Below are 909,641 nucleotides of genomic sequence, written 5' to 3' on the forward strand. Positions count from 1 at the left end.
CCCGCCGTGACGGCGACCTTCGCGCCGAAGGCCTTGGCGAGCTGGATCGCCATGGTGCCGATGCCGCTGGAACCGCCGTGCACCAGCAGGGTCTCGCCGGGGCGGAGGTGGGCGACCATGAAGACGTTCGACCAGACCGTGCAGACCACCTCGGGCAGCGCCGCGGCCTCCTTGAGGCCGACCCCCTCGGGGACCGGCAGGAGCTGGCCGGCGGGGACGGCGACCTTCTCGGCGTACCCGCCGCCGCCCAGCAGCGCGCACACCTCGTCGCCGACGGACCAGCCGGACACGCCCGGCCCGAGCGCGGCGATCCGCCCGGAGCACTCCAGGCCGGGGTGGCCGGGGGCGCCGGGCGGCGGATCGTAGAAGCCCTGGCGCTGCATGATGTCGGCGCGGTTGACGGCGCTGGCCACCACCTCGACCAGGACTTCGCCCTCGCCGGGCACCGGATCGGGGACCTGGTCCCAGACCAGCGCCTCGGGGCCTCCGGGTTCGGGAATCGTGATCGCATGCATGAGGGGGACGCTACCCCTCCCTCCCGCGACGGACCCGCAGGCCCGCCTCCGCGGCCGGATCCGCCCCCGCCGGGGGCCCGACCGCCCGGAACCCCCTGCGCGAGCGATGAGTCCGCGCGACCGTGAAAGTCAGCCCTTGTACGGACCGAGCAGGCGGAAGGAGCCCGGGATGAGCGCGCAGACGTCCGGCCCCGCGATCGAGACGGCGGGCCTGGTGAAGGCCTTCGGCGAGACCAGGGCGGTGGACGGCGTGGACCTGGCGGTGCCGTCCGGCACGGTCTACGGCCTCCTCGGCCCGAACGGCGCCGGCAAGACCACCGTGGTGAAGGTGCTCGCCACCCTCCTCAGACCGGACGGCGGCGAGGCCCACGTCTTCGGCCACGACGTCGTACGCGAGGCCGACGAGGTGCGCGGCCGGGTCAGCCTGACCGGGCAGTACGCGTCGGTCGACGAGGACCTCACCGGCACCGAGAACCTGGTCCTGCTGGGCCGGCTCCTCGGGCACGGCAAGAAGGCCGCGCGGGAGCGCGCGGCGCAGCTGCTGGACGCCTTCGGGCTGACCGGGGCCGCAGGGAGGCAGGTCAAGCACTACTCGGGGGGCATGCGGCGCCGTATCGACATCGCCGCGTCCATCCTCAACACCCCCGATCTGCTCTTCCTGGACGAGCCGACGACCGGGCTCGACCCGCGCAGCCGCAACCAGGTGTGGGACATCGTGCGGGCCGTGGTGGCGCAGGGCACGACCGTGCTGCTGACCACGCAGTACCTGGACGAGGCCGACCACCTGGCGTCCCGGATCGCCGTCATCGACAAGGGCAGGGTGATCGCCGAGGGGACGAAGGGGGAGCTGAAGGCGTCGGTCGGCGCCGGATCCGTCCACCTGCGGCTGCGGGACGCCCGGCAGCGGCCGGCCGCCGAGCGGGTGCTGCGGAGCGTGCTGCGCGCCGAGGTGCAGCCGGAACCCGACCCGGTGGCCCTGACCGCCCGCCTGGTCGCGACGGCGGGCACCGCCGCGGCCGACCAGGCCGTCCGGGCCCTGGGCGAGCTGTCCCGGGCCGGCGTCACCGTCGACGACTTCTCCCTGGGGCAGCCCAGCCTGGACGAGGTGTTCCTGGCGCTGACCGGCCACGGCACCGGCCCCGACGCGAAGGAAGGCGAGGCGGCGGCATGAGTACGACCGCGAGCACCGAGAACAAGGAACTCACCCCGGTCAGCACCGAGTCGCTGACCGCCCTCCTGGTGGCCAGGAAGCGGCCCCCGCGGCCCGGTTCCCTGTCGACCTCGCTGACGTTCGGCTGGCGTGCCGTGCTGAAGATCAAGCACGTGCCGGAGCAGCTCTTCGACGTCACCGCCTTCCCGATCATGAACCTGCTGATGTTCACGTACCTCTTCGGCGGTGCGCTGGCCGGCTCCCCGGGGGACTACATCCAGTTCGTGCTGCCGGGCATCCTCGTGATGTCGGTCGTGATGATCACCATGTACACCGGCGTCTCGGTCAACATCGACATCGAGAAGGGCGTCTTCGACCGTTTCCGCTCGCTGCCCATCTGGCGCCCCTCGGCGATGGTCGGCTACCTGCTCGGCGACGCCTTGCGCTACACGATCGCGTCGGTCGTCATGCTCACCGTCGGCATGGTCCTCGGCTACCGGCCGGACGGCGGGGCCGGCGGCGTGGTCGCCGGGATCGCGCTGCTGCTGGTGTTCTCGTTCGCGTTCTCGTGGGTCTGGACCATGTTCGGGCTCATGCTGCGCACCGAGAAGGCGGTCATGAGCGTCAGCATGATGGTGATCTTCCCGCTCACCTTCCTGTCCAACGTCTTCGTCGACCCGAAGACCATGCCGGGCTGGCTCCAGGTGTTCGTCAACAACAGCCCCATCACCCACTTGGCGTCCGCCGTGCGCGGGCTGATGGCGGGCGACTGGCCGGCGGGCGACGTCGCCTGGTCACTGGGCTGGACGGCGCTGTTCGTCGTGGTCTTCGGACCGGTGACGATGCGGTTGTACAACCGCAAGTAGCCGGTCCGGCCGACCGCGCCCCGAACGGCCCGCTCACCCGGACAGGACGCCCCGCCACCGTCGGCCCGGCCCACCCCCCTCGCCCTCTCCGCCGCGCCGGGCGCGCCCGCCGGGTCAGTCGCGCGGCAGCGGGCGGGTGTCGGGCGCGACATGGCGGCCCGGGGTGGCCCGCACGATCGTGATCAGCCGGTCCGTCAACTCCAGACGGGCGACGGCCGGATCGTCGTACCCGAGCACCCGGTGCCCTCGTACGACGCTCACCACCAGGCTGTCGACCTCGCGCGGGCTCTTGCCCACCTCCGCCTTTATGACCGGGCGTTCGACGAGGTCGAGCCCGCTGCCCTGGTGGATCAGGTCCTCCATGACCATGCCCGCGGCGGGGCTGAGCACGGACAGTCCGAGCAGGCGGCCCGCCGCGCTGGCGCTGGTGATCACGACATCGGCGCCGGACTGCTTCAGCAGGGGGGCGTTCTCCTCCTCGCGCACCGCGGCCACGATCTTCGCCCCGCGGTTGAGCTGCCGCGCCGTCAGCGCCACCAGCACGGCGGTGTCGTCGCGCTGGGTCGCGATGATGATCTGCCGGGCCTTGTGCACCTCGGCCCGCTTCAGGACGTCGCTGCGGGTCGCGTCGCCGACCACGCCCGCGAATCCGTCGGCGTTCGCCGCGTCGATGACCTTGCTGCTGGGGTCGACCACGACGACCTGCTCCTTCTTCAGGCCGGTGGCGCAGACGGTCTGGAGCGCCGACCGCCCCTTGGTGCCGAAGCCGATGACGACGGTGTGGTCGCGCAACGTGGACCTCCAGCGGTTCAGGCGCCACTCCTCCCGGGTGCGCTCGGTGAGCACTTCGAGGGTGGTGCCGACAAGGATGATCAGGAACATCACACGCAGCGGCGTGACGACGAAGATGTTGGTCAGGCGGGCGCTGTCACTGACGGGCGTGATGTCGCCGTACCCGGTGGTGGAGAGCGTGACGGTCGCGTAGTACCAGGCGTCGAGGAAGTCGACGGCGCCGTCGGAGTTGTCGTTGTAGCCGTCGTGGTCGGCGTAGACGAGCAGCGCGGTCGCGACGAGGACGAGCAAGGCCATGGCCAGCCGTTTGGCGACCTGGCGGATGGGCCGCTCGACCACTCTTCTCGGGAGCGCGACCCGGTGGGTCACGAGGTGTTCGTCCGCTTGGCGGGCGATCGCGTCCTGGCCCGGAAGTTTCACGTGAAACACACTCCGTTTCCCCCGGTGGCCCAGGGCAGGCCGAGCAGTTCCGTCTCCTCGCCCGGCCGCGCGCCGCCCGGGGGCACCACGGCCAGGGCGTCGGCCGCCGCGACGCCGCGCAGCATGGCCGGGCCGTTGTAGCGCAGCGGCACGGCACGGCCACCGCGCAGGACGACGGGCACGAGCCGGGTGTCGTGCGGATGCCCCTGCACCGGGTCCCGGAGCGGCAGCCCGTACGGCTCCGGGGCCGGGCGCGCGGCGAGTCCCCGCAGCAGGGGCTCGGCGAGCGTGAGCAGGCCGGAGACGGCGGCGAGCGGGTTGCCGGGCAGCCCGACGAGGTGCTGGTCCCGTCCGGTGCGGGCCAGCAGCATGGGGTGGCCGGGCCGCACCGCGACGCCGTCCACGAGGAGTTCGGCGCCGATGCGGCGCAGGGTGGGGTGGAGGTGGTCGACGGGGCCCGCGGCGGTGCCGCCGGTGGTGACGACGACGTCGGCGCCGGAGGTGGTGACGGCCGTGTGCAGCGCCTCGGCGTCGTCGCCGATCCGGCGTACGGCGGTGACCTCGGCGCCCAGCGCCCGCAGCCAGGGGGACAGCATCGGGCCGAGCGCGTCCCGGATCAGCCCGTCGTGCGGCAGCCCCCCGGTGAGCAGTTCGTCACCCAGGACCAGGACGTCGACGCGGGGACGCGGCACGGTGGCGAGGGCGTCGTATCCGGCCGCCGCGGCCAGTCCCAGCACCGCCGGGGTCACGAGCGTCCCCGCGGGCAGCAGCCGGTCGCCGGCGCGGCACTCCTGGCCGCGCGGGCGGATGTCCTGGCCCGGCACCAGCTCGCGTTCGCGTGCGGCGTGCAGACGGCCCCTGTCGTCGGTGCGGCCGTACTCGGTGCGCAGTACGGCGGTGGTGTCCGCGGGGACGCGGGCGCCGGTGGCGATGCGGGCGGCCTCGCCGTCGCCGAGCGGCCGGTTCCCGGCGTGCCCGGCGAGGACACCGTCGTCGCGTACGGCCCAGGGGCCGGGACCGGCCACCGCCCAGCCGTCCATCGCCGAGGTGTCGAAGGAGGGCAGGTCGGTCAGGGCGGTGAGGGGCTCGGCCAGGGTGCGGCCCAGCGCGGCGTCCAGGGCCACGGGGACCGGAGGGCGGGGGCGACCGCGGACGGCGGCACGCGCGGCGCGGGCGGCGGTCTCACGGGCGGCGGGCCAGGCAGTGGCCCTGTGGCGGTGCCGGGCCCCGTGAGCCCGGCCGGACCGGTCCTCCCCCGACCGGTCCCTCGCGGCCCGGGCACGGGCGGCCGGGTCGTCGGCGGGAGCGCCGGGGACGGCGGCGCGGGGGCCGTCCTGCCGTTCGCCCGGACCGGGGGGCGCGGCGGGGGCGGACGGGTGGTCCCCCGGCCGGGGTTCGTGGTCGTCCCTCACCAGGGCGAGCACCTCCTCGACGTCGAGGCCCTCGGCGTCCTCGGCGTCCCTCCCGGTGCCGGTGCCGTACGCGGTCATCCGGCGTCCGGGTCCGTGCGGGTGCCGGGGGTCGCGTCCGGGGCGGCGCCGGAGGCGTTCCCCCCCGTCTCCGAGGTGGCGGCCCGTTCGCCTTCCGCCGCCTCCTCCTCCCAGCGCCGGGCGAGGGCCGCGGCCCTGCGGACGGCCTCGGCGACGGCCCGGGGACCGCCTCCGGCCGTCGCCGCCGCGTAACCGACGAGGAAGGTGGTCAGCGGTGCCGCCGGTCTGGCGACACCGTGCGCGGCGTCCCGGGCGAGGTCGAGCAGCGCGCCGGTGTCGACGTCGAGGTCGATGCCCAGCTCGTCCTTGGCGGCGGTGATCCATTCATCCAACACGTACCCATGCTCCCTGATGCGTGTCCTTGCGGCGGCGATGTCGTCCCAGGTGTCGCAGTCGAACGAGGCGACCGGATCGGCGAGGCGCACGAGGGCGAGCCCGGCGGTCAGCCTGCGCAGGGGCAGCCCGGCGAGGCCGCCGTGGCCGGCGGTGAGGGCGGCCAGTCCGCGGCGCAGCGCGCGGGCGCGGTAGGCCGCCACCAGCGGCTGGTCGCGGCCGTCGCCGTCGGTGAGCAGGGCGCCGTCGGCACCGCTCGACAGGAGGGCGGCCAGCAACTCGTGGACCGTCGCCCCGGCGAGGAACGGCAGATCGGCGGAGAGGACCAGGACGTGCTCCGCCGTGGTGTGCCGCAGTCCGGCGTCGAGGGCGGCGAGCGGTCCGGAGCCCGGCGGGTCCTCGCGCGCCCAGGTCACGGGCCGCGCGACCGGGCGGGGGCCGGCGACGACCACGGTGGTGCGCGCGCCGGCGCAGGCGGACAGCACCCGGTCGAGCAAAGGCCGGCCGCCGACCCGGACGCCGGGCTTGTCGGCGCCCCGGAGCCGTCGGGCTGCCCCGCCCGCGAGCACGACGGCGTCGTACGCGGCGGGCGGCTGGTACGCGGTCACCCCCCGAGTATGCGGGGGCGGGCCGAGCACGGGAAACGCGGGGGAACGCGCGCCCTCACACGGTGCGCAGCAGCACCGCCGGCTGTTCCACGCAGTCCGCCACGTACCGCAGGAAACCGCCCGCCGTGCCGCCGTCGCACACCCGGTGGTCGAAGGTGAGCGACAGCTGGACCACCTGCCGCACCGCCAGTTCGCCCTCGTGCACCCAGGGCTTGGGCACGATGCGGCCGACGCCGAGCATGGCGGCCTCGGGGTGGTTGACGATCGGCGTGGAGCCGTCCACGCCGAACACGCCGTAGTTGTTCAGGGTGAAGGTGCCGCCGGTGAGCTCCGCGGGCGTCAGCGTGCCGGCGCGGGCCGCCCGGGTCAGCCGCTCGAACTCGGCGGTCAGCGACTCCGCGTTCCGCGCGTGCGCGTCCCGTACGACGGGGACGACCAGCCCCCGGTCGGTCTGCGCGGCGAAGCCCAGGTGCACGCGGTCGAACCGGACGACCTCCCTGGCCTGCGTGTCGACGGTGGAGTTCAGTTCGGGGAAGCGGGCGAGCGCGGCGGCGCAGATCCGGGCCAGCAGGGCGATCAGGGAGATCTTCGGCCCGCCGGCCGCGTTCATCGCCGCCCGCGCCCGCATCAGCTCGGTGGCGTCGGCGTCCACCCAGCAGGTGGCGTCCGGGATCTCTCGCCGGCTGCGGGAGAGCTTGTCGGCGACGGCGCCGCGGACGCCCTTGAGGGGCGTGCGGACGCCGTCGGCGGCGGGGGCGGCGGCCCGGGGTGCGGGGCCCTGCGCGGCATCGGCGGTCCGCGGTGCGGGCGCGGACGCCGGTGCCGTGCCCGCCGCCTGCCGGGTCCGCTCCGCGCGGAGGTGCGGAGCGGCCGGCGTCGCGGCCGTGCGGCCCTGCGCCGCGGCGGCCCGCAGCGCGTATTCCACGTCCGCCCGCAGGATCAGTCCGTCGGGCCCGGAACCGGACAGTTCCCGCAGGTCCAGACCGTTCTGCCGGGCCAGCCTGCGGACCAGCGGCGAGATCACGGGCACGGGGCCGGCCGCCTGGTCGGCGGTACGGTCCCGTCCGTTCGCCCCGGCCGGTTCCGCGGCCCCGGTGCGGACCGGCCGCACCGGGCGCACCCGGCGCCGCCGCGCGGGCGCCCCGGAGGTGCCGTAGCCGACCAGGACGTTGCCGGAGCCCTCGGCGGCCGGGCCCGCGGTGGCCGCGTCGCCGGGGGCCGGGGCCCCGGCCTCCGCGCTCCCCGGCCGCCCGCTCCCCGCCCGCGCACCGGCGGCGGGGGCGGCACCGGGCTCGGACCCCGGCCCGGTCCGCGGCGCGGCGGCGTCCCCGGCGGCCGCGTCGCGGACCGGGCGGTCCGGCGCGGGCTCGCCGACGGCCACCGTCAGCAGCGGCGCCCCGACCGGAAGTTCCGCGCCCTCCTCACCGAAGCGGGCCGTGACCACGCCGCCGTAGGGGCAGGGCACCTCCACCATCGCCTTGGCCGTCTCGACCTCGACGACGGGCTGGTCGACGGCGACGACGTCACCGACCTCGACCAGCCAGCGCACGATCTCCGCCTCGGTGAGCCCCTCACCGAGGTCGGGGAGCTTGAACTCCAGCACCTGTGCCATCAGCTCTCGGCCTCCCATTGCAGGCGCCCCACGGCGTCCAGGATCCGGTCCACGCCGGGCAGGTGGTGGCGCTCCAGCATCGGCGGCGGGTACGGCACGTCGAACCCGGCCACCCGCAGCACCGGCGCCTCCAGGTGGTGGAAGCAGCGCTCCGTGACCCGGGCCGCGATCTCCCCGCCCGGACCCCCGAAGGAGCCCGACTCGTGGACGACGACCGCGCGTCCCGTCCGCCGCACCGAGGCGCACACCGTCTCGTCGTCGAACGGCACCAGGGAGCGCAGATCGACGACTTCGAGGTCCCAGCCCTCGGCCCGGGCCGCCTCGGCCGCCTCCAGGCAGACGGCCACGGACGGCCCGTACGTGATGAGCGTGGCGCTCGACCCCGAGCGCCGCACCACCGCGCGGCCCACCGGTTCAACGGGCTCCGGGTCCTCGGGGTTCCAGGAGGCCTTCGACCAGTACAGGCGCTTGGGCTCCAGGAAGACCACCGGGTCGTCGGAGGCGATGGCGGCGCGCAGCAGCCCGTAGGCGTCGGCGACGGTGGCGGGCGTGACGACGTGGAGCCCCGGAGTCGCCATGTAGTACGCCTCGGAGGAGTCGCTGTGGTGCTCGACGCCGCCGATGCCGCCGCCGTAGGGGACGCGGACGGTCAGCGGCAGGGGCATCCTGCCGCGCGTGCGGTTGCGCATCCGGGCGACATGGCTGACGAGCTGCTCGAACGCCGGGTAGGCGAACGCGTCGAACTGCATCTCCACGACCGGGCGCAGCCCGTACATCGCCATGCCGACGGCCGTGCCGAGGATGCCGGCCTCCGCCAGCGGCGTGTCGGTGCAGCGGTGCTCGCCGAACTCCTTCGCCAGCCCGTCGGTGACCCGGAAGACACCGCCGAGCGCGCCGACGTCCTCGCCGAGGACGTGGACGTCGTCGTCGGCGGCCATGGCGTCGCGCAGCGCGCGGGTGAGGGCCTGCGCCATGGTGGCCGGCCGGGCGGCGACGGTGGTCATCGCAGCACCCCTTCCGGCCGCGCCGCCTCGGCCTCGGCTTCCAGTTCCGCCCGCAGCTGCGCCCGCTGCTCCCTCAGCTGCGGGGTGGGCTCGGCGTACACGTGGGCGAACAGGTCCAGGGGGTCCGGGGCCGGGTCCTGGTTCAGGTGCTCGCGCAGGGTCGTGGCCAGGGACTCCGCGTCCCGCCGCGCCGCCTCGACGCCGGCCTCGTCGATCAGGCCGCGCCCGGTCAGCTCGCGCTCCAGCAGCAGGATCGGATCGTGTTCCCGCCAGGCGTCCACCTCGGCGTCGCCGCGGTAGCGGGTGGCGTCGTCGGCGTTGGTGTGCGCGTCGACGCGGTAGGTGACCGCCTCCACCAGGGTCGGCCCGCCTCCCGCGCGCGCGTGCCGTACCGCGTCGGCGAGGACCTCGTGCACCGCCGCGGCGTCGTTGCCGTCGACCAGGCGGCCGGGCATGCCGTAGCCGACGGCCTTGTGGGCCAGCGACGGGGCCGCGGTCTGCTTGGCGAGCGGTACGGAGATCGCGAAGCCGTTGTTCTGGACGAGGAAAACGACCGGGGCCCGCCAGACGGCCGCGAAGTTCAGCGCCTCGTGGAAGTCGCCCTCGCTGGTGCCGCCGTCGCCCACCATCGCCAGCGCGACCACGTCGTCGCCCTTGAGGCGGGCGGCGTGCGCGAGGCCGACGGCGTGCGGCAGCTGGGTGGCCAGCGGCGTGCACAGGGGGGCGACCCGGTGCTCGTGGGGGTCGTAGCCGGTGTGCCAGTCGCCGCGCAGCAGGGTGAGGGCCTGGACGGGGTCGACGCCGCGGGCGACGACGGCGAGGGTGTCGCGGTAGCTCGGGAAGAGCCAGTCCCGCTCCTCCAGGACGAGCGCGGCGGCGACCTCGCAGGCCTCCTGGCCGGTGCTGGAGGGGTAGACGGCGAGGCGGCCCTGCCGGGTGAGGGCGGTGGCCTGGGCGTTGTAGCGGCGGCCGCGGACCAGCTGGGCGTACAGCGTCCGCAGCAGCTCCGGGTCGGCCTTGCCGGCCGCCTCGGTGCCCAGGACGCGGTACGGTTCCGGGTCGGGCAGCAGCGGCGCGGGATCGGTCCGGGGTCGCCAGGCGGGCGGTGGGGACGGCCGGTACGCGCCCCGCTGCTCCGTGACCGTCATGACGGCACCTCCTCGTGGGAGTGGCTTCGCGGCGCGCCACGGATGGTGTGACGCGCCTCACCTACCGATTGTTCGGTCGCCGGCACATTTTGGCTACAGGCCCCTTCGGGCTGTGGACAAACGGTTCCGCACACCGTGAGATGAACGCAGTACGTCCACGGCAGGGAGGCGGGAGGACATGGCGTCTGAACAAATGGCCGATCCTCCCGAGGGCTCCGGAACCGGCGCCGAGCGCCCCGGAACCGCCGCCGAGCACCCCGCCGGGCACCCGGAGGGCGCCACCGGGCCCTGCGAGACCGCCGCCGCGCCGCCTCCGCGCCCCCTGGACGCCATCGACCAGCACATCCTGCGCATGCTCCAGGCGGACGGCCGCGCCTCGATACGGTCGGTCGCCGAACGGGTCCACGTCTCGCGCGCCAACGCCTACGCCCGCATCAACCGGCTCGTCGAGGACGGCGTCATCCGCGGCTTCGGCGCCCGCGTCGACCACGAACGCGCGGGGCACGGCACCTCCGCGTACATCACCCTGAAGATCGTCCAGAACTCCTGGCGCACGGTGCGCGAGCGGCTGCGGCAGCTCCCCGGCGCCTCCCACATCGCCCTGGTGGGCGGTGACTTCGACGTCCTGCTGCTGGTGCACACCCCCGACAACCGGGCCCTGCGCGAGCTGGTGCTCACCCGGCTCCAGGCGATCCCCGAGGTGCTCAGCACCCGCACGCTGCTGGTGTTCGAGGAGGAGGACCTGGAGCCGCAGAGCTGACCGGCCCGGCGGCACCCGCCGCCGTCAGGGCCTGGTCAGTCCGGAGAACACCAGCCGCACCACGGCGTCGGCCACGTCGCGCTCCCCCATGCCCCGCCCGTCGGGCCGGTACCACTCCACGATCGAGTTGATCATGCCGAAGACCAGCCGGGTGGCGAGCCGCACCTCCACGTCGCCGCGCACGTCCCCCTCGTCGGCGGCCGCCTTCAGCAGCTCGGCCACCCGGTGGTCGAACTCGCGCCGCCGCTCCAGCGCCCACCGCTCGGTGCCGGTGTTGCCGCGCACCCGCAGCAGCAGGGTCACGTACGGCAGCTCGGCGGTGAGCACCTCGACCATGCGCCGTACGACGTACTCCAGCCGCTCGACGGCACGCCCCACGCGCGCGTGCTCCTCGTCGAGGATCCCGAACAGCTCGTCCAGGGCCCGGCTCACGGCCCGGCGCAGCAGCTCCTCCTTGCCGGTGACGTGGTGGTAGATCGACGACTTGGAGATGCCGGCGGCCTTGGACAGGTGCTCCATGGAGGTGCCGTCGTAACCGCGCTCGTTGAAGACCCGCACGGCGACGGACAGGAGCGTCTCCGGGGTGTACGTGTCGCGCTTGGCGGTGGTCATGAGCTGCTGCCCTCCCGCTTGTCGGAGGCGTACGCGTGCCGGTACAGCGCGAGGGACGGCGCGTAACGGCCGGACGGGTCGCACGCGTGCATCTCGTCGAGCAGCTCGTACGCCCAGGTGCGGCCCAGCCTGCGGCTCCACTCGAAGGGCCCCAGCGGGTAGTTGACGCCCAGGCGCATCGCGGTGTCGACGTCCTCCTCGGTGGCCACGCCCTTGGCGACGGCGTCGTGCGCCAGGTCGATGATCCGCGCGACCGTGCGGGCGACGATCATGCCGGGCACGTCGCCGATGACGCTGACCTTCTTGCCCAGCGCCTGGAACAGGCCGGTGGCCTGGGCGAGTGTCGCCGGGGAGATGTCCTGGGAGGCGGCCAGGGCGACACGGGTCGCCGTGCGGTAGTCGAGCGCGAGGTCGAAGTAGACCACGTCCCGGAACTCCACGGCGGTCTGCCCGTCGGCGAGGGCCAGCCGGCCGCCGCCGGGCAGGACGAGCCGGGTGCCGTTGTCCTCGGCCTCCCGGCGGACCTCGATGCCCGCCTCGCGGATCAGCGCGAGCAGTTCGGAGGCCGGCCCCAGGTCGCCCTCGGCGACGACGTACGCGGGCGGCTCGGCCGGCTCCGCGGTGTGCGGTTCGGGGCGCTCGGCGCCGTCCCGGTGGTCGTACCAGCCCTGCCCGCTCTTGCGGCCGAGCCGGCCGGACTCGACCAGGCGGCGCTGGGCGAGCGAGGGCGTGAAGCGCACGTCCCGGAAGAAGGACCGCCACACCGAGTGCGTGACGGACTCGTTGACGTCCTGCCCGATGAGGTCGGTCAGTTCGAAGGCGCCCATCCTGAAGCCGCCCGACTCGCGCAGCACGGCGTCGATGGTGGCCGGGTCGGCGGCCTGGGCCTCGTGGACCGCGAAGGCCTCGGCGTAGAAGGGCCGCGCGATGCGGTTGACGATGAAGCCGGGGGTGTCGGCGCAGGCGACCGGGGTCTTGCCCCAGGCGCGGGCGGTCTCGTACGCGCGCGTGGCCGACGCGACGTCGGTGGCGAACCCGGACACCACCTCCACCAGCGGCATCAGCGGTGCCGGGTTGAAGAAGTGCAGGCCCACGAGGCGGCCGGGTGCGCGCAGGGCGCCCCCGACCGCGGTGACGGACAGGGAGGAGGTGTTGGTGGCGAGCAGGCAGTCGCCGGCCACGACGTCCTCCAGCTCGCGGAACAGCTCCTGCTTGACGTCGAGCCGTTCGAGCACCGCCTCGACGACCAGGGCGCAGTCGGCGAGGTCGGCGAGGCTCTCGGCGGGCAGCAGCCGGGCGCGCGCGGCGTCCCGGTCGGCACCGGTGAGGCGCTCCTTCTCGACGAGCCGGTCCAGGCGGGCGCCGATCGCGTCGGCCGCCTCGCGCGCGCGGCCGGGGACGGCGTCGTACAGCCGCACGGGATGGCCCGCGACCAGCGCTACCTGGGCGATGCCCCGGCCCATGGTGCCGGTGCCGACGACTGCCACGGGGCTGCTGAGGTCGAGTGCTGTCATGTGCGCGATCCTCCCGCACGGGGTTCTCCACGGATACGGCGGTCCCCCTTGTCCCGACCGATCGTTCGGTTACTCTAGCCCTGTCCGGCTGTTCCCGCTCAGGTTTCCACCCAGGCCACGAGCTCGACGAAGAGCTCCCGAGACAGTCCTTGAGACGAGGAGTTGGTCCCCCATGGCCGCCGAACCCACCGCGTCCGCCCTGATCGCCCGGCACCGGCCCACCCTCGACCAGGCGCTGGAGACGATCCGCACGCGCGCGTACTGGTCCCCGCACCCCGAGCACCCCAGGGCCTACGGGGAGGACGGCAGCCTGGACGCGGCGGCGGGGAAGGCCGCCTTCGACGCCCTGCTCGGCACCCGCCTCGACCTCGGCCAGCCCGGCACGGACGACTGGGTGGGCGGCGAGGTCTCCCCGTACGGCATCGAGCTCGGCATCACCTACCCGCACGCGGACGCCGACGTGCTGCTGCCCGCGATGAAGGCGGGGCAGGGGGCGTGGCGGGACGCGGGACCGGAGCTGCGCGCGGCCGTCTGCCTGGAGATCCTCAAGCGGATCAACGACCGGACGCACGAGTTCGCGCACGCGGTGATGCACACCTCCGGCCAGGCGTTCACGATGGCGTTCCAGGCGGGCGGCCCGCACGCGCAGGACCGGGGCCTGGAGGCGGTGGCGTACGCGTACGCGGAACAGGCCCGCACCCCGCGGACCGCCGAGTGGACCAAGCCGCAGGGCAAGCGCGGCCCGCTGGCGCTCACCAAGCACTTCACGCCGGTCCCGCGCGGGATCGCCCTGGTGATCGGCTGCAACACCTTCCCCACGTGGAACGGCTATCCGGGCCTGTTCGCCTCCCTCGCCACCGGCAACGCCGTCCTGGTCAAGCCCCACCCGCGCGCGGTGCTGCCGCTCGCGCTCACCGTGCGGACCGCCCGTCAGGTGCTCGCCGAGGCCGGCTTCGACGCGAACCTGGTGGCGCTGGCCGCCGAACGGGCCGGCGAGGGCATCGCGAAGACCCTGGCCACCCGCCCGGAGATCCGGATCATCGACTACACGGGCTCCACCTCCTTCGGCGACTGGCTGGAGGCCAACGCCCGGCAGGCGCAGGTCTACACGGAGAAGGCCGGCGTCAACACCGTGATCGTCGAGTCGACCGACGACTACCGGGGCATGCTCGCCAACCTGGCCTTCTCCCTGTCGCTGTACAGCGGCCAGATGTGCACCACCCCGCAGAACCTGCTGATCCCCCGCGACGGCATCCGCACCGACCGGGGCCCGAAGACCTTCGACGAGGTGACCGCCGACCTGGCGCGGGCAGTCGAGGACCTGCTCGGCGACGACGCGCGTGCGAACGCCCTGCTCGGCGCGATCGTCAATCCGGACGTCAAGGCCCGTCTGGAGGCCGCCGCCGGCCTCGGCGAGGTCGTCCTGGCCTCCCGCGAGGTGCCCCACCCCGACTTCCCGGACGCCGTCGTGCGCACGCCCGTCGTCATCGGGCTGGACGGCACCAAGCCCGACGACGAGGCCACCTGCATGAGCGAGTGCTTCGGCCCGGTCTCCCTCGCCGTCGCCGTCGACTCCGCCGCCCACGCGGTGGAGCTGCTGCGCCGCAGCGTCCGCGAGAAGGGCGCGATGACGGTCGGCGCGTACACCACCGACGAGGAGGTCGAGCGGGCCGTGCGGGAGGTCTGCCTGGAGGAGGCGGCCCAGCTCTCCCTCAACCTCACCGGCGGGGTGTACGTCAACCAGACGGCCGCCTTCTCCGACTTCCACGGCTCGGGCGGCAACCCGGCGGCCAACGCGGCCCTGTGCGACGCGGCGTTCGTGGCCAACCGCTTCCGCATGGTGGAGGTCCGCCGGGAGGCGTGAGCGCGCCGGTGCCCGCTCAGGCGGGCCCGCCGCCGGTGGCGCTCCAGTGGTACAGCGTCATGGCGACGCTGGTCGCCAGGTTGTAGCTGGAGACCTGGGGGCGCATCGGCAGGGACAGCAGGCGGTCGGCACGCGCGCGCAGGGCGCCGGACAGCCCGCTGCGCTCGGAGCCGAAGGCGAGGACGGCGTCGTCCGGGAGCCTCACCCCCCGGATGTCCTCGCCCTCGGGGTCGAGCGCGAACACCGGCCCCGGCGGCAGCTCGTCCACGTCCAGCCGCTCCACGGCGGTCGCGAAGTGCAGCCCCGCCCCGCCGCGCACCACGGTGGGGTGCCACGGGTCGAGCGGGCCGGTGGTGACCACGCCGGTGGCGCCGAAACCGGCGGCCAGGCGGATGACGGCCCCCGCGTTGCCCAGGTTGCGCGGCTGGTCGAGGACCACGACGGGCGCGGTGCGCGGCGTGCGGGCCAGTGTGCGCAGGTTCGCGTCGCGGGAGGGCCGTACGGCCAGGGCGGCCACGGCGGTGGGGTGCGGGCGCGGCACGAGGGAGGCGTACGCGGCGTGCGGCACCTCCGTCAGGAGCGCGGCCAGCGCGTCCCGGACGTCCGGCGCCAGCTCGTCGGCGAGGGCCAGGGCCGCCGCGCGGTCGCTGGTGACGGCCACGGGCACCTCGGCGCCGAAGCGCACGGCGTGCTTGAGGGCGTGGAAGCCGTCGAGCAGGACCGGGCGGGCGGGGGCGAGTCCGCGCCAGGCGGTGAGGGCGTCCGGGACGGCGTCGGTCATGCCGTGAAGCCTACGCGCGGCCGCTCCGGGTCCTCCCGCCCGCGCCCCTCGGGAAGCGCCGTACGGTCCCCGCCCCGCGCGCGGGCCGCCCGGCCGCCCGGCCGGCGCAGGAACGACGTCGGCAGGAAGACCGCGTCGGCCGCGATCATCGCCAGCGAGAAGAACGGCAGTCCGAGGACGACCGCGATCACGGCGTGCTCGGCGATCATGACGGCCAGCAGGACGTTCTTCACCCGCCGGTTGAACAGCGTGAACGGGAAGGCGACCTGCGCGATCACGGTGCCGTAGGTGATGAGCATGACCAGCGTGCCGCTGGAGGACAGCAGATCGGCGAGTCTGGGCCACGGCGAGAAGTGGTCCAGGTGCAGGGGGTAGTAGACCGCGGTGCCGTCCTGCCAGCGCGAGCCTTGGACCTTGTACCAGCCGGCCGTCGCGTAGACCAGGCACGTCTCGGCCATGATCACGAGCAGGGCGCCGTTGTGCACGGTGTTGGCGACGGCGTCCAGCAGGATCCGCGGTTCCCCGCCGCGCGCGCGGCGCCCGGCCAGCCACCACAGGGCCTGCGCGATCCACACGCCGCCCAGCAGCGCCGGGACGAACCGGTCGCCGTCCAGCCGCCCCGCGAGCGCCGCCGCGACCAGCACGGACCCGAGCACGCCCCACAGGGCGGGCCCGGTCCGGTCCCCGACGCGCTCCCCGCGCGCGCGTGCCGCGGCCGTCCGCCGCGCCCGCCGCGCGTCCAGCGACCAGACCCGGCCGCAGCGGGTGAAGACGAGGTAGATGCTCATCAGGTGCAGGACGTTGTCGCCGCCGTCGCCCACGAGGACGCTGCGGTTCTGCAGCGACAGCACGCCCACCATGAACAGCACCGACGTCGTGCGGGTGCGCCAGCCCAGCACCAGCAGCGCGCCGGCCAGCGCGGACAGCGCGTAGACCGCCTCGAACCAGGCCCGGCCGTCCACCCACATCAGCACCGTGAAGGCGCCGTTGTCCGCGATCAGCTGCTCGGCGAGGTCCCGGCTCCACGGGCCGTCGGGGCCGTACAGCTCATGCCGGTGGGGGAACTCCCGCAGCAGGAACAGCAGCCAGGTCGCGCCGAAGCCGATGCGGACCACGGCGGTCTGGTACGGGCCGAGGGCCGACCCGGTGACGCGGGCGATGCCGCGCGAGAGCGCCGGGACGAGGCGGTTCATCCGGTGCCCCCTGCCGCCTCGCGGCCCCGGCCGGCCTCGTCCGCGGGCACCCGCCACCAGGGCAGCACCCGGCGGTCCGGCTCGGTGGAGACCTTCTCGCCGCTCCACGCGGGCGGCGGCACGCCGGTGGTCAGGGACCGGAACTGGACGCGCCGGAGGGCACCGCCCGGCCCGGGCACGTCGTTCCGCTCCAGCCGCAGCACCGCGATGCGGCGCAGATACGTCTCGGCCGGCACACCGCGCGGGCCCGTCGGGCGATCACCGGAGTCGTGGGTGGCGAGGTAGAGGTCCCAGGCCCGGCGGAGCATGTTCTGCCGGGTGTGGCTCGGCAGCGGGTTGCCGGCGACGGCCCGGCCGTCCTCGGCGGACAGGTCGTACCAGCCGGTCCTGCGGACCTCGCCGTCCGCCGTGCGCACCTCGGCGCGGACCTGGACGGCGACGTTCTGCTGGAGCGGATCGGGCGCGAACAGCTTCCAGTTCTGCTCGAACTCGGGGTAGATCCACTCGTCGACCGCGTCGCCGTGCCGCTTCGAGACCGTGTTCGGCGGGGCGACGTGCAGGAACAGCATCCCGAGGTGGACGCAGACGGTCATCGCGACCACCACGAGCGCGCACGCGGCGACGGCCCGGTACCGCGGGGACAGCGCGCCCACCCCCGCCGAGGCCGTGGCCGGCTTCCCGGCGGAGGGCCGCCCACCCGGCCCGTCCGGCCCCTGCCGGGTGCCCGAGTCCGTGTCGTGAGCGTCCATCCCGCCTCGTTCCCGCATCGCTCCCGGTCGCCTCTCCACCGCCCCGGCCCACGGCCCGCCGCCCGTCCGCCGCCGGGCCGCCGCCCCGTGCCCCGCCCGTCCGGCCCGTCCGGCCCGTCCGGCACAGCCCCCACGGCACTCGAACGGGAACGGTACTCACCACCGCCCGGCCGGACCCGTCCTTCGGGGGACTCCTCACCGTCCGTCCACAGGCGGCCCCGGCGGGTCGTCCACAGCGGTTGACACCTTACGGCGCCCGTCTCACCATGGAATCGCACGAACCGAACGATCGGTCGGGAGCTTGCTCCGGGCAGAACCCAGGTCGAGGGGGACCACCTCATGGCGACAGCAGCAACCGCGCGGCACACGGCCCGCACCCCGGCGCACGACGCGGGGGACGCCGCCGGAGGCGCGGACGGCGGCACCACCGCCCACGAACACGCCTTCGACGCGGCGGTGGCCGCCGACGAGCGCATCGAACCGCGCGACTGGATGCCCGACGCCTACCGCGCGACCCTGATCCGCCAGATCGCCCAGCACGCCCACTCCGAGATCATCGGCATGCAGCCGGAGGCCAACTGGATCACCCGCGCGCCCTCCCTGCGCCGCAAGGCCATCCTGATGGCCAAGGTCCAGGACGAGGCCGGTCACGGCCTGTACCTGTACAGCGCGGCCGAGACCCTCGGCGTGAGCCGCGACGAACTGCTCGACAAGCTCCACACGGGCCGCCAGAAGTACTCGTCGATCTTCAACTACCCCACGCTGACCTGGGCGGACGTCGGCGCGATCGGCTGGCTGGTGGACGGCGCCGCGATCACCAACCAGGTGCCCCTGTGCCGTTGCTCCTACGGCCCGTACGCGCGCGCGATGGTCCGCATCTGCAAGGAGGAGTCCTTCCACCAGCGCCAGGGCTACGAGCTGCTGCTGGCCCTCAGCCGCGGCACACCGCAGCAGCACGCGATGGCCCAGGACGCGGTCGACCGCTGGTGGTGGCCGTCACTGATGATGTTCGGCCCGCCCGACGACGCCTCCCCGCACTCGGCGCGGTCGATGGCGTGGAAGATCAAGCGGCACTCCAACGACGAGCTGCGCCAGCGCTTCGTCGACATCTGCGTCCCGCAGGCCGAGTCCCTGGGCCTCACCCTCCCCGACCCGGACCTGAGGTGGAACGAGGAACGGGGCCACTACGACTTCGGCCCCATCGACTGGGCGGAGTTCCGGGACGTCCTCCAGGGCAACGGCCCCTGCAACGAACAGCGCCTGACCCAGCGCAGGCGGGCCCACGAGGAGGGCGCGTGGGTCAGGGAGGCCGCCGCGGCGTACGCCGCCAAGCACACCGCCGGCCGCACCGCCGAGCCCACCGGTGAGCGCGAGGAGGCGCACGCATGAGCGGCACCGACTGGCCCCTGTGGGAGGTCTTCGTGCGTTCGCGCCGCGGCCTGTCCCACACCCACGCGGGCAGCCTGCACGCGCCGGACGCCGAACTCGCCCTGCGCAACGCCCGCGACCTGTACACCCGGCGCGGTGAGGGCGTCTCGATCTGGGTCGTGCCGTCGTCCGCGATCACCGCGTCCTCCCCCGACGAGAAGGACCCCTTCTTCGAACCGGCCGCCGACAAGCCGTACCGGCACCCGACGTTCTACGAGATCCCGGAAGGGGTGAGGCACCTGTGACCGCCCCCGTGCCGGGTGCCCCGGACACCGGGCCGGCGGCCGCCGCCCTCGCCCTGGGCGACGACGCGCTGGTGCTCTCCCACCGCCTGGGCGAATGGGCGGGCCACGCCCCCGTCCTGGAGGAGGAGGTCGCCCTCGCCAACATCGCCCTCGACCTGCTCGGCCAGGCCCGGGTGCTGCTGTCGATGGCCGGCGACGAGGACGAACTGGCCTATCTGCGCGAGGAACGCGCCTTCCGCAACCTCCAACTCGTCGAGCAGCCCAACGGCGACTTCGCCCACACCATCGCCCGCCAGCTGTACTTCTCCGCCTACCAGTACCTGCTCTACACCGAACTGGCCTCGGGGAACGGCCCGTTCGCGCCCCTCGCCGCCAAGGCCGTCAAGGAGGTCGCCTACCACCGCGACCACGCCGAGCAGTGGACCCTGCGGCTCGGCGACGGCACGGACGTCAGCCACGCGCGCATACGGCGGGCGTGCACCGCGCTGTGGCGTTTCACCGGCGAGATGTTCCGGCCGGTGGAGGGGCTCGACGCCGACTGGCCGGCGATGGAGGCGGCCTGGCTGGACCGGGTGGGGGACGTGCTGCGCCGGGCCGGCCTCGCGCTTCCCGAGGGGCCGCGGTCGGGGGCGTGGTCGGCCGGAGCGGGCCGCCAGGGCCTGCACACCGAGCCGTTCGGGCGGATGCTCGCCGAGATGCAGCACCTGCACCGCAGCCACCCGGGGGCGACATGGTGACGGACACTCCCCTGGAGGCGGAACTCCTCGAACTCGCCGGCTCGGTCCCCGACCCCGAGTTGCCCGTGCTCACCCTGCGCGAGCTCGGCGTGGTGCGCGCGGTGCGCGTCCACGGCCCGGACGCGGTCGAGGTCGAGCTGACCCCGACCTACACCGGCTGCCCGGCGATCGAGGCCATGTCCTCGGACATACAGCGGGTCCTGCGCGCACACGGCGTACGGGACGTCACCGTCCGCACGGTGCTCGCACCCCCGTGGTCGACCGACGACATCACGGCCGAGGGCCGCCGCAAGCTCCGCGAGTCCGGCATCGCCCCACCGCGCGTACGGCAGCCGGCCGGTCCGGTCCCCGTGGCGCTCGGCCCCACCCGCACCCGGACCCCCCACCCGGCCGACGGTCCGGGGCAGGCCGCCCCCGTGCCCTGCCCGCACTGCGGATCGGCCGGCACCGAGCTGCTCAGCCGCTTCTCCTCCACCGCGTGCAAGGCGCTGCGGCGCTGTCTGTCCTGCCGGGAACCGTTCGACCACTTCAAGGAGGTGTGATGGCCCGCTTCCACCGGCTGAGGGTGACCGCGGTCGACCGGCTCACCGACGACTCCGTGGCCCTCACCCTCGCCGTGCCCCCGGCACTGCGCGAGGAGTACCGGCACACCCCGGGCCAGCACCTCGCCCTGCGCCGCACGGTCGACGGCCGGGAGACACGCCGCACCTACTCCATCTGCTCCCCGGCCCCCGCGGACGGCGAGGGCCCGCACGAGCTGCGGGTCGGCGTGCGCCTGGTCGAGGGCGGGGCCTTCTCGACGTACGCCCTGAAGGAGATCGGCGTCGGTGACGAACTGGAGGTGATGACCCCGACCGGCCGTTTCACGCTGGAACCCGCGCCCGGCCTGTACGCCGCGGTCGTCGGCGGCAGCGGCATCACCCCGGTGCTGTCGATCGTCTCCACGCTGCTGGCACGCGAACCCGGGGCCCGGTTCTGCCTGGTCCGCAGCGACCGTACGGCCGCGTCGACGATGTTCCTGGAGGAGGTCGCCGATCTGAAGGACCGGTACCCGGACCGGCTGCACCTCGTGACGGTGCTTTCCCGGGAGGAGCAGCAGGCGGGCCTGCCGTCCGGCCGGCTGGACCGGGAGCGGCTGACCGGGCTCCTCCCGGCGCTGCTGCCGGTGGAGCGGGTGGACGACTGGTTCCTGTGCGGGCCGTTCGGGCTGGTGCGGGAGGCCGAGCGGGCACTGCGCGGACTCGGCGTCCCGCGCCCGCGCATCCACCAGGAGATCTTCCACGTGGACGCCGGGGGCACGGCCGCCGCGGCACCGGCGTCCACCGCCCCCGCGCGCGGCACGGTGACCGCGCGGCTCGACGGCCGCGGCGGGACCTGGCCGGTCCGGGAGGGCGAATCGCTCCTGGAGGCGGTGGTGCGCAACCGTCCCGACGCGCCCTACGCCTGCAAGGGCGGGGTGTGCGGGACCTGCCGGGCCCGCCTGGTCTCGGGCGAGGTGCGGATGGACCGCAACTTCGCGCTGGAACCGGAGGAGACGGCGGCCGGATACGTCCTGACGTGCCAGTCGCACCCCGTGACGGAGCGGGTGGAGCTGGACTTCGACCGCTGACGGCCGCCGGGCGGCGCCCCGGTCCCCGGGAACCGTCCCTCGGACGGTGCCGCGGACGCGGGGCCCGGCACGCACGTCCGCCGCGCCGCCGACACCCGCCGTCACCCGCCGGCGCTCCGTGTCGTCCGCGCCGGTTGCCCCCGCCGCTCCGCGGCCCACGCGCACCGGATCCCGCTCACCGGCGCCGACCGGCGACGCCGCCTCCGCGCGCCCCGGTCCGCCCGATCCGAACGACAGCCCCTAGAGGACGTACCCGTCCCCGCCCTCGTCGTTCACGACGGGCCGGCCCGCGGCGGCCCACTGCTGCATGCCGCCGTCGACGTTCACGGCGTCCACGCCCTGCTGCACCAGGTACATGGTGACCTGGGCCGAGCGTCCGCCGGAGCGGCAGATCACATGGACTCGGCCGTCCTGCGGCGCGGCCTCGGCCAGCTCGCCGTACCGGGCCACGAACTCGCTGAGGGGGATGTGCACAGCACCCGCGGCGTGGCCCGCCTCCCACTCGTCGTCCTCGCGCACGTCCAGCAGGAAGTCGCCGTCCTTGAGGTCCGCGACCTCGACCGTGGGCACACCAGCTCCGAAACTCATGCCTCCGACGCTACCGGACCGGCCGGCCGGCACCGCCCCACCGCCATCCGGTCACCCGCGCACCCGGTCCTCCCCCGGTGGGACCGACCGGGGGACCGGTCAGGAGCCCGGCCGGGCCTTCGGCCGAAGGACTGCTCAGGAGCCCTGTCCCAGCAGCGCCGCCAGCTCCGCCTCCCGCTCGGCCACCTGGCCCCGCAGCTGCCCGGCGATCTCGTCCAGCAGTCCGTCGGGGTCGTCGGGGGCCAGCCGGAGCATGGTGCCGATGGCGCTGTCCTCCAGTTCCCTGGCCACCAGCGTGAGCATCTCCTTGCGCCGGGAGAGCCACTCGAGCCGGGCGTACAGCTCCTCGCTGCGGCTGGGGCCCACCGCGAGCTCCGGTCCGGCGGCCCACTCCCGGGCCAGTTCGCGCAGCTCCGCCTCGTCACCCCGGGCGTAGGCGGCGTTCACCCGGGTGAGGAACTCCTCACGCCGCTTGCGCTCGGCGTCCTCCTGCGCCAGGTCGGGGTGGGCCTCGCGGACCAGTTCGCGGTAGAGCCTGCGAGCCTCCTCGCCGGGCCGCACCCGCTGCGGGGGCCGTACCGGCCGCTCGGTGAGCATCGCCGCGGCCTCCGGGAACAGCCCGTCCCCGTCCATCCAGCCGTGCATCAGTTCCTCGACCCCGGGGATCGGCATCAGGCGGGCCCGCGCCTCGTCCGCCCGGCGCCGGTCCTCCGGGTCGCCGGTGCGGGCGGCCCGGGCCTCCAGGATGCGGGCGTCCAGCTCCTCCAGCCGGGCGTACATCGGGCCCAGCTTCTGCTCGTGCAGCCGGGAGAAGTTCTCGACCTCGACGCGGAAGGTCTCCACGGCGATCTCGTACTCGATCAGCGCCTGCTCGGCGGCCCGTACGGCGCGCTCCAGCCGCTCCTCCGGGCGGGACTGCTCAGCTTCCGGGGTCGTCACCCGACCAGCGTAGGCCACGGCCCGCGCCCCTCCTCACGATCCGCACCCCACCCCCACGGTCCGCTCTCCCCCTCGCCCCGCGCCCTCACACCCCCGGCTCGGCGGCGATCCTCCCCGCCCGCACCGCCGCCACCAGTTCCGCGTGGTCCGCCTCGGTGCGGTCGGCGTAGGCGACGGCGAACGCGGCCACCGCCCCGTCCAGCTCGTCGTTCCTGCCGCAGTACCCGGCGAGCAGCCGGGGGTCGGCGGTGTGGGAGTGGGCGCGGGCCAGGAGGGCGCCGGTCATGCGGCCGTAGTCGTCGAGCTGGTCGGCGGCCAGCGCGGCGGGGTCGACACTGCCCTTGCGGTTGCGGAACTGCCGTACCTGGAAGTGCCGTTCACCGATCGTCGTCCAGCCCAGCAGCAGGTCGCTGACGACCTGCATGCACCGCTGCCCGAACACCACCCGGCGCCCCTCGTGCCCCTCCTCGGGCACGTCGAAGCCCGCGGTGGCCAGGTGCGGCAGCAGCGCCGACGGCCGTGCCTCCTTGACCTGGAGGACCAGCGGCTCCCCCCGGTGGTCCAGGAGCAGGACCACGTACGACCGCGTGCCGACGCTGCCCGTGCCGACGATCCGGAACGCCACGTCCTGCACGGCGTAGCGGGCCAGCAGCGGCAGCCGGTCCTCGGGCAGCGTCGCCAGGTACCCCTCCAGCGACGACACCACCGCCGCCGCCTCCGCGTCCGCGACGCGCCGCAGCACCGGCGGGGCGTCGACGAAGCGCCGCCCGCCGTCCCCGGTGTCCTCGGTCGACCTGGCCGCGAAGCGCCCGCTGGTGTTGGCCCGCGCCTTCTGCGCGACCCGCTCCAGGGTGCCGAGCAGGTCGCGGGCGTCGGTGTGGGAGACGAGTTCCTCGTCGGCGATGGCGTGCCACGCCTCCAACGCCGGCAGTCTCGCCAGCAGCCGCAGGGTGCGCCGGTAGGCGCCGGCCGCGTCGTACGCCGCCTTGCGGCAGGTGTCCTCGTCCGCGCCGGCCTCCCGGCCCGCGAGCACCAGGGAGGTGGCGAGCCGCTTCAGGTCCCATTCCCAGGGGCCGGGCACGGTCTCGTCGAAGTCGTTCAGGTCGATGATCAGGCCGCCGCGCGCGTCCCCGTAGAGCCCGAAGTTCGCCGCGTGGGCGTCCCCGCATATCCGGGCGCGCACCCCGGTCACCGGGGTGCGGGCCAGGTCGTACGCCATGAGGCCCGCGGCGCCGCGCAGGAACGCCAGCGGCGTGGCCGTCATCCGCCCCACCCGGATCGGGACGAGTTCGGGGATCCGGCCGCGGTTGGACTCCTCGACCGCGGCGAGCGCGCCGGGACGGGCGGCGTCGAGGACGAGTTCCGCGTGCGCGGACCGCGGCACGCGCCCGCGCAGCGCCTTGCCCTCCGCCTTCGGCGACCCGGTGGCGGGCCGGCGCGCGAACCCCGGCACGACGGGCAGACGCGTCCCGGTCCCGGCCGGCGTGTCCGCCTCCGCCCCCGCCGACAGCACCTCGGTCATCCCCGGACCTCCCCGTCGTCCCACAGCGCCTGCCCCGCCTCGGCTCGGGCACCTTCCGGCAGGCCGCGTCCCCTGCACCGACGCCGACGCGCCAAGACGGTACAACCCGGCGCACCGGCCGTACACGGGCCGCCGAACGCTACCCGGGCGCGAGCCCCGTTTCGCGGGGACCGAAGCAGCCCCGGCCGTGAGATACCTCACGCTGCGAATCCGGTCGGCCTCTGCGGCAGGGGGCACCGCCCCGGGAAAGCACCCACCGCCCCGGGCCCCGCAAACGAAGAACGGGTCTCTGCCGGTGACTTCCGTCACCGGCAGAGACCCGTCACATCGGTTCTCTCTGTGCGCGAGGGGGGAGTTGAACCCCCACGCCCTTGCGGGCACTGGAACCTGAATCCAGCGCGTCTGCCTATTCCGCCACCCGCGCATTGGGTGTGTCCTCCGGCTCCGTTCCTTTCGGTCCGGCGCCTTCCGACACCCAGAACATTAGCACGCTCGTGGGGGTGGGTTCACATCCCTTGGTCATCGGCCCCTGGTCACCCCCTTGGTCACCCCCGGGGGCGCCCGCGAAGCGCCCCTCCGGGCGGCCCCCGCGTCCCGACCGCCCCGGCTGCCCCGGCCGTCTCGGCACACACCCGTTCACGTATCAACCTCATACCGGTCGCCCCCGTCCCCCCGGGAGCCGGGCGGAGTCCACAGCCGGGTGCGGGACACTGGTCTGCAGCCACCTCTACGATCCTGGGCAGGAGTACGGACAGCACCACTCCTCCCAGCGTTCGAAGAGGAGCGCCGCAGGGAACCTCGGCAGGCGTCGGCGAGGCGTCGACACCGGTCGACCGGGCCGACAGGGGGAACCAGCCGATCGACCGGCGCGTGGATACGATCAGTAAGCAGTACCAAGTAAGCAGTACTCAGGTAAGCGGTACGCAGGCAGGCAGTGCACAGGGCGGCAGCGGCGGAGGAGGTGCCCCATGGGAGTCCTGAAGAAGTTCGAGCAGCGTCTCGAAGGTCTGGTCAACGGCACCTTCGCCAAGGTGTTCAAGTCCGAGGTGCAGCCCGTGGAGATCGCGGGAGCGCTCCAGCGCGAGTGCGACAACAACGCCACCATCTGGAACCGCGACCGCACGGTCGTCCCCAACGACTTCATCGTGGAGCTGAGCACGCCGGACTTCGAGCGGCTCAGCCCCTACTCCGGCCAGCTCGGCGACGAGCTGGCCGGCATGGTGCGCGACTACGCCAAGCAGCAGCGCTACACCTTCATGGGTCCGATCAAGGTCCACCTGGAGAAGGCCGACGACCTCGACACCGGCCTGTACCGGGTGCGCAGCCGCACGCTCGCCTCCTCCAGCAGCCAGCAGGCCCCCGGGGCCCCCGCCGCCCCTCCGGCCGGACGGCCCGGCGGCTACGGCTACCCGCCCGCCGTCGCGCCCGCGCCCCCCGCGGGCGCCCCTCCCATGCCGTCCGCGCCGCCGCCCGGCGCCCCGGCGGGGCAGCCCGGCGGCTACGGCTACCCGCCCGCCGTCGCGCCCGGCGGACGCACCCGTCACTGGATCGAGATCAACGGCGCCCGCCATCAGATCTCCCGCCCGACGATGGTGCTGGGCCGCAGCACCGACGCCGACGTGCGGATCGACGACCCCGGCGTGAGCCGCCGGCACTGCGAGATCCGGACCGGAACGCCCTCGACGATCCAGGATCTCGGATCCACCAACGGCATCGTGGTGGACGGGCAGCACACCACTCACGCTACGCTCCGCGACGGCTCGCGGATCGTCGTGGGCAGTACCACCGTTATCTATAGGCAAGCCGAAGGGTGATCCGGGGGCAATGTCAGAGCTGACCCTCACGGTCATGCGGCTGGGTTTCCTGGCCGTACTGTGGCTGTTCGTGATCGTGGCCGTGCAGGTCATCCGCAGCGATCTGTTCGGCACGCGCGTCACTCAGCGCGGGTCGCGACGGGACGCGGGCCGCGCGCAGCAGGCCGCGCGCCAAGCGCCGCCCCCGCAGCGCCAGCAGGCGGGCGGAGGCCGGGCGCGGCGCAACACCCCCACCAAGCTGGTGGTGACCGAGGGCACGCTCACCGGCACCACCGTCGCCCTGCAGGGCCAGACCGTCACCCTGGGCCGGGCGCACGACTCCACGATCGTGCTGGACGACGACTACGCCTCCAGCCGCCATGCCAGGATCTACCCCGACCGCGACGGCCAGTGGATCGTCGAGGACCTGGGCTCCACCAACGGCACCTACCTGGACCGGACCCGGCTGACGACCCCCACACCGATTCCGCTGGGCGCGCCGATCCGCATCGGCAAGACCGTCATCGAACTGCGGAAGTAGTGCCACGTCATGAATGAGCGCGAGCGGAGCGAGCACGCAGCGGCGGTCCCCCGCGAGGACCCCGGCGCGCTCCCGACCGGAGGGTGGGCAGTGTGGCCCGACACGACCGGCTGCATGCGGAGCCGACGGGCGAGGTGCGCATGAGTCTGTCACTGCGCTTCGCCGCCGGATCCCACAAGGGCATGATCCGGGAGGGCAACGAGGACTCCGGTTACGCCGGTCCCCGGCTGCTCGCCATCGCCGACGGCATGGGCGGCCAGGCGGCCGGCGAGGTCGCCTCCTCCGAGGTGATCTCCACCATCGTCCCCCTCGACGACGACGTGCCCGGTTCCGACATCCTCACCTCCCTCGGCACCGCCGTCCAGCGGGCCAACGACCAGCTGCGCCAGATGGTGGAGGACGACCCCAGCCTCGAGGGGATGGGGACCACGCTGACCGCGCTGCTGTGGACCGGGCAACGGCTCGGGCTCGTCCACGTCGGCGACTCGCGCGCGTACCTGCTGCGCGACGGCGTGCTGACGCAGATCACGCAGGACCACACCTGGGTGCAGCGCCTCGTCGACGAGGGACGCATCACCGAGGAGGAGGCGAACACGCATCCGCAGCGGTCGCTGCTGATGCGGGCGCTGGGCAGCGGCGACCACGTCGAGCCCGACCTGTCGATCCGCGAGGTCCGCGCCGGCGACCGGTACCTGATCTGCTCCGACGGGCTGTCCGGGGTCGTCTCCCACCAGACGCTGGAGGACACCCTCGCCAGCTACCAGGGCCCCCAGGAGACCGTGCAGGAGCTGATCCAGCTCGCGCTGCGCGGCGGCGGGCCCGACAACATCACCGTCATCGTCGCCGACGTCCTCGACCTGGACACCGGTGACACCCTGACCGGGCAGCTGTCCGACGCCCCGGTCGTGGTCGGCGCCGTCGCCGAGAACCAGAGCCAGACCGGCGACAACGGCATCATGCAGACCCCGGCCGGCCGCGCCGCCGGCCTCGGCCGCCACGGGCGCGGCCGGGGTGGCCGGGGCGGCGAGTTCGGGCCGCCCGGCAGCGGCGACACCACGGGCTTCGTCCCGGCGGGCGGTTTCGGCGACTACGGCGAGGCCGACTTCACCAAGCCGAACAAGGGCCGCAAGTGGCTGAGGAACGGCTTCTACACCGTGCTCGCCCTCGCCGTGGTCGGCGGCGGGCTGTACGGCGGCTGGCGCTGGACGCAGACCCAGTACTACGTCGGCGCCAACGACGGGCACGTCGCGCTGTACCGGGGCATCAGCCAGGACCTGGCCTGGGTGTCGCTGTCGGAGGTGGAGAAGGACTACCCCGAGATCGAACTCAAGTACCTGCCGCCGTACCAGCAGAAGCGGATCGCGGCGACCATCGCCGAGGGCGGCCTGAAGAACGCCCAGGCGAAGATCGAAGAGCTGTCGGTACAGGCCTCCGCCTGCAGGAAGCAGGCCGAGCGGCGTGCCGCGCAGAGCGAGAACAGCGCGAAGACGGGCGAGGGCGAGGCCGGGGGCACCACGGGCGCCTCCCGTATCTCCTTCCCGTCCAAGGCCACGCCGGCCCCGAACCCGTCGGCGCCCACCTCGACCCCGTCGTCCCCGTCCTCGTCCACGACCGCACCCACTCCCAGCCCCGGCCCCACCCTCTCGGAGGAAGAGCAGAAGGTCGTCTCGATGTGCGGTAAGCAGTAGGCAAGCCGTGAGAGGCCCCGTTACACGATGAGCAGTACGAACGCATCGCACTCGCCGACGCACCACACGTCCACGATCGGCGCGGTCGGCGCGCCCAGCCGCCGCAACACCGAGCTCGCGCTGCTGGTGTTCTCCGTCGTCATCCCGGTCTTCGCCTACGCCAACGTGGGTCTGGCCATGGAAGGCTCGGTGCCGTCCGGGCTCCTGAGCTACGGCCTGGGCCTCGGTCTGCTGGCCGGCGTCGCCCATCTCGTCGTACGGAAGTTCGCCCCGTACGCGGACCCGCTGCTGCTGCCGCTGGCCACGCTGCTGAACGGGCTCGGGCTGGTCGCCATCTGGCGGCTGGACCAGTCCGAACTGCTGCAGTCACTGCCCACCTTCGTCACGGCCGCGCCCCGGCAGCTGCTGTACACCGCGCTGGGCATCGCCCTGTTCATCGTGGTGCTGATCTTCCTGAAGGACCACCGTGTCCTCCAGCGCTACACCTACATCTCGATGTTCGTCGCCTTGGTGCTGCTGATCCTGCCGCTGGTGCCGGGCCTGGGCACGGACGTCTTCGGTGCGAAGATCTGGATCAAGATCCCCGGCCTGGGCACCCTCCAGCCCGGCGAGTTCGCGAAGATCGTCCTCGCTGTCTTCTTCGCCGGCTACCTGATGGTGAAGCGGGACGCGCTGGCCCTCGCCAGCCGCCGCTTCATGGGCCTGTATCTGCCGCGCGGCCGCGACCTCGGTCCGATCCTGGTCGTCTGGGCGATCTCGATCCTCATCCTGGTCTTCGAGACCGACCTCGGCACCTCGCTGCTGTTCTTCGGCATGTTCGTGATCATGCTGTACGTCGCCACCGAGCGGACCAGCTGGATCGTCTTCGGTCTGCTGATGTCCGCGGCGGGCGCCGTCGGCGTGGCGAGCTTCGAACCCCACATCCAGACCCGTGTCCAGGCCTGGCTCGACCCGATGCGCGAGTATGAGCTCAGCCGCGCCGGCGTCAAAGACGGCGTCCTCCACTCCGAGCAGGCGATGCAGGCCCTGTGGGCGTTCGGCTCCGGCGGCACCCTCGGCACGGGCTGGGGGCAGGGCCACTCCGACCTGATCCGGTTCGCCGCCAACTCCGACTTCATCCTCGCCACGTTCGGCGAGGAACTCGGCCTGGCGGGCATCATGGCGATCCTGCTGATCTACGGCCTGATCGTGGAGCGCGGCGTGCGCACCGCCCTCGCCGCCCGCGACCCCTTCGGCAAGCTGCTCGCCATCGGCCTGTCCGGCGCCTTCGCGCTCCAGGTCTTCGTGGTGGCCGGCGGTGTGATGGGCCTCATCCCGCTGACCGGTATGACGATGCCGTTCCTGGCGTACGGCGGTTCGTCCGTCCTGGCCAACTGGGCCCTGATCGGCGTCCTGCTGCGCATCAGCGACACCGCCCGCCGCCCCGCCCCCGCCCCCGCCACCAACCCCGACGCCGAGATGACCCAGGTGGTCCGACCGTGAACAAACCCCTGCGCCGCATCGCGATCTTCTGCGGCCTCCTGGTCCTCACCCTGCTCATCCGGGACAACTGGCTCCAGTACGTCAAGGCCGACGAGCTGAGGACCGACGAGAACAACCGCCGCGTCGCCATCGCCCGCTACGCCACCCCGCGCGGTGACATCATCGTCGACGGCAAGGCGATCACCGGGCACGCGACGACCGAGGGCGACTTCAAGTACAAGCGCACCTACAAGGACGGCGCGATGTGGGCGCCGGTGACCGGGTACGTCTCGCAGGTCTACGGCGCCACCCAGCTGGAGGCCATCGACGACGCCATCCTCACCGGCAACGACGACCGGCTCTTCTTCCGCAACACCCTCGACATGCTCACGGGCAAGCCGAAGGAGGGCGGCAACGTCGTCACCACCCTCAACGCCGCCGCGCAGAAGGCCGCCTACGACGGCCTGAAGGCGCAGGGGGGCAAGGGCGCCGTGGTCGCCCTGGAGCCGTCCACCGGCAAGATCCTGGCGCTGGCCTCCTTCCCGTCGTACGACCCGTCGACGATCGCGGGCGACGGCGCCTCGGACGGCGAGGCGTGGAAGAAGCTTCAGAAGGAGAACAACCCGGACGATCCGATGCTGAACCGGGCGCTGCGCGAGATCTACCCACCCGGCTCCACCTTCAAGGTGGTCACCGCGGCGGCGGCCCTGGAGCACGGGAAGTACGGAAGCGCGGACGAGAAGACCGACACCCCGCTTCCGTGGATCATGCCGGGCACCACGACCCCGCTGAAGAACGAGGGCAACATCCCCTGCAAGGACGCCACCTTGCGGGTCGCCCTCCAGTACTCCTGCAACACCGTCTTCGGCAAGATCGGCGCCGACCTCGGCAAGGAGAAGATGCTGGAGACGGCCAAGAAGTTCGGCTTCACCGAGGAGCAGTTCACGCCGGTGCGCGCCACCGCGTCGGTCTTCTCCGACGACATGAACGCGTCGCAGACCGCGCTCTCCTCGATCGGCCAGTTCAACACGGCCGCCACGCCGCTGCAGATGGCCATGGTCGCCTCGGCCGTCGCCAACAACGGCACGCTGATGAAGCCGTACATGGTCGACGAGCTCCAGGCCCCGAACCTCGACACCATCGAGAAGACGGAACCCGAGGAGTACAGCAAGCCGCTCTCCCCGGAGAACGCGCAGATCCTGCAGTCGATGATGGAGACCGTCGTCGAGGACGGCACCGGCAAGAACGCGCAGATCCCGAACGTCACCGTCGGCGGCAAGACCGGCACCGCCCAGCACGGCGTCGACAACAGCGAGAACCCCTACGCCTGGTTCATCTCGTACGCCAAGCAGGCCGACGGCAGTTCCCCGGTCGCCGTCGCCGTGGTCATCGAGGACGAGAACGCCAACCGCGGCGACATCTCCGGCGGCGGCCTCGCCGCGCCGATCGCGAAGAGCGTGATGGAGGCCGTCGTCAACGGCAGGAAGTGAGGCCGCTGCGGCGGCCACGGCACGACGCGTGAGCGGGACGCCACGCGGGTCCGGGCGGAAAGCGGCCCGGGCGCGCGTGACTCCGCTCACGTCCGCTTCACATCGGCGCACGTTGCGATACCGGTCCTGTATCAGGTAACCGACTTTGGCCAGGTCACACAAAGCGAGCCGGGTACGGTAGGCCCGGACGGCAGTCTCCGGCCGCACACGCGTGCCGGTCGGGACCGACGGAGAGGGCTGGTAGGTAACCATGGAAGAGCCGCGTCGCCTCGGCGGCCGGTACGAGCTGGGCCAGGTGCTCGGCCGCGGTGGCATGGCGGAGGTCTACCTCGGGCATGACACCCGCCTCGGCCGCACCGTGGCGGTGAAGACGCTGCGCGCGGACCTCGCGCGCGACCCCACCTTCCAGGCCCGGTTCCGCCGGGAGGCCCAGTCTGCCGCCTCGCTCAACCACCCCGCGATCGTCGCGGTCTACGACACGGGCGAGGACTACATCGACGGGGTCTCCATCCCGTACATCGTCATGGAGTACGTCGACGGCTCCACCCTGCGCGAACTGCTGCACAGCGGCCGCAAGCTGCTGCCGGAGCGGGCCATGGAGATGACCGTCGGCATCCTCCAGGGCCTGGAGTACGCCCACCGCAACGGCATCGTCCACCGCGACATCAAACCGGCCAACGTCATGCTGACGCGGGGCGGCCAGGTCAAGGTGATGGACTTCGGCATCGCCCGCGCCATGGGCGACGCCGGCATGACGATGACCCAGACGGCCGCGGTGATCGGCACCGCCCAGTACCTCTCCCCGGAGCAGGCCAAGGGAGAGCAGGTCGACGCCCGGTCCGACCTGTACTCCACCGGCTGCCTGCTCTACGAGCTGCTGACCGTCCGGCCCCCGTTCGTCGGTGACTCCCCGGTCGCGGTCGCCTACCAGCACGTACGGGAGGAGCCGCAGGCGCCGAGCGTCTTCGACCCCGAGATCACGCCCGAGATGGACGCGATCGTGCTGAAGGCCCTGGTCAAGGACCCCGACTACCGCTACCAGTCGGCCGACGAGATGCGCGCCGACATCGAGGCCTGCCTCGACGGCCAGCCGGTCGCCGCCACGGCCGCGATGGGCGCCATGGCCGCGGCGGGCTACGGCGGCTACCCCGACGACCAGCGGACGACGGCCCTGCGCTCCGACGGCGGGCACGGACACTCCACCACGGTCCTGCCCCCGATGAACCCGGACGACGGCGGGTACGGCTACGACGACCGCCCCGGCCGGCGCCGCCAGAAGAAGTCGTCCACCTCCACGGTCCTGCTGGTCCTGGCGGGCGTCCTCGTCCTCGTCGGCGCCATCCTGATCGGCAAGTACGCGGTCGGCGGCAGCGGCACGGACGACCGGGTCGCCGTGCCGGACCTCGTCGGCCAGACGCAGGAGGACGCCACGAAGCGGCTCTCCAACGTCGACCTGAAGCTGGGAACGGTCACGCGCAAGCCCTGCGAGGAGCAACCGCAGGGCAAGGTCTGCGAACAGACCCCGGCGCAGGGCACCGAGGTCGACAAGCAGACCGAGGTCGACCTGGTGGTGTCGACGGGCGCGCCGAAGGTGACGGTGCCGAGCGTGATCGGCCTGAGCCTGGAGGAGGCCCGGTCGAAGCTGGAGGGCGACGACTACCAGCTCAAGGTCGAGACGGAGGAGCGCGAGACCTCGGACACCCCGGGCACCGTCCTGGACCAGGACCCGGTGAAGGGCAAGGAGGTGGAGAAGGGGTCGACGATCACCCTCGTCGTCGCCAAGGCCGTGGCGAAGTCCACGGTGCCGGACGTCATCGGCCAGTCGAGCTGTGAGGCCGCGCAGGCGCAGATGACGGCCAGCGGCCTGGTCGGCACCTGCTCCGAGCAGGAGACCGACGACCCCAACCAGGTCGGCAAGGTCATCTCCACCACGCCGCAGGCCGGCCAGCAGGTCGACAAGGGCTCGTCGGTGCAGATCGTCCTCGGCAAGGCCAAGGAGGTCGAGCAGGTCCAGGTGCCGGGCAACCTGGTGGGCATGTCCCTCAAGGACGCCCGCAAGGCCCTCCAGGACGCGGGCCTGCAGGCCGGCAACGTCACCGGCTCCCAGGACGAGAACGCCCTGGTCGTCAGCTCGGACCCGGCCCCGGGCTCCACGGTCGACAAGGGCGCCGCGGTGAACCTGGTCGCCCTGGGCTCCGCCGGCCAGAGCGGCGGGGACGGCAACAACGGCAACGGCAACGGCAAGGGCGGCTTCATCGGCGGCCTGCGCGGCGACGACTGACACCGCCCCGACGGCAGGAGCCCCGGTCCTTCGGCGAAGGGACCGGGGCTCCGTCGCGGGGGCGCCCGGGAGGCGGGCGCCGTCACCTCACCGCAGTTCCCTCGGGGGCGTCCGCTCGGCGTCCACCTTCTCCACCCGCTCCAGCTCGCCCCAGACGATGTACCGGTACCGGCTCGTGTAGACCGGCGTGCAGGTCGTCAGCGTGATGTAGTGGCCGGCCTTCTTCTTCCCGGACTCCTCGGGGATCCGGGCGAGGACGTCGACGTTGTACTTCGAGGTCTCGGGCAGGGTGGCGTAGACCTTGTAGACGTACCACTCGTCCTTGGTCTCGAAGACGATCGGGTCACCCTTCTCGATCTTGTCGATGCCGTGGAACTTGGCCCCGTGCCCGTCGCGGTGGGCGGCCAGCGAGAAGTTGCCCTTCTCACCCGTCATCGGCAGGGTCGCCTTCACGGGGTCGGTGTAGTAACCGGCCACGCCGTCGTTGAGGACCTTCATCGACGTGCCCTTCTCGACGAGGATCTCGTCCTGCGACATCGAGGGCACGTGCAGGAACCCGATGCCGGCCTTGGTGTCCAGGGCGCCGGGGCCGGTGTCCCTGTCCTGCATCCAGGTGTCGCGGACCTTGTCGGCCTGCCGGTCCGCGGCGTGGTCCGCGACCACGTTCGTCCACCACAGCGAGTAGGCGACGAACAGGCCCAGCACCAGGCCCGCGGTGATGAGGAGTTCGCCGAAGACGCTGACCACCAGGGCGATCCGCCCCCGTCCGCGGCGGCGACGCGCGGGCGGCGCGGTGCCGGGCGCGTCGGTGTGCTCTTCGTGATCCGATTCGGTGGTCGCTGCCACTGGTCATCTGCCCTTAACTGACGAGCGCATCCGGCTTGCCCTTGCTGCGCGGCCGTTCCTCGACCATCTTGCCCCAGACGATCAACCGGTACTTGCTGGTGAACTCCGGTGTGCAGGTGGTGAGCGTGATGTAGCGGCCGGGCCGGGTGAACCCCGACCCCCTGGGGACGGGATCGAGGACGCTGACGTTGGACGGCGACGTCACCGGCAGCATGGAGGCCATCTTGTAGACGAAGTACTTGTCCTGCGTCTCGACGACGATCGCGTCGCCGGGTGACAGGCGGTTGATGTAACGGAACGGTTCACCGTGCGTGTTGCGGTGGCCCGCGAGCCCGAAGTTGCCGGTCCTGTCGTCCGGCATCGCCGTCTTCAGCGGGCCCGAGCCGTAGTGGCCGACCATGCCCCGGTCCAGTACGCCCTTGCTGCTGACGCCCTCGGCGATCGGCACCACCACGTCCAGCTTCGGGATGTGCAGGAGGGCGAAGCCCTGCCCCGGTTCGAAGGCGCCCGGGTTGCGCCTGCCGTCGGCCCAGTCGTCCTGGAGGCTGCTGGCCGCCTTGTCCGCCTGCGCGTGCGCGCGGACGTTCGTCCACCACAGCTGGTAGGTGACGAACAGCAGCATCAGCACGCCGGTCGTGATGAACAGCTCACCGATCACCCGGCTCGCGACCACCCCCGCGCTCGGCTTGCGCGCCCGGGCCCGGCGGCGGGCCTCGACGCGCGACAGGGGCGCCCCGGTCCCGTGCGGGACCTCCGGCTCCTCCGGGGCCCGGGGGCGGGCCGCGCCCCCACGGCGCCCGTGGCGCCCCCTGGCGGCCTTCCGGCGGGCCGCGCGTCCCGCGGGGGGCGGGGCGGCGGGGTCCGGGGACGGAGCGGCGCCGGACGCCGGGCGTACGGCCCCGCCGGAGGGGGCGGACACCCGCAGGGCGACCGTCTCGTCGTCCGCGGGGGGCTGGTACGTCGAGCGCGGGAGCGGCTCCCGGGCCGTGGCGTACGGCTCACCGGCCGCCCGGTACGCCCGCTCCCCCGGCCGGCCGCGGTACGCCCCCTCGGCCGGGGCGTGCGCCCTCCCGCCGGGCCGGCCCTCCCCGAACGCGCCCGGGCCCTCGTACGGCTGCCGCGCGTGCGAGGTGCCCTGGTCGCCGGCGCCGCCGCGGCCGTCCGCGCCGGACTCGCGCTCGGGGCGCAGCGCGGTCACGCCGTGGCCCTGCCCACCACCGGGGCGAGCCCCGCCGACCTCGCCACCGCGCCCTCGTCGCCGCACTCCGCCAGCCAGTTGGCCAGCATCCGGTGACCGTGCTCGGTCAGTACCGACTCCGGGTGGAACTGCACGCCCTCGACGGGCAGTTCGCGGTGGCGCAGGCCCATGACGATGCCGTCCCGGGTGCGGGCCGTGACCTCCAGTTCGTCCGGCACGGTCGCGGGCTCGGCGGCCAGGGAGTGGTAGCGCGTCGCGGTGAAGGGCGAGGGCAGCCCGGTGAAGACGCCCTTGCCCTCGTGCTCCACCGGCGAGGTCTTGCCGTGCAGCAACTGCGGCGCCCGGTCCACCACACCGCCGTACGCCACCTGCATCGACTGCATGCCGAGGCAGACGCCGAAGACGGGCACCCCGGTCGCCGCGCAGTGCCGCACCATGTCGACGCACACGCCGGCCTGCTCGGGTGCCCCCGGGCCCGGCGACAGCAGCACCCCGTCGAAGCCGTCCTGGGCGTGCGCGGTCGACACCTCGTCGTTGCGCAGCACCTCGCACTCGGCGCCCAGCTGGTACAGGTACTGCACCAGGTTGAAGACGAAGCTGTCGTAGTTGTCGACGACGAGAATCCGTGCGCTCACTGGTCGTCCACCGTCACATCGTTGAAGGGCAGCAGGGGTTCGGCCCACGGGAAGACGTACTGGAACAGCCCGTAGACCACGGCCAGCACCAGCACGATCGAGAGCAGCGCCTTCACCCACGCGTTCCCCGGCAGATGCCGCCAGATCCAGCCGTACATGCCGTCCCTTCCGTCGCACCACGGCACCAGACTCACGCCGCACGGGACCAGACTAACGGCGCCGGGCCTCCGATTCCCGGCCTTCGCGGGCCGGCCCGGATCCGGGCGCCGGGTCACGACACGGGCCGGGCGTGGCGCAGGTCGACCGCGCCGGAGTAGCCGGGCAGGGTCACCGTCCCCTCGTCCTCGACCTTCCAGCCGAGGCCGTACACGTTGACGTACACCATGTAGTTCTGGATCGCCGGGGCCTCGGCGAGGGCCCGCTTCAGCCGCTCCGGATCGCCGACCGCCGTGATCTTGTACGGCGGTGAGTAGACGCGGCCCTGGAGGATCAGCGTGTTGCCCACGCACCGCACGGCGCTGGTGGAGATCAGCCGCTGGTCCATGACCTTGATGCCCCGGGCGCCGCCCTGCCACAGGGCGTTCACCACGGCCTGGAGGTCCTGCTGGTGGATCACCAGGTAGTCGGGCTGCGGCTCGGGATAGCCGGGCAGCTTGGCGGTGGCGTTCGGCGGGGCGTCGTCGAGGGTGACGGTGATCGCCTCACCCGTCAGTTTCCGCGTGCCCGCCTTCTTCTCCAGCTCCGCGAGCTTGTCGTCCTCGGCTTTCGTGCTGCCGTCGTCGCGTTCGGCGAGGGATTCGATCTCGTGGCGCAGTGCCGCGTTGAGTTCGTCGAGTCCGGCGTTGTTGCGGCTGCGCTCCTGGATGAGATCGGACAGCTTCAACAAAGAGCTGTCCGTGCGGATATTGGTGCCTTTGGCAGTATTGAAACTGGTGAAGAAAAGGAGTCCCGCGAGGGCGAAGACACCCGCCGTGAGCACCCGCACCGGCCGGAATCGGCGCCTGCGGACAGGGCTGGATCCCGCTGTGGGGGAGTCGGCAGAATTGCTCAACGTACCCTTATCTCCTTCGGCGCCACGGAAGCACTACGCTAACGGACGCCCGGGGGAGCGCTCCTCCGTCCCCTCGCACCGCTTGTACGTTGCCCCGAGCCCGACCCAGTTACCTGCGCGGCCACGCAGCGCATCGACAGGAGAGACCCTCGTGCCGAAGTCACGTATCCGCAAGAAGGCCGACTACACGCCGCCGCCGGCGAAGCAGGCGACCGCCCTCAAGATGGACAGCCGCGCCTGGGTCGCGCCCGTCATGCTGGCCCTGTTCGTCATCGGGCTCGCCTGGATCGTCGTCTTCTACGTCACCGACGGCTCGCTCCCGATCGACAAGCTGGACAACTGGAACATCGTGGTCGGTTTCGGGTTCATCGCCGCCGGATTCGGCGTCTCCACGCAGTGGAAGTAGCGGCCGCCCCGCGCTGAACGCGGCTCCGCACGGAGCCGCCCGCCGAGTTATCCACAGGTTTTCCACATGGGGAAAAGAAATGATGATCTGTGGATAACCGAGCGGGTGACCCGCACCGGCGCAAAGGAACACCTGTAAATCGAAAACACATTCGCCCCCTTCCTGACCTGCGGAAACGCGGGTGAGCGACAGGGGGCACATGTGTTCCCACACCGTATGCACAAGAGTGGCCACACCCTGTGGACAACGGGCGCTCAGGTGAGCTGGCCCGTCCTCAACAGGGACATCACGACGATGACGGCGAGGACCAGCGCACAGGTCCCGTACTGGACGAGCGTCCTCCGCTCGCGCGGGGCGTGCACCATGCCGTAACCGATCAGGACGCCGGCGACGAGGCCGCCGATGTGCGCCTGCCAGGCGATGTTGCTCCAGCCGAAGGTGACGATCAGGTTGATCACCAGCAGGGCGACGACCGGGCGCATGTCCTGGTTGAGCCGGCGCATGAGGACGGCGGTCGCGCCGAACAGGCCGAAGATCGCGCCCGAGGCGCCGAGCGAGGGCTGGTTGGGCGCGGCGATGAGGTACGTCAGCGCGCTTCCGGCCAGTCCGGAGAGGAAGTACAGCGCGAGGTAGCGGGCACGGCCGAGGGCCGCTTCGAGCGGGCCGCCGATCCACCACAGGCTGAGCATGTTGAACAGCACGTGGAAGTAGCCACCGTGCAGGAACATCGAGGTCAGCAGCCGGTACCACTGGCCCTCGGCGACGCCCTCCACGGAGTCCAGCCCGGGGACGTACGCCTGTCCGAGGAGGGTGAAGCGATCGGTGAAGCGGTCGCCGGCGGAGAGCTGGACCAGGAAGAGGGCGAGGTTGACGCCGATGAGCACCTTGGTGACCAGGCGGGGATCGGCGGCGACGGTTCCGCCGGCCAGGGTGCGGGGCCGGGAGGCGTCCGGGGCGTGCCCGGTGCCGGAGCCCGCGCGGACGCAGCCGGGGCACTGGAAGCCGACGGAGGCGTCGACCATGCACTCGGGACAGATCGGCCGCTCGCAGCGGGTGCAGCGGACGCCGGTCTCGCGGTCCGGGTGGCGGTAGCAGGTGGGCAGGGACCGGGCGTCCCTCGAACCGGTGTCCTCCGGGCCGCTCGGGCTGCCGGGCGCCTGATCCATGAGATCCCCTCGGTGTCTGCGGGCAATGCACCGCCCCGCTCATCCATACGGACGAGCGGGGCGTTTGGTTCCCTGCGCTAGGGCTCGGACTCAGCCCTCGCGCGTCTCGATGACGACCGACTCGATGACGACGTCCTTGAGCGGGCGGTCGGTGCGCGGGTTGGTCTGCGTGGTGGCGATGGAGTCCACGACCCTCTGGCTGGCCTCGCCGACGACCTCGCCGAAGATGGTGTGCTTGCGGTTCAGCCACGTCGTCGGGGCGACGGTGATGAAGAACTGCGAGCCGTTGGTGCCCGGGCCGGCGTTGGCCATCGCCAGCAGGTACGGCTTGTCGAAGGACAGGTCCGGGTGGAACTCGTCCTCGAACTTGTAGCCGGGACCACCGGTTCCGTTGCCCAGCGGGTCACCGCCCTGGATCATGAAACCGCTGATCACCCGGTGGAAGACCGTGCCGTCGTAGAGCCTGTCCGTGGACTTCTTGCCGGTTGCCGGGTGGGTCCACTCGCGCTCGCCCTTGGCGAGCTCGACGAAGTTCTTGACCGTCTTGGGGGCGTGGTTCGGCAGGAGCCGGACGTCGATGTCGCCGTGGTTGGTCTTCAAGGTGGCGTAAAGCTGCTCAGCCACGATCTGCCTTCCGTTGTCTTCCTGTGACCCCCTGATCCTCGCACGCCCCGCGCATCACGTCGTCCGGCAGGCGGCCACGCGTCGTCCGGCGGGCGCGCGCAACGGAAATCCGGACGGGAAGTCGCGGGTCGGGGGCGCGGCGCGGCGATCCGTGGCATGGTCGGCGACAAGCACCCGTTGCTCCTTGTTCATCCGTCTTTGCAGTCGATTTGGCAGTCGATCCGCTTCCGACCGCCGCAGACGGTCCGGGGCCACCCGGGTTGACCCGGGGTCCGGACAGGTGACCCGGATGCCCGTCCACGCATGCCCGGCGCCACGGCGGCAGGCATGATCCGTAAAAGGGTGGAAAGTCGAATTACCGTACGCCACCGAGGAGGAGGAACCCGTGACCCGCATCGACAGCGTGCGCGCCGCGACCGGTTCGGCGAAGGACAGCGTGCTGCACGCCGCGGACGTGGTGGCGCCCTACGCCGACACGGCCAAGGAAAGGGCCGCCCACTACGCACACGAGGCGCGCGTACGGCTGGCGCCCAAGGTGTCGCAGGCCACCGAGCAGGCCCTGCTCCAGTACGGCGCGTACGTCGCGCCGCGGCTGGAGGCGGCCCGTGCGCAGGCCCTCGCCCATGTTCCGCCGAAGGTCGACCAGGCCGCCCACGAGGCCGCCGCCCGTGCGCGCAAGGCCGCCCGGCAGGCGGCCGTCCACTCCCGGCCGGTGATCGAGCAGGCGGTGGCCGCGGCCGCCCCCGTCCGGGACGAGGCGACGGCGCGCAGCGCCGCCGCGCTGGCCGCACTGCGGGGACAGGTCTCGGCCCAGGAGATCCAAAAGCTCGTCCGCAAGCGGGAACGGCGGGCGAGGACCGGTCGCGTCGTCAAGGCCCTGGCAATGGTGGGCATCGTCGCGGGTGGCGCCCTCGCCGTCTGGAAGTGGTGGGACAAGCAGGCCAACCCGGACTGGCTGGTGGAGCCGCCGGCGGCCACGGAGGTCCCCGAGACGGGCGGCCTGACCTCGGTCGACGGCACGGGAGAGCCCGTGCTGGACCCGCAGGTCCAGGCGAAGGAGACCGAGGAGGAGTCCGCCGACCGTGACGAGCGGGCCTGAGGCCGTCCGTCCGACTTCGCCGAGGGGTGGAGGACAGCGGTGTCCTCCACCCCTCGGCGTTCGGGCCGTCTCGCGTGAGGATCGGCGTCCGGTTCCCCGCCCGCGGCGGGCGCCCCTGTCGGCTCCCGTGGAAAAAAGACCCCCCTGACTGCGTTTTCGCAGCTCAGGGGGGTCATTTTGAGTGGAGCCTAGGGGAGTCGAACCCCTGACATCTGCCATGCAAAGACAGCGCTCTACCAACTGAGCTAAGGCCCCGGAAAGGAGCGTCCGGCCGGGGGAACCGCGTAACCGGCGGGCGCCGCAGAACAGAGTACCGGGTCTCCCCCCGTATCCCGCAAAAGGATTGGGGGTCCCGGTGGGCGACCACGCTCCGTAAGATGCTCCGCGTGGTTCGCTGGAGCGAACCACCGTTTCGGGGAAGCGATGGGGAGACGCAATGGACGCCGCACAGCAGGAAGCCACCGCGAGAGCGCGGGAACTGCAGCGGAGCTGGTACGGGGAGCCGTTGGGGGCGCTCTTCCGCAGGCTGATCGACGACCTGGGGCTCAACCAGGCTCGTCTCGCGGGGGTACTGGGACTGTCGGCACCGATGCTGTCGCAGCTGATGAGCGGGCAGCGGGCGAAGATCGGCAATCCCGCGGTGGTCCAGCGGGTGCAGCTGCTGCAGGACCTGGCGGGGCAGGTCGCGGACGGCAGCGTGAGCGCGGCCGAGGCAACCGAGCGCATGGAGGAGATCAAGAGGTCCCAGGGGGGCTCGGTGCTCAGCAACACCGCTCAGACGACCAACGGTTCGGGCGCGCCGACGGTCAAGCGGGTGGTCCGCGAGATCCAGTCGCTGCTGCGTTCGGTGGCCGCCGCGGGCGACATCATCGAGGCGGCGGACACCCTCGCCCCGACCCACCCGGAGCTGGCGGAGTTCCTCCGGGTGTACGGCGCCGGCCGCACCTCCGACGCGGTCGCGCACTACCAGTCCCACCAGAGCTGACCCACCGGCCCGGCCGCCGGGGGGCGCCGGGAACCACGTGAGGGGGACGCCGGAATCCGCGCGGGGGGACGCCGCGGACCGAGCGAAGGGGACGCCGCAGACCGCACGGCGGCGCACCGGGGACCGGGCGAAGGGGCGCCGGGGGAGTCGTACCGCCCGTCGCGGGGGAGGCAACAGGGGGAGCCGAGGGGGAGGAGCGACGCGCAGCCATGGGTGAGGTCTTCGCCGGCCGGTACGAGCTGGTCGACCCGATCGGACGGGGTGCGTCCGGTGCCGTCTGGCGCGCCTGGGACCACCGCCGCCGGCGTTATGTGGCCGCCAAGGTACTGCAGCAGAGCGACGCCCACGCGTTGCTGCGCTTCGTCCGCGAGCAGGCGCTGCGCATCGACCACCCCCATGTGCTCGCTCCCACCAGCTGGGCCGCCGACGACGACAAGGTCCTGTTCACCATGGACCTGGTCACCGGCGGTTCGCTGGTCCACCTGGTGGGGGACTACGGCCCCCTGCCGCCGGCCTTCGTCTGCGTCCTGCTCGACCAGCTCCTCGCGGGGCTGGCCGCGGTACACGCGGAGGACGTCGTGCACCGCGACGTCAAGCCCGCCAACGTGCTGCTCGAAGTGACCGGAACGGGCCGGCCGTGGCTGCGGCTGTCCGACTTCGGCATCGCGATGCGGCTGGGTGAGCCTCGGCTGACCGAGGCCGACCTGGTGGTGGGGACGCCCGGTTACCTCGCGCCCGAGCAGGTGCTGGGCGCGGAGCCGGACTTCCCCGCGGACCTGTTCGCCGCCGGTCTGGTCGCCCTCTACCTGCTGGAGGGCGCCCACCCGGACACCGGGGAGCTCGTGCGGTACTTCACCGAGCGCGGGACCCCGGGAGCGCCCCGGGGGATTCCCGAGCCGCTGTGGCAGGTCGTCGCCACGCTTCTGCAACCGGATCCGCGGTCGAGGTTCCGCACGGCCACCGGCGCGCGCAAGGCGCTGGCCGCCGCGGCGGAACTCCTGCCGGAGCCGGGGCCCGACGACGAACTCATCGAGATCTTCGACCAGGTCGGACCGTTGCCACCGGGGTTCGGCCCCGACGGCCCCACCGAGCCGGCCCCGGGCGTGTCGGTGACGGCCGGGACGCGGGCCTCCCGGTCGGTGAGCGGCGAGGTGCCGCCGCGGTCCCCCGGGCACCGGCTGCCCTCCCCGCCCCGGCCCGTGGCCGAGGATGCCCAAACGCCCCCACCGGCACAGGCGCCCCCGTACCCCCGGCGGCAGGCCGCCCACCGGTCCGCGCCACCCCACCCCGCTCCGGTCGCACCGCCACCGCCACCGGCGTCGGCACCGCACGCACGCGCCGACCCCCCTACCGCCGCGTACACCGCCCGGACCGACCCGCGGCCCGCGCCCCCGGACCCGGCGCTCCCCCGGCACCGCGCGGTGCGGCGGCGCCGCCGTACCGGCCCCCCGGCCGAGGTCGCCGTCCCGCTGCTGCTCCTCGCGCTGGTCTGCTACGCGGTGGGCTTCTGGGCGCTGAGCCGGATCTGAACACCTCGCGGCGGCCCGGTGTCAGCCGGCCTCCCGGGACCGTCCGGCCGCGGCCCGGCGCCGCGCCGTCACGGTCCACACCCCGAGTCCGGCCAGCAGCAGGCTCCCGGCGCCGATCCCGCCCACCGCGACCGCCGTCATCACGGGATCGCCTCCGGCGCCCCGGTCCCCCGGCGCGGCCGCCCGCTCCCCTCGCGCCACCTCGAACACCCCTCGCGGCACCGACTCCCCCGCGTAGGCGGGGCCGGGCTGTGCCGAGCCCCTCACCCGTACGCGCAGGGTCAGCCCGAACGGGCCCGCGCCGAAGTCGTCGGCCACCCCCGCCGCGAGGTGCACCACGAGGTAGTAGGCGCCGGCGAACCGCATCCCGCGGACCTTCCCGGCGGCGGCGTGGCGGTTGGCGTACGCGACCGGGGGCACCGGGGCGAGGGCGACGGACGTCCGGCCGCCGCCGTATCCGGAGCCGGCGTCCGCCACCCGTCCGCGCGCCGGATTGTGCAGCGCCAGGCGCACGGCGCCGGGCACGTACCCCCGTCCACCGCCGGAACCGTCCAGTTCCGCGGTGGCGTACAGCTGCTGCCCCCAGTCGACCGGCACCGCGTAGAAGAGGGTCTGCCCCGGGCGGATGCCGTCGCGCCAGACGCCCTGGCCGAGGGGTGCCGCACCGGCGAAACCGGCGCCTCCCCGGCGGTTTCGGGGCTCACCCGCGGGCGGAGCGGGCGAGGCGGAGTCCCAGGCCCCGGGCGCGAGCGTCGCACCGGGCCGCTCCGGTGCCGGCTCGCGGAACACGGCGAGCTCCAGGTCCCAGGCGTCCGGCGCGGTCCTGCGCGGACCGGTGCGCTCGACGGTGACGTGGTAGGTGCCGGCGTCCCGGCAGCGCGTCCTGCCGGAGGAGAGCTCCCGCAGGCCCCAGGCGGTGACGGGACGCGGGCTGCGCGCGGCGCCGACGGACGCGCTGTCGAGGGAACAGGAGCCGCCGTCGCCGTCGCGCACGGACACCCGGATGCCGTCGGCGGCGGAGACCGCGGTGCCGGGACGGGGGACGGCGGTGACGGCGACGTACGCGTTCGACGTCCCGTCGAGGGGCAGGCGGTAGTGGACCGTGCCGTTCCCCGGCAGGGAGCTCCGGTACGTCCCACCGGGAGCCAGGCGTACGGCGTCCGCGGCGCTGTCCGCCCCCTCGACCGGCCGGGCGTCCGCGGCGAAGGCGTAGCCGTCCGGCGGTCCGGTGGCCGCGGCTCCCCGGTCCGGCGTGGCGGCCGTGGCGCACAGCACCGCGAGCGCCGTGGAGAGCGCCGCGGTCACGGCCGGCCGGCGCCCGGTTCCGGTCCTCCGGCGCCCTGGTACGCGCCGGCTCGCCCCACACCGCTCCCTCACGCGCCACTCCTCGTCACCCCTGGCCCCCTCGCCCCGACGCCCCCCGTCGTCGGCCGCCGGGCCGGGGCCGGGGCCCATCCTGCCCCGCCGCCCCGCGCGTCGTCCGCCCGATCCGTACGACCGGCCGAAACATGCGGCGCTCCGTCCCCTTCCGGCGTGCCGGGAGGGCGGACAACACAAAACCCCGACCGCGATGACGGCCGGGGTGATGCTCTGATGACCGCTGAGCCCCGCGGGACTCAGCGCCGTATGTCGATGGGACTCACGAACCCGTGGGCACGGAGTCAGTCGCCTCCGTCCACAGGTCCTGCTCGGCGCGATCCGCCTGGATCTGGCGGTACACCAGGAGACCGCCGATGGCGGCCAGTGCGACCAGGAGCAGCTTCTTCACCGCGCGACCTCGTCTTTCCTTGACGTAGGGGACCTCTGGCGCCCGACTATACACACCGACCGATATCGATCGGTGACCTGTGTCGGCCCTCAACTCACCGCCGTCGGGCCGCATTAGGAACGGGACGAACCGCCGGGATCGAAGGGCGGTCACACCTCCACGCGAGGTGGCTTCCGGCCGCCTTCCTCCCATTTTCTCTCTTTTTCGACCCTCTTGCACCCATCCGAGTGGTGTTCATCGGAACATCGACGCGTCGGGCACGTCGGTCCGCCACTTCGCGCCGCGCATACACATCATGAGGAAAGTACGCAAATCGCCCGACCCGAAAGTGAGGGGCCATGGCCCGGATCAAGGTCACGCAGATGTGGACCGCCATCGTCACCGCCTTCCTCGCGCTGTGCACGGCGCTCGGACTCGTCACCACGACCGCCTCGGCGGCGGTACCGCGGACCGGAACGGAACGCAACAGCAACAGCAACGAGAACAGCGGCACCACGAAGCATACGACGGCACCGGCGCCGTCCCCCTGGATCCGGCCCCACGCCCGGGCCCTGCCCCCCACGATGAAGCAGCGCATCCACGCCGAGGCCCACGGCAAGGTCCCCAGCTGCCGCCACCGCCCGCTGTCGGACGCGTCCGGGGCCGCACCGGCCGTCGCCCTCTGCGCCCCCACCGCATCCGCCGAGACGTCGATGGAGCCCCGCGCGTCGGGCGTCATCCCCCTGCAACGCTGACGGCGAGGCACGGCACCGCGCGTGCCGCCGCCCGCACCCTTCCCCCTGTCGTCACGGCGAACTTGCGTACAGCACGCCCGACATCGACCAGCAAGGCCCGGCGCCCCGCGGAGCGCCGGGCCTTGCCGCTGTCCCGGACACACCGGGCAGCGGACCGCCGCCCGCCACGGAGCGCCCGGCTCCCGGTCCTTCCGGCAGGGCCGCGCCGGGAGCTCGCGGGCAAGGAGCCGATCCGGGGTGCCCGGGCCCGCGACGCGATCGGCCGGCTAGCCGACCTCGTACCGGCCGACCTCCAGGAAGTGGCGCAGTGCTTCCGGGGTGTTCTCGTCGAGAGCGGCACCGGCCGCCGCACGCAGGGCGTCGCTGATGTCGGGGTCGGCGAGAATCCGGAAAATGGCGACCCGGTCGTCCTCGGCCTGGGCCAGGCGGTAGCCCGTCTCCAGCCAGGCGCGCGTCTGCTGGGGATCGTTCTCGTCGAGAAGCCGGTTGACTTCCGCGATGACGCGCTTGCCGCTGTCCGGGTCGGCGAGGATCCGGGTGAGCGCGACCCGGTCGTCCTCGGCCTGGGCCAGGCGGTAGCCCGTCTCCAGCCAGGCGCGCATCTCCTCCACGGTGCCGCTGTCGAGGAGCGCGTTCGCCTCCCGGATCACGCGCTTGCCGCTGTCGGGGTCGGCGAGGATGCGGGATATCGCCACCCGCAGGTCGTCCGCGCTCATCTCGTCGTAGGGCGAGCCGGTCGTCGCGATGGCGGCCGCGGGGGCGGCGGAAGCGGCCATGGACGGCGTAGCGAGCAACAGCGCCGGGGCGAGAGCGCCTGCGGCCACGGCAAGGATCACACGAGTCGATCCCATGAGGTCAACCACCTCTGTCATGTCGGAGGAGTGCGGCGCTGGGATCCTCCCAGCAAGGGAGGATCCGGCGCACTGCCTTGATCAGGCAGTCTTCGCCGATCCGGTCTGCCGGTGGCTCGCACACCGCGACTGACCCGCCGTCCGGAGAACCGCGGTGTCCCGTCGTGCACCGCAGCACGAGCGACCCGTTCCACCTCGGCCCGCCACTGCGCCGAGCTCCCGTCCCCTCCGCCGTCGGCCCCGCTCCGTGGAGCGGGCATGGCCCTTGGCGCCCGGGGAGAGCGCGCCACCGTAGGGACGGCCCGGAAGTCGCGGGCCGCGTCTGCCCGGCTCCGCCCGGGCCGCCGGGAGGGAGCACTTCCCGCACGCCGCTACGGGCCCGGGCCGGAGGGAGCGGGCGGGAGGCCGTCGCGATGCTCGCGGAGCTGCCGGAGGATCCGCTCCTCGGCCGATCGCCGCTGTTGGTGTCGATCTTTGATGGCAGAAGACCCCCGGACCATCGGTCCGGGGGTCTTCTCGCTGGTGGGGCTAACAGGATTTGAACCTGTGGCCTCATCCTTATCAGGGATGCGCTCTAACCAACTGAGCTATAGCCCCGCCGCGCTCTGCGGTGTGTGTCCCGCGCGCTGACCCCTGAAGATTAGCGCACGACGTGGGCAGTCCCAAAATCGGTGGTCGGGAACGGGGCGAAACCGCCTGTTCCCGGCGCCGCGTCCCCTCACCCGCCGGATGAACGGGCGGGGACCGGCCCGCTCACTCGTCCTCGGCGAGCGTCAGCTCCACACCGCCGACGAAGCCGGCCGAGAGGTTGTAGATGAACGCGCCCAGCGTCGCCAGGGCCGTGGCGAGGACGACGTCGACGGCCGCGATGACCGACGTGAAGAGCAGGACGTTGGGCAGCGACAGGAACGACTGCAGGTCGAAGCCGTTGGACTCGTTCGAGCCGGTCGCCTCGGAGATCGTGCCGCCGACGGTCGAGAAGACGCCCATGGCGTCCATGACCATCCACAGCACGGCGGCCGCGACGATCGTGCAGATGCCCAGCGCGATGGAGAGCAGGAAGCTCATCTTCATCACCGACCACGGGTCGGCCTTCGCCACGCGCAGCCGCGCCTTGCGGACGCGGGGCGTGGTGCTGGCGCCCGTGCGCGGCCGGCGCACGGCGCTCCCCGGCGCGGCCGCCTGGTAGGCCTGCGGCGGGTGGTAGGGCCCGGCGGGCTGCTGCGGCTGCCGCTCCCCCGGAAGCGGTGAGACCGCCTGCGGGGCGGCTCCCTGCGCGTCGGCGCCCGGAGCGGCCGGGCCCGCTCCAGCCGCGTACTGCTGGGCCTGCGGGCCTCGGGTGTCCGTCACAGTTCCCCCCTGGGATCCATGAGTGTCATAGGAGGAAGAGGACGAAGACGGGGCCGTCTCCGTCGCGTGCGCGGCGGAGCCACGGCCGCCGCCGTCCGCTTTCGTACCCTTGGGGGTACCGGCCGATCCGGCGCCCGTGGCTCCGCTCACGCTGACTCACTCCTCGTGCTACTCGGCCGAGGGCGCCTCACCCTCGTCCGTGCCGGTGGCCGCGGCGTCGTCGGCGGCCTCGTCGACGACGATGTCACCGTCGACCTCCTCCGCCTCGCGCCCCGCCTCGGCGTTGCGTGCGATGCCGACGACGGCGTCGCGCTTGCCCAGATTGATCAGTTGGACGCCCATGGTGTCACGGCCCGTCTCCCTGACCTCGTTGACTCGCGTGCGAATCACACCGCCCGAGAGTGTGATGGCGAGGATTTCGTCGGTCTCCTCGACCACCAGCGCGCCCACGAGCGATCCGCGGTCCTCGACAATCTTGGCGGCCTTGATGCCGAGGCCGCCGCGACCCTGGACGCGGTACTCGTCGACGGGGGTCCGCTTCGCGTATCCGCCGTCGGTGGCAGTGAACACGAACGTACCGGGTCGCACCACATTCATCGAGAGCAGTTCGTCGCCCTCGCGGAAACTCATGCCCTTGACGCCCGAGGTGGCGCGGCCCATGGGCCGCAGGGTGTCGTCCGAGGCGGTGAACCTGATCGATTGCGCCTTCTTGCTGATCAGCAGAAGGTCGTCGTTGGCCGAGACGAGCTCGGCTCCGATCAGTTCGTCGTCGGTTCCGTCCTCCCGGGCGCGCAGATTGATCGCGATCACGCCGCCGGAGCGCGGGGAGTCGTAGTCCTTCAGCGGCGTCTTCTTCACCAGGCCGGACTTGGTGGCCAGGACCAGGTACGGCGCCGCCTCGTAGTCGCGGATGGCGAGGATCTCGGCGATCGCCTCGTCCGGCTGGAAGGCGAGCAGGTTCGCCACGTGCTGACCGCGCGCGTCCCGGCCGGCCTCGGGCAGCTCGTAGGCCTTGGCGCGGTAGACGCGGCCCTTGTTGGTGAAGAACAGCAGCCAGTGGTGCGTGGTGGAGACGAAGAAGTGGTCGACGATGTCGTCCTCTTTCAGCTTCGCGCCGCGCACGCCCTTGCCACCGCGCTTCTGGGCCCGGTAGTCGTCGGTCTTGGTGCGCTTGATGTAGCCGCCGCGCGTGACCGTGACGACGATGTCCTCCTCGGCGATCAGGTCCTCGATGGACATGTCGCCCTCGTAGGGGATCAGCTTCGTCTTGCGGTCGTCGCCGTACTTCTCGACGATCGCGGCCAGCTCCTCGCTGACGATGCCGCGCTGGCGGACCGGCGAGGCGAGGATCTCGTTGTACTCGTCGATCTTGGCCTGGAGATCGTCGTGCTCCTGGACGATCTTCTGGCGCTCCAGGGCGGCCAGGCGGCGCAGCTGCATCTCCAGGATCGCGTTGGCCTGGATCTCGTCGATGGAGAGGAGGTCCATCAGGCCGCCGCGCGCGATCTCGGCGGTGTCGCTGCGCCGGATCAGCGCGATGACCTCGTCGATGGCGTCCAGGGCCTTCAGCAGACCGCGCAGGATGTGCGCGCGCTCCTCGGCCTTGCGCAGCCGAAAACGGGTCCGGCGGACGATGACCTCGATCTGGTGGCTCACCCAGTGGCGGATGAACGCGTCCAGGGAGAGGGTGCGCGGCACGCCGTCGACCAGCGCCAGCATGTTGGCGCCGAAGTTCGTCTGCAGATCGGTGTGCTTGTAGAGGTTGTTCAGGACGACCTTGGCGACCGCGTCCCGCTTCAGGACGATCACGAGCCGCTGGCCCGTGCGGGAGGACGTCTCGTCGCGGACGTCCGCGATGCCGCCGATCCGGCCGTCCTTCACCAGGTCGGCGATCTTCTGCGCCAGGTTGTCCGGGTTGACCTGGTACGGCAGCTCCGTGACCACCAGGCACTGGCGGTTCTGGATCTCCTCGACCTCGACGACCGCGCGCATGGTGATGGAGCCGCGGCCGGTGCGGTACGCCTCCTCGATGCCCTTGCGGCCGACGACGAGCGCGCCGGTGGGGAAGTCGGGGCCCTTGATGCGCTCGATGAGCGCGTCGAGCAGCTCCTCGTGGGACGCCTCGGGGTTCTCCAGGTACCACCGGGCGCCGGCGGCGACCTCGCGCAGGTTGTGCGGCGGGATGTTGGTCGCCATGCCGACCGCGATGCCTGCCGAACCGTTGATCAGCAGGTTCGGGAAGCGGGCCGGCAGGACGGTCGGCTCCTGGGAGCGGCCGTCGTAGTTGTCCGTGAAGTCGACGGTCTCCTCGTCGATGTCGCGGACCATCTCCATCGACAGCGGCGCCATCTTGCACTCGGTGTAGCGCATGGCCGCCGCCGGGTCGTTGCCCGGGGAGCCGAAGTTGCCGTTGGAGTCCACCAGCGGCATCCGCATCGACCAGGGCTGGGCGAGGCGCACCAGCGCGTCGTAGATGGAGCTGTCGCCGTGCGGGTGGTAGTTGCCCATGACGTCGCCGACGACGCGGGCGCACTTGTAGAAGCCGCGCTCGGGGCGGTAGCCGCCGTCGTACATGGCGTACAGCACACGGCGGTGGACGGGCTTGAGGCCGTCGCGGACGTCCGGCAGCGCACGCGAGACGATGACGGACATCGCGTAGTCGAGGTAGGAGCGCTGCATCTCCGTCTCGAGCCCGACGGGCTCGACGCGCATCGCCAGGGCGTCGCCCTCGGGCGTCGTCACGGGGGTGTTCTCGTCGGTCATTGCTGGTGAAGATCCTTCCTGGTGCGGTCAGCGGAGACCGACTCAGATGTCGAGGAAGCGGACGTCCTTGGCGTTGCGCTGGATGAACGCGCGGCGGGCCTCGACGTCCTCGCCCATGAGGACCGAGAACAGGTCGTCGGCCTGGGCGGCGTCGTCGAGGGTGACCTGGCCGAGGACGCGGTGCTCCTGGTCCATGGTCGTGATGCGCAGCTCCTCGGCGTTCATCTCGCCGAGGCCCTTGAAGCGCTGGACGGAGTCCTCGCGGATGCGCTTGCCGGCCTGGCGGCCCATCTCGATCAGGGCGTCGCGCTCGCGGTCGGAGTACGCGTACTCGAAGTCGTCCTTGCCCCACTTGATCTTGTAGAGCGGCGGGCGGGAGAGGTACACGTGCCCGGCCTCGACCAGCGGCCGCATGAAGCGGAACAGGAAGGTCAGCAGCAGGGTGTTGATGTGCTGGCCGTCGACGTCGGCGTCCGCCATCAGGATGATCTTGTGGTAGCGGAGCTTCTCGATGTCGAAGTCCTCGTGCACGCCCGTGCCGAACGCGGAGATCATCGCCTGGATCTCCTGGTTCTGCAGGATGCGGTCGATGCGCGCCTTCTCGACGTTGAGGATCTTGCCGCGGATCGGGAGGATCGCCTGGTACTGCGGGTTGCGGCCGGACTTGGCCGAGCCGCCGGCGGAGTCGCCCTCGACGATGAAGATCTCGCACTTGGCCGGGTCGTTGGACTGGCAGTCGGCCAGCTTGCCCGGCAGGGACGCCGTCTCCAGCAGCCCCTTGCGGCGGGTCAGGTCGCGCGCCTTGCGCGCCGCCACGCGCGCGGTGGCCGCCTGGATGCCCTTGCGGACGATGTCCGCGGCCTCGTTGGGGTTGCGGTCCAGCCAGTCGTTGAGGTGCTCGTAGACCGCCTTCTGCACGAAGGTCTTGGCCTCCGTGTTGCCCAGCTTGGTCTTGGTCTGGCCCTCGAACTGCGGCTCGCTCAGCTTGACCGAGATGATCGCGGTCAGGCCCTCGCGGATGTCGTCGCCGGTGAGGTTGTCGTCCTTCTCGCGCAGCAGCTTCTTGTCCCGCGCGTACTTGTTGATCAGGGACGTCAGCGCGGCGCGGAAGCCCTCCTCGTGGGTACCGCCCTCGTGGGTGTGGATGATGTTGGCGAAGGAGTACACGCCCTCGCTGTAGCCGCTGTTCCACTGCATCGCGACCTCGAGGGACAGGCTCTTGTCCTTGTCCTCGGCCTCCAGGTCGATGATCGTGGGGTGGACGACCTCGCCCTTGCGGGTGTTGAGGTACTTCACGAAGTCGACGATGCCGCCCTCGTAGTGGTACGTGACGGTCTTCGCCTCGACCTTCTCGTCGGCGCCCGCCTCGTCCGCCCCGGCGGTGGCCTTCGCCGACTCGCGCTCGTCGGTGAGCCTGATCGTCAGGCCCTTGTTGAGGAACGCCATCTCCTGGAAGCGCCGCGACAGCGTCTCGAAGGAGAACTCCGTGGTCTCGAAGATGTCCGGGTCGGCCCAGAAGGTGACCGAGGTGCCGGTCTCCTGCGTCGCCTCGTGCTTGGCCAGCGGCGCCGTCGGCACGCCCATCTTGTAGTCCTGCGTCCAGCGGTGGCCGTCGGTCTTGACCTCGACGGACACCTTGCTGGACAGGGCGTTCACGACGGACACGCCCACGCCGTGCAGACCGCCGGAGACCGCGTAACCGCCACCGCCGAACTTGCCGCCCGCGTGCAGCACCGTCAGCACGACCTCGACGGCCGGCTTGCCCTCGGAGGGCACGATGCCCACGGGGATGCCGCGGCCGTTGTCGACGACGCGCACCCCGCCGTCGGCGAGGATCGTCACGTCGATGGTGTCCGCGTGACCGGCCAGTGCCTCGTCGACGGAGTTGTCGACCACCTCGTACACGAGGTGGTGCAGTCCGCGCTCACCGGTCGAGCCGATGTACATGCCGGGTCGCTTGCGGACCGCGTCCAGACCCTCGAGGACGGTAATGGCACTCGCGTCGTACGAGGCGGTGACCTCGCCGTTGGAGGTGCTCGCCGCGTCGTTCACGCCGGTGTCGGTGGACGGAATGTTCTCGTTGGGGTTGCCGGAATCGGCCACGAAGCGCCCTTTCTGGCACAGCACGAGCCGGGCTCCTGGGGGTTCCCCCCTTCGGGGGGAGGGTTGCCGGAGCGGCTGCGGCATGTTGCGTTGGTAAGCCTTGATCAGCGTTGCTCAGCTTTTCCCGGACGGTCCCCACGATTGGGGCGGGATCGTCTTCCAGTCTACCGGTAGCACTGACAACGATGGGGGTTTGCCGGTACCTGGGCTCTCATGTGGCGCCCTGAACCGTCCTCGGACTACTCCCGATATGCGGATGGGGGCTCCAAGAGGCTCACAGAGCCACTCAGCGCTTTGGGCCGTCAACCCTTGGCTACTTCGGAGCCGGCTCGGGATTCGCAACCGTGTGCGGTTGTGCGACGAGAGGGGCGCCGCCGGTGCGGAAGCACCGCCGACGCCCCTGGATGTGATGTCGATCACGCACGACCGGTCGATGGGCGACCGGTCCGCCGCGGCCCGCCCCGACCCCTGGTCCGGGGCCGCCGGACCCCCGTGTTCCGGTCCCCGCTCACCCGTAGGTGTCGCCCGGCCCGGTGCTTCCGGGAGCGCGCAGCGGGCCGTAGCGGCGGGCGGGGCCGCCGGGGCCCTGCACCTTGAGCATGCGCACCGAGCCGTGGCCCAGGTCCTCGTTGAGACGGGCCACCAGAGTCGGCGCGAGCAGACGCAGATTGGTCGCCCAGGCCGTGGAGTCGCAGCGCACCACCAGCACCCGTTCGTCCTCGTCGTACTTCTCCGGCACGCAGTGCTTGGCCACGTCCTCGCCGACGATCTGCGGCCAGCGGCCCATCACGCCGCCCACCGCCGCCGGGGTCTCCCACCCGCGCTCGGTGATCAGCCGGCTGATCGCCGAGCCGAGCCGCATCGGGTCGCGGCCGTCGGCGCGCGCGCCGGACCGCAGGCCGCCGCGCCGCACCTGCTTCTTCTGCTGCGCCGCGTTGCCCCGCGCGCGTGCCGCCTCCCGCGCCGCCCGCAGCGCCACGCGCGCGAGGTCGACGCCGGAGGGCTCGGGGGTCCTCCCGGGCGCGGATCCCTCGGAGCTCATCGGTGCTCCCCCACCTTGCTCGTACACGTTCCCGCCGTCCTCACACGCGCTCGACCGTCCCCTCGGACACCGCGAACCGCGCCCCCGCCAGCACGTGCGGTACGTCGTCGTCGACCGCGGCCGTCACCAGCACCTGCTCGCCGGGTGCCACCAGCTCCGCCAGCCGCTCGCGGCGGCGGGCGTCCAGCTCGGCGAAGACGTCGTCGAGGACGAGCACCGGCTCGTTGCCCTCGGCGCGCAGCAGGTCGTAGGAGGCCAGCCGCAGCGCCAGCGCGTAGGACCAGGACTCGCCGTGGGAGGCGTATCCCTTGGCGGGCAGTTCGCCGAGCCTGAGCAGCAGGTCGTCCCGGTGCGGGCCGACGAGGGTGACGCCCCGCTCGATCTCCTGCTTGCGGGCGTCGGCGAGCGCGGCCATCAGCTGCTCGTGGAGATCCTCGCGCGTGTGGGCCTCGCCCGGGGCCGACGGCCGGTACTCCAGGGCGATGGGACCGCCGCCGGGGGCCAGCTGCTCGTACGCCTTGTCGGCCAGCGGCTGGATCGCGGCGATCAGGTCCAGGCGCTGGGCGAGCAGCTCGGCTCCCGCGCGCGCGAGGTGCTGGTCCCAGACGTCCAGGGTGGACAGGTCCAGGGTGCGGCCGCCGTGTCGGCGGGCCAGCGCGGCCGACTTCAGCAGGGTGTTGCGCTGCTTGAGGACGCGGTCGTAGTCGGAGCGGACACCGGCCATGCGCGGGGAACGCGCGGTGATCAGCTCGTCGAGGAAGCGGCGCCGCTCCCCGGGGTCGCCCTTGACCAGTGCGAGGTCCTCGGGCGCGAAGAGCACGGTCCGTACGATGCCCAGCACGTCACGGGGTCTGACCTGCGAGGACCGGTTGATGCGGGCGCGGTTGGCGCGGCCCGGGTTCAGTTCCAGCTCGATCAGCTGCTGCCGGTCGCCCTGGCGGACCTGCGCCCGGACGACGGCCCGGTCGGCGCCCATGCGGACCAGGGGGGCGTCCGAGGAGACGCGGTGGCTGCCGAGGGTGGCGAGGTAACCGACGGCCTCGACCAGGTTCGTCTTGCCCTGCCCGTTGGGGCCGACGAAGGCGGTGACGCCCGGGTCCAGCGGGACCTCGACCCGGGCGTACGAGCGGAAGTCGGCCAGCGACAGATGCGTGACGTGCATGGTCGTTCGCCGACCTCTCCAACCTTCGTGTACTGCTTACTTCTTCTCGACCGCGTGGCCGCCGAACTGGTTGCGCAGGGCGGCGATCATCTTCATCTGCGGCGAGTCCTCCTGGCGGGAGGCGAACCGCGCGAACAGCGACGCGGTGATCGCCGGCAGCGGCACCGCGTTGTCGATGGCGGCCTCCACCGTCCAGCGTCCCTCGCCGGAGTCCTGCGCGTAGCCGCGCAGCCCCTCCAGGTGCTCGTCGTCGTCCAGGGCGTTGACGGCCAGGTCCAGCAGCCAGGAGCGGATGACCGTGCCCTCCTGCCAGGAGCGGAAGACCTCGCGGACGTTCTCCACGGAGTCGACCTTCTCCAGCAGCTCCCAGCCCTCGGCGTAGGCCTGCATCATCGCGTACTCGATGCCGTTGTGGACCATCTTCGCGAAGTGGCCCGCGCCGACCCGGCCCGCGTGCACCGAGCCGAAGTCGCCCTCGGGCTTGAGCGCGTCGAAGATCGGCTGCACCTTGGCGACGTTCTCGGCGTCACCGCCGTACATCAGCGCGTAGCCGTTCTCCAGGCCCCACACGCCGCCGGAGACGCCGCAGTCGACGAAGCCGATGCCCTTGGCGGCCAGCTCGGCGGCGTGCTTCTCGTCATCGGTCCAGCGGGAGTTGCCGCCGTCCACGACGACGTCGCCGGGCTCCAGCAGCTCGGCGAGCCGGTCGATGGTGGTCTGGGTGGGCTCGCCGGCCGGGACCATCACCCAGACCACGCGCGGGCCCTTGAGGCTGCCCACCAGCTCTTCCAGGCTGTGGACATCCGCGACGTCCGGGTTGCGGTCGTATCCGATGACGGTGTGGCCCGCGCGGCGGATCCGCTCGCGCATGTTGCCGCCCATCTTGCCGAGGCCGACGAGACCGAGCTCCATCAGGTGTGTCCTTAGGTGTGCGAGGTGGCGTGACGGCACGCGCGTGCCCGGCGGTCCGCACCCGTCGGGAGTGGACCACGGCACTTCGTACCCACGTCCGAGCCTAAACCCGGACGTGCCCGCACAGCTGTGGGCGTACGCGCTCAGACGCTGCCCTCACCTGCGGGTTCGCCCGGGCCCGCGCACCGGGGCGCGGGCCGTCGCCGTCCGGGAGGCGGTCAGCCGCTGAGCCGCACCGGCATGATCAGGTACTTGTACGCCTCGTCCGCCTCGGCGTCCACGGCCGGCTTGCCGCTGAGCAGCGCGGGCTTGGTGGACGTCGTGAAGGACAGCTGGGCCACCGGGGAGTCGATGGCGCTCAGGCCGTCCAGCAGGAAGGTCGGGTTGAAGGCGATCGAGATGTCGTCGCCCTCCAGCTGCGCGTCGACCCTTTCCACAGCCTGTGCATCGTCGCTGGAACCGGCTTCCAGGATGAGCACGCCCTGCTCGAAGCTGAGCCGCACCGGGGTGTTGCGCTCGGCGACCAGGGCCACGCGCTTGACGGCTTCCACGAAGGGCGCGGTCTCGATCACGGCGACGCTGTTGAACTCCGTCGGGAACAGCGTGCGGTACTTCGGGAGGTCGCCCTCCAGCAGACGGGTCGTGGTGCGGCGGCCGGCGCCCTCGAAACCGATCAGGCCCTCGCCCGCGCCCGAGCCGGACAGCGCCAGGGTCACCTGGTCGCCGCTGGTCAGGGCCTTGGCGGTGTCGAGGAGAGTCTTGGCGGGCACCAGGGCGACCGCGGAGGCCTCCGGGTTCTCCGGCTTCCACAGGAACTCGCGGACCGCGAAGCGGTAGCGGTCGGTGGAGGCCAGCGTGACCGTGTCGCCCTCGATCTCGATGCGCACACCGGTCAGGACGGGCAGCGTGTCGTCGCGGCCCGCGGCGATGGCGACCTGCTGCACGGCGGAGGCGAAGACCTCGCCGGGGACCGTGCCCGTCGCGTTCGGCATCTGCGGCAGGGCCGGGTACTCCTCCACAGGGAGGGTGTGGAGTGTGAATCGCGAGGTGCCGCACACCACCGTCGCCCGTACACCGTCTGTGGAAATCTCCACCGGCCGGTTGGGGAGGGCGCGGGAGATGTCGGCCAGCAGGCGGCCGGAGACGAGGACCGTGCCCTCCTCCTCGACCTCGGCCTCCACCGACACCCGCGCGGAGACCTCGTAGTCGAAGCTGGACAGGCTCAGCTGTCCGTCCTCGGCCTTCAGCAGCAGGCCGGCGAGGACCGGCGCCGGCGGACGGGCCGGGAGGCTGCGTGCCGCCCAGGCCACTGCCTCCGCGAGTACGTCGCGTTCCACCCGGATCTTCACCGTAAGCCGCCTCCTGCTGTTGCCGGCGCTTCTCGCCCTGCTTCGCCTTCGTCGTCTGACTCGGTGTCGCGGGCCCCTGGGGAGGGAAGGACACCGGGGTCCAGTCTGACGCACCGCACTGACAGCAGGTGCCCCTCGGGGTCAAGTCGTACCGGGTCGCGGCCAGGGGCGAGAGGGCGAGTTGTGCACAGGCCCCGCTTCGAAACGGATTCCGCGCTCTCTCTAGTCGGACGTAGTAGTAGGGCCTGTGGATACCGTGGATAACTACGTTTGCCCAGCTCAACGCGGTGATTTTGTCCACCGGCCCTGTGGGCGGCGCCCGTGGACAACCCGGGGTCCCTGTGGAGAACGGAAAGTTCTGCACACCCCATGCACAGGCGGGGGCGACTTCTCCCCAGCGTCGTCCCCAGTTTTACCCGTCTTTCCCACAGCCCAATCCGGCACCTCCATGTGACGTCTTTCACTCGATGCGGTGAGAAGGCGGGTCGTGTTGCCGAACAGTGGACAGCCGTGTGGAGAAGGTGCCGATGCCTGGGGACAACCGTCCTCAGCCTGTGGATCACCAGTGGACAACGCCCCGGCCGGTTTGTGGGTCACATCATTGTCCACAGGCTGTGGATATCTTTCGTCCACCGATCCACAAGCTGCTGACCTGGGATGACGATCTTTCGTCCCGCGGCCCTGTGGACAAGATCGGGACAACTTCCCAGTCCCCAGGGTGTGGACGCAAGAAAGTCGGCGGATCTGTGGAGGACGGCCGTAACCCCGCAGGTATTCGAACGCCGGTGGCCGGCTGCGGCACCGGCGCTCGACGGCGGAACGCGCCGTGCGGGCCGGGAAGCGGGCCGCGGGACGGGCGGATCTCGCCACGGGCGGGGCGTGAGGGCGCGCGGGAGCGGTTCGCAGGGCCCGTGGGCGGAGGGGAGGAACCCACCGCGGCACGGGCGGGGCCCCCGCCGGACGCGTGGGCGGCGGGCGGCCGCCGCCGGAGGGGAGACGTCCCGGCTGCGGCCGGGCGGCCCGGCGGCAGGTACGCGCGAAGGCGCCCCCGGAACCCTTCCGGGGACGCCTCGACGACGTGGGCGGCGCACGGCGGCGGTCCGGTCCGTCAGCCGTTCTTGATGCGGTTCGTGAGCTCCGTGACCTGGTTGTAGATGGAACGCCGCTCGGCCATCAGATTCCGGATCTTGCGGTCGGCGTGCATCACCGTCGTGTGGTCGCGGCCGCCGAACAGCGCGCCGATCTTCGGCAGCGACAGGTCCGTCAGCTCACGGCACAGGTACATGGCGATCTGCCGGGCGGTGACCAGCTGGCGGCCGCGCGAACTGCCGCACAGGTCCTCGACCGTGAGGCCGAAGTAGTCGGCGGTCGCGCCCATGATCGCCGTGGAGGTGATCTCGGGGGTGGAGTCCTCGCCGCCGGGGATCAGGTCCTTCAGGACGATCTCCGTCAGGCCCAGGTCCACCGGCTGCCGGTTGAGCGAGGCGAACGCCGTCACCCGGATCAGCGCGCCCTCCAGCTCACGGATGTTGCGCGAGATCCGTGAGGCGATGAACTCCAGCACCTCCGGCGGGGCGTTCAGCTGCTCCTGGACCGCCTTCTTGCGCAGGATCGCGATGCGGGTCTCCAGCTCGGGCGGCTGGACGTCGGTGATCAGTCCCCACTCGAAACGGTTCCGCAGCCGGTCCTCCAGCGTGACCAGCTGCTTGGGCGGCCGGTCGCTGGAGAGCACGATCTGCTTGTTGGCGTTGTGGAGGGTGTTGAACGTGTGGAAGAACTCCTCCTGCGTCGACTCCTTGTCCGCAAGGAACTGGATGTCGTCGACGAGCAGGATGTCCATCTCGCGGTAGCGCTTGCGGAAGCTGTCGCCCTTGCCGTCGCGGATGGAGTTGATGAACTCGTTGGTGAACTCCTCCGAGCTCACGTACCGCACGCGCGTGCCGGGATACAGGCTTCGCGCGTAGTGCCCGATCGCGTGCAGCAGGTGCGTCTTGCCGAGGCCGGACTCGCCGTAGATGAACAGCGGGTTGTACGCCTTCGCGGGCGCTTCGGCGACGGCGACGGCGGCCGCGTGCGCGAACCGGTTGGAGGCGCCGATCACGAAGGTGTCGAAGAGGTACTTCGGGTTCAGGCGCGCGGTCGGCTCACCCGGCCCGGCCGCCGGCGCGGGCTGCGCGGCCAGCGGCCCCGGGGCCCCGGTGGCGGGCAGGGCGGGGCCGGCCGGGCCGCCGCGGTGGGCGTGCCCCGAGCCGGACGGCGGCTCGGGCGGCTCCCGGCGCGCGTCCCGCTGGTCGTAGTCGCCCCGGGCCTGCTCGTAGTCGCCGCGCTGCGCCTCGTGCGAGGGGCGCTCCGCGGGCTGCGGGGGCTGCGGGCGGTAGTCCTGCTGGTAGGCGTCCTGCGGATACGGCTCCTGCGCGTACCCGTCCTTCGCGTACGGCTCCTGGCCGTAGGCGTCCTGGTTGTAGGCGTCCCGGGGGGAGGAGCCGTACGACTCCGGCGGGGGCGACGCGTACGGGTCCCGCTCCGGGAAGCCGAGCCGCTGCTGCTGCCAGCCGTAGTCGTCCTGCGCCGGGCGCGGCCAGGAGCCGGGTTCCGGACGCTGGTACTCCGCCGGATAGGCGGGGCGGGCCGCCGGGAGCTGGTCGCCGGTGCCGCCCGGCATCTGCTCGGCGCGGTGACGGCCGTAGCCCTCGTACGGGCCGTGCTGGTCGTAGGGGCCCGGACCGCCCGGACCGGAGGACGGCTCGGACTCGTCGTAACGCGGCTGGGGGCGGGCGGGCGGCACCGGCGGAGCGGCGGACTCGCCCACGGAGTCGTCGACGGTGATCGCGATGCGGATCGGGCGGCCGCACTCCCGGCTCAGCGTGTCGCTGACGACCGGTGCGAGGCGGCCCTCGAGCACACCCTTCGCGAACTCGTTCGGTACGGCGAGCAGGGCGGTGTCGGCGACCAGCGCGAGTGGCTGGGTGCGCCGGATCCAGTGCTCGTCCTTCGCCTCGACCCCTTGGCCGCGGCCCTCGCCGAGGAGCTGCTCGAGTACACGCGGCCACACTGCGGCAAGATCGGCAGGTACGTCAGCCACAGGGCACGCTCTCTCACAAGTCCCCCGAACGTGTGGTTCGGGGACGGGTCGGGATCAGACTCGGGTGGCCGGGTGGAACCAATCGGCCGGGAGGGGACAAAGGAACGAATCGGAGTTCAGCCACGGTAGTCAGGGCGACGGGTGCGGTTCAAGTTGTTGTCCCCAGCCTGTGGATAGTGTCTCCCCCGGGTCACCGGTTTGACCGGATGGCGCGCCCCCGCGTACCGTAACCAGGTCGAGTTGTCGATGGCTGCTGCCGCCTGCCTCCGATGGGCACAGATCGCGTCAGGTGATCGGAAAGCGGTGCACTGGGGCGTAACGCGAGCTACTCGTGGGCGCACGGTGACAGCCAGGACGGCACCCCGCCACCACCGATTTTTACTGGAGCCCCCGAGTGAGCAAGCGCACCTTCCAGCCGAACAACCGTCGTCGCGCGAAGACCCACGGCTTCCGGCTGCGTATGCGCACCCGTGCCGGCCGCGCGATCCTCGCGTCCCGCCGCAGCAAGGGTCGCGCCCGTCTGTCCGCCTGATCCCGGTCAGGTCATGACATCGTGCTGCCCACCGAGAACCGGCTGAGGCGGCGCGAGGACTTCGCGACCGCGGTACGTCGAGGTCGTCGGGCCGGACGCCCGCACCTCGTCGTCCACCTTCGAAGCGGTGCCACGGACCCGCACGCGCCTGGGGAGAGCGCTCCCCCGACGCGTGCGGGTTTCGTCGTGAGCAAGGCCGTGGGTGGCGCGGTGGTGCGCAACAAGGTGAAGCGCAGGCTTCGTCATCTGATGCGCGAGCGGATCGGTCTGTTTCCCCCCGGTAGCCTGGTAGTCGTACGAGCGCTGCCCGGTGCGGGTGACGCCGACCATGCAGAGCTGGCCCGAGACCTGGACGCCGCACTCCAGCGGCTCCTGGGAGGGGGCGCGCGATGAAGTACCCGCTGCTGGCCCTGATCAAGCTGTACCAGTGGACGATCAGCCCACTGCTCGGGCCGGTGTGCAAGTACTACCCGTCGTGTTCCCATTACGGCTACACGGCCATCGACCGGCACGGTGCCCTCAAGGGGACGGTCCTCACCGCCTGGCGCATCCTGCGGTGCAACCCCTGGTCGCTGGGCGGGGTGGACCACGTCCCCCCGCGCAGGCGGCCGCGATGGCACGAAATGCTGCGTGACGCCTGGCGCGCACGCAGGGGCGGGCCCTCCGCCGCCGAACCGGCCACCGAGGGACAGACTTCTCCCGCGAGTCCGTCGAGTCCTCCGGGCCCGGCCGCAGAGACCTCGTCCCATGCCCAAGGAGCATGATTAGTGGACACGATTGCCAGCCTCTTCAGCTTCATCACAACACCCGTCTCCTGGGTCATCGTCCAGTTCCACAAGGTGTACGGAGGACTCTTCGGCCCCGACACCGGCTGGGCCTGGGGTCTGTCCATCGTGTCCCTGGTGATCCTGATCCGCATCTGCCTGATCCCGCTCTTCGTGAAGCAGATCAAGGCGACGCGGGCCATGCAGACGCTCCAGCCGGAGATGAAGAAGATCCAGGAGCGCTACAAGAACGACCGGCAGCGCCAGTCCGAAGAGATGATGAAGCTGTACAAGGAGTCGGGCACCAACCCGCTCTCCTCGTGCCTTCCCATCCTGGCGCAGTCCCCGTTCTTCTTCGCCCTGTACCACGTGCTCAACTCCATCGCGTCGAACGACACCATCGGCGTGATCAACAACCGCCTGCTGGACAGCGCGCAGAAGGCCCACATCTTCGGTGCTCCGCTGGCCGCGAAGTTCACCGACAACGCCTCCAAGGTGGAGGCGCTCGGCGCCACCCTCACCGACGTCCGGGTGATCACGGCCGTCATGATCGTCCTGATGTCGGCGTCGCAGTTCTTCACGCAGCGCCAGCTGATGACGAAGAACGTCGACACGACGGTGAAGACGCCGTTCATGCAGCAGCAGAAGATGCTGATGTACGTCTTCCCGATCATGTTCGCCGTCTTCGGCATCAACTTCCCGGTCGGTGTCCTCGTCTACTGGCTGACCACCAACGTGTGGACCATGGGCCAGCAGATGTACGTCATCCACAACAACCCGACCCCGGGTTCCAAGGCCCAGGCCGCCTACCTGGAGCGCCTGCACAAGCGCGTCATCCACCACGGCAAGACCCGCGGCCGCGGTGAGCGGGCCATCGTCAAGGCCATCGTCGCCAAGGGCCGCGACCGCAACGAGTACGAGCGCAAGTTCATCAACGGGCTGAACAAGGCGGGACTGGCCGCCCAGGCCGACGGCACCGTCGTGAAGAGCGAGGCCACGGCCGCCGTGCAGAGCGCGGACGGCGTGTCGGCGGCGGACGCCGCCAACGCTGCCGCCGCCGCGAAGCGGCAGCAGCCGAAGCGGCAGACCAAGGCGCAGCGGCAGGCCGGCGCGAAGGCGGCCGGCGAGCCCGAGACCAAGACCTCGCTGAGCAAGTCCGACGAGCCACAGGACACCAAGCCCGCCGGTGGCAGGAAGGGCCAGCAGAAGCCCGCCGCCGGCACCCGCAGCAAGGCCCAGTCCGGACAGCGCAAGGGTCCGCAGCGGCCCAAGTCCCCGTCGAAGAAGTAAGAAGGAGTCCATCCCGTGACGGAAGGCACCATCTCCGCCGCTGCCGAGGGCGCAGACACTCTGACCCGCCTGGAGCAGGAGGGCGAGATCGCGGCGGACTACCTGGAGGGTCTGCTCGACATCGCCGACCTCGACGGCGACATCGACATGGACGTCGAGGCCGACCGTGCCTCCGTCTCGATCATCAGCGACACGGGCAGCCGCGACCTGCAGAAGCTGGTCGGCCGTGACGGTGAGGTGCTGGAGGCCCTGCAGGAGCTCACGCGTCTGGCGGTGCTCCGGGAGACCGGGGACCGCAGCCGGCTGATGCTCGACATCGCGGGCTACCGGGCCAGAAAGCGCGCCGAGCTCTCCGAACTGGGCGCCAAGGCCGCCGCCGAGGCCAAGAGCAGCGGCGAGGCCGTGCGGCTCGAGCCGATGACGCCCTTCGAGCGCAAGGTCGTGCACGACGCGGTGAAGGCGGCGGGGCTGCGCAGCGAGTCCGAGGGCGAGGAGCCGCAGCGCTTCGTCGTCGTACTGCCCGCCTGATCGGCCCCGCGTTTTCCCGGCCCCGTCTGTTGCGCAGGCGGGGCCGGTCTTTGTCAGCCTGATAGTTCTGGTGGTCTGGTGTCGGCGCCCGGTGCGTCGGCGCGGTACGGAAGGACGGTCCCCCGTGACGGAGGCAGCGGAGCTTCCCCCTGCGCCCGAGCAGGCCCGCGAGGTGTTCGGCGATCGCTTCGCGGACGCGGTCCGCTACGCGGAGCTGCTCGCCGAGGCGGGAGTGCAGCGCGGCCTGATCGGCCCGCGTGAGGTTCCCCGGCTGTGGGAGCGGCACCTGCTCAACTGCGCGGTGCTCGCCGAGGCGGTGCCCGAGGGGGTCACGGTGTGCGACGTGGGCTCGGGGGCCGGTCTGCCCGGGATCCCGCTGGCGCTCGTCCGGGACGACCTGAAGATCACCCTGCTGGAACCGCTTCTGCGCCGCACCACCTTCCTGACCGAGGTCGTGGAGCTGCTGGGCCTGGACCACGTGACCGTCGTCCGGGGGCGGGCCGAGGAGGTCATGGGCAAGCTTCCGCCCGTCCATGTGGTGACGGCTCGGGCCGTGGCACCACTGGATCGCCTGGCCACCTGGGGAATCCCCTTGCTGCGTCCGTACGGCGAGATGCTCGCACTCAAGGGTGACACCGCCGAGGAGGAGCTGAAGAGTGCCGTCACCGCGCTGAGCAAGCTGGGCGCCGTGGGGACGTCCATCCTGCATGTCGGCGAGGGGATCGTGGATCCGATGTCCACGGTCGTGCGGGTCGAGGTCGGGGAGAGCCCGGGGGGTGTGCGCTTCGCCGCCAAACGGGCGAAGGCAGCCCGGACGGGGAGGGTCCGGCGCCGCCGGGGGTAGCAGGACCGTGCGGGGAGGGCCCGGCGCCGCCGAGGGCAGCCGGGCCGGACGGAAGCGGAAGCGCGGCAGTAGCTGACCGGCCGGGTGAGACCGGCGTGACGGAGACGGCCGTCGACGGGACGTACTCCACGCAAGCAGCCAAACCTACGCACACCGGAGTGTCGCGACAGATCGGCCATGGCCGCTGTGCATCGTGTTTCACGTGAAACGTCGCTCACTGCTGCACGGCATCATCAATCGGGGCCGCGCTGCGGCCGAACCTCGCGACCACAAGCCTTTGGGGTCCCTCGCCTTGCCGAAGACGCCTGGGGGACAGTCCTCCGTCGAGGGTGACGCACCTTCCCTCGTCGAGGTCACGGAGATGTCCACAGAGGTGGATTTCTCCACAGAAGGTCAGACCTCACTGGTTCACGGCCCTGAAGGCATGGGAGGCTCTGTTCATTGCGAGCCTGAAGTCGAGGAGAGTGAATCCTTGCGGTCCGACGCCAATATCGCGGGGCCGATGACCGATCCGGTCCCCGGTCCCCGTGCCGAGTCGATGGGAGCGGATGTTTCACGTGAAACGCCGCCCCCGATGGACGACACTCCGATCGGTCGAGCTGCCCAGCTGGCGGTGGAGGCTCTGGGCCGCACCGGCGAGGGCATGCCGCGACCCGAACAGACCCGGATCATCGTGGTCGCCAACCAGAAGGGCGGTGTCGGCAAGACGACGACGACTGTCAACCTGGCAGCGTCACTGGCCCTGCACGGCGGCCGCGTCCTGGTGATCGATCTCGACCCCCAGGGCAACGCGTCCACCGCTCTGGGGATCGACCATCACGCCGAAGTCCCATCCATCTACGACGTGTTGATCGAGAGCAAACCGCTCTCGGAAATCGTCCAGCCGGTCCTCGACGTCGAAGGCCTCTTCTGTGCTCCCGCCACCATCGATCTCGCCGGTGCGGAGATCGAGCTGGTGTCACTGGTGGCACGGGAGAGCCGGCTGCAGCGGGCGATCCAGGCCTACGAGCAGCCGCTGGACTACATCCTCATCGACTGCCCGCCTTCCCTGGGCCTGCTGACGGTCAACGCCCTCGTCGCAGGTCAGGAGGTGCTGATCCCCATTCAGTGCGAGTATTACGCGCTGGAAGGTCTGGGGCAGCTGCTGCGGAACGTCGACCTGGTGCGGGGGCACCTCAACCCCACGCTCCATGTGTCGACGATCCTGCTCACCATGTACGACGGCCGGACACGGCTCGCTTCCCAGGTGGCCGAAGAGGTACGCAACCACTTCGGCGACGAAGTGCTGCGGACGAGCATCCCGCGGTCGGTCCGTATCTCGGAGGCGCCGAGCTATGGGCAGACCGTGTTGACCTACGATCCAGGATCAAGTGGTGCCCTCTCCTACCTGGAGGCGGCACGAGAAATCGCGCTGAGGGGTGCCGGCATCAGTTATGACCCGGCCCATGCCCACATCGGCGCCCAGAACAACCCGAACATGGTGGAGGGGATGCAGTGAGTGAGCGACGAAGGGGGTTGGGTCGTGGTCTCGGCGCTCTGATTCCTCCTGCCCCGACGGAGAAGACGGTGGCTTCGGCTGCGCTGGGGAGCACCGCTTCCCCATCTGCCGCGGTGGTCCCCGGGCTGACGACCGACCGGGGGGTGGCTGCAGCGAAGGTGGCCACACTGCCGCGCGTTTCACGTGAAACGGAGCAGTCCGCAGGGACCGCCGCGGAGGTACCCGCGGCTCCCCTGGGGGCCCACTTTGCGGAGATTCCCCTCGACGCCATCACGCCGAACCCTCGGCAGCCACGTGTGGTGTTCGACGAGGACGCCCTGGCGGAGCTCGTCACCTCCATCAAGGAAGTCGGTCTCCTCCAGCCTGTCGTCGTCCGGCAGGTGGACTCGGCGCGCTACGAACTCATCATGGGTGAGCGCCGCTGGCGTGCATGCCGTGAGGCGGGACTGAAGGTGATCCCCGCGATCGTGCGGGCCACGGAGGACGAGAAACTTCTCCTGGACGCCCTCCTGGAGAATCTGCACCGGGCTCAGCTCAACCCGCTGGAAGAGGCCGCTGCCTACGATCAGCTGCTGAACGAGTTCAACTGCACCCACGACCAGCTGGCGGACCGCATCGGCCGTTCCCGCCCGCAGGTATCCAACACGCTGCGCCTGCTGAAGCTCTCGTCGGCGGTCCAGCGGAGGGTCGCCGCCGGAGTGCTCTCGGCCGGACACGCGCGGGCGCTGCTGGCGGTGGAGGACCCGGAGGAGCAGGACCGGCTGGCCCACCGCATCGTGGCAGAAGGGCTGTCGGTCCGGGCTGTCGAAGAGATCGTGACCCTGATGGATTCCCGGCCGCAGAAGCCGCAGCGCTCGAAGGGGCCGCGGGCCGGCTCCCGGGTCTCTCCGGCTCTCACCGACCTCGCGACGCGGCTCTCGGACCGCTTCGAGACACGGGTGAAGGTCGACCTGGGGCAGAAGAAGGGCAAGATCACGGTCGAGTTCGCTTCTCTGGAGGATCTCGAACGAATCCTCGGCACCCTGGCTCCCGGCGAGGGGCCGGTGCTCCAGCAGAAGCTGCGGGAGAGTGATTCCGAGGAGACGGATTCCTGATCCACGGGTGGGCGGACCGGCTGGTGCCGTTCCGCAGGTGACAGGGCGGACCGTGTCCGGTGTGTGCCGGAACGGGCCCGCCCTTTTGCTTTCCTTCGGTTTCGAGGGAAACGCATCGTGGATACGATGCGTGCAGGTATGGCGCACTCACCTGCTGGAACCCCCGAGAGGAAGGCAAGGGGCCATGCGAACGATGAGCCGGACCGGGCTGGTGGGCGCAGGGCTGGGGCTGGGCGCGGTCGGCGGGTTCATCGGCAGCCTGCTCAGGGAACGGAGTGCTCTGACAGCCGCCCGCAGCGCGGCGGGCCTAGGAAGCGAGGAACAGCCTTCATGGGGCGTCGGCTTGTACCGCTCACGCTGGACAACCTTCAGGACCTTCCCCAGCGCTGTCGCTCGTGTGTCTTCTGGGAACTGGACCCAGTCAGTGGCGAGGCCGCGGTAAAGGCGGGCACACCTGCCCTGGAGAAGGAAGCCTGGATTTCCGCGGTGCTGCTGGACTGGGGTTCCTGCGGCCGTGTCGTCTACGTCGACGACGTACCGGTGGGCTTCGTGCTCTACGCCCCTCCCGCCTATGTGCCACGCTCCATGGCGTTCCCCACGAGTCCGGTCTCACCCGATGCCGTGCAGCTGATGACCGCGTTCATCATGCCGGCCTACCAGGGCCAGGGACTGGGCCGCGTCATGGTCCAGACCGTCGCCAAGGATCTCCTGCGGCGGGGGTTCAAGGCGATCGAAGCGTTCGGGGACGCCCGTTGGAAAGAGCCGGCCTGCCTGCTCCCGGCCGATCACCTGCTGGCGGTGGGCTTCAAAACGGTCCGGCCGCACCCCACACACCCACGGCTCCGACTGGAACTGCGGTCCACACTGTCGTGGAAGGAAGACGTGGAGATGGCACTCGACCGGCTACTCGGCGCTGTGCAGAAGGAACCGGCACTCAGGCCACTCTGAGAAGAACCACCGGGCGACGACGAACGAAGGGGTCGGCCCTGCCGGGCCGACCCCTTCGTGTTTCACGTGAAACCAGGTTCCGTGAAACGTCACTCGGTGATGAACTCCTCAAGGTCGCGCACGAGCGCGGCCTTCGGCTTGGCACCGACGATGGTCTTGGCGACCTCGCCACCCTGGTAGACGTTCAGGGTCGGGATGGACATGACGCCGTACTTGGCGGCCGTACCCGGGTTCTCGTCGATGTTCAGCTTGACGATCTCGATCTTGTCGCCGTACTCGGCGGCGATCGCCTCCAGGGACGGGGCGATCTGGCGGCACGGACCGCACCACTCGGCCCAGAAGTCCACCAGGACGGGCTTGTCGCTCTTGAGGACGTCCTGCTCGAAGGAGTCGTCGGTCACTTTCTTCAGGGTGCCGGCCACAGGGGCTCCTTAACTGGTTGATGCGTGGGGAAGGGGGGTCAGACAGTGGTCTTCTCGGGCTCGGCCTGATCCGTGTCGGCCAGCGCGGCGAGGAAACGCTCGGCGTCCAGCGCGGCGGAGCAACCGGTGCCGGCCGCGGTGATCGCCTGGCGGTAGGTGTGGTCGACCACGTCACCGGCGGCGAAGACACCGGTCACGTTCGTGCGTGTCGAGGGGGCGTCGACCTTCAGGTAACCCTCCTCGTCCAGATCCAGCTGGCCCTTGAAGAGCTCGGTGCGCGGGTCGTGACCGATGGCGATGAACAGGCCGGTCACCGCCAGGTCCGAGAGCTCGCCGGTCTTCACGTTGCGCAGCTTCAGGCCCGACAGCTTCTGCTCGCCCTGGATCTCGGCGACCTCGCTGTCCCAGATGAAGGTGATCTTCGGGTCGGCGAAGGCACGCTCCTGCATCGCCTTGGAGGCACGCAGGGTGTCCCGGCGGTGGACGATCGTCACGGACTTGGCGAAGCGGGAGAGGAAGGTGGCTTCCTCCATCGCGGTGTCGCCGCCACCGATGACGGCGATGTCCTGGTCCTTGAAGAAGAAGCCGTCACAGGTGGCGCACCAGGAGACCCCGCGGCCGGAGAGGGCGTCCTCGTTCGGCAGGCCGAGCTTGCGGTGCTGCGAGCCAGTGGTGACGATCACGGCCTTGGCCCGGTGGACCGTGCCCGCGGTGTCGGTGACGGTCTTGATCTCGCCGGTCAGGTCGACGGCGACGACGTCGTCCGGAACGAGTTCGGCACCGAAGCGTTCGGCCTGAGCGCGCATGTTGTCCATGAGCTCGGGGCCCATGATGCCGTCCTGGAAGCCGGGGAAGTTCTCCACCTCGGTCGTGTTCATCAACGCGCCACCGGCGGTGACGGCGCCCTCGAACACCAGTGGCTTCAGCGACGCGCGTGCGGTGTAGAGCGCCGCCGTGTATCCGGCGGGCCCGGAGCCGATGATGATCACGTTACGGACGTCGCTCACGGCTTGATTCCTCGTCTCTGGACTGCGTCGTCGGACCGGGGGAGCCCTTCAGGACTCTCACCCCACCCAACGGATCCTAAGGGGCGCGCATTCCCGCTGTGTCCGGGCACACGGAGAGGGCGGGCGGGCACGCGGGAAGCCGCACCGAGCCGATGGTCGGCACGGCGAAGACCGAGCGTGAGTCTCAGGGGGTGTACGAGCGCTTCAGGAGAACCTTGGCCGCGTCGGCCGAGGGGTCGTCCACACATGCTGTCTCGACGATGTAGACGGTGACCCTGCGGTCGTCGGAGGACTCGGACAACACGAGGAGCAGCGCCTCCCTGCCTTGGTAGACGCCTTCCTCCGTGGCGAGCGGCGGATCCTCACGGCCGATGCCCTGCTGGACGCACGTGGGGAGCGCAGACTGGGTGAAGACGCGGCTCCCGCTCTCCGGCTCGGTCTGGGCACCGAGGCTGCGCGGCGCGCGGGACTCGCTCCGCGCTCCCTGCTTCTCGGCCAGGAGAGCGGAAACCTGCCCTTGCAGCTTCCCTTCGGAAAAGGTGTCCGCAGGGGAGGACCGAGGACCGCGTGCCTCTCCCGGCGGCGTACCGTCGTCGAGGGACGACACGATCACGGTGCCGAGTCCCAGAGCTGCCGCCGCGAACGCGGCACCGAGGACGGCGAGCCTGCGCCGTCCGCCCCGCCTGCCGTCCTTGCGGCCCGGTCCCGTGGTGGAGTGGCGGGTGCTCCCGGCAGGACGGTCGGCCGGTGCCGGTGTTTCACGTGAAACAGGTGCGCGGTCGTTCCTCTGCGGCTCGGAAGGTGCCGCCCCGGCTGCCGAGGCCTCACCGGGTTCGGGCGCCGTGGCACTGAGCAGTGCTTCCGCTGCAAGGGCGGCGTCGATACGACCGGCCACGTCGGCGGGCATGCGCGGGGGACCCGGCACTGCGCCGAGCAGCCCTCGGATCTCCTCCAGCGAGGCGTAGACATCCGCGCAGAGCTCGCACGTGTCCAGGTGCCGCCGTACATCGGTGGTGCGCGCAGGTGGCAGCAGGCCCTCGACGAGGTCGGAGATCTCCGTGACGTCCGGGTGCCCGCTCATGTCCGTCGGCGACGACGTCACGCTCGTCCACCTCCGCCCTTCACTGTGGCTGAATCGCTTGGTCCCGCGTCCGGCGGCCCCGCTGCCGGTGGGACGGGTGTCCCCGTCGTCCGGTTCCGTTCCGTGTCCGCCGGCTTTCCGCCGCCGGTGATGCCTTCGGGTCGCAGATCGGTGAGCAACGGCAGGAGTCTCGCTCTCCCCCGGGCGCATCGGCTCTTCACGGTGCCGACCGGCACGTCCAGGACCCGGGCGGCCTCGGCCACCGGGTAGCCCTGCATGTCCACCAGGACGAGCGCCGCGCGCTGCTCGGGCGGCAGGGTGGCCAGGGCCGCCAGCAGCCGGCGGTGCAGATCGTTGCGTTCGGCGGGCGCCGAGGCCGACTCGTGCGGTTCCAGCAGCTGCTCCAGGCGCTCGGCGTCCTCGACCGGGGCCGTCCTGCGGGAGGCCGCTTTGCGGGCACGGTCGAGGCAGGCGTTCACCGTGATGCGGTGAAGCCACGTGGTGACGGCCGACTGGCCCCGGAAGGTGTGGGCTGCCCGGTAGGCGGAGACGAGGGCGTCCTGGACGGCGTCGGCGGCCTCCTCACGGTCTCCCAGCGTCCGGAGGGCAACCGCCCACAGCCGGTCGCGATGCCGGCGGACGAGCTCGCCGAAAGCGTCGGGGTCGCCCGCGACGTGCCGGGCCAGGAGAACTTCATCGGGTGCGTCCGCTGACTCGTCACGCACGTGCCCTGCCCCCTCCGCAGCTGAAACGGCCGGTCTCGCCTCGTCAGCTCGTCACCTTGATGTCGACCACACGGCCGCGGAACTTGCCGTCGCTCGTCGGCGGCAGCTCGGTCAGCCATACGAGCAGGTACCGGGACTCGACCTTCTTTCCCGGCTTGAGCTCCACCGTGGTGCCGGAACCGTCCGCGACCTTCGTGTAACCGTCGAGGGTCGACGGTTCCGTCTCCCCGCTCCCGGCGCGGAGCTCGACCGAGGTGTTCCCCACGAAGGAGACGGTGACCTTCCCGACCTGCTGCGTCTTTCCGAGGTCGAGGACGACACCGACACCGGGCTTCAGGTTGCCGAACTTGGCACCCAGGTAGTAGCTCGTCTGCCAGTAGGTGCCGGGCGTGCTGTCGTGGACCTTGTCTATGTCGGACGGATTTTCGGAACCGTCGGTGGCGAACGGGTCGAAGTCGTGTGCGCTCTGGATGGTGAGGGGGCGCGAAGGCTGGGGCGCGGCGGTGTTCTTGTCGTCGTCCGTCGTCTGTGTCTGGTCGGCCTTGCCGCCCCGTTCCATCAGGGCGTCCGCGAGCTGCCAGCTCCCCAGCCCGAGGGCGGCGATGAGAAGTGCGGAGACGGCCCACTTGAGGGTCTTGCCGGTGCGGCCCTGCAGCGGGGGCGGAGGGATGGGCACCGGCTGGGTGGCACCGGGATGCGGAGCCGACCGGCCGTACGATCCCTGCTGGTACGTGGTGTGCTGGTACTCGGGCGGTGCGGTGAAAGCGGGTTCCGGCGGACGGATGCGCGGCATCTCGCCGATCGCCTTGACCAGCTCCTCCGGAGTGGTGCAGGGGGACTCGTGGCGGGAGGCGGTGGCGCCGTCGTTGGCCAGTGCCCGCATGGCGAGCTCGGACAGGCCGCGGTGGACACCGGCACGCACCTGGTCGGGCGGGATCAGACCGAGGTCCTTGGGCAGGCCGGACAGGCCGTAGGCGTCGTTCTCGTACGGCCACCGCTGGGTGAGCGCCGCGTACAGCAGGGCGCCGACGGCCTCGGTGTCGGCGCGCTGCGGGGTGTCGGAGACGATGCCGCGCAGTGCGGCGTTCACCGCGAGGCCGCGGATGCGCCACTGGCCGGTCGATGTGCGCAGGACCGCGTTGGGGTTGAGGCGGAGGTGGGCCAGGCCTTCGCGGTGGGCGGCGGCCATGGCGCCGGCGACCTGGCTGACCATCTGGTAGGCGTCGTACGGCTCCAGCGGGCCGGCGGCGAGGAGCGCGGTCAGTTCGGTGGCGTCGGGGAGCCACTCGTGGACGACGTAGACGAGGTCGTTCTCCTCCACGGCGTCCAGCACCTGGACGAAGCGGGGATCCCCGAGCAGCGCGGAGGAGCGGGCGGCGGCCAGCACGGAGCGGGCCCGCGCGTGGTTCGCGGGGAGGACGTGGACGCCGACGGCGCGGCGGAGCTTCTCGTCCACGGCCCGCCAACTGCTGAACCCGTCCAGACGGGTGACGCATTCCTCGAGGCGGTAGCGCCTGGCGAGCTTGTGACCGCTGTGCAGTTCGGGAGCCGGGGCCTTGTCGGAACCCCCGGTCCGGGCGCTTCCCTGTGCCTCGTCGCTTTCCGTGTCCCGCTCCCGGTTCTGGGCCACCCCGTCGGCCGTGGACTGGTCCGCCTGTGCGGTCAGCGACTGCTCGCCGCTGGTGTCTGCCACGTCGACGGCAGCCGTGCTCCGTTCCGCCACCGTCGCTCCTGCCTCCCCATTCGTTGCGCGCCTGCCGGCACTCGTAGCGCGCCGTCCGACGCCGAGACCAATTGTGCCCACAGTCCACCGCTATGCACGACACACGGGGGCGGGCGATGGTTGTGCGCCTGCCCGCCGTCTCAGCGTCCCAGCCGTCCGCGCACCGTGCCCACGAGCGAGTTCAGTTCCTCGATCCGCATGCGGCGGGCGGCGACGTAGAAGACACCCAACAGGACGATCCCCCCGGCCGCCAGTGCGGCGGAGGAGCCGATGACGCCCTGGCCGAGTGTGCGGCTGATGCCGTAGCAGGCCGCTCCGCTGAGGAGCGCGGCCGGCACCGACGCGATGCCCAGCCGGGCGTACGTGCGCAGCACCCGCGAGCCGTCCAGATCCCCGCCGAGCCGCTTGCGTAGCCGGCGCCAGGCGACACCGACGCCGATCGCGTAGGCCAGGCCGTAGGAGGCCGCCATGCCGACCACGGCCCAGCGCGGCGGGAGCAGGAAGTAACACAGTGCCGAGGCGCCGGCGTTGACCACGGCCACGATGACCGTGTTGTAGAAGGGCGTCCGGGTGTCCTCGTAGGCGTAGAAGGCGCGCAGGACGACGTACTGCACGGAGTACGGGATCAGGCCGAGGCCGAACGCCATCAGCATGTAGCCCATGTTGGTGGCCTCGCTCGTGCCCGAGGAGCCGAACATGAGCGTGCACATCGGGACGCCGAGGGAGACGAACCCGAAAGCGACGGGCACGATGGCGACCGCCGTGGTGCGCAGGCCCTGGGAGATGTCGTCGCGTACCGCTCCGCCGTCGTTCTCGGCCGCCGAGCGGGAGAGGCGGGGCAGCAGGGCCGCCATCAGGGAGACGGTGATGATGGCCTGGGGCAGACCCCAGATCAGCTGGGCGTTGGCGTAGGCGGCGAAACCCGTGCCGTCGACGGGTGACGTCTCGCCCGCCGCGGTGGACAGCTGGATGACGATCATGGCCCCCGCCTGGTTGGCGAGGACGAACAGCACCGTCCACTTGGCGAGCGTCACGGCCCTGCCGAGGCCGTGTCCCTTCCAGTCGAAGCGCAGCCGCAACCGGAAGCCGGTCTCGCGCAGGTACGGGATCATCGCCAGCGCCTGCACGACGAGACCCAGCAGCACGCCGATGCCGAGCAGCCGCTCGCCCTCGGGCGGGATGTTCGTGACCTTCATCCCGGAGTTCGCCGCGGTGCCGTAGACCCAGATGAACATGCCCAGCGTCACGATGATGACGATGTTGTTCAGGACGGGCGTCCACATCATCGCGCCGAACCGGCCGCGGGCGTTGAGGATCTGGCCCATCACCACGTGCAGGCCCATGAAGAAGATCGAGGGCAGGAAGTAGCGGACGAAGGTGACGCCGACCTCGTTGGCGGCCGGGTTGCCGGCGACGGAGTTGGACAGCAGGCGGATCAGGAGCGGTGCCGCGAGGACCGCGACCACCGTGAGCGCGCCGAGCGCCACCATGACCAGGGTCAGCAGACGGTTGGCGTAGGCCTCGCCGCCGTCCTCGTCCTCCTTCATGGCGCGCACGAGCTGCGGTACGAAGACGGAGTTGAGTCCGCCGCCGACGGTCAGGATGTAGATCATCGTCGGCAGCTGGTAGGCGACCTGGAAGGTGTCGCCGAGCAGGCCGACGCCCAACGCCGAGACGATCATCGCGGAGCGGACGAACCCGGTGAGCCGGGAGACCATCGTGCCCGCCGCCATTATGGCGCTGGACTTCAGCAGGCCCGAGGCACGGCCGCTCTTCTTCGGAGCGGCGGCCGGTACGGGAGCGGGTGCCGGTTCCTGGGCGGCTTCCCCGGTCGCCGGGGGCGGGACGGTGGCGTACGGGCCGGGGCCTGCCGCCGCGTACGGCCCGGGCGCCTGGCCGTCGTCGTACCGGCCCTGGGACTGGGCCGCGCCGTACTGCCCCTGCTCCTGCGCCGCCGCGTACGGGCCATGGGCCGGAGCGCCGCCGTACGGACCGGGCGCCTGCGAGGGCCCCGGCACGGACGGCGATTCGTACGACGGGTGGCCACCGCCCTGCTGCTGGTCCCTGAACAGGTGCGCGAAGGCGTCCGGCTCGTGGCGCTGCTCGCCGGCGCGGGAGACCAGGTCGTCCACGCCCACGTACTGGGTCGTGCGCGGATCGTCGCCGTACGGCAGGTACTGGGTGGGGCCCTCCGGCTCCGGCGCCGGGGGCTGGGCCCACACGTGCGGGTCGGGCGCGTACGGCGACTGGGGCGGCCGGCCGTACAGCGGCTGCTGCGGAGGGTGACTGCCGGGGGGCGGCGGGGGGTGCGCGGCACGGTCGTAGAGCGCCTCGGCGACCGGGTCCTGCGCCGAGAGGTCCTGGGCCCGGTAGGGGTCCTGGTCGTAGGCGTCCTGGAGATACATGTCCGCGGAGTGCTCCGGCGGTGCCTGGCCCTGCTCGGGCGGCGGGCCCTCGGGGCGGCCCGAGCTGCCCACGGCCTGGCCGCGGTCACCGTCGTACGGCGCGTTCATGGTTACCCCACCTCATCGTCCGGTCCCGGGCCCACCGGCCACGACATCCTCAACGGTCCACTCTCTCACCCGCGCCGGACGGGCCGGTGCTTTCCGCTGCGGTGTCCGGCGCAGGGTCACCCGGCTGCTCGTGAGCCCTTGCCGGGGAGTCCGCCCCGGATTCCCCGGAACGGTCCTCGGGGTCCTTCGGGTCCCCAGGGCTCCCCGGGCCGTCCGCGGCACCGTCCGTGGCGCCGGGGCCGTCCCCCTCGTCCCTGCGGGCGGCCGCCCGCTTGCGCTGGGTGTACATCCGGAAACCGGCGAGGACGAGCAGCAGGGCGCCACCGCCGATGACCAGCATCACGGTGGCCGTGATCTCGGTGACCTTCACGTCGAAGGTGACGGGGGCGCCGTACGGCTGCCCGTCCTCCGTGAACAGCTGGGCGATCACCGTCGCCCGGCCGTTCGCGTTGGCCGACGTGGTGAACTTCACCGACTGGCTGTGGCCGCCGGAGACCGCGACGGGCTGTTCCTGGTAGACGGCGCCACCGATCTTGAGGCGGGTCGGGTTGGTCGAGGTGAGCCGCAGCACCAGGCGGTCGACACCCTGCACCAGGTTGTTCTGGACGGTCACGGGGATCGTGGCGCTGCGGCCGGAGAGCTTCGTCTCCGACTTGTCGATCAGCCTGACCTGCCCGGCCAGGCCGTCCAGGTACCGCTCCACGTCGGTGCGGAAGGAGGCCGCCTGCGAGGCCCGGCCACGCCAGGACGTGGACATCTCCCGGTTCATGGACAGCCCGAAGGGGGTCATCACCCGGGACTCGTCCGACAGGATCACCCGGAACTTGTCGAGCTTGCCCTGCGTGCGAGCCATCTGTTCGAACGCCGAGCGCGGCAGCTCCTGCTTGCGCAGCGAGGACGGGTAGGCGGAGGCGGGCGGCACCGTGGTGGTGGCGTCGGGATCCGGCTTGGCCGCGGCGGCGTCCGTCAGGTCCTGGGACTCGGACCAGGTGCCGTCCCGCAGGGCCGCCAGAGCCTCGGCCATCGCCCGGGCCTGGCTCCCGGTCGGCATGCGCTGCGGTGCCACGACGATGCTGCGCTGCTTGCCCGTCTGCAGACCGAGCGTCAGGCTCTGGGCAAGGAAATGCTGCACCGCGAGCGTGGACGACGAGGCGTTCGTCAGGTCACCGCGGAACGCCGTGGACAGCCGGGCGTCCGCGACGACCGCCGTCGTGCCGCCGCCGATGGGCCGGGCCGCGGAGGGCGTGTAGGACAGGCCGCCGATCTCCTCCAGGCTGTCGCTGCGGGCGATCACCTTGTCGGCGCCCGCGGAGGTGGCGACCTTGACGATCGACGGGTCGACCGCGCCCTCCACCGGCCAGGCGAAGTCCGTGACCGGCGTCACATGGAGGATCGTCTCCACCGTGTTGGTGACGACGTCCGTGGCGTCCTTCAGCCGGCTCAGCGAGCCGGTGATGTCCGTGCCGTTGTGGGCGAGGGAGGCCAGGTCGGGGTCGGCGAACGGCAGTGCGACGACCTCCTTGTCCGCCACCGCGTCCTGCAGCTCGGCGAGCCACTGCTTGGCGACCGCCTGGTGGCTGCCGGCGATGGTGGTGCCGTCCTCGCCGCGGACCTGGTAGCTGCGGGTCATGGCGTCCACGGAGGCCAGCAGGTCCGGGTCGATCACCCAGGTGACGTCGAGGTCCCTGCCGAGCGCCACCATCTGGTTCAGCCGCCCGCCGGGGGAGATCTCCTCGGCCAGGTCCTCGTTGCGGAAGAAGGGCGTCTGCTGCTCGGTCGAGTCCGTCTCCGCCGTCATGTGGGTGGTCGAGACGAGCGGCCACAGGTACGTCGTCTTCGCCTTGGTGCCGGCCTCGTCGGGCTGCCACGGCAGGAAGGTCCGCTGGACGCCGAGGACCCGTTCCCAGGACTGCGTGGACGTCCGTCCCGTCAGCGAGACGGCGAGCTCGTACGCGCCGTCCTTCCCCAGGTCGAGCTCGTCGACCGGAACCGAGATGTTGAAGTGCTCGGCCACCCCGGGGGTGAGCTCGGAGAACTTCTCGGCGTACTTGTCGCCGACCTCCGCTCCCAGGGAGCCGTCGAGGTCGTCGCTGTTCCGGGAGACGGTGTCGAGCGCGGAGCGCGTGTCGTGCCGGGGGCCCACGTGCAGGTCCACCTCGGCGTCGGTGACCGTCCGCTTGCCGTTGTTCGTCACCGTGCCCGACACGGTGACCGTGTCCCCGTCCGTGGGAATCGCGGGGCTGAGCGAGTCGATGGCGACGGCGACCTGTCCCCCGCCGGAGGCGGCCCGGGACGGTGGCACGGCGTGCGCGGAGGTGGCCGCGGGCAGCTGGACGAGGGCGGCCAGCAGGGGTGCCCCCGCGAGCAGGGCGAGGGTGCGCCGCGGACGGCGGCGGGCAGGTGAGGGACCGGTCCCCTGGAAGTCTGCCGCCTCGGCCACGCGCTCGCCCGTCCCTCGTCGTCGTCAGTGGTCGTCGGAATGTGCGTCCACGCATGGTAACGATGCCCGCTGAGGGGAAGTGCCGCGGAGGGCGTCACAAGATCGTCGGTGTCCCCGGGGCGTCCCGTATGCGCAGGTATGGCGCAGGCCGCTTTCCCCTGCCTCCCCCGTCCCGGCGGCGCACCTCGTGCGGGTGGGCGGGGCGGCCTGACCCACTCGTGCGCAGGTCCGGGGTGGGACCGGTGCCAGGCCGTCGGCGTCGTCGGCGGGAGTCCCTCACTGCTCGGGCCACGTACCCTCTTCTGTTGTGCCGAACGCCAACGAAGACAACCCCCGTGCCCTGAGCCAGGCGCAGCACCGAGCGGTGAGTGAACTGCTGCGGGTCGCGCCGGTCGCCGACGACCTCGCCCGCCGTTTCCGGGAGGCCGGGTTCTCCCTCGCCCTGGTCGGCGGGTCGGTCCGGGACGCGCTGCTCGGCCGGCTCGGCAACGACCTGGACTTCACGACCGACGCCCGCCCGCAGGACGTTCTGAAGATCGTGCGGCCGTGGGCGGACGCCGTCTGGGAGGTCGGGATCGCCTTCGGCACGGTCGGGGCACAGAAGAGCGGCTACCAGATCGAGGTGACCACCTACCGGTCGGAGGCGTACGACCGCACCTCGCGCAAGCCCGAGGTGTCGTACGGCGACTCCATCGAGGAGGACCTCGTCCGGCGGGACTTCACGGTCAACGCGATGGCCGTCGCGCTGCCGGAGAAGGAGTTCATCGACCCTCACGACGGACTCCAGGACCTTGCGGCCCGTGTGCTGCGGACGCCGGGCACCCCGGAGGAGTCCTTCTCCGACGATCCGCTGCGGATGATGCGGGCCGCGCGGTTCGCGGCGCAGCTGGACTTCGAAGTGGCTCCCGAGGTCGTGACGGCCATGACGGAGATGGCCGGACGCCTCGAGATCGTCTCGGCCGAGCGGATCCGTGACGAACTCAACAAGCTGATCCTCTCCGCGCACCCGCGCAAGGGCCTGACGCTCTTGGTCGACACCGGTCTCGCCGAGCACGTCCTGCCCGAGCTGCCGGCGCTGCGCCTGGAGAGCGATGAGCACCACCGGCACAAGGACGTCTACGAGCACACGCTGATCGTCTTGGAGCAGGCGATGGCGCTGGAGGACGACGGCCCCGACCTGACCCTTCGCCTGGCCGCCCTGCTGCACGACATCGGCAAGCCGCGCACCCGCCGCTTCGAGAAGGACGGCCGGGTCTCGTTCCACCACCACGAAGTGGTCGGGGCGAAGATGACCAAGAAGCGCATGACGGCGCTGAAGTACTCCAACGAACTGGTCAGGGACGTCTCGCGCCTGGTCGAGCTGCACCTGCGGTTCCACGGGTACGGCACGGGCGAGTGGACGGACTCGGCGGTACGCCGCTACGTCCGGGACGCGGGCCCGCTGCTCGGCCGTCTGCACAAGCTGACCCGCTCGGACTGCACGACCCGCAACAAGCGCAAGGCCGCCGCGCTGTCCCGTGCGTACGACGGGCTGGAGGAGCGCATCGAGAAGCTCCAGGAACAGGAAGAGCTGGACGCGATCCGCCCCGACCTCGACGGCAACCAGATCATGGAGATCCTCGGTGTCCGTCCCGGCCCGGCGGTCGGCCGTGCGTACAAGCACATGCTGGAGCTTCGCCTGGAGAACGGGCCGATGCGGCATGACGAGGCTGTGGCGGCTCTCAAGGAGTGGTGGGCCGCGCAGGACGGCTGAGAATCTGGCGTGGGGTGTGTTTCACGTGAAACACACCCCACGCGCACGAAGAGGAAGGGGCGGTGTTTCACGTGAAACACCGCCCCTTCTCCGTGACGCCCCCTGCCCTTACTTCTTGTGACCCTTCAGGCAGAGCGGGAAGTCCTTGCCGTCACCGCTTTCGGTGTGCGTGTACGCGAAGTCTTCGGTCTCGGCCTCGTACTTGTTGGAGGCCAGGGTCTCGGTGAAGTACGTGCCTTCGGCCTTCGCCGTCACCATGTACTCGGTATGTACTCGGTCTTGGCGTCGCACTCGACGGCCTCGAGGTCCGGGCCGCTGTCGTTGCTGCTGCCGCGGTGCATGCAGTCTCCGACCGCCGCGGTGTCGGCGTCGTCCCGGCTGGTGATGAGGCCGCCGATCACCGCGGTGAGCACGACCACTGCCACGACGATGTTCCTGACCAGCTTGAAGCCGGCCTTGCGGCGGGGCGGTTCCGGGAAAAGCGGGGGCGTAGGGAGCCGCCGCCTGCCGGGGGGATCCCGGCTGCTCCCGGGCGTAGGGGTTCCGGCTCGGGGCGGATCGCGGGGTCGCTGGCCCTGTGCGAACGGATTGCCCCGGGGCGGTGAAGTGGTCACTGGGGATCTCCCTCAGGCGTGATCACCGCCGTGAACATGTCGCGTAGGACGCGCGTAAGCCACCGGGCCGCACTGACGACTCCGTGACCCGGAGGAGCTCCGTGGCCTTGATGTGATGCCTACCGCCGTTCGAAACGGGCCATAGCGCCGGCAACCGCCGTGTAGACCACGGCGACCGTGAGCACCAGCGGTACCGAGCGGCCGTCCGGTGGCAGCATCAACGCGGCAACCCCGGCGGCACCGACGAAGGCGATGTTGAACAGCACGTCGTAGAGGGAGAAGATCCGGCCGCGGAAGGCGTCCTCGACCGAGGACTGCACGATCGTGTCCGTCGCGATCTTCGAACCCTGGGTCGTCAGCCCCAGTACGAAGGCCGCGACCAGCAGGGGCACGGTCGCGAACGGCAGGCCGAGGGCGGGCTCCAGCACCGCGGCGACCGTCGCGCACACGGCCATCCAGCGGCCGGGGCCGAGCCGCCCCGCCGCCCAGGGCGTGATCACGGCCGCCGCGAAGAAGCCGGCACCCGACACGCCCAGCGCCAGCCCCAGCAGAGCGAGCCCTTCCCCGGTGCCGGAGGTCAGCGCGTACCGGCACAGCATGAGCAGCATGACCAGCAGGGCGCCGTAGCAGAACCGCATCGATGTCATCGCGGCCAGTGCCCAGGCGGCCCCGCGGCGGGGCGGCGCGGCGAGGTGACGTATCCCCGCCGCCAGATCGCGGGCCGCGCCGGTGAGCGCCGCTCCCAGCCGGGGAGGCGCCGCTGTGCGCTCGGGACCCAGCAACTCCACGGCGATGCGCAGCGAGACGAGCGCGCCGCACAGGTACAGCAGGGCACCCAGCAGGACGACGGCGGCGTCGGAGTCCGCGACCACCAAGCGCACCACGAAGGCGAGGCCGCCTCCCGCGGTCGCGGCCAGCGTCCCGGCCGTCGGGGAGAGGGAGTTGGCGATCACCAGCCGCTCGGCGTCGACCACGCGGGGCAGGGCGGCGGACAGGCCGGCGAGGACGAAGCGGTTGACGGCGGTGACGCACAGGGCGGAGACGTAGAAGAGCCAGTCCGGGACCGGGGCGGTCATCAGGACGGCGGTCACCGCGGCCAGCAGGGCGCGCAGCAGATTGCCGTGGAGGAAGACCTGGCGGCGGCGCCAGCGGTCGAGCAGGACCCCGGCGAACGGGCCCACCAGGGAGTACGGGAGCAGCAGCACCGCCATCGCGGAGGCGATCGCGCCCGGTGAGGCCTGCTTCTCCGGCGAGAAGACCACGTAGGTGGCGAGCCCGATCTGGTAGACGCCGTCGGCGCCCTGGGAGAGCAGGCGTACGGCGAGCAGGCGCCGGAAGTCCCGGAACCGGAGCAGGACCCGCAGATCGCGTACGACAGCCATGAGGCACAGCCTCACATACCGGGGGTCCCCGGGTCGTGTGACCCGGGGACCCTCAACAGCCATGAACCACGCCGGGGTTAGCGCTCGACCTCGCCGCGGATGAACTTCTCGACGTTCGCGCGGGCCTCGTCGTCGAAGTACTGGACCGGCGGGGACTTCATGAAGTAGCTCGACGCGGAGAGCACGGGGCCGCCGATGCCGCGGTCCTTGGCGATCTTCGCGGCGCGCAGGGCGTCGATGATGACACCGGCCGAGTTCGGGGAGTCCCAGACCTCGAGCTTGTACTCCAGGTTCAGCGGGACGTCACCGAAGGCGCGGCCCTCGAGGCGGACGTAGGCCCACTTGCGGTCGTCGAGCCAGGCGACGTAGTCGGACGGGCCGATGTGGACGTTCTTCTCGCCCATGTCCCGGTCGGGGATCTGGGAGGTGACGGCCTGCGTCTTGGAGATCTTCTTCGACTCGAGGCGGTCGCGCTCGAGCATGTTCTTGAAGTCCATGTTGCCGCCGACGTTCAGCTGCATCGTGCGGTCCAGGACGACGCCCCGGTCCTCGAACAGCTTCGCCATGACGCGGTGTGTGATGGTGGCGCCGACCTGCGACTTGATGTCGTCACCGACGATCGGCACGCCCGCCTCGGTGAACTTGTCCGCCCACTCCTTGGTGCCGGCGATGAAGACCGGGAGGGCGTTGACGAAGGCGACACGCGCGTCGATGGCGCACTGGGCGTAGAACTTCGCCGCGTCCTCGGAACCGACCGGCAGGTAGCAGACGAGGACGTCGACCTGCCGGTCCTTGAGGACCTGGACGACGTCGACCGGCTCCTCGGCGGACTCCTCGATGGTCTCGCGGTAGTACTTGCCGAGGCCGTCGAGGGTGTGGCCGCGCTGCACCGTCACGCCGGTGCGGGGGACGTCGCAGATCTTGATGGTGTTGTTCTCCGAGGCGCCGATGGCGTCCGCGAGGTCGAGGCCGACCTTCTTGGCGTCCACGTCGAAGGCGGCGACGAACTCGATGTCGCGCACGTGGTAGTCGCCGAACTGGACGTGCATCAGGCCGGGCACCTTGGCCGCCGGGTCGGCGTCCTTGTAGTACTCGACGCCCTGCACCAGCGATGCGGCGCAGTTGCCCACGCCGACGATGGCTACGCGAACCGAACCCATTCCGGTTGCTCCCTGTGTGTACGAGTGAGGCCCGTGCGGGGCACTCACGTGGCGGTGTCGTCGGGCGTGTCCGGCCGGGGCTCGTCCCCGGACCGGGGCAGGCCGCCCGTCGCTCCAGATGTGGTGTCCTGCTGAGCGGTCCTCCCGGGGCCGGAACCTCTCAGGTCCCGTCCGGCCCGCTCGCTCTCGATGAGCTCGTTCAGCCAGCGCACTTCGCGCTCCACGGACTCCATCCCATGGCGCTGGAGCTCAAGCGTGTAGTCGTCGAGGCGCTCCCGGGTACGGGCCAGGGACGCGCGCATCTTCTCCAGGCGCTCCTCCAGCCGGCTGCGCCGGCCCTCGAGCACGCGCATGCGCACGTCGCGCGACGTCTGGCCGAAGAACGCGAAACGGGCGGCGAAGGTCTCGTCCTCGTACGCGTCGGGTCCCGTCTGCGCGAGCAGCTGCTCGAAGTGCTCCTTGCCCTCCGCCGTCAGCCGGTAGACGATCTTGGCGCGGCGCCCGGTGAGCGGGGCCGCGGCCTCGGCGGCGGCACCCGGCTCCTCGATCAACCAGCCGTTCGCGACCAGCGTCTTGAGGCAGGGATACAGCGTCCCGTAGCTGAACGCCCGGAATACACCCAGTGACGTATTGAGTCGTTTGCGCAGCTCATAGCCGTGCATCGGAGATTCACGGAGCAGGCCGAGAACGGCGAACTCGAGGATCCCGGAACGTCGGCTCATCGATCGCCTCCTCTCACCCGCGGACGTGCCGCGACGGTCCCACGGCGGCCTTTATGCCGCACTGATGTATCGACTCGATACATCACGACGATAGAACGGCCTTCCGGGTGGGACAAGAGGGAGGTGGGTGAACGGGATCACATCGCCGATTCATCGGATGCAAGTTGCCTGATTTGAGATGAACTTCGGGACTCGGGGGTTTCGGCGGTGCGTAGTCTGTGCGCCATGCACACCTCCGGGAACCGAGTGACGCCCGGGGGCGTCCTCGTCCCCGGTGCAGTACGGGTGAATGCGGGGTCTCCTGCGTCCGTACGTCGGGGGGACCGGAAACCAGCCGCCGTTTCCAGGCGCGCCAGGGTGCGCCTGCCCGAGGAGTAGTCGTTCGATGAGCGAGCACCGTCGCAAACCGCCGCAGCCGCAGGGAGGCGGACGTGCCGCGGCCCGACGCGGCCAGTCCGGCTCGTCGTCCGGTCGCCGCGCGGCACCGCGGGGCGCCCCGGAGTCTACGTCCGGCTCCTACGGACCGGGTCCGCACGGTCAAGGAGGTGAGGAGCGCCCCTACGGCAGCCGCGCCGAGGCCCGCCGTGCGGCGCAGCGGAGCGGGGGCGGGCGGCGCAGGGCCGCGGAACCCGGCCGGGGCGGCCGGCGTGCGGCTCCGGGCGGTCCCCGGCGGGGCCGCGAGCGCGCGGTGGCGTCCGGCCGGAAGCGGTTCGTCGACTACCCGCGCTCCGGCATGGACGGGTGGCGCCGCTGGACGCCCTCCTGGAAACTCGTCTCCGGCTTCTGCCTGGCCTTCGTCGGCGGGCTGGTGGCCGTCGCGGGCATCGGGTACGCCATGGTGGGCATTCCCAACGAGAACGCCGCGGCCAAGTCGCAGAACAACGTCTACTACTGGGCCGACGGCACCCAGATGGTCGCCACGGGCAGCGGCCAGAACCGGCAGATCGTCTCGATCAGCCAGATCCCCAAGGCCATGCAGTGGGCGGTGATCTCGGCCGAGAACAAGAGCTTCTACGAGGACTCGGGCATCGATCCCATGGGTATCGGCCGGGCGCTGTTCAACATGGCGACCGGCGGCGAGACCCAGGGCGGCTCGACCATCACCCAGCAGTACGTCAAGAACACCTACCTGAGCCAGGACCAGACGCTCTCCCGGAAGTTCAAGGAGCTGTTCATCTCGGTCAAGGTGGGCACGAAGCTCGACAAGAGGAAGATCCTCCAGGGTTACTTGAACACCTCGTACTACGGCCGCGGCGCGTACGGCATCCAGGCCGCCGCCCGGACGTACTACGGCAAGGACGCGGAGGACCTGACGGACAGCGAGTGCGCCGTCCTCGCCGCGCTGCTCAAGGGCCCGACGTACTACGACCCCGCGGGCAACGAGAGCCTCGACCCCAGTGCGACCCCGGAGGCCAACCGCGAGCGCTCCGAGAAGCGCTGGCGCTGGATCCTCGGGGAGATGCACAAGGACGGGCACCTCACCGACGCCGCGTACCAGGAAGCGGTCAGCGAGTACCCCGAGCCGCAGGGGCGCAAGGCCATCGCGGGCATGACGGGCCAGATCAGCTACCTGGTCGACACGGCCAAGAGGTACGTCCTCAACCACTCGGACATCACCCAGGCCCGGTTCGACCAGGGCGGATACCAGATCTACACGACCTTCGAGAAGGACAAGGTCGACGCCCTGGCCAAGGCCGTCCGGGACATCGAGGAGGAGAACCTCGATCCGAACCGCGAAGAGGACAAGCACGTCCAGTTCGGTGCGGCGTCGGTGAAGCCCAACGACGGCGCGATCGTCGCCCTCTACGGCGGCGCCGGGTACGAGAAGGGCCACTTCAACAACAACGCGGACACCTCCGGCGTCCCCGTGGGATCCACCTGGAAGCCGTTCGTGCTCGCCGCGGCCATGGAGTACGGCACGTACAGGAGCAACGGGGAGGGCATCTCACCGCTCAGCAAGTACAACGGCGACGACCATCTGAAGGTCAGGAAGCCGGACGGCAGCTACTACCTGCGCAAGGACAACTCGATCTTCTACCAGGAGAACGAGAGCGACCACCCCTGGGGCTACATCACCCTGCACAAGGCGATGGAGCAGTCCGTGAACACGCCGTTCGTCCAGCTCGGAGTGGACGTGGGCATGGACAAGGTGCGTGACATCGCCCAGGCCTCCGGCATCCTGAAGGAGAGCTTCGCCGACCTCAACCCCTCCTTCGCGCTCGGTACGTCGACCCCCAGCGCGATCCGCATGGCCGACGCGTACGCGACGTTCGCGGCCTCCGGCAAGCAGGCGGACCCGTACTCGGTGACGTCCGTGAAGCACGACGGAACCGAGGTCCCCGGCTTCACCAAGCCGGAGGTCAAACAGGCCATGTCCGCCAACGTGGCGAACAACGTCACGAACACCCTGGAGAACGTCGTCCAGAACGGCACGGGCATGAAGGCGAAGGCCCTGGGGCGTGCCGCGGCCGGCAAGACCGGTACCACCGACGAGAACAAGTCCGCCTGGTTCGTCGGCTACACCCAGCAGCTCTCGACCTCGGTCGCGATGTTCCGCGAGGACCCCAAGAGCCACAGGCTGCTGTCCATGAACGGCACCGCGGGCGACGACTCCATCCACGGTGGTGACGTCCCGGCGGCGGTGTGGACCGAGTACATGAAGGAAGCGCTCCGGGGCGAGGAGGACCCCGGTTTCCCCGAGGCCACCCCCATCGGCAAGGTCATCGACGGTGTCGGCGTCCCCTCCCCGTCCCCCTCCGCCAGTCCGGAGCCCAGCCCGGCCGAGACGGAGAAGGCGAGCCCGACGCCCGAGGAGACCGAGACCAGCACTTCCCCCACGCCGAGCGACACCTGCGACGTCCTCGACTGGCAGTGCGAGGACGAGGACAGCGGGAGCAGCAAGCCCGGAGGCTCGGAAACCGATGTGCCGGAACCGGGCCAGACACCTCCGGCTGCCTCACCGACGCAATCGGAGAGCGGTCGCCCGGGCAACAGCGACCACGACAATCTCTTCGGCGGATCGAACGGGTAGCCGTAGGAGCGGCACGGCGTCCCGGCGTGGGAGTTTCACGTGGAACATCCGCATGTTCCACGTGAAACGAGGGCCGCCGCACCCGCACGGGTGCGGCGGCCCTCGCCGTATTCCCAGGCTTGTACGGCAGGATGAGCCCCATGCCCAGTGCAGAATCGACACCAGCGAGCGCGCACGAGCCGGACCCGGTACGGCTGACGGTGCGACCGACCCGGGAGGACGAGGTCGCCGCGGCCGGAAGCGAGCTGATCGGCGGACCTCTCGGCCGGCATGCCCTGGCGGGAACGCCCTGGTGGACGCCCGTGCGGGTGATCGCGCTGGTGGCGATCGGCATGTTCGCCCTCGGCATGGTCCAGAAGGCGCCCTGCTACAACGGCGCCTGGTTCTTCGGAGCCAGCTCGCAGTACACGCACGCCTGCTACTCCGACATCCCGCACCTCTACCAGGGGCGGGGTTTCGCCGACGGGCTCGTGCCGTACTTCGACAAGCTCTCCGGCGACATGGAGTACCTCGAGTACCCGGTGCTGACCGGCGTGTTCATGGAGGTGGCGTCCTGGCTCACCCCGGGCAGCGGCAACCTCCAGGACCGGGCGCAGTGGTATTGGATGGCCAACGCCGGAATGCTGATGGTGTGCGCGGCCGTCATCGCCGTCTGTGTGACCCGCACCCACGCCCGGCGTCCCTGGGACGGCCTGCTGATCGCCCTGGCCCCGGCCTTCGCGCTCACCGCGACCATCAACTGGGACCTGCTGGCGGTCGCCCTGACCGCCACCGCGATGCTGATGTGGGCGCGGAACCGGCCCCTCGCCGCCGGCATCCTGCTCGGTCTGGCCACGGCGGCCAAGCTCTACCCCTTCCTGCTGCTCGGTCCCCTGCTCGTGCTGTGCTGGCGCGCGGGCAGGTGGCGGGAGTTCGGGAAGGCCGTGGGAGGGGCGGCCGCCTCCTGGCTCGTGGTGAACGTCCCGGTGATGCTCTTCGCCTTCGAGGGCTGGTCGAAGTTCTACACGTTCAGCCAGGAACGAGGCGTCGACTTCGGGTCCTTCTGGCTGATCCTCGTCCAGAACTCGAAGGACCCGCTCGGCACCGACACCGTGAACACGCTCGCCCTGGTCCTGATGGTGCTGTGCTGCGCAGGCATCGCGGCGCTGGCGCTGACGGCGCCACGGCGTCCGCGCTTCGCCCAGCTGGCCTTCCTGGTCGTCGCCGCGTTCATCCTCACCAACAAGGTCTACTCGCCGCAGTACGTCCTGTGGCTGGTGCCGCTGGCGGTGCTGGCCCGGCCGAAGTGGCGGGACTTCCTCGTCTGGCAGGCGTGCGAGGTGGTGTACTTCCTGGGCATCTGGCTGTACCTCGCCTACACGACCAGCGGAGACGCCCACAAGGGACTGCCGACCGACGGTTACCACTGGGCCATCGGCCTGCACCTGCTGGGCACGCTGTACCTGTGCGTCATGGTGGTGCGCGACATCCTGCTGCCCGAGCGGGACCCGGTGCGCCGAAACGGCGACGACGACCCTTCGGGCGGCGTGCTCGACGGAGCGCCGGACGCCTTCGTGCTCAGTCCGCCGGCCCGTTCCGCACGGAGCGCCGCGGACACCGACGGTCCCCAGGAGCGTCCTCGGGCCGAATGGGGCGCCACCCGGCCCGGCGACGGTGCTCCCTGAGCCGACGACGAGGGGCGCGGACACCGGCGCCGTCATGCGGAAGGCCGTACCCGGAGGACCGGGTACGGCCTTCGTGCCGTCGTGCCCGCGCTCAGCGGTCGACGAGGCGGTCGAACTGCGTGGTGGTGTGCCTCAGGTGGGCCACCAGCTCGTCACCGACCTTGGGCTCCGGCGCGTCCGCGGGCACGAACAGGATCGAGACCTGCATGTGCGGCGGCTCGGCGAACCAGCGCTGCTTGCCGCCCCAGACGAACGGGGAGAGGTTCCGGTTGACGGTGGCGAGGCCGGCCCGGGCCACCCCCTTGGCCCGCGGCATGACGCCGTGCAGCGCCTTGGGGGCTTCCAGGCCCACCCCGTGCGACGTACCGCCCGCCACGACCACCAGGAAGCCGTCGGAGGCCGCCTTCTGCTGCCGGTAGCCGAAGCGCTCGCCCTTGGCCACGCGCGTGACGTCGAGAACGGAGCCGCGGTACTCGGTGGCCTCGTGGTCGCCCAGCCACAGCCGGGTGCCGATACGGGCCCGGAAACGGGTCTGCGGGAACTGCTGCTGGAGCCGGGCGAGGTCTTCGGCCTTGAGGTGGCTGACGAACATGGTGTGCAGCGGCAGCCGGGCCGCGCGCAGCCGGTCCATCCAGCCGATGACCTCCTCGACGGCGTCCGAGCCGTCGGTGCGGTCCAGCGGCAGGTGGATGGCGAAGCCCTCCAGCCGGACGTTCTCTATGGCGGCGTGCAACTGGGGCAGGTCCTGCTCGCTGATGCCGTGGCGCTTCATCGAGGACATCACCTCGATGACCACACGGGCGCCGACGAGGCCGTACACGCCGTCGACGGACGACACCGAGCGCACCACCCGGTCGGGCAGCGGAACCGGCTCCTCGCCGCGCCGGTAGGGGGTCAGCACGAGCAGGTCACCGCTGAACCAGTCCTTGATCCGGGCGGCCTCGTACGTCGTGCCGACGGCGAGCATGTCCGCGCCCAGGCGCGTGGCCTCCTCCGCGAGCCGCTCGTGCCCGAAGCCGTAGCCGTTGCCCTTGCAGACCGGGACGAGCCCCGGGAACTGCTCCTGCACATGTTTGTGGTGCGCCCGCCAGCGCGCGGTGTCGACGTAGAGCGTGAGCGCCATGGCCGGACCTGGAACCTTTCTCGTGGCTGCGGTGTGTCAGAGGTGTGGGGATTGCGGGAACCATTGAAGCGGCCGAAGGCACCGGGGAAGCGGCCGGCGGCCGTTCAGCGACGCGACATGTACATGTCGAGCGCCTTGTGGAGCAGCTTGTTCAGCGGGAAGTCCCACTCGCCGAGGTACTCGGCGGCCTGGCCACCCGTGCCCACCTTGAACTGGATCAGGCCGAAGAGGTGATCGGTCTCGTCCAGCGAGTCGGAGATGCCGCGCAGGTCGTAGACGGTCGCACCGAGCGCGTAGGCGTCGCGCAGCATCCGCCACTGCATCGCGTTCGAGGGCCTGACCTCGCGGCCGATGTTGTCGGAGGCGCCGTAGGAGTACCAGACGTGTCCCCCCACGATCAGCATCGTGGCCGCGGAAAGGTTCACGCCGTTGTGGCGGGCGAAGTACAACCGCATGCGGTTGGGGTCCTCGCTGTTGAGGGCCGTCCACATGCGCTGGAAGTACGACAGCGGGCGGGGCCGGAACTGGTCGCGCACGGCCGTGATCTCGTACAGCCGCTGCCACTCCTCCAGGTCGTGGTAACCGCCCTGGACGACCTCGACGCCGGCCTTCTCGGCCTTCTTGATGTTGCGGCGCCACAGCTGGTTGAAGTTCTTGTGGACCTCTTCCAGGGACCGGTTGGCCAGCGGAACCTGGAAGACGTACCGGGGCTGTACGTCGCCGAAGCCGGCGCCGCCGTCCTCGCCCTGCTGCCAGCCCATGCGGCGCAGCTTGTCGGCGACCTCGAAGGCGCGCGGCTCGATGAAGTCGGCCTCCATGTCACGCAGCCGCTTCACGTCCGGGTCCTGGATGCCGTTCTTGATGGTCGGGGCGTCCCAGCGCCGGATGATCACCGGGGGGCCCATCTTGACCGAGAAGGCACCCTGCCGCTTCAGGTGCGCCAGCATCGGCTCCAGCCAGTCCTGGAGGTTGGGCGCGAACCAGTTGATGACCGGACCCTCGGGCAGGTAGGCGAGGTAGCGCTTGATTTTGGGGAGCTGCCGGTAGAGGACCAGCCCGGCACCGACCAGCTCGCCCGTCCTGCCGTCGAACCAGCCGAGGTTCTCCGAGCGCCATTCCGCCTTCACGTCCGCCCAGGCCGGGACCTGCATGTGGCTCGCCGACGGCAGGCTCTGGATGTACGCCAGATGCTGCTCTCGACTGATGGTCCTCAGGGTCAGGCTCATTCGGGGCGCTCCTCGGGCTGGTGTGTCCCCATGTGGTCAGGGGCTCCGGCTCTCAGGGCCTGTCCGGTGGATCCCGCCGGAGACGCGGGTCTGGCTCCGCTGGCCGGGTCGCTTCCTTCCTCCGACCTGATCCGCCGGACAGGCCCTAGCGCCGAAGCCTACTGCGCCCCGGGGACGCCCCTGCCGGGCGTAGGGCACCTGAGCCCCGGCCTGTTGGCGGCCGGGGCGTTTCGCGGTGTTCCGAACGGGTGGTGTCCGTGGTGTCAGTCGACGAGCCCGCCGAAGAGCCCGCCGTGCGCCATGCCCAGGAAGAAGCCGATGCCCGCGGCCCCGAGTCCGATGACCAGCCCGAAGCGCTCGCGGGTCGTCTCGGAGATCCAGTGCCCGTACGCGCCGGTGAGGAGCCCGATCAGGCCGGTCCACGAGCTGAGCAGGTGCAGATGGTGGAACATCGCCGTGATGAAGGAGACGAGGCCCAGCACCAGGGTCGCCGCGAGGAGCGCGTCCTGGCGCGGGTGGGGCCTGCCGTCCGTGGCGAAGAGACCGCCGCCGGCGGTGTTGGATCGCAATGCCTGTGCCATGGGGCACCTCCTGCGAAAGGCGGCGCAACGTAGCGCCCTACACACCCGATGTGTACAGATTGACCGGCTCCGCGGCCGGATTTCAACCGGAAGCGGGTGTGCGGGTAGTCTGTACCGTCTGCACCGGTGTCTGCCCAGGCAGGCAGTCAGGCGGTCAGACCGGCGCCCGGTTCCGTCCGGGCGGCCTGGGAGGACCGCCGCTCGCCCCCGATTGTCAGTGGCGTCTGTTTGACTGACGGGCACTGTTGCACACGCATCGCAACCCTCCTGCCACGGAACGACCGTGGCCGTTGAGTCCAAAGGAGGTGGGTTCCACATGCGTCACTACGAGGTGATGGTCATCCTCGACCCCGATCTCGAGGAGCGCGCTGTCTCCCCGCTGATCGAGAACTTCCTTTCCGTCGTCCGTGACGGTGGCGGAAAGGTCGAGAAGGTCGACACCTGGGGCCGTCGTCGTCTCGCGTACGAGATCAAGAAGAAGCCCGAGGGCATCTACTCGGTCATCGACCTGCAGGCCGAGCCTGCGGTCGTCAAGGAGCTCGACCGCCAGATGAACCTGAACGAGTCGGTCCTCCGGACCAAGGTCCTCCGTCCCGAGACCCACTGAGCCTTCCGCTCAGCGGTCCCGGGATCCGAGTAGCAGCACAAGCAGCCAGCAGCAAACCCGCCGAGAGGTTCCCCCATGGCAGGCGAGACCGTCATCACGGTCGTCGGCAATCTTGTCGACGACCCCGAGCTGCGCTTCACCCCCTCCGGTGCGGCCGTCGCGAAGTTCCGTATCGCGTCCACTCCCCGCACCTTCGACCGTCAGACCAACGAGTGGAAGGACGGCGAGAGCCTGTTCCTGACCTGCTCGGTCTGGCGCCAGGCGGCGGAGAACGTCGCCGAGTCGCTCCAGCGAGGCATGCGCGTCATCGTGCAGGGCCGGCTGAAGCAGCGGTCCTACGAGGACCGTGAGGGCGTCAAGCGCACGGTCTACGAGCTGGACGTCGACGAGGTCGGCGCCAGCCTGCGCAACGCCACGGCCAAGGTCACCAAGACCACGGGCCGCGGTGGCCAGGGTGGTTACGGCGGCGGTGGCGGCCAGGGTGGCGGCGGCTGGGGCGGTGGCTCCGGCGGCGGTCAGCAGGGCGGCGGCGCTCCCGCCGACGACCCGTGGGCGACCGGCGCTCCCGCCGGTGGCAACCAGGGCGGCGGCGGAGGCTGGGGCGGTGGCTCCGGCGGCGGCTACTCGGACGAGCCCCCCTTCTAGGTCGCGGAGCCGGGCCTTCGGGTCCGGTCGGGCCGAGGCGGGGGCCGTACCCACACTTCTTGATCACACAGGAGAATCACCATGGCGAAGCCGCCTGTGCGCAAGCCGAAGAAGAAGGTCTGCGCTTTCTGCAAGGACAAGGTCACGTACGTGGACTACAAGGACACGAACATGCTGCGGAAGTTCATTTCCGACCGCGGCAAGATCCGTGCCCGCCGCGTGACCGGCAACTGCACCCAGCACCAGCGTGACGTCGCCACGGCCGTGAAGAACAGCCGTGAGATGGCGCTGCTGCCCTACACGTCCACCGCGCGATAAGGGAAGGGTGACCGACTCATGAAGATCATCCTCACCCACGAGGTCTCCGGCCTCGGTGCCGCAGGCGACGTCGTCGACGTCAAGGACGGTTACGCCCGTAACTACCTGATCCCGCGGAAGTTCGCGATCCGCTGGACCAAGGGCGGCGAGAAGGACGTCGAGCAGATCCGTCGTGCTCGCAAGATCCACGAGATCCAGACCATCGAGCAGGCCAACCAGGTGAAGGCCCAGCTCGAGGGTGTCAAGGTCCGCCTGGCCGTCCGCGCCGGCGACGCCGGTCGTCTCTTCGGTTCCGTCACCCAGGCCGACATCGCCTCGGCGATCAAGGCTGCCGGTGGCCCCGAGGTCGACAAGCGCCGCATCGAGGTGGCCGCGCCGATCAAGACCCTGGGCGCCCACGAGACGTCCGTGCGTCTGCACCCCGAGGTTGCCGCCAAGGTCGACATCGAGGTGGTCGCGGCCTGAGTGCCGCGCTCGCTGAAGCGGTGAGATGGGGCCGCACCCCCGGGTGCGGCCCCATCGTCATGCCGGTGAGGAGTACGGCTTCCGGAAGCCGCCGCCCGGAGCGTGAGGTTTCACGTGGAACGGTCAGCGGGTCGCGCCGGTGACGAGCCAACGGCCGGATCGGGTGCGTAGCCACAGCGTCAGCATCCGCACGGTCATCATCAGCGTCATGGCCGCCCAGACGGCGGTGAGCCCACCGCCGAGGACCGGTACGAGAAGCGCGACCGGTGTGAAGACCGCCAGGGTGACCAGCATGGCCCAGGCCAGGTACGGTCCGTCGCCCGCACCCATCAGGACGCCGTCCAGGACGAAGACGACGCCGCAGACCGGCTGGGACACGGCCACGATGACCAGAGCGGGCAAAGCGGCGTCCTTGACCGCGGAATCACCGGTGAAGAGGGGCAGGAACGCCGGGCGGGTGAGCACCACCAGCAGGCCCAACCCGATACCGACCGCGATCCCCCACTCCACCATCCGGCGGCAGACCTCGCGGGCTCCCCGGGAGTCCCCGGCCCCGAGGTAGCGCCCGATGATGGCCTGCCCCGCGATGGCGATGGCGTCGAGCGCGAAGGCGAGCAGGCTCCACAAGGACAGGATGATCTGGTGGGCGGCGATGTCGGCGTCACCGAGCCGGGCCGCGACGGCCGTGGCGATCATCAGGATCGCCCGCAGGGACAGCGTGCGCACCAACAGGGGTACTCCGGCCTGGGCCGAGGCCCTGATCCCGGCGGCGTCCGGCCGCAGGGACGCTCCGTGCCGACGGGCTCCGCGGACGACCACCACGAGGTAGGCCGCGGCCATGCCGCACTGGGCGATGACGGTGCCCCAGGCGGAGCCGGCGATGCCGAGACCGGCGCCGTAGACGAGTCCGGCGTTGAGGGCGGCGTTGGCGAGGAAGCCCGCGAGGGCGACGTAGAGCGGCGTCCTGGTGTCCTGCAGGCCACGGAGGACACCGGTCGAGGCCAGCACCACCAGCATGGCGGGAATGCCGAGGGCGGACACGCGCAGATAGGTGGTGGCGTACGGGGCCGCGGTGGTGGAGGCGCCGAAGAGGTCCACGAGGAACGGTGCCGTGGGCAGGACGGCGGCGATGACGGCGGCACCGAGCAGCAGCGCCAGCCAGATGCCGTCCATGCCCTGGCGGATGGCGGACCGGAGGTCGCCCGCGCCGACCCGGCGGGCGACGGCCGCCGTGGTGGCGTAGGCGAGGAAGACGAAGACGCTGACGGCGGTGGTCAGGAGGGCCGAGGCGATACCGAGCCCGGCGAGCTGGGCCGTGCCGAGATGGCCGACGATCGCGCTGTCGGCCATGACGAAGAGCGGTTCGGCGACGAGAGCGCCGAAGGCCGGGACGGCCAGAGCGACGATCTCTCGGTCGTGCTGTCGCCGGAGGGTCCGGGATCGCGCGGGGGCCTGTGTCATGCGCACCAATCTAACCGTCCACAGGTAATGGATGCAAAGGTTCTGTGACCCTTACTTATCGTCTCCCGGTGTGTGCTTCTGTGCACGGTCGGCAGCGATCTTGCCCGGATGGGGGAAGTTTTTCTTCTGCACAGCCAGTGGATGCCAAAACCGCAGGTCAAAGCGGTTTCCCCAGGGGAGGCGAGGGTTTGTTCACAGGGCTGTCCACCGGCTCGTGCACAGGTTTGGCGGAGTTCTCCACAGCATCCGGCCCGTCGTCCACATGGCCTGTGGATAACCAGATTGGCTGTGGCTGTCCGGGGCCCTACGGTGGTCCGGCGCCTGCTCTGTCCGCCGGGTCGCAAATCGTGGCAAAACCGGCGGTTGACAAGCGGAGTCGGGTGTCTCATGTGTCAGTGCCGTGCCGTAGAAAAGAGGGGCACGGCTAGGTCCGCTCCGCGGACGGGAGGAGGTGGCTCGGTGAGCATTTCCGAGCCCTTGGACGAGCCGTGGGCCGACAGCGGTCCCAGTGATCGTCTGCCCGTCTCCCGCCGGCGTGTGGACGGCTCCCGCGGCCGTGGCGAGCAGCACGACCGCGACCGGGGCGCCGGGGAGTGGGACGGCGCGGGATCGTCGTTCGAGCGCGTCCCGCCGCAGGACCTGGAGGCGGAGCAGTCGGTCCTCGGCGGCATGCTCCTGTCCAAGGACGCCATCGCCGACGTCGTGGAGATCCTCAAGGGCCGCGACTTCTACAAGCCGGCCCACGAAACGATCTTCCAGGCGATCCTCGACGTCTACGCCAAGGGCGAGCCGGCCGACCCCATCACGATCGCCGCCGAGCTGACCAAGCGAGGGGAGATCAACAAGGTGGGCGGGGCGGCGTATCTGCACACGCTCGTCCAGACCGTCCCGACGGCGGCGAACGCGGCGTACTACGCGGAGATCGTCCAGGAGCGGGCCGTCCTGCGCCGCCTGGTCGAAGCCGGAACGCGGATCACCCAGATGGGATACGCGGCCGACGACGATGTGGACGAGATCGTCAACCGTGCCCAGGCGGAGGTCTACGCCGTCACCGAGCAGCGCACGAGCGAGGACTACCTGCCGCTCGGCGACATCATGGAGGGCGCGCTCGACGAGATCGAGGCGATCGGCTCGCGCAGCGGCGAGATGACCGGCGTGCCCACGGGCTTCACCGACTTCGACTCGCTCACCAACGGCCTGCACCCGGGTCAGATGATCGTCATCGCCGCTCGTCCCGCCATGGGCAAGTCGACGCTCGCGCTGGACTTCGCGCGCGCCGCGTCGATCAAGCACAACCTGCCGAGCGTCATCTTCTCGCTGGAGATGGGGCGCAACGAGATCGCGATGCGTCTGCTGTCCGCGGAGGCCCGCGTCGCCCTGCACCACATGCGGTCCGGCACGATGACGGACGACGACTGGACGCGCCTGGCCCGCCGGATGCCGGATGTCTCCGCCGCGCCGCTGTACATCGACGACTCCCCGAACCTGTCGATGATGGAGATCCGCGCCAAGTGCCGTCGGCTCAAGCAGCGCAACGACCTCAAGCTGGTCGTGATCGACTACCTCCAGCTGATGCAGTCGGGTGGCTCCAAGCGCGCCGAGAGCCGCCAGCAGGAGGTCTCGGACATGTCCCGGAACCTCAAGCTGCTGGCCAAGGAGCTGGAGATCCCGGTCATCGCCCTCTCCCAGCTCAACCGCGGCCCCGAACAGCGCACCGACAAGAAGCCGATGGTCTCCGACCTGCGTGAGTCCGGCTCCATCGAGCAGGACGCCGACATGGTCATCCTGCTGCACCGCGAGGACGCCTACGAGAAGGAGTCGCCGCGCGCGGGCGAGGCCGACCTGATCGTCGCCAAGCACCGCAACGGTCCGACGGCGACCATCACGGTCGCCTTCCAGGGGCACTACTCGCGGTTCGTGGACATGGCCCAGACCTGAGCGGCCGCTCGTGTGGGTTCCCGCATCTCGTGTCCCCTTCTCACCGGCGGTGTCCACTGCGTTGCCGAGCGGACAGGGAAACGGGATTCACGCCGTGCGAGCGAGTGGTTCCCCTTCGCGTACGGATCCGCCCCGGTCGTCGTCCGATCTCGCGTTCGGGGCAGGACCCCGGTGTCCGGCGGCCAGGGGGGTGCCTGGGGAGACGCGGGGTTGGTGGTCCGAGGGGTACAACGGTGGCCGCGCCGTACGGCTGACCCGGGGCCGACGACTTCTGTGTCATCGAACCGGGCAACGGCTTCGTCGCGGGTGCGGATTCATCGAAGTGCCGTGGTGGTTCGCAGCGGACCGGGTGCTTCCGGAGCCGAGCGCTGGGCCGGCACTGATCTGGGACCAGGACCAGGGGACCGCGATCCGCTCACCGCACGGCGGCCCGAAGGCCGGGTGGGGAGCCGCCCCCGATGCCGAAGACGGGGAGGGAACGGCTGCGCTTCGGCCTCGCTCCACCGGACGGCGGTGACCAGTGGGCGGAGGCCGATCGGTTCGTCTCCCTCGGGGCGACGCGCATCGGCATCGGCCGAGGGGTGCCGACCGGGTGGTGATGGCCGACCCCGACGGTCACGCATTCCGTGTGCTGCCCCCGACAGGCCCCGGAGGGGAGCGGGCGCGTGAGGACAGGCTTCCGATGCGGCACGAGGGTCGGTGTCACCCCTTGGCGGGACGCCACCAGGAAATGGGCACCACGGTGGGACGAGACCCTGTGGACACCTGGGTGGGATGGAAGCGGAATCCGATGGCCGCGGCGATGCCGGGGGATGAGCCGGAGCGGAACCCGCAACCCGGAAATCGACTCGACGCGGGAGGCGCGGGCGGGTGGACTGAGGGGCATGACGTCATCTCACGAAGAGCTGCTTCCCGGAACCCGCCGGGCGCTGCTGCACCGGATCGCCGTCGCCCAGGCCGAAGGGCGTGCACCGTCGCTGGTCGCCACGGTCGTACGGGATGGGCGGGCGGTCTGGCACGGGGCGCGGACCTCGGTGGACGGGCACGGCCCGGACGAGAACGTGCAGTACCGGATCGGATCGATCACCAAGACCTTCACCGCCGTGCTGGTGCTGCGGCTGCGTGACGAGGGCCTGCTCGACCTCGGCGACCCGCTGGAGAAGCATCTGCTGGGGACGGGTGCGGGGGAGGCGACGATCGCCGAGCTGCTCGCTCACACGGGTGGTCTTGCCGCCGAGTCGCCGGCGCCGTGGTGGGAACGGACCCCCGGCACCCTGCGTCCCGAACTCGCCGACGTGGTGGGCGAGCAGCCCTTCCGGCACCCGGTCGGCCGCAGGTTCCACTACTCGAACCCCGGCTACACGCTGCTGGGCGCGCTGGTCGAGAAGGTGCGCGGTGCTCCCTGGGAGGAGGTGCTCGGGGCAGAAGTGCTCGAACCCCTGGGGCTGAACCGCACGAGCGTACGGCCGCAGGCGCCGCACGCGGGTGGCTGGGCGGTACACCCGTGGGCCGACGTCATGCTGCCCGAGCCCGCCGAGGATCTCGGACGGATGGCGCCGGCCGGCCAGCTGTGGTCGACCACCGGTGACCTGGCGCGGTTCGCCGCTTTCCTGGCGAAGGGCGACGACCGGGTGCTCGGCGCGCGGACCGTGCGGGAGATGCGGACGCCCGCGGCGCCGGCCGAGGCGGCGGATGTCGTGGACGGCGTGACCTACGGGCTGGGCCTGCAGATCCAGAGCCGGGACGGGCGGCTGCTGGTGGGGCATTCCGGCTCGCTGCCGGGCTTCCTGGCGAACCTCACGCTCAGCGTGGAAGACGACGTCGCGGCCGTGGTCCTGGCCAACTGCACCTCCGGTCCGCCGCTGTACCTGGTGGGTGCGGACCTGGTCCGCATCGTCGCCGAAGCGGAGCCACGGATCCCCGAGCCGTGGCGGCCGATGGCCGATGTCGAGACGTCCGTTCTGGAACTGGCCGGCCCGTGGTACTGGGGGACGCAGGCCTTCGCGCTCCGGCTGGCGGCCGACGGGGTGGTGTCGCTGGAGCCGCTGTCCGGAAGCGGCCGACGCTCGCGCTTTTCGCCCGAGGGCGAGGACACCTGGATCGGGCTGGAGGGCTACTACGCCGGAGAGACCTTGCGTGCCGTGCGGCGGCCGGACGGCAGTCCGAGCCATCTCGACCTGGGATCGTTCGTGTTCACCCGCCGGCCGTACGACGAGACGGCTCCGGTGCCGGGCGGGGTGGATCCCGAGGGGTGGCGGGGCATCGGCTAGCCGGCCGTGGAAGCGAGGGCGTCCTGTTCCACGTGAAACGGGGCGCCCTCGCCGCGTTCACAGGGAGAGCTTGAAGCCCACGTGTGAGGCCGTGAAACCGAGCCGCTCGTAGAAGCGGTGCGCGTCCGTGCGGCTCTTGTCGGAGGTCAGCTGCACCAAGTGGCAGTTCCGCCGCCGCGATTCGGCGATCGCCCACTCGATGAGCCGCGTCCCCAGGCCACTGCCGCGTTCGTCGGCGTGGATGCGCACGGCCTCGATGACCGAACGGAGGGCGCCGCGACGGGACAGGCCCGGGATGATCGTGAGTTGGAGCGTGCCGACGACGCGCTCCTCGCGCACGGCCACCACCAGGTGCTGGTGCGGATCAGCGCTGAGGTGTTCGAAGGCCGAGAGGTAGGGGGTCAGATCGCCGGGCGTCTCGCGCTGGGCGCCCAGGGGGTCGTCGGCGAGCATCGCGACGATGGCCGGGACGTCCTTCTCGGTCGCAGGCCGTATCTCAAGCTCCGTCATGACCGCACTGTACGCAGCGCGGGGCGGTTCAGGCGGTCACCGGTGCCTTCAACGTCTCCACGGCCCGGACCAATGGGGCGAGTTCCGGGTTCCCGGCCGCCTCGTCCAGTGCCTCACGCAGCGCGGCGTCGTTCGTCGGGCGGGCCTCCGCCAGGAGTTCGAGGCCCGCTTCGGTGACGTTCGTGTAGATGCCGCGGCGGTCGGTGGGGCAGAGGTACCGCTCCAGCAGGCCCCGGTCCTCCAGCCGGGTGACCAGACGGGTGGTGGCGCTCTGGCTCAGGACGACCGCGTCGGCGACCTGCTTCATCTGCAGGTGGCCCCCGTCCCCGTCGTGCTGCCGGCTCAGCACATCGAGCAGTGAGTACTCCCGCACGCTCAGGCCGTGCCGGGCCTGCAGCGCGCGTTCGATGTGCGCCTCGATCCTCCCGTGCAGCAGGGACAGGGCGCACCAGCCCTGGGCGAGGGCGGTGAGCGCGGGGTCTGTCGCTGTCATTGACGTTTCCTCCGTCCCGGAGTGGCTGGAATCCAGGATAGGGCAGACACGCAATAGTCTGCGGTTGCCCATAGCCCGCGTCTGCAACTATTGTGATCGCACGTAAAGCGCTCATGCAATCGTTTGGGAAGGTGTACCCCATGCCTCTCGCGCTTCTGGCCCTCGCGATCGGGGCCTTCGGGATCGGAACGACCGAATTCGTGATCATGGGCCTGTTGCCCGAGGTCGCGGGCGACTTCGGGGTCTCCATCCCCACGGCGGGCTTCCTGGTGACCGGCTACGCGCTCGGCGTGATGTTCGGCGCTCCGCTGATGACCGTGCTGGGCACCAAGATCTCGCGCAAGCGGATGCTGATGCTGCTGATGGTCCTGTTCGTCGCCGGCAACCTGCTCTCCGCCCTCGCCCCCGTCTTCGGGGTCATGCTGATCGGCCGTGTGGTCGCCTCGCTCGCCCACGGCGCGTTCTTCGGCATCGGTTCGGTCGTCGCCGCCGACCTGGTCGCGCCCGACAAGAAGGCCGGCGCGATCGCGATGATGTTCACCGGGCTGACCGTCGCCAACGTCGTCGGTGTCCCCCTCGGCACGCTCGTCGGGCAGTCCCTCGGCTGGCGTGTCACCTTCGCCCTCGTCGCCGCCCTCGGCGTGATCGGCCTGGCCGGCATCGCGAAGCTGGTCCCCGACCTGCCCAAGCCGGACGGCGTGCACCTGCGGCACGAACTGGCCGCGTTCAAGAACGTCCAGGTGCTGCTCGCCATGGCGATGACCGTCCTCGGTTTCGGCGGGGTCTTCGCCGCCATCACCTACATCGCGCCGATGATGACGCACGTCGCGGGCTTCGCCGACGCCTCCGTCACCTGGCTGCTGGTCCTCTTCGGCCTCGGCATGGTCGGCGGCAACCTGGTCGGCGGCAAGTTCGCCGACCGGGCGCTGATGCCCATGCTGTACGTCTCGCTGGGCGCCCTCGCCCTCGTCCTCGCGCTCTTCACGCTCACCGCGCACGACAAGGTCGCGGCCGCCGTGACCGTCACGCTGATCGGCGCACTCGGGTTCGCCACCGTGCCGCCGCTGCAGAAGCGCGTCCTGGACCAGGCGCACGGCGCGCCGACGCTGGCGTCGGCGGTGAACATCGGCGCCTTCAACCTCGGCAACGCGCTGGCGGCATGGCTCGGCGGCCTGGTCATCGCGGCGGGGCTCGGTTACACCGCCCCCAACTGGGTCGGTGCCGTCCTGGCCGCGGCCGCCCTGGGCCTCGCCGTTCTCTCGGCCGCCCTGGAGCGGCGTGGCAGCGGTGTCCGCAGCGCTGTCGTCACGGCTTCCGTACCCGCCGAACAGCAGCGGACCACCGTCCACCACTGAAATCACGCTCGTCACCGGCGCCGCAGGATCAGGGACGCTCCCGCGGCGCGGCCGGCGTCACCCGCAACCGCCTGCCGGCACCCCGGGACCGGGCGGGGCGCAACACGGTCCCCCGCGACCGGGCGGCGCCGCCCCGCCACCACAGACGACACCCTCCCCACCCACAAGGAGAATTCATGATCGACACCGCCGTCTCCCCGCTGACCACTCAGGACGCCGAAGCCCTCGTCGCCGCGGCCCGTCGCGCCGCCGAGGCGGCCGGGGTCATGGTCAGCGTGACCGTCCTGGACGCGGGCGGCCATCTGCTGGCCTTCCGACGTGACGACCGGGCCGTGCTGATCTCCGGTGAGACCAGCACCCGCAAGGCGTACACGGCACTCCAGTTGAACGCCCCCACCGCCGACCTCGTCGACGCCGTGCAGCCCGGGGGCCTCTTCCACACCCTGCCCACCGCACTCGACCGGCCGTTGCTGTTCATCGCGGGCGGTGTGCCGGTCCACCGTGACGGCCGGCTCATCGGTGCGATCGGGGTCGGTGGAGGCGCTCCCGAACAGGACCACGCCTTCGCCACGGCCGCCGTCGAGGCCCTCGCCTGACGCACCGGCGCATCCGCCGGCTCCGGGGTGCTCCGGGAGCCGGCGTCGCCGTATTCCGGCTGGCCCGCCTGCGCGAAGCGCGTCAGCCCGCCGCCACCGTCACCGGAGCGAACCGCCGGCTCCAGTCACCGGGCAGCTCGGTGATCCCGTACGCCATCACCGCGTGGGAGGCGACGGACGCCAGTCCCCGTTCCTTCACCCACGTGAGCAGCTCGGTGTGCCGTACGTCGATGTCGGTGCGCAGCGGACGGTCGGTGTGTGCGGCGATCGAGACGAGCAGCGCCTTCGCGGTCTCCGTGTCACGGGCGATCAGCGGGCCCACCACATGGGTGTCCATGTTCGGCCAGGCCGCCGCGTACCCGATGAGCCGGCCGTCCTCCTCGGCGACGCGCAATTGATCGGCGAAGGCGGGCAGCCGGGTGAGGATGTGGGTGCGATCGGCACCGAACACTTCCTCGTCGAGTCGGAGCATGGCGCCCAGGTCCTCCGCGGTGGCGGCCCGCGTCGCGATCCGCGGTGAGTCCCCGGACGGCACGAGGTTCCCCCGCACCATCTCCGCCCGCCCGATGACCTTGAAGCCGAGCTCTTCGTAGAGCGGGCGGCCGTGCGGGGTCGCGTGCAGGATCACCGGGGTGGTGTCCATGGCCGAGAGCACGTGCCGCATCAGCCGTCGCCCCACACCCCGACGAGAGTGCCGCTCGGCGACCAGCACCATGCCGATGGCCGCGAGGGCGGGTCGTTCGTGGGGTCCGTACAGGGTGACGACGCATGCGGCGGCGAGTCCGCCGTCGGGGTCGTCGATGCCGTACCCCCTCCCGGCGGTGAGGAGGAAGCCCCACTTGTGTTCTTCGCGCGGCCACCCCCGGTTCTCGGACAGGTCGGCGCAGGCGGTGCGGTCCCGCAGGGTCAGGCGACGGATGGGCAGAGCGGTGAGGGAAGGAGTCGGCACGCAGGTCAGGCTGTCCGACAGGGCCCCCCGGCGTCCACCTGTTTCGGCTGACACGCACAAGCTTTTGGTCATGTCGTGAGACGCGGGCCGGGGAGGGGGCGGGTGCGGCGTTTCACGTGAAACATCGGATCGCGAAAGCCCCCCGGGACACCGCAGCCCAACGGACGGGGGACCGGCGAAGCGTTCTCGGACAGGTGATCGATACGGCCTCCGTGCGGTGACGTGCTCGGGTGTCACCGGGCGGAAGCCGGGAAGCGGCCCCTCCGGGCGGGAACGATCCGCCCGCGGGAACGCAAGCATCTTCCGGCCACGTTGGAACTGCGCAGACCGACCGAGAGATGTTCGAGGCGAGGCAGACCATGGACGCTCCGACCGCCACGTCGGCCGACAACGGCAGCCCCCGCAGCGGGAGCGGCTGGTTCGCGCCCGAGCGGAAGCCGGTGACGGAGAGGGGCGCCGCGGAACCGTCCCCGGACGCACGCCTCGTCCGCCGGACCCTGGCGGAGATCGCTCCCCGGGCCGACACGGTCACGTCGTACTTCTACGCCCTGCTCTTCGTCCGCCATCCCGAACTGCGGCCGCTGTTCCCCGTCGCGATGGACGCACAGCGGGACCGGTTGTTCAAAGCGCTGCTCACGGCGGCCGAGCACATCGACGACACGGAGGCACTGACCGCCTATCTGCGGCAGCTGGGCCGCGACCACCGCAAGTACGGCACCCGGGCCGAGCACTACCCGGCCCTCGGGGAATGCCTGATCGATGCGCTGAGCCGGCATGCGGCGGACGTCTGGAACGCGGACACGGAGGCGGCCTGGGTCCGGGCGTACACGACGATCTCCCAGACGATGATCGACGCGGCGGCTGCGGACGCCTCACGCGCACCGTCCTGCTGGCACGCCGAGATCGTCCTGCACGAGCTGAGAACATCGGACGTCGCGGTCATCACCGTCCGGCCCGACCAGCCCTACCCCTTCCTCGCCGGTCAGTACACGAGCCTGGAGACGCCGTGGTGGCCCCGGGTCTGGCGGCACTACTCCTTCGCGTCGGCGCCCCGTTCCGACGGGTTGCTGTCGTTCCATGTGAAGGCGGTGCCCGCCGGGTGGGTGTCCAACGCGCTGGTGCACCGTGCCCGCCCCGGTGACATCATCCGTCTCGGCCCCGCGGTCGGCTCGATGACCGTGGACCACACCACGGACACCGGGCTGCTCTGTCTGGGCGGCGGTACCGGCATAGCCCCCATCAAGGCGCTCGTCGAGGATGTCGCCGAGCACGGTGTGCGGCGGCCGGTCGAGGTCTTCTACGGCGCGCGGACCGAACCGGGCCTGTACGACATCGACACGATGCTCCGGTTGCGCCGGGACCACCCGTGGCTGTCGGTCCGCGCGGTCGTCGACCGGCAGACCCACCGGCGCTTGCCCGACGCGATACGGGAGTACGGACCGTGGAACGGTTATGACGCCTATCTGTCGGGTCCGCCCGGCATGGTGCGCAAGGGGGTGGACGCCGTACGGAACGCAGGCATCTCCCTGGAGCGCATACGGCACGACGCGGTGGACGGCCTCGTCCCCAGGCGCTGACGGAGCGAGGTCCTCAGCCCAGGTCGTGGGCGTGCAGAGCGCGCACGCCCTCGATGTTGCCGTCCAGATAGTGCCGCAATGACAGCGGTACGAGGTGGACGGACGCGATCCCGACCCGGGTGAACGGCACCCGGACGATCTCGTACTCGCCGGCGGGCCGGTCGACCTCGGGACCGTGCCGCAGGGAGGGGTCCATGGATTCCAGACGGCAGACGAAGAAGTGCTGCACCTTCACGCCGGTGGTGCCGCCGTCGTCGCCGATGTGCTCCACGGTGTCCACGAAACAGGGGACCACATCCGTGATCTTGGCGCCGAGCTCCTCGTGCACCTCACGGTGCAGGGCGTCGACGACGGTCGGGTCGCCCGGTTCGACCCCACCGCCCGGAGTGACCCAGTAGGGGTCCACACCGGGCTTGGTGCGCTTGATGAGGATCAGGTCGTCACCGTCCAGGAGAACGGCGCGGGCGGTGCGCTTGACCACGGGTCGGACGGTCATGGGAGAAATGTCGCCCGGTTGGTTCCACGTGAAACATCGCGCCACGCCACGCCACGCCACGACACGGGCCCCCGCATGCCTCCCCGGCCGACGCCTGTCTCCGGTCGACGCCCGCCCCAGCCGATGCCCGGCCCGGTGGAACCGGCTCAGTTCCATGCGGCCGCCGCGCGCAGGAGTCCCTCGTGAGCCCGTGCGATGTGCGGCATCGCGAGTGTGCCCGTGCGGACCACGAGGAAGTACGTGCGCAGCGGGGGCACCGCCGGATGGTGCAGAGCGACGACCTCACCGCGCTCCAAGGCGTCCGCACACAGGTAGCGGGGCAGCACCGCGAGTCCGGCCCCGGCGGCCGTGCACGCCAGTACGGCCCGCAGGTCGGGGACGACAACGGTGCCCGGCGCGGCCGGGCGGGCGTCGAAGACGGACGCCCAGTAGCGGGAGACGAACGGCAACGAGTCGTGCACCTCGACCACGGGAACGTGGTCCAGGGCGGGAGCGCCGTTGCGGTCCAGCTTTCCGGTGCCGATCTGCTCGGCCCAGCGCGGGGCCGCGACCAGGACGTGCTCCTCGTCGCAGAGCGCGGTCGCCGTGAGCAGACCACCGCGCGGCCGGGCCGTGCTGACGGCCAGATCGTGGTGTCCGGCGGCCAGCCCGTCCAGGACCTCCTCGGCGTTCCCGAACGAGGCACGCAGGGCGAAGCCCCGTCCGTCGTCGTCGGCCGGCCCGATGAGCGCGGGCATCACCCGCTCGGCGGTGAACTCGGGGGGTCCGGCGAGGTGCAGCGTCCGTAAGGAGGAGGTGTCGTCCAGTCCGGTCTCGACGATCTCCACCAGGGCATCGAGATGCGGGGCGGCTTTGTGGGCGAGTTCGTCCCCCACGGTCGTCGGCGTCACGCCGCGGGCCCGCCGCAGGAACAGGGGGCGTCCCAGTTGCCGCTCCAGTGTGCGGATCTGCGAGGTGACGGCCGGCTGGGACAGGCCGAGCAAGGCGGCGGCGCGGGTGAAGGAACCGGCCCGGTGCACGGTCACGAAGGTGCGCAGCAAGGCCAGATCCACGTGACGGCCTCCCCCTCGTGTCGACTGCTCCCGGCCCCGCCCAACTATAAATATGTCGATAGGTCTCTGTCGCTACCGTGATTGGACACTGACACAGGGTCAACTAGCCTTGTTGGGGCGGTTCTTCGCGCGCGGAACCGGGGACGGTCCGAGCCACGAGGGGGGAGGCTCGGACCGTCCGTCGCAGCGGCGGAGGGCGTTGCGGCCGGGGCGGACGGGCAACCGGTCAGCCGGCGGACTCGTCCAGTGCCCGCATCAGGTCCGCGATCAGGTCCTCGGGATCCTCGGCACCCACCGAGAGGCGGACGAAGCCCTCCGGCACCGCGTCGCCGCCCCAGCGTCCGCGCCGCTCGGCCGTGGAACGCACTCCGCCGAAGCTCGTCGCGTCGTCCACGAGCCGCAGCGCGTCGAGAAAACGATCGGCACGCGCGCGCGTGGGGAGCGTGAAGGAGACGACGCACCCGTAGCGCCGCATCTGCCGCGAGGCGATCTCGTGCGAGGGGTCGTCGGGCAACCCCGGGTACCGCAGTCCGGAGACCTCGGGCCGCTTCCCGAGTGCCTCGGCGACCCGGAGCGCGGTGGCGTCCTGCCGGTCGGCCCGCAGGTGGAGGGTGGCGATCGACCGGTGCGCCAGCCAGGCCTCCATCGGCCCGGGGATCGCGCCGACGATCTTGCGCCAGCGCCGTACGGCGGCCATCGCCTCGGCGTTCCGGCCGGTGACGTACCCGAGGAGGACGTCGCCGTGTCCGGTGAGCTGCTTGGTGCCGCTGGCCACGGAGAAGTCGGCGCCGAGCTCCAGCGGGCGCTGCCCGAGCGGGGTCGCGAGCGTGTTGTCGACGGCGACGAGGGCGCCTCGCGCGTGAGCCGCCTCGGCGAGCCGCCGGACGTCGCACACGTCGAGACCGGGGTTCGACGGGGTCTCGATCCACAGCAGCTTCGCGCCGTCCAGGACGTCGAGCTGGGCATCGCCGCCGGTCGGGGCGGTGCGCACCTCGACGCCGTACGCCTCCAGCTGCGCGCGCACCAGCGGCAGCACCTGGTAACCGTCGCTGGGCAGGACGACCACGTCCCCGGCGCGCACCTGCGAGAAGAGCACCGACGAGATCGCGGCCATGCCCGAGGCGAACACGAGCGTCTCGACGTCGCCCCGCCCGGGCGCCTCCAGTTCCCCGATGGCCCGTTCCAGCAGGGTCCACGTCGGGTTCTCGTCACGGCCGTAGGTGTACGGGCCCGTGGGATCGCCCGGCAGGTGGAAGTGCGCGGCGAACACGGGGCCGGGCAGGGTCGGCTCGTGCTTCACCGGCTCGGGCAGCCCGGCCCGCACCGCGCGCGTGCCGTCGCCGTCCGACGTCCGGAAGCCGTGTTCCCGCCCGCCGTCCCCGCCGCCCATAGCGGAATCATTCATGCCGCCCGTCCTTCCACTCGTTCGCGTACCGCGGCGAGCAGGCCGGTGCTCGCCGCCTCCACCATCTCAAGACACTCCGCGAAGCCGTCCACGCCCCCGTAGTACGGGTCGGGCACGTCGAGGTCGCCGTCGTGGACCGCGGGGTCGTACGAGCGCAGCAGCCGCACCTTGGCCGCGTCCTGCTCGGTGGGCGCGAGGCGGCGCAGGGCCTCGAGGTGGCCGGTGTCGAGGGCGATGACCAGGTCCAGGCGGGAGAACCAGGACGGCCGGAACTGCCGGGCCGTGTGGTCGAGGTCGTAGGCGTTGTCCGCCAGGACGGCCAGGGTGCGCGGGTCGGCGCCCTCCCCCTCGTGCCAGCCGCCGGTACCGGCGCTGTCCACCTCGACCAGGTCCTCCAGTCCGGCCTCCGCCACGCGCGCGCGGAAGACCGCCTCGGCCATCGGGGAGCGGCAGATGTTGCCGGTGCACACGAAACAGACGCGGTAGGTCATCGGTTTCAGTCCTTGTCGGGGAGGACCACGTTCAGGGCCCAGGAGACGATCGAGACGACCAGGCCGCCCAGGACGGCGGTCCAGAACCCCTCCACGTGGAAGCTCAGGTCCAGCCTGCCGGCCAGCCACGAGGTGAGCAGCAGCATGAGCGCGTTCACCACCAGTGTGAACAGCCCGAGCGTCAAGACGAACAAGGGGAGGGTCAGCACCCTCACGACCGGCTTGACCAGAAGGTTGACCAGCCCGAAGACAAGGGCGACGAGGACCAGGGTCCCGGCCTGCCTGCCCGTGCTGTCGCCGGTCAGCGTGATCTTGTCCAGCAGCCAGACGGCGACCGCCAGAGCGCCCGCGTTGGCGATCGTCTTGACTAGGAAATTCATCATGTGTCTGATCGTGGCAGACGTGAACGGACCCGAACGTGAGACAGGGGCGGACGAGGCGATGAAGGCATTCCGGCTGGACGAACTGGAGGCGGAGCGCGCCGCCAACGACGGGGCGTACCTGCAGTTCCTGCGGGAGCGGAACATGTCGGTCGGCCTGTACGCCCTCGACGCGGGGGAGTCCGACCCGCAGAAGCCGCACGACCAGGACGAGGTGTACTTCGTCGTCAGCGGCCGCGCCTCGATCACCGTCGGCATGGAGACCACCCAGGTCGCCCGCGGCAGCGTGGTCTACGTGCCGGCCGGGGTCGCCCACAAGTTCCACCACATCAGCGAGGACCTGCGGGTGCTGGTGGTGTTCTCCCCGCCCGAGGGCTGAGCCGCCGCCTCCGGGGTCCCTCGTCCCCGGATTCCCTAGGGGGCCGGTCAGGGGAGGACAAGGGATGCGAGGCCCCGACCGGACCCTCCGCGGCCCTAGCATCGACTCCAGAGCAGCGGGAGACCGCCGGATCGGCCTCCCGGGCACCCCGGCAGGCCGCGGCGTCGGCGAGCGGGCACAGGAGCCCCGGGAAACCGGAGCGCTTCTTTCCGGGAAAACCGAAAACCCGGCGGAACCGGGAAACCGAGAAGGTCGACCCGGTGCGCCGGCGGTCGGAGAGATGAGGACGAGGGCTATGCGAGAGATCTTTGCGGAACTGCCGTGGTGGGTGAAGTGGATCGCGGTGCCGGTCATCGCCCTGGTCGTGTTCGGTGGGCTGATAGCCAGTGTGGTCGGTTTCCTGGTCGGCCTGCTCTTCAAGGCGCTGGTCTTCGTCGCGCTGGTCGGTGGTCTGATCTACATGGTGCGGAAGTTCACCTCGCGTTCGTCGTCCCGCGGTGACTGGTGAGAGTCGTGAGACACCGGTGAGTGGTAACGGGGATCACCGGTTCCCTCGTGCGGGGGAGGTTTCCCGGACAGGCGGTCTGCGGGCGGGAGCGGACGGTTAGAGTCCGGAAACCTCACGCGGGGGAGACCCCGCGAGCGGAGTACACCTCCACCCGTGTCTCCTCGCACGGGAGCCCCCTCGCGCTCCGGGAGTGACCCTTGGCCTCGGCTGACACCCCACCCGCCCCACCGCACACCTCTCCCGTGCCGTCCAGGCCGGCCTCCGCACCACCCCGTGCGACATCGCCCTCCGCGGGCCGCGCCTCCCCCGCCACCCTCATCGGGTCGGTGCAGCGCGCGATGCGCCTCCTGGAGCGCGCCGCCGAGCACGCGCACGGAGCCCCCGCCAAGCAGCTGGCCCGCGAGACCGGCATGGCGCTCCCCACGGCGTACCACCTGCTGCGCACCCTCGTCCACGAGGGTTATCTGCGCCGCGAGAACGGTCTCTTCTTCCTCGGTGAGGCGGCCGAGCGGCTCGCTGCCGGCGGAGCCCAGCAGAAACGTCGCAGCACCGTCGTCGACGCGCTCGCCTGCTGGCGCGACGCCATCGGCGTTCCCGTGTACTACGCGATGTACCGCGACGGTGAGATCCACATCATGTGCGTCTCCGACACCCCGGGGAACCCGGCGGTCGAGGAGTGGGCCGACTTCCGCGAGACCGGGCACGCGCACGCCATCGGGCAGTGCCTGCTCTCGCAGCTCGACGAGGAGGCCCGCCGCGACCACCTCGACCGCTACCCGGTCCAGCCGGTCACGCCGTACACGGTGTGCGACGGCCGCAGTCTGCTGAAACGTCTGGAACGCACGCGGCGGATGGAACCGGTCGTCGAACACCAGGAGTACGCGCTCGGGACGGTGTGCGCGGCGATCCCCATCACCCTGGGCACCACGGCGGCGACGATGGCCATCTCCCTGCCCGCGCAACACGCCGACCGGCTGCTGCCCGCCGTGCAGCAGCTCCAGCACGAGGTGGGGCGCCGCCTGGGGTCACTGGCCATCTCTATCAGTATCTGAAAACTCACTCCTTGTGATCTGGTGTGTACGTTCAGCAAGATGCCAGCAGTGTCAGAGGTTTGATTCCCGGCCAGTCGACGGCGAACGACGGGGTACATGATGCGCGAGTCCGTACAGGCAGAGGTCATGATGAGCTTTCTCGTGTCCGAGGAGCTTTCCTTCCGTATCCCGGTGGAGCTGCGCTACGAGTCCTGTGATCCCTATGCCGTGCGGCTGACGTTTCATCTGCCCGGAGACGCCCCGGTGACCTGGGCCTTCGGACGCGAGTTGCTGATCGACGGAGTGGGCCGCCCGTGCGGCGAGGGCGATGTGCGCATCACACCCGTGGAGCCGGAGGTGCTGGGCGAGGTGCTGATCAGGCTTCAGGTCGGCGGCGACCAGGCCCTGTTCCGTTCCTCGTCGGCACCGCTCGTGGCCTTCCTCGACCGCACCGACAAACTGGTACCGCTGGGGCAGGAGGGTGCGCTCGCCGACTTCGACGCCCACCTCGACGAGGCCCTCGACCGCATCCTGGCGGAGGAGCAGAGCGCCGGCTGAAGCGTTACGGCACCTCCGACGGCGGTGGCGTAACGCTTCGCCGGATCGGCGTCAGCGCTTGCGGCGCCGGCCTCGTCCTCCCCGAGCCGGGACGAGTCCGGCGCCCGGCGCCGCCGCTTCGTACCCGGGGCGGTCGGCCGATACGACCAGGGCCGCCAGGGCCGTGGTGACCGGCACCGACGCCACCAGGCCGATGGAACCGATCAGGGTGCGGACGATCTCCTCCGCGACGAGCTCACTGTTGGCGACCGTCCCCACGCTGCTCTGCGCGATCGAGAACAGCAGCAGCAGCGGCAGCGCCGCTCCCGCGTAGGCGAGGACGAGCGTGTTGACGACGGACGCGATGTGGTCCCGGCCGATGCGGATGCCCGCGCGGTACAGTCCGCGCCAGCCCATCGACGGGTTGGCCTCGTGCAGCTCCCACACCGCCGACGTCTGGGTGACCGTCACGTCGTCGAGGACGCCGAGCGAGCCGATGATGACTCCGGCCAGCAGCAGGCCGCTCATGTCGATGGACGGGTAGAGACCGTGGATCAGGCCGGTGTTGTCGTCCGTGTTGCCGGAGAGCGCGGCCCAGCCGATGAACAGCGACCCCAGGACACCGATCAGCAGCAGCGAGATCAGGGTGCCGAGTACCGCCACGGAGGTACGGGCCGACAGCCCGTGACACAGGTACAGGGCGATCAGCATGATGGCGCTCGACCCCACCACCGCCACGAGCAGCGGGTTCGAGCCCTGCAGGATCGCGGGCAGGATGAAGAAGTTCAGCACCAGGAAACTGATGGCCAGCGCGACCAGCGCCATGACGCCCCGCAGCCGCCCGACGACCACGACGGCGAGCGCGAAGATGCCGGCCAGCAGCGCCATCGGCATGCGCCGGTTGACGTCGGCGACCGAGTACTGCAGGTCCCTCGGCGCCGAGGGCTCGTAGGCGACCACGACCCCCTGGCCCTGGTGCAGTTGCCGTGACTGGTCGGGCTGCACGATCTCGGTGAACGTCCGGCCCTTGTCCTTGCCGGTGTCGACCCGGATCGTCGCCCTCTTGCAGGTCCCGTTCGCCTGCTGGACCGCGGAGGAACCCTCGGCGGTGGAGGTGTCACCGGTCGGGGGGACGCCCGAGGCGTTGACGTCCTTGCAGCTCACCTCGACCACCCGGGTGACCGTGGCCTGCTGCGTCTGGCGGTCGAAGCCGACGCCGGTGCGCTCGTGCGACGGGGCACCGCCCGGCCACAGCACCGCGAGCCCGACGACCACCGCGGCGGCGAACGGGATGAGGACCGCCGCGATGACCTTGCGCAGGTGCCGGGAGACCGGTGTCGCAGGACCGTGGCTGTGACTGTGTCCATGCCCATGCCCATGGCCGCCCCCGGATCCGGGGCCGCGTCCGCTTCCCCCACCGGGGCCGCTGCCGGCGCCGGTGCCGTGGGGGGGATCGGGTGGGGGAGAGGAGGGCTGCTGCGTCGTGGTCACCGACCGATCATCGCAAGAACCCGGGGGGCCCTCTGTTCACCGCGCCCGAAGGGACGCTAGCGTGGAGGCACCTTTGTACACGCGGGAGCTCGGAGCACCGGGCTGAGAGGGCGCTGACCTCCGTCCCAGCGACGTTTCACATGAAACGCCACCGAATTCGGGTGATGTTTCACACGGAACGCCGGCGGACGGACATCGCTGCGTCGACCGCCGAACCTGTTACCGGGTAATGCCGGCGTAGGGAGTAGGTCTCATGACCATCAAGGACACACGCACGCCTGTCTCCACGCAGAACTCCCCCGACGGGGAGCCCGAGGGAGCCGGGAAGTCCATCGGCTGGCACAAGGCGTACATCGAGGGCTCACGCCCCGACCTGCGGGTGCCGGTTCGGCAGGTGCACCTCACCAATGGGCAGTCCGTCACGCTGTACGACACATCGGGCCCGTACACCGATCCCCTCGTGGACACGGACGTCCGCAGGGGCCTGCCGCCGCTGCGGGAGAACTGGATCATCGCCCGCGGCGACACCGAGGAGTACACGGGCCGTCCCGTCCGTCCCGAGGACGACGGGATCAAGCACACGTCACCGCGTGGCGGCCTGCGCAACCTCGACGCGGTCTTCCCCGGACGCCCGCGCCAGCCGCGGCGCGGGCGGGACGGCCGGGCCGTGACACAACTCGCGTACGCGCGCCGGGGCGAGATCACGCCCGAGATGGAATACGTGGCCATCCGGGAGAACGTCTCGCCCGAGGTGGTCCGCGAGGAGATCGCCGCGGGGCGGGCGGTACTGCCCGCGAACGTCAACCACCCGGAGATCGAGCCGATGATCATCGGCAAGCGGTTCCTGGTGAAGGTCAACGCCAACATCGGCAACTCCGCCGTGACCTCCTCCATCGAGGAGGAGGTCGAGAAGATGACCTGGGCGACCCGCTGGGGCGCCGACACGGTCATGGACTTGTCCACCGGGCGCAACATCCACACCACGCGCGAGTGGGTGCTGCGCAACTCCCCCGTCCCCATCGGCACCGTGCCGCTCTACCAGGCCCTGGAGAAGGTCGACGGCAAGGCCGAGGAGCTGACCTGGGAGATCTACAAGGACACGGTCATCGAACAGGCCGAACAGGGCGTGGACTACATGACGGTCCACGCGGGCGTCCGCCTGGCGTACGTGCCGCTGACGGCGAACCGCAAGACCGGAATCGTCTCGCGCGGCGGTTCGATCATGGCGGCGTGGTGCCTGGCGCACCACAAGGAGTCGTTCCTGTACGAGAACTTCGAGGAGCTCTGCGAGATTCTCGCCGCCTACGACGTGACGTACTCCCTCGGCGACGGCCTCAGGCCGGGCTCGATCGCGGACGCCAACGACGAGGCGCAGTTCGCGGAGTTGCGGACGCTCGGGGAACTCAACCGGATCGCGAAGCGCTTCAACGTCCAGACCATGATCGAGGGCCCGGGACACGTCCCGATGCACAAGATCAAGGAGAACATCGACCTCCAGCAGGAGATCTGCGATGAGGCTCCGTTCTACACGCTCGGCCCGCTGACGACGGACATCGCCCCGGCGTACGACCACATCACCTCCGGCATCGGTGCCGCGATGATCGCCTGGTGGGGTACGGCCATGCTCTGTTACGTCACGCCGAAGGAGCACCTGGGCCTTCCCAACCGTGACGACGTCAAGACCGGCGTCATCACCTACAAGATCGCCGCTCACGCGGCCGACCTCGCCAAGGGGCACCCGGGAGCGCAGGAGTGGGACGACGCGTTGTCCGACGCCCGCTTCGAATTCCGGTGGGAGGACCAGTTCAACCTGGCCCTCGACCCGGACACGGCACGGGAGTTCCACGACGAGACGCTGCCGGCCGAGCCCGCCAAGACGGCCCATTTCTGCTCGATGTGCGGTCCGAAGTTCTGCAGCATGAAGATCTCGCAGGACATCCGCCGCCGGCACGGCGACAGCCAGGCCGAGATCGAGGAAGGCATGGCGCAAAAGGCGAAGGAGTTCGCGGCCGCGGGCAACCGCGTGTACCTGCCGATCGCGGACTGACCTCGCGTCACCGGCACGGCGCGGCGTGACGGGACGACGGGGGGCCGGTCATCCGGCGCCCCCGTCCTCCGCCACGTCCGCCCGGCAGGTCCTGCCCGACCAGGTCACCCCCGCGGACCACTGGGGCGGACCGGTGCCGGCCCCGTCGGCCATTCCGGCCGGCGGTCCGGCCCGCCGAGGTCCGGACCGGTGTGGTCCGGGTTCGTGAAGCCCGGACGCCCCCCCGCGGCCGGACGGCCCCCACAGCCGGACTGCCGCCGGGGCTGGTGAAACCGGGCCCGTCGTAGCCGAGGACCGGCATACGGCCGGCCGGCACGGGCGGTGCCGTACGTGGCGGCGCACCCGCCGCGTACGGATCGGCGCGGGCGTCGCGCAGGAGAACGGCAGGATGCCGCGCTCCACCGGGGCGTCATGCCAGGCGTCCCTGGCCTCGGTCACCGCCCGGCTCATCTCCCGGTACGGTCCCGTTTCGGTGCAGGGGCGGTTGCGCAGGGCGGTGACCAGCGGTCCGGCGGCGGCGAGGATCGCGACCGCGGCGACGGCACCGAAGACCCACCCGATGGTGATCATTGTCCGGGCGAAGGCCTGCCTCGGGTCGAGCGCGCGCGGGACGTACCCCACCAGCAGGGAGATCATTGCGGCGGTTCCGGCGAGCGCGGGCGCCAGCACCGTGACGACGGCGACGGCGCCCGCACCGGCAATCTCGGCGGCCTCCCCGTGGAAGCGGCGAATCCCTTCGTACGCGCTCCCGGGCCGGGGGAGCCGGATTCACGGGCGGACGGCGTGGGAACCGGCGTGGCCGAACGGCGGAGTTCCACGCGGACCTCGGCGTAGTGCCGGTACTCGGCCGCGGCTGCGGCCGTGATGGGTGCGGTGCCGCCGAGCGCCATCGTGCGCAGTTGTTCGAGGTCGTACCGCTGCCCGGCGACGGACGGTTCCAGACGGTGCCGTGCCGGGCGCAGCGCCTCGTCGAGGATCCGTTCGTATTCCTGCCGGTCCTCACTCGGCACCTGTCGCGGAACACTGTTCACGTGCGTCCCCCGACGCTCCGCAGGGCTTGGGCTCGGCATGCTGACGAGCTGTCGGGCGGAAACGGAGGGGAGCCTGCTGCGGATAAGCCGATGGTGGAGCGGTGACGGCACACGGTGACAGGGGATCTACGGAGAACGGGGACCGGCCCCATGGAAAATTCCGTGCCGGCCCGCGCCCATGCCGTCGGAAAAGCCGCTGGTGAACGGTCAGTCGTCGAGCGGGAGTTGCTGGACCAACAGCTTCCCGGCCATCGTCACGCCGCCGTCCATCGCGATGGCGAGTCCCCCGGCGTACACGTGCGGTCCCTCGACCACGGGGCCGGAGCCGTCCTCGCCGTCCTCGGAGCCGACCTCGCCCAGCAGGTAGGGAATGGGGCTGTGCCCGTGGACGATGCGGGTGCCGCCGTACGCGTCCAGCAGGGAGCGGACCGCGTCGGCGCCGCCCTCGTCGCGGAAGGAGAACCGCTTGGTGAACTTGCGGAACAGGTCCCACACCTCGTCCGCGTCGTTGCGGGTGAGCGTCTCGTGGACGGTGTCGTTGACCTCTTCGATGGAACGGCCGTAGTCGAGGTAGGCGGTGGTGTCGGAGTGGACCAGCAGGTGGCCGTCGACCTCTTCCAGGGCGTCGAGGCGGGCCATCCACTGCAGGTGGTGGTCCTGGAGGCGGTCCATGTCGGTCTTCTGGCCGCCGTTGAGCAGCCAGGCCGCCTGGAAGGTGGCGGTGCCCGCGCCGGAGTTGACGGGCGTGTCGCCGAACCGCTTGGCGCCCAGGAGCAGCAGCTCGTGGTTGCCCATGAGCGCCTTGCAGTAGCCGCCGGCCGCGGCGGCCTCGGCGGACAGCCGCATGACGAGGTCGATGACGCCGATGCCGTCCGGGCCGCGGTCGGTGAAGTCGCCGAGGAACCACAGCCGGGCGGTGCCGGCGCACCAGTGCCCGGCGGCGTCGATGAGGCCCTTGTCCTGCAGGGCGGCCACCAGCTCGTCGAGATAACCGTGCACGTCGCCGACGACGTACAGCGGACCGGGGCCCGCCGCGGGCTGCGGGGCCGGGGCGGAAGCGGGATCGACGGCCGCCTGCAGCGTGTCGGCGGGGTCGATCACCGGCAGGTCGAGCTCGGTGGGTGTGTATCCGTCGGGGTGGGGCCCCTCGGGGGGCGCAACGGCGTCGCCCGGGTGCGCGCCGTGGAGGTACGGAGCGGTCTCGTGGACGTACGCGGGCACGCGGAAGTCGCGCAACGTCGCCGTCCGCTCCACCTCGGGTCCCTGACCGGCCCCCTGAGTCATCGACCCCTCCACCATCGCGCCGCATCTGCACCGCTTCGGACTGCCTGGTCGCAGCGGCCCGCGGTGTCGTGGGCCCATCATAGGAATGCGGGTCGCGCCATGTGATGACCCCGGGGTGGTGAATCGGAGCAAGAGTCCGTTTCGCTGCGGCTTTTGCCCCGATTGGGGTGGTCTTCGGCTGTCCCGCGATCGCCCGCGTCCCGTTCCTCGTCCCTGCGTGCCGTGTCTTCCGCGCCCGTCGGCCGGGCGCCGTTCGCGCCGCCGCGCGGAGGGGGCTCGAGGCCGTTCCGCGCGTCTCGTGGCGTCCCTCACTTCCCCTCGGACGACCGGGGCGGGCTGACCGTCGTGCGCGGCGCGCGCCGCTGCGACGACGCGCGCACGATCAGTTCGGTCGGTATGACCTGCTCGACCGGCCGCTCCGTGTGGACGCCCTCGATGGCGTCGATGAGCAGCTGCACCGCCGCCGTGCCGATGCGGCGCGGCTTCAGCGACAGGGTCGTGACGGGCGGCTCGGTGTTGGCGTACACCGTGGACTCGCTGCAGCAGACCAGCAGCAGGTCGTCGGGGACGCGCAGGCCGTAGCGGCGGGCGGCGGCGAGCAGATCGGTGCCGTTGGGGTCGAACAGGCCGTAGACGGCGTCGGGGCGGTCGGGGCGGGCGAGCAGCCGGTCGGCGGCGACGGCGCCCGCGCAGGGGTCGTGCGCCGGATAGGACTCGTAGACGGGGTCCTGGCCGACGCGCTCGCACCAGCGCAGGTACGCGGTGGTCGACAGGTGGGTGTACGTGTCGGTCGTGGTGCCGGTGAGGAGGCCGATGCGGCGGGCGCCGGCGGCGGCCAGGTGGTCGAGGATGTCGAGGACGGCGGCCTCGTGGTCGTTGTCGACCCAGGCGGTGACCGGGAGGGAGCCCGCCGGACGGCCGTCGGAGACGACCGGTAGGCCCTGGCGGACCAGCTCGCTGACGACCGGGTCCTGGTCGGAGGGGTCGATGACGACCGTGCCGTCCAGGGCGACGTTGGACCAGACGTCGTGGCGGGAGGTCGCGGGCAGGATGACGAGCGCATAGCCGCGGGCGAGCGCGGCGGAGGTGGCGGCGCGCGCCATCTCGGCGAAGTAGGCGAATTCGGTGAAGGTGAAAGGTTCATCCCCGTACGTCGTGACGGTCAGGCCGATGAGGCCCGACTTGCCCGTGCGGAGCGTGCGGGCGGCGGCCGAGGGGCGGTAGCCCAGCCGGTCGGCGACCTCGCGGACATGGCGGCGGGTGGCGTCCGGGAGCCGGCCCTTGCCGTTGAGGGCGTCGGAGACGGTCGTGATGGAGACTCCGGCGGCGGCAGCCACATCTCTGATGCCTGCCCGGCCCGGCCGGCTGCCTCGGCGTGAGGTTTCCGCGCGGCTCACCTGGTGCTTCCCTGCTGCTGTCATGGCGAGCCGATAGTAGGGCTCATGCGACAGGGGAGGGTGGACGCATATGCGCGTATTGGCAGATACGTTTTTGCATGATCAAAAGAGGTTGACTGCCTTTGAGTGAAAGCCAGTTGTCCGTCTGCATATCAATACGTGACGTATCACCGTGCGTAGACCTGGTAAGTCACTGATGGTGTGATGAGGCCCCAACTCACCTTCACGGGGGATGCGCGCCACGGCGCGAGCTACCGGCGCATGGATGTATGTGTAGCGCGCCCCCAGGCCGTGCTCCCCCGCCGTGAGCCACCGTGCGCGGACATTCCTGATGCCGAGGTGACGTAAGGGACTGAGGGGAGTCGCCGGTATGTCCGCGGAAGCCGCCGGCGGACCGCGCACCTGTACGCACCGGCCCTGAATCCTCATAGGGTGAGGAGCATTCGATGCCGGCGGTGGTCACGAGGAGGACTGCGGTGAGCGAGACGAACCCGAAGCTGCGCGCGGAGCTGGAGGGCATCCCCACCTACAAGCCGGGCAAGCCCGCCGCGGCCGGCGGTCCGGTGGCCTACAAGCTGTCCTCCAACGAGAACCCCTACCCGCCGCTGCCCGGCGTGATGGAGACCGTGACGGCCGCGGCCTGCTCCTTCAACCGCTACCCCGACATGGCCTGTACGGGTCTGATGGAAGAGCTTTCCGAGCGGTTCGGGGTCCCCGTCTCCCACCTGGCCACCGGCACCGGCTCGGTCGGTGTGGCGCAGCAGCTGATCCAGGCGACGTCCGGACCCGGGGACGAGGTGATCTACGCCTGGCGGTCCTTCGAGGCGTACCCGATCATCACGCAGATCAGCGGTGCGCGGTCGGTGCGGGTGCCGCTGACGCCGGGAGACGTGCACGATCTGGACGCCATGGCGGACGCCGTCACCGACCGCACCCGGCTGATCTTCGTCTGCAACCCGAACAACCCGACGGGCACGGTGGTGCGGCGGGTCGAGCTGGAGCGGTTCCTCGACCGGGTGCCCGGCGATGTACTGGTGGTGCTCGACGAGGCCTACCGCGAGTTCATCCGCGATCCCGAGGTGCCCGACGGTGTCGAGCTCTACCGTGAGCGCCCCAACGTCTGCGTCCTGCGGACCTTCTCCAAGGCCTACGGTCTGGCCGGGCTGCGGGTCGGCTTCGCGATCGCCCACGAGCCGGTGGCGGCGGCGCTGCGCAAGACGGCGGTGCCGTTCGGGGTGAGCCAGCTCGCACAGGAGGCGGCGATCGCCTCCCTGCGGGCCGAGGACGAGCTGCTGGGCCGGGTCGGTTCGCTGGTGTGCGAGCGCATACGCGTGGTCGACGCGTTGCGCGGCCAGGGCTGGACGGTGCCGGAGACCCAGGCGAACTTCGTGTGGCTGCGGCTGGGGGAGCGCACGGTGGCGTTCGCGGAGGCCTGCGAGCGGGCCGGTGTGGTCGTCCGGCCGTTCTCCGGCGAGGGGGTGCGGGTCACGGTCGGGGAGACCGAGGCGAACGACATCTTCCTGAAGGTGGCGGAGGAGTTCCGCAAGGAGGCGTAGCCGTCGGCGGCCGGCGGATCAGGCGCCGGCAGCTTCCACGCGTACCGGGTCGCCGTCGCGGGTCCTCGCCGGTGGTGGGGATCGTCGTCGAGGCGGCCCAGTACGCTGCGCGGATTCGCGAGGTGGCATCGGTCACCTCATGGGATCGGCGTGGACCCGTGGGGCCAGCGCGTCGCCGTCGGTCCGGAAGGCGACCATGCCCCGCCCGACGATCTACCGGTGTCCGTTTCACGTGAAACCGGCATCCTCGTGCCGAAACAGACCTCCTCGCCCCAGGTGCGGGCGGTGAAGGCGAGCGGCAATGTCCTGCGGAGGACCCGCGTCGCCGGAGTATCGTCGAGGGCGCGGTGAGGTGTCCCGCGGTCCATGAGATCCCTGCGCGCCTCTACTGTCCCCGCGGGGCCGCGCGCCTGTGAGAGGCCGTGCAGCGCTGTGTCTCCATGCGGCGAATTCAACAAGGCGTTGAATTTTCTGCCGAGGGATTGACATCACACAGGACCCCCCTTCCGGTGCCGAAAAGCGGTACGTCATAATTGCTTGTGAATGTGAACGCGTTCACAAGCGTGTCTGGTAGCTCCCGGGATGGGTGTGACATACACGCGCAAACTGCCGCTGACCACGGCGATGTAAGGAGAGCGACGACGTGGACATGGCCTTGGCGCCGGAGACCCTGGCGCGCTGGCAGTTCGGTATCACCACCGTCTACCACTTCCTCTTCGTCCCCCTGACGATCTCCCTGGCCGCCCTGACGGCCGGGCTGCAGACCGCGTGGGTGCGGACGGAGAAGGAGAAGTACCTCAGAGCGACCAAGTTCTGGGGCAAGCTGTTCCTGATCAACATCGCCATGGGTGTGGTCACGGGCATCGTGCAGGAGTTCCAGTTCGGAATGAACTGGTCGGACTACTCCCGTTTCGTCGGTGACGTCTTCGGCGCGCCGCTCGCCTTCGAAGCGCTGATCGCCTTCTTCTTCGAGTCCACCTTCATCGGGCTGTGGATCTTCGGCTGGGACAAGTTGCCCAAGAAGATCCACCTGGCCTGCATCTGGATGGTGTCGATCGGCACGCTGCTGTCGGCGTACTTCATCCTCGCGGCCAACTCGTGGATGCAGCACCCGGTGGGCTACCGGATCAACGAGGAGAAGGGACGGGCCGAGCTCACCGACTTCTGGGCCGTCCTCACTCAGAACACCACGCTCAACCAGGTCTTCCACAGCTTCTCGGCGGCCTTCCTCACGGGTGGCGCGTTCATGGTCGGCATCGCCGCCTTCCACTTGATGCGCAAGAAGCACATCCCGGTGATGCGGACCTCGCTCCGCCTCGGGCTGGTCACCCTGGCGATCGGCGGCCTGCTCACCGCGATCAGCGGTGACACCCTCGGCAAGGTCATGTACGAGCAGCAGCCGATGAAGATGGCCGCCGCCGAGGCGCTGTGGGACGGCGAGGCGCCGGCGCCCTTCTCCGTGTTCGCCTACGGGGACGTCGACGAGGGGCACAACAAGGTCACCCTGGAGATCCCCGGGCTGCTGTCCTTCCTCGCCCACAGCGACTTCGAGTCGTACGTGCCGGGCATCAACGACACCAACGAGGCCCTGCAGAAGCAGTTCGGGCCCGGTGACTACAAGCCCATCGTCCCCGTCGCCTACTGGGGCTTCCGCTGGATGATCGGTTTCGGCATGGCGTCCTTCTCCCTCGGTCTGCTGGGGCTGTGGCTCACGCGGAAGAAGTTCCTGCTGCCGGCCGCCTGGCGGACCGGGGAGGAAGAGGTGCCGCGTCTGGTGCTGCTGAGGAAGCCGCTCGGATCGAAGCTCACCCGGCTGTACTGGCTGCTGGCGCTGTGGACGATGGGCTTCCCGCTGATCGCCAACTCCTGGGGCTGGATCTTCACCGAGATGGGCCGCCAGCCGTGGGTCGTCTACGGCCTGTTCCAGACCCGCGACGCGGTCTCCCCCGGTGTGTCCCAGGCCGAGGTCATCACCTCGCTGATCGCCTTCACCGCGCTGTACGCGATTCTCGCCGTGATCGAGGTCAAGCTGCTGGTCAAGTACGTCAAGGCCGGCCCGCCCGAGCTCACCGAGACCGACCTCAACCCGCCCGCGAAGATCGGCGGCGACGCCCGTGACGCCGACAAGCCGATGGCCTTCTCGTACTAGGCCGAGGGAGCTGCACAGTCATGGAACTGCACGACGTATGGTTCGTCCTGATCGCCGTCCTGTGGATCGGCTACTTCTTCCTGGAGGGTTTCGACTTCGGGGTCGGCGTCCTCACCAAGCTCCTCGCTCGCAACCGGCCCGAGAAGCGGGTGCTGATCAACACCATCGGCCCCGTGTGGGACGGCAACGAGGTCTGGCTGATCACGGCGGGCGGTGCGACCTTCGCCGCCTTTCCCGAGTGGTACGCCACCCTCTTCTCCGGCTTCTACCTGCCCCTGCTGGTCATCCTGCTCTGCCTGATCGTCCGGGGTGTCGCCTTCGAGTACCGGGTGAAGCGGCCGGAGGAGAACTGGCAGCGCAACTGGGAGACCGCGATCTTCTGGACCTCGCTGATCCCGGCGTTCCTGTGGGGCGTGGCCTTCGGCAACATCGTCCGGGGCGTGAAGATCGACCGGGATCTGGAGTACGTGGGCGGCCTGGGGGACCTGTTCAACCCGTACGCGCTGCTCGGCGGCCTGGTGACGCTGACGTTGTTCACCTTCCACGGAGCGGTGTTCACGGCACTCAAGACCGTCGGGGAGATCCGGGAGCGGGCGCGGGCGCTGGCGCTGCGCGTCGGCCTGGTCACGGCCGTCCTGGCGGCGCTGTTCCTGCTGTGGACGCAGTTCGACAGCGGTGACGGCAAGAGCCTGGTCGCGCTGGTGGTGGCCGTCGCCGCGCTGGTCGTGGCGCTGGTGGCGAACCAGGCCGGCCGGGAGGGATGGGCGTTCGCCCTCTCCGGTGTCACGATCGTGGCCACCGTGGCGATGTTCTTCCTGACGCTCTTCCCGAACGTCATGCCGTCCACGCTGGACGCGGACTGGAACCTCACCGTCACCAACGCCTCGTCCAGCCCCTACACCTTGAAGATCATGACCTGGCTCGCGGCGGTCGCCATGCCGCTGGTCCTGCTCTACCAGGGATGGACGTACTGGGTCTTCCGCAAGCGCATCGGCACCCAGCATCTCGCCGAAGCCGCACACTGAGTCCGTCACGGGGCGCGTTTCACCGGTTCGCCGTTTCACGTGAAACGCGCCCCAAGGGCCGAAGGGCTTGTTTCACGTGAAACCCATCGATCCGCGCCTGCTGCACCACGCCCGCGCCACCCGTCTCTTCCTGATCGCGATCGTCGCTCTGGGCGCTGTGGGCGCCGGGCTGGTCGTCGCCCAGGCCATGCTCATCGCCGAGGTGGTGGTGGGCGCCTTCCAGCACGGTCTGCCGGTGGCCGGGCTGCGCACGCCCCTGCTGCTGTTGGTGGCCGTCGCCTGCGGCCGGGCGCTGGTCGGATGGCTCACCGAGCTGGCCGCGCACCGGGCGAGCGCGGCGGTGAAGTCGGAGCTGCGGGGCCGGCTGCTGGAGCGGGCGACCGCGCTCGGTCCCGGTTGGCTGAGCGGGCAGCGGACCGGATCGCTGGTCGCCCTCGCCACTCGCGGCATCGACGCGCTCGACGACTACTTCTCCCGCTATCTGCCGCAGCTCGGGCTCGCGGTGGTCGTACCGGTGGCGGTACTGGCCCGGATCGTCACCGAGGACTGGGTGTCGGCGGCCATCATCGTCGGCACCCTTCCCCTCATCCCTGTCTTCATGGTGCTGATCGGCTGGGCCACGCAGTCCCGGATGGACCGGCAGTGGCGGCTGCTGTCCCGGCTGTCCGGGCACTTCCTGGACGTGGTGGCCGGGCTGCCGACGCTGAAGGTGTTCGGGCGGGCGAAGGCACAGGCCGAGTCGATCAAGCGGATCACCGGCGAGTACCGGCAGGCGACCCTGCGGACGCTGCGGATCGCCTTCCTGTCGTCCTTCGCGCTGGAACTGCTCGCCACGCTGTCGGTGGCGCTGGTGGCCGTGACGATCGGCATGCGCCTGGTCCACGGCGAGATGGACCTGTACGTCGGCCTGGTGATCCTCGTCCTCGCCCCCGAGGCGTACCTGCCGCTGCGACAGGTCGGGGCGCAGTACCACGCGGCGGCCGAGGGGCTCGCGGCGGCCGAGGAGATCTTCTCCGTACTGGAGACCCCCGTACCGGAGAGCGGCACCGGACCGGTGCCGGCGGACGGCACCCTCTCCTTCGAGGGGGTGACCGTCCGCTATCCGGGGCGGGCCGCGGACGCCGTGTCGGAGGTGACCTTCACCGTCGAGCCCGGGGAGACGGTGGCGCTCGTCGGGCCGAGCGGGGCGGGCAAGTCGACGTTGCTCGACGTCCTGCTGGGATTCGTGCGGCCGACGGCGGGCCGGGTGCGGATCGGGGGAGCCGACCTGGCCGGGCTGGACCCGGCGCAGTGGCACGCCCGGGTGGCGTGGGTGCCGCAGCGGCCCCATCTGCACGCCGGGACCGTCGCCGAGAACGTACGGCTGGCCCGGCCCGACGCCGACGACGCCGCCGTACGCCGGGCGCTGCGGGACGCCGGGGCGCTCACCTTCGTGGAGGCACTGCCCGAGGGGACGGACACCGTGCTCGGCGAGGACGGGGCCGGGCTGTCGGCCGGGCAGCGGCAGCGGCTGGCGCTGGCCCGCGCGTTCCTCGCGGACCGGCCGGTGCTGTTGCTGGACGAACCGACGGCCGCTCTGGACGGGGCGACCGAGGCGGAGGTCGTGGCGGCGGTGCGGCGGCTCGCGCGGGGACGGACGGTGCTGCTGGTGGTGCACCGGCCGGCGCTGCTGGAGGCGGCGGACCGGGTGGTGCGGCTGACGGAGCCCGCGGTCGCCGCCGGCCCGCGCCCGGCCTCCCCGGTGCCGGTCCCCCGCCCGATCGAGGTGCCGTCCGGCGCCCGCGACGGGGAGCACACCACCGTCCCGGGCACGGAGCGGACCGGTGACGTGACCGCCGCGACGCCGGCGCGCGGTGGCGTCCTCGCCCGGGTCCGGGCGATGTCCGCCGCGCGGCGCGGACGGCTCGGGCTCGCGCTGCTGCTCGGCAGTCTCGCGCTCGGCAGTGCCGTCGGCCTCATGGCCACCTCCGGCTGGCTCATCTCCCGGGCCTCGCAGCAGCCGCCCGTGCTGTACCTGATGGTGGCCGTGACGGCGACGCGCGCCTTCGGGATCGGGCGGGCCGTCTTCCGGTACGGCGAGCGGCTCGTGTCGCACGACGCGGTGCTGCGGATGCTGGCCGACACCCGGGTCGCCGTCTACCGGCGGCTGGAGCGGCTCGCACCCGCGGGGCTGCGGCGCAGCCGCCGGGGTGATCTGCTGGCACGGCTCGTCAGCGACGTGGACGCGCTGCAGGACTACTGGCTGCGCTGGCTGCTGCCGGCCGGCGCCGCGGTGGCCGTGTCCGCCGTGTCCGTCGGTTTCACGGCCTGGCTGCTGCCGGAGGCCGGCGCGGTCCTCGCGGCCGGACTGCTGGCGGCCGGGGCGGGCGTCCCGCTGATCACCGGTGCCGTGGCACGGCGGGCCGAGCGCAGGCTGGCCCCCGCCCGCGGCGTCCTGGCGACCCGGGTGGCCGACCTGCTCACCGGCACCGCCGAGCTGACCGTCGCCGGTGCCCTGCCCGGACGTACCGACGCGGCGCGGCGGGCGGACGGCACCCTCACCCGGATCGCCTCACGCGCCGCGACCGCCACCGCGCTGGGAAGCGGGCTGACCGCCCTCGTGTCCGGGCTCACCGTCGCCGCCGCCGCCCTGGTCGCGGTGCGGGCGGTGGCCGACGGCAGGCTCGACGGCCTGCTCGCGGCGGTGGTCGTCCTGACGCCGCTCGCCGCCTTCGAGGCCGTCCTCGGGCTGCCGCTCGCCGTGCAGTTCCGGCAGCGGGTGATCAGGAGCGCCGAGCGTGTGTACGACGTGCTGGACGCGCCCGAGCCGGTACAGGAGCCGCAGCGGCCCCGGCGGGCACCCGACACGCCGTTCCCGGTCGTGGTCGAGGGCCTGTCGGCCCGCCACCCGGGGCAGGACCGCGACGCCCTCACCGGGATCGACCTGACGCTGTCGGAGGGGCGCCGGATCGCCGTCGTCGGGCCGTCCGGGTCGGGCAAGACGACCCTGGCGCAGGTGCTGCTGCGGTTCCTGGACGCGGACGCGGGTTCCTACACGCTGGGCGGGGCCAACGCCCGGGCGCTGGACGGGGACGAGGTGCGGCGGTTCGTCGGGCTGTGCGCCCAGGACGCGCACCTCTTCGACAGCTCGGTGCGCGAGAACCTCCTGCTGGCCCGGCGGGACGCCACCGACGCCGACCTGCGGGACGCCCTGGCGCGGGCCCGGCTGCTGGAGTGGGCCGACGGCCTGCCCGACGGCCTCGACACGCTGGTCGGCGAGTACGGGGCGCGGCTGTCCGGCGGCCAGCGGCAGCGGCTGGCGCTGGCCCGGGCGCTGCTCGCCGACTTCCCCGTCCTGGTGCTGGACGAGCCCGCCGAGCACCTCGACCTGCCGACCGCCGACGCGCTCACCGCGGATCTGCTGGCCGCCACCGAGGGCCGTACGACGTTGCTGATCACGCACCGGCTGGCGGGCCTGGCGGCGGTGGACGAGGTGGTCGTCCTGGACGAGGGCCGTGTCGTGCAGCGGGGGACGTTCGACGAGCTGGCCGCCGTCGAGGGACCGCTGCGGGCGATGATCGAGCGGGAGGCGGCGGAGCCGCTGGTGGGGGCGCGGTGAGACGGCGGGGCGCTCCGCCGCCGCGGCCGTGTCCCCGCGGGGCGGCGGGCCGGGGGTCCGGCTGACCGTCGCCTTGCGGGGCGGCTGACCGTCGCCGGCGTCCCCGTGGGCGGACGGCGCGGCGGGACGGGGGACCTCCGGTGCCGCGTCGAGTCCCCGGGCGGCTCCGGCCGGCACGGGCCGGGTCTCGGGGAGAACGGCGGGAGACCACGCTGGTGGTGGGGAACGCCGTACCGAGGACGTCGGCCGCCCGGGCCCGAGGCCCGCGGGGGCGCTTTCCCGGCCGGCTGACGCCGGTGCGGCGACGCCCGTGCGCAGTAGCCGTACTGAGCCGTGTGCAGCAACGGGTCCCCCGGCCGTACGAGCCGGACAGGGCCGCACACCGCCGCGCGGGACACGATCGCTGACATGTGCTCACCTCGCCGCCCCCGGCTGCTCGTTCCGGCACTGCTGTGCGCGCTCGCCGTGCTCGTGGTCCGGCCCACCGACGCCACGGACGCCCCCTCCGGTCCGGGTGCGCGGCTGGGCACGGAGGCGACGCGGCTGTACGAAAGGGCCGCCACGGCGACCCGGCAGTACGAGGCCGGGCGGCGTGCGGACGAGGAGGAACGGGAGAGGGTCCGGCGGATCGGGGAACTGCTCGACCGGCAGCGCCGGAAGATCGAGGCCATGAACGAGGACCTGGGCCGCATCACGCGTGAGCGGTACCGCGGCGGCGGGCTACCGGTGGCCACTCATCGGCTCGACGGGACCGCCGGCGAACTGATGAGGGGTCACCGGGAGCTCCGGCGGGCGGAACTGGCCATCAACCACGCCATCGAGAACAGCCGGCGGGCCGGGGACCGCCTCACCGCCGACGAGGCGAGGGCCGCGGCGGCCTGGCAGCCGCTGGAGCGGGGCAACACCGAACTCGCGGTCCTGAAGCAGGACATCGAGCGCACCCTCGAAACGGCACGGGGAAGGCCGCAGGGGCGGGCGGACGCGTCGGCGGCCGCCGGTTCGTGCCCCGCAGCCGTGCGGCTGTACCAGCCGGAGGCGCGCTTCACGCGCGCGTGGGTGGCGCCGGTGGAGACGTACGGGCTGTCCGCGTCCTTCGGCAGCGGCGGGAAGCGGTGGGCACACCGGCACACGGGGCAGGACTTCGCGGTTCCGGTGGGCACACCGGTGCGGGCGGTGGGCGCGGGCCGGGTGGTGCGGGTGTCGTGCGCGGGCGCGTTCGGCATGCAGGTCGTCCTGCAGCACGCGGACGGATACTGCACGCAGTACGCCCATCTCTCCGCCATCGCCGTCGAGCAGGGGGACCGCGTCGGTGCCGGCCAGTGGATCGGCCGGTCGGGCAGCACCGGCAACTCCTCCGGGCCGCACCTGCATTTCGAGGTGCGGGCCACCCCGTCGACGGGCTCGGCGCTGGATCCGGTGCCGTGGCTGGAGCGGCGGGGTGTGACGTGGTGACGCGAGGGGCGGTGCGCCGGGTCAGGAACGTTCCGCCAGCAACCGCTCGATCACGACCGCGACCCCGTCCTCGTTGTTGGCGACCGTCCGCCCCGACGCGGCGGCGATCACGTCGGGGTGGGCGTTGCCCATCGCGTAGGACCGCCCCGCCCAGGTGAGCATCTCGACGTCGTTCGGCATGTCCCCGAAGGCGACGACCTCCTCGTGGGAGATGCCGCGCTCGGCGCAGCACAGGGCGAGCGTGCTGGCCTTGGAGACGCCCGGGCCGCTGATCTCCAGCAGGGCGCTGGAGCTGGACCGGGTGACGGTGGCACGGTCGCCGACGGCCAGCCGGGCCAGCGTGAGGAAGGCGTCGGGGTCGAGGGCGGGGTGGAAGGCGAGGATCTTGAGGACGGGGTCGTCCGCGGCGGGGCCGTCGGGGCCGAGGAGTTCCTCGGCGGGTGCGAGCACGTCGGGGACCTCCACGTGCAGCCTCGGGTACTCCGGCTCCTGGTTGAAGTCGTACGTCTGTTCGACCGCGTATACCGTCCCCGGCGCCGCCTCGCGCAGCAGCCGTACGGTGTCCAGCGCGTTCTTCCGGGCCAGCTCCCGCACCTTCACGAACCGATGGGCGCCGGGGCCGCCGCGCAGGTCGACGACGGCCGCGCCGTTGCCGCAGATGGCGAGGCCATGGCCGTGGACGTGGTCACTGACGACGTCCATCCAGCGGGCCGGGCGGCCGGTGACGAAGAAGACCTCGATGCCGGCCTCCTCGGCGGCGGCCAGCGCGGCGACCGTGCGCGGGGAGACCGACTTGTCGTCCCGCAGCAGCGTGCCGTCGAGGTCGGTCGCGATCAGCCGCGGGGGGGTGATGGGGGTCGGTGTCTCCGGGTGTCGAGTCGCTGAGGTCACCCGGTCATTGTTCCGCATATGCCTGCACGCCCGTGCGGAAGCCCGCACATCTGTGAGGTACCCCTCTTCCCGTACCGCCCGCCGCCGGGACCCGGCCGGTCGCCGCCGGGGACGGCCGCAGCCCGTGCCGGCCTGCGGTTCAGCACAGCTGCGCCGGAGCCTCCATGGCGATCTGTTCGAAGACCTTCCGGTCGGCGGCGAAGTCCGACTCCGGGATCGGCCAGTGCACCACGATCTCCGTGAAACCGACCTCCCGATGCCGGCCCGCGAAGTCCACGAACGCGTCCAGGGACTCCAGCGGCCGGCCCCGGTCCGGCGTGAACCCGGTGAGCAGGACCTTGTCGAGCCCGGCCACGTCACGGCCGGCCTCCGCGCAGGCGTCGGCCAGCCGTTCGACCTGGCCGCGCAGGGCCCGGACCGACTGCTCGGGGGTGCCGTCCTCGTACAGCTTGGGGTCGCCGGTGGTCACCCACGCCTGCCCGTACCGCGCGGCGAGCCGCAGCCCGCGCGGCCCGGTGGCGGCCACCGCGAACGGCAGCCGGGGCCGCTGCACGCACCCGGGAATGTTGCGCGCCTCGTGCGCCGCGTAGAAGTCCCCCTCGTACGACACCGCGTCCTGGGACAGCAGCCGGTCGAGAAGGCCCACGAATTCGGCGAACCGGTCGGCCCGCTCGCGGGGCGCCCACGGCTCCTGCCCGAGCGCGGTGGCGTCGAAGCCGGTGCCGCCCGCGCCGATGCCCAGCGTGACCCGGCCGGCCGAGATGTCGTCGAGGGAGATCAGCTCCTTGGCGAGGGTCACCGGGTGCCGGAAGTTCGGGGAGGTCACCAGGGTGCCCAGGCGCATCCGGTCGGTGACGGCCGCGGCGGCGGTGAGCGTCGGGACGGCACCGAACCAGGGGCCGTCGCGGAAGCTGCGCCAGGACAGGTGGTCGTAGGTGTACGCGGCGTGGAAACCGAGCTGCTCGGCACGCGTCCAGGCCGAACGGCCGCCTTCGTGCCAGCGGCGGTACGGGAGGATCACGGTGCTCAGGCGCAGACTCATGCGCTCGAGCCTAAGCGCCCGAGGTCGTTCCACGTGAAACAGGCGTCACTGCCGGGCCGCGGACCACGGTGCCGTGCGGGGAGGGAAGGGGGCGGTGAGGACGGCAACGCCGGGCCGACCCGGCTCATGTGAAGACCGAGGCCCGGCCGCCGACGGGATCACCGGCCCCTCCTCACAGGGGCGGTTTCACCCGCGCGACCGCCCGTGACACCCCCGGCAGGAACCGGGACAGCAGGCGCGCGCCCCGCGCCTCGGGCGTGACGGCCACGACGGCCCTGTCGCGTGCGACCGCGTCCAGGATCGCGTCGGCGACCTTCTCCGGCGGGTAGCCGCGCAGCCCGTACAGGCGTGCCACCCGCCTCCGGCGCCGCGCCTCCTCCTCGCCGTCGGTCCCGGTGAAGCGCGCGGTGGAGGTGATGCCGGTGGCGACGAAACCCGGGCACACCACCGTCACGCCGATGCCCCGGCCGGTCAGCTCGGCGCGCAGGCACTGGCTCAGCATCAGCACCGCCGCCTTGGAGGCGCTGTAGGCGGACAGCACCCGGGAGGGCTGGTACGCCGACGCCGACGCCACGTTGACGATGTGGCCGCCCTGGCCGCGCTCGGCCATCCGCCGGCCGAAGAGGCGGCAGCCGTGGACGACACCCCACAGGTTGACGTCGAGGACCTTCCTCCAGTCCTCCGGGGTGGTGTCGAAGAAGGAGCCCGCCAGACCGATACCGGCGTTGTTCACCAGGACGTCCACCACGCCGTGCTCGGCGGTGACCCTCGCGGCCAGCTCCTCCATGGCCTGTCCGTCGGAGACGTCCGCGGTCTCCGCCCAGGCGGCCGCGGCCCCGGCGTTCCGGGCCTGCTCCGCCGTGCGCGCCGCGGCCCCGGCGTTCCGGTCGACGGCCACCACACGGGCCCCGGCACGCGCGAAGGCGAGGGCCGTCGCCCGCCCGATGCCGCTTCCCGCGCCGGTGACCAGGACCAGCTGCCCGCCGAAGCGGTCGGCGTGCTTCCCGTTCGCCGTCGTCTCCGGCCGGCCGTCCTCCACGGCCGTGACGAACTCCGTGATCCAGCCGGCCAGCAGGTCGGGCCGGGTGCGCGGAACCCAGTGCCGGGCCGGCAGCGTGCGCCGGGTCAGCCGCGGCACCCACCGCTCCAGTCCGTCGGAGAGCCGCTCGGACAGGAAGGCGTCCTTCAGGGGCGTGACCAGCTGTACGGGCACGTGGGCGTACGCGTCGGTGCGCGGGTGGCGCAGCCGGGCCCGTACGTTGTCCCGGTACAGCCACGCCCCGTGTGCCGCGTCCCTCGGCAGCGACGCGGTCGGATAGCCGCCCGCGGGCGGTTTCTCGACGCGGCGCAGGATGCCCGGCCAGTGTCTGCCGAGCGGACCGCGCCAGGCCAGTTCGGGCAGTACGGGCGTGTGCAGCGCGTAGACGTACCAGGACCTGGCGCCCTGGCCGAGGAGCTGTCCGGTCCGGCGCGGGGTGGGCCGCTTCAGCCGTTCGGCGATCCAGTGGCCGAAGTGGTCCAGGGACGGACCCGACACCGAGGTGAAGGAGGCGATCCGCCCCTCGGTGCGCCGGACGGTGACGAACTCCCAGCCCTGCACCGAGCCCCAGTCGTGCCCCACCAGGTGCACCGGCCGGCCGGGGCTGACGGCGTCCGCGACCGCGAGGAAGTCGTCGGTGAGCCTCTCCAGCGTGTACCCGCCCCGTGCCGGCCGCGGCGCCGTCGACCCGCCGTGGCCCCGGACGTCGTACAGCACGACGTGGAAGCGGCCGGCCAGGCGTGCGGCCACCTCCGACCAGACCTCCTTGCTGTCCGGGTAGCCGTGCACCAGGACGATCGTCGGCCGCCGCGGATCCCCCAGTTCGGCCACGCACAGTTCCACTCCGCCGGCCGGCACCCGGCGCTCCCGCGCATCCTTCAGCACCGTCACGTCCCCTCAGCCCAGCGCCGCACACGCGGCGGATCGCCGGCCGCGACGCGCGTACCCGGCCCCGGCCCGGTCCGCCACCGGCAGGCGGCGGGCGCGACCGGCCACCACTCCACGTACCCCACCCGCCCGCCGACACCGCTGCCCGTCGGCCGAGCCGCCCGCCCGCCGTGTGACGGGCCGAATCTCCCAGTCGCCGGAACCGCCGTCAAGAGAGGGGTCCGCGTCCCCGGACGACCCGTCGTCCCGCCCGGGCGGGGGATCCCCCTACGGGCCGTACGACTGGAGGCGGACACCGAGACGGCCCTCCGGTCTGACGACCGGCGCGGCGGGCGTCACTACCGTCGGAGCGTGACTGTGATCGCGACCGAAAGCCTGAGCAAGCGGTTCCCCAAGGTGACCGCTCTCGACCGGCTCACCGTGGACATCGGGCCCGGTGTCACCGGACTCGTCGGTGCCAACGGAGCCGGCAAATCGACCCTGATCAAGATCCTGCTGGGGTTGTCCCCCGCCTCCGAGGGCCGCGCCGAGGTGCTCGGACTCGACGTCACCACCGAGGGCGCCGCCATCCGCGAACGCGTCGGCTACATGCCGGAGCACGACTGCCTGCCGCCGGACGTCTCGGCCACCGAGTTCGTCGTCCACATGGCGCGCATGTCCGGCCTGCCGCCCACCGCCGCGCGCGAGCGCACCGCGGACACCCTGCGCCACGTCGGCCTCTACGAGGAGCGCTACCGCCCCATCGGCGGTTACTCCACCGGCATGAAGCAGCGGGTGAAGCTCGCCCAGGCGCTCGTCCACGACCCGCAGCTGGTCTTCCTCGACGAGCCGACCAACGGCCTCGACCCGGTCGGCCGCGACGAGATGCTCGGTCTGATCCGCCGCGTCCACACCGACTTCGGCATCTCGGTCCTGGTCACCTCCCACCTGCTGGGCGAACTGGAGCGCACCTGCGACCACGTCGTCGTCATCGACGGCGGAAGACTGCTGCGCGCCAGCTCCACCACCGACTTCACCCGGACCACGACCACCCTCGCGATCGAGGTCACCGACACCGACGAGCACCCCGACGGCACCCGCGCGGTGCGCGACGCGCTCCACGCGCGCGGGGTGACCGTCCAGGACGGCAGCGGCCTGCCGGGCGCGGGCCACGTCCTGCTGCTCACCGCGACGGGCGACGAGACCTACGACCTGGTCCGGGACGTCATCACGGACCTCGGACTGGGCCTGGTGCGCATGGAGCAGCGCCGGCACCACATCGCCGAGGTGTTCACCCGCGGCGGCGAGCGGAACGAACAGGATGAACGAGACGAACGGGACGAGCAGCGGAAGGAGGCCGTCGGCCATGGCGGCTGAACAGCCCACGGCGGCACCCCCGGGTGACCACACCCGCATCCACGACATCGGCTACCGCTCCTACGACGGCCCCCGCCTCGGCCGCGCCTACGCCCGCCGCTCCCTCTACGCGCAGTCCCTGCGCGGCGCCTACGGCCTCGGTCGCTCGGCCAAGTCCAAGGTGCTGCCGATGCTGCTGTTCGTCGTGATGTGCGTCCCCGCGGCGATCATGGTCGCCGTCGCCGTCGTCACCAAGTCGGACGAGCTGCCCCTGGACTACACGCGCTACGCGATCGTCATGCAGGCCGTCATCAGCCTGTACGTCGCCTCGCAGGCCCCCCAGTCGGTCTCCCGCGACCTGCGCTTCAAGACCGTGCCGCTGTACTTCTCGCGGCCCATCGAGACCTCCGACTACGTACGCGCCAAGTACGCGGCGCTGGCCTCGGCGATGTTCCTCCTCACCGCCGCCCCGCTGCTGGTGCTCTACCTCGGCGCGCTGCTGGCCAAGCTGGACTTCACCGACCAGACCGGGGGATTCGCACAGGGACTCGTCTCCGTGGCACTGCTCTCCCTGCTCTTCGCCGGCATCGGGCTGGTCATCGCCTCGGTCACGCCGCGGCGCGGTTTCGGCATCGCGGCCGTCATCGCCGTCCTGACCATCACCTACGGCGCGGTCTCCACCCTCCAGGCCATCGCGGAGGTGCAGGGCAGCACCGGGGCCGTCGTCTGGATCGGGCTGTTCTCACCGATCACCCTCGTCGACGGCGTGCAGTCGGCGTTCCTCGGCGCCTCCTCGGCCTTCCCCGGCGGGGCCGGTCCCGGCACCCCGGAGGGCGCGGTCTACGTCCTGGTCACCCTGGGCCTGATCGCCGCGAGCCACGGCCTGCTGACGCGCCGCTACCGGAAGGCGGGACTGTGACCACACTGAACATCGACCACGTCTCCCGCTGGTTCGGCAACGTGGTCGCCGTCAACGACATCACCATGACGATCGGCCCCGGTGTCACCGGCCTCCTCGGCCCCAACGGCGCCGGGAAGTCCACCCTCATCAACATGATGGGCGGCTTCCTGGCCCCCTCCACCGGCACCGTCACCCTCGACGGACGGCCGGTGTGGCGCAACGAGGCGATCTACCGGCACATCGGCATCGTCCCCGAGCGGGAGGCGATGTACGACTTCCTCACCGGCCGCGAGTTCGTCCTGGCCAACGCCGAACTGCACGGACTCGGCGACAAGGAGGCCCGGAGGGCGCTGGCCACCGTCGAGATGGAGTACGCGCAGGACCGCAGGATCGCGACCTACTCCAAGGGCATGCGGCAGCGCGTGAAGATGGCCAGCGCCCTCGTCCACGACCCCTCCCTGCTGCTGCTCGACGAACCCTTCAACGGCATGGACCCGCGCCAGCGCATGCAGCTGATGGACCTGCTGCGCCGCATGGGGGACGAGGGCCGCACGGTGCTGTTCTCCTCGCACATCCTCGAAGAGGTCGAGCAGCTCGCCCGGCACATCGAGGTCGTCGTCGCCGGACGCCACGCGGCCGGCGGCGACTTCCGCCGCATCCGCCGCCTGATGACCGACCGCCCCCACCGCTACCTGGTGCGCTCCAGCGACGACCGGGCGCTGGCCGCCGCGCTGATCGCCGACCCCTCGACCTCCGGCATCGAGGTCGACCACGCCGAGGGCGCGCTGCGCGTGCAGGCCGTCGACTTCGGCCGCTTCACGGCCCTGCTGCCGAAGGTGGCGCGGGACCACGGCATCCGGCTGCTCACGGTCTCGCCGTCCGACGAGTCCCTCGAGTCCGTCTTCTCGTACCTGGTCGCGGCGTAGGAGGCCGAAATGTACGACCCCACAGTCGCCCGGCTCACCTACCGGGCCCTGCTCGGCCGCCGCCGGGCCCTCATCCTGGGCGCGCTGCCCCTGTTGCTGCTGGTCATCGCCGTGGCGGTGCGCGCCCTGTCCGGAGCCGACGACCAGACCGCGGCCGACGTGCTGGGCGGATTCGCCCTCGCCACGATGGTCCCGATCATCGGTGTGATCGCCGGCACCGGCGCGATCGGCCCGGAGATCGACGACGGCTCGGTGGTGTACCTGCTGTCGAAGCCGGTCAAGCGGCCGTCGATCATCTTCACCAAGCTGATCGTCGCGATCGCCGTGACGATGGTCTTCTCCGCCGTGCCGACGCTGATCGCCGGCCTGATCCTCAACGGCAACGGCCAGCAGGTGGCCGTCGCCTACACGGTCGCCGCGCTGGTCGCCTCCATCGCGTACGCGGCCCTGTTCCTGCTGCTGGGCACGGTCTCCCGGCACGCGGTGGTGTTCGGGCTGGTCTACGCCCTGGTCTGGGAGGCCCTGCTGGGCTCCCTGGTGCTCGGGGTACGCACGCTGAGCGTTCAGCAGTGGTCGCTGGCGGTGGCGCAGCAGGTCGCCGACGGCACCCTGGTGACCTCGGACGTCGGCCTGCCGACGGCGACGGTGCTGCTGGCCGCGGTGACCGTGCTGGCGACCTGGTACGCCGGACGGAGACTCCGGTCACTGACCCTGGCCGGGGAGGAATGACGGACTCCGGGTCCTGCGGCGAGGCCGCCCGGACCACGCGGCGAGGCTTCCCGGACCACGCGGCGGGACTCCCCTGATCCATCGGAGGCGTGGTGTCCGGCCCGTCCGCCCGCCGATGGTGTCCACGCCGCCGGGATCGTGGCGGCGCCGTGATCCGGGGGAGGAGCCGGGCGACGTCCCCGCACGAGGGGACGTCCGGCTCCCGGCGGGGCGGCCCGCGGCGGGCTCCGGGGCAGTCACCGCTCCCGCGCCGAGCCCGCCCCGCCCGGGAACCGGCCGGGCGAGCGGACCGGTGGGGGCGGGCGGACCGGCCGGGCGGCCGCTCGGGCACACGGGGCGCCGGGACCGCCCGGCCGCCCCGGAGGCTCGATCGGCCGGGGGCGAGGCACCGGCTCACCGAACCGGGGCCGGGGGACCCGCGCGCGTTCGGTCCGCGCGTCACCGCCGGTCGCGGGGCGTCAGCCCAGCAACCGCTCCAGCACCACCGCGATGCCGTCCTCGTCGTTGGAGGCCGTCACCTCGTCGGCGACCGCCTTGAGCTCCTGGTGGGCGTTGGCCATGGCCACACCCCGCGCCGCCCAGCCGAACATCGGGATGTCGTTGGGCATGTCGCCGAAGGCGATCGTCTCCGCGGCCCGCACACCGAGGCGGCGGGCCGCCAGGGACAGGCCGGTGGCCTTGGACAGGCCGAGGGGGAGCAGCTCGACGATGCCCGCACCGGCCATGGTGACCGTGACGAAGCCGCCCGCGGCCTGCCGGGCCACCTCGGCCAGCTCGTCGTCCGACAGCGTCGGGTGCTGCACGTAGATCTTGTTCAGCGGCGCGGACCACAGGTCGGAGGCATCGGTGAAGGGGACCGACGGCAGGGAGCCGTGCGTCTCGTAACCGGGGCCGACCAGCACCTCGCCGTCGAGGCCGTCACGGCTGGCCGCCAGGTACAGCGGGCCGGTCTCCGCCTCGATCTTGGCCAGCGCCACCCCGGCCAGCTGGCGGTCCAGGGTCACCGACGTCAGCAGGCGGTGCGCCCCGGCGTCGTAGACCTGGGCTCCCTGCCCGCACACCGCGAGCCCGTCGTAGCCGAGGTCGTCGAGGATGTGGCGGGTCCACGGGACCGCGCGGCCGGTGACGACGATGTGGGCGGCGCCCGCCGCGGTGGCCGCGGCGAGCGCCTCACGGGTGCGCTGCGAGACCGAGTCGTCGGAACGCAGCAGCGTCCCGTCGAGGTCGGTCGCGATCAGCCGGTACGAAAGGCCCGCGGCGGACCCCGGCTCGCTCACTCGGCCACCGGTTCCAGGACCTCCCGGCCGCCCAGGTACGGACGCAGCACCTCGGGCACGCGCACCGAACCGTCGGCCTGCTGGTGGTTCTCCAGGATCGCCACGATCGTGCGCGGTACGGCGCACAGGGTGCCGTTGAGCGTCGCCAGCGGGCGCACCTTCTTGTCCTCGCGGACCCGGATCGACAGGCGGCGGGACTGGAACTCGGTGCAGTCCGAGGTCGAGGTCAGCTCGCGGTACTTGCCCTGGGTCGGGATCCACGCCTCGCAGTCGAACTTGCGGGCGGCCGAGGAGCCGAGGTCGGCGGAGGCGACGTCGATCACGCGGAACGGCAGCTCCAGCGAGGTCAGCCACTGCTTCTCCCACTCCAGCAGCCGCCGGTGCTCCTCCTGCGACTCCTCCGGGGTGACGTAGGAGAACATCTCGACCTTGTCGAACTGGTGGACGCGGAAGATGCCCCGCGTGTCCTTGCCGTGCGACCCGGCCTCACGGCGGAAGCAGGGGGAGAAGCCCGCGTAGCGCAGCGGCAGGCGGTCGGCGTCGATGATCTCGTCCATGTGGTAGGCGGCCAGCGCCACCTCGGACGTGCCGACCAGGTACAGGTCGTCGTCGGCCAGGTGGTAGACGTCCTGGGCCGCCTGGCCGAGGAAGCCGGTGCCCGCCATCGACTGGGGGCGCACCAGCGCCGGCGTCAGCATCGGCGTGAAGCCGGCCGCCGTGGCCTGTGCCATCGCCGCGTTCACCAGCGCGAGCTCCAGCAGGGCGCCGATGCCGGTGAGGAAGTAGAAGCGGGAGCCGGAGACCTTGGCGCCGCGCTCGACGTCGATGGCGCCGAGCAGCTGGCCGAGCTCCAGGTGGTCCTTGGGCTCGAAGCCCTCGGCGGCGAAGTCGCGGATCGTGCCGTGCGTCTCCAGCGTGACGAAGTCCTCCTCGCCGCCGACGGGCACGTCGGGGTGGACGAGGTTGCCGAGCTTCCGGAGCAGTTCCTGGGTCTCGGCGTCGGCCGCGTCGCGCTCGGCGTCGGCGGCCTTGACGTCGGCGGCGAGCTGGCTCGCCTTCTTCAGCAGTTCGGCCTTCTCGTCCCCGGTGGCCTTGCCGATGAGCTTGCCGAGCGCCTTCTGCTCGGCGCGCAGCTCGTCGAAGCGGACGCCGGACGACCTGCGCCGCTCGTCGGCGGAGAGGAGGGAGTCGACGAGCGCGACGTCCTCTCCACGGGCGCGCTGGGAGGCGCGCACACGGTCGGGGTCCTCACGGAGCAGACGAAGGTCAATCACGCGGTCAAGGCTACCGGTGCGGGGTGACAGCCCACGACTCCGTATTCACCGTCGCGCATTACGCTCCGTTATGCGGCAATTGCCCCAAGCATTCCCGGCCGTCAACAAAAAGTCTCCCATTACCTGGACGAGGTGGATGCGCGAGGCGTCGGGTTGACTCGACTTCCTTGTGCGGGCGGGGATTTGGGGCCGTGGTTGTCCACAGGAATCCACACCCCCGGGTAGTTATCCACAGGCTGTGCGAAAGTTCTGTGGACTAGGGAATTGGCCATTCCGAATCGGGCATCCCGGACGAATGATTCCCGGTCGAAACCCGCCGTCGGCGCACTTTCGAGTGGAAACGGGTCACTCCGACGAGTGGAGCAGGGGAAACGGGTGGACGAAGGGGGACCCGCCCCTCTGTGGGTGAAGTGGGGCCTGGGGGGTGATTTGTCGACCGCCGGCCCTTCCGTTGTCGACTTGTCCCCAGGTCGAGATGAGGACCTGTGGATAACCTCTGTGGAAAACATCGCCACCACCGGGCACGGGCGGCTGTGCCCGGACGGGGGGCGATCGTGTCCGCACGGGCGGCTGTGCCCGATGGGAGCGGTCGTGCCCGGCCGGAAGCGGTGACGACCGGTCAGAACCTGCCGTCCTGGCAGCGCGCCACCCAGTCCGCCGCCGCCGCGAACTCCTCGTCCGAGGTCCCCGGCCGCGGCGGCCGCACGCCCGCCGCCGTCACGTCGGCCCGCGGATAGGAGCCGAGGAAGCGTACCTGGAGGCAGATCCGCTTCAGCCCCATCAGCGCCTCCGCCATCCTGCGGTCGGAGATGTGGCCCTCGGCGTCGATGCAGAAGCAGTAGTTGCCGATGCCGGCTCCGGTCGGGCGGGACTGGAGCAGCATGAGGTTGATGCCGCGCGTGGCGAACTCGCCCAGCAGATCGCGCAGGCCACCGGGGTGGTCGTCGCGCTGCCACAGCACCACGGACGTCTTGTCGGCGCCGGTCGGCGCGGCCGGACGGGCGGGGCGGCCGACCAGCACGAACCGCGTCTGGGCGTTCTCCGCGTCGTGGATCCCGGTCTCCAGGGCCTCGAGGCCGTACCGGGCGGCGGCGAACTCGCCGGCGAAGGCCGCGTCGTACCGGCCCTCCTGCACCAGGCGGGCGCCGTCGGCGTTGGAGGCGGCCGACTCCCACACCGCGTCGGGCAGGTTCCGCTTCAGCCAGTTGCGCACCTGGGGCTGGGCGGCCGGGTGCGCGGTCACCGTCTTGATGTCCGACAGCCGGGTGCCGGGGCGGACCAGCAGCGCGAAGGTGATCGACAGCAGCACCTCGCGGTAGATCATCAGGGGCCGGCCCGCCACCAGTTCGTCGAGGGTGGTGGTGATGCCGCCCTCGACGGAGTTCTCGATCGGCACGAACGCGGCCTCGGCCTCGCCGGTGCGCACCGCGTCCAGCGCGGACTGCACGGAGACGTACGGGACCAGCTCCCGGATCGCCGCCTCCGGGAGCGTCCGCAGGGCGACTTCGGTGAAGGTGCCCTCGGGGCCGAGATACGCGTAGCTCGCTGGCATGTCCTCACCCTAATGGCCTGGTACGGCGCGCGGGACGCCTTCCCCGGCACACCACACCGCCGGGCGACGGATCACCCCTCCAGCAGCCGCTGCCCCACGTACTCCCCCTCCGCGGCCCCGCCCGGCACCGCGAACAGGCCGCTCGCCTCGTGCCGGACGAACGCCGACAGCGCGTCCCCGCGGTCCAGCTTGCGCTGCACCGGCACGAACCCGCGCAGCGGATCGGCCTGCCAGCAGATGAACAGCAGGCCCGCGTCCGGCACGCCGTCGGCGTCGAAGCCGTCGTGGTAGGAGAAGGGGCGCCGCAGCATGGCCGCGCCGCCGTTCTGGTCGGGGCGGGTGATGCGGGCGTGCGCGTTCACCGGCACGATCAGGTTGCCTTCGGTGTCGGTCTTCTCCAGGTCCATCTCGGTCGTCTCCGACCCCCCGGTCAGCGGTGCCCCGTCCGCCTTCCGGCGCCCTATGACCTCCTCCTGCTCCCTGCCCGACAGCTTCTCCCAGTCGTCCAGGAGCATGCGGATGCGGCGTACGACGACGTAGGAACCGTTCGCCATCCACGCGGGCTCGCCGTCCGCCGGGACGAAGATCCGCCGCTCGAAGTCGGGATCGGACGGCTTGGGGTTGTTGGTGCCGTCGACCTGGCCCATCAGGTTGCGGGTCGTCATGGGGTGGGCGGTGGCGCCCGGCGAGCGGTTGAAGCCGTTCATCTGCCAGCGGACGCGGGCGGCGGAACCCGCGTCCTTCTGGAGCGCGCGCAGGGCGTGGAAGGCGACGAGGGCGTCGTCGGCACCGATCTGCACCCACAGGTCGCCGTCGCTGCGCTTCTTGTCGAGCCGGTCGGAGGAGAAGTCGGGCAGCGGGTCGAGGGCGGCGGGACGCTGCTTCTCCAGGCCGGTACGGGCGAAGAAGCCGTGCCCGAAGCCGAAGGTGACGGTCAGGGACGACGGCCCGGCGTCCCGGGCCACGTCGGTGTCGCCGTGCGCGGCAGGCTCGCCCGCCATCAGCCGCCGGGCCGTGTCCGACCAGCGGCGCAGCAGCGCGGCGGCCTCCTTGCGGCCGGCGCCCGCCACCAGGTCGAAGGCGACGAGGTGGCCGCGTGCCTGCATCGGCGTGGTGATGCCGGGCTGATGTTTCCCGTGAAACGTCACCTGCCCGGCGCCGAGCGAGGTCAGCGGCGTCGCCTCGGAGGGCGCGGCGGCGTATCCCGCGGCGCCGCCCGCCGCGCCGAGCGCGAGCCCGGTGGCACCGGCGGTGCCGAGCAACCGCCGCCGGGAGATGCCGTCCGTGCGGGAGGAGGCGTCCTTCGCGGTGGTTCCCACAAGGGCCGTGTCCGGCCTGCGGGTCTGCGGAATGGAGTGGTCAGCCATGGTGCGGTTCAGCCGATCTGCGTGTTCTCGGAGACGGTGACCTGGTCGATGTCGGAGGTCCGCACGGTCGCGGCGATCTTCCAGTCGCCCGCCATGGGGATCTGCACTCCGCTCGCCGACCAGTGTCCGGTGGTGATGTGGTCGGGGGCGACGGGCAGCGGCCCGATGTCGCGGGACTCCAGGGTGAGGGCGAGCTTCACCTCGGGGACGTCGAAGGCGCGTCCGTCCGGCCGCTCGACGTAGACGTGCACGGCGTTGCCGCCCGGCCGCCCGGGGTCGAGCTCGACCCGCACGACGCCCTTGCCGTCCTCACCGCCGGTGTCGAACGGCATCTCCAGGACCGGCGTCCCGGAAGCGGTGGACGGTACGGCCCGCGACGAGGCCGCCGCGGCCTCCTGCTCCGTACGCCCCGGTTCGCTCTGCGTCAGCGCGGTCGTCACGGCGAGCAGCACCACCGCGACGCCCGCCTCGGTGAGCACCGAGCGGCGCAGTCCGAAGCGGTGCGGATCGGCGTCCCGCATCCGCTTCTGCCGTGCGGCCTCCCGCGCGGCCCGCTGCCGGGCGAGCTGAGCGACGCGCACCGGGTCGGTGGCGTCCTCCCCGCAACCGGTGCCGCCCGAAGCCGCGGCCCCCTCGGCTACCTGCTCCCCGGGGCCGCCGACGGGGGCCTTCCCGCAACCGTCGGCAAGAGCCCCTTCGGAGCCGCCGGCGGCCCGTTCCCCGCCGGGCTCCTTCCCCCGCCCGCCCGCGGCCGGCGGCACGGACCCGGTCAGCCGGGCCGTCCACCTCCGCGAGACGGCCGCGATGCCGACGAGCACCGCGACGAGCCCGATCTTCACGAGCAGCAGCTGCCCGTACCGGGTGTCGGTGAGGGCCGACCAGGATCCGAGCTGGCGCCAGGACTGGTAGGCGCCCGTCGCCACCAGGGCGATCACACTGCCGAACGCGAGGCGCGAGAACCGGCGTACGGCACCCGCCTCGACCGGTGTCTCGGCGGGCGCCCGGTACAGCGCGACGAGCAGGGCGGTGAGCCCGCCGAGCCAGGCGGCGGCGGCCAGCAGGTGGACGACGTCGACCGGCATGGCGATGCCGGGCTGGAGCCCGGTGGAGGCGTGCTCGGCCATCGCCCAGCTCGCGGCGATCCCGGCCGCGACGACGGCGCCGCCGACCGCGAGCCCGAAGGCCAGATCGCGTCTCTCCGCGTCCTGCCGCTTGTCGTACGCCCCGAAGAGCACGGCCACGAACAGCGCCGCCGCGGCGAGCAGCAGCAGCCGGGACACCAGCGCCGCGCCGGTCTTGGTCTGGAGCACCTGCCCGAGCAGCTCCAGGTCGAAGACGTCACCGATCCTCCCGGAACCGGTGTACGAGCCCCGCAGGAGCAGCAGTACCAGCGTGGACGCGGTGAGCGCGACCCACCCGGAGACGACGAGCCGCTGCACGGCCCGCGTCCCCGCCCCCCGCTGCCAGCAGGCGAGCACGAAGGCGGCACCGCCGGCCAGCACGATGAAACCGGCGTACGACACGTACCGCCCGAGCCCGTACAGCCAGCCGACGACTCCGCCGTCGGCCGTCTGCTCGGCCACCGACACGGACGTCTCGGAAGGCGCGCCGATGGAGAAGGTGTAGGCGCCGGCGACGGGATGGCTGTCGGCGGACACCACCCGGTAGGTCACCGTGTACGTGCCGTCGGGCAGCCCCGCGTGCAGTCCCACGGCGTACGTCGTGCCGCCGGTGCGGGCCGGCGTCCCGTCGTCGACGCGTTCGCCCCTGGGGTCGAGCACGCGCAGCGAGTCGCCGTCCGTCGACACCTCCTCGGAGAAGGTGAGCGACACCACGGCCGGCGCCTTGTCGACCACCGCCCCCTGCCGGGGGTCGCTGCCGGTCAGCGCGGCGTGCGCGGAGGCCGGGGCGGCACCGGCGAGCAGCGCGCCGACGACCGCCAGGAGCAGCAGCACCAGGGGCCGGACGCGGGGGGCGATGGTCCGTGTCACAGGGTCCTCCCTCAGTGTCCGGTCGACGGGCGGTACGTGGCCGGTTTCACCGGCAGCTCGGCGCGGACGGGGTCGGAGTGGGCGAAGTGCAGCTCGACGGAGACCTTCTCACCCTCCTTCGGCCGGTGCTTCAGCTTTTCGAACATCAGGTGGCTGCCGCCGCTCTCGAGCACCAGCCGGCCGTGCGCGGGCACCGCGAGGGAACCGGTCTCCCGCATCACCCCGCCCACGGTCTCGTGCACGGTGACCTCGCCCAGCTCGCTGGTGACGGAGGTCAGCTCGTCCTTCGTGCCGCCCTCGTTGGTGAGGGTCAGGAACCCGGCCGCCATCGAGTCGGAGACGGGCTGTGGCATGTAGGCGGCGCTGACCGAGAGCTCGGCCGGGGAGCCGGAGCCGTCCGCGCCGCAGCCGGCCAGGAGCAGCGCGGCGCCGAGGGCCGCGGCGAGGGGAGCGGCCGGACGCCTCACGGCTTGGCTCCCGTGATGAGCTTGGGCAGGTCCTCGGTGTAGTCGTCGACGCCGGCGTCCTCGCCGTACAGGACGTATCCCGCGTCGGTCTTCGGAGAGAAGGCGATGACTTGGGTGCCGTGCATGGAGACGACCTTGCCGTTCTTGTCCTTCTGCGACGGTTCGATGGAGATGCCCAGGGTGCGGGCGCCGGCCTGGATGGTGGCGAAGTCGCCGGTCAGGCCGACGATCTGGGAATCGATGCCCTTGAGCCAGGCGCCGAGCGCGGCGGGGGTGTCGCGTTCGGGGTCGGTCGTGACGAACACGACGCGCAGCTTGTCCTGCTCGGCCTCGGGGAGCTGCTTCTTGGCCACGGCGATGTTGTTCATCGTCAGCGGGCACACGTCGGGGCAGTGGGTGTAGCCGAAGTACAGCAGGGTCGGCCGGCCCGCGGTCTCCTGGCGGAAGTCGTACTTCTTCCCGTGTGTGTCGGTGAGGACCAGGTCCGGCTTCTCGAACGGCTTGTCGAGCACGGTGGCGGCCTTCTGGCCGCCGGTCTCCTCGGAGACCACGGCGGCGGGCCGGTCGCCGCCGTCACCGCTGCCGCAGGCGGTCAGGGTCAGGGAAGCGGCGGCGAGCAGCGCCGCAGCCGCGGCGAACGTCTTCTTGCGCATAGAAAAATGTCCCAGATGTAAGTGTTCCGGTGCGCACCGGGGTCCTCCGGGACCCCGGTGCGCACCGCGAACGGGAAGATCGTCAGGCGTTGCCGCGCCGGCGCCCGGCGAACACGCCGTAGGCCACGCCCGCCGCGCCGACGACGATGCCGGCGACGCCGAGCACCCGGGCGGTGGTGTCGGTGCCGTCGGACGACGAACCGGACGCGGCGGTGTTCCCGGACGCGGACCCGGTCTCGTCGGAGGCCTCCTCGGAGGAGGCGCCGGAGGCGTCGTGGCCGTGGTCGTCCTCGGCCTCGGACAGTTCCAGCACCGGAGCCGGGGTCTCGGGCTCCTCCTGGCCTTCCTGCGGAACCTCGATCCAGCGGACGACCTCCTTGTTGGAGTACGTCTGGATCGCCTTGAAGACCATCCGGTCGGCGTTCTCGGGCAGCGCGCCGACGGAGACCGGGAACTTCTGGAAGAAGCCCGGCCGGATGCCGTCCCCGTCGGCGGTCCAGGTGATCTTGCCGACCGCCTCGGTGATCTCCCGTCCGTGGGACTCGATCGGCTTGTCCAGCGCGGACTTGGTCACCTTGATGTCCCAGCCCTGGACCGGCTGCGGCATCACGGACGCCAGCGGCTGGTCGGCGGGGAAGGTGACCTCGACCTTGACGGTGGAGGCGTTGTCGCGCTCGTTGGGGACCTTGAAGTCGACGACCGCGTACCCGCCCTTGGCGGCCTCGCCCTCCGGCTGCACGGAGACGTGCGCGAAGGCGGGGGCGGACAGGGCGAGGACGGCGGCGCCGGCGGCGGCGCCGGCGGCGGCGATACGGGAAACCCTCATGGCAGAAGCACTCCGCTTCGAGTGGGCTCCGGCAGGGACGCCGGAGCGGTGACAAGGACTGCGGAAGGGGGGGAGGGCGCGGGTGCGCGGCGGTGGTCCGCCGGTCCGGGGCCACGCGGGGCCGCGGCGACGGTGCCGGTCACGGACCGGACGGGCGCACACGCGCGTGCCGCACGACGGCGGCCCCCTCCGGTCCCCGCAGCTTCCGGCCGGAAGCGGCGGTGCGGAGTGGTGGTCGCGTCGTGTCAGGCGGCGAGGACGAGCGCGGCGCGCGGCGGCCCGCGCCTGATCACGGTGTGCTGGAGGACGGCGGTGCGCAGCCGGGGCGGCGCCGGCAGGTCGGCCCGCGGACGCGGACCGTTGCCGGGCGCGCCCGGGAGCCCGGCCTGCAGGGCGCGCACCAGCGCGAGCGCCCCGCGCAGGGCCCGTACGGCCGCCCCCTCGGCCACCAGGTGCGCCGAGTGGGCCGACAGGTCCACGAGCCGGGCCAGGGCCAGGTCGCCGCGGTGCAGCAGCCAGCCCGCGGCGAGGGCCGCGAGGACGTGACCGAGCAGCATGGGCAAGGACGGCAGCAGCGACACCGGCGAGTCCGCGGCGGACAGGGCGCCTGCCGGGTGGTGGGCGCCGGCACCGGGGTCCGGGGCCACGCGCGCGTCGGTGAGGATCCGCCGTGCCTCGGCCGGGCTGAGCGCCGCCGCGGTGGTCCCGCACACCAGGCGCGCGGCCTGCCGGGCCAGCGACGCGTCACCGGCGGAGGCGGCCCGTCCCGCCGCCGCGGCCTGCTGCCCCAGCCCGAACAGCGTGTGCAGGGCGATCTGGCCGCCCGCGAGCAGCGCCGCGATCCCCGGCAGCGAGCGAGCCCGTCCGGCGAGCGGCACGGCCACCGCGGCCGCCCCGAGGAAGCCCGCGCCCAGCGCCCACGGCGGGACGGCGGCGCAGGAGGCCGGCACGTGCCCCGCCGCCGACAGCACGACGCAGACCGCGGCGAACACCACGGCCCGCAGGATCCTCAGATCCCGCGGGTCCGTGCGGACGCCGGCGCCGCCGGGGACCCTCGGATCCCTCGGCTCGCTTCCGGAGCGCGCCGCGCGCTGGTGGGGGGCAGTCATGGCGGACTCATCATCCCACTGGCCCGGCCGGCGCCGTAGGAGAGGTCCGCAAGATGACGTACGACCGGAAAGTCCCCCCGGCGCGGGCCGTCCCTCCATACACCGACCGCCGCGGCGGGCGCATCCGCCGTACGGGCGTCAGCATGGCGACCCCGTGCTTACGTCCGGGCACCCGGGGCAATACGTAACGGTATGTCGAGCCGCGGCCGGGAGGCTGGAGCATGAGCATCTGGTGGTCACTCCATTTGCGGCGCGAGGCTGCGAGTGTGCCGCTGGCGCGTCGCCTGCTGCTCGGCACGATGGAGACCGCGGGCGTCGACCCCGACGTCTCCTACGACCTCTCCATCGCCCTGAGCGAGGCCTGCGCCAACGCCGTGGAGCACGGCGGCGGCACCGGGGACGGCGGCTCGACGGGGGCCTATTGCGTCACCGCCTACCTCGACGGCGAGCGGTGCCGCATCGAGGTGGCCGACGCGGGCCCCGGCTTTCCCTCCGGTTCCGCCGGGCGGCCGGGCGGCGGCCGGGCGGCCCCTCCCGCGTCCGCCGAGGCCGAGCACGGCCGTGGGCTGTGCCTCATCCAGGAGCTCGCCGACCACGTCCAGATCGGCAACAAACCGGGCCGGGGCGGGGCCGTGGTGAGCTTCGACAAGATCCTCAAGTGGCGGAAGGACGCGCCCCTGATGGCGGTCTGACCGCCGCCCGGACAACCGGGGGAGCGGGCACGCGCCGGCGCGCCCGGCCCCCGGCACACGTTCGGAACCCGGCCGTCCGGGCCGCCGCGTCAGCCCTTCAGCGAGGCCATCCACGCCTCGACCTCGTCCGAGCGCCTCGGCAGCGCGGCGGAGAGGTTCCGGTTGCCGTCCTCGGTGACCAGGATGTCGTCCTCGATGCGGACGCCGATGCCCCGGTACTCCTCCGGCACGGTCAGGTCGTCGGCCTGGAAGTACAGCCCCGGCTCCACCGTCAGGCACATGCCCGGCTCCAGCACGCCGTCGACGTACGTCTCGGTCCGCGCGGCGGCGCAGTCGTGGACGTCCATGCCGAGCATGTGACCGGTGCCGTGCAGCGTCCAGCGGCGCTGCAGCCCCAGCTCCAGCACCCGCTCCACCGGCCCCTCGACCAGGCCCCACTCGACCAGCTTCCCGGCCAGCACGCGCTGGGCCGCGTCGTGGAAGTCGCGGTACTTGGCGCCCGGCCTCACCGCCGCGATGCCGGCCTCCTGGGCCTCGTACACCGCGTCGTAGATCTTCTTCTGGATCTCGCTGAAGCGGCCGTCGACCGGCAGCGTCCGCGTGACGTCGGCGGTGTAGTACGTGTGCGTCTCCACGCCCGCGTCCAGCAGCAGCAGGTCGCCGGGGCGGACCGGGCCGTCGTTGCGGACCCAGTGCAGCGTGCAGGCGTGCGGGCCGGCGGCGGCGATGGTGCCGTAGCCGACGTCGTTGCCCTCCACGCGCGCGCGGAGGAAGAACGTGCCCTCGATGTAGCGCTCGCTCGTCGCCACGGCCTTGTCGAGGACCTTCACCACGTCCTCGAAGCCGCGCACGGTGGAGTCGACGGCCTTCTGCAGCTCGCCGATCTCGAAGTCGTCCTTCACCAGCCGCATCTCGGAGAGGAAGACGCGCAGCTCCTCGTCGCGCTCGGCGGTGACCTTGTCGGTCAGCGCGGCCTCGATGCCGGCGTCGTACCCGCGCACGACGCGCACCGGGCCGGTAGCTTCCTTCAGCTTCCCGGCCAGCTCGCGCACGTCGGCGGCGGGGATGCCGTAGAGCTTCTCGGCCTCGCCGAGGGAGTGGCGGCGGCCCACCCACAGCTCGCCCTGGCCGTCGAGCCAGAACTCGCCGTTCTCGCGGTTGGAGCGCGGCAGCAGGTAGATCGTCGCCTTGTGGCCCTCGCCCGCGGGCTCCAGGACCAGGACGCCGTCCTCGGTCTGGTTGCCGGTGAGGTAGGCGTACTCGACCGACGCGCGGAAGGGGTACTCGGTGTCGTTCGAGCGGGTCTTCAGGTTGCCCGCGGGGATCACCAGGCGCTCGCCGGGGAAGCGCGCGGACAGCGCGGCACGGCGGGCGGCGGTCTCGGCGACCTGCGGGACGGGCGCGAGATCGCGCAGCTCGGTGTCGGCCCAGCCGTTCCTCATGTTCTCGGCCAGCTCGTCGGACACGCCCGGGTACAGGCCGTTCTTGCGCTGCTTGATCGGCTCTTCCTCAGAAGTCTCCGGGGTCTCCGGGAGCTCCTCCGCCACGGTCATCCTCCTTGATACGGCACTGGACCACTCCCCATCGTACGGACGCGGGGAAGGGGGCCCGGGGCCGAAGGACCCGGCGCCCGGCGGGGCGCCGCGGGGCGGCTACTCGAAACGGACCGCCAGCAGCACGACGTCCTCCTCGCCCCCCGTCCGGTCCAGTCCGTCCGGCAGCACCGTGCGCAGCACGTGCTCGGCGACGGCGTCGGGGTCGCTGCGCGCCGCCCGCGGCACCCCGGCCGCCGCCGTGTACAGCCGGGCGAAGGCGCGGTCGGCCGCCTCGCCGGTGCGGCGCAGCAGCCCGTCGGTGTACAGCAGCACCGTCTCCCCCGGTTCCGCGTGGATCCGCACGCTGGGCGCCTCCCAGCAGGTGAGCATGCCCAGCGGGGCGGAGACGGAGGTCTCCACGAACTCGGTGCGCCGCTCCCCGACCAGCAGCGGCGGGCTGTGCCCGGCCCCGGCGAGGGTGATCCGGCGCAGGGCGGGCTCGCAGTAGCCGAACAGCGCGGTGGCCGAGCGGGCCGGCTCGGTCAGCCGCAGCAGCAGCTCCAGGTCGGACAGGACGGCGACCGGGTCCTCGCCCTCCATCACGGCGTACGCCCGCAGCGACGCCCGCAGCCGGCCCATCGCGGCGACCGCGCTCGGTCCCGAGCCGGTGACCGATCCGACGGCGAGGCCGAGCGCGGCCTCGGGCAGCGGCAGCGCGTCGTACCAGTCGCCGCCGCCGCGCGGCCCGGTGCGGTGCCGGACGGCGAGCCGGACGCCGGCGATGCGCGGCAACCGCGGGGGCAGCAGCTCCTCGGTCATCGTCGCCATGCACGCGCGCGTGCGCTCGACCTCCCGCAGCCGGGCGAGGTGCGCGGTGGCGTAGCGGGCGTACAGCCCGACGAGGTGACGCCGGCGTTCGTCGGGCTCGGTGGGCTCGTCGTACAGCCAGACGGCGGCGCCCAGCCGGCCGACGGCCTCGGTGGACAGGGGGAGGGCGTAGCTGGCGGCGTAACCGAGGCGGGTGGCGACCTCGCGGTGGCGCGGGTCGAGCCCCTCCTCGGCGAACAGGTCGGGCCGGGCGATGCCGTCGGTGCCGTCCTCCGGTCCGGCCGGCGCGTCCAGGAGCCGGCCGTGGGGCAGGGAGGCGCGCGGCACGGTCTCCAGGTGGCCGAGGTCGGTGCGGGCCAGGCCCAGTCCGACGGTGGTGTCGGGGCCCAGCCCGTCGGCCGGTTCCAGCACGACGAGGCCGCGCCGGGCGCCCACCAGGGCGGAACCCGCGCGGAGCAGTTCCTGCAGGGCCTCGGTGAGGGTGTCCGTGCGCGCCAGGCGCTCGGTGAGCTCGTGCAGGGTCGTGAGGTGGGAGACCCAGCCGGCCAGCCGGTCCTGGAGGAGGGCGCCGGGGGCGGCCGGGGCGGGACGCGGACGGACCGGGGGGACGCCGACGGCGGGGGCGACAGTGTGGGCGGGTGCCGGAACCGTCGAATCGATTCCGGCCACTTTCGGAGGGTGCGGAGCGTTCATCGAAACCGGCTTTCCGACCGGTGCGTACTGTTGGAAAGCATCGCAAACCCCCATGTCTTCCGCACCGCTGGCAGTGCCTCCACATGTACACGCACTCGTGTGGAGATGTCCAGCATTGTCCTGCCGGTTTCCTGGTGTCCGTGAACCGGGAGACTTTCTGTTGCCGATCCCCTTGTGGAAAAATGAAGTTGGCTTGAAACTGCCCTGGAGGACGGCTTGTTGCGGTCGACTGGAGCTGCTCCACGGAGCGTCACAGCGGCCGTGATGGGTACGTACTCGGTGAAAGCCAGGGGTGGTCGGGTCCAGCCGGAACCTGGCGGCGGACCCGGACGTCTCCACCACCGGCGACCGTGCCCCGTCCTCCCGTGGCGGAGGCGGAGAGAAATACGCGGGACGGCGAAACGCCGGACTTCGCCACCCCGGCGCCATGCCCGTGCCTTCGATGGACCCGGTACGGACGTACGGCCGCGGACGCAGACCGAGCTCGACCCCCGGGGCTTTCCTTGCCCGCCGCGGGGGCGTGATGAGCCGGCAGGTACGCAGAGTGAAGTGATCGACGCATGGTGTGATGTGGCCCACAGTGTTGCCAGGCGTGCAACGGAAAGGAACGAGCGCTCATGCGCGAGATCCTCGGAAGGCGACGCAGGCTCCTGTCCCAGCGCAAGGACGGGGAGCCTGACCTGATCGGCGCGGCCCTGACCTTCGCGACGCGATGGCAGTGGCCCGTGCTCCCGGGCGTGACGGCCGACCCGCGGGGACGGTCCCGCTGCGTCTGCCCGGACCCGGAGTGCGCGGTGCCCGGCGCCCACCCCTTCGACCCCGGCCTCCTCGCGGCCACGACCGACGCGCGCATGGTGCGCTGGTGGTGGACCGACCGCCCGGCGGCACCGATCATCCTGGCCACCGGTGGCCGGGCCCCGTGCGCGGTCTCGCTGCCCGCGCTTCCGGCGGCCCGCGCGCTGGCCGCGCTCGACCGCGGCGGCATGCGGCTCGGCCCGGTCGTCGCCTCGCCGTCCCGCTGGTCGCTGCTGGTCAGGCCGTACTCCCTGGAGCAGCTCGGCGAGCTGCTGTACGCCAAGGACTTCGTCCCCGGCTCCCTGCGCTTCCACGGCGAGGGCGGCTACCTGGCCCTTCCCCCGTCCGAGACCGGCCAGGGCGCCGTCCGCTGGGAGCGGGCGCCGCTGCCCGGCTCGGCCTCGCCCTGGCTGCCCGACGTGGAGGCCGTGGTGGACGCGGTCGTCGACGCCCTCACTCGTACGGGTGTGAGCGCGCCCGAGTTGTAGGGGTGTCGGGCGCGGGCGGGGGCGGCGGCCCGCGCGGTGTCGTTATGGTCCGCTCATGCCGCTTCATCGTGGGGAGCATCACCGTCCCGCGGCGCGCCCCGAGCCCGGGCGCCGCCCGCCGCCCGGCCGGCGGCTACGCCCGCGGTCCGGCCCGGACGGGGACCGCCGGGCGCGGCGGTCCGCGGCCGGCCGCCGCGGCGCCGGGGGGTCGCCGGGCGGCGGACCCGGCCCCCGGCGGATCCGGCTGACCGTCCTCATGGGCATCGTGACGTGCGCGGTCGTGCTCCCGTTCGCCGTGGCGTCCGCGGGCCCCGTGAGCGAGACCCGGCCGCAGGCGCGGGGGTCCTCCGCGCCGTCCGGTGGCGGTGCCGACGGCAAGGCGCCCGGCGCCGGCCCCTCGCGCACGCCGTCGCGGCTCGGGCTCGGCGCGGCCACCGCAGTGCGCTGCGGGCCGGAGCTGACCTCGCCCGGCGGCATCGAGGCGCGGACCTGCCTCCTGGTCCAGCGGGGACGGACCTGGGCGCGGACCCACCACCGCAACGCGACCGGCGGTCCGCTGCGCCTGGCGCTGAGCCTGACGGGACCAGGTGGCCGGACCGTGCGGACGCACTGCGCGGTGGGGGAGGCGGACGGGCCGGGGACATGCGAGACGCCCCGGGAACGCCTGCGGGGAAAGCCGGCGGAGTACGGCGCCGTCGCGGAGTTCACCGCGCCGGGCGGCGGGACGGCGGCCGGTCCGCTGCTGCGCGTCGGAAGCAACTCGCCTTTGAAAGGCGGCAGTTGACGTACGGCTGTGGTCCGTGCGAGTGGGCCGCCGCGCACGGAAAGACCCGGTTGCTGGCGACGGGGGATGCACCAGCAACCGGGCTACTCGAACGGTAACAAGGGATCGGCGGTTAGCAAATTCGATCTCCGTGTTTCCGGTCACCGCCCGGTCGGCGTCCGGACGTGCTCCGCCTCGCCGAACGGCCTGCACCGACGAGGAGTTGTGAACTGCGTCACCCGCCGAGGCCGGGCCACCGGGGACCGGCGGGCCCGCCGGTCCCCGGTCCCGCGGTGTGCGTCAGCTGAGCGTGACCTGCCGGTTGGTCAGGCCCCCGCGGGCGCGGCGCTCGTCGGCGGTGAGCGGGGCGTCCGAGGTCAGGGCCTCGGCGAGGCGCTCGGCGAACTCGGCCGCCGGCTTCTCCACGTCCTGCGCGGTGACCTCGCCGGGCAGGTCCCAGACCGGGACGGTGAGCCCGTGGGCGCGGAAGGAGCCGACCAGCCGCGTGCCCTCGCCGAGGGCGGAGCGCCCGGCGGCCTGCAGCCGCGCCAGAGCGTCCAGAAGACGCTCCTCCGGGTGCGGCATCACCCACCGCAGGTGGTTCTTCTCCGGAGTCCGGCACCAGTAGGCGGCGTCCACGCCCTGGAGCCTGACGGTGGGGATCGCGGCGGCGTTGGCCCGCTCCAGGGAGGCGGCCACCTCCGGCGCGGCGTTCTGCGGGTCCGGCACCCAGAACTCGAAGCCCGTGTGCACCACCGGCTCGAACCGGCCCTCGGGGTCGAGCAGGTCCTGCAGGCGCGGCCCGTCGGCCGGGGCGCGGCGGCCCTGCACCGGGGTGCCCGGCTCGGCGGTCAGCGCGCGCAGGAGGGTGTCGGCGAGGTCGCGGCTGATGTCACCCGACGCCGTGTCGTTCTGCAGGCCGAGCAGCACCGAGCCGTCGTCGCGGCGCAGCGCGGGCCAGGCCATCGGCAGGACCGTGGCCAGCGTGACCGACGGGACGCCCTCGGGCAGTCCGTCCTTCAGCGTCAGCTCGGCCGTGGCCGCGGGGACCAGCTCCCGCAGCGCCACCCAGTCGCACTCGCCGGGCAGCCCCTCGAACGGGCGCTGCACCAGCTCGGTCACGGCCTGCGCGGCGGCCCGGCCGTGGCAGGCCTTGTAGCGGCGGCCGCTGCCGCACGGGCAGGGTTCGCGGGCGCCGACAACCGGGATCTCTCCGTCGGTGAGCTGCGGGCGCTTGGCCTTCGTCTGGGGTCGCTTCTTGGCCATCGTGGGTGTCTCCCGGTTACGGCTCTTCTGGTACGGCGCGAGCCTAGCCGTTCACGCCACGGCCGACGGGACCCTGTGGACGGGGGAGTTCGGCCGGCTCGCCGGCGCCGTGCCCGCCGCCGCTCAGCCGAAATCGTCGAACGCGCTCGCGTACCCCAGGCCGGGTATCTCGGACACCGGCGGAACCCCGACCCGCGTGGCGAAGTCGTCACGGCGGTGCCCGGCGTCGGGATCGTGCACGTCGTCGTGGACGACGACCCAGACCGTGACCTCGCCGCGGGCGTCGTCCCGTACGCCCCAGTCGTCGGCCAGCGCGGTGATGATCTTCAGCCCGCGGCCGCCGTGCGCGGTGACCGACGGGGTGGCCGGCGCCGGGCGGGTCGGGCCGCCGCCGTCCGTGACCTCGACGACGAGCCGGCCGCTGCCCTCCACCCGCCAGGCGGCACGGACGGCGCCGTCCCCGGCCAGGGCGCCGCCCAAGGGGCGGCCGTGCTTGCACGCGTTGCTCAAAAGTTCGGAAAGGATCAATACGGCATCATCGATGACCGATTCCGCTACGCCGCCTCTGCGCAACTGATCGCGCATACGACGCCTCGCTTCCCCCACGCCCGCAGGGCCATGGGGCACGGCCATGCTCGACGACGTGGGCACCTCCTGTGCCACCACCAACGCCACCCCCGAGACCTCCTTCGCCCCACGCCACGGAGTGGATGCCCCATTGGCCTGTACCGGAAACCGGCTGATCGCCTGCCGGTGACGCATTCGTCACGATCGAACACGTTCCGAACGCGCCGGAGCACTCCCTGTCATCGAGCGGGCCGGCGGACGACCGGATCCGGACCCCGGAGGGCGGCGGTCAGCGGCCGAGCCGGTCCAGTACCGCGCGCGGCCGGTTGGTGATGATGGCGTCGACGCCCAGCTCCACGCAGAGGTCGATGTCCCCGGGCTCGTTCACGGTCCACACGTGCACCTGGTGGCCGGCCTCCTTCAGCCGTTCGACGGCCGCGGGCTGGCCGCGCACGATCCGGATCGACGGGCCCGCGATCCCGACCCCCGCGGGCAGCCGCCCGTCGCGCAGCCGGGGCGGGGCGAACTGCATCAGGTAGACCGTGGGCAGCGTCGGCGAGGCGGCCCGCACCCGCTGCAGCGAGCGGGCCGAGAAGCTCATCACGCGCACCGGGGAGCGCGCGGGGTCGGCCGGGGCGTCCAGCCCGAACCGCTTCAGGAGCAGCAGCAGCCGCTCCTCGACCTGGCCCGCCCAGCGCGTGGGGTGCTTGGTCTCGATGGCCAGCTCCACCCGGCGGTCGGCGTCTCGGACGAGCCGGAGCAGCCGTTCCAGGGTGAGGACGGAGGTCGCCTCCCGGTCCTGCGGCCGGTGCTCCCACTGGGGCTGCTCGTCGCGCCTGCGCCAGGTCTCCCGCGTCTTCCACGAGCCGAAGTCCAGGGCGGCCAGGTCGGCGAGCTCCAGGGCCGAGACGGCACCGCGCCCGTTGGACGTACGGTTGACGCGGCGGTCGTGGACGCAGACGAGGTGGCCGTCGGCGGTCAGGCGCACATCGCACTCGAGGGCGTCCGCGCCGTCCTCGATGGCCTTCCGGTACGCGGCCAGGGTGTGTTCCGGGGCGTCCTCGGAGGCGCCCCGGTGGGCGACGACCTGGATCCGGTGCTGTCGTGCGTGGGTCACCGCGACATGGTGCCACCGCGCGGGGGCGGGCGTATGCCGGCGACAGGGACATCGAGTCCGTTTAGTCTTTGATGGCCTGATGTAAGGGACGGCCGCGGACCCACAGCCACGGCTTATGGTGCTCTGACGGGCCGTGGGAAATGCTGGTGTGCGAACACGTGCACAGCCGCATCGCGCCGGACCGCCGACCGGCGTGACGAGCGTGGCCGCGTCCCGCCCGTGCGACCGAACGACAGCCGTGACCGAGGAGAGAAGCTGTGAGCACCGAGAACGAGGGCACCGCGGTACCCCCGGCCCCGTCCGCACCCCCCGTGCCGGTGGAATCTCCCGCAGCCTCCCCGCTGGAGGGGGCGGCGCCGCACAGCAGCGTCCCCGCGCCTTCGGCGGCGGGTCCGGACGACGCCTCCCGGGGAGCCGCCGCGCAGGCGCACACCGCCGCCGACCCCTACGGGTACGGGTCCCGGCAGGGCTCGGCCCCCGACGCCGCCTGGCCGCCCCCGCCGCCGGCCGGCCCGGCGTTCGGCTCGGGCGGGAGCGGTTCCGGCGGCGGCTGGGGCTCCCCGTACCAACCGCCCGCGCCGAAGTCCGGCCGCGGTCGCGGCGGGCCGGTCGCCGCCCTCCTGATCGCCGCGCTGGTCGCGGGCGGCCTGGGTGGCGGCATCGGTTACACCCTGGCCAAGGACGGCGACGAGACCGGTTCCACCACGGTCTCCGCCTCCGACACCGGCGGCTCCGTCAAGCGTGACGACGGCACGGTCGCGGCCGTGGCCGCCCAGGCGCTGCCGAGCACGGTCACCATCGAGGCCGAGGGCGTCGGCGGCGAGGGCGGCACGGGCACCGGCTTCGTCTTCGACAAGCAGGGCCACATCGTCACCAACAACCACGTGGTGGCGGAGGCGGTCGACGGCGGCAGGCTCACCGCGACCTTCCCCGACGGCAAGAAGTACGACGCCGATGTGGTCGGCCACGCCCAGGGCTACGACGTGGCGGTCATCAAGCTGGAGAACGCCCCCTCGGACCTGAAGCCGCTCCCGCTCGGCGACTCCGACAAGGTCGCCGTCGGCGACTCCACGATCGCCATCGGCGCCCCCTTCGGCTTGTCCAACACGGTGACCACGGGCATCATCAGCGCCAAGAACCGCCCCGTGGCCTCCAGCGACGGCAGCGCCGGCAGCAAGGCGTCCTACATGAGCGCCCTGCAGACCGACGCCTCGATCAACCCGGGCAACTCCGGCGGTCCGCTGCTGGACGCCCGGGGCAACGTCATCGGCATCAACTCCGCGATCCAGTCCGCGAGCAACGGCCTGGGCGGCACCGGCCAGGCCGGCTCCATCGGCCTGGGCTTCGCCATCCCGGTCAACCAGGCCAAGTACGTCGCCCAGCAGCTGATCAAGACCGGCAAGCCGGTGTACGCCAAGATCGGCGCCTCGGTCTCCCTGGAGGGCACGGCGGACGGCGCCCAGATCACCGAGCAGGGCGTCGGCGGTTCCGAGCCGGTCGAGCGGGGCGGCCCCGCCGACAAGGCCGGCCTACGGCCCGGCGACGTCATCACCAAGCTGGACGACCGGGTGATCGACAGCGGCCCGACCCTGATCGGCGAGATCTGGACCCACCAGCCCGGCGACAGGGTCACGGTCACCTACGAGCGCGGCGGCAGGCAGCACACGGTCGAGCTCACCCTGGGCTCCCGCGTCGGCGACAGCTGACCCACGCGCGCGCGGAGCGACCCGCTACCCTGGTCCCGCGCCGCCGATCGCGGCCGGCGCGGGGAGGCGTGCCCGAGCGGCCTAAGGGAACGGTCTTGAAAACCGTCGTGGCAGCGATGTCACCGTGGGTTCAAATCCCACCGCCTCCGCGGACCGAAGATGTGTGAACCGGAAGGGGCGCCCCTCGACGAGGGGCGCCCCTTCCGCGTGACGTCCGCCGGCCCGCGCGCCGCCACCGGCCCTCCCCGCCCGGGTCAGGAGCGTTCGCGGGCGGCTGGGTTGTTCAGGCAGAGCGCGATGTTCCGGACCGCGGCGGTGAGTTCCTCGATCACCCGGGCCGCCTGCTCCGCGTTGTGGAAGGCCGGGCGCTCGGCCAGGGACAGCCCCAGTTCCGCCGCCGCCTGAAGGGCCAGTCCGGTGTCCCCCTCGGAGGGGGAGGCGCCGACGGGGGCGGGTGCCTCGGCCGTGCCGGTGGGCGCGGTGGCGCCGGCGGGTGCGGACGTACCGGCGGTGGGGGAGGGTTCCGGCGCGGCGGGCCGGGCCGGGGCGGCCGGTTCCGCCGTGGGCGCGCCGGCGGGCGCGGGTGCGGGTGCCGGCTGGTGCACCGGCCGGTGCGCCGAGTGGTGCACCGGCTTGGGGACGACCGGCGTCGACGAGCCGGCCTGCGCTTCACCGGCCTGCGCCTCCCCTCCGTAACCGTCGCGCCCGTGGTAGTCGTCGTAGCCGTCGTATCCGTCGTACGAGGTGTGGTAGGCGCCGGAGTCACCGGTCGCGGAGGTGTACTCCTCCTCCGCCGACGGCGACGGTTCGACCGGCACGGGGCGCTGGTCCTGGGCGGCCCGCTGGGCGTACGGGGTCAGGTCCGGCGCGTGGCGCGTCCGGGGCAGCACGAAGTGGTCGAAGCCCGAGAACGCCAGGGTGGCGTGGGCGGAGGAGCGCGGGGCGTACTCGGTCTGCCACTGCATGCGGTAGCAGTCGACCTGGTCGGCGCAGGAGGCGCGGGCGTGGAAGACCGCCGTGTCCTCCCCCAGGTCCGGGTACCAGAGGTTCGGGCCGGGGAAGCGCACGGTCCGCACCCGCGGCTTGATCAGCTCGGCGCACCCCATGCAGCAGCCCTCCGGCACCATGAGCGGGATGCCGCCGTTCTGCTCCGGCCAGCGGGGGCCGCCCTCCCAGCGGTACTCCCCGTGGCGGCAGGGCGGCAGCTCCCCGCAGGCGCGGCAGACCGCGTAGTGCTCGGGGAGGACCTGCCAGTCGTGGCTGGCGGGGGCGCACCAGTGCTTGGGCGTGGACCGGGGGAGGTTCTCGTTGCGCAGCACCAGGATCACCGGACGCTTGTAGAACTCGGCGCGTTCGGGGGCCGGTTTGACCGCCTGGTTGTTGGCCCGCCGCAGTTCGTTGGCGTGCCACCACAGCTCCACGTGGTCGCGCCAGGCCTTCTCGTAGGAGTCCGGCCAGCGGTCGCTGGTGTAGCCGTTGATCTCCAGGATTCGCCAGGCCTGACGGTCCAGTACCACGATGGAACCGGCTCGCAGTCGCAGGTGCGTTCCGTTGTCACCCTCGTCCGGCCAGTCGTGCCGACCGATACGGGTGGGCTGGTCTGGGAGCCACCTGCGAACCTGCATGTCATGCTCCTCGGCAAAGAAACTTCATAGTTTCAAATGGGGCAGTAGGCAACATTCTGAGCAATAAGGGCGTTTACCCCGGTGGAGACACGCGCACGTCGTTGACCGAAGACGATCGGAAATGTTTCCCGAGTTTTCGTCGCCGTCCGTAAAACCCTTTCCCAGCAGGCCTTTTCGTCTTGTGGGCCAGCGTCGTGGCAGACCTTCCGCGGGAGCCGGGGCGGCGCTTTCCTGCCCCGCCTCCCGACCCTGATGCTCACCCGTACGTGTGATGGGTCTTCGGTTACGACAGCACCGTACGTGTGGATCGTCGCGTGAAACCGTCACCGATCGCCGGCTGGCGGGTCGCCCGCAGGGCCGAGGAGGAGGGGGAGGAGGAGGGAGGAGCGTCCTCTGCGGGTGCTTCCCGTCCTGTGGGACCCGTGACCGACCTGTGTCCGGAACTGTGGCTTCCGTCACGGTCGGCGGGGACCGTCCCTGATGAGGTGGGGCGATGCGAACCCCCTTGCCCCTCACGGCCTCGGGCGCCCTGGCCGCCGTTCTCCTGCTCGGTGCCTGCGGCGCCGAGACCGCCGTGCCGGGGGGAGGCGGCGAAACCGGTGACGACGGTGGCAGCACGGCGCGGACGTGTGGTACCAGCGCCTCCCCGGACCCCGGTCCCGGCGCCGGGGCCCAGGGCGACGCCGGAGAGCGGGACGGGGTGCGGATCGTCGGGGAACCGGCACCCGGCGGTGCCGGTTCCCCGACGGGCGCGGGACCCGTCCGGTGCGCCGTGGCGTACACGGTGACCAACCGCGAGGCCGAGCCGTTCACGTACACCATCACCTTCTCCTTCCTCTCCGGCCGGGGTGCGGCGACGGCGAACACGACCGAGACGGTGGGGCCCGTCGAAGCCGGCCGGACCGTGCGGCGCACCCTCGGCACGGTGTTCGCGCCCGGCGCCCACGACGCGGGGAGCGTGCGGGTCGTCGACGTGAAGAGGGTGCCCTCCGACGAGGCGCCGGCTCCCGCGGGTCCCTGCCCGTCGTCCGGGCTGCGCCTCACCGCCGACGAGGGGGAAGCGGCCATGGGCCTGCGGGTCGTGGGACTGCGCCTGCGGAACTGCGGCAGCCGCCCGTACTCCCTCGACGGCTACCCGCTGCTCGGGCTCCTCGACGAGGACCACGATCCGGTCGGCGGGATCGAGATCGTGCGGGGCGGCGGGGACATCGCCCTGGTGCCCGGCTTCGACGCCCCGCCCCGGCCGGTGACGCTGGACCCGGGGGAGTCCGCCTCCGCCGGCCTGATGTGGCGCAACACCACCGGCTTCGGCGCTCCGGTGGCAGTGCCGTACGTCCGGGTCAGGGCCCGGGCCGGTGCCGCTCCCGTGATGGTCGCGCCCGACCTCGACCTCGGCACCACGGGCCGGCTCGGGGTCAGCGCGTGGCGCGAGGAGGCCGCCGACGGCCGGCGGCCCGTCCCCCCGGGCCCGTAGTCCGGCCCGGTCCCTCCCCGCCGGTGCCCCGCGGACCACCGGCGTGCTGGTGGCGCGGACCGCCGGTCAGGGCCGGCCGGGCATTCCTTCCCGTTCGAACGTTCGATCAGGGGGAGGGGGAGCGTGCGCGACACGCCGGTGCCGGGAGGGAGGCGAGGGGCGTGACGGAGCGCTTCATCCCGTGTGGCGCTTGAGGCGGAGCTGTCCGTGCTCTCCCGAGTCGGCACGCAAGGGGCGCAAAGGGGTTTATCGACTTGTCCTCACGCTTGAGGGCGAATCGGGTCTTCCGGGGTGGTTCGCCGGGGAGCCGGTGGGCAACTCTGATCCCGCGACGTCGTGCACAGCACCGAGACGGTCGGCCAACCGCCTCGGTGGACAGCCTGGTTCACGTACTTCCCGCGCTTCCGGCAGCTGGCCGGCGCGCGCCTTCCTGGAGGAACAACATGGCAAGCATCCGTACCGCCCGCCTCCTAGCCGCCGTCTCCGCCCTCCCGCTCGCCACCGCCCTCTTCGCCGGTGTCGCCACCGCGGACAACGGTGCCTTCGCGGGCAACGGATCGAGCGCCACCGCGGCGGACGCGTTCGCGGGCATCGTCGGCAGCGGAGTCGGCGGCGACAACAACGGGAACTCGGCCACCACGCAGCAGCAGGCGGTCGGTTCCGGCGCCTCGAACCAGAGCAACACCGCGCAGGTCCACGGCTCCGCGTTCACGGCCGTCAACCAGGGCAACTCGAACGTCGCCGTCGGCTTCTCCCCGCTGTGGTGAGCTAGAGGGGCCGGGAGGCCCGGCTCCTCGACTTCTGTGGGTGTGCTTCATGGGGTCGTTTCGCGTCTGCGCGGCGGTGCTTCGGCGCCGCCGCGCAGGCGTGTGCGCGTGAGGGTTCCGCGTCCGGTCGTGCCGTCCTCGGGGACCGGCCCTCAGGGGCCCCGTCCCCTGCTCCACCTACAGGAGGTGTAGCCACCCCCACCCCTACAACCTGAGGCGGATTCAGCTTCGGGACCTGGGGCCGATCCGGCGCGGCCCTCCCGCTCATAGCGTGGAGCCATGACCACACTCGTCTGCACCAGCGCTTCGGACGCCGCCGCGGCAGCGCCGCAGACCCTCTCGTACCCGTCGTTCGCGTCCTACGTGAGGGCCCGCCAGCCGGTGCTGCTGCGTACCGCCCGCTCGCTGACCGCGAATCCGAGCGACGCGGAGGACCTGCTGCAGACCGCGCTCGCCAAGACGTACGTCGCCTGGGAGCGCATCGAGGACCACCGCGCGCTCGACGGCTACGTGCGGCGGGCCCTGGTGAACACCCGGACGTCGCAGTGGCGCAAGCGCAGGGTCGACGAGTTCGCCTGCGACGAAATGCCCGAGCCGGAACCCCTACCCGGGGGCGACGACCCGGCCGAGCGGCAGGCGCTGCACGACGCGATGTGGCGGGCGGTCATGCGGCTGCCCGCCCGGCAGCGGGCGATGGTCGTCCTGCGGTACTACGAGGACCTCAGCGAGGCCCAGACGGCCGCGGTGCTCGGCGTCTCCGTCGGCACGGTGAAGTCGGCGGTCTCGCGGGCGCTGGGCAAGCTGCGGGAGGACCCGGAGCTCGGATTGGCCCGGTAGCGGGGCGGCCGTGTCCGGACCGTGAGGTGATCGATCGTCCTCCCCTAGTGACATACCAAGCGGTATGTGCGCAGAATCGGCGCAACCCTTGCCGCCGCGCCGGCAATGACGCCCCGGGAGGATGCCGTGCTGAGCACCATGCAGGACGTACCGCTGCTGATCTCCAGGATCCTGACCCACGGGTCCACGGTCCACGGTGCCTCGCAGGTGACCACCTGGACCGGCGAGGGCGCGCCGCACCGCCGCTCCTACGCGGAGATCGGCGCCCGCGCGGCCCGGCTGGCGCACGCCCTCGAGGACCTCGGCATGGGGCCGGGGGACGTACTGGGCACGCTGATGTGGAACAACGCCGAGCACGTCGAGGCCTACTACGCCATCCCCTCCATGGGGGCCGTGCTCCACACCCTCAACCTGCGCCTGCCGCCCGAGCAGCTGGCCTGGATCGTCAACCACGCGGCCGACCGGGTCGTGATCGTCAACGGCTCCCTGATCCCGCTCCTCGCCCCGCTGCTGCCCCACCTGAAGACGGTCGAGCACGTCGTCGTCTCCGGCCCGGGCGACCGCTCCCCGCTGGCCGGGGCCCCGGTCCGGGTGCACGAGTACGAGGAGCTGATCGAGGGCAAGCCGGCGACGTACGACTGGCCGGAGCTGGACGAGCGCACGGCCGCCGCCATGTGCTACACCTCCGGCACCACCGGTGACCCCAAGGGCGTGGTCTACAGCCACCGTTCCGTCTACCTGCACTCCATGCAGGTCAACATGGCCCAGTCGATGGGCCTGACCGACCAGGACACCACGCTGGTCGTCGTGCCCCAGTTCCACGTGAACGCGTGGGGTCTGCCGCACGCCACCTTCATGACCGGCGTGAACATGCTCATGCCGGACCGGTTCCTCCAGCCCGTGCCGCTCGCCGAGATGATCGAGAGCGAGAGGCCGACGCACGCCGCCGCCGTCCCCACCATCTGGCAGGGCCTGCTCGCCGAGCTGACCGCCAGGCCGCGCGACGTGTCCTCCCTCACCCAGGTCACCATCGGCGGCTCCGCCTGCCCGCCCGCCCTGATGGAGGCGTTCGACCGGCTGGGCATGCGGGTCTGCCACGCCTGGGGCATGACGGAGACGTCCCCGCTCGGCACGGTCGCCCGCCCGCCGGCCCAGGCGGTCGGCACGCGGGAGGAGTTCGGCTACCGGCTCACACAGGGCCGCTTCCCGGCGGGCGTCGAGGCCCGCCTCACCGGCCCCGGCGGGGAACGCCTCCCCTGGGACGGCGAGTCGGCGGGCGAGCTGGAGGTCCGCGGCCCGTGGATCGCAGGCGCCTACTACAACGGCCCCGACGCCGAACCGCTGCGTCCCGCCGACAAGTTCAGCGAGGACGGCTGGCTGAAGACGGGCGACGTCGGGACGATCTCCCCCGACGGCTACCTCACCCTCACCGACCGGGCCAAGGACGTCATCAAGTCCGGCGGCGAGTGGATCTCCTCGGTGGAGCTGGAGAACGCCCTCATGGCCCACCCGGACGTCGCCGAGGCCGCCGTCGTCGCCGTCCCCGACGACAAGTGGGGCGAGCGCCCGCTGGCCGCCGTCGTCCTCAAGGAGGGCGCGACGGCCGACTTCGCGTCCCTGCGCGCCTTCCTCGCCGAGGAGGGGAAGATCGCCAAGTGGCAGCTCCCGGAGCGCTGGACGGTCGTCGGGACGGTGCCCAAGACGAGCGTCGGCAAGTTCGACAAGAAGGTGCTGCGCGGGTGGTACGCCGAGGGACGGCTGGACGTCACCGCGCTCTGACGGCCGCCCCGCTCGTCCTGCCCCGCGGCCGTCCCCGCCGCATCACCGCAGGGCGGGGCCTCGCCGCCGCACGGCACGCCCCCGGGTGCCGCACCGCGGTCGCCGCCCGGCACGCCGGCACCGTGCCCGCGGGCCCGCCGCCGGGGGAGCCGGGCCCGGGGCGCTCCCCCACCGAACGGGCCGGTGACCGGCAGGTCAGTTGGTGCCGATCCGGGCGAGCAGGTCGACGATCCGCGACTGCACCTCGGTACTGGTGGACCGCTCCGCGAGGAACAGCACCGTCTCCCCCGAGGCCAGGCGAGGCAGGTCGGCCTGGTCGACGGCGGCCGTGTAGACGACCAGCGGGGTGCGGTTGAGCCGGCCGTTCGCGCGCAGCCAGTCCACGATCCCGGCCCGGCGCCGGTGCATCCGCATCAGGTCCATCACGACCAGGTTGGGCTGGAACTGCGCCGCCAGCGCCACCGCCTCGGTGTCGCCGGCCGCCCGCGCCACCTGCATCCCGCGCTTCTCCAGCGTCGCGGTCAGCGCCAGCGCGATCTCCGCGTGCTCCTCGATGAGCAGGACGCGCGGCGGGTGCTGCTCGCTGTCGCGCGGCGCGAGCGCCTTCAGCAGCACGGCGGGGTCGGCACCGTAGGCGGCGTCCCGCGACGCCTGCCCCAGCCCGGCCGTGACCAGCACCGGCACCTCGGCCGCCACCGCCGCCTGCCGCAGCGACTGGAGCGCCGTACGGGTGATCGGCCCGGTCAGCGGATCCACGAAGAGCGCGGCGGGGAAGGCCGCGATCTGCGCGTCCACCTCCTCGCGCGAGTGCACGACGACGGGCCGGTAGCCGCGGTCGCTCAGCGCCTGCTGCGTGGACACGTCCGGCGCGGGCCACACCAGCAACCGCCGCGGGTTGTCCAGCGGCTCCGGCGGCAGCTCGTCGTCCATCGGCTGCGGACGCGGGGTGTCCGCCACCTCGACGGCCCCGCCGGGACCGTCCAGCGGCTCGGGCCCCTCGGCGGCGTTCTCGTCGGGCGCGCCTATGGCGTACGACCGTCCGGCCCCCTCGGTCATCTGCGCGAGCCGGGGCGGCTGGCCGGCCGGCGCCGGGGCAGCCGGCTGCGGCTGGGCCGCCGCCGGGGTGCGCGGCGGCACGGGGGCCTGCTCGCCGGCCGGGTGCGGCCGGGCGTCCTGCTCCGGCCGGGCGGCGACCGGGTCGGGCGGCGTCCCCAGCTTGCGGCGACGGCCCGAACCACCCGGGTGGTGCGGTGCGGGGGTGGCCGCCGGCTGCTGGACCTGGGCCGCCTGCCGGTTGAACGGCACGCCTTGGCCCAGCGTCCGCACGCTGATCGCCCGCCCCTGCGTGGAGTTCGGGTCCACCGGCGCCGCGGCTTCCGTGGGCAGTGGCTGCGCGGGCCGCGCAGCGCCCTCCGGCGGCAGCGGAGCGGCCCCCGCCGCGGGCGCCGGGTTCGTGCCCGCCGGCGGCAGGGGAGCGGCGGCGCCGGCCGGCCGGGCGTCGTCCGGGGCGGCGGCACCGTTCGGCGGCACGGGGGCCGGGGCCTCGCCGGCGACGGGCCAGGGCTGCGGGGCGGGAACGCCCTGCGCCGCGGGGGCGGGCCGGCCCGCGGCAGTCCGGTCCGGCGCGCTCTGCCCGGGCCGGGGCTCGGGGAGCGGCTGCGGCAGGGGCCGGCCGGGGGCACCGGCCTGCTGGGCAGGCAGGGCGACCTGCCCGGTCGCGTTCTGCCCGGTCGCGTTCTGTACGGCCACGTTCTGTGCGGCCGCGTTCTGTACGGGCGGAACGGAGGCGGCCTGCGGCTGCACCGGTCCGGCCGGCTGCTCCTCCTGGGCGTGGGCCCGCACCCGCCCCGGCACCGCTGCCGGGCCCTGGGCGGGGTCCTGCCCCGTGGGCGGCGGGGCGGTCACCGGTTGCGCGGGAGTGCCCTGAACCGTCCGCGGAGCGGCGGTCTGCGGCTCCTGGCCGGGGACGGCCTGGGCGGGAACACCGGCTCCCGGGCCCGCCGGCTGTACGCCCTGGCCGGACGTTCCTTGCGCAGGCACGGTCGCGATCCGCGGGGGCACGGGTCCGCCGGGAACCGTCCCGGTGGCGTCCCGGGCCGGAACGTTCCGCGCGGGGACCGGACCACCCTGGCCGGGCGCCACCGTCGGCGTCGCGGCCGGCACCGGCGCGTCCGGGGGCACGGCCCGGCGACGGCGGCCCGCCGGCTCGCTCACCGGGTGCGGCTGCGGCGGGGTGTGGACGGCGGACCGCTCGTGCGGAACGGCGTCGTGCCGGCCCTCGTCCACCGGACCGTCCTCGATCAAGCCGCCGGAAGCACCCGCTCCGGGGTCACCGGCGACACCGGCCGTACCGGCGCCGTGAACCGGCCCGTGCCCCTGCGCAGGCACCTGCGCCGGCCCGTGCCCCGGTGCCTGTCCCTGCGCGGGGATGTTCGTCCCCGGCGGCGTGGCGCCCCCCGGAAGGCCCGGCGCCACCGGCGCGCCCGCTGCTCCTCCCGGGACGGGTCCGTGAGCCGTCCGAGCCACCTGAGGTGCCTCCGGGCCCGGGCCCGTCTCCGCCACGCCGGCGGGCCGGTCCGCGTCGGCGGGCGGCAGGGCGAACACCTGCCGGGGCCCCGCTTCCGCCGCGGCGGCGCGTTCCGCCGCGGAGGCCAGCGCACGCCGCCGACGCCCGGTCGGCCGGGACGCGTCGGCCGGGTCCGCCTCGCCGGACGGCGCGGGCAGCGCCGGCGGCAGCGCGTGCTGTTCCCCCAGGGCACGCCGGGCCCGCCGCCCGGTCGGGGCGGGAACGCCCTGCGGCGGCACGGTCCCGCCCAGGCCGGTGCCCGCGGCCGCGGTGCCCGCGGCGTGCTCGGCGGCCGTGACGACGGAACCCTCGGCCACGCCGGTCCCCGGCTCCGCGACCGTGTCCCCGGCCGGCCGCCTGCGCCGGCGTCCGGTCCCCCCGGGTACCTCGTCCGGCGGCGGAACCGGTGCCGGAGCGGGCGCCGGCTCCCCGGCCGCGCGCCTCCTGCGCCGCCCGGTCGGCGTGGTGCCCTCCGCCCCGGTGCCGTCGGGAACGCCGGAATCCTCGGTGTCGCCGTCGTCCTCCAGGAACGCGTCGGCGGAGGGCCGCCGCGCCCGCCGCCGCCCGCCGCCCGCGGCCTGCTGCGCCGGCCCGGCCGCCTGGGCGATCGCGGCCCGGTCCGACGGCGCCTGGGCGGGGTGCGCTTCGGCGGCCGTCCCCTCGGCTGCCCCTTCGGCAACCGCCTCGCCCGGTCCTTCACCCGGTCCCTCGGCCGGCTCCACGACCGGGTCGGTTCCCGGGGCGGCCACCGCTCCCGCCCCACCCCCGATCGGGACTTCGAGGACGTACGCGCTGCCGCTCATGCCCGGCACCTCGTGCGTCTGGAGCACGCCGCCGTGGGCCCGTACGATCCCGCGCACGATCGGCTCGTGCACCGGGTCCCCCCCGGCGTACGGGCCGCGCACCTCGATCCGTACGACCTCGCCGCGCTGGGCCGCCGCCACCACGACGGTGTTGTCCAGGTAACCGCCCGTCGACGCGGGCGCGTTGCCGGTCGCGTCGACCCCCGCCACGTCGGCGACGAGATGCGCGAGCGCGATCGCCAGCAGCCGCGGGTCGACCTCGGCCTCGATGGGCGGCGCGTGCACGGCGAACTGCACCCGCCCCGGTCCGACCAGCTCGACGGCCCCGTCGACACCGGAGGCGACGACGGCGTCCAGCATCACCTTCGTACGGGAGACGCCCTCCGCCCCGGTGTCGAGGCGCTGGTAGCCGAGGACGTTGTCGATGAGCGTGGTGATCCGCGAGTAGCCGGCCGAGAGGTGGTGGAGCACCTGGTTGGCCTCGGGCCACAGCTGCCCGGCGTCGTCCGCGGCCAGCGCGGACAGCTCGCGGCGCAGCTCCTCCAGCGGCCCGCGCAGGGAGGCGCCGAGGAGGGTGAGCAGCTGCTCGTGCCGGGCGGCGAGCGCCTCGTAGCGGTCCTTCTCCCGCTCCCCGAGCGCGGCGTAGCGCTCCTCGCCCGCGGCGAGTTCCTCCGCGTGCTTCTCCCGGAGCTCCTCCAGCTCGGCCACGTGCTTCTGGCGCAGGGCGGTCAGCTCGGAGGCGTGCTCCTCGGCGATGCGCTCCAGTTCCTCGGCGTGCCGCTTCTCGGCGTCCTCCCGCTCCTTCACGAGCGCCTCGTACGGCCGCCGGTCGGTGAAGGTCATCACGGCGCCGACGAGCTGGTCGCCGTCGCGGACGGGCGCGGTCGTCAGGTCGACCGGCACCTTGTCGCCGTTCTTGGCGTACACCACCTGCCCGCGCACCCGGTGCTTGCGCCCGGATCGCAGGGTGTCGGCGAGCGGGGACTCGTCGTACGGGAAGGGGGACCCGTCGGCGCGGGAGTGGAGGATGAGGGTGTGCAGCTCGCGTCCGCCGAGTTCGCCGGCCCGGTAGCCCAGGATCTGCGCGGCGGCCGGGTTGACCAGGACGATCCGGCCGTCGGTGTCCGTGCCGACGACGCCCTCGGCGGCGGCCCGCAGGATCATCTCGGTCTGCCGCTGCGAGCGCGCCAGCTCGGCCTCGGTGTCGACGGTGCCGGTCAGGTCGCGCACGACGAGCATCAGCAGTTCGTCGCCGGTGTAGCCGTAGGCGTCGTACCCCTGCTGGCCGTTGTCCAGGTTGGCGCTGGTGACCTCGACGGGGAACTCGGTGCCGTCCGTGCGCCGGGCGACCATCCGGGTCGGCTTCGTCCGCGCCCGCGGGTCGATGTGGTCCGGCCGCCGCATGGAGCCGGGGATGAGCTTGGAGTCGAAGTGGGGCAGCAGGTCCAGCAGTCCGCGCCCGACCAGCGCGGTCCCCGGCGTCTCGAAGGTCTCCAGGGCGATGGTGTTCGCGTTGACGACGGTGCCGTTGGCGTTGACCAGGACCAACGCGTCGGGCAGGGCGTCCAGTATGGCTGCGAGGCGAGCAGCGCCTCGGGATGGCCTGCTGCTCACGAGACGCTTCCCTCCTGTTACCGCACCTTGCCGACCGCGGGGGCCATCTTGCCAACCGGCCCGCAACGTGTCACGCGAGGGAGTCTAAGCGCTGGGGTCGTGCGCGCGGCGCCGGATGGGAGGGAGGTCGCACGACGAAGTGACGTAGAACGTGTGGCCGATCGGTGACCGGCCGGTGGTCGGCCGGTGGCCGGCCGGGGGCGGCAGGGACCGGGCGGGCCGGCCCGGCGCGCGGACCGGAAGGGGTGGTCCGGTCCGCGGCCCGGCTCACGGGGACGCCGGCGATCCGAGGTCGGGCAGGAGCGGCACCAAACGGTCCCAGCGGGCGATCCGGCAGCCGTCGCGCCGGTCGTACGTCGCGTCGACCGGGCGTCCGGCCCAGGTGCCGGTGATCCGCGCGGTGGCGGGTCCGCCGTACTGCATGGTGCACACGGTGCCCCGCGGGGCCGGTCCGAAGACGTCCTCCCCCCACCGTGTGTTCCGCTCGACCACGGCACACGCCCCGGCGGGGTCGGGGTGGCTGCCGCCGTGCGGGTGGCAGCGTAGTTCGAACGTCCCGTCCAGGCCCTTGCCCGCGTTGTGGACGGTGACGGTCAGGCGGTCGCCGTCCCGGCCCGCCGCACCCTGCTCGGCGGAGGCGGCGTACGCGGTGGAGGGGCCGGCGGCCAGGGAGGCGACCGCGGTGAGGGCGGAGGCGGCGGTGACGAACATCCGCCGCAGGGCGGGACGGGGGCGGCGCGGCGCGGCCCGGTGGGTGCTCTGCGACACGACCTGTGACATGACCTGAGACATGCCCTGCCTAACGCGGCACGGCCGCCGACGTTGCGGCCGTCACCCGTGCGCCCCGCGCGGGGCGTCGCCCCGCGGCCCGGGGAACGGCCCCCGCCCGGGCCGGCGGGGACGCCGCCAACCCCTTTGCCCCGCGGCCTGCTCGCCTAGTACCGTGGGGGGCGATTGGTGACACCACGCTCGTCTGTGTCATCATCGGCACGCACCATCCGCACTCGCGCGCGGGATGTTGCGTCTGGAGGCGTCGCCTAGTCCGGTCTATGGCGCCGCACTGCTAATGCGGTTTGGGCCTTAAAGCCCATCGAGGGTTCAAATCCCTCCGCCTCCGCTCTCTGCTCGGGGAGTCCGGTCGATATTCCGATATCGACCGGACTCCCCGAAGTGTTTCTCCCCGTTCTCCGCCTCCGCCTCTGCTTCCGCCCCGGTTGCTTCCGCCCCGGTCGCCGGGGCCGGCGGCGGCGGAGCCACCGCGTCCCTTCGTCTTCCCCTCCTTCCCCCCAGGCGCCGAGCGGCAGCGCCGCGCCCCCGACACCGCGCGCGAGCGCATGGTGCAGGTGGAGGGGCGTGCGGTGGACCCGTGGGCCCTTCGCGTCCCGCGGGGGGTGCGGGAGGCCGAGCGGTGATCACCTTCGAGCGGGAACCACCGGGCATCCGTCCACTGCCGCGAAGCGCCGCCCTGCCCGGACCGGCCGCTCCGGTCCGGGCGCCCCCACGGTCCACGGTCGCTGCCCGCTCACCCCAGTATCGGCGTTTCCGCAGGTCAGGCGGGGTTTGCCGAACGGATTTCACATGTCGGCGGCAGTCATGTAATGTTCTTCCTGTCGCCGGGAGCGGGCCGAAAGGAACGGGAACGGCGGAGAAAAAAAGAACAAGCACTCGTAGCTTAACGGATAGAGCATCTGACTACGGATCAGAAGGTTGCAGGTTCGAATCCTGCCGAGTGCACAGCGGAACAGAGGCCCCATGGAGTGATCCACGGGGCCTCTGGCTTTTGCCTCGACGGCAGTGTTCGACGGCAACCGCCTCGCGCGGGGCGGAGTCGATCGGCCGGCCACGCGGGCGCTCCGGGTGGCGTGATCCGCCCGGGTGCCGCGGACCGCGCCCGCTCCACGGTGCGCGGGGCGACGGCGGACGGCAACCGGGGAGCGCGGTGGGCCGAGGGCATCGCCTCAGGGATCCGGCACACGAGCCGAAGCGGGCGGGTCACCCATTCGGACTAACGGCCCGATCGGCCGTGGAGCCCCGGGAAATGGGGCCGAGGCCGGTTCAGGGAGTGCTCCCGCGCCCCCAGGAGTTGCGCGGTGCCTCCGTCTCCTGCGACATGGAGGTAAGGCCCTGTCCATGGGTCACGCAAGGAGGAACTATGCGTCGCACGACTATCGGTGCTCTCCTGGCAGCCGCTCTCCTCGCAGGGCCCGCTGCGGTCACCGCGGAAGCGCAAACGCCGGCGGCGGCATCGGTGACCGCCGTGCAGGCCGCCCAGAGCCAGGCGCAGGACACCGACGAGCAGGACGATGACGACGGAGGCTGGGGGCTTTGGGGCCTCGCCGGTCTCCTGGGTCTGCTCGGTCTCATCCCTCGCCGGCGGAAGACCCACGACACGGGAACCCACCGCGGCCCGGGCACGCACAACGACCGTCTGTAAAGGCCGGGGTGGCGCGGGCGGGTGCGGCGACCACGGCGACCGGCCCCGTCCGGCGGCACTCGCGAGAGATCGTCACGCGACCGGTACGGCCGCCCTCGGCCGGTCCGCACGGAGCCGCGGACCGGAAGGCCGCGTGTGCGTGTCCGGCCGAGCGCGCAACGAGCAGGAGGCCCTGCGGATCACTCCACAGGGCCTCCTGCTTCCGCCTTCGCCCCGCCCCTGCCGGCGGTGTCCGGCGGGGTCCGGTCGAAAATCCTCCCGGAGGGCGTCGTCGGCGGCGGCGCCTGCTCCCGGAGGAGGGAGGCACGGACATGGACGTGTCCGGGGCTGCGGTGGCCGGCGCGCGGTCCCGAGCCGGTGTGGGCCGGTGATCAGCACACCGCGCTGACCTGGGGGAAGCGGACTTCCCTCGGGGGCGCGGAAGGAAGTGTGTGGAGGTGCGCGGGAGCGCGGGGACCCAGGACGGGCTCTTCCGACCGCCGGCCCGGGGAGTGCCGGTTTCTCAGGGAAATCACAGGTTGCCGAAAGAGCCCTCTCAGAGCGCTCCGACACCGTGTACGGCATGACCACGACCTCGCCCCAGGGGCGCACCGAACTGCTGAGGCCGGACGGGAGCCCCGTCCGGGTGCTGGTGGTGGACGACGAGATGTCGATCACCGAGCTGTTGTCCATGGCCCTGCGCTACGAGGGCTGGCAGATCCGCACGGCCGGGGACGGGCACGGAGCGCTCCGGACGGCGCGCGAGTTCCGGCCGGACGCGGTCGTGCTGGACATGATGCTGCCCGACATGGACGGGCTCACCGTGCTCGGGCGGCTGCGCCGCGAACTGCCCGACATACCGGTGCTGTTCCTGACCGCCAAGGACGCCGTGGAGGACCGTATCGCCGGGCTGACCGCCGGCGGGGACGACTACGTCACCAAGCCGTTCAGCCTGGAGGAGGTCGTCGCCCGGCTGCGCGGGCTGATCCGCCGCTCCGGTGCCGCCGACCGCCGCGCCGACTCGGTGCTGGTCGTCGGTGATCTCACCCTCGACGAGGACAGCCACGAGGTCACCCGGGGCGGGGACAGCATCCACCTGACCGCCACCGAGTTCGAGCTGCTGCGCTTCCTGATGCGCAATCCGCGCCGGGTGCTCAGCAAGGCGCAGATCCTCGACCGGGTGTGGTCCTACGACTTCGGCGGGCAGGCCAACGTCGTCGAGCTGTACATCTCCTACCTGCGGCGGAAGATCGACGCCGGGCGGGAGCCGATGATCCACACCCGGCGCGGCGCCGGTTACCTGATCAAGCCCGCGGCGTGAGGGCGGGACGGCGGCCGTGGCCGCGGCGGCGGGCGCGCACGCCGCGCACGCTGCGGACGCGGCTGGTCGTCGTGTCGGTGGTACTGATCGCCGTGGTGTGCGCGGTGATCGGCACCGTGACCACGCTGGCGCTGCGCTCGCACCTGTACGAGCAGCTGGACGGGCAGCTCAGGGAGGTGGCGGCGCGGGCGTCGGGGAAGTTCGGTCCGCCCGACACCCCGGAGGGCGGGGCCGTGCCGCCCGGGCGGCAGGTCATGCGGATCGACCTGACCGACTTCGTCACCAGGGGACCGCAGCCCAGCGGCACCCTCGTGGCCCGGATCGAGGACGGCACCGTCACCGAGGCCGAGGTCGGGAAGACGTCCACGACGGGCCTGCAGATCGACGCCGAGGCGCTCACCGGGGCGCAGACGGAGGCGCTGGCCGCCGTCGCCCGGGACGGCCGTTCGCACACCGTGGACCTGCCGGAGCTGGGCGGGTACCTCGTCCGGTACGCGTACGGCGTCAACGGCGACTTCTACGTGGCCATCCCGACCGCCCAGGTCGACGGCACCCTCGAAACGCTCCTCCTCATCGAGGCCAGCGTCACCGCCGCCGGACTCGTCGCCGCCTCCCTCGCCGGCACCGTCATCGTCGGCGTCGCGACCCGGCCCCTGCGCCGGGTCGCCGACACCGCCACGCGCGTGGCCGAACTCCCGCTGCACGCGGGGGAGGTGAACCTCGACGAGCGCGTCCCGGAGTCCGAGTGCGACCCGCACACCGAGGTCGGCCGGGTCGGTGCCGCGCTGAACCGGATGCTGGACCACGTGCACGGCGCGCTCCACGCCCGCCAGCGCAGCGAGACGCGGGTACGGCAGTTCGTCGCGGACGCCAGCCACGAGCTGCGCACACCCCTGGCCTCCATTCGCGGGTACGCCGAGCTGACCCGGCGCGGCGGGGAGCGGGTCGGCCCCGACACCCGGCACGCCCTGGGCCGGATCGAGTCCGAGGCCGCGCGGATGACCCTCCTCGTCGAGGACCTGCTGCTGCTCGCCCGCCTGGACGCCGGGCGGCCCCTGCGGTTCGAGCGGACCGACCTCGTACCGCTGGTCGTGGACACCGTCAGCGACGCCCGCGCGGCCGGGCCGGACCACACCTGGCGGCTCGACCTGCCGGACGAACCGGCGCACGCGTCGGCCGACCCGGCCCGGCTCCAGCAGGTCCTGGTCAACCTGCTCGCCAACGCCCGCACCCACACCCCGCCCGGGACGACCGTCACCGCGCGCGTGCGGCACCGCGGCGCGTGGCTGTGCGTGGACGTCGAGGACGACGGTCCGGGCATCCCGCCCGGACTGCTCCCGCACGTCTTCGAACGGTTCGCGCGGGGCGACTCGGCGCGCAGCCGCGCCACCGGTTCGACCGGTCTGGGGCTGGCGATCGTGCAGGCCGTGACGGCCGCGCACGGCGGTGCCGTGACCGTGGACAGCGTGCCCGGGCGGACGGTGTTCACCGTCCGCCTCCCGGCCCTCCCGGCGGGCCCCTCGGCCCCTACGGACCGTCACCAGGCCGTCCCTTCCCACCTCTTGGGCCCTCCGTCCCTCCCGGCGTGCCAGGACGGTTCACAGTCACACCACAGCCGCACCACACGGGCGCGACAGGGGAGGTGAGGAGAGTCGGTCCATGCGAACCGACTCTTCTCCCGGCACCCTGCCGGCGCGGGAGCACCTCCCGGCCGCGGCAGCCGGCACGCCTGTCCTGGACGTAGTGATCCCCGTCTACAACGAGGAGAAGGACCTCGGGCCGTGCGTGAGCAGGCTGCACGAGCACCTCGCGCGCACCTTCCCGTACGGGTTCCGCATCACGATCGCCGACAACGCCTCCACGGACTCCACGCCGCAGGTGGCGGCACGACTGGCGGAGCGGATCGCCGGGGTGCGGTCGGTGCGGCTGGAGCAGAAGGGCCGCGGCCGGGCCCTGCGCGCCGTCTGGTCCGCCTCGGACGCCCCGGTCCTCGCCTACATGGACGTCGACCTGTCCACCGACCTCAACGCCCTGCTGCCGCTGGTCGCCCCGCTGATCTCCGGCCACTCCGACCTCGCGATCGGCTCCCGCCTGGCCCGCAGCGCGCGCGTGGTGCGCGGCGCCAAGCGGGAGTTCATCTCCCGCACCTACAACCTCATCCTGCGCGGCTCGCTCCAGGCCCGCTTCTCCGACGCCCAGTGCGGCTTCAAGGCGATACGCCGGGACGTGGCGCGGGAGCTGCTGCCGCTGGTGGAGGACACCGGCTGGTTCTTCGACACGGAGATGCTGGTGCTCGCCGAGCGGGCGGGGCTCAGGATCCACGAGGTGCCGGTCGACTGGGTCGACGACCCCGACTCGACCGTGCACATCGTGAGGACGGCCACCGAGGACCTCAAGGGCGTGTGGCGGGTCGGCAAGGCCCTGGCCACCGGCGCGCTGCCGCTGGACCGGCTCGCCCGGCCCTTCGGCGACGACCCGCGCGACCGGGAGATCAAGGGCGTACCCAGCGGCCTGGCCCGGCAGCTCGTCGGGTTCTGCGCCGTCGGCGCCCTGTCCACCCTCCTCTACCTCCTGCTCTACAGCGGCTTCCGCCTGGTCACCGGCGCGCAGGCCGCCAACGCGCTCGCCCTGCTGGTCTGCGCGGTCGTCAACACCGCCGCCAACCGGCGGCTGACCTTCGGGGTGCGCGGTTGGGGCGGCGCCGTACGGCACCAGGCGCAGGGGCTCGTGGTCTTCGCCATCGGCCTGGTCCTGACCAGCGGCTCGCTCGCCGCGCTGGACGCGGCGTCGGCCGATCCCGCGCACTCCACCGAACTGGCGGTGCTGATCGCCGCCAACCTCGCGGCGACCGTGCTGCGCTTCCTGCTCCTGCGGGCCTGGGTGTTCCCGCGGACGCCGGCCGCCCCGCACCAGCCGAACCGGTTCCCCGCCGACGCCGGCCACGGGAGCACGCGATGACCGCGGACCACGCCCCGACGGCCCTGCCGGGGAACGTCCCTCCCGCCCCCTCGGCCCCGCCACCGGCCACCGCAGGACCGTCCCCGGTGCGGCGGCTGTGGCGCGGCCGGCCGGAGGACCCCCGCTGGGTGCGCCCGGCCCTCCTCGGCCTGCTGCTGGCCACCGGCCTGCTCTACCTGTACGGCCTGAGCGCCTCCGGGTACGCCAACTCCTTCTACTCGGCGGCCGCGCAGGCGGGCAGCCGGTCCTGGAAGGCGTTCTTCTTCGGCTCGTTGGACGCGTCCAACGCCATCACCGTCGACAAGCCCCCGGCCGCGCTGTGGCCGATGGCGCTGTCGGTGCGGGTGTTCGGGTTGAACGCGTGGGCCGTCCTCGTCCCCCAGGTGCTGATGGGCGTCGGCACGGTGGCGGTCGTGTACGCCGCCGTGCGGCGCCGGTCGGGTCCCGGCGCGGGGCTGCTCGCGGGCGCGGTGCTGGCGCTGACGCCGGTGGCGGCGCTGATGTTCCGGTTCAACAACCCCGACGCGCTGTTGGCGCTGCTGATGTCCGTCGCCTGCCACCTGGTCGTGCGGGCCCTGGAGGACGGCCGCACCAAGTGGCTGGTGTGGGCCGGGGCCGCGATCGGCCTCGCGTTCCTCGCCAAGACCCTCCAGGCGTTCCTGATCCTGCCGGCTCTCGCCCTCGCCTACGGGGTGTGCGCCCCGGTGCGGCTGCGCAAGCGGCTGGCCCAGCTGGCGCTGGCGACCGCGGCGCTGGTGGTCTGCGGCGGCTGGTGGGTCGCGATCGTGGAGCTGTGGCCCGCCTCCTCCCGCCCGTACATCGGCGGCTCGCAGCACAACAGCTTCCTCGAGCTGACCTTCGGCTACAACGGCCTGGGCCGGCTCAACGGCGAGGAGACCGGCAGTGTCGGCGGCGGTGGCGGCGCGGGCGGCGGCCGGTGGGGGGAGACCGGCTGGGACCGGATGTTCAACTCCGAGGTCGGCGGCCAGATCAGCTGGCTGCTGCCGGCGGCGCTGATCCTGCTCGTCGCGGGCCTGGTCCTCACGAGGAAGTCCGGCCGGACCGATCCGGCGCGCGGCGCGTTCCTGGTGTGGGGCGGCTCGCTGCTGACGACCATGGCCGTCTTCAGCTACATGGCGGGCATCTTCCACCAGTACTACACGGTGGCCCTCGCCCCCTACCTGGCGGCCGTCGTCGGCATGGGCGCGGCGGCCCTGTGGGAGCGGCGCGGCTCGACGGGTGCGTCGCTCGCCCTCGCCGCCGCCCTCACCGCGACCGCGGCCTGGGGGTACCTCCTGCTCGACCGCACACCCGACTACCTGCCGTGGCTGAGGTGGCTGGTCCTCGTCGGCGGTCTGGCCGCCGCCCTGGGGCTGGTCTTCGCGGGACGGCTGGGACGCCGGGCGGCGCTCGCCGTGGCGGGGCTCGGGCTGGTGGCCGCGCTGGCCGGGCCGGCGGCGTACACCGTCAGTACGGTCCAGGTGGGCCACAGCGGTTCCATCGTGACGGCCGGTCCGGCGGGCGCGAGCACGCGGGGCGGCGGCCCGGGCGGCGCGCCGGGCGCCGGCCGCGAGGGCGGTCCGGGCGGCGGCTTCCCCGGCGGGGGCACGCCGGGCCAGGGGCAGAGGCAGGGCCAAGGCGGCGGTGCCGGGCAGGGGCAGGGCCGGAACCAGCCGGGCGGCGGGATGCCGGGTGGCGGCCCGGCCGCGGGCAACGGCGTGCCGGGCGGCGCCCCGCCGGGCGGCGCCACGGCCGGCGAGGGCGGACGGACGGGCGGCGCCGGTGGCGGCGGCATGGGCGGCCTGCTCGACGGCGCCCAGGTCGGGGCCGAGGCCGAAAGGCTGCTGGAGGCCGACGCCGGCCGGTACACCTGGGCCGCGGCGGCCGTCGGCTCGCAGAACGCGGCGAGCTACCAGCTGGCCACGGGTGAGCCGGTGATGGCGATCGGCGGCTTCAACGGCACCGATCCCTCGCCCACCCTGGCGCAGTTCAAGGAGTACGTGGCGGACGGCAGGATCCACTACTTCATCGCGGGCGGCGGCATGGGAGGCGGTCCGGGCGGCGGCTCCGGCAGCTCCGCGCGGATCGCCTCCTGGGTGGCGGCCGGCTTCGAGAAGGTGACCGTCGGTTCGGCCACCTTCTACGACCTCACCCGGCCCACGAGCGGCGGCTGACGGTTCCGTGCACCGCGAGGGGGCGGCGGCTTCGGCCGCCGCCCCCTCCGCATTTCTGTTGTACGCCGTATAGGACCTGTTCTACGCTGTATGGCATGACGGCATCCCCCCAGGAACGGCTCCCGGAAGAGCCCGGCCGCGCGGCGCGGCCCCAGTCGCCGCCGCAGGGCCACCCGCAGCGCTGGCTGATCCTCGGTGTCATCTCCCTCGCCCTGCTCACCGTGGTGATCGACAACACCGTCCTGAACGTCGCCATCCCCTCGCTCACCCGCGAGATGGACGCGGCGACCTCCGACATCCAGTGGATGATCAACGCCTACTCGCTGGTGCAGTCCGGCCTGCTGCTCACCGCGGGCAACGCCGCCGACCGCTACGGCCGCAAGAAGATGCTGTTCGCGGGCCTGGCCCTGTTCGGTCTCGGTTCGCTGGTGGCCGGGCTGGCCCAGTCCACCGGCCAGCTGATCGCGGCCCGGGCCGGCATGGGCATCGGCGGGGCGCTGCTGATGACCACCACCCTCGCCGTGGCGATGCAGATCTTCACGCCCGAGGAGCAGCCCAAGGCCATCGGCGTCTGGGCCGCCGTGAACTCCCTGGGCTTCGCGGCGGGCCCGCTGCTCGGCGGCTTCCTGCTGAACCACTTCTGGTGGGGCGCGATCTTCCTGATCAACCTGCCGGTGGCGGCGCTGGGCCTGATCGCCGTGGTCGTCCTGGTCCCCGAGTCCAAGAATCCCCAGGGCGACCGCCCCGACCTGCCGGGCGCCCTGCTCTCCACGACCGGCATGGCGTCCCTCGTCTTCGCGATCATCTCCGGCCCGGAGCACGGCTGGACGTCGGCGCGGGTCCTGGTCCCGGTGGCCGTGGCGGCCGCGGCCCTCGGCTCCTTCGCGTACTGGGAGAACCGCATCCCGTACCCGATGCTGGACCTGCACTTCTTCCGCAACCGCCGCTTCACGGGCGCGGTCTCCGGAGCGGTGCTCATCACGTTCGGCATGACCGGCGCCATGTACCTGCTGACCCAGCACCTCCAGTTCGTCCTCGGCTACGACGCGCTGGAGGCCGGCCTGCGGACCTCGCCGCTGGCGCTCACCTTCGTCGCGCTGAACTTCACGGGGCTCGCGGCGAAGTGGACGGCGAGGCTGGGCCTGCCCGTCTCCATCGCCCTGGGCATGGTGCTGACGGCGGCCGGCCTGGCGGCGATCGCCCTACTGGCCTCCGGCGGCTACGCCGGCACGCTGCTGGGGCTGGTGCTCATCGGCGTGGGGTGCGCGATCGCCAGCCCCGCCATGGCGCACGCCGTCATGAGTTCCATCCCCCCGGAGAAGGCAGGAGTGGGGGCCGGGATCAACGGCACGCTCGCCGAGTTCGGCAACGGGCTGGGCGTCGCGGTGCTGGGCGCGGTGCTCAACGCGCGGTTCGCGGCGCTGGTGCCGGTGACGGCCGGTTCGCTGCCCGCGGCGCTGGCCTCGGCGGACTCGGCGGCGGAGCGGGAGCGGATCACCGACGCGTTCTCCTCCGGCCTGCAGAGCAGCCAGCTGGTGGGGGCGGCGGCCGTGCTGCTCGGCGGGCTGGTCGCGGCGGTGCTGCTGCGCCGGGCGGAACGGACGGCCGCCTAGGGAACCGGGTGGCGGGGCGCCGGGCGGACGCCGGCAACCGCGCCCGCCCGGCAGGACCGCGGGCCGGCCCGGCCGGGCGCCGCCGAGGGGCGCCTAGCATGACCGGCGTAGGCGAGTCGAGGAAGGTGCGCCATGGCCGAGGCAGTCCAGCGGGTGACGCAGACCAGTGTCTGGCTGAAGGACACGGCGCGCCGGGGCGGGCGCGGCGGCGGGCAGCCGTCGGGACTGGACCGCGACCGCGTCACCGAGGCCGCGGTCCGGCTGCTGGACGCCGAGGGACTGGCGAAGTTCTCCATGCGCCGCCTGGCCGCCGAGCTGAACGTCACGGCGATGTCCGTCTACTGGTACGTCGACACCAAGGACGACCTCCTCGAACTCGCCCTGGACGCGATCACGGGCGAGATGGACCTGCCCGGCCCGCAGGCCGCCGACGAGGACTGGCGCGAGCAGCTGCGCAAGCTGGCCGCGGAGTACCGGGCCATGCTGGTGCGCCACCCCTGGGCGTCGCCGCTCGTCGGCACCTACCTCAACATCGGGCCCAACAACCTGGAGTTCTCCCGCGCCGTGCAGCAGGTCGTCCGCAGGACCGGGCTGCCGGAGCACCGCCTGGCCGGCGCCATCGCCGTCGTCTTCCAGTTCGTCTACGGCTTCGGCACGATGGAGGGCCACTTCCGCGCGCGCTGCGCGGCCACCGGGATGACCGAGGACGAGTACTTCCGGCACGCCATGAGCACGGTGAGCCGGGCGCCGGAGGCCTCCGGGCTCATCGAGGAGTCGAAGGACCTCATGGCGGCCCGCGGCGGCGACACGGTGGTGGAGATGTGGGAGCGCGACTTCACCTTCGCGCTGGACCTGGTGATCGCGGGCATCGAGGCGATGGTCGCCCGCGGCTGAGCGCCGGCGTGCCGGTCACTCCCCCTCCACCAGGCGCGCCGGGAAGCCCCCCGTCGCCACCGGGCCCCAGCGCTCGGGCGTGACCCGGATGATCGACTTGCCCTGCCGGACCATGGCCCGCCGGTACTCGTCCCAGTCCGGGTGCTCGCCGGCGATGTTCCGGTAGTACTCCACGAGCGGCTCCACCGAGTCGGGGGCGTCGATCACCTCCGCCGTCCCGTCGATCTGCACCCAGGGGCCGTTCCAGTCGTCGCTGAGCACGATGAGGCTGACCCGGGGGTCCCGCTTGGCGTTGCGGGTCTTGGCGCGTTCCGGGTACGTGGAGACCACGATCCGGCCCGAGTCGTCGACACCGCAGGTCAGCGGCGATCCCTGCGGGCCGCCGTCGGCCCGCCGGGTCAGCAGGATCGCGCGGTGCCGGGGCCGTACGAAGTCCAGCAGCTCGTCCAGGGGGACACGGGTGTTGGTCGCGATGTTCGGTGCCATGGGATCAGCGTAGGGCGCGGGCGCGGGCGCGCCGGGAGCCGGCGTCCCGGGACAGCACACCTAGGGCCACAACGCCTCCGTCAGGTTGTCGTACACGGGGACGTCGCGGCGCAGGCCGGTCAGCTCCAGGACGCGGCTGGCCACGCCGTCCGCACGCGCCACGACCCGGACGCGGGCGCGGGGGTGCAGCCGCCGGCGTATGTCGTTGACGAGGCGGACGCCCTGGGAGTCCATGAACCGGGTTCCGGTGAGGTCCAGGACGAGGAGCCGGAGCCGGTGGTCGTGGGGGTCGACCGCGGACAGGACGAGGTCCAGCACCTCGTCGACGTTGCAGAAGTCGATCTCGGGGGGCAGGGCGAGCAGGGTGCAGCCGGGCGGGAGGCACGACCGGCACTGGTTCGGGAGGAAGGTCACGGAGACTCACCTGACAGACTCGCGTCCGGATTCCGGTTAGGCCGCTTCCTGACCCACCCGCCATTCCATCACGGGCGGCGGCGGGTGCGGAAGGCGGACCGTCGGCCGGGCGTCACTCCGGTGCGACCGAGCAGTTAAAGTGCTGTATGTCCTGTGCTCGCAGTCAGGAATGTGCTGCGGAGCTCTCCTGCGCACGGCCTCATCCGCCGTGCATGCCGAAGAGGTTCGTGGTGGCTGCGTCCGAGTTTGATGATTCGCCCCGTTTTCCCGAGGGCTCCGCCGGCGTCGAGCTGGCCGAGGCCCTGACGGCGGTGGCCCGGCAACTGCACGAGACGACCACCCCGCACGGCACCCTGAGCGCCGCCGTCCGCCTGGCCGTGCGCTTCATGCCCGGCGCCGAACACGCCGGCATCTCGGTGATCGAGCGCGGCGGCCGCCCGCACAGCGGCCGGCGCCGCGCCCTCGCCTGGACCGACGAGGCCGTACGGTCCGCCGAGTCCCGGCACGGCGACCGGGGGCCGCTCCCGCACTGGGAGCGCCTGTGGACCACGCCGGTGGCGCGGATAGAGGACAGCGAGGCCGACGGCGACGCCGGTGGCCTGTCCGCCCTCGGCCTGCGCTCGGCGCTGTCCCTGCGGCTGCGCGCCGACCGGCGCAACCTGACCGTGCTGACGGCCTACGCCAGCAAGCCGCGGGTCTTCGACGAGAACGCCACCCGCATCGGCCGGCTGTTCACCGCGCACGTCGGCATCGCCCTGGACTCGGCGACCGTGCGCGCGCAGCTCACCGAGGCCATGCGCACCCGCGACCTGATCGGCCAGGCCACCGGCATCCTGATGGAGCGGCAGAACATCGACGCGGCGAGCGCCTTCGAGAGCCTGGTGAAGGCCTCCCAGCGGGAGAACGTGAAGCTGCGCGACCTCTCCCGCCGCATCGTCGACGCGCACGGCACCACGGCCGGGTGAGGAGTCAACGAGCGTTGAGGGGATACACGTACGGCCATGAGACCCGAGACCCCCCAGACCTCGGAAACACTCGATCAGGCGATGGTGCGCAGCCAGGGCCTCGACACCCTGCTGCGCGACCTGACCGACCGCGCGGTGCAGGAGGTCCCCGGCGCCGTCGCGTGCAGCCTCACCGTGCGCCGCGCCGACCGCCTGATGACCCTGGCCGGCAGCTCCGGCCTGCCCAGCGGCCTGGACCTGCGCCAGTACGAGAACGGCTCGGGTCCCTGCGTGGACGCCGCCGAGACGGGAAGACCCCAGTACGCCGCCGACCTGGCCGTGGAGACCCGCTGGCCGCCCTACACGGCGTACGCGCTCGCCGCCGGCGTCCGCTGCGTGCTGGCGCTGCCGCTCGCCGTGGAGGGCGAGACGGGCGCCGCGATCAACTTCTACGGCGTCGAGCCCGGTTCGCTGGGCGAGAGGACCGACGTGGCCCGGGCCTTCGCGCGGCGGGCCGCGGACGCCGTCGCCACCGCCCTGCGCATCGAACGGCAGCGGCAGTCCGCCGCCGACGTGCGCGCCGCCCTGCTCTCCCGCAGCGTCATCGACCAGGCCGTCGGCATCCTCATGGCCCGCGAGCGGATCGACGCCCGGATCGCGCTGGAGCGCCTGCGCCGGGTCTCGCAGGACTCCAACGTCAAACTGCGCGACCTGTGCAGCGACCTGGTGGCCAGGACGGTCCGCGCCGGGTCAGACGGCCGGCAGTGACTCGCCCTGCACCGCCTGGACGTCCAGCTCCACCCTGAGCGTCGTGCCGATGGCGGCGATGCCGGCCTGGAGGACCTGGTTGTAGTTCATGGCGAAGTCCTCGCGGCGCAGCTCCGTCGTCGCGCGGAACGCCGCCCGGGTGCCGCCCCACGGGTCGGCGCCGGTGCCCAGGTAGGCCAGGTCCAGGTCGACCGGCCGGACCACGCCGTGCAGGCCGAGCTCGCCGTGGACGGTCCAGCGGTCGGTGCCGGCCCGCGTCACGCCGGTGGAGCGGTAGGTGATCTCCGGGAAGCGCTCGACGTCAAGGAAGTCCGCGGCCCTCAGGTGGGCGTCGCGCGTGCCGTTGCCGGTGTCGATGGACGCCGCCTGGATCACCGCCTCCACGCGGGACTTGGTGACGTCGTCCGGGGCGATCTCGATGGTGCCGGAGAAGTCCGTGAACCGGCCGTGCACGCTGGAGATCCCCAGGTGCTGGGCGACCGCGGCGACATTGGAGTGCGCCGGGTCGATGGTCCACGGTCCCGGTGGCGGCAGTTCGGTACCGCCCTGCCGGGCCAGCGTCACGGTGCCGACCTCGGCCCGCCCGCTCGCGGTGACGATCGCGCTCGACGCGGCGGGCGCGTAGCCGACGGCCGTGACGATGACGGTGTACGCGCCCGGCTCCAGCGGCGTGGTGTCCCGCACGGCGCCCTCGGCGTCGGCCTCGGCGCGCAGCACCTGGGCGCCGGTCATGTCGGTCACCGTGACGACCGCGTGCGACACGGCCCATCCGTCCCTGGTACGGATCCTCGCGGTCAGTCCCATCCCGTTCTCTCCCTGAAAAGCGTTGCAGAAGGGTCGCTATGAGGCCGGCCCGCGGCGGACGCGCTCCGAGCGCGCGCCCGCCGCGGGCCGGGGTGTTCGTCACTCGCCGGGGTGGGCGAGCTCGATGTCGTGGCCGTCGACGCCCGGGCCGCTGACGGTCAGGGCGGTCGCCACCGGCGGGTAGCCCGTCGCGATGACGGTGTACTCGCCGCCGTCCAGGTCGGTGAAGGCGTACGCGCCGTCCGGTCCGGTGGTGGCGGTGCGGACCACGTTGCCGGCCGCGTCGACCAGCGTCACGCGGGCGTCGGCCAGCGGGCCGTGCGGGGCGCGGACGACGCCCTGCAGGCGGGCGCCGGCGTCCAGGTCGATCTCGACGCGGGTGACACCGGTGCCGCCGACCTCGACGGGCAGCGCGCGCGGCCGGAACCCGGCGGCGTTGACCGCGACGGTCACCGTCCCCGGCACCAGTTCGGCGAGGGAGAACTCGCCCTGCTCGCCGGAGGTGGTGGTGGCCAGCAGGTCGCCGCGCACGTCGGTGACGATGACCATGGCGTCCTTGACCGGCTGCCCGGTCTCGGCGGCGCGGACCAGGCCGTTCAGGCCGCTGGTGCCGCTGAGCAGGATGTCGTACGCGACCGGCTCGTCGTTCACCACGATCGTGGACGCCTGCGGCTGGTAGCCGTCGGCGGAGGCGATCAGGACGTACGAACCCGCGCCCGGCGCGTCCACCGCGTAGGAGCCGTCGGCCTGCGCGACCGACCGGCCCAGCTGCCTGCCGCCGAGCGAGATCAGCGTGACGGCGGCCTGCGGCACGGGCGCGCTCTCGGCGCCGCGGACGAAGCCGCGGACCGGTGTGCCGCCGGCGGCGGGCCCCTCGGAGCCGGCCGCCGCGGCGGCGGCCGCGGGCTTCTGCGTGTCCGTGGCGGGCGCGGCACCGTCGTCGCCGGCCGGGGCGGCCGGCTCACGCCGGGCGGTGGCCTCGGCCGGGGCCGGGGCCGCCGGGGAGGCGGTCTGCGAGGCGGTCTGGCCGGACTGGGCGAGCGCACCCGACGTACGCAACGGGACCTCCTTGATGAACAGCGTCACGAGGAACGCCAGGAACGCGATGGGGGCGACGTAGAGGAAGATGTCGCCGATGCCGTGTCCGTAGGCGCTCTCCAGCCAGGTGCGGATGGGCGCGGGCAGCAGGTCCATGTCCGGGATCTGGCCGGAGTCCATGGCCTTGCCGGCCGCCATCCGCTCCTCGGGCTTGAGCTGGCCGATGGTGTCCTGGGCGTAGTGGCTGATGCGGGTCGACATCACGGAGCCGAGCACCGAGACGCCCACCGCACCGCCGAGGGACCGGAAGAAGGTCACGACGGAGGACGCGGCACCCAGGTCGTTCGGGGCCACCTGGTTCTGGGTGCAGAGCACGAGGTTCTGCATCATCATGCCGACACCGAGGCCCATCAGCGCCATGTAGACCGCGAGGTGCCAGTACGGGGTGTCGTAGCGCATGGTGCCCAGCAGGCCCAGGCCCGCCGTCAGCAGCACGCCGCCGGCCAGCAGCCAGCCCTTCCACTTGCCGGTCTTGGTGATGATCTGACCGGAGACCGTGGAGGAGATGAACAGGCCGCCGATCATCGGGATCGTCATGACGCCCGACATGGTCGGGGACTTGTCCCGGGCGAGCTGGAAGTACTGGCTGAAGTAGACGGTGCCCGCGAACATCGCGATGCCGACGAACAGCGAGGCGAGCGACGCCAGGGTGATGGTGCGGTTCCTGAACAGGCGCAGCGGGATGATCGGCTCGCTGGCCTTCGACTCGACGAGGACGAAGACCGCGGTCAGCGCGATCGCGCCGCCGACCATCACGGCGGTCTGCCAGGACATCCAGTCGTACTTGTCGTCCGCGAAGGTGACCCAGACCAGCAGCAGGCAGACGGCCGCGGTGATGAAGAAGGCACCGGCCCAGTCGACCTTGACCGTGCGCTTGACCATCGGCAGGTGCAGCGTCTTCTGCAGCACCACCAGCGCGATCAGCGCGAACGGCACGCCCACGTACAGGCACCAGCGCCAGCCGAGCCAGCTCGTGTCGGTGATGACGCCGCCGAGCAGCGGGCCGCCGACGGTCGCGACCGCGAAGGTGGCGCCCAGGTAGCCGGAGTAGCGTCCGCGCTCGCGCGGGGAGATCATCGCGGCCATGATGATCTGCGCCAGGGCGGACAGACCGCCCGCGCCCAGACCCTGGATGGCCCGCGCGGTGATCAGCATGCCCGGGTTCTGCGACAGGCCGGCCACGACGGAACCGACGACGTAGACGCAGAGGGCTATCTGGACCAGGGCCTTCTTGCTGACCAGGTCGGCGAGCTTGCCCCACAGGGGAGTCGAGGCCGTCATCGCCAGCAGCGAGGCGGTCACGACCCAGGTGTACGCGCTCTGGCCGCCGCCGAGGTCACCGATGATCTCGGGCAGGGCGTTGGAGACGATGGTCGAGGACAGGATGGCGGCGAACATGCCGAGCAGCAGCCCGGAGAGCGCCTCCATGATCTGCCGGTGCGTCATCGGGGCGTCCGAGGAGGCGCCTCCCCCGTGCTTGGCATGAGCCCGCACACCGGCTGGTGTGGTCGTTGCCATGGACTTCCTTTTCTTACGTGGTGATCGCGGGTGTACGGGTGGACTGGTCGGCCACGGGTGGTGTGGCGGCCCGGTTCGGCGTGAACCGGCAGTCGTCGAAACTCGCCCTGAGCCGTGCCATGAGCCGGGTGAGCTGGCCGACCTCCTCGTCGGTCCAGTCGCTCAGCCGGTGGGCGAGCAGTTGGGTGGTCCGCTCGGACAGCTCGTCGAGCTGCGCCACGCCCTCGGGTGTCAGCCGCAGGATGCGCGAGCGCTTGTCGGCGGGGTCCGGGGAGCGTTCGATCCAGCCCCGCTCGACGACGTGCGCGACATGGCGGCTCGTGACCGACATGTCCACGGCGAGCAGCTCCGCGAGCTTGCTCATGCGCATGTCGCCGTGGCGGCCGAGCAGCGTCAGGACGGCGGCGGACCCGCTGGGGCAGTCGGCCGGCAGGATGCGGCCGAGCTCCCGCTTCACGGCGCCGAAGGCACTGAACTGACGGATCAGCTCCTCGTACTGCGCCTTCCCGGCCATTCACACCTCCCGTGTTTATTGCTTAGAGCAACCATACGAGTGTTTGGTTGCCGCAGGCAAACAAATTGAGGGGGTCCGGCACAAAAAGTTGGCAAAGGCAAGTATTGCGAACGTAAATATGCAGGTGGGGGCGGGTTCGGTCGCGTCGGCCGGTCCGCCCGCCCCGCGCTTGGGCGGCACCCGCTCATTCGCTAGGGTCTCGGGCCATGGCTAACAACCAGGGCCCCCAGGGCAATTACGACCCCGCTGGCAGCACCCAGATGTTCCGCGCGTTCGTCGACGAGGGCGCCCCCGTCCAGTCCCGGCAGGCCGCCGCCCCGGCCGGGCCCCGCATCGGCCTGATCGTCGGCGTCGTGGTCGCCGTGGCGGTCGTCGCGGCCGTGGCCTGGCTGGCGCTGGCGTAACGTGCGACGGCGGGCCGGCGCGCCCGCTCCGGACGGACGACCGCCGCCGCGGTGCCCTCGGGGCGCCGCGGCGGCGGGTCGTCTCTCACGTGTGCTCCTGTGCCTGCTCCCGCGTCCGTCCCGAGGTCCGGGCCGTCCGTGGCCCTCAGTCGGAGATGAGCCCCTCGCGCAGCTGGGCCAGCGTGCGGGTCAGCAACCGGGAGACGTGCATCTGCGAGATGCCGACCTCCTCGCCGATCTGGGACTGGGTCATGTTGGCGAAGAAGCGCAGCATGATGATCCGCCGCTCGCGCGGCGGGAGCTTGGCCAGCAGCGGCTTGAGGGACTCGCGGTACTCCACGCCCTCCAGGGCCGTGTCCTCGTAGCCCAGCCGGTCGGCGAGCGAGCCCTCGCCGCCGTCGTCCTCCGGGGCCGGGGAGTCCAGCGAGGAGGCGGTGTAGGCGTTGCCCACCGCGAGCCCGTCGACCACGTCCTCCTCGGAGACGCCCAGCACGGCGGCGAGTTCGGCGACGGTCGGGGAGCGGTCCAGCTTCTGGGACAGCTCGTCGCTGGCCTTGGTCAGCGCCAGGCGCAGCTCCTGGAGGCGGCGCGGCACCCGCACCGACCAGGAGGTGTCGCGGAAGAACCGCTTGATCTCGCCGACCACGGTCGGCATCGCGAACGTCGGGAACTCCACGCCCCGTTCGCAGTCGAACCGGTCGATCGCCTTGATCAGGCCGATGGTGCCGACCTGGACGATGTCCTCCATCGGCTCGTTGCGGGAGCGGAAGCGGGCGGCGGCGTAGCGCACCAGCGGGAGGTTGAGCTCGATCAGGGTGTCCCGGACGTAGGCGCGCTCCGGGCTGTCCTCGTCGAGGGCGGCGAGCCGCAGGAACAGGGAGCGGGACAGGGTGCGGGTGTCGATGGCCTCCGGGGCCGGGGCGGCCGGGGCCGGCGCCTGAAGGCCCGTGACGTCGTCGATGGGGCCGAGCGCGTCGAGCGCGTCGGGCGCGGTCTCGCTCTCCGGGAGCGTGAGCACCTTCGAGCTGCCCTGGTCTGCGGACATGCCACCCCCTTTGGGTCGCGGGACGGTCGCGGCGGAACGCTCCCCCCTCGGGAACGCAGCCTTCACCTGAATACCGGAGCCGGGGCTCCGGCAAACGCGCTTCCCGCAGAATGTCACATGTCGGCAACGCGCTGTAGTGACTTGTCGACATGCAAGACCCGGATCAACCCTGGAAACACAGGGCCTGACGGGCTTTCGAAGGAAAATTGTCGGCATCCGTCCTGATGAGCGATTCGCTCGTACCGGTTACGGATCGATCGTTTCTTCGGTTTCGGTTCCTCGTTTCCGCTTCTCCGGTCCCGCGCCGGCGCCCGCCGCCTACGCGTCGATCCGGTTGGCGGACCTCAGCCGCTGGAAGCTGCGCGCCAGCAGCCGCGAGACGTGCATCTGGGAGACGCCGAGCTCCGCGCTGATCTGCGACTGGGTGAGATTGCTGTAGTAACGCAGCAACAGGATGCGCTGCTCCCGCTCCGGAAGCTGGACGAGGAGGTGGCGGACCAGGTCGCGGTGTTCGACGCCGTCCAGCGCGGGGTCCTCGTAACCGAGCCGGTCGAGCAGCCCGGGCAGCCCGTCGCCCTCCTGCGCGGCCTCCAGGGAGGTGGCGTGGTACGAGCGTCCGGCCTCGATGCAGGACAGCACCTCCTCCTCGCTGATGCGCAGCCGCTCGGCGATCTCGGCGGTCGTCGGGGAGCGCCCGAAGGCGGTGGTCAGGTCCTCGGTCGCGCTGTTGACCTGCACCCACAGCTCGTGCAGGCGGCGCGGTACGTGGACGGTGCGCACGTTGTCGCGGAAGTACCGCTTGATCTCGCCGACCACGGTCGGCATCGCGAACGTCGGGAACTGCACCCCCCGGTCCGGGTCGAAGCGGTCGATGGCGTTGATGAGACCGATGGTGCCGACCTGGACGACGTCCTCCATGGGCTCGTTGCGGGAGCGGAAGCGGGCGGCGGCGTAGCGCACCAGCGGCAGATTGGCCTCGATCAGCGCCCCGCGCACCCGGTGGTGCTCCGGCGTTCCCGGTGTCAGCTCCTTGAGCTGGGCGAAGAGCACCTGGGTCAGGGCCCGGGTGTCGGCGCCCCGGCTGCGCTGCGGCGCGGCCTGGTCGGCGGATGCTTCCTGGGACGGTGCTTGAGGCGCAGTACTGGCCGACACGGTCAACTCCACCTCGTGATCCATCAACTCATCCGTCAAAAGCGGTCATAGCATCACAAGACATGTCCAGTGTGTGCAAGCACCCCATAACACCGTGTTGAGGGGCAAATTTGGGCATAAGACACGCGGAAGCCCCCCACCGGAACGGTGGAGGGCTCGGTGCGGACGAGGCTCAGAACTCGTAGTCGGCGATCACCCAGGTGGCGAACTCTCGCCACAGCGCGACGCCCGCCTGGTGGGCCGGGTGCTCCAGGTAGCGCTTGAGGGCGTCGGCGTCGTCCACCGCCGAGTTGATCGCGAAGTCGTAGGCGATGGGCCGGTCGCTGACGTTCCAGCCGCACTCCCAGAAGCGCAGTTCCTCGATCCGGCCGCCCAGGGACCGGAACGCCTCGACCCCCTCGACGACACGCGGGTCGTCGCGCTCGACGCCCTCGTTCAGCTTGAACAGGACCAGGTGGCGGATCATCACTTTCCTCCGTTGGCGACCCAGGTCATGAAGTCGCCGATGGCCTTGGCGGCGTCGGATATGCCCTCGAACCCTATCTGGACGAAGTCGGCCGCCCGGGCCGGGTCCGTGATGATCACGTACAGCACGAAGACCACGACCACGCAGACGGCGATCTTCCTGACGGTCACCGCCACTGCGGCCTCCCCTGTGACTGACGTGCCCCGTGGGCCTCCTGGTGCCGGCGGTGAGTGTAACTTCACGTCGTCTTCGAGGACCAACGACCGAGGGGTCCCGCCCCGGCCGGCCTCCGACGGACGCGTCCGGGTGCCGTACCCGCTGCACGGGAGCCCCGGAACCCCGCCGGGCCACGGGGCCCTCCGCCGCCGCGCGCACGGTGATCGCCCGTTCCGGGGCCGCCGTGACCCGCGGCGCCTGCCGGCCCCGGGTGAACCCGCCCGCGGCGGGACGGCCGACGCGCTCTGCGGCCCGAGGCGACCCCGCACGGTGCGCCGCGCCCGCCTGCGCCGGAAGCCGGGGACCGCGGCCGGAGGGCTCGTCGGCGCGGAGTCCGCGGGCGGTGGGGCCGGAGCCGGGACGGTGTCACATGAGGGGGTGCGCCGGCTCCGCGTCCGGGAGCCGGCGCACCCCTTGCGGCGGGTGACGGGCCATCGGACGGGCCGAGCGGCCGCGTGCGCTCCTCCAAGGCCTCGCCGGGGACGGCCTCGAAGGGTTCGCCTCGTCGCCGAAGCGGCCGTGGGCGCGTTCCCCGCCGACACCGGTTCCGGGGCGGGGCCACGCAGAACACCCCCTGACCGTGTCGCCACGGTCAGGGGGTGTCGTCAGCGGTAGCGGAGGGATTTGAACCCTCGGTGACTTGCGCCACACTCGCTTTCGAGGCGAGCTCCTTCGGCCGCTCGGACACGCTACCGAGGGAGACCCTACCGCAAGGTGGCCCCCGGTTTGAAATCGGTATGCGGACCGCCCGGCCGTCAGCGGGTGCGGAAGAAATCGGTGAGGAGGGAGGCGCACTCCCCGGCGAGCACCCCCTCGATCACCTCGGGCCGGTGGTTGAGCCGCCGGTCCCGTACGACGTCCCACAGGGAGCCGGCCGCACCCGCCTTCTCGTCCCGGGCGCCGTAGACCACCCGGTCCACGCGGGACTGCACGATCGCGCCCGCGCACATCGTGCAGGGCTCCAGGGTGACGACGAGGGTGCAGCCGGCCAGCCGCCACTCGCCGAGCCGGCGGGCGGCCCGCCGGATGGCGAGGACCTCGGCGTGCGCCGTCGGATCGCCGGTGGCCTCACGCTCGTTGTGGCCGGCGGCGAGCACGGTCGTGCCGTCCGCGGACAGCACGACGGCACCGACCGGGACGTCCCCGCCCCGGGCCGCCCGCCCGGCCTCGTCCAGGGCGAGGCGCATCGCGGCCCGCCAGCGGTCGCGGACCGGGTCGGGCGGCGGGCCGCCGGTTCCCCCGGGCTCTCCGGGCTCTCCGGGTTCTTCGGGTTCTTCGGGTTCTCCGGTCGGTGCGGTCAGCGGACGGTCTCCAGCGTCTCCGAGGCGCCCAGGGCCTCGGCGATCTCGGTGAGCGCGTCCTCGGTCAGCGAACGCAGCTCCTTCTCGCTCACGCCGAGGTCCTCCAGGATCTCGGCGTCGCCGACCGGGCCGTGCGGCACGGTGGACTCGGTGACGGCGGGGGGCTCCGCCGCGTCGGCGTCGTCCTCCGGATCACCGTCCTCGGTGCCGTCGAGGTCCAGGGCGTCCAGGTCGGGGGCGCTGTCACCGGGCTCCCGGCCGAGCAGCTCGTCGGTGAGCAGAAGCTCGCCGTAGCTGCTGCGGACGGCGGCGGAGGCGTCCGAGACGTAGATGCGAGGGTCGTCCTCGCCGTCGACGCGGACGACGCCGAACCAGGCGCCCTCCTGCTCGATGAGCACCAGCACCGTGTCCTCGTCGGGAGAGGCTTCCCGGGCCAGGTCGGCCAGATCCGACAGGGTCTCCACATCGTCGAGCTCTGTGTCGCTCGCTTCCCACCCGTCTTCGGTGCGCGCGAGCAGTGCGGCGAAGTACACCGTGACTCTCCCACTGGTCATAGGCGTGCCGGTTGGGGGTCCCCCCGGCGGAGGCTGCGGGTGGGGGAGGTCGGCTCCGAGCCCCACCCACTCGGAATCGTGACAGAAACCGGGCGTTCGGGGGACGTCTTCGGCTCCCTGTGCCCGGCCGTTCCGACGGCGAGTCCGAGGGCGTCAACGGGTGCGCCCCGGCGAACCCCTCCGGGGGAGACCACCGGCGCACTCGGTGCCACCACTTGCGGATCGTACGCGGACTTCCGCGGTCGCCGTGCACCCCGTGCGGACCGGCGCCCGCGCGCCGCGCGATCTTCCCCGTCCGGCCCCGCGGAGTCCGGCCCGCGCAGGCCGGGGCTACCAGCGGAAGGTGCGCATGCGCATCGCGCGGCGCAGCCGGGCGGCCTTGGCGCGGCGCGGCTGGACGCGGGCGCGCAGCGCCCGGGCCTCGGCCAGCTCGCGCAGGAACTGGGCCCGGCGCCGCCGGCGTTCGGCATCCGTCCAGTTCTCACTGTCCGTCTCCGGCCCGCCGTCCCGGGACGGCGTGTCGTGGAATTCTCGGTCAGGCACAGTCTCACCACCCCGCGTCCGTCCCTCCCACCTTCCCCCGGACGGGCGGTTTGACGCCAGCGAGCGGGTGAGGCGCCGCCGGAGGGCCTGCCGGGTGCGGGGACGCCGGGCCCTTCACGCCCGGTTACTGTGGTGGGCATGCGTCTCCACGTCGTCGACCACCCCCTGGTCGCCCACAAGCTCACCACGCTGCGCGACCAGCGCACCGACTCCGCGACCTTCCGCCGTCTCGCCGACGAGCTGGTCACCCTGCTCGCCTACGAGGCCACGCGTGACGTGCGCACCGAGCAGGTCGACATCCAGACGCCGGTCGCCCTCACCACCGGGGTGAAGCTCTCCCACCCGCGTCCGCTGGTGGTGCCGATCCTGCGGGCCGGGCTCGGCATGCTGGACGGCATGGTCCGGCTGCTGCCGACCGCCGAGGTGGGCTTCCTCGGCATGATCCGCAACGAGGAGACGCTCCAGGCCTCCACGTACGCCACCCGGATGCCGGAGGACCTCTCCGGGCGCCAGGTGTACGTGCTGGACCCGATGCTGGCCACCGGTGGCACGCTCGTCGCCGCGATCAAGGAACTGATCCGGCGCGGCGCCGACGACGTGACCGCCGTGGTGCTGCTCGCCGCCCCCGAGGGCGTCGCGACCATGGAGCGCGACCTGGCCGGCACGCCGGTGACGGTGGTGACGGCCTCGGTCGACGAGCGTCTCGACGACAACGGCTACATCGTGCCGGGCCTGGGGGACGCGGGCGACCGGATGTACGGGTCCGTCTGACAGCGCTTCCCGGCACGGCCGGGGCGGCTGCTCAGCAGTCCCGCTCCTCCTTGGCGGGCTCCTGCCGGGCCCGGGCCAGTGCGGCCAGCGCCCGGTCGGCGTCCGCCTCCGGCGTCAGCCGCTCGAAGGCGTCCCCGATGATCAGGTCGAGGGCGGCTCCGCCGCGGCCGGCGTCGGTGCGGCGCTCGGCTGCGGGGAGCTGGGCGGCGAGCACCGGCAGCGAGGTCTCCAGGGAGGAGGCGGGCCCCAGCAGGACGCCGGCGCCCTTGACCTTCTTGTCGTACTCCTGGGGCGCGTTGCCCACCTCGCCGATGCGGAAGCCGCGCTTCTTCAGCTCGTCCGCGGTCTTCTTGGCGAGGCCGCCGCGGGTCGTCGCGTTGAGCACGTTGACGGTGATCCGGCCCGGTTCGGGCGGCGCCGCGGCGCGGGGCGGGGAACTCGCCCGGGGCGAGCAGGTGGTCTTGGCGCCGGCCGCCGAGGCGGGGTTCCCGCCGCCGGTGAAGACGTCGATGAGCTGCATCGTGCCCCAGCCGAGCAGGCCGAGGGCGACGGCGCAGGCGGTGACGAGGAGGGCGAGCCTGCCGCGCCGCCGGGGGGGCCGCATCCGCGGGTACTTGTCCCCTGTGATCCGGTACGGGCCGCCCATGCCGGGGGGAGTCAGCATGCTCATGGCCGCAGCGTAATGCGCCGGGGCGGCCGTGCCTACCGGATGATCATTTGATGCGCCCGGTCAGGGGGAATCCAACCCGGAAGGGTCAATCCGGGCGCCCCGAGGGTCCACCCGGCCCGGGCGGCCCGGGCGGACCCGGTCAGTCGAGTTCGAGGACTCTCGCGTGCAGCACCTGCCGCTGCTGGAGCGCCGCGCGGACGGCGCGGTGGAGGCCGTCCTCCAGGTACAGGTCGCCCTGCCACTTCACGACGTGCGCGAAGAGGTCGCCGTAGAAGGTCGAGTCCTCGGCGAGGAGGGTCTCCAGGTCGAGCTGCTGCTTGGTGGTCACGAGCTGATCGAGGCGGACCGGGCGCGGCGCGACGTCCGCCCACTGCCGGGTGTTTTCCCGGCCGTGGTCGGGGTACGGCCGGCCGTTTCCGATGCGCTTGAAGATCACACGGAAAGCCTACCGGCCCAGACGTTCCGGGCGCAGCCGAGGCGACGCGGCGCGACGCCGAAAAAGACGCCATAAACAGGGCGAAGCGGGAGCAGGCGGCTGGCGCGAGTGGCCGGGAACCGGCGCTGGGGCCTGCTCCGTTCCGGCCGCCCGGTCCCCGGGGCGCGCCGGCTCCGAGCCGCCTGCGCGGTGTCCTCGACGGTGCCGCCGGGCCTCGCGGCCCGCGCCCGGCCGCCGGCACACCCTCCGTACGGGGCGAATTCCGGACCGGCTCCGGACCGAAGGCGGCCGGCCGCCGGGGCCGGGGCTGGGTCGGCAGGTCACGCAGGCCGCGCAGGCCCGTCGGTGTCGCCGGACCGCGGCCGGGTCCGCATGACCGGGGGGACGCCGGTGGCGGGGAGCGGGCCGCCACAGGCCGGGTGCGGCCGCCGGTGGCCGGCCTCGGCGCCCCGGGCGCCGGTCGCCGGGCGCCGCGAGCGCGGAGTCCCTCGCGCGCGGCGGCCCGGGGTCGCGCCTTCCCCGCCCCGCCCCCGCCCCGGGGCCCCCTGTCCGTCACGTACGATTCCGCCACCGGTTCGAGTTACGAATTAGGCAAGGCTAACCTAAAGGGAATTAGGAGCACAGGGTGGGCGCCGAGACATTCCGCGATGCCTGGGGCATCCCGCACCTGCGCGCCGGGAGCGCGCGCGAGCTCGCCCGTGTCCAGGGCCGCGTCACCGCCCGCGACCGGGCCTGGCAGCTGGAGGTCGAGCGCCACCGCGCGCAGGGCACCTCCGCCTCCCTCCTCGGCGCCGGGTCCCTGTCCTGGGACCGGTTCGCCCGCCGCGCCCGCCTCGCCGACACCGCCCGCCGCTGCTTCGCCGCCCTGGCGGAGAAGGACCCGGAGACCGCCGACTGGGTGCGGGCCTACGTCGACGGCGTGAACGACGGCCTGGCGGAAGGGGCCGCTGCCTCGGGGGAGTTCGCGCGCACCGGCCCCTCCCCCGAGCCCCCGGCTTCGCGCGAGCGGGGAGGCACCCCCGTCGGCCGCTGGGAGCCCTGGACGCCGCTCGCCGTCTGGCTGTCCACCCACATCCTCTTCGCCGGCTTCCCGGCCAAGCTCTGGCGCGAGCAGGTCGCCGAACACCTCGGCGCCGACGCCGTCGCCCTGTTCGCCACCGACGGCCCCGGCACCGCGGGCAGCAACGGCTGGCTGGTCGCCGGGGAGCGCACCGTCACCGGGCAGGCCGTCATCGCCGGCGACCCGCACCGCTTCATCGAGGACCCCGGCGTCTACCAGCAGATCCACCTGTCCTGCCCCGAGTTCGACGTGGTCGGCCTCGCCGTGCCCGGCGTCCCCGGCATCGCCCACTTCGGCCACACCGGCACCGTCGCCTGGGCCATCACCAACGCCATGGCCGACTACCAGGACCTGTACCGGGAACGGCTGCGCCGCACCGGCGCCGGCGTCGAGGCCCTCGGCCCCGACGGGGTCTGGCACCGCGCCGCCCGCCACACCGAGACCATCGAGGTCGCCGGGGAGGAGCCGGCCGAGGTGGAGGTGATCGAGACCGACCGGGGGCCGGTGATCATCGGCGGCCCCGAAGGGCTCGACGGCGGCATCCTGCCGGACCCGTCCGGCACGCCCGTCGCCATCAGCCTGCGCCACCCGCCCCGCGTCACCTCCGACCTGGGCTTCGGCGCCCTGCTGCCGCTGCTGCGGGCCCGCCGGGTCGCCGACGTGGACCGCGCGCTGGACGCGTGGGCCGAGCCGGTCAACGTGGTGCAGGCCGCCGACACCGAGGGCGGGCTGCTGCACCGGGTCGCGGGCCGGGTGCCGGTGCGCGCCGCCGCCAACGGCCTGCGGGTGGTGCCCGCGTGGGAACCCGGCCACGAGTGGAGGGGGTGGCACGACGCGCCCCGCGGCGGGCTGACCGACGGCGTCGCGGTGATGGCCAACCAGCGCGGCCTCGCCGCCCCCCTCGGCGTCGAGTTCGCCCCGCCGCACCGCGCCGACCGCATCACCGCGCTGCTCGCGGGCCGGGAGCGCTGGTCGGCCGACGACATGCCCGCGATCCACACCGACACCCGTCTCGCCTCCGCCGCCCCCCTCCTGGACCGCCTCGCCGCACTCGACGGCCTGACCCCCCGGGCCGCCGCCCTCCGCGACCGCCTCCTGCGCTGGGACCGGCACATGGACGCCGCCAGCGCCGACGCGGCGGCCTACGCGGCGGTGCGCAGCGCGGTCGTACGCCGTCTCGCCGCCCACCCGGCCTTCGCCGCGCTGACCGCCCCGCCCGCCTACCCGGAGGTCTTCCAGCCCTGGCTGGCCCTGCTCCCGCGCATCGGCTACGCCCTGGAACACCTCCTGCGCGCGCCCGAGCTGTACGGCGTCGACCGCGCGGCCGAGGCCCGCGCGGCCCTGGAGGAGGTGGCCGCGGGGGATCCGCCGCCCGCCACCTGGGGCGACGCCCACCGCCTCGCCCCCTGGCGGGCGCTCGCCGACGTGACGTACGACGAACCCGGCCTGTCCGGCGACCACGACTGCGTGCTGTGCACCTCCGCCGTGCCGGGCGTCACCGACCGCGCCGCCCGCGGCCCGGCCGCCCGCTACGTCTGGGACCTGGCCCGCCGCGAGGACAGCCGCTGGGTGGTCCCCTTCGGCGCCTCGGGCGTCCCCGGCTCGCCCCACCACCGCGACCAGCTGCCCCTGTGGCTGCGGGGCGACCTCGTCCCCGTGATCACCGATTTCGCCCGACTGCGCAAGGAGACCGAGGAGACCGATGTCTGACCTGCCCGACCCGTACGCCTCCCGCACACCCGTCCACGAACAGGAGGTCGAGGGCTTCGGCACCTTCCGCGTCCTGCCGCTCGACGCCGAGCGCGACGCCGACGTCCTGCACCGCTGGGTGAGCGAGGAGAGGGCCTCCTTCTGGGGCATGAACGGCCTGACCCGCGACCAGGTCGCCGGGATCTACGCCCACATGGACACGCTCGACACCCACCACGCCCACCTGCTGGTGAAGGACGGCGAACCGGCCGCGCTGCTGCAGACCTACGAGCCGGACGCCGACCGCGTCGGCGAGTGCTACGAGGTACGCCCCGGCGACATCGGCGTCCACCTGCTGCTCGCCCCCGCCGGTCCGGACGGCGCGCGCCCCGGCTGGACCGGCGCCCTGATGGCCGTGGTCACGGCGTACGCCTTCCGGACCCTGGACCGCACGCGCATCGTGATCGACCCGGACGTCCGCAACGACAAGGCGATCGCCCGCTTCGTCAAGCAGGGCTTCACCGCGGGCCCGGTGGTCGTCCTGCCCGAGATCGACCTGCCCGACGTGTACCTGCCGGAGAAGCGGGCCCAGCTGGCCTTCCTCGACCGGGGGTAGCCTTCCCCGGTGACCTCGGTGACCCCTGAGGACCTCGTCGCGCGCTACGGGCTGGAGCCGCTCCCGCGCGAGGGCGGCCTGTTCCGCCGCACCTGGGCCGGGCCGGACCGCCCCGACGGGCGCCCGGAGGGCACGGCGATCGTCGTCCTCCTCACCGGCGGCGACTTCTCCGCCCTGCACCGCCTGCCCATCGACGAGGTCTGGCACTTCTACCTCGGCGACCCGCTGGAGCTGCTGCTCCTCGCACCCGACGGATCGTCCCGGACGGCCGTCCTCGGGCCGGACGTCCTGTCCGGCCAGCACCCGCAGCTGACCGTCCCCGCCCGCACCTGGACGGGCGGGCGGGTCGCGCCGGGCGGCGCCTGGACGTTCTTCGGCTGCACGATGGCCCCCGGCTTCACCCCCGAGGACTACGAGCACGGCGACGCGGCCGACCTCACGGCACGCTATCCGGCACGGGCCGCGCGCATCGCCGCCCTGTGCCGCCCCTGAGCCCGTCCGCCGTCCGCCGCCCGCCCGCCTGTCGTCCGCCCGCCGGTTCCCCCGCCTCGGCCTGATCGGCCGCGAGGGCCCGGCGGGGGCGCGGCCGGGGGGACGTTCGCGCCGTGCGCCTCCGCGTGCGGGCCCGCCGGGCGGAAGGGGCGGGATTGCGGGGAACCGCCCCTTCGGGCCCGGATGGCCGTTTCCCCCGTCCGCTCCACTGGCTGATATGTGCGCCGCCAGACCGCGGCAGGTTTCCCGTAACCACCGTTCGGCAGCCTCAAGGGTGTCATCGGGGGTGTCATCGGATTCCGGGAGGCTGCAGTGAAGCATGTGGGCAAGAGGCGCGCCGGTGTCGTCGTGGCCGTGCTGAGCGGACTGGCCCTGGCGGTGACCTCGACGGCCGCGCACGCCGCCGGGGATCCGGACGTCATCGCGCACCGCGGGTCCTCGGGCATGGCGCCGGAGAACACCGCGGCTGCCGTCGACCTCGCCGTCGACCAGCGGGCCGACTTCGTGGAGATCGACGTACAGCGCACGAAGGACGGGAAACTGGTCAACTTCCACGACTGCACCATGGAGCGGACCACCGACGTCGAGGAGGTGTACCCGGGCCGCGCCAGTTACCGCGTCTCCGACTTCACCTGGGCGGAGCTGCGCAGACTGGACGCCGGTTCGTGGTTCCACGAGGACTACGCCGGCGAACCGCTGATGACCGTCGACGACGTCGTGGCGCGCGTCGGGAACACCCGCACCGGGCTGCTGGCGGAGATCAGCCCGTGCGGCCACTACGTGGGCATCGCGACCGACTTCGCGAAGAACCTGCTGGGCAAGCCGCGCTACGTGCAGCGCGCCCTGGCCCGGGGGCGGCTCGCCGTCCAGTCCTTCCAGGAGGACGACGCCCGGGAGTTCCACGCGCTGCTGCCCGACGTCCCGATCGGCTTCCTGGACGCCACCCGTCCCACCGAGGAGGAGCTCGTCCGGCTGAGCACGTGGGCGGACCAGGTGAACCCGCAGTACACGGTGACCGACCAGGCCCTGGTCGACCGCGTGCACGAGCTGGGCATGGACGTCAACGTGTGGACGGTCGACGAGCCCGGCGCGATGCGCAGGATGGCCGGCCTGGGCGTCGACGGCATCATCACCGACTTCCCCCAGTCCCTCACCCAGCGCTGACGGAACCCGCCTCCGGGTGATCGTCCCGGAGATGTTCCCGGGCGGTCGGGAGCGGCCCCGCCGGGCAGGGCGGGGCCGCTCCACCGCGCGCGGCCGGACGCCGGGAGGTCACAGCCCCGGTGGCAGTCCGCCGCTGTTGAAGGATCCGCTGGAGCCCGGCAGCCAGCGGCGCCGCCGCTGGTCCTTTCCGCGCCGGGTGCCGGCCGGATGGAGCTGGTACGGCATGAGCCGTCCGCTCCCGTCCACCACCAGAGGCACCTCGTCCGGTTCCCGCATCTCCCGTTCCTCGCCCACGGGACCGGTCAGGGGGACTCTGGGCTGCTCTTCCGGACGGGGGCGCTCCAGCTCCTGCTCCATGACCCGCATGCCGACGCGCACCGCCCAGATCAGCGCGCCGGCGATCACCAGCCCGCCGATGAAGGCCGCGGTCATGTTGAGCGTGTGCTGGGCGGAAGCCGCCAGTCCGTATATGACCGTACTCATGTTCTGATTATTACCTCGAAATCACCGAGAAGCTCCCTAAATGTCCGAATAAATGTGCGGGATGTCGGACGTGCTGATCTCGGCGCTCGGTGTCGAGGGCTGCGTGAGCGGGTCCGGCCGACGGGGAGTGCCGGGTCCGCGGGGTACGTCGACCGCTCCCCGAGGGTCCGGGCCGGGAGCGGCGCGCGGGCGCGCCAAGGCGCGTTTGGGGGGTGCGCCCGCGGGGGAACAACCGCCCCGACCCGACCGTTTTTACGGACAGGGGCATCACTTTGCCTGTCCTTTACCATAGGTTTTCCGCCCATCGATCCCGTTAAGGAGTCCCGTTCCGCAATGGAGCCTCCCAGTACCGGCCGTGCCACACCCCGCACACGGCCCACGTGCCTCACATGGCTCACGTCGCCCGTCTGTGAGGAAACGGGGGTGGCACGGTGACCGAGGTCCTGCTGCTCCTGCTGGCCCTCCTGCTCACCCTGGCCTGTGCCGTGTTCGTCGCGGCCGAGTTCTCGCTGACCACCGTCGAGCGCGGTGACCTGGAGCGTGCCGCCGAGGCCGGCGAGCGCGGCGCCGAGGGCGCCCTGAGAGCCGTACGCCGTCTGACCGTCCAGCTCTCCGGCGCCCAGCTCGGCATCACCGTCACCTCCCTGGTCATCGGCATGCTCGCCGAGCCCGCGCTCGCCGTGCTGCTGCGCGGCCCGCTGACGGCGATCGGCCTGGGCGGCGCCGCGTCGTCGGTGGCGACCGTGCTGGGCGTGGCCGTCTCCACCGTCGTCCTGATGGTCGTCGGCGAGCTGGTGCCCAAGAACTGGGCGATCTCCCGGCCGCTGGCGGTCGCCAAGGTGGTGGCCGGCCCGCAGCGCGGCTTCACGGCCGCGTTCGGCCCGTTCATCACCCATCTGAACAACACCGCGAACCGGGCCGTGCGCCGCTTCGGCCTGGAGCCCGCCGAGGAACTGGCCTCGGCCCGCACCCCCGAGGAGCTGGCCGCCCTCGTCCGCCACTCGGCCGCCGAGGGCGCCCTGGAGGCCGACTCCGCCGAGCTGTTCGTCCGCACCCTGCACCTGGGCGAGCTGACCGCGGAGAACGTCATGACCCCGCGCGTGGACGTCAAGGCCCTGGAGGCGCACGCCACCGCCGCGGACGCGGCGAACCTCACGCACGCCACCGGCCTGTCCCGCTTCCCGGTCTACCGGGACAGCCTGGACGAGGTCATCGGCACCGTCCACATCCGCGACGTCCTCGCGCTGCCCCCGCACCGCCGGGCGGACACCCCCGTCACCGAGCTGGCCACCGCGCCCCTGCTGGTGCCCGACAGCCTGCCCGCCGACCGGCTCCTGGAACGGATGCGCGCGAGCCGCACGATGGCCGTCGTCATCGACGAGTACGGCGGTACGGCCGGCGTGGCCACGGTCGAGGACATCGTCGAGGAGGTCGTCGGCGAGGTGCGCGACGAGCACGACCCCGTCGAGGCCCCGGACCTGCTGCCCGCCCCCGCGGGCGCGGACGGCCGCGCGGTGTGGGAGGCGGACGGCTCGGTCCGTCTCGACCGGCTCGCCGACATCGGCCTGACCGCGCCGGAGGGGCCGTACGAGACGGTGGCCGGCCTCGTCGCCACCCGCCTGGCCCGCATCCCCGCCAAGGGGGACGCGATCGAGCTGGACGGCTGGCGGCTGGACGTCCTCGACGTCGAGCACCACCGCGCCGACCGCGTCCGCATCACCGCCCCCGCGAAGGACGGCCCCGCGGCGGACGATTCCGTGGCGGACGGCCCCGTGACCGACCGGACGGCCGACCCGGCGACCGGCCATGTGACCGACCGGGTGATCGGCCAGGGAGCCGCTGTCCGGGCCGGCTCCACCGAGCGGGCGGAGGCGGCCCGATGACCGCGCTGCAGCTCCTCGTCGGCGCCCTGACGCTGCTGACGAACGCGTTCTTCGTGGGTGGCGAGTTCGCCCTGATCTCCGTGCGCCGCAGCCAGATCGAGCCCCGCGCGCAGGCGGGCGACAAGCGGGCCCGGATGACCCTGTGGGGCCTGGAGCACCTCTCGGCGCTGATGGCCACCGCGCAGCTGGGCATCACCGTCTCCTCGCTGGTGCTCGGCGCGGTCGCCGAACCGGCCATCGCGCACCTGCTGGAACCGGTGTTCGACGCGGTCCACATGCCGCACGCCCTCGTGCACCCCCTCGCGTTCGCGATCGCGCTGACGCTGGCGACGTACCTGCACATGCTGATCGGCGAGATGATCCCGAAGAACATCGCGCTGGCCGCCCCGGCCGCCACCGCGCTGCTGCTCGGCCCGCCGCTGGTCGCCCTGACCCGGGCCCTGAAGCCGGTCGTCTTCGGTATCAACGCCTTCGCCAACGCGCTGCTGAGGCTGCTGCGCGTGGAGCCGAAGGACGAGGTGGAGGCGGTCTTCACCGACGACCAGCTGGCGCGCATGGTCGTCGACGCCAGCGAGGCCGGCCTCCTCTCGCCCGCCGACGGCGAACGCCTGCGCGACGCACTGGAACTGGGCACCCGCCCGGTCGGCGAGATCCTGGTGCCGGTGCACCGGATGCACACCGTCGACCACACCATCACCCCGGCCCGGCTGGAACGCCTGGCCGCCGAGGCGGGCTACTCCCGCTTCCCGGTGACCGGTCCCGAGGGCACCCTGCTCGGCTACCTCCACATCAAGGACACCCTCGGCGCCACCGACCGCGACCGCCCCTTCCCGCGCAGCGCCCTGCACCCCGTCACCCACGTCCGCATCGACACCCCGCTCGACGACACCCTCACCGCGCTGCGGGGCATGGACAGCCACCTGGCCGCGGTGACCGGCGAGACGGGCACGGTGCTCGGTTTCGTGACGATGGAGGACGTCCTGACGGAACTGGTGGGCCCGGCGCCCGCGACGGTCTGACCCGGCATCCGACGCCACCGCCCGACGGGATCTCCCCGCCGGGCGGTGGCGTCGGGCATACGGGGCGCACCGGGCGGCACGGCCGCGGAACGTCACCCGGCGATCACGCGAAACTCTTGCAGTGATGCTCTGGAATGTAGTACTTCTTATACATGAGTGAGCAGGTACACAACAGGCTCGCGGTGGTCCGCGCCGAGCGGAAGGTGTCGCGTCAGAGCCTGGCCGAGGCGGTGGGCGCGCACTACCAGACCATCGGCTACATCGAGCGGGGGCAGTACAACCCGAGCCTCGAGCTGGCATTGAAGATCGCGAAGCACTTCGGGCTGCCGGTGGAAGCGCTGTTCTCCCTCGAACCGTTCCGGCCGCTCACGGACGAGGTCTACGGGAGGAAGAAGCCATGACGACGACGCGGATGACCCGGTACGACCGGGCCATGGTGCGGTTGCTGAACGACCGCAGGAGCAAGCCGATGTACGCCACGGCCGCGCGCCGGCGCCTCGTCGTGGCCCTGCACGCCGTCCTCACCGTGGTCATCGGTTCGCTGCTGGCCCTCTTCACCCTCGCCGGGGCGCGACCGCTGTGGCCCGCCGTCCTGGCGTTCGTCCTGCTGCTGCCCTGGACGGTCGCGACGGGAGTGATCAACGGCGCCACCCGCGGCCTGCTGGAGCTGCGCGCCCGTGCCCTGGACGAGCGGCAGCTGACCGAACGCAGCCGGGTCCTGGCCGTCGCGCACCGGGCGATGACCGTTCTGCTGGCCGCCGCCGTGGCCGGCCTGCTGATCGCGGGCGCGGCCGGTGGCGGGACCCCCGAGACGGCCGTGGTGCCCGTCCTCGCCGCCGTCCTCGTCGCCCATTGGCTGATGCCGCTGTGGGTGGCCGGCCTCCGCGCCCAGGACGAGCCGGCCGACGACGAGGCGATCGGAGCCTAGGGACTGCCGTTCGCCCGGCGGCAGGGAACACACCCCGACCGCCGCTCCCACCCTGGCCGGGCGGGGTCCACGCGCTGTCCGGGGCCGCCCGGGAGCCCGCCGCGGGCCTCGGCACCCTCCTGCGGGACGAGCCGACCCGCGCGACGCCGGGAGCCGGGCGGTGCCGCGTGCACCGGGCTCCGGCGCCCCGCCGGGGCGGCCTCCCCCCGGTCCGCCGTCCCGGGTACGGGACCCCTCCGTCCGCAGGCCGTGGGGCGTCCGGGGAGGGCCCGTCACCTCGCGTCGCGGAGCCGGAGAAGGTAGGCGGCGGTCAGCGCGACAGCGCGGTCCCCGTCGTGCGACAGCTCCGTGAGGGCACGTGAGGCCGTCGGCCCCGGAACGTCCGCCAGTGCCTGGGCCAGACGTCCGCGCGCGGGCGCCTCGGTGGCGTCGTGGGCGAGGCGGTCGACGATCCCGGCCGCGATCCGGTCGGCCGTCGCGGTGTCGCTCGCCAGCTTGCCCAGTGCGTCGGCCGCATCGGTGTCGTTCCTTCCCGCCACGATCATGTCGATGAGCGTCGGGACCGCTTCGGTCACTCCCCGGACCCCGGCGACCAGGGCCGCGTACCGGCGGACCCCGGCGTCGGGATCCGCCAGAGCGTCCCGGAGGCGCGCGGTCACCTCGTCACCGGACATCACGGCGAGGGCCTGAACGGCACGCCTGCGCACCGCGGCCACCGGTGAGCCGAGGCCCTCCGCCAGCAGCGCCGGGCCGCCGTCGCCCGATCGTGCCAGCGCCCACCGCAGGGCGCCGGCGACGTTCGGATCCGTCTCGCTCAGCGCCGCCTCGACCAGGGCCTCCGCCGGCACCCCGCCGGCCGAGGAGAGGGCCGCGCGCTGGCGGACGTCGGCGCTCGGCGACCTCAGGGCCCGCAGGAGCGCGACGACCCGGAGGACGTCCTGCCAGCCGGCGGGTTCCGCGGCGTCGATCCGGCGCAACCGCGTGAGCAGCTCGGTCTCGGCCGCGATGCGTTCGCGGGTCCGGCGGACGAGGTCGCCGACGAGCACCGCGGGCAGGAAACCGGGGTCGTCGAGCGCGCGCCCGATCTCATGCAGCGACAGCCCCAGCGACCGCAGGCTCTCGATGTGGAAGATCCTGCGGATGTCCTCCTCGGAGTACTCCCGGTAGCCGGAGCCCGTACGGCCCGAAGGCCGGACCAGGCCGAGCGACTCGTAGTGCCTGAGCATCCGGGCACTGACCCCGGACCGCCGCGCCACCTCACCGATCAGCACGGTTCCCCTCGTCCGTCCCGGGCGCCCCGGCGAGGGCCACGACGCGCTTGGCCTCCTCAATCACCGACTCGAATCCGGCGTCCGGGTCGCGCAGCAACCGTTGCGTGGCGAGCGCGTGCACACGCACGAGCGGATCGGGGGCCGTCGCCGCGGCACGCAACGCCGGCACGATCACTTCGCCCAGCGCGACCAGTGCCCGGCTGAGGCTCAGCCGTGTCCTCGGCCCACCGCGCCCGAGCCGGGATGCCAGCACCCCGGCCAGAGCGGACTCCTCGCCTTCCGGAACGAGCACGACCGCGGCCCGCCAGGCGCTCCTCGCCACCTCGTCGTCGGCGTCGCACAACAGGGCCCGCGTGATCGCCGGCCATGCCCGCCGGTCCCCGATCTTGGACAGTGTGTGCAGCGCCTGGCTGCGTGCCTGCGCACGTTCCGAGCGGGTCTCGCGCAGCAGCCCGGGGAGCGTCAGGGACACCGGGTGACGGACGAGCGCCCAGGTCAGCATGTCACGGACGAAGAACTCGGGCTCGATCGCGCACCGCTCGACGAGCTTGTCGACGAAGCGCGGATCGGGCGCCGTACCGGCCGCCAGAGCGGCCCGCAGCCGCACCGGCGAACGGCTGTCCTCCAGCCCCCGGAGCACTCGCACCGCATCCGTCTCCTGTCCCGTCGTGGTCATCCGGACCACCTCCTCGAGCAGCAGTGAAGACCTTGTCACCATGTCAAGGTCAAGACACCCGGCGCGCGCCGGCCGCGCGGCTGCACGTCTTCCGCGCCCGTCCCGGCTTCACCGTCCGACGTCCGACGTCCTCCGCCCCCGGCACCACGATCGCCGCGGCCGTCCTCGCCGGCCGGGATCCCCCTGCGCACGGGCCCGTCCGCTCCCGGCGCGGACGGGCCGGTTCCGGGCGGTGCCAGGTTTGAGTCGTCGCGCTCGCGGGGCACTTCACCTGGGCACCCCCGGGCAGCCGTGTGCCGTGATCGAGCGGCACGGGACTGCCGGGAACCCCGCCCGACGGCGTGTGACGGGAACGAGGGATCGGCGATGGTGACAGTCGGGGTCGAGGAGGAGTACCTGCTGGCCGACCCGGTCACGGGTCAGCTGGCCGCAAGGGCGGAGAAGGTGCGCGCCGCGGCCGGCGTGCGGCCCTTCGTCACCGCACGGGAGATTCAGCCCGAACTGCTGCAGGCACAGGTCGAGGTGGCCACACCGGTGTGCCACACGCTGGAGGAGGTCGGCGGCCACCTGCTGCGGCTGCGGCACGCGGTCGCCGGTGCCGCGGAGGAGCACGGCTGCCGGATCATGCCGAGCGGCACCCCGGTCGCCCGGGTGGTCACGCCCGTCCCCGTCACCGAGCAGAGCCGGTACAGGGCCATGCAGCGGCAGGCGCCGCAGCTCGTGGCGGAGCAGCTGGTCAACGGCATGCACGTGCACGTGGGGGTGGCCGACCGGTCCCTGCGCGTCGAGGCGCTGAACCGGCTCCGCGTCTGGCTGCCGACGCTGACCGCCATGTCCGCCAACTCCCCGCTCTGGGAGGGCCAGGACACGGGCTTCGCCAGCTGGCGCACCATCGTCTTCGGCCGCTGGCCGGTCAGCGGGATCCCGCCGTACTTCGCCGGCGAGGCGGACTACGACAGGCGCGTCCGGACGCTGCTGTCCACCGGGGTGATCAACGACACCGGCCAGCTGTACTGGCAGGCCCGCCTCTCCGAGCGCTATCCCACGGTCGAGGTGCGCTGCCTGGACGTCCAGCTGCGTACGGACGAGGCGGTGATGTTCGCCGGGCTCGTGCGGGGCGTCGTCGCCACGGCGGTGGCGGAGGCCGAGGCGGGCAGGCCCTTCGAGGACCCGTCGCCGGAGCTGACGCGTGCGGCGATGTGGCAGGCGGCACGCCACGGGCTCGGCGGAGACCTGATCGACCCCTCCGGGCGGCGCGTGCGCGCCCGTGACATGGTCCGCCGCCTGCTGGATCACGTCGCGCCGTCCCTGGAGGCGGCCGGTGACACCCGCCAAGTGACCGCGCTGGTCCACCGGCTGCTGTGGGAGGGCACCGGCGCGGACCGGCAGCGCCGGGCGCTGGCCGCGGGGGGCCCGGGCGCGGTCACCGACATGATCTTCGAAGCCGGGAGCATGCCGTGAAGCCGACGGAAGCCGCATATCCGGACGTACGTGCCCGATAGGCGGGAGGGGCACCGGGTACCCGGCGGGTGCCGCCGTACGGGCGGACGACCGGATCACCCGTGAAGGAGTCGACGATGTCGGACCAGAGCAACCGGGACATGAGCCATCCGCTGGAACAGGTGACCGGCGAACGCGACGTCCCCCCGGAGCAGGACCGCGACCGGCGGGCGAACGAGGAGGGCGAGAACCGCGGCCGTACGGAGCCGTCGTCCGAGGAGCACGAGGAGCGAACCGGGGAGACCCCGTGACCGCTTGACCGTCGGGCGGAGCACCGCCGGCCCGGGAGGGCCCGACGGCGTCCCGTCCGGGCAGCGCCGCGACCACGTCGGACTCGACCGGCCGATGAACGCCCGGTCGGCGGCGGGCGCCTGCGGTCCGCACCGCGAGCGGGCGAGGCAGGACTCCGTGCGGCTCGTCCTCGGCCACGCCTTCGCCGAGGAGGCCGTCCTGTGGCCCGTGCTGCGGCGCGTCGCCCCGGACGGCGAGGCCCTCGCCGTCCGGGTCAAGGAGGAGCGCCAGGCCGTCGTCCTCCTGCTCGCCCCGGGGCGAGCAGGAGGACGACGGCGCTCGGCGCCGGGCGCGGATCGAGGAGGCGTTCGCGCTGGTGCGGCAGGACATCCGGGCGAGGAGGACGCACTCCCGCCCCGCCTGCGCGACGCACCGGACGACCGGCGGCTGCACCGCCTCGGAGCCGCCTGGAAGGTTGTGCGCCGCACGTCCCCACCCACCCGCACCCGGCCGTCCTCCGCCGGCCGCCCGGCAACGCCGTCGCGGTGGGCGCTGAGCGCCTTCGACCGGCTGCGCGACCTGATGCCGGTGGGGAGCCGGTGGGGGCGCCGCGTGGGAGCGGCCCTCGGCGCGCTGCTCGCCGAGGGCCGCCGTCGGCCTTGTCCGGCGTGCGGCCCGCCGTATGTCAGGGGCCGCGGATTCCCGAAGGCCCGAAGATCCGGGACGACCCGGCATCCCGCGGGGGCTCACGTTCCGTGAGCCGTCGTCGCGATCGGACCACCGCACGCGGGAGCGCCCTGTGCGGCGGAGCGACCACACCGACGGGATACTGTTCCCGCCACGGCGCGTTGAGTATTTCTCCGCGCCGCTTCAGGGAGGGAAGACATGCGTACACCCCTGCTTCGGCGTCTGGCCACGCTGGCCACGGCGCTGGGGCTCACCTCGCTCGGGCTCCTCGGCGCGGGCGCGTCACCCGCGCAGGCGGCGATCGGTGACTGCCCGAAGGGCTACTTCTGCGCCTGGAAGACATACGACGGCACGGGCACCATGTTCAAGACGAACACCGCCAAGGCGACGCTCGGCAGCTGGGACAACACGTTCCGGGCGGTCGTGAACCGCACGTCCCAGTTCGCCTGCCTGTACGACGACCCGAACTACGGTCCGTCCTCCGGCGGCGTCGCCGTGTGGAGTCCCGATCCCGCGGGCACCGAGTGGGGCAACGGGGGCGGCGCCGTCAGCTCGATGAAGTTCGTCCGCACCGAACGGGAGTGCGCCTTCGCGGCCTACCCGCAGTGGCACGCTGCGACCGCGCCCCAGGCGGCGGGCTTCGGGGACATGAACGGCGACCGCAAGGCCGACGTCCTGGTCCGGGACAAGGCGGGCCATCTGTGGTTCCTGCGCGGGGACAACACCGGGAAGCTGGTGGGCACGGGCGGCTGGAACGCCATGAACGCCCTGGTCCGGCACGGTGACTTCAGCGGTGACGGCCGCGAGGACCTCGTCGCCCGCGAGGCGTCCACCGGCAGGCTGTGGCTCTACCCCGGCACCGGCACCGGTTCCCTGGGCACCCGCAAGCTGATCGGCACGGGCGGCTGGAACGGCATGTCCAGGATCACCGGCGTCGGCGACCTGTCCGGCGACGGCCGCTCCGACCTGGTCGCGGTCGAGAAGTCCACGGGCAGGCTGTGGCTCTACCCGGGCACCTCCGCCGGCACCCTCGGCTCGCGCAAGCTGATCGGCACGGGCGGCTGGAACGCGATGAACGCGCTCGTCGGGACGGGCGACGCGAACGGCGACGGCCGTCCTGACGTTCACGCCCGCGAGGCGTCCACCGGCAGGCTGTGGTTCTACCCGGGCCGCACCGGCGCCCTCGGCAGCCGCGTCCTGGCCGGCACGGGCGGCTGGAACGTCATGGACGCCCTCCTGGGCCTGGGCGACGTCACCGGCGACGGCCGGACCGACCTCGTCGCCACCGCCACCGGCGGTTACAGCAGCGAGGAGTGCCGGGGCGTCGGTTGCCAGCTCGTGTACGCGGGCCGTGGCACCGGCGCGCTGGAGCGGGGGGTCGTGACGAGCACCGACTGGGGGGGTCTGAACGGCGCCTTCTGAGACGGGGAAGGAACCCCGCCGCGGGGCGGGGCCCGAAGGAGGTCCGCCGCCGGCACGGCGACCGTGCCGTCGGCGGACCCCTCCCGCTTCGGCGTCGGAGCAGGCGCTCGAACCCGTTCCGGCCGCCGGTGCCGATCGGCACCCGGCCGCCGTGCGCACCGGCCCCCGTGGAGGCGTACCGTCACGGCTCCCCGGCGCAGCCGGCTCCCGGGCAGGCCGCCCCGCCCGCCGATCCGGCGGGTGTCAGCCCGCCCAGACCTCGGCCTCGTCGGCCGGGACGGTGGTGGCCAGGCCCAGTTCCTTGCGGGCGGCGACCGACTTGTTCGGGTCGATGCCGGTGAACGCCGGGTCGTAGGCGAGGTAGAACGCGTCGGCGTCGGCGGCGTTGGCGGCCTCCTTCCAGTCGCCGGCCGCCTTCGTCAGCGTCGAGCGGAGCTTGCCGACCTCGCTGCCCTCGATGCCCGCCAGGCCCTCGACGTGGGCGTCGAGGGCGGCGCCGACGGCCTTGGCCTGCGCCTTGTATCCGGCCAGGTCGTCCTCGACGGTCTCCTTCTCGGGCTGGTTCGCCCACAGGGCCTCGTAGACCGCGTTCGAACCGTTGAGGTACGTGAGCTGCTCGGGCTTGAGGGACTTCGCGGTGTCCAGCGTGCCGCTGAGCGTGCCCTTCTCCATGGTGTAGGTGCAGCTCACCGCGCGGTCGCCCGTCGCCCAGCTCTCCTTGGTCGGGGTGTAGTAGAAGAGGGCGGCGCCCTTGGGGAGCGCCCAGGTGTCCGGGGCGTACTTCCGCGCCTCGACGGGGCAGCGGGTGTCCGCGATCGCCGAGACCCCGTCGTCGCCGGGGTACTCCTTGCCCTCGTCGACCGTGAACTCGCCGACGACCTGCCCCTCGTGCGCCTCGTCGCAGGGCACGATCTCGACGGTGTAGGCCGTCCCCTCGGCCTTGCCGGTCGGGTTGTAGCAGTCACCGACGTCCAGGGAGAACACCGAGCGCTGGCGGGCCACCTTCTTCGCGCCGTCCTTGGCACTGTCGACGGCGTCGGTGACGCCCGAGCATCCCACCGCGCCGATCGCGAGCAGGGCGGCAACGGCGGATATGCCGCGAAGGGAACGATACGGGGCGCGGAATGCCATGACGTGTACATCCTCTTACGTGATCTTTATGAGGGGCATGCGGATCGTATGCCATCGGCTGCGTCCCGGTTGACCGTGTCCGGCCCCTCGTGCCGCCGCAGCGTCTTCGACTCGCGATGGGCGGCGAGGGTTGTAGCCGGCCTGCTCACAGGTGGGATCCCGGCCCCCGGGGGCGCTCCCGGAACCACCGGCCGCCGCAGCAGGCACTGCCGGAAGTGGCCGCCTGCCGCCGGCTCGCCGAGCGGACCGTGCCCGGGGCCCGACGCCGCGCGGGAGAGCGCCGGGATGTCCGCTCGCGCCTCGCGGAACCGGCGTCGTCCCGCGCCCGCGGACGGGCCGGGCACGCCGGGATGTCCGCTCGCGCCTCGTGGAGCCGGCGTCGTCCCGTGCCCGCGGACGGCTCGGGCGGGGCACGCCGGAACCGGCCCCTGCCACGGCGGCCCCCTCGGGACCGGTCCGCCCTCCGGACGCGCGGCGGGACGGCCGCCCCTTCCGGTTCGGCCGCGTCACGGGTCGGCCGGTGCCCGCCGGGCCCCACCGCGTACGGATGTGACCGGCACCCGTTCGGGTGCGCGGCCGGGACACCCCGCGTCCCCGCAGGAACCCGCGGTCCCCGCGGGGACGTGGACACCCCCCGTCGCCCTGTGCCGTTCCGAGGCGGCGTGCACGGAGTTTCCGTACGCGCGGCGCGGGTGCCCGGGCCGGGAAGCGCCGGCTGCCCGTTCGGGGGCCCCGCCGGCACCCTGGCGGCCCCGGACCGCCCGGCCCGAGTCCGCCGCGTCACCTTCCACGACGAGGCGGCCGGCCCCGCCCGCCGAGCCCCGTCACCGACCGCCCCGTCCGTGCGCGCGGCTGGGTGCCGGATGCGGCCGGCCGCGCGTCCACCGTTCCCCCCTCGCTCAGTGCATGAAGCGCCAGTCGGCGGCCGACGGCATGTGAGCCGTCATCGAGCGGGCCCGCTGCCACATGCCGTTCTGGCTGTGCCCGGCGTAGCGCTGCTGTTCACCGTGGAGGGAGGTGAGCACCACCAGGCAGCCGGTCAGCGCCGGGACCGCCCACTGCGCGTAGGAGAGGCGGCGCTGGACCTTGTCGGTGTCGACGGGGTGCCTGGCCGCCTTCTCGACGTCCTCGGGGTCGTCGGAGGAGGCCAGCTCCAGCTGCTTGCCGAGGACGCGGGAGTAGGCGGTGACGGCCAGGGCCGCACCGGTGACGACGGTCTTGGCGAGCGTGGCGCCGGCCGCGCCCCGCTGGCTCGCGACACGGGGGGCGTCCGCGGCCAGCATGCCACCGCTGCCGAACAGGTGGATGCCGATGGCCACGGCGTTGACCGGCGTCCACTTCGCCCAGCCGGACGAGGAGAACCGGGCGGTGGCCGTCTGTGACCCGCCTTCGGACCGGGCCGCGCCGTTGAGGCCGACGGCACCCATCAGGGAACCGCCGAACCACGCTGCCAGCCCCACGTCGTGCAGACTTCGCAGGAGGGTGTTGCGTTCGGACATGAGTACCGGACTCCTTTGCAGGGGACGAATCGGCGGCGCCGTCGAACAGCGCCCGTGTCAACCCTCACCCGCCGCGGGGCCGGGTGCCAGCACGCTTGGTGCGAACGGGCGCCCCCCTGGCGAAGACCGCGGGTGGGAGGCGGCGCCGCGCTCCTCCCGGGTCCCGCCGCCCCGGCTGTCGCGCCACCCCGCGGGAACGGCGCTCCGCCGGCCGCGGCACGTCCGTCCCCGGTCCCCCGGGAACCGGACCGGTGGAACGGCGTGGGTGACGGAATCCGGGGGCGGCTTCCCCGAGGATTCATCCGGAACGTTTCCGCGACGCGGCCGACGACACGCTCCCGCGACCACGCGGGGCCGGAGGAACCACCATGCAGCCGGACGACCAGACCATGCGGGGCCCCGGGGAGCGACGAGTCGCCCAGGCCGCGGAACGCATCGTGGCCGAGGGCCGGCCGCGGCTGCACCGCACCTGGACGTCGCTGGTGGCCACCGCACTGCTCGGCGGCATCGACGTGGGTGTCGGCATCATGGCGCTGCTGTTCGTGCGGCACGAGACCGGCAGCGAACTGCTGGCCGGACTGGCCTTCTCCGTGGGGCTCATCGCCCTGCTGCTCGGTCACAGCGAACTGTTCACGGAGGGCTTCCTGGTGCCCGTCGTCACCGTGATCGCCGGCGCGGCCACCTGGCTCGACCTGGCGCGGATGTGGGCGACGGTCCTCGTGATGAACCTGATCGGCGGCTGGCTCTTCACCTGGATCGTCATGCGGGCCTTCCCCGAACTGCACTCCACCGCGGCCACGGCGGGCGCGCACTTCGTCAACGGGGGATACACGCTGAGCACCTTCTGCCTGACCGTGCTGGGCGGCAGCGTCATCACGCTCATGACCCGCATGCACCACGGCACCGACTCCATGCTCGGGAAGATCACCGCATCGGTCGTCGCCGCCTTCGTCCTGGCCGGGTTCGCACTGTGGCACTCGATCCTGGACTCCCTGATCGCCTTCGCCGGCCTGCACACCGGCAGGACGGCGTACGGCTACGCGGACTGGCTGGTGTGGCTGGCCTGGGCGGTCCTGGGCAACGTCGCCGGCGGCCTCCTCCTGACGACGGCACTGCGCCTGGTGCGCAGCGCCCCGGTGCTGAACGACGACGGGCCACCGGACGGAGCCGGCTCCTGAGGACCAGAGGACCAGAGGACCACCGGACGGGCACGAGGCGCCCCGCTCACGCGCGGAGCCGGTCGCCGGCCACGCGGACCCCGCCCCGCACCGGCCACGTGGCCCCCGCCCCGCACCGGCCACGTGGCCCCCGCCCCGCACCGGCCGGGCGTCACCCGCCCGGCTCACGCGCGCGGGCCGGACGGCCGGGAGGGCCCGAGCCGGTGACCCGGGCCTCGTCCGGGGACGGACGACGAGAACCGGATCGGCGCTCCCCGCCCCGGTCACGGCATCCGTTCGGCTGTCCCGGCCGCCACCGCCGGCCGGGGCAAGCCGCTCGACGAACGGAAGCGACGGCCGCCGCGTCTGTCCCCCCGGTGCTCCCGGAGGTAGCTTGGTGGAGAAGGCCCCCTGCAAGGAGGGCGATTCCATGCCGTGGTTCGTATGGTTGTTCGCCGCCGCGGCGCTGGGTGCCGCGGAGTTCCTCACCCTGACCCTGGTCTTCGGACTGCTGGCGGGTGCCGCGCTGGTCGCCGCCGTGGTCGCCGGCGTGGGCGTCGGCCTCTTCGGCCAGCTCGTGGCCCTCGGGGTGGCAGCGGCGGCGGGCCTGCTCGTCGTCCGGCCCATCGCGCTGCGGCACATGGCGCAGGGACCCCTCACCCGCGAGGGCAGTGACGCGCTGATCGGCAAGCGGGCCGAGGTCGTGCAGGAGGTCACCGCCACCCGCGGCCTGGTCAAGCTCTCCGGCGAGGAGTGGTCCGCCCGCGCCCTCGACGAGAGCCTCGTGATCCCGGTGGGAGCGCTGGTGGACGTCATGGAGATCGAAGGCGCCACGGCCGTCGTCCACCCCCGCGAACTCCTTCCGTGAACGGCTGAGCACAGAGCAACGGAGGCACTGTGGATCCGGTTGTCGTCCCCATCCTCGTGGCGGCCCTCGTCGTCGTCTTCCTCGTGGCCTCCACCGTGCGGATCGTCCCGCAGGCGCGCCGCTACAACATCGAGCGGTTCGGCCGGTACCGCCGGACGCTGCAACCTGGCCTGAACCTGGTCCTGCCCGTGGCGGACCGCATCAACACCAAGCTCGACGTGCGCGAGCAGGTCTACTCGTCCGACCCCAGGCCGGTGATCACCGAGGACAACCTCGTGGTGAACATCGACACCGTGCTCTACTACCAGATCACGGACCCGCGGGCGGCGGCCTACGAGGTCGCCGACTACCTCCAGGCGATCGACCAGCTCACCGTGACCACGCTGCGCAACGTCATCGGCAGCATGGACCTGGAGGAGACGCTCACCTCGCGTGAGGAGATCAACTCGCGGCTCCGCGCCGTCCTCGACGACGCCACCGGCAAGTGGGGCATCAGGGTCAACCGCGTCGAGATCAAGGCCATCGACCCACCGCACACCATCAAGGAGGCGATGGAGAAGCAGATGCGGGCCGAGCGCGACAAGCGCGCGGCCATCCTGCACGCCGAGGGGGAGCGGCAGGCCAAGATCCTCACCGCGGAGGGCACGAAGCAGAAGGACATCCTGGAGGCACAGGGCGCGCAGCAAGCCATGGTCCTGCGGGCGGACGGCGAGGCCAAGGCGGTGGAGCTCGTCTTCCAGGCCGTCCACCGCAACAACGCCGACCCGAAGGTCCTGGCCTACAAGTACCTCGAGACGCTCCCGCACCTGGCGAGCAGCGACAACAACACGTTCTGGGTGATCCCGGGGGAGCTGACCGAGGCGGTCCGGACCGTCACCCGGGCGTTCGGCGACCAGGCGGCGCCGGACCTTTCCCACCCCGTGCGCCCGGGGGAGACAGCCGCCGCCGACGGTGACGGCGGGCCGGGTGAGAACCCGGTTCCACAGCTCGGTGCGGGTTCGCCGGCTTCCCTCGACGCCGCCACCGTCGCCGACGAGGCCGGGAGGCAGGCCGCCGCCGCGGTGAGCGACGCCAAGGCGGAGGCCGAGGCCGCGAAGTCGCCCCAGATGCCGCGCCGGGGGCGGATCCCCGGCGGCTGAGTCCGCCCCGCCGTCACCGGGGCGGCCGTGGGGCGCGGACGCCGACCGGGACGGTCTCGCGGCCACCGGCCGGAAACCGGGCGGCCGAAGGCTCCCACCCGGTGGGCGCGGTGGCCCTCCGCCCACCGCGCCCCGGCCGCCCGCCGGGCTCGCGGCGTACCACCGGTGACCCGGCCGTGGCCGTCGTTCAGCACCACCGGGAGCCCGCGCGGTCCGCGACGATCTCCACCTGGACGAAACCGCCCTCCGGTTCCCCCGCGTCGAGGTAGGCGGTCGTGCCCCCCACCCGCTTGGTGAAACAACCGGGCACCGTCTCGCCCCCGGCCGTGGTCCGCGGCCGCCAGCCGCCGGCCCGGGCGGCCTCCGCGTAGTGCCGCGAGGCGTTCTCCGGCGAACCGCCGTACCGGTACCGCGTCCCCACGACCACGAAGCGGTCGTCGTCATCGCATTCGCGGTAGCGGTCCCCGCGGCCCGCCCCTTCCGGAACCGCGTCCAGCACCCTCTCGCCGGCCATCACCCCGGCGAGCCGGTCCTCCTCCTCGCCGCAGCCGTAGACGGTCAGGAAGTACAGCGCGGGCAACCCCAACAGGAGCAACCCCGAAACGACCACGACAGCGCTCAACCGGACGCCCACCCCGACTCTCCTCATGCCGACGGACGTTAACGCACCACCGCGGGAGCGGACCGCGCCCTCCAACCCCGCCGGTGCCCCGGCGCGCGCTCAGCAGTCGAACACCGACCAGCAGATGTCGTTCCGCAACCGCTGGTCGTCGAGCACGAGCTCGCGGATCGCCTCCGGGAGCCGGTCGCGCTGCCACCGGCACTCGAGTCGCCCCGCGGCCTCGCTCCCGCCCTTCGGCGCGGCAGCGCGTGCGGCCTTGATCGCATAGGCGGCCGCGCCGAGCTCGTGGGCGGCGACGTGTGCGACGACCGCGGCCTGGCCGGCGGCGTAGGCGGCATGCCGTGCCGCGCCACGCAGGTCCCTGGCCGCGCCCATGGCATGGCCGCCCGCCGCGCGGGCCTGCATCATCCTGACCTCACCGCGCGCCCAGGCGCGGGCGTGCTCGATCGCCCGGCGCGGCCGCGGGTCCTCGGGCCGAGCCGACTCGAAGAGGTGGAGGACGTGCTCCGCGCAGTCCGCCGCCCAGAGGGCGAGGAGGTGGTGGTCCGGATCGGTGAGGGTCCCGCCGCGGCGGATCGTCACGAAACGCGGGTCCCGGACCTTCGGAAGGATCATGATCGATGCTCCTGACGTGTACGACCATCCAATCCTCAAGGGGCCACCCGGGCAAGGCACTTACCAAGCGAGGCCCGTGAACTCGGCGGTGGAACCGTAGGACTTGCCGGGCCCTCGCGGTCGGTCATCGGACCTCGCCCCGACGAAGATCGACAAGGGGACGCCTCGACTCGTCCGCCATGGCTGCACCGCCCTTCCCCGGCCCACCGCTCCTCCCGGCTCCCTTCCCGTCCGCCGTCGACCCCCACACCGTGGAGCGGACGCGGCCCATGGCGCCCAGGTGGAGCGCGCCACCATGCGAACGACCCCGGCACCCTGAGCCGCGTCCGTTCGGCTCTGCCCGGGACGACGGTGGAGGGGCAGCGGGCCCAGGACGACACCGGGACCGGAACCGGACTGTGATCCTTCCCGCATTCCCCCGCCCGGATCTCCGGCGGCACGTGGAGGACCGCGCCGGACCGGGGCCGGACGGCCTCCTCCTCGCCGGCGGGAAGGGAACGCTGATCTACCGGCCCTCCGACGAGGAGAGCCGGGGAGAGGTCGCCGCCGGCCTCGACGCGACCGTCCGGAAGGCTCGGGCCGCAGCTGCGCGGAAGGCCGCCGAGAGACGTTCTGGCACGGATCTGGCACGCGGCGAGTGATCACCGAGCACAACAGGAAGGCCCAGGTCTCTGACCTGGGCCTTCTTCATGGAGCGGGTGACGAGAATCGAACTCGCGCTCTCAGCTTGGGAAGCTGATGTTCTACCATTAAACTACACCCGCGTAAGACGCCGGTTGGAACCGGTGTCGGGACGCTCGCCTACTGTACAACATCCCAGGCCCCCGGTGGTCGCACCGTGGGGCCTGAGCGCGTTTCCGGGTGGGGCGATCCGGCTGCGGGCGACCGGAGTTGGGGCGTACGGTGGAGGGGTCCGCGGAGTCGAAGAGGGTCCGGGGAGGGCCCGGTGGAGGGCCTCGGATGGCTCCCGGACAAGGGTTCGGTGAAGGGCGGAGTGCCGCCTGGAGAGTCGTCCCTTTGATCCCGTAGTGTGGCTTTTGTCGTCAGGGCAGCAAGCCAGACGCGGCTCTTGGGGAAGGGACTTCAGGACTTGATGGAGCGCACCGTCGTCCGCTGTGCCGATGGGCACGTTTTCAGCACTGCTTCGTTCCCGATGCAGCAGGCCGAGCGACTCGGCCCCGGGCGGCTCGTCCGCTGCCCGCGCTGCGCGCGGCTGCGCAGTGTCGTGCCGGTGAGTTTGGAGATGAAGCACTAGCGGCAGCGCGATCGCAAAGATCGTCCGAGCGCGCGGAGAGGTCACGATTGTGGCTGCTCCGCGCGCTTTGCGTATCCTCGGGGCGTGCTTCTCTCAGACGTGGACATCCGGGCCGAGATCGATGCCGGGCGGGTGCGGATCGATCCCTACGACGACTCCATGGTGCAGCCGTCCAGCATCGACGTGCGCCTGGACCGTTACTTCCGGGTGTTCGAGAACCACCGCTACCCGCACATCGACCCGTCCGTCGAGCAGGCGGACCTCACGCGGCTCGTCGAGCCGGAGGGTGACGAACCGTTCATCCTGCACCCCGGTGAGTTCGTGCTGGCCAGTACGTACGAGGTCATCACGCTGCCCGACGACCTCGCCTCGCGACTGGAGGGGAAGAGCTCCCTCGGGCGGCTCGGGCTCGTCACCCACTCCACCGCCGGGTTCATCGACCCCGGGTTCTCGGGGCACGTGACCTTGGAGCTGTCCAATCTCGCCACCCTGCCGATCAAGCTGTGGCCGGGCATGAAGATCGGCCAGCTGTGCATGTTCCGGCTCAGTTCGCCGGCCGCGCACCCGTACGGGAGCGAGCGGTACGGGTCGCGTTACCAGGGACAGCGGGGGCCGACCGCCTCCCGGTCCTTCATCAACTTCCACCGGACCCAGGTATGAGCAACCTGGACGCAGCGACGACGCAGGCAGGACGCAGGTAATGAGTGACGTACGGGAGAATCTGAGCTACGAGCAGTTCGGCGTCGCCGTCCGGGAGCTCGCGCAGGCCGTCGCCGACGACGGGTACGAGCCCGACATCGTGCTCTCCATCGCCCGGGGCGGCGTCTTCGTCGCCGGCGGGCTCGCCTACGCCCTGGACTGCAAGAACATCCACCTGGTGAACGTGGAGTTCTACACCGGGGTCGGTACGACGCTGGAGATGCCGGTCATGCTGGCGCCGGTGCCCAACGCCATCGACTTCTCCGACAAGAAGGTCCTGATCGCCGACGACGTCGCCGACACCGGCAAGACGCTGAAGCTGGTGCGCGAATTCTGCCTCGACACCGTGGCCGAGGTGCGCAGCGCGGTGATCTACGAGAAGTCCCACTCGTTGGTGAAGTGCGAGTACGTCTGGAAGCGCACCGACGACTGGATCAACTTCCCGTGGTCCGTCCAGCCGCCCGTCGTCCGGCGTTCCGGCCAGGTGCTGGACGCCTGACGGCCCAGGACGCGGAGCAGACGGAAGGCCCCCCGGCGCGTGACGCGCCGGGGGGCCTCTTCACATGGCCGTCGAGACTAGAACGTACCCAGTTTCACGATCGACAACAGGGCGATCAGCTGGATCGCGCAGGAACCGAGCGCCTTGGGCCAGGGCAGGTCGTGGGAGCGGCGGACCATGAGGGTCAGCAGGACGCCGCCCGCCACCCAGGTGGCCCAGCCGAGGATCTGGACGAAGGGCGCGTCGCCGCCGAGGAACATCGCCACGATCAGGCGGGGCGCGTCCGTGAGGGACATGATCAGCATGGACAGGCCCACCGTGGGCTGCCAGGCGCCGTCACCGCCGAGCTGGCGGGCCAGGGTGTGCGTGACCACGCCCAGGACGAGGGCGCTCAGGACCATCGCGACGGCCGTCGTCAGGACGATCGGGATGGCGTTCGACAGGGTCGCGTTGATCGCGTCCTCGCGGGCGCCGTCGAAGCCGAAGACCGCCAGCAGGCCGTAGAGGAAGGTGACGGCGAGGGCGGGGCCCCACACGGTGTAGTCCCGCATGCGCAGGAAGGTCTGGTCGGGGGCGGTGACGATGCCCTTCAGCAGCTCCTTCCAGGGCAGGCGCGGGCCGATCGGGCCGGGCGGGGGGGCCGCGGAGCCCGCGCGGTAGGTCTCGCCCTGGGTGTAGGGGTCCTCGCCGATCGGGAACGCCTGGGTGTGGCCCGGGTTGTTGGCGGCGTACGGGGCCTGCGGGGCGGCCGGGGCGGCACCGTACGGGCTGTGGGGGCCGGCCGGGCCCGGCGGGTGGGCGCCGCCGTCGCCGAGGTACTCCGGCTCCTCCTGGCCTCCGCCGTAGCCGCCGCCGTTCGCCTGCGGCCAGGGGCTGCCGGGAGCGCCCGGAGCCCCGGGGCCGCCGTAGGACGGCGGCTGCTGCGGGTACGGCTGCGGCGCCGGGGGATAGCCGTACGACGGTCCCTGCGGCGTCTGCTGTCCGTGCGGGGGGTGTTGCGGTCGCGTCTGAGGAGCGCCGTTGTCCCGGCCGCGTCCGATCCTGAATCCAGCCACGTCTTCGAACGTACCTGGTCCCGGCGGGTGACGTGCCGGACCCGGCCTTCCGGACCGGGCATTGGGGCCGAGCTGTGACATCCCCTACGGGGCGCGCCGGCATCTCCCCCAGGGGGCGCCGGCGGACGTCAGCGGGGGAGGAACGCGGAGGTGGAGAAGGTGACCGCCGGGTCCGCCGCCGGCGGTCCCCCGGGCCGTCCGGGGTGGACGGTGACGGTGTCCTCCGTCTCCCCGCGGTACGTCCGCAGCACGAGGTCCGCCCGCCCGTCGCCGTCGAAGTCGGCGGCGGCCAGCACGCGCGTGGTGCCGGGGGCGGGCGCGGGCACGGTGACCGCGTCGGCGGCCACCGGGCCCGCCGCGCGGCCGCGGACGACGCGCGGGCCGCCCTCGTCGCCGGTGACGACCAGGTCGCTCAGGCCGTCGCCGTCGAGGTCGGCGGTGTCGAGGAGGGTGCCGGGGACGGCGAGGGAGGCGCGGGTGGGGGTGGGCAGGTCGTGGCGCAGGGCGGTGCCGCCGGGGGCCGCCACGGCCGCGTCCAGGGCCTTGCCGCGGCCGAAGTCGCCCAGGGCGACGTCGGTGCCGGGGGGCAGGGCCACACCCGTGCGGGACGGGCCGCCCGGGCCGCCGAGGACCACGGCCGACGGGCCGGACCCCTCCGCCGTACGGACCACCAGGTCGTCGTAGCCGTCCCGGTTCACGTCGGCGGCCGGGCCCGTGGGCACCTCGCCCGGTGCCGCGAGCGGGGCGCCGGCGGCGCGCGGGGCGCCGCGGCGGGTGAAGGGGCCCCGCAGGTGGCTGAGGTGGCCGCCGGAGGCGTGCAGCACCAGGTCCTGGGCGCCGTCGCCGTCGAAGTCCCCGCACACCGGCTGGTCGGGCCAGTCGTTGCCGAGCCGGGCGCGGGCGGGTACGGCGAGCTGGACGGCCCGGCCGGTGAGGCCCTCGGGGGAGCCGAAGAGGAGCTGGAGCGGGACCGGGGGCATGCCCTGGCCGTCGTAGGGCGGGTCGGTGGAGACCACCAGGTCGGTGAAGCCGTCGCCGTCGAGGTCGCAGCTCGCCTCGGCGTCGAAGACGGCGGGCAGCCGGCCGTCCGTGCGGGCCGCGTTCCCCTCCGGGGTGAGCAACTGGCGGGCACCCGGGACGAGTCCCCGGGACGAGCCGTAGACGACGCCGATGCCGGGGTCGTCGGCGTGGCTCTGCTCCTTGACGAGGGTGGTGAGGACGAGGTCGCGGTGGCCGTCGCCGTTGAAGTCGTCGGGGGTCTCGCTGCCCTTGCCGCGCGGGACCGGCAGGGGGGCCGGGGTCCGGGCGGCCCGCGCGGGCGCGGCGCCGTCCGCCTCCCCGGCGCCCGGGGCGGCGGAGCCGCAGGCGGCGATCAGCAGCAGGCAGCCGAGCCACGCCGCTCCCGTCGCACTTCTTCGCATTCTCCGCACGCGCATCGCCCACCCCATCCGCGCCCATGGCGCCGTCGGTGCCGGCAGCACCGGCAGCACCGGCAGCACCGGCAATCATGCACCCGTCCGGGATGCGGAGACACCCCCGGGCCCGTCGGAACACGGGCCCGGGGGTGCCGGAGGTCCGCCCGGAGAGACCGGGTGCCGGTTACTTCACCGGCTCGGACTCCGGCGCGTCGGCGGAGTCCGCCGAGCCGGCGGGGGGCTCGTCCTCGTCGGGGGCGGGCGTCTTGACGGAGTCCAGCAGCAGCTGGGCGACGTCGACGACCTGGACGGACTCCTTGGCCTTGCCGTCGTTCTTCTTGCCGTTGACCGAGTCGGTCAGCATCACCAGGCAGAACGGGCAGGCGGTGGAGACGATGTCCGGGTTCAGGGAGAGGGCCTCGTCGACGCGCTCGTTGTTGATGCGCTTGCCGATGCGCTCCTCCATCCACATCCGGGCGCCGCCGGCGCCGCAGCAGAAGCCGCGCTCCTTGTGGCGGTGCATCTCCTCGTTGCGCAGGCCCGGGACACGGCCGATGATCTCGCGCGGGGGCGTGTAGATCTTGTTGTGGCGGCCCAGGTAGCACGGGTCGTGGTAGGTGATGATGCCCTCGACCGGGGTCACCGGGATCAGCCGGCCCTCGTCGACCAGGTGCTGGAGCAGCTGGGTGTGGTGGATGACCTCGTAGTCGCCGCCGAGCTGCGGGTACTCGTTGCCCAGCGTGTTGAGGCAGTGCGGGCAGGTGGCGACGATCTTCTTCGCCGACTTCGGCTTCCGCGACTGCGGCGTCACCTTGCCCTCGTCGTCCGTCTCCTCGCCGAACGCCGCGTTCAGCGCCATGACGTTCTCCATGCCGAGCTCCTGGAACAGGGGCTCGTTGCCCAGGCGGCGGGCGGAGTCGCCGGTGCACTTCTCGTCGCCGCCCATGATCGCGAACTTCACGCCCGCGATGTGCAGCAGCTCGGCGAAGGCCTTGGTGGTCTTCTTGGCGCGGTCCTCCAGGGCGCCGGCGCAGCCGACCCAGTACAGGTACTCGACCTCGGACAGGTCCTCGATGTCCCGGCCGACGACCGGGACCTCGAAGTCGACCTCCTTGGTCCACTCCAGGCGCTGCTTCTTCGCCAGGCCCCAGGGGTTGCCCTTCTTCTCCAGGTTCTTGAGCATCGTGCCCGCCTCGGACGGGAACGCCGACTCGATCATCACCTGGTAGCGGCGCATGTCGACGATGTGGTCGACGTGCTCGATGTCGACGGGGCACTGCTCGACGCAGGCGCCGCAGGTGGTGCAGGACCACAGCACGTCCGGGTCGATGACGCCGTTCTCCTCCAGTGTGCCCACCAGCGGGCGCTCGGCCTCGGCCAGCGCGGACGCGGGCACGTCCCTCAGCTGCTCCTGGGACGCCTTCTCCTCGCCCTCCATCGTCTTGCCGCCGCCGGCCAGCAGGTAGGGGGCCTTGGCGTGCGCGTGGTCGCGCAGGGACATGATCAGCAGCTTGGGGGAGAGCGGCTTGCCGGTGTTCCAGGCCGGGCACTGCGACTGGCAGCGGCCGCACTCGGTGCAGGTGGAGAAGTCCAGCAGGCCCTTCCAGGAGAACTGCTCGACCTGGGAGACGCCGAAGACGTCGTCCTCGCCCGGGTCGGTGAAGTCGATCGGCTTGCCGCCGCTCGTCATGGGCGGGAGCGCGCCGAGGGCCGTGGAGCCGTCCGCGTTGCGCTTGAACCAGATGTTCGGGAAGGCCAGGAACCGGTGCCAGGCCACGCCCATGTCCGTGTTGAGCGAGACCGTGATCATCCAGATCATGGTCGTGCCCAGCTTGATCATGGCGAAGAGGTAGACCAGGTTCTGCAGCGTCGCCACGCTCAGGCCCTTGAAGGCGAGGACCAGCGGGTACGAGGCGAAGTACGCGGCCTCGTAGTGGTCGACGTGGTGCAGGGCGCCTTCCAGGCCGCGCAGCACGTAGATCGCCAGGCCGATGGTGAGGATGACGTACTCGACGAAGTACGCCTGGCCCATCTTCGAGCCCGCGAAGCGCGACTTGCGGCCCGGCCGCGAGGGCAGGCTCAGCAGCCGGATGACGATCAGCACGAGGATGCCCAGGGTGGTCATCGCGCTGATGAACTCGATGTACAGCTCGTACGGCAGGAAGCCGCCGAGGACCGGGAGCGTCCAGTCGGCCTGGAAGAGCTGGCCGTAGGCGGTGACGATGGTCGGCGGCAGCGTCAGGAAGCCGATGGCCACGAACCAGTGGGCGATGCCGACGATGCCCCACCGGTTCATCCGGGTGTGGCCGAGGAACTCCCGTACCAGCGTCACGCTGCGCTGGTAGGGGTTGTCGGTGCGGGTGCCGGCGGGTACGGGCTGGCCCAGTCTGAAATACCGGACGAACTGGCCGATGGCGCGCGCGAGCAGCGCCACGCCGACCACGGTCAGGACCAGCGACACGATGATCGCGGCGAGTTGCATGGGGGCTCCTCGGGCCTGCGAGGCGGTTCTGCGAGGTGATCGCGGTGATGGCGGTGATGGCGATGACGGGGTCGTGCTGACGGCGTAGTGATTACTAAGCGGTAACTTACCCAGTCCGTCCGAGACTACCCGCATCTCCTGCCGCACTGTAGTCAGGTGTGCGGTGATCTGCGTCGCTGAGGCGGCCCTGACCGGGCGCCCGGCCGTGCGCCCGGCCGTGCGCCTGGTCGGGCGTGCGGCCCAGGGGCGGTCGGACGCGCGGTCGAGGCGTGGTGCCGGGGTGGGCGGGCACCCCCATTCTGGCAAACGCCGCAAAGCGGGATGCTCGGCCCGTCGCCGTCCGGTGTGCGGACCCGCCGCCGGGGGTCGGTGGGGGTGGCGGGCGACGGGTTTTCGGGTTTCTCCGCGCCTTCACTTCAGGTATTCCCAGGTCAACGCGCGGTTGCGTGTAAGAAGCGGATAAGAGTTGAGTCCAGTTGGCTCAGGTCTGTTGACCCGAGCGGAGCCCTCAGGCACACTTGAGCCTGTTCCACTCAAGTCAGCTGGAGGAATCAACCATGGCACGTGCGGTCGGCATCGACCTGGGCACGACTAACTCCGTCGTCAGCGTTCTGGAGGGCGGCGAGCCCACCGTCATCACCAACGCCGAGGGCGCCAGGACCACGCCGTCCGTCGTCGCCTTCGCCAAGAACGGCGAAGTGCTCGTGGGTGAGGTGGCCAAGCGCCAGGCGGTCACCAACGTGGACCGGACCATCCGCTCGGTCAAGCGCCACATGGGCACCGACTGGAAGATCAACCTGGACGGCAAGGACTTCAACCCGCAGCAGATCAGCGCCTTCGTGCTGCAGAAGCTGAAGCGGGACGCCGAGGCCTACCTGGGCGAGAAGGTGACCGACGCGGTCATCACCGTCCCGGCGTACTTCAACGACGCCGAGCGCCAGGCCACCAAGGAGGCCGGCGAGATCGCCGGCCTGAACGTGCTGCGCATCGTCAACGAGCCGACGGCCGCCGCCCTGGCGTACGGCCTCGACAAGGACGACCAGACCATCCTCGTCTTCGACCTCGGCGGCGGTACGTTCGACGTCTCGCTGCTGGAGATCGGCGACGGCGTCGTCGAGGTGAAGGCCACCAACGGCGACAACCACCTCGGTGGTGACGACTGGGACCAGCGCGTCGTCGACTACCTGGTCAAGCAGTTCCAGTCCGGTCACGGCGTGGACCTGTCCAAGGACAAGATGGCGCTCCAGCGCCTGCGCGAGGCCGCCGAGAAGGCGAAGATCGAGCTGTCCTCGTCCACCGAGACCTCGATCAACCTGCCGTACATCACCGCCTCCGCCGAGGGCCCCCTGCACCTCGACGAGAAGCTGACCCGCGCCCAGTTCCAGCAGCTGACCGCGGACCTGCTGGAGCGGTGCAAGACGCCGTTCCACAACGTCATCAAGGACGCCGGCATCTCCATCAACGAGATCGACCACGTCGTCCTCGTCGGCGGCTCCACCCGCATGCCCGCCGTCGCCGAGCTCGTCAAGGAGCTGACCGGCGGCAAGGAGGCCAACAAGGGCGTGAACCCGGACGAGGTCGTCGCCATCGGCGCCTCGCTCCAGGCCGGTGTCCTCAAGGGCGAGGTCAAGGACGTCCTGCTGCTCGACGTCACCCCGCTGTCCCTGGGCATCGAGACCAAGGGCGGCATCATGACCAAGCTGATCGAGCGCAACACCACGATCCCGACGAAGCGCTCGGAGATCTTCACCACGGCCGAGGACAACCAGCCGTCGGTGCAGATCCAGGTCTACCAGGGCGAGCGCGAGATCGCGGCCTACAACAAGAAGCTCGGCATGTTCGAGCTGACCGGTCTGCCCCCGGCGCCGCGCGGCGTCCCGCAGATCGAGGTCTCCTTCGACATCGACGCCAACGGCATCATGCACGTCACGGCGAAGGACCTCGGCACCGGCAAGGAGCAGAAGATGACCGTCACCGGCGGCTCCTCGCTCCCGAAGGAAGAGGTCGACCGCATGCGCGAGGAGGCCGAGCGCTACGCGGAGGAGGACCACAAGCGCCGCGAGGCCGCCGAGACCCGCAACCAGGGCGAGCAGCTCGTCTACCAGACCGAGAAGTTCCTCAAGGACAACGAGGACAAGGTCCCGGCCGAGGTCAAGACCGAGGTCGAGGAAGCGGTCGCCGAGCTGAAGGAGAAGCTCAAGGGCGAGGACACGGCCGAGATCCGCACCGCCACGGAGAAGGTCGCGGCCGTCTCGCAGAAGCTCGGCCAGGCCATGTACGCCGACGCCCAGGCCGCGCAGGCCGCCGGCGGCGCCTCCGCCGGTGCCGGTGAGGCCAAGGCCGACGACGACGTGGTGGACGCCGAGATCGTCGACGAGGAGCGGAAGGACGGTGCCGCGTGACGGAGGAGAACCCGGGTTTCGAGGAGAAGCCCGACGTCCCCTCCGGCGCCGAATCCGACGACGCCGAGCCGAAGGCCGCCGCCCCTTCCCCTGAGGAGGGGGCGGCCCCGGGCGGGGACGCGAGCGAGAACGTGGGTCTGGTGGCCCAGCTGGACCAGGTGCGCACCGCGCTGAACGAGCGCACGGCGGACCTCCAGCGCCTCCAGGCCGAGTACCAGAACTACCGCCGCCGGGTCGAGCGCGACCGGGCCACGGTCAAGGAGCTCGCCGTCGCGAACCTCCTGACCGAGCTCCTGCCCGTGCTCGACGACGTCGGCCGCGCCCGGGAGCACGGCGAACTGGTCGGCGGCTTCAAGTCCGTCGGCGAGTCGCTGGAGACCGTCGCGGCCAAGCTGGGCCTGCAGCAGTTCGGCAAGGAGGGCGAGCCCTTCGACCCGACGATCCACGAGGCCCTGATGCACTCCTACGCCCCGGACGTCACCGAGACGACGTGCGTGGCGATCCTGCAGCCCGGGTATCGCATCGGCGAGCGCGTCATCCGCCCCGCGCGGGTGGCCGTCGCCGAGCCGCAGCCGGGCGCGCAGACGGTCAAGCCGGCCGAGGAGAGCACCGAGGAACCGGCGGACTCCGCGGAGGACAAGGGGAACGGTGGCCCGGAGGAGGGCTGACGTTATAACGGACGCAGGGAAGGAGGGACGTCGGGGATGAGCACCAAGGACTTCATCGAGAAGGACTACTACAAGGTCCTCGGCGTCCCCAAGGACGCCACCGAGGCCGAGATCAAGAAGGCGTACCGGAAGCTCGCCCGCGAGTTCCACCCGGACGCCAACAAGGGCAACGCCAAGGCGGAGGAGCGGTTCAAGGAGATCTCCGAGGCGAACGACGTCCTCGGCGACCCCAAGAAGCGCAAGGAGTACGACGAGGCCCGCGCCCTCTTCGGCAACGGCGGTTTCCGTCCGGGGCCCGGTGCCGGCGGCTCCTTCAACTTCGACCTGAGCGACCTGTTCGGCGGTCAGGGCCAGGGTGCCGGCGGCTTCGGCGGCGGACTCGGTGACGTCTTCGGGGGCCTGTTCAACCGCGGCGGCGCGGGCGCCACGCGCACCCAGCCGCGGCGCGGCCAGGACGTCGAGTCCGAGGTCACCCTCAGCTTCACGGAGGCGATCGAGGGCGCGACGGTCCCGCTCAGGATGTCGTCGCAGGCGCCCTGCAAGGCCTGTTCGGGAACCGGCGACAGGAACGGCACGCCGCGGGTGTGCCCGACCTGTGTCGGCACCGGCCAGGTGACGCGGGGCTCGGGCGGCGGCTTCTCGCTGACCGACCCCTGCCCGGACTGCAAGGGCCGCGGCCTGATCGCGGAGAACCCTTGCGACGTCTGCAAGGGATCCGGACGCGCCAAGTCCTCCCGGACGATGCAGGTCCGCATCCCGGCCGGGGTCTCGGACGGCCAGCGCATCCGGCTGCGCGGCAAGGGCGCGCCGGGCGAGCGGGGCGGCCCGGCGGGCGACCTGTACGTGGTGGTGCACGTCAAGGACCACCCCGTCTTCGGCCGCAAGGGCGACAACCTCACCGTCACCGTGCCGGTGACGTACCCCGAGGCGGCCCTCGGCGGCGAGATCCGGGTCCCGACCCTGGGTGGGCCGCCCGTCACGCTGAAGCTGCCGGCGGGCACCCCCAACGGCCGCACCATGCGGGCCCGCGGCAAGGGCGCGGTCCGCAAGGACGGCACCCGCGGCGACCTGCTGGTCACCGTGGAGGTGAGTGTCCCCGAGGACTTGTCGGGGAAGGCTCGTGACGCACTCGAGGCGTACCGCGAGGCGACCGCGGGGGAGGACCCGCGGGCGGAGCTGTTCCAGGCGGCGAAGGGAGCTTGATGGAGATGGACGGCCGTCGGCGCAACCCGTATGAACTGACCGAGGACACCCCGGTCTACGTCATCTCGGTCGCGGCCCAGCTCTCCGGCCTGCACCCCCAGACGCTGCGGCAGTACGACCGCCTCGGCCTCGTCTCCCCCGACCGCACGGCCGGCCGGGGCCGGCGCTACTCGGCCCGCGACATCCAGCTGCTGCGCCAGGTGCAGCAGTTGTCGCAGGACGAGGGCATCAACCTGGCCGGCATCAAGCGCATCATCGAACTGGAGAACCAGGTCGCCGCGCTCCAGGCCCGTGTGCAGGAGCTCCAGGACGCGCTCGACGGCGCGGCGGCGACGATGCGCCAGCGGGAGGCGGCGGTGCACGCCTCCTACCGGCGCGACCTGGTGCCGTACCAGGAGGTGCAGCAGACCAGCGCGCTGGTGGTGTGGCGGCCCAAGCGGCAGCAGCAGTCGGACTGACGCTCCGCGCACGCGCGGTGCGAGCGGTGAAGGGGCCCGGAGGAAGACTCCGGGCCCCTTCGTCCTGTCCGCCGCCGGGTCACCTCGCGGCAGCGTCTCCCCGGTGGTGCGGGCGTGTTCCCACCCGGTCCCCCCGTTGCCCGCCGACCCGTCACCGGCCCCTCCGGGCGCGCGGACCTCGTGACGGCATGCCGCGCCGGTCCTCGGCGGAGTGCCGGAAGAGGCGGTGTCCGCGGGGAACCGCCGCCGGTGGAAGGGAAGGCGCAGCCGGTGGCCGCCGGGGCCGCGACGGCGGCGAGCGCGGACGTGCGCCTGGCCGAGTTCATTCGGTCCTTCGGACGGTGCCGAAGGGGTGCGGCGCCGCCCGCTCGGCCAGGACTCACGGGAGCAGGGTGCGGTCGCACGGCGCGCGCCGCCGTGCGGGCCGACGTGAAGTGGGTGGACGGTAAAGGAAGTTGAAGGTGGGTGAAGGGACGTGGGGGGAGTTGGGGGGCGGTTCCGCTCCGTCTTCACAACGTATGCGGAGCGTGGTGTTGTCATCTCGTTAAGTGGTTCCGCTTGACGGTGGGTGGGGCCGCCGCGTTGTCTTTTCAGTCACCTGGGGTGCACAGCGGCACCCGTGTCCGGAAGGCATCAGAAGTGAGCTCCTGCATGCGTCGTATCGCCATATCCGTGGCTGCGTCCACGATGACTCTCTCGCTGGCCGCCTGCGGTGTGCTGGACGCTGCGCAGAGCGGGGGTGAGGCAAGCCCGACCAAGGGCGACGACATCACGGTGGGTCTGCTGCTCCCGGAGACGGCGAACACGCGGTACGAGCAGTTCGACTACCCCATCTTCAAGCAGAAGGTCGCCTCCCTGACCCGGCACCAGGGCAAGGTCGAGTACGCCAACGCCGAGGCGAGCGCCGACAAGCAGGCCGAGCAGCTGCAGAAGATGGTCGACGACAGGGTCGACGTGATCGTGCTGGACGCCGTCGACGCGCACGCCGTCGCGGAGGGCGTGCGCAAGGCCAAGGCCGCCGGCATCCCGGTCATCGCCTACGACCGGCTGGCCGAGGGCCCGATCGACGCCTACATCTCCTTCGACAACGAACTGGTCGGCGAGACCCAGGGCCGGGCCGTGCTGGAGGCCCTCGGCGACAGGGCCGGCGGGTCGGCCCGGATCGTCATGATGAACGGCTCGCCCACCGACCCCAACGCCAAGCAGTTCAAGGCGGGCGCCCTCTCCCAGCTGAACGGCAAGGTGACGATCGCCAAGTCCTACGACACCGAGGGCTGGAAGCCGGAGGAGGCCGAGGCCAACATGGCCGAGGCGATCAACGCCATCGGCGGGGACAACATCGACGCCGTCTACTCCGCCAACGACGGCATGGCGGGCGGCGTCATCAAGGCGCTGAAGGCCGCGGGCGTGACCGACCTGCCGCCGGTCACCGGCCAGGACGCCGATCTGGAGGCGGTGCGGCGGATCGTCTCGGGCGAGCAGTACATGAGCGTCTACAAGCCCTACCCGCAGGAGGCGGAGGCCGCCGCGGAGATGGCCGTCGCCCGGGTCCAGGGGCGGGACATCCAGTTCGACGCGCTGACCGAGGACAAGGTCGACAGCCCCACCCACAAGGGCATTCCCGCGCAGCTCGTGCCCGTCGTCTCCCTGACGAAGTCGAACATCGAGAGCACCGTCGTCGCGGACGGCATCTACCGGGTCTCCGAGATCTGCACGGACGCGTACGCGGCCGCCTGCGCGGCGATCGGCCTGCGGTAGGCGCTCGCCCCGGCGTACGGCCGTCCCCTCGGCGGCTCCACCGCCGCACGGGGCCGCGGACCGGTCGGCGGCGGCCCCGGTGCCGCGGCGACGGAGGCGTGTTGCGCGCCCGTTCCCGACCGCGCATAGTTGCGCTGCGGAAACAGGCTGGAACCGGGGGTGGGCGGGCGATGGCCGGGCACGGGACGGACGAGCATCCACACGGTGCTGACCGGCTGTGCGAGGCCGGGGACCGCGTCTACTCCCGGGCCGTGCGGCGGGGCCGCGTGCCGCGCCGGGACGCGGAGCCGGTGCCCTGCCTGCTGGACCTCGCCCTGCTGCACCCCGACCCCGACGACATGGACTGGCTCGTGCCGACCTCCCCGCAGGAGGTCATGACCCGCCTGCTGCGCGAGGTGCACGACGAGGTCAGCGCCGGCCAGCGCCGGGTGGGCTCGGCGGTGGCGGCCGTCGAGCGGTACGCGAGCCTCGGCCGCCGGGCGCATCCGGTCCCGGCCGCCGCGGAGGGCGCCGCGATCCGCGTCCTGGACGGCCTGGCCCGGATCCGGAGCGCGATGGACGAGGCGAGCCAGGCGTGCACGACGGAGGTGCTCACCGTGCAGCCCGGCGGCATCCGGCGCGAGGACGAACTGGCGGAGGGGCTGGACCGGGCACTGTCGCTGCGCGGGCGCGGGGTGCGGATGCGGAACCTGTACACGCACGTGGCGCGGCACGGCCAGGGTCTGCTCACCTACCTGGAGCTGATGGGCGACGTGGTGGAGGCGCGCACCCTGGACGAGGTCACCGACCGCCTCATCCTCTTCGACCGCACGGTGGCCTTCGTCCCCGCCAACGCCGACCGCACGATGGCGCTGGAACTGCGCCATCCGGCTCTCGTCGCCTACCTGGCGACCGTCTTCGAGCGCCTGTGGCGCCTTGCGGTCCCGCTGAGCGCCCCGCTCCCCGATACCGGCATCGAGGGCATCTCCCACCGGGAGCGGTCGATCGCGGCGCTGCTGGCGGAGGGGCACCAGGACGCCGTCATCGCCGAGCGGCTCGGCATCAGCGTCCGCACCTGCCGGGCGCACATCGCCCGCCTGTCGGAGACGCTGGGGGCGGCCAGCCGCACCCAGCTGGGCGTCCGGATCGCCCAGGCCGGCCTGGACAGCCCGCCGCACTCGGTGGCCTCGCCCGGTCTCCCCGGCCGGGAATCCCGGACCGCGTGACGAGGTGGACGGGCCGGGCGCGGCCGCGGCGGGGCGAGGGCCGCGAGGCCGGGGGCGCGGGTGCGCGGCGGGCGGTGCCCGGGTGCGCCGCCGGTGTCACCCGACGGGCCTTTCCCGTGCGGGTTCCCCGTCCGCCGCGCCGGTGGGCGCGACCCGGTGGCTCTGCTCCAGGATTCCGGACTGGGCTATGAGGTAGCCGAGTTGGGCCCGGCTGCCGCTGCCGAGGGCCTGGGCCAGTTTGGCTATGTGGGCACGGCAGGTGCGTACGTTCATGCCCAGCCGGCGGGCTATGGCCTCGTCGACGTGGCCCTCCACGAGGAGCTTCGCGATGGAGTGCTGGATGTCGGTGATGCCGTCGCGGGCGGTTTCGTACGGCGTGCCGGCGCTGAGGGGGACGGCCCTGGACCACATGAACTCGAAGACCTTGACCAGGTAGCGGACGAGGCCCGGATGCCGGATCTCCAGGGCGACCTGCCGGTCCTCCCGGATGGGGATGAACGCGACCGTCTCGTCGCAGACGACGAGCCGCTCCACCAGTTCGTCGATGGTCCGGTACTCGACCTTGCCGCTGGCGAACCGGTCCACGTAGGCCAGGCGATCGGGCTTGTACCTGGCCGTGTGCTGGTAGAGGGTGCGGATCCGCACCCCGCGCTCGATGAGGGTCCTGTCCCGCTCCAGGCCCTCGATGACCCGGTGCTCGGGGTGGCGGGCGCTCGGCTGGACGGTGAGCATCTCGTTCTGGCACTGGTCGGTGGCCAGGTCGAGGGCCGTGTTGATCCGGTCGAGTCCTTCCAGCACAGTGATCGAGTGGGTCGGCGCGGTGCCCTGGGCACTCAGGGACAGGAACGGCTCGAAGGCCTCGGCCAGTTCGATCGAGGTGCGCCTGCGTTCGGAGATCTCGCGTTCGAGCGGGCTGAGCCGCTGCGCCAGGGCCACCGAGGGAGGCACGGGCCGCAGCCAGTCGGCGTCGTCGGGATCGGGGTGCAGGAGGGCGAACTCCATCAGGCAGGGGGCGGGTCCCAGCTCGGTGCGGGCGATGCGCCCCGCCCGCAGGGCGTTCGAATAGAGACGCCTGCCGGCCTCGCACAGTTCGGTGATGGGATGGGGGTGTGACTCTTTAGTCGGATTTGTTGTCAAATCTCCACCCCCCAGGGTCCTGAACGTGCAGGAACATGATGCACCGATTGTGTGGCGATGACGTGCCTGAATGAGCCATCGTCTTATCCGACGGGGGAACGAGGGGACCTTCAAGTGAGGACGAAGCCGACTATGTCTAAGAGAATGCTTCGCTCGGTGTTTGTCGCCGCCTTCTCCGCCGTTGTGGCCTTCGGGGCCCTGGGCGGCCTCGCCGCCGAGAAGAGCGACGTCCGGGCGGACAGCGTGTGGTCAGCGCCCGTGGTCTACGCCGGTCCCGCCGGCGAGGACGTGCAGCCCGGTACGGACGACAGCATCTGGTCGTGAGATGACGACTCCACCTGACGACCGCTCCTTCCGGCGCGAGATGGCCACCGCCTACCGCTCCGGCTGGCACTTCATCGACCTCGTCACCGCCATCCCCCACAGCGGTGACTCGCTGATGGTGACCGTCTTCGGCGAGCCGGTCGTCGTCACGCGGGACGAGGACGGAGACGTGCGGGCGTACCGGTGCCTGCGGCGGCCCCGGGGGGCGCCGCGGCCCGTGCGGTGCGCCGTACGGTACGGAATGATCTTTGTGAACCTGGACCAGCGGGACCACCGGCTCGTGCAGCCGGAGGCTCCCGACGTGAGGACCATCTCGGCCACCCCCCGCAGTGCCTGACGCGATTCCCCCGTCGCAGAAGATCGCTCAGGTGCTTCCCCCCGCAGCGGCGTCACCGTGACCTGAACACGGTGACGCCGCTGGCGTTTCACGGGGTTTCCCCCCGACGGTCGGCGGTCGCGGAGCCGACTTGAATTCGCCGGTGTCAGCCCCGCCCCATCGCCCGGTCCAGCGTGATCTCGATCACCACGCGGGACGGGTTCGGCGACGGCACCCGCCCGTACCGCTCGGCGTAGCGCCGCTCGGCCTCCGCGATCCGCTCCGGCTCCGTACGGACGAGGGCCCGGCCCTCCAGCGTCGCCCACCGCCGCCCGTCGACCTGGCACACGGCGGCCCGCGCCCCCTCCGGCCCCGCCGCCGCGACGTTGCCCACCTTCGCGCTCGACTTGTCCGCGATCACCCGGGCCAGCCGGGCCGCGGGGTCGTAGGTGACGCCGACGGGCACGACGTGCGGGGTGCCGTCCGGGCGCGGCGTGGTCAGCGTGCACAGGTGCCGCTCCCGCCAGAAGCGCAGGTACGGCTCGTCCGGGGCGCCCGGGTCGATCGAGTAGCTGGTGGCCATGGACCGGAACATAGCCGCTCCGCTCCCGCTCCGCCCTCCCGCATCAGCCTTGAGTGGATTAGACTCAAGTTTGTGTACGTTGATTGAGTCAGCACTGGGAGACGTGGCCGCCGGCCGACGCTAGGAGGAGAACGCGAACGTGGACGCCGAGCTGACCAACCGGAGCCGGGACGCGATCAACGCGGCCAGCAACCGGGCCGTGACCGAGGGGCACGCCGATTTCACCCCCGCCCACCTGCTCCTGGCTCTGCTCCAAGGGCAGGACAACGAGAACATCACCGACCTGCTCGCCGCGGTCGAGGCCGACCTGGCGGCCGTGCGCTCCGGCGCGGAGCGCATCCTCGCCGGGCTGCCCAGCGTGACCGGGTCCACGGTGGCGCCGCCGCAGCCCAACCGGGAGGTGCTCGCGGTCGTCGCCGACGCGCAGACCCGCGCCAGGGAGCTCGGTGACGAGTACCTGTCCACCGAGCACCTGCTCATCGGCATCGCCGCCAAGGGCGGCGCGGCCGGGGAGGTGCTGGAGCGGCAGGGCGCCGACGCGAAGAAGCTGACGGAGGCCTTCCGCAAGGCCAGGGGAGGACGGCGCGTGACCACCCCCGATCCCGAGGGGCAGTACAAGGCCCTGGAGAAGTTCGGCACCGACCTCACCGCCGCCGCCCGCGAGGGCAGGCTGGACCCGGTCATCGGCCGGGACCAGGAGATCCGGCGGGTGGTGCAGGTGCTGTCCCGCCGCACCAAGAACAACCCCGTCCTCATCGGCGAGCCGGGCGTCGGCAAGACCGCCGTCGTCGAGGGCCTGGCCCAGCGGATCGTGAAGGGCGACGTGCCCGAGTCGCTGCGGGACAAGCGGCTGGTCTCGCTCGACCTGGGCGCGATGGTCGCGGGCGCGAAGTACCGGGGCGAGTTCGAGGAGCGGCTGAAGACGGTCCTGGCGGAGATCAGGGACTCCGACGGGCAGATCGTCACCTTCATCGACGAGCTGCACACCGTCGTGGGCGCGGGCGCCGGCGGCGACTCCGCCATGGACGCCGGCAACATGCTCAAGCCGATGCTGGCACGCGGCGAGCTGCGCATGGTGGGCGCCACCACGCTCGACGAGTACCGGGAGCGGATCGAGAAGGACCCGGCGCTGGAGCGGCGCTTCCAGCAGGTGCTGGTCGCCGAGCCGTCCGTCGAGGACTCCATCGCGATCCTGCGCGGGCTCAAGGGCCGCTACGAGGCCCACCACAAGGTGCAGATCGCCGACAGCGCGCTGGTGGCGGCGGCCACCCTGTCCGACCGGTACATCACCTCCCGCTTCCTGCCGGACAAGGCGATCGACCTGGTCGACGAGGCGGCCTCGCGCCTGCGCATGGAGATCGACTCCTCCCCCGTCGAGATCGACGAGCTCCAGCGCTCCGTCGACCGGCTGAAGATGGAGGAGCTGGCGCTGAGCCGGGAGACCGACGAGGCCTCGCGCGAGCGCCTGGAGAAGCTGCGCCGCGACCTCGCCGACCGGGAGGAGGAGCTGCGCGGCCTGAACGCCCGCTGGGAGAAGGAGAAGCAGTCCCTCAACCGGGTCGGCGAGCTGAAGGAGAAGCTGGACGACCTGCGCGGGCAGGCCGAACGCGCCCAGCGCGACGGCGACTTCGACACCGCCTCCAAGCTGCTGTACGGCGAGATCCCGGCCCTGGAGAAGGAGCTGGAGGCCGCCTCGCAGGCCGAGGAGGAGGTCGCCGAGGACACCATGGTCAAGGAGGAGGTCGGCCCCGACGACATCGCGGACGTCGTCGCCTCCTGGACCGGCATCCCCGCCGGGCGGCTGCTGGAGGGCGAGACGCAGAAGCTGCTGCGGATGGAGGACGAACTCGGCCGGCGGCTCATCGGCCAGACCGAGGCCGTGCGGGCGGTGTCCGACGCCGTGCGCCGCTCCCGCGCCGGCATCGCCGACCCCGACCGGCCCACCGGGTCCTTCCTCTTCCTCGGCCCGACCGGTGTCGGCAAGACCGAGCTGGCCAAGGCCCTCGCCGACTTCCTCTTCGACGACGAGCGGGCGATGGTCCGCATCGACATGTCGGAGTACGGCGAGAAGCACAGCGTGGCCCGCCTGGTCGGCGCCCCGCCCGGCTACGTCGGCTACGAGGAGGGCGGCCAGCTCACCGAGGCCGTGCGCCGCCGCCCGTACAGCGTGGTCCTGCTGGACGAGGTGGAGAAGGCCCACCCGGAGGTCTTCGACATCCTGCTCCAGGTGCTGGACGACGGACGGCTCACCGACGGCCAGGGCCGCACGGTCGACTTCCGCAACACGATCCTGGTGCTGACCTCCAACCTGGGCAGCCAGTTCCTGGTCGACCCGCTCACCAGCGAGGTGGAGAAGAAGGAGCAGGTGCTGGAGGTGGTCCGCGCCTCCTTCAAGCCGGAGTTCCTCAACCGCCTCGACGACCTGGTGGTCTTCACCGCCCTGACCAAGCCCGAGCTGGAGCGCATCGCCCGCCTCCAGATCGAGCGCCTGGCCAAGCGGCTCGCCGAGCGGCGCCTCGACCTCGACGTCACGCCCGGGGCCCTGGCCTGGCTGGCGGAGGAGGGCCTGGACCCGGCGTACGGCGCCCGCCCGCTGCGCCGCCTGGTGCAGACCGCCATCGGCGACCGCCTCGCCCGGGAGATCCTCTCCGGCGGGATCAAGGACGGCGACACCGTCCGCGTCGACCGCGCCGGGGACGGGCTGATCGTGGGCCCGGCCACCGGGAAGACGCTGTAGATCCGGGGTACCCGTCACCCCGAAGGGTGGCGGGCCCCCGCCGACCGGCCGGATCCGGCCGGTCGGCGGGCGGCGGGTCCGGCCGGGGCTTGCCACCCCCCTCCCCGGATGAGGGAGGATGGCGAGATCCGTACGAAGGGAAAATCACGGTGAGCATCGACCCGTCCTCGATTCCGAACTTCGGGGGTCAGCCCGAGCCGCAGCCCCAAGGACCGGCGGGCCCCGTCGTCCCGGACCAGGACCTCGTGAAGCAGCTCCTGGAGCAGATGGAGCTCAAGTACGTCGTCGACGAGGAGGGTGACCTCGCGGCGCCGTGGGAGCAGTTCCGCACGTACTTCATGTTCCGCGGCGAGGGCGACCAGCAGGTCTTCTCGGTGCGGACGTTCTACGACCGGCCCCACAAGATCGAGGAGAAGCCGCAGCTGCTGGAGTCGATCGACGACTGGAACCGGCGCACCCTGTGGCCCAAGGTGTACACCCACACCCACGACGACGGCACGGTCCGCCTGATCGGCGAGGCCCAGACGCTGATCGGCATGGGCGTGAGCCTGGAGCACTTCGTCTCCTCCACGGTCAGCTGGGTGCGCGCGGCCATCGAGTTCGACCGCTGGCTGGTGGAGCAGCTCGGCCTGGAGCAGGAGGTCGACGGCGCGGAGAAGCCCGAGGACGGCGAGAGCGGCGAGTAGCGCGCCGGTCCCCGGCCCTACAGCGGCGTGTCGGTGAGTACCAGCAGGTACGCGCCGTACGCGTAGGAGAGCCCGGCCAGGGCGCCCACCACCGCGGTGGCGTGCCAGGGCCGGGCTCTCGCCGTGCGCACCAGTGCCCGCGCCGGCGGCAGCAGCAGCGGGAACGCCGGCAGCAGGAAGCGCGGCTTGGAGGCGAAGAAGCCCGCCCCGCCGAGCGCGATCAGCAGCAGCACCCCGCTGTGGACGAGCAGCGGCAGCGGGGCCCGGTCCAGCAGCAGCAGGACGTACAGCAGGACGGCGGCGGCGACGACCAGCAGCGACATGGCGACGTCGAGCCGGTCGCCGTGCAGCACCAGGTGCCGTACGGAGCCCACCGCGTCCCGGCCGAAGTCGAACCGCGAACCCCAGCCGCGCTGCACCGCGAAGTAGCCGCCGAGCGGATCGCCCGTGCGGTGCCCGACCCACAGCAGGTACGCCGTCCAGCCCAGCGGGGCGAGCGCGGCGCCCGCCCACGGCCCGCGGGCGGCGCGGCCGGAGCCGTGCCGCAGGTGCCACAGCTCCACGGCCGCCGCCGCGACGACGGCCGCCGCGACCGCGATGCCGTTGGGCCGCGCGAGCCCGGCCAGGCAGGCCAGGGCGCCCGCCCACACCCAGCGGCCGGTCAGCACCGCGTGCAGCGACCAGGCGGCGCAGGCGGTGAGCACCGGCTCGGTGTACGCCATCGACAGCACCACCGAGTGCGGCAGCAGCCCCCACACCACGACCAGGGCGGTGCCGACGGCCCGCCCGTGCAGCCGGGAGCCCAGGGCGTACAGGCCGCAGGCGGCGACGGCCGCCGCCAGCCACGACACCAGCAGGCCGGCCGTCATGCCGCCGACGGGCAGGACGGTGCTCACGGCGCGCACCAGCGCCGGGTAGAGCGGGAAGAACGCCAGGTCGCTCTGGACGACGTCGGACCCGAAGCGCAGGGTGCGGCCGTAGCCGTGGGCGGCGATGTCCAGGTACCAGCGGGAGTCCCAGGTCCGTCCGAGCAGGGTGAGCGGCTCCTTCCCGGCGGCCAGGGAGGCCGCGGCCAGCACCAGGGCGCCGCCCAGCCGCGCGGCGGCGAACAACGCGAGCGCGGTGCACGCGGGGGACGGCCGGGACCGGACCCGCCCGTCGGCGCCGGGCTCGCCGGCGGCGGGGCGCGCGAGGGTGCTGGCGTGGCTCACACCCGCACGATGCCGCCGGCGGCCGGGCGCCGCGACCAGGAGGGGCCCGGTAGCGTGACCCGGCGGTGCCCGGCCGGCGGCCGGACGGGGCTCAGGACGCCGCCGCCGTCAGCCGCCGCACGGCCTCCTCCAGCACCCCGGTCCGCTTGCAGAACGCGAACCGCACGAAGGGGGCGCCCTCCTCCCGGTGGTCGTAGAAGACCGCGTTCGGGACGGCGACCACGCCGGCGCGTTCGGGCAGGGCGCGGCAGAAGGCGAAGCCGTCGTCGAAGCCGAGGGGGCGGATGTCGGCGGTGACGAAGTAGGTGCCGGCGGGGCGGTACACCGCGAAGCCCGCCTCCGCCAGGCCCGCCGCGAGGAGGTCCCGCTTGGCCCGCAGGTCGTCCCGGAAGCCGGTGAAGTAGGAGTCCGGCAGCGCGAGCGCCTCGGCGACCGCGTACTGGAAGGGGCCCGACGACACGTACGTCAGGTACTGCTTGGCCGAGCGGACCGCCGTGACCAGGGCGGGCGCGGCGGTGATCCAGCCGACCTTCCAGCCGGTGAACGAGAACGTCTTGCCGGCCGAGCCGATCGTCACCGTCCGCTCGCGCATCCCGGGGAAGGACGCCAGCGGCACGTGCTCGGCGCCGTCGAAGACCAGGTGCTCGTACACCTCGTCCGTCACCACCAGCAGGTCCCGCTCCACGGCCAGCTCGGCGATGGCCGCGAGTTCCGCGCGGGTCAGGACGGTGCCGGTGGGGTTGTGCGGGGTGTTGACCAGCAGCAGGCGGGTGCGGTCGGTGACGGCGTCGCGCAGTTCGTCCAGGTCGAGGTGGAAGGCGCCCTCGCGCGGGCGCAGGGTGACCGGCACGCGGGTGCCGCCGGCCATCGCGACGCAGGCCGCGTAGGAGTCGTAGTACGGCTCCAGCGCGACCACCTCGTCGCCGGGCTCCACCAGCGCCAGCAGGGCCGCGGCGATCGCCTCCGTGGCGCCCGCGGTGACCAGGACCTCGGTGTCGGGGTCGTACTCCAGCCCGTACCAGTGCCGCTGGTGGGCGCTGACCGCCGCGCGCAGCTCGGGGACGCCCGGGCCGGGCGGGTACTGGTTGCCGCGCCCGTCGCGCAGCGCCCGCACCGCCGCCTGCCCGACCTCCTCGGGGCCGTCCGTGTCGGGGAAGCCCTGGCCCAGGTTGATCGCGCCGGTCCGCGCGGCCAGCGCGGACATCTCGGCGAAGATCGTCGTCCCGAACTCGGCGAGGCGGCGGTTGAGGAGGGGGCGTGCGCTGGAGGTCATGCCGGTCATCCTGCGCCGAAGCTCTGGAGTTCCTCAACTCCGCTTTGGGGCGCTCCGGGCGGGGGCATCTCCCGGTCACGCCACGAGCGTGGCACTCAACGGGGGCCGTTTCGGGGGAACTTCCGGAGACGCCCGGGGGAATCGGAAGGAGGGTGACGCCATGGTCATCGGCATCATCCTGGCGATGGTCGTCCTCGCGATGATCGTGTTGGCCGCGGCCGCCCGCGGCGGCAGCCGGAGCACGGCGCGCCGCCGGCCGGGCGATGACACCAGCTGGTGGGTCGGCGCGGGCGGCTGGGAATCGTCCGGCTCGTCGAGGTCGTCGAGGTCGTCCAGGTCGCCCGAAAGCGGTGGGACGGGGAGCCACTCCTGCAGCGGGAGCGGCGCGTCCTGCGGAGGCGGCGGCTCGTCCTGCGGGGGCGGTTCGTCCTGCGGAGGCGGGGGCGGCGGGGGCGGCGGCGGATGCGGTGGAGGCGGCTGACACGGGGCAGCCGAGCTCCGCGGGGGAACCGCATCCCCACCACGGGACCGCGTCGGGTGCGAACCCCGCGGTCCCGTGTCTCCGCGCCCGAACGCCCGCCGGGTACCCCTACCGGCGGGCGTTCGGGCGCGCGGCGCACACGGAGCGCGCAGGCGTACGCCCGGGTTGAACAATTGCGCTTCAAGCCCCTCTGAGGGATGAAAGTACTACGAAGTTGGGTAAAAACGCTGTGGCAGTGCCCCGGTTCGTGATTCCCTCTCAGTCACCTCGCAGCCCCTCGGACACCCTGCGGACCCTCTTGGCCGGCCGACGGGCTGACGGGTCCGCATCCCCGGCGCGAACGGGGGTCGCAGGACCCACACCGTCCTCTCCTTGTGCGCTTGCGGAGCCGATCCATGCTCACGACCCTGAACACCGCCTACACCGACACGCGTGCGGCCGACCTCGCCTGGGCCCTGGGGCGTGAGCCGCTCCCCGCCCTGGCCGTGCTCGACCTCGAACTGGGGAACGCCAAAATGCAGTTGAGGCTTCTCGGCGCCTCCCACCAGGTCCTCCTGGAGGAGGAGCGGGGCAGCTGTTCGGAGACGGTGGCGTGCATCCCGGGCAGCAGCACGCCCCTGCCGCTGGGCGTCGCCAAGCGGGTGGGCGACTGGGAGTACGAGTTCGCGGCCCGCGTGGAGAAGCTCCCGCCGGGGCCGTTCGCGGGCCGCGCCCAGGAGTTGCTGGCCCTGGTCGCCGACCACCCGCACGGCCTGGCCGGTGTCTTCCCCGGCAACCCGCACGCCTTCACCGCGCTGCTGGCCCAGCGCCGCGAGGGGCAGGTGTGCTGGCGGACCTGGCACGCCTATCCGCAGGACGGCCAGCTGGTGACGACCCGGACGCGGGTGGGCGTGCGGGTGCGCACGGAGCCGCTCAGCCCGTCCGGGGTGTGAGTCGCGCCCCCTTTCGCACCGGTCCGGGTTTCAAACCCGCTTCGCCCTTTCGAACACCGATTTCACGCGTCCGGGTGACGAAGCGTGCCGGGTCAGTGACGTAACGTCACAGCGTGATCGAACCGCACGCGCCCGCCCCGCCCGGCCCCCCACCGCACCGGGAGGGCTCCGGCGGCACGGCGGAGCCCTCCGTGCCGCTGCCGGTCCGGGAAGGCACCGGACGGCTCCTGGTCCTCGCGGGCGTCTTCGTCTGCGCGGCCTGCGGCCTGGTGTACGAACTCGAACTCCTCGCCATCTCGGGGTACTTGGCCGGTGACTCGGTCACCCAGACGTCCGTCGTCCTGTCCGTCATGGTCTTCGCGATGGGCGTCGGCTCGCTCGCGGCCAAGCGGCTGCGCCGGTACGCGGCGGCGGGCTTCGGCGCCGTCGAGACCCTGCTCGCCCTCGTCGGCGGAAGCAGCGCCATGGTCCTGTACGCCGCCTTCGCCTGGACCGGCGACCGGGGCGGCATGGAGGCCGACGGCCCCCGCTGCCTCCTGATCGCCTTCTCGCTCGTCATCGGCCTGCTGATCGGCGCCGAGGTGCCGCTGCTGATGGAGCTGATCCAGCGCGTCCGCCACCAGGACGCGGGCGGCGCGGTGGCCGACCTGTGCGCGGCGGACTACGTCGGCGCCCTGGCCGGGGGCCTGGCCTTCCCCTTCCTGCTGCTGCCGTTCTTCGGCCAGCTCACCGGCGCGCTGCTCACCGGTGCCGTCAACACCGTCGTCGGCACCGCCCTGGTCCTCGGACTGTTCCGGCGGGACCTCTCGCGCCGCGCTCGCCGGCTGCTGCCCGCCGCGGGCGCCGCCGTGCTGGCCGTGCTCGCCCTGACCGCCGTCCTCGCCGACGACTTCGAACGGGCCGCCCGGCGCGCGGTGTACGGCGCCGGCGTCCGCGTGGCCCTGCGGACCGGTGTGCAGGAGGTGGTCCTCACCGGCTCCGTCGACGGCCGCGCGCCGGAGCTGTTCCTCGACGGCCGGCTGCGGGCCGGCGGCCGGGACGACCGCCGCCACCGCGAGGCACTGGTCCACCCGGCGATGACCGGCCCGCATGCGCGCGTGCTGATCCTCGGGGGCGGCGACGGCCTCGCCGCCCGCGAGGTGCTGCGGTACCCGGACGTCCGCCGGGTCGACGTCGTCGAACGCGATCCCGAGGTCGCCCGGCTGGCGCGGCGGGACCCCGCCCTGTCGGCGCTGAACGGGCGCGCCCACGAGGACCCGAGGCTGCGCCTGGTCACGGGGGACGTCTTCGAATGGCTGCGCCGCGCGGAGCCGGCCGCCTACGACGTGGTGATCTCGGACCTGCCCGACCCGGGCACCACGGCCGCCACCAGGCTGTACTCCCAGGAGTTCTACGGCCTGGCCCGGCGCGCCCTGGCCCCCGGCGGGCGGCTCGTGGTGCACGCCGGGTCCGCCGCCTCCCGCCCCCGGGCGTTCTGGACGGTCGAGGCGACGCTGCGCGCCGCCGGCCTGCGCACCGCGCCCTACCGCACGGCCGGCCGCGGCACCGGGGACGCGGCCGGCCCCTCCCGCACCCCCCGCGACCGGGGGTACGTCCTGGCCGCCCGCACGCCTCCCGCCCTGCGCCTGGACCCCCGCGCCCCACGCCCGCACACCCTCACCCAGGAGTCCCTGACCGCGGGCGCCCGGGCCGCGTCCCGCACCCGCCTGCGGGGCCTGCCCCCGTCGACGCTGGTGCACCCGAGGTACTGAACGCCCGCCCGGACCGCGTCCCCGCGGGAAGGGAGGGGCCGCCTCCCGCAGCCGGGCGACTTCGCGCCGACGGGGGGTGCGTCCGGCGCGGGCTGGGTAGGCTCCGTCGACATGGAGCATGAGGTGTTCGTTCCGGTTCCGGCGGAGCGTCTCGGGGAGGTGCTGGCCGACCCCGGGCGGGTCGCCCGCGCGGTTCCCGGCCTCCAGCAGGACGCCGACGCCGAGTCCGTCACCGGACGGCTGAGGGTGCGCGTCGGCGGCCACACCATCACCTACCGCGGCACGGTGCGCCTGACCCGGCGGGACGAGGGCACCTACGCCGTCGAGGGCGACGCCACCGAGGCGCGCGGCACCGGCACGGTCCGGCTCGCGCTGACGCTGCGCGTGACGGACGGCGACGGCGGCTCCACCCTCGCCTTCACCGGGACGGCCACGGCGGACGGACGCGTCACGGACCTGCCGGCGGAGGCGGTCGCCTCGGCGGTCACCCGGCTGCTGAACCGTTTCGCGGAGAACCTGGGCCACGCCGCGCGGCAGCTCCCCGGGGCCGTCGGCTCCCCGGCCACCGAGGACCCCGGACCGGCGGCCGACGGCGACTTCGACGCGGCCCCGGACGCGGACGACGCGGCCCCGGACACCCCGCCCGCCCCCGACACCGGGATCCCCCAGGCACCTCCGGCCCCTCCGGCCCCTTCGTCGTCCCTCGACCCCACCACCGCCGACGAGGGCGTCGACGCCTCGGACGCCGCCGAGGACCTCGCGGGCCCGGCCGGACCGCCCGCCGAGGCCGCGCACGCCCGCCGCACGATGATCGGGCGCAGCGCCGAGGAGGTGGACCACGCCCCGCCGCGCGGCCGGTACGCCCCCGTGCCCGCCCCCCGGACGACCGTGCGGTCCCCCTCCCTGCGCTGGGCGGCCCCGGCGGCGGCGCTGGTGCTGGCGTCGGCGGTCGTGGTGGGCCGCGCCCTGCGCAGAGGCCGCTGGGCGCGGCGCACCGGATGAGGCGGCGCCGATCATCCCAGTAGGGTCGTGGCGTGAGCCACGAACCCATCACGCTGACCGCGGGCGACGCGGAGGCGACCGTGCTGCCGGGCAACGGCGGCCGGATCGGAGGACTGCGCGTCGGCGGCACGGAACTGCTCCGCCAGGGCGACCGCTACGGCTGCTTCCCGATGGTCCCCTGGTGCGGCCGGATCCGCGAGGGCCGCTTCCGCGACGGGGCCGCCGTCCACCAGATGCCGCTGAACTCCCCGCCGCACGCCATCCACGGCACCGCCCGCGACGCCGCCTGGCGCACCGCCCGCGCCTCGGCGGACGAGGCCGTCCTCGTCTGCGACCTGACCGACCCCTGGCCCTACCCCGGCCGCGTCACCCAGGTGGTCGCGCTCGCCGAGGACGGCCTGACGCTGACGATGGCGGTCGAGACGTACGAGTCGTCGTTCCCCGCGCAGATCGGCTGGCACCCCTGGTTCAACCGCACGCTCGACGGCGGCGAGGGCGTGGCGATCGGTTTCGAGCCCGCCTGGCAGGAGGAGCGCGGCGACGACCACCTGCCCACCGGCCGGCGCGTCGACCCGAGGCCCGGCCCCTGGGACGACTGCTTCGGCATGCCCGGCGGCGTCGACGTCACCCTCACCTGGCCCGGACGGCTGGAGCTGAAGGTGACCAGCCCCGAGGAGTGGGTGGTGGTCTACGACGAGCAGGAGGCCGCCGTGTGCGTGGAACCGCAGACCGGCCCGCCCAATGGGCTGAACACCGCACCGCGCCTGGTCACGCCGCTCCAGCCCCTGGAGGCCACGACGACCTGGAGCTGGCGGCGGCTCTAAGCTGACCGGTATGACGGACGTACGCGGCGCGCTGCTGCAGCAGATCAAGGACAAGGCCGTGGTGCACGGCAGGGTGACCCTCTCCTCGGGGCTGGAGGCCGACTACTACGTCGACCTGCGCCGCATCACCCTCGACGGCGAGGCCGCCCCGCTGGTCGGCCAGGTGCTGCTGGACCTGACCGAGGACCTGGAGTTCGACGCGGTGGGCGGCCTCACCATGGGCGCCGACCCCGTCGCCGCCGCGATGCTGCACGCCGCCGCCGCCCGCGGGCGCAGGCTGGACGCGTTCGTCGTCCGCAAGGCCGCCAAGGCCCACGGCCTCCAGCGCCGCGTCGAGGGCCCCGACATCGCCGGCCGCCGCGTCCTGGTCGTCGAGGACACCTCCACCACCGGCGGCTCCCCGCTGACCGCCGTCGAGGCGGTGCGCGAGGCCGGCGCCGAGGTGGTGGCCGTCGCCACGATCGTCGACCGGGCGACCGGCGCCGCCGAGAAGATCCGGGAGGGCGCGGGCGTCCCCTACCTGTACGCCTACTCCAAGGACGAGCTGGGCCTGGACTGAGGTCCCCGCCGAGGTCCACTCGGAGTATCCCGGTTCGTCTGGAAAGATGGGGCCGACGATGACGTCGCCCCAAGGTCTAGGTCAGGGCCGTAAGCACGCACGACACAGCCCACCCGCACATACAAGGAGCGGACAATGCCCATCGCAACTCCCGAGGTCTACAACGAGATGCTGGACCGGGCGAAGGCAGGCAAGTTCGCCTACCCGGCCATCAACGTGACCTCCTCCCAGACCCTGCACGCGGCGCTGCGCGGTTTCGCGGAGGCGGAGAGCGACGGCATCGTCCAGATCTCCACCGGCGGTGCCGAGTTCCTGGGCGGCCAGCACAACAAGGACATGGTGACCGGCGCGGTCGCCCTGGCCGAGTTCGCGCACATCGTCGCCGAGAAGTACGACGTCAACATCGCCCTGCACACGGACCACTGCCCCAAGGACAAGCTGGACGGCTACGTCCGCCCGCTGCTGGCGGTCTCCGAGGAGCGCGTCAAGGCCGGCCGCAACCCGCTGTTCCAGTCGCACATGTGGGACGGCTCCGCCGAGACCCTCGCCGACAACCTGGCCATCGCGCGGGAGCTGCTGCCCCGCGCCGCCGCCGCCAAGATCATCCTTGAGGTCGAGATCACCCCGACCGGCGGCGAGGAGGACGGCGTCTCCCACGAGATCAACGACTCCCTGTACACCACCGTCGAGGACGCCATCCGCACCGCCGAGGCCCTGGGCCTGGGCGAGCAGGGCCGCTACCTGCTGGCCGCCTCCTTCGGCAACGTCCACGGCGTGTACAAGCCGGGCAACGTCGTGCTCCGCCCCGAGCTGCTGAAGCAGCTCAACGACGGCGTCGCCGCCAAGTTCGGCCGCCCGGCCGACAGCAAGCCGTTCGACTTCGTCTTCCACGGCGGCTCCGGCTCCACGGTGGAGGAGATCCGCACCGCGCTGGAGAACGGCGTGGTCAAGATGAACATCGACACCGACACCCAGTACGCCTTCACGCGTCCGGTCGTCGACCACATGTTCAAGAACTACGACGGCGTCCTGAAGGTCGACGGCGAGGTCGGCGCGAAGAAGACCTACGACCCGCGCACCTGGGGCAAGCTCGCCGAGGCCGGCATGGCCCAGCGCGTCGTCGAGGCCTGCCAGAGCCTGCGCTCGGCCGGCACGAAGATCAAGTAACGGCTTCCGCCGTACGCGTCGCGGCGCCCGGCCGTCCCGTGGGTGGGACGGCCGGGCGCTTCGCGTGGTGGGGATACTGGTCCCCATGGCCATTCACGAGAACCTCCTCGGGGGACCGCCCCCGACCCACCTCCCCGACGACCCCGAGCCGCGCGAGCTGCTGGCGAAGGGCACGGCACCCGCCGACGTCGCCGCCAAGCACCCCGCCTCCTCCCTCGCGTGGGCCCGGCTGGCCGACGACGCCTTCGAGCGGGGCAGCGTCGTGGAGTCGTACGCCTACGCCCGCACCGGCTACCACCGGGGCCTGGACGCGCTGCGCCGGAGCGGCTGGAAGGGGCACGGCCCGGTGCCCTGGGAGCACGAGCCGAACCGCGGCTTCCTGCGCGCCCTGCACGCCCTCGCCCGCGCCGCGCGGGAGATCGGCGAGGAGGAGGAGTACGAGCGCTGCTCCCAGTTCCTGCGGGACTCGTCGCAGACGGCGGCCGAGGTCCTCGGCTGACCTGCGCCCGGCCCGCCTCCGGCCCGCGCCGGACGGTGCCGGCGCGCCGTGGGCCCGCCCGTGGACGGGCGGGCCTTGCGGTCTCCCGGGATGATTGCGGAGGATGCCTGGTGGGGACCGGGGCCCCCGTGCCGGTAACGGCAGGGGCGGACCGCTACCCGGAGTGCACAGCAGGAGACAGCGATGTCCCAACAGGCTCACGACGTCCCTCAGGACCCGAAGAACCCTGAGGCCCACGAGCCCGAGACCCCGCATCTCGATTTCGAAGGCACGACGCCGTACGAGGACTACGTCAAGGCGGACGTGCTCACCCACCTCCAGCACCCCCTCTCCGACGATCCCGGGGAGATGGTCTTCCTGGTCACGACCCAGGTCATGGAGCTGTGGTTCACCGTCGTCGTCCACGAGTGGGAGACGGCCGCACGCGCGCTCAGGGCGGACGACGTGCGGACGGCGACCGACGCGCTGAAGCGTTCGGTGCGGGAACTGGAGGCGCTGAACGCCTCCTGGAAGCCGCTCGGCCAGCTCACGCCGGCCCAGTTCAACTCCTACCGGGGCGCCCTCGGGGAGGGCTCCGGCTTCCAGTCCGCGATGTACCGCCGCCTGGAGTTCCTGCTCGGCGAGAAGTCCGCGTCCATGCTGGTCCCGCACCGCGCCGCGCCGCGCGTCCACGCCGAGCTGGAGAAGGCGCTGCACGAGCCGAGCCTGTACGACGAGGTCGTGCGGCTGCTGGCGCGGCGCGGGTACGACATCCCCGACGCCGTGCTCGGCCGTGACGTCACCCGGCCCTACGAGGCGTCGCCCGAGGTGGAGGCGGCCTGGACGGCCGTGTACGCGGGCGACCAGAACGGCGAGCTGGCCCGGCTCGGCGAGGCGCTGACGGACGTCGCCGAGCTGGTGTGGCGCTGGCGCAACGACCACCTGGTCGCCACCCGCCGCGCGATGGGCGCCAAGACCGGCACGGGCGGCTCGGCCGGGGTGGCCTGGCTGGAGAAGCGTGCCCGCAAGAACGTGTTCTCCGAGCTGTGGACGGCGCGATCGTATGTCTGAACTGATGAGTGAGGCGCGGGAGCTGGACGCCGCCGACGAGCTGGGCGCGCTGCGCGGCCGGTTCGTCCTGGACACCGCCCCCGGTTCCGGTCACGCGGCCGACGGCGCGGGCGTCTACCTGGACGGCAACTCGCTGGGCGCGCTGCCCGCGCACGTCCCCGGACGCGTCGAGGACGTCGTCCGGCGGCAGTGGGGCGAGCTGCGGATCCGGTCCTGGGAGGAGAGCGGCTGGTGGACCGCGCCCGAGCGGATCGGCGACCGGATCGCCCCGCTCCTCGGGGCGGCGCCCGGGCAGGTCGTGGTGGGCGACTCCACCAGCGTCAACGTGTTCAAGGCGGTCGTCGCGGCGGTGCGGATGGCCGGTCAGGGGCGGGACGAGATCCTCGTCGACGCGTCCACCTTCCCCACGGACGGGTACATCGCCGGGTCCGCGGCCCGGATGACGGGCTGCACGCTGCGGCCGGTGGCGCCGGCCGAGGTCCCGGCGGCGCTCGGCGAGCGCACCGCCGCCGTGCTGCTCAACCACGTCGACTACCGCACCGGCCGGCTGCACGACCTGCCCGGGCTCACGGCCGCCGTGCACGCGGCGGGGGCGTACGCGGTGTGGGACCTGTGCCACAGCGCGGGCGCGCTGCCGGTCGGCCTGGACGAGCACGGCGTGGACCTGGCCGTCGGCTGCACCTACAAGTACCTCAACGGCGGCCCCGGTTCGCCCGCCTACCTGTACGTGCGCCGCGAGCTCCAGCCGCGCTTCGACTCGCCGCTGCCCGGCTGGAACTCGCACGCCGAGCCGTTCGGGATGACGTCCGAGTACGCCCCGGCCGCCGGTGCGGCGCGCGGGCGCGTCGGCACGCCGGACATCCTCTCCATGCTCGCCCTGGAGGCGGCGCTGGAGGTGTGGGACGGGGTGTCGATCGAGGCGGTGCGGGCCAAGTCGCTGGCGCTGACGGACTTCTTCCTGCGCTGCGTGGCGCGGTACGTGCCGGACGGGCGCGTGGAGTCCCTGACACCGGTGGCGCACGCCGAGCGCGGCAGCCAGGTCGCGCTGCGCTGCCCCCCCGCTTCCGGCTCCGCTGGAGCGGGAGGGGCCACCGGCGCCGGCGAGGTCATGAAGCGGCTGATCGCGCGGGGCGTGGTCGGCGACTTCCGCGCCCCGGACGTGCTGCGCTTCGGTTTCACGCCGCTGTACCTCGGTTTCGCGGACGTGGAGCGGGCGGCGCGGGTGCTGGGGGAGGTGCTCGAGTAGGGCCGCCGCTCCCCGGCGCCGGGGCCCGCCGGGCCCGCCGGGCCGCCTGGGCTTGCCGGGGCGGCCTGGGCCCGCTGGGCCCGCCCGGGTCCGCCGGCGCCGCCGAGGTCGCCCGGGTTCACCGGGGAGGGGAGCCGGAAGGGTCCGGTGGCGGGGCGTCCCCGCTGGTGTACGCCCCGGCCGCCGCGGCGGCGAACGCGGCGCGGGCCGCGCGGTCCGCGGCGGCCGGGTCCGGGGCCTCGCCGGTGGTCAGCAGGGTGTAGTACAGCGGGGCGGACACCGCGCGGACCACCGCCGCCGCGTCCGTGCCCGCGGGCAGCTCCCCGCGGGCCACGCCCCCCTCGACGCAGGGCGCCCACTCGGCGACCCGCGCCTCGTGGAACCGCCGCAGCGCCCGTGCCGTCCGGTCGTCGCACGCGGCGGCGGCGACGACCGCGCGGGACAGGGCGCCCTGACGGGGGTCGGCGAGGGTCCGCCGGACCAGGTCCGCGCCGGCCCTCAGGTCGCCGAGCACGGAGCCGGTCCCGGTGCGGGACAGCGGCTGCTCGGCCATGTCGGCGAGGAGGTCGGCCACCAGGGCGGGCACCGAGCCCCAGCGCCGGTACACGGTCGTCTTGCCCACCTCGGCGCGCCGCGCGACGTCGGCCAGGTCGAGCCGGTCGAAGCCCTGCTCGGCCAGCGCGTCCCCGGCCGCGCGCAGCACGGCGGCACGGACACGGGCGGTGCGCCCTCCGGGACGTACGGTGCCGGGTTCGGCGGGCATCTCGGCCTCCTCCACGCGGGTCGGGGCACTCTCGCGGGCACCATCGCGAGTACCCCGTCGGCGTGGTGAAACGGGGGAACCGCTCAACCCTCACCCTGCGTGACAACCCCGTGTCCGCGCACGTCACCGGCCTGATACCGTCCCGCCAACGGCCGAATCCTCACCCTCCTGGTCCGCCAACGCCGTTTCGTCCCCGAGAGGTTGAAGCATGCCGGACGCCGCAGCACCGGAGAACGCCGCCACCCCCGCCGCCGGCACGCCGTCGGCCCGCGCCGCCGCGGAGGAGGAATCGGCCTTCTCGCACCCGGCGGCCGCCCCCGACGCCACCGCCGCCTACGGCGACCACCCCGACCAGGTGATCGACTTCTACGCCCCGCGCTCCACGGCGGGCCCCGGCGGCCCGGCCCCCGTGGTGGCGATCCTGCACGGCGGCGCCTGGCGGGCACCGTACGACCGCCGCCACGTCAGCCCGCTCGCCGCCTTCCTGGCCCGCCGGGGCTTCGCCGTGGCGAACGTGGAGTACCGGCGGGGAGCGGCGGACGCGGGCGGGGACGGCCGGGTCGCGGGGCGCTGGCCCGACACCTTCGACGACGTGGCCGCCGCGCTCGACGCGCTGCCCGGACTCGTCCGCCGGTGCCTGCCGCAGGCCGACGCGCGCCGCGTCGTGCTCACCGGCCACTCGGCGGGCGGCCACCTCGCCCTGTGGGCGGTGGCCCGGCACGTCCTGCCCGCCGACGCCCCCTGGCGCACCGACGGGCCGCCGCCCCTGCGGGGAGTGGTCGCCCTCGCCCCGATCGCCGATCTCGCGGTCGCCGACGAGCTGGGGGTGTGCGGCGGGGCGGTGCGCGAACTCCTCGGCGACGGGGAGGAGTTCGCCCGGCGCCGGCCGTACGCCGACCCGGCGCTGCTGCTGCCCACCGGCATCGCGACGACCCTGGTCCAGGGCCGTACGGACGTCGACGTGCCGCAGGCGGTCGCCGAGGCGTACGCGGAGGCGGCGGCCGGGGCGGGCGAGGTGGTGGGCGTGACGCTCCTGGAGGACGTCGGCCACTTCCCGCTCATCGACCCGGCGGCGGACGCGTGCGCGGTGGTGGCGGAGGAGATCGCCCAGCTGGCGTGGTGAGGGAGCCGCCCGCCCGGTCCCCCGCCTCGGGACGGCCGCCCGGTCCCCGCTCCCCGTGGGGCCGCCCGCCGGGTCATCGCACAGGCGGTCCGGCCGTACCCGCCGCGTCCCGGAGCCACGCCGCACACGGGCTCCGCGGCGGTGGCGCGGACGACGGTTCGCGATCCGCGCACCGGACGCCCCGGGGACCGGGTAGTACTTGAGACGGACCCCGCGGAACCCGCCTCGGTGCTGACGACCGCGCCGCCGCGGCCGCCTACCGTTGCCGACGTGACCGAGACGATGACGCAGAAGCAACCGGTGCCGCCGGGCGGCGAGTTCGGCGGGTACCAGCCGCGCAGCCCCGAGCTCCGGGCCGCCGCCGAAGCCCTGCGGGGCCTGCGCGAGGAGCTGTTCCACGACGCCTTCGCCTACCGCCCGCTGCCCCCCGCGGCCGCCGACGGGCCGTCGGCCCGCCTGCTCCCCGGCCGGCTGCGGACCGGCGCGGCGTACGCCCCGCACGCGGTGGTGGGGCTGGCCGCCCTGGTGGCCTTCTGGGCCGGGGTGGCGGCCGGTGACACCTTCCAGGACCTGTTCGCCCTGGTGCGCGGGCTGCTGTGCGCGGCACCGGTGCTGGCGACGCTGGTCCGCCCGGTCGGCGCGTTCTGGCTGTCCATGGCGTCCGCCCCGGTCGTGGCGTTCCTCGGCGGCCATGCGGCGGGTGGCTGGGGCAGCTTCGTCTGCCACTTCGCGGTCCTGGTCGTCGTGGCCCTGCGCACCCGGCCGCGCACGGCCGCCTGGATGTGGCTCGTGACGGCCGCCTACTCCCTCGCCGTGACGGTCGTCCTCGACCGGTCGGCCTACGGCCCCAGCACCGCCCCCATGCTGGTCCTCTCCGCGTTCGCCCTGCTGCTCGTCACCGTCCGGCACGTCCGCCGCGCCGCCCGCCAGGAGGTGACCGCCGAACGCACGGTCACCGCGCACGAGCGGTCCCGCCGCACCCTGCTGGAGGAGCGCACCACCATCGCCCGGGAGCTGCACGACGTGGTCGCCCACCACATGTCGGTGGTCGCCATCCAGGCCGAGGCGGCCCCCTACCGGGTCGAGAACCCGCCGCCGGAGCTGGAGCGGGCCTTCGCCACCATCCGCGAGAACGCGGTCGCGGCCCTCACCGAACTGCGCCGCGTCCTCGGCGTGGTCCGCGCCGAGGACTACCAGGCCCCCGACGCCCCGCAGCCCACCCTCGCCGACCTGGACACCCTCCTCGCCAACGTCCGCGACGCGGGCCTGACCGCGGACAAGGTGGTCACCGGCGCGGTGCGCGGCCTGCCGCCCGGCGTGGAGCTGTCGGCCTACCGGATCGTGCAGGAGGCCCTGAGCAACACCCTGCGGCACGCGCCCGGCGCGGGCGCCCGCGTGGAGGTCTCGTACGTCCTGGGCGGCCTGGGCCTGCGCGTCGTCAACGGCCCCGCGCCGCGGCCGTCCCTGGTCAAGCCCTCGCCCGGGGCCGGGCACGGCATCACCGGCATGCGGGAGCGGGTGTCCATGCTGGACGGCGAGATGACGGCGGGCCCGACGGACGACGGAGGCTACGAGGTGACGGTGTTCCTGCCGGTCGCCCCCGCGGGCGACGGTGCCGCGTGACCGCCCGCCCCGTCCGCGTGCTGATCGCGGACGACCAGGTGATGGTGCGCGAGGGCTTCTCGGTCCTGCTGAACGCGATGCCGGACATCGAGGTCGCCGGCGAGGCGGTCAACGGCCGCGAGGCGGTGGCCAAGGTCCGCGAGCTCGCCCCGGACGTCGTCCTGATGGACATCCGCATGCCCGAGCTGAACGGCATCGAGGCGACCCGTGAGATCGCCGCCGCCGACGGCGCGGCCAAGGTCCTGGTCCTGACCACCTTCGACCTCGACGAGTACGTGTACCAGGCGCTGCGCGCGGGCGCCTCCGGCTTCCTCCTGAAGGACGCCTCGGCCCGCCAGCTCGCCGACGCGGTCCGCGTGGTGGCCTCCGGCGAGGCCCTCCTCGCCCCGTCGGTCACCCGACGCCTGATCACCGAGTTCTCGCGGCTGGCCGACACCCCGCGCCTGCCGGGCCCCGTCCAGGCGGCCTACGGCGACCTGACCGAACGTGAGACGGAGGTGCTGGTCCTCATCGCCCAGGGCCTGTCCAACGCGGAGATCGCCGGGCGCCTGGTGGTCGCCGAGTCGACCGTCAAGACCCACGTCAGCCGCATCCTGGTCAAGCTGGGGCTGCGGGACCGGACGCAGGCGGCGGTCTTCGCGTACGAGGCGCGGCTGGTGACGCCCGGCTGACCGGCCCCTGGCCGGGTCCGGGGCCGCCCGGCTACCGTCCGCCCATGGCAGCCTTCGACCCGTGGGACCCCGCGTTCGTCGCCGACCCGTACCCCGCCTACGCCGAGCTGCGGGCGCGCGGCCGGGTGATCCGCCACGAGCCGACGGGCCAGTGGCTCGTCCCGCACCACGCCGACGTCTCGGCGCTGCTGCGGGACCGCCGCCTGGGCCGCGCGTACCTGCACCGCTTCAGCCACGAGGACTTCGGCCGCACCCCGCCCCCGCCGGAGCACGAGCCCTTCCACACCCTCGACGGCCACGGGCTGCTCGACCTGGAGCCGCCGGACCACACCCGCGTCCGGCGCCTGGTGGCGAAGGCGTTCACCCCGCGCACGGTGGAGCGGCTCGTGCCGTACGTGCGTACGCTCGCCGACGAGCTGGTGTCCGGCCTGGCCGCGGCGGGCGGCGGCGACCTGCTGACGGACGTGGCGGAGCCGCTGCCGGTGGCGGTGATCGCCGAGATGCTGGGCGTCCCCGAGTCCGACCGGGTCCTGCTGCGGCCCTGGTCGGCGGCGATCTGCGGGATGTACGAGCCGAACCCGCCGCCGGAGGCGGCGCGCAGGGCGGTGAGCGCGTCGGTGGAGTTCTCGGACTACCTGCGCGGGCTGATCGCCGCCCGCCGCGAGGCGCCCGGCGACGACCTGGTCTCCGCCCTGATCGCCGCCCACGACGAGGACGACCGCCTCACCGAGCAGGAGATGGTCTCCACCTGCGCCCTGCTGCTGAACGCGGGCCACGAGGCCACCGTGAACGCCACGGTCAACGGCTGGTGGGCCCTGTTCCGCGACCCGGGGCAGCTGGCGGCCCTGCGCGCCGACCCCACCCTCGTCCCGGCCGCCGTCGAGGAGCTGCTGCGCTACGACACCCCGCTCCAGCTCTTCGCACGCTGGGTGCTGGACGACATCGAGATCGACGGCACGGTGATCCCGCGCGGCGCGGAGCTCGCCCTCCTCTTCGGCTCCGCCAACCACGACCCGGCGGTCTTCACCGACCCCGGCCGCCTGGACCTGGCCCGCCGCGCCAACCCCCACATCTCCTTCGGCGCCGGCGTCCACTACTGCGTCGGCGCCCCGCTGGCCCGCATCGAGCTGGCGGCGTCGATGCGGGCCCTGCTGGCGAAGGCCCCGGCGATGACCCCGGTGCGGGAGCCGGAGCGCAAGCCGGGCTTCGTGATCCGGGGGCTGGCGGGGCTACCGGTGTCGCTCTGAGCGCCGCCCGCGGCTCAGCAGGTACGCGACCAGCCCCCAGGCGAGGGCGGGCAGGACGGCACCGGCGACGATGACGAGGGGGAGTTCGGTCCACAGGACGCCGTAGTCGCTGCCCTCGCCCTCGAAGCCGCCGCCGAGGTGCCGCCGCGTGCGGCCGGAGCTCCCCCACCACAGCGCCGCCGCCGTGGCGCCGGCCGCCGACAGCAGGCATCCGCCGCAGGCCGTCGTGTCCCCCGTCACGACCGGGAGGACGCTCCCGCGCCGGTGGCGGTTGCGTCACGACGTCACGTCCCGGCGCCGCAGCCCGGCCAGTCCCGCCGCCGTCAGCGCCGCCGCCAGCCCGGTCAGCACCAGCACCGGCCCCCACGCGACCTCCCCGCCCGGCAGCTTCGGCAGGTGCCCGAAGGGCGACACGTCCAGCACCGCCCGCGGCACGTCCAGCGCGGGCCCGATCCAGCCGATCAGCAGCACCGCGCCCGCCACCCCCCACGCCACGGGCGCCGACCGGGGGGCGAGCCCGTACAGCAGGACGGCGAGCGCGCCGACCACCCACACCGCCGGGACCTGAGCCAGGCACGCCCCCAGGAGCGGCCCGGGGTCCCGGCCGTGACCGAGGGCGAAGCCGAGCCCGGCGAGCAGCAGGATCAGCACCGCCCCGCCGAACGCGGCCGCCAGGTGCCCGGCGGCCCAGCGCAGCCGTCCCACGGCCCCCGCCAGCACCGGCTCCGCCCGCCCGGACGCCTCCTCGCCGTGCAGCCGCAGGACCGACGCCACGACGTACAGGGCCGCGACCAGCCCGAACATCCCCACCATCGCCGACACGAACGCGTCCGTCAGCCCGGCCCGCCCGCCCATCCGGGCGATGATCTCCCGGGTCCGCTCGTTGTCCCCGGCCAGTTCGGCAGCCCCCTCGGCCATCGAGCCGAAGACGACTCCGGCGAGGAGGAACCCGGCGCCCCAGCCGAGCAGGCCGCCCCGCTGCAGCCGCCACGCCAGCGCGGCCGCCGTGCCCAGCCGCCCGTCGGCCGGTCCCGGCCGGGCCGGCAGGAGGCCCGTGCCGACGTCCCGCCGCCCGGCCAGCGCGTACGCCACCGCGCCCTGCGCCACCGCCGCCCCGGCGAACAGCAGCAGCACCCACCACCGCTCGTGGGCGAACGCCCGCAGGTTCTCCAGCCAGCCCAGCGGCGACAGCCACGTCAGGAACGACGCCCCGCCGCCGGCCGCGTCGCCCGCCGCGCGCAGCACGAACGCCGCGCCCAGCACCGCCGCCGTCAGGCCCCGCGCCGCCCGCGCGCTCCCGGTCAGCTGGGCGACGACCGCCGCCGTCGTGGCGAGGACCATCCCGGTGCCCGCGATGCCCAGACCGAGGGCCGACGCGCCCGCCAGGCCCCGTCCGGCCAGTCCGGCCGTCACCAGCAGCGCCAGCGTGCCGCACGCGGCGCCCGCCGCCAGCAGCGCCGCCGTCAGCGGCGCCCGGCGGCCGACCGTCCCGGACGCCACCAGTTCCTGCCGCCCGCTCTCCTCCTCGTCCCGGGTGTGCCGTACGACGACCAGCAGCGCCATGACGGACGCGAGCACACCGGCGTACACACCGGCCCGCCACGCCGTCAGCGCGCCGATCGAGTCGCCGAAGACCGGGCCGACCATCGCGCGCAGGGAGGAGTTGGTCTCCATCTGGCGGAGCAGACCGGCGCGCTCGGCCGGGGTGGCGTACAGGCTCTCCAGCGTGCCCGGCATGGAGAGCACCATGACCGCGGTCACCGCGATCCACACCGGGATCAGCACCCGGTCGCGGCGCAGCGCGAACCGCAGCAGGATGCCGGTGCCGGCCAGGGGGCGGGAACCGCCGGGGCGCACCGCGGGGGCCGTGCCGGCCGTCATCGGGCCGCCCCCCGGTCCTGGTAGTGCCGCAGGAACAGCTCTTCCAGCGTCGGCGGTGTCGACGTCAGCGACCGCACGCCCGTCTCGCTCAGGGACCTGAGCACCGCGTCGAGCTTGTCGCCGTCGACCTGGCAGCGGACCCGCCGCCCCCGTACGTCGAGGTCGTGCACGCCGGGCAGGTGTGCCAGCCCGTCGGGCGGGCCCGCGAGGTCGGCGGTGACGCTGGTGCGGGTCAGGTGCCGCAGATCGGCGAGCGAGCCGGTCTCGACCGTCCGCCCCTGGCGGACGATGCTCACCCGGTCGCACAGCTCCTCCACCTCGGCGAGGATGTGGGAGGACAGCAGCACCGTCCGGCCGCGGTCGCGCGCCTCGGCCACGCAGCGCCGGAAGACCCCCTCCATCAGCGGGTCCAGGCCGCTGGTCGGCTCGTCCAGGATCAGCAGGTCCGCGTCCGAGGCGAACGCGGCGACCAGGGCGACCTTCTGCCGGTTGCCCTTGGAGTACGTCCGGCACTTCTTCGTCGGGTCGAGCTCGAAGCGGTCGATCAGTTCCGCGCGCCGCCCGCGGTCGAGCCCGCCGCGCAGACGGCCGTACAGGTCGATGACCTCGCCGCCGGAGAGGTTGCGCCACAGCGCCACGTCACCGGGTACGTACGCGATCCGGCGGTGCACTTCGACCGCGTCCCTCCACGGGTCGCGGTCCAGTACCCGCGCGGTGCCGGAGTCGGCGCGCGACAGGCCGAGCAGGACGCGGATGGTGGTGGACTTGCCGGCGCCGTTGGGGCCGAGGAAGCCGTGGACCTCGCCGGAGCCGACCTCCAGGTCCAGGCCGTCGAGCGCGCGGGTCCGTCCGAAGGACTTGTGCAGTCCGGAGACGGTGATGGCCTTCGTCATGCTTCGGAACGTACGCTTCTTTCAGAAATTTGTGAAGAGAGTAAACTCTCTGAATCGAGGGCTAGACTGGCGGGCGGTGGCCGAGCAGGGGAGACGATCGGGGCATGGCGGACGCGAAGGCGGCGGGACGGAGCGGCGGCGGGCGGGACCCGGAGGCGGTCTCGCGGTTCGTGGAGCACTTCGCGGCGCAACTCGTCGAGGCCGGTCTGCCGCGCATGCCCGCCCGCGTCTTCGCGGCGCTGCTCGCCTCCGACACCGGCACGCTCACCTCCGCCGACCTGGGCGAGCAGTTGAAGGTCTCGCCGGCCGCGGTCTCCGGGGCGGTGCGCTACCTGGCGCAGGTGCACATGGTCTCCCGGGAGCGGGAGCCCGGCTCGCGCCGGGAGCGCTACCGGGTCCACGCCGACCAGTGGTACGAGGCCCTCACCAACCGCGAGGCCGTCCTCAAGCGGTGGGAGGACGCCCTGCGCGAGGGGGTCGCCGGCCTCGGCGCCGACAGTCCGGCGGGCCGCCGCCTGGCGGAGACGCTCGCCTTCTTCGAGTTCCTCCAGGTCGAGGTCGCGGCGATGATGGACCGCTGGCGCACCCACCGCGAGAAGCTCTTCGGCGGGGACTGACCGCCGACGGGGCGCGACCGGCGCCGGACGGCCGACGGCGGACGACCGCCCCGCCCGGCCTCGGCCCCGGCGCGCGCCCCGTACGGCGTACGGCACACGGCGCTCAGTCCGGCAGCAGCAGCCCCCACGCCCCCTCCCGCGCCACCCACGTCCGGGTCCGCACCGGCCCCGACACCACCGCGTCCGCCCGGTAGCGGAAGTGCGCCCCCGACACGGTCACCGTCCGGCCCGCCGCCGTCAGCGGCGACGCCTCCGCACCCACGGACACCGGCCGCACCACCACCTCGGCCAGCCCGGCCTCCCCCGCCGTCAGCGACACTCCGGCCACCGGCTGGTCCAGGTCGACCAGCGTCTTGCCGTCGACCTCCACCCGCAGCCGGGACGGCCCCGGACCGGCGAGGGGGACGGGCCGGGCGGGCCGCGCGGCCGTCAGCGTCCGCACCAGCGACCGGCACGTCCGCACCCAGGGCCGCACCGGCACCCTCGAGGCGTCCCCCGCCTCCGGCCCGTCCAGCGGCGGGATGCCCACCGCCCCCAGCACCACCCCGTCGCTGTCGTCGACGAGCAGGTCCAGCCGCCGCTCGGTCCCGTACAGCGCCGCCCGCGCCGCGGCCACCGCCCCCGTCGGCACGCCCAGCGAGCGGACGAGCCCGAGGTCCGCCCCCACCGGCACCACCGCCAGGGCGCACGCCGCCAGCTCCCGCTGCCGGTGCAGCACCGCCACCGCCCGCAGCAGCGTCCGGTCGTCGCCGACGACCACCGGCCGCCGCGAGCCCCGCCGCCGCAGCGCCCGCGCGAACTCCTCCGGACCCTCCGGCAGGCACAGCTTCATCCGCGCCGCACCCGCGCCGAGCACGTCCTTCGCGATCCGGACGGACTCGCCGTCCGTCTCCCGGGCGACCGGGTCGATGACCACCAGCAGCTGATCGGGCGTCGTGGAAGTCGCCACCTCGGCCATGCCTCGCTTCCTCGGGTAGCATCTTTGTGCAAGAGCCCCTTGCGCTATTGCGCCAGGGGCTTCGTCTATTCCGGGGCATCCGGGTCCGACGGTCAGCGGCCAACGACGGTCGCGGTGCACGCGGCAGGAACCCTCCGCGTACGCCCTTGACCCAGGACATGCCCCACCCGGAAGGGGTGTACGCGCGTGCCCGCACTTGTGCTGCTCGGTGCTCAGTGGGGTGACGAAGGCAAGGGAAAGGCCACCGACCTGCTCGGTGGCTCGGTGGACTATGTCGTTCGCTACCAGGGCGGCAACAACGCCGGCCACACGGTAGTGGTGGGTGATCAGAAGTACGCCCTCCACCTGCTCCCTTCCGGAATCCTGTCCCCCGGCTGCACGCCGGTCATCGGCAACGGCGTCGTCGTCGACCCGTCGGTCCTGCTCTCCGAGCTGAGCGGGCTCAACGAGCGAGGCGTCGACACGTCCAAGCTCCTGATCAGCGGTAACGCTCACATCATCACGCCGTACAACGTCACCATCGACAAGGTGACGGAGCGCTTCCTCGGCAAGCGGAAGATCGGCACCACCGGCCGCGGCATCGGCCCGACCTACGCGGACAAGATCAACCGCGTCGGCATCCGGGTGCAGGACCTGTACGACGAGTCGATCCTCACCCAGAAGGTCGAGGCGGCCCTCGACGTCAAGAACCAGCTCCTGACCAAGCTGTACAACCGGCGCGCGATCGCCGTGGGCCAGGTGGTCGAGGAGCTGCTGGGCTACGCCGAGCAGATCAAGCCGTACGTCGCCGACACCGTCCTGGTCATCAACCAGGCGCTGGACGAGGACAAGGTCGTCCTGTTCGAGGGCGGGCAGGGCACCCTGCTCGACATCGACCACGGCACGTACCCGTTCGTCACCTCGTCCAACCCGACCGCGGGCGGTGCCTGCACCGGCGCGGGCGTGGGCCCGACCCGGATCAGCCGCGTCATCGGCATCCTCAAGGCGTACACGACCCGCGTCGGCGCCGGCCCGTTCCCGACGGAGCTGTTCGACGAGGACGGCGAGGCGCTGCGCCGCATCGGCGGCGAGCGGGGCGTGACCACCGGCCGCGACCGCCGCTGCGGCTGGTTCGACGCCGTGATCGCCCGCTACGCCACCCGCGTGAACGGCCTGACCGACTTCTTCCTCACCAAGCTGGACGTCCTCACCGGCTGGGAGGAGATCCCGGTCTGCGTGGCGTACGAGATCGACGGCAAGCGCGTCGAGGAGCTGCCCTACTCGCAGACCGACTTCCACCACGCGAAGCCGGTCTACGAGACCCTCCCGGGCTGGTCGGAGGACATCTCCAAGGCGAAGTCCTTCTCCGACCTGCCGAAGAACGCCCAGAACTACGTCAAGGCGCTGGAGGAGATGTCCGGCGCCCCGATCTCCGCGATCGGCGTGGGCCCGGGCCGGGACGAGACGATCCAGATCAACTCGTTCCTATAGGCCGCTTCCGGGGTTCCTCCCGGGAGCGCGGAACATGAGGGACGGCCGGAGCACCGAGGTGCTCCGGCCGTCCCTTTCCCCGCGGGCCACATGACCCGGGGCGACCGCGTGTTATGAAGCAGGGGATCGTCCCCCGTCCGCCCGGTACGGAAAAAGCCGGGCGGCTCGGCGCCAAGGAGAACCCCCGTGCCCGTCCGAAAGCCGCCCACCGCCAGGCAGCGCCGACTCGGAGCCGAGCTCCGGCGCATGCGTGAGCAGGTCGGGCTCTCCCTCGCGGAAGCCGCCGCGCTGCACCGCGTGGACAAGACGGCGATCAGCAACACCGAGTCCGCCCGTTTCGGCGTGAGCGCGGACCGGGTCCGGGTGTGGGCGGCCAACTACGCGTGCCCCGACCAGGCTTACGTCGACGCGCTCGCGAGCATGGCCCGGGAGCGGTCCGGCTCCCACTGGTGGGACGAGTTCAAGGGTTCCATCGCCTCCTACATGCTGGACCTGGCCGAGCTGGAGCACCACGCCGTGGCACTTCGCCACGTACAGATCACGCACCTGCCGGGCCTCCTGCAGCACGCGGACTACGCCCGTGCGGTCTTCCGGGAAGCCGTGCCGCCGCTGTCTTCCGAGGCCCTGGACCTCCAGGTCGACTTCCGCATGCGCCGCCAGTGCCTTCTCGACCGGGCCGATCCGCCCGCCTGTTCCTTCCTCCTGCACGAAGCCGCCCTCCGGATGCTGTTCGGCGACCGGGCCGTGGTGCGCCGGCAGTTGGAACACCTGCTGGAGCGTTCGGAGCGGGAAGCGGTGACCCTCCGCGTGGTGCCGTTCTCGGCCGGGGGCTTTCCGAGCGCGGGCAGTTCGACCCTGTACGCCAGCGGTCCGGTCCGGCAGCTCGACACCGTTCAGATCGACGTGCCCAACGGGGTCACGTTCCTGGACTCGGAGACACACCTCACCAACTACCGCGCTGTACTTGACCGCATGGAGCAGCGGTCCCTGGAACCGGGGCCGTCCCGCGACTTCATTCACAAGGTGCTGCGAGAACTGTGAGGGCGTGACCGGATGGACATGCGTTGGCGTAAGTCGTCGTACTCGGAGCAGTCGGGCAACTGCCTGGAGATAGCCGTGGTCGACGACCAGGTGCTCGTCAGGGAGAGCGACGACCCCGGCGTGGTCGTCAGGACCACGCGCGCCAAGCTCGCCGCGTTCCTCGCCGGGGCGAAGGCGGGGGAGTTCGACGACCTGCTCTGACGGTCACGGTTTCCCCTGACGGTCACGAGGCGCGGAGAGCGCGGGCGGATTTCGCATCAACGTTGATGAGGCAGCAGTGTTGGCGCTAGCCTGATCTCAGGCGGTAGTCGTTTCATCACCGTCTGAAGCGAAGTGCCCCGGCGGTGTCTCCAGCACCCCGGGGCATGGCCAACGCTGCGAAGGAGCGTCAGCATGCTCAAGCCTATCCGGCATGCCCTCGAACAGGCTTTTGCCCTGGTCCTGGCCCTGCTGTTTCCCGCCACCGGACGGCGCCGGCTCCACCACCGGCATCGACGTCCCGGCCACCCGGCACCCGCCCCCCTCTCCCCGCGCACCCTCTCCGGCCTGCGCCTGTTCATCCGCCGCAGCGCCCCGCCCGGCCTGCTCGCCGCCCTCCCCCCACGGAGGTGGAAGGACACGCCGGCCGCTCTCGACGACACCGGCCCCCTCGTACGCCCCTACCTGCTCGCTCACGAGCGGCGGCAGCGGCAACTGGAACGCCGCGCCGCCCTCGTCCTCGCGGTCGAGGGGATCGACGTGGGGCCCTGGGTGATCCACGGCCACCACATCGGCACTCCCGCGGAGGTGGCGGCCTGATGGGCGCGACGCCGAACACGCCGGTCCAGGTGAGCCGCGTACCGAGCAAGCCCGTACGCCGGGAGGTCGACGGCACCCTCGCCATCGACCTCTGGCTGCGCCGTGACGGGGTCTTCGACGCGGACGTGGCCCTGCGCCTGACCCCCGCCGAAGCAGAGCTGCTGCACGCCCAGTTGTGCTACGCGCTCGACGACGAGACCGCGGCCCTCATCGCACCGGAGGCGAAGCGACCGGAATGCCGCAAGGGCGGTACCGCCACCCGCGGGCACTGAGCGGCACGCGCCCACCCGGCGCGAGCCGAGCGGACACCGGAAGCCCGTGCGCCCCGCACCCCGGCGCACGGACTTCCGGGCGTGCCCGCTCCTGGTGAGCCTTGTCCAAGCCGCCCTCACCCCGCACCTGAACTGCTCGAACCGAGGTCGCAGAAGGCTCAGTCGAAGAGGGCGACGACTCCGTTCACCCAGATCGCAAGGAACGCAAGGGCCGCCACCAGGCAGCCGGCACCCGCCAGCACACTGCCGAACGTCCACGGCTCGGAGGGCTCCTCGTACTCCTCCTCCAGGCCGTCCCGGTAGGAGTCGGGGTCGTCCCAGTCGACGGGGTGCCCCAGCTCCTCGGCGCAGGCGGTCCGCACCGCGATCAGCTGCTTCTCCGCGAAGGCGGTGGCGGCCACCGTCTCGGGACCGCGCCAGGCGAGGGCCTTCATCCGCCACCCGGGAGACTTGTACCGTGCTTCGAAGGCGGCGGTCTCGCCGGCATCACGGTCCTCTTCGAGGTACATCCAGCGTCCCGCCTCGGCGGCGTCGCCGTAGAGCCGGTACACCTCGGCCAGACGCCGGCGGATCGTCAGGTCGTGCGGGAAGGACGAGACGAGACCGCGCAGACGCTGGCGCGCGACGGGAACCCGGCCGGCGGCCAGATCCGCGTCGACTCGGGCAAGGGTCTCTGTCAGGGGCATGAACGCATGATCGAGTACCGCACCGCTCCACGTCGACCTGATTTCGCCGCTCGGCACCCGCCCGCTCCGAACGGAATCGGCTGTACCTCATGGGCGCTCACGGACAGCCCTCAGCGGCGGACGCGGTTGCAGTGAAGTCCGGTTCCCGGGGCGTAGGAACGGCCGGGGAAGCGCAGGGAGTGCAAGGCGGCGGCGCTGCGCAGTGGGTGCTTGGCACCGTCGCAATCTTGGACGCCGGCCGCTACGACGTGGACCGCCAGGAGCAAGCTGAGGGTGTCGGTGACAAGGAACCGTTTGCGGCCTTTGAACTTCTCGCCTGCATCGAGGCCCCGTATGACCGCCGGGACGGTGTCCGCGGTGCGGGCGGATCGCGAGTCGGTCAACCGGGTGGACGGTTCAGAACTGCGGCCCTCGGCCGCACAGACTCTGCGACGGAGAGTTCCATGATTCGCTCGACGGTTCCGGCATCGTGCCACCGGGTGACGTACCAATACACCGTGGGCCACGGCGCGAGGTCCTTCGGAAGTTGACTCCGAGCGCAGCCGGTCCGCACCGCATAGAAGATCTCACCCACGATCCGTCGCTGCGGATACTCACTTCCGGTACTGCCCACAACAAGCTCAACGGCTAAATCCGGACGGCGACGCGACAGATCCCAAACATGGTCCCAAATCAAAGTTCAACCGGCCGGTAGGACAGTGCCTTGTCCGCGACCTCTTCTGCGGTCAACTGAGGATTGGTACGGTAAATCAAGTTCTTGCGCGACGATGAGGGACATTCTTTTCCACCTCCTCGAGAAGACTATCAAATCTTCTTCCGGGAGTGTCGCATCGATTAGCTTCTGCACCATTTCGATTAATTCTTCGCGGATTTTCTGTTGCGCCATCTTCCCTCCGTCCGAAGCGATGGCCGCCATCAGGACTTACTTACGTTGCCCTGGTGTCAACTGTGATGACATCTAGGTCGCATACGCCGCCACCGTGTCGATCAGCGTAATCCTGCAGCCTAAAAGACATCGAAAGGCCTAATTCCCCTGTTTGTTGTATGCTCGTGGAGGTTGGGGCGGACTGGAAAACATCCTCATCCAGAAAAAGATTTTGGTCGACTCCAAATCGGCGATAAACAAGTGAAACCCGCCAGCGGTCGGCCGTATGGATATCATGTTCAATTCTTCTGATGGGAAGTTCCTCAGGAATTCGACTAATTCGAGAGTCGATTCGTGTAATTGTGGGTCCCCGGCCGCCCTCTTGAGCCGTCTGGCATATATGTTCATCAGGTTGTTTCGGGAGACTCTCCCTTCCTCGATGACACCCTCTTCGCCTGCCAGGTAGATAAGCTCTCGAGGCGCTACCCCTTCTTGCGCGGCAAGTAGGAGTAGCTCTTTTAGTTTGGCGTTGTTCACGGTCCTCCGATGGTGCTTATCTCTGCTTCGCAGACTGTGATCTTTTTCCAATCCTCCGTAGGGATGGTCAGGGACCAGAGCAGGCGGCAGCCGTAGTCGGGGCGAGCCTCCGAGGCAGTGGTCCACTGCGCGTGAGACCGGTTGCCGGCCACTTTGGAAGACGCTCGGCAGTCCGCGCCATTCGGATTGGAAGGGGCTCACTGTACTTGGCCATCAAAGCAGGTGAATCCTGCTGTTTCCGTCATTCTGAACTGTCGTGAACGGTCCAATACGGGGAATCATGGGGAGGAGCTTCGCGTGCTACCCATTTTGACCGGTCGGCGCTTGGATCCCAGTAGGCGACTTCGCCATAGTAGAGCCGGTACGCCCAGTGCTCGGGAAGTTCGTGAGTGATCAGATCGAGGCTTCTTTCAAAAGATAGATCGCGCCATTCGCGGTTAACCCTCGCCACCGCCTCGCGATAGGTGATTCCGAAAAGGTTGCTCATTTCTTCCGCAATTTCGCGCAAGTATTTTTCACTTTCCGGATTTGTTGCCATCAAGAACACTCTCATGTCGAGGCTGCCCCTTAAATTATCTTCGACGTGTCGGGTAACCTGCTGGTTCCCAGATACCGGCAAGGACAAGGGACGTGGGTGGGTTATGCCAAGCATGGCGCAGTGAACGCCATCACCTTTCAGCCGACAGCCGCGACTGACCTCCGGCTGCGCCGTGACGGAGGCTTTGGTGCGGACGTGGCCCTGTGCCTGCCCCGCCGAAGCAGAGCTGCTGCATGCCCAGTCGTGCTACGTACTCGATGACGAGACCGCGGCGCTCATCGTGCCGGAGGCGAAGCGACCGCAATGCCGCAAGGGCGGTGCCACCACCCGCGAGCACTGAGCGGTACGCGCCCACCCGGCGCGAGCCGAGCGGACACCGGTAACCCGTGCGCCCCACACCCCGGCCCGCACGGGCTTGCGGGCGTGCCTGTTTCCAGAGTTCCTGCCGACAGGGGCAGAGATGCCGATGCCATCGTTCCGGCGGAGAGCGTGTCGGTGGCTGTCGGCACCTCTTTGCGCCGGATGCTGGCCCTCAGAAGTTCCAGCTGAACGCGTCGACAGCCCCAATGTCCCCGCGGGAGAGCTTCAAAAGAAGGTCTACGACGTCATCCCACGAATCCAGAGTCGCTTCTCGCGGGGAAACTTCCGGGTCCTCCACATTTTCCCACAGCAGCCTCTTTTCTCGAAAGACGCTCAGTGTCCATCCGGATTCATGCCCGAGTGAAACATCCGTGTGCTCGCCATCCGCCTTTTCCAACTCTGTAAGAGTCTGGCGGATCTGTGCTTCGTCAGGAGAATCGATCGACTCGCCCATAAGGTTGCTCATAAAGTAAGACACAGTCATTACCTCCTGCTGTTAGGCGGTGCGCCATTAGGGACGGCTCACTCAGCGTATCCGCCCGAGTTACCGGGATGTAGAACGTCCCACCACGGACTTCCCAGGGTGTGCTGGTAAATCGGTACAAGGCGCATGACGCCGGTGCGTCCGCCCGCGTTGGATGATGGCTCATGTCGCCATGTGTGACCGGCAGGAGTCCGTCGACCTCCCGTTGCGCTCACCGCCTGCGCAATGCCGGGAGAGAACTGGTCCAAGAACCTTCCCGGCGCTGGGTCGGCTTGAATCGCAGCGTCTAGCGCCGCATTTGCTCTGTTGAAGTGCACACTTCGACTACGCCCGTAGTCAGCGACGTCAAGCTCCATTTCGAACAGGGCGGTATAGGCGCGCGGATTGATGGATCGGCCAGTCCGAGGGCATGTACCGGGTTTGAGACCGAGGGGATCAGCCCACACCAAGGGGTTGTGAACATAGGCGGCGGGGTTGGGGGCAGGGGCGAGGCCGAGGGGGTCCGGGCTCGCGTACCGGCCTGTGTCCGGGTCGTAGTGGCGGAAGTAGTTGTAGTGGAGGCCGGTTTCGGGGTCGTAGTACTGGCCGGGGAAGCGCAGGGGGGTGTAGGCGGTGGCGGTGCGGTTCCAGACCGTGGTGCCCCAGAGGGTGGTGCGGGTGTGCCAGGCGATGTCGCCGTGTTCGTCGACGAGTTCGGTGGGGGTGCCGATGAGGTCGGTGACGATGGCGTAGAAGCGGGAGTCGATCTCTTCCTGGGGCGCGTCGGCCGGCGTCTTGCGTTCGGTCTGGGTCAGGGGGCGCAGGCCCTGGTGGTCCCAGGTGAGGGTGCAATCACTCCGTACAGCTGGGGAACCTCAATGATCCGGGAAATTACTCAAAAACCTTACGCGGGACGTCGAGTATGGCTTGATACGGGATTACCAGGGGTTCTGCCGCGTCACGAACCTCGACCACCGCTGCCCGCAGGCCGCGGAACGAAGGGCGTCAGCTCCTCAAGCATTCTCAGGAAGTGATGCAAGGAACGCGTCTACCTCTTGTTTGACGTAGCGCGACATCTCGGGCAGTTTAGATACCGTCTTTTTGAGCTCATGGGCGATTTCGAGATTCTCCATCCATACCTCCGGCTTCCTGGTGACCATTGCATACAACAAATCACCGTCGAAAAATCCGCCGGCAGCCACTTTTTCCGCCTCTTCCCGAAGGAGTTCCATTCCAAGGGGGAGAAGCCACGGCAAGCCGACGTCCTGGCCGATCAAACGCGCCAGCTCATGAGGTTCCAAAGTTCCGATGGGGCGTCGGCGCCATTCGTAGACGGTCCTTACCAGTGACGTCGCGTCTGCAGGTGGGTCTCCCCAGCGTTCTCCGTCCAGCTCTTCAAGAGACTTGGTGCGATCAACGGATTGATTCATCTTCAGACCCTATCCACCCCCGTCGCCCTCCCCCGTGAAACGGCACCACGGTGTCACCCCGCCGATCATCGCCTAAGCGAATCCGACCGTAGACGATCGCGGTGACGATCGACCATGAGCAGAAGGCGAGGGTTTAGGAGATGGCGCGAAATGGTCCGTCTGATCGTCGGCGCCCTCGCGCGCGCCGACGATCTCGAGCGCAATGGGGGCGGGGCGCCGGGCTCCTGATCGTTGGTCACCGTCTGCGTGTGGTGAGCGGGGCGAACGGGGCGGGGCCCGCCGCGCGGGACGGGAGGTGTCCGATGCCCCGGTCCCCGCGATCGGCGCGGACCGCGGTCAGGTCGGGAGCGCGGCCGGGCGGCGCAGGGGGATCCCCAGCGGCTCTCCCGCGGGATCGGCCGCGCCCCGCGTGCTCACGCCGTGGCGGCGATGCCTTCGGGAACCGGCCCGGCCGTCGTCGAACCGGTCGCACTCGACGAGCGTCCCGTCGGGCATGACGTGCTCGGGACCGGTCTTCCGCGGAACCCGCGGCGCTTCGGGCGCTTGGCGAATCGATGGTGTCCCGGCGATCCCGGACCGGGTTCCGCCGGCCGCCGCGCGGCGGCCGGCGGAGGGTTTCACCGTGACGACCGCCCCGGTCGCCGGGGTGGTCGGGCGGCCCGCTCGCGAAGCCCTGCTCGAAAGCACGGGTAGGGGCCGGTGTTCCCTAGCAGAGGACGACGCTCAGGGTGCTGATGGGCCGGTCGCAGAGTGCGATGCTGAGATCGCTGGCCTGTTCCGTGCCGTGCCGGTCCCAGCTGATCTTCATTGTCTGGAGGTCCAGGAGTGCCATGACCGTTCCCGCCTTTCCGGCGTTCCCTCGTACCGCCTGACTGCCCGTCATTATGTGGATGATCACATGAATTGCTTCTGTGAGGATGCCCGCTTCCGGCGGAAGCGCGTAATCCCCCACATGGGTGAAAGCACGGGGTGGCGTGCGCCATCACTGCGCCGTCCACCGGAGTCGGTGAGCACCCCGCCGGCGCTCAGCTGAACACGATCATCGACCCCTGGGCCAGGCTCCGCGTCGCCGCCGCGTGCAGCCCCAGCCACACGTGCCGCTCGCGGGCGAAGGGGCTCGGGTCGTACGGGCCGGGTACGGCGGGTTCCTCCAGCTCCGTGGGGGCGAGCGGCGACCGCGGGGCCGCCGGGGGGTTGGCCGGGTCGATGCCGATCGCCGGGGCGACGTGCTCCAGTTCCCGCAGGAGCATGTGGGAGGAGCCCAGCGGTCCACCGCCCGCGAGGAGTTCGTCGCTGGAAAGCGGGTGCGGGAAGTCCACGGGGACGTACGCGCCCGCGTGGTCGTAGTGCCAGACGAGGTGCGACTGCTGGGCCGTCGCCTCGAACATCTCCAGCAACTGCTGGTAGTCGCCGCCGAGTTCGTCGACCGGCGTCACCGGAAGGCCGCACACCTGGAGCAGGTAGGCGCGGCGCAGGAAGTGCAGCGCGTCGTAGTCGAAGCCGGCGACCGGGGCGACCTCGCCCGACAGCCCCGGCATGTACGGGTGGACCGGGACCGGCGGCAGCCCGGTCTCGGCCAGCACCCTGTTGTATTCCGCGAGTTCCTCGGCGAAGGGGTTGTCCGGGGTGTGGCACAGGACGTCGACGAGCGGTACGAGCCACAGGTCACAGGCCAAAAGAGGACTCCTCACACGGCACGGTGGTCAGGGAAGGGTAATCGGTGCGGTACGAGGGTGGCTTCCCCTGTGCGTCCCCTCGTGCCGGTTCCCTACCCGAACGGCGCCCGGACACGACCCGCGCGGGGCCGCTCGTCCGGTGGGCGCCGGGCGCTCATCCGGCGGCGAGCCGCTCGATCAGCGCGAGGGAGTGGGCGTTGTAGGCGTCGATGATCGCGTGGGCGGCGGCGGTGTCGCAGCGCGCCAGGGCGTCCACCAGGCCGGTGTGGCCGGACCACAGCGCACCCTGCGGAGCACCCCTGCGGCGCAGGTGCTGCACCGTGCACACCCAGCTCTGCACGCGCAGCCGGTGCAGGAAGTCGGAGAGGTAGGGGTTGCCGAACAGGGCGCTCAGCTCGCGCCAGAAGCGCAGGTCGTAGCCGATGAGGACGGTCAGGTCCCCGGCGTCGGCGGCCCGCTGCGCCTCCTCGCCGCGCCGCCGGACCCCGGTCAGGGCGTCGGCGGCGCGGGCCTCGTCGGTTCCCAGCGCGCTCAGCCGGCCCGCGCCGACGGCGTGGAACATCCCGTCGACGACGAGACCGCGGGCCTCGACGATGCCGCGGAAGTCGTCCACCGAGTACTCGTGGACCCGGAAGCCGCGGTGCTGGTCGGCGTCGAGCAGCCCCTGCGCGGACAGGTCGACGAGCGCCTCGCGGACGGGGGTGGCGGAGACGCCGTACTGCTCGGCGATCTCCTTCACCGTGAACTCCCGCCCGGGCTGCAGCCGCCCCGCCAGCACCTCGTCGCGGAGCGCGTCGGCGATCTGCTGGCGCAGGGTGCTGCGGGTCACGGCGCCGGTGCCACTGGGGCCGGGCATGGTCGGGCGTCTCCTCGTCGCGTCGGGTGGCGTGCTGTACGGATGTGTCGTACACACGTGCCATATGTCTCCGAACACGTCACCTTACGCGTCCGCGTGGCCGGACGGGTGCGCGCACGAGGGGACGGAGGAGGGCACGGACGGGAGCGCGGACGAGGAGACGACCGGGGGAGCGGCCGGGCGGACGGCCCGGTGGGCGCCCGGGAGGGCTACCGCGTGTACTCGTCCGCCACCGACAGCGCCGCGTCCAGCGCCGCGAGGCCCTCCTTCAGTTCCTCCTCGCTCACGTTGCACGGCGGCACGACGTGCGTCCGGTTCATGTTCACGAACGGCCACAGGCCGCGCGCCTTGGCGGCGGCGGCGAAGGCGGCCATCGGGGCGTTGGCCTCACCGGCCGCGTTGTACGGCACCAGCGGCTCGCGGGTCTCCCGGTTCCGCACCAGTTCGAGCGCCCAGAACATGCCGACGCCGCGCACCTCGCCGACGCTCGGGTGCCGCTCCGCCAGCTCCCGCAGCCCCGGCCCGACGACCTCGGCCCCGAGCCGGGCGGCGTGCTCCACCACGCCCTCCTCGGCCATCACGCCGATCGTCGCCACGGCGGCGGCGCAGGCCAGCGGGTGCCCGGAGTACGTCAGTCCGCCGGGGTAGGGGCGCTTGGCGAACGTCTCCGCGATCCTCCCGGAGATCGCGACGCCGCCCAGCGGCACGTACCCGGAGTTCACGCCCTTGGCGAAGGTCATCAGGTCGGGCGTGACGCCGAACAGGTCCGCCGCGAACCACGTGCCGGTCCGGCCGAAGCCCGCCATCACCTCGTCGAGGACGAAGACGATGCCGTACTTGTCGCAGAGCTCGCGCACCCCGGCGAGGTAACCGGGCGGCGGCACCATGATCCCCGCCGTGCCCGGGATCGTCTCCAGGACGATCGCGGCGACGGTCTGCGGCCCCTCGAAGGCGATCGTCGTCTCCAGGTGCTCCAGCGCCCGCGCGCACTCCTGCTCCTCGGTCTCGGCGTAGAACCTCGACCGGTACAGGAAGGGCGCCCAGAAGTGCACGACACCCGCCGAGCCGCTGTCGCTTGCCCAGCGGCGCGGGTCGCCGGTGACGTTGATCGCCTGCTGGGTGCCGCCGTGGTACGAGCGGTACGCCGACAGCACCTTGGGGCGGCCCGTGTGCAGCCGGGCCATGCGCACCGCGTGCTCGACGGCGTCCGCGCCGCCGTTGGTGAAGAAGATCTTGTCCAGGTCGCCGGGCGTCCGCTCGGCGATCAGCCGCGCCGCCTCCGACCGGGCCTCGACCGCGAACGCGGGCGCGAAGGTCGTCATCCTCGCCGCCTGCTCCTGGATCGCGGCGACGACCTTGGGGTGCTGGTAGCCGATGTTGGTGAAGACGAGGCCGCTGGTGAAGTCGAGGTAGCGGTTGCCGTCGTAGTCCCAGAAGTACGACCCTTCCGCGCCGGCGACGGCGAGCGGGTCGATGAGCTCCTGGGCGGACCAGGAGTGGAACACGTGCGCGCGGTCGGCGGCCTTGACGGCCGCGCCGGCCTCGGGGCTGGGCTGCGGGAGCTGAGGGGTCATGCGCCCGAGCGTAGGTGCCCGCGACGCGGAGGCGGTATCGGCGCCCTGTCTGCGGTCGGGGGCTTTCCGCGACAGGTTGTCGACGGCCCGCCCGGGCACCTGCTCCGCCCGTTACGGAACCGTAGACGACGCCCGGGCCACCGGAGCCCGGGCCCGCACTATTCTCGATCCGTTGCTCTGGTACGGGGGGAGGCGGCGCGACGATGGAGGGACTGGGACCGGGGGATCCGCACCGCATCGGCGCCTACCGGCTGCTGGCGCGGCTCGGCGCCGGCGGGATGGGACACGTCTACCTGGCCCGCTCCGACCGGGGGCGCACGGTCGCGGTGAAGCTGGTGCGCGGGGAACTGGCCGCGCAGGAGGAGTTCCGGGCGCGGTTCCGGCAGGAGGTGCTGGCCGCCCGCCGGGTCGGCGGGCACTGGACGGCACCGGTGCTGGACGCCGACACCGAGGCGGCCGTGCCGTGGGTGGCCACCGGGTACGTCGCCGGACCCAGCCTCCAGCGGGTCGTCGGGCACGACCACGGACCGCTGCCCGAGCGGTCGGTCCGCGTCCTCGCCGCCGGGCTCGCGCACGCCCTGAAGGACATCCACGCCGCCGGGATCGTGCACCGCGACCTGAAACCGTCCAACGTCCTGGTGACGATCGACGGCCCGCGCGTCATCGACTTCGGCATCGCGCGGGCCCTGCAGACCGTCACCGGCGCGGGGCTCACCCGCACCGGCGCGCTCGTCGGCTCGCCCGGCTTCATGGCACCCGAGCAGGTGCGCGGCGACCGCATCACGCCCGCCTGCGACGTCTTCTGCCTCGGCTCGGTCCTCGCCTACGCCGCCACCGGCGAGCTGCCCTTCGGCACCAGCGACAGCGGGGTGCACGCCCTGATGTTCCGCATCGCCCAGGAGGAGCCCGACCTGCGGGGCGTCCCCGAGGGCATCGCCGGCCTCGTCCGCGCCTGCCTGAGGAAGGACCCGGCCGCCCGGCCGGGGCTCGACGAGGTCCTGGAGCGCACCGGCGCCGGGGACACCGTCGTGGACGGCCGCTCACGCGACCCGTGGCTGCCGGGCGCCCTGGTGGCCCAGCTCGGACGGCACGCGGTACGGCTGCTGGACACCGAGCACCCGGAAGGGCCGGGCGCCGCGCCGCGCAACGGGACGGCGGTCGGCACGGCACCGCCCGGCGGCGCCGTACCCGAACACGCGTCCGCCGCCGAGGACGGCGGCCCGCACCCGCCACCGGGCCCGGACCCGGCCGGCGCCCCCGGCCCGCCCCCGCCCGGACGGCCGGGCGACGGCACCCCGTTCGACCACCTCCCCACCCTGGTCGCCGGCCAGGGCGCCCCGGCCCCGCCGCCCGCCCACCCCGCGGCCCACGGCCACCCGCAGCCGCACCCCCGGTCCGCCGCGCCCGACGCCTGGGGCGCGGCCCCCGGCACGCCGGGCCCGTACCAGCAGCCCTACGCGGCGCCGGTGCCGTACGCCGGCGGGTACGGCCCGAACCCGCCCTACGGGCCCCCGCCGCCCGGCTCCACCCCGCCCTACGGCCCGCCGCGCGAGCCGCGGCCGGGCGGCCGTACCACCGTCCTGCTCGTCGTGATCGCCCTCGTCGTCGCGCTCGCCGCCGGCGGCACGGTGTACGCGCTGATGAACGGCGGCGGCGGCCTCGCGGACGGCGGCCGCACGACCGGCGCGCCCACGGCGCCGGGAACGGACACGTCCGACGCCGGCACGCCCGGCGCCCCGTCCCCGGCCGAGTCCGCGACGCCCCCGGCCACCACGGAGGCGGACGGCACCGTCCCGGCCGGTTACCTGGGCACCTGGACCACGACCATCGACAACGCGTCGGGGCGGCACACCCGGCGGCTGACCATCCGGCAGGGCGAGGTGGGCGACACGGTGCTGTCCCTCGTCGCCGACGGCCCCGCCGGGAACGGCACCTACCACTGCGTGTTCGAGGCCGAGCTGGCGTCGGAACCCGGCCCCGGCGGACCGCTGCGCGTCGGCCCGTCCACCGTGACGGTCGGGCAACCCCGATCCTCCTGCGCTCCCGGGGAGCCCTCCCGGGTCACCCTGCTGCCGGACGGCAGGCTCCAGCGCGTGAACACGGGGACCGGGGAGAGCCTGACGTACCGGCGGGAGTGAGCCGCCCGCCCCCCAGGCAATTGCGAGGGGCCCTCCGGGGCCTTCCCGGAAGCGGTCAGCGCGGCTCCGGCGGCCGCTGCCGCGGCATGTTCGGCCGTGCGGCCCCCGGCGGGATGGCGAACCGGCCGCTCGTCACCCCCTGCTCCGGCCGCGGCCCGCCGGGCACCGCCGACTGGATCCCCAGCGGCGCCGCCCCGGTCCGGAACTCCATCATCCAGTCCGCCGTCTCCGCGCGCACCAGCTCGGTCACGTCCTCCGAGAACCGCCGCAGCACCCCGAGGCACCGCTCGGCCGCCTCGCTCGCCGTCCCCTCGGCCGGCCCCAGCACCTCCCGGACGCTCTCGGAGGCCCAGTCGAACTGCAGCACCTGGAGCCGGCGCTGCACCGCCTGCGCGGTCGCCACGTCCCTCATCCACCCCGAGGTCACCCCGAAGAACCGGTCCCCGGCCACGCACGCCACCCCGAGCAGCAGCGCGAGGTACCCCCAGGGAGCGACCCCGCCCACCACGCCCGTCATGTCCAGCAGCGGCAGTGCCACCCCGGCGACCGCCCCCAGGGCGGCCCCCGCCCTCAGCGCCCGTGCCGCGCGCCGCTTCCCCACCCGGTCCGCGAGGTACCAGGCGGCCGTGTCCAGCGCCCCCCGCTCCACCCACCGGTACAGCTCGTCCAGCCGCTCGGCCGGCTGCCCCCAGTCCCCGAGCGGGAACACCCGCCCGGTCAGGTCGCCCGCTCGGAGCCCGGCCGTCCCCTCAGCGCGTCCGCCCCGCCCGGCCCCTCCGCCTCGCCCGTCCCGCCCGCCTCGCCCGTCCCGCGGCGTCCTCTCGGGCTGCATCTCCGGCTGACCCACCCGCACTCCCTACCGCTCACGACAGATCACGCTGATCACCGTGCGTGACTACCCTGTGGCGCTCCGGTGACACCTGAGGGTCCCTGGGGCTGACGCGCCGCCCCTCTTCCTACCGCCCAATGGGTGGCGGTGACTTGGGTTCCGTCGTTTTACCGCCCGGAAGGGGGCCTTCGTTGGATATGGGGCGGGTGACCGAATCACTCGAAAGAGTGCCGGGGCGAGTGCCGCGCGGACCACGTAGGCTCGTGCCGAACGGGAAAACCCGTACCCGACGAGCCCGGAAGACGAGTCCGGAAGAGGAGCTGATCGTGATCCCCGGTGGTGGCCAGCCCAACATGCAGCAGCTGCTCCAGCAGGCCCAGAAGATGCAGCAGGATCTGGCTCGGGCGCAGGAGGAACTGGCGCGGACCGAGGTCGACGGGCAGGCGGGCGGCGGCCTGGTGAAGGCCACCGTCACCGGCTCCGGTGAGCTGCGCGCCCTCGTGATCGACCCCAAGGCGGTGGACCCGGAGGACACCGAGACCCTCGCCGACCTGATCGTCGCGGCCGTCCAGGCGGCCAACGAGAACGCCCAGACCCTCCAGCAGCAGAAGCTCGGTCCCCTCGCCCAGGGCTTGGGCGGCGGCAGCGGCATCCCCGGCCTGCCGTTCTGACCGTGCCGCGGCGGCGGCCCCGGAAGGCGGCCGGCTTTCCGGGACGGCTTTCTCGGGCATCCGCGGGCATCTACCGTACGTAGTGAAGGAACCTCAGGAAGGACGGCAGTCCGTTGTACGAAGGCGTGGTCCAGGACCTCATCGACGAGCTGGGGCGGCTGCCCGGCGTCGGTCCGAAGAGCGCGCAGCGGATCGCCTTCCACATCCTCCAGGCGGAACCGGCCGACGTGCGGCGGCTCGCTCAGGCCCTCATGGAAGTGAAGGCGAAGGTCCGCTTCTGCGCGGTCTGCGGAAACGTCGCGCAGGAGGAGCGGTGCGGCATCTGCCGCGATCCGCGCCGCGACCCGGCCGTCATCTGTGTCGTCGAGGAGCCGAAGGACGTCGTGGCGATCGAGCGCACGCGTGAGTTCCGCGGCCGTTACCACGTCCTCGGCGGCGCGATCAGCCCGATCGACGGGGTCGGCCCCGACGACCTGCGTATACGGGAACTTCTCGCGCGGTTGGCCGACGGGACGGTCACGGAGCTCATCCTGGCCACGGACCCGAATCTCGAAGGCGAGGCCACGGCGACGTACCTCGCCCGCATGATCAAACCCATGGGCCTGAAGGTCACCCGCCTGGCCAGCGGCCTCCCGGTGGGTGGCGACCTGGAATACGCGGACGAGGTGACCCTCGGCCGTGCCTTCGAGGGGAGACGACTCCTAGATGTCTGACGCCACGCTCCACGCGACCCACCAGAACCCCGACGACTTCGCGGTGCAGATCGCCGACCAGATCGAGAGCTTCCTGGTCGCGGTCACGGAGGTCGCCAAGGGCGACGAACCGGACTCGGCTGTTCCCTTCCTCCTCCTGGAGGTCTCCCAGCTCCTGCTGGCCGGCGGCCGGCTGGGCGCCCACGAGGACATCCTCCCCGACGAGCGCTACGAGCCGGACCCGGGTCCGGAGCAGGACGTGGACGAACTGCGCGAGAACCTCGCGCGTCTCCTGGAACCCATCGACGTCTACTCCGAGGTCTTCGACCCCTACGAGCCCCGCAAGGCGCCCGTCCCGGCCCGCATCTCCGACGACCTCACCGACGTCATCACCGACCTGCGCCACGGCATGGCCCACTACCGCGCGGGCCGCACCACGGAAGCGCTGTGGTGGTGGCAGTTCTCCTACTTCTCCAACTGGGGCTCGACGGCCTCGGCGACCCTGCGGGCGCTGCAGTCCGTCGTCGCCCACGTCCGCCTGAACCAGCCGCTGGAGGAACTGGACGGTCTCGACACCGACCAGGACCTCGGCGACGAGGTGCTGGAGGCGGAGGCCGGCCGGGTGATGGTCGAGGAGATCGCGGGCCCGCTGGGCCTGCGGCCGGTCCGGTAGGCGCGGGCCCGGCGGCGGTCGCCCCGGCGGTGGCCGTCGGGGTCAGCGGTGGGTCCAGCCGGCCAGGTGCCTCCAGGTGGCGGCGCGCACCGAGCTGATCGGCACCTGCTCCGGCACGTACTGGTCGCAGCGCGGGTTGTGGCAGGGGCCCGCGACCCAGTAGGGGACGAAGACGCCCATGTTCTTGTGGCGTTCCACGACGGCGTCCACCGGCTCCTTGCAGGAGCGGCAGGTGTAGGGGGTCCGGGGTCGCGTCCGGGATTTCTGCACGTGGTCCATAGTCGACATTTTACGTCCCTTTTGCCCGGTTTTAGGAGTCTTTTGGTGCGGGCTTCTCGGAGGGGGAGGCCGAGGGCGGGGAACCGGCGTCCGCCGGGGCGGGCGCGGGCCGCAGCAGGCTGAGCCCGACGGAGACGGCCAGGATGACCACGATGACGGCGAGGCTGAGGGTCGAGGGCACCTCGGGAATGGCGGGGCTGATCAGCTTGTGGGATGCCTGGAGGATGAGCTTGACGCCGATGAGGGCCAGGATGAGCGCCAGTCCCTTGCTGAGGTAGTGGAAGCGGTCGAGCAGCCCGGCGAGCATGAAGTACAGGGCGCGCAGGCCGAGGATGGCGAAGGCGTTGCTGGTGTAGACGATGAAGGCGTCGCTGCTGACCGCCAGGACGGCCGGCACGCTGTCGACGGCGAAGACGAGGTCGGCGGCCTCGATCGCGGCGACCACGGCGAGCAGCGGGGTGGCCACGCGCCGCCCGGCCTCCTTGACGAAGAAGTGGGGTCCGGCGTACTCGTCCCGGACGGGGACGATCTTCCGGAGCATGCGGACGGCGATGCTCCGGCCGGGGTCGAAGCTGTCCTCCTCCTCCCTGAGGATCTTGTACGTGCTGTAGAAGAGGATGGCGGCGAAGACGAACAGGACGGCGGTGAAGCGGCTGACCACCGCCACGCCGGCGGCGAGGAAGACGCCGCGGAAGACCAGCGCGCCGAGGACGCCGAGGAACAGCACGCGGTGCTGGTAGGCGCGCGGCACCTGGAAGTAGCCGAAGATCAGCGCGAAGACGAAGAGGTTGTCGACCGACAGGCTCTTCTCCAGCAGCCACGCGGTCGTGTACTCCACCCCCGCGTCCGTGCCCACCACGAGGAAGACGGCGACGCCGAACGCGATCGCCAGCCCCACCCAGACCCCGCTCCACGCGGCGGCCTCACGGAAACCGATGACGTGCGCCTGCCGGTGCGCGAGCAGGTCGACCGCCAGCGACACCAGTACGGTGACGGCGAACACCATCCACAGCCACAGCGGCACGTCATGCACGGGCCCGGCCCTTCGTCGAGCACATCGACCGGCGGTCTTCATCCCAGGATGGGGCACACGGTGGTGGTTGTCTCCCCGTGCGCCCGCCGCGCGGACACCGGGGAGGCCTCCGGTGGTACGCCGGAGGGCCCGCGGCGCTTCCCGGAGGCCGGGCGGGGCGAGGTGGCCGGCTTCTGTCGTGACCGTGACCGGGACCGGTACCGGTCACGGGTTCCGGGCGGCCGGGTGGGCGGGGCCGGGACCGGCGCCCCCGCCTCAGCCGCTGCTCGCGGACAGCAGGAGGCGGGCGACCCGGTCCGGATCGTCGGACATGGGCGAGTGCCCGCACCCGTGCAGCCGGACATGGCGGGCTCCGGGCAGCAGACGGGCCGCCCGGCGGGCCTGACGCGGTGGTGTCAGAAGATCGCGGGTGCCCCAGGCGACGGTGACGGGGACGCCGGGGGCGAAGCCGGCGAGCCGGTAGTCGCGGGCCGCCCGGCGGGTGGCCTCGAACCCGGGTGAGCGGGCCAGGTCGCGGAGGGCGCCGTCGGCCGCCGCCGCCGTCATCCGCCAGGGGCGCGCGACGAGTTGCCAGAACGCCAGCGTGCGGCCCAGCGGGCTGTCGGCCACCCGTGCCGTGCGGTGCCCGAGGCTCTCCGCCACCGTGCGCGCGACCCGGAGCGAACCGAGGGCGTAGGCGGCCTCGACGCCGGTCCACAGGCCGATCGGGGACAGCGCGACGGCGCTGCCGACCGCGCCGGCCCGGGCGAGTTCGAGCGCGACGGCGCCGCCGAGCGAGTTGCCGACGACGGGCGGGCGCGTGAGGCCGGCCGTGGGGAACCACTCGGCGGCCTCGGCGGCCAGGGCCCGGACGGTGGGGACGGTGCCGCCCGGCAGGGGCGGACTGCCGCCGAACCCCGGCAGGTCGACGGTGACGACCTCGCGTTCACGGGCCAGCAGGCCGAGGACGGCCCCCCAGCCCTCCCGGTCCAGTTGACGCAGTACGACCAGGGGCGGCCCGGCGCCGCTGCGGCTGCTCACGAGCTGAATACCCGACATGTCTGGATCGTACGTTCATGTCCATTTGTGTCGCGAGCAGATCGGGACGGCCCGCGGCGGCGGACCGTCCACCCGCCCGGGGGCGGGCCGCCGCGTTCCCCGCCGGGAGCCTGGCTTGAGGACCGGGGACCCGCCGGGTCTCACCGCGCCGGCGCGAGGTCGCCCGTGAGGGGGACGCCGGGGTTCCCCGCGTTGGTGACGACGGCGAGGCGGGGGCCCCGCGGCCCGGGGTGCCACTGGCCGCCGGACAGGCGCAGGAGCGCGATGTTGGGGGTGGGGCCCCGCGTCCAGTCGAGGGGGCCGGCGATGGTGTCGAGGCGGGTGGCGGCGAGGGTCTCGGCGACGGACGCGCGGTCGGTGGGGTCGCTCGCGGTGGCCAGGGCGTGGTGGGCGGTCTCCACCAGGGCGTGGGCCAGGCCCAGGGGCTGCAACCAGGACTCGCCGGTGTCCCGCCGGTAGGCGTCGGCGAGGTCGGCGCAGGTGGTGCCGTCCAGGCTGGAGCGGTAGGGGTGGTCGGGGCTCCAGTAGACGAGGGTGGCCACGCGCGCGTCGGCGAGTTCGGCGTGGACGTCCGGGGCCGGGGTGGTGTGGGTGTGGGGGTAGGTGAGCCAGCGCGAGCAGGTGATCAACCGGGGCCGCAGCCCCGCCCGGCGGGCCTGGCGGTGGAAGAGTGCCAGGTCGGCGGCGGTGGCGGCGCTGGTGATCACCTCGGTTCCGTGCTCACGCATCCGGCCGACCTGCGCGTGGAAGTCGCCGGCCGGTTCCCGGTAGGGGCCGAGGTCGACCAGCGTGTGCCCGCGCGCGGCCGTCACCGGGGCGAAGCCGTACCGCTCGTGGCGCAGCAGGCTGCCCTGCAGGTCGTCGTTCCACAGGCAGCCGACGGCGCCGCGCCCGCCGGCCCCTTCCCACAGGGAGGCGAAGACGGCGGCGATGTCGTCCAGGCCCCAGGCGAAGTGGTACGTCCACCGGAAGCGGTGCGCGGGGCCGACGCCGCGCGCGTGGACGTACGCCTGCCAGGGGAACGTGGTCGACAGGCACGGGACGCCCACCTCCTCGCAGGTGTCGGCGACGGCGGGCAGCACCCGGGTCCCGGCCATGGTGAGCACGATCTGCGCCCGGTCCTCGGCGGCCAGGCCGCGCACGGCCTGCCGGGCCGCCTCCGGGTCGGAGCGGCTGTCCCGCACGACGACCGACACCTCGTGGCGGCGTCCGCCGTTGTCGACGTGCCGCAGCCGGGGCGCCAGCGCGTCCAGCACGTACGACAGCGGCCTTCCCAACGGGGACAACCGCCCCGTCAGCGGTGCCACCACACCGATACACAGTCGCGTCGACGACCTCTCCACCTGTACTGCCCGCCTTCTGCCGTTCTTCGTACCGCGTCGTATCGCGGGAGCCGGTGACCGCCGCTGTGCGGTCACCGGCTCCCGGCGCTGCCTGTCGTCCTGGTCCTCGTCGCCTTGGTCCGGTGGTCGCCCGGTGGCTCAGTGCTGCACGACGACGCAGGTGGTGCGGCTCATCACGGAGACCGTCTCGTTGCCGCAGTTGTTGCTGTGGCCGGAGGCGTTGCGGGCGAAGACCAGGTTGGACAGGATGCCGCCGCTGGGGCCCACCTGGTCCCCGCCGCCCCGGTGGCCGCGGTCCTCGGTCACACAGGTGCGCTCCTTGAGGACGGCCAGCTTGCCCGTGCCGCAGAGGTTGGCGTGACCGGAGGAGTTCCTGCCGGACACGTTGGACAGCAGACCGCCCGGCCCCCCGTCGATGTCCCCGCCCTGCGCCGAGGCCAGGCCGGCCGATGCGGCCATCAGCATCCCCGCCACCGAGGTCACCGCCGCCAAACGCCGTACGCCGTACATTCGCGCTGTTTCCTTCCGTCGATCGGACCGGCCGGACCGGCCGGTTCATCAGAAGTAACGACAGTGCGGCGGATAGACACGGTTTTCTTCTGAAAAATCCTCACCGGATCACGATGGGGCGGCGTCCGCGCGGCGACACGCGGTGCGGTGGGCTCCGGTTCGCCGCATCGGCGCAACGGCCGGGCGTTCTCCTCCGGCGCCGGAACCCCGACGCAGGCCACGCCGCTCCCGCCCCGGCCGCCGGACCGCGTGCCGCCGGCGCGCTGGACCGGACGCGGGCCGGCGCGGACGCCTCCCGCATCCGTGCCGAAAAAAGAGGGGGCGAGGCCACCGGCCCGTCGCCGGCCGGTCGCGGGAGGACGGGCGGTGGGCACCGTCTGATCCGCGGCGGCAGGAGCGCCCCGGCCGTCCAGGGCCCGGCGAGCTCCGCCACCTCGTCGGACGGGGCGCGGTCAGAGCGGGGCCCCGCCGAACCCGATCTCGTTTCCGTCCGGATCGCGGTAGACGGCTTTGCGCACGCCGTTCGGGTAGGTCTCGCGCCTGGCGGGCTCCAGACCCCGGTCGGCGATCCGGGCGACGCGGGCGTCGAAGTCGTCGACGAAGACGGTGTGCATGGCGTGGCCGCCGTGCCCGGGTCGGTGTTCGATGAACACCGACCGGTGTTCCGCGAGTTCCCAGACGGCCTCCGTCTCGCTCGCGACGTACGTCGGCCGGGTGCCCAGCAGCCGCTCGTACCAGGCCAGTGCCGCCGCGTAGTCGTTGACCGGGATGCCTGCGTAGAGGTCGAGGGCCATGCCGCCATGGTAGGTCCGGCGGCCTCGTGGCTCCCGGTGAGGACCACGCCTCGTCCCCAGCGACTCATGCGTTCGTGTCACGAGCTCTCGGCCGGGTCGAGGCGTCCTGCTCCGCGATGCCGACGCCCGTGATCGGACCGTGCCGGAACGGGGAGGAGTTCCCGGCCCCGCCCTGCCCTCCCGTCCCTTCCCGCGGCGGGGCGCGGGGAGCGGGGCGCGGGGGGCGTCTCCGCGGGTGACGAGGGCCCGCGTGCGGACCCGGACGCCGCACTCCCGCCCCGCGTGACCCGCGTGATCACGGTGTGCGCCGCCTGCGACCGGGGCGGACGCGCGGCGGAACCGGCTTTTCCGCCGGTGCGGCCGGAAGGCCCCGGACACCGAGCGCCCGTGCGGGTGTGACGCGGGGCACTTTCCGAGTGACCGGCGCCCCCCGGGGCATGTACCTGCCTGGACGGGCGCCGAAATCTCACCATGCGGTATCAGGGAGGGGATTTTCGGACGCTCGATAGACTGAACCGGCCGCTGTACATCTACGTACGGGCGGAAAGAGACGGATTGAGCGAGGAGCGCACGTGGGCCTTGTCGTGCAGAAGTACGGAGGCTCCTCCGTAGCCGATGCCGAAGGCATCAAGCGCGTCGCCAAGCGGATCGTGGAAGCCAAGCAGAACGGCCACCAGGTGGTCGCCGTGGTTTCCGCGATGGGCGACACGACGGACGAGCTGATCGATCTCGCCGAGCAGGTTTCCCCCATTCCTGCCGGGCGCGAGCTCGACATGCTGCTGACCGCCGGGGAGCGGATCTCCATGGCCCTCCTGGCGATGGCGATCAAAAACCTGGGCCACGAGGCCCAGTCCTTCACCGGCAGCCAGGCAGGTGTCATCACCGACTCGGTCCACAACAAAGCCCGGATCATCGACGTCACGCCGGGCCGGATCCGCGAATCGCTGGACGAGGGCAACATCGCCATCGTCGCCGGTTTCCAGGGCGTCAGCCAGGACACCAAGGACATCACCACGCTGGGGCGCGGTGGCTCCGACACCACGGCCGTCGCGCTCGCCGCGGCGCTGGACGCCGAGGTGTGCGAGATCTACACCGACGTCGACGGTGTGTTCACCGCCGACCCGCGTGTGGTGAAGAAGGCCCGGAAGATCGACTGGATCTCGTTCGAGGACATGCTCGAACTGGCCGCCTCCGGGTCCAAGGTGCTGCTCCACCGCTGTGTGGAGTACGCCCGCCGGTACAACATCCCGATCCACGTCCGGTCCAGCTTCAGCGGGCTGCAGGGCACCTGGGTCAGCAGCGAGCCGATCAACCAAGGGGACAAGCAGGTGGAGCAGGCCATCATCTCCGGTGTCGCGCACGACACCTCCGAGGCCAAGGTCACGGTCGTCGGCGTGCCGGACAAGCCGGGCGAGGCCGCCGCGATCTTCCGCACGATCGCCGACGCCGAGATCAACATCGACATGGTCGTGCAGAACGTGTCCGCCGCCTCCACCGGCCTGACGGACATCTCCTTCACGCTGCCCAAGACCGAGGGCCGCAAGGCCATCGACGCCCTGGAGCGGAACAAGAGCACCATCGGCTTCGACTCGCTGCGCTACGACGACCAGATCGGCAAGATCTCGCTGGTCGGCGCGGGGATGAAGACCAACCCGGGGGTCACCGCCGACTTCTTCACCGCTCTGTCCGACGCGGGCGTGAACATCGAGCTGATCTCCACCTCCGAGATCCGCATCTCGGTCGTCACCCGCAAGGACGACGTCCCCGAGGCCGTCCGCGCCGTGCACACCGCCTTCGGGCTCGACTCCGACAGCGACGAGGCCGTCGTCTACGGAGGCACCGGCCGCTGATGGCCGGGATCGAACGTCCCGGGCGGCCGGACCGCCCGGGACGGTCCGGGCGGCCGACGCTCGCCGTCGTGGGAGCGACCGGCGTGGTCGGCACCGTCATGCTCCGGATCCTGTCCCAGCACGCGGACGTCTGGGGCGAGATCCGCCTGATCGCCTCCCCGCGCTCGGCCGGCCGCAAGCTGGCCGTGCGCGGCGAGGAGACCGAGGTCGTCGCGCTCACCGAGGAGGCCCTCGACGGCGTCGACGTCGCCGTGTTCGACGTACCCGACGAGGTCGCCGCGGAGTGGGCGCCGGTCGCCGCCGCCAAGGGCGCGGTGGTGGTCGACGGCTCCGGCGCGTTCCGGATGGACCCGGACGTGCCGCTCGTCGTGCCCGAGGTGAACCCGCACGCGGTGCGCATCCGCCCGCGCGGGATCGTCGCCAGCCCCCACTGCACGACGCTGTCCATGATCGTCGCACTGGGCGCGCTGCACGCCGAGTTCGGGTTGTGCGAGCTGGTGGTCTCCTCCTACCAGGCGGTCAGCGGGGCCGGGCGCGCGGGTGTGGACACCCTGCGCCGCCAGCTCTCCCTGGTGGCCGGTACGGAGCTGGGGACCGGCCCCGGCGACCTGCGGCGGGCCGTCGGCGACGACACCGGTCCGTTCCCCGAGCCGGTCGCGCTGAACGTCGTGCCCTGGGCCGGGTCGCCGCGTGAGGACGGCTGGTCGTCGGAGGAGATGAACGTGCGGGACGAGTCCCGCAAGATCCTCGGGCTGCCGCGGCTCCCGGTGGCGGTGACCTGCGTACGGGTGCCGGTGATCACCACGCACGCGATGTCCGTGCACGCCCGGTTCGAGGGCGAGGTCACCGTCGGCAGGGCCCGGGAGATCCTGGCCACCGCCCCCGGGGTGGTGCTGTTCGACGATCCGGAGGCCGGGGAGTTCCCCACCCCCGCCGACGCGGTCGGCACCGATCCCACCTGGGTCGGCCGGGTGCGGCGGGCGCTCGACGACCCGACGGCGCTCGAACTCTTCGTGTGCGGCGACAACCTGCGCAAGGGTGCCGCGCTGAACACCACGCAGATCGCGGAGCTGGTGGCGGCCGAGCACGTCTGAGGCCGCATACCGGAAAGACCCCTGGCCGCGACGGAAAACATTTGTAGGATCTGTGGACCGCACATGGGCCGGGAGCTTCGGCCCACGTGTACCGGGCCCCTGTGGCGCCGGAAGGCTTCCTCCCCGCTCCCCGCAACCGCGCGGGGAGCGGGGCGCGTCTTTGCGGTCGTCTTCCGGGGCGTGGGAGCGCTTCATTTCAGGCGTGGGGACGCCGAGGAGCGGGCGTGGGGACGCCCGTTCGCATGGGACATAGGGGAAGAGCGGGACGCATGAGGGCATTTGACGCGCCGTCGGTTGTGCTGCCTGACGCGAGAACGCGGCCGGCCGCGGTGGGGCGCGCCGGGACCGGCGCGGACGCGGCGCCCGGTACGTACAACCCTCATGGGGGGACGCGTGTCCAACTGGCGTGGCAGAGGTACTCGACTTCACCCCCGGCCTCTTCGAGCAGGGGGTGCCCCCGGCGTCGCGCGGCACGGCCCTTCGGCCGCTCCGCCGGCCCGTCCGGCCCGCCCGCTCAGGCGGAGCCGGCGCGTCCGGTGGCATGCCGGTGATCGCGCCCATGCCCGCAGCGCGGTCCGCCCGCATACCGAATCAGCGCGAGGGCGCCGAGGAGGCCGTGGCGGCGGGCACCACCGTCGACCACCTCACCGAGACCTACCGCACCCACTACCGGTCGCTGCTCGGTCTCGCCGCGCTCCTCCTCGACGACACCGCCTCCTGCGAGGACGTCGTCCAGGAAGCCTTCATCCGCGTCCACTCCGCCCGCAGACGCGTCCGCGACCCCGACAAGACGCTGGCCTACCTCCGCCAGACCGTCGTCAACCTCTCCCGCTCCGCGCTGCGCCGCCGCATCCTCGGCCTGAAGCTGCTGCCGAAACCCATGCCCGACATGGCCAGCGCCGAGGAGGGCGCCTACGACCAGCTGGAACGCGACTCCCTCATACGGGCCATGAAGGGCCTTCAGCGCCGCCAGCGCGAAGTCCTGGTCCTGCGGTACTTCGCGGACATGACCGAGGCTCAGGTCGCCGAGACGCTCGGCATCTCGCTGGGATCGGTGAAGGCGTACGGCTCACGCGGGATCGCGGCGCTGCGGCTGGCCATGGAGGCGCCGGCATGAGCGAGGGTCACGAAGCGCGGCACGACGCCCGTGACCGGCACCGACCCGAGGAAACGTTCGGGCCGCCCGGGCCGACCGCATCGCACGGGCAAGAGCCGAAGCAACCGCACGCTGGGAACGGAACTGTGAATCACGGCCCCGACCAACAGGGCCCCGACTCCGCGGGGCCCGACGGGCCCGCGTCCGGCGGGCCCGACGAGCCCGCGTCCGGCGGGCCCGTCACCGACGAGCTGGCACTGCGGAGGTTGCTGCACCAGGCGGTGCGGGACGTGGAGCCACGCGAGGGGACGCTGGAGTACCTGCGCCGGGCGGTGCCCGCCCGGCGGGCCCGCAAGCGGCAGGCCGTGATCGGCATGGCCGCCGCCGCCCTCTTCGCCGGCACCGCGATCCCGGCCCTGGTGCACGTGACCGGCTCCACCGGGGACGGCGCCAACCCGTCCGTGGCCGGCCACGCCTCGCGGACGCAGGGCGGCACCGGTGAGGGCAAGGAACCGGACGGCGGGCGGAGCGCCAGCGGCGGCTCCTCCCCGCGGGCCGAGCACGAGAGGACGGCCGGCCCCCGGGAGGGGGACGAGACCGAGAGGCCCGGCTCCGGCACCGAGGGGACGACCGGCGGCGCCGCCCCCTCGGCCAGCGCCGGCACCGGTACGCCCCCGTGCGCGGCGGGCCAGCTCGGCTCGGCCACCGCGAGCAGCGGCGCCCCCGACTCCACCGGCGCGGTCTACGGTTCCTTCCGGGTCACCAACGTCTCCTCCGCGGGCTGTACCGTCGACGGCCCCGGCAGCGTCGGCGTGGTGCCGCAGGGCGCCGCGGACCCGGCCAGGATCGGCACGGCCCGGCACGTCGCCGGGGACGCCGCGGCCGGTCTGCCCGACCCGTCGCTGGAGGTCGCGCGGCTCGCGCTCGCGCCGGGCGCCTCCTTCGAGGTGCGGTTCGCCTGGGTGCCCTCGGAGACCTGCCCCACCCCCGGCGGCGACGCCGGGGGCGGCACCGGCGGCCCCTCGCCGGCCCCGACGCCCACCGCGGACGCGAGCGAGACCGCCGGCACGGCCGCCGGGGGCGGTGAGACCGGCGCCACGACCCAGCTGGTCACCGAGGACGGCACGGCCGGCGGGAGTGTCGCGGTGACCTACACCGACCAGACCGGCGCGGCCTCGGCGACGGCCACGGTGACCGGCGCCTGCGCGGGGACCGTGTACTGGACGGGCGTGCTGGCGGAATCCTGACCGGGGGCGGGACCGTCCCGGCCCGTCACACTCCGGACGGGCTGGGACGCTGCTCACGCTCCGGCTTCCCGGACCCCGGCTGTCCGTCCTCCGGCTGCCCGGGCCCCGGCTGTCCGTCCCCCGGCCCCCCGTCCCCGTGGTCCTCGGGCAGCAGTCCGAGCTCCGCGTCCCGGGCGAACTCCACCTCGCGGCGCAACAACCGGAACCACATGAAGATCACGAAACCCGCGAAGGCGAACCACTCGGCGGTGTAACCGAGATTCTGGAAGGCCTTCAGGTCCAGGCCGGTGCCCTGCGCCGCGCTCGCCGGCACGGCCGTCATGCCGGAGTCGCCCTCGTTGAGGGTGACCCAGGCGTCGTACACGTCGTACGGCACGAGGTTCACCAGCGCCGCCGCGCTGATCACGGCGGTCTGTCCGGCCGGCAGGCCGCCGCGGGCGCTGACGCCGTTGCTGCCGGGCGTCTCCGACGCCTGGAGCGCTCCGGTGACCGTGACCTCGCCGGGGGGCGGGGCGGGCGCCTTCGCCGGGTCGGGCTCGCCCGGCAGCCAGCCCCGCACGACGGGCAGCGCCCGGCCGGAACCGGTGCGCAGCAGCGTCAGGACGTAGTAACCGCGCCGGTCCTGCACCGTCCGGTCGGGGACCAGGAACTGCCGGTCGTAGCGGCCGGTCGCGGTGGTCTGCCTGCCGACGGTCGCCTTGTTCACCGGCACCAGCTCCGCGAGCGGGCGGGCGGCCTCGTGCCGGTTCGACGTGGCCCGCGCCTCGGCGGCGCGGTGGTCGTCCACCCGGTCCTCGAACCGGCCCAGCTGCCAGGACCCCATGAAGACGCAGAAGGGGATGGCGAGCAGCACGAAGACGTTGATCCCCCACCATCGGGGCGTCAGCAGAAACCGGTACACGCCCCCCACGGTACGGGGCCCGGCCGGGGAACCGGTCGAGGGGCCCGCCCTTTCCCCCGGACGCGTGCGGGTCCCCGGACGCGCGCGGGTCCCGGGCCGCGCCGGCGGGCGGCGGGGTTTTCCACAGGCTGGGGGACGGGTCGGCGCGCTGTCGGTGCGGCGCGGCAGTATGGGGCCATGACCGAGAGCAACGAATCCGTCTCACCGGATGAGCGCAAGCAGCAGGACCGGACGAGCCGGCGGGAGATGCCGGACTGGGAGAAGCGCTTCCGGGCGCCCCGGGTGTCGCTGCCCGACTGGGCGCAGGACGCCCCGGACCGCTCCCTGTTCGTGTCGAACGCGACGGGGACCTACGAGCTGTACGCGTGGGACCGGGCCACCGGCGAGCAGCGGCAGGTGACGAACCGGCCCAACGGCACGACGGACGGGGTGCTCTCGCCGGACGGCGCCTGGATCTGGTGGTTCGACGACAAGGACGGCGACGAGTTCGGCGTCTGGCGCCGCCAGCCGTTCGAGGGCGGCGAGGACGAACTGGCCGCACCGGGCCTGGACCCCTCCTACCCGGCCGGCCTCGCCCTCGGCCGGGACGGGCGCACGGCGGTGATCGGCCGCTCCACGGACGAGGACGGGACGACGATCCACCTCGTGCGCACCGGCGAGGCGCCGGTGGAGATCTACCGCCACCGCGAGTCGGCGGGCGTCGGCGACCTCTCCCACGACGGCTCGCTCATCGCCGTCGAGCACACCGAGCACGGTGACGCGATGCACTCCGCGCTGCGCGTGCTGCGCCCCGACGGCACGACGGTCGCCGAGCTCGACGACACCAAGGGCGGCAGCGAGGAGCTGGGCCTGGAGGTGCTGGGCTTCGCGCCGGTCGACGGCGACACCCGGCTGCTCGTCGGCCACCAGCGGCGCGGCCGGTGGGAGCCGATGGTGTGGGACGTGGCGACGGGGGAGGAGACCGACCTCGCGCTGGAGCTGCCCGGCGACGTGAGCGCCGAGTGGTACCCGGACGGCAGCGGCCTGCTGGTCGTGCACGGCTTCGAGGCCCGCAGCGAACTGTTCCGCTACGACCTCGCCACCCGCGAGCTGGTGGAGGTCCCCACCCCGGCGGGCTCGGTGTCGGGCGCGACCCCCCGCCCGGACGGCAGCGTGGAGTACCTGTGGTCCTCGGCCGCCGAGCCGCCCGCGGTCCGCTCCACCACGGGCCGGGTCGTGCTGGATCCGCCCGGTATGAAGTCCCCGCGCTCGGTGCCGGTGGAGGACGTGTGGGTGGAGGGACCCGGCGGACGGATCCACGCCCTCGTCCAGAAGCCGGCGGGCGCGAGCGGGCCGCTGCCGACCGTCTTCGACATCCACGGCGGTCCCACCTGGCACGACAGCGACTCCTTCGCCGCGGGCCCGGCGGCCTGGGTCGACCACGGGTACGCCGTGGTCCGGGTCAACTACCGCGGTTCCACCGGGTACGGCCGCGCCTGGACCGACGCCCTCAAGCACCGGGTCGGCCTGATCGAGCTGGAGGACATCGCGGCGGTGCGCGAGTGGGCGGTCACGTCCGGGCTGGCCGACCCCGGACGCCTGATCCTCACCGGCGGCTCCTGGGGCGGTTACCTCACCCTCCTCGGCCTCGGCGTCCAGCCGGACGACTGGGCGCTGGGCATCGCCGCGGTCCCCGTCGCCGACTACGTCACCGCGTACCACGACGAGATGGAGGGCCTGAAGGCCCTGGACCGCACCCTGCTCGGCGGCACCCCGGAGGAGGTCCCGGAGCGCTTCGAGGCGTCCTCACCGCTGACGTACGTCGACCGGGTCAAGGCCCCGGTGTACATCTCGGCCGGCGTCAACGACCCGCGCTGCCCCATCCGCCAGATCGAGAACTACGTCAAGCGCCTGGAGGCCAGGGGAGCGGTCCACGAGGTCTACCGCTACGACGCCGGGCACGGCTCCCTGGTGGTGGACGAGCGGATCAAGCAGGTCCGGCTGGAACTGGACTTCGCGGCGCGCCATCTGCCGTGACGGCACCGGGACGGCGGTCCCTCGGGCGGCGGGGCGGCCGGGACGGCGGGTCCTCGGGCGGCCGGAGCGGCGGGGCCCCTCGGGCGGCGGGGGCGGCGGGGCCCCTCGGGCGGCGGGGGCGGCCGGTCACGCCTCCGCCCGCTCCCGGCCCCTGCGGCCCAGCAGCTCCGCCAGCCCCCGCCGGGTCGCCGCCAGCACCACCCGGTCCCCGGGGCGCAGCACGTACGTGTCGGGGACGTCCCACACCAGCCCCGACGGCGGTACGTCCGTGCCGGGCTCCCCGGCGGGCCCCTCCCGGCGCCCGTCCGCGGCCGAGGTGTCCAGCGCCAGCACCCGCCAGGACCCCGGCCGGAAGGCCTCGCCGACGGTCCTGCCCTCCAGCTGGGGGTGGCCGCCGACCGTGACGGCGGCGAACAGCAGCACCCGCCGCTCCACCGGGATCGCGCCCAGGATCTGCCGGCCCATCATCGCCCCGGCGAACGCGGGCGCGGCCAGGTGGGACACGCTGCGGCTGCGGGTGAGCGCGCCGGGGTGCGCGGCGCGCAGGGTGCGGTACACGGCGGTCGCGAAGTCGTCGTCGTACAGCCGCAGCACCGCCCTCAGGTCGGGCCGCACCGACCGGGCGTACAGCACCGCCTCCAGGTTGGTGGTGTCCGCGCTGGTCAGGGCGAGCAGGGCGTGCGCGCGGTGGATCTTGGCGGACTCCAGGACGCCTTCCTGGGTGACGTCGCCGAGCACCACCGGCACCCGCAGCCGCCGCGCGGTCGCCAGCCCCCGCGCCTCCGGGTCGGCCTCGACGCACACCACGGGGATGTGCAGCTCGCGCAGCCGGGTCAGCACCCGCGTGCCGATCTTGCCGAGACCGAGCAGGATCACGTGCCCGCCCAGTCCGCGCGGCGGCTTGCGCAGCGCCGACGCGCTGCGGAAGGTGCCCAGCGCCTCCAGCACCGCCGCCAGCAGCACCGGCAGCAGCAGCAGTCCCACCAGCCCGGACAGCAGCTGGAGGACCTGGCGGCCGATGGACTGGCGCAGGGCCGGCTCGTTGATGGCGAACAGGTCCAGCAGCGTCACGTAGGTGGCGTGCAGCGGGTGGTCGCCGGTCACCACGGTCAGGGCGACGGCGAGCGCGACCACGCAGCCCACCAGCCCCGCCAGCGACCACCGCAGCCGCCGGGAGAACAGCGACCCGAGCGGCGGTACGCCGCCGCGCCCGGACGGCAGGGAGGGCCCGGAGTACGTCACCCGCTCCAGGACCACGGTCCCGCGCCCGGTGGCCGCCGCCACGGCCGCCGCGTCGGGCAGCAGCTGGGGCCCCTGGTCGCCGCTGCCCTCCGAGCCGTCGGCGCCGGCCGGGTCACCGGCCGTCTCCGACAGCAGGGCGAGCGTGCACAGCCCCGGGTCGGCGACCTCGCCGGGCCGCGGCGGCCGGCGCTCCACCGCGTGCAGCAGCAGCCCGTCCGCCTCGACGACCTTGCTGGTGCCGGCCAGCGCGGTGGCCGCCAGCGCCGGGGCGGCGGTGTCGGCGTCGGACAGGACGGTGGTGGAGGCGTCGAAGCCCGCCGGGTCCTGCCCGGCCCGTCCGGTCGCCAGCGCGGCGGCCTGGTCGAGGAGTTCCTCGATGTGCTGGCCCAGACGCCGGTTGTACAGGCGCAGGACGAGCCGGAGGCGGGGGTTGAGGCGGCGGGCGGTGAGGGCGGCACGGATGTTGGTCTCGTCGTCGTCGTAGACGAGCGCCAGCGCGGCGGCCCGGTCCGCACCCGCCTCCGCGAGCACCGCCTCGGTCGCCTCCGCGGCCTCCAGCACCCGCCCGCCGCCGGCGGGCTCGGCGCCGCCCGCGCGGGTGACGGCCGCGTTCACGACCCGGTCGAACAGTGCCGCCGAGACCGCGCGGGCCCGCCCGACCACCGGCTGGCGCACCTGGCGGCGGGAGGGCGGCACGACGAGGGTGACCTGCTCGCCGTACACGCCCCGCAGTTCGGCCGCGAGCCGGTGCGCGAGACCGTCGTCGCCGCACACCACCATGTGCGCCGACGGCGCGTCGCCCGGCACCCGCTGGTTCGGAACACTCCCCACGGGGCGGAGGACTGCCTCAGGTGGGCGAGTGGTTCCAGGGGGCGACCGGAGGCGGGTGCCGGCGGTCACCGGTGGCCGTGCCCGGCGTCACCGCTCCGCCGCCGGGATGCGGATCCGGGGCGGCGGAGGTGTGATGGAGCAGTGGCCCCCCGAGTGGGGGCGGCCACCACTTCCACAGGTCTTCCGGGACAGCCAGGGACAGCACCATGACCCAGCCCAGTGATTCTCTCGACCCGTGGGCCGACCGGCTGCGCACCCTCTCCCCCGACATCTCGCGGGAGGACGCCGACCGCTTCGTCCACGACCTGTACCAGCGCGCGCAGACGGACCGCGACCAGGAGCGTTCCGACGCCGACTACGAGCGCGAGGAGTGAGATCGTCCGCCGCTCCGGCACGTCGCCGGGCGTCCGGTCGGGGACGCCCGGAGCGGGCGGGGCGGCGGACTCCGTCACGGCCGGGCTCCGGGGGCCCCGGACGCGGAACCCCGGACCCCCGGAGCCCGGCCGGAGCGGGCGGGACGCGCCGGGCGGCGGTGGAGTCCCGGCCGTCTCCGGGCGCGTACGCGGTGTCCCGAGGTGTGGGCCGGCCACGGCGCGGCGGGCGTCGGACCGGTGGCGCGGCCGCCGGAGTTCCCCACCGGCGGGCGGGGCGCCCACGGCGACGGGCCGGTCGTCGCCCCCCCCCGGCGGGCCCGGCGGCTTTCCCGCTGACGGCCCGGATGCCGGCGGTGCGCTGGGGCGGCATCAAGAACGCGTAAAGATTGCCGGAACACGGCAATGACGGGGTTCGCCCCCGCGTGTGACGATCCCCGCAGGCCGAAGACCGGCGACGGGCGGGAACGGGGGTGGCACGCATGGCCTGGTTCCTGGGGCTGGGTATCACGGGGGTCGTGCTGCTCGCCCTGTCGCTGGTCTTCGACGGGGTGCTCGACGGTGCGCTGGACGGCGCGCTGGACGGCGCCCTCGAGGGGTGGCTGTCGCTGCCGGTCGTCGCCGGGTTCGTGGCGATGACCGGCTTCGGCGGCGCCATCGCCCTGGGGACCGGCGTCGCGGCTCCCGCGGGTGCCGCCGGTGCCGGCGCGCTCGCCGGAGCGGGCACGGCCTGGCTGACGTACCGCTTCGGCCGCGCCCTCACGCGGGACCGGAGCGCCGCCGCCCCGGCCGCCGCGGACCTGATCGGCGTCTCCGGCAAGGTGGTGACCCCGATCCCGGCCGACGGGTTCGGCGAGGTGCTGCTGCGGCTCGCCGGCCAGCCGGTCAAGTGCGCGGCGCGCAGTACCCGGCCGGTGGCGCGGGGCACCGAGGTGTGGGTGGAGGCGACGCCGAGCGCGACGTCGGTGGTGGTGCGGCCGGTCGAGCGCTGACCGCCGCCCCCGCCCGCTCGCGGGCCGGCTTCCCTCCCTCCGCCGTCGCATCCGTTTTCCGCGCCGTCTCTCCCCGCCGGCTTTCCGGGCCGGCTTTTCGTATCGGGTTCCTATGATTCGGGGGCATCGTCATGAGTCCTGTCGTGGTCGCGGTGGCGGGAGTCGTCGTACTCCTGGTGCTGATCGCGCTGGTGGTCGTCAGCCGCTACAAGGTGGCCGGGCCGAGCGAGGCGTTCATCGTCACGGGCCGGCGCGGCAAGAAGGCCACCGATCCGGAGACCGGCCGCGTCTTCACGGACAACAGCGGACAGAAGGTCGTGGTCGGCGGCGGCGTGTTCGTCGTGCCGTTCGTGCAGCAGAAGTTCACCCTCGACCTGTCCTCGCGGCACATCCCGGTCGCCGTGCGGGGCGCGGTCACGCTGCGCGGCGTGAAGGCCAACCTGGACGGGGTCGCCATCGTCAAGGTCGGCGGCACCGAGGACGCGATCCGGGCCGCCGCCCAGCGGTTCCTGATGCAGCAGGACGGCATCGTCGGCTTCACCCAGGAGGTGCTCTCCGGCGCGCTGCGGGCGATCGTGGGCCGGATGTCCGTGGAGGACGTCATCCGCGACCGGGCCGCGTTCGCCGGGCAGGTCGCCGAGGAGGCGGAGGCGAGCCTGTCCGGGCAGGGCCTGGTGCTGGACGCCTTCCAGATCCAGGACATCACCACCGAGGGCTCCTACCTGGAGGACCTCGGCCGGCCCGAGGCGGCCCGCGCCAAGCAGGACGCCGACATCGCCGAGGCCGAGGCGCGGCGGGCCGCCGAGCAGGCGCGGCTGAAGGCCGAGGAGGAGATCGCGGTCGCCCAGCGCACGCTCTACCTGCGGCAGGCCGAGATCAAGGCCGAGACCGACCAGGCCGCCGCCCGCGCCAACGCGGCCGGTCCGCTCGCGGAGGCGGCCCGGCAGCAGGAGATCCTCGCCGAGCAGGAGAAGGTCGCCGAGCGGCAGGCCGCCCTGAAGGACCGTCAGCTCGATACCGAGGTCCGCAAGCCCGCCGACGCGCAGCGCTACGCCGCCGAGCAGGAGGCCGAGGCCCGCCGGGTGGCCCGGGTGAAGCAGGCGGAGGCCGAGCGGCTGGCCGAGATCGCCGCCGCCCAGGCCGAGGCCGAGCGGGCCCGCCTGACCGGCGAGGGGGAGAAGCAGCGGCGCGGCGCGCTGGCCGAGGCGGAGGCCGTCGAGGGCCTGAAGCAGGGCGAGGCCGAGCGGTCCCGGCGCGCGGCGATCGCCGAGGCGGTACGGCTGGAGGGCGAGGCGGAGGCCGCGGCGATCGGCGCCAGGGGCGCGGCCGAGGCCGAGGCGATGGAGAAGAAGGCCGACGCCTTCGGCCGGTACGGTGACGCGGCCGTGCTCCAGATGCTCGTCGAGGTGCTGCCGCAGGTCGTGGCCAAGGCGGCGGAACCGCTCGCCGCGGTCGACAAGATGACGGTCATCTCCACCGACGGCGCCAGCCGCCTGTCGCGCACGGTCGCCGACAACGTGGCCCAGGGCATGGAACTGCTCACCTCCACCACGGGCGTGGACGTGGCGGAGCTGCTGAGGAGCGTCACCCGGCGGAACGCCCCGGCACCGGCGGACGGCCGGACGGACGACCGCGCGGCGGACCGGGCCGACGGCAAGATCGAGATCACCGGTTGACCGATGGGACCGGCTCCGCGCCCGGCGCCGCGTCCGGCGCGGGCCCCGCGACCGGCGCCGGTCCCGTCCGCCGCAAGTTCCCCATGCGTTAGAAAGACGTCGGAAAACGACGTCGTTCACATGACCGGGGGGACGCACATGACGGACCGGGACGGCACCGGGGAGTACCTGGAGGGATACGCGCGCATCCTCGCCGACGCCGCCGCGACCGGCCGCCGCCTCACCCGGGAGGAGCTCGACTCGCGCCGGCTGCTGGGGGAGCAGGCCGCCGAGGCCGGCCTCGGACTGCGCGCCCTGGTCGGCGCCCACCTGGCCGTGACGCGGACCGCCTGGCCGACGGCGCGCGGCGTGGGACCGGACACCGTGCTCGCGGCGGTCGCCCAGGCCGTCGACGCCTTCGCCGAGGGATACGAAAGGGCCCAGCGGCAGGCCGTACGCCAGGAGGAGGCGGCCCGGCGGGAGTTCGTCGACGACCTGCTGTACGGCCGCAGCGACCTGGGCCGGCTGGCCCAGCGCGCGGAGCGCTACGGCCTGCGGCTCTCCTCCGCGCACGCGGTGGCCGTCGCGCGCGGCACCGCCGCCTACGACGAGGGCGACCCCGTCCCTCGCACGGTGGAACGCGCCCTGATCAGCCGCTTCGGCGACCGCAGCGTCCTGCTCACCACCAAGGACGGACGCCTCGTCTGCATCGCCCCCGGCGACCAGGACGACGTCCTGACGTACTTCGCCAAGCAGGCGTACGCCGCCACCGACGGCACCCAGGTGGCGATCGGCCGCCCGCAGCCCGGCGCCGCGGGTGTCGTCCAGTCCTACGAGGAAGCCCTGAACACCCTCGACCTCGCCGAGCGCCTGGAACTCGACGACCCCGTGCTGCGCGCCGCCGACCTGCTCGTCTACCCCGTCCTCACCCGTGACCGGCAGGCCATGGCCGACCTGGTGGAGAACGCGCTGGGCCCCCTGCGCAAGGCCCGCGGCGGCCCGCAGCCGCTCCTGGACACCCTGACCGCCTACTTCGACTCGGGCTGTGTGGCGGCGGAGGCGGCCCGGCGGCTGTCGCTGAGCGTGCGCGCGTTTACCTACCGCCTGGCCCGCATACACAAGCTGACCGGCGCCGACCCGGCCGACCCCGTCCACCGCTACACCCTGCAGACGGCGGTGATCGGCGCCCGCCTGCTCGACTGGCCGGCGAAACCGCTCTGAGCGGTCAGGAGCCGTACGGCTGCTGCCGGGGCGACTGCCCGTGCGCCGGCCCGTCCGGCGCCTGCGCCTGCGCCCGCAACCGCTCCGCCTGCTCCCGGCCGACCTGCTGTTCCGCGCCGCAGAAGGTGCACTGCGTGGAGTACTTCGTGGAGAACGGGAACAGCGGGACGAAGAACAGCGTGAACTTGGTGACGCGCTTGCGGAGGGTGTGGGCGCAGGGGTTGCCGCAGCGACCGCACACCAGCGTCAGTATCGCGAGTTGGTACAGGTAACCCTTGGTGCCAAAGATGATCACGGTCGTGAGCCTTCCCGAGTCGGTACCTGTCTGCACAGTGCCAGCGGGAGGGACCGGCCGCAAAGACGGACCGGCCGGGGTGCGGGCCGCGAGGACGGGCCGGCCGGGGCGACCGGCCGTCGGCGGGCCGGGCTGGGGCAGCCGCCCGTACCCGGCGGGTTAAGGTGCCGTCTCCGACCGGCACCGATCGACACCGGTCATCGGGGAGGGAACACATCACATGAGGAACCGTTTCGCCAGAGGCGTGGCGACGCTCGCCGGCCTGGTCCTGGCCGGCACGGGCCTGGCCGCCGTGGACGCCGCTCCGGCCGCCGCGAGCGCGTACGACTGCCCGGTGGGCTACTTCTGCGGCTGGTCGGGCGAGGGCGCGACCGGGCAGATGTACAAGACCGCCAGGAACGTCGCGGACCTGGGCGGCTGGAACGACAGGATCCGCTCCTACGCCAACCGCACGAAGTCGATCGCCTGCCTCTACGACGACAAGGACTACGTCCCCTGGGGCGGCTACTCCTCCGAGGACCCCAACAGCGCCGGCGAGCTCTCCTCGCCCCCGAACGCGACGATCAGCTCGATCAAGTTCGTCCGCACCGAGCGCGAGTGCAGCCGGAACGCCTACCCGGACTGGGTCTCCGAGACCTCCCCGAAGACCCTGGGCTTCGGCGACATGAACGGTGACCGCAAGGCCGACATGATCGTCCGTGACGACGTCGGACGGTTGTGGTTCACCCCGGGCGACACCACCGGCCGGCTCATCGGCACGGGCGGCTGGAACGCCATGAACGCCCTGGTCCGGCACGGTGACTTCAGCGGTGACGGCCGCGAGGACCTCATCGCCCGCGAGGCGTCCACCGGCAGGCTGTGGCTCTACCCCGGCACCGGCACCGGTTCCCTGGGCACCCGCAAGCTGATCGGCACGGGCGGCTGGAACGGCATGTCCAGGATCACCGGCGTCGGCGACCTGTCCGGCGACGGCCGCTCCGACCTGGTCGCGGTCGAGAAGTCCACGGGCAGGCTGTGGCTCTACCCCGGCACCTCCACCGGCACCCTCGGCTCGCGCAAGCTGATCGGCACCGGCGGCTGGAACGCCATGAACGCGCTCGTCGGGATGGGCGACACGAACGGCGACGGCCGCCCCGACCTCTACGCCCGCGAGGCGTCCACCGGCAAGCTGTGGCTCTACCCGGGCCGCACCGGCGCCCTCGGCGGCCGCACCCTCGTCGGCAAGGGCGGCTGGAACGCCATGGCGAACCTCGTCGCGGTCGGCGACTTCTCCGGCGACGGCCGCCCCGACCTCGCCACCGTGACCAACGAGAAGTACGTGATCGACGGCTACCCGGGGCACCTCGGCTGGCTGGTCACCTACCGGGGCCAGGGCAACGGCCTGCTGTCGGCCGGCGAGCGGACCGACGGCGAATGGTGGGGCCTGAACGGCTTCTGCTAGGCCGGTCGCGGCCACCGGACCCGGCCCCTCCCCTTGTGCGGGACGTGCGGGACGTGCGGGGCGTGCGGGACGTACGGGGCGTGCGGGACGTACGGGGCGGGGTGCCGGGCGCCCCACCCCCCTTCAGCGGCGGCGCCGGGGCGCCCCGGTCCCCGGCGCCGCCGGGCCCGTACGGATGGGTACTCGTGCGGTGACGTACTCAGGTGGAACCGAGTACGTGCGCCCTCGCCGCGGCCGGCCCGCCCCGGGACGCTTGGGCCATGAACCAAGGACTGCGGAAAACTCTTCCCCACGCGGTGCCGGCCCTCGTGCTGGCCGTGGTGGCGTCGGCGGCGTGGGCCGCCTGGCTGGGCTGGGACCAGCAACGTGACGTGCACCCCGACGGTTCGTCGACCGGCCCGTACGAGCCCTGGCAGGTGATCGGGCTGGTGCTGACCCTGCTGCCGCCGGTGTGCTGGGCGGCCTACCGGCGCCACCTCGCGGGGGCCGTGCTCGGCCCCACGGCCGGCCTGACCCTCGCCGCCCTCTACGACTGGTCGGACGACGGCAGCGGCCTCTTCGTGATCGGCGCGGGACTGGTCATGGCGGGAACCTTCGCCGCGACCGCCGCCGTCACCGCCGTGACGACCGTGATCACCCCGGCGGGAAGGAACGGACGGCCGATGCCGGCCTGACGGGAGCGGCGGCTCGCGGCACACCGGCAGGGGGAGGGGCGGGCCGGGCCGTGACGTACTCGGCCCGGCCCGCCGCCGAAGGGCTTCCGAACGGCCCTCCCCACGACCCGCCCAGGGCATCGGACTCACTCGTTGTGCAGCACCTGCGCGATCGTCAGCCGCGCGGCGCGCCGCGCCGGGACGAAGGACCCCAGGACCGCGATCGCCAGACCCGCCAGGGCCGGGCCGGCCAGGGCCGGTGCCTGCCAGACGTCCGTCATGGAGGCGGGGAGGGTGATGTCCACGGCCTCGGCCATCCGGGGCACGACCAAGCGGTGGCCCGCCACGCCCAGCGGGATGCCCACCAGTGAACCGACCGCGCCGAGCACCGCCATCGATGTCACCGTCATCGTCGTCACCTGCCGCGGCGTCATGCCGATGGACTTGAGCATGCCCAGGTCGCGGCGGCGGTCGTGGGTGTTGAGCACGGCCGTGTTGAAGACGCCGAGCGCGGCGACCACGGTGAGCATCAGGGTCAGTACCGACGCGGAGCCGACGATGGTCCGGGTGACGTCGTTCGGGCCGACCGGCACGGGGTCGACGCCCGGATCGGCGGCTCGGGCGGCGCGCGCGTACGCCGCCGGATCGGCGCCGTCGCGGAGCTTGACGTGGTAGGCGATCGGCTTCTCCCGCGGGGAGAACCGCATCAGCGTCGCCCAGTCGGTGGCGACCGTCTCGGCGTTGTCGTTCATGAGCGCGCCGACGACGGTGAACGCCTGCCGCCGGTCGCCCTTCTCCAGCCGGACCCGGTCGCCGACGTGCAGGTCGTACCGGCGCAGGAAGGCCGAGGTGGCCATGACCTCGCCGGTGTGGCGCACCCAGCGGCCGTCGGTGAGGACGGCATCCAGCCGGGGACGGTCGCCGCGGCGGCCTTCGAGCCACACCCGCTGGGCGGTGCCGGCGAGGCGCGTGTCGGCGCCCGCCCGGGCGGTGACCTCGCTCGCGCCGGGCAGGGACCTCAGCAGGGCGTGGAGCGCGCGGTCGTCGTGGCGCGGGCGGACCTCCTCGCCGTCGTGGTGGCGGGACGCGTAGACGGTGACGTCGTAGGCGTCCCGGCCCGCGTCGCCGAACCGCGTCATCGTCGTGGCCAGCCCGGTCGCGAACGTCACGGTGGTCACCCCCAGCACCACGGCGGCCAGCGTGAGCGCGCTGCGGCCCGGCCGCGCGAACGGCAGCCCGGCACCCAGGCTCACCGACCGCGGCAACCGGCTGCCGGCCAGGTACCGTTGCACGCCGAGCGCGCGCCCGGCACGGGGAGCGCTGCCCGCGCCGATCGCCCGTACCGCGGACAGCCGGTAGGCGCGCAGCCCCGGCGCGAGCGCGGCCAGGACGCAGACGAGCGGCATGCCGAGCAGGGCGAGCGCGTTCACCCGGGGCGCGATGCCGACCTCGCCGTGGAACACCCCGGAGGCGGGCCCCGTGAACACGGCGTCGAAGAAGGGCCGTGCCACCACGTTGCCGAGCGCGGTCCCCAGGGCGCAGCCGAGGGCCGCCGGGACACCGACCATCGTGAGGTGGACGGCGAGCACCTGCCACGGTGTGAAGCCCAGGGACTTGAGGATGCCGATGTGCCGGAAGCCGGAGATGACGGCGCCGCTGACCACGTTGGCGACGATGAGCACCGCGACCACGAGGCCGAGCACCCCGAAGAGCAGCAGATAAGGGGCGTACGCCCGCGCCGAGCTGCCGATGCGGTCCTTGAGGGAGAGGTACGACTGCGAACCGGTCAGCGCGCCGTCCGCGAGCCCGCCGGTCACGGCGTCGAGCTGAGCCCGCAGCCGGGCGCCCGACCCGGCGTCCTCGAAGCGGAAGAGCATCTGCGTGGCCGCCGGGCGCAGGGCCGCGATCTGGCCGGGCGCGACCCAGGCGTCCGCCGTACCGCTGAGGTCGAAGGCGAACCCGACGATGGTGAGGTCCGGCCCGGACCGGAGCGCGATCCGCCTGCCCAGGTCGTCGGTGCCCCAGTCCGACTGCCGGTTGACGACGACCTCTCCCGGCCGGGTGGCCCAGCGCCCGGCCCACAAGTCCATCCGCCCCACCGGGCCGCCGGGGCCGGGACGGCCCACGACGGTGATCGTGCTCCCGAGGCCGCGGTCCGCGGAACCGGCCCGCAACTCGGCCGTCGCCTGGGGGAACGGCCCGGCGGCGGCCTGGACCTCCGGCCGCCTCGCCGCCCGCGCCAGTTCGGTGTCCGAGACCTCGTCCGGGTCGAACGAGGCGACGACGTGCGGCCCGCGCTGCCGCTCGAAGGCCCGGTCGAACGGCGCCGACGCCGCGTCGACCAGGCCGAGGGCGACGACCGTCGCCCCGGTGGAGACCAGCGTGACCAGACCGATGACCAGGGTCTGCAGCCTCCGTCGCCGTATGGCCGCGCCCGCCGCCCGCCACACCGCCCTCATGCGGCCGGCTCCACGGCGTGCTCGCCGGTCACCCGGCCGTCGGCGAGCAGCACGAGCCGGCCGGCACAGCGCCGCGCCAGGCGTTCGTCGTGCGTCACCAGGATCAGCGTCTGGCCGATCTGGTTGAGGTCGAGCAGCAGGTCCATCACCTGCTCGCCGGTACGGCTGTCCAGCGCGCCGGTCGGCTCGTCGGCCAGCAGCAGGGCGGGACGGTTCATCAGCGCGCGGGCCACCGCGACCCGCTGCCGCTCACCGCCGCTGAGCACCGCCGGGTAGGCGTGGGCGCGGTCGGTGATCTCCAGTTCGCCGAAGAGCTCCAGGGCTCGGCGGCGGGCCTGACGGGCGGGGGTGCCGGTCAGCTGCGCGGCCAGGGCGACGTTGTCGAGCGCCGACAGATCGTCGACGAGGTTGAAGAACTGGAAGATCATCCCTATGTGGCGCCTCCGGTACAGGGCGAGCCCCTTCTCGGACAGTTCCCCCACGTTCTCGCCGTGCACGAGGACCGTGCCGGCCGTCGGACGGTCCAGACCGGCGATCATGTTGAGCAGGGTGGACTTGCCGCACCCCGAAGGCCCCATCACCGCGACCGCCTCACCGGCGCGGATCTCCAGCGACACCCCGTCCAGTGCCGTCGTCCCGCCGTACTCCTTGCGCACGCCGTCGAGTCGTACGACGACTTCTCCTCTGCTGTCCTCGGTGACCATGCCCAGGACGCTAGGCGAGGAGCACGTCCGCGACATCCGTCCCCGGATGGCATTCCGGCGTCCGCCTCATCCCCTGGATGCAGGGTTCCGGTTCCACGGACCGATGCGTGCCCGCGCGGTGGTCTGCGAGAGTGAGTGCCGTGTGGGACGGAGAGCCCGGGGGGCTGGTGATGGCGCTGGGGGCGGCGTGTGCGGCCGTCGTAGGGCTGGCCGTGGCACTGGTGCGGACGCGGCGCCGGTGGCAGGAGGCCGTGGGGGAGCGTGGCTGGCTGCTGGAGCGGGAGCGGGAGAGCGCCGCGCGGAGCGCGATCGCCGCCGAACGCGACCGCATAGCCAGGGAGTTACACGACATCGTCAGCCACAACGTCAGCCTGATGGTGGTCCAGGCCGGAGCCGCCCGCGAGGTGCTGGGCACGATGCCGGACGAGGCCGCGAACGCCCTGCGCGCCGTGGAGGACGCGGGCCGCGGCGCGATGACCGACCTACGGCACCTGCTGGGCCTGCTGGCGCCCTCCCCGAACGGCGAGGACACCGGTGACGGGGCGGACGAGGACGGCGAGGGCACCGCGGCCGAACTGGCGCCGCAGCCCGGACTCGACCGGCTGAGCCACCTGGTGGACCGGGTGTCGTTCGCCGGGCTGCCCGTCGACGTGAGGATCTCCGGCGAGCCGCGCCCGCTGCCGCGGGGCGTCGACGTGACGGCCTACCGCATCATCCAGGAGGCCCTGACCAACGCGCTCCGGCACGGCGACGGCGGCAGGGCGGAGGTGAGCGTGCGGTACGCGGACCACGTCCTGCGCGTGGAGGTGCTCAACACCGGCCCCAGCGTGCTGCCCGGTGGTACGTCCGCGAAGCCGGCGCCGGCGGGCACCGCCCCACCCCGGCGGGAGGGCGCCGGTCGCGGCCTGCTGGGCCTGCGGGAACGGGTCGCGGTGTACGGGGGAGACCTGGACGCCCGGCGGCGCCTCGGCGGTGGCTACCGGGTCCGGGCCCGGATCCCCCTGGACCGCTCGTGACACCGCCCGTGACACCGGCCGCGGCCGGGCGCGCGCCCCGGGTGCTCGTCGCCGACGACCAGACGCTGATCAGAACCGGCTTCCGGCTGATCCTCACCGCCCGGGGCATCGACGTGGTGGGCGAGGCCGCGGACGGCGCGGAAGCGGTGGCGGCGGCACGCGAGCTCCGGCCGGACGTCGTGCTGATGGACATCCGCATGCCGAACACGGACGGCCTGGAAGCCACCCGCCGCATCCTGGAGCACACCCCGGACTGCCGGGTGCTCATCCTGACCACCTTCGACCTGGACCGCTACGTGTACGCAGCGCTGTCGCTCGGGGCCAGCGGCTTCCTGCTCAAGGACGTCACCCCGGAGCACCTGGCGGCGGCGGTGCGGCTGGTGGACACGGGCGACGCCCTGCTCGCCCCGTCGATCACCCGCCGCCTGGTGGAACGCTTCGCCTCCCCTTCCGCATGCGGGCCCGCGGTGCACGCCGACCTCTCCGCCCTGACCCCCCGTGAACTGGAGGTCCTGTCCCTGCTGGGCCGCGGTCTGTCCAACGCGGAGCTCGCCGCCGAGCTGACCCTGAGCGAGGCCACGGTGAAGTCCCACGTGGCCCGGATCTTCGCCAAGCTGTCGCTCCGCGACCGGGCCCAGGCCGTCGTCCTCGCCTACGAGACGGAACTGGTCAGGCCGGGCGAGTCCGGCGGGCGCAGGCCCCCGGCCCCGTGAGCCGGGGCGAGGGCCCGGGTGGCGGAGGGCCTACGGCCTGCCGTCCTGCGACGGCGCACCACCGGAGCGGTCGGATCGCTCGGGCGCGGGGGCGGACGGCCGTTCCGCGCCGGCGTCCGGCGCCACCGTCTCCCCCCGGATGATCCGGGGCGCCGTGTCCGCCGCCGTCCCGTTCCCCTTCTCCCGCGCCTCCTCCTCCTTCATCGCGCGCGCCTCGGCCTTGAGGATGCGGGCCGACTTGCCCGCCGACCGGGCCAGCTCCGGGAGTCTCTTGGCGGCGAGGACGGCTATGACGACGATGAGGACGATGGCCAGTTCGCTGATTCCGAACACGGGCGTTCTGTTCCTTCTCGTGAGCGCGGGGGATGCGGTGTCGCCACGCGGAGGAGGGGCTCCTCGTGGTCGTGTCGGCGGCGGTGCGCAGACGGGCGGGCCGGTCACGCGGTCTCCCGGCCGGGCCTCGGACGCACGCGCCGAAGCCGGCGGCGGTCCCGGCCGACCCGGAGGCTACCCCGTCCGGCGGCGCGGAACCCCTGCTCGGCACCGTTGCGGTACGGCGGGCCCGGGTCGAAATCTACATGACTGTAGAGAACTTGGCCCCGGCTTTCGCCGTTCCGCGGAGGGCGCGGGCCGGTGCGCGTGGGGAGCGGGCGTGACAGGGCGCGGCCCGCCGGGCGGGACGGGGCTCCTCGGGACGTCTATACGATGCCCGGGAAGCGGACGGCGGAAGGGAGACGGGACGTGGTGGAACGGCGGCAGCGTCCCCGGCGACGGGGGCAGGGCGAACTGGAGGCGCTGGTCCTGTCGGCGCTGCGGGAGGCGGACGGCCCGGCGACGGCCGGCTGGGTGCAGGAGCGCCTGGGCGGGGACCTCGCCTATACGACCGTCATCACCATCCTGACCCGGCTGCTGGCCAAGGGCGCGGTCACCCGGGAGCGCGCGGGCCGGTCCTTCGCCTGGACGCCCGCCTCCGACCAGGCGGGCCTGGCCGCCCGGAAGATGCGCAAGGTGCTCGACGCGGAGAGCGACCGCGAGGCGGTGCTGGCCAGCTTCGTCACCGGCCTGCGGCCGGACGACGAGCGGCTGCTGCGGGAGCTGCTGGGCCGGACCAGGGACGAAGGGGAAGACTGAAGCCTCATGGGGGTGTTCGTCTTTCTGCCGCTGGTGCTGCCCCTGACGGCGTGGCCGATCGCGCGCCTGGCCGAGCAGCACCTGCACCCGCGCACCGCGACCGGGCTGCTGACCGGGGTGGCCGCGGTGATGGCGACGTGCAGCACGGTGTGCCTGGGCCTGGTGATGGTGGTCGGCACCGCCCAGCTGCCCGGCAACCCGTTGCCCGACGGCTGGTCGGACCCGGAGGTGCGCGCGGCGGTCCCGTACGACGAGGTCGCCGGCAAGGCCGCCATCCCCGCGCTGTGCGCGGTGCTGGTGGCGTGCGGCCGGACGCTGTGGCGGCACGGCCGGGTGCGCCGCCGCGCCCACCGGGCGCTGGCCGGGCTGCGGGGGACGGGGGTGGCCGTCCTCCCGGACGACATCCCCTACGCCTACGCGCTGCCGGGTGGCCGGCGGGACCGCGTGGTGGTGACCACGGCCCTGCTGGACCGCCTGGAACCGGCCGAGCGCCGGGCCCTGTTCGCCCACGAGCGCGCCCACCTCGCCGCCCGCCACCACCGCTTCCTCCTCGCGGTCCAGCTGGCCGCGCGGGCCAACCCCTTCCTGCGGCCGCTGCGGACGGCGGTGTCGTACACGACGGAACGGTGGGCGGACGAGGACGCGGCCCAGGCGGTCGGCAGCCGCCGGACCGTGGCCCGCGCGATCGGCAAGGCGGCCCTGGTGTCCCGGGGCACCCCGGTGGCCACCCTCGCGGGCTTCGCCGCGGCCGGACCGGTGCCGCGCAGGGTGGCGGCCCTGCTCGGCCCCCCTCCGGCGGTGCGCCGCTGGCCGTCGCTGTTCACCTCGGTCGGCCTGGCGGCGTGGGGCGCGGCGGCGGGGACCGCCGTGTCGGCGATGTCGTCCGCGAACTCCGCCGTGACGATGGTCCTCATCCTCCGCGCCGCCACGCCCCTTTGACCCGGCCCCGGAAGCGGTGGCCGACGTCCCGGCCCTCGCCGGGGACGGGCGGACGCGGCGGGCCGGCACCGAGGGCCCGCCGCGCCCGCCGCCCGGTCCGCTCCGCTCCGCTCAGAGGTCGAACTCGTGCGGCGGCAGGTCGAGGGCGTAGCACGCCTCGCGGACCACGGCCTGCTCGTCCTTGTCGAAGTCGCCGTCGGCACCGCCGATGACGATGCCGATCTGGACGACCGCACGGGCCTCGGCGGGCTTCTTCTTGGCCTTGGCGACCTCCTGCAGGACGCTCACCCTGCCGAGGGCGAAGTCGGCGGTGAGCTTGTCGAGGTTGCCCTCGAAGCGGCGGCGCAGGTCGTCGGCGTCGAAGTTCCGCAGCACCTCGTTGGTGGCGATCAGCTGGGCCACGCGCTGCCGCTCGGACGGGTCGACCGTGCCGTCGGCGGCGGCGACCAGCGCGCACATCGCCATGCTCGCGTCGCGGAAGGCGCCGCTCTTCAGCTCGTTCCTCTTCGCCATGAGCTGGGTCTGCATCGTCGACGCGGACTCCTTGAGGCGGTCCCACAGGGCCATGAGAACTCCGGAGGGGTAGGGGGTTTCGCGGCCGCCCGGGCCGGACGGCCGCTTCTTCTACAAAGACGTAGAAGTTTGCGGAACGGTTCCCGCGGGAGCGGACCGCTCAGCCCTCGTCTTCCTCGCCCTCGAAGAAGTCCCCGACCTCGTCGACCACTTCGGCGGCCACCAGGCCCCCGGCGACACCGACCGCGAGTCCGGCGGCGCCCGCGGCGATGGCGGTCCCCATGCCGGGGCCGGACCGGTGGGGCTCGCTCTCCCCGTGGTGCCCGTGCCCGTGCCCGCCGTACGGGTCGCCGTGGCCGTACACGTCGTGGGCGCCGTACGACGCCCGGTGCTCGACCAGCCGGCGGACCCAGCCGTCGACTTCGGCGTTCCAGTCGCGGACGTCGTCGTGGCCGACGGTGAAGCGGGCGAGCGCGTCGTGGCCCGAGGAGAGGAGGCCGCCGCGCTTGTCGGCCTCCAGTACCACCTCCATGCCGCCGGGGTGGGCGAGGAAGGTCACCTCGATCTCGTTCACCTGGTGCGCGTACTGCGGTGCCGGGGTGAGCTCGATCTCCTGGTAGAAGGGCAGTTGCTGCCCCGTGCCGCCGATGCGCCCGTACTCCAGGTCGGCGGACCTGAAGCCGAAGCCGAGCCGGCCGAACGCGTCGAGGACCGCCTCCTGGACGGGCAGCGGGCCGACGGCCAGCGGATCGAGGTCGCCCTTGTCCCTGGCGCCGGCCACCGCCAGCTCGGTGCGCACACCGAGGACGACGCCCAGCGGCTGCCCGTACAGCTCGGTGACCGGGGTCTCCCACGGCAGCGTCACGCTGAACGGCACGTCGCGCCGCTCCCCCTCGGCGAGCCGGAAGCCGCCGCCGACGGTGTGGCGCTCGAAGGCGACGACGCCCTCGCTCTCGCCCTCCGCGTGTTCGGCCTCGACCCGGGCCACCAGTTCCAGGGTGATGTGCTCGATGTCGAAGTCGGCGTTGCCGCCCTCGAGGTGGACCCGGCCGGTGAGCGTGCCGCCGGGCCGGACCGGGCCCGGGTCGAGGACCGTGTCGACGGTGGGGCCGCCCACGCCGAGCGAGCCGAGCAGTCGTTTGAACACCATTGTGGCGCCCACTCCTTATCCGTGCGTGCGTCGCTGAGGGCGGTACCGCCGACCACCCTTCTACAAGTGAGTAGAAGCATAGGGCGGCCGGGGCCGGCCGGGTGAGCCGGCCGCGATGTGCCGCGCGTCCGCACGGTGGGCCGACAAGTTTTCCAGGAGTTCTCCACCCGCCCCGCCCCGCGGCCGGCCCGGCCGCCACCGCGCCCGGCGTGGCGCGGGCACCGGGGCGCGGTGCCCGCGCATGCCGTGGGCGACGGCTCCCAGCGGCTGTCGCGGCGGCCAACTGTTGCGCCGGCACGAGTCCTCGAACACGGTGCCTTCCGAAATTCCCCTGCGGCGCCACGAGCCGTGCGAGGATCACCGTGGCGTCGGGGGGCCGCCATTCCGCACGAAACGGCCGCTTCGAGCCGCACCGTCGCATCCGACCGACGAAGGGCCGTCCGTGCGCAGACTCGTCTACTACATCGCCACCACGCTCGACGGTTTCATCGCCGGGCCGGACGGCGCCGATCCCACCGGTCCGAACGGCTTCTGGCCGATCCCCGACGACTACCTGCGGCACATCGTGGCCGAGTACCCGGAGACCCTCCCCGCTCCGGCCCGGGCGGCACTGTCCGTCACGGCCGGGGGGACACGCTTCGACACCGTCCTCGAAGGGCGGCGCACCTACGAGATCGGCCTCGCGGCCGGGATCACCGACGCCTACCCCCACCTGCGCCACCTCGTCTTCTCACGAACGCTCTCCGAGAGCCCGGATCCCGCCGTCGAACTGGTGGCCGACGATCCGGTGGCCACGGTGCGCGAGCTGAAGCAGGAGGACGGCAAAGACATCTGGCTGATCGGCGGCGCGGAGCTGGCCGACGCCCTGTACTCCGAGATCGACCAGCTGATCCTCAAGGTGGGGCCCCTGACCATCGGCGCCGGGATCCCGCTCTTCTCCCGGAAGGCCGCTTTCGAACCGTGCCGCTGGGACCTCACGGACCACACCGTCCTGAGGAGCGGAGCGCTGTTCCTCACCTACACGCGCTCCGCCCACCAGGCGTGAGCCCGCCCGCGCGGGAAGGCGACGAGAGCCGGCAGGCCGTGCCGGGCTGAACCCAAGTGGGCTGAACACTTGGGAAACTTGGCTTCCGGATGGTCTTCGGGCCCCGGTTCCCCGGGGACCACCCGGTGGCCGTTCCGCCGTACGAGCGCCCCACCGGTGCCGGAGCGGACCCCGGGCCGGGCCGAACCCGTGACCCCGTACGCCACTTCCCGGGACACGACCCTCGAACGCTTCACCTCGGCACCGGCGCCTCTTGCGCCGCCCGCGGGGTGTTGTTCACCCGGTCGCGATGGGGTCGGACGATCGTCCTTCCCGGTCTCGGAGGTTGTCGTGGACCCGTTCCCTTCCGGCGTGCGGTCGCCCCGCCCGGCCACTCCTTCCCTCAGCCGCCGCGGCTTCGTCGGCGGAGCCGGCGTCGCGGCCGTGATGCTCGGCACCGGCGCGTGGACGAGCGGTCCGGCGACCCCTCGCGCGCCCCTGGCCGACTACCCGTTCAAACTGGGCGTCGCCTCCGGTGACCCGCTGCCCGACTCCGTGGTCCTGTGGACGCGGCTCGCGACGGACCCGGTGGCCGCCGACGGCCGGGGCGGGATGCCGCAGCGCAGCTACACGGTCCGGTGGGAGGTCGCCGCGGACGAGCGCTTCCGCCGCGTCGTACGCCGCGGAACGGCCACCGCCTCACCCGAACTCGGCCACTCGGTGCACCCCGAGGTCTGGGGACTGCGGCCGGGCCGCGACTACTTCTACCGGTTCTCGGTCGGCGGCGAGATCAGCCCGGTCGGGCGGACCCGCACCGCCCCGCCGTACGGGACGATGCCCCCGGCGGTCACGTTCGCGTTCGCGAGCTGCGCGGCCTGGCCCGACGGCTACTACACCGCCTACCGCCACATGGCCGCCGAGAACCTGGACGTGGTCGTGCACCTCGGTGACTACATCTACGAGTACGGCATCAACGAGAACGGTGGCCGCCGCAACACCCCGATCGGCCCGCAGTTCGCCGCCGAGACCACCGACCTGGCGCGTTACCGGCTGCAGTACGGCCTCTACAAGTCCGACCCCGACCTGATGGCCGCGCACGCGTCCGCCCCGTTCATCGTCACCTTCGACGACCACGAGGTGGAGAACAACTGGGCCGGCGGGATCCCCGAGGCCGGTTCGCAGTCCCAGGGGGCGCTGTTCATGCCGCGCCGCGCCGCGGCCTTCCAGGCCTACTACGAGAACCTCCCCCTGCGGGCCGCCCAGATGCCGAGCGGCCCGGACATCCAGATCTACCGCAGGCTCTCCTACGGCCGGCTCATCGACTTCAACGTGCTCGACACGCGGCAGTACCGCGACGACCAGCCGTACGGCGACGGCAGCCACGCCCCGGGACCCGAGACCGGGGACCCGAGGCGCACGATGATGGGCTGGGAGCAGGAGAAGTGGCTGCTCGACAACTTCACCTCCTCGAAGGCCCGCTGGCAGGTCTTGGCGAACCAGGCGCCGATGGCGCGGACCGACCGGGACCCGGGCCCGGAGGAGCTGGTCTTCATGGACCCCTGGGACGGCTACGAGGCCAACCGCGAGCGAGTCCTGCGCGGCGCCCGGGCACGGGGCGTGGACAACCTGATCGTGATCACCGGCGACCGGCACCAGAACTACACCAACGACCTGCTCCTGGACTACACCCGGCCGGAGGGCGAGGTCATGGGCACCGAGTTCGTCGGGACCTCGATCACCAGCGGCGGCGACGGCGCCGACACGACCGCGGAGGGGCAGGCCTTCCTGGCGGCCAACCCGCACATGAAGTTCTTCAACTCCCAGCGCGGCTACGTCCGCTGCCGCGTCACGCCCGAGACCTGGAGCAGCGACTTCCGGGTCGTGCCGTACGTGCTCCGGCCCGGGGCGCCCGTCTCCACGCGCGCCACCTGGGTGGTGGAGAACGGCGTCCCCGGCGCCCGGCTCGACACCCAGAACGCCCCCACCGGCACCCGCTACCGCGCGAAGGCCCCCTCGGAGGCCGCGCTCGACGCCCAGCGCACCCGCTGACACCCGACCCCGGCGGCGGGCACCCGACCCGGAACCCGCCGCCGGGGACGTCCGGTCCGACGGTCCCAGCCGGCCGGATCGCACCGCCCCACGCCGACGGGAATCCGCACGACGGTCCGGGACGCGCACGGCAGCGCTCCCCCGTCCCGGAACGGCTCCGCCTCGGCTTCGAAGCGGGACGCAACGGTTCCGGGGCGCCCAGCGGACGAGGCCGCTTCCCCGTCCCGGCCACTCGGTTCACCCCTTCTTCGGGATCCGGTGCGCCGGGTCTCGCCGGTCAGGGGCGGTGGACCCCCGTGCCCGGCTGCCGGCGGCCGTGGAGCCGGCGGCACCGCTCGCCGGTGTTGACCTTCGAGTTGGTCGAAGCCCAATGATGGCCGGGTGCCGAATTCCGAGCTGATGCCGATCGGGGTCTTCGCCCGGCGCAGTGGGCTGACCCCCAGCGCGTTGCGGTTCTACGCCGACTCCGGGCTGCTGCCCCCTGCCGAAGTCGATCCGACCTCGGGCTACCGCTACTACAGCGCCGATCAAGTGGTACGGGCGACCGTGCTGCGCCGGCTCCGCGAGATCGCCATGCCCCTCGCCGGTGTCGAGGCGGTGCTGGGTTCCGGGACCGACGAGGCCTTCCGGCTGCTCGACGAACACGTGTCGAAGGTCGCGGAGGACGCGGCGGCGGCACGGCGGAAGGCCGCCGTCGTCAAGTCCGCGCTCGGGAACGTGCCGAGTCTGCCGATCACGGCGCTGAAGGGCCCCGTACTGGCGGACGCGGTCGAACAGGTCCTGACCGCGACCGCGCGCGAACCCGGCCTGCCGGTGCTCGCCGGCCTGCGTGTCGAGGCGGACCACGAGGCGGTCACCCTGACCGCGACCGACCGGTACCGGCTCTCCACCCGAACCCTGGTGCCGGCCGAACCACCCGCGCGGACGTGGGCCGGCACGGTCGACGGCGACGAGATGCGGGCCGCGGCCGCCGAGATCCGCCGCAGCCCGCTGGTGCGGCTCGAAGCGGTGCCGCACGGGCTCCGGCTCCGCACGGCCGGCCGGGAGGACCGGTATTGCCGTTCGCTGACCGAGGAGTTCCCCGGCCACCGGCTGATGCTCGCGTCGCTGGGCGAGGTCACCACCCGCGTGACGGCCTCGAAGGAACCGCTCCTGCGAGCCCTGGAGGAACACCCCGGCGAACGCGTCGAACTCCACGTCACCGCCCGGGGAGTGGACGTCGTGTCAGTGGACGGCGAGCACCCCGGCATCCCGCTCCCGGCCACCGCGACGGGGCGGGACCTCCGGATCCGCTTCGAGCTGACCACGCTCTATCCCGCCGTGAGCACCGCGATCGGCCCCGATGTGCTGCTCGACCTGAGGGGAGACGACCAGCCCGTCACGATCCGCTCCGCCGACCGCGGCGATCTCACCACCCTGGCCATGCCCACCAGGCCCGGCCACCTTGCCTGAGAGGGACGACGAGGAACATCCATGACCACCGCACCCGCGGGCCCCGACCCGACCACGGAAGCCATAGGCCGAGCCGTCACCGAAGGCCGACCCGGGGGTTTTCCCCATGGCCGCGTGATGACGCCGTCTATAACGTCGAGGAACGTTGAACTCGAAGCGGGATCTGGGCCGGCGCTTTCCTCGGGCCTGTTCAGGCGACTCTCCGAAAATGGGGGACATTCATGCGTCAGCAACTCCGCCGGCTCGGGGTCTTGACGGCGGCCGTGTTCGCAGCGGGCGGACTCGCTGCCTGCGGCCTGGTCAAAGGCGAGACCTTCAAGGACAGCAGCACACTGTCCGGGGAGATCACCTCTGTGAGGCTGGAGAACGGATCGGGCGGCGTCACCGTCAACGGCACGAAAGACAGCGGAAGGCTGTCCCTGCGCCGGGAGGTCGAATACCGCGGTGACAGGCCGCAGGGCGTCACCCACCGGATCGAGAACGGCGTGCTGGTCCTCGGCGGTTGCGGTAGCCGCTGCTCGGTCGACTACACCGTCGACGTTCCCGCCGGTGTCCCGGTGAGCGGCGAGGTGTCCGACGGCGGGATCCACCTGACCAAGGTGGGGGCGGTGAAGGTGACCACCAGTTCCGGCCGCATCGAGATGAACGGCGTCTCCGGCGCGGTGGAGGTGAAGACCTCCAACGGAAGGATCACCGGGGAGGACATCAAGGGCACGCGGATCCGGGCCCAGACCTCCAACGGCGCGATCAACCTGACCCCGGCGGCACCGCTGGACGTGCAGGCCAGGACATCCAATGGGGACATCACCCTGACCATGCCGAAGGCCGACTACCAGGTGACGGCGGACACGAACAACGGCGACAGGGCCATCGGTGTCTCCGACGATCCGTCGGGTGAGTACCGGCTCCGGCTGAAGAGCAGCAACGGGGACATCACTGTCAAGGACTCCTGACCGGGGGGTCGGTGAGTCGGCGGCCGCTTCAGGCGGGACTGGAGCAGGACTGCTGGTCCAAGGACTCAGCCGGTTGCTGCTTCCCGGTGGGGGCATGGCCCAATGGGCGCGGAGCCGAGGAGGCCGGCCGGTTCTCGTAGTCGCGGACCGGGCGCCGGGCGCTCAAGGACGCCGAAGGGCTCGACGCCGGCGAGTGAACGCGCCGGGAGCTCCGGCACAGTCCCGTGTTGCTGCCGCCCGACCACGACGTTCCGCCGGATGAGGTCTCCCGGCTCGTCGGCCGCTCCGACACGGCCGTGACCGAGGAGGCCCACCGGAAGCAGATCCGGCCCGTGATCCGGACCGGAGCCGTGGTCATGGAGTGGATCTTCGAGCGGGGTCCGCAGCGGTAGTCACGCAGACGGACACAGACGAAACAGGTGGGGCACCTACTGAATTCAGTAGGTGCCCCACCTGGTGTTTCTCTGTCGGGGTGGCGGGATTTGAACCCACGACCTCTTCGTCCCGAACTCTCGACTGGGAGGTCGTCGAGGGCTGCTGAGCTGGTCGGTGGGCCACTGAGGGCTGTTGACGATCGGCTGCGGTCGTGGTGGTGGCTGTACTTCGCTGCTGTACTGCTTGTAGCAGTACCGGGCCGGTGTCAGGCCGGTACGATGCGCAGGCTGGGCAGTGTCCACGCGATGGGGGAGGGGCAATGAGGATCAAGGATCCGGAGTACCCGGCAGCGGTCGAAGCGGCCGTGGAAATCCTGCGGAAGCGGGCCCGGCAGGGACAGACCATCACGTATGGGGAGCTGAGCGCAGAGTTGGCGGCACGGGGCTTTGACTCCATTCCGCCTCACCGCGGAATCATGACCTACCTGCTCAAGGACGTCTGCCTTCACCGTAATGAGGACGGACGAGCACCGATGCTCTCGGCGATCGTGGTGAACAAGGCGAGCCGGGAGCCGTCCGAACAGTTCTCCGGCCTTGCTCGGAGCCTGCCCTTTTCCCGGCCGGCCAACTGGAGCTGGCGGGACGAGCAGCAGCAGGTGTTCGCTCAGCACCGCGAGGAATGACGTCGCCCTCGACACCCGCTTTAGAAGTTCGATCACTGCGTGGCACTGCCGCGGAGTCGCCTGGCCACGCTGGCCGTGCCAGGCCGCCTGGGAGTGCTGGCGTCCGGCGCCGTTGATGTCGGAACGGGGCCACCGCGTGCGCTCGCTGACACGATGGTCCCGTGGTTGACCTGGAGCGCATCAAAGCAGAGACCGTGGCGTACTTCCGAGCACGCGATGAAGCCGCCACCCAGCGGCACCACTTCCGTCACGCTGATGAAGAGGGCGGCTTGTGGTACATCGAAGCCGTACCCGACCGCGGCGAGTTGATCGTCATCAAGCAAGCCGAGCTGACTTCGGCCGGCCAACTCCACCGGTACAGCTGGGAGCACCTGGAGGACGAACACGGCGGCCTGACAGACCAAGCGATCGACCCTGAAGAGGATTCGCTGGAGGCCATCCCGGCTGAGGAGTTCCAGCGGGTGTGGACGCGGTGATCACGCTGGATAACCACTTTAGGAGAGAGGCGGGGTGACCTCGCTCCTGAGCTGTGGTTCCATCGGACTAGGAAGCGGGCGGGTACTCGCCCATGAGGGACCGGTGTTGACCGTGGCTGACCCCTGCGTCTGGCACGGTTGTGGCACGAACCTCAATCGCCGGCAGTCAGTCACGATGGCGGGTGCGCCGACCGACCAGGCGCGCGTATGCCTCGCTGCACCCTCGCCGACCTCAGCTATGCTGCCTGTTTCGACGGCCAGCGCCTGACGGCGGTGACCGGCCGAGCCCTCAGTTTGAAAAGCTCGGGTTCTTTGACGGTGGTTGCTGCGCTGACCTGCGGTGAAGTGGCAGGGAGGCCTGCTTGATCGCTGCCCAGCGAGCGCCCCGGGGTGCTGATCACTCGGCGCAGCCACTCGTTGGCCTCCGTAGGGGGCGGGCCCCTGCCAAGGCGCCGGCGTGTCGCTTCGCTGGCTCCGCGTGCAAGGATCACCTCGTGGTCATGTGCGAGTACTTCTCGGCCTCCGACGACGATGCCGCCGTCCGAGTGCTGGACCAGCCCGGTGGTCCTCACCGGTCTGCGTTTGATGTGGTCCCGCTCAAAGGGTTCGATCCGGTGGTGGTGATGGCTCGCCTGGAAGCGATCCTCACCGGGTGCACTTACGAGGAGGCCTCGGAGCGGCCTCGCTCCGGACAGGTGCTGTCGTCCTCGGAAGCCGAGAGCGCGTTCATCCTCAGCGTTTCCGACAGTCTGCAGGAGGCGCTGGCGTCGGCCTCGCACACATCCCTGATTGACGCTGCTGGGCGTTGGGCCGAAACCGATGAACTGCGGCAGTTCGGAGTCGCCCCTGGGACCGCGCTGGAAGCACTGGTCCAACTTGGCGGGCTGGCCGGCCCGGCGCGGTCGGCAGGGCTCCGGTTGTTCTGCTGGTGGGCGCTCTGAGATCTGCGGGCCGCAGCGCTTGTGGCACGACTCGCGCTGCCAGCGGGCTGAAGAGGTGATCAGTTGCCCGTCTACTGATCACCGGCCTTGCTGACCAGCGGGCCTGACGAAGCCCACGGCTCTGACCAGTTCAGACGCCGTGGGCTTCTGTCGTTGTTGGTCAGCGTCGGCTGACCTTGGACGGCCCAGAGACGGCCCAGACTTCGCGTACAGCGGTCTGCACAGCCACAACTGATCACGGGCGGCCGTGACCTGCGGCCGCCTTATCGATCAACGTCCTGACCTGCTGCTGAGCTGTTGTTAGTACTCCAGTTGGATTTCGTGTCCTGGGCTGGTTCTTCTGCGGTAGTGGCATTGTCAGGCGATGGCTTGGTGGTGTCGGCGCCAGTGGGACCAGTTCAGAGCGTGCTGACGCCAGTCGAGTTCGGGTCGTGGGTGAGGCAGGAGAGCGTCCAGCAGTCGCCTGATCTCTGCCACGGTGAGGAGGAGGCTGTTCGGTTCGTTTCTGCTGTTTCCTGGCGGTCTGCTTGGGCGGCCAGGGCGGTGAGGACAGCGTGGGCGAGCATGGCCAGGGTGATGTGCCGATACCAGCCGGGATAGCGGCGGACCTCGTACTCGTCCAGGCCGCACTCGTTCTTCGCGGCCTGGAAGCACTCCTCGATCGCCCAGCGGGAGCCGGCGATCCGGGCCAGCTCGGTGATCTCGATGCCGGCGGGTGCGTAGGCCAGGTAGTAGGCGATCTCGCCGGGGTCGGACAGGCTACGGCGGGCCATTACCCAGCGGTGGTGGGTCGGCGGGTCGGGGTCGAAGATCAGGTTGGTGGGCAGTTTGGCCGCGGCCCAGTCGTAGATCCGCGGCCCCTTGGCGCCATCACCGTAGGACAACCGCTGCCAGGCGTCACCGGGTGCCTCCTCGATGAGTTGGTCGATGCGCCAGATGCCGGCCAGGGACTTGATTTGCTGGGATTTCGGCACTGCGACCACATAACCGACACCGAGTTGCTCGAGCAGGCGGCGGAAGTGCCAGTCCTGCCCATAGGCCTCGTCCGCGGTGACCCAGGCGGCGGGCAGGCCGGCGGCCAGGCAGCGGCGGACGATGTTCCGGGCCAACTCGCCCTTGGTCGCAAAGCCCCGTTCGTCGGGGATCTTCGCCGCGCGGCAACGGTCACGGTCGGACGTCCAGGCTTTGGGCAGGTAGAGCTCCCGGTCCACCAGGGCACGGCCCAAGCTGGTGGCGTAGGCGGCGAACACCCCGATCTGGCTGGGGGTGCCCCCTGTGGGAGATTGTCGATCTTTCCCGAGGTGCCGGTGTACTGCCGGCCGACCCCGGCCGAGGTGGTGCCCTTTTTGATGAACCCGGTGTCGTCGATGATCAGCACACCGCCCGGTCCGAGCCGTTCGGCGACGTAGTCGCGGACATCGTCGCGAACCGCGTCGGCGTCCCAGCAGGCCCCGTTCAGCAGATGCTGCAGGCCCGCTGGGTCGCGGTGGCCGGCCCATTCGGCCAGTTGCCAGCCGTTCTTCCGCTCGACCGGCGCCAGCAGACCACGCAGGTAGTCCCGCATCCGCCGTCGCAGATCCACCCGGGCGAACCGGCCCGCCACCCGCGCGAACACCGATTCCAACTCCGCCTGCCACCGGTCGACTTCAGTGATCGCCTCCATATCCGGACAATGACAACCAGCAGCTCAGGACACGAAATCCAACTGGAGTACCAAAGCGAAGACGCTCAGCACGCGCACCCTTCAGGTGAGCCACTCGTGCCTCAACCGTGCGGTCAAGCGGGCCATGGTCCGGGACAAGGTGAAGCGGAACGTCGTCGAGCTGTGCTCGGTGCCCCAGGGGCAAGCCGGGCGCCCCTCCAAGGCGCTCACCTTCGCTCAGGCCGAGGCCGTGCTCAAGGGTGCCGAGGGGACCTCGATGTACGCGTACATCGTCGTGGCCCTGCTGACCGGTGCCCGTACCGAGGAGCTGCGGGCGCTCACCTGGGACCACGTCTTCCTCAAGGGCAAGCCGGACGCCGACCCGTCATAGCCTCCGCACATCGCGGTGTGGCGCTCGGTCCGGCGAGGCGGGGACACCAAGACCCGGAAGTCTCGGCGCACGCTCGCTCTGCCTGCACGCTGCGTCGAAGCCCTATGGCAGCAGTTCGAGGATCAGGGCTGGGATCGGCTCGCCGCCGGCGACAAGTGGGAGGAACACGGGCTCGTCTTCTCCTCGGCCGTGGGCAAGCCGCTGGACGCGGCCAACGTCCGCCGAGCCTTCCGCCAGGCGCTCAAGGGCATCGACGGGATCAACGCCGACGAGTGGACGCCCCGGGAGCTCCGGCACAGCTTCGTGTCCCTGCTGTCCGACCGCGGCGTACCGCTGGAAGTGATCTCCCGGCTCGTCGGGCACTCCGGGACGGCCGTGACCGAGGAGGTCTACCGGAAGCAGATCCGGCCCGTGATCCAGACCGGCGCCGTGGTCATGGACGGGATCTTCAAACGCGGTCCGGAGCGATAGACACGCAGTAACAGCAGATGGGGCACACCTTGACATCAAGGTGTGCCCCATCTGCTGTTTCACTGTCGGGGTGGCGGGATTTGAACCCACGACCTCTTCGTCCCGAACGAAGCGCGCTGCCAAGCTGCGCTACACCCCGAGTGTCGCTGCTGTTCGCGGCGACGACGTTTACTTTAGCCCACTGGTGGCTGGAGACGAAATCCGGTTTTCGGGCGGCGACGGGTCGGGTCCGGGCGGGCGCGGTCGAGGCCCACCAGGAGGACGGCCAGGGCGCACAGGGACAGGGCCAGGAGGAGGGCGGTGCCCAGGGCTTCCCTGTAGCCGTGCCGGGCGATGTCGAGGGAGGGGAGGAGGTGACGGACCGCGGTGCCTGTGACGAGGGTCTCGCTCCGGGTCAGGGAGGAAATCGCCAGGTGGATCAGCGGGAAGAGCAGCCATGGGGCGGCGTGGCGCGGGCGCAGGCGGCCGGGGGCGGTCAGGAGGAGCCAGTCCAGGGCGGCGGCGATCGGGACGGCCGTGTGCAGGAGGTGGTCCGCGGTGGCCCGCGGGACCGCGGCGGCTCCGCCCGCCGGGGAGGAGAGGATCGCGGCGTCGGCCGGGAGCAGGTGGTGGAGCAGGGCGGCGGTGAGGACGTACAGCAGTGCCGCGCCGGTCAGGGGGGCCGGCAGGGGGCGGCGGGCGGTCCAGGCGCGGCGGGCCGAGAGGGTGAGGACCAGGGCCAGCAGGATGGTGCTCTGGATCGTGAAGTGGCCCAGGACCCGGAGCGGGCTGCCCAGGAGGAGCGCGATCGTGACGCCGGTGACGGCCAGGAGGGCGGTCAGCAGGTGGAAGGCGGCGGCGAACGGGCGGCGCGCGGGGGTGAGGACGGCCGCCGCGGGCACGGAGGAGGACAGCGGCTTGGGCATGCCCGGGATTGCGGGCAGATCCGGGATGTCCCTGGGTATCGGGGCGGTCATGCCCTCACGGTAGGAACGCGGGGCGAGCGGGACCATGCGGGTGGGCCGTGTGGGGGATGCCCCGGTCCCTGGGGGCCCCGGGTGCCCCCGGCGCCCACGGATGGGCCCTGGGCATCCCCGGGTTCCGGGTGATCACCAAGCGTTCCCGGATGGTCTCCGGGATCCTCAGGCGTTCCCGGATCGGTCCCCAGGGTGCCCCGGGCAGCCCCAGGGTTTCCGAGCACCCACGGTTTCCGGGCAGCCCCAGGGCTCCCGAGCGCCCCGGAGTCCCCGAGCGCCCCAGGTCCCTGGGCGTCCCCGCACCGTCACCGGGCGTCGGCGCGCCCCTCCCCGCCCGCGGCGCCCCCTGTCCGCGGCGCCCCCCCCCGCCCGCGGCGGCGGTCGCGCCGGGCCGCCGCGTCCTACCGCTCCCGTTCCACCAGCGTCAGCAGCGTCGCCTCCGGCGGGCAGGCGAAGCGGACCGGGGTGTAGCGGTTGGTGCCGCAGCCCGCGGAGACGTGGAGGTAGGCCGTACGGCCGTCCGCCGTGTGCGTGGACAGGCCCTTCACGCGGTCGGTGTCCAGGTCGCAGTTGGTGACCAAGGCGCCGTAGAAGGGGATGCACAGCTGGCCGCCGTGGGTGTGGCCGGCGAGGATCAAGGGGTAGCCGTCCGTGGTGAAGGAGTCCAGGACGCGCAGGTAGGGGGCGTGGACGACGCCCATCGAGAAGTCCGCGGACCCGGATGGGCCGCCGGCCACCCGTGCGTACCGGTCCCGCTTGATGTGCGGGTCGTCCAGGCCCGTCAGCTCCACGGAGGCGCCCTCGATCTTCAGGGTGCCGCGCGTGTTCGTCAGGTTCAGCCAGCCCGCCGCGTCGAAGCCGTCGCGGAGGTCCTCCCACGGGTTGTGGACCACTTTCTCGGCGGGCGGGTTGCCGTTCAGGCCGTGGCGGCCCTGGATCTTCTCGATCAGGTAGCGGGCGGGGTTGCGCAGCTTGGGCCCGTAGTAGTCGTTGGAGCCGAAGACGTACGCCCCGGGGAACTCCATCAGGGGGCCGAGCGCGTCCAGGACCTCGGGGACGCCCTCCGGGTCGGACAGGTTGTCGCCCGTGTTGATCACGAAGTCGGGGCGCAGGCCCGCCAGCGAGCGCAGCCAGCGCTGCTTCTTGCGCTGCCCGCCGACCATGTGGATGTCGGAGACCTGCAGCACGCGCAGGGGGCGCATCCCGGACGGCAGGACGGGGACCGTCACCCGCCGCAGGCGGAAGGAGCGGGCCTCGAAGCCCGCCGCGTAGACCAGACCGGCGGCGCCAACCGCCGTGATTCCCAGGGGTACTCCGTATCGCGCGCGCATGTGCCCATCGTGTCAGACCACGGCGGTGCGGCGCGTCCCGGCCGCCGGTGCCGGCGGCCGGGACGCCCCTGGTGACGCCCCGGCCGCCGCCCGCCGCCGCCTCCCCGGGGCGACGGGCGGCCCGAGGGCGGACCGGTGGGTAAAACGACGGGCGTCCTTCCTTCCCCACCTGCGACAATCGACCCCATGACCACGCTCAAGTCGAAGCTGCAGGATGACCTCAACGCCGCGATCAAGGAGCGCGACGAGCTCCGCTCCTCGACGCTCCGGCTGACGCTCGCCGCGATCACCAAGGAGGAGGTCGCGGGGAAGGAGAAGCGGGAGCTCTCCGACGACGAGGTGCAGAAGGTGATCACCCGGGAGGCGAAGAAGCGCCGCGAGGCGGCCGAGGCCTTCGCGCAGGGCGGTCGCGCCGAGCAGGCCGAGCGGGAGAAGGCGGAGGGGGAGGTCCTCGCCGCCTACCTGCCCAAGCAGCTGTCCGACGAGGAGCTGGACGCGATCGTCGCCCAGGCCGTCGCGGAGGCGAAGGCGGCCGGCGCCGAGGGGCCGCGGGCCATGGGCGCCGTGATGAAGATCGTGAATCCGAAGGTCGCGGGCCAGGCGGAGGGCGGTCGCGTCGCCGCCGCGGTCAAGAGGATGCTCGCCGGCTGACCGCCCCGAAAGGGGGACGGCCCCTGTGCCCGCGTACGACGGACGCGTACGCGGGCACAGGGGCCGTCCCTCTCGTGACCGGCGACCGGCGACCGGCGACCGGCGACCGGTCACCGGCAAACCGGGACCGTCGACCGGTGGCCGCCGCAGGCCGTCAGCCGCGCCGCCCTCCGTTCCCGTTCCCGTTGCCGCCGCCGTTCCCCTGGCCCTGGGCGAAGTTCCCCGGGAGGGGGAAGGAGGGCTCCGGGAAGGTGCCGCCGTCCGTACCGCCGTCCGTGCCGCCGCCGATCAGGCCACCGAGGAAGCCGTCGTCCCCGTCGTCGGCGTCACCGGCGCCGCCGCCGTAGCCGCCGTCGTCGCCGTTGTCCCCGTCGCCGTCGTTCCCGGCGCCGCCGCCGTAGTCGCCGTTGTCCCCGTCGTCGCCGCCGGCACCGGTGCCGCCGTCACCGCCGCCGTCCCCTGCGTCCCCTCCGTCCGGTTCGTCGTCCGGGATGTCGACGAGGTGGAAGGACGGGGCGTCCTTGCCCGCGAGGGCGCCGGACATGGCGTCCTTCCAGATCGGGCCGGGGACCTCACCGCCGTAGACCAGGGGGTGGTAGACGCCGCCGATGGTGATGTTCTTCATCTCCACCTGCTGGGTGGCGCTGCCGACCCACACGGCGCCCGACATGTTCGGCGTGTAACCGACGAACCAGGCGTTCCTGCGTTCGTCCGTCGTACCCGTCTTGCCGGCGCTCTCGCGGTCGTCGAGGCCGGCCTGCTTGCCCGTGCCGGAGTCGACCACGCCGCGCAGGAGGGTGTTGATGCTGTCCGCGGTCTCCTCCGACATGGCCCGCGAGCAGGACGACTTGGGCACCTGGAGCGAGCGCTTCTCCTTTCCGATCTTCTGGGTGACCGACTCGACGGCGACCGGCGTGCAGTACGTGCCGCGGGAGGCGAAGGCGGCGTACGCGCTCGCCATCGTCAGCGGGGACAGGCCGATCGAGCCGAGGGACAGCGAGGACGGGGTCTGCGGGACCTTGTCGCCGTTGCCCTGCCGGATGTGCAGTTTGTCGGTGAGGTCCACCACCGGGCACAGGCCGATGTCGGAGAGGAGCTGGACGAAGTAGGTGTTGACCGACTTGGCCATCGCCTCCTTCATCCGGTAGGGGCCGACCTCCGACTCGTTCTCGTTGGTGAGCTTCTCGGGCCGCTCCGGGTCGTTGACCCACTGCTTGCCGTCACAGGCCGCGACCGGGCTCGGGTACTCCATCTCGTACGGCGAGGAGTACGCCTGCGTCGGCGGCCGGCCCTCCTCCAGCGCCGCCGCCGCCACGAACGGCTTGAACGTCGAACCGGTCGGGAAGCCGAAGTTGGATCCGCCCATGGCCGCGTCGACCGAGTAGTTGTACTCGGTCTCGTGCTCCTTGACGTCGGAGCCGAGCGGCTTCGACTGGCCCATCGCGACGATCTTCCCGGTGCCGGGCTCGACCAGCGTGGCCGCTGCGGCGACCTCGTCCGACCGGTCGACGTGGTCCTCGAGCGAGGCCTGCACGGCCTTCTGCGCCTGCGGGTCCAGCGTCGTACGGATGGTCAGGCCGCCCTGGTTCCAGAGCTTGGCGCGCTCCTCGCGGGTCCGGCCGAAGACCGGGTCGCTGAGGAACACCTTCTCCACGTACTTGCAGAAGAAGCCGGCGTCGTTCACCGCCGTGATGCAGCCGTTCCTGGGCCGGCTGACCTTCAGGCCGAGCGGGGCCCTCTTGGCCCGGTCGGCCTCCGCCTGGGAGATGTCGCCGACCTCGGCCATGCGCTGCAGCACGACGTTGCGCCGCTTGGTGGCCTCCGCCTCGTCGTTCACCGGGTTGTAGCGGGTGGGCGACTGGACGATGCCCGCGAGGAGGGCGGACTCCTGGAGGTTGAGGTCCTTGGCGGGCTTGGAGAAGTACCGCTGGGCGGCGGCCTCGATGCCGTACGCCTGCTGGCCGAAGAAGGTGATGTTCAGGTAGTTCTCGAGGATCGCCTTCTTGCCGAGCTCCTCCTCGACCTGGATCGCGTACTTCAGCTCGCGGATCTTGCGGCCGAGGGTCTGCTGGGTGGCCTGGGCGACCTTCGTCGGGTCGTCGCCGGCCTCCTCGACGAAGACGTTCTTCACGTACTGCTGGGTGAGCGTGGACGCGCCCTCGGCGACCCCGCCGCTCTGCGCGTTCTTGTTCAGGGCGCGCAGCACGCCCTTCAGGTCGACCGCACCGTGCTGGTAGAAGCGCGAGTCCTCGATCGCGACGATCGCCTTCTGCATGTACGGCGAGATGTCCTTCAGCCCGACCACCGTGCGGTTGCGGGAGTAGACCGTGGCGATCAGGCCGCCCTCGGCGTCGAGGATCGTGGTGCGCTGGCTCAGCGGCGGGGTCTTCAGGTTGGCCGGGAGCTCGTCGAAGCTCTCGACCGATCCCTTGGCGGCGAGGCCCAGCGCGCCCACCGCGGGCAGCGCGATGCCGGCCAGTACCGCTCCCGAGAGCACGCTGACACCGAGGAACTTGGCGGCCTGCTGTGTCGGGGACAGACCACCGCCCGAGCGCTTCTTTGGCATGGAGGCAGCCTACGTTCTCATTCGCCGGACACGCGTATATGTCTTGGCCTAAGCTGCTCTCGACTGTCACAGCAGTCAGGTCGTGTATCAACACGTCCGGACACTGCCGAATCGTTCCGGTGCCGTTCTGTTTTCTTCCGTCAGGGCCCCGGCCGGTGTGCGCCGGGGCGTGTCGGGGCGTGTCGGCGCGCGTGTCACGGTGTGTTGAGCCTGTGCCCGAATCCGCCTCATGTGCTGCCCGGTGCCCTTTGTGGCGCGGTGAGAACGACCCGTATGCCGGGTTCGTCGCGCATGTCGCCAGGTCACTCCCCTGGGTGATCTGCCGCTTACCCATAGTCCGTTCGGACCATTCAAGATTGGGCCCGCTGGGGGTGTTGCGCTGTGCCCGCCTTCCGTAACGTCCTCAACTGGCGGCGGTGAATATGCCGCTGCCGCCGTGGGGGAGCCTCGATTCGGGAGAGGACGGCGCCGGTATGGGCTGGGTAACCGACTGGAGTGCGCAGGCTGCCTGCCGCACTACCGATCCGGATGAACTGTTCGTTCAGGGAGCAGCGCAGAACAGGGCCAAGGCGGTGTGCACCGGGTGCCCGGTGCGGACCGAGTGCCTGGCCGACGCGCTGGACAACCGCGTCGAGTTCGGCGTCTGGGGAGGCATGACGGAGCGGGAGCGCCGCGCACTGCTGCGCCGGCGGCCCACCGTGACCTCCTGGCGCAGGCTGCTGGAGACGGCACGGACGGAGTACGAGCGGGGGAGCGGTGTCGTGCCCCTCGACGACGGGGTGTGCGAGACGACGACCTACGCGGCCGTGAGCTGAGGCCGACCGCCCCGCCTCACGCCCGCGGCTCGGGCAGCTCCGGCCGGCCCGTCGCGAGGCGGTCCCCGATGTCCCGCAGTCCCGCGAGGTCGTGCACGTCACCGGGGAGCGCGGCCACCTCGGTCACGGCCACCTCCGGATGGAGCGCGAGGAAGCGGTCACGCGTGCGCTGCTCACGGGAGAGCAGTCGCATACGGTCCGCGTGCAGCCTCAGCAGACCGGCGGCCAGCCGGTCGACCGAGCGTTCCGCGTCGTCCGTGTCCGACCCCGGGCCCGCTTCCGGGGACGCGGCACCGGAAGACCCGGTGGCCTGCGCGGTCGTGGGGGAATCGGCACCGGGATCCGGTGCCTCGGAGGCGGGGGCGTCCGGGTTGGGGGAGTCCTGCTGAGGAGAGCCTGAACTGCCGTACGTTTCGGGAGAGTTACGAAGACCAGCTTTCCCGCCGTCCTGATCCACAATGCGGGACTCCTCAAGATTTTCCGCAGCGGCGATCGCCCGCTCGGCGGACAGCCGGGCGGCACCGCTGCCGTGGACCCGGTTGAGCACCAGCCCGGCGAGAGGCATCTCCTCGGCCGCCAGCCGCTCCACGAAGTACGCGGCCTCACGCAGCGCGTCCCGCTCCGGGGCCGCGACCACCAGGAACGCCGTACCGGGAGCCTGGAGCAGCCGGTACGTCGCGTCCGCGCGCGTACGGAACCCGCCGAAGGTCGTGTCCATCGCGGCCACGAACGTCTGCACGTCCTTCAGGAGCTGGCCGCCGAGCAGCTTGCCGAGCGTGCCGGTCATCATCGACATGCCGACGTTCAGGAACTTCATCCCGGCGCGCCCGCCCAGCTTCGCCGGAGCCGTCAGCAGCCGGATCAGCCGCCCGTCCAGGAAGGAGCCGAGGCGCTTGGGCGCGTCCAGGAAGTCCAGCGCCGAACGGGACGGCGGCGTGTCGACGACGATGAGGTCCCACTCGTCGCGGGCCCGCAGCTGCCCCAGCTTCTCCATCGCCATGTACTCCTGCGTGCCCGCGAAGCCCGCCGAGAGCGACTGGTAGAAGGGGTTGCCCAGGATCCCGGCCGCCCGCTCCGGATCCACGTGCGCCTCGACGATCTCGTCGAAGGTGCGCTTCATGTCGAGCATCATCGCGTGCAGCTCGCCGCCCGCGGAGTCGTCGATGCCCTTGACCCGGCGCGGGGTGTTGTCCAGCGAGTCGATGCCCATGGACTGGGCCAGCCGCCGGGCCGGGTCGATGGTGAGGACGACGACCTTCCGGCCCCGCTCGGCAGCGCGCAGCCCGAGCGCCGCCGCGGTGGTGGTCTTGCCGACCCCGCCCGAACCGCAGCACACCACGATCCGGGTCCCCGGGTCCTCCAGCAGCGGATCGATCTCCAGCACCCGCGCGGGGGACAGGTGACGGGCGCCCTCCTGGGCCTGACCGCGGGCCTGGTCCCGCTCCCGGGAAGGCGCCCGGGTCTCGGCCGGGTCCGGACTCATGCGATCCCCTGCTTCCGCAACTCGGTGGCCAGTACGTACAGTCCCGCCAGGTCCATTCCCTCGGCGAGCAGCGGCAGCTCGTGCAGCGGCAGGCCCAGTTCGCCGAGGACGGCCCGCTGCTCCTGCTCCAGCGCGTACCGCTCGGCGTACTCCTCCGCCTGCGCCAGCAGCGGGTCCACCAGCCGCTCGGCGTGCCCGCCGCGCCGCGCCCCGCCGAGCCCGGCGAGGGACAGGGACTTCGCCAGAGCCGTACGCGGTGTGGTCCGCACGAGGTCCAGGCCGGCCGCGTCCAGCACCTCGGGCCGGACCATGTTCACGATGATCCGCCCCACCGGCAGCCGTGCGCCCCGCAGCTCGGCGATGCCGTCCGCGGTCTCCTGGACCGGCATCTCCTCCAGCAGCGTCACCAGGTGCACCGCCGTCTCGCGCGACTTCAGCACCCGCATCACGGCCTGCGCCTGATTGTGTATCGGGCCGATCTTCGCGAGTCCGGCGACCTCGTCGTTGACGTTGAGGAAGCGGGTGACGCGCCCGGTCGGCGGGGCGTCCATCACGACGTAGTCGTACGTGAACCGCCCGCTCCTGTCCTTGCGCCGCACCGCCTCGCACGCCTTGCCGGTCAGCAGGACGTCCCGCAGGCCGGGCGCGATGGTGGTGGCGAAGTCGATCGCGCCGAGCTTCTTCAGGGCCCGGCCCGCGCCGCCCAGCTTGTAGAACATCTGGAGGTATTCCAGGAGGGCCAGTTCGGGGTCGATGGCGAGGGCGTACACCTCCCCGCCCCCCGGAGCGACGGCGATCTTCCGCTCCTCGTAGGGCAGCGCTTCGGTCTCGAAGAGCTGCGCGATGCCCTGGCGGCCCTCGACCTCGACGAGAAGCGTGCGCTTCCCCTCGGTGGCGAGGGCCAGCGCGAGGGCCGCGGCCACCGTGGTCTTGCCGGTTCCGCCCTTGCCGCTGACGACCTGGAGCCTGCTCACGCCTTCGAGCGTAACCAGTCCGGGCGCGGTCCGGGCGGCGGGCCGTGGACAACGGGCCGCGGTCGGCCACCGGACCCGCCCGCGGCAGCGGCTAGAGTCGGCCGCATGACCAAGTGGGAATACGCAACCGTGCCGCTGCTCGTCCACGCGACCAAGCAGATTCTGGACACCTGGGGCGAGGACGGCTGGGAGCTCGTCCAGGTGGTGCCCGGGCCGAACAACCCCGAGCAGCTCGTGGCCTACCTGAAGCGGGAGAAGCAGGCGTGAGCGCGGTCGAGGCGAAACTGGCCGAACTCGGTCTTCCGCTGCCGCAGGTCGTGCCGCCGCTCGCCGCCTACCAGCCGGCCGTGCGGTCCGGCCCGTACGTCTACACCTCCGGCCAGCTGCCGATGGTGGACGGCAAGCTGCCGGTGACCGGCAAGGTGGGCGCGGAGGTGACCCCGGAGGAGGCCAAGGAGCTGGCACGCACCTGCGCGCTGAACGCCCTGGCCGCCGTGAAGTCCGTCGCCGGTGACCTCGACCGCATCGCGCGCGTGGTGAAGGTCGTCGGCTTCGTGGCGTCCGCGTCCGACTTCACCGGCCAGCCGGGCGTCGTCAACGGCGCCAGCGAACTCCTCGGCGAGGTCCTCGGCGACAAGGGCGTCCACGCCCGCAGCGCGGTCGGCGTGGCGGTGCTGCCGCTGGACGCGCCGGTGGAGGTCGAGATCCAGGTGGAGCTGGTGGCGCAGGCGTGAGCCGCCGGAAGCGCTCCGGGCGCCGCGCGCCGCGCGGCGGGGCATCGAGGCGCTGAGGCGCCGGGTCGTGAGGCGTCCGGGACCGGGCGGGCCGCGCCTGTTCGCCGGCCCGGTTAAAACCCCGCCGGACGTGTGGCGGCCGTCGCGGGACCGTCGGCGGGGCCCGCGCGGAGCCGTCGGGCCCGCCGGGCGCCGGCCGTCCGGAGCGCCGGGTCCCGTACGGGACCGGCAGCCGTCCGGCGCCCGCTGCCCGCACACGTCCGGGAGGCTCCCGTGGCGCATCCGCCCGCGGCCGGCCCCGTCCGCCGCCCGCTGCCGGCGCCGGCCGGCCCGGCCCGCCCCGCCCCGCCGGGCAGGGGGACGGCCCCGCGGTCCCGCTCGTCCACGGCTTCCCCGGCCCGGTCCCGGTGCCCCCGGCCGCCCGCGTGGACCCGCGGACCCCTCGAACATCCGCCCGTCACCGGATAGCCTCCGGCCATGGCGAATGGTCAGGCGAACGGTCAGTGGTACCCACCGGAGTGGCCCGACCGCATCCGCGCGCTCGCGGCGGGCAGCCTCACCCCGGTCACCCCCAGACGCGCGGCCACCGTCATGCTGCTCCGGGACACCGCCGCCGGTCCGGTCGTGCACATGCTGCGCCGTCGCGCCTCCATGGCCTTCGCCGGGGGCGCGTACGCCTATCCGGGCGGCGGCGTCGACCCGCGCGACGACGACCGGGACATCGGCTGGGCGGGCCCCACGCGCGCGTGGTGGGCGGAGCGGCTCGGCGTCGACGCGGCCGCGGCCCAGGCCGTCGTCTGCGCCGCCGTGCGGGAGACGTACGAGGAGGCGGGCGTCCTCCTGGCCGGTCCCACCGCCGGCTCCGTCGTCGGCGACACGACGGGCCCGGACTGGGAGGCCGACCGGGCGGCCCTGGTCGCCCGCGACCTGTCCTTCGCGGAGTTCCTCCAGCGGCGCGGCCTGGTCCTGCGCTCGGACCTGCTCGGCGCCTGGGCGCGCTGGATCACCCCCGAGTTCGAGGCCCGCCGCTACGACACGTGGTTCTTCGTGGCCGCGCTCCCGCCCGGACAGCGCACCCGCAACGCCTCCACGGAGGCGGACCGGACGGTGTGGATCTCCCCGGCCGACGCGGCGGCCGGGTACGACAGGGGCGAGCTGCTGATGATGCCGCCGACCATCGCGACCCTGCGCCAGCTGTCGGTGTACGGCTCGGCGGCCGAAGCGCTCGCCGCGGCACCCGGCCGCGACCTGACGCCCGTCCTGGCCCGGGCCCGCCTGGCCGACGACGGGATCGTGCTCTCCTGGCCGGGCCACGAGGAGTTCACCAAGCGCGTCCGGCCCGCCCCGGCCGCCGGGCGCACCACCGAGCAGAACCCGACCACCCAGACCGGGGGAGCCCCCGCATGACGGACGCAACCGCCCTGCCCGGCCGGCCCCGCGGCGGGGCCCTCTCGGGACCCGCCACCGCACGGGCCGTGAACGTCCTCGCGCCCAACCCCTCGGCGATGACCCTGGACGGCACGAACACCTGGATCCTGTCCGAGCCCGACTCCGGCCTGGCCGTCGTCGTCGACCCCGGCCCGCTCGACGAGGGCCACCTGCGCCGCGTCGTCGCCACGGCCGAGCGGGCGGGCAGGCGCGTCGCCCTGACCCTGCTGACCCACGGCCACCCCGACCACGCCGAGGGCGCCGCCCGCTTCGCCGAGCTGACCGGCACGCGCGTGCGCGCCCTCGACCCGGCGCTGCGGCTGGGCGACGAGGGCCTGGCCGCCGGGGACGTGATCACCGTCGGCGGCCTGGAACTGAGGGTCGTGCCGACCCCCGGCCACACCGCGGACTCCCTCTCCTTCCACCTGCCGGCCGACCGGGCCGTCCTGACCGGCGACACGGTCCTGGGGCGCGGCACGACGGTCGTGGCGCACCCCGACGGGCGCCTGGGCGACTACCTGGACTCCCTGCGGCGGCTGCGGTCCCTCACGGTCGACGACGGGGTGCACACGGTGCTGCCCGGCCACGGACCCGTCCTGGAGGACGCCCAGGGGGCCGTCGAGTACTACCTCGCCCACCGCGCGCACCGCCTCGCCCAGGTGGAGACGGCCGTCGAGGACGGCTACCTGACCCCGTCCGAGGTCGTCGCCCACGTGTACGCGGACGTGGACCGCTCCCTGTGGCCGGCGGCGGAGCTGTCGGTGCGGGCGCAGATGGAGTACCTGGAGGAGCACGGGATCATCTAGGGCCTCTCGTTCGGATCATGCCGGGCTCGCGGGCCTGATGCCGTGCCCCGCTCCCTGATCCGACCTGATCCAGACGAAAGACCCCAGCCCGGGCGGGGGAGACGCGCGAGGCCCCGTCCTCCGGAGAGGGAACGGGGCCTGGACGGCCCGGGTGCCCGTACGGCCGTACGGGCGGCGCGTCAGCGCGAGCGCTTGGCGAGGCGCTCCACGTCCAGCAGGATCACCGCGCGGGCCTCCAGGCGCAGCCAGCCGCGCTGGGCGAAGTCCGCCAGGGCCTTGTTGACCGTCTCGCGGGAGGCGCCGACCAGCTGGGCCAGCTCCTCCTGCGTCAGGTCGTGGACGACGTGGATGCCCTCCTCGGACTGCACGCCGAAGCGGCGGGAGAGGTCCAGCAGGGCGCGGGCGACCCGGCCCGGGACGTCCGAGAAGACCAGGTCGGACATGGCGTCGTTGGTCTTGCGCAGGCGGCGGGCGACGGCGCGCAGGAGGGCCGCGGCCACCTCGGGCCGGGCGTTCAGCCAGGGCTGGAGGTCGCCGTGGCCGAGGCCCAGCAGCTTGACCTCGGTCAGCGCGGTGGCGGTCGCCGTGCGCGGGCCCGGGTCGAACAGCGACAGCTCGCCGATCAGCTCGCCGGGGCCGACGACGGCCAGCATGTTCTCGCGGCCGTCGGGGGACGTGCGGTGGAGCTTGACCTTGCCCTCCGTGACCACGTACAGGCGATCTCCGGGGTCGCCCTCGTGGAACAGCGAGTCACCGCGGGCGAGGGTCACCTCACTCATGGAGGCGCGGAGCTCCGCGGCCTGCTCGTCGTCGAGCGCCGCGAAGAGCGGATTGCGCCGCAGAACGTCGTCCACGAGTTCTCTCCTTGTCGACCTGCTCAGGGGATCTTGCTCCCCGGGGCACCAGGGGACCGTGGTGCCCATTTTGCCGGACGGTCCAAACAGTGTGATCTGTCACAAGGATGCCGCACACGTGTCCCGGGGTACGCGGCAGGGGGGCCAATTGGACGCCGATCTTCAGGGCCCGGGACGGATGTCCGCGCCGGGCCGTAGGCTGGCAGGGTGTCCGAATCGCCGGTGAGAGCGCAGGTCGAAGGGGCTGGACGGGTGGCTGCACCTCGTGGTTCCGCCATGGGCGAACAGAGCCCGGACGGTGGCAGGAAAACGGCGAAACCCGCGAAGCGGGCGGCCGGGAAGGCGGCCGCCGGCGGCGGGGGCGCCGCCCCGGTGCGGACGGCCGCCGTGAAGCCGCCCCGGGAGGAGTCGCGCACCGCGCTGGTGCGCCGCGCCCGCCGGATCAACCGCGAGCTCGCCGAGGTCTACCCCTACGCCCATCCCGAGCTGGACTTCGACAACCCCTTCCAGCTGCTGGTCGCCACGGTCCTGTCCGCCCAGACCACCGACCTGCGGGTCAACCAGACCACCCCGGCCCTGTTCGCCGAGTACCCCACCCCCGAGGACCTGGCCGCCGCCGACCCGGAGCGGGTCGAGGAGATCCTGCGGCCCTGCGGGTTCTTCCGGGCGAAGACCAGGTCGGTCATCGGGCTGTCGAAGGCGCTGGTGCGGGACTTCGGCGGTGAGGTCCCCGGGCGGCTCGAGGACCTCGTCGAACTGCCCGGCGTCGGCCGCAAGACCGCCTTCGTCGTCCTCGGCAACGCCTTCGGCCGGCCCGGCATCACCGTGGACACGCACTTCCAGCGGCTGGTGCGCCGCTGGAAGTGGACCGACGAGACCGACCCGGGCAAGATCGAGGCGGCCGTCGGCGCGCTGTTCCCCAAGAGCGACTGGACGGACCTCTCGCACCACGTGATCTGGCACGGCCGCCGCATCTGCCACGCCCGCAAGCCCGCCTGCGGCGCCTGCCCCATCGCCCCGCTCTGCCCGGCGTACGGCGAGGGCGAGACGGACCCGGAGAAGGCGAGGAAGCTGCTCAAGTACGAGAAGGGCGGCTTCCCCGGCCAGCGCCTGAAGCCCCCGCAGGCCTATCTGGACGCGGGCGGCAGGCCGGCGCCGCCGTTGGGGGCCGGGTGACGGAACGAACACACCGGGGCCGGGCGTTGAGCGGGGCAGGACGACGGGGGTGGCGATGACAAGGACGAGCGGGACGCGGGGCGTGACACTCGGCACGGAGGGCCTGCCGGGCTGGCTGGACCCGGTGGTGCGGGCCGTGGAGACGGTGCAGCCGGGACAGCTGAGCCGCTTCCTGCCGCCCGAGGACGGCGCCGGGCGGCAGTCCGCCGTGCTGATCCTGTTCGGCGAGGGCGAGCGCGGTCCGGAGCTGCTGCTGATGGAACGGGCGAGCTCGCTGCGCTCGCACGCCGGGCAGCCGTCCTTCCCCGGCGGCGCCCTCGACCCCGAGGACGGCGACCCGGAGGGGGACGGCCCGCTGCGGGCCGCCCTGCGGGAGGCCGAGGAGGAGACCGGGCTCGACCCGTCCGGGGTGCAGCTCTTCGGCGTGCTGCCGAGGCTCTACATCCCGGTCAGCGGCTTCGTCGTCACCCCCGTGCTGGCCTGGTGGCGCGAGCCCAGCCCGGTCGGTGTCGTCGACCCCGACGAGACGGCACGGGTCTTCACGGTCCCCGTGGCGGACCTCGCGGACCCCGCGCACCGCGCCACCGCGGTCCATCCCTCCGGCCACCGCGGCCCGGCCTTCCTGGTCGAATCGGCCCTGGTGTGGGGGTTCACGGCCGGTGTCATCGACCGGTTGCTGCACTTCGCGGGCTGGGAGCGGCCCTGGGACCGGGACAGGCAGGTCCCGCTCGACTGGCGGTCGTGACAGGGTGGCCCCCGTGCTGTGTGTCCCGGGGCCGCCGTGTCCCGCCGCCGCGCGGCGGACGGGCCCCCGGCCGGACTGGTGTGAGCGGAAGACGACGAGGCGAGGCCTGAAGCGGTGAACGTGCTGGACATCCTGTTGCTGATCGCCGCCGTCTGGTTCGCGGTCGTCGGCTACCGCCAGGGATTCGTCGTCGGCGTCCTGTCGGTGACCGGCTTCCTGGGCGGCGGCCTCGCCGCGGTCTACGCGCTGCCCGTCATCTGGGCCGCCCTCACCGAGGACGCGGAGGTGAGCACCGCCGCCGCCGTCGTCGCGGTCGTCGTCGTGATCGTCTGCGCGTCCGTGGGCCAGGCCCTGACCACCCACCTCGGCAACAAGCTGCGCCGGTACATCACCTGGACCCCGGCCCGCGCCCTGGACGCCACCGGCGGCGCCCTCGTCAACGTCGTCGCGATGCTGCTGGTGGCCTGGCTGATCGGCTCCGCCCTCGCCCAGACCACGCTGCCCACGGTGGGCAGGGAGGTCCGCGGCTCCAAGGTGCTGCTGGGGGTGTCGGAGGCGCTGCCCGCACAGGCGGACACCTGGTTCAGGGACTTCACCTCGGTCCTCGCGCAGAACGGTTTCCCGCAGGTCTTCAGCCCGTTCTCCAACGAGCCGATCAAGGAGGTCCAGCCGCCCGACCCGGCGCTCGCGAACAGCGCCGTCGCCGTCCGCGCCCAGCGCTCCATCGTCAAGGTCACCGGCACCGCCACCGGCTGCGGCAAGGTCTTGGAGGGCACCGGTTTCGTCTTCGCCGAGCGCCGGGTGATGACCAACGCCCACGTCGTCGGCGGCGTCGAGGAGCCCGTCGTCCAGATAGGGGGCGAGGGCCGCGTGTACGACGCGACGGTCGTCCTGTACGACTGGCGGCGCGACATCGCCGTCCTCGACGTGCCGGACCTGAGGGCGCCCGCCCTGCGGTTCGCGGACGAGGACGCGGACAGCGGCGACGGCGCGATCGTGGCCGGCTTCCCGGAGAACGGGGCGTACGACGTGCGCCCCGCGCGCGTGCGCGGCCGCATCACCGCCAACGGCCCCGACATCTACCGCCGCGGCACCGTCCACCGTGACGTGTACTCGCTGTACGCGACCGTCCGCCAGGGCAACTCCGGCGGCCCGCTGCTCACTCCCGACGGCGAGGTCTACGGCGTGGTCTTCGCCAAGTCCCTCGACGACGCCGAGACCGGGTACGCGCTCACCGCGGACGAGATCCGGCAGGACATCGACCGGGGCCGTGCCGCGAACCGGCAGGTGGACAGCGACAGCTGCGCGCTGTAACGCGCGGGCTCAGCCGCGGGAGTGACGCAGGCGTACCGAGACCCAGCGGGCCCGGCGGCGCAGGATGCGCGGAATGCCCACCCGCGGGTCCGCCTCCGCCGTGTACGGGGCGCCGCCTTGCCGGTGGGTGCTCACACCGCCCGTGGGGCGGCGGTCGCGTGCTGCGTCACTGTAGTCGTGCGTCCAGCCCATACCCGGACCTGTGCCCCCGCCCCAAGGTCGGTAATCGCCCGCCGGGCGGCCAATTGGCCTATGCGCCGGGCAAGTGGCCATTATAGGACAAGCGTTCGCCACCGGGCGTCGGGCGCGTTCATCCGGTCACCGGTCGGGCTCGGGATCCTTCAGCCAATTGATCAGTTCGGAGGAGAAGGCGATCGGGTCCTCCTCGTGCGGGAAGTGTCCGAGGCCGTCGAACAGCCGCCACCGGTACGGCGCTTCGACGTACTCGGCGGACCCGGCGGCGCTGCGCGCCCGCACCACGGGGTCGAGCGAGCCGTGCAGGTGCAGGGTCGGCACGCGCAGGGGCCGCTTCATCCGGCGGTTGAACTGGATGCCGTCCGGGCGGGCCAGCGACCGCACCATCCACCGGAAGGGCTCGATGGAGCAGTGCGCCGTGGACGGGATGCACATGGCGCGGCGGTAGACCTCCACCGCCTCCTCGTCCACACCGCGCGGTCCCGCCCAGTCCCGGATCAGCCGGCCCACGAGCGCGCCGCCGTCGGCGGTCAGCCGCCGCTCCGGGATCCAGGGGCGCTGGAAGCCCCAGATGTGGGAGCCGGCCCGGGTCTGCCGGATGTCGGCGAGCATCGCCGAGCGCCAGCGGCGCGGGTGCGGCATGGAGGCCACCGCCAGCCGCCGCACCAGCTTGGGCCGCATCGCCGCGGCCGTCCACGCCAGGTAGCCGCCCAGGTCGTGGCCGACCAGCGCGGCGTCCGGTTCGCCCAGGGAGCGGACCACGCCGGTGATGTCCAGGGCGAGGCCCGCCGGGTCGTAGCCGCGCGGGGTGCGGTCGCTGCCGCCGACGCCGCGCAGGTCCATGGCGACCGCGCGGAAGCCCGCGTCGGCGAGCGCCACGAGCTGGTGCCGCCAGGTCCACCAGAACTGCGGGAAGCCGTGCAGCAGCAGCACCAGCGGTCCGTCGCCCAGCTCGGCGATGTGGAAGCGGGCACCGTTGGCGGCGACGTCCCGGTGGATCACCTCGCGCCCGCCGGGGACGTCGAGGTGGACGACCGAGGCGGGTTGCGCCGAGGGGGAGTGCCCCGAGGGGAGGGAGGAGCCCGTCATGAGGACGAGCGTGCCACAGCCTCGAGGGCCTCGGGGCTGTGGTCCCGCGGCAGCTTCGGGCGCGGGTGCGGCTTGGCCTTCTGCAGCACACCCGCGGTCTGCTTCACCGAGGCGGCGACCTTCTGCGGCCCGCGGCCCTTCTTGGCCTTCTTCGCGAAGACCACGCCGATCAGCGCGAGGGCCACGGCGACCAGCACGTTCGCCGCGAACGACAGCAGGAAGCAGATCGCCAGGTTCCAGTGGCTCCAGGTGCGGATGCCGTACGCGAGGGCGAAGTTCAGCATCGGCAGCGAGAACAGCAGCACCATGCCCGCCAGCGTGAACGCCCCACCGCTGGTCGCGCCGCGCTTGACGTCCTGCTTGAGCTGCGCCTTCGCCAGCGCGATCTCGTCGTGCACCAGCGCCGACAATTCCGTGGTCGCCGAGGCGAACAACTGGCCGATGCTGCGTTCGGTGCCGACCGGGCTGCCGTCGGGTGCGCTCATCGCGGTCTCCCTCTTGTGCCTGCGGTTCCGTGGCTGCCGTCTTGATCGTGACTGCGTACGGTCCCGTCTTTTGTACCGTCTCGTCAGATCATGCCGGACCTTCGTCCTCCTCGCCTGCCCCGCCCGGCACTTCGGCAAGCCCGTGCCGCTCGGCGGTCTTCTCCTGGGCGATCCGGCGGTGCTCGGCGGCCTTGCGGTCGTGGATGGCCGCCATGCGCAGGTGGTAGGCCGGGTCGTCCTCCTCGTAGATGTCCGGGATGCCGCTGAGGTCCTCGTCGCGCTCCTCGGCCTCGGTCAGCCTGCGGTACTTGGTGTTGCGTATCCGCAGCAGCACCATGGCCAGGCAGGCCGCGATCAGGGAGCCGGCCAGGACGGCGGCCTTGACCTCGTCGGTCAGCGTCGCGTCGCCCTCGAAGGCGAGCTCGCCGATCAGCAGGGAGACGGTGAAGCCGATCCCGGCCAGGGTCGCCACCGCGAACACGTCGGCCCAGGCGAGCTCGTCGCTGAGCGAGGCCCGGGTGAAACGCGCCGTCAGCCAGGTGCCGCCGAAGATGCCGAGCGTCTTGCCGACGACGAGCCCGAGGACGACACCGAGGGTCTCCGGCCGGGTGAACACGTCGGCGAGCGCCCCGCCGGAGACGGACACCCCCGCACTGAACAGCGCGAACAGCGGGACGGCCAGACCCGCCGACAGGGGGCGCACGAGGTGCTCGATGCGCTCGCCCGGGGAGTGCTCCTCGCCGTCGTGGCGGTGGCAGCGCAGCATCAGGCCCATCGCCACGCCGGCGATGGTGGCGTGGACGCCGCTGTTGTACATCAGGCCCCAGATCACCACCGCCAGCGGGACGTACACGTACCAGCCCCGTACGCCCTTGCGCAGCAGCAGCCAGAAGAGGGCGAGGCCCACGACGGCGCCGCCGAGCGCGGCGAAGTCCAGCGATTCCGTGAAGAAGACCGCGATGATCAGGATGGCGAACAGGTCGTCGACGACGGCCAGGGTGAGCAGGAAGGCCCGCAGGGCGCTCGGCAGCGAGGTGCCGACGACGGCGAGGACGGCCAGCGCGAAGGCGATGTCGGTGGCGGTGGGCACCGCCCAGCCGGCCAGCGAGCCGCCCTGGACGGCGTTGGTGAGGATGTAGACGAGCGCCGGTGCGGCCATGCCGCACAGCGCGGCCACCACCGGCAGGGCGGCGGCCTTCGGGTCCTTGAGGTCACCGGCGACGAGTTCGCGCTTGAGCTCGGTCCCGGCGACGAAGAAGAAGACCGCGAGCAGTCCGTCGGCGGCCCAGTGGGCGACCGACAGGTTCAGGCCGAGGGCCCCGGGGCCGAAGTGGAAGTGGCTGACGCTCTCGTAGCTGTCGCGCAGCGCGGGTATGTTCGCCCACAGCAGGGCGGCTATGGCGGCGGCCAGCAGCAGCACGCCGCCGACGGTCTCGGTGCGCAGCGCGTCCGCGACGAAGGTCCGCTCCGGCAGCGAGAGGCGGTCGAAGAGCTTGCGGGTGGTGCGGGGCGCGGTCACGGGAGACCTCCGGTCGGTGGGCAGCACGGAACACATGCCGACCAGACTTCCCGGCGCACCATGAGGATCTCGATGTGTCTCTTATGTGTTCCTTAGCTTACCTAATGTGCGATGAACAGGCTGGACGATGTTCACACGGCGGGCGTCACGCCGAAAGGGCACCCGGCGCCGTGGACGCCGGGTGCCCTTTTCCCGATCGGTCAGTCCTCGCTCGGCGTCTGCGGCAGCTTGGCCTGGATGAGGCCCATGACCGTGGAGTCGGTGAGCGTGGTGACGTCCCCGAGCTGCCGGTTCTCCGCCACGTCCCGCAGCAGACGGCGCATGATCTTGCCGGAGCGGGTCTTCGGCAGTTCGGCCACCGGCAGGATCCGCTGGGGCTTGGCGATCGGGCCGAGCGTGGCGCCGACGTGCGCCCGCAGCTCGGAGACCAGGTCGTCGGTCTCGGCCGCCGTGCCGCGCAGGATCACGAACGCCACGATCGCCTGGCCGGTCGTCTCGTCCGCCGCGCCGACCACGGCCGCCTCGGCGACCGACGGGTGGGACACCAGCGCGGACTCGACCTCGGTGGTGGAGATGTTGTGGCCGGAGACCAGCATCACGTCGTCGACGCGCCCGAGCAGCCAGATGTCGCCGTCGTCGTCCTTCTTGGCGCCGTCGCCGGCGAAGTACCTGCCCTCGAAGCGCGACCAGTACGTGTCGACGAAGCGCTGGTCGTCGCCCCAGATGGTGCGCAGCATCGAGGGCCACGGCTCGGTGAGGACGAGGTAGCCTCCGCCGCCGTTCGGCACCTCGTTCGCCTCGTCGTCGACGACGGTGGCGCAGATGCCGGGCAGCGGGCGCTGGGCGGAGCCGGGCTTGGTCTCCGTCACGCCCGGCAGCGGCGAGATCATCATGGCGCCGGTCTCGGTCTGCCACCAGGTGTCGACGACCGGGGTGCGGTCCGCGCCGATGTTCTTGCGGTACCAGACCCACGCCTCCGGGTTGATCGGCTCGCCGACCGAGCCGAGGATCCGCAGGGAGGACAGGTCGAACTTGGCGGGGATGTCGTCGCCCCACTTCATGAACGTGCGGATGGCGGTCGGGGCGGTGTAGAGGATCGTCACCCCGTACTTCTGCACGATCTCCCAGAAGCGGCCCTGGTGCGGGGTGTCGGGCGTGCCCTCGTACATGACCTGCGTCGCGCCGTTGGCCAGCGGGCCGTAGACGATGTACGAGTGGCCGGTGACCCAGCCGACGTCGGCGGTGCACCAGTACACGTCGGTCTCCGGCTTGAGGTCGAAGACCGCCCAGTGGGTGTACGCCACCTGGGTCAGGTAGCCGCCGGAGGTGTGCAGGATGCCCTTCGGCTTCCCCGTCGTGCCGGAGGTGTAGAGGATGAACAGCGGGTGCTCGGCCTCGAACGCCTCCGGCGTGTGCTCGGCGGACTGCCGGCCGACGACCTCGTGCCACCACAGGTCGCGGTCGTTCCAGGCGACGTCCTGGCCGGTGCGGCGGACCACGAGCACGTGCTCGACGCTGCCGGCCCGCTCGACGGCCTCGTCCACGGCGGACTTGAGCCCGGAGGGCTTGCCGCGCCGGTAGCCGCCGTCGGCGGTGATGACGACCCGGGCGTCGGCGTCCTGGATGCGGGTGGCGAGGGCGTCGGAGGAGAAGCCGCCGAAGACCACCGAGTGGGCGGCGCCGATCCGGGCGCACGCCAGCATCGCGATCGCCGTCTCCGGGATCATCGGCATGTAGATCGCGACCCGGTCGCCCTTCCGCACGCCGAGCTCCAGCAGGGCGTTGGCGGCCCGGGAGACCTCGTCCTTCAGCTCGGCGTAGGTGATCGCGCGGCTGTCGCCGGGCTCGCCCTCGAAGTGGATGGCGACGCGGTCGCCGTGGCCGGCCTCCACGTGCCGGTCCACGCAGTTGTACGCCACGTTGAGCGTGCCGTCCTTGAACCACTTGGCGAACGGCGGGTTCGACCAGTCGAGGGTCTCGGTCGGTTCCTTGGCCCAGCTCAGCCGGCGGGCCTGCTCGGCCCAGAAGCCGAGCCTGTCAGCCTTGGCCTGTTCGTACGCCTCCGCCGTGACGTTGGCGTTGGCGGCCAGCTCGGCGGGGGGCGTGAACCTGCGGTTCTCACGCAGCAGGTTGGCCAGGCTTTCGTTGCTCACGACATCTCCCGTTCTCAGGATGTGCGCTGTGTCCCAAGCCACAGCTCATCAGACACGAGGGGGCGGTGACAAGGGCCGATGGTGAATTGGTTTAGACCTCTGAGCGGTTATGGGCCGTGAGCGCGGGCTGTCGGCCCCGCCGTCCGCGGTCATCCCCATCCACGGATGCCGGGCGGCAGGGGTTCACGGCGGGTCGGTCGCCGGCGCACCGGGGGGCGAGGTCCCGGCACGCCGGTGCGCGGCCCGCGCCGGGGCGGACCGCGCACCGGTCTTCCCGCCCGGGGTCAGGCGGGCAGTCCGGCCTCCCGCACGAGGGTGAACACCCGGTCGTCCCCTTCCTCGGCGAGCAGGTACGCCTGGGCCTCGCCCACGTGGAAGTACATGCCCTGAAGCTCCAGTTCGCCGGCCCGCAGGGCGCGGGCCACCGAGTCGTGGGCGCGCAGGTGGTCCAGCTGCTGGACCACGTTGGTCAGGCAGAGCCGCTCGACCGCGTCGGCGGGCTCGCGGCCGGCCAGCCGGACCGGGGAGCCGCCGGCGCCGGCCATGCGCTCCAGGCTCGGCCGCCCGTGCCGCAGCCACCGCTTGAGGGGCGTCCGCGCTCCCCCCGGCTCGGAGCCGAACAGCGCCTGCATAGCCCCGCATCCGGAGTGTCCGCACACGGTGATGGACCGCACCTTGAGCACGTCCACCGCGTACTCGATCGCGGCGGACACCGAGTCGTCGCCGCTCTCCTCGCCGGGCAACGGCACGAGGTTGCCCACGTTGCGCACCACGAACAGGTCGCCGGGACCGCTGGACGTGATCATCGAGGTGACCAGCCGTGAGTCGGCGCAGGTGAGGAAGAGCTGCGAGGGCCGTTGTCCCTCGCGGGCCAGCCGGGCCAGCTCGCCGCGCACCAGCGGGGCGGTGTTGCGCTGGAACGCGCTGATGCCCCGCGCCAGTTCGTGCCCGGCCAATTCGCCGGCCGGGCCCCCGGCACCGGACTCGGGGGCGGTCCGCGGGCGTTCGTCGCACTGGTGGTTGCGCCAGGGCGTCCAGGGGCTGCAGCGGCAGTCGCCCGATTCGGCGGGCCCGGAGATGCGCGTGCCGGGGAGGCGGCCGGTGATCTCGACGGTGCCGCCCCGCGCGGTGTGCGTCTTCTGCCAGTCCTGCAGGGTCTCGTACGTCGCGTGGTCCATGAACGACCCGTCCAGCTCGACGACGGCGCCGGTGCCCTGGGGCACGAGGTGCAGGGCACGGCTGAGCCGCGGCACCGCGAGGAACGTCAACTGGCCTCGTACACGGATGTGATGGACCCCCTCCCTCTCCTCGTGCGTGATGCGGGTGCGGGTCAGGCGGTGCAGGGCGACGGCGACGGCGACGGCGACCCCGAGGGCGACGCCCCCCAGGACGTTGAAGCCGATGACGCCGAGGGTGGTGACGGCGTACACCAGGACCTCGCGGTGGCGGGTCACCGTGCGGATGTGGTGCAGGGACACCATCTGGATGCCGACGGACATGACCAGGGCGGCGAGCGAGGCGAGCGGGATGAGCTCCAGGGCCGGGACGGCCAGCAGGGTGGCGATCACCACGAGGACGCCGTGCAGCATCGTGGAGTTCCGGCTGACGGCACCGGAGTTCACGTTGGCGGTGCTGCGCACGGCCACGCCCGCGATGGGCAGTCCGCCGAGCGCGCCGGAGGCGATGTTGGCGGCGCCCTGTCCGAGCAGCTCCCGGTCCAGGTCGGACCGCGCGACGCGGCCGGACAGGTCCGTCCGGGCGGCGACCATCTTGTCCACGGCGACCGCGCCGAGCAGCGACTGCACGCTGCACACGAGCGTGATGGTCAGGACGGCGGCCACCAGGCCCAGCACCGGGCCGTCGGGCAGCGCGGCCAGGGCGTGGTTGCTCCAGGACGGCAGGTCGACCTTGGGCAGCCGGAGCCCGGCGAGCGCCGCGACCGCGGTGGACCCGGCGACGGCGACGAGCGCGGCCGGGGCCTTGCGCAGGATCCGCCCGGCCCGGCCGGGCAGCCGCGGCCACAGCGCCAGCAGGGCCAGGGTCAGCGCGCTGACGGAGACCGAGGCCGGATGCAGGTCGGCCAGCTGGCCGGGCAGGGCGCGCAGGTTGTCCGGCACCGAGCTCTGCGGGGCGCCGCCGAGGACGATGTGCAACTGGGCCACGGCGATGGTGACGCCGATGCCGGCGAGCATGCCGTGCACGATGGCGGGGCTGACGGCGAGCGCGGTGCGGGCCACGCGCAGGCAGCCCAGGCCCAGCTGGGCGATGCCGGCGAACACGGTGATGGCGCAGGTCGCACGCCATCCGTACTGCTGGATGAGGTCGGCGGTGACCACCGTGAGGCCGGCGGCGGGGCCGCTGACCTGGAGCGGGCAGCCGCCGAACCATCCGACGACGATCCCGCCCACCGCGGCGGCGACGAGGCCGGCCTGGAGGGGGGCGCCGGTGGCGAGGGCGATGCCCAGGGACAGGGGCAGGGCGATCAGGAAGACCGCGATCGAGGCCGACACGTCGGCACCCGCGATACGGAAGCGGCGGGGCCGGTGCGGCGGGCTGTGGGGCTGGTGAACGGGCTTGCTCCGAGTCGATTCGTCGGCGCGGGTGGGGACGCAGGCTGACATGTTTCCCGTCTCCTCCGGGGCTACGCGGTCGCGGTTCAGGTGGCTCCCCGCCTCCGGGGCGGGGGGTGCGCGGCCGTGGGTCACGGCGTCAAACGGCGGGATGAGACAACTCTCAGTAAATGGATCGTAATGCGGAGTAAAGGAAGGGCATAGATTTCCCATGCAAATGGCCCAATACGCCACCCCAACGGGTGAAATGCCCATTTGATCGGCTTGTCGTATTAATTCCTTCTCTTCTCCGTGCGACCTTGGCCGCGCCGACGGCACCGTCCGGCACGGCACTGCCCCATCGCACTGCCCCATCGGCGTTGGCCCCGAGAGAAGGAAGAAGGTGGGCGGAACATGGCCGCCACCCACAGAGTCACCGCGAAAGCCGTGGTCGCCGCGGTCTGCGCCGCGTCACTCGCCGGCTGCGGAACCGCCCCCTCCCGGGAGGGGGCGCACGATCCGGACAAGGCGAAGCCGGCCCCCGCTCCCGAGAACGCGGTCCGGCTGATCGGCGACGGCTCCACCGCCTACACCGGGGCGCAGCCGCACCTGCCGCGGCCCGAGCGCCTCGAGGCCGGCCGCCGGCCGCCCCAGTTCGTGGTGTTCTCCTGGGACGGCGCGGGGGAGGACAGCCAGAAGCTGTTCTCCCGCTTCCGCAAGGTGGCCAAGGACAACGACGCGACGATGACGTACTTCCTCAGCGGGGTGTACCTGCTGCCGAAGGACAAGCGCGACCTGTACCGGCCGCCGCAGCACCCCCCGGGCCGCTCCGACATCGGCTTCAACGACGCCCGGGGCATCGCCGACACCGTGGAACAGCTGCGCCTGGCGTGGCTGGAGGGCAACGAGATCGGCACCCACTTCAACGGCCACTTCTGCGGCGGCAGCGGCGGGGTCGGCGACTGGTCGGTCGCGGACTGGAAGGACGAGGTCGCCCAGGCCAAGCGGTTCGTGAAGACCTGGAGGACCAACGCCTCGATGGCGACGGCGGCCCCGCTGCCCTTCGACTACGACAAGGAGCTGATCGGCGCCCGCACACCCTGCCTGGAGGGCCGGGAGAACTTCCTGAAGGCCGCCCGCGAACTGGGCTTCCGCTACGACAGCAGCGGCGTCGGCAACCAGGTCTGGCCGACGAAGGAGCAGGGGCTGTGGGACCTGTCGCTGCAGCTCGTGCCCTTCCCCGGGCACACCTTCGAGCAGCTCGCCATGGACTACAACTTCATGGTCAACCAGTCGGGCACCACCCAGGGCGACCCGTCGCAGCACGGCCGGTGGGGCGACCAGATGCGCGACGGCCTTCTCCAGGGCTTCTACCGGGCCTACCACGGCAACCGCGCGCCGCTGATCATCGGCAACCACTTCGAGTCCTGGAACGGCGGCACGTACATGCGGGCCGTCGAGGAGGTCGTGAAGCACGTGTGCACCAAGGACGAGGTGCGCTGCGTCTCCTTCCGGCAGCTGGTGGACTGGCTGGACGCCCAGGATCCCGCGACTCTGCGCAAGCTGCGCACCCTGAAGGTGGGCGAGGCCCCGAAGGAGGGCTGGGCGTCCTTCCTGTCCGCCGGACCCGCCCCGGCGCCGAAGGGCGTGCCCGGGGCGCCGGCCGTCAGGAGGTAGCCGCCGCCAACGCCCCCTCGCCGAGGACGAACCCGGGGTCGACCTGCGCCTCCAGGTCGGCCCCCGTGCGCTCGTTGCCCCAGGAGCGGGCGTTCTTCAGGTGGAAGTACACCATCTGGCGGGTGTAGCGCTCCCAGTCCCGCAGCCCGTACGTCGCGTCGACGGCCTCGTGCAGGGTGCGCAGCGCCTGGCGGTTGGCGTCCTCCAGGGTCTCGAACCGGGGCGGCCGGCCCTTCTCCAGGGCACGCACCCAGTCCGAGTGCCCGACCGTCACGAGCAAGTCGTCCCCGGCCTCGGCGCGCAGGAAGTCGAGGTCGTCCGGGCCGTGCACCTTGTTGCCGACGACCTTCAGGGCGACGCCGTAGTCGGCGGCGTACTCCTTGTACTGGCGGTAGACGGACACCCCCCTGCGGGTCGGTTCGGCGACGAGGAACGTGAGGTCGAAGCGGGTGAACATGCCGGAGGCGAACGAGTCCGAACCGGCCGTCATGTCGACCACGACGTACTCGTCGCGGCCGTCGACCAGGTGGTTGAGGCACAGCTCGACCGCTCCGGTCTTGGAGTGGTAGCAGGCGACTCCGAGGTCGTCGTCCGTGAAGGGGCCGGTGACCATCAGGCGGACGGTGTTCCCCTCCAGGTCCACCGGCCGGGCGCAGGCGTCGTACACCGGGTTGTCCTCGCACACCCGCAGCAGCCGCGAGCCCTCGCCGGGCGGCGTCGTCTTGATCATCGTCTCGGCGGAGGCGATGCGGGGGTTGGTGCCGCGCAGGTAGTCCTTGATCAGCGGCAGGTGCTCGCCCAGCGCGGGCAGCCCGGCCGCCTCGGCGTCGTCGAGGCCGAGGGCGGTCGCCAGGTGCTGGTTGATGTCGGCGTCGATCGCGACGACGGGTGCGCCGGTGGCGGCGAGGTGGCGGATGAACAGGGAGGACAGCGTCGTCTTGCCGCTGCCGCCCTTGCCGACGAAAGCAATTTTCATGTTCACCAACAGTAGCGGTGCGACAGCGGTCCGTCGCACACGGGCGTGAGGAAGACCACTCCTTCGTGGGGCGGGGCGCCGGTGTGCGTAGGGTCGTACCCATGAGTACGACAGGCGCGTCCGCCGGTCCCCCCTCCGGCTCCCGAACGGGCTCGGACAGGGAGGACCCCCTCGCGGCCCTGGGCTCGCTGCCCGGCGTGGCCGATTCCGTGGAGTCCGTGCGCAAGGCCGTGGACCGGGTCTACGGGCACCGGATCATGCGGCGCCGCAGTACCGAGATCACGTCCGAGGCGGCGCTGCGCGGCGCCCGCGGATCGGCGGCGCTGTCCGGCGCGGACTGGGCCCTGGAGGAGGTGCGCCGGCGGACCGACTTCAGTGGTGACGCCGGGGCGCGCACCATGGGCGCCGCCCTGCGGCTGACCGCCGAGGCGGGGCAACTGCTGTCCATCTGGCGGCAGTCGCCCCTGCGCGTGCTGGCCCGTCTGCACCTGGTGGCCGCGGCGGACGGGGCCGAGCAGGTCGGGCGCCCGCGCCAGGCGGGCGAGACGGTCGACGAACCGCTGCCGGACGCGCCGCTGCCGAGCCCGGCCGAGGTGTCCGCCCGCCTGGACGGCCTGTCCGGTCTGATCATCGCCGGCGGTTCGGCGCCCGCGCTGGTGACGGCCGCCGTCGTGCATGGCGAACTCCTCGCGCTGCGCCCGTTCGTCTCCCACAACGGCCTCGTCGCGCGCGCGGCCGAACGCATCGTCCTGGTCGGCAGCGGTCTCGACCCCAAGTCGGTCTGCCCGGCCGAGGCGGGCCACGCCGAACTGGGCCGGACGGCCTATCGCGCGGCGTTCGACGGCTACCTCTCGGGCACCCCCGAGGGCATGGCCGCCTGGATCGCGCACTGCGGCAGGGCGGTGGAGCTGGGGGCGCGCGAGTCGACGGCGGTGTGCGAGGCCCTGCAGCGCGGGGCCGCATGACGCGGTACGCACAAGTCGGTACGCGAAAACGGGAAAAGGCCCCTTGAGGCCTCGCAGGGTTGCGGCGGTACGAATGCTCGTACCGCCGCTGGCGTGATCACCGGGTTACCAGGCGTCCTCGATATGTCGCCCATCAGGCCGGGTACTTTGCCCGTCACCTGGTGCGGCTGGCCCGTAATCGACGGGTCGACGTCGCGTGGGTGCCCGGTGTTCACGCTCGGTCCGTGGGGCCAATTGCGTTTCTTAAGGCGATCCTCTCGGATGTCCTTGGTCTCGCGGGCCGTTGAATCCTTTGTACTCCAGGACCGGAACGAGGGGAAGTCCTGGCCGTATTTTTTACTTTTACCTTCAAATGCGCGGAAAAGGAGCCCGCCCGGTGCGGGGCGGGGGGCGCCGTGCGGGTCAGGCCGCCGCGGCCCGGCGCCGGGACGCGTACCAGACCAGGCCCGCGGTGGCCGCCGCGGCGCCTATCGCGGCCGCCGCCACGAGCGCCGGACGCGGCGGCACGGAGAGCCCGGGGATGCGCTGCTTGAGCCGGACCGGCCGGTGGAAGTCGAGGATCGGCCACTCGCGCGCGAGGGCCTCGCGGCGCAGCGCGCGGTCCGGGTTCACGGCGTACGGGTGGCCGACCGACTCCAGCATCGGCAGGTCGGTCGCCGAGTCGCTGTAGGCGTAGCAGCGGGAGAGGTCGTACCCCTCGGACGCGGCCAGTTCCCTGATCGCCTCCGCCTTGGTCGGGCCGTAGGCGTAGTACTCCACCTCCCCGGTGAAGCAGCCGTCGTCGCCCACGACCATTCGGGTGGCCACCACCCGGTCCGCCCCGAGCAGCTCGCCGATCGGCTCGACCACCTCGGCCCCCGACGTGGAGACGATGACGACGTCGCGGCCCGCGGTGTGGTGCTCCTCGATCAGGGAGGCGGCCTCGTCGTAGATGATCGGGTCGATCAGGTCGTGCAGCGTCTCGGCGACGAGCTCCTTGACCTGCCGGACGTTCCAGCCGCGGCACAGCGCGGACAGGTACTCGCGCATGCGCTCCATCTGGTCGTGGTCGGCGCCGCCCGCCAGGAAGACGAACTGGGCGTACGCGGTGCGCAGGACGGCCCTGCGGTTGATCAGCCCGCCTTGGTAGAACGACTTGCTGAACGTGAGTGTGCTGGACTTCGCGATGACCGTCTTGTCCAGATCGAAGAAGGCCGCCGTGCGGGGCAAGGAGTGGTTTTCCACGGGCTTGAGCATAGGCGCAGCCCATTCGGCGTAAGGTGGGGCGCGTGGGTTTGCCTGAGAGGGCTCTCGGGTACACCATGGAAGTCACGGATCGTTCGCGACCGTGCTAACCCGGTCCGACTCCTCCCCCCCCCCGAGTCGGCCGTGGAGACGACCCCCGCTCTCCCCCCCGGCGGGGGTCGTCGCATGTCCGGGCGGGTTTTTCTTCGCCGGGCGAGGCCCGTGCACCACGGCGCGGCGCCCGCGGACGCCTCTCGGCACCACCCCCGACCGCTCACCGTGCGTAGTCGTCGGGCTGCTCTGCGGAAGCCGCGGGAGGGGCGGCGAGGGGTCGCCGGTATGGGTGACGGTGATATTCACAACCATCGAGTCGTCCACAAGTTATCGACCAAGATCCACACGATTTCCCCGATCCCGGCACGGTGATTCCGACGCGCCACGGCCGCGCCGAGTTCCCGGCCGGTTCCGTTCGCCCGGCGCGTCCGGCCGGTTTTCTCCGGCCGTCCACAGGAAGACCGCTCGCCGGTTTTCCACACCTGAGCGCACCGCGGAGCCGAGGGCTGCGCGAGCGGCGCAGCGAAGGGGGATGCGACCGTGGCCGGAACCGTCACACACGGCCCGCCGACCGCCGCCACGGGGCGGGGCGGCGGACCGCTGATCGTCACCGAGGACACCGAACTCCTCGACGACCTGCTGCGCCTGTGCGCGGCCGCCGGCGCCACACCCGAGGTGCACCACTCGGTACCCCGGCGCCGCGGCGGGTGGGAGGCGGCGCCGCTCGTCCTGGTGGGCGACGACGCCGCGCGGCGCGTGCGCGGAACGGCGCGCAGACGCGATGTGGTGCTGGTCGGCCGCGACCCGGACGACCCCGGGGTCTGGCGGCGGGCCGTCGAGATCGGCGCCGACCACGTGCTGGTGCTGCCCGACGGCGAACCGTGGCTGGTCGACCGCATCGCCGACGTCGCCGAGGGCGTCGGACGTCCCGCCCTCACCGTCGGCGTCATCGGCGGCCGGGGCGGCGCCGGGGCCTCCACCCTGGCCTGCGCGCTCGCCGTCACCGCTGCACGGGAGGGCCTGCGCACCCTCCTGGTGGACGCCGACCCGCTGGGTGGCGGCCTCGACGTCCTGCTCGGCGGGGAGACGGCCGCCGGGCTGCGGTGGCCGGCGTTCGCCGCCTCGCACGGGCGGGTCGGGGGCGGCGCCCTGGAGGAATCCCTGCCCGAACTGCATTCGCTGCGGGTGCTCAGCTGGGACCGCGGCGACTGTGCCGCCGTGCCGCCGCAGGCCGTACGGGCGGTGCTCGCCGCGGCCCGGCGCCGGGGTGGAGCGGTCGTCGTCGACCTGCCGCGCCGGGTCGACGACGGGGTGGCCGAGGTGCTCGCCCAGCTCGACCTCGGGCTCCTGGTGGTCCCGGCGGAACTGCGCGCGGTCGCGGCGGCCGGGCGGGTGGCCTCCGCCGTCGGCATGGTCGTGCGCGACCTGCGGATCGCGGTGCGCGGGCCGTACGCGCCCGGCCTCGACGACCGGGAGGTGGCCCGCCTGCTCGCCCTGCCGCTGGCCGGCGAGATCCCCGTGGAATCCGGCCTGTCCCGCGCGGTCACGGGCGAGCAGCCCCCCGGCGGCACCGGACGCGGCCCGCTGGCGCGGTTCTGCCGGGAGTTCTGGGAGCGGGCACTGGTGGAGACGGGGGCGGTATGAGGGCGATGGGGGTCTCCGGAGTGCCGGGAGTGCCCGACAGGGCCTCGGGGCCGTCGGAGACGGTGGCGGCCGGGATGTCCGCGGGGTTGCTGGACGGCGTGCGGCAGTGGCTCGCCGAACGCGGGGCGGAGCCGACGCCCGCGCGGGTCGCGCAGGCACTGCGGGAGCAGGGGAGGGTGCTCGGCGACGCCGAAGTGCTCAGGGCCGCCGATCGGCTGCGGTCCGAACTGGTCGGGAGCGGGCCGCTGGAGCCGCTGCTGGCCGATCCCTCGGTGACCGACGTCCTGGTGTCCGCCCCGGACCGGGTCTGGGTGGACCGGGGCGGCGGACTGGAACTGACGTCCGTGTCCTTCACGGACGCCGGGGCGGTGCGGCGGCTCGCGCAGCGCCTCGCCGCGGTGGCCGGGCGCCGCCTGGACGACGCCCGGCCGTGGGTGGACGCCAGGCTGCCCGACGGGACCCGGCTGCACGCCGTCCTGCCCCCGGTCGCCGTCGGCTGCGCCTGCCTGTCGCTGCGGGTCGTCCGCCCCCGCGCGTTCACGCTCGGCGAACTGGTGGCGGCGGGCACCGTGCCGCCGGGCGGCGACCGGGTGCTGCGGGCGCTCGTACGGGCCCGGCTGTCCTTCCTCGTCAGCGGGGGGACGGGCAGCGGCAAGACGACGCTGCTGAGCGCGCTGCTGGGGCTGGTGGGGCCCGGGGAGCGGATCGTGCTCGCCGAGGACTCGGCGGAGCTGCGCCCGGACCACCCGCACGTCGTCCGGCTGGAGACCCGGCCCGCCAACCAGGAGGGCGCGGGCCTGGTGACGCTGGAGGACCTGGTGCGGCAGGCGCTGCGGATGCGCCCGGACCGGCTCGTCGTCGGCGAGGTGCGCGGCGCCGAGGTGGTCCACCTGCTCGCCGCGTTGAACACCGGTCACGAGGGCGGCTGCGGGACCGTGCACGCCAACACCGCCGGGGACGTACCGGCCCGGCTGGAGGCGCTCGGTACGGCCGCGGGGCTCGACCGGGCCGCGCTGCACAGCCAGGTGGCGGCGGCACTGTCGGTGGTGCTGCACCTGGTGCGGGACCGGTCCGGGCGGCGCCGTGTCGCCGAGGTGCACGTGCTGGAACGGGACGCCTCGGGTCTGGTGCGGACGGTGCCGGCGCTGCGGTGGGGCGCGGAGGCGTTCGCGCGGGAGCGGGGGTGGGAGGGGTTGCGGGAGTTGCTCCGGGGCGGAGGGTCCCGGAGCGGTGACGACGGGTGCGGGCGCGCGGACGGCGCCGGCGCGTGTCCGGGGCGGGAGTGCGCGGGGAGGTGCGCGGATGACCGGGATGACTGAGGCGCAGGCGGGCGCGGCCGTGGCGGGTCTGGGGGCGGCGGTGTGGCTGGCCGGCGGATGGCACGCCGGGAACCGGAGGGCGCGGTTGCTGCTCGCGGGCGGCGCGGTGGCCGGCGGCGGACCGCCGGTGGCCCACCGGGTGACGGCCGGAGCGCGGCGGCTTCGCGGGCGGCTGCGGGGCGAGTGGTGGGCGGTGGTGGCCGGGCTGGTGCTGGCGGTGCTGGGAGCCTCGGTGCTGCCGGCCCTCGCGGGGGCGGCCGGCGTGCCGGTGCTGCGAAGGGCGCGGCTGGCCGCACGGGCGCGGCGTGCGCGGGAGCGCCGGGCGGACGCGGTGATCGCGCTGTGCGGGGCGATCGCCGGGGAGGTGCGGGCCGGACGGCAGCCGGGCGAGGCCCTGGTGTACGCGGCGCGCGACGGCGAGGGACTCGGGGACGGGCGGGCTGCGGTGCTGGCGGCGGCCCGGTTCGCGGGGGACGTGCCGGGCGCGCTCGCGAGGGCGGCGCGGGAACCGGGCGCCGGAGGGCTGCTGGGCCTGGCCGCCTGCTGGCGGGTGGCCGTCGACCGGGGTGCCGGACTCGCGGCCGGGCTCGACCGGCTGGAGGGGGCGCTGCGCGCCGAGCGGGACCAGCGGGCCGACCTGCGCGCCCAGGTGGCGGGTGCCCGTGCCACGGCGGTGATGCTCGCCGGGCTCCCGGCGCTGGGCCTCCTCCTCGGCACCGCACTCGGCGCCGACCCGCTGCGCGTGCTGCTGCACACCGGAGCGGGGCTGGGCTGCCTGCTCGCCGGTGCCGTGCTGGAGGGCCTGGGGATGTGGTGGGCGATGCGGATCGTGCGGGGAGCGGAGGAGACGGCGTGAACGGGGACGTCGTCCACGGGCTGGGGGCGGTTTCGGGGATGGTGCTGGTGATCGCGTGGGCGGCACGGCGGGCGGTGACCGTCCGGTGCGAGCGCGGGGTACGGCGGCGGATCGCGGGACTGCTGCCCGGGGAAGCGCCGTGTGCCGCCCGGCGCATCGACGTGCCGGGCGTCGCACGCGGCTGGCTGCCGCCGGCCGGCGCGGCCGGGGCCGCGTGGCTGGTGATCGGGGGCGTGGCCGGGGTGGTGGCGGGGACGGTCGTCGCCGCCGTGCTGTGGCACCGGTGGACGCGGCGGTCGGCCGCCGCGGTGACCGCACGGGGCGCCGACGCCGCCGAGGCGGCCCGGCAACTGCCTCTGGCGGCCGAGTTGCTGGCGGCGTGCATCACGGCGGGGGCCGGCCCGGTCGCCGCGGCCCGGGCCGTGGGCGAGGCGCTGGGCGGGCCGGTCGGGGACGCACTGGCGCGGGGCGCGGCGGAGGTGCGGCTCGGGAGCGAACCGGGGGAGGCCTGGCGGCGGCTGGCCGCGCTCCCGGGCGCCGGTCCCCTGGCCCGGCTGCTGGAGCGGGCCGGTGTGTCCGGGCTCCCCGCGGCCGGACCGGTGGGCCGGTTCGCCGCGGACGCCCGCGCCGACTGGGCGCGCGCCGCGACGGCCCGGGCCCGGCGGGCCGCCGTCCTGGTCACCGCTCCGGTGGGGCTGTGCTTCCTGCCCGCCTTCATCGCGGTCGGCGTCCTGCCGGTGGTCGTCGGGCTCGCGGGCGGGGCTCTGGGAGGAGGTGGTGCGTGAGCGGAACGGAGGGGACACGGCGCTGTCCGGAGCAGTCGAGCAAGTGATCGGGAACGGGATTCCTCACGGAGGTCGGGATGTATCAGGTCGTACGGGCGCGGATGCGCGCCCTGGTGTGCCGGGCGCGCGGGGCGCGACGGGACGCGGGGATGGTCACTTCGGAGTACGCGATGGGGATCGTCGCGGCCGTGGCGTTCGCCGCGGTCCTCTACAAGGTGCTGACGAGCGGGCCGGTCAGCGCCGAGTTGCAGGACATCGTGAAGCGGGCGCTCGATGCGCGGATGTGAGCGCGGTCCGCGCCGGGGGGACGACCGGGGGTTCGTGACCGCGGAGTCGGCCGTGGTGCTGCCGGTGCTGGTGATGTTCGCGATGGCGCTGGTGTGGGGGCTGATGGTCGTGGCCGCGCAGATCCAGTGCGTGGACGCGGCGCGGACCGGTGCGCGCGCGGCGGCCCGGCAGGACCCGGCCGGGGCCGTCGCCGAACTGGCCCGCGAGGCGGCACCGCGCGGCGCGGCGGTCACGGTCGGCAGGGAGGCGGACCGGGTCCGCGTGGTCGTCGTGGCGAGACCGCCCTTCCTGGGCGGCCTGCCGTTCGAGGTGCGCGAGGAGGCCGTGGCGGTGGTGGAGCCGACGGCCGGGACGGGGGCGGGACCGTGAGGGGCGGCCGGCCGCGGGGCGGTGCCGTGGAGGCGCGGCCGGGCGGCGTCCGGCGCCTCGGCCGGGTGGCCGCGGCCGTCCTGCGGGCCGTCCGGCGGGCAGACCGGCGGGCAGACCGGTCCGACCGCGGCTCCGCCACCGTCTGGAGCGTCGCGGTGATCGCCGTCCTGTGCGTCGTGTCCGGTGCCGTGCTGGCCCTGGGGCAGGCCGTGGTGGTCCGGCACCGCGCGGCCGGCGGCGCCGACCTCGCGGCACTCGCCGCGGCCGACCACTGGGCGAAGGGCGGTACGGCCGCGTGCGCCCGGGCGGAACGCGTGGCCCGGGCCCAGTCCGCCCGGCTCGTGCGGTGCCAGGTGACCGGCCGCGTCTCGGACGTGACCGCGGTGTCGGGCCGGGGCCCGTTCGAGGCGCGGGTCAGGGCACGGGCGGGACCGGCGGGCCCCGTGTCCGGTGATCCGGTGCCGGACACGGGCTTCCCCCGAGGGGCTCCGCCGCCCGGCACCGCCGAAGACGCCCCGCCACCCGTCGTCGCCGAGACGGCCCCGGCGCCGCTCCCCCTTCCCGCCGGTCCGGCGCCCCCCACCGTCCCCGCGGGGAGCCGGTAGGCCGCTTCCCCGCCCGGCCGGTCCGGCGCTCCCCGCCGCCCCGCGCGGAACCGATGGGCGGCCCTCCCGGCCGGCCGGGCTCCGCCCCGCCGCCGGCTCCGTCCCCGGAGCGCGTCCCGGTCCGTCACCTCGTGCGGTCAGGCGCCCCGGTCCTCCGGCGCTCCCCGCAGCAGCTCCGTGAGCAGTCGCACCGCGCCCCTCTTGTGCAGCGGGTCGTTGCCGTTGCCGCACTTGGGGGACTGGATGCAGGACGGGCAGCCGGCGTCGCACTCGCAGGAGGCGATGGCCTCGCGGGTGGCGGCGAGCCAGGCGCGGGCCGTGTGGAAGGCGCGCTCGGCGAAGCCCGCGCCGCCCGGATGGCCGTCGTACACGAAGACCGTCGGCAGCAGCGTGTCCGGGTGCAGCGGCACGGACACGCCGCCGATGTCCCAGCGGTCGCAGGTGGCGAACAGGGGCAGCATGCCGATCGACGCGTGCTCGGCCGCGTGGAGGGCCCCGCCGAGGATCTCCGGGGTGATCCGGGCCGCGTCCAGCTGGTCCTCGGTGACCGTCCACCACACGGCACGCGTGCGCAGGGTGCGGGGAGGCAGGTCGAGCTTGGTCTCGCCGAGCACCTCGCCGGTGATCAGCCGCCGGCGCAGGAAGGAGACCACTTGGTTGGTGACCTCGACGGAGCCGTGGCACAGGCGCCCGTCGCCCCAGGCCACCTCGACGTCCGTCTCCAGGACGGAGATCGACGTGGTGTCGCGGGCCACCGTCGAGTACGGCGGGGCGGCCTGCTCGACCAGGGCGACCGAGTCCTCCAGGTCCAGGGAGCGGACGAGATACGTGCGGCCCTGGTGCAGGTGGACCGCGCCCTCGTGCACGGTGGTGTGCGCGGAACCCGCGTCGACCGTGCCGAGCAGCCGGCCCGTACCGGCCTCGACGACCTGCACCGGCCTGCCGCCCTCGCCCCGGATGTCGGTCAGGTCGGCGGCCCGCTCCCGGCGGGTCCAGTGCCACGCCTTCGTGCGGCGGCGCAGCAGCCTCGCCGCCTCCAGCTGGGGCAGCAGTTCCTCGCAGGAGGGGCCGAACAGCTCCAGGTCCTCCTCCGTCAGTGGGAGTTCCGCGGCGGCGGCGCACAGGTGCGGGGCGAGGACGTAGGGGTTGTCGGGGTCGAGGACGGTGGACTCCACCGGCTGGTCGAACAGCGCCTCGGGATGGTGGACGAGGAAGGTGTCCAGGGGGTCGTCCCGGGCGACCAGGACCGCCAGCGCGCCGCGCCCGGAGCGGCCCGCACGGCCCGCCTGCTGCCACAGCGACGCCCGCGTGCCCGGGTAGCCGGCGATCACCACCGCGTCCAGCCCGGCGATGTCCACCCCGAGTTCGAGGGCGTTGGTCGCGGCCAGGCCGAGCAACTCGCCGGAGTGGAGCGCGCGTTCCAGGGCGCGGCGCTCCTCGGGGAGGTAGCCGCCGCGGTACGCCGCGACCCGCCGCGCCAGTGACCGGTCGGTCTCGGCCAGGCGCTCCTGGGCGATCACCGAGATCAGCTCGGCACCGCGCCGGGAGCGGACGAAGACGACCGAGCGGACGCCCTGCACGGTGAGGTCGGTGAGCAGGTCGGCCGCCTCGGCGGTGGCCGTGCGGCGGACGGGCGCGCCCTTCTCGCCCTCCAGTTCGGTCAACGGCGGTTCCCACAGGGCGAACACCAGTTCACCGCGGGGGGAGGCGTCGTCGGCCACCTCGACCACCGGGAGCCCGGTGAGCCTGCGGGCGGCCACGGCCGGTTCGGCGGCGGTCGCGGAGGCCAGCAGGAAGACCGGCGAGGACCCGTAGCGGGCGCACAGCCGGCGCAGCCGGCGCAGCACCTGGGCGACGTGGGAGCCGAAGACGCCGCGGTAGGTGTGGCACTCGTCGATCACCACGTACCTCAGCGCCTTGAGGAAGGAGGACCAGCGGGGGTGCGACGGCAGGATGCCGCGGTGCAGCATGTCCGGGTTGGTCAGGACGTAGGTGGCGTACTGGCGGATCCACTCCCGTTCCTCGAACGGGGTGTCGCCGTCGTAGACCGCGGAGCGCACCGACGCGCCGAGAGGTTGTGAAAGTTCCTTCACCGATCGGCACTGGTCCGCGGCGAGGGCCTTCGTCGGCGCCAGGTACAGGGCGGTGGCGCCCCGCCCGTTCGGGGCCTCGGCGCCGTCCAGGAGCGTCGACAGCACCGGGACCAGGTACGCCAGGGACTTGCCGGAGGCCGTGCCGGTGGCGACCACCACCGAGTCACCGTCCAGGGCGTGCTCGGCCGCCCGTGCCTGGTGCTCCCACGGATGCCCGATCCCCGCGGCCGTCACGGCCGCGATCACCTCCGGGCGGATCCGGTCCGGCCAGACGGCATGGCGGCCCTCGCGCGGGGGCAAGTGCTCCGTATGAGTGATGCGCGCAGCCCGGCCCGGTCCCGCCGCGAGCCGGCCCAGGACCGTGCCCGCGGCCGGTCGGGAGGCGGGGTCCGCCAAGGGTCGATCGGATCGGTGATTCTCGGTCATCGGCACCGAGTGTGTCACTGGCGTGACGGACAATGGGAGCAAGGCGTCGTGCACGCCTGCCGGTAAGTGATTGAATGCCATCGCGGCTGGCGAACCGTCCCGGGGGCTCCAAGCCGAGGTGTCCCGAGGGACGACCGCTCGATAGCAAGGTGCTGGAGGATCCGTGGACCTGTCCCTGTCGACCCGTACCGTCGGCGATCGCACGGTCGTCGAGGTCGGTGGCGAAATCGATGTATACACTGCGCCCAAGCTGCGCGAGCAGCTCGTCGAGTTGGTGAACGACGGCAATTTCCACCTCGTCGTCGACATGGAGGGCGTGGACTTCCTCGACTCCACCGGACTCGGCGTGCTGGTCGGCGGCCTGAAGCGGGTGCGCGCCCACGAAGGCTCGCTGCGCCTGGTCTGCAACCAGGAGCGCATTCTCAAGATCTTCCGCATCACCGGTCTCACCAAGGTGTTCCCGATCCACACCTCGGTGGAGGAAGCGGTGGCGGCCACCGACTGACCACCGCACCGGGCCACCGGCCCGGACGGAAGAGTTGTACCCAGGGGGCCGGGCTTTCGGCGGCCCGGCCCCTCGAGAGCACGCCCGTAGTCGCGAGGGGGATGCATGGCCACCGTCGAACTCCGCTTCAGCGCGCTGCCCGAGCACGTCAGGACCGCCCGGTTGGTGGCGGCCGCGGTGGCACGCAGGTCGGGAGTCGACGAGTCCGTTCTCGACGAGGTCAGGCTGGCCGTCGGCGAGGCGTGCAGCCGGGCCGTCGGGCTGCACCGCCACAACGGGATCGCGGCGCCGGTGAAGGTGTCGCTGATCGAGGAGGAGAAGCAGTTCTCCATCGAGGTCGGCGACGAGGCGCCGCACGCGGTCCCCGGTGACCCGGCCGCCGCGGTGGCGGGCGACGACGCGGAAACCGAGGAGGACGAGATGGGCCTCGCGGTCATCAGCGGGCTCGTCGACGACGTGGAGGTCGAGGCCGGGCAGGACGGCGGCCTGATCCGCATGACCTGGCCGACCGCGCCGTCCCCGGCGCCGCTCCCCTGACTTCCGCCGGCCGGGCACGCCCCCGGCGCTCCGGCCACCGGCACGCGCCCGGCGCGCCGACCCGAAGGGCCCCGCTCCGCGGGGCCCTTCGTCGTGCACGGAGCGTATGCGGACCGTGTGCGGAAGTCGAAGCCCGCGCATACAGTGGTTCCGAGCACGCATTTCGCGAATGCATTCACGCTCGATAAGCGACGCCCAGAACAAATGGATCACGGGTTGAATGCTTCCGGGGTATTAATGCTTTCGGATCCGCGACCGTCCGGCGATCATTTTCCGGGAGCGGAAAGGGTTGATTCCCTTTGTTGCGCCCTTTTCGATCGGGTTCCGGTACCCGCAATCCGTCCGCATCGTGAGCTCAGCCCAAGCGTCAAGGAGGACGAATGGCGGAGCTTTCCACCTCGTACGAGTGGGGCGACCCCTCGACCCTCGCGGCCGCGGTGCTGACCGACGGGAACCGTCTCCTGGTGGCGGTCGTCGCCGCGGTCGCGCTGGCGGCCCTGGTGGTCGCGGGGGTGCTGATGCGCCAAGTACTCGCGGCCGGCGAGGGAACCGACGGCATGAAGAAGATCGCGGCAGCCGTCCAGGAAGGCGCGAACGCCTATCTGGCCCGGCAACTGCGCACGCTCGGCGTGTTCGCCGCCGCCGTGTTCTTCCTGCTCATGCTGCTGCCCGCGGACGACTGGAATCAGCGCATCGGACGATCGGTGTTCTTCCTGATCGGGGCGGCGTTCTCGGCGGGCACCGGCTATATCGGAATGTGGCTCGCCGTGCGCAGCAATGTGCGTGTGGCCGCGGCGGCGCGGGAGGCGACACCGGCACCGGGCGAGCCGGAGAAGGACCTCGCCCTGGTCTCGCACAAGGCGATGAGGATCGCCTTTCGCACGGGTGGCGTCGTCGGCATGTTCACGGTGGGGCTGGGCCTGCTGGGCGCCTCCTGCGTGGTGCTGGTGTACGCGGCCGACGCGCCGAAGGTCCTGGAGGGCTTCGGCCTCGGCGCGGCACTGATCGCGATGTTCATGCGGGTCGGCGGCGGCATCTTCACCAAGGCCGCCGACGTCGGCGCCGACCTGGTCGGCAAGGTCGAACAGGGCATCCCGGAGGACGATCCGCGCAATGCCGCCACCATCGCCGACAACGTGGGCGACAACGTCGGCGACTGCGCGGGCATGGCGGCCGACCTCTTCGAGTCGTATGCCGTGACCCTGGTCGCCGCCCTCATCCTCGGCAAGGTGGCCTTCGGCGACGCGGGGCTCGCCTTCCCGCTGCTCGTGCCCGCGATCGGCGTGATCACCGCCATGATCGGCATTTTCGCGGTGGCGCCGCGCCGCGGCGACCGCGGCGGCATGAGCGCCATCAACCGCGGCTTCTTCGTCTCCGCGGTGATCTCGCTGCTGCTGGTGGCGGTGGCCGTCTTCCTCTACCTGCCGGGGAAGTACGCCGACCTCGACGGCGTCACCGACGCGGCGATCCAGGGCAGGAGCGGCGACCCGCGGATCCTGGCGCTCGTCGCCGTGGCCATCGGCATCGTCCTCGCCGCGCTCATCCAGCAGCTGACCGGGTACTTCACCGAGACCACCCGACGGCCCGTCAGGGACATCGGCAAGTCCTCACTGACCGGGCCCGCCACCGTCGTCCTCGCCGGTATCTCCGTCGGTCTGGAATCGGCCGTCTACACCGCCCTGCTGATCGGCCTCGGCGTGTACGGCGCGTTCCTGCTCGGCGGTGCCTCGATCATGCTGGCGCTGTTCGCGGTGGCCCTGGCCGGCACCGGCCTGCTCACCACGGTCGGCGTGATCGTCGCCATGGACACCTTCGGGCCGGTCTCCGACAACGCGCAGGGCATCGCCGAGATGTCCGGCGACGTACGGGCGGCGGGCGCGCAGGTGCTCACCGACCTGGACGCGGTCGGCAACACGACCAAGGCCATCACCAAGGGCATCGCGATCGCCACCGCCGTCCTCGCGGCGGCGGCGCTGTTCGGGGCGTACCGCGACGCCCTCACCACCGGCGCCCGCGACGTGGGCGAACGGCTCAGCGGACCGGGCGCGCCGATGAGCCTGACGATGGACATCTCCCAGCCCGGCAACCTCGTCGGCCTCGTCGCGGGCGCTGCGGTCGTCTTCCTCTTCTCGGGGCTGGCGATCAACGCGGTGTCGAGGTCGGCGGGTTCGGTGGTCTTCGAGGTGCGGCGGCAGTTCCGCGAGAAGCCCGGGATCATGGACTTCAGCGAGAAACCGGAGTACGGCAAGGTCGTCGACATCTGCACCAAGGACGCCCTGCGCGAACTCGCCACGCCCGGGCTGCTCGCTGTGATGGCGCCCGTCTTCATCGGCTTCACCCTCGGCGTCGGGGCCCTGGGGGCGTTCCTCGCGGGCGCGATCGGCGCGGGCACGCTGATGGCGGTGTTCCTCGCCAACTCCGGTGGCGCCTGGGACAACGCCAAGAAGCTCGTCGAGGACGGCCACCACGGGGGCAAGGGCAGCGAGGCCCACGCGGCCACCGTCATCGGCGACACGGTGGGCGACCCCTTCAAGGACACCGCCGGGCCCGCGATCAACCCGCTGCTGAAGGTGATGAACCTGGTGGCGCTGCTCATCGCGCCCGCGGCGATCCGGTTCTCCTACGGCGCCGACGAGAACACCGGCGTGCGCGTGCTGATCGCGGTGCTCGCGCTCGCCATCATCGTCGGGGCGGTGTACGTCTCCAAGCGCCGCGGCATCGCCGTGAGCGACGAGGACAACGCCGGACCGAAGCCCAAGTCGGCCGATCCGGCGGTCGTTTCCTAGGGACCGGCACCGGCCGGTCGGCCGGGCGGCGGGACAACGCGCGGGCGCGCGGCGCGGATCGACGCGCCTTCCGCCCGCGCCGCGCGTCACCGGACCGCGTGTCGTGAGCCTTCTCTCGCTTGGTGCAAATGGCTGCAATAACGGTCATAGGGGAAGTTCGTCACGGGAGTGTCGCCCATCTGGCGTGTATGTTCCGGGGCCGAGAGCCATGGAAGGGACCAATCCGGTGAACAAGAAGCTCGCGGTCGCACTGTCCGGCGGTGCGGTACTGGTACTGGCGCTGACGGGATGTGGCAACGGCGACGACGGCAACGACAAGCTGGACTCCTGGGCGAAGCAGGTCTGCGACGCGGTGCAGCCGCAGGCGAAGAAGATCGAGGCCGCCAACGCCGCCATCCAGAAGGAGACCTCGGACAACAGCACGCCGCAGGAGGTCAAGGCGACCGACTCCAAGGCCTTCCAGGACATGTCCGACGCCTACAAGGCGATGGGGGCCGCGGTCCAAAAGGCCGGCGCACCGGACGTCGAGGACGGCGAGAAGAAGCAGAAGGACGCGGTCGAGGAACTCAACGGCCTCTCCTCCGCCTACGCCTCCCTGAAGAAGCAGGTCGACGCCCTCGACACCAAGGACCAGGCGAAGTTCGCCGACGGCCTCAAGGACGTCGCCGCCGAACTGGACGAGCTGAGCAGGACCGGCAGCGACGCCCTGAAGGCCCTGGAGGAGGGCGACGTCGGCAGGGCGATGGCCAAGCAGCCCAGCTGCCAGTCGGCCTCCGCGTCGGCGTCGGCGACGGCCGGCTGACCGGCCGGCCCGGAGGGCGGGCTCCGCGCGCGCGTGCCGGGCGGTGCGCGCGGGTGCTGACGGCCCGACGGCGTGCGGTGCCGGTGCGGGCGGACACAATGGTGACGTGAGTAACGCCGGCCTTTCCCCCCTGCCCTCCTCCGACCGTCCCGATGTCGCCGCCCGGCTCCGTCAGGCGCTGCTCGGGGCCTCCTTCACCGCCGACGGCCTGCTGGAGCTGCTCGGCGCCCCGGCCTACGCGGCGTTGTCGCGCAGCGAGACCGTGCCCGCGCTCCGGGCGACCCGCGGAGGCACGCCGCTGGAGCTGCTCGTACGCCTGTTCCTGCTCCAGCGGCCGGTGCCGTACGCGCGCGTGGCGGACGTCCTGCCCGTCGAGGCCTGCCTGGAGAGCGGGTGGCTGGTGCGGGCCGACGGGGACGAGGTGGCCGCCACGGTGGACGTCCGGCCGTACGGCGGGCCCGGCGGGGAGGACTGGTTCATCGTCTCCGATCTGGGCTGCGCGGTCGGCGGCGCCGGCGGCATCGGCAGCCGGGCCGAAGGGGTCGTGCTCGGCGTCGGCGGCGCCTCCACGACGCTCGCCGGCATCACCGTCCGCACGCCCGTCTCCTCCGCGCTCGACCTCGGCACCGGCTCCGGCATCCAGGCCCTGCACGCCGCTCGGCACGCCACGCGCGTGACGGCCACCGACGTCAACCCGCGCGCCCTGCACATCACCGCCCTCACCCTCGCCCTGTCCGGCGTCCCGGCCGCCGACCTGCGCGAGGGCTCGCTGTTCGAGCCGGTGCCGGAGGGGGAGACGTACGACCTGATCGTGTCGAACCCGCCGTTCGTGATCTCGCCCGGCGCCCGCCTCACCTACCGCGACGGCGGCATGGCCGGGGACGACCTGTGCCGGACGCTCGTCCAAGAGGCGGGGGACCGCCTGAACGAGGGCGGGTTCGCGCAGTTCCTCGCCAATTGGGAGCACGTGGAGGGGGAGGACTGGACGGACCGGCTGCGCTCGTGGGTGCCGCGCGGCTGCGACGCGTGGATCGTGCAGCGCGAGGTGCAGGACGTCACGCAGTACGCCGAGCTGTGGCTCAGGGACGCCGGCGACCACCGCGGTGACGCGGCGGAGTACCGGGCGCGGTACGACGCGTGGCTGGAGGAGTTCGAGGCGCGCAAGGTCAGGGCCGTCGGTTTCGGCTGGATCACCCTGCGCAGGACCGGGGCCGCCGAGCCCTCGGTCACCGTGGAGGAGTGGCCGCACCCGGTCGAACAGCCGCTCGGCGAGACCGTGCGCGCCCACTTCGACCGGCTCGACTACCTGCGCGCCCGCGACGACGCCGCCCTGCTCGAAGCGTCCTTCACCCTCGCCGGCGAGGTCGTCCAGGAGCAGGTCGGGATGCCCGGCGCCGAGGACCCGGAGCACGTCGTCCTGCGCCAGAACCGCGGCATGCGGCGGGCCACGAGGGTGGACACGGTCGCCGCCGGCTTCGCGGGCGTCTGCGACGGCACGATGAGCGCCGGCCGCATCCTCGACGCCATCGCCCAGCTGCTCGGCGAGGACCCGGTGCTGCTGCGCGACCGCACGCCCGCGCAGATCCGGCTGCTCGTGGAGCAGGGGTTCCTGGAACCGGCCGGCTGACCGGGCCCGCCGGCCGAGAGGTGGGGGAGTGAGAGGGGGGAGAGGGAAGGAGGAGGAGCGGGGGCAGCGTGAGTCCCCGACAGGATCGAGCCGTTCCTGTCGCCCCTGCCGCCCCTGTCGCCTCGCTCACCTCCGGACGCCTCACCCTCCGTACGGCCCGCCGGCCGCTCGGCAGAGGTCCGCGGCCCCGCGGGCCCCGCGCTCGTCCCGGGGATGCCTGCCCGCCGCCCGCGGGTGCGGGCCTCCCCGCGGCCGGTCCCCGAAGGGCGGCAAGGGGGACGAGGAACCGCGAAGAGCGGGCCGATGATTCCCGCAGGGGTGGTGTCCGCCCTGTTCGGAGCCGGGTTGCCGGCCCGGGCGGCGGCCCGCGTGCGGCAGGGCCGGCCGGTCGCCCGCGGTGTGAGCCCTGTCGCATCGGCGGTCCTGGGGAGCGGGGCCGGGACGGCCGCCCCGCCCTCGGGCCGTGGTGCCGACGCGCACCCGAGCGGCGCGTTCGGGCCGCGAGCCGCGTCGCGTCAGGTAATCGGAGAGTCGCACTCCGGATGCACCCGTCGGGGCCGTCGGCCACTCGGGGCGGCAGGAATAGTGGTAGTCGGGTTACCGTTCGAGTGGCCGTTGCGGGCTTTTCCCGTTTGACACGGGGGTGGCATGTACCGTCACACTCCGCAGCGCCACCAGAGCCACGAAGCACGACCCGACCCCGGGATCCAGGCCTGGGGAGGCCCCAGCGTCGACCGGAGAGAAGAGCGAAGTTGTCCCCGACCAGCGAGACCGCGAAGGGCGGCCGCCGACTCGTCATCGTCGAGTCGCCTGCCAAGGCGAAGACGATCAAGGGCTATCTCGGCCCCGGCTACACCGTCGAGGCGAGCGTCGGGCACATTCGCGATCTTCCCAACGGCGCCGCGGAGGTGCCCGAGAAGTACACCGGAGAGGTCCGCCGCCTCGGTGTGGACGTGGAACACGACTTCCAGCCGATCTATGTGGTCAACGCGGACAAGAAGGCCCAGGTCAAGAAGCTCAAGGACCTGCTGAAGGAGTCCGACGAACTCTTCCTCGCCACCGATGAGGACCGCGAGGGCGAGGCCATCGCCTGGCACCTCCAGGAGGTGCTCAAGCCGAAGGTCCCCGTCAAGCGGATGGTGTTCCACGAGATCACCAAGGCCGCGATCCAGGCCGCCGTGGCCAACCCGCGCCAGCTCAACCAGAAGCTGGTCGACGCCCAGGAGACCCGCCGCATCCTCGACCGCCTCTACGGCTACGAGGTCTCGCCGGTGCTGTGGAAGAAGGTCATGCCCCGGCTGTCGGCGGGCCGTGTCCAGTCCGTGGCGACCCGGCTCGTCGTCGAGCGGGAACGCGAGCGCATCGCGTTCCGCTCCGCCGAGTACTGGGACCTGACCGGCACCTTCTCGACCGGCCGCGCGGGCGACCCCTCCGACCCGTCGTCGCTGGTCGCACGGTTGCAGACCGTCGACGGCCGGCGCGTCGCGCAGGGCCGCGACTTCGACTCCCTGGGCCGGCTCAAGGCCGCGAACACCCTCCACCTCGACGAGGCGGACGCCCGCGCGCTCGCCGCCGCCCTGCGGGACACGCGGTTCGCCGTCCGCTCCGTCGAGTCCAAGCCCTACCGGCGCTCGCCGTACGCCCCGTTCCGCACGACGACGCTGCAGCAGGAGGCGAGCCGCAAGCTCGGCTTCGGCGCGAAGGCGACCATGCAGATCGCGCAGAAGCTGTACGAGAACGGCTACATCACGTACATGCGTACGGACTCCACCACCCTGAGCGACACGGCCATCGCCGCCGCCCGCGCCCAGGTCACGCAGTTGTACGGCGCCGACTACCTGCCGCCGCAGCCGCGGACGTACGCCGGCAAGGTCAAGAACGCGCAGGAGGCGCACGAGGCGATCCGTCCCTCGGGCGACCGCTTCCGCACGCCCGCCGAGACCGGGCTGACCGGCGACCAGTTCAAGCTGTACGAGCTGATCTGGAAGCGGACCGTCGCCTCCCAGATGAAGGACGCGACCGGCAACTCCGTCACGGTCAAGATCGGTGGCACGGCCGCCGACGGCCGGGACGTCGAGTTCAGCGCCTCCGGCAAGACGATCACCTTCCACGGCTTCCTCAAGGCGTACGTCGAGGGCGCCGACGACCCGAACGCGGAGCTGGACGACCGCGAGCGCCGGTTGCCGCAGGTCGCCGAGGGCGACCGGCTCGCCGCCGAGGAGATCACGGTCGACGGCCACGCCACCAAGCCCCCGGCCCGCTACACCGAGGCGTCGCTGGTCAAGGAGTTGGAGGAGCGGGAGATCGGCCGCCCGTCGACGTACGCGTCGATCATCGGCACGATCCTCGACCGCGGTTACGTCTTCAAGAAGGGCACGGCCCTCGTGCCGTCCTTCCTGTCCTTCGCCGTGGTCAACCTCCTGGAGAAGCACTTCGGGCGGCTCGTCGACTACGACTTCACCGCCAGGATGGAGGACGACCTCGACCGCATCGCCCGCGGCGAGGCGCAGGCCGTGCCGTGGCTGAAGCGGTTCTACTTCGGCGAGGGCGCGAGCAACGGGGACGCCGCCGACGCCGGCAACGGCGACGGGGACCACCTCGGCGGCCTCAAGGACCTGGTCACCGACCTGGGCGCGATCGACGCGCGCGAGGTGTCGTCCTTCCCCGTCGGCAACGGCATCGTGCTCCGCGTCGGCCGCTACGGCCCGTACATCGAGCGCGGCGAGAAGGACACCGAGCAGCACCAGCGGGCCGACATCCCCGCCGACCTGGCGCCGGACGAGCTGACCGTCGAGCTGGCGGAGGAGCTGCTGGCCAGGCCGAGCGGCGACCACGAACTGGGTGTCGACCCGGTGACCGGCCACACGATCGTCGCCAAGGACGGCCGCTACGGCCCGTACGTCACGGAGATCCTCCCCGAGGGCACCCCGAAGACGGGCAAGAACGCGGTCAAGCCGCGTACGGCGTCGCTGTTCAAGTCGATGACGCCGGACACGGTGACCCTGGAGGACGCGCTCAGGCTGATGTCGCTGCCGCGGGTCGTCGGCACCGACACCGACGGCCAGGAGATCACCGCGCAGAACGGCCGCTACGGTCCGTACCTGAAGAAGGGCACCGACTCGCGGTCGCTGCAGTCCGAGGAGCAGATCTTCACGATCACGCTGGAGGAGGCGCAGGCGATCTACGCCCAGCCCAAGCAGCGGGGTCGCGCCGCGGCCAAGCCGCCGCTGAAGGAGCTGGGCACCGACCCGGTCAGCGGCAAGCCGGTCGTGGTCAAGGACGGCCGCTTCGGCCCGTACGTCACCGACGGCGAGACCAACGCGACCCTGCGCTCCGGCGACAGCGTCGAGACGATCGCCCCGGAGCGCGGCTTCGAACTTCTCGCCGAGAAGCGGGCCAAGAGCCCCGCCAAGAAGACGGCGAAGAAGGCGGCCGCGAAGAAGGCCCCGGCGAAGAAGGCGACGGCGGCGAAGAAGACCGCCGCGAAGAAGACGACGGCCACGAAGAAGACGACGGCCGCGAAGACGACGGCGAAGAAGACGACCGCTTCCCGGGCGGCTTCCTCAGCGGCGGAGGACTGAGCCGTTCCGTCCCCGGGCGCGGGCCCCGGACGGCCTGACGTTCGCAAAACGAACGCCCCGGCATCGATTCGGTGTCGGGGCGCGCGTATGTTCGGGCGGTTGCGCCGCGGTGCCGACGGGTCCCGATAGGCTGAACGCATGACGCGAGCCGAGCAGCCAACGGCCCCTCACCCGGACCCCGACGACGCCCTGGTCGCGGACTCCCGCGAGCGCGCCGTCCGTGCCCTGTTGCGCCGGCCGCAGCTGCGGCGGTTGTGGGGCGCGCAGCTGGTGGGCGGTGTCGCAGACGCGCTCGCCCTGTTCGTGCTGGTCGTCCTCGCCGTCCAGGCGGCGATCGCCGCCGGCTCCTTCGGCGGTGGCTACCGGGGCGTGGCGTTCGCAGTGGCGACCGTTTTCGGTGTGCGCATCCTGGCGACGCTGCTCTTCGGCGCGGTCCTCCTCGGCCCGCTGACGGCACTCACCTCCCAGGACGGTCCGCTGGACCGCCGCTGGACCATGGTCGGCGCCGACGGCCTGCGGGCCGCGCTGCTGATCGTCGCGCCCCTGTGGATCGACTGGACGCCGGACGACGCCCTCGCCGTCCTGCTGGTGACCGTCTTCGTCACCGGCGTCGCCGAGCGGTTCTGGACGGTGTGCCGCGAGAGCGCGGCGCCGGCGCTGCTGCCCGCGCCGCCCCCCGAGGGCGCGACGGTACGGCCGTTGCCGGACCACATGGGCGCGCTGCGCCGCCTGTCGCTGCGTACGTCCTTCGCGGCGATCCCCCTCGCGGCGGCGGCCCTCGTCGCCGCGGGGCTGCTGAACAACCTGCTGGGCGCCGGCATCGACTGGTTCGCCGTGCACCAGGCGGCCCTCGCCTCGTACGTCGCGGCCGGGCTGTTCGCCGCCTCCCTGTCCGTGCTGTCCCTGCTGGAACTGCCCGGCACCCGCACCCCCCGCGCGCGGTCGCCGCTGGAGGGCCTGCGCCGCCCGCGGACGGCCGCGGGTGCCGACAAGGGCCGCACCGGGGCGATCCCGCTGCTGGTGCTCGCCTGCGCCGCGGTCGCCGTGGCGGTGGCCGCCGCGGTCGCCGTGGCGGTGCTGCACGCCAAGGACCTGGGCGGCGGGCCGGTGCTGTACGGGCTGGCCGTGGCCGCGCTGACCGGCGGTGTCGTCGTCGGCATCCGGACGGCCCCCGCCCTGCTGCCCTCCCTGTCGCGCCGCCGGCTGCTGTCCCTGGCGGTCGCCTTCGCCGGCGTCGCGCTGCTGGTCGCCGGGCTCGTGCCCGACGGCGCCACCGTGCTGCTGATCCTGGCGCTGGCCGGGGCCGGCGCGGGCGTGGCCGCCAACACCGGGCACACCCTGCTCGACCACGAGGTCGAGGAGCACCGCCGGGCGCGGACCACCGCGCACCTGCACGCGGTGGTCCGCGTGTGCGTGGCGCTGGGTGTGGTGATCGCCCCCCTGGTGGCCGCGGGGATCGGGCCGCACCGCCTGGAGAACGGCAGGTTCGTCTTCGCGCACGGCGGCGCCGCGTTCACGCTGATGCTGGTCGGCGCGCTGCTGCTGCCGGTGGCCGCGCTGGTGCTCGCCAAGGGCGACGACCGCTTCGGGGTGCCGCTGCGGCACGACCTGCGGGACGCCCTGCTGGGCGGCGACGACCCGGTGCAGGCGCCCGCGCCGACCGGCTTCTTCATCGCCCTGGAGGGCGGCGACGGCGCCGGGAAGTCCACGCAGGCCGAGGCGCTCGCCGAGTGGATCCGGGCCAAGGGCCACGAGGTCGTGCTCACGCGTGAGCCGGGCGCGACGCCGGTCGGCAAGCGCCTGCGGTCGATCCTGCTGGACGTCTCCAGCGCCGGACTGTCGCACCGCGCGGAGGCCCTGCTGTACGCGGCGGACCGCGCCGAGCACGTCGACACCGTGGTCCGGCCCGCGCTGGAACGCGGCGCCGTGGTGATCACCGACCGCTACATCGACTCCTCCGTGGCCTACCAGGGCGCCGGCCGCGACCTGTCGCCGACCGAGATCGCCCGCATCAACCGCTGGGCGACCGACGGGCTGGTCCCGCACCTGACCGTGCTGCTGGACGTCTCTCCGGAGGCCGCCCGGGAGCGGTTCACCGAGGCGCCGGACCGGCTGGAGTCCGAGCCGGCCGAGTTCCACGCGCGCGTGCGGGCCGGTTTCCTGGCGTTGGCCGCGTCCGACCCGGGACGCTACCTCGTCGTCGACGCGGGCCAGGAGGCCGAGGCCGTCACCACCGCGATCCGGCACCGGCTCGACCAGGTGCTGCCGCTGTCCGAGGCCGAGATCCGGGCCCGGGAGGAGGCGCGCCGCAAGGCTGAGGAGGAAGCCCGCCGCAAGGCGGAGGAGGAGGCCGCGCGCAAGGCCGAGGAGGAGCGCCTGGAGCGCGAGCGCCAGGAGCAGCTGGCGCGGCTGCGCGCCGAGGAGGAGGAGCGCAAGCGGCGCGAGCTGGAGGAGGCCCAGCGCCGCGAGGCCGAACGGCAGGCCGAGGAGGCCCGGCAGCGCGCCGAGGAAGCGCGCCGGCGCGCCGAGGAGGAGCGGGCGCGGCTGCTGGCGGAGGAGAAGGCCCGCGCCGAGGAGGAGGCCCGGCGCAGGGCCGAGGAGGAGCGCCGCCGCAAGCAGGAAGAGGAGGAGGCCCGGCTGCGCGCCGAGGCCGAGGCGCGGCGCCTGGAGAAGCAGCGGAAGGCCGAAGAGGCACTGCTCCGCGCCGAGCAGGCCCGCCGGGAGGCGGAGGCCGCGGCGGCAGCGGCCGCGGCGGGCCCCAGGCCGGTGGTCCCGGCGGCCGGCGTGACGCCCGCCGACGCGGCTTCGGGCGCCTTCCCGCGCCCGGGGACCTTCGCCGCCGCCCCGGACGCGGCGCCCGAGGCGACGCCGGCGGACGCCTCCGGGGGACCGCTGGAGGAGACGGCGGTGCTGCGGCCGGTGCGGGACGAACCGGACGCGCGCGGTCCGCGGGACCGGCAGCACGCACCGCACGTCCAGCACACCCAGGATGTACAGGGCGCAGGGGACGCGCGGGCCGGGTACCGGGGGCGGGACGCCGGAGCGGCCTCCGGCGCACCGGGTTCTCCCGCGCCGGACTCCGAGGTGACGGCCGAACTGCCGAAGCCGCCGGTCCCGCCGGGCGCGGCGGAGGGGACGGCGGTGCTGCCGCAGGTGCCGCCGGGCGCCGCGGACGACACCGCGGTGCTGCCGCAGGTGCCGCCGGGCGCCGCCGACGAGACGGCCGTCCTGCCGCCCGCGCGGGGCGAGGACCCTGCCGACCGGGTGCCGCCGGGCTTCTTCCGGGACGAGCGTCCGGCCCCGCAGCCGGACGGTTCCGAGGGCCGTACGCGGGAGCTGCCCCGGGTGGACGCCGGTCAGGCGCCGCGCCGGCGGCGTTCCGACTGGGCGGAGGAGACGCCCCTGGACGACCTGCCGACGCTGGCGGACGAGCTGCTGGGGCCCCACGAGGAGGACGGCGACGGGGGAAGGGGCCGGGCCGGAGGACGCTGAGCGGGGATCCGGCGGTCGTACCGGACCCCTCACCGGCCCGGACGGGGCGGGCCGGTGACCCCGCACCGGCCCGGCGTTGTCAGTGGGTGGCCGCACAATGGACGACGCCGCGAAGAGCGCGCACGAACACCACGTACGAAGAGCGCGACGCGCAGTGTGACGGAAGGACGGCGTGACCCATGAGCGTGTGGGACGACCTCGTCGGGCAGGAGAAGGTGAGCGAGCACCTCGCCGCCGCCGCCCGGGACGCCGACGCCTTCGTCACGGCCGCCGCGACCGGCGCCCCCCCTCCCGAGGCGTCGAAGATGACGCACGCCTGGCTGTTCACGGGCCCGCCGGGCGCGGGCCGGACGCAGGCGGCGCGGGCCTTCGCCGCCGCGCTGCAGTGCGTGAGCCCCGACCGCGCGCTCGGCGGCGTCCCCGGCTGCGGCTTCTGCGACGGCTGCCACACCGCCCTGATCGGCACCCACGCCGACGTCACCACGATCGCCGCCGTCGGCACGCAGATCCTGGCCCGCGACATGCGCGACACCGTCCGCAAGTCGTTCACCTCACCCGCGACCGGCCGCTGGCAGATCATCCTCGTCGAGGACGCCGAGCGGCTGAACGAGCAGTCGGCCAACGCCGTCCTCAAGGCCGTGGAGGAGCCCGCCCCCCGCACGGTGTGGCTGCTGTGCGCCCCCTCCATCGAGGACGTCCTGCCCACGATCCGCTCCCGCTGCCGCCACCTGAACCTGCGGACGCCGCCGGTCGAGGCCGTCGCCGACATGCTCGTGCGCCGCGAGGGCATCGAGCCGGAGGTCGCCGCCGCCGCGGCCCGCGCCACCCAGGGCCACGTCGACCGGGCCCGCCGCCTGGCCACCGACCCGGCCGCCCGCGAGCGCCGGGCCGCCGTGCTGAGGCTGCCGCTGCGCGTCGAGGAGGTCGGCGGCGCGCTGAAGGCCGCGCAGGAACTGGTCGACGCGGCGGCGGAGGACGCCAAGCAGCTCGCCGAGGAGGTGGACGGCAAGGAGACCGAGGAGCTGAAGGCGGCCCTCGGCGCCGCGCAGGGCGGCCGGCTGCCGCGCGGCACGGCGGGCGTGGTGAAGGACCTGGAGGAGATGCAGAAGCGCCGCAGGACCCGTACGCAGCGCGACAGCCTCGACCTCGCCCTGACCGACCTCACCGGGTTCTACCGCGACGTGCTCGCCCTCCAGCTCGGCTCCCGCGTGGCGATCGCCAACGCCGACGCCGGGGACGCCCTGGAGCGCCTCGCCCGCAGCAGCACCCCCGAGGCCACCCTCCGCCGGATCGAGGCGATCGCCGCCTGCCGGCGCGCCCTCGACCGCAACGTGGCCCCGCTGCTCGCGGTGGAGGCGATGGCCATGGCGCTCAGAGCGGGCTGAGGCCAGGGCCTCGCGGACGGCGCGCCGGGCGGGCGCCCGGCGTGGGAACGAGGGGCGTGAGGGCTCCCGGCGGCGCAACTCGTCCGGGGGCACTGCGGGCACACAGCGCGTCGGGACCGTCGCACCCCGTTACTCTCGCTGAATGCACACAAGGCGTTCCCTCCGCAGGATCCGTACCGGTACCACGGCCGCTCTGCTCACCGCCGCGCTGCTCCTCACGGCGTGCTCCGCCGAAAGCGCGTCGAGCTCCGCGGGCCCGGCGACCGAGGCGACACGCGCGTCCGCCACCGCGGCCCCGGTGCTGGCCGCGCTTCCCCGATCCGTCCCGTCCGCGCTGGTCCCGTACTACGGGCAGAAGCTGCGGTGGCGCGACTGCGGCGTCCCCGGCTTCCAGTGCGCCACCCTGAAGGCGCCGCTCGACTACGCGAAGCCGTCCGGGGGCGACGTCCGGCTCGCCGTGGCCCGCAAGAAGGCCACGGGTCCGGGCAAGCGGCTCGGCTCGTTGCTGGTGAACCCGGGCGGGCCGGGCGGCTCGGCCGTCGGCTACCTCCAGCAGTACGCGGGCATCGGCTACCCGGCGGAGGTCCGCGCCCGCTACGACATGGTGGCGGTCGACCCGCGCGGCGTGGCCCGCAGCGAGCCCCTGGAGTGCCTCGACGGCCCGAGGATGGACAGGTACACGCAGACGGACGTCACCCCGGACGACGACAAGGAGGTCAGCGGCCTCGTCGGCGCCTACAAGGAGTTCGCCGAGGGCTGCGGCGCCTCCGCGCCCAAGCTGCTGCGCCATGTCTCGACCGTCGAGACGGCCCGGGACATGGACATCCTCCGGGCGGTGCTGGGGGACGGGAAACTGACCTACGTGGGAGCGTCGTACGGGACGCTCCTCGGGGCGACGTACGCGGGCCTGTTCCCGCACCGGGCGGGCCGGCTGGTGCTGGACGGCGCCATGGACCCGTCGCTGTCGGCCCGGCGGCTGAACCTGGAGCAGACGGCGGGCTTCGAGACGGCGTTCCGGTCGTTCGCGAGGGACTGCGTGCGGCGCAGCGACTGCCCGCTCGGCGGCCCGGGCACCACGCCCGCGCGGGCCGGGCGGAACCTCAAGGCGTTCTTCGACCGGCTCGACACCCGTCCGATCCCCGCCGGCGGCTCCGCCGGCCGCAGGCTCACCGAGTCCCTGGCCACCACCGGCGCGATCACGGCGATGTACGACGAGGGCGCCTGGCAGCAGCTGCGCGAGGCCCTGACCTCGGCGATGAAACGGAACGACGGCGCCGGCCTGCTCGCCCTGTCCGACGGCTACTACGAACGCGGCCCCGACGGCACCTACAGCAACCTGATGTCCGCCAACGCCGCCGTGAACTGCCTGGACCTCCCCGCCGCCTTCTCCTCCCCCGAGGAGGTGCGCAAGGACCTCCCCGCCTTCGAGAAGGCGTCCCCCGCCTTCGGCGAGAGCCTCGCCTGGGCGTCCCTGGGCTGCGCGTACTGGCCGGTGGAACCCACGGGCGGGCCGCACCGCATCCAGGCGAAGGGCGCCGCCCCCATCGTCGTGGTCGGCACCACCCGCGACCCGGCGACCCCGTACCGCTGGGCCCGCTCCCTGGCCCGCCAGCTCTCCTCCGCCCGCCTGCTCACCTACGACGGCGACGGGCACACCGCCTACGGCCGCGGCAGCTCCTGCATCGACTCCGCGATCAACGCCTACCTCCTGCGGGGCACGCCCCCGGCGGACGGGAAGCGCTGTTCGTAGCCCTGCCGCGGCCCCCGGCCGGCCCCGGGGCGTCCACGCCCCGGGGCCGGTACGAAGCACCCCGGGAAACTGTGTAGACTTACCGTCGTTGCTGATCGCACCATGGTGCGGACGGCGTGCCGCTTTAGCTCAGATGGCCAGAGCAACGCACTCGTAATGCGTAGGTCTCGGGTTCGAATCCCGAAAGCGGCTCTGAAAAACCCCAGGTCAGATAGCCGCTGATCTGGGGTTTCCTGCTGCTCGGGGCATGACGCGTCACACGGCCGGGGTGCCGTGAGATGGCTTGCGTGAGCGATGCGTGAGCGGAGCGGGCCGGTGCCCTACTTCTTGGGCTTCTTCCGCTTGCCCTTCCTCTTGGACCTGGTCTCGGCTTTCGCCTTGGCCGCCGCCTTCTTGGCGGCCTTACGGGCCTCCTCCGCCTCGGTCCTCCGCTGAAGCGGTACGAGCTTGGCGGTGGCCTCGGCCGCGTTCTTGCCGACCTGCGGCAGGACGCTCCGATAGATGTCCCGTGTGATCGGGTGTCGCTGTGCCCGAGTGTGTCCGACACGATCTTTACGTCGATGCCGGCGGCGAGCATGAGCGTGGCCACGCCGTGGCGGAGGTCGTGCAGCCGGATCGGAGGGAGCCCGGAGGCGGCGACGAGGCGCTCGAAGAGGTCGGCCACCTTCCCGGGGTGCAGCCAGGAGCTGAGGCTGATCCTTTGGAGTGGACACCCTGACAATGGATCTTGATGGTCCAGGGAGGGATGTCCAGAGGGGACGCAAGTCTCCGTATCCGGAGGAGCTCAGGAAGGACGCTGTCGCGCTCTACCGCGCCGCGGCCGGGAAGCGGAACGTACGCGGCGGTGGCCGCGGATCTCGGCATCACCGCGGAGTCGCTTCGGACGTGGGTGCGCAAGGACGCGGCCCAGGCCGTGCCCGAGGGCCGCGACGGCAGCGTGAACGCGGCCGAGGAGCTGGCCCGGTTGCGAGTGGGGAACGCTCGGCTGCTCAAGGCCGAGCAGGAGTGGCAGCTGGAGCGCGAGATCCTGCGCCGGGCAGCCGCCTATTTCGCTCGGGAGGTGAAGTGACACCCTGCCGCTGGGACTTCATCGCCGACAACCGAGCCGACTTCGGCGTCAAGCGGATCTGCCGGGTGCTGGGAGCGTCCCGCGCCGGTTACCACCGGCACTCGGCCACTGAACAGGCACGCACCGAGCGCCAGGCCGAGGAGGAGCGGACCGTGAGCGAGATCCGCGCCCTCCACGCCGAGCACCAGGACGCCTACGGCGCCCCGCGCGTCCATGCCGAGCTGCGGGCGAGAGGACGCAGGATCAACCGCAAGCGCGTCACCCGGCTGATGCGGGTCAGCCACATCGTCGGCCGGCACCTACGCAAGAAGAAGCCGACGACGATTGCGGACAGGACCGCGCCGCCCGCACCGGACCTGGTGAAGCGTGACTTCACCGCGGACACGCTGAACATCAGGTGGTGCGGCGACATCACCTACACAGCCGTCGGCACGACGTGGCTCTGCCTCGTCACGGTGATCGACATCTGCTCGCGGCGGGTGGTGGGCTGGTCGATCGCCGACCACATGCGCACCTCCCTGGTCACCGACGCGATCGAAATGGCTGTGGCCACCCGCGGCAGCCGGGTGAACGGCGTCGTTTTCCACACCGACAGGGGCGCCCAGTACAGCGCGGCCGCCTTCGCCGAGGTCAGCCGCCGGCACGGGATCCGCCGCAGCATGGGATGCGTCGGCTCGAGCTATGACCATGCCCTCGCCGAGTCGTTCTTCCAAGGCCTCAAACGCGAATTGCTCCACGGCCGCCGCTGGACCTCGAAGGCACAGACCCGGCTGGAGCTGTTCCGCTGGCTGTTGTACTACAACCGGCGCCGTCGACACTCCGCACTCGGCTACCTCACACCAGCCGAGATCGAACAGCAACTGATCACGTCACGTACGCTCTCACTCGTCGCATGAAACCCGGTGTCCACTCTCGGGGATCAACCTCAACCACGGGCTACGCCCGGGTCATGGACCAGGCACTGGCCGACATGGGGTACAAGGGCAATTAGTGGAAGCTGACGGGACTGGTGGCACGGTGGTCACGGGGCGGGCGAACCGTCTCGTGACCACCGGCTGCCTGACCATCCTGATCGCGCTGATCACCGTTCTCGGCGTCTTCGTCTCCTGGTTGTGGTACCGGCACTGGCATGACGGAAACGTCAACAGCGAGCGCAAGGAGAAGGCATCCGCATTGATTCGGAAGCAGGCCCGTGAGGCGGCGGACGACACGGCCCGCGCACTCGACAAGAGCGGCACCACCGATGCCGACACGCTCACCGGTGTGATCTGGCAGCACTCCGAAACCCCGGTGATCACCTATGACGCGTCCCGCCGCGAGTTCACCGCCACGGCCGCGAGATCCGCCCAGTACGACGAAGCGCTCCTGTTCCCTGGTGGCGGGCCCGTCCAGCTGACCCGGTGTTTCGTCCACACCTACACCCACCGCCCCGGCCAGGCATGGACGTTCCGTGTCTCCGAGCGGGACGACGATGTATGCCGTCCGAGTACCCAGATCGGCGGCCGCGTCCGTCTGGCGCTGACACGCATCTCGAGCATGTACGCCGAGGACTTGACGCGCGCCGGAGTACAGGAAGCCCTCGACCCCACCGGACGGCGATCCTTCGATGTCAAGGACGTGGTGCGTGAGGGGGACAGGATGACCCTCTCCGTCCTCGTCTCGAGCTCGGAGAAAGCAGTCGACCAGTGCTACCGCTTCACCCGGCCCGTCGCCGGCGACGACGGCCAAGGCTCCGCCACAGCGGTTCCGGTGGCTTCGTGCTGACCTTAGCGGCGGTGGTGACAGCTCTGGTGGGGTGGACGACGCTCGAAAAGCTCCACGCGTGGGCAGAGTGCCCGGCCGACGAACACACCGCGTCCAGGATTGCAAGCGATGCCCGGTCCGGCTTCTACCACTACACACCAGCCGCCTTGCCCGGCATCGTGTTGATGCCGTCAGCGGTTGGGCAGGTCCGCGTCTCGCCAGGTTGCACGGCAACCACCTTGTCGTGATCGCTTCCAACACGCCGTCTCGGCCATCGCACCGCGCGGCGTCGCGGCATTGCCTTCCATCGCCTCGGACGACTGCAGCTCGCGGAATTACTGGACGCAACCCTGCGATGCGTGAGCGGACGGTGCGGCACAAGGTGGATTCAGCGACAGACACCGACGAGGCCGCAAGTCGCTGATCAGGGAAATCGAGATCCGATGTGATCATGCGGCACCCGCCCTCACGACCCCACGAGCCCTCGTAATGCGTAGGTCTCGGGTTCGAATCCGGAAGCGGCTCTGGAAAATCCCAGGTCATGTATCCCTTGACCTGGGGTTTTGTCGTTCCGTGGGTATGGTGCCGAGGCGGGCCCCGGTGAAGGGTCCGGGCGTGCCGCCCGCCGGACGCGGCCACCGCGTCACCCGGAGGTTTCACCTCGTTCCGGGAGTCCCGCGGTGGCCACCGGCGACGCCGGGGAAGGCTCAGGGGCCGCCCAGTCGGTTACATCCCGACCGGGTGGAGATAGGTAGCCGGGCGGGTGGCGCCGTCCTGCTTGAGGATCTGGCCGCCGAACGGCCACTTCAGGGTGAAGTGCTCCGTCTCGTTCGGCGGAGTGACCAGGAACTTCGCCGGAACGAACTTCTCCTTCTGGGGCGTGGACCCGGCCACCGGGAGCAGGGTGATGCCGAAGTCCACCGTGTCCCCCTGCTCCAGGGTCATCTTCACGGGCTTTTCGGCGGAGCGCGCCAGCGACCAGGTGCCGTCGGTCTTCTGAGCGCCGATCATGTCGACACCGGCGAAGCCGGACAGGGTGCAGGTGCGCTCGCTCTTGTTGGTGAACCAGATGTGGGCCCGGGTCTGCTTCTCGCTCTGCTCCATCTCCGGCCTCGCGTCTCCCCCCATGGCGAAGCCGGCCCTCAGGTCGGCGGTGTGGCAGCGGGTCGGCACGGCCTTGGCGGAGGCGGCCGAGGCCGGGACGGCGGTGGCGGCGGTGCCGGCGACGACGACGGCCGCAAGGGCCACGGCGGTCAGCTTGTTCTTCATGAGATTTCGGTTCCCCCTCGGATACGGGTCGGCGCGCGGGGTCAGCGCGCGCTTACGCACCTGAAGATGCGCCGTGCCCGGGGAAGGTTCGGTCCGTCGGGAAAACTTTTCCGGACGGCTGGGTTCCCGGCCGCGGCCGCGGCCGGGAACCCGAGGGGGAGGCGTGCCGGTCGTCCCTCGGGGGCCGCGGTCCCCGTCGCCGTTCGCTCCCGGGCGGTCCGCCACCCTCCACCGAAGTCCGGTGACCTCTCCGACCAGGGCGTGAGCAGCAGGATGAACAAGGGGAAGCCCGGGCCGATATCCGACGATTCGGCATACCCGGGTCGCGGGTCCGCGTCCCGGGAACGGCCCCTTCCGCCCGCCCTTCCCGGGCCGGTGCGGCGGAAGGTCCTGGAGCACCGGGCCCGCCGTCCGGCGCGCACCGGAACCCGGTGGCGGACGGCGGCAGCCGTAGTGGCCGCTCGACGGTGCCCGGGCCGTTTTGTCGGTCTCGCGGCGTTGTCCCGTCTTTCCGTCCAACCGCGCGCCTCCTCCGTGGAACGCCGCCGTGAACGGCTAGCATCGCGCGAGCGCGGCCTCCGGTCGCGGAGGCGTCGGTGGACGTACCGGGAGAGGCGCCGGCGGATGTGCCGGGACAGGCGCCGGGAAACGTGTCGGGAGAGGTGAGGGCATGGGGTCGCCGAGGATCGCCGTGGCCGTGGTGACCATGGGCAACCGGCCCGCCGAAGTGGACGCCCTGCTGGAGTCCGTGGCCGGACAGGACGTGCCGCCCGCGCGGATCGTGATCGTCGGCAACGGCTGCCCGCTGCCCGAGTTCGCCCGGCGGCTGTCGCTGCCCGGCGAGGTCACCACCGTCGAGACCGGTGAGAACCTCGGCTGCCCCGGCGGGCGGAACGTGGCCCTGGCGCGGCTGCGGGAGTACGGCGACGTCGACGTGGTCGTGGAACTGGACGACGACGGGCTGCTCGTCGACACGGACGTGCTCCGCCGCGTGCGGGAACTGTTCGCCGCCGACGACCGGCTCGGCATCGTCGGCTTCCGGATCGCCGACGAGCACGGGCGGACGCAGCAGCGGCACGTGCCCAGGGTGGGGGCGTCCGACCCGATGCGGGGCGGATACGTGACCGGGTTCCTCGGCGGCGGGCACGCGCTGCGGATGGCGATGCTCGACGAGGTCGGCGACTGGCCCGCCGAGTTCTTCTTCGCGCACGAGGAGACCGACCTGGCCTGGCGCGCGGCCGATGCCGGGTGGCGCATCCTGTACGCGCCCGAGCTGCTGCTCCGGCACCCGAGGACCTCGCCCGCGCGGCACGCCGTCTACTTCCGGGTCAACGCCCGCAACCGGGTGTGGCTGGCCCGCCGCCGGCTCCCGCTGCCGCTCATCCCGGTGCACCTGGGCGTGTGGCTGCTGCTGACCCTCGTGCGGAACCGGTCGCGCGCCGGGCTGCGCGCCTGGTTCGGCGGGTTCGCGGAGGGCGTCCGCAAGCCCGCGGGGGAGCGCCGGCCCATGCGCTGGCGGACGGTGTGGCGGCTCACCCGGCTGGGACGGCCCCCCGTCGTCTGAAGCGGCCCGCCTCCCGCCCGTGCGGGACGGTGGGGGAGGGCCCCGGCCGGCGCCCCGACGCGGTGGACGGAACCGGCGCGCGGGCGGCCCCCGTGGTGCCCGGTGGTGCGGGGGCCTGTCCCGCGGGACCGGCGCGGGCCGGTCACTTGGCGTCCGCGTAGCACTCCACCACCGCCGTCGTGAACGGGAACCGCACCGGGGTGTCCCCGAACGTCAGCCGCCCGGCGAGGTCCGCCGCCTCCCGTATCGCCGCCACGACCGTGTCCGCCTCCTCCTGCGGACAGTGCACGATCACCTCGTCGTGCTGGAAGAAGACCAGTTCGGCCGCCAGGTCCGCGCAGGCGCGCCGCAGCGCGGCGAGCAGCAGCAGGGCCCAGTCGGCGGCGCTGCCCTGGACGACGAAGTTCCGGGCGAACCGGCCGCGGGCGCGGGCGTCGGTGGAGGCGTGGCCCGGCACCCACTCACGGTCGTCGGACTCCGCTCCGGCGAGGGGAATGCCGGCCTCCCCGGCGTCGTCGTCCTCCGCCCGGGCCGCCGGCGGGCAGGTCCGCCCCAGCCAGGTCCGCACCAGGCGGCCCTCCTCGCCGGCGCGGGCGGCCTCGTCGACGTACGCGATCGCCTTCGGGAAGCGGCGTCTGAGCGCGGCGAGGTTCCTCAGGCCGTCACCGGCGGTCTGGCCGTAGACCGCGCCGAGCACGGCGATCTTGGCCTGGGCGCGGTCGCCGGAGAAGGCCCGGTCGGACACCGCCTGGTACAGGTCGCCCTCCCGGCCGGCCACCTCCATCAGCCCCGGATCGCGGGAGATCGCCGCCAGCACGCGCGGTTCCATCTGGTCGGCGTCGGCGACCACCAGCCGCCAGCCCGGGTCGGCGACGACGGCCCGCCGGATCACCTTGGGGATCTGCAGCGCGCCCCCGCCGTTGGTCACCCAGCGTCCGGTGACCGTCCCGCCGGCCAGGAACCCGGGCCGGAACCGCCCGTCGCGCACCCAGTCCTGCAGCCAGGACCAGCCGTGCGCCACCCAGATCCGGTAGAGCCTCTTGTACTCCAGCAGCGGTTTCACGGCCGGGTGGTCGATGGAGCGGATCTCCCACCGGCGGGTCGACCGCACCTTGATGCCGGCCTGCGCGAAGGCCTTGACCACGTCGGCGGGCAGATCGGGCCGCACCCGGCGTCCGAAGGCGGCGGACACCTCCTCGGCCAGCTCGGCCAGCCGGCGCGGCTCGCCCCCGCCCGCGTAGCGCTCGCCGAGCAGGTCGTGCAGCACCTCGCGGTGCACGTCGGCCCGCCACGGCAGGCCCGCGCGGTTCATCTCGGCGGCCACCAGCGTCCCCGCCGACTCGGCCGCCGTCAGCAGCCGCATCCGGTCGGGGTGCGCGGTGCGGTCGTGCCGCCGCTGCTGCTCGGCGTAGACGGCGATGAGGTCGCTCAGCGGTACGCGGACGGCCTGCGGTTCGAAGAGCGGGGACTGCGCGCCGGGCTCGGCGGACCGCTGCGGCGGATCGGGCGGTACGGGGCCGCCGCGCAGCCGGGCCAGGGCGGCGGCGGCCGAACGGGGTTCGCCGTAGCGGCCCTCGTGGCCGAGCAGGAGCGTCTCGGCGTCCTCGACGTCGTAGCACCGCTCCACCCGCACCCCCGCGGCGAGCAGGCGCGGATAGACCTCGGCGGTGGACCGCCACACCCACCGCGTGACATCCGGCCGGCCGCGCACGGCCTCGGCGAGGTCCGCCTCCCGCCGGACCGGCCCGGCGGGCAGTCCGTCCGGGCCGAGGGGCGCGACCTCCGCACCGCCGCCCTCGGCCACGGCGAGCGCCCACCGATCGGCCATGCCACGAGTGTCGCAGGCGGGTCTGACAACGCCCCGCGGCCGGCCGCCGCCGGGGTCCCGGTCACACCGGGAAGGGCTGCCACCGGGGCGCGGGGCGGGCCCCACGCCCCGGCCGGCCCCGGGTCGTGCCCTGCCTACGCCTCCTGTCCGGGCGTCTCCAGGAACCGCGCCAGCACCTCGGTGACGTACTCCTCGGTCCTCCCCTTGTCGATGCCGAGCCCGCTCAGCACGCCCTCGCCGTTCCCGTGTTCCAGCAGGGCGAGCAGGAGGTGCTCGGTGCCGACGTGGTGGTGGCCGAGGCGGAGCGCCTCGCGGAAGGTGAGTTCCGGGGCCTTCCCGGCCGCCGGGCCGTACGGCACCGGCTCCGGGGCCTCGGCGGCGGCCGGCGCACCCGCGTGCCGCGCCGCAGCACGTCCGCCGGCCGCCCGCCTGTTCCGGGAAGGAGACGGCGCCGGTCCCGTGACACCATCGCCGGGTGAGCACGCCCAGCACCGTCGACCGCGCCCTGCGCACCGCCCTGTACGACACCACCGACGCCACCCTGGACACCGCCGCCTCCCTGCTCGCGGCCGATCCGGCGGCGGACGCCGAACTCGAACGCCGGGGGCGGGAGTTCGTGGCCGCGGCCTGGCGGCGCGGCTGGCAGCCCGCCGACCTCGTGCGGATCGTGCGCCGGGAGCTGGACGACGTCCACGTGCGGCTGGTCGCCGCGCTGATCCGGGCGCAGGCGCCGTACGACGGCCCGCGCGGGCGCCGCTGGGCCGGGCAGCTGGACGCGCTGCCCGCCGGGACCGCGCCCCGCACCGACCGCTTCTCGCACGCCACCGCCGTGCTGGAGCTCTACCGCCTGCTGCTGCGCCTGCCCGCCCTGGAACCCCTGGACGCATCCGACGCATCCGGCGCATCCGGCGCATCCGCCCCCGGCCCCTCCGCCGGCTCGTCCCCCGGCGCGCGCGACCCCCGCCCGGAGTCCCGGACCCTCGGCCGGGTCCGCGCCCTGCTCGCCAAGGCGGAGGCGACCGCCTACCCGGAGGAGGCCGAGGCCCTCAGCGCCAAGGCGCAGGAACTGATGGCCCGCTACAGCATCGACGCCGCGCTGCTGTCGGCCCGGGCGCCGGCGCCGGACGCCCCGGGCGCCTGCCGGATCGGGGTCGAGCCGCCGTACGAGCAGGCCAAGGCGGTGCTCCTCGACGCGGTCGCCGCCGCGAACCGATGCCGGGCGGTGTGGAACGAGCCCTTCGGCTTCTCCACCGTCGTCGGCTTCGAAGCCGACCTGGAGGCGGTCGAACTCCTCTACACCTCGCTCCTGGTCCAGGCCGAATCCGCGATGACCCGGGCGGAGGCCGGGCAGCGGGCGGGCGGCCGGAAGCGGACCAAGACCTTCCGTCAGTCGTTCCTCGCGGCCTACGCGCACCGCGTCGGCACCCGCCTGCGCGCGGCCGAGGAGGCCGTGATCGAGGAGACCGCCCGCGGACGGGATGCCGGTTCCGCGGGGCCGGCCGCGGACCTGCTCCCGGTCCTCGCCTCCCGCGAGGCCGCGGTCGCCGACCGCCTGGAGCGGATGTTCCCGGAGACGACCACGACCCGGTTGCGCGGGGTGAGCGACGCGGCGGGCTGGACGGAGGGCACCCACGCCGCCGACCGCGCCCGCCTGCGACCGGGGCCCCCGCTGCCGTGACGGGCCGCCGGTCCCGGGCAGGAGGGGCGGACGTCAGTCGCCCGCCTGCTGGAACGGCCCCACCGAGGCGTCCGGCAGCCCCTCCCCCTTCAGCGCGACCTCTCCGTACGACCACGGGAAGCCGCGCGTGTCCGAGGCGCCCGGCAGGGCGACGTCCGCCGACTTCACGGCGAGGCTCCGCCCGCCGCCCGCCTCACCGCGCACGTAGGTGAGGGTGAAGGAGACCGCCGCGCCCTCGGCGAGGGTCAGCTTCCGCGCCCGGGCGGCCTGCTCGGCGGGCACCTCCACCGGCGCGTCACCGGCCGACAGGGTGACGGCGGGGAGGCCGTCCAGCGTGCACGCGGCGCCGCGGTTGGTGACGGTGAAGGAGACGGTGCCCGTGTCCCCGGCGGCCGGCGCGGCACTCGCGCCGGCCTCGATGTCCACCTCGTCGACCCGGCAGACGGCCCCGTCCCGACCGGCTCCCCGGTCGCCGGCGCGGGAGTCGCCGGCACCGCCGCCGCCGTCGTCACAGGCGGTCAGGACGAGGGCCGCGGCGACGGCGACGGCGGCTGCGGGGGCGATGGCGCGCATGGGAACGTTCCTCTGGGACGGCGGCAAGGGGGCGGTACTGCGGACGCCGTCACCGGATCCGGCTCCCGGACGCCGCCGGCGGTGCCGATCCGTACGTCAGGAACCGACACCGGACGCCGGCGACCCGGACGGGAACTTACCGCCCCGCGCCTCGGTGTACGTCTCCGGCCCGACGCCGCCCTCCCGGGTCGCCCCCATCGTCGTCCCGTCGGCGGAGCCGACCGCCCCGGGACAAGCCGCCAGGGGGGCCTCCCGGATCCGGGGCAGGTGCCCGGCGCTACCAGGACGCCTTGCGGACCCCCGGCAGATGCCCGGCGTGCGCCTGCTCCCGCAGGCCGATCCGGGACAGCCCGAAGGCGCGGAAGTAACCGCGGGGCCGCCCGTCGGTCTGGTCGCGGTTGCGTACGCGCGTGGCGCTGGCGTCCCGGGGCTGGCGCCGCAGCTCCCGCTGGGCGGCGATCCGTTCGGCCTCGGTCGAGGTCGGGCGCCGGATGATCTCCTTCAGCTCGGCCCGGCGGGCGGCGTACCGCGCCACGGTCTCCTGCCGCTTCTCGTTCTTCGCGATCTTGCTCTTCTTGGCCATCAGACCCGCACCCCCCGGGCGCGGATCCGGGCCACGGCCGCCTCGACGCCGATCGTGTCGACCGTCTTGATCCCCCTGGCGCTCAGCTTCAGCCGCACGTACCGGCCCTCGCTCGGCAGCCAGTACCGCTTGGTCTGGATGTTCGGGTCGAAGCGGCGGGAGGTCCGCCGGTGGGAGTGCGAGATGCGGTTGCCGAAGCCGGGCTGGGCGCCGGTCAGCATGCAGTGCGCGGACACGGTGACGTACCTCTCCTCAGACGCTGGTGTTAATGGAATTCATTTTCAGTAAGATAGCAGCATGGCACGCAACGAACTCCGTCCGGTCATCAAGCTCCGGTCCACCGCCGGGACCGGCTTCACCTACGTGACCCGCAAGAACCGCCGCAACGACCCGGACCGCCTGACCCTGCGCAAGTACGACCCGGTCGCCGGCCGCCACGTCGACTTCCGAGAGGAGCGCTGAGGCACGCCATGCGCAAGGGGATCCACCCGGCCTACGGTCCCGTCGTCTTCCGCGACCGTGCCGCGAACCACGCCTTCCTCACCCGCTCGACCATGACGAGCGAGAAGACGATCGAGTGGGAGGACGGCAACACCTACCCGGTCGTCGACGTCGAGATCTCGAACGTCAGCCACCCCTTCTACACCGGCACGGCCCGCGTCCTGGACACCGCCGGGCGCGTGGAGCGCTTCGAGCGCCGCTACGGGAAGCGGGGCGGGGCATGAGTCTGCCGGTGGTGATCGTCGGCGGGCTGCACGCCGACGCCCGCCGGGCGGCCGTGGCACGGCTGCTCGCCGACGTGCCCGGCAGTGTCGCCCTCCACCACGACCTGGCGACCGCCGCCGCGGGCACCGTCGTGCGGACCGTGCGCGACGCCCGCGGCGTCCGGTCCACCGGCGAGACCCCGCTCGTCAACGACTGCGCCTGCTGCGCCCTGCGCGAGGACCTGGTGCCCGAGCTGGAGCGGCTCGCGGACGCCGGGGACACCCCGCTCGCGGTCGTCGAGCTGTGGGACTCCGTCGAGCCCAAGGCGATGGCGGAGGTGGTGGCGGCCGGCGGCCTCACCGTCACCGGCGTGATCACCGCCGTCGACCCGGCGCTGGTGCTCCCGTACCTGGCCAACGGCGACGACCTCGCCGAGGGCGGCCTCGCCGCCGCGGCCACCGACCAGCGCACGGTCGCCGACACCTTCGCGCGGCAACTGGAGTACGCCCCCGTCCTCGCCGTCGCCGACTCCCCCCAGGCCGACGACGAGGACCGCGAACTGCTGTCCCAGCTGCACCCGACGGCCCGCCAGGTCCCGATCGGCCACGGCGACCTGGCGGGCGCACCACCGCGTCCGGGCCCGACGGCCCTGACCGAGGCGGCCCTGGCCGGTTTCGACGTGGAGGCCGCGGCGGCGGCCCAGCACCCGGCCTGCGCCCTGCTGCCCGCCGAGGCCGACGCGCACGGTGTCGCCACCTTTGTCTGGCGCCGGCACCGCCCCTTCCACCCGGAGCGGCTCTACGCGGCGCTGGAGGACCTGACCTGCGCCGCCGCCCGCAGCCGCGGCCGGTTCTGGCTCGCCGACAAGCCGGACACGCTGCTGCACTGGGACGCGGCCGGCGGCGCCCTGTGCGTGGAGAGCGCGGGCCCGTGGCTGGCCTCCCTGCCCGACGCGGCCTGGGGGATGGTTCCGCCGGTGCGCCGCGCCGCCGCCGCGCTGGACTGGCACCCCGAGCACGGCGACCGCTGCCAGCACCTCGTCTTCACCTCGCCCGGCCTCGACCGCGACGGGCTGGAGCACCTGCTGGAGTCCTGCCTGCTGACCGACGCCGAGTACGCCGCCGGGCGCGACGCCTGGAAGCGGCTGCCGCCCGCCTTCGACACCCTCCTGGAGGTCTGACCGCCCATGCCCCGCAAGCCCGACCGCAAGCCCGCCAAGAGCCGCCCCAACCCGCTGGACCAGGCCGGGATCACGTACATCGACTACAAGGACACCGACCTGCTGCGGAAGTTCATCTCCGACCGCGGCAAGATCCGCAGCCGCCGCGTCACCCGCGTGACGGCCCAGCAGCAGCGTCAGCTGGCCCGGGCGGTCAAGAACGCCCGGGAGATGGCGCTGCTGCCGTACGCCACCCGCTGACCGGCGCCACCGCGCCACCCCCGCGCAGGGGCCCGCTCCACCGAGCGGGCCCCTGCCGCTGTCGCACGGGCGTCCGCCGCGCCGGCTCCTGGCGCACCGATACTTGTTGCAGATTCACCTGTTGCATGTTCATCGAAATCGGGGGCATACCCGAGTCGTACGCGGGAACGGCCCCCGCCGCCGCGGGCGCCGGAGAGGCCGAGGTCCTCGGCAGGGCGGCCGGCGAGGCCGTAATCGCGGGACCACACGCCGTGCACGTGCATTTGCTCATTCAGGTGCACGAGCGGCACGTTATGATCCGGAACAGTTGACCACCGCATCAATGGCCACACCAGCCAGTGCACCACCGGGGAGCGACCTGTGGACCACGACGTGTACGACGGTGAGGCGTACGACGGTGAGACGTACGGCGGCGGGGCGTCCGGCGGCGCCCGCGCGTCCGGCGTGTACAACGGCATGGCGGCCACGGAGCTGCACGGCGTGGCCTGGCAGAAGAGCCGGCACAGCAACTCGCAGGGATCCTGCGTGGAGTTCGCGCGCCTGCCGGGCGGGGACGTCGCCGTGCGCAACTCCCGCTTCCCCGACGGGCCGGCGCTCGTCTACACGCGCGCCGAGATCGAGGCGATGCTGCTGGGCGTCAAGGACGGCGAATTCGACCACCTGATCGCGGGTTGACCGCGGGGCCCGCAGGTCGGCCGTGGGACGGCCGCGGGTCGTGCCGTGACGCGCGGGGGCGCGGGGGGACGCGCAGGGCGCACGGGCTGATGGGGCGCACGGGCTTGCGGGGCGCACGCGCGGCGTCCGGTGGCGCACCGCGTCCGTCACGGACGGCACACGCGCGCCGCCCGGGCGGCGCGCGTGGAGCCACGGCGCGGGGAAGCGCCGTGGCGGATCAGCATCCGGGCGGCCGGAGCCGGAACAGCGCCCAGACGACCTTGCCCTCCAGGGGGCCGGCGAGCGGGTACCAGCCCCAGCTGTCGCTGAAGGAGCCGACGAGGAACAGCCCCCGGCCGGACTCGGCGGAGAAGTCCTCGCCCTCGCGGGCGACCGGGCTGTCGTGGCTCGGGTCGCGCACCGCGCACACCAGCCGGTCGGGCCACCGCATGAGGTGCAGCCGGACGGGCGGCTCCTGCCGCGCCGACCGCGGGCCGTCCGCCGGCAGCGCGTGGCGCAGCGCGTTGGTCACCAGCTCCGAGACGACCAAGCACACGTCGTCGAAGCGGTCGCCCAGCTCCCACTGGCCGAGCGTCCTGCGGGCGAACCCCCGGGCCTCGCGCACCGCTTCGTAGCAGGCGGGCAGGGCGCAGGAGGCGGCGTTGTCGACGGATACGGGATCCAGCGGCGGAAGGCCCTGCCGTAACGGCTCGAGCATGGTCGATCCATTCGTCCCCATGCGAGGCACTCCCGGAATTCGCGGTCGTAGCGATGCGGCGGTGGTGCGGGACCATGGTTTCGGATGCGCAGAGCAGATGCAAGGGCAGATGCACGTGCACGTGACCGAAATGAGCCTTCCCGCACCGCTTGTTGGTCAATTTTTCTGTCATCTTCGCGGTTTCTTCGCGTCCTTCCCGCCGGACGTCCGACGCCACCCGCCGCCTTCCGCCCCTCCCGCCCCCTTCTTCCCCTTCCCCTTCCCTTCCCCCTCTTCCTCCCTTTCCCCCTTCTTCACGCTCCTCCCCTCTTCCCCTCTCGTCCGTTCCCGCCCGTTCCGCATGGAGCGTCCCGCTTGTTTCCGTCTCCGTAACCGATCGAGTACTGCTCGGAGTGTTTTACTGGCAGACTGCGGCCCTTGGAGACGGTTGGGGAGGCTGGCGAAGGTGAGCGCGGGAGAATCGGGATCGGTGGTGCGGCGCATGCTGCTCGGATCACACCTGAGGCGACTGCGTGAGGCGCGGGGGATCACGCGCGAGGCGGCGGGGTACTCGATCCGCGCCTCGGAGTCGAAGATCAGCCGGATGGAGCTGGGCCGGGTGAGCTTCAAGACGAGGGACGTGGAGGACCTGCTGACGCTGTACGGCGTCACGGACGAGCAGGAGCGCGCCTCCCTGCTCTCCCTGGCCAGGGAGGCCAACGTCGCGGGCTGGTGGCACAGTTACTCCGACGTGCTGCCCAGCTGGTTCCCGACCTACGTGGGCCTGGAGGGCGCGGCCTCGCTGATCCGCGTGTACGAGGTGCAGTTCGTGCACGGCCTGCTGCAGACCGAGCAGTACGCGCGCGCGGTCGTCCGGCGCGGCATGAAGGGCGCGAGCGAGACCGACGTCGAACGGCGGGTGGCGCTGCGCCTGGAGCGGCAGAAGTGCCTCGTCGCCGAGAACGCGCCCGAGTTCCACATCGTCCTGGACGAGGCCGCCCTGCGCCGCCCGTACGGCGACCGCTACGTGATGCGCGGCCAGTTCCAGCACCTGATCGAGATGTCCGAGCGCCCCAACATCCGGCTCCAGGTCGTGCCGTTCGGCCTCGGCGGGCACTCCGGCGAGAGCGGCGCGTTCACGATCCTCAGCTTCCCGGAGTCCGACCTGTCCGACGTCGTCTACCTGGAGCAGCTCACCAGCGCCCTGTACCTGGACAAACGCGAGGACGTCGTCCAGTACGAGACGGCGCTGAAGGAGCTCCAGCAGGACAGCCCCAGCCCGGAGGAGAGCCGCGACCTCCTCAGGGGGCTCATCCAACTCTCTTGAAACACAAGTACGATGACGCTCCATCAGGCAGTCGGCTGGCGGAAGCCAGGGGATGGAGGGGCCACATGTCGTCGTACTTCACGGACCTGGCTCAGCAGTACATCGACGGTGAGTGGCGCCCGGGCACCGGTTCCTGGGACATCATCGACTTCAACCCGTACGACGACGAGAAGCTGGCGTCGATCACCATAGCCACGGTCGACGAGGTCGACGAGGCGTACCGGGCGGCCGCCCGCGCCCAGAAGGAGTGGGCGGCGACCAACCCCTACGCCCGCCGCGCGGTCTTCGAGAAGGCCCTGCGGGTGGTCGAGGAGCGGGAGCCCGAGATCACCGAGGCGATCATCGCCGAGCTGGGCGGCACCCGCGTGAAGGCCGCCTTCGAGCTCCACCTCGCCAAGGAGTTCCTGCGCGAGGCGGTCCACCTGGCGCTGCGTCCCGAGGGCCGGATCATCCCCTCCCCGGTCGACGGCAAGGAGAACCACGTCTACCGCGTGCCCGTCGGCGTCGTCGGTGTGATCAGCCCGTTCAACTTCCCCTTCCTGCTGTCGATCAAGTCGGTCGCCCCCGCGCTCGCCCTCGGCAACGCCGTGGTGCTCAAGCCGCACCAGAACACCCCGGTCGTCGGCGGCACCCTGATCGCGAGGATCTTCGAGGAGGCGGGCCTGCCGGGCGGCCTGCTCAACGTCGTCGTCACCGACATCGCGGAGATCGGCGACGCCTTCCTCGAGCACCCGGTCCCGAAGGTCATCTCCTTCACCGGCTCCGACAAGGTCGGCCGCCACGTCGCCACCGTCTGCGCCGCGCACTTCAAGCGCTCGGTCCTCGAACTGGGCGGCAACAGCGCGCTGGTGGTCCTCGACGACGCCGACGTCGACTACGCGGTCGACGCGGCGGTCTTCAGCCGGTACGTCCACCAGGGCCAGGTCTGCATGGCCGCCAACCGCGTCCTGGTCGACCGCGCGATCGCCGACGAGTTCACCGAGAAGTTCGTCGCCAAGGTCAGGTCCCTGAAGACGGGCGACCCGAGCGACCCGCGGACCGTCATCGGCCCGGTGATCAACTCCCAGCAGGCGGACGCCGTCTCGGGCGTCGTGGAGCGGGCGGTCGCCGAGGGCGCGACCGCCCTGCTGCGCGGTGGACGGACCGCCAACCTGGTCGAGCCGTCCGTCCTGACGGACCTCCCCGCCGACTCGGCCCTGCTGAGGCAGGAGGTCTTCGGCCCGGTCGCCTTCATCGTCCCGTTCGACGGCGAGGAGGAGGCCGTCCGCATCGTCAACGACACCCCGTACGGCCTGAGCGGCGCCGTGCACACCGGTGACGTCGAGCGGGGCGTGCGGTTCGCCCGGCGGATCGACACCGGCATGTTCCACGTGAACGACGGCACCGTGCACGACGAGCCGATCGTCCCCTTCGGCGGCGAGAAGCACTCCGGCGTCGGCCGGCTGAACGGCGACGCCATGCTGGACGCCTTCACCACGCTGAAGTGGATCTCGGTGCAGCACGGGCGGAGCGGGTTCCCGTTCTAGACCCCGGTCCCTTCGGGTTTTCCCGGCTTTCCGGCCGTGGCGGGCCATTGAGGACAGCGACTGCCCTCAATGGCCCGTAGCGTCATCGGTGTCAGTGAAGAGGGCCCCGGCAGAGAGCGACCCGACGAAAGGCGACCGTCATGGTCACCCACGTTCCCGCGGAGGCACCCGGCGACGAGCGCGGAGCGCTGCTGTCCTTCCTCGCCGAGCAGCGCGGCGGCATCCGGCGGGCGGTGCTCGGGCTGACGGACGAGCAGGCCGCGAGCAGGCCCAGCGCCGGCGAGCTCAGTCTCGCCGGACTCGTCGAGCACGCCGCCGAGGTCGAGCAGAGCTGGATCGCCCGCGCCAAGGGCGAGCCGCCGGCCGTGGCGCGGGACGAGTCGAACTGGCACGAGTGCTTCCGGCTGGTGGGCGACGAGGCCGTCGCGTCACAGCCGGCGTACTGGGAGGAGGTCGCCGCCGGGACGGAGGAGTTCATCCGCTCGGTGCCAAGCCTGGACGACACCTTCCCGCTGCCCGACCGGCCCTGGTTCCCGCCCGAGGGCCGGGTCTCGATGCGCTGGCTGTGCCTGCACCTGATCCGCGAGACGGCCCGGCACGCCGGCCACGCCGACATCGTCCGCGAGTCGCTGGACGGCGCCACCGCCTGGGACCTGGTGGCCGAGGAGCAGGGCGCGGGCCGGGGATGATCCGCGCGCCCGAGGACGGCCCCGGGCAGTTCGGCCGCATCGGCGAAATCATGAACTTCCGGGTGCACTCCGCCGGCGCCGAGTGGACGCGCGCCCTCGTCGAACACGTCCGCGGCGGCGCCTACGCCTTCGCCGGGGAGGGCGAGCCGTTCGCCGGCGTCCTGGGCGAGGGGAGCCCGTACGCGACGGGAGCGGCACTCCGGGGGCGGCACCGCTCGCTGACGGCGGGGCTTGCACCTCACGTTGCGTGAGGCGGCAGCGTGGAGGGCGTCAGAAGAAGGGAGCGGAAGTGAGCTACTCCGTGGGACAGGTGGCCGGCTTCGCCGGAGTGACGGTGCGCACGCTGCACCACTACGACGACATCGGCCTGCTCGTGCCGAGCGAGCGCAGCCACGCGGGGCACCGGCGTTACAGCGACGCCGACCTCGACCGGCTGCAGCAGATCCTGTTCTACCGGGAGCTGGGCTTCCCGCTCGACGAGGTCGCCGTCCTCCTCGACGACCCGGACGCGGACCCGCGCGCGCACCTGCGCCGCCAGCACGAGCTGCTGACCGCCCGGATCGAGAGGCTGCGGAAGATGGCGGCGGCCGTGGAGCACGCCATGGAGGCACGCAGTATGGGTATCAACCTCACGCCCGAGGAGAAGTTCGAGGTCTTCGGTGACTTCGACCCCGACCAGTACGAGGAGGAGGTGCGGGAGCGCTGGGGCGACACCGACGCCTACCGCCAGTCCCGGGAGCGGACGGCCTCCTACACCAAGGAGGACTGGCAGCGCATCCAGGACGAGGCCGACGAGCTCACCCGGCGCTTCGTCGCCCTGATGGAGGCCGGTGAGCCCGCCGACTCCGAGGCGGCCATGGACGTCGCCGAGGACCACCGGCGGGGGATCGCCCGCCACCACTTCGACTGCGGGTACGAGATGCACACCTGCCTGGGCGAGATGTACGTCTCGGACGAACGTTTCACGCGAAACATCGACGCCGCCAAGCCGGGCCTCGCCGCCTACATGCGCGACGCGATCCTCGCCAACGCCGTCCGGCACACTTCCTGAGCCCCGGGCACGGTGGTCTCCCGGCCGGTCGTCCCGGCCGGGAGACCACCGTGCCGGAGCCGTTCACGGGGTTCTCCCGGCGGGGTCCGGGCGCATCCTGGGTACCCTCGTGGAACCTGTACCTCCACGGCTGCGTTGATATTTTTGGCAGCCCGCCCCCGCCCGTCCCCAGCAGCAGGAGCCACATTCCCGTGACCACGCTTGCGCTCGGCCCCGAGTGGCTCAGCCCGGACTACCTGATCTCGACCTTCAGCCTGCCCGGCATCCTGCTGATCGTCTTCGCCGAGTCGGGGCTCTTCGCGTTCCTGCCCGGCGACTCCCTGTTGTTCACCGCGGGCCTGTTCGTCGCCCAGGGCGAGTACATCAGCCAGCCGCTGTGGCTGGTCTGCCTGCTGATCGTGCTGGCCGCCGTCATCGGCGACCAAGTGGGCTACATGATCGGCAAGTTCCTCGGCCCAAAGCTCTTCAGCCGTCCCAACTCCAAGCTCTTCAAACAGGAGAACCTGGACAAGGCGCACGAGTTCATGGAGAAGTACGGTCCCAAGGCGATCGTCCTGGCCCGCTTCGTCCCGATCGTGCGCACCTTCGCCCCCATCGTGGCCGGCGCCGGGCGCATGAAGTACCGCACGTTCCTCACGTACAACATCATCGGCGGCATCGCCTGGGGCACGGGCATCACCCTCGCGGGCTACTGGCTCGGCCAGATCGAGTTCATCCGCACCAACGTCGAGGCGATTCTCGTCCTGATCGTCCTGGTCTCCGTGGTGCCGATCATCGTCGAGTACCTGCGCGAGCGCGGGAGGAAGAAGCGCGAGGCCGCCGCCCAGCCCGACCGGACGGCCCCGGCCGCCTGGCAGCAGCAGTCCCAGCACCCCGTCATGGACGACGCGACCACGCAGCTGCGCCGCATCGAACCGGCCCACCAGCCCCAGCCTCAGCACCCTCACCAGCCGCAGTACCCCCAGCAGCAGACCGCCCCGTACCCGCCGCAGGGGCAGGGTTACGGCAATCAGGGGTACCGCGACCAGGGGTACGGCCAGGGCCACCCGCAGGGCGGCGGGCACTACGGCTACCCCCAGCAGCCCCAGCAGCCCCAGCAGCCCCAGCCGTACGCCCCGCAGCAGCCGTACGCCCCGCGGCCCCCGCAGGGTCATCAGCAGGGCGAGCAGAACCCGTACCACCAGGGTTACTGAGCCGACGCGCCCCGCGGCCGCGCCGCGGGGCGCGACCGCGGGGCGCGCCGTCCGCCGGGCTCCTCCCGGGCGGCTCCTCCCGGGCCCGCGGGCGCCCGCCTCAGAACCCGCGCGTCCGCTTCGCGGCCCGCCGGCCCTCCGCGCTCGCCGCACCCGGCACCCGCAGGAACAACCGCGAGATCTCCGACCCCAGGTGCACGCCGATGGCGATGGCCATGGCCAGCGCGACCGCCTTGGTCAGCGACACGAGCCCCTTGTCGACCTCGCTCTGCGCGATCGCCAGCAGTCCGAAGTAGGTCGCCGAACCCGGCAGCAGCGGCCCGATCGCCGCCGTGGTGTACGGCAGCGCGGAGGCGAACCGGTACCGGGACAGCAACTGCCCGAACAGGCCCACCAGGCCGGCCGCGACCGCCGTGGAGGCCACCGGCGAGATGCCGCCGGCGTAGTGCATCGCACCGTAGACGACCCATGCGACACCGCCGTTGAGCGTCACCGCCAGCACGGTCGACCGCTCCTGCTGGAGCAGGATCGCGAAGGTCAGCGACAGCAGCATCGACGCGGCGATCTGCACCAGGGGCCGCTCCTCGATGCTCAGGTCGGCGTCCGGGGTGAGCTTGGCGCCGACCTGGACGCCCAGGTACAGCACCACCAGCACCCCGATGACGATGCCCACGAAGAAGTACATGACCTCCAGCAGGCGGGCGGCGGCGGTGATGTAGAAACCGGTCAGGCCGTCCTGCACGCCCGCCACCAGCGCCCGCCCCGGCAGCAGCGCGAACAGCCCACCGGTGATGACCGCGGACGCCTTCACGTCGACGTGCGCCAGCGTGAGCGCGACCCCGATCGCGGCCGGCGGCATCGCGGCCACCATGAACTGGTAGAACTCCGGCAGCCCGCGGCCCGCGCACAGCCACGCCAGCCGGTCGCCGAGCATCGCGCCGACCGCCGCCGCCACGAACACGACCGAGCCGCCGCCGACCAGCACCGAGGCCGCGCCCGCGAGCAGTCCGCTCGCCGCGGTCAGGACCCAGGTGGGGTAGGGGTGCCGGTTGCGGCGGATGTCCGCCAGACGCCGGTAGGCCTCCTCCAGGGACAGGTGGGTGTCCGGATCGCTGAGGTCGTCCACCAGCGCGTACACCGCCGCCAGGCGCGTGTAGTCGGTGCCCCGGCGGCGCACCGTCCGCGACGCCGTGACCGGGTCCTCGACCAGGGACGGCTGGTGGGAGATCGACAGCAGCGTGAAGGTGACGTTCGGCTCGCAGCGGTCCAGGCCGTAGGAGCGGCAGACGGCGAACATGGCCGCCTCCACGTCCTCGGCACCCTCACCGCCGGCCAGCAGCAGCTCCCCGATACGCAGGGTCAGGTCGAGCACGCGCGGCACCGCGGGGCTCGACTCGTCGGGCCGCTGCACCGGCTCCGGCGCGGGCCGCTCGGCCACCGGCATGCGCAGCATCGTGCGCATCCGGTCCTGCCACGGCACGTGCTTGGCCAGGCTCACCGCCGGGACGCCGCTCGGCGGGGTGAAGGCGGGCGGGGCCTCCCGGGCCCTGTAGGTGCTCGGCGGACTGAACGCCGACCCCTCCGGCTCGGCGGGCGGCGCGGGCGTCACGTCGAGTCCGTCGGGGATGGCGAATTCGGAGGTGGCCTCCGATTCCGTGCCGGTGCGTGGTACGTCGAGTCCGTCGGGGATGGCGAATTCGGAGGTGGCCTCCGACTCCGTGCCGGCGCGTGGAACGTCCAGTCCGTCGGGGATCGCGAACTCGGACGTCGTCGACGACTCGCTCCCGGCGGGTGCCACCACCGGGCCGGGCTGCCGGAAGGCACTCCTGGCCTCGTCCGACCGCGGCTTGCGGTCCTCCGCGTCCGTCACGTGCGCAGTGCTCCCTGGTACGACCACACCCTCAAGTAACCCTCAGTATGCGCACCAAACGCGAGCGGGCCGCACGCGTATGCGTACGGCCCGCCGGACGGCTCGCGCCGGCTCAGGGCTCAGTGGCCGCCCTGCTCCTTGAAACGCTTGTAGGACCGCTCGATCTCCGCCTCGGCGTCCGTGCGGCCCACCCAGTTGGCGCCCTCGACCGACTTGCCGGGCTCCAGGTCCTTGTACACCTCGAAGAAGTGCTGGATCTCCAGGCGGTCGAACTCGGACACGTGGTGGATGTCCCGCAGGTGCTCCACGCGCGGGTCCGTCGCCGGGACGCACAGCAGCTTGTCGTCGCCGCCGGCCTCGTCGGTCATGCGGAACATGCCGATCGCGCGGCAACGGATCAGGCAGCCCGGGAACGTCGGCTCGTCGAGAATGACCAGCGCGTCCAGCGGGTCACCGTCCTCGCCGAGGGTGTTCTCGACGAAGCCGTAGTCGGTCGGGTAGGCGGTCGAGGTGAAGAGTCGACGGTCCAGACGGATCCGTCCCGTCTCGTGGTCCACCTCGTACTTGTTCCGCGAACCCTTCGGGATCTCGATCGTGACGTCGAACTCCACCGGTGGCTCCTCCATGATCAGCACATCGTTCTGGTGGTTAAGTGTCCCTCACGCAGGTGTGTGATCGCGAAAGGGGCTGGTGTCCGTGCCGGAACTGAGGCCTTGGCAGGACGTGAGACCGCGCGCGGTGCGGGCCGCGGGCGCCGTACGTCCGCGTCTCGCACGCGCCGCCGCCGCCGTCCGGCCGCGGATCGCACGGCTCGCACGGGCCACGACACCACGCCTCTCGCGGGCCACCAGGCCGAAGACCTGGCAGTACACCGCGGGCGCCGCCACCGCCGGGCTGGCACTCGCCGCCGGTGTGGTGACCGTCGCCGGTCCCTGGGACTCCACGGGTCAGCGTACGGCCGAGCGGCACCAGGCCGCCGCGCTGGGGGCCGCGGGTGGCGCAGATCACGACCGCGGATCCGGCGGTCACGGCACGGCGGCGGGGGCGCCCCGGCCCGCGCCGAGCGCCGCGTCCGTGCTCACCGGTCTCGGCGGCGCCACCGGCCCCGTACGGGCGGCACCGGCCGGCCGCAGCCTCGCACCCGTCCTGGCCCCCCTCCTGGACGACCCGGCGCTCGGCGACCGCCGGGCGGCGGCCGTCGCCGACCTGACCACCGGCAGGCGCCTGTACGGCACCGACGCCGGCGCCGCCCTCACCCCCGCCTCCACCACCAAGCTCGCCACCGCCGTCGCCGCCCTGTCCGCCCTCGGCCCCGACCACCGCCTCACCACCCGCGCCGCCCTGGAGGGCGACACCGGGGAACTCGTCCTGGTCGGCGGCGGCGACCCGACCCTCACCGCCCGCGAGGACGCGGACGGCCTGGCGAGCCTGCGCACCCTCGCCGGGAAGACGGCGGCCGCCCTGAAGGAGCGCGGCCTGCGCCAGGCGACCCTGTCGTACGACACCACGCTCTACGCCGGCTCCGAGGCGCACCCGATCGGGGTCAACGACAACCTCGCCCCCGTCACCGCCCTGATGGCCGACGAGGCCCGCACCGACGGCTCCACCAGCGGCCCGGCCCCCCGCACGGCGGACCCGGCGGCGGACGCGGCCCGTGCCTTCGCCCGCTTCCTGCGCGGCCACGGGATCGAGACCACCGCTCCCGGCCCCTCCAAGGCGACCGGCCGCGCCACCACCCTCGCCACCGTCTCCTCGCCCCCGCTCGCCTCCCTGGTCGAGCGGATGCTGACGCACAGCGACAACGACCTCGCCGAGGCCCTCGCCCGCCACACCGCCATCGCGACCGGCAAGCGCGCCGACTTCGCCGGCGCCTCCGCCGCCGTCACCGCCCGGCTGAGGAGCCTCGGCCTGCCCGTCGCGGGCGCCGCGTTCCACGACGGCAGCGGCCTGGACCGGGACGACCGCCTCACCCCCGGCCTGCTCACCGCCCTCCTCGTCAAGGCCGCCGACCCGGACCACCCCGAACTTCGGCCCGTCCTCACCGGCCTGCCCGTGGCCGGCTTCACCGGCACCCTGACCGACCGCTACACCGACGGCGCCGCCGGCCTCGTCCGCGCCAAGACCGGCACCCTGACCGGCGTCAACGCCCTGGCCGGCACGGTGGTCACCGCGGACGGCCGCCTCCTGGCCTTCGCCTTCCTCACCTCCGGCGTCCCCGACCCGGCGGCCGCCCAGTCCGCCCTGGACCGGGCGGCCACGGCACTGGCGCACTGCGGCTGCGGCTAGGGCCTCTCGTTCGGATCATGCCGGGCTCGCGGGGCCTGGTGCCGTGCCTCGCCGCGTTGTCGTCGGTTGCCATGGCTTTCGCCATGGCGCCCTCCTCCGCCTTGCGATGCACGGCACCAGGTCCCGCTCCCTGATCCGACCTGATCCAAACGAAAGACCCTAGCGACGGGGCGGGGCGGGCCGTGCGCACGCCCACTCCGGCGCACCGCACGGCCTGCCCTCGGCGGCAGCACTCACGTACGGTTGACACATGACGAGCATCGGTGGTGCTGCTTCTTCCGGGATGGTCGACTGGAATCTCGCGGTGGCGACCGCGACCCGGCTGGTACGGCCGGGCCCCGAGGTGAGCCGCGACGAGGCCCGGGCCGTCGTCGCGGAGCTGCGCCGGCACGCCAAGGCCTCGGAGGAACACGTCCGGGGCTTCACCCGCCTGGCCACCGAGGAGGTCCACGACACCCCCGTCCTCGTCGTCGACCGCGCGGGCTGGATCCGCGCCAACGTCGCCGGGTTCCGGGAGATCCTGAGGCCGCTGCTCGACAAGCTGCAGCAGCGGCGCGGCGGTTCCCCCGGCGGTGCGGTCCTCGGCGCCGTCGGCGGCAAGGTCACCGGCGTCGAGCTCGGCATGCTGCTGTCCTTCCTCGCCTCCCGCGTCCTCGGCCAGTACGAGACCTTCGCCCCCGCCACCGGCGACCTCCCGGCCGGCGGGAACGGAGGCGGCCGGCTGCTGCTCGTCGCCCCCAACATCGTCCACGTCGAGCGCGAACTCGACGTCGACCCGCACGACTTCCGGCTGTGGGTGTGCCTGCACGAGGAGACCCACCGCACCCAGTTCACCGCCGTGCCCTGGCTGCGCGACCACCTGGAGGGCGAGATCCACGCCTTCCTCGCCGAGACCGACGTCGACCCCATGACCCTCCTGGAACGCGTCCGTGACGCCGCCCAGACCCTGGCCGGGGGCCGCCCCGAGGGCGAGGAGGACGACGGCGGGCGCTCCCTGGTCGAGCTGGTCCAGAGCCCCGCCCAGCGGGAGATCCTCGACCGCCTCACCGCCGTGATGTCCCTTCTGGAGGGCCACGCCGACTTCGTGATGGACGGCGTCGGCCCCGAGGTCGTGCCGACCGTCGGGGAGATCCGCGAGAAGTTCCAGCAGCGCCGCGCCAAGGGCGCCTCCCGCCTGGACCTCGCCCTGCGCAAGCTGCTGGGCCTGGACGCCAAGCTGCGGCAGTACCGGGACGGCGAGCGCTTCGTGCGGGCCGTCGTCGGAGAGGTCGGTGTGGATGGCTTCAACCGGGTGTGGACCTCCCCGAACACCCTCCCCACCCGGTCGGAGATCGCCAAACCGGCGGACTGGATCGCGCGGGTGCACCGCAAGCCCGAGGAGTGAATACCGCGGAGAAGTCGTGAACGGAATCCGGACGGCGGCAGGCGAACGCCCCTCCAATCACCCGTCCGAGGGACCGTGAGCCTTCGGCAGGCGTGCGATGCTCGGGGAACGGCCCGTTTCTGTCACCATCTACACACTCTGCGTGACCGAGCTCGGGTTCACCCCCCGAAACCATCCTGAAGGGCACCGGACATGGGTCCCCATCCTGCGGTCGCGGCGATACGCCTGGCGGTCCGCCGCGTCCTCCACGACATCCTCACCGAACACGGCAGCGCCACCGGCGGCGACAGCGCCGTCGGACACGGCAGCACCACCGGCACCACGACGCCCCTTCCGCGAGAGGCTCCCCGGGAAAGCCTCCCGGCAACCGCGGACGCCTCCGCGCACGAGCGCCCCGCGCCGCCGCTCGTCCTCGTGGCGTGCTCCGGCGGAGCCGACTCCATGGCACTCGCCTCCGCCCTCGCCTTCGAGGCCCCCAGGCTCGGCATCCGGGCCGGCGGCGTCACCGTCGACCACGGCCTGCAGCCCGGCTCCGACCTGCGCGCCGCCGAAGTCGCCCTGCGCCTGCGCGGGCTCGGCCTGGACCCCGTCGAGTCCACCGCCGTGACCGTCGGCCGCGACGGAGGGCCCGAGGCCGCCGCCCGCGACGCCCGCTACGCCGCCCTGGACGCCGCCGCCGAACGCCACGGCGCCGCGGCCGTCCTGCTCGGCCACACCCGCGACGACCAGGCCGAGACCGTCCTGCTCGGCCTCGCCCGCGGCTCCGGCATCCGCTCCCTGTCGGGCATGGCTGAGGTCTCGGGGGCCGGCGGCCGTTACCGGCGGCCCTTCCTCCACATCGACCGGCAGACCGCCCGCAGGGCCTGCATGGTCCAGTCCCTGCCGGTGTGGGACGACCCGCACAACGCCGACCCCGCCTACACCCGCTCCCGGCTGCGCCACGAGGGCCTGCCCGCCCTGGAGAAGGCCCTCGGCAAGGGCATCGTCGAGGCACTCGCCCGCACGGCCCGGCTCTCCCGCGACGACGCCGACGCCCTCGACGCCTGGGCCCGCCAGGCCGAGGCGGGCGTCCGCGACGCGTCCGGCCTGCTGGAGTGCGCCAAGCTCTACGCCCTCCCGTCCGCCGTGCGCCGCCGGATCCTGCGCCGTGCCGCCATCGAGGCCGGCGCCCCCGCCGGCTCGCTCTTCGCCCGCCACATCGAGGAAGTCGACCGGCTGATCACCGCCTGGCGCGGCCAGGGGGCCATCAACCTGCCCGGGAAGGTCGTCGCCCAGCGCCAGGGTGGCAGACTGGTGATTCGGCAAGGCTGAGATCCGGCCCCGCCCACTGCCCGCCCGGGCGGGCAGTGGCAGCGCGCCGGACCGGCCGACGGAGCGGGACGACCGAAAGTGATGCGGGTGGACGCGAAAGACATGGGTGCCGACCTCCAGCAGGTGCTCATCAGCAAGGAAGAGATCGACGCGAAGCTGGCCGAGCTGGCCGCGAAGATCGACGCGGAGTACGAGGGCAAGGACCTGCTCCTGGTCGGCGTCCTCAAGGGCGCCGTCATGGTCATGGCCGACCTCGCCCGCGCCGTGTCCACCCCGGTCACCATGGACTGGATGGCCGTGTCCTCCTACGGCGCGGGCACCCAGTCCTCCGGCGTCGTGCGGATCCTCAAGGACCTCGACACCGACATCAAGGGCAAGCACGTCCTGATCGTCGAGGACATCATCGACTCCGGCCTGACCCTGTCCTGGCTGATCTCCAACCTCGGCTCGCGCGAGCCCGCCTCCCTGAAGGTGTGCACGCTGCTGCGCAAGCCCGAGGCCGCCAAGGTCGCCATCGACGTCGAGTGGGTCGGCTTCGACATCCCCAACGAGTTCGTCGTCGGCTACGGCCTCGACTACGCCGAGAAGTACCGCAACCTCCCGTTCGTCGGTACGCTCGCGCCCCACGTCTACGGCGGCTGAGCCCCCGTAGCCGGGAGGCCCGCGGTGATCGGGAACCCTTGCGGTTCCCGCGCCGTTGGAGCATGCGTGGACGGGAACGCCGGCCGTCCCGTGCGGCTGAAGGGGACCGTGCTGGGGTACCGTCCGAAGAACAGTCTTTATCAAACTCACTATGGCAGGAGGGACGGGGCGGCACCGCTCCGTATGGATGGACGTGAAGCGATACTTCCGTGGGCCGGTCATGTGGATCGTGCTGGCCGTCCTTGCCGTGGTCGTGTTGATGCAGGTCGTCGGCTCGTCCGGCGGTTACAAGACGGTGGACACGGGCCAGGTCGTCCAGGCGATCAACCAGAACAAGGTCGAGTCGGCCAAGCTGACCACCGGTGACGAGCAGAACATCAAGGTTCAGCTCAAGGACGGCGTGAAGGTCGAGGGCAGCTCGAAGATCCAGGCGAGCTACATCGGCGACCAGGGCGTCACCATCGCCAGCACGCTGCAGACCAAGTACCAGGACAAGCAGATCCCCGACGGCTACACGGTGTCGCCGTCCAAGCAGAACCCGTTCGTCGGGCTCCTGATCACCCTGCTCCCCTTCGTCCTCATCGTGGTCATCTTCCTGTTCCTGATGAACCAGATGCAGGGCGGCGGCTCCCGGGTGATGAACTTCGGGAAGTCCAAGGCGAAGCTCATCACCAAGGACACCCCGAAGACGACGTTCGCGGACGTCGCGGGCTCCGACGAGGCCGTCGAGGAGCTCCAGGAGATCAAGGAGTTCCTCCAGGAACCGGCGAAGTTCCAGGCCGTCGGCGCCAAGATCCCCAAGGGCGTCCTGCTCTACGGCCCGCCCGGCACCGGCAAGACCCTGCTCGCGCGTGCCGTCGCGGGCGAGGCGGGCGTGCCGTTCTACTCGATCTCCGGTTCCGACTTCGTCGAGATGTTCGTCGGTGTCGGCGCCTCCCGGGTCCGTGACCTGTTCGAGCAGGCCAAGGCCAACGCCCCGGCGATCGTCTTCGTCGACGAGATCGACGCGGTCGGCCGCCACCGCGGCGCCGGCCTCGGCGGCGGCCACGACGAGCGCGAGCAGACCCTGAACCAGCTGCTCGTCGAGATGGACGGCTTCGACGTCAAGGGCGGCGTCATCCTGATCGCGGCCACCAACCGGCCCGACATCCTCGACCCGGCCCTCCTGCGCCCCGGCCGCTTCGACCGGCAGATCGCCGTCGACCGCCCGGACATGCAGGGCCGTCTGGAGATCCTCAAGGTCCACCAGAAGGGCAAGCCGGTCGCGCCCGACGTCGACCTGTCGGCCGTCGCCCGCCGTACGCCCGGCATGACCGGCGCCGACCTGGCCAACGTCCTGAACGAGGCCGCCCTGCTGACGGCCCGCAGCGACCAGAAGCTGATCGACAACAAGATGCTGGACGAGGCGATCGACCGCGTGGTCGCGGGCCCGCAGAAGCGGACCCGGATCATGTCGGACAAGGAGAAGAAGATCACCGCGTACCACGAGGGCGGTCACGCCCTGGTCGCGGCGGCCTCGCCCAACTCCGACCCCGTCCACAAGATCACGATCCTGTCGCGCGGCCGGGCCCTCGGCTACACGATGGTCCTGCCGGACGAGGACAAGTACTCCACGACCCGCAACGAGATGCTGGACCAGCTCGCCTACATGCTGGGCGGCCGGGCGGCCGAGGAGCTCGTCTTCCACGACCCGACCACCGGTGCCGCCAACGACATCGAGAAGGCCACCAACCTGGCCCGCGCGATGGTCACGCAGTACGGCATGACCGAGCGGCTCGGCGCGATCAAGTTCGGCGGGGACAACACCGAGCCGTTCCTCGGCCGTGAGATGGCTCACCAGCGCGACTACTCGGAAGAGGTCGCCGCGCTGGTCGACGAAGAGGTCAAGAAGCTCATCGAGACGGCGCACAACGAGGCCTGGGAGATCCTGGTCGAGAACCGCGACGTCCTCGACAACCTCGTCCTCGCCCTGCTGGAGAAGGAGACCCTGGGCAAGGAGGAGATCGCCGAGATCTTCGCCCCGATCGTCAAGCGCCCGCCGAGGCCCGCCTGGACCGGATCCTCGCGCCGCACGCCGTCCACCCGCCCGCCGGTGCTCTCCCCGAAGGAGCTGGCACTGACCAACGGGGCCAACGGCGCGACGGCGTCGATCACCGCCAAGAGCACCGCGGCGGAGCCCGCTCCGGCCCCCGAGGGAGCCCCGGAGGACCGCCCGGAGAGCTGATCGCGGCCCCCGCGCGGGGGCCCGTCGGGCCCGGAATGTATGCCGCGCCCCCCAGGTTCTAGCCTGGGGGGCGCGGCATTCCCGTACGCCAGCACGTGAGACAGACAGGAACGAGGCACCACATGACCGACCCCGTGACCCTGGACGGCGAGGGCCAGATCGGCGAGTTCGACGAGAAGCGGGCCGAGAACGCCGTCCGTGAGTTGCTGATCGCGGTCGGCGAGGACCCGGACCGGGAGGGGCTGCGGGAGACGCCGGCACGGGTGGCACGGGCGTACAAGGAGATCTTCGCGGGGCTGTGGCAGAAGCCCGAGGACGTGCTGACGACGACGTTCGACATCGGGCACGACGAGATGGTGCTCGTGAAGGACATCGAGGTCTACAGCACCTGCGAGCACCACCTGGTCCCGTTCCGGGGCGTGGCGCACGTCGGGTACATCCCGTCCACCAGCGGAAAGATCACCGGCCTGTCCAAGCTGGCCCGGCTCGTGGACGTCTACGCCCGCCGGCCGCAGGTGCAGGAACGGCTCACCACGCAGATCGCGGACTCCCTGATGGAGATCCTGGAGCCGCGCGGTGTCATCGTCGTCGTGGAGTGCGAGCACATGTGCATGTCGATGCGCGGTATCCGCAAGCCCGGCGCGAAGACCATAACGTCGGCGGTGCGCGGCCAGCTGCGGGACGCGGCCACGCGCAACGAGGCGATGAGCCTGATCATGGCCCGCTGACGCGGGTGAGGCGCGTGCCCGTGGCTCAGGCCGCCGGTGCCGCCCCCGGGCCGCCGTCGTCCTCGTCGTCCTCCGGGAGCCTGCACACCCGCTCCAGGAAGACGGCCGCCGCTATCACGCCGACGGCCGCCAGGACCGAGAAGCCGGAGTAGACGGCCTGGTCGCGGCGGGCCGGGACGTCGAGGGACTCCAGCAGGAAGACGCCCGTGCCGCCGTAGACGCCGGCGACGAGGGCGGCGACCAGCGCGCTGGCCTGGCCGAAGACGACCGCGCGGGCCGCCATCAGGGGGTCGACGCCCTTGGCGCCGGGGCGGCGCTCGCGCTGGGCCCTCAGGCGGGTGCGCAGCGAGAGCGCCGTGGCCAGCAGGACCACGGCGATCAGGGCGAGGACGACGGGGGCGGCCAGCGGGACGCTGGGGAGCGTGCCGACCGAGTTCCACAGGCGGGCGCCGGCCCAGGACAGGACGCCGGCGACGACGAAGACGCCGGCCAGCACCCTGATGCGCAGCTCTCTCACGGTGTCCTTTCGCAATCCCCGGATGTCCGGGCCGGTCTCCCGGCGGTCGCCGGTACGCCGGTGGTCCGGACGACGGCCGTCCCGGCGCCCTCGGCGCTGTCGACCTTAACGGCTACTCCGGCAGCCGGAGTTCCAGGTCCTCGCGGAGCGTGACGCCGTCCCGGGTGACCGCCTCCAGGAGATCGGCGACCGGTCCGCGGCCGGGCAATCGGGCGGCGGGGTCCAGATCGTGCCAGGGGGCGAGGACGAAGGCGCGTTCGTGGGCGCGGGGGTGGGGGAGGGTGAGGTGCGGGTCGTCGGAGACGACGTCGGCGTACGCGACGATGTCGACGTCGAGGGTGCGGGCGCCCCAGCGCTCGTCCCGGACCCGGTGGAAGGCCTCCTCGACGGCCTGTGCCCGCTCCAGCAGGGAGGAGGGGGGCAGCGTCGTCTTGAGGACCACGACCGCGTTGAAGTACGAGGGCTGACTGCCGGGCTCCACGCCCCACGGCTCCGTCTCGTACACCGGGGAGACCGCCTTGACGCGCACGCCCGGGGTGTCCTCCAGCGCGTCGACGGCGCCCTGGAGGGTCTCCAGGCGGTTGCCGAGGTTGGAACCGAGGGAGATCACGGCCCGCTTGGGGTTGTGCAGGGTGGTGTCGGCGGCGTCGACCTTCTCGACGACGGAGGCGGGCACCGGCTGGACGGTCGGGTCGCTAGGACCCCCGGGGAACGAGGCGGTCATACGCGGCTCCGGGTGATGGTGACGGTCACGTCGTCGAAGGGCACGGTGATCGGCGCGTCCGGCTTGTGGACGCAGACCTCGACCTCCCGCACGGCCTCGTGCTTCAGGCAGACCTGTGCGATGCGCTCGGCGAGCGTCTCGATGAGATTGACGGGCTCGCCCTCCACGGCGGCCACGACCTCCTCGGCCACGATGCCGTAGTGCACGGTCTTCGCCAGGTCGTCGTCGGCCGCGGCCGACCGGGTGTCCACGGCGAGGACGAGGTCCACGATGAAGGTCTGGCCCTCTTCGCGCTCCTTGGGGAACACACCGTGGTGCCCGCGGGCCTTCAGGCCGCGCAGCGCGACACGATCCACGCGAATCACTCCTGCAGTCGTCGGTCTCGGCCGGCCGGTGCCGCGTGCGGGCGGCACACCGGCCTGGGGTCGAATCTACCCGCGAACACCGACAGCACCGGGCCGCGGGGGTGCGGGCCGACGCGGTCGCCGGGAGGTTTCACCCGGTGTTCGCCCGGGAGAACCCGGTGGCTCACGGGCTGGTGACCGCCCTTGCCGGTGGTCCGTGATGCCGGCCACTTCCCTCCTCTCCCGCGTCCCCGCTTTCCGCCCCTTCCTCGTTCCCTCCCTCGCTCCGGCCGGCCCCGGCGGGGCGGGTCCGCTTCCGGCCGGTTCCGTTCCTGTGGGCTGTCTACCCGCTCAGGAGGGGGTGTCCTCCGCTTCGTCCTCGCCGTTCTCGGCCAGCACGGGCGAGGCGTGGTGCGACCAGAGCTTCCAGCCGGAGGGCGTGCGCCGGAACACGTTGGTGGCGACCACGAGCTGGCCGACGAGCGGGCCGAGCTCGTCGCCGTCGGCCGGGGCGGGGCCGCCGCTGAGGATGTTCTCGCTGCAGGTCACCACGGCGGTGTCGCCGGTGACGGAGACGTGCACGTCGGTGAGGAAGAACTGGATGTAGTCGGTGTTCGCCATGATCAGCGCGTACGACCGCAGGACCTCGCCGCGGCCGGTCAGGACCGGCCAGCCGGGGTGCACGCAGGAGATCACGCCGGTATCCGCCGGGTCGTGGTACGTCTCGTCGACGCCCAGGTCGGACGGGGCGAGCCAGAGCGAGGACACCTCTTCGAAGTCGCCCCGCTCCACCGCCTCGTAGAAGGCGGTGTTGGCGGCCTCGACCTGCTCGACGTCGGTGGGGGCGCTCACCGGGCTCCTTCTGCGCCGGCGCCAGCTCCCGCGCCGTCCGTCGCGGCCCGCGCCCCCTCGACGGCGCGGGCGACCCGCACCGCGTCCGCCGTCGCACGCACCTCGTGCACCCGCACCGCCCACGCGCCGGCGTGGGCCGCGAGGGCGGAGACGGCGGCCGTGGCCGCGTCGCGCTCCCGCGCGGGCGGCACGGAGCCCTCCGGACCGGCGAGGATCCGGCCGAGGAACCGCTTGCGGGAGGCGGCGACCAGCAGCGGGTGGCCGAGGCCCAGCAGGCGGTCGAGGCGGGCGAGGAGCGCCAGGTCGTGGTCGGCGTCCTTGGAGAAGCCGAGACCGGGGTCGACGACGATCCGGTCGGCGGCGACACCGCCTTCCAGGACGGCCTCCACGCGCGCGTGCAGCTCGCCGACGACCTCGCCGACCACGTCGTCGTACACGCCCCGGACGTTGCCGCCCTCCAGGAAACCGCGCCAGTGCATGACCACGAAGGGGGCGCCGGCGTCCGCGACGACCGGGAGCATCCGGGGGTCGGCGAGACCACCGCTGACGTCGTTGACGAGGACGCCGCCGGCCGCGAGGGCCTGCTCGGCGACCGAGGCGCGCATGGTGTCGACGGAGACCGTGACGCCCTCGGAGGCCAGCCCGCGGACGACGGGGACGACCCGCCGGAGCTCCTCCGCCTCGTCGACGCGGGTGGCGCCGGGGCGGGTCGACTCGCCGCCGACGTCGACGAGGTCCGCGCCCCCGGCGACCAGGTCGAGGCCGTGCTTGACGGCGGCCGTCGTGTCGAACCACCGACCGCCGTCGGAGAAGGAGTCGGGAGTCACGTTCACGACCCCCATGACCGCGCAGCGGTCCCATGCGGGCAGGCCCGCCACGTGGCGGCGGCCGGTCTGGTTGTTCATGTGTTCAGCGTAGGCCCAGTGGGTGGCCGGCACGGTGCGGGCCGGTGCGCGGCCGGGCGCCGGGCGGATCCCGGCCGGGGACCGGCGGGCAGGTCCGGGAGGTGGGGATCGTGGGCCGTACGACCCGCATCGCCGCGCCCGCCCGCGTCTGCCTGCCGCCGGAGTGCTTCCGGCCGCGGTACCGCACCCGCGCGTTCCCCGCTGCTGGCGTCCTCACCGGCTGCCCGGGGACGGCCGAGGCGCTGGTGGGCGAGCCGGACCACCCGGGCACGGCACTGGACCCGGCCGGGAGCGGCCGTGCGCGGCCGGTGATCCCGGCGATGCCGCGGCCGGCGGTGGCGCCGCCGAGGGACACCGAGCGCGTGGACGTCCCGGGCGGCCCGCGGACGGAGTCGTTCCTCGCCAGGGGCCTTCCCGGTGCCGTACTCTCGCCCGCTACCGGGTGGGCCGCGAGCCCGGAAGCCGGGGTGTCATCGGCAATTCCACGGGTGGTTACCGCGCGCCGAAACCGGCCCCGCGCCATCCCGGCACCTACGCCGCCGGAGCCGGCCCGCCCGCGTACTGCGAGGCACCGGTCGATCCGACCACCGGCGATCTCTTCCGGGGGACGGGGAACTCGGGAATCGGGCGGACCCGCGGGGGTACCCGGAACACGCGCCCGCGCCGGACGCCTCACCGCTCGTCACCGGCAGCGGGAGCGGCGAGTCCGGCCACGAGGACACGCTGGAGTTCATGGAGGCGGTGAGGGCGACGGGCGGACACGGATCCCGTCGATCATCCTCGGACATCCCCGAAAGGGGCGGCCGGAACTTCAATACCTGGCGGCGGGAGATTCCCCCGGCGTCGCAGTGGATGGGCGGACGGTTGAACGGCCATTGAAAATGATCTTGATTGAATTCGGCCGTCCGGTCGGTGTGTTGATTCCTGATGCCGCGTGAACCCCCCGGAACCGTCCGTGTTTTTACGGGGCGGGGAGCCAAGAAACACCTACGCGCGGTAAGTTTCTGGCCATGCCACGTGGACGTCACCGTCATTCCCCTCCCTTGCACAGAATGCTTCCGCCGTCGGCGATCGCAGGCGTCTCCCTCGTCTGCGCCCTGGGTCCCTGGGTGTTCGGCGAACCGATGGTGCTCCGCCCGCTGGCCGCGGTCGCCGCGGTGACGGCGATCACCGGCGCGTTCGTCATGCGCCACTGGGACGTGCAGGCGGGCAGGCGCGTCGCCGAGCTCACGCGCGCGCGTGCGAGCGACGAGTGGCGCCACGAGGAACGCGTCGCCGAACTGGAGAGCGACCTGGAGGAGTCGCGCGCGATGCGGGCCCGCCTGGAGCGGCGGTTGCGCGCCAAGCGGGCGGAACTGCAGGCGCTGCGCAACGAACACGCCGCCCTGCTGCGGCGCTACGCCACGGCGGAGACCGAACGCGCCGGTGCGCTGGAGGGCCGCAGGCTGCTGGAGAACAGGGCCGCGTCCCCGGCGCGCGCCCTGGAGACGGCGGTGCGGGCACCGCAGGCGGGCGGCGCCCGGTCCGCCCGCGCCGCCGGCGAGGAGCCGGGGACCCCCGGCGTCTTCTCCCCGGAGGGTGCCCGGCTGTTCCTGCGGGCGAGCGTGGCGCTGTCCCGGCTCGGTGGTGCGGCGGCGCCCGGCGGTGGCGACGGGGGCGGCGGCGGTGCCGATCACGGCGCCGGTTCCGGTGCCGAGGCGGCAGCGGAGTCCACGGCCGCGGCCACGGCCACAGGCACGAGCACGGACGCGGTGACCGGTTCCGCGCAGGCGCCCGGTCACCGGCACGAGGCTCCCGCGTCCCAGGCCGGGCCCGCCCCGCGGCAGCCCGCCGGGCACTTCGCGGTGCCGGCCGCGGCGGCCGTCGTACCGCCCGCTCCCGCGCGGCGCCCGGCGGCCGGGGACGGCTTCGACTTCTTCGGCACCAAGAGCAGGAAACCGCAGCCGGAACCGCAGTCGGAGCGGCAGCCGGAACCGCAGTCGCAGCCGGAGCCGCAGGCACGGACGCGGCCGGGAGCGCGGGCGGCGTCGCCCAGCGCCCTGGAGGCCGTCCAGGACGAGGACCTCGCCGACATCGTCGGCCAGGAGGCCCTCGCACTGCACGGGACCGGGGCCGGGGAGGGGCCGGAGCGGGAGGGCGCCCAGCCGCCGCAGGAGGGCCGGGTCATCGACCTGACGGCACACGACGAGACCGAACAGATCGACGTCCAGGGGCTCAGGACCGCCGCGTCCTGACCGTCGGCGGGCGCGCGGGGGCCGCACGGCCCCCGCGGGCGCGCGGGGCCTACGGGGCCATCCACCGGTCCGGCCGCGCGTCCCGCCGCCCCGTCCGCGACCGCTCCGCCTGCGCCCGCAGCAGCTCCGCCGCCTCCCCGGCGTCGCGCAGCCGCGCGGTGACGGTCCTGTTCGCCCCCGTGTCCACACGGACGTGGGCGACCCCTCGTGCCCGCTGCCACGGCCCCTGCGTCAGGCGGACGCTCTGCACCTTGGCGTGCGGCACCAGTGCCAGGCTGCGCCGCAGCAGCCCGTGCCGGGCGGCGAACACGGCGTCGGTGACGACGAGCCCGTAACCGCGCCACCACAGCGGCCGGCACCAGCCGGCCCGCCGCGGCGGACGGGACAGCGACGACCGGGGCGGGACGGTCACGCCGGGCAGCACGCGCGCGATCACGGATTCGGCGATCTCGCGCGGGGCGACCGGCAGCAGCACGGAGTTGGACGAGCCGGCCACGTCCAGCTCCACCCGCACCCAGCCTCCCCCGCTCCCGGCGCCGTTCGAGCCGGGGGACCTCCACCGCCGCCACAGCAGCGGTTCGACGATCCGCACGGTCTGCACCCTGCCCGGCGGCACCGTCTCGTGGGTCCGGTCGAGCAGCCCGTGGTCCAGGCGCAGCCCGTCCGGGGACTCGGCGACCGTCCAGTCGTAGTCGCCGACGAACCGCCCCACGCTGCGCGCGCCCGCCGCGCCCGCCAGCGGCAGGGCGGTCGCGAGGACCGTCCACAGGTTGTGGGTGGCCACCCACAGCAGGGCCGGTACGGCGACGGCGGCGGCCAGCATGCCCCAGGTCGCGCCGGTCAGCAGCAGCGAGACGGCGAGGACGCCGGGCGGCACGCGCAGCAGCCGCGTGGACGGGGCCTCGCCGACCTCGTGGGCGGTCTCGGGGGCGAAACCGGCGGCCCGGGCGAGCAGTTCGGCACGGAGCGCCCGTGCCTCGCCGGCGCCGAGGAACGCGAGCTCGTCCTTCTTGCCGGTTCCTATGACGTCGAGTTTCAGCTTGGCCACCCCCGCGACCCGCGCGAGCAGGGGCTGGGTCACGTCGACGGCCTGGATGCGTTCCAGCCGGATGTGCGCGGTGCGCCGGAACAGCAGCCCGGTCCGGACGCGCAGTTCCGTGTCGGTCACCGCGAAGCGCGTGAACCACCAGCTCAGGAAGCCGTACAGGGCGGCGGCGGGCAGGAGGACGGCGAGGCCGGCCAGCAGCGTGGCCGTGGTGAGCCGGGTCAGCTGGCGCTGCGCTCCGTCGGGGTCGTGCGCGGCCCAGCCGACGAGTACGGCGACCGGCGCCCACGCCCGCCTGAGCGGCGTGACGGGGTGCAGCCGCCGCTCGGCCGCGCGCCCCCGCGCCGCCCCGGGTGCCTCCGGCCGCGCCCGCGGTGTCTCCCCCGCGTCCTCGCCCTCCGGGCCCCTCGTCGTCACAGCCCCGCCGATCGTGCCTCGCCCAGCTCGGTGAGCCGGTCGCGGAGCCGTTCCGCCTCGGCCGGGTCCAGGCCCGGGATGGTCGCGTCGGTCGCGGCGGCGGCGGTGTGCAGCTGCACGCCGGCCAGCCCGAAGCGCCGCTCGACCGGCCCGGAGGTGACCTCCACCAGCTGCATCCGCCCGTACGGCACGACGGTCTCCTGCCGCCACAGCACGCCCCGGCTGATCAGCAGGTCGTCGGCGCGCTCGGCGTACCGCCAGGACCGCCAGTTGCGCTCCAGCATCACCCAGCCCCAGGCCGCCGGGGCGAGCGGCAGCAGCGCGAACGCCGCCCACGCCGGGCCGGCGAGCCACCACAGGAGCACGCCGAGACCGAGAGCCGACGCCCCCAGCCACACCACCAGCAGCAGGCGCCTCATCCGCAGCAGACCGGACGGCAGGCCGGTCCACACCGGCTCGCTCTCCGCCGCCGTCCCCGTGCCGTCCGGGCTCCCCGTCTCCATGGAGCCAGCGTACGTAGGGGAGACTGTTCCCATGACTCCTACGACGGAGACCATGGTCGGTATCGGCGGCGCCGCGGAGAGCACCGACATGGTGCTGAACATCGGGCCCCAGCACCCGTCCACGCACGGGGTGCTGCGGCTGCGGCTGGTTCTGGACGGCGAGCGCATCATCCGCGCGGAGCCCGTGATCGGCTACATGCACCGCGGTGCGGAGAAGCTGTTCGAGGCACGCGACTACCGCCAGATCATCGTGCTCGCCAACCGCCACGACTGGCTCTCGGCGTTCTCCAACGAGCTGGGTGTGGTCATCGCCGTGGAGCGGATGCTCGGCATGGAGGTCCCCCCGCGCGCGGTGTGGACCCGGACGCTGCTCGCCGAGCTGAACCGGGTGCTCAACCACCTGATGTTCCTCGGCTCCTACCCCTTGGAGCTGGGCGGCATCACGCCGGTCTTCTACGCGTTCCGGGAGCGCGAGACCCTCCAGAACGTCATGGAGGAGGTCTCCGGCGGCCGTATGCACTACATGTTCAACCGCGTCGGCGGCCTCAAGGAGGACCTGCCGGCCGGATGGACCGCACGCGCGCGTGCCGCCGTGTCCGCCGTCCGCTCCCGCATGGACGTCTTCGACGACCTCGTCCTCGGCAACGAGATCTTCCGGGGGCGCACGCGCGGCGTGGGCACGCTCGCACCCGGGACCGTGCACGCCTACGGGGTGAGCGGGCCGATCGCGCGCGCCTCCGGCGTCGACTTCGACCTGCGGCGCGACGAGCCGTACCTCGCGTACGGCGAACTCCAGGACACCCTGAAGGTGGTCACCCGGCAGGAGGGCGACTGCCTCGCCCGCTTCGAGTGCCTGCTGGAGCAGACGCACAACGCCCTCGACCTGGCCGACGCCTGCCTGGACCGGCTCGCCGAGCTGCCGCCCGGGCCGATCAACCAGCGGCTCCCGAAGGTGCTGAAGGCGCCCGAGGGCCACACCTACGCGTGGACCGAGAACCCGCTCGGCATCAACGGCTACTACCTGGTCAGCAAGGGCGACAAGACCCCGTACCGGCTGAAGCTGCGCTCGGCCTCGTACAACAACGTCCAGACCCTGACGGAGCTGCTGCCCGGGACGCTGGTCGCGGACATGGTGGCGATCCTGGGGTCGATGTTCTTCGTGGTGGGGGACATCGACAAGTAGGGCGGGCGGACCCCCGGGCGCGGGCCGGGCCCCGCGGGGCGGTGGCGTCTCAGGGCGCGAGCACGTCCGGGATCCCCACCGGCTGGAGCAGCCACACGAAGTCGCCCAGCCCGCCGGGCGCGGTGAGCTCGGCGGCCTCTCCGGCGCTCGCGAGGGCGCGGACGTACCCGGCGGGGTCGGTGGAGGCGAGCGTGAGCGGGGGGCGCACGCCGGTGATCCCGAGGGCGGGCAGGGCCTCGCGCTGGGGGAGCAGGCGGGCGCCGGGGAGCGCGCACGCCGCCGCGCACGCGTCCAGGGCGACGTGCGCCGTGATGTCGCACGACCCGTCCGGCACGGGCGCCGTCTCCCGCCCCTCCCGGAAGCCGGTGAGCGTCCCGAAGGGCGGGCGGGCCTCCCGCGTGTGCGCGTAGTCGACGGCCACCGCCAGTCCCCGGCCGAGCGTCCCGACGGCGGACGCCCACGCCTCGTCCCGGGGCAGCCCGATCTCGGCCCGCAGCCCCTCCTCGACCGGGCCGGCCCCGGCCGCTCCCTCCTCGACCGACTCCGTCCCGGCCGACAGCGGCCACCACCGCCGGAGCCACTCCGCGTCCGCGCCGGTCACCGGCTCCCCGAGCCGCTCGGTCCCGTCGGCCCGGACGAGGACCCGCCGCGCCACGCCCGCCGCGTCCGTCTCCGCGACCTCCACCGGTACGTTGTCCAGCCACTCGTTGGCGAACAGCAGCCCCGTGACCCCCCGCGGCGGCTCCGCGAGCCACTCGACGCGGTGATCGAGCCCGTCGGGCCGGCCGGCGAGCTCGACGGCGTACGCGCGCGTGCGGGCGGCCACCTCGGCGGGCAGCTCGGCGAGGACGCCGGTGACCAGCTCGCCCCGCCCGGCCGCCATGTCCACGAAGTCCAGTCGCGCGGGCCGCCCCAGCGCCTCGTCGACGCGGCACAGCAGCCGCGCCACCGCCCGCGCGAACAGCCGCGAGGCGTGCACGGACGTACGGAAGTGCCCCGCGGGCCCCTCCGGCCGGCGGTAGAACCCCCGCGGCCCGTACAGCGCGTCCCACGCCGCCGCACGCCACCCCCGCCACTCGTCCGTACCACTCGTCCCTGCTGTCACCGGCATCATCGGCCCAGGCTAAGCGCACAAGGGAACGGCCCCTCCACCTTGCGGAGTACACGGGCCCACCGGGGATCGGCCCTCCGGTTGACCCCCGCGCACCTGGCCCTTCCCTACGCTGGGTTACGTGCAGCGCCTCTACGACTTCATCCGCAGGCACCCGACCGGGGTCGACGGTTTCTGGGCCTTCGTCCTGTTCGGGATCACCGTGATGGGGGAGGCGGGCCGGCAGGCGGCCCAGGGCACCGACGCGCCGCTGCGGGTCCTCCCGGTCGCCGTGCTGCTGTGCCTGGTCGTCGCGCTGCGCCGCCGGATGCCGGAGAAGATGCTGGTGCTGGCCATCGGGCTGGGCCTGGCGCAGCTGGTGCTGGACGTCGAGACGATGGTCGCCGACTTCGCCTTCCTGGTGATCGTCTACACCGTGGCCGCGGTCGGCGCCCACTGGGCCTCCCGGCTGGCGCTGGCGACGGGCCTGTGCGCGGCGTCGGTGGCGCAGGTGCGCTGGTACAACGACGACGTCGGCGTCGCCAACAACATCGCCGGGGCGGTCTTCCAGACCGTCCCCTTCGCCCTCGCGTGGGTGCTCGGCGACTCCATGCGCACGCGCCGCGCCTACTTCACGCAGCTGGAGGAGCGCGCCGCCCGGCTGGAGAAGGAGCGCGAGGCGCAGGCGAAGGTCGCGGTCGCCGCCGAACGCGCCCGCATCGCCCGCGAACTGCACGACGTCGTCGCCCACAACGTCTCCGTGATGGTGGTGCAGGCCGACGGCGCCGCCTACGTCCTCGACACCGCGCCCGACCAGGCGAGGAAGGCGCTGGAGACCATCTCCTCCACCGGCCGCCAGGCCCTCGCCGAGATGCGCCGCCTGCTCGGCGTGCTGCGCACCGGCGAGCACCAGGAGAGCGGCGAGTACGTCCCGCAGCCCGACGTCCGGCAGATCGAGGACCTGGTCGAGCAGTGCCGCGGATCCGGCCTGCCGGTCGACTTCAGGATCGAGGGCACCCCGCGCCCGCTGCCCAGCGGCGTGGAGCTGACCGCGTACCGCATCGTGCAGGAGGCGCTCACCAACACCCGCAAGCACGGCGGACCGGACGCGCGCGCCAGCGTGCGCCTGGTCTACTTCGACGACGGGCTCGGCCTGCTGGTGGAGGACGACGGCAAGGGCGCCCCGCACGAGCTGTACGAGCAGGGCGGCCTCGACGGCCAGGGCCACGGCCTGATCGGCATGCGCGAACGGATCGGCATGGTCGGCGGCACGCTGGACGCCGGCCCGCGACCGGGCGGAGGATTCCGCATCAGCGCGCTGCTCCCGCTCAAACCCGCGCACTGACGCGTGCGCACGCACCGCGTCGACACCTGTGACAACCCCGGTGCCCCCGGCAGACGGACACGGAAGAGGCCCTCATGACGATCCGCGTGATGCTCGTCGACGACCAGGTGCTGCTGCGCACCGGGTTCCGGATGGTGCTCGCCGCCCAGCCGGACATGGAGGTCGTGGCGGAGGCCGGGGACGGCGTCGAGGCCATCCGGGTCCTGGAGACGACCCCCGTCGACGTGGTGCTGATGGACGTCCGCATGCCCAAGCTGGACGGCGTGGAGGCCACCCGCCGTGTCTGCGCGGACCCCGACGCGCCGAAGGTGCTGATCCTGACCACCTTCGACCTCGACGAGTACGCCTTCTCGGCGCTGAAGGCGGGCGCCTCCGGCTTCATGCTCAAGGACGTGCCGCCCGGTGAACTGCTCGCCGCGATCCGCGCCGTGCACAGCGGCGACGCGGTGGTGGCCCCCTCGACCACCCGCCGCCTCCTCGACCGCTTCGCGCCGATGCTGCCCGGCACCGCCAAGGAACCGCAGCACGAGGAGCTCCGGCGGCTCACCGAGCGGGAGCGGGAGGTGACGATGCTGGTGGCCCAGGGCCTGTCCAACGGCGAGATCGCGGCCCGGCTGGTGCTGTCGGAGGCGACCGTGAAGACGCACGTGGGCCGCATCCTGACCAAGCTGGGCCTCAGGGACCGGGTGCAGGTGGTGGTCATGGCGTACGAGACGGGGCTGGTGCGGGCCGGGGGGCACGGCTGACGGCCCGCCCGCCGCGGCCGCCCGCGGACCGGAGCCGGCCCGCGCCGCGTCCGGTTCGACCGGGCGGCGCCGCGCACGGCCCGGTCAGCGCAGGACGCCCTCGATGAAGTCGCTGCCCAGCCGGACCACCGCCGGCAGTTCCAGCTGGTGCTGCGCGTAGCGGCCGCGGCGCCGGGTCGTGATCAGCCCGGCCTTCTTCAGCACGCCCAGGTGCCGGGATATCTCGGGTGCCGACATGCCGTGCGCGTCCGCCAGTTCGCTGGTGGTGTAGGGAGCGCGGGCCAGGTGGCGGCAGAGCCGCATCCGCACCGGGTGGGCCAGCGCCTCCAGGCGGAGGGCGAGCTGCTCCACGGAGGGCGCCTGCGGGCCGGAGCCGCTGACGGGGTAGGTGATGGCGGGCTGCCACCCGGGCCGGTGCAGGACCATCACGTGCGGCCAGCCCAGGCTGGTGGGGACGAGGACGAGCCCGCCGTCGCCGGTGGCCGTACGGCCCACGGTCAGCTTGTCCACGGTGATCACCCCGGACCCGTCGTCCAGCGCGACGGCCGGGGACACCGCGGCGAGGGCCTCCGCCAGGCCCTTGCGGCGCAGCAGTTCGCCCTTGTGCCGGGCGTCCGCCGCCAGCTGCGGCTGGACCCGGGCCCAGATGTCCGCGAAGAACGCCTCCTCGCAGTCCTCCACCAGCTGCCGGAACCAGGCGCGCACGGCGGGCGGGTCCTGGAGCAGCCGCCGGGTGAACCGCTCCTGGAGGGTGCCGCGCGCCAGGGCGAGTTCCAGCGCGCGCTGCCGCACGGCCTCGTCGTGCAGCGGGCTCGCGTCCGCGGTGTCGTAGCGGAACTGGCAGGTGAACTCCAGCGCCGCGAGCACGAACTGCTCGTCGGTCAGCTCGTCCAGCAGGTCGAGTTCCTCGGCGAGCGTGGCGCCCGGGACCGCTCTGCGGCCGGGGACGCCGGCGAACGGGGCGAAGACGTCGGAGAACGTCGTGCGCCACAGGAAGTCCGCCTCGCACAGCCGGTCGGCCAGGTCGGGCCGCAGCCGCGCGGTCACCGACGTCGCCCAGCCCTGGAGACCCGGGTGGTGGCCGGGTTCGCTGAGCGCGTGCAGCGCCATGCCCAGCTCGGCCAGTGGCGACGGGACGACACGGATCCGCTCCGGCGGCAGCCCGGTGATGTCGATGCACACGCTCATGGCCTCATGGTGCACCCCGCCACCGACAGCGCACGCGTCGGTTGACGGCTCCTGCCAACCGACGCGACACGCGCCGTGACCTGGCCCGACCCTGAGATCACGGGGATCGCGGCGGACCTTCCGGACCTCACCCCTCCGCCTCGGCCCCAAGCTCCTCGGCCTTCCCGCGCCACGGGCCCCGCGAATCCCCGCCCCACGACACCCTCCCCACGAGCCCACGAGCCCACGAGCCCACGAGCCCACGAGCCCACGAGCCCACGAGCCCACGAGCCCACGAGCCCACGAGCCCACGACCCGAGAGGCGAGCCCGCCATGAGCGTCACCCAGCAGTACGTCCTCGACACCTACCGCGCCCGGCAGCTCGGCGAGCCGGCGCCCCCCGCACCCGGCGTCCACGACCGGCGGGTCGTGCGCGCGTGGCGCGACCGCCGGGCGTTCCGGGCGGTCGTGGCGGAGCGCCCGGCCCGAGGGCGGCTGCGGCTCGCCCTGGGCCGGTGGCTGCCTCCGGGACCGCGCTCTACCCCCTGAGATCCCCGGGGCCCCCGGGGCCCTCGGGGCCGCCCTCCGGCTCGCCCGCCTCCTCGCGCAGCCGGGAGACGAAGTCGGCGGCCGCCGCCTCCACCTCGGCGGCCGTCCACGCGAGCCCCTCGGCCCCCACGCCGACCTCGGTCCTGGCCAGCCCCGGGCCGGCGGTCTCCCACGGCCGGGCGAAGAGCAGGGTCCCCGTCTCCTCGCCCTGCCGGACGGCGGCCCGGGCGACGGCGTCGGCGTCGTACGGCAGCCAGACCTGGAACTCGTGGGTGTGCGGAACCTCGGGGTGCACGCGCGCCCACGGCACCCCGGCCGCCGCGAGGCCCGCGCGCAGCGCGGCGGCCACCACGCGCGCGTGGGTGACGTACTCCGGCAGCCGGGGCAGCTCCCGCTCCAGGCCGGCCAGCGCCGACAGGGCCGTCGGGAACTGCTGGAACACCGTGCCGCCGTAGCGGTGCCGCCAGGCCTTCGCCTCCTCCACGAGCGTGCGCGGACCGGCGAGGGCGGCACCGCCGAATCCGTCGAGGGACTTGTAGAACGACACGTACACGCTGTCCGCGAGGCCGGCGATCTCCTCCAGGGGCCGCCCGAAGTGGAGGGTGGACTCCCACAGGCGGGCCCCGTCGAAGTGGACCACCGCGTCGCGCTCCCGCGCGGCCTCCACCACGGCGGTGAGCTCCTCCCAGGAGGGCAGCACGTACCCGGCGTCCCTGAGGGGCAGCTCCAGCATCAGCGTCCCGAAGGGCTCCTCGAGGTCACGGACCTCGTCGGCGGTCGGCGGCCGGGGAGCGCTCGTGACCCGCACCGGACGCAAGCCGCTGACCTGGCTGAACGCATGCCGCTCGTGCACCTCGGGATGGCTGAGGGCGTGCAGGGCGACGACCGGGCTGCCGGTGCGGCCGGCCCAGCACCGCAGGGCCACCTGCTGGGCCATCGTGCCCGTCGGGAAGAAGGCGGCGGCCTCCAGGCCCAGCAACGCGGCGGTCCTCTCCTCCACCGCCTCGACGACGCCGTCGCCGTACCGGTCCGCCGCCTCGTCCAGGTCGTACAGCCGCTCCGCCCCGTCCAGCAGCGCCAGCCGCTCCCGCAGGGTGCCGAGGGACCCCGGGCGGGCGAGGACCCGCCGCGCGCCGCGGTGCGCGGCCAGGCGCCGCTCCCGGAGCCGTTCGCGCCGCTCCCCCTCCGGCATCTCCCCGTCCGTGTCCCCGGTCCGCCGCCCGTCCCGCCGTGCCGTATCGCTCATGTCCCGGATCATGCCGTGCGGCGCCCCGCGTGGTCACCCGGGTCCTCCACCCGGCCCGGGGCCCGCGGCACGCGCGCGTGCCCCGCCCCGCCCGGAGCCCCGCAGCCCGTGGACGGCCGAACGCCGCCCGAACCGATCGCGTTAACATGACGAGAAATCGTCCGGTACCCGGAGCGGACTGGAACGGGAAGGCCGCCGTCGCGTGAACACACCCTCACAGCCAGATCCCAGGGACCGCCCCGCGCGGCTCACCGTCGGCGTCGTCGGCGCCGGCCGCGTGGGCCCCGCGCTGGCCGCCTCCCTCCAACTCGCCGGGCACCGCCCGGTGGCCGCCTCCGGAGTCTCCGAGGCCTCCAGGCGGCGCGCGGCGGCCCTGCTGCCCGACGTGCCCCTCGTCCCGCCCGCCGAGGTGCTGGACCGCGCCGAACTGGTCCTGCTGACCGTCCCGGACGACGCCCTGCCCGGGCTCGTGGCCGGGCTCGCCGACACCGGCGCCGTACGGCCGGGCCAGCTGCTGGTGCACACCTCCGGGCGGTACGGCGCGAGGGTGCTCGACCCCGCCCTGCGCGCCGGCGCCCTGCCGCTGGCCCTGCACCCGGCGATGACCTTCACCGGCACCCCCGTCGACGTGCAGCGCCTGGCCGGGTGCTCGTTCGGCGTCACCGCGCCCGAGGAGCTGCGGCTGGCCGCCGAGGCCCTCGTCGTCGAGATGGGCGGCGAGCCGGAGTGGATCGACGAGGACAAGCGCCCGCTGTACCACGCGGCGCTCGCCCTCGGCGCCAACCACCTGGTCACCCTGGTCGCCCAGTCCCTGGAGCTGCTGCGCACCGCCGGGGTCTCGGCCCCCGACCGGATGCTCGGCCCGCTGCTCGGGGCCGCCCTGGACAACGCCCTGCGCTCCGGCGACGCGGCCCTGACCGGCCCCGTCGCGCGCGGGGACGCGGGCACCGTCGCCGCGCACGTCGCCGAATTGCGCCGGCACGCCCCGCAGGCCGTCGCCGGCTACCTGGCGATGGCCCGCGCGACCGCCGACCGGGCGCTCGCCCACGGGCTGCTCAGGCCCGAACTGGCCGAAGACCTGCTGGGCGTCCTCGCCGACGGAGCGACGCCGCCCGAGAACGGGGGAGACCGACCGTGAAGTCCGACTTCGAACTCGTCCCGACCGTGGACGACCTGGACCGCGTCCTGGGGCACTCCGCCGTGCCGGGCCGCACCGCCGTCGTCATGACGATGGGCGCCCTGCACGAGGGCCACGCGACCCTCGTCCGGGCCGCCCGCGAGCACGTCGGCCGCGAGGGCTTCGTGATCGTCACCGTCTTCGTCAACCCGCTCCAGTTCGGCGCGGGCGAGGACCTCGACCGCTATCCGCGCACCCTCGACGCCGACCTGAGGACCGCCGAGCAGGCGGGCGCGGACATCGTGTTCGCGCCCTCCGCCGACGAGGTCTACCCGGACGGCAAGCCGCGGGTCACCCTCCACGCGGGCGCCATGGGCGAGCGCCTGGAGGGCGCCTTCCGCCCCGGCCACTTCGACGGCATGCTCACCGTCGTCGCCAAGCTGCTCCACCTCACCCGCCCCGACGTGGCGTTCTTCGGCCAGAAGGACGCCCAGCAGCTCGCCCTGATCCGCCGCATGGTGCGGGACCTGAACTTCGGCGTCGAGATCGTCGGCGTCCCCACCGTGCGCGAGGAGGACGGCCTGGCCCTGTCCAGCCGCAACCGCTACCTCTCGCCCCAGGAGCGGCGCACGGCCCTGTCCCTGTCCCGGGCCCTGTTCGCGGGCCGCGACCGGCACGCCGCGCAGGAGGCGCTGAGCGCGCGGGCCCGCGAGGTGCCCTCCACGCACACGCGTGCCGAGGCGCTCGACGCCATGGGGGAGTCCCGTGCGGCGGCCGACGCGCACGCCGTCGCCCAGGCGGGCCCCAGCGGCCCGGCCGCCGTCCGCGCGGCGGCCCGCCAGGTCCTGGACGAGGCCGCCCGCCTGGACCCGCCGCTCGAACTGGACTACCTGGCCCTCGTCGACCCCGCCGACTTCAGCGAGATCGGCGACGACTTCACCGGCGAGGCCGTCCTCGCCGTCGCCGCCCGCGTCGGCACGACCCGGCTCATCGACAACATCCCCCTCACCTTCGGAACCGCGTCGTGACCGGCACGGGCCTGCGGCTGCACGCGCCCGCCCCGGGCTGGTCCACCGCCGCGGACGTGGTGGTCGTCGGCTCCGGCGTCGCCGGCCTCACCGCCGCCCTGCGCTGCGAGGCCGCCGGCCTGCGCACCGTCGTCGTCACCAAGGCGCGCCTCGACGACGGCTCCACCCGCTGGGCGCAGGGTGGCATCGCCGCGGCCCTCGGTGAGGGCGACACCCCCGGACAGCACCTGGACGACACCCTGGTCGCGGGTGCCGGCCTGTGCGACGAGGAGGCGGTCCGCATCCTCGTCACCGAGGGCCCCGACGCCGTACGCCGCCTCATCGCCACCGGCGCCCGGTTCGACGCGTCCGCCGACGGCGGCCTCGAACTGACCCGGGAGGGCGGCCACCACCGCCGCCGCATCGCCCACGCCGGCGGCGACGCGACCGGCGCGGAGATCTCCCGCGCCCTCGTGGACGCGGTCCGCGCGCGCGGCGTGCGCACCATCGAGAACGCCCTCGTCCTGGACCTCCTCACCGACGCCGACGGCCGTACCGCCGGCGTCACCCTGCACGTCATGGGCGAGGGCCGGCACGACGGCGTCGGGGCGGTCCACGCCCCCGCCGTGGTCCTCGCCACCGGCGGCATGGGCCAGGTCTTCTCCGCGACGACGAACCCCGCCGTCTCCACGGGCGACGGCGTCGCCCTCGCCCTGCGCGCGGGCGCCGAGGTCAGCGACCTGGAGTTCGTCCAGTTCCACCCCACCGTGCTCTTCCTGGGCGCGGACGCCGAGGGCCAGCAGCCGCTCGTCTCCGAGGCGGTCCGCGGCGAGGGCGCCCACCTGGTCGACGCCGACGGCGTGCGCTTCATGCAGGGACAGCACGAACTGGCCGAACTCGCCCCCCGCGACATCGTCGCCAAGGGCATCATGCGTCGCATGCAGGAACAGGACGCCGAGCACATGTTCCTCGACGCCCGCCACTTCGGCGCCGAGATGTGGGAGCACCGCTTCCCGACGATCCTCGCCGCCTGCCGCGCCCACGGCATCGACCCGGTCACCGAGCCCATCCCCGTCGCCCCGGCCGCCCACTACGCCTCCGGGGGCGTCCGCACCGACTCCCACGGCCGCACCACGGTCCCCGGCCTGTACGCGTGCGGGGAGGTCGCCTGCACCGGCGTGCACGGCGCCAACCGCCTGGCCTCCAACTCCCTCCTCGAAGGCCTCGTCTACGCCGAGCGCATCGCCGCCGACATCACGGCGGCCCGCGCGGGAGGCGCCCTCCACGCGCGCGTGCCGCACCCGATCGCCTCCCCCGAGCGGCCCGCGCACCCCCTGCTCCCCCCGGAGGCCCGCTTCGGGATCCAGCGGATCATGACGGACGGCGCCGGAGTGCTGCGCTCCGCCGCCTCCCTCACGCGGGCCGCCGACCGCCTCCGACAGCTCCACACCGAGGCCCGCGAAGCCCTCGACGACCTCGGCAAGACGGCCGAGCCCGGCGTCGACAGCTGGGAGACCACCAACCTCCTGTGCGTCGCCCGCGCCCTGGTCGCCGCCGCCGCGCTGCGCGAGGAGACCCGCGGCTGCCACTGGCGCGAGGACCACCCGGACCGCGACGACACGAACTGGCGCCGCCACGTCGTCGTACGTCTCGGCCCGGACCGGGCCCTGGCCGTACGCACCACGGACACCGCAGACTTCCCCCCGACCACCCGGCCCCAGGAGCAGTGACAGCAGTGAACACCCCCGACCTTCCCCTCGCCTCCGCCGCCGGAGGCTGCGGCGACGGCTGCGCCTGCGGCGCGGACGACGACACGTACCTGGAGTGCGGCCTCGACCCCGCCCTCGCCGAGCTCCTGGCCGACGCCGGACTCGACCCCGTCGAGGTCGAGGACATCGCCAACGTCGCCCTCCAGGAGGACCTCGCCCACGGCGTGGACGTGACGACGGTCGCGACCATCCCCGAGGACGCCGTGGCCACCGCCGACTTCACCGCCCGCGAGGCCGGCGTCGTCGCGGGCCTCAGGGTCGCCGAGGCCGTCCTGTCCGTCGTCTGCACGGACGAGTTCGAGGTCGAGCGCCACGTCGAGGACGGCGACCGCGTCGAACCGGGCCGGAAGCTGCTCTCCGTCACCACCCGCACCCGCGACCTGCTCACCGCCGAGCGCAGCGCGCTGAACATCCTGTGCCGCCTGTCGGGCATCGCGACCGCCACGCGCGCGTGGGCGGACGTCCTGGAGGGCACCGGCACGAAGGTCCGCGACACCCGCAAGACCACCCCCGGCCTGCGCGCGCTGGAGAAGTACGCGGTCCGCTGCGGCGGTGGCGTCAACCACCGCATGTCCCTCTCCGACGCCGCCCTGGTCAAGGACAACCACGTGGTCGCCGCGGGCGGCGTCGCCCAGGCCTTCCGGGCGGTGCGCGAACGCTTCCCCGACGTCCCCGTCGAGGTCGAGGTCGACACCCTGCACCAGCTCCGCGAGGTCGTGGACGCCGGCGCCGACCTGATCCTGCTGGACAACTTCACGCCCGGCGAGTGCGCGGAGGCCGTGGCGATCGTCGGCGGCCGCGCCGAGCTGGAGGCCTCGGGCCGCCTGACCCTCGACAACGCCAAGGCGTACGCGGACACGGGCGTCGACTACCTGGCCGTGGGGGCCCTCACCCACTCCTCGCCCGTGCTGGACATCGGCCTGGACCTGCGAGCGGCGGAGTAGGAGGGGGAGACGGCCATGCTGCTGACGATCGACGTAGGAAACACCCACACCGTCCTCGGCCTCTTCGACGGCGAGGAGATCGTCGAACACTGGCGCATCTCCACGGACGCGCGCCGCACGGCCGACGAGCTCGCGGTCCTCCTCCAGGGCCTGATGGGCATGCACCCCCTCCTCGGGGACGGCCTGGGCGACGGCATCGACGGCATCGCCGTCTGCGCGACCGTCCCCTCCGTCCTGCACGAGCTGCGCGAGGTCACCCGCCGCTACTACGGCGACGTCCCCGCCGTCCTCGTCGAGCCGGGCGTCAAGACGGGCGTGCCCATCCTCACCGACAACCCCAAGGAGGTCGGCGCCGACCGCATCATCAACTCCGTCGCGGCCGTCGACCTCTACGGCGGCCCCGCGATCGTCGTCGACTTCGGCACGGCGACGACGTTCGACGCGGTCAGCGCGCGCGGGGAGTACGTCGGCGGGGTCATCGCCCCCGGCATCGAGATCTCGGTCGACGCCCTCGGCGTCAAGGGCGCCCAGCTCCGCAAGATCGAGGTGGCCCGCCCGCGCAGCGTGATCGGCAAGAACACGGTCGAGGCCATGCAGGCCGGCATCGTCTACGGCTTCGCCGGCCAGGTCGACGGCGTCGTCAACCGCATGGCCCGCGAGCTGGCCGACGATCCCGACGACGTCACCGTCATCGCCACCGGCGGCCTGGCGCCCATGGTCCTGGGCGAGTCCTCGGTCATCGACGAGCACGAGCCGTGGCTGACCCTGATCGGCCTGCGCCTGGTGTACGAGCGGAACGTCTCCCGCCTGTAGCCCGGGGCGCGCTGCCCGGCCCCTCCTTCCCACCCCGGCGTCACGGTGGCCGCCGGGGTGGCCCGCGCCCCCTCCGCCGGACCCGCACGGGCGCCGCGGGACCCCGCACCCCCTCCGCTGGGCCCGCACGGGCGCCGCGGGACCCCGCACCCCCGCCCGGGTGGCAACCCCGCGCCACGCCCGCCACCCTGTGCCGGGTTTGTCTGATTAGCGCGTATCGTCGCCGCATGCCCACGCCATACGGATCCCGCGGCGGCATGGCGTTCGGCGTGGAGGAGCTGCGCGTGCTCCGCCGCGCCCTCGTCCTCGCCCTCCGCCCCAGCCCCATCTCGGCCGAGGACGTCCAGAACTGCATCCGCCTCGCGGAGTCGCTCGACGAGGCGACGCGGGAGAGCGCCCGGCTGCGGGCCTTCCTGGTGGCCGACCTCGCCCGGTACCGTGCCGCCCTCCCCGGCACCGCCGCCGGCTACCTCACGCTCCTGGACGAGGCGCTGGGTGCCGGGCACCACCCCACTCCGGACGACCTCGCCGCCCTGCGCGCCCTGCGCGGCAACCCCGCGGCGGCCGCCCTCCTGGCCCGCTGCCAGAGCCCGGCGGGACAGGACCCGCGCCCCCGCCCCGCGACCTCGCCCTCCCGCCTCGCCATTCCCGCCCCCGCCGCTCCCAACGCCTCCGAGACCTCCGCCCCCGCCCCCACGGTCCCCGCCTCCCGGACCCGCCTCCTGGCCCTCCCCGGCGGCCTCCGCCACGCCGGACCGGACCCCACCGCCAAACCCGAGGGCGAGCCCGCGCAGAAGCCGGCCCCCCGGCCCGCCCCCGCCGCTCCCGAGCCGGACCCCGACACCCGCCGGCGCCCCGTCCCGACCCCGGGCGAGGTCTTCCCCCGCCGCAAGCCGGCCCCGCCCCCCGCCGGCGCCGCGCACCGGCTCGCCGCAGGCTGACCCGCGCCCCGCCCGCCCCGGCGACGGCCCGTCCCGCGGCCACCCCGCCCCGGCGACCCCCCGCCCCGTGGCTACCCTGGACCCATGGACTACGTCTCCGCGCTCCTGCCGCCGGTCGTCATGGCCGCGCTCTTCATCGCTGTCATCCGGGTGATCGTGAAGACCCAGGGCGGCGCCAACAAGGCCAAGGAGGACGCGGCCGTCGACGCCGCCCTCGCGCGCGCGGAGGGCACCCGCCAGACCTCCGCGAGCTCCGACGCCTGAGGCTCCCCCGCCTCCGCCCGCGCCCCGGGGGTATATGTCCCTTTTACCTGCGCCCGAGGCGTGGGTGCATGTTCGGCACGCCATACCCGGGATCTCCCACTATTGTCTGAGCTGTGCCTCGCCCCTTGGGAGAACTCGAAGACGCGGTCATGACGAGGGTGTGGAAGTGGAACCGCCCGGTGACCGTTCGGGAAGTCCTGGAAGATCTCCAACGGGAACGGTCCATCGCGTACACCACGGTGATGACCGTCCTGGACAATCTCCACCAGAAGGGCTGGGTGCGCCGCGAGGCGGAAGGCCGGGCCTATCGATATGAGGCGGTCTCCACCCGCGCCGCCTACGCCGCCGCGCTGATGAACGACGCGTGGTCGCAGAGCGACAACCCCGCCGCCGCTCTCGTCGCCTTCTTCGGCATGATGAGCGACGAACAGCGGCAGGCGCTGGAAGACGCCATCCGCATCGTCCAGGGGCCGGAAACCCGGGAACCGGCCCCGCAGACGCCCGCTCCCCGAGCCGAACGGGAACCCGAACCCGAACGGGACGCCGAAACCCCGGATTCCACTCCCGATGCGGTCCCCCGCTCCGGCCATACCCCCGAAGGCGACCCGCAACGCGAGGCGGAGCGGAACACGGCACACAACCCCGACTCGGCACCGGGCGGCGCCGGGCGATAGCGTCCGCCCATGTCCGCAGAGAGCCCTGAACTCACCGCAAAAGCCATCACCGTCCGGCGGGCCCGTACCAGCGATGTCCCGGCCGTGCGCCGGTTGCTCGACGCCTACGTGCGCAACGGCATCCTGCTCGACAAAGCCACGGTCACGCTATACGAGGACATCCAGGAGTTCTGGGTCGCGGAACGCGACGACAACGCCGAGGTCGTCGGCTGCGGCGCCCTGCACGTGATGTGGGAAGACCTCGCGGAAGTCAGGACTCTCGCGGTGAAGCCGGGCCTGAAGGGCGCCGGCGTCGGCCACCGGTTGCTGGAGAAGTTGCTGGAGACCGCGCGCTGGCTCGGCGTTCGTCGCGTTTTCTGTCTGACCTTCGAAGTGGACTTCTTCGGCAAGCACGGCTTCGTGGAGATCGGGGAGACGCCCGTCGACACCGATGTCTACGCGGAGCTGATGCGTTCCTATGACGAGGGCGTCGCGGAGTTCCTCGGTCTCGAACGAGTGAAACCGAACACCTTGGGCAACAGCCGGATGCTTCTGCATCTGTGATCAACAGGCAAGTTCCCTATGTCCGAAACGCGCATCTTTCCGCTCGGGTCTGGGCTGCCGTCCTCTGCAGGGGTTTGTGTTTTTCCGGCAAAAGCGGTTTGCTTTCCGACGTACTGCAGTACTGCATATAACAGGGGGCGGCGTTACGGCGTACGCCGGCGGACCCCCGCTCCCAAGTTATCGATGAAAGGAAATCCGGTGGCACAGAAGGTTCAGGTCCTTCTTGTCGACGACCTCGACGGTGGCGAGGCGGACGAGACCGTGACGTTCGCGCTGGACGGCAAGACGTACGAGATCGACCTCACCACCGCCAATGCGGACAAGCTCCGTAGCCTTCTCGAGCCTTACGTGAAGGGTGGTCGCCGTACCGGAGGCCGTGCTTCGGGTGGGCGCGGAAAGGCGCGCTCCTCTTCCGGCGGCAGCCCGGACACCGCGGCGATCCGCGCGTGGGCCAAGGAGAACGGTTACGAGGTCAACGACCGCGGTCGTGTTCCCGCGTCCATCCGCGAGGCGTACGAGAAGGCCAACGGCTGACCGCCCGACCGGCGGACGGTCCGGGTCCCGCGGCCTACCGCCGCCGTCCCGGCGAGAGGCCCGGAGCGCCGGTCGGCGGCCGGGTGCCCGCGCGCCGCAGCCCGACCCGGTGGCACTGGGTCGCCACCGTGGCGACCAGCCGTACGAGATCGGGGGCGCCCCCACCGCCCCCCAGGGCCGACAGGGCCGGCAGCGGGGCCTCGCCCTCGCGCCCCGGCACAGGGGGCCGCAGCCACACGGCGGCCCCCCGCGGAACGCGACGGCCCGAGTGGTCCAGGTGATCGGCTCGGTCCGCGCCCTCCGCCCGACCCGCGCGGTCCGTGTGATCCACGCGTCCCGGGGAGCGCGGCGGCCGGCCCCGCCCGGGACCGGTTCCGGCGGGCGGCGGCGGCGCGTCCATGAGGCCGCCCGCGCCGATCGCCACCAGGTCCAGGGCCAGCGAGCCCCACTCCAGCCAGTCCAGCAGCCCCGGCAGCTCCTGCGCGCTGCCCGCGGCCACGAGCAGCCGCATCCGGTCGCCCTGGACGGCCACGGGGGAGGACGGCCCGAGCCGCCTCAGCGCCGCGTACCCGGCCTCGGCCGGAACGTCCAGCAGGTCGAAGCGCACACCGACACGGAGCCGCAGCGGGATCCCGGGGGCGGTGGGCCAGCCCAGCCGGTTCTCGTACCACCCGCGCACGCGGTCCTCCGGTCCCGCGGGACCGCCCCCTGCTCGGCCGGGCACCGGGGCGGAACGGGGCGGACCCGCTCCCTCCCGCCGCGACTCGCCCTCGTCGTGCGGCCGGCGCGGGGACGGAAGCGGAAGGGGAGCGGACGGGGCCGAGGGGAGCCGGGCGTCAACCATGTCCAGTGCAACCCCGGAGCCACATCGGGGTTACGCTTGGTGGTCGGCCGAATGCGGAGCGTTGCGAAAGAAGGGGCGCTCGGGGGTGCGGGGAGGCGCAAGGTTGTTCGCCCGTAGCGGAGGGAATCGGGGTGCGCGGCATGGAGTGTCAGTGGCTGCGGGTAAGACATCCCTAGTGGGAGGGGGCGACACGCAGAACGGGCCGTCTCTCGTTCGCCATCGGCGTACTGGCGAGTGGGGTAACTGCCTGGCCTGCGGGAACATCGTCTCGCACCATCGGGTTGGAGCAGATGTCGGCGTTCGGGGTCAGGAGGCCATCGACGGTGTCGGCAGTTGGAATGAGCGGTCCCCGCTTGCGGGACTAAGCTGCGGAAGGACAGGGAGGGGAAGTTCCCCTTACTGCCTGACCGCTCTGAGGAGCGATTAACGATGTTCGAGAGGTTCACCGACCGCGCGCGGCGGGTTGTCGTCCTGGCTCAGGAAGAAGCCCGGATGCTCAACCACAACTACATCGGCACCGAGCACATCCTCCTGGGCCTGATCCACGAGGGTGAGGGTGTCGCCGCCAAGGCCCTTGAGAGCCTCGGGATCTCGCTCGAGGCGGTCCGCCAGCAGGTGGAGGAGATCATCGGCCAGGGACAGCAGGCGCCGTCCGGCCACATCCCCTTCACCCCCCGTGCCAAGAAGGTGCTGGAGCTCTCGCTCCGCGAGGCGCTTCAGCTGGGCCACAACTACATCGGCACGGAGCACATCCTGCTCGGCCTGATCCGCGAGGGCGAGGGCGTCGCCGCCCAGGTCCTGGTCAAGCTGGGCGCAGACCTCAACCGCGTGCGGCAGCAGGTGATCCAGCTGCTCTCCGGTTACCAGGGCAAGGAGACCGCCACCGCCGGCGGTCCTGCCGAGGGAACCCCCTCCACGTCCCTGGTCCTCGACCAGTTCGGCCGCAACCTCACCCAGGCCGCCCGTGAGTCCAAGCTCGACCCGGTCATCGGGCGCGAGAAGGAGATCGAGCGGGTCATGCAGGTGCTGTCCCGCCGTACCAAGAACAACCCGGTCCTGATCGGTGAGCCCGGCGTCGGCAAGACCGCCGTCGTCGAGGGCCTCGCCCAGGCCATCGTCAAGGGCGAGGTGCCCGAGACCCTCAAGGACAAGCACCTCTACACCCTGGACCTCGGCGCGCTGGTCGCCGGCTCCCGCTACCGCGGTGACTTCGAGGAGCGCCTGAAGAAGGTGCTCAAGGAGATCCGCACCCGCGGCGACATCATCCTGTTCATCGACGAGCTGCACACGCTGGTCGGTGCGGGTGCCGCCGAGGGCGCCATCGACGCCGCCTCGATCCTGAAGCCGATGCTGGCCCGCGGCGAGCTGCAGACCATCGGCGCGACCACGCTGGACGAGTACCGCAAGCACCTGGAGAAGGACGCGGCCCTGGAGCGCCGCTTCCAGCCCATCCAGGTCGCGGAGCCGTCCCTGCCGCACACGATCGAGATCCTCAAGGGCCTGCGCGACCGGTACGAGGCGCACCACCGCGTCTCCATCACCGACGAGGCGCTGGTCCAGGCCGCCACCCTGGCCGACCGGTACATCTCGGACCGCTTCCTGCCGGACAAGGCGATCGACCTGATCGACGAGGCCGGTTCCCGGATGCGCATCCGCCGGATGACCGCGCCGCCGGACCTGCGCGAGTTCGACGAGAAGATCGCCGCCGTCCGCCGGGACAAGGAGTCCGCGATCGACTCGCAGGACTTCGAGAAGGCCGCCTCCCTGCGCGACAAGGAGAAGCAGCTCCTGGCCGCCAAGGCCAAGCGGGAGAAGGAGTGGAAGGCCGGCGACATGGACGTCGTCGCCGAGGTCGACGGCGACCTGATCGCCGAGGTCCTCGCCACGGCCACCGGCATCCCGGTCTTCAAGCTGACCGAGGAGGAGTCCAGCCGCCTGCTCCGCATGGAGGAGGAACTGCACAAGCGGGTCATCGGCCAGAACGACGCCGTCAAGGCGCTGTCGAAGGCGATCCGCCGTACGCGTGCCGGTCTGAAGGACCCCAAGCGCCCGGGTGGTTCGTTCATCTTCGCCGGCCCGTCCGGTGTCGGTAAGACCGAGCTGTCCAAGGCGCTCGCCGAGTTCCTCTTCGGCGACGAGGACGCGCTGATCTCCCTCGACATGTCGGAGTTCAGCGAGAAGCACACGGTGTCGCGGCTCTTCGGTTCGCCCCCCGGTTACGTGGGCTACGAAGAGGGCGGCCAGCTGACCGAGAAGGTCCGCCGCAAGCCGTTCTCCGTCGTCCTCTTCGACGAGGTCGAGAAGGCCCACCCGGACATCTTCAACTCGCTGCTGCAGATCCTGGAGGACGGTCGCCTGACCGACTCCCAGGGCCGGGTCGTGGACTTCAAGAACACGGTCATCATCATGACGACCAACCTCGGCACCCGGGACATCTCCAAGGGCTTCAACCTGGGCTTCGCCGCCCAGGGCGACACGAAGACCAACTACGAGCGCATGAAGAACAAGGTCTCGGACGAGCTGAAGCAGCACTTCCGGCCCGAGTTCCTCAACCGCGTCGACGACGTGGTCGTCTTCCCGCAGCTGACCCAGGACGACATCCTGCGGATCGTCGACCTGATGGTCGGCAAGGTGGACGAGCGCCTGAAGGACCGGGACATGGGCATCGAGCTCTCCCAGTCCGCCAAGGAGCTGCTGTCCAAGAAGGGTTACGACCCCGTGCTGGGCGCCCGGCCGCTGCGCCGGACCATCCAGCGCGAGATCGAGGACACGCTCTCGGAGAAGATCCTCTTCGGCGAGCTGCGCCCCGGTCACATCGTGGTCGTGGACACCGAGGGCGAGGGCGAGTCGAAGACCTTCACCTTCCGGGGTGAGGAGAAGTCGGCGCTGCCCGACGTCCCGCCGGTCGAGCAGGCGGCCGGTGGCGGGCCGAACCTGAGCAAGGACGCGTAACCCTCCGGGGTACGTCGGGAAAGGGGGCTGCCCCGGGACTCCGGTCCCGGGGCAGCCCCCTTTCGCACGCCGTGTCACCGTGCGCGCGGGTCCGCATGGCCGATCACTTCGGCGCCCGGGAAGAGCGAACGGAACTCGGACAGGGGGAAGGAGTGGCCGGGGCGTTCGAGCAGGGTCACGCGGCGCACGCCCGGCAGCCGGGACGCGAGCGCCGCGAGATGTTCGGTGCCCTCCATGCGGTCCACCGCCAGCATCTCGACGCCCGGCAGCTCGGGCATGCGGCCGATGGAGGCCGGCGTCTCCCGGAGGAGCGCCGCGTGCAGACAGAGGCCGGTGAGCGCGGGCAGGGCGGCGACCTCCCGCCAGTCGTCCTCGGTCAGCTCCGCGGTCAGCGCGCCGAGGCCGAGCGTGTGCAGGGTCTTCCAGTGGCTCAGCCCGCGCAGCCCGGTCGAGCCCGTGCTGTCCAGGCGGAGAAACCCCAGCGGGGCGTCGGTGGGCAGTGACTCGGTGAGAGCGGCGCCGGGCAGCTCCGTGAACAGGGAGAGCCCGGTCAGGGACGTGAGGGACCGGAGTCCCGACGGGTCGGTGCCGGGGCCGAGGACGAGCTCGGTCAGGGGGAGCTCCGCCAGCCGGTCCAAGCCGCGTGCGTTCGGGCACCGGTAGTACGACAGCCGCGTCAGCGAGGTGAAGCGGCGCAGGGCGGCCAGGTCCGTCAGCAGCGGGTTGTCGGCGAGGGTCAGCTCGGTCACCGCCGAGGGCTCGGGCACCCGGGCCGCGATGTCCTCGGCGGAGTAGCGCCCCTTGACGCTCAGTCTGCTCCAAGGGCGCATTCCGGCGAGCGCCGAGAACTGCTCGGGCGAGGCGCACTCGAGGAAGAGGTCGGTCCGGTCCAGGTGGTCCAGGACCTCGGCCGCGTACTCCTCGGCGTCGAAGCGGTGCCAGGTGCCCACGAGCTGCCGCCGTACGCCGAGGTCGGGGTGGTTCCGGAAGCGGCGCAGGACGGCGAGTGCCCCTTCGGGTTCCTCCCGGCCCAGGAGGGAGGCGGTGACCGTGACGCCCCGTGCCTCCTCGTCCGACAGACCCTCCGGCCCCGGCAGCAGTTCCAGCACCAGCGGCCCCGCCGCCGCCAGCTCCCGCGCGGCCTCGGTCGTACGGGGCGGGATCAGCTCGGCGGCCCGCTGCTCCACCTCCGCCCGTACCGCCGGGTCCAGCGCCGCGGCGTGCTCCAGGCAGGCCAGGGCCAGCAGCGTGAGCCGGGGATCGCCCTTGCCCAGCAGCTCCCTGAGCACGAGGACGCGTTCGCGGGGCCGGGCGTGGGCCACGGCCATGCGGACGACGTCCTCCCACCCGGTGTCCCCGGCACGGCCGGCGAGGACACCGAGGTGGCCCTCCTCCACCGCGTACCGGGCCGCCAGGTAGTCCTGGAAGGTGCGGTGGACGAAGTCCAGGACGCCCTCGGCCGGGCGGCGCAGTACGCCGCTGCGCAGCAGCAGGGCCCGCAGCACCGCGGCGGCGTCGCCCTGCCCGGGAACCGGTCCGAGGGCGGGCAGGGCCCGGTCCACGATGCCCTCGGCCGTCTCCAGCGCCATCTCCTGCCGGCCGCTGAGGACCAGGGCGTAGGCGATGCGCTGCAGCAGTTCGAGCCGGCCCTCCTCGCCCAGCTCCGGGCCGTCCACCGCGCCCATGCCCCGTTCCCGGTCCCGGCGGGCGAGGAGCATGGCCAGGGCCGCCTCGTACAGCTCCTTGCGCCCGGTGGGCAGGTAGCCGCGGCGCTCGCGGTGCAGGGCGCAGACCAGGCCGCACATCAGCGGGTTGGTGGCGAGGCGGGCCAAGTCCCGTTTGGTGCGCAGGGAGTCCAGCAGGGGTTGTTCGAACTCCGGTGCGCCGGCCGCCCGGTGCCAGCGGTGGACGAAGGTGGCGACCTGCGCCCGGCCCATCGGCGCGAGGGAGAGTTCCAGGAAGCCCTCCCGTGCCAGCCAGTCGGCGCGTACGGCGGTGGGGCGGGTGGTCAGCAGCCAGCGGTTGCCGGGGAAGGCGCCGAGAAGGCCGCGCAGCCAGTCCCGGGTCGCCCGGCGGTCGGCTTCCGGGATCTCGTCCAGGCCGTCGACCAGGACCAGCCCCCGGCCCGCGGTCAGGACGCGTTCCGCCCAGCCGTCGGGCGGCGTCAGCGGGCAGCCGACGGCGCTCAGGAACGCGGCCGGGGCGGGCAGCGGGCCGGTGCGGACCAGGGTGCGCAGGGGCAGGAGGAAGGGGACGCGGGTGCCCTCGCGCGCCGCGCTCACCGCGAGCCACTGGGCCAGGGTCGTCTTGCCGGAGCCCGCGTCGCCGCGCAGCAGCACCCTGGGCTCCCGCTCCAGCGCCTCGTCGGCGGGCATGCGCGCGGCGCGGGCCCGCGGGTCCTCGCCGGGGACGGAACCGGGGCCGGGGGCGGGATCGGCGACGGCCTCCAGGGTCAGGTAGGCGACCTCCAGCGGCCACCGGTCCGGGGCGTCCCGCAGGTCGACGCCGTAGAGGGTGAGGTGGTCGTGGCGTTCGGCGACGTAGGGCAGGTACCGGCGCTCGAAGGCGGTGTCGCGGGCGTCCGGGCGGGGGACGCGGGTGATCAGCTCGTCGACCTTCGCGATCAGCTCCGCCTGGCCCCGGGCCTGCTCCACCAGCGTCCGGGCCACGAAGGACGAGCGGCGGGTGAAGAACTCCAGGACGTGCAGGCAGGCCCACTCCGTCGCGGAGTCGAGGAAGTGGCGGGCGTCGGCGGACAGGCCGTCCCCCGCCCCGGGCGCTTGGCGGCGCAGCCGGTCGGCCAGGGCGCGGTGGCCGAGCCGGACGGCCTGCACGTCGTCCATGTCCAGGTCGCCGAGGGCGAGCAGCCGCGCGGTGAGGGCCTCGGCGACGGCGGTCCCCTCGTCGTGCGGGAAGGGCGGCTCGCCGGGGGAGCCGAGCGACTCCCCGACCAGCCGCCCCGCGAGCCTGCGCACCTCCTTCTCGCCGAGGGTGCGCTTCTCGCCCCGGAAGGACACCAGGTCCGTCAGCCGGACCGGCCGGTCGACCAGTCCGGCGCCGGGGCCGTCCGTCACGAACAGCTTTCTCACCAAGGGGCCGATCAGCGCGGACGCCAGCCTTCCGCCGAGCACCGTCGGTTCCATGCCCCACCCCCGTGGTCGATCGACCCGGGGAGTTTATCGAGCCTCAGGACAACTGCCCGTCGTAGTCCGGCAGTTTGAACGTCTTCTCGGCGTGGCCGCCCGAGAGGTCGGTGGCGCTGTTGCCGATGTTGGCGATGATCGTGTAGCCCTGCGCCTCGATGGCGGCGCGCTGGGCGGTCTTGTAGGCGGCGACGTTCTGGAAGAGGTCGAGGAAGCCGCGGACGTGCAGGCCGGAGACCTCGTAGCCGACGTGTTCGAGGTTGTACTCGGTCGGCGCGGCGATGATGCCCGGGCGGGCGGTGACGAAGAACAGGTCGACGCCGTGCTCCTGGGCGTACCGGGCCGCCTCCAGGACGGGGCGGTTGGCCGGCTGCGGGTAGCTGAAGCCGAAGTCGGTCTCCAGGGAGGTGTTGTCGACGTCCAGGACGATCGCCTGCCTCTCGCCCGGGACGGCGCGCGCGATCCGCTCCTTCAGGTAGGGGAGGGCCTGGTCCATCACGGCCCGGCAGTCCTTCTGCCAGGTGGCGTAGTCGACGGCGGCCGCCGCGGCGGACGCGGAAGCGGTGGCCGCCGTGGTGGTGGGGGCGGCGGGTGCCGCGTGGGCGGGGCCCGCGAGGGCGACCAGGGTGGCGGCGGAGGCCACGGTCACGGACGCCCGGCGCAGCCGGGAGCGGTGATGTCTTCTCATGAGGGTCCTCTCACGTCCGAACGCGCTGCTGTTTGTCGAGTGCATGCTCGATGGCGAGGGTGGCGAGAGGGGGGCCGCAGGGTTACCAGACGGTAAGTCGCCGGAACCGTACGCGGAGCGGGCGTAGCCCCCGCCACATTCCGGTACGTCCGGATCGGGCCGCGCGGTGATGTGCCGCACAGGACGTGCGTCACTTACTAGGCGGAATAGTGCAGGGGCGAGAACTGCGAGAACGGGCTACAGCCCACGAAAAAGCACGCGAAAACCAGGGCTATGAGCCACTTTGTCCTGAATGCGGGATCTGGTGGATCTGGATGACTTTTGAGATGAAGTACTAGATACCGTCGTAGATCACACCTTTGTGGCGGAACGCCCCGACGGGTTACCAAGGTCTGGGCCCATTCGGCGGACGTCGTACGCCGGGTGGCCTTCCCTTGCTCCCGTCTCCACGAGGTTCGAATGTCCCCGCGTTTCACGTCCCGTTCTTCCCGTACGTCCGGTATCCGCACCCGCGCGGCCGTGCTGGCCGCAGGCCTGGGCGCCTCGGTCGTGCTGGGGGCCGGGGTCGCGGCCGCCGCCGACACCACGGCGACGTCCAGCGTGGCGAGCGCCGTCGAGGCGCAGGCCGCCGCGCAGGCCAAGGCCGCGAAGGCCGCCGAGTCCGCGAAGGCCGCACAGGTCGCGAAGGCCGCCGCGAACGCGAAGAAGTCGGCCGCCACGCGGAAGGCCGCCGTCCAGAAGAAGGCCGCCTCCTGGGTCGACCCGGTGAAGAACTACCAGCTGTCCGCGAGCTTCAACCAGGCCGGCGGCATGTGGGCGCACAAGCACAGCGGCCAGGACTTCGCCGTGCCGATCGGCACCGACGTCATGGCCACGCACGGCGGCACCGTCGTCAAGGCCGGCCCCAACGGCGCCGGCGACGGCCCCGCGTACGGCAACGCCATCGTCATCAAGCACGGCAACGGCACGTACTCCCAGTACGCCCACCTGTCGCGGATCGACGTGAAGGTCGGCCAGGTCGTCGCCACCGGCCAGCACATCGCCCGCTCCGGCAACACCGGCAACTCCAGCGGCCCGCACCTGCACTTCGAGATCCGTACGACCCCGAACTACGGTTCGGCCGTCGACCCCGTCGCCTTCCTGCGCTCCAAGGGCACGACCGTCTGAGGCGACGGCCCCCGCACGATCCCCGGGCGCCCCGGCGCCCCCGGCCGATCGCACCGGACGCGACCCCGCCGACCGCCCCCGCGGCGGCCCCGGGGTCGCGCCGCCGTCCCCGCGCCGCGCCTTTCCGGCCTCACTGCCCCGGCAGCGGCAGCACCGGGTAGCTGCCGGTGTTCGTCGGCGCGTGTTCCGGCAGCCACAGCACGGCGACCGCGCCCTCGGCCGGCACGTGCTCGGGGGCCCCGGCGGGCCGTACGTTGCGGAAGGTGAGCCGGGCGCCCAGCACCCGGGCCTGCCCGGCCGCGATGGTCAGGCCCAGCCCGTGCCCGCGGCCGGCCCGGTCCCTGCTGCCGGTGCGGAAGCGGCTCGGCCCCTCGGCGAGCAGGTCCTCGGGGAAGCCGGGGCCGTGGTCGCGGACCCGGACGACCCGGCCCTCGACGGTGACCTCGACGGGCGGCCGGCCGTGCCGGGCGGCGTTGGCGAGCAGGTTGAACAGCACCCGCTCCAGACGGCGCGGGTCGGTGGTGACCTCCGACTCGTGCACCACCCGGACCTCGACGTCCGGGTCCTTGGCCGCCACCCGGCGCCCGACGAACTCGCCCAGCATGATGTCCTGCAGCTCCGCCCGCTCCGAGGCGCCGTCGAGGCGGGCGACCTCCAGGACGTCCTCGACGAGGGTGCGCATCGCCTTGGCCCGGTCCAGCACCAGCTCCGTCGGACGGCCCGGCGGCAGCAGCTCGGCCGCCGTCAGCAGCCCGGTCACCGGGGTGCGCAGCTCGTGCGCGATGTCGGCGGTCACCCGGCGCTCGGCCTCCAGCCGCTGCCGCAGCGCGTCCGCCATCGCGTCCACGGCGCTGGCCAGGTCGTCTGTCTCGTCCCGCACCACCCCGCCCAGGGCGTCCCGCACCCGCACCCCGGTCTCGCCCTTGGCGACCCGGTTCGCCGCGGCGGCCGCCTTGCGCAGCCGGCACGACAGATGCCCGCCGATGAGCACGCCGAGCGCGCTGCCGCCCAGGACGACCGCGATGGAGCCGATCACCAGGGCCCGGTCGAGGTCCTTGAGGATGTCGGAGCTGCGGTCGGTGAACCCGGAGTGCAGGGACATCACGTGCCCGTCCTTGAGCGGCACGGCGGCCCATATGTCCGTCACGCCGTCCGGCCGGTCGGCAACGTACGTCACACGCCGCCCCTGGGCGACCTTCCGGCGCAGCTCCGCCGGCAGCCCGGGGTCGTCGATCCGGGCGTCGGGGAAGTTCACCCGCCCGGACAGGTCGTAGTTGCGCTGGGCGATCAGGATGCGCTCGTCGGCGAGGTCCCGGGCGTTGTCCAGCATCGACACCCGGGCCGCGTTGTGCACGACCAGGCTCAGCGCGACCGCGACCAGCGCGCCCACCAGCGCGATGGCGGCGCTGAGCTTCCACTTCAGACCCGTGCGGATGCCCGTGCGGCCCTCCGCGCGGATGCCCGCGAGGATGCCCGCGCGCGCCAGGCGCGAGGTGACGGGGCACCGATCCGATCCACGCATGCCGCCGCTCAGGCCTTCAGCTTGTAGCCGAAGCCGCGGACCGTCTCGATCCGGTCCTGGCCGATCTTCGCCCGCAGCCGCTGCACGTGGACGTCCACCACCCGGGTGTCACCGCCCCAGCCGTACTCCCACACCCGTTCCAGCAGCCTGTCCCGGGAGAGCACCGTGCCCGGCGCGGAGGAGAACTCCAGCAGCAGCCGCATCTCGGTGGGGGTGAGCGCCACCGGCCGCCCGCCCCGGCGCACCTCCATGCCCTCGGTGTCGACCCGGAGGTCGCCGAAGGTAAGGACGCCGCCGTCCTCGCCTTCGGCCTCCGCCCGGTCCCCGCCGCCCGCGTGGCCGAAGCGGCGCAGCACCGCGCGGATCCGGGCCACCAGCACGGCCCCGTCGAACGGCTTGGTCACGTAGTCGTCGGCGCCCGCCTCCAGCCCGAGCACCACGTCGATGGAGTCCGCCCGGGCCGACAGCATGATCACCGGCACGGTGGACTCGTCGCGGATGCGGCGGCACAGGCTGACGCCGTCCAGGCCGGGCACCATGACGTCCAGCAGGGCGATGTCCGGGCGGTCGGCCCGGAACGCCTCCAGGCCCGACAGGCCGTCGGGCACCGAGGTGACCGCGAAGCCGACCCGCTCCAGGGCGAGCTGGGTGGCCTCGCGGATGACGTCGTCGTCCTCGACGAACAGGACGTGGGTCTGGTCTGCCATCCCGGTGCTCTCAGTCCTCTGCTTTCGGTCCCGTGCGGTCCCGGCGGCACGGCCGCCACCGGGCGGGCGCGTCCGGCGCGTCCCGCGTCCGCCTGTTCGCCGGCCGCGGGGGGCCGGACCGGTGCGCGCGGCGCCGGCGACCGCGGCCCGCGGCTCAGCCGGTGGGCGCGGGCGACACGTCCGGCCCGACGGCGTTGCTGTAGTCGTTGTGCGTGCGGTACTTCTCGGCGAACCGGCCCGAGGACCAGCGGTACGTCACCACGTTCTCCCCGGACGGACTCGACACCGGGTCGCCCTTCTCGTACACCTGCTTCGTCACCACCAGGTCGCCGCGGTCGATCTCCGCGTAGACCGGCGGCTCCTCGGCCTGGAACACATTCTGGTACCGGCCGTCCTCCCGGCGGTACACGTAACTGCCGACGCCCACCGCGTCACCGCAGGTCAGCACGTTGACGACGATGTCCTCGGCGGGCCCCCCGGTCAGGTTCCCGTAGGAGACGTCGACGGGGTACTCGTCGGCGACGCACGGCTTCAGCTCGCGCTTGACCTCCGCGGAGACCCGCGGGTCGGCCTTGACCAGCCGTACGGCGCCGGCCCGGCCGGGTGTGCGCGAGGCGGTCGCCGAGGGCACGGCCGGGGGCGCCGCGGCGGTACCGGCCACCGGGTCGCCGTGGGCGGGCCCCTCGTCGCGGGCACCGGTACCGCCCGCCGCGCAGGCGGACAGCGAAAGGACGAGAGCGGCCGGCACGGCCACCGCCGCACCCAACGCCCGGAACATTCCCCGGCCCGGGGTGGGCCCCGTGCCGGTCAGGCCGCGCACCGCTCCCGCTCCTCACGCTCCAGCGCGCGTGCGTCCAGAGCGCGGGCCTCCAGCTCCTCGCGGAGCCGGGCGAGCGCCCGGTGCAGCGTGCTCTTGACCGTTCCGGCCGACATGCCGAGGGCGGCGGCCGTCTCCTCCGTGGACATCTGCTCCCAGTGTCGCAGCACCACGACACTGCGCTGCTTCGGGGCGAGCACCTTCAGCACGTCCATCAGCAGGGCGCGGTCGGCGTGCTGCTCGGTGGCGTCGTCCACGCAGGCGTCCGGGAGCTGCTCGGTGGGCACCTCCTCCAGCTTCCGGGCCCGCCACCACTCGGTCCGGGTGTTGATCATCACCCGGCGCAGGTAGGCGTCGGCCAGCCGCTTGTCGGCGATGCCGTCCCAGCGGCCGTACGTCCGCGCCAGCGCGGTCTGGAGCAGGTCCTGGGCGTCGACGGGGTCCGGGACCAGACGGCGCGCGCTGCGCAGCAGCGCGTCCTGCCGGCTGCGTACGTACTCCTCGAATCCGAGCACCTCGCCCTGCGCCATGGTGAGTCCCTTCCCCGATCCCCGTGGTGCGGAGGCTCCCGCCGCCGCTGCACTGCCCGTGCACTGCCCTGTGGTCCGTGCCGTCCTGTGCCGGACGCCACGGAACGAAGGTAGGGAAGCGTTGTCACGGCACTGTCCGAGACGGGCTGCGGCTGTCCGTCGGCTGTCCGTCGGTTGTGTAACGGAAGGAGGAACCGGAAGAACGGGATGTAACGGCCAAGGCGGGTGCGCGGGCGCCGCGGGGGAGGGATGCCGTCGCACGGACGGCCGGTCACCGGCACGGGGGCGGCCGGGCGCCACCGCCGTCAGGTCAGCGGCAGCCGGTACCGCCCGCCCGGCAGCGGCTCCACCAGACCGTCGGCGACCAGGCCGTCCAGGGCCCGGGCGCGCTGGACGGGCTCGTGCCACACCCGGTCCAGCACCGCCTGCGCCACCGGCCCGGGGGCCTCCCGCAGCACGGCGAGCAGCCGGCCGCGCACCTGGCGGTCCGTGCCCGCGTACGTCTGGCCGCGGCGCGGCGGGCCGTCGTGCGCCGGCTTGCCCGCCAGGCGCCAGGCGCACTGCGCGGCGATCGGGCAGCGGTGGCACGCCTCGTTCCGCGCGGTGCACACCAGCGCGCCCAGTTCCATCGAGGCGGCGGCCCAGCGGGCCGCGGTCCCCTCGTCCTGCGGCAGCAGCGCGCGGGCCAGCCTGCGCTCGGCGGCGGTGGTCGCGTTCGGCGGGTACTGCACACCGGTCACCGCCCGGGCGAAGACCCGGCGGACGTTGGTGTCCAGCACCGGATGCCGCCGGCCGTAGGCGAAGGAGGCGACCGCCGCGGCCGTGTACTCGCCGATGCCGGGCAGGGCCAGGAGCTGGGCGTGGTCGGCCGGTACGTCGCCGCCGTGCCGTTCCGTTATGGCGACGGCGGCGCCGTGCAGCCGCAGCGCGCGGCGCGGGTAGCCGAGCCGGCCCCAGGCGCGCACGGCCTCGCCGGGGGCCTCGCGGGCGAGGTCGGCCGGACGCGGCCAGCGGGCCATCCACTGCTCGTAGACCGGCAGGACACGGTTCACCGGCGTCTGCTGGAGCATGAACTCGCTCACCATCACACCCCACGCACCGGCCTCGGGGCGCCGCCACGGCAGGTCGCGGGCGTGCTCGTCGAACCAGTCGATGACGGGAGCGTGCAGCGACTCCCCGAGGGCGCGCTCCGCCGCGGGATCCGCGGGGCGTGCGCCGGGAGCGTCCGGGGCGGCGGCGGGCGCGCCGGGTGCGGCGGCGGGGTCGGCGGGAGCGGGGTCGGCGGCGGGCCGGGCGGCCGGACCGCGGTGCGGGGGCTTCGTGGGCGCAGTCATGACCTGTCGATCCTGCCACGGGAGGAGGCCCCCGCGGGCGCACCGCCACCCTGGGAGGGCGTGGCCCCCGACGATCGGCAGGGGCGCCGCGGGGCCCCGCGCTTGTAGCGTCGGGGGGATGCGACGCCCTCCCGAACGCCGCCGCGCCGGTCCGGCCTGCCTGCTCTGGGCGGTCCTCGCCCTCCCGGCGCTCACCGCCGACCGGCTCGGGCTGAACGAGCCACGCGCCGCCTGGTGGTCGGCGGCGGGGCTGGCGGTCCTCGCCGCGGCCGTCGGCGTGTCCCGGCACCGGCCGCTCACGGCGTTCGCGCTGACCGCGGCCCTGAGCCTGGCCGACGCCCCCGCCCTCTTCACCGTCTCCTACGGCCCGGCCCTCGGCACCTTCGCCCTGCTGCTCGGCCTGCGGGCGGCCGGAGCGCGCGCCGCGGCGGTGTGCTTCGCCTCGGTCGCCGGCGCCGGCACCGCGAGGATCGCGCTCACCGGCGTCGACCCGGCCCCCGAGTTCCTGGTCATGACCGGCACGCTGCTGTTCGGCTGCGTCTTCCCCTGGCTCGGCGGACGCTACTGGCGGCAGAGCCGCGAACTGGCCGAGGCGGGCTGGCTGCGCGCGGCCCGCCTGGAGGACGAGCAGCGGCACGCCGAGGAACGGGCCCGGCTGCGGGAGCGGGCCCGCATCGCCCAGGACATGCACGACTCCCTCGGGCACGAGCTGAGCCTGATCGCCCTGCGGGCCGGCGCGCTCCAGGTCGCCCCCGGCCTCGCCGACGAGCACCGGGCCGCCGCGGCCGACCTGCGGTCCGCCGCCGCCGACGCCACGGACCGGTTGCACCGCATCATCGGCGTCCTGCGGGAGGACGACGAGCCCGTTCCACTGACCCCGGCGGGCGAGACCGTGGAACAACTCGTCGCCCGCGCCGCCGAATCGGGGCTCGCCGTGCGCTGGGAGCCGCCCGGCGGCCACGCGGCCCCGCCGCCGGGAGGGGTCGCCGAGCGGCTGCTGCACCGGGTGGTGCGCGAAGCGCTGACCAACGCTGCCCGGCACGCGCCGGGCGCCTCCGTCACCGTCGCGATCACCCGGCACGGCCCCGACGCGGTCGCGACCGTCACCAACGGACGTGCCACCGAGGGGGGTTCCCGCTCCTCGGGCGGCTCGGGCCTGCTCGGCCTGCGGGCCGCCGTCACCGCGGTCGGCGGCGAGTTCGAGGCGGGTCCGCACGGCGAGGGCTTCCGGGTCCGCGCCCGGGTGCCCGCGCGGCAGGCCCTTCCCGTGCCACGGGGGACCCGTCCCGCGGAATCCCCCCTGGCCCGTGCCCGCCGCCGTGTCGCCCTCGGCCTGGGGGCCGCGACCGGCGCGGGCGCCGTCCTGGTGGGCGCGGCCTTCGGCTGGTACGCCTACACCGAGACCCGCTCGGTGCTGGAGCCGAGCGCGTACGCCGGGCTGCGCCCGGGCACGCCGGCCGGCGAGGCGGCGCGCGTGCTGCCGGAGCGGGAGGTGCGCGACCCGCCCACCGACCGCGCGCCCGCGCCGCCGGCGGGCGCCACCTGCTGCTACTACCGGTCGAGCGGTGAACTGCTGGTCTCCGTCGACCACTTCAGGCTCTGTTTCGACGACAAGGGGCGCCTGGTCGCCAAGGACGTGATCCCGCGTTCGGGTCCGTCCGGCGAAGGGCGCGAGGAACCCGGGGGGATGTCACGGTGATCCGTGTCCTGCTGGCCGACGACGAGGCGATGGTGCGGGCCGGGGTGCGGGCCATCCTGGCGAGCGGCGGCGAGAGCGAGGTGGTCGCGGAGGCCGGTGACGGCCGCGAGGCGGTCGACCTGGCCCGCGCCCACCGTCCGGACGTGGCCCTGCTCGACATCCGCATGCCGCGCCTGGACGGCCTGGCGGCGGGGGAGGAGATCGTCCGGACCGTCCCCGGCACGGCGGTCGCCGTGCTGACCACCTTCTCCGAGCGCTCCTACGTGGCCCGCGCGCTCTCCGGCGGCGCCACCGGGTTCCTGCTGAAGTCCGGGGACCCCTACGAACTGATCGCGGGCGTGCGGGCGGTGGCCGGCGGTGCCGCCTTCCTGTCCCCGAAGGTGGCCCGGTACGTCGTCGAGGACCTGGGAGGGGAGGGCGGCGGCCGGCTCGCCCGCGAGGCACGGGCACGCGCGCGCGTGGCCCGGCTCAGCCCGCGCGAGCGCGAGGTGCTCGGCCTGGTCGGCGCCGGCCTGTCCAACCCGGAGATCGCCGCCCGCCTGCACCTCGTCGAGGGCACGGTGAAGGCGTACGTCAGCTCGGTCCTGGACCGGCTGGAGGTACGCAACCGGGTGCAGGCGGCGATCGTGGCGTACGAGGCCGGGCTGGTCGGACCCTGACCGGGGACCCGCGCGTGCGGCTCAGCGGTGCCGGGCCGGCCGGCGCGGCGTGCCGTGCGACGGGACGCGCGCCGGGCCGGGACCGGCCAGCCACCGCAGGGCCGGCGCCGAGGAGGCGCGCATCGACCCGGCCAGCCCCGTCGTCGGGCGGGTGCCCAGGCGGACGGCCAGGACGGCGACGACCGCGCCGAGCAGGAGCCCGGCGACCACGTCGTGCGGGTAGTGCACGCCGACGAAGACGCGGGAGAAGGCCGTGAGCAGGGCGAGCGGAACCGTCAGCCAGACGATCAGACGGCGGGCCAGGGCGAGCGCGAGGGCGGCGCCGCCCGCGATCGTGGCGTGATTGCTGGGGAAGGACCAGTCACCGTGCGGCGGACAGGCCACGAGGGACGGGGCGGCCCCGGCGACCGCCCGGCACGGACGCTCCTCCGTGACGGCCGACTTGAGCAGTTCGCTGCACACGTACGCCACGGCCGTGGCCACGGGTGCGAGCACCGCGAGCGCCAACGCGCGGGTCCCGGCGCGCCGCGCCCGCCACCACACGGCGACGAACAGCGCGGCGAACACCAGCAGTCCGGCCTCCGTTCCGATCTCCGCCGAGTGCCGGACCCAGGGGGGAGTGCCGTGGGCGAAGCCGGTGACGGCGCGGTACAGGTCGGTGTCGACGAAATCCATGTTCACGGACGGTAGGCGTACCGCCGATTCGGTCACATTCCGCGATCGTCAGGTGCCGTACCTGACGAAAGACAGGGGTGGAGGGGCGGCAAGCGGAATGATGATCCGGAAAACTTGTGGTCAGGACGGCGGGTGTGAACGGGCAAGCCGCCGATCTCTCGTACAGTTTTCGCGTGGGATCTCTGCGCAATCCTGTCGGGCCGCTTCCCTCCACCATCTACTGGCGCCGGAGGGCTGTTCTGCTGTCCGTGATCGCCTTGTTGGTGCTGTTGATCACCTGGATCGTCACCGCCGGCGGCGGAGACGACGGCGACCGGCAGGACGGCGCGAACGGCAAGAACCCCGCGCCCTCCATCACCCCCGGCCCCTCGGGTTCCGGGCCGGCGATAAGCCAAGCGCCGGGCGGGCGCGACGAGTCGGGGTCCGGGGATTCCGGCGGCTCCGGCGACGGGTCCGGGTCCGGTGACGGCTCGGGCACCGGCGCGGGCTCCGGGGGCGCCGCCGGATCGGGCGGCTTCGGCGGTACGGCCGGTGGGGGCGCGCAGAGCGGTCCGTCCGCCGGTGTCGGCGCGGGGGACGCGCTGCCCGCCGGATCCGGTCTGCCCGACTGCACCGCGGAAGCGGTCAAGTTGAGCGTGCGCAGCGTCCGCAACGCCTACGAGCCGGGCCAGACGCCCGCCTTCGACCTGACCGTGCGCAACACCTCGGGAACCGACTGCAAGGTCGATCTCGGGCCGAGGGAAGCGGTTCTGACGATCACTCAGGCGAGTGACGACGAACCGTTCTGGTCGTCCGCCGACTGCCCGAGGAACGCGGCGAGCCTGCTGTTCCGGGTGCCCGCCGACAGCGGCATCACCTACACCGTGAAGTGGGACCGCAAGCCGAGCGCCCCCGAATGCGGGACGCCCGCGGCCGGCTCGGCCCGGGCCGGGACGTACCTGGTGGAGGCCAAGGTGCCGGGATTCGCGAAGGTGCGGACGTCGTTCGTGCTGGAGAAGGACTGACGGACCGTCACCCGGCCGCACGCACCGGCCCCGCTCGCCGGAGCCGGCCGGCGACGTCACTTCCCCGCGGTCCGGTCCGGACGGCGGCCCTCAGACGTACCGCTCCAGGATCGAGCTCTCCGCCAGCCGCGACAGGCCCTCCCGCACGCTGCGCGCCCGCGCCTCGCCGACGCCGTCCACGGTCTGCAGGTCGTCCACACTGGCGGCCAGCAGCTTCTGCAGCCCGCCGAAGTGCTCCACGAGCCGGTCGATGATCGCGCCCGGCAGCCGCGGCACCTTGGCCAGCAACCGGAAGCCGCGCGGCGACACCGCCGAGTCGAGCGCCTCCGGGGAGCCGGTGTAGCCCAGCGCACGCGCCACCGTCGCCATCTCCAGCAACTCGGCGTGGGAGAGCTTGTCCAGCTCGGCGAGTGCCTCCTCCACCGTGCGGGACCGCTTGGCGGTCGGCTCGGGCACGTAGTCCCGCACCACCAGTTCCCGCTCCGGCTCCACACCGGCGATCAACTCGTCCAGCTGGAGGGCGAGCAGGCGCCCGTCGGTGCCCAGCTCCACCACGTACTCGGCGATCTCGGTCGCGATGCGGCGCACCATCTCCAGGCGCTGCGCGACCGCGGAGACGTCCCGGACGGTGACCAGGTCCTCGATCTCCAGCGCCGACAGCGTGCCCGCGACCTCGTCGAGACGGAGCTTGTAGCGCTCCAGGGTCGCCAGGGCCTGGTTGGCGCGGGACAGGATCGCCGCCGAGTCCTCCAGGACGCGGCGCTGCCCGTCGACGTACAGGGCGATCAGCCGCATCGACTGGGAGACCGAGACGACCGGGAAGCCGACCTGCTTGCTGACCCGGTCCGCCGTGCGGTGCCGGGTGCCCGTCTCCTCCGTGGGGATCGTCGCGTCGGGCACGAACTGCACACCCGCCCTCAGGATCTTCGACAGGTCCGAGGAGAGCACGATGCCGCCGTCGAGCTTGCACAGCTCGCGCAGCCGGGTCGCGGTGAACTCGACGTCCAGTACGAAGCCGCCCGTGCACATCGCCTCGACGGTCTTGTCGGAGCCGAGCACGATCAGACCGCCGGTGTTGCCGCGGAGCACGCGCTCCAGGCCGTCACGCAGGGGAGTGCCGGGTGCCACGGCGCTCAGCGAGGCGCGCATCAGGCCATCGGAACCGGCACTCCCACCGGACTTTCCGGGAGCTGCTGCCCGGTCGTTGGCTGCCACTGCACTCCTCCGGTCGCAGGTTCTGGGGCGCTCCGTGTCGCACACTCGGTTCGTACGGACGGGCGAGACCAGGGCAAAGTCTACCGGCGCTCCTCCGCCTCCCGGGGGGCCTCTCGGCGACGGGAACGCGGAAGGACCCGCAGGGCGTCCCCTATGTCCGCGACTTCCAGCACCTTCATCCCGGCCGGGACCTTCCCCGGGTCGCCCGGCACCAGCGCGTGCGTGAAGCCCAGGCGGTGCGCCTCGGCGAGCCGCCGCTGCACGCCCGTGACCCGTCTCACCTCGCCCGCCAGGCCCACTTCCCCGATCGCGACGAGGTTCTTGGGCAGCGGGGTGTCGCTCGCCGCGCTCGCCAGCGCCAGCGCGACGGCGAGGTCCGCGGCCGGCTCCGACAGCTTCACACCGCCCACCGTCGCGGAGTAGATGTCCCGCTTGCCCAGGGCGCTGATCCGGCCGCGCTGCTCCAGCACCGCCAGCATCATCGAGACCCGGGACGTCTCCAGGCCGGACGTGGTGCGCCGCGGGGAGGGGATCTGCGAGTCGACCGTGAGCGCCTGCACCTCGGCCACCAGGGGGCGGCGGCCCTCCAGGGTGACGGTCAGGCAGGTGCCGGGCACGGGCTCGGCGCGGCGGGTGAGGAACAGGCCGCTGGGGTCGGCCAGCCCCGTGATGCCCTCGTCGTGCAGCTCGAAGCAGCCGACCTCGTCGGTGGTGCCGTAGCGGTTCTTGACACCGCGTACGAGCCTGAGGCGGGCGTGGCGGTCGCCCTCGAAGTGGAGGACGACGTCGACCAGGTGCTCCAGGAGACGGGGACCGGCGATGGCCCCGTCCTTGGTGACGTGGCCCACCAGCAGGGTGGACATGCCGCGCTCCTTGGAGGCGCGGATCAGGGCGCCCGCCACCTCCCGCACCTGGGCCATGCCGCCGGGGGCGCCGTCGATCTCGGGGGAGGCGACCGTCTGCACCGAGTCCAGGATCAGCAGGGACGGCTTCACCGCGTCCAGGTGGCCGAGCACCGCCGCGAGGTCCGTCTCGGCGGCGAGGTAGAGGTGGTCGTCGATGGCGTTGATGCGGTCGGCGCGCAACCGGACCTGGCTCGCCGACTCCTCACCCGTGACGTACAGGGTCTTGTGCTGCTCGCTCGCCGACTTGGCGGCCACGTCGAGCAGCAGCGTGGACTTGCCGACGCCGGGCTCGCCCGCGACGAGGACCACGGCACCGGGCACCAGCCCGCCGCCGAGGACGCGGTCCAGCTCGGGCACGCCGGTGGAGCGGGCGGCGGCCTGGCGGCCGTCGACCTGGCCGATGGGCAGGGCGGAGGTGGTGACGCGCCCCGGCGCCGTCGTGCGGACCGCGGGCGTGCCGTACTCCTCGATCGTCCCCCACGCCTGGCACTCGGGGCAGCGGCCGAGCCACTTGGCCGTCTGCCAGCCGCACTCGGTGCAGCGGTAGGACGGCCGGTCCTTGGTGGTCTTCGTACGGGCAGCCATGACGCAACCGTAACCGCCGCCACTGACAGCGGGTGCCTGCCGGAAGGCGCCCCGCTCGTCCTCGTCCACCGGGGCGCCGCCCGTCCTCGTCCACCGGGGCGCCGCCCGTCCTCATCCACCGGGGCGCCGCCCGCCCCCCGCCCGCACGGCGCGGGCGCGGCGGTGGGGGCGCTCGCCGTCCGCCGCGCGCCCGGCTGCCGCGGACGGGCCCCGACCGGCACGGACACCCGGCGGGAGTCGGCCGCCGACGGCAGGGAACAGGCCCCGGAACAAGAGGTTCCTGTCCCCTTATGAGGGATCGTTTCACCCGTACGAATTAAAAGCGTCCAATCCGCCAGTTCGCGCCACCCATGTCCCCCTACGGTCGCCGGGTGATGAGCAGCAGTCCGCAGACCACGACCCGCACGACCGGCGCATACCGGGCGCACCGGGATGCGCGTGACCGCGCTGCGGCGCGCACGCTGGCGCAGCGGCCCCCCGCGCGGTACGAGCCGTATCTGGACGGCCTGTTCACCTACTGCCTGTCCGTGCTGTGCGACCACGACGCCGCGACCGCCGCCCTGGGCGACGCCCTCGCCTTCGCCGAGCGGCGCGGCCACCGCGGCCCGCAGGACGCCGCCGACCACAGGGCGTGGCTGTACGCGCTGGCCCGCTGGGCGTGCCTGCGGAAGCTGGCGGAGGCCAAGCGGAAACGCCGGGGCGGCCACGCGGCGGACCGCCCCGGCGACGGCCGCCGGCACGGCACGCGGCAGCCCGCGGAACCGTCCGTGCCCGCTGCGGTCCAGGAGCGGCACCGCGGCGAACTCGCCCAGCTCGCCTGGCCGGAGGCGGCCGGCACCACGCCGGAGCAGCGCGAGGCCCTGGAGCTCGCCGTGCGCCACCACCTGGCCGTCCGCGAGGTCGCCGCCGTCCTCGGCAAGGACCCGGAGGCCACCCGTGACCTGCTGGCCTCCGCCGCCTGCGAGGTGGAGCGCACCCGCGCCGCCCTCGCCGTCGCCGAGACGGATCCCTGTCCCGGCGTCGCCCGCCTCACCGGTGACCGGCAGCAGGTGCTCGGCACGGCGCTGCGCCAGGAGCTGGTGCGGCACGTCGACGACTGCCCGCGCTGCCGCCGCACCGCCGCGCACGCGATCCCCGGCCGCTGGCCCGGCACCACCGTCACCCCCGACGAGCTGCCCGTCCTCCCGGCACCCCGCGCGGCCCTGCACGCCGCCATGGCGCGCTTCCCGCGCGCGCGGAGCGCCTTCCCCCGCCTCGACCGGCGCGGCTTCCCGATGGATCCCCGGGACCGCGCCGCCCGGCGGGACCGGCTGCGCGCCCGCGCCGTCACCACGACCGTGGTCGCCACCGTCGTCGCCGCCCCCGTGTTCGCCGTCTGGGCGGCCTACCGGGGCACCCCGGCGGGCGAGGGCGAGGGGGGCCGCTCGGTCGGCGCCGGCGAGGCACACGGCCCCGACGTCCCGGACGGCGCGGCGGCGGGCGACTCCGGGAACGCCGAAAACACCGGAAGCGCGCCCGGCGTCCGCTTCCGCCAGGACGGCGGGGCCGACGTCTCCGTGGCGGTCGTCAGCGTCACCGGCACCGGCGGGAAGGGGACGGGCCGGCTGGCGGTGACCGCCGCCGGCCGGGGCGACACCACGCTGATCACCCTGACGGCGACCGGCCGCGCACCGGTGGACTGGTCCGCCGCCACCGGCGCCGCCTGGCTGTATCTGAGCCGGTCGTCGGGCACGCTGCGGCCCGGCGAATCACTGACGATCAAGGTGTACGTCGATCAGCTGCGCGAACCGTCCGGGCCCTGGACCGCGCGGGTGGCCCTCTCGCCCGCGGGCGCCGTCGTCACCATCCGGGGCTACGGCACCGCGCCCGGCACCAAGGGTCCCGGCCGTCCGGCCCCGCGTCCCGGCAACCCCGCCGGCCCGACCCCGCCCGCCCCGGAACCGGCCCCGACGACCTCGGCGCCCTCCGAACCGGGACCGCCCCCTTCGCCCTCGCCGCCGGCCCCGGCCCCGGAGCCCGCCGGCCCGTCCCCGACCGACGGCACCGGCGGCTCGCCGCCACCCCCCGGCGACGGCGGCGGTGGCGGCGGCGACGGCGGCCAGGGCCCGTCCACGCCGTAGCCGGGCCCTCCGTCCGGTCCCCTCAGTCCACCGGCCCCACCGGTTCGGCCGGCTTCGCCGAACCGGCCGAGCCCGCCGGCTCGACGGGCCGCACCGGGTGGACCGGGTCCGCCGGATGCGGCGCCAGCAGGGGCAGCCGGGAGGCCAGCCGCTGCTCGCACAGCTCGGCCAGACGGTCGTAACCGGCCTTGCCCATCAACTCCGTCAGCTCGGCCCGGTAGGAGACGTACACCGGCTCGCCCGCGCCGTGCGCGGAGGTCGCCGACGTGCACCACCAGTGCAGGTCGTGACCGCCCGGGCCCCAGCCGCGCCGGTCGTACTCACCGATCGAGACCTGGAGCACACGCGTGTCGTCGGGCCGGTCGATCCACTCGTACGTCCGCCGGATCGGCAGCTGCCAGCACACGTCCGGCTTGGTCTCCAGCGGCTCGCGGCCCTCCCGCAGGGCGAGGATGTGCAGCGAGCAGCCCGCGCCGCCGGCGAAGCCGGGGCGGTTCTGGAAGATGCACGAGCCCTGGTACGGGCGGGTCTGCCGCGACCCCTCGTCGTCCTCGGAGACCCAGCCGTTCTCCGTGCCCTCGGCGTGGTGCTGCCAGATGTCCGGCGTGAGCCTGGCCACATGCCCGGCGACCCGCCGCTCGTCGTCCTCGTCGGAGAAGTGCGCGCCCAGGCTGCAGCACCCGTCGTCCGCGCGGCCCGCCTGGATGCCCTGGCAGCCGCTGCCGAAGATGCAGTTCCAGCGCGAGGTCAGCCAGGTCAGATCGCAGCGGAAGACCTGCTCGTCGTCGGCCGGGTCCGGGAACTCCACCCACGCGCGCGCGAAGTCGAGGCCCTTCTCGTCGTCCACCGGGGCCCCGGGGCCCGGCGCGGGCAGCGAACCCTTGAGCACTTCACCCTTCCTGGAACGCTTGGAGGACTTGGGTGATTTGATCGACTTGGGGTCCTTGGGCGACTTGGGGTCCTTGGGCGTATCGGCCGTCTTTCCGTCCTTCGCCTTTTTCGTCTTTGGCACCCGTCCAGGGTATGCCGCCGCCCCCGGCCGCCGGGACCGCGCCGCAGCTCCGCCGAACCGGTCTCGCGGCACACCCGCGATCCCGTGGGCAGTAGCGTTCCCTCCATGAGACTCGGTGTCCTCGACGTGGGTTCGAACACGGTGCACCTGCTCGTGGTGGACGCGCACCCGGGCGCGCGCCCGCTGCCCGCGTACTCGTACAAGGCCGAACTGCGCCTGGCCCAGCTCCTCGACGACGACGGGGCCATCGGCCCGGAGGGCGTCGACCGGCTGGTCGCGGTCGTGCGCCGAGCGCTCCGGGCCGCCGAGGACAAGGGCGTCGAGGACCTGCTGCCGTTCGCCACCTCCGCCGTGCGCGAGGCCCGCAACGCCGACGACGTCCTCGCGCGCGTGCGGGCCGGGACCGGGGTCGAGCTGACGGTGCTCAGCGGCGCGGAGGAGGCCCGGCTCACCTTCCTCGCCGCCCGCCGCTGGTACGGCTGGTCGGCGGGGAAGCTGCTCGTTCTGGACATCGGAGGCGGCTCCCTGGAGATCGCCTACGGCATGGACGAGGAGCCCGACGCCGCCGTGTCCCTGCCGCTCGGCGCCGGCCGCCTGACCGCCGCCTGGCTGCCCGGCGACCCGCCCGACCCGGACGACGTCCGCGCGCTGCGCCGGCACGTCCGTACGGAGATCGCCCGCACGGTCGGGGAGTTCAGCCGCCTCGGCGCCCCCGACCACGTCGTCGCCACCTCCAAGACCTTCAAGCAGCTCGCCCGCATCACGGGCGCCGCCCGTTCCGCCGAGGGCCCCTACGTCCAGCGCGAGCTGAAGCGGACGTCCCTGGAGAGCTGGGTGGCGCGCCTGGCCGGCATGACCACCGCCGAGCGCGCCGAACTCCCGGGTGTCTCCGAGGGCCGTGCGGGCCAGCTCCTGGCGGGCGCGCTGGTCGCCGAGGGCGCCATGGACCTGTTCGGTGTGGAGAGCCTGGAGATATGCCCGTGGGCGCTGCGCGAGGGCGTGATCCTGCGGCGGCTGGATCACATGGGCCAGGGGTAGCGCCCCGGCGGGGAACGGCGCGGGCGGCCGTACGGAACCGGCGCCCGTCCATGACGAACACCACAACGGCGAACCGGCACCCCGCACCCCGCCGTCCGCCTCCCGTAACCTGTCCCCATGGCAGAGCCCGTCGTGCGCGTCCCGGATGCGAAGGTCGCCCTGTCGACGGCCTCGGTCTACCCGGAGTCGACGGCGACGGCCTTCGAGATCGCCGCGCGCCTCGGGTACGACGGCGTCGAGGTCATGGTGTGGACCGACCCGGTCAGCCAGGACATCGAGGCGCTGCGCAGGCTCAGCGACTACCACGGCGTCCCGGTCCTGGCCATCCACGCGCCCTGCCTGCTCATCACGCAGCGCGTGTGGTCCACCGACCCGTGGGTCAAGCTGCAGCGCGCCCGCGCGGCGGCCGAGAAGCTCGGCGCGTCGACGGTCGTCGTCCACCCGCCGTTCCGCTGGCAGCGGCAGTACGCCCGGGACTTCGTCGGCGGCATCTGGCGGATGGCGGACGAGACCGATGTGCGGTTCGCCGTCGAGAACATGTACCCGTGGCGCTACCGCGAGCGCGAGATGCCGGCGTACGCCCCCGACTGGGACGTGACCAAGGACGACTACCGGCACTTCACGATCGACCTCAGCCACACCGCCACGGCCCGCACCGACGCGCTCGGGATGGTCGACCGCATGGGCGACCGCCTCGGCCACGTCCACCTCGCCGACGGCAGGGGCTCGGCCAAGGACGAGCACCTGGTCCCCGGCCGCGGCACACAGCCCTGCGCGGAGGTCCTGGAGCGCCTCGCCCGGCACGGCTTCGACGGCCACGTCGTCATCGAGGTCAACACCCGCCGCGCGATGTCGAGCGCCGAACGCGAGGCCGACCTGGCGGAGGCCCTGGCCTTCACCCGCCTGCACCTGTCCTCGGCGGCGAGGGCGCCGCGGCGGTGAGGGCGGGGGTGCCCGGCGGCTCCGGCCGCGAGGCATCCGTTCCGTATTCCGGACAACCCGTCCCGGTCCCTGGATGACCGGCGTACGCTCGTGGACAGTCACACATCCGCCGGCACCCCCCGGCGGAACTCTCCGAAGGAGCGAGCGACGATGCCCGAGCTGAGGTCCCGCACAGTCACCCACGGCCGCAACATGGCGGGCGCCCGCGCCCTGATGCGTGCCTCCGGTGTACCGGGCGCGGACATCGGCCGGAAGCCGATCATCGCGATCGCCAACAGCTTCACCGAGTTCGTGCCCGGCCACACCCACCTGGCGCCGGTCGGCCGGATCGTCAGCGAGGCCGTCAAGGAGGCCGGCGGCATCCCGCGCGAGTTCAACACGATCGCCGTCGACGACGGCATCGCGATGGGCCACGGCGGCATGCTGTACTCCCTGCCCTCCCGCGACCTGATCGCGGACAGCGTGGAGTACATGGTCGAGGCCCACTGCGCCGACGCCCTGATCTGCATCTCCAACTGCGACAAGATCACCCCGGGCATGCTCAACGCGGCCCTGCGCCTGAACATCCCCACGGTCTTCGTCTCCGGCGGCCCGATGGAGGCCGGCCGGGCCACGCTCGTCGACGGCACGGTCCGCACCCTGGACCTGGTCGACGCCATGGTCGAGGCCGCCAACGACAAGGTCTCCGACGCCGACGTCCTGCGCATCGAGGAGAACGCCTGCCCGACCTGCGGCAGCTGCTCCGGCATGTTCACCGCCAACTCGATGAACTGCCTCACCGAGGCGCTCGGCCTCTCCCTGCCCGGCAACGGCTCGCTCCTGGCCACCCACACGGCCCGCAGGGCGCTCTACGAGAACGCGGCCCGCACGGTGATGGACCTCACCCGCCGCTACTACGAGCAGGACGACGACTCCGTCCTGCCCCGCTCCGTCGCCACCTTCGCCGCGTTCGAGAACGCCATGGCGCTCGACATCGCGATGGGCGGCTCCACCAACACGATCCTGCACCTGCTGGCCGCCGCCCAGGAGGCGGGCGTCCCCTTCGGCCTGACCGAGATCGACGCCCTCTCGCGCCGCGTGCCGTGCCTGGCCAAGGTGGCGCCCAACGTCGCCAAGGACCGCACGTACTACATGGAGGACGTGCACCGCGCCGGCGGCATCCCCGCCCTGCTCGGCGAACTGCACCGCGCGGGCCTGCTCAACGAGGACGTCCACGCCGTCCACAGCCCGTCCCTGGCGGACTGGCTCAAGACCTGGGACGTCCGCGGCGGCTCCCCGTCCCCCGAGGCGGTCGAGCTGTGGCACGCGGCCCCCGGCTGCGTCCGCTCCGCCGAGGCGTTCTCCCAGTCCGAGCGCTGGGACTCCCTCGACGAGGACGCCGAGAGCGGCTGCATCCGCTCCGCCGAGCACGCCTACTCCAAGGACGGCGGCCTCGCGGTGCTGCGCGGCAACCTGGCCGTCGACGGCTGCGTCGTGAAGACGGCCGGCGTCGACGAGTCGATCTGGACCTTCGAGGGACCGGCGGTCGTCTGCGAGTCCCAGGAGGACGCCGTCGAGAAGATCCTCACCAAGCGGGTCAAGGAGGGCGACGTCGTCGTCATCCGCTACGAGGGCCCCAAGGGCGGCCCCGGCATGCAGGAGATGCTCTACCCGACGTCGTACCTGAAGAGCCGCGGCCTCGGGAAGGCCTGCGCCCTGGTCACCGACGGCCGCTTCTCGGGCGGCACCTCGGGCCTGTCGATCGGGCACGCCTCCCCGGAGGCGGCCTCCGGCGGCACCATCGCCCTCGTCGAGGACGGCGACCGCATCCGCATCGACATCCCCAGCCGCTCCATCGAGCTCCTGGTCGACGACGCCGAGCTGGCCCGCCGCGAGCAGGCCCTGAACGGCGTGTACGCGCCGAGGAACCGCGACCGCAAGGTCTCGGCGGCCCTGCGGGCGTACGCGGCGATGGCGACCAGCGCCGACAAGGGCGCGGTGCGGGACGTCGGCAAGCTCGGCTGACATCCGTCCGCGCGCGAAGGGGCCGTCCGGGAGGGCGGCCCCTTCGCGCGCCGTCCCCGGCCGCGCCCTACCAGGCCGACGGATCCCCTCCGTCCACGGCGAAGACCGTGCCGTCGGGGGCGCCGCCGTAGACGTGACCGCGGGCGAGGACCGGCTCGGGCAGGGCGGCGGCGACCCGGTCGGAGCCGGTGCCGAGCCGCGCGGGGGTCTGGCCGACGAGCCTGCCGTCACCGGCGCCGACGGCGAGGAGACGGCCGTCGGGGGCGGTGAGGTAGACGTGGCGGCCGTCGGAGACGGGGGCCGAGCCGCGCGGCACGGACGTCTCCAGGTGCCACAGCCGCTCGCCCGCTTCCATGTCGACGGCCTCCAGCGAGCCGCCCGCCCCCAGCAGGTACACGACGTTGCCGTGGACCGTGGCGCGGACGTCCGGGCGGGGCACGGGCAGCGTCACCCGGCTCGACGCGCCGGAGTGCGGGTCGTACCGGACGAGGGCGACGGTGTCGCCGTCGCGCCGGCCGGTGGCGAGGAGGAAGACGGAGCCGTCCCGGGTCCCGACCGGCCGCAGCGTCCCGCTCAGCCGCGCCTCCCAGCGCACGTCGCCCGTCTCCGGGACGACCGCGGTGATCCGCGTACCGGACCCGTCGCCGGCCGTGCTCGTCACATAGGCCAGCGGGTCCCCCGCGAACGAGGCGAGCGACGGCCCGCTGTGCCCCGCCGCCCGGCGGGTCCACGCCGTGCGCCCCGAGGCGCCGTCCACACCGGTGAGGGTGCCGTCGGCCGCCGCGAGCAGCAGCATGTCGCCGGCGTACCGGGCCGAGCCGTGCGCGGGCGGGCCCGCCCGCCCGACGGCGGTGCCCGACGCGGGGTCGAGCGCCTGCGGGAACCCGTCCGGGCCCGCGGGGAGCCGGACGAGCCCGCCCGAGACCACCGGTGGTCCGCTCGTGGGCCGCGCGGGGACCGAACGCCGCCACAGCACGTCGCCGTCGGACGGGTCGAGGGCGAAGACCCCGCCCCGCTGGGCGCAGAACAACGTGCCGGCCCCGTACGAGCAGTGCGGCATGCCGCCGTCCGGCACCACCGGCTCCGCCCGCCAGGCAACGGATGCGGAGCGCGCCGCCGCGGCGTGGGCCCCGTGCGGCGCGGCGTCCCCCGGGCCGACCAGCCGCAGGGAGGCGAACGCGCCGCCCACGACGAGCACCAGCGCCGCCCCCGCCAGCACCGCCCGCCCGCCCCGGCGCCCGGGGAACCGCCGTCCCGCGGTCCCCTGCCCCGCCGTGGGGGCCCCCGGCGCCGCGGCCCCCGGCCGCTCCGTGTCCTCCGCCCGCGGTTCCGCGACGAACGCCTGCGTGTCGTAGGAGGACGCCACCGACCGCAGTTCGCGCATCAACTGATCCGGAGTCGGTCGTTGCGCGGGTTCCTTGGCCAGGCACCGCCGTACCAGCGGGGCGAGTTCCTCCGGTACGCCGGTCAGGTCGGGTTCGTCGTGGACGACCTGGTAGGCGACGACGTAGGGGCTGTCGGAGTCGAACGGCCCGCGCCCGGTCGCGGCGTGCACCAGCACCGACCCGAGCGCGAAGACGTCGGCCGCGGGGCCCACCTCCCGGGGCCGGCGGAACTGCTCGGGCGCCATGAACGGCGGTGTGCCGATCAACTTGCCGGTCTCCGTGCGCAGTTCGCTGTCCGACGGCCGGGAGATGCCGAAGTCGATGACCTTCGGCCCGTCCTCGGCGAGCAGGACGTTGCTCGGCTTCAGGTCCCGGTGCACGACCCCGACCCGGTGGATGTCGCGCAGCGCCTCGGCGAGCCCGGCCATCAGGCGGCGCAACCGCGCCGGATCCATCGGCCCGTTCCGCTTCACGTGTTCCGCCAGGGTCTCCCCCGGGATGAACAACGTGGCCATCCAGGGCCGCCCGGCCTCCGGATCGGCGTCGACGACGGGCGCGGTGAAGGCGCCGCTGACGCGCCGCGCCGCGGCCACCTCCTGCCGGAACCGCCCCCTGAACTCGGGATCCCTGGCGAACTCGGCATGGACGACCTTCACCGCGAGCTTCATCCCCGAGGTGCTGCGGGCCAGGTGCACGACCCCCATGCCGCCTGATCCCAGAACGGACTCCAGGCGATAGTGACCGGCGTATTCCGGAAGTTCCGCTTCCGCAGTCGCTCCGGTGCTGTGCGATGCCGCCATGGGACCCACCCCCGTGCTGTTCGTCCGCGCGCGACGCACGGAGCCTAATCGATGACTCGAACAGGACCGAGGCGGCTTGCTAGCCTCCCGGACCAGATACGAACTCCTGTTTCATCGGGTGAGACGGGGGAGTCGACGGGACCCCGCGACAGCCGCGGGGTCCGACGGGGGAGGTTCTCATGTCAGTCGACCGTGCCGAGGAACACGCCGGCGAGGTCCGGGCCGGCAGCGCGGACACCGCGACGGCGGCGGCCACGGCCGTGCGCTACTACCCGGTCGCCCCGGGGGTCCGCCTCAACGTCCGCAGCGGCCCCGGCACCGGCTACCCCCTCGTGCGCGTCCTGCCCGAGGGAACCAGCGTCCCGATCTACTGCCAGACGCCGGGCACGACGGTGACGGGCCCGTACGGCACCAGCAGGATCTGGGACAACATCAGCGACGGCGAGTACGTCTCCGACGCGTACGTGCGGACGGGCAGCGACGGCTACGTCGCCTCCCGCTGCGCCTGATCCCGCCCGGAGCCCGCGGCGGTCCCCGCCGTCCCCGGCGCCATAATCGACCCGTGAGCGCAGAGAACGGCATCCCGGACGCCTCCGCGGGCTCCCCGCCCCCCACCGGCCCCCGCCCGGAGCCCATCCGCTTCTTCGGCACCACGTGGGTGGAGCACGGGAACGGCTACACCGTCCGCCGCGCCGCCGTGGCCGTGGGCTCCCTCACCGCGGCGGCCGCCTCCTGCCTCGTCCTGCGCGCCGCCTACCAGGGCCTGCGGATCGCCGGCGTCGGCGGCTTCGTCACGGTGCTCATGGTGGTGATGTTCGCGGTGTGCAGCGCCCTGGCCTTCCGCCACACCTGGGCCGGCTTCACCAGCCGCCCCGACCCCGAGCGCCAGGCGTCCCTGCGGGGCCTGCTCGCCGTCGGCTTCATCGGCTCCCTCGCCGCCTACTTCCTCCGCTCCCTCACCGAGGCCCCCGGCGAGAAACTGCACCGGGCCGAGTACGAGCGTGCCCGCGCGCGGCACGAGAAGCGCACCGCCCGCCGCTCGGGCAGCCCCGCCAGGAAGCGCCGCCGCTCCTGACCGGCCGGCCCGCCGCCGCGCCGCGGCCCCCGCCCCGCCCGGCACCGGCCCGCCGTCCCGCCCACCGGACACCCGCCCCGGCCCCCGCCCCCCGGTGCGAGGATGAACCCGGACGACGCAACCCCGGAGGGCACCCGCACCATGACGCAGAAAGTCGCAGTCCTCGGCACCGGCAAGATCGGCGAAGCCCTGCTCAGCGGAATGATCCGAGCAGGCTGGGCCCCGGCCGACCTCCTGGTCACCGCCCGCCGCCCGGAACGGGCCGAAGAGCTCCGCGCCCGCCACGGAGTCGCCCCGGTCACCAACGCCGAGGCCGCCAAGACCGCCGACACCCTGATCCTCACGGTCAAGCCGCAGGACATGGGCACCCTCCTCGACGAACTCGCCCCCCACATCCCCGCCGACCGCCTGGTCATCAGCGGCGCCGCCGGCATTCCCACCGCCTTCTTCGAGGAGCGCCTCGCCCCCGGCACCCCGGTCGTCCGCGTCATGACGAACACCCCCGCCCTCGTCGACGAGGCGATGTCCGTCATCTCCGCCGGCACCCACGCCACCGCCGAGCACCTCGCCCACGCCGAGGAGATCTTCGGCGCCGTCGGCAAGACGCTCCGCGTCCCCGAGTCCCAGCAGGACGCCTGCACCGCCCTCTCCGGCTCCGGCCCGGCCTACTTCTTCTACCTGGTCGAAGCCATGACCGACGCCGGCATCCTCCTCGGCCTGCCCCGCGACAAGGCCCACGACCTGATCGTCCAGTCCGCCATCGGCGCCGCGACGATGCTCCGCGACAGCGGCGAACACCCGGTCAAGCTCCGCGAGAACGTCACCTCCCCCGCCGGCACCACCATCAGCGCCATCCGCGAACTGGAGAACCACGGCGTACGGGCCGCCCTCATCGCCGCCCTCGAAGCCGCCCGCGACCGCAGCCGCGAACTGGCCTCCGGCAACAACGGCTGACCCGCCGCCGCACGCCGGGGGCGGTCACCCCGCCGCGTCCACGACCTCCTTCGTGAGCACCACCCGGGCGAACCCGTCCCCGTGCAGCGACACCGCCGAAGCCCGCCCCAGTTCGTCCGCGCTCCCGCGCCAGCCGAACGGCCCGCTCAGATCGAAGGTGTGCGTCGCGTCGTACGCCACCACCACGTCGTACCCCAGGTTCCCGCCCATCCGTGCCGTCGTCTCGACACACAGGTTGGTCTGGATGCCGGTCAGCACGATCTGCGAGACACCCTCAGCCCTCAGCCAGGCGTCCAGATCGGGCGTGCCGTAGAACGCCGAGTTCACACTCTTGGTCACCAGCAGCTCGTGCCCCGCCCCCTTTCCGCGCCGCTGTTCCACGTAGTCCTTGAAGCCGTTGCCCTCGTGCCCCGGCCGCAGCGGCGACCGCGGCTCCACCGAGTCGTGCCGGACGAAGACGACCGGCCGCCCCGTCGCCTGCCAGGTGTCGATGAGCGCGGCGATGTTCCCGTCGGCTCCCGGGTTGTTCCGCGGCCCCCAGAAGCCGGTCTCGTCGAAGCCCTTCTGCACGTCCACGACCACCAGCGCCGCGTTCTTCGCGATCTCCATGCCCAGAGCATCCCGCCGCCGGACCGCCCGTTCCAGAGGTGGGAAAGTCATCGATCGATGGTTTACTGCCGCGCATGCACCGCGTGGCCCTCGTCGCCTTCCCCGGCATCCGCGCCTTCGACACCTCGGTCGTCACCGAGGTCTGGGGCACCGACCGCACCGACCGCGGCGTCCCCGCCTTCGTCCTGCGCAGGGTCGCCGCCGACACCGCCACCCCCGTCCCCCTGCGCGGTGGCCTCACCCTCCACCCCGACCGCACCCTGGCCTGGCTCACCCGTGCCGACCTCGTCCTGGTCCCCGGCCTCGACGACCACCTCACCCCCGCACCCGCCCCCGTCCTGGAGGCCCTCCGCCGCGCCCACGCCCGCGGCACCCCCATCGCCGCCCTGTGCGGCGGCGCCTTCACCCTCGCCCAGGCCGGCCTCCTCGACGGCCGCCGCGCCATCACCCACTGGAACCTCGTCGACCTCTTCCGCGCCCGCCATCCCCACGTCACCGTCGTCCCCGACGCCCTGTTCATCGAGGACGACGGCATCTGGACCTCCGCGGGCACGGCGGCCGGCATCGACCTCTGCCTCCACCTCGTCCGCCTCGCCCACGGCGCCGAGACCGCCGCCACCATCGCCCGCTCCATGGTCACGGCCCCCTTCCGCACCGGAACCCAGGCACAGTTCATCGAGCACCCCACCCCCCGGACGGACCGCGACGCCGACGCCCTGGCCGCCGTCCGCGAACACGCCCTGCGCCACCTCCACCAACCCCTCACCGTCGCCGGTCTCGCCGCCCGCGCCGGTATGTCCCCGCGCACCTTCGCCCGCCACTTCACCGCGGCTACCGGCACCACCCCCCTGCGCTGGCTCCTCGACCAGCGCCTCGCCGCGGCCCAGCGCCTCCTGGAACGCACCGACCTCCCCATGCCCGAGGTCGCCCGCCGCGCGGGCTTCGGCAGCGAGGTCACGATGCGCCAGCACTTCGCGTCGCGCCTCGCCACCAGCCCCCGCGCCTACCGGGCCGCGTTCACCACCGGCCTCACCGGCTCCGCGACGGGCGGCAGCAACCCGATCGCCCGGTAAGCGGCGTCCACGGTCGGCCGCGCCATCGCACGGGCCCTGCGCGCACCGTCCCGCAGCACCCCCTCCACGTGGCCGGGATCCGCGCACAGCTCCTTGTGCCGCGCCCGCACCGGCCGCAGCACCTCCACCACGGCCTCCGCGGTGTCCTCCTTCAGGGCGCCGTACGACTCGTACGCACCGCTCAGCTCCTCCGGGTCCCCGCCCGTGCAGGCCGCGAGGATCTCCAGCAGGTTCGCCACCCCCGGCCGGGCCTCCCGGTCGTACACGACCTCCCGCCCGCTGTCGGTCACGGCCCGCATGATCTTCCTCCGCACCACGTCCGGCTCGTCGAGCAGATGGACGATCCCCGGTCCGGTGTCGTCGCTCTTGCCCATCTTCGACGCGGGCTCCTGCAGGTTCATCACCCGCGCCGCCACCCCCGGCACCGTGGCCCTCGGCACCACGAACGTGTGCCCGTACCGGTGGTTGAACCGCACCGCCAGATCCCGCGCCAGCTCCACGTGCTGCGCCTGGTCGTCCCCCACCGGCACCTCGTCGGCCCCGTACGCCAGGATGTCCGCCGCCATCAGCGCGGGATACGTCAGCAGCGACAGCCGCACGCTCCCGCCCCGCTCCCGCTCCCGCGCGGCCTTCTCCTTGTACTGGATCATCCGCCGCATCTCCCCGTCGGTCGCGACGCACTCCAGCAGGTACGACAGCCGCGCGTGCTCGTCCACGTGGCTCTGCACGAACACGGTGCACACCCGCGGATCCAGCCCCGCCGCCAGCAACAGCGACGCCGCCTGCCGGCTGAGCCTGCGCACCCGCGCGGGATCGTGCTCCACGGTCAGCGCGTGCAGGTCCACGACGCAGAACAGCGCGTCGGCCCGGTACTGGTCCACCGCGGCTCACTGCCGCACGGCCCCCAGGTAGTTCCCCAGTGTCAGGTGCCCGGTCGGCTTGACCCCGCTGAAGAGCCGTGTCATCTCTCCACCTCCTGGCCGGGGCCGCCGCCGTCCGCCGGCCGCTCCTGGAGGGAGATACGAAAACGGCCGCCGAGGCGGCGGCCGTCGAGTGCGTACGTGAGCGCGGCCGCCGTCAGGCGGCCCACCACTGAAGGGTGCACGTACGCGTCGTCATGTCGCCCAGCGCACGCCTGCGGAGGTCGTTCCACCCCGGGGTTGACACACCCTGTTCGCATCCGTACTGTTCTCCGAGTTGTCCGACGTGAGCGCCGACCCCGGTCGGTCCCCGGACAGCCATTCCACGAGTACCAATCCACTCCCGACGACCAGTCGATCTGGCGTCGTGTTCTTGGCATGCGTATTCACGGAATGAGGAATCCGCGTTCGAAAGGACACGGCCCCCGATTAGCTCGGGAGCCGGGAATCCGCTAAAGTCTCACTCGTCGGAACGGCCCAAGGGCCGGGAAGGCAACTCCCGCTGACTGGGAATCAGGCCCGAAAGGATCTGATAGAGTCGGAATCGCCGGAAAGGGAAACGCGGAAGCGGGAACCTGGAAAGCGCCGAGGAAATCGGATCGGAAAACGATCTGATAGAGTCGGAGACACCGAAGGGAAGCGCCCGGAGGAAAGCCCGAGAGGGTGAGTACGAAGGAAGCGTCCGTTCCTTGAGAACTCAACAGCGTGCCAAAAGTCAACGCCAGATATGTTGATGCCCCGTCCGTCGGATCTTTCCGATGGTCGAGGTTCCTTTGAAAAATCACAGCGAGGATGCTGTGTGCGGGGGGATTATTCCTTCCCTCGCACCGCTCTCGTGTGTGTCGCCCCGAGTACGGGGAAGCATTCACGGAGAGTTTGATCCTGGCTCAGGACGAACGCTGGCGGCGTGCTTAACACATGCAAGTCGAACGATGAAGCCCCTTCGGGGGTGGATTAGTGGCGAACGGGTGAGTAACACGTGGGCAATCTGCCCTGCACTCTGGGACAAGCCCTGGAAACGGGGTCTAATACCGGATACGAGTTTCACGGGCATCCGTGAGGCTGGAAAGCTCCGGCGGTGCAGGATGAGCCCGCGGCCTATCAGCTTGTTGGTGAGGTAATGGCTCACCAAGGCGACGACGGGTAGCCGGCCTGAGAGGGCGACCGGCCACACTGGGACTGAGACACGGCCCAGACTCCTACGGGAGGCAGCAGTGGGGAATATTGCACAATGGGCGCAAGCCTGATGCAGCGACGCCGCGTGAGGGATGACGGCCTTCGGGTTGTAAACCTCTTTCAGCAGGGAAGAAGCGCAAGTGACGGTACCTGCAGAAGAAGCGCCGGCTAACTACGTGCCAGCAGCCGCGGTAATACGTAGGGCGCGAGCGTTGTCCGGAATTATTGGGCGTAAAGAGCTCGTAGGCGGCTTGTCGCGTCGGTTGTGAAAGCCCGGGGCTTAACCCCGGGTCTGCAGTCGATACGGGCAGGCTAGAGTTCGGTAGGGGAGATCGGAATTCCTGGTGTAGCGGTGAAATGCGCAGATATCAGGAGGAACACCGGTGGCGAAGGCGGATCTCTGGGCCGATACTGACGCTGAGGAGCGAAAGCGTGGGGAGCGAACAGGATTAGATACCCTGGTAGTCCACGCCGTAAACGGTGGGCACTAGGTGTGGGCGACATTCCACGTCGTCCGTGCCGCAGCTAACGCATTAAGTGCCCCGCCTGGGGAGTACGGCCGCAAGGCTAAAACTCAAAGGAATTGACGGGGGCCCGCACAAGCGGCGGAGCATGTGGCTTAATTCGACGCAACGCGAAGAACCTTACCAAGGCTTGACATACACCGGAAAACCCTGGAGACAGGGTCCCCCTTGTGGTCGGTGTACAGGTGGTGCATGGCTGTCGTCAGCTCGTGTCGTGAGATGTTGGGTTAAGTCCCGCAACGAGCGCAACCCTTGTCCCGTGTTGCCAGCAGGCCCTTGTGGTGCTGGGGACTCACGGGAGACCGCCGGGGTCAACTCGGAGGAAGGTGGGGACGACGTCAAGTCATCATGCCCCTTATGTCTTGGGCTGCACACGTGCTACAATGGCCGGTACAATGAGCTGCGATACCGTGAGGTGGAGCGAATCTCAAAAAGCCGGTCTCAGTTCGGATTGGGGTCTGCAACTCGACCCCATGAAGTCGGAGTCGCTAGTAATCGCAGATCAGCATTGCTGCGGTGAATACGTTCCCGGGCCTTGTACACACCGCCCGTCACGTCACGAAAGTCGGTAACACCCGAAGCCGGTGGCCCAACCCCTTGTGGGAGGGAGCTGTCGAAGGTGGGACTGGCGATTGGGACGAAGTCGTAACAAGGTAGCCGTACCGGAAGGTGCGGCTGGATCACCTCCTTTCTAAGGAGCACTTCTTACCGGCCCTTCGGGCTGGTCAGAGGCCAGCATGCGAGCGAACGTCTCGCACTGGTTGCTCATGGGTGGAACGTTGACTACTCGGCACACTTCGGATGATGAGAGCGCTAGTACTGCTTCGGCGTGGAACGTGGTTCTTGTCAGCGAGGGGTGTCGGGCACGCTGTTGGGTGTCTGAGGGTTCGGCCGTGTGGTCGCCTTCAGTCGCCGGCCCCGGTAAAGGTCTGCTTCGGCGGGTTGTGACGGGTGGCTGGTCGTTGTTTGAGAACTGCACAGTGGACGCGAGCATCTGTGGCCAAGTTTTTAAGGGCGCACGGTGGATGCCTTGGCACCAGGAACCGATGAAGGACGTGGGAGGCCGCGATAGGCCCCGGGGAGTCGTCAACCAGGCTTTGATCCGGGGGTGTCCGAATGGGGAAACCCGGCAGTCGTCATGGGCTGTCACCCGCTGCTGAACACATAGGCAGTGTGGAGGGAACGCGGGGAAGTGAAACATCTCAGTACCCGCAGGAAGAGAAAACAACCGTGATTCCGGGAGTAGTGGCGAGCGAAACCGGATGAGGCCAAACCGTATGCGTGTGAGACCCGGCAGGGGTTGCGTATGCGGGGTTGTGGGATCTCTCTTTCACGGTCTGCCGGCCGTGAGACGAGTGAGAAACCGTTGATGTAGGCGAAGGACATGCGAAAGGTCCGGCGTAGAGGGTAAGACCCCCGTAGTCGAAACGTCAGCGGCTCGTTTGAGAGACACCCAAGTAGCACGGGGCCCGAGAAATCCCGTGTGAATCTGGCGGGACCACCCGCTAAGCCTAAATATTCCCTGGTGACCGATAGCGGATAGTACCGTGAGGGAATGGTGAAAAGTACCCCGGGAGGGGAGTGAAATAGTACCTGAAACCGTGTGCCTACAAGCCGTGGGAGCGTCGGACATCAGCTTGCTGGTGTCTCGTGACTGCGTGCCTTTTGAAGAATGAGCCTGCGAGTTTGCGGTGTGTTGCGAGGTTAACCCGGGTGGGGTAGCCGTAGCGAAAGCGAGTCCGAATAGGGCGGTGGAGTAGCACGCTCAAGACCCGAAGCGGAGTGATCTAGCCATGGGCAGGTTGAAGCGGAGGTAAGACTTCGTGGAGGACCGAACCCACCAGGGTTGAAAACCTGGGGGATGACCTGTGGTTAGGGGTGAAAGGCCAATCAAACTCCGTGATAGCTGGTTCTCCCCGAAATGCATTTAGGTGCAGCGTCGTGTGTTTCTTGCCGGAGGTAGAGCACTGGATAGGCGATGGGCCCTACCGGGTTACTGACCTTAGCCAAACTCCGAATGCCGGTAAGTGAGAGCGCGGCAGTGAGACTGTGGGGGATAAGCTCCATGGTCGAGAGGGAAACAGCCCAGAGCATCGACTAAGGCCCCTAAGCGTACGCTAAGTGGGAAAGGATGTGGAGTCGCAGAGACAACCAGGAGGTTGGCTTAGAAGCAGCCACCCTTGAAAGAGTGCGTAATAGCTCACTGGTCTAGTGATTCCGCGCCGACAATGTAGCGGGGCTCAAGCGTACCGCCGAAGTCGTGTCATTGCGATATGTACCCCCAACGGGGATCGTGATGGGTAGGGGAGCGTCGTCTGCCGGGTGAAGCAGCACCGGAAGGTAGTTGTGGACGGTTGACGAGTGAGAATGCAGGCATGAGTAGCGATTCACACGTGAGAAACGTGTGCGCCGATTGACTAAGGGTTCCTGGGTCAAGCTGATCTGCCCAGGGTAAGTCGGGACCTAAGGCGAGGCCGACAGGCGTAGTCGATGGATAACCGGTTGATATTCCGGTACCCGCTGTGAAGCGTCAAACATCGAGCATCGTGATGCTAAGGCCGTGAAGCCGTTCCGGACCCTTCGGGGAAAGGAAAGTGGTGGAGCCGCCGGACCAAGCGGTTAGTAGGTGAGTGATGGGGTGACGCAGGAAGGTAGTCCATCCCGGGCGGTGGTTGTCCCGGGGTAAGGGTGTAGGACGTCAGGTAGGTAAATCCGCCTGGCATACAGTCTGAGACCTGATGCCGAGCCGATTGTGGTGAAGTGGATGATCCTATGCTGTCGAGAAAAGCCTCTAGCGAGTTTCATGGCGGCCCGTACCCTAAACCGACTCAGGTGGTCAGGTAGAGAATACCGAGGCGTTCGGGTGAACTATGGTTAAGGAACTCGGCAAAATGCCCCCGTAACTTCGGGAGAAGGGGGGCCACGTCTGGTGAAGGCACGTGCTGCTGGAGCTGGGTGTGGCCGCAGAGACCAGCGAGAAGCGACTGTTTACTAAAAACACAGGTCCGTGCGAAGCCGTAAGGCGATGTATACGGACTGACGCCTGCCCGGTGCTGGAACGTTAAGGGGACCGGTTAGCTTGGATTCGTCCAGGCGAAGCTGAGAACTTAAGCGCCAGTAAACGGCGGTGGTAACTATAACCATCCTAAGGTAGCGAAATTCCTTGTCGGGTAAGTTCCGACCTGCACGAATGGCGTAACGACTTCTCGACTGTCTCAACCATAGGCCCGGTGAAATTGCACTACGAGTAAAGATGCTCGTTTCGCGCAGCAGGACGGAAAGACCCCGGGACCTTTACTACAGTTTGATATTGGTGTTCGGTTCGGCTTGTGTAGGATAGCTGGGAGACTGTGAAGTCCCAACGCCAGTTGGGGTGGAGTCGTCGTTGAAATACCAGTCTGGTCGTGCTGGATGTCTAACCTGGGTCCGTGATCCGGATCAGGGACAGTGTCTGATGGGTAGTTTAACTGGGGCGGTTGCCTCCTAAAGGGTAACGGAGGCGCCCAAAGGTTCCCTCAGCCTGGTTGGTAATCAGGTGTTGAGTGTAAGTGCACAAGGGAGCTTGACTGTGAGACCGACGGGTCGAGCAGGGACGAAAGTCGGGACTAGTGATCCGGCGGTGGCTTGTGGAAGCGCCGTCGCTCAACGGATAAAAGGTACCCCGGGGATAACAGGCTGATCTTCCCCAAGAGTCCATATCGACGGGATGGTTTGGCACCTCGATGTCGGCTCGTCGCATCCTGGGGCTGGAGTCGGTCCCAAGGGTTGGGCTGTTCGCCCATTAAAGCGGTACGCGAGCTGGGTTTAGAACGTCGTGAGACAGTTCGGTCCCTATCCGCTGTGCGCGTAGGAGTCTTGAGAAGGGCTGTCCCTAGTACGAGAGGACCGGGACGGACGAACCTCTGGTGTGCCAGTTGTTCTGCCAAGGGCATGGCTGGTTGGCTACGTTCGGGAGGGATAACCGCTGAAAGCATCTAAGCGGGAAGCCTGCTTCGAGATGAGGACTCCCACCCACTTGATGGGGTAAGGCTCCCAGTAGACGACTGGGTTGATAGGCCGGATCTGGAAGCACCGTGAGGTGTGGAGGTGACCGGTACTAATAGGCCGAGGGCTTGTCCTCAGTTGCTCGCGTCCACTGTGTTGGTTCTGAAACCACGAACGGCCATTTTGCTGGTTGTTGTTTGTTTCATAGTGTTTCGGTGGTTATAGCGTAGGGGAAACGCCCGGTTACATTCCGAACCCGGAAGCTAAGCTCTACAGCGCCGATGGTACTGCAGGGGGGACCCTGTGGGAGAGTAGGACGCCGCCGAACAATTGTTGAGGAAAACCCCGCATCACATGATGCGGGGTTTTCCGCATTTCCGCACTCTTGCATTTCCTCGTCTAGTGTCGCCCCATGCGCTATGACCTCGTCATCTTCGACAACGATGGCGTCCTCGTGGACAGTGAGCCGATCTCCAACCGGCTCCTGGCCGCGTACCTCACCGAACTCGGCCATCCGACCTCCTACGACGACTCCCTCCGTGACTTCATGGGGGCCGCGATGCACCGGGTCCACGACCTCGTCCGGGAACGCACGGGGCGCCGGCTGCCCGAGGACTTCGACGACGTTTTCCACAGCCGTGTCTTCGCGGCCTTCCAGCAGGGCCTGGAACCGGTGGAAGGGGCCGCCGACGTGCTGGAGAAACTGGCCGCGGACGGAGTGCCGTACTGCGTGGCCTCCTCCGGGAGCCATGAGCGGATCCGGGTGGGCCACCGGAAGACCGGGCTGGACCGCTGGTTCGACGACCGGCGGATCTTCAGCTCGCAGGACGTGGGACGGGGCAAGCCCGCGCCGGACCTGTTCCTGCACGCGGCCGAGCGCATGGGCACCGCACCGGAGCGGTGCGTCGTGATCGAGGACAGCCCGCTCGGCGTACAGGCGGCCGTCGCGGCCGGGATGGACGTCTACGGGTTCACCGCGATGACGCCGGCCGAGAGGCTGACGGGCGCCACTCGCCTCTTCTCCCGCATGCCGGAACTGATCACCCTGCTGTCCGGACCCACCCGCGGATAGGCCGTACGGGCGGGCACGGGCCCGGCGCTCGCCGCCGGACCGGCCCGATACGGTGACGGGCATGAGCGGCCGCGCACAGCTGATGTGGGACGAGGCAGTAACGGGCTACGACTTCGGCCCGGACCATCCGATGGATCCGGTCCGGCTCGCCCTCACCCGCCGCCTGGTCGGCGCCTTCGGGCTCGACCGGGAGGCGGAGGTGGTCGCGGCGAAGGCGGCCGGGGAGTCGACGCTGGGGCTGGTCCACCGCCGGGACTACATCCAGGCCGTGAAGAGGGCCTCCGCGGACCCGAGGGCGGCGGACCAGTCGTACGGGCTGGGGACGCTGGACGATCCGGCCTTCGCGGGGATGCACGAGGTGTCCGCGCTGATCGCGGGACAGTCGGTGGGAGCGGCCGAGGCCGTGTGGCGCGGGGAGGCGCTGCACGCGGTGAACTTCGCGGGCGGACTGCACCACGCGATGCCGGCGGCGGCGTCGGGCTTCTGCATCTACAACGACGCGGCGCTGGCGATCGCGCGGCTGCTGGAACTGGGCGCCGAACGGGTCGCGTACGTCGACGTCGACGTGCACCACGGGGACGGGGTGCAGGCGGCGTTCTGGGAGGACCCGCGCGTGCTGACGATCTCGCTGCACGAGCATCCGCGGACCCTGTTCCCGCAGACCGGATGGCCGGAGGAGACCGGCGCCGACTGCGCGGAGGGCTCGGCTGTGAACGTCGCGCTGCCGGCGGGGACCGGGGACGCGGGGTGGCTGCGGGCGTTCCACGCCGTGGTGCCGGAACTGATCGCCGGCTTCCGGCCGCAGGTACTGGTGACACAGCACGGCGCCGACACCCACTTCGAGGACCCGCTCGCGCACCTGGCGGTGTCGCTGGACGCGCAACGGGCGGTGCAGGTGACCTGCCACGAACTGGCGCACGAGTACGCCGGGGGGCGGTGGGTGGCGCTGGGCGGGGGCGGGTACGCGGTGGTCGACGTCGTACCGCGGTCGTGGACGCATCTGGTGGGGATCGCGGTGGGCCGCCCGGTGGCGCCCGTGTCGGTGATCCCGGAAGGGTGGCGGCGGGAGGTGTTCGCCCGGACGCGGCAGTCGGCGCCGGCGCGGATGACGGACGGGCGCTGGCCGGTGGAGTGGGCCGACTGGGAGGCCGGGTACGACCCCGCGGACCGGTTGGACCAGGCGGTACTGGCGGCGCGGCGGGCGGTGTTCCCGCTGCGGGGCCTGCTGGCCTGAGCCGCCGTTGAGCCGACCGTGCGGTGTTTTCCCCGTTCCCCGTACAGGCCCGGCTCCCGTCCACCACCATCGCCCCGTGCTGTCCTCCGAGGCCCTGCGCACCCATCTGCTGGCCACCCGCCTCGCGGGTGTCGTGGCCACGTCCCGGGAACGGAGCCTGCACAGCTACCGGCTGTTCGCCGCCCGGGACCCCCGGGCGCTGATGGGCCTCGACCCCGAGGGCGCCTGGCGGCAGCCGGACCTGCTGGCGCTGATGGCGCAGAGGTGCGGTGTGTCGGACGATCCGCATCACACCTCAGGACAGGACGTGATCGACCCGGAGCGCACCCTGGTCGCCCTGGACGCCTTCTCCGAGCGGCTGACGGCGGCCGCCCGGCGCGGGGAACCCGTCCTCATCGGCACCGGGCACCCCCACCGGTTACTCGGCTTCTACGCCGCTCTGGCAGACGCCCTGTCGGCGGCGGGATGTACTGTCCTCACCCCGGCGCAGGGTCGCCGTGTCGACATAACGACCCGGTTCGGCCTACGCACGCACCGCCTCGACTACGTACGAGGGGTCGCGTTGATGCGGGAACCGGACGTTCTCCGCCCCGGTCGTGAGCCCGGCGCGCACACGCATTCGCCCCTCCCGGTTCGTACCGCGCTGGCCGCGGCCGCCGACGCCGGCGGGCCCCTTCCCGGGCTTGTGATCGGGGACCACGGCTGGGTCTGCGGAGCAGGTCAGCTGGGGTTCGAGGCCATCGGGCTGGCCGATACGGACGACCCGGCGCCCTTCGTCGGTCAGGCAGAGGGGACCGTGTCCGTCGTCGTTCCGCTTGATGACGCCGTGCGGTCCGATTACTACCGTCCGCTTACCCGCTACGTACTCAATCGAGCGTGTCTGTCCCAGTAGGCCGCCGATGGGTGCACCTCTTCCCCACTCGCATCACCCGCCCCTAGTCTGGGGAGTGAGCACGCAGCGACGAAGAGTCACCGGAAGGGGAAGCCGGTGGCCGTCGAGTGCGGAAGGTGCAGGTGTGTCATGGCTGCAGCTGGCGAGAGGCCTCTGAACGAGGTTCAGTTCCTTACCGTGGCGGAAGTCGCCTCGGTGATGCGAGTGTCGAAGATGACCGTGTACCGGCTGGTGCACAGTGGTCATCTGCCCGCGATCCGGGTGGGGCGGTCCTTCCGCGTCCCCGAGCAAGCGGTTCACGAGTACCTCCGCGAGAGCTATGTGGGGGTGGAAACGGCCTGACGGTGACCGGGGGAAGGTCCTCAGGGCTGTTCGGATCTTCTCCCACCCCCCTCGATTACGAGCTCGGCGTGCGGCCGGGTAGGCTAACCCCTCGAAGGTCGTGTGGGCCCATGGCGCCCAACAACCGAGTGATGAGAAGTGAGCGAGGGTAGTCGTGGGCTCTGTTATCAAGAAGCGGCGCAAGCGGATGGCCAAGAAGAAGCACCGCAAGCTGCTGAAGCGCACGCGCGTCCAGCGTCGCAACAAGAAGTAAGCGACACCGCGACAGCGTGTCCCGTGGCCCCCCACCGAATGCGGTGGGGGGCCACGGTCATATGGCAGGGGTCGCCGAAGCCGTCAGGGCCGTCCGGGGGTACGGGCGCGATTTCTCGTCACGCCGTGCATCGGGTGGCCACCGCGGCGCGACGCCGACCGGCTAAGTTGGCCCGCGGGTGGGGAACGCGGCAGGGTACGAGCAGGAACACGAGGGACACGGCGAGGGCGGAAGGAAGGCTCTGATCTTGGGCAAGGTCGTGCTCGTCACCGGAGTGGCCCGTCAGCTGGGCGGCCGGTTCGTCCGGCGGATCCAGCGTGACCCCGAGGTGGACCGGGTCGTCGCCGTGGACGCGGTCCCGCCCGAGCACCACCTGGGCGGCGCCGACTTCGTCCAGGCCGACATCCGGCAGCCGACCATCGCCCGCGTCCTCGCCGAGGCGGGCGTCGACACGGTCGTCCACCTGGACGTCACGGGCACGCCGCTGGGCGGCGGCAGCCGGGCGTCGGTCAAGGAGACCAACGTCATCGGCACCATGCAGCTGCTGGGCGCCTGCCAGAAGTCCCCGGCCGTGAAGCGGCTCGTGGTCAAGTCCAGTACGAACGTCTACGGGTCCGCCCCGCGCGACCCGGCCGTCTCCACCGAGGCCACTCCGCCCAAGTCGCTGCCCAGTGGTGGCTTCGCCAAGGACGTGGTGGAGGTCGAGGGGTACGTACGGGGTTTCGCGCGCCGCCGGCCCGACGTGGCCGTGTGCGTGCTGCGGTTCGCCAACATCCTCGGCCCGACCGTCGACACGCCGCTCGCCTCGTACTTCTCGCTGCCGGTGCTGCCGACCGTGTTCGGCTACGACCCGCGGTTGCAGTTCGTGCACGAGGACGACGTGATCGAGGTGCTGCGGACCGCCTCGCACGAACCGGCGCGGGGCACCCTCAACAGCGGCACCTTCAACATCGCCGGCGACGGCGTCCTGCTGCTCTCCCAGTGCTCGCGGCGGCTGGGCCGGCCCACCGTGCCGCTGCTGCTCCCGGCGGTCACCTGGGCGGGCTCCCTGGTGCGTACGCTGGGAATGACGGACTTCTCTCCCGAACAGATCCGGTTGCTCACCCACGGCCGGGTCGTGGACACCACCCAGATGCGCGAGACGCTGGGTTTCCGGCCGAAGTACACGACCGCTCAGACGTTCGCGGACTTCGCCCGCAGCCGGGGACCCGGCCTGCTGCCGCCGGAGGCCCTCGCGGGGGCCGTCGACAGGATCGCGGCGCTGTCCGCGCGGGGCAGCGGCCACTTCCCGACGCAGAGCGCCGACTGAGGAGCGCAGCAACGATGGCGGACGCCAAGGTCATTCCGTTCGACGACGACCGGTCCCGCGGGAACGGCGCGGCGCAGCGCCCGTCGCGGCGCCGCGGCGCGGGAAGCCGACGCAAGGGCGCCGAGACGGCGCCGGCGGGGGAGGTGCAGCCCCTACCCGCCCGGGGTGCCGCGAGGGAGGACGCCCCGGCCCGGGGGGTGCGTGCGAAGGAGCCGCCCGGACCACCGCAGGGGGACGGCGACGACGGCCTGGAGCGGCGTATCGCGAGCGGCCTGGCCTTCCTGCGGCGCCGTCTCACCGGTGACTACGAGGTCGACGACTTCGGCTACGACGCCGAGCTCACCGGCCAGGTGCTGATGTCGCTGCTGCGGCCGTTGTACGAGAAGTACTTCCGGGTCGAGGTGAAGGGCGTGGAGAACATCCCGTCCCAGGGCGGTGCCCTGATCGTCGCCAACCACTCCGGGACGCTTCCGCTGGACGCCCTGATGATGCAGGTCGCCATCCACGACCACCATCCGGCCGACCGCCATCTGCGGTTGCTCGCGGCGGACCTGGTGTTCGTCCTGCCGGTCGTCAACGAACTCGCCCGCAAGCTCGGCCACACCCTGGCCTGTACGGAGGACGCCGAACGCCTCCTCGGCCAGGGTGAGCTGGTCGGGGTCATGCCGGAGGGCTTCAAGGGCATCGGCAAGCCCTTCAGCGAGCGTTACAAGCTGCAGCGGTTCGGCCGGGGCGGGTTCGTCTCCACGGCGCTCAGGCAGGGTGTGCCGATCGTGCCGTGCTCGATCGTCGGGGCCGAGGAGATCTACCCGATGATCGGCAACGCCAAGACGCTGGCCCGGCTGCTGGGTTTCCCGTACTTCCCGCTCACGCCGACCTTCCCGTGGCTGGGTCCGCTGGGCGCGGTCCCGCTGCCCACCAAGTGGACCATCCAGTTCGGCGAGCCGATCGCGACGGACGGTCATCCGCCGGAGGCGGCGGACGACCCCATGTTGATGTTCAACCTGACCGACCAGGTCAGGGAGCAGATCCAGCACACGCTGTACAAGCTGCTGGTACAGCGCCGGTCCGTCTTCTTCTGACGTCTTCCCGGCCTTTCTCCGGCGCCGTGGCCGGTACGCCGACGGGGGCGCCCTCCGGAGAGAGGGGCGCCCCCGTCGGCGTACCGGCGGCCGGTCTCAGTCGGCGTCCTCGCCTTCGATGCCCAGGCCGGGCAGCAAGCCCGGCAGGAGCGGCGGGAGGGTGACGTCCGGCTCGGTGGTCGGGGATTTGCCGGCGTCGGTGGAGGGCGACGTGCCGGCGCTGTCCCTCGGCGGGTCGAGCAGATCGCCCGTGCTGCCGCCGAGCAGGTTGTCGTCGCGGCCGTCGCTGCCGGATCCCGTCGGTTTGCCGGGGCTGCCGGTGTCGCCTCGGCCGCTGTCGCGGTGGCTGTCGCCGCCGGTGCCGGGCGTCGTCGTGCGGCCGCTGCCGGGCGTGCCGGTGGTCGTCGGCCGGGATTCCCGCTGCCGGTCGCGTTCGGTGTCGTCCTGGGCGGGCGGCTGGGGGAGGAGGGGGCGCAGCGGGGCGACGTCCTGCTCTATGGCGTCGAACACCGACGTGACCTGCTCGCTGACGTCCCCGAGTTGGACGGGCAGCTTCTCGCGCAGCGCTCCCCAGGCTTCGCCGTGGGAGCGGGAGAAGGCGGAGAGGGCCTGGATGGGGGCGAGGGAGTCGGGGTCGCGTTCGTAGACCGCGCTGAGCAGGCGGTGGCCCTCGGAGGCGTCGTGCCGCATGCCGGACAGGGTGCGGCGGATCTCGCCGAGGGACTCGTGGTCGAGGTGGTCGCCGCGGTCGCGGTCCAGGAGGCGGCGTGCCTCGTTCAGTCGGGTCGAGGCCTGGTCGAGGTAGGCCCGGCCGCGTTCGCCGTCCCCGTCGGCGAGGCCGCGTTTGAAGTCTTCGATGCCTCGCTTGAGGCCGTAGAGCGTGTCACCGGGCAGGGCGTCCGAGCTGGCGGCGGCGACTCCGCCGAAGGCTCCCGCGGCCACACCGACGCTGAGTCCGCCGGCGGTGAGGCCCTTGGCCAGCCGCGAGCGCGGGCGGAATCGCTTCAACGGGGTCGCCCGGTGAGCACCGCGGGCCCGTGGGGACCGCTGCTCGGGCACCGTGGGGTCCGTTGCCTCGCCGCCCTCTTGCAGCATGGCCTCGAAGGCGGCCACCAGCTGAGCGCGCTGGACGACCTTGACCTCGGGATCCAGCTCGGGTTTGGGCAGCGCGCCGAGACCTGAGGCCAGGGCCAGCAGATGTCCCTGGTCGGTCTGCTCCGCGGACTCGGCCGGTGCCGGTCCTCCGGACTGCTCGGCCGCCGCGCCCCGATCGGACTGCTCCTCCAGAGCCTGGGCGAAGGCGTTCGCCCGCCGGTGCGCCGATACGTTCGCGATCACTGGCGGCACCTCCTCTCGTCATGACGGTCGACTCCCCAGGGGGTCCTGAGGGTTGCACACCCTGACCGCATCCACACGATCGTGTGACCGGAGTCGGTCAGGGGGTGACCACAGGGAGCCTGTATCCCGCACAACGAGCGGCTCGGCACTTGGGTTACGGACGGCGCGTGAGCGGACCGCGAGGCAAGGGAGTCTCACCCGGGGTGAGTTGGGAACCGCGGAGGGCGACGAGGTCTTCGCGGGCGCGTGATCAGCGCGCGTCCTCGGGCAGGAGCCGGGCGAGGGTGCGCACGGCGCGGTACTGGAGGGTCTTGATGGCCCCTTCGTTCTTGCCCATCACGCGGGCGGTCTCGGCGACGGAGAGGCCTTGGAGGAAGCGGAGCGTCACGCACTCCTGCTGCTGGGGGTTGAGCCGCCGTACGGCGTCGAGCAGGGCGGCGTTGGAGAGGGATTCGAGGACGGAGTCCTCGGGGGAGCGCTCGACCTCGTTGGCGTCGAGCATCTCGCCGGTGGTGACCTCCAGCCGGAAGCGGCTGGACTTGAAGTGGTCGGCGACGAGGTTGCGGGCGATGGTCACCAGCCAGGCGCCGAAGTCGCGGCCCTGCCAGGTGAAGGTCCCGATGCGGCGCAGGGCCCGCAGGAAGGTCTCGCTCGTCAGGTCCTCGGCGGTCGCCTTGCCGCCGACTCGGTAGTAGATGTAGCGGTAGACGGTGTCGCTGTACTGGTCGTAGAGCCGCCCGAAGGCGTCGGCCTCGCCGGCCTGGGCGCGTTCGACGAGGTCCATCATCCGGGCGCTGTCGCTGTCCGCGGCGGGACGGCGGGTGGTCGCGGCCCCGGACGGGCGTCCTCGTCTGCCGACCGCGGCGCTGCCGTCGGCCAGTGCGTAGCACGGGCCCACGGGGGCGGCGGCGGCGAAGGCGGGGACGGCGTACGCGGTGGGGACGAGTTCGCGCAGCAGGTCTTGGACCGTTTTGACCGTTGCGCGGAGCGTAGCCAGGCCCGAGGCGTCAACCCCGACGTGTGGGTACACGGGACTCCCAGAGGCAGAGCTTCCATCACGTGCAGTGCGGGACCTTTCACCCGTCGTAGCGACGGAGGGGTACCGGTTTGCGTCTGAGGAGAATAACGCTTCGTGCAGGCACTGCTACACCCAGTTGCTCAAATCACCGATTACGTCGCTTCCGTAACCGATTGGCACTCGATCAAGTGCCACAGAGTGATCGAGTTTTGATCGGAAAGGTTCGTATTCCGGGTGGGTACGGCGCGTGTTGTGGCCGGGTGGCGAGTGGGGGGAATGGGGCGGGTGCAGCGGGGTAAGTCAGAGGGATTGGCATGGTGCCGGTCACGCGCCGGTGCCCGGCCGGGGGCCGCTGTCCGGATCGAGCCGGGGGGAAGCGGCGCCGCGGGGCGGCGCCGGTGAGCGGGGTCCGATGCGCGGGGTCCGGTGCGCGGGCCGCGAGACGGAGGGGGAGACCGGCACGGACGGCACGGGGCGTCGGCTGGTGGCGCGGCGGACGGGAGTGCCCGGCCCCGCGTCCGCGGGGTGGTCCGTGCGGCGGTCCTTAGGGCCTCTCGTTCGGATCATGCCGGGCTCGCGGGGCCTGGTGCCGTGCCCCGCCGCGTTGTCGTCGGTTGCCACGGCTCCGCCATGGCGCCCTCCTCCGCCCTGCGATGCACGGCACCAGGTCCCGCTCCCTGATCCGGCCTGATCCAAACGAAAGACCCTAGCGGCGGCGGCGGTGCAGGGCGATCGCCGCGGCCGTGCCGCCGGCCACCGCGCCGACGCCCGCCGCGGCCGGGATGCCGACCTTGGCCGCCTTGCGGCCCGTGCGGTAGTCCCGCAGGCGCCAGTCCAGTTCGCGGGCGTGCCTGCGCAGCTTGGAGTCGGGGTTGATCGCGTACGGATGGCCGACCAGCGACAGCATGGGGATGTCGTTGTGGGAGTCGGAGTACGCGGCGCAGCGGGACAGGTCCAGGCCCTCCGCCGCCGCCAGGGCGCGGACCGCCTCGGCCTTCGCCGGGCCGTGCAGCGGCTCGCCGACCAGTTTGCCGGTGTAGACGCCGTCGACCGACTCGGCGACCGTGCCGAGCGCGCCGGTCAGGCCCAGGCGGCGGGCGATGACCTGGGCGATCTCCACCGGGGCCGCCGTGACCAGCCACACCTTCTGGCCGGCGTCCAGGTGGGCCTGGGCCAGGGCGCGGGTGCCGGGCCAGATCCGCTCGGCCATGTACTCGTCGTAGATCTCCTCGCCGATCGACCTCAGCTCCGAGACCCGGTGGCCCTTGACGATCGACAGCGCGGCGTCGCGCGCGTCCTGCATGTGCTCGGGGTCCTCGACGCCGGCCAGCCGGAACCACGCCTGCTGCCAGGCGAAGCGTGCCAGGTCCCGCGTCTCGAAGAATTTGCGCTTGTACAGGCCCCGTCCGAAATGGAACAGGGCGGCGCCCTGCATGACGGTGTTGTCCAGGTCGAAGAAGGCGGCGGCCCTGTCGTCGCCGTGGACCGGGAAGTCCGGTTCCCGGCCCGTGGCGGGGGCGGCGGATTCGTTCTGGGCGGACTTGCGGGCTGCCTCCGCCGAGGCCTCGCCTGCCAACACGCTCCGCGCCGTGGCGGAGCGCCTACGGGGGGTGAGCCATCCGAGAGCGGCCATGTCCGTGAGCATAGCCAGTTTGTTCGGACCTTCCGGAGTCGTGGGGTTGGGAGGCCGTGAACTCTCCACGACGGGGTCGTTAAACGGGGTGCCCGGGGAGGGGGCCGGGGGGCCGGGGCGGCGGATGCCCGGGATGCCGCGGCGGGGCGCCCGCGGGCCGCCGGCCGCGCGAGAATGGCCGGCATGAGCCCGCTCTTCCGCCGCAGGACCCCTCAGGTCCCTGAGACTCCTGAGAACCATCTCGTCACCCTCATCCGCAAACCCGGCTGCCACCTGTGTGATGACGCACAACTCGTCGTCGAGAAGGTCTGCGCCGATCTCGGCGTCCCCTGGGAGCAGAAGGACATCACCCAGGACCGCGAACTCCACGACCGGTACTGGGAGCAGATCCCCGTCGTCCTGGTCGACGGACGGCAGCACACCTTCTGGCGTGTGAACGAGGAGCGCCTCCGCAAGGCACTGACCGAACAGTCCAAGTAGTCCGGATGGTCGCTTAGGATCGATGGCGACTTGGTCTCGGGGGCGTAGATCGTGAGGAGTGTGGGCGGCTTTGCCCCCAATGGGAGAGGAACGCAGGTGCGAGTGCGCCGGTTCCCGTTCCTCGCGTCGAGGGCGCGTGACCCCGGTCACGTTGGCCGGGCAAATCGGACACCGTCTTTGTGCACGCGTTCACAAAGGCATAGCCTGCATTCGACGGGGCGGTCATCTAGGGACGTATGACCGCCTACAGCCCCGCTCTACCCGCAGGAGCACCGTGGCAACTGGCCGAACACACCGACCGGCGACCCGTAGCCGAGGAATCCCCGAGGCCACCGTCGCCCGGCTTCCGCTGTACCTCCGAGCCCTCACCGCGCTGTCGGAGCGCTCGGTCCCCACGGTCTCCTCCGAGGAGCTGGCGGCCGCGGCGGGAGTCAACTCCGCGAAGCTGCGCAAGGACTTCTCCTACCTCGGCTCCTACGGGACCCGGGGCGTCGGCTACGACGTCGAGTACCTCGTGTACCAGATCTCCCGCGAGCTGGGGCTGACCCAGGACTGGCCGGTGGTGATCGTCGGTATCGGCAACCTCGGCGCCGCGCTCGCCAACTACGGCGGTTTCGCCTCCCGCGGCTTCCGGGTGGCCGCGCTCATCGACGCCGATCCCGCGATGGCCGGGAAGCCCGTCGCCGGGATCCCGGTGCAGCACACCGACGACCTGGAGCGGATCATCCGGGACAACGGCGTCTCGATCGGCGTGATCGCCACCCCCGCCGGCGCCGCCCAGCAGGTCTGCGACCGGCTCGTGGCCGCCGGTGTCACCTCCATCCTGAACTTCGCGCCGACCGTGCTGAACGTCCCCGAGGGCGTCGACGTGCGCAAGGTCGACCTCTCCATCGAGCTGCAGATCCTCGCCTTCCACGAGCAGCGCAAGGCCGGTGAGGAGGCCGCCGCCGAAGCGGGCGCCGCGGCCGCCGCCGCCCGCAAGGAGTCCGTCGAACAAGGACCCGACGGGGACGTGCCCGCCGTGATGCCGGCATGAGCCTCCTCGTCGTCGGGCTGAGCCACCGCAGCGCCCCCGTCAGCGTCCTGGAGCGGGCCTCGCTGAGCGCGGACGCCCAGGTCAAGCTGTTGCAGGACACGGTCGCCGCCGAACCGGCCGCCGAGGCCGCGGTGCTCGCCACCTGCAACCGCATCGAGCTCTACGCCGACGTGGACAAGTTCCACGCCGGTGTCGCCGAGCTGTCCACGCTGCTCGCCCAGCACAGCGGGGTCGGGCTGGAGGAGCTCACCCCCTACCTGTACGTGCACTACGAGGACCGGGCCGTCCACCACCTGTTCTCGGTGGCCTGCGGGCTGGACTCGATGGTCGTGGGCGAGGGCCAGATCCTCGGCCAGATAAAGAACTCCCTGGCCCGGGCGCAGGAGCTGCACACCGCCGGACGGCTGCTGAACGACCTGTTCCAGCAGGCGCTGCGGGTCGGCAAGCGCGCCCACTCCGAGACCGGCATCGACCGCGCCGGTCAGTCCCTGGTCACCTTCGGTCTGGAGCAGCTGGCCGCCGGTGCGGACGTCCCCGGCTGGGCCCGGGGCAAGAAGGCGCTGGTCATCGGCGCCGGGTCGATGTCCTCGCTGGCCGCCGCCACCCTGGCGCGGGCCGGGGTCGCCGAGATCGCCGTCGCCAACCGCACCTTCGAGCGGGCCGAGCGGCTCGCGCGGATCCTGACCGAGGGCGACGACACGGACGTGCTGGCCCGCGCGGTGCCGATGGACGCCGTACCGGCCGAGCTGGCACGTGCCGACGTGGCCGTCTCCTGCACCGGCGCGACGGGGCTCGTCCTGACGGCCGACGTGGTGGCGGCGGCGGTCCAGGACCGCACGGGACGGCCCGTCGCGGTCGAGGCGGGTCCCCGCGCGCAGGCCGGGGCGACGCGGCAGGCGGCGCCCGCGACCGCCGGCGACGAGGGCTGCCCGCTCGACCTGTCCGCCGTGCAGCCCGGCTTCTCCGTCATGGGGGAGGCCGCGGTGGCCGGCATGGACGCGGCGACGCTGGAGCAGCACGCCGCCTGGGTCGCGGGCGGGACGGCCGTGGACCGGCCGCGTGAGACCCCCCGCAGCGGCCCCGAGGCGGACGCCGAGCTGATCGACGCGCTCGCCGCGACCGCGGCCAGCGCCGGGCGCGTCCCCGAGGCGCGCCGGCCCGAGCCGGTCGCCGTCGTCCCGCGCCCGCAGCCGGCGCTGTTCCTGCTCGACCTCGCCATGCCGCGCGACATCGACGCCGCCGCGCACCGGCTGGCCGGGGTGCGGCTGGTGGACATCGAGACGCTCGCCGAGGCCTCCGCCGACGCCCCGATGGCGGCCGACGTCGACCAGGTCAGGCGGATCGTTTCGGACGAGGTCGCGGCCTTCGGGGCGGCACAGCGGGCCGCGCGCATCACCCCCACCGTCGTCGCCCTGCGCAGCATGGCCGCCGAGGTGGTGGCCAATGAGATGGCCCGGCTGGAGGGGCGGCTGCCCGGCCTGGACGACAAGCACCGCGCCGAGATCACGCAGACCGTCAAGCGCGTCGTGGACAAGCTGCTGCACGCGCCGACGGTACGGGTCAAGCAGCTCGCGGCCGAGCCCGGCGGAGCCGGGTACGCCGACGCGCTGCGCACCCTGTTCGACCTCGACCCCGAGACGGTGGCCGCCGTCTCCCGGGCCGACGGCGGCCACAACACCGAGAACAACGGCAAGAACCGAGGGCCGGCATGACTGAGAAGGCACTGAGGCTGGGAACCAGGCGCAGCAAGCTCGCCATGGCCCAGTCCGGGCAGGTGGCGGACGCCGTGAGCCAGGTGACCGGGCGGCCCGTCGAGCTCGTCGAGATCACCACGTACGGCGACACGTCGCGCGAGCACCTCGCGCAGATCGGCGGCACGGGCGTGTTCGTGACCGCGCTGCGCGACGCGCTGCTGAGGGGCGAGGTGGACTTCGCGGTTCATTCGCTCAAGGACCTGCCGACCACGCAGCCCGAGGAGCTGGTCCTGGCCGCCGTACCGGTGCGCGAGGACCCGCGGGACGTGCTCGTCGCGCGGGACGCGCTGAAGTTCACCGACCTGCCGCGCGGGTCGCGCGTCGGCACGGGTTCGCCGCGCCGGATGGCGCAGCTGAACGCGTACGCGCGGGCCCACGGGATGGAGATCGAGACGGTCCCCATCCGCGGCAACGTCGACACGCGGATCGGATACGTCCGCAGCGGTGAGCTGGACGCCGTCGTGCTCGCCGCCGCCGGGATGAACCGGATCGGCCGCATCGAGGAGGCGACCGACTTCCTGTCGGTCGACACGGTGCTGCCCGCCCCCGGCCAGGGGGCCCTGGCGATCGAGTGCGCCGCGGCCGACGCGGACCTGATCGCCGCGCTCGCCGAGCTCGACGACCCGTTCACGCGGGCCGCCGTGACGGCCGAGCGGTCACTGCTCGCCGCCCTGGAAGCCGGTTGCAGCGCCCCCGTGGGCGCACTGGCCGACCTTCCCCCGCTCTCGGCTCCGCTGGAGCGGGGGGACCCCCAGGCCGACAGGCAGATCGTCAAGGAAATGCGCCTGCGGGGCGTCGTCGGCACGACCGACGGCACCACGCTGGTGCAGCTGTCCACCACCGGTCCCGTGCCCGAGACGCACGACAGGGCAGTGGCACTCGGCCGCGAACTCGCCGCCGAGATGCTCGCCCAGGGCGCGGCCGGTCTGATGGGGGAGCGAGCACATTGAACCCCACCACCCTTCCCGTCGGTCCGGAACACGGGCACGTCACCTTCCTGGGTGCCGGACCCGGAGACCCGGGACTGCTGACCCTGCGCGCCGTGGAGGCGCTGGCGAACGCGGACGTCCTCGTCGCCGAGCACGAGGTGCTCGACGTCGTCCGCAAGCACGCCAGGCAGGGGGTCGCCGAAGTGCGCACGGACGCGGATCCCTCGGATCCGGCCGGTTCCCCCTCCGGGCCGCTTCCGGGCACAGGCACGCCCCAGCTGAAGGTAGTTGACGACACGTCAACCACCGCCGGCGTTCCCGCTGTGCGGGATGCCGCACATCTTGTCATGGAGGCCGCGCGGGGCGGCAGGCGGGTCGTGCGTGCGGTGTCCGGGGACCCCGGGCTCGACGCGGACGCCGCCGAGGAGATGCTGGCCTGCGCCGCGGCCGGGGTGCCCTTCGAGGTCGTCCCGGGCGTCGCCGCGGCCGTCGGCGTGCCGGCGTACGCCGGTGTGCCGCTGCGGGACGCCCACGGCGCCGACGTGCGGTTCGTGGACGCCCGGACCGCCTCGGACCGCTGCTGGACCGAGGTGGGCGCCTCCGACGGCACGGTCGTCGTCTCCACGACGCTGGACTCCGTGGCGGCCGCCGCGGGCGAGCTGGTGTCGGCCGGCCGCAAGCCGGACACCCCGCTGACCGTCACCGTCGCCGGTACGACGACCCGGCAGCGCACCTGGACCGCCACCCTCGGCACCATCGCGCAGACGCTGAAGCAGGCCAAGGTGCTGCCGTCGCCGGACGGCAGCCGGCCGGTGATAGCCGTGGTCGGCGAGCACAGCGCCCCCGCCCGGCGCGAGCAGCTCTCGTGGTTCGAGTCCAAGCCGCTGTTCGGCTGGAAGGTGCTCGTGCCGCGCACGAAGGAGCAGGCGGCCTCGCTCTCCGACCAGCTGCGCTCCTACGGGGCCGTGCCGCACGAGGTGCCGACCATCGCCGTGGAGCCGCCGCGCACCCCGCAGCAGATGGAGCGCGCGGTCAAGGGCCTGGTCACGGGCCGGTACGAGTGGATCGCCTTCACCTCGGTCAACGCGGTCAAGGCCGTGCGGGAGAAGTTCGAGGAGTACGGCCTCGACGCCCGTGCCTTCGCCGGCATCAAGGTCGCCGCGGTCGGCGAGCAGACCGCCAAGGCGCTGATCGCCTTCGGCGTGAAGCCGGACCTGGTGCCCAGCGGGGAGCAGTCGGCCGCCGGACTGCTGGAGGACTGGCCGCCGTACGACCCGGTCTTCGACCCGATCGACCGGGTGTTCCTGCCGCGTGCCGACATCGCGACGGAGACGCTCGTCGCGGGCCTCGTCGAGTTGGGCTGGGAGGTCGACGACGTCACCGCCTACCGGACCGTGCGCGCCTCGCCGCCGCCCGCCGAGACGCGGGAGGCGATCAAGGGCGGTGGCTTCGACGCCGTGCTGTTCACGTCGTCGTCCACCGTGCGGAACCTGGTCGGCATCGCGGGCAAGCCGCACAACGTGACGGTCATCGCCTGCATCGGCCCGGCCACCGCCAAGACGGCGGAGGAGCACGGTCTGCGGGTGGACGTCATGTCGCCCGAGCCGTCCGTGCACAAGCTGGCGGAGGCGCTGGCCGACTTCGGCGCGCGGCGGCGGCTGGCGGCGATCGAGGCCGGCGACCCGGTGACGCGGCCGAGCGAGCGGCGGCCGGGGGCGCGGCGGAGGCGGTCGACCACGTAGCGGTCGCCGGTCCCCTGCCCCCGGGCAGGGGAGCGTCGCGGGAACGGGCTGTCGGAGACGGTCAGCCGTGTGAAGAGAGAGCCCCGCCGTCCTCCGGGACGGCGGGGCTCCTTCTCGTACGGCCCGTGCCCGCGCCCGCGCGTTCGGGTACGGGCCGTTCTCGCCGCGTCAGTGCGCGGAGGCGTACGGCAGGAAGGTCGCCCAGGTGGTGGGGGAGAGGGCGAGGCGGGGGCCGTCGGGAATCTTGGAGTCGCGGACGAGGATGGTTGCGGGAGCGGTGGCGACCTCGACGCAGGACGGGCCGTCGTCTGTGCTGTAGCTGCTCTTTATCCACTCCAGCTCGGGGCTGGGCTTGAGGCTCATGTCTCTCCCCGCAGTTTCTCGATGAAGGTAAGGGACTCTCGTGGCGTGAGAGCTTGCGCCCGGATGATCCCATAGCGCATATCGAGGACGGTCGTCTCTTTCGGGCTGCACAACACACGGCTGATGAGCGGTGCCTCACTGAGCCCCACGGCCGTCCCGTCCTTGAGCTTGAGCAATCGGAAGAGGCCGCCGAGCCCGGAGTTCTCTTCGCTGCACAGAGGGAGCACCTGCAGGTCGACGTTGGGCAAGCGGGCCACGTCCAACAACCGTTCGAGCTGTCCACGCATGACCATCTTGCCCCCGATCAGCCGCCTCAGCGTCGCCTCGCACAGGACGAAGCTGAACAGCGGCTTGGCTGTCGCGCTGCTGACGATCTCCTGACGGGCCAGTCGCGCAGCCAGCTGCTGCTCCAGCTCTTCCTCGGTGAAAGGCGGTCGTCTGGAACCGAAAACGGCCCGCGCATACGGCTCGGTCTGCAACAACCCGTCGATGACGGAGTTGTTGTAAGAGCAGATCTCGACGGCTTCCGCCTCCAGGCGTTGCACGTCCCGCACCTTCTTCGGGTACCGCGCCTCCGCCACGTCCTGTTTGAGCGCCACGATCTTGCCGTCCGCGCCCAGGACCTCGTCCGCCGCGTCCAGGTACTCGGGTCGGGGGATGCGCCGTCCCCGTTCCACCGAGGAGACCAGTTCCTCGCCGTAGCCGATGGCCGCGCCGAACTCGGCCTGGGTGAGGCCGGCGGCCTCGCGCCACAGCTTCAGCTGCCGGGCGACGGTGCGCATCACGGCCCCGGCCTCTTCGTCGTCCAGCCCCGTTTCCCACCCGCTCACGTCCGCCCCCTTCCGTCGCGTGCCCTTCCACGGACCAACTCCGGCCGCCCCGCCCGGTCACCCCGGGCGGTCCGGACGGAACCGGGCGCGCGCCGGACAGCCGCCGGTCGCACGGGCCGCCCCGCTTCACAGCGTAAGCACGGGTGAACACGCTGAGTGACGTGAATCAGGAAATCACCATGCCGCGGACCCCCGTCCGCAGGTTCTCCGTGCCGCTCTCCGCCACCCGCCGGGGCGCCCGTCTCGCCCGGCTGCTCGCCGTCGAGCGGCTGGGCGCCTGGGGGCTGCCGCCGGACCCGGCCCGGCTGATCGTGGCCGAACTCGCCGCGAACGCCGCCGTGCACGGCAAGGTCCCCGCGCGCAGCTTCCGCCTCGCCCTCACGGTCACCGCGTGCGGGGTGCTGCGTATCGAGGTGACCGACGCCAAGGGGGAGAGCGTGCCCAGGTGCCGGGAGGCCGCGCCGGAGCCCGCCGAGTCGGGCTACGGCCTGCTGCTGGTCGGGGAGCTGGCGGACCGCTGGGGTGTGCGGACCGGGCCGGTGCCGTGCAAGACCGTGTGGGCCGAGATCGACCTCGGCGACCGCCGGTGACCCGCTGCCGACGGGCCCGCACCGGCGCCCGGAAACACGTGATCCGGTGCGACGCCGGCCGGGGCCGCGGGCGGTAAAAGACCAAAGAACCCCGGGAAAAAACCCTCCCAACCGACCAAACCTCGCGTGTGTCACCCGGGCGGGTGAAACCGGTCGGTGCGGCTGGCGCGCCGGTGGCCCGGACGTGCAGTCTCGCCGCAGGCACCACCACAACCCCACACATGCATCGGCCCCCGCCGGGACGGCAATCCCAGTGCGAGGGCCTGACCATCGAGGAAGCGAGCCCTTCCCCATGGCTGAGACGAAGCCTAGCGCCGTCGCGCGCCCGGATCAGGGTGTTCGGCGGACCGCCACCCCCTCCGGTGTCACCCACGTACGGGCGTACCAACCCGACCGGTACACGATCGTCGGCAACCACCTCGCCCAGCACCGCGAGCTGTCGCTGACCGCCATCGGGCTGGCCACCCACATCCTGTCGCTGCCGGAGGGCGCCCCGGTCGACATCCGCAGCCTCGCCGAGCGCTTCCCCGAGGGGCGGGACCGCATCGCCTTCGCCCTGCGGGAGCTGGAGGCGCACGGCTACCTGGAGCGGGTCCGGGAGCGCACGGAAGCGGGCCGCCTGTACACGCGGACCTACGCCCACCACGCCCCCGCAGCCGGGGCCGCCGTCCGTCCCGCCGGCGGTCCGGCGGCCGGTCCGGTGGTAGGTCCGGTGGTCGGTCCGGTGGTAGGTCCGGTGGTCGGTCCACAGGTCCGGGAAACGGTCCGGGAAAGCGGCCGGGTCTCCGTCCTCCCGGACGCGCCCGCGACCGGCGGTGAACCGGAACCGCCCGCACCTCCCGTGCCGCCCGCACTACCCGTCCCGCCGGAGGTGGACGGCTCCGAGCGCGCACCCCGCGACCGGCACCACGACAGGGCCGTCGCCCTGCTCGCGGGGCTGCGCCGCACCGACGACCGGCTCACCCTCTCCCGGCGGCAGGTGGACCGGCTCGCTCCCGCCGTCGCCGCCTGGTTCGCCGGGGGTGCCACGACCGCCGCCGTCCACCGCGTCCTGACCACCGGCCTCCCCGAGGACATGCGGCACCCGGCCGGGGTGCTCGCCCACCGCCTCGGCGAACTGCCGCCCCCGCTCCCGCCCGCAAGTCCACCGGCCGCGCCCGCCGGCACCGGAGCCACCCGCCACCGCCCCCACCCCCTCCAGACGTGCGACGGCTGCGAGCGGGCCTTCCGCGCCCCGCACCCCGGCCGCTGCCGGGACTGCCGGTGCCGGCCACCGGCGGCGGGCGAGCCGCTCCGGGCGGCTTGACCGGCCCCGGCCACCCGGAGCCACCCGTGAGCCACCCCGGGGCGACCGTGGGGCCGAAGCACGGCGGGTCCGCCGGATCGCGGGCGGGCTCGGCACGGCGCGGACGGTCGTGGACGTCCGGAGCGCGGGCGCGTGAGAGGGGGCGTACGCGTGGCCGTACCGGGTGTCCGGGGACCGATCGTTCCCGGACTTTTCCTCCCGGCACGATCCTTCGGCGGAGCCGCCGCACGCGGGCGTCCGCACCGACGGTGCGTCGGCAAAGGCGGTGCCGGAGCGGGCGTAGCGTAGGTGATATGACGACGTACGGATCCTTCCCCGGCACCCGGCCCCGGCGTCTGCGGACCACTCCGGCCATGCGCCGCATGGTCGCCGAGACCCGGCTGCACCCCGCCGACCTCATCCTCCCCGCCTTCGTCCGCGAGGGCGTGAGCGAACCGGTGCCGATCGCGGCGATGCCGGGCGTCGTGCAGCACACCCGGGACACCCTGAAGAAGGCCGCCGCAGAGGCGGTGGAGGCGGGCATCTCCGGGATCATGCTGTTCGGCGTGCCCGAGGAGGAGAAGAAGGACGCCCTCGGCACGGCCGGCACCGACCCGGACGGGATCCTCCAGGTCGCCCTGCGGGACGTGCGGGCCGAGGTCGGGGACGAGCTGCTCGTCATGTCCGACCTGTGCCTGGACGAGTTCACCGACCACGGGCACTGCGGGGTCCTCGACGAGCACGGGCGCGTGGACAACGACGCGACCCTGGAGCGGTACGCCGAGATGGCGCAGGTGCAGGCCGACGCGGGCGCCCACGTCGTCGGCCCCAGCGGGATGATGGACGGCCAGATCGGCGTCATCCGCGACGCGCTGGACCAGATCGGGCGGGAGGACGTGGCGATCCTCGCCTACACCGCCAAGTACGCGTCCGCCTTCTACGGGCCCTTCCGGGAGGCCGTCGGGTCGTCCCTGAAGGGGGACCGCAAGACGTACCAGCAGGACGCGGCGAACGTCCGGGAGTCGCTGCGGGAGCTGGCGCTGGACCTGGAGGAGGGCGCCGACATGGTGATGGTCAAGCCGGCCGGGCCCTACCTCGACATCCTGGCGCGGGTCGCGGACGCCGTGGACGTGCCGGTCGCCGCGTACCAGATCTCCGGCGAGTACTCGATGATCGAGGCCGCCGCCGAGAAGGGCTGGATCGACCGGGACCGGGCGATCCTGGAGACGCTGACCGGCATCAAGCGGGCCGGTGCGCGCAACATCCTCACCTACTGGGCGACCGAGGTGGCGCAGCGGCTGGGGCGGTAGCCCCGGCCGCCGCGGACCGGCACCCGGCCCGGCCTCAGTAGGCCAGGGCGTCGTCCATGCTCGACCGCCAGTACGTCACCCTCAGGGAGCTGTCGTAGTAGACGCCCCCGGCGGGCAGGGACGGCGTCGCCACCGCGCCGCCGTCGCTGTTGGGGGTGGCGCCGTGGAAACGGACCGTCAGGCGGTGGCCGGTGCCGCCGCCGTCGCCGCTGCCGTCGGCGGCCGACAGCAGGACGCCCGCGTAACCGGACTCGCCGGGCGCCAGGGAGACCACCGCCTGCGGCCGGGACTCCGCGAACGGCTGCGGCGCCCACTGCATCTCGTCGAAGCGGAGCACCGGGTAGTAGGTCAGGTCGCACACCTTCGAGCCGGTGTTGCGCACCGTGAGCAGCATGTGGTTGACCGGTCGGGAGACCTTCCGGGCGGTGACGGCGGTGTTGGAGCCGTTGCACAGGACGTGGTTCTCGGGGGCGTAGGGATCGGACGTGTCGCCCCGGCCCGCGGACGGGGCCTTCCCGGCGCCGGAGGACGCACCGGCGCCACCCGTGCCGGTGCCCGCGGACGCGCCGGTGGACCTGCCGGCGGACGAGCCGCCCGCGGTGGGCGCGTCCCGCTGCGCCGAGCCACCGGAGGAGGTGCCCGCGCTCGCGGACCCGCCGGCGGCCGGCGCCGACGCCGCGGGCGACGCGGGCGTGGAGGCGCCCTCGTCCCGGACTCCCGTGCCGTCGTTGCAGGCGGTCAGCGCGAGGGCGGCGAGGGTCACGCCGGCCGCGGCGAGGAGATGGGCGCGGGGGCCGGACGTGCGGGCGGTGCGGGCGGTGCGGAACGTACGCATGGCTGATTTCCCTTTCGAGGGGTGAACCGGAGCGGGCTGCTCGACCGGGTGCCGGGAGCGGCGTGCTTGGATGGCCAGAGCTTGTCCGGCAATCTGTCCCAGGCGCCATGGTTGACGGGGAATCAGGGACGCTGGAACGCCGGCAAGGGCTTGACCAGGGGAAACGACCATTCCCTGGAACGCGGGATGGGACAGGGGGAAGGACGGACCGTGACCGGAGACACCGCCGCCGCGGAGTTCGCCGCGCTGCTGAGGGAGCTGAAGGGGCGCTCCGGGCTGAGCTACGGGACGCTCGCCAAGCGGTTGCACGTGAGCACGTCCACACTGCACCGCTACTGCAACGGGGACGCCGTCCCCACGGACTACGCGCCCGTGGAGCGGCTGGCCCGGCTGTGCAAGGCCTCCCCCGGGGAGCTGGTGGACCTGCACCGGCGCTGGGTGCTGGCGGACGCGACGCGGGGGCGGAAGGGGGCCGGGGCGGCCGGTCCCCCCGGGGTCCCCGGGGCCTCCGGGGCCCCCGGTTCTTCTGACCCTTCCGGTTCCTCCGGTTCCGACGGGTCGTCCGTCTCCGACGGGTCGTCCGGACCTGACAGGGCGTCCGGCCCCGATGGCACGTCCGGTCCTGACGGATCGTCCGGTTCCGGCGGTTCGTCCGCGGAGGTCCGGCGGTCCGAGGGCACCTCGCCCTCCGGGGGAACCTCGCCCGAGGAAGCCCCGCGGCCGGAGGAGTCCCCCTCCTCTGAGGAGCCCCGGCCCTCGGGGGAGCCCCGGCCCTCGGAGGAGCTCCGGCCGCCGGTCGAACTGGAGCGGCCGCACTCCCCGGAGCGGTTCCCGGAGCGGCCCGTGCCCTCGCGCGCCCGCCGCCGCACCCGCGGCGCGCTCGTCGCCGGGATCGCCGTGGCCGCCGTCGCCGGTGCCGTCACCCTGGCCGTGAGCCTGTCCTCCGGCGGGGCGGACGAGGACCGGCGCGGTCCCGCCGGCGCCGTGTCCGTCGAGGCGCGGGGGGCGGGCGGCGCCCGGGTGTCCGCGTCGCCGTCCCGTCCGGCGTCGCCGTCCGCCTCCCCCTCGCGCAAGAAGAACGCCGAGGGCGCCGAGGACGGCAAGGACGGCGGGGACGGGAGCGCGGCGGACGGGACCGGCCCGGCCGCCTCCCCGAGCGGCAACCGGGGGGAGGGCGGTGCCGGCGAGGGCTCGGCCGTCACCGGCACCAGGGCCGGCGCTCCGCTGACCGTGTCGGTGCAGCCGTACACCTGGGAGAACCCCTGCGACCAGCGCTACCTGGTGAACCGGCCGCCGGCGCGGGTGGCCCCGCCGCCGACGGAGCAGGACGCGCCGGCCTGGGTGGCCGCGATGGGGGCGGTGCCGTCGGGGAGGCAGTTCCTGACGCTCACCGTCCAGGGCACCGGCGAGGAGACGGTGGTCGTGAAGGACCTGAAGGTGCGCACGGTAGGCAAGCGGTCGCCGCTCGCCTGGAACGACTACGTCATGGGGTATCCCGGCGTCGGCTGCGGGGGAGGCGTCACGACCCGGTCCTTCGCCGTGGCCCTGGACGCCGCCCGCCCCGCCGTCGTCCCCCAGGCGGGGGGCGACGACTTCCCGTTCAAGGTGTCCGAGTCCGACCCGGAGGTGTACTACGTCCTGGCCGACGCCTCCGCCTACGACGTGAGCTGGTACCTGGAGCTGGAGTGGTCCAGCGGCTCCCGGAGCGGAACGCTGGAGATCGGCGACGACGGGCGGCCGTTCCGCACCAGCGGCAACAACGGGCGGCCGGCGTACGAGTTCCCGCTCGGCGGCGAGAAGTGGGTGAAGGAGGGGACGACGGTCGGGTGAGCCGGGGCCGGCCGGACCGTCCCCGGCTGCTGCCGGCGGTGGTCCGGCACCAGGCGGCGTACGTGCCCGGGGCCCCCTTCCACGCCGGTGAGCCGGACCGCTCGACGCTGCGGCCGTGCTTCGTGACGCGGACGCCGCAGGAGATCGCGGAGGGGCCGCGGAGGCTGGGGGAGGGGCTGCGAGAAGGCGCGGCCGAGGGGGTCGGGGCGCCGGCCCGGGACCGGAGGGGTCCGGAAGGCCCAGGACCGGCGACGGAGGCCGGTTCCGGCCGCGGGCGGAGGACGGGGCGGGCCGGTCTTCCGTACGGTGGGGGGCATGCCTGAGCCCGCGCAGACCACACCGTTCGACCTCGACGCCTACCTCGGGCGGATCGGCTGGGAGGGGGAACGGCGCGCCGACCCGGAGACGCTGCGGGGGGTGCACCTCGCCCACATCCGGTCCATCCCGTTCGAGAACCTGGACGCCGTCGGCGGCAGGGCGCCCTCCCTCGGCCTCGCCGACCTGACGGCCAAACTGATCCGCGACCGGCGCGGCGGCTACTGCTTCGAGCACAACACGCTGTTCGCCGCCGCGCTCGAGGCGCTGGGCTTCGGCGTCACCCGCCTGGCCGCGCGGGTCGTCGTGGGCGCCGACCGGATGGAGAGCCGTCCGCGCACCCACATGACGCTGCTGGTCGAGATACCGGGCCAGGCGCGGCCCCACCTCGCCGACGTCGGCTTCGGCGCGAGCGGCTCGCTGCTGGAACCGGTGCCGCTGACCGCCGGCACCGAGTTCCGCGGCGCCGGGCGCCGCCACCGTCTGGTGCACGCGCCGCGGCGGGGCCTGCTGGAGACATGGGTGCTGGAGGCGTACCGGCCGGCCGAGGGCGACTGGAAGGCGCAGTACGCGTTCACCCTGGAACCCTTCGAACACGTCGACTTCGAGGTCGCCAACTGGTTCGTCGCCACCAGCCCGCGATCCCCCTTCAGCCGCCGCCCCTACGTCCGGCGCACCGCCGCGGACCGGCACCTCCTCCTCGACGGCAGCCTCCTGACGGAGGTCCGCGCCGACGGGACCGTGACCGAGCGGAAGATGAGCGGGGAGGCGGAGATCCGGCGGGTGCTGGACGAGGACTTCGGCATCACGGTGCCGGAGGGGGTGGCGCTGCCGACGTGACCGCGCGGCCGGACGGACGGATGTGAAATGTGTGCCCCCCGCGTTTTGCCGGGCGGTCCCCGGGACAGGCCTCTGTCGGTTGCTCATACATAAGTTCGAGCTCCTTCGAGGGGAGCCCGACCTCACAGAGGGGGGAGACATCCGTGCGCACCCGCACAGGATGGAGACGCGCCCTGCTCGGCGCGCTGGCGAGCCTGACCGCGGCGGCCGGCCTGACGGCGGCCCTCGCCGCGCCCGCCCAGGCGGCCGGCGGCACACCGGTGGCCGTGACGAAGTACAGCCACACCAGCGAGGCCGGCGACTACATCGGCCAGGGCGGCAGCACCGCCCACACACCCGCGACGGCGACCATCACCGCCGGCGGCGACGCCGCGTACGTCCGCTTCCGGGTCCAGACCGACGACACCTGGTGGGACGTCGACCTCGCCGCCCCGGTGGGCGAGAAGCTCCACCCCGGCGTCTACCGGAACGCCGAGCGGGCGGCCTTCCGCACCGGCCGCTCCCCGGGCCTGGACGTGTCCGGCGACGGGCGGGGCTGCAACGAGGTCTACGGCCAGTTCTCGGTGAACCAGATCGAGACGGACACCTCCGGGGCGATCACCGTGCTGGACGCCACCTACACCCAGCGCTGCGAGCGCGCCGACGCGCCCGCCCTCAAGGGCGTGGTCAAGTTCAACGCGTTCCCGCTGAGGTACTCCTACACCAGTGACGCCGGCGACTACATCGGCCAGGGCCTCGCCCAGAACCACACCGGCGCCACCAGCACCTTCTCCCTGAGCCGGTACGGCGACGGCGTCCAGTACGGCGTCTCCGGCAAGCGGGAGTACTGGACGGCCCTGCTCACCCCGCCCACCGGCGAGCAGTTCGAGGCCGGCCGCACCTACCGGGCCGAGCGCAGCCACGGAACGGGCGTCGCAGGGCTCGACGTCTTCGGCAACGGGCGCGGCTGCAACCAGGTCACCGGCGAACTGACCGTCACCCGGCTGGCCCGCGGCGACGACGGCACGATCAAGGCGTTCGCGGCGACGTTCACCCAGCACTGCGAGGGCGGCGAGCCCGCGCTGCGCGGCACCATCCGCTACTACGCCTGACCGCCCCGGCGGCCGGCGCGCACGCACGACGCCCTCCCGGCGGCCTCGGCCGCCGGGAGGGCGTCGTCGCGGTTCCCGCGGTGAGGTCAGAGACGCTCGGGCGTGCGGATGCCCAGCAGCGCCATGCCCTGGTGCAGGGTGCGGGCCGTGGTGTCGCACAGGAACAGGCGGTTCTCCACCTGCTCGGGCGTCCCGGCCTTCAGCACCGGGCACTTGTCGTAGAAGGACGTGTACAGGGACGCCAGCTGGTACAGGTACGCGGCCAGCTTGTGCGGGGCGTACTCCGCCGCTGCCTCGGCGACCGTCTGCGCGAAGGCGTCGATGTGCAGGCCCAGGGCGCGCTCGGCCTCGTGCAGGGCCAGCTCCGGGTGGGCCTGCGGGCGGGCCTCGCCGGCCTTGCGCAGGATGGACCGGATCCGGGCGTAGGCGTACTGGAGGTAGACGGAGGTGTCGCCGTTGAGGGAGACCATCTGGTCGAGGTCGAACTTGTAGTCGCGGCCCGCCGACGTCGACAGGTCCGCGTACTTCACCGCGCCGATGCCCACCTGGGCGCCCCGCTCGGCGATCTCCTCCTCGGACAGGTCCTGCGCCTTCTCCCGGACCACGGCGGAGGCACGCTCGACCGCCTCGTCCAGCAGGTCCACCAGCTTCACCGTCTCGCCCTCACGGGTCTTGAACGGCTTGCCGTCCTTGCCGAGGACGGTGCCGAAGGCGAGCTGGTGCGCCTTGACGTCGTCGTTCAGCCAGCCGGCCCGGCGGGCGGTCTCGAAGACCATCTTGAAGTGCAGCGACTGGCGGGCGTCGACGACGTACAGGAGCGTGTCCGCCTTGAGGTTGAAGACGCGGTCGCGGATCGCGGACAGGTCGGTGGCCGCGTAGCCGTAGCCGCCGTCGGACTTCTGCACGATCAGCGGGACCGGCTTGCCGTCCGGGCCCTTGACGTCGTCGAAGAAGACGCACAGGGCGCCCTCGGAGCGGACCGCGACGCCGGACTCCTCCAGCAGGCGGCAGGTCTCGGCCAGCATGTCGTTGTAGCCGGACTCGCCGACGATGTCCGCGTCGCGGATCTCCATGTCCAGCTTCTCGAAGACGGAGAAGAAGTAGATCTTCGACTCGTCGACGAACTTCTGCCACATGGCCAGGGTGTGCGGATCGCCGGCCTGGAGGTCGACCACCCGGCGGCGGGCGCGCGTCTTGAACTCCTCGTCGGAGTCGAACAGCCTGCGCGCGGCCTTGTAGAGGCGGTCCAGGTTGGACATCGCCTCCTCGCCGCTGACCCGGGCGCCGTCGTGGTCCAGCTCGTGCGGGTGCTCGTCCAGGTACTGGATGAGCATGCCGAACTGGGTGCCCCAGTCGCCGATGTGGTGACGGCGGACCACGTTCTCGCCGGTGAACTCCAGCAGCTGGACCACCGAGTCGCCGATCACCGCGGAGCGCAGGTGGCCGACGTGCATCTCCTTGGCCACGTTCGGCTGGGCGTAGTCGATCACCGTGGTGCCGGGGCGCTCCGCGCGCGGCACGCCGAGGCGGCCCTCGGGGTCGGCCGCGCGGGCCGCGAGGTTCTCGGTGATCGCCCGGTCGGTGACCGTGACGTTCAGGAAGCCGGGGCCGGAGACCTCGACGTCCTGGATCACGTCGCCGGTGACCACGCGGGAGACGACCTGGGCGGCCAGCTCGCGCGGGTTGGCCTTGGCCTTCTTCGCCAGCGCGAGGATGCCGTTGGCCTGGTAGTCGGCCCGGTCGCTTCGTCGCAGCAGCGGGTCCGCGCCGGCGGCCTCGGGCAGGGAGGCGGCGAGGGCGGAGGCGAGGTGCTGCTGGACGGAGTCGCTGAGGGACGTGACCGGGGCCATAGGTAAGGGTGCCGTTCTCCTCGTGGAATGGATAGACGCGGCAAGTATCCCACGGGGGCAGAGCCGGGGGACAAAGCCGTTTTCCCGGTCGTGGGGACGTCTGGGAGGATGGGGAGGCCAGGGCTTCAGAGGGCCAGGACTTCCGCCCTCCCCGAGTTCCGAGAATCAACGAGAATCAAGAGGACGTGCCGATCGTGGCTCAGAGCACCGAGACCACCGACTGGGTCTCCCGTTACGCGGATGAGGTCATCGCCGAGTCGGAGCGCCGGGCCCCGGGCAAACCGGTCGTCGTCGCGTCCGGGCTCTCCCCCTCCGGGCCCATCCACCTGGGGAACCTGCGTGAGGTCATGACCCCGCACCTGGTCGCCGACGAGATCCGGCGCCGCGGGTACCGGGTGCGCCACCTGATCTCCTGGGACGACTACGACCGGTACCGCAAGGTCCCGGCGGGCGTCGACGGCGTCGACGAGAGCTGGGCCGAGCACATCGGCAAGCCGCTCACCTCCGTCCCGGCGCCGAAGGGCTCGCCCCACCCGAACTGGGCCGAGCACTTCAAGGCCGCGATGATCGACTCGCTGGCCGAGCTGGGCGTCGAGTTCGACGGGATCAGCCAGACCGAGCAGTACACCTCGGGCGCGTACCGGGAGCAGATCCTGCACGCCATGAGGCACCGCGGCGACATCGACGCCGTGCTCGCCCAGTACCGGACCAAGAAGGCCCCCGAGAAGAAGCAGCAGAAGCCCCTCGACGAGGCCGAGCTGGAGGCGGCCGAGGGCTCGGGCGCCGCGTCCGAGGACGACGGCAGCTCCGGCTCCGCCGGGTACTTCCCGTACAAGCCGTACTGCGGCAACTGCGAGAAGGACTTCACCACCGTCACCGCCTACGACGACGACTCCACCGAGATGACGTACGCCTGCACCGCGTGCGGCTTCTCCGAGACGGTCCGCCTCGGCGAGTTCAACCGCGGCAAGCTGGTCTGGAAGGTCGACTGGCCGATGCGCTGGGCCTACGAGGGCGTGATCTTCGAGCCCAGCGGCGTCGACCACTCCTCGCCGGGGTCGTCGTTCCAGGTCGGCGGGCAGATCGTCGGGATCTTCGGCGGCGAGCAGCCGATCGGCCCGATGTACGCCTTCGTCGGCATCAGCGGCATGGCCAAGATGTCGTCGTCCAAGGGCGGCGTCCCCACCCCGGCCGACGCGCTGAAGATCATGGAGCCGCAGCTGCTGCGCTGGCTGTACGCCCGCCGCAAGCCCAACCAGTCCTTCAAGGTCGCCTTCGACCAGGAGATCCAGCGGCTCTACGACGAGTGGGACCGCCTGGAGGCCAAGGTCGCCGACGGCACCGCCCTGCCCGCCGACGCCGCCGCGCACACGCGCGCCGTGCGCACGGCCGCCGGCGAGCTGCCGAGGACGCCGCGGCCGCTGCCGTACCGGACCCTGGCCTCCGTCGCCGACATCACCGCCGGCCACGAGGACCAGGCGCTGCGGATCCTCAGCGAGCTGGACCCCTCCCGACCGCTGGGCTCGCTGGACGAGGCCCGGCCGCGGTACGACAAGGCCGAGGCGTGGATCAACACCCACGTCCCCGCCGACCAGCGGACCGTCGTCCGCGACGAGCCCGACACCGAGCTGCTGAAGTCCCTCGACGACCAGGGCCGGGAGTCGGTCCGGCTGCTGCTGGACGGCCTCGCCGACCACTGGTCGCTGGACGGGCTGACCCACCTCGTCTACGGCGTGCCCAAGGTCCAGGCCGGGTTCTCCGCCGACGCCACGCCCAAGGAGCTGCCGCCGGAGATCAAGACCGCCCAGCGGTCCTTCTTCGCGCTGCTGTACCACCTGCTCGTGGGCCGCGACACCGGCCCGCGGCTGCCCACGCTGCTGCTGGCGGTGGGGCAGGAGCGGGTGCGGCGCCTGCTCGGCGAGTAAGTCCGCGTCGTACGACAGGGGGCGCCCGGTGTCCGCCGGGCGCCCCCTTCGCCGTACCCGCCGCCGGTCAGGCGATGTGGTTCTCCTCCAGCTCCGCGTTGAAGCGGGCGGAGAAGCGGTCCACCAGGCGCTTGGCGCCGGCGTCGGTCAGGGTGATGCCGAACGTCGCCTCGACGTTGTCGCCGAACTCGCGCGGGGTCGGGAAGCTGCCGTTGATCGACTGCTTGAAGACCTGGTAGTACGCCTCGTCGTCCGGCTCGGTCGCCCCGGCGGTCTCGGGGGCCTCGGGGGCTCCGGCCCCGGGGTCCTCGGGCCCGGGGGGCCGGACGCCGCCGCCCCCGCCCGGCTCGCGGGCGGCGGGGAGGGGGAAGGTGCCGGTCTCCTCCGGAGCGGGCTCCTGCAACGGGGGCTCCTCCTCGTACTGGTCCCGGTACTCCTCGGCGTGCTTCTGCTCCTCGTACCACTGGGCGTACTGCTCGGCCGGGTCGTACGTGGGGTCGTAGCCGCCCTGGTACGCGACCTGGCGCGGGGTGTTGAACCACGGGCTCTGGTCGGACTCGGTCTCGGGGGGCTCGGTCTCGGGGGGCGCGGTCCTCGGGGCGGAACCGGCAGCGGACCGCGGGCCCCGCCCGCCGCCGCGGCCGTCCTCCAGCTCGGGGCGCCGCCCGGCGGCGGGCACGGGCGCCCCGGCGGGGGCGGGCTCCTGCCGCGGGGGCGACGGGAGCAGCGCCGGCTCGATGCCCGCGGCGGCCAGGCCGGCGGGGGCGGTGTCGGAGAGGGGGACGCCGTAGCGGGCCAGGCGCAGCGGCATCAGGGACTCCACCGGGGCCTTGCGGCGCCAGGCGCGGCCGAAGCGGGAGTGCAGGCGGGCCTGGTAGACGAGACGTTCCTGCTCCAGCTTGATGACCTGGTCGTAGGAGCGCAGCTCCCACAGCTTCATCCGGCGCCACAGCAGGAAGGTGGGCACCGGGGAGAGCAGCCAGCGGGTGAGGCGGACGCCCTCCATGTGCTTGTCGGCGGTGATGTCGGCGATCCGGCCGACCGCGTGCCGGGCCGCCTCGACCGCGACCACGAACAGCACCGGGATCACCGCGTGCATGCCCACGCCCAGCGGATCCGGCCAGGCCGCCGCGCCGTTGAAGGCGATCGTCGCCGCCGTCAGCACCCAGGCCGTCTGGCGCAGCAGCGGGAAGGGGATGCGGATCCAGGTCAGCAGCAGGTCCAGGGCGAGCAGGACGCAGATGCCCGCGTCGATGCCGATCGGGAAGACGTAACTGAAGTCCCCGAAACCCTTCTCGAGGGCCAGTTCCCGAACGGCCGCGTACGAACCCGCGAAACCGATCCCGGCGATGACGACGGCACCGGTGACCACCACGCCGATGAGAATCCGGTGCATCCGTGTCAGCTGCAGTGGCGCGGCCACCCGTACCCCTCCCGTTGCGTGTCCTTGCGCGCAACAGAGTGGCACATGTGTTCAGGGGGACGGGTGGCCAGGCGGTCGCGGTGGCCGGTCCCGGGGCCTTTATCCGCTTCCTCCGACGCGGAGCGACGCGGCGCCGGCTCCTCCGCGGCAGCGCTCCGTCAGCGCTTCCTCACGGGCGACTCGGACGGGGAGGCGTCCTGCGACGGCGAGGCGCCGTCCTCGTCCTTCGCGGTGCCTTGGGAGGACGAGGCGCCCGTGGACGGCGAACCGCTCGCCGTCCCCGCGCCGTTGGCGGCCTTCACCGCGGCCACCACCTCCTTGGCCGCCTCCCGCGCGTCCTTCATCAGGTCGTCGGCGTCCGGGGTCTCGTCACCCGCCAGGCCTGCGCCGTTGTAGTCGAGGGTGACGACGACGTTCTCGACGCGCGCGACGACCGTCTGCTGCTTGAAGGTGCCGTCCTCCTTCTTCAGGTCGTAGCGCACGGCCGTCGCCTCGTCGCCCGTGCCGGCGACCGGCTCCGCCTTCACCTTCTGCGCGTCCTCGGTGGCCTGGGCGTCCTGGACCTGCTTGCGGTAGTACTCGCGCGCCAGGTCGTCGCCCGCGCCACGCGTGACGTCCGACTCGAACCGCAGCAGCGACACGTTCAGCCAGCGGAACTGCGAGCCCTTCACCCCGTTGTCCTGGAGGCTGCTCCAGGAGCAGTTGCCCCGGGTCCCGACATCGTTGGACGTGCCCTCCTTGCCGGACTTGCCGGCCTTGGGCACCAGGTCGCCCAGGGTGTCCTTCGACAGCACCTCGCACGGCTCCGGCAGCTTCGCGTACGCCGCCGGCCGCACCGTCGGCGAAGGGCTCGCGGACGCGGACGCCGACGCCGACGCGGTGGCCTTCGCCGCCTTGCCGTCGTCGCCACCGGAGTCGGAGGAGCAGCCGGCGGCGACCAGCATCACGGGGACTGCGGCCGCGCAGACGAGGAAGCGGGGGAGGCGTTTCGCTCGCTGGTCTCGCTGGTCTCGCTGGGCTCGTCGCTGCATGGTTCCTTCACTCATGACGCTCGTGGTTCCTGCGGTCCGGACGGGTTCGAGGGGTCACGGTACGCGGTGGGGCGGCCGGGCGGACGCGCCCGGGGAGCTTCCCGCGAGCACCGGGGAGGGGCCGAAGGAACGTCAGCCGCTCAGCGCGTCCGCCAGCCGGGAGGCCAGTTTCCGCGCCCTGTCCTGCATTTCCCCGCTGTCCGGGACGGTGCCGACCGTCGTCGGCTGCTGCGCGTACTCGATGGTCACGATGACGTTGGACGTGCGGAACGCCACAGTCACCGTGCGCTGTTCGGCCGCCGAGCCGGAGCTCAGCTCGTCGTCGAGGAACGCCTCGTCGCCCAGGCCGTCCAGGAGGCGGGACCGGAGGTCGGCGGTCGCGTCGCCGGGGGGCGGGGCCGCCGAGGCGCTTCCGGAAGCCGGGGCGGAGGAGGCGGACGAACCGGGTGAACCGGATGAAGCGGATGGATCGGGGGTGGACGGGCGGGCGGTGCCCGCGGCGGCGGACGGGGTCGTGCCGGAGCCGGACGCCGACTCGGACGCCGACGCCGACGCCGACGCCGATCCGGACGGTTCGGGGAGGTCGGCCGCGTCCTCCTTCCGCGCGAAGAGCCGCTCGGCCTCGCTGTCGTCGCTGACCGCGGAGTCGTACGACACCACCCGCTCGAAGTCGACGAGCAGGCGGTCCACGGCACTCGCCGACTCCACCTTCCAGCGGCAGCCGACCTTGCGGTCGGTGTCGAAGGTGAGCGTCGCCTCGCCCGCGTACGCCTTCTCCCGCTGTTCGTCGTCCGCGATCTCCTCGATGCCGGGCAGGAGCGAGTCCAGCGTGCCCCGGCTGATCGCGCCGCAGGGCTCGGGGAGCGTGTGGTACTTGCCCGGCTCGGCGGCGGCCGTCGTCCGGCCGGTGCCGCCCGGGTTGGCGTCGTCGGTCGTGCCGCCGTCGCCCGAGCCGCCCGTGCAACCGGCCAGCACCGCCGCGAGGAGGGCGGCGACGCCGGGTACGTACGCCTTCCGCTGCACGGTGGGGCTCCTCTCGACAGTGGCCCGGACCGGTGGGCCGTGGGGTCGGTCCTTCAGTGTCCCTGCTGGTTATTCGCTTGCCGCACGGGGGCGTCCCCCGGAGACAATGTGTATCGCACGCGCTGCCGTGGACGCCGGTCCGTTGTCCTTTTTCATCGACCCTGGCGCCGGTTTTGCGCTTCGAGACTTCTGTTGGCTTTCCGGGGGAACGAGGACGAAATGCCGTACGTGGAGATGCCGGGCGCGAAGGTGCCGATCCGCATGTGGACCGACCCCGCCTCGGTCGAGGACGTGGCGCTGCGGCAGTTGCGGAACGTCGCGACCCTGCCGTGGGTCAAGGGGCTCGCCGTGATGCCCGACGTGCACTACGGCAAGGGCGCGACGGTCGGTTCCGTCATCGCCATGCAGGGCGCGGTCTGCCCGGCGGCGGTCGGCGTCGACATCGGATGCGGGATGTCCGCGGTGAGGACGTCCCTGACGGCGAACGACCTGCCGGGGGACCTGTCGCGGCTGCGGTCGCGGATCGAGCAGGCGATCCCGGTGGGGCGGGGCATGCACGACGAACCCGTCGACCCGGGCCGGCTGCACGGGCTGGCGACGTCCGGGTGGGACGACTTCTGGAAGCGTTTCGGCTCGGTGGCCGAGGCGGTCAGGTTCCGTGAGGAACGGGCGGTCAGGCAGATGGGGACGCTCGGGTCGGGCAACCACTTCATCGAGGTGTGCCTGGACACCGAGGGCGCCGTCTGGCTGATGCTGCACTCCGGCTCCCGCAACATCGGCAAGGAACTCGCCGAGCACCACATCGGCGTGGCGCGGGAACTCCCGCACAACCAGGGCCTGGTCGACCGCGACCTCGCCGTGTTCGTCGCGGACACCCCGCAGATGGCGGCGTACCGCAACGACCTGTTCTGGGCGCAGGAGTACGCCAGGCACAACCGCACCCTCATGATGGCGCTCCTGAAGGACGTGGTCCGCAAGGAGTTCAAGAAGGCCAGGCCGGCCTTCGAGCGGGAGATCTCCTGCCACCACAACTATGTGGCGCAGGAGCGGTACGACGGCATGGACCTGCTCGTCACCCGCAAGGGCGCGATCCGCGCGGGCTCGGGCGACTACGGGATCATCCCCGGCTCCATGGGCACGGGTTCGTACATCGTGGAGGGGCTCGGGAACGAGAAGTCCTTCAACTCGGCCTCGCACGGCGCCGGCCGGCGCATGAGCCGCAACGCCGCCAAGCGGCGCTTCACGACCGGGGACCTGGAGGAGCAGACCCGGGGCGTGGAGTGCCGCAAGGACTTCGGCGTCGTGGACGAGATCCCGGCCGCCTACAAGCCGATCGAGCAGGTCATCGACCAGCAGCGGGACCTCGTCCGGGTCGTGGCGAAGCTGAAGCAGGTCGTCTGCGTGAAGGGGTGACGGACCGTCAGATCGCGGTCGCGGGACGCCGGGAGGGTCACGCCTCCCGGTGCACCTTCGTGTTCGAGGCCTGGGCGCGCGGGCGGACGACGAGGAGGTCGATGTTGACGTGGCTGGGGCGGGTGACCGCCCAGGTGATGGTGTCGGCGACGTCGTCGGCGGTGAGCGGGTCGGGGACGCCCGCGTAGACCTTCTCCGCCCGCTCCCTGTCGCCGCCGAAGCGGGTCAGGGCGAACTCCTCCGTCTTCACCAGGCCGGGCGCGATCTCGATGACGCGGACCGGCCGGCCGACGATCTCCAGCCGGAGCGTCTCGGCCAGGACGTGGGCGCCGTGCTTGGCGGCGACGTAGCCCGCGCCGCCCTCGTAGGTGCCGTGACCGGCCGTGGAGGAGACGACCACGACGGTGCCGTCGCCGCTCGCCTCCAGCTTGGGCAGCAGGGCCTGGGTGAGGTTGAGGGTGCCCAGGACGTTCGTCTCGTACATCCGGCGCCAGTCCTCCGGGTCGCCGGTCGCCACCGGGTCCAGGCCGAGGGCGCCGCCGGCGTTGTTGACCAGCACGCCGACCGTCTTGAACGCCGTCGCGAACTCGTCCACCGCGGCGCGGTCGGTGACGTCGAGCGGGTACGCCGTCGCCGAGTGGCCGGCCGCGGTGATCTCCTCGGCGATCGCCTCGATGCGGTCCTTGCGGCGGGCGGTCAGGACGACCCGGTAACCGGCCGCGGCGAGCTGCCGGGCCGTGGCGGCACCGATGCCGCTGCTCGCACCGGTGACGACGGCGATGCGGGAGGCGGCGGACGGGGCGGCGGCGGCCATGGGCTGCTCCTCGGTACGGGATCAGGGGGCGGTCGCCGCCCAGGGTAGGGGAGTGCGGGAACGGGCGGCCCGGGTGTCCGGTGTCCGGACGCGGGGGCCGGCGGGCCGTGGTCCGGCGCCGGTGGCCGGGGGGTCCGCTCCGGCTTGGGCCGGTGGCCGGTGGCCGGTGGCCGGTGGCCGACTGGTCCGGTGTCGGTGTCGGTGCCGGTGCCGGTGCCGGTGTGCCGTGGCTCGGTGCTGGTGCCGGTGTGCCGTGGCCCGGTGCTGGTGCTGGTGCTGGTGTGCCGTGGCCCGGTGCTGGTGCCGGTGCCGCTGTGCTGGTGTGCCGGTGCCGGTGGCCGGGTGGTCAGCCGCCGTTGCGCGGTGCCCACATGATCAGCGCCATGCCGGCGAGGCAGATCAGCGCTCCCGCGATGTCCCACCGGTCGGGGCGGTAGCCGTCCGCGACCACGCCCCACAGGATCGATCCGGCGACGAAGATCCCGCCGTACGCGGCGAGGATGCGGCCGAAGTGGGCGTCGGGCTGGAAGGTGGCGACGAAGCCGTAGGCCCCGAGGGCGAGGACGCCGCCGGTCACCCACAGCCAGCCGCGGTGTTCCCGCACGCCCTGCCAGACCAGCCAGGCGCCGCCGATCTCGAACAGCGCGGCGACGGCGAACAGGGCGGCGGAGCGGAGGATGAGCATGCGGGCAGCTTCGCACGCCGCGTGCCGCCCCCCCCGCCCGCCGTCCTTCCGCCGCCCGCAGCCCGTCCTCCCGCCGCCCGCCGTCCTTCCGCAGCCCGCCGTCCGCCGCCCGTCGTCCGTCGGCGGTGGCGCGGCAAGGGGGGGCGGTGCCCGGCCGTGTCACCTGTTGGGGGGCGCCTGGCATCGGCTCCACGGGGGATACATGGGGGACGCCGGCCGCCGCGCGGTGCGGCCGGGAAGGGTGAGCGGGATGAGCGGTGCGAGCGAAGGGAACGGCGCGGCACGGGAACGGCTGCTGGACGAGCTGGCCGCCGTCTCCCGCCGGTACCTGGCCTCCTACGCCCTGTTCACGCAGGCCGCCGCCGACCGCCTGGGCCTGCACCAGACCGATCTGCAGTGCCTGAACCTGCTCGTGCTGGAGGACGGGGGACCGGTGACGACCGGCCGGATCGCCGAGCTGACCGGGCTGACGACCGGTTCGGCGACGCGGCTGGTGGACCGGCTGGAGAAGGCGGGGTACGTCGTCCGGGAGCGGGACGCGGCCGACCGGCGGCGGGTGCTGGTGGCGACGGTGCCGGAGAAGATCGCCGAGTTCCGGCGGACGTGGGAGCGGCTGGGCGACGGCTGGGTGGGGCTCTTCGACGACCTGGACGAGTCGCAGCTCGCGTCGCTCGTCGCCCACCTGCGGCGGACGGCGGAGTTCAGTACGGCCCGGGTGGCGCGGCTGCGCGCCGGGGATGTCCCGTAGTACTTCGTCACACCGAGTGATCTGAGCCGCTCGCGGTTCGGCGAGCGAGGCGCCCACGACGACCAGTTCGCGACGGCCGCCGGCTTTCATGGGGCGGCCGAGACGGTGACGGCGCGGACCGGGCAGGCGGCCGCGGCCCTCTCGGCCCTGTCGAGCAGCGCGTCGGACGGGGCGGCCTCGTACGTGAGGTGGTCCTCGTCGTCGAAGGAGAAGATCTCGGGTGCCGCGAAGACGCACTGCCCGTAGCTTTCGCAGAGGTTCGTGTCCACGGTGATCTGCATGGTCGCTCCGTAGGGATCCAGCGGTGGTCGTCGGTGTGTGCGGTGCGGCCGGCGTCAGCCGACCGGGGGGTTGAAGCGCGAGTAGCCGGGGCGGGTCCACCGCAGCGGCGAGGCGGCGGTGATCTCCCGTACGGCTTCGACGGAGAACTCGACCAGGCGCTGCGCACCGGGCACCTCGGCGATCTCCTCGGCGTCCCACAGGATGCGTGCGGTGCCGGACAGGTGCAGGGTGGTGCCCGTCTCCCAGCCCGGGACCAGGATGCCCGCCGACGCGTTGAGCAGCAGGTTGCCCAGGGTCAGGAACATGGCGTTGCCGACGTAGTCGGGCCAGCGCAGCAGAGTGGGCGAGAGCACCTGGACGAAACCGGGGTTGCCGCCGCGGTGGGAGGCGTCCGCGTCGCCGCGGTCGGAGGCGGTGGCGATGAAGAACGTGTCGGCCGCGCGCACCGCCCGCTGCTGGGCCGGGCTGAGTCCGGTGCCGTCGGTGACGGTGCGGTCCGCCGTCCCGCCCTCGTCCGGCCCGGCCCTGCGGTAGTCCCGTTTCTGCAGGTACTTGGGGCAGTTGGCGATGACCTGGTCGAGGTCGACGCGCAGGCCGCCGCCTTCCCGGCGGGACCGGCCGTTGATGCGCATCCGGCGCCGGGTGGCCGGTTCGATGGCGATCATCCCGATCCGGACGGCCGGTCCACCGGTCAGGACCTCGGCCAGCGGGTCCTCCGGCAGGGGCAGGGCGTCGATCACGACGGTGCGGGGGTCGGGCACCCGGAGGAACCCGGCCTCGCCCGTCAGCTGGGTGGCCCAGATGCGGCCGTCGCGGGCTGCGCCACCCAGCACGATCAGCGGCTGCCGGGCGAGGAAGTCCTTCGCGACGGGCGGGATGCTCCCGCCGATGCCGCCGAGTGAGAACTCCGCCTGCCCGGTGAGACCGGCGCGTTCCTGTGCCGCGATCTCGCCGCTGTGATACGTGGCCACGGCATGTCCTTTCCGAGTGTGCCGGCGTGCGATCGCCCGGCGGTCGGGCGGGGTGCCGGGCGACGACGGAGTGTGACGACAGGACTAGAAGAATCCGCAGGTGGGGGCGCCGGGGGTGGGGGTGTCGGCCGGGTCGGCACCGGTGGGCGCGTAGACCTCCAGGCGGATGCCGTCCGGGTCGGTGAAGAAGATGCCGCCGGAGGTGCCGTTCTCGCCGTGGGGGACGACACCGTCGTAGGCGAACCGGGCGCCCAGGTCGCGCAGCACCTCTTCGGTGGCCTTGACCTCCTCGACGGTCTCCACCTGGAACGACAGGTGGTGCAGCCCCGGCCGGTCGGTGGCGAACGAGCCCGCGCTCTGCTGCCACAGCGTCACGAGCATCCGGCCGTCCCGGCCGAGGAACGCCCAGCGGCGGTCGTCCTCCTTGCCCTCCGCCACCACCTCGAAGCCGAAGACGGCGCGGTAGAAGGCGAGGGAACGCTCGAGGTCGGTGACGTTCACTCCCACGTGACCGGTCTGCAGGGTCTTCGCCTTGGCCATGGTCCACCACATGCCTTCACTCATCGTCACGAGCCCGTCTCGTAACCACTGAAATGGACTTTAGGGGTTAGGGGAAAGGGGTGTCAACCGGTGACCGGTCGATGACCGGTTATGGTGGTCGTGTGGTCCAGTCGTCACCGCACAGGAAGGCCGCCGCACCGTGCCGCCGACTCCGGGGGCCGATCCCCGTCCCCTGACCGATGAACCGCTCGGCATCGACCTGCTCAACACCCGCTGGATCGACGCCGCCGGCCGTCACGACCTGCTGGGCTCGCTCGACGGGCTGGCGACCTGGCTCGCCGGCCCCCTGGTGAGCCGGGCCCTCGGTGACGTGCCGGTCCCGGTGGACCGCGACACGCTGGAGCGGTTGCTCCAGGCGCGCACCGCCCTGGACAAGGCGATCGCGAATCCGCGGCGCCCGGATGCCGACGCCGTCGAGGCGCTGAACGCCGTACTCGCGCACGGCCGGAGGGGGCACCTGCTGCGCCCCGACGGGCCGGACACCTTCGTCGAGGTGGAGAGCCCCTCCTGGCTGCCCGCGTGGCGGGCGGCCGAGGACTACCTGCGGCTGCTGGCGGAGCGGCCCGAACGGATCCGGCCGTGCGGCAACCCCGAGTGCATCCTGCACTTCTACGACGTGTCCAAGAACGGCACGCGCCGCTGGTGCTCGATGGCCGGCTGCGGAAACCGGGCGAAGGCGCAGCGCCACTACGCACGCCAGAGGAAGGCCTGACGGCCGAGGCCGGGCCTTCCCGTACGGCACGGCCTCGCGAGGGGCGGCCGGTCCGGGGGTGGCGGGACCCTGAAGGCGCCGGGCACCCGCGGGTCGACCGAGCGGGGGCCGGGACGACCGCCGGCGTGCCGAACCGGGGCGGCGCCCGGTCGGACCCCGAGGTGTGATCGAGGGGGCAAACCGACGGTCTGCGCGCCCCCGGTGGCCGTACCGGCCCTCCGCTCCGACAGTGGTCGCGGAATACAACCGGCGGGTGCGCCGTTCGACGGTTATAGTTGAATGGTCAACAACTGGAGGTTGAGCGACCATGCAGTTCGGGATCTTCACCGTCGGCGACGTCACGCCGGACCCGACGACCGGCCGTACGCCGACCGAGCGCGAGCGGATCAAGGCCATGGTCGCCATCGCGCTGAAGGCCGAGGAGGTCGGCCTGGACGTCTTCGCGACCGGCGAGCACCACAACCCGCCGTTCGTGCCCTCGTCACCGACCACGATGCTCGGTTACATCGCGGCGCAGACCCAGCGGCTGATCCTGTCCACGTCCACCACGCTGATCACCACCAACGACCCGGTGAAGATCGCCGAGGACTACGCGATGCTCCAGCACCTGGCCGACGGGCGCGTCGACCTGATGATGGGGCGCGGCAACACCGGCCCGGTCTACCCGTGGTTCGGCAAGGACATCCGCGAGGGCATCAACCTCGCCATCGAGAACTACGCCCTGCTGCACCGGCTGTGGCGCGAGGACGTCGTGGACTGGGAGGGGAAGTTCCGCACCCCGCTGCAGGGCTTCACCTCCACCCCGCGCCCGCTGGACGGCGTACCGCCCTTCGTCTGGCACGGCTCGATCCGCTCGCCGGAGATCGCCGAGCAGGCCGCGTACTACGGCGACGGCTTCTTCCACAACAACATCTTCTGGCCCGCCGACCACACCAAGCGCATGGTCGAGCTGTACCGCAACCGCTACGCCCACTACGGGCACGGCACCCCCGAGCAGGCGATCGTCGGGCTCGGCGGACAGGTGTTCATGCGGAGGAACTCCCAGGACGCGGTGCGTGAGTTCCGCCCCTACTTCGACGTCGCCCCCGTCTACGGGCACGGCCCGTCGTTGGAGGACTTCACCGCGCAGACGCCGCTGACCGTCGGCTCCCCGCAGCAGGTGATCGAGAAGACCCTGTCCTTCCGCGAGTACGCCGGCGACTACCAGCGCCAGCTCTTCCTCATCGACCACGCGGGCCTGCCCCTGAAGACCGTGCTGGAGCAGATCGACCTGCTCGGCGAGGAGGTCGTGCCGGTGCTGCGCGAGGAGTTCGCGATCGGCCGCCCGGCGCAGGTGCCGGACGCCCCCACCCACGCCTCCCTGCTGGCGGCGGCCAGGCCGCGGCCCGAGGGCACCGGGGAGGCGACCGCGTGATGAGGCTCGTCGTCGTCTCGGCGGGGCTGGGCGTCCCGTCCTCCACGCGGCTGCTGGGCGACCGGCTGGCCGCCGCCGTCACCGGACGGGCCCTCGCGGAGACCCGGGTGGTGGAGGTGCGCGACCTCGCCGTGGAGATCGCCCACAACTTCACCAGCGGATTCCCCGGGCGGGCGCTGTCCGCCGCGTTCGACGCGGTCACCGCCGCCGACGGCCTGATCGTCGTCACCCCGGTGTTCTCGGCGTCGTACAGCGGGCTGTTCAAGTCGTTCTTCGACACCCTGAGCGGGTACGACGCGGACGCGCTCGCCGGGAAGCCGGTCCTGATCGCCGCGACCGGCGGCACCGCCCGGCACTCCCTCGTCCTGGACCACGCCCTGCGTCCGCTCTTCGCCCACCTCAAGGCCGTCGTCGTCCCGACCGGGGTCTACGCCGCCTCCGAGGACTGGGGCGCGGGGGGACTGGACGGGCGGATCGAGCGGGCCGCGGGGGAACTGGCGGCGCTGATGCGGGCAACGGTGGCGGAGCCTCCGGCCGGACGGGCGCCGCGGGTGGTCCCGTTCGAGGAACGGCTCGCGGCGCTGCGGGCGGACACCGACGGGTGAGCGGGCGGTGAGCGGGGCGGCCCCGGGGAGCACGGTTCCTCGGGGCCGCCCCGCCCGGCGCCTTGGCAGACTGGAGGGGTGCCCCACACTGTTCTGCTCGCCGAGGACGACCGCGCCATCCGCCACGCCCTGGAACGGGCCCTCACGCTGGAGGGCTACCGGGTCACGGCGGTCGCCGACGGCACGGAGGCGCTGGCACAGGCCCGGCGCGGCCGCCCCGACGTGCTCGTGCTGGACGTGATGATGCCCGGTCTCGACGGCCTGGAGGTCTGCCGGGCCCTGCGCGCGGAGGGCGACCGCACCCCGATCCTGATGCTGACGGCGCTCGTGGAGACCGCCGACCGGATCGCCGGGCTGGACGCGGGCGCCGACGACTACGTCGTCAAGCCGTTCGACGTCGAGGAGGTCTTCGCCCGGCTGCGCGCCCTGCTGCGCCGCGTCGGCCCGGTGGACGCGGGCGGTTACGGCCCGCCCGGCGACATGCCGGCGGCGCCGCATCCGGGCGCGGAACAGACGCCGGGCGCGGCCGGGCAGGCCCGCGGCCGGACCGCCGCCGAGCGGCTCGTGGAGGCGGCCGGGCTGCGCATGGACCTGCGGGCCCGCCGTGCCTGGCGGGGCGGGCGGGAGCTGGAGCTGACCCGCACCGAGTTCGAGCTGCTGGCGCTGCTGGTGCGCAACGCGGGCATCGTGCTCGACCACTCCACCATCTACGACCGCATCTGGGGCTACGACTTCGGCCCCGGCTCGAAGAACCTGGCCGTGTACGTCGGCTACCTGCGCCGCAAGCTGGACGAGCCGGGCGCGCCGCAGCTGATCCACACGGTGCGCGGCGTGGGTTACGTCCTGCGGGAGGGCTGAGTGGGCGGTCCGGGCCGGGCCCGGCGGCCCCGGCTGCTGTCGCTGCGGACGACGTTCGCGGTGTCGTTCGCGACCGTCGCCGCCGCGGTCACGGTCCTCGTCGGCGTGCTGTCGTACAACGCCGCCGCCCGCATGGTCCGCGTGGACCACGAGACCGTCTTCGCGGAGGTCGTGCAGGACCTGCGGGGCGAGGTCCGGCGGATCCGGATGTCCCCCGCCGACTTCTCCTCCACCGCGCCCGGCCACGACCTCGTGCGCCCCGCCCGCACGGACGTGCAGGTGCTCGACCCGGACGGCACCGTCTCCGACCCCTCCAGCCCGCGACTGCCCGTCACCGCCACCGACCGCGCCACGGCACGCGCCGCGACGGCCGGGCGGATGGTCCAGCACGAGGACGTCCGCGTCGGCGACGGCGTCTACCGCATCGCGACCGTCGCCCTCGGCGACGGACGGGGCGCGGTGCAGGTGGCGCAGGAGTTCAGCGACACCGAGGACCTGCTGCGGGCCCTCCAGCGGCGGACCCTGCTCCTGATGGCGGCGGTCGTCACCGCCGCCGGCCTGTTCGGCTGGTGGCTGGCCCGGCGCATCACCCGCCGTCTGGTGGCGCTGACCGCCGCCGCCGAGGACGTCGCCCGCACCCGCCGCCTCGGCATCCAGGTCCCCGTCACCGGCTACGACGAGGTGGGCCGCCTCGGCCGCGCCTTCGACCGCATGCTGGGCCGCCTCGCCCAGTCCGAGGAGGACCAGCGCCGCCTGGTCCAGGACGCCGGCCACGAACTGCGCACCCCGCTGACCTCCCTGCGCACCAACATCTCGCTGCTGCGCCGCATCGACGAACTGCCGCCCCGGGCCCGCGAGGAACTGGTCACCGACCTCGGCCAGGAGGCCCGCGAACTGACCGACCTGGTCAACGAGCTGGTCGACCTGGCGGCCGGCCAGTCCGACACCGAGCCGGCGCGGCGCGTGGACCTCGCCGAGCTCGCCCGGGAGGCCGTGGCACCGGTCCGCCGCCGCACCGGACGGAAGATCACGGTCCGGGCGTGCGGCGAGACGGTGGCCGTCGGCCGCCCCGGCATGCTGATCCGCGCGCTGTCCAACCTGGTGGAGAACGCGGCGAAGTTCGACCACGACGGCAGGGCGCCCATCGAGGTCGCCGTCGCCGGGCCGGCCCGGCCCGGTCCGGTCCGCGTCGAGGTCCTCGACCGCGGCCCCGGCATCGCCGACGCCGACCTGGACCGCGTCTTCGACCGCTTCTACCGCGCCGCCGACGCCCGCTCCCTGCCCGGCTCGGGCCTCGGCCTGTCCATCGTGCGGGAGGTGGCGCTCGCACACGGGGGAACGCCGTTCGCGCACCGGCGGGACGGGGGCGGCTCGGTGATCGGGTTCACGGTGGGCGCGGCGGGCCCGGAGGAGGACGAGGGCGGGGCGTGAGGGGCGCGTGCGCCCGTGTGCGCCCCCCCACGCCCCGCCCTCCCCGTTCGCGGAGGCCTTCCGAGGCGGCCGTTTGCGGCGCGGCACCCGGTGTTACTCGGTCGGCACCGGGGCGACGGGTGCCGTCCGGTGCCCCGCCGGCCGCAGAACAGGAGCGAACGCATGACCACTTCCGTGAACGACATGCTCCGCACGTACCCCGCCGACCTGGGCGGCGTGGACCGGGAAGCCATGGCCAGGTGCATCGAGGAGTGCCTCGCCTGCGCGCAGGCGTGCACCGCGTGCGCGGACGCCTGCCTGTCGGAGGGCATGGTCGGAGACCTGACCAAGTGCATCCGTACCGACATGGACTGCGCCGACGTCTGCAACGCCACCGCGTCGGTCCTGTCCCGCCACACCGGCTACGACGCCAACATCACGCGGGCCGTCCTGCAGGCCTGCGCCACCGTCTGCAAGGCGTGCGGTGACGAGTGCGCCGCTCACGCGGACATGCACGAGCACTGCCGGGTCTGCGCCGAGGCGTGCCGACGCTGCGAGCAGGCGTGCAACGAACTGCTCGCCGGCCTGGGCTGAGGCGACGGCGGCACCGCGCCGGGCTTCGGGCCCGGCGCGAGGCCGGGCGTCACCGGCCGTGGAGGGCGGGCCGGGTCCCGGCCGGGGGCCCGTCGCACGGGGTCCTCCCCTCAGCCCACGAGGTCGGCGTAGACGATGATGTTGTCCGGGCGGTGGCCGTGGACGATGTCGCCCCCGCAGGTGATCAGGCGCAGTTCCGGGCGGCTGGTGCGCCCGTAGACCTTCCGGGTGGGGAACGCGTCCTTGTCGACCTGCTCCAGCGCGGTGACGGCGAAGACCGCCCGGGTACCGTCCTCGCGGGTGACGTCGATCCGGTCGCCGGGCTTGATCCGGTCGACGTTCCTCATGACCGCCGGCCCGTTCACCGTGTCGAAGTGGCCGACGAGGACGGCGGGTCCGGTCTCGCCGGGGGTCACCCCGTTCTCGTACCAGCCGATGCGGTCGGCCTGGGCCACGGAGGGGACCTCGATCGTGCCGTCGGCGTTCAGGCCGAGCCGCAGCAGGGGAGCGGCGTCCACCCCGGCGGAGGGGATGACGACCCGGACCGGGAGCGATGCGGGCAGCGCGGCCGGGGCCGCCTTCGGCACGGGAGCGGCGGCGGGAGCGGCGGCGGGAGCGGTGGCGGGTGCGGTGGCGGACGCGGGGATGTCCGGGGGCGGGGCGGGCTGCGGCCGGCTGCCCCCGCAGCCGCTGAGCGCGACGGCGAGCGGCAGGGCGAGCAGGGCCGCGGCCAGACGGTGTGCGCGGGACGGGCGCATGGGCGGTCTCCTGGAAGGCCCCGGGCCGGCCGGTCCGGCGGTGTGCCGGGTGCCGGGCCGGCCCGCCCGGGGCGAGGTCGGGTGCGGCTTCAGCGAGTGGGAGCGGCGGCCCTGCGGCGGCGCACCACGACGAAGGCGATACCGGCGGCGCCGGCGGCGCCGAGGGCCGCCGCGGTGGTTCCGCCGGGCGTCGGGAACGCGGCCTCGCCGTCGCCGGACACCTCGTAGCCGGCCGCCACGCCACCCTTCGGGATGACGGAGACCTGGCGGGAGGCGGTACCGGATCCGCCGGTACCGGGCACGTCGGCGGGACCGCACCCCTCGGGCAGGCGGGGGAAGGAGGCGACCGACGCCGGGTGGCCGCCGCCCTCCATGTTCGTCAGCAGCTGCGGGTTGCCGCTGTACGGCCGGAGGATCTCCGCGACGAAGCCCGCGCTCGCGGGCAGCTTCGGCTGGGTGCGGCTCAGCGACAGGCCGGGCAGCAGCGTGTCCTCACCCGATGCCTGGAACAGCACGGACGGCCCGGAGGGGCTCATGGTCATCAGCGCGGTGGTGCCCGCCCCTATGTCCTGGCGCACCGTCACCACACACCGGACGGGCGTGACCGGTCCCTGACCGTCGGACCCGCGGTCGTCCGCCGTGGCCGACGGGCTCGGGGAGGCGGGGGCGGGGGTTTCCGGTGCCGGGGCGGAGGTGGAGGGCGCCGGCGCCGCCGGTGAGGAGGCGGCCGGAGCGGAGGCGGTCGCCGACGGGGAGGCCGGGGCGGAGGTGGCCGGAGCGGAGGTGGAGGGAGCGGGGGCCGGAGTGGAGGCGGTCGGCGCGGGGGTGGTGGCGAAGGCGGTCACCGCGGAGGCGAACACCGCCCCGGTCACCGCGACGGCGCCGACCGCTCCACGCAGCACGCGGCGGCGGCGGGAGGACCCGGAGGGACGGACGGAAGAGGACGAGGGGTTCGTGGACAAGGGAGGTGGCCCTTCTGGCGCGGGACGACGGCGAGATGGCGGAGAAAACCGGACGCGTGCCCTGAAGTCGGCCGTAGGGGCCGAAAGGCGCGGGCCGCGTCGACGTGGTCAAAGGTTATGAACCGTCAGCCAGCGGAATTATGGGTTCCTTGTCACGGCGCTGTCACAGACCACAGAAAACACAGAGGGTGCGCGAATGCGGGATTCAAGCGGGGGGGGGAAAAGAAGCGACGGGGCGGCACCAGGCCCGCCCCGCACCGGCGTTGGGGTCAGCCCTTGCCCAGCAGACGGTTCATCGGCTCGATCCCCGCGCTCCGCGAGGTGGCGATGTCCGCGGCCGTCTCCCTGGCCGGAGCGCGGGCGCCGTCGGCGGGGACCTCCTCGCCCCACGAGGAGAGCCGGCCGGAGAACGCCTCGCTCTCCGGGACTCGGGCGCTCCGGATGTCCGCGGCGAGCCCGCTCACCTCGGCGGACCGTGCCCGCTCCGGTGCGGGAGCGGGCGTCCCGACGGCCCGGCGGCGGTGGGGGGTCATCCCCAGCCGCCGGAGGAACCCCGGTTCAGGGCCACACCAGGCAGTACGGCTGGTGCCCCGCCTCGTGCAGCCGGTGGCTGAAGTCCTGCCACTCGTGCAGCAGCCGGTACACCGCGAACGCGTCCCGCGGGCCGCCCCGGTCCGGCACCGTCGACCAGATGAAGGCCGCCGCGCCCACCGTCTCCTCGCCGATGCCGCGCAGGGGGTCGACGACGGTCGTGGGGAGCTTCACGACGGCGTAGTCGGGGTGCAGGACGACCAGCTCCAGCGGGGGCACGCGGTGCAGGGGCACACCCTGGATGCCGGTGAGGACCATGGCCGCCATGGTCTCCGGCTTGATCTTGGTGAACATGCCGTTCATGCCGAGCTCGTCACCGCCGAGTTCCTCGGGGCGCATCGAGATCGGGACGCGGGCCGCGGTCGCGCCGTCGGGCGCGCCGAAGTACTTGTAGGTCACCCCCACCCGGCCACCACTCCTGCTCCCCGCCCTCAGTCGGTCGGCTCCGTGGGCGAGCCGGTCCGGCTCGCCCGGTGCGCCGTGGGTCCGGCGTGCTTCGGTCGTCTCCTCCGCGTCGCGCCGGTGCCTTCCCCGCCGGGCGCGCCGAGGACCCAAATCGCCGGTCCCCTCGCCCAGTCCGCCACCGCGATGCATATCTCCACCCGACTGCTTTTCTAGGACGCGTGGCCCCGGCCGCGCAACCCGATCATCGTGTCAGTGACCTCCCCCACGGCCGCGCGCCGAAACGTGCGGTGGAACATCTGTCCGCAGGAGGGCAGCCCCCGCACGCATGCCCGTGTGAAATCCGTGTACCAGCCTCCAGTCTTGCAGACGACGGGGCTCCGTGGCTGGTTGTCCGACCAGTGCCGGTCGCCGGTTCGCCGGTTCGCGGGCCCCGCGTCGCGCCGCCCGCCGGACTCCGCGTCGCACCGGCCCCCGGGCCCCGCACGGCCCCCGGGCCGTTCCCGTACGGTCCGGAGCCGCCCGCGGCCGGGACCGTGCCCCCCGGGCCCCGGTGCCGCCCGCCCCCCTGACCTACCCTGAGGAGGTCACGGCAACCGGAATCCGAGAAGCCCGCGAAGCCCGAGACGCGCGAGAAGCCCGAGAAAGCAAGTCGGAGAAGGTCGGAGAAGTCGCAGGTCATGAGCGATCTGGCATATCCATACGAAGCCCCAGCCTCGCAGGCTCTGTTCGACCGTGCGGCGGCCGTCACGCCCGGTGGCGTCAACTCCCCGGTGCGGGCCTTCCGCGCCGTGGGCGGCACGCCCCGGTTCATGGTCTCCGGCACCGGGCCGTACCTGACCGACGCCGACGGGCGGGAGTACGTCGACCTGGTCTGCTCCTGGGGCCCGATGATCCTCGGGCACGCGCACCCCGAGGTGGTCGCCGCCGTGCAGGACGCGGTCGCGCGCGGCACCTCCTTCGGCACGCCCGGTGAGGGCGAGGTCGCGCTCGCCGAGGAGATGGTGGCCCGGGTCGCGCCGCTGGAGCAGGTGCGGCTGGTGTCCAGCGGCACCGAGGCGACCATGTCGGCGATCCGCCTGGCCCGCGGGTTCACCCGGCGGTCCAAGGTGGTCAAGTTCGCCGGGTGCTACCACGGGCACGTCGACTCGCTGCTCGCGGCGGCCGGCAGCGGTGTGGCGACCTTCGCGCTGCCGGACACCCCGGGCGTCACCGGCGCCCAGGCCGGCGACACCATCGTCCTGCCGTACAACGACCTCGACGCGGTGCGCGCCGCCTTCGCCGCCCACCCCGGTGAGATCGCCTGCGTGATCACCGAGGCGTCGCCCGGCAACATGGGCGTCGTGCCGCCGCTGCCCGGCTTCAACCAGGGGCTGAAGGACCTGTGCGCCGCCAACGGCGCGCTGTACATCTCCGACGAGGTGATGACCGGCTTCCGCACCAGCAGGGCCGGCTGGTTCGGGGTCGACGGCGTCGTCCCCGACCTGATGACCTTCGGCAAGGTGATGGGCGGCGGCTTCCCGGCGGCGGCCTTCGGCGGGCGCGCCGACGTCATGGCGCACCTCGCCCCGGCCGGCCCCGTCTACCAGGCGGGCACCCTCTCCGGCAACCCGGTCGCCACCGCCGCCGGCCTCGCCCAGCTGCGGCTGCTCGACGAGGCGGCGTACGAGAAGGTGAACGCCGCCTCCGCGCAGATCCAGGCCCTGGTGACCGAGGCGCTGAGCAAGGAGGGCGTGGCGCACACCGTGCAGACCGCCTCCAACATGTTCTCCGTCTTCTTCACCGACCGGCCGGTGCGCGACTACGCGGACGCCAAGGCGCAGGAGGCGTTCCGCTTCAACGCCTTCTTCCACGCGATGCTCGCGCGCGGCGTCTACCTGCCGCCGTCGGCCTTCGAGTCCTGGTTCGTGTCCACCGCCCACGACGAGCGGGCGATCCAGCGGATCGCCGACGCGCTCCCGGCGGCGGCCCGGGCGGCGGCGGAGGCGACCGCGTGAGCACGGACACCACCGGCGGCAAGGACATCACCGTCGTCCACCTGATGCGGCACGGTGAGGTCGAGAACCCCACCGGCATCCTGTACGGCCGCCTGCCCGGCTACCACCTGTCCGAGCTGGGCCGGCGCATGGCCGAGCGGGTCGCCGAGCACCTCGCCCCCCGCGACGTCACGTACGTCGCCGCCTCCCCGCTGGAGCGGGCGCAGGAGACGGCGACGCCGATCGCCAAGGCGCACGGGCTGGACCTGGACACCGACGAGCGGCTCATCGAGGCCGACAACATCTTCCAGGGCAAGACGTTCGGCGTCGGCGACGGCGCGCTGCGCCGGCCGGAGAACTGGCGGCACCTGGTCAACCCGTTCCGGCCGTCGTGGGGCGAGCCGTACATCGACCAGGTGGTGCGCATGATGGGCGCGCTGCACGCGGCCCGGGACCGGGCGCGCGGTCACGAGGCGGTGCTGGTCAGCCACCAGCTCCCGATCTGGATCGTGCGCTCGTACGTGGAGCGGCGCCGCCTGTGGCACGACCCGCGCAAGCGGCAGTGCACGCTCGCGTCGCTGACGTCGTTCACGTACCAGGGCGACCGGATCGTGTCCGTCGGCTACACCGAGCCGGCCCGCGACCTCGTCCCGGCCCACCTGCTGGCGGGCGCCAGGCCCGTCAAGGGGAAGGGCAAGGCGTACGGCGCGTAGCGCGGCGGTGAGGCGCCGGGGCGGTGGTCCGCGGACGGGCGCCCTCACCGTCCGGCCGCGGGGTGGGAGCGGCTCTGGCCGCCGCACCGCGGGAGCGGCTCCGGCGGCCGTGCGGCGAAACCGCTCTGAAATGCGGATTCCCGCCCGCGAGGGGGGTGCGAAAGATCCCCGGAACGGACATGCGAAACTTTTCACATGAGTGCCGCCAGCCGCGCCCCCCTGCGCTCGAACCGCGCCACCGCCCGCGTCCGCCGCCGCGCCGCCCTGGGTGCCGGTGCCGCCGTGGCCGCGCTGCTCGTCTCCGCGTGCGGGTCCGGTGGGACCTCCGGCGGAGGCGGTGACACCCACTTCATCACCGGCTCCGACGGCATCGCCACGGTCGGCAAGGGCGAGCGGGCCGACGCCCCCGACCTGTCCGGCGAGACCGTCGACGGCAAGCAGCTCGACGTCGACGACTACAAGGGCAAGGTCGTCGTCCTCAACGTGTGGGGCTCCTGGTGCCCGCCGTGCCGAGCCGAGGCCAAGAACTTCCAGAAGGTCTACGAGGACGTCAAGGACCAGGGCGTCCAGTTCGTCGGCATCAACACCCGCGACACCTCCATCGGACCGGCCCGCGCCTTCGAGGAGGAGTACGGGATCACCTACCCGAGCCTGTACGACCCGACGGGCAAGCTGATGCTCCGCTTCGAGAAGGGCACGCTCAACCCGCAGGCCATCCCGTCCACGCTCGTCATCGACCGGGACGGCAGGATCGCCGCGCGCACCCTCCAGGCACTCAGCGAGGAGAAACTGCGCTCGATGATCGAACCGGTCCTGGCGGAGAAGTGACGTGAGCGCACTGTCCACGCTCGCCGCGGACCCGGCCGAGACGGTGCGCAGCGGCGCGCTGCTGCTCGCCCTGCCCATCGCCGTCCTCGCCGGTCTCGTCTCCTTCTTCTCGCCCTGCGTCCTGCCCCTGGTCCCCGGCTACCTGTCCTACGTGACCGGTGTCACCGGCACCGACCTGGCCGAGGCCCGGCGCGGCCGGATGGCCTCCGGCGCCGCCCTCTTCGTCCTCGGCTTCACCGTGGTGTTCGTCTCGGGCGGGGCGCTGTTCGGGTACTTCGGGCAGACGCTCCAGGACTACCAGGGCACCCTGACCCGGATCCTCGGCGTACTCATGATCCTCATGGGCGCCTTCTTCATGGGCCTGATGCCCTGGCTCACCCAGCGCGAGTTCCGCTTCCACACCCGCCCGACGGCCGGACTGACCGGCGCTCCGCTGCTGGGCGCGCTGTTCGGCATCGGCTGGACGCCCTGCATCGGACCCACCCTCGGGTCCGTGCAGGCGCTCGCCTTCGACCAGGCCAGCGCCGGCCGCGGCGCCATACTGACCGTCGCCTACTGCCTCGGCCTCGGCGTGCCCTTCGTGCTCGCCGCGGTCGCCTTCCGCAAGGCCCTCGGGGCCTTCGGCTGGGTCAAACGCCACTACGTCTGGGTGATGCGCATCGGCGGCACGATGATGATCGCCACCGGTCTGCTGCTGCTGACCGGCGCGTGGGACAGCATCGTGCAGTCCGTGCAGACCTGGTCCAACGGCTTCACTGTGGGGATCTGATGAGCAAGACCACGACCGACACGTCCCCGGCCGGCGAGACCCCGCCCGGCAAGGCCCCGGACGCCGCCGAGGACCGGGACCTGGGCGCCGCCGGCTCGCAGCTGTCCACGGCCCCCCGGGAGGAGGCCCCGAACCTGCCCTCCCTGGGCGTCGTCGGCTGGGCCCGCTGGTTCTGGCGGCAGCTCACTTCGATGCGGGTCGCGCTGCTGCTGCTCCTGCTGCTGTCGCTGGGCGCGATCCCCGGTTCGCTGATCCCGCAGTCCGGCATCGACATCACCAAGGTCGAGGAGTTCCGCAGGAACCACGAGACCCTCGCACCGATCTACGACAAGCTCGGGCTCTTCCACGTCTACAGCTCGGTGTGGTTCTCCGCGATCTACATCCTGCTGTTCGTCTCCCTCATCGGCTGCATCGTGCCGCGCACCTGGCAGTTCGTCGGCCAGCTGCGCGGCCTCCCGCCGAAGGCCCCCAAGCGCCTGAACCGGCTGCCCGCCTACACCACCTGGCGCACCGGGGCCGAACCCGAGCAGGTCCGCGAGGCCGCGCTCGCCCTGCTGGGCAAGCGCCGCTTCCGCGCCCACGCCGCCGGCGACGCCGTCGCCGCCGAGAAGGGCTACCTGCGCGAGGTGGGCAACCTCGTCTTCCACATCGCGCTGATCGTGATGCTGGTCGCGTTCGCCTGGGGGCAGCTGTTCAAGTTCGAGGGCAACAAGCTGATCCTGGAGGGCGACGGCTTCGCCAACACCCTCACCCAGTACGACGACAAGAAGTCCGGCGCCCTGTTCGCCCCGGAGGACCTGGAGCCGTTCAGCTTCACCCTGAAGGACTTCAGGGGCACCTACGAGGCCACCGGCCCCAACCGCGGCACCCCGCGCACCTTCGAGGCGGACCTCGCCTACAGCGTCGGCGCCTACGGCAAGGAGCGGGAGACCACCGTCAAGGTCAACGAGCCGCTGGAGATCGGCGGCTCGAAGGTCTACCTCGTCAGCCACGGCTACGCGCCCGTCCTCACCGTCAGGGACGGCAAGGGCAACGTCGTGATGGACCGCGAGGCGGTGCCGCTGCTGCCGCTGGACGCCAACGTCACCTCCTCCGGCGCCGTCAAGGTGATGGACGGCTACCGCAACGCCAAGGGCGAGAAGGAACAGCTCGGCTTCAACGCCTTCTTCCTGCCGACCTACGGCGGGAAGGGGACGACGATGCTGTCGCAGTTCCCCGCGGTGATCAACCCGATGCTGGCGCTCTCCGCCTACCACGGCGACCTCGGCGTCGACTCGGGCATCCCGCAGAGCGTGTACCAGCTCGACAAGAAGAACCTGAAGGAGTTCAAGGACGCCGACGGCGAGCTGTTCAAGAAGCAGCTCGCGCTCGGCCAGACCATGACCCTTCCCGACGGCGCCGGCTCGGTCACCTTCGAGGGCGTCACGGAGTGGGCGGGCTTCCAGATCACCCGCCAGCCCGCCAGCGGCTGGGCGCTCGCCGGTGCCGTCGCCGCCATCCTCGGTCTCGCCGGCTCCCTGTTCATCCAGCGCCGCCGGGTGTGGGTGCGGGCCGTCAAGGGGGCCGACGGCGTCACCGTCGTCGAGATGGCCGGCCTCGGCCGCAGCGAGTCCGCCAAGGTGCCCGAGGAGCTCGGCGACCTCGCCGGGGCCCTCTACGAGAAGGCGCCCGGCGTCCCCGAACCCGACCCGTCCGACCCCCCGGAATCCCCCGACCCCGCAGCCGTACCTGCCGAGAGGGCTGAGAAGAAGTGACTCTCGCCGCCGCCACCGATCCGGCCGCCGTGACCCACCTGGCCGCCGCGACCAACGAGAACCTCGCGAGCATCAGCAACGTGCTGATCTACTCCGCGATGGCCGTCTACACCCTGGCCTTCTTCGCCTACATCGCGGAGTGGCTCTTCGGCAGCCGCAGCAAGGTCGGCCGCACCGCCGCCGCGCTCACCGCGCAGGAGCGGACGCGGTCCGGGGCCCCGGCCGTGACCGTGAGGAAGGCGGGCGCCACCGCCGTACTGGAGCGGCCCCGGGTCGTCGTGCGCTCCGCGGCCGGCTCCCGCGACGTACCCGACGGGCCGGGCGCGCACGGCGGGACGGAGAAGGGCGACCTCTACGGCCGCATCGCCATCTCCCTCAGCGTGCTCGGCTTCCTCGTCGAGTTCGGCGGCGTGCTCGCCCGGGCCCTCTCGGTGCAGCGGGCGCCGTGGGGCAACATGTACGAGTTCAACATCACCTTCTCCACGGTCGCCGTCGGCGTGTACCTCGCGCTGCTCGCCCTGAAGAAGAACGTCCGCTGGCTCGGCCTGCCCCTGACCACCACGGTCCTGCTCGACCTGGGCCTGGCCGTCACCGTCCTGTACACCGCCAGCGACCAGCTCGTCCCCGCCCTGCACTCGTACTGGCTGTACATCCACGTCTCCACGGCGATCTTCTGCGGCGCGGTGTTCTACGTGGGCGCGGTCGCCACGGTCCTGTACCTGTTCAAGGACTCCTACGAGAACAAGCTCGCCTCCGGCGGCACCCCGGGCCGGTTCGCCGACTCGGTGCTGGACCGGCTGCCGTCCGCGGCCTCCCTGGACAAGTTCTCCTACCGCGTCAACGCCGCCGTCTTCCCGCTGTGGACGTTCACGATCATCGCGGGCGCCATCTGGGCCGGTGACGCCTGGGGCCGCTACTGGGGCTGGGACCCCAAGGAGACCTGGTCCTTCATCACTTGGGTCGCCTACGCCTGCTACCTGCACGCCCGCGCCACCGCCGGCTGGAAGGGCCGCAAGGCCGCCTACCTGGCGCTGATCGCCTTCGGCTGCTGGCTGTTCAACTACTACGGCGTGAACATCTTCGTCTCCGGCAAGCACTCCTACGCGGGCGTTTAGCCGACGGCCGTACGGTGAGGGCCGGTTCCGCCGTGACCTGGGTCACCGGAACCGGCCCTCGCCGTACGGACAGGTGGGGGCGTGGACACGCATCCGCGCGGGGACCACGACGCCTTCGGCGACCTCTCCGACGCGTACGCGCGCTCCGTCCGCGACCACCCGTTCCGGCTGACCGGTGACCGGGTCACCGCCGGGGACGTCGTCCCGCTCACCTTCCCGGACGCCGGCCGCGGTGCGTTCGCCGGCGCCCCGGTCGCGGACGGCCACCCTGACGGACCGACACGCCCGGTCGTACCAGTGCGGGTTCGCGGACCGCCACGCCATGGACCAGCTGGACCTCCCGGTGGGCTTCCCGCTCGGCGCCCCGCGCGGATCGGAGATCCGGTACGTCTTCGGCGGCGTGACCGGCACCCCCGCCCGGAACGCCCCGGCGGGCCGGACGCTCGGCCACTGGACCGCCTTCGCGAGGACCGACGCCGCCGACGCCCCGCGCCGGCCCCTCTTCCCGAAGGTCCTCACCCTCGCCCCCGAGGCGACCACGCCGTCCACCACGTTCCCGCGGGACCACCGGTGCGACCTGTGGGACGCCCCCACCGCTCCCGCGGCCCCGCCGGTCCGGGGCCCCGGGATCAGTCCTTGCCGGGGCCCCCACCCGGACCCGTGTCCTCGCCCGCGTCCTTGTCCTTGTCCCGGTCCCCGGCCCTCTCCTCGCCCAGCGACTTCAGGAACTCGGGGTTGTCGTCGGGCGCGACCCACCGCCGCGACCGGCCGGCGCCGCCGCGCACCCCGGACCAGCCCTCGGCGGCGGGGCTGCGGGTCTTGCCCGCGATGATCCACGAGATCGAGCCGACCAGCGGGAAGAGCAGCACGAGGATCGCCCACAGCGGCTTGGGCATGTGGCGCACGTCCTCGTCCTTCGTGCTGATGCAGTCGATGAACGCGTAGACGCTCAACGCCAGCGGCACGAGGAACATCAGCACCCGGAGCATGGGCCTCTCCAGCGAAGGTCGTCGGGTCCGGGGGCGCGGCCCCCGGGTAGAGGGCCAGGGTAGCCGCTCGGGGATACTGGACCCCATGGCTTACGACGATCTTCGCTCCCTGCTCAGGGCACTGGAGCGCGAGGGGGACCTCAAGCGCATCAAGGCCGAGGTCGACCCGTACCTGGAGGTCGGGGAGATCGTCGACCGGGTCAACAAGGCCGGCGGCCCCGCCCTGCTCTTCGAGAACGTGAAGGGCTCGTCGATGCCGCTGGCGATGAACGTCTTCGGCACCGACCGCCGCCTGCTGAAGGCGCTCGGGCTGAAGTCGTACGGCGAGATCTCGGACAAGATCGGCGGGTTGCTCAAGCCCGAGCTGCCGCACGGCTTCGTCGGCGTGCGGGAGGCCTTCGGCAAGCTCGGCGCGATGGCGCACGTACCGCCGAAGAAGGTCAAGTCCGGGGACGCCCCCGTGCAGGAGGTCGTCCTGCACGGCGACGATGTCGACCTGGAGAGGCTGCCCGCCCTGTTCACCTGGCCCAAGGACGGCGGCTCCTTCTTCAACCTGGGCCTGACGCACACCAAGGACCCGGAGACGGGCGTCCGCAACCTCGGGCTGTACCGCCTCCAGCGCCACGACAAGCGCACCATCGGCATGCACTGGCAGATCCACAAGGACAGCCGCAACCACTACCAGGTCGCCGCCCGGCGCGGCGAGCGCCTGCCGGTCGCCATCGCCTTCGGCTGCCCGCCCGCCGTGACGTACGCCTCCACCGCCCCGCTCCCCGGCGACATCGACGAGTACCTGTTCGCCGGGTTCGTCGCGGGCAAGCGGATCGAGATGGTCGACTGCAAGACGGTCCCGCTCCAGGTCCCGGCGCAGGCGGAGGTCGTGCTGGAGGGCTGGCTGGAGCCCGGCGAGATGCTGCCCGAGGGCCCCTTCGGCGACCACACCGGCTTCTACACCCCGCAGGAGCCCTTCCCGGCGCTCACCATCGACTGCGTGACCATGCGCAGGCGCCCGCTGCTCCAGTCGATCGTCGTCGGCCGGCCCCCGACGGAGGACGGCCCGCTGGGCCGCGCCACCGAACGCTTCTTCCTCCCCCTGCTGAAGATCATCGTGCCGGACATCGTGGACTACCACCTGCCCGAGGCGGGCGGCTTCCACAACTGCGCGATCGTCTCGATCGACAAGAAGTACCCCAAGCACGCCCAGAAGGTCATGCACGCCATCTGGGGCGCCCACATGATGTCCCTGACCAAGCTGATCGTCGTCGTGGACGGCGACTGCGACGTGCACGACCTGCACGAAGTCGCCTGGCGCGCGCTCGGCAACACGGACTACGCCCGGGACCTGACCGTCGTCGAGGGACCCGTCGACCACCTCGACCACGCCTCCTACCAGCAGTTCTGGGGCGGCAAGGCGGGCATCGACGCCACGAGGAAGTGGCCCGAGGAGGGCTACACGCGCGACGGCGGCTGGCCCGACATGGTGGAGTCCGACCCCGAGACGGCGGCCAAGGTCAGCCGCCGCTGGAAGGAGTACGGCCTGTGAGTTCGGCTTCCGCGGCGATCCCGCAGCCGGGTCGCACCAAGGCGTTCCTGCGCCTGGTCATGATCGAGCACTCCGTCTTCGCGCTGCCCTTCGCCTACATCGCCACCCTCACCGCGATGCACCGGTGGGACGGGAACATCCACTGGGTCAGGCTGCTGCTGGTCACCGTCTGCATGGTGGGCCTGCGCACCTTCGCCATGGCCGTCAACCGGATCATCGACCGCGAGATAGACGCCCGCAACCCGCGCACCGCCCACCGCGAGCTGGTCACCGGCGCGATGTCGGTCAGGCACGCCTGGACGGGCGCCCTGATCGCGCTGGCCGTCTTCCTCGGCGCGGCGGCCCTGCTCAACCCGCTCTGCCTCGCCCTGGCCCCCGTCGCGGTGATCCCGATGGTGGTCTACCCCTACGGCAAGCGGTTCACCGACTTCCCCCAGGCCATCCTCGGCCTCGCCCAGGCCATGGGCCCCATCGGCGGCTGGCTCGCCGTCACCGGCGAGTGGTCCTGGGACGCGGTGATCCTCGGCCTCGCGGTCGGCGTCTGGATCGGCGGCTTCGACCTGATCTACGCCTGCCAGGACGTGGAGGCCGACCGGCGGATCGGCGTGAGGTCGGTCCCGGCCCGCTTCGGCGTCCCCGCCGCGATCCGGGGTGCCCGCGCCTGCCACGCCGTCACCACCGCCCTGTTCGTCTGGTACGCCCTCGCCACCGGCGCAGGCGCCTTCTTCTGGCTCGGCCTGCTGATCGTCGCGGGCGCCTTCGTCTACGAGCACACGATCGTCCGCCCGAACGACCTGTCCCGCCTGAACCGGGCGTTCTTCTCGGTCAACGGCTTCATCGGCATCGCCCTGTTCGTGTGCGCGCTGCTGGACCTGCTGGTCCGCGGACTCACCCCGTAGTACGGCGGCCCGGCACGCCGGACCGCTCGACGGGCGCGGGCGCCCGGCCCCCGGGAGGGCCACCCCGATGTACGCGTACCGGACGCCGGCGCGGTCCACCTCGCCCGCAGTGCCGGCCCCGCCATGCGCGAGCTCCCGCCGGAGCTGAGGGTTCCCCGCACCTGCCTGCTGCCCGAGGCCGACGGCCCGCTCCCGGGAACCGACGCGCTCACCGAAGCCGGTGTGGCCGTGGTCGCGGTCCCGGACTGCGGGCACGACATCATGCCGGACAATCCGGAAGGCTCCGCCCGTGCCACCGCGGCGGCACGGGCGGCCCCGGAGGCGCCCACCCGGCCCTGATCCCCGGCCGCCCGTTCCCCGCCGGTACGCTCAAGACGTGAACGCAGGGGAATCGCAGCGCACGCCTTGGATCGTGGGGGTCTCCGGAGCATCCGGCACTCCATACGCCGCCGCCGTCCTGCGCGCCCTGCTCGCCGCCGGCGAGAGCGTCGACCTCGTCGTCAGCCGGGCCTCGCGGCTCACCCTGCTCGACGAGACCGGCATCTCCTACCGGGACGCCCACTGGCGGGACGACCTGCGCCGATGGCTGTCGCGGGGGGCGGACGGCAAGCCGGGCGCCTTCGACGTGGACCTCGCGGACGTACGGCACTGGAGCGCGGGCGACCTCGCCGCCGGGCCGTCCTCGGGGTCGTACCCGGCCAAGGGCATGATCATCGTGCCGGCGTCGACGGCGTGCGTGGCCGGGGTCGCCCTCGGGCTCTCCAAGGACCTGCTCCAGCGGGCGGCGAGCGTGACCCTGAAGGAGGGGCGCACGCTGGTCGTGGCCGTCCGGGAGACCCCGCTGGACGGCCGGACCCTGCGGCACCTGGTGGCGCTGGACGACGCGGGCGCGGCCGTGGTGCCCGCCTCGCCGGCCTTCTACGCGGGGGCCACGCACATCCAGGACCTCGTGGACTTCGTCGCCGGGCGGGTCCTCGACGCGGCGGGCGTCGCGCACACGCTCTACCGGCGCTGGCGGGGGGAGCTCGGCGGCGGGTCGCGGACGACGGACTGACCACCCCTCACCGAACACCCCCCAACCGAACCCCACCCGACGGAACACCACTTCACCGAACACGACTCGACCGGGCACCACCTCCCCCCACACGTTTCAGAACTCCTCAGGTCTCACAGACCTCTTCAGCGGAAGGCTTCGATCGCATGGACGCGGTGGACAGGCAGCTCATCCAGGCCCTGAGGGAGAACGGCCGGGCCTCCTACGCGGAGCTGGGACGCCTCGTCGGACTGTCGGGACCCAGCGTCACCGACCGCATCAACCGGCTGGAGGCGGCCGGCGTCATCACCGGCTACCGGGCCACCGTGGACGCCGCCTCGCTCGGCCTCGGCGTCACCGCCCTCATCGGCATCTCGCTCTCCGACGCCGCCGACCACGAGGACGTCGCGCGCCGGCTGAAGGACCTGCCGGAGATCGAGGACTGCTGGTTCATCGCCGGCGACGACTCCTACATGCTCAAGGTCCGCGCCACCGACGTGGACGGCTTGGAGAAGATCATCCGCCGGCTCAGCGGCACCCGGGGCGTCTCCCGCACCCGTACCACCATCGTGCTCTCCACCAAGTGGGAGAACCGGGTGGGAGAGCTGCCGGAAGAGGTGTAGGGGCGGGGCGCCGGGCGCCGTCGTGCGGCTCCCCCGCCCGCGGGGCGGGGGAGTACGGTGGTCCGAGTCTGTCACGGACTGTCACAGGAAAGAGGTATCGGCATGGACGTCGGGCTCAAGCGCGAGCTGGAGGAGAAGGTCCGCTCCGGTGAGCGGCTGTCCCGCGAGGACGGCATCGCGCTGTACGAGTCGGACGACCTGGCCTGGCTCGGCGGCCTCGCGCACGAGGTGCGGACGCGGAAGAACGGCGACGTCGTCCACTTCAACGTCAACCGCCACCTCAACATGACCAACGTCTGCACGGCCTCCTGCGCGTACTGCTCCTTCCAGCGCAAGCCGGGGGAGAAGGACGCGTACACGATGCGCATCGAGGAGGCCGTGAAGCTGGCCAAGGCGATGGAGTCGGAGAACCTCACCGAGCTGCACATCGTCAACGGGCTCCACCCCAACCTGCCGTGGCGCTACTACCCGCGCTCGCTGCGGGAGTTGAAGGCCGCCCTGCCGCATGTGTCCCTGAAGGCGTTCACCGCCACCGAGATCCACCACTTCGAGACGATCTCCGGGCTGAGCGCGAGCGAGATCCTCGACGAGCTGATCGACGCGGGGCTGGAGTCCCTCACCGGCGGCGGCGCCGAGATCTTCGACTGGGAGGTCCGGCAGCACATCGTGGACCACCGCACCCACTGGGAGGACTGGTCCCGCATCCACCGCCTGGCGCACGAGAAGGGGCTGAAGACCCCGTGCACCATGCTGTACGGCCACATCGAGGAGCCCCGCCACCGCGTCGACCACGTGCTGCGCCTGCGCGAGCTCCAGGACGAGACCGGCGGCTTCCAGGTCTTCATCCCGCTGCGCTACCAGCACGACTTCGTCGACATGAAGGACGGCAAGATCCGCAACCGCCTCCAGGCCCGGACGCGGATGGCGACCGGCGCCGAGGCGCTGAAGACCTTCGCGGTCTCCCGGCTGCTGTTCGACAACGTCCCGCACGTCAAGGTCTTCTGGGTCATGCACGGCGTGCAGACCGCCCAGCTCGCCCTCCAGCACGGCGCCGACGACATGGACGGCTCGGTCGTCGAGTACAAGATCACGCACGACGCGGACAACTACGGCACGCCGAACAAGCTGACCCGCGAGGACCTGCTGGACCTGATCCGCGACGCCGGTTTCCGGCCGGTGGAGCGCAACACGCGCTACGAGATCATCCGGGAGTACGACGGTCCGGACCCGGCCCGCCGCGACTCCCCGCAGCCCATGCGGGTGTGAGCCCGGCCGGACGCGGGGGTACCCGGCGGCCGTGAGCCCCCGCACCCCCGCGTCCCCGGCGGCCTCCCGGGCACCGGAGGACGCCTACACCGCCGAGCCCTTCGTCCCGGACCGCGCGGACCTCGCCGCCCTGCGCGAGGCCGCCGCCGGCTGCCGGGGCTGCCCCCTGCACCGGGACGCCACGCGGACCGTGTTCGGCGCCGGGAGCGCCGGGGCCCGCGTGATGCTGGTGGGCGAGCAGCCCGGCGACCAGGAGGACCGGCAGGGCCGGCCGTTCGTCGGCCCGGCGGGCAAGCTGCTGGACCGGGCCCTGGCCGAGGCGGGCATCGACCCGGGCGAGGCGTACGTCACCAACGCCGTCAAGCACTTCAAGTTCACGCGGGCCGGAACGGGCGGGCGCCGCATCCACAAGGCGCCGACCCGGCGCGAGACGACGGCGTGCGGGCCGTGGCTGGCCGCCGAGCTGGCCCTGGTGGAGCCCGAGCTGATCGTGGTGCTGGGCGCGACCGCCGGCAAGGCGCTGCTCGGGCCCGCGTTCCGGGTCACCCGGGTGCGCGGCACGGTCCTCCGGGAGGAGATCCACGGCCGCCGGGAACGGCTGGTGCCGACCGTGCACCCGTCGGCGGTGCTGCGGGCGGAGGACCGGGAGGCGGCGTACCGGGGGCTGGTGTCGGATCTGCGGGTGGCGGCGCGGGCCCTGGGGTGAACGGGTGCCCGAGCCCCTTGAGGTAAGGGTTACGATTGCCAGGTGCCCCTTACTTTCACTCTCGACCCCCCTGTCACGCCCGCCTTGCGCGAAGGCGTCCTCGCCCTGTGGACCGACGTCTCCAACGCGGGCGGCTCCGTGGGGTTCGTACCGCCCGTGACGCGCGAGGACATCCGTCCGGAGCTGGTCAAGCACATGGTCGCCATGGCGGAGGGGCGGACCCGGCTGCTCGTCGGCCACGACGCGGCGGGCGAGGTGGCCGCCACCGCGTTCCTCGCCTTCAACACGCACCGGCTGATGACCCACTGGGTGTGGCTCTACACGGTGATGGTGCACCCCCGCCACCAGGGCCGGGGGTACGGCCGGGACCTGCTGGCCGCCGCCGAGGAGGCGGCCCGCGGCCTCGACGGCATCGAGGCGATCCGGCTGACCTGCCGGGGCGGGCTGGGCCTGGAGCGGTTCTACGCCTCCTGCGGTTACAAGGAGGTCGGCCGGGTGCCCGGCGCGATCCGGGTCGCGCCCGGCGACGACCGCGACGACGTCGTCATGCTGCTGCCGCTGACCTGATCGCCGTACGCCGCCCCGTCCCGCCTGCGGGTGCCCGCGCGCACCCCTCTGCGTGATCGGGGCGGCGGCGTGCTTCACTGGAGGCCGGGCGCCCCTTTGGGGACGTACGGACCTTACGGACCCTTCGGAACGGAAGAGTGGATTGAGATGCTCCGCTACACGCTGAAGCGCCTCGGGATCTTCGCGGGCTGCCTCGTGGCCGTCTGGGGCCTCGTCTACTTCGGCGTCTTCCCCCGGGGCCTCGGCGACTCCAACGGCATGTGGATCATCCTGCTCGCCCTGGTGGTCTCGGCCCCGATCAGCTTCGTGGTCCTGCGCGGCGAACGGGACCGGGCCTCCGAGCAGGTGGCACGCCGGGTGGACCGGATGAAGGCGAACCTGGAGGCCAACCGCGCCCAGGAGGACCTGGCCGACGACACGGCCCGGACGGCGCAGGGGCAGACCCCGTGAGGGCGGCCCACGGCCGCGTAAGGGCCGCGTAAGGTCCGTCACACACGGCAGCACCCCGGTTTCCCAAACCCCAGGAAACCGGGGTGCTTTGTATTTAACGGGCGGTCCCGACTCCAAACCTCTCAAAGAAAGGCTTTGGGGGTCTCAAAGCCCTGGTGTTAAAGTCTCGTGCATGAACTCAGCAGCCGCGCCCTCCACACCCCCGAGCGTCGCGCTCGTGGCGCGCCTGCACGTGGACCTCTGTCGGTGCGCGTCCGCGACCTGTCGTCCCTGACGTCGTTCCCCCTCCCGACCCGCCGTCCGCCACGTCAGTCTCTGCGCGTCCCCAACGGAGCTTGCCCGTGTCCACGAACACGAAGTCCTTCAAGGTGCCCTTCTGGGCCCAGATACTCACCGGTCTCGTCCTCGGCGTCGCACTGGGCTGGATAGCCCGCAGCCAGGACGTGTCCTGGCTGGTCACCGCCCTGGAGAAGATCGGCGACGTCTTCATCGGCCTGCTGAAGCTGGCCGTCGCCCCGCTCGTCTTCTTCGCGATCCTCGTCTCGATCACGAACCTGCGGAAGGTCAACGACGCGGCCCGCCTGGCGACCCGCACCCTCCTCTGGTTCATGATCACCTCGCTGATCGCGGTGGTCATCGGCCTCGTCATCGGCCTGCTCACCAACCCCGGCGCCGGCACCGGCCTCACCCCGAAGGACGGGGCGAAGCCGGAGCACACCGGTTCCTGGCTCGACTTCCTCACCGGCATCGTGCCCACCGACGTGATCACGCCGTTCACCGAGCTGAACGTGCTCCAGATCGTCTTCATGGCCGCCGTCGCCGGTGTCGCCGCCCTCCAGCTCGGCGACAGGGCCCAGCCGATCCTCACCCTGAGCGAGTCCGTCCTCGAACTCCTCCAGAAGGCCCTGTGGTGGGTCATCCGCCTCGCCCCGATCGGCACCGTCGGCCTCATCGGCAAGGCCATCGCCACCTACGGCTGGGACCTGATCGGCAAGTACGCCACCTTCACCGCCGACATCTACGTCGGCTGCGCGCTCGTGCTGTTCGTGGTCTACCCGGCGCTGCTCGCCGGTGCCGCCAAGGTCAACCCGCTCCAGTTCTTCAAGGGCGCCTGGCCCGCGATCCAGCTGGCCTTCGTCTCCCGCTCCTCGGTCGGCACCATGCCGCTGACCCAGAAGGTCACCGAGCGCCTGGGCGTTCCGAAGGAGTACGCCTCCTTCGCCGTGCCGTTCGGCGCGACGACCAAGATGGACGGCTGCGCCGCGATCTACCCCGCCATCGCCGCGATCTTCGTCGCGCAGATCTTCGACATCCAGCTGAACGTCGGCGACTACCTGCTGATCGCGTTCGTCTCGGTGGTCGGCTCCGCCGCCACGGCCGGCCTGACCGGCGCGACGGTCATGCTGACCCTCACCCTGTCCACGCTCGGCCTGCCCATGGAGGGCGTCGGTCTGCTGCTGGCGATCGACCCGATCCTGGACATGATGCGCACCGCGACCAACGTCGCCGGCCAGGCCCTGGTGCCGGTCCTCGTCTCCGCCCGCGAGGGCCTGCTCGACCGCGAGGCGTACGACACCGCCCACAGCTCGCCGATCGACGAGCCGGAGCGCGACCGGGAGCCGGTTCCGGCCGCCGCCTGACGGCGTCCCGGCGGTCGCGCACGGACCGCACGCCGATCCGCACGGGTGCCGGAAGGGCCGAGCGGACGGCCGCGTGCGGTCCGTGCGCGGCGGATGCCGGACGCCGCCGGACGCGCCCTCGGGAGGGTGGGCACGGGGTCGCGCCGCCGGACGGGACCACCGGATCGGCGGGTGCGTCCGAGCCGCCGGCGCACCCGCACCCGTACCCGTGCCCGAACCCGGAGGAAGACCTCCTCACCGCCTGCGTCCGCCGCGAGGCGCGGACGCCGACCGGGGCCGCCCGTGCCGGGGCCGCCCCCGGACCGCCCGCCGACCGCCGCCTTCGGGCCGGTCGGCGGGCCTTCTTCGCACACCGCCCGGCACCCCCGCGGCCGGAAGTCGCCGCACCTGCGGACCCGCACCCCGGGAGTTGCACAGCCCCGCCGCCGGACCGTCCCCGAACCCGCACGAGCTCCCCACGCCGGCGCCGTACGATCCCGTTCCCGACCGACCGCAGGCAGCCCCTCCCCTCCCCTCCTGCCGGTGACCGCCTCGCCGTACGAGGCCCGTACGCCACGCAGCGCAGCCATGCGCCGCTGCACATCCCAGGAGCCGCCCGTGACCACCCCGCTCCCCTCCTCCGCGCCCTTCGCGTCCCTCACGCCCCTCGACGAAGTTCCCGCTCCCGTGCCGGCGGAGGCGGAGACCCGGCGGCCGGACGGGGTGGTGAGGGAGGCGTACGTACCGCCGCTCGCGCCACCCGTGCGCCACGGCTCACTCGCCGACCTGCCCTTCGAGAACGCGACCGCGGCCCCCGGCGCGGTCGTGTTCGGCCGCCGGACGGGGAACGGGCGCTGGGCGGACGTGACGGCGGCCGCGTTCGCCGCGCAGGTGCGGGCGGTGGCCAAGGGCATGATCGCCCAGGGCCTGGAGCCGGGCGACCGCATCGCCATCATGGCGCGCACGACGTACGAGTGGACCCTGCTGGACTTCGCCGCGTGGGCGGCGGGACTGGTGACCGTCCCCGTCCACCCCGCCTCCTCCGCCTCCCCGGCCCGCCGGATCCTCGAGGACTCGGGCGCGGTCGTCCTCGTCACCGGGACGAGCGAGCAGGCGGCGGCCGTCGGCCCGGAGCACGGCCGCCTCCCCGGCCTGCGCGACGTGTGGGTGATGGAGGAGGGCCACGTGGAGCGGCTGGCCCGGCTGGGCGCGCGCCTGCCGGACACGGAGGTGGACGCCCGCCGCGGCACGCTCGGCCCGGCCACCCTCGCCACCCTGGTCCACACCTCGGGCACGACCGGCCGCCCGAAGGGCTGCGCGCTCACCCACGGCAACTTCCTCGCCGGGGTCGACAACGCGGTCGAACTCCTGCGCCCGGCCCTGCGGACGCAGGACGGCGAGGAGCCGTCGGTCCTGCTCTCCCTCCCCCTCTCCCACGTCTTCGGCCGGATGGCGGCCGTCGCCTGCGTCCGCGCCCGCATCCGCCTGGGCCACGCGCCGAGCCCGAGGACGGGCGACCTGCCGCCGGACCTGGCGGCCTTCAAGCCCACCTGCCTGCTGGCCCCTCCCCACCTGCTGGAGAAGGTCTTCGACACCGTCCGCGCCCGGGCCCAGGCGGCCGGCCGGCTGACCGCCTTCGACCGGGCGGCGTCCGTCGCCGTGCGCCACGGCGAGGCGACGCTGGCCCGGCAGGCGGGCCGGGGCAGCGGACCGGACGGCGCCCTGAGGGCGGCCCGCACCTTCTACGACCCCCTCGTCTACCGTCGCGTCCGCGCCGCCCTGGGCGGCCGGATCCGCTACGCGATCTGCGGCGGCTCCCCGCTCGGCCACCGCCTGGCCGCCTTCTACGCCGGCGCCGGCGTCCAGATCCTCGAGGGCCACGGCCTGACCGGGACGACCGGCGCGGTGACGACGACCCCGCCGCTTCGCCCGGGGACGGCGGGCCGGCCGCTGCCCGGCACCCGCGTCCGCGCAGCCGCCGACGGCGAGATCCTCGTCTCCGGCGGCCAGGTGCCGCACGGCTACCGGGACCCGCGGGCCGGCCGGGCCGTCCCCGCCGCCCCCGACGGCCGGCTGCCCACCGGCGACCTCGGCAGCCCGGACGACGAGGGTTACCTGACGGTCACCGGCCGCAAGAGGGAGCCGCTGATCACGGCGGGCGGTACGACCGTGGCCCCGGCCTCCCCGGGGAACCGGCCGCGCGCCCGCCCCCTGATCTCCCGGTGCCTGGTGCCGGGCGACCACCGCCCCTGCGTCAGCGCGCTGATCACCCTCGACCCGTACGGCGTCGCCCACTGGCGCCGCGTGCACGGCAAGCACCCGGTCCTGCCGGAGCTCCTGGCCGAGGACCCGGAACTCCGGGCGGCCCTGCAACGCGTGATCGACGAGACGAACAAGCTCGTCTCCCGCCCCGGGGCCATCCGCCGCTTCGCCGTCCTGCCCCGCGACCTCACGCGGGAGGCGGGCCGTCCGGCGCCGTCGACGAAGCTGCGGCGGGAGGCGGTGCTGCGGGACTTCGCGGAGGTGGTGGAGAGGCTGTACGCCTAGACCGGCTCCCCGGCGGGCAGGGCCGGCCGGCGCCGCACCCCGTAAGGGTCCTTCCCACGCCCGGGGCGCCGGACGCGGGGCCGGGCGTGCCGTTCAGCACGCCGGTGGAGCCGCAGGCGCCGACGGGCGCGGGTGATCCGGGCCGGGGAGGGGCCCCAGGCCGTCCCGGAGCGGGCCGACTGCGCCGGCCACGCTGCTCGCGGCCTGCCCCGCCCGGTGCCCGGCGGGACGTCTGCCGCGTGCGTGCCGAGCCGGGCCCGGCGCGTGAAACGGACCCCGCGTCCCGAGGACGGTCGAGCACCTCGCCGTCAGCACGGGACGGGTGGAGGCGGGGCCGCCCGGTGGGAGCGTGGAGCCGGGTCCCGGTGCCCACACGGGGCCTGCCGCGGCGACGTGCCGCACGCCTGCGAGGCGCTCGAACCGGGGACGACGTTCGTGCCGATCACGCAGCACGTACGAGAAGGGTTCGCCGGGAATTCACCGACGGAGCCGGGGGCAAAAGGGCAGGAGCCCCGTCGCCGGAAAGGCGCGGGGCTCCTTGGGTACTGCTTGTCAGACCGGCGTGACGTTCTCAGCCTGCGGGCCCTTCGGGCCCTGCGTGACGTCGAAGGACACCTGCTGGTTCTCCTCAAGCGACCGGAAACCGGACGCGTTGATGGCGGAGTAGTGGACGAAGACGTCGGGGCCGCCGCCCTCCTGGGCGATGAATCCAAAGCCCTTTTCGGCGTTGAACCACTTAACGGTTCCGGTAGCCATAAGCCCTCCTTGGGCTCAAAAGGGTTGCCCTGCTCCGGAACCAGCAAGTGTGAAGAGTTGAATTCTGCACAACTGCATACGTCCAAGAACGACGAGAGCCCGCGGTCACATGCTCCGCAGGCTCTGTACTGCAAGGGAAACCAAACTGCAACTTGCTGTGAGCGTAGCACGCGGACGCCGGAAAGCAATAGAGGTCAAGATCACGTCACTCGAATGTTTGAACGCTTCACCCGGTCGGCCGACAGCGGGGGCGGCGCCCGGCCCGCGGGGGGCGAGGGCTAGCCTCGCGATGTGGACATTTCTCGCACCCGGCCGCGTGTCGGCCACATCCAGTTCCTGAACTGCCTGCCCCTCTACTGGGGGCTCGCGAGGACAGGCACGCTCCTCGACCTCGAGCTGACGAAGGACACCCCGGAGAGGCTCAGCGAGCAGCTGGTGCAGGGAGACCTCGACATCGGGCCGATCACCCTGGTCGAGTTCCTCAAACACGCCGACCAGCTCGTCGCCTTCCCCGACATCGCCGTCGGCTGCGACGGCCCGGTGATGTCGTGCGTGATCGTCTCGCAGGTCCCGCTGGAGAGGCTGGACGGTGCCCGGGTCGCCCTCGGGTCGACCTCGCGCACCTCCGTCCGCCTCGCCCAGCTGCTGCTGGAGGAGCGTTTCGGCGTACGGCCCGACTACTACTCCTGCCCGCCCGACCTGGGCCTGATGATGCGGGAGGCCGAGGCGGCCGTCCTGATCGGTGACGCGGCCCTGCGCGCCAACATGATCGACGGCCCGCGGTACGGCCTCGACGTGCACGACCTGGGCGCGCTGTGGAAGGAGTGGACGGGCCTGCCGTTCGTCTTCGCGGTCTGGGCCGCCCGGCGCGACTACGCGGAGCGCGAGCCGGTCGTCGCGCGCAAGGTGCACGAGGCCTTCCTCGCCTCCCGCGACCTCTCCCTGGAGGAGGTCGACAAGGTCGCCGAGCAGGCGGCCCGCTGGGAGGCCTTCGACGAGCGGACCCTCGCCCGGTACTTCACGACCCTGGACTTCCGCTTCGGGGCCCCGCAGCTGGAGGCGGTCGCCGAGTTCGCCCGCCGGGTCGGCCCGACCACGGGCTTCCCGGCGGACGTCGGGGTGGAACTGCTCCGGCCCTGAGAGCCGCCGCGCGGGCGAGCGTCTCGCCATCGCCTCGGAACATCCGACGGATCTGCACACCGTTCACCTCGGACCCATATCTCGACTGAATCGCAGTCAATTGCCGTCCGCCATGATCGATTTGCCACGAAAGGTCTCCCCGGCGGGTGCGCGGCCGCCCCCCGCCGGGGCCGGCGGAGCGCCGGGCGATGTGAAGAAAGCAGGGGGTGTTCGGTGATGCATTCGTCACGCTGGTGAAATCGGTTACCCGGTGAAGCCGCGCTTCGACGCCGCGTGACTGGCCGTCTCTCCGCCGGCGTGCTTTGATCACGGCATGCGGAACGCCGACGACGAGCCCCGTTCGGGAATCCGAACAATTCGTAAACCTCGGTGAGATCCGCCGCTGTCAATTGTTTTTACGAAGGGAATTGTGCGTCGTGAACATCACTCCTCAGGTTGAGACGGCCGAGATGTCCGAGGCGGACCTGGACAACATCGCCGGTGGTCTCTCCGTCGGCGCCGGCGCGGGCGCGGGCGCGTACGTGGACGTCGCCTCGGTCGCCAGCGTCTGCGCCGGTGTCGGCGCCGGTGTCGGCGTCGAGGTCGAGGGTGTCTCGGCGGACGTGGCCGCCCAGGTCTCCGCTCTCTGACGAGCCGTACGAGGCCCCGGTCCCCAAGGGACCGGGGCCTCGTCGTTTTCCGGACCCGCCCCGGCCGGAGGCACGAGCCGAGGCCGGTGAAAGGGAGTTCCGGCGCCGACGGCCGTGGTCGTCTAGGCTCGGCACACCGCGTGCTCCGCTCCAGCGCCCCTCCCGCTCCGGACCAGCCAGGACATCCGTCATGCCGCGACGCCGCACTTCTCGCTCGTCCCGCTCGGCGGGTGCACCGGCCGAAACCGCCGTGCGGCCGCTGCCACCGCCACCGCCGCGTCCCGGTGCCGGGTCCCGCCTCCCCCGGCCGCGGCGGGCGAGCGCGGTCGCCGCTCCCGTTCCCGCCCCGCCGGCCCGGCGCGTCCGCGTCGCGGCAGCGGGATGAGCGGCCCGCTGCTGATCACCGCCGCCGCGCTGTGGGGCGCGGCGGCGGGGGCGCTGCTGCCGCGGGCCGCCTACCGGTTCTCCGTACCGTCCGGCGAGCCGTGGCGGACGCGGTGTCCGGGCGGGCACCCGATCCGCGGCTGGCTCGGCCCCGCGCGATGCGGGCCGTGCGCGTCGGCCGGCGCGCCGCCCGCCCCCGGCGCGGTGGCGCCGTACGGCCCTCGCGCCACCGCCCTCGCCGCCGCCACCGTCCTCGTCTGCGCCGCCCTCGCCGCCGCCGGCGGCACCCGGCCCGAACTGGCCGTCTGGCTGCTGCTCGCGCCCGTCGGCGTGCTGCTGGCGGTCGTCGACCTGAAGGTGCGACGGCTGCCCGACCCCCTCACCCTCCCGTTCGCCGCCGCCGCGCTCGTCCTGCTCGGCCCGGTGGCGCTGGTGCCCGAGCACGCCGGACGGTGGAGCACCGCCCTGCTGGGCGCGCTCGCGCTCGGCGGCGGCTACTTCGCGCTGTTCCTGCTCAATCCCGGCGGCATGGGCTTCGGCGACGTGAAGCTCGCCCTGGGCGCGGGCGCCGTCCTCGGCTGGTACGGCTGGGGGACGCTGATGCTGGGCGCCTCGGCCGGGTTCCTGCTCGGCGCGGTGTACGGCGGGGCGCTGGTCGCCGCGCGGCGGGCCGGACGCGGCACCGCCATCCCGTTCGGGCCGTTCCTGATCGCCGGTGCCTTCCTCGGGGTGCTGGCCGGCGCCTGCGGCGCCTGAGCCCGCTGCGCGGGAGCAGGTGAGGAGAAACCTTTCTCCAAGATTAAGACGGAAGATAATATCCGAAGGATTTATTCTCCTGTGGTTGCATATTAGCTCCTGAATGACCCTTCGATTGGATACTTATCCAGGTAATCGTTCACCCATTTGCCGCGCATCCGGCGCAGTGGGGCGGCGTTAGTGGGGGTATGACGAAGGCAGCCAGGGACGGTCTTCTCGGCCTGATCTCCAGTCCGCGGCGTGGGGGCGGGGCCGCGGTGCCTGTGATGACGTCGGGCCCCTCCACTCGCATTGCCGCCCCGGCGCACTCACCGCACACCCCTACCAGGGACGGGCTCCCTGTCGCGCCACAGGTGACCGAGCCTATTCGGCGGCATTTTCTGAAGGTGATGACGGAATTGGAGTCGGAGCTCGCCCGGCAATGGGTCAAGGGCCAGGGTGAGCCCGGTCTCCCGCCGACGGAATAGCGGGCCGCGTGTCATGTACCACGGACGAAACAATCCACGACAAGGGTACTCGGTCAACCATATGAAGACGTCCAACGAGGTGGGCACCGGCCGGCACCGGCGGACCGCCGAGGAGTTCTCGGGACATCTGGTGCCGCCGGACTGGAACTGGGACCCCGCCGAAGAGCTGGCCTTCATGCTGCAGGACGCGATGGAGGGGCAGGCCCCGGCCTACGCCGGCACGGAAACCCCGGCCGCCGCCCCCGCTCCGGGCACGCCCCTGGAGAACCTGCAGGAGATCACGGCGGAACTGCCGCCCCTGAAGGACTCCCCGAAGGGACACCGGAAGGCGCGCGAGGAGAGGAGGCTGAACGGCCGCCGGGCGGTCAGCCACCTCCTCGCCGCCTCGGTGGCGGCCATCGCCTGCGCCGTCAGCGTCTTCGGCGGGATGATGTCGTACGACTCCCTGCTGCAGTCCGCCGTGTCGCACACCCAGGGCGACATGGTGTCCTGGTGGCCCTTCCTGGTCTACGGCCCCTGGACGGTCGCCTCGCTCTCCGTGCTGCGCGCCGCGCTGCACCAGCGCCGCGCGGTCCACTCCTGGAGCGTCGTGCTCTTCTTCTCGTGCATGGCGATGCTCCTGTGCCTGGCGCAGCTGCCCATGACGATCGTCGACGCCGCGACGGCGACGCTGCCGGCACTCGCCTCCCTGGCCTGCTTCCAGCAGCTCGTACGCCAGATCACCCTGACCCGCCCGCCCCGGCGCGGGATCCCCCGCCACCGCCTGCGGCCCCCCTCGGCCCAGCCCCAGGCCGTCGGCGAGCCGACCCGCACGTCGGCGGCCTGCGGGAGCGCCTCGCTGTTCAGGCAGAACACGGGGGCCGTGGTCCGCGGCGGGTGACGAGAGGCCGGGCGCAGGACCTGGCGCCGCCTGGCGTCGGCCGCGGAAAACGGCTGGCGTACGCTGGTCCGGTCCGTCCACAACCCTTACGAAAGGGACGCCCGGTGACCGAGAAGGCAGACCTCCAGCCCATCCTCGACCGTGCTGCCGCCGGTGGGCGGATCACCCCCGACGAGGCGCTCGCGCTGTACCGCGACGCCCCGCTGCACGCCCTGGGCGCCGCCGCCGACGCCGTACGCCGCCGCAGGTACGCGGGCACCGAGCACATCGCGACGTACATCATCGAGCGCAACATCAACTACACCAACGTGTGCGTCACGGCGTGCAAGTTCTGCGCCTTCTACGCCCCGCCCAAGAGCGACAGGGGCTGGACCCGCGACCTGGACGACATCCTGCGCCGCTGCGCGGAGACGGTCGAGCTCGGCGGTACGCAGATCATGTTCCAGGGCGGTCACCACCCGGACTTCGGCGTCGAGTACTACGAGGAGCACTTCTCCGCCATCAAGAGGGAGTTCCCGCAGCTCGTCATCCACAGCCTGGGGGCGAGCGAGGTCGAGCACATGGCCCGGATCTCCGGCGTGAGCGTGGAGGAGGCCATCACGCGCATCCGCGACGCGGGACTGGACTCCTTCGCCGGCGCCGGCGCGGAGCTGCTGCCCGAGCGCCCGCGCAAGGCCATCGCGCCGCTGAAGGAGTCCGGCGAGCGCTGGCTGGAGATCATGGAGACCGCGCACCGGCTGGGCGTGGAGTCCACGTCGACCATGCTGATGGGCACCGGCGAGACCAACGCCGAGCGCATCGAGCACCTGCGGATGATCCGCGACGTGCAGGACCGCACCGGCGGCTTCCGCGCCTTCATCCCGTACACCTACCAGCCCGAGAACAACCACCTGAAGGGCCGCACCCAGGCCACGATCTTCGAGTACCTGCGGATGATCGCCATCGCCCGCCTGTTCCTCGACAACGTGGCCCACATCCAGGGCTCCTGGCTGACCACGGGCAAGGAGGTCGGCCAGCTCTCCCTGCACTACGGCGCCGACGACCTCGGCTCGATCATGCTGGAGGAGAACGTCGTCTCCTCGGCCGGCGCCAAGCACCGCTCCAACCGGCTGGAGATCATCGACCTGATCCGCAAGGCGGGCCGCGTCCCGGCCCAGCGGTCGACGACGTACGAGCACCTCGTCGTCCACGACGACCCGGCCGACGACCCCGTCGACGACCGGGTGGTCTCCCACATCTCCTCCACGGCGATCGAGGGCGGCACCGCGCACCCCGAGCTGAAGCTGCTCGCTCCCAACTGACCCGCCCGTGCTGACGATCCACGCGGACTCCAGGGGCCGGGCGCTCGCCGTCGACGGCGCGTGGATCGCCGCGGCCGGCCCGCTGGAGGAGGTCGCCGACGCCTGCCCGGGGGCCCGGGTGCGCCGGTGGCCCGGCATCCTCACCCCCGGGCTCGTCAACCCGTACGGGAACGAGCTGCTGGAGGACGCCTACCACCCCGACCCGCGCGAGGCCGGTGAGCTCGGCACCGAGCCGCTGACCGGGGAGGCGCTCGCCGCCCTGGCGCCGGACGAGGCCCGCCGGGGCGCGAGTGCCCGGCGCGGGGTGCAGCGCATGCTGGCGCACGGCACGGTGGCGGTGGCCTGCGGGGAACTGCGCAGCCGCGCGGTACGGGACGCCGTGCACCGCTCCGGCATCGCGGTGGTGGGCCGGACCGGGCGGCCCGGCGGGACGCCCTCGCTCGACCCCTACGCCTCCGGCCCGCCGGTGACGTTCGCGCCCCCCAGGGAGCGCGGCTCCGCGGCCCGGTTCGCCGTCTTCGACGTCCCCGACGAGGCGGCGCTCGCCGCGCACGGGGCCGGGGCCTGCGTGGCGACCGTCGTCGGGGGGCGCCTGGTGTACCGGCGGCGCTGAGCGGCCGGCGCACGCGAGGGCCGGGACCGGGAGCCGGCGGCCCCTACCGCGCGAACGCCTCGGCGAACGCCCCGTCCTCCTGCTCGACCCCGCTGCAGTCGGTCGACGCGTCGTCCGCGGAGGAGTCCTCCCCGCACCGCCGGTCGCGGAAGGCGGCCCACACCGACACCCAGGCGATCCCCTTCTCCTCGGCGAAGGCGCGGACCTGCGCGGCGTCGTCGAGGGTGAACGTCTCCCCGTCGACGTCGTTGACGCCGATCATCGAGGTGAGCGCCATGCCCTTCCAGGCCGCCGCGCCGGACAGGCCGAAGACCCGCGCCAGCTGGGCGTGGGCGGCCTCGGCGGAGGCGAGGGCGTAGTCGCCCATGTCCCCGGTGTAGGACTCGCCGTAGTTCATGGTCATGAGGTTGACCGTGGAGACCCGGACGCCGTGGACGTTGGCGGACTCCAGCAGCGCCAGGGAGTCGGCGTCGAGGCCGGAGGGCATCACCGGCAGCGTGAAGGAGACCTCCAGGTCGCTCCGCTCCCGCTGGAGCAGGGCTATCGCCTCCGAGCGCAGGGCGACCGAGTCGGCGTCGGTCAGGGCCTCGCCCTCGATGTCGAAGTCCGCCCGCGTGGAGCCGGCCGAGTCCAGTGCCGCGCCGTACGCCCGCGCCAGTTCCCGGGCACTGCCGCAGGCGGCCGCCAGCTCCGTGCCGGAGGCGCCGCCGAAGGAGACGCGGACATCGGCCCCGGACTCCTTCAACCGCGCGATGCGGGAGGCGACCGCCGTGTCGTCGACGGCCCGGGTGCCGCCCCAGCGCGGGGTGCAGCCGCTGCCGGAGGAGACGACGAACGCCAGGTTGTACGTCGTGGGGGAGCCCGCGGAGTCGAGGCCGGACGCGGTGGTGGCGCTGACGTAGGGGGCGTAGGCGGTGGCCGGTGCGGTGGAGCCGGACGGGGCGGGGGAGGCGGAGGGGGCGGTGGACGCCGCGTCCGTCGAACCGCCCCGCGCGGAGCACCCGGCGGTGGCCAGGGCGAGCAGCAGGGCGAGCCCGGCAGCCGGTTTCCGGATACTCCTCATGGCATACGCTCCCGTTTCTCCCGTTTCTCATGGTCGGACGAGTGAACGTCCCACGCGTTCCTGAGAGTTTTCTGAGCGAGGGGCGCGGAATGTCGGTTTTTCCCAGGGAAAGGACAGACTGGGGCGTTTTTCATCGAGACCTCACAGGAAAGTCCAAGTTTTCGGCAGGCAGAGCTCCCTAGCCTCCGGGGAATGCATTCCGAGCCTGCTTCCGAAAGCCGCGCCGCCGTGCGCGGCCGCCGCCGCAAACGCGGCGACGGGTCCGCCGAAGGGCCCGTGTTCGTCGACACCTCCGGGCGCCGGGCCAGGCTGCTGCGCCGGCTCGGCCTCCTCCTCGGGGTCGTCTGCCTCGGTTACGCGACCGTGCTGGGCCTGGCCTTCATGGGCATCGGCACCTCGGTCGGCACGTCCTCGCTGCTGCCCTTCGGCGACGGGCGGGACGGCCGGGCCCCGGGCGCCGGGATGCGCCCGCAGGGCGGCGGCGCCCCCACGGGCGCCCCACCCACCGGCGCCGCGGTGCCCGGACCGGCCGTCGCCCCCTCCGCCGGCTCCTCCTCAGCCTCCCCGGCACCCTCCGCCTCCGCTTCCGCCTCCGACTGACCGGGACGCCGCCGCTTCCATGACCACGACCACTTCCCCACGAGGCCGTCGCCGCGCCCCCACCCGTATCGAACGGGCCGCGGGCAAGGCCGCCGTGCTGCAGCGGCCGCGGGTCCTCCTCGCGCTGCTCCTGCTGCTCACCCTGATCTGCGTCCTGCTGCTCGACGGCTACCTGCGCGCCGAGGTCGGCGGCGACCAGCGCGTACGCACCGGTGCCGGCGCCGACGACGTACCGGAGGAGGTCCTCGACGGAGGGCCGATCCTCACCTTCCCGGGCGGGCAGGCCAGGACCGTCTCCGTCCCGGACAAGACGATCGCGCTCACCTTCGACGACGGTCCCGACCCCACCTGGACGCCGAAGGTGCTGGAGATCCTCGAGGAGTACGACGTTCCCGGCACGTTCTTCCTGGTCGGCTCGATGGTCGCGCGCTACCCGGACGTCGTCCGGGACCTGGTCGAACAGGGCAACGAGGTGGGCGTCCACACCTTCACCCACGTCGACCTCTCGTACCAGAGCGAGTCCCGCGTCACCCGCGAGATCGAGCAGACCCAGCTCGCGCTCGCGGGCGCGGCCGGCATCACCACCACACTCTTCCGCGCGCCGTACTCCTCCGAGACCGACGCCATCGACAACTACAGCTGGCCCGTCTACCAGCGGCTCGGCCAGGACGGCTACACCAGCGTCTTCATCGACACCGACAGCGACGACTGGAAGGAGCCGGGCGTCTCGAAGATCGTCGAGTGGGCCACGCCCGAGGACGGCGAGGGCGCCTCGGTGCTCTTCCACGACTCCGGCGGCGACCGGTCGCAGACCATCGAGGCGCTGCCGAAGTACATCGAGAAGATGAAGGCGCAGGGCTACACCTTCACCACCATCAGCGGTGCCATGGCGGAGCAGAACGCGGACGGCGCGCCCCCGGGCGCGGCGGGCGCGGCCGCCCCCACCGGAGAAGCCGCCCCCGAGGGCTCCGGTACCGGCGACCGCCTCCAGGCCGCCCACCACGAGGCCACCGGCGCGACCCTCTGGGAGGGCCGGGCCCTCGTCGCGGCCGTCGCCGTCGCCGAGTGGACGGTGCCGGCGCTCTCGGCCGGGCTGGTGGTCGTGGGCGTGGCCGTCATGGGCCGGTTCGGGATGATGCTGGTCCTCGCCCGCCGCCACCACCGGCAGCGCAACAGACGCCGGTTCAGTTGGGGGCCGCCCGTCACCCGGCCGGTGAGCGTGATCGTCCCGGCGTACAACGAGAAGGAGTGCATCGCCAACACCCTGGAATCACTGGCGCGCAGCACCCACCCGATCGAGATCGTCGTCGTCGACGACGGCTCCACGGACGGCACCTCCGAGGTCGCCCGCGCCGCCGCCGCCTCGCTGGGCATGACCAACGTCCGGATCGTCCGCCAGGAGAACGCGGGCAAGCCGGCCGCCCTCAACAACGGCGTCCGCAGCGCCGGCCACGACATCGTCGTGATGATGGACGGCGACACCGTCTTCGAGCCCGACACGGTGCGCCACCTCGTCCAGCCGTTCGCCGACCCCGGGGTCGGCGCGGTCGCGGGCAACGCCAAGGTCGGCAACCGGCGCACCCTCATCGGCGCCTGGCAGCACATCGAGTACGTGATGGGCTTCAACCTCGACCGCCGCATGTACGACCTGCTGCGCTGCATGCCGACCATCCCCGGGGCGATCGGCGCGTTCCGCCGCGAGGCGGTCCTCCAGGCCGGCGGCATGAGCGAGGACACCCTCGCCGAGGACACCGACATCACCATCGCCCTGCACCGGGCGGGCTGGCGGGTCGTCTACCAGGAGCACGCCCGGGCCTGGACGGAGGCTCCGGGGTCGCTGAAGCAGCTGTGGTCCCAGCGCTACCGCTGGTCCTACGGCACCATGCAGGCGCTGTGGAAGCACCGCGGGTCCCTCACCGACAAGGGGCCCTCGGGCCGCTTCGGCCGGGTCGGCCTGCCGCTGGTGGTGCTCTTCCAGGTGGTCACGCCGCTCTTCGCCCCGCTCATCGACGTCTTCACCGCCTACTCGATGGTCTTCGTCGACTTCCGGGCGGCGTTGCTCGCCTGGCTGGCGGTGCTGGGCGTGCAGCTGCTCTGCGCGGCGTACGCCTTCCGGCTGGACCGGGAGAAGTACCGCTACCTGCTGATGATGCCGCTCCAGCAGCTCGCCTACCGGCAGATGATGTACCTCGTCCTCATCCACTCCTGCGTCACCGCCCTCACCGGCGGCCGGCTGCGCTGGCAGAAGCTGAAGCGGACGGGCGAGGTGGGCACGCCGGCGGGGACCGGGTGATGGGGAGGCACCGCAAGGGGGGCCCGGCGCCCGCGGCCGCCGCCGCGGTGACCGCCGCGCCGGGCCCCGGTCCGGGCACCGCTGCGGGAAGGGACCGCTACTTCGACACCCTCCGCGCCCTCGCCCTGGTCCGGGTCGTCACGTACCACGTCTTCGGCTGGCCCTGGGCCGGACTGGTCCTCCCGTCCATGGGGATCATGTTCGCCCTGGCCGGCTCCCTGATGGCGAAGTCGCTGCGGCGCCCGGCCCCGGCGGTGGTCCGCGGCCGGCTGCGCCGCCTGCTGCCGCCGTTCTGGTTCTGGGGCCTCTTCGTGGTCGCCGCGATGCTGGCGCACGGCTGGCTGCCCGGGTGGCGGATCGTCTACTGGGTCCTCCCGCTCGGCGACCCGCCGGGCGACGCCCGGGGCGAGCAGGCCTGGGAGATCCTCTGGTACCTGCGGACGTACCTGTGGTTCGTGCTGCTCTCCCCGCTGCTGCTGCGGGTGTTCCGCCGCGCGCCGGTCGCGGTCCTGGTCCTCTCGCTGGCCCCGGCCGTGGTCCTGCGGTTCGCCTGGCGGCCGCCGGACGACCGCTTCGGCGCCGCGCTGCTGGACCTGGCGACGTACCTCTTCTGCTGGGTCCTCGGCTTCGCGCACCACGACGGCGTGCTGCGGCGCCTGCGGCCGGCCGCGGTCCTCGCGGCGTCGTCGGCCGCGCTCGCCTGCGGCTGCTGGTACGCCTTCGCGCACCGGGCCGAGTACGGCACCTACGACCTCGACGACATCCCGCTCGCCCAGGCCCTCTGGTCGGCCGGGTTCGTGACGCTGCTGATGTACGCCAAGGAGCGGCTCGGCACCGACTTCGCCGCTCTCGCCCGGTTCCGCCGTCTGGACCGGCTGGTGACCGTGTTCAACGCGCGGGCGGTGACGATCTACCTGTGGCACGAGATCGCGCTGATCCTGGCCGTGCCGCTGATCGACCTGTGCTGGCGGGTGCCGGCGTTCGAGGCGTACCTGCCGCTGGGGAGCCAGTGGTTCCTGCTGGGCGTCGGCTGGGTCCTGATCGCGGTGTTCGTCCTGCTGGCCGGCTGGGTGGAGGACGTCGCCGCGCGGAGGAGGCCGCGCCTGCTGCCGTGAACCCGCCCTGCAACAATGGGCCCGTGACCCGCGCTTCCCTGGACAAGCAGCCGCACGAAGTCGCCTCGATGTTCGACGACGTGGCGGAACGGTACGACCTGACCAACGACGTGCTCTCGCTCGGCCAGGCCCGGCTGTGGCGCAAGGAGGTCGCCCGGGCCGTCGACGCCCGCCCGGCGCAGAAGGTGCTGGACCTGGCCGCCGGCACGGCCACCTCCTCCCTCCCCTTCGCCCGCACCGGCGCCTACGTCGTCCCCTGCGACTTCTCCCTCGGCATGCTGAGGGTCGGCAAGCAGCGGCACGCCTGGCTGCCGTTCACCGCCGGCGACGCCACGCGGCTGCCGTTCAGGGACGACACCTTCGACGCGGTGACGATCTCCTTCGGACTGCGCAACGTGCACGACACGGACGCCGCCCTGCGCGAGCTGCACCGGGTGACGCGGCCCGGCGGACGCGTCGTCATCTGCGAGTTCTCGCACCCGACGTGGGCGCCGTTCCGCACCGTCTACACCGAGTACCTGATGCGCGCCCTGCCGCCGGTCGCCCGCGCCGTGTCCTCCAACCCGGACGCCTACGTCTACCTCGCCGAGTCCATCCGCGCCTGGCCCGACCAGCCCGCGCTCGCCGCGCGCCTGCGCGACGCCGGCTGGACGAGGGTGGCCTGGCGCAACCTCACCGGCGGGGTCGTGGCGCTGCACCGGGGGTTCAAGGCGGGCTGAGGACCCCGCGGGGACCCTCGGGCTCCTCCGGCCCGCGCCGGAGCCCGTCCCTTTCGCCCTCCCCGGAGCCGCACCGCGCCGGACCGCCGGCACCCCGCCGCCGCACCGTCCGGAAGCGCCGGACGGCGTTCCGCGGCACCGGTCACCCGCCGTCACAGGGCGAGGCGGTAGCAGTGCCCCTCCCGCCGGGACTCCGGCGTCGTGTAGACCTCCGCGAGGCTCATGCCCAGCCGTCGCGTGACCGCGATGGAGCGGGTGTTGCGGGCGTCGACCATGGCCACCACCTCCGGTACGCCCGCCGCGCGCACCCTGCGGAGCGTCTCCCGGGCCGCCGCCGTGACGTACCCCCGGCCCCAGTGCTCCCGGCCCAGCCGCCAGCCGATCTCGATCGCGCCCTCGGGGCCCCAGGCCCGCGGCCAGGGCTGGGCGCCGGTGAAGCCGATGACGTTCCCGGCCTCGTCCAGCACGGTCCACAGGCAGAAGCCGTACTCGGCGTCGTGCCGGCGCTGGCGGGCGGTCAGCTCCTCGTAGACGGACAACTCGGCGGACCTGCCGCCGTGGAACTCCATGACGTCCGGGTGGTCGAACACCCGGTGCCAGGCGAGGGCGTCCTCGTCGGTGGGGACACGCAGCCGTACCACGGGGGGAGTCCGGTTCACGGGGCAGCCCTTCGATCGGTGATCGGTGACGCTGAATAGACTGCCCGTGTCCTGTGCCGGTCGGCACGCAGATTTCGAGCCTGGGGAGATCCCGCCGTGACCGAGCCCCTCTCCGACAACACCGCCGATGTGATCGTCGTTGGCGCGGGGCCGGCCGGCTCCACGACCGCGTACCACCTGGCCAGGGCCGGGCTCGACGTGCTGCTGCTGGAGAAGACCGAGTTCCCGCGCGAGAAGGTCTGCGGCGACGGTCTCACCCCGCGCGCCGTCAAGCAGCTCGTGGCCATGGGCATCGACATCTCCGAGGAGGCCGGCTGGCTGCGCAACAAGGGCCTGCGCATCATCGGCGGCGGCGTCCGCCTCCAGCTCGACTGGCCGGATCTCGCCTCCTTCCCCGACTACGGCCTCGTCCGCAAGCGCGACGACTTCGACGAGCAGCTCGCCCGGCAGGCGCAGAAGGCGGGCGCCCGCCTCCACGAGCGCTGCAACGTGAGCGGGCCGATCGTCGACGACCGCACCGGCCGCATCACCGGCGTGCGCGCCAAGCTGGGGGAGGAGAAGCGGGAGGTCGACTTCCACGCGCCGCTGGTCGTCGCCGCCGACGGCAACTCCACCCGCCTGTCCCTGGCGATGGGCCTGCACCGCCGCGAGGACCGCCCGATGGGCGTCGCGGTCCGCACGTACTTCACCTCTCCGCGCCACGACGACGACTACCTGGAGTCCTGGCTGGAACTGTGGGACCGCCGCGGCCCCCAGGACCGCCTGCTGCCCGGCTACGGCTGGATCTTCGGCATGGGCGACGGCACCTCCAACGTCGGCCTCGGCGTCCTGAACACCTCCGACTCCTTCAAGGAACTGGACTGGCGCGAGGTCCTGAAGGCGTGGTGCGCGTCGATGCCGGAGGACTGGGGCTACACGCCGGAGAACATGACCGGCCCCATCCGCGGCGCCGCCCTCCCCATGGCCTTCAACCGCCAGCCGCACTACACGCGCGGGCTGCTCCTGGTCGGCGACGCCGGCGGCCTGGTGAACCCCTTCAACGGCGAGGGCATCGCCTACGCCATGGAGTCCGGCCAGATCGCCGCCGACGTCATCGTCCAGGCCCACGCCCGCCCGACGCCGGACGGGCGGGAGAAGGCCCTGCAGCGCTACCCGCGCGTCCTGAAGGACACCTACGGCGGCTACTACACGCTCGGCCGCGCCTTCGTGAAGCTCATCGGCAACCCGAAGGTCATGCAGATCGCGGCCCAGCGCGGCCTCACCCACCCGCTGCTGATGAAGTTCACGCTCAAGCTCCTGGCCAACCTGACCGACCCGACCGGCGGCGACGCGATGGACCGCATCATCAACGGTCTGAGCAAGGTGGCGCCGAAGGCGTGACCGGGCTCCGCCCGGGGCGGCGGGCCGGGCGTGCCGGCGCGCGAAGGCCTCCTCGCGCCGGTCCGCCCGGCCCGCCGCGGCGCCGCCTCGCGGTCGCGCGGGGGCCCGGACCGCCCCGGGCGTGCCGGGAGAACCCGAAGGGCCGCAGCCCCGCGGGGCTGCGGCCCTTCGTACGGATGCGTCCGCGTCCTCACGGATGCGTCCGCTGTCCTCGCGGAAGTGCCCGCGCCTTACAGCACGCGCACCGCGCCGCTCGGCGGGTCGTACGACAGCGACTTCAGGGCGACGCCGGTGGACGGGTTCTGCGCGCCGACGAACATGCCGTCGCCGACGTACACGCCCACGTGGTAGGCGCTGCCCGCGCCGCCCCAGTAGAGGATGTCGCCCGGCTGGAGGCTGTCCAGCGACACCTGCGTGCCGGCGGTCGACTGGGCCTGCGAGACGCGCGGCAGGTCGATGCCGACCTGGCGGAAGGCGGCCTGCACGAGGCCGGAGCAGTCCCAGGAGTTGGGGCCGGTGCCGCCGGAGACGTAGGCGTCGCCGACCTGCGCCCGTACGAAGGAGACGACCGCGGCGGCCGAACCGGTGGCGGTGGAGGTGCTCACGCTCGCGCCGGCGCTCGCGGAGCCGGACCCGGAGGAGCCGGATCCGGAGGAGACCTCGACGGAGGCGCTGAGCGTGGTCCGCTCGGCGGCGCGCGCGGCGCGCTCGGCCCGCTCGGCGGCGGCCTTGCGGGCGGCCTCCTCGGCCCTCTTCCTCTCCTCCTCGGCCTTCTTCTTGGCCTCGGCCAGGTCCGCCTTGGCCTCCTTGGCCGCCCGGGCGGCGGCCGCGTCACGCTCGGCCTGCAGCTCGTAGTTCGCGGCGGCCTGCTGGGTGACGTCCGCGGACTGCGCGACCTGGGCGGCCAGGTCCGCCGTCAGGGTGGGCAGTTCGAGGGTCTGCGTCACCGGCTCGGCCGCGTTGGCCGTGCCGGACGCCCCGGTGACTGCCAGGGTGCCGAGAACGCCACCGGCAACTCCGGCCCGCATGGCGATGTTCGACGCGCTGCGGCGGGGCTTCCGGTGGCTGCGTATGTGAGCGGTGTGGGACATGAGTACAAGCGGTACCAGGGTCTCCTTCATCCCTTCAAGAAAGGTGTCGTCCGCCACAGTTGCCCGTTCGGCCCCTTGAACCCCGGGCGTGTCGCCCTCTCCTGACGCCGTAACGGACATTACGGACGCAACGTAACCCCCCTGTGATCACGGCCTTTCGCCGATACGCCCGAATTGCCCTCCGCTTACCACTTGTTGGGATGGATGGCCAAGCCCGGTTTCCGGGGGGCTCCCGTGAATGTGGCAGAGGTCACGGAACGGTTACCGCTGCGGCCGCGTCCTGTGTGCGCCCACCCGTGGGGAGGAGTTCGTGAACGCGTGCACGCATCCGCGAGGCGCTCCGCCCCTCTCTCAAGGGGCGAGGGTGCCTCTATCAAAAGATCGATTCCGGCGCCAATTTGCATGCAAGGGAAGACTCTTGATATTGAGGCGAATCTTCTGACCAGCGATGACGAGTGGATATGTCACGTATGGTGACCACTCGGATGCTTCTTGTGCGAAGATCGCCGCTCATCCGACTTCATGATCCTTCGTCAGGTGGTGGAGATCACAAAGCTCGTGCGATACCCCGTGTCGCAGATCACAGAGCGGCAGGCATAAGATGCGAGGCAGTTGGGCTTGTGACCTGCTTCACATGTTCGCGATCTTCGCCGGGACGAGCGGGGTTCGTGGGACTGCCGGGGCGGCTGTGAGCCCGATGCACACCGCCAGCAGTCAGTGCCGACTGAGAGGAGCGAGGAGCGGTGAACGCGTATGCGCCCATCCTCGTACTGGGAGCCCTCGGGGCAGGCTTTGCGATCTTCTCCGTGGTGATGGCCACGCTGATCGGTCCGAAGCGGTACAACCGGGCCAAGCTCGAGGCCTACGAGTGCGGTATCGAACCGACCCCCACGCCGGCCGGCGGCGGGCGTTTCCCCATCAAGTACTACCTGACGGCGATGCTCTTCATCGTCTTCGACATCGAGATCGTCTTCCTCTACCCCTGGGCCGTCAGCTTCGACGCCCTGGGGCTTTTCGGGCTCGTGGAGATGCTGCTCTTCGTGCTCACCGTCTTCGTCGCGTACGCGTACGTATGGCGGCGCGGCGGCCTGGAATGGGACTGAGGGGCCTTTAGTCATGGGACTCGAAGAAAAGCTGCCGAGCGGATTCCTGCTCACCACCGTCGAGCAGGCCGCGGGCTGGGTGCGCAAGGCGTCGGTCTTCCCCGCCACGTTCGGCCTCGCCTGCTGCGCCATCGAGATGATGACCACCGGTGCCGGCCGCTACGACCTGGCGCGCTTCGGCATGGAGGTCTTCCGCGGCTCACCGCGCCAGGCGGACCTGATGATCGTCGCGGGGCGGGTCAGCCAGAAGATGGCGCCGGTGCTGCGGCAGGTCTACGACCAGATGCCGAACCCCAAGTGGGTGATCTCGATGGGCGTGTGCGCCTCCTCGGGCGGCATGTTCAACAACTACGCGATCGTCCAGGGCGTCGACCACATCGTCCCGGTCGACATCTACCTGCCGGGCTGCCCACCGCGGCCCGAGATGCTGATGGACGCCATCCTCAAGCTCCACCAGAAGATCCAGAGCTCCAAGCTCGGCGTGAACGCCGAGGAGGCCGCCCGCGAGGCGGAGGAGGCGGCGCTCAAGGCCCTGCCCACGATCGAGATGAAGGGGCTGCTGCGGTGAGCGACGCACCCAAGGACGCGAACGGCGTCAACCCCGAGAAGGCGCTCTCCGCCGAGAACCTCCCCGGCCAGCGCGGCCAGGGCGGCGAGGAGATCCGCGTCCAGCGCGGCATGTTCGGCGCGGACAACGGCGGCGACACCTCCGGCTACGGCGGCCTGGTCCGCCCGGTCCGGCTCCCGGGGCCGGCGAACCGCCCCTACGGCGGCTGGTTCGACGAAGTCGCCGACGAACTGGAGGGCGCCCTGGAGGAGCAGGGCCTGCTGCCGGAGAACGCCATCGGGAAGACGGTCGTCGACCGCGGCGAGATCACCTTCCACATCGAACGCGAGCACCTGGTCCGCGTCGCGCGGACCCTGCGCGACGACCCGGCCCTGCGCTTCGAGCTGTGCACCGGCGTCAGCGGCGTCCACTACCCCAACGACAAGGGCCGCGAGCTGCACGCCGTCTACCACCTGCGCTCGATCACCCACAACCGGGTGATCCGCCTGGAGGTCGCCTGCCCCGACGGCGACCCGCACATCCCGTCGCTGTTCTCCGTCTACCCCACCAACGACTGGCACGAGCGCGAGACGTACGACTTCTTCGGCATCGTCTTCGACGGCCACCCGGCCCTGACGCGGATCATGATGCCCGACGACTGGCAGGGCCACCCGCAGCGCAAGGACTACCCCCTCGGCGGCATCCCCGTCGAGTACAAGGGCGCCCAGATCCCGGCTCCGGACCAGCGGAGGTCGTACTCGTGAGCACTTCCCACGCAACCCCCCGCGAGACCACCGAGGGCACCGTCTACACGGTCACCGGCGGCGACTGGGACGAGGTCGTGCAGTCCGCGGCCCGCACCGACGACGAGCGGCTGATCGTCAACATGGGCCCGCAGCACCCGTCCACGCACGGCGTGCTCCGCCTGATCCTGGAGATCGAGGGGGAGACCGTCACCGAGGCCCGCTGCGGCATCGGCTACCTGCACACCGGCATCGAGAAGAACCTCGAGTACCGCACGTGGACGCAGGGCACCACGTTCGTGACGCGCATGGACTACCTGACGCCGTTCTTCAACGAGACGGCGTACTGCCTCGGCGTCGAGAAGCTCCTCGGCATCGAGGACCAGGTCCCGGACCGGGCCTCGGTCATCCGCGTGCTCCTGATGGAGCTCAACCGGCTCTCCTCCCACCTGGTGTGCATCGCCACCGGCGGCATGGAGCTCGGCGCCACCACCATCATGATCTACGGCTTCCGCGACCGGGAGCTGATCCTCGACATTTACGAGTTGATCACCGGCCTGCGGATGAACCACGCCTACATCCGCCCCGGCGGACTCGCCCAGGACCTGCCGCCCGGCGCGGTGGACCAGATCCGCGAGTTCGTGAAGAAGATGAAGAAGAACCTCCCGGAGTACGACAAGCTCGCCACCGGGAACCCCGTCTTCAAGGCCCGCATGCAGGACGTCGGCTACCTGGACCTGGCCGGCTGCATGGCCCTCGGCGTGACGGGCCCGATCCTGCGCTCCACCGGCCTGCCGCACGACCTGCGCAAGGCCCAGCCGTACTGCGGCTACGAGACGTACGACTTCGACGTCCCGACCGCCGACACCTGCGACGCCTACGGCCGCTTCCTGATCCGCCTGGAGGAGATGCGCCAGTCGCTCAGGATCGTCGAGCAGTGCCTGGACCGGCTCCAGCCCGGCCCGGTGATGGTCGCCGACCGGAAGATCGCCTGGCCCGCCCAGCTCGCCCTGGGACCGGACGGCCTCGGCAACTCCCTCGACCACATCAAGAAAATCATGGGCACCTCCATGGAGGCCCTGATCCACCACTTCAAGCTGGTCACCGAGGGCTTCCGCGTCCCGCCGGGACAGGCGTACGCGGCGGTCGAGTCACCCAAGGGCGAGCTCGGGGCGCACGTCGTCTCCGACGGCGGCACCCGCCCCTACCGGGTCCACTTCCGCGACCCGTCCTTCACCAACCTTCAGGCCATGGCGGCGATGTGCGAGGGCGGCCAGGTCGCCGACGTCATCGTCGCCGTCGCGTCCATCGACCCCGTGATGGGAGGCGTCGACCGGTGACCACCAGTCCTTCGGAGCGGGAAGTCGGCCTGGGCATGCCCGAGCTGCCCGCGCCCGACTACCCGGCCGACGTCCGCGCCCGCCTGGAGACCGACGCGCGCGAGATCATCGCCCGCTACCCGGACTCCCGCTCCGCCCTGCTGCCGATGCTGCACCTCGTGCAGTCGGAGGAAGGGCACGTCACCCGCACCGGCATGCGGTTCTGCGCCGACCTGCTCGGCCTGACCACCGCCGAGGTCACCGCGGTCGCCACCTTCTACACGATGTACCGGCGCAAGCCGAGCGGCGACTACCAGGTGGGCGTGTGCACCAACACGCTGTGCGCCGTCATGGGCGGCGACGCCATCTTCGAAGAGCTCCAGGAGCACCTGGGCGTCGGCAACGGCGAGACCACCGGCGACGGCAGGGTCACCCTGGAGCACATCGAGTGCAACGCCGCCTGCGACTACGCGCCGGTCGTGATGGTCAACTGGGAGTTCTTCGACAACCAGACCCCGGCGAGCGCCAAGCGCCTCGTCGACGACCTGCGCGCGGGGCGGCCGGTCACGCCCACGCGCGGGGCGCCGCTGTGCACCTTCAAGGAGACCGCGCGCATCCTGGCCGGCTTCCCCGACGAGCGGGAGGGCGCCGTCGAGGCGGGGGGAAGCGCGGGACCCGCCTCCCTGATCGGCCTGAAGCTGGCCAAGGGCGAGACCGCTCCCGCGCGCGTGGTGCACCCGCGCGGCGCGGCCCCCCAAGGCGCGCCGCCCCACGAGCCGTCCCCGGCCGAGCACCTCAGTTCCCACGACGCGCCACAGGACACATCGGCCTCCGACCCCGAGCACCCCGCAGGGCCCACCGCCGAGGAGGGGGAGTGATGACCTTGACGACCGAGATCAAGGACACCAGCCCGGAAAAGCTGCTCGCACCCGTGCTGTCGGCCTTCTGGGACGAGGAGGGGTCCTGGACGCTGGACGTCTACCGGAGGCACGAGGGCTACGAGGGGCTCCGCAAGGCGCTGGCCATGTCACCGGACGACGTGATCGCCTACGTGAAGGACTCCGGTCTGCGCGGTCGCGGCGGCGCCGGCTTCCCCACCGGGATGAAGTGGCAGTTCATCCCGCAGGGGGACGGCAAGCCCCACTACCTCGTCGTCAACGCCGACGAATCGGAGCCCGGGACCTGCAAGGACATCCCGCTCCTCTTCGCCAACCCGCACAGCCTCATCGAGGGCATCGTGATCGCGTGCTACGCCATCCGGTCGTCGCACGCCTTCATCTACCTGCGGGGTGAGGTCGTCCCCGTCCTGCGGCGGTTGCACGCGGCCGTACGCGAGGCCTACGCGGCGGGCTACCTCGGCACGAACATCCTCGGCAGCGGACTCGACCTCGAACTCACCGTGCACGCGGGCGCGGGCGCGTACATCTGCGGTGAGGAGACCGCGCTGCTGGACTCGCTCGAGGGCCGCCGCGGCCAGCCGCGGCTGCGGCCCCCCTTCCCCGCCGTCGCGGGCCTCTACGCGTGCCCGACCGTGGTGAACAACGTCGAGTCGATCGCGTCGGTACCCGCGATCATGCACCGGGGCAAGGAGTGGTTCCGCTCGATGGGGAGCGAGAAGTCCCCGGGCTTCACGCTCTACTCCCTGTCCGGCCACGTCGCCAACCCCGGCCAGTACGAGGCGCCGCTCGGGATCACCCTGCGCCAGCTGCTCGACATGAGCGGCGGCATGCGTCCCGGGCACCGCCTCAAGTTCTGGACGCCGGGCGGCTCCTCGACGCCGATGTTCACCGACGAGCACCTCGACGTCCCCCTCGACTACGAAGGGGTGGGCGCCGCGGGTTCCATGCTCGGCACGAAAGCCCTCCAGTGCTTCGACGAGACGACCTGCGTCGTCCGCGCCGTCACCCGCTGGACCGAGTTCTACGCCCACGAGTCCTGCGGCAAGTGCACGCCCTGCCGCGAGGGCACGTACTGGCTCGTCCAGCTGCTGCGTGACATCGAGGCCGGCAAGGGCGCCATGTCCGACCTCGACAAGCTCAACGACATCGCCGACAACATCAACGGCAAGTCCTTCTGCGCCCTCGGCGACGGCGCCGCCTCGCCGATCTTCTCCTCGCTCACGTACTTCCGCGAGGAGTACGAGCAGCACATCACGGGCCGCGGCTGCCCCTTCGACCCGGCCAGGTCCACGGCCTGGGCCGACCACCGTACGGAGGTGAACGCATGACGGTGACCACCAGCGCTCCCTCCTCGGGGGGCGAGGCGGCACTCCCGCCGGAAGACCTCGTGACGCTGACGATCGACGGCATCGGGATCAGCGTGCCCAAGGGCACCCTGGTCATCCGGGCCGCCGAGCAGCTCGGCATCGAGATCCCCCGCTTCTGCGACCATCCGCTCCTCGCCCCGGCCGGCGCCTGCCGCCAGTGCATCGTCGAGGTCGAGGGCCAGCGCAAGCCCATGGCGTCCTGCACCATCACGTGCACGGAGGGGATGGTGGTGAAGACGCACCTGACCTCGCCCGTCGCCGAGAAGGCGCAGAAGGGCGTGATGGAGCTGCTGCTCATCAACCACCCGCTGGACTGCCCGGTCTGCGACAAGGGCGGCGAGTGCCCGCTGCAGAACCAGGCGATGTCGCACGGCAACGCCGAGTCCCGCTTCGAGGGGAGGAAGCGGACCTACGCCAAGCCCGTGCCGATCTCCACGCAGGTGCTGCTCGACCGGGAGCGGTGCGTGCTGTGCGCCCGCTGCACCCGCTTCTCCAACCAGATCGCGGGCGACCCGATGATCGAGCTGATCGAGCGGGGCGCGCTCCAGCAGGTGGGCACCGGCGAGGGCGACCCCTTCGAGTCGTACTTCTCCGGCAACACCATCCAGATCTGCCCCGTCGGCGCGCTGACCTCGGCGGCGTACCGATTCCGCTCCCGCCCCTTCGACCTGGTCTCCTCGCCGTCGGTGTGCGAGCACTGCTCCGGAGGCTGCGCCACCCGCACCGACCACCGGCGCGGCAAGGTCATGCGGCGGCTCGCGGCGAACGACCCCGAGGTCAACGAGGAGTGGATCTGCGACAAGGGACGCTTCGCGTTCCGGTACGCGCAGCTGCGGGACCGGCTGCAGACGCCGCTGGTGCGCGACGCGGAGGGCGAGCTGCGGCCGGCCTCGTGGCCGGACGCCCTCCAGATCGCCGCGCAGGGGCTGCTCGCCTCCCGGGGCCGCACCGGTGTCCTGACCGGCGGGCGGCTCACCGTGGAGGACGCCTACGCGTACAGCAAGTTCGCGCGCGTGGCGCTCGGCACCAACGACATCGACTTCCGCGCGCGCGTGCACAGCGGCGAGGAGGCCGACTTCCTGGCCGCCCGGGTCGCCGGACGCGGCCGTGACCTCGACGGCGACGGCGTCACGTACACCGCGCTGGAGAAGGCGCCCGCCGTCCTGCTGGTCGGGTTCGAGTCCGAGGAGGAGGCACCCGGCGTCTTCCTGCGGCTGCGCAAGGCGTGGCGGGGACACGGGCAGCGGGTGTTCGCGCTGGCCACGCACGCCACGCGCGGTCTGCGAAAGGCCGGCGGCACGCTGCTGCCGGCCGCTCCGGGCACCGAGACCGAGTGGCTGGACGCGCTCGCGAGCGGCGTCGGCCTGGAGGGGGACGGCGCCCGGGCCGCCGAGGCGCTGCGCACCGAGGGCGCGGTGATCGTCGTCGGCGAGCGGCTGGCCGGTGTGGCCGGTGGCCTGACCGCCGCCGTCCGGTTCGCCTCGGCGACCGGCGCCCGCCTGGCGTGGATCCCGCGCCGGGCGGGGGAGCGCGGCGCGGTGGAGGCGGGCGCGCTGCCGTCGCTGCTGCCGGGCGGGCGCCCGGCCACCGACCCGCGCGCGCGGGAGGAGGTCGCCGCCGTCTGGGGCGTCGCCGCCCTGCCGCACCGCTACGGCCGCGACACCGGCCAGATCATCACGGCCGCCGCGACCGGTGAACTCCAGGCGCTGCTGGTGGCGGGCGTGGAGGTGGCCGACCTGCCCGACCCGGCCCGCGCGCGGGCCGCTCTCGCCGAGGTCGGCTTCCTGGTCTCGCTGGAGCTGCGGCCCAGCGAGGTCACCGCACTCGCCGACGTGGTGCTGCCGGTGGCGGCGGTCGCCGAGAAGGCCGGCACCTTCCTCAACTGGGAGGGCCGGGCCCGCTTCTTCGAGGCCGCGCTCAAGCCCGACCAGATGACGCACCGCCCGTCGCCCACCGACGCGCGGGTGCTGCAGATGCTGGCCGACGCCATGGACGTCCACCTGGGGCTGCCGGACCTGCGGACCGTGCGCGCGGAGCTGGACCGGCTCGGCACCTGGGACGGTCCCCGGGCCGGCGAACCGCTCCAGACCGCGGGCGTGCTGCCCCGGCCGGCCGCCGGGGAGGCCGTGCTGGCCGGACACCGGCTGCTGCTCGACCGGGGCGTCCTCCAGGAGGGCGACGAGGCGCTCGCCGGTACCCGGCACGCCGCACCCGCGCGCCTGTCGCCCGCCACGGCCGCCGAGGCCGGCGTCGGTCACGGCGACCTCCTCGCCGTGACCGGGCCCGCCGGGACCGTCGAACTCCCGCTGGCGGTCACCGAGATGCCCGACCGCGTGGTGTGGCTCCCGCTGAACTCCACAGGCGGCGGCGTCGCCTCCGACACCGGGGCGCTGCCCGGCTCCCTCGTCCGCATCGGCCCGGCGAACCCCGCCGCCGGCGTCCACCAGGAGGTGGAGGCATGAGCCCGTACCTCGCCGCCGAGGACCTCTCGATGTTCGGCCGCGACCCGTGGTGGCTGGTCGTCGTCAAGGCGGTGTTCTGCTTCGCCTTCCTGATGGTGACCGTGCTGATCGCCATCGTCATGGAGCGCAAGGTCGTCGCCTGGATGCAGCTGCGCATCGGCCCCAACCGGCACGGCCCCTGGGGCATGCTCCAGTCGCTCGCCGACGGCGTCAAGCTGATGCTCAAGGAGGACATCGTCGTCAAGCGCGCGGACAAGGCGGTGTACGTCCTCGCGCCGATCGTCGCGGCCGTCCCGGCCTTCATGGCGGTCGCGGTGATCCCCTTCGGCCCGTCGGGCAACGAGATCTCGGTCTTCGGCCAGCGCACCACCATGCAGCTCACCGACCTGCCGATCGCGATGCTCTACATCCTCGCGGTCGCCTCGGTCGGCATCTACGGCATCGTGCTGGCCGGCTGGAGCTCGGGCTCCACGTACCCGCTGCTCGGCGGACTCCGCTCCTGCGCGCAGATGATCTCCTACGAGATCGCCATGGGCGCCGCGTTCGCCTCCGTCTTCCTCTACTCGGGGTCGATGTCGACGTCGGCGATCGTCGAACAGCAGGCCGACCGCTGGTACATCCTGCTGCTGCCGGTCTCCTTCGTCCTCTACGTCGTCACCATGGTCGGCGAGACCAACCGCGCCCCCTTCGACATGCCGGAGTCCGAGGGCGACCTGGTCGGCGGCTTCAACACCGAGTACTCGTCGATCAAGTTCGCGATGTTCATGCTCGCCGAGTACGTGAACATGGTGACGGTCTCGGCGGTCGCCACCACCCTCTTCCTCGGCGGCTGGCGGGCCCCGTGGCCGGTCAGCACCTTCTGGGAGGGCGCGAACCACGGCTGGTGGCCGCTGCTCTGGTTCGTGGTCAAGGTCCAGCTCCTGCTGTTCTTCTTCGTCTGGCTGCGCGGCACCCTCCCGCGGGTCCGCTACGACCAGCTGATGAAGCTGGGCTGGAAGGTCCTCATCCCGGTCTCCCTGGTGTGGCTGATGCTCGTCGCCACCATCCGGGCCCTCAGGAACGAGAACTACGACTTCACCGACATCGCCCTCTACGTCTGCGCCGGCGTCCTCGTGGTGCTGCTGCTGTCCTTCGTCGCCGACATGTACCGCGACAAGGCGAAGCGGGCCGAGCCGCCCGCGGAGGAACCGGCCGCCTTCGACCCGATGGCCGGCGGGTTCCCCGTACCGCCGCTGCCCGGACAGGAGCTGCCGCCGGTGCCGCGCCGCCGCCCGCGCAGGGAGCGGGAGTTGATCGCCAGTGGCGGACCGGAGACCCAGGGTGACGGACCTCTGGGCGGACCTACGGATGGAAAGGAGGCGTCCGATGGCTGAGGAGCCCCAGGAGGCCGGGCGGTCGAAGCCCGGCTTCCAGAACCCCGTGGCCGGCTTCGGCGTGACCTTCAAGGCCATGTTCAAGAAGCGGCTGACCGAGCAGTACCCGGAGCAGGGCAAGACCACCGCTCCGCGCTTCCACGGACGGCACCAGCTCAACCGCCATCCGGACGGCCTGGAGAAGTGCGTCGGCTGCGAACTGTGCGCCTGGGCGTGCCCCGCCGACGCCATCTACGTCGAGGGCGCGGACAACACGGACGAGGAGCGCTACTCGCCGGGCGAGCGGTACGGCCGCGTCTACCAGATCAACTACGCCCGCTGCATCCTGTGCGGGCTGTGCATCGAGGCGTGCCCCACGCGCGCGCTGACGATGACCAACGAGTTCGAGCTGGCGGACTCCAGCCGCGCCGACCTCATCTACACCAAGGAGCAGCTGCTGGCCGGCCTGGAGGAGGGCATGGTCGAGCCGCCGCACGCCATGTACCCCGGCACGGACGAGCAGGACTACTACCGGGGCGCGGTGACCGGGGCCGCGCCCGGTACGGAGCGGCAGACCGTCCACTCCGAGGGCGAGGTCGTCCAGGAGGCCGCCTCGACCTTCGGCGGGGAGGAACCGGCGTCGGAGAAGGTGATCGGCCGATGACCGCGCAGCTCGCCGCCTACTCCACCTCCACCGGAGAGGCCGTCCAGTTCTGGGTCCTCGGCACGATCGCCGTGATCGGCGCCCTGTGCACCGTCTTCATGAAGAAGGCCGTCCACAGCGCGCTCTGCCTCGCCGGAACCATGATCATTCTCGCGGTGTTCTACCTCGCCAACGGCGCCTACTTCCTCGGGGTCGTGCAGATCGTCGTCTACACCGGCGCGGTCATGATGCTGTTCCTCTTCGTGGTGATGCTCGTCGGCGTCACCGCGGCGGACTCCCTGAAGGAGACCATCCGCGGCCAGCGCTGGCTGGCCCTGCTGTGCGGGCTCGGCTTCGGCACCCTGCTGATCGCGGGCATCGGCAACGCCTCCCTGAAGGAGTTCGGCGGCATCGGCCAGGCGAACGCCGGCGGCAACGTCGAGGGCATCGCGGCCCTCCTCTTCACCCGGTACGTCTTCGCATTCGAGATCACCGGCGCGCTGCTCATCACGGCCGCCGTCGGTGCCATGGTGCTCACCCACCGGGAGCGCACCGAGCGGGCCAGGACCCAGCGGGAGCTGGCCGAACAGCGGGTGCGGGAGGGCACGTACCTGCCGCCGCTGCCCGCGCCCGGCGTGTACGCCCGGCACAACGCCGTCGACATCGCGGGCCTGCTGCCCGACGGCACCCCGTCCGAGCTCACCGTCAGCAAGACGCTGCGCGAGCGGGGCCAGATCCGGGACGTGTCGCGGGAGGCCCTCAACGACCTGCGGGCCCTGGAGCAGCGCGCCGAGGAGCGCCTGGAGCGCAAGGGCACCGCTCCGGCGACCTTCAAGCGGTCCGAGGAGGCGTCGAAGTGAACCCCGTCAACTACCTGTACCTCGCGGCCCTGCTGTTCACGATCGGCGCCACCGGCGTGCTGGTCCGGCGCAACGCGATCGTCGTCTTCATGTGCGTGGAGCTGATGCTCAACGCCTGCAACCTCGCGTTCGTGGCCTTCTCCCGCATGCACGGCAACCTCGACGGCCAGATCACCGCCTTCTTCACGATGGTCGTCGCCGCCGCGGAGGTCGTGGTCGGGCTCGCGATCATCGTGTCCCTGTTCCGTTCCCGCCACTCGGCCTCGGTCGACGACGCCAGCCTGATGAAGCTGTGAGGGGTCGCTGAACCGTGACTAACGCAGAGAACCTGATGGCGCTGCTGGTGGCGGCGCCCCTGCTCGGAGCGGCGGTCCTGCTGTGCGGCGGACGCCGGCTGGACGCCGTCGGCCACTGGATCGGCACGCTGCTGGCTGTCGTGTCCTTCGCGCTCGGCCTGGTGCTGTTCACCGACATGCTCGGCACGGACGCCGCCCACCGCACCCTGACGCAGCACCTGTTCAGCTGGATCCCCGTCGAGGGGTTCCAGGCCGACGTCGCCTTCCGGCTCGACCAGCTGTCGATGACGTTCGTGCTGCTGATCACCGGCGTCGGCTCCCTGATCCACCTGTACTCGATCGGGTACATGGAGCACGACGAGCGGCGCCGCCGCTTCTTCGGCTACCTGAACCTGTTCCTCGCGGCGATGCTGATCCTCGTCCTCGCCGACAACTACCTGCTGCTGTACGTCGGCTGGGAGGGCGTCGGCCTCGCCTCCTACCTGCTGATCGGCTTCTGGCAGCACAAGCCGAGTGCCGCGACGGCCGCGAAGAAGGCGTTCCTGGTCAACCGCGTCGGCGACATGGGCCTGTCCATCGCGATCATGCTGATGTTCCTGTGGTTCGGCACCTTCGCCTTCGGGCCGGTGCTCGGCACCCACGAGGACCCCGGGCTCGCCGGGGCGGCCGGCGAGGGCAAGCTGACCGCGATCGGCCTGATGCTGCTGCTCGCCGCCTGCGGCAAGTCCGCCCAGGTGCCGCTGCAGTCCTGGCTCGGGGACGCGATGGAGGGCCCGACCCCGGTCTCGGCCCTCATCCACGCCGCGACCATGGTGACGGCGGGCGTGTACCTGATCGTCCGCTCCGGCGCGATCTTCGACGGCGCCCCCGACGCGCAGCTCGTCGTCACCGTCGTCGGCGCGGTCACGCTGCTGTTCGGTGCGATCGTCGGGTGCGCGAAGGACGACATCAAGAAGGCGCTCGCCGGGTCGACCATGTCGCAGATCGGCTACATGGTGCTCGCCGCGGGCCTCGGCCCCGTCGGCTACGTCTTCGCGATCATGCACCTGGTGACGCACGGCTTCTTCAAGGCCGGGCTGTTCCTCGGCGCCGGCTCGGTCATGCACGGCATGAACGACGAGGTCGACATGCGCCGCTACGGCGGCCTCAGGAAGTACATGCCGGTCACCTTCGTCACCTTCGGCCTGGGCTACCTCGCCATCATCGGCTTCCCCGGCCTGTCCGGCTTCTTCTCCAAGGACAAGATCATCGAGGCGGCGTTCGCCAAGGGCGGCACCGAGGGCTGGATCCTCGGCGGCGTGGCCCTGCTGGGCGCGGCCGTCACGGCGTACTACATGACGCGCGTGATGCTGATGACCTTCTTCGGCGAGGAGCGCTGGCGCCACGCCCCGACGCCCTCCCCGGCCGAGCCGGACGTGGAGCCCGCCGCCGCGACGCGCGGCGAGTACAGCGCGCCGCACCCGCACGAGTCCCCGAGGACCATGACGATCCCGATGATCGTGCTGGCGGTGGGATCGGTGGCCGGCGGCGCCTTCTTCAGCATCGGCGACCGCTTCCTGCACTGGCTGGAGCCCATCACCGGCCACGACCACGGGCACGCGCCGATCAGCGCCCTGACGGTCACGCTGTGCACGGTCGCCGTGATGGCCGTCGGCGTCGCGCTCGCCTGGGCGCAGTACGGCCGCCGCCCGGTCCCGGCCGTCGCCCCGCGCGGGTCGCTGCTCACCCGGGCCGCCCGGCGGGACCTGCTCCAGGACGACTTCAACCACGTCGTCCTGGTCCGCGGCGGCGAGCACCTCACGCGCTCCCTGGTCTACGTCGACCACACCCTGGTCGACGGCGTCGTCAACGGCACGGCGGCCTCGGTCGGCGGCCTGTCCGGGCGGATGCGCAGGCTGCAGAACGGCTTCGCGCGCTCGTATGCGGTCTCGATGTTCGGCGGTGCGGCGGTCCTCGTCGCCGCGACCCTGCTGATGAGGGCGGTCTGATACCGATGTCCTTTCCCCTGCTGACAGCGACGGCGGTGCTCCCCGCCGTCGGGGCGATCGCCACGGCCGCCGTGCCGGCCGCGAAGCGCACCGCGGCCAAGTGGCTGGCGCTGCTGTTCTCGCTGGCCACGCTCGGCCTGGCGATCGCAGTGCTGGTGCGCTTCGATCCGGACGGCGACCGCTACCAGCTCACCGAGTCCCACTCCTGGATCGCGGAGTTCGGGGTGCGCTACGAGCTCGGCGTGGACGGCATCGCGGTGGCGCTGATCGCGCTGACCGCCGTGCTCATCCCGTTCATCGTCCTCGCGGGCTGGCACGACGCCGACCCGCTGGAGACCGGAAGCAGGCGCTGGCGGCCCACGCAGGGCTTCTTCGCCCTGATCCTGGCCGTCGAGGCGATGGTGATCATCTCCTTCGCGGCCACCGACGTCTTCCTCTTCTACATCTTCTTCGAAGCCATGCTGATCCCGATGTACTTCCTCATCGGCGGCTTCGGGGACCGGGCCCACGAGCACGGCGAGAAGACGGCGGCGACGCAGCGGTCGTACGCGGCGGTGAAGTTCCTCCTCTACAACCTGGCCGGCGGCCTGATCATGCTGGCCGCGGTGATCGGCCTGTACGTGGCCGCCGGGACCTTCTCCCTCACCGAGATCGCCGAGGCGCGGGCCGCCGGCGAGCTGACCATGGCGACCGGCACCGAACGCTGGCTGTTCCTCGGTTTCTTCCTCGCCTTCGCGGTGAAGGCGCCGCTGTGGCCGCTGCACACCTGGCTGCCCAACGCGATGGGGGAGGCCACCGCCCCGGTCGCCGTGCTCATCACGGCGGTCGTCGACAAGGTGGGCACCTTCGCGATGCTCCGCTTCTGCCTCCAGCTCTTCCCGGAGGCGAGCAAGTGGGCGACGCCGGTCGTCCTCGTCCTGGCGCTGATCAGCATCATCTACGGGGCGCTGCTCGCGGTCGGCCAGCGCGACATCAAGCGGCTGGTGGCGTACGCGTCGATCTCGCACTTCGGCTTCATCATCATGGGCATCTTCGCGATGACCAGCCAGGGCCAGTCCGGGGCGACGCTCTACATGGTCAACCACGGCATCTCCACCGCCGCGCTGATGCTGGTGGCGGGCTTCCTGATCTCGCGGCGCGGCTCGCGGCTCATCGCCGACTACGGGGGGGTCCAGAAGGTCGCCCCGGTGCTCGCCGGCACCTTCCTGATCGGCGGCCTGGCCACCCTGTCGCTGCCGGGACTGGCGCCCTTCGTCAGCGAGTTCCTCGTCCTGGTCGGCACGTTCACGCGCTACCCGGCCATCGGCATCATCGCCACCTTCGGCATCGTCCTCGCCGCGCTCTACACCCTCGTCCTGTACCAGCGGACGATGACGGGCCCGGTGAAGCCGGAGGTGGCCACCATGCCCGATCTGCGGGTGCGTGAGCTGGCGGTCGTCGTGCCGCTGGTCGCCCTGCTGATCTTCCTGGGCGTCTACCCGAAGCCCGTCACGGACATCGTCGATCCGGCGGTGAGGCAGACCATGTCCGACGTCCAGAAGAAGGACCCCCAGCCCGAGGTGGAGGCGGCCAAGTGAGCGCATCAGCCGTCCACAGCCTGTGGACAACGGCGGCCGCGGCGGCCGAACCGGTCTCGAGGATCGACGCGCCGAAGTTCGAGTACGGGCAGATGGCGCCCACCCTGATCGTCGTCGGCGCGGCGATCGTCGGAGTGCTCGTCGAGGCGCTCGTACCGCGCAGGTCCCGCTACGTCACCCAGATGTTCGTGTCCGTCGTCGCGCTGGCCGCCGCGTTCGCCGCGGTGGTCGCGCTCGCGGCCGACGGGTACGGCACGACCAAGGCGCGGATCGCGGCGATGGGCGCGATCGCCGTCGACGGACCGGCCCTGTTCCTGCAGGGCACCATCCTGCTGGCCGCGCTGGTCGGCCTGTTCACCTTCGCCGAGCGGCGGCTCGACCCGGCGGCGCACGGCAACCGGGTCGACTCCTTCGCCGCGCAGGCCGCCTCCGTGCCGGGCAGCGACAGCGAGAAGGCGGCCGTGAGGGCCGGTTTCACCACCACCGAGGTCTTCCCGCTGCTGCTGTTCGCGGTCGCCGGCATGCTGGTCTTCCCGGCCGCCAACGACCTGCTGACCCTGTTCGTGGCCCTGGAGGTCCTCTCCCTCCCGCTGTACCTGCTGTGCGCGCTGGCCCGCCGCAAGCGCCTGATGTCGCAGGAGGCCGCGGTGAAGTACTTCCTGCTCGGCGCGTTCGCCTCCGCGTTCACCCTGTTCGGCATCGCGCTGCTGTACGGCTACGCGGGCTCGATGTCGTACGCGCGCATCGCCCAGGTCGTCGACGGCACGGTCCCCGACATCACCCCGGCGCTCGCCGGCACCATGGGCAACGACACGCTGCTCCTCGCCGGCGCCGGGCTGCTCGTGACGGGCCTGCTGTTCAAGGTGGGCGCGGTGCCGTTCCACATGTGGACGCCTGACGTCTACCAGGGCGCGCCGACGCCGGTGACCGGCTTCATGGCGGCGGCGACCAAGGTCGCGGCCTTCGGCGCACTGCTGCGGATCCTGTACGTCGTCCTGCCCGGCCTGCGCTGGGACTGGCGGCCGGTCATGTGGGGCGTGGCGATCGTCACCATGCTGGGCGGCGCGATCGTCGCGATCACGCAGACCGACATCAAGCGGCTGCTGGCGTACTCGTCGATCGCACACGCCGGCTTCATCCTCGCGGGCGTCATCGCGACCACGCCGGACGGCGTCTCGTCGGTCCTCTTCTACCTGGCGGCGTACTCGTTCGTGACGATCGGCGCCTTCGCGGTGGTGACGCTGGTGCGGGACGCCGGGGGCGAGGCGACGCACCTGTCGAAGTGGGCCGGGCTGGGCCGCCGCTCGCCGCTGGTGGCCGCCGTGTTCGCGGTGTTCCTGCTGGCCTTCGCGGGTATTCCGCTGACCTCCGGTTTCGCGGGGAAGTTCGCCGTGTTCAAGGCGGCGGCGGAGGGCGGCGCGGCGCCGCTGGTCGTGGTCGGTGTGATCGCGTCGGCGATCGCGGCGTTCTTCTACATCCGCGTCATCGTGCTGATGTTCTTCAGCGAGCCGCGCCCGGAGGGGCCGACGGTGGCCGTGCCGTCGCCGCTGACGATGACGGCGATCGGAGTCGGGGTCGCGGTGACGCTGGTACTGGGGGTGGCACCGCAGTACTTCCTGGATCTGGCGGGGCAGGCGGGCGTGTTCGTGCGCTGACGCTCCACCGGGCGGTACGTGCCGGCGGGACCCGGCCTCCTCGGGGGGAGGCCGGGTCCCGCCGGGCGTCCGGGCTCAGCCGCGCGGGACGGTCACGAGCACGTCACCTTCGGGTTCCAGGGGTGGAAGACCCCGCGGGGGTTGTCCTTGTGGGTCCACGCGTGCAGCGTGTAGACGACGCCGAGGCCGGGGAGCTTCTGCGGCCCGTCGAACTTCACGTCGCCGAACATGACCGGACGGTCCCAGTCGGTCTTCACGTTCTGGTCGGCGTCGCGGACGATCCACTCCACGGCTCCCAGGCGGAGCTTTCCGTGCTCGTCCTTCTCACCCTTGCCGTCCTTGCCGTCCTTGTCTTCCTTGCCGTCCTTGTCGTCTTTCTTGTCCTTCTCGTGCTTCTGGCTCTTTTCGTGCTTCTGGCCGTGCTCGTCCTGCTGGTCCTTCCGGCCCTTCTCACCCTTCTCGCTCTTCTCGTGCTTCTGGCCCTTGCCGCCCTTCTTGTCCTTCTCGTCCTTCTCGCCCTTCTCGCCTTTCTCGTCCTTCTTGTCCTTCTCGTCCTTGTGATAGACCATCGCGGCGGGCCGGGCCGGGTCGGTGGAGTTGATGAGCTGCTGCTTGACGTAGTGGTACCCCATGCCGCCCTCGCCGGAGAGCTCGGTGCACGGGCCGAGCGGAAGGTAGCCGGCCTTCCTGGCGTGCGACACCTCCCGGTACTGGTCCGTCGCGGCGCGGGTCTTGTCGAGCTGGTTCCGTCCGCCCTTGTCGCCGTGGCCGTCGGCGTGGGCGGGGGCGGTGATCAGTGAGAGGGCGGTGGTCAGGGCGAGGGCGCAGGCGGCCTTGAGGGGGGACATGTTCTCGTGTCGCTCCTTGCGGGAGGAAGGGCGCCGGTAGGCGCCCGTCGGGGCGCCGAGGGGCGCCGGTACAGGGAATGGCGGGCCTCCCCCGTCCCGCGTCAGCAGCATGGCCCGGCGCGTGGCGGTGTGCCAGGCGAGCCGCCCATTGGGCTGAGGGCGGGCGCGGCGGATCCGCAGGGCGCGCCCTGTGGATAACTCCGGGGCTGTCGGTGCGGGCACCTATCGTGGACGCAGTGGACGCAGTGGACGAGGCAGGACATACGGGGGACGGGACGATGAGCGGGACGGGCGTGATCGGCGAGATGACGGGGACGACGGCGGGCGAGGCGCTGGCCACACTGCACCGGGTCTTCGGGTACGAGGCGTTCCGGGGCGAGCAGGAAGCCGTCGTCGAACACGTGATCGCGGGCGGTGACGCTGTCGTGCTCATGCCCACCGGCGCCGGGAAGTCCCTGTGCTACCAGGTTCCGGCCCTGGTCAGGCCAGGCACGGGCGTCGTGGTGTCCCCGCTCATCGCGCTGATGCAGGACCAGGTGGACGCGCTGCGGGCGCTCGGTGTCAACGCGGGGTTCATGAACTCCACGCAGGACTTCGACGAGCGGCGGGTGGTGGAGGCCGAGTTCCTCGCCGGTGAGCTGGACCTGCTGTACCTGGCCCCGGAGCGGCTGCGCCTGGACAGCACCCTCGACCTGCTCTCACGCGGCAAGATCTCGGTCTTCGCGATCGACGAGGCACACTGCGTGTCCCAGTGGGGCCACGACTTCCGGCCCGACTACCTGGCGCTGTCCCTGCTCGGCGAGCGCTGGCCGGACGTCCCCCGGATCGCCCTCACGGCGACGGCGACGCACGCCACGCACCGGGAGATCACCGAGCGGCTGAACATGCCGGCGGCCCGGCACTTCGTGGCCAGCTTCGACCGGCCCAACATCCAGTACCGGATCGTGCCCAAGACGGACCCGAAGAAGCAACTGCTGGGCTTCCTGCGGGAGGAGCACCCCGGCGACGCGGGCATCGTGTACTGCCTCTCGCGGAACTCCGTGGAGAAGACGGCCGAGTTCCTGACCCGCAACGGCATCGAGGCGGTGCCGTACCACGCCGGCCTGGACGCGGGCACCCGCGCCGCGCACCAGTCCCGGTTCCTGCGGGAGGACGGCCTGGTGGTCGTGGCGACGATCGCCTTCGGCATGGGCATCGACAAGCCGGACGTGCGCTTCGTCGCCCACCTCGACCTGCCCAAGTCGGTCGAAGGCTACTACCAGGAGACGGGCCGCGCCGGACGCGACGGACTGCCGTCGACGGCCTGGATGGCGTACGGGCTCAACGACGTCATACAGCAGCGCAAGCTGATCCAGTCCGGTGAGGGCGACGAGGCGTTCCGGCGGCGGGCCGCCCAGCACCTGGACGCGATGCTCGCGCTGTGCGAGACGGTCCGGTGCCGCCGCGGCCAACTGCTCGCCTACTTCGGCCAGGAGGCCGACCCGGCGGGCTGCGGCAACTGCGACACGTGCCTCACCCCGCCGGAGACCTGGGACGGCACGATCGCGGCGCAGAAGCTGCTGTCGACGGTGGTGCGGCTGAAGCGGGAGCGCGGGCAGAAGTTCGGCGCCGGGCAGATCATCGACATCCTGCTGGGCAAGCGCACCGGCAAGGTGATCCAGTTCGACCACGACCAGCTGTCCGTCTTCGGTATCGGTACGGAGCTGACCGAGGGTGAATGGCGGGGTGTCGTGCGGCAGTTGCTGGCGCAGGGGCTGCTCGCGGTCGAGGGGGAGTACGGCACGCTGGTGCTGACCGACGCCAGTGGGGCGGTGCTGCGGCGGGAGCGGGAGGTGCCGCTGCGCAAGGAGCCGAAGAAGCCGGCGGCCTCGCGGGCGGCGGCGTCCGGTTCCGGACGCGGCGAGCGGGGGCCGCGGGCCGCGGCGGCCGAGTTGCCGCAGGAACTGCTCCCCGCGTTCGAGGCGCTGCGGTCCTGGCGCGCCGAGCGGGCCCGAGAACAGGGCGTCCCGGCCTACGTCATCTTCCACGACGCCACGCTCCGGGAGATCGTCACGGCCTGGCCCACGTCGGTGGCGGAGCTCGGCGGGATCAGCGGGGTGGGGGAGAAGAAGCTGGTGACGTACGGGGAAGGGGTGCTGGAGGTTCTGGCCTCGCTGGGTGGACCGGCCCCGGCGTCCGCGCCGGAGGAGGACGCCGGGCCGGCACCGGACGCCTGGCCCGAGTCCGAGCCCGAGTCCGAGCCGGCGGATCGGTGAGGTGAACCGGTCCCCGTGCGGCCGGCACGGGCCGGATCCCGGCCGGCGTGCCGCGGTTACGCCAGCGCCGTCAGCCCCGGCGCGAAGGTGATCAGCACGGGCAGCAGGGGGACCAGCGCCGCCGCCGTCGTCGTCAGGGCCCGGTGGTGGCGGCCGAGGCGGGGCGGGGGCTCCAGGAGGCGGTCCACCCGTTCGCCGAGGAGGCGGTGGCTGGAGGCGCAGGACAGCACGCCCCGGTGCTGGTTCAGCTCGATCAGGGCCAGGGCCGTGGTCAGGTGGCCGCAGCGGCGGGAGGCGGTGTCGTCGGCGGCGAGTTCGACCAGGCGGTGGGTCTGGTCGCAGAAGTGGGCGAAGAGCGGGATGCGGGGGAAGCCGGTGGCCAGTGCGGTGGACAGGTGCAGCAGCCAGTCGTGGCGGGCGCGGGCGTGACCGCGCTCGTGGGCGAGGACGGCGTCGAGCTGGTGATCGGTGAGGCGGTGCAGGGCGCCGGTGGTGACGATCAGTTGGGGAGGGGTGCCGGGCATCCACCAGGCGTCCGGGTACTCGTCCTCCAGCACCAGGAGGGGGCCGCGTGCGCGGGGGAGGTCACCGGGCAGGTCGGGGGCGCGCTCGCGCAGGTGGGCGCGGGCCTGGGCGTGGCGCCGGCGGGCCTCGACGAGCTGGCGGGCGAGCATCGCGGTCGTCCAGGCCGCGCCGCAGGCCAGCAGCACCGTGAGGACCGCGGTCCACGGCGAGTCCGAGGAGAGGTCGTACGCCGCGGTCACCGCGGGCGGCGCCGGGGCGAACAACTGGGCGCGGACGGTGCCGAAGACGGCCGCGGCGGCCAGCGCCAGTGCCGTCAGGCAGCACAGCAGGACGGTCGCGACCAGGCACTGCCACACCCACAGCGCGACCACGGGTTCCCGCTCGGGCCACCTGGCCCGCGTCAGCGCACGCGGGACCGGTACGGCGGCGGTCAGGGCGACGACGCTCAGCAGGAGCAGGCAGACGGTCATGCCACGGGCTCCGGATCCTGGTCGGAAGGGCGGCTTCGGCTCTGGGACGTGCTCGGGACGGAGGGACGTGGCGGACACCGCGACCGTGACGACCGCGTCCGGCGTGCCGCCGCGCACACCGCCCGCCGCCAGTATGACGGGGCGGGCGGCGGGAGTCAGGCCTCGGCGGTCACCGAATCCGTGACGGCGGTCGCAGGCCCGGCGTCACCCGGCGACCACCCGTCCGGTCACCTCTCCGAGGCCCACCCGGGTCCCGGCCGGTCCCGGCGCCCACGCCGACAGGGTCACCACGTCACCGTCCTCCAGGAACGCGCGCTTGCCGTCGGGGAGTTCCAGCGGGTCGCGGCCGTTCCAGGTCAGTTCCAGCAGCGAACCGCGCTCCCGCTCGGCCGGACCGCTCACCGTGCCCGAGCCGTAGAGGTCGCCGGTGCGCAGACTCGCGCCGTTGACGGTCATGTGGGCGAGCTGCTGGGCGGCCGTCCAGTACATGGTGGAGAAGGGCGGCTCGGACACGACGTGGCCGTTGACGGCGACGGAGAGGCGCAGGTCGTAACCGCCGGGTTCCTCACCGGTGTCGTCGAGGTAGGGCAGCAGCCGGTGCGTCCGCTCCGGCGGAGCCACCCGGGCCTCCTCCAGGGCGTCCAGCGGCGTGATCCACGCCGACACCGACGTGGCGAAGGACTTGCCGAGGAACGGGCCGAGGGGCACGTACTCCCAGGCCTGGATGTCGCGCGCGGACCAGTCGTTCAGCAGGCACAGGCCGAAGACGTGCTCGCGGAAGCCGCCGAGCGGCACCGGCCGGCCCGGCTTCGACGGCACACCGACCACGAAACCGACCTCGGCCTCGATGTCCAGGCGGACGGACGGCCCGAAGACGGGGGCGGGGTCGGTGGGTGCCTTGCGCTGGCCCGACGGCCGCACGATGTCCGTGCCCGACACGACGACCGTGCCGGAGCGGCCGTGATAACCGATCGGGAGGTGCTTCCAGTTCGGGGTGAGGGGGTCCGGCGCGTCGGGGCGGAAGATGCGGCCGACGTTCCGGGCGTGGTTCTCGGAGGCGTAGAAGTCGACGTAGTCCGCGACCTCGAAGGGCAGGTGCAGGGTCACCGACGAGAGCGGGTGGAGCAGGGGCTCGACGGTCTCCCGGTGGGAGGGGACCGTCACCCACGCCGTCAGCGCGCGCCGGACGTCCGACCACGCGGTGCGGCCCGCGGCGAGCAGCGGGTTGAGGGTCGGCCGGGCGAGCAGGGAGGCGTACGGCGAGCCGAGCGCCCGCGCCGCCGCGCCGGCGTCGAGGACGTGGTCGCCGAGGCGGACGCCCACCGTCCGTTCCTGGCCGCCGGGGAGCGAGAACACGCCGTAGGGGAGGTTGTGCGGACCGAAGGGGTCGCCCTCGGGGACATCGAAGGGGGGCATGGGGTGCTGCCTCGCTTTCGTGCTCGACGTGCTCGACGCGTGTTCGGGGGCGCGGGGCGCGGGGTGCGCCATGCGTCCCGTTGTCCGTAGATCCGTGATCCGTGGTCTGTCGTCCGTGGTCCGTGGCCGGGCCACACGTTACGGGCGGCACCGGGGTCTTGGGCAGGGGCACGAGGGCGCGTCGGGGCCCGGCAGGTGGCACTCCGCTTCCGTTCGAGTGCGGGAAGTTGTCCACGGAGCGATACGCAATCTTGACGGAGCGGTGCGAACGGGGTGACTCTGGGCGGGTGCCGGAAGGCCTCGGGGAGGGGGCGTTCCGACGGCACACAGGGGGGCGGATGGCCATGCGGGAGGGGGCCGGTCCGGGTTCGGCGCGGCCGGGGTCACAGCCGGAACGGCTGGAAGAGACCATGCGCCGGCGACTCGGCCGGGAGTGCGTGTACGTGCCGTCGTGCCGGTACGGGCTGTACGTGGCGCTGCGCCACTGGTGCCCGCCGGGCGGCAGGGTGCTGATGTCGCCGGTCAACGACGACGTCATCTTCTTCGTCGTGCTCGCGGCAGGACTGCGGCCGGTGCAGGCGCCGGTGAACCCGGTGGACGCGTCCATCGACGTCGACGCCGTGCCCGACGAGGTGTGGGGTTCGCTGTCCGCCGTGCTCACGACGAACCTGTACGGGAACCCGGACCCGGCGCCCGAACTGCGGAAGAGGTGCGACGCGTTGGGCATCCCGCTGCTCGAGGACGCGGCACACGCCATCGGCAGCGAGATCGGCGGGCGCCCCGTCGGAGCCTGGGGCGACGCCTCCGTCTTCAGCCTCTCCAAGCACGTCGGCGCCCAGGCCGGGGGCGTGCTGGCCGTCGCCGACCCCGGGCTGCGGGAAGCGCTGGCCAAGTCCTGCGAGGACCTGCTCCTGCCGCAGCGGGTGACGGCCGAAGCCGCCTACGCCGTACGGCCCTACGCGGAGGCCGCCGTGCGGGCGCTGCGGTTGCGGCGCGCCGCCCGGGCGACGATGCGGCTGCTGGGGCTGACGGAGCGCGAGGGGATCCGGATGCCGCTGCGCCCGCGGGAACTGGCCCGTGCGGTCGCCGCGGCGCCGGACCTCGGGGCGCACGACCCCTGGGTCCGGGTGGACCTGCACGACTACCGGTTGCGCTCCGGCCGGCTGCGGCTGGCCCGCATCGGCCGCAGGCTGGACCGGCTGGACGAGGTGCTCGCGGCCTGCCGGGCGGGCACGGAGCTGCTGCTGTCGACGCGCTGGGCGCCGCCTGCCGCACGGGGGGCAGCGGGGCGGCGGGTGCGGCCGCCGGACCGCGCGCAGCCGTTGTTCCGGGTGCCGTTGCTGGTGGCCGACCGGGACGCGGCGATCGCGGCGCTGGCGCGGCGGGGCGTGGTCGTCGGCTACCTCTACGACCCGCCCCTGGACGACTACGCGGGTGAGGAGTTCACCGACCTGTCCCCCGATCCGGAGGGGGCGCGCTGGTTCGCGCGGCACGCGCTGCCCGTCGATCCGCTGCGTGCCCGGGCGGTCGTCGAGGTGCTGGGGGAAGCCGGAGCACGGCCCGCCGAGCTGCCGGAGGGGCGGGGTCCGTCCCGTGGCTGAGACGCAGGTGCACGAGGCCGCCGCGGTTCCCGCCGGCGGCGGCCCGAAGGCGCCTGGTGGCGGGCCCGCCGCCGACTCGCTGTTCAAGAACGCCTACTTCCTCATGCTCAGCACCGGCGTGTCCGCGGTGCTCGGGCTGGGGTTCTGGCTGGTGGCCGCGCGCTACTACGCGGAGGAGGCCGTCGGCCAGGGGTCGGCCGCCATCGCCGCGATGCGGCTGCTCGCCAGCATCACGGCGACGACGATGATCGGCGCGGTCGTCCGCTTCGTGCCGCGCGCCGGCCGGGCCACCGCGTCCCTGGTGTGGCGTACGTACGCGGCCAGTTCGGTCGTCGTCGCCCTGGCCGCCCTGGTGTTCCTGCTCACGCTCGACCTGTGGGGCGCGTCGTACGCACCGCTGGGCACGCCCGCCGCGGGCGCGGTCTTCGTCGCGGCGTGCGTGGCGTGGGCGCTGCTCACCCTCCAGGACGGGGTGCTGACCGGGCTGCGCAAGGCCGAGTGGGTGCCGGCCGGCAACGCGGTCTTCTCGGTCGGGAAACTGGTCCTGCTGGCCGTCTTCGCCGGCACCCTGCCGGTGCTCGGCGTCTTCGTCTCCTGGGCCGTGGCGATCGCCTTCTCCACCCTGCCGCTCGGCTGGCTCGTCTTCCGCCGGCTCATCCCGCGCCAGGCCGCCGCCGACCGCCACCTGGAACCGCCCGGCCTCACGGAGATGGGCCGCTTCCTGGCCGGGGACTCGCTGGGCGCGCTGTTCAGCCTCGCCATGATCAACCTGCTGCCGGTGATGGTCGCCGTGCGCTTCACCGCCGCGGAGAACGGCTACTTCTACGTGGCGTACACCGTCGGCGGGACGATGGAGTTCATGGCCATCAACATGGCCTCGTCGCTCACCGCCCACGCCTCGCACGACCCGCGCCACCTGGCCGACGGAGTCCGCGGGGCGCTGCGCCGCATGACGCTGCTGCTGGTGCCCGTGGTGCTGGTGCTGGTGGTGTTCGCCCCGCAGATCCTCACCCCCTTCGACGCGGACTACGCCGAACACGGCTCCGCGGTGCTGCGGCTGCTCGCCCTCGGGGCGCTGCCGCGCGTCGTCGTCGAGCTGTACATCGGGGTGCTGCGGGTCCAGGGCCGCACCGGGATGCTCGCCGTCGTCCAGGGCACCATGTGCACCCTCGTGCTGGGCAGTGCGGCCGTGCTGTTCACCCCGGCCGGGATCGCGGGCGCGGGCTGGGCGGTGCTGCTGAGCATGACGGTGGTCGCCGCCGGCTGCGTCCCCGGCCTGCGTTCCGCGCTGCGCGGAGCCGGCGGGCCCGGCGGAACCGGTGCCTCCGACCCCGTCGGCCGCCCGCGCGGCGACCGGAAGGCGGCCCCCGGCACCCCCGCCTACGGAACCCGCTGGGCCCGGCTGAACGCCACCGCCGGATACGGCACGACCCGGGCCCGCCGGGCGGCGTACGGAGGGCAGGCCGGCGGAGAGCCGCGTGAGGACACCGTCGCCCTGTTCATCGGGGTTCCGGGGTACGAGCGGGAGGCGCTGGAGGCGGACACCCTCGCGATGATCGTGCGGCCCCGGGAGTCCGGCGAACCCGAGTCCGAGGTCGGAGCCCGATCCGAGGCCGGGTCCGGAACCGGGCAGGGCCCCGGAGGGCGGAGCCGGGCGGAGTCCCGGCCGGAGGAACCCGGTGAGCGGGAGGGACCGGCGGGGCGCGAGGGGGCCGTACGGAGCGAGGACCGCGCACGCGGTGAGGAGCAGCCCGGTCGACGGGAGGGGCCAGGACGGCGCGAGGGGGCCGAGCGGCCCGGTGGGCCGGTGTCCGGGGCCGATCCCTGGGAACGGCGTCTGCGGCCGGCCCTGTGGGCGGTGCTCGGCATCGCCACCGCGGTGTTCTGGGCGGCGCTGCTCGATCTTCCGTGGCGGGGTGGCGGGACGTCCGGCACCGCCGGGGAGGAGCTCACCGGGCGGCGCCTGCTGGACGGGCTGCCCCTGCCGGCGCTGGCCGCCGGGGGCCTGCTTCTAGTCGTGTTCGCGGCGTCCGTGACGCTGTCCACCCGGCGTGACCCGCGGCTGCCCGGAGCAGCGCTGGGCTCGGCCGTCCTCGCCCTGTACGCCGCGCCCGTCGCCCTCGGACGGGAACCACGCCCGGTCGGTGGGGCGTTGTACACGCAGACGGCCGGTTTCCTCGCGGACACGATCGGGCTCGACGGGCCCGGGCCGCTGCTGCGCTGGTCGCCGCTCGTCTTCCAGCTGCTGTGTCTCGTACCGCTGTGGCTGCTGCTCGCGCACGCGGGCGGGCGGCTGCCGTGGGCGGGGCGCTGGGGGGTTCTCTATCTCGCCGCGGTGGGGGGCTGGGTGTGGCGGCAGGCGCTCGCGCCGGCCGCACCGCCCCTCCTCCTGCTGCTCGTCCTGACCGTCCTGCTCCTCTCACTGCGCCGTCCGGCACCGTCGACGGACCCCCCGCACCGCACCGGGCCGAACGGCAGATCCAGGTACTGATCGAGCACAGAGCCGAATTCCGCCAGGGGGGAACCGTCGTGCGTCCGCCAGCAACTCCACGGGAGAGAACCGGCTCGGAGCCCGCGCCCGAGTCCGGGCGGGAGGCCCCGCACGCGCCGGGGACCCCGCAGACCGCGCAGCCCCCGGAAGCGGGACAGGCTCCGGAACCGGCGGGAACGGCCGCGGTCACGGCGGGGGCGGCGGTTCCGGAGGAACCAGGGGGCTCAGCGGGCCCGGTGGGGCAGGCGACTCCGGCGGACCCGGCGGGGTCGGCGGGGTCGGCGGGCGCGCAGGAACAGGCCGCCGCCCGGGTCTCGCAGGAATCCACCGGCCGGGGTGCGCAGGAGGCCTCCCCCCGCCCCACCGGAAAGGTGGCCGTGCGGGATCCCGGTCCCCGCCCCGGGCCGACCCCGGACACCCGGCAGCCGGCCACCACCCCGCAGTCCCCCGGTTCCGCGGCCGAGCCCGTGGGTGATCCCTCCGGCCTCCCGCCCGCCCCGTCCCGGCGCGGCGCCGCCGCCCGGCCCGCCGTACCGCTGCTCGCCGCCCTCGCGCTGTGGGCGTACGCGGTGTGGCGCACGGACGTCTCCACCCTCGACGACTTCGGCCTCGTCACCGCTCTGCACCCCGCCTTCTGGGCCGGACTCGGCGTGCTGACCGCCGGCTTCTGGTTCACCGTCCGCGACCCCCGGCATCGCGGCGGCTGGCCGGCGGCGTACGTCCTCGGGCTGCTGGTGATGGAGCGGGCCACCCAGGTCCTGGTCTACCCCACCCCGCTGTACGCGTGGGCGTGGAAGCACGACGCGGTCATCGACCACCTGCTGACGTCCGGAGGACTCGGCACCCAGGAACAACTCGGTGACATGGCCGTCTACGACCAGTGGCCGGGCTTCTTCGCCGCCCAGGCGGCACTGGTGCGGCTGCTCGGTGTGGACAACGCCGCGATGTACATGGCCTGGTGGCCGCTGGTCTCCAGCGTGCTGCTGCTGCTCCCGCTGCTGCTGATCTACCGCACCTTCACCGCGGACCGCCGGCTGATCTGGACCGCGGTCTGGCTGTTCTGCGTCGGCAACTGGGTGGGGCAGGACTACTTCTCCCCGCAGTCCGTCGCCTTCGTGCTGCACCTGGGCGTCCTGGCCGTCGTCCTGCGCCGGTTCGGCCGCTGCGCAGGGCGGCGCGGGCGGCAGGGGCAGGCCGTGTGGACGGTGGTGATCACGTTGCTGGTCACGGCCATCGTCATCTCCCACCAGCTGACACCGGGCATGCTGGTCGTCTCGCTGGTGGCCCTGTGCCTCACCCGCCGCCACCGGGACTGGGTGCCGCCGGTCACCGCGGTGGTCCTCTTCCTCGCCTGGTGCCTGACGGCCGCGCTGCCCTTCCTGTCCGCCGCGATGCCGGACATGATCCGCTCGGTCGGTGACGTGGGCGGCAACGTCTCCACCGGATACGGTGCCACACCGACCGGCACCGGAGCGGTGGCGACCTCCTGGGCGGCCCGGCTGCTGTCGGGCTCGGTCCTGCTGCTCGCGCTGCTCGGCGTGGTGCGCCAACGGGTGCTGCGACGCCGGGCACTGCCGCTGCTGCTGGTCGCGGCGGCGCCGCTGCCGATGCTCGTGGCGAGCAGCTACGGCAGCGAGATGATCTTCCGGGTGCTGATGTTCATGCTGCCCGGTGCCGCGTTCTTCGGTGCCGCCGCGCTGCTGCCCACGGTGCGCGCCCCGGCCGCCGACACCGCCGTGCGGGGGGCCGGCGAGCGGGCGACCGCCCCGGCCCCGGCCGGGCGCCGTGGGGCCCTCGCGGTGCCGGCGTCGCGGTACGGCACCTGGCCGCCGCTGCTGGTCCTGCTCGGCGGAACGCTCGCGTTCGTGCCGAGCTACTCCGGCAAGGACCGCATCAACTACTTCCCGCCGCAGGAGGTCGCCCTCGTGAGGCAGCTGTTCGACCAGGCGCCCGACGGGTCCCTCGTCGTCGCCGCCAACCGGAACTACCCGCTCGCCTACGACTCGTACTGGCGGGTCGACCACTACTGGTTCCTCGACGACGACCGGCGCCACGTCGACCGGATCGTGCGGGACCCGGCCGCCACCCTGGCCCGTGACATGGCCGGAGTGGAGCCGCCGGGCCGGGCCTACGTGCTGTTCACCCAGGGGCAGTGGGCCAACTCCGAGATGAACGGGCAGCTCGGCGAGGCCCAGTTGGGACGGATCCGGGAGTCCGTCGCCGCCTCGCCGCGCTTCGAGCAGGTGGCGCGCAACAGCGCCGGCGTGCTTTACGCCCTGAAACCGGCGAGCTGAGGAGGGAGCCGTCCGATGCGCCGGTCCTCACCCCACCACACGGTCGGCAGTCCGGCCGACCACACGCCTGACCACGCGTCCGGCCACACGCCCGATCACACGATCGACCGTACGGCCGACCACACGGCCGACCACACGACCGACATGTCCGGCAGCACCGACTCGACCGAGCGGACGGACCGTTCCATGACTCCGCAGGACCTCGTGATCCGCATGCTGCCCCCGTTCGGCGGCTGGCTGGCCCTGGCCGCGCTCGCCCTGCCCGGGGGGTCGCCGCTGCGCGGCGCGGCGGTCGCGGCGTTCCTGGTCGCGGGCCCGGGTGCCGCCTTCGTCGGAGTCTGCGGGCCCGCGCTGCGGGTGCGGCCCGCCGAGAAGCCCGCCGAACACCGCGACCCCTGTTTCGAGCGCCGCTCCGACCTGCTGGAACGGCTGGTGCTGACCGTCCTGCTGAGCGTGAGCACCGCGATGCTGGTCTCCACGGTACTGATCTCCGCGCGTGCCCTCAGCGGGCAGCGGGTGCTGCTGGTCCTCACCCTGCTGACGACGCTCGCCGCGTTCTGCCCACGCCCGCGCGCCACACCGAGGGCGAGGGCGGGGACGGGGGCCGGGAAGGGAACGGAGACGACGCACAGGACACGGAAGGGCTCAGCTCTGTGAAATCCGCCCGCCCCTCACGCCGCGTCCCCGCCGCCCAGGCCCCCGCGGGCCCGCGCGGCCGGCACGGCCGCCCGCGCGGCCACCGCCGGCGCCGGCTGCTGCTCACGTCCGCCGCGGTGACCTGCGCGGTCCTGTTCGCCGTACTCGCCCTTCGCAACGCCTCCGGCCCCGACGACGGTTCGAGGACGCGACCCTCCGCACACGACGGCACGTGCCGGCCCACCGCCCTCCTCGAACCGCCCTGCGGCGCCTGGTTCGGCGCGTTCGTACCGCACGACAAGTCGGACCTCGGGGAGAAGGTGCGCGCCTACGAGGAGCGCGTGGGCCGCAAGCTCGACATCGTGTACACGTACCACGACATGTCGGCGGTCGAGGGCACCCGCCTGGAGGGCCAGCTGCTGACCGAGGAGGAGCAGCGCGTCGGCGAGGACCGCATGCTGCTGCTGTCCTGGGAGAGCAAGTGGTGGGGCGGTACGAAACGCCAGCAGCCGACCTGGAAGCAGATAACCGACGGTGAGCTGGACGCCTCCGTCATCGACGTCCAGGCCCGGCGCGTCAAGGACTACGGCGCCCGCACCGGCAAGAAGGTCTTCCTCTCCTTCGACCTGGAGATGGACACCCGGACACCGGACAACGGCACCCCGGCGGAGTACGTCCGGGCCTACCGGCACATCCACGACCGGTTCCGCGAGCTGGGCGTGGACAACGTCGTGTGGACCTGGATCATCACCGGCTATCTGGGACACGCCGATCTGTTCGAGCGGATGTACCCGGGGGACGGGTACGTCGACTGGATCGGCTACAACCAGTACAACTACTACCTCTGCCACAGGACCGGCTGGCTGTCCTTCGCCCAGACCCAGCGGGCCACGCACGAATGGATCCGCACGCACCTGTCGGCCGACAAACCCCTGATGCTCTCGGAGTTCGGCAGCGCGGCCGACCCGGACCGCCCGGACCGGCAGGCCGACTGGTACGCGCAGGTGCCCTCGGTGCTCAAGAGCCTGGACGGTGTCAAAGCGGCGCTGCAGTGGAACTACCGGGACCCCGGACCGCACTGCGACCTCGCCCTGGCGAACGACCGTTCCTGGGCCAGCCTGCGCAAGGCGGTCTCCGACCCCTACCTCAACCAGCCACGGAAGTGAGGGGACCGGCCACGGGAGGGGAGTGGGCGGACGGCGGCGGTGGGGCCGGGCACCTCGCCCCCACCTCCACCCCCGCCCTTTCCCCTTCCCGCCGTCCGCTCAGCCCGCGAAGGACGGCCCCCGCACGGCCGCCCGGGCCCGCCGGTACCAGCGCCAGCCGATCGTCTTCGGCCCGTCGCGGTAGGGCGCGACGCGCGCGCCCCCGCCCGCCAGCCAGGCCCGGACGTCGGCGACCGTGTGGCCGCGACGCACGATGAGCCGGGCGATGCGGTACCGCTCGTCGCGGTCGGAGCTGAGCGCGTGCCGCACGGCGGTCGCCGTCTCGTAGCCGGCGCGGGCGGCCATGGCCCGCACCCTCGCGCTGTTGTAGCCGTGCGGGTAGGCGAGGTGCCGGACCGCGTGACCGAGGGCGTCCTCCAGGACGTCCTTGGAGGTGCGCAGCTCGTACGCCAGCCGCCGGGCGGACAGGGTGTCCAGCTGGGCGTGGGTGACGGTGTGGCTGCCGATCTCCATGCCGGAACGTTCCAGCTCCGCCACCCGGTCCAGCGTCATCATCGGGGCGGGCGGCAGCAGACTGCGCCCGCCCGGCGCGATGGCACCGGTGGTGAGGTAGGCGGTGGCGGGCAGGGAGCGCGCGGCCAGGGCCTCGGCGGTGGGGCCGGGCAGGTCGGCGAAGCCGTCGTCGAAGGTGAGCAGCACCGGCCGGGGCGGCAGCGGCGCCCGCCCGGCCAGATGGTCGGCGAGCGCGCCGATGGTCAGCGGAGTACGGCCGCTGTCGACGACGGCGTCCAGATGGGCGGCGAACTCCTTGGGCCCGACCGTGAACTCGGCGATCCACGACGGGGGGTCGTCCGTCACGGCGTGATAGAGGAGGACGGGGACGGCGGTCCTGTTCCCGCCCTCGGGGCCGGGGCCCGCCGGCCGTCTGCCGCCGCCGTCCGCCGCTGCCGTCATCTCGCCTCCCGGGTGAGCGTGCGCAGGGCGCGCCGCGCCCGCAGATAGCCGACGGGGCCGTACAGCATCCCCCGGCGCTGCAGCCGGGAGAGGCGGTGCGGCCAGGGGTGCGTGCGCGCATCGTGCGCGCCCGGCGTGCCGGCCGTGCCGTCCGCGCCGTCCGTGTGCCGGGCGGCGCTCAGGGCGCGGGCGTGGGCCAGGCCGCGGGGCAGCCGGGCGAGGAAGGCCGGCAGCAGCGCGGGGCGGTTCACCAGGATCGCCGTGAGGTAGGCGGTGAGGCCGGCGCCGTAGCCGTACGCCTGGGTCTCCAGGTCCTTCCAGGTCTCCCGGTGGTGGTGCCACACGAGCGCCCGCGGGGTGTAGTGCAGCCGGTGCCCCTGGGCGAGGACCCGGACGAAGCCGTACAGGTCGTCGCCGCCCCGGGCGCGTGTGCCGGCGCCGGTGGCCGGATCGAAACCGCCGACGCAGCGCAGCGCCTCGGTGCGGAAGGCCATGTTGGCGCCCGATCCGAACCGGCCCGCCGTGAACGGGAACAGCGGCTCGTCGGCGGGCGGGTCCTTCGGGTCGTACGTCCGCGGCGCGAAGCCCTTCGCGAAGCCGCCGTGGCTCTCCAGCAGCACCTGGGCCGGGGTGCGCAGCCGCGCGGGCAGGATCAGCCCCGTGGCGCAGCCCAGGCGCGGGTCGGCGGCGAAGGGCGTGGTCAGCTCGGTGAGCCAGCGCGGGTCGGCGACCACGTCGTCGTCGGTGAAGGCGACCACCTCGCCCCGGACGGCCTCGAGCCCCCGGTTGTGCGCGACGGCGAGCCCGGGCACCGGTTCGCGCACGTACCGCACGCGCTCGCCGTACTTCCGCTCGACCAGCTCCCGGGTCCCGTCGGTCACGGGCGCGTTGTCGACGACGACGATCTCGAAGTCCGGGTGGTCCTGCGCGAGGAGCGAGTCGAGGGCGCGGGCCAGCTGCCCGGCACGCTCCCGGGTGGCGACGACGACACCGGCGGACGGCGGTGGCCCGGGCGGCGGTGGCGCGGACGACGGCATCGTCCCGCGCGCCGTGCCACCGGCCCCCCGGCTGCCGGACGCCCCCTCCGGGAACTCCGCGTCCCGCGCGAGACCGGCGAGCACCTCCTTCGGGTCGGCGCCCTCGGGTACCCGGCCGAGCAGCGTACCGACGGGCCGGCCGCCCCTCCTGACCAGTACGAACACCTCGCCGGACGTCACCGGAGGGCTGCCCGGCCCGGGTCTGAGGGAGACCTCCGGGTCCCGGCCGGCCGCTCCCTCCCCGCCGCCCGGCCCCAGGTCCAGCTCGGCGACCTGCACCGGCTCGATGCCCTGGAACAGGGCGATCTCCCGCCGCACGCGCGCGGTACGGGCCACACGCCCTCCCCCCTCCGCCACGCGTCCTTCCCTCCCCGTCACGGTCCTTCCCCCCTCCGCCATACGCCCTCCTCTTCCCTCACCCCGCATGCCCCCGGGCCCGGTGCCGGAGCCGGCCGGACCCGGTGTCAGGGCCGGCGCAGCCGTGCCGCGCCCTTCAGCGTCCGTGCCGCCAGCGAGGCCAGGCGCGGCCGGCCGCGGACGAAGGCGTGCGCGCGGCGGGCCGGCTCGCGGCCCAGCCAGTGCAGCGCGGCTCCCGCACCCGGGCGCGTCACCACCCCTTCGTACACGGGCAGTTCGCCCGTCCCCAGTGACTCCTTGTACTCGGCCCGGCCCCGCCCCATGTCCAGCAGGCCGATGCCCCGGGCGGCGGCGGCCTCGGCCATCCGCAGATGCAGTACCAGTCCCGGCGAGTACTTCGCGAAGTGCGGGTCGTAGGCCGGGAACCAGCAGGCCAGCACGGACGCCGAGCGCAGCCCGAAGTGGGCGGCGACCGGCCGGCCGCCGGCGTAGAGCACGGACAGCGTGCCGCTGCACTCCGGTGCCCGGGTCACGGCGAGCCGCCCGACGAGCCGGATGATCCACTCCCGCGCGAACCGGTCCCGGCGGCCCGTACGGCGGTACTGCGCCGACTTCCACGCCATGAGCGTGCGCAGCGCGGCCGGGTCGCGCTCGTCGAAGACGAACCGGACCTCCCCGACCTGGCGGCCGAGCCTGCGCTCCTTGGCGAGCGTGGTCTTCAGGAACTTCGGCGACCGGGCGCGCAGGACGGACTCGTAGGCCTCGTACCCCTTGTCCACGTCGATGACGTAGGCGGGGTGCTCCTCGGCGGCGTACGGCACGAACAGCCCTTGTTCCGCTTCGAGGTTGTCGAAGGCGAAGCTAGACAGCGAGCAGGCCCGCAGCAGTTCGCGGGCGTCCGGCCGCAGGCCCGCGGGGAGCACCACGCCCTGGCGGTCCGACACCCCGAGCCCGATCGCCCGGCCCTGGCCCAGCGGTCCGCGCTCGTGCGGCAGGAAACCGGCCGCCTCACCGCCCTCGTAGAGCACCGCCACCCGGGCCCGTGGCCGCACCAGACCCACGGCGTCGGTGAACTCCGGTTCCATGAAGGGGTTGCGCGGTGCCGAGGACTTCGCGCGCAGTTCCCGCCAGTGCTCCCGTTCCCCCTCGCCCAGCTCCTGCGGCCTCAGCACACGAACACGTCCGCTGCTCAACCTGACCCCCCGATCAAGTCCCCCCTGGACACAAGGGACGGTACCGCCGAGTCCGGCCGGACGGTAGGCGGCGGAAGACGTTGTTGCCAATCGGTGCAGAGGCCCCCAACCGTGCGCAGCCGGTGATGCGTCAGCTTTCGGACACCCGGTTCCCTCCCTTCGGGGTCCCCGTCCCGCTCCGGTCCGCGGGGCGGGCGGCCGGCCGGCGGCCCCGCCGCCCGCCGCCCTCGGGCGTGCCGGGAGCCCGGAGCCGGCCGCTTCCGCGGTGAAACGGCGGGGCGCGCTGTCCGTATTCTCTGATCATGGACCGCACTGCATATGCCCTCATCGCCACCGACCTGGACGGAACGCTGCTGCGCGGCGACGACACCGTCTCCGACCGGTCGCGCGCGGCCCTCGCGCGGGTGGCCGAGGCCGGCGCCCGTCATCTGGTGGTCACGGGCCGCCCGGCGCCGAGGGTGCGGTCACTGCTCGAGGACCTCGGCTGCACGGGGCTCGCGGTGTGCGGGCAGGGGGCGCAGTTGTACGACGCCGGCGCGGACCGCCTGCTGTGGTCGGTCACGCTGGACCGGGAACTGGCCGAGACCGCGCTCGGCAAGATCGAGGCCGAGGTGGGGCAGGTCTACGCGGCGGTCGACCAGGACGGCGTCGACGGGCTCACCCTCATCGAGCCCGGGTACCGGATGCCGCACCCGACCCTGCCCGCGGTGCGGATCGAACGGCGCGACGACCTGTGGCGCGAGCCCATCAGCAAGGTGCTGCTGCGCCATCCCGAGCTGTCCGACGACGAGTTGGCGGCGACGGCGCGCGCGGTGATCGGCTCGCTGGCGACGGTCACCATGTCGGGTCCCGGGACCGTCGAGCTCCAGCCGTGCGGCGTCACCAAGGCGACCGGCCTCGCGCTGGCCGCCGAGCGCCTCGGCCTGGGCCCGGGGCAGACCATCGCCTTCGGGGACATGCCCAACGACATCCCGATGTTCGACTGGGCGGCACACGGCGTCGCGATGGCCAACGCCCATCCCGCCCTCAAGGCGGTCGCCGACGAGGTCACGGAATCGAACGAGGACGACGGCATCGCCGTCGTCCTCGAGCGGCTGTTTCCCGCGGTTCGTTAGCGTCCGGCGCGGTCCGCCGGCGCTCAGTACGCCCCGAAGACGTTGTCGATCGAGCCGTACCGCTGGGCCGCGTAGTTGCAGGCGGCGGTGATGTTCGCGACCGGGTCGTACGGGTCCCACGAGGTGCCGGGCACGTGGTAGGCGCGGAACGTCGGGTCGATGACCTGGAGCAGGCCCTTGGACGGGGTGCCGTTGACGGCGTTGATGTCCCAGTTGTTGATGGCGTACGGGTTGCCGGACGACTCGCGCATGATGTTGCGGTGGATGCCGTCGTACGTCCCCGGGATGCCGTGCTGCGCCATGACGTCGAGCGACTGGCGGATCCAGCCGTCGAGGTTGTTCGTGTAGCCCGTCGCCGCGGTGGCGGCGGTCGTGGCGGCCGGGGTGGCCGCGGAGGCGGTGGTGGCGCCGACGAGCGGCAGGGCGAGTACGGCGGCGCCCGTGCCGGCGAGGGCCAGCTTGCGGACGAGTCGGGCGGTGGCGGCGTGCCGGTTCTGACCGGTTGCGCGCATGACGAGTTCCTCTCCTGCCGCCTGCGAGGTGAGCTGTCGGGTTCGGGCGGGAGGTGCCCGGCCGCGGCCCTGGCGGGCACGGCTTCACCCCGAGCCGCTCCGGTGCGGTGTCCGGCGCGGCGACTTACCTGGGTCCCCCGCTCCTGCCGTGCGTGAGTTGGTCGGTCGATGGGTGTGCGTCCGGGCGGCGGCAGGATTCGGCGTCCGCCCGACAGGCCGGGAACGTATGCGAGGGCACATGTCCGAAACAAGTGCGGGAATCACCTCTGAACCGTGTTGACCTTGATCTGAGGTGTTTGTGGTACTTGATCCTTTGCGGCCGCCAAGGGTCAACTGGCTTGCGGGGCGCGGGGAGGCGGGCGGGTGCGGTGGGCGTGGCCGCCCGGTCGGCGGCGTGAGCCAATTCACGGCACACGGAAAGGCCGACAAATCAGGCAATAAGGCCAACCAGCGCTCAAATGGCCGTCGATGAGGACCGCGCCGCGTGCGGTCGGGCGGTGCGGTGAGGGGCGGGAGGCGGAGCCGCCCGTCGAAGTCGAAGGGGCGGCCTTCCCGGGGCGCGAGCCCTCGACCGCAGGGGCGGGGCCTTCCGGACCGGCCCCTGGCGCGCCGCGTCCGCCCGGGGCCCGGCTCGTGTCCGCCCATGTCCGCTGATCACGAACATGCCGGTCATGGCCGGGTATCGACCGGCCTGTGACCGTGGGCGCTATCGGTGATCGAAACGTGACCGGATACGCTGACTTGAGTGATGGCAGCGACCTATCGACAAACCGCGTAAGCGCCAGTAGACACCAGCAGACAGGAGACCCCTCGTGACCGTCGTCGGGCCGTTCGGGCTGAGCGTGCGGGACCAGGCACTGGAAGCCGATGTCCAGGCCGGGCTGGCGGCTGTCGAAGAAGGGTTGCTTGAGGCAACCAAAAGTGAAGTGCCGTTCATCACAGAGGCCGCCCAGCACCTGGTGCGCGCGGGCGGGAAGCGTTTCCGGCCGCTGCTGGTGATGCTCGCGGCCCAGTTCGGCGACCCGTACGCCCCGGGGGTCGTGCCGTCGGCCGTCGTCGTCGAGCTGACCCACCTGGCGACGCTGTACCACGACGACGTGATGGACGAGGCCGCGGTGCGGCGCGGGGTGGCCAGCGCCAACACCCGCTGGGGCAACTCGGTGGCGGTCCTCACCGGCGACTTCCTGTTCGCGCGGGCCTCGCAGATCCTCGCCGACCTCGGCCCGGAGGCCGTCCGCGTCCAGGCGCTGGCGTTCGAACGGCTGGTCACCGGGCAGATCCTGGAGACGGCCGGACCACAGGACGGACGGGACCCGGTCGAGCACTACCTCGACGTCCTCGCCGGCAAGACCGGATCGCTGGTGGCCGTCTCGTGCCGGTTCGGCGCGATGATGTCCGGGGCCCACGAGACGCACGTGGACGTGCTCACCCAGTACGGCGAACGGCTCGGCGTCGCCTTCCAGCTCGCGGACGACGTGCTGGACATCGCCTCCGACTCGCACGAGTCGGGCAAGACGCCGGGGACGGACCTGCGCGAGGGCATCGCGACCCTCCCCGTGCTGCGCCTGCGCGAACGGGCCGCCCGGCTGGGGCTGGCCGAGGACGTCGAGCTGTGCGAGCTGCTCGGCTCCGACCTGACCGACGACGAGCGCCACGCGGAGGCGCTGCGCCTGCTGCGCGCCCACCCCGCGCTGGAGCAGGCCCGCCGGGACACCGTCCGCTACGCGCAGGAGGCGCGCGCCGCGCTCACCCCGCTGCCGGAGTGCGAGGCGAAGAGCGCGCTGGTGGAGCTGTGCGACGCGGTGGTGCACCGGGCCGGTTAGCAGCCGGGTGGGACGGACGGCCGGTCCCGTCGGCCACCCGCCTGTCCCGTCGGCCACCCGCCTGTCCCGTCGGCCCGCCCTGCCCGTCCGCCCGGCCGCCCGGCCGGTCCCGTCCGTCCGGGCGGTCCCGGCCGTCCGGCTCGTCCCATCGGCCCCGCCGGTCCCGGTCGGTCGGGCCGGCGTCCCCTACTGGACGGGGGGATCGCCGTCCCCCCGCGTCATACCGCGGCAGTAGACGGAGTTGAGCCCGCAGTCTGACGAATTCACCTGTCCGATTTGGTCAGATGGAGTCCGCGGACATCACCACTCCTCACCGATTCGGGTGAGAATGGCGGCTCACGGTGAGACCGGCGCGAGAGCGCACGACGCGAGGACACGGGCAGCCGCCGCCGACCACGGAGGTAGGGCACACATGGCACCGTACGCATCCGACGACAGCACGACGGCCGCCGGGGCCGGGGAACCCGGAACCCGGCGGCGCAGGGCCGCGCGGTACGTCGTCCCGGTCGCGGTGACGGCAGTGGCGGCGGCGACGATCGGGCTCGTCCCCGCGCTCGCCGACTCCGGCGACCCCGAGCTTCCGGACATCACGGCGCAGCAGCTCATCGAGAAGATCGCCGGGTCGGACGTGCAGCAGCTGTCCGGCACGGTGAAGATCAGTACCGACCTCGGCCTGCCGGACCTGGGCGGTCTGGTGGGCGACATGGCGGGCGGCAGGGCCTCCGGTCCCGCGGGACGGGGTGACGGCGGCTCCCCGGCGGATCCCTCGGCCAGGCTCACCGAGCTGGTGTCCGGCACCCACACGCTGCGGGTCGCGGCCGACGGCCCGCACCGGCAGAAGCTGTCACTGCTGGAGAACGCGGCCGAGTACAGCCTGATCCACGACGGCAAGGACGTCTGGGGCTACGACAGCGAGTCGAACGAGGTCTACCACGCCACCGTCCCCGAGACCGCCGACGGGCGGGCGAAGGAGCGCGGGGAGCTCCCGGCCACGCCCCGGGACCTCGCCGAGGAGGCGCTGAAGGCGGTCGACGACACCACGTCCGTGACGGTCGACGGCACCGCGCGGGTCGCCGGCCGGGACGCGTACAAGCTGCTGATCGAACCCCGTCGGGAAGGCTCCACGGTCGGTGCGATCACCATCGCCGTGGACGCGGGGACCGGGCTGCCGCTGAAGTTCACCCTCACCCCGGCGAGCGGCGGCGCCGCCGTGGTGGACGCCGGCTTCACCCAGGTCGGCTTCGCGAAGCCGCCCGCCTCGACCTTCGACTTCACCCCGCCCGAGGGCGCGAAGATCACCGAGGGCGGCGAGGCGGACCGGATCCCCGGGGCGCCCCGGTCCGAGCGGAAGACCGGCGGGGATCCCGGCGGGAACCTCGCCGAGGAGCTCGACGGCCTGAAGGTCGTCGGCGAGGGCTGGAACGCGATCGCCGTCCTCGACACGGGCGGGCAGGGCCTGCCGGCCGCATCCGCGGGCGGTGGCCGCGGGGAGCCGGGAGCCCTCGGCGGCTTCCTCGGCTCGTTCGGCGAGGAGGTCTCCGGCACCTTCGGCTCGGGCACGGTGTTCACCACCCGCCTCGTCAACGCCCTGATCACGCAGGACGGCACGGTCTACGCCGGCACGGTCACGAAGGACGCGCTGGTGAAGGCGGCCGACGCCGGGAAGTGAGTGCCGGGAGCGATGAGGGAGCCGATGAACGAGCCGTCCGCCGTGGAACCGGACCGGGCAGACGCGGGGGACGCGGTCATCGCCACCCGTGCGCTGACCAAGCGCTACCGCGGCGGACAGCTTGCCGTCGACGGTCTGGACCTGACCGTCCCGGCGGGCAGCGTCTTCGGCTTCCTCGGCCCCAACGGCTCCGGCAAGACCACCACCATCCGCATGCTGATGGGCCTGATCGAGCCGACCTCGGGCACCGCCCTCGTGCTGGGCCGGCCCATGCCCCGCGCCGCCCGCTCCGTACTGCCGCGGGTCGGGGCGCTCATCGAGGGGCCGGCCCCGTACGGCTTCCTGTCCGGGCGCGACAACCTGCTGCGGTACGACGCCGCCGACCCGAGCGCCGACCCCCGCACCCGGCGCCGCCGCGTCGCCGACGCGCTGGACCGCGTCGGCCTCACCGCCGCGGCGGGCAAGAAGGCGAGGGCGTACTCCCTCGGCATGAAGCAGCGCCTCGGCCTGGCCGCGGCGCTGCTCCGGCCCCGCCGGCTCCTGGTGCTGGACGAGCCGACCAACGGGCTCGATCCGCAGGGCATGCGGGAGATCCGCACCCTGATCCGGGAACTGGCCTCCGACGGCACCACCGTCTTCCTCTCCTCCCACCTCCTCGACGAGATCGAGCAGGTGTGCACGCACGCCGCGGTGATGGCGCGGGGGCGCCTGATCACCCAGGGCACGGTCGCCGGCCTGGTGGCGGGGCTGCGCGGCCGGCTGGTGGTGACCACGCCGGATTCCGGGGAGGCGGCGCGGGTGCTGAAGGAGCAGGGGGCCGCGGACGTGGCCGTCGCCGAGGACCGGGTCACGGCCGAGCCGCCCGACCGCGACCTCGCGGACGTCAACGCGGCGCTGGTGGCGGCGGGCGTGAGGGTCCGCGGCTTCGGGACGGAACGGGCCTCCCTGGAGGACGCGTTCGTGGCACTGACGGGGGAGGGGTTCGATGTCGCGGGCTGAGGCGGGGGAGGCGGGGAAGGCCAGGGGGACCGGAGCGATCGGGGAGGCCGGGGGGACCGGAGCGATCGGGGAGGCCGGGGGTGCCGCGGGAACCGTACGGGCACGGTCCGGGCCCGGGCCGCGGCCCCTGTGGACCCTCGCGCTGCTGCGCAGTGAACTGCGGACCACCTTCCGGCGCTGGCGCACCCTGGCGCTGCTGGGCGTGCTGGCCGCCGTACCGGTCCTGGTCGGGACCGCCGTCCGGATCGAGACGGGTGACGGCCCACCGGCCGGCGGCGGTCAGGGGCCGGCGTTCGTCGCGCAGATCACCCACAACGGCCTGTTCCTGGTCTTCACCGCGCTGGCCGCCACGCTCCCGTTCTTCCTGCCGATGGCCGTCGGGGTCGTCGCGGGCGACGCGATCGCTGGCGAGGCGAGCGCGGGCACCCTGCGCTACCTGTTGGTCGCCCCCGCCGGCCGTACCCGCCTGCTGCTCACCAAGTACGCGGCGGTGCTGGCGTTCTGCCTGGCGGCCACCCTGGTGGTCGCCGTGTCCGCGCTCGCGGTCGGGGCACTGCTGTTCCCGCTGGGCGACCTGACGACCGTCTCCGGGACGCGGATCGGCCTGGGCGAGGGCATGGGGCGGGCGCTGCTGATCGCCCTGGCCGTCGCCGCGTCACTGACCGGCGTGGCGGCCCTCGGCCTGTTCGTCTCCACGCTGACGGGCAGCGGGATCGCGGCGATGGCGACCACCGTCGGGCTGGTGATCACCGTCCAGATCCTCGATCAGCTCCCGCAACTGGACGCTTTCCGGCCATACTTCTTCTCCCACTACTGGATGTCCTTCGCCGACCTGATGCGTGAACCCGTCTACTGGGACGACCTGGAGCGGAACCTCGGCCTGCAGGCCCTGTACGCGGCGGTGTTCGGGTCGGCGGCGTGGGCGCGGTTCACGGCGAAGGACATCACGACGTAGGGGGGTGCGGGGAGGGTCGGCCGGTCTCGTACGGGAAGCGGGCGAACGGCGCCTCCCGGGCGAAGAAGGTCTTGGCGTCCGCCAGCGCCTCGGTGTCCCGCAGCACGTCACCCGGCCTGCTGCCGTTGCCGAGCAGCACACCGCCGAAGCGCATCCCCATGTACGCCGCCGAGTTGTTCAGCGTGCCGATCAGCGGGTCGGCGACCTCCCGCTCCTCGTGGGCGAGCGCGGTGACGCCCCACAGGGTGCGGCCGGCCATGGTCGCCTTGAAGTCCAGCCCCGGGGTGCGCAGCCAGCCCGCCCAGTGGTCGAGGTAGCGCTTGGTGTGGGCGGACACCGAGTACCAGTACAGCGGTGAGGCGATCACGATGTCCGTGGCGGCGAGGGTGGCGTCGAGCAGCAGGGCGGCGTCGCCCTCCCGGGGGCGGACGTGGTCGCTGTCGTGGCGCAGGTCCTGGAAGTCGGGCAGCGGGTGCTCGGCGAGGCTGATCCACCGCTGCTCGATCCCCGCGGGCAGTTGTTCGGCGGCTCGGCGGGTCAGCAACTCGGTGTTGCCGTCGGGGCGGCTGCTGCCGAGTACGAAGAGGAAGCGACGGCTCATGGTGGTCCCCCTGGGAGGTCGTCACGCGACGTACGTCGATTAAGTGCTCATGCATCATATGTACATGCATTAATCGAAGGGAAGGGGCGCGGTGACCGGAGTTCCGGCGTCCGCCCTCGGCCGGCCGCCCGGGGTGCTCGCCGGCCTCCCGGGACCGCGGGTCCCGCACCCGCCGGGCGCGGCTGCCGTGGGTGGCGGACGCGTTCGGCCGTACGGAGCCGGTCCCGGCGCCGTCCGGGACGGCCGGACCGCCCCGCGCGGGGGCCCGTGGCGATGGAGGCGGTGCGGAGGGGGTCCGCCCGATCGGGGAGGACGGCGAGGGGCTGTGCGAGAAGAACTACGCGAGGTGCGAGAGTTGCGCCAGGTGCAAGAGGTGCGCGAGGTGTGGGAGCCGCGCGTGCCGGACACCTGGACCGTGACCCGCGTGCCGGACACGCGGGCCGCGGCCACTGGGACGAGCCTGTGACGTCCTGGTGACCGGGGAGCTCCAGGGGGGCGGAGACACTCGACAGCGAACATGTGGCCGATGGCCCGGCCGTGGAAGTGAGGGCGAGATGACGTGGTTCGGCTTCGGGAGGAAGCGGGAAGGGGCGCGCCGGGCGTCCCGGACGGATGAGGGCGGGACGCCCGACGGGGTTCCGGCCGGGGAGGAGGGCCCGGTGGTGGGCCTGGGCGCGGCCGGATACCGTGTCGTGCCGCAGGACGACGCACCCGATCACGCCGCCGGATCCGGTCGGCCCCGCGGGTTCGACGCCGTCGCGGAGCGCGTGCTCGGCGACCCCGGCCCCGGCACGGCCCCGGCCTTCCTCGCCGAGCCCACGGCCCGCATCAACGAGGCCGTCAGGACGGGACGGACGGCCGGCGCGGCACAGCTCGCGGAGCAGACGGTGGCGCAGGCGTCGAAAGCGCTGGGACCGGAACACCCCGAGGTGCTCCGGCTGCGAGAACTGACCGCGTACATCGCCTACTTGTCCGACGACCCGGTCCGTGCCCTGCGCATCTGCCTCGGTCTGGCCCGGGCCCACCGCCGCGCGGGCGACGCGGAGGCCGCGTACGGCAGCGTCCACGGCGCGGACACCGCCTGGCGCGCCGTACGCGACCCCGAACAAGGGCTGGAGCTGGGGCGCGAACTGATCGGCCTGTGGGCCGGGCTGGCCGCCGAGGGCGGTCCGGCGGCTGCCGACGCCGGGCGGCTGGAGTCGGCCCGCGCCCGCATGGACCGCCTGGCCGAACGCGCCCGCGCACGCCGGTCCGGCGCCGCCGCCTGTTCCACCCCGTCCACCTAGTCTTTTGAGTCAGGAATTCTGTTCAGATAGCTGGCGAGGCGCTCAAGGATTTCGTCCGCGGTCTTGGTCCACACGTAGGGCTTGGGATCGGTGTTCCACGCGGCGATCCAGGTACGGATGTCCTTCTCCAGCGCTTGGACGCTCTTGTGGACGCCGCGCCGTATCTGCTTGTTGGTCAGCTCGGCGAACCACCGCTCGACCAGGTTGAGCCAGGACGATCCGGTGGGCGTGAAGTGCAGGTGGAAGCGGGGATGGGCCACCAGCCAGGTCTTGATCGCCGGAGTCTTGTGGGTCGCGTAGTTGTCCAGCACCAAGTGCACGTCCAGGCCCGTCGGCACCTCCTGGTCGAGCTTGATCAGGAACTTCTTGAACTCCTCGGCCCGGTGCCGGCGGTGCAGTGAGCCGATCACCTTGCCGGTGGCGACCTCCAAGGCGGCGAACAGCGTGGTGGTCCCGGCGCGCACGTAGTCGTGGGTGAGGCGCTGCGGGACCCCGGGCATCATCGGCAGCACCGGCTGGGAGCGGTCCAGCGCCTGGATCTGGCTCTTCTCGTCCACGCAGAACACCAGTGCCCGCTCGGGCGGATCCAGATACAGGCCGACCACATCATGGACCTTGTCGACGAAGTACGGATCCGTCGACAACTTGAACGTCTCCGTACGGTGCGGCTGCAGGCCGAAGGCCCGCCAGATCCGCGACACGGTCGACTGCGACAGGCCCATCTCCTTCGCCATCGCCCGCGTCGACCAGTGCGTGGCGTTCTTCGGCGTCGCCTCCAGCGTCTTGGTGACCACGGCGGCGACCTGCTCGTCGGTGACCGTCCGGGGGCCGCCCGGACGCGGCATGTCACCCAGCCCGGCGATCCGGTGCTCGACGAACCGCTTCCGCCAGCGGCCCACCGCATGCGGTGTCGAACCAAGCTGGGCGGCCACGTCCTTGTTCGACGCGCCACTCGCGCAGGCCAGAATGATCCGGCACCGCAAAGCCCACGCCTGCGGCGTGGAACGACGCCGCACCCATCCCTCCAGCGCAGCCCGTTCTGCATCCGACAGGATCAACTCGGCCTTCGGCCGCCCAGTACGCGCCACCAGGCAACCCTACACATCTGAACAGAATCCCTGACTCAGAAGACTAGGGCGTGCATCAGAAGTAGATCTTGGGCCTGAGGTGATCTTGGTTCGTGGCGCGCGGAGATCTGACGGACGCGCAGTGGGCGGTACCAGAGCCGCTGCTGCCGAGGGGAAAGAAGCCGGCCCGCGGTACGGCCCCGGCGGCAGCCGATCGACGGCATTCGGTGGCGGACCCGGACCGGCGCTCCGTGGAGGGATGTCCCAGAGCGGCACGGGCCCTGGGGTCGAGTGTGCGACCTGTTCCGCCGCTGGCAGCGGGACGGCACCTGGCAGCGGGTCTTCACCGCGCTGCAGGCCCGGGCTCGACGCCAAGGGGCTGATCACCTGGGATCTCAACGTGGACTTCACGGTATGCCGGGCCCACCAACACGCCGCCGGGGCGAGGAAAAAGGGGGCCTTGCAAAAGGAGCCACCCGGTGGCATCGCCACCGAGCCGGACGACCACGGCCTGGGACGCTCGCGCGGCGGCCTGAGCACCAAGCTCCACCTGGCCGCCGAACAGGGGCAGAGGCCCATGTCAGTCGTGGTCACCGCTGGGCAGCGCGGGGACTCCCCGCAGTTAGAGCCTGTCCTGGAGAAGGTCCGCGTGTCCCGCGTCGGGCCGTGCATCCCCGCACCCGACCCGATCGTGTGCGCACCGACAAGGCGTATGTCTCCCTGAAGAACCGCGCCTACCTGCGTCGGCGCCGGATCCGCTGCACCATCCCGGACAAGGCCGACCAAGCCCGCAACTGCAAGAAGCTCGGCTCGAACAGTGGCAGGCCGCCGAAGTCCGACCCGGAGGACTACAAGGCCCGGCACGCGGTCGAGTGCGGCATCAATCGCCTCAAGCGGCACCGGGCTGTGGTTACGAGGTACGGCAAGCTCGCGATCCGATATGAAGCGACCGTCCTCGTCGCGGCCGTCAACGAGTGGCTGTGACCAGCACTTATCCGAAGCCGGCCGGGACGGAGACGGAAGCGTCAGGAAGTCATGGCGGCTCGGTCGGACTCGCTGCGCAGAACGCAGAACTCGTTGCCTTCGGGATCGGCAAGGACCACCCAGCCAGAGCCATCGGGATTCCGGAGATCGGCGACAAGGGTGGCACCGAGGTCCAGCAGCCGTTCCACCTCCTGTTCACGCGAGGTCTCCGGGCGCAAACACAGATGGATCCGGTTCTTGATCGCCTTGGGCTCGGGCACCTGGTTGAAGTAGAGCGCTGGGCCCTCCGCCAACAACACCTGAGTCTCCGGGTCACCCGGTTTGTCCTCGGGATGCAGCGGACGACCAGTCACCCTGCTCCAGAACCGGGCCAGCTCGTAGGCATCTGCACAGTCAATCGCCACGTTCTGCAACACCGAGACCATGCGCGCGAGCCTTCCTGATTTTCGCTCCAGGCACCACCGAGTTGCGCTTGCTCCTCGCGCGTGCAGTTCGGGCACCTGGCAGCTCTTTCGATACACGCCCTGGTCCACCTGGTCCGTCTAGTGGACGCAGAACTCGTTCCCCTCCGGGTCCGCCATCAGCACCCACTCCCCGCCCTGCTCCCTCACCCGCCGCAGCACGCTCGCCCCCAGCGCCTCCAGCCGTGCGACCTCCTCCTCGCGCCGTCCCTCACCCGGGTGCAGATCGAGGTGGAGCCGGTTCTTGCCGGTCTTGGCCTCCGGCACGCGCTGGAACAGCAGGCGCCGTCCCAGGCCGGTGCCGCTCTCCTCCTGGTAGGGGTCCTCGGGGTGCCGTACGGCGATCAGGTCCCGCCAGGCGCGCCGGCCGTGCGACTCGACGGTCAGTTCCGCCGGTACGGCCCCGAATCCCAGCAGCTTCTCGATGAGCGCGCTGTTGTCCTCCACCTCGTAACCGAGGGCGGCGGACCAGAAGTCGGCCTGTGCGTGCGGATCGGTGGCGTCGACGACGAGCTTCCAGTGGACGGGCACGGGCGCGGATGCGTGGGGTTGACTCATGTAACCACTTATAGTGGTTACATGAGTGGGTGGGCAAGGAAACCGCAGGAACGTTCGCCCGGCATGACACTGATTTCCTCCGACGGGCGGCCGTACCGCTTCGACCCGGGCGCCCTGTGCCTGGAGCTGCTGACGACGGGCGGGCCGGGTCCCTTCGCCCGGTACGAGGTACTGCACACGCCCGCCGACCTGGTCGCCTGGGCCGCCCGGAGCCGGTTGCCGGACGGACTGGACCCGGTCGTCGACGAGGGGGAGGTGGAACGGGCACGAGCCCTGCGCGACGCCCTGTTCCTGCTCGCCGCCGATCGCGCCCACGGCCGTCCGCTGCGGCCGGACCACCTCGACGTCGTCAACGCCGCCGCGGCCGAGCCCCCGCTCGTCACCCGCCTCGAACCGGACGGCACCCGCGGCTGGGCCCCGGGCGCCACCGGCACCCGACTGCTGTCGACGGTGGCCCGCGACGCGATCGACCTGTTCACCGGCGCGTACGCCGATCGCATCCGTGAGTGCGACGCCCCCCGTTGCCGCCTGCTCTTCGTCGACACCTCACGCCCGGGCCGCCGCCGCTGGTGCGCGATGGAGCACTGCGGCAACCGAGAGAAGGCGCGGGCGCACCGGGCCAGGGCGGCCGGTGGGCACCGCCGGGAACCGGACGACGGGTCCCCTCCGCCGTAACCGTCCTCCCCGCTCCCCGTTCCCCTCGTCCCCCGCGGACTGCTCCAGCTCGGTGGGACCGGACCCCCGGCGGTGACGGCCGCTATGGCCTGGCGTCGAGCGGCTCGGCCTTCTCGCCCCTCGCGGCCCTCTCGGCCTGCCCGGTCTCCTCGGCCCTTCGGGCCCTCTCGGCCCTGAGCGTCAGCGCGGACCGGCGGGCGGTGCGCAGCGCGTCCCAGGTGAGCAGCGCGAGCGCCAGCCACACCAGCGCGAAGCCGGCCCAGCGCTCGGGCGGCATGGCCTCGTGGAAGTACAGGATGCCGAGCAGGAACTGGAAGACCGGGGCCAGGTACTGGAGCAGTCCCAGCGTCGACAGCGGCACGCGGATCGCCGCCGCGCCGAAGCAGACCAGGGGGACCGCGGTGACCAGGCCGGTCGCGGCGAGCAGGGCCGCGTGCCCGGGGCCCTCGGCGGTGAAGGTGGAGTCCCCTTGCGCGGACAGCCACAGCAGATAGCCGAGGGCGGGCAGGAACTGCACGGCGGTCTCGGCGGCCAGCGACTCGACGCCGCCGAGGTTGACCTTCTTCTTCACCAGCCCGTAGATGGCGAAGGAGAAGGCGAGGACGAGCGAGATCCACGGCGGGCGGCCGTAGCCGACGGTGAGGACCACGACGGCGGCGAAACCGACCCCGACGGCCGCCCATTGCACGGGACGCAGCCGCTCCTTCAGCAGCAGCACGCCCATGGCGATGGTGACCAGGGGATTGATGAAGTAACCGAGTGAGGCCTCGACGACGTGGCCGCTGTTCACGGACCAGATGTAGACGCCCCAGTTGACCGTGATGACGGCGGCGGCGACCGTGACGAGCGCCAGCTTGCGGGGCTGCCGCAGCAGCTCGCCGGCCCAGGCCCAGCGCCGTACGAGGAGCAGCGCGACGGCGACGAGGGCGAGGGACCACACCATCCGGTGCGCGAGGATCTCCACCGCCCCGGCCGGCTTGAGCAGCGGCCAGAACAGGGGGACGAGGCCCCACATGCCATACGCCGCGAAGCCGTTCAACAGGCCTATTCGCTGCTCTCCCCTGGACGTCCCGGCCATGGGCCCTCCTTTCGACGGTGTCGTCCTTGCTGCACGAAGGTAGCGCCGGAAAGCCCGCCTGTCATGTCCGTACTTCTAAACGGTCATGACAGAGGGGTGGGGCCCCGGGCCGCCCCTCCCGACGCGGCGAGGCCCGGGCACTGTCGTCCCGGGCCTCACGAGTCACCGGCGGTCCGCGCCACCGCCGTGTCACCGCCTGATCTCAGCCGACGACCGTCCAGGTGTCGCCGCCGGCGAGCAGGGCGGCCAGGTCGCCCTTGCCGTTCCGCTCGACCGCGGTGTCGAGCTGGCCGGCCATCTGCGTGTCGTAGACGGGCCGCTCGACGGAGCGGAAGACGCCGATGGGGGTGTGGTGGAGGGTGTCCGGGTCGGCGAGGCGGGAGAGGGCGAAGGCGGTGGTCGGGGACGCCGCGTGGGCGTCGTGGACCAGGATGTCCGCCTCGTTCTCGGGCGTGACGGTGACGACCTCCAGGTCACCGGTGCGCGGGTTGCGCACGACGCCCTTGGCGCCGTCGGCGCCGAAGCGGATCGGCTGCCCGTGCTCCAGGCGGATCACCGCTTCCTCGGCCCGCTGCTTGTCCTTGAGGGCGTCGAAGGCGCCGTCGTTGAAGATGTTGCAGTTCTGGTAGATCTCGATCAGGGCGGTGCCGGGGTGGGCGGCGGCTTGGCGCAGGACCTCGGTGAGGTGTTTGCGGTCGGAGTCGACGGTGCGGGCGACGAAGGTCGCCTCGGCGCCGAGCGCCAGGGAGACCGGGTTGAACGGCGCGTCCAGGGAGCCCATCGGCGTCGACTTGGTGATCTTGCCGACCTCGGAGGTCGGGGAGTACTGGCCCTTGGTCAGGCCGTAGATCCGGTTGTTGAACAGCAGGATCTTGAGGTTGACGTTGCGGCGCAGGGCGTGGATGAGGTGGTTGCCGCCGATGGACAGCGCGTCGCCGTCACCGGTGACCACCCACACGGACAGGTCCCGCCTGCTGGTGGCCAGGCCGGTGGCGATGGCCGGGGCGCGGCCGTGGATGGAGTGCATCCCGTAGGTGTTCATGTAGTACGGGAAGCGGGAGGAGCAGCCGATGCCGGAGACGAAGACGATGTTCTCCCTGGCCAGCCCCAGCTCGGGCATGAAGCCCTGCACGGCGGCGAGGATGGCGTAGTCGCCGCAGCCCGGGCACCAGCGCACCTCCTGGTCCGACTTGAAGTCCTTCATGGACTGCCGGCCCTCGGCCCTGGGGACGAGGGCGAGCGCCTGGACCGTGCTCGTGCCTGACGTGGACGTCTCAGCCATCGATGGCCTCCTTCAGCGCCGCGGCGAGCTGCTCCGCCTTGAACGGCATGCCGTTGACCTGGTTGTACGAGTGGGCGTCGACCAGGTACTTCGCCCGGATGAGGGTGGCGAGCTGCCCGAGGTTCATCTCGGGGATCACCACCTTGTCGTAACGCTCCAGCACGGAGCCCAGATTCCGCGGGAAGGGGTTGAGGTGGCGTAGGTGGGCTTGGGCGATCGGCTCCCCGGCCGCGCGCAGCCGGCGTACCGCGGCGGTGATCGGTCCGTAGGTCGAGCCCCAGCCCAGGACGAGCGTGCGGGCCCCGTGCGGGTCGTCGACCTCGATGTCGGGGACGTCGATGCCGTCGATCTTGGCCTGGCGGGTGCGGACCATGAGGTCGTGGTTGGCGGGGGCGTAGGAGATGTTCCCCGTGCCGTCCTCCTTCTCGATGCCGCCGATGCGGTGCTCCAGACCGGGCGTGCCCGGGACCGCCCACGGGCGGGCCAGGGTCTGCGGATCGCGCTTGTAGGGCCAGAAGACCTCGGTGCCGTCGTCCAGGGTGTGGTTGGGGCCCTGCGCGAATCGGACGGTGAGGTCGGGCAGCTCGTCGGTCTCGGGGATGCGCCAGGGCTCGGAGCCGTTGGCGAGGTAGCCGTCGGAGAGGAGGAAGACCGGGGTGCGGTAGGTCAGGGCGATCCGGGCGGCCTCCAGGGCGGCGTCGAAGCAGTCGGCCGGGGTGCGCGGGGCGATCACCGGCACCGGCGCCTCGCCGTTGCGGCCGTACATCGCCTGCAGCAGGTCCGCCTGCTCGGTCTTGGTCGGCAGGCCGGTGGACGGGCCGCCGCGCTGGATGTCCACGATCAGCAGCGGCAGCTCCAGCGAGACCGCCAGCCCGATGGTCTCGCTCTTGAGCGCCACTCCGGGGCCGGAGGTGGTGGTGACGGCCAGCGAGCCGCCGAAGGCGGCGCCCAGCGCCGCGCCGATGCCCGCGATCTCGTCCTCGGCCTGGAAGGTGCGCACGCCGAAGTTCTTGTGCTTCGACAGCTCGTGCAGGATGTCCGAGGCCGGCGTGATCGGGTACGAGCCCAGGAACAGGGGCAGGTCCGCCTGGCGGGAAGCGGCGATCAGGCCGTAGGACAGGGCCAGGTTGCCGGAGATGTTGCGGTACACGCCGGGCGGGAACGCCTTCGCCGCCGGCGCCACCTCGTAGGAGACGGCGAAGTCCTCGGTGGTCTCGCCGAAGTTCCAGCCCGCCCGGAACGCGGCGATGTTCGCCTCCGCGATACCGGGCTTCTTCGCGAACTTGGAGCGCAGGAACCTCTCCGTGCCCTCGGTGGGCCGGTGGTACATCCAGCTCAGCAGGCCCAGCGCGAACATGTTCTTGCTGCGCTCGGCCTCCTTGCGGGTGAGGTCGAAGTCCTTCAGCGCCTGGACCGTCAGTGCCGTCAGCGGCACCGGATGCACGTGAAAGCCGTCCAGCGAGCCGTCCTCCAGCGGCGAGGTCTCGTAGCCGACCTTCTGCATCGCCCGCTTGGTGAACTCGTCCGTGTTGACGATGATCTCCGCGCCCCGCGGCAGGTCGCCGATGTTCGCCTTCAGCGCGGCCGGGTTCATCGCGACCAGCACGTTCGGCGCGTCACCGGGGGTGAGGATGTCGTGATCGGCGAAGTGGAGCTGGAACGACGACACACCCGGCAGCGTCCCGGCGGGCGCGCGGATCTCGGCGGGGAAGTTCGGCAGCGTCGACAGATCGTTGCCGAACGACGCGGTCTCGGAGGTGAAACGGTCGCCCGTGAGCTGCATACCGTCACCCGAGTCACCCGCGAACCTGATGATCACTCGGTCCACCCGGCGGACGTCCTTGGTCCCCGCCGGTTCGCGCTGTTCTCCCACGACGGTTCCGTCGGCCTGCTCCGCTGGGTTGCTGACCTGGCTGGTCACTGAACTGGACCTCCCTCTGGGCGGCTGTCCGGGGACTGGTCTCCCGCGACCATCCCAGGACCAACCCTACGACCGTAAGGCTCGCCTTCCCGGGGAGAATCACATGATGGACGGGGCGCTGGACGCACCGCCCGCCCCGGGCGTCCGAGCCACGGCGGGCCGGGGACCACCGGATCCGCGCCGGGCGCCCTCCACCGGACGGGTGACACCGGCACCGGACGGGTGACACCGGCACCGGCGGCGGCCGGGGCCGGTGAGGCGGCGAGGGGACGGGCAGGGGAAGGGCTACGGGTTCAGGTAGGTCAGCACGGCGAGGACCCGCCGGTGGTCGCCCTCGCTCGGGGACAGCCCCAGTTTCAGGAAGATGTTGCTGACGTGCTTCTCGACGGCGCCGTCGCTCACGACGAGCTGCTTGGCGATCGCCGAGTTCGTCCGCCCCTCCGCCATGAGCCCCAGCACCTCCCGCTCCCGCGGGGTGAGGCCGGCCAGCACGTCCTGCTTGCGGCTGCGCCCCAGCAGCTGCGCGACCACCTCCGGGTCGAGCGCGGTACCGCCCCGGGCCACGCGCACCACCGCGTCCACGAACTCCCGCACCTCGGCCACCCGGTCCTTGAGCAGATAGCCCACGCCCCGGCTGGAGCCGGCCAGGAGCTCGGTGGCGTACCGCTCCTCCACGTACTGCGACAGCACCAGCACGCCCAGCTCCGGATGGGTCCTGCGCAGCTCCACCGCGGCCCGCACACCCTCGTCGGTGTGGGTCGGCGGCATCCGCACGTCCGCGACGACGACGTCGGGCAGCTCGCCCAGCGCGTCCAGCTCGGTGATCGTCTTGATCAGTGCCTGGCCGTCGCCGACACCGGCCACGACCTCGTGCCCGCGGTCGGTCAGCAACCGGGTCAGGCCCTCCCTGAGCAGCACTGAATCCTCGGCGATGACCACCCGCACCCTGTCCTCCACGTTTCCTCGCCCCCCCACAGCCCGTGCCGGCTCGTGCCCGCCCCTGCGAACAGGACCAGCATCCCAGTTCCGGGACCGCGCGTGCACGGGTGACGCGATGGGCGGTGCGGTGCGCGTCCTCGCGGGCTGGTGGCGGGCGGAGGGGCCGCAGGCCGACCAGGGGGAGGGGGCGGCCGGGCGCCCCCTCGCGGCGTGCTCCGGGCGGGCGGGGCCACCGCCCCCGCCCGGGTCCCGTCGGCCGGATTCCGCGGGGGGCGGGACCCGGCACGGCGGCAGCTCGTCACGCCCGCTCCGACCGCCACGGCAGCTCCGCCGTCACCCGCGTGGGCCCGCCGGCCGGCGAGTCCACCACGAGGATGCCGTCGACCGCGTCGAGCCGTTCCGCGAGTCCGGCCAGCCCGGAGCCGGGGGAGGGGGCGGCCCCGCCCACGCCGTCGTCCACGACCTGCAGCATCAGCCGGTTGTCCACCTGCCACACCTCGACGGCCGCCGACGTGGCCCGCGCGTGCTTGCTGACGTTCTGCAGCAGCTCGGAGACGGTGAAGTACGCGATGCCCTCGATGGCCGGGGCCGGCCGCTCCGTCAGGTCCACCTCCACCCTGACCGGCACGGTGCACCGCGAGGCGACCGACGACAGGGCCGCGTCCAGGCCGCGGTCGGTCAGGACGGCGGGGTGGATGCCGCGGGCCAGGTCCCGCAGTTCCCGCAGCGCGGTCTTCACCTCGCCGTGCGCCTCGTCCACCATCCGCGCCGCCGCCCGCGGGTCCTCCTTGAGCTTCTCCTTCGCCAGCCCGAGGTCCATGGCCAGGTTGACCAGGCGGGCCTGCGCCCCGTCGTGCAGGTCCCGTTCGATGCGCCGCAGGTCCGCCGCGGCCGTGTCGACCACGACCCCGCGGTCCGACTCCAGCTCCACCACCCGCTCCACCAGCCGCGACGGCCCGAGCAGCCCGTGCACCAGCACGCGGTCCACCATGGTCAGCGCCCGCACGATCCACGGCGTGACCAGCACGGACAGCAGGCCCACCAGCGCGGTCACGGTGATCTCGAAAGGATTGTCCAGGTAGATCCGGTGACTCTCGTCGCCGTACAACTGCAGCCCGCCCTGTCCGGCGTACATGGGGAAGACCCAGAACCACAGCGGGTACGTCAGCATCGCCCAGCCCCACACCCAGAGGGTCACGGCGACGACGAACGAGAACACCGCCCACGGGAACCGCAACAGCGCGTACAGCAGGGCCCGCCACGAGGTGCCGCTCTTCAGCACGGCCCCCGTCCACGCCATCACGCCGTTCCCCCTCACCCGCAGCGGCTCCGGGTCGGCCACCCGCAGGCCGAGCAGCCCTCGCGCCCGCGCCCGCTCCATCGCGCCGAAGCCCCGGCACCCGGCGAGCGCGGCGGCCAGCACCGGGATCCCCAGGAACGTCACCAGCAGGCCCGCCCCCAGCGACACCATCGTGACCGCGTAGGTGAAGAGCACGACGCCGGCCGGCAGGCCCAGCAGCACGTACCCGAACTCCCGCCAGGCACGCGCCTCGAACGGCGCCCGCAGCCCCGCCGGCAGCCGGTGCCGCCGCTCCCCGGCATCCCCGTACAGGCCGGGTCCGTCCCCGCGCCCGTAGCCTCGTCCGTACTCCGTGGCCATCGGCGTCGTCCTTCTCTCGTCGTCCTGCGCCTGCGCTGTCGTACCTCCACCCTGCTGGGCCCCGGCCGTGCGGACCATGCGGCCCATCGGCGTCTGGGACGGGGGGTTTTCCCCACCCTCCGGGGCGGCCGGGACGGGGCGGCGCGTGCCGGGGGCATCCGGGCGGTGCCGACGCGCGCGGTGCCGATGCGCGCGGGCCCGGGGCCACGCGCGGGCGACGCCGGGGCGGACATCGCGGAGGCGGCGGAGGCGAGGAGACCAAAGGCGGCAAAGGCCCCGGAGGCGCCGGCGCCGGGAAGGCCGCGGAGGCAGCGCGCCCGGCCCGCTACCCGCGACCGGGGGCTTGCGCGCGCTCCCGCCACGGCAGCTCGGCCGTGATCGTCGTCGGGCCGCCCACCGGCGAATCCACGACGAACAGGCCGTCGACGGCGGCCAGCCGGTCGGCGAGGCCCTTCATCCCCGTACCGCCCTCGAGGCGAGCACCCCCGCGTCCGTCGTCCTCCACCCGGATGAGGAGCCGGTCCTCCGCGCGCCACACCTCCACGGAGGCGGACCTCGCCCCGCTGTGCTTGCTGACGTTCTGCAGCAGCTCGGAGACGGTGAAGTACGCGATGCCCTCGATGGCCGGGGCCGGCCGCTCCGTCAGGTCCACCTCCACCCTGACCGGCACGGTGCACCGCGAGGCGACCGACGACAGGGCCGCGTCCAGGCCGCGGTCGGTCAGGACGGCGGGGTGGATGCCGCGGGCCAGGTCCCGCAGTTCCTGGAGGGCGAGTTTCACCTCGCCGTGCGCCTCGTCGACCATGGCCGCGGCGGCGTCGGGGTCCTCCAGCAGCTTCTCCTTGGCCAGACCCAGGCCCATGGCCAGGTTGACCAGGCGGGCCTGCGCCCCGTCGTGCAGGTCCCGTTCGATGCGCCGCAGGTCCGCCGCGGCCGTGTCGACCACCACTCCCCGGCCGGACTCCAGCTCGGCGATGCGCCGCTCCAGCTCGTCGGACGGCGACAGCAGCCCCCGCACCATCGCCCGGTCGGCGTTGGCCAGGCCCCGCGCGATGAACGGCAGCACCGGCCACAGCACGAACAGCGAGGCCAGCGTGATGGTGAAGGTGAGGACGCCCCAGGGCAGCCGTATGAAGTCGTACAGGACCGTGCGCCAGCCCACCGGGTCCTTCAGGGCCATCCACAGCCGTGGGAGCAACCCGCCGGCACTCCGCAGCGGCAGCCGGCTCGGCTCGGCCACCCGCACCCCGAGCAGTGCCCTGGCCCGCGCCCGCTCCAGCCTGCCCAGCCACCGCGCGCCCACCAGCCCGGCCGCCAGCAACGGGAACCCGATCACCGTGACCGTCAGCGAGACCCCGGACAGCAGCACGGTCATGACGTAGACGAACCCGAACAGCGCGAGCGGGAGGTTCGCCAGAAGGTGGGCGATCTCCTTCCAGGTGTGCCGGTCGTAGGCGAACCGGGGCGGTGGCAGAGGCGCGCCGTCCGCGTCCCGGGAACGGGAGCGGGCACCACCTGTGCCGGTCTTCCCCGTCCGGCCGGCGGCGTTCCCCGCAGGACCTGCGGATACTTCCCCGACACGGCCGGCGGGGTCGGCGAGGGCTCGGCCGGCCCGGCCGGCGGGAGCCCGCCCGGCACGATCGGCGGGGGCCTGCCGGGTGCGGCCGGTGACGGCTTCCCCCGCGTGGTCCGGGGACGAGAGGCGTTCGGTCATACGGGCCAGCGTGCCGTGCGGCGGGACCCCACGCCATGAGGCGGACCGCCCGGATCCCCTGAGGAGAACCCCACCCGTCGGGCCCCGTCCGCGTCCCAAGGCGCGACGGGCTGCTCACCGCGTCTTCGGCAACGCCTAGACTCCTTTGCGTAGAGGTCGTGGAAGACCGTCGAACGGCAGCGTTCAGGAGAGGGAGCGAGGGAAGGACGTGCGGACACCGACCGTCGTCGATGCGACCGTCGTCGCGGCGGACTACTTCCAGTCCTACTCGGTCGTCGGACTGCTCGCCGTCGTGGGCGTGCTCTTCGTCGCCGCGGCCTTCGGGGCGGGACGCCTGCTGCGGCCGGTGGTCCCCACCCCGGAGAAACTCCTGACGTACGAGTGCGGCGTCGACCCCGTGGGCGAGGGCTGGGCCCACACCCAGGTCCGCTACTACGTCTACGCGTTCCTCTACGTCATCTTCGCGGTCGACTCGATCTTCCTGTTCCCCTGGGCGACCGTCTTCGCCGACCCCGGCTACGGCGCGGCCACCCTCGTGGAGATGTTCATCTTCCTCGGCTTCCTGGCCGTGGGCCTGCTGTACGCGTACAAGAAGGGCGTCCTGACATGGACGTGACCCCCACCCCCGCCCCCGTGCCGCTCCCCGGGCCCGAGCGTCTCCCCGCGGCAGGCGCAGGCAGGCTGGGCACACTCTCCCGCCTGGCCCCCGAGCCGATGAAGGTGATCCTCAACTGGGGGCGCCGCTACTCGCTCTGGGTCTTCAACTTCGGCCTGGCCTGCTGCGCGATCGAGTTCATCGCCGCGTCGATGGCCCGCCACGACTTCATCCGACTCGGTGTCATCCCGTTCGCACCGGGTCCGCGCCAGGCCGACCTGATGGTGGTCTCCGGCACGGTCACGGACAAGATGGCCCCCGCCGTGAAGCGCCTGTACGAGCAGATGCCGGAGCCGAAGTACGTCATCTCCTTCGGAGCCTGCTCCAACTGCGGCGGCCCCTACTGGGACTCGTACTCCGTGACCAAGGGCGTCGACCAGATCATCCCCGTGGACGTCTACGTCCCGGGCTGCCCGCCCCGCCCCGAGGCGCTCCTCCAGGGCATCCTGAAACTGCAGGAGAAGATCGCGCGGGAGTCGCTGGGGGAGCGGTACGGCGCGTCCCCCCGCCCGTCGGCGGCCGCCCTGCGGAGCGGCCTGGTGAAGCCGCCGGTCCCGGACGCGGCGTCCCGTCCGGACTCCGGCCCGGTCCCCGGGGAGGACCGATGACCGCGGCCGGCTGGCTGCCCGCCGACGTCGAGGAACTCTTCGGCACGCAGGCCACGGCCGAGGAGTCGTACGACGTCCTGACGGTGGACGTACCGCCCACGGCCTGGACCACCGCCCTGGAGACCGCGCGCGACCGGCTGGGCTGCACCTACTTCGACTGGCTGAGCGCGGTCGACGAGCCCGGCACGGGCTTTCGCGTCGCGGCGCACGTCGCGGCCCTCGCCCCGGTACGCCGCCTGCTGCTGCGCACCACGGTCCCGCACGAGGCTCCGGTCCTGCCCACCGCGGTCGGGGTGTACGCGGGCGCGGCTTGGCACGAACGCGAGACCCACGAGATGTTCGGCGTCGTCTTCGAGGGCCACCCGGCACTGGACCACCTGCTGCTCCCGGAGGGCTTCGAGGGCCACCCGCTGCGCAAGGACTTCGTCCTGGCGGCGCGGGTCGCCAAGGCCTGGCCCGGGGCGAAGGAGCCCGGCGAGTCCGACCACGGCGGCCCGCGGCGCCGCCAGATGCTGCCCCCCGGCGTCCCCGACCCCAACGAATGGGGCCCTTCGAAGGGCCAGCTCCCGCCCGCCCCGGCCCGGCCCGCCCGGGGCGCCGGCCGTGCGGCGCCCGCCGCCCGCCCGGCGGGCGACCGCCCGGTACGCCGTACCCGTACGGCCGCGGAGGGCTCCGCCGGCCAGGCGTCACCGGCCGCCGCCTCCACCGAGCCCCCCTCGGCACCGGTGCCCCGCCGCGCACGCAGTGCGAGCGAGGGCTCGGCGTCCCAGCGGGCCGCCGAGCCCCCGGGCCGCCCGGGCGGCCCCCGGCGTGCCCGCAGCGCCTCCGAGGGCTCCGCGAGCCAGCGCGCCACGCCGTCCGGTGCCGCGCCGTCCGGCGCCATGCCGTCCGGTGCCGTGGCGCCGGACGAGGCAGCCGCGAACCCCCGGGCCGCGACGTCCGGGGGAACGGCGCCCTCATCCGCCGCCCCGAAGACCGGGGCGGCGGCCCCCCGGACGACCCCGCGCAGCCCGGACGCCCCGTGGCACCACGCCCGCCCGGCCTTCGGCGAGCCGGCCTCCGAGCCGCGCCCGGAACCCGAGTCACACCTGGCCTCCGAGCCGCGCCCGGACTCCGAGCCGCGCCCGGGCTCCGAGTCGCGCCCGGGCTCCGAGCCGCACACGGACTCCGAGCCGCGCCCGGAGGACTCCGCGGATCCCGGACGCCCCGGAACCCCCGCGCAGCCCACACACCCGGAACATCCCGCGGAACCGGAACGCCCCACCCACCCGGAACGCCCCGCAGACCCCGAAGCCCCCCGAGGAGGAACGCAGTGACCGACGCGCTCGACGTCACCCTGCGCCTCCTGGCCGTCTTCGTCGTCTTCCTGGCCCTTCCCCTGGTGGTCGGCCAGACCGAGCACAAGGTGATGGCCCACATGCAGGGCCGCCTGGGCCCCATGTACGCCGGCGGCTTCCACGGCTGGGCGCAGCTCGTCGCCGACGGCGTGAAGTTCGCGCAGAAGGAAGACGTCGTCCCGGCGGGCGCGGACCGCCGTATCTTCCAGCTGGCCCCCGCGGTCGCCCTCCTGCCGTACCTCCTGGTCCTCCTCGCCATCCCCATCGGCCCCGGCGAGGGCGCCGTCGGGCAGGTCGTCGACGCCGGCATCTTCTTCGTCCTCGCGGTCATGGGCGTCGGCGTGCTCGGCTCGCTCATGGCCGGCTGGGCCTCCGCCAACAAGTTCTCCCTCCTCGGCGGCCTGCGCACCGCCGCCCAGCTCCTCGCCTACGAACTGCCGATGCTGCTCGCCGCCGCCTCCGTCGCGATGGCGGCCGGCACGGTCTCCCTCCCCGGCATCCTCGACGCCTTCGAGTGGTGGTGGCTGCCCTGGCAGATCGTCGGCGCGATCGTGTTCTTCGTGGCGGGACTGGCCGAACTCCAGCGCCCGCCCTTCGACATGCCCGTCGCCGACTCGGAGATCATCTTCGGCGCCTACACCGAGTACACCGGCCTGCGCTTCGCCCTGTTCCTCCTCGCCGAGTACGCCGGGATCGTCGTCCTGTGCGGCCTGACCACCGTCCTCTTCCTGGGCGGCTGGCACGGCCCCTGGGGCGCCGACGGCCTCGGCTGGGTGTGGACCCTGCTGAAGACGGCCGTCCTCGCCTTCGTCGTGATCTGGCTGCGCGTGACCTACCCCCGCCTGCGCGAGGACCAGCTCCAGAAACTCTCCTGGACCCTCCTCGTCCCCCTCGCCCTCGCCCAGATCGCCCTCACCGGCGTCGTCAAGGTGGTGATCCAGTAGCCATGGCCGAGTCCCTTCCGCCCACCCGGCGCCGCATCCCCGGCAGCGGCCTCGCCAAGGGCCTGGCCGTCACCCTGCGCACGATGACGAGGAAGACCGTCACCGAGCAGTACCCGGACGTCCAGCCTGACCTCCCGCCGCGCAGCCGCGGCGTCATCGGGCTGTTCGAGGAGAACTGCACGGTCTGCATGCTGTGCGCCCGCGAATGCCCGGACTGGTGCATCTACATCGACTCCCACAAGGAGACGATCCCCGCAGCCGCCCCCGGCGGCCGTGAGCGCAGCCGCAACGTCCTCGACCGCTTCGCGATCGACTTCTCCCTGTGCATGTACTGCGGTATCTGCATCGAGGTCTGCCCCTTCGACGCGCTGTTCTGGTCCCCCGAGTTCGAGTACGCCGAGACCGACATCCGCGACCTGACCCACGAGCGCGACAAGCTCCGCGAGTGGATGTGGACGGTCCCGGCCCCGCCGGCCCTGGACTCCGGCGCGGAGGAGCCGAAGGAACTCGCCACCGCCCGCAGGACCGCCGACAAGCTCGCCGCCCAGCGACAGGCCGAAGCAGCCGAAGCCCCCGCGGGGCCGAAGTCCCCGACCGAACCGCACGCCGACGAGCAGGCCCGCGCGGCCGAGCAGCCGACGCGGCCGATGGGGGAGTCCCGGCAGCAGCTGGACCAGCCGAGGCGGGAGGGCCGGGAATGACCCTCGCCGCGACCGTCGGCGGTCCCGCCGCGCCCCTGGCCGCCGAGGCCCACGGCTTCCTCTCGCCCACCGGTGTCGAGATCGCCTTCCTCCTCGTCGGCCTCGTGACCCTCGGCGCCGCGATCGTCACCGTCACCACCAAGCAGCTCGTGCACGCCGCGCTGTGGCTGGTGGTGGCCCTCGGTGGCCTGGCCGTCGAGTACCTCCTGCTCACCGCCGAGTTCATCGCCTGGGTGCAGGTCCTCATCTACGTCGGTTCCGTCGTCGTCCTCCTCCTGTTCGGGCTGATGCTCACCAGGGCCCCGATCGGCCGTTCACCGGACGCCGACTCCGGCAACCGCTGGGCCGCCCTCACCGTGGCCGTCGCCGCGGCGGCGGCCCTGGTGTGGGTCGTCGTCGACGCCTTCCGGACGACCTGGATCGACCTGGACGGCCCGGCCGCCGGTTCCACGCGGGTGACCGGCGCGAGCCTCTTCCAGAACTGGGTCCTCCCCTTCGAGGCCCTCTCCGTCCTCCTCCTCGCCGCCCTCGTCGGCGCGATCGTCCTCTCGCGGAAGGCCAAGGCGGACGCGGCCGGCACCGCCGCGGACCCCGCCGGTGTCCGCGGCGACGCCCCGAACCCGCCGCACACGGCAGGCACGGCGCGTACGGCACCCGCGCCGGACACCCGGGACGGCGCGGGCCGCCCGGACACCGCGGGCGCGCCCGGACAGGCCGACGACAAGGACGGTGACCGCTGATGCACCTCGCCTATCCCGCCGTCCTGTCCGCCCTGCTGTTCTGCACGGGCCTGTACGGCGTCCTCGCCCGGCGCAACGCGATCCTGGTCCTGATGTCCGTCGAGCTGATGCTCAACGCCGTCAACCTCAACCTGGTCGCCTTCGACGTCTGGCTCGGCAGGGCCGCCGAGGAGACCCTGCACTCCGGTCAGGCCCTGACCCTGTTCACCATCGCCATCGCCGCCGCCGAGATCGGCATCGGCCTGGCGATCGTCCTCGCCGTCCACCGCAACCGCGGCACCGCGGACATCGACAAGCTCCGCGACACCGCCGAGGGCCACGGCACCGACGGCCCCGACCACGACGCCCTCACGGCCGCCGAGGCCGAGAAGGCTGAGGCCACCGCGTGACCACGACCACCCTCGCCGTCCTCGTCCCCCTCCTTCCGTTCCTGGGCGCCGTCGCCGGCCTCCTCCTGGGCCGCACCGCCCCCGGCTTCGTCCGCCCGCTCGCCGTCCTGCCGACGCTCGCCTGCCTCGTGCTCGCCGCGCTGGTCGCCGCGGACCAGGGCGGCGGCCGGGCCGTCGACGCCGCCACCGAACTCACCCCCACCGGTTCGGTCCCGATCGAGCTCGCCCTGCACATCGACGGCTTCGCCGCGCTCACCGCCGTCCTGGTCGCCCTCGTCGCGACCTGTGTGCAGATCTACTCCACGGGCTACCTGCGCGAGGACCCGCGCTACCCCTCCTACGCCGCGCTCGTCTCCCTCTTCACCTCCGCCATGCTCCTCGTCGTCTACTCCGGCGACCTGATGGTGCTGCTGGTCGGCTGGGAGATCATGGGCATCTGCTCGTACTTCCTGGTCGGTCACTACTGGGAGACCCCTCAGGCCCGCGCCGCCTCCCTCAAGGCCTTCCTGGTGACCAAGCTCGGTGACGTCCCCTTCCTCATCGGCCTGTTCGCCCTGGCCGCCGACGCCGGCTCCTTCCGCGTCACCCGCATCCTCGGCACGGTCGCGAGCGGCGGACTCGACCACCCGACACCGATCGCCCTGCTGCTCCTGGCCGGCGTGGCGGGCAAGTCGGCGCAATTCCCGCTGCACACCTGGCTCCCCGACGCGATGGCGGGCCCGACACCCGTCTCCGCGCTGATCCACGCCGCGACGATGGTCGCCGCCGGTGTCTACTTCATCGCCCGGCTCCTCCCGGTGTTCGAGGCCTCGCGGGCCGCGATGGTGGTCCTGGCCGTCATGGCCGCGGTCACGATGGCCGGCTCGGCGCTCGCCGCGCTCGCCCAGGACGACATCAAGCGCGTCCTCGCCTACTCGACGATCGGCCAGCTCGGCTACATGACCGGTGCCCTCGCCGTCGGCGACCGGTCGGCCGCCGTCTTCCACCTCCTGTCCCACGGTGCCTTCAAGGCGCTGCTGTTCCTCGCGGCCGGAGTGATCATCCACGCGGCCGGCACCAACTCGCTGGCCGCCATGTCCCGCATGCGGAACCTGCGCGACCGCGTCCCCGACGCCTACTGGACGATGACCGTGGCGCTGCTGGCGCTCGCCGCGATCCCGCCGTTCAGCGGCTTCTTCTCCAAGGAGTCCGTCCTCGGCGCCGCCGAGCACGTCGCCGGCGGCCACACCGGGCACGCCCCCGGCGCCGCGGGCTGGACCGTCCTGCTCGCCGGCCTGCTCACGGCCCTGCTCACCGCCGCCTACGCGACGCGCCTGTGGCTGCTCGCCTTCCGCGGACGGGGCACCGAGGCCCCCGACCACGGCCGGCAGCCGGTCACCATGAACGCGGTGCTCTGGCTGCTCGCCGTGCCCTCCCTGGCCTTCGGCGGGTTCGCGTTCCGCCTGCTGCCCGACTGGTTCGACGGCCGCGACCTGACACCGACCCTCACCACCTCCGTGCTCGGCACGGGCGTGGCCCTGGCCGGCGGCATCGTCACCTACGCGGCCTGGCGGCACACCACCGCGCTCGCCGCCAGGTCCCCCCTCGGAGCGGTCGCCGCCCACCCGGAGGGCGACGCCGGCCAGGTCGAGGCCGAGGCCATCGCGACCCACGCGCCCGCCTACGGCGACGTGGCCCACGCCTCCGACCCGTCGGATCCCGGACGGCTCCTGCTCGGCCCGCTGCACCGGCACGCGGCCGCCGGATTCCACCTGGACGCCGTGTACACGGCCCTGTTCGTCCGCCCGGTCCGCGCCGGGGCGAGCCTCGTCCGGTTCCTGGACCGCGAGGTCGTCGACACCTACGTCCGCGGGGCGGGCGCCCTGCCGCGCTGGCTCGGGACCGCCGTACGCCGGGCCCAGACCGGCAACGTCCAGACCTATGTGAGCGCGCTGCTCGCCGGCACCGTCGTCCTCGCGGTCGCCGCCGTCCTCGTCGCCACGGGAGCGTGAGCAGGCGTGATCGATATCAGCGAGTCCGTGATGCAGTTCCTTCTGGCATTCGTCGTCGTCGGCCCGCTCCTCGGTGCCGCCGCCGCCCTCCTGCCCGCCCCGCCCGGGCTGAAGGGGAAGTCACCCGAGCAGGCCGTGCTGCGGCACGGCGTCACCGTCACCGGCGCCGTCCTCCTCGCTGCGGTCGTCCTCGCGCTCGGCTTCGACCACGGCCACCCGTCGAGGATGCAGGCGAGCACGGACATCAGCTGGATCCCCGCCCTCGACGTGCGGATCCACCTCGGCATCGACGGCATCTCCCTCCCCCTCCTGGTCCTGACCGCGCTGCTGACCTTCCTCTGCGCGCTCCACAGCTACTTCAAGCCGCTCTCCGGCCCGTCCCCGAAGGCTTTCGTCGCCCTGCTGCTCGTCCTGGAGTCCGGCACCCTCGCCACCTTCGCCGTCCTCGACCTGCTGCTGTTCTTCCTCGCCTTCGAGATGGTCCTCATCCCGATGTACTTCCTCATCGCCCGCTGGGGCGGCGAGGGCCGGGCCGAGGCCGCCTGGAAGTTCATCCTGTACACGCTGCTCGGCTCCGTGGTCATGCTGCTCGGCCTGCTCCTGGTCGGACTGAGGGCGGGCACGTTCGACATGGTGGCACTCGCCACTGACAACGGCCGGTCGCTGACCACGTCCGTGCAGGTCATCGCCGTTCTGGCGATCGGGATCGGGCTCGCGGTGAAGACCCCGATGTGGCCGCTGCACAGCTGGCTGCCCGACGCCCACACCGCCGCGCCGACCGTCGGCTCGGTCCTGCTGGCGGGCGTCCTGCTGAAAATGGGCACGTACGGCTTCGTCCGCATCCTCCTGCCCGTCGCCCCCGACGGCCTGCGCACCTTCGCGCCCTACCTCGCGGCCTTCGCCGCCGTCGGGATCATCTACGGGTCCCTGGCCTGCCTGGCCCTCGCCAGGCGGGGCGCGAAGGGCGACCTCAAGCGGCTCATCGCCTACTCCTCCGTCGGCCACATGGGCTTCGTCCTGCTCGGCATCGCCACCATGACCCCGACCGGCGTCAACGGCGCCCTGTTCGCCAACATCGCCCACGGCCTCATCACCGGTCTGCTCTTCTTCCTGGTCGGCGCCCTGAAGGACCGCACCGGCACCACCGACCTCGACACCCTCGCCTCCCCGTCCCCCGGCCACCGCCGCTCGGCGAGCGGCTCCGCCGCACCGGATCGATCCGGGACCGGCGCCGCGCTGTACGGCAGGGCCCCCCGTCTGGGCGCCCTGCTCGCCTTCGGCGCGGTCGCCTCGCTCGGCCTGCCGGGCCTGGCCGGTTTCTGGGGCGAGATGCTGGCCCTGTTCGGCGCCTTCGACCCGCACGCCGGCCTCAGCCGCCCCGCCTTCCTCACCTTCATGGCGATCGGCGCCTTCGGCACCCTGCTGACCGCCGCGTACCTGCTGACCGTGGTCCGCCGCGTCTGCATGGGCACCGTCCCGCACGACGCCCCGGCCCTCACCGACGTGCGCCGCCACGAGTTCGCGGCCTGGACGCCGCTCGTCGTCCTCACCGTCGTCGCCGGGCTGTGGCCCAGGGTCCTCCTCGGGCTGACCGACCCGGCCGTGCAGCAGCTCCTCGCAGGAGGCACCCGATGAGCTCCCCGGTCCAGCTCCTGGCGCAGCCCCCGGCGGTGTCGCTGGTCCAGTCCGTCGACTGGCTCGCCATCGCGCCGCCGGCCATCGCCGCCGTCCTCGGCCTGGTCGTCCTCGTCGCCGACCTCTTCGTGGGCGCACACCGCAAGGCGCTCCTCGGCTGGGCGTCGGTCGCCGGCCTCGCCGCGTCCCTCCTCATGCTGCTGCCCCTCCTCGACGGCGACCGTTCCACCTTCTGCCTGACCGGGGACCCCGAGGCCTGCAGCTACACCGCCGACCCGTTCACCCTGGTCATCCAGTTCCTGGTCCTCGGCGGCGCCCTGGTGTCCGCCCTGCTGTCGGTCACCGCCCTGAAGGACGCCGACCGGGGACTGCCCGAAGGGGAGTACTGGTTCCTGCTGCTCTCCTCCGCGGCCGGCGCCGCCCTGCTGCCCGCCTCCCGCGACCTCGCGACCCTCGTCGTCGCCCTGGAGGTCGCCTCCCTGCCCGCCTTCGCCCTCGTCGGCCTGCGGCACGGCGACCGCCGCTCCTCGGAGGCGGCCCTGAAGTTCTTCCTGTCCTCGGTCACCGCCACCGCGGTCAGCCTCATGGGCATCAGCTTCGTCTACGCCTCCACCGGCACCCTCCACCTCACCGGGATCGCCGACCGGATCCAGCACGTCGACGGGCAGCTCACCACGCTCGCCCACGCCGGCGTCGTCCTCACCCTCGTCGGCTTCGCCTTCAAGACGGCCGCCGTGCCCTTCCACTTCTGGGTCCCCGACACCTACGTCGGTGCCCCCCTGCCCATCGCCGCCTACCTGTCCGTCGTCGGCAAGGCGGTCGGCTTCTCCGGCCTGATCCTCGTCACGGTCGTCGCCCTCCCGTCGTACGCCGGCGTCTGGGGGCCGGCCCTCGCGGCACTGGCCGCGCTCACCATGACCATCGGCAACGCGGGTGCCCTCCGCCAGCAGGCCACGCGCGCGTACAGCGCGGTACGCCTCCTCGCCTGGTCGTCCGTCGGCCAGGCCGGCTACCTCCTGGTGCCGATCGCCGCCGCCGCGTACTCCGACGACGCCGAGCGGTCCGTCGGCTCCACCGTCGCCTACGCCCTCATGTACGCCGCCGTGAACCTGGGCGCCTTCGCGGTGGCCGCCCTGGTGGGCCGCACGCGCCCCCTCAACCGCGTCCGCGACTACCGCGGCCTGTACGCGACCAACCCCCTCACGGCGCTGCTCCTGGCGTTCTTCCTGCTCTGCCTCGCCGGGCTGCCGCCGGGCATCATCGGCCTGTTCGCCAAGGTCACCGTCTTCTCCGCGGCCGTCGACGCGGGCCTGGGCTGGCTCGCGGTGGTCATGGCCGTCAACGTCGTCGTCGCGCTGTTCTACTACCTCCAGTGGACGGCCCTGCTGTTCCGCGCCCCCGAGGGGGAGGCGGTCCGGCACCGCCTCCCCGCCCCCCTCACGGCCGCGATCACCGTCACCGCGGTCCTCGCCGTCGCCCTCTCGGGAGCACCCCAGCTGGTCCTGCGCTTCGCCGACACCGGGCTGTTCTGACCCCGGCCACCCTGGCCCGGGGCACCCGGCACTCCTCGCACACCGGCTGCGCCGAGCACCGGTCGGCGCGCGCCACGCGCGCGTGGCGCACGCCGAGGCCCACGCGCGCGTGCCGCGTCCCGCTCCCCCGGCGGGTGCGCGCCACCGCGCGCACCAGGGAACTGGTGACCCCCGCCTGGCGTTGACCAGTACGGGAGAGTCCACCGGACCTGCTGGACGGGACACCACGGCACCAGTGGGACCGGAGACCGGAAAGCAGGACCAGCAAGCGAGAGCGCCAAGCAAAGGGTTCCCCTGCCGCACCACTTGGAGGGAGTACCGTGCACCGCCGGCACAACGGGCTCAGGACCGCAGTACTCCTCGGGGGGCTGTCCGCACTCATCGTCCTCATCGGCGGCTTCTTCGGCCGGGCGGGACTCGTCGTCGCCGTCCTGGTCGCCCTGGGCACGAACGCCTACGCGTATTGGAACAGCGACAAGCTGGCACTTCGCGCGATGCGTGCCCGCCCGGTGAGCGAGTTCGAGGCCCCCGGTCTGTACCGCATGGTCCGCGAGCTCTCCACCCAGGCCCGCCAGCCCATGCCGCGCCTGTACATCTCCCCGACGGAGGCGCCCAACGCCTTCGCCACCGGCCGCAACCCGCGCAACGCCGCCGTGTGCTGCACCGAGGGCATCCTGCGCCTGCTGGACGAGCGGGAACTGCGCGGCGTCATCGGCCACGAACTCAGTCACGTCTACAACCGCGACATCCTGATCTCCTCGGTCGCCGGCGCCCTGGCCTCCGTCATCATGTTCCTGGTCAACTTCGCCTGGCTGATCCCCGTCGGGCGCTCCGACGACGACGACGGCCCCGGCCTCCTCGGCATGCTGCTGATCATGATCCTGGGACCGCTCGCCGCCACCCTCATCCAGCTCGCCGTCAGCCGTTCCCGGGAGTACGAGGCCGACACCTCGGGCGCCCGGCTCACCGGTGACCCGATCGCCCTGGCCAGTGCCCTGCGCAAGCTGGAACTCGGCACCAAGCGGTTGCCGCTGCCTCCGGAACCCCGCATCGAAACCGCCAGCCACATGATGATCGCCAACCCCTTCCGCCCGGGTCAGGGGCTGTCGAAGATGTTCTCTACCCACCCGCCGATGGCGGACCGCATCGCCCGGCTCGAGAAGATGGCAGGCCGCCCGCAGTGAAGACCGTCCTCAACCTCGTATGGCTCGTCCTGAGCGGCTTCTGGCTGTTCCTCGGTTACCTGCTGGCCGGTGTGCTCCTGTGCGTCACCGTCATCGGCATCCCCTTCGGCATCGCCGCGTTCCGTATCGGCGTCTACGCCCTGTGGCCCTTCGGCCGCACGACCGTCGAACGCCGGGAGGCCGGCGCGCCCTCCTGCGTCGGCAACGCCCTGTGGCTGGTCCTCGCCGGCTGGTGGCTGGCCCTCGGCCACATCGTCACCGGTGTCGCGCTCTGCGTCACGGTCGTCGGCATCCCCCTCGGCATCGCCAACTTCAAGCTGATCCCGGTCTCGCTGTTCCCGCTCGGCCGCGAGATCGTCCGCACGGACCAGCCGTTCGCGACCCGCTGACCGTACGGGCCCCGTCGGCGGCTCACCCCGGCGGCCCGTCCCCGTCCGGGCACGGCGTGGCGACGGACGCTCCGCCGGCTCGGCCGCCCCGCTCGTTTTCCACAGGTCCGCTTCCCTCGGGCCCCGGGTTGTCCACAGGCCGGCCCGGCTGTCAGCGGCGGCCCGCATGATGAACCCATGCCCGGGATCGCGCGGTTGCCGGCACGGCCGACCGCCCGAGGCCCGCCCGGGCGGAACCACCGCGACGCCGCCCACCGCCGCACCCCGTACGCGCCCACGCCCACCGACACCACGGGAAGGGGGACCGCCCTCACCACACACCGGGCTCCTGGCCGGAGCCGTCGCCAAGTTCCCGCTGCCGGGCCGGGGCCCGGGAGGGATCGTCGGCACGGCGTTCACCGGCGCCGCCCGCGCGTTCGCCGGAGGCCGGATGCCGGCCCGCTGGCCGGACCACCCGATCACCAGGGACCCCCACGACGGTGCCGCCCGGGCCGCGGCGCTCGGCGGCTCGCTGGTCCTGCTGATCGGCTGTCGCCTCCTGCGCGGCCACTCGCGCGGCCGAGCGTGCCTCGCCTCGCGCGGCTGGGCATGCCTCGCCCGCCTCGGACCGCCGGCCCTGCCGGAGGAACCCGCGGTGGACGGGGACCGAGAGGGCACGACGAGGCCGCCGCCGGGGCCGGGGGGCCGGACCCGGCGGTCCGCCCCGTCGTGCCGGCGTACCGCACGCCGCGTGTTCGGCAGCGCCGGCGCGGGGCCGGGCCGGCCGGTGGGCCGTCAGTCGGTCACCGGTAGTTGACGAACTGCATCGCGAAGTCGAAGTCCTTGCCCTTCAGCAGGGCGATCACGGCCTGCAGATCATCTCGGCTCTTCGAGCTGACGCGCAGTTCCTCGCCCTGGACCTGAGCCTTCACGCCCTTCGGGCCCTCGTCGCGAATGATCTTCGCCACCTTCTTCGCGTTCTCCTGGGAGATGCCCTCCTGGATCGTCGCGAAAATCTTGTACTCCTTGCCGGAGAGCTGCGGCTCACCCGCGTCCAGCGCCTTCAGCGAGATGCCACGCTTGATCAGCTTGGACTGGAAGACGTCGAGGACAGCCTTCACCCGGTCCTCGGAGTTGGCCTCCATGAGGATCTTCTCGCCGGACCACGAGATCGAAGCCCCCACGCCCTTGAAGTCGTAGCGCTGCGAGATCTCCTTGGCGGCCTGGTTGAGGGCGTTGTCGACCTCCTGCCGCTCGACCTTCGAGACGATGTCGAAACTGGAGTCGGCCATGTCCTGTGGCTCCTTGTATCAGGGTGCGTGTCGGGTGCGTACGGGGTACGTGGGCGGCCGCGGAGCCCGGGAGGGCGTCCCCGGCCGCATCCGGACAAGCCTAGCCACCCCCCACCCTCCGGGCGCACGATCAACCGGGTGGCGAAGCACCCCTCCACATCGGGTATTGTTTACGTCGTTGCCACGGAGCACCGCCGAAAAGCGGTTCGAAGGGCAGCTACCCCGGCGGTGTGCCCGAGCGGCCAAAGGGAGCAGACTGTAAATCTGCCGGCTCAGCCTTCCCAGGTTCGAATCCTGGCGCCGCCACAAGACCGAAAGGGTCTGTGACCAGCAGCAATGCTGATCACAGACCCTTTCGGCGTTGACGGGCCCGACCTGATCGTTATGGGTGCTTTTTCCCAGTGTGTCTCACCCTGATTCGGGTGCTGACCAGTCCGTGTGGGGCAGGCGTGGGGCAGCTTCCGCTCGTCCTAGCTGCCGTTCTTCAGCGCCCGCTCGATCCGGGCGTTCGCCGTGGCGGCGCCGCCGTCCAGGCACTTCGCGTACACCCGGAACAGCACGGCCACGCTGTGACCGGCGCGAGCGGCCACCTCCTGCGGCTCCACACCGGAGCTGAGCCACGTGGACACGGCGGCGTGGCGAAGATCATATGGGCGCTTCGCCAGCAGCGACGCGCACTGGGCGGGCGTGAGAGCACGCGCACGGGCTTCCGCCCACACCTCGCCGTATCCGGTGTCCTGGATGAGTCCGCCGCGTTGCGTCCGGAACAGCCGCCCGTCGGGGGCAACGCCGTACGCGGTGACGTGCCACCGGAGCAGGTTCACGAGATCGGGCGGGATCGGAACGTTGCGCACCGCCTTCCGGGGGCGATGCTTGAGCCCTCGCCGGTCGTGCGCCTCCCCACTGTCAGTCCAGGCCGACCCGGACCGCGGGCGAGTCTCCCGGAGTCGCAGAGTGCCCCACCCCCGGCGGGGCAGGTCGCAGTCTTGGAGACGGAGGCCAATGACTTCCGCCGGCCGTGCCGCGGCGTAGTACATGCAGCCGAAGAACGCGACCAGGCGCCGCCCACGGGGGCTCTGCGTACGCACGGCATCCAGCAGGGCGAGAGCCTGCCGCGGGTCCGGTACTGAGGCGGGGTCCAGTTCCTCCGCTACCTGCTCCGGGGACTTCCACTGCACCTGCGGCAGGGGGTTGTCTGTCAGGCGTCCGGCGTCAACGGCGTAGCCGAGAGCGTTGTGAAAGATGGCCCGCTTCCGGCGGATGGTCGACGCCGCTGCCGTGGTGCCGTCCAGTTTCTTGGTCAGGGCGTCCAGGGCGGCGCGTACCTGCATACGGTCGGCCAGCGCGGATGTGGGCAGGGACTTCCGCTCGAACCATGCCAGCACGGCGGCCACGTCGTCCGGCGGTTCCTGGTCACGGCGGCTCACGTTGAATGCCCAGCTATAGAGGGCCGTCCGTACCGTCCGCGCATCAGCCATGCCCCTGGTGTCCTTGACGAGAGCGGGCGTAACGGTGGCCATGGCTTCCGCGAGGGTTCGGCGTGTGGAGCCGGGGGAGTGCTGCCATTTCATCTCGATGTACTCGCGGGCGTGCTGGTACCAGCTGACGTCGTTGCGCTGACGCAACTCGGAGAGCGGCGCACCGGTCGACTCGTCGAACGGCTCGCCTGCGTGAGCCGCCCGCAGCAGCTCGGCGCGGCGGCCCTCTGCCAGGGTCTTGGTGCGGAACGTCTGCGAGTGAGGCGTCTCGCCCGTCTTCCAGCGCAACTCTGCGGACGTCTGCCCACGATCCTTCCGCTGGCGGACGGACCAGATCCGAACGTCGTACGTCTTCCCCATCGAGGGCCTTCCTACGAAAGCGGCCCCGCCATGGCGGGGCCGCGTCGGTGCGGTCAGGGATCAGGCTGCGATTTCGTGCTTGGCCCACCAGGCATCCAGGTCGCTGCGGCGACAGCGGATCTGGCCGTTAGGAAGCTTGATGAGCTTGGGGGCCTTGCCGCGGGCGCGCAGCCGGTAGAAGGCGGCGCGACTCATTTCGATCTCTTCGAGAACTTCGGAGAGCTTGAGCTTCTCGTCGCGGGCCAAGGTGCGACTCCTTCTCAGGGTTCGGCGGGGAAGGGTGGCGAACTTTCCGGCGTGGGGGAGTCCGCGTCTGTCCGAGGTGCGGATTTCTGCGTCATCTGCGTCATCTGCGTCATTCGCGGCTCTGACCTGCGGTTTCGCGATGACGCAGCGCGGTGGGGGTGCGTCACCGGTGACGCTGGCTTCCGTCATCGGGTGACGCAGGTGACGCGGGGTGACGCAGGAATCGGCTGTCTGCGTCACCCGTCTTTCGGCAGGTCACCGGCCGTTTTCGGGGTGCGGGTGACGCAGGTGACGCAGGGTCTCTCTACTTCGGACAAAGGGGTGGTGTCTGTTGTGGTGCGCGGCTCAGAGCGTGAAGAAGGAGCCGCTTCGCGGCGCGTCCATTGCAGGGCGGCTCCGCCGCCGAACAGCAAGAGGAGCACGCGTGGCCGGGTGCTCCTCTTGCTTGCGCGTGCGGTCGTGGTGCATGGCGGTCAGAAGGCCGCTTCCTGCTCCGGCGAGGGCGGCGCGGCGGCCGGCCGCGCGATCTCGATATAGCGGGACGTCTTCGTGCGTCCCCAGTCGATGAGGACTCCTCGGGCCGCGAGGGTGGGCTGTAGACGCTTGAGGCGGTCTGAGAGCACCTTGCCGGTGGTCGGCCACCCTTTGGGCAGGGGACGGAAGTCCTCGCCCGTGTAGAGGTCCGTGAGGCAGTGCAGCCATTCGGCAGACGTCATCCGCTGCTCGGTGCCCGGCTCGATGCCGGCGGCGTGCTTGAGCACGGTCTGCGCCAGCAGGTCGCCCTCGATGACGTCGTCGTTGAGGTCGTCCAGGTTGGCCCGGTAGGCGGCGAGAGCTCCCAGACCGGTGGCCGCGTCGAGCTGCGCGCACAGGTGCGCGAAGTCGGCCATGCGCAGGTCGGTCGGGATGTCCGCCTCAGCCGCCCGCACCTGCACGGTGAGGTCCAGGAGCGAGCCGAGGATGACGGGCAGCACCTGGGCGAAGTCGGACCACAGTTCCGCCTCGGTGCGCCGGACCCGGGGACGTTCCAGCCGGAGCGGCAGCAGCCGTTCGGCGAGGTCGGGCCGGATGACGCCGACGTCGATTCCGGTCAGGAGCAGGGGGCGGCGGTAGCCGACGCGGAAGACGTCCCCGTCGGTGAATAGAGCGCGCTTGACGTTCTCTGCCCCCGTGACGATGCAGCACATCGCATCCGACAGTTCCGGGGACATGTGGGAGAGGTTGTCCAGGGCGGTGACCCAACCGGCGGCCACCGCCGTGATCAGGTTCTCCTCATCCTTCGGGGCGCGGCGCAGGTCGCCGCTCATGCCCTCGATGATCCGCACGAGCATCCGCCCACCGGTGGACTTGCCCGCGCCCTGCGGGCCGGTGAGGAACGGGGCAGGCACGGGCACGTCCGGACCCAGGCAGCCGATGAGCCACGCGATGGCCAGGCACTCGGTCTCCGCGGTGGCGAAGTTGCACAGCCGCATCAGCAGGTCGATGCCCTTGCCGTCGGTGTCCTTCACCGGCAAGGGCAGCTCCCCCGTGAGCTGGGTGCGACGCCAGCAGACTTCCTGCGGGTCCGGTGTGCGGATGTCCCATCCGGTGGGGTGGATGCGCACGGACTGCCCGTCGGCCCGCCCGAGGTCCAGCCAGGTGGCCCCGTCGAACCCGGGAGCAACGCGGATGTGGACGGGCTGTACGTCCTCGGTCAGCGCGAGAGCTTCGATCAGGTCGAGGGCTTCCTTCATCGCGGTGCCGTTGAAGACGCCGATGCCGTCCCTGAACAGTCCGACCATGAGTTCCTGCCGGTGGCTTCCCGTCGTGCCCTGAGAGCGGATAGGGCGGGCCACGGGGTGGCCGTTGCGCTGCGCGTACACGGTCCCGTCAGCGGTGCGGAAATACCGAAAGTGCCTCTGCGCGTAGTCGGTGATGATCTCGCGGGCGGGGGTCTTCTCGTCGTCGGACATGGTCACAGTCCCAACGTGGTGCGGGCGTTGGTCCACGCGTCCGTGCAGTGCCGGGCCGTCTCGCCCTTGGCCTGCGCGGCGGTGAACAGCCGTGCGACGTGGGTGTCGGTGAGGCATCCGCACCGGCCGTGCGTGGACAGCACCGCGAGGAACGTCCGGTACACGGTCGCGTGGACCGCGCTGGACGCTTCGGTGATGCGCTGCTCCGCCATGGCGATGCCACGTTCCAGATAGGAGGGCGTGCGGTGCCGGCACTCCCCGCCCCCGGCCCTCGTGGACACGGCGACGGCCGCCGGCCGGACCGGGGAGGGCTCCTTGACGGCCAGCGCGCGCACGGCGTCGGGCAGGTCGGCCATCACACCGGTACCGGGCCCGAGGTAGCGGGTGTAGGCCATGGTCGACTTGATGTCTACGCCGGGGCGGACTGCGTTGCGGGACATCATGGTGCCCCGGTAGATCCAGTGCTCACCGCGCGTCGTCGGCACGGTCCGCGTGGCGGGCAGGGAGGTGCGGGCCCAGGCGATGGCGTCCGCGTCGTCCAGGTCGACCACGGTCAGGCCGGCGCCGCCGGGGTGGTAGCCGACGCACACCGCCCGCCGCCACACTGCGGCCCACGGGGGCGAGACGAGGACGGCCGGGTCGGTGGTGGCGGCGGCCCAGGCGTGGCAGACGCCGGGGCAGCGGCACGGGCCCGGGGTTTTCATGTTCGGCCGGCCGCCGCACGCGTTGTCCGCGCACGCCGTGCAGTTGCCGAAAGGCACCTTGCCCCGGCGCAGGGGCAGCACCGGGACGCCGGACGCTGCGAGGCTCAGCGCAGTGTGCAGGGGGTAGGGCGTTTCGCTCATGCCGCGCTCCGATCGGTGAGCAGCATCTGGTGGTAGGTGGGGATGGCAGCCAGGACGCGGGTACGCCAGTTGAGGGCGTAGTCGATGCAGTTGGCGCAGTTCTTGTGCCGGTGGCCGGGCAACGGGGGCCGCTTGCGGGCGTGGTAGCTCCAGGCCGCGGAGTCCGCGGAGGCGAGCAGGTGCCCGACGCGTTCCAGACCGAGGATCTTGAAGCCGAAGCCGTGCAGTCGGTAGCCGCGGGCGGCCATCGCGGTGACGATCGCCGCCCCTTGCTTGGTCGACTGCAGGCGGCACACGGAGCCCAGCCCGACGGTCGGCTCTTGACGCAGGTCGACGCCGTAGCTTTCGTACAGGTCCGCGCACGCGTGGTACTCCTCCACGGTCCGGCCCTGAAGGGTCGGGATGATTCGCAAGGTCGGGGCGAGGGAGCGCAGGTCCAGGAAGTTGTGCACGGTGCGCCGCTGGTGCTCCGGCACGCTCAACTTGGTCCCGACGAACGTGAGGGGGCCCGCCGCGCCGCCGTGGATGATGAGGTCCTCACACATCCAGTCCTGACCGGCGGCCCAGTCGTAGGGGCCGACGTGCTCCCAGATGCGCCGCAGGTCGTCCACGTACTGGCGCGGGCTACGCGTCCAGCGGCCGTGACGCTGGAGCTCCGAGAAACCGCCGGAATCGACCGCGTACCGGCCGCGTGCCGGGTACAGCTTGGCCGCGGCGGCGAAGTGCTCGGACTTCAGGAACAGCGGCACGTCGGTGAGCTTGACCCAGTGCCGTTTGTGGGTGGTCAGGTAGAACCGCATCCCGTTCGCGACGGGGACTCCCGCCGGTAAGGCTCGCGGCAGGGCGGTGGGTTGGGTCATGCTGGGTGACCTCCACAGGTCTGTTTGGGACAGGTGGATAGGAGCGGCCCGGTTTCATTGGCGTGAGCGGGTCGCTCCTGCTCGCCCGCGGATTGGCGGGCAAGATCGAGGATTGTCAGTGGTGGCCGCTAGATTTCGCGGCATGTCGAGTCTTGACCTTGCTCAGGGATCTCTCACCACGCGCGCGGACCTCGCCGCGGCGTACGGTGGTTCGCCATACGGCGGCGGCATTGTGCCGGCCAACCAGACGAAGAACATCTTCGTTTTCTCTGACCCGGCGGCCGGCAAGGAGCACGACTACACCTTCGACGGCCGCGCCGACGACGACGCATACGGCGTCCTGTACCTGTACACCGGGGCCGGCCAGCCTCCCGCGGACCAGGAACTCACTGAACGTCTTTCATCCTGGCGCTTGAGGAGTAGAACGACCTGGCCAGGTGGGGTGGTGACGTGGCGAAGCCCCTCGTCGTTGGTGTGGTGATCTCACTCATCACGCCGACGCCGGGGGGCTTCGTTGGTTCCGTATTCTTCCATGCTTGACGTCCCGCACGAGCTGGTCGAGCACGTCTCGTGGCTCATCTACGCCCGAAGGCGTGAACTGCGTTCGCCCTGGCGACGGTTGAGCTGCTTCAAGCAGGCCCTTCTGACGCTGGCCCACCTGCGCAAGAACGAGACCTTCGCCCGGGTCGGAGCCGGGTTCGGCGTGTCCGAAGCGACCGCCTGGCGGTACGTGGACGAGACCCTCGAGGTTCTGGCCGCCTGGGCGCCCGGCCTGCATGAGGCCCTCGTCGGCCTGGGCGAGGGAGACTTCGTCATCGTCGACGGCACGTTGATCCCCATCGACCGCGTCGCCGCGGACCAGCCGTACTACTCCCAGAAACACCGCAAGCACGGCATGAACGTCCAGGTCATCGCACGGCCGGACGGCACCCCGCTCTGGTTCTCCCGCGCGACTCCAGGTCGCACCCACGACCTCACTGCGGCCCGCGCCCACGGCATCGTCCAAGCCTGCCTCACCCGGCAGATCCTCGTCCTCGCCGACCGCGCCTACCAGGGCGCCGGCGCCACCTTCCGCACCCCCTACTACCACCACAGCGAACAACCCGAGCACTACCAGCAGTTCAACCGCGACCACGCCCGACTCCGGGCCCCCGGAGAACGAGCCTTCGCCCACCTCAAGACCTGGCAGATCCTGCGCAGGGCCAGATGCTCCACACGCCGCATCGGAACGATCGTCCAAGCCGTCCACACCCTGCTGACCTGCGACTATTCAGGATGAAAGACGTTCACTGACCGCAATCGGTCGCTGCTGAACCACGTACAGGCCGAACGGGATGTGCACCTATTCGTCGCCGACGGCACCGTAGGCGACACCGCCACGGTGCGGCAGCGGTATATCGGACAGGTCGTTGTCGACCCCGTGCAGCCGTACGAGGAGCGGTGGACGCAGGTCGATGGCAAGCCCGGACGCCGCCTGTACGTCTTCCGCTTGCGGCCGGCGCCGGGGGTCACCCTGGCGTTGACCGATCAGGACGTGATGCAGACCGCGTCCACGACGGAGGCACTCCCGGTGCCGCCGGCCGTGGACGACACCGCCGGCACGTCAGCGACGGCGGTGCCCACCGAGCAGCACGGCACAGACTCCACCACGGCAAACATAACCGGCGGGGCGCGGACCCTCCTGCGGCGCGAAGGCAGGCTAGTCACGGCGTTCGAAAAGCACTTGGCCGCGCACGGGCACGTCGTGCACCGCTTCCAGATCCGCGTGACGGGCGAGCGCGGCGCCTTTCTCACAGACCCGTACGACGCGACGGATAACGTGCTGTACGAGGCCAAGGGCAAGGCTACCCGCGAGTATGTGCGGATGGCCATTGGCCAGTTGCTCGACTACCGGCGCCACATCGACGTGCCGGACGGGTTGCGCTTGGCGGTGTTGTTGCCGGAAGAGCCCACCGCGGACCTGCGGTCGCTGCTGGAGGCAGAGGGCATCGCACTGGTGACGCAGACCGCTGACGGCTTCGCGGGCTTCCCGCTTCCGCCGGCGACCGCCTGAACCTTCGAGGGCGGCCCGCTCCGTCAATGCTTGCCGCGGGCGAGTCGGAGGCCGATGCCGCTGACGCTGATGGGTCCGGCGGCAGCGCCGATGGCGACGGCGGTGTGGGCGGCGAAGTCGAGCAGCGCGAGGAACGCGGCGACGAGTCCGAAGACGCCGATGACGCCGGCGCCGGCGACGGTGATGGGGAACAGGTAGTGCCGCAGCGGGCGGCCGGTGGGGTCGGTGTGGTGGACGACGATGACGACGGGTGCGCCGGTGGTTTCGGCGCGGCGGTAGGCGTCGGCGGGGATGTGCGGGGCGATGATCCCCGGTGGGTCGTGGTGGGTCATGGTGGGCTCCCTCGGGTGTGCGGCGGGCCCGCGTCGGCGTGTGGCGTGGGCCCGTGCGGGTGGGTGTGATGGGCGGGTGTGACGGGCCGCTGTGATGGCGCGTCACACCCGCGTCTGCCTAGGGGTTTAGATGTGATGGGCCCGTCACGTGTGACGGGTGTCAGGCGGCCGTGAGGGCGGGGACGATGCGCCACCGGCCGGTGGTGTTCGTCGCTTGCAGACGGCCCTCCTGCGCTGCCTCCTTGAGCCGCTTGGACACCCAGGAGCGGCCCAGGTTGTGGCGGTCGCACCAGTCGGTGAAGTCCTTTGGGCCTACGATCATCTGCCCGTTCTGCTCGAACTCCTCCAGCGCGGTGGCGAACAACTCCCGTGCCTCCTCCGGGGACGGTTTACGGCCGGTCCCCTGTCCGAAGATTGGGGCGTCGTCGCCCTCCTCGGCCCCGGGCAGGTCCGCCTCGGGGTCGATGCCGGCGTCCTCGGGGTCGACCAGCAGCCCGCCGTGGTCCATGTCGTCCTCCTCGCGGACGGCCCGCAGCGCCGCCGGTCCGTCGGCAGCCGTGCGGCCGGTGTAGGCGGTGCCGGCGACGCCCACAGCGGCCCCGGCGGTGATTGGGTCCGCGGTGGCGCCGTTGCGCTGCGCCCAGGTGGCCAGCAGCTCCATCACCGGCATGGCGCGGTGGGTGAAGCGGCGGGTGCGTCCCGGGGACGGGTAGCGGTCCTCCGGGATGCCCGGGGAGACGACGTAGCAGTAGCCGGGGCGCCGGTTACCCCAGGCGCCGGGGTGGGCGCCCGCGGCCAGCACTTCATCCGGCAGGCAGAACCCCTCATCGCGTGGGTCGCAGCCGAGCGCGATCACGGATGGAAGGGACGCGCGGGTGGAGGTCGACATCTGGTCGTACGAGGGGCGCTGCAGCGAGACGATCAGCGAGATTCCCGCGGAGCGGGCTTCCTGGGCGATGCCGGTGAATGCGTCGTCGCCCAGCGCGCGGAGGGTGTTGGCGGCTTCCTCGAACCAGGTGACCAGGAACGGAATGCCGGGGCAGCCGCACGCCGTGCCGTCGGTGCGGCAGGTGTGGTCCGGGCTGTTCTGCGGCTCTGCAGCGGCGGGCACCCATTGGCGGTAGCCGTGGGCGCCGAGCCAGCGGGTGCGGGCGGGGATGACCTCCTGGACGGCGGCGACCATGACTTCCGTCTGCGTGCCGCCCTCCGCAGCCCAGTCCAGGCCAGGCCGCAGCGGGGCGAAGTCCTGGAAGGCCTTGGGGTCGGAGAACCAGACGATCACGTCCCGGCGGGACAGGATCTCGGTGAGCAGGTTCAGGGCGGTGTCGCCCTTGCCGGAGCCGGTGCCGCCGGCGATGAGAGCATGGGTGGAGTTGCGGCCCGCGTCCGGGTCGCCGGGCAGCCACATGACCAGCGGCGCGCCATCGTCGTAGCGGCCGATGACCAAAGGTTCGGCGATCGAACCCCCGAGGTTGGAGGGGCCGTCGTACTCCACCGTCTCGGCCAGCATGTCCTCGGGGACGATGACCAGGTCCCCGCGCCGGTTGGAGTCGGGGTCGGGGGTGTAGCGGACGGCGGAGGTCGGCAGGTCCAGGGCAGAGGCGATGTTGCCCAGTGCCTTGGCCATGTCGTCGTTGGTCTGCTCTCCTGCGGCGAGCGCGACCGGTGCGGTGACCCGGTTCGGCTCCACCTTCGCCGCCCCGATCTGCGCCCGCGCCAGACCGACCTTCTCCAGCAGGCCCTTGTCCGAGCTTTCGCCGGGGGCGTCGTTGTGGCGCAGGACCATCCGCACGTTCCACGACAGGGCCAGCGCCGGCCCGCCCATCAGATACAGGTCATCGAGTGGTCCGGCGGTGGGGCCGGCCAGGCACGCGGCGGTCACCCACGCCGACCCGGCGGCCACCGTGATGGCTGAGTGCAGGCGCCGCTGAGAGCTGGTCGACTTGCCCGCCCACCAGGTGACGCCGGTCAGCGCCACCGACGCGAGGGTGAGCCCGACGCCGGCCGCGGAACTGTCGGACCAGCGCCAGTTCCCCAGCGCCCCCGCGAGTCCGCCGCCGCCGACGGCGAGCCACGGGGGAAGGTGCGGCTTGGCCCGGTTCAGCAGGTAGCCACGGACGGAACCGCTCGAACCGGTGTTCATGTCGGTGGGGAGGGCGAGCGGGTACGCCCGGCCGTCCTGATCGGTCCACTTGCGTGCCATGGTCGACCTCCCTTCTACTGCTGGGCCCAGTTCATGACCGGCTGCTGCGGCTTGCGGGCACGGTGGCGCACCCGGTTGATCTCCTCCTCGTACTCCTGCTGGAACACCGCGTAGCAGGCGGAGGCGTTCTTCGCGGCGTCCCGTAGCGCGTCCGCGGACCGCTGCATCTTGCGCGCCACCTTCGCCGCCCGCACCCGGGAGCCGAACGCCCGCCCGTCGGGGTCGGGTACCGCGGCGAGGACGCCCTTGAGGATTTCGGCGCCCATGGCCACCTCGATGGACAGGGTCACGGCGGCGGCCCGCAGGGTGTTGCAGTAGTTGCGCACCTGCGCCGGTGAGGTGAATTCCGGGGCCGGCAGCAGGGACTCGGCGTGCGAGCGGCCACCGCCCGAGCGGGCGGCGCCGTTCCGGTTGTTGTTCACGGTGACGTTGACCGGGGGCACGAACGAGCCGCCCAGGGCGCCGACGAAACCGCCCGCGGCGGCGCCGGCGTTGGCGAACTTGTTGCCCTTGTTGGCGGCGCCGTTCGTGCCGCTGTTACGCGTCGGGGTTGCCATCAGACCGAATCTCCTCGGGTCAGTGGGTGCGGCGGACGATGAGCCAGGCGGACTGTGCGGTGATCAGGGTGAGCAGCCACCACAGCTCCAGCGCTCCGGCGAGCGGCCCGAACCCGGCCGCGACAGCGAGCCAGGTGAGCGACGACGAGGTGAGCGCGGCCAGGCCGATGCGCCAGGTGAGGACGGAGCCGGTGGCGGGGTGGCGGCGCTGCATGATCAGCAGCCAGACCAGCGGGCCGGCGGCGGTCGGGGCGAGCAGCAGGCCGGACCACCACGCGATGACGTGCAGCAGGCCGGCCACGATCAGCGTCAGGACGGCGAGGCCAGTCGGGGCGAGCGCGCGGCGCGAGCGCCACAGCCACCTACCGACCACGGTGAGCGCTTCGCGGGTCAGGGAGGGACGCTCGGGCACGACGACGATGAACGGTTCGGCCCCGCGGCGGCCCCTCTGGCGGGGGATACGGACGGTGTGGACCCCGGCGGTCTTCTTGGCGCCGCGGGCACAGATACGACTGGACACAGCAGAGCTCCCAGGAAGTCGAAGAGGGTCAGGCGGCGCGCTGTTCGTCGGGGAAGGCACACGGGGTGCACATGCCGAGGGAGGGCGGGATGACGTATCCGGCATTCCGCTGGCAGGTGCGGCGGGCGGCGTTGGCCTTGGCCAGCGCCGCCCACTTCGCCGGGCTCATCGGCCGGACCGGCTTGGCCTGCTCGATCGAGCAGAGGTAGGCCACCAGGGGGCCCCGCCGTCGGCGGGCACGCTCGATCTGCGCGGCCACGTCCTGCCCGCCGGGCCGCAGGCCCAGGGCGCGCAGTTGCCGGCGGGTGGCCAGGCCGTCAGGGGCGAGCCGCCACCGGTAGACCGGTATCGCGGCCATTACCGGCTCGCGACGGCCAGCTCAGCACCACCGCTCGCGGCCGGCTCGCGGTGTTCGGCGTAGCGGGCGGACACCCACCCCACCGACCAGCCGCAGAGCTCCGCGGCAGCCCGCACCGGCAACCCGGCCTCGAACGCGGCCCGCACGGTCGCGTGCGCCCGGTCCTCGGGGAACTTCTCGGCGGCCGGGCCGGCGGCCAGCAGCGCGGCGCGTTCACGCTCGGCCCGCGCCTCACGCTCGGCCCGTTCACGGCGCTCACGCTCCACGCGCTCCCGCCGCTCACGCTCGCGCCGCTCGGCTTCCTCACGCTCGCGCCGCTCGGCTTCCTCACGCTCGCGCTCACGGCGTTCACGCTCCGCCTGCTCGGCCCGCTCCCGAGCGGCCTCTCGCTCGACCTCCTCGCGGCGGGCGCGTTCCTCCCGCTCGGCTTGCTCACGGGCCAGGCGGGCTTCGTGCTCACGCTGTTCACGTGCCAGCATCGCGGCGTGCTCGCGCTCCTCGCGCGCCAACCGCTCGGCCCGCTCGCGCTCCTCCCGGGCGGCCTGGCGCCGGGCCTCCCGCTCCGCCTGCTGCCGCTCCTCCAGTGCGGTGACGGCGGCGGTGATGGCCCGCCGGTAGGCAAGCCCGGTCTCCGCCGTGACGATCAGCAGCAGCGGCGCGACCGCGTGCACGGCCACACCCACCAGGTCACCTTTCAGGGCGGAGTCGGCGACGTTCAGGGCCAAGGTCATGCCGCCGGTCATCCAGCGCAGCACCACCGGCCAGCGGCCCCCGTGCCCGCCCAACCGGGCCAGCACCGCATCCAGGCGGACCACGATGACCACGGCCGCGTCGACCACGAGGGGGAGGATCGGCGCCGTCCAGTCCCACTCATTCGGCGTGTGCTCGGCCGCGAGCGGGGTCACGGTCAGGATCGAGTACAGCATCGCGCCCGCCACGATCAGCCACGTGCCGACCGAGAGCGCCCGCTCCGCTGAACGGATCTGAACACCGTTCACGCGGCCACCCCCGTCCGTGAACGCACCCGGATCGCAGCGATCAGCACCACCGGCGACGCCGGGTCGTCGGGGTCGCGGCGGTCCTCCGTCCACTGCCATGCGGCGCCCGGCATCGGCTCGAAGCCGAGGACGCTGAGCGCGTTCACGCGCTCGGTGAGAGTTGGCACCGGCAGCGCCCGGTCAAAGCCGTACTCGGGCCACCGCTCGACGGTGTTCAGCAGCACCACGTACAGGCGCCACCGGCCGCGGTACATGGACATCTGCGCGGTGAACTCCCGGGCCATCACGCCACCACCGGCGCGCCCGCGCCGCCCTGGTTGAGCAGCGCGACCCGCGCGGTCAGCGCCCGGCGGCGGGCCCGGCGGATGCGCCGGTTGTCCAGCTCGGTCGGCGTGCGGTCCAAGGTGACGATGTGTGCGTCCAGCAGGTCGACGTCCGCCAGGATGACGGGCATCTCCCGCTCGATCGCGTCCAGCTCCGCGCCCGTCGGCTCCATGAAGTCGGCGAACGCGGTAACAGCGTCCTGAACAGTGACGATGTGCTCCATTGGGTCGTGTTCCTCTCACAGGTGGAACGGCCCGAACCGCACCCCCGGAGTCGCCCCTCCGGGGGTGCGCGCCGTTGTTTGGAGAGCCGCGTGTCATACGCGGCGCGGCCACTGAGCAGCGGCCGAAGTGCCCCGGACCGGACTCGAACCGATCGGGTTGCCATACGGGGCACGCCGGTCTTCTCCACCTTGTTTCCGACCCCTTCGGGCAGGCGGACCACGGGTTACCGGCAGTTCCCTGTGTGAAGTTCTCAAGGGGCTTGCGCTTCCTTTGAGCCCGTTTCACGGAGCTCTCTGGGCGGCATAGGAGCAGCCCAATAGGGATGCCCCGGGCTCGCTGTCCTAGGACTGCGGGCCGCTCGATAAGACCATGGCGCACAGTCCCAGGACTGTCAACAGTCCTGGGACTGTGTTTCACTGGTCGATGTCGAGAGGAGTGCTGCATGGCGCCCAAGTGGCGGGAGCTTGCGGACCGACTGGCCGAACAGATCAGGAACGGCGAGTACGCGCCCGGTGCCCAGTTGCCGCAGATCAGGGACCTGGTGGAAGCGGGTGAAGGCTCGAAGTCCACGGTCCATGCGGCCTACAAGGCGTTGGAGGCCGAAGGGCTGGTCACGTCGTCGCGCGGACACGGCACAGTCGTCCGTGAGCGGACCCCGCTCAAGCGGCTCGGCATCGCGCGGTACGACAAGGCCAAGTGGCGGGACGGCGATGAGGTGGCGTTCATCGCGGACCGCGTGGCGTCCGGACGCACGTACAAGCGGAACGAGCAGACCCAGACCGTCAGCCGTGTCCCGGCGCCGGCCGTGGTCGCCCAGGCGCACGGTCTTCCGGAGGGCACAGAGGTCTACGCACGTGCGCGCGTGGTCAAGGAAGGCTCACAGCCGACGCACACGTTGACCAGCTACTACCGTCCCGAGCACGTGGAAGGGACGCGCATCGTCGACCCGACGCCGGGACCTGCCGGCAGGGGCGGTGGCTTCCGTGTCTTGTACGACGCCGGGTACGAGATCGACCACATGCAGGAGACGCTGTTCGCGCGCATCCCCACGGCGGACGAAGTCCAGCTCCTCCAGCTCGCGCCCGGCGAATGGGTGGTGGAACTGCACCGGACGACATACACGGCCGATGGCACCGTGGTGGAGTTCGCCATCGGCGTTCACGCGGCGACGCGCTTCGCGTGGACGTACGACTTCAAGGTCCCCGACTCAGCGAAAGCGGAGGGCGAGAGCAAGTGATCTCAGCACAGGCATGGGCCGACGCTCAACGGCTCTGGGACTTCCAGCAGATGGGCCATGAGCTGCGCCCATGCTCTGTCGCGATCGGACTCGGCAGTCATGACCTGGGAGTCGCGGACACAACCGCCGATCTCTACCACCGGGGCATGATGCCGCTGATCGTCTTCACCGGGGCGACCAGCCGCACCACACGCGACCGCATGCCGCGTGGTGAGGCCGAGCACTACCGCGAGCGGGCGATGCAACTGAGGGTGCCGGCTGACGCCATCCTCGTTGAACCGCGGGCCCGGAACACAGGAGAGAACATCCGCTTCTCTCGCGCACTGCTCGAAAAGCACGGGGTCGCCGTGTCGTCCGTCCTCCTGATCAGCAAGCCGTACGAGGAACGACGGGCCTACGCGACCGCACGCAAACTGTGGCCCGAAGTCGAGTGGGTCAGCGCCTCCACCCCCATCCCCCTGGCTGACTACGTCGACTCAATCGGAGACGCACGCCTGGTCATCGACATGTTGGTCGGCGCGCAGCAGCGACTTATGATCTACCCACAACAGGGATTCATGATCGAGCAGCGCGTACCTGAGGACGTGGCCGCAGCATATGAGCGCCTGCGCGACGCCGGGTTCACAAGCCGACTCGTGGCAGACACCGCAGAGCGGAAGTAACGGCACCACGGGCCCTGTGAAGCCCGCTGTGGCCAATCTCCGGCCAACCTAGGGCATCGCGCACGCGCGGGGCGATTGCGCAGGTTACGCGGTATGGATGCGCAGGAAACCAACTGGTCGCAAAACTTCGTACTTTCAGCGCGATAAAACCTGCCGTGCTCCAGTGAACGGGAAACCATGGGGAAACTTGGGCACTCACGGGAGACAGCATGAGGAACGGCCCCAACCAGATTGCCTGGTAAAGGGGCCGTTCTCACTAACCTCACCACGGAGGTGGTGGGGCGAACCCACGGTGACATCGCTGCCACGACAATCTTCAGGGTCGCCACCGCGATAGGCCTACTAGGCGTGGGTGCCTAGTTGATGGGCTCGGATTCATCGCGAGTGAGTTCGGTCCAGGTGTCGGAAAGAATCTTGTTTTCGACCTGGGCGATGTGCGCCGGAGTATTCGAGGCTGCCGCGGCGACGACGGTTTCCCCAGTGCTCTTCAGTTTCACCGTCTTCTTGGTGCCGTTTTTGTCCTGCAGGAAACCGGTGATCCGAATCCACTGCCGCCGATCACGCCGCCAGTCAATAGCAGCCAGACGCCGCTTGAACTCGTCAAAGGAAACCGTTGGAGCGGGCGCCGACTGTTCCGCGATGATCCCGGTAAACCTCTTCACCAACTGCTCAGTCGTGTCGTCCCCGGTTGCAGTTTCCTTCTGCATTGCTTCCATGATCGGCCCGAGTTTATCGCGCCGCACCTGGTTGTAAGCCAATGCCAGTGCCTTGAGGGCGAATGCCCATCCATGGACGTAGAGGCGCCGGTAGGTGTCGGCCTGCTTGGTGTCATTCCAGGCGTTGCCGAATTGATCCTCCAGCGTTTGAAGGAACTCGCGGCAGTACGGCAATACCGCCTCGATATGATGGTGCTTAATGTGTTCGCGCTTGCGGTTGCCGTGAGAGATAACGTTGAGCAGCATCTGCTCGAGCGTTGATGCGTCGACGATATTCTGCACAGCGGTTAGCGTGGCTCCCGTGCTGCGGCCATCGGCGACGCGGCCCTCGAAGATGGTGCCCTTGACCGCCTGGTTTCGCAGCTTAGCCAGGGCGGAAGACGTATCGAAGGTCGCCACCAAGTTGGTGTTCTTCTTCGTGCCACGGCCATTACGATCTGCAAAACTCTGGGCCGCCGCATCGACGTCAACCTTGAGTTCGACCTCAAGAGTCACGAAGAAGGTGTCAAGCGCGCCGCCCTGGAGAACGAGACGATTCTGCGCTGCTTCGAACAGGGCGGCGGTCTGAGTCTGTCCATCGGCCTGCATGATGGGCCGCTTGGGCAGGTAGAGTTCGCCGTACATGGCCGCCGGGTTCGCTTCATCAAACGCGACGAATATGGGCTGGGGGTCCTCCTCAAACGCCTCAACCGACTGCCACCCGGTGACGGTAGGAAGGTATGCAATCCGCTCACCGCGGACGGCTTCCAGGATGTAGCGACAGAAGTCGCTACGATTGTTGGCCTTCGCGCCCTTGAAGTCGCTCTGCGTCTTGACGTGAGCGGCCCTCATGCCCATGGCCTCGTAGTCGACAGTGCGGGGCGGATCGGAAGGGTTGTACCGCACGAGGTCCGTAAACTGCCGCAGGCTAGGATGGAGCGTGACGCAGATGCGGTATCCCCCCGCCGCACCTTTCAGACACAGCGTGCCGCGGATGGCGTGCCGCTTCTCCCCCTCGTGCTGGAAACGGTAACGATGCTGATCGAAGTTATCTCGTGCCTCAGCGTCAGAGCTCACACGCAGGATGCGTAGCCCCCCGTATCTTTCGTCCTCGGAGATTTCCTCGGTATCGATCAGTTTCTGTTGGGTGATGAATGGCGCGCTCACGGAGTCTCCTGCTGGTTGGGTGTGGCGACCGTCGGGGTGATCAGTCCTGACTGGCGGGGAATCAGGGGGATCGGTGCGGTTTTTGAAAAGGTCGGGATGTCGCCTGCGTGAGCAAGAGCGGGCGGCAAGGTGACTAGCTCGATCGAAAGGTTCAACCTCTCAACGGTGTAGGCGACTTCAGGCTGAAAATCGAACGCTGCGATGACGCCGCGGATCAAACAATCATTGCCGGCGGCTTCCTCGGCCCGGCGCGCCATGGCCAAGTACACCAGGATCTGCCCAAGCGCCTCGTAACTCGCACTGATCTTGAACTCCCACAGGCGAGTGACATTGCTTCGATCGATCGTGCGCATATCCGCGCGTACGGCCGTGCCGTCGAAACTGTTCTCCCGGGCGATGAGCCGCTCACCTGGACGGTGCCGGGTGAGCTCCGCAGCGTAGCTGTCCCGCACTCTGCACTCACGTTCATACAGCACTACCCGACCCCCCGGCCCTTTGATCCAACTCTCGCCAACCTCAACCGCCGTCTCGCAGAGGTTATTTGATATCTCGTCAGACTGCAACTGCATCTCGGAGATGAATCGAGGTGAGCGTGGCCTACCGACCGACGCCCGCCGCCGAAGCAGTCCTGGCGCCATCGGCACGGCGTGTTATGGCCCGTGGGCCCCTTGTGGGGTAGTGAAGCGCTGAGAGGCGAAAGATGCAGGTGAAGGCGTATTTGTCGCGAGGACTGTAAATCTGCCGGCTCAGCCTTCCTAGGTTCGAATCCTAGCGCCGCCACACTGGGGAAGACCCCCTCCGAACTGCGGAAACGCAGAGCGGAGGGGGTCTCTTCGTATGCGAACACGTCGATTCGAGTGATGGTCGAAAAGCGAGGCTTGTCCCACCTGGTCCCAGGTGCGGCCCGGCCCTGATCAGCGTGTGTCCCCCAGGCGTCCCCCGGGGGACGCGCCATCTCCGTGCAATTCCCGCAGGCCGGCCCCGATCTGACGGTTCGCTCGGTCCTGGGCCTGCGCCGGAACCCTCGCGTGGACCCGCAGGAGCACGGCCACCGAGTGCCCGGCCCCGCGTGCCACCTCCCCGGGGTCGACACCGGAAGAAGAACCAGAGGCAGATCCCGACGCACCAGGGGTCGCACGCCGGGGGAGCGGTGACGCCACCTCGGAGGCGGCGGGCGGTACGCCCCGCGGCGGAGAGCCCTCGTGCAGCTCGACAGGGCGTTCAGCACGGTCTTGGGGCCGGCAGGGCGTTCAGTACGGCCTTGGGGCCAGCGCCGCGCGCAACGCTGGGACGAGGATCTGGCGGATTTCGGCCGGTGTGAGGGCGGCGGGGGTGGGGAGGGGGTTGAGGTAGCGGGTGTAGATGAGGCCGCCGAGGATCGTCACCACGGCCGTGGCGCGGGCGGTCGCATCCCGACCGCCGAGAAATTCAGCAAGCCGGGCTGTCAGCTCGTGTTCCAGGTATTCGCGGATCACCTCGGCGGCCTCGTCGCCCTGGTGGGTGAGCCGAAGGAAGTCGGCGTCCTCCCACAGGCCCGTCACCGCGTCGATCAGGCGGTGGGGGAGGGTGACCGGGTCGCCGACGAGGACGTCGTCCATCGCCAGCGCATGGGCGCACTGGAACTGCATGACGTCCGCGAACAGGCCCTTCTTCGAGCCGAAGTGGTACGCGATGAGCGCCGGGTCGACTCCGGCGGCCCTGGCCACCGCACGCAGGGTGGTGCGCCGGTAGCCGCGCTCCAGGAACAGCGTGCGGGCCGCCGAGACGAGCGACTCGCGGGTCGGCGGATTGCCGCGGGGGCGGCCTCGGGTGCGGACGGGGGCAGGGGCGGCGTTATTCATCGACATTGAACCTGTACCTCGTGATCGGCAGGGTCGAAGGCGTTCCGCACACCACTCGAAGGGGTGTCCCGACATCATGCGTATCGCAGTCTTCGGCGCCAACGGACCGACTGGCCGTCACCTCACCGATCAGGCTCTCGCGGCCGGCCACGAGGTGGTCGCCGTGACCCGCCGCCCCGGTTCCCTTCCCGCGCGACCGGGCCTCACCGTGGCCGTCGCCGACGCCACCGACCCGGCGGCCGTCGACGCCGCAATCGGCGGGACGGACGCCGTGCTCTCTGCGCTGGGCGCACGCTTCAGCAAAGAGACCATCACCACGTACTCGGCGAGCGCCACCGTCATCACCGGGGCCATGGCCCGCTACGGCATCAAGCGACTGCTCGCCGTCAGCTCCAGCATCGCTGACCCGAACTGGCGGCCCACCGGCGCGCACTTCTTCAACCATGTGCTCGACCCGTTGGTGAACCGACGTCTCGGCCGCACCCTCCACGAGGACATGCGACGCATGGAGGCCGTGATCCGCCGGACGGAGCTCGACTGGACTCTCGTCAGACCCTCGGGTCTCTTCGAGCACTTCGCCGTCACGGACTACCACACCGCCGAGACCAGCGCTGACGGCGTCTTCACCGCCCGTGTGGACCTCGCCGCGAGCATGCTGCGCGAGCTGGAGGAGGAGCGGTACATCCGCACGGCCATGGGCGTCATCACCACAGCCGTGAGGCCGAACATCGCCAAGCTGATCTGGAACGAGGGCGTGAAGAGGAGGTGAGCCGGGTGATCGTCGGGCCTCCAGCCGGCACACGGGCGTTCCTCGCCGGCTCCCCACGGCCGCCTTCACCGCTCTCCGCCCTGACGGCACCCCGCATGCCACCCCGTTCACTTCACCCACGGCGCGGCCACCGGCCTTGCCCGGGTGACCACCGGAGGCAGGACCCGCAGGACCCGGAACGCGCGGCATGCGGCCCGTGCGGCACGGCCCACGCTTCGGCGCCGCGACTGCCCGGGTGAGGTCAGGCGCCGGTGCGGGACCGCGGCCCGGACCCCGCGTCAGGTCCTTCCGGCTGCGGCACACTGGCCCCATGTCCTCCACGTCCTCCCGCCGCAGGGCCTGTCCCGAGTGCCGCCGAGAGATCGCCGTCGTCGCCGGGCGGTACGCGCGTCACGATCCGCCCGGCGCGCGGGAGAGCGGTGAGCTGACGTCCTGTCCGGGATCGCGCCGGCCGGCACAACTCGGAGCCGTGCAGCCGTCACTGGACGGGTACGTCCTCCCCGACTTCCCCGGCCAGATGCCCCTGTTCTGACCCCGGCCCCGCCCAGGGGGAGGCGGACCCGGCGGGACGGCACGGCGCGACCGGGCCCGCCGCCCTCAGTTCCCCGCCACCGACTTCACCGCCACCGACACCGGCGCCGACCCGCCGACCAGTTCCAGCGTCAGGCCCGCCGTCGCCGGGGTGTCCACCAACTCGGCCAGGACGGCGGCCACGTCGTCGCGCGGAACCGGACCGCGGCCGGTGTGCGCCTCCAGGCGGACCAGGCCGGTACCGGCGTCGTCCGTCAGCTGACCGGGGCGCAGGATCGTCCAGTCCAGGGCCTCCAGGCCCCGCACGTACGCGTCCGCCTCGCCCTTGGCGCGCAGGTACACGTCGAAGACCTCGTCGCCCTCGTGAGCCGGGTCCGCGCCCATGGACGACACGACCAGGAAGCGCCGTACGCCCGCCCGGACCGCCGCGTCGGCGAAGAGGATCGCCGCGGCCTTGTCCACCGTCTCCTTGCGGGCCGCCCCGCTGCCCGGGCCCGCGCCCGCGGCGAAGACCGCCGCGTCGGCGCCCCGCAGCCGTTCCGCGACCTCCTCGACCGAGGCCGACTCCAGGTCCAGCACGACCGGTTCGGCACCGGCCTGGCGTAGATCACCGGCCTGCTCCGGCTTGCGGATGAGGCCCGCGACCTCGTACCCGCGCGCGGCGAGCAGCCGCTCCAGCCGCAGCGCGATCCGACCATGACCACCAGCGATGACAATGCGCATGTCTTCGACCGTACGCCCCGACGGCCGCCTCCGCCGCACGGCCTCCGACGGCCCGGAGCCCGGCGGACCGCGCCGGCCCGGCCGGCCGGGCCCGCGCGGCCTCCGACGGCCCCGCACCCGGCCGGACCGGGCACTCGAGCCCCGCCCGCCCCAGGCGACACCGGCGGCCCGCCCCGGCGCGAACGCGCGCCCCGCCGTGTCCCGCCGTGTCCCGTCACGACAGCTCCCCCCGCCCCTGCCGGGGCAGCCCCGGCGCGGTCGTCGAGTCGCCGTACTCCCGTACCGCGCTCGTGCGCGCCACCACCCGCCCCCGGTGCACCACGACCCGGCTGTACGCCAGGGACAGCGCCCCCGCCAACCGCTCCCCGCGCACCGCCAGCAGCTCGGCCGGGAAGCCCGCCTCCACCCGCACCTCGGGCAGGCCGAGCACCGTCCGCGCCGAGGCGCTCACGGCGTCGTACGCGTCCTCGGGGCGCAGTCCGTGACGCGAGGCCAGCAGGTAGGCCGCCTCCAAGGGGTCGCCGCGCCCCACCGGGTTGCTCACGTCCCGCAGGGCACCGCTGCCCGCGGCGACCCGGACGCCGGCCGCCCGCAGCAGCCGCACCGGAGCCGTGCCGTCGCGGCGGTCGACGCCGCCGCAGCCGCCCTGGGGCAGGCACACCACCGCCACACCGGCCGCCGCCAGCTGGTCGGCGGTCCGCGAGGCCACCTCGGCGGGCAGCCGGCCCAGGCCCCCGCACGGGCCGAGGGTCACCCCGGGGCGCAGTCCGCCCGCCATCGCCGCGAGCCGGGCCAGCCGTGCCGGATCGGCGGCGTCCGTGTGCAGGTCGACGGGGCAGCCGTACTCGGAGGCGATCCCCAGGACCGTCTCCATGTAACCGGTCGGATCCGGGTCCAGGTCCGGACAGCCGCCCACCGCGCAGGCGCCCGCCCTCACCGCGTCCCGCAGCATCGCCAGCCCGTTGGCCCCGGCCGCACCGGTCAGCACCCGCGGCATCGCCACCGTCGTCAGCCCCGCCAGCCCGCGCAGCGCGCGCCGCGCCCGGAGCACGGCGGCCAGGGCGCCGAGCCCCTGGACGTCGTCCACGCGCACGTGGGCCCGCAGCGCGGTCGCGCCGTGCCCGAGCTGGAGCAGGGCCGCCTGCGTGACGCGGCGCTGGACGTCCTCGGCGTCGTACGGGACCGGGCCGCCGGCGTCGGCGGTCAGCGCGGTGTCGCCGTGGACGTGGGGGTCGGCGGGGGCGGGCAGGAGCAGGTACCCGGTGAGGTCCACGCGCGTGCCGGAGCCGGGCGCGGTGCCCACCGTCAGGCTCCCCGCGGTGCCGACCGCCTCGATGCGCTCGCCGCACAGCCGTACGTCCACGGCCCGGCCGTCGGTGAGCCGGGCCCCGGACAGCAGGAGCGAGCCGTGCGCGGCGGGTCCCGAGGAGGACGACGAGTGGGGCGGCTGCTGCGGCTGGCTGTCGGGCATCGCGCTCCTCGGGCTCGGGTTGCGCAGGGAGGTGCAAGATCACGGAGAGTGAGTCGAGCCTAGGGCGGCGACCACGCCGGGAGCCGCAGGAGCGGAATAGTCGTACCGGTGTGGTCCGCCGTACGGACGGGAGCCGCCGGGACCGGGACGAGGGGCGCCGGAGCGGGCGGGCCCGCCCGGCGGTCCGGCCGCCGCGTACGGACCCGGGAACGGGCCGCGGGCCGGAGCCGGGGAACGGATTTGGGAGTAAGGCGGCTGACCGTGTAATGTCTTCATCGCTCGCCCCAATAGCTCAGTCGGCAGAGCGTCTCCATGGTAAGGAGAAGGTCAACGGTTCGATTCCGTTTTGGGGCTCTGGTGCGGAAGGTTCCCGTCGCGAGGCGGGGGCCGGATCGCATCAAAGCGGTGTAGCTCAGTCGGTAGAGCAAGCGGCTCATAATCGCTGTGTCACCGGTTCAAGTCCGGTCACCGCTACTCTTAGTAGCCGATTGCGGGGTCGGTCCTTCGATCGGCTACTCTTCTTGCGTTAAATCAGTCCACCCGTTCGTCAAGGAGCACTCACGTGGCTGCCACCGACGTCCGCCCGAAGATCACGCTGGCCTGCGTGGAGTGCAAGGAGCGGAACTACATCACCAAGAAGAACCGGCGTAACAACCCGGATCGTCTTGAGATGAAGAAGCACTGCCCGCGTTGCAACGCGCACACCGCGCACCGCGAAACGCGATAAAACAGGCTCGTACACGAGGCCGTCCCCGCACTCCGGGGGCGGCCTCGCGTCGTTTCGGTCGTCGCCCGGCCCCCTTCCGCCTTCCCGGCCGGCCGGACGCCGGCCGGATCCGGTCAACCACACCAGACAGCAGGAGGTGCCGAGTCCATGGCGCTCGACCAGTCCTTCGTGGGGCGGACCTATCCGCCCACCGAGCCCTACGAGGTGGGCCGGGAGAAGATCCGTGAGTTCGCCGAGGCGGTCGGGGACGCCAACCCGGCGTACACGGACACGGAGGCCGCTAAGGCGCTCGGTCACCCCGATGTGATCGCCCCGCCGACCTTCGTGTTCGCCATCACGTTCAAGGCGGCCGGGCAGGTGGTCCAGGACCCGCAGCTCGGTCTGGACTACACCCGGGTGGTCCACGGCGACCAGAGGTTCGCCTACCGCCGCCCGGTGCGCGCCGGTGACCGGCTGACGGTCACCTCGACCATCGAGGCGGTCAAGTCCATGGCCGGCAACGACATCCTGGACATCCGCGGCGAGGTCCACGACGAGGTGGGCGAGCACGTCGTGACCGCCTGGACGAAGCTGGTCGCCCGCGCGGCAGAGGAGGCGTGAACACCCCATGACGGCGAAGATTTCGTACGCCGACGTCGAGGTCGGCACCGAACTGCCCGCCCGGACCTTCCCGGTGACCCGCGCCACCCTCGTGCGGTACGCGGGCGCCTCCGGCGACTTCAACCCGATCCACTGGAACGAGAGGTTCGCCAAGGAGGTCGGCCTGCCGGACGTCATCGCCCACGGCATGTTCACCATGGCCGAGGCGATCCGCGTGGTCACCGACTGGGCCGGCGACCCCGGCGCCGTCGTCGAGTACGGCGTCCGCTTCACCAAGCCCGTCGTCGTCCCCGACGACGACCGGGGCGCCGTCATCGAGGTCGGCGGCAAGGTCGCGGCCAAGCTCGACGACAACACCGTCCGCGTCGACCTGACGGCGACCAGCGCCGGGCAGAAGGTGCTCGGGATGGCCCGGGCGGTCGTGCGGCTGGCCTGAGGCCGGCGGGAGGGCGGGAGGCGCTCGCGGAAGCGGGCGCCTCCCGCGCCTTGCCGGGACGGCGCGTCCTTGACGCAGTTAGTGATTGAGTACTAACTTTCTTGCATGGTCAGGATGAGCGCACAGGAGCGGCGCGAGAGCGTCGTCCGCGCGGCGATCGACGAGTTCGCGCGGTGCGGGTACCACGGCACGTCCACCGAGGCGATCGCCAAGCGCGTGGGCGTCTCCCAGCCGTACCTCTTCCGGCTCTTCCCCGGCAAGAAGGCGATCTTCCTGGCGGCGGCGGAACGCTGCCTGCGGGACACCCGCCGGCATTTCGAGGAGGCGGCCGAAGGGCTGCACGGCGAAGAGGCCCGGCACGCCATGGCGGAGGCGTACACGCAGCTGATCAAGGAGCAGCCCGAGAAGCTCCAGATGCAGTTGCAGATCTACGTCGCGGTCGCGGCCGCCGAGGCGGCGGGCGACCACGAATTCGGCGACATGGTGCGGCGGGGCTGGATGGACCTCTGGGACACCGTGCACCTGCCGCTCGGCGCCGACGTCGGGGAGACGACGGTCTTCATGGCGTTCGGCATGCTCATCAACGCCCTGGCCGCCATGGGCTTCCCCCCGGATCACCGGGTCTGGGAAGGCCTCCACACCGGTGCGCGACCGGAGCCCGGCGCCCCGGGCGGCTCCGATGCCGGGGCGGGCGCCTGAGGCGGACGGGCCGGTGCCCCCTGGGGAAGGGCGGGCGCCGATGTGCCACCGAAAGTTAGTCATCAATTACTAACCAATATTCGTGAGCATCCTCTGGGGGAGCGATGTCACAGCAGAGCACACAGCGCGGGGGAGCCGTCTGGGCCCTCGTCATCACCAGCGTCGCCGGTTTCATGGCGGCCCTCGACAACCTCGTCGTCACCACCGCCCTGCCCGCCATCCGCGAGGACCTCGGCGGGGCGCTGCACGACCTGGAATGGACCGTGAGCGCCTACACGCTCACCTTCGCGGTCCTGCTGATGACCGGCGCGGCCCTCGGCGACCGCTTCGGCCGCCGCCGGCTCTTCCTCGCCGGCGTCACCGTGTTCACCGCCGCCTCCGCGGCCGCGGCCATGGCACCCGGCATCGACTCCCTCATCGCCGCCCGCGCGGTGCAGGGGGCCGGCGCGGCCGTCATGATGCCGCTGACCCTGACCCTGCTGACGGCCGCCGTGCCCGCCGACCGGCGCGGAACGGCGTACGGGATCTGGGGAGCCGTCAACGGGCTCGCGGTGGCGTCCGGACCGCTGGTCGGCGGCAGCCTCACCGAGTACGTCTCCTGGCAGTGGATTTTCTGGCTGAACGTCCCGCTGGGACTGGCGCTGCTGCCGCTCGCCCGGTTCCGCCTCGCGGAGTCGCACGGCACCGGCGCCCCGCTCGACGTCCCCGGCACCCTGCTGGCCAGCGGCGGCCTCCTCGGGATCGTGTACGGCCTGATCCGCGGGCCCGTCGACGGCTGGGCCGGGACGCCGGTGCTGACGAGCCTGTTCGCCGGGGCCGCGCTCCTGGCCGCCTTCGTCCTCCACGGCACCCGTGCCCGCGCGCCCATGCTCCCGATGCGGCTGTTCCGCTCCCGCGCGTTCTCGGGCATCAACGCGGCAAGTCTGCTGATGTTCCTGGGGATGTTCGGCTCGATCTTCCTGCTCAGCCAGTACATGCAGGGAGTGCTCGGCTATTCGCCCACCGAGGCGGGCCTGAGGATGCTGCCCTGGACCGGCATGCCGATGCTGGTCGCGCCGATCGCCGGCCTCCTCGCCGACCGCGTCGGCGGACGCCCGGTCGTCGCGGCCGGCCTCTTCCTCCAGGCGGCCGGTCTCGGCTGGCTCGCCTCCGTGATCACGGCCGGCGCCTCCTACGCCGTCCAGCTGCCCGGCCTGATCGCCGGCGGGGTCGGCATGGCCCTGTTCTTCGCCCCGGCCTCCGCCCTGGTGATGGCCGGGGTCACGCCGGAGGAACAGGGCATCGCCTCCGGCGCCAACAACGCGCTGCGCGAGGTGGGCGGCGCGCTCGGCGTCGCCGTCATGGCGTCGATCTTCTCGGCGCGGGGCGGCTACGAGACCCCGCAGACCTTCGTCGACGGCCTGCGGCCCGCGGTGGCGGTGGGATCCGGCGCGGTCGCGCTGGCCGGGCTCGCGGCCCTGCTGATCCCGGCCCGCGGGCGCGGCACGCCACCGGCCGCGGCCACCGCGGAACGGGCGCCCGCCCCGGTGCCGCTCCCCGCCGAACCGGCCGCCCGCTGAACCGCGCCGCGGGCCCACCACGACGCGAACGCGCGACGCGAACCCGCGGCAGAGGCACACAGCCGCGGACCGAAACGACCGAAAGGACCCGCCCATGCCCACCCTGCCCTGGACCGCACCGAACCCCCCGTCACCGTCCGCCGAGGTCCACGTCTTCGCCTCCCGCTTCGAGACCCGCACCCTCCTGGGAGCGCTCCTGTTCCTGGTCCGCACCCCGGGGGTATGGCGGCAGGTGGGCCGCGCCCCCGGCGCGTACGGGGCGTCCCTGAAGGCGGAACCCCTCAAACGGACCTTCTGGACGCTGTCCGCCTGGGAATCGCCCGGGGCCCTCAAGGACTTCGCGCGCTCGGACCCCCACGCCCCCGCCTCCCGGAAACTGGCCGCGCAGATGCGGGACGCCAGGTTCGCCACCTGGACGGCCGCCGCTGACGACCTCCCGCCGAGCTGGACGGAGGCGCGGCGGCGTCTGACGTGAGCCACGCGCGCGTGCGGCGGGCCGCCCCGGCCGACCGGCCGGGGCGGCTCCCGTGGCACCGGGCTGCCGGCGCCGTCTCGTAGTCTTGGGCGCGTGCAGGAACTCCACGACGCCCCGCTCGCCCCGCTGACCACCTTCCGGCTGGGCGGCCCCGCGACCCGGCTGGTCACCGCGACGACGGACGACGAGGTGATCGCGGCCGTCCGCGAGGCCGACGACACCGGCACCCCGCTGCTGCTCATCGGCGGCGGCTCGAACCTCGTCATCGGCGACAAGGGCTTCGACGGAACCGCCCTGCACATCGCCACGCGCGGCCTCACGCTCGACGGCACGGCGCTGGAACTGGCCGCCGGCGAGGTGTGGACCGACGCCGTCGCCCGCACGGTCGAGGCCGGCCTCGCCGGCATCGAGTGCCTCGCCGGCATCCCCGGCTCGGCGGGCGCGACCCCCATCCAGAACGTCGGGGCGTACGGCCAGGAGGTCTCCGCCACGATCACCGAGGTGACCGCGTACGACCGCCGGGCCCGCGAGACGGTCGTCCTCACCAACGCCGAGTGCGCCTTCTCCTACCGCCACAGCCGCTTCAAGGCCGACCCGGAGCGGTACGTCGTGCTGCGCGTCCGCTTCGAGCTGGAGGACGCGGACGGCCTGTCGGGCCCCCTGAAGTACGCCGAGACGGCCCGCGCCCTCGGTGTCGCGCCGGGCGACCGCGTACCGCTCGCCTCCGCCCGCGACACGGTCCTGAAACTGCGCGCCGGCAAGGGCATGGTCCTGGACCCGGAGGACCACGACACCTGGTCGGCCGGCTCGTTCTTCACCAACCCGATCCTCACGGACGCCGAGTTCACCGCCTTCCGCGCCCGCGTCCGCGACCGCCTCGGCGACGGCGCGGAGCCGCCCGCCTACCCCGCCGGCGAGGGCCGCACGAAGACCTCCGCGGCCTGGCTGATCGACAAGGCGGGCTTCACCAAGGGGTACGGCACGGGCCCCGCCCGCATCTCCACCAAGCACACCCTCGCCCTCACCAACCGGGGCGGGGCGACCACGGAGGACCTGCTCGCCCTGGCCCGCGAGGTCGTCGCCGGCGTCCGCGACGCCTTCGGGATCACCTTGGTCAACGAGCCGGTGACGGTCGGCGTCAGCCTCTAGCCGCACCACCCGGAAAGCGGTCGGTACGCCACGCCCACGCCGAACCCGCACAGGCCGCCGCGGGCACTCCGACCCCACCGGAGCCGTACGGGCGCCGCAGGCCCCGCACCACCGCCGAACGGCCCCGTCCTACCCGCGGTCGGGCCCCGTCCCCGCCAGCCACCCGTCGATCCCGGCCAGCAGCTCCTCCTTCACGTCCTTCGGCGCCGCCGACCCCCGCACCGACTGCCGGGCCAGCTCGGCGAGCTCCGCATCGCCGAACCCGTGGTACCGCCGCGCGATCTCGTACTGGGCGGCCAGCCGCGACCCGAACAGCAACGGATCGTCCGCGCCGAGCGCCACCGGCACCCCCGCCTCGAACAGCGTCCGCAACGGCACGTCCTCGAACCTCTCGTACACCCCCAGCGCCACGTTCGACGCCGGGCACACCTCGCACGTCACCTCCCGGTCCGCCAGCCGCTTCAGCAGCCGCGGATCCTCCGCCGCCCGCACCCCGTGCCCGATCCGGTCGGCCCCCAGGTCGTCCAGGCAGTCCCGCACCGAGGCGACACCGGCCAGCTCACCCCCGTGCGGCGCCGACAGCAGCCCTCCGTCCCGCGCGATCGCGAACGCCCGATCGAAGTCCCGCGCCATGCCCCGCCGTTCGTCGTTCGACAGCCCGAACCCGATCACCCCCCGGTCCGCGTACCGCACCGCCAGCCGCGCCAGCGTCCGCGCGTCCAGCGGGTGCCTCATCCGGTTCGCGGCGACCAGCACCCGCATCCCGAGCCCGGTCTCCCGCGTCGCCGACTCCACCGCGTCCAGGATGATCTCCATCGTCGGAATCAGCCCGCCCAGGCGCGGCGCGTACGACGTCGGGTCCACCTGGATCTCCAGCCACCCCGACCCGTCCCGCACGTCCTCCTCCGCGGCCTCCCGCACCAGCCGCCGGATGTCCTCCGGCTCCCGCAGGCACGAGCGCGCCGCGTCGTACAACCGCTGGAAGCGGAACCAGCCCCGCTCGTCGGTCGCCCGCAGCCGCGGCGGCTCCCCGCCGGTCAGCGCCTCGGTCAGCGCCTCCGGCAGCCGTACTCCGTACTTGTCGGCCAGTTCCAGGAGGGTGGCCGGCCGCATCGAGCCGGTGAAGTGCAGGTGCAGATGGGCCTTCGGCAGTTCAGAGAGATCACGTACGTGCTCCATCCGAGGATCCTGCCGCACGCCCCCGCCGCCCCGGTAGGGCTTTCCCCGCATGTGGCTCTGCTCGCACGAACACACGAACACACGAGGACCCCCACCCCTCGACACGCGGACGTGGAGAGGCGGGGGTCCCGAGGCCTCCGGACGGGTCAGTCCCGCGCCTCCGCCAGCAGCTTCTGGATCCGCGAGACGCCCTCGGCCAGGTCCTCGTCACCCAGCGCGTACGACAGCCGCAGGTACCCCGGCGTACCGAACGCCTCGCCGGGCACCACCGCGACCTCGGCCTCCTCCAGGATCAGCGCGGCCAGCTCGACCGTGTCCCGCGGCCGCTTGCCGCGGATCTCCTTGCCGAGCAGCCCCTTCACCGAGGGGTAGGCGTAGAACGCGCCCTCCGGCTCCGGGCACACCACGCCGTCGATCTCGTTGAGCATCCGCACGATGGTCCTGCGCCGCCGGTCGAACGCCTCGCGCATCCGCGCGACCGCCTCCAGGCCCCCGGAGACCGCCGCGAGCGCCGCCGCCTGCGCCACGTTGGACACGTTCGACGTGGCGTGCGACTGGAGGTTGGTCGCGGCCTTCACCACGTCCTTCGGGCCGATGACCCACCCGACCCGCCAGCCGGTCATCGCGTACGTCTTGGCCACGCCGTTGACCACGATGCACTTGTCCCGCAGCTCGGGCACGAGCGCCGGCAGGGACGTGAACCGGGCGTCGCCGTAGACGAGGTGCTCGTAGATCTCGTCGGTCAGCACCCACAGCCCGTGCTCGACGGCCCAGCGGCCGATCGCCTCGGCGTCGGCCTCGCTGTAGACCGCGCCGGTCGGGTTGGAGGGGGAGACGAACAGGACGACCTTCGTCCTCTCCGTGCGCGCCGCCTCCAGCTGCTCGACCGAGACCCGGTAGCCGGTCGTCTCGTCGGCGACCACCTCGACCGGCACACCGCCGGCCAGCCGGATCGACTCCGGGTACGTCGTCCAGTACGGCGCCGGGACGATGACCTCGTCACCCGGGTCGAGGATCGCGGCGAAGGCCTCGTAGATGGCCTGCTTGCCGCCGTTGGTGACGAGCACCTGGGAGGCGTCGACCTCGTAGCCGGAGTCGCGCAGCGTCTTCGCGACGATCGCGGCCTTCAGCTCGGGCAGGCCGCCGGCCGGGGTGTAGCGGTGGTACTTCGGGTTCTTGCAGGCCTCGACGGCCGCCTCGACGATGTAGTCCGGCGTCGGGAAGTCGGGCTCACCGGCGCCGAAGCCGATCACCGGACGCCCGGCGGCCTTGAGGGCCTTGGCCTTGGCGTCCACGGCCAGGGTGGCGGACTCGGAGATCGCGCCGACTCGGGCGGAGACCCGGCGCTCGGAGGGAGGGGTTGCAGCGCTCATGGGGCCATCGTTCCAGACCGGAAACCACCCCGGCACACGGGTTTCACCCACTGAACACCCCGGGTGCAGACCGGGCAAACTCCCGGACACCGGTCCGGAACCGGCCCGCGGCCGGGTCGATCTTCGGCCAACGATCCCCCGCGGGACGAATCACGTGTCTGTTCCGTTCGACGACCGGCCGCAGACCACGTACACTCTCACCTCGTTGGCCTTCAGCAGTCCGCGCCCGATCGATGCACGCCAGGCATCCGGGGGGATGCGGTACGTTGGGGGGCACACAAAGGGTCGTAGCTCAATTGGTAGAGCACTGGTCTCCAAAACCAGCGGTTGGGGGTTCAAGTCCCTCCGGCCCTGCTACACACACCTTCGCCAGGATGTGTGCGCATGTACGTACAGCAATGCAACGCCGTGCGGCTCAGACCGGGCGCGGCACGGCCACGACCCGGAATCAGGTGAGGACGAGTGACGGACGCCGTGGGCTCCATCGACATGCCTGATGCCCAGGACGAGGCGCCGGACTCTCAGAAGAAGACCCGCAAGGGCGGCAAGCGAGCCAAGAAGGGCCCGCTGAAGCGCCTCGCGCTCTTCTACCGCCAGATCGTCGCGGAGCTCCGCAAGGTCGTCTGGCCCACGCGCAACCAGCTGACGTCGTACACCACCGTGGTGATCATTTTCGTCGCCGTCATGATCGCTCTGGTGACCGTGATTGACTATGGACTCAGCAACGCCGCCAAGTACGTCTTCGGCTGAGCCACCTGCGAAGGGCGCCGTGATACCCGGCGCCCGTTTCGCGTGTTCCACCCCCATGTATCCAGGAAGAAGCAGCCACCGTGTCTGACCCGAACGTGAACGACGCCATCGAGCCGGTCGAGTCCGTCGAGGACGAGCTCGGCACCGTCGAGGGCGCGGACAACGAGGACACCGAGACCTCCGCCGAGGTCGAGGCTGTTGACGTCGACGCGGACGAGGCCGCCGGGGCGGAGGCCGAGGACGGCGGCGAGGGCGACACCGGCGAGGAGGGCGAGGCCGAGGAGGCGGAGCCCGAGGCCGCGTCCGAGCCCGAGCTCGACCCGGTCGAGAAGCTCCGCCAGGAGCTGCGCGGCCTGCCCGGCGAGTGGTACGTCATCCACACCTACGCCGGCTACGAGAAGCGCGTGAAGGCCAACCTGGAGCAGCGCGCCGTCTCGCTGAACGTCGAGGACTTCATCTACCAGGCCGAGGTGCCCGAGGAAGAGATCGTCCAGATCAAGAACGGCGAGCGGAAGAACATCAAGCAGAACAAGCTCCCGGGCTACGTCCTGGTCCGCATGGACCTGACGAACGAGTCCTGGGGTGTCGTCCGCAACACGCCCGGCGTGACCGGCTTCGTGGGCAACGCCTACGACCCGTACCCGCTGACCCTGGACGAGATCGTCAAGATGCTCGCCCCCGAGGCCGAGGAGAAGGCCGCCCGCGAGGCCGCCGAGGCCGAGGGCAAGCCCGTTCCGCAGCGCAAGGTCGAGGTCCAGGTGCTGGACTTCGAGGTCGGCGACTCGGTCACCGTCACCGACGGCCCGTTCGCCACGCTCCAGGCCACCATCAACGAGATCAACGCCGACTCGAAGAAGGTCAAGGGCCTCGTCGAGATCTTCGGCCGGGAGACCCCGGTCGAGCTGTCCTTCGACCAGATCCAGAAGAACTAGCCCTCCGCCGGTTCGTCCTGGACCCCCAGCCTCCGAGCAGGTCAGGTGGTTGCCTCGGCAACTGCCTGACCTGCTCGGTTTTCAGCCGCGCATCCATACCCGTTATCGTTGTGCGGTATGCCTGCGTCCGGGCTGTCCCCCGTACGCAGGCAGGACCCGAATGAAAGGACCCGGAGAGCCATGCCTCCCAAGAAGAAGAAGGTCACGGGGCTCATCAAGCTCCAGATCCAGGCCGGTGCCGCGAACCCGGCCCCGCCGGTCGGCCCCGCGCTGGGTCAGCACGGCGTCAACATCATGGAGTTCTGCAAGGCCTACAACGCCGCGACCGAGTCGCAGCGCGGTTGGGTCATCCCGGTGGAGATCACGGTCTACGAGGACCGCTCCTTCACCTTCATCACCAAGACGCCGCCGGCCGCCAAGATGATCCTCAAGGCCGCGGGCGTGGAGAAGGGCTCCGGCGAGCCGCACAAGACCAAGGTCGCCAAGATCACCCGCGACCAGGTCCGCGAGATCGCCCAGACCAAGATGCCCGACCTCAACGCCAACGACCTGGACGCCGCCGAGAAGATCATCGCCGGCACCGCCCGTTCCATGGGCGTCACGGTCGAGGGCTGACCCCAACCTTCAGCAGCAGAGGTGGCGGGGCCTGCTCGGCCCGGACCACAACTCCTAAGAATCCACAGGAGCAGTAGTGAGCAAGCGCAGCAAGTCTCTCCGCGCTGCGGACGCCAAGATCGACCGGGAGAAGCTCTACGCTCCCCTCGAGGCCGTCCGTCTCGCCAAGGAGACCTCCACGACCAAGTTCGACGGCACCGTCGAGGTCGCCTTCCGTCTGGGCGTCGACCCGCGCAAGGCCGACCAGATGGTCCGTGGCACCGTGAACCTCCCGCACGGCACCGGTAAGACCGCCCGGGTCCTGGTCTTCGCGACCGGCGACCGTGCCGAGGCCGCGCGTGCCGCGGGCGCCGACATCGTCGGCGCCGACGAGCTGATCGACGAGGTGGCGAAGGGCCGTCTGGACTTCGACGCCGTCGTCGCCACCCCGGACCTCATGGGCAAGGTCGGCCGCCTCGGCCGCGTGCTCGGTCCCCGTGGCCTGATGCCGAACCCGAAGACCGGCACCGTGACCCCGGACGTCACCAAGGCCGTCACCGACATCAAGGGCGGCAAGATCGAGTTCCGTGTCGACAAGCACGCGAACCTGCACTTCATCATCGGCAAGGTGTCCTTCGACGACACCAAGCTGGTGGAGAACTACGGCGCGGCCCTGGAGGAGATCCTCCGTCTGAAGCCGTCCGCCGCCAAGGGCCGCTACATCAAGAAGGCCGCCATCACCACCACGATGGGCCCCGGCATCCCGGTCGACCCGAACCGCACCCGCAACCTCCTCGTTGAGGAGGACCCGGCGGCGGTCTGAGCCTGAGGCTCGCCCAACCGGTTCACGGGCCCCGCACCTTCCGAGGTGCGGGGCCCGTTCCCTTTGCCGGGGGCGGACCCGGGGGGCGGGGCGCGGACGGCCGGCGCCGAGCGAGCCGAACAAATCGACGGTCCGTCCGGGGCGACGCGGATACGATCATCAACTTGCTGTGGATCAACCATGTGTCCCATGGGGGGGAATCAGAGAAGAACTTCGTAAGCCGTCCCGCGCACCGGGCGGCCGGCGCGGGTCTCGCCGCGCTGCTGCTGGCCGCCGGTGCCGCCGGGTGCGGCAAGGGCGAGGAGTCGCCCGAGATGACGCCGGCGGCGGCCGTCGCCAAGGCGGCGAAGAACACGGAGGACATCACGTCCCTCCGGTACCGGCTGAACGGCAGCGTCCCCGAGCAGGGCCGGATCGAGGCCGAGGCGTCGATGCGGGTCAAGCCCGAGGTCGCCATGAGCATGAAGATGAAGGCGTTCGACCAGGGCACCGACGGCACCGTCGAGATCCGGCTGGTCGACAAGGTCATGTACATGAGCGGCGGTGCCGCCGCCCAGGAGATGGGCGGCAAGAGCTGGCTCAAGTTCGACCTCGCCGCCATGGGCGCCGACAAGGAGCTGAACCAGCTCGGGACGGTCTCCCGGGCCGACCGGAACCCGGCGACCGAGTCCACCTTCCTCACCGGCGCCAAGGACGTGAAGAAGGTCGGCGAGGAGAAGGTCGACGGCGTCGAGACCACCCGCTACTCGGGCACCCTCACCCTGGACGATCTGCGGACCTCCTCGAAGGACGAGGCCAAGGAGACCCGCGAACGGCGCGAGAAGAGCATCGAGCAGTACGAGAAGCCGGGCGTCGACAAGCTCGCCATGGACATGCGGGTGGACGGCGAGGACCACACCGAGCGGTTCCGCATGCGCGGGGACGCCGACAAGGGCCCGCTCGACATGACGTTCACCTTCCTCGACGTCAACAAGCCGGTGGAGGTCGCCGCCCCGCCCGCCGAGGACGTCGCCACCCTGGAGGACCTGATGGCCGGCGCGTCGGCCGGCTGAGCCGCCGCAGGGGCGGATTTGCCCTGCGGCGATCCGTTCACGTACTCTCCTACAGAAGCCAAAGACCGCTGGTCGTTGCCGTGCGCTCGCATGAGGGTGCGGTGGCCGAAGGATCCGCTGAACTGCGGACGACCCGCGCAGGTGACAGTGGAGAAGCTCCCGGAAGCCGTGTGCCGCGCGCATGCGCGTGTCCGGTGGTAGCTACGCCCCGTGCGCCTGCGCCGGGGCGTTTCGTTTTCCCCAGTCCTCCTTCGGGTCCGCGCGGTCCGAATCACCCGGAAGGAGGCCGAGGCTCTATGGCGAGGCCCGACAAGGCTGCCGCGGTTGCCGAGCTGACGGACAAGTTCCGCAGCTCCAACGCCGCCGTGCTGACCGAGTACCGCGGTCTCACCGTGGCACAGCTCAAGCAGCTGCGCCGGTCGCTCGGTGAGAACGCCCAGTACGCCGTGGTGAAGAACACGCTGACCAAGATTGCGGCCAACGAGGCCGGGATCACGACGCTGGACGACCAGTTCAATGGTCCGACGGCTGTCGCCTTCATCACCGGTGACCCGGTGGAGTCGGCGAAGGGTCTGCGTGACTTCGCCAAGGACAACCCGAATCTCGTCATCAAGGGCGGTGTCCTTGACGGCAAGGTGCTGTCCGCCGACGAGATCAAGAAGCTTGCGGACCTCGAGTCCCGCGAGGTTCTGCTCTCCAAGCTGGCCGGTGCCTTCAAGGCGAAGCAGTCCCAGGCTGCCTCCGTCTTCCAGGCGCTGCCGTCGAAGCTCGTCCGCACCGTGGACGCGCTCCGTGCCAAGCAGGACGAGCAGGGCGGTGCCGAGTAATTCGGCTCGCTTTCCGATCCTCGCCGCTTGAGGCGAGGGTCGTTGCGGGCCCGACGTACGCCCGCCTTACCCAGTACATCCGGCACCTGCCGATTTAGTGGAAGGACCGCCATCATGGCGAAGCTCACCCAGGACGAGCTGCTGGCCCAGTTCGAGGAGATGACCCTCATCGAGCTCTCCGAGTTCGTGAAGGCCTTCGAGGAGAAGTTCGACGTCACCGCCGCCGCGGCCGCCCCGGTCGTCGTCGCCGGTGGTGCCGCTGGTGGCGCCGCCGCCGAGGCCGCCGAGGAGAAGGACGAGTTCGACGTCATCCTCACCGGCGCCGGTGACAAGAAGATCCAGGTCATCAAGGTCGTGCGCGAGCTGACCTCCCTCGGCCTGAAGGAGGCCAAGGACCTGGTCGACGGCACCCCGAAGCCGGTTCTGGAGAAGGTCAACAAGGAGGCCGCCGACAAGGCCAAGGAGGCCCTCGAGGGCGCCGGCGCCTCCGTCGAGGTCAAGTAAGACCTTCGCGAAGAGCGAAACAGCCCCCTAGGGCTGTAACGCGAACGCACCGAAGGGCGATCATCCATCCGGGTGGTCGCCCTTCGGCGTACCCCGCGGTGCGGCGGCGCTTGCCTTGCACCCGTGTGCGCGGGGGGTAAGGTGATCTTCGTCGTGTCTCGGGGGACCTCGGTTCGGCCAAGGGTTCGGCCGAGGAGGCCTTGACGAACCGCACGCAGCGCGCAATTCTCAGGACGCGTCGCCACAAGGATCCAATCCGAGGCATGGATCGGCGACGAAGAGGGCAGTATCAACGTGCGTTGAGGGCAGCATGCCGCAGGCGTTGAGAACAATGAGGGTCTCAGGAAAAGGGGACTGGACATCAGTGTGCCTTGTGGCTACACTGACCCTTTGCGCTGCCTGTTAGCTGCCCCCTGCCCGTCACCAGGGGTCTACCCTCACCCGAGCACGGACGACCAGAAGATCTCCGACCTGGGACTTCTGCCTCCGTGAAGGGGGAGGGGCCGGTACGCGCGTAGTGAGTCCGAGCCCTCGGAAGGACCCCCTCTTGGCCGCCTCGCGCACTGCCTCGACCGCGAATACGAACAACGGCGCCAGCACCGCCCCGCTGCGCATCTCCTTTGCAAAGATCAAGGAGCCCCTCGAGGTTCCGAACCTTCTCGCGCTCCAGACCGAGAGCTTCGACTGGCTCCTCGGCAACGACGCGTGGAAGGCTCGCGTCGAGGAGGCTCTCGAGAACGGTCAGGACGTCCCCACCAAGTCCGGTCTGGAGGAGATCTTCGAGGAGATCTCCCCGATCGAGGACTTCTCCGGGTCGATGTCGCTGACCTTCCGCGACCACCGCTTCGAGCCGCCGAAGAACTCGATCGACGAGTGCAAGGAGCGCGACTTCACGTACGCGGCCCCGCTCTTCGTCACCGCCGAGTTCACCAACAACGAGACCGGCGAGATCAAGTCCCAGACCGTCTTCATGGGCGACTTCCCGCTCATGACGAACAAGGGCACCTTCGTCATCAACGGCACCGAGCGTGTCGTGGTGTCGCAGCTGGTCCGTTCGCCGGGTGTCTACTTCGACTCCTCCATCGACAAGACCTCCGACAAGGACATCTTCTCCGCCAAGATCATCCCGTCCCGGGGTGCCTGGCTGGAGTTCGAGATCGACAAGCGCGACATGGTCGGCGTCCGCGTCGACCGCAAGCGCAAGCAGTCCGTGACCGTCCTGCTCAAGGCGCTCGGGTGGACGACCGAGCAGATCCTCGAGGAGTTCGGCGAGTACGAGTCCATGCGCGCCACCCTGGAGAAGGACCACACCCAGGGTCAGGACGACGCGCTGCTCGACATCTACCGCAAGCTGCGTCCGGGCGAGCCCCCCACGCGCGAGGCCGCGCAGACGCTGCTGGAGAACCTCTACTTCAACCCCAAGCGCTACGACCTCGCCAAGGTCGGCCGCTACAAGGTCAACAAGAAGCTGGGTACGGACACCCCGCTGGACGCGGGCGTCCTGACCGTCGAGGACATCATCGCGACGATCAAGTACCTGGTGAAGCTGCACGCCGGCGAGACCGAGACGGTCGGCGAGTCGGGTCGCTCGATCATCGTCGAGACCGACGACATCGACCACTTCGGCAACCGCCGCATCCGCAGCGTCGGCGAGCTGATCCAGAACCAGGTCCGTACGGGTCTCGCCCGTATGGAGCGCGTCGTGCGCGAGCGCATGACCACCCAGGACGTCGAGGCGATCACGCCGCAGACCCTGATCAACATCCGGCCGGTCGTCGCCTCCATCAAGGAGTTCTTCGGCACCAGCCAGCTGTCCCAGTTCATGGACCAGAACAACCCGCTGTCGGGGCTGACGCACAAGCGTCGTCTGAACGCCCTCGGCCCGGGTGGTCTCTCCCGTGAGCGGGCCGGCTTCGAGGTCCGTGACGTCCACCCGTCGCACTACGGCCGCATGTGCCCGATCGAGACGCCGGAAGGCCCGAACATCGGTCTGATCGGCTCGCTCGCCTCCTACGGCCGGGTCAACGCGTTCGGCTTCATCGAGACGCCGTACCGCAAGGTCGTCGACGGCCAGGTCACCGACGAGGTCGACTACCTGACCGCCGACGAGGAGGACCGCTTCGTCATCGCGCAGGCCAACGCGCCGCTGACCGACGAGATGCGCTTCGCCGAGGCCCGCGTGCTGGTCCGCCGCAAGGGCGGCGAGGTCGACTACGTCGGCCCCGAGGACGTGGACTACATGGACGTCTCGCCGCGCCAGATGGTGTCGGTCGCGACCGCCATGATCCCCTTCCTGGAGCACGACGACGCCAACCGCGCCCTCATGGGCGCGAACATGATGCGCCAGGCCGTGCCGCTGATTAAGTCCGAGGCGCCGCTCGTCGGCACCGGCATGGAGTACCGCTCCGCGGTCGACGCCGGCGACGTGGTCAAGGCCGAGAAGGCCGGTGTGGTCCAGGAGGTCTCCGCGGACTACATCACCACCGCCAACGACGACGGCACGTACATCACGTACCGCCTGGCCAAGTTCGCCCGCTCCAACCAGGGCACCTCGGTCAACCAGAAGGTCATCGTCAACGAGGGCGACCGCGTCGTCGAGGGCCAGGTCCTCGCCGACGGCCCGGCCACCCAGAACGGCGAGATGGCCCTCGGCAAGAACCTGCTCGTGGCGTTCATGCCGTGGGAGGGTCACAACTACGAGGACGCGATCATCCTGTCGCAGCGCCTCGTGCAGGACGACGTCCTCTCCTCGATCCACATCGAGGAGCACGAGGTCGACGCCCGTGACACCAAGCTCGGCCCCGAGGAGATCACCCGGGACATCCCGAACGTCTCCGAGGAGGTCCTCGCCGACCTCGACGAGCGCGGCATCATCCGCATCGGCGCCGAGGTCATCGCCGGTGACATCCTCGTCGGCAAGGTCACGCCCAAGGGTGAGACCGAGCTGACGCCGGAGGAGCGCCTGCTGCGCGCGATCTTCGGTGAGAAGGCCCGTGAGGTCCGTGACACCTCGCTGAAGGTGCCGCACGGCGAGACCGGCAAGGTCATCGGCGTGCGCGTCTTCGACCGCGAGGAGGGCGACGAGCTCCCGCCGGGCGTGAACCAGCTGGTCCGCGTCTACGTGGCGCAGAAGCGCAAGATCACCGACGGTGACAAGCTCGCCGGCCGGCACGGCAACAAGGGTGTCATCTCCAAGATCCTGCCGATCGAGGACATGCCGTTCCTGGAGGACGGCACCCCGGTCGACATCATCCTCAACCCGCTCGGTGTGCCGTCCCGAATGAACCCGGGACAGGTCCTGGAGATCCACCTCGGCTGGCTCGCCAGCCGCGGCTGGGACGTCTCCGGCCTCGCCGACGAATGGGCGCAGCGCCTCCAGGCCATCGGCGCCGACAAGGTCGAGCCCGGCACCAACGTCGCCACCCCGGTCTTCGACGGTGCGCGTGAGGACGAGCTCGCGGGTCTGCTCCAGCACACCATCCCGAACCGCGACGGCGAGCGCATGGTGCTCCCGACCGGCAAGGCGCGGCTGTTCGACGGCCGTAGCGGTGAGCCGTTCCCGGACCCGATTTCGGTCGGCTACATGTACATCCTGAAGCTGCACCACCTGGTCGACGACAAGCTGCACGCCCGCTCGACCGGTCCGTACTCGATGATCACCCAGCAGCCGCTGGGTGGTAAGGCCCAGTTCGGTGGCCAGCGGTTCGGCGAGATGGAGGTGTGGGCACTCGAGGCGTACGGCGCCGCCTACGCGCTCCAGGAGCTGCTGACCATCAAGTCCGACGACGTGACCGGCCGCGTGAAGGTCTACGAGGCCATCGTCAAGGGCGAGAACATCCCCGAACCCGGCATCCCCGAGTCCTTCAAGGTGCTCATCAAGGAGATGCAGTCGCTCTGCCTGAACGTGGAGGTGCTGTCCAGCGACGGTATGTCCATCGAGATGCGCGACACCGACGAGGACGTCTTCCGCGCAGCGGAGGAGCTCGGTATCGACCTGTCCCGGCGCGAGCCGAGCAGCGTCGAAGAGGTCTGACGGGAGTCCGGTCCGGAGGTTCAGCGATGAAGATCCCTGAGCCTCCGGCCGGCCCCAGGACCCCCGTATCAGACCCAAAGACTTACGACCCTGAGAGGGATTGACGCATAGTGCTCGACGTCAACTTCTTCGACGAGCTCCGGATCGGCCTGGCCACCGCTGACGACATCCGTCAGTGGAGCCACGGCGAGGTCAAGAAGCCCGAGACCATCAACTACCGCACCCTCAAGCCGGAAAAGGACGGGCTCTTCTGCGAGAAGATCTTCGGCCCCACCCGGGACTGGGAGTGCTACTGCGGCAAGTACAAGCGCGTCCGCTTCAAGGGCATCATCTGCGAGCGCTGTGGCGTCGAGGTCACGCGCGCCAAGGTGCGCCGTGAGCGGATGGGCCACATCGAGCTCGCCGCGCCCGTCACCCACATCTGGTACTTCAAGGGCGTCCCGTCGCGTCTGGGCTACCTGCTCGACCTGGCGCCGAAGGACCTGGAGAAGGTCATCTACTTCGCCGCGTACATGATCACGTACGTGGACGAGGAGCGCCGTCAGCGCGACCTGCCCTCGCTGGAGGCCCACGTCTCCGTCGAGCGCCAGCAGATCGAGCAGCGCCGCGACGCCGACCTGGAGGCCCGCGCCAAGAAGCTCGAGACCGACCTGGCCGAGCTGGAGGCCGAGGGCGCCAAGGCCGACGTGCGCCGCAAGGTGCGCGAGGGCGCCGAGCGCGAGATGAAGCAGCTCCGCGACCGCGCCCAGCGCGAGATCGACCGCCTCGACGAGGTGTGGAACCGCTTCAAGAACCTCAAGGTCCAGGACCTGGAGGGCGACGAGCTCCTCTACCGCGAGCTGCGTGACCGCTTCGGCACGTACTTCGACGGCTCGATGGGCGCCGCGGCGCTGCAGAAGCGCCTGGAGTCCTTCGACCTCGAGGAGGAGGCGGAGAAGCTCCGCGAGATCATCCGCACCGGCAAGGGCCAGAAGAAGACCCGTGCGCTCAAGCGCCTGAAGGTCGTCTCCGCGTTCCTGCAGACCTCCAACAGCCCCAAGGGCATGGTGCTGGACTGCGTGCCGGTCATCCCGCCGGACCTGCGTCCGATGGTGCAGCTGGACGGTGGCCGCTTCGCGACCTCCGACCTGAACGACCTGTACCGCCGCGTCATCAACCGCAACAACCGCCTGAAGCGGCTTCTCGACCTCGGCGCGCCCGAGATCATCGTGAACAACGAGAAGCGCATGCTCCAGGAGGCCGTGGACGCGCTCTTCGACAACGGCCGTCGCGGCCGCCCGGTGACGGGCCCCGGCAACCGTCCGCTGAAGTCGCTGTCCGACATGCTCAAGGGCAAGCAGGGCCGCTTCCGCCAGAACCTGCTCGGCAAGCGCGTGGACTACTCCGCGCGTTCCGTGATCGTCGTCGGTCCGCAGCTGAAGCTGCACCAGTGCGGTCTGCCGAAGGCGATGGCGCTGGAGCTGTTCAAGCCGTTCGTGATGAAGCGCCTGGTCGACCTGAACCACGCGCAGAACATCAAGAGCGCCAAGCGGATGGTCGAGCGCGGCCGCACGGTCGTGTACGACGTGCTGGAAGAGGTCATCGCGGAGCACCCGGTCCTGCTGAACCGTGCGCCCACGCTGCACCGCCTCGGCATCCAGGCCTTCGAGCCGCAGCTGGTCGAGGGCAAGGCCATCCAGATCCACCCGCTCGTCTGCACCGCGTTCAACGCGGACTTCGACGGTGACCAGATGGCCGTGCACCTGCCGCTGTCCGCGGAGGCGCAGGCCGAGGCCCGCATCCTGATGCTGTCCTCGAACAACATCCTCAAGCCCGCCGACGGCCGCCCGGTGACGATGCCGACCCAGGACATGGTCCTCGGTCTGTACTTCCTCACCACGGACGCCGAGGGCCGCGAGATCAAGGGCGAGGGCCGTGCCTTCGCCTCGGTCGCCGAGGCGATCATGGCGTTCGACGCCGGCGAGCTGTCGCTCCAGGCGCCGGTCGACATCCGCTTCCCGGTGGGCACCATCCCGCCGCGCGGCTGGGTGCCGCCGGTCCGCGAGGAGGGCGAGCCGGAGTGGCAGCAGGGTGACAGCTTCACGCTGAGGACCACGCTGGGCCGTGCGCTCTTCAACGAGCTGCTGCCCGAGGACTACCCGTTCGTCGACTACGAGGTCGGCAAGAAGCAGCTCTCCCAGATCGTCAACGACCTGGCCGAGCGCTACCCGAAGGTCATCGTGGCGGCGACGCTCGACAACCTGAAGGCGGCCGGCTTCCACTGGGCGACCCGTTCCGGTGTCACCGTGGCCATCTCCGACGTGGTCGTCCCCGAGGCGAAGAAGGAGATCGTCAAGGGCTACGAGGCGCAGGACGAGAAGGTCCAGAAGCAGTACGAGCGCGGTCTGATCACCAAGGACGAGCGCACGCAGGAGCTCATCAAGATCTGGACCAAGGCGACCAACGAGGTCGCCGAGGCGATGAACGACAACTTCCCGAAGACCAACCCGATCTTCATGATGGTGAGCTCGGGTGCACGAGGCAACATGATGCAGATGCGTCAGATTGCCGGTATGCGCGGTCTGGTGTCGAACGCCAAGAACGAGACGATCCCGCGTCCCATCAAGGCGTCGTTCCGTGAGGGCCTGTCCGTGCTGGAGTACTTCATCTCCACGCACGGTGCCCGTAAGGGTCTGGCGGACACCGCTCTGCGTACCGCCGACTCGGGTTACCTCACCCGTCGTCTGGTCGACGTCTCCCAGGACGTCATCATCCGCGAGGAGGACTGCGGCACCGAGCGCGGTCTGCGTCTGCGGATCGCCGAGCGCAACGCCGAGGGCGTGCTCATCAAGGCGGACGACGTCGAGACGTCCGTGTACGCGCGCTGCCTCGCCGAGGACATCGTCGTGGACGGCAAGGTGCTGGCCCCGGCCGGCACCGACCTGGGCGACGTGCTCATCGACGAGCTGATCACGCACGGCGTGGAGGAGGTCAAGACCCGCTCGGTCCTGACCTGCGAGTCCGCCGTCGGCACCTGCGCGATGTGCTACGGCCGTTCGCTGGCCACCGGCAAGCTGGTCGACATCGGTGAGGCGGTCGGCATCATCGCCGCCCAGTCCATCGGTGAGCCCGGTACCCAGCTGACGATGCGTACCTTCCACACCGGTGGTGTGGCCGGTGACGACATCACCCAGGGTCTGCCGCGTGTCGTCGAGCTCTTCGAGGCCCGTACCCCGAAGGGTGTCGCCCCGATCTCCGAGGCCTCCGGCCGCGTGCGGATCGAGGAGACCGAGAAGACCAAGAAGATCGTCGTCACCCCGGACGACGGCAGCGACGAGACGGCGTACCCGATCTCGAAGCGCGCCAAGGTCCTGGTCCGCGAGGGCGACCACGTCGAGGTGGGCCAGCAGCTCACCGTGGGTGCCACCAACCCGCACGACGTGCTGCGCATCCTGGGTCAGCGCGCCGTCCAGGTCCACCTGGTCGGCGAGGTCCAGAAGGTGTACAACTCGCAGGGCGTGTCGATCCACGACAAGCACATCGAGATCATCATCCGGCAGATGCTCCGCCGCGTGACGATCATCGAGTCCGGCGACGCCGAGCTGCTGCCCGGCGAGCTGGTCGAGCGCTCCCGCTTCGAGCAGGAGAACCGTCGTGTGGTCCAGGAGGGCGGTCACCCGGCCTCCGGCCGTCCGCAGCTCATGGGTATCACCAAGGCCTCGCTGGCGACGGAGTCCTGGCTGTCGGCCGCCTCCTTCCAGGAGACGACCCGAGTCCTGACGGACGCGGCGATCAACGCCAAGTCCGACAGCCTCATCGGCCTCAAGGAGAACGTCATCATCGGTAAGCTCATCCCGGCCGGTACGGGTCTGTCCCGCTACCGCAACATCCGGGTCGAGCCGACCGAGGAGGCCAAGGCCGCGATGTACTCGGCCGTCGGCTACGACGACATCGACTACTCGCCGTTCGGCTCCGGCTCCGGCCAGGCCGTTCCGCTGGAGGACTACGACTACGGTCCGTACAACCAGTAAGCGAGTCGCTTGACCGAAGGGCGGTCACCCCGATCGGGGTGACCGCCCTTCGGCGTGCGCGGGGGAGGGCGGCGGTCTACGGCACGCCCAGCTCGAAGATGACGTAGTGCGCGTACCAGCCCGAGGCCACCGCCGCGGTCGTGAAGAACACCGCCAGGCTCGGCGCCTTCAGACGGCCCAGGGCCGCGGCGGGGGCGAGGAGCAGGGGGAAGGCGGGCAGCAGGTAGCGGCCGGTGTTGCCGAACATCTGCTGGGTGCCCAGCACGGTGACGATCGTCGCCAGCGTGTAGGCGGTCAGCACCAGCGGCGGGCGTTTGCGCAGCATGAGCGCGATCAGGAAGGGCAGCGCCAGCACCAGCTGCACGGCGAGCAGGTCGGGCACGCTGAAGGCGAACACGTAGTCGTGCCGGCCCACGGCCGTGTTCCGCAGGACGTCGAGGGTGTAGGCGCCGTAGTCGAAGAAGTGCGCCCAGCCCTCGCGCTGGAGGGTGAAGTACGCGGTGGGCTCGCCCGTGGCGTGGCCGACCCAGGCGATGTACGCCGCCAGCCCCAGCGGGGCGACGAGCATGGCGTACACCGGGCCCGCCAGCCCGTGCTCGCGCCGGCCAGCGGGCCGCAGGACGGTCACCAGGGCGGCGAGGCCCACGGCGCCGATGAGCACCGCGGAGGTGGGACGGTTGAGGCCGGCCAGGCAGGCCAGCAGGCCGGCCGCCACCCAGCGGCGGGTCATCACGCAGTGGCAGGCCCAGGCCGCGATGGCGACGAAGACGGACTCCGAGTACACCGCCCACTCGACGCCCGCGCCGGGCGCCACGGCCCACAGCCCGGCCGCGATCGTGCCCGCCCGCGCCCCGGCGACCAGGCGGATCACGGCGTAGATCCCGGCGGCGGCGATGAACGACGACACGACGGAGACCAGGACCCCGGCGCCGTACAGGCCCAGTCCGGTGGCTTCCGACACCATCCGGATCAGGGCCGGGTAGAGCGGGAAGAAGGCGACCGAGTTCTGCTGGACCGTGAACAGGCCGTCGGTGTCCAGCCGGACCAGCGCGGGCCGGTAGCCGTGCTCGGCGATCTGGAGGTACCACCAGCCGTCCCAGGTGGCGAGGACGTCCCACCAGTGGGCGCCGCCGCCGAACCGCGGCTGCTTGCCGCGGTAGTCGCCGGCCCATTCCAGCAGGACGGCGAAGACGGCGAGGCCGACCAGCTTCGTGACGCCGTACAGCAGGAGCGGGGGCAGGTAGGGGCGCGCGGCGTCCGGCAGGGCCGAGCGCCACGCCGCCCGGGGGTGTCCCGCGCGCTCGCCGGAGCCGTCTTCGCCCCGCGGTGCGTCCCCCGTGGTACCGGTCCTTGCGCCGGTGCCGGTCTTCGTGTCCTTCGAGGCCATGGCCATGGCTGTCGCCCCCTCGTCCCCCTCGCCGGTCGCACGCTCGCCGGCGTGGCCACGGGGCACCGGTCGGGGGACCGGCCGAGGCCGCGCGGAGGCCGGATGCCTGTGCTCTGTCTGTCATAAGATCGCACAACGTCGCACGTTTGTGCTGGGGGCCGGGGAGGGCCGCGTGGCCGAGGAACCATACGAGACGCCCGTGCTGTCGGTCGTCATACCCATGTACAACGAGGAAGAGGTCCTTCCCGCGATGGTCAGCAGGGTGCGCCCGGTCCTCGCGGACCTGGAGGTGCCCTACGAGCTCGTCGCCGTGGACGACGGCAGCACCGACCGCACGGCCGAACTGCTGGCCGCCTTCCGGCTCGGCTGGCCCGAGCTGCGCGTGGTCTCCCTGCGGCGCAATTCCGGTCACCAGGCCGCGCTCACCGCCGGCCTGGACCGGGCCGTCGGCGCCTACGTCCTCACCCTGGACGCCGACCTCCAGGACCCGCCCGAGAAGATCCCGGAGATGCTCGGCCTGGCCCGCGCCGAGGGCCTCGACATCGTCTACGGCGTCCGCGCCGACCGCAGCAGCGACACCGGCTTCAAGCGCTGGACCGCGACCGCCTACTACCGGCTGGTGCGCCGCCTGGCCGGGACGCAGGTGCCCGCGCAGGCCGGCGACTTCCGGCTGCTCAGCCGTGCCGCCGTGGACGCCCTGAAGGCCCTGCCCGACCAGCAGCGGGTCTACCGCCTGCTCGTGCCGTGGCTGGGCTTCCCGAGCGGCCAGGTCACCTACGAGCGCGCCCCGCGGCCCGCCGGCACGACCAAGTACCCGCTGGGCCGGATGGTCCGTCTCGCCGTCGACAGCATCACCGGCTTCTCGGCGGCACCGCTGCGGCTGGCGACCTGGCTGGGCGTCGGGGCCTTCCTGATCTGCACCGGGCTGCTGGTCTACACGCTGGTGGCCTACGCCCTCGGCCGCACCGTGCCCGGCTGGACCTCCCTCTTCACCGGGGTGCTGTTCATCGGCGCGGTCCAGCTGATCTGCGTGGGCCTGCTCGGCGAGTACGTCGCGCGGATCTACACGGCGGTGCAGAACCGGCCCACGTATTTCGTGCGGCACGACTCGGCGACGCCCGTCGGCCATGCGTCCGCCGCCGCCGACGCGCCGTCCGCGCCCGCACCGCTCCAGGGGCCGTCGGACACGGCGGAGGTGACCGCCCGGCGGGTGTGAGCTGCCGCCCGGGGGCCCGGTGTCCGGGGAGTCGGAGGGGAACGGGCGGAGCCCGGCAAGCGGGGCATTACCGTACGGACCGGGTGCCCCGGCCGGTCCTGCCCATTTGTTTTGACCGCAGCGAATGCGATAGGTACGCTCAGACCTTGTGCCTGGGGTGTGCCCTGGCTCTCGTGCGTGCCTTCACACCGCACAGGGTCCGAGAGCGGCCACCGTAATCTGCGCCTTTTTCGCCCCTGCGGCGGGAGACTGCCGGATTCGACACACCCGACCGCGTGGGTCGGCGACGTTCCAGGTTAGCTGTACCCATCGGCACACAGAAACCGGAGAAGTAGTGCCTACGATCCAGCAGCTGGTCCGGAAGGGCCGGCAGGACAAGGTCGAGAAGAACAAGACGCCCGCACTCGAGGGTTCCCCTCAGCGCCGTGGCGTCTGCACGCGTGTGTTCACGACCACCCCGAAGAAGCCGAACTCGGCCCTCCGTAAGGTCGCGCGTGTGCGCCTGACCAGCGGCATCGAGGTCACGGCCTACATTCCGGGTGAGGGACACAACCTGCAGGAGCACTCCATCGTGCTCGTGCGCGGCGGCCGTGTGAAGGACCTGCCGGGTGTTCGCTACAAGATCATCCGCGGTTCGCTCGACACCCAGGGTGTCAAGAACCGCAAGCAGGCTCGCAGCCGTTACGGCGCCAAGAAGGAGAAGTAAGAATGCCTCGTAAGGGCCCCGCCCCGAAGCGCCCGGTCATCATCGACCCGGTCTACGGCTCTCCTCTGGTGACCTCCCTGATCAACAAGGTGCTGCTGAACGGCAAGCGCTCCACCGCCGAGCGCATCGTCTACGGCGCCATGGAGGGCCTGCGCGAGAAGACCGGCAACGACCCGGTCATCACGCTCAAGCGCGCTCTCGAGAACATCAAGCCGACCCTCGAGGTCAAGTCCCGCCGTGTCGGTGGCGCCACCTACCAGGTCCCGGTCGAGGTCAAGCCCGGCCGTGCCAACACCCTGGCGCTGCGCTGGCTGGTCGGTTACTCCCGCGCCCGTCGCGAGAAGACCATGACCGAGCGTCTGCTCAACGAGCTCCTCGACGCCAGCAACGGCCTCGGTGCCGCTGTGAAGAAGCGCGAGGACACGCACAAGATGGCCGAGTCCAACAAGGCCTTCGCGCACTACCGCTGGTAGTCGGAACCCCTTCGAGAACCGAGAGAAGACTGAAGCCTTATGGCTACCACTTCGCTTGACCTGGCCAAGGTGCGCAACATCGGCATCATGGCCCACATCGACGCGGGCAAGACGACCACCACCGAGCGGATCCTGTTCTACACCGGTGTCTCGTACAAGATCGGTGAGGTCCACGACGGCGCTGCCACCATGGACTGGATGGAGCAGGAGCAGGAGCGTGGCATCACGATCACCTCTGCTGCCACCACCTGCCACTGGTCGCTGGAGAACGTCGACCACACCATCAACATCATCGACACCCCGGGTCACGTCGACTTCACCGTCGAGGTGGAGCGCTCCCTGCGCGTGCTCGACGGTGCCGTGACGGTGTTCGACGGCGTCGCCGGCGTCGAGCCGCAGTCCGAGACGGTGTGGCGTCAGGCGGACCGCTACGGCGTTCCGCGTATCTGCTTCGTCAACAAGCTCGACCGCACCGGTGCCGAGTTCCACCGCTGCGTCGACATGATCTCCGACCGCCTGGGCGCGCAGCCGCTGGTCATGCAGCTGCCGATCGGTGCCGAGGCCGACTTCAAGGGCGTCGTGGACCTGGTCCGCATGAAGGCCCTGGTCTGGTCCGCGGAGGCCACCAAGGGCGAGATGTACGACGTCGTCGACATCCCGGACACCCACCTCGAGGCTGCCGAGGAGTACCGCGGCAAGCTCCTGGAGGCCGTCGCCGAGAACGACGAAGAGATGATGGAGCTGTACCTGGAGGGCACCGAGCCCACCGAGGAGCAGCTGTACGCGGCGATCCGCCGCATCACCATCGCCTCCGGCAAGGGCCAGGGCACCACGGTGACCCCGGTCTTCTGCGGCACCGCCTTCAAGAACAAGGGCGTTCAGCCCCTGCTCGACGCGGTCGTGCGCTACCTGCCGTCCCCGGTCGACATCGAGGCCATCGAGGGCCAGGACGTCAAGGACCCGGAGACGGTCATCAAGCGCAAGCCGTCCGACGACGAGCCGCTGTCGGCGCTGGCGTTCAAGATCATGAGCGACCCGCACCTCGGCAAGCTCACCTTCGTCCGCGTGTACTCCGGCCGCCTGGAGTCCGGCACCTCGGTGCTGAACTCCGTCAAGGGCCGCAAGGAGCGCATCGGCAAGATCTACCGCATGCACGCCAACAAGCGTGAGGAGATCGAGTCGGTGGGCGCCGGCGACATCATCGCGGTCATGGGTCTGAAGCAGACCACGACCGGTGAGACGCTGTGCGACGAGAAGGCCCCGGTGATCCTGGAGTCCATGGACTTCCCGGCGCCGGTCATCCAGGTCGCCATCGAGCCCAAGTCGAAGGGCGACCAGGAGAAGCTGGGCGTCGCGATCCAGCGCCTCGCGGAGGAGGACCCCTCCTTCCAGGTCTCCACCAACGAGGAGACCGGCCAGACCATCATCGGCGGCATGGGCGAGCTGCACCTCGAGGTGCTCGTCGACCGCATGCGCCGTGAGTTCAAGGTCGAGGCCAACGTCGGCAAGCCGCAGGTCGCGTACCGTGAGACCATCCGCAAGACGGTCGAGAAGGTCGAGTACACCCACAAGAAGCAGACCGGTGGTACGGGCCAGTTCGGCCGCGTCATCATCTCGGTCGAGCCGATCGAGGGTGGCGACGCGTCCTACGAGTTCGTCAACAAGGTCACCGGTGGTCGCATCCCGAAGGAGTACATCCCTTCGGTCGACGCCGGCTGCCAGGAGGCCATGCAGTTCGGCATCCTCGCCGGTTACGAGATGACCGGTGTGCGCGTGACCCTGCTCGACGGTGCCTACCACGAGGTCGACTCCTCCGAGCTGGCCTTCAAGATCGCCGGTTCGCAGGCCTTCAAGGAGGCCGCGCGCAAGGCGTCCCCCGTGCTCCTCGAGCCGATGATGGCCGTCGAGGTCACCACGCCCGAGGACTACATGGGCGACGTCATCGGCGACATCAACTCCCGCCGTGGCCAGATCCAGGCCATGGAGGAGCGGGCGGGTGCCCGCGTCGTGAAGGGCCTCGTGCCCCTGTCGGAGATGTTCGGCTACGTCGGAGACCTCCGCAGCAAGACGTCGGGTCGCGCAAGCTACTCGATGCAGTTCGACTCCTACGCCGAGGTTCCGCGGAACGTCGCCGAGGAGATCATCGCGAAGGCCAAGGGCGAGTAACGGACCCCGCGTCCACGCCGTAGGCTTGACTCCGGAGCCTCGTGGGGCGAACAACCGCAATCGCGGAGTTCGCCCCCGGGATCCGGGCCATCCAGCAAAGATCACCTGGCGCCGATGAAGCAAGGCGTTCAGAACCACTCCACAGGAGGACCCCAGTGGCGAAGGCGAAGTTCGAGCGGACTAAGCCGCACGTCAACATCGGCACCATCGGTCACATCGACCACGGTAAGACGACCCTCACGGCCGCCATTACCAAGGTGCTGCACGACGCGTACCCGGACCTGAACGAGGCCACCCCGTTCGACAACATCGACAAGGCGCCCGAGGAGCGCCAGCGCGGTATCACCATCTCCATCGCGCACGTCGAGTACCAGACCGAGGCGCGTCACTACGCCCACGTCGACTGCCCTGGTCACGCGGACTACATCAAGAACATGATCACGGGTGCGGCGCAGATGGACGGCGCCATCCTCGTGGTCGCCGCCACCGACGGCCCGATGCCGCAGACCAAGGAGCACGTGCTCCTGGCCCGCCAGGTCGGCGTTCCGTACATCGTGGTCGCCCTGAACAAGGCCGACATGGTGGACGACGAGGAGATCCTGGAGCTCGTCGAGCTCGAGGTCCGCGAGCTCCTCACCGAGTACGAGTTCCCGGGCGACGACGTTCCGGTCGTCAAGGTCTCCGCTCTGAAGGCCCTCGAGGGCGAGCAGGAGTGGGTGGACTCCGTCCTCAACCTGATGAAGGCCGTCGACGAGGCCATCCCGCAGCCGGAGCGCGACGTCGACAAGCCGTTCCTGATGCCGATCGAGGACGTCTTCACCATCACCGGTCGCGGTACGGTCGTCACCGGCCGTATCGAGCGTGGTGTCCTCAAGGTCAACGAGACCGTCGACATCATCGGCATCAAGCCGGAGAAGACCTCCACCACGGTCACCGGCATCGAGATGTTCCGCAAGCTGCTCGACGAGGGTCAGGCCGGTGAGAACGTCGGTCTGCTCCTCCGCGGCATCAAGCGCGAGGACGTCGAGCGCGGCCAGGTCATCATCAAGCCGGGCTCGGTCACCCCGCACACCGAGTTCGAGGCGCAGGCCTACATCCTGTCCAAGGACGAGGGTGGCCGCCACACGCCGTTCTTCAACAACTACCGTCCGCAGTTCTACTTCCGTACGACGGACGTGACCGGCGTCGTGACCCTCCCCGAGGGCACCGAGATGGTCATGCCGGGTGACAACACCGAGATGAAGGTGGAGCTCATCCAGCCCGTCGCCATGGAGGAGGGCCTGAAGTTCGCCATCCGCGAGGGTGGTCGCACGGTGGGCGCCGGCCAGGTCACCAAGATCATCAAGTAAGTACCGCTTGCTTGACGGCTTGAAGGTCACCTGACCTGCAACGGCCTGAAGGGGCCCGTACGACTTCGGTCGTACGGGCCCCTTCGCGTGCGTGCGGGAGCGGCACGGTGCCGCACCGGTTCGGCCACGCATCCCGCCACCGGGCCGTGCGCCGGCGGCGGGATGCGGGAACGTTGACCGCCACCCACTGCCGAGCCGTCCATGGGGGGCGGGAGGAGGGATGCGGGCGGGTCACGCGCGTGGGACCGGGCGCGTGCGGGTTCTCATGTGGCCGGGCGCGTGGGGCCCTCGCCTGCTTCCGGGCCCGGTGCGGCGTGGCTGCGGTTGCGTGCGCCGAACGGAACGCGCCGGGCGGCGCCTCCTGGTGGGCGTGTCCGCGCGCGCCTTCCCGCCGGCTTCCCCGGCTGCCGCACAAGGGCAGGTGGAAACGTTTCCGCTCGTCGATCGCCTCCCCGCGCCACCCCACCGCTTCGTCGGCGGAGGCGAGGAGAAGGCCGAGGTGTGCCCCCGTCATGCGCCCCTTCATGCGTTGATATGACTTACGGGATCGGTCTTGCCCGGCCCGCTCGGCGCACAGCTAGCTGGTGACACAGCCGCCGGCCGCGAGGAAGGGCGGCGGCACCGCTCACACCGAGGAGACGCCATGAAGAAGGCATACGAGGCCCCCACACTCGTCCGCCTGGGGTCGTTCCGCCGGAAGACCGGGCTGCTGCAGCGCAGCGGCAACGACCGTCTGATCCTCAGCAAGAACTGACGGCGGCCGGCAGGCGACGCGGCCTGATGTCCGACACGCACGAGAGTGCGGGAACGGGCCCCGGCGACGCGCACTTCGCGGTCTTCCCCGACTGCGAGGAGGCCGCCGCCGCGGCCCGCTTCTTCCGCCGCCCCGGAACACGCGTCCTCGCCCACGCCTCGGGCCGCCCGTGGCTGGCCGGCCACTGGTCCGACACGGAGATCACCGCGGTCCGGGCCGGGCGGGCGGCCCTCGCCGTCGTCGGGTGGTGCCCGGTCGGCCGGGGCGAACTGGAACGCCGCGCCGCCCGCCTGCGCGACCTCACCGAACTCGACGCGTTCGCCCGGTCCCTGCCGGGCAGCTTCCACCTGGTGGCCGCGCTCGACGGGCGGCTCAGGGTCCAGGGCACCGCCTCCGGGCTCCGGCTGGTCTTCCACGCGCGGGCGGGCGGGGTGCACGTGGCGGCGACCAGCGCCGACCTGCTCGCCGAGGCCCTGGGCGGCGAACCGGACACCGGGGAGCTGGCGGTGCGGCTGCTGTGGCCGGTGCCGCACCCCCTGTACGAGACCTCCGTCTGGCAGGGAGTCGAGGCGGTCTCCCCCGAGGAGGCCCTCGTCGTCTCCGCCGACGGGCGACGGGTGCGGAGGTCGCGCTGGTGGTGGCCCCCGGAGCCGGTCCGCTCGCTCGCGCGGGGCGCGCCCCGGGTCCGGGAGGCGCTGGCGGAGGCGGTGGACGTGCGCACCCGGCCGGGCGGGACGGTCAGCTGCGACCTGTCCGGCGGCCTGGACTCCACGTCCGTGTGCTTCCTGGCCGCCCGTTCCCCGGCCTCCGTGGTGGCGGCCACCTGGCCGGGACGGGACCCCGCCGACACCGACCTGGCCTGGGCCCGGCAGGCGGCGGGCCACCTCCCCCGGGTCGACCACGTGGTCTGGGACGCGGGCGCGTCGGCGCTGGTCTACTCCGACCTGCTGGGCATCGACGACCTGCTGGACGAGCCGTCCATCGGCGTGATGGACCGCTCGCGCGTCCTGCAGCACCTGCCCTGGCTGGCCGCACGCGGCAGCCGCGTCCACCTCACCGGGATCGGCGGGGACCACGTCGCCTGGTGCTCCGAGGCGTACTACCACCGGCTGCTGCGCACGCGTCCGCTGTTCGCCGTGGGCCGGCTGCGCGGCTTCCGCGCCCTGTGGACCTGGCCGCTCGGCGCGACCGTGCGCGCGCTGGCCGACACCCGGCCGTACCCGGTCTGGCTGGCGCACTGCGCCGGCCGGCTGCGCGATCCGATGCCGCGGTCCTCGGTGGCCGGCGGCCTCGGCTGGGGACCGGCGCCCCGGTTGTTCCCCTGGACGACCCCCGAGGCGGAGCGGCTGGCCCGCCACGCCCTGCTGGAGGCGGCGGACCGGGCCCGGCCCCTGCACCCCGACCGGGGGCTGCACACGGACCTGGAGCTCATCCGCACCTGCACCCGCGTCATCCGCCAGTGGGAGCGGATGGCGGCCCGGGCGGGGCTCCCGATGGCCTCGCCGTTCCTCGACGACCGGGTGATCGAGGCGTGTCTCGCGGTCCGCCCGGAGGACCGCGTCACGCCGTGGCGGTACAAGCCCCTGCTCGCCGAGGCCATGCGCGGCGTCGTCCCGGAGGAGTGCCTGCGGCGCACGAACAAGGCCGAGGCGTCGATGGACGCGTCGGACGGGCTGCGGCGCCACCGCGGCGACCTGATGACGCTGTGGACCGGTTCCCGGCTGGAGCGCCTCGGCCTGGTCGACGGCGAGGCGCTGCGCCGGCTCGCGCAGCGGCCCTCCGCACCGGGCCTGCGCGACGCGATCCTCTACTCGACCATCGCGTGCGAGGTGTGGCTGCGGGCCCGGGACCGCGCGCCGCGCCCGGGGCCCGCCGTCCGCTGACCGACGGAAAACGGCAGAAAGGCAGCGACCGTATGACTCTCCGATTCGGCGCCGACGTCTCCACCGCGGAGACCGACTACGGGACCGTCCTCCTCGACCAGCGCAGCGGTGACTACTGGGAGCTCAACCCCACCGGCGCGCTGGTGGTGCGGACGCTGATGGAGGGCGGCGACCGGGCGGCCGCCGTCGCCGCGCTCGTCGCGCGGTTCGACATCGACCGGGACCGGGCGGCCCAGGACGTGGACGCCCTCGTCCGCGACCTGCGGGAAGCGGGGCTGGTCTCATGACGACGCCCAGCGCGCTGGACCGGCCCGCCGGGGTCCCCCTCGCCCGGCGGCTGGCCGCCCGCCTCGTCCTGGGGCCCGCCCTGGCCCTGTCGTTCCTGCCTCCGCGCCACCTCCGCGGCGTACTGGAACGGGTACGCCGGGGGGCCCGGCCCGCCTCGCCCGCCGAGGCGGCGGCGGCGCGCGAGGCGCTGTGCGCGGTGAGCCTGCGCTGCGCGGGACCCCGGGGCTGCCTCCCGCGGTCGCTGGGCGCCGCCCTGTTGTGCCGGCTGCACGGCGCCTGGCCCACCTGGTGCACCGGGGTGCGCAAGGTGCCGCCGTTCTCGGCCCACGCCTGGATCGAGGCCGAGGGCCGCCCGGTGGGGGAGGGGGTCCCGGACGACTACTTCGCGCGGCTGATGACGGTGCCGCCGGTGACACGGGCCGGGCGGGCGACGCGGGCGGCGACGTGAGCGGCACCGCGTCCCGCGGCGGCGGACCGGCCCCCAGGGTCACCGCCGGCGCCACCCCGCCACGGGGCGCGGTGCCGCGGTCGCCGATCGACCCGCCGACCGGGTACCCCGCCCCGGCCGGGGCCCTGCCGCCCGTGCTGTGGCCGGGCCCCTTCCCGCCGCTCCTCGTCGCGGCGGCGGTGTCCCCGGCCGCCGGACACCGCGAAACCTTTCGTTGCCGCTTCGTTGCCGTCCGTCCCGTTGTCCCCTCCCGGCACCGCCCCCCACATTTGTCATGCCACTTGCAAAATTCGGGTCGGTCCATCGGAGGGGTGTCGTCATGGCGCGGTACGTGTCCAGGAGAACGGTTCTCGGTACGGGCGCCGCCGTGGGGGCCGGCGCGGGCCTGCCCCCGCTCGGTCCGGCCGCCCACGCCGCCGCCCGCGGCCGCGAGCCCCGCCGGACCGACCCCGGCGCCTACCTCACCTTCCGCCCCGAACCCGGCGCCTTCCCCCTGGTCCGCCCCGGTCGCGCGGCGCCCGTCCTGACCGACCCCGGCGACCACCCCGGCGTCCGCCGCGCCGCCGCCGACCTGCGCGCCGACGTCGAGCGCGTCACCGGCGCGAAACCGGCCGCCGACCGCGGCCGGGCCCGCGAGGTCGTGATCGTCGGCACGGTGGGCCGCAGCCCGCTCCTCGACTCCCTGATCGGCGCCGGGAAGCTCGACGTCTCGTCGATCCGGGGCAAGTGGGAGACCTCGCTCCAGACGACCGTGGACCACCCGCTCCCCGGCGTCGACCGCGCCTTCGTCATCGCCGGCAGCGACCAGCGCGGCACGATCTTCGGCGTCTACGACGTCTCCTACGGTCTCGGCGTCTCCCCCTGGTACTGGTGGGACGACGTCCGGCCGATCCGCCGCACCCAGGTCTACGCCCGCCCCGGCGCCTGGACCCAGGGCACCCCGGCCGTGAAGTACCGCGGCGTCTTCATCAACGACGAGAACCCCAACCTCGGCACCTGGGCGCCCCGTTACTTCGGCCCCGGCAAGGCCGAGGGGTACCCGGGCGGCTTCAACGCCGACTTCTACGCCAAGGTCTTCGAGGTGATCCTCCGCCTGAAGGGCAACTACCTCTGGCCGGCCGTCTGGGGCCGGGCCTTCGCCGAGGACGACCCGGAGAACCACGCCCGCGCCGCCGAGTACGGAATTGTCATGGGCACTTCTCACGAGGCGCCGATGATGCGCGGCATCGAGGAGTGGAACCGGCACGCCGTCCCCGCCCGGCGCGACGCCCGGGGGGACATCGTCGAGCCGGGCCGCGACCCCTACGGCGGCACCGGCGAATGGTCCTTCCGCCGCAACCGCGCCGCGATCGAGGCGTACTGGCGCGACGGCATCCGGCGCATGAGGGACCAGGGCTTCGAGGGTGTGGTCACCCTCGGCATGCGCGGCAACGGCGACACCAGCCTCCCGGACGGCGACGCCATCGAACTGATGCAGGAGATCATCGCCACCCAGCGGCGCATCATCGCCGAGGTCACCGGCTCCGAGACCTCCGTCCCCCAGGTGTGGACCCTCTACAAGGAGGTCCAGCGCTACTGGACCCGCGGCCTGCGCGCCCCGGACGACGTCACGGTGGTCCTCTGCGACGACAACTGGGGCAACATCCGCATGCACCCCGACCCCGCCGAGCCGCCCCGCTCCGGCGGCTACGGCCTCTACTACCACTTCGACTACGTGGGCGACGGCCGCAACTACAAGTGGGTCGACACCATGTCCCTGCCCAACATGTGGGACCAGCTCCACCAGGCCGTCGCCTACGGCAACACCACCCTGTGGGTGACCAACGTGGGCGACCTGAAGGGCAACGAACTGCCCACCCAGTACTTCCTCGACTACGCCTGGAACCCCGCCCGCTGGGAACTGGACGCCATCCCCGAGTGGGAACGCCGCTACGCGGCCCTGCACTTCGGCGAGGAGCACGCCGACGAGATCGCCGAGATCCTCGCCCGCTACGGCCACCTCCAGCACCGCCGCAAGCCCGAACTGCTCAACCGCCGCATCACCCTCGACCCCGCCAAGGACCTCGCCACCGACGACGACGCCGTCGTCTACGACGATCAGCAGACCCCCTTCTACCAGGGCGAGCTGGAGCGGGTGACGCAGGAGTGGCGGGAGCTCGGACGCAGGGCGGCCCGCGTCGCGCGCAGGCTCCCGGACTCCGCCCGCGACGCCTGGTTCGAGCTCGTCGGCTACCAGGTCCAGGCCACCGCCAACCTCTACGACCTGCGCGAGGCCGAGTTCACCAACCTCCGCTACGCCGCCCAGGGCCGCGCCGCCACCAACGACCGCGCCGCGCGCGCCGAGGCGGGCCTGCGGGAGGACTTCCGGCTCCAGGACGTGTTCAACCAGGAGATCGCGGGCGGCAAGTGGAAGGACTTCCAGCTCCAGCCGCACATCGGCTACGGCGACGTCGAACGGTACGGGCCCAACGCGCCCTGGCAGCAGCCCGAGATCGACAACGTGGCCATCCCCGACGTCCTCTTCCCGGCCGTGCGCCGCATCGACGTACCCGACACCGCCGAGATGGGCGTGGCGGTCGACGGCTCCGAGGAGTGGTGGCCGCGGGCCGGGGCGGCCGGTCCGGTGCTGCCGGAGTTCAGCCCGTACCAGACCCGCGCCCCGCAGTACGTCGAGGTGTTCAACCGGGGCACGCGGCCGTTCCCGTACCGGATCACCTCCTCCGTGCCGTGGCTGACGGTGGACCGGCCGCGCGGCACGGTCCGGCGGCAGACCCGGGTGACGGTCGCCGTCGACTGGGCGAAGGCCCCGGCCGGACGCGCCGAGGGCGAGCTGACGGTGGAGGGCGCGGGCCGCACGGTCACCGTGCGGGCGGTCGCCGTCCCCGTCCCGCCGCGCGGCCTGAGGGGCTTCGTCGAGGCCGGCGGCTACGTCGCCATCGACGCCGAGCACTGCACGCGCGCCGTCGGTGCCCACGGCGTCGGCTGGCTGCGCGTGGACCGCATCGGCCGCACCGGCGCGGGCATGACCCCCACCCCGGTGACGGCGCCCGCGCAGACCCCGGGCGGGAGGGGGCCGCGCCTGGAGTACGAGGTGACGCTGCTGACGCCCGGCGAGGTCACCGTGTGGGCGTACCTGTCCCCGCGCAATCCGGCGCTGGCCCGCCCCGGCCTGCGCTACGCGGTCTCCTTCGACGACGACACCCCGCAGACCGTCGACGTCATCGCCGCCACCGGCCCCGACGACGGCGGGCTGAACCGGCGCTGGGAACGCCACACCTCCGACAACGTCAACCGGACCTCGACCCGGCACACCCTCACCCGGGCGGGCGCGCACCGGCTGACGTTCTGGATGGTCGACCCGACGGTCGTGCTGCAACGCCTGATCATCGACACGGGCGGGCTGCCGGAGACGTACCTGGGGCCGCCGGAGAGCCGGCGCGTCCGCTGACACGGCCGGCCGGGTGCGGGACCCTCCCCGCGCCCGGCCGCCTCCTCACCGGTCCATGGACGGGCCCGGGGGAGCGGTCCGGGGCCGGCCTCGGCGGACGGCGCGGCCCGCACCCGGCCGCCGCCGGGGACGGGGCGGACCGGCGCGCGGACGGACCCGCCCGGCGGCCGGTCTCACCCCTTGCGGGCCACCGCCACGTACGCCCCGCTGTGGACGTCCTCCTGCCCGGGGACCGGCTCGCCGAGCTCCGGGTGCCACTCCTCGGCCGCCACGATGCCCGGGGCGACGGGTTCGAGCCCCTGGAGGAAACGGGCGAACCGGTCCCGGCTGCGCAGGTCCAGGGTGAGCCCGCCGGCCTTGTACATGTCGCGGACCCTCCGCGCGGCCTCCTGCGGATGGAAGTCGGGGGTGAGGTGGGACATGATCAGGTAACTGCCCGGGGCCAGCGCCTCCGTCAACCGCTCCACCAGCTCGTACGCGCCGTCCTCGTCGCCCATGAAGTGCAGCAGCGCGATCAGGCAGAGCGCGACCGGCCGGTCGAGGTCCAGCACCTCCCCGGCGCGCTCCAGGACGGCCGGGGTGTCCCGGGCGTCGGCCTGCACGTAGCCGACGGCACCCTCGGGAGCGCTGCTCAGCAGCGCCTCGGCGTGGGCCAGCACGATCGGGTCGTTGTCGCAGTAGACGACCCGCGCGTCGCGGACGATCTCCTGGGCCACCTGGTGCAGGTTGGGCTCCGTGGGGATGCCGGTCCCGATGTCGAGGAACTGGCGGACCCCCTGGCCGGCCACCCACCGGGTCGCGCGGTGCATGAAGGCCCGGTTCATCCGCGCCATGACGGGGATGGCCGGCGCGAAGGCCACCAGCCGCCGGCCCAGTTCCTCGTCCACCGGGTAGTTGTCCTTGCCGCCGAGGAACCAGTCGTACATCCGCGCGGGATGCGGCCTGCTGGTGTCGATCGGCACGGGAGTGCCCGCGTTGCGCTGCTCCACCATGATCCCCCTGGTTCCCTCGTCACGCACGGCAGCCGGCCGGCGATCGTGACGGCCACGATAGCCAGCTGGGGCCGGTGCGCGGTGCCGGGCGCCCGGAACTTTGAGCACTCCGCCGCCGGCCCCCGTCCCGCGCTCGCGCCGGCCGAGGGGCCGAGCGGGCCGGCTCCACGGGGTGCGCGGCGCGGAGCCGAGCCCTCCTTCCGTCCCGGTTCCGCCCCTTTCCCGCCCCGCACGGCGAACCATTCACGCGTCTGTGCTGGCCCCGGCGTTTACACGCGGGTAACACTGAGGAGTCCCGCGCGCGGCAACGGCGCCGAGCGCCGATCGGCTCACACCGGTTCCGTACCGGTGTCAGACCTGCCCGAAGGGGGCCCCGTGACGACCCGACCCGAGACCCAGGCCCGGCTCGACGCCCTGCGGACCGAGATCGAGCGGCGCAACCCGGCCCAGCCGGAGTTCCACCAGGCGGTGCACGAAGTACTGGACACGCTCGCGCCGGTGCTCGCGGCGCGCCCGGAGTACGCGGAGCCGGGGCTCGTCGAGCGGCTGTGCGAGCCCGAGCGGCAGATCATCTTCCGGGTGCCGTGGCAGGACGACCAGGGACGGGTGCACGTCAACCGCGGCTTCCGGGTGGAGTTCAACAGCGCCCTGGGCCCCTACAAGGGCGGCCTGCGCTTCCACCCCTCCGTCAACCTCGGGATCATCAAGTTCCTCGGCTTCGAGCAGGTCTTCAAGAACGCACTGACCGGACTCGGCATAGGCGGGGGCAAGGGCGGCAGCGACTTCGACCCGCACGGGCGCAGCGACGCGGAGGTCATGCGGTTCTGCCAGTCCTTCATGACGGAGCTGTACCGGCACATCGGCGAGCACACCGACGTACCGGCCGGGGACATCGGCGTCGGCGGGCGCGAGATCGGCTACCTGTTCGGGCAGTACCGGCGGATCACCAACCGCTGGGAGGCCGGTGTGCTCACCGGCAAGGGACCCGGCTGGGGCGGCTCGGCGATCCGGCCCGAGGCGACCGGCTACGGGAACGTGCTCTTCGCGGCGGCGATGCTGCGCGAGCGCGGCGAGGACCTGGCGGGGCAGACCGCCGTCGTCTCCGGTTCCGGCAACGTCGCGATCTACACCGTCGAGAAGCTGCTCGCCCTGGGCGCCCACCCCCTGACCTGCTCCGACTCCACCGGGTACGTGGTCGACGACAAGGGCATCGACCTGGAACTGCTCAAGCAGGTCAAGGAGGTCGAGCGCGGGCGGATCGACACGTACGCGCAGCGGCGCGGGGCCTCGGCGCGGTTCGTGCCCGGCGGCCGGGTGTGGGAGGTGCCGGCCGACGTCGCCCTGCCCTCCGCCACGCAGAACGAGCTGGACGAGAAGGACGCGGCCACGCTCGTCCGCAACGGCGTGAAGGCGGTCTCCGAGGGCGCGAACATGCCCACCACGCCCGAGGCCGTGCACCTGTTCCAGCGGGCCGGGGTCGCGTTCGGTCCCGGCAAGGCCGCCAACGCGGGCGGCGTCGCGGTCAGCGCGCTGGAGATGGCGCAGAACCACGCCCGCACGCCGTGGCCGCCGGCCCGCGTCGAGGAGGAGCTGGCGCGCATCATGGACGACATCCACACCACCTGCCACGAGACCGCCGAGCGCTACGGCGCCCCCGGCGACTACGTGACCGGCGCGAACATCGCCGGCTTCGAGCGCGTCGCCGACGCCATGCTCGCCCAGGGCGTCATCTGACGGACGGACCCGCGCCGGGCGGCACGGCCCGGCGCGGGTCCGCCGCACGCCCCGCCGCGTCCGGCCCCGGGACCGCTCCGGACCCGGGCGCGCCACGCGGACCCGCCGGGAAACGGCCTCCGGTTTGACCCGCGTCACCTCCGGGGTAATCTCTTCCGCTCGATTGGCGTCGTCCCTGCCCCGTATGGCAGACTGTCCGAGTTGCTCGGTCGAGTGTTGATGCTGCGCGCCTCCCGCCGGGAGGACCGGAAGCGAGTCCCACGGTACTCGTCAACCCCGTGAGGGTTGGAAGTACGGGAATCTTCCGGGAAGCGTGGGCGCGGCACCGACCAGGCACCCGGTGGGCCTCTCGCCCCCGGCTCGCGGTACCGGAAGGGCCGTGCGCAATCCCGCGGGGATGTTCGAACAAGGGACATCTGTGTCAGCGGGAGTGCGACACGCCCGACCGCGTGGGTCGGAGGAGACGGGCAGAAGACTCCGGGTTCCAGAGCGTGAGAAGAGACAGGACTACGAAGTAGCCATGGCGGGACAGAAGATCCGCATCCGGCTCAAGGCCTACGACCACGAGGTCATCGACTCTTCGGCGAAGAAGATCGTCGAGACGGTGACCCGCACGGGTGCGTCGGTCGCGGGCCCGGTGCCGCTGCCCACTGAGAAGAACGTGTACTGCGTCATCAAGTCGCCGCACAAGTACAAGGACTCGCGCGAGCACTTCGAGATGCGCACGCACAAGCGCCTGATCGACATCCTCGACCCGACCCCCAAGACCGTTGACTCTCTGATGCGACTCGACCTCCCGGCCGGCGTCGACATCGAGATCAAGCTCTGAGGCCGGTGATCTGAAGAGATGGCTAAGCAGATCAAGGGCATCCTGGGCGAGAAGCTCGGCATGACGCAGGTGTGGGACGAGAACAACCGTGTCGTCCCGGTCACCGTCGTCAAGGCCGGACCCAACGTCGTCACCCAGGTCCGTACCAACGACGTCGACGGCTACGAGTCCGTCCAGATCGCCTTCGGCGAGATCGACCCGCGCAAGGTGAACAAGCCCCTCAAGGGCCACTTCGCCAAGGCCGACGTCACCCCCCGTCGTCACCTCGTCGAGATCCGCACGTCGGACGCCTCCGAGTACACGCTGGGCCAGGAGATCACCGCCGAGGTGTTCGAGGCCGGCGTGAAGGTCGACGTGACCGGCAAGAGCAAGGGCAAGGGCTTCGCCGGTGTCATGAAGCGCCACAACTTCCGTGGCCTCGGCGCCGGGCACGGCACCCAGCGCAAGCACCGCTCGCCCGGTTCCATCGGTGGCTGCGCCACCCCGGGCCGCGTGTTCAAGGGCCTCCGCATGGCGGGTCGCATGGGCAACGAGCGGGTCACCACCCAGAACCTGACCGTCCACGCCGTTGACGCGGAGAAGGGTCTGCTGCTCATCAAGGGCGCGGTTCCCGGTCCGAACGGCGGCCTCGTCCTGGTCCGCACCGCGGCCAAGGGGGCCTGAGGTAACCGATGAGCACTGTTGACATCCTTTCGCCGGCGGGCGAGAAGGCCGGGTCCGTCGAGCTCCCCGCGGAGATCTTCGGCGTCGAGAAGGTCAGCGTCCCGCTGATCCACCAGGTCGTCGTCGCGCAGCTGGCCGCTGCCCGTCAGGGCACGCACAAGACCAAGACCCGCGGTGAAGTCCGCGGTGGCGGCAAGAAGCCGTACCGCCAGAAGGGCACCGGCCGCGCCCGTCAGGGCTCGACCCGCGCGCCGCAGTTCGCCGGTGGTGGCGTCGTGCACGGTCCCGTGCCGCGCGACTACTCGCAGCGGACCCCGAAGAAGATGAAGGCCGCGGCCCTGCGCCACGCCCTCACCGACCGGGCCCGCCACAACCGCATCCACGTCGTCACCGGCGTGGTCGAGGGCGAGACCCCCTCCACGAAGGCCGCCAAGAGCCTGTTCGGCAAGATCAGCGAGCGCAAGAACCTGCTCCTGGTCGTCGACCGCTCCGACGAGGCCGCGTGGCTGTCCGCCCGCAACCTGCCCCAGGTCCACATCCTGGAGCCGGGCCAGCTGAACACGTACGACGTTCTCGTCTCGGACGACGTGGTCTTCACCAAGGCCGCTTTCGAGTCCTTCGTCGCCGGCCCGAACACGGCCAACGACACCGAAGGGAGCGAGGCCTGATGGCTACCCGTCACCCCTCCATCGCCTCGAAGGCCGCCAAGGCCGCCAAGGAGGCACGCGTCAAGAAGGCGCGTCGCCACGCCACCGAGGGCAAGAACACCGTCGTCACCCCGGCGAGCAAGGCCTACACGGACCCCCGTGACGTCCTGCTCAAGCCGGTCGTGTCCGAGAAGAGCTACGCGCTCATCGACGAGAACAAGTACACGTTCCTCGTCGACCCGCGAGCCAACAAGACCCAGATCAAGGAGGCCGTCCAGTCGGTCTTCTCGGTCAAGGTCACCGGGGTCAACACGATCAACCGCGTCGGCAAGCGCAAGCGGACTCGCACGGGCTTCGGCCAGCGTGCCGCCACCAAGCGCGCGATCGTGACCCTCGCCGAGGGCGACCGTATCGACATCTTCGGCGGTCCGACCGCGTAAGCGGTCAGGATCGTCCGATATCGGACGAGGACTGAGAAATGGGTATCCGCAAGTACAAGCCGACGACTCCTGGCCGTCGTGGCGCCAGCGTCGCCGACTTCGTCGAGGTCACGCGGTCCACGCCGGAGAAGTCGCTGGTCCGCCCGCTGCACAGCAAGGGCGGCCGTAACAACGCCGGTCGTGTGACCGTGCGCCACCAGGGTGGCGGACACAAGCGCGCCTACCGCGTGATCGACTTCCGTCGTCACGACAAGGACGGCGTGCCGGCGAAGGTCGCGCACATCGAGTACGACCCCAACCGCACCGCGCGCATCGCGCTGCTGCACTACGCCGACGGCGAGAAGCGCTACATCCTCGCGCCGCGCGGCCTGCAGCAGGGCGACCGCATCGAGAACGGTCCCGGGGCCGACATCAAGCCGGGCAACAACCTTGCCCTGCGCAACATCCCGGTCGGTACCACGCTGCACGCCATCGAGCTGCGTCCGGGCGGCGGCGCGAAGTTCGCCCGCTCCGCCGGCGCCTCCGTGCAGCTGCTCGCGAAGGAGGGCGCCTACGCCCACCTGCGCATGCCGTCCGGTGAGATCCGCCTGGTCGACGTCCGCTGCCGCGCCACCGTCGGCGAGGTCGGCAACGCCGAGCAGTCGAACATCAACTGGGGCAAGGCCGGCCGCAAGCGCTGGCTGGGCGTCCGCCCGACCGTGCGTGGTGTGGTCATGAACCCGGTCGACCACCCGCACGGTGGTGGTGAAGGACGTACCTCCGGTGGCCGCCACCCGGTGTCGCCGTGGGGCAAGAAGGAAGGCCGTACTCGTTCGCCCAAGAAGGCGTCGAACAAGTACATCGTCCGCCGCCGCAAGACGAACAAGAAGCGCTAAGGACGGGTTGAGATGCCTCGTAGCTTGAAGAAGGGGCCCTTCGTCGACGACCACCTGATGAAGAAGGTGGACGCCCAGAACGAAGCCGGCACCAAGAACGTCATCAAGACCTGGTCCCGCCGCTCGATGATCGTCCCGGCCATGCTCGGTCACACGATCGCGGTGCACAACGGCAAGACCCACATCCCGGTGTTTGTCACCGAGTCGATGGTCGGCCACAAGCTCGGCGAGTTCTCGCCGACCCGCACCTTCCGGGGCCACGTCAAGGAAGACCGGAAGTCGAAGCGCCGCTAAGGCGGGGTGCAAACGACCAATGACAAACACTGAAGGGACAACCATGGAAGCCAGGGCCCAGGCGCGGTACATCCGCGTCACGCCCATGAAGGCCCGCCGTGTGGTGGACCTCATCCGTGGCCTGGACGCCACGGAGGCTCAGGCGGTCCTGCGTTTCGCCCCGCAGGCCGCGAGCGTGCCGGTCGGCAAGGTGCTGGACAGCGCCATCGCCAACGCCGCGCACAACTACGACCACACCGATGTCGACAGCCTGTACGTCTCCGAGGCGTACGTCGACGAGGGCCCGACCCTGAAGCGGTTCCGTCCGCGCGCCCAGGGCCGCGCCTACCGGATCCGCAAGCGGACCAGCCACATCACCGTGGTCGTCAGCAGCAAGGAAGGAACCCGGTAATGGGCCAGAAGGTAAACCCGCACGGGTTCCGCCTCGGCGTTACGACCGACTTCAAGTCGCGCTGGTACGCCGACAAGCTCTACAAGGACTACGTCAAGGAAGACGTCGCCATCCGCCGGATGATGACGTCCGGCATGGAGCGCGCCGGCATCTCCAAGGTGGAGATCGAGCGCACCCGTGACCGCGTCCGCGTGGACATCCACACCGCGCGTCCGGGCATCGTCATCGGCCGCCGTGGCGCCGAGGCCGACCGCATCCGCGGCGACCTCGAGAAGCTCACGGGCAAGCAGGTCCAGCTGAACATCCTCGAGGTCAAGAACCCCGAGACCGACGCTCAGCTCGTGGCCCAGGCCGTTGCCGAGCAGCTGTCCTCCCGCGTCTCCTTCCGCCGCGCCATGCGCAAGAGCATGCAGTCGGCGATGAAGGCGGGCGCCAAGGGCATCAAGATCCAGTGCGGTGGCCGCCTCGGCGGCGCCGAGATGTCCCGCTCGGAGTTCTACCGCGAGGGCCGTGTGCCCCTGCACACGCTCCGCGCGAACGTGGACTACGGCTTCTTCGAGGCCAAGACGACCTTCGGCCGCATCGGCGTGAAGGTCTGGATCTACAAGGGCGACGTCAAGAACATCGCCGAGGTCCGCGCCGAGAACGCCGCTGCCCGCGCCGGCAACCGCCCGGCCCGTGGTGGCAACGACCGCCCGGCCCGTGGTGGCCGCGGTGGCGAGCGTGGCGGTCGCGGTCGCAAGCCGCAGCAGCAGTCGGCTCCGGCTGCCGAGGCCCCCAAGGCCGAGGCGCCCGCCGCCGCCGCTCCGGCTGAGAGCACCGGAACGGAGGCCTGACCACCATGCTGATCCCCCGTAGGGTCAAGCACCGCAAGCAGCACCACCCCAAGCGCAACGGCATGTCCAAGGGTGGCACGCAGGTTGCGTTCGGCGAGTACGGCATCCAGGCGCTGACCCCGGCCTACGTCACGAACCGCCAGATCGAGGCGGCTCGTATCGCCATGACCCGTCACATCAAGCGTGGCGGCAAGGTCTGGATCAACATCTACCCGGACCGTCCGCTGACGAAGAAGCCGGCCGAGACCCGCATGGGTTCCGGTAAGGGTTCTCCGGAGTGGTGGGTCGCGAACGTCAAGCCCGGACGCGTCATGTTCGAGCTGTCGTACCCCAACGAGAAGATCGCCCGTGAGGCGCTGACCCGTGCGGCCCACAAGCTGCCGATGAAGTGCCGGATCGTCAAGCGCGAGGCAGGTGAAGCGTGATGTCGGCCGGTACCAAGGCGTCCGAGCTGCGCGAGCTGGGCAACGAGGAGCTCCTGAACAAGCTCCGCGAGGCCAAGGAAGAGCTGTTCAACCTCCGCTTCCAGGCGGCGACCGGTCAGCTCGAGAACCACGGCCGTCTGAAGGCGGTCCGCAAGGACATCGCCCGGATCTACACCCTCATGCGTGAGCGTGAGCTCGGCATCGAGCAGGTGGAGAACGCCTGATGAGCGAGAACAACGTGACTGAGCAGAAGACCGAAGCGCGCGGCTTCCGTAAGACCCGCGAGGGCTATGTCGTCAGCGACAAGATGGACAAGACCGTCGTCGTCGCCGTCGAGGACCGCGTCAAGCACGCGCTGTACGGCAAGGTCATCCGCCGTACGAACAAGCTCAAGGCGCACGACGAGCAGAACGCCGCGGGTGTCGGCGACCGCGTCCTCCTCATGGAGACCCGGCCGCTGTCCGCGACCAAGCGCTGGCGCGTCGTCGAGATCCTCGAGAAGGCCAAGTAATCCCTCCTAGGGGGACCCCCTAGGCATCGTTCCGCCAGGCTCGGCAGGGGTTTCGTGAAGGAACCCCTGCCGGGAACCGGCAGACATCCAGGAGATAGACGTGATCCAGCAGGAGTCGCGACTGCGTGTCGCCGACAACACGGGTGCGAAGGAGATCCTTTGCATCCGTGTGCTCGGTGGCTCCGGTCGCCGCTACGCGGGTATCGGTGACGTCATCGTCGCCACCGTCAAGGACGCGATCCCCGGTGGCAACGTGAAGAAGGGTGACGTCGTCAAGGCGGTCATCGTTCGCACCGTGAAGGAGCGCCGCCGTCCGGACGGCTCGTACATCCGCTTCGACGAGAACGCCGCCGTCATTCTGAAGAACGACGGCGACCCTCGCGGCACCCGTATCTTCGGCCCCGTCGGCCGTGAGCTGCGCGAGAAGAAGTTCATGAAGATCATCTCCCTCGCGCCGGAGGTGCTGTGAGCATGAAGATCAAGAAGGGCGACCTGGTCCAGGTCATCACCGGCAAGGACAAGGGCAAGCAGGGCAAGGTCATCGCGGCCTTCCCCCGCGAGGACCGTGTCCTGGTCGAGGGTGTCAACCGGGTCAAGAAGCACACGAAGGCCGGGCCGACCGCCCGCGGTTCGCAGGCCGGCGGCATCGTGACCACCGAGGCCCCCATTCACGTCAGCAACGTCATGCTGGTCGTGGAGAAGGACGGCCAGAAGGTCCCGACCCGCGTCGGCTACCGCTTCGACGACGAGGGCAACAAGATCCGCGTTGCCAAGCGGACGGGTGAGGACATCTGATGACGACCACCGTGACTCCGCGTCTCAAGACGAAGTACCGCGAGGAGATCATCGGCAAGCTGCGTGACGAGTTCAAGTACGAGAACGTCATGCAGGTTCCGGGTCTCGTCAAGATCGTGGTCAACATGGGTGTGGGCGACGCCGCCCGCGACTCCAAGCTGATCGAGGGCGCCGTGCGCGACCTCACCACGATCACCGGTCAGAAGCCGGCCGTGACCAAGGCCCGCAAGTCCATCGCGCAGTTCAAGCTGCGCGAGGGCCAGCCGATCGGCGCCCACGTCACGCTCCGTGGCGACCGCATGTGGGAGTTCCTGGACCGCACCCTGTCGCTGGCGCTCCCGCGCATCCGTGACTTCCGCGGCCTGTCCCCCAAGCAGTTCGACGGCCGTGGCAACTACACCTTCGGTCTCACGGAGCAGGTCATGTTCCACGAGATCGACCAGGACAAGATCGACCGCGTCCGGGGTATGGACATCACCGTGGTCACCACGGCGACCAACGACGAAGAGGGCCGCGCCCTTCTCCGTCACCTCGGCTTCCCGTTCAAGGAGGCGTGAGCGAGATGGCGAAGAAGGCTCTGATCGCGAAGGCTGCTCGCAAGCCCAAGTTCGGTGTGCGTGCCTACACCCGCTGCCAGCGCTGTGGCCGCCCGCACTCCGTCTACCGCAAGTTCGGCCTGTGCCGCGTGTGCCTTCGTGAGATGGCTCACCGCGGCGAGCTGCCGGGCGTGACCAAGAGCTCCTGGTAATCCCCGCCGACCCGTCGCCCGACCACCGCTCTTCGCGGGCGGTCCCCCGGGGCGACCGGTCGGATCGGGATTCCTGAAGCTCTCGGTAAGCAACCGGGGCGGCAGGACGCCCAGCCCGCATGCCTTAGGCTTGTGGGGTTGGGCGTCTGCCGCCGCCCTTACGACTTACTACGCCGTAGGTCCACCGCGCCGCACCCGTCCCGTCTCGGATCGGGGAGAGGGATGGCGCACCAGGAAACCCCGGCGAGAGAGGCCGAAGGCCAATTCATGACCATGACTGATCCGATCGCAGACATGCTGACGCGTCTGCGGAACGCGAACTCGGCATACCACGACTCGGTGTCGATGCCGCACTCCAAGATCAAGTCTCACATCGCGGAGATCCTCCAGCAGGAGGGCTTCATCACGGGCTGGCGCGTCGAGGACGCCGAGGTCGGCAAGAACCTCGTCCTCGAGCTGAAGTTCGGCCCGAACCGTGAGCGCTCCATCGCGGGCATCAAGCGGATCTCCAAGCCCGGTCTCCGGGTGTACGCGAAGTCCACCAACCTGCCGAAGGTCCTCGGCGGCCTGGGCGTGGCGATCATCTCCACGTCCCACGGTCTCCTGACCGACAAGCAGGCGCAGAAGAAGGGCGTGGGTGGGGAAGTCCTCGCCTACGTCTGGTAGTCGGGAACGGAGGAAAAGCCAATGTCGCGTATCGGCAAGCTCCCCATCCAGGTTCCCGCCGGCGTGGACGTCACCATCGACGGCCGTACGGTTTCCGTGAAGGGCCCCAAGGGCACCCTCTCGCACACCGTTGCCGCGCCGATCGAGATCGCTAAGGGCGAAGACGGCACCCTCGCGGTGACCCGCCCGAACGACGAGCGGCAGAGCAAGGCCCTGCACGGCCTGTCCCGCACGCTGGTGGCGAACATGATCACCGGTGTGACCCAGGGATACGTCAAGAAGCTCGAGATCAGCGGTGTCGGTTACCGCGTCCAGGCGAAGGGCTCCAACCTGGAGTTCTCCCTGGGCTACAGCCACCCGATCCTGGTCGAGGCCCCCGAGGGCATCACCTTCAAGGTGGAGTCCCCGACCCGTTTCTCGGTCGAGGGCATCGACAAGCAGAAGGTCGGCGAGGTTGCGGCCAACATCCGCAAGCTGCGCAAGCCCGACCCGTACAAGGCCAAGGGCGTCAAGTACGAGGGCGAAGTCATCCGCCGCAAGGTCGGAAAGGCGGGTAAGTAAGCCATGGCATACGGGCAGAAGATCCTCAAGGGCGACGCCTACAAGCGTGCCGCTATCAAGCGTCGCCACATCCGGATCCGCAAGAAGGTCTCGGGTACCGCCGAGCGTCCCCGTCTGGTCGTGACCCGCTCCAACCGCCACATCGTGGCGCAGGTGATCGACGACCTCAAGGGCCACACCCTGGCGTCGGCGTCCACCCTGGACGCTTCGATCCGCGGTGGCGAGGGCGACAAGTCCGCGCAGGCCAAGCAGGTCGGCGCCCTGGTCGCCGAGCGTGCCAAGGCCGCCGGTGTCGAGGCCGTCGTGTTCGACCGTGGTGGTAACCAGTACGCCGGGCGCATCGCCGCCCTGGCGGACGCCGCCCGCGAGGCCGGACTCAAGTTCTGAGTCGGTTCCGTAGCTAGCGGAGACAGAGAGAGGTAATTCCAATGGCTGGACCCCAGCGCCGCGGTGGCGGTGCCGGTGGCGGCGAGCGGCGGGACCGGAAGGGCCGTGACGGCGGCGCAGCTGCCGCCGAGAAGACCGCGTACGTTGAGCGCGTCGTCGCGATCAACCGCGTCGCCAAGGTTGTGAAGGGTGGTCGTCGCTTCAGCTTCACCGCGCTGGTCGTGGTGGGCGACGGTGACGGCACCGTGGGTGTCGGATACGGCAAGGCCAAGGAGGTGCCGGCCGCCATCGCCAAGGGTGTCGAGGAGGCCAAGAAGCACTTCTTCAAGGTCCCCCGGATCCAGGGCACCATCCCGCACCCGATCCAGGGTGAGAAGGCTGCCGGCGTCGTGCTGCTCAAGCCCGCGTCCCCGGGTACCGGTGTGATCGCCGGTGGTCCGGTGCGCGCCGTGCTCGAGTGCGCCGGTATCCACGACGTGCTGTCGAAGTCGCTCGGCTCCGACAACGCCATCAACATCGTGCACGCGACCGTGGCGGCCCTGAAGGGCCTGCAGCGTCCCGAGGAGATCGCGGCCCGCCGCGGTCTGCCGCTCGAGGACGTCGCCCCCGCGGCTCTTCTCCGTGCGCGTGCCGGGGCGGGTGCGTAATCATGGCTCAGCTCAAGATCACGCAGGTCAAGTCCTACATCGGCAGCAAGCAGAACCACCGTGACACCCTGCGTTCGCTTGGCCTGAAGAAGGTCAACGACGTGGTCGTCAAGGAGGACCGTCCCGAGTTCCGCGGCATGGTGCACACCGTCCGCCACCTCGTGACGGTCGAGGAGGTCGACTGATCATGGCGGAGAACAACCCGCTCAAGATCCACAACCTCCGTCCCGCCCCGGGCGCCAAGACCGCCAAGACCCGTGTCGGTCGTGGTGAGGCGTCGAAGGGTAAGACGGCCGGTCGTGGTACCAAGGGCACCAAGGCCCGCTACCAGGTTCCGGAGAGCTTCGAGGGTGGCCAGATGCCGCTCCACATGCGTCTCCCGAAGCTGAAGGGCTTCAAGAACCCGTTCAAGACCGAGTACCAGGTCGTGAACCTCGACAAGCTGGCCGCGCTCTACCCGCAGGGTGGCGAGGTCACGGTCGAGGACCTGGTGGCCAAGGGCGCCGTTCGCAAGAACAGCCTGGTCAAGGTCCTCGGCGAGGGCGAGATCTCCGTGGCGCTGACGGTGAAGGTCGACAAGGCCTCCGCCTCCGCCAAGGAGAAGATCGCCGCCGCCGGCGGCAGCGTCACCGAGCTCGTCTGAACCCTTCAGGCGTCTCGATGACTTGAGCGATCCCGACCGGGGATACCCCACAAATGGGGTATCCCCGGTTGGTCGTTCCTAGGGCAGTGGTCCCGCCGGTAAGGTGGCCTGCACTGCCCTCTTTCACGGGTGTCACACATGGGGCACCCTGAGCGGCAGTTGACCGTTAGCTATTAAGTCGTCAGTCGAACCTCAAGACCGTCACCCTTGACGCAGTTGCGCGGGGGTCGCAGGAGGCACCGTGCTCACCGCGTTCGCCCGGGCGTTCAAGACGCCCGACCTGCGCAAGAAGCTGCTCTTCACGCTCGGCATCATCGTGGTCTACCGGGTCGGTACCCACATCCCGATCCCGGGCGTGGACTACAAGAGCGTTCAGGAGTGTGTGGACCAGGCGTCCGGCAACCAGGGCCTCTTCGGTCTGGTCAACATGTTCAGCGGCGGCGCCCTGCTGCAGATCACGGTCTTCGCGCTCGGCATCATGCCGTACATCACCGCGAGCATCATTCTGCAGCTGCTCACCGTGGTGATCCCGCGCCTGGAGGCCCTGAAGAAGGAGGGCCAGACCGGCACGGCGAAGATCACGCAGTACACCCGCTACCTCACCATCGCGCTGGCCATCCTGCAGGGCACCGGCCTGGTGGCCACCGCCCGCAGCGGTGCGCTCTTCTCCGGCTGCACGGTCGCCGGCCAGATCGTCCCGGACCGCGCGATCTTCACCACCATCGTCATGGTGGTCTGCATGACCGCCGGCACGGCCGTCGTGATGTGGCTCGGCGAGCTGATCACCGACCGCGGCATCGGCAACGGCATGTCGATCCTGATGTTCATCTCGATCGCCGCCACCTTCCCGTCCGCCCTGTGGGCGATCAAGACCCAGGGCGACCTGGCGGGCGGCTGGATCGAGTTCGGCACCGTCATCGCCGTCGGCCTGGTCATGGTCGGCCTGGTGGTCTTCGTCGAGCAGGCCCAGCGCCGCATCCCCGTCCAGTACGCCAAGCGCATGATCGGCCGTCGCTCGTACGGCGGCACGTCCACCTACATCCCGCTCAAGGTGAACCAGGCGGGCGTGATCCCCGTCATCTTCGCGTCGTCGCTGCTGTACATCCCGGCGCTGATCGCGCAGTTCTCCAGCGGCACCTCCGGGTGGAAGACCTGGATCGAGAGCCACCTGGTCACGGGCAACCACCCGATCTACGTCACCCTGTACTTCCTGCTCATCGTCTTCTTCGCGTTCTTCTACGTGGCGATCTCCTTCAACCCCGAGGAAGTCGCCGACAACATGAAGAAGTATGGTGGCTTCATCCCGGGCATCCGGGCTGGCCGACCGACCGCTGAGTACCTCGGCTACGTACTCAACCGGATCACCTGGCCGGGTTCGCTGTATCTGGGTCTGATCGCTCTCGTACCGACGATGGCGTTGGTTGGTTTCGGGGCAAACCAGAACTTCCCGTTCGGTGGCACCAGCATCCTGATCATCGTGGGTGTCGGCCTCGAAACGGTGAAGCAGATCGAGAGCCAGCTCCAGCAGCGCAATTACGAAGGGTTCCTCCGCTGATGCGAATCGTCCTCGTCGGGCCGCCGGGCGCCGGTAAGGGAACGCAGGCCACACGGCTTGCCGAGAAGCTGAGCGTTCCGCACATCTCCACGGGCGACCTGTTCCGCGCCAACATCAGCAGGCAGACGGAGCTGGGCAAGCTCGCGAAGTCCTACATCGACGCCGGCAACCTCGTGCCCGACGAGGTCACGATCGCGATGGCCAAGGACCGCATGGAGCAGCCCGACGCCGAGAACGGCTTCCTGCTCGACGGCTTCCCGCGCAACGTCTCGCAGGCCGAGGCGCTGGACGAGCTCCTGCGGACCGAGGGCATCGCGCTGGACGCCGTGCTCGACCTGGAGGCCCCCGAGGAGGAGGTCGTCAAGCGGATCGCCGGCCGGCGCATCTGCCGCAACGACTCGTCCCACGTCTTCCACGTGACGTACAAGCCGTCCGCCAAGGAGGGCCTCTGCGACGTCTGCGGCGGCGAGCTGTACCAGCGCGGCGACGACTCCGAGGAGACGGTCCGCAAGCGGCTGGAGGTCTACCACACGCAGACCGAGCCGATCATCGACTACTACAAGGCCCAGGGCCTGGTCGTGACGATCGCGGCCACCGGGGCCGTGGACGAGGTCACCGGCCGCGCGCTGGAGGCGCTCAAGCGCGACCAGTAGTCCCACGGTGCGTCCGCCCGCAGCCGCGGCCTCGACGGGGCCGCGGCTGCGGCGTGCGGGGTGGCGCGGGGCTACCCGTATCGTTGGAAACGTCCGTACTCCCCGGTCCCCGGAAAGGCCGCAGTCCCCATGGTGCAGATCAAGAGTCCCGAGCAGATCGCCAAGATGCGCGAGGCGGGGCTGGTCGTCGCCGCCATCCACGCGGCCACGCGCGAGGCCGCTGTGCCCGGCGCCACGACCAAGGACCTGGACCAGGTCGCCCGCAAGGTGCTCGCGGAGCACAACGCCAAGCCGAACTTCCTCGGCTACGGCGGCTTCCCCGCCACCATCTGCACCTCCGTGAACGAGGTCGTCGTCCACGGCATCCCCTCCGACGAGGTCGTCCTCAAGGACGGGGACATCATCTCCGTCGACTGCGGCGCGATCGTCGACGGCTGGCACGGCGACGCCGCCTACACGGCCTTCGTGGGTTCCGGGCACGCCCCGGAGCTGGTCGAGCTCTCCCGGGTGACCGAGGAGTCGATGTGGGCCGGCATCGCCGCCATGAAGCAGGGCAACCGCCTGGTGGACATCTCCCGGGCGATCGAGACCTACATCCGCCGCCAGCCCAAGCCCGGCGGCGGCCGGTACGGGATCATCGAGGACTACGGCGGCCACGGCATCGGCACCGAGATGCACATGGACCCGCACCTGCTGAACTACGTCGACCGGCGCCGCGGCAAGGGCCCCAGGCTGGTCCCCGGCTTCTGCCTGGCCATCGAGCCGATGGTGTCGCTGGGCACGCCGAGGACGGCGGTCCTGGAGGACGACTGGACGGTGGTCACCACCGACGGCACCTGGTCCTCCCACTGGGAGCACTCCGTGGCCCTGACGGAGGACGGCCCGCTGGTCCTGACGGCCCCCGACGGCGGCAAGGCCAAGCTCGCCGAGTACGGCGTCACCGCCGCTCCCGACCCCCTCGCATGATGACCTCCGCCGTGGGGCAGACTTCCTCGTTTCGCCTTTCGGGGCCGACTGACGTAGACTGACTCGTCGGCTCTGGTGCACCCGCATGCCTGCATGCGCTCGAAGTGGTGCACATCGGAGTCGATCAAGGTAGTCGATTCGAAGGGCGAAGCGTGGCCAAGAAGCAAGGTGCCATCGAGATCGAGGGCACTGTCGTCGAGTCTCTGCCGAACGCCATGTTCAAGGTCGAGCTCCAGAACGGCCACCAGGTCCTGGCACACATCAGCGGCAAGATGCGTATGCACTACATCCGCATCCTCCCTGACGACCGGGTCGTGGTGGAGCTGTCTCCGTACGACCTGACCCGTGGCCGGATCGTCTACCGGTACAAGTAGATCTTGCCCACGCTCCGCACGCTCCCGTGTGCGGGGTCGACGGCAACTGACCCGGAGAACCTCACATCCCATGAAGGTCAAGCCGAGCGTCAAGAAGATCTGCGACAAGTGCAGGGTGATCCGCCGTCACGGCCGGGTCATGGTCATCTGCGAGAACCCGCGCCACAAGCAGCGCCAGGGCTGACGCACGACCGACCGCACCCTCTGCACCGCTATCGCAGGGATTCGCGCGACGCGAGCTGAATTGTTCATACGCAGGGCCCAAGCCGCACACCGCGGTTTGACACCCCCGGTTCGGAGGCCGGGGACCCGGTTCGTACCTGATACGGCGGCCGGGAACCGGCTCTGTGGAAGACCTCCGAAGATCACCAGGAGCCATTGAATGGCACGCGTTTCCGGTGTTGACATCCCGCGCGACAAGCGCGTGGAGATCGCCCTCACCTACGTGTTCGGCATCGGCCGGACCCTTTCGCAGCAGACGCTGGCGGCGACCGGCGTCGACCCGAACACCCGTGTTCGCGACCTGACCGAAGAGCAGCTCGTCGCGATCCGCGAGTACGTCGACAGCAACATCAAGACCGAGGGTGACCTCCGTCGCGAGATCCAGGCCGACATCCGCCGCAAGGTCGAGATCGGCACGTACCAGGGTCTGCGGCACCGCCGCGGCCTGCCCGTCCGCGGCCAGCGCACCAGCACCAACGCCCGCACCCGCAAGGGCCCGCGTCGCGCCATCGCCGGCAAGAAGAAGCCGGGCAAGAAGTAGTCCGCAGCGGACGCCTGTCCACGGTCTTCGCTGTAGGACCGACCACCTCCGTAGGAGTAAGAGATGCCCCCCAAGGGACGTCAGGGCGCTGCCAAGAAGGTGCGCCGCAAGGAAAAGAAGAACGTCGCTCACGGCCACGCGCACATCAAGAGCACGTTCAACAACACGATCGTCTCGATCACGGACCCGTCCGGCAATGTGATCTCCTGGGCCTCCGCCGGCCACGTCGGCTTCAAGGGTTCCCGGAAGTCCACGCCGTTCGCCGCGCAGATGGCCGCCGAGTCGGCCGCCCGCCGCGCCCAGGAGCACGGCATGCGCAAGGTCGACGTGTTCGTCAAGGGCCCGGGTTCCGGTCGTGAGACCGCCATCCGTTCGCTCCAGGCGACCGGTCTCGAGGTCGGCTCCATCCAGGACGTCACCCCGACCCCGCACAACGGCTGCCGTCCGCCGAAGCGCCGCCGCGTCTGACGCGTCGCTTCGCGGCCCGTGGTCTCCGGGCGGCACGGTCCTGTATCCGGGCCGTGCCGCCCGTACCCTTGCACTACCCGCACTCTCCCGGGTGCGGCCGAGTCGGGCGTCATATAGCGGGCGCCCCCGACTGAAGGATCTGATCCACTCATGCTGATCGCTCAGCGCCCCTCGTTGACCGAAGAGGTCGTCGACGAGTTCCGCTCCCGGTTCGTGATCGAGCCGCTGGAGCCGGGCTTCGGCTACACCCTCGGCAACTCCCTCCGCCGCACCCTCCTGTCCTCGATCCCGGGTGCCGCCGTCACCTCGATCCGGATCGACGGCGTCCTGCACGAGTTCACCACCGTGCCGGGTGTCAAGGAGGACGTCACCGACCTGATCCTCAACATCAAGCAGCTGGTCGTCTCCTCGGAGCACGACGAGCCGGTCGTGATGTACCTGCGCAAGCAGGGTCCGGGTCTGGTCACCGCCGCCGACATCGCGCCCCCGGCCGGTGTCGAGGTGCACAACCCCGACCTCGTCCTCGCCACGCTCAACGGCAAGGGCAAGCTGGAGATGGAGCTGACCGTCGAGCGCGGTCGCGGCTACGTCTCCGCCGTGCAGAACAAGCAGGTGGGCCAGGAGATCGGCCGTATCCCGGTCGACTCCATCTACAGCCCCGTGCTGAAGGTCACGTACAAGGTCGAGGCGACCCGTGTCGAGCAGCGCACCGACTTCGACAAGCTGATCGTCGACGTCGAGACCAAGCAGGCCATGCGTCCGCGTGACGCCATGGCGTCGGCCGGCAAGACCCTGGTCGAGCTGTTCGGTCTGGCCCGCGAGCTGAACGTCGACGCCGAGGGCATCGACATGGGCCCGTCCCCGACGGACGCCGCGCTCGCCGCCGACCTGGCGCTGCCGATCGAGGAGCTGGAGCTCACGGTCCGCTCCTACAACTGCCTCAAGCGCGAGGGCATCCACTCCGTGGGTGAGCTCGTCGCCCGCTCCGAGGCCGACCTGCTCGACATCCGCAACTTCGGTGCGAAGTCGATCGACGAGGTCAAGGCGAAGCTGGCCGGCATGGGCCTGGCCCTGAAGGACAGCCCGCCCGGATTCGACCCGACCGCCGCCGCCGACGCCTTCGGCGCGGACGACGACGCGGACGCCGGGTTCGTCGAGACCGAGCAGTACTGAGGCTCGGGACCGACGGTCCGCTTCCGGGGCGCCCCCTCGGGGCCGCCCCGGATCTCCGACAGGCGACCGCCTGCTCGGATACTGACCCCGGTACCTGATACGGCCGGGGCAGACACCTAGGAGAAACACGATGCCGAAGCCCACCAAGGGTGCCCGTCTGGGCGGCAGCGCCGCGCACGAGAAGCTGATGCTCGCGAACCTCGCGAAGTCGCTGTTCGAGCACGGCCGCATCACCACCACCGAGGCGAAGGCCCGCCGTCTGCGGCCGTACGCCGAGCGCCTGATCACCAAGGCGAAGAAGGGCGACCTTCACAACCGCCGTCAGGTGCTCCAGGTCATCACGGACAAGAGCATCGTCCACACGCTCTTCACCGAGATCGGCCCGCGGTACGAGAACCGCCCGGGCGGTTACACCCGCATCACCAAGATCGGCAACCGCCGTGGCGACAACGCGCCCATGGCCGTCATCGAGCTGGTCGAGGCGCTGACGGTCGCCCAGCAGGCGACCGGCGAGGCCGAGGCCGCGACCAAGCGCGCGGTCAAGGAGGCCGAGGAGGCCAAGGCCGAGGAGACCAAGGCCGACGACGCCGCCGAGGCTCCGGCCGAGCCCGCCGCGGACGCGGCCGAGGGTGACGCGAAGGACGCCTGAGGCACCGCCTCGCGCTGAGCGGGTCCGCCCTTCGCGGGGCGGGCCCGCTTTCGCGTACCTGGAGGGAACTGCACGTGAGTGACGAAGTACAGCCCGGGCACGTCCGCATCCGCCTCGACCTGTCCTACGACGGCACCGGCTTCCACGGCTGGGCCAAGCAGGCCGGCGGCAAGCGGACCGTGCAGGGCGAGATCGAGGACGCGCTGCGCACGGTCACGCGGTCCGGGGACACGACGTACGAGCTGACCGTGGCCGGACGTACGGACGCCGGGGTGCACGCGCGGGGTCAGGTGGCCCACGTCGACCTGCCGCGGAAGCTGTGGGACGAGCAGGGGGACAAGCTGCTCAAGCGGCTCGCCGGGCGGCTGCCCAAGGACGTGCGCGTGTGGTCGCTCACCGAGGCGCCCGCCGGGTTCAACGCCCGGTTCTCCGCCATCTGGCGCCGGTACGCCTACCGGGTCACCGACGACCCGGGCGGGGTGGACCCGCTGCTGCGCGGGCACGTCCTGTGGCACGACTGGCCGCTCGACGTCGACGCCATGAACGAGGCCGCGCGGGGGCTGCTGGGCGAGCACGACTTCGCCGCCTACTGCAAGCGGCGCGAGGGCGCCACTACCATCCGCCGGCTCCAGGAGCTGAGCCTGGTGCGCGGCGAGGACGGGATCGTCACGGCCACCGTGCGGGCCGACGCGTTCTGCCACAACATGGTGCGCTCGCTGATCGGCGCCCTGTTGTTCGTCGGCGACGGCCACCGGCCGCCCGAGTGGCCCGCCAAGGTGCTGGCGGCGGGCGTACGGGACTCGGCCGTGCACGTCGTGCGGCCGCACGGGCTGACCCTGGAGGAGGTCGGCTACCCGGCGGACGAGCTGCTGGCGGCGCGGAACCTCCAGGCGCGGCGGAAGCGGACGCTGCCCGCCGCCGGGTGCTGCTGAGCGGCGGCGCGGGGCCGCGGCGGGCTATCCGACCGCCGCGGCCGACGCCTGGGCCTCGCCGCGCCGCAGGATCTGGCGGAAGGCGAACTCGGCCAGGTCGTCACCGGCCTTGAAGACCTCGGTGTCCCCGGTCGTCACGTCCTTGCCGGTGGTGAAGCCGGCGATCGTGAAGTAGGCGTAGCGGCCGTAGGCGTTGGTGGTGGAGCGGCACACGGCGCCGGTGCAGAAGGACTTCACGCCGTCGCCGATCAGCGGGCTCACGATGCTCCTCTTGTCGGCCTGGCTCTTGGCGGCCTTCGCCTGCGCCTCGGTGTCGAAGACGGCCACGCCGAGCGTCACGGCGATCTCGTCCTTGGTGTAGGTGACCCGCATCAGGCGGGTGCAGCCGTTGCCGGTGAGGACCGCGGGCAGGGTCTTCTGGGCGGCGGAGGCGCAGGCCCGGGTGTCGGCCAGCGGGCCCTTCTTGTACACCGTCCCGCCCATGGTCAGCTGCGTGCCGGGGAAGAGGATCCCCGCGCCGAGCGGGGCCGTGTCCTTCTTCTTGCTGGAGACGAAGTCCTTCGGGTTCAGCGGCGGCGGGGCGCTGGTCGGGGCGAAGGAGGGGGCCGGGGCCGATTCGCTGGGGATGTCGGCGGTGGTGGGGGAGCCGGAGGGGCCGCCCGCGTGCGTCCCGGAGCCGTTGGCCGAGACCACGGCCGCGGTGACGGCCGCGGCGACCGCCACGGTGGCCAGCGCGCCGCCGCCGATGAACAGCAGCCGGCGGCGCTTGGCGCGGGCCTCGGAGGCCTCGGCGAGCGCCTCCCAGTCCGGGCTGTCCCCGCCACCGTTCCAGGGCTGCTGGGACTGCTGGGATTGTGGTGTCCAGGGATTCCACTGGGAGTCGGGTCCCCCCTGCCCAAAGCTCATGGGGCGCATCTTAGACGGGAGACGGGGCGTGCTGGTCCGCCCCCGGGAGCCCCGCAGCCCCTAGCGTTCCTCCCATGCGAACGGGCAAAAGCGACATCTCCGGGTGGTTGGTGCGGCCGGCGGGCCGGTACCTGTGGGCGGCGCTCGCGGTGGTGCTGGGCGCGCCGGCGGCGCACGCGGCGCGCGTGGCCCCGGACGGGGGGATGGACAACGCGATCGTCGTGCGGGCCGCCCGGACCTGGCTGGCGGGCGGCGACCCCTACGACGACCCCCACTTCCTGTACTTCCCGAGCGCGGTCCTGGCCGCCGTGCCGCAGGCCCTGTTGCCCGCGGGGGTGCTGCGGGTGCTGGTGCCGCTCGCGGTGACGGGGCTGCTGGCCCTGGGCTGGGCCTGCGCCCTGAGGCTGTACCGCGTTCCGCCGGGCAGCCGCTTCGCCGCCCTCGGCCTGATCGGGCTGGCGGCGGGTTTCGCGCCGTTCGGGCACCTGGTGCGGCTGGGCAACTGGACGGTGACCGCGGCGGTGGCGCTGCCGCTGTGCCTGCTGCTGGCGAGCCGGGGCCGGTGGACGGCCGCGGGGGTGGTGGTGGGCGCCGCCGTCGCGCTGAAGCCGCTGCTGGCGCCGCTGGCGCTGCTCTTCCTCTTCGCCGGGCGCCGGCGGGCCCTCGGCGCGGTGCTGCTGGTGCCCGCGCTGGCGTCCGCCGGGGCGGCGCTGCTGATGCCGGACCCGGCCGGCTTCTTCACCCGCACCCTGCCGTTCCTGCTCCACGGCGACGACGGCTTCGTGCGGCTGTACGAGGCGTCCCCGGCGGCCGTGCTGCCGCGCCTGGGGGTGCCGCGCCCGCTCGCCGGGGCCGCCGCGGTGCTCGCGGCGGCCCTCGGGGCGGGGTGCGCCCACCGGCGCTGGCGCCGCGCGGGGCCCGGTCCGCTGCGGCTCGCCGAGACCGCCGCCGGCCTGATGCTCGCGGCGTTCCTCGTCTCCCGGCCCTCCTACGACCACTACCTGCTGGTCGTGCTGCCGGTGCTGCTGGCCGGGCTGCCGCGGGGCGGCTCGGTGGCCCGGCGGCCCTGGTTCTGGCTCGCCCTCGTGCCCCAGTTGCCCGGACTGACCTGGCCGTATCTGGAGACGGGGCGGCGCCGGGCGTTCAAGGACGCGGTCACCCTGTGCGTGCTGGCATGGGTGGTCGCGCGCCAGGCGGTGCGGGGCCGGGGCGGGGGAGGGGGCGGCCCGGGACCGGCGGGGGAGCCGCCCGCCTACACTGGTGGGGCCGAGCGGTCGGCGCGGGTGCCCGCGGCCCCGTTTTGACCCGGCCGCCGCGCCGCAGGTATCCTGCACTTTCGTTATGTGTATTGGCTTGCTCATTCTCACGTGAGGGGCCCTTACACCGGTCCACCGGGCCGATGACCAGCGACCAGGCACGCGGCTTGCGTCACCGCTGTGCGGTCTAGGCTGTCGTGATCGTCTTCGGTGACCTTGTCAGGACCATTCACTGAAGAAGCGAAGGCTACGAACCGTGCGTACGTACAGCCCCAAGCCCGGCGATGTGACGCGCCAGTGGCACGTCATCGACGCTCAGGACGTTGTCCTGGGCCGTCTCGCCTCCACCGCCGCCACCCTTCTGCGGGGCAAGCACAAGCCGATCTACGCGCCGCACGTCGACACTGGTGACTTCGTCATCATCATCAACGCCGACAAGGTGCACCTGTCCGGCAACAAGCGGACCCAGAAGATGGCTTACCGTCACTCCGGCTACCCGGGTGGTCTGCGCTCCGTCCGCTACGACGAGCTGCTGGCCAAGAACCCCGAGAAGGCCATCGAGAAGGCCGTCAAGGGCATGCTCCCCAAGAACACCCTGGGCCGTCAGATGCTCTCGAAGCTGAAGGTCTACTCGGGCGACCAGCACCCGCACGCTGCCCAGCAGCCGGTGCCGTTCGAGATCACCCAGGTCGCGCAGTAAGTCCGGCCACCCCCTAAGACTGAAGAGAATCTGAGGAGAATCGTGGCCGAGACCACTGCCGAGCAGCCGCTCGAAGAGCTTGACATCGACAGCTACACCACCGAGTCCGAGGTTCCGGTGGAGGGCGAGTACACCTCCGAGTCCCTCGCCTCGCGCTTCGGTGAGCCCCAGCCCGCCGCCGGCCTGGGTCGCCGCAAGAACGCCATCGCCCGCGTCCGGATCGTTCCGGGCACCGGCAAGTGGAAGATCAACGGTCGCACCCTCGAGGACTACTTCCCGAACAAGGTGCACCAGCAGGAAGTCAACGAGCCCTTCAAGGTGCTCGAGCTCGAGGGCCGTTACGACGTCATCGCCCGCATCGCGGGCGGCGGTGTCTCGGGTCAGGCCGGTGCGCTCCGTCTCGGTGTCGCCCGTGCGCTGAACGAGGCCGACGTCGACAACAACCGCGGCCCGCTGAAGAAGGCCGGCTTCCTGCGCCGCGACGACCGCGCGGTCGAGCGGAAGAAGGCCGGTCTGAAGAAGGCCCGCAAGGCTCCGCAGTACAGCAAGCGCTAATCCAGGTCGCCTGCTCGTACTCCGAACGCCCCGGCGGCACGCCACAGTGCTGCCGGGGCGTTCGTGTATCACCGCCTGTAGGCGTATAACAGCACAAGGTGTTCATAGGCTTGTGCGATCGAATGATCGGGCGTCGCAAGAGCATCGCGGGGCGATGCCGTCGTCTGCCCGGGATGCGGAAGGCGCGTGCGTGGGCCGCACCGGCACGGCTTTTCGGAACTGATGCTTCCTCAGGAGGACAAGTGGGACGACTCTTCGGCACGGACGGCGTGCGCGGTGTCGCCAACGCGGACCTGACGGCCGAGATGGCGCTCGGCCTCTCCGTCGCCGCGGCGCACGTGCTGGCCGAGGCGGGCACGTTCGAAGGACACCGGCCGACCGCGGTGGTCGGACGTGACCCGCGGGCGTCCGGGGAGTTTCTGGAGGCGGCCGTGGTCGCGGGCCTGGCCAGCGCCGGCGTGGACGTGCTGCGGGTCGGCGTGCTGCCGACGCCCGCGGTGGCCCACCTGACCGGCGCGCTCGGCGCCGACCTCGGCGTGATGCTCTCCGCCAGCCACAACGCCATGCCGGACAACGGCATCAAGTTCTTCGCCCGCGGCGGTCACAAGCTCGCCGACGAGCTGGAGGACCGGATCGAGGCCGTGTACGCGGAGCACCGCACCGGCGCTCCCTGGGACCGCCCGACCGGTGCCGGCGTGGGCCGCGTGCGGGAGTACGACGAGGGCTTCGACCAGTACGTCGCCCACCTCCTCGGCGCCCTCCCCAACCGCCTGGACGGGCTGAAGATCGTCCTGGACGAGGCGCACGGCGCGGCCGCCCGGGTCTCGCCGGAGGCGTTCGCGCGGGCCGGTGCCGAGGTGATCACCATCGGTGCCGAGCCGGACGGCCTCAACATCAACGACGGCTGCGGCTCGACCCACCTGAACCTGCTGAAGGAAGCCGTCGTCGAGCACGGCGCCGACCTCGGCATCGCGCACGACGGCGACGCCGACCGGTGCCTGGCCGTGGACCACACCGGCAGCGAGGTGGACGGCGATCAGATCCTGTCCGTGCTGGCGCTGGCGATGCGGGAGCGTTCCGCCCTGCGCGCCGACACCGTTGTCGCGACCGTCATGTCCAACCTGGGCTTCAAGCTGGCCATGGAGCGCGAGGGCATCCGGCTGGTGCAGACCGCGGTCGGCGACCGGTACGTCCTGGAGGAGATGAAGGACAAGGGCTACGTCCTGGGCGGCGAGCAGTCCGGTCACGTCATCGTCCTCGACCACGCCACGACCGGGGACGGCACGCTGACCGGCCTGCTGCTGGCGGCGCGCGTCGCCGAGAGCGGCCGTACGCTCAAGGAGCTCGCCTCCGTCATGGAGCGGCTGCCGCAGGTGCTCGTCAACGTGCCGGACGTCGACAAGTCCCGGGTCGCCACCTCCGCCGAGCTGGCCACCGCGGTCACCGAGGCCGAGGCCGAACTCGGCTCCACCGGGCGGGTGCTGCTGCGTCCCTCCGGCACCGAGCCGCTGGTGCGGGTGATGGTCGAGGCCGCCGACATCGAGCAGGCGCGGACGGTGGCCGGGCGGCTGGCCGACGCGGTGAAGTCGGCGCTCGGCTGAGCGAGCCGGGCCGGGCGGTCCCGTCCGGATCGGCCGGCCGCCGGTCCGGCCGCGCCGCCTGACCGGAGCGGGTCCCCGGCGGGCGGTGTCCGGTGGTGGTCGCGGCGGCCGGCCGGGTACGGCGGAACGCGCACGAGCGCGTCCACGGTGGTGCCCCCGCTCCGCGTGGGGGCGCGAGGGGGCTCAGGGCGCGTCCGGGCCGGTCCCGCCGGCGCCCGGGCGGCGGCCCGGTGCCGTCGTGGGGGCCGGGGCCGCCGCGCCGGGAGCGTCCGCGCCCGCCCGGCCGGCGCCCTGGCGCCCGAACGGGCCGGCCGGCCCGGCGGCACCGGGGAGGCGCTTCCGAACACCTCGTGCGGCGGGCGCCGCGCCGGTGACCGGACGATCCGCGGGGAGGGCTCAGCCGGACTTCGTCATGCGCGGGCGCCGGTTCGTCCACAGGGCCTTCTGGGCGAGCAGCGTCAGCGTGCCGGCGAGGACGATGCCGAGCAGGTTCAGCAGGAGCTGCTCGGTGGAGCCCACCGTCTGCTTCATGTCGCCGTAGGACAGGGCGACGGCCGCGTTGGCGGCGGCCGGGACCGTGGTGACGGAGATGGCGACGCCGACCAGGGCGCCGGACTTCGCGGAGGTCAGGGAGAGCATGCCCGCCGTGCCGGCGAGGACCGCCACGACGAACGAGAACCAGTCGGGGGCGTAGACGAAGTCCGTCTGCGGACGCTTGCCCTCCAGTTTCGCCTCGGTGAACAGGCCGGCGGCGTCCATGAACAGGCTGAAGACGACCGTCACCGCCATCGCCACCACGAAGCCCACCAGCAGCGCGACCAGCGACCGCAGCGCCAGGCGCGACGCCCGCCGCACCAGGGCCGTGCAGAAGCCGGCCAGCGGCCCGAACTCCGGGCCGACCGCCATCGCGCCCACGATCAGGACGGCGTTGTCCAGCACCACACCGCAGGCCGCGATCATCGTGGCCAGCGTGATGAAGGCGACGTAGGTGACGGAGAGCGTCGACTCCTCGTGCGTGGCGTCCGCGAGGTGCTCCCACAGGACCGCGTCCGCGGGCTCGCCCGGTGCCTCCTCCTCGGCCCTCTCGGCCCGCCGCGACAGCGACAGGTCGACGTTCTCCACGGCGATCGAGCCCGTCCGGTCCAGGTCCAGCGCCCGCAGTTCGCCGATGAGTTCGTCGCCCGCCTCGCGGGCCACGTCGCACAGCACGAGGTCCCCGGACGGGGTGCGCGCGGCGCCGGGGAGGACGGCGAGGTGCGTGGTGCCGACCGTCCGCTCGATCACGCGGACCACCTCGTCGGTCCGGTCGGCCGGGCAGATCAGGCGCAGGTGCAGCATGGCGGCAGCGTAGCGGTCACAGTTTGCGCAGGCTCAGCCGCTGCACCTTGTGGTCCGGGCCCTTGCGCAGGATCAGGGTGGCCCGGCCGCGGGTGGGGGCGACGTTCTCGATCAGGTTGGGCTTGTTGATGGTCCGCCAGGTGGTGCGGGCGTAGTCGAGGGCCTCCTCCTCCGACACCTGGGTGTACCTGCGGAAGTACGAGGACGGGTCCTGGAAGGCGGTCTGGCGCAGCTTCTTGAAGCGGTTCAGGTACCAGCGTTCGATGTCCTCGGGGCGGGCGTCGACGTACAGGCTGAAGTCGAAGTAGTCGGCGAGGCCGACCCGGGTGCGGCCGTCCTTGCCGGGCAGGGCGGGCTGGAGGACGTTGAGGCCCTCGACGATGAGGATGTCGGGGCGGCGCACGACGAGCCTCTCACCGGGGACGATGTCGTAGATGAGGTGGGAGTAGACCGGGGCGGTCACCTCGTCCTTGCCGGCCTTGATGTCGGCGACGAAGCGGGTCAGCGCCCGGCGGTCGTAGGACTCGGGGAAACCCTTCCGCGACATCAGGCCGCGTGCCTGGAGCTCCTTGGTGGGCAGCAGGAAGCCGTCCGTGGTCACCAGCTCCACGCGCGGGTGCTCGGGCCAGCGGGACAGCAGGGCCTGGAGGAGGCGGGCGACGGTGGACTTGCCGACGGCGACGGAACCCGCCACCCCTATGACGAACGGGGTGCCGGACTGGGAGCCCTGTTCGCCGAGGAAGGTGTTGAGCGCGCCGCGCAGGCCGTCGGTGGCGCCGACGTAGAGGTTGAGCAGCCGGGACAGCGGCAGGTAGATGTCCCGCACCTCGTCGAGGTCGATGACGTCACCGAGGCCGCGCAGTTTCTCGACCTCCTCGGCGGTCAGCGGCAGCGGCGTCTTGTCACGCAGCGCGCTCCACTCGGCGCGGGTGAGGTCGACGTAGGGAGTCGCCTCCGGCCTGTGCCGGTGGGCGCTCCGGGGCATCGAGGGAGCCGGAGAGATCACAGTCCATTGTTAACGGAGTCCGGCGGGGACGGCGGGTGGGGTGGGTCACGTCCGGACACCGCGGCGGGCCCTTCGGGGGCCGGCCGCGCGCCGCCGCGCCGCCGCGCCGCCGCGCCGCCGCGCGGTCGCCGGCACGACCGGCCGCGGAGGCGCGGACCGCGGGGCCGGACCGGCCCCCGTCCCCGGCCGTCCGGTGGTTCCGCTCCCGCCGGCGCTTCGTGCACCGGTGGGAATTTCCGATTCCGGGCACGCGGAGGCGGGTTCGGGGCGCGAAGCCGCCGTAGGCTGCCGCCCATGTGTGGAATCGTGGGATACGTGGGGTCGCAGTCGGCCCTCGACGTCGTGATGGCCGGGCTGAAGCGGCTGGAGTACCGGGGGTACGACTCGGCGGGCGTCGCCGTGCTCGCGGACGGCGGCCTCGCCCCCGCCAAGCGCGCCGGCAAGCTCGTCAACCTGGAGAAGGAGCTGGCGCAACGGCCCCTGCCCGCCGGCACGACCGGCATCGGCCACACCCGCTGGGCCACCCACGGCGGCCCCACCGACGCCAACGCCCACCCGCACCTGGACAACGCCGGCCGGGTCGCCGTCGTCCACAACGGCATCATCGAGAACTTCGCCGCGCTCCGGGCCGAGCTGGCCGGACGCGGGCACGAGCTGGCCTCCGAGACCGACACCGAGGTCGTCGCCCACCTGCTCGCCGAGGAGTTCTCCTCCTGCGCCGACCTGGCGGAGGCGATGCGGCTGGTGTGCCGGCGGCTGGAGGGCGCGTTCACGCTGGTCGCCGTGCACGCCGACGAGCCGGACGTGGTCGTGGGCGCGCGCCGCAACTCGCCGCTGGTGGTGGGTGTGGGGGAGGGCGAGTCCTTCCTCGCCTCCGACGTCGCCGCGTTCATCGCCCACACCCGGGAGGCGATCGAGCTGGGTCAGGACCAGGTCGTCGAACTGCGCCGGGACGGCGTGACGGTGACCGGTTTCGACGGCCGCCCGGCGGAGGTCCGCTCGTACCACGTCGACTGGGACGCCTCCGCCGCCGAGAAGGGCGGCTACGACCACTTCATGCTGAAGGAGATCGCCGAGCAGCCCAAGGCGGTCGCCGACACCCTGCTCGGCCGCATCGACGCGTCGGGCTCCCTGACCCTGGACGAGGTGCGGATCCCCGCCTCGGAGCTGCGCGAGATGGACAAGGTGGTCATCGTCGCGTGCGGTACGGCCTTCCACGCCGGGCTGATCGCGAAGTACGCCATCGAGCACTGGACCCGGATCCCCTGCGAGGTCGAACTCGCCAGCGAGTTCCGCTACCGCGACCCGATCCTCGACCACCGGACGCTGGTCGTCGCGATCTCACAGTCCGGCGAGACCATGGACACCCTGATGGCGCTGCGTCACGCCCGCGAGCAGGGCGCCAGGGTGCTGGCCGTCTGCAACACCAACGGCTCCACGATCCCGCGGGAGTCGGACGCGGTGCTGTACACGCACGCCGGGCCGGAGGTCGCCGTCGCCTCGACGAAGGCGTTCCTGACGCAACTGGTGGCGTGCTACCTGGTGGCGCTGTACCTGGGCCAGGTGCGGGGCACCAAGTGGGGCGACGAGATCCGGGACGTCATCCGCGACCTGGCGCGGATCGGCGGCGCGGTGGAGCGGGTGCTGGAGACCATGGAGCCGGTACGGGAGCTCGCGCGCTCCCTCGCCGACAAGAACACGGTGCTGTTCCTGGGGCGCCACGTGGGCTACCCGGTCGCGCTCGAAGGCGCCCTCAAGCTGAAGGAACTCGCCTACATGCACGCCGAGGGCTTCGCGGCGGGCGAGCTGAAGCACGGGCCGATCGCGCTGGTCGAGGAGGACCTGCCGGTCGTCGTGGTGGTGCCCTCGCCGCGGGGGCGGTCCGTCCTCCACGACAAGATCGTGTCCAACATCCAGGAGATCCGGGCGCGGGGCGCGCGCACCATCGTCATCGCGGAGGAGGGCGACGACGCGGTCGTCCCCTACGCCGACCACCTCATCCGCATCCCCGCCACGCCGACGCTGCTCCAGCCGCTGGTGGCGACGGTGCCGCTGCAGGTCTTCGCGTGCGAACTGGCGACGGCGCGGGGGAACGAGGTGGACCAGCCCCGGAACCTGGCGAAGTCGGTGACGGTGGAGTGAGGCCTTGCCGGGGCGCGGGGGAACGGCCTTCCCCCGCCGTCCGCCGGAGCCGGTCCACCACCGCCCGGCCGGTCCGGGCCGCCCGCCCGTTCCCACCGGGCCGGGTCCGGACCCGGCCCGCGGAGGACCTGTCCGGTGGTGGGGGAGGAGCTCCGGGCGGCGCCTCGTAAGGTGCTCCGCATGAGCATCATCGGGGTCGGTATCGACGTGGCCGAGATCGACCGGTTCGGAGCGTCGCTGGAACGCACGCCCGGGCTGGCCGGGCGGCTCTTCCTCACGAGCGAGTTGCTGCTGCCCAGCGGGGAGCGCCGGGGCGTCGCCTCCCTCGCCGCTCGTTTCGCGGCGAAGGAGGCCCTGGCCAAGGCGCTCGGCGCGCCGGCGGGGCTGCACTGGACGGACGCCGAGGTGTACGTCGAGGACAGCGGGCGGCCCAGGCTGCGGGTGACCGGCACGGTGGCGGCGCGGGCGGCCGAGCTGGGGGTGCGGTCGTGGCACGTGTCGCTCAGCCATGACGCGGGGGTGGCGTCCGCGGTGGTCGTCGCCGAGGGCTGACGGCCGGGAGGCGGGGTGGGAGCATCCGGCCATGGACGCGGGTGGGGGAAGCGGGACGGTCTCCGTCCCGCCGGGCCGGGTGACGCTGACGGACCGGCGGACGCGACGCGGTTGGGAAGTGGACGTCGACTCCTTCCTCCTGTCGGCGCACCAGGTCACCCGGGCCCGGTACGCACAGGTCGTCGGTGACCGGTCGGCCGGCGCCCGGGAGGGGCGGCTGCCTGTCGAGGGCGTCTCCTGGAGGGAAGCGGTCCGGTTCTGCAACGCCCTGTCGCGCAGGGAGGGCTTCAGCCCGGCGTACCTCCTGCGGGGCGACGGCGAGGACGACGACGTCGCGTGGGACACCGCGGCCGACGGATACCGGCTGCCGACCGAGGCCGAGTGGGAACACGCCTGCCGCGCCGGGACCTCCGGCCCGCGCTACGGGCCGCTCGACGAGATCGCCTGGTACCGCGGCAACTCCGGCGGCCGGGTCCACGAGGTGGGCGGCAGGCGGCCCAATCCGTGGGGGCTGTACGACATGCTCGGCAACGTCTGGGAATGGTGCTGGGACGTCTACGACGCCGAGGTCTACGGCGCCTACCGGGTGCTGCGCGGCGGGGGCTGGTTCGACGAGCACTGGAGCTGCCGGGCTTCCGTGCGGCGCCGCAGTCATCCGTCCTTCCGGGTCGACGACGTGGGGTTCCGCCTCGCGCGGTCCGTGCCGCCGGGGAACGCCGGCTGAACGCGCCGTGCGCGACGCGCCCCGCATGCGATAAGATCAATCTCGAACGCAACGCCGAAACGGCGGAGATGCGGCGCGCGTTGGTGGTCCAAGGAAAGACGCCCCGCTTCCTGCGGGGAGATGCAGGTGCAAGGCCTGCCCGGCGCTCGGTGAAGACCCCGGTCCTGTGTCACAGGGCCGGGGTTCTTCGTGTCGCGCCCGGTGCGAGGGCGCGGGGTCCCCCTCCCCGGATGCGGCAGGGTCCGCGGCCCACGGGGCACACTCGACGGCATGCGTACTGCGTACAGCGTGGAGACGGTCAGGGCGGCCGAGCGGGAGCTGATGGCACGGCTCCCCGGCGGGGCGTTGATGCAGCGGGCGGCGGCCGGGCTCGCCGCGGTCTGCGCGGAACTGCTCGGACGGGTGTACGGCAGCCGGGTCGTGCTGCTCGTCGGGAGCGGTGACAACGGGGGTGACGCCCTGTACGCCGGGGCGCGGCTCGCCCGGCGGGGCGCCGGGGTGACGGCGGTGCTCCTCGCGCCGGAGCGGGCGCACGCCGCCGGGCTGGCCGCGTTGCGCCGGGCCGGCGGGCGGGCCGTGGAGGCCGGGGCGGGCGAGCGGATGATCGAGCGGGCCGACCTCGTCGTGGACGGCATCGTCGGCATCGGCGGCAAGGGCGGGCTGCGGCCGGAGGCCGTGCCGCTCGCCACCGCCGCCCGGCGGGCCCGGGCCGCCGTCGTCGCCGTCGACCTGCCGAGCGGCGTCGACGCCGACACGGGAGAGGTGCGCGGGGCCGCCGTGCGGGCCGATGTGACGGTGACGTTCGGGACGCACAAGCCGGGGCTGCTGGTGGATCCCGCGCGGGAGTACGCCGGGTCGGTGCGGCTGGTCGACATCGGGCTGCGGCCCGAACTGCCCCCCGAGCCGGCCCTGGAGGCGTTGCAGCACGCGGACGTGGCCCGGCTGCTGCCGGTGCCGGCGAGCGGGAGCGACAAGTACCGGCGCGGGGTCGTCGGCATCGCCGCCGGGTCCGCGCGGTATCCGGGGGCGGCCGTCCTCGCCGTGTCCGGCGCGCTGCGGGGCGGGGCCGGGGCCGTGCGGTACGTCGGGCCCGCCGGGGACGCCGTGATCGCCCGCTTCCCCGAGGCGCTCGTGTCGGACCGGGGGCCGAGGCGGGCGGGGCGCGTGCAGGCGTGGGTCGTCGGGCCGGGGGCCGGGGACGACGCGGCGACCGTGGCGGAGGCGCTGGCGGCGGACGTGCCCGTACTGGTCGACGCGGACGGGCTGCGGCTGGCCGGCCGGGACGCCGTCCGCGCCCGCACCGCACCGACCCTGATGACCCCGCACGCCGGGGAGGCCGCCGCCCTGCTCGACGTGAGCCGCGAGGAGGTCGAGGCGGCGCGGCTGGCCTCGGTGCGGGAGCTGGCGGCACGTTACCGGGCGACCGTGCTGCTGAAGGGCTCCACGACGGTGGTGGCCGGCCCGGAGGGCGGGCGCCCCGTACGGGTGAACGCCACGGGGACGTCCTGGCTGGCGACGGCCGGCAGCGGGGACGTGCTGTCGGGGCTGGCGGGGTCGCTGCTGGCGGCGGGGCTCCCGGCGCGGGACGCGGCGAGCGTGGCGGCGTACCTGCACGGGCTGGCCGGGCGGTTCGCGGCGGACGGGGCGCCGGCGGGGGCGCACGACGTGGCCGAGGCGATCCCGCGGGCGTGGCGGGACGTGGCACGGGAGCGGACGCGGGGGAGCGGCGGGCCGGGGTGACGGGTTGACGGGGTGACGGGGTGGGGGAGGCGTCGGCGGGGCGGGATGCCGTACGGGAGCGGGCGCGGGGGCGGGCTCCCGCGCGTGCGGGCAGCGACGGGGACGGGGCCCGACGCGGGGTGACGAGGGGACGTAGGCGAGAGGGCGTGCGGGGCGTGGCGGGCGGGGCACGGGGGGCGCGTCGGGCGGCCCGGGCCGGTGCGGCCGGACCGGCCGGCGTGGCGCTCTGAGACACTGGGTCACGATGAGTGAGACAGCAGCCCAGCGGACCGCGCCCCTGCGGGCCCGCGCCGAGATCGATCTGGCCGCCCTGCGGGCCAACGTGCGCGTTCTCCGGGAACGGGCGCGCGGCGCGGCCGTCATGGCCGTGCTGAAGGCGGACGCATACGGTCACGGCGCGCTCCCGTGCGCCCGCGCGGCCGTCGCGGCCGGTGCGACCTGGCTGGGCGCCGCGACGCCGCAGGAGGCGCTCGCGCTGCGGGCGGCGGACGGCGTCCCCGCCGACGTGCGGATCATGTGCTGGCTGTGGACGCCGGGCGGGCCCTGGCGGGAGGGCATCGAGGCGGACCTCGACATGTCCCTCAGCGGCATGTGGGCCCTGGCGGAGGTCACCGAGGCCGCCCGCCTCGCGGGCCGCCCCGCACGGGTGCAGCTCAAGGCCGACACCGGGCTCGGACGGGGCGGCTGCCAGCCCGGCGAGGACTGGGCCGAACTCGTCGGGGCGGCCCTGCGGGCCGAGCGCGAGGGCCTGCTGAGGATCACCGGCCTGTGGTCGCACTTCGCCCGCGCCGACGAGCCGGGCCACCCCTCCGTCGCCGCCCAGCTCACCCGCTTCCGCGAGATGGTCGCGTACGCCGAGGAGCAGGGCGTCCGCCCCGAGGTGCGGCACATCGCCAACTCGCCGGCCACGCTCACCCTGCCCGAGGCCCACTTCGACCTGGTACGGCCGGGCATCGCGATGTACGGCCTCTCGCCCAGCCCCGAGATCGGCACCCCCGCCGACTTCGGGCTGCGCCCGGTGATGACGCTGAGCGCCTCGCTCGCCCTGGTCAAGCACGTACCCGGCGGACACGGCGTCAGCTACGGGCACCGCTACACCACGCCCGGCGCGACCACCCTCGGCCTCGTCCCGCTGGGGTACGCCGACGGCATCCCGCGGCACGCCTCCTCCACCGGACCCGTCCTGATCGACGGCAAGTGGCGCACGGTCGCCGGGCGGATCGCGATGGACCAGTTCGTCGTCGACCTCGGCGGGGACGAGCCCGAACCGGGCGCCGAGGCGGTCCTGTTCGGACCCGGCGAGCACGGCGAGCCCACCGCCGAGGACTGGGCGCAGGCCGCGGGCACCATCGCGTACGAGATCGTCACCCGGATCGGTCCGCGCGTCCCCCGCGTCTACGTGGACGGCACCCGCGCGGCCGGTGTCCCGGTGAACGGGCGACAAGCCGGGTAACCGACAAGAGCGGTCCGGCACTTCAGGCCCCGGCCACACGCAGGGCCCCACACCGGTGAACGAACCGGGCACCCGTCCGGCGAGGAGGAGCGGTACGTGAGCGAGAGCAGCGGGGAGGCCATCGCGGACGTGGCCGCGGCGGCCGTCGCCTCCGCCACGGAAGCGGCTGCCGGAGGCTGGCGCCGGGCGACCGGCATCGCCGGCGTGGCGGTCGGCGTCGTCGCGGCGGGCGCGGCGGTCGGCGTCGCCGTGGAGCGGCTCACCGTCGGCCGCTCCATACGCCGCAGGGCACGGCTCGTCCTGGACGCGGCCGGACCCTACGGCGCGCTGCGCGGCACGCCCGGAACGGCGTACGCCGACGACGGCACCGAGCTGTACTACGAGGTCGACGACGTCGAGCCCGAGGGCGGCCCGGCGCAGCGCCGCCGGCGGCTGTTCGGCCGCAAGGCGCCCGCCCCGGTCACCGTGGTCTTCTGCCACGGCTACTGCCTCAGCCAGGACTCCTGGCACTTCCAGCGGGCGGCCCTGCGGGGCGTCGTCCGCGCCGTGTACTGGGACCAGCGCAGCCACGGACGGTCCGGGCGGGGCGTGGCGCAGGTGCGCGGCGACGCGCCGGTCACCATCGACGAGCTGGGCCGCGACCTGAAGGCCGTGATCGACGCGGCCGTGCCCGAGGGGCCGATCGTGCTGGTGGGCCACTCCATGGGCGGCATGACCGTGATGGCGCTGGCCGACCGGTTCCCCGAACTGATCCGGGAGCGGGTCGCCGCCGTCGCCCTGGTGGGCACCTCCTCCGGGCGGCTCGGCGAGGTCAACTTCGGGCTGCCCGTCGCCGGGGTCAACGCGGTGCGGCGGGTGCTGCCGGGGGTGCTGAGGGCGCTGGGGCAGCGGGCCGAGCTGGTGGAGAAGGGGCGCCGGGCGACCGCGGACCTGTTCGCCGGGATCATCAAGCGGTACTCGTTCGCGTCCCGGGACGTCGACCCGGCCGTGGCCCGCTTCGCCGAGCGGATGATCGAGTCGACGCCGATCGACGTCGTCGCCGAGTACTACCCGGCCTTCGACGACCACGACAAGACGGAGGCGCTCGCCCACTTCGCGGGCCTGCCGGTGCTGGTGCTGGCCGGGATCCAGGACATGGTCACGCCCAGCGAGCACAGCGAGGCGATGGCCGGCCTGCTGCCGGACGCCGAGCTGGTGCTGGTGCCGGACGCCGGGCACCTGGTGATGCTGGAACACCCGGACGTGGTCACCGACCGCCTCGCCGACCTGCTCGCCCGCGCGGGCGCGGCGCCCGCAGGGGCTACGGTGGATGGCTATGGAAGCACCAGCAGCACCGCAGGGCCCGGCTGAGCCCCTGCCCGCCGTCGAGACCACCGTCACCTCCCCCGACCAGATGCGGGAACTGGGCCGCCGGCTCGCCAAACTGGTGCGCGCCGGCGACCTCGTGATGCTCACCGGGGAGCTGGGCGCCGGCAAGACCACGCTGACCCGCGGACTGGGCGAGGGGCTCGGCGTGCGCGGCGCCGTCACCTCGCCGACCTTCGTGATCGCCCGGGTGCACCCCTCCCTCGGCGACGGGCCGCCGCTCGTCCACGTCGACGCCTACCGGCTGTCCGGCGGCCTGGACGAGATGGAGGACCTCGACCTCGACGTCTCCCTGCCCGAGTCCGTGATCGTGGTGGAGTGGGGCGAGGGCAAGGTCGAGGAGCTGACCGAGGACCGGCTGCAGATCCTCATCCACCGGGCCGTGGGCGACACCACCGACGAGGTGCGGCACGTGACGGTGACCGGCGTCGGGGAGCGCTGGGCGGCGGCCGACCTGAGCGTGCTCGCCGGCTGAGCCGGACGGCGGCGCCGCGTTCCGTCCGTGAAGATTCCGACAAGCTGTCGGCAACGATGTTGCGTTCGGCGTCCCGCGCGTGGTCACATGGTACCCAGTCAGTGGTTAGGCATGCCTAACCGCGTCCGCCCCCGGCCCCAGGAGGCGTCCGTGCCGGCTTCAGAGACCAACGCGCAGCCGCAGCCGCAGCCGTCTGCGGTGTCCGGGGTATCCGGGGTGCCCATGCGCGACCTGCTGGCGGCCTGTGCCGCCGCCAGCGCCCTCTCCACGCCGCCGCGCGCACCGGACCCGGTTCTTCCGGCAGCGGCCCCCCGGCCGGCCGGGGACCACCGCGAGGCCGCCTGAGCCCCGCGGGCGGGCCGCGGTGCGCGGCCCCGGCTCAGCGGACGACGACGACCCGCTGCCCGATCGTCGCGAACTGCCACATCGCGTCGCCGTCCGCGCGGGTCTCGCGGATGCCGCCCGTGCGCACGCCCGGGCGGGGCGACGGCATCGAGCCGTCCACGGCGGCGCTGAAGCCGATGACCACGCCGTCCACGCCGGCGAAGCGCACGACGTGCTCGACCGGGACCCCGTCGGAGCCGGTGACCGACTTCGAGCGGGACGTGACCGCGTAGGTGCCCGGCGCCGGGTCCACCGAGCTGGGGACGACCTGGAAGGTGCGCTGGACCCGGTTGTCCGCGCCGACCAGCCACACCCGGTCGTCGCCCAGCGCGTACACGACCCGCTCGCCCTTCCCGGAACCGGCCGGCAGCGCGGTGGGGTCCCGCTTCTCCCGGGGCGCCCCGGGGGCGGGGGCGGCGGACCGCGGCTTGCCCAGCTCGGCCGGGACCGTGGCCGACGCCTGGTAGGCGAGGACGCCCACCGTCGAGAGGGCCGCCGCGGTCAGCCCGGCGACCATCACGGCGCTGCTGCTTGCCACTGGCGACCACCTCGTCGTCGTACGTCGCACGTCGTGCCTCGGGGCGACGGTAGCAGCAGGTGGCCGTCCGACCGGGGCGGACGTGCGCCCGGCGCGGGAGCCGTAGGCTGTTTGCGTGCTCTTGCTCGCTCTGGATACCGCCACTCCCGCCGTGACCGTCGCGCTGCACGACGGTACGGACGTCATCGCGTCGTCGAGCCAGGTGGACGCGCGCCGCCACGGTGAGCTGCTGCTCCCGGCCGTGGACCGGGTGCTCGCCGAGGCCGGTCTGAAGCTCGACGCCGTCACCGGCATCGTCGCCGGCATCGGACCCGGCCCGTACACGGGCCTGCGCGTGGGCCTGATGACCGCGGAGACCTTCTCCCTCGCGCTCGGCGTGCCCGTGCACGGTGTGTGCACGCTGGACGGACTCGCGTACGCCGCCGACCTGCCGGGCCCCTTCGTCGTGGCGACCGACGCCCGCCGCAAGGAGGTCTACTGGGCCCGCTACGCCGACTCCCGCACCCGCGTCACCGACCCGGCCGTCGACCGGCCCGCCGACATCGCCGAGCAGGTCCGGGGCCTGCCCGCGGTCGGCGCGGGCGCGCTGCTGTACCCGGACACCTTCCCCCGGGCGCACGAACCCGAGCACGTCTCGGCCGCCGCCCTGGCCCGGCTGGCCGCGGAGAGGCTCGCGGCGGGCGAGGAGCTGCCCGCGCCCCGGCCGCTGTACCTGCGCCGCCCCGACGCCCAGGTCCCCAAGAACTACAAGGTGGTCACCCCGAAGTGACCGGGCGAACGACCGGACGCACGACCGGGCCGGAGCCCGTCGCGCTGCGCGAGATGCGCTGGTGGGACATCGACCCCGTGCTGCGGCTGGAACGGGAGCTGTTCCCCGAGGACGCCTGGTCGCGGGGGATGTTCTGGTCCGAGCTGGCCCACGCGCGCGGACCGGGGGCCACCCGCCGCTACCTCGTGGCCGAGCGGGACGACCGGATCGTCGGCTACGCGGGACTGGCCGCCTCCGGGGACGTCGGCGACGTCCAGACCATCGCGGTGGCCCGCGACCAGTGGGGCACCGGACTCGGCAGCCGGCTGCTGGCCGGGCTGCTGCGCGCCGCGACCGCCTTCGAGTGCGCCGAGGTGCTCCTCGAATGCCGCGTCGACAACGTCCGCGCCCAGAAGCTGTACGAGCGCTTCGGCTTCGAGCCCATCGGTCTCAGACGCGGCTACTACCAGCCGGGCAACGTGGATGCCCTGGTGATGCGCCTGACCGACCCTGCAACCTCCCTCAACGGCGTACAAGGAACCGAGATCAATGGCTGACTCACGCGACGAGCCTCTCGTCCTGGGTATCGAGACCTCCTGCGACGAGACCGGCGTCGGCATCGTCCGCGGCACCACCCTGCTGGCCGACGCCGTCGCCTCCAGCGTCGACGAGCACGCCCGCTTCGGCGGTGTCGTGCCGGAGGTCGCGAGCCGCGCCCACCTGGAGGCGATGGTCCCCACCATCGACCGCGCGTTGAAGGAGGCGGGCGTCAGCGCCCGCGACCTCGACGGCATCGCCGTCACCGCCGGCCCCGGCCTCGCCGGCGCCCTGCTGGTGGGCGTCTCGGCGGCCAAGGCGTACGCCTACGCGCTCGGCAAACCCCTGTACGGCGTCAACCACCTCGCCTCCCACATCTGCGTCGACCAGCTGGAGCACGGCGCGCTGCCCGAGCCGACGATGGCGCTGCTGGTCTCCGGCGGCCACTCCTCGCTGCTGCTGTCGACCGACATCACCTCCGACGTGCGCCCCATGGGCGCCACCATCGACGACGCGGCGGGCGAGGCCTTCGACAAGATCGCCCGCGTGCTGAACCTGGGCTTCCCCGGCGGCCCGGTCATCGACCGGTACGCGCGCGAGGGCGACCCGGACGCGATCGCGTTCCCGCGCGGGCTGACCGGGCCGCGCGACCCGGCCTACGACTTCTCCTTCTCCGGCCTGAAGACGGCCGTGGCCCGCTGGATCGAGGCCAGGCGGGCGGCGGGCGAGGAGGTGCCGGTGCGGGACGTGGCGGCCTCCTTCCAGGAGGCGGTCGTGGACGTGCTGACCCGCAAGGCCGTGCGGGCCTGCAAGGACGAGGGCGTCGACCACCTGATGATCGGTGGTGGCGTCGCGGCCAACTCGCGGCTGCGCGCCCTGGCGCAGGAGCGGTGCGAGGCGGCCGGGATCCGGCTGCGCGTGCCGCGGCCGAAGCTGTGCACGGACAACGGCGCGATGGTCGCGGCGCTCGGCGCGGAGATGGTCGCCCGGGGCCGGGCCGCCTCCGACTGGGACCTGTCGGCGGACTCGTCGCTGCCGGTGACCGACCCCCACGTCCCGGGCCGGGCGCACGCGCACGACCACGCGCACGAGGTGGGCAAGGAGAACCTGTACTCATGACGGTGGCCCTGATGTGGGAGGCGCGGGCCGTGCCCGGGCGGGGCGGGGAACTGCTGGCCTGGGCACGGGCGCAGGAACTGCCGCGCCGCCCGCTGCGCCGGGAGACCTTCCGCGCCCCGCAGGACCGGGTGCTGGTCGTCACCTGGTGGGACGCGGCGTACGACGCCGACCTCCCCGAACTGCCCGAGCCGGACGAGGACCTGGTCACGCGGGCGGTGCACCGGTGGCGGTTCGAGGCGGTGGACGCGGACGCCGGCTGAGCGGCGGCCCGCCCCGCCGGAGCGGGCGGGACACCGAATGTTGCGACTGGCGAGTCGAATGTTCCGAAAATCCGTGGCCCGCCGATGGGTTCATCGGCGGGGGGCGCAGGGATACGATCGCCGCCATGACATCCCCGCAGCGCGCTGAAACCCGGACGCACGGACGGTCCACCCAGTCCGCGACGCTCGCCGAGATCGCCCGCGAGGCAGGCGTGTCGGCGCCGACTGTTTCGAAAGTCCTCAACGGCCGTGCCGATGTCGCCCCGGCGACCCGCAGCCGGGTGGAGGAGCTGCTGCGCGTCCACGGCTACCGCCGCCGCCGGGCCGAGGCGTCCCGCTCGCCCCTGATCGACCTGGTCTTCCACGAACTGGAGAGCGCCTGGGCGATGGAGGTCATCCGGGGCGTGGAGAACGTGGCGCGGGACGCGGGACTGAGCGTCGTCCTCTCCGAGAGCGCGGGACGGCTGACCCCCGGGCGCAGCTGGGCCGACCAGGTCGCCGCCCGCCGCCCGCACGGCGTGGTGCTGGTGCTGTCCGGCCTCGACGAGGCGCAGCGCGCCCTGCTGACCAGCCGTTCCATCCCGTTCGTGGTGATGGACCCGGCCGGCGACCCGGGCGCCGACGTCCCGTCGATCGGCGCCACCAACTGGCAGGGCGGGCTGGCGGCCACCCGGCACCTGATCGAGCTGGGGCACCGCAGGATCGGCGCGATCAGCGGGCCGACGCGGATGATGTGCGCCCGCGCCCGCGTCGACGGCTACCGGGCCGCCCTGGAGACGGCCGGGCTGCCGGTGGACCCCGCCCTGATCACGGCCGGCGACTTCCACCACGAGGCCGGCTACCGCGAGGGCCTCGCCCTGCTGCGCCGCCCCGACCGGCCCACCGCCGTCTTCGCCGGGAACGACCTCCAGGCGCTCGGGCTGTACGAGGCCGCGCGCGAGCTGGGGCTGCGCGTCCCGGAGGACCTCAGCGTGGTGGGCTTCGACGACCTGCCGGTGGCCCGCTGGGTGGGGCCGCCGCTGACTACCGTACGGCAGCCGCTGACCGAGATGGCCGAGGCCGCCGCCCGTCTCGTCCTCGACCTCGGCCGCGGCGACGACTCCTCGGCGGCGACCCGGGTGGAGCTGGCGACCAGCCTGGTCGTGCGCAGCAGCACGGGAGCGCCGCCGGTGACCCGGGAAGCCCCCTGAGCGGTGGGGGGCCGGAAAATCTGAGAAATTCCCAAGAAAGTCCGCCCCGGACGTCCGCTCGTCATAATTCGGACGTACGTTCCTCTCTGGAAGGGCCGCGCGGGTGGGGCGCGCGGCGCGCGGGGGGACGGGGACGGGCCCATGAGCGGACGGTCGAGGGTGGTGAGGATCGCCGGCCTCGCGCTGGCGGGCGCACTGCTGCTGGGTGTGGCCGCGGCCGGGTGGGCGTACCGGCACCTGAGCGGCAACATCACCGGTGTCGACATCGACGGCGCCCTCGGCGACGACCGCCCCGCCCGGTCCGCGCCGTCCGCCGCGGGCGGCGCCGAGCCGCTTCCGACCGGGCCCCTGAACATCCTCGTCCTCGGCTCCGACTCGCGCAGCGGCGAGGAGAACCGGCGGCTGGGCGGCGGCGACAGCACGGGCGCCCGCTCCGACACCGCGATGGTCGTCCACCTCGACACGGGCCGCACCGGCGCCACCGTCGTGAGCATCCCGCGCGACACGCTCGTCGCGCGCCCCTCCTGCCCGCTGCCCTCCGGTGGCGCGACGCGCGCGGCGCGCCAGGTGATGTTCAACACCGCGTACGCCGTGGGCGGACCGGTGTGCGCGGTCAAGACGGCCGAATCGCTCACCGGTGTCCGCATGGACCACTACCTGGAGATCGACTTCGCCGGTTTCGCCGGCCTCGTGGACGCGCTCGGCGGCGTCACGGTCACCCTCGACGAGGACATCGACGACGACAAGAGCCACCTGAGCCTGGAGGCGGGCACCCACCACCTGGACGGCGCCCAGGCACTGGGCCTGGCCCGCACCCGGTACGGCCTCGCCCAGGGCAGCGATCTCGCCCGCATAGAGCTCCAGCAGAAACTGGTCACGGCACTGCTGGAACAGGTCACCTCCGCCGGCCTCCTCACCGACCCCGCCCGGCTGTACCGGACCGCCGACGCCGTCACCGGCAGCCTCGTCACCGACACCGGCCTGGACTCCCTGGGCGAACTGGTCCGCCTGGGCCGGAGCCTGCGGGGCCTGTCGGCGTCCGCCGTGCGGACGGTGACCATGCCGGTGGTGCCGGCCCCCTGGGACGCCGACCGAGTGGTGGCCAAGGAGCCGGAGGCCGCACGGCTGTGGGCATCCCTGCACTGACCCCTTCCGCCGGATTCCCGCCGGGGTTCCGCCGGGGCGCCCTCAGCGCACCGGGTGCCCGACCAGCATCGCCGGCGCCCCCGCGACCCGGGTCAGGAACACCGTCGCCGCGTTCGGCCCCTGCGGCCTGACCTTCCGGCGCAGCTCCTCCGGCTCGACCGCCGACCCGCGCTTCTTCACGGTCAGCGTGCCCACCCCCCGCTCCCGCAGCAGCGCCCTCAGCTTCTTGACGTTGAAGGGGAGGTGGTCGGTGATCTCGTAGGCGGTGGCGTACGGCGTGGGCTGCAGCTCGTCCGCCGTGACGTAGGCGATGGTCGCGTCGAGCAGCCCGCCGCCGACCCGCTCGGCGACCTCGGCGACCAGGTGGGCGCGGACGACGGCGCCGTCGGGCTCGTACAGGTACCGCCCGACGGGACGCACCGCCGGGTCGGGCAGGTGCCGCGAGAGCAGGGAGCGCGGTCCCGGCAGCAGCGTCGCCCGCACCGCGCCCGGCTCGGTGCCGAACCACAGCACCGCCTCCTTCACGTCCCCGCCGTCGGAGATCCACTCGGCCTCGGCGCCGTCGGGCACGGCCTCGTGGGGGATGCCGGGGGCGACCTTCAGCGCGGCGGCGAGCGGCGCCGTACGGGCCGCCCCCACGGCCCAGGACAGCGGCGGCGAGTACGCCTCCGGGTCGAAGACGCGGCCGCGCCCGCCCCGCCGCGCCGGGTCGACGAAGACGGCGTCGTACCCGGCCGTGTCCACCTCCGTGACGTCCGCCTCCCGCACCTCGATCAGGCCGGCGAGGCCGAGCGCGTCGGCGTTGGCCCGCGCGGCCGCCGCCGTCAGCGGGTCCCGGTCCACGGCCAGCACCCGGATCCCGGCCCGGGCCAGCGCGATCGCGTCGCCGCCGATCCCGCAGCACAGGTCGGCCACGGACGTCACCCCCAGCGCCTTCATCCGCTCCGCCCGGTACGCCGCCACCGTCGCCCGCGTCGACTGCTCGACCCCGTTGGGCGTGAAGAACATCCGGTGCGCGTCCTCGGCGCCGAACTTCGCCACCGCCCGCTGCCGCAGCCGCGCCTGCCCGAGCGCCGCCGACACCAGGGCGGCGGGGTGCTCGCGCCGCAACCGGGTGGCGACGGCCAGTTCCCGGGCGGGGTCGGTGCCGCGCACCTCGTCCAGGAGGGCGCGGCCCGCGGGGGTGAGCAGGGGCAGGAGGGCGTCGAGGTCGTTCACCGGCCCATTGTCGGCCAGTCGGTGGACGGTGTGCCCCCGGCCGCGGTGTCGGGCCGGGTTCCGCGGCGGAGGCTGCGAGGATCCGGCTCCATGCAAGCAGTAGTACAAAATGACAAAAGTAGGGTGTTTCGGAAGGTGCCACCGGGGACGCGGTTCCGCGGCGGCCTCGCCGCGCTCGCCGCCGCCTCCCTGGCCGCGGGCTGCGCGCAGGGCGCTTCGGGGACGCGGCCCGCCCCCGGCCAGCAGCCGCTCCAGGCGCCCCCGGCCCGCGCGCTCGACTCCTACGCCGCCAAGCTGAACGCGGCCCACGCCGCCCGGGTCGCCGCCGCGCGGCACTGGGGCCTCAAGCGCGTCCCGCTGACGGCCCCGCCACCGCCCGCGAGGAAGCCGCGGATCACCACACGCGCGGGCTTCGAGGTCGACGACCACGCCGAGCGCGGCCTCCCGCCGGTCTTCACCACCGTCCCCACCAAGGAGAGGATCGTCTTCCTCACCATCGACGACGGCGCCGAGAAGGACCCGGCGTTCCTGCGCATGATGAGCGAGCTGAAGGTGCCGTACAGCGCCTTCCTCAGCGACTACCTGGCCAAGGAGGACTACGGCTACTTCAAGAAGATGAGGGACCGGGGGGTCGCCCTCAACAACCACACCCTGCACCACCCCTACCTGCCCGCTCTGTCCTACGCCCGCCAGGAGCGCGAGATCTGCGGCATGCAGCGGGTGATCCGCGAGCGGTACGGCAAGCGCCCCACCGTCTTCCGCCCGCCCTACGGCAACTACGACGAGGACACCCTGCGCGCCGCCAAGAGCTGCGGCATCACGCACGTGCCGCTGTGGAACGAGGAGGTCTTCGTCGACCGCTGGGAGTACCGCGAGTGGGACCGCTCGCTGCACCCCGGCGACATCGTCCTCAGCCACTTCCGGGGCCGCGACGACTGGAGGGGCACGATGCCCGACATGGCCCGCCGGTTCCTGGACAAGGTCACCGCCGAGGGATACGCGGTGGCCCGGCTGGAGGACTACCTGTGAGGCGGCGGCGGGTCCGCCTGGCCGGGGCCGTCCTGACCGCCGCGCTGCTCACCGGCTGCGCGCACCCCGCCGGCCCCGTCGCGTCCGCCCAGCGGCCGGGCGGGAAGGCGGCGCGCGACACCGGCCGGGACGGCCGGCCGCTGCCGCCGGTCGTCGACCACGTCCGCACCCGCGACCCGGTCGTCTTCCTCACCTATGACGACGGCGCCGAACGCGACCCGCGCTTCCTCGCCCTGGTCCGCGCCCGGCGGCTGCCCGTCACCATGTTCCTCACCGACCGCGTCGCCGGGCCGGGCTACGGTCACTTCGCGCGGCTGCGCGCGGTCGGCGCGAGCCTGCAGAACCACACCCTGGACCACCACTCCCTGCGCGGCCTGCCCTACGCCGGGCAGCGCGCCGAGATCTGCGGCCAGCAGCGCAAGCTGAAGGCCCGGTTCGGCATCCGCCCGCGCCTGTTCCGCCCGCCCTACGGCAGGTACGACACCGCGACCCTGCGCGCCGCCGCCGACTGCGGCCTCGCGGCGGTCGTCCTGTGGCGGGCGGCGGTGGACGGCGAGGGGAACCTGACGTACACGCGCGGGGCGCGCCGGCTGCACCCCGGCGACATCGTCGCCGTCGACCCGGACCGCCCCGCGGGCCGCCCCTTGAGCGAGCGCACCGAACGGGTGCTGCGGGAGATCGGGCAACGGGGGCTGCGGGTGGGGCGGCTGGAGGACTTCCTCTGACCCCCGCGCACGCCGGCGGGGACCCGGCGATGTCCGACGCGCCGCCCGTAATTGGCACTCCGCTTGACCGAGTGCTAACGACGGTCATAGTCTCGGCTCTGGCACTCCCCCCTGGAGAGTGCCAACAACGCGACGGGCAGGTCCGGCACCCGCGACGACGGATCGACCTGGTCGCCACCTCAGACAGTTAACCCCGTGAGATCTCCGAAGGGGGAGGTCGGATCGTGACGACCGCCAGCTCCAAGGTTGCCATCAAGCCGCTCGAGGACCGCATCGTGGTCCAGCCGCTGGACGCCGAGCAGACCACGGCCTCTGGCCTGGTCATTCCGGACACCGCCAAGGAGAAGCCCCAGGAGGGCGTCGTCCTGGCCGTGGGCCCGGGCCGCTTCGAGGACGGCAACCGCCTTCCGCTCGACGTCAAGGTCGGCGACGTCGTGCTCTACAGCAAGTACGGCGGCACCGAGGTGAAGTACAACAACGAGGAGTACCTCGTCCTCTCGGCCCGCGACGTGCTCGCGATCGTCGAGAAGTAAGTCGACCTCACCTCGACTTCCGCTCAAGCTGCGCCCCGGGCCCCCGCGACCGATAACGAAGCCGGGCGCCGGGGCGCAGTCGCTTTTCATCCCAGATTCCCGAGAGGGCTCCCGCTGCCATGGCGAAGATCCTGAAGTTCGACGAGGACGCCCGTCGCGCCCTCGAGCGCGGCGTCAACAAGCTTGCCGACACGGTCAAGGTGACGATCGGCCCCAAGGGCCGCAACGTCGTCATCGACAAGAAGTTCGGCGCCCCCACCATCACCAACGACGGTGTCACGATCGCCCGCGAGGTCGAGATCGAGGACCCGTACGAGAACCTCGGCGCCCAGCTCGTGAAGGAGGTGGCGACCAAGACCAACGACATCGCTGGTGACGGCACCACCACCGCCACGGTCCTGGCCCAGGCGCTGGTCCGCGAGGGCCTGAAGAACGTCGCCGCCGGTGCCTCCCCGGCCGCCCTGAAGAAGGGCATCGACGCCGCGGTCAAGGCCGTCTCCGACGACCTGCTCGCCACCGCCCGCCCGATCGACGAGAAGTCCGACATCGCCGCCGTCGCCGCGCTGTCCGCCCAGGACCAGCAGGTCGGCGAGCTCATCGCCGAGGCGATGGACAAGGTCGGCAAGGACGGTGTCATCACCGTCGAGGAGTCCAACACCTTCGGCCTGGAGCTGGACTTCACCGAGGGCATGGCCTTCGACAAGGGCTACCTGTCGCCGTACTTCGTGACGGACCAGGAGCGCATGGAGGCCGTCCTGGAGGACCCGTACATCCTCATCAACCAGGGCAAGATCTCCTCCATCGCCGACCTGCTGCCGCTGCTGGAGAAGGTCATCCAGGCCAACTCCTCCAAGCCGCTGCTGATCATCGCCGAGGACGTCGAGGGCGAGGCCCTGTCGACCCTGGTCGTCAACAAGATCCGCGGCACCTTCAACGCCGTCGCGGTGAAGGCCCCGGGCTTCGGCGACCGCCGCAAGGCGATGCTCCAGGACATGGCCGTCCTCACCGGCGCCACCGTCATCTCCGAGGAGGTCGGCCTCAAGCTCGACCAGGTCGGCCTGGACGTGCTCGGCTCCGCCCGCCGCGTCACCGTCACCAAGGACGACACCACGATCGTCGACGGCGCCGGCAAGTCCGAGGACGTGCAGGGCCGCGTCGCGCAGATCAAGGCCGAGATCGAGACCACCGACTCCGACTGGGACCGCGAGAAGCTCCAGGAGCGCCTCGCGAAGCTGGCCGGCGGCGTGTGCGTGATCAAGGTCGGCGCCGCCACCGAGGTGGAGCTGAAGGAGCGCAAGCACCGTCTGGAGGACGCCATCTCCGCGACCCGCGCCGCGGTCGAGGAGGGCATCGTCTCCGGTGGTGGCTCCGCCCTGGTCCACGCCTCCAAGGTCCTGGAGGGCAACCTCGGCAAGTCCGGCGACGAGGCCACCGGTGTCTCCGTCGTCGCGCGCGCCGTCGTCGAGCCGCTGCGCTGGATCGCGGAGAACGCGGGCCTGGAGGGCTACGTCATCGTCTCCAAGGTCAAGGAGCTGGAGAAGGGCAGCGGTTACAACGCCGCCTCCGGCGAGTACGGCGACCTGATCAAGGCCGGCGTCATCGACCCGGTCAAGGTCACCCGCTCCGCCCTGGAGAACGCCGCCTCCATCGCCTCCCTGCTGCTCACGACCGAGACCCTGGTCGTCGAGAAGAAGGAAGAGGAGGAGCCGGCCGCCGCGGGCCACGGCCACGGCCACTCCCACTGAGGCTCTCCGAGCCGACACACCGGTGCCCGGCGCCCCTTCGGGGGGCGCCGGGCACCGGCGTCTCAGGGGCCCGTTGTCAGTGACCTGCGGCACGATGTGAAGCAGGTGACCGAGGAAGGGCGGGGCGGTGCGCACACCGGTCGGGGGCGAGGTCCATGTCAGTTACAGCCAGATATACGTCGAGAGCCACCCGAAGGGGGTGCAGCCGGAACTGTCCGAGGCGTTCGCGGGCCAGGGCCAGGGCTTGTGCGGTGCCTCCGAGCCGGGGTTCCTCTGGCTGATCACCGGCACCCACACGGGCCGGATCGCCCTCACGGTCGAAGTGCACGAGGAGGAACCCGACCTCGCGCCGGAGTGGGAGGACGTGGTCGAGGCGTCCTTCTGCCCGCTGTCGGACCGGACCCGTCTGGTCCAGTGGGCGGGCGAGGCCGAGTGGGACCTGGGACTGGCCCGTACGGGACATCGCGTGCGGTACTGCGTCCGAGGCATGGACGAGGAGCGGCGCGGGACCGGTCCCGGCGCGGGGGGACCCGCCACGGAGAAGTACCTGCTCCAGTTCTGGCCCGCTCCGCCGGCCCCGGCCCGCGTGCTGCGCCGAACTTCGGAACGGGCCGCCTACTGGCACGGCTGGGCTCGCGAGCTGCCGCCGCCGCCCACTCCCGAGGAGCGGGCCGAGGCCGAGCGCCGGGCCCGCGAGGCGCAGGCCCGCGCCGCCGAGGAACGCCGGCTGCACCGTGAGCGGTGGGAATGGGGCGGACGGCTGCCCAGCGACGCCCTGCGCCGGGTGGGCGGCAACGTCCGCGGTCTGCTGCGTTTCGCCCCCGACCTCGTGCACGCGCTGGACGCCGCCGGTCCCGGGGCCCAGCGTGCCGTGGCACTGCTGGCCGCCCGGCGGGCCTGCGAGGTGTCGGGGCTGACCGGCACGGCCTGGGTCGCCCGGGCGCTCACCGCGTTGACGGAGGGGCGCCCGCTGCCGCCGCCCTTCGACGACGAGACCCGGCTGTGGGAGACCGTGCGCGACGCCCCGGACCTGCCGGACCGGACGGTGCGGGAGGCGGTGCCACCCGAACGGGCGCCCTACCGGCCGCCGGAGCCCGCACCCGCACCCGCACCGGCCACGGTGCCGGGGCGGACACCCCTCGGCGGCCGGCACCTGGCGACCGGACCCGCGCGGCACGTCCTCGCGGTGGCACGACCGGTTCCCGCTCCGCACGTCCCCCGGCGGATCTCCCGGCCGCACTACGCCCTCCCCGCGCTGCCCGCCGCCGCCGGCCCCGACCCGCTGCGCGCGGCACTGGACGCGGTGTGGGCGGCGGTCGGCGCGTACGGCGAGGACTACCCGCGGCTGCTGGCCGAAGTACGCGCCGCGTGCCCCGGGGAGGCGAGGGACTAGGGTCTTTCGTTTGGATCAGGTCGGATCAGGGAGTGGGGCATGATCCGAACGAGAGGCCCTAGCGGAACGGCCGGGAGCCGCCGCGGGCCCTACCGCGGCCCGAACTTCCGACCCGTCTTCGAGGTGATCCCGCCGAGCAGTCCGCGCGGCGCCAGCTTCGCCGCCCCCGTCAGCGCCTTGTAGCGCGGGTCCGGGACGGACACGGTCCTGCCCCGGGCGAGGTCGGTGAGCGCCGCCGCCACCACCTTGTCCGCGTCCAGCCACAGCCAGCCGGGGATGTTGTCCGTGCCCATCCCGGCCCGCTGGTGGAACTCGGTGCGCACGAAGCCGGGGCACAGCGCCATCAGCCGTACGCCGCTGCCCGCCAGGTCCCGCGCCACGCCCTGCGTGAACTGCACGACCCACGCCTTGGAGGCGCCGTAGGTGCCGCGCGGCACGAAGGCGGCGACGGAGGCCACGTTGACCACGCCGCCGCGGCGCCGCTCCCGCATCGCCTCCGTCGCCGCCGAGGTCAGCCGCAGCACCGCCTCGATGTGCACCTTCAGCATCCGCAGCTCGTCGGCCATGGGGACGTCGAGGTAGCGGCCCTTGTTGCCGAAGCCGGCGTTGTTGATCAGCAGGTCGACGGGGTTCCTGCGGTCGCCCAGCCGGGTGGCCACCGCCTCGATGCCGTCGTCGGTCGCCAGGTCGGCCGTCAGGACCTCCGCCTCGATGCCGTGCCGGTCGTGCAGCTCGGTCGCCTGCACGCGCAGCCGGCCGGTGTCGCGGGCCACCAGCACCAGGTCGTGCCCGTCGGCGGCCAGCCGCCGAGCGAACGCGGCGCCGATGCCTGCCGTCGATCCCGTAATCAATGCCGTTGTCATGGCGCAAGATTAGTGACCCGGGCCGGATTCGTCCGTCTGCTCACAGGCCCTCCGATCGGTGAAGCCCGTGTGAAGGGGACGGCCCGCGGGCGGCCGTCGGGCCCCGTACCGGTCCAGGTACGCGCGCGCCGCCGCCCGCGCCTGCGGGTGCAGCGCCTCGCCCGCCGCGAGCAGCCGCGGCAGCAGTTCCCGCTCGGTGGTCACGGCCCGGAACTGCAACGCCACCGTCACCTCGTGATCCGGGCGGTGCACGATCTCGACCGGGTCGCCCGCCCGGATCTCACCGGCCTCCACCACCCGCAGGTATGCGCCCGGCGCCCCCTTCTCCGTGAAGCGCCTCACCCACCGCTTCTCACCCAGATGACCCTGGAACGTACGGCAGGGGATCCGCCCGCAGGTGACCTCCAGCACCACCCGGGGCCCGACGCGCCAGCGCTCGCCGATCCGCGCGCCGGAGACGTCCAGGCCCGCGGTGGTGAGGTTCTCGCCGAACGATCCGTTCGGCAGCGGCCGGCCCAGTTCGCGTTCCCAGTCGTCCAGGTCCTCGCGGGCCACCGCGTAGACCGCCTGGTGCTCCCCGCCGTGGTGGCGGGTGTCGCACACCGCGTCCCCGGCCAGCCCGCTCGCGCCGGTGCCCGCGGCCCCCGGCGCCGCCACCCGCACCGGCCCGTCGGCCGGCTGCTTGTCGATCCCGGTCAGGCCCTGCGGCTGATCCGTGTACGGCACGGCCTTCGGGCGGCCCAGGTTCACAGACAGAAGTTCCATGGCGGCACGGTAGGGGACCGGGTGCCAAAGCGTCGACGCGGTATTCGCGGTCGTGCCAAAGGTTCCCTTATCCTTTGGGTGTGATCGAAGCCCGTCACCTCCGCGTGCTGCGCACCGTCGCCGCCACCGGCTCCTTCTCGGCGGCCGGCCGCGAACTGGGGTGCACCCAGCCCGCCGTCAGCCAGCAGATGAAGGCCCTGGAGGCCTCCGTGGGCACGCCCCTGCTGGTCCGCAGCGGACGCGAGATGCGGCTGACCCAGGCCGGCGAGGCGCTGGTGAGGCACGCCGCCGGGATCCTCGCCGGGCTGACGGCGGCCGAGGAGGAGGTCGCCGCCATCGCCGGGCTGCGGGCGGGCCGGGTCCGGCTGGTCTCCTTCCCCAGCGGCAGCTCCGCCCTCGTCCCCACCGCCCTCGCCGCGCTGCGCGCCGCGCACCCCGGCACCCGGGTCTCCCTGGAGGAGGCCGAGCCGCCCCGGTCCGTCGAACTGCTGCGCGAGGGGGACTGCGACGTGGCGCTCGCCTTCCGCTACGCGGGCGCGGCGGGCGCCGAGGAGTGGGAGGACCTGGTCGTGCGGCCGCTGCTGACCGACCGGCTCGTGGCGCTCGTACCGGAGCGGCACCGCCTCGCGCGTGCGCGGTCCGTCGCCATCGGGGAGCTCGCCCAGGAGCCGTGGATCGCGGGCTGCCCGCGCTGCCGGAGCCAGTTGGTCGAGGTGTGCGAGGGGGCCGGCTTCACGCCCCGCATCGACTTCGCGACCGACGACTACCCGGCCGTCGTCGCCCTGGTCGGCGCCGGTCTCGGCGTGGCCGTCCTGCCCCAGCTCGCCGTCGAGTCCGTACGGCCGCGCGGGGCCCGCACGGTCGCGCTGGAGCCGGCGGTCGAGCGGCAGATCGTCGCGCTCACCCTGCCCGACCTGGCCCAGGTCCCGGCGGTGGCGGCGACGCTGGAGGAGCTCGCGCGGGCGGCGGCGCGGTAACTCCCCGAAGGGCCGCAGGGGTCAGAGGACCACGGGGGCGGCAGAAATCAGGGCACGCGCGAGCGTGCCCGGGGGATGGTGAAGAAACGTTCCTCTAATCATTCGGCGCGGTCAGTCGTCCGAAGCGGCGTCCCCGCCGGTGGCCGAGGCCGACACCAGCCGGTGACGGGCCCGTCCCATGAGCTCTTCGCGCTCGTCCTCGGTCAGCCCTCCCCACACGCCGTACGGCTCCCTCACCGTCAGCGCGTGCGCCGCGCACTCGGCGCGGACCGGGCACCTCATGCAGACCTCCTTGGCCGAGTTCTCGCGAGCGCTTCGAGCCGCACCGCGCTCGCCCTCCGGATGGAAGAAGAGTGAGCTGTCCACCCCGCGGCACGCAGCCAGGAGCTGCCAGTCCCACAGGTCCGCGTTCGGTCCGGGAAGGCGGGAGAAATCTGCCATTGCGTGACCCCTTGTAGCCGATCTGGGCGGATGCGGTGTCCATGACCGTACGACTACGGTCTAAGGAGATGAAAATATGACTCATTGCGAATCTAGCCGCAGACACCGGCAAAGCGGAAGAAAAGGGGCTAAATGGGGCATGGCTTGTGATGAAAGGTTGCGGGTCTGGCGCGCATATCTGCACCGTGTTCGTCCCCTCACGTAGAGTGCCGAAAATGGCATACGGCCCCGTAACTCTTTCGAGTGACCGTCGTTGAGAGTGCGGAGGCGGTTGAAGGAACAAGTGCTCGGGCGGGCGTCCGAGACGGTCGACCGCACAGGTGACGATTTCGTACCAGCCTGGAGGCTCAAGGTGACGTGCATCAGCTGCGGAGGGCGGCCATGACATCCGTCCTCGTCTGCGACGACTCCCCGCTTGCCCGAGAAGCGCTCCGCCGCGCGGTGGCGACCGTGCCCGGCGTCGAGCGCGTGACGACGGCGGCCAACGGCGAGGAAGTCCTCCGCCGCTGGGGCGCCGACCGCTCGGACCTGATCCTGATGGATGTGCGCATGCCCGGCCTGGGCGGCGTCGAGACCGTCCGGCGGCTGCTGTCCGCCGACCCCGGTGCGCGCATCATCATGCTCACCGTCGCCGAGGACCTGGACGGTGTGGCCCTCGCGGTCGCCGCCGGCGCCCGCGGCTACCTCCACAAGGACGCCTCGCGCGCCGAGCTGCGCGCCACGGTCACGCAGGCCCTCGCCGACCCGACCTGGCGGCTCGCCCCGCGCCGGCTGCGCTCCGCCGAGATGGGTGCCGCGCCCACGCTCACCGCGCGCGAGATCCAGGTCCTGGAGGGCATGAGCCACGGCCGCTCCAACGCCGAGATCGGCCGCGAGCTGTTCCTCTCCGAGGACACCGTCAAGACCCATGCCCGGCGGCTGTTCAAGAAGCTCGGCGCCTCGGACCGGGCACACGCCGTGGCGCTCGGCTTCCGGTGGGGCCTGGTCCGCTAGGCCCGTCGTGAGGTCCGACGGGGGCGTCCGGATCCCCGCCCGCCGCACGGTGGGCGGGGACGGCAAGGGGGCCCGCCGGGTGCCCGCTGCTCGTTTCGGCGCCGATGCCGCATCCTTGAGGTGTGGAGTTCCTCGGGGACGAGTCGGTCGAGCGGGAGGGGAGGGCGCAGGGGATGGGTTCCGGCGCACCTGCTCATAACGCTTCGGTGCACAACGACGGGCGCGGTGCCGCGGGCCGGACGGCCGCAAGGCACCATGGACCGATGCGCGACGACGATGCGGTACCCGCGGAAGGGACCATCGGTGCGCTCGTCCACCGCGCCGTCGACGGGGACCAGCAGGCCACGCACGACCTGCTCGCCCACGTCCACCCCCTCGCGCTGCGCTACTGCCGCACGCGCCTGTCCCGCCTTCCCGGCGACGCCCGGCACTTCGTCGAGGACCTCGCCCAGGAGGTCTGCGTCGCGGTGCTGCTCGCCCTGCCGCGCTACAAGGACACCGGGCGCCCCTTCGAGGCGTTCGTCTTCGCCATCGCAGCCCACAAGGTCGCCGACCTCCAGCGCGCGGCGATGCGCCACCCCGGCTCGACGGCCGTCCCGTCCGACGAGATGCCCGAGCGGCCCGACGACTCCCTCGGCCCGGAGGAGCGGGCGCTGCTCAGCAGCGACGCCGAGTGGGCCAAGAAACTCCTGGCCAACCTGCCCGAGAGCCAGCGGGAGCTGCTCCTGCTGCGCATCGCGGTGGGTCTCACGGCCGAGGAGACGGGCCGGATGTTGGGAATGTCACCCGGCGCGGTCCGGGTGGCCCAGCACCGGGCCCTGAGCAGGCTGCGGGCCCTCGCCGAGCAGTAGCCCCGGGGCCCCGCCCCTCCTGCGGGCGGGTGGCGCGGCCGGTCTCGTACGAACATACGAGACCGGTGCGCGCTCATGATCGTGGAATGAGACACCCCCACTTCCCGTTAGCATGGACATCCGCACCGAGCAAGGCCATTTGGGGAAGGTGTCATGACTGCCAACGTCGACGGAGTGCCCGGAAAATTCGCGGCGCTCGGGCTGACCTACGACGACGTGCTGCTGCTGCCGGGCCCGTCGGACATGGCACCCGACGAGATCGACACCGCCTCGTACGTCTCCAGGAACGTGCGGGTGAACATCCCGCTGCTGTCCGCCGCCATGGACAAGGTCACCGAGTCGCGCATGGCGATCGCGATGGCCCGCCAGGGCGGCGTCGGCGTGCTGCACCGCAACCTGTCCATCGAGGACCAGGCCAACCAGGTCGACCTGGTCAAGCGCTCCGAGTCCGGCATGGTGGCCAACCCGATCACCATCCACCCGGACGCCACCCTCGCCGAGGCCGACGAGCTGTGCGCCAGGTTCCGCATCAGCGGCGTCCCGGTCACCGACCCGGCGGGCAAGCTGCTCGGCATCGTCACCAACCGCGACATGGCCTTCGAGACCGACCGCGGCCGCCGGGTGCGCGAGGTCATGACGCCGATGCCGCTGGTCACCGGCAAGGTCGGCATCTCCGGCCACGAGGCCGTGGAGCTGCTGCGCAAGCACAAGATCGAGAAGCTGCCGCTGGTCGACGACGACGGCGTCCTCAAGGGCCTGATCACGGTCAAGGACTTCGTGAAGGCGGAGAAGTACCCCAACGCCGCCAAGGACGCCGAGGGCCGCCTGCTGGTCGGCGCCGCGGTCGGTGTCGCCGGGGACGCCTTCGAGCGCGCCCAGGCCCTGATCGAGAAGGGCGTCGACTTCATCGTCGTCGACACCGCCCACGGCCACTCCCGCCTGGTCGGCGACATGGTCGCCAAGATCAAGTCGAACTCCTCCGGCGTCGACGTCATCGGCGGCAACATCGCCACCCGCGACGGCGCCCAGGCCCTGGTCGACGCGGGCGCCGACGGCATCAAGGTCGGCGTCGGCCCCGGCTCCATCTGCACCACCCGCGTCGTCGCCGGCGTCGGCGTCCCGCAGGTCACCGCGATCTACGAGGCCGCGCTCGCCGCCAAGGAGGCCGGCGTCCCGGTCATCGGCGACGGTGGCCTCCAGTACTCCGGCGACATCGCCAAGGCCCTCGTCGCGGGCGCCGACACGGTGATGCTGGGCTCGCTGCTCGCGGGCTGCGAGGAGTCGCCGGGCGAGCTGATGTTCATCAACGGCAAGCAGTTCAAGTCGTACCGCGGCATGGGCTCCCTCGGCGCCATGCAGTCCCGCGGCGACCGCAAGTCGTTCTCCAAGGACCGCTACTTCCAGGAGGGCGTCGCCTCCGACGAGCAGCTCGTCCCCGAGGGCATCGAGGGCCAGGTGCCCTACCGCGGCCCGCTCTCCTCGGTCGTCCACCAGCTGGTCGGCGGTCTGCGCCAGTCGATGTTCTACGTCGGCGGCCGGACCGTCCCCGAGCTCCAGGAACGCGGCCGGTTCGTCCGGATCACCTCCGCGGGCCTGAAGGAGAGCCACCCGCACGACATCCAGATGACCGTCGAGGCGCCGAACTACAGCGCCAAGCGGTGAGACGCCGATGAGCCGGAGGCGGCCCCGGAACGGTCCGGGGCCGCCTCCGCCGTACCCGTCGGGGATACTGGAAGGCGCTGAAACGCATCAGGGAAAGGCCACACATCGTGACTGAGATCGAGATCGGGCGCGGCAAGCGCGGCCGCCGGGCGTACGCCTTCGACGACATCGCCGTCGTCCCCAGCCGCCGTACGCGGGACCCGAAGGAGGTCTCGATCGCCTGGCAGATCGACGCCTACCGCTTCGAGCTGCCCTTCCTGGCCGCTCCCATGGACTCGGTCGTCTCCCCGGCCACCGCGATCCGCATCGGTGAGCTCGGCGGCCTCGGCGTGCTCAACCTGGAAGGGCTGTGGACGCGGTACGAGGACCCGCAGCCGCTGCTCGACGAGATCGCCGAGCTGCCCGAGGAGGCCGCGACCCGCCGCCTCCAGGAGATCTACGCCGCGCCGATCAAGGAGGAGCTGATCGGGCAGCGCATCAAGGAGGTGCGCGACTCGGGCGTGGTCACCGCCGCCGCGCTCTCCCCGCAGCGCACGGCCCAGTTCTCCAAGGCCGTCGTGGACGCGGGCGTGGACATCTTCGTCATCCGCGGCACGACGGTCTCGGCGGAGCACGTGTCGTCCTCGCACGAGCCGCTGAACCTGAAGCAGTTCATCTACGAGCTGGACGTGCCGGTGATCGTCGGCGGCTGCGCCACCTACACCGCCGCCCTGCACCTGATGCGCACCGGCGCGGCGGGCGTCCTCGTCGGCTTCGGCGGCGGCGCCGCGCACACCACGCGCAACGTGCTCGGCATCCAGGTTCCGATGGCCACCGCGGTCGCCGACGTGGCCGCCGCCCGCCGGGACTACATGGACGAGTCCGGCGGCCGGTACGTGCACGTGATCGCGGACGGCGGCGTCGGCTGGTCCGGCGACCTGCCCAAGGCGATCGCCTGCGGCGCCGACGCGGTGATGATGGGCTCCCCGCTCGCCCGCGCGACCGACGCGCCGGGCAGGGGCCACCACTGGGGCATGGAGGCCGTCAACGAGGAGCTGCCGCGCGGCAAGAAGGTCGGCCTCGGCACGGTCGGCACCATCGAGGAGATCCTCACCGGCCCGTCCCGCACCCCCGACGGCTCGATGAACTTCTTCGGCGCCCTGCGCCGCGCCATGGCCACGACCGGTTACAGCGAGCTCAAGGAGTTCCAGCGGGTCGAGGTGACCGTGGCGGACTCGCAGCACCGGCGGTAAGCCCCACGGCACACGGAAGGGCCGGTCACCCGAGAACCCGGGTGACCGGCCCTTCCACGTGCCGTGCGGCGCCCGCGGGCACGGCACGCGCCCCCCTCACAACCGGTGCGCCGCTCCCGTGGGCGTCGCCCCCCGCGTGTCCAGCAGCAGTTGCGCCTTCACCGACAGGCCCTGGAGGTCGTACGTGCGGTGCTGCTGGAGGAGGATCGTCAGGTCGGCCTCGGCGGCGGCCTCGTAGAGGGAGTCGGCGCGGGGCACGGGGCGGTCCAGGACGGTCCAGGACGGGACGTGCGGGTCGTGGTAGCTGACGGAGGCGCCGAGCTCCATCAGGCGGACGGCGATCTCCCGGGCGGGGGCCGCCTGCCGGTCGGCGAGGTCCGCCTTGTAGGTGACGCCGAGGAGCAGGACGCGGGCGCCGCGCGCGGACTTGCCGTGCTCGTTGAGGAGGGTGGCGGCGCGCTGCACGACGTACCGGGGCATCTGGCTGTTGACCTGCTGGGCCAGTTCCACCATGCGCAGGGTGCGGCTGGCGCGGCCGGCCAGGTCCTGGGGGACGGAATGGCCGCCGACGCCGGGGCCGGGGCGGAAGGGGAGGAAGCCGAACGGCTTGGTCTCCGCGCAGCGGATGACGTCCCACAGGTCGACGCCGAGGTCGTGGCAGAGGACCGCCATCTCGTTCACGAGCGCGATGTTGACGTGGCGGAAATTGGTCTCCAGCAACTGGACCGTCTCCGCCTCGCGCAGACCCCGGGCGCGGACCACCTTGTCGGTGAGGCGGCCGTAGAACGTGGCGGCTGACTCGGTGCAGGCGGGGGTGAGGCCGCCGATGACCTGAGGGGTGTTGGCGGGGGTGAAGTCGCGGTTGCCGGGGTCGACGCGGCTGGGGGAGTAGGCGAGGTGGAAGTCGCGTCCGGCGCGCAGCCCCGAGCCCTTCTCCAGGATCGGGCGGAGGAAGTCCTCCGTGGTGCCCGGCCGCACCGGCGACTCCAGGATCACGGTGGTGTGCGGGCGCAGGTGGCCGGCGAGGGTGCGGGCCGCGGCCTCGACCTGGGCCAGGTCGGGGCCGCCGTCCGCGCCCGGCGGGGTCGGGGCGCAGATGACCGCGGTGCGCACCCGGCCGAGCTCGGCCGGGGACGCGGCCGTCCGGAAGCCCCCCGAGAGCATCCGGCGCAGTTCGGCGGGGGTGAGCGGACCGGCCTCGGGACCGGTGCGGTAGCCCAGGGTGGTGATGCCGGCGGCGACGGCGGCCTGGGCCAGGGGCAGGCCGTACGGGCCGAGTCCGATGACGGCGAGATCTGCGGGCATGGCGTGGGCCGTCCTTCCCGGTAACCGAAGCAGGGCAGGTGCGCAAGCCCGGTGGACAGGATGGGCGAGCGCACTGTCAGACTAGGAGTAAATATGACCGATTTGCGGGATTGGTCGGCCGAGTCTCGGTGAGTGTTGGGGCCGGGTGCCGTCCACGGGCCGGGGCGCGTGGTGGCTGAAGCGGGGCATCCCGGTCAGAATTCGGTCAGGAGGGGTACCGGGGAACCGGGCTTCGCCCGACGGGTGCGGCCGACGCGACGGACAGCGGGAGGCAGCGGTGAGGACAGCGGCACTGGGGCCGGCGCAGCGGGCCGAGTCGCTCGCGGCGATGGCCGAGCGGGAACTGGACGTACTCGTCGTGGGAGGGGGCGTGGTCGGCGCGGGCACGGCCCTCGACGCCACCACCCGGGGCCTGGCCACCGGACTGGTCGAGGCGCGCGACTGGGCGTCGGGGACCTCCAGCAGGTCCAGCAAGCTCATCCACGGCGGTCTGCGCTATCTGGAGATGCTCGACTTCGCGCTCGTCCGGGAGGCGCTCAAGGAACGCGGCCTGCTGCTGGAACGGCTCGCGCCGCACCTGGTGAAGCCGGTGCCGTTCCTGTACCCGTTGCAGCACAAGGGCTGGGAGCGGCTGTACGCCGGTTCGGGCGTCGCCCTGTACGACGCCATGTCGATGGCCCGCGGGCACGGCCGCGGCCTGCCCCTGCACCGCCACCTGAGCCGCCGTCACGCCCTGCGGGTGGCCCCCTGCCTGAAGAAGGACGCGCTGGTCGGCGCGCTCCAGTACTACGACGCCCAGATGGACGACGCCCGGTTCGTCGCCGCCCTCGTCCGCACGGCGGCGGCGTACGGCGCCCTGGCCGCCAACCGGGCCCGCGTCACCGGATTCCTGCGCGAGGGCGAACGGGTCGTCGGCGCCCGGGTGCAGGACGTCGAGGCGGGCGGCGAGTACGAGATCCGCGCCAAACAGGTCGTCAACGCCACCGGCGTGTGGACCGACGACACCCAGGCCATGGTGGGGGAGCGCGGCCGGTTCCACGTCCGCGCCTCCAAGGGCATCCACCTGGTCGTCCCCAAGGACCGCATCCACTCCACGACCGGGCTGATCCTGCGCACCGAGAAGTCCGTGCTGTTCGTCATCCCCTGGGGCCGGCACTGGATCGTCGGCACCACCGACACCGACTGGGACCTGGACAAGGCGCACCCGGCCGCCTCCAGCGCGGACATCGACTACCTGCTGGAACGCGTCAACTCGGTCCTCGCCGTGCCACTGACCAGGGACGACGTCGAGGGCGTGTACGCGGGCCTGCGCCCGCTGCTGGCCGGCGAGTCCGACGCCACCAGCAAGCTGTCGCGCGAGCACACCGTGGCACACCCCGTGCCGGGGCTGGTCGTCATCGCGGGCGGCAAGTACACGACGTACCGGGTGATGGCCAAGGACGCCGTGGACGAGGCCGTGCACGGGCTGGACCTGCGGGTCGCCGACTGCGTCACCGAGGACGTCCCGCTGGTCGGCGCCGAGGGCTACCGGGCGATGTGGAACGCGCGGGCGCGCATAGCGGCCCGCGCCGGGCTGCACGTCGTCCGCGTGGAGCACCTGCTGAACCGGTACGGCTCGATGGCCGAGGAGGTCCTGGCCCTCGTCGCCGACGACCCCTCCCTGGGGGCACCGCTCCACCACGCCGACGACTACCTGCGCGCCGAGGTCGTCTACGCCGCCTCCCACGAGGGCGCCCGCCACCTGGACGACGTGCTGACCCGGCGCACCCGCATCTCCATCGAGACCTTCGACCGGGGCACCCGCAGCGCCCGCGAGGCCGCCGAGCTGATGGCGCCGGTGCTGGGCTGGGACCGGGACCAGATCGAACGGGAGGTCCGGCACTACGAGAAGCGGGTGGAGGCCGAGCGGGAGTCGCAGCGCCAGCCGGACGACCTGACGGCGGACGCGGCCCGGCTCGGGGCGCCGGACATCGCGCCGCTGTAGGGGAGCCGCTTCAAGGGGAGGAGGAAGGGAGGGGGAGCAAGGGGCAGGGCCGGCAAGGGAGGTGACGCCGGGTCGGCGGCGGGCCGGTGCCGCCGGAGCGCGTGGTTCACCGGTTCGCGCGGCGTTCGGGGGCGGGCACGCCGCCGGAGAGCACCCTGGGCGTCGAGCACTTGTCGGGTGAGGGACAATGAAGGCTCTGTCAGGGCGGGTTGCATGAGGGGACGCATGTCGGAGGCGGAGCGGGCGGGAACACCCCGTCAGGACAAGAGCGCACGTCTCCTCGCCGGGCGGTACCGGCTGGGAGACGTGCTCGGCCGCGGCGGCATGGGCACGGTGTGGCGGGCCGAGGACGAGACCCTGGGGCGCACGGTCGCCGTCAAGGAGCTGCGGTTCCCGTCGAACATCGACGAGGAGGAGAAGCGCCGCCTGATCACGCGCACGCTGCGCGAGGCCAAGGCGATCGCGCGGATCCGCAACAACAGCGCCGTGACGGTCTTCGACGTGGTCCAGGAGGACGACCGGCCCTGGATCGTCATGGAGCTGATCGAGGGCAAGTCGCTGGCCGAGGTCATCCGCGAGGACGGCCCGCTGGACCCGAAGCGGGCGGCGGAGGTCGGCCTCGCCGTCCTCGACGTGCTGCGCTCCGCGCACCGCGAGGGCATCCTGCACCGCGACGTGAAGCCGTCCAACGTGCTCATCGCCGAGGACGGCCGGGTCGTGCTCACCGACTTCGGCATCGCCCAGGTCGAGGGCGACCCGTCCATCACCTCCACCGGCATGCTCGTCGGCGCGCCCTCCTACATCTCCCCCGAGCGGGCGCGCGGCCACAAGCCGGGCCCGGCGGCCGACCTGTGGTCGCTCGGCGGCCTGCTGTACGCGGCGGTGGAGGGCGTGCCCCCGTACGACAAGGGGTCCGCGATCGCCACGCTCACCGCGGTGATGACCGAGCAGCTGGAGGAGCCCCAGAACGCCGGTCCGCTGCGCGACGTCATCTACGGACTGCTCACCAAGGACCCCGCCCAGCGCCTCGACGACGCCGGGGCCCGCGCGATGCTCAACGCGGTCATCCGCGGGACCGGCCCCGGGAGCGGCCGGCCGGAGCCGATGGACGCGACGAAGGCCGTGCCCCTGCCGGTGCAGCCGGGCCGGGGCGCGGGCGGAGGCGGTCCGGGCACCGGGGCCGAGCGGGCCGGGGGGTCCGGGGAGGGGCTGCGCGGGGCACTGCGGTCCGCGCGCAGGACCACCGCCGCGGGGACGGCCGGTCCCGGTGCCCCCGCGCCCGCGGCGGCAGGCGTCCGGGGCGCCCGCGTCGCGGCGCCGGTCGCCGGGGTCGCCAACGGCGCGGCCGGGCGGAGCGGTTCGGGCTGGCCGGTGGTGTCCCCGCCGGACCTGCCGCCCCGGCCCGTGCCCAGGGCGTCGCTCACCGACGTGGTGCCCCGGCGGACCCTGGCGATCATCGCGGTGGTCGTGGTGCTCGCCGTCCTCGGTGTCGTACTGGCCCTCACGCTCGGCGGTGACGACGGGGGCACGCAGGGCGCCGGGAGCGGCAGCGGCGGCAGGCCCGCCGTGAGCACCGGCGCCGGCGGCGGCACCGGGCAGGACGGCGAGGGCGGGCTCCGTACGGACGGCGCGGTCGGGGAGTCGGCGTCCACGGACGCGGCGCCGGGCGCCGACGCGACACCGGGTGCCGAGGCGACGCCGGGCGCCTCCACCGGCGCCGGCGACGGGAAGGAGTCCGCCGACACCGACGCCGCCGCCACCACCCACCGGGGCGAGCAGGGCTACACGATCGGGTTGCCCGAGGGCTGGAGCTACCGGTCCAGCGACGCCGCCGGGGACCGGTTCACCGGGCCCCGCGGGCAGAAGCTGCTCATCGGCTGGACCTCCACGCCGAAGGACGACCCGGTGGCCGACTGGGAGAACCAGGAGCGCTCCATGGTGCGCTCCCAGTACCGGCGCGTCCGCATCGAGAAGGTCGACTACCGCGGCTGGAACGCGGCCGACTGGGAGTTCACCTACGTGCAGGGCGGCACCAAGTACCGCTCCGTCGACCGGGGGTTCGTCGTCAACGACCACCAGGGCTACGGGCTGATGTACACGGCCAGGGCCGCCGACTGGGACAGCGATCTGCGCAAGGAGAGCTGGCGCACGCTGACGCGCACCTTCGAACCGAAGGCATGAACCGCGGCTTTCCGGGTTCGCCGGCCTGATATCCGGCATCCTCTCTTTGCGGGTTGCCTCCGGCACGTATCGTGAGTGCCTGCGGACCGTGCGCAGCAGGAACGGGCCGCGGGGCGAACGGAATCGACCGACCGGGCTGCCGGGGGAGGCAACGTGGACGACTACGCGGGCCGGGTGCTCGCCGACCGCTACCGCCTGCCGCTGCCGCCGTCCGACGAGTACGAATTCACCGAGACCCGCGCCTTCGACACCTACAGCGGGCAGGAAGTCCTCATCCGGCAGGTGCCGTTGCCGGAGGTCGTCGAGGCGGAGGTGCTCGACGCCGAGGGGCTCCCCGACGGCTTCACGGCCCGCGACGGCGGCGCGCGGCGCTCCGGCGGTCCGCGGCGCCCCGCCGACCCCCTGGTGCGGCGCGCCGTCGAGGCCGCGCAGGCCGCGGCCCGCATCCCCGACCATCCGCGGCTCGACCAGGTCTTCGACGTGTTCGCCGAGGACGGCTCGCTGTGGGTCGTCAGCGAACTCGTCGCCGCCCGGCCGCTGGCGGCACTGCTCGCCGAGGAGCCGCTGACGCCCTACCGGGCGGCCGAGGTCGCCTCCGACGTCCTCATGGCGCTGCGGGTCCTGCACGGCCACGGCTGGGTGCACCGCAACATCACCGCCCGCACGGTGCTCGTCTGCGACGACGGCCGGGTGATGCTGACCGGTCTCGCGGTCGGCGCGGCGGAGGAGGCGCTGTGCGGGTACGACCCGGTTCCCGCGCCGGAGGGCGAGACGGGGGAGGGCCCCGCCGGCGGATCCGGCGGCTTCGACGGCCCTGGTGGCCCTGGTGGCTTCGGTGTCTCCGGCGACCTCGGCGATTTCGGTGACCTTGGTGGCGCCGGCGGGGCCGGCGGTGCGTCCGCCGGCCCCGAGGCCGCCCGCCGGGCCGCCATCCGGGCGCGGGCCGCCGGAGGGACGCCGGCCCCCGGCGCGGAGCGGGCCCACGAGGGCCCCGCCGGGCAGGTCCCCGCAGCGCCGGGCACCAGCGGGGACGTCCGGGCCGCCCGGGCCGGGGCGATCGCCGCCTACCGCGCCGGAGCACACGCGGCGGCCCGGGTCCAAGAGGCGCGAAACGGCCGGGCGGCCCTGCCCGGCGCCCGGCCGGCCCCCGATGCCCTCCCCGCCCCCGACCCGCACCTCGCGCGCGGCGCGCGCCCCGTGCCCGGCGCGCGTCCGGCGCCGTACGACGACGGCGCGACCCAGCCGCTCCCCGGCGCCCGCCCCGCCCCCGAGGCAGCCCCGACGCCGGGCCGGATAACCGACCCCTACGGTGTCGGGACGGGCTCCCGGCACGGCGCCGCCCCCCGTACGACGGGCGGTGGGCAGGATCCCGCCGGCGGCCCCGCGCCCACGTCCTCCCCGCACCCCGGCGGCTGGGACGGCCCCGCCGCCAAGGCCCCCGCGCGCCGCGGCCCCACCACGGCGCTCGCGGCCGAGCGGGCCCGGCAGACGCGGATGGCGGTGGTCGGCCCCGTCACCGAGCGCTGGGCCCCCGAGCAGGCCGGGCCCGTGCACGAGAACTGGCGGCTGGCGCCGCCCATCGGCCCCGCCACCGACCTGTGGGCGCTGGGCGCCCTGCTCTTCCGGGCCGTGCAGGGGCACGCGCCGTATCCGGAGGAGTCCACCGCCGAGCTGGTGCAGATGGTGTGCGCGGAGCCACCGGCGTTCGCCGAGGAGTGCGGGGCCCTCCGGCCGGTGGTGGAGTCGCTGTTGCGTCAGGACCCCACCGAGCGCATCGACTTCGAGGAGCTGAGCGGCTGGCTGCGCTCACTGGTGCGTTCCGCGCCCGAGCCGGACGCCGGGCTGCACGTCGTCGCCGCCCCGCCCGCCGACGCCGGCCGGCTGCCCGTCGTACGCCGCCGGGGCGAGCTGGTGCGCCGGCGGCGGGCCGGGCTGCCCGCGCACCACGGGCGGCACAAGCGGGCCAGGGGGCAGTCCCGCTCCCCGCGCGGCCTCGGCCGCCTCCTGCTGGTGCTGGTCCTGCTCGGCATGGCCGCGGCGATCGCCTACGCGATGCTGTTCATGCCCAGGACCGGCACGGACGGCGCCGGGGCGGCGCGGGACCGCACCGGTGCCGCCGGCGAGGCGAGCCAGGCGCCCCCGCCGTCCCCGGACGCGAGCGGCGGGTCCCCGGCCGACCGGGAGGGCTCCGGACGCGGTGACGGCCCCGCGGATTCGGCGGCGTCCACCGAGCCGCAGACCACCGGGCCGAAGGCCGCCGACGGCTTCACCCTGCGCGAGGACCCGGAGGGCTTCCGCGTCGCCGTCGCCGACGGCTGGAGCCGCGCACCCGCCAACGGCCGGGGCCAGGTCGTGTACTCCCGCGGCGACTTCGAGCTGCTCGTCGTGCCGGGCCGGGACAGCGCGCGGGACTACGGCAGCGACCCGATGACCTACCAGCGCGACAGCGAAAGCGAGTTGCAGCCCTACCGCGACTCCAGCTGGGCCACCTCCACCGGGCTCAAGCGCATCGAGGTGGGCGGACGGGCCATGGCCGAGGGGCAGTTCACCTGGACCGACGACCGGGGCCGCGAACTGTACGTGCGCAACCTCGCCCTGCTGATCGACGGGCGGTACCACGTGGTGCAGGTGCGCGGCCCGGAGGCCGAGCGGGACGAGGTGACACGGCTGTACGAACAGGCCGCGGCGACATACACGTACGCGGGTTGACGCCCTCTCAAGGCGGCTGCTTCGCAGGCGGGTTCGCCGTCCGCTCCGGAAGGCGACAACTGTCACAGTGCGGTCTTGAGGGCACCCCGCCGGTTCCCCGGACGCGGACCGGTCCTTACGCTGCCCCTGTCAAGACCATTGCGGGGCAACGTGAATCAGATACAGGACCGGCTCCTGGCGGGCCGCTACCGGCTCGGCGAATCCATCGGCCGCGGCGGCATGGGCCGGGTGTGGCGCGCTCATGACGAGGTGCTGCACCGGACCGTGGCGATCAAGGAGCTGACCGCCGCGCTCTACGTGTCCGACAGCGACCAGGCGGTGCTGCTGGCGCGGACCCGGGCCGAGGCGCGCGCGGCCGCGCGGATCAACCACTCCGCCGTCGTCACCGTGCACGACGTACTCGAACACGACGGCCGGCCGTGGATCGTGATGGAGCTCGTCGAGGGCCGCTCGCTCGCCGACGCGGTCAAGGAGGAGGGCCGCGTCGAGCCGCGGGAGGCGGCCCGGGTCGGCCTGTGGGTGCTGCGCGCCCTGCGCGCCGCGCACGCCGCCGGCGTGCTGCACCGCGACATCAAACCGGGCAACGTACTCCTCGGCCACGACGGGCGCGTCCTGCTCACCGACTTCGGCATCGCGCAGATCGAGGGCGACAGCACCATCACCCGCACCGGGGAGGTCGTCGGCTCGGTCGACTACCTGGCGCCCGAGCGGATCCGCGGCCACGATCCCGGGCCCGCCTCCGACCTGTGGGCGCTCGGCGCGACGCTGTACACGGCGGTGGAGGGCAGATCACCCTTCCGCCGGACCTCGCCGCTGTCCACCATGCAGGCGGTGGTCCAGGAGGAGGCCGACGCGCCGCGGCACGCCGGTCCGCTCGCGCCCGTCATCAGCGCGCTGCTCCGCAAGGACCCGGCCACGCGTCCCGACGCCGAGGCGGTGGAACGGATGCTGGTGGAGGCGGCGGAGGGACGGCGGCCGGACACCGCGCAGGCACACGTGGCGACGGAGCGGTACGGGGACCGCGACGGCCGGGCGGTCCCCGGCGGTGGCACGGGCGGTGGGGGCGGGCACGCCGGCGCGGCCCGGCACCCGGGGCCGGCCGCGACCGCCACCGCGGCGCCGTACGCGGCGGCGGCCGGCCCGACGGCGACGCCCGTGCAACCGACGGCCGTCACCGCTCCCGCCCGCCCCCGGCGCCGCCGGCGCACCCTCGTCCTCGTGGCCGTCCTCGCCGCGCTCGCCGGTGGCGGTACGACCGTGCTGCTGCACGAGGAGGTCGCGGGCGGGCGCCCGCACACCGGCGCCTCCGCCGCCCCGGTCACCGCGCCCACGGCCACCCAGGAACCGGAGGGAGTCGTTCCGTCAGGCTGGGTCCGCCATGACGACCCGGCGGGTTTCAGCCTCTCCCTCCCCCCGGGCTGGGAGCGGAAGGAATTCGTCACCGAAGGCGGCCTGACGCAGATCGACTACACCCCCGACGACGGCGACCACTTCCTGCGCATCGCCGTCGACACCTCGCCCGACTTCGACACCCCGTACGACCACCAGCTCGACCTGGAGCAGCAGCTCCAGCGGCTGGCCGACTACCGCCGCGTCACCCTGGAGAAGGGCCTCTACCGCGACCGCGCCGCCTCCCGGTGGGAGTACACGTGGACCGCCCTGGCCGAGGACACCCCCTTCCCGGGACCGCGCTGCGCCGTCGAGGAGACGTACATGTCCCGGGACGGCGTCGAGTACGCCCTCTACATGTCCTCGCCGGCCGAGGACCGGGCGGTCATGCTCGGGCAGTTCCGGGCGGTGCTGCAGAACTGGCGGGAGAGGACCGCCTGACCACCGGCGGCCGTCGGTTGTCGGCCACCCGCGCTCCGGCGTCCCGGAGCCGCTGCGTCCGGTGGGGCATCATGGCCGCATGGTGACCGAGCGGGAGAGCGGGCGTGTCATCGCGGGCCGTTACCGGCTTCAGGAACGGCTCGGGCGCGGTGGCATGGGCGTCGTGTGGCGGGCCACCGACCAGTTGCTCGGACGGCAGGTCGCCGTCAAGGAACTCCCCCTCGACGACACCCTCTCCGCGGCCCAGGCCCGGCGCCGGCGCGAGCGCACCCTGCGGGAGGCCCGCGCGGTCGCCCAGCTGAGCCACCCGAACGTCATCGTCGTCCACGACGTCGTCGAGCACGACGAACGGCCCTACATCGTCATGGAGCTGATCGACGGGGGCTCGCTCGCCGACCGCGTCGCCGCGCACGGCCCGGTCGACGCGCGGGAGGCGGCCCGCATCGGTGTCGCCCTGCTCGGCGCCCTGCGCACCGCGCACGCGGCCGGGGTGCTGCACCGCGACGTGAAGCCCTCCAACGTATTGATCGCCCAGGACGGCCGGGTCGTCCTCACCGACTTCGGCGTCGCCCACGTCGCGGGCACCAGCACGCTCACCGAGAGCGGCACGCTGCTCGGCTCGCCCGAGTACACCGCCCCCGAGCGGATGTCCGGCGTCCGGACCGGGCCCGAGTCCGACCTGTGGTCGCTGGGCGCGCTGCTGTGCGCGGCCCTCAGCGGCGTGTCCCCCTTCCACCGCGACTCGCTGGGCGGCGTCCTGCACGCCGTCGTCTCCGAGGAGATCCGGCCGCCGGCCCAGGCCGGGCCCCTCCTGCCCGTCATCCGGGGCCTGCTCGAACGCGACCCGGACCGGCGGCTGGACGCGGCGCGGGCGGAGGGGATGCTGCGGGCCTTCCTGGACACGGGCCGCACGTTCCCGCCCGCCGGCACCGCGGACCCGCGCCGCCCGTCCCGGAGCGTGCTGATGGCGGCGCTGCTGGTGGCCGCCACCGCGGGCGCGGGGATCTCGGCGGCGGCGCTGATCGCCGACCGGGGAGACACCGGGGACGGTACGCCGACCAACCCCGTCCCCCGGACCCCGTCGGCCGGGCCGCCCTCCTCGTCGGCGCCCCCGTCCCGGGTCCCGCCGGCGCCCCTGCCCCCGGCCCGGTCGGCGAACCGGTCCCCGGGCCCGCCCGCGCACCGGCCCGGGGGCTCGTCCTCGGCTCCGGTCCCGGCTCCGTCCGTCTCCACGTCGACGGTCACGGTGACCGTGTCCCCGGGGGCGGACGCACCGGACGCGCACGAATAGGGGACGGACCCCGGCGCGGGGCACGGGCCGGTCACCGGTGCGCGTCGGCCGCGGACGCGCCGGCACCCCGCGCGAGGGGGAGGCGGCGAGGGCGGTGACCGCGCACCCGGAGACCGGCGAGCGACCGGCCGGAGGGGAGCGCCGGCCACCTGATCAGCACGTTCCCGCCGGCGAACGCCGTCGGGGTGTGAGCGCTGCGCGAATCCCCGTTACCGGCGGGTACACAAACCGTTCCCCGCCCCCTACCCTGCGGCTCATGACCGACGCGCAGGCTCCGGAGAAGACCGGCACCAACCCCCTCGCCCCGGCCCCGGCGAGCGCCCGCACCGCCGCCGACGTGGTCACCCCCGAGCTGGTCGCCCGGCTAGCCAAGGGCGTCACCGGCTCCGGACGCACCGCCAACCACACCCCGCTCACCGGCGAGAAGCTGGCCGACCTGCCCGAGTCGACGCCCGAGGACGTGGCCCGGGCGTACGGACTGGCCCGCGCCGCCCAGCCCGGCTGGGCGCGGACCCCCGTACGGCGGCGCGCGGCCGTCCTGCTGCGCTTCCACGACCTGGTGCTGGAGCGCCAGGCCGAGGTGCTCGACCTGATCCAGCTGGAGACCGGCAAGGCCCGTCTGCACGCCCACGAGGAGGTGCAGGCCGTCGCCGTCGCCGCCCGGCACTACGGCCTTCGGGCCGCCGCCTACCTGCGGTCGAGGCGGCACACCGGTGCCGTACCGGTCCTGACCAAGGTCACCGAACTGCGCCACCCGCGCGGGGTCGTCGGCCAGATCGCCCCCTGGAACTACCCCCTGGAGCTGTCCGTCGGCGACGCGCTGCCGGCCCTCGTCGCGGGCAACGCGGTGGTGGCGAAGCCGGACACGGAGACCTGCCTGACCGCGCTGTGGGCCCGTGACCTGCTCGTCGAGGCCGGGCTGCCCACCGAGGTCCTCCAGGTCGTCCTCGGCGACGGCCCGGTGATCGGTCCCGAGGTCGTCCGCCACGCCGACTACGTCTCCTTCACCGGATCCACCCGCACCGGCCGCGAGGTCGCCCAGCGCGCCGCCGCCCGCCTGGTCGGGGCCTGCCTCGAACTCGGCGGCAAGAACGCCATGCTGGTCCTCGAGGACGCCGACGTGGAGAAGGCGGCGGCGGGCGCCGTCCGCGCCTGCTTCTCCTCCGCCGGCCAGCTGTGCGTCTCCATCGAGCGCCTCTACGTCCACGAGTCGGTCGCGGACGCCTTCCTGGAGCGCTTCGCCGCGCGCACGCGCGCGATGCGGCTGGGCGGCGCGCTGGCCTACGGCGCCGACATGGGGTCGCTGGCCGGCGCCCGCCAACTGGAAGCCGTCGAACGGCACGTCGCGGACGCCGTGGCCAAGGGCGCGACGGTCGTCATCGGCGGGACCGCCCGCCCGGACATCGGCCCGTACTTCTACGAGCCGACCATCCTCGACGGCGTCACCGAGCCCATGGCCGTGTGCACCGAGGAGACCTTCGGCCCGGTCGTGTCGGTCCACCGCTTCACCACCGAGGAGGAGGCGGTCGAGCGCGCCAACTCCACGCCCTACGGCCTGAACTCCTGCGTGTGGACCACCGATGCCCGCCGCGGCCGAAGGATCGCCGCCCGCCTGCGCACCGGCACCGTCAACATCAACGAGGGCTACGCGTCCGCCTACGGCAGCGTCCGGGCGCCGATGGGCGGCATGAAGGACTCCGGTCTCGGCCGCCGGCACGGCTCCGACGGCATCCTCAAGTACACCGAGGCCCAGACGGTCGCCCATCAGCGGCTGCTGCCGATGGCCCCCTCGCTCGGCATGGACGACGAGAAGTACGCGGCGCTCATGAGCCGGAGCCTGCGCCTGATGAAGGCGTTCCGCTTCCGCTAGGAACCGCCCGGCGCGGACACGGCGCGCGCCGCCCCCGAACCGTTTCCGACGAGGAGAGCACGTGTCACAGGAGAACTCCGCGCACCACCAGGACGACAGCCGGGCCGACGCCGTCCACGCCGTCCACGACGGGAATGACGGGTACGACTACGACGTCATCGTCGTCGGCTCCGGCTTCGGCGGATCGGTCTCGGCGCTCCGCCTCACCGAGAAGGGTTACCGCGTCGGCGTGCTGGAGGCGGGCCGCCGCTTCACCCCCGGCACGCTGCCGAAGACCTCCTGGGACCTGAGGAACTACCTGTGGGCACCCAGGCTCGGCATGTACGGCCTCCAGCGCATCCACCTGCTCGGGAACGTCATGGTCCTGGCCGGAGCGGGCGTGGGCGGCGGCTCCCTCAACTACGCCAACACCCTCTACGTGCCGCCGAAGCCCTTCTTCGAGGACCCCCAGTGGCGGGGGATCACCGACTGGGAGGAGGAGCTGAGGCCGTACTACGACCAGGCGCGGCGCATGCTCGGCGTCCGCCTCAACCCGACGACGACCCCGTCCGACGTGCACCTGAAGGCCGCCGCCGAGCGGATGGGCGTCGGAGACACCTTCCACCCGGCGCCGGTCGGCGTCTTCTTCGGCGACGGCGAGGACGCCGACGGCACGGTGAAGGCCGGGCCCGGGGAGCGGGTGCCCGACCCGTACTTCGGCGGGGCGGGACCGGCCCGCCGGGCGTGCAGCGAGTGCGGCTCGTGCATGACCGGCTGCCGGCACGGCGCGAAGAACACCCTGAACGAGAACTACCTCCACCTCGCCGAGAAGGCGGGCGCGGTCGTCCACCCCATGACGACGGTCGTGTCCGTCACGGGCGACTCCCGCGGCGGCTACGCGGTCGCCACCCTCCCCACCGACCGCAGGCGGAAGGGCACCGGGGGACGGGTGTTCCGGGCCCGCCGGGTCGTCCTCGCCGCCGGCACCTACGGCACCCAGACCCTCCTGCACCGGATGAAGGCGAGCGGCCTGCTGCCCCACGTGTCCGACCGGTTGGGCGAGCTGACCCGCACCAACTCCGAGGCGCTGGTCGGCGCCCTGACCGACGACCGGCGCTACCGGAAGGCCACCGGCGAGCCGAAGGCCGACTTCACCCGCGGGGTCGCCATCACGTCCTCCGTCCACCCGGACGAGAACACCCACATCGAGCCGGTCCGCTACGGCAAGGGCTCCAACGCGATGGGCTGCCTGTCCATCCTCCAGGTCCCGTACGCGGCCGACGGCAAGGGCAGCACCCGTGTCCTGGGCTTCCTCGCCCACGCGGCCAGGCATCCGGTGCGGGTCCTGCGGTCCCTGTCCAACCGCCGCTGGTCGGAGCGGACCATCATCGGCCTGGTGATGCAGTCGCTGGACAACTCCCTGACGACGTACCTGAAACCGGCGGGCGTCGGCAAGGGACTGCTCACCGCCCGGCAGGGCCACGGCTCGCCCAACCCCAAGCAGATCAAGGCCGCGACGGAGGGCGCCTCGGCCCTCGCCGCCGAGATCAACGGCTTCGCGGGCTCCAACATCGGCGAGCTGATGGGCACCCCGCTCACCGCCCACTTCCTGGGCGGCTGCCCGATCGGCGCCTCCCGCGAGACCGGCGTGATCGACCCCTACCACCGCCTGTACGGCCACCCCGGCATCTCGGTCGTCGACGGCGCGGCCGTCTCCGCCAACCTGGGCGTGAACCCGGCCCTGACCATCACGGCCCAGGCGGAGCGGGCGATGGCGTACTGGCCCAACAAGGGCGAGCCCGATCCCCGCCCGGAGCAGGGCGCGGCGTACGAGCGCCTGAACCCGGTCGAGCCGAAGTCCCCGGCGGTCCCGGCGGACGCGTTCGGGGCGCTGCGGCTGCCGTTCCTCGGCATCCCGGCGGTGCCGCCGAAGAAGTAGGCGGCCGTCCCGGCGGCGGACCGCCGTCCCGGTACGGCGAAGGACCTGCGCCCCCCTCCGAGCGCAGGTCCTTCGGTCATGCCGTGCCGGGGCGAGCCCCGGCACCGGGTCCTGGGTTTCGGCGCCGGGCCCTTACGCCTCGGCCCCCGCCTTGCGCCGCCGCACCACGAACACGGCGCCGGCGCCGGCGACGACGGCGATGCCGCCGACGAGGCCGATCACGGGCAGCGCGGAGCTGGAACCGGTCTCGGCGAGGGTGCCGGTGACCTTGGGCGCGTTGGTGGTGGTGGTGCCGGCGGGCTTGTTCTCCGCGATGGGCGCCTTGCCGCCCTCCGTCGGCTTGGTGCCCTCGGTGTTCGTGCCCGCGGCCACGATCTGGAACCGGTAGGAGACGTCGCCGAAGCCGGTGCACCGGCCGTCGGTGTCGCCGTAGATGGTCGCGCCGAGCGTGAAGCCGGCGCCGACCGGGGCCTTGGACGTCACGTTGAGGCGCATCGGGATCTCGACCTCGTAGCCGGCCTCGAGCGTGGGGGTGTAGCCCACGTAACCGACGGCTTCGCCGCCCTCGTTGAGGTCCTGCCAGATCTCGGCCTCGGGGTCCCACGCCTGCAGCTGGACCTGCTTGCTGGAGAACAGCTCGTCACCGAACCCGTCCGCGGAGGCGCCGGCGAAGTAGTCCAGGTCCTCCAGGTCGGAGTCGGAGTTGTTGAAGACGTTCAGCGAGAACTTGTGCCAGCCGCTGCCCGCCGCGATCTTGCCGGGCAGACCCGTCATGTCGACGTCGACCTTGGAGTCCTCGCAGATGGAGGGCTCGGGCTCGGGGGTCTCGGTCTCCTCGGGCGCGGAGGTGCTCGGCGCCGGGGTGGTCTCGGTGGCGGAGCCGCTGGGCGCGGGCGTGCCCTCGCTCGCCGACCCCGACGGGGCCGGGGAGGTCGAGGTGTCGCTGGGCGCAGGCGTGCCCTCGCTCGCCGACTCCGACGGGGCCGGGGACGTGCTGGTGCCGCCGGTCGGCGTCGACGACTCGCTCGTGCTGGTGCTCGGCGACGCGGACGGCGTGTCGTCGGTGGCGTACGCAGCCGGTGCAGCGAGCAGCGCCACCGGGGCTATCACTGCCGTGGCGGCGGCTGCTGCCAGGGCGCGGCGAAGCTTCATGAAGACCTCGGGAAGTCGGGCGCACTGCGGCGTCGCAGTACGGGAGCTGAGGGAGGCCTCCGCGTGTGGGGCGCGGCGTGGCCCTTGAGTCAGCAGGTTTGATCAGCGAGGCCGGTGAAGGGTTGTCCCCTCGCTCACACAATTTTTATGTGACCTGCGTCACGGTCGAGGGGCGGGGGTGGGAGAAGGGCCCCGCGGGGCGGAGGCGCGGGGCCCTTCATCGGTCGGCACCGGCGCCGGGCGGCGCCGGTGCTCCGGAAGCGGCGCCGGGGAGTGCGCCGCTCGTCCTGCGCGTCGCTCGCCTCGTGCGGCCGGGCCGCCACCGCGGCGCCGATTCGGCGCACGGCCGGTGGCCGGCTGCGGCCCGGCCGCACGGTACGGCCCGGACGTTCTCCGCCGGCCGGCCCCGGGCGCCCCCGGGGCCGGCCGTTCTCTCGGGTGACCGGGCTGCTGTCCCCTGCCGTCCGGTCACCTTCCGGAGCGAGGTCCCACGACGCACGGCACGATCCGCGCGCCTCATCGCTCCGGTGAGCCACGCGTGGTTCTCCTCGGGCCCGCCCCTGGCCGGCACGGACACCCGGACCAACGAAACGACTCCGGCGGTGGTCACGCGCCGTAGGGGCGGGGACGGTCCCGAACTCAGATGCGACCGCGGCACAGCTCCAGCAACGTCATCGCGAGGGCCGTGCCCGGCTTGCCCAGCGCGTCCCGGTAGCGGCCGAGGATCTCCATCTCGCGGGAGAGGTTCACCCGTCGGCCGCCGGAGGCGATCCGGGCCTCCTGGACGACGGCGGAGACCGCCATCCGCTCCTGGACCAGGCCGATGATCCGGTCGTCGAGGGCGTCGATGCGCTCGCGGGCACCGGTGATCACGCCGGCGGCCTCGGGGGTGCGGGCGCCGGTGCGGTCGGCGGCCTTGCCGGGGGCGCGGCCGGCGGTGCGGTCGGGGGCGCGGCCGGTGTCCCGGTCGGCGGCGCGGCCCGCGGTCCGGTGCTCGGGGGTCGCGGCCGCGGCCGCGGTGGTGACGGTCGTCATGTCGGCTCCTCATCGGGGGGTGGGGCCGCCCCGGAGCGACGGGACCCGGGAAACGACAGGCGCCCCGGGCCTTGTCGGCCCGGGGCGCCTGGGGGTCGCTCGTCAGTTGCTCAAGCAGCACGACCATGGCAGCCGGCGGGCCGGATGCCATAGGTAAAGACGAAGGTCTGGTGCGTGAGCATGCGGCCAGTATGCCGTGTGCCGCGGGGGAGTCCAGCGGGGGGCCGCATGGTGAGACGCGGGCGACGGGAAGGTCCCGTGCGCCCACCCCGTTAGAATTGGCGACGAAGACCCCCGCCCGAACCGCCGGAAGGCACCCTGTGTCATCAGCGACTTCCGCTGCCAGCGCCGCTCCCGACACCGTTCTGGTCGTCGACTTCGGCGCGCAGTACGCCCAGCTCATCGCCCGTCGCGTCCGCGAGGCCCGGGTCTACAGCGAGATCGTGCCGAGCACCATGCCGGTCGAGGAGATGCTCGCCAGGAACCCGGCGGCCATCATCCTCTCCGGCGGCCCCTCGTCCGTCTACGAGCCGGGAGCCCCCACCGTCGACCGCTCCCTGTTCGAGGCCGGTGTCCCCGTCTTCGGCATGTGCTACGGCTTCCAGCTGATGGCGCAGTCGCTGGGCGGCACGGTCGACAACACCGGCGCCCGCGAGTACGGCCGGACCGACCTGCACGTGGCGAAGTCGTCCTCCACGCTCTTCGAGGGCACCCCGCAGGAGCAGGCCGTGTGGATGTCGCACGGCGACGCCTGCTCCGCCGCCCCCGAGGGCTTCGCCGTCACGGCCTCCACGGACGTCGTCCCGGTGGCCGCGTTCGAGAACGACGACAAGAAGCTCTACGGCGTCCAGTACCACCCCGAGGTGATGCACTCCACGTACGGGCAGCAGGTACTGGAGCACTTCCTCTACCGGGGTGCCGGCCTGCGGCCGAACTGGACCACCGGCAACGTCATCGAGGAGCAGGTCACCGCCATCCGCGAGCTGGTCGGTGACAAGCGCGCCATCTGCGGCCTGTCCGGCGGCGTGGACTCCGCCGTCGCCGCGGCTCTGGTCCAGAAGGCCATCGGTTCCCAGCTGACCTGCGTCTACGTCGACCACGGCCTGATGCGCAAGGGTGAGACCGAGCAGGTCGAGAAGGACTTCGTCGCCGCGACCGGCGTACAGCTCAAGGTCGTCGACGCCAGCGAGCGGTTCCTGGACGCGCTCAAGGGGGTCACCGACCCCGAGGAGAAGCGGAAGATCATCGGCCGGGAGTTCATCCGGGTCTTCGAGCAGGCCCAGGCCGAGATCATCGCGGACGAGGGCCCGGCGGTGGAGTTCCTCGTCCAGGGCACCCTGTACCCCGACGTGGTCGAGTCCGGCGGCGGCACCGGCGCCGCCAACATCAAGTCCCACCACAACGTCGGCGGTCTGCCCGAGGACCTCGAGTTCAAGCTGATCGAACCGCTGCGCAAGCTGTTCAAGGACGAGGTCCGGATGGTCGGCAAGGAGCTCGGCCTGCCGGAGGAGATCGTCCAGCGTCAGCCGTTCCCGGGTCCGGGCCTCGGCATCCGGATCGTCGGCGAGGTCACCAAGGAGCGGCTGGACCTGCTGCGCGAGGCCGACGCCATCGCCCGCGAGGAGCTGACGGCGGCCGGCCTCGACCGCGACATCTGGCAGTGCCCGGTGGTCCTGCTCGCGGACGTCCGCTCCGTCGGCGTCCAGGGCGACGGCCGGACCTACGGCCACCCGATCGTCCTGCGCCCGGTCTCCTCCGAGGACGCCATGACGGCCGACTGGTCGCGCCTGCCGTACGACGTCCTCGCCCGGATCTCCACCCGGATCACCAACGAGGTCAAGGACGTCAACCGGGTCGTCCTCGACGTGACGTCGAAGCCGCCGGGGACGATCGAGTGGGAGTGAGCCCCGCCTACGCGCGCTTGACGGTGCGCAGGGGCTCGCCGGGCCTCCAGACCTGGAGGACGAGGTACGTGTCGTCCTCGACGTAGGTCCGCGTGACCTCCGTCAGCTCGGTGCGGAAGAGGTGGAACGGCTGCGGCGGTTCCACCTCTTTCGCGTACCCGTCCTTCGTCCGCGGATCGTCGACCTCGAACGCCCGCCCGCCGATCCTGACGTCACCGCCGCCCATGCCGGTGCCCTCGCCCGGATTCGCCTGCAGCGCGAAGCGCGGATCGCGGCGCAGGTCGAGGGCCTTCAGCGAGTTCGGCATCATGGCGAGCCACAGCTCGCCGTCCAGGAAGCGCACCTCCAGCCCGCTGGTGCGCGGTGAGCCGTCCTTGCGCAGGGTCGCCAGGACGTGGTGGGTGTAGGCGCCGAAACGCGCTTCCACGGTGGCGGCCAGCGCGGGCTCGGCGGCGGCGAAGGTGCTCCAGCTTTTTCCGGCCATACGGTGAGGGTGCCGAGGAAAGCCGACATCCGCTGTCCCCTTTGCGTCGTGTTCCCGGGGCGTCGGGACCGGCGCCCGGGGCCTCGGGTCGACGGGGCCGGCCATGGTCCACCCGTGCCGGCCGGAGCGGGCCGGGGACGGGGCCCCGGGAGTGCCCGTCCGGTGGCGGGCGGATCGTGGCCGGCCCCGGTGCCCGAACGGTCCGGGGGTGCCCTCCGGGACGGCATGGATGGGTCCGGGGGTGCCCCCTGCCCGAAGGGGCCGGGCCGGGCAGTGGCGCCCCGGCGGTGGTCCCCCCGGCGTTCGGGCGCCGGGGCGCAAGGGAACGCGAGGGAAGGGGCTCCGTTCGGGAAGGGAACGTGGACCGCGGACCGCACCTGTGGTCTGGTGGGGAGTCCGGGCACGGGCGGGCGAGAGGCGGCTGGCGGCGATGACCCACGGAACGCGTACGGACACGCACACGGACCACCCCGGTCGCAGCGGGGACCGGCGCGACCGGGCCGCCCGGTACGCCCTGCTTCCCCTGCGGATCTTCCTGGGCGCCACCTTCCTCTACGCGGGCTTGGACAAACTCACCGACGGCTCCTTCATGAAGGACGCGGGCGCCGGTTCCGTCGGTGAGACGATGCGGGCGGTCCGGGACTCCTCGGCCGTCCCCGCCCTGGTCGACCTGTCCCTGAGGAGCCCGGTGGGATTCGGGTACGCCATCGCCTTCGCGGAGCTGGTCGTCGGCATCGGGACGCTGCTCGGGCTGTTCGCGCGTTCGGCCGCGCTCGGAGGGGCGCTGATCTCCCTCGGCCTGTGGCTGACCGTCAGCTGGGCCTCGGACCCGTACTACTACGGCAACGACCTCCCGTACCTCATGGCGTGGATTCCCCTCGTCCTCGCCGGGGCCCCGCTGCTGTCGGTGGACGCCGTGTGGCGCGCGCGGCGGCGGGCCGGCGGGCACCGGTGAGGGCGTGATCAGCGCGACGGGGGCGCGCCGGTGCCGGCGCGGGCCGCGCGGCGGCGCCCGTTCCGGGTCAGCGCGGCGGTGGCGCCGGCCAGGCAGAGGCCGCCGACCACGACGGCGAGGGGCGCGAACCACGGGATCCGCCAGAGGCCGCCCGCGTCCCCGGCGCAGATGACGCCCGCCAGGGCCAGGAAGACCCCGGCCACCAGCCTTCCGGGCTGGAACTCATGACGCAGCACGGCTCACCTCCGCCTGTCCCGCACCGACACCGAGGTCGAGGTCGAGTACGCCGGTGCCCCCGCCGCCCCGGGCGGGGGGCAAGGTCACCTCCTCGTGCAAGCCCGGAGCCACGTCCACGTCCTTCCGGTCGTCGTCCGGCAACCGGATGTCACCCACCCCCACGTCGATGCTCAGCCGCACGGTCACGTCCTGGGGCACGACCACGCGTATCCGGCCCACGCCCACGTCGGCCCGTGTGGTCACCGTCCGCCCGTCGGCGACGCGGAGGCGGGACAGGTCCAGGACGCCGACGCCGGCCTCCACCTCGTACCCGGGGCGGACGTCGGCCGCCGTGACGGGGGCCCACCTGGTGCGCGTCCAGTGGGTCCCGATGTTCTCGGGCAGGGCCGCCGAGCCGGTCAGCAGGGCCGCCGTGACGATCGCCAGGAAGATCGAGCCGCCCCCCGTACGGCCGAGGAAGGAACTGACCGCGATGCCGAGGCCGAGGACGACGAGCGCGCAGGCCAGGCCCGCCTGGAGGCTGGTGCCGAGGGAGTGCTCCCCCCAGGCCAGCCGCGTGCCGAGACCGCCGGCGAGCAGGGCGAGCAGGAAGACCCAGCCGCCGATCCTGCGCGGGCCGCGCGGCCCGGGGCGCCGGACCCGTGTGTCCTCCCGGCCGGTCCCGTGGCCGGTGAGGCGGACGTCGACGGTCGCCGCGAGGTCGGGGGCGTAGGAGTCCCCGGGACCCCACAGGTATCCCGTGCCGCCGGTGTGCGTGCCGTCCTTGACGATGGGGTCGCGCCACCAGGACGGGTAGGTGAGGGAGACGGGGGGCGCCTGGGGCTCCGGCGGGGCGTCGGCGGCGGCCTGGGCGGCGAGGGGGTCCGGACCCGCGGCGCCGCGCTGCCGCGACCAGTACCCGGCGCCCGCCAGGAGGAGGGAGAGGACGACGGCGAACGTCAGCACCCCGCCGTTGTGCAGCATCGTCAGGAAGACTCCGCAGCCGACCAGCGCGAACAGCACGGCCGCCAGTGCCTGGCCGTCGACCCGGCCGGTCAGCAGCTTGCGCACCTCGTTCTCCTCCTCGTCGTCGGAGGGGGCGAGGAGCCAGGTGAAGCCGTAGAAGATGAGGCCGAGGCCGCCGGTGGCGGAGAGCACCGCCAGGGTGATCCGGAAGATCACCGGGTCCATGTCGTACTGCCGTCCCAGGCCGGAGCACACGCCGGCGAGCATCTTGAACCGCGGGTCGCGCCGGAACGTCCGGGGCGAACCGGGTCCGCCGGCACCGCCGGGCGCCGCGTCCACGCCGGGCGCCGCGTCCCGCGGCCCGCCGGCCGGCCGGGAACCCGGGCCGGAGCCGGGTCCCGGACTCGTCGGGGCGTGCTCGTGATCGGTCATGGGTCCATGGTGACGGGCGCGGCGGGGCGGCGGGAGCGGGAACGACCCTGGCCGGACCCTGAAATCGGCCCCGAGGAGGGGCGGGGACGGGCGTGCGGGGTCCGCCGCGCCGAAGATCAGGGGAGTCTCCGGGGCGGACCCTGATGTCCCGGGCACGCGGCCGTGTGACCATCGTTGGCATGCCGGAAGCCGCAGCAGCGCCCCTCGCCGAACCGCGGCCGCCGCGCAAGCTCTACCGCAGCAGCGACGGACGCTGGCTGGGTGGCGTGGCGCGGGGGCTCGCCGGGCACCTCGGGCTGCCCGTCGCCTGGGTACGGCTCGTCTTCGTGGGCCTGTTCATGGCCGACGGACTGGGCGCTCTGCTGTACGCCGCGTTCTGGTTCTTCGTCCCGCTGGGTGTCGGCGGCGTCGAGGCGAGGAAGCCGCCGCCCACGGTGACGTCCGAGACCTCGCCGGACGGCCGCCGCAGACTCGTCGCCCGCAGACCGGACAAGGGCCAGATCGTCGCCCTCCTCCTCATGGTCGTCGTGGCCATGGTCTTCGTGGGCAACGTCAACGTCGGCGGCGGCGCCAGGGCCTACCTCTGGCCGGCCGTGCTCGTCGGCGCGGGCGTCGCCCTCGTCTGGCGCCAGGCGGACAACGCCCGCCGGGCCCGCTGGATGGAGGCCGGCCGCAAGCGGCACACGGTCACCCTGCTGCGGGCCGTGGCGGGCGTGCTGCTGGTCGCGGCCGGTGTCTCCGGCATGTTCGTCCTGCAGGGCTCCGCCGCCCACCTCGGGTCCGTCCTGCAGGCCGCCCTCGCGGTCCTGGTCGGCATCACGCTCCTGGCCGGCCCCTATCTGGTGCGCATGACCCAGGACCTCTCCGAGGAGCGGCTGATGCGCATCCGCGCCCAGGAGCGCGCCGAGGTCGCCGCCCACGTCCACGACTCCGTGCTGCACACCCTGACCCTGATCCAGCGCAACGCCGACCACCCGGGCGAGGTGCGCCGGCTGGCCCGGGCCCAGGAACGCGACCTGCGCGCCTGGCTCTACAACCCCGAGGGCAACGGCAGGGACGAGGCCGACGAGCCCACCACCCTCGCCGACGCCGTGCGGCGCGACGCCGCCGAGGTGGAGGACAAGCACGGTGTCCCCATGGAGGTCGTCGTGGTCGGCGACTGCCCGCTGGACGAGAGGACCGGCGCACAGGTGCAAGCCGCGCGCGAAGCGATGGTGAACGCCGCCAAGTACGGTGGCGAGGGCGGCGCCGTTCAGGTCTACGCCGAAGTCGAGGGCAGGACGGTCTTCGTGTCCGTCCGGGACCGCGGCCCCGGCTTCGACCTCGACTCGGTACCCGCCGACCGCATGGGTGTCAGGGAATCGATCATCGGCCGCATGGAGCGCAACGGCGGTACGGCGCGGCTGCGCGCGGTACCGGGCGGCGGCACGGAGGTCGAGCTGGAGATGGAGAGGGCGGAGAAGACGTCATGAGCGACCCGACCGAGGCGAACGGGACGGCGGGCGGCGCGGGCGGGCGGCATGTGCGCGTCGTCCTCGTCGACGACCACCGCATGTTCCGTACGGGAGTGCAGGCCGAGATCGGCCGGACCGAGGAGACCGGCGTCGAGGTCGTCGGCGAGGCCGCCGACGTCGACCAGGCGGTCACGGTCATCACCGCGACCCGGCCCGAGGTGGTCCTCCTCGACGTGCACCTGCCGGGCGGTGGCGGCGTCGAAGTGCTGCGCCGTTGCGCGGCGTTGACGGCCGACACCGACCGGCCGGTCCGGTTCCTCGCCCTGTCCGTCTCGGACGCGGCGGAGGACGTGATCGGAGTGATCCGCGGCGGTGCCCGGGGGTACGTGACCAAGACGATCACGGGCTCGGACCTGGTCGACTCCATCTTCCGTGTGCAGGAGGGCGACGCGGTCTTCTCCCCGCGCCTGGCCGGCTTCGTCCTGGACGCCTTCGCCTCGACCGACGCCCCGCCGGCCGACGAGGACCTCGACCGCCTCACCCAGCGGGAGCGCGAGGTGCTGCGGCTCATCGCCCGCGGGTACGCGTACAAGGAGATCGCCAAGCAGCTGTTCATCTCCGTGAAGACGGTCGAGTCCCACGTGTCGGCGGTCCTCAGGAAGCTCCAGCTGTCCAACCGCCACGAGCTGACCCGCTGGGCCACGGCGCGGCGGCTGGTGTGACCGGCGCGGCCGGACCCGTCACACGACCCGCGTCGCCCCGGCGAACGGCATCTGATCGACGGGGGCCTGCCGGACCGGCGCCGAGGGGTTGGGGGCGTGGATCATCCGGCCGCCGCCCACGTAGATGCCGACGTGGCTGATGCCGGAGTAGAAGAACACCAGGTCGCCCGGGAGGAGTTCGGAGCGGGACACGCGGCGGCCGGCGCCGATCTGGGCGTAGGTCGTGCGGGGCAGGGAGACGCCCGCCGCGCGGTACGCCGCCTGGACGAGGCCCGAGCAGTCGAAGGCGTCCGGACCGGTCGCGCCCCAGACGTAAGGGCTGCCGATCTTCCGGTGGGCGTAGGCGACGGCCGCCGCGGCCCGGGGATTCGGCGCCCGCACCGACGCGGGTGCCGGCCCTCCCTCCCCGGGGACCGCCGACGCGCGGGGGGCCCGGTCCGTTCCTCCGCCGGGCCGTGCGCCGTTCCCGGCCGGCAGCTCCGACAGCAGCCGGCGGGCCGCGTCCAGCTTCCCGGTGACCGTGGCGCGGTGGCGTCTCAGCTCCGCCTGCCGCGACCGCAGCTCGGCCACCTCCACGCGGGCGGCCCCGCGCAGTCGCTCGATCTCCCGCAGGTGGCCGCGTACGCGTGCGACGGCGGCCGCCTGCCTGCTGCCCACCCGTTCGGCCAGGGCCGCCCCCCGGAGGTAGCCGTCGGGGTCCTCGGACAGGACCAGTTGCAGCGCGGGGTCGAGGCCACCGTCGCGATACTGCGCCGCCGCGGCCGTCCCCAGGGCGCCGCGCGCCGAGTCGAGCCGCTCCCGCCGCCGTGCCGCGGCGTCCTGCAGTGCCGCCAGCCGCCGCCCGGCCTCCCTGGCCCTCTCCTTCGCGCCGTTGTACTTCTCGGTGGCGGCCTCCGCCTCCCGGTACAACTCCTCCACCTCGGCCCTCACCCGCGCCGGCGTCCGGTCCGGCTCGGCGTGCCCGGTCCCGTTCAGGCCGGCCGCGGTCGCCGCGCCCGCAAGGGCGATCGTGACGGCGGTCCGGGCCGTGCCGCCGCCCGCCGCGCGCTGCCGGGGCCTGCGGTGCGCTGCCACTGGCTCCACGTCCTTTCCGTACGGGTCGTACGTCCGCCGGGAGGCCGGTGCCGCCGGCCCGGAGGCCGGCGGGCGGCACCGGTGGTCGGCCGGTCCGGCGGCGGACACGGGGGAGCGGGCCGCCGCCGGACCCTACCGGCGGTGGTGCCGGCCGCCGCCCGCGGTCCGGGCGGCGATGGGGAGACGGGCACCGGGGCAGGACGCTAGCCCTCGGCGCGTCGCGAGGGACACGTGTTGCGCGGAAGTGGCAACGGCCGACCGTTCGACGACCGCAGGTGACCGCACTCCGGGGATGGGATCGGTGATTTCACGGAGAGTGATGACCGATGGGGGTGATCCGTGGTCCGAGGGGGGCTGTCCAGTGCTAACGGCCGGGTGCGTGCGAGGGGCCCGTCCGGTGGCGGGCCGGTGGCGGGGGGCGTCCGCACCCGGGATTAGGCTCCGGCCCCATGGACGTACTCATCCACCTCTTCGTCGGCCTGCACATCATCGGCATCGCGGCGCTGCTCGGCGGCTTCCTGACCCAGATGAAGGCGATGGGCCGGGGCACGGCGCGCTTCGGCCCCGCCATGCTGCACGGCGCGCTGACGATGCTGGCCACCGGGGTGATCCTGGTCGGGCTCAACCAGGCCGACGACCAGCCGGTCGACAACATCAAGATCGGCGTGAAGCTGGCCCTGCTGATCGTGATCCTCGGCCTGGTCTACGTGAAGCGTGACGAGGAGCGGGTGGACAAGGGCCTGTTCGGGCTGGTCGGGCTGCTGACCGTGGCGAACGTCTTCATAGCCGTGCTGTGGACCTGACCGCGCCCTCGGCGGCGCACGACCGCGGCCCGTCCCGCGCGGCCGCGGCGATCGCCGGCCACGCGGCCACCGCGGGCCACGGCGGTACCTGACCGAGCCCACCCGGCCGCGGGACACCGATGGCGGCGGGCGCGCGGGACGGGCCGCCCGCGCCACCCCCCCCGCTTCCGCTCGCGCGGCGGCAGGAGGACGAAGTGCGCGGCCGGCGCGGGCCGGACCGGCGCGAGCCGGGATTCACGCCCCGTCAGACACGGCCCGACGGCACGACGCCGGTCACCGCCACGGCGGCACCGGTCGCCGGCGGACGCCGTACCCGCCAGGCGCGCGGCGGGAGGCGCCGGTCCCGGGGCGGTGCCGGGCGCCGGGCGCGTACCGGGGGCCCCGCGCGTGCACGGCGGGGACACCCGGCCGCTCCGGTCCGGGCCACGGCCCGGACCGGAGCGCGGTGTCGCACCCGGCACCGCGCCCCCGCCCCGGGACCCACGGCGTGACCAAGGTCTCAGGGGGCGGGGGAGCGGCGTGAAGACTCCCCCCTCCCGGCCCGCTCCGGCCCCGTGGGACACAGGACCGCGCGGCGGGAGGGCGAACGGGCGGAGCGGGGATGTTTCCGGGACGGCGGCCGGTTGTCGGCGGGGCGCCCTAGACTCGGAGAGCGATGAGCAGCCTCTTTGACGACAACTTTCTGGCGGAACTCCAGGCCCCGCGCGGGTACGAGGAAGAACCCCCGCCGCCGCCCGAGGACGATCACGTACCGGAGCCGGTTCCGGACGATCTGTTCGGGGGGAAGTTCGACGTGCCGCCGGAGCGGGACGCGTACTACCGGGACGGCGCCCCGCGCCCGCCGGTCGACTCCGCCGCGCTCCTCCAGGGGCTGAACGACAACCAGCGCGCCGCCGTCGTGCACTCCGGCTCCCCGCTGCTCATCGTCGCCGGCGCCGGTTCCGGCAAGACGCGCGTGCTCACCCACCGCATCGCCCATCTGCTGGCCGAGCGGGGCGTCCACCCGGGCCAGATCCTCGCGATCACCTTCACCAACAAGGCCGCGGGCGAGATGAAGGAGCGCGTCGAGCAGCTCGTCGGCCCGCGCGCGAACGCCATGTGGGTGATGACCTTCCACAGCGCGTGCGTGCGCATCCTGCGCCGGGAGAGCAAGAGGCTCGGTTTCACGTCGTCGTTCTCGATCTACGACGCGGCCGACTCCAAGCGCCTGATGGCCCTGGTCTGCCGTGATCTGGACCTCGACCCGAAGCGGTTCCCGCCCAAGTCCTTCAGCGCCAAGATCAGCAACCTCAAGAACGAGCTGATCGACGAGGAGGACTTCGCCGCCCAGGCATCCGACGGCTTCGAGAAGACCCTCGCCCAGGCCTACGCCCTCTACCAGTCGCGGCTGCGCGAGGCCAACGCCCTCGACTTCGACGACCTGATCATGACGACGGTCAACCTGCTCCGCGCCTTCCCGGACGTCGCCGAGCACTACCGCCGCCGTTTCCGGCACGTCCTGGTCGACGAGTACCAGGACACCAACCACGCGCAGTACGCCCTCGTCCGGGAGCTCGTCGGCCCCGGCGTCCACGGCGAGGGCGCTCCGGGGAGCGAGGCCGACCTCCCCCCCGCCGAGCTGTGCGTCGTCGGCGACGCCGACCAGTCGATCTACGCCTTCCGCGGTGCGACCATCCGCAACATCCTCCAGTTCGAGGAGGACTACCCGGACGCGACGACGATCCTGCTGGAGCAGAACTACCGCTCCACCCAGACGATCCTGAGCGCGGCCAACGCCGTCATCGAGCGCAACGAGTCCCGCCGCCCCAAGAACCTGTGGACCAACGCCGGCGCCGGCTCGCCGATCACCGGGTACGTCGCCGACACCGAGCACGACGAGGCGCAGTTCGTCGCCGACGAGATCGACCGCCTCACCGACGCGGGCGAGGCCAAGGCCGGCGATGTCGCCGTCTTCTACCGCACCAACGCCCAGTCCCGTGTCTTCGAAGAAGTCTTCATCCGCGTCGGCCTGCCCTACAAGGTCGTCGGCGGTGTCCGCTTCTACGAGCGCAAGGAGGTCCGGGACGTCCTGGCCTACCTGCGGGTCCTCGCCAACCCCGAGGACTCGGTGCCGCTGCGCCGCATCCTCAACGTGCCCAAGCGCGGCATCGGCGAGCGCGCCGAAGCGATGATCGACGCCCTCGCCCAGCGGGAGAGGATCAGCTTCCCGCAGGCGCTCAAGCGCGTGGACGAGGCGTACGGCATGGCCGCGCGCTCCACGAACGCCGTCAAGCGGTTCAACACGTTGATGGAGGACCTCCGCACGATCGTCGAGTCCGGCGCGGGCCCGGCGACCGTGCTGGAGGCGGTCCTGGAGCGCACCGGCTACCTGGCCGAGCTGCAGGCCTCCACCGATCCGCAGGACGAGACCCGGATCGAGAACCTCCAGGAACTCGCCGCGGTGGCGCTGGAGTTCGAGCAGGAGCGCGGTGAAGGCGAGTCGGGGACGCTGTCCGACTTCCTGGAGCAGGTCGCGCTCGTCGCCGACTCCGACCAGATCCCCGACGAGGAGGACGGCGACGGCGTCGTCACGCTGATGACGCTGCACACCGCCAAGGGCCTGGAGTTCCCCGTCGTCTTCCTCACCGGCATGGAGGACGGTGTCTTCCCGCACATGCGCGCCCTCGGGCAGACCAAGGAGCTGGAGGAGGAGCGGCGCCTGGCGTACGTCGGCATCACGCGCGCGCGGGAGCGGCTGTACCTGACGCGGTCCACGATGCGCAGCGCATGGGGGCAGCCTTCGTACAATCCGCCCTCGCGCTTCCTGGAGGAGATCCCGGCGGCCCACCTGGAGTGGCGGCGGACCGGCGCGACCGCACCCGTGTCCTCCGGGCCGGCCTCGGGCATCGCGGGGTCGCTGTCGTCCTCCCGCTCCCGTTCGTCGGCGGCGGGCGCGTCCGGTTTCGCCACGCGCCGGGCGTCGGAGAAGCCGGGGGCGTCGCTGGCGGTCGGCGACCGGGTCACCCACGACCAGTTCGGGCTCGGCACCGTGGTCGCGGTCAAGGGCACGGGGGCGAACGCCGAGGCGACGATCGACTTCGGGGACGCCAAGCCGAAGCGGCTGCTGCTGCGGTACGCGCCGGTCGAGAAGCTCTGAGGAGCCGGCTTCCGGAGGATCGGGGGGGGCTCCGAGGGAGCCGGTCGTGCTCCCGCCGTCGTCGGCGGGCAGGGGCGCGGCGCCCGGATCTACGACGGGTCGAGGCCGTGGCTGCGCAGCCACGTCAGCGGGTCGTGCGCCGCCCCGCCGGCGGGGCGCACCTCGAAGTGCAGGTGCGGACCGGTTGAGTTGCCCGAGTTGCCGGAGTAGGCGATCGGATCGCCGGCTTTCACGGTCGAACCGGAGGGAACCCGGTAACTGGAGAGGTGGCAGTACCACGTCTCCGTGCCGTCCTTCGCGGTCACGATCATCATGTTGCCGTAGGCACTGTTCCACTGGGTGCGGACCGTGCCGTCGGTCGCGGCCATCACCGTCGTGCCGTACGCGACGGGGAAGTCGATGCCGGTGTGCATGGACATCCAGTTGACGCCGGACTGGCCGTAGTAGGCGCTGAGCCCGTGCTGGGCGACCGGCAGGGCGAACTTCGGCCGCAGCCGCTCCTTGCGGGCCGCCTCCTCCGCCGCCCGCCTCTTCTCGGCCTCCTGCTGAGCCCTGAGGTCGATGCGTTCCTGGGCCCGGCTGGCCCGGTCGGCGAAATCGTCGGCGCCGGCGGACAGGCTCGCGATCTGGGTGTCCAGTTTGCTGTTGGCGGTGGAGGGCTCCACCGGCTGGGCGTCCGCCGCGGAGGCGGTGGTGTCCTTGTCGTCGCCTCCGCCGCTGAGCGTGCCGACGGAGGCGGCGGCGATGCCGGCGACACCCATCACGCACGCCGAGGGCACCGCGATGGTCAGCAGCGCGGAGCGCTTGGCGGGCTGGCGGCGGCGGGAACGCCCGCCGCCGCGGGAGGCCGCGCGGGGGGCGGGGGCCGGAGTGATCTCCTCCTGGCCGTCGAGGAGGCCGACGGCGGGCATTTCACCCGTGGCGGTCGTCTCGTCGTCGGCCGCGGCGGGGTCCTCGGGGGTGAACTGCTCGAAGGCCGCGGTCGGCTGCTGATCGAAGGGGGCCTCCGCCTGCTGCTCGTGCGGGAGCGCCGTCCGCTGCTCCTGGTGCTCCGTGTGCGTCTGCCGCTCGTGGTGCTCGTGGTGCTCGAGATGTTCGTGGTGCTCGGGATGGTCCGAGTGCACGGCGTGCGCGTCGCCCGTGGGCGGGTGGGGAGCGGCGTCCGCGGCGTCCGTGTCCCACTGCGTGGTGTCGTAGGCGCCGGTGTCGAAGGCCTGCGTGCCCCATTCCCACTGCTGGGTCCGTTCGGCGGGGTCGTCGGACTGGTCCGGCCGGTGCCACGCGCCGGTGTCCCACTGGCCGCTGGTGGCGTTGTCCGCGGCCTGCGGTGGGATCGCCCCCGGGTGCCGGTGGTCGGCCGTCCACGCGGCCGCGTCGTAGGCGCCGGTGTCGTAGGCGGTGTGCTGCTGGGCCGCGTAGGCGTCGTAGTGCACGGCCTGGTGGCCGCCCGTGGACCACTGGGCGGTGTCGTACGCGCCCGGTGCGTCGTAGGTTCCGGTGGTGTCGTACGAGCCCGTGTTCTGGGCCGGGAGACTTCCGAAGAGGGGGTCCGCTTCGTAGCCCGCGTCGGCGGGGCCGCCGGTGGCGAAACCGGTGGCGTCGTAGTCGCCGTACGTGGTGAAGTCGCCGTACTGGGCTTCCTGGGTGCCGTATGGCGCGTAGTGCGCCGGGTCGGCGTCGGAAGCCGGGGCCGGGGTGGTCATGGTCCCCGACGGGTGACGGTCGTTCACCAACTTCTCTTTCGCCTCGACAACAGGGGCTGCGAGAGCAGTGCGGCGACTGTACCCGGCGGTACGCGGGCACGACAATCTTCGCCAGGTTTCGCGTGCGTAGGAAACGGGCATTCGGTCGTGATTCGGGGGACGGCGGGCGCCGGCTTAACCCTGCGTTCGACCTTTGTTCGATATGGCGGGGTGCCGGTGGGGGTCAGGCGACGGTCTGACCGCCGGTGTGATCGCCGGATCCGGTGTCCGCCAAGGGGGTGTCGAGGGCCTGCCGGACGCCGGTCGCGACGGCCGGGTGCACGGGCAGCGCCAGATGGCCGATGCCGCTCACCCGTACGTTGCGCGCGATCAGGTCGGGGTGGTCGAGGCGGGCCGTCTCCAGCGGGACCATCAGGCGGTCGAGGTCGCTCCAGAAGCTGACGAAGTGGGTCCGGCAGCCGGGTGCGGGGCCGGCCAGCTCCTCGATCACCGGGGAGCCGGGACGCATCTGGCGCACGATGGGGTGCGCGTCGGCCAGGGGGGCGACCCGGGTGCCCGCATGCGGTGTACCGAGGGTCACGAGCGTCCGGACGCGGCTGTCGCCGCCGAGCCGCTGCACGTAGTACCGCGCGATCAGGCCGCCGAGACTGTGCCCGACGATGTCGATCCGCCCGCTGCCGGTGCGGCCGCACACTTCCTCGACGTGGCGGCCGAGCAGCTCGGCCGCGGTGCGTATGTCGCAGGTCAGCGGAGAGTAGTTCAGCGAGACGATCTGGCGCGTGCCGTGCTGGGCCAGGCTGCGGCGCAGCAGGACGAAGACCGAGCGGTTGTCGATGAAACCGTGCAGGAGGACGACCGGCGGCCCGGTCCGCAGGGGAAGGCGGGGAGTGACGGACGGCGGTGCGCCGGGCGCCCGGAGGCCTTCCGCCGTGCCGGCTTTCTCGGTTTTCCCCTCCCCTGCTGTCTTCCCTGGTGACCCTGATGTCTCTGTTTCCTCGGTTTTCCCCGCCTTTCCGGCCGTCCCTGGCGTGTCGCACAGGCCGGGCGCGACGGGGTGCGCGGAGCCGTCGGCGGGGCCCGGCGCGCGCGGTGCGCGCGGGGCGTCCGGGAGCTTTACGGGACCGGTCCGGCGCTCCTGGATGATGCCGGAGGGGTAGAGGATGAGGTGCCCCGTGAGGATCGCGATCTCCAGGACGGTCGCCTTCAGGAAGGTCACGGACGCCTCCGGCAGCCTGACCGGTGCGATCGGCGGAAAGGGCAGGAGGCGCCGGTAGAGGGGGAGAAGGAGCTGTGCTGCTCTGGTGACCTTCATGGCCGACCTCCTGTCGGCACGCGGGAACGCCTCTGTTCCCCGTGTGCCCTCGTGGAGAGGCGTGACACAAGCGCCGGGTGGTTCTGTCGGGGTGCGGGGGCGGGAAACGGCCCGGTGACCGGTGCGGATGCGCCGTGGTGCCGCGTCGCGGCTCCCCTCGCGCGCGGTTCCGCCGTGGCTCCTCCGCCGGGGGCGGGTACGCCGGAGGCGGCCGCGGGAATCGGGAACTGTGCGCGACGAACATGTCCCACCGTGTGATTTCCCCCTCGGTATCCACCGCGAAACTGCCGGTTGCGGGATGCTGGCGATAACGTTCGTTCACTTCGCCGAGCGGTGGTGTGCGGGGTGCCGGGCAGGGTGCGTGCACCGGGTACGTGTGCACATGCCGGTGCGGCGGATCGTGTGCGCGTGCCGGCAGGGATGGACGAGTCGCTTCATGGAGGCAGTGATGGGTGTGGCAACCGGTCCGATCCGCGTGGTGGTGGCCAAGCCGGGGCTCGACGGCCATGATCGCGGGGCCAAGGTGATCGCGCGTGCGCTGCGCGACGCCGGTATGGAGGTCATCTACACCGGGCTTCACCAGACGCCCGAGCAGATCGTCGACACCGCGATCCAGGAGGACGCCGACGCGATCGGGCTGTCCATCCTCTCCGGCGCGCACAACACGCTCTTCGCCGCCGTGATCGATCTGCTCAAGGAGCGGGACGCGGAGGACATCCTGGTCTTCGGCGGCGGCATCATCCCGGAGGCGGACATTCCGCCACTGAAGGAGAAGGGTGTCGCGGAGATCTTCACCCCCGGCGCGACGACGGCGTCGATCGTGGACTGGGTGCGGGCGAACGTGCGGCAGCCGGCCGGGGCGTAGGCGTACGGCGACCGGCCGCGGCACCGGCGTGCGGCGGTCGGCCGGGGTGCGGGGCGCGGTCACGTCAGCTCCGCGGCCATCGCCGCGCGCAGGCGCAAGGTCGTGACCAGGCGCTGGAAGGACTCCGCCCAGTACCCGGCCGCCCCCGGTGACGCGTCCTCCGCCTCGTCGGGCAGGGCCAGGAGGCCGTCGAGGCGGTCTGCCTCGGCGGGGTCGAGGCAGCGTTCGGCCAGCCCCATGACACCGCTGAAGCTCCACGGGTAGCCCCCGGCGTCACGGGCGATGTCGAGCGCGTCGACCACCGCGCGGCCGAGGGGCTCGGCCCACGGCACCGCGCACACCCCGAGCAGCTGGAACGCCTCGGACAGGCCGTGCGTCGCGATGAAGCCGGCGACCCACTCGGCCCGTTCGCCGGGGGCCAGGGTGCCGAGCAGCCTGGCGCGTTCGGCCAGGGACACCGCTCCCGGGCCACCGGCCTCCGGTGCCGTCGGCGCACCGAGGAGCGCCCGGGCCCACTCGGCGTCGCGCTGCCGCACGGCGGCCCGGCACCATGCCGCGTGCAGGTCGTCCCGCCAGTCGTCCGCCACCGGCAGGGCGACGATCTCGCGGGGGGTGCGTCCGCCGAGCCGTGCGGGCCAGGTCCCCAGCGGTGCCGCCTCCACCAGCTGGCCGAACCACCAGGAGCGTTCGCCGCGGCCCGTGGGCGGCACGGGGAGAACGCCGTCCCGCTCCATGCCCGCGTCGCACTCGTGCGGCGCCTCCACGGTGATCGCCGGGGTGTCCCGGGTCCGGTCGAGGGCCACGCAGGCCGCCGCCCGGGCCGCCATGCGGGCGGCGAGGGCCGACTCCGGCAGGGCGGACAGCAGTTCCGCCGCCGTCGTCCGCACGTTGCGGCTGCGGTCGGTGAGGGCCCGCTCCAGGAACGGTTCGTCGTCGGGGCCCAGGCCGGTGCGGAGCGAGTCGAGGAACATCAGGCGGTCCTCGGCCCGTTCGCTCGCCCAGGTCGAGGCGAGCAGGTCGCGCGCGGCGGCGGGGTCGCGGGAGCGCAGGGACGACAGCAGGGCGACGCGTTCCGCGAACAGGCCCTCCTGCCACAGCCGGCGCGTTCCGGCCGTGTCGCCGGGACGGACGGGTGCCCCTGTCCCGTCGGCCGTGCGCAGGACGAACCGCCAGTCCGGGTTTAGCCGGGCCAGCCAGCGGGCGCGCGGACCGGCGAACCGCAGCGCCGCCGGGCGCAGGTCCGTGCGCCCCCGGGCCGCGTCCAGCAGGGCGGGCAGCGCCTGCGGGGGTGCCGCGAAGCCGCGCGCGTTGGCCGCCGCGAGCCACTGGGGCAGCAGCTCCCTCAGGTCCGGTGCGGTGCCCCTGCCGGCCGTGGCCGGGCGGTCGGCCAGCAGCAGGGCGAGGCGGCGGGCGGCCGCGGCGGGCAGCGGGGGCCGGGGGTCGGCCGGCGCCGGTTCCGGGCGGTCCGCGGCCGGTGCCGGGCGCAGTCCGGCGCGTCTGCGGACGGTCTGTACGGCCGCGGCGTCCAGCAGCGCCGCCGGTGCCTCGACGCCCGGCGCGCAGCCGGGGGGAGTGCGCCGCTCCGTTCCGAGCAGGGCCGCGGTGACGAGTTCCTCCCAGGCACCAGGGGCGGGGGCATCGGCAGGAGGGGGCGTCCTGGTCATGCGGTTCCTTTCCGGTCGGGCTCAGCACAGGGGTACGGCGGCGCCCTCGTCCGCGGGCCAGGCCGTCAGCGGGGTGAAGCCCCGGTGGCCGAGCTCGCCGAAGACCTTGACGGGCGCGCCGCCCGAGAGGGCGACCAGGCGCCACAGGCCGGGCCGGCCGCGGGCCGCGGCCGTGAGCGGCAGGGCCGTGTCCGCGTCGGCGTCCGCCAGCTGCCACGAGTCGCCGTCCGGGACCGGCACCACCCGGTCCAGGGTCACCGGCACCGAGTCCAGCCAGGGATCGTCGCGCAGGGCCTCGCCGTAGCGGGTGGCCGCTTGCGAGGTGGACAGGCCCGGTGGGCGCATCGCCGTGCGCGCGGGCGGCGCGAACCGCTCGCCGAGCGCCACCCGTCCCTGCCCGGAGCCCGGGTACGCGGACACCTCCGCCTCCACGGCGAGCCCGACCGGCAGCGCGAGGTCGGGAGCGCGGCCGGCCGCGCCGTAGGAGAGGAGCAGCGCGGTGCGCCCCGTCCCGGCGCCGTACAGCCAGATGCGGCGGGTCGTCAGGCGGCCGTCCGCGGTGTCGTACCGGGCGAGGACCAGCCAGTGGTCGCGGACCGGCGGGCCGTCCGGCGAGGCGGGCAGGCCGATGCGTGAGCGGACCGTCGCCGCCAGGCCGTCCGGCAACTCCTCCCGGTGGAGCCAGCCCCGGCCGAGGAGGTGGAGGAGGGCGCACTCCTCCAGCAGGCGCGCCGGCCAGCCGGAGCCGGAGGAGGGGACCGCCGCCGCCTCGCGGACGCGCGCGGCCAGGCCGGGCGCCTGCGCGTCGACCATGCGGGCCGCGGTCTCCTCCCACAGCCCGTACCCGGCCTGCCGGGCACCGGCGAGACCCTCGCGCAGGAGGTCCGCCAGCCGCTGCTCCAGCTCCGTCGCCCCCGCGGTGACGCGCTCGGCCCGCCGCTGCGCCCTGCGCCGAGCCGCCTGCGGGCCGTCCGGCGGGGAAGCGGCAGCGGACGCGTCCTCCGGCCGCTCCCGCCCCGCGGGTCCGCGCCGTTCCGCGATCCACCGTCGCGCCCACTCCGGCGGCTGCCCCCGAGGCACCGCGCTCCCTTCACCGTCCCCCTCACCCGCCCAGAGCAGCAGCAGCCCCAGCGCGTGCTCGCACGGGGCCCCGCGGCGCGGACAACCGCACCCGTACGCCGGACCGGAGGCACCCGCGACGTCGACGACCGTCCGGTACGGCGTGCCGCCGCCTCCCGTGCACATCCCCCACACCGCCCCCTCGCCGGAACTGCCCGCCCCGGACCACGAAGCGGCCGCCCCGAGCCCGCCGGCCGCCTTGCGCGACGCGTCGTCAGGTGCCAGTGCCAGCACCCGGTCCGCTGTCCAGCGCACCTCTTGCCGAGTCATGCCACCGAAGGTAGAACCCGCCACTGACAATCGGCCGCGCCGATGCGTTTTGGCAGGTCAGAGCGATTGTCAGTGGTGTGGTGCACCGTGGGGCCAGATCCGAACCGGCCGAGCTGGAGGGGGACTCAGCCATGCCTGTCTCCGTGGAACCGACGCCCGTCGACCCGAACCGGGACGGGGCCGTGCCCGCGCCCGCGGACTCCGCCGCCGTCCCCGCCGGCGCGTCCGGCGCGCAGGAGCTGCGGCCGCACGCCGAGCACGCCTTCGCCGCCGAACTGGCCGCGCTGGCCGCGCGGGACGACCGGCCGCGCCCCGCCCGCTGGAAGCTGTCACCGTGGGCCGTGGCGACGTACCTGCTCGGCGGCACCCTGCCGGACGGCACGGTGATCACGCCGAAGTACGTCGGCCCGCGGCGGATCGTCGAGGTCGCCGTCGGCACGCTCGCCACCGACCGGGCCCTGCTCCTGCTCGGCGTGCCCGGCACCGCGAAGACCTGGGTGTCCGAGCACCTGGCCGCGGCGGTCAGCGGCGACTCCACCCTGCTGGTGCAGGGCACCGCCGGCACCCCGGAGGAGGCGATCCGCTACGGCTGGAACTACGCGCGGCTGCTCGCCCACGGCCCCAGCCGCGACGCCCTCGTGCCCAGCCCGGTCATGCGGGCGATGGCGGAGGGGAGGACCGCCCGGGTGGAGGAGCTGACCCGCATCCCGGCCGATGTGCAGGACACGCTCATCACCATCCTGTCGGAGAAGACGCTGCCGATACCGGAGCTGGGCCAGGAGGTGCAGGCGGTCCGCGGTTTCAACCTGATCGCCACGGCCAACGACCGCGACCGCGGCGTCAACGAACTGTCCAGCGCCCTGCGCCGCCGCTTCAACACCGTGGTGCTGCCGTTGCCGGAGAGCGCCGAGGCCGAGGTCGACATCGTCACGCGCCGCGTCGAACAGATCGGCCGCTCCCTCGACCTGCCGGCCGTGCCGGAGGGCATCGACGAGATCCGCCGCGTCGTGACCGTCTTCCGCGAACTGAGGAACGGGACGACGGCCGACGGACGCACCAGGCTGAAGTCGCCCAGCGGCACGCTGTCCACCGCCGAGGCCATCTCCGTCGTCACCCACGGCCTCGCCCTGGCCGCCCACTTCGGCGACGGCGTGCTGCGGCCGGGCGACGTCGCCGCCGGACTGCTCGGCGCCGTCGTCCGCGATCCGGCGGCCGACCGTGTCGTCTGGCAGGAGTACCTGGAGACGGTGGTCCGCGAGCGGGACGGCTGGAAGGACTTCTACCGCGCCTGCCGGGAGGTGAGCGCGTGACGTCCCGGCCGGTGGGGCCGGCGGCCGGCCGGCGGCGTGAGGCGGACGCGGAGGCGAGGGGGACGGTGTGAAGGACGACCGCGGGGACCGCAGCGGCGGGGAAGCGGGGACGGAGCCGCTGCTGCTCGGAGTGCGTCACCACGGGCCGGGGTCGGCGCGGGCGGTGCGCGCGGCACTCGACGCGGCCCGGCCGCGGGTCGTGCTGATCGAAGGGCCGCCCGAGGCGGACCCCCTGATCCCGCTCGCCGCCGACGAGGGGATGCGGCCACCGGTCGCCCTCCTCGCCCACGCCGTCGACGATCCGGGGCGGTCGGCCTTCTGGCCGCTGGCCGGGTTCTCCCCGGAGTGGGTCGCCCTGCGCTGGGCCCTGGACAACGGCGTCCCCGCCCGCTTCATCGACCTGCCCGCCGCCCACACCCTGGCGTGGGACTCCCCGGCGGGGGGCGCGCCGGACGCGGACACCGGCACGGACACGGGCGGGGGGCACGGGCGGCCGTCCGCGGACGGTCCGCTTCCCGGCACCGACGGGGGCGGCCGGTCCCTGCCCGACGCCCGGGTCGACCCGCTGGCCGTCCTCGCCGGGACCGCCGGTCACGACGATCCCGAGCGCTGGTGGGAGGACGTCGTCGAACACCGGGGCGCGGCAGCGGGGGACGCGCTCGCCCCGTTCGCGGCGCTGGAGGAGGCCATGGGCGCGCTGCGGGAGGCGTACGGGAGCGGCGGGCGCGACCGGGACCCGGTGCGGGAGGCGCACATGCGGCTCCGGGTGCGGGCGGCGCGGCGGGAGTTCGGCGGCGGGGTGGCCGTGGTGTGCGGGGCCTGGCACGTGCCCGCGCTGCGGCGCACGCCGGCCGTCGCCGCCGACCGGGCGCTGCTGAAGGGGCTGCCCAAGGTCAAGGTGGACCTGACCTGGGTGCCGTGGACCCACCGCAGGCTGTCGCGGGCGAGCGGGTACGGGGCGGGCATCGACGCGCCCGGCTGGTACGGGCACCTGTTCGACGCGCCGGACCGGCCCGTCGAGCGGTGGCTGGCCGAAGTGGCGGGCCTGCTGCGGGAGGAGGGCCGGATGGTCTCCTCCGCCCACGTCATCGAGGCGGTGCGGCTGGCCGGGGCGCTCGCCGTGCTGCGCGGCCGGCCGCTGCCCGGGCTCGGCGAGACGACCGACGCCGTACGGGCGGTGATGTGCGAGGGGTCGGAGGTGCCGCTGGCGCTGGTGCGCGACCGGCTGGTCGTGGGCGACGTGCTGGGGGAGGTGCCGCCCGAGGCGCCCGCGGTGCCGTTGCAGCGCGACCTCGACCGGCTCCGGCGGCGGCTGCGGCTCAAGCCGGAGGCGCTGGAGCGGGAGCTGGCACTCGACCTGCGCGAGGAGACCGACGCCGGGCGCAGCAGACTGCTCCACCGGCTGCGGCTGCTCGGTGTCGCCTGGGGCGAACCGGCCGCCTCGCGCGGCAGTACGGGCACGTTCCGGGAGACGTGGCGGCTGCGCTGGGATCCGGAGCTGTCCGTGCGGGTCGCCGAGGCCGGGGTGTGGGGGACGACCGTGCTCACCGCCGCGACCGCCAAGGTGGAGGCGGACGCCGCCACCGCACGGGATCTCGCCGAGATCACCGCGCTCGCCGAGCGGTGCCTGCCGGCCGACCTGCCGCAGGCGCTTCCCACGGTGATGCGGCTCCTCGCCGAGCGGGCCGCGCTCGACACCGACGTCGGCCGTCTCGCCCGGGCCCTGCCGACCCTGGCCCGCTCCCTGCGCTACGGCGACGTGCGCGGCACGCGCACCGGGGCGCTGGCCGAGGTCGCCGCGGGCCTCGCCGAGCGGATCTTCGTCGGCCTGCCCCCGGCCTGCACCGCGCTGGACGCGGACGCGGCCGAGGAGATGCGGCGCCATGTGGACGCCGTGCACGGGGCGGTGGGGCTGCTCGGCGACGACCCCGCGCCGGGCCGCGGTGCCCTGCGCGGGCGGTGGCAGGCGGTGCTGCGGGCGCTGTCCGGGCGGGACACCGTGCCCGGCGTCATCCGGGGACGTGCCGTGCGGCTCCTGCTGGACGACGGGGCGCTGGCCCCCGACGAGGCCGAGCGGTCCATGGGGCTGGCGCTGTCGCCGGGGACACCGCCCGCGGACGCGGCCGCGTGGCTCGAGGGCTTCGTCGGCGGCGGCCCCGGCGACGGCATGCTCCTGGTCCACGACGAGCGGCTGCTGCGGCTGGTCGACACCTGGCTGACCGGCGTGCCCGCGGAGGTCTTCACCGACGTACTGCCGCTGCTGCGGCGCACCTTCTCGGCGTACGAGCCGGGTGTGCGCCGCACCCTGGGGGAACTGGTCCGGCGGGGGCCGGGGCGGTGGGGGAGCGCGGCGGCCGCCGGCCCCGGCCTGCCCGGTTTCGCGGCGGAGCTCGACGGCGAGCGCGCCGACGCCGTGCTGCCGGTGGTGCGGCTGCTGCTGGGCGGTCGGAGCGGCCCGCCCGCGACGGGCACCACCGCGGCGCAGGACACCGGCCCGCCGGGGACCCCGGCGGACCGCGGAACCGCCGGGTACGGCGGAGGCGGTGGGGACGGCGGAGCCGGCGGGAGCCACCGGGGTGACGGGGACGGCGGGGGCCGGCGGAGCGCCGGCGACGATCGTGCGGGGGCGGGCGGATGACGGGGGAGCCGGTGGACGCGGGACAGGAGCGGCTGCGGCGGTGGCGGCTCGTGCTCGGGGGCGACACGGCAGACGGCACCGGGTGCGCTCTGCGCGGGCGGGACGCCGCGATGGACAGGGCGCTCGCGGCGGTCTACGGGAAGGAGGACGGAACGCGGACCGGGCGGGACCGTCCGGCGGGACTGGGGTCCTCGGCGCCGTCCGTGGCGCGCTGGCTGGGGGACATCCGGTCGTACTTCCCCTCCTCCGTCGTCCGGGTCGTGCAACGGGACGCCATCGACCGGCTCGGCCTCGCCGCGCTCCTGACGGAACCGGAGATGCTGGAGGCCGTGGAGGCCGACGTGCACCTCGTCGGCACACTGCTGTCGCTCCACAAGGCGATGCCGGAGACGGCGAAGGAGACGGCCCGGGCCGTCGTCCGCAAGGTCGTCGAGGACCTGGAGCGGCGGCTCGCCGCACGGACCCGGGCCGCCCTCTCCGGCGCCCTGGACCGCAGCGCCCGCGTCAGCCGGCCCCGCCACCACGACATCGACTGGAACCGCACGATCGCCGCCAACCTCAAGCACTACCTGCCGGAGCACCGGACGGTCGTGCCGGAGCGGCTCGTCGGGTACGGGCGGGCGTCCCGGTCGGTGCGTAAGGAGGTCGTCCTCTGCGTCGACCAGTCGGGGTCGATGGCGGCGTCCGTGGTGTACGCCTCCGTGTTCGGAGCGGTGCTGGCGTCCATGCGGTCGATCGGCACCCGGTTCGTCGCCTTCGACACGGCGGTCGCCGACCTCACGGAGCAGCTCGACGACCCGGTCGACGTGCTGTTCGGCACCCGGCTCGGCGGTGGCACGGACATCAACCGGGCGCTGGCCTACTGCCAGTCGCGGATCACCCGGCCCACGGAGACGGTGGTGGTGCTGATCAGCGATCTCCACGAAGGGGGCATACGGGACGAGATGCTCAAGCGGGTGGCGGCGATGAAGGCGGCGGGGGTGCAGTTCGTGGCACTGCTCGCGCTGTCGGACGAGGGAGCGCCCGCGTACGACCGGGAACACGCGAGCGCGCTCGCCGCCCTGGGCGCACCGGCCTTCGCCTGCACGCCCGACCTCTTCCCGGAGGTGATGGCGGCGGCGATCGAGAAGCGTCCCCTTCCGGTACCGGACCGCATGGAAGGCACGGGAGGCATGGGAGGAACGTGAGGCACGCGCCGGTGCGCCGGCGGCGGCCGTACCCGGCAGGCAAACCGGGCATGACCGGCCATCGGTGGCAGGGGGCTTGCGCAACCTCGGGCGGTCCGTGCGAGGATCGACGCCGCTCCGGCGCAGTGCCGTGCTCCGCCGGCCGTACCGCGCGGGTCGGACCGCCAGTCCCCGCGTGCCACCCGTTCGCCCCACGGAGGACCCTTCCCCCTTGACCTGGTCAGCAGCTCCGTCCGGTGCCGCCCCGCGCAGGATGCGCCGGGCGGCCGGGCGGCGAGCGCTGCACGCGATGCTGCTGGCGGGCGGGGTGTTCGCACTCGGGCTCCTCCTCGGGGAGCGGGCGCAGGCGGCCGAGGGCCCGCTCCCGGCGGCCCCGATCGCCTCCGCCGCGGCCTCGGTGCCGGGAGCGGCAGCCGGGTCCGGAGCCGCTCCGGGTGAGCCGGCGCGCCCCGCCGCGCACGCGGGGGTCACCGTCCGGGCCCCGGGCTCCGGCGGGCCGGGGGCTCCTTCGCGGCCGCCGGCCGAGCAGGGCGTCGAAACCGTGGCCGACCGGGTCCTGGAACCCGTCGGGCGGACCGTGGAGGCGGTGACCGGCGCTCCGGGCGCGGAGCGGGTGCCGCCGCTGGAACCGCTGCCGCCCTTGCCGGACGGCCTGCCCGGCCCGCTCGACGTTCCCGGTCTGCCCGGCCTGCCTGACCTTCCTGACCTTCCTGACCTGCCTGATCTGCCCAACCTGCCTGAACTGCCCGGTCTTCCGGACGTCCCCGGCGATGCCGGGTCCCCGGCTCCCCCCGGCGGCTCCGTGGTGCCGCCCGCGCCGGAGAACCCCGTTCCGCCTGTGGCTCCCGGCCTCCCGGACCACCGGGACCACCCGCTTCCCGCGCCGTCCGGGCCGGCGGCGCAGCGAGGCGGCCCCGGACCGGCGCCGTCCGCCGACGCCCCCACCCCCGCCTCCCTGTCCGCCCCCACCCCCGTTCCCGTCTCCGCCCGGCGGGCCGACGCGCCCCCCGCGACCGCGGACCCGGCGTACCGGACCGGGTGCCACCACGCCGCGCGTGGTGCCGCCTCGCGGACCGGCGGACACCCCGCCGCCGCGCCCACCGGTCCCCTCCCCGGCGACCGGGCACCGGCCGGCGACCCGGACGGCGCGCTGGCCGGCCGGTCCGCGGCCGACAGCGGCACGCCGCGCCACGGCGACGCGCACGCCGTCATCACGAGCCCCCAGGTCCCCTTGGAACTGGTGCCCGGCGCCGTCGTGCGCACCGCCGCGGCCGAGCTCCGGGGCCGTCACCGGGACACACCCGTCCTCCCCACCTGACGCGGGCCCTTCCCGCCGTATGCCGGCGGACCGGCCGGCCCGGGCCGGCCGCGGCGGTACGCACGACGGCGCCGAAGCGATGCCGGCACCGGCCGCGGGACCCCACCGGCCCACCGGCCCACTCGCCACGGCGGCACCACCGGCCACCGGTGGCACCGGCGGCACCGAGCCGGTCACCCCGGAGTACACCGCCGGGACGCCCCGGTGAATCCGACGGCCCCTTCCGCCACCGCCGTTACCGCCGACACCGCCGTCACCGCGGTACCTGACCGGCACATCCCCCCCACCCGTACCCCACGACATCACAGACTCCGCGGACCGTCAGGCGCCGGACGAACCGAAAGCCATCGGCTCGTCCGGCCGAAACCCCGCGGATGGGAGGGCCGCCCCATTGGGGTGGGGACCGGCCTTCCGCCCTCCGGGCCCGCGCAGGGGTGCGCGGCGCTTCGGAGTTGTCCGACGGGCCTCACCGGGCCGGCCCCAACCCGGTGAGGCCCTCCACGGCCCCGGCACGCGGTGCCGGAGATCCCGGCATCATGTGACAGGTATCACCGCTCACGTGTGAGATGTGATTTAGAGAGCCCCGCCCGGCGGCGATAACCTGCGAGGCGGACATGCCGCGCGCTCGGACACCGTGTGCGCTTCCCTTGTGACACATGCGGTCGTCACGTTGCCCTTCGCGGCACGCCCACGCATCCAACGAACCGCGAGATCACTGATAGGGACGGAAGCGCGTGGACCTGTTCGAGTACCAGGCGAGGGACCTCTTCGCCAAGCACGATGTACCGGTGCTGGCCGGTGAAGTCATCGACACGCCTGAGGCGGCGCGCGAGATCACCGAGCGACTGGGCGGCAAGTCCGTCGTCAAGGCGCAGGTGAAGGTCGGTGGTCGCGGCAAGGCCGGCGGCGTGAAGCTGGCCGCCACCCCGGACGAGGCCGTCGCGCGCGCGACGGACATCCTCGGCATGGACATCAAGGGCCACACGGTCCACAAGGTGATGATCGCCGAGACCGCTCCGGAAATCGTCGAGGAGTACTACGTCTCCTTCCTCCTCGACCGTGCCAACCGCACCTTCCTCTCCATCGCCTCCGTCGAGGGCGGCATGGACATCGAGGAGGTGGCGGCCACCCGTCCGGAGGCCGTCGCCAAGACGCCGATCGACGCGATCGACGGCGTGACCGCCGAGAAGGCGCGCGAGATCGTCGAGGCCGCCAAGTTCCCGGCCGAGGTCGCCGACAAGGTGGCCGACGTGCTGGTGAAGCTGTGGGACGTCTTCATCAAGGAGGACGCCCTCCTCGTCGAGGTCAACCCGCTGGCCAAGGTCGCCTCCGGCGACGTCATCGCCCTCGACGGCAAGGTGTCGCTGGACGACAACGCCGAGTTCCGTCACCCCGACTTCGAGGAGCTCCACGACAAGGCCGCCGCCAACCCGCTCGAGGCGGCGGCCAAGGAGAAGGGCCTCAACTACGTCAAGCTCGACGGCGAGGTCGGCATCATCGGCAACGGCGCCGGTCTCGTCATGAGCACCCTGGACGTCGTGGCGTACGCCGGCGAGAAGCACGGCAACGTCAAGCCCGCCAACTTCCTGGACATCGGCGGCGGCGCCTCCGCCCAGGTCATGGCGAACGGCCTGGAGATCATCCTCGGCGACCCGGACGTCAAGTCCGTGTTCGTCAACGTCTTCGGCGGCATCACCGCCTGCGACGAGGTCGCCAACGGCATCGTCCAGGCGCTGAAGCTGCTGGAGGAGCGCGGCGAGAAGGTCGAGAAGCCGCTCGTCGTCCGCCTCGACGGCAACAACGCCGAGCTGGGCCGGAAGATCCTCACCGACGCGGACCACCCGCTGGTCCAGCGCGTCGACACCATGGACGGCGCGGCCGACAAGGCCGCCGAGCTGGCTCACGCCGCCAAGTAAGCACCTAGGACGAGGACACAACACACCATGGCTATCTGGCTCAACAAGGACAGCAAGGTCATCGTCCAGGGCATGACCGGCGCCACCGGCATGAAGCACACCAAGCTCATGCTCGGCGACGGCACCAACGTCGTGGGCGGCGTGAACCCGCGCAAGGCGGGTCAGACCGTGGACTTCGACGGCACCGAGGTACCCGTCTTCGGCACCGTCAAGGAGGCCATCGAGAAGACCGGCGCCAACGTCTCCGTCATCTTCGTGCCGGAGAAGTTCACCAAGGACGCCGTCGTCGAGGCCATCGACGCCGAGATCCCCCTCGCGGTCGTGATCACCGAGGGCATCGCCGTGCACGACACGGCCGCCTTCTGGGCGTACGCGGGCAAGAAGGGCAACAAGACCCGCATCATCGGCCCGAACTGCCCCGGCATCATCACCCCGGGCCAGTCCAACGTCGGCATCATCCCGGGCGACATCACCAAGCCGGGCCGCATCGGCCTGGTCTCGAAGTCCGGCACGCTGACGTACCAGATGATGTACGAGCTGCGCGACATCGGCTTCTCGACGGCCGTCGGCATCGGTGGCGACCCGATCATCGGCACCACCCACATCGACGCCCTGAAGGCCTTCCAGGACGACCCCGAGACCGATCTGATCGTCATGATCGGCGAGATCGGCGGCGACGCCGAGGAGCGGGCCGCGGCCTTCATCAAGGACAACGTGACCAAGCCGGTCGTCGGCTACGTCGCGGGCTTCACCGCGCCCGAGGGCAAGACCATGGGCCACGCGGGCGCCATCGTCTCCGGTTCCTCCGGCACCGCGCAGGCCAAGAAGGAGGCCCTGGAGGCGGCGGGCGTCAAGGTCGGCAAGACCCCGACCGAGACGGCCAAGCTGGCGCGCGAGATCCTCGCCGGCTGACCGGCCCCACCGCGGCACCGGCGGGCCCGCTCCCTCACCCCGGTGACGGAGCGGGCCCTTCCGCATGTCGGCGCACCCGGTCGGGACACCGGCGTGCCGGCCGGACGCGCATCGCGCCCGGCCGGCTCACCGAGCCTCCGGCACCAGCCGCTGCGGCCCGCTCTGCAGCTGCTCCCGCAGCTTGGCCCGCAGCGCCAGCTCCTCGTCCGACAGCGGCCCCGGCGCCACCCGCGGCGGAACCCCCCGCACCGCCACCCCGGGGGGCACCGGCGGCTCGTACTGCGTGGGCGCCGTCCGCAGGGTGAGCGCCGTGGTGGCGACCAGGGCGGCCGTGAAGACGACGGCGGCCCGTGTCCGCGACCGGGCCCTGCGCTCGCTGCCCCGGCGCACGGCCGGGGGGTCGGCCGCCCGGAACCGCTCGGCGGCGGCCAGCCCGGCCAGCCGACGCTGCAGCTCCCCGGGGTCCGCCAGGCCGGGCAGCCGGGCGGCGACCGCCTCCCGCGCGCGCAGCAGCCGGTTCGCCGTCGCCGGGGTGCTCGCCTCGGTCTCCGCGGCCGTCTCCGGCAGGCCGAGCCCGATCCCGTCGTACAGCAGCAGGGCGCGGCGGCGGCGGGGCGGGAGCCGCAGCAGGACGTTCATCAGGGCGCGGTCGTCGGGGTCGGCGGGCGGCGGCTCGGGGAACCGGTAGCGGGGCCGGAACCGGTGCCAGGGCGAGAGCGCGTACTCGTGCGCCACCGCCCGCACCCAGCCCGCCGGATCCCGGTCCCGGGCCACCTCCGGCCAGCGTTCCCAGGCCCGCTGGAAGGCCCGTTCGGCCGACTCGCGCGCCAGCTCCCGCCGCCCGGTCAGCACATAGGCCTGCCGCACCAGTGCGGGCACGCAGCACGCGTACAGCGCGTCGAAGGCCTGGGCGGGTGTCGGAGCGGGCGGTGGCGCGGGCGCCCCGGATCCGGTGCCGTCGGCGCGGCCGTCGGCGGGCGCGGAGCCGCCGTCGGCGCCGGCGGGCGCGGATCCGGTGCCGTCGGGAAGGGGCCCGCCGGCCACGGCGTCCGAAGCGGCCGGTTCCTCCGCGGACGCGGGGGCGGGGGCGGGCGCGTCCTCGGCGATGGGCGCGGCGCCCGCCCGCGGTGCCGTCGCCCCGCTGTCCGCGCCCCGCCGGTCGGCGGTCTTCCGGCCCGCCGCCCCGGCGGACGGCTGCCCGCCGTCCCGAGCGTCCGTCACCTCGGCCGCCCGGCCGGCGGCCAGGGCACTGAGCAGCTTCGCGTACGCCTCCCCCTCCCGGCCGTGCGGAGGGATGCGCCCCTTCTCCCACGCGCGCACCGTGTCGCGGGTGACGCCCAGCCGTTTCGCGACCTGGGTATGGGTCAGCGAGGCGGCCTCGCGCAGGCGCCGACGCGTCTTGGGGGGAGGGAGCTGGGTCACCGGGCTCTGCGTCACAGGGCGTTCCTCCGAACGCTCCGTACGTAAAGGTACATAAACGTATATTGAGCGACACGTCGGCTTTTCCCCTGTTACGCCGGGGAAGCGCGTGTCGTTGGGAGCATGGCGGGTGTGATCCAGACGACCGCCCGCCGAACGCCGTTGTCCCTCCTGCGCGCCCGGCTCCGCGACCGTCCCCCCGGACTGTCCGCGGCGCTGCTGGGCGGCGCGGCCGCGGCGGGGCTGGGCCTCGGCGCGTCCACCGTGCTCGTGATGGTGCTCTGGGTCGGCTCCCCCTACCCGGACAGCGGGCCCGGCGGCGCGCTGCACGTCGCCGCCGGGCTGTGGGTGCTGGCGCACGGGGCCGACCTGGTCCGCGCCGGCACGCTCTCCGGCGCCCCCGCGCCCGTCGGCGTCACCCCGCTGCTGCTCGTCGTGGTGCCGGCGTGGCTGATCCACCGGGCGGCACGCGACGCGGTGGACGGCGGCGTGGGCGGGGAGGACGCCGACGAGGGCCCACCGCCCGTCCCCGCGCGCATCGCGTGGACGGGCGTCGTCCTCGGCTACCTGGGCGTCGGCCTCGTCGCCGCGCTGTACGCCGGCGGCGGGGCGCTGCGGCCCTCGTGGGGAGGAGCGCTGGTCTGCCTGCCGCTGTTCGTCACGGCTGTCGCGGGCGCGGGCGTGTGGGCGGCGCACGGCCGTCCCGGCCGGCCGGTGGAGCGGCTGCTGGGCGTCCTGCCCGGCACGGCACGGCACCTGCTCGTCGGGCCGGACGGGCGCCCGGGCGTCGCGGCGCGGGCCGCCGCCGCGGGGGTGGCGGTGCTGGCCGGGGGCGGCGCGCTGCTGCTCGCGGTGTCGCTGGTGTGGCACGGCGGTGCGGCGCGGGCGGCGTTCGGGCAGCTCGCGGACGGATGGGCCGGGCGGTTCGCGGTCCTGACGCTGTGCCTGACGCTGGTGCCGAACGCGGCGGTGTGGGCCGCGGCGTACGCCCTCGGCCCCGGGTTCGCGCTCGGCGCCGGACACCTCGTCGGCCCCTCCGCCTCCGCGCCGGCCCCGCTGCTGCCGCCGTTCCCGCTGCTGGCGGCGGTCCCGGACGCGGGACCGGGCACGCCCCTGCACTGGGCGTCCGGCGTGGTGCCGCTGGCGGCCGGGGTGACGGTGGGCTGGTTCACGGGCCGCGCGGCCACCGGGGAGCCGCCCTGGGCGGCGGGGGACGGGAACGGACCGGGCGGCGCGGCGGGCCCGCGCGGACCCTGGCCCTGGCACCGGGCCGTCGCCGCCGCCGGGCTGGCGGCCCTGGTGTGCGGCGGGCTGACCGCCCTGCTCGCAGCGCTGGCGGGCGGCCCGCTCGGGACGGCCGGGCTCGCCCGCTTCGGGCCGGTGTGGTGGCAGGTCGGGGGCGTGACCCCGGCGTGGATCGCGGTGGTGGCGGTGCCGACGGCACTCGCGGTACGGGCACGGTGGCGCCGGCCGGCGAGGCGGCGGACGGGGGCGCCGACGGGCCCGGCGCCCCGCCGGGGGGTCGCACCCGCCCCGAGGGCCCGGGGCGTCTTCGCGTCCGGCGGAGCGGCCGTGGGCGGGTTCCGGGTGCCGCTCCCCCCGGGGAGGGGCCGGTTCGCGCGCGCCGGGCGCCGCGGACCGGTGGATCCCTCCCGCGAAGAGCCGCCGCGCGCCCCATGAGGCCCGGGGCGGCTCGGCGACGGGCCGGGGAAGGAGCCCGGCTCAGCTCCCGTCGCCCAGCACGCTCCGCAGCTCGTCCGGCAGCAGCCTGCTGCACGACTGCTGGGCCTCGTTGGTCAGGGCGTCGCTCCGGCAGGTGTAGTAGTCGCGGTAGACCAGCTGGGCCGTGAAGGACGTGGCGATCAGGAGGAGGGCGAGGGAGGCCGTCACCAGGCCGCTGACGGCGGCGGCGGTCTGCGGGCGGGAGCCCGCCCGGGGACCCGCGGCCCGGGCCGGGGCGCCGGGGTCCGCCGCGGCGCGGGGCTTGGCGCGCAGGGAGTCGATCCCCCAGTACAGGGCCAGGGCGCCGAGCAGCAGGGCCACGTACGGCCAGCCGAAGAGGGCGAAGAAGAAGGCCCACATGCCGCTGAGCAGCGAATAGCGGGCGCGCCGCTGGACGGGGTCCGTCGGGTCCCAGCGCGGGTCCGGGCCGCCGGCGCCCGGGCCCTTGGGGCCGGAGCCGCCGGGACGCTCGCCGAAGCCGCCGGGCGAACGGCCAGGCTGCCGGTCGCTCCACCCCCGCCCCCAGGGGGAGCCGCCGCCCGCGCCCTGCGCGCCGTCACCGCCCTCGGGGTGCCGGTGCTGCCAGGGGCGGTCCGGCGTCCCCTCCGGCGGCGGCGCGAACGGGTTGTCGTCCGGGGCCGCGCCGCCCCGCCCGCGGCCGCCCTTCTCCCCGTCCGAGGGCGCGTCGGGCGGCGAGGCGGGGCGCTCCCGCAGCAACACGCCGCTGCGCTCCCCTCCCTGCACCGACTGCTGGGGGAGCGTGAGGAGTCGCAGGCTGCGGTCCGGCATCAAATGAGCGTCTTCCCCTTGGTGAGTACGGCTTGCGTACGGCTTGCACGGCTTGTCGCGACCGGACCGGCCGGCCGGCCGGTCCGGAGCGGCCCCGGGAAACCCGAGGCCCGGTCTCGTCATCCCGTGAACGCGCGGTGCGCGGGAGGCGTTCCCGAACCGGCTCCCCCAGACGCTACCTTCCGGCCATGCCCCCGTCCCGTGGGGGCCGTCCGGGGTGCCGGTATCGTTGCTGGCGGCCGGCTGCTTCGTAGGGTTCCCCGTATCCCGGGGCGTGAAGCATTCGTACGACCGTACAAAAGGATCCGTGCGGGCCGCCGCGCGGACCGGCCGACCGTACAGACCGCTTCCCCGAGAAAGGGCCCCACCGTGGCCGCCAAGCCCGTGGCCAAGCGCCTCGTCGTGCTGGTCTCCGGATCCGGCACCAACCTCCAGGCGCTCCTCGACGAGATCGCCGCCACCGGTCCCGACACCTACGGAGCCGAGGTCGTGGCCGTCGGCGCCGACCGGGACGGCATCGAGGGGCTCGCGCGCGCCGAGCGGGCCGGGCTGCCCACCTTCGTGTGCCGGGTGAGGGACCACGCCACCCGCGAGGAGTGGGACGCGGCCCTCGCGGGGGCCGTCGCCGCCCACGAGCCGGACCTCGTCGTCTCGGCCGGGTTCATGAGGATCGTGGGGAAGGAGTTCCTCGCGCGTTTCGGCGGGCGGTTCGTCAACACCCACCCCGCCCTCCTCCCCAGTTTCCCCGGAGCCCACGGCGTGCGGGACGCGCTCGCGTACGGCGCCAAGGTCACCGGCTGCACCGTCCACTTCGTCGACGACGGCGTCGACACCGGGCCGATCATCGCGCAGGGCGTGGTGGAGATCCGGGACGAGGACGACGAGAGCGCTCTGCACGAGCGCATCAAGGAAGTCGAGCGAAGGCTGCTCGTCGATGTCGTGGGGCGGCTCGCCCGCCACGGCTACCGCATTGAGGGACGAAAGGTAGTAATCCAGTGACCGCCGACAGCAACAAGCGGCCGATTCGCCGGGCGCTCGTCAGCGTCTACGACAAGACCGGGCTGGAGGAGCTCGCGCGCGGCCTGCACGAGGCCGGCGTGGAGCTCGTCTCCACCGGCTCCACCGCCGCCCGCATCGCCGCCGCCGGCGTCCCCGTCACCAAGGTCGAGGAGCTCACCGGCTTCCCCGAGTGCCTCGACGGCCGCGTCAAGACCCTGCACCCCAAGGTCCACGCGGGCATCCTCGCCGACCTGCGCCTGGACACCCACCGGCAGCAGCTCGACGAGCTCGGCGTCGCGCCGTTCGACCTGGTCGTGGTCAACCTCTACCCGTTCCGGGAGACGGTCGCCTCGGGCGCCACCCCCGACGAGTGCGTGGAGCAGATCGACATCGGCGGCCCCTCCATGGTCCGCGCCGCCGCCAAGAACCACCCCTCCGTCGCCGTGGTCACCAGCCCCGCCCGCTACGGCGACGTCCTCGCCGCGGTGCGGGACGGCGGCTTCGACCTGGCCGCCCGCAAGCGCCTGGCCGCCGAGGCGTTCCGCCACACGGCCGCCTACGACGTGGCGGTCGCCTCCTGGTTCGCCTCCGAGTACGCCCCGGCCGACGACGCGCGGTTCCCCGACTTCCTGGGCGCCACCTGGGAGCGCGCGCACACCCTGCGCTACGGCGAGAACCCGCACCAGCCCGCAGCCCTGTACGTCTCCGGCACCGGCGGCCTCGCCGAGGCCGAGCAGCTGCACGGCAAGGAGATGTCGTACAACAACTACACGGACACGGACGCCGCCCGCCGTGCCGCGTACGACCACGCCGAGCCGTGCGTGGCGATCATCAAGCACGCCAACCCGTGCGGCATCGCGATCGGCGCGGACGTCGCCGAGGCGCACCGCAAGGCGCACGCCTGCGACCCGCTGTCCGCGTTCGGCGGCGTGATCGCCGTGAACCGGCCGGTCAGCAAGGAGATGGCCGAGCAGGTCGCGGAGATCTTCACCGAGGTCATCGTCGCGCCCGGCTACGAGGACGGCGCGCTGGAGGTCCTCACCAAGAAGAAGAACATCCGCGTGCTGCGCGCCCCCGAGGCGCCCGCCGCGCCCGTGGAGATCAAGCCGATCGACGGCGGCGCCCTGCTCCAGGTCGCCGACCGCCTCCAGGCCGACGGCGACGACCCGGCCACCTGGACCCTCGCCAGCGGCGAGGCCCTGTCCGAGGCGGAGCTGGCCGAGCTGGCGTTCGCCTGGCGGGCGTGCCGCGCGGTGAAGTCCAACGCGATCCTGCTCGCCAAGGACGGCGCCTCGGTCGGCGTCGGCATGGGCCAGGTCAACCGCGTCGACTCCTGCCGCCTGGCGGTGGAGCGGGCCGGCGAGGAGCGGGCCCGCGGCGCCTTCGCCGCCTCCGACGCCTTCTTCCCCTTCCCGGACGGCCCCGAGATCCTCATCGAGGCCGGGGTCCGCGCCATCGTCCAGCCCGGCGGCTCGATCCGCGACGAGCAGGTGATCGAGGCGGCGAAGAAGGCCGGCGTGACGATGTACCTCACCGGTACGCGCCACTTCTTCCACTGACGCCCGCCGGTGTCCCCGCGACCGGGGTCCGCGGCTCTCCCCGGGAGAGCCGCGGACCCCGGCCGCACTCCACCGCCCCGGACCGGCCGGGGTCACCTCCTTCCCGGCGGGGCGTACTCCTCGAGGTAGTGGGCGACGCGGTCGGCGTAGGCGCGGTGCTTGGGGGGGACCCCGCCCGCGTCGTTGACCTTCTCGTACGACGACCGGTAGGCGGCGGCGATCAGGACCCGGCGGTCGCCGGGCAGGCCGTCGTCCAGGCGGGGCGCGATCCAGCACAGGTAGCGGCCCATCGCCGGGATGGACTCGGCGGGCGGGAAGGGGGGCTCGGGAACGGTGTCGGCGGGTGTGCCGTCCTCGTGTATCCACCAGCGCAGGACCTTCGGGGTCCAGCGGGCGATGCCGTACTCGTTCCTCGCGGGGTCGGCGAGGTCCGGGTCGAAGTCGCTCTCCACCTTCAGCATGGCGGCGATCAGGGGCGGGGTGACGTCCTCGTCCGCGCAGTCGTGCGCCGTCTCCACGATCAGCAGCCGGTACGCGGGCGGGACGCCCCGGTCGGTGCGCAGCTCGGACGCGCCGTAGGAGACGGCGGCGCCCCGGGCGCCGCCCGCGTCCCCGCCGCCCGTCCGGGTGGCGACGCCGTAGCCGAGGGCGGCCGCGGTCACCGTCGCGCCCACGGCCGCCGCGACGGCCGCGCGGCGGGAGCGGCGCGGCAGCGGCAGCCGCGGCGGCCGGGCCGCGCGGCCGGCGCCGGCGGCGGCCTCGACCTGCCGCAGCAGGGCCTCGGTGCCGACGCGGTCGCCGTGCGTCCGGGTCAGGCAGGCCCGTACGATCTCCCGCCAGGGCTCCGGCAGTTCGGGTGACAGGCGCAGCTGGTCGGCGCCCCGGGCGTAGGCCACGGCGGCGTCGCGGCGGGCCGTCGGGGTACCGCCGGGCAGCGGGAACGAACCGGTGAGCACCAGGTGGGCCAGGACGCCGAAGGCCCACACGTCGGCGGAGGGGCGGATGCGGCACCCGCGCTCGCCGATCTCCGACCACAGCAGCTCGGGCGGGGTGTAGTCGGGGGTGGAGAAGGCGGGCGTGTAGGCGTGGGTGCCCTCCAGCTCGGCGGCCATGTTGAAGTCGGCCAGCCGCACCGAACCGTCCGCCATCAGCAGCACGTTGCCCGGTTTCAGGTCCCCGTGCACCCAGCCCGCCCGGTGGAGCTGGGCCAGTCCCGCGCAGACCTGCGCGAGCAGCGCGGGTCCGGCCGGCGGGCGGGGCGCGGCGGCCAGCAGCCCGGCCAGGGAGCCGTCCGCCTTCTCCAGGACGAGGACGGTGGCGCCGTCGAGGCGGGGGTCGCCGGGGTCGTCGACGGTGAGGGTCTCGTACATCCGGATCAGCCGCGGCTGCCTCAGCCGGCGCAGCAGCCCGACCTCGCGTTCGATCAGCTCGCGCAGGTGGGCCAGTTGCCGGGGCGTTCCGGTGCCGGTCGGCAGGAACTTCAGGGCGGCGGTCCTCGGCAGGTCGTCCGGGCCGCCGGTGCGGCGGGCGGCGTACACGCTGCCGAAGGCGCCCGTCGCGATCGGCTCCCGCACCTCCCAGCGGCCCACCCGGTACCCCCGGGGCACCGGCACCGCGTACGGTCCGGTCATCGGACCGTACGCCCGGAGGGTGCCCTCAGCACCACGAGGTCGTCCTCGCGGACCAGGTCGAAGCGGAGGGCGAGGGAGACCAGCGACTCCTTCTTGCCGTTCAGCCGCGGGCCCGGGTCGGCGCTCTCCGGGCCCGGCTTCAGGCGCAGCTTGACCGCCAGGTAGTCGATGTTCCACTGCACCGACGTACGCGACGCGGCCGGCCAGGTGGGGCGCAGCCGCTCCACGACCTGCTCGACGGTGGGCAGCGGCGCGTGCGGGTCGCCGCGCAGGCGCGGCTCGCACAGGGCGGCCAGGACGGCGAAGTAGCGCTTGGTGCGGTCGACGGAGAAGGCGGGGGCGGTGGTCTCGCCGTCGCCCCCGCCCCCGGCGCGCAGGTAGTCGTGGCGCGGTGCCCACACCTCGACGGGCAGCAGGTCGCCCGCGGCGGGCAGCACGATCCGCGAGAACTCGAACGGGACCGGCGCGTCCAGGCGTCCCGGGGCGACCTTGATGTGCTCGCCCGCCCCTTCCGGGTTCTCCACCACGTACGTCTGGTGGGCGCACAGGTTGCTCAGGGTCCAGAAGGTGCCGTGGGCGGTGATCTCACCGGCCCGGCGGGACACCCCGTCGTGGGCGATCAGCAGGCCGTCCGGCCCCACGGACCGCCCGAAGGCGAGCCGTTCGCCGGGTGCCAGCCGGATCCGGGCGCGGTCACGGTCGTCCTCCGTGGTCGGCGGAGGTACCACGATGATGCTGTACAAGGCGCGTCTCCCCGTGCCTGACGGCTACCCCCGCCAGACTAGGGCGACGCGCCGGGGCCGTGTCCCCCTCGATCGGGTGAGACACGGCCCTGACGGATGAATGGCGCGAATGCGACGCCCGGTGGGGTCAGCGCTGGACGACCATCGTGCCCGCGGCCTTGTCGTGCCAGCCCTGCTGGCGGCCGGACTTGTCCCAGAACGGGGACAGGTAGACCAGCAGCTGGCCGATGCCGCAGGCGAGGGAGCCGACGATCGGGATGATCCAGCGGATGAACGACGAACCCAGGCCCGTCTTCTGGCCGGTGTCGGCCTTCACCACCCGCATGCCGAGCAGCATCTTCCCCAGCGTCGCGCCCACCAGGCCGACCATCAGCCACTCGTACAGGAGGCTGGCGATGCCGAGGATGAGGAAGACGGCCGTGAGCGGTCCCGTCACGTCGGCGGCGGCGTCGTTGACGCAGGACTCGTAGGCGAGTGAATTCGGGTCGCACTCCGCGGCCGCGTCGAACGAGCCCGCGACGCCCACGATCAGCAGGATGACGTAGACGATGCCGATTATGACGCCGTCGATCAGGCGTGCGCCGAGGCGCCGGCCCATGGAGGCGACCCGCGGTCCGGGGCCGCCCGGATAACCCGGCTGCTGCGGGTAGCCGTAGCCGGGCTGACCGCCCTGCTGCGGGTAGCCGTAACCCGGCTGACCGGCTTGCTGCGGGTAGCCGTAATCCGGCTGGCCGGCCTGCTGCGGGTAGCCGGGCAGGCCCTGCTGGCCCTGCTGGCCCTGCTGAGGGTGGCCGTAGGGGTTGCCGGGCGGGGGCGAGCCGAAACTCATGACGTTGAGCCTCCGTTGTGCTGCGGGGACGGAGCGGATCCAGCGGAGGAACATGCGTGCATGAGCGGTTCCCCCCCGATCGGACCGCGTTACTGCGTGTTCATCGTGGTGGGCCGGTGATCCCGTGTCCAGCTCACCTGCACAATGTTGTGCAAGTGCAACACCAGCGATCATGGCGGCGAGCCCTGTCCGCGGGGGGCCGTGCCCCTCGGATTGGAACCGGGGGCGGGTCATCCGGGAGGATGGGGCCATGACCGCCCAGATTCTCGATGGCAAGGCCACCGCAGCCGCGATCAAGTCCGAACTGGCCGTCCGCGTGGCGGCGCTGAAGGAGAAGGGCGTCACGCCCGGCCTCGGCACCGTCCTCGTCGGCGACGACCCCGGCAGCCAGAAGTACGTCGCCGGCAAGCACCGCGACTGCGCCCAGGTGGGCATCGCCTCCATCCAGCGCGAACTGCCGGGCACGGCGACGCAGGAGGAGATCGAGGCGGTCGTGCGCGAACTGAACGAGGACCCGGCCTGCACCGGGTACATCGTCCAGCTGCCGCTGCCCAAGGGCATCGACGAGAACCGCATCCTGGAGCTGATGGACCCGGCCAAGGACGCGGACGGCCTGCACCCGATGAACCTCGGCCGCCTCGTCCTGAACGAGCCGGCCCCGCTGCCCTGCACCCCCAACGGCATCCTCACCCTCCTGCGCCGCTACGGCGTGGAGATCAAGGGCGCCGAGGTCGTGGTGGTCGGCCGCGGTGTCACCATCGGCCGCCCGATGCCGCTGCTGCTGACCCGCCGCAGCGAGAACGCGACCGTGACCCAGTGCCACACCGGCACCCGCGACCTGTCCGCCCACCTCAAGCGCGCGGACATCGTCATCGCCGCCGCCGGTTCGCCCCACCTGATCCGCGCCGAGGACGTCAAGCCGGGCGCCGCCGTCCTGGACGTCGGCGTCTCGCGCAACGCCGAGGGCAGGATCGTCGGCGACGTCCACCCGGACGTGGCCGAGGTGGCCGCCTGGATCTCCCCGAACCCCGGCGGCGTCGGCCCGATGACCCGGGCGCAGCTGCTGGTCAACGTGGTCGAGGCGGCGGAGCGCAGTGTCGGCTGACGAGGGTGCCCGCCACCCGGAGGAGATCACGGTCACGGACGCGGTCAGCGCGCCCGACGCCGAGGGCAGGCCGCGGCGCGCCACGCGCCGCTTTCCCCTGTTCACCCGGGACACCGCGCGCCCCGAGGGCAGTGGCCGGGCCGCGCCGTCCAACGCCACGGCGGCCCGGCAGTGGCCGATCCTCGCCGTGCTGTCCCTGGTCGGCCTCGGCCTGCTGCTGACCGCCCTGGGCGTCTTCCGGTACGGCACGCTGCTGATCGGCGCCGGGCTGCTGGCCGGCGCCGGCCTGCGCTGGCTGCTGCCCGGCGTCGGCATGCTCGCCGTGCGGTCGCGCTTCACGGACATCGTCACCTACGGCGCCTTGGGCCTGGTGATCGTCCTGCTGGCGATGATGGCCCAGCCCGAGCCCTGGCTGGAGATCCCGTTCCTGAAGGACACGCTGCACTTCACGGTCAGCGGCTGACCGCGAGGGGCCGCCGCGGCCCGGAAGCGATCGTTCCGCCGTGGAGCGGTGAGAGCCGGGACCCGTGTGCCGCGAGTGACGGCCCATGTGCGCTCCGTGTGTCAACGCATTGACAAGTTCGCGGATATGGGGCGAAGTCGTTCGAGGACGGGGCTAGCGTGGTGGACGGGGGCGGCCCGGGCCGCCCCCGCGGTGGCCGGGGGCTCGCACCGCCGGTGCGGGAGGCCGGTGGGACACTGTGGGGCACGGCCGGCAGGCACGCGACGGTGCATGCGCCGCCGTCGCGCCTCCGTGCGCCCCCGTCCCGGGAACTGGGATCCCGACCCGGCGCATCCCCGTGGGTAGCCAGATCGGGGAATCGGTACAGGGCACCACGCACGGGGCACCACGCACAGGGGAACCACCAGCACGTCACCGGGGGAAGAGGGGGAGCAATGCCTCGTTGGAAGGCCTTGCCGGACGAACTCGATCCGCAGATCAGGGAATTCACCGGCCAGCTGCGCCGGCTCGTGGACCGCAGCGGTCTGAGCATCGCCGCCGTGGCCGACCGCACCGGCTACAGCAAGACCTCCTGGGAGCGGTATCTCAACGGCCGCCTGCTGGCGCCCAAGGGCGCGATCGTGGCCCTGGCCGAGGTCACCGAGACCAACCCGGTGCACCTGACCACCATGTGGGAGCTGGCCGAGCGCGCCTGGAGCCGCTCCGAGATGCGGCACGACATGACCATGGAGGCCATCCGGATCTCCCAGGCCCGCGCCGCCCTCGGCGAGCTGGCCGCGCCGCCGTCCGGCACCCAGGGGAGCCGGAGCGCCCGCCGCGGCGTCCCGGCCGCGCCCGGGATCGCCGGGCCGGCCGGCGTGGCGCCGACGGTCCCGCCGGTGCCGGCGCAGCCGACGGCCTCCGAGAGCCCGGACGCGCTGGGCGGCGGGACCCGCGGCGCCGGCGCCCCCGGCACCTCCCCCGGGGGCGACTCCTGGGGAGTCGCCGCGTACCGGGGCCCGTCACCGGCCGCGGGCGTCACGGGTGCCGCGGGCGCGTACGGCGGGACGCCGCCGGAGGCCGTCCGCCAAGGCGGCCGAGCCGGGGGCGGCAGACGGATGACGACGTTCCTCGCGGGGGCCGTCGGCGTGCTGGTCGTCGCCGCCGGCGCCTTCTTCCTGCTGGACGGCGGCGACGAGGGTGCGCGGACCGCTCCCCCGCCCAGCCCGAGCACCGCCCCCGACCTGCCGGCCGGCGTCGAGTGCAGCGGCGACCTGTGCACCGGCAAGGACGCCGAGGCCATGGGGTGCAGCGGCGACCTGGTGACCACCGCCAAGCAGATCACGGTCGGCACGGCCCTCGTCGAGGTCCGCTACAGCAAGACCTGCGGTGCCGCGTGGGGGCGCGTCACGCAGGCCGGACAGGGCGACGAGGTCCAGGTGAGCGCGGGAGGGGCCCGGCAGACCGGAGCCGTCACGGAGGCCGGCGACACCATCGCCTACACGCCCATGGTGGCCGTGAAGAAGGCCGACGACGCCGTGGCGTGCGTGACGCTGGCGTCCGGTCGCAAGGGGTGCACCGACTGAACCGCCGACGCACCCGCAGGGCGCGCGGAGGGCACTCCCGGGCGCCCTGCGGGACGCGACGGCGGAAAACCGGAAACAACCCTCCGGAAGGAGGCATGCCCGCGCCCCGTGCGGGAACGCGAAAAGCAACCCCCACGGGAGTCCGGCAACGGTATTCCCCCCGGCGGCCGCCGGTCCCCCCTCTCCCAGACCGGCGGCCGCCTCTTCGTGTGTTCTCGCAGGTCGGCGCGGTATCCGCACGGCTGCCTGTGGGACGGGCCACACCGACCCGGCCGTGCGGGACCACGGATGCGCGATAGCCTGACCGCTGATCTCTCTTGACGCCAAGAGATCGATCATCCCCCGGGGGCGGGGACGCCCCACCGCCAGCTGTCATACGGAGAACGCCATGACCCGCACTCCCGTGAACGTCACCGTCACCGGCGCGGCCGGCCAGATCGGTTACGCCCTGCTCTTCCGCATCGCCTCCGGCCAGCTGCTCGGCGCGGACGTGCCGGTCAAGCTGCGCCTGCTGGAGATCACCCCGGCGCTGAAGGCCGCCGAGGGCACGGCCATGGAGCTCGACGACTGCGCGTTCCCGCTGCTCCAGGGCATCGAGATCACCGACGACCCGAACGTCGCCTTCGACGGCGCCAACGTCGCCCTCCTCGTCGGCGCCCGCCCGCGCACCAAGGGCATGGAGCGCGGTGACCTGCTGGAGGCCAACGGCGGCATCTTCAAGCCGCAGGGCAAGGCCATCAACGACCACGCCGCGGACGACATCAAGGTCCTCGTGGTCGGCAACCCGGCCAACACCAACGCCCTGATCGCGCAGGCCGCCGCCCCCGACGTACCGGCGGAGCGCTTCACCGCCATGACCCGCCTGGACCACAACCGCGCGCTGACCCAGCTCGCGAAGAAGACGGGCTCCACGGTCTCCGACATCAAGCGCCTGACCATCTGGGGCAACCACTCCGCCACCCAGTACCCGGACATCTTCCACGCCACCATCGCCGGCAAGAACGCCGCCGAGGTCGTCAACGACGAGAAGTGGCTGGCCGAGGAGTTCATCCCGACCGTCGCCAAGCGCGGCGCCGCCATCATCGAGGCCCGCGGCGCCTCCTCGGCCGCCTCCGCCGCCAACGCCGCCATCGACCACGTCCACTCCTGGGTCAACGGCACCCCCGAGGGCGACTGGGTCTCCATGGGCGTCCCGTCGGACGGCTCCTACGGCGTCCCGGAGGGCCTGATCTCCTCCTTCCCCGTCACCTGCAAGGACGGCAAGTACGAGATCGTCCGGGGCCTGGAGATCAACGAGTTCTCCCGCACCCGCATCGACGCCTCCGTCAAGGAGCTGGAGGAGGAGCGCGAGGCGGTCCGCGGCCTCGGCCTCATCTGACCCACGGCGCGATCACCTGATCCCCGGGCCGCGACCGCGGCCCGGGGATCGCCGTCTGCGGGGACGCCCCGGACGGTCGCCGACCGGTCCGCCTCCCGGTCCGCACGGAAGGCCGCGACGGCGGACGAGGGCCGGGCACACCGCCCTCGGCCGCCCCTGCCCGCCGCACCCCGGGTGCGGGACGGACGCCGGGCCGGCCCGAGCCTTCGCCCGCCTCCGCCCGGCGTTCTGCCCCGGCTCGCCCGCTTGTTCCGTGACGCAGCACACTTTCGGCCACCGATTCCGCATGGGCGCGGAAAGCCCGGGGCATGCGCTCCCGGTCCCTGTGAGTGACACCTGTGTGACACAGGGGCGCCGAACAGGAACGGAAGGCAAAACCGGAACATGGCGGACACGACACACCATCAGACAGGCACGGCCCGCAAGACCATTCACGCCGGAGGGGAGTGGCGAGAAGCGGCCTGCGGCGCCACCCGCGAGATCGTCGACCCCGCGGACGCCCTGCCGTTCGCCGTGGTCGCCGAAGGGGACGAGAAGGACGCCGACCTGGCGGTGGCCGCCGCCCGGCGCGCCTTCGACGAGGGCGCCTGGCCGCGCACCCCGGTCGCCGAACGCGCCGCCCTGCTGCGCCGCGTGGCCGACCTGCTCGCACGCGACCGCGACAAGCTCGGCCTGCTGGAGAGCCGCGACGCGGGCAAGACCGTCGAGGAGGGCCGCGTCGACGTCGACTGCGTCGCCGACGCCTTCCGCTACTTCGCCGACCTGGTGGCCGCCGAGGCGCCGGGCCGGGTCGTCGACGCCGGCTCGCCCGACGTCCACAGCGTCGTCGTCCACGAGCCGGTCGGCGTCTGCGCGATGATCACGCCCTGGAACTACCCGCTCCTCCAGGCGAGTTGGAAGATCGCCCCCGCACTCGCCGCCGGCAACACCTTCGTGATCAAGCCGAGCGAGATCACCCCGCTGACGACCGTCGCCCTGATCGAGCTGCTGGTCGAGGCCGGGCTGCCCGCCGGTGTCGCCAACATCGTCACCGGTCCCGGCCGCACCGTCGGCGCCCGCCTGGCCGAGCACCCCGACGTCGACCTGGTCTCCTTCACCGGGGGCCTCACCAGCGGCGTCGAGGTGGCCCGGGCCGCCGCCGCGACCGTGAAGAAGGTCGCCCTCGAACTCGGCGGCAAGAACCCCAACGTGGTCTTCGCCGACGCCTGCGCGACCGACGAGGGCTTCGACACCGCCGTCGACCAGGCCCTCAACGCGGCCTTCATCCACAGCGGCCAGGTCTGTTCCGCCGGTTCCCGCCTCATCGTCGAGGAGTCCGTCCGCGAGCGGTTCGTCGCCGAACTCGCCCGCCGGGCGCGGAGGATCCGCCTCGGCCGCGGCACCGAGGACGGCGTCGAGTGCGGGCCGCTCGTCTCCGCGCAGCAGCTCGCGAAGACGGAGGAGTACGTCGCCTCCGCGCTGGCCGAGGGCGCGGTGCTGCGCTGCGGCGGCAGGCGCCCCGATCCGTCGCCGCAGCGGCCGGAGGGCGGCTACTTCTACGAGCCCACCGTCCTGGACGGCTGCCACCGCGGGATGCGGGTGGTCCGGGAGGAGGTCTTCGGGCCGGTCCTCACCGTCGAGACCTTCCGCACCGAGGACGAGGCCGTCGCCCTCGCCAACGACACCGAGTACGGCCTGGCGGGCGCCGTCTGGACCACCGACGCGGGCCGGGCCCGGCGCGTGGCCGGACGGCTGCGCCACGGCACCGTCTGGATCAACGACTTCCACCCCTACCTCCCGCAGGCGGAGTGGGGCGGCTTCGGCAGGAGCGGAACGGGCCGCGAACTCGGCCCGGCGGGCCTGGCCGAGTACCGCGAGACCAAGCACGTCTACCAGAACCTCGCGCCGAAGCCGGTGCGCTGGTTCGCGGGCTGACCCCGCCCCGTCCCTCCCCGCACCTCGCGCGTGCCCGTCGGCACGCCGTCCCCCTCCGTCCACGCCCAGGAGTGAGCACCCCCATGCCCGAGAACCCCCACGAGTACGACTACGTCGTCATCGGCGGCGGCACGGCAGGCTCCGTCATCGCCTCCCGCCTCACCGAGAACCCCGCCGTCACCGTCGCCGTCATCGAGGGCGGACCGAGCGACGTCGGCCGGGACGACGTCCTGACCCTGCGCCGCTGGATGGGCCTGCTCGGCGGCGAACTCGACTACGACTACCCCACCACCGAGCAGCCACGCGGCAATTCGCACATCCGGCACAGCCGCGCCCGGGTGCTCGGCGGCTGCTCCTCCCACAACACCCTCATCGCGTTCAAGCCGCTGCCGTCCGACTGGGACGAGTGGGAGCGGGCCGGCGCCAAGGGCTGGGGCGCGGTGCAGATGGAGGCGTACTACGCCCGGCTGCTGAACAACATCGTCCCCGTCGACGAGAAGGACCGCAACGCCATCGCCCGCGACTTCGTCGACGCCGCGCAGGCCGCGCTCGGCGTGCCGCGTATCGAGGGCTTCAACAGGAAGCCGTTCACCGAGGGCGTCGGCTTCTTCGACCTCGCCTACCACCCCGAGGACAACAAGCGCTCCTCGGCGTCGGTGGCGTACCTGCACCCGGTGATGGACGAGCGGCCCAACCTGACGATCATGCTGGAGACCTGGGCGTACCGGCTGGAGCTGAACGGCACCCGCGCCGAGGGCGTCCACGTCCGCACCAAGGACGGCGAGGAGATCCTCGTCCGCGCCCGCGAGGAGGTCGTGCTGTGCGCGGGCGCCGTCGACTCGCCCCGCCTGCTGCTGCACTCCGGCATCGGCCCCCGGGCCGACCTGGCCGAGCTCGGCATCCCCGTCGTCCACGACCTGCCCGGCGTCGGCGAGAACCTGCTCGACCACCCCGAGTCGGTGATCGTCTGGGAGACCCACGGCCCCATCCCGGAGAACTCCGCGATGGACTCCGACGCCGGCCTGTTCGTGCGCCGCGACCCCGGACACCAGGGCCCCGACCTGATGTTCCACTTCTACCAGATCCCCTTCACGGACAACCCCGAGCGCCTGGGCTACGAACGCCCGCCGTACGGCGTCTCCATGACCCCGAACATCCCCAAGCCGAAGAGCCGCGGCCGCCTCTACCTGACCAGCGCCGACCCGGACGTCAAGCCCGCCCTGGACTTCCGCTACTTCACCGACCCCGACGACTACGACGGCCGCACCCTCGTCGACGGCATCCGCATCGCCCGCGAGATCGCGAGGACCGAACCGCTGGCGGGCTGGCTCAAGCGCGAGGTGTGCCCCGGCCCGGAGATCGTGGGCGAGGCCGAGCTGAGCGAGTACGCCCGCAAGGTCGCGCACACCGTGTACCACCCGGCGGGCACCTGCCGGATGGGCGCCGAGTCCGACGAACTCGCCGTCGTCGACCCCGAGCTGCGCGTCCGCGGCCTGGAGGGCATCCGCGTCGCCGACGCCTCCGTCTTCCCGACCATGCCGGCCGTCAACCCGATGATCGGCGTCCTCATGGTCGGGGAGCGGGCCGTGGACCTGATCGGCGGTGGTGCCCGGTGAGCACCGTCGCCGACACGGCCGCCGGGCGTCCCCCGGTCTTCTCCGTCGACGGGCTGTGGAAGGTCTTCGGGCCCAAGCCCGAGCGCGTCCCCGCCGATCCCGCGCTGGCCGCGCTGCCCCCGGCCGAACTCCGCGCGCGAACCGGCTGCACGGCCGCCGTCCGGGACGTCACCTTCGACGTCCGCAAGGGCGAGGTCTTCGTCGTCATGGGCCTGTCCGGCTCCGGCAAGTCCACACTGGTGCGCTGCCTGACCCGGCTGATCGAGCCGACGGCCGGGACCATCGCCATCGACGGCGAGGACGTCCGCGCCATGGACAGCGCCCGGCTGCGCGAGCTGCGCCGCCACCGCGCCGCGATGGTCTTCCAGCACTTCGGCCTCCTCCCGCACCGCACGGTCCTCGACAACGTGGCCTACGGCCTGGAGATCCAGGGCATGGGCCGCGCCGAGCGGCGCGAGAAGGCCGCCGCGATGATCGCCAAGGTCGGCCTGGAGGGCATGGAACAGCGCCGGCCCGGCCAGCTCTCCGGCGGCCAGCGCCAGCGGGTCGGACTCGCCCGCGCGCTCGCCGTCGACCCCGAGGTGCTGCTGTTCGACGAGCCGTTCAGCGCGCTCGACCCGCTGATCCGGCGTGAGATGCAGGAGGAGGTCGTCCGGCTGCACCGCGAGGAGGGCCGCACGATGGTCTTCATCACCCACGACCTCCAGGAGGCCCTGAAGCTCGGCGACCGCATCGCCCTGATGCGGGACGGCCGCGTGGTGCAGCTCGGCACGCCCGAGGAGATCGTGGGCTCCCCCGCCGACGACTACGTCCGGGAATTCGTCCGGGACGTCCCGCGCGAGCAGGTCCTCACGGTCCGCACGGCCATGCGGCCCCCCTCCGGTGCCGACGAGGCCGGCGCCGGCCCGGCGCTGCGCCCCGACGCCACGGTGACGCAGGCCATCGAGGCCGTCGCCCGCACCGGCTCCCCGGCCCGCGTGGTGTCCGGCGGCCGCTGCCTGGGCGTGGTGGACGCGGACGCGCTGCTGTCGGTCGTGGCGGGCACGGAGGAGGCGGCCGGCGCGGGGGACACGGCCGACGGGGCGGCACGGGCGGGCGACGGGCGTCCCCCCGCGCGAGCGGATTCGGGAGCGGCGAAGGCACCGGTGAGGCGCCCTGAGCCGGCCGCCCCCGCCCCCGCCCCCAGGGGGGAACGGGTCTGATGGCGACGCTCACCGCACCGGCCCGGAAGACCGCGCCGCCGGGCGTCCTCGCCGGCCGGGCCGTCCGCAAGCTCCTCGTCCTCGCCGTCGCCGCCGCGGTCCTCGTACCGCTCGCCCACGCCCGGTGGGCGAGCGGTGCCTGGCCCACCGAGCTCACCGTCGACGTCTCCGGGCCCCTCGGCCGGGCCAGCGACTGGATCATCGACAACCGCGACGGCCACCCGCTGTTCCTGTACTTCTTCGGCCATGTCAGCAACGCGGTCGTCGTCTGCGTCCGCGCCGTCTACCTCGCCCTCCTCGCCGTCGGCTGGGCCGGCGTCACGGCGACCGGCGCCCTGGTCGCCTGGCGCGCGGCCGGCGTCCGGGCGGCGCTCGGCACGGCGGCGGCGTTCCTGGCCTGCGGGCTGCTCGGCATGTGGGTGCCGACCATGCAGACCCTCGCCCTGATGGCCGTGGCCGTTATCGCGTCGGTCGTCGTGGGCGCCCTGCTGGGCCTGGCCGGCGGCCTGTCCGCCCGGACGGACCGCGCCCTGCGCCCGGTCCTGGACACCATGCAGGTGCTGCCCGCCTTCGCCTACCTGCTGCCCGTCGTGCTGGTCTTCGGCATCGGCGTCCCCGCCGCCGTCCTGGCCACCGTCGTCTACGCCGCCCCGCCCATGGCCCGGCTCACCGCCCTCGGCCTGCGCGGCGCCGACAAGGAAGTACTGGAGGCCGTGGAGTCCCTCGGCACCACCGCCCGCCAGCGCCTGCTGACCGCCCGCGTCCCGCTGGCCCGCAAGGAACTCCTCCTCGGCCTCAACCAGACGATCATGATGGCGCTGTCCATGGCCGTCATCGCCTCCGTGATCGGCGCCGGCGGCCTCGGCGACCGCGTCTACCAGGCGCTGGCCTCCGTCGACGTGGGCGCGGCCCTCGCGGCCGGCATCCCGATCGTGCTGCTCGCCGTCGTCCTGGACCGGGTGACCGGCGCGGCGGGGGAGCGGGCCGGCGAGCCCGGCGGGTCCCCGCTGACCTGGCTGTACGCCCTGGCCGCCGCGGCCGCCGCGGCGGTCGCCGGACGCCTCGCCGGGGCGCTGGAGTGGCCCGACGCGTGGACCGCGGACATCGCCGGCCCGGTCAACCGGGCCGTCGACTGGATGACCGGCCACCTGTACTCGGGCGTGCCCGTCGTCGGCGGCACCGCCGACTGGGCCGGCCACTTCACCACCTGGGCCCTGGACCCGGTCCGGGACGGACTGCAGGCGCTGCCCTGGTGGGCGGTGCTGCTGATCGTCGCCGCCCCGGCCTGGCTGATCGGCACCTGGCGCACCGCGCTCACCGCCGTCCTCGCGATGGCCGCGACCGGTGTGCTCGGCGTGTGGGAGCCGTCCCTGGACACGCTCTCCCAGGTCCTCGCGGCCGTCGCCGTCACCCTGGTCCTCGGCTTCGCCACCGGCGTCGCCGCCGCCCGCAGCGACCGCTTCGAACGCCTGCTCAGGCCCGTCCTGGACGTCTTCCAGACGATGCCGCAGTTCGTGTACCTCATCCCGGTCGTGGCCCTCTTCGGCGTCGGCCGCGCCCCCGCCGTGGCCGCCGCCGTCGTCTACGCCCTCCCGGCCGTCGTCCGCATCACCGCCCAGGGGCTGCGCCAGGTCGACCCGGCCGCGCTGGAGTCGGCCCGCTCCCTCGGCGCCACCAGCGGGCAGCAACTGCGGCAGGTGCAGCTCCCGCTGGCCCGCCCGGCGCTGCTGCTCGCCGTCAACCAGGGCGTCGTCCTGGTCCTCGCCGTCGTCATCGTCGGCGGCCTGGTCGGCGGCGGCGCCCTCGGCTACGACGTGGTCTTCGGCCTGGCCCAGGGGGACCTGGCGACCGGCCTGGTGGCCGGGGCGGCGATCGTCTGCCTGGGGCTGATGCTCGACCGGGTGACCCAGCCGACCGGCCGCCGCGCCGGGAAGGGAGCGTGACATGCGCCTGCGTACGACCGCCGTGTTCGGCGCCCTCCTGCTGCTGACGGGCTGCGGCGCCGCCGACATGACGAAGCAGGCGTCCCCGTTCGCCGACGCCCGGGGCGCCAAGGCCGTGACCCTGTCCGTCCAGTCCTGGGTCGGCGCCCAGGCCAACGTCGCCGTCGCCCGGTACCTCCTGGAGCACGAACTCGGCTACCGGGTCGACACCGTCCAGGTCGACGAGGTCCCCGCCTGGGACGCCCTCAGCCAGGGCCGGGTCGACGCCCTGCTGGAGGACTGGGGCCACCCCGAGCAGGAGCGGCGGTACGTCGAGGACAAGAAGACGATCGTCGACGGCGGCGACCTCGGCGTCACCGGCCACATCGGTTGGTTCGTGCCGACGTACCTCGCGAAGCGGTACCCGGACATCACCGACTGGAGGAACCTGAACAAGTACGCCCCGCTGTTCCGCACACCGGAGAGCGGCGGCAAGGGCCAGCTCATGGACGGCTCGCCGTCCTACGTCACCAACGACAAGGCGCTGGTGGAGAACCTGAAGCTGGACTACCGGGTGGTGTTCGCCGGCTCCGAGGCGGCGCAGATCACCCAGATCAAGCAGTTCGCCGAGGAGAAGAAGCCCTTCCTCACCTACTGGTACGAGCCGCAGTGGCTGTTCGAGAAGGTCCCCATGACGGAGGTGAGGCTGCCCGCGTACGAGGAGGGCTGCGACGCCGACCCGGAGAAGGTCGCCTGCGCCTACCCGACCACGCCGCTGCGGAAGTACCTCAACGCCGGCTTCGCGAGGAACGGCGGCGAGGCGGCCGCGTTCCTGAAGCGGTTCCGGTGGACCACCGAGGACCAGAACGAGGTCTCCCTCATGATCGCCGAGCAGAGGCTCTCGCCCGAGGAGGCGGCAGAGAGGTGGGTGGACAGCCACCCCTCCGTGTGGAGGAAGTGGCTGCCCTGACCCCCGTCACAGGCGCGAGGCGATCTCCCGCAGCGCCTCGGCCGTACGGCGCTGGAAGCCCGGCCCGAACGTGATCCGGGTGGCCCCGAGCCGGCCCAGCTCGGCGGGCGAGGGGCCGCTCCCGGGCGTCGCGAGCGCGTTCAGCGGCCCCCGGACGCCCGACCGCAGCAGCGGCAGGACCTCCGCGGGGGCGCCGATCGGATACACGCAGTCGGCACCCGCGGCGACGTACAGCGCGGCCCGCTCGATCGCCCGGTCCGGGTCGGACACCCCCCGGACGAACGTGTCGACACGGGCGTTGACGAAGAGCCGGCCGCCCGCCGCGGCCCGCACCCCGGCCAGCCACTCGGCGTGCTCCCGGGGGTCCTTGAGCACCCCGTCAGAGGAGTCCTCCAGGTTGCAGCCCACGACCCCCGCCTCCAGGAGCCGTTCCACCAGTTCCTCCGGCGCCAGCCCGTACCCGTCCTCGACGTCGGCCGACACCGGCACCTCGACGGCCCGCGCGATCCGGGCGACCGCCGCGAACATCTCGTCCGCCGGGGTGCGCCCGTCCGCGTGGCCGAGGGAGGCGGCCACGCCCGCGCTGGGTGTCGCGAGCGCCGGGAACCCGGCCTCCTCGAACACCCGGGCGCTGGCCGCGTCCCACGGGCCGGGCAGCACGAGGGGGTCGCCGGGCACCCGGCCGTGGTGCAGGGCGCGGAAGGCCTCCGCCCCGGTCACCACTGGGTGCTCCCCGGGGGGATCCGCCGGCTGACCATCAGCCGGTTCCAGCTGTTGATGGCGGTGATCAGGGCGATCAGGTGGGCGAGCCGGGCCCCGTCGAAGTGCCGGGCGGCCCGTTCGTACACCTCCCGCGGCACGAAGCCGTCCGTCAGGACGGTCACGGCCTCGGTCAGCTCCAGCGCCGCCCGCTCCCGCTCGTCGAAGACCTCCCCGGCCTCCTCCCACGCGCCCAGCAGGTCGAGCTGCCGCTCGCTCACGCCGTGCTCGCGGGCGAGCGCCAGATGCATGTCCAGGCAGAAGGCGCAGTGGTTGAGCTGCGAGGCCCGGATCTGCACCAGCTCGGCGAGCGCCGGGTCGCCCAGGCCCCGCCCGGCGGCAGCGCTCACTGCCCGGAGCGCGGACCGGACACCGTCGTCGAGGACCGTCGTGCGCGCGCTCACGCGTGCCGCCCCGGCCGGTAGTGGCCCGGCACACGGCGGGTGGACACGCCGAACCGGTTCCACGCGTTGATCACCGTGATGGCGGCGATGAGCTGCGCCAGCTCCTCCTCCTCGAAATGCTGCGCGGCCTTCTCGTAGACCTCGTCCGGCACGAAACCGTCCGTCAGGACGGTCACCGCCTCGGTCAGCTCCAGCGCCGCCAGCTCCTTCCCGGTGTAGAAGTGCGGGGACTCCTCCCAGGCGCTGAGCTGGACGATCCGCTCGACGCTCTCGCCCGCGGCGAGCGCGTCCTTGGTGTGCATGTCCAGGCAGAAGGCGCAGCGGTTGATCTGCGAAGCGCGGATCTTCACCAGCTCGCGCAGCTTCGGGTCCAGCCCGCGCCCGGCGGCGCCGTCGAGCCGGAGCATCGCCTTGAAGACGTCGGGGGCCAGCGCGGCCCAGTCCATGCGGGGCGCGGGCTCGGCGGCGTACGGGGTGGTGTCGTTGTCGCTCATGCCTCGACCCTAGGAGCGGAGAAGCCCAGGGGTATGGTCCATTTCCATGGCGAAATCGTGGGCCAATCCGGGTATCGACCTGCACGTGGAACCGGCCGGACGGGGCCTGCGGCGCGGCCTCACCGACGCCCTGCGCGAGGCCGTCCGCACCGGCCGCCTCGCACCCGGCACCCGCCTGCCCCCCTCCCGCGCCCTCGCCGCCGACCTCGGCATCGCCCGCAACACCGTCGCCGGCGCCTACGCCGACCTCGTCGCCGAGGGCTGGCTCACCGCCCGCCAGGGCTCGGGCACCCGCGTCGCGGACCGGCCGGTCACCGCCCCGCCGGCCCGGGCGCCGCGCCCCCGCCCCTTTGCCCGGCCCGCCTACGACCTCCGCCCCGGCACCCCCGACCTGGCCTCCTTCCCCCGCGCCGAGTGGCTCAAGGCGGCCCGCCGCGCCCTCGCCGCCGCCCCGAACGACGCCCTCGGCTACGGCGACCCCCGCGGCCGCCCCGAACTGCGCACCGCGCTCGCCGAGTACCTCGCCCGGGCCCGCGGCGTGCGCGCCGACCCCGCACGCGTCCTGGTCTGCGCCGGCTTCGCGCACGCCCTGACCCTGCTCGCCGCGGTGCTGCGGGCGCGCGGCGTGCACACCGTCGCCGTGGAGTCCTACGGCCTGCACGTCCACCGCGACCTGCTCACCGCCGCCGGTCTGCGCACCGTGCCGCTGCCCTTCGACGACCGCGGCACCGACCCCGCGCCGCCCGACGGCGCCGGGGCCGTCCTGCTCACCCCGGCCCACCAGTTCCCGATGGGCGCGCCCCTGCGCCCCGACCGCCGGGCGGCCGTCGTGGACTGGGCGCGGCGCACCGGCGGCCTGGTCCTGGAGGACGACTACGACGGCGAGTTCCGCTACGACCGCCGGCCCGTCGGCGCCCTCCAGGGCCTGGACCCCGACCGCGTGGTCCACCTCGGCACCGCCAGCAAGTCCCTCGCCCCCGGTCTTCGGCTGGCCTGGGCGGTGGTGCCGCCGTGGCTCGCCGAGGAGGTGACGGCCGCCAAGGGCGCCGTCGACACCTGCGGGGTACTGGACCAGCTGACCCTCGCCGAATTCCTCGCCTCGGGCGCCTACGACCGCCACGTGCGCGCCGCCCGCCTGCGCTACCGCCGCCGCAGGGACGCCCTGGTGGCCGCCGTCGCCGCCCGCGCCCCCGAGGTCCGCGTCACCGGCATCGCGGCCGGCCTGCACGCCGTGCTGCGGCTGCCGTCCGGCACCGAGCGGCCGGTGGTCCGGGCGGCGGCCTGGCACGGACTGGCCCTGCACGGCCTGTCCCTCTTCCGCCACCCGCGGGCGGAAACCGAACCGCTCGACGCCGTCGTCGTCGGTTACGGCACCCCGCCCGACCACGCCTGGGCGGGGGCCCTGGACGCACTGTGCCGGGCATTGCCGTAAAGTCCGCTCCCGGTCATGCGCGTACACCGAACGGGTATACGGCTGTCCGCGCGTCCGGGACACAACGGCGAGGGGGAGACGGGACATGGCACCGGTACGGCGACGTCTGAGGTCGAGCACCGTGGTGCTCGGCGGCATGGGAGTGCTCGCGGCGGCCCTGTCGGCGTGCGGATCGGACCCCGACCGCCGCTGCGTGGACCGCGACAGCTACACCCTCGACGGCTACAAGGTCATCGCGGACAAGAACTGCAAGTCCGGCGGTTCCTCGAGCTCCCGCGGCAAGGACCGCAGGAAGTCCGCCACCGGCGCCAGGGCGGACGCCGCCTGGTACTACGACGCCGACGTCAGCCGCGGCTACGCGGAGGGCGGCACCTTCGACCGCGACGAGGCCGTCGACCGAGGCGGCTTCGGCTGCTCCGGCTCCGGCAGCGGCGGCGGCTGACCGCGCCGCCCGGACGAGGACCGCCCGTGGAACGCCGCACGACCACCCCCCGCCCCGGCTGGCAGCAGACCGTCGAGGAGCAGGGGCTGATCTACCCCCTCACCCGCCACCCCGACGGCTCCCTGCGCCCCTACTGGGACGAGAGCGCCTACTACGTCTTCTCCCTCCCGGAGGTCGAGGCGCTGGAGGAGACCGTCGAGGAACTGCACCGCATGTGCCTGGCGGCAGCCGCCCACATCGTCGCCGAGGACCGCTTCGCCGACCTCGGCATCACCGACCCGCGCGTGGCGGAGGCGGTCGCCGAGGCGTGGCACCGCCGCGCCGAACTCCCCTCCCTCTACGGCCGCTTCGACCTGCGCTACGACGGCACCGGCCCGGCCAAGCTGCTGGAGTACAACGCCGACACGCCCACCTCCCTCGTCGAGGCCGCCTCCCCCCAGTGGTTCTGGATGGAGGAGCGCTTCCCCGGCGCCGACCAGTGGAACTCCCTCCACGAGCGCCTCGTCGACGCCTGGCGCAAGCAGGCCGGCCTCCTCCCGCCCGGCAGCCCCCTGCACTTCGCCCACTCCTCCGCCGACGAACTCGGCGAGGACCTCATGACGGTCGCCTACCTGAAGGAGACCGCCGAGCAGGCGGGCCTGGACACCGACTGGATCTCCATGGAGGAGATCGGCTGGGACCGCCTCTCCGGCCGCTTCGTCGACAACAGGCTCCGCTTCATCCGCGCCGTCTTCAAGCTCTACCCCTGGGAGTGGCTCACCACCGACCGCTTCGCCGGCCACGTCCTGGACACCCTCGACAACGGCGGCGGCACCGGCACCACCCTGTGGATCGAACCGGCCTGGAAGATGCTCCTCAGCAACAAGGCCCTGCTGGCGATCCTCTGGGAGCTGTACCCCGGCCACCCCAACCTCCTCCCCGCCTACCTGGACGGCCCCCGCGAGCTGGCCCGCACCACCGGGTACGTCGCCAAGCCCCTCCTCGGCCGCGAGGGCGCCGGCGTCACCGTCCACGAACCCGGCGCGGACCCCGCCGTACGGGACGAGCCCTGCTGCTACCAGCAACTGGCCCCCCTGCCCTCCTTCGACGGCAACCACGTCGTCCTCGGCGCCTGGGTCGTCGAGCACGAGGCGGCCGGCCTCGGCATCCGCGAGTCGTCGGGCCTGGTCACCGACGAGTACGCCCGCTTCCTGCCGCACGTGATCCTCTGAGCCCGGCCGCCCGCATGGTGGACGCCCGGCCTCGGCCCTCCCGGCCGCCCGGTAGGCTGGTCGCGGGCCGTGACTGGCGCGCTGGGATGGGACCGACCATCGGGGAGCGGCCCCCGGGCCCGGGCGGGCCCGGCACGAGTGCCGTGCGCCTGGGCCGTACCGTGAACGCCGAACGCCACGTCCCGGAGGTCCCGATGTCCGCCGAGCAGCCGCTCTCCACCGCTTCCACCGCCTACCGCGCCGCACTCGACGTGATCCGCGCCGTCGAGCCGCGCGTCGCCGACGCCATCGGCCAGGAGGTCGCCGACCAGCGCGAGATGCTCAAGCTGATCGCCTCCGAGAACTACGCCTCCCCGGCCACCCTCCTGGCGATGGGCAACTGGTTCAGCGACAAGTACGCCGAGGGCACCGTCGGCCGCCGCTTCTACGCCGGCTGCCGCAACGTCGACACCGTCGAGTCGCTCGCCGCCGAGCACGCCAAGGAGCTCTTCGGCGCCCGCCACGCCTACGTCCAGCCGCACTCCGGCATCGACGCCAACCTCGTCGCCTTCTGGGCCGTCCTCGCCGACCGCGTCGAGGCCCCGTTCCTGGAGAGGACCGGCGTCCGCCAGATCAACGACCTGACCGAGGCCGACTGGGCCGAGCTGCGCCAGGCCTTCGGCAACCAGCGCATGCTCGGCATGTCCCTGGACGCCGGCGGCCACCTCACCCACGGCTTCCGCCCGAACATCTCCGGCAAGATGTTCGACCAGCGCTCCTACGGCACCGACCCGGCCACCGGCCTGATCGACTACGACGCCCTGCGCGCCCAGGCCCGCGAGTTCAAGCCGCTGATCATCGTCGCCGGCTACTCCGCCTACCCCCGCCTGGTCAACTTCCGGATCATGCGCGAGATCGCCGACGAGGTCGGCGCCACGCTCATGGTCGACATGGCCCACTTCGCCGGCCTGGTCGCCGGCAAGGTCCTCACCGGCGACTTCGACCCGGTCCCGCACGCCCAGATCGTCACCACCACCACCCACAAGTCGCTGCGCGGCCCGCGCGGCGGCATGGTGCTGTGCGACGACTCCCTGAAGGACCAGGTCGACCGCGGCTGCCCGATGGTCCTCGGCGGCCCGCTGCCGCACGTCATGGCCGCCAAGGCCGTCGCGCTCGCCGAGGCCCGGCAGCCCGCCTTCCGCGACTACGCCCAGCGCATCGTCGACAACTCCCGCGCCCTGGCCGAGGGCCTGATGCGCCGCGGCGCCACCCTGGTCACCGGCGGCACCGACAACCACCTCAACCTGATCGACGTCGCCACCTCCTACGGCCTCACCGGCCGCCAGGCGGAGGCCGCCCTCCTCGACTCCGGCATCGTCACCAACCGCAACGCCATCCCCGCCGACCCCAACGGCGCCTGGTACACCTCCGGCATCCGCGTCGGCACCCCCGCCCTGACCACCCGGGGCCTGGGCACCGCCGAGATGGACGAGATCGCCGCCCTCATCGACCGCGTCCTGACCACCACCGAGCCGGGCACCACCAAGTCGGGCGCCCCCTCGAAGGCGGCCCACGTCCTGGACCCGAAGGTGGCGGAGGAGATCGCCCAGCGGGCCACGGACCTGGTGGCGGCGTTCCCGCTCTACCCGGAGATCGACCTCGGCTGACCCCCGGCGGGACGCCGCTCCCCTCCCGTGACCGGCCCGGCCGGTTCACGGATCGGCCGGTTCCCGCCAGGGCCACTCCCGCGGCGGTCCGGCCCCGCGCCGGGCCGCCGCGCGGCACGCCGGCGGCCGGGTCCGCCGCCACCGGACGCCCGCCGGCGCCGCCGCAGGGGGAACGCTCCCCACAGGACCGAAACCAGGACCGGGAGCAACGTCGCCGTCGGCGCTCCCGGCCCCGCCGCGTACCACCGGGCCCCGCTCCTCCGGCCGCGTGTCCGGACCTCCACCGGACCGGCCGTTCCCCGCGCGGCCCCTCCCGCGTCCCCCCCCCCCCCGCGGCCCCCCCGCGTCCGCTCCTTTGCCGCACCGCCGGGCACGGATCGTTCCCCACCTGTTTCGGACCAGTTCCGGACAGACCTCCGGGACCTGAGAGAATGATGGGCATGGCCTCTGATCGATCCCGCGTGCTCTCCGGAATCCAGCCCACCGCCGGTTCGTTCCACCTCGGCAACTACCTCGGCGCCGTCCGCCAGTGGGTGGCCCTGCAGGAGACCCACGACGCGTTCTACATGGTCGTCGACCTGCACGCGATCACGGTTCCGCAGGACCCGAAGGAGCTGCGCGCCAACACCCGGCTCGCCGCCGCCCAGCTGCTCGCCGCCGGGCTCGACCCCGAGCGCTGCACGCTGTTCGTCCAGAGCCACGTCCCCGAGCACGCCCAGCTCGCCTGGGTCATGAACTGCCTCACCGGCTTCGGCGAGGCCTCCCGCATGACCCAGTTCAAGGACAAGGCCGCCAAGCAGGGCGCCGACCGCGCCTCCGTCGGCCTGTTCACGTACCCGGTCCTCCAGGTCGCGGACATCCTCCTCTACCAGGCGCACGAGGTCCCGGTCGGCGAGGACCAGCGCCAGCACATCGAGCTGACCCGCGACCTCGCCGAGCGCTTCAACGGCCGCTTCGGCGAGACGTTCACGGTCCCGAGGCCGTACATCCTCAAGGAGACGGCGAAGATCTACGACCTCCAGGACCCGACGGTCAAGATGAGCAAGTCGGCCTCCACGCCCAAGGGCCTGGTCAACCTCCTCGACGAGCCGAAGGCCACCGCCAAGAAGGTCAGGAGCGCGGTCACCGACACCGACACCGTGATCCGCTACGACGTGGAGAGCAAGCCGGGCGTCAGCAACCTCCTCACCATCTACTCGACCCTCACCGGGACGGGCATCGGGGAACTGGAGGAGAAGTACGCCGGCAAGGGCTACGGCGCCCTCAAGACGGACCTCGCCGAGGTCGTGGTCGAGTTCGTCACGCCCTTCCGGGAGCGCACCCAGCAGTACCTGGACGACCCGGAGACGCTGGACTCGATCCTGGCCAAGGGCGCGGAGAAGGCGCGCGCCGTCGCCGCGGAGACCCTCTCCCAGGCGTACGACCGGGTGGGCTTCCTGTCCGCCAAGCACTGACCGCGCACGACCCCGGCACGGGACACCACCTGTTGCCGCACATCACCACGGCTGCGCCTGCCCGGGGCGCGGTCGTGGCCGTACAGTCGATAACCGAGGGGCCGCACCCGTGGCCCCTCCTGCCCGCCGGCACGGCGCGCAGCGCCGACAGAACGACAGGAGACGACGTGGGGACCGTAACGATCGGCGTGTCGATCGCGGTCCCGGAGCCGCACGGCAGCCAGCTCCAGCGGCTGCGCGCGGGCTTCGGCGACGCCGCGGCTCACGGCATCCCCACGCACGTCACCCTGCTGCCGCCGACGGAGGTCGACGAGGCGGCGCTGCCCGCGATCGAGGCGCACCTCGCGGAGGTGGCGGCGGCCGGCAGGCCCTTCCCGATGCGGCTGTCCGGCACCGGTACCTTCCGTCCGCTCTCGCCGGTGGTCTTCGTGCGGATCGCGGAGGGCGCCGAGGCGTGCACCTGGCTGCAGAAGCAGGTCCGCGACGCCTCCGGCCCGGTCGCCCGCGAACTGCAGTTCCCGTACCACCCGCACGTCACGGTGGCGCACGGCATCGACGACGAGGCGATGGACCGCGCCTTCGAGGAGCTCGCCGACTACGAGGCCGAGTGGCCCTGCACCGGCTTCGCCCTGTACGAGCAGGGCGCCGACGGGGTGTGGCGCACGCTGCGCGAGTTCCACTTCGGCAGACCCGTGGTCCCGCCACAGGCGGGCCGGGACCGGCGCGGCACCCTGCCGGCGTGCTGAGGGCGGCCGTCCGGAGCAGGCCGCGGAGGCGGGGCCCGGCAGGCACGTCCGCCGCGTCGCCGCCGCCCGCCGGCGCTCCGCGCCGGACGTGCCGTCCGCGTCGGCTTCCTCCCCCGCCGCCTCGCCGCCGCACGCACCGCGCCCCGCTCACCGCCGCCGGCCGGCGGCGCCGCTCCCCGGCGGTCCGACCCACCCGGCAGCCCCCGGGACCTACACCGGCAGGCGCCGGAACACCGCCCGCGGCAGATGCCGTACGGCCGACATCACCAGGCGCAGCGAGCCGGGCACCCACACCGTCTCCGAGCGGCGCCGCAGGCCCAGTTCGATGGCGGCGGCGACCGCCTCCGGAGTGGTGGCGAGCGGCGCCTCCGCCAGCCCGGCGGTCATCCGCGACCGCACGAACCCCGGGCGCACGACCATGACGTGCACGCCCGTGCCGTGGAGCGCGTCGCCCAGCCCCTGCGCGAAGGCGTCCAGGCCGGCCTTGCTGGAGCCGTAGATGAAGTTGGCGCGGCGGGCCCGCTCGCCGGCGACGGAGGAGAGCACGACCAGGGAGCCGTGCCCCTGGGCCTGGAGCGCGGCGGCGCACACCAGGCCCGCCGAGACCGCGCCGGTGTAGTTGGTCTGCGCGACCCGCACGGCGCCGGCCGGCTCCCGCTCGTCGTGCGCCTGGTCGCCGAGGATCCCGAAGGCGAGCAGCACCAGGTCGATGTCGCCCTCGGCGAAGACCTTGCCGAGCACCGCCTCGTGGGACTCCGGATCGAGCGCGTCGAAGGCGACGGTGCGGACCTCGGCGCCCAGGCCGCGCAGGTGGTCCGCGGCCTGCTCCAGGGCGGGCGAGGGGCGTCCGGCCAGCCACACCGCGCGGGTGCGGCGGGCGACGAGGCGGCGGGCGGTGGCCAGCGCGATCTCGGACGTACCGCCGAGGACGAGCAGGGACTGGGGGATGCCGAAGGCGTCCTTCACGGCAGCTCCTAAAGGGTGAGTCGGCGGGACAGGTCCGAGGTGAACACCCCGCGCGGGTCGATCCGCGCGCGCAGCGCGCGGAAGTCGTCCAGGCGCGGGTACATCGCGGCGAGCAGGTCGGGCCGCAGCCGGGAGTCCTTGGCGAGGTACACCCGTCCGCCGGCGGCGGCGACCTCCTCGTCCAGCTCGTCGAGGAAGGCGCCGAGGCCGGGCAGCCCGGCCGGGATGTCCAGGGCGAGCGTCCAGCCGGGCACGGGGAAGGAGAGCCATCCGGGGTCGGCGTCCCCGAACCGCTTGAGGACGGCCAGGAAGGACGGGCAGCGGCGCTCGGAGATGCGCCGCACGATCCGGCGCAGGGCGTCCTCCCGTCCGTGGCCCACGACGAACTGGTACTGGACGAAACCGCCGCGGCCGTAGACCCGGTTCCAGTGGGGGACGCCGTCCAGGGGGTGGAAGAAGGCGGGGATCCGCTGGAGCTGGCCGGTGCGCGCGCGGGGCGCCCTGCGGTACCAGAACTCGTTGAACAGACCCACGGTGGTGCGGCTCAGCAGGCCCTCCGGCACGCGGGCGGGGGCGGCCGGGAGGCGGGGGGCGCGGAAGGCCAGCGGGTGCCTGCGCGCGCGCGAGCCCCGCGGCAGGGCGTCCAGGGGGGCGTGGTCGCCGCGGGTGAGGACGGCGCGGCCGGTCGCCGAGCCCCGGGCGAGCAGGTCGATCCAGGCGACCGAGTAGCGGTAGCGGTGGTCGGTGGCGGTGAGGCGGTCCATCAGGTCGTCGAGGTCGGTGGCGCGTTCGGTGTCGACCGTCATCAGCGCAGTCTCCACCGGCTGGAGCCGCACCGTCGCGGTGAGGATCACGCCGGTCAGGCCCATGCCGCCCGCGGTGGCGTCGAACAGGGGGGTGCCGGGGCGCACGGAGCGGACCTCGCCGTCGGCGGTGAGCAGCTCCATGGCCAGGACGTGGCGGGAGAAGGAGCCCGAGACGTGGTGGTTCTTGCCGTGGATGTCCGCGCCGATCGCGCCGCCGACGGTGACGTAGCGGGTGCCGGGCGTCACCGGCACGAACCAGCCCAGCGGCAGCAGCACCTCCATCAGGCGGTGCAGCGAGACGCCCGCGTCGCACAGCACGGTGCCGCCGCCGGCGTCGATCGCGTGGATGCGGTCCAGGCCCGTCATGTCGAACACGGCGCCGCCCGCGTTCTGCGCCGCGTCCCCGTACGCCCGTCCCAGGCCCCGCGGGATGCCGCCGCGGGCCCCGCACTCCCGGACCGCCACCGCGGCCTCCTCGTACGTCCGGGGGCGGATCAGCCGGGCGGTGGTGGGGGCGGTGCGGCCCCATCCGGTGACGGAAACGGTGGTGTCGGCAGACATGGCGGTGACCGTATCGCCCTTGAATGACCGATTGGTTGCGAAACATTACATCTCTACCCGAAATGGGTGATTAATGGGATGTCGCTCAATAGTGCCGGAGTTTTGCCGGAGTTCCCGCGGTGCCGGGGTGAACAGTGAGTCCACATGGACGACCAGGACGACCAGATCGACCAGATCGACCGGACCGGCCGCCGGGCCGTCGACCGTCAGACCATGGACCACCGGATCGTGACCGCGCTCAGGGCGTGCGGCGGCGACCCGCGGGTGGCCGGTGCCGCACGCGCCCTGTCCTGGACGGGGGAGCACGGCGCGCTGTGGCTCGCCGCGGGCCTCGCGGGGGCCGCCGCGGACGGCGCGCGGCGCGGCGCCTGGCTGCGCGGCACCGCGCTCGTCGCGGGCGCGCACCTCGCCAGCGTGGTCGTCAAACGGATCGTGCGCCGCCCGCGCCCCGCGCACGTCGAGCCGCTGGTGGGCACCGCCGGCCGGCACTCCTTCCCCAGTTCGCACGCCACCTCGGCCGCGGCGGCGGCCGTCGCCTTCGGGGCGCTCGGCGCGCACGCCGTGCCGCCGCTCGCCGCCGCGATGTGCGTCTCCCGCCTGGTCGCCGGCGTCCACTACCCCTCGGACGTCGCGGCGGGCGCGGTCCTCGGCGCGCTCACGGCCCGGCTCGGCGCCTGCTGGATGCGGGGAGGCGGCCGTGGCTGACACGACGATCCTGCGCCAGCGCACCCCCCAGGAGCGGCCACCCGCCCCGCCCCGCCCCGGCAACCTGCTGACCGGCCTGCTGAGGACCGCCCGCCCCAAGCAGTGGGTGAAGAACGTCCTCGTCGTCGCCGCCCCGGCCGCCGCCGGCGAGCTCTTCACCCTCCACGCCCTGAGCCGGCTGGCCCTCGTCTTCGCCCTGTTCACCGCCTGCGCCGCCGCCGTCTACCTCGTCAACGACGCCCGCGACGCCGACGCCGACCGCGCCCACCCCGTCAAACGCCGCCGCCCGGTCGCCGCCGGGCAGGTCCCCGTCCCCGTCGCCTACGCCGTCGGCGGCGCCCTCATGGTCCTGGCGCCCGCCGCCGCGGCCCGGCTCTGCTCCCCGTCCGTCGCGGCCCTCCTGGCGGCGTACACGGCCCTTCAACTGGCGTACTGCCTCAGCCTCAAGCACGTCCTGGTCGTCGATCTCGCCGTCGTCACCACCGGCTTCCTGATGCGGGCGGTGGTCGGCGGACTGGCCCTCGGCATCCCCCTGTCGCGCTGGTTCCTGATCACCACCGGGTTCGGCGCGCTGTTCATGGTGTCGGCCAAGCGCTACTCCGAGGCCGTGCAGATGGCCGGGAAGGCGGGGGCCACGCGCGCGTTGCTCACCGAGTACACCACCGGTTACCTCCGCTTCGTCTGGCAGCTCGCCGCCGGCGTCGCCGTCCTCGCCTACTGCCTGTGGGCCCTGGAGGAGGGCGGGGTCCCGCACACCAGCGTGCTGCCCTGGCGGCAGCTGTCCGTGGTCGCCTTCATCCTCGCCGTCCTGCGCTACGCCGTCTTCGCCGACCGCGGCACCGCCGGCGAACCCGAGGACGTCGTCCTGCGCGACCGCGCGCTCGCCGTCATCGGTCTGGTGTGGGCGGCGATGTACGGCCTGGCGGTGGTCAATTGGTAGGTCGCCGGCGCGAGGTGGCCGGGTTCGCCGCGGCCGGGCTCGTGGCCTACGCCGCCGACCTCGCCCTCTTCACGTACCTGCGCGGCCCCGCCGGCCTCGACCCGCTCACCGCCAAGGCGCTGGCCTTCGTCGCGGGCTGCTCGGTCGCCTACGCGGGCAACGCGCTCGGCACCTACCGGCACACCCGCGTCCGGGGCCTGCGCCCCTGCGCCGTGTTCGCCGCGGTGAACCTCGCCGGGGCCGCCGTCCAGCTCCTGTGCCTCGCCGTGAGCCACTACGGCCTCGGCTGCACCTCCCAGCGCGCCGACACCGTCTCCGGATCGGTCGTCGGCATGGCGCTGGCCACCCTCCTGCGTTTTTGGGGCACCAGAACACTGGTCTTCCGCACCGGGCGGCCCGGGGGACACACCCGGGCACGGGCGGAACGCACCGGGCGGACGGGACGGACACGGCGGACAGGGGACGGGGTCGGAACGTGGACTGGCTGAAGAGGCTCCCCGTCGTGGGAGCGTGGGCGGCGCGGCTGATGGCCACGCACGCGTGGCGGTCGTACGAGCGGCTGGACCGGGTGAAGTGGACGCGGCTGGCCGCCGCGATGACGTTCACCAGTTTCGTCGCGCTGTTCCCCCTGCTGTCCCTGGCCGCGGCCATCGCCGCCGCCACGCTCGGCGGCGAGCAGCAGGACCGGCTCCAGGAAAGGCTCGCCGAGCAGGTGCCCGGCATCGCCGACCAGCTGGACATCGAGGGCCTGGTGCGGAACGCCGGCACCATCGGGGTGATCGCGGGCGCCCTGCTGCTGTTCACCGGCATCGGCTGGGTCGACTCCACGCGGGGCTGCCTGCGCGCGGTGTGGGAGCTGCCCGACGAGGAGGAGAACCCGGTCCTGCACCGGGCCAGGGACGCCGGCATCCTGATCGGGCTCGGCGGGGCCCTGCTGGTCACCATCGCCATCTCCACCGTCGCCTCCGCGACGGTCGGCTGGGTCGTCCGCCGACTGGGCATGGCCGACGGCGGTTTCGGCGGCGTCCTGCTCTACATCGCCGCGTTCGCCGTCGCCGTCCTCGCCGACTTCCTGGTCCTGCTGTACGTGCTGACCCTGCTGCCCGGCGCCGAACCCCCGCGCCGCCGCCTGCTGGTGGCGGCGCTGACCGGGGCGGTCGGCTTCGAACTGCTGAAACTGCTGCTGAGCGGCTACATGCAGGGCGTCGCCGCGAAGAACATGTACGGGGCCTTCGGCGTCCCCGTCGCCCTGCTGCTGTGGATCAACTTCACCTCGAAGCTGGTGCTGTTCTGCGCCGCCTGGACGGCGACGGGGAGCAAGGAGGAGACGGGGGCGGAGGAGGGAGGGACGGGGGAGGCCCCCGGCGTCACCGGCGCCGGCGCACCAGGTCCGGCAGCGGCCAGCGGCGGTTGACGAGGAACGCGGCGCCCGCGAGCAGCGCCAGCACCCCGCCGGCGACCGCCAGCGCGATCCCCATGCCACCGGTGCCGGAGGCGGCCGAGGCGCTCGCCGCCGCCCGGGGGTCCGCCACACCCGTGCCGCCGGCCTCGCCGAAGTCCCCGTCGCCCGGCTTCCCGTCGGTCGCCACGCTCCTCGGGGGCACCAGCTCGCCCACCGGCTCGACCTTCCCGGCCGCCTTGAACCCCCAGTCGAACAGGCGGGCGGTCTCCTTGTAGACCCCGTTGTGCTCCTGCTTCTCCGGGTGCATCACGGTGACGAGGAGCACCTTGCCGTCGCGCTCGGCGACGCCGGTGAAGGTGGCGCCCGCGTTGGTGGTGTTGCCGTTCTTCACCCCGGCGATGCCCTGGTAGACGTCCGTGTCGTAGTCACCGGTCAGCAGCCGGTTGGTGTTCTGGATCTCGAAGGACTCGCGGACCGCCCTGCCCTCCTTGTCCTTCTTCGTCTCGCCCGGGAACTTGGCGCGGACCGTCGAGCAGTACTCGCGGAAGTCCTTCTTCTGGAGTCCGGAACGGGCGATCAGCGTCAGGTCGTAGGCGGAGGAGACCTGCCCCGGCGCGTCGTAGCCGTCGGGGCTGACCACCCGCGTGTCGAGGGCCTGGAGCTCCTCGGCGTGCGCGTTCATGTCCCGGACGGTCTCCTCGACGCCCCCGTTCATCGAGGACAGCACGTGCACCGCGTCGTTCCCGGAGCGCAGGAACACACCGAGCCACAGGTCGTGGACGGTGTACGTCTCGTTCTCCTTGATCCCGACCAGGCTGGAGCCGGCGCCGACGCCCGCGAGGTCCTCCGGGGTGACCTTGTGCGTCATGGTCTTGGGGAACTTCGGCAGCAGCGTGTCCGCGAACAGCATCTTCAGCGTGCTGGCCGGGGCCAGCCGCCAGTGCGCGTTGTGCGCGGCGAGCACCTCGCCGGACTCGGCGTCGGCCACGATCCACGACCGGGCGGTGACGTCCTTGGGCAGCACCGGCACCCCGCCCGCCAGGTCGACCTGCGTCCCGGGCCGGCCCAGCCGGGCTCCGCCCACGGTGGACGTCTGCGCCGGGGGAGTGGCCGACGGGCTCGCCTTCGGGCCCGGGGCCGCGTGGGCGGCGGGAGCGGCCAGCGCGAGCGGCGCGGCGGTGGACAGGACGGCGGCGGCGAGCGCCAGGCAACGCCTGACGGTCCTCTGGGGTGCGGGCACGACCGAGAACGTACCTGCCGCGCGCGCCGAAGTCCCGCCCCCCTCCCCACCCCGGGCCCGGAACCGAACAGACGGCCGCGATACTGGAGGCATGCTGTGTTCATCCGGGGGACAACCTCCGGACCCCCGGCCGACCGCGGGTGCACGGCGTTGCGAGGAAAGGTCCGTTGTCGTGAAGCTCAGCCGCCCCGTCTCCTGGTTCCTGCTCGCCTTCGGGGTGTGGAGCTGGGTCATCTGGATCACTTTCGTCAAAAACCTGATCAAGGACAGCAGCGGGCTCGCGTTCGAGGACGGGGACCCGACGGCCTACTTCTGGGTCCACCTGCTGCTCGCCGTCGTCTCCTTCGTATGGGGGACGGCCATCGGGGCCATCGGGTTGCGCGGACTGCGCGCACTGCGCCGAACGTCATAGCCGAACGTCACGGACGCCGCGTCACCGGCGTCACAACAGAGGGGATACGGACGGCATGGTGGTCGTCTTCGCGCTCGTCGCACTGCTGGTGCTCGCCGTCCTGGTGGCGGCGAACTGGTACGTGTGGCGGCGCCTGTTCCGCGACACCACCCGGGGCCCGGGGGCCGCGCGCCGCGCGGGCGCGGTGCTGGTCGCGGGCGGCTGGGCGCTGGCCGTGGGCGCGCTGGTCGCCGAACGCACCGGCGCCCCGTTCACCCTCCAGCGGGTGCTGGCCTGGCCGGGCTTCCTGTGGCTGGCCCTGTCGATCTACCTGCTGCTGGCGCTGCTGGCGGGGGAGGCCGTACGGCCGCTGCTGCGATGGTTCCTGGAGCGGCGGGCCGCCTCCCGCGCGGCCGGCGTGCGGCCCACCGCACCGGCGCCCGAGGAGCGCGTACCGGCCGCCACCGCACCACCCGCCTCCCCGGAGCCGCCCCCCGCGCCCGACGACACCCCCGCACGCCCCCTCGCCGCCCCCACCCGCCGCCTCTTCGTCTCCCGCGTCGTCGGCGGTGCCGCCGCCGCGGCGGCCGTCGGAACGGTCGGCCACGGCACGTACGGCGTCCTGCGCGGCCCGCGGGTGAAACGGGTCACCGTGCCGCTGGCCAAGCTGCCCCGCGCCGCGCACGGGTTCCGGATCGCCGTGGTCAGCGACATCCACCTGGGCCCGGTCCTCGGCCGGGGCTTCGCGCAGAAGGTCGTCGACACGGTCAACTCCACCCAGGCCGACCTGATCGCGGTCGTCGGCGACCTCGTCGACGGCAGCGTGAAGGACCTCGGCCCGGCCGCGGCGCCCCTCGCACAGCTCAGCGCCCGCCACGGGGCGTACTTCGTCACCGGCAACCACGAGTACTTCTCCGGCGCCGAGCAGTGGGTGGAGGAGGTGCGCCGCCTGGGCCTGCGCCCCCTGGAGAACGCCCGCACGGAGCTGCCCCACTTCGACCTCGCGGGCGTCAACGACGTGTCGGGCGAGGAGGAGGGCCAGGGCCCCGACTACGTCCGCGCCCTCGGCGACCGGGACCGCTCCCGCGCGTGCGTGCTCCTCGCCCACCAGCCGGTGCAGATCCACGAGGCCGTCGAACACGGTGTCGACCTCCAGCTCTCCGGCCACACCCACGGCGGCCAGCTCTGGCCCGGCAACCTGATCGCGGGCGCCGCCAACCCGACCCTGGCGGGCCTGGAGCGCTACGGCGACACCCAGCTGTACGTCAGCCGCGGCGCGGGCGCCTGGGGCCCGCCCACGCGCGTGGGGGCCCCGTCCGACATCACGGTGATCGAACTGGCGTCACGCCAGGCCTGAGGGGCCGGCGGCGGGGCGTTCCGGTTCCTCCTCGGGGGCCGGGCGCTTCACCGCCGGGTCCGGCAGCGCCTTCGTCAGCCCCGGCAGGAAGTCCGTGAACAGCTCGTGCACCTCCCGCACGAGCGGGCGCAGTACCCGGAAGCGGGCCAGTCCCACACCCCGCGCGGCCAGGCGGGCGCCGCGCTCGGCGAGCCGGTGACTGCGCGCGCGGCCCCGGGTCCGGTCGAAGATCCAGTACAGGACGAGTCCCATCTGGGCCAGCCACATCAACTCGGGCAGGACGTCCCGCAGCTCCTCGGGAACCTTGGTCCTCGCGCCCGCCAGCACCTCCCGGTGGACGCCGATCGCCTCCTCGCGCGCGTGCTCCGACTCCGGGGAGAACGGGCTGAGCGGGCTGTCCGGGTCGGCGGCGTTCTTGAAGAACTGCACCGCGAACTCGTGGTAGGGCGCGGCGATGTCCAGCCACGCCTTCAGCACGCCGGCGAGCCGGGCCTCCAGGTCGGTCTCCCGGTCCAGGACCTTCCGGACCGCCACCTGGTGCTCGGCGGCGATCCGGTCGTAGAAGCCCTGGATCAGGTGCTCCTTGCCCGCGAAGTAGTAGTAGGCGTTGCCGACGGAGACCCCGGCCTCCTGGGCGATGGCCCGCATGGTCGTCCGGTCGTAGCCGCGCTCCTGGAACAGCCGCATGGCCGTCTCCAGGATGAGCGCGCGGGTCTGCTCGGACTTGCTGGGGGTGGCGCCGGCGGCGGGGCGGTCGTTCTTCGGGGGCACGGGAGGAGAGCCTAGCCAGTGGCGCGGACGCCGCCGCCACAGCCCGGCGCCGCGCGGACCGCCCGGGGCCGGCGCGACGCCGACCGGGGGCGGTTGGCGCGGGCGATGGCGGTGCGGCCCGCGCCCGCCCCCTCTCCGGCGCGCCCACAACGCCGACGGGGACGGGTGCGGACCCGCTCCCGAGCACGCCCGACGCGGGGGCGGTCAGGTGCGGATCACGGTCGCCGGCCCAGCTCCGGCCGCTTGCTGTAGTCCGTGAGGCCGATGACGTTCCCCCAGGGATCGGCGAACTCCACGGTCCAGCCGGTGGCGCCGCGGAACGGCTCGTCGAGCGGGGGGATGCCCGCGTCGCGCAGGGCGTCGGCGGCGGTGCGGGCGTCGGGCACCTCCAGCCAGACGCGGGGGGAGGGCCACGGCGGGGGCCGCCGGCCGAACTCCTCCTCGGCCCGCAGCAGCAGGCCGGGCGTCTCGCCGCCCACCTTCAGCAGGGCGATCCCGGCCTCGTCCAGCCGGAAGGCCACCGGGAACCCGGCGCGCTCGTAGAACGCCACGGCCTGGGCGAGGTCCCCGACGGGCAGCAGTACGTTGTCGAAACCGAGCAGTTCGTACGACTCGTCATCTGACATGCCGTCAGGGTAGGTGGGGTGCCGACCGGAACCGGTGATTGCCGGCCCCGGTCGGCCGCCCGCTTCCGCCGTCCGGCCGCAAGGACCCCGGCGGCGTCCACCCGATGGCGGGGTGTACGCCGAAGGGCCCCGCTCGCGGGAAACCTCCCGAAGCGGGGCCCTCGACGACGCGGGCGGCGGACGTCAGTAACGACGCGTGATCAGCGCCCGCTTCACCTCCGCGATCGCCTTGGTGACCTCGATGCCGCGCGGGCAGGCGTCCGTGCAGTTGAAGGTCGTGCGGCAGCGCCAGACGCCGTCGCGGTCGTTGAGGATCTCCAGGCGCTGCTCGCCGGCCTCGTCACGCGAGTCGAAGATGAAGCGGTGCGCGTTGACGATGGCGGCCGGGCCGAAGTACTGGCCGTCGTTCCAGAAGACCGGGCAGGACGTGGTGCAGGCCGCGCACAGGATGCACTTCGTGGTGTCGTCGAAGCGCTCGCGGTCCTCGGCGGACTGGAGCCGCTCGCGGGTCGGCTCGTTGGTGTCCTTCGTGATCAGGAAGGGCATCACGTCCCGGTACGCCTGGAAGAACGGCTCCATGTCGACCACGAGGTCCTTCAGGACCGTCAGGCCCTTGATGGGCTCGACCGTGATCGGCTTCTCGGGGTTGATGTCCTTGATCAGCGTCTTGCAGGCCAGGCGGTTCTTGCCGTTGATCCGCATGGCGTCCGAGCCGCAGATGCCGTGGGCGCAGGAGCGGCGGAAGGTGAGCGAGCCGTCCAGGTCCCACTTGATCTTGTGGAGGCCGTCGAGGACGCGCTCCTTGGGGTCGATCTCCAGCTGGAAGTCTTCCCAGGTCGCCTCCGCCGAGACCTCCGGGTTGAACCGGCGGACGCGGAAGGTGACGGTGATGTAGGGGGAGTCGGCGAAGCCGGCTTCGGGCTTGCCCGCCGAGTCCGCCTTGTCCAGAACAGGGGTAGCCATCAGTACTTACGCTCCATCGGCTGGTAGCGGGTCTGGACGACCGGCTTGTAGTCCAGACGGACGGTCTCGGAGCCGTCGGCGCCGACCTCGCGGTACGCCATGGTGTGGCGCATGAAGTTGACGTCGTCGCGGTTGGGGTAGTCCTCGCGGTAGTGACCGCCGCGGGACTCCTTGCGGGCCAGCGCCGAGACGGCCATGACCTCGGCCAGGTCCAGCAGGTTGCCCAGCTCGATGGCCTCCAGCAGGTCGGTGTTGTACCGCTTGCCCTTGTCCTGGATCGCCACGTTCTTGTAGCGCTCCCGCAGCTCGGCGATCTTCTCGACGGCCGTCTTGATCGTCTGCTCGGTGCGGAAGACCATGACGTTGGCGTCCATGGTCTCCTGCAGCTCGCGCCGCAGCTCGGCCACCCGCTCGTTGCCGGTGGAGGACCGCAGCCGCTCGATCTGGCCGACGACGAAGGACTCGGGGTCCTCCGGCAGCTCGACGAAGTCCGCCTTCTGGGCGTACTCCGCCGCCGCGATGCCGGCCCGCTTGCCGAAGACGTTGATGTCCAGCAGCGAGTTCGTGCCCAGGCGGTTGGCGCCGTGGACCGAGACGCAGGCGACCTCGCCGGCCGCGTACAGGCCGGGGACGACGGTGGTGTTGTCCGCCAGGACCTCGCCCATGACGTTGGTCGGGATGCCGCCCATGGCGTAGTGCGCGGTCGGCTGGATCGGGATCGGGTCCGTGTACGGCTCGATGCCGAGGTAGGTGCGCGCGAACTCGGTGATGTCCGGGAGCTTGGCGTCCAGCTGCTCCGGCGGCAGGTGGGTCAGGTCCAGGTAGACGTGGTCGCCCTCGGGACCGCAGCCGCGGCCCTCGCGGATCTCCGTGTAGATGGAGCGGGAGACGACGTCGCGGGAGGCGAGGTCCTTCATGACGGGCGCGTACTTCTCCATGAAGCGCTCGCCGTCCTTGTTGCGCAGGATGCCGCCCTCGCCGCGGGCGCCCTCGGTGAGCAGGATGCCCATGCGCCAGATGCCGGTCGGGTGGAACTGGAAGAACTCCATGTCCTCCAGCGGGATGCCCCGGCGGTAGACGGCCGCCTGGCCGTCACCGGTGAGGGTGTGCGCGTTGGAGGTGACCTTGAAGAACTTGCCGCAGCCGCCGGAGGCGTAGATCACGGACTTCGCCTGGAAGACGTGGATCTCGCCGGTGGCCAGCTCGTAGGCCACGACACCGGCCGAGCGCTTGACGCCGTCGACCTCGGTGATCAGCTGGTCCAGGACGTAGAACTCGTTGAAGAACTCCACGCCCTCCTTGACGCAGTTCTGGTACAGCGTCTGGAGGATCATGTGGCCGGTGCGGTCGGCCGCGTAGCAGGAGCGGCGGACCGGGGCCTCGCCGTGGTTGCGGCTGTGGCCGCCGAAGCGGCGCTGGTCGATCGTGCCGTTCGGGGTCCGGTTGAACGGCAGGCCCATCTTCTCCAGGTCGAGAACGGAGTCGATGGCCTCCTTCGCCAGGATCTCGGCGGCGTCCTGGTCGACCAGGTAGTCACCGCCCTTGACCGTGTCGAAGGTGTGCCACTCCCAGTTGTCCTCCTCCACGTTGGCCAGCGCGGCGGCCATGCCGCCCTGCGCGGCGCCCGTGTGGGAGCGGGTGGGGTAGAGCTTCGTCAGGACGGCCGTGCGGCTGCGCTTGGTCGACTCGATGGCGGCGCGCATACCGGCGCCACCGGCGCCGACGATGACGGTGTCGTACTTGTGGATCTTCATGATTCTCGCAGCCCCGTGCCTAGCGGATGTTCGGGTCGAAGGTGAAGATCACCAGCGTGCCCAGCAGGATGGTGAACACCGTGGCGGTGTACAGGAGGGCCTTCAGCCACAGGCGCGTGTTCGGGCGCTCCGCGTAGTCGTTGATGACCGTGCGCAGGCCGTTGGCGCCGTGCAGCATCGCCAGCCACAGCATCAGCAGGTCCCAGACCTGCCAGAACGGGGAGGCCCAGCGGCCGGCCACGAAGGCGAAGCCGATCTTGGAGACGCCGCCGTCCAGCACGAGCTGGATGAGCAGGTGGCCGATGACGAGGACCACCAGCACGACACCGGACAGGCGCATGAAGAGCCAGGCGGCCATCTCGAAGTTGCCGCGGGTGGACTTCGGGGTCTTCTTGGTGCGCTTGCGCGGGGCCTCGATCAGCGGCGCCGGGTTGTCGACGTTGTAGGGGGCGCCCTCGACGGGGCCGACCCCGGACGCGGCGGTTTCAGTGGTGGACATGGGCGTCAGCTCCCGAACAGTTCACGAGCGGCGTGGCCGAGGACGGGGTAGACCGCCCCGAGCATCAGCACGACCCACAGGGCGACGACGGCCCAGAGCATCTGCTTCTGGTACCGGGCCCCCTTGATCCAGAAGTCGACGGCGATGACGCGCAGACCGTTGAGCGCGTGGAAGAGGATGGCGGCGACGAGGCCGTACTCCAGCAGCGCGACGATGGGCGTCTTGTACGTGGCCACGACCTTGTCGTAAGCCTCGGGGGACACACGGACGAGTGCGGTGTCCAGCACGTGGACGAACAGGAAGAAGAAAATGAGGACGCCGGTGACTCGATGAGCCACCCAGGACCACATTCCTTCCCGGCCGCGGTACAGCGTTCCAGCCGGCACGGAAGTTTCCTCCGGGAGCGGGGATTGGGGCCGCGCCGGCTTCTCTGTCGGTCGGGCCCGGCCGGGTACGGTCCACCGGCCCCCAGCATCGTAGCGACGGTTGCCTGTGGTGCTTACGGGGGGTCTGCCGGTGTGATCAAACTTGCACTCAAAGGAGCGCGGACGCGCCGGTGAAATGGGGATTTGCCGCTTATGCCGGGTGCGAGGCGTCAGCGGCCGGGCGGACGGTGCCCCGGGCCCCCGAGGGCGCCGGCCAGTCTGGCCCTGGCCAGGCGCCGGAGTTCGTCGGCCGCGACGAGCCGCTCCTCCTCCGGATCGTTGGCCAATCGTGACCGGATGCCCGCCAGGACGTGGTCCAGGACCTCGTGCCCCGGCAGGCCGTCCAGGCAGATGACGAACACGTGCCCGAAGCGGCTCTCGTACGCCGCGCCGGCCGCGCTCAGCGCCGTGTGGGCGGCGGAGTACGCTCCCGCCGGCAGCGCCGGCAGCGACTCCGCGGCCAGGGCCGCCGCGAGGGCCTCGGGGGTCAGGTCGTACGTCGCCTCGTCCGCCGCCGCCAGCAGGGCGGCCAGGTCGGGGTAGGGGCGGTGGGCGGCGACGCGGTGTGCCCAGTGGGGGTGGCGCAGGCAGGGGAGGAGGGTGTGGACCGCGTCCTCGGCGGAAGCGTCGTTGAAGCGCGCCAGCGGGGACGGTGTGGCCGGTGTGCCGCGTGTTTGCTCCGGGACCGAGAGGGCGACTCGGCCGGGGAGGGGAAGGTCGGGAAGACGGTGCACAGGCAGCGTGGGTCCTTGTGGGCGTCACGTGGATGTCGGCAGGGGGTCCTGTGAGAGATGTGTCATCACGTTATCGATAGTGGTCACGAACTGTCCGGCGGATACCTCGAAATCACCCGTACGGGAGAGTTTGAGGACGCGAGGTGGACGATCGGGGTCCTACGGTGGGCGCCGTGAGTCAGCACAGGCGCCGCACCTCGGCGCGCAGGGTGAAGCAGCGGGTGGCCATAGCCGGGGCGGCGATCGCCGCATTCGGCGTGGGAGTGGGCCTGTGGGCCTCCGGCGGCGGTGACGGCGGTCCGCCGGGCACCGCCGCCGCGCCCACGGACGCCTCGCCCGGCCCCACGCGCTCCTACCCCCTGTCCAGCGCGCCCCGCACGATCCCCGCCGTCCGCGACCACACCCCGGAGCGCGGTCCCGGCTGGCGTCCCGCACGCGGCCACCGCGTGGTGGTGAACGACGCGGCCCTCGCCGACGAGGGCCGGCTGATAGCCGGTGAGCTGGGGCTGACGTACGCGGGGCGGAAGGACGACGAGCGCGCCGGGGACCTGCGGCTGGAACTGAACGACGGCAAGGGCGCGAACCCGGAGTCGTACACCCTGACCGTGCGCGGCGGGCGGGTCACCGTCAGCGGCCCGGCCGAGGCGGGCGTCTTCTACGGCACCCGCACCCTGAAGCAGGCGGTGCGCGGCGGCGGCAGCGCCCCGGAGGGCGTCGTGCGCGACCAGCCGGACAAGCCCCGGCGCGGCCTCATGCTGGACATCGCGCGCAAGCACTTCTCGGCCGACTGGATCGAGGACCGGATCCGTGAGATCGGCGACCTGAAGTTCAACGAGCTCGGGCTGCACTTCTCCGACGACCAGGCCTTCCGCATCGAGTCCGACACGCACCCGGAGATCGTGTCGGAGGACCACCTGACCAAGGCGGAGGTCAAGGAGATCGTCGACCTCGCCGCGAGCCGGCACATCACCGTCGTCCCCGAGATCGACTCGCCCGGCCACCTCGGCGCCGTCCTCGCCGCCCACCCCGATCTGCAACTGCGCAACGCGCAGGGCACGGCGGTCCGCGGCGCGGTGGACATCTCGAAGAAGGAGGCCGCCGGCATCGTCGACGACCTGCTGAACGAGTACGCCGATCTCTTCCCCGGCGACCGGTGGCACCTGGGCGCCGACGAGTACCAGGCGCTGACCGTGTCGGACCCGCAGGCGTCCTTCCCGCAGCTGGCCGCCGCCGCGCGGGAGCGGTACGGCTCCGGCGCCAACGTCGCCGACCTGGCCACCGGCTGGCTCAACGACCGCACCGCCACCGTCCGCGCCCACGACCGCGCCCCGCGCGCCTGGAACGACGGCTTCTTCCGCAGCGCCTCCGTGCCGGCCTCGGGCGACCTGGAGGTCGCCTACTGGACCGGCAAGGAGATCGGCGCCCGGCAGCCGCTGGAGTACCTCCGGGCCGGCCGCAAGGTGCTCAATTACAACGACGAGTTCCTGTACTACGTGCTCGGGCAGCCGCAGACCTTCGTCTACCCGACCGGCGAACGCATCTACGAGCAGTGGACGCCGCGCGTCCTGCGCGGCACCGAGGCGGTCCCGGCCGCCTACGACGACCAGATCCTCGGCGGCAGCTTCGCCGTCTGGTGCGACCTGGCGAACTCCCAGACGCAGGAGCAGGTCGCGGCCGGGATCCGGCTGCCGCTCGCGGCCACCGTCCAGAAGCTGTGGGACCCGGGCGAGCCGGAGCTGTCCTGGACGGAGTTCAAGGCGCTGGCGGACCGGCTGGGCTGACCCCGGGGCCGGGAGCGGGCCACCGCTCCCGGCGCGGATCGCCCGATCCGGCTGCGAACCCCCGCGGGGCTGTGGTGGTCTTCCGGTGAGCGGAACCGACACGCCGGAGGGACCGGGCATGGGCTACTGGGGGTATTTCGTCGTCGGCCGCGCCGAGCGGCCGCTGGCGGGGCTGGGCGCGCTGCCGGACGCGCAGGAGATGACCCTGCGCACCTCGGCGCCGGACGGCTGGCAGGTGTGGGAGTACCCGAGCGGGGACGGCGACATCGGGAGCATGAACGACCTGGCCGCGCGGACCGGCGCGCCCGCGCTCTTCGGGTACGTCATGGACAGCGCCTGCGTGGTCCTGGAGGCGTCGGCGCCGCTGAGCGGGGCGTGGACCACCTGCCTGGCGCGGGCCGCGATGGCCGGGTACCTCGGCGCCGGGGGCGAGGGGCTCACCCTGGAGGACTACTTCCTGGAGCCGCGCGACGCCGCCGGGCGCGCCGTCGCCTGGGCCGCCGAGGCCGGGCGCGCCGCGAACGCCGACGACCTGCTCGCCGTCCTGACCGCCGACCCGGACCCCCGGGCGGAGAACCTCTTCTTCCGATTCCTCGACCGGCTCGGCGTCGTACCGCTGTGACACTCCCGGACGGTCGCACGCAGTAAGGGAAAGTGCCGGTTCCGTATCGGCGGGCGGGATCCAGGGGTACGAACGAGGAGGCTGCATGAGCCTGGTGGAACTGATCGCACGGGCCGACGAGCGGGGACTGGCCGCGAGCGGGCTGGCCTGCCTGGACCGGTGCGCCCCCCTGCTCGGCGACGACGACGAGATCCTGCGCCCGCTGTGGGGGGCCCTCGCCGACGACGGGGCCGGCGCCGGCGGCGACTGGGCGGAGCGGCTGGAACGGCTGCGCGGCGCGTTCCCCGGCCCCGGGCGGGCCGCGGGCACCACCGCCGAGGACGAGGCCGCGCTGCTCGTCCACCGGATGCTGGCCGCCGCTCCGGCCGACCGCTCCGCCGCCGGGATGCGGGTGTGGGCCGACGCCTGTTCGGTCGCCTCGCTCCGCGTGCACCGGCTGCTCGATCCGGCGCAGGACGGTCACGACGCCGGGGCCGCCGGCGTCGACGGCTGCCGCCAGGACCACCCGGAGGACATGTCTCCGCTGGTCGCCGCCGAGGTGCGCCGCCAGGTCACGGTCCTGGAACTGCTCGCCGGCCACGGCGCGGCCGGTCTGCGCCAGGTGCTGGAGGTCTCGGCGGAGGGCCGCCGGGTACTGCGCGCGGTGGTGTCGCGCCGGGAGCGCGGGCACCTCTGACGGCCTGCCCGGCCGCACGGCGGTCCGGGGGATCTGTGAGCGTCCTGGGGCGGGGGTTGCGCGGAGGTGGCGAAGGTGCGGTGATCCTGCGCCGGTCCGCGGCACCCGTGGTGATCGCCGTGACGAATCGGCGCGGGCCTGCGCTCTTGCGTGTGTGACGACTGTGACGACCATGACCAGCACGACGACGGCGACGGCACGGCAGGAGGCCAGGCCCTCGGCCGCGTCCAAGCCGGTGCGCTGGGCGGCGGACGCGGTGACCGCCCTGCGCGAGGGCGCCCGCCTGCGCCTCGACTACTCGGCGCAGAGCCTGTGGCGCGTGGACCGGATGATCGACGGCATACGGGACGAGGGACCGCCGTACAAAGCGGTGCGGACCGTGCTGCGCGGACTGGGCGCCTACGCCGGTGAGGTGATCGTGCGCCAGACGGGCGCCGAGTGGTGGGCGACCGGCGGCGACCACTGGGTCCGCACCCCGGACGGCCGCCTGTGGGACCCGATCGAGGAGGCCAGGCGCTGTTACACCGGCGACGGATCGCTGCGGCTGCTGTGCCGGGAGGCGATGACGGGGACGGCGGAAGGGGAGCGGGAGCACTGAAAGGTGCCGGGAGGCGGGGGAACGGGCCGGCCGGCCCGGTGCCGCGGCCGGCGCCGTGCGCGCCGGTCCACCGGCGGGTCCGCGGCGGGCAGTGACACTTCCGCCGGGCCCGGCGCTGATCACCGTGGGGACGTGGGCACGACCGGCTCGTGCCGCACGCGCGGCGCGGGCTCACCGGAGCCCGCCGCGGACTCGGTACGGACGAGGAAGGTTCTTGGGCCAGCGAGGGGAACCCCGGCGCGTACAGGCGTACGACGGGGAACTGGGCGCGGCCGTCGCGCGGGCCCAGGAAGGTGACGAGGCAGCCTTCGCGGTCGCCTACCGGCTCGTGCAGCCCGGCCTGCTCGGCTATCTGCGCGGGCTCGTCGGGGACGACGCCGAGGACGTGGCGTCCGAGACGTGGCTGGAGATAGCCCGCGACCTGGGGCGCTTCAAGGGCGACGGGGCCGGTTTCCGCGGCTGGACGGCGACCATCGCCCGGCACCGGGCGCTGGACCACCTGCGCCGGCAGCGGGCGCGGCCCCGGCCGGCCGTGCTGGAGCAGGGCGTCCTGGACCTGCCCGCCCCGCACAGCACCCACGACCAGGCGCTGGAGTCCCTGTCGACCGAGGCCGCCCTCCGGCTGGTCCGCGGGCTGCCGCGCGACCAGGCGGAGGCGGTGCTGCTGCGGGTCGTCGTCGGCCTCGACGGCCCCGCCGCCGCCCGCGTCCTGGGCAAGCGGCCGGGCGCGGTGCGGACCGCCGCCCACCGGGGCCTGAAGCGCCTGGCCCGGCAACTGGGTGCCGACGGTGTGACGGAAGAGGGTCCGCGGACGCTGGGGGAGTCGACGTGACCGGCGGCGAGGCGCCGGCGGACCGAGCGGGGACGGAAGCGGAGATGGGTGACCAGCGGTGCGACGACGGGGCCACCGCCCCCCGGCGAGCGCGCCCCGGCCGGGCTCCGGCAAGCGCCGCGGTGCCGGGGAAGCGGACCGGGCCCCCTGGGCCGGACGGACCGGACGACGGCGCGCCGGGCCCCGTCGAGGCGCTGCTCTCCGCCGCCCTGCGGGCGGGCGGCGCCGGCGCCGAGGGCGAGCGGCGGGCCGTGGCCGCCTTCAGGACCGCGCGGGACGCCGGCGCGCACCGGGCGGCACGCACCCGGCGCCGCGACGACTGGCGGCCCCGGGCGCGGCGGCGCGCCGGGCGCCCGCTCAAGGCCGCCCTGTCCGTGCTCCTGGCCGGCCTCGTCCTGGGCGGCGCCGCCTACGCCGCGATCGGCGGCGGCCCGGCCGCGGACGGCCCCCGCGGCGAGCGGAGCCGCCCGCCCGCCGCGACGGCTCCGGCGGGCGGGCCGGCCCCCCGGCCCGCCCCGACGTCCCCCGGCGTCCTCACCGGGCCGGGGAACCGGTCGGCCGGCGGGGACGCGGCGGCCGACTGCCGCGCCCACGAGCGGATGGGGGGCCGGGACATGGAACGGGACGCCGCGGCCCGGCGGCGGCTCCTGGCGGCGGCGGGCGGCGAGCGGCGGGTCGACGCGTACTGCGCCCGGCTGGAAGCCGGGCGGGGGGCCCAGGAGGGGGACGGGCGGGACGACCGGCGGGACGGCCGGCGGGACGACCGGCCGACGGGGAGGCCGGTGGAGGGGAACGGACCGGGCGGAACGAATCGTGGCGCCACCGGTGGCGCCGGTGGTACCGGTGCGGCCGGCGGCCCCGGCCGTTCCGGCGCTTCGGCCGGTCCGGGCAACCCGGCCGACTCCGGTGACCCGGGCGGCGGCCCGGCGAACGCGGACGGGGGAGCGGCCGGCAACGGGTCCGAGGCGGGCCGCGGCAAAGGAAGGTGACGGACCGTCGGAGGGAGCGCGGGGAGCGCCCGCGTGTCCGGCGGACGCGCTGCCGCCGACGCGACGACCGGGGCCGCCACCCCCCACAGGAGAGGCCCCGGCCGTCACGCGGTACGGGCCGCGCGGCGACCCGTACTTCCTTCAGCGCCGGGATCGCGGTTTGTGTCACACCCGCGCCGCATCGGCCGCGTCACGGCTTAGTTGCATCTTGTACGGCATCTCGTCCGGACATGGACGAGCAGCGGTTTCAAGACGTAACGTGCCTTTCGCGCCGGACCGCGGAGGGCTCGGCCCCCGCGCCATACCTGCGGTGGACCACCGCAACCACCATGTGAGGAACCACGACGGCGAGAACCCGGTCCGCGAGAGCGGCGCCGGACCAGGCGCAAGGAGAGGCGCGCGCGGTGCTGGGGGACGACGCGGAGCTGACCGCCGCGGTGCGTGCGGCACAGGACGGGGACGAGGGCGCGTTCCGGACCGTGTACCGCGCGGTGCACCCGCGGCTGCTCGGCTACATACGCACACTGGTCGGCGATTCGGACGCCGAGGACGTGGCATCCGAGGCATGGCTGCAGATCGCCCGTGACCTGGAACGCTTCAGCGGGGACGCGGACCGGTTCCGCGGCTGGGCCGCCCGTATCGCCCGCAACCGCGCGCTCGACCACCTGCGCATGCGCGGGCGCCGGCCCGCCATCGCCGGTGACGAGACCGAACTGACCGGCAGGCCCGCCGAGTCCGACACCGCCGACGAGGCCATCGAGGCCCTCGCCACCGACAGCACCCTCTCCCTCATCGCCCGGCTGCCGCAGGACCAGGCGGAGGCCGTCGTCCTGCGCGTGGTCGTGGGCCTCGACGCCAAGGCCGCCGCCGAGACGCTGGGCAAGCGGCCCGGCGCCGTCCGCACGGCGGCGCACCGCGGGCTGAAGCGCCTGGCCGAACTGCTCCGCGGCGATCCGGAATCGGGCGGTGTCCCCGGTGCCCTGCCCGCTCCACGAGAACCGCTGGGCCCTACGGTGACGTCCGCGATGGTGACGCATACGTCTGCGCGGACGCAGAAGGACATGTGATGGCCGACGAGCAGGACAAGTGGCTGGACCGCGAAACGGCGGAGCTCTTGCTGCGCGGAGAGCCGCTCGACCTGGCCGACCCCACCGCCCGGGAGCGGGCCGGGCGGCTCGCCGGCGCGCTCCGCGCCCTGGCCGCGCCCTCCGCTCCGGCCGGCGGGGAACTCCCCGGGGAGGCGGCCGCGCTGGCCGCCTTCCGCACGGCACGCGCCGGACGGGCCGCCTCCGGCGCCGGCGGTCGCGGCGACCGTGCCCGCGCCTTCCGCCGGCCGCGCCCGCTGCGCCTGGCGCTCGCCGCCGTGTTGTCCGCCGGCATGGTCGGCGGGGTGGCGGTGGCGGCCGGGACCGGAGCGCTGCCGACGCCGTTCGGCGGCACGGAGGACCCCGGCGCCTCCGTCTCGGCCGCCACGACCCCCGGCCGGCCGCCGGCGCCGCCCTCCCCCGACGGCACGCCCCGGGTCGGGCCCCGGCCCGGCGGCACCCCGACCGGCCCGGCCGGCCTGGGCGCCGCGCGGGAGGGCGCGGACGAGGGGGGCGAGGAAGGCGAGGGGGACCAGGGGGACCAAGGGAGCCAAGGGGACCGAGGGGACCAAGGGGGGCAGGGGGACCGGGAGAAGGACGGGAACGGGGCCGAGGACCGGGACCGCGAGCAGGACGAGGGCGAGGGGAGGAGCGGGGAGACCGGCGCGGTGCCCGGCTCCGGTTCCGGCGGCGGGCTGGGCCGCGCCGGCGGCCCGCAGCGCGAGGACCTCGCCTCGGTCTGCCGCGACCTGCGCGCCGGCAAGGCCCTGGGCGCGGACCGCCGGCGGGCGCTGGAGAACGCGGCCGGCGGCCCCGCGCGGGTGCCGTCGTACTGCGCGGACGTCCTGGGCGTCGCCGACGGCCGGGCCGGGGGCGCCGGCGGGGGGAAGGGCGAGGACCGCGCGGACCCGAAGAGCGACCCGGGCCGCGCGGGCGAACAGAACAGCGGCGGCGCGTCCGGCGGCGGGAGCGGCACCCCCGGCGAGCACGGCGGCGAGGGCGTCGGCCGGGGCAAGTCCCCGGCCCGGTACGGCGAGCACGCCGTCCGCCCCGGCGCCGCCACCCTCGCGCCGGCGGTTCCCGTGGCCGCCCCGCCGGGGCGGACGGCGTAGCGCCTCCGCCGCAGCCCCGGGAAACCTCTGTGACCAGCGGTTTCCTGTTCCGCGAAAATTTTTCGCCGCGGGGTGTGACACTTTTGGCCGCCGTGACGCAGTACTGGGTGAGCCGACTGGTCATCGGCTGTCGCACCGAGCCGGGGTTCCCCCCGTACCCGCGGCTCGTGCGCCCGGCGCGGGCGGGACACGTTCCCCCGGTCCCGCCCGCGCCCCTCTCGCCCCGCGGCTCACCGGTACACGACGACCTTGTCGCCGTTTGCCACCTGCCGGTACAGCTCCGCGATCGCCGCCTCGTCCCGGACGTTGACGCAGCCGTGCGAGCCGCCGGCGTAGCCCCGGGCCGCGAAGTCGGCCGAGTAGTGCACGGCCTGGCCGCCGCTGAAGAACATCGCGTACGGCATCGGTGAGTCGTACAGCGTCGACCAGTGGTTCCGGGACTTCCAGTAGACCTGGAAGACACCCTCCCGGGTCGGCGTGGACCGCGTGCCGAAGCGGACCGGCAGCGTCATGACCGTCCGGCCGTCGATCATCCAGCGCAGCGTGCGGCTGGACTTGCTGATGCACAGCACCCGGCCGGTCAGGCAGCGCGCGTCGGGCGCGCCGGCCGGCTGTCCGCCCATCAGGTACAGCTCCCACCGGCCCGGTTCGCGCGTCATGTCCACCAACCGCTGCCAGGTGACGGTGTCGGTCCTCCCGGTCGGGGGCAGTCCGCGCTTGACCTGGAACCCGCGCACCGCCCGCTCGGTGAGGTCGTCGTACGTCCCGGTCGGCCCGTCGAACAGCCACTCGGCCTGCCGCAGTCGCGCCTGGAGTTCGCGGACGTCCCGCCCGCTGTCGCCCCGGGACCACAGCACGGGGCCCGCGGCGCGGACGGGCGGGGGGACCGGCCCGCGGTCGTCGGACGGCGGGTCCGTCCGCGACGGCTGCGACCGCTGCGGCTGCGCCGGCTGCGGCGGCCGGGGCGGGTGCGGTGACTGCCGCGGCCCCGGCGGCGGGGCACCGGTGAGGTCGATGCGCACCGGTGGGCGCCCCCGCCCGTCCACGTCCCCGGCCTGGACCGCGCAGCCGCAGACCGTCACCAGGACCGCCACCGCGGCCACCATCCTCCCCGCTCCCGTTCCCCTGCCGCTTCCCGTTCCCCGCATCCCGCCCCCCGGCCTCTCGGCGACCCGTTCGGTACGACGTCCCCTGGGATGTTCCCCACCGATGACGGGTCGCGAACGGCACGGCATGGCGGTGGCCGGGAGCGAGGCGCATGCTGTGAGCAAGGTCCCAGCGTGCGCCTCTCCACCCGGTGTGCGAAGCGTCGATACAGTCCGACGAGGAGCCGGTGCGTACTGACGAGTAACCGGTGGGTGACCGGCCGGCAGGCAGCAAGTGGCGAGTAGCTCGATCGATTGCTCAGCGGGAGGCGACAACCATGGCGCGCGAGTCGGAGTCCGGACTGCCCATCGAACCGGTCTACGGACCCGACGCCCTGGCCGGCTGGGATCCGGCCGAGAAGCTGGGCGAGCCGGGGTCGTACCCCTTCACCCGCGGCGTGTACCCGACGATGTACACCGGACGGCCCTGGACGATGCGCCAGTACGCCGGTTTCGGCACGGCGGTGGAGTCCAACGCCCGCTACAAGCAGCTCATCGCCAACGGCACGATGGGCCTGTCGGTCGCCTTCGACCTGCCCACCCAGATGGGCCACGACTCCGACGCCCCGATCGCCCACGGCGAGGTCGGCAAGGTGGGCGTCGCCATCGACTCCATCGACGACATGCGGGTGCTCTTCGACGGCATCCCGCTGGACAAGGTCTCCACGTCGATGACGATCAACGCCCCCGCCGCGCTGCTGCTCCTGCTGTACCAACTGGTCGCCGAGGAGCAGGGCGTCAGCGCCGACAAGCTCACCGGCACCATCCAGAACGACGTGCTGAAGGAGTACATCGCGCGCGGCACGTACATCTTCCCGCCCAAGCCGTCGCTGCGGCTGATCGCGGACATCTTCAAGTACTGCCGGGCCGAGATCCCGAAGTGGAACACCATCTCGATCTCCGGCTACCACATGGCCGAGGCGGGGGCGTCTCCCGCGCAGGAGATCGCCTTCACCCTCGCCGACGGCATCGAGTACGTCCGCACCGCGGTCGCGGCCGGCATGGACGTCGACGACTTCGCCCCGCGCCTGTCCTTCTTCTTCGTCGCCCGCACCACCATCCTGGAGGAGGTCGCCAAGTTCCGCGCCGCGCGCCGGATCTGGGCGCGCGTGATGCGCGAGGAGTTCGGCGCCGAGAACCCCAAGTCGATGATGCTGCGCTTCCACACGCAGACGGCCGGGGTGCAGCTCACGGCGCAGCAGCCGGAGGTCAACCTCGTCCGGGTCGCCGTCCAGGGCCTGGCGGCCGTCCTCGGCGGCACCCAGTCGCTGCACACCAACTCCTTCGACGAGGCCATCGCGCTGCCCACCGACAAGTCCGCCCGGCTCGCCCTGCGCACCCAGCAGGTCCTGGCCTACGAGACGGACGTGACCGCGACGGTCGATCCCTTCGCCGGGTCGTACGTCATCGAGAAGATGACCGACGACGTCGAGGCGGCGGCGCTGGAGCTGATGCGCAAGGTCGAGGACCTGGGCGGCGCGGTCAGCGCCATCGAGCACGGCTTCCAGAAGAACGAGATCGAGCGCAGCGCCTACCGCATCGCCCAGGAGACCGACGCCGGGGAGCGGGTCGTCGTCGGCGTCAACCGCTTCCAGCTCGACGAGGAGGAGCCCTACGAGCCGCTGCGCGTCGACCCCGCCATCGAGGCCCAGCAGGCCGAGCGCCTGGCCAAGTTGCGCGCGGAGCGCGACCAGCAGGCCGTGGACACGGCCCTGTCCGCCCTGCGGAAGGCCGCCGAGGGGGAGGACAACGTCCTGTACCCGATGAAGGACGCGCTGCGGGCGCGGGCCACGGTGGGCGAGGTCTGCAACGCGCTGCGGGCGGTGTGGGGGACCTACGTGCCGTCGGACGCCTTCTGACCCGGCCGGGCGCCGCGCGGAGGGACGGGCGCGGACGCGGCGCCCGCCACCGGTGTCCCGGCGGCCGGAACACAGGGGTGCGGAGCCGTGCCCGCGTGCGACACTCCTTCCCATGTTCGGCGTCATCGACCTCCCCACCTACCTCGCGGGCCTGGTACTGATCATCCTGCTCCCCGGCCCCAACTCCCTGTACGTCCTCTCCGTCGCCGCCCGGCACGGGGTGCGCGCCGGGTACCGGGCCGCCGCCGGGGTCTGGTGCGGGGACACCGTGCTGATGACGCTGTCGGCCGCCGGTGTCGCCTCCCTGCTCCAGGCCAACGCGCTGCTGTTCGGGATCGTGAAGTACGCCGGAGCCGGCTACCTGACCTGGCTGGCGGTGGGCATGCTGCGGGCGGCCTGGGGGATGTGGCGCACCCGGCACGACCGGAGCACCGGGGAGGGCGCCCCGGCCGCCGGTGCGGCCGCCGACGAGCGCCCCTACCGCCGCGCCCTGGTCATCAGCCTCGTCAACCCCAAGGCGATCCTGTTCTTCGTCGCCTTCTTCGTGCAGTTCGTCGACCCGGCCTACGCCCACCCCGCGCTCTCCTTCGTCGTCCTGGGCGCCCTCGCCCAGCTCGCCAGCGTCCTCTACCTCAGCGCCCTGATCTTCAGCGGCACCAGGCTGGCCGCCGCCTTCCGCCGCCGCAGGCGCCTGTCGGCGACGGCCACCTCGGCGGCGGGCGCGCTGTTCCTGGGCTTCGCGGTGAAGCTGTCCCTGGCGAGCGCCTGAGGGCCGCTCCCGGTCACGCAAGGCCCACGAGGGCGAGGTAGTCCGCGAGGCCGTCGGCCACCGACCCGCCCGCCCAGCCGACGTACCCGTCGGGACGGACCAGGAACAGGCCGGTGCCGTACGCCTCATGGGCGGGACCGCGCACCACGCGCACCGGCACCCCGGGTGCCGGGACGCCCAGCGCCAGCAGCGTCCAGTGCGGCCCGCGGAAGGCGTCGAAGAGGCGTACGCCCTCCACCGTGCCGTCGGGCGCGCGGTCGCCGGCCCGTACCGGGCCCGGGTCCGGGCGGGTCTCCCGGCTGAGGGACGACGTCCGGTAGCCCACGCCGAGCTGGCGGGTGGCCTCGCCGCGGCGGACCTCGCCGCGGTGGACGCCCGTGGACAGCCCGAGTACGTCCGCGGCGACGGGGCGCCGTTCCTCCTCGTAGGTGTCCAGCAGCATGGCCGGGGCCCCGTCCCGCAGCACCGCGCCGAGCTTCCAGGCGTCCTGCACGCTGGTGTTGAGGCCCTGGCCGCCGGCCGGGGAGTGCACGTGCGCCGCGTCCCCGGCGAGGAAGACCCGGCCCTCGCGGAAGCGGTCCGCCAGGGCCGCCCGGGCGCGGAACCCCGACGCCCAGCGCACCTCGGTCACGTCCTCGGGGGAGAGCGGGGAGCGGGCGGCGACCAGCTCCCGTATGCCGTCGGCGCTCAGGTCCGCCCGCGTCCCGGCCGGGAACCGCGCGACCAGCTGGAACTCCTCCGTCCCCGCCAGGGGGCAGAGCGAGAGGAAGCCGCCGGTCGCGCCCTGCGGCGGGAACATGTGCCAGTGGCCGCGGTCCAGGCCGGTGAGCCGGACGTCCGCCACCAGCAGGGGATCGGGGTCGACCGTCTCCCCGGCCATGCCGATGCCGAGGGCGCGGCGCACGGTCGAGCGGCCGCCGTCGGCGGCGACGAGGTGGCGGGCGTGGACCGGCTCGCCGGCCGCGAACTCGGCGCGCACGCCCTCGGCCTGCGGCGTCAGACCGGTCACGTGCCGCCCGAAGGCGACCTTCCCGCCCAGTTCCTCCAGCCGGGCCAGCAGGATCTCCTGCGTGCGCCACTGCGGCACCATCCACGGCTCGGCGTAGGGCGCGCTCCCGCTCGGCTCGGCCGGGTCGAACATCCGGTGCTCGCCGACCCGTTCGCCGTTCCGCCAGATCATGGCGGCCGGGTAGCTGCCGCCGGCCGCGCGGATCGCGTCGAGGACGCCGAGGTCGTCGAAGAGCTCCAGGGTGCGCGGCTGGAGCCCCTTGCCCCGGGAGCCGGGGAACAGTCCCTCCCCGCGCTCCACCACCAGCGCGTCCACCCCCCGCCGGGCCAGGTCGATGCCGAGGGTCAGGCCGGTGGGGCCCGCGCCGACGACGAGTACGTCCGTCTCCATGCCCATCTCCTTAACGGTGTTAAGGGCGCTGTGGTGACGAGCCTGGCCTTAACGCCGTTAAGCTGTCAAGGGTGAGTACGGAGCGACGCGCGCCCCTCGACCGCAGGCGGGTCGTGGACACGGCGCTGGACCTGCTGAACGAGGTGGGGCTGGACGGCCTGACCCTGCGCACCATCGCCAGGGAACTGGACGTCAAGGCACCCGCCCTGTACTGGCACTTCAAGGACAAGCAGGCGCTGCTCGACGAGATGGCCACCGAGATGTACCGCCGGATGGCCGCCGGGGCGTCGCTCGATCCCGGCGACGGCTGGCGGGACCGGCTCCGGAAGACCGGACGGGGGCTGCGGACGGCGCTGCTGGGCTACCGGGACGGCGCGAAGGTCTTCAGCGGCTCGCGCTTCACCGGTATCGCGCACGCCGAGCAACTGGAGGACACCCTGGGCCTGCTCACCGCCGCGGGGTTCACCCTCTCGCAGGCGGTGGGCGCGACCACGACGACGTATCTGTACACGCTCGGCTTCGTCACCGAGGAGCAAGGGGTCCAGCCCCTTCCCGGCGAACGCCGCGAGGGCTACGACGTGGAGGAACGGGCCCGCACGATGGCGGCCTTCCCGCTGTCGGCCGCGGCGGGAGCGGAGATGTTCGGGGATTACGACCGGCGTTTCGAGGAGGGGCTGGAACTGCTGATGGCGGGCATCGCGGCCCGGTACCGGATCGCCTGAGGGACGCCGGCCCGGCGCCCCGCCCGCGTCCCGCCTGCCGGACGGCCCGCCTGCGCCCCGCCCGCCCCGCCATCCGAAGCCGACCCCCGGCGCATCGCACGGCGGGCGGCGCCCGGGAGCGGTCCGCGCGCCGAGAGCACGCACCCGACGCCACGGGACCGCCCTCCGGGCGATGACGGGAGTTCGACGACAGGGCCTAGGAAGCGGCCCGCGCGCCCGGTGCGCGGCGGACGCGTCCGGCGCGGTGGCGGCGGACGGCCCGGGTGACGAGCGGCGGCAGCAGGTCCACGGCGAGGCGGCGGGCGCGGGCGGTGCCGGCGGGACGCCGTGCCGCCGGGCTCGGCCGGGGTGCCGGGACGGGGGCCGCGCAATGCCGCGAGCGCGGGAACGGCGGCGGCTGCATGCCCTTGGCGCGGACCCGGACCAGGCGGTGCCCGGCGGCCTCCTGCACGCTCACCGAGCAGTCCTCGCGCCGGCGCAGCAGGGCGAGCAGCTCCTCCTGGAGGGGCCCGGGGTCCCCCCAGGTGCCGTACAGCTTCTGGGTGGAGAGGCAGATCGGGCGCAGGCCGCGGTTGAGCACCGCCTCCCACGCGGCGACGGAGACGCCGGGGGTGTGCTCGGAGCGGAAGTCGTCCAGGGCGACGACGCCGTCGGGCAGCAGCAGCTCGCGGGCGGCCGCGATGTCACCGCGGACGTGCTCGTACAGGTGCGAGGCGTCGACGTGGACGAACCGGCAGGTGCCCGGCTCGACCTCCTGGGTGATCACGGAGGTCGGAGCGTGGACGATCCTGGGCAGCGTGTCGTGGAAGGAGAGGTAGTTCCGCTCGAAGGCCCGGCGGGTGAGCGAGGCGTACGACCGCGCCGACTCCGCGCGGTTGGCCTGGTCCGGAGCCCGGCTCCCGAACAGGTCGCACACCGTGAACCGCTCGCCCTCCCGGAGGTGGCGTCCCATCAGGATGGCGCTCTTGCCCAGGTAGACGCCCAGCTCCAGCAGGTCGCCCCGCGGGCCCCGCGCCGCCTGCCGTTCCAGGAACCACGTGAACAGCGTCTGGTCGAGCGGCCAGAACCAGCCGGGGACGTCGCTCAGCTCACCGGGGTACGTCTCGGGTGCTTGTGCAGTGGCCATGGCGGGAGGGTGCCTGCCGGGTGCGTCCCGATCCGGCCCCACGCCGCATATCGTCCGAAGAACTCACCGGACGTGTGACAGGGCCGCCCGCAAACGGGGGGTCAGCGGCTTCTCGACGTACCGGTTCAGCAGCCAGGCCAGCAGCAGCATCGAGGCCAGGGTCAGCGCGAAGGTCGTCACCGAGTCCAGGCCCGCCCCGCGGTGCAGGGCGTGGATCACCACCCAGCCGAGGTGCTCGTGGACCAGGTAGAACGGGTACGTCAGCGCGCCCGCCACGGTCAGCCAGCGCCAGTCGGCCCGGCTCGCCAGGCCCAGCGCGATCACCGCGACCGCCGCGAAGCCGAAGGCGACGACGAGGACGATGCCGGCCGTGGTGCGGTGGGCGAAGGCGTGCGGATCGGCCGCGTTCCCCAACGCGTCCACCGCGTAGTGCTGCCCGATCAGGAAGCCGACCGCCGCGATGCCCCAGCCGCAGGCGTCCCGCCGGTCGCGGTGGACGAGGTACAGGCCGATGCCTCCGACGAAGAACGGCGCGTACTCGGGCATGAGGACCACGTCGAGCAGCGGTTCGTCGGCGGCCTGCGCGAACACCGCCGCCAGGGTCCAGCAGGCGCAGAACAGGATGACGCGCCGCCGGCTCGCCCCGGGCATCACCACGCACAGCGCGAACAGCGCGTAGAACCGGACCTCCGCCCACAGCGTCCAGCACACCCCCAGCACCCGGTCGGCCCCCAGCGGCTGCTGAAGCATCGTCAGGTTCACCAGCGCGTCGCTCGGCGACACGGCGTCGTAGGCGACCGCCGGCAGCGCGAACACCGCCGTCACCAGGGCCACCGCCACCCAGTAGGCGGGCAGCAGCCGGGACGCCCGGGAGGCGAAGAACGACGACAGGGACCGGCCCCAGCCGCTCATGCAGATCACGAACCCGCTGATCACGAAGAAGACCTGCACGCCCAGGCAGCCGTAGGAGAAGAGGGTGTGCAGCGTGGGGAACTGGTGCCGGGGGGAGGTGCCCCACGCCTCGCTCACCTCGCCGCCGCGCCCGCCGTAGTGGTAGAGGGCCACCATCAGCGCGGCCACCAGGCGCAGCCCGTCCAGGGCGCGCAGCCGGTTCGGCGCGCGGGCCGGGGCGGGGGCGGCCGGGGGCGGCCCGGCGGTGGTGCCGGGGTGCGGCGCGGACGCCGTGACGGCCGTCTCGGTCACGTGCACAACTCCTTCGGCCGTTCGCGGTCGCCGCCGGGGACGGCGCCGGGGGCGGTGACGAGGGTGGAGCGGCGGTGGGGCGGCGTCACCGCTTCAGGGAGCGCCGCAGCGCCCGCGCCCGCCGCACCACCCTGCGCGCCGCGGAGTTGCGGGGCAGGAACGCCAGCCGCTGCGGGATGCCGCCGGGCAGGCCCAGCGAGGTCAGCCGCCTCCTCTTGAAGTACCGCCGGGTGCGGGCGTCCAGCCGCGTCCTGAGGTACTCCTCGGCCTCCGGCCGCAGCCGGGGCAGGATCTTCGGCTGCATCGCGTACCCGACGGTGCGGACGAGGGCCGTGAGGGTGTCGACGTCCGTGCCCCGGCGCCGTTCGGTGACGGCCGCCCGGTCGGACGGTTCGGGCAGCAGCGCGTCGACGATCGTGACGGGGACGCGGTTGCTGTTCTCGTACGGGGTGAGCCGGTCCAGCAGCGTGTCCGTGCCGACGCGGGCGACCGGCAGGCCGTAGAGGGTGGACGCGGTGAGCAGGCCCGTGGAGAAGCAGCCGACGACCAGCGCCGGACGCATGCGCTGGTACAGCACCTCCGCGAGGACGGGCGTGTCGAGGACGGTGAGGCCGACGCCGAGCCGCTCGGCCTCCTGCTCCAGGGCGCGGGCGAAGCGGGCCGGAGCCGAGGGGTGCGGTTTGAACACGGCCCGCTCGTGGCCGAGACCGGCCGCCCCCCGCAACATCCGCACGTGCAGGTCCTCCTCCTCGTCGGGGGAGAGGATGTCCAGCGCGGACAGGTACTGGCCCAGCAGCAGGGCGGGCTCGGCCACCTCGGGCAGGGCGTCCGCGGTGTCGGCCAGTTCGGCGAGCACCTTGGTGAACGCGGCGGTCGGCACGGTCTCGGGCGCGACGTCGAACTCGGTCAGCAGCAGCGGGGTGAGGCCCGGCACCAGGTCCAGGTGGAGCAGCCGCTCCACACGCGTGCCGACCAGCGGGTCGAGCTTGGTGCGGGTGGGGCCGTAGCTCATCAGGCCGTCCGCGTAGACGGTGACCGGCGCGTCGGTGAAGATCTGCGTCACGCCGAGCGCCGGGTGCACCTGGATCGACTCCACGGCGAGGGCGACGTCGTCGTCGCCGAGCTCCCACAGCCGCCGCAGATGCCGCTCCCACAGGGGGACGTCCTCGGTCCGCGGCGACCAGCCGCCGGGGTGGAAGGGGTAGATCGTCTCGTTCCACGACACGACGTCGTCGAACCGCGTCCGCAGCCGCTCGAAGCCGGGCATCTCGTCGACCGCGGGCGTCGTCTCGGGGGTCGCCGCGTTGTTGGACACCAGCAGGATCCGCCGGTCGGCGGGGGCGAAGCAGCCGGTGTCGAGGGCGGCGGCGAGGGTGGCCGTGCCGTAGAGGGTCGACGCCAGGAAGATCTGCGTGGTCACGCCGCCACCTCCCCGGCGGGCACCGGACGGCGGCGCAGCCGGCGCAGCCGGCCGGCGCGCTCGGCGTCCATCGAGCGGAGCACCTCGTCGAGCGCGTCCTGCGGCATCCGCCGCAGCGCGGCGGCGCTCATCGTCCTCAGCCTGCGGGCCACGGGCGGCTCGAACCTCTCGATGCAACCCAGGTGGTGGGAGATGATGGCGCAGTACGTGCGCACGGCCTTGGGCAGCAGCCGGTCCGCGTCGGGATCCTCGGCGGTCTCCCGGAGCACCTGGTCGAAGGCGCGGATGAAGTCGAGCTGGCGGGCGTCGCCGATCTGCGTCAGCGACGAGGCGACCCCGCGCCGGTAGAAGACGCCGAGCAGCCCGGTCACGGCGAACGACTCCGCCTCCCGGTGCAGCTTCCAGATCCACGGCCGGTCCTCGGCCGTGCGCAGTCCGTCGGTGAAGTGCAGCAGACCGCGGTCGACGAGCCGGCGGTGGTAGATGCCGGCCCAGGCGTAGGGGTAGTCGACGGACGTGGTGCGGTGGGCGGGCAGGATCGCGTCGCGCGGGCGCAACGGGACGTTCCTGCGGCCGTGCGGCACGCGGTGCACCGTGCGCGCCCGCCCCGTGCACTGCACGTGGTCGGTGCGGACGAAGTCGCAGCCCAGCTCCTCGATGGCGGCGACCAGCCGGTCGTAGTACCCGGGCGCCAGCCAGTCGTCGCCGTCCAGGAAGGTGAGGTACTCGCCGCGCGCCCGGTCGATGCCGGTGTTGCGGGCGGTCGCCAGACCGCCGTTGCGCTCGTGTCTGACCAGCACCGCGCCGGGCAGCTCACGCTCCGCGCGCGCGAGAATGTCCGGTGTCCCGTCGGTCGAGCAGTCGTCGACGAGGATGAATTCGAAGTCGTCCCGCGCGTTCGCGCGCAGACTCCTCAGGGTGTCGGAGGCGTATTGCCGCACGTTGTAGAACGGCACGATGACGGAGAGCTTGAGCACGCAGGTGACGGTAGGGCGTGGCCCGGCATTCGGTTTTACCTGCGGCTTGATGCGGAGTGAACGGCGCGTGGCGAAGCCGTGAAGCGAACGCTTTTCCGGACGCCACACGACCCGATTCCCCATTCGGCGATGTGCTGTTAACCGTTTGTTGCTTTCGGGTTGGGCGGTTCCTAGGAATGCCTTCCTAGCGTCTTCGACGTGCCAGCAAGTGCAGCAGACGCAGCAAGCGCAGCCAGCGGGGTGACCTCCCTCCGCGTGGCCGTCCTCGCGGATTCCGACACCCGGTGGAAATGGGGCGCCCTCACCGCGCGGCGCACCGCCCCCGAGGGAGCGGACGTCCGCCTGGACGGCTACCTCCTGCGGGGCCGCGCCACCCCCACCGCCCGCCAGCTCCAGGAGGTCGGCGTCCGCGCCGACGCCCTGCGCGAGGTCACCGCCGTCGAGTTCCTGCGCACCATGGCGCGCGAACCGTACGACGTCCTGGTCCTCGCGCTGGTCGGCGGCGGTGTGCAGGCGATGCTGCACGGCCTGAAGCGGGTGTGGGAGGACCGCGCGGACCGCCCCGTCGTCGTCACCGGCTACGTCGGCGTGGTCTACGAGAAGCTCGCCGACGGCCTGCTGCTGCGGCACGGCGCCGACCTCGTCCTCGCCAACTCCCGCCAGGACGCCGAGCGTTTCCGCGCCGTGTACGAAGGGGTCGGCGCCGACGCCCGCGCCGTGACCGAGGTGGCGCTGCCGTTCCTGGGCGGTGACCCCTACACCGGCGAGCACGACCCCTACACGGTCGTCTTCGCCGCCCAGCCCTCCGTCCCGGAGAGCCGCGCGGACCGCACGTACCTGCTGGACCGGCTCATCCGGCACGCCCGCCGCCACCCCGAGCGCCAGGTGCTGCTGAAGCTGCGCTCCAAGCCCGGCGAACACACCACCCACATCGAGGAGCTGCCCTACCAGAAGCTGGTCCAGAAGGCGGACCCGCCGCCCAACTTCCGCCTCGTCTACGGCCACATGGGCGAGGTCCTGGACCGCACCGACCTGCTGGTGACGGTCAGCTCCACGGCCGCCCTGGAGGCCCTGCACCGCCGCATCCCGACCGTCGTCCTCACCGACCTCGGCATCCGCGAGGCGCTCGGCAACCACCACTTCACCGGCTCCGGCTGCCTGGCCTCCTGGGACCAGCTCGACGCCGGGCACCGCCCGGTGCCGGACGAGGAGTGGCTGGCCCGGCAGGGCGTCGCGGCCGACGGGGCGTACGCGAACGCCTTCGACGCCGCCCGCGAACGCATCGTCGAGCTGCTCGGCCGGCCCGGCGGCCTGCCCCCGCTGACCCCGTACTACACCCCCGTCACCGCCCCCGGCTACCTGCCCGGCATCCTCGCCCGCCACCACCTCGGCCCCGACGGCACCCCGCTGCCCGGCGCCCCCGCCGCCGACAGGGAGCCCGGACCGGTCCGGCAGATCGTCCGCCGCGCGGCCCGCGGCGCCTACCGGCACGGCGTGCAGCGCGTGGCGCCCGTCATCCGGCGGATGGGTGAGCTGTGACCGCCCCGACCCCCGACCGAGGAGCAGAACCCATGTCCGATCCGCAACCGGTGCGCCGGGTCCTCGCGGTCATCCCCGCGCGCGGCGGCTCCAAGGGCGTCCCCGCGAAGAACCTCGCCCCCGTGGGCGGCGTCCCGCTGGTGGCCCGGGCCGTGCGCGAGTGCCGCGCCACCCGGCTGGTGACCGACGTCGTCGTCTCCACCGACGACCAGGCCATCGCCGCCGTCGCCCGCCAGGCCGGCGCCGAGGTCGTGCTGCGGCCCGCCGCCATCGCCGGCGACACCGCCACCTCCGAGGCCGCGGTGCTGCACGCCATGGACGCCCACGAGGCGCTGCACGGCGTGGCCGTCGACGTGGTGCTGCTCGTGCAGTGCACCAGCCCGTTCCTGGTCCGCGAGGACATCGACGCGGTCGCGGGCGCGGTCGCCGGGGGCGGCGCGGACACGGCCGTCACCGTCGCCCCGTTCCACGGCTTCGTCTGGCGCGACGGCGACACCGCCGGGGACGGCGGACACGGCGTCAACCACGACAAGTCGTTCCGGCCCCGCCGTCAGGACCGCCCCCAGGACTTCCTGGAGACCGGCGCCGCCTACGCGATGGAGGCGGCCGGCTTCCGCGAGCACGGCCACCGCTTCTTCGGCCGCACCGAACTGGTCCGCACCGACCCGGCCCGCGTCCTGGAGATCGACGACCCGCACGACCTGGCCCGCGCCCGCGCGCTCGCCCCCCTCTTCGACGCCCACCGCTGCGACGCGCTGCCGACCGCCGCCGACGTCGACGCGGTCGTCCTCGACTTCGACGGCACCCAGACCGACGACCGGGTGCTGATCGATGCCGACGGGCGCGAGTTCGTCGCCGTGCACCGCGGCGACGGGCTCGGCATCGCCGCCCTGCGCCGCAGCGGCCTGCGCCTGCTGATCCTGTCCACCGAGACCAACCCGGTCGTCGCCGCCCGCGCCCGCAAGCTGGGCATCCCCGTCCTGCACGGCGTCGACCGCAAGGACGTCGCGCTGAAGCAGTGGTGCGAGGAGCAGGGCATCGCCCCCGAGCGGGTGCTCTACGCCGGCAACGACGTCAACGACCTGCCGTGCTTCGCCCTCGTCGGCTGGCCCGTGGCGGTGGCGAGCGCCCACGACATCGTCCGCGGCGCCGCCCGCGCGGTCACCACCGCCCCCGGCGGCGACGGCGCCGTCCGCGAGATCGCCGGCTGGCTCCTCGGCCCCTCGCTCGACGCCTCCGACCCCCGCTCCCCCTCTCCCGAACGCTCCTCCGAACCCCTCACCCAGCCCACCAAGTAAGGACCCCTTGATCATGAGCACCAACTCCCGCCTGCGCACCCTCGGTTCCCGCGAGGTCGGCCCCGGCCGCCCCGTCTACGTCACCGGTGAGATCGGCATCAACCACAACGGCGACCTGGAGAACGCCTTCAAACTGATCGACGTGGCCGCCGAGGCCGGCTGCGACGCCGTCAAGTTCCAGAAGCGCACGCCGGAGATCTGCACCCCGCGCGACCAGTGGGACATCGAGCGCGACACCCCCTGGGGCCGGATGACGTACATCGACTACCGCCACCGCGTGGAGTTCGGCGAGGACGAGTACCGCCGGATCGACGAGTACTGCAAGGAGAAGGGGATCGACTGGTTCGCCTCCCCGTGGGACACCGAGGCCGTCGCCTTCCTGGAGAAGTTCGACGTCCCCGCCCACAAGGTGGCCTCCGCCTCCCTCACCGACGACGAGCTGCTGCGCGCCCTGCGCGCCACGGGCCGCACGATCATCCTGTCCACCGGCATGTCGACGCCGAAGCAGATCCGCCACGCCGTCGAGGTCCTCGGCAGCGACAACATCCTGCTCTGCCACGCCACCTCCACCTACCCGGCCAAGGCCGAGGAGCTGAACCTCCGCGTGATCAACACGCTGGAGAAGGAGTACCCGAACGTCCCGATCGGCTACTCCGGCCACGAGACCGGCCTGCAGACCACCCTCGCCGCCGTCGCCCTCGGCGCCTGCTTCGTCGAGCGCCACATCACCCTCGACCGCGCCATGTGGGGCTCCGACCAGGCCGCCTCCGTGGAACCGCAGGGCCTGACGCGCCTGGTCCGCGACATCCGCATCATCGAGGAGGCGCTCGGCGACGGCGTCAAGAAGGTCTACGAGTCCGAGCTCGGCCCGATGAAGAAGCTGCGCCGGGTCCCCGGCGCCGTCGCCGAGGCGGAGATCGCCACCGCCGCGGGCGAGCCGTTCTCCGTCTGACCCGCCCCACCCCTTACCCCAACGCCCTACGACGGGACGGTCGTACGCCGATGAGCCCCCGCGCCGGGAATGCCGGCTCCCCCACTCTCGCCTTCGTCGAGAGCCCGGTACAGCTCCTGAACGTGCTGGAGTGGGCGCACCTGCACGCGCCCGGCGCGGGACTCGCCCTGGTGGTGCTCTCGCCCGTCGACCCGATGACCCGGGGCCAGCTGCGCCGCATGGCGGAACTGGCCCGCCGGGAGGGCCACGAGGTCCGCTGGGAGGAGGCCCGCGGCGGCGCCGCGGCCCCCTTCCGGACGGTGGGGGGCCTGACGGGCGCCCTGCGCCACGCCGAGCGGATCGTCCTGGGCGACCCCTTCTCCCGCTACGTGCAGCTGCTGCTGACCCTCACCCGCGCCCGCGACCTGGTCGTCGTCGACGACGGCACCGCCACCATGGAGTTCGTCACCCAGCTGGCGCGCGGTGAACGCCTGGTGCGCTGGCACCGCAAGGGCAGCCGCCCCGGCCCGCGCGACCTGCTCTTCGCCCCGGTGTCCGCCGCCGCCCGCCGCCGGCTGGCCCCGTCCCGGGGCCGCCGGGTGGAGGTCTTCTCCGCCATGCCGATCGAGCAGGCCCCCGACGGCGTGACGGTCGTCCCCAACGCCTTCGCCTGGACCCGCGCCCGCTTCGGCCCGCCCCGCCTCACCAAGGGCGCCGACATGGTCGGCACCTCGCTGGTGGAGACCGGTGTCGTCGACGGCGACCGGTACGTGGACGCCGTACGGCAGCTGGCGAAGGCCCACGGGGCGACCCGCTACTTCGCCCACCGCCGCGAGAGCGCCGAGAAACTCCACCGGCTGGCCGTGGAGACCGGCCTGCAGATCGTCCGCCCCGACCTCCCCCTGGAACTCATCGCCCGCCGCGGCCCCGTCGGCCGCACCGTCCTCAGCTTCCCCTCCACGGTCGTCCACACCCTGCCCCTGGCCCTGGCCGGTACGGAGGTGAGGGTCGCCGTCTGCGACATCGACCCGGCGTGGCTCACCCGGCACGCCTCCCCGCGCGCGCAGGGCTTCCTGTCCGGGGTGACGGGCTCGGCACGGGACGTGCACCGCCTGGCGGCGGTGGCGATCGCCGGGTAGACGCCCGTGCCCGGGCGGCCCGCGCCCGGGCGGCCCGCGCCCCGGCGGGTGTCCGCGGCGCCCCGCAACCCCGGCCCCCCGTCCCTCGTTGTTCCCGGCACACCTCGTCCCGACAGGCAGCCTCGGGGGGCCGCATGGAACACGAACCCGCCACCACGGATCCCGCCAAGGGCCTCCCCGGGCCCCGGCCGCCCGCGCCCCCGGCCGGCGCGGAACCGGTCCTGTGGAACACCCCCACCCGGCACATGTGCGCGGGCGCCTGGGTCGACGAGTCGTTCGCCCGCGCCGTCGTCCGGGAACTGGAACAGGAGCGGCACCGCGCCTGGGCCCCCTCGTACGGCGTCGACCAGCGGCTGCTGCTCCACCACGCCCGCCGCGCCCTGGAGGCCGTCCACGGCCGCGACATGGTGGTGTCCGCGGCCTGGCTGGCCGGTGTGCTCGTCGTACCGGCCGCCGCCGTCGCCCGCGCCGCGCTCTCCAAGCTCTCCGCGGGCGTGCGCGACGGCGTCCGGCGGCTGCCCGGCATGCACAGCCTGCGCAGGGAGAAGGACGGCTCGCTGCGGGTCGACGCACCGGTCTCCGGCCTCGCCGCCTCCGGCCTGTCCACCGCCGTGAGCACCATGCTGTGCGCGTACGTCCAGACCGCGCTGTCCCCCTGGGGCCCGTCCACCTTCCTGCCGGCGCTGCTGTGCACCGCCGTGCTGCTGACGGGCGTGCCGTGGTGGGCGGCCTGGCGGCAGCAGAAGGAGGTCTGGCGCACCGCCTCCCGCGAGCTGGTGCCCGGCGCGCCGGCACCCGCCCCGCCCCCGGGCACCGGGGCCGTCCCCGCGGACGAGGGAAACCTCGTCATCCACAGCGGGTACCGGCCCTTCACCGGCTCCGGGACCGAACTCACCTCCTGGTCGCTCGACCTGCGGCTGCGGCCCGCCCCCGGCGCCGCGCCGGCCGCCCCCCTCACCACGGACGCCCTCGTCGACGCCCTCCGCGACGGCCTCGGCGGCCTCGGACGCGCCTCGGGCGGCCTCACCGGCCTCTCCGTCGAGGAGCGGGTGTACGTCGACGGCTGCGAACTGGACGGGCCGGAACCCTTCTCCCGCACCGCCTTCTGGCCGGCCGGCGACCACGCCCGCCTGACCGCCCGGCCGGTCGACCGCGTACCGGAGGGGACCGTGCGGGCGGCCCGGGGACGCGTCGACGGCCCCGTGCGGCACTGCCTGTGCGCCCAGGTCCGCGGCTGGGACTGCGACATCGTGCTCACCGTCCACGTCCAGGCCGTCGTGGTCCTGGGAACACTGCACCTCAACAGCACCGCCTCGGTCCTCACCCCGGTGCGGGACGCCTACCGGGAGGTGGACCGCCTCACCGAACGCCACCACGGCGAGCACACCGCGCGGGTCGCCGCCGCCGCGCTCCTCACGATGCACGACAGCCTCGGCGGACCGATCGCCCGCCCACTGCGCCACTTCCTCTCCGACCTGAGGCGGGAGCGCCGGGAGGAACACCTGCGGGACGTCATCGCCCACGACCGGCGGTTCGACTTCGGCGCAGGCACCGGCCTGCGGGAACGTGCCGGCTCCGGCGCGTACACGAACTACTTCCAGCGCGTCGACGTCCAGCGTGCCGCCCGCCGCATCGAGCTGCGGCTCCTCGCCGACCTCGGCAGGCTGCTGGAGGACCACGGCCTGGACACCTCCGAGCTGGAGGAACGCCGCAGCGTCATCCTCAACAACGGCGTCATCATGACGGGCGGCGCCATGCACGGCGCCGTCGCCGCCGGCCCGGGTGCCCAGGCCGTCAGCGGTCCCGGCGGCCAGACCGTCACCGGACCCCGCGCCCGCCCGGACGCCGCGCCCGCCGGCGCGTCCTGACCCGCCCCGGCCCCCGCCGTACCACCGCCCCCGTCCACATCCCGCCCTCCAGAGGAGTCCCACCATGAGCGAGCCCGGCGGCGTCAACCACGGCATCGTCATCGGCGGCAACGCCAACGTATCCGGTTCCGCCCTGGCCGCCGGCGCGGGCGCCCGCGCGGTCCACGAAGGCCGGACCGCACAGGACGCACACGCCCTGGCCGCGCGGCTGCGCACCCTCCTCGCCGAGGCGGGCACGGACGATGTCGTCACCGCGGACCGGCGGCGGACCGCCGAGGAGGCCCTCACCGCGATCGAGGGCGAACTGGCGGCCGGCCTCCCGGCCGCCGGCCGTCCGGCCCTCATCGACCGGATGCGCGAACTCGCCCTGTGCCTGGCCGGCACCGGGGCCCTCGCCCAGGCCGCCGACCAGCTCGTCACCGCCGTGCGCGCCCTCCTGGGCTGACCAGGCACGGGGAGCACGCGGATCCGCGGACGGCCCGGCGGACCCCCGCCGGGCCGTCCGCCTGGTGAACGCGGACGCGTGGGGCGGACGGGGCGTGGTAACCGTGAGGGAGACGGGTGGCCGGGAAGCGGGGTGCCGACACCGCTTCCCGTGGATTCCGGTGATCCACTCGACCGGCGAAAACCGGCGAGTCTACCCAGGAAACTCAACAGGTATGCGTGGGGCGGCCAGATTTTCTTCCCCTGACGGGCTGAATTTTTGTTGATCGCGGGTCAACCGCCCGCCTGGGCGTCCTACCCTTCAGAGGGTGAAGCAACTGATGTCCCCAGAGTCCGAGGTCGACCTTCCCGGAGAAGCCCTGCTTCCCGGCGCGCTGCCCGAGGCACTGCGCGCCGAACTCGTCGCCTTCCGCCGCGACCTGCACATGCACCCCGAGCTGGGCAACCAGGAGTTCCGCACCACCGCAGCGATCAAGGAAAGGCTGGAGGAAGCGGGCCTCGCGCCCCGCGTCCTGCCCACCGGAACCGGGCTCATCTGCGACATCGGCATCGGAAGAGGGGAGCACCCCAGGGGCCCCGGAGGCCCCGCGGGGCACGCCGGTTCCGCCATACTCGCCCTGCGGGCCGACATCGACGCCCTCCCCATCCCCGACACCAAGAGCGAGTGCCCGTACCGCTCGACCGTGCCGGACCGGGCGCACGCCTGCGGGCACGACGTGCACACCACCGTCGTCCTCGGCGCCGGCCTGGTCCTCGCCGAGCTGCACCGGCAGGGGCTGCTTCCCCGGCCCGTGCGGCTGATCTTCCAGCCCGCGGAGGAGGTGCTGCCCGGCGGCGCGGGCGAGGCCATCAAGGCCGGGGCGCTCGACGGGGTGTACCGGATCCTCGCCGTGCACTGCGACCCCCGGGTGGACGCCGGGCGGATCGGGCTGCGGGAGGGCCCCATCACCTCCGCCTGCGACCGGCTGGAGATCGCGCTGGACGGCCCCGGCGGTCACACCGCGCGCCCCCACCTCACCACCGACCTGGTCACCGCCGTCGCCCGGGTCGTCACCGACGTGCCCGCGCTGATCGCCCGGCGCGTCGACAGCCGCAGCGGCCTCGCCCTCACCTGGGGCCGGATCGAGTCCGGGCACGCCCCGAACGTCATCCCGCAACACGCCGAACTGGCCGGGACCGTCCGGTGCCTCGACCTGGACGCCTGGCGGCAGGCGCCCGACGTCGTGGTCGAGGCGATCGACGAGGTCGCCAACCTGCACCGCGCCAAGTCCGAGATCACCTACGTCCGCGGTGTCCCGCCGGTGGTCAACCACCCGGTCGCCACCGAGCTGCTGCGTCAGGCCATGACCACGCGGCGCGGCGCGGACGCGGTCGAGAGCACCGAGCAGAGCCTGGGCGGCGAGGACTTCTCCTGGTACCTGGAGCGCGTGCCCGGCGCCATGGCCCGGCTCGGCGTCCGCCCGCCCGGTGAGCACGTCATCCGCGACCTGCACCAGGGCGACTTCGACGTGGACGAGCACGCCATCACCGTCGGCGTGGAGCTCTTCACCGCCGCGGCGCTCCTGGACGCCCTGGGCTGAGCCGCCCCCGGCCCGCTCCGGCCCCGACACGGCCGGAGCGGGCCGGCCCCCTCTTTCCGCCCCCTTCGTTCTCCTTCGTTCCGGTGGTTCACCGCGGTGTAACCGGCCACCGGCACGAATGGATAACGGCCCCGCGAAGCTCCGTTCCCAGGGGTTTCCACGCCCGTTAAGGTGCGCCGAACCGAGCACCCGCTGCGGGTCTCGGAGAAGGGGGAACTCCGGATGCGCCGGACATCGAGACTGACCCGCGCCGCGGTGGGGGTCGCCGCGCTCGCCCTCGCCGCCACGGCCTGCGGCGGCACCAGCAGCGAGAGCGACAGCGCCGGCGAGGGCGGCACGAAGGGCGACAAGGGCCTCGCCATCGCCTACGACATCGGCGGCCGGGGCGACCAGTCCTTCAACGACGCCGCCTACGCGGGCCTGGAGCGGGCGAAGGAGGAGTTCGGCTACACCACCGCCGACATCGAGCCCACCGAGGGCGAGACGGACGCCGACAAGGAACAGCGCCTGACCTCACTGGCGCGCCAGGGCTACGACCCGGTCGTCGGCGTCGGATTCGCCTACGGGCCGGCGATGGAGGCCGTGGCCGCCAAGTACCCGGACACCACCTTCGGCATCGTCGACTCCGTGGTCGAGGGCGAGAACGTCGCCTCCCTCGTCTTCGCCGAGGAGCAGGCCTCCTACCTCGCCGGTGTGGCCGCCGCGAAGGCCACCAAGACCAAGGTCGTCGGTTTCGTGGGCGGCGTGGACGTGCCGCTGATCCACAAGTTCGAGGCGGGTTTCGAGCAGGGTGTGAAGGAGACCGATCCCAAGGTCGAGGTGGTCTCGCAGTACCTGACGCAGACGGCCGAGGAGGGCGGCTTCTCCAGCCCCGACAAGGGCAGGGCCGCCGCTGAGGGCCAGATCGAGAAGAAGGCCGACGTCGTCTACCACGCCGCCGGCCTGTCCGGCCAGGGCGTGATCGAGGCCGCCGCCAAGGCCGGGGCCTGGGCGATCGGCGTGGACTCCGACCAGTACGAGCAGGAAGCCCTCGCCAAGTACAAGGACCGGATCCTGACCTCGGCCACGAAGGACGTCGGCGGCTCGGTGTACGCCCTGGCCAAGTCCGTGGAGGACGGCAAGCCGCTGACCGGCACCCAGACCTTCGACCTGAAGGTCGACGGCGTCGGCCTGACCGAGAGCAACCCGGAGTTCGCCGCGATCCCGGGCCTGAAGGACGCGGTGGCCGAGGCGAAGGCGGCCATCATCGACGGCTCCATCAAGGTCAGGAGCCGGTGAACCAGGACCGCGGGCCGGCCGACCGGGCCGGGCAGCGGTGAACCGGGCCGGGCGGCACCGAACGGGCGAACCCCGGGAGGCACGGGCGGGACACCCGCGCATCCCGCGGTGGGCGCCCGTGCCGCCACCCCCGCCCCACGTCACCCAGCGCCACGCCCCCGGTGCCGTGGGCGAGGCCCGGACCGCCGGGCACGAGACGTTGGCCACGGGCGGATAACAAGGTGGACAGAAGGGGTTTTCAGGCAGGTCTACGCGCGTTAATGTGCGGCGGAGTCAGCGCCGAAGCCGAACCGTCCGGCGCTAGCACGACAGGAGCACCAGACATGCGCCGGATTTCCCGGATCACGGTCGCGGGCGCAGCGACCGCCTCCCTGGCCCTCGCCCTCACCGCCTGCGGCGGTACCTCGACCTCCGGGTCGTCGGAATCGAAGGGCGACAAGGGGCTCGCCATCGCCTACGACGTCGGCGGCCGGGGTGACCAGTCCTTCAACGACGCGGCGTTCACCGGTCTGCAGCGTGCGAAGAAGGAGTTCGGCTACACCACCGCCGACATCGAGCCCACCGAGGGCGAGACGGACGCCGACAAGCAGCAGCGCCTGGAGTCCCTGGCCAAGCAGGGCTACAACCCGGTCGTCGGCGTCGGCTACGCCTACGCCACCGCCATGAAGGCCGCCGCGGAGAAGTTCCCGGACACCACCTTCGGCATCGTGGACGACTCCACCGTGAACGCCGAGAACGTGGCCGACCTGGTCTTCTCCGAGGAGGAGGCCTCGTACCTGGCCGGTGTCGCCGCCGCCAAGACCACCAAGACCAAGGTCGTCGGCTTCGTGGGCGGCGTGGACGTGCCGCTGATCCACAAGTTCCAGGCCGGCTTCGAGCAGGGCGTGAGGGAGACCGACCCCAAGGTCAAGGTGGTCTCGCAGTACCTGACGCAGACGGCCGAGGAGGGTGGCTTCTCCAGCCCCGACAAGGGCAAGACCGCCGCCGAGGGCCAGATCGAGAAGAAGGCCGACGTGGTCTACGCGGCCGCCGGCCTGTCCGGCCAGGGCGTGATCGAGGCCGCCGCCGCCAACAAGGTGTGGGCGATCGGCGTGGACTCCGACCAGTACAAGCAGGAAGCCCTCGCCAAGTACAAGGACTCCATCCTCACCTCGGCGATGAAGGACGTCGCGAAGGCGGTCTACAACCTCGCGAAGTCCGTGGAGGACGGCAAGCCGCAGACCGGTATCGTCAGGGGCGATCTGAAGAGCGGCGAGGTGAGCCTGTCGAACTCCAACCCGAAGTTCGCGCAGAACGCCGAGCTCCAGGAAGCCATCAAGACGGCCAAGGAGAAGATCGTCAGCGGCGAGATCAAGGTCAAGAGCAGCTGACACTGCACCACTTCGAATCAGCGTGCAACCGCCGGGTCGCGTGAGCGCAGCGGGGTACGGGAGGACGTCTCCCCGTACCCCGTCGCTCGGTGCGCCACCCGTTTCGATGCCGTAGGGGCGCTACGCGCGTAGAAGGCCCCTGTCCCCAGGAGAGTGCGCCATCAACGCGTCCAGCAGCCCTCCGGCCGGCGCGGCGGTCAACGGTCAGGTGACCGCCGTCGAGCTCGCCGGGATCACGAAGCGTTTCCCCGGTGTCGTGGCCAACCACGACATCCACCTCACCGTCCGCAAGGGCACCGTCCACGCCCTCGTCGGCGAGAACGGCGCCGGCAAGTCGACGCTGATGAAGATCCTCTACGGCATGCAGAAGCCGGACGAGGGCACCATCGCGGTCGACGGCGAGCGGGTGAGCTTCTCGTCGCCGGCCGACGCCATCGCCCGCGGCATCGGCATGGTCCACCAGCACTTCATGCTCGCCGACAACCTCACGGTGCTGGAGAACGTGGTGCTGGGCAGCGAGAAGCTGCACGGCATCGGCTCCAGGGCCCGCCGCAGGATCCAGGAGATCTCCGACCGCTACGGCCTCGGCGTGCGCCCCGACGCCATGGTCGAGGAGCTCGGCGTCGCCGCCCGCCAGCGCGTGGAGATCCTCAAGGTCCTCTACCGCGGCGCCCGCACGCTGATCCTCGACGAGCCCACCGCCGTCCTCGTGCCGCAGGAGGTGGACGCCCTCTTCGCCAACCTGCGCGAGCTGAAGTCGGAGGGCCTGTCCGTCATCTTCATCTCCCACAAGCTGGGCGAGGTCCTGTCGGTCGCCGACGACATCACCGTCATCCGCCGCGGGACGACCGTCGGCACGGCCGTCCCGTCCGAGACGACGCCGCGCCAGCTCGCCGAGATGATGGTCGGCAGCGAACTGCCGACGCCCCAGACCGCCGAGTCCACCGTCACCGACCGCCCGGTCCTCACCGTCGAGAAGCTGCGCCTGACCGCCCCCGGCGGCAAGGCCCTGCTCGACGACGTCACCTTCACCATCCACGCCGGCGAGGTGCTGGGCATCGCGGGCGTGGAGGGCAACGGCCAGACCGAGCTGGTGGACGCGCTGATCGGCCTGCGCCACGCCGACTCCGGCACGATCCGCCTCGGCGACGAGGAGATCACCGCCTGGCCGACGCGGAAGCGGCGCGAGCGGGGCGTCGGCTACATCCCCGAGGACCGCCACCGCCACGGCCTGCTGCTGGAGGCCCCCCTCTGGGAGAACCGCATCCTCGGCCACGTCACCGAGAAGCCCAACGCCAAGGGCGTCTGGCTGGACCCGAAGGCGGCCCAGGAGGACACCCGCCGGATCGTGACGACGTACGACGTCCGCACCCCGGGCATCGACGTCACCGCCGCCTCCCTGTCCGGCGGCAACCAGCAGAAGCTGATCGTCGGCCGCGAGATGAGCCACCGGCCGCGCTTCCTCATCGCCGCCCACCCCACCCGCGGTGTGGACGTCGGCGCGCAGGCCGCGATCTGGGACCACATCCGCGAGGCGCGCCGCGAGGGCCTGGCCGTGCTGCTGATCTCCGCCGACCTGGACGAGCTGATCGGCCTGTCCGACACCCTCCGCGTGATCTACGACGGCCGCCTGGTCGCGGACGCCGACCCGGCCACCATCACCCCCGAGGAGCTCGGCTCGGCGATGACCGGTGCCGCGTCCGGCCACCTCGAACACGAAGAGACCCCGGCCGACGGCGGCCGGGGTGCGGAAGACGAGGCCCGTTGATGAAGAAGTTCGACAAGGAGCGCGTGCTCCTCGCGGTGGCCGGGCCGGTCATCGCGCTCGCCGTGGCCTTCGTGCTGAGCGCGGTCGCGCTGATCGCCTCGGGCAAGGACCCCGTCGAGCCGTTCGCCCTCATGTTCGAGCAGGCCGGGTTCTCCGACATCCAGGTCCTGATCGTCAACCAGGCGTCGATGTACTACATCGCCGCCCTCGCGGTGGCCATCGGCTTCCGGATGAACCTGTTCAACATCGGTGTCGACGGCCAGTACCAGCTCGCCGCCATGCTCGCCGCGATCGTCGGCGCCCACGCGAACCTGCCGGCGTTCCTCCAGATCCCGCTGCTGCTGCTGACCGCCGCCCTCACCGGCGCGTTCTGGTCCGGCATCGCGGGTGTCCTCAAGGTCACCCGCGGCGTCAGCGAGGTCGTCGCGACGATCATGCTGAACGCCATCGCCACCTCCGTCATCGGCTACCTGTGGCTGCCGGACGTCTTCGGCGTCAAGATCGGCAACAACAACACCACCGGCGAGATGCACGAATCCGGCTGGATCCCCGGCATCGACCTGGGCGCCGCCGGCGAGGTCTACGGCCTGGTGATCCTCGCCGTCCTGCTCGGCATCGGCTACTGGGTCGTCCTCAACCGCACCCGCTTCGGCTTCGACCTGCGCGCCTCCGGCGCCTCGGAGTCCGCCGCGGCGGCCAGCGGCGTCGACCCCAAGCGCATGGTGCTCACCGCCATGCTGATCTCCGGCGCCCTCGCCGGTCTCGCGGGCCTGCCGATCCTGCTCGGCGACACCCACACCTACAGCCTCAACTTCCCCACCGGCATCGGCTTCCTCGGCATCGGCATCGCCCTGCTGGGCCGCAACAGCCCCGTCGGCATCGCCTTCGCCGCCCTGCTGTGGGCCTGGCTCGACAAGGCCAGCCCCGAGCTGGACTTCCACGGCTACGACAAGGAGATCGCGGTCATCATGCAGGGCCTGATCGTCCTCTCCGTCGTCGTCTCCTACGAGGCCGTCCGCGAGTGGGGCCTGCGCCGCCAGCAGCGCCGCGTCGGTGCCGAACTGGCCGCCGGCCACGTCCTGGGCGCCGACACCGACACCACGAAGGAGGTGGCTGGCCGATGACCACCCCGCAGACCACGGCGACCGACGTCAACCAGCCCACGCTGCAGCCCGCGGCGCCCACCGGCCGCCGCCTGCCGCTGCCCGTCCTGCTGCTGCTCATCGCCGGGGCCCTGGCGCTGACCTCGCTCGTCCGCCTGATCACCGGCGCCGACGGCATCACCAACGTCAGCCAGATGTCCACCGCGCTCCAGCTCGCCGTCCCGATCGGCCTGGCCGGCCTCGGCGGCCTGTGGGCCGAGCGCGCGGGCGTCGTCAACATCGGCCTCGAGGGCATGATGATCCTCGGCACCTGGTTCGGCGCCTGGGCCGGCTTCCAGTGGGGACCGTGGACCGGCGTCCTCGTCGGCGTCGTCGGCGGCGCGCTCGGCGGCCTGGTGCACGCCGTCGTCACCGTCACCTTCAACGTCAACCACATCGTCTCCGGTGTGGCCATCAACATCCTCGCCCTGGGCGCCACCCGCTACCTCGCCCCGCTCGCCTTCGAGGGCGAGCCCGGCGGCTCCGCCAAGCAGTCCCCGGCGGTGGACTCCCTCGGCCACTTCACCGTGCCCGGACTGTCCGACGCGCTCGGCGACCTCAACGACAAGGGCTGGTTCCTCGTCTCGGACGTCGCCGGCCTGCTCGGCGGCCTGGTCACCAACGTCTCCTGGCTGACCCTGATCGCCGTCGCGCTGATCCCCGCCACCTGGTGGATCCTGTGGCGCACCCCGTTCGGGCTGCGGCTGCGCTCCTGCGGCGAGAACCCGGTCGCCGCCGAGTCCCTCGGCGTCAACGTCTACAAGTACAAGTACCTCGCCGTGATCGTCTCCGGCGGCCTGGCGGGCCTGGGCGGCGTCTTCCTCTCTCTGGTGGCCAACCCCTTCTACCTGGAGGGCCAGACCAGCGGCCGCGGCTACATCGGCCTCGCGGCCATGATCTTCGGCAACTGGATGCCGGGCGGCCTCGCCATCGGCGCCGGCCTGTTCGGCTACACCGACAGCCTCAACCTGCGCGGCGGCTCCGCCAACGTCCACGCGCTGCTGCTGCTCGGCGCGCTGCTCCTGCTCGCCGGCGCCATCTGGCTCGCGGTGCGCAAGAGCTACGTCAAGGCCGTGGTCACCGCCGTCGTCGGTGCCCTGGTGTTCGCCTGGTACGCGGGCACCGACGAGGTCCCCAACCAGGTCGTCTCCGCCACGCCGTACGTCGTCACGCTCGTCGTCCTCGCCCTGTCCGCGCAGCGCCTGCGCATGCCCAAGGCGGACGGCCTGCCCTACCGGAAGGGGCAGGGCAAGTGAGCGGCGCCGACTGGGAGGCCCTGCGCCAGGCCGCCCGGGACGCCATGTCCCGGGCGTACGCCCCCTACTCCGGGTACGCCGTCGGCGCCGCCGCCCTGGCCGACGACGGCCGCACGGTGACGGGCTGCAACGTCGAGAACGCCAGCTACGGCGTCGGCCTGTGCGCCGAGTGCGGTCTGGTCTCCCAGCTCCAGCTCACCGGCGGCGGCCGGCTGACCCACTTCGTCTGCGTGGACGGCCGCGGCGAGGTCCTCGTCCCCTGCGGGCGCTGCCGCCAGCTGCTGTACGAGTTCGGCGGCCCCCGGATGCTGCTGGAAACCCCGGCGGGCATCCTGCCCCTGTCCGAGATGCTCCCGCAGGCATTCGGCCCGGACCACCTCACCCGGTGACTCCCGCGCGGCCCCTCCGAGCCGACAACCGCTCGGAGGGGCCGCGCGTTTCCCTCCCGCTTCCCCCTTCGCACTCCCGGAAGGAACGCCAGCCATGGCCATGGACGCCATCTCCGTCATCCGCACCAAGCGGGACCGCGGCGAACTCAGCGACGCGCAGATCGACTGGGTCATCGACGCCTACACCCGCGGGGAGGTGGCCGACGAGCAGATGTCGGCCCTCGCGATGGCCATCCTCCTCAACGGCATGAACCGCCGCGAGATCGCCCGCTGGACCGCGGCGATGATCGCCTCCGGCGAGCGCATGGACTTCTCCTCCCTGTCCCGCCCGACCGCCGACAAGCACTCCACGGGCGGCGTCGGCGACAAGATCACCCTTCCGCTGGCCCCGCTCGTCGCGGCCTGCGGCGCCGCCGTCCCGCAGCTGTCGGGCCGGGGCCTGGGCCACACCGGCGGCACCCTGGACAAGCTGGAGTCGATCCCCGGCTGGCGGGCCCTGCTGTCCAACGAGGAGATGCTGTCCGTCCTGGACGGCGTCGGCGCGGTGATCTGCGCGGCCGGCGACGGCCTCGCCCCCGCCGACAAGAAGCTGTACGCCCTGCGCGACGTCACGGGCACGGTCGAGGCGATCCCGCTGATCGCCTCCTCGATCATGTCCAAGAAGATCGCCGAGGGCACGGGCTCCCTGGTGCTGGACGTCAAGACCGGCAGCGGCGCCTTCATGAAGACCCTCGACGACGCCCGCGAACTGGCCTCCACCATGGTCGGCCTCGGCACCGACCACGGCGTGCGGACGGTCGCCCTCCTCACCGACATGTCCACCCCGCTGGGCCTGACGGCGGGCAACGCCCTGGAGGTCCGCGAGTCGGTCGAGGTCCTGGCCGGCGGCGGCCCCGCGGACGTCGTCGAACTGACCCTCGCCCTGGCCCGCGAGATGCTCGACGCGGCGGGCGTCAAGGACGCCGACCCGGCCAAGGCCCTCGCCGACGGCTCCGCGATGGACGTCTGGCGCCGCATGATCGCGGCCCAGGGCGGCGACCCGGACGCCCCCCTGCCCACGTCGCGGGAACAGCACGTCGTCAAGGCCACCGCCTCCGGCGTCCTGACCCGCCTGGACGCCTACGACATCGGCGTCGCCGCCTGGCGCCTGGGCGCGGGCCGCGCCCGCAAGGAGGACCCGGTGCAGGCCGCCGCGGGCGTGGAGCTGCACGCCAAGCCCGGTGACCGGGTGACGCAGGGCCAGCCCCTGCTCACCCTCCACACGGACACCCCGGAGCGCTTCGAGTACGCCCTCCAGGCGATCGAGGGCTCCTACGACATCGCCGCCCCGGGCACGGACTTCAAGCCGTCCCCGGTGGTGCTGGAACGCATCGCCTGACCCGCGCCCTCCCCCCCCCGGGCGCACGGGACCGGCGCGGCCGCGCCGGTCCCGTGCCGGCCCGCCCTCACCCCAGCACCGCCGCCACCCCCACCAGCACCGGCACCGCCACCACCGTCGACACCAGCACCGCGTCCCGCGCCAGCCGCTCGCCCACCCGGTACGCCGACGCGTACGTGAACATGTTCTGCGCGGTCGGCAGCGCCGACGTCACCACCACGTCCAGCAACTGCGCGCCCCGCAGCCCGAACACCCCCGCCGCCAGCGCCCACGCCACCGCGGGCTGGCCCACCGATTTGAGCGCGACCGCGAGCAGCACCGGAGCCCGGTCCGCGCCCCGCAGGGGCATCGCGCTGCCGCACAGGGAGATCCCGAAGGCCAGCAGGACCGCCGGGACGGACATGTTGCCGATCAGCTCCAACGGGTCCATCACCGGGCCGGGCACCCGCAGCCCGCTCGCCGCGACCGCCACCCCGGCCAGCGCCCCGACCGCTATCGGGTTGCGCAGCGGCGTCAGCAGCCGCCGCCACAGCGGGTCCTTCCCGTCGCCGCCCGCCACGTCCAGCACCGTCAGCGCGACCGGCGTGAGGCCGACGAGCTGGAACAGCAGTACCGGCGCCACCAGCGAGGCGTCGCCGAGGACGTACACGGCGATCGGGATGCCGAGGTTGCCCGCGTTGACGTACCCGGAGCACAGCGCGCCGATCGCGGTGGGGCCCACGCCCCAGCGGCGCACGACGCCGACGGCGACGAACGCCCCCATCACCGCGGCCGTGCTCAGCGCCGTCACCAGCAGCCGGGTGGAGAACACCACCGACAGGTCGGCCCGCGCGAGCGTGGTGAACAGCAGCGCAGGCGAGGCCACGTGGAAGGCGAGCCGGGTCAGCACCTCGCGCCCCTGCTCCCCGAGGTGGCCACCCCGGCCGAGGACGTAGCCGACGCCGATGACGACGGCGATGACCGCGAATCCCGTCAGCACCCCCTGCACGGCGCCTCCCCGGCAAGGAGGAGGGTGTCGGGCAGCGCGACCGGAGCGGCTATGTGGTGCATGCAGGCAATTCTCCGGGTACGCCGCTCCGGCAGGTCGACGTGGTCTTCACCGGGGCGCCGCCCGCGGGGCCCCGCGGGCGATGAGTTCCGCGCCCGCCCCGGGTCTACCGCACGTGGATGCCGTGACACCCGCTGTACTCGTGCTGCCGGGCCCCGCCTCCCCGCGGGAGCCGTCCCGGCTCTGCGACGAGGTGCGCACGCTGCTTCGGACCACCGGGGCCGGCGTCGTCGTCTGCGACGCCGGCGGGCTGGGCCCGCCGGGGCTGGCCGTCGTCGACCTGCTGGCCCGCCTGGAGCTCACCGCCAGGCGGGCCGGAGGCCGGATACGGCTGCGCGACGCCGACCCGGCCCTACGCGCCCTGCTCGACCTGGTCGGCCTCCGCTTCGAGCCGGAGGGGCAGCTCGAACAGCGGGAACCACCGCCGGGTGTCGAGGAAGCAGTGGAAGCCGGTGATCCGCCCGTCTGAGGTCTCCAGCACCTGGATCGCCCACGGCGTGAAACCGCCCGCCTCCGGGTCCGGCTTGTAGTGCGCGAACGCCGGCAGTCCGTTGGCCCGCACCGGCACCAGCCGCGAGCCCGCGCAGGAGGCGCCGACGGTCGTCATGAAGCCGGTGATGTCCGCCGGACCGGCCAGCCACAGGTCGAACGGCGGCATCGTCATGACGGCGTCCTCGTGCAGCAGGGCCGTCAGGGCCGTCATGTCGTAGCCCTCGAACGCGGCGACGTAGCGCTCCAGGAGCTTCCGCTGTTCCTCGTCCAGGGGGTCGGACACCGCCGCTCCGGTCCCCTTGTCCCCCCGCTCGGCCAGCGTCGCCCGCGCCCGCTGCAGGGCGCTGTTGACGGAGGCGACCGAGGTGCCCAGCAGATCGGCGACCTCGCTCGCCCTCCAGGCCAGCACCTCGCGCAGGATCAGCACCGCCCGCTGCTTGGGCGGCAGTTGCTGCAGGGCCGCCACGAAGGCGAGCCGCACCGACTCCTTGGCGACCGCCGCCTCCGCCGGGTCCTGCGCCGTGGGCAGCACGCGGGCGTCCGGCACCGGCTCCAGCCACGTGTGGTCCGGGCGGGGCGACAGGGCGGCCCGGGCCAGCGGCGTCGACTCCGTCAGGTCCATGGGCCGGGCGCGCTTGCTGCCCGCGGCCAGCATGTCCAGGCAGACGTTGGTCGCGATGCGGTAGAGCCAGGAGCGCAGGCTGGAGCGGCCCTCGAACCTGTCGTAGCCGCGCCAGGCACGGACCAGGGTGTCCTGTACCGCGTCCTCCGCCTCGAAGGAGGAGCCGAGCATCCGGTAGCAGTAGCCGGTCAGCTCGACCCGGTGCTTCTCCAGCGCGGAGTCCAGCTCCGCGGCCGTCGCCGTGCCGTTGGTCATCGCCCGCCCACCCCTGTGGCCGTCCCGTCGGCGCGCGTCTTCGCGCCCTGCACTCCGGAAGCTACCGCAGGGGACTGACAACGGCCTGCGGGCTGGGAAAGGAGCAGTTCACCGGGGGTGGACGGACCGGCCGTCAGGCCGTCACCGCGTACCGTTCCCGCCGCGCCGCCCGCGATCCGAGCAGCGTGATCGCCGCGACGCCCAGCACCGCCAGCAGCCCGACGCCGACCGTCCCGGCCCAGCCCTGGGCGTGGAAGGCCACCGCGCCGACCGTGCTGCCCGCGCTGGAGCCGACGTAGTACGCCGACTGGTACAGCGCCGACGCCTGGGCGCGGCCGTGCGTGGCCGTCTTGCCGACCGCCGACGACGCCACCGCGTGGCCCGCGAAGAAGCCCGCCGTGATCAGCACCAAGCCCAGTAGGACCAGCGGCAGGGACGGCGCCAGGGACAGCAGCAGCCCGGCCGCCGTCGTGCCGCCCGCCAGGTACAGCGCCCCGCGCCGGCCCAGGCGGCCCACCAGCCGTCCGGCCGTCGACGCCGACACCGTGCCGACCAGGTAGACGAGGAAGACCGAGCCGACGATGCCCTGCGGCAGGGAGAAGGGGGCGTCGGACAGGCGGTAGCCGATCACCGTGTAGACGCCGCCGAAGACCGTCATGAACAGGGCGCCGATCGCGTACAGGCGCCGCAGCAGCGGGTCGGCGAGGTGGTCGCGGACCGTGCGGGCGAGCACCCGCGGCCGCAGCGAGCCCGGGTGGAAGTGCCGCGGCCTGGGCAGCAGCAGCCGGAAGGCCACCGCGCACGCCACCGCCAGCACGCCGACCACGCCGACGGCGACCCGCCAGCCCCACTCCTGCGCGACCCAGCCGGTGACGATGCGCCCGCTCATCCCGCCGACGCTGTTGCCCGCCACGAACAGGCCGATCGCGGTGACCAGCGCCTTCGGCGTGACCTCCTCCGCGAGGTACGCCGTCGCCGACGCGGGCAGTCCGGCCAGTGCCGCGCCCTGCACCGCGCGCAGCGCCACCAGCGCCGGCAGCGAGGGCGCGAAGGGGACCAGCAGCCCGACGGTCACCGCGACGGCCAGTGACGCCGTCATGACCGTACGCCGCCCGAACCGCTCCGACAGCGCGCTCATCGGCAGGACGAACACCGCCAGACCGCCGGTCGCGGCGGCCACCGTCCAGCTCGCGTCGCTCGCGCTCACCCCGAAGTCGCCGGAGATCAGCGGCAGCAGCGCCTGGGTGGAGTACAGCAGGGCGAAGGTGGCGACGCCCGCGAGGAAGAGGGCGAGGCTCATCCGGCGGTAGCCGGGGCCGCCGGGCGTCATGCGGGAGCCGGGGACGGCACCGGAGCCGGCGCCGGAGAGGGGAGCGGGGCCTGCGGATGCTGCGGAGGCGGCGCCCACGGTGGTGGACGACGCCCCGGTACTGGCGGGAGTCATGCTGCGACCGTACGGACGCGCCCGCTGATCCGTCCAATGCATGGAATCGTCATAATCGTTCCCATGGCGCATCAGCAGAGGTCACGGACTCGCCTGTCACCTTCCGGTGACACAGAAGACATCGTCGCGCTGCTCGCGCCACGGCTCGCCCACTTCGCCGGCGTCGCCCGCACCGAGCACGTCACGCGCGCCGCGCAGGAGATGAACGTCCCCCAGTCGACCCTCTCGCGCGCCTTGGTCCGCCTCGAACAGGACCTGGGCGTCGACCTGTTCGCCCGCCGCGGCCGCACGGTCTCCCTCACCCCCGCCGGGCGCACCTTCCTCGCCTCCGTCGAACGCGCCCTCGCCGAGATCGAGCGGGCCGCCGAGGAGGTCCGCGCCGACGCCGACCCGGCCACCGGCAAGGTCGCCTTCGGTTTCCTGCACACCATGGGCGCCGAGACCGTGCCCGGGCTGCTGCACGCCTTCCGCGCCGACCACCCGCGCGTCCGCTTCAGCCTCGTGCAGAACTACGGCGAGGCGATGCTGGAGCGGCTGCGCGCCGGGGAGCTGGACCTGTGCCTGACCTCCCCGGTCCCCGACGCGCCGGACCTGGTCGCCCGCCGCCTCGACGAGCAGAAGCTGCGCCTGGTCGTCCCGGCCGACCACCGCCTGGCCGGCCGCCGCCGCGTGCGCCTGGCCGAGGCCGCCGACGAGATGTTCGTGACGCTGGAGCCCGGCTACGGGCTGCGCCGCATCACCGACGCCCTGTGCCAGGAGGCCGGTTTCCGGCCGCGGGTGGCCTTCGAGGGGGAGGAGGCCGAGACCCTGCGGGGCCTGGTCGCGGCCGGTCTGGGCGTCGCCCTGCTGCCGCCGCCCGCCGTGCCCCGCCCGGGCGTGGCGGAGCTGACGGTCACGGCCCCGCGCGCGGTGCGCGAGATCGGCGTGGCCTGGCTGGCGGGCCGCCCGGACACGCCGCCGGTGGCGGCGTTCAAGAAGTTCCTGCTGTCCCGGCGGGGCAGACTGCTGCCCGACTGAGGGGCCGCGGCCGGGAAACCGCGGCGCCTACCGCCGCAACGACGTGCCGAACCCCGCCGCCAGCGGCATCCGCAGCCCCAGCGGCGGCGGGGCCGCCAGCGCGTCCCGCACCGGCCGGGAGAGCGCCTGCCCGAACAGCACCCCCAGCACGAAGTTCTCGGTCAGCGCCATGACCTCGTCGCGGTAGTGGTGCAACCCGTGCCCGTCGGAGTGCACCTCGAACCGGCACACGTCCCGGTTCGCCTTCTTCGCCCGGGCCGCCAGCCGGAACGACAGTTCGGGATCGGTCCGCGCGTCGTTCGTGCCGTGCACGATCAGGACGTGCCGCCCGGCGAGTTGTTTCACCGGTTCGGGTGGTGCGGCCACGTCGTCCTCCGGCAGCCACGGGGCGAGGGCGACCACGGCGTCGACGCGGTCGTGCCCGCCCGCGTGCAGCGCCGCCCGGCCGCCCATCCCGGTGCCCACCAGGCAGACGGGCACGTCGCCGTAGCGCCGCACGACCTCGTCGGCGGCCCAGGAGGCGTCCCGCGCCAGGTGCGCCTCGCTGCCGTTCCAGCCGCGGTAGCGGTAGTGCACGACGTGGACGGCCAGGCCCTCCGCCCGCCCCGCGCGCGCCAGCCGGCGGCCCAGCGCGCGCATCGACGCGGCCGCCACCAGGGGTGAGGGCCTGCGGCCGGACACCTCGTCGCCGTCGGGGAGCAGCAGGACCACGCCGCTCACCGTGGTCGGCTCCGGTCCGAGCACCCGTCCCAGCCGTGCCCTGCGTGCCTGCGTCGCTTGCTGTGCCATGACAGAACATTCTCAGAAGAGCGGGTGTACGCCACCCGTCCGTGCGGTCACCGTTACGTATCGACGCATTCGTACACCGCCGCACCACGATTCGTACACCGGCACACCGCGCCGAACGGCCCCGCCCCCTCTACGCGCGTAGGGGTTACAGTGCGGAAATGACGAGCCAGAGCACTGCCCCGAGCACTGCGAAGAGCCCGACGCCGGGCCAGATCCGCCGGGCGCCCAAGGTTCTGCTCCACGACCACCTCGACGGCGGTCTGCGCCCCGCCACGATCGTCGAACTCGCCCGTACCACCGGTTACCCCGGGCTCCCGGAGACCGATCCGGACGGGCTGGCCCTGTGGTTCCGGGAGGCCGCCGACTCCGGGTCCCTGGAACGGTACCTGGAGACCTTTACCCACACCGTCGGCGTCATGCAGACCCGCGAGGCGCTGGTGAGGGTCGCCGCCGAGTGCGCCGAGGACCTCGCCGCGGACGGCGTCGTCTACGCCGAGGTCCGCTACGCCCCCGAACAGCACCTGGAGGGCGGGCTCACCCTGGAAGAGGTCGTCGAGGCCGTCGACGAGGGCTTCCGGGAGGGCGAGCGGCGGGCCAGGGCGGCCGGCCGCCGCATCCGCGTCGGCGCGCTGCTGACCGCCATGCGGCACGCCGCCCGCTCCCTGGAGATCGCCGAACTCGCCAACCGGTACCGGGACGCGGGTGTCGTCGGCTTCGACATCGCCGGCGCCGAGGCCGGACACCCGCCCACCCGGCACCTCGACGCCTTCGAGTACCTGAAGCGGGAGAACAACCACTTCACCATCCACGCCGGGGAGGCCTTCGGGCTGCCCTCCATCTGGCAGGCGCTGCAGTGGTGCGGCGCCGACCGGCTCGGGCACGGGGTGCGCATCATCGACGACATCCAGGTGCGCGAGGACGGCTCGGTGGGGCTCGGGCGGCTCGCCTCCTACGTCCGGGACAAGCGGATCCCGCTGGAGCTGTGCCCCAGCTCCAACCTCCAGACCGGGGCCGCCGCCTCGTACGCCGAGCACCCCGTCGGCCTGCTGCGGCGCCTGCAGTTCCGCGTGACCGTCAACACGGACAACCGGCTGATGTCCCACACCAGCATGAGCCGGGAATTCGAGCACCTTGTCGACGCGTTCGGTTACACGCTCGACGACATGCAGTGGTTCTCCGTCAATGCGATGAAATCAGCGTTCATTCCTTTCGATGAACGACTGGCTATGATCAATGACGTCGTCAAGCCCGGATATGCCGAGCTGAAATCCGAGTGGCTGTTCCAATAGAACGCTCCCACCAGCGGTTTTGTGAGTGGCGCGGAGGGAAGCGGCCCTTCCGGGCCCCGTGCGTGCGGACGGGTTTTCACAGTCCGTCCGCATTTCGATGTTTGCGGCGGACGGCGCCTCGTGTTTACGGTCGAGAACCGCTCATCCCCGTCATCCATTTTCGAGGACGCACTTTCATGAAGCAGTCTGCTGCCAAGACCCTCGGCGTCGTCGCCCTCGGCGCCGCCTTCGCCGCCGGTGGCGCGGGCGCGGCCAACGCCGCCCCGGGCGCGCCGGACCCCAGCCGGGCGCTGGACCCCGTCACCCGGACGCTCCCGGCGGAGAACCTCGCCCGGACGCTGCCGGCCGCGGGTGAGGTGCTGGCGCAGGGTGAGACCGCGGCCGAGAGGGGCCTGACCGCGGCCCAGCCGACCGCTCAGCAGCTCCCCAGCAGCCCGCTCGACCCGGTCGCCGGCCTCCTCGGCGGCCTGCCGCTGAACGGTCTGCCGCTGAACGGTCTCCCGATCGCCTGAGCCGCACTCGCCCCCGTGCGCCGACGGGGCGCATCCGGTCCCTCCGGATGCGCCCCGTCGGCATGTGCGGGGGCGAGTGCGGCTCACCAGGCCGTCCGGGCCGCCTTCTCCTCCGAGGGGAGCAGGATCCACAGCGCGATGTAGAGCAGGAACTGAGGTCCGGGCAGCAGGCAGGAGAGCAGGAAGATCACGCGCATCGTCGTCGAGGAGGTGCCGAAGCGGCGTGCCAGCGCGGCACACACTCCGCCGATCATGCGGCCGTTGGTGGGGCGGGCGAGGCGGGACATCGCGGCTCCTTCGGGTCTGCCGGTCGTTCGCCGGCGCGCCGGGACGGCCGCCTTCGGCGGGACCCGGGCGCCGACCGGATGGGGAGGGTCGGCTGTTCTTCTGCCCTCCACACTACGGAGACGAACCGGTCCGAACGTCGCTCTACGGGGCGATCCCGACCCTGGGAATCGTCGGGGTGCGACCCTGAGCCGGCTCCTCCTGGGGAACGTCCGCACCGGACCGGCGCTCGTACCTGCGACGCAGCCAGGTCCGGCCGGCGGGGACGACGGCCAGGTGCGCGAGGGCCACACCCGCGGTGTTCAGCAGCAGGGAGTCGACGTCCACGACCCGGCCGGGCACCCCGGTCTGCAGCAGTTCGATGCCCAGCGACAGCAGCGCGCCCGCGGCGACGGTACGGAACAGGGAGGCCAGCGGCGAGACACACAGCCGTCCGTCCGCCATCGGCAGCAGCACGCCCAGGGGCGCCAGCAGGGCGAGCCCCTCACCGAGGCGCCGGGCCGCCTGGGGCCAACCCAGCGCCAGATCGGCCCGTATGCCGGCGAGCGGGCGCAGATTGGCGGGCATCACCCACGGGACGTCCAGCGGCCGTAGCGTGCACCAGGCGACGAGAGCGAGGTGTGCGACGAGGAGGACACCCCCCGTCACACGGATGCGGATCGCGGCGCTGCCGCCGATGGAGCCTTGACGCTGCACGCTCCCCTAGACGCGGCCCCCGGCGGGATCGGTTCCGCGACGCCGTAGCCCACTCGGGTGAGGCATGCGCCACACGCGTGGGCCGCCCCGCCGCCGTCACCGGTGCGTCCGGGGCCCGTCCGTCACCCCCCGGTGACCGCGCTGGACGGCGGCCCGCTCCCGCCGGGCCGGACGCGGACCTCGTCCGTACAGGCGTAACGGCGCGGCGGCTGCTCGCCCGGGCCGCCCAGGATCACCGTGCCGTCGCCCTCGGCCGCGGCCGAGTCGGAGAACGTGCACACGATCTGGGCGAGCGCGTACGAGGTGAGGTCCGCGGGGGAGACGCCGAGCCGCAGGGTGTCCCGCGGGTCGCCGGGACGCGGACCGGTCACGGTCGTCCCGCCGCGCACGTCCGTGCTGTAACCGGCCGCCTTCTCCGCGGCCGACGGCGGCTCGGCCAGCCGGTCCAGCAGTTCCCGCGCCACCAGCAGGCGCCGCTGCGAGTCCGCCGCGCCGTCCGGGACCCGCACCGTGCGGTCCACCGCCACCAGCGACGAGCCGCACAGCAGGAACACCCGCACCGGCATCCCGGACGTCGTCCGCGCCGGCCTGTCCGTCCCGGGCGGCGAGCAGCGCACCCGCGAGGGCGCCGGGCCGAAGTCCGTCGGCACCTCCGTGGGCCGGACGCCGCACCCGGCGAGCAGTACGGCCAGCACGGGAAGCCCCAGCAGACGGCGTACGGTCATCAGGCCTGCCCCTTCGCGTCCTCGCCCTTGCTCCCGGCGCCCCCGCCCTTCCCGCCCGCGCGGTCCTCGGCGTCCCGTTCGGCCAGCGCCGAGGCGTCCCGCGGCAGCCGCAGCGTGAACACCGCACCGCCCTCGGGGGAGTTCTCGGCGGTGATGTCGCCGCCGTGGATGTGCGCGTTCTCCAGGGCGATGGACAGGCCGAGCCCGCTGCCCTCGGAACGCGGCCGGGAGGCGCTCGCCTTGTAGAACCGGTCGAAGACGTGCGGCAGGACCTCCTCGGGGATGCCGGGCCCGTGGTCCCGCACCCGGATCACGACCTCCGCTCCGTCCGCGCCCCCGGCGCCCTCCGTGCCGCCCGCGTCCGTCGCGCCCGGCCCTTCGGACTCCGTCACCGACACCCGCACCGGCGAGCCGCCGTGCTTGAGGGCGTTGCCGATCAGGTTGGCGAGGATCACGTCCAGGCGGCGCGGGTCGAGCCGGGCGTGGATGCCGCGCTCGGCGTCCAGTTCGACGGCGTCCAGCCAGGCGCGGGCGTCGATGCACGCGGTGATCTGGTCGGCGACGTCGACGTCGTCGAGGACCAGCCGGGCGGTGCCCGCGTCGAAGCGGGTGACCTCCATCAGGTTCTCGACCAGGTCGTTCAGCCGCCGCGTCTCGCTCACCACCAGCCGCACGGCGGGCTCGATCATCGGGTCGATGCCGCCGCCCTCGAACTCCAGTTCCTCCTCCAGTACCTCCGTCACGGCGGTGATCGCCGTCAGCGGCGTACGCAGCTCGTGGCTCATGTCCGCCACGAACCGCCGCGAGGCCGCCTCGCGCGCGGCCATGTCCGCCACCCGCTTCTCCAGCGCCTCCGCGGCACTGTTGAACGTGCGCGACAGATCGGCCAGTTCGTCGGTGCCGGACACCCTCAGCCGGGTGTCCAGCCTGCCCTCCCCGAGCCGGCGCGCGGCCGTCCCGAGCCGCTGCACGGGCTTGAGGACGGTCGAGGCGGCCGCCTGCGCCAGCAGCGCGGAGCCGATCAGCGCGAGCCCCGTGGCGATCCCCAGCGACCAGGCCAGCGAGTTCAGGTCCTTCGCCTCCGGCTCCAGCGACTCGCGCATGTAGCCGGTCGGCCCGCCCCCGATCACCTTCGCCCCGGCCACCAGGTACGGGGTGTCGCCGTCGACGATCCGCTGCCAGTACAGGTGGTAGGCGTGCTCGTTGTTCGCGGTGGTCCTCTGCCGCTTGTTCACCGCCTCGCGCAGCGAGGCGGGCACGTCCGCCGGGGTGAAGCCGTCCAGACCGCCGGAACTGCCGTACACCGTCCTGCCGTCGGGGTCCCGGGCGATGAGCAGCACGCTGAAGTTCCCGCCGCTTTCGGCCATCTGACCGGCCGTGCGCCGCAACTCGCCCCGCGTGGGGTGCGCGGGCAGCGTGCCGGCCCGGTTCTGCATCTCCCGCTCGAAGTCCCGCAGCACGGCGTCCTGGGCGCGGGTGAGCACCGCCTCCCGGTTCAGCCAGTACGCGATGGCGGACGCGGACACGGCCGCGGTGAGCGCGACCAACCCGAAGACGACGGCCAGCCTCAGCCGCAGGCTGGTGAAGCGCAGCCGCGACCAGACTCCCTTGCGCGCCGCGGCCCAGCCGCGGCCACCCCCCTGGTGTTCCCGTGTCACTGAGGCGGATCCAGCCGGTAGCCGACGCCCCGCACGGTACGGATCAGCGTCGGGGACGACGGCACGTCCTCGACCTTGGCGCGCAACCGCTGCACACAGGCGTCCACGAGCCGCGAGTCGCCGAGGTAGTCGTGCTCCCACACCAGCCGCAGCAGTTGCTGCCGCGACAGCGCCTGCCCCGGCCGCCGGCTCAGCTCCAGCAGCAGCCGCAGCTCGGTCGGGGTGAGCTGGAGGTCCTCGCCGTTCTTGGTGACGGTCATCGCGGAGCGGTCGATGACCAGGCTGCCGAAGGTCGCCGAGTCGCTGGACTCCCGTTCCCCGCGCCGCAGCACGGCCCGGATCCGGGCGTCGAGCACCCTGCCCTGCACCGGTTTGACGACGTAGTCGTCGGCGCCCGACTCCAGGCCGACGACCACGTCGATGTCGTCGCTGCGGGCGGTCAGCAGGATGATCGGCAGCTGGTCCGTGCGCCGGATGCGCCGGCACACCTCGAACCCGTCGATGCCGGGCAGCATCACGTCCAGCACGATCAGGTCCGGCCGCTGCTCGCGCAGCAGCTTCAGACCGTCCTCACCGCTGGCAGCGGTGGCCACCCGGTGTCCCTGGCGCGTCAGGGAGAGCTCCAGGGCCGTACGGATGGCGTCGTCGTCCTCGATCAGCAACAGGGAAGGCACGGGCTCATTCTGGCCCATGGAGGCCGCGCCGTTCGACCCGCGGGCCCGGAAGTGCCCGGCCGTCCCGGCCCGGCGCACCGCCGGCCGGGGCGGCCGGGGGCCGTTGAGGGAAGCGTGCACCCCGTGTCGCGGACCGCTGTGACAGGGCTGTGACAGTCGGCGGACACGGCCATGAAGTCGGCACGGCAGGCTCTTGTGGCACAGGCAGCCCCGCCCGGTCCGGATCGTCCGGGAGGCCGCCTGGCACCACGGTACGCAGAACACCGGAAGTCCACGACGGGGGGCGCGAGATGAACACGCTGCACGGCACCGGCACCAGCGGCGCAGTGGTCACGCGTCTGCACGACATGCACGTGCACCGGGGTGGTGAGAAGTCCGGGGCCGACGGGGGTCCCTCCCGCGCGAGCGCGTTCGAGCGCGGGGGAGGGCGGGGGTGCGCTCGCGGCACCGGGCGTCAGCACATCGCGTACATGGCGGTGGCCGACGCGCCCACGGGGGAGGCGCGGGGGGGAGCCGCGTACGGGGAGGCCTCGGGGGACGGTCGTTCCCCGGCGGAGGCCGGGGACGCCGAAGCGGCGTTCACCGCCTACGTCCGGGAGCGCCGCGCCTCCCTGTTCGCGACCGCCTACCACCTCACCGGTGACCGCTTCGAGGCCGAGGACCTGCTGCAGAGCGCGCTGTTCTCGACGTACAAGGCGTGGGACCGGATCAGCGACAAGGCGGCCGTCGGCGGATACCTCCGCCGCACCATGACCAACCTGCACATCAGCGCCTGGCGGCGCCGCAAGCTCAACGAGTACCCGACCGAGGAACTGCCGGAGACGCCCGGCGACACGGACGCGATGCGCGGCACCGAGCTGCGCGCGGTCCTGTGGCAGGCGCTGGCCCGGCTGCCCGAACTCCAGCGCACCATGCTGGTCCTGCGCTACTACGAGGGCCGTACGGACCCGGAGATCGCGGACATCCTCGGCATCAGCGTCGGCACGGTGAAGTCCAGCATCTGGCGCTCGCTGCGCCGGCTGCGTGACGACGAGGTCCTCAGCTTCGGCCGGGACCGGCAGGACGCCTTCGGCGAACTCGTCGCCTGAGGGGCGGCCGGTTCGGAACACCGAGGAAAAAGTCCCGGCCCGCGTGTGTCACGGAGGCGGTCACCGCCTCTTGCTCACGGGGGAAGCACCACGGGAAACGGGGGGAGCGGGGGAAACACGGGGGAACGGGGGGAGCACGGGGGAACGGGGGGAGCACGGGGGAACGGGAACGGGGCTGGAGGGCCGGGGGAGCCGTCCAGCCCCGTTCCTGTCGTGGCCTGTCGCGTTCCGGCGTGGCCCGGCCCGGCGTTCCCGCCGCGTCCCGTCCCGCGCGGGTGCCGTCCGGTTACGCCGCCGTACCCACCGCCGGGCGGCGGCCCGCCGCGGCGGCCAGGCGGTCCATCGCCTCGTCCCGGTCGCAGGCGTGCGCGCCCAGCGCCGTCTGGCGGGCGACGATCGACCGCTCCTGCCGCATCAGCCGCCAGCCGCGGCGCACCAGGAACGGCACCGACTTGCGGCCCTCCTTCAGGTCCCGCAGGAAGCGGCGGCGGAAGGTCGTCACCGGGCCGCGGCTCAGGCACAGCGCGTCGGCCAGCACGCCCAGGTCGCGGCAGCGGGCCACGATGTCCGCGGCGAAGATCCCCTCCGCGATGAACAGCGGGGCCCGCCCGATGTCGACCGTCTCCTCGCCCGTGCGCGCGCTGAGGGCGATGTCGTAGACGGGGACGTTCGCACGGCCCGTGCGGCACAGGTCCGTGATCGCGGCGACGGCCGCGTCCGCGTCCCACGACCGGGGGTGGTCCCAGTCGATGTCGGAACTTCCGGCCATCAGCGGCAGCGTGGGGTCGGTGCCCTCCTTGTAGAAGTCGTCGAGCCGCAGGACCGGGAGACCCGAGCGGGCGGCGAGGAGGGACTTGCCGGAGCCGGAGGGGCCGCAGAGCAGCACGACTCGCGTGGGTGCGGGCGGATGGGAACTCACGGGACACCAGTGTGCGGCATCGGCCGACCGCCGTTCGACCCGGTGGAGCGGCTTTGAAGCGCGCGTCACGTCTCCACTACCCTGTGCGCTCGCACGATTACCTTCCGCGGTGCGCGTGTGGTGCGCCGGTACGACGCCGCACCCGCGGGCGCCCCTGGCACGAGGTGGCAGCAGCCATGGCCCGACACGCGACCCCCCGCACCCCCGCCGCCCGGCGCGCCCTGGCAGTCCTCGCGGCGGCGGGCGCCGCGCTGGGCGCCGGCGCGGCGACGGCCTCCGCCGTCTCCGCGGACCCCGCGCCCCCCGGCGGCGTGACCCGCACGCGCCCCGCCCCCACGGACGCGGACGGTCCGCGGACCGGCCTGGGGGCCGCGGCCGGCACCGTCCGCCATGTCGCGGGGCCCGTGGCGGGGCTGCGGCCCAACCCGCTGGCGGGCACGGGAGTCGACCCCCTCGACAACGGCGTCGGCACGCAGGTGGCCGACTTCGAGCCGCTGGACTCGCGGACGGTGACGGGCCCGGTGGCGCAGGCGCCGTCGGTCGGCGACGTGCCGGCGGTGGGGCGGGCGACGGGACTGCTGGGCGGCTGACCGCCTCCGCGGACGGAGACGGCGCCAGGAGCCGCGCCCGGCCCGGACGGGGGCGGGCACGGCCCCTGGGGTGCCGGCAGGCGGCGCGACGGGCCGCCGGTGCGACGGACCGTCAGTACGACGAGCCGGACGCGCCCAGGGAGCCCGTCGGGTGCCAGACCGTCTTCGTCTCCAGGAACGCCGTCATGCGCTCGGTCCCCGGAGCCGCCGACCAGTCGGCCGCCGGCCGGGGGCGCAGGACGCGCTTGAGGTTGTCCGCCGCCGCGATCTCCAGCTCCCTGGCCAGCTCCGCGTCGGCCCCCGCGAGGTCGATCGCGTTGACGTCCTGGTGGGCGGCGAGCGGGGCGGCGATCTCCGCCGTACGGCCGGAGAGGACGTTGACCACGCCGCCGGGCAGGTCGGAGGTGGCCAGGACCTCGGCGAGGGACAGGGCCGGGAGCGGGGACCGCTCGCTCGCGACCACGACGGCCGTGTTGCCCGTCGCGATCACCGGGGCGACGACCGAGACCAGGCCCAGGAAGGACGACTCCTGCGGGGCCAGGACCGCCACCACGCCCGTCGGCTCGGGAGAGGACAGGTTGAAGAACGGGCCCGCGACCGGGTTGCCGCCGCCGACCACCTGGGCGATCTTGTCGGTCCAGCCCGCGTACCAGACCCAGCGGTCGATCGTGGCGTCCACCTGCTCGGCGGCCCCGGACCTCGACAGGCCCTCGGCGTCGGCCACCTCGCGGACGAACTGGTCGCGCCGGCCCTCCAGCATCTCCGCGACGCGGTAGAGGACCTGGCCGCGGTTGTACGCCGTCGCGCCCGACCAGCCGCCGAACGCCTTGCGGGCCGCGACCACCGCGTCCCGGGCGTCCTTGCGGGAGGACAGGGGCGCGTTGGCCAGCCACTCGCCCTTCGAATCGGTCACCTCGTACACCCGGCCGCTCTCCGAACGCGGGAACTTCCCGCCGACGTACAGCTTGTAGGTCTTGAGGACACTCAGTCGCGTGTCGGACATCTCAGACATCGAGGTACGCCTCCAGGCCGTGGCGGCCGCCCTCGCGGCCGAAGCCCGACTCCTTGTAACCGCCGAAGGGCGAGGTGGGGTCGAACTTGTTGAACGTGTTGGACCAGATCACACCCGCGCGGAGCTTGTTCGCGACCGCCAGGATGCGCGAGCCCTTCTCCGTCCAGATGCCCGCCGACAGGCCGTAGGGGGTGTTGTTGGCCTTGGCGACGGCCTCGTCCGGGGTGCGGAAGGTGAGGACCGACAGCACCGGGCCGAAGATCTCGTCGCGGGCGACGGTGTGCGCCTGGGTGACGTTGGTGAAGAGCGTCGGGGCGAACCAGTAGCCGGTCGAGGGGAGTTCGCAGGCCGGGGACCAGCGCTCGGCGCCCTCCGCCTCGCCCTGGTCGGCGAGGGCGGTGATGCGGGCGAGCTGCTCGGCGGAGTTGATCGCGCCGATGTCCGTGTTCTTGTCCAGCGGGTCGCCCAGGCGCAGGGTGGAGATCCTGCGCTTGAGGGCGTCCAGCACCTCGTCGTGGACCGACTCCTGGACCAGGAGGCGGGAGCCCGCGCAGCAGACCTGGCCCTGGTTGAAGAAGATGCCGTTCACGATGCCCTCGACGGCCTGGTCGATCGGGGCGTCGTCGAAGACGATGTTGGCGCCCTTGCCGCCCAGTTCGAGGGTGAGCTTCTTGTCCGTCCCGGCGACCGTGCGGGCGATCTCCTTGCCGACGGCCGTGGAGCCGGTGAAGGCGACCTTGTCGACGCCGGGGTGGGCGACCAGGGCGGCGCCGGTGTCGCCGTAGCCCGGGAGGATGTTGACGACGCCCTTGGGCAGGCCCGCCTGGCGGCAGATGTCCGCGAAGAACAGGGCGGACAGGGGGGTGGTCTCGGCGGGCTTGAGGACGACCGTGTTGCCGGTCGCCAGCGCCGGGGCGATCTTCCACGCGAGCATCAGCAGCGGGAAGTTCCAGGGGATGACCTGGCCCGCCACGCCCAGCGGGCGGGGGTTCGCGCCGAAGCCCGCGTGGTCGAGCTTGTCGGCCCAGCCCGCGTAGTAGAAGAAGTGCGCGGCGACCAGGGGGAGGTCGGCGTCGCGGGTCTCCTTGATGGGCTTGCCGTTGTCCAGGGTCTCCAGGACCGCCAGCTCGCGGCTGCGCTCCTGGATGATCCGGGCGATGCGGAACAGGTACTTGGCGCGCTCGCCGCCGGGCAGCGCCGACCACTTCTCGAAGGCCTTGCGGGCGGCCTTCACCGCCCGGTCCACGTCCGCCTCGCCGGCCTGGGCGACCTCGGAGAGGACCTCCTCGGTGGAGGGGCTGACCGTCTTGAAGACCTTGCCGTCGGCCGCCTCGGTGAACTCGCCGTCGACGAACAGGCCGTACGAGGGGGCGATGTCGACGACCGAGCGGGACTCGGGGGCCGGTGCGTAATCGAATGCCGATGCCATGGTGATCAGTCCACCGTCACGTAGTCGGGGCCGGAGTAGCGGCCGGTGGCCAGCTTCTGACGCTGCATCAGCAGGTCGTTCAGCAGTGAGGAGGCGCCGAAGCGGAACCAGTGGTTGTCCAGCCAGTCCGCGCCCGCAGTCTCGTTGACCAGGACGAGGAACTTGATCGCGTCCTTCGCGGTGCGGATGCCGCCGGCCGGCTTCACGCCGACCTGGACGCCGGTCTGCGCGCGGAAGTCGCGGACCGCCTCCAGCATCAGCAGGGTGTTGGCCGGGGTCGCGTTGACGGCGACCTTGCCGGTGGAGGTCTTGATGAAGTCGGCGCCCGCCAGCATGCCGAGCCAGCTCGCGCGGCGGATGTTGTCGTACGTCGACAGCTCGCCGGTCTCGAAGATGACCTTCAGGCGGGCGGACGTCCCGCAGGCCTCCTTCACGGCGACGATCTCGTCGTACACCTTCGTGTAGTTCCCCGCGAGGAAGGCGCCGCGGTCGATGACCATGTCGATCTCGTCGGCGCCCGCCGCCACGGCCTCGCGCACGTCGGCCAGCTTGACGGCGAGGGGGGCGCGGCCCGCCGGGAACGCGGTGGCGACCGAGGCGACCTTCACGCCGGAACCGGCGACGGCCTCCTTGGCGGTGGCCACCATGTCCGGGTAGACGCAGACCGCGGCCGTGGACGGGGCCGTGCGGTCGGTCGGGTCGGGGCGGACCGCCTTCGCGCCGAGCGCCCGGACCTTGCCCGGGGTGTCCGCGCCTTCCAGCGTCGTCAGGTCGACCATCGAGATCGCCAGGTCGAGGGCGTACGCCTTCGACGTGGTCTTGACGGAGCGGGTGCCGAGGGAGGCGGCCCGCGCCTCCAGGCCGACCGCGTCGACGCCGGGCAGCCCGTGGAGGAAGCGGCGCAGCGTGCTGTCGGACGCGGCGACGTCCGAGAGTGCGTGATCTGCGGAGGGTGCATTGGTGGGCATGGTCACCAGCCGAGCATATCTACGCGCGTAGCGGCTGTACAGCCCCCGGAACGGTACGGGGCAGACGCGGGAAGGCGGCGCGGAGGACCGCCACAGCGGGGGACGGCCCCGCGGGGCCGTCGGGCACAATCGGCAGCATGACGACCCCGGAGCACCAGTCACCAGCGCCGCAGCCCCCGGTACCCGCGCCCCGGGACCGGGTCTACCGCTCGCCCGGGGGCATCGCCGGCGGTGTCCTGCTGCTCGCCCTCGTCGCCTGGCTCGGCACCGACGCCGTCGTCTCGGGCGAGGGCGGCACCCCGTGGAGGGCGCTGGCCGCGATGCTCCTCCTCGTGCCGCTGGTGGCCGCCTTCACCGTGCGGCCCGCCGTCTTCGCGGGTGAGGACCGGCTGCGCGTCCGCAACCCCTTCCGCGTCATCGTGCTGCCCTGGGGGCAGGTCGCCGCGCTGCGGTCCGGCTACACCAACGAGGTCGTGGCCGCCTCCGGCGCCAAGTACCAGCTGTGGGCGGTCCCCGTCTCGCTGCGCGCCCGCAAGAAGGCCGCGCGGCGGGAGGCGCGGCGGACCGCGGGCGGCGGCCGGGGGGTCCGGGGCGGGGGCTCCGGGATGCTCGGCGGGGCGCCGCAGGGCCTGTTCGGAGGTACGGGTGAGGTGGCCGTTCCGGACGGGCCGGTGCGCGCGGGGACCGACAGGATCATGGACGACCTGCGCGCCCTGCACGAGGCCCGGGAGAAGGAGGCGGCCGCGCAGGGCGAGGTGACCGTCCGCTGGGCCTACGAGGTCGTGGGACCGGCGGTGGCCGGGGCGGTGCTGCTGGCGGTGCTGCTGGCGGTGGGCTGAGGCCCCGGCGCGGTGCGGCCGGGGCGGGAGGGGATGCGGCCGGGCGGTGCGCGGGGTGGCCGCGGCGGCGGTGCCTACGGGGCGCTCGGCCAGACCAGGAGCATGTGCGCGCCGCAGTACGCCGAGCCCAGGACCGCGGCCGCCAGCGCGAGCGCGCGGTGGCGGCGCGAGGCGCGGGACAGGTGCAGGGCGAGCGGCAGCAGCAGCGGGAACGCCGGGACGAGGAAGCGGGCCCGCGGGAAGTAGACGCCGCCGCTGCCCAGGACGATCGCCAGCAGGACGCCCGTGAGGACCAGCAGCGGCAGCGGCTGGCGGTCCCACACCGACAGGCCGAACAGCACCACCGCCCCCACCAGCGTCAGCGTCACCACCACCAGGAACAGGTGCGGTGTCGCGTCGTACACCAGCAGCTGCCGCATCCGGCGGAGCGTGTACACGCCGCCGTCCACCTCGTTGTGCCACAGCCGCTGTACGGCGAAGTAGCCGTCCCAGCGGCCCAGGCGCAGGCCCACCCAGCCGACGTACGCGCACCAGCCCAGGGGTGCGAGGACCGCGGCGACCAGGACGCGCGGACGCGGCGGGCGCCGGCGCAGGGACCACAGGGCCGCCACGGCGACCGCCGCCGCCACCGCGATGCCGGTCGGCCGGGTCAGGCCCGCCAGCGCGGCGAGGCCGCCCGCCCACAGCCAGCGGCCCGTGAGCACCGCGTACAGCGACCACGCCGTCAGCGCGGTGAACAGCGACTCCGTGTAGCCCATCCACTGCACCGCGCCCACCGGGAAAGCGGCCCACAGCGTGGTCAGCAGCACGCCGGTCCGGCGGCCGTGCAGGCGGTCGCCCACGGCGAAGATCCCCCAGGCGGCGAGGAGCGAGGCGGCGACGGCGAGGCCCAGGCCGGTGGAGGCGCGGGAGCCGGGGATGAGGACCGCGACGGCCTTCGTCAGGGTCGGGTAGAGCGGGAAGAAGGCCAGGTTGTTCGCGTTGTAGGCGGTGCCGAGCTCACGCGTGTAGCCGTTCTCGGCGATGTCCAGGTACCAGTCGGCGTCCCACTGCGCCGCCAGGATGGCCCACACCCCCTGGTGCCGGCGCTGGGCCCAGAGGGTGAGCACCAGCAGGCCCGTGACGCGGACGGCGACGTACGCCGCGAGGGCCGGGGCCGCTCGGTGCAGGGCGTGCAGGACGCGCAGCGCGCGGGCGCGCGGCGTGCTCGGGGGGACGGCCGCGGGGGTGTGGGGGCGCCGGGTGCCCGGGATGCGTCCGCTCGATCTGGTTCCGGGGGCGGTCGAGGTCACGGCGGCGGCTCCCTGGGTGGCTCGGTGGTGCGGTTCCGGTCCACCGTTGCCCGCGGGGAGGCGTCGGCCGCGGAGCGCGGGTCAACCCACGGGGGAAAATCACTCGATGGGGTGCCTCCGGTTGGGGGCACCCCATCGAGACGGAGCGAGGAGCCGGTGCGGACGGGTCAGATGCCCGCCGCCGAGGACAGGTCGCGCTTGAGGGACGCCAGCAGGTCCGCCGCCTTCGCGCGGGCCGCGGGGAGGGCCTCGCGCGCCGTGACCGGGACGACGACCTCCAGGTAGCACTTGAGCTTCGGCTCCGTGCCGCTGGGGCGGACGATCACGCGGGCGCCGTCCAGGGTGTACCGCAGGCCGTCGGTGGGCGGGAGGGTCCCCGCGCCGCGGGTGAGGTCCTCGGCGTTCGTGACCGGCAGGCCCGCGAGGCGGGCGGGGGGCCGCTCGCGCAGGCGGCGCATGGCGTCGCCGATGACGGAGAGGTCCTCGACGCGCACCGAGAGCTGGTCGGTGGCGTGCAGGCCGTGCTCGACGGCGAGGTCGTCGAGCAGGTCGAGGAGGGTGCGGCCCCGCTCCTTGAGGACGGAGGCCAGTTCCGTGACGAGGAGGGCCGCCGTGATGCCGTCCTTGTCGCGCACGCCGTCGGGGTCGACGCAGTAGCCGAGGGCCTCCTCGTAGCCGTAGCGCAGGCCGTCGACGCGGGCGATCCACTTGAAGCCGGTCAGGGTCTCGGCGTGGGGGAGCCCCGCCTTCCCGGCGATGCGGCCGAGGAGGGAGGAGGAGACGATCGACTCGGCGAAGGTGCCGTGCGCCCCGCGGGCCACCAGGTGGGCGGCGAGGAGCGCGCCGACCTCGTCGCCGCGGAGCATGCGCCAGTCGGCGCCGTCGCGGACGGCCACCGCGCAGCGGTCGGCGTCCGGGTCGTTGGCGATGATCAGATCGGGGTCGGTCTCGCGGGCCCTGGCGAAGGCCAGGTCCATCGCGCCGGGCTCCTCCGGGTTGGGGAAGGCGACGGTGGGGAAGTCCGGGTCGGGCTCGGCCTGCTCGGCGACGAGGACGGGCTCGGGGAAGCCGGCGCGGGCGAAGGCGGCGAGGAGGACGTCCTTGCCGACGCCGTGCATCGCCGTGTAGACCGTGCGGGCGGTGCGGGGGGAGCCGGGGTCGAGGACGGCGTCCGTGCGGGCGAGGTAGGCGTCGAGGACGCTCTCGTCGAGGATGTCCCAGCCGGCGGCGGGGCGGGGGACGTCGTCCAGGGAGCGTACGGCGTCGATCTCGGCGGCGATGCCGGTGTCGGCGGGCGGGACGATCTGGGAGCCGTCGCCGAGGTAGACCTTGTAGCCGTTGTCGCGGGGCGGGTTGTGGCTGGCGGTGACCTCCACGCCGGCGACGGCGCCGAGGTGGCGGATGGCGAAGGCCAGGACGGGGGTGGGCAGGGGGCGGGGGAGGACGGCCGCGCGGAGGCCGGCGCCGGTGATCACGGCGGCGGTGTCGCGGGCGAAGTCGGCGGACTTGTGGCGGGCGTCGTAGCCGATGACGACGAGGCCGGCTGCGCCGTCCCCGTGGGGGACCCCCTGCTTCTTGAGGTACGCGGCGAGGCCGGCGGCGGCGCGGATGACGACGGCGCGGTTCATGCGCATCGGGCCGGCGCCGAGTTCGCCGCGGAGGCCGGCGGTGCCGAACCGGAGGGTGCCGCCGAAGCGCGCGGCGAGCTCGGTGTGGTCCTCCGCGTCGAGGAGGCGGGCGAGTTCCTCACGGGTGTCCGCGTCGGGGTCCTCGGCCAGCCACGCCTTGGCCCGGGCGATGAGTTCGTCGTGCACGTCGGATCAACCTCTCGTTCGTCGTTCGGTGCCCGTGGGCGGGGGTGCGGGGTGCCGTCCGGCGGTGGTGCGGGGTGCTGCGGCGGCCTGTGCGGGTCCGGCGGTGGTGCGGGTGCCTGCGGCGCACGCGCGGGTTCGGCGGGGGCGCGCGGGACGCCGGCTACCGGTGGGTGGGCCGGGCCGCGCCGGGGTGTGTCCGTCCTCGGGACGGCGCGGAATCGGTCCCTGCGAAGGTGCCCGGGGTGACGCGCCGACCGCTGCGGGCGGACACCCCCCGCCACGTCCCTTCCCGCCGCGGGCTGGTGCGGCCGGGGCGCCCGGCCGCGGGCAGACCGGTGCGCAGCCGCGCCTCCCGCAGTGCCCGAACAGCCTGGGAGGTGTCCCCGGGGCGGCACGGGCGGGCGCTGGGGACACCCCCGCTCGAAGGGCTCGGGGGAGAGACCACCCGGCGGCGCCGGGCCGTGCGGCCCACTCCGGCGGCCACCCCGCCGTCGGCCTACAGCCGCTCCAGCACCTTCGCCAGCAGGGAGCCCATCCGCGTCGCGGAGTCGCGGCCGGCCTGGAGGACCTCCTCGTGGTTGAGGGGCTCGCCCGTCATGCCGGCGGCGAGGTTGGTCACCAGGGAGATGCCGAGCACCTCGGCGCCCGCCTCGCGCGCGGCGATGGCTTCGAGGACCGTCGACATGCCCACCAGGTCGGCGCCGATGACGCGGGCCATGCGGATCTCGGCCGGGGTCTCGTAGTGCGGGCCGGGGAACTGGGCGTAGACGCCCTCCTCCAGGGTGGGGTCGACCTCCTTGCACAGGGCGCGCAGCCGCGGGGAGTAGAGGTCGGTGAGGTCGACGAAGTTGGCGCCGACGATGGGGGAGGTGGCCGTCAGGTTGATGTGGTCGCTGATCAGGACCGGCTGGCCGGGGCGCATGCCCTCGCGCAGGCCGCCGCAGCCGTTGGTGAGGACGACCGTCTTGCAGCCGGCCGCCACGGCGGTGCGGACGCCGTGCGCGACGGCGGCGACGCCGCGGCCCTCGTAGTAGTGGGTGCGGCCCAGGAAGACGAGGGCGCGCTTCTCGCCGATCGTGTACGAGCGGATCCTGCCTCCGTGGCCCGCCACCGCCGGCGGCGGGAAACCGGGCAGGTCGGTGACGTGGAACTCGGCGTCGGGCTCGCCGAGGGCGTCGACGGCCGGGGCCCAGCCGGAGCCCATCACGAGGGCGACGTCGTGGGTGTCGGCGCCCGTGAGTTCGCGCAGGCGGGCCGCGGCGGCGTCGGCGGCGGCGTACGGGTCGCCCTGGATGTCGTCCGGAAGAAGAGATGCGTTCACGCCGACGAGGGTAGCCGGAATTCGCCTACGCGCGTAGATGACGGAGGTCACGGGATTCCGATCGCTGCTCCCCCGTTTCCGGCAAGGAGGGGGCCGCGCCGGTCAGCAGGGGCGTTTGCGCAGCTCCATGACGTAGTCGTGGGGGGCGCCGGCCGACTCGGCCGCGTCGGCGAGCTCGCCCAGGTAGCGGGCCGAGGGCAGGCCGCCCTCGTAGGAGTTCAGGACGTACGCCCAGGCGTGCTCCTCGCCGTCCAGGGTGTGCGCGCGCACGCGCGTGCGGCGGTATATGTCCAGGCCCGCGCCCACCCAGCGGTCCATCGCCTCCTCGTCCATCGGGGCGATGTCGTACAACGCGACGAACACCTGGGCCGTCGGGTCCTCGACGATCGTCGCGAGGGCGCCCTCCCAGCCCATGTCCTCGCCGCCGAAGGTGAGCCGCCAGCCGTTGAGCCAGCCGGTGGCCCGCAGCGGCGAGTGCGGGGCGCGGCGGGACATCAGCCGCGCGTCGAGGTTGCCGGCGTACGCGGCGTAGAGCGACATGGGGAGAGGGTACGGCAGGCGTCGCGCGTCACTCCGGTGGCGGACGTGACGTGTCACGGCCCCGGGGCCGTGACACGTCGGGGAGTGCGGGACAATGGGGTACGTGACTCGGATCGTGATCATCGGTGGCGGACCCGGCGGATACGAAGCGGCGCTGGTGGCCGCGCAACTCGGTGCGGAGGTGACCGTCGTCGACTGCGACGGTCTGGGCGGGGCGTCGGTGCTGACCGACTGCGTGCCGTCGAAGACCCTGATCGCCACGGCCGAGGTGATGACCACCTTCGACTCGTCGTACGAGGAGCTGGGGATCATCGTCGCCGACGACACCCCGCACATCGAGCAGGCCGCCCGGGTGGTGGGCGTGGACCTCGGCAAGGTCAACCGGCGCGTGAAGCGGCTCGCGCTGGCGCAGTCGCACGACATCACGGCGTCCGTGACGCGGGCCGGCGCCCGGGTCGTGCGCGGGCGGGGGCGGCTGGAGGGGCAGCAGGCCCTGGACGGGTCGCGCAAGGTCGTGGTGCGGGCCGCCGACGGGAGCGAGGAGACGCTCGTCGCCGACGCGGTGCTGATCGCGACCGGCGGGCACCCGCGCGAGCTGGCCGACGCCCGCCCCGACGGCGAGCGGATCCTGAACTGGACCCAGGTGTACGACCTGACCGAGCTTCCCGAGGAGCTGATCGTGGTCGGGTCGGGTGTGACGGGCGCCGAGTTCGCCGGCGCCTACCAGGCGCTGGGGTCGCGGGTGACGCTGGTGTCGTCGCGGGACCGGGTGCTGCCCGGTGAGGACCCGGACGCGGCGGCGGTGCTGGAGGACGTCTTCCGGCGGCGCGGCATGAACGTCATGGCGCGGTCCAGGGCCCAGTCGGCCAAGCGGGTCGGGGACCGGGTGGAGGTGACGCTGGCCGACGGGCGGGTCATCTCCGGCACGCACTGCCTGATGGCCGTCGGCGCCGTCCCGAACACCGAGGGCATGGGGCTGGAGGAGGCCGGCGTCAGGCTGCGCGAGTCGGGGCACATCTGGACCGACAAGGTGTCGCGGACGACGGCTCCGGGCGTCTACGCCGCCGGTGACGTGACGGGTGTGTTCGCGCTGGCGTCGGTGGCCGCCATGCAGGGGCGCATCGCCATGTACCACTTCCTCGGGGACGCGGTCGCCCCGCTGAACCTCAAGACCGTGTCCTCCAACGTCTTCACGGACCCGGAGATCGCCACCGTCGGCTACACCCAGGCCGACGTCGACGCCGAGAAGATCGACGCCCGGGTCGTCAAGCTGCCGCTGCTGCGCAACCCGCGCGCCAAGATGCAGGGCATCCGCGACGGCTTCGTCAAGATCTTCTGCCGGCCGGGCACCGGGATCGTGGTGGGCGGTGTCGTCGTCGCGCCCCGCGCCTCGGAACTGATCCACCCCATCTCGATCGCGGTCGACAACAACCTGACGGTCGAACAGATCGCGAACGCGTTCACCGTGTACCCGTCCCTGTCGGGCTCGATCGCCGAGGTGGCCCGGCAGCTCCACACGCGGAAGGCGGGCGCCGAGGCGTGAGCCCCGGGGGCCGCGAGCACGCCCGGTGAGGGGCGGGCGGCGCGAGGAGCCGTCCGCCGCGGTGAGGCGGGCCGGGTGATCCGCCGGGTGCGGGCACCCGGCCCTCGCGCTGTCGCGGTGGTGGACGTCCGCGCGGCCGAAAGCGGCCTCCCGCAGGTCACGGACCGTCATCGGCCATGCGTGCGGCATAGGCGACAGGACTAGGCTCCTATATCACCTCCGTCCCTGCTCTGCGAACAACTTCTGTTATTCGGCGCAAACTGCTGAAAGCAGACGGTCGTTGGGGTTACTGTCAGTTTCGTGTTCGCTGCAGAACGTCGCCAGTTGATCCTCGAAATGGTGCGTGCCAACGGAGCCGTGTCGCTCCGCGAGCTCGCCCGCGTCGTCCAGACCTCCGAAGTGACCGTACGGCGGGACGTGCGGGCACTGGAGGCAGAAGGACTCCTCGACCGCCGGCACGGCGGTGCGGTACTGCCGGGCGGTTTCACGCGGGAGTCGGGCTTTCCGCAGAAGGCCCATCTCGCGACCGCCGAGAAGACAGCCATCGCCGACCTCGCCGCGTCCCTCGTCGAAGAGGGCGAGGCCGTCGTGGTCGGCGCGGGCACGACCACACAGGAGCTCGCCCGCCGCCTGGCGAGAGTGCCCGGGCTGACCGTCGTCACCAACTCGCTGCTCGTCGCCCAGGCGCTGGCCCACGCCAACCGGGTGGAGGTCGTGATGACCGGCGGCACGCTCAGAGGCTCCAACTACGCCCTGGTCGGGTCCGGGGCCGAGCAGTCCCTCCAGGGGCTGCGGGTCTCCAAGGCGTTCCTGTCCGGGAGCGGGCTGACCGCCGAGCGCGGGCTGTCCACGTCCAACATGCTGTCGGCCTCCGTCGACCGCGCGCTCGTCCAGGCCGCCGCCGAGGTCGTCGTCCTCGCCGACCACACCAAGCTCGGCACGGACACGATGTTCCAGACCGTGCCGACCGATCTCATCACCCGCCTCGTCACGGACGAGCCGCCCGCCCACGACGACCGGGCGGCCACCGAACTCCAGGCGCTCGCCGACCAGGGTGTGCAGGTCGCCGTGGCCGGTGCGCAGGGGGGCTCGGGAGGCTCGGGGGGCAGCGCCGCCCCGGCGCGTCAGCCCCGCCGTGACGTCCCGCTTCCGGGGCCGCGCCGACAGGTCCCCGGCGCGGGGCTGCGGGCGGCCGCGCCGCTGGGCGAGCAGCAGAGCGGCGGCACCGAGCGGGCGCGGGTCGCGGATCTGCGGCGCCGCTGAGGTTCCCGGCGGGGCCGCGCCGGTCCGCCGCGTCCCCGCGCCACGCGGCGGGGCGCCCGGCGGACCGCCGGGGCGGTCCGCCGGGCGCCCCGGGCGCCGTACGGCTCAGTCCTTGATCTCGCAGATCGCGGCACCGGAGGTGAGGGAGGCGCCGACCTCGGCGGTCAGGCCCTTGACGGTGCCGGACTTGTGGGCGTTGAGGGGCTGCTCCATCTTCATCGCCTCCAGGACGACGATCAGGTCGCCTTCCTCGACCTCCTGGCCCTCCTCGACGGCGATCTTGACGATGGTGCCCTGCATGGGGGAGGTGAGGGTGTCGCCGGAGGCGACGGGGCCGGACTTCTTCGCCGCCCGGCGCTTGGGCTTGGCCCCGGCCGCCAGGCCGGTGCGGGCCAGGGACATGCCCAGGGAGGCCGGCAGGGAGACCTCCAGGCGCTTGCCGCCGACCTCGACCACGACCGTCTCGCGGGCGGAGTCCTCCTCCGCCTCGGCGCCGGCGGGCGCGGTGAAGGGTTCGATCTCGTTGACGAACTCGGTCTCGATCCACCGGGTGTGGATCGTGAACGGGTCCTCGGAGCCGGTCAGCTCGGGGGCGAAGGCCGGGTCCTTGACCACCGCGCGGTGGAAGGGCAGGGCGGTGGCCATGCCCTCGACCCGGAACTCCTCCAGGGCGCGGGCGGCGCGCTGGAGGGCCTCCTTGCGGGTGCGGCCGGTGACGATCAGCTTGGCCAGCAGGGAGTCCCAGGCCGGGCCGATCACGCTGCCGGACTCCACGCCCGCGTCCAGGCGCACGCCCGGGCCGGAGGGCGGGGCGAAGGTGGTGACCGTGCCGGGCGCGGGCAGGAAGCCGCGGCCCGGGTCCTCGCCGTTGATGCGGAACTCGAAGGAGTGACCGCGCAGCACCGGGTCGTCGTAGCCGAGCTCCTCGCCGTCGGCGATGCGGAACATCTCGCGGACCAGGTCGATGCCGGCGACCTCCTCGGTGACCGGGTGCTCGACCTGCAGACGGGTGTTGACCTCCAGGAAGGAGATGGTGCCGTCGTTGCCGACGAGGAACTCCACCGTGCCCGCGCCGACGTAGCCGGCCTCCTTGAGGATGGCCTTGGAGGCGCGGTACAGCTCGGCGACCTGCTCCTGGGACAGGAACGGCGCGGGGGCCTCCTCGACCAGCTTCTGGTGGCGGCGCTGCAGGGAGCAGTCACGGGTGGAGACCACGACCACGTTGCCGTGGGTGTCGGCCAGGCACTGGGTCTCCACGTGGCGGGGCCGGTCCAGGTAGCGCTCCACGAAGCACTCGCCGCGGCCGAAGGCGGCCACCGCCTCGCGCACGGCCGAGTCGTACAGCTCGGGGACCTCTTCCAGGGTGCGGGCGACCTTCAGGCCGCGGCCGCCGCCACCGAAGGCGGCCTTGATCGCGATGGGCAGGCCGTGCTCCTTGGCGAACTCCACGACCTCGTCCGCGCCGGAGACCGGGTCGGGGGTGCCGGCCACCAGCGGGGCCCCGGCGCGCTGGGCGATGTGCCGGGCGGCGACCTTGTCACCCAGGTCGCGGATGGCCTGCGGCGGCGGGCCGATCCAGATCAGCCCCGCGTCCAGGACCGCCTGGGCGAACTCGGCGTTCTCGGAGAGGAAGCCGTAGCCGGGGTGCACGGCGTCGGCGCCCGACTCGCGCGCCGCCTTCAGCACCTTGGCGATGTCCAGGTAACTGGTGGCCGGGGTGTCACCCCCCAGGGCGAACGCCTCATCCGCGGCGCGGACGTGCAGGGCGTCCCGGTCCGGATCGGCGTAGACGGCCACGCTCGCGATCCCGGCGTCCCGGCACGCCCGGGCCACGCGGACAGCGATTTCGCCACGGTTGGCGATGAGCACCTTGCGCACGATTGAGGCTCCCTCCTTGAAACAAGCCGAGTTTAGGGACTGCCGACACGACACTTCGACCCGTCCCCACTGGTGAGCTTGCCCACACGGAGCGTGATACGAGGCTCGCTCGACCCGCGGAAACCCTTGTCGTACCCGAGTACGCAGGGCTCTTCCGGGAAACCCTAGCCCTCCGCCGTGGCGAAGGTCGCTGTCACCACGTGCTGCGGGGCGCTGGGTTTCTTTGTGGAGTCCCTACGAATGGCCCAACGATTCTTTGCGCTCCGCGGGAGTCCCGTCCCCCCGGTCCACCGGTGAGTGGCGCCCGCGGCGTCCCGAGCGCGCCCGGGGTGGCGGCGGCTTCGCCCGGGGACCGGCCGGCGGGGGCGCCCTCCTGTCCGCGGCCGTCGTCCCCGGGCTCGTCGTGCTGCTGCCGACGACGTACGACTCCCCGGACGAACCGGGACAAACCCGCCGCCACCGGAACCGGGGCGGCAGGGGTGACGGCGGCGCGTCCCTCAGCTCCCCGCCGGCGCCCACAGGTCGGTGATCGGCACGCCGAGCTCCGCGAGCAGCCGCCGGACCAGCGGCAGGCTGATGCCGATGACGTTGCCGTGGTCGCCGTCGATGCCGTCGATGAAGGGGGCCGAGCGGCCGTCGAGCGTGAATGCCCCGGCGACGTGGAGGGGCTCGCCCGAGGCGACGTAGGCGGCGATCTCCTCGTCGCTGGGCTCGCCGAAGCGGACGACGGTGGAGGCGGTGGCCGAGGCGTAGCGGCCACTGGCGGTGTCGTGGACGCAGTGGCCGGTCTGCAGGGTGCCGACCCGGCCGCGCATCGCCTTCCAGCGGGCGGTGGCCTCCTCGGCGTCGGCGGGCTTGCCGAGCGCCCGGCCGTCCAGGTCGAGCACGGAGTCGCAGCCGATCACCAGCGCGCCCTGCACCTCGGGCCTGGCCGCCACGACGGACGCCTTGGCCTCGGCGAGGGCGAGGGCGAGCTCGGCGGGGGTGGGGGCGGTGACGGCGTCCTCGTCGACGCCGCTCACGATCACCTCGGGGGCGAGTCCGGCCTGGCGGAGCAGGCCGAGCCGGGCGGGTGACTGGGAGGCGAGAACGAGTCGGCGGCGCGGCTGATCTGTCATACGGTCAGCGTATCGGCGTCGCCCGAACGCCTCATCTCACACCGATCACGATCATCGCGAGCACCATGGCCAGCGCCAGGAGAACGCCCATCCGCCGCACCATCCCCTGGGCCTCGCGCAGTTCATCGGGCGGTTCGTTCTCGGGGTCGGACCACAGCATGCCTGCCATCGTCCGGCGGCCGTCCGGGGCCGCGCCTGAGTACGGGTACTCAACTTGCGGACACGGGAGTGGAAGGGCCTGGGGTTCCCTTGCCTCGAAGGAACCCCGAACCCGTTCTGCGGGGGCGGGCCGTGTCCGCCGCTGCCGGACCGCGTCACCCCGGCTCCCCGGCTCCCCGGCGAAGGAGTCACCCCAATCGGTCCCGCCAGGGCTCTTGGCGCCGGTCGCTGCGCCAGGCCGTCCGGCCGCGGGCCGGCGGCGGGCGGATCCGCGTCCGGCTCCCGACCGCGTACGGGGATCCGGTGCGGATCGCGGGCGCCACGGCCGGCCGCGCCCTCGCCGGGGCCCGGCCGGTCAGGCCCCCGGCCAGTAGGTGCGCGCCCACGCCGCCGGTCCCGGCCGCGGCAGGCGGCGGGCGGCCAGGCGGGCCGGGTCGGACCAGGAGGCGCGGGGGGCGGGCACACCGGGCGGGGCGGTGTCCGCCGCCGCGGCGCGGGCCCGGACCACCGCCAGGGCGGCGGCCAGCTCCTCCGGGGTCGGGTTGCCCCGTACGACCTTGATGTCCATGACGGCTCCCAGGGGGTCCGCGGGCCTACAGGGGGATGTTGCCGTGCTTCTTCGGAGGGAGGGATTCCCGCTTGGTGCGCAGCTGACGCAGGCCGCGCACGATGTGGCGGCGGGTGTCCGACGGCATGATCACCGCGTCGACGTAGCCGCGTTCGGCGGCGACGTAGGGGTTGAGGAGGGTGTCCTCGTACTCCCGCATCAGCCGGGCGCGGACCGCCTCCACGTCCTCACCGGCCGCCTCGGCCTCGGCGAGGGCGCGGCGGTGCAGGATGTTGACCGCGCCCTGCGCGCCCATGACCGCGATCTGCGCGGTGGGCCAGGCCAGGTTCAGGTCGGCCCCCAGGTGCTTGGAGCCCATGACGTCGTAGGCGCCGCCGAACGCCTTGCGGGTGATGACCGTGACGAGGGGGACGGTCGCCTCGGCGTAGGCGTAGATCAGCTTGGCGCCGCGGCGGATGATGCCGTCGTGCTCCTGGCCGACGCCCGGCAGGAAGCCGGGGACGTCCACGAAGGTCAGCACCGGGATGTTGAAGGCGTCGCAGGTGCGCACGAAGCGGGCCGCCTTCTCGCTGGCCTTGATGTCCAGGCACCCGGCGAACTGCATCGGCTGGTTGGCGACGACCCCGACCGGGTGGCCCTCCACCCGCCCGAAGCCGGTGACGATGTTCGGCGCGTACAGCGGCTGCGTCTCGAGGAACTCGGCGTCGTCCAGGACGTGCTCGATCACCGTGCGCATGTCGTACGGCTGGTTCGCGCTGTCCGGGACGATCACGTCCAGCTCGCGGTCCTCGTCGGTGACGGAGAGGTCCGCCTCCTCCGGGAACGCCGGGGGTTCGGAGAGGTTGTTGGACGGCAGGTACGACAGCAGCTGCCTGACGTACTCGATCGCGTCCTTCTCGTCGCCGGCCATGTGGTGGGCCACGCCCGAGGCCGTGTTGTGGGTGCGGGCGCCACCCAGCTCCTCGAAGCCGACGTCCTCGCCGGTGACGGTCTTGATGACGTCCGGACCGGTGATGAACATGTGCGAGGTCCGGTCGACCATGACCGTGAAATCGGTGATCGCGGGCGAGTACACCGCGCCGCCCGCGCACGGGCCGACCACCAGGCTGATCTGCGGGATCACCCCGGAGGCGTGGGTGTTGCGGCGGAAGATCTCCCCGTAGGCGCCGAGGGAGGCCACGCCCTCCTGGATGCGGGCGCCGCCGGAGTCGTTGATGCCGATGACCGGGCAGCCGGTCTTCAGCGCGAAGTCCATCACCTTGACGATCTTCTGGCCGTAGACCTCGCCCAGCGCCCCGCCGAAGACGGTGAAGTCCTGCGAGAACACGGCGACCGGGCGCCCGTCGACCGTCCCGTACCCGGTGACGACACCGTCGCCGTACGGGCGGTTCCGGTCCAGGCCGAAGTGGGTGGAGCGGTGCCGGGCGAACTCGTCCAGCTCGACGAAGGACCCCTCGTCGAGCAGCAGGCCGATCCGCTCGCGGGCCGTCAGCTTGCCCTTGGCGTGCTGCTTTTCGACGGCGCGTTCCGAACCGGCGTGCGTCGCCTCCCGGACGCGGCGCTGGAGGTCCGCGAGCTTGCCCGCGGTCGTGTGGGTGTCAGGCTGCTGCAGCTCTTCCGGCTCGGACATCGGGACGCGGCTCCCTGCCTGCTCAAGAGTGGGTTCGGTTGCTCATCCGCAGCGTAGTGGGGCGCCTACCGATCGGCAGTGCGGCGTTTACCACACCTAGGGTGGCTTGCATGACGCCGCGAGATGCATCAGACGGGAACCGCAGCCGGTGGTCCGACCTGGACCGGCCGCCCCTCAACGCCGCCGCGCTGCGGCGCGGGCTGCTGCGGGAGGGCGGGCTGTGGTCGGAGGTGGAGGTGGTGCAGCGCACCGGCTCCACCAACTCCGACCTGGTCGCCCGCGCCGCCGCGGGGAGGGCGGCCGAGGGCGCCGTCCTCGTCGCCGAGGAGCAGACCGCCGCCCGGGGCCGCCTGGACCGGCAGTGGACGGCACCGCCCCGTTCCGGCCTCTTCTTCTCCGTCCTGCTCACCCCCGCCGGGGTCCCGCCGGCCCGCTGGGGCTGGCTGCCGCTGCTCACCGGCGTCGCCGTGGCGACCGGCCTGTCCCGGACGGCGGGCGTCGACACCGCGCTCAAGTGGCCCAACGACCTGCTGGTCACCGTCGGCGGCGAGGAACGCAAGGCCGGCGGCATCCTCGCCGAGCGCGCCGGGGGCGGCGCCGACGGCGTTGGCGGCGTTGTCGTCGGAGTGGGCGTCAACGTCACCCTGCGCGCCCACGAGCTGCCGGTGCCGCACGCCGGGTCGCTGGCGCTGGCCGGGGCGGTGAGCACCGACCGGGACCCGCTGCTGAGGGGCGTGCTGCGGTCGCTGGAGGACTGGTACGGGCGGTGGCGGGCCGCGGACGGCGACCCCGCGGCGTGCGGCCTGCAGGAGACGTACGCCGCCGGCTGCGCGACGCTGGGCCGCGTGGTGCGGGCCGAGCTGCCCGGCGACCGGTCGGTCACCGGGGAGGCCGTCGCCGTCGACGGGGACGGCAGGCTGGTGCTGGCCACGGAGGACGGCGTCCGGGAACCGGTGGGCGCGGGGGACATCGTGCACCTGCGGCCCGCCTGAGGGGTGCGCGGGCCGCCCGGGCTGCGGGAGTGAGCTGGCGCACACCTGACGTAAAGTTGGGGCCGGTCGGTACCTGACCGCGGCAGATCGGAAGGGCAGCAGGCGTGACCGTCGACGACACGGGCTCCGGCACGGCCGGGGACGGCCGGGGGGAACCCCGCCCCGCCGATCCCGGAGAGGACCCGCTCGCGCTCCGCCTCGAACAGCTCATCCTGGGCGCGGAGCGCCGCTACACCCCCTTCCAGGCGGCCCGCAGCGCGGGCGTCTCCATGGAGCTGGCCTCCCGCTTCTGGCGGGCCATGGGCTTCGCCGACATAGGGCAGGCCAAGGCGCTCACCGAGGCCGACGTGCTGGCCCTGCGGCGCCTGGCCGGCCTGGTGGAGGCGGGCCTGCTCAGCGAGGCGATGGCCGTGCAGGTGGCCCGCTCCACCGGGCAGACCACCGCCCGGTTGGCCGAATGGCAGATCGACTCCTTCCTGGAGGGCCTGACCGAACCGCCCGAGCCCGGCATGACCCGCACCGAGGTCACGTATCCGCTGGTCGAGCTGCTCCTGCCGGAGCTGGAGGAGTTCCTCGTCTACGTCTGGCGGCGCCAGCTGGCCGCCGCCACCGGCCGCGTCGTGCAGGCGGCCGACGACGAGGAGATGGTCGACCGGCGCCTGGCCGTCGCCTTCGCCGACCTGGTCGGCTTCACCCGGTTGACCCGCCGCATGGAGGAGGAGGAGCTCGGCGAGCTCGTCGAGGCCTTCGAGACCACCGCCGCCGACCTGGTGGCGGCACGCGGCGGACGGCTCATCAAGACCCTCGGCGACGAGGTGCTCTACGCCGCCGACGACGCGGGCACGGCCGCCGAGATCGCCCTGCGCCTCATCGAGACCCTGGCGCACGACGAGACCATGCCAAAGCTGCGCGTCGGCATGGCCTTCGGCACGGTCACCACCCGTATGGGCGACGTCTTCGGCACCACCGTGAACCTGGCCTCCCGGCTCACCTCCATAGCCCCCCGCGACGCCGTCCTCGTCGACAGCGCCTTCGCCCAGGAGCTCATACGCACCGGGGACGCCCCGGCCTCCGAGGCGCAGGCGGCCGAGGAGGCCGCCGCCGCCGAGAAGGAGGGCACGGAACCGCCGGCGTACCGCTTCGCCCTCCAGCCGATGTGGCAGCGGCCGGTGCGCGGGCTCGGCGTGGTCGAGCCGTGGCTGCTGAGCAGGCGCGGCGGGGAGTCCTAAGGCCTCTCGTTCGGATCATGCCGGGCTCGCGGGGCCTGGTGCCGTGCCCCGCCGCGTTGTCGTCGGTTGCCATGGCTTTCGCCATGGCGCCCTCCTCCGCCTTGCGATGCACGGCACCGGGTCCCGCTCCCTGATCCGACCTGATCCAAACGAAAGACCCCAGGCGGCCCCGCGGCCGTCGCGCCCTCCGGGGCCGCGGAGCCCGTCAGCCGTCGCCGTCCGTGAAGCCCAGGCACAGGCCGATGAGCGGTACGCACAGACCGGGCCGGTCCGGCTCGGCGGGCGGTGCGGGGCGGGACGGGACCGGGGACGGCGACGGCTCCGGTTCCGGGGCGGACGGGGGACGAGGCGTGGGGGGCTTCGGGAGCGGCGGGCGGGGGGCCGGGGGCCGCGGGCCGTCCGGCTCGCCCGGCACCGTGGAGGGGACCCGGGTGCCCGGGGCGCGCAGGGCGTCCGGGAGGTAGGGGATGACCGCCCCCCTCCCGGCGTCCGGCGTGGTGCCGCCCGGAGCGGGGGCGGGTGTGCGGCCGGAGGCCGTGGACGCCCGCAGGCCGTCCGTGGGGGAGGACGCCGAGGGGCTCGGCCGGTCCGGGCCCGGCGCGATGATCCCGCCCGGTACCGAGGGTGTGATCGGAGCCGGGTGCGAGGGCGCGGCCTGCGCGACGCCGGAGCCGCCCGTGCCCGAGTCCGGGACGAGGCGTACGAGGCTCAGGACGCCGATCGCCAGCGCGAGGCCGCCCGCGCCGAGCAGCAGCCTGCGGGGGCGGGGCGGCCGGCGGTGACGGCCGCGTGGTCCCCGCGGGCGGAGCGCCGTGGCGTTCGGTGCGGCTGGTGTGTCCGTCGTCATCGTGTTCCCTCCCCGGTGCGCACACCCCCCGGTGCGCCGTGGAGAGCGCACGCTATGCGCTTCCTGGGGGCGGGCGAGCGGAAGTCGGCGGACTGTCACTCGAACGGGTACGCGGGCGGCGGGCGGGAAGCGGGCGTCCCGTCTTCCCCCGCGCGGCCGGCCCTGCGATGATCGGAAGCGCCTTGTTAACTGGCGTTAACCGGAGGATATCATGAGCGAGGAGCGGTTCGGGGAGTCCGTCCTGGTCAGGTGGCATGCGGACGGGCATGTCGCGGAGCTCGCGCTCGACCGGCCGAAGGCCATGAACGCCGTCTCGACCGAGATGGCCCGGTCCCTCGCCGCGGCCTGCGCGGCGCTGGGCGGCAATCGGAGCGTGCGGGCCGTGGTGCTGACCTCGACGCACGAGCGGGCGTTCTGCGTCGGGGCCGATCTGAAGGAGCGGAACTCCTTCAGCGACGCCGACCTGCTGAGGCAGCGGCCCGTGGCGCGTGCAGCATACACCGGTGTGCTGGAGCTGCCGGTGCCGGCGATCGCGGCCGTGCACGGCTTCGCGCTGGGCGGCGGGTTCGAGCTGGCGCTGTCGTGCGACCTGATCGTCGCCGACCGCACGGCCGTGGTGGGACTGCCCGAGGTCTCCGTCGGCGTGATCCCCGGCGGTGGCGGGACGCAGCTGCTGCCGCGGCGGGTGGGGGCGGCCCGGGCGGCCGAGCTGGTCTTCACGGCGCGCCGGGTCCAGGCCGCGGAGGCGGCGGAGCTGGGGCTCGTCGACCGGCTGGTGGAGGAGGGGCGGGACCGGGAGGAGGCGCTGGCGCTGGCGTCCCGGATCGCCGCGCACTCGCCCGTCGGGCTGCGGGCGGCCAAGAAGGCGTTGCGGCTCGGGCACGGGCTGGACCTGCGGGCCGGGCTGGAGGTCGAGGACGCGGCGTGGCGGGCGGTGGCGTTCTCGGGGGACCGGGCGGAGGGGGTCGCGGCGTTCAACGAGAAGCGCGCGCCGCGGTGGCCGGGGGAGTGACGGGAGCGGCAGGAGCTTCGGAAGCGGCACGGGGGACGGGGTGGCGGACCCCCGGGGCGGGAGGGGGTGGCTGATCCCCGTTCGCCGCATGAATGTCCCGGTTCGTACCGATTCTCCCTAGCCTGGAGTGATGGGCGGTGAGGACAGTCGGTTCGCGGCCGTGGTGGCGTTGGCGCAGGGTATGGCGGCGGCGCGCAGCTCCCGTGAGACGTGGCACGCGGCGGCCACCGGGGCGTGCCGGGCGCTGGGCGGGAGCTTCGCCGCGCTGTCGGTGTGGGAGCGGGAGCTGGGCCGGCTGCGCGTCCTGGTGAACGTCGGGGAGCGGGCGGACGGCGAGGAGGAGTTCCCGGACGACGAGTCCTACCCGGTGCACCAGTTCGCGGAGATCACCGAGTTCCTGCACGAACGCTGGGCCGGGGGCGGCGAGCCCGGCGCCTGGGTGGAGACCGCCGAGGGCCCGGCCGCCGGACGCCCCGGCTACGTCCACCAGCGCGTCGCCGCCCTGCGCCGCCGCGGGCGCGGCTGCTGCGTGGTCGCGCCGGTCGTGCTGCACGGGCGGGCCTGGGGGGAGCTGTACGTCGCCCGCCCGCTCGGCGCCCCCCTCTTCGACCGGGCCGACGCCGACTTCGCCATCGTCCTGGCCTCCGTCGTCGCCGCCGGCATCGCCCAGACCGAGCGGCTGGAGGAGGTGAGGCGACTGGCGTTCACCGACGCGCTCACCGGGCTCGCCAACCGCCGCGCCGTCGACGTCCGCCTGGACGAGGCGATCGAGCGGCACCGCCGGGAGGGGGTCGTCGTCAGCCTCGTCGTCTGCGACCTCAACGGGCTCAAGCGGGTCAACGACACCTGCGGGCACGCGGTCGGCGACCGGCTCCTGGAGCGCTTCGGGACGGTGCTGTCACTGTGCGGCGCCATGGTGCCGGGCGCGCTCGCGGCCCGCCTCGGCGGCGACGAGTTCTGCCTGCTCGCGGTCGGGCCGCCCGCCGACGCGGTGGTGGAGGCGGCCGGCGAACTGTGCCGCCGCGCCGCCGAGATGGAGCTCGGCGACGGTGTGGCCTGCGGGGTCGCCTCCACCGAGGACCCGATCGGGCCCGTGGTCTCCGCCCGCCGGCTGTTCCGGCTCGCCGACGCCGCCCAGTACCGCGCCAAGGCCGAGCGGGCGACCCGGCCGGTCGTCGCCGGCCGCGAGGGACCCGGGGACCCCGTCGTGCGGCTCGCGGACGAGCCGTCCCGGGAAGCGGACGGGGAGCGCCGCCGGTTCCGGGGACGGCACTCGCCGGAGTGACACCGGACGGCGCCCCTGGGGGAGGGTCGCAGGTTCCGGGCGGTCCTCACCGCGGCGCGCGGCGCCGGCGGGTCGGCTCGACGGGCCGACAACCCGTCAAACCGCTCACATGCCCAGGTGTTCGCGGCGCACCGAGTAGGCGACGAACCCGGCGCCGAGCGTGAGGAGGAGCGTGCCGCCGACGACGTACGGCGTGCTGTCGAAGCTGCCGGTGTCGGCCAGCCGGGCCTCTGCGCCGGCGGTCGTCGCATGCGCCACGGCGGTGACCCGAGCCTCCTCCGTGACCTGCGGGGACGGGGCCTTCGAGGACGCCTGCAGCGCCGGGTCGTCCTGTGTCGCGTTCGCGGACGGGACGAACCACAGGGCGCACAGCAGGCTGCCCGCGGCGGTGGCGGTCAGCAACGAACGGCGAGCGGATGACACGGAAATCGATCCCCTTGTGGCGCTGGCGAATTGGCCGTGGTGGGGCGATGTTAGTGAAAGGCGCGGGTCACGGGAAAGTCACGGGAGCCGACGGCCGTACGCTCCGCACATGAGCACTTCAGAGCCCTCACGTTTTGTACGCCTTCGCGTGGAACTCGTCCTCGCGGTGGACGACGAGGAGGCGGTCACCGGCGCCGCGCTGCAGCGGATCGCCGACGATCCCGACATGCCCGGCGAGGAGCAGACGCATGCGCAGAACGCGGTGACGGAGGACACCGCGGAGGCCCTGGCCTATCTCGTGGACCCGTTCGATCTGGTCAGCGAGGTGCCGGGGATCGAGCTCCAGCAGGCCTCGTGGAGCAGTGAGTGGATCGACTACGACCCCGACTCGCCCGAGTGGGACCTCGACGGGGATGATGACGGACAGGACGACGCGCAGGACACGGAGGACACGGGGGGCGTGCGCGGGGCGGCCGGCTGACGCGGCGGGAGGACGCGGCCCCCGGGCGGCAGCCGCCGTCCGGGGGCCCGTCGTCTCCGGGGACGCGCGGGCCGCGTCCGCACCCCCCCGGGCGGGGCGTGGCGGACATGACAGAGGACGTGGTGTGTCCCACACATGTCAGGAGCATGGAACCGGGTGAACCGGTCGTAGCGTTGGACGTTTGTGACGGGGTATCCCGGGGTTTTCGGGAATCGGCAACGATGGAGAAGCGTGTGATGACCAACAGTAGGCGGCGCAAGGGCCTGGCGGCCGCGTCCGCGCTGCTCGGCGGTGTGCTGGTGCTCTCGGCCTGTTCCGGCGGTGACGACGGCGCCTCCGGCGGGGGCGACGGCTCCTCGCAGACCGCGGTCGACAAGGCGGCGGCCGAGAAGACGTCCGAGGCCCAGATCGAGATCACGCCCAAGGACGGCTCGTCCAACGCCTCCATCAACAACTCCGCCACCGTGACCGTGCGCAAGGGCACGCTGACGGAGGTGAAGATGACCGCGACCGACGGCACCGAGGTCAGCGGCCAGATATCCGCCGACAAGAAGAGCTGGAAGCCCGCCGGCCAGCTGGAGCGGGCCACCACCTACAAGGTGAGCGCCACCGCGACGGACTCCGAGGGCCGCGCCGCGCACGAGAACGCGTCCTTCACCACGGTCTCCCCGGCCAACAGCTTCATCGGCACCTTCACCCCGGACGACGGCACCACGGTCGGCGTCGGCATGCCCGTGTCGATCAAGTTCGACAAGGCGATCACCAACAAGGCCGCCGTCCAGAAGGGCGTCACGGTCAGCACGACCAGCGGGCAGGAGGTCGCCTGCCACTGGTTCGACGCCAACCGCATGGACTGCCGCCCCGAGGACTACTGGCAGGAGGGCGCGACCGTCACCCTGAAGCTGGCGCTCGACGGGGTCGAGGGCGCCGAGGGCGTCTACGGCGTCCAGCAGAAGACGGTCACCTTCAAGATCGGCCGCAACCAGGTCTCCTACGTCGACGCGCAGACCAAGCAGATGAAGGTCACGCAGGACGGCAAGGTGATCAGGACCATCCCGATCTCCGCCGGCTCGCCCGAGAACAAGACGTACGAGGGCCAGATGGTGATCTCCGAGAAGTTCAAGGAGACCCGGATGAACGGCGCGACGGTCGGCTTCACCGACGACGACGGCGAGGGCGAGTACGACATCAAGGACGTGCCGCACGCCATGCGCCTGAGCACCTCCGGCACCTTCATCCATGGCAACTACTGGGGCGCCAAGTCCATCTTCGGCAACGCCAACACCAGCCACGGCTGCGTGGGCCTGTCCGACACCAAGGGCGCCAACGACCCGAACACGCCGGGTGCCTGGTTCTACAACAACTCCCTCATCGGTGACGTGGTCGTCGTCCAGAACACCGGTGACAAGACCATCGCCCCGGACAACGGCCTCAACGGCTGGAACATGAGCTGGGAGCAGTGGAAGGCGGGCTCGGCGATCTGACGCCCCCGCACCGACCGGCCCCGCACACCGCCGTCCGCCCTCCGGGGCGGGCGGCGGTGTCGTGTGCGCGGCGGACCGCACGGCCAAGGCGGCCGCGGCGCGCCGGAGTTCGCGGCAATGTAACGCCACCCGTCGATCGCGTAACAGTTGACAGGCGATTGCCCTGACGCGCCCCCTATCGCCCCCTTCTTCCCTTGAGGGCTTGATCACCCCCCGGCATACTGCCCCGCACGGGTGGTGCACGCGTGTGCGATACCACCCCCGGCCGGGTGAACGGGGATATCCGCCCGGTACTTCTGCAAGGGGGAAACTTGCGCGGACAAGTGAAGAGAGCACGCGGGGCGGCCGTCGCCACGGCGGTGGCCGTGGCCCTCGCGGCGGGCACGACCGGCCCGGCCGCGGCGCAGGGGGAGGGGGCGGCCGGCGCCGCGGCCCGCACCCCGGGCACCGGAAAGCAGCGCGTCACGCTGATCACCGGCGACCGGGTCGTCGTGGACGCCGAGGGCCGGGTCGCCGGCCTGGAGCGGGCCGAGGGCCGTGAGCACATACCCGTCCAGATCCGCAGGACCGGCGGGCACACGCTCGTCGTCCCGGCCGACGCCGCCCGCCTGGTCGCCGACGGCAAGCTGGACCGGCGTCTGTTCGACGTCACCGAGCTCACCGGGGCCGCCACCCGCAAGGCCCAGAAGAAGGGCCTGAAGGTCATCGTCGGCTACCGCGGGGCCGCCGCCGGCGCCAGGGCCGACGTCCGTGACGCGGGCACCGTGCGCCGCACCCTGAAGGCCCTCAACGCGGACGCCGTACAGGCCCCGCAGGAGGACGCCCCCGAGCTGTGGGACGCGGTCACCGACGGCGGCACCACCGCCTCCGGCGTCGCGCACGTCTGGCTCGACGGCGTCCGCGAGGCCAGCCTCGACACGTCGGTGCCGCAGATCGGCGCGCCCAGGGCGTGGGCGGCCGGCTACGACGGCAAGGGCGTCAGGATCGCCGTCCTGGACACCGGTGTCGACACCACCCACCCCGACCTGAGGAACCAGGTCGTCGCCTCGAAGAACTTCTCCACCGCGCCCGACGCGACCGACAGGTACGGCCACGGCACGCACGTCGCCTCCATCGCGGCCGGCGCGGGCACGACGTACAAGGGTGTCGCCCCCGGCGCCAAGCTGCTCAACGGCAAGGTGCTCGACGACGAGGGCTTCGGCGACGACTCCGGCATCCTCGCCGGCATGGAGTGGGCGGCCGAGCAGGGCGCCGACATCGTCAACCTCAGCCTGGACGGCGGCGACACCCCCGAGATCGACCCGCTGGAAGCGCAGGTGAACAAGCTCTCCGAGCAGAAGGGCATCCTGTTCGCCATCGCCGCCGGCAACGAGGGCGAGTTCGGCGGCCGGACCGTCGGCTCACCGGGCAGCGCCGCCGCCGCCCTGACCGTCGGCGCGGTCGACGGCAAGGACCGGCTCGCGGACTTCTCCAGCCGCGGCCCCGGCATGGACGGCGCCGTCAAGCCGGACGTGACCGCACCCGGCGTCGACATCACCGCCGCCTCCGCGCACGACAGCGCCATCGCCCGGGAGGTCGGCGAGAAGCCGGCCGGGTACGTCACCATCTCCGGTACGTCCATGGCGACCCCGCACGTCGCGGGCGCCGCCGCCCTCCTCAAGCAGCGGCACCCGGACTGGACGTACGCCGAACTGAAGGGCGCGCTGACGGGCTCGGCCAAGGGCGGGAAGTACACCCCGTTCGAGCAGGGGTCCGGGCGCGTCCGGGCCGACAGGGCCGTCACGCAGACCGTGATCGCCGACCCGGTCTCGGTCGACCTCGGACTGCAGCAGTGGCCGCACACCGACGACAAGCCGGTCACCGAGCGGTTGACGTACCGCAACCTCGGCACCGAGGACGTCACGCTCGCCCTCTCCGTGACCGCCACCGGCCCCACGGGGCAGCCGGCGCCCGCCGGATTCTTCAGGACCGCCGCGGACGAGGTCACCGTCCCCGCGGGCGGCACGGCCTCCGTCGGCCTCACCGCCGACACCCGGCTGGGCGGCACGCTCGACGGCGCCTACTCGGCGTACGTCACGGCGACCGGCGGCGGGCAGACCGTCCGCACGGCGGCGGTGGTACAGCGCGAGGTGGAGTCCTACGACGTCACCGTCAAGCACATCGGCAGGGACGGCCGGCCCACGGACCGGCACAGCACCACGCTCGAGGGCTACGACGGCCCGGGCGACGGCCACTTCCACCAGGCCCCGGCCGCCGGCACCACCACCCTGCGGGTGGTCAAGGGCACGTACCTGCTGGACGCCTGGATCGGCGAGGACGTCGAGACGTTCGAGGGCGGCATCGACTGGCTGGTGCGGCCGAGACTGGACGTCACCGGGAACACCACGGTCACGCTCGACGCGCGCACCGCGAGGCCGGCCCGCATCACGGTCCCGGACGCCAGGGCCGAGCAGGTGTCCGCGACGATCGGCTACTTCTACGACCCCGTGGGCGGCATCGACCTGAGCCTCGGCTCGTTCGCCGACCTGCGCGTCGCCCACCTCGGCCCCCAGGTCGCCGACGGCCTGCGGCAGACCTGGTACGGCCAGTGGACCAGGGGCGGGGACACCGAGTACGACGTGGCCACCACCGCCGAGGTCACCAAGCTCCGGGGCGACAAGGTCCGGCACTTCGAGGCGAGTGAGCTGGCCCGGGTGAGGAACAACCTCGGCGCCACCGCCCCCGGCAAGACCGGCGGCCTCACCCCCCTGGGCGAGTTCCCCGACGACGCCGTCGTCGGCCAGGCCGTCGAGCAGAGGCTGCCCGGCTCGCGCACGCTGTACCTGTCGACGTCCGGCGGGATCAAGTGGTCGTTCGACTTCGAGCAGTACGGGGGACGGGACGCCGAGGGCTGGCCGGTCGTCGAGGCCGCCTACACGCTGGGCGCCCCGCAGACCTTCCGGGCGGGCCGGTCGTACACGAAGACCTTCAACACGGCGGTCTTCGGCCCGCACCTGAACACGGAGTACGGCGTCTTCCGCGAGCGGGACCGCATCCACGGCATGCTGCCGCTGCTCGCCGACGGCCAGGCCCACGCCGGCGCGTCGGACCTCACCTCGGCCGCCACCACCCTCTACCGCAACGGAACCGAGGTCGGCTCGCACGAGGACCCGCTCCTCTACGACGAGGAGGGCTTCGAGGTCCCGGCGGGCGACGCCGAGTACCGGCTGACGACGTCCGTCCGGCGCAGCGCCCGGGTCGCGGCGGCCTCCACCCGCGTCGACGCGAGCTGGACCTTCCGCTCCAAGCGCACCCACGGCGACACCAGGCTGCCCGTCTCCACGGTCCGCTTCGGCGCGGCCACCGGCCTGGACGGCAGGGTCCCGGCCGGCGGGACGGCCGTCGTCCCGGTCACCGTCGAGGGCGCGGCCAAGGGCGGCAACCTCAGGATGCTGCTGGTGTACGTGTCGTACGACCACGGCAAGAACTGGAAGAGGCTCACCGTCAAGGGCGGCAAGGTCACGGTCGGGAACCCGGCGAAGGGGAAGGCGGTCTCCTTCCACGCCAAGATCACCGACAAGCAGGGCAACAAGTCGACCCTCTCGATCTACAACGCGTACTACGGCAAGTAGACGCGCACGCGGACACGCAGACAGGCCCGCACGTCCGCGGACGTGCGGGCCGCGGCACCGGGACGCGGAGCGGGAGCGAGTGCGGCGGCCGGCGCGGCGCAGTACTCCCGGAGAGCCTCAACGCCGGTCCGCCGCCTTGGAGTCACCTATGGCCGTTCGCCGTGTCGTACCCAACGTCCCGTCAGAGGCCGGGCAGGGGAGCCGGGAGTTCTACGGCCTGCTCGGATTCGAGGAGGTCATGAACCACGGCTGGATCACGACGCTCGCGTCCCCGTCCAGTCCGTCGGCGCAGATCAGCTTCATGACCAGCGACAGGACCGCACCGGTCACTCCCGATATGAGCGTCGAAGTGGACGACGTGGACGCGGCCTACGCGGCCATGCGGGGGAGCGGCGCGGAGATCGTCCACCCCCTGCAGGACGAGGAGTGGGGGGGTGCGCCGCTTCTTCGTCCGTGACCCCAGCGGCCGGGTGGTCAACGTGCTGGGCCACCGCTGACGGGCCCGCACGGCAGTCGGGCCCGGGCCGCTCGTGCGGGGCGTCCCGCCGCGGTCCGCACAGACGACGGTCCGCCGAAGTGCACGCGGACAAGGGCTGCGCCTGGGACCACCCGCGTCGATGGCTGCGCGAGCGAGGCATCCGGCACCGCATCGTCCGCAGGAGCATCGAGCCCTCCACCCGACCGGGCCGGCACCGCCGGACGATCGAGCGGACGACGGCCCGGCTGGGCGGCGGCGAGGACACTGCGCTTTCGCCTTGGCCCGCGCCCTGACCGGGCCGGCCCCCGTCGCCATCCGGTGCTCCTCCCACCTGCGGGTGCCCTACGCACCTTGAAGTGCCTTCTTCCCGAGGGAGAGCCGCTTTCCCAGAATGGTGCAAGGCGCCGTCAGAAAGCACTTCCCGACTCCCCACCGGCTCCACAGGAAGGACCAAGCGATGAGCACGATCCCCGCCTCGCTTCCCGGCGGCACCTGGGCCCTGGGCGACCTGGTCGTCACCCGGTTCGGCTACGGCGCCATGCAGCTCGCCGGCCCCCGGGTCATGGGCCCGCCCGCCGATCACGACGGCGCACTCGCCGTCCTGCGCGAGGCCGCCGCCCTCGGCATCACCCACATCGACACAGCCGACGCCTACGGGCCGCACGTCACCAACCAGCTGATCCGCGAAGCGCTGCATCCCTACCCCGAGGCGCTGCACATCGTGACCAAGGTCGGCGCGGTCCGCGACGAGCAGGGCGGCTGGCCCCCGGCCCGCAGGCCCGAAGACCTGCGCCGGGCCGTCCACCACAACCTGGAAGGACTCGGTCTCCAGAGGCTGGACGTGGTCAACCTCCGGCTCGGCGACGCCCAGGGCCCCCGGCCCGGCTCGCTCGCCGAGGCGTTCGAGACACTCGTCGAACTCCAGCAGCAGGGCCTGATCCGTCACCTCGGCGTGAGCAACGCGACCGCGGAGCAGGTCGCCGAGGCACGCGCGATCGCACCGATCGTGTGCGTGCAGAACATGTACAACCTCGCCCACCGCCAGGACGACGAGCTGATCGACGAACTCGCCGAGCAGGGCATCGCCTACGTGCCCTTCTTCCCGCTCGGCGGCTTCAGTCCGCTGCAGTCCTCGGCACTCACGGCCGTGGCCTCCCGGCTGGGCGCGACACCGATGTCGGTCGCCCTGGCCTGGCTGCTGCAGCGGTCGCCGAACATCCTGCTGATTCCGGGCACTTCGTCGGTCGCGCACCTGCGCGAGAACATCGCCGGCGCGGGCCTCCCACTCTCCGAGGAGGACCTCGCCGAGCTGGACAAGATCGGTCGCTGACAACGGCAGGCGCGGGCCTTCCCGCGGGACAGGGGGAGGCCCCGGAAGATCCCCGGCCGGCCGCGGGACCCGTGCGCGGACGGCCTCGACGGTTCACGTCATCTGACGGCACCACGGTGTGATACCTGGAGGACGCTTGCGCCATGATGAGTATGTAGCTTCCCGAAAGGAAGTGCGTGCTGCGGAGTGGGTGAAGCACCGACAGGCGTAAGGAGCGGCAGATGGCGACGATGACGGCGGCGCAGCAGCGGGCGCAGGCCAAGGCGGAGTACGACGCCTTCGTGGCGGCCTGCCCCAGCCGCAAGCTGCTGGACCGGCTCTCCAACAAGTGGGTCACGCTGGTCCTGGCCGCGCTCGGCAGCGACAGCGCGCACCGCCCGGGTGCCGACTGCACCGGTGAGCCCCGGGCGATGCGCTACTCGGAGCTGGCCCGCCTGCTGGCCGGCGTCAGCCAGAAGATGCTCACCCAGACGCTGCGCTCCCTGGAACGCGACGGCCTGGTGGCCCGCACCGTGGTGCCGACCGTGCCGGTCACCGTCTCCTACGAGCTGACCGGTCTCGGCCTGTCGCTGTACGAGACGATGCGCGGCCTCAAGACCTGGGCCGAGGTGCACATGGATGAGGTGCTCGCCAACCGCGAGGCCTACGACACCCGAATCGCCTGAGAGGGCGCTGCACCGTGCGGACTCCTCCCGGCAAGCGTTGCCGCCACGGTGTCTTCCGATTCCGGCCGCCGGGGGACGGACGCGGGGAAGGCGATGTCCCGCCGGCGCACCTCGTGTGCGGCGCACCGGCGCTGGCGTCGGGCCGATTCCGGTCCCCGGTACGTACGTCACACCGGCACGCGCTACCCGGTCGGGAGCACGCTGCCGCCGGGACAGCGGCGGCAGCGGCGGAGCCGGCAGCCGCTCCCCGGATCGTGCCCGGCGCTTCTCATCCGTTCCCGCAGGTCTTCCGCAGGTAGCCGGGACTTCCCTTCGCCACGAGGTCCATGTCGCGGCGGACGACGCTGATCTCGTCGCCCCAGCCGTCACAGACCGCTCGCAGTCCCCGCTCGCTGTACTCGACGACCATGACGTGGGGGCCGAACGCGTCGACGTAGTCGTCGCATTCCTCGTACATCCCGCACTCCTCCACCACGGCGAAGTCGAGGCCCACCTGTTTGCGCGCCGGGGCCAGTTCGGCGGTGTTCTTCTGGCCGATGGCCAGGCCCTTCCCGTGCGCGTGCACGGCGAGCAGCCCGAGGAAGGCCTTCGCGTCGTCCGCGCTCAGCAGGTTGCCGGGAGCCCGCGTGTAACTGTCGTAGTTGTCGGGCTCGACGGCCCGGAACCCCTTGGACGCGCACTGGTCGATCCAGCCGTTCACCTTCTCCGCGATCCGTTCGCGCTTGGCGGGGGTGCTGATGTCGAGCATCGCCTCGCCCCACTCCTCGTCCATGACCACTTCGTCGGCGCCGTCGCGCAGCAGGAGGTCGGGGTCCCAGTCCTTCTCCTTCCCGGGCTGGGCCTGGAAGGCGTTGACGTAGCAGATGTTGTAGACGCCGGGCGCAGGGGACGCCGTGTGGTCGCGGACGACGATGTCCACCCCGTCCGGCGGTGCGTAGGCGCCGCCGAGCTGGTAGTCGAATGCGGCGTGCACGGGCGGTAGGGCGGGCTCGCCCGCGTCCTGGCCGTTGCCGGGGGTGCCGTCCGTGCACGCCGTGACCAGGAGGGGGAGAAGGGCGGCCGACACCGAGAGCAGTGCGGGGAAGCGGCGGGCGGTGCGCATGGTCGGTGGACTCCATGGGATCGTTTCCGCCTCGAACGTGGCGGCGGGATGGCGGTTCGCGGTGGTGGAGCGGCTCCACCGCCGGGCAGGCCGGCGGGCCGTGGCATCGCCGACGGCCGCTCGGGGAGCCGGAGGACCACGGAACCGCGCCGCTCCCCGGCGGAGCCGCCGCGCCGGCACATGCCCGGCTCGGGTCACCGGCCGCGCAGCGTGCGTGCCCAGGGGGCGTCGACGGCGGCGGCGTCGATCGCCACCAGGACGTTGCTGAGCAGGGCGTCCGCGAAGTAGCGGCGGATCTGCTCCTCGGAGGCGCCGGAGACGGCGCGGACGTACTCGACCTGCTTGGCGTAGCACCTGCGCACGGCCTCACCGATGCCGGGCTCGCCGGCGCAGCCCTGGGCGTGCATGAGGATCATCAGCACGTCCCGGTCGGCGATGACCTCGTCGTACGAGGTGGTCAGTGCCTGCATGACCGCCTGCGGGTCGGTGCTCGACACCGACGCCGCCGCCGCGGCCACGGACTCGCGCAGACGGTCCGAGCAGTAGTCGACCAGGGCGACGAACAGCGTTTCCTTGTCCTTGAACAGCCGGTACAGGTACCCCTGAGAGATGCCCGCGGCCTTGGCGACGTCCGTCGTGGAGGTTCCGTAGTAGCCCCGCGCGGCGAACGTCTTGATGGCCGTGCGCATGACCGTGGCCCGGCGCTCGTCGGCGGTGGAACGCTGTCGCCTCCTGGTCTCCATGGAAGTAATCAACCACTTTCATGGAAGTGCGTCAAACCACCGAGTGGTCCGTGCGGACGTGCTCGGCGGGCGTACTCAGCCCTCGCCGAACGCTGTGATCATGTCCTCGGTGCTGCCGCCGAGGGCCTCCATGGCGATCAGCGGGTTCCAGTAGTCGACGTAGCGGCTGATCCTGCCGTCCACGGTCTCGACCACCGAGATGTATCTCTGGTTGTAGGGGCGGCCGGTCTCCAGGGCGACGCCCTCGGACCTGAGCTCCGCGATGACCAGCGAGGGGTCGACGGTTTCGTGGATGCGCACGTCGGTCATCCTCAAGCGGAAGGCCTTGGGGAAGTTGCGGATGTAACCGAGCATCTCCTCCCTGCCCACGAGCCGGGTGGTGTAGCCCTTCGGGGCGTACGGGAACTCCAGCACTCCGTCCTCGGTGAAGAGCTCGACCCACTCGTCGACCCGCCCGGCGGTCAGGAGGTCGAGGTGGTCCCGGAACACCTGCCGGGCGGCGGCCCGGACGGCCTCGGTGTTCTGCGGAATGGAAGGGGTGTCTGCCATGACGGAAGGTCACTCTCTGTGGTGGTGATCGACATGAGATATAAGCGGTTGACCGCTTACTTGCCAGCCCGAAGAGGGGCCCTCCAGCTCTGAAGTCAACGGGATGGCCTTGCGTGACACACCGGTTCGATCCGGCGCACTCGCCCTATGTAAGTAATAGACCGCTTACATCCAGGCGTCAAGTGACGTCTTCCGCCGCCGGGTGCGCCACTGGTCGCCTTCGGGTCTCCCCACACCCGGACAGCGGCAACCGCCGGCTCGGAACGCGGAATCCCACCGGAGCGTCAGGACGTCCGCGCCGCCGTCCCCGAGCGCGTCGCGTCCGCCCCCCAGCTCGCCAGCAGGCGCAGCGCCTCGGCCGACGGGGAGCCCGGGTCGGCGTGGTACGTGATCAGGGACTGCTCGCCGTCGTCGACGAGCCGGAACGTCTCGAACGACAGCGTCAGCTCACCGGCCAGGGGATGCCGCAGCCGCTTCACCCCGTAGCTCTTCTCCTTCACGTCGTGCGTGGCCCACAGCCGCCGGAACTCCTCGCTCTTCACGGACAGCTCGCCCACCAGGGCCGCCAGCCGCGGGTCGTCCGGATGGCAGCCCGCGTCCAGGCGCAAGTAGCTGACCAGGTCGGACGCCTTCTGCTCCCAGTCCACGAACAGCTCGCGGTAGGCGGGCCTGAGGAACACCAGCCGCGCCCAGTTCCGCTCCTGCGCCGGCAGCTCGTCCCAATCGCCGAAGAGGGCCGCCGCCGTCCGGTTCCAGGCCAGGACGTCGGTGCGCCGGCCCGTGATGTACGCGGGCACGCCGTCGAGGGAGTCCAAGAGGTGCCGCAGCGCGGGCCGCACCTGCTGCGCGCGCGCCGCCGCCTTCCTCTTGTGCCGCTTCGGCTTCGCCAGGTGCGTCAGGTGCGCGTGCTCGGCGTCGCTCAGCCGCAGCGCGCGGGCGATGGAGTCCAGCACCTCCGCCGACACGTTCCGCCCGTTGCCCTGTTCCAGGCGCGTGTAGTACGCCACCGACACCCCGGCCAGCTGCGCCAGCTCCTCCCGGCGCAGCCCCGGCACCCGGCGGCGGTGCCCGTACGCCGGCAGTCCCACGTCCTGGGGCTTCAGCCGGGCCCGCCGGGAGCGCAGGAACTCGCTCAGCTCGGCACGCCGGTCCAGGCCCCCGCCGGCCTCGTGCGCGGGATCGGGCAGGTCGGGCTGTGCATCCATATGTTCCAGTATTCACGGTCGTACACACAGCAGACTGACCCCGCCAGTGGTACGCACGGCGAACGTAGGCAAAGCCGTGGTCTGGGTGAGTCACGGTCTTCCGGGCAGGCTGGACGCCATGCCCGGCGGAAAGGCAGCCGGGCACGCACCACCTTTGCTAGGAGACCCCGGCATGACCACCCCTGTTGCCGCGTACGCAGCCCCCGCCGCCAAGGCTCCGCTGGAGCGCACCACCATCGAGCGGCGAGAGGTCGGTGCGTACGACGTCCTGATCGACATCAAGTTCGCCGGCATCTGCCACTCCGACATCCACCAGGTCCGCGAGGGCTGGGGAGAGTCGATCTTCCCGATGGTCCCCGGTCACGAGATCGCGGGCGTGGTCTCCCAGGTCGGCCCCGGTGTGACCAGGTTCGCCGTCGGCGACCGGGTGGGCGTGGGCTGCATGGTCGACTCCTGCCGCACGTGCGAGTACTGCAAGGCGGGCCTGGAGCAGTACTGCGTCGAGGGTGCCGTGATGACGTACAACGCCATCGGCAAGGACGGGCAGCCCACCCACGGCGGCTACGCGCAGAAGATCGTCGTCGACGAGAACTACGTCGTCCGCATCCCCGACGGGCTGGCCCTGGACAAGGCCGCGCCCCTGCTGTGCGCCGGCATCACCACGTACTCCCCGCTGAAGCACTGGAACGCCGGCCCCGGCAAGAAGGTCGCCGTCGTCGGCATGGGCGGCCTCGGCCACCTGGGCGTCAAGATCGCGCACGCCCTCGGCGCCGAGGTGACCGTGCTGTCGCAGTCCCTGCGCAAGAAGGACGACGGCCTGAAGCTGGGCGCCGACCACTACCACGCCACCAGCGACCCGGCCACCTTCGAGCAGCTCGCGGGCAGCTTCGACCTGATCCTCTCCACGGTGTCGGCCCCGCTCGACTTCGGCGCGTACCTGGGGCTGCTGAAGACGGACGGCGCCCTGGTGAACGTCGGCGCCCCCGAGGAGCCGGTCTCCCTCAACCTCTTCTCGCTGATCGGCGGCCGCAAGACCCTCGCCGGCTCCAGCATCGGCGGCATCCGCGAGACCCAGGAGATGCTGGACTTCTGCGCCGAGCACGGCATCGGCGCCGAGATCGAGCTGATCGCCGCGTCGGAGATCAACGAGGCGTACGAGCGGGTGCTCGCCAGCGACGTCCGCTACCGGTTCGTGATCGACACGGCGACGATCTGACGGCGATCCGGCGCGGGGCCGCCGGGCCGCGGCGGCTGACACCCGCGGCCCGGAGCACCGCGCGGGGGACCGGCCCGGAGGCGGGCGCCGGTGAGCGGTGCGCGGCACTCCGCCCGCGGCTGCGGCGACGCCACGCCGATCACCGGCTCCGGACGCGCCGCGCGGTCGCGCGGCGCGACCGGAGCCCGCGGCCCGGGACCGGCACGGCGTGCCGTCCCGGGCCCACGTGGAAGGAGGCCGTGGCGAGACCGGCGTTCCCGGAGGCCGGCAGGGCCACGGCCCCGGGCTCGGCCGGCGGCGGGCGGCCGCCGGCCGAGCGGGCGGAACCCTGATCAGGAGGTGTGCGGGCAGTTGCCGCGGTACTCCTCGATGGTCAGGCTCGGCCGCGGCAGCGGGCACAGGAACTGCTCGTAGCGGGTGTCATTGTCGATGAACCGCTTCAGCCAGCTGATGCTGTATTTCGCGATCGTGGTGTTCGAGCTGTTCGGGGTGAAGTGGGAAGCATTGTTCAATTCCAGGTAAGCCCGGTCGAGTGAACTCGGCAGGCTCTGGTAGAACGGCTCGGAGTGCGAGGACACCGGGGCGACGGTGTCGCCGTCCGCCCCGACGACCAGTGTCGGGGTCTCGATCTCGGGCCAGGTCTTGTCGAGGTTCCACCCGGTCAACGGAATCGCCGCCTGCAGGGACGGCCGGCTCTTGGCCGCCTCCAGCGCGCCGCCGCCGCCCATGGAGTGGCCCATCACGCCGAGGCGGGTGGCGTCGACGCGGTTGCGGACGCTGCTGCGCTCGGTGAGGTAGTCCAGCGCGGCCAGGAGCTGGCGACCGCGGCTGGCGGGCTGGTCGGAGGTGGTGTTGGTGTCGATGGTGAAGACGACGAAGCCCTGGGAGGCCAGCCGCGGCCCGAGCCAGGCGATGGAGGACTGCCGCGCGGTGTACCCGGGGGAGATCGCCACGGCGCCGAAGGTGCCGTCGGCGGTGCTCGTGGGGTAGTAGATCGTGCCGCCGCCGAAGCCGGTGACGGACAGGGAGGAGACGGAGGTCTGGGAGACGGCGTACGGACCGCGTGAGGCCTCGATGCTCGCGGTGGTGGGGGCCGGCCCGCGCTCGTAGGGGTTCTCCGCGGCGCCGGCGCTCGGGGAGAGCGTGGTGGCCAGACCCGCGACGGCGGCCAGGCCGGCGGTCAGCACGCCGTAGCGGCGTCGGCGGCGGCTGCCGGTCCCGGGCGCGTCGGGGGTCGCGCCGGAAGCGGGTCGGCGGGCGAAAAGCTGCACGGATGTTCCTTTCGCTGTGACGGACGGCAGCCAGGGCGGAACAGCACCGCGGGCAGTGCCGAGTCGCCCGCGGACAACTGGTGCCGCCAACTGGCCGCCATTCATCGGGGACCGGAAATATAAAGGGGAAAGCGGGGCGCGGTCACGCACCCCGCGGCCGCCCCTCGGCCGGACAACAGCTTTTCGGAAATCCAGGTGGCCGAATAGTTAACCGGTCCGCTGAACGAACGGGAATCAAAGGTCACTTGTTGTGCTTTTCGCGCGGAGCGGAGACGGTCCGGCGCCGCACTATCAGTGGCTCATCTCACACCACGGCGTCCCGTCCCGGGGAGTTCCCGGCGGCGCGGGGAGACGGCATTCGCCGGTGGACGCGCCCGGGCCGCGCCGGCGCCCGGCGCGAACGCGCGTGGTCCCCGGACGGACGACCGGGGACCACGGGGACGGCTCGAAGTCCGTGAGCGCGGCGACCGCTTACTTCTCCCCCGGCTCCGGAGCCGGCGCGACGCCCGTCGGGCAGGACGCCCCCCAGTTCGTCTCGAACGGGCCGTCCAGCTCGACGCCCGTCCCGCCGAGCCCGCAGTACCCCGCCGGGTTCTTGTCGAGGTACTGCTGGTGGTACGCCTCGGCCGGATAGAACGGGCGGTCCTGGGCCGGGAGGATCTCCGTGGTGATCGTGCCGTGACCGGAGGCCGTCAGGACCCGCTGGTAGGCCGCGCGGGAGGCTTCGGCGGCCTCGGCCTGGGCCGGGGTGTGGGTGTAGATCGCCGAGCGGTACTGGGTGCCGACGTCGTTGCCCTGGCGGAAGCCCTGAGTGGGGTCGTGGGACTCCCAGAAGGTCTTCAGGAGCTCCCCGTAGGAGATCACCTCCGGGTCGTAGACGACGCGGACGGCCTCCGTGTGGCCGGTCAGGCCCGAGCAGACCTCCTCGTAGGTGGGGTTCTCCGTGTAACCGCCCTGGTAACCGGCCAGGGTCGTCCACACGCCCGCCGGAAGCTGCCAGAACCTGCGCTCGGCGCCCCAGAAGCAGCCCAGGCCGAAATCGGCGATCTCCAGGCCCTCGGGGTAGGGGCCGAGGAGCGGGTTGCCGAGGACGGTGTGGCGGCCGGGGACCGTGAAGGCCGGCTCCGGGCGGCCGGGCAGCGCCTGCTCGGGAGTCGGCATCTGGGGAGTGCGGTGGGACAGGAACATGCGGTCTCGTCTCCAATCGGGGCGACGATCGGGTCAACGCACGGGGAGGGGCCGGAATTCCGGCCCCCCTTTGCCCCACCCGGGCCCGTACGGGATCAGTGGGGCAGGCTCGCCGGGCTGCCGCCGTTGGCCTCGAAACCCGCCACCGCCAGCGCCCGGTAGACGGCGAACTCCGCCGCCGGGTCCGGGGACAGCGTCCAGGGCAGGGCGCCGACGTGGCCGTCGATGTGTATGAGCTGGTTCATGGCCTCCGCCCAGCGCTCACCGCGGACCAGGAAGAAGACCAGCATGTGGCGGACGTGCGCGAGCATCGGGTCGTCGGGGCGGGCCGAGTGGACCGCGTGCAGCGCGCCGTGGATCGCCTTGGTCACGACCTCGCTGCGGTAGAAGCCGCTGACCAGGTTCACCTCCGGGAGGTGCTCGAACACCGCGAACAGCGGCATCGCGGCCAGCAGCGAGCCCCGGGGCGCGCGGGCCGCGGCGGCCTCGGCGAAGGAGTACGCCAGCTCCCGCGAGCCGTGCCACTTCTCGCACCAGTAGTGCAGCGCGGCCAGGTGCGCGCCCATGTGCGCCGGGGCGCGGTCCAGGATCTTCAGCCAGAGCTGTTCGAACTCCTGGCGCGGGTAGCCCAGGCCGCGGGCCACCGACAGCTCGATGATGTACGGGACCGGGTCGCCGGGGGCCAGCAGCGCCGCGTCGCCGCACGCCGCCCTCGCCTCCTCCATGATGATCCGGAACTCGTCCGTGCCGGGCACCGACGTCCGCCACGCCTGCTGCACCAGGAACTCGGCGTGCACCGCCGCGCCCCCGGCGTCCTTGGGCGCCTCGGTGCGCCACACCCGCAGCCACTGCCCGCCCGGGATCTCGCCCACCCCGCCGGGCCGCTGCTGGAGCTCCAGCGACGCGGCGCCCGCGAAGGCCTGCACGCGCTGCCAGCGCAGCTCGCCCTCCGCGTCCGTACCGGCCAGGAGCTGCTGCGCCGCCCGGTGATCCCGCGTCCGCTGGACGACGCCCAGGACGTCCACTAGGTCCTGGTCGGGGCCGGGCAGGCGGACGTCGAGCTCCTCCTCCCGCACGAACCCGTAGTGCGCGGGGTCGGCCGCGTCCGGATGACCGGGCGGTACCTGCTCGATCATGCCGCGCCGGCGCCGCAGGACGGGCAGCAGCACGAAGCCGAGCATGACCAGTGCCATCAGGACCCAGAGAATCTCCATGCCACCAGCGAACCAGACGGCGCCGACAATTGGCCAACCCGTGCGGCGGCCCTGTGGAAAACCCGCCGGGACCGCTCGCGAACCCGCCGGGACCGCTCGCGCACTACGCTCGGGCCCATGAGCGACAGGCACATCAGTCAGCACTTCGAGACGCTCGCGATCCACGCGGGCAACACCGCCGACCCCCTGACGGGCGCGGTCGTCCCGCCGATCTACCAGGTGTCGACCTACAAGCAGGACGGCGTGGGCGGCCTGCGCGGCGGCTACGAGTACAGCCGCAGCGCCAACCCGACGCGCACCGCGCTGGAGGAGAACCTGGCCGCCCTGGAGGGCGGCCGCCGCGCCCTGGCGTTCGCGTCCGGACTGGCGGCCGAGGACTGCCTGTTGCGCACGCTGCTGCGCCCGGGCGACCACGTGGTGATCCCCAACGACGCCTACGGCGGCACCTTCCGCCTCTTCGCCAAGGTTGCCTCCCGCTGGGGCGTGGAGTGGTCCGTGGCCGACAGCGGTGACCCCGCCGCCGTACGGGCCGCCCTCACCCCGAGGACCAGGGCCGTGTGGGTGGAGACGCCCTCCAACCCGCTGCTCGGCATCACCGACATCGCCGCCCTCGCCCAGGTCGCCCGGGACGCGGGCGTGAAGCTGGTCGTCGACAACACCTTCGCCACGCCGTACCTCCAGCAGCCGCTCTCGCTCGGCGCGGACGTCGTCGTGCACTCCCTGACCAAGTACATGGGCGGCCACTCCGACGTCGTCGGCGGCGCGCTGATCGTCTCCGACCCGGAGCTCGGCGAGGAACTGGCGTTCCACCAGAACGCGATGGGCGCGGTCGCCGGCCCCTTC

The 909,641-nt window shown here is 72.7% G+C and carries 821 protein-coding genes, 14 tRNA genes, 3 rRNA genes, 16 pseudogenes and 1 riboswitch (2 of these 855 cut by a window edge); of the genes and pseudogenes, 515 read left to right on the forward strand and 339 right to left on the reverse strand.

Annotated elements, in window-relative coordinates; genetic code table 11:
- Positions 1-515, reverse strand: the 5' portion of a protein-coding gene (locus ACSU6Z_RS14265; RefSeq protein WP_437045809.1) for an NAD(P)H-quinone oxidoreductase. The gene continues 466 nt to the left of window position 1, outside the view; the window shows 515 of its 981 coding nt (coding positions 1-515); it begins with the start codon at positions 513-515; its stop codon lies off the left edge, out of view.
- Between the two features lie 169 nt (positions 516-684).
- On the opposite strand from ACSU6Z_RS14265, the gene ACSU6Z_RS14270 reads away from it, so the two are divergent.
- The gene (locus tag ACSU6Z_RS14270; protein ID WP_437045811.1) at positions 685-1,686 is read left to right on the forward strand and encodes an ATP-binding cassette domain-containing protein; all 1,002 of its coding nucleotides are present in this window, start codon (positions 685-687) and stop codon (positions 1,684-1,686) included.
- The gene (locus tag ACSU6Z_RS14275; RefSeq protein ID WP_437045813.1) at positions 1,683-2,531 is read left to right on the forward strand and encodes an ABC transporter permease; all 849 of its coding nucleotides are present in this window, start codon (positions 1,683-1,685) and stop codon (positions 2,529-2,531) included. The genes ACSU6Z_RS14270 and ACSU6Z_RS14275 overlap by 4 nt, the downstream gene beginning before the upstream one ends.
- A gap of 114 nt (positions 2,532-2,645) precedes the next feature.
- Here ACSU6Z_RS14275 and ACSU6Z_RS14280 read toward each other — a convergent pair whose 3' ends face one another.
- The 6 genes from ACSU6Z_RS14280 to pdhA are packed head-to-tail and all read right to left on the reverse strand — an operon-like array spanning position 2,646 to position 9,938.
- On the reverse strand, positions 2,646-3,743 hold the full coding sequence (locus ACSU6Z_RS14280) for a potassium channel family protein (RefSeq protein WP_437045815.1): 1,098 nt from the start codon (positions 3,741-3,743) through the stop codon (positions 2,646-2,648).
- Entirely contained in the window at positions 3,740-5,233 is a 1,494-nt protein-coding gene (locus tag ACSU6Z_RS14285) for a molybdopterin molybdotransferase MoeA (protein ID WP_437045817.1), read from the reverse strand. The genes ACSU6Z_RS14280 and ACSU6Z_RS14285 overlap by 4 nt, the downstream gene beginning before the upstream one ends.
- Complete coding sequence (locus ACSU6Z_RS14290) at positions 5,230-6,174, reverse strand: NTP transferase domain-containing protein (protein ID WP_437045819.1); 945 nt, start codon at positions 6,172-6,174, stop codon at positions 5,230-5,232. The genes ACSU6Z_RS14285 and ACSU6Z_RS14290 overlap by 4 nt, the downstream gene beginning before the upstream one ends.
- 55 nt (positions 6,175-6,229) lie before the next feature.
- A complete protein-coding gene (locus tag ACSU6Z_RS14295; RefSeq protein WP_437045820.1) occupies positions 6,230-7,786 on the reverse strand; it encodes a dihydrolipoamide acetyltransferase family protein in 1,557 nt (518 codons plus the stop codon).
- Positions 7,786-8,790 carry an alpha-ketoacid dehydrogenase subunit beta gene (locus tag ACSU6Z_RS14300; protein WP_437045822.1) on the reverse strand — a complete coding sequence of 335 codons (1,005 nt, stop codon included), beginning with the start codon at positions 8,788-8,790 and terminating at the stop codon, positions 7,786-7,788. Before ACSU6Z_RS14300 ends, ACSU6Z_RS14295 begins: the two co-directional genes overlap by 1 nt.
- Positions 8,787-9,938 carry a pyruvate dehydrogenase (acetyl-transferring) E1 component subunit alpha gene (gene pdhA / locus ACSU6Z_RS14305; protein WP_437045823.1) on the reverse strand — a complete coding sequence of 384 codons (1,152 nt, stop codon included), beginning with the start codon at positions 9,936-9,938 and terminating at the stop codon, positions 8,787-8,789. Before pdhA ends, ACSU6Z_RS14300 begins: the two co-directional genes overlap by 4 nt.
- Positions 9,939-10,116: 178 nt before the next feature.
- Between pdhA and ACSU6Z_RS14310 the strand changes: the two genes are divergently transcribed.
- Positions 10,117-10,698: an Lrp/AsnC family transcriptional regulator gene (locus tag ACSU6Z_RS14310; RefSeq protein ID WP_437045825.1), complete on the forward strand. Its 582-nt coding sequence runs from the start codon at positions 10,117-10,119 to the stop codon at positions 10,696-10,698.
- A 24-nt stretch (positions 10,699-10,722) separates the two neighbouring features.
- Here ACSU6Z_RS14310 and ACSU6Z_RS14315 read toward each other — a convergent pair whose 3' ends face one another.
- Positions 10,723-11,310, reverse strand: coding sequence for a TetR/AcrR family transcriptional regulator (locus tag ACSU6Z_RS14315; protein ID WP_437045826.1), 588 nt, complete (start codon positions 11,308-11,310; stop codon positions 10,723-10,725).
- Positions 11,307-12,824, reverse strand: a complete 1,518-nt coding sequence (locus ACSU6Z_RS14320; protein WP_437045827.1) for a 3-hydroxyacyl-CoA dehydrogenase — start codon at positions 12,822-12,824, stop codon at positions 11,307-11,309. The genes ACSU6Z_RS14315 and ACSU6Z_RS14320 overlap by 4 nt, the downstream gene beginning before the upstream one ends.
- Positions 12,825-12,996: 172 nt before the next feature.
- Between ACSU6Z_RS14320 and paaN the strand changes: the two genes are divergently transcribed.
- Positions 12,997-14,688: a phenylacetic acid degradation protein PaaN gene (gene paaN, locus ACSU6Z_RS14325; RefSeq protein WP_437045829.1), complete on the forward strand. Its 1,692-nt coding sequence runs from the start codon at positions 12,997-12,999 to the stop codon at positions 14,686-14,688.
- 16 nt (positions 14,689-14,704) lie between these two features.
- Here the strand turns inward: paaN and ACSU6Z_RS14330 are convergent, their stop codons facing one another.
- Genes ACSU6Z_RS14330 through ACSU6Z_RS14340 form a run of 3 tightly spaced genes read right to left on the reverse strand, consistent with a single transcriptional unit; the run spans position 14,705 to position 17,411 of the window.
- A complete protein-coding gene (locus tag ACSU6Z_RS14330) occupies positions 14,705-15,469 on the reverse strand; it encodes a TrmH family RNA methyltransferase (RefSeq protein ID WP_437045831.1) in 765 nt (254 codons plus the stop codon).
- Positions 15,466-16,662 carry an HTTM domain-containing protein gene (locus tag ACSU6Z_RS14335; protein WP_437045832.1) on the reverse strand — a complete coding sequence of 399 codons (1,197 nt, stop codon included), beginning with the start codon at positions 16,660-16,662 and terminating at the stop codon, positions 15,466-15,468. The genes ACSU6Z_RS14330 and ACSU6Z_RS14335 overlap by 4 nt, the downstream gene beginning before the upstream one ends.
- Complete coding sequence (locus ACSU6Z_RS14340; protein ID WP_437045834.1) at positions 16,659-17,411, reverse strand: DUF5819 family protein; 753 nt, start codon at positions 17,409-17,411, stop codon at positions 16,659-16,661. The genes ACSU6Z_RS14335 and ACSU6Z_RS14340 overlap by 4 nt, the downstream gene beginning before the upstream one ends.
- A gap of 339 nt (positions 17,412-17,750) precedes the next feature.
- Here ACSU6Z_RS14340 and paaA point away from each other — a divergent pair, with 339 nt between their 5' ends.
- The 5 genes from paaA to paaE are packed head-to-tail and all read left to right on the forward strand — an operon-like array spanning position 17,751 to position 21,430.
- A complete protein-coding gene (gene paaA, locus ACSU6Z_RS14345) occupies positions 17,751-18,800 on the forward strand; it encodes a 1,2-phenylacetyl-CoA epoxidase subunit PaaA (RefSeq protein ID WP_437045835.1) in 1,050 nt (349 codons plus the stop codon).
- Positions 18,797-19,084, forward strand: a complete 288-nt coding sequence (paaB, locus tag ACSU6Z_RS14350) for a 1,2-phenylacetyl-CoA epoxidase subunit PaaB (RefSeq protein WP_437045836.1) — start codon at positions 18,797-18,799, stop codon at positions 19,082-19,084. Before paaA ends, paaB begins: the two co-directional genes overlap by 4 nt.
- Positions 19,081-19,821, forward strand: a complete 741-nt coding sequence (gene paaC / locus ACSU6Z_RS14355; RefSeq protein WP_437045838.1) for a 1,2-phenylacetyl-CoA epoxidase subunit PaaC — start codon at positions 19,081-19,083, stop codon at positions 19,819-19,821. Before paaB ends, paaC begins: the two co-directional genes overlap by 4 nt.
- The gene (gene paaD / locus ACSU6Z_RS14360; protein ID WP_437045840.1) at positions 19,815-20,363 is read left to right on the forward strand and encodes a 1,2-phenylacetyl-CoA epoxidase subunit PaaD; all 549 of its coding nucleotides are present in this window, start codon (positions 19,815-19,817) and stop codon (positions 20,361-20,363) included. Before paaC ends, paaD begins: the two co-directional genes overlap by 7 nt.
- On the forward strand, positions 20,363-21,430 hold the full coding sequence (gene paaE / locus ACSU6Z_RS14365; RefSeq protein WP_437045842.1) for a 1,2-phenylacetyl-CoA epoxidase subunit PaaE: 1,068 nt from the start codon (positions 20,363-20,365) through the stop codon (positions 21,428-21,430). The genes paaD and paaE overlap by 1 nt, the downstream gene beginning before the upstream one ends.
- A gap of 240 nt (positions 21,431-21,670) precedes the next feature.
- Here paaE and ACSU6Z_RS14370 read toward each other — a convergent pair whose 3' ends face one another.
- From ACSU6Z_RS14370 to ACSU6Z_RS14385, 4 genes are all read right to left on the reverse strand, one after another.
- On the reverse strand, positions 21,671-22,000 hold the full coding sequence (locus ACSU6Z_RS14370) for a rhodanese-like domain-containing protein (protein ID WP_437050309.1): 330 nt from the start codon (positions 21,998-22,000) through the stop codon (positions 21,671-21,673).
- A gap of 153 nt (positions 22,001-22,153) precedes the next feature.
- Positions 22,154-22,957 carry a hypothetical protein gene (locus ACSU6Z_RS14375; protein WP_437045844.1) on the reverse strand — a complete coding sequence of 268 codons (804 nt, stop codon included), beginning with the start codon at positions 22,955-22,957 and terminating at the stop codon, positions 22,154-22,156.
- 85 nt (positions 22,958-23,042) lie between these two features.
- Entirely contained in the window at positions 23,043-24,479 is a 1,437-nt protein-coding gene (locus ACSU6Z_RS14380; protein WP_437045845.1) for a DUF2252 domain-containing protein, read from the reverse strand.
- Positions 24,480-24,819: 340 nt separating this feature from the next.
- A tRNA-Leu gene (locus ACSU6Z_RS14385) sits at positions 24,820-24,903 on the reverse strand.
- 544 nt (positions 24,904-25,447) lie between these two features.
- On the opposite strand from ACSU6Z_RS14385, the gene ACSU6Z_RS14390 reads away from it, so the two are divergent.
- From ACSU6Z_RS14390 to pknB, 6 genes are all read left to right on the forward strand, one after another.
- Entirely contained in the window at positions 25,448-26,293 is an 846-nt protein-coding gene (locus tag ACSU6Z_RS14390; protein WP_437045846.1) for an FhaA domain-containing protein, read from the forward strand.
- Positions 26,294-26,303: 10 nt separating this feature from the next.
- On the forward strand, positions 26,304-26,813 hold the full coding sequence (locus ACSU6Z_RS14395; protein WP_437045848.1) for an FHA domain-containing protein FhaB/FipA: 510 nt from the start codon (positions 26,304-26,306) through the stop codon (positions 26,811-26,813).
- 140 nt (positions 26,814-26,953) lie between these two features.
- Complete coding sequence (locus ACSU6Z_RS14400; RefSeq protein ID WP_437045850.1) at positions 26,954-28,501, forward strand: Stp1/IreP family PP2C-type Ser/Thr phosphatase; 1,548 nt, start codon at positions 26,954-26,956, stop codon at positions 28,499-28,501.
- 27 nt (positions 28,502-28,528) lie between these two features.
- Positions 28,529-29,983 carry an FtsW/RodA/SpoVE family cell cycle protein gene (locus ACSU6Z_RS14405; RefSeq protein WP_437045851.1) on the forward strand — a complete coding sequence of 485 codons (1,455 nt, stop codon included), beginning with the start codon at positions 28,529-28,531 and terminating at the stop codon, positions 29,981-29,983.
- A complete protein-coding gene (locus ACSU6Z_RS14410) occupies positions 29,980-31,452 on the forward strand; it encodes a peptidoglycan D,D-transpeptidase FtsI family protein (RefSeq protein ID WP_437045853.1) in 1,473 nt (490 codons plus the stop codon). Before ACSU6Z_RS14405 ends, ACSU6Z_RS14410 begins: the two co-directional genes overlap by 4 nt.
- A gap of 250 nt (positions 31,453-31,702) precedes the next feature.
- Positions 31,703-33,733, forward strand: coding sequence for a Stk1 family PASTA domain-containing Ser/Thr kinase (gene pknB, locus ACSU6Z_RS14415; protein ID WP_437045854.1), 2,031 nt, complete (start codon positions 31,703-31,705; stop codon positions 33,731-33,733).
- Between the two features lie 87 nt (positions 33,734-33,820).
- Here pknB and ACSU6Z_RS14420 read toward each other — a convergent pair whose 3' ends face one another.
- The 5 genes from ACSU6Z_RS14420 to ACSU6Z_RS14440 all read right to left on the reverse strand — a co-directional run bounded on the left by ACSU6Z_RS14420 (position 33,821) and on the right by ACSU6Z_RS14440 (position 37,463).
- Positions 33,821-34,579, reverse strand: a complete 759-nt coding sequence (locus ACSU6Z_RS14420; protein ID WP_437045856.1) for a class E sortase — start codon at positions 34,577-34,579, stop codon at positions 33,821-33,823.
- 13 nt (positions 34,580-34,592) lie between these two features.
- Complete coding sequence (locus tag ACSU6Z_RS14425) at positions 34,593-35,777, reverse strand: class E sortase (protein ID WP_437045858.1); 1,185 nt, start codon at positions 35,775-35,777, stop codon at positions 34,593-34,595.
- On the reverse strand, positions 35,774-36,412 hold the full coding sequence (locus ACSU6Z_RS14430; RefSeq protein WP_437045860.1) for an aminodeoxychorismate/anthranilate synthase component II: 639 nt from the start codon (positions 36,410-36,412) through the stop codon (positions 35,774-35,776). Before ACSU6Z_RS14430 ends, ACSU6Z_RS14425 begins: the two co-directional genes overlap by 4 nt.
- Positions 36,409-36,606 (reverse strand): hypothetical protein, encoded by a 198-nt coding sequence (locus tag ACSU6Z_RS14435; protein WP_358781665.1) that lies wholly within the window; start codon positions 36,604-36,606, stop codon positions 36,409-36,411. The genes ACSU6Z_RS14430 and ACSU6Z_RS14435 overlap by 4 nt, the downstream gene beginning before the upstream one ends.
- A gap of 77 nt (positions 36,607-36,683) precedes the next feature.
- Positions 36,684-37,463: a DUF881 domain-containing protein gene (locus tag ACSU6Z_RS14440; RefSeq protein WP_437045862.1), complete on the reverse strand. Its 780-nt coding sequence runs from the start codon at positions 37,461-37,463 to the stop codon at positions 36,684-36,686.
- Positions 37,464-37,614: 151 nt separating this feature from the next.
- Between ACSU6Z_RS14440 and crgA the strand changes: the two genes are divergently transcribed.
- A complete protein-coding gene (gene crgA, locus ACSU6Z_RS14445) occupies positions 37,615-37,869 on the forward strand; it encodes a cell division protein CrgA (protein ID WP_437045864.1) in 255 nt (84 codons plus the stop codon).
- 254 nt (positions 37,870-38,123) lie between these two features.
- On the opposite strand, the gene ACSU6Z_RS14450 is transcribed toward crgA, so the two are convergent.
- Positions 38,124-39,035, reverse strand: coding sequence for a rhomboid family intramembrane serine protease (locus ACSU6Z_RS14450; protein WP_437045866.1), 912 nt, complete (start codon positions 39,033-39,035; stop codon positions 38,124-38,126).
- A gap of 90 nt (positions 39,036-39,125) precedes the next feature.
- The gene (locus ACSU6Z_RS14455) at positions 39,126-39,659 is read right to left on the reverse strand and encodes a peptidylprolyl isomerase (protein WP_437045868.1); all 534 of its coding nucleotides are present in this window, start codon (positions 39,657-39,659) and stop codon (positions 39,126-39,128) included.
- A gap of 385 nt (positions 39,660-40,044) precedes the next feature.
- Here ACSU6Z_RS14455 and ACSU6Z_RS14460 point away from each other — a divergent pair, with 385 nt between their 5' ends.
- Positions 40,045-40,758, forward strand: coding sequence for a DUF5324 family protein (locus tag ACSU6Z_RS14460; protein WP_437045869.1), 714 nt, complete (start codon positions 40,045-40,047; stop codon positions 40,756-40,758).
- A gap of 182 nt (positions 40,759-40,940) precedes the next feature.
- Here ACSU6Z_RS14460 and ACSU6Z_RS14465 read toward each other — a convergent pair.
- Positions 40,941-41,013: transfer RNA gene (locus tag ACSU6Z_RS14465), tRNA-Ala, on the reverse strand.
- A 181-nt stretch (positions 41,014-41,194) separates the two neighbouring features.
- Between ACSU6Z_RS14465 and ACSU6Z_RS14470 the strand changes: the two genes are divergently transcribed.
- Complete coding sequence (locus ACSU6Z_RS14470) at positions 41,195-41,743, forward strand: helix-turn-helix domain-containing protein (RefSeq protein ID WP_437045871.1); 549 nt, start codon at positions 41,195-41,197, stop codon at positions 41,741-41,743.
- A 209-nt stretch (positions 41,744-41,952) separates the two neighbouring features.
- Complete coding sequence (locus tag ACSU6Z_RS14475) at positions 41,953-43,272, forward strand: serine/threonine-protein kinase (protein WP_437045873.1); 1,320 nt, start codon at positions 41,953-41,955, stop codon at positions 43,270-43,272.
- Between the two features lie 21 nt (positions 43,273-43,293).
- Here ACSU6Z_RS14475 and ACSU6Z_RS14480 read toward each other — a convergent pair whose 3' ends face one another.
- Both ACSU6Z_RS14480 and ACSU6Z_RS14485 read right to left on the reverse strand, forming a co-directional pair.
- The gene (locus tag ACSU6Z_RS14480) at positions 43,294-44,577 is read right to left on the reverse strand and encodes a hypothetical protein (protein ID WP_437045875.1); all 1,284 of its coding nucleotides are present in this window, start codon (positions 44,575-44,577) and stop codon (positions 43,294-43,296) included.
- A gap of 334 nt (positions 44,578-44,911) precedes the next feature.
- The gene (locus tag ACSU6Z_RS14485; protein ID WP_003999697.1) at positions 44,912-45,040 is read right to left on the reverse strand and encodes a DLW-39 family protein; all 129 of its coding nucleotides are present in this window, start codon (positions 45,038-45,040) and stop codon (positions 44,912-44,914) included.
- Positions 45,041-45,378: 338 nt separating this feature from the next.
- On the opposite strand from ACSU6Z_RS14485, the gene ACSU6Z_RS14490 reads away from it, so the two are divergent.
- Positions 45,379-45,774: a DUF6344 domain-containing protein gene (locus ACSU6Z_RS14490; protein WP_437045876.1), complete on the forward strand. Its 396-nt coding sequence runs from the start codon at positions 45,379-45,381 to the stop codon at positions 45,772-45,774.
- A gap of 266 nt (positions 45,775-46,040) precedes the next feature.
- Here the strand turns inward: ACSU6Z_RS14490 and ACSU6Z_RS14495 are convergent, their stop codons facing one another.
- The 10 genes from ACSU6Z_RS14495 to dnaA all read right to left on the reverse strand — a co-directional run bounded on the left by ACSU6Z_RS14495 (position 46,041) and on the right by dnaA (position 60,388).
- Positions 46,041-46,625 (reverse strand): ALF repeat-containing protein, encoded by a 585-nt coding sequence (locus tag ACSU6Z_RS14495; protein ID WP_437045878.1) that lies wholly within the window; start codon positions 46,623-46,625, stop codon positions 46,041-46,043.
- Positions 46,626-47,145: 520 nt separating this feature from the next.
- A tRNA-Ile gene (locus ACSU6Z_RS14500) sits at positions 47,146-47,222 on the reverse strand.
- A 156-nt stretch (positions 47,223-47,378) separates the two neighbouring features.
- Positions 47,379-48,125: a DUF3566 domain-containing protein gene (locus tag ACSU6Z_RS14505; RefSeq protein ID WP_437045880.1), complete on the reverse strand. Its 747-nt coding sequence runs from the start codon at positions 48,123-48,125 to the stop codon at positions 47,379-47,381.
- 18 nt (positions 48,126-48,143) lie between these two features.
- Positions 48,144-50,738 (reverse strand): DNA gyrase subunit A, encoded by a 2,595-nt coding sequence (gyrA, locus tag ACSU6Z_RS14510; protein ID WP_437045881.1) that lies wholly within the window; start codon positions 50,736-50,738, stop codon positions 48,144-48,146.
- Between the two features lie 42 nt (positions 50,739-50,780).
- A complete protein-coding gene (gene gyrB / locus ACSU6Z_RS14515; RefSeq protein WP_437050311.1) occupies positions 50,781-52,841 on the reverse strand; it encodes a DNA topoisomerase (ATP-hydrolyzing) subunit B in 2,061 nt (686 codons plus the stop codon).
- 508 nt (positions 52,842-53,349) lie between these two features.
- A complete protein-coding gene (locus tag ACSU6Z_RS14520; RefSeq protein WP_437045883.1) occupies positions 53,350-53,883 on the reverse strand; it encodes a DUF721 domain-containing protein in 534 nt (177 codons plus the stop codon).
- A 40-nt stretch (positions 53,884-53,923) separates the two neighbouring features.
- Positions 53,924-55,045 carry a DNA replication/repair protein RecF gene (recF, locus tag ACSU6Z_RS14525; protein WP_437045885.1) on the reverse strand — a complete coding sequence of 374 codons (1,122 nt, stop codon included), beginning with the start codon at positions 55,043-55,045 and terminating at the stop codon, positions 53,924-53,926.
- A gap of 36 nt (positions 55,046-55,081) precedes the next feature.
- Positions 55,082-55,960, reverse strand: coding sequence for a phosphogluconate dehydrogenase (NAD(+)-dependent, decarboxylating) (gene gnd / locus ACSU6Z_RS14530; protein ID WP_437050312.1), 879 nt, complete (start codon positions 55,958-55,960; stop codon positions 55,082-55,084).
- Between the two features lie 215 nt (positions 55,961-56,175).
- Positions 56,176-57,306, reverse strand: a complete 1,131-nt coding sequence (dnaN, locus tag ACSU6Z_RS14535) for a DNA polymerase III subunit beta (protein ID WP_358784600.1) — start codon at positions 57,304-57,306, stop codon at positions 56,176-56,178.
- 1,108 nt (positions 57,307-58,414) lie between these two features.
- Complete coding sequence (gene dnaA, locus ACSU6Z_RS14540; RefSeq protein WP_437045887.1) at positions 58,415-60,388, reverse strand: chromosomal replication initiator protein DnaA; 1,974 nt, start codon at positions 60,386-60,388, stop codon at positions 58,415-58,417.
- A 394-nt stretch (positions 60,389-60,782) separates the two neighbouring features.
- On the opposite strand from dnaA, the gene rpmH reads away from it, so the two are divergent.
- The 9 genes from rpmH to ACSU6Z_RS14585 all read left to right on the forward strand — a co-directional run bounded on the left by rpmH (position 60,783) and on the right by ACSU6Z_RS14585 (position 67,886).
- A complete protein-coding gene (gene rpmH / locus ACSU6Z_RS14545) occupies positions 60,783-60,920 on the forward strand; it encodes a 50S ribosomal protein L34 (RefSeq protein WP_003956500.1) in 138 nt (45 codons plus the stop codon).
- 21 nt (positions 60,921-60,941) lie between these two features.
- Positions 60,942-61,313, forward strand: coding sequence for a ribonuclease P protein component (gene rnpA / locus ACSU6Z_RS14550; RefSeq protein WP_437045889.1), 372 nt, complete (start codon positions 60,942-60,944; stop codon positions 61,311-61,313).
- Positions 61,310-61,684, forward strand: a complete 375-nt coding sequence (gene yidD / locus ACSU6Z_RS14555; protein WP_437045890.1) for a membrane protein insertion efficiency factor YidD — start codon at positions 61,310-61,312, stop codon at positions 61,682-61,684. The genes rnpA and yidD overlap by 4 nt, the downstream gene beginning before the upstream one ends.
- 3 nt (positions 61,685-61,687) lie before the next feature.
- The gene (gene yidC / locus ACSU6Z_RS14560; protein WP_437045892.1) at positions 61,688-62,974 is read left to right on the forward strand and encodes a membrane protein insertase YidC; all 1,287 of its coding nucleotides are present in this window, start codon (positions 61,688-61,690) and stop codon (positions 62,972-62,974) included.
- A gap of 15 nt (positions 62,975-62,989) precedes the next feature.
- Complete coding sequence (locus ACSU6Z_RS14565) at positions 62,990-63,502, forward strand: protein jag (RefSeq protein WP_437045894.1); 513 nt, start codon at positions 62,990-62,992, stop codon at positions 63,500-63,502.
- A 124-nt stretch (positions 63,503-63,626) separates the two neighbouring features.
- Complete coding sequence (rsmG, locus tag ACSU6Z_RS14570) at positions 63,627-64,346, forward strand: 16S rRNA (guanine(527)-N(7))-methyltransferase RsmG (protein ID WP_437045896.1); 720 nt, start codon at positions 63,627-63,629, stop codon at positions 64,344-64,346.
- Between the two features lie 424 nt (positions 64,347-64,770).
- Complete coding sequence (locus ACSU6Z_RS14575) at positions 64,771-65,844, forward strand: ParA family protein (protein ID WP_437050314.1); 1,074 nt, start codon at positions 64,771-64,773, stop codon at positions 65,842-65,844.
- Positions 65,841-66,938, forward strand: coding sequence for a ParB/RepB/Spo0J family partition protein (locus ACSU6Z_RS14580; RefSeq protein WP_437045898.1), 1,098 nt, complete (start codon positions 65,841-65,843; stop codon positions 66,936-66,938). Before ACSU6Z_RS14575 ends, ACSU6Z_RS14580 begins: the two co-directional genes overlap by 4 nt.
- A gap of 330 nt (positions 66,939-67,268) precedes the next feature.
- Complete coding sequence (locus ACSU6Z_RS14585; protein WP_437045900.1) at positions 67,269-67,886, forward strand: GNAT family N-acetyltransferase; 618 nt, start codon at positions 67,269-67,271, stop codon at positions 67,884-67,886.
- An 89-nt stretch (positions 67,887-67,975) separates the two neighbouring features.
- Here the strand turns inward: ACSU6Z_RS14585 and trxA are convergent, their stop codons facing one another.
- The 7 genes from trxA to ACSU6Z_RS14620 all read right to left on the reverse strand — a co-directional run bounded on the left by trxA (position 67,976) and on the right by ACSU6Z_RS14620 (position 77,797).
- On the reverse strand, positions 67,976-68,308 hold the full coding sequence (gene trxA / locus ACSU6Z_RS14590) for a thioredoxin (protein WP_437045902.1): 333 nt from the start codon (positions 68,306-68,308) through the stop codon (positions 67,976-67,978).
- A gap of 38 nt (positions 68,309-68,346) precedes the next feature.
- Positions 68,347-69,315: a thioredoxin-disulfide reductase gene (gene trxB, locus ACSU6Z_RS14595; protein ID WP_437045904.1), complete on the reverse strand. Its 969-nt coding sequence runs from the start codon at positions 69,313-69,315 to the stop codon at positions 68,347-68,349.
- Between the two features lie 184 nt (positions 69,316-69,499).
- Positions 69,500-70,396, reverse strand: a complete 897-nt coding sequence (locus ACSU6Z_RS14600; RefSeq protein WP_437050316.1) for an anti-sigma factor family protein — start codon at positions 70,394-70,396, stop codon at positions 69,500-69,502.
- Between the two features lie 17 nt (positions 70,397-70,413).
- Positions 70,414-71,121, reverse strand: coding sequence for an RNA polymerase sigma factor SigM (gene sigM, locus ACSU6Z_RS14605; RefSeq protein ID WP_437045906.1), 708 nt, complete (start codon positions 71,119-71,121; stop codon positions 70,414-70,416).
- A 43-nt stretch (positions 71,122-71,164) separates the two neighbouring features.
- A complete protein-coding gene (locus ACSU6Z_RS14610) occupies positions 71,165-72,844 on the reverse strand; it encodes a protein kinase family protein (protein WP_437045908.1) in 1,680 nt (559 codons plus the stop codon).
- A gap of 140 nt (positions 72,845-72,984) precedes the next feature.
- Positions 72,985-75,357 carry a murein biosynthesis integral membrane protein MurJ gene (murJ, locus tag ACSU6Z_RS14615; RefSeq protein ID WP_437045910.1) on the reverse strand — a complete coding sequence of 791 codons (2,373 nt, stop codon included), beginning with the start codon at positions 75,355-75,357 and terminating at the stop codon, positions 72,985-72,987.
- A gap of 49 nt (positions 75,358-75,406) precedes the next feature.
- Positions 75,407-77,797, reverse strand: coding sequence for a DUF6049 family protein (locus tag ACSU6Z_RS14620; RefSeq protein WP_437045912.1), 2,391 nt, complete (start codon positions 77,795-77,797; stop codon positions 75,407-75,409).
- Between the two features lie 307 nt (positions 77,798-78,104).
- On the opposite strand from ACSU6Z_RS14620, the gene ACSU6Z_RS14625 reads away from it, so the two are divergent.
- A complete protein-coding gene (locus ACSU6Z_RS14625; RefSeq protein ID WP_437045914.1) occupies positions 78,105-79,550 on the forward strand; it encodes a CCA tRNA nucleotidyltransferase in 1,446 nt (481 codons plus the stop codon).
- Between the two features lie 108 nt (positions 79,551-79,658).
- Here ACSU6Z_RS14625 and ACSU6Z_RS14630 read toward each other — a convergent pair whose 3' ends face one another.
- The 5 genes from ACSU6Z_RS14630 to ACSU6Z_RS14650 form a co-directional block, all read right to left on the reverse strand.
- A complete protein-coding gene (locus tag ACSU6Z_RS14630) occupies positions 79,659-79,808 on the reverse strand; it encodes a hypothetical protein (RefSeq protein ID WP_437045916.1) in 150 nt (49 codons plus the stop codon).
- Positions 79,802-79,975, reverse strand: coding sequence for a hypothetical protein (locus ACSU6Z_RS14635; RefSeq protein ID WP_437045918.1), 174 nt, complete (start codon positions 79,973-79,975; stop codon positions 79,802-79,804). Before ACSU6Z_RS14635 ends, ACSU6Z_RS14630 begins: the two co-directional genes overlap by 7 nt.
- A 308-nt stretch (positions 79,976-80,283) precedes the next feature.
- On the reverse strand, positions 80,284-81,546 hold the full coding sequence (locus tag ACSU6Z_RS14640; protein WP_437045919.1) for an MFS transporter: 1,263 nt from the start codon (positions 81,544-81,546) through the stop codon (positions 80,284-80,286).
- Positions 81,547-81,623: 77 nt separating this feature from the next.
- Entirely contained in the window at positions 81,624-82,706 is a 1,083-nt protein-coding gene (locus tag ACSU6Z_RS14645) for an inositol-3-phosphate synthase (RefSeq protein ID WP_437018026.1), read from the reverse strand.
- Between the two features lie 44 nt (positions 82,707-82,750).
- Positions 82,751-83,428, reverse strand: coding sequence for a helix-turn-helix transcriptional regulator (locus ACSU6Z_RS14650; protein ID WP_437045922.1), 678 nt, complete (start codon positions 83,426-83,428; stop codon positions 82,751-82,753).
- A gap of 385 nt (positions 83,429-83,813) precedes the next feature.
- Between ACSU6Z_RS14650 and ACSU6Z_RS14655 the strand changes: the two genes are divergently transcribed.
- Both ACSU6Z_RS14655 and ACSU6Z_RS14660 read left to right on the forward strand, forming a co-directional pair.
- Complete coding sequence (locus tag ACSU6Z_RS14655) at positions 83,814-86,459, forward strand: transglycosylase domain-containing protein (protein ID WP_437045924.1); 2,646 nt, start codon at positions 83,814-83,816, stop codon at positions 86,457-86,459.
- 131 nt (positions 86,460-86,590) lie between these two features.
- Entirely contained in the window at positions 86,591-88,123 is a 1,533-nt protein-coding gene (locus tag ACSU6Z_RS14660; RefSeq protein WP_437045926.1) for a glycosyltransferase family 87 protein, read from the forward strand.
- 91 nt (positions 88,124-88,214) lie between these two features.
- On the opposite strand, the gene ACSU6Z_RS14665 is transcribed toward ACSU6Z_RS14660, so the two are convergent.
- The 3 genes from ACSU6Z_RS14665 to ACSU6Z_RS14675 all read right to left on the reverse strand — a co-directional run bounded on the left by ACSU6Z_RS14665 (position 88,215) and on the right by ACSU6Z_RS14675 (position 91,053).
- Positions 88,215-89,246, reverse strand: coding sequence for an alanine racemase (locus tag ACSU6Z_RS14665; protein WP_437045928.1), 1,032 nt, complete (start codon positions 89,244-89,246; stop codon positions 88,215-88,217).
- Between the two features lie 104 nt (positions 89,247-89,350).
- Positions 89,351-90,472 carry a peptidoglycan bridge formation glycyltransferase FemX gene (gene femX / locus ACSU6Z_RS14670; protein WP_437045930.1) on the reverse strand — a complete coding sequence of 374 codons (1,122 nt, stop codon included), beginning with the start codon at positions 90,470-90,472 and terminating at the stop codon, positions 89,351-89,353.
- Between the two features lie 263 nt (positions 90,473-90,735).
- Positions 90,736-91,053, reverse strand: coding sequence for a hypothetical protein (locus ACSU6Z_RS14675; protein ID WP_437045931.1), 318 nt, complete (start codon positions 91,051-91,053; stop codon positions 90,736-90,738).
- A 316-nt stretch (positions 91,054-91,369) separates the two neighbouring features.
- Between ACSU6Z_RS14675 and rpsF the strand changes: the two genes are divergently transcribed.
- From rpsF to rplI, 4 genes are all read left to right on the forward strand, one after another.
- The gene (rpsF, locus tag ACSU6Z_RS14680) at positions 91,370-91,660 is read left to right on the forward strand and encodes a 30S ribosomal protein S6 (protein WP_014673750.1); all 291 of its coding nucleotides are present in this window, start codon (positions 91,370-91,372) and stop codon (positions 91,658-91,660) included.
- A 75-nt stretch (positions 91,661-91,735) separates the two neighbouring features.
- Positions 91,736-92,305, forward strand: a complete 570-nt coding sequence (locus ACSU6Z_RS14685) for a single-stranded DNA-binding protein (RefSeq protein WP_437045933.1) — start codon at positions 91,736-91,738, stop codon at positions 92,303-92,305.
- An 81-nt stretch (positions 92,306-92,386) separates the two neighbouring features.
- Positions 92,387-92,623: a 30S ribosomal protein S18 gene (gene rpsR, locus ACSU6Z_RS14690; protein WP_003949403.1), complete on the forward strand. Its 237-nt coding sequence runs from the start codon at positions 92,387-92,389 to the stop codon at positions 92,621-92,623.
- Between the two features lie 18 nt (positions 92,624-92,641).
- Positions 92,642-93,088: a 50S ribosomal protein L9 gene (gene rplI, locus ACSU6Z_RS14695; protein WP_437045935.1), complete on the forward strand. Its 447-nt coding sequence runs from the start codon at positions 92,642-92,644 to the stop codon at positions 93,086-93,088.
- 123 nt (positions 93,089-93,211) lie between these two features.
- Here the strand turns inward: rplI and ACSU6Z_RS14700 are convergent, their stop codons facing one another.
- Positions 93,212-94,549 carry an MATE family efflux transporter gene (locus ACSU6Z_RS14700; RefSeq protein ID WP_437045936.1) on the reverse strand — a complete coding sequence of 446 codons (1,338 nt, stop codon included), beginning with the start codon at positions 94,547-94,549 and terminating at the stop codon, positions 93,212-93,214.
- Between the two features lie 459 nt (positions 94,550-95,008).
- On the opposite strand from ACSU6Z_RS14700, the gene dnaB reads away from it, so the two are divergent.
- The 3 genes from dnaB (at position 95,009) to ACSU6Z_RS14715 (ending at position 98,757) form a co-directional block, all read left to right on the forward strand.
- Positions 95,009-96,487 (forward strand): replicative DNA helicase, encoded by a 1,479-nt coding sequence (gene dnaB / locus ACSU6Z_RS14705; RefSeq protein WP_437045938.1) that lies wholly within the window; start codon positions 95,009-95,011, stop codon positions 96,485-96,487.
- A 458-nt stretch (positions 96,488-96,945) separates the two neighbouring features.
- Positions 96,946-97,086, forward strand: coding sequence for a hypothetical protein (locus ACSU6Z_RS14710; RefSeq protein WP_437045940.1), 141 nt, complete (start codon positions 96,946-96,948; stop codon positions 97,084-97,086).
- Positions 97,087-97,371: 285 nt separating this feature from the next.
- Entirely contained in the window at positions 97,372-98,757 is a 1,386-nt protein-coding gene (locus ACSU6Z_RS14715) for a serine hydrolase domain-containing protein (RefSeq protein WP_437045941.1), read from the forward strand.
- A 57-nt stretch (positions 98,758-98,814) separates the two neighbouring features.
- On the opposite strand, the gene ACSU6Z_RS14720 is transcribed toward ACSU6Z_RS14715, so the two are convergent.
- Complete coding sequence (locus ACSU6Z_RS14720; RefSeq protein WP_437045943.1) at positions 98,815-99,267, reverse strand: N-acetyltransferase family protein; 453 nt, start codon at positions 99,265-99,267, stop codon at positions 98,815-98,817.
- 28 nt (positions 99,268-99,295) lie between these two features.
- Positions 99,296-99,760: a MarR family winged helix-turn-helix transcriptional regulator gene (locus tag ACSU6Z_RS14725; RefSeq protein WP_437045944.1), complete on the reverse strand. Its 465-nt coding sequence runs from the start codon at positions 99,758-99,760 to the stop codon at positions 99,296-99,298.
- Positions 99,761-99,900: 140 nt separating this feature from the next.
- Between ACSU6Z_RS14725 and ACSU6Z_RS14730 the strand changes: the two genes are divergently transcribed.
- Both ACSU6Z_RS14730 and ACSU6Z_RS14735 read left to right on the forward strand, forming a co-directional pair.
- The gene (locus ACSU6Z_RS14730) at positions 99,901-101,115 is read left to right on the forward strand and encodes an MFS transporter (RefSeq protein ID WP_437045946.1); all 1,215 of its coding nucleotides are present in this window, start codon (positions 99,901-99,903) and stop codon (positions 101,113-101,115) included.
- A 176-nt stretch (positions 101,116-101,291) separates the two neighbouring features.
- Positions 101,292-101,711 carry a GlcG/HbpS family heme-binding protein gene (locus ACSU6Z_RS14735; RefSeq protein WP_437045948.1) on the forward strand — a complete coding sequence of 140 codons (420 nt, stop codon included), beginning with the start codon at positions 101,292-101,294 and terminating at the stop codon, positions 101,709-101,711.
- A gap of 82 nt (positions 101,712-101,793) precedes the next feature.
- Here the strand turns inward: ACSU6Z_RS14735 and ACSU6Z_RS14740 are convergent, their stop codons facing one another.
- Positions 101,794-102,660 carry a GNAT family N-acetyltransferase gene (locus ACSU6Z_RS14740; RefSeq protein WP_437045950.1) on the reverse strand — a complete coding sequence of 289 codons (867 nt, stop codon included), beginning with the start codon at positions 102,658-102,660 and terminating at the stop codon, positions 101,794-101,796.
- Between the two features lie 359 nt (positions 102,661-103,019).
- Here ACSU6Z_RS14740 and ACSU6Z_RS14745 point away from each other — a divergent pair, with 359 nt between their 5' ends.
- Complete coding sequence (locus ACSU6Z_RS14745; protein ID WP_437045952.1) at positions 103,020-104,237, forward strand: globin domain-containing protein; 1,218 nt, start codon at positions 103,020-103,022, stop codon at positions 104,235-104,237.
- Positions 104,238-104,250: 13 nt separating this feature from the next.
- On the opposite strand, the gene ACSU6Z_RS14750 is transcribed toward ACSU6Z_RS14745, so the two are convergent.
- From ACSU6Z_RS14750 to ACSU6Z_RS14770, 5 genes are all read right to left on the reverse strand, one after another.
- Positions 104,251-104,733, reverse strand: a complete 483-nt coding sequence (locus ACSU6Z_RS14750; protein ID WP_437045954.1) for an NUDIX domain-containing protein — start codon at positions 104,731-104,733, stop codon at positions 104,251-104,253.
- A 146-nt stretch (positions 104,734-104,879) separates the two neighbouring features.
- A complete protein-coding gene (locus tag ACSU6Z_RS14755; RefSeq protein WP_437045955.1) occupies positions 104,880-105,785 on the reverse strand; it encodes a LysR family transcriptional regulator in 906 nt (301 codons plus the stop codon).
- 226 nt (positions 105,786-106,011) lie between these two features.
- On the reverse strand, positions 106,012-107,190 hold the full coding sequence (locus ACSU6Z_RS14760; protein ID WP_437045957.1) for a cystathionine gamma-lyase: 1,179 nt from the start codon (positions 107,188-107,190) through the stop codon (positions 106,012-106,014).
- Positions 107,187-107,681 (reverse strand): low molecular weight protein-tyrosine-phosphatase, encoded by a 495-nt coding sequence (locus ACSU6Z_RS14765; protein WP_437045958.1) that lies wholly within the window; start codon positions 107,679-107,681, stop codon positions 107,187-107,189. Before ACSU6Z_RS14765 ends, ACSU6Z_RS14760 begins: the two co-directional genes overlap by 4 nt.
- 5 nt (positions 107,682-107,686) lie before the next feature.
- The gene (locus ACSU6Z_RS14770) at positions 107,687-108,064 is read right to left on the reverse strand and encodes a phage holin family protein (RefSeq protein ID WP_437045960.1); all 378 of its coding nucleotides are present in this window, start codon (positions 108,062-108,064) and stop codon (positions 107,687-107,689) included.
- A 58-nt stretch (positions 108,065-108,122) separates the two neighbouring features.
- Here ACSU6Z_RS14770 and ACSU6Z_RS14775 point away from each other — a divergent pair, with 58 nt between their 5' ends.
- The 4 genes from ACSU6Z_RS14775 to ACSU6Z_RS14790 all read left to right on the forward strand — a co-directional run bounded on the left by ACSU6Z_RS14775 (position 108,123) and on the right by ACSU6Z_RS14790 (position 110,537).
- Complete coding sequence (locus ACSU6Z_RS14775) at positions 108,123-108,440, forward strand: cupin domain-containing protein (protein ID WP_437050318.1); 318 nt, start codon at positions 108,123-108,125, stop codon at positions 108,438-108,440.
- 295 nt (positions 108,441-108,735) lie between these two features.
- Positions 108,736-108,948, forward strand: coding sequence for a DUF5326 family protein (locus ACSU6Z_RS14780; RefSeq protein ID WP_437045961.1), 213 nt, complete (start codon positions 108,736-108,738; stop codon positions 108,946-108,948).
- A gap of 326 nt (positions 108,949-109,274) precedes the next feature.
- Positions 109,275-110,000: an IclR family transcriptional regulator gene (locus tag ACSU6Z_RS14785; RefSeq protein ID WP_437045962.1), complete on the forward strand. Its 726-nt coding sequence runs from the start codon at positions 109,275-109,277 to the stop codon at positions 109,998-110,000.
- A 99-nt stretch (positions 110,001-110,099) separates the two neighbouring features.
- Positions 110,100-110,537: an SsgA family sporulation/cell division regulator gene (locus tag ACSU6Z_RS14790; RefSeq protein ID WP_437050320.1), complete on the forward strand. Its 438-nt coding sequence runs from the start codon at positions 110,100-110,102 to the stop codon at positions 110,535-110,537.
- 51 nt (positions 110,538-110,588) lie between these two features.
- On the opposite strand, the gene ACSU6Z_RS14795 is transcribed toward ACSU6Z_RS14790, so the two are convergent.
- The gene (locus ACSU6Z_RS14795) at positions 110,589-112,007 is read right to left on the reverse strand and encodes a YibE/F family protein (protein ID WP_437045964.1); all 1,419 of its coding nucleotides are present in this window, start codon (positions 112,005-112,007) and stop codon (positions 110,589-110,591) included.
- Positions 112,008-112,260: 253 nt separating this feature from the next.
- Here ACSU6Z_RS14795 and thiC point away from each other — a divergent pair, with 253 nt between their 5' ends.
- The gene (gene thiC, locus ACSU6Z_RS14800) at positions 112,261-114,054 is read left to right on the forward strand and encodes a phosphomethylpyrimidine synthase ThiC (protein WP_437045966.1); all 1,794 of its coding nucleotides are present in this window, start codon (positions 112,261-112,263) and stop codon (positions 114,052-114,054) included.
- Positions 114,055-114,158: 104 nt separating this feature from the next.
- Here thiC and ACSU6Z_RS14805 read toward each other — a convergent pair.
- From ACSU6Z_RS14805 to ACSU6Z_RS14815, 3 genes and pseudogenes are all read right to left on the reverse strand, one after another.
- A pseudogene (locus ACSU6Z_RS14805) lies at positions 114,159-115,124 on the reverse strand (hypothetical protein).
- A 168-nt stretch (positions 115,125-115,292) separates the two neighbouring features.
- A complete protein-coding gene (locus tag ACSU6Z_RS14810) occupies positions 115,293-116,384 on the reverse strand; it encodes a metallophosphoesterase (protein WP_437045967.1) in 1,092 nt (363 codons plus the stop codon).
- A gap of 293 nt (positions 116,385-116,677) precedes the next feature.
- Positions 116,678-117,790, reverse strand: a complete 1,113-nt coding sequence (locus ACSU6Z_RS14815; RefSeq protein ID WP_437045969.1) for a LacI family DNA-binding transcriptional regulator — start codon at positions 117,788-117,790, stop codon at positions 116,678-116,680.
- 452 nt (positions 117,791-118,242) lie between these two features.
- Between ACSU6Z_RS14815 and hisC the strand changes: the two genes are divergently transcribed.
- The 5 genes from hisC to ACSU6Z_RS14840 all read left to right on the forward strand — a co-directional run bounded on the left by hisC (position 118,243) and on the right by ACSU6Z_RS14840 (position 127,546).
- Entirely contained in the window at positions 118,243-119,322 is a 1,080-nt protein-coding gene (gene hisC / locus ACSU6Z_RS14820; RefSeq protein WP_437045971.1) for a histidinol-phosphate transaminase, read from the forward strand.
- 643 nt (positions 119,323-119,965) lie between these two features.
- The gene (locus ACSU6Z_RS14825) at positions 119,966-121,471 is read left to right on the forward strand and encodes a cytochrome ubiquinol oxidase subunit I (RefSeq protein ID WP_437045973.1); all 1,506 of its coding nucleotides are present in this window, start codon (positions 119,966-119,968) and stop codon (positions 121,469-121,471) included.
- 20 nt (positions 121,472-121,491) lie between these two features.
- On the forward strand, positions 121,492-122,496 hold the full coding sequence (cydB, locus tag ACSU6Z_RS14830; RefSeq protein WP_437045974.1) for a cytochrome d ubiquinol oxidase subunit II: 1,005 nt from the start codon (positions 121,492-121,494) through the stop codon (positions 122,494-122,496).
- A 76-nt stretch (positions 122,497-122,572) separates the two neighbouring features.
- On the forward strand, positions 122,573-126,094 hold the full coding sequence (gene cydD / locus ACSU6Z_RS14835; RefSeq protein WP_437045975.1) for a thiol reductant ABC exporter subunit CydD: 3,522 nt from the start codon (positions 122,573-122,575) through the stop codon (positions 126,092-126,094).
- 408 nt (positions 126,095-126,502) lie between these two features.
- Entirely contained in the window at positions 126,503-127,546 is a 1,044-nt protein-coding gene (locus ACSU6Z_RS14840; RefSeq protein WP_437045977.1) for a M23 family metallopeptidase, read from the forward strand.
- 21 nt (positions 127,547-127,567) lie between these two features.
- Here ACSU6Z_RS14840 and ACSU6Z_RS14845 read toward each other — a convergent pair whose 3' ends face one another.
- The 3 genes from ACSU6Z_RS14845 to ACSU6Z_RS14855 all read right to left on the reverse strand — a co-directional run bounded on the left by ACSU6Z_RS14845 (position 127,568) and on the right by ACSU6Z_RS14855 (position 131,409).
- Complete coding sequence (locus tag ACSU6Z_RS14845; protein ID WP_437045979.1) at positions 127,568-128,455, reverse strand: Cof-type HAD-IIB family hydrolase; 888 nt, start codon at positions 128,453-128,455, stop codon at positions 127,568-127,570.
- A 121-nt stretch (positions 128,456-128,576) separates the two neighbouring features.
- Positions 128,577-129,479: an LLM class flavin-dependent oxidoreductase gene (locus ACSU6Z_RS14850; RefSeq protein WP_437045981.1), complete on the reverse strand. Its 903-nt coding sequence runs from the start codon at positions 129,477-129,479 to the stop codon at positions 128,577-128,579.
- A 172-nt stretch (positions 129,480-129,651) separates the two neighbouring features.
- Positions 129,652-131,409: an SDR family oxidoreductase gene (locus tag ACSU6Z_RS14855; protein WP_437045983.1), complete on the reverse strand. Its 1,758-nt coding sequence runs from the start codon at positions 131,407-131,409 to the stop codon at positions 129,652-129,654.
- A gap of 354 nt (positions 131,410-131,763) precedes the next feature.
- Here ACSU6Z_RS14855 and ACSU6Z_RS14860 point away from each other — a divergent pair, with 354 nt between their 5' ends.
- The 4 genes from ACSU6Z_RS14860 to ACSU6Z_RS14875 are packed head-to-tail and all read left to right on the forward strand — an operon-like array spanning position 131,764 to position 135,297.
- On the forward strand, positions 131,764-132,762 hold the full coding sequence (locus ACSU6Z_RS14860) for an ABC transporter ATP-binding protein (RefSeq protein ID WP_437050321.1): 999 nt from the start codon (positions 131,764-131,766) through the stop codon (positions 132,760-132,762).
- The gene (locus ACSU6Z_RS14865) at positions 132,752-133,660 is read left to right on the forward strand and encodes an ABC transporter permease (protein ID WP_437045985.1); all 909 of its coding nucleotides are present in this window, start codon (positions 132,752-132,754) and stop codon (positions 133,658-133,660) included. The genes ACSU6Z_RS14860 and ACSU6Z_RS14865 overlap by 11 nt, the downstream gene beginning before the upstream one ends.
- Positions 133,657-134,568 carry an ABC transporter ATP-binding protein gene (locus ACSU6Z_RS14870; RefSeq protein WP_437045987.1) on the forward strand — a complete coding sequence of 304 codons (912 nt, stop codon included), beginning with the start codon at positions 133,657-133,659 and terminating at the stop codon, positions 134,566-134,568. The genes ACSU6Z_RS14865 and ACSU6Z_RS14870 overlap by 4 nt, the downstream gene beginning before the upstream one ends.
- 9 nt (positions 134,569-134,577) lie before the next feature.
- A complete protein-coding gene (locus ACSU6Z_RS14875) occupies positions 134,578-135,297 on the forward strand; it encodes an ABC transporter permease subunit (RefSeq protein WP_437045989.1) in 720 nt (239 codons plus the stop codon).
- A gap of 458 nt (positions 135,298-135,755) precedes the next feature.
- Here the strand turns inward: ACSU6Z_RS14875 and ACSU6Z_RS14880 are convergent, their stop codons facing one another.
- The 9 genes from ACSU6Z_RS14880 to ACSU6Z_RS14920 form a co-directional block, all read right to left on the reverse strand.
- Positions 135,756-136,574 carry an HAD family hydrolase gene (locus ACSU6Z_RS14880; RefSeq protein WP_437045991.1) on the reverse strand — a complete coding sequence of 273 codons (819 nt, stop codon included), beginning with the start codon at positions 136,572-136,574 and terminating at the stop codon, positions 135,756-135,758.
- Positions 136,571-137,848: a serine--tRNA ligase gene (serS, locus tag ACSU6Z_RS14885; protein WP_437045993.1), complete on the reverse strand. Its 1,278-nt coding sequence runs from the start codon at positions 137,846-137,848 to the stop codon at positions 136,571-136,573. The genes ACSU6Z_RS14880 and serS overlap by 4 nt, the downstream gene beginning before the upstream one ends.
- Positions 137,849-138,467: 619 nt before the next feature.
- Positions 138,468-139,400 carry a prephenate dehydratase gene (gene pheA / locus ACSU6Z_RS14890; protein ID WP_437045995.1) on the reverse strand — a complete coding sequence of 311 codons (933 nt, stop codon included), beginning with the start codon at positions 139,398-139,400 and terminating at the stop codon, positions 138,468-138,470.
- Positions 139,401-139,471: 71 nt separating this feature from the next.
- The gene (efeB, locus tag ACSU6Z_RS14895; protein WP_437045997.1) at positions 139,472-140,767 is read right to left on the reverse strand and encodes an iron uptake transporter deferrochelatase/peroxidase subunit; all 1,296 of its coding nucleotides are present in this window, start codon (positions 140,765-140,767) and stop codon (positions 139,472-139,474) included.
- Between the two features lie 8 nt (positions 140,768-140,775).
- Positions 140,776-142,758: a copper resistance CopC/CopD family protein gene (locus ACSU6Z_RS14900; RefSeq protein WP_437045999.1), complete on the reverse strand. Its 1,983-nt coding sequence runs from the start codon at positions 142,756-142,758 to the stop codon at positions 140,776-140,778.
- Between the two features lie 11 nt (positions 142,759-142,769).
- Positions 142,770-143,225: a copper chaperone PCu(A)C gene (locus tag ACSU6Z_RS14905; protein ID WP_437046000.1), complete on the reverse strand. Its 456-nt coding sequence runs from the start codon at positions 143,223-143,225 to the stop codon at positions 142,770-142,772.
- Positions 143,222-143,878: an SCO family protein gene (locus ACSU6Z_RS14910; protein ID WP_437046001.1), complete on the reverse strand. Its 657-nt coding sequence runs from the start codon at positions 143,876-143,878 to the stop codon at positions 143,222-143,224. The genes ACSU6Z_RS14905 and ACSU6Z_RS14910 overlap by 4 nt, the downstream gene beginning before the upstream one ends.
- 82 nt (positions 143,879-143,960) lie before the next feature.
- The gene (locus ACSU6Z_RS14915; protein ID WP_437046003.1) at positions 143,961-144,704 is read right to left on the reverse strand and encodes a YcnI family copper-binding membrane protein; all 744 of its coding nucleotides are present in this window, start codon (positions 144,702-144,704) and stop codon (positions 143,961-143,963) included.
- 245 nt (positions 144,705-144,949) lie between these two features.
- Complete coding sequence (locus ACSU6Z_RS14920; protein ID WP_437046004.1) at positions 144,950-145,813, reverse strand: hypothetical protein; 864 nt, start codon at positions 145,811-145,813, stop codon at positions 144,950-144,952.
- 221 nt (positions 145,814-146,034) lie between these two features.
- On the opposite strand from ACSU6Z_RS14920, the gene ACSU6Z_RS14925 reads away from it, so the two are divergent.
- Entirely contained in the window at positions 146,035-146,505 is a 471-nt protein-coding gene (locus ACSU6Z_RS14925; RefSeq protein ID WP_437046006.1) for an ATP-binding protein, read from the forward strand.
- Positions 146,506-146,594: 89 nt separating this feature from the next.
- On the opposite strand, the gene ACSU6Z_RS14930 is transcribed toward ACSU6Z_RS14925, so the two are convergent.
- Positions 146,595-148,058, reverse strand: coding sequence for an aminopeptidase P family protein (locus tag ACSU6Z_RS14930; protein ID WP_437046008.1), 1,464 nt, complete (start codon positions 148,056-148,058; stop codon positions 146,595-146,597).
- A gap of 99 nt (positions 148,059-148,157) precedes the next feature.
- On the reverse strand, positions 148,158-149,561 hold the full coding sequence (locus tag ACSU6Z_RS14935; RefSeq protein WP_437046010.1) for a PP2C family protein-serine/threonine phosphatase: 1,404 nt from the start codon (positions 149,559-149,561) through the stop codon (positions 148,158-148,160).
- A 617-nt stretch (positions 149,562-150,178) separates the two neighbouring features.
- Here ACSU6Z_RS14935 and ACSU6Z_RS14940 point away from each other — a divergent pair.
- Together ACSU6Z_RS14940 and ACSU6Z_RS14945 are read left to right on the forward strand one after the other, a co-directional pair.
- A complete protein-coding gene (locus ACSU6Z_RS14940; RefSeq protein WP_437046011.1) occupies positions 150,179-150,844 on the forward strand; it encodes a bifunctional DNA primase/polymerase in 666 nt (221 codons plus the stop codon).
- A gap of 256 nt (positions 150,845-151,100) precedes the next feature.
- A complete protein-coding gene (locus ACSU6Z_RS14945; protein WP_437046013.1) occupies positions 151,101-151,628 on the forward strand; it encodes a hypothetical protein in 528 nt (175 codons plus the stop codon).
- A gap of 279 nt (positions 151,629-151,907) precedes the next feature.
- Here ACSU6Z_RS14945 and ACSU6Z_RS14950 read toward each other — a convergent pair whose 3' ends face one another.
- The 3 genes from ACSU6Z_RS14950 to ACSU6Z_RS14960 form a co-directional block, all read right to left on the reverse strand.
- The gene (locus ACSU6Z_RS14950) at positions 151,908-152,873 is read right to left on the reverse strand and encodes a DUF5926 family protein (RefSeq protein WP_437046015.1); all 966 of its coding nucleotides are present in this window, start codon (positions 152,871-152,873) and stop codon (positions 151,908-151,910) included.
- 123 nt (positions 152,874-152,996) lie between these two features.
- Positions 152,997-153,635, reverse strand: coding sequence for an ATP-binding protein (locus tag ACSU6Z_RS14955; protein WP_437046017.1), 639 nt, complete (start codon positions 153,633-153,635; stop codon positions 152,997-152,999).
- A 94-nt stretch (positions 153,636-153,729) separates the two neighbouring features.
- The gene (locus ACSU6Z_RS14960) at positions 153,730-154,557 is read right to left on the reverse strand and encodes a glycerophosphodiester phosphodiesterase (RefSeq protein ID WP_437046018.1); all 828 of its coding nucleotides are present in this window, start codon (positions 154,555-154,557) and stop codon (positions 153,730-153,732) included.
- A gap of 257 nt (positions 154,558-154,814) precedes the next feature.
- Here ACSU6Z_RS14960 and ACSU6Z_RS14965 point away from each other — a divergent pair, with 257 nt between their 5' ends.
- Together ACSU6Z_RS14965 and ACSU6Z_RS14970 are read left to right on the forward strand one after the other, a co-directional pair.
- Complete coding sequence (locus ACSU6Z_RS14965) at positions 154,815-156,263, forward strand: S1C family serine protease (protein WP_437046020.1); 1,449 nt, start codon at positions 154,815-154,817, stop codon at positions 156,261-156,263.
- Between the two features lie 62 nt (positions 156,264-156,325).
- A tRNA-Ser gene (locus tag ACSU6Z_RS14970) sits at positions 156,326-156,412 on the forward strand.
- 105 nt (positions 156,413-156,517) lie between these two features.
- Here ACSU6Z_RS14970 and ACSU6Z_RS14975 read toward each other — a convergent pair.
- Positions 156,518-157,888, reverse strand: a complete 1,371-nt coding sequence (locus ACSU6Z_RS14975; protein ID WP_437046022.1) for a hypothetical protein — start codon at positions 157,886-157,888, stop codon at positions 156,518-156,520.
- A 493-nt stretch (positions 157,889-158,381) separates the two neighbouring features.
- Here ACSU6Z_RS14975 and ACSU6Z_RS14980 point away from each other — a divergent pair, with 493 nt between their 5' ends.
- The 4 genes from ACSU6Z_RS14980 (at position 158,382) to ACSU6Z_RS14995 (ending at position 162,745) form a co-directional block, all read left to right on the forward strand.
- On the forward strand, positions 158,382-159,362 hold the full coding sequence (locus tag ACSU6Z_RS14980) for a DUF4232 domain-containing protein (RefSeq protein ID WP_437046024.1): 981 nt from the start codon (positions 158,382-158,384) through the stop codon (positions 159,360-159,362).
- 443 nt (positions 159,363-159,805) lie between these two features.
- The gene (locus tag ACSU6Z_RS14985; protein WP_437046025.1) at positions 159,806-160,129 is read left to right on the forward strand and encodes a hypothetical protein; all 324 of its coding nucleotides are present in this window, start codon (positions 159,806-159,808) and stop codon (positions 160,127-160,129) included.
- A gap of 279 nt (positions 160,130-160,408) precedes the next feature.
- A complete protein-coding gene (locus ACSU6Z_RS14990; RefSeq protein ID WP_437046026.1) occupies positions 160,409-160,966 on the forward strand; it encodes a SigE family RNA polymerase sigma factor in 558 nt (185 codons plus the stop codon).
- A 105-nt stretch (positions 160,967-161,071) separates the two neighbouring features.
- A complete protein-coding gene (locus ACSU6Z_RS14995; protein WP_437046028.1) occupies positions 161,072-162,745 on the forward strand; it encodes a long-chain fatty acid--CoA ligase in 1,674 nt (557 codons plus the stop codon).
- A 195-nt stretch (positions 162,746-162,940) separates the two neighbouring features.
- Here ACSU6Z_RS14995 and ACSU6Z_RS15000 read toward each other — a convergent pair whose 3' ends face one another.
- Complete coding sequence (locus tag ACSU6Z_RS15000) at positions 162,941-167,728, reverse strand: PAS domain-containing protein (protein ID WP_437046030.1); 4,788 nt, start codon at positions 167,726-167,728, stop codon at positions 162,941-162,943.
- A gap of 267 nt (positions 167,729-167,995) precedes the next feature.
- Complete coding sequence (locus tag ACSU6Z_RS15005) at positions 167,996-168,508, reverse strand: SSI family serine proteinase inhibitor (RefSeq protein WP_437046032.1); 513 nt, start codon at positions 168,506-168,508, stop codon at positions 167,996-167,998.
- Between the two features lie 246 nt (positions 168,509-168,754).
- Between ACSU6Z_RS15005 and ACSU6Z_RS15010 the strand changes: the two genes are divergently transcribed.
- From ACSU6Z_RS15010 to ACSU6Z_RS15050, 9 genes are all read left to right on the forward strand, one after another.
- Positions 168,755-168,845: transfer RNA gene (locus ACSU6Z_RS15010), tRNA-Ser, on the forward strand.
- A 544-nt stretch (positions 168,846-169,389) separates the two neighbouring features.
- A tRNA-Arg gene (locus tag ACSU6Z_RS15015) sits at positions 169,390-169,462 on the forward strand.
- A gap of 418 nt (positions 169,463-169,880) precedes the next feature.
- On the forward strand, positions 169,881-170,162 hold the full coding sequence (locus tag ACSU6Z_RS15020) for a WGxxGxxG family protein (RefSeq protein WP_437046033.1): 282 nt from the start codon (positions 169,881-169,883) through the stop codon (positions 170,160-170,162).
- A gap of 562 nt (positions 170,163-170,724) precedes the next feature.
- Positions 170,725-171,462: a response regulator transcription factor gene (locus ACSU6Z_RS15025; protein ID WP_437046035.1), complete on the forward strand. Its 738-nt coding sequence runs from the start codon at positions 170,725-170,727 to the stop codon at positions 171,460-171,462.
- The gene (locus ACSU6Z_RS15030) at positions 171,459-173,108 is read left to right on the forward strand and encodes a sensor histidine kinase (RefSeq protein ID WP_437046037.1); all 1,650 of its coding nucleotides are present in this window, start codon (positions 171,459-171,461) and stop codon (positions 173,106-173,108) included. The genes ACSU6Z_RS15025 and ACSU6Z_RS15030 overlap by 4 nt, the downstream gene beginning before the upstream one ends.
- 13 nt (positions 173,109-173,121) lie before the next feature.
- Positions 173,122-174,420, forward strand: coding sequence for a glycosyltransferase (locus ACSU6Z_RS15035; RefSeq protein WP_437046039.1), 1,299 nt, complete (start codon positions 173,122-173,124; stop codon positions 174,418-174,420).
- On the forward strand, positions 174,417-176,594 hold the full coding sequence (locus ACSU6Z_RS15040) for an ArnT family glycosyltransferase (protein ID WP_437046041.1): 2,178 nt from the start codon (positions 174,417-174,419) through the stop codon (positions 176,592-176,594). The genes ACSU6Z_RS15035 and ACSU6Z_RS15040 overlap by 4 nt, the downstream gene beginning before the upstream one ends.
- A 95-nt stretch (positions 176,595-176,689) precedes the next feature.
- Positions 176,690-178,207 (forward strand): MFS transporter, encoded by a 1,518-nt coding sequence (locus tag ACSU6Z_RS15045; RefSeq protein ID WP_437046043.1) that lies wholly within the window; start codon positions 176,690-176,692, stop codon positions 178,205-178,207.
- A gap of 132 nt (positions 178,208-178,339) precedes the next feature.
- Positions 178,340-179,101 carry a TetR/AcrR family transcriptional regulator gene (locus tag ACSU6Z_RS15050; RefSeq protein ID WP_437046044.1) on the forward strand — a complete coding sequence of 254 codons (762 nt, stop codon included), beginning with the start codon at positions 178,340-178,342 and terminating at the stop codon, positions 179,099-179,101.
- 15 nt (positions 179,102-179,116) lie between these two features.
- Here the strand turns inward: ACSU6Z_RS15050 and ACSU6Z_RS15055 are convergent, their stop codons facing one another.
- Complete coding sequence (locus ACSU6Z_RS15055; protein WP_437046046.1) at positions 179,117-179,587, reverse strand: PPOX class F420-dependent oxidoreductase; 471 nt, start codon at positions 179,585-179,587, stop codon at positions 179,117-179,119.
- 60 nt (positions 179,588-179,647) lie between these two features.
- Entirely contained in the window at positions 179,648-180,001 is a 354-nt protein-coding gene (locus ACSU6Z_RS15060) for an STAS domain-containing protein (RefSeq protein WP_437046048.1), read from the reverse strand.
- A 212-nt stretch (positions 180,002-180,213) separates the two neighbouring features.
- Between ACSU6Z_RS15060 and ACSU6Z_RS15065 the strand changes: the two genes are divergently transcribed.
- On the forward strand, positions 180,214-180,966 hold the full coding sequence (locus ACSU6Z_RS15065; protein WP_437046050.1) for a GAF and ANTAR domain-containing protein: 753 nt from the start codon (positions 180,214-180,216) through the stop codon (positions 180,964-180,966).
- A 36-nt stretch (positions 180,967-181,002) separates the two neighbouring features.
- Entirely contained in the window at positions 181,003-181,713 is a 711-nt protein-coding gene (locus ACSU6Z_RS15070; protein ID WP_437046052.1) for a GAF and ANTAR domain-containing protein, read from the forward strand.
- Here the strand turns inward: ACSU6Z_RS15070 and ACSU6Z_RS15075 are convergent.
- The 3 genes from ACSU6Z_RS15075 to ACSU6Z_RS15085 form a co-directional block, all read right to left on the reverse strand.
- Positions 181,696-182,517, reverse strand: a complete 822-nt coding sequence (locus ACSU6Z_RS15075; RefSeq protein WP_437046054.1) for a YceI family protein — start codon at positions 182,515-182,517, stop codon at positions 181,696-181,698. The genes ACSU6Z_RS15070 and ACSU6Z_RS15075 overlap by 18 nt on opposite strands.
- 99 nt (positions 182,518-182,616) lie before the next feature.
- Complete coding sequence (locus ACSU6Z_RS15080) at positions 182,617-185,133, reverse strand: MFS transporter (protein ID WP_437046056.1); 2,517 nt, start codon at positions 185,131-185,133, stop codon at positions 182,617-182,619.
- A gap of 13 nt (positions 185,134-185,146) precedes the next feature.
- Complete coding sequence (locus ACSU6Z_RS15085; RefSeq protein ID WP_437046057.1) at positions 185,147-185,647, reverse strand: MarR family winged helix-turn-helix transcriptional regulator; 501 nt, start codon at positions 185,645-185,647, stop codon at positions 185,147-185,149.
- 206 nt (positions 185,648-185,853) lie between these two features.
- On the opposite strand from ACSU6Z_RS15085, the gene ACSU6Z_RS15090 reads away from it, so the two are divergent.
- The gene (locus tag ACSU6Z_RS15090) at positions 185,854-186,051 is read left to right on the forward strand and encodes a hypothetical protein (RefSeq protein WP_437046059.1); all 198 of its coding nucleotides are present in this window, start codon (positions 185,854-185,856) and stop codon (positions 186,049-186,051) included.
- Between the two features lie 145 nt (positions 186,052-186,196).
- Here ACSU6Z_RS15090 and ACSU6Z_RS15095 read toward each other — a convergent pair whose 3' ends face one another.
- The 8 genes from ACSU6Z_RS15095 to ACSU6Z_RS15130 form a co-directional block, all read right to left on the reverse strand.
- Positions 186,197-187,096: an RNA polymerase sigma factor SigF gene (locus ACSU6Z_RS15095; RefSeq protein WP_358782855.1), complete on the reverse strand. Its 900-nt coding sequence runs from the start codon at positions 187,094-187,096 to the stop codon at positions 186,197-186,199.
- Between the two features lie 318 nt (positions 187,097-187,414).
- On the reverse strand, positions 187,415-188,272 hold the full coding sequence (locus tag ACSU6Z_RS15100; RefSeq protein WP_437046060.1) for an RNA polymerase sigma factor SigF: 858 nt from the start codon (positions 188,270-188,272) through the stop codon (positions 187,415-187,417).
- Between the two features lie 148 nt (positions 188,273-188,420).
- On the reverse strand, positions 188,421-188,714 hold the full coding sequence (locus ACSU6Z_RS15105) for a Dabb family protein (RefSeq protein WP_437046062.1): 294 nt from the start codon (positions 188,712-188,714) through the stop codon (positions 188,421-188,423).
- Positions 188,714-188,890, reverse strand: coding sequence for a hypothetical protein (locus ACSU6Z_RS15110; RefSeq protein ID WP_437046064.1), 177 nt, complete (start codon positions 188,888-188,890; stop codon positions 188,714-188,716). The genes ACSU6Z_RS15105 and ACSU6Z_RS15110 overlap by 1 nt, the downstream gene beginning before the upstream one ends.
- Before the next feature lie 649 nt (positions 188,891-189,539).
- A tRNA-Ser gene (locus ACSU6Z_RS15115) sits at positions 189,540-189,624 on the reverse strand.
- Positions 189,625-189,685: 61 nt separating this feature from the next.
- Complete coding sequence (gene tadA / locus ACSU6Z_RS15120; protein ID WP_437046066.1) at positions 189,686-190,117, reverse strand: tRNA adenosine(34) deaminase TadA; 432 nt, start codon at positions 190,115-190,117, stop codon at positions 189,686-189,688.
- 110 nt (positions 190,118-190,227) lie between these two features.
- Positions 190,228-190,764, reverse strand: a complete 537-nt coding sequence (locus ACSU6Z_RS15125) for a tRNA adenosine deaminase-associated protein (protein ID WP_437050322.1) — start codon at positions 190,762-190,764, stop codon at positions 190,228-190,230.
- A gap of 351 nt (positions 190,765-191,115) precedes the next feature.
- Complete coding sequence (locus ACSU6Z_RS15130) at positions 191,116-191,328, reverse strand: hypothetical protein (RefSeq protein ID WP_437046068.1); 213 nt, start codon at positions 191,326-191,328, stop codon at positions 191,116-191,118.
- Positions 191,329-191,466: 138 nt separating this feature from the next.
- Here ACSU6Z_RS15130 and upp point away from each other — a divergent pair, with 138 nt between their 5' ends.
- On the forward strand, positions 191,467-192,099 hold the full coding sequence (upp, locus tag ACSU6Z_RS15135) for a uracil phosphoribosyltransferase (RefSeq protein WP_437046069.1): 633 nt from the start codon (positions 191,467-191,469) through the stop codon (positions 192,097-192,099).
- Positions 192,100-192,130: 31 nt separating this feature from the next.
- Here the strand turns inward: upp and ACSU6Z_RS15140 are convergent, their stop codons facing one another.
- On the reverse strand, positions 192,131-192,769 hold the full coding sequence (locus ACSU6Z_RS15140) for a LytR C-terminal domain-containing protein (protein WP_437046071.1): 639 nt from the start codon (positions 192,767-192,769) through the stop codon (positions 192,131-192,133).
- 139 nt (positions 192,770-192,908) lie between these two features.
- Complete coding sequence (locus ACSU6Z_RS15145; protein WP_361027006.1) at positions 192,909-193,205, reverse strand: type II toxin-antitoxin system VapB family antitoxin; 297 nt, start codon at positions 193,203-193,205, stop codon at positions 192,909-192,911.
- 625 nt (positions 193,206-193,830) lie between these two features.
- Between ACSU6Z_RS15145 and ACSU6Z_RS15150 the strand changes: the two genes are divergently transcribed.
- From ACSU6Z_RS15150 to ACSU6Z_RS15165, 4 genes and pseudogenes are all read left to right on the forward strand, one after another.
- Positions 193,831-195,975, forward strand: coding sequence for a penicillin acylase family protein (locus tag ACSU6Z_RS15150; protein ID WP_437046073.1), 2,145 nt, complete (start codon positions 193,831-193,833; stop codon positions 195,973-195,975).
- A pseudogene (locus ACSU6Z_RS15155) lies at positions 195,968-196,599 on the forward strand (GNAT family N-acetyltransferase). Before ACSU6Z_RS15150 ends, ACSU6Z_RS15155 begins: the two are co-directional and overlap by 8 nt.
- On the forward strand, positions 196,589-197,062 hold the full coding sequence (locus tag ACSU6Z_RS15160; RefSeq protein ID WP_437050324.1) for a cupin domain-containing protein: 474 nt from the start codon (positions 196,589-196,591) through the stop codon (positions 197,060-197,062). The pseudogene ACSU6Z_RS15155 and the gene ACSU6Z_RS15160 overlap by 11 nt, the downstream one beginning before the upstream one ends.
- A 312-nt stretch (positions 197,063-197,374) precedes the next feature.
- Entirely contained in the window at positions 197,375-198,226 is an 852-nt protein-coding gene (locus tag ACSU6Z_RS15165; protein WP_437046074.1) for a glycerophosphodiester phosphodiesterase, read from the forward strand.
- Between the two features lie 108 nt (positions 198,227-198,334).
- On the opposite strand, the gene ACSU6Z_RS15170 is transcribed toward ACSU6Z_RS15165, so the two are convergent.
- A complete protein-coding gene (locus tag ACSU6Z_RS15170; RefSeq protein ID WP_437046076.1) occupies positions 198,335-198,709 on the reverse strand; it encodes a DUF6479 family protein in 375 nt (124 codons plus the stop codon).
- A gap of 431 nt (positions 198,710-199,140) precedes the next feature.
- Between ACSU6Z_RS15170 and ACSU6Z_RS15175 the strand changes: the two genes are divergently transcribed.
- The 4 genes from ACSU6Z_RS15175 (at position 199,141) to ACSU6Z_RS15190 (ending at position 202,539) form a co-directional block, all read left to right on the forward strand.
- On the forward strand, positions 199,141-200,592 hold the full coding sequence (locus ACSU6Z_RS15175) for a hemolysin family protein (RefSeq protein WP_437046078.1): 1,452 nt from the start codon (positions 199,141-199,143) through the stop codon (positions 200,590-200,592).
- The gene (locus tag ACSU6Z_RS15180) at positions 200,589-201,611 is read left to right on the forward strand and encodes a hemolysin family protein (RefSeq protein ID WP_437046080.1); all 1,023 of its coding nucleotides are present in this window, start codon (positions 200,589-200,591) and stop codon (positions 201,609-201,611) included. Before ACSU6Z_RS15175 ends, ACSU6Z_RS15180 begins: the two co-directional genes overlap by 4 nt.
- A 152-nt stretch (positions 201,612-201,763) precedes the next feature.
- Positions 201,764-202,012: a helix-turn-helix transcriptional regulator gene (locus ACSU6Z_RS15185; protein WP_437046081.1), complete on the forward strand. Its 249-nt coding sequence runs from the start codon at positions 201,764-201,766 to the stop codon at positions 202,010-202,012.
- Positions 202,009-202,539 carry a hypothetical protein gene (locus tag ACSU6Z_RS15190; RefSeq protein WP_437046083.1) on the forward strand — a complete coding sequence of 177 codons (531 nt, stop codon included), beginning with the start codon at positions 202,009-202,011 and terminating at the stop codon, positions 202,537-202,539. Before ACSU6Z_RS15185 ends, ACSU6Z_RS15190 begins: the two co-directional genes overlap by 4 nt.
- A gap of 272 nt (positions 202,540-202,811) precedes the next feature.
- Here ACSU6Z_RS15190 and ACSU6Z_RS15195 read toward each other — a convergent pair whose 3' ends face one another.
- Positions 202,812-203,810, reverse strand: coding sequence for a MerR family transcriptional regulator (locus ACSU6Z_RS15195; protein ID WP_437046084.1), 999 nt, complete (start codon positions 203,808-203,810; stop codon positions 202,812-202,814).
- Complete coding sequence (locus ACSU6Z_RS15200) at positions 203,797-204,486, reverse strand: HEAT repeat domain-containing protein (RefSeq protein ID WP_437046086.1); 690 nt, start codon at positions 204,484-204,486, stop codon at positions 203,797-203,799. Before ACSU6Z_RS15200 ends, ACSU6Z_RS15195 begins: the two co-directional genes overlap by 14 nt.
- A 366-nt stretch (positions 204,487-204,852) precedes the next feature.
- On the opposite strand from ACSU6Z_RS15200, the gene ACSU6Z_RS15205 reads away from it, so the two are divergent.
- From ACSU6Z_RS15205 to ACSU6Z_RS15215, 3 genes are all read left to right on the forward strand, one after another.
- Entirely contained in the window at positions 204,853-205,947 is a 1,095-nt protein-coding gene (locus ACSU6Z_RS15205) for a carboxylate-amine ligase (protein ID WP_437046088.1), read from the forward strand.
- Positions 205,948-206,063: 116 nt separating this feature from the next.
- Positions 206,064-206,237, forward strand: coding sequence for a hypothetical protein (locus ACSU6Z_RS15210; protein ID WP_437046089.1), 174 nt, complete (start codon positions 206,064-206,066; stop codon positions 206,235-206,237).
- Positions 206,238-207,102: 865 nt separating this feature from the next.
- Positions 207,103-208,326 (forward strand): FG-GAP-like repeat-containing protein, encoded by a 1,224-nt coding sequence (locus ACSU6Z_RS15215; RefSeq protein ID WP_437046091.1) that lies wholly within the window; start codon positions 207,103-207,105, stop codon positions 208,324-208,326.
- 243 nt (positions 208,327-208,569) lie between these two features.
- Here ACSU6Z_RS15215 and ACSU6Z_RS15220 read toward each other — a convergent pair whose 3' ends face one another.
- Positions 208,570-209,457 (reverse strand): septum formation family protein, encoded by an 888-nt coding sequence (locus tag ACSU6Z_RS15220; RefSeq protein WP_437046093.1) that lies wholly within the window; start codon positions 209,455-209,457, stop codon positions 208,570-208,572.
- A gap of 899 nt (positions 209,458-210,356) precedes the next feature.
- Positions 210,357-210,956 carry a hypothetical protein gene (locus tag ACSU6Z_RS15225; protein ID WP_437046095.1) on the reverse strand — a complete coding sequence of 200 codons (600 nt, stop codon included), beginning with the start codon at positions 210,954-210,956 and terminating at the stop codon, positions 210,357-210,359.
- Positions 210,957-211,324: 368 nt separating this feature from the next.
- On the opposite strand from ACSU6Z_RS15225, the gene ACSU6Z_RS15230 reads away from it, so the two are divergent.
- The 3 genes from ACSU6Z_RS15230 (at position 211,325) to ACSU6Z_RS15240 (ending at position 214,120) form a co-directional block, all read left to right on the forward strand.
- On the forward strand, positions 211,325-212,134 hold the full coding sequence (locus ACSU6Z_RS15230; protein WP_437046097.1) for a formate/nitrite transporter family protein: 810 nt from the start codon (positions 211,325-211,327) through the stop codon (positions 212,132-212,134).
- Between the two features lie 409 nt (positions 212,135-212,543).
- On the forward strand, positions 212,544-212,981 hold the full coding sequence (locus tag ACSU6Z_RS15235) for an NfeD family protein (protein ID WP_437046098.1): 438 nt from the start codon (positions 212,544-212,546) through the stop codon (positions 212,979-212,981).
- Between the two features lie 29 nt (positions 212,982-213,010).
- A complete protein-coding gene (locus ACSU6Z_RS15240) occupies positions 213,011-214,120 on the forward strand; it encodes an SPFH domain-containing protein (RefSeq protein ID WP_437046100.1) in 1,110 nt (369 codons plus the stop codon).
- 187 nt (positions 214,121-214,307) lie between these two features.
- Here ACSU6Z_RS15240 and ACSU6Z_RS15245 read toward each other — a convergent pair whose 3' ends face one another.
- The 3 genes from ACSU6Z_RS15245 to ACSU6Z_RS15255 all read right to left on the reverse strand — a co-directional run bounded on the left by ACSU6Z_RS15245 (position 214,308) and on the right by ACSU6Z_RS15255 (position 216,121).
- On the reverse strand, positions 214,308-214,769 hold the full coding sequence (locus tag ACSU6Z_RS15245) for a hypothetical protein (RefSeq protein ID WP_437046102.1): 462 nt from the start codon (positions 214,767-214,769) through the stop codon (positions 214,308-214,310).
- Positions 214,770-214,841: 72 nt separating this feature from the next.
- A complete protein-coding gene (locus ACSU6Z_RS15250; protein WP_437046103.1) occupies positions 214,842-215,357 on the reverse strand; it encodes a putative immunity protein in 516 nt (171 codons plus the stop codon).
- Positions 215,358-216,047: 690 nt separating this feature from the next.
- Positions 216,048-216,121: transfer RNA gene (locus ACSU6Z_RS15255), tRNA-Gly, on the reverse strand.
- A 575-nt stretch (positions 216,122-216,696) separates the two neighbouring features.
- Between ACSU6Z_RS15255 and dcd the strand changes: the two genes are divergently transcribed.
- Complete coding sequence (gene dcd, locus ACSU6Z_RS15260) at positions 216,697-217,272, forward strand: dCTP deaminase (RefSeq protein WP_437017781.1); 576 nt, start codon at positions 216,697-216,699, stop codon at positions 217,270-217,272.
- A 40-nt stretch (positions 217,273-217,312) separates the two neighbouring features.
- The gene (locus ACSU6Z_RS15265) at positions 217,313-217,810 is read left to right on the forward strand and encodes a phosphoribosyltransferase (RefSeq protein ID WP_437017780.1); all 498 of its coding nucleotides are present in this window, start codon (positions 217,313-217,315) and stop codon (positions 217,808-217,810) included.
- A gap of 77 nt (positions 217,811-217,887) precedes the next feature.
- Here ACSU6Z_RS15265 and ACSU6Z_RS15270 read toward each other — a convergent pair whose 3' ends face one another.
- From ACSU6Z_RS15270 to ACSU6Z_RS15280, 3 genes are all read right to left on the reverse strand, one after another.
- Positions 217,888-218,946 carry a Yip1 family protein gene (locus tag ACSU6Z_RS15270; RefSeq protein ID WP_437046105.1) on the reverse strand — a complete coding sequence of 353 codons (1,059 nt, stop codon included), beginning with the start codon at positions 218,944-218,946 and terminating at the stop codon, positions 217,888-217,890.
- Between the two features lie 47 nt (positions 218,947-218,993).
- Positions 218,994-220,286: an FG-GAP repeat domain-containing protein gene (locus ACSU6Z_RS15275; RefSeq protein ID WP_437046107.1), complete on the reverse strand. Its 1,293-nt coding sequence runs from the start codon at positions 220,284-220,286 to the stop codon at positions 218,994-218,996.
- A gap of 178 nt (positions 220,287-220,464) precedes the next feature.
- Positions 220,465-222,762, reverse strand: a complete 2,298-nt coding sequence (locus ACSU6Z_RS15280) for a (Fe-S)-binding protein (RefSeq protein ID WP_437046109.1) — start codon at positions 222,760-222,762, stop codon at positions 220,465-220,467.
- 557 nt (positions 222,763-223,319) lie between these two features.
- Here ACSU6Z_RS15280 and dnaK point away from each other — a divergent pair.
- From dnaK to ACSU6Z_RS15310, 6 genes are all read left to right on the forward strand, one after another.
- Positions 223,320-225,164, forward strand: coding sequence for a molecular chaperone DnaK (gene dnaK, locus ACSU6Z_RS15285; protein WP_437017773.1), 1,845 nt, complete (start codon positions 223,320-223,322; stop codon positions 225,162-225,164).
- Entirely contained in the window at positions 225,161-225,832 is a 672-nt protein-coding gene (gene grpE / locus ACSU6Z_RS15290) for a nucleotide exchange factor GrpE (protein ID WP_437046111.1), read from the forward strand. The genes dnaK and grpE overlap by 4 nt, the downstream gene beginning before the upstream one ends.
- 36 nt (positions 225,833-225,868) lie before the next feature.
- Entirely contained in the window at positions 225,869-227,035 is a 1,167-nt protein-coding gene (dnaJ, locus tag ACSU6Z_RS15295; protein ID WP_437046112.1) for a molecular chaperone DnaJ, read from the forward strand.
- A gap of 5 nt (positions 227,036-227,040) precedes the next feature.
- On the forward strand, positions 227,041-227,493 hold the full coding sequence (locus ACSU6Z_RS15300; protein WP_437050325.1) for a heat shock protein transcriptional repressor HspR: 453 nt from the start codon (positions 227,041-227,043) through the stop codon (positions 227,491-227,493).
- 639 nt (positions 227,494-228,132) lie between these two features.
- Positions 228,133-229,251, forward strand: a complete 1,119-nt coding sequence (locus tag ACSU6Z_RS15305) for a sugar ABC transporter substrate-binding protein (protein ID WP_437046114.1) — start codon at positions 228,133-228,135, stop codon at positions 229,249-229,251.
- A gap of 170 nt (positions 229,252-229,421) precedes the next feature.
- Positions 229,422-230,456: a LuxR C-terminal-related transcriptional regulator gene (locus ACSU6Z_RS15310; protein WP_437046116.1), complete on the forward strand. Its 1,035-nt coding sequence runs from the start codon at positions 229,422-229,424 to the stop codon at positions 230,454-230,456.
- A gap of 96 nt (positions 230,457-230,552) precedes the next feature.
- Here the strand turns inward: ACSU6Z_RS15310 and ACSU6Z_RS15315 are convergent, their stop codons facing one another.
- Positions 230,553-231,593 (reverse strand): helix-turn-helix transcriptional regulator, encoded by a 1,041-nt coding sequence (locus ACSU6Z_RS15315; RefSeq protein ID WP_437046118.1) that lies wholly within the window; start codon positions 231,591-231,593, stop codon positions 230,553-230,555.
- A 144-nt stretch (positions 231,594-231,737) separates the two neighbouring features.
- Here ACSU6Z_RS15315 and ACSU6Z_RS15320 point away from each other — a divergent pair, with 144 nt between their 5' ends.
- Both ACSU6Z_RS15320 and ACSU6Z_RS15325 read left to right on the forward strand, forming a co-directional pair.
- Positions 231,738-231,917 (forward strand): hypothetical protein, encoded by a 180-nt coding sequence (locus tag ACSU6Z_RS15320; protein ID WP_437023124.1) that lies wholly within the window; start codon positions 231,738-231,740, stop codon positions 231,915-231,917.
- Position 231,918: 1 nt separating this feature from the next.
- Entirely contained in the window at positions 231,919-232,254 is a 336-nt protein-coding gene (locus ACSU6Z_RS15325) for a hypothetical protein (RefSeq protein ID WP_437046120.1), read from the forward strand.
- A 145-nt stretch (positions 232,255-232,399) separates the two neighbouring features.
- Here the strand turns inward: ACSU6Z_RS15325 and ACSU6Z_RS15330 are convergent, their stop codons facing one another.
- Positions 232,400-232,816, reverse strand: a complete 417-nt coding sequence (locus ACSU6Z_RS15330; RefSeq protein ID WP_437046122.1) for a pyridoxamine 5'-phosphate oxidase family protein — start codon at positions 232,814-232,816, stop codon at positions 232,400-232,402.
- A gap of 139 nt (positions 232,817-232,955) precedes the next feature.
- Here ACSU6Z_RS15330 and clpB point away from each other — a divergent pair, with 139 nt between their 5' ends.
- Positions 232,956-235,553 carry an ATP-dependent chaperone ClpB gene (gene clpB, locus ACSU6Z_RS15335; RefSeq protein ID WP_437046123.1) on the forward strand — a complete coding sequence of 866 codons (2,598 nt, stop codon included), beginning with the start codon at positions 232,956-232,958 and terminating at the stop codon, positions 235,551-235,553.
- Positions 235,554-235,702: 149 nt separating this feature from the next.
- Positions 235,703-236,239 (forward strand): YbjN domain-containing protein, encoded by a 537-nt coding sequence (locus tag ACSU6Z_RS15340; protein WP_437046125.1) that lies wholly within the window; start codon positions 235,703-235,705, stop codon positions 236,237-236,239.
- A gap of 17 nt (positions 236,240-236,256) precedes the next feature.
- Here ACSU6Z_RS15340 and ACSU6Z_RS15345 read toward each other — a convergent pair whose 3' ends face one another.
- Together ACSU6Z_RS15345 and ACSU6Z_RS15350 are read right to left on the reverse strand one after the other, a co-directional pair.
- A complete protein-coding gene (locus ACSU6Z_RS15345; protein ID WP_437046126.1) occupies positions 236,257-237,450 on the reverse strand; it encodes a hypothetical protein in 1,194 nt (397 codons plus the stop codon).
- 91 nt (positions 237,451-237,541) lie between these two features.
- Positions 237,542-238,732, reverse strand: coding sequence for a pyridoxal phosphate-dependent aminotransferase (locus ACSU6Z_RS15350; RefSeq protein ID WP_437046128.1), 1,191 nt, complete (start codon positions 238,730-238,732; stop codon positions 237,542-237,544).
- 867 nt (positions 238,733-239,599) lie between these two features.
- Here ACSU6Z_RS15350 and ACSU6Z_RS15355 point away from each other — a divergent pair.
- From ACSU6Z_RS15355 to kynU, 9 genes are all read left to right on the forward strand, one after another.
- Complete coding sequence (locus ACSU6Z_RS15355) at positions 239,600-240,136, forward strand: DUF2617 family protein (protein WP_437046130.1); 537 nt, start codon at positions 239,600-239,602, stop codon at positions 240,134-240,136.
- Positions 240,137-240,249: 113 nt separating this feature from the next.
- Complete coding sequence (locus ACSU6Z_RS15360; RefSeq protein ID WP_437046132.1) at positions 240,250-241,887, forward strand: polyamine aminopropyltransferase; 1,638 nt, start codon at positions 240,250-240,252, stop codon at positions 241,885-241,887.
- 111 nt (positions 241,888-241,998) lie between these two features.
- Positions 241,999-242,889, forward strand: coding sequence for an SRPBCC domain-containing protein (locus tag ACSU6Z_RS15365; protein WP_437046134.1), 891 nt, complete (start codon positions 241,999-242,001; stop codon positions 242,887-242,889).
- Positions 242,890-242,921: 32 nt separating this feature from the next.
- Complete coding sequence (locus ACSU6Z_RS15370) at positions 242,922-243,713, forward strand: aldose 1-epimerase (protein ID WP_437046135.1); 792 nt, start codon at positions 242,922-242,924, stop codon at positions 243,711-243,713.
- A gap of 10 nt (positions 243,714-243,723) precedes the next feature.
- The gene (gene pyrE / locus ACSU6Z_RS15375; RefSeq protein ID WP_437046137.1) at positions 243,724-244,272 is read left to right on the forward strand and encodes an orotate phosphoribosyltransferase; all 549 of its coding nucleotides are present in this window, start codon (positions 243,724-243,726) and stop codon (positions 244,270-244,272) included.
- Between the two features lie 135 nt (positions 244,273-244,407).
- The gene (gene fbaA, locus ACSU6Z_RS15380) at positions 244,408-245,439 is read left to right on the forward strand and encodes a class II fructose-bisphosphate aldolase (protein ID WP_437046139.1); all 1,032 of its coding nucleotides are present in this window, start codon (positions 244,408-244,410) and stop codon (positions 245,437-245,439) included.
- A gap of 85 nt (positions 245,440-245,524) precedes the next feature.
- Complete coding sequence (locus tag ACSU6Z_RS15385) at positions 245,525-245,938, forward strand: DUF3151 domain-containing protein (RefSeq protein ID WP_437046140.1); 414 nt, start codon at positions 245,525-245,527, stop codon at positions 245,936-245,938.
- Between the two features lie 183 nt (positions 245,939-246,121).
- Positions 246,122-246,988, forward strand: coding sequence for a tryptophan 2,3-dioxygenase family protein (locus ACSU6Z_RS15390; RefSeq protein WP_437046141.1), 867 nt, complete (start codon positions 246,122-246,124; stop codon positions 246,986-246,988).
- Positions 246,981-248,234, forward strand: coding sequence for a kynureninase (gene kynU, locus ACSU6Z_RS15395; RefSeq protein ID WP_437046143.1), 1,254 nt, complete (start codon positions 246,981-246,983; stop codon positions 248,232-248,234). Before ACSU6Z_RS15390 ends, kynU begins: the two co-directional genes overlap by 8 nt.
- Before the next feature lie 118 nt (positions 248,235-248,352).
- Here the strand turns inward: kynU and ACSU6Z_RS15400 are convergent, their stop codons facing one another.
- A complete protein-coding gene (locus ACSU6Z_RS15400) occupies positions 248,353-248,997 on the reverse strand; it encodes a TetR/AcrR family transcriptional regulator (protein ID WP_437046145.1) in 645 nt (214 codons plus the stop codon).
- A gap of 208 nt (positions 248,998-249,205) precedes the next feature.
- Here ACSU6Z_RS15400 and ACSU6Z_RS15405 point away from each other — a divergent pair, with 208 nt between their 5' ends.
- The 4 genes from ACSU6Z_RS15405 (at position 249,206) to ACSU6Z_RS15420 (ending at position 253,661) form a co-directional block, all read left to right on the forward strand.
- Positions 249,206-250,120, forward strand: a complete 915-nt coding sequence (locus tag ACSU6Z_RS15405) for an alpha/beta hydrolase (RefSeq protein WP_437046147.1) — start codon at positions 249,206-249,208, stop codon at positions 250,118-250,120.
- Positions 250,121-250,402: 282 nt separating this feature from the next.
- Positions 250,403-251,743 carry a sensor histidine kinase gene (locus ACSU6Z_RS15410; protein ID WP_437050328.1) on the forward strand — a complete coding sequence of 447 codons (1,341 nt, stop codon included), beginning with the start codon at positions 250,403-250,405 and terminating at the stop codon, positions 251,741-251,743.
- On the forward strand, positions 251,740-252,414 hold the full coding sequence (locus ACSU6Z_RS15415) for a response regulator (RefSeq protein WP_437046148.1): 675 nt from the start codon (positions 251,740-251,742) through the stop codon (positions 252,412-252,414). The genes ACSU6Z_RS15410 and ACSU6Z_RS15415 overlap by 4 nt, the downstream gene beginning before the upstream one ends.
- Before the next feature lie 44 nt (positions 252,415-252,458).
- Complete coding sequence (locus ACSU6Z_RS15420; RefSeq protein WP_437046149.1) at positions 252,459-253,661, forward strand: cytochrome P450; 1,203 nt, start codon at positions 252,459-252,461, stop codon at positions 253,659-253,661.
- On the opposite strand, the gene ACSU6Z_RS15425 is transcribed toward ACSU6Z_RS15420, so the two are convergent.
- From ACSU6Z_RS15425 to ACSU6Z_RS15435, 3 genes are read right to left on the reverse strand one after another with little or no spacing between them, the layout of a single operon-like run.
- Positions 253,644-253,901 carry a hypothetical protein gene (locus ACSU6Z_RS15425; RefSeq protein ID WP_437046151.1) on the reverse strand — a complete coding sequence of 86 codons (258 nt, stop codon included), beginning with the start codon at positions 253,899-253,901 and terminating at the stop codon, positions 253,644-253,646. The two genes, ACSU6Z_RS15420 and ACSU6Z_RS15425, sit on opposite strands and share 18 nt — an antisense overlap.
- A 36-nt stretch (positions 253,902-253,937) precedes the next feature.
- Positions 253,938-255,542: an ABC transporter permease gene (locus ACSU6Z_RS15430; protein ID WP_437046153.1), complete on the reverse strand. Its 1,605-nt coding sequence runs from the start codon at positions 255,540-255,542 to the stop codon at positions 253,938-253,940.
- Complete coding sequence (locus tag ACSU6Z_RS15435) at positions 255,539-256,435, reverse strand: ABC transporter ATP-binding protein (RefSeq protein WP_437046155.1); 897 nt, start codon at positions 256,433-256,435, stop codon at positions 255,539-255,541. The genes ACSU6Z_RS15430 and ACSU6Z_RS15435 overlap by 4 nt, the downstream gene beginning before the upstream one ends.
- A gap of 104 nt (positions 256,436-256,539) precedes the next feature.
- On the opposite strand from ACSU6Z_RS15435, the gene ACSU6Z_RS15440 reads away from it, so the two are divergent.
- Positions 256,540-257,052: a GbsR/MarR family transcriptional regulator gene (locus tag ACSU6Z_RS15440; RefSeq protein WP_437046157.1), complete on the forward strand. Its 513-nt coding sequence runs from the start codon at positions 256,540-256,542 to the stop codon at positions 257,050-257,052.
- A 103-nt stretch (positions 257,053-257,155) separates the two neighbouring features.
- On the opposite strand, the gene ACSU6Z_RS15445 is transcribed toward ACSU6Z_RS15440, so the two are convergent.
- Positions 257,156-258,010 carry a diacylglycerol kinase family protein gene (locus ACSU6Z_RS15445; RefSeq protein ID WP_437046159.1) on the reverse strand — a complete coding sequence of 285 codons (855 nt, stop codon included), beginning with the start codon at positions 258,008-258,010 and terminating at the stop codon, positions 257,156-257,158.
- Between the two features lie 186 nt (positions 258,011-258,196).
- Here ACSU6Z_RS15445 and ACSU6Z_RS15450 point away from each other — a divergent pair, with 186 nt between their 5' ends.
- The 5 genes from ACSU6Z_RS15450 to ACSU6Z_RS15470 all read left to right on the forward strand — a co-directional run bounded on the left by ACSU6Z_RS15450 (position 258,197) and on the right by ACSU6Z_RS15470 (position 261,591).
- Entirely contained in the window at positions 258,197-259,480 is a 1,284-nt protein-coding gene (locus tag ACSU6Z_RS15450; protein ID WP_437017714.1) for an adenylosuccinate synthase, read from the forward strand.
- Between the two features lie 186 nt (positions 259,481-259,666).
- Complete coding sequence (locus ACSU6Z_RS15455; protein WP_437046161.1) at positions 259,667-260,521, forward strand: helix-turn-helix domain-containing protein; 855 nt, start codon at positions 259,667-259,669, stop codon at positions 260,519-260,521.
- A gap of 18 nt (positions 260,522-260,539) precedes the next feature.
- Positions 260,540-260,722 carry a DUF397 domain-containing protein gene (locus ACSU6Z_RS15460; protein ID WP_437046162.1) on the forward strand — a complete coding sequence of 61 codons (183 nt, stop codon included), beginning with the start codon at positions 260,540-260,542 and terminating at the stop codon, positions 260,720-260,722.
- Positions 260,723-260,914: 192 nt separating this feature from the next.
- Positions 260,915-261,319, forward strand: coding sequence for a hypothetical protein (locus tag ACSU6Z_RS15465; RefSeq protein WP_437046163.1), 405 nt, complete (start codon positions 260,915-260,917; stop codon positions 261,317-261,319).
- On the forward strand, positions 261,319-261,591 hold the full coding sequence (locus ACSU6Z_RS15470) for a hypothetical protein (protein ID WP_437046165.1): 273 nt from the start codon (positions 261,319-261,321) through the stop codon (positions 261,589-261,591). The genes ACSU6Z_RS15465 and ACSU6Z_RS15470 overlap by 1 nt, the downstream gene beginning before the upstream one ends.
- Before the next feature lie 158 nt (positions 261,592-261,749).
- Here the strand turns inward: ACSU6Z_RS15470 and ACSU6Z_RS15475 are convergent, their stop codons facing one another.
- The 12 genes and pseudogenes from ACSU6Z_RS15475 to ACSU6Z_RS15530 all read right to left on the reverse strand — a co-directional run bounded on the left by ACSU6Z_RS15475 (position 261,750) and on the right by ACSU6Z_RS15530 (position 270,576).
- Positions 261,750-262,277, reverse strand: a complete 528-nt coding sequence (locus ACSU6Z_RS15475; protein WP_437046166.1) for a DUF6584 family protein — start codon at positions 262,275-262,277, stop codon at positions 261,750-261,752.
- Between the two features lie 110 nt (positions 262,278-262,387).
- Positions 262,388-262,753, reverse strand: coding sequence for a transposase (locus tag ACSU6Z_RS15480; RefSeq protein WP_437046168.1), 366 nt, complete (start codon positions 262,751-262,753; stop codon positions 262,388-262,390).
- Positions 262,657-262,890 (reverse strand): transposase, encoded by a 234-nt coding sequence (locus ACSU6Z_RS15485; protein WP_437046170.1) that lies wholly within the window; start codon positions 262,888-262,890, stop codon positions 262,657-262,659. Before ACSU6Z_RS15485 ends, ACSU6Z_RS15480 begins: the two co-directional genes overlap by 97 nt.
- Before the next feature lie 66 nt (positions 262,891-262,956).
- On the reverse strand, positions 262,957-263,193 hold the full coding sequence (locus ACSU6Z_RS15490; protein ID WP_437046172.1) for a hypothetical protein: 237 nt from the start codon (positions 263,191-263,193) through the stop codon (positions 262,957-262,959).
- 727 nt (positions 263,194-263,920) lie between these two features.
- A complete protein-coding gene (locus ACSU6Z_RS15495; protein ID WP_437046173.1) occupies positions 263,921-264,232 on the reverse strand; it encodes a hypothetical protein in 312 nt (103 codons plus the stop codon).
- Positions 264,233-264,749: 517 nt separating this feature from the next.
- Entirely contained in the window at positions 264,750-265,031 is a 282-nt protein-coding gene (locus ACSU6Z_RS15500) for a hypothetical protein (protein ID WP_437046175.1), read from the reverse strand.
- 446 nt (positions 265,032-265,477) lie between these two features.
- A pseudogene (locus ACSU6Z_RS15505) lies at positions 265,478-265,903 on the reverse strand (RHS repeat-associated core domain-containing protein); the annotation flags it as partial.
- A gap of 150 nt (positions 265,904-266,053) precedes the next feature.
- Positions 266,054-266,470: a contact-dependent growth inhibition system immunity protein gene (locus ACSU6Z_RS15510; protein WP_437046177.1), complete on the reverse strand. Its 417-nt coding sequence runs from the start codon at positions 266,468-266,470 to the stop codon at positions 266,054-266,056.
- 706 nt (positions 266,471-267,176) lie between these two features.
- Positions 267,177-267,353, reverse strand: a complete 177-nt coding sequence (locus ACSU6Z_RS15515) for a SapB/AmfS family lanthipeptide (protein ID WP_437046179.1) — start codon at positions 267,351-267,353, stop codon at positions 267,177-267,179.
- Positions 267,354-267,495: 142 nt separating this feature from the next.
- Positions 267,496-268,146: a hypothetical protein gene (locus ACSU6Z_RS15520; protein ID WP_437046181.1), complete on the reverse strand. Its 651-nt coding sequence runs from the start codon at positions 268,144-268,146 to the stop codon at positions 267,496-267,498.
- 154 nt (positions 268,147-268,300) lie between these two features.
- On the reverse strand, positions 268,301-269,002 hold the full coding sequence (locus ACSU6Z_RS15525; protein WP_437046183.1) for a GntR family transcriptional regulator: 702 nt from the start codon (positions 269,000-269,002) through the stop codon (positions 268,301-268,303).
- A 209-nt stretch (positions 269,003-269,211) separates the two neighbouring features.
- Positions 269,212-270,576, reverse strand: coding sequence for an aspartate aminotransferase family protein (locus ACSU6Z_RS15530; RefSeq protein ID WP_437046185.1), 1,365 nt, complete (start codon positions 270,574-270,576; stop codon positions 269,212-269,214).
- A gap of 203 nt (positions 270,577-270,779) precedes the next feature.
- Between ACSU6Z_RS15530 and ACSU6Z_RS15535 the strand changes: the two genes are divergently transcribed.
- Complete coding sequence (locus tag ACSU6Z_RS15535; RefSeq protein ID WP_437046186.1) at positions 270,780-272,714, forward strand: serine/threonine-protein kinase; 1,935 nt, start codon at positions 270,780-270,782, stop codon at positions 272,712-272,714.
- Between the two features lie 55 nt (positions 272,715-272,769).
- Here ACSU6Z_RS15535 and ACSU6Z_RS15540 read toward each other — a convergent pair whose 3' ends face one another.
- On the reverse strand, positions 272,770-273,561 hold the full coding sequence (locus tag ACSU6Z_RS15540) for an SLATT domain-containing protein (RefSeq protein ID WP_437046188.1): 792 nt from the start codon (positions 273,559-273,561) through the stop codon (positions 272,770-272,772).
- Between the two features lie 308 nt (positions 273,562-273,869).
- Between ACSU6Z_RS15540 and ACSU6Z_RS15545 the strand changes: the two genes are divergently transcribed.
- The 3 genes from ACSU6Z_RS15545 (at position 273,870) to ACSU6Z_RS15555 (ending at position 275,579) form a co-directional block, all read left to right on the forward strand.
- Positions 273,870-274,214 carry a YbaB/EbfC family nucleoid-associated protein gene (locus tag ACSU6Z_RS15545; RefSeq protein ID WP_437046190.1) on the forward strand — a complete coding sequence of 115 codons (345 nt, stop codon included), beginning with the start codon at positions 273,870-273,872 and terminating at the stop codon, positions 274,212-274,214.
- A 113-nt stretch (positions 274,215-274,327) separates the two neighbouring features.
- A complete protein-coding gene (recR, locus tag ACSU6Z_RS15550; protein ID WP_358780243.1) occupies positions 274,328-274,927 on the forward strand; it encodes a recombination mediator RecR in 600 nt (199 codons plus the stop codon).
- Positions 274,920-275,579, forward strand: coding sequence for a DUF5063 domain-containing protein (locus ACSU6Z_RS15555; protein WP_437046192.1), 660 nt, complete (start codon positions 274,920-274,922; stop codon positions 275,577-275,579). The genes recR and ACSU6Z_RS15555 overlap by 8 nt, the downstream gene beginning before the upstream one ends.
- 42 nt (positions 275,580-275,621) lie before the next feature.
- On the opposite strand, the gene ACSU6Z_RS15560 is transcribed toward ACSU6Z_RS15555, so the two are convergent.
- The 6 genes from ACSU6Z_RS15560 to ACSU6Z_RS15585 form a co-directional block, all read right to left on the reverse strand.
- A complete protein-coding gene (locus ACSU6Z_RS15560) occupies positions 275,622-275,858 on the reverse strand; it encodes a hypothetical protein (RefSeq protein WP_437046194.1) in 237 nt (78 codons plus the stop codon).
- Between the two features lie 31 nt (positions 275,859-275,889).
- Positions 275,890-276,891, reverse strand: a complete 1,002-nt coding sequence (locus ACSU6Z_RS15565; protein ID WP_437046196.1) for a TerC family protein — start codon at positions 276,889-276,891, stop codon at positions 275,890-275,892.
- A 255-nt stretch (positions 276,892-277,146) separates the two neighbouring features.
- A complete protein-coding gene (locus ACSU6Z_RS15570) occupies positions 277,147-277,929 on the reverse strand; it encodes an alpha/beta fold hydrolase (protein WP_437046197.1) in 783 nt (260 codons plus the stop codon).
- A 140-nt stretch (positions 277,930-278,069) separates the two neighbouring features.
- Entirely contained in the window at positions 278,070-279,236 is a 1,167-nt protein-coding gene (locus ACSU6Z_RS15575) for an ABC transporter substrate-binding protein (RefSeq protein WP_437046199.1), read from the reverse strand.
- Positions 279,237-279,410: 174 nt separating this feature from the next.
- Positions 279,411-279,782 carry a hypothetical protein gene (locus ACSU6Z_RS15580; protein WP_437046200.1) on the reverse strand — a complete coding sequence of 124 codons (372 nt, stop codon included), beginning with the start codon at positions 279,780-279,782 and terminating at the stop codon, positions 279,411-279,413.
- A gap of 452 nt (positions 279,783-280,234) precedes the next feature.
- Positions 280,235-280,576: a VOC family protein gene (locus tag ACSU6Z_RS15585; RefSeq protein ID WP_437046202.1), complete on the reverse strand. Its 342-nt coding sequence runs from the start codon at positions 280,574-280,576 to the stop codon at positions 280,235-280,237.
- A 572-nt stretch (positions 280,577-281,148) separates the two neighbouring features.
- Between ACSU6Z_RS15585 and ACSU6Z_RS15590 the strand changes: the two genes are divergently transcribed.
- The 4 genes from ACSU6Z_RS15590 (at position 281,149) to ACSU6Z_RS15605 (ending at position 285,863) form a co-directional block, all read left to right on the forward strand.
- Complete coding sequence (locus ACSU6Z_RS15590) at positions 281,149-282,426, forward strand: aspartate kinase (RefSeq protein WP_437046204.1); 1,278 nt, start codon at positions 281,149-281,151, stop codon at positions 282,424-282,426.
- Complete coding sequence (locus ACSU6Z_RS15595; RefSeq protein WP_437046206.1) at positions 282,426-283,520, forward strand: aspartate-semialdehyde dehydrogenase; 1,095 nt, start codon at positions 282,426-282,428, stop codon at positions 283,518-283,520. The genes ACSU6Z_RS15590 and ACSU6Z_RS15595 overlap by 1 nt, the downstream gene beginning before the upstream one ends.
- A 541-nt stretch (positions 283,521-284,061) precedes the next feature.
- On the forward strand, positions 284,062-284,637 hold the full coding sequence (locus ACSU6Z_RS15600) for a SigE family RNA polymerase sigma factor (protein ID WP_437050329.1): 576 nt from the start codon (positions 284,062-284,064) through the stop codon (positions 284,635-284,637).
- 125 nt (positions 284,638-284,762) lie between these two features.
- Positions 284,763-285,863, forward strand: a complete 1,101-nt coding sequence (locus ACSU6Z_RS15605; RefSeq protein WP_437046208.1) for a hypothetical protein — start codon at positions 284,763-284,765, stop codon at positions 285,861-285,863.
- A 25-nt stretch (positions 285,864-285,888) separates the two neighbouring features.
- On the opposite strand, the gene ACSU6Z_RS15610 is transcribed toward ACSU6Z_RS15605, so the two are convergent.
- A complete protein-coding gene (locus ACSU6Z_RS15610) occupies positions 285,889-286,764 on the reverse strand; it encodes an SURF1 family protein (RefSeq protein ID WP_437046210.1) in 876 nt (291 codons plus the stop codon).
- Positions 286,765-286,941: 177 nt separating this feature from the next.
- On the opposite strand from ACSU6Z_RS15610, the gene ACSU6Z_RS15615 reads away from it, so the two are divergent.
- Entirely contained in the window at positions 286,942-288,780 is a 1,839-nt protein-coding gene (locus ACSU6Z_RS15615; RefSeq protein WP_437046212.1) for a prolyl oligopeptidase family serine peptidase, read from the forward strand.
- Between the two features lie 126 nt (positions 288,781-288,906).
- On the opposite strand, the gene ACSU6Z_RS15620 is transcribed toward ACSU6Z_RS15615, so the two are convergent.
- Positions 288,907-290,802, reverse strand: a complete 1,896-nt coding sequence (locus ACSU6Z_RS15620) for a potassium channel family protein (protein WP_437050331.1) — start codon at positions 290,800-290,802, stop codon at positions 288,907-288,909.
- 257 nt (positions 290,803-291,059) lie between these two features.
- Between ACSU6Z_RS15620 and ACSU6Z_RS15625 the strand changes: the two genes are divergently transcribed.
- From ACSU6Z_RS15625 to ACSU6Z_RS15640, 4 genes are all read left to right on the forward strand, one after another.
- Positions 291,060-291,227 (forward strand): hypothetical protein, encoded by a 168-nt coding sequence (locus ACSU6Z_RS15625; protein ID WP_437046214.1) that lies wholly within the window; start codon positions 291,060-291,062, stop codon positions 291,225-291,227.
- A 479-nt stretch (positions 291,228-291,706) separates the two neighbouring features.
- Positions 291,707-292,216: a hypothetical protein gene (locus tag ACSU6Z_RS15630; RefSeq protein ID WP_437046215.1), complete on the forward strand. Its 510-nt coding sequence runs from the start codon at positions 291,707-291,709 to the stop codon at positions 292,214-292,216.
- 131 nt (positions 292,217-292,347) lie between these two features.
- Complete coding sequence (locus ACSU6Z_RS15635; RefSeq protein WP_437046217.1) at positions 292,348-293,892, forward strand: SPFH domain-containing protein; 1,545 nt, start codon at positions 292,348-292,350, stop codon at positions 293,890-293,892.
- Between the two features lie 138 nt (positions 293,893-294,030).
- Positions 294,031-295,092, forward strand: a complete 1,062-nt coding sequence (locus tag ACSU6Z_RS15640) for a PucR family transcriptional regulator (protein WP_437046218.1) — start codon at positions 294,031-294,033, stop codon at positions 295,090-295,092.
- A gap of 4 nt (positions 295,093-295,096) precedes the next feature.
- On the opposite strand, the gene ACSU6Z_RS15645 is transcribed toward ACSU6Z_RS15640, so the two are convergent.
- Positions 295,097-295,387 carry a zinc-ribbon domain-containing protein gene (locus ACSU6Z_RS15645; RefSeq protein ID WP_437046220.1) on the reverse strand — a complete coding sequence of 97 codons (291 nt, stop codon included), beginning with the start codon at positions 295,385-295,387 and terminating at the stop codon, positions 295,097-295,099.
- A gap of 220 nt (positions 295,388-295,607) precedes the next feature.
- On the opposite strand from ACSU6Z_RS15645, the gene ACSU6Z_RS15650 reads away from it, so the two are divergent.
- On the forward strand, positions 295,608-296,828 hold the full coding sequence (locus ACSU6Z_RS15650) for an FG-GAP-like repeat-containing protein (RefSeq protein WP_437046222.1): 1,221 nt from the start codon (positions 295,608-295,610) through the stop codon (positions 296,826-296,828).
- 260 nt (positions 296,829-297,088) lie between these two features.
- Entirely contained in the window at positions 297,089-297,502 is a 414-nt protein-coding gene (locus tag ACSU6Z_RS15655; RefSeq protein WP_437046223.1) for a hypothetical protein, read from the forward strand.
- A 125-nt stretch (positions 297,503-297,627) separates the two neighbouring features.
- Here ACSU6Z_RS15655 and ACSU6Z_RS15660 read toward each other — a convergent pair whose 3' ends face one another.
- A complete protein-coding gene (locus ACSU6Z_RS15660) occupies positions 297,628-299,940 on the reverse strand; it encodes an FtsX-like permease family protein (protein ID WP_437046225.1) in 2,313 nt (770 codons plus the stop codon).
- Positions 299,937-300,644, reverse strand: coding sequence for an ABC transporter ATP-binding protein (locus ACSU6Z_RS15665; RefSeq protein ID WP_437046227.1), 708 nt, complete (start codon positions 300,642-300,644; stop codon positions 299,937-299,939). Before ACSU6Z_RS15665 ends, ACSU6Z_RS15660 begins: the two co-directional genes overlap by 4 nt.
- 140 nt (positions 300,645-300,784) lie before the next feature.
- On the opposite strand from ACSU6Z_RS15665, the gene ACSU6Z_RS15670 reads away from it, so the two are divergent.
- Both ACSU6Z_RS15670 and ACSU6Z_RS15675 read left to right on the forward strand, forming a co-directional pair.
- Positions 300,785-301,660 (forward strand): sensor histidine kinase, encoded by an 876-nt coding sequence (locus ACSU6Z_RS15670; RefSeq protein ID WP_437046228.1) that lies wholly within the window; start codon positions 300,785-300,787, stop codon positions 301,658-301,660.
- On the forward strand, positions 301,657-302,373 hold the full coding sequence (locus ACSU6Z_RS15675; protein WP_437046230.1) for a response regulator: 717 nt from the start codon (positions 301,657-301,659) through the stop codon (positions 302,371-302,373). Before ACSU6Z_RS15670 ends, ACSU6Z_RS15675 begins: the two co-directional genes overlap by 4 nt.
- 30 nt (positions 302,374-302,403) lie before the next feature.
- Here ACSU6Z_RS15675 and ACSU6Z_RS15680 read toward each other — a convergent pair whose 3' ends face one another.
- The gene (locus ACSU6Z_RS15680; protein ID WP_437046232.1) at positions 302,404-302,706 is read right to left on the reverse strand and encodes a twin-arginine translocase TatA/TatE family subunit; all 303 of its coding nucleotides are present in this window, start codon (positions 302,704-302,706) and stop codon (positions 302,404-302,406) included.
- A gap of 408 nt (positions 302,707-303,114) precedes the next feature.
- Between ACSU6Z_RS15680 and ACSU6Z_RS15685 the strand changes: the two genes are divergently transcribed.
- The gene (locus tag ACSU6Z_RS15685; protein ID WP_437046234.1) at positions 303,115-303,504 is read left to right on the forward strand and encodes a BlaI/MecI/CopY family transcriptional regulator; all 390 of its coding nucleotides are present in this window, start codon (positions 303,115-303,117) and stop codon (positions 303,502-303,504) included.
- A 6-nt stretch (positions 303,505-303,510) separates the two neighbouring features.
- A complete protein-coding gene (locus ACSU6Z_RS15690) occupies positions 303,511-304,443 on the forward strand; it encodes a M56 family metallopeptidase (protein WP_437046236.1) in 933 nt (310 codons plus the stop codon).
- A gap of 111 nt (positions 304,444-304,554) precedes the next feature.
- Here the strand turns inward: ACSU6Z_RS15690 and ACSU6Z_RS15695 are convergent, their stop codons facing one another.
- Together ACSU6Z_RS15695 and ACSU6Z_RS15700 are read right to left on the reverse strand one after the other, a co-directional pair.
- Positions 304,555-305,010 carry a tellurite resistance TerB family protein gene (locus tag ACSU6Z_RS15695; protein WP_437046237.1) on the reverse strand — a complete coding sequence of 152 codons (456 nt, stop codon included), beginning with the start codon at positions 305,008-305,010 and terminating at the stop codon, positions 304,555-304,557.
- 106 nt (positions 305,011-305,116) lie between these two features.
- Complete coding sequence (locus ACSU6Z_RS15700; protein ID WP_437046239.1) at positions 305,117-306,106, reverse strand: sporulation protein; 990 nt, start codon at positions 306,104-306,106, stop codon at positions 305,117-305,119.
- Positions 306,107-306,548: 442 nt separating this feature from the next.
- On the opposite strand from ACSU6Z_RS15700, the gene ACSU6Z_RS15705 reads away from it, so the two are divergent.
- From ACSU6Z_RS15705 to ACSU6Z_RS15740, 8 genes are all read left to right on the forward strand, one after another.
- Complete coding sequence (locus ACSU6Z_RS15705; protein WP_437046241.1) at positions 306,549-307,151, forward strand: dihydrofolate reductase family protein; 603 nt, start codon at positions 306,549-306,551, stop codon at positions 307,149-307,151.
- Positions 307,152-307,481: 330 nt separating this feature from the next.
- Positions 307,482-309,179 carry an alkaline phosphatase D family protein gene (locus ACSU6Z_RS15710; protein ID WP_437046243.1) on the forward strand — a complete coding sequence of 566 codons (1,698 nt, stop codon included), beginning with the start codon at positions 307,482-307,484 and terminating at the stop codon, positions 309,177-309,179.
- A 381-nt stretch (positions 309,180-309,560) separates the two neighbouring features.
- The gene (locus tag ACSU6Z_RS15715) at positions 309,561-310,631 is read left to right on the forward strand and encodes a MerR family transcriptional regulator (protein WP_437046245.1); all 1,071 of its coding nucleotides are present in this window, start codon (positions 309,561-309,563) and stop codon (positions 310,629-310,631) included.
- A gap of 221 nt (positions 310,632-310,852) precedes the next feature.
- Complete coding sequence (locus tag ACSU6Z_RS15720) at positions 310,853-311,584, forward strand: DUF4097 family beta strand repeat-containing protein (protein WP_437046247.1); 732 nt, start codon at positions 310,853-310,855, stop codon at positions 311,582-311,584.
- 227 nt (positions 311,585-311,811) lie between these two features.
- Positions 311,812-311,976: a hypothetical protein gene (locus ACSU6Z_RS15725; RefSeq protein WP_437046248.1), complete on the forward strand. Its 165-nt coding sequence runs from the start codon at positions 311,812-311,814 to the stop codon at positions 311,974-311,976.
- Positions 311,977-312,278: 302 nt separating this feature from the next.
- A complete protein-coding gene (locus ACSU6Z_RS15730) occupies positions 312,279-312,641 on the forward strand; it encodes a hypothetical protein (protein ID WP_437046250.1) in 363 nt (120 codons plus the stop codon).
- A gap of 161 nt (positions 312,642-312,802) precedes the next feature.
- Positions 312,803-313,117 carry a hypothetical protein gene (locus tag ACSU6Z_RS15735; protein ID WP_437046252.1) on the forward strand — a complete coding sequence of 105 codons (315 nt, stop codon included), beginning with the start codon at positions 312,803-312,805 and terminating at the stop codon, positions 313,115-313,117.
- A gap of 500 nt (positions 313,118-313,617) precedes the next feature.
- A complete protein-coding gene (locus ACSU6Z_RS15740; protein ID WP_437046253.1) occupies positions 313,618-314,058 on the forward strand; it encodes a hypothetical protein in 441 nt (146 codons plus the stop codon).
- Positions 314,059-314,456: 398 nt separating this feature from the next.
- On the opposite strand, the gene ACSU6Z_RS15745 is transcribed toward ACSU6Z_RS15740, so the two are convergent.
- Both ACSU6Z_RS15745 and ACSU6Z_RS15750 read right to left on the reverse strand, forming a co-directional pair.
- Complete coding sequence (locus ACSU6Z_RS15745) at positions 314,457-315,308, reverse strand: IS701 family transposase (protein ID WP_437046255.1); 852 nt, start codon at positions 315,306-315,308, stop codon at positions 314,457-314,459.
- A pseudogene (locus tag ACSU6Z_RS15750) lies at positions 315,281-315,721 on the reverse strand (IS701 family transposase); the annotation flags it as partial. The gene ACSU6Z_RS15745 and the pseudogene ACSU6Z_RS15750, both read right to left, overlap by 28 nt.
- A 49-nt stretch (positions 315,722-315,770) precedes the next feature.
- On the opposite strand from ACSU6Z_RS15750, the pseudogene ACSU6Z_RS15755 reads away from it, so the two are divergent.
- A pseudogene (locus tag ACSU6Z_RS15755) lies at positions 315,771-316,562 on the forward strand (tyrosine-type recombinase/integrase); the annotation flags it as partial.
- Between the two features lie 65 nt (positions 316,563-316,627).
- On the opposite strand, the gene ACSU6Z_RS15760 reads toward ACSU6Z_RS15755, so the two are convergent.
- From ACSU6Z_RS15760 to ACSU6Z_RS15770, 3 genes are all read right to left on the reverse strand, one after another.
- Positions 316,628-316,701, reverse strand: a tRNA-Pro gene (locus ACSU6Z_RS15760).
- Positions 316,702-316,735: 34 nt separating this feature from the next.
- Complete coding sequence (locus ACSU6Z_RS15765; RefSeq protein ID WP_437046256.1) at positions 316,736-317,518, reverse strand: Pr6Pr family membrane protein; 783 nt, start codon at positions 317,516-317,518, stop codon at positions 316,736-316,738.
- 401 nt (positions 317,519-317,919) lie between these two features.
- Positions 317,920-318,849: a metallophosphoesterase gene (locus ACSU6Z_RS15770; protein WP_437046258.1), complete on the reverse strand. Its 930-nt coding sequence runs from the start codon at positions 318,847-318,849 to the stop codon at positions 317,920-317,922.
- Positions 318,850-319,035: 186 nt separating this feature from the next.
- Here ACSU6Z_RS15770 and ACSU6Z_RS15775 point away from each other — a divergent pair, with 186 nt between their 5' ends.
- Positions 319,036-319,500, forward strand: a complete 465-nt coding sequence (locus ACSU6Z_RS15775) for a GatB/YqeY domain-containing protein (RefSeq protein ID WP_437046259.1) — start codon at positions 319,036-319,038, stop codon at positions 319,498-319,500.
- A 154-nt stretch (positions 319,501-319,654) separates the two neighbouring features.
- Here the strand turns inward: ACSU6Z_RS15775 and ACSU6Z_RS15780 are convergent, their stop codons facing one another.
- Entirely contained in the window at positions 319,655-322,066 is a 2,412-nt protein-coding gene (locus tag ACSU6Z_RS15780; protein WP_437046261.1) for a transglycosylase domain-containing protein, read from the reverse strand.
- Between the two features lie 473 nt (positions 322,067-322,539).
- Between ACSU6Z_RS15780 and ACSU6Z_RS15785 the strand changes: the two genes are divergently transcribed.
- On the forward strand, positions 322,540-322,881 hold the full coding sequence (locus ACSU6Z_RS15785) for a WhiB family transcriptional regulator (RefSeq protein WP_437046263.1): 342 nt from the start codon (positions 322,540-322,542) through the stop codon (positions 322,879-322,881).
- Positions 322,882-322,897: 16 nt separating this feature from the next.
- Here the strand turns inward: ACSU6Z_RS15785 and ACSU6Z_RS15790 are convergent, their stop codons facing one another.
- Together ACSU6Z_RS15790 and ACSU6Z_RS15795 are read right to left on the reverse strand one after the other, a co-directional pair.
- Entirely contained in the window at positions 322,898-324,364 is a 1,467-nt protein-coding gene (locus ACSU6Z_RS15790; protein WP_437046265.1) for an ArsA family ATPase, read from the reverse strand.
- Entirely contained in the window at positions 324,361-325,338 is a 978-nt protein-coding gene (locus tag ACSU6Z_RS15795) for an ArsA family ATPase (RefSeq protein ID WP_437046267.1), read from the reverse strand. Before ACSU6Z_RS15795 ends, ACSU6Z_RS15790 begins: the two co-directional genes overlap by 4 nt.
- A gap of 105 nt (positions 325,339-325,443) precedes the next feature.
- Here ACSU6Z_RS15795 and ACSU6Z_RS15800 point away from each other — a divergent pair, with 105 nt between their 5' ends.
- From ACSU6Z_RS15800 to ACSU6Z_RS15815, 4 genes are all read left to right on the forward strand, one after another.
- Positions 325,444-325,605 (forward strand): DUF4177 domain-containing protein, encoded by a 162-nt coding sequence (locus ACSU6Z_RS15800; protein WP_003975360.1) that lies wholly within the window; start codon positions 325,444-325,446, stop codon positions 325,603-325,605.
- Positions 325,602-326,072 (forward strand): RidA family protein, encoded by a 471-nt coding sequence (locus ACSU6Z_RS15805; protein WP_437017619.1) that lies wholly within the window; start codon positions 325,602-325,604, stop codon positions 326,070-326,072. The genes ACSU6Z_RS15800 and ACSU6Z_RS15805 overlap by 4 nt, the downstream gene beginning before the upstream one ends.
- A 477-nt stretch (positions 326,073-326,549) precedes the next feature.
- Complete coding sequence (locus ACSU6Z_RS15810) at positions 326,550-327,479, forward strand: NUDIX hydrolase (protein WP_437046269.1); 930 nt, start codon at positions 326,550-326,552, stop codon at positions 327,477-327,479.
- A complete protein-coding gene (locus ACSU6Z_RS15815) occupies positions 327,476-328,306 on the forward strand; it encodes an MBL fold metallo-hydrolase (protein ID WP_437046271.1) in 831 nt (276 codons plus the stop codon). The genes ACSU6Z_RS15810 and ACSU6Z_RS15815 overlap by 4 nt, the downstream gene beginning before the upstream one ends.
- A 179-nt stretch (positions 328,307-328,485) precedes the next feature.
- On the opposite strand, the gene ACSU6Z_RS15820 is transcribed toward ACSU6Z_RS15815, so the two are convergent.
- A complete protein-coding gene (locus ACSU6Z_RS15820) occupies positions 328,486-329,160 on the reverse strand; it encodes a Crp/Fnr family transcriptional regulator (RefSeq protein WP_029382547.1) in 675 nt (224 codons plus the stop codon).
- Positions 329,161-329,436: 276 nt separating this feature from the next.
- Between ACSU6Z_RS15820 and nth the strand changes: the two genes are divergently transcribed.
- From nth to ACSU6Z_RS15835, 3 genes are all read left to right on the forward strand, one after another.
- Positions 329,437-330,336, forward strand: coding sequence for an endonuclease III (nth, locus tag ACSU6Z_RS15825; RefSeq protein ID WP_437050333.1), 900 nt, complete (start codon positions 329,437-329,439; stop codon positions 330,334-330,336).
- 55 nt (positions 330,337-330,391) lie between these two features.
- Complete coding sequence (locus ACSU6Z_RS15830; RefSeq protein WP_437046274.1) at positions 330,392-331,081, forward strand: NUDIX hydrolase; 690 nt, start codon at positions 330,392-330,394, stop codon at positions 331,079-331,081.
- 114 nt (positions 331,082-331,195) lie between these two features.
- Positions 331,196-332,395, forward strand: coding sequence for a MarP family serine protease (locus tag ACSU6Z_RS15835; RefSeq protein ID WP_437046275.1), 1,200 nt, complete (start codon positions 331,196-331,198; stop codon positions 332,393-332,395).
- Between the two features lie 9 nt (positions 332,396-332,404).
- On the opposite strand, the gene ACSU6Z_RS15840 is transcribed toward ACSU6Z_RS15835, so the two are convergent.
- The 6 genes from ACSU6Z_RS15840 to ACSU6Z_RS15865 form a co-directional block, all read right to left on the reverse strand.
- A complete protein-coding gene (locus ACSU6Z_RS15840) occupies positions 332,405-332,587 on the reverse strand; it encodes a hypothetical protein (protein WP_437046277.1) in 183 nt (60 codons plus the stop codon).
- 126 nt (positions 332,588-332,713) lie between these two features.
- Positions 332,714-333,679 carry an alpha/beta fold hydrolase gene (locus ACSU6Z_RS15845; RefSeq protein WP_437046279.1) on the reverse strand — a complete coding sequence of 322 codons (966 nt, stop codon included), beginning with the start codon at positions 333,677-333,679 and terminating at the stop codon, positions 332,714-332,716.
- On the reverse strand, positions 333,676-334,164 hold the full coding sequence (locus ACSU6Z_RS15850) for a phage holin family protein (protein ID WP_437046281.1): 489 nt from the start codon (positions 334,162-334,164) through the stop codon (positions 333,676-333,678). The genes ACSU6Z_RS15845 and ACSU6Z_RS15850 overlap by 4 nt, the downstream gene beginning before the upstream one ends.
- A gap of 88 nt (positions 334,165-334,252) precedes the next feature.
- Complete coding sequence (nhaA, locus tag ACSU6Z_RS15855; protein WP_437046283.1) at positions 334,253-335,683, reverse strand: Na+/H+ antiporter NhaA; 1,431 nt, start codon at positions 335,681-335,683, stop codon at positions 334,253-334,255.
- A gap of 200 nt (positions 335,684-335,883) precedes the next feature.
- The gene (gene acs / locus ACSU6Z_RS15860; RefSeq protein WP_437046285.1) at positions 335,884-337,836 is read right to left on the reverse strand and encodes an acetate--CoA ligase; all 1,953 of its coding nucleotides are present in this window, start codon (positions 337,834-337,836) and stop codon (positions 335,884-335,886) included.
- 284 nt (positions 337,837-338,120) lie between these two features.
- Positions 338,121-340,457 carry a SulP family inorganic anion transporter gene (locus ACSU6Z_RS15865; RefSeq protein ID WP_437046286.1) on the reverse strand — a complete coding sequence of 779 codons (2,337 nt, stop codon included), beginning with the start codon at positions 340,455-340,457 and terminating at the stop codon, positions 338,121-338,123.
- Positions 340,458-340,799: 342 nt separating this feature from the next.
- Between ACSU6Z_RS15865 and ACSU6Z_RS15870 the strand changes: the two genes are divergently transcribed.
- Positions 340,800-342,062 (forward strand): hypothetical protein, encoded by a 1,263-nt coding sequence (locus tag ACSU6Z_RS15870; protein ID WP_437046288.1) that lies wholly within the window; start codon positions 340,800-340,802, stop codon positions 342,060-342,062.
- On the opposite strand, the gene ACSU6Z_RS15875 is transcribed toward ACSU6Z_RS15870, so the two are convergent.
- Entirely contained in the window at positions 342,052-343,038 is a 987-nt protein-coding gene (locus ACSU6Z_RS15875; RefSeq protein WP_437046290.1) for an ATP-binding protein, read from the reverse strand. The genes ACSU6Z_RS15870 and ACSU6Z_RS15875 overlap by 11 nt on opposite strands.
- 101 nt (positions 343,039-343,139) lie before the next feature.
- Here ACSU6Z_RS15875 and ACSU6Z_RS15880 point away from each other — a divergent pair, with 101 nt between their 5' ends.
- Positions 343,140-344,003 carry an oxidoreductase gene (locus ACSU6Z_RS15880; RefSeq protein ID WP_437046292.1) on the forward strand — a complete coding sequence of 288 codons (864 nt, stop codon included), beginning with the start codon at positions 343,140-343,142 and terminating at the stop codon, positions 344,001-344,003.
- 402 nt (positions 344,004-344,405) lie between these two features.
- Here the strand turns inward: ACSU6Z_RS15880 and ACSU6Z_RS15885 are convergent, their stop codons facing one another.
- Positions 344,406-345,239 carry an HAD family hydrolase gene (locus tag ACSU6Z_RS15885; RefSeq protein WP_437046294.1) on the reverse strand — a complete coding sequence of 278 codons (834 nt, stop codon included), beginning with the start codon at positions 345,237-345,239 and terminating at the stop codon, positions 344,406-344,408.
- A 582-nt stretch (positions 345,240-345,821) separates the two neighbouring features.
- On the opposite strand from ACSU6Z_RS15885, the gene ssd reads away from it, so the two are divergent.
- From ssd to ACSU6Z_RS15920, 7 genes and pseudogenes are all read left to right on the forward strand, one after another.
- Positions 345,822-346,925 (forward strand): septum site-determining protein Ssd, encoded by a 1,104-nt coding sequence (gene ssd, locus ACSU6Z_RS15890; protein ID WP_437046296.1) that lies wholly within the window; start codon positions 345,822-345,824, stop codon positions 346,923-346,925.
- Positions 346,926-346,999: 74 nt separating this feature from the next.
- Positions 347,000-348,244: a TadA family conjugal transfer-associated ATPase gene (locus ACSU6Z_RS15895; protein ID WP_437050335.1), complete on the forward strand. Its 1,245-nt coding sequence runs from the start codon at positions 347,000-347,002 to the stop codon at positions 348,242-348,244.
- A complete protein-coding gene (locus ACSU6Z_RS15900; protein WP_437046298.1) occupies positions 348,228-349,100 on the forward strand; it encodes a type II secretion system F family protein in 873 nt (290 codons plus the stop codon). The genes ACSU6Z_RS15895 and ACSU6Z_RS15900 overlap by 17 nt, the downstream gene beginning before the upstream one ends.
- The gene (locus ACSU6Z_RS15905) at positions 349,097-349,885 is read left to right on the forward strand and encodes a type II secretion system F family protein (RefSeq protein WP_437046300.1); all 789 of its coding nucleotides are present in this window, start codon (positions 349,097-349,099) and stop codon (positions 349,883-349,885) included. Before ACSU6Z_RS15900 ends, ACSU6Z_RS15905 begins: the two co-directional genes overlap by 4 nt.
- 77 nt (positions 349,886-349,962) lie before the next feature.
- On the forward strand, positions 349,963-350,172 hold the full coding sequence (locus tag ACSU6Z_RS15910; protein ID WP_437046302.1) for a DUF4244 domain-containing protein: 210 nt from the start codon (positions 349,963-349,965) through the stop codon (positions 350,170-350,172).
- Positions 350,159-350,542 carry a TadE family type IV pilus minor pilin gene (locus tag ACSU6Z_RS15915; protein ID WP_437046304.1) on the forward strand — a complete coding sequence of 128 codons (384 nt, stop codon included), beginning with the start codon at positions 350,159-350,161 and terminating at the stop codon, positions 350,540-350,542. The genes ACSU6Z_RS15910 and ACSU6Z_RS15915 overlap by 14 nt, the downstream gene beginning before the upstream one ends.
- An 80-nt stretch (positions 350,543-350,622) precedes the next feature.
- A pseudogene (locus tag ACSU6Z_RS15920) lies at positions 350,623-350,985 on the forward strand (Rv3654c family TadE-like protein); the annotation flags it as partial.
- A 299-nt stretch (positions 350,986-351,284) separates the two neighbouring features.
- Here ACSU6Z_RS15920 and ACSU6Z_RS15925 read toward each other — a convergent pair.
- Positions 351,285-353,747 carry a DEAD/DEAH box helicase gene (locus ACSU6Z_RS15925; protein WP_437046306.1) on the reverse strand — a complete coding sequence of 821 codons (2,463 nt, stop codon included), beginning with the start codon at positions 353,745-353,747 and terminating at the stop codon, positions 351,285-351,287.
- 82 nt (positions 353,748-353,829) lie between these two features.
- Here ACSU6Z_RS15925 and bldG point away from each other — a divergent pair, with 82 nt between their 5' ends.
- The 10 genes from bldG (at position 353,830) to ACSU6Z_RS15975 (ending at position 370,323) form a co-directional block, all read left to right on the forward strand.
- Positions 353,830-354,171, forward strand: coding sequence for an anti-sigma factor antagonist BldG (gene bldG, locus ACSU6Z_RS15930; protein WP_010986038.1), 342 nt, complete (start codon positions 353,830-353,832; stop codon positions 354,169-354,171).
- 105 nt (positions 354,172-354,276) lie between these two features.
- Positions 354,277-354,708 (forward strand): ATP-binding protein, encoded by a 432-nt coding sequence (locus ACSU6Z_RS15935; RefSeq protein WP_437046308.1) that lies wholly within the window; start codon positions 354,277-354,279, stop codon positions 354,706-354,708.
- 380 nt (positions 354,709-355,088) lie between these two features.
- Entirely contained in the window at positions 355,089-357,494 is a 2,406-nt protein-coding gene (locus tag ACSU6Z_RS15940) for a sodium-translocating pyrophosphatase (protein WP_437046310.1), read from the forward strand.
- A 208-nt stretch (positions 357,495-357,702) separates the two neighbouring features.
- Positions 357,703-358,296 carry a small secreted protein gene (locus ACSU6Z_RS15945; protein WP_437046312.1) on the forward strand — a complete coding sequence of 198 codons (594 nt, stop codon included), beginning with the start codon at positions 357,703-357,705 and terminating at the stop codon, positions 358,294-358,296.
- A gap of 106 nt (positions 358,297-358,402) precedes the next feature.
- Positions 358,403-359,923 (forward strand): DUF7059 domain-containing protein, encoded by a 1,521-nt coding sequence (locus tag ACSU6Z_RS15950; RefSeq protein WP_437046314.1) that lies wholly within the window; start codon positions 358,403-358,405, stop codon positions 359,921-359,923.
- 752 nt (positions 359,924-360,675) lie between these two features.
- Positions 360,676-363,504 (forward strand): type I DNA topoisomerase, encoded by a 2,829-nt coding sequence (gene topA / locus ACSU6Z_RS15955; protein ID WP_437046316.1) that lies wholly within the window; start codon positions 360,676-360,678, stop codon positions 363,502-363,504.
- 138 nt (positions 363,505-363,642) lie between these two features.
- Complete coding sequence (tmk, locus tag ACSU6Z_RS15960; RefSeq protein ID WP_437046318.1) at positions 363,643-366,996, forward strand: dTMP kinase; 3,354 nt, start codon at positions 363,643-363,645, stop codon at positions 366,994-366,996.
- Positions 366,997-367,175: 179 nt separating this feature from the next.
- On the forward strand, positions 367,176-368,381 hold the full coding sequence (locus ACSU6Z_RS15965) for a DNA polymerase III subunit delta' (RefSeq protein ID WP_437046320.1): 1,206 nt from the start codon (positions 367,176-367,178) through the stop codon (positions 368,379-368,381).
- 142 nt (positions 368,382-368,523) lie between these two features.
- Positions 368,524-370,131, forward strand: a complete 1,608-nt coding sequence (locus ACSU6Z_RS15970; RefSeq protein ID WP_437046322.1) for an alpha/beta hydrolase — start codon at positions 368,524-368,526, stop codon at positions 370,129-370,131.
- A 118-nt stretch (positions 370,132-370,249) separates the two neighbouring features.
- Positions 370,250-370,323: transfer RNA gene (locus tag ACSU6Z_RS15975), tRNA-Thr, on the forward strand.
- A gap of 128 nt (positions 370,324-370,451) precedes the next feature.
- Here the strand turns inward: ACSU6Z_RS15975 and ACSU6Z_RS15980 are convergent.
- Positions 370,452-370,816: pseudogene (locus ACSU6Z_RS15980) on the reverse strand (tyrosine-type recombinase/integrase); the annotation flags it as partial.
- A 35-nt stretch (positions 370,817-370,851) separates the two neighbouring features.
- On the opposite strand from ACSU6Z_RS15980, the pseudogene ACSU6Z_RS15985 reads away from it, so the two are divergent.
- A pseudogene (locus tag ACSU6Z_RS15985) lies at positions 370,852-372,096 on the forward strand (IS3 family transposase).
- Positions 372,097-372,244: 148 nt separating this feature from the next.
- Complete coding sequence (locus tag ACSU6Z_RS15990; protein WP_437046324.1) at positions 372,245-372,964, forward strand: hypothetical protein; 720 nt, start codon at positions 372,245-372,247, stop codon at positions 372,962-372,964.
- Positions 372,965-373,669: 705 nt separating this feature from the next.
- Here the strand turns inward: ACSU6Z_RS15990 and ACSU6Z_RS15995 are convergent.
- On the reverse strand, positions 373,670-374,212 hold the full coding sequence (locus ACSU6Z_RS15995) for a DUF4232 domain-containing protein (protein WP_437046326.1): 543 nt from the start codon (positions 374,210-374,212) through the stop codon (positions 373,670-373,672).
- A gap of 670 nt (positions 374,213-374,882) precedes the next feature.
- Between ACSU6Z_RS15995 and ACSU6Z_RS16000 the strand changes: the two genes are divergently transcribed.
- Positions 374,883-375,776, forward strand: a complete 894-nt coding sequence (locus ACSU6Z_RS16000; protein ID WP_437046328.1) for a glycosyltransferase family 2 protein — start codon at positions 374,883-374,885, stop codon at positions 375,774-375,776.
- 142 nt (positions 375,777-375,918) lie between these two features.
- Here ACSU6Z_RS16000 and ACSU6Z_RS16005 read toward each other — a convergent pair whose 3' ends face one another.
- On the reverse strand, positions 375,919-377,604 hold the full coding sequence (locus tag ACSU6Z_RS16005) for a bifunctional 3'-5' exonuclease/DNA polymerase (RefSeq protein WP_437046330.1): 1,686 nt from the start codon (positions 377,602-377,604) through the stop codon (positions 375,919-375,921).
- 134 nt (positions 377,605-377,738) lie between these two features.
- A pseudogene (locus ACSU6Z_RS16010) lies at positions 377,739-378,017 on the reverse strand (Clp protease N-terminal domain-containing protein); the annotation flags it as partial.
- 62 nt (positions 378,018-378,079) lie between these two features.
- Between ACSU6Z_RS16010 and ACSU6Z_RS16015 the strand changes: the two are divergent.
- Positions 378,080-379,282, forward strand: a complete 1,203-nt coding sequence (locus ACSU6Z_RS16015; protein WP_437046332.1) for a DUF2786 domain-containing protein — start codon at positions 378,080-378,082, stop codon at positions 379,280-379,282.
- 33 nt (positions 379,283-379,315) lie between these two features.
- Here ACSU6Z_RS16015 and ACSU6Z_RS16020 read toward each other — a convergent pair whose 3' ends face one another.
- From ACSU6Z_RS16020 to rpmB, 3 genes are all read right to left on the reverse strand, one after another.
- Positions 379,316-379,855, reverse strand: a complete 540-nt coding sequence (locus ACSU6Z_RS16020; RefSeq protein WP_437046334.1) for a DUF4232 domain-containing protein — start codon at positions 379,853-379,855, stop codon at positions 379,316-379,318.
- Positions 379,856-380,132: 277 nt separating this feature from the next.
- The gene (rpsN, locus tag ACSU6Z_RS16025) at positions 380,133-380,438 is read right to left on the reverse strand and encodes a 30S ribosomal protein S14 (protein WP_437046336.1); all 306 of its coding nucleotides are present in this window, start codon (positions 380,436-380,438) and stop codon (positions 380,133-380,135) included.
- Complete coding sequence (rpmB, locus tag ACSU6Z_RS16030) at positions 380,438-380,674, reverse strand: 50S ribosomal protein L28 (protein ID WP_437046338.1); 237 nt, start codon at positions 380,672-380,674, stop codon at positions 380,438-380,440. Before rpmB ends, rpsN begins: the two co-directional genes overlap by 1 nt.
- A gap of 61 nt (positions 380,675-380,735) precedes the next feature.
- Between rpmB and rpmG (ACSU6Z_RS16035) the strand changes: the two genes are divergently transcribed.
- The 5 genes from rpmG (ACSU6Z_RS16035) (at position 380,736) to ACSU6Z_RS16055 (ending at position 383,238) form a co-directional block, all read left to right on the forward strand.
- The gene (rpmG, locus tag ACSU6Z_RS16035; RefSeq protein WP_044382365.1) at positions 380,736-380,900 is read left to right on the forward strand and encodes a 50S ribosomal protein L33; all 165 of its coding nucleotides are present in this window, start codon (positions 380,736-380,738) and stop codon (positions 380,898-380,900) included.
- Between the two features lie 8 nt (positions 380,901-380,908).
- Entirely contained in the window at positions 380,909-381,163 is a 255-nt protein-coding gene (locus ACSU6Z_RS16040; protein WP_044382364.1) for a type B 50S ribosomal protein L31, read from the forward strand.
- Positions 381,160-382,323, forward strand: coding sequence for a CobW family GTP-binding protein (locus ACSU6Z_RS16045; RefSeq protein WP_437046340.1), 1,164 nt, complete (start codon positions 381,160-381,162; stop codon positions 382,321-382,323). Before ACSU6Z_RS16040 ends, ACSU6Z_RS16045 begins: the two co-directional genes overlap by 4 nt.
- A 6-nt stretch (positions 382,324-382,329) precedes the next feature.
- Entirely contained in the window at positions 382,330-382,563 is a 234-nt protein-coding gene (rpsR, locus tag ACSU6Z_RS16050; protein WP_358780142.1) for a 30S ribosomal protein S18, read from the forward strand.
- 360 nt (positions 382,564-382,923) lie between these two features.
- Positions 382,924-383,238 (forward strand): DUF397 domain-containing protein, encoded by a 315-nt coding sequence (locus ACSU6Z_RS16055; RefSeq protein ID WP_437046342.1) that lies wholly within the window; start codon positions 382,924-382,926, stop codon positions 383,236-383,238.
- A 217-nt stretch (positions 383,239-383,455) separates the two neighbouring features.
- Here ACSU6Z_RS16055 and ACSU6Z_RS16060 read toward each other — a convergent pair whose 3' ends face one another.
- Positions 383,456-383,935, reverse strand: coding sequence for an ATP-binding protein (locus tag ACSU6Z_RS16060; RefSeq protein WP_437046344.1), 480 nt, complete (start codon positions 383,933-383,935; stop codon positions 383,456-383,458).
- Positions 383,936-384,416: 481 nt separating this feature from the next.
- On the opposite strand from ACSU6Z_RS16060, the gene ACSU6Z_RS16065 reads away from it, so the two are divergent.
- The 6 genes and pseudogenes from ACSU6Z_RS16065 to ACSU6Z_RS16090 all read left to right on the forward strand — a co-directional run bounded on the left by ACSU6Z_RS16065 (position 384,417) and on the right by ACSU6Z_RS16090 (position 389,700).
- Complete coding sequence (locus tag ACSU6Z_RS16065; RefSeq protein ID WP_437046346.1) at positions 384,417-385,241, forward strand: helix-turn-helix domain-containing protein; 825 nt, start codon at positions 384,417-384,419, stop codon at positions 385,239-385,241.
- A gap of 65 nt (positions 385,242-385,306) precedes the next feature.
- Complete coding sequence (locus ACSU6Z_RS16070) at positions 385,307-386,767, forward strand: aldehyde dehydrogenase family protein (RefSeq protein ID WP_437046348.1); 1,461 nt, start codon at positions 385,307-385,309, stop codon at positions 386,765-386,767.
- Between the two features lie 140 nt (positions 386,768-386,907).
- Positions 386,908-387,456, forward strand: coding sequence for a DinB family protein (locus tag ACSU6Z_RS16075; protein ID WP_437046350.1), 549 nt, complete (start codon positions 386,908-386,910; stop codon positions 387,454-387,456).
- A gap of 8 nt (positions 387,457-387,464) precedes the next feature.
- Positions 387,465-387,707 (forward strand): annotated as a pseudogene (locus ACSU6Z_RS16080) (hypothetical protein); the annotation flags it as partial.
- A 38-nt stretch (positions 387,708-387,745) separates the two neighbouring features.
- Positions 387,746-388,507: a MerR family transcriptional regulator gene (locus ACSU6Z_RS16085; protein ID WP_437046352.1), complete on the forward strand. Its 762-nt coding sequence runs from the start codon at positions 387,746-387,748 to the stop codon at positions 388,505-388,507.
- 191 nt (positions 388,508-388,698) lie between these two features.
- On the forward strand, positions 388,699-389,700 hold the full coding sequence (locus ACSU6Z_RS16090) for a DedA family protein (RefSeq protein ID WP_437046353.1): 1,002 nt from the start codon (positions 388,699-388,701) through the stop codon (positions 389,698-389,700).
- 100 nt (positions 389,701-389,800) lie between these two features.
- Here the strand turns inward: ACSU6Z_RS16090 and ACSU6Z_RS16095 are convergent, their stop codons facing one another.
- Positions 389,801-391,570: a threonine/serine exporter family protein gene (locus tag ACSU6Z_RS16095; protein ID WP_437046355.1), complete on the reverse strand. Its 1,770-nt coding sequence runs from the start codon at positions 391,568-391,570 to the stop codon at positions 389,801-389,803.
- Positions 391,571-391,689: 119 nt separating this feature from the next.
- On the reverse strand, positions 391,690-392,181 hold the full coding sequence (locus ACSU6Z_RS16100) for an inorganic diphosphatase (RefSeq protein ID WP_029381130.1): 492 nt from the start codon (positions 392,179-392,181) through the stop codon (positions 391,690-391,692).
- 79 nt (positions 392,182-392,260) lie between these two features.
- On the opposite strand from ACSU6Z_RS16100, the gene dacB reads away from it, so the two are divergent.
- The 6 genes from dacB (at position 392,261) to folE (ending at position 400,145) form a co-directional block, all read left to right on the forward strand.
- Positions 392,261-393,856, forward strand: coding sequence for a D-alanyl-D-alanine carboxypeptidase/D-alanyl-D-alanine endopeptidase (dacB, locus tag ACSU6Z_RS16105; protein ID WP_437046357.1), 1,596 nt, complete (start codon positions 392,261-392,263; stop codon positions 393,854-393,856).
- Positions 393,857-394,106: 250 nt separating this feature from the next.
- On the forward strand, positions 394,107-395,240 hold the full coding sequence (locus ACSU6Z_RS16110) for a zinc-dependent metalloprotease (RefSeq protein ID WP_437046359.1): 1,134 nt from the start codon (positions 394,107-394,109) through the stop codon (positions 395,238-395,240).
- A gap of 192 nt (positions 395,241-395,432) precedes the next feature.
- Entirely contained in the window at positions 395,433-396,551 is a 1,119-nt protein-coding gene (gene tilS / locus ACSU6Z_RS16115; protein ID WP_437046361.1) for a tRNA lysidine(34) synthetase TilS, read from the forward strand.
- A gap of 81 nt (positions 396,552-396,632) precedes the next feature.
- Positions 396,633-397,193: a hypoxanthine phosphoribosyltransferase gene (gene hpt / locus ACSU6Z_RS16120; protein ID WP_358780130.1), complete on the forward strand. Its 561-nt coding sequence runs from the start codon at positions 396,633-396,635 to the stop codon at positions 397,191-397,193.
- A gap of 187 nt (positions 397,194-397,380) precedes the next feature.
- Positions 397,381-399,417 carry an ATP-dependent zinc metalloprotease FtsH gene (ftsH, locus tag ACSU6Z_RS16125; protein ID WP_437046363.1) on the forward strand — a complete coding sequence of 679 codons (2,037 nt, stop codon included), beginning with the start codon at positions 397,381-397,383 and terminating at the stop codon, positions 399,415-399,417.
- Positions 399,418-399,539: 122 nt separating this feature from the next.
- Entirely contained in the window at positions 399,540-400,145 is a 606-nt protein-coding gene (gene folE, locus ACSU6Z_RS16130; RefSeq protein WP_437046365.1) for a GTP cyclohydrolase I FolE, read from the forward strand.
- A gap of 25 nt (positions 400,146-400,170) precedes the next feature.
- Here the strand turns inward: folE and ACSU6Z_RS16135 are convergent, their stop codons facing one another.
- The 5 genes from ACSU6Z_RS16135 to folP form a co-directional block, all read right to left on the reverse strand.
- Positions 400,171-400,662 carry a DUF3180 domain-containing protein gene (locus ACSU6Z_RS16135; protein WP_437046367.1) on the reverse strand — a complete coding sequence of 164 codons (492 nt, stop codon included), beginning with the start codon at positions 400,660-400,662 and terminating at the stop codon, positions 400,171-400,173.
- A gap of 112 nt (positions 400,663-400,774) precedes the next feature.
- Entirely contained in the window at positions 400,775-401,386 is a 612-nt protein-coding gene (folK, locus tag ACSU6Z_RS16140) for a 2-amino-4-hydroxy-6-hydroxymethyldihydropteridine diphosphokinase (RefSeq protein ID WP_437046369.1), read from the reverse strand.
- The gene (gene folB / locus ACSU6Z_RS16145; RefSeq protein ID WP_437046371.1) at positions 401,383-401,742 is read right to left on the reverse strand and encodes a dihydroneopterin aldolase; all 360 of its coding nucleotides are present in this window, start codon (positions 401,740-401,742) and stop codon (positions 401,383-401,385) included. The genes folK and folB overlap by 4 nt, the downstream gene beginning before the upstream one ends.
- A 339-nt stretch (positions 401,743-402,081) precedes the next feature.
- Positions 402,082-402,582, reverse strand: coding sequence for a nuclear transport factor 2 family protein (locus ACSU6Z_RS16150; protein ID WP_437046373.1), 501 nt, complete (start codon positions 402,580-402,582; stop codon positions 402,082-402,084).
- Positions 402,579-403,487, reverse strand: coding sequence for a dihydropteroate synthase (gene folP, locus ACSU6Z_RS16155; protein WP_437046374.1), 909 nt, complete (start codon positions 403,485-403,487; stop codon positions 402,579-402,581). Before folP ends, ACSU6Z_RS16150 begins: the two co-directional genes overlap by 4 nt.
- A gap of 1,052 nt (positions 403,488-404,539) precedes the next feature.
- Between folP and ACSU6Z_RS16160 the strand changes: the two genes are divergently transcribed.
- Positions 404,540-405,721, forward strand: a complete 1,182-nt coding sequence (locus ACSU6Z_RS16160; RefSeq protein WP_437046376.1) for a hypothetical protein — start codon at positions 404,540-404,542, stop codon at positions 405,719-405,721.
- Between the two features lie 49 nt (positions 405,722-405,770).
- Here the strand turns inward: ACSU6Z_RS16160 and ACSU6Z_RS16165 are convergent, their stop codons facing one another.
- Positions 405,771-407,084 carry a PH domain-containing protein gene (locus ACSU6Z_RS16165; protein ID WP_437050337.1) on the reverse strand — a complete coding sequence of 438 codons (1,314 nt, stop codon included), beginning with the start codon at positions 407,082-407,084 and terminating at the stop codon, positions 405,771-405,773.
- Between the two features lie 95 nt (positions 407,085-407,179).
- On the reverse strand, positions 407,180-407,686 hold the full coding sequence (locus ACSU6Z_RS16170; protein ID WP_437046377.1) for a PH domain-containing protein: 507 nt from the start codon (positions 407,684-407,686) through the stop codon (positions 407,180-407,182).
- Positions 407,687-407,717: 31 nt separating this feature from the next.
- On the opposite strand from ACSU6Z_RS16170, the gene ACSU6Z_RS16175 reads away from it, so the two are divergent.
- Positions 407,718-408,869 (forward strand): NADH-quinone oxidoreductase subunit D, encoded by a 1,152-nt coding sequence (locus tag ACSU6Z_RS16175; protein WP_437046379.1) that lies wholly within the window; start codon positions 407,718-407,720, stop codon positions 408,867-408,869.
- Positions 408,870-408,918: 49 nt separating this feature from the next.
- On the opposite strand, the gene ACSU6Z_RS16180 is transcribed toward ACSU6Z_RS16175, so the two are convergent.
- Positions 408,919-409,983 carry an SAM-dependent methyltransferase gene (locus ACSU6Z_RS16180; protein ID WP_437046380.1) on the reverse strand — a complete coding sequence of 355 codons (1,065 nt, stop codon included), beginning with the start codon at positions 409,981-409,983 and terminating at the stop codon, positions 408,919-408,921.
- 118 nt (positions 409,984-410,101) lie between these two features.
- Here ACSU6Z_RS16180 and ACSU6Z_RS16185 point away from each other — a divergent pair, with 118 nt between their 5' ends.
- Both ACSU6Z_RS16185 and ACSU6Z_RS16190 read left to right on the forward strand, forming a co-directional pair.
- Complete coding sequence (locus ACSU6Z_RS16185) at positions 410,102-411,304, forward strand: sensor histidine kinase (protein ID WP_437046382.1); 1,203 nt, start codon at positions 410,102-410,104, stop codon at positions 411,302-411,304.
- A gap of 74 nt (positions 411,305-411,378) precedes the next feature.
- Positions 411,379-412,050, forward strand: coding sequence for a response regulator (locus tag ACSU6Z_RS16190; RefSeq protein ID WP_437046384.1), 672 nt, complete (start codon positions 411,379-411,381; stop codon positions 412,048-412,050).
- Positions 412,051-412,134: 84 nt separating this feature from the next.
- On the opposite strand, the gene ACSU6Z_RS16195 is transcribed toward ACSU6Z_RS16190, so the two are convergent.
- Positions 412,135-413,238, reverse strand: a complete 1,104-nt coding sequence (locus tag ACSU6Z_RS16195) for a DUF5937 family protein (RefSeq protein ID WP_437046386.1) — start codon at positions 413,236-413,238, stop codon at positions 412,135-412,137.
- 312 nt (positions 413,239-413,550) lie between these two features.
- On the opposite strand from ACSU6Z_RS16195, the gene ACSU6Z_RS16200 reads away from it, so the two are divergent.
- The gene (locus tag ACSU6Z_RS16200) at positions 413,551-413,766 is read left to right on the forward strand and encodes a hypothetical protein (RefSeq protein WP_437046388.1); all 216 of its coding nucleotides are present in this window, start codon (positions 413,551-413,553) and stop codon (positions 413,764-413,766) included.
- Here the strand turns inward: ACSU6Z_RS16200 and ACSU6Z_RS16205 are convergent.
- Positions 413,756-415,012 (reverse strand): threonine aldolase family protein, encoded by a 1,257-nt coding sequence (locus tag ACSU6Z_RS16205; RefSeq protein ID WP_437046390.1) that lies wholly within the window; start codon positions 415,010-415,012, stop codon positions 413,756-413,758. The genes ACSU6Z_RS16200 and ACSU6Z_RS16205 overlap by 11 nt on opposite strands.
- A 202-nt stretch (positions 415,013-415,214) precedes the next feature.
- On the opposite strand from ACSU6Z_RS16205, the gene ACSU6Z_RS16210 reads away from it, so the two are divergent.
- The 10 genes from ACSU6Z_RS16210 (at position 415,215) to ACSU6Z_RS16255 (ending at position 423,618) form a co-directional block, all read left to right on the forward strand.
- Positions 415,215-416,150 carry a Rossmann-like and DUF2520 domain-containing protein gene (locus tag ACSU6Z_RS16210; protein WP_437046392.1) on the forward strand — a complete coding sequence of 312 codons (936 nt, stop codon included), beginning with the start codon at positions 415,215-415,217 and terminating at the stop codon, positions 416,148-416,150.
- 26 nt (positions 416,151-416,176) lie between these two features.
- On the forward strand, positions 416,177-417,157 hold the full coding sequence (panC, locus tag ACSU6Z_RS16215; RefSeq protein ID WP_437050338.1) for a pantoate--beta-alanine ligase: 981 nt from the start codon (positions 416,177-416,179) through the stop codon (positions 417,155-417,157).
- Entirely contained in the window at positions 417,154-418,866 is a 1,713-nt protein-coding gene (locus ACSU6Z_RS16220) for an L-aspartate oxidase (RefSeq protein WP_437046394.1), read from the forward strand. Before panC ends, ACSU6Z_RS16220 begins: the two co-directional genes overlap by 4 nt.
- Positions 418,867-418,871: 5 nt before the next feature.
- On the forward strand, positions 418,872-419,849 hold the full coding sequence (gene nadC, locus ACSU6Z_RS16225; protein ID WP_437050340.1) for a carboxylating nicotinate-nucleotide diphosphorylase: 978 nt from the start codon (positions 418,872-418,874) through the stop codon (positions 419,847-419,849).
- A gap of 15 nt (positions 419,850-419,864) precedes the next feature.
- The gene (locus ACSU6Z_RS16230) at positions 419,865-420,662 is read left to right on the forward strand and encodes a type III pantothenate kinase (protein WP_437046396.1); all 798 of its coding nucleotides are present in this window, start codon (positions 419,865-419,867) and stop codon (positions 420,660-420,662) included.
- A 257-nt stretch (positions 420,663-420,919) separates the two neighbouring features.
- On the forward strand, positions 420,920-421,603 hold the full coding sequence (locus ACSU6Z_RS16235) for a hypothetical protein (protein ID WP_437050341.1): 684 nt from the start codon (positions 420,920-420,922) through the stop codon (positions 421,601-421,603).
- A gap of 84 nt (positions 421,604-421,687) precedes the next feature.
- Positions 421,688-421,867 carry a hypothetical protein gene (locus ACSU6Z_RS16240; protein ID WP_437046397.1) on the forward strand — a complete coding sequence of 60 codons (180 nt, stop codon included), beginning with the start codon at positions 421,688-421,690 and terminating at the stop codon, positions 421,865-421,867.
- A gap of 149 nt (positions 421,868-422,016) precedes the next feature.
- Positions 422,017-422,541: a BlaI/MecI/CopY family transcriptional regulator gene (locus tag ACSU6Z_RS16245; protein WP_437050343.1), complete on the forward strand. Its 525-nt coding sequence runs from the start codon at positions 422,017-422,019 to the stop codon at positions 422,539-422,541.
- A gap of 9 nt (positions 422,542-422,550) precedes the next feature.
- A complete protein-coding gene (locus ACSU6Z_RS16250; RefSeq protein ID WP_437046399.1) occupies positions 422,551-423,084 on the forward strand; it encodes an amino-acid N-acetyltransferase in 534 nt (177 codons plus the stop codon).
- Between the two features lie 198 nt (positions 423,085-423,282).
- Positions 423,283-423,618, forward strand: coding sequence for a histone-like nucleoid-structuring protein Lsr2 (locus ACSU6Z_RS16255; RefSeq protein ID WP_437046400.1), 336 nt, complete (start codon positions 423,283-423,285; stop codon positions 423,616-423,618).
- 34 nt (positions 423,619-423,652) lie between these two features.
- Here the strand turns inward: ACSU6Z_RS16255 and ACSU6Z_RS16260 are convergent, their stop codons facing one another.
- A complete protein-coding gene (locus ACSU6Z_RS16260; protein ID WP_437046402.1) occupies positions 423,653-424,462 on the reverse strand; it encodes an SCO3374 family protein in 810 nt (269 codons plus the stop codon).
- Between the two features lie 429 nt (positions 424,463-424,891).
- On the opposite strand from ACSU6Z_RS16260, the gene ACSU6Z_RS16265 reads away from it, so the two are divergent.
- A complete protein-coding gene (locus tag ACSU6Z_RS16265; protein WP_437046404.1) occupies positions 424,892-427,414 on the forward strand; it encodes an ATP-dependent Clp protease ATP-binding subunit in 2,523 nt (840 codons plus the stop codon).
- 74 nt (positions 427,415-427,488) lie between these two features.
- Here ACSU6Z_RS16265 and ACSU6Z_RS16270 read toward each other — a convergent pair whose 3' ends face one another.
- The gene (locus ACSU6Z_RS16270) at positions 427,489-430,557 is read right to left on the reverse strand and encodes an NACHT domain-containing protein (RefSeq protein WP_437046405.1); all 3,069 of its coding nucleotides are present in this window, start codon (positions 430,555-430,557) and stop codon (positions 427,489-427,491) included.
- Between the two features lie 43 nt (positions 430,558-430,600).
- Positions 430,601-431,245, reverse strand: coding sequence for an HAD family acid phosphatase (locus tag ACSU6Z_RS16275; RefSeq protein ID WP_437046406.1), 645 nt, complete (start codon positions 431,243-431,245; stop codon positions 430,601-430,603).
- Between the two features lie 459 nt (positions 431,246-431,704).
- Here ACSU6Z_RS16275 and ACSU6Z_RS16280 point away from each other — a divergent pair, with 459 nt between their 5' ends.
- The gene (locus ACSU6Z_RS16280; protein ID WP_437046408.1) at positions 431,705-432,412 is read left to right on the forward strand and encodes a M23 family metallopeptidase; all 708 of its coding nucleotides are present in this window, start codon (positions 431,705-431,707) and stop codon (positions 432,410-432,412) included.
- A gap of 130 nt (positions 432,413-432,542) precedes the next feature.
- Here the strand turns inward: ACSU6Z_RS16280 and cseC are convergent, their stop codons facing one another.
- From cseC to ACSU6Z_RS16305, 5 genes are all read right to left on the reverse strand, one after another.
- Complete coding sequence (gene cseC, locus ACSU6Z_RS16285) at positions 432,543-433,934, reverse strand: two-component system sensor histidine kinase CseC (protein ID WP_437046410.1); 1,392 nt, start codon at positions 433,932-433,934, stop codon at positions 432,543-432,545.
- An 8-nt stretch (positions 433,935-433,942) separates the two neighbouring features.
- A complete protein-coding gene (gene cseB / locus ACSU6Z_RS16290; RefSeq protein WP_437046413.1) occupies positions 433,943-434,641 on the reverse strand; it encodes a two-component system response regulator CseB in 699 nt (232 codons plus the stop codon).
- Between the two features lie 154 nt (positions 434,642-434,795).
- On the reverse strand, positions 434,796-435,461 hold the full coding sequence (locus tag ACSU6Z_RS16295; RefSeq protein WP_437046414.1) for a hypothetical protein: 666 nt from the start codon (positions 435,459-435,461) through the stop codon (positions 434,796-434,798).
- Positions 435,449-435,988, reverse strand: coding sequence for a SigE family RNA polymerase sigma factor (locus ACSU6Z_RS16300; RefSeq protein ID WP_437046416.1), 540 nt, complete (start codon positions 435,986-435,988; stop codon positions 435,449-435,451). The genes ACSU6Z_RS16295 and ACSU6Z_RS16300 overlap by 13 nt, the downstream gene beginning before the upstream one ends.
- Before the next feature lie 305 nt (positions 435,989-436,293).
- Positions 436,294-437,322, reverse strand: a complete 1,029-nt coding sequence (locus ACSU6Z_RS16305) for an A/G-specific adenine glycosylase (protein ID WP_437046418.1) — start codon at positions 437,320-437,322, stop codon at positions 436,294-436,296.
- A 118-nt stretch (positions 437,323-437,440) separates the two neighbouring features.
- On the opposite strand from ACSU6Z_RS16305, the gene ACSU6Z_RS16310 reads away from it, so the two are divergent.
- Positions 437,441-439,021: a sensor histidine kinase gene (locus ACSU6Z_RS16310; RefSeq protein ID WP_437046419.1), complete on the forward strand. Its 1,581-nt coding sequence runs from the start codon at positions 437,441-437,443 to the stop codon at positions 439,019-439,021.
- Positions 439,018-439,680: a response regulator transcription factor gene (locus ACSU6Z_RS16315; RefSeq protein ID WP_437046420.1), complete on the forward strand. Its 663-nt coding sequence runs from the start codon at positions 439,018-439,020 to the stop codon at positions 439,678-439,680. The genes ACSU6Z_RS16310 and ACSU6Z_RS16315 overlap by 4 nt, the downstream gene beginning before the upstream one ends.
- Before the next feature lie 21 nt (positions 439,681-439,701).
- Here the strand turns inward: ACSU6Z_RS16315 and ACSU6Z_RS16320 are convergent, their stop codons facing one another.
- Positions 439,702-440,355 (reverse strand): phosphatase PAP2 family protein, encoded by a 654-nt coding sequence (locus ACSU6Z_RS16320; RefSeq protein ID WP_437046422.1) that lies wholly within the window; start codon positions 440,353-440,355, stop codon positions 439,702-439,704.
- Between the two features lie 173 nt (positions 440,356-440,528).
- Here ACSU6Z_RS16320 and ACSU6Z_RS16325 point away from each other — a divergent pair, with 173 nt between their 5' ends.
- Positions 440,529-441,359: a hypothetical protein gene (locus ACSU6Z_RS16325; protein WP_437046424.1), complete on the forward strand. Its 831-nt coding sequence runs from the start codon at positions 440,529-440,531 to the stop codon at positions 441,357-441,359.
- A gap of 90 nt (positions 441,360-441,449) precedes the next feature.
- Here ACSU6Z_RS16325 and disA read toward each other — a convergent pair whose 3' ends face one another.
- Positions 441,450-442,574 carry a DNA integrity scanning diadenylate cyclase DisA gene (gene disA, locus ACSU6Z_RS16330; protein WP_437017432.1) on the reverse strand — a complete coding sequence of 375 codons (1,125 nt, stop codon included), beginning with the start codon at positions 442,572-442,574 and terminating at the stop codon, positions 441,450-441,452.
- A gap of 80 nt (positions 442,575-442,654) precedes the next feature.
- Positions 442,655-444,064 carry a DNA repair protein RadA gene (gene radA, locus ACSU6Z_RS16335; protein ID WP_437046426.1) on the reverse strand — a complete coding sequence of 470 codons (1,410 nt, stop codon included), beginning with the start codon at positions 444,062-444,064 and terminating at the stop codon, positions 442,655-442,657.
- A 374-nt stretch (positions 444,065-444,438) separates the two neighbouring features.
- Here radA and ACSU6Z_RS16340 point away from each other — a divergent pair, with 374 nt between their 5' ends.
- The gene (locus tag ACSU6Z_RS16340; RefSeq protein WP_437046427.1) at positions 444,439-446,184 is read left to right on the forward strand and encodes a BACON domain-containing protein; all 1,746 of its coding nucleotides are present in this window, start codon (positions 444,439-444,441) and stop codon (positions 446,182-446,184) included.
- A gap of 22 nt (positions 446,185-446,206) precedes the next feature.
- On the opposite strand, the gene ACSU6Z_RS16345 is transcribed toward ACSU6Z_RS16340, so the two are convergent.
- Positions 446,207-447,196: a hypothetical protein gene (locus ACSU6Z_RS16345; protein WP_437046429.1), complete on the reverse strand. Its 990-nt coding sequence runs from the start codon at positions 447,194-447,196 to the stop codon at positions 446,207-446,209.
- A gap of 105 nt (positions 447,197-447,301) precedes the next feature.
- Between ACSU6Z_RS16345 and ACSU6Z_RS16350 the strand changes: the two genes are divergently transcribed.
- From ACSU6Z_RS16350 to ilvD, 3 genes are all read left to right on the forward strand, one after another.
- On the forward strand, positions 447,302-448,234 hold the full coding sequence (locus ACSU6Z_RS16350) for a Ppx/GppA phosphatase family protein (protein ID WP_437046431.1): 933 nt from the start codon (positions 447,302-447,304) through the stop codon (positions 448,232-448,234).
- 117 nt (positions 448,235-448,351) lie between these two features.
- Positions 448,352-449,176, forward strand: a complete 825-nt coding sequence (locus tag ACSU6Z_RS16355; protein ID WP_437046433.1) for a sugar phosphate isomerase/epimerase family protein — start codon at positions 448,352-448,354, stop codon at positions 449,174-449,176.
- 150 nt (positions 449,177-449,326) lie between these two features.
- Positions 449,327-451,180, forward strand: a complete 1,854-nt coding sequence (gene ilvD / locus ACSU6Z_RS16360; RefSeq protein ID WP_437046435.1) for a dihydroxy-acid dehydratase — start codon at positions 449,327-449,329, stop codon at positions 451,178-451,180.
- A gap of 67 nt (positions 451,181-451,247) precedes the next feature.
- Here the strand turns inward: ilvD and ACSU6Z_RS16365 are convergent, their stop codons facing one another.
- Positions 451,248-453,365, reverse strand: coding sequence for a serine/threonine-protein kinase (locus ACSU6Z_RS16365; protein ID WP_437046437.1), 2,118 nt, complete (start codon positions 453,363-453,365; stop codon positions 451,248-451,250).
- 179 nt (positions 453,366-453,544) lie between these two features.
- Here ACSU6Z_RS16365 and ACSU6Z_RS16370 point away from each other — a divergent pair, with 179 nt between their 5' ends.
- The 3 genes from ACSU6Z_RS16370 (at position 453,545) to proC (ending at position 455,394) form a co-directional block, all read left to right on the forward strand.
- Entirely contained in the window at positions 453,545-453,874 is a 330-nt protein-coding gene (locus ACSU6Z_RS16370) for an SH3 domain-containing protein (protein WP_437046439.1), read from the forward strand.
- Between the two features lie 53 nt (positions 453,875-453,927).
- A complete protein-coding gene (locus ACSU6Z_RS16375) occupies positions 453,928-454,440 on the forward strand; it encodes an EamA/RhaT family transporter (RefSeq protein WP_437046440.1) in 513 nt (170 codons plus the stop codon).
- 141 nt (positions 454,441-454,581) lie between these two features.
- A complete protein-coding gene (gene proC, locus ACSU6Z_RS16380; protein WP_437046442.1) occupies positions 454,582-455,394 on the forward strand; it encodes a pyrroline-5-carboxylate reductase in 813 nt (270 codons plus the stop codon).
- Positions 455,395-455,418: 24 nt separating this feature from the next.
- Here proC and ACSU6Z_RS16385 read toward each other — a convergent pair whose 3' ends face one another.
- Complete coding sequence (locus ACSU6Z_RS16385) at positions 455,419-456,003, reverse strand: cysteine hydrolase family protein (RefSeq protein ID WP_437050345.1); 585 nt, start codon at positions 456,001-456,003, stop codon at positions 455,419-455,421.
- A gap of 74 nt (positions 456,004-456,077) precedes the next feature.
- On the opposite strand from ACSU6Z_RS16385, the gene ACSU6Z_RS16390 reads away from it, so the two are divergent.
- Positions 456,078-457,076, forward strand: a complete 999-nt coding sequence (locus tag ACSU6Z_RS16390) for a GlxA family transcriptional regulator (protein ID WP_437046444.1) — start codon at positions 456,078-456,080, stop codon at positions 457,074-457,076.
- On the opposite strand, the pseudogene trpS (ACSU6Z_RS16395) reads toward ACSU6Z_RS16390, so the two are convergent.
- Positions 457,007-458,041, reverse strand: a pseudogene (gene trpS / locus ACSU6Z_RS16395) (tryptophan--tRNA ligase). The gene ACSU6Z_RS16390 and the pseudogene trpS (ACSU6Z_RS16395) overlap by 70 nt on opposite strands.
- A complete protein-coding gene (locus ACSU6Z_RS16400) occupies positions 458,038-458,166 on the reverse strand; it encodes a hypothetical protein (RefSeq protein WP_437046446.1) in 129 nt (42 codons plus the stop codon). Before ACSU6Z_RS16400 ends, trpS (ACSU6Z_RS16395) begins: the two are co-directional and overlap by 4 nt.
- A gap of 694 nt (positions 458,167-458,860) precedes the next feature.
- On the opposite strand from ACSU6Z_RS16400, the gene ACSU6Z_RS16405 reads away from it, so the two are divergent.
- The 10 genes from ACSU6Z_RS16405 (at position 458,861) to ACSU6Z_RS16450 (ending at position 469,864) form a co-directional block, all read left to right on the forward strand.
- Positions 458,861-460,387, forward strand: a 16S ribosomal RNA gene (locus ACSU6Z_RS16405).
- A 307-nt stretch (positions 460,388-460,694) separates the two neighbouring features.
- Positions 460,695-463,816: ribosomal RNA gene (locus tag ACSU6Z_RS16410) — 23S ribosomal RNA — on the forward strand.
- 75 nt (positions 463,817-463,891) lie between these two features.
- Positions 463,892-464,008 (forward strand): 5S ribosomal RNA (gene rrf / locus ACSU6Z_RS16415).
- Together the 16S, 23S and 5S rRNA genes form the textbook arrangement of a ribosomal RNA operon.
- Positions 464,009-464,092: 84 nt before the next feature.
- On the forward strand, positions 464,093-464,752 hold the full coding sequence (locus tag ACSU6Z_RS16420; protein WP_437046448.1) for an HAD family hydrolase: 660 nt from the start codon (positions 464,093-464,095) through the stop codon (positions 464,750-464,752).
- 61 nt (positions 464,753-464,813) lie between these two features.
- Positions 464,814-465,986 carry an acetoin utilization protein AcuC gene (locus ACSU6Z_RS16425; RefSeq protein WP_437046450.1) on the forward strand — a complete coding sequence of 391 codons (1,173 nt, stop codon included), beginning with the start codon at positions 464,814-464,816 and terminating at the stop codon, positions 465,984-465,986.
- A gap of 76 nt (positions 465,987-466,062) precedes the next feature.
- On the forward strand, positions 466,063-466,878 hold the full coding sequence (locus ACSU6Z_RS16430; protein WP_437046451.1) for a phosphatase: 816 nt from the start codon (positions 466,063-466,065) through the stop codon (positions 466,876-466,878).
- A 129-nt stretch (positions 466,879-467,007) separates the two neighbouring features.
- Positions 467,008-467,220, forward strand: a complete 213-nt coding sequence (locus tag ACSU6Z_RS16435; protein ID WP_004984898.1) for a helix-turn-helix domain-containing protein — start codon at positions 467,008-467,010, stop codon at positions 467,218-467,220.
- Between the two features lie 154 nt (positions 467,221-467,374).
- The gene (locus ACSU6Z_RS16440; protein ID WP_003948845.1) at positions 467,375-467,473 is read left to right on the forward strand and encodes a 30S ribosomal protein bS22; all 99 of its coding nucleotides are present in this window, start codon (positions 467,375-467,377) and stop codon (positions 467,471-467,473) included.
- Positions 467,474-467,720: 247 nt separating this feature from the next.
- Positions 467,721-468,782 (forward strand): NAD-dependent epimerase/dehydratase family protein, encoded by a 1,062-nt coding sequence (locus tag ACSU6Z_RS16445; RefSeq protein WP_437046453.1) that lies wholly within the window; start codon positions 467,721-467,723, stop codon positions 468,780-468,782.
- A 14-nt stretch (positions 468,783-468,796) separates the two neighbouring features.
- Entirely contained in the window at positions 468,797-469,864 is a 1,068-nt protein-coding gene (locus tag ACSU6Z_RS16450; protein WP_437046455.1) for a lysophospholipid acyltransferase family protein, read from the forward strand.
- A 96-nt stretch (positions 469,865-469,960) separates the two neighbouring features.
- On the opposite strand, the gene ACSU6Z_RS16455 is transcribed toward ACSU6Z_RS16450, so the two are convergent.
- The 3 genes from ACSU6Z_RS16455 to ACSU6Z_RS16465 all read right to left on the reverse strand — a co-directional run bounded on the left by ACSU6Z_RS16455 (position 469,961) and on the right by ACSU6Z_RS16465 (position 473,853).
- Positions 469,961-471,202, reverse strand: coding sequence for a DUF5667 domain-containing protein (locus tag ACSU6Z_RS16455; protein WP_437046457.1), 1,242 nt, complete (start codon positions 471,200-471,202; stop codon positions 469,961-469,963).
- A 250-nt stretch (positions 471,203-471,452) separates the two neighbouring features.
- Positions 471,453-472,232 (reverse strand): ECF subfamily RNA polymerase sigma factor, BldN family, encoded by a 780-nt coding sequence (locus ACSU6Z_RS16460; protein ID WP_437046459.1) that lies wholly within the window; start codon positions 472,230-472,232, stop codon positions 471,453-471,455.
- 694 nt (positions 472,233-472,926) lie between these two features.
- On the reverse strand, positions 472,927-473,853 hold the full coding sequence (locus ACSU6Z_RS16465) for an HAD family hydrolase (protein ID WP_437046461.1): 927 nt from the start codon (positions 473,851-473,853) through the stop codon (positions 472,927-472,929).
- 174 nt (positions 473,854-474,027) lie between these two features.
- Here ACSU6Z_RS16465 and ACSU6Z_RS16470 point away from each other — a divergent pair, with 174 nt between their 5' ends.
- From ACSU6Z_RS16470 to ACSU6Z_RS16490, 5 genes are all read left to right on the forward strand, one after another.
- A complete protein-coding gene (locus ACSU6Z_RS16470; RefSeq protein WP_437046462.1) occupies positions 474,028-474,333 on the forward strand; it encodes a glutaredoxin family protein in 306 nt (101 codons plus the stop codon).
- A gap of 274 nt (positions 474,334-474,607) precedes the next feature.
- The gene (locus ACSU6Z_RS16475) at positions 474,608-475,369 is read left to right on the forward strand and encodes a redox-sensing transcriptional repressor Rex (RefSeq protein WP_437046464.1); all 762 of its coding nucleotides are present in this window, start codon (positions 474,608-474,610) and stop codon (positions 475,367-475,369) included.
- A complete protein-coding gene (locus ACSU6Z_RS16480; protein ID WP_437046466.1) occupies positions 475,366-477,081 on the forward strand; it encodes a glutamyl-tRNA reductase in 1,716 nt (571 codons plus the stop codon). Before ACSU6Z_RS16475 ends, ACSU6Z_RS16480 begins: the two co-directional genes overlap by 4 nt.
- On the forward strand, positions 477,078-478,073 hold the full coding sequence (hemC, locus tag ACSU6Z_RS16485; RefSeq protein WP_437046468.1) for a hydroxymethylbilane synthase: 996 nt from the start codon (positions 477,078-477,080) through the stop codon (positions 478,071-478,073). The genes ACSU6Z_RS16480 and hemC overlap by 4 nt, the downstream gene beginning before the upstream one ends.
- Positions 478,070-479,794 (forward strand): uroporphyrinogen-III synthase, encoded by a 1,725-nt coding sequence (locus tag ACSU6Z_RS16490; RefSeq protein ID WP_437046470.1) that lies wholly within the window; start codon positions 478,070-478,072, stop codon positions 479,792-479,794. Before hemC ends, ACSU6Z_RS16490 begins: the two co-directional genes overlap by 4 nt.
- A 168-nt stretch (positions 479,795-479,962) precedes the next feature.
- Here the strand turns inward: ACSU6Z_RS16490 and ACSU6Z_RS16495 are convergent, their stop codons facing one another.
- On the reverse strand, positions 479,963-480,157 hold the full coding sequence (locus ACSU6Z_RS16495) for a DUF397 domain-containing protein (RefSeq protein WP_437046472.1): 195 nt from the start codon (positions 480,155-480,157) through the stop codon (positions 479,963-479,965).
- A complete protein-coding gene (locus ACSU6Z_RS16500; protein WP_437046473.1) occupies positions 480,154-480,987 on the reverse strand; it encodes a helix-turn-helix domain-containing protein in 834 nt (277 codons plus the stop codon). The genes ACSU6Z_RS16495 and ACSU6Z_RS16500 overlap by 4 nt, the downstream gene beginning before the upstream one ends.
- A gap of 161 nt (positions 480,988-481,148) precedes the next feature.
- On the opposite strand from ACSU6Z_RS16500, the gene ACSU6Z_RS16505 reads away from it, so the two are divergent.
- The 3 genes from ACSU6Z_RS16505 to hemB all read left to right on the forward strand — a co-directional run bounded on the left by ACSU6Z_RS16505 (position 481,149) and on the right by hemB (position 484,172).
- Positions 481,149-481,577, forward strand: coding sequence for an ATP-binding protein (locus tag ACSU6Z_RS16505; protein ID WP_437046475.1), 429 nt, complete (start codon positions 481,149-481,151; stop codon positions 481,575-481,577).
- 292 nt (positions 481,578-481,869) lie between these two features.
- Complete coding sequence (locus ACSU6Z_RS16510) at positions 481,870-482,883, forward strand: helix-turn-helix domain-containing protein (protein WP_437046476.1); 1,014 nt, start codon at positions 481,870-481,872, stop codon at positions 482,881-482,883.
- A 293-nt stretch (positions 482,884-483,176) separates the two neighbouring features.
- Positions 483,177-484,172: a porphobilinogen synthase gene (gene hemB, locus ACSU6Z_RS16515; RefSeq protein WP_437046478.1), complete on the forward strand. Its 996-nt coding sequence runs from the start codon at positions 483,177-483,179 to the stop codon at positions 484,170-484,172.
- A gap of 34 nt (positions 484,173-484,206) precedes the next feature.
- Here the strand turns inward: hemB and ACSU6Z_RS16520 are convergent, their stop codons facing one another.
- Complete coding sequence (locus ACSU6Z_RS16520) at positions 484,207-485,007, reverse strand: DUF4232 domain-containing protein (RefSeq protein ID WP_437046480.1); 801 nt, start codon at positions 485,005-485,007, stop codon at positions 484,207-484,209.
- 186 nt (positions 485,008-485,193) lie between these two features.
- On the opposite strand from ACSU6Z_RS16520, the gene ACSU6Z_RS16525 reads away from it, so the two are divergent.
- From ACSU6Z_RS16525 to ACSU6Z_RS16540, 4 genes and pseudogenes are all read left to right on the forward strand, one after another.
- On the forward strand, positions 485,194-486,837 hold the full coding sequence (locus tag ACSU6Z_RS16525; RefSeq protein ID WP_437046482.1) for a helix-turn-helix domain-containing protein: 1,644 nt from the start codon (positions 485,194-485,196) through the stop codon (positions 486,835-486,837).
- 14 nt (positions 486,838-486,851) lie between these two features.
- Positions 486,852-487,019: pseudogene (locus tag ACSU6Z_RS16530) on the forward strand (PLP-dependent aminotransferase family protein); the annotation flags it as partial.
- A 133-nt stretch (positions 487,020-487,152) separates the two neighbouring features.
- Positions 487,153-487,992: an arylamine N-acetyltransferase family protein gene (locus tag ACSU6Z_RS16535; RefSeq protein ID WP_437046484.1), complete on the forward strand. Its 840-nt coding sequence runs from the start codon at positions 487,153-487,155 to the stop codon at positions 487,990-487,992.
- Positions 487,993-488,135: 143 nt separating this feature from the next.
- Entirely contained in the window at positions 488,136-489,083 is a 948-nt protein-coding gene (locus ACSU6Z_RS16540; RefSeq protein ID WP_437046485.1) for a hypothetical protein, read from the forward strand.
- 86 nt (positions 489,084-489,169) lie between these two features.
- Here ACSU6Z_RS16540 and argS read toward each other — a convergent pair whose 3' ends face one another.
- Positions 489,170-490,933: an arginine--tRNA ligase gene (gene argS / locus ACSU6Z_RS16545; protein WP_437046487.1), complete on the reverse strand. Its 1,764-nt coding sequence runs from the start codon at positions 490,931-490,933 to the stop codon at positions 489,170-489,172.
- Between the two features lie 185 nt (positions 490,934-491,118).
- On the opposite strand from argS, the gene lysS reads away from it, so the two are divergent.
- A complete protein-coding gene (lysS, locus tag ACSU6Z_RS16550) occupies positions 491,119-492,858 on the forward strand; it encodes a lysine--tRNA ligase (RefSeq protein WP_437046489.1) in 1,740 nt (579 codons plus the stop codon).
- 67 nt (positions 492,859-492,925) lie between these two features.
- Here the strand turns inward: lysS and ACSU6Z_RS16555 are convergent, their stop codons facing one another.
- From ACSU6Z_RS16555 to ACSU6Z_RS16565, 3 genes are all read right to left on the reverse strand, one after another.
- Complete coding sequence (locus ACSU6Z_RS16555) at positions 492,926-494,281, reverse strand: DUF2637 domain-containing protein (RefSeq protein ID WP_437046491.1); 1,356 nt, start codon at positions 494,279-494,281, stop codon at positions 492,926-492,928.
- A gap of 158 nt (positions 494,282-494,439) precedes the next feature.
- Positions 494,440-495,327, reverse strand: coding sequence for a DUF3558 family protein (locus ACSU6Z_RS16560; protein WP_437046493.1), 888 nt, complete (start codon positions 495,325-495,327; stop codon positions 494,440-494,442).
- Positions 495,328-495,444: 117 nt separating this feature from the next.
- Positions 495,445-496,335, reverse strand: coding sequence for a DUF3558 domain-containing protein (locus ACSU6Z_RS16565; RefSeq protein ID WP_437046494.1), 891 nt, complete (start codon positions 496,333-496,335; stop codon positions 495,445-495,447).
- Positions 496,336-496,554: 219 nt separating this feature from the next.
- Between ACSU6Z_RS16565 and ACSU6Z_RS16570 the strand changes: the two genes are divergently transcribed.
- Positions 496,555-497,748: an RtcB family protein gene (locus tag ACSU6Z_RS16570; RefSeq protein WP_437046496.1), complete on the forward strand. Its 1,194-nt coding sequence runs from the start codon at positions 496,555-496,557 to the stop codon at positions 497,746-497,748.
- Positions 497,749-497,785: 37 nt separating this feature from the next.
- Here ACSU6Z_RS16570 and ACSU6Z_RS16575 read toward each other — a convergent pair whose 3' ends face one another.
- Positions 497,786-498,562, reverse strand: coding sequence for an SDR family NAD(P)-dependent oxidoreductase (locus ACSU6Z_RS16575; RefSeq protein ID WP_437046498.1), 777 nt, complete (start codon positions 498,560-498,562; stop codon positions 497,786-497,788).
- A 346-nt stretch (positions 498,563-498,908) separates the two neighbouring features.
- Positions 498,909-499,247 (reverse strand): YnfA family protein, encoded by a 339-nt coding sequence (locus ACSU6Z_RS16580; RefSeq protein WP_437046500.1) that lies wholly within the window; start codon positions 499,245-499,247, stop codon positions 498,909-498,911.
- 250 nt (positions 499,248-499,497) lie between these two features.
- Between ACSU6Z_RS16580 and ACSU6Z_RS16585 the strand changes: the two genes are divergently transcribed.
- Entirely contained in the window at positions 499,498-499,995 is a 498-nt protein-coding gene (locus tag ACSU6Z_RS16585; RefSeq protein WP_437046502.1) for a MarR family winged helix-turn-helix transcriptional regulator, read from the forward strand.
- 86 nt (positions 499,996-500,081) lie between these two features.
- Here the strand turns inward: ACSU6Z_RS16585 and ACSU6Z_RS16590 are convergent, their stop codons facing one another.
- The 3 genes from ACSU6Z_RS16590 to ACSU6Z_RS16600 form a co-directional block, all read right to left on the reverse strand.
- Positions 500,082-500,276 (reverse strand): ferredoxin, encoded by a 195-nt coding sequence (locus tag ACSU6Z_RS16590; protein ID WP_437046504.1) that lies wholly within the window; start codon positions 500,274-500,276, stop codon positions 500,082-500,084.
- A gap of 54 nt (positions 500,277-500,330) precedes the next feature.
- Positions 500,331-501,248 (reverse strand): pyridoxamine 5'-phosphate oxidase family protein, encoded by a 918-nt coding sequence (locus ACSU6Z_RS16595; RefSeq protein ID WP_437046506.1) that lies wholly within the window; start codon positions 501,246-501,248, stop codon positions 500,331-500,333.
- Between the two features lie 84 nt (positions 501,249-501,332).
- Positions 501,333-501,788, reverse strand: a complete 456-nt coding sequence (locus tag ACSU6Z_RS16600; RefSeq protein WP_437050347.1) for a VOC family protein — start codon at positions 501,786-501,788, stop codon at positions 501,333-501,335.
- 160 nt (positions 501,789-501,948) lie between these two features.
- Between ACSU6Z_RS16600 and ACSU6Z_RS16605 the strand changes: the two genes are divergently transcribed.
- The 6 genes from ACSU6Z_RS16605 (at position 501,949) to ACSU6Z_RS16630 (ending at position 507,402) form a co-directional block, all read left to right on the forward strand.
- Positions 501,949-502,521 (forward strand): CGNR zinc finger domain-containing protein, encoded by a 573-nt coding sequence (locus ACSU6Z_RS16605; RefSeq protein ID WP_437046508.1) that lies wholly within the window; start codon positions 501,949-501,951, stop codon positions 502,519-502,521.
- A 307-nt stretch (positions 502,522-502,828) separates the two neighbouring features.
- The gene (locus tag ACSU6Z_RS16610; protein ID WP_437046510.1) at positions 502,829-503,935 is read left to right on the forward strand and encodes an LLM class flavin-dependent oxidoreductase; all 1,107 of its coding nucleotides are present in this window, start codon (positions 502,829-502,831) and stop codon (positions 503,933-503,935) included.
- Positions 503,935-504,540, forward strand: coding sequence for an FMN reductase (locus tag ACSU6Z_RS16615; RefSeq protein WP_437046512.1), 606 nt, complete (start codon positions 503,935-503,937; stop codon positions 504,538-504,540). Before ACSU6Z_RS16610 ends, ACSU6Z_RS16615 begins: the two co-directional genes overlap by 1 nt.
- A 78-nt stretch (positions 504,541-504,618) precedes the next feature.
- A complete protein-coding gene (locus ACSU6Z_RS16620; RefSeq protein ID WP_437046514.1) occupies positions 504,619-505,398 on the forward strand; it encodes a response regulator transcription factor in 780 nt (259 codons plus the stop codon).
- Positions 505,399-506,829 carry an ATP-binding protein gene (locus ACSU6Z_RS16625; protein WP_437046516.1) on the forward strand — a complete coding sequence of 477 codons (1,431 nt, stop codon included), beginning with the start codon at positions 505,399-505,401 and terminating at the stop codon, positions 506,827-506,829. It abuts the gene before it with no gap.
- Between the two features lie 162 nt (positions 506,830-506,991).
- Positions 506,992-507,402, forward strand: a complete 411-nt coding sequence (locus ACSU6Z_RS16630) for a four-helix bundle copper-binding protein (protein WP_437046518.1) — start codon at positions 506,992-506,994, stop codon at positions 507,400-507,402.
- A 110-nt stretch (positions 507,403-507,512) separates the two neighbouring features.
- On the opposite strand, the gene ACSU6Z_RS16635 is transcribed toward ACSU6Z_RS16630, so the two are convergent.
- The 4 genes from ACSU6Z_RS16635 to ACSU6Z_RS16650 all read right to left on the reverse strand — a co-directional run bounded on the left by ACSU6Z_RS16635 (position 507,513) and on the right by ACSU6Z_RS16650 (position 510,307).
- A complete protein-coding gene (locus ACSU6Z_RS16635; RefSeq protein ID WP_437046520.1) occupies positions 507,513-508,160 on the reverse strand; it encodes a class F sortase in 648 nt (215 codons plus the stop codon).
- An 89-nt stretch (positions 508,161-508,249) separates the two neighbouring features.
- The gene (locus tag ACSU6Z_RS16640) at positions 508,250-509,122 is read right to left on the reverse strand and encodes a hypothetical protein (protein ID WP_437046522.1); all 873 of its coding nucleotides are present in this window, start codon (positions 509,120-509,122) and stop codon (positions 508,250-508,252) included.
- Between the two features lie 269 nt (positions 509,123-509,391).
- Positions 509,392-509,586 (reverse strand): hypothetical protein, encoded by a 195-nt coding sequence (locus ACSU6Z_RS16645; RefSeq protein WP_437046524.1) that lies wholly within the window; start codon positions 509,584-509,586, stop codon positions 509,392-509,394.
- A 94-nt stretch (positions 509,587-509,680) separates the two neighbouring features.
- Positions 509,681-510,307 carry a hypothetical protein gene (locus tag ACSU6Z_RS16650; RefSeq protein ID WP_437046526.1) on the reverse strand — a complete coding sequence of 209 codons (627 nt, stop codon included), beginning with the start codon at positions 510,305-510,307 and terminating at the stop codon, positions 509,681-509,683.
- A 488-nt stretch (positions 510,308-510,795) separates the two neighbouring features.
- Here ACSU6Z_RS16650 and hemL point away from each other — a divergent pair, with 488 nt between their 5' ends.
- From hemL to ccsB, 6 genes are all read left to right on the forward strand, one after another.
- A complete protein-coding gene (hemL, locus tag ACSU6Z_RS16655) occupies positions 510,796-512,112 on the forward strand; it encodes a glutamate-1-semialdehyde 2,1-aminomutase (RefSeq protein WP_437046527.1) in 1,317 nt (438 codons plus the stop codon).
- A gap of 44 nt (positions 512,113-512,156) precedes the next feature.
- A complete protein-coding gene (locus tag ACSU6Z_RS16660) occupies positions 512,157-512,804 on the forward strand; it encodes a histidine phosphatase family protein (RefSeq protein ID WP_437050349.1) in 648 nt (215 codons plus the stop codon).
- A 195-nt stretch (positions 512,805-512,999) separates the two neighbouring features.
- A complete protein-coding gene (locus ACSU6Z_RS16665) occupies positions 513,000-513,632 on the forward strand; it encodes a TlpA family protein disulfide reductase (RefSeq protein WP_437046529.1) in 633 nt (210 codons plus the stop codon).
- Position 513,633: 1 nt separating this feature from the next.
- On the forward strand, positions 513,634-514,401 hold the full coding sequence (locus tag ACSU6Z_RS16670) for a cytochrome c biogenesis CcdA family protein (RefSeq protein ID WP_437046531.1): 768 nt from the start codon (positions 513,634-513,636) through the stop codon (positions 514,399-514,401).
- The gene (gene resB, locus ACSU6Z_RS16675; RefSeq protein ID WP_437046533.1) at positions 514,401-516,155 is read left to right on the forward strand and encodes a cytochrome c biogenesis protein ResB; all 1,755 of its coding nucleotides are present in this window, start codon (positions 514,401-514,403) and stop codon (positions 516,153-516,155) included. Before ACSU6Z_RS16670 ends, resB begins: the two co-directional genes overlap by 1 nt.
- Positions 516,152-517,270: a c-type cytochrome biogenesis protein CcsB gene (ccsB, locus tag ACSU6Z_RS16680; RefSeq protein ID WP_437046534.1), complete on the forward strand. Its 1,119-nt coding sequence runs from the start codon at positions 516,152-516,154 to the stop codon at positions 517,268-517,270. Before resB ends, ccsB begins: the two co-directional genes overlap by 4 nt.
- 42 nt (positions 517,271-517,312) lie before the next feature.
- Here ccsB and ACSU6Z_RS16685 read toward each other — a convergent pair whose 3' ends face one another.
- Both ACSU6Z_RS16685 and ACSU6Z_RS16690 read right to left on the reverse strand, forming a co-directional pair.
- Positions 517,313-517,789: a hypothetical protein gene (locus tag ACSU6Z_RS16685; RefSeq protein WP_437046536.1), complete on the reverse strand. Its 477-nt coding sequence runs from the start codon at positions 517,787-517,789 to the stop codon at positions 517,313-517,315.
- Between the two features lie 110 nt (positions 517,790-517,899).
- Positions 517,900-518,259 (reverse strand): PLD nuclease N-terminal domain-containing protein, encoded by a 360-nt coding sequence (locus tag ACSU6Z_RS16690; RefSeq protein WP_437046538.1) that lies wholly within the window; start codon positions 518,257-518,259, stop codon positions 517,900-517,902.
- Positions 518,260-518,344: 85 nt separating this feature from the next.
- On the opposite strand from ACSU6Z_RS16690, the gene ACSU6Z_RS16695 reads away from it, so the two are divergent.
- The 12 genes and pseudogenes from ACSU6Z_RS16695 (at position 518,345) to ACSU6Z_RS16750 (ending at position 529,512) form a co-directional block, all read left to right on the forward strand.
- Positions 518,345-519,802: a menaquinone biosynthesis decarboxylase gene (locus ACSU6Z_RS16695; RefSeq protein ID WP_437046540.1), complete on the forward strand. Its 1,458-nt coding sequence runs from the start codon at positions 518,345-518,347 to the stop codon at positions 519,800-519,802.
- The gene (gene mqnP, locus ACSU6Z_RS16700) at positions 519,799-520,701 is read left to right on the forward strand and encodes a menaquinone biosynthesis prenyltransferase MqnP (RefSeq protein WP_437046541.1); all 903 of its coding nucleotides are present in this window, start codon (positions 519,799-519,801) and stop codon (positions 520,699-520,701) included. The genes ACSU6Z_RS16695 and mqnP overlap by 4 nt, the downstream gene beginning before the upstream one ends.
- 90 nt (positions 520,702-520,791) lie before the next feature.
- Positions 520,792-521,040: pseudogene (locus ACSU6Z_RS16705) on the forward strand (alpha/beta fold hydrolase); the annotation flags it as partial.
- Positions 521,041-521,077: 37 nt separating this feature from the next.
- Positions 521,078-521,755 (forward strand): UbiX family flavin prenyltransferase, encoded by a 678-nt coding sequence (locus ACSU6Z_RS16710; RefSeq protein WP_437046543.1) that lies wholly within the window; start codon positions 521,078-521,080, stop codon positions 521,753-521,755.
- Between the two features lie 146 nt (positions 521,756-521,901).
- The gene (locus ACSU6Z_RS16715) at positions 521,902-522,357 is read left to right on the forward strand and encodes an Lrp/AsnC family transcriptional regulator (protein ID WP_437046545.1); all 456 of its coding nucleotides are present in this window, start codon (positions 521,902-521,904) and stop codon (positions 522,355-522,357) included.
- 102 nt (positions 522,358-522,459) lie between these two features.
- Positions 522,460-523,623, forward strand: coding sequence for an aminofutalosine synthase MqnE (gene mqnE / locus ACSU6Z_RS16720; RefSeq protein ID WP_358780018.1), 1,164 nt, complete (start codon positions 522,460-522,462; stop codon positions 523,621-523,623).
- A 31-nt stretch (positions 523,624-523,654) separates the two neighbouring features.
- The gene (locus ACSU6Z_RS16725; RefSeq protein ID WP_437046547.1) at positions 523,655-524,329 is read left to right on the forward strand and encodes a UdgX family uracil-DNA binding protein; all 675 of its coding nucleotides are present in this window, start codon (positions 523,655-523,657) and stop codon (positions 524,327-524,329) included.
- A 42-nt stretch (positions 524,330-524,371) separates the two neighbouring features.
- Positions 524,372-524,896, forward strand: coding sequence for an N-acetyltransferase family protein (locus tag ACSU6Z_RS16730; RefSeq protein WP_437046549.1), 525 nt, complete (start codon positions 524,372-524,374; stop codon positions 524,894-524,896).
- Between the two features lie 147 nt (positions 524,897-525,043).
- Positions 525,044-525,346 carry a DUF4229 domain-containing protein gene (locus ACSU6Z_RS16735; RefSeq protein WP_437046551.1) on the forward strand — a complete coding sequence of 101 codons (303 nt, stop codon included), beginning with the start codon at positions 525,044-525,046 and terminating at the stop codon, positions 525,344-525,346.
- A 172-nt stretch (positions 525,347-525,518) separates the two neighbouring features.
- Entirely contained in the window at positions 525,519-525,620 is a 102-nt protein-coding gene (locus ACSU6Z_RS16740) for a putative leader peptide (RefSeq protein ID WP_437046553.1), read from the forward strand.
- Positions 525,621-525,681: 61 nt separating this feature from the next.
- Complete coding sequence (locus ACSU6Z_RS16745; protein WP_437046555.1) at positions 525,682-526,986, forward strand: dicarboxylate/amino acid:cation symporter; 1,305 nt, start codon at positions 525,682-525,684, stop codon at positions 526,984-526,986.
- A 597-nt stretch (positions 526,987-527,583) separates the two neighbouring features.
- Positions 527,584-529,512: an AMP-dependent synthetase/ligase gene (locus tag ACSU6Z_RS16750; RefSeq protein ID WP_437046556.1), complete on the forward strand. Its 1,929-nt coding sequence runs from the start codon at positions 527,584-527,586 to the stop codon at positions 529,510-529,512.
- Between the two features lie 552 nt (positions 529,513-530,064).
- Here ACSU6Z_RS16750 and ACSU6Z_RS16755 read toward each other — a convergent pair.
- Complete coding sequence (locus tag ACSU6Z_RS16755) at positions 530,065-530,268, reverse strand: cold-shock protein (RefSeq protein WP_003992177.1); 204 nt, start codon at positions 530,266-530,268, stop codon at positions 530,065-530,067.
- A 291-nt stretch (positions 530,269-530,559) separates the two neighbouring features.
- On the opposite strand from ACSU6Z_RS16755, the gene ACSU6Z_RS16760 reads away from it, so the two are divergent.
- The 6 genes from ACSU6Z_RS16760 (at position 530,560) to ACSU6Z_RS16785 (ending at position 536,438) form a co-directional block, all read left to right on the forward strand.
- The gene (locus ACSU6Z_RS16760) at positions 530,560-531,408 is read left to right on the forward strand and encodes a menaquinone biosynthetic enzyme MqnA/MqnD family protein (RefSeq protein ID WP_437046557.1); all 849 of its coding nucleotides are present in this window, start codon (positions 530,560-530,562) and stop codon (positions 531,406-531,408) included.
- 416 nt (positions 531,409-531,824) lie between these two features.
- Positions 531,825-532,037 (forward strand): hypothetical protein, encoded by a 213-nt coding sequence (locus ACSU6Z_RS16765; RefSeq protein WP_437046559.1) that lies wholly within the window; start codon positions 531,825-531,827, stop codon positions 532,035-532,037.
- Positions 532,038-532,418: 381 nt separating this feature from the next.
- Positions 532,419-533,177: a prepilin peptidase gene (locus ACSU6Z_RS16770; RefSeq protein ID WP_437046560.1), complete on the forward strand. Its 759-nt coding sequence runs from the start codon at positions 532,419-532,421 to the stop codon at positions 533,175-533,177.
- 528 nt (positions 533,178-533,705) lie between these two features.
- On the forward strand, positions 533,706-534,524 hold the full coding sequence (locus tag ACSU6Z_RS16775) for a DUF2637 domain-containing protein (protein WP_437046562.1): 819 nt from the start codon (positions 533,706-533,708) through the stop codon (positions 534,522-534,524).
- 104 nt (positions 534,525-534,628) lie between these two features.
- Positions 534,629-535,825, forward strand: a complete 1,197-nt coding sequence (mqnC, locus tag ACSU6Z_RS16780; protein ID WP_437046564.1) for a cyclic dehypoxanthinyl futalosine synthase — start codon at positions 534,629-534,631, stop codon at positions 535,823-535,825.
- 7 nt (positions 535,826-535,832) lie between these two features.
- Positions 535,833-536,438: a hypothetical protein gene (locus ACSU6Z_RS16785; RefSeq protein WP_437046566.1), complete on the forward strand. Its 606-nt coding sequence runs from the start codon at positions 535,833-535,835 to the stop codon at positions 536,436-536,438.
- A gap of 43 nt (positions 536,439-536,481) precedes the next feature.
- Here the strand turns inward: ACSU6Z_RS16785 and ACSU6Z_RS16790 are convergent, their stop codons facing one another.
- A complete protein-coding gene (locus ACSU6Z_RS16790; RefSeq protein WP_437046568.1) occupies positions 536,482-537,501 on the reverse strand; it encodes a chitinase in 1,020 nt (339 codons plus the stop codon).
- 192 nt (positions 537,502-537,693) lie between these two features.
- Between ACSU6Z_RS16790 and ACSU6Z_RS16795 the strand changes: the two genes are divergently transcribed.
- Genes ACSU6Z_RS16795 through ACSU6Z_RS16810 form a run of 4 tightly spaced genes read left to right on the forward strand, consistent with a single transcriptional unit; the run spans position 537,694 to position 542,228 of the window.
- Positions 537,694-538,101 carry a hypothetical protein gene (locus ACSU6Z_RS16795; RefSeq protein WP_437046569.1) on the forward strand — a complete coding sequence of 136 codons (408 nt, stop codon included), beginning with the start codon at positions 537,694-537,696 and terminating at the stop codon, positions 538,099-538,101.
- Between the two features lie 19 nt (positions 538,102-538,120).
- Positions 538,121-540,394: a bifunctional polysaccharide deacetylase/glycosyltransferase family 2 protein gene (locus ACSU6Z_RS16800; RefSeq protein ID WP_437046571.1), complete on the forward strand. Its 2,274-nt coding sequence runs from the start codon at positions 538,121-538,123 to the stop codon at positions 540,392-540,394.
- Positions 540,394-541,509: an acyltransferase family protein gene (locus tag ACSU6Z_RS16805; protein WP_437046573.1), complete on the forward strand. Its 1,116-nt coding sequence runs from the start codon at positions 540,394-540,396 to the stop codon at positions 541,507-541,509. Before ACSU6Z_RS16800 ends, ACSU6Z_RS16805 begins: the two co-directional genes overlap by 1 nt.
- Positions 541,510-541,532: 23 nt before the next feature.
- Complete coding sequence (locus ACSU6Z_RS16810; RefSeq protein WP_437046574.1) at positions 541,533-542,228, forward strand: demethylmenaquinone methyltransferase; 696 nt, start codon at positions 541,533-541,535, stop codon at positions 542,226-542,228.
- A 152-nt stretch (positions 542,229-542,380) separates the two neighbouring features.
- On the opposite strand, the gene ACSU6Z_RS16815 is transcribed toward ACSU6Z_RS16810, so the two are convergent.
- On the reverse strand, positions 542,381-542,887 hold the full coding sequence (locus ACSU6Z_RS16815; RefSeq protein ID WP_437046576.1) for a GNAT family N-acetyltransferase: 507 nt from the start codon (positions 542,885-542,887) through the stop codon (positions 542,381-542,383).
- Positions 542,888-542,983: 96 nt separating this feature from the next.
- Between ACSU6Z_RS16815 and ACSU6Z_RS16820 the strand changes: the two genes are divergently transcribed.
- Positions 542,984-544,267: a geranylgeranyl reductase family protein gene (locus ACSU6Z_RS16820; protein ID WP_437046578.1), complete on the forward strand. Its 1,284-nt coding sequence runs from the start codon at positions 542,984-542,986 to the stop codon at positions 544,265-544,267.
- A 230-nt stretch (positions 544,268-544,497) separates the two neighbouring features.
- Here ACSU6Z_RS16820 and ACSU6Z_RS16825 read toward each other — a convergent pair whose 3' ends face one another.
- Complete coding sequence (locus ACSU6Z_RS16825; protein WP_437046580.1) at positions 544,498-545,358, reverse strand: C40 family peptidase; 861 nt, start codon at positions 545,356-545,358, stop codon at positions 544,498-544,500.
- Positions 545,359-546,101: 743 nt separating this feature from the next.
- Between ACSU6Z_RS16825 and ACSU6Z_RS16830 the strand changes: the two genes are divergently transcribed.
- The 14 genes from ACSU6Z_RS16830 to nuoN are packed head-to-tail and all read left to right on the forward strand — an operon-like array spanning position 546,102 to position 562,169.
- The gene (locus tag ACSU6Z_RS16830) at positions 546,102-546,461 is read left to right on the forward strand and encodes an NADH-quinone oxidoreductase subunit A (RefSeq protein ID WP_003956195.1); all 360 of its coding nucleotides are present in this window, start codon (positions 546,102-546,104) and stop codon (positions 546,459-546,461) included.
- A 13-nt stretch (positions 546,462-546,474) separates the two neighbouring features.
- Entirely contained in the window at positions 546,475-547,029 is a 555-nt protein-coding gene (locus tag ACSU6Z_RS16835) for a NuoB/complex I 20 kDa subunit family protein (RefSeq protein WP_007383964.1), read from the forward strand.
- A complete protein-coding gene (locus ACSU6Z_RS16840) occupies positions 547,026-547,772 on the forward strand; it encodes an NADH-quinone oxidoreductase subunit C (RefSeq protein WP_437046582.1) in 747 nt (248 codons plus the stop codon). Before ACSU6Z_RS16835 ends, ACSU6Z_RS16840 begins: the two co-directional genes overlap by 4 nt.
- A complete protein-coding gene (locus tag ACSU6Z_RS16845) occupies positions 547,769-549,091 on the forward strand; it encodes an NADH-quinone oxidoreductase subunit D (RefSeq protein ID WP_437046584.1) in 1,323 nt (440 codons plus the stop codon). The genes ACSU6Z_RS16840 and ACSU6Z_RS16845 overlap by 4 nt, the downstream gene beginning before the upstream one ends.
- The gene (gene nuoE, locus ACSU6Z_RS16850) at positions 549,088-549,948 is read left to right on the forward strand and encodes an NADH-quinone oxidoreductase subunit NuoE (protein WP_437046586.1); all 861 of its coding nucleotides are present in this window, start codon (positions 549,088-549,090) and stop codon (positions 549,946-549,948) included. Before ACSU6Z_RS16845 ends, nuoE begins: the two co-directional genes overlap by 4 nt.
- Positions 549,948-551,297, forward strand: a complete 1,350-nt coding sequence (gene nuoF, locus ACSU6Z_RS16855) for an NADH-quinone oxidoreductase subunit NuoF (RefSeq protein WP_437046588.1) — start codon at positions 549,948-549,950, stop codon at positions 551,295-551,297. Before nuoE ends, nuoF begins: the two co-directional genes overlap by 1 nt.
- Positions 551,294-553,798 carry an NADH-quinone oxidoreductase subunit G gene (locus ACSU6Z_RS16860; RefSeq protein ID WP_437046589.1) on the forward strand — a complete coding sequence of 835 codons (2,505 nt, stop codon included), beginning with the start codon at positions 551,294-551,296 and terminating at the stop codon, positions 553,796-553,798. The genes nuoF and ACSU6Z_RS16860 overlap by 4 nt, the downstream gene beginning before the upstream one ends.
- A complete protein-coding gene (gene nuoH, locus ACSU6Z_RS16865; protein WP_437046591.1) occupies positions 553,795-555,171 on the forward strand; it encodes an NADH-quinone oxidoreductase subunit NuoH in 1,377 nt (458 codons plus the stop codon). The genes ACSU6Z_RS16860 and nuoH overlap by 4 nt, the downstream gene beginning before the upstream one ends.
- Entirely contained in the window at positions 555,164-555,814 is a 651-nt protein-coding gene (gene nuoI / locus ACSU6Z_RS16870) for an NADH-quinone oxidoreductase subunit NuoI (protein WP_437046593.1), read from the forward strand. The genes nuoH and nuoI overlap by 8 nt, the downstream gene beginning before the upstream one ends.
- The gene (locus ACSU6Z_RS16875) at positions 555,811-556,653 is read left to right on the forward strand and encodes an NADH-quinone oxidoreductase subunit J (protein WP_437046594.1); all 843 of its coding nucleotides are present in this window, start codon (positions 555,811-555,813) and stop codon (positions 556,651-556,653) included. Before nuoI ends, ACSU6Z_RS16875 begins: the two co-directional genes overlap by 4 nt.
- Positions 556,650-556,949: an NADH-quinone oxidoreductase subunit NuoK gene (nuoK, locus tag ACSU6Z_RS16880; RefSeq protein WP_437017246.1), complete on the forward strand. Its 300-nt coding sequence runs from the start codon at positions 556,650-556,652 to the stop codon at positions 556,947-556,949. The genes ACSU6Z_RS16875 and nuoK (ACSU6Z_RS16880) overlap by 4 nt, the downstream gene beginning before the upstream one ends.
- A gap of 35 nt (positions 556,950-556,984) precedes the next feature.
- A complete protein-coding gene (gene nuoL / locus ACSU6Z_RS16885; RefSeq protein ID WP_437050351.1) occupies positions 556,985-558,937 on the forward strand; it encodes an NADH-quinone oxidoreductase subunit L in 1,953 nt (650 codons plus the stop codon).
- 5 nt (positions 558,938-558,942) lie between these two features.
- Positions 558,943-560,514, forward strand: a complete 1,572-nt coding sequence (locus ACSU6Z_RS16890) for an NADH-quinone oxidoreductase subunit M (protein WP_437046596.1) — start codon at positions 558,943-558,945, stop codon at positions 560,512-560,514.
- Positions 560,511-562,169: an NADH-quinone oxidoreductase subunit NuoN gene (nuoN, locus tag ACSU6Z_RS16895; RefSeq protein WP_437046597.1), complete on the forward strand. Its 1,659-nt coding sequence runs from the start codon at positions 560,511-560,513 to the stop codon at positions 562,167-562,169. The genes ACSU6Z_RS16890 and nuoN overlap by 4 nt, the downstream gene beginning before the upstream one ends.
- Positions 562,170-562,261: 92 nt before the next feature.
- Here nuoN and ACSU6Z_RS16900 read toward each other — a convergent pair whose 3' ends face one another.
- Positions 562,262-563,017 carry a hypothetical protein gene (locus ACSU6Z_RS16900; protein WP_437046599.1) on the reverse strand — a complete coding sequence of 252 codons (756 nt, stop codon included), beginning with the start codon at positions 563,015-563,017 and terminating at the stop codon, positions 562,262-562,264.
- A 278-nt stretch (positions 563,018-563,295) separates the two neighbouring features.
- On the opposite strand from ACSU6Z_RS16900, the gene recQ reads away from it, so the two are divergent.
- On the forward strand, positions 563,296-565,272 hold the full coding sequence (gene recQ, locus ACSU6Z_RS16905; RefSeq protein ID WP_437046601.1) for a DNA helicase RecQ: 1,977 nt from the start codon (positions 563,296-563,298) through the stop codon (positions 565,270-565,272).
- A gap of 56 nt (positions 565,273-565,328) precedes the next feature.
- On the opposite strand, the gene ACSU6Z_RS16910 is transcribed toward recQ, so the two are convergent.
- Positions 565,329-566,267, reverse strand: coding sequence for a M56 family metallopeptidase (locus tag ACSU6Z_RS16910; protein ID WP_437046602.1), 939 nt, complete (start codon positions 566,265-566,267; stop codon positions 565,329-565,331).
- A gap of 204 nt (positions 566,268-566,471) precedes the next feature.
- A complete protein-coding gene (fahA, locus tag ACSU6Z_RS16915; protein WP_437046604.1) occupies positions 566,472-567,683 on the reverse strand; it encodes a fumarylacetoacetase in 1,212 nt (403 codons plus the stop codon).
- A 338-nt stretch (positions 567,684-568,021) separates the two neighbouring features.
- Between fahA and ACSU6Z_RS16920 the strand changes: the two genes are divergently transcribed.
- From ACSU6Z_RS16920 to ACSU6Z_RS16940, 5 genes are all read left to right on the forward strand, one after another.
- The gene (locus ACSU6Z_RS16920; protein WP_437046606.1) at positions 568,022-569,284 is read left to right on the forward strand and encodes a DegT/DnrJ/EryC1/StrS family aminotransferase; all 1,263 of its coding nucleotides are present in this window, start codon (positions 568,022-568,024) and stop codon (positions 569,282-569,284) included.
- Positions 569,277-571,775, forward strand: a complete 2,499-nt coding sequence (locus ACSU6Z_RS16925; RefSeq protein ID WP_437046608.1) for a lipopolysaccharide biosynthesis protein — start codon at positions 569,277-569,279, stop codon at positions 571,773-571,775. The genes ACSU6Z_RS16920 and ACSU6Z_RS16925 overlap by 8 nt, the downstream gene beginning before the upstream one ends.
- A gap of 377 nt (positions 571,776-572,152) precedes the next feature.
- A complete protein-coding gene (locus tag ACSU6Z_RS16930; protein WP_437046610.1) occupies positions 572,153-574,069 on the forward strand; it encodes a glycosyltransferase in 1,917 nt (638 codons plus the stop codon).
- A 186-nt stretch (positions 574,070-574,255) separates the two neighbouring features.
- A complete protein-coding gene (locus ACSU6Z_RS16935) occupies positions 574,256-574,726 on the forward strand; it encodes a hypothetical protein (RefSeq protein WP_437046611.1) in 471 nt (156 codons plus the stop codon).
- Complete coding sequence (locus ACSU6Z_RS16940) at positions 574,723-575,871, forward strand: glycosyl hydrolase (RefSeq protein ID WP_437046612.1); 1,149 nt, start codon at positions 574,723-574,725, stop codon at positions 575,869-575,871. Before ACSU6Z_RS16935 ends, ACSU6Z_RS16940 begins: the two co-directional genes overlap by 4 nt.
- Before the next feature lie 99 nt (positions 575,872-575,970).
- Here ACSU6Z_RS16940 and ACSU6Z_RS16945 read toward each other — a convergent pair whose 3' ends face one another.
- The 3 genes from ACSU6Z_RS16945 to ACSU6Z_RS16955 all read right to left on the reverse strand — a co-directional run bounded on the left by ACSU6Z_RS16945 (position 575,971) and on the right by ACSU6Z_RS16955 (position 579,391).
- Positions 575,971-576,825, reverse strand: a complete 855-nt coding sequence (locus tag ACSU6Z_RS16945) for a polysaccharide deacetylase family protein (protein WP_437046614.1) — start codon at positions 576,823-576,825, stop codon at positions 575,971-575,973.
- Positions 576,822-578,198 carry a glycosyltransferase gene (locus tag ACSU6Z_RS16950; RefSeq protein WP_437046616.1) on the reverse strand — a complete coding sequence of 459 codons (1,377 nt, stop codon included), beginning with the start codon at positions 578,196-578,198 and terminating at the stop codon, positions 576,822-576,824. Before ACSU6Z_RS16950 ends, ACSU6Z_RS16945 begins: the two co-directional genes overlap by 4 nt.
- A gap of 128 nt (positions 578,199-578,326) precedes the next feature.
- Positions 578,327-579,391, reverse strand: coding sequence for a GNAT family N-acetyltransferase (locus tag ACSU6Z_RS16955; RefSeq protein WP_437046618.1), 1,065 nt, complete (start codon positions 579,389-579,391; stop codon positions 578,327-578,329).
- A 323-nt stretch (positions 579,392-579,714) separates the two neighbouring features.
- Here ACSU6Z_RS16955 and ACSU6Z_RS16960 point away from each other — a divergent pair, with 323 nt between their 5' ends.
- Positions 579,715-580,527, forward strand: coding sequence for an HAD family hydrolase (locus ACSU6Z_RS16960; protein WP_437046619.1), 813 nt, complete (start codon positions 579,715-579,717; stop codon positions 580,525-580,527).
- 23 nt (positions 580,528-580,550) lie between these two features.
- Here the strand turns inward: ACSU6Z_RS16960 and ACSU6Z_RS16965 are convergent, their stop codons facing one another.
- On the reverse strand, positions 580,551-581,039 hold the full coding sequence (locus ACSU6Z_RS16965; RefSeq protein ID WP_437046621.1) for a transglycosylase SLT domain-containing protein: 489 nt from the start codon (positions 581,037-581,039) through the stop codon (positions 580,551-580,553).
- 4 nt (positions 581,040-581,043) lie between these two features.
- A riboswitch (cyclic di-AMP (ydaO/yuaA leader) is annotated at positions 581,044-581,213 on the reverse strand.
- Between the two features lie 638 nt (positions 581,214-581,851).
- Between ACSU6Z_RS16965 and ACSU6Z_RS16970 the strand changes: the two genes are divergently transcribed.
- The 4 genes from ACSU6Z_RS16970 to ACSU6Z_RS16985 all read left to right on the forward strand — a co-directional run bounded on the left by ACSU6Z_RS16970 (position 581,852) and on the right by ACSU6Z_RS16985 (position 586,485).
- Positions 581,852-582,862, forward strand: coding sequence for a polyprenyl synthetase family protein (locus ACSU6Z_RS16970; RefSeq protein ID WP_437046622.1), 1,011 nt, complete (start codon positions 581,852-581,854; stop codon positions 582,860-582,862).
- A 412-nt stretch (positions 582,863-583,274) separates the two neighbouring features.
- A complete protein-coding gene (locus tag ACSU6Z_RS16975) occupies positions 583,275-584,531 on the forward strand; it encodes a LolA family protein (RefSeq protein WP_437046624.1) in 1,257 nt (418 codons plus the stop codon).
- A 24-nt stretch (positions 584,532-584,555) separates the two neighbouring features.
- A complete protein-coding gene (locus ACSU6Z_RS16980) occupies positions 584,556-585,530 on the forward strand; it encodes an ABC transporter ATP-binding protein (protein WP_437046626.1) in 975 nt (324 codons plus the stop codon).
- Positions 585,517-586,485: an ABC transporter permease gene (locus ACSU6Z_RS16985; RefSeq protein ID WP_437046628.1), complete on the forward strand. Its 969-nt coding sequence runs from the start codon at positions 585,517-585,519 to the stop codon at positions 586,483-586,485. The genes ACSU6Z_RS16980 and ACSU6Z_RS16985 overlap by 14 nt, the downstream gene beginning before the upstream one ends.
- Here the strand turns inward: ACSU6Z_RS16985 and ACSU6Z_RS16990 are convergent.
- The gene (locus ACSU6Z_RS16990) at positions 586,475-587,086 is read right to left on the reverse strand and encodes a flavodoxin family protein (RefSeq protein WP_437046630.1); all 612 of its coding nucleotides are present in this window, start codon (positions 587,084-587,086) and stop codon (positions 586,475-586,477) included. The genes ACSU6Z_RS16985 and ACSU6Z_RS16990 overlap by 11 nt on opposite strands.
- A 554-nt stretch (positions 587,087-587,640) precedes the next feature.
- Here ACSU6Z_RS16990 and ACSU6Z_RS16995 point away from each other — a divergent pair.
- Positions 587,641-588,372: a hypothetical protein gene (locus tag ACSU6Z_RS16995; RefSeq protein WP_437046631.1), complete on the forward strand. Its 732-nt coding sequence runs from the start codon at positions 587,641-587,643 to the stop codon at positions 588,370-588,372.
- Here the strand turns inward: ACSU6Z_RS16995 and ACSU6Z_RS17000 are convergent.
- The gene (locus ACSU6Z_RS17000; RefSeq protein WP_437046633.1) at positions 588,369-589,460 is read right to left on the reverse strand and encodes an IS630 family transposase; all 1,092 of its coding nucleotides are present in this window, start codon (positions 589,458-589,460) and stop codon (positions 588,369-588,371) included. The genes ACSU6Z_RS16995 and ACSU6Z_RS17000 overlap by 4 nt on opposite strands.
- 201 nt (positions 589,461-589,661) lie before the next feature.
- Here ACSU6Z_RS17000 and ACSU6Z_RS17005 point away from each other — a divergent pair, with 201 nt between their 5' ends.
- Positions 589,662-590,423 (forward strand): transposase, encoded by a 762-nt coding sequence (locus tag ACSU6Z_RS17005; RefSeq protein ID WP_437050353.1) that lies wholly within the window; start codon positions 589,662-589,664, stop codon positions 590,421-590,423.
- 41 nt (positions 590,424-590,464) lie between these two features.
- On the opposite strand, the gene ACSU6Z_RS17010 is transcribed toward ACSU6Z_RS17005, so the two are convergent.
- Together ACSU6Z_RS17010 and ACSU6Z_RS17015 are read right to left on the reverse strand one after the other, a co-directional pair.
- Positions 590,465-590,848: a VOC family protein gene (locus ACSU6Z_RS17010; protein WP_437050355.1), complete on the reverse strand. Its 384-nt coding sequence runs from the start codon at positions 590,846-590,848 to the stop codon at positions 590,465-590,467.
- Positions 590,849-590,965: 117 nt separating this feature from the next.
- Positions 590,966-591,442 (reverse strand): VOC family protein, encoded by a 477-nt coding sequence (locus tag ACSU6Z_RS17015; RefSeq protein ID WP_437046634.1) that lies wholly within the window; start codon positions 591,440-591,442, stop codon positions 590,966-590,968.
- 63 nt (positions 591,443-591,505) lie between these two features.
- Here ACSU6Z_RS17015 and ACSU6Z_RS17020 point away from each other — a divergent pair, with 63 nt between their 5' ends.
- The gene (locus ACSU6Z_RS17020; RefSeq protein WP_437046636.1) at positions 591,506-592,117 is read left to right on the forward strand and encodes a CGNR zinc finger domain-containing protein; all 612 of its coding nucleotides are present in this window, start codon (positions 591,506-591,508) and stop codon (positions 592,115-592,117) included.
- Positions 592,118-592,199: 82 nt separating this feature from the next.
- On the opposite strand, the gene rarD is transcribed toward ACSU6Z_RS17020, so the two are convergent.
- The 6 genes from rarD to ACSU6Z_RS17050 form a co-directional block, all read right to left on the reverse strand.
- The gene (gene rarD, locus ACSU6Z_RS17025; protein ID WP_437046637.1) at positions 592,200-593,195 is read right to left on the reverse strand and encodes an EamA family transporter RarD; all 996 of its coding nucleotides are present in this window, start codon (positions 593,193-593,195) and stop codon (positions 592,200-592,202) included.
- Positions 593,196-593,397: 202 nt separating this feature from the next.
- Entirely contained in the window at positions 593,398-594,477 is a 1,080-nt protein-coding gene (locus ACSU6Z_RS17030; RefSeq protein ID WP_437046639.1) for a 2-oxoacid:ferredoxin oxidoreductase subunit beta, read from the reverse strand.
- Complete coding sequence (locus ACSU6Z_RS17035) at positions 594,470-596,398, reverse strand: 2-oxoacid:acceptor oxidoreductase subunit alpha (RefSeq protein ID WP_437046641.1); 1,929 nt, start codon at positions 596,396-596,398, stop codon at positions 594,470-594,472. Before ACSU6Z_RS17035 ends, ACSU6Z_RS17030 begins: the two co-directional genes overlap by 8 nt.
- A 285-nt stretch (positions 596,399-596,683) precedes the next feature.
- Complete coding sequence (locus tag ACSU6Z_RS17040) at positions 596,684-597,343, reverse strand: LuxR C-terminal-related transcriptional regulator (protein WP_437050356.1); 660 nt, start codon at positions 597,341-597,343, stop codon at positions 596,684-596,686.
- Between the two features lie 292 nt (positions 597,344-597,635).
- Positions 597,636-598,997 (reverse strand): sensor histidine kinase, encoded by a 1,362-nt coding sequence (locus tag ACSU6Z_RS17045; protein ID WP_437046642.1) that lies wholly within the window; start codon positions 598,995-598,997, stop codon positions 597,636-597,638.
- A 325-nt stretch (positions 598,998-599,322) separates the two neighbouring features.
- Positions 599,323-600,711, reverse strand: coding sequence for a sensor histidine kinase (locus tag ACSU6Z_RS17050; RefSeq protein ID WP_437046644.1), 1,389 nt, complete (start codon positions 600,709-600,711; stop codon positions 599,323-599,325).
- A 208-nt stretch (positions 600,712-600,919) separates the two neighbouring features.
- Between ACSU6Z_RS17050 and ACSU6Z_RS17055 the strand changes: the two genes are divergently transcribed.
- From ACSU6Z_RS17055 to ACSU6Z_RS17115, 13 genes and pseudogenes are all read left to right on the forward strand, one after another.
- Positions 600,920-601,327 (forward strand): NADH-quinone oxidoreductase subunit A, encoded by a 408-nt coding sequence (locus ACSU6Z_RS17055; RefSeq protein WP_437046646.1) that lies wholly within the window; start codon positions 600,920-600,922, stop codon positions 601,325-601,327.
- Complete coding sequence (locus ACSU6Z_RS17060) at positions 601,318-601,974, forward strand: NADH-quinone oxidoreductase subunit B (protein ID WP_437046648.1); 657 nt, start codon at positions 601,318-601,320, stop codon at positions 601,972-601,974. Before ACSU6Z_RS17055 ends, ACSU6Z_RS17060 begins: the two co-directional genes overlap by 10 nt.
- Positions 601,971-603,290 (forward strand): NADH-quinone oxidoreductase subunit C, encoded by a 1,320-nt coding sequence (locus ACSU6Z_RS17065; protein ID WP_437046649.1) that lies wholly within the window; start codon positions 601,971-601,973, stop codon positions 603,288-603,290. Before ACSU6Z_RS17060 ends, ACSU6Z_RS17065 begins: the two co-directional genes overlap by 4 nt.
- Positions 603,287-604,255 (forward strand): complex I subunit 1/NuoH family protein, encoded by a 969-nt coding sequence (locus tag ACSU6Z_RS17070; protein WP_358779946.1) that lies wholly within the window; start codon positions 603,287-603,289, stop codon positions 604,253-604,255. Before ACSU6Z_RS17065 ends, ACSU6Z_RS17070 begins: the two co-directional genes overlap by 4 nt.
- A 2-nt stretch (positions 604,256-604,257) precedes the next feature.
- On the forward strand, positions 604,258-604,956 hold the full coding sequence (locus ACSU6Z_RS17075) for a NuoI/complex I 23 kDa subunit family protein (protein ID WP_437046652.1): 699 nt from the start codon (positions 604,258-604,260) through the stop codon (positions 604,954-604,956).
- Entirely contained in the window at positions 604,953-605,696 is a 744-nt protein-coding gene (locus tag ACSU6Z_RS17080) for an NADH-quinone oxidoreductase subunit J family protein (protein WP_437046653.1), read from the forward strand. The genes ACSU6Z_RS17075 and ACSU6Z_RS17080 overlap by 4 nt, the downstream gene beginning before the upstream one ends.
- Entirely contained in the window at positions 605,696-606,085 is a 390-nt protein-coding gene (gene nuoK, locus ACSU6Z_RS17085; RefSeq protein WP_437046655.1) for an NADH-quinone oxidoreductase subunit NuoK, read from the forward strand. Before ACSU6Z_RS17080 ends, nuoK (ACSU6Z_RS17085) begins: the two co-directional genes overlap by 1 nt.
- The gene (locus ACSU6Z_RS17090) at positions 606,082-608,076 is read left to right on the forward strand and encodes an NADH-quinone oxidoreductase subunit 5 family protein (RefSeq protein WP_437046656.1); all 1,995 of its coding nucleotides are present in this window, start codon (positions 606,082-606,084) and stop codon (positions 608,074-608,076) included. The genes nuoK (ACSU6Z_RS17085) and ACSU6Z_RS17090 overlap by 4 nt, the downstream gene beginning before the upstream one ends.
- A gap of 6 nt (positions 608,077-608,082) precedes the next feature.
- The gene (locus ACSU6Z_RS17095; RefSeq protein WP_437046658.1) at positions 608,083-609,711 is read left to right on the forward strand and encodes a complex I subunit 4 family protein; all 1,629 of its coding nucleotides are present in this window, start codon (positions 608,083-608,085) and stop codon (positions 609,709-609,711) included.
- Positions 609,708-611,243, forward strand: a complete 1,536-nt coding sequence (locus tag ACSU6Z_RS17100) for an NADH-quinone oxidoreductase subunit N (protein ID WP_437046660.1) — start codon at positions 609,708-609,710, stop codon at positions 611,241-611,243. The genes ACSU6Z_RS17095 and ACSU6Z_RS17100 overlap by 4 nt, the downstream gene beginning before the upstream one ends.
- A gap of 320 nt (positions 611,244-611,563) precedes the next feature.
- Positions 611,564-612,427 carry a zinc metalloprotease HtpX gene (gene htpX, locus ACSU6Z_RS17105; protein ID WP_437046662.1) on the forward strand — a complete coding sequence of 288 codons (864 nt, stop codon included), beginning with the start codon at positions 611,564-611,566 and terminating at the stop codon, positions 612,425-612,427.
- On the forward strand, positions 612,424-612,816 hold the full coding sequence (locus ACSU6Z_RS17110; RefSeq protein WP_437046664.1) for a YccF domain-containing protein: 393 nt from the start codon (positions 612,424-612,426) through the stop codon (positions 612,814-612,816). The genes htpX and ACSU6Z_RS17110 overlap by 4 nt, the downstream gene beginning before the upstream one ends.
- A gap of 328 nt (positions 612,817-613,144) precedes the next feature.
- A pseudogene (locus ACSU6Z_RS17115) lies at positions 613,145-613,372 on the forward strand (GlsB/YeaQ/YmgE family stress response membrane protein); the annotation flags it as partial.
- 226 nt (positions 613,373-613,598) lie between these two features.
- Here ACSU6Z_RS17115 and ACSU6Z_RS17120 read toward each other — a convergent pair.
- Positions 613,599-614,087 carry a YajQ family cyclic di-GMP-binding protein gene (locus tag ACSU6Z_RS17120; RefSeq protein ID WP_358779934.1) on the reverse strand — a complete coding sequence of 163 codons (489 nt, stop codon included), beginning with the start codon at positions 614,085-614,087 and terminating at the stop codon, positions 613,599-613,601.
- A 224-nt stretch (positions 614,088-614,311) separates the two neighbouring features.
- On the opposite strand from ACSU6Z_RS17120, the gene ACSU6Z_RS17125 reads away from it, so the two are divergent.
- A tRNA-Tyr gene (locus ACSU6Z_RS17125) sits at positions 614,312-614,393 on the forward strand.
- A 164-nt stretch (positions 614,394-614,557) separates the two neighbouring features.
- On the opposite strand, the gene ACSU6Z_RS17130 is transcribed toward ACSU6Z_RS17125, so the two are convergent.
- From ACSU6Z_RS17130 to ACSU6Z_RS17150, 5 genes are all read right to left on the reverse strand, one after another.
- On the reverse strand, positions 614,558-615,925 hold the full coding sequence (locus ACSU6Z_RS17130; protein ID WP_437046666.1) for a tyrosine-type recombinase/integrase: 1,368 nt from the start codon (positions 615,923-615,925) through the stop codon (positions 614,558-614,560).
- A gap of 60 nt (positions 615,926-615,985) precedes the next feature.
- Positions 615,986-616,171, reverse strand: a complete 186-nt coding sequence (locus ACSU6Z_RS17135) for a helix-turn-helix transcriptional regulator (protein WP_437046668.1) — start codon at positions 616,169-616,171, stop codon at positions 615,986-615,988.
- A gap of 473 nt (positions 616,172-616,644) precedes the next feature.
- Complete coding sequence (locus ACSU6Z_RS17140) at positions 616,645-618,123, reverse strand: ATP-binding protein (RefSeq protein ID WP_437050357.1); 1,479 nt, start codon at positions 618,121-618,123, stop codon at positions 616,645-616,647.
- 2 nt (positions 618,124-618,125) lie between these two features.
- Positions 618,126-618,968 (reverse strand): bifunctional DNA primase/polymerase, encoded by an 843-nt coding sequence (locus ACSU6Z_RS17145; protein ID WP_437046670.1) that lies wholly within the window; start codon positions 618,966-618,968, stop codon positions 618,126-618,128.
- Positions 618,965-619,828: a DUF7221 family queuine tRNA-ribosyltransferase-like protein gene (locus tag ACSU6Z_RS17150; protein WP_437046672.1), complete on the reverse strand. Its 864-nt coding sequence runs from the start codon at positions 619,826-619,828 to the stop codon at positions 618,965-618,967. The genes ACSU6Z_RS17145 and ACSU6Z_RS17150 overlap by 4 nt, the downstream gene beginning before the upstream one ends.
- 142 nt (positions 619,829-619,970) lie before the next feature.
- Here ACSU6Z_RS17150 and ACSU6Z_RS17155 point away from each other — a divergent pair, with 142 nt between their 5' ends.
- The 3 genes and pseudogenes from ACSU6Z_RS17155 to ACSU6Z_RS17165 all read left to right on the forward strand — a co-directional run bounded on the left by ACSU6Z_RS17155 (position 619,971) and on the right by ACSU6Z_RS17165 (position 621,881).
- Entirely contained in the window at positions 619,971-620,309 is a 339-nt protein-coding gene (locus ACSU6Z_RS17155; RefSeq protein WP_437046674.1) for a hypothetical protein, read from the forward strand.
- A pseudogene (locus ACSU6Z_RS17160) lies at positions 620,303-621,107 on the forward strand (transposase family protein). The gene ACSU6Z_RS17155 and the pseudogene ACSU6Z_RS17160 overlap by 7 nt, the downstream one beginning before the upstream one ends.
- A gap of 57 nt (positions 621,108-621,164) precedes the next feature.
- Positions 621,165-621,881 carry a hypothetical protein gene (locus tag ACSU6Z_RS17165; protein ID WP_437046675.1) on the forward strand — a complete coding sequence of 239 codons (717 nt, stop codon included), beginning with the start codon at positions 621,165-621,167 and terminating at the stop codon, positions 621,879-621,881.
- 23 nt (positions 621,882-621,904) lie between these two features.
- Here the strand turns inward: ACSU6Z_RS17165 and ACSU6Z_RS17170 are convergent, their stop codons facing one another.
- From ACSU6Z_RS17170 to ACSU6Z_RS17205, 8 genes are all read right to left on the reverse strand, one after another.
- Complete coding sequence (locus tag ACSU6Z_RS17170) at positions 621,905-622,213, reverse strand: hypothetical protein (RefSeq protein ID WP_437046677.1); 309 nt, start codon at positions 622,211-622,213, stop codon at positions 621,905-621,907.
- A gap of 160 nt (positions 622,214-622,373) precedes the next feature.
- Positions 622,374-624,416 carry a plasmid transfer protein TraB gene (gene traB / locus ACSU6Z_RS17175; protein ID WP_437046679.1) on the reverse strand — a complete coding sequence of 681 codons (2,043 nt, stop codon included), beginning with the start codon at positions 624,414-624,416 and terminating at the stop codon, positions 622,374-622,376.
- A 14-nt stretch (positions 624,417-624,430) separates the two neighbouring features.
- On the reverse strand, positions 624,431-624,973 hold the full coding sequence (gene traA / locus ACSU6Z_RS17180; RefSeq protein ID WP_437046681.1) for a plasmid transfer protein TraA: 543 nt from the start codon (positions 624,971-624,973) through the stop codon (positions 624,431-624,433).
- A gap of 19 nt (positions 624,974-624,992) precedes the next feature.
- The gene (locus ACSU6Z_RS17185) at positions 624,993-625,493 is read right to left on the reverse strand and encodes a hypothetical protein (RefSeq protein WP_437046683.1); all 501 of its coding nucleotides are present in this window, start codon (positions 625,491-625,493) and stop codon (positions 624,993-624,995) included.
- A gap of 28 nt (positions 625,494-625,521) precedes the next feature.
- A complete protein-coding gene (locus ACSU6Z_RS17190) occupies positions 625,522-625,851 on the reverse strand; it encodes an RRQRL motif-containing zinc-binding protein (protein WP_437046685.1) in 330 nt (109 codons plus the stop codon).
- Positions 625,851-626,849 (reverse strand): DUF2637 domain-containing protein, encoded by a 999-nt coding sequence (locus ACSU6Z_RS17195; RefSeq protein ID WP_437046687.1) that lies wholly within the window; start codon positions 626,847-626,849, stop codon positions 625,851-625,853. Before ACSU6Z_RS17195 ends, ACSU6Z_RS17190 begins: the two co-directional genes overlap by 1 nt.
- Positions 626,846-627,133: a DUF6303 family protein gene (locus tag ACSU6Z_RS17200; protein WP_437046689.1), complete on the reverse strand. Its 288-nt coding sequence runs from the start codon at positions 627,131-627,133 to the stop codon at positions 626,846-626,848. Before ACSU6Z_RS17200 ends, ACSU6Z_RS17195 begins: the two co-directional genes overlap by 4 nt.
- On the reverse strand, positions 627,133-627,396 hold the full coding sequence (locus ACSU6Z_RS17205) for a DUF6284 family protein (protein ID WP_437046691.1): 264 nt from the start codon (positions 627,394-627,396) through the stop codon (positions 627,133-627,135). Before ACSU6Z_RS17205 ends, ACSU6Z_RS17200 begins: the two co-directional genes overlap by 1 nt.
- Positions 627,397-627,839: 443 nt before the next feature.
- On the opposite strand from ACSU6Z_RS17205, the gene ACSU6Z_RS17210 reads away from it, so the two are divergent.
- Both ACSU6Z_RS17210 and ACSU6Z_RS17215 read left to right on the forward strand, forming a co-directional pair.
- Positions 627,840-628,634, forward strand: a complete 795-nt coding sequence (locus tag ACSU6Z_RS17210) for a GntR family transcriptional regulator (protein WP_437046693.1) — start codon at positions 627,840-627,842, stop codon at positions 628,632-628,634.
- Positions 628,631-629,296 carry a YdcF family protein gene (locus tag ACSU6Z_RS17215; protein WP_437046694.1) on the forward strand — a complete coding sequence of 222 codons (666 nt, stop codon included), beginning with the start codon at positions 628,631-628,633 and terminating at the stop codon, positions 629,294-629,296. Before ACSU6Z_RS17210 ends, ACSU6Z_RS17215 begins: the two co-directional genes overlap by 4 nt.
- A gap of 356 nt (positions 629,297-629,652) precedes the next feature.
- Here ACSU6Z_RS17215 and ACSU6Z_RS17220 read toward each other — a convergent pair whose 3' ends face one another.
- The 3 genes from ACSU6Z_RS17220 to ACSU6Z_RS17230 form a co-directional block, all read right to left on the reverse strand.
- Positions 629,653-631,158: a DNA sulfur modification protein DndB gene (locus tag ACSU6Z_RS17220; RefSeq protein ID WP_437046696.1), complete on the reverse strand. Its 1,506-nt coding sequence runs from the start codon at positions 631,156-631,158 to the stop codon at positions 629,653-629,655.
- Complete coding sequence (locus ACSU6Z_RS17225; RefSeq protein ID WP_437046698.1) at positions 631,155-631,727, reverse strand: hypothetical protein; 573 nt, start codon at positions 631,725-631,727, stop codon at positions 631,155-631,157. The genes ACSU6Z_RS17220 and ACSU6Z_RS17225 overlap by 4 nt, the downstream gene beginning before the upstream one ends.
- A 681-nt stretch (positions 631,728-632,408) precedes the next feature.
- Positions 632,409-632,999 (reverse strand): TetR family transcriptional regulator, encoded by a 591-nt coding sequence (locus tag ACSU6Z_RS17230; RefSeq protein ID WP_437050359.1) that lies wholly within the window; start codon positions 632,997-632,999, stop codon positions 632,409-632,411.
- Between the two features lie 76 nt (positions 633,000-633,075).
- On the opposite strand from ACSU6Z_RS17230, the gene ACSU6Z_RS17235 reads away from it, so the two are divergent.
- Positions 633,076-633,768 (forward strand): NAD(P)-dependent oxidoreductase, encoded by a 693-nt coding sequence (locus tag ACSU6Z_RS17235; RefSeq protein ID WP_437046700.1) that lies wholly within the window; start codon positions 633,076-633,078, stop codon positions 633,766-633,768.
- 310 nt (positions 633,769-634,078) lie between these two features.
- Positions 634,079-634,300: a hypothetical protein gene (locus ACSU6Z_RS17240; RefSeq protein WP_437046702.1), complete on the forward strand. Its 222-nt coding sequence runs from the start codon at positions 634,079-634,081 to the stop codon at positions 634,298-634,300.
- 65 nt (positions 634,301-634,365) lie between these two features.
- Here ACSU6Z_RS17240 and ACSU6Z_RS17245 read toward each other — a convergent pair whose 3' ends face one another.
- Together ACSU6Z_RS17245 and ACSU6Z_RS17250 are read right to left on the reverse strand one after the other, a co-directional pair.
- A complete protein-coding gene (locus ACSU6Z_RS17245; RefSeq protein ID WP_437046704.1) occupies positions 634,366-635,022 on the reverse strand; it encodes an SDR family oxidoreductase in 657 nt (218 codons plus the stop codon).
- Between the two features lie 214 nt (positions 635,023-635,236).
- Complete coding sequence (locus tag ACSU6Z_RS17250) at positions 635,237-636,493, reverse strand: amidohydrolase family protein (RefSeq protein ID WP_437046706.1); 1,257 nt, start codon at positions 636,491-636,493, stop codon at positions 635,237-635,239.
- A gap of 281 nt (positions 636,494-636,774) precedes the next feature.
- On the opposite strand from ACSU6Z_RS17250, the gene ACSU6Z_RS17255 reads away from it, so the two are divergent.
- The 9 genes from ACSU6Z_RS17255 to ACSU6Z_RS17295 all read left to right on the forward strand — a co-directional run bounded on the left by ACSU6Z_RS17255 (position 636,775) and on the right by ACSU6Z_RS17295 (position 642,138).
- Positions 636,775-636,847 (forward strand) — tRNA-Thr (locus tag ACSU6Z_RS17255).
- Between the two features lie 47 nt (positions 636,848-636,894).
- Positions 636,895-636,967: transfer RNA gene (locus ACSU6Z_RS17260), tRNA-Met, on the forward strand.
- Between the two features lie 88 nt (positions 636,968-637,055).
- Positions 637,056-637,220, forward strand: coding sequence for a 50S ribosomal protein L33 (gene rpmG / locus ACSU6Z_RS17265; protein WP_003948671.1), 165 nt, complete (start codon positions 637,056-637,058; stop codon positions 637,218-637,220).
- A gap of 147 nt (positions 637,221-637,367) precedes the next feature.
- Positions 637,368-637,820, forward strand: a complete 453-nt coding sequence (locus tag ACSU6Z_RS17270) for an FAS1-like dehydratase domain-containing protein (RefSeq protein WP_437046707.1) — start codon at positions 637,368-637,370, stop codon at positions 637,818-637,820.
- A gap of 7 nt (positions 637,821-637,827) precedes the next feature.
- A complete protein-coding gene (locus ACSU6Z_RS17275) occupies positions 637,828-638,256 on the forward strand; it encodes a MaoC family dehydratase (RefSeq protein ID WP_437046709.1) in 429 nt (142 codons plus the stop codon).
- A gap of 105 nt (positions 638,257-638,361) precedes the next feature.
- Complete coding sequence (locus ACSU6Z_RS17280; protein WP_437046711.1) at positions 638,362-638,955, forward strand: TetR/AcrR family transcriptional regulator; 594 nt, start codon at positions 638,362-638,364, stop codon at positions 638,953-638,955.
- Positions 638,956-639,059: 104 nt separating this feature from the next.
- The gene (locus tag ACSU6Z_RS17285) at positions 639,060-640,514 is read left to right on the forward strand and encodes an MFS transporter (RefSeq protein ID WP_437046713.1); all 1,455 of its coding nucleotides are present in this window, start codon (positions 639,060-639,062) and stop codon (positions 640,512-640,514) included.
- Positions 640,515-640,608: 94 nt separating this feature from the next.
- On the forward strand, positions 640,609-640,989 hold the full coding sequence (locus tag ACSU6Z_RS17290; protein WP_437046715.1) for a DUF3291 domain-containing protein: 381 nt from the start codon (positions 640,609-640,611) through the stop codon (positions 640,987-640,989).
- A 93-nt stretch (positions 640,990-641,082) separates the two neighbouring features.
- Complete coding sequence (locus ACSU6Z_RS17295) at positions 641,083-642,138, forward strand: UDP-N-acetylmuramate dehydrogenase (RefSeq protein ID WP_437046717.1); 1,056 nt, start codon at positions 641,083-641,085, stop codon at positions 642,136-642,138.
- Between the two features lie 129 nt (positions 642,139-642,267).
- On the opposite strand, the gene ACSU6Z_RS17300 is transcribed toward ACSU6Z_RS17295, so the two are convergent.
- Positions 642,268-643,317 (reverse strand): adenosine deaminase, encoded by a 1,050-nt coding sequence (locus tag ACSU6Z_RS17300; protein ID WP_437046719.1) that lies wholly within the window; start codon positions 643,315-643,317, stop codon positions 642,268-642,270.
- 146 nt (positions 643,318-643,463) lie between these two features.
- Positions 643,464-644,690, reverse strand: a complete 1,227-nt coding sequence (locus ACSU6Z_RS17305) for a pyridoxal phosphate-dependent aminotransferase (protein WP_437046721.1) — start codon at positions 644,688-644,690, stop codon at positions 643,464-643,466.
- A gap of 281 nt (positions 644,691-644,971) precedes the next feature.
- On the opposite strand from ACSU6Z_RS17305, the gene ACSU6Z_RS17310 reads away from it, so the two are divergent.
- The 10 genes from ACSU6Z_RS17310 (at position 644,972) to ACSU6Z_RS17355 (ending at position 658,215) form a co-directional block, all read left to right on the forward strand.
- A tRNA-Trp gene (locus tag ACSU6Z_RS17310) sits at positions 644,972-645,044 on the forward strand.
- A 108-nt stretch (positions 645,045-645,152) separates the two neighbouring features.
- Positions 645,153-645,440 (forward strand): preprotein translocase subunit SecE, encoded by a 288-nt coding sequence (gene secE, locus ACSU6Z_RS17315; RefSeq protein WP_437046723.1) that lies wholly within the window; start codon positions 645,153-645,155, stop codon positions 645,438-645,440.
- Between the two features lie 80 nt (positions 645,441-645,520).
- Entirely contained in the window at positions 645,521-646,372 is an 852-nt protein-coding gene (gene nusG, locus ACSU6Z_RS17320) for a transcription termination/antitermination protein NusG (RefSeq protein WP_437046724.1), read from the forward strand.
- Between the two features lie 180 nt (positions 646,373-646,552).
- Positions 646,553-646,987 (forward strand): 50S ribosomal protein L11, encoded by a 435-nt coding sequence (gene rplK, locus ACSU6Z_RS17325; protein ID WP_028420794.1) that lies wholly within the window; start codon positions 646,553-646,555, stop codon positions 646,985-646,987.
- A gap of 76 nt (positions 646,988-647,063) precedes the next feature.
- Positions 647,064-647,789, forward strand: a complete 726-nt coding sequence (gene rplA / locus ACSU6Z_RS17330; protein WP_437046726.1) for a 50S ribosomal protein L1 — start codon at positions 647,064-647,066, stop codon at positions 647,787-647,789.
- Between the two features lie 164 nt (positions 647,790-647,953).
- Entirely contained in the window at positions 647,954-648,841 is an 888-nt protein-coding gene (locus tag ACSU6Z_RS17335; RefSeq protein ID WP_437046727.1) for a DUF1396 domain-containing protein, read from the forward strand.
- Positions 648,842-649,137: 296 nt separating this feature from the next.
- The gene (gene rplJ / locus ACSU6Z_RS17340; RefSeq protein WP_437017153.1) at positions 649,138-649,668 is read left to right on the forward strand and encodes a 50S ribosomal protein L10; all 531 of its coding nucleotides are present in this window, start codon (positions 649,138-649,140) and stop codon (positions 649,666-649,668) included.
- A 114-nt stretch (positions 649,669-649,782) separates the two neighbouring features.
- Positions 649,783-650,172: a 50S ribosomal protein L7/L12 gene (gene rplL, locus ACSU6Z_RS17345; RefSeq protein ID WP_103781429.1), complete on the forward strand. Its 390-nt coding sequence runs from the start codon at positions 649,783-649,785 to the stop codon at positions 650,170-650,172.
- Between the two features lie 547 nt (positions 650,173-650,719).
- The gene (rpoB, locus tag ACSU6Z_RS17350; RefSeq protein WP_437046729.1) at positions 650,720-654,205 is read left to right on the forward strand and encodes a DNA-directed RNA polymerase subunit beta; all 3,486 of its coding nucleotides are present in this window, start codon (positions 650,720-650,722) and stop codon (positions 654,203-654,205) included.
- A gap of 110 nt (positions 654,206-654,315) precedes the next feature.
- Positions 654,316-658,215, forward strand: a complete 3,900-nt coding sequence (locus tag ACSU6Z_RS17355) for a DNA-directed RNA polymerase subunit beta' (RefSeq protein ID WP_437046731.1) — start codon at positions 654,316-654,318, stop codon at positions 658,213-658,215.
- A 76-nt stretch (positions 658,216-658,291) separates the two neighbouring features.
- Here ACSU6Z_RS17355 and ACSU6Z_RS17360 read toward each other — a convergent pair whose 3' ends face one another.
- Positions 658,292-659,608 (reverse strand): hypothetical protein, encoded by a 1,317-nt coding sequence (locus ACSU6Z_RS17360; RefSeq protein WP_437046733.1) that lies wholly within the window; start codon positions 659,606-659,608, stop codon positions 658,292-658,294.
- Between the two features lie 214 nt (positions 659,609-659,822).
- Here ACSU6Z_RS17360 and ACSU6Z_RS17365 point away from each other — a divergent pair, with 214 nt between their 5' ends.
- From ACSU6Z_RS17365 to ACSU6Z_RS17410, 10 genes are all read left to right on the forward strand, one after another.
- Positions 659,823-660,818 carry a glycosyltransferase family 2 protein gene (locus tag ACSU6Z_RS17365; RefSeq protein ID WP_437050360.1) on the forward strand — a complete coding sequence of 332 codons (996 nt, stop codon included), beginning with the start codon at positions 659,823-659,825 and terminating at the stop codon, positions 660,816-660,818.
- A gap of 334 nt (positions 660,819-661,152) precedes the next feature.
- A complete protein-coding gene (rpsL, locus tag ACSU6Z_RS17370) occupies positions 661,153-661,524 on the forward strand; it encodes a 30S ribosomal protein S12 (RefSeq protein WP_003948652.1) in 372 nt (123 codons plus the stop codon).
- Positions 661,525-661,526: 2 nt separating this feature from the next.
- The gene (gene rpsG, locus ACSU6Z_RS17375) at positions 661,527-661,997 is read left to right on the forward strand and encodes a 30S ribosomal protein S7 (RefSeq protein WP_003998848.1); all 471 of its coding nucleotides are present in this window, start codon (positions 661,527-661,529) and stop codon (positions 661,995-661,997) included.
- 39 nt (positions 661,998-662,036) lie between these two features.
- Positions 662,037-664,163 (forward strand): elongation factor G, encoded by a 2,127-nt coding sequence (fusA, locus tag ACSU6Z_RS17380; protein ID WP_437046735.1) that lies wholly within the window; start codon positions 662,037-662,039, stop codon positions 664,161-664,163.
- Between the two features lie 155 nt (positions 664,164-664,318).
- Positions 664,319-665,512 carry an elongation factor Tu gene (gene tuf, locus ACSU6Z_RS17385; RefSeq protein ID WP_437017142.1) on the forward strand — a complete coding sequence of 398 codons (1,194 nt, stop codon included), beginning with the start codon at positions 664,319-664,321 and terminating at the stop codon, positions 665,510-665,512.
- Between the two features lie 643 nt (positions 665,513-666,155).
- A complete protein-coding gene (locus ACSU6Z_RS17390; RefSeq protein ID WP_104532192.1) occupies positions 666,156-666,266 on the forward strand; it encodes a keywimysin-related RiPP in 111 nt (36 codons plus the stop codon).
- Between the two features lie 26 nt (positions 666,267-666,292).
- Positions 666,293-668,149: a lasso peptide isopeptide bond-forming cyclase gene (locus ACSU6Z_RS17395; RefSeq protein ID WP_437046737.1), complete on the forward strand. Its 1,857-nt coding sequence runs from the start codon at positions 666,293-666,295 to the stop codon at positions 668,147-668,149.
- Positions 668,150-668,181: 32 nt separating this feature from the next.
- Complete coding sequence (locus tag ACSU6Z_RS17400) at positions 668,182-668,436, forward strand: lasso peptide biosynthesis PqqD family chaperone (RefSeq protein ID WP_437046738.1); 255 nt, start codon at positions 668,182-668,184, stop codon at positions 668,434-668,436.
- Positions 668,433-668,885 carry a lasso peptide biosynthesis B2 protein gene (locus tag ACSU6Z_RS17405; RefSeq protein WP_437046740.1) on the forward strand — a complete coding sequence of 151 codons (453 nt, stop codon included), beginning with the start codon at positions 668,433-668,435 and terminating at the stop codon, positions 668,883-668,885. Before ACSU6Z_RS17400 ends, ACSU6Z_RS17405 begins: the two co-directional genes overlap by 4 nt.
- 319 nt (positions 668,886-669,204) lie before the next feature.
- A complete protein-coding gene (locus ACSU6Z_RS17410; protein WP_437046742.1) occupies positions 669,205-672,333 on the forward strand; it encodes a glycosyl hydrolase 115 family protein in 3,129 nt (1,042 codons plus the stop codon).
- A 173-nt stretch (positions 672,334-672,506) separates the two neighbouring features.
- On the opposite strand, the gene ACSU6Z_RS17415 is transcribed toward ACSU6Z_RS17410, so the two are convergent.
- Positions 672,507-673,325 carry an SAM-dependent methyltransferase gene (locus ACSU6Z_RS17415; RefSeq protein ID WP_437046744.1) on the reverse strand — a complete coding sequence of 273 codons (819 nt, stop codon included), beginning with the start codon at positions 673,323-673,325 and terminating at the stop codon, positions 672,507-672,509.
- Positions 673,326-673,700: 375 nt separating this feature from the next.
- On the opposite strand from ACSU6Z_RS17415, the gene gdhA reads away from it, so the two are divergent.
- The 32 genes from gdhA to truA all read left to right on the forward strand — a co-directional run bounded on the left by gdhA (position 673,701) and on the right by truA (position 692,950).
- Positions 673,701-675,059 carry an NADP-specific glutamate dehydrogenase gene (gene gdhA / locus ACSU6Z_RS17420; protein WP_437046746.1) on the forward strand — a complete coding sequence of 453 codons (1,359 nt, stop codon included), beginning with the start codon at positions 673,701-673,703 and terminating at the stop codon, positions 675,057-675,059.
- 520 nt (positions 675,060-675,579) lie between these two features.
- A complete protein-coding gene (gene rpsJ, locus ACSU6Z_RS17425) occupies positions 675,580-675,888 on the forward strand; it encodes a 30S ribosomal protein S10 (RefSeq protein WP_003948644.1) in 309 nt (102 codons plus the stop codon).
- An 18-nt stretch (positions 675,889-675,906) separates the two neighbouring features.
- Positions 675,907-676,551 carry a 50S ribosomal protein L3 gene (gene rplC, locus ACSU6Z_RS17430; RefSeq protein WP_029380970.1) on the forward strand — a complete coding sequence of 215 codons (645 nt, stop codon included), beginning with the start codon at positions 675,907-675,909 and terminating at the stop codon, positions 676,549-676,551.
- A gap of 8 nt (positions 676,552-676,559) precedes the next feature.
- A complete protein-coding gene (gene rplD, locus ACSU6Z_RS17435) occupies positions 676,560-677,219 on the forward strand; it encodes a 50S ribosomal protein L4 (RefSeq protein ID WP_437017127.1) in 660 nt (219 codons plus the stop codon).
- Entirely contained in the window at positions 677,219-677,638 is a 420-nt protein-coding gene (gene rplW, locus ACSU6Z_RS17440; RefSeq protein ID WP_029380972.1) for a 50S ribosomal protein L23, read from the forward strand. The genes rplD and rplW overlap by 1 nt, the downstream gene beginning before the upstream one ends.
- A 38-nt stretch (positions 677,639-677,676) precedes the next feature.
- Complete coding sequence (gene rplB, locus ACSU6Z_RS17445) at positions 677,677-678,513, forward strand: 50S ribosomal protein L2 (protein ID WP_029380973.1); 837 nt, start codon at positions 677,677-677,679, stop codon at positions 678,511-678,513.
- 12 nt (positions 678,514-678,525) lie between these two features.
- Positions 678,526-678,807, forward strand: coding sequence for a 30S ribosomal protein S19 (gene rpsS, locus ACSU6Z_RS17450; protein WP_006130777.1), 282 nt, complete (start codon positions 678,526-678,528; stop codon positions 678,805-678,807).
- A 43-nt stretch (positions 678,808-678,850) separates the two neighbouring features.
- On the forward strand, positions 678,851-679,198 hold the full coding sequence (gene rplV / locus ACSU6Z_RS17455; RefSeq protein ID WP_037733110.1) for a 50S ribosomal protein L22: 348 nt from the start codon (positions 678,851-678,853) through the stop codon (positions 679,196-679,198).
- Positions 679,198-680,034: a 30S ribosomal protein S3 gene (rpsC, locus tag ACSU6Z_RS17460; protein ID WP_190134826.1), complete on the forward strand. Its 837-nt coding sequence runs from the start codon at positions 679,198-679,200 to the stop codon at positions 680,032-680,034. The genes rplV and rpsC overlap by 1 nt, the downstream gene beginning before the upstream one ends.
- 5 nt (positions 680,035-680,039) lie before the next feature.
- Positions 680,040-680,459, forward strand: a complete 420-nt coding sequence (gene rplP, locus ACSU6Z_RS17465; protein WP_029380975.1) for a 50S ribosomal protein L16 — start codon at positions 680,040-680,042, stop codon at positions 680,457-680,459.
- Positions 680,459-680,683 (forward strand): 50S ribosomal protein L29, encoded by a 225-nt coding sequence (rpmC, locus tag ACSU6Z_RS17470; RefSeq protein WP_029380976.1) that lies wholly within the window; start codon positions 680,459-680,461, stop codon positions 680,681-680,683. The genes rplP and rpmC overlap by 1 nt, the downstream gene beginning before the upstream one ends.
- The gene (gene rpsQ, locus ACSU6Z_RS17475) at positions 680,683-680,970 is read left to right on the forward strand and encodes a 30S ribosomal protein S17 (protein ID WP_044383233.1); all 288 of its coding nucleotides are present in this window, start codon (positions 680,683-680,685) and stop codon (positions 680,968-680,970) included. Before rpmC ends, rpsQ begins: the two co-directional genes overlap by 1 nt.
- Before the next feature lie 100 nt (positions 680,971-681,070).
- Positions 681,071-681,439 carry a 50S ribosomal protein L14 gene (gene rplN, locus ACSU6Z_RS17480; RefSeq protein ID WP_003998823.1) on the forward strand — a complete coding sequence of 123 codons (369 nt, stop codon included), beginning with the start codon at positions 681,071-681,073 and terminating at the stop codon, positions 681,437-681,439.
- 2 nt (positions 681,440-681,441) lie between these two features.
- Positions 681,442-681,765: a 50S ribosomal protein L24 gene (gene rplX / locus ACSU6Z_RS17485; protein WP_029380977.1), complete on the forward strand. Its 324-nt coding sequence runs from the start codon at positions 681,442-681,444 to the stop codon at positions 681,763-681,765.
- Positions 681,765-682,322, forward strand: coding sequence for a 50S ribosomal protein L5 (rplE, locus tag ACSU6Z_RS17490; RefSeq protein ID WP_358782558.1), 558 nt, complete (start codon positions 681,765-681,767; stop codon positions 682,320-682,322). Before rplX ends, rplE begins: the two co-directional genes overlap by 1 nt.
- Positions 682,323-682,327: 5 nt before the next feature.
- A complete protein-coding gene (locus ACSU6Z_RS17495) occupies positions 682,328-682,513 on the forward strand; it encodes a type Z 30S ribosomal protein S14 (protein ID WP_003956452.1) in 186 nt (61 codons plus the stop codon).
- Between the two features lie 267 nt (positions 682,514-682,780).
- Positions 682,781-683,179 carry a 30S ribosomal protein S8 gene (gene rpsH / locus ACSU6Z_RS17500; protein WP_029380979.1) on the forward strand — a complete coding sequence of 133 codons (399 nt, stop codon included), beginning with the start codon at positions 682,781-682,783 and terminating at the stop codon, positions 683,177-683,179.
- Positions 683,180-683,200: 21 nt separating this feature from the next.
- Entirely contained in the window at positions 683,201-683,740 is a 540-nt protein-coding gene (gene rplF / locus ACSU6Z_RS17505; RefSeq protein WP_437046751.1) for a 50S ribosomal protein L6, read from the forward strand.
- 3 nt (positions 683,741-683,743) lie between these two features.
- Positions 683,744-684,127: a 50S ribosomal protein L18 gene (rplR, locus tag ACSU6Z_RS17510; RefSeq protein ID WP_029380981.1), complete on the forward strand. Its 384-nt coding sequence runs from the start codon at positions 683,744-683,746 to the stop codon at positions 684,125-684,127.
- Between the two features lie 41 nt (positions 684,128-684,168).
- Positions 684,169-684,774, forward strand: a complete 606-nt coding sequence (gene rpsE, locus ACSU6Z_RS17515; protein ID WP_003992370.1) for a 30S ribosomal protein S5 — start codon at positions 684,169-684,171, stop codon at positions 684,772-684,774.
- A 2-nt stretch (positions 684,775-684,776) separates the two neighbouring features.
- Positions 684,777-684,959, forward strand: a complete 183-nt coding sequence (gene rpmD, locus ACSU6Z_RS17520) for a 50S ribosomal protein L30 (protein WP_004984515.1) — start codon at positions 684,777-684,779, stop codon at positions 684,957-684,959.
- 2 nt (positions 684,960-684,961) lie between these two features.
- A complete protein-coding gene (gene rplO / locus ACSU6Z_RS17525; RefSeq protein ID WP_358782556.1) occupies positions 684,962-685,417 on the forward strand; it encodes a 50S ribosomal protein L15 in 456 nt (151 codons plus the stop codon).
- 241 nt (positions 685,418-685,658) lie between these two features.
- A complete protein-coding gene (gene secY / locus ACSU6Z_RS17530; protein WP_437046754.1) occupies positions 685,659-686,972 on the forward strand; it encodes a preprotein translocase subunit SecY in 1,314 nt (437 codons plus the stop codon).
- Positions 686,972-687,625, forward strand: a complete 654-nt coding sequence (locus ACSU6Z_RS17535; RefSeq protein WP_437046756.1) for an adenylate kinase — start codon at positions 686,972-686,974, stop codon at positions 687,623-687,625. The genes secY and ACSU6Z_RS17535 overlap by 1 nt, the downstream gene beginning before the upstream one ends.
- Before the next feature lie 129 nt (positions 687,626-687,754).
- Complete coding sequence (gene map, locus ACSU6Z_RS17540) at positions 687,755-688,591, forward strand: type I methionyl aminopeptidase (RefSeq protein ID WP_437046758.1); 837 nt, start codon at positions 687,755-687,757, stop codon at positions 688,589-688,591.
- Positions 688,592-688,743: 152 nt separating this feature from the next.
- Positions 688,744-688,965: a translation initiation factor IF-1 gene (gene infA, locus ACSU6Z_RS17545; RefSeq protein ID WP_003948620.1), complete on the forward strand. Its 222-nt coding sequence runs from the start codon at positions 688,744-688,746 to the stop codon at positions 688,963-688,965.
- Between the two features lie 70 nt (positions 688,966-689,035).
- Positions 689,036-689,149, forward strand: coding sequence for a 50S ribosomal protein L36 (rpmJ, locus tag ACSU6Z_RS17550; RefSeq protein ID WP_003998809.1), 114 nt, complete (start codon positions 689,036-689,038; stop codon positions 689,147-689,149).
- 198 nt (positions 689,150-689,347) lie between these two features.
- A complete protein-coding gene (rpsM, locus tag ACSU6Z_RS17555) occupies positions 689,348-689,728 on the forward strand; it encodes a 30S ribosomal protein S13 (protein WP_437017108.1) in 381 nt (126 codons plus the stop codon).
- 63 nt (positions 689,729-689,791) lie between these two features.
- Entirely contained in the window at positions 689,792-690,196 is a 405-nt protein-coding gene (gene rpsK, locus ACSU6Z_RS17560; protein ID WP_003956432.1) for a 30S ribosomal protein S11, read from the forward strand.
- A gap of 150 nt (positions 690,197-690,346) precedes the next feature.
- Entirely contained in the window at positions 690,347-691,369 is a 1,023-nt protein-coding gene (locus tag ACSU6Z_RS17565) for a DNA-directed RNA polymerase subunit alpha (RefSeq protein ID WP_009715858.1), read from the forward strand.
- 130 nt (positions 691,370-691,499) lie between these two features.
- Positions 691,500-692,018, forward strand: coding sequence for a 50S ribosomal protein L17 (gene rplQ / locus ACSU6Z_RS17570; RefSeq protein ID WP_437046761.1), 519 nt, complete (start codon positions 691,500-691,502; stop codon positions 692,016-692,018).
- A 74-nt stretch (positions 692,019-692,092) separates the two neighbouring features.
- Positions 692,093-692,950: a tRNA pseudouridine(38-40) synthase TruA gene (gene truA, locus ACSU6Z_RS17575; RefSeq protein WP_437046763.1), complete on the forward strand. Its 858-nt coding sequence runs from the start codon at positions 692,093-692,095 to the stop codon at positions 692,948-692,950.
- A gap of 24 nt (positions 692,951-692,974) precedes the next feature.
- Here truA and ACSU6Z_RS17580 read toward each other — a convergent pair whose 3' ends face one another.
- Positions 692,975-693,856 (reverse strand): hypothetical protein, encoded by an 882-nt coding sequence (locus ACSU6Z_RS17580; RefSeq protein WP_437046764.1) that lies wholly within the window; start codon positions 693,854-693,856, stop codon positions 692,975-692,977.
- 74 nt (positions 693,857-693,930) lie between these two features.
- On the opposite strand from ACSU6Z_RS17580, the gene ACSU6Z_RS17585 reads away from it, so the two are divergent.
- From ACSU6Z_RS17585 to glmM, 4 genes are all read left to right on the forward strand, one after another.
- Positions 693,931-695,160 carry a glycosyltransferase 87 family protein gene (locus ACSU6Z_RS17585; RefSeq protein WP_437046766.1) on the forward strand — a complete coding sequence of 410 codons (1,230 nt, stop codon included), beginning with the start codon at positions 693,931-693,933 and terminating at the stop codon, positions 695,158-695,160.
- 208 nt (positions 695,161-695,368) lie between these two features.
- Positions 695,369-695,812: a 50S ribosomal protein L13 gene (gene rplM, locus ACSU6Z_RS17590; RefSeq protein ID WP_437046768.1), complete on the forward strand. Its 444-nt coding sequence runs from the start codon at positions 695,369-695,371 to the stop codon at positions 695,810-695,812.
- Positions 695,813-695,854: 42 nt separating this feature from the next.
- The gene (gene rpsI / locus ACSU6Z_RS17595; protein WP_003998795.1) at positions 695,855-696,367 is read left to right on the forward strand and encodes a 30S ribosomal protein S9; all 513 of its coding nucleotides are present in this window, start codon (positions 695,855-695,857) and stop codon (positions 696,365-696,367) included.
- Positions 696,368-696,609: 242 nt separating this feature from the next.
- Positions 696,610-697,968, forward strand: a complete 1,359-nt coding sequence (gene glmM / locus ACSU6Z_RS17600) for a phosphoglucosamine mutase (protein WP_437046769.1) — start codon at positions 696,610-696,612, stop codon at positions 697,966-697,968.
- Positions 697,969-698,364: 396 nt separating this feature from the next.
- On the opposite strand, the gene ACSU6Z_RS17605 is transcribed toward glmM, so the two are convergent.
- On the reverse strand, positions 698,365-699,306 hold the full coding sequence (locus ACSU6Z_RS17605; RefSeq protein ID WP_437046771.1) for a DUF389 domain-containing protein: 942 nt from the start codon (positions 699,304-699,306) through the stop codon (positions 698,365-698,367).
- Positions 699,307-699,322: 16 nt separating this feature from the next.
- Positions 699,323-700,291 (reverse strand): type I pantothenate kinase, encoded by a 969-nt coding sequence (gene coaA, locus ACSU6Z_RS17610; RefSeq protein WP_437050361.1) that lies wholly within the window; start codon positions 700,289-700,291, stop codon positions 699,323-699,325.
- Between the two features lie 315 nt (positions 700,292-700,606).
- On the opposite strand from coaA, the gene glmS reads away from it, so the two are divergent.
- The 7 genes from glmS (at position 700,607) to tsaE (ending at position 708,763) form a co-directional block, all read left to right on the forward strand.
- A complete protein-coding gene (glmS, locus tag ACSU6Z_RS17615; RefSeq protein WP_437046773.1) occupies positions 700,607-702,454 on the forward strand; it encodes a glutamine--fructose-6-phosphate transaminase (isomerizing) in 1,848 nt (615 codons plus the stop codon).
- A gap of 180 nt (positions 702,455-702,634) precedes the next feature.
- Positions 702,635-703,006 carry a holo-ACP synthase gene (locus ACSU6Z_RS17620; RefSeq protein WP_437046775.1) on the forward strand — a complete coding sequence of 124 codons (372 nt, stop codon included), beginning with the start codon at positions 702,635-702,637 and terminating at the stop codon, positions 703,004-703,006.
- A gap of 31 nt (positions 703,007-703,037) precedes the next feature.
- Positions 703,038-703,730 (forward strand): formylglycine-generating enzyme family protein, encoded by a 693-nt coding sequence (locus ACSU6Z_RS17625; protein WP_437046777.1) that lies wholly within the window; start codon positions 703,038-703,040, stop codon positions 703,728-703,730.
- 270 nt (positions 703,731-704,000) lie between these two features.
- Entirely contained in the window at positions 704,001-705,470 is a 1,470-nt protein-coding gene (locus tag ACSU6Z_RS17630) for an NAD(P)H-hydrate dehydratase (protein WP_437046778.1), read from the forward strand.
- A 244-nt stretch (positions 705,471-705,714) separates the two neighbouring features.
- Positions 705,715-706,923 (forward strand): alanine racemase, encoded by a 1,209-nt coding sequence (alr, locus tag ACSU6Z_RS17635; protein WP_437046780.1) that lies wholly within the window; start codon positions 705,715-705,717, stop codon positions 706,921-706,923.
- A gap of 96 nt (positions 706,924-707,019) precedes the next feature.
- On the forward strand, positions 707,020-708,273 hold the full coding sequence (locus ACSU6Z_RS17640) for an alpha/beta fold hydrolase (RefSeq protein ID WP_437046782.1): 1,254 nt from the start codon (positions 707,020-707,022) through the stop codon (positions 708,271-708,273).
- Positions 708,239-708,763 (forward strand): tRNA (adenosine(37)-N6)-threonylcarbamoyltransferase complex ATPase subunit type 1 TsaE, encoded by a 525-nt coding sequence (gene tsaE / locus ACSU6Z_RS17645; RefSeq protein WP_437046783.1) that lies wholly within the window; start codon positions 708,239-708,241, stop codon positions 708,761-708,763. The genes ACSU6Z_RS17640 and tsaE overlap by 35 nt, the downstream gene beginning before the upstream one ends.
- Positions 708,764-709,142: 379 nt before the next feature.
- Here tsaE and ACSU6Z_RS17650 read toward each other — a convergent pair whose 3' ends face one another.
- On the reverse strand, positions 709,143-709,685 hold the full coding sequence (locus tag ACSU6Z_RS17650; protein ID WP_437046785.1) for a hypothetical protein: 543 nt from the start codon (positions 709,683-709,685) through the stop codon (positions 709,143-709,145).
- Positions 709,686-709,800: 115 nt separating this feature from the next.
- Between ACSU6Z_RS17650 and tsaB the strand changes: the two genes are divergently transcribed.
- The 6 genes from tsaB (at position 709,801) to ACSU6Z_RS17680 (ending at position 714,685) form a co-directional block, all read left to right on the forward strand.
- A complete protein-coding gene (tsaB, locus tag ACSU6Z_RS17655; protein WP_437017073.1) occupies positions 709,801-710,454 on the forward strand; it encodes a tRNA (adenosine(37)-N6)-threonylcarbamoyltransferase complex dimerization subunit type 1 TsaB in 654 nt (217 codons plus the stop codon).
- A gap of 53 nt (positions 710,455-710,507) precedes the next feature.
- Entirely contained in the window at positions 710,508-710,990 is a 483-nt protein-coding gene (gene rimI, locus ACSU6Z_RS17660) for a ribosomal protein S18-alanine N-acetyltransferase (RefSeq protein ID WP_437050363.1), read from the forward strand.
- Positions 710,983-712,089: a tRNA (adenosine(37)-N6)-threonylcarbamoyltransferase complex transferase subunit TsaD gene (tsaD, locus tag ACSU6Z_RS17665; RefSeq protein WP_437046787.1), complete on the forward strand. Its 1,107-nt coding sequence runs from the start codon at positions 710,983-710,985 to the stop codon at positions 712,087-712,089. The genes rimI and tsaD overlap by 8 nt, the downstream gene beginning before the upstream one ends.
- Positions 712,086-712,349 carry a hypothetical protein gene (locus tag ACSU6Z_RS17670; RefSeq protein WP_437046789.1) on the forward strand — a complete coding sequence of 88 codons (264 nt, stop codon included), beginning with the start codon at positions 712,086-712,088 and terminating at the stop codon, positions 712,347-712,349. Before tsaD ends, ACSU6Z_RS17670 begins: the two co-directional genes overlap by 4 nt.
- 125 nt (positions 712,350-712,474) lie before the next feature.
- Complete coding sequence (locus ACSU6Z_RS17675) at positions 712,475-713,539, forward strand: LacI family DNA-binding transcriptional regulator (protein ID WP_437046791.1); 1,065 nt, start codon at positions 712,475-712,477, stop codon at positions 713,537-713,539.
- A 141-nt stretch (positions 713,540-713,680) separates the two neighbouring features.
- Positions 713,681-714,685, forward strand: a complete 1,005-nt coding sequence (locus ACSU6Z_RS17680; RefSeq protein WP_437046792.1) for an LCP family protein — start codon at positions 713,681-713,683, stop codon at positions 714,683-714,685.
- Positions 714,686-714,727: 42 nt separating this feature from the next.
- Here ACSU6Z_RS17680 and ACSU6Z_RS17685 read toward each other — a convergent pair whose 3' ends face one another.
- Positions 714,728-715,903 (reverse strand): THUMP-like domain-containing protein, encoded by a 1,176-nt coding sequence (locus ACSU6Z_RS17685; protein ID WP_437046793.1) that lies wholly within the window; start codon positions 715,901-715,903, stop codon positions 714,728-714,730.
- A 90-nt stretch (positions 715,904-715,993) separates the two neighbouring features.
- On the opposite strand from ACSU6Z_RS17685, the gene ACSU6Z_RS17690 reads away from it, so the two are divergent.
- The 5 genes from ACSU6Z_RS17690 to ACSU6Z_RS17710 all read left to right on the forward strand — a co-directional run bounded on the left by ACSU6Z_RS17690 (position 715,994) and on the right by ACSU6Z_RS17710 (position 721,328).
- Entirely contained in the window at positions 715,994-716,932 is a 939-nt protein-coding gene (locus tag ACSU6Z_RS17690; protein ID WP_437046795.1) for a polysaccharide deacetylase family protein, read from the forward strand.
- Positions 716,929-717,657 (forward strand): polysaccharide deacetylase family protein, encoded by a 729-nt coding sequence (locus ACSU6Z_RS17695; RefSeq protein ID WP_437046797.1) that lies wholly within the window; start codon positions 716,929-716,931, stop codon positions 717,655-717,657. Before ACSU6Z_RS17690 ends, ACSU6Z_RS17695 begins: the two co-directional genes overlap by 4 nt.
- Before the next feature lie 224 nt (positions 717,658-717,881).
- Positions 717,882-718,190: a co-chaperone GroES gene (gene groES / locus ACSU6Z_RS17700; protein WP_190206047.1), complete on the forward strand. Its 309-nt coding sequence runs from the start codon at positions 717,882-717,884 to the stop codon at positions 718,188-718,190.
- A gap of 119 nt (positions 718,191-718,309) precedes the next feature.
- Positions 718,310-719,935, forward strand: a complete 1,626-nt coding sequence (groL, locus tag ACSU6Z_RS17705) for a chaperonin GroEL (protein WP_437046799.1) — start codon at positions 718,310-718,312, stop codon at positions 719,933-719,935.
- A gap of 127 nt (positions 719,936-720,062) precedes the next feature.
- The gene (locus ACSU6Z_RS17710; protein ID WP_437046801.1) at positions 720,063-721,328 is read left to right on the forward strand and encodes a hypothetical protein; all 1,266 of its coding nucleotides are present in this window, start codon (positions 720,063-720,065) and stop codon (positions 721,326-721,328) included.
- Between the two features lie 89 nt (positions 721,329-721,417).
- Here ACSU6Z_RS17710 and ACSU6Z_RS17715 read toward each other — a convergent pair whose 3' ends face one another.
- Positions 721,418-722,191, reverse strand: coding sequence for an SDR family NAD(P)-dependent oxidoreductase (locus tag ACSU6Z_RS17715; protein ID WP_437046803.1), 774 nt, complete (start codon positions 722,189-722,191; stop codon positions 721,418-721,420).
- A gap of 9 nt (positions 722,192-722,200) precedes the next feature.
- Positions 722,201-722,956, reverse strand: a complete 756-nt coding sequence (locus tag ACSU6Z_RS17720) for an MOSC domain-containing protein (RefSeq protein ID WP_437046805.1) — start codon at positions 722,954-722,956, stop codon at positions 722,201-722,203.
- Positions 722,957-723,036: 80 nt separating this feature from the next.
- On the opposite strand from ACSU6Z_RS17720, the gene ACSU6Z_RS17725 reads away from it, so the two are divergent.
- A complete protein-coding gene (locus tag ACSU6Z_RS17725) occupies positions 723,037-723,933 on the forward strand; it encodes a LysR family transcriptional regulator (protein WP_437046807.1) in 897 nt (298 codons plus the stop codon).
- Positions 723,934-724,044: 111 nt separating this feature from the next.
- Here the strand turns inward: ACSU6Z_RS17725 and ACSU6Z_RS17730 are convergent, their stop codons facing one another.
- On the reverse strand, positions 724,045-724,374 hold the full coding sequence (locus ACSU6Z_RS17730; protein WP_437046809.1) for a WhiB family transcriptional regulator: 330 nt from the start codon (positions 724,372-724,374) through the stop codon (positions 724,045-724,047).
- A 381-nt stretch (positions 724,375-724,755) separates the two neighbouring features.
- Between ACSU6Z_RS17730 and ACSU6Z_RS17735 the strand changes: the two genes are divergently transcribed.
- From ACSU6Z_RS17735 to ACSU6Z_RS17750, 4 genes are all read left to right on the forward strand, one after another.
- Positions 724,756-725,367, forward strand: a complete 612-nt coding sequence (locus tag ACSU6Z_RS17735) for a response regulator transcription factor (RefSeq protein WP_003948568.1) — start codon at positions 724,756-724,758, stop codon at positions 725,365-725,367.
- A 263-nt stretch (positions 725,368-725,630) separates the two neighbouring features.
- The gene (locus tag ACSU6Z_RS17740; RefSeq protein WP_437046811.1) at positions 725,631-726,218 is read left to right on the forward strand and encodes a sigma-70 family RNA polymerase sigma factor; all 588 of its coding nucleotides are present in this window, start codon (positions 725,631-725,633) and stop codon (positions 726,216-726,218) included.
- Positions 726,219-726,371: 153 nt separating this feature from the next.
- On the forward strand, positions 726,372-727,880 hold the full coding sequence (guaB, locus tag ACSU6Z_RS17745) for an IMP dehydrogenase (RefSeq protein WP_437046812.1): 1,509 nt from the start codon (positions 726,372-726,374) through the stop codon (positions 727,878-727,880).
- A gap of 107 nt (positions 727,881-727,987) precedes the next feature.
- Entirely contained in the window at positions 727,988-729,112 is a 1,125-nt protein-coding gene (locus tag ACSU6Z_RS17750) for a GuaB3 family IMP dehydrogenase-related protein (protein WP_437046813.1), read from the forward strand.
- A gap of 96 nt (positions 729,113-729,208) precedes the next feature.
- On the opposite strand, the gene ACSU6Z_RS17755 is transcribed toward ACSU6Z_RS17750, so the two are convergent.
- The gene (locus ACSU6Z_RS17755; protein ID WP_437046815.1) at positions 729,209-730,417 is read right to left on the reverse strand and encodes a nucleotide sugar dehydrogenase; all 1,209 of its coding nucleotides are present in this window, start codon (positions 730,415-730,417) and stop codon (positions 729,209-729,211) included.
- A gap of 277 nt (positions 730,418-730,694) precedes the next feature.
- On the opposite strand from ACSU6Z_RS17755, the gene ACSU6Z_RS17760 reads away from it, so the two are divergent.
- From ACSU6Z_RS17760 to ACSU6Z_RS17790, 7 genes are all read left to right on the forward strand, one after another.
- Positions 730,695-732,401 carry a glycerol-3-phosphate dehydrogenase/oxidase gene (locus ACSU6Z_RS17760; protein WP_437046817.1) on the forward strand — a complete coding sequence of 569 codons (1,707 nt, stop codon included), beginning with the start codon at positions 730,695-730,697 and terminating at the stop codon, positions 732,399-732,401.
- 225 nt (positions 732,402-732,626) lie between these two features.
- A complete protein-coding gene (locus ACSU6Z_RS17765) occupies positions 732,627-734,582 on the forward strand; it encodes a serine/threonine-protein kinase (protein WP_437050365.1) in 1,956 nt (651 codons plus the stop codon).
- Between the two features lie 153 nt (positions 734,583-734,735).
- The gene (locus ACSU6Z_RS17770) at positions 734,736-737,291 is read left to right on the forward strand and encodes a protein kinase (RefSeq protein WP_437046819.1); all 2,556 of its coding nucleotides are present in this window, start codon (positions 734,736-734,738) and stop codon (positions 737,289-737,291) included.
- Positions 737,292-737,450: 159 nt separating this feature from the next.
- On the forward strand, positions 737,451-739,121 hold the full coding sequence (locus tag ACSU6Z_RS17775; RefSeq protein ID WP_437050367.1) for a serine/threonine-protein kinase: 1,671 nt from the start codon (positions 737,451-737,453) through the stop codon (positions 739,119-739,121).
- Positions 739,122-739,200: 79 nt separating this feature from the next.
- Complete coding sequence (locus tag ACSU6Z_RS17780; RefSeq protein ID WP_437046821.1) at positions 739,201-740,412, forward strand: serine/threonine-protein kinase; 1,212 nt, start codon at positions 739,201-739,203, stop codon at positions 740,410-740,412.
- Between the two features lie 256 nt (positions 740,413-740,668).
- On the forward strand, positions 740,669-742,282 hold the full coding sequence (locus ACSU6Z_RS17785) for a succinic semialdehyde dehydrogenase (RefSeq protein WP_437046822.1): 1,614 nt from the start codon (positions 740,669-740,671) through the stop codon (positions 742,280-742,282).
- A 61-nt stretch (positions 742,283-742,343) separates the two neighbouring features.
- Positions 742,344-744,200, forward strand: a complete 1,857-nt coding sequence (locus tag ACSU6Z_RS17790; RefSeq protein ID WP_437046823.1) for a GMC family oxidoreductase N-terminal domain-containing protein — start codon at positions 742,344-742,346, stop codon at positions 744,198-744,200.
- A 132-nt stretch (positions 744,201-744,332) separates the two neighbouring features.
- Here ACSU6Z_RS17790 and ACSU6Z_RS17795 read toward each other — a convergent pair whose 3' ends face one another.
- Both ACSU6Z_RS17795 and ACSU6Z_RS17800 read right to left on the reverse strand, forming a co-directional pair.
- The gene (locus tag ACSU6Z_RS17795) at positions 744,333-745,352 is read right to left on the reverse strand and encodes an LAETG motif-containing sortase-dependent surface protein (RefSeq protein ID WP_437046825.1); all 1,020 of its coding nucleotides are present in this window, start codon (positions 745,350-745,352) and stop codon (positions 744,333-744,335) included.
- A gap of 639 nt (positions 745,353-745,991) precedes the next feature.
- On the reverse strand, positions 745,992-746,387 hold the full coding sequence (locus ACSU6Z_RS17800) for a chorismate mutase (protein WP_437046827.1): 396 nt from the start codon (positions 746,385-746,387) through the stop codon (positions 745,992-745,994).
- Positions 746,388-746,707: 320 nt separating this feature from the next.
- Here ACSU6Z_RS17800 and guaA point away from each other — a divergent pair, with 320 nt between their 5' ends.
- The gene (gene guaA / locus ACSU6Z_RS17805; protein ID WP_437046829.1) at positions 746,708-748,291 is read left to right on the forward strand and encodes a glutamine-hydrolyzing GMP synthase; all 1,584 of its coding nucleotides are present in this window, start codon (positions 746,708-746,710) and stop codon (positions 748,289-748,291) included.
- A 7-nt stretch (positions 748,292-748,298) separates the two neighbouring features.
- Here guaA and ACSU6Z_RS17810 read toward each other — a convergent pair whose 3' ends face one another.
- Positions 748,299-748,775: a pyridoxamine 5'-phosphate oxidase family protein gene (locus tag ACSU6Z_RS17810; protein WP_437046831.1), complete on the reverse strand. Its 477-nt coding sequence runs from the start codon at positions 748,773-748,775 to the stop codon at positions 748,299-748,301.
- A gap of 430 nt (positions 748,776-749,205) precedes the next feature.
- Between ACSU6Z_RS17810 and ACSU6Z_RS17815 the strand changes: the two genes are divergently transcribed.
- Complete coding sequence (locus ACSU6Z_RS17815) at positions 749,206-749,730, forward strand: DoxX family protein (protein WP_437046832.1); 525 nt, start codon at positions 749,206-749,208, stop codon at positions 749,728-749,730.
- Between the two features lie 8 nt (positions 749,731-749,738).
- Here the strand turns inward: ACSU6Z_RS17815 and ACSU6Z_RS17820 are convergent, their stop codons facing one another.
- Together ACSU6Z_RS17820 and ACSU6Z_RS17825 are read right to left on the reverse strand one after the other, a co-directional pair.
- Entirely contained in the window at positions 749,739-749,966 is a 228-nt protein-coding gene (locus tag ACSU6Z_RS17820; protein ID WP_437046834.1) for a hypothetical protein, read from the reverse strand.
- Complete coding sequence (locus ACSU6Z_RS17825; RefSeq protein WP_437046835.1) at positions 749,953-751,344, reverse strand: PspC domain-containing protein; 1,392 nt, start codon at positions 751,342-751,344, stop codon at positions 749,953-749,955. The genes ACSU6Z_RS17820 and ACSU6Z_RS17825 overlap by 14 nt, the downstream gene beginning before the upstream one ends.
- A 179-nt stretch (positions 751,345-751,523) precedes the next feature.
- Here ACSU6Z_RS17825 and ACSU6Z_RS17830 point away from each other — a divergent pair, with 179 nt between their 5' ends.
- Together ACSU6Z_RS17830 and ACSU6Z_RS17835 are read left to right on the forward strand one after the other, a co-directional pair.
- Positions 751,524-752,816 carry an ATP-binding protein gene (locus tag ACSU6Z_RS17830; protein WP_437046837.1) on the forward strand — a complete coding sequence of 431 codons (1,293 nt, stop codon included), beginning with the start codon at positions 751,524-751,526 and terminating at the stop codon, positions 752,814-752,816.
- Complete coding sequence (locus ACSU6Z_RS17835) at positions 752,813-753,520, forward strand: LuxR C-terminal-related transcriptional regulator (protein WP_437046839.1); 708 nt, start codon at positions 752,813-752,815, stop codon at positions 753,518-753,520. The genes ACSU6Z_RS17830 and ACSU6Z_RS17835 overlap by 4 nt, the downstream gene beginning before the upstream one ends.
- 18 nt (positions 753,521-753,538) lie before the next feature.
- On the opposite strand, the gene ACSU6Z_RS17840 is transcribed toward ACSU6Z_RS17835, so the two are convergent.
- Positions 753,539-754,594, reverse strand: coding sequence for an NlpC/P60 family protein (locus ACSU6Z_RS17840; RefSeq protein WP_437050368.1), 1,056 nt, complete (start codon positions 754,592-754,594; stop codon positions 753,539-753,541).
- A gap of 449 nt (positions 754,595-755,043) precedes the next feature.
- Between ACSU6Z_RS17840 and ACSU6Z_RS17845 the strand changes: the two genes are divergently transcribed.
- On the forward strand, positions 755,044-755,397 hold the full coding sequence (locus ACSU6Z_RS17845) for a hypothetical protein (protein WP_437046840.1): 354 nt from the start codon (positions 755,044-755,046) through the stop codon (positions 755,395-755,397).
- A 655-nt stretch (positions 755,398-756,052) separates the two neighbouring features.
- Positions 756,053-758,533: a DNA helicase PcrA gene (pcrA, locus tag ACSU6Z_RS17850; protein WP_437046842.1), complete on the forward strand. Its 2,481-nt coding sequence runs from the start codon at positions 756,053-756,055 to the stop codon at positions 758,531-758,533.
- Between the two features lie 89 nt (positions 758,534-758,622).
- On the opposite strand, the gene ACSU6Z_RS17855 is transcribed toward pcrA, so the two are convergent.
- Both ACSU6Z_RS17855 and ACSU6Z_RS17860 read right to left on the reverse strand, forming a co-directional pair.
- A complete protein-coding gene (locus ACSU6Z_RS17855) occupies positions 758,623-760,263 on the reverse strand; it encodes a M23 family metallopeptidase (protein WP_437046843.1) in 1,641 nt (546 codons plus the stop codon).
- A 196-nt stretch (positions 760,264-760,459) separates the two neighbouring features.
- Positions 760,460-761,548: an esterase/lipase family protein gene (locus tag ACSU6Z_RS17860; protein WP_437046845.1), complete on the reverse strand. Its 1,089-nt coding sequence runs from the start codon at positions 761,546-761,548 to the stop codon at positions 760,460-760,462.
- A gap of 448 nt (positions 761,549-761,996) precedes the next feature.
- Between ACSU6Z_RS17860 and ACSU6Z_RS17865 the strand changes: the two genes are divergently transcribed.
- Positions 761,997-762,413, forward strand: coding sequence for a cobalamin B12-binding domain-containing protein (locus ACSU6Z_RS17865; protein ID WP_437017005.1), 417 nt, complete (start codon positions 761,997-761,999; stop codon positions 762,411-762,413).
- Positions 762,414-762,472: 59 nt separating this feature from the next.
- Here the strand turns inward: ACSU6Z_RS17865 and ACSU6Z_RS17870 are convergent, their stop codons facing one another.
- Entirely contained in the window at positions 762,473-764,077 is a 1,605-nt protein-coding gene (locus ACSU6Z_RS17870; protein ID WP_437046846.1) for a DUF5691 domain-containing protein, read from the reverse strand.
- 21 nt (positions 764,078-764,098) lie between these two features.
- Complete coding sequence (locus ACSU6Z_RS17875) at positions 764,099-765,466, reverse strand: SWIM zinc finger family protein (RefSeq protein ID WP_437046847.1); 1,368 nt, start codon at positions 765,464-765,466, stop codon at positions 764,099-764,101.
- Positions 765,467-765,597: 131 nt separating this feature from the next.
- On the opposite strand from ACSU6Z_RS17875, the gene ACSU6Z_RS17880 reads away from it, so the two are divergent.
- From ACSU6Z_RS17880 to sucD, 6 genes are all read left to right on the forward strand, one after another.
- The gene (locus ACSU6Z_RS17880; RefSeq protein ID WP_437046849.1) at positions 765,598-766,776 is read left to right on the forward strand and encodes an ATP-binding protein; all 1,179 of its coding nucleotides are present in this window, start codon (positions 765,598-765,600) and stop codon (positions 766,774-766,776) included.
- Positions 766,777-766,843: 67 nt separating this feature from the next.
- Positions 766,844-769,414, forward strand: coding sequence for a DUF5682 family protein (locus tag ACSU6Z_RS17885; RefSeq protein ID WP_437046851.1), 2,571 nt, complete (start codon positions 766,844-766,846; stop codon positions 769,412-769,414).
- Positions 769,411-770,601: a VWA domain-containing protein gene (locus ACSU6Z_RS17890; protein WP_437046852.1), complete on the forward strand. Its 1,191-nt coding sequence runs from the start codon at positions 769,411-769,413 to the stop codon at positions 770,599-770,601. The genes ACSU6Z_RS17885 and ACSU6Z_RS17890 overlap by 4 nt, the downstream gene beginning before the upstream one ends.
- Before the next feature lie 211 nt (positions 770,602-770,812).
- Positions 770,813-771,919, forward strand: a complete 1,107-nt coding sequence (locus ACSU6Z_RS17895; protein ID WP_437046853.1) for a hypothetical protein — start codon at positions 770,813-770,815, stop codon at positions 771,917-771,919.
- A gap of 734 nt (positions 771,920-772,653) precedes the next feature.
- Entirely contained in the window at positions 772,654-773,835 is a 1,182-nt protein-coding gene (sucC, locus tag ACSU6Z_RS17900) for an ADP-forming succinate--CoA ligase subunit beta (RefSeq protein WP_437046855.1), read from the forward strand.
- A 27-nt stretch (positions 773,836-773,862) separates the two neighbouring features.
- Positions 773,863-774,747 (forward strand): succinate--CoA ligase subunit alpha, encoded by an 885-nt coding sequence (sucD, locus tag ACSU6Z_RS17905; RefSeq protein ID WP_437046857.1) that lies wholly within the window; start codon positions 773,863-773,865, stop codon positions 774,745-774,747.
- A 126-nt stretch (positions 774,748-774,873) separates the two neighbouring features.
- Here the strand turns inward: sucD and ACSU6Z_RS17910 are convergent, their stop codons facing one another.
- A complete protein-coding gene (locus tag ACSU6Z_RS17910; RefSeq protein ID WP_437046859.1) occupies positions 774,874-776,184 on the reverse strand; it encodes a sigma factor-like helix-turn-helix DNA-binding protein in 1,311 nt (436 codons plus the stop codon).
- Positions 776,185-776,289: 105 nt separating this feature from the next.
- On the opposite strand from ACSU6Z_RS17910, the gene ACSU6Z_RS17915 reads away from it, so the two are divergent.
- Positions 776,290-777,846, forward strand: coding sequence for a cell division protein PerM (locus tag ACSU6Z_RS17915; RefSeq protein ID WP_437046861.1), 1,557 nt, complete (start codon positions 776,290-776,292; stop codon positions 777,844-777,846).
- Positions 777,847-777,888: 42 nt separating this feature from the next.
- Here the strand turns inward: ACSU6Z_RS17915 and ACSU6Z_RS17920 are convergent, their stop codons facing one another.
- A complete protein-coding gene (locus ACSU6Z_RS17920) occupies positions 777,889-778,677 on the reverse strand; it encodes a hypothetical protein (protein WP_437046863.1) in 789 nt (262 codons plus the stop codon).
- Positions 778,678-779,046: 369 nt separating this feature from the next.
- On the opposite strand from ACSU6Z_RS17920, the gene purN reads away from it, so the two are divergent.
- Together purN and purH are read left to right on the forward strand one after the other, a co-directional pair.
- Positions 779,047-779,676, forward strand: a complete 630-nt coding sequence (gene purN, locus ACSU6Z_RS17925; protein WP_437046865.1) for a phosphoribosylglycinamide formyltransferase — start codon at positions 779,047-779,049, stop codon at positions 779,674-779,676.
- Positions 779,673-781,235: a bifunctional phosphoribosylaminoimidazolecarboxamide formyltransferase/IMP cyclohydrolase gene (gene purH / locus ACSU6Z_RS17930; RefSeq protein WP_437046867.1), complete on the forward strand. Its 1,563-nt coding sequence runs from the start codon at positions 779,673-779,675 to the stop codon at positions 781,233-781,235. The genes purN and purH overlap by 4 nt, the downstream gene beginning before the upstream one ends.
- Before the next feature lie 92 nt (positions 781,236-781,327).
- Here purH and ACSU6Z_RS17935 read toward each other — a convergent pair whose 3' ends face one another.
- From ACSU6Z_RS17935 to ACSU6Z_RS17945, 3 genes are all read right to left on the reverse strand, one after another.
- Positions 781,328-782,866, reverse strand: coding sequence for a protein kinase domain-containing protein (locus ACSU6Z_RS17935; protein ID WP_437046869.1), 1,539 nt, complete (start codon positions 782,864-782,866; stop codon positions 781,328-781,330).
- Entirely contained in the window at positions 782,863-783,609 is a 747-nt protein-coding gene (locus ACSU6Z_RS17940; protein ID WP_437016978.1) for an FHA domain-containing protein, read from the reverse strand. Before ACSU6Z_RS17940 ends, ACSU6Z_RS17935 begins: the two co-directional genes overlap by 4 nt.
- A gap of 127 nt (positions 783,610-783,736) precedes the next feature.
- Complete coding sequence (locus ACSU6Z_RS17945) at positions 783,737-784,438, reverse strand: RDD family protein (protein WP_437046871.1); 702 nt, start codon at positions 784,436-784,438, stop codon at positions 783,737-783,739.
- Positions 784,439-784,688: 250 nt separating this feature from the next.
- Here ACSU6Z_RS17945 and ACSU6Z_RS17950 point away from each other — a divergent pair, with 250 nt between their 5' ends.
- The 9 genes from ACSU6Z_RS17950 (at position 784,689) to ACSU6Z_RS17990 (ending at position 796,573) form a co-directional block, all read left to right on the forward strand.
- Positions 784,689-785,543, forward strand: a complete 855-nt coding sequence (locus ACSU6Z_RS17950; RefSeq protein ID WP_437016974.1) for a bifunctional methylenetetrahydrofolate dehydrogenase/methenyltetrahydrofolate cyclohydrolase — start codon at positions 784,689-784,691, stop codon at positions 785,541-785,543.
- On the forward strand, positions 785,533-786,006 hold the full coding sequence (locus ACSU6Z_RS17955) for a DUF3017 domain-containing protein (protein WP_437046873.1): 474 nt from the start codon (positions 785,533-785,535) through the stop codon (positions 786,004-786,006). The genes ACSU6Z_RS17950 and ACSU6Z_RS17955 overlap by 11 nt, the downstream gene beginning before the upstream one ends.
- A gap of 434 nt (positions 786,007-786,440) precedes the next feature.
- A complete protein-coding gene (locus tag ACSU6Z_RS17960) occupies positions 786,441-787,571 on the forward strand; it encodes a DUF2690 domain-containing protein (protein WP_437046875.1) in 1,131 nt (376 codons plus the stop codon).
- A gap of 388 nt (positions 787,572-787,959) precedes the next feature.
- Positions 787,960-788,949 carry a malate dehydrogenase gene (locus tag ACSU6Z_RS17965; RefSeq protein ID WP_437046877.1) on the forward strand — a complete coding sequence of 330 codons (990 nt, stop codon included), beginning with the start codon at positions 787,960-787,962 and terminating at the stop codon, positions 788,947-788,949.
- A 384-nt stretch (positions 788,950-789,333) separates the two neighbouring features.
- A complete protein-coding gene (locus ACSU6Z_RS17970; protein ID WP_437046879.1) occupies positions 789,334-790,863 on the forward strand; it encodes an aldehyde dehydrogenase family protein in 1,530 nt (509 codons plus the stop codon).
- An 83-nt stretch (positions 790,864-790,946) separates the two neighbouring features.
- Complete coding sequence (locus ACSU6Z_RS17975) at positions 790,947-792,479, forward strand: GMC family oxidoreductase (protein ID WP_437046881.1); 1,533 nt, start codon at positions 790,947-790,949, stop codon at positions 792,477-792,479.
- The gene (locus tag ACSU6Z_RS17980) at positions 792,476-793,681 is read left to right on the forward strand and encodes a quaternary amine ABC transporter ATP-binding protein (RefSeq protein ID WP_437046883.1); all 1,206 of its coding nucleotides are present in this window, start codon (positions 792,476-792,478) and stop codon (positions 793,679-793,681) included. Before ACSU6Z_RS17975 ends, ACSU6Z_RS17980 begins: the two co-directional genes overlap by 4 nt.
- Positions 793,681-795,624, forward strand: coding sequence for an ABC transporter permease (locus ACSU6Z_RS17985; protein WP_437046886.1), 1,944 nt, complete (start codon positions 793,681-793,683; stop codon positions 795,622-795,624). Before ACSU6Z_RS17980 ends, ACSU6Z_RS17985 begins: the two co-directional genes overlap by 1 nt.
- A gap of 1 nt (position 795,625) precedes the next feature.
- Positions 795,626-796,573, forward strand: coding sequence for an ABC transporter substrate-binding protein (locus tag ACSU6Z_RS17990; RefSeq protein WP_437046888.1), 948 nt, complete (start codon positions 795,626-795,628; stop codon positions 796,571-796,573).
- A 6-nt stretch (positions 796,574-796,579) separates the two neighbouring features.
- On the opposite strand, the gene ACSU6Z_RS17995 is transcribed toward ACSU6Z_RS17990, so the two are convergent.
- Genes ACSU6Z_RS17995 through ACSU6Z_RS18005 form a run of 3 tightly spaced genes read right to left on the reverse strand, consistent with a single transcriptional unit; the run spans position 796,580 to position 798,230 of the window.
- A complete protein-coding gene (locus ACSU6Z_RS17995) occupies positions 796,580-797,293 on the reverse strand; it encodes an isocitrate lyase/PEP mutase family protein (protein WP_437046890.1) in 714 nt (237 codons plus the stop codon).
- Positions 797,290-797,736 carry a carboxymuconolactone decarboxylase family protein gene (locus ACSU6Z_RS18000; RefSeq protein ID WP_437046891.1) on the reverse strand — a complete coding sequence of 149 codons (447 nt, stop codon included), beginning with the start codon at positions 797,734-797,736 and terminating at the stop codon, positions 797,290-797,292. Before ACSU6Z_RS18000 ends, ACSU6Z_RS17995 begins: the two co-directional genes overlap by 4 nt.
- Positions 797,733-798,230: a carboxymuconolactone decarboxylase family protein gene (locus ACSU6Z_RS18005; protein WP_437046893.1), complete on the reverse strand. Its 498-nt coding sequence runs from the start codon at positions 798,228-798,230 to the stop codon at positions 797,733-797,735. Before ACSU6Z_RS18005 ends, ACSU6Z_RS18000 begins: the two co-directional genes overlap by 4 nt.
- Before the next feature lie 46 nt (positions 798,231-798,276).
- On the opposite strand from ACSU6Z_RS18005, the gene ACSU6Z_RS18010 reads away from it, so the two are divergent.
- The 6 genes from ACSU6Z_RS18010 to ACSU6Z_RS18035 all read left to right on the forward strand — a co-directional run bounded on the left by ACSU6Z_RS18010 (position 798,277) and on the right by ACSU6Z_RS18035 (position 805,161).
- On the forward strand, positions 798,277-799,662 hold the full coding sequence (locus ACSU6Z_RS18010) for a PLP-dependent aminotransferase family protein (protein ID WP_437046895.1): 1,386 nt from the start codon (positions 798,277-798,279) through the stop codon (positions 799,660-799,662).
- 85 nt (positions 799,663-799,747) lie between these two features.
- On the forward strand, positions 799,748-800,104 hold the full coding sequence (locus ACSU6Z_RS18015; protein ID WP_437046897.1) for a hypothetical protein: 357 nt from the start codon (positions 799,748-799,750) through the stop codon (positions 800,102-800,104).
- A 26-nt stretch (positions 800,105-800,130) separates the two neighbouring features.
- Positions 800,131-801,315: a glutathionylspermidine synthase family protein gene (locus tag ACSU6Z_RS18020; RefSeq protein WP_437046898.1), complete on the forward strand. Its 1,185-nt coding sequence runs from the start codon at positions 800,131-800,133 to the stop codon at positions 801,313-801,315.
- A gap of 194 nt (positions 801,316-801,509) precedes the next feature.
- The gene (locus ACSU6Z_RS18025; protein ID WP_437050370.1) at positions 801,510-802,961 is read left to right on the forward strand and encodes a glycine hydroxymethyltransferase; all 1,452 of its coding nucleotides are present in this window, start codon (positions 801,510-801,512) and stop codon (positions 802,959-802,961) included.
- A gap of 440 nt (positions 802,962-803,401) precedes the next feature.
- Entirely contained in the window at positions 803,402-804,415 is a 1,014-nt protein-coding gene (gene trpS / locus ACSU6Z_RS18030) for a tryptophan--tRNA ligase (protein WP_437046900.1), read from the forward strand.
- 167 nt (positions 804,416-804,582) lie between these two features.
- Positions 804,583-805,161 (forward strand): 2'-5' RNA ligase family protein, encoded by a 579-nt coding sequence (locus tag ACSU6Z_RS18035; RefSeq protein WP_437046902.1) that lies wholly within the window; start codon positions 804,583-804,585, stop codon positions 805,159-805,161.
- A 210-nt stretch (positions 805,162-805,371) separates the two neighbouring features.
- Here ACSU6Z_RS18035 and ACSU6Z_RS18040 read toward each other — a convergent pair whose 3' ends face one another.
- Together ACSU6Z_RS18040 and ACSU6Z_RS18045 are read right to left on the reverse strand one after the other, a co-directional pair.
- Complete coding sequence (locus tag ACSU6Z_RS18040) at positions 805,372-806,127, reverse strand: decaprenylphospho-beta-D-erythro-pentofuranosid-2-ulose 2-reductase (RefSeq protein WP_437046903.1); 756 nt, start codon at positions 806,125-806,127, stop codon at positions 805,372-805,374.
- A gap of 8 nt (positions 806,128-806,135) precedes the next feature.
- The gene (locus ACSU6Z_RS18045; RefSeq protein ID WP_437046904.1) at positions 806,136-807,494 is read right to left on the reverse strand and encodes an FAD-binding protein; all 1,359 of its coding nucleotides are present in this window, start codon (positions 807,492-807,494) and stop codon (positions 806,136-806,138) included.
- Positions 807,495-807,707: 213 nt separating this feature from the next.
- Here ACSU6Z_RS18045 and ACSU6Z_RS18050 point away from each other — a divergent pair, with 213 nt between their 5' ends.
- Genes ACSU6Z_RS18050 through ACSU6Z_RS18065 form a run of 4 tightly spaced genes read left to right on the forward strand, consistent with a single transcriptional unit; the run spans position 807,708 to position 810,553 of the window.
- Complete coding sequence (locus ACSU6Z_RS18050; RefSeq protein ID WP_437050372.1) at positions 807,708-808,199, forward strand: phosphatase PAP2 family protein; 492 nt, start codon at positions 807,708-807,710, stop codon at positions 808,197-808,199.
- Positions 808,192-809,139, forward strand: coding sequence for a decaprenyl-phosphate phosphoribosyltransferase (locus ACSU6Z_RS18055; RefSeq protein WP_437046905.1), 948 nt, complete (start codon positions 808,192-808,194; stop codon positions 809,137-809,139). The genes ACSU6Z_RS18050 and ACSU6Z_RS18055 overlap by 8 nt, the downstream gene beginning before the upstream one ends.
- On the forward strand, positions 809,133-809,627 hold the full coding sequence (locus ACSU6Z_RS18060) for a GtrA family protein (RefSeq protein WP_437046906.1): 495 nt from the start codon (positions 809,133-809,135) through the stop codon (positions 809,625-809,627). Before ACSU6Z_RS18055 ends, ACSU6Z_RS18060 begins: the two co-directional genes overlap by 7 nt.
- Positions 809,615-810,553 carry a YihY/virulence factor BrkB family protein gene (locus ACSU6Z_RS18065; protein WP_437046908.1) on the forward strand — a complete coding sequence of 313 codons (939 nt, stop codon included), beginning with the start codon at positions 809,615-809,617 and terminating at the stop codon, positions 810,551-810,553. The genes ACSU6Z_RS18060 and ACSU6Z_RS18065 overlap by 13 nt, the downstream gene beginning before the upstream one ends.
- On the opposite strand, the gene ACSU6Z_RS18070 is transcribed toward ACSU6Z_RS18065, so the two are convergent.
- A complete protein-coding gene (locus ACSU6Z_RS18070) occupies positions 810,507-811,781 on the reverse strand; it encodes a D-alanyl-D-alanine carboxypeptidase family protein (RefSeq protein WP_437046910.1) in 1,275 nt (424 codons plus the stop codon). The genes ACSU6Z_RS18065 and ACSU6Z_RS18070 overlap by 47 nt on opposite strands.
- Before the next feature lie 172 nt (positions 811,782-811,953).
- On the opposite strand from ACSU6Z_RS18070, the gene ACSU6Z_RS18075 reads away from it, so the two are divergent.
- Positions 811,954-812,193, forward strand: coding sequence for an SCO4848 family membrane protein (locus tag ACSU6Z_RS18075; RefSeq protein ID WP_437046912.1), 240 nt, complete (start codon positions 811,954-811,956; stop codon positions 812,191-812,193).
- A 55-nt stretch (positions 812,194-812,248) separates the two neighbouring features.
- Positions 812,249-813,529 (forward strand): metallophosphoesterase, encoded by a 1,281-nt coding sequence (locus tag ACSU6Z_RS18080; protein WP_437046914.1) that lies wholly within the window; start codon positions 812,249-812,251, stop codon positions 813,527-813,529.
- Here ACSU6Z_RS18080 and ACSU6Z_RS18085 read toward each other — a convergent pair.
- From ACSU6Z_RS18085 to ACSU6Z_RS18115, 7 genes are all read right to left on the reverse strand, one after another.
- Positions 813,515-814,300: a TetR family transcriptional regulator gene (locus ACSU6Z_RS18085; RefSeq protein WP_437046916.1), complete on the reverse strand. Its 786-nt coding sequence runs from the start codon at positions 814,298-814,300 to the stop codon at positions 813,515-813,517. The two genes, ACSU6Z_RS18080 and ACSU6Z_RS18085, sit on opposite strands and share 15 nt — an antisense overlap.
- A gap of 215 nt (positions 814,301-814,515) precedes the next feature.
- A complete protein-coding gene (locus ACSU6Z_RS18090) occupies positions 814,516-814,926 on the reverse strand; it encodes a VOC family protein (protein ID WP_437046917.1) in 411 nt (136 codons plus the stop codon).
- 183 nt (positions 814,927-815,109) lie between these two features.
- A complete protein-coding gene (locus ACSU6Z_RS18095) occupies positions 815,110-815,889 on the reverse strand; it encodes a succinate dehydrogenase iron-sulfur subunit (RefSeq protein WP_437046919.1) in 780 nt (259 codons plus the stop codon).
- Entirely contained in the window at positions 815,889-817,643 is a 1,755-nt protein-coding gene (gene sdhA, locus ACSU6Z_RS18100) for a succinate dehydrogenase flavoprotein subunit (RefSeq protein ID WP_437046920.1), read from the reverse strand. Before sdhA ends, ACSU6Z_RS18095 begins: the two co-directional genes overlap by 1 nt.
- Before the next feature lie 19 nt (positions 817,644-817,662).
- Positions 817,663-818,142, reverse strand: coding sequence for a succinate dehydrogenase hydrophobic membrane anchor subunit (locus tag ACSU6Z_RS18105; protein WP_437046921.1), 480 nt, complete (start codon positions 818,140-818,142; stop codon positions 817,663-817,665).
- Between the two features lie 5 nt (positions 818,143-818,147).
- Entirely contained in the window at positions 818,148-818,528 is a 381-nt protein-coding gene (sdhC, locus tag ACSU6Z_RS18110) for a succinate dehydrogenase, cytochrome b556 subunit (protein ID WP_437046923.1), read from the reverse strand.
- A gap of 209 nt (positions 818,529-818,737) precedes the next feature.
- The gene (locus ACSU6Z_RS18115; protein WP_437046924.1) at positions 818,738-819,301 is read right to left on the reverse strand and encodes a 2-oxo-4-hydroxy-4-carboxy-5-ureidoimidazoline decarboxylase; all 564 of its coding nucleotides are present in this window, start codon (positions 819,299-819,301) and stop codon (positions 818,738-818,740) included.
- A 209-nt stretch (positions 819,302-819,510) separates the two neighbouring features.
- On the opposite strand from ACSU6Z_RS18115, the gene ACSU6Z_RS18120 reads away from it, so the two are divergent.
- The 8 genes from ACSU6Z_RS18120 to ACSU6Z_RS18155 all read left to right on the forward strand — a co-directional run bounded on the left by ACSU6Z_RS18120 (position 819,511) and on the right by ACSU6Z_RS18155 (position 826,996).
- Positions 819,511-821,082 (forward strand): beta-N-acetylhexosaminidase, encoded by a 1,572-nt coding sequence (locus ACSU6Z_RS18120; RefSeq protein ID WP_437050373.1) that lies wholly within the window; start codon positions 819,511-819,513, stop codon positions 821,080-821,082.
- Between the two features lie 118 nt (positions 821,083-821,200).
- Positions 821,201-821,704 carry a hypothetical protein gene (locus ACSU6Z_RS18125; RefSeq protein WP_437050375.1) on the forward strand — a complete coding sequence of 168 codons (504 nt, stop codon included), beginning with the start codon at positions 821,201-821,203 and terminating at the stop codon, positions 821,702-821,704.
- 85 nt (positions 821,705-821,789) lie between these two features.
- The gene (locus ACSU6Z_RS18130) at positions 821,790-822,380 is read left to right on the forward strand and encodes a hypothetical protein (RefSeq protein ID WP_437046926.1); all 591 of its coding nucleotides are present in this window, start codon (positions 821,790-821,792) and stop codon (positions 822,378-822,380) included.
- A 172-nt stretch (positions 822,381-822,552) separates the two neighbouring features.
- Positions 822,553-822,978, forward strand: coding sequence for a hypothetical protein (locus ACSU6Z_RS18135; RefSeq protein ID WP_437046928.1), 426 nt, complete (start codon positions 822,553-822,555; stop codon positions 822,976-822,978).
- Between the two features lie 214 nt (positions 822,979-823,192).
- Positions 823,193-823,810 (forward strand): RNA polymerase sigma factor, encoded by a 618-nt coding sequence (locus ACSU6Z_RS18140; RefSeq protein ID WP_437046930.1) that lies wholly within the window; start codon positions 823,193-823,195, stop codon positions 823,808-823,810.
- Positions 823,811-823,854: 44 nt separating this feature from the next.
- Entirely contained in the window at positions 823,855-824,799 is a 945-nt protein-coding gene (locus ACSU6Z_RS18145; protein WP_437046932.1) for a hypothetical protein, read from the forward strand.
- A gap of 404 nt (positions 824,800-825,203) precedes the next feature.
- Positions 825,204-825,866, forward strand: coding sequence for an RNA polymerase sigma factor (locus ACSU6Z_RS18150; protein WP_437046934.1), 663 nt, complete (start codon positions 825,204-825,206; stop codon positions 825,864-825,866).
- Complete coding sequence (locus ACSU6Z_RS18155) at positions 825,866-826,996, forward strand: extensin (protein WP_437046936.1); 1,131 nt, start codon at positions 825,866-825,868, stop codon at positions 826,994-826,996. Before ACSU6Z_RS18150 ends, ACSU6Z_RS18155 begins: the two co-directional genes overlap by 1 nt.
- Positions 826,997-827,226: 230 nt before the next feature.
- Here ACSU6Z_RS18155 and ACSU6Z_RS18160 read toward each other — a convergent pair whose 3' ends face one another.
- Positions 827,227-828,102 carry a L,D-transpeptidase family protein gene (locus tag ACSU6Z_RS18160; RefSeq protein WP_437046937.1) on the reverse strand — a complete coding sequence of 292 codons (876 nt, stop codon included), beginning with the start codon at positions 828,100-828,102 and terminating at the stop codon, positions 827,227-827,229.
- Positions 828,103-828,419: 317 nt separating this feature from the next.
- Between ACSU6Z_RS18160 and ACSU6Z_RS18165 the strand changes: the two genes are divergently transcribed.
- Both ACSU6Z_RS18165 and leuE read left to right on the forward strand, forming a co-directional pair.
- Positions 828,420-830,000 carry an acyl-CoA mutase large subunit family protein gene (locus ACSU6Z_RS18165; RefSeq protein WP_437046939.1) on the forward strand — a complete coding sequence of 527 codons (1,581 nt, stop codon included), beginning with the start codon at positions 828,420-828,422 and terminating at the stop codon, positions 829,998-830,000.
- A 112-nt stretch (positions 830,001-830,112) separates the two neighbouring features.
- Positions 830,113-830,769 (forward strand): leucine efflux protein LeuE, encoded by a 657-nt coding sequence (leuE, locus tag ACSU6Z_RS18170; RefSeq protein WP_437046941.1) that lies wholly within the window; start codon positions 830,113-830,115, stop codon positions 830,767-830,769.
- A gap of 13 nt (positions 830,770-830,782) precedes the next feature.
- Here the strand turns inward: leuE and ACSU6Z_RS18175 are convergent, their stop codons facing one another.
- Positions 830,783-832,168 (reverse strand): FAD-dependent monooxygenase, encoded by a 1,386-nt coding sequence (locus ACSU6Z_RS18175; RefSeq protein WP_437046943.1) that lies wholly within the window; start codon positions 832,166-832,168, stop codon positions 830,783-830,785.
- Between the two features lie 71 nt (positions 832,169-832,239).
- Between ACSU6Z_RS18175 and ACSU6Z_RS18180 the strand changes: the two genes are divergently transcribed.
- Entirely contained in the window at positions 832,240-832,890 is a 651-nt protein-coding gene (locus ACSU6Z_RS18180) for a TetR/AcrR family transcriptional regulator C-terminal domain-containing protein (protein WP_437046944.1), read from the forward strand.
- A 196-nt stretch (positions 832,891-833,086) separates the two neighbouring features.
- Here ACSU6Z_RS18180 and ACSU6Z_RS18185 read toward each other — a convergent pair whose 3' ends face one another.
- The 4 genes from ACSU6Z_RS18185 to ACSU6Z_RS18200 all read right to left on the reverse strand — a co-directional run bounded on the left by ACSU6Z_RS18185 (position 833,087) and on the right by ACSU6Z_RS18200 (position 837,616).
- Entirely contained in the window at positions 833,087-834,016 is a 930-nt protein-coding gene (locus tag ACSU6Z_RS18185; protein ID WP_437046946.1) for a class I SAM-dependent methyltransferase, read from the reverse strand.
- 63 nt (positions 834,017-834,079) lie between these two features.
- Positions 834,080-835,219 carry an acyltransferase family protein gene (locus ACSU6Z_RS18190; RefSeq protein WP_437046948.1) on the reverse strand — a complete coding sequence of 380 codons (1,140 nt, stop codon included), beginning with the start codon at positions 835,217-835,219 and terminating at the stop codon, positions 834,080-834,082.
- Between the two features lie 85 nt (positions 835,220-835,304).
- A complete protein-coding gene (locus ACSU6Z_RS18195; protein ID WP_437046949.1) occupies positions 835,305-836,639 on the reverse strand; it encodes a polysialyltransferase family glycosyltransferase in 1,335 nt (444 codons plus the stop codon).
- Positions 836,636-837,616: a glycosyltransferase family 2 protein gene (locus ACSU6Z_RS18200; protein ID WP_437046951.1), complete on the reverse strand. Its 981-nt coding sequence runs from the start codon at positions 837,614-837,616 to the stop codon at positions 836,636-836,638. Before ACSU6Z_RS18200 ends, ACSU6Z_RS18195 begins: the two co-directional genes overlap by 4 nt.
- A 255-nt stretch (positions 837,617-837,871) precedes the next feature.
- Here ACSU6Z_RS18200 and ACSU6Z_RS18205 point away from each other — a divergent pair, with 255 nt between their 5' ends.
- The 14 genes from ACSU6Z_RS18205 (at position 837,872) to ACSU6Z_RS18270 (ending at position 854,996) form a co-directional block, all read left to right on the forward strand.
- Complete coding sequence (locus tag ACSU6Z_RS18205) at positions 837,872-839,155, forward strand: DUF6716 putative glycosyltransferase (RefSeq protein ID WP_437046953.1); 1,284 nt, start codon at positions 837,872-837,874, stop codon at positions 839,153-839,155.
- A 32-nt stretch (positions 839,156-839,187) separates the two neighbouring features.
- A complete protein-coding gene (locus tag ACSU6Z_RS18210) occupies positions 839,188-840,453 on the forward strand; it encodes a cytidylyltransferase domain-containing protein (protein ID WP_437046955.1) in 1,266 nt (421 codons plus the stop codon).
- A gap of 13 nt (positions 840,454-840,466) precedes the next feature.
- The gene (locus ACSU6Z_RS18215; RefSeq protein WP_437046957.1) at positions 840,467-841,405 is read left to right on the forward strand and encodes an N-acetylneuraminate synthase family protein; all 939 of its coding nucleotides are present in this window, start codon (positions 840,467-840,469) and stop codon (positions 841,403-841,405) included.
- 50 nt (positions 841,406-841,455) lie between these two features.
- A complete protein-coding gene (locus ACSU6Z_RS18220; RefSeq protein WP_437046959.1) occupies positions 841,456-842,523 on the forward strand; it encodes a hypothetical protein in 1,068 nt (355 codons plus the stop codon).
- A 134-nt stretch (positions 842,524-842,657) separates the two neighbouring features.
- The gene (locus ACSU6Z_RS18225; RefSeq protein ID WP_437046961.1) at positions 842,658-844,391 is read left to right on the forward strand and encodes a hypothetical protein; all 1,734 of its coding nucleotides are present in this window, start codon (positions 842,658-842,660) and stop codon (positions 844,389-844,391) included.
- A gap of 64 nt (positions 844,392-844,455) precedes the next feature.
- Positions 844,456-844,836 carry a hypothetical protein gene (locus ACSU6Z_RS18230; protein ID WP_437046963.1) on the forward strand — a complete coding sequence of 127 codons (381 nt, stop codon included), beginning with the start codon at positions 844,456-844,458 and terminating at the stop codon, positions 844,834-844,836.
- A 319-nt stretch (positions 844,837-845,155) separates the two neighbouring features.
- On the forward strand, positions 845,156-846,415 hold the full coding sequence (locus tag ACSU6Z_RS18235) for a M20 family metallopeptidase (RefSeq protein WP_437050377.1): 1,260 nt from the start codon (positions 845,156-845,158) through the stop codon (positions 846,413-846,415).
- A gap of 222 nt (positions 846,416-846,637) precedes the next feature.
- The gene (locus tag ACSU6Z_RS18240; RefSeq protein WP_437046965.1) at positions 846,638-847,693 is read left to right on the forward strand and encodes a BMP family lipoprotein; all 1,056 of its coding nucleotides are present in this window, start codon (positions 846,638-846,640) and stop codon (positions 847,691-847,693) included.
- Between the two features lie 323 nt (positions 847,694-848,016).
- Complete coding sequence (locus tag ACSU6Z_RS18245; protein WP_437046967.1) at positions 848,017-849,063, forward strand: BMP family lipoprotein; 1,047 nt, start codon at positions 848,017-848,019, stop codon at positions 849,061-849,063.
- Between the two features lie 208 nt (positions 849,064-849,271).
- Positions 849,272-850,831 carry an ABC transporter ATP-binding protein gene (locus tag ACSU6Z_RS18250; protein WP_437046969.1) on the forward strand — a complete coding sequence of 520 codons (1,560 nt, stop codon included), beginning with the start codon at positions 849,272-849,274 and terminating at the stop codon, positions 850,829-850,831.
- Positions 850,831-851,955 (forward strand): ABC transporter permease, encoded by a 1,125-nt coding sequence (locus tag ACSU6Z_RS18255; RefSeq protein WP_437046970.1) that lies wholly within the window; start codon positions 850,831-850,833, stop codon positions 851,953-851,955. The genes ACSU6Z_RS18250 and ACSU6Z_RS18255 overlap by 1 nt, the downstream gene beginning before the upstream one ends.
- A complete protein-coding gene (locus tag ACSU6Z_RS18260; RefSeq protein ID WP_437046972.1) occupies positions 851,952-853,229 on the forward strand; it encodes an ABC transporter permease in 1,278 nt (425 codons plus the stop codon). The genes ACSU6Z_RS18255 and ACSU6Z_RS18260 overlap by 4 nt, the downstream gene beginning before the upstream one ends.
- Entirely contained in the window at positions 853,226-853,618 is a 393-nt protein-coding gene (locus tag ACSU6Z_RS18265) for a cytidine deaminase (protein WP_437046974.1), read from the forward strand. Before ACSU6Z_RS18260 ends, ACSU6Z_RS18265 begins: the two co-directional genes overlap by 4 nt.
- A 94-nt stretch (positions 853,619-853,712) precedes the next feature.
- The gene (locus tag ACSU6Z_RS18270) at positions 853,713-854,996 is read left to right on the forward strand and encodes a thymidine phosphorylase (RefSeq protein ID WP_437046976.1); all 1,284 of its coding nucleotides are present in this window, start codon (positions 853,713-853,715) and stop codon (positions 854,994-854,996) included.
- A 67-nt stretch (positions 854,997-855,063) separates the two neighbouring features.
- Here ACSU6Z_RS18270 and ACSU6Z_RS18275 read toward each other — a convergent pair whose 3' ends face one another.
- Positions 855,064-855,984, reverse strand: coding sequence for an AEC family transporter (locus tag ACSU6Z_RS18275; RefSeq protein ID WP_437046977.1), 921 nt, complete (start codon positions 855,982-855,984; stop codon positions 855,064-855,066).
- A gap of 142 nt (positions 855,985-856,126) precedes the next feature.
- On the opposite strand from ACSU6Z_RS18275, the gene ACSU6Z_RS18280 reads away from it, so the two are divergent.
- Positions 856,127-856,513, forward strand: a complete 387-nt coding sequence (locus ACSU6Z_RS18280) for an STAS domain-containing protein (RefSeq protein ID WP_437046979.1) — start codon at positions 856,127-856,129, stop codon at positions 856,511-856,513.
- Here the strand turns inward: ACSU6Z_RS18280 and ACSU6Z_RS18285 are convergent.
- Together ACSU6Z_RS18285 and ACSU6Z_RS18290 are read right to left on the reverse strand one after the other, a co-directional pair.
- The gene (locus ACSU6Z_RS18285; protein ID WP_437046981.1) at positions 856,397-857,413 is read right to left on the reverse strand and encodes a sigma-70 family RNA polymerase sigma factor; all 1,017 of its coding nucleotides are present in this window, start codon (positions 857,411-857,413) and stop codon (positions 856,397-856,399) included. The two genes, ACSU6Z_RS18280 and ACSU6Z_RS18285, sit on opposite strands and share 117 nt — an antisense overlap.
- A 133-nt stretch (positions 857,414-857,546) precedes the next feature.
- Positions 857,547-858,857 carry an MFS transporter gene (locus ACSU6Z_RS18290; RefSeq protein WP_437046983.1) on the reverse strand — a complete coding sequence of 437 codons (1,311 nt, stop codon included), beginning with the start codon at positions 858,855-858,857 and terminating at the stop codon, positions 857,547-857,549.
- Between the two features lie 63 nt (positions 858,858-858,920).
- Here ACSU6Z_RS18290 and ACSU6Z_RS18295 point away from each other — a divergent pair, with 63 nt between their 5' ends.
- Positions 858,921-859,874 carry a LysR family transcriptional regulator gene (locus ACSU6Z_RS18295; protein ID WP_437046985.1) on the forward strand — a complete coding sequence of 318 codons (954 nt, stop codon included), beginning with the start codon at positions 858,921-858,923 and terminating at the stop codon, positions 859,872-859,874.
- Positions 859,875-859,901: 27 nt separating this feature from the next.
- On the opposite strand, the gene ACSU6Z_RS18300 is transcribed toward ACSU6Z_RS18295, so the two are convergent.
- Positions 859,902-860,663: an alpha/beta hydrolase family protein gene (locus ACSU6Z_RS18300; RefSeq protein ID WP_437046987.1), complete on the reverse strand. Its 762-nt coding sequence runs from the start codon at positions 860,661-860,663 to the stop codon at positions 859,902-859,904.
- Positions 860,664-860,821: 158 nt separating this feature from the next.
- On the opposite strand from ACSU6Z_RS18300, the gene ACSU6Z_RS18305 reads away from it, so the two are divergent.
- Both ACSU6Z_RS18305 and ACSU6Z_RS18310 read left to right on the forward strand, forming a co-directional pair.
- The gene (locus tag ACSU6Z_RS18305) at positions 860,822-861,952 is read left to right on the forward strand and encodes an adenosine deaminase (RefSeq protein ID WP_437046989.1); all 1,131 of its coding nucleotides are present in this window, start codon (positions 860,822-860,824) and stop codon (positions 861,950-861,952) included.
- 176 nt (positions 861,953-862,128) lie between these two features.
- Complete coding sequence (locus tag ACSU6Z_RS18310; protein ID WP_437046991.1) at positions 862,129-862,464, forward strand: ATP-binding protein; 336 nt, start codon at positions 862,129-862,131, stop codon at positions 862,462-862,464.
- A gap of 83 nt (positions 862,465-862,547) precedes the next feature.
- Here the strand turns inward: ACSU6Z_RS18310 and ACSU6Z_RS18315 are convergent, their stop codons facing one another.
- From ACSU6Z_RS18315 to afsQ1, 5 genes are all read right to left on the reverse strand, one after another.
- A complete protein-coding gene (locus ACSU6Z_RS18315) occupies positions 862,548-862,751 on the reverse strand; it encodes a PspC domain-containing protein (protein WP_437046993.1) in 204 nt (67 codons plus the stop codon).
- A 142-nt stretch (positions 862,752-862,893) separates the two neighbouring features.
- Positions 862,894-863,445: a VanZ family protein gene (locus tag ACSU6Z_RS18320; RefSeq protein ID WP_437046995.1), complete on the reverse strand. Its 552-nt coding sequence runs from the start codon at positions 863,443-863,445 to the stop codon at positions 862,894-862,896.
- 122 nt (positions 863,446-863,567) lie between these two features.
- Entirely contained in the window at positions 863,568-864,170 is a 603-nt protein-coding gene (locus ACSU6Z_RS18325; protein ID WP_437046997.1) for a hypothetical protein, read from the reverse strand.
- Complete coding sequence (locus ACSU6Z_RS18330) at positions 864,170-865,828, reverse strand: ATP-binding protein (protein WP_437046999.1); 1,659 nt, start codon at positions 865,826-865,828, stop codon at positions 864,170-864,172. The genes ACSU6Z_RS18325 and ACSU6Z_RS18330 overlap by 1 nt, the downstream gene beginning before the upstream one ends.
- Positions 865,825-866,502 (reverse strand): two-component system response regulator AfsQ1, encoded by a 678-nt coding sequence (gene afsQ1, locus ACSU6Z_RS18335; RefSeq protein WP_033272295.1) that lies wholly within the window; start codon positions 866,500-866,502, stop codon positions 865,825-865,827. Before afsQ1 ends, ACSU6Z_RS18330 begins: the two co-directional genes overlap by 4 nt.
- 290 nt (positions 866,503-866,792) lie before the next feature.
- On the opposite strand from afsQ1, the gene ACSU6Z_RS18340 reads away from it, so the two are divergent.
- Entirely contained in the window at positions 866,793-867,590 is a 798-nt protein-coding gene (locus ACSU6Z_RS18340; protein ID WP_437047001.1) for a SigE family RNA polymerase sigma factor, read from the forward strand.
- Between the two features lie 286 nt (positions 867,591-867,876).
- On the opposite strand, the gene ACSU6Z_RS18345 is transcribed toward ACSU6Z_RS18340, so the two are convergent.
- Positions 867,877-868,578: a uridine kinase family protein gene (locus tag ACSU6Z_RS18345; protein ID WP_437047003.1), complete on the reverse strand. Its 702-nt coding sequence runs from the start codon at positions 868,576-868,578 to the stop codon at positions 867,877-867,879.
- A 107-nt stretch (positions 868,579-868,685) separates the two neighbouring features.
- Here ACSU6Z_RS18345 and ACSU6Z_RS18350 point away from each other — a divergent pair, with 107 nt between their 5' ends.
- Complete coding sequence (locus ACSU6Z_RS18350) at positions 868,686-869,099, forward strand: hypothetical protein (protein WP_437047005.1); 414 nt, start codon at positions 868,686-868,688, stop codon at positions 869,097-869,099.
- A 112-nt stretch (positions 869,100-869,211) separates the two neighbouring features.
- Here ACSU6Z_RS18350 and ACSU6Z_RS18355 read toward each other — a convergent pair whose 3' ends face one another.
- The 3 genes from ACSU6Z_RS18355 to deoC are packed head-to-tail and all read right to left on the reverse strand — an operon-like array spanning position 869,212 to position 872,508.
- A complete protein-coding gene (locus tag ACSU6Z_RS18355; RefSeq protein ID WP_437047007.1) occupies positions 869,212-870,102 on the reverse strand; it encodes an aldehyde dehydrogenase family protein in 891 nt (296 codons plus the stop codon).
- Between the two features lies 1 nt (position 870,103).
- The gene (locus ACSU6Z_RS18360) at positions 870,104-871,540 is read right to left on the reverse strand and encodes an aldehyde dehydrogenase family protein (protein WP_437047009.1); all 1,437 of its coding nucleotides are present in this window, start codon (positions 871,538-871,540) and stop codon (positions 870,104-870,106) included.
- A gap of 5 nt (positions 871,541-871,545) precedes the next feature.
- Complete coding sequence (gene deoC, locus ACSU6Z_RS18365; RefSeq protein ID WP_437047010.1) at positions 871,546-872,508, reverse strand: deoxyribose-phosphate aldolase; 963 nt, start codon at positions 872,506-872,508, stop codon at positions 871,546-871,548.
- A 137-nt stretch (positions 872,509-872,645) separates the two neighbouring features.
- Here deoC and ACSU6Z_RS18370 point away from each other — a divergent pair, with 137 nt between their 5' ends.
- Complete coding sequence (locus ACSU6Z_RS18370) at positions 872,646-873,347, forward strand: PH domain-containing protein (protein WP_437047012.1); 702 nt, start codon at positions 872,646-872,648, stop codon at positions 873,345-873,347.
- Between the two features lie 74 nt (positions 873,348-873,421).
- On the opposite strand, the gene ACSU6Z_RS18375 is transcribed toward ACSU6Z_RS18370, so the two are convergent.
- From ACSU6Z_RS18375 to ACSU6Z_RS18390, 4 genes are all read right to left on the reverse strand, one after another.
- Positions 873,422-874,639, reverse strand: coding sequence for a hypothetical protein (locus ACSU6Z_RS18375; protein WP_437047014.1), 1,218 nt, complete (start codon positions 874,637-874,639; stop codon positions 873,422-873,424).
- 167 nt (positions 874,640-874,806) lie between these two features.
- The gene (locus ACSU6Z_RS18380; protein WP_437047015.1) at positions 874,807-876,453 is read right to left on the reverse strand and encodes a phospho-sugar mutase; all 1,647 of its coding nucleotides are present in this window, start codon (positions 876,451-876,453) and stop codon (positions 874,807-874,809) included.
- A 496-nt stretch (positions 876,454-876,949) separates the two neighbouring features.
- A complete protein-coding gene (locus tag ACSU6Z_RS18385; RefSeq protein WP_437047016.1) occupies positions 876,950-877,774 on the reverse strand; it encodes a purine-nucleoside phosphorylase in 825 nt (274 codons plus the stop codon).
- A 102-nt stretch (positions 877,775-877,876) separates the two neighbouring features.
- Positions 877,877-878,314 (reverse strand): gamma-glutamylcyclotransferase, encoded by a 438-nt coding sequence (locus ACSU6Z_RS18390; RefSeq protein WP_437047018.1) that lies wholly within the window; start codon positions 878,312-878,314, stop codon positions 877,877-877,879.
- A 94-nt stretch (positions 878,315-878,408) separates the two neighbouring features.
- On the opposite strand from ACSU6Z_RS18390, the gene ACSU6Z_RS18395 reads away from it, so the two are divergent.
- Positions 878,409-879,857, forward strand: coding sequence for an NAD(P)H-quinone dehydrogenase (locus tag ACSU6Z_RS18395; RefSeq protein WP_437047020.1), 1,449 nt, complete (start codon positions 878,409-878,411; stop codon positions 879,855-879,857).
- A gap of 300 nt (positions 879,858-880,157) precedes the next feature.
- A complete protein-coding gene (locus ACSU6Z_RS18400) occupies positions 880,158-881,120 on the forward strand; it encodes a DeoR/GlpR family DNA-binding transcription regulator (protein ID WP_437047021.1) in 963 nt (320 codons plus the stop codon).
- Between the two features lie 105 nt (positions 881,121-881,225).
- On the opposite strand, the gene ACSU6Z_RS18405 is transcribed toward ACSU6Z_RS18400, so the two are convergent.
- The 5 genes from ACSU6Z_RS18405 to ACSU6Z_RS18425 all read right to left on the reverse strand — a co-directional run bounded on the left by ACSU6Z_RS18405 (position 881,226) and on the right by ACSU6Z_RS18425 (position 886,473).
- On the reverse strand, positions 881,226-882,998 hold the full coding sequence (locus tag ACSU6Z_RS18405; protein WP_437047023.1) for a biotin carboxylase N-terminal domain-containing protein: 1,773 nt from the start codon (positions 882,996-882,998) through the stop codon (positions 881,226-881,228).
- A 497-nt stretch (positions 882,999-883,495) separates the two neighbouring features.
- Positions 883,496-884,116: a Maf family protein gene (locus ACSU6Z_RS18410; RefSeq protein ID WP_437047024.1), complete on the reverse strand. Its 621-nt coding sequence runs from the start codon at positions 884,114-884,116 to the stop codon at positions 883,496-883,498.
- 31 nt (positions 884,117-884,147) lie between these two features.
- The gene (gene mmpB / locus ACSU6Z_RS18415; RefSeq protein WP_437016824.1) at positions 884,148-884,276 is read right to left on the reverse strand and encodes a morphogenic membrane protein MmpB; all 129 of its coding nucleotides are present in this window, start codon (positions 884,274-884,276) and stop codon (positions 884,148-884,150) included.
- A gap of 354 nt (positions 884,277-884,630) precedes the next feature.
- Complete coding sequence (locus tag ACSU6Z_RS18420; protein WP_437047026.1) at positions 884,631-884,843, reverse strand: acyl-CoA carboxylase epsilon subunit; 213 nt, start codon at positions 884,841-884,843, stop codon at positions 884,631-884,633.
- A 25-nt stretch (positions 884,844-884,868) separates the two neighbouring features.
- Positions 884,869-886,473, reverse strand: a complete 1,605-nt coding sequence (locus tag ACSU6Z_RS18425) for an acyl-CoA carboxylase subunit beta (protein WP_437047028.1) — start codon at positions 886,471-886,473, stop codon at positions 884,869-884,871.
- Between the two features lie 110 nt (positions 886,474-886,583).
- On the opposite strand from ACSU6Z_RS18425, the gene ACSU6Z_RS18430 reads away from it, so the two are divergent.
- Together ACSU6Z_RS18430 and ACSU6Z_RS18435 are read left to right on the forward strand one after the other, a co-directional pair.
- Positions 886,584-887,465, forward strand: a complete 882-nt coding sequence (locus ACSU6Z_RS18430) for a biotin--[acetyl-CoA-carboxylase] ligase (protein WP_437047030.1) — start codon at positions 886,584-886,586, stop codon at positions 887,463-887,465.
- A 104-nt stretch (positions 887,466-887,569) separates the two neighbouring features.
- Positions 887,570-888,694, forward strand: coding sequence for an adenylate/guanylate cyclase domain-containing protein (locus ACSU6Z_RS18435; protein WP_437047031.1), 1,125 nt, complete (start codon positions 887,570-887,572; stop codon positions 888,692-888,694).
- A gap of 205 nt (positions 888,695-888,899) precedes the next feature.
- On the opposite strand, the gene ACSU6Z_RS18440 is transcribed toward ACSU6Z_RS18435, so the two are convergent.
- On the reverse strand, positions 888,900-889,541 hold the full coding sequence (locus ACSU6Z_RS18440; RefSeq protein ID WP_437047033.1) for a hypothetical protein: 642 nt from the start codon (positions 889,539-889,541) through the stop codon (positions 888,900-888,902).
- A 211-nt stretch (positions 889,542-889,752) separates the two neighbouring features.
- Between ACSU6Z_RS18440 and ACSU6Z_RS18445 the strand changes: the two genes are divergently transcribed.
- Together ACSU6Z_RS18445 and ACSU6Z_RS18450 are read left to right on the forward strand one after the other, a co-directional pair.
- Positions 889,753-890,553, forward strand: coding sequence for an enoyl-CoA hydratase/isomerase family protein (locus ACSU6Z_RS18445; RefSeq protein WP_437047035.1), 801 nt, complete (start codon positions 889,753-889,755; stop codon positions 890,551-890,553).
- 130 nt (positions 890,554-890,683) lie between these two features.
- Positions 890,684-891,838, forward strand: coding sequence for a diguanylate cyclase domain-containing protein (locus tag ACSU6Z_RS18450; RefSeq protein ID WP_437047036.1), 1,155 nt, complete (start codon positions 890,684-890,686; stop codon positions 891,836-891,838).
- A 105-nt stretch (positions 891,839-891,943) separates the two neighbouring features.
- Here ACSU6Z_RS18450 and ACSU6Z_RS18455 read toward each other — a convergent pair whose 3' ends face one another.
- Positions 891,944-892,261 (reverse strand): LPXTG cell wall anchor domain-containing protein, encoded by a 318-nt coding sequence (locus ACSU6Z_RS18455; RefSeq protein ID WP_437047038.1) that lies wholly within the window; start codon positions 892,259-892,261, stop codon positions 891,944-891,946.
- A gap of 109 nt (positions 892,262-892,370) precedes the next feature.
- Between ACSU6Z_RS18455 and ACSU6Z_RS18460 the strand changes: the two genes are divergently transcribed.
- From ACSU6Z_RS18460 to ACSU6Z_RS18485, 6 genes and pseudogenes are all read left to right on the forward strand, one after another.
- Positions 892,371-892,742 (forward strand): hypothetical protein, encoded by a 372-nt coding sequence (locus ACSU6Z_RS18460; protein WP_437047039.1) that lies wholly within the window; start codon positions 892,371-892,373, stop codon positions 892,740-892,742.
- Positions 892,743-892,978: 236 nt separating this feature from the next.
- Positions 892,979-894,226 carry a L,D-transpeptidase gene (locus ACSU6Z_RS18465; RefSeq protein ID WP_437047041.1) on the forward strand — a complete coding sequence of 416 codons (1,248 nt, stop codon included), beginning with the start codon at positions 892,979-892,981 and terminating at the stop codon, positions 894,224-894,226.
- Positions 894,227-894,549: 323 nt separating this feature from the next.
- Complete coding sequence (locus ACSU6Z_RS18470; RefSeq protein ID WP_437047043.1) at positions 894,550-897,837, forward strand: S8 family peptidase; 3,288 nt, start codon at positions 894,550-894,552, stop codon at positions 897,835-897,837.
- A gap of 148 nt (positions 897,838-897,985) precedes the next feature.
- A pseudogene (locus ACSU6Z_RS18475) lies at positions 897,986-898,334 on the forward strand (VOC family protein).
- A 438-nt stretch (positions 898,335-898,772) separates the two neighbouring features.
- Positions 898,773-899,645, forward strand: coding sequence for an aldo/keto reductase family oxidoreductase (locus ACSU6Z_RS18480; RefSeq protein ID WP_437047044.1), 873 nt, complete (start codon positions 898,773-898,775; stop codon positions 899,643-899,645).
- A gap of 221 nt (positions 899,646-899,866) precedes the next feature.
- The gene (locus ACSU6Z_RS18485; RefSeq protein ID WP_437047045.1) at positions 899,867-900,310 is read left to right on the forward strand and encodes a winged helix-turn-helix transcriptional regulator; all 444 of its coding nucleotides are present in this window, start codon (positions 899,867-899,869) and stop codon (positions 900,308-900,310) included.
- A 268-nt stretch (positions 900,311-900,578) separates the two neighbouring features.
- On the opposite strand, the gene ACSU6Z_RS18490 is transcribed toward ACSU6Z_RS18485, so the two are convergent.
- The 4 genes from ACSU6Z_RS18490 to ACSU6Z_RS18505 all read right to left on the reverse strand — a co-directional run bounded on the left by ACSU6Z_RS18490 (position 900,579) and on the right by ACSU6Z_RS18505 (position 903,909).
- Positions 900,579-901,412, reverse strand: coding sequence for an endo alpha-1,4 polygalactosaminidase (locus tag ACSU6Z_RS18490; RefSeq protein ID WP_437047047.1), 834 nt, complete (start codon positions 901,410-901,412; stop codon positions 900,579-900,581).
- Positions 901,413-901,606: 194 nt separating this feature from the next.
- Positions 901,607-902,155: a TetR/AcrR family transcriptional regulator gene (locus ACSU6Z_RS18495; RefSeq protein WP_437047049.1), complete on the reverse strand. Its 549-nt coding sequence runs from the start codon at positions 902,153-902,155 to the stop codon at positions 901,607-901,609.
- Between the two features lie 75 nt (positions 902,156-902,230).
- A complete protein-coding gene (locus ACSU6Z_RS18500) occupies positions 902,231-902,704 on the reverse strand; it encodes a nuclear transport factor 2 family protein (protein ID WP_437047050.1) in 474 nt (157 codons plus the stop codon).
- 284 nt (positions 902,705-902,988) lie between these two features.
- A complete protein-coding gene (locus ACSU6Z_RS18505; protein ID WP_437047051.1) occupies positions 902,989-903,909 on the reverse strand; it encodes a helix-turn-helix domain-containing protein in 921 nt (306 codons plus the stop codon).
- Between the two features lie 172 nt (positions 903,910-904,081).
- Here ACSU6Z_RS18505 and ACSU6Z_RS18510 point away from each other — a divergent pair, with 172 nt between their 5' ends.
- Entirely contained in the window at positions 904,082-905,125 is a 1,044-nt protein-coding gene (locus ACSU6Z_RS18510; protein WP_437047053.1) for an NAD(P)-dependent alcohol dehydrogenase, read from the forward strand.
- A gap of 332 nt (positions 905,126-905,457) precedes the next feature.
- Here ACSU6Z_RS18510 and bdeA read toward each other — a convergent pair whose 3' ends face one another.
- The 3 genes from bdeA to ACSU6Z_RS18525 form a co-directional block, all read right to left on the reverse strand.
- Positions 905,458-906,396 (reverse strand): bis(hydroxyethyl) terephthalate hydrolase, encoded by a 939-nt coding sequence (bdeA, locus tag ACSU6Z_RS18515; RefSeq protein ID WP_437047055.1) that lies wholly within the window; start codon positions 906,394-906,396, stop codon positions 905,458-905,460.
- Positions 906,397-906,867: 471 nt separating this feature from the next.
- Positions 906,868-907,584 (reverse strand): peptide-methionine (S)-S-oxide reductase MsrA, encoded by a 717-nt coding sequence (msrA, locus tag ACSU6Z_RS18520; RefSeq protein ID WP_437047056.1) that lies wholly within the window; start codon positions 907,582-907,584, stop codon positions 906,868-906,870.
- A 95-nt stretch (positions 907,585-907,679) separates the two neighbouring features.
- Positions 907,680-908,798 (reverse strand): hypothetical protein, encoded by a 1,119-nt coding sequence (locus ACSU6Z_RS18525; RefSeq protein ID WP_437047058.1) that lies wholly within the window; start codon positions 908,796-908,798, stop codon positions 907,680-907,682.
- 117 nt (positions 908,799-908,915) lie between these two features.
- On the opposite strand from ACSU6Z_RS18525, the gene ACSU6Z_RS18530 reads away from it, so the two are divergent.
- A protein-coding gene (locus ACSU6Z_RS18530) for a cystathionine gamma-synthase (RefSeq protein WP_437047059.1) crosses the window boundary here: on the forward strand, positions 908,916-909,641 show its 5' portion. Its footprint extends 429 nt past the window's final position; the window shows 726 of its 1,155 coding nt (coding positions 1-726); it begins with the start codon at positions 908,916-908,918; the stop codon falls past the right edge of the window.

This window comes from Streptomyces sp. enrichment culture, assembly GCF_964273145.1.
In the GTDB taxonomy this organism is placed as follows: domain Bacteria; phylum Actinomycetota; class Actinomycetes; order Streptomycetales; family Streptomycetaceae; genus Streptomyces.

Coding starts and splice junctions, on each gene's coding strand:
- ACSU6Z_RS14270 (WP_437045811.1), top strand. CDS start 685: ATGAGCGCGCAGACGTCCGGCCCCGCGATCGAGACGGCGGGCCTGGTG.
- ACSU6Z_RS14275 (WP_437045813.1), top strand. CDS start 1,683: ATGAGTACGACCGCGAGCACCGAGAACAAGGAACTCACCCCGGTCAGC.
- ACSU6Z_RS14285 (WP_437045817.1), bottom strand. CDS start 5,233: ATGACCGCGTACGGCACCGGCACCGGGAGGGACGCCGAGGACGCCGAG.
- ACSU6Z_RS14295 (WP_437045820.1), bottom strand. CDS start 7,786: ATGGCACAGGTGCTGGAGTTCAAGCTCCCCGACCTCGGTGAGGGGCTC.
- ACSU6Z_RS14300 (WP_437045822.1), bottom strand. CDS start 8,790: ATGACCACCGTCGCCGCCCGGCCGGCCACCATGGCGCAGGCCCTCACC.
- pdhA (WP_437045823.1), bottom strand. CDS start 9,938: ATGACGGTCACGGAGCAGCGGGGCGCGTACCGGCCGTCCCCACCGCCC.
- ACSU6Z_RS14310 (WP_437045825.1), top strand. CDS start 10,117: ATGGCGTCTGAACAAATGGCCGATCCTCCCGAGGGCTCCGGAACCGGC.
- ACSU6Z_RS14315 (WP_437045826.1), bottom strand. CDS start 11,310: ATGACCACCGCCAAGCGCGACACGTACACCCCGGAGACGCTCCTGTCC.
- ACSU6Z_RS14320 (WP_437045827.1), bottom strand. CDS start 12,824: ATGACAGCACTCGACCTCAGCAGCCCCGTGGCAGTCGTCGGCACCGGC.
- paaN (WP_437045829.1), top strand. CDS start 12,997: ATGGCCGCCGAACCCACCGCGTCCGCCCTGATCGCCCGGCACCGGCCC.
- ACSU6Z_RS14330 (WP_437045831.1), bottom strand. CDS start 15,469: ATGACCGACGCCGTCCCGGACGCCCTCACCGCCTGGCGCGGACTCGCC.
- ACSU6Z_RS14335 (WP_437045832.1), bottom strand. CDS start 16,662: ATGAACCGCCTCGTCCCGGCGCTCTCGCGCGGCATCGCCCGCGTCACC.
- ACSU6Z_RS14340 (WP_437045834.1), bottom strand. CDS start 17,411: ATGGACGCTCACGACACGGACTCGGGCACCCGGCAGGGGCCGGACGGG.
- paaA (WP_437045835.1), top strand. CDS start 17,751: ATGGCGACAGCAGCAACCGCGCGGCACACGGCCCGCACCCCGGCGCAC.
- paaB (WP_437045836.1), top strand. CDS start 18,797: ATGAGCGGCACCGACTGGCCCCTGTGGGAGGTCTTCGTGCGTTCGCGC.
- paaD (WP_437045840.1), top strand. CDS start 19,815: ATGGTGACGGACACTCCCCTGGAGGCGGAACTCCTCGAACTCGCCGGC.
- paaE (WP_437045842.1), top strand. CDS start 20,363: ATGGCCCGCTTCCACCGGCTGAGGGTGACCGCGGTCGACCGGCTCACC.
- ACSU6Z_RS14380 (WP_437045845.1), bottom strand. CDS start 24,479: ATGACCGAGGTGCTGTCGGCGGGGGCGGAGGCGGACACGCCGGCCGGG.
- ACSU6Z_RS14390 (WP_437045846.1), top strand. CDS start 25,448: ATGGGAGTCCTGAAGAAGTTCGAGCAGCGTCTCGAAGGTCTGGTCAAC.
- ACSU6Z_RS14395 (WP_437045848.1), top strand. CDS start 26,304: ATGTCAGAGCTGACCCTCACGGTCATGCGGCTGGGTTTCCTGGCCGTA.
- ACSU6Z_RS14400 (WP_437045850.1), top strand. CDS start 26,954: ATGAGTCTGTCACTGCGCTTCGCCGCCGGATCCCACAAGGGCATGATC.
- ACSU6Z_RS14405 (WP_437045851.1), top strand. CDS start 28,529: ATGAGCAGTACGAACGCATCGCACTCGCCGACGCACCACACGTCCACG.
- pknB (WP_437045854.1), top strand. CDS start 31,703: ATGGAAGAGCCGCGTCGCCTCGGCGGCCGGTACGAGCTGGGCCAGGTG.
- ACSU6Z_RS14450 (WP_437045866.1), bottom strand. CDS start 39,035: ATGGATCAGGCGCCCGGCAGCCCGAGCGGCCCGGAGGACACCGGTTCG.
- ACSU6Z_RS14470 (WP_437045871.1), top strand. CDS start 41,195: ATGGACGCCGCACAGCAGGAAGCCACCGCGAGAGCGCGGGAACTGCAG.
- ACSU6Z_RS14475 (WP_437045873.1), top strand. CDS start 41,953: ATGGGTGAGGTCTTCGCCGGCCGGTACGAGCTGGTCGACCCGATCGGA.
- ACSU6Z_RS14490 (WP_437045876.1), top strand. CDS start 45,379: ATGGCCCGGATCAAGGTCACGCAGATGTGGACCGCCATCGTCACCGCC.
- ACSU6Z_RS14495 (WP_437045878.1), bottom strand. CDS start 46,625: ATGGGATCGACTCGTGTGATCCTTGCCGTGGCCGCAGGCGCTCTCGCC.
- gyrA (WP_437045881.1), bottom strand. CDS start 50,738: ATGACCGACGAGAACACCCCCGTGACGACGCCCGAGGGCGACGCCCTG.
- ACSU6Z_RS14520 (WP_437045883.1), bottom strand. CDS start 53,883: ATGAGCTCCGAGGGATCCGCGCCCGGGAGGACCCCCGAGCCCTCCGGC.
- recF (WP_437045885.1), bottom strand. CDS start 55,045: ATGCACGTCACGCATCTGTCGCTGGCCGACTTCCGCTCGTACGCCCGG.
- yidD (WP_437045890.1), top strand. CDS start 61,310: ATGAAGTACCCGCTGCTGGCCCTGATCAAGCTGTACCAGTGGACGATC.
- ACSU6Z_RS14575 (WP_437050314.1), top strand. CDS start 64,771: ATGGGAGGCTCTGTTCATTGCGAGCCTGAAGTCGAGGAGAGTGAATCC.
- ACSU6Z_RS14585 (WP_437045900.1), top strand. CDS start 67,269: ATGGGGCGTCGGCTTGTACCGCTCACGCTGGACAACCTTCAGGACCTT.
- ACSU6Z_RS14600 (WP_437050316.1), bottom strand. CDS start 70,396: ATGAGCGGGCACCCGGACGTCACGGAGATCTCCGACCTCGTCGAGGGC.
- murJ (WP_437045910.1), bottom strand. CDS start 75,357: ATGAACGCGCCGTACGACGGTGACCGCGGCCAGGCCGTGGGCAGCTCG.
- ACSU6Z_RS14630 (WP_437045916.1), bottom strand. CDS start 79,808: ATGGTGACGGCGAAGGCCGAAGGCACGTACTTCACCGAGACCCTGGCC.
- ACSU6Z_RS14640 (WP_437045919.1), bottom strand. CDS start 81,546: ATGGCTGTCGTACGCGATCTGCGGGTCCTGCTCCGGTTCCGGGACTTC.
- ACSU6Z_RS14645 (WP_437018026.1), bottom strand. CDS start 82,706: ATGGGTTCGGTTCGCGTAGCCATCGTCGGCGTGGGCAACTGCGCCGCA.
- ACSU6Z_RS14650 (WP_437045922.1), bottom strand. CDS start 83,428: ATGAGCCGACGTTCCGGGATCCTCGAGTTCGCCGTTCTCGGCCTGCTC.
- ACSU6Z_RS14655 (WP_437045924.1), top strand. CDS start 83,814: ATGAGCGAGCACCGTCGCAAACCGCCGCAGCCGCAGGGAGGCGGACGT.
- ACSU6Z_RS14660 (WP_437045926.1), top strand. CDS start 86,591: ATGAGCCCCATGCCCAGTGCAGAATCGACACCAGCGAGCGCGCACGAG.
- ACSU6Z_RS14665 (WP_437045928.1), bottom strand. CDS start 89,246: ATGGCGCTCACGCTCTACGTCGACACCGCGCGCTGGCGGGCGCACCAC.
- femX (WP_437045930.1), bottom strand. CDS start 90,472: ATGAGCCTGACCCTGAGGACCATCAGTCGAGAGCAGCATCTGGCGTAC.
- ACSU6Z_RS14675 (WP_437045931.1), bottom strand. CDS start 91,053: ATGGCACAGGCATTGCGATCCAACACCGCCGGCGGCGGTCTCTTCGCC.
- rpsF (WP_014673750.1), top strand. CDS start 91,370: ATGCGTCACTACGAGGTGATGGTCATCCTCGACCCCGATCTCGAGGAG.
- ACSU6Z_RS14685 (WP_437045933.1), top strand. CDS start 91,736: ATGGCAGGCGAGACCGTCATCACGGTCGTCGGCAATCTTGTCGACGAC.
- rpsR (WP_003949403.1), top strand. CDS start 92,387: ATGGCGAAGCCGCCTGTGCGCAAGCCGAAGAAGAAGGTCTGCGCTTTC.
- rplI (WP_437045935.1), top strand. CDS start 92,642: ATGAAGATCATCCTCACCCACGAGGTCTCCGGCCTCGGTGCCGCAGGC.
- ACSU6Z_RS14700 (WP_437045936.1), bottom strand. CDS start 94,549: ATGACACAGGCCCCCGCGCGATCCCGGACCCTCCGGCGACAGCACGAC.
- ACSU6Z_RS14710 (WP_437045940.1), top strand. CDS start 96,946: ATGCCGAAGACGGGGAGGGAACGGCTGCGCTTCGGCCTCGCTCCACCG.
- ACSU6Z_RS14715 (WP_437045941.1), top strand. CDS start 97,372: ATGACGTCATCTCACGAAGAGCTGCTTCCCGGAACCCGCCGGGCGCTG.
- ACSU6Z_RS14720 (WP_437045943.1), bottom strand. CDS start 99,267: ATGACGGAGCTTGAGATACGGCCTGCGACCGAGAAGGACGTCCCGGCC.
- ACSU6Z_RS14725 (WP_437045944.1), bottom strand. CDS start 99,760: ATGACAGCGACAGACCCCGCGCTCACCGCCCTCGCCCAGGGCTGGTGC.
- ACSU6Z_RS14730 (WP_437045946.1), top strand. CDS start 99,901: ATGCCTCTCGCGCTTCTGGCCCTCGCGATCGGGGCCTTCGGGATCGGA.
- ACSU6Z_RS14735 (WP_437045948.1), top strand. CDS start 101,292: ATGATCGACACCGCCGTCTCCCCGCTGACCACTCAGGACGCCGAAGCC.
- ACSU6Z_RS14745 (WP_437045952.1), top strand. CDS start 103,020: ATGGACGCTCCGACCGCCACGTCGGCCGACAACGGCAGCCCCCGCAGC.
- ACSU6Z_RS14750 (WP_437045954.1), bottom strand. CDS start 104,733: ATGACCGTCCGACCCGTGGTCAAGCGCACCGCCCGCGCCGTTCTCCTG.
- ACSU6Z_RS14760 (WP_437045957.1), bottom strand. CDS start 107,190: ATGAATGATTCCGCTATGGGCGGCGGGGACGGCGGGCGGGAACACGGC.
- ACSU6Z_RS14765 (WP_437045958.1), bottom strand. CDS start 107,681: ATGACCTACCGCGTCTGTTTCGTGTGCACCGGCAACATCTGCCGCTCC.
- ACSU6Z_RS14770 (WP_437045960.1), bottom strand. CDS start 108,064: ATGATGAATTTCCTAGTCAAGACGATCGCCAACGCGGGCGCTCTGGCG.
- ACSU6Z_RS14775 (WP_437050318.1), top strand. CDS start 108,123: ATGAAGGCATTCCGGCTGGACGAACTGGAGGCGGAGCGCGCCGCCAAC.
- ACSU6Z_RS14780 (WP_437045961.1), top strand. CDS start 108,736: ATGCGAGAGATCTTTGCGGAACTGCCGTGGTGGGTGAAGTGGATCGCG.
- ACSU6Z_RS14790 (WP_437050320.1), top strand. CDS start 110,100: ATGCGCGAGTCCGTACAGGCAGAGGTCATGATGAGCTTTCTCGTGTCC.
- thiC (WP_437045966.1), top strand. CDS start 112,261: ATGACCATCAAGGACACACGCACGCCTGTCTCCACGCAGAACTCCCCC.
- ACSU6Z_RS14810 (WP_437045967.1), bottom strand. CDS start 116,384: ATGGTGGAGGGGTCGATGACTCAGGGGGCCGGTCAGGGACCCGAGGTG.
- ACSU6Z_RS14815 (WP_437045969.1), bottom strand. CDS start 117,790: ATGACAGCAGCAGGGAAGCACCAGGTGAGCCGCGCGGAAACCTCACGC.
- cydB (WP_437045974.1), top strand. CDS start 121,492: ATGGAACTGCACGACGTATGGTTCGTCCTGATCGCCGTCCTGTGGATC.
- ACSU6Z_RS14840 (WP_437045977.1), top strand. CDS start 126,503: ATGTGCTCACCTCGCCGCCCCCGGCTGCTCGTTCCGGCACTGCTGTGC.
- ACSU6Z_RS14845 (WP_437045979.1), bottom strand. CDS start 128,455: ATGCGGAACAATGACCGGGTGACCTCAGCGACTCGACACCCGGAGACA.
- ACSU6Z_RS14850 (WP_437045981.1), bottom strand. CDS start 129,479: ATGAGTCTGCGCCTGAGCACCGTGATCCTCCCGTACCGCCGCTGGCAC.
- ACSU6Z_RS14865 (WP_437045985.1), top strand. CDS start 132,752: ATGGCGGCTGAACAGCCCACGGCGGCACCCCCGGGTGACCACACCCGC.
- ACSU6Z_RS14875 (WP_437045989.1), top strand. CDS start 134,578: ATGTACGACCCCACAGTCGCCCGGCTCACCTACCGGGCCCTGCTCGGC.
- pheA (WP_437045995.1), bottom strand. CDS start 139,400: ATGCCAGCGAGCTACGCGTATCTCGGCCCCGAGGGCACCTTCACCGAA.
- efeB (WP_437045997.1), bottom strand. CDS start 140,767: ATGGCTGACCACTCCATTCCGCAGACCCGCAGGCCGGACACGGCCCTT.
- ACSU6Z_RS14910 (WP_437046001.1), bottom strand. CDS start 143,878: ATGCGCAAGAAGACGTTCGCCGCGGCTGCGGCGCTGCTCGCCGCCGCT.
- ACSU6Z_RS14915 (WP_437046003.1), bottom strand. CDS start 144,704: ATGAGGGTTTCCCGTATCGCCGCCGCCGGCGCCGCCGCCGGCGCCGCC.
- ACSU6Z_RS14920 (WP_437046004.1), bottom strand. CDS start 145,813: ATGACTGCCCCCCACCAGCGCGCGGCGCGCTCCGGAAGCGAGCCGAGG.
- ACSU6Z_RS14925 (WP_437046006.1), top strand. CDS start 146,035: ATGAGCATCTGGTGGTCACTCCATTTGCGGCGCGAGGCTGCGAGTGTG.
- ACSU6Z_RS14930 (WP_437046008.1), bottom strand. CDS start 148,058: ATGACCGTGGCGGAGGAGCTCCCGGAGACCCCGGAGACTTCTGAGGAA.
- ACSU6Z_RS14935 (WP_437046010.1), bottom strand. CDS start 149,561: ATGAACGCTCCGCACCCTCCGAAAGTGGCCGGAATCGATTCGACGGTT.
- ACSU6Z_RS14940 (WP_437046011.1), top strand. CDS start 150,179: ATGCGCGAGATCCTCGGAAGGCGACGCAGGCTCCTGTCCCAGCGCAAG.
- ACSU6Z_RS14945 (WP_437046013.1), top strand. CDS start 151,101: ATGGGCATCGTGACGTGCGCGGTCGTGCTCCCGTTCGCCGTGGCGTCC.
- ACSU6Z_RS14950 (WP_437046015.1), bottom strand. CDS start 152,873: ATGGCCAAGAAGCGACCCCAGACGAAGGCCAAGCGCCCGCAGCTCACC.
- ACSU6Z_RS14955 (WP_437046017.1), bottom strand. CDS start 153,635: ATGCGTCACCGGCAGGCGATCAGCCGGTTTCCGGTACAGGCCAATGGG.
- ACSU6Z_RS14975 (WP_437046022.1), bottom strand. CDS start 157,888: ATGCAGGTTCGCAGGTGGCTCCCAGACCAGCCCACCCGTATCGGTCGG.
- ACSU6Z_RS14980 (WP_437046024.1), top strand. CDS start 158,382: ATGCGAACCCCCTTGCCCCTCACGGCCTCGGGCGCCCTGGCCGCCGTT.
- ACSU6Z_RS14985 (WP_437046025.1), top strand. CDS start 159,806: ATGGCAAGCATCCGTACCGCCCGCCTCCTAGCCGCCGTCTCCGCCCTC.
- ACSU6Z_RS14990 (WP_437046026.1), top strand. CDS start 160,409: ATGACCACACTCGTCTGCACCAGCGCTTCGGACGCCGCCGCGGCAGCG.
- ACSU6Z_RS14995 (WP_437046028.1), top strand. CDS start 161,072: ATGACGCCCCGGGAGGATGCCGTGCTGAGCACCATGCAGGACGTACCG.
- ACSU6Z_RS15005 (WP_437046032.1), bottom strand. CDS start 168,508: ATGTCACAGGTCGTGTCGCAGAGCACCCACCGGGCCGCGCCGCGCCGC.
- ACSU6Z_RS15020 (WP_437046033.1), top strand. CDS start 169,881: ATGCGTCGCACGACTATCGGTGCTCTCCTGGCAGCCGCTCTCCTCGCA.
- ACSU6Z_RS15025 (WP_437046035.1), top strand. CDS start 170,725: ATGACCACGACCTCGCCCCAGGGGCGCACCGAACTGCTGAGGCCGGAC.
- ACSU6Z_RS15035 (WP_437046039.1), top strand. CDS start 173,122: ATGCGAACCGACTCTTCTCCCGGCACCCTGCCGGCGCGGGAGCACCTC.
- ACSU6Z_RS15040 (WP_437046041.1), top strand. CDS start 174,417: ATGACCGCGGACCACGCCCCGACGGCCCTGCCGGGGAACGTCCCTCCC.
- ACSU6Z_RS15045 (WP_437046043.1), top strand. CDS start 176,690: ATGACGGCATCCCCCCAGGAACGGCTCCCGGAAGAGCCCGGCCGCGCG.
- ACSU6Z_RS15050 (WP_437046044.1), top strand. CDS start 178,340: ATGGCCGAGGCAGTCCAGCGGGTGACGCAGACCAGTGTCTGGCTGAAG.
- ACSU6Z_RS15055 (WP_437046046.1), bottom strand. CDS start 179,587: ATGGCACCGAACATCGCGACCAACACCCGTGTCCCCCTGGACGAGCTG.
- ACSU6Z_RS15065 (WP_437046050.1), top strand. CDS start 180,214: ATGCCGAAGAGGTTCGTGGTGGCTGCGTCCGAGTTTGATGATTCGCCC.
- ACSU6Z_RS15070 (WP_437046052.1), top strand. CDS start 181,003: ATGAGACCCGAGACCCCCCAGACCTCGGAAACACTCGATCAGGCGATG.
- ACSU6Z_RS15075 (WP_437046054.1), bottom strand. CDS start 182,517: ATGGGACTGACCGCGAGGATCCGTACCAGGGACGGATGGGCCGTGTCG.
- ACSU6Z_RS15080 (WP_437046056.1), bottom strand. CDS start 185,133: ATGGCAACGACCACACCAGCCGGTGTGCGGGCTCATGCCAAGCACGGG.
- ACSU6Z_RS15085 (WP_437046057.1), bottom strand. CDS start 185,647: ATGGCCGGGAAGGCGCAGTACGAGGAGCTGATCCGTCAGTTCAGTGCC.
- ACSU6Z_RS15090 (WP_437046059.1), top strand. CDS start 185,854: ATGGCTAACAACCAGGGCCCCCAGGGCAATTACGACCCCGCTGGCAGC.
- ACSU6Z_RS15095 (WP_358782855.1), bottom strand. CDS start 187,096: ATGTCCGCAGACCAGGGCAGCTCGAAGGTGCTCACGCTCCCGGAGAGC.
- ACSU6Z_RS15100 (WP_437046060.1), bottom strand. CDS start 188,272: ATGGATCACGAGGTGGAGTTGACCGTGTCGGCCAGTACTGCGCCTCAA.
- ACSU6Z_RS15105 (WP_437046062.1), bottom strand. CDS start 188,714: ATGATCCGCCACCTGGTCCTGTTCAAGCTGAACGAGGGCGTCGAGCGC.
- tadA (WP_437046066.1), bottom strand. CDS start 190,117: ATGCGCCTCGCCCTGGACGAGGCCGGGCGGGCGGCCCGGGGCGGGGAC.
- upp (WP_437046069.1), top strand. CDS start 191,467: ATGCGTCTCCACGTCGTCGACCACCCCCTGGTCGCCCACAAGCTCACC.
- ACSU6Z_RS15140 (WP_437046071.1), bottom strand. CDS start 192,769: ATGAGCATGCTGACTCCCCCCGGCATGGGCGGCCCGTACCGGATCACA.
- ACSU6Z_RS15170 (WP_437046076.1), bottom strand. CDS start 198,709: ATGAGTACGGTCATATACGGACTGGCGGCTTCCGCCCAGCACACGCTC.
- ACSU6Z_RS15180 (WP_437046080.1), top strand. CDS start 200,589: ATGACCGCGCTGCAGCTCCTCGTCGGCGCCCTGACGCTGCTGACGAAC.
- ACSU6Z_RS15185 (WP_437046081.1), top strand. CDS start 201,764: ATGAGTGAGCAGGTACACAACAGGCTCGCGGTGGTCCGCGCCGAGCGG.
- ACSU6Z_RS15190 (WP_437046083.1), top strand. CDS start 202,009: ATGACGACGACGCGGATGACCCGGTACGACCGGGCCATGGTGCGGTTG.
- ACSU6Z_RS15200 (WP_437046086.1), bottom strand. CDS start 204,486: ATGACCACGACGGGACAGGAGACGGATGCGGTGCGAGTGCTCCGGGGG.
- ACSU6Z_RS15205 (WP_437046088.1), top strand. CDS start 204,853: ATGGTGACAGTCGGGGTCGAGGAGGAGTACCTGCTGGCCGACCCGGTC.
- ACSU6Z_RS15210 (WP_437046089.1), top strand. CDS start 206,064: ATGTCGGACCAGAGCAACCGGGACATGAGCCATCCGCTGGAACAGGTG.
- ACSU6Z_RS15215 (WP_437046091.1), top strand. CDS start 207,103: ATGCGTACACCCCTGCTTCGGCGTCTGGCCACGCTGGCCACGGCGCTG.
- ACSU6Z_RS15220 (WP_437046093.1), bottom strand. CDS start 209,457: ATGGCATTCCGCGCCCCGTATCGTTCCCTTCGCGGCATATCCGCCGTT.
- ACSU6Z_RS15225 (WP_437046095.1), bottom strand. CDS start 210,956: ATGTCCGAACGCAACACCCTCCTGCGAAGTCTGCACGACGTGGGGCTG.
- ACSU6Z_RS15230 (WP_437046097.1), top strand. CDS start 211,325: ATGCAGCCGGACGACCAGACCATGCGGGGCCCCGGGGAGCGACGAGTC.
- ACSU6Z_RS15235 (WP_437046098.1), top strand. CDS start 212,544: ATGCCGTGGTTCGTATGGTTGTTCGCCGCCGCGGCGCTGGGTGCCGCG.
- ACSU6Z_RS15245 (WP_437046102.1), bottom strand. CDS start 214,769: ATGAGGAGAGTCGGGGTGGGCGTCCGGTTGAGCGCTGTCGTGGTCGTT.
- ACSU6Z_RS15250 (WP_437046103.1), bottom strand. CDS start 215,357: ATGATCCTTCCGAAGGTCCGGGACCCGCGTTTCGTGACGATCCGCCGC.
- ACSU6Z_RS15265 (WP_437017780.1), top strand. CDS start 217,313: ATGAGTGACGTACGGGAGAATCTGAGCTACGAGCAGTTCGGCGTCGCC.
- ACSU6Z_RS15270 (WP_437046105.1), bottom strand. CDS start 218,946: ATGTCACAGCTCGGCCCCAATGCCCGGTCCGGAAGGCCGGGTCCGGCA.
- ACSU6Z_RS15275 (WP_437046107.1), bottom strand. CDS start 220,286: ATGCGAAGAAGTGCGACGGGAGCGGCGTGGCTCGGCTGCCTGCTGCTG.
- ACSU6Z_RS15280 (WP_437046109.1), bottom strand. CDS start 222,762: ATGCAACTCGCCGCGATCATCGTGTCGCTGGTCCTGACCGTGGTCGGC.
- dnaK (WP_437017773.1), top strand. CDS start 223,320: ATGGCACGTGCGGTCGGCATCGACCTGGGCACGACTAACTCCGTCGTC.
- dnaJ (WP_437046112.1), top strand. CDS start 225,869: ATGAGCACCAAGGACTTCATCGAGAAGGACTACTACAAGGTCCTCGGC.
- ACSU6Z_RS15300 (WP_437050325.1), top strand. CDS start 227,041: ATGGACGGCCGTCGGCGCAACCCGTATGAACTGACCGAGGACACCCCG.
- ACSU6Z_RS15310 (WP_437046116.1), top strand. CDS start 229,422: ATGGCCGGGCACGGGACGGACGAGCATCCACACGGTGCTGACCGGCTG.
- ACSU6Z_RS15320 (WP_437023124.1), top strand. CDS start 231,738: ATGCTTCGCTCGGTGTTTGTCGCCGCCTTCTCCGCCGTTGTGGCCTTC.
- ACSU6Z_RS15325 (WP_437046120.1), top strand. CDS start 231,919: ATGACGACTCCACCTGACGACCGCTCCTTCCGGCGCGAGATGGCCACC.
- ACSU6Z_RS15330 (WP_437046122.1), bottom strand. CDS start 232,816: ATGGCCACCAGCTACTCGATCGACCCGGGCGCCCCGGACGAGCCGTAC.
- ACSU6Z_RS15350 (WP_437046128.1), bottom strand. CDS start 238,732: ATGACCGGCATGACCTCCAGCGCACGCCCCCTCCTCAACCGCCGCCTC.
- ACSU6Z_RS15355 (WP_437046130.1), top strand. CDS start 239,600: ATGCTCACGACCCTGAACACCGCCTACACCGACACGCGTGCGGCCGAC.
- ACSU6Z_RS15365 (WP_437046134.1), top strand. CDS start 241,999: ATGGAGCATGAGGTGTTCGTTCCGGTTCCGGCGGAGCGTCTCGGGGAG.
- pyrE (WP_437046137.1), top strand. CDS start 243,724: ATGACGGACGTACGCGGCGCGCTGCTGCAGCAGATCAAGGACAAGGCC.
- fbaA (WP_437046139.1), top strand. CDS start 244,408: ATGCCCATCGCAACTCCCGAGGTCTACAACGAGATGCTGGACCGGGCG.
- ACSU6Z_RS15385 (WP_437046140.1), top strand. CDS start 245,525: ATGGCCATTCACGAGAACCTCCTCGGGGGACCGCCCCCGACCCACCTC.
- ACSU6Z_RS15390 (WP_437046141.1), top strand. CDS start 246,122: ATGTCCCAACAGGCTCACGACGTCCCTCAGGACCCGAAGAACCCTGAG.
- kynU (WP_437046143.1), top strand. CDS start 246,981: ATGTCTGAACTGATGAGTGAGGCGCGGGAGCTGGACGCCGCCGACGAG.
- ACSU6Z_RS15400 (WP_437046145.1), bottom strand. CDS start 248,997: ATGCCCGCCGAACCCGGCACCGTACGTCCCGGAGGGCGCACCGCCCGT.
- ACSU6Z_RS15405 (WP_437046147.1), top strand. CDS start 249,206: ATGCCGGACGCCGCAGCACCGGAGAACGCCGCCACCCCCGCCGCCGGC.
- ACSU6Z_RS15410 (WP_437050328.1), top strand. CDS start 250,403: ATGACGCAGAAGCAACCGGTGCCGCCGGGCGGCGAGTTCGGCGGGTAC.
- ACSU6Z_RS15420 (WP_437046149.1), top strand. CDS start 252,459: ATGGCAGCCTTCGACCCGTGGGACCCCGCGTTCGTCGCCGACCCGTAC.
- ACSU6Z_RS15430 (WP_437046153.1), bottom strand. CDS start 255,542: ATGACGGCCGGCACGGCCCCCGCGGTGCGCCCCGGCGGTTCCCGCCCC.
- ACSU6Z_RS15435 (WP_437046155.1), bottom strand. CDS start 256,435: ATGACGAAGGCCATCACCGTCTCCGGACTGCACAAGTCCTTCGGACGG.
- ACSU6Z_RS15440 (WP_437046157.1), top strand. CDS start 256,540: ATGGCGGACGCGAAGGCGGCGGGACGGAGCGGCGGCGGGCGGGACCCG.
- ACSU6Z_RS15445 (WP_437046159.1), bottom strand. CDS start 258,010: ATGGCCGAGGTGGCGACTTCCACGACGCCCGATCAGCTGCTGGTGGTC.
- ACSU6Z_RS15460 (WP_437046162.1), top strand. CDS start 260,540: ATGCGTTGGCGTAAGTCGTCGTACTCGGAGCAGTCGGGCAACTGCCTG.
- ACSU6Z_RS15465 (WP_437046163.1), top strand. CDS start 260,915: ATGCTCAAGCCTATCCGGCATGCCCTCGAACAGGCTTTTGCCCTGGTC.
- ACSU6Z_RS15470 (WP_437046165.1), top strand. CDS start 261,319: ATGGGCGCGACGCCGAACACGCCGGTCCAGGTGAGCCGCGTACCGAGC.
- ACSU6Z_RS15475 (WP_437046166.1), bottom strand. CDS start 262,277: ATGCCCCTGACAGAGACCCTTGCCCGAGTCGACGCGGATCTGGCCGCC.
- ACSU6Z_RS15490 (WP_437046172.1), bottom strand. CDS start 263,193: ATGGCGGCCATCGCTTCGGACGGAGGGAAGATGGCGCAACAGAAAATC.
- ACSU6Z_RS15495 (WP_437046173.1), bottom strand. CDS start 264,232: ATGAGAGTGTTCTTGATGGCAACAAATCCGGAAAGTGAAAAATACTTG.
- ACSU6Z_RS15500 (WP_437046175.1), bottom strand. CDS start 265,031: ATGGGCGAGTCGATCGATTCTCCTGACGAAGCACAGATCCGCCAGACT.
- ACSU6Z_RS15510 (WP_437046177.1), bottom strand. CDS start 266,470: ATGAATCAATCCGTTGATCGCACCAAGTCTCTTGAAGAGCTGGACGGA.
- ACSU6Z_RS15515 (WP_437046179.1), bottom strand. CDS start 267,353: ATGACGGGCAGTCAGGCGGTACGAGGGAACGCCGGAAAGGCGGGAACG.
- ACSU6Z_RS15525 (WP_437046183.1), bottom strand. CDS start 269,002: ATGCCCGGCCCCAGTGGCACCGGCGCCGTGACCCGCAGCACCCTGCGC.
- ACSU6Z_RS15530 (WP_437046185.1), bottom strand. CDS start 270,576: ATGACCCCTCAGCTCCCGCAGCCCAGCCCCGAGGCCGGCGCGGCCGTC.
- ACSU6Z_RS15535 (WP_437046186.1), top strand. CDS start 270,780: ATGGAGGGACTGGGACCGGGGGATCCGCACCGCATCGGCGCCTACCGG.
- ACSU6Z_RS15555 (WP_437046192.1), top strand. CDS start 274,920: ATGTCTGACGCCACGCTCCACGCGACCCACCAGAACCCCGACGACTTC.
- ACSU6Z_RS15560 (WP_437046194.1), bottom strand. CDS start 275,858: ATGGACCACGTGCAGAAATCCCGGACGCGACCCCGGACCCCCTACACC.
- ACSU6Z_RS15570 (WP_437046197.1), bottom strand. CDS start 277,929: ATGTCGGGTATTCAGCTCGTGAGCAGCCGCAGCGGCGCCGGGCCGCCC.
- ACSU6Z_RS15580 (WP_437046200.1), bottom strand. CDS start 279,782: ATGTACGGCGTACGGCGTTTGGCGGCGGTGACCTCGGTGGCGGGGATG.
- ACSU6Z_RS15585 (WP_437046202.1), bottom strand. CDS start 280,576: ATGGCCCTCGACCTCTACGCAGGCATCCCGGTCAACGACTACGCGGCG.
- ACSU6Z_RS15595 (WP_437046206.1), top strand. CDS start 282,426: ATGGCCGGGATCGAACGTCCCGGGCGGCCGGACCGCCCGGGACGGTCC.
- ACSU6Z_RS15600 (WP_437050329.1), top strand. CDS start 284,062: ATGCCGGTGATCGCGCCCATGCCCGCAGCGCGGTCCGCCCGCATACCG.
- ACSU6Z_RS15615 (WP_437046212.1), top strand. CDS start 286,942: ATGACCGAGAGCAACGAATCCGTCTCACCGGATGAGCGCAAGCAGCAG.
- ACSU6Z_RS15620 (WP_437050331.1), bottom strand. CDS start 290,802: ATGGTGGTGTGCGGCGACGACGGTCTCGCGCACCGGCTCGCGGCCGAA.
- ACSU6Z_RS15625 (WP_437046214.1), top strand. CDS start 291,060: ATGACCCAGCCCAGTGATTCTCTCGACCCGTGGGCCGACCGGCTGCGC.
- ACSU6Z_RS15630 (WP_437046215.1), top strand. CDS start 291,707: ATGGCCTGGTTCCTGGGGCTGGGTATCACGGGGGTCGTGCTGCTCGCC.
- ACSU6Z_RS15635 (WP_437046217.1), top strand. CDS start 292,348: ATGAGTCCTGTCGTGGTCGCGGTGGCGGGAGTCGTCGTACTCCTGGTG.
- ACSU6Z_RS15640 (WP_437046218.1), top strand. CDS start 294,031: ATGACGGACCGGGACGGCACCGGGGAGTACCTGGAGGGATACGCGCGC.
- ACSU6Z_RS15650 (WP_437046222.1), top strand. CDS start 295,608: ATGAGGAACCGTTTCGCCAGAGGCGTGGCGACGCTCGCCGGCCTGGTC.
- ACSU6Z_RS15655 (WP_437046223.1), top strand. CDS start 297,089: ATGAACCAAGGACTGCGGAAAACTCTTCCCCACGCGGTGCCGGCCCTC.
- ACSU6Z_RS15660 (WP_437046225.1), bottom strand. CDS start 299,940: ATGAGGGCGGTGTGGCGGGCGGCGGGCGCGGCCATACGGCGACGGAGG.
- ACSU6Z_RS15665 (WP_437046227.1), bottom strand. CDS start 300,644: ATGGTCACCGAGGACAGCAGAGGAGAAGTCGTCGTACGACTCGACGGC.
- ACSU6Z_RS15690 (WP_437046236.1), top strand. CDS start 303,511: ATGGGGGTGTTCGTCTTTCTGCCGCTGGTGCTGCCCCTGACGGCGTGG.
- ACSU6Z_RS15695 (WP_437046237.1), bottom strand. CDS start 305,010: ATGGCCCTGTGGGACCGCCTCAAGGAGTCCGCGTCGACGATGCAGACC.
- ACSU6Z_RS15700 (WP_437046239.1), bottom strand. CDS start 306,106: ATGGTGTTCAAACGACTGCTCGGCTCGCTCGGCGTGGGCGGCCCCACC.
- ACSU6Z_RS15720 (WP_437046247.1), top strand. CDS start 310,853: ATGCGTCAGCAACTCCGCCGGCTCGGGGTCTTGACGGCGGCCGTGTTC.
- ACSU6Z_RS15730 (WP_437046250.1), top strand. CDS start 312,279: ATGAGGATCAAGGATCCGGAGTACCCGGCAGCGGTCGAAGCGGCCGTG.
- ACSU6Z_RS15740 (WP_437046253.1), top strand. CDS start 313,618: ATGTGCGAGTACTTCTCGGCCTCCGACGACGATGCCGCCGTCCGAGTG.
- ACSU6Z_RS15765 (WP_437046256.1), bottom strand. CDS start 317,518: ATGACCGCCCCGATACCCAGGGACATCCCGGATCTGCCCGCAATCCCG.
- ACSU6Z_RS15770 (WP_437046258.1), bottom strand. CDS start 318,849: ATGCGCGCGCGATACGGAGTACCCCTGGGAATCACGGCGGTTGGCGCC.
- ACSU6Z_RS15775 (WP_437046259.1), top strand. CDS start 319,036: ATGACCACGCTCAAGTCGAAGCTGCAGGATGACCTCAACGCCGCGATC.
- ACSU6Z_RS15780 (WP_437046261.1), bottom strand. CDS start 322,066: ATGCCAAAGAAGCGCTCGGGCGGTGGTCTGTCCCCGACACAGCAGGCC.
- ACSU6Z_RS15785 (WP_437046263.1), top strand. CDS start 322,540: ATGGGCTGGGTAACCGACTGGAGTGCGCAGGCTGCCTGCCGCACTACC.
- ACSU6Z_RS15790 (WP_437046265.1), bottom strand. CDS start 324,364: ATGAGTCCGGACCCGGCCGAGACCCGGGCGCCTTCCCGGGAGCGGGAC.
- ACSU6Z_RS15800 (WP_003975360.1), top strand. CDS start 325,444: ATGACCAAGTGGGAATACGCAACCGTGCCGCTGCTCGTCCACGCGACC.
- ACSU6Z_RS15810 (WP_437046269.1), top strand. CDS start 326,550: ATGGCGAATGGTCAGGCGAACGGTCAGTGGTACCCACCGGAGTGGCCC.
- ACSU6Z_RS15815 (WP_437046271.1), top strand. CDS start 327,476: ATGACGGACGCAACCGCCCTGCCCGGCCGGCCCCGCGGCGGGGCCCTC.
- nth (WP_437050333.1), top strand. CDS start 329,437: ATGGGCGAACAGAGCCCGGACGGTGGCAGGAAAACGGCGAAACCCGCG.
- ACSU6Z_RS15830 (WP_437046274.1), top strand. CDS start 330,392: ATGACAAGGACGAGCGGGACGCGGGGCGTGACACTCGGCACGGAGGGC.
- ACSU6Z_RS15840 (WP_437046277.1), bottom strand. CDS start 332,587: ATGGGCTGGACGCACGACTACAGTGACGCAGCACGCGACCGCCGCCCC.
- ACSU6Z_RS15845 (WP_437046279.1), bottom strand. CDS start 333,679: ATGACGGGCTCCTCCCTCCCCTCGGGGCACTCCCCCTCGGCGCAACCC.
- ACSU6Z_RS15850 (WP_437046281.1), bottom strand. CDS start 334,164: ATGAGCGCACCCGACGGCAGCCCGGTCGGCACCGAACGCAGCATCGGC.
- ACSU6Z_RS15865 (WP_437046286.1), bottom strand. CDS start 340,457: ATGTCAGCCTGCGTCCCCACCCGCGCCGACGAATCGACTCGGAGCAAG.
- ACSU6Z_RS15870 (WP_437046288.1), top strand. CDS start 340,800: ATGGCCGCCACCCACAGAGTCACCGCGAAAGCCGTGGTCGCCGCGGTC.
- ACSU6Z_RS15875 (WP_437046290.1), bottom strand. CDS start 343,038: ATGAAAATTGCTTTCGTCGGCAAGGGCGGCAGCGGCAAGACGACGCTG.
- ACSU6Z_RS15880 (WP_437046292.1), top strand. CDS start 343,140: ATGAGTACGACAGGCGCGTCCGCCGGTCCCCCCTCCGGCTCCCGAACG.
- ACSU6Z_RS15885 (WP_437046294.1), bottom strand. CDS start 345,239: ATGCTCAAGCCCGTGGAAAACCACTCCTTGCCCCGCACGGCGGCCTTC.
- ACSU6Z_RS15895 (WP_437050335.1), top strand. CDS start 347,000: ATGTCCGCGGGGTTGCTGGACGGCGTGCGGCAGTGGCTCGCCGAACGC.
- ACSU6Z_RS15900 (WP_437046298.1), top strand. CDS start 348,228: ATGACCGGGATGACTGAGGCGCAGGCGGGCGCGGCCGTGGCGGGTCTG.
- ACSU6Z_RS15910 (WP_437046302.1), top strand. CDS start 349,963: ATGTATCAGGTCGTACGGGCGCGGATGCGCGCCCTGGTGTGCCGGGCG.
- ACSU6Z_RS15915 (WP_437046304.1), top strand. CDS start 350,159: ATGCGCGGATGTGAGCGCGGTCCGCGCCGGGGGGACGACCGGGGGTTC.
- ACSU6Z_RS15925 (WP_437046306.1), bottom strand. CDS start 353,747: ATGGCATTCAATCACTTACCGGCAGGCGTGCACGACGCCTTGCTCCCA.
- ACSU6Z_RS15935 (WP_437046308.1), top strand. CDS start 354,277: ATGGCCACCGTCGAACTCCGCTTCAGCGCGCTGCCCGAGCACGTCAGG.
- ACSU6Z_RS15940 (WP_437046310.1), top strand. CDS start 355,089: ATGGCGGAGCTTTCCACCTCGTACGAGTGGGGCGACCCCTCGACCCTC.
- ACSU6Z_RS15945 (WP_437046312.1), top strand. CDS start 357,703: ATGGAAGGGACCAATCCGGTGAACAAGAAGCTCGCGGTCGCACTGTCC.
- tmk (WP_437046318.1), top strand. CDS start 363,643: ATGACGCGAGCCGAGCAGCCAACGGCCCCTCACCCGGACCCCGACGAC.
- ACSU6Z_RS15965 (WP_437046320.1), top strand. CDS start 367,176: ATGAGCGTGTGGGACGACCTCGTCGGGCAGGAGAAGGTGAGCGAGCAC.
- ACSU6Z_RS15970 (WP_437046322.1), top strand. CDS start 368,524: ATGCACACAAGGCGTTCCCTCCGCAGGATCCGTACCGGTACCACGGCC.
- ACSU6Z_RS15995 (WP_437046326.1), bottom strand. CDS start 374,212: ATGAAGAACAAGCTGACCGCCGTGGCCCTTGCGGCCGTCGTCGTCGCC.
- ACSU6Z_RS16000 (WP_437046328.1), top strand. CDS start 374,883: ATGGGGTCGCCGAGGATCGCCGTGGCCGTGGTGACCATGGGCAACCGG.
- ACSU6Z_RS16005 (WP_437046330.1), bottom strand. CDS start 377,604: ATGGCCGATCGGTGGGCGCTCGCCGTGGCCGAGGGCGGCGGTGCGGAG.
- ACSU6Z_RS16020 (WP_437046334.1), bottom strand. CDS start 379,855: ATGCGCGCCATCGCCCCCGCAGCCGCCGTCGCCGTCGCCGCGGCCCTC.
- rpsN (WP_437046336.1), bottom strand. CDS start 380,438: ATGGCCAAGAAGAGCAAGATCGCGAAGAACGAGAAGCGGCAGGAGACC.
- rpmG (WP_044382365.1), top strand. CDS start 380,736: ATGGCACGCAACGAACTCCGTCCGGTCATCAAGCTCCGGTCCACCGCC.
- ACSU6Z_RS16040 (WP_044382364.1), top strand. CDS start 380,909: ATGCGCAAGGGGATCCACCCGGCCTACGGTCCCGTCGTCTTCCGCGAC.
- ACSU6Z_RS16045 (WP_437046340.1), top strand. CDS start 381,160: ATGAGTCTGCCGGTGGTGATCGTCGGCGGGCTGCACGCCGACGCCCGC.
- rpsR (WP_358780142.1), top strand. CDS start 382,330: ATGCCCCGCAAGCCCGACCGCAAGCCCGCCAAGAGCCGCCCCAACCCG.
- ACSU6Z_RS16060 (WP_437046344.1), bottom strand. CDS start 383,935: ATGCTCGAGCCGTTACGGCAGGGCCTTCCGCCGCTGGATCCCGTATCC.
- ACSU6Z_RS16065 (WP_437046346.1), top strand. CDS start 384,417: ATGCTGCTCGGATCACACCTGAGGCGACTGCGTGAGGCGCGGGGGATC.
- ACSU6Z_RS16070 (WP_437046348.1), top strand. CDS start 385,307: ATGTCGTCGTACTTCACGGACCTGGCTCAGCAGTACATCGACGGTGAG.
- ACSU6Z_RS16075 (WP_437046350.1), top strand. CDS start 386,908: ATGGTCACCCACGTTCCCGCGGAGGCACCCGGCGACGAGCGCGGAGCG.
- ACSU6Z_RS16110 (WP_437046359.1), top strand. CDS start 394,107: ATGACGAGCATCGGTGGTGCTGCTTCTTCCGGGATGGTCGACTGGAAT.
- tilS (WP_437046361.1), top strand. CDS start 395,433: ATGGGTCCCCATCCTGCGGTCGCGGCGATACGCCTGGCGGTCCGCCGC.
- hpt (WP_358780130.1), top strand. CDS start 396,633: ATGCGGGTGGACGCGAAAGACATGGGTGCCGACCTCCAGCAGGTGCTC.
- ftsH (WP_437046363.1), top strand. CDS start 397,381: ATGGACGTGAAGCGATACTTCCGTGGGCCGGTCATGTGGATCGTGCTG.
- folE (WP_437046365.1), top strand. CDS start 399,540: ATGACCGACCCCGTGACCCTGGACGGCGAGGGCCAGATCGGCGAGTTC.
- folK (WP_437046369.1), bottom strand. CDS start 401,386: ATGACCGCCTCGTTCCCCGGGGGTCCTAGCGACCCGACCGTCCAGCCG.
- folP (WP_437046374.1), bottom strand. CDS start 403,487: ATGAACAACCAGACCGGCCGCCGCCACGTGGCGGGCCTGCCCGCATGG.
- ACSU6Z_RS16160 (WP_437046376.1), top strand. CDS start 404,540: ATGCTTCCGCCGTCGGCGATCGCAGGCGTCTCCCTCGTCTGCGCCCTG.
- ACSU6Z_RS16170 (WP_437046377.1), bottom strand. CDS start 407,686: ATGGAGACGGGGAGCCCGGACGGCACGGGGACGGCGGCGGAGAGCGAG.
- ACSU6Z_RS16175 (WP_437046379.1), top strand. CDS start 407,718: ATGACTCCTACGACGGAGACCATGGTCGGTATCGGCGGCGCCGCGGAG.
- ACSU6Z_RS16180 (WP_437046380.1), bottom strand. CDS start 409,983: ATGATGCCGGTGACAGCAGGGACGAGTGGTACGGACGAGTGGCGGGGG.
- ACSU6Z_RS16190 (WP_437046384.1), top strand. CDS start 411,379: ATGACGATCCGCGTGATGCTCGTCGACGACCAGGTGCTGCTGCGCACC.
- ACSU6Z_RS16195 (WP_437046386.1), bottom strand. CDS start 413,238: ATGAGCGTGTGCATCGACATCACCGGGCTGCCGCCGGAGCGGATCCGT.
- ACSU6Z_RS16200 (WP_437046388.1), top strand. CDS start 413,551: ATGAGCGTCACCCAGCAGTACGTCCTCGACACCTACCGCGCCCGGCAG.
- ACSU6Z_RS16205 (WP_437046390.1), bottom strand. CDS start 415,012: ATGAGCGATACGGCACGGCGGGACGGGCGGCGGACCGGGGACACGGAC.
- ACSU6Z_RS16230 (WP_437046396.1), top strand. CDS start 419,865: ATGCTGCTGACGATCGACGTAGGAAACACCCACACCGTCCTCGGCCTC.
- ACSU6Z_RS16235 (WP_437050341.1), top strand. CDS start 420,920: ATGGCGTTCGGCGTGGAGGAGCTGCGCGTGCTCCGCCGCGCCCTCGTC.
- ACSU6Z_RS16240 (WP_437046397.1), top strand. CDS start 421,688: ATGGACTACGTCTCCGCGCTCCTGCCGCCGGTCGTCATGGCCGCGCTC.
- ACSU6Z_RS16245 (WP_437050343.1), top strand. CDS start 422,017: ATGACGAGGGTGTGGAAGTGGAACCGCCCGGTGACCGTTCGGGAAGTC.
- ACSU6Z_RS16250 (WP_437046399.1), top strand. CDS start 422,551: ATGTCCGCAGAGAGCCCTGAACTCACCGCAAAAGCCATCACCGTCCGG.
- ACSU6Z_RS16260 (WP_437046402.1), bottom strand. CDS start 424,462: ATGGTTGACGCCCGGCTCCCCTCGGCCCCGTCCGCTCCCCTTCCGCTT.
- ACSU6Z_RS16265 (WP_437046404.1), top strand. CDS start 424,892: ATGTTCGAGAGGTTCACCGACCGCGCGCGGCGGGTTGTCGTCCTGGCT.
- ACSU6Z_RS16270 (WP_437046405.1), bottom strand. CDS start 430,557: ATGGAACCGACGGTGCTCGGCGGAAGGCTGGCGTCCGCGCTGATCGGC.
- ACSU6Z_RS16275 (WP_437046406.1), bottom strand. CDS start 431,245: ATGAGAAGACATCACCGCTCCCGGCTGCGCCGGGCGTCCGTGACCGTG.
- ACSU6Z_RS16280 (WP_437046408.1), top strand. CDS start 431,705: ATGTCCCCGCGTTTCACGTCCCGTTCTTCCCGTACGTCCGGTATCCGC.
- cseC (WP_437046410.1), bottom strand. CDS start 433,934: ATGCGTGGATCGGATCGGTGCCCCGTCACCTCGCGCCTGGCGCGCGCG.
- cseB (WP_437046413.1), bottom strand. CDS start 434,641: ATGGCAGACCAGACCCACGTCCTGTTCGTCGAGGACGACGACGTCATC.
- ACSU6Z_RS16300 (WP_437046416.1), bottom strand. CDS start 435,988: ATGGCGCAGGGCGAGGTGCTCGGATTCGAGGAGTACGTACGCAGCCGG.
- ACSU6Z_RS16305 (WP_437046418.1), bottom strand. CDS start 437,322: ATGACTGCGCCCACGAAGCCCCCGCACCGCGGTCCGGCCGCCCGGCCC.
- ACSU6Z_RS16310 (WP_437046419.1), top strand. CDS start 437,441: ATGCGACGCCCTCCCGAACGCCGCCGCGCCGGTCCGGCCTGCCTGCTC.
- ACSU6Z_RS16320 (WP_437046422.1), bottom strand. CDS start 440,355: ATGGATTTCGTCGACACCGACCTGTACCGCGCCGTCACCGGCTTCGCC.
- radA (WP_437046426.1), bottom strand. CDS start 444,064: ATGGCTGCCCGTACGAAGACCACCAAGGACCGGCCGTCCTACCGCTGC.
- ACSU6Z_RS16340 (WP_437046427.1), top strand. CDS start 444,439: ATGAGCAGCAGTCCGCAGACCACGACCCGCACGACCGGCGCATACCGG.
- ACSU6Z_RS16350 (WP_437046431.1), top strand. CDS start 447,302: ATGAGACTCGGTGTCCTCGACGTGGGTTCGAACACGGTGCACCTGCTC.
- ACSU6Z_RS16355 (WP_437046433.1), top strand. CDS start 448,352: ATGGCAGAGCCCGTCGTGCGCGTCCCGGATGCGAAGGTCGCCCTGTCG.
- ilvD (WP_437046435.1), top strand. CDS start 449,327: ATGCCCGAGCTGAGGTCCCGCACAGTCACCCACGGCCGCAACATGGCG.
- ACSU6Z_RS16365 (WP_437046437.1), bottom strand. CDS start 453,365: ATGGCGGCATCGCACAGCACCGGAGCGACTGCGGAAGCGGAACTTCCG.
- ACSU6Z_RS16370 (WP_437046439.1), top strand. CDS start 453,545: ATGTCAGTCGACCGTGCCGAGGAACACGCCGGCGAGGTCCGGGCCGGC.
- proC (WP_437046442.1), top strand. CDS start 454,582: ATGACGCAGAAAGTCGCAGTCCTCGGCACCGGCAAGATCGGCGAAGCC.
- ACSU6Z_RS16385 (WP_437050345.1), bottom strand. CDS start 456,003: ATGGAGATCGCGAAGAACGCGGCGCTGGTGGTCGTGGACGTGCAGAAG.
- ACSU6Z_RS16390 (WP_437046444.1), top strand. CDS start 456,078: ATGCACCGCGTGGCCCTCGTCGCCTTCCCCGGCATCCGCGCCTTCGAC.
- ACSU6Z_RS16420 (WP_437046448.1), top strand. CDS start 464,093: ATGCGCTATGACCTCGTCATCTTCGACAACGATGGCGTCCTCGTGGAC.
- ACSU6Z_RS16425 (WP_437046450.1), top strand. CDS start 464,814: ATGAGCGGCCGCGCACAGCTGATGTGGGACGAGGCAGTAACGGGCTAC.
- ACSU6Z_RS16435 (WP_004984898.1), top strand. CDS start 467,008: ATGGCTGCAGCTGGCGAGAGGCCTCTGAACGAGGTTCAGTTCCTTACC.
- ACSU6Z_RS16450 (WP_437046455.1), top strand. CDS start 468,797: ATGGCGGACGCCAAGGTCATTCCGTTCGACGACGACCGGTCCCGCGGG.
- ACSU6Z_RS16465 (WP_437046461.1), bottom strand. CDS start 473,853: ATGGCCGCTCTCGGATGGCTCACCCCCCGTAGGCGCTCCGCCACGGCG.
- ACSU6Z_RS16470 (WP_437046462.1), top strand. CDS start 474,028: ATGGCCGGCATGAGCCCGCTCTTCCGCCGCAGGACCCCTCAGGTCCCT.
- ACSU6Z_RS16480 (WP_437046466.1), top strand. CDS start 475,366: ATGAGCCTCCTCGTCGTCGGGCTGAGCCACCGCAGCGCCCCCGTCAGC.
- hemC (WP_437046468.1), top strand. CDS start 477,078: ATGACTGAGAAGGCACTGAGGCTGGGAACCAGGCGCAGCAAGCTCGCC.
- ACSU6Z_RS16495 (WP_437046472.1), bottom strand. CDS start 480,157: ATGAGCCTCAAGCCCAGCCCCGAGCTGGAGTGGATAAAGAGCAGCTAC.
- ACSU6Z_RS16510 (WP_437046476.1), top strand. CDS start 481,870: ATGGCTGAGACGAAGCCTAGCGCCGTCGCGCGCCCGGATCAGGGTGTT.
- hemB (WP_437046478.1), top strand. CDS start 483,177: ATGACGACGTACGGATCCTTCCCCGGCACCCGGCCCCGGCGTCTGCGG.
- ACSU6Z_RS16520 (WP_437046480.1), bottom strand. CDS start 485,007: ATGCGTACGTTCCGCACCGCCCGCACCGCCCGCACGTCCGGCCCCCGC.
- ACSU6Z_RS16525 (WP_437046482.1), top strand. CDS start 485,194: ATGGGACAGGGGGAAGGACGGACCGTGACCGGAGACACCGCCGCCGCG.
- ACSU6Z_RS16535 (WP_437046484.1), top strand. CDS start 487,153: ATGCCTGAGCCCGCGCAGACCACACCGTTCGACCTCGACGCCTACCTC.
- argS (WP_437046487.1), bottom strand. CDS start 490,933: ATGGCCCCGGTCACGTCCCTCAGCGACTCCGTCCAGCAGCACCTCGCC.
- ACSU6Z_RS16560 (WP_437046493.1), bottom strand. CDS start 495,327: ATGAGTGAAGGAACCATGCAGCGACGAGCCCAGCGAGACCAGCGAGAC.
- ACSU6Z_RS16570 (WP_437046496.1), top strand. CDS start 496,555: ATGCCGTACGTGGAGATGCCGGGCGCGAAGGTGCCGATCCGCATGTGG.
- ACSU6Z_RS16575 (WP_437046498.1), bottom strand. CDS start 498,562: ATGGCCGCCGCCGCCCCGTCCGCCGCCTCCCGCATCGCCGTCGTCACC.
- ACSU6Z_RS16580 (WP_437046500.1), bottom strand. CDS start 499,247: ATGCTCATCCTCCGCTCCGCCGCCCTGTTCGCCGTCGCCGCGCTGTTC.
- ACSU6Z_RS16585 (WP_437046502.1), top strand. CDS start 499,498: ATGAGCGGTGCGAGCGAAGGGAACGGCGCGGCACGGGAACGGCTGCTG.
- ACSU6Z_RS16590 (WP_437046504.1), bottom strand. CDS start 500,276: ATGCAGATCACCGTGGACACGAACCTCTGCGAAAGCTACGGGCAGTGC.
- ACSU6Z_RS16600 (WP_437050347.1), bottom strand. CDS start 501,788: ATGGCCAAGGCGAAGACCCTGCAGACCGGTCACGTGGGAGTGAACGTC.
- ACSU6Z_RS16610 (WP_437046510.1), top strand. CDS start 502,829: ATGCAGTTCGGGATCTTCACCGTCGGCGACGTCACGCCGGACCCGACG.
- ACSU6Z_RS16615 (WP_437046512.1), top strand. CDS start 503,935: ATGAGGCTCGTCGTCGTCTCGGCGGGGCTGGGCGTCCCGTCCTCCACG.
- ACSU6Z_RS16630 (WP_437046518.1), top strand. CDS start 506,992: ATGACCACTTCCGTGAACGACATGCTCCGCACGTACCCCGCCGACCTG.
- ACSU6Z_RS16635 (WP_437046520.1), bottom strand. CDS start 508,160: ATGCGCCCGTCCCGCGCACACCGTCTGGCCGCGGCCCTGCTCGCCCTG.
- ACSU6Z_RS16650 (WP_437046526.1), bottom strand. CDS start 510,307: ATGCATCGCGGTGGCGGACTGGGCGAGGGGACCGGCGATTTGGGTCCT.
- hemL (WP_437046527.1), top strand. CDS start 510,796: ATGAGCGATCTGGCATATCCATACGAAGCCCCAGCCTCGCAGGCTCTG.
- ACSU6Z_RS16660 (WP_437050349.1), top strand. CDS start 512,157: ATGCGGCACGGTGAGGTCGAGAACCCCACCGGCATCCTGTACGGCCGC.
- ACSU6Z_RS16665 (WP_437046529.1), top strand. CDS start 513,000: ATGAGTGCCGCCAGCCGCGCCCCCCTGCGCTCGAACCGCGCCACCGCC.
- resB (WP_437046533.1), top strand. CDS start 514,401: ATGAGCAAGACCACGACCGACACGTCCCCGGCCGGCGAGACCCCGCCC.
- ACSU6Z_RS16690 (WP_437046538.1), bottom strand. CDS start 518,259: ATGCTCCGGGTGCTGATGTTCCTCGTGCCGCTGGCGTTGAGCGTCTAC.
- ACSU6Z_RS16695 (WP_437046540.1), top strand. CDS start 518,345: ATGGCTTACGACGATCTTCGCTCCCTGCTCAGGGCACTGGAGCGCGAG.
- ACSU6Z_RS16715 (WP_437046545.1), top strand. CDS start 521,902: ATGGACGCGGTGGACAGGCAGCTCATCCAGGCCCTGAGGGAGAACGGC.
- mqnE (WP_358780018.1), top strand. CDS start 522,460: ATGGACGTCGGGCTCAAGCGCGAGCTGGAGGAGAAGGTCCGCTCCGGT.
- ACSU6Z_RS16735 (WP_437046551.1), top strand. CDS start 525,044: ATGCTCCGCTACACGCTGAAGCGCCTCGGGATCTTCGCGGGCTGCCTC.
- ACSU6Z_RS16740 (WP_437046553.1), top strand. CDS start 525,519: ATGAACTCAGCAGCCGCGCCCTCCACACCCCCGAGCGTCGCGCTCGTG.
- ACSU6Z_RS16755 (WP_003992177.1), bottom strand. CDS start 530,268: ATGGCTACCGGAACCGTTAAGTGGTTCAACGCCGAAAAGGGCTTTGGA.
- ACSU6Z_RS16770 (WP_437046560.1), top strand. CDS start 532,419: ATGAGCGGCCCGCTGCTGATCACCGCCGCCGCGCTGTGGGGCGCGGCG.
- ACSU6Z_RS16775 (WP_437046562.1), top strand. CDS start 533,706: ATGAAGACGTCCAACGAGGTGGGCACCGGCCGGCACCGGCGGACCGCC.
- ACSU6Z_RS16790 (WP_437046568.1), bottom strand. CDS start 537,501: ATGAGGAGTATCCGGAAACCGGCTGCCGGGCTCGCCCTGCTGCTCGCC.
- ACSU6Z_RS16795 (WP_437046569.1), top strand. CDS start 537,694: ATGCATTCCGAGCCTGCTTCCGAAAGCCGCGCCGCCGTGCGCGGCCGC.
- ACSU6Z_RS16800 (WP_437046571.1), top strand. CDS start 538,121: ATGACCACGACCACTTCCCCACGAGGCCGTCGCCGCGCCCCCACCCGT.
- ACSU6Z_RS16805 (WP_437046573.1), top strand. CDS start 540,394: ATGGGGAGGCACCGCAAGGGGGGCCCGGCGCCCGCGGCCGCCGCCGCG.
- ACSU6Z_RS16825 (WP_437046580.1), bottom strand. CDS start 545,358: ATGTCCCACACCGCTCACATACGCAGCCACCGGAAGCCCCGCCGCAGC.
- ACSU6Z_RS16835 (WP_007383964.1), top strand. CDS start 546,475: ATGGGACTCGAAGAAAAGCTGCCGAGCGGATTCCTGCTCACCACCGTC.
- nuoF (WP_437046588.1), top strand. CDS start 549,948: ATGACCTTGACGACCGAGATCAAGGACACCAGCCCGGAAAAGCTGCTC.
- ACSU6Z_RS16860 (WP_437046589.1), top strand. CDS start 551,294: ATGACGGTGACCACCAGCGCTCCCTCCTCGGGGGGCGAGGCGGCACTC.
- nuoH (WP_437046591.1), top strand. CDS start 553,795: ATGAGCCCGTACCTCGCCGCCGAGGACCTCTCGATGTTCGGCCGCGAC.
- nuoI (WP_437046593.1), top strand. CDS start 555,164: ATGGCTGAGGAGCCCCAGGAGGCCGGGCGGTCGAAGCCCGGCTTCCAG.
- ACSU6Z_RS16875 (WP_437046594.1), top strand. CDS start 555,811: ATGACCGCGCAGCTCGCCGCCTACTCCACCTCCACCGGAGAGGCCGTC.
- nuoL (WP_437050351.1), top strand. CDS start 556,985: ATGGCGCTGCTGGTGGCGGCGCCCCTGCTCGGAGCGGCGGTCCTGCTG.
- ACSU6Z_RS16890 (WP_437046596.1), top strand. CDS start 558,943: ATGTCCTTTCCCCTGCTGACAGCGACGGCGGTGCTCCCCGCCGTCGGG.
- ACSU6Z_RS16900 (WP_437046599.1), bottom strand. CDS start 563,017: ATGTCCCCCCTCAAGGCCGCCTGCGCCCTCGCCCTGACCACCGCCCTC.
- recQ (WP_437046601.1), top strand. CDS start 563,296: ATGAGCGGGACGGGCGTGATCGGCGAGATGACGGGGACGACGGCGGGC.
- ACSU6Z_RS16910 (WP_437046602.1), bottom strand. CDS start 566,267: ATGACCGTCTGCCTGCTCCTGCTGAGCGTCGTCGCCCTGACCGCCGCC.
- fahA (WP_437046604.1), bottom strand. CDS start 567,683: ATGCCCCCCTTCGATGTCCCCGAGGGCGACCCCTTCGGTCCGCACAAC.
- ACSU6Z_RS16920 (WP_437046606.1), top strand. CDS start 568,022: ATGGCCATGCGGGAGGGGGCCGGTCCGGGTTCGGCGCGGCCGGGGTCA.
- ACSU6Z_RS16935 (WP_437046611.1), top strand. CDS start 574,256: ATGACTCCGCAGGACCTCGTGATCCGCATGCTGCCCCCGTTCGGCGGC.
- ACSU6Z_RS16945 (WP_437046614.1), bottom strand. CDS start 576,825: ATGACGGCAGCGGCGGACGGCGGCGGCAGACGGCCGGCGGGCCCCGGC.
- ACSU6Z_RS16960 (WP_437046619.1), top strand. CDS start 579,715: ATGGACCGCACTGCATATGCCCTCATCGCCACCGACCTGGACGGAACG.
- ACSU6Z_RS16965 (WP_437046621.1), bottom strand. CDS start 581,039: ATGCGCGCAACCGGTCAGAACCGGCACGCCGCCACCGCCCGACTCGTC.
- ACSU6Z_RS16975 (WP_437046624.1), top strand. CDS start 583,275: ATGGCACCGTACGCATCCGACGACAGCACGACGGCCGCCGGGGCCGGG.
- ACSU6Z_RS16980 (WP_437046626.1), top strand. CDS start 584,556: ATGAACGAGCCGTCCGCCGTGGAACCGGACCGGGCAGACGCGGGGGAC.
- ACSU6Z_RS16985 (WP_437046628.1), top strand. CDS start 585,517: ATGTCGCGGGCTGAGGCGGGGGAGGCGGGGAAGGCCAGGGGGACCGGA.
- ACSU6Z_RS16990 (WP_437046630.1), bottom strand. CDS start 587,086: ATGAGCCGTCGCTTCCTCTTCGTACTCGGCAGCAGCCGCCCCGACGGC.
- ACSU6Z_RS16995 (WP_437046631.1), top strand. CDS start 587,641: ATGACGTGGTTCGGCTTCGGGAGGAAGCGGGAAGGGGCGCGCCGGGCG.
- ACSU6Z_RS17010 (WP_437050355.1), bottom strand. CDS start 590,848: ATGGTCTCGGTGTTGCAGAACGTGGCGATTGACTGTGCAGATGCCTAC.
- ACSU6Z_RS17015 (WP_437046634.1), bottom strand. CDS start 591,442: ATGAGTCAACCCCACGCATCCGCGCCCGTGCCCGTCCACTGGAAGCTC.
- ACSU6Z_RS17020 (WP_437046636.1), top strand. CDS start 591,506: ATGACACTGATTTCCTCCGACGGGCGGCCGTACCGCTTCGACCCGGGC.
- rarD (WP_437046637.1), bottom strand. CDS start 593,195: ATGGCCGGGACGTCCAGGGGAGAGCAGCGAATAGGCCTGTTGAACGGC.
- ACSU6Z_RS17030 (WP_437046639.1), bottom strand. CDS start 594,477: ATGGCTGAGACGTCCACGTCAGGCACGAGCACGGTCCAGGCGCTCGCC.
- ACSU6Z_RS17045 (WP_437046642.1), bottom strand. CDS start 598,997: ATGGCCACGGAGTACGGACGAGGCTACGGGCGCGGGGACGGACCCGGC.
- ACSU6Z_RS17050 (WP_437046644.1), bottom strand. CDS start 600,711: ATGACCGAACGCCTCTCGTCCCCGGACCACGCGGGGGAAGCCGTCACC.
- ACSU6Z_RS17060 (WP_437046648.1), top strand. CDS start 601,318: ATGGACGTGACCCCCACCCCCGCCCCCGTGCCGCTCCCCGGGCCCGAG.
- ACSU6Z_RS17065 (WP_437046649.1), top strand. CDS start 601,971: ATGACCGCGGCCGGCTGGCTGCCCGCCGACGTCGAGGAACTCTTCGGC.
- ACSU6Z_RS17075 (WP_437046652.1), top strand. CDS start 604,258: ATGGCCGAGTCCCTTCCGCCCACCCGGCGCCGCATCCCCGGCAGCGGC.
- ACSU6Z_RS17080 (WP_437046653.1), top strand. CDS start 604,953: ATGACCCTCGCCGCGACCGTCGGCGGTCCCGCCGCGCCCCTGGCCGCC.
- nuoK (WP_437046655.1), top strand. CDS start 605,696: ATGCACCTCGCCTATCCCGCCGTCCTGTCCGCCCTGCTGTTCTGCACG.
- ACSU6Z_RS17100 (WP_437046660.1), top strand. CDS start 609,708: ATGAGCTCCCCGGTCCAGCTCCTGGCGCAGCCCCCGGCGGTGTCGCTG.
- ACSU6Z_RS17120 (WP_358779934.1), bottom strand. CDS start 614,087: ATGGCCGACTCCAGTTTCGACATCGTCTCGAAGGTCGAGCGGCAGGAG.
- ACSU6Z_RS17130 (WP_437046666.1), bottom strand. CDS start 615,925: ATGGGGAAGACGTACGACGTTCGGATCTGGTCCGTCCGCCAGCGGAAG.
- ACSU6Z_RS17140 (WP_437050357.1), bottom strand. CDS start 618,123: ATGTCCGACGACGAGAAGACCCCCGCCCGCGAGATCATCACCGACTAC.
- ACSU6Z_RS17145 (WP_437046670.1), bottom strand. CDS start 618,968: ATGAGCGAAACGCCCTACCCCCTGCACACTGCGCTGAGCCTCGCAGCG.
- ACSU6Z_RS17150 (WP_437046672.1), bottom strand. CDS start 619,828: ATGACCCAACCCACCGCCCTGCCGCGAGCCTTACCGGCGGGAGTCCCC.
- ACSU6Z_RS17155 (WP_437046674.1), top strand. CDS start 619,971: ATGTCGAGTCTTGACCTTGCTCAGGGATCTCTCACCACGCGCGCGGAC.
- ACSU6Z_RS17170 (WP_437046677.1), bottom strand. CDS start 622,213: ATGACCCACCACGACCCACCGGGGATCATCGCCCCGCACATCCCCGCC.
- traB (WP_437046679.1), bottom strand. CDS start 624,416: ATGGCACGCAAGTGGACCGATCAGGACGGCCGGGCGTACCCGCTCGCC.
- traA (WP_437046681.1), bottom strand. CDS start 624,973: ATGGCAACCCCGACGCGTAACAGCGGCACGAACGGCGCCGCCAACAAG.
- ACSU6Z_RS17190 (WP_437046685.1), bottom strand. CDS start 625,851: ATGGCCGCGATACCGGTCTACCGGTGGCGGCTCGCCCCTGACGGCCTG.
- ACSU6Z_RS17200 (WP_437046689.1), bottom strand. CDS start 627,133: ATGGCCCGGGAGTTCACCGCGCAGATGTCCATGTACCGCGGCCGGTGG.
- ACSU6Z_RS17205 (WP_437046691.1), bottom strand. CDS start 627,396: ATGGAGCACATCGTCACTGTTCAGGACGCTGTTACCGCGTTCGCCGAC.
- ACSU6Z_RS17210 (WP_437046693.1), top strand. CDS start 627,840: ATGGCGCCCAAGTGGCGGGAGCTTGCGGACCGACTGGCCGAACAGATC.
- ACSU6Z_RS17225 (WP_437046698.1), bottom strand. CDS start 631,727: ATGCAGTTGCAGTCTGACGAGATATCAAATAACCTCTGCGAGACGGCG.
- ACSU6Z_RS17230 (WP_437050359.1), bottom strand. CDS start 632,999: ATGAATAACGCCGCCCCTGCCCCCGTCCGCACCCGAGGCCGCCCCCGC.
- ACSU6Z_RS17235 (WP_437046700.1), top strand. CDS start 633,076: ATGCGTATCGCAGTCTTCGGCGCCAACGGACCGACTGGCCGTCACCTC.
- ACSU6Z_RS17240 (WP_437046702.1), top strand. CDS start 634,079: ATGTCCTCCACGTCCTCCCGCCGCAGGGCCTGTCCCGAGTGCCGCCGA.
- ACSU6Z_RS17245 (WP_437046704.1), bottom strand. CDS start 635,022: ATGCGCATTGTCATCGCTGGTGGTCATGGTCGGATCGCGCTGCGGCTG.
- ACSU6Z_RS17250 (WP_437046706.1), bottom strand. CDS start 636,493: ATGCCCGACAGCCAGCCGCAGCAGCCGCCCCACTCGTCGTCCTCCTCG.
- ACSU6Z_RS17270 (WP_437046707.1), top strand. CDS start 637,368: ATGGCGCTCGACCAGTCCTTCGTGGGGCGGACCTATCCGCCCACCGAG.
- ACSU6Z_RS17275 (WP_437046709.1), top strand. CDS start 637,828: ATGACGGCGAAGATTTCGTACGCCGACGTCGAGGTCGGCACCGAACTG.
- ACSU6Z_RS17280 (WP_437046711.1), top strand. CDS start 638,362: ATGGTCAGGATGAGCGCACAGGAGCGGCGCGAGAGCGTCGTCCGCGCG.
- ACSU6Z_RS17285 (WP_437046713.1), top strand. CDS start 639,060: ATGTCACAGCAGAGCACACAGCGCGGGGGAGCCGTCTGGGCCCTCGTC.
- ACSU6Z_RS17290 (WP_437046715.1), top strand. CDS start 640,609: ATGCCCACCCTGCCCTGGACCGCACCGAACCCCCCGTCACCGTCCGCC.
- ACSU6Z_RS17300 (WP_437046719.1), bottom strand. CDS start 643,317: ATGGAGCACGTACGTGATCTCTCTGAACTGCCGAAGGCCCATCTGCAC.
- ACSU6Z_RS17305 (WP_437046721.1), bottom strand. CDS start 644,690: ATGAGCGCTGCAACCCCTCCCTCCGAGCGCCGGGTCTCCGCCCGAGTC.
- rplK (WP_028420794.1), top strand. CDS start 646,553: ATGCCTCCCAAGAAGAAGAAGGTCACGGGGCTCATCAAGCTCCAGATC.
- rplJ (WP_437017153.1), top strand. CDS start 649,138: ATGGCGAGGCCCGACAAGGCTGCCGCGGTTGCCGAGCTGACGGACAAG.
- rplL (WP_103781429.1), top strand. CDS start 649,783: ATGGCGAAGCTCACCCAGGACGAGCTGCTGGCCCAGTTCGAGGAGATG.
- ACSU6Z_RS17360 (WP_437046733.1), bottom strand. CDS start 659,608: ATGGCCATGGCCTCGAAGGACACGAAGACCGGCACCGGCGCAAGGACC.
- ACSU6Z_RS17365 (WP_437050360.1), top strand. CDS start 659,823: ATGTACAACGAGGAAGAGGTCCTTCCCGCGATGGTCAGCAGGGTGCGC.
- rpsG (WP_003998848.1), top strand. CDS start 661,527: ATGCCTCGTAAGGGCCCCGCCCCGAAGCGCCCGGTCATCATCGACCCG.
- fusA (WP_437046735.1), top strand. CDS start 662,037: ATGGCTACCACTTCGCTTGACCTGGCCAAGGTGCGCAACATCGGCATC.
- ACSU6Z_RS17390 (WP_104532192.1), top strand. CDS start 666,156: ATGAAGAAGGCATACGAGGCCCCCACACTCGTCCGCCTGGGGTCGTTC.
- ACSU6Z_RS17395 (WP_437046737.1), top strand. CDS start 666,293: ATGTCCGACACGCACGAGAGTGCGGGAACGGGCCCCGGCGACGCGCAC.
- ACSU6Z_RS17400 (WP_437046738.1), top strand. CDS start 668,182: ATGACTCTCCGATTCGGCGCCGACGTCTCCACCGCGGAGACCGACTAC.
- ACSU6Z_RS17405 (WP_437046740.1), top strand. CDS start 668,433: ATGACGACGCCCAGCGCGCTGGACCGGCCCGCCGGGGTCCCCCTCGCC.
- ACSU6Z_RS17410 (WP_437046742.1), top strand. CDS start 669,205: ATGGCGCGGTACGTGTCCAGGAGAACGGTTCTCGGTACGGGCGCCGCC.
- ACSU6Z_RS17415 (WP_437046744.1), bottom strand. CDS start 673,325: ATGGTGGAGCAGCGCAACGCGGGCACTCCCGTGCCGATCGACACCAGC.
- rpsJ (WP_003948644.1), top strand. CDS start 675,580: ATGGCGGGACAGAAGATCCGCATCCGGCTCAAGGCCTACGACCACGAG.
- rplC (WP_029380970.1), top strand. CDS start 675,907: ATGGCTAAGCAGATCAAGGGCATCCTGGGCGAGAAGCTCGGCATGACG.
- rplD (WP_437017127.1), top strand. CDS start 676,560: ATGAGCACTGTTGACATCCTTTCGCCGGCGGGCGAGAAGGCCGGGTCC.
- rplW (WP_029380972.1), top strand. CDS start 677,219: ATGGCTACCCGTCACCCCTCCATCGCCTCGAAGGCCGCCAAGGCCGCC.
- rplB (WP_029380973.1), top strand. CDS start 677,677: ATGGGTATCCGCAAGTACAAGCCGACGACTCCTGGCCGTCGTGGCGCC.
- rpsS (WP_006130777.1), top strand. CDS start 678,526: ATGCCTCGTAGCTTGAAGAAGGGGCCCTTCGTCGACGACCACCTGATG.
- rplV (WP_037733110.1), top strand. CDS start 678,851: ATGGAAGCCAGGGCCCAGGCGCGGTACATCCGCGTCACGCCCATGAAG.
- rpsC (WP_190134826.1), top strand. CDS start 679,198: ATGGGCCAGAAGGTAAACCCGCACGGGTTCCGCCTCGGCGTTACGACC.
- rplP (WP_029380975.1), top strand. CDS start 680,040: ATGCTGATCCCCCGTAGGGTCAAGCACCGCAAGCAGCACCACCCCAAG.
- rpmC (WP_029380976.1), top strand. CDS start 680,459: ATGTCGGCCGGTACCAAGGCGTCCGAGCTGCGCGAGCTGGGCAACGAG.
- rpsQ (WP_044383233.1), top strand. CDS start 680,683: ATGAGCGAGAACAACGTGACTGAGCAGAAGACCGAAGCGCGCGGCTTC.
- rplX (WP_029380977.1), top strand. CDS start 681,442: ATGAAGATCAAGAAGGGCGACCTGGTCCAGGTCATCACCGGCAAGGAC.
- rplE (WP_358782558.1), top strand. CDS start 681,765: ATGACGACCACCGTGACTCCGCGTCTCAAGACGAAGTACCGCGAGGAG.
- ACSU6Z_RS17495 (WP_003956452.1), top strand. CDS start 682,328: ATGGCGAAGAAGGCTCTGATCGCGAAGGCTGCTCGCAAGCCCAAGTTC.
- rpsH (WP_029380979.1), top strand. CDS start 682,781: ATGACCATGACTGATCCGATCGCAGACATGCTGACGCGTCTGCGGAAC.
- rplF (WP_437046751.1), top strand. CDS start 683,201: ATGTCGCGTATCGGCAAGCTCCCCATCCAGGTTCCCGCCGGCGTGGAC.
- rplR (WP_029380981.1), top strand. CDS start 683,744: ATGGCATACGGGCAGAAGATCCTCAAGGGCGACGCCTACAAGCGTGCC.
- rpsE (WP_003992370.1), top strand. CDS start 684,169: ATGGCTGGACCCCAGCGCCGCGGTGGCGGTGCCGGTGGCGGCGAGCGG.
- rpmD (WP_004984515.1), top strand. CDS start 684,777: ATGGCTCAGCTCAAGATCACGCAGGTCAAGTCCTACATCGGCAGCAAG.
- rplO (WP_358782556.1), top strand. CDS start 684,962: ATGGCGGAGAACAACCCGCTCAAGATCCACAACCTCCGTCCCGCCCCG.
- ACSU6Z_RS17535 (WP_437046756.1), top strand. CDS start 686,972: ATGCGAATCGTCCTCGTCGGGCCGCCGGGCGCCGGTAAGGGAACGCAG.
- map (WP_437046758.1), top strand. CDS start 687,755: ATGGTGCAGATCAAGAGTCCCGAGCAGATCGCCAAGATGCGCGAGGCG.
- rpmJ (WP_003998809.1), top strand. CDS start 689,036: ATGAAGGTCAAGCCGAGCGTCAAGAAGATCTGCGACAAGTGCAGGGTG.
- rpsM (WP_437017108.1), top strand. CDS start 689,348: ATGGCACGCGTTTCCGGTGTTGACATCCCGCGCGACAAGCGCGTGGAG.
- rpsK (WP_003956432.1), top strand. CDS start 689,792: ATGCCCCCCAAGGGACGTCAGGGCGCTGCCAAGAAGGTGCGCCGCAAG.
- ACSU6Z_RS17565 (WP_009715858.1), top strand. CDS start 690,347: ATGCTGATCGCTCAGCGCCCCTCGTTGACCGAAGAGGTCGTCGACGAG.
- rplQ (WP_437046761.1), top strand. CDS start 691,500: ATGCCGAAGCCCACCAAGGGTGCCCGTCTGGGCGGCAGCGCCGCGCAC.
- ACSU6Z_RS17580 (WP_437046764.1), bottom strand. CDS start 693,856: ATGAGCTTTGGGCAGGGGGGACCCGACTCCCAGTGGAATCCCTGGACA.
- ACSU6Z_RS17585 (WP_437046766.1), top strand. CDS start 693,931: ATGCGAACGGGCAAAAGCGACATCTCCGGGTGGTTGGTGCGGCCGGCG.
- ACSU6Z_RS17605 (WP_437046771.1), bottom strand. CDS start 699,306: ATGCTGCACCTGCGCCTGATCTGCCCGGCCGACCGGACCGACGAGGTG.
- coaA (WP_437050361.1), bottom strand. CDS start 700,291: ATGCCCCGGAGCGCCCACCGGCACAGGCCGGAGGCGACTCCCTACGTC.
- glmS (WP_437046773.1), top strand. CDS start 700,607: ATGTGTGGAATCGTGGGATACGTGGGGTCGCAGTCGGCCCTCGACGTC.
- ACSU6Z_RS17620 (WP_437046775.1), top strand. CDS start 702,635: ATGAGCATCATCGGGGTCGGTATCGACGTGGCCGAGATCGACCGGTTC.
- ACSU6Z_RS17625 (WP_437046777.1), top strand. CDS start 703,038: ATGGACGCGGGTGGGGGAAGCGGGACGGTCTCCGTCCCGCCGGGCCGG.
- ACSU6Z_RS17630 (WP_437046778.1), top strand. CDS start 704,001: ATGCGTACTGCGTACAGCGTGGAGACGGTCAGGGCGGCCGAGCGGGAG.
- alr (WP_437046780.1), top strand. CDS start 705,715: ATGAGTGAGACAGCAGCCCAGCGGACCGCGCCCCTGCGGGCCCGCGCC.
- tsaE (WP_437046783.1), top strand. CDS start 708,239: ATGGAAGCACCAGCAGCACCGCAGGGCCCGGCTGAGCCCCTGCCCGCC.
- rimI (WP_437050363.1), top strand. CDS start 710,508: ATGCGCTGGTGGGACATCGACCCCGTGCTGCGGCTGGAACGGGAGCTG.
- tsaD (WP_437046787.1), top strand. CDS start 710,983: ATGGCTGACTCACGCGACGAGCCTCTCGTCCTGGGTATCGAGACCTCC.
- ACSU6Z_RS17670 (WP_437046789.1), top strand. CDS start 712,086: ATGACGGTGGCCCTGATGTGGGAGGCGCGGGCCGTGCCCGGGCGGGGC.
- ACSU6Z_RS17675 (WP_437046791.1), top strand. CDS start 712,475: ATGACATCCCCGCAGCGCGCTGAAACCCGGACGCACGGACGGTCCACC.
- ACSU6Z_RS17680 (WP_437046792.1), top strand. CDS start 713,681: ATGAGCGGACGGTCGAGGGTGGTGAGGATCGCCGGCCTCGCGCTGGCG.
- ACSU6Z_RS17690 (WP_437046795.1), top strand. CDS start 715,994: ATGCAAGCAGTAGTACAAAATGACAAAAGTAGGGTGTTTCGGAAGGTG.
- groL (WP_437046799.1), top strand. CDS start 718,310: ATGGCGAAGATCCTGAAGTTCGACGAGGACGCCCGTCGCGCCCTCGAG.
- ACSU6Z_RS17715 (WP_437046803.1), bottom strand. CDS start 722,191: ATGACAACGGCATTGATTACGGGATCGACGGCAGGCATCGGCGCCGCG.
- ACSU6Z_RS17720 (WP_437046805.1), bottom strand. CDS start 722,956: ATGGAACTTCTGTCTGTGAACCTGGGCCGCCCGAAGGCCGTGCCGTAC.
- ACSU6Z_RS17730 (WP_437046809.1), bottom strand. CDS start 724,374: ATGGCAGATTTCTCCCGCCTTCCCGGACCGAACGCGGACCTGTGGGAC.
- ACSU6Z_RS17735 (WP_003948568.1), top strand. CDS start 724,756: ATGACATCCGTCCTCGTCTGCGACGACTCCCCGCTTGCCCGAGAAGCG.
- ACSU6Z_RS17740 (WP_437046811.1), top strand. CDS start 725,631: ATGCGCGACGACGATGCGGTACCCGCGGAAGGGACCATCGGTGCGCTC.
- guaB (WP_437046812.1), top strand. CDS start 726,372: ATGACTGCCAACGTCGACGGAGTGCCCGGAAAATTCGCGGCGCTCGGG.
- ACSU6Z_RS17755 (WP_437046815.1), bottom strand. CDS start 730,417: ATGCCCGCAGATCTCGCCGTCATCGGACTCGGCCCGTACGGCCTGCCC.
- ACSU6Z_RS17765 (WP_437050365.1), top strand. CDS start 732,627: ATGTCGGAGGCGGAGCGGGCGGGAACACCCCGTCAGGACAAGAGCGCA.
- ACSU6Z_RS17780 (WP_437046821.1), top strand. CDS start 739,201: ATGGTGACCGAGCGGGAGAGCGGGCGTGTCATCGCGGGCCGTTACCGG.
- ACSU6Z_RS17785 (WP_437046822.1), top strand. CDS start 740,669: ATGACCGACGCGCAGGCTCCGGAGAAGACCGGCACCAACCCCCTCGCC.
- ACSU6Z_RS17795 (WP_437046825.1), bottom strand. CDS start 745,352: ATGAAGCTTCGCCGCGCCCTGGCAGCAGCCGCCGCCACGGCAGTGATA.
- ACSU6Z_RS17800 (WP_437046827.1), bottom strand. CDS start 746,387: ATGACGACCGTCACCACCGCGGCCGCGGCCGCGACCCCCGAGCACCGG.
- ACSU6Z_RS17810 (WP_437046831.1), bottom strand. CDS start 748,775: ATGGCCGGAAAAAGCTGGAGCACCTTCGCCGCCGCCGAGCCCGCGCTG.
- ACSU6Z_RS17815 (WP_437046832.1), top strand. CDS start 749,206: ATGACCCACGGAACGCGTACGGACACGCACACGGACCACCCCGGTCGC.
- ACSU6Z_RS17825 (WP_437046835.1), bottom strand. CDS start 751,344: ATGACCGATCACGAGCACGCCCCGACGAGTCCGGGACCCGGCTCCGGC.
- ACSU6Z_RS17830 (WP_437046837.1), top strand. CDS start 751,524: ATGCCGGAAGCCGCAGCAGCGCCCCTCGCCGAACCGCGGCCGCCGCGC.
- ACSU6Z_RS17835 (WP_437046839.1), top strand. CDS start 752,813: ATGAGCGACCCGACCGAGGCGAACGGGACGGCGGGCGGCGCGGGCGGG.
- ACSU6Z_RS17845 (WP_437046840.1), top strand. CDS start 755,044: ATGGACGTACTCATCCACCTCTTCGTCGGCCTGCACATCATCGGCATC.
- pcrA (WP_437046842.1), top strand. CDS start 756,053: ATGAGCAGCCTCTTTGACGACAACTTTCTGGCGGAACTCCAGGCCCCG.
- ACSU6Z_RS17860 (WP_437046845.1), bottom strand. CDS start 761,548: ATGAAGGTCACCAGAGCAGCACAGCTCCTTCTCCCCCTCTACCGGCGC.
- ACSU6Z_RS17865 (WP_437017005.1), top strand. CDS start 761,997: ATGGGTGTGGCAACCGGTCCGATCCGCGTGGTGGTGGCCAAGCCGGGG.
- ACSU6Z_RS17870 (WP_437046846.1), bottom strand. CDS start 764,077: ATGACCAGGACGCCCCCTCCTGCCGATGCCCCCGCCCCTGGTGCCTGG.
- ACSU6Z_RS17875 (WP_437046847.1), bottom strand. CDS start 765,466: ATGACTCGGCAAGAGGTGCGCTGGACAGCGGACCGGGTGCTGGCACTG.
- ACSU6Z_RS17880 (WP_437046849.1), top strand. CDS start 765,598: ATGCCTGTCTCCGTGGAACCGACGCCCGTCGACCCGAACCGGGACGGG.
- ACSU6Z_RS17890 (WP_437046852.1), top strand. CDS start 769,411: ATGACGGGGGAGCCGGTGGACGCGGGACAGGAGCGGCTGCGGCGGTGG.
- sucD (WP_437046857.1), top strand. CDS start 773,863: ATGGCTATCTGGCTCAACAAGGACAGCAAGGTCATCGTCCAGGGCATG.
- ACSU6Z_RS17915 (WP_437046861.1), top strand. CDS start 776,290: ATGGCGGGTGTGATCCAGACGACCGCCCGCCGAACGCCGTTGTCCCTC.
- ACSU6Z_RS17920 (WP_437046863.1), bottom strand. CDS start 778,677: ATGCCGGACCGCAGCCTGCGACTCCTCACGCTCCCCCAGCAGTCGGTG.
- ACSU6Z_RS17935 (WP_437046869.1), bottom strand. CDS start 782,866: ATGACCGGACCGTACGCGGTGCCGGTGCCCCGGGGGTACCGGGTGGGC.
- ACSU6Z_RS17945 (WP_437046871.1), bottom strand. CDS start 784,438: ATGAGTTTCGGCTCGCCCCCGCCCGGCAACCCCTACGGCCACCCTCAG.
- ACSU6Z_RS17950 (WP_437016974.1), top strand. CDS start 784,689: ATGACCGCCCAGATTCTCGATGGCAAGGCCACCGCAGCCGCGATCAAG.
- ACSU6Z_RS17960 (WP_437046875.1), top strand. CDS start 786,441: ATGCCTCGTTGGAAGGCCTTGCCGGACGAACTCGATCCGCAGATCAGG.
- ACSU6Z_RS17965 (WP_437046877.1), top strand. CDS start 787,960: ATGACCCGCACTCCCGTGAACGTCACCGTCACCGGCGCGGCCGGCCAG.
- ACSU6Z_RS17970 (WP_437046879.1), top strand. CDS start 789,334: ATGGCGGACACGACACACCATCAGACAGGCACGGCCCGCAAGACCATT.
- ACSU6Z_RS17975 (WP_437046881.1), top strand. CDS start 790,947: ATGCCCGAGAACCCCCACGAGTACGACTACGTCGTCATCGGCGGCGGC.
- ACSU6Z_RS17985 (WP_437046886.1), top strand. CDS start 793,681: ATGGCGACGCTCACCGCACCGGCCCGGAAGACCGCGCCGCCGGGCGTC.
- ACSU6Z_RS17990 (WP_437046888.1), top strand. CDS start 795,626: ATGCGCCTGCGTACGACCGCCGTGTTCGGCGCCCTCCTGCTGCTGACG.
- ACSU6Z_RS18005 (WP_437046893.1), bottom strand. CDS start 798,230: ATGAGCGACAACGACACCACCCCGTACGCCGCCGAGCCCGCGCCCCGC.
- ACSU6Z_RS18010 (WP_437046895.1), top strand. CDS start 798,277: ATGGCGAAATCGTGGGCCAATCCGGGTATCGACCTGCACGTGGAACCG.
- ACSU6Z_RS18015 (WP_437046897.1), top strand. CDS start 799,748: ATGGCACCGGTACGGCGACGTCTGAGGTCGAGCACCGTGGTGCTCGGC.
- ACSU6Z_RS18025 (WP_437050370.1), top strand. CDS start 801,510: ATGTCCGCCGAGCAGCCGCTCTCCACCGCTTCCACCGCCTACCGCGCC.
- trpS (WP_437046900.1), top strand. CDS start 803,402: ATGGCCTCTGATCGATCCCGCGTGCTCTCCGGAATCCAGCCCACCGCC.
- ACSU6Z_RS18045 (WP_437046904.1), bottom strand. CDS start 807,494: ATGTCTGCCGACACCACCGTTTCCGTCACCGGATGGGGCCGCACCGCC.
- ACSU6Z_RS18050 (WP_437050372.1), top strand. CDS start 807,708: ATGGACCACCGGATCGTGACCGCGCTCAGGGCGTGCGGCGGCGACCCG.
- ACSU6Z_RS18080 (WP_437046914.1), top strand. CDS start 812,249: ATGGTGGTCGTCTTCGCGCTCGTCGCACTGCTGGTGCTCGCCGTCCTG.
- ACSU6Z_RS18090 (WP_437046917.1), bottom strand. CDS start 814,926: ATGTCAGATGACGAGTCGTACGAACTGCTCGGTTTCGACAACGTACTG.
- ACSU6Z_RS18095 (WP_437046919.1), bottom strand. CDS start 815,889: ATGGCTACCCCTGTTCTGGACAAGGCGGACTCGGCGGGCAAGCCCGAA.
- sdhA (WP_437046920.1), bottom strand. CDS start 817,643: ATGAAGATCCACAAGTACGACACCGTCATCGTCGGCGCCGGTGGCGCC.
- ACSU6Z_RS18105 (WP_437046921.1), bottom strand. CDS start 818,142: ATGTCCACCACTGAAACCGCCGCGTCCGGGGTCGGCCCCGTCGAGGGC.
- ACSU6Z_RS18125 (WP_437050375.1), top strand. CDS start 821,201: ATGGGCTACTGGGGGTATTTCGTCGTCGGCCGCGCCGAGCGGCCGCTG.
- ACSU6Z_RS18130 (WP_437046926.1), top strand. CDS start 821,790: ATGAGCCTGGTGGAACTGATCGCACGGGCCGACGAGCGGGGACTGGCC.
- ACSU6Z_RS18135 (WP_437046928.1), top strand. CDS start 822,553: ATGACCAGCACGACGACGGCGACGGCACGGCAGGAGGCCAGGCCCTCG.
- ACSU6Z_RS18145 (WP_437046932.1), top strand. CDS start 823,855: ATGGGTGACCAGCGGTGCGACGACGGGGCCACCGCCCCCCGGCGAGCG.
- ACSU6Z_RS18155 (WP_437046936.1), top strand. CDS start 825,866: ATGGCCGACGAGCAGGACAAGTGGCTGGACCGCGAAACGGCGGAGCTC.
- ACSU6Z_RS18160 (WP_437046937.1), bottom strand. CDS start 828,102: ATGGTGGCCGCGGTGGCGGTCCTGGTGACGGTCTGCGGCTGCGCGGTC.
- ACSU6Z_RS18165 (WP_437046939.1), top strand. CDS start 828,420: ATGGCGCGCGAGTCGGAGTCCGGACTGCCCATCGAACCGGTCTACGGA.
- leuE (WP_437046941.1), top strand. CDS start 830,113: ATGTTCGGCGTCATCGACCTCCCCACCTACCTCGCGGGCCTGGTACTG.
- ACSU6Z_RS18175 (WP_437046943.1), bottom strand. CDS start 832,168: ATGGAGACGGACGTACTCGTCGTCGGCGCGGGCCCCACCGGCCTGACC.
- ACSU6Z_RS18185 (WP_437046946.1), bottom strand. CDS start 834,016: ATGGCCACTGCACAAGCACCCGAGACGTACCCCGGTGAGCTGAGCGAC.
- ACSU6Z_RS18210 (WP_437046955.1), top strand. CDS start 839,188: ATGTCCGATCCGCAACCGGTGCGCCGGGTCCTCGCGGTCATCCCCGCG.
- ACSU6Z_RS18215 (WP_437046957.1), top strand. CDS start 840,467: ATGAGCACCAACTCCCGCCTGCGCACCCTCGGTTCCCGCGAGGTCGGC.
- ACSU6Z_RS18220 (WP_437046959.1), top strand. CDS start 841,456: ATGAGCCCCCGCGCCGGGAATGCCGGCTCCCCCACTCTCGCCTTCGTC.
- ACSU6Z_RS18225 (WP_437046961.1), top strand. CDS start 842,658: ATGGAACACGAACCCGCCACCACGGATCCCGCCAAGGGCCTCCCCGGG.
- ACSU6Z_RS18230 (WP_437046963.1), top strand. CDS start 844,456: ATGAGCGAGCCCGGCGGCGTCAACCACGGCATCGTCATCGGCGGCAAC.
- ACSU6Z_RS18235 (WP_437050377.1), top strand. CDS start 845,156: ATGTCCCCAGAGTCCGAGGTCGACCTTCCCGGAGAAGCCCTGCTTCCC.
- ACSU6Z_RS18240 (WP_437046965.1), top strand. CDS start 846,638: ATGCGCCGGACATCGAGACTGACCCGCGCCGCGGTGGGGGTCGCCGCG.
- ACSU6Z_RS18245 (WP_437046967.1), top strand. CDS start 848,017: ATGCGCCGGATTTCCCGGATCACGGTCGCGGGCGCAGCGACCGCCTCC.
- ACSU6Z_RS18255 (WP_437046970.1), top strand. CDS start 850,831: ATGAAGAAGTTCGACAAGGAGCGCGTGCTCCTCGCGGTGGCCGGGCCG.
- ACSU6Z_RS18260 (WP_437046972.1), top strand. CDS start 851,952: ATGACCACCCCGCAGACCACGGCGACCGACGTCAACCAGCCCACGCTG.
- ACSU6Z_RS18270 (WP_437046976.1), top strand. CDS start 853,713: ATGGCCATGGACGCCATCTCCGTCATCCGCACCAAGCGGGACCGCGGC.
- ACSU6Z_RS18280 (WP_437046979.1), top strand. CDS start 856,127: ATGAGTTCCGCGCCCGCCCCGGGTCTACCGCACGTGGATGCCGTGACA.
- ACSU6Z_RS18285 (WP_437046981.1), bottom strand. CDS start 857,413: ATGACCAACGGCACGGCGACGGCCGCGGAGCTGGACTCCGCGCTGGAG.
- ACSU6Z_RS18290 (WP_437046983.1), bottom strand. CDS start 858,857: ATGACTCCCGCCAGTACCGGGGCGTCGTCCACCACCGTGGGCGCCGCC.
- ACSU6Z_RS18295 (WP_437046985.1), top strand. CDS start 858,921: ATGGCGCATCAGCAGAGGTCACGGACTCGCCTGTCACCTTCCGGTGAC.
- ACSU6Z_RS18300 (WP_437046987.1), bottom strand. CDS start 860,663: ATGGCACAGCAAGCGACGCAGGCACGCAGGGCACGGCTGGGACGGGTG.
- ACSU6Z_RS18305 (WP_437046989.1), top strand. CDS start 860,822: ATGACGAGCCAGAGCACTGCCCCGAGCACTGCGAAGAGCCCGACGCCG.
- ACSU6Z_RS18310 (WP_437046991.1), top strand. CDS start 862,129: ATGAAGCAGTCTGCTGCCAAGACCCTCGGCGTCGTCGCCCTCGGCGCC.
- ACSU6Z_RS18315 (WP_437046993.1), bottom strand. CDS start 862,751: ATGTCCCGCCTCGCCCGCCCCACCAACGGCCGCATGATCGGCGGAGTG.
- ACSU6Z_RS18325 (WP_437046997.1), bottom strand. CDS start 864,170: ATGACCGTACGCCGTCTGCTGGGGCTTCCCGTGCTGGCCGTACTGCTC.
- ACSU6Z_RS18340 (WP_437047001.1), top strand. CDS start 866,793: ATGAACACGCTGCACGGCACCGGCACCAGCGGCGCAGTGGTCACGCGT.
- ACSU6Z_RS18350 (WP_437047005.1), top strand. CDS start 868,686: ATGGCCCGACACGCGACCCCCCGCACCCCCGCCGCCCGGCGCGCCCTG.
- ACSU6Z_RS18355 (WP_437047007.1), bottom strand. CDS start 870,102: ATGTCCGACACGCGACTGAGTGTCCTCAAGACCTACAAGCTGTACGTC.
- ACSU6Z_RS18360 (WP_437047009.1), bottom strand. CDS start 871,540: ATGGCATCGGCATTCGATTACGCACCGGCCCCCGAGTCCCGCTCGGTC.
- deoC (WP_437047010.1), bottom strand. CDS start 872,508: ATGCCCACCAATGCACCCTCCGCAGATCACGCACTCTCGGACGTCGCC.
- ACSU6Z_RS18370 (WP_437047012.1), top strand. CDS start 872,646: ATGACGACCCCGGAGCACCAGTCACCAGCGCCGCAGCCCCCGGTACCC.
- ACSU6Z_RS18390 (WP_437047018.1), bottom strand. CDS start 878,314: ATGTCGCTCTACGCCGCGTACGCCGGCAACCTCGACGCGCGGCTGATG.
- ACSU6Z_RS18395 (WP_437047020.1), top strand. CDS start 878,409: ATGGGGTACGTGACTCGGATCGTGATCATCGGTGGCGGACCCGGCGGA.
- ACSU6Z_RS18410 (WP_437047024.1), bottom strand. CDS start 884,116: ATGACAGATCAGCCGCGCCGCCGACTCGTTCTCGCCTCCCAGTCACCC.
- mmpB (WP_437016824.1), bottom strand. CDS start 884,276: ATGCTGTGGTCCGACCCCGAGAACGAACCGCCCGATGAACTGCGCGAG.
- ACSU6Z_RS18420 (WP_437047026.1), bottom strand. CDS start 884,843: ATGGACATCAAGGTCGTACGGGGCAACCCGACCCCGGAGGAGCTGGCC.
- ACSU6Z_RS18425 (WP_437047028.1), bottom strand. CDS start 886,473: ATGTCCGAGCCGGAAGAGCTGCAGCAGCCTGACACCCACACGACCGCG.
- ACSU6Z_RS18430 (WP_437047030.1), top strand. CDS start 886,584: ATGACGCCGCGAGATGCATCAGACGGGAACCGCAGCCGGTGGTCCGAC.
- ACSU6Z_RS18440 (WP_437047033.1), bottom strand. CDS start 889,541: ATGACGACGGACACACCAGCCGCACCGAACGCCACGGCGCTCCGCCCG.
- ACSU6Z_RS18445 (WP_437047035.1), top strand. CDS start 889,753: ATGAGCGAGGAGCGGTTCGGGGAGTCCGTCCTGGTCAGGTGGCATGCG.
- ACSU6Z_RS18450 (WP_437047036.1), top strand. CDS start 890,684: ATGGGCGGTGAGGACAGTCGGTTCGCGGCCGTGGTGGCGTTGGCGCAG.
- ACSU6Z_RS18460 (WP_437047039.1), top strand. CDS start 892,371: ATGAGCACTTCAGAGCCCTCACGTTTTGTACGCCTTCGCGTGGAACTC.
- ACSU6Z_RS18465 (WP_437047041.1), top strand. CDS start 892,979: ATGACCAACAGTAGGCGGCGCAAGGGCCTGGCGGCCGCGTCCGCGCTG.
- ACSU6Z_RS18480 (WP_437047044.1), top strand. CDS start 898,773: ATGAGCACGATCCCCGCCTCGCTTCCCGGCGGCACCTGGGCCCTGGGC.
- ACSU6Z_RS18485 (WP_437047045.1), top strand. CDS start 899,867: ATGGCGACGATGACGGCGGCGCAGCAGCGGGCGCAGGCCAAGGCGGAG.
- ACSU6Z_RS18490 (WP_437047047.1), bottom strand. CDS start 901,412: ATGCGCACCGCCCGCCGCTTCCCCGCACTGCTCTCGGTGTCGGCCGCC.
- ACSU6Z_RS18495 (WP_437047049.1), bottom strand. CDS start 902,155: ATGGAGACCAGGAGGCGACAGCGTTCCACCGCCGACGAGCGCCGGGCC.
- ACSU6Z_RS18500 (WP_437047050.1), bottom strand. CDS start 902,704: ATGGCAGACACCCCTTCCATTCCGCAGAACACCGAGGCCGTCCGGGCC.
- ACSU6Z_RS18505 (WP_437047051.1), bottom strand. CDS start 903,909: ATGGATGCACAGCCCGACCTGCCCGATCCCGCGCACGAGGCCGGCGGG.
- ACSU6Z_RS18510 (WP_437047053.1), top strand. CDS start 904,082: ATGACCACCCCTGTTGCCGCGTACGCAGCCCCCGCCGCCAAGGCTCCG.
- msrA (WP_437047056.1), bottom strand. CDS start 907,584: ATGTTCCTGTCCCACCGCACTCCCCAGATGCCGACTCCCGAGCAGGCG.
- ACSU6Z_RS18525 (WP_437047058.1), bottom strand. CDS start 908,798: ATGGAGATTCTCTGGGTCCTGATGGCACTGGTCATGCTCGGCTTCGTG.